This is a genomic window from Silvimonas soli (genome assembly GCF_030035605.1).
GTDB lineage: Bacteria > Pseudomonadota > Gammaproteobacteria > Burkholderiales > Chitinibacteraceae > Silvimonas > Silvimonas soli.
The window spans coordinates 461,372-1,384,117 of sequence record NZ_CP106736.1; the positions used below are offsets into that span (position 1 = coordinate 461,372).

816 protein-coding genes, 19 tRNA genes, 6 rRNA genes, 9 pseudogenes and 2 riboswitches (2 of these 852 only partly in view) are annotated in these 922,746 nt (G+C 56.8%); of the genes and pseudogenes, 352 read left to right on the top strand and 498 right to left on the bottom strand.

Features of this window, described 5'->3' with window-relative positions:
• Nucleotides 1–537 carry the 5' portion of a sugar ABC transporter substrate-binding protein gene (locus N7220_RS02075; RefSeq protein WP_283149817.1) on the bottom strand. The gene continues 414 nt to the left of window position 1, outside the view, so the window shows 537 of its 951 coding nt (coding positions 1–537); it begins with the start codon at nt 535–537; the stop codon falls past the left edge of the window.
• A gap of 737 nt (nt 538–1,274) precedes the next feature.
• Between N7220_RS02075 and loiP the strand changes: the two genes are divergently transcribed.
• On the top strand, nt 1,275–2,030 hold the full coding sequence (gene loiP / locus N7220_RS02080) for a metalloprotease LoiP (protein ID WP_283149818.1): 756 nt from the start codon (nt 1,275–1,277) through the stop codon (nt 2,028–2,030).
• A gap of 67 nt (nt 2,031–2,097) precedes the next feature.
• On the opposite strand, the gene sucD is transcribed toward loiP, so the two are convergent.
• From sucD to N7220_RS02140, 12 genes are all read right to left on the bottom strand, one after another.
• Nucleotides 2,098–2,985 (bottom strand): succinate--CoA ligase subunit alpha, encoded by an 888-nt coding sequence (gene sucD, locus N7220_RS02085; protein WP_283149819.1) that lies wholly within the window; start codon nt 2,983–2,985, stop codon nt 2,098–2,100.
• A 27-nt stretch (nt 2,986–3,012) separates the two neighbouring features.
• Nucleotides 3,013–4,182 carry an ADP-forming succinate--CoA ligase subunit beta gene (gene sucC, locus N7220_RS02090; protein WP_283149820.1) on the bottom strand — a complete coding sequence of 390 codons (1,170 nt, stop codon included), beginning with the start codon at nt 4,180–4,182 and terminating at the stop codon, nt 3,013–3,015.
• A gap of 66 nt (nt 4,183–4,248) precedes the next feature.
• Nucleotides 4,249–5,682: a dihydrolipoyl dehydrogenase gene (gene lpdA, locus N7220_RS02095; RefSeq protein WP_283149821.1), complete on the bottom strand. Its 1,434-nt coding sequence runs from the start codon at nt 5,680–5,682 to the stop codon at nt 4,249–4,251.
• A 130-nt stretch (nt 5,683–5,812) separates the two neighbouring features.
• A complete protein-coding gene (gene odhB, locus N7220_RS02100) occupies nt 5,813–7,060 on the bottom strand; it encodes a 2-oxoglutarate dehydrogenase complex dihydrolipoyllysine-residue succinyltransferase (RefSeq protein ID WP_283149822.1) in 1,248 nt (415 codons plus the stop codon).
• Between the two features lie 65 nt (nt 7,061–7,125).
• Entirely contained in the window at nt 7,126–9,951 is a 2,826-nt protein-coding gene (locus N7220_RS02105; protein WP_283149823.1) for a 2-oxoglutarate dehydrogenase E1 component, read from the bottom strand.
• 110 nt (nt 9,952–10,061) lie between these two features.
• Nucleotides 10,062–11,342, bottom strand: a complete 1,281-nt coding sequence (gltA, locus tag N7220_RS02110; protein WP_283149824.1) for a citrate synthase — start codon at nt 11,340–11,342, stop codon at nt 10,062–10,064.
• 48 nt (nt 11,343–11,390) lie between these two features.
• Complete coding sequence (locus N7220_RS02115) at nt 11,391–11,633, bottom strand: FAD assembly factor SdhE (RefSeq protein WP_283149825.1); 243 nt, start codon at nt 11,631–11,633, stop codon at nt 11,391–11,393.
• Between the two features lie 72 nt (nt 11,634–11,705).
• Nucleotides 11,706–12,407: a succinate dehydrogenase iron-sulfur subunit gene (locus tag N7220_RS02120; RefSeq protein WP_283149826.1), complete on the bottom strand. Its 702-nt coding sequence runs from the start codon at nt 12,405–12,407 to the stop codon at nt 11,706–11,708.
• Nucleotides 12,408–12,607: 200 nt separating this feature from the next.
• Complete coding sequence (gene sdhA, locus N7220_RS02125; protein WP_283149827.1) at nt 12,608–14,374, bottom strand: succinate dehydrogenase flavoprotein subunit; 1,767 nt, start codon at nt 14,372–14,374, stop codon at nt 12,608–12,610.
• Nucleotides 14,374–14,721 (bottom strand): succinate dehydrogenase, hydrophobic membrane anchor protein, encoded by a 348-nt coding sequence (sdhD, locus tag N7220_RS02130; protein WP_283149828.1) that lies wholly within the window; start codon nt 14,719–14,721, stop codon nt 14,374–14,376. Before sdhD ends, sdhA begins: the two co-directional genes overlap by 1 nt.
• Entirely contained in the window at nt 14,715–15,089 is a 375-nt protein-coding gene (gene sdhC, locus N7220_RS02135) for a succinate dehydrogenase, cytochrome b556 subunit (protein ID WP_283149829.1), read from the bottom strand. Before sdhC ends, sdhD begins: the two co-directional genes overlap by 7 nt.
• Before the next feature lie 173 nt (nt 15,090–15,262).
• Entirely contained in the window at nt 15,263–15,985 is a 723-nt protein-coding gene (locus N7220_RS02140; protein ID WP_283149830.1) for a GntR family transcriptional regulator, read from the bottom strand.
• A gap of 345 nt (nt 15,986–16,330) precedes the next feature.
• On the opposite strand from N7220_RS02140, the gene N7220_RS02145 reads away from it, so the two are divergent.
• Nucleotides 16,331–17,311: a malate dehydrogenase gene (locus N7220_RS02145; protein WP_283149831.1), complete on the top strand. Its 981-nt coding sequence runs from the start codon at nt 16,331–16,333 to the stop codon at nt 17,309–17,311.
• Nucleotides 17,312–17,595: 284 nt separating this feature from the next.
• Here N7220_RS02145 and nagE read toward each other — a convergent pair whose 3' ends face one another.
• Nucleotides 17,596–19,566, bottom strand: coding sequence for an N-acetylglucosamine-specific PTS transporter subunit IIBC (nagE, locus tag N7220_RS02150; protein WP_283149832.1), 1,971 nt, complete (start codon nt 19,564–19,566; stop codon nt 17,596–17,598).
• 609 nt (nt 19,567–20,175) lie between these two features.
• Here nagE and dapA point away from each other — a divergent pair.
• A complete protein-coding gene (gene dapA, locus N7220_RS02155) occupies nt 20,176–21,051 on the top strand; it encodes a 4-hydroxy-tetrahydrodipicolinate synthase (protein ID WP_283149833.1) in 876 nt (291 codons plus the stop codon).
• 37 nt (nt 21,052–21,088) lie between these two features.
• Nucleotides 21,089–22,312 (top strand): outer membrane protein assembly factor BamC, encoded by a 1,224-nt coding sequence (bamC, locus tag N7220_RS02160; protein WP_283149834.1) that lies wholly within the window; start codon nt 21,089–21,091, stop codon nt 22,310–22,312.
• A gap of 223 nt (nt 22,313–22,535) precedes the next feature.
• Here bamC and N7220_RS02165 read toward each other — a convergent pair whose 3' ends face one another.
• Both N7220_RS02165 and N7220_RS02170 read right to left on the bottom strand, forming a co-directional pair.
• A complete protein-coding gene (locus N7220_RS02165; RefSeq protein WP_283149835.1) occupies nt 22,536–23,348 on the bottom strand; it encodes an anti-sigma factor family protein in 813 nt (270 codons plus the stop codon).
• The gene (locus N7220_RS02170; RefSeq protein ID WP_283149836.1) at nt 23,345–23,866 is read right to left on the bottom strand and encodes a sigma-70 family RNA polymerase sigma factor; all 522 of its coding nucleotides are present in this window, start codon (nt 23,864–23,866) and stop codon (nt 23,345–23,347) included. Before N7220_RS02170 ends, N7220_RS02165 begins: the two co-directional genes overlap by 4 nt.
• Nucleotides 23,867–24,005: 139 nt before the next feature.
• Here N7220_RS02170 and N7220_RS02175 point away from each other — a divergent pair, with 139 nt between their 5' ends.
• Together N7220_RS02175 and N7220_RS02180 are read left to right on the top strand one after the other, a co-directional pair.
• Nucleotides 24,006–24,902, top strand: a complete 897-nt coding sequence (locus tag N7220_RS02175) for a metallophosphoesterase family protein (RefSeq protein WP_283149837.1) — start codon at nt 24,006–24,008, stop codon at nt 24,900–24,902.
• Nucleotides 24,903–24,904: 2 nt separating this feature from the next.
• Nucleotides 24,905–25,267, top strand: coding sequence for a cupredoxin domain-containing protein (locus tag N7220_RS02180; protein WP_283149838.1), 363 nt, complete (start codon nt 24,905–24,907; stop codon nt 25,265–25,267).
• A 256-nt stretch (nt 25,268–25,523) separates the two neighbouring features.
• Here the strand turns inward: N7220_RS02180 and N7220_RS02185 are convergent, their stop codons facing one another.
• The 6 genes from N7220_RS02185 to N7220_RS02210 form a co-directional block, all read right to left on the bottom strand.
• Nucleotides 25,524–26,912, bottom strand: coding sequence for an efflux transporter outer membrane subunit (locus tag N7220_RS02185; protein WP_283149839.1), 1,389 nt, complete (start codon nt 26,910–26,912; stop codon nt 25,524–25,526).
• A 14-nt stretch (nt 26,913–26,926) separates the two neighbouring features.
• Nucleotides 26,927–28,894 carry a macrolide ABC transporter ATP-binding protein/permease MacB gene (macB, locus tag N7220_RS02190; protein WP_283149840.1) on the bottom strand — a complete coding sequence of 656 codons (1,968 nt, stop codon included), beginning with the start codon at nt 28,892–28,894 and terminating at the stop codon, nt 26,927–26,929.
• 207 nt (nt 28,895–29,101) lie between these two features.
• Nucleotides 29,102–30,292 (bottom strand): macrolide transporter subunit MacA, encoded by a 1,191-nt coding sequence (gene macA / locus N7220_RS02195; protein WP_283149841.1) that lies wholly within the window; start codon nt 30,290–30,292, stop codon nt 29,102–29,104.
• Between the two features lie 209 nt (nt 30,293–30,501).
• Nucleotides 30,502–30,909, bottom strand: a complete 408-nt coding sequence (locus N7220_RS02200) for a hypothetical protein (protein WP_283149842.1) — start codon at nt 30,907–30,909, stop codon at nt 30,502–30,504.
• A 54-nt stretch (nt 30,910–30,963) separates the two neighbouring features.
• Nucleotides 30,964–31,599 (bottom strand): glutathione transferase, encoded by a 636-nt coding sequence (gene yfcF, locus N7220_RS02205; protein ID WP_283149843.1) that lies wholly within the window; start codon nt 31,597–31,599, stop codon nt 30,964–30,966.
• A gap of 52 nt (nt 31,600–31,651) precedes the next feature.
• Entirely contained in the window at nt 31,652–32,287 is a 636-nt protein-coding gene (locus N7220_RS02210) for a GNAT family N-acetyltransferase (protein ID WP_283149844.1), read from the bottom strand.
• A 136-nt stretch (nt 32,288–32,423) separates the two neighbouring features.
• On the opposite strand from N7220_RS02210, the gene N7220_RS02215 reads away from it, so the two are divergent.
• From N7220_RS02215 to N7220_RS02225, 3 genes are all read left to right on the top strand, one after another.
• Nucleotides 32,424–32,675, top strand: a complete 252-nt coding sequence (locus N7220_RS02215; protein WP_283149845.1) for a hypothetical protein — start codon at nt 32,424–32,426, stop codon at nt 32,673–32,675.
• A gap of 333 nt (nt 32,676–33,008) precedes the next feature.
• Nucleotides 33,009–33,458, top strand: a complete 450-nt coding sequence (locus N7220_RS02220; RefSeq protein WP_283149846.1) for an ANTAR domain-containing response regulator — start codon at nt 33,009–33,011, stop codon at nt 33,456–33,458.
• A 115-nt stretch (nt 33,459–33,573) separates the two neighbouring features.
• Nucleotides 33,574–34,746: a CmpA/NrtA family ABC transporter substrate-binding protein gene (locus N7220_RS02225; RefSeq protein ID WP_283149847.1), complete on the top strand. Its 1,173-nt coding sequence runs from the start codon at nt 33,574–33,576 to the stop codon at nt 34,744–34,746.
• Between the two features lie 23 nt (nt 34,747–34,769).
• Here N7220_RS02225 and N7220_RS02230 read toward each other — a convergent pair whose 3' ends face one another.
• The 3 genes from N7220_RS02230 to N7220_RS02240 form a co-directional block, all read right to left on the bottom strand.
• The gene (locus N7220_RS02230) at nt 34,770–35,747 is read right to left on the bottom strand and encodes an NAD(P)-dependent oxidoreductase (protein ID WP_283149848.1); all 978 of its coding nucleotides are present in this window, start codon (nt 35,745–35,747) and stop codon (nt 34,770–34,772) included.
• 140 nt (nt 35,748–35,887) lie between these two features.
• Complete coding sequence (locus N7220_RS02235) at nt 35,888–36,811, bottom strand: 2-hydroxyacid dehydrogenase (protein ID WP_283149849.1); 924 nt, start codon at nt 36,809–36,811, stop codon at nt 35,888–35,890.
• Nucleotides 36,812–37,002: 191 nt separating this feature from the next.
• A complete protein-coding gene (locus N7220_RS02240) occupies nt 37,003–39,603 on the bottom strand; it encodes a hypothetical protein (protein ID WP_283149850.1) in 2,601 nt (866 codons plus the stop codon).
• A 205-nt stretch (nt 39,604–39,808) separates the two neighbouring features.
• Between N7220_RS02240 and N7220_RS02245 the strand changes: the two genes are divergently transcribed.
• Nucleotides 39,809–40,645, top strand: coding sequence for an AraC family transcriptional regulator (locus N7220_RS02245; RefSeq protein WP_283149851.1), 837 nt, complete (start codon nt 39,809–39,811; stop codon nt 40,643–40,645).
• On the opposite strand, the gene N7220_RS02250 is transcribed toward N7220_RS02245, so the two are convergent.
• On the bottom strand, nt 40,637–41,365 hold the full coding sequence (locus N7220_RS02250; RefSeq protein WP_283149852.1) for a LysE family translocator: 729 nt from the start codon (nt 41,363–41,365) through the stop codon (nt 40,637–40,639). The two genes, N7220_RS02245 and N7220_RS02250, sit on opposite strands and share 9 nt — an antisense overlap.
• 152 nt (nt 41,366–41,517) lie before the next feature.
• Here N7220_RS02250 and N7220_RS02255 point away from each other — a divergent pair, with 152 nt between their 5' ends.
• Nucleotides 41,518–42,216: a PadR family transcriptional regulator gene (locus tag N7220_RS02255; protein ID WP_283149853.1), complete on the top strand. Its 699-nt coding sequence runs from the start codon at nt 41,518–41,520 to the stop codon at nt 42,214–42,216.
• Between the two features lie 213 nt (nt 42,217–42,429).
• Nucleotides 42,430–43,443 (top strand): BamA/TamA family outer membrane protein, encoded by a 1,014-nt coding sequence (locus N7220_RS02260; RefSeq protein WP_283149854.1) that lies wholly within the window; start codon nt 42,430–42,432, stop codon nt 43,441–43,443.
• Nucleotides 43,444–43,530: 87 nt separating this feature from the next.
• Here the strand turns inward: N7220_RS02260 and N7220_RS02265 are convergent, their stop codons facing one another.
• Nucleotides 43,531–44,229, bottom strand: coding sequence for a siderophore-interacting protein (locus tag N7220_RS02265; RefSeq protein ID WP_283149855.1), 699 nt, complete (start codon nt 44,227–44,229; stop codon nt 43,531–43,533).
• 329 nt (nt 44,230–44,558) lie between these two features.
• Between N7220_RS02265 and N7220_RS02270 the strand changes: the two genes are divergently transcribed.
• Both N7220_RS02270 and N7220_RS02275 read left to right on the top strand, forming a co-directional pair.
• Complete coding sequence (locus tag N7220_RS02270) at nt 44,559–45,233, top strand: TetR/AcrR family transcriptional regulator (protein WP_283149856.1); 675 nt, start codon at nt 44,559–44,561, stop codon at nt 45,231–45,233.
• Nucleotides 45,230–45,841 (top strand): NAD(P)-dependent oxidoreductase, encoded by a 612-nt coding sequence (locus N7220_RS02275; protein WP_283149857.1) that lies wholly within the window; start codon nt 45,230–45,232, stop codon nt 45,839–45,841. The genes N7220_RS02270 and N7220_RS02275 overlap by 4 nt, the downstream gene beginning before the upstream one ends.
• 174 nt (nt 45,842–46,015) lie before the next feature.
• Here N7220_RS02275 and N7220_RS02280 read toward each other — a convergent pair whose 3' ends face one another.
• The 6 genes from N7220_RS02280 to upp all read right to left on the bottom strand — a co-directional run bounded on the left by N7220_RS02280 (nt 46,016) and on the right by upp (nt 52,683).
• Nucleotides 46,016–48,151, bottom strand: coding sequence for a TonB-dependent siderophore receptor (locus tag N7220_RS02280; protein WP_283149858.1), 2,136 nt, complete (start codon nt 48,149–48,151; stop codon nt 46,016–46,018).
• A 95-nt stretch (nt 48,152–48,246) separates the two neighbouring features.
• Nucleotides 48,247–49,848: a PepSY-associated TM helix domain-containing protein gene (locus N7220_RS02285; RefSeq protein WP_283149859.1), complete on the bottom strand. Its 1,602-nt coding sequence runs from the start codon at nt 49,846–49,848 to the stop codon at nt 48,247–48,249.
• Nucleotides 49,835–50,092, bottom strand: a complete 258-nt coding sequence (locus N7220_RS02290) for a hypothetical protein (protein ID WP_283149860.1) — start codon at nt 50,090–50,092, stop codon at nt 49,835–49,837. The genes N7220_RS02285 and N7220_RS02290 overlap by 14 nt, the downstream gene beginning before the upstream one ends.
• The gene (locus N7220_RS02295) at nt 50,092–50,364 is read right to left on the bottom strand and encodes a hypothetical protein (RefSeq protein ID WP_283149861.1); all 273 of its coding nucleotides are present in this window, start codon (nt 50,362–50,364) and stop codon (nt 50,092–50,094) included. Before N7220_RS02295 ends, N7220_RS02290 begins: the two co-directional genes overlap by 1 nt.
• Nucleotides 50,365–50,680: 316 nt before the next feature.
• Nucleotides 50,681–51,922, bottom strand: coding sequence for a uracil-xanthine permease family protein (locus tag N7220_RS02300; RefSeq protein ID WP_283149862.1), 1,242 nt, complete (start codon nt 51,920–51,922; stop codon nt 50,681–50,683).
• A 125-nt stretch (nt 51,923–52,047) separates the two neighbouring features.
• Nucleotides 52,048–52,683, bottom strand: a complete 636-nt coding sequence (gene upp / locus N7220_RS02305) for a uracil phosphoribosyltransferase (protein WP_283149863.1) — start codon at nt 52,681–52,683, stop codon at nt 52,048–52,050.
• Between the two features lie 229 nt (nt 52,684–52,912).
• Here upp and N7220_RS02310 point away from each other — a divergent pair, with 229 nt between their 5' ends.
• Nucleotides 52,913–53,680 carry a hypothetical protein gene (locus N7220_RS02310; protein WP_283149864.1) on the top strand — a complete coding sequence of 256 codons (768 nt, stop codon included), beginning with the start codon at nt 52,913–52,915 and terminating at the stop codon, nt 53,678–53,680.
• A gap of 61 nt (nt 53,681–53,741) precedes the next feature.
• Here N7220_RS02310 and N7220_RS02315 read toward each other — a convergent pair whose 3' ends face one another.
• Genes N7220_RS02315 through imuA form a run of 3 tightly spaced genes read right to left on the bottom strand, consistent with a single transcriptional unit; the run spans nt 53,742 to nt 58,966 of the window.
• Entirely contained in the window at nt 53,742–56,867 is a 3,126-nt protein-coding gene (locus N7220_RS02315; RefSeq protein ID WP_283149865.1) for an error-prone DNA polymerase, read from the bottom strand.
• Nucleotides 56,851–58,299, bottom strand: a complete 1,449-nt coding sequence (locus tag N7220_RS02320; RefSeq protein WP_283149866.1) for a Y-family DNA polymerase — start codon at nt 58,297–58,299, stop codon at nt 56,851–56,853. The genes N7220_RS02315 and N7220_RS02320 overlap by 17 nt, the downstream gene beginning before the upstream one ends.
• Entirely contained in the window at nt 58,223–58,966 is a 744-nt protein-coding gene (gene imuA, locus N7220_RS02325; RefSeq protein ID WP_283149867.1) for a translesion DNA synthesis-associated protein ImuA, read from the bottom strand. Before imuA ends, N7220_RS02320 begins: the two co-directional genes overlap by 77 nt.
• A gap of 88 nt (nt 58,967–59,054) precedes the next feature.
• On the opposite strand from imuA, the gene N7220_RS02330 reads away from it, so the two are divergent.
• The 3 genes from N7220_RS02330 (at nt 59,055) to N7220_RS02340 (ending at nt 61,951) form a co-directional block, all read left to right on the top strand.
• The gene (locus N7220_RS02330; RefSeq protein WP_283149868.1) at nt 59,055–59,447 is read left to right on the top strand and encodes a hypothetical protein; all 393 of its coding nucleotides are present in this window, start codon (nt 59,055–59,057) and stop codon (nt 59,445–59,447) included.
• Between the two features lie 143 nt (nt 59,448–59,590).
• Complete coding sequence (locus tag N7220_RS02335; RefSeq protein WP_283149869.1) at nt 59,591–60,661, top strand: L,D-transpeptidase Cds6 family protein; 1,071 nt, start codon at nt 59,591–59,593, stop codon at nt 60,659–60,661.
• Between the two features lie 12 nt (nt 60,662–60,673).
• Nucleotides 60,674–61,951, top strand: coding sequence for a L,D-transpeptidase family protein (locus tag N7220_RS02340; protein WP_283149870.1), 1,278 nt, complete (start codon nt 60,674–60,676; stop codon nt 61,949–61,951).
• 104 nt (nt 61,952–62,055) lie between these two features.
• On the opposite strand, the gene N7220_RS02345 is transcribed toward N7220_RS02340, so the two are convergent.
• On the bottom strand, nt 62,056–62,796 hold the full coding sequence (locus N7220_RS02345; RefSeq protein ID WP_283149871.1) for a beta-ketoacyl-ACP reductase: 741 nt from the start codon (nt 62,794–62,796) through the stop codon (nt 62,056–62,058).
• Between the two features lie 228 nt (nt 62,797–63,024).
• A pseudogene (locus N7220_RS02350) lies at nt 63,025–63,318 on the bottom strand (DUF3579 domain-containing protein); the annotation flags it as partial.
• A 269-nt stretch (nt 63,319–63,587) separates the two neighbouring features.
• On the opposite strand from N7220_RS02350, the gene argF reads away from it, so the two are divergent.
• The 9 genes from argF (at nt 63,588) to N7220_RS02395 (ending at nt 69,182) form a co-directional block, all read left to right on the top strand.
• Nucleotides 63,588–64,502 carry an ornithine carbamoyltransferase gene (gene argF / locus N7220_RS02355; protein ID WP_283149872.1) on the top strand — a complete coding sequence of 305 codons (915 nt, stop codon included), beginning with the start codon at nt 63,588–63,590 and terminating at the stop codon, nt 64,500–64,502.
• Nucleotide 64,503: 1 nt separating this feature from the next.
• Nucleotides 64,504–65,127, top strand: coding sequence for a leucine efflux protein LeuE (gene leuE, locus N7220_RS02360; RefSeq protein ID WP_283149873.1), 624 nt, complete (start codon nt 64,504–64,506; stop codon nt 65,125–65,127).
• Nucleotides 65,128–65,237: 110 nt separating this feature from the next.
• Entirely contained in the window at nt 65,238–66,455 is a 1,218-nt protein-coding gene (locus N7220_RS02365) for an argininosuccinate synthase (RefSeq protein ID WP_283149874.1), read from the top strand.
• A 136-nt stretch (nt 66,456–66,591) separates the two neighbouring features.
• Complete coding sequence (locus N7220_RS02370) at nt 66,592–66,819, top strand: DUF2788 domain-containing protein (protein WP_283149875.1); 228 nt, start codon at nt 66,592–66,594, stop codon at nt 66,817–66,819.
• A 35-nt stretch (nt 66,820–66,854) separates the two neighbouring features.
• Nucleotides 66,855–67,178, top strand: a complete 324-nt coding sequence (gene ppnP / locus N7220_RS02375; RefSeq protein ID WP_283149876.1) for a pyrimidine/purine nucleoside phosphorylase — start codon at nt 66,855–66,857, stop codon at nt 67,176–67,178.
• 73 nt (nt 67,179–67,251) lie between these two features.
• Complete coding sequence (locus tag N7220_RS02380) at nt 67,252–67,782, top strand: metal-dependent hydrolase (protein WP_283149877.1); 531 nt, start codon at nt 67,252–67,254, stop codon at nt 67,780–67,782.
• A 40-nt stretch (nt 67,783–67,822) separates the two neighbouring features.
• Nucleotides 67,823–68,341, top strand: a complete 519-nt coding sequence (locus N7220_RS02385; protein ID WP_283149878.1) for a DinB family protein — start codon at nt 67,823–67,825, stop codon at nt 68,339–68,341.
• 37 nt (nt 68,342–68,378) lie between these two features.
• A complete protein-coding gene (locus N7220_RS02390; protein WP_283149879.1) occupies nt 68,379–68,864 on the top strand; it encodes a YajQ family cyclic di-GMP-binding protein in 486 nt (161 codons plus the stop codon).
• A 138-nt stretch (nt 68,865–69,002) separates the two neighbouring features.
• Nucleotides 69,003–69,182, top strand: a complete 180-nt coding sequence (locus N7220_RS02395; protein ID WP_283149880.1) for a DUF3149 domain-containing protein — start codon at nt 69,003–69,005, stop codon at nt 69,180–69,182.
• Between the two features lie 81 nt (nt 69,183–69,263).
• Here the strand turns inward: N7220_RS02395 and N7220_RS02400 are convergent, their stop codons facing one another.
• The 16 genes from N7220_RS02400 to flgB form a co-directional block, all read right to left on the bottom strand.
• Complete coding sequence (locus N7220_RS02400) at nt 69,264–70,907, bottom strand: ArnT family glycosyltransferase (RefSeq protein ID WP_283149881.1); 1,644 nt, start codon at nt 70,905–70,907, stop codon at nt 69,264–69,266.
• A 98-nt stretch (nt 70,908–71,005) separates the two neighbouring features.
• Nucleotides 71,006–71,272 (bottom strand): type B 50S ribosomal protein L31, encoded by a 267-nt coding sequence (locus N7220_RS02405; protein WP_283149882.1) that lies wholly within the window; start codon nt 71,270–71,272, stop codon nt 71,006–71,008.
• Between the two features lie 257 nt (nt 71,273–71,529).
• Entirely contained in the window at nt 71,530–72,786 is a 1,257-nt protein-coding gene (rho, locus tag N7220_RS02410) for a transcription termination factor Rho (protein WP_283149883.1), read from the bottom strand.
• A gap of 227 nt (nt 72,787–73,013) precedes the next feature.
• The gene (trxA, locus tag N7220_RS02415; protein ID WP_283149884.1) at nt 73,014–73,340 is read right to left on the bottom strand and encodes a thioredoxin TrxA; all 327 of its coding nucleotides are present in this window, start codon (nt 73,338–73,340) and stop codon (nt 73,014–73,016) included.
• Nucleotides 73,341–73,537: 197 nt separating this feature from the next.
• Nucleotides 73,538–74,890, bottom strand: a complete 1,353-nt coding sequence (radA, locus tag N7220_RS02420; RefSeq protein WP_283149885.1) for a DNA repair protein RadA — start codon at nt 74,888–74,890, stop codon at nt 73,538–73,540.
• A gap of 115 nt (nt 74,891–75,005) precedes the next feature.
• Nucleotides 75,006–76,385: a flagellar hook-associated protein FlgL gene (gene flgL, locus N7220_RS02425; protein ID WP_283149886.1), complete on the bottom strand. Its 1,380-nt coding sequence runs from the start codon at nt 76,383–76,385 to the stop codon at nt 75,006–75,008.
• A gap of 90 nt (nt 76,386–76,475) precedes the next feature.
• Nucleotides 76,476–78,674 (bottom strand): flagellar hook-associated protein FlgK, encoded by a 2,199-nt coding sequence (gene flgK, locus N7220_RS02430; RefSeq protein WP_283149887.1) that lies wholly within the window; start codon nt 78,672–78,674, stop codon nt 76,476–76,478.
• A gap of 137 nt (nt 78,675–78,811) precedes the next feature.
• Entirely contained in the window at nt 78,812–79,711 is a 900-nt protein-coding gene (gene flgJ / locus N7220_RS02435) for a flagellar assembly peptidoglycan hydrolase FlgJ (protein ID WP_283149888.1), read from the bottom strand.
• A 54-nt stretch (nt 79,712–79,765) separates the two neighbouring features.
• On the bottom strand, nt 79,766–80,869 hold the full coding sequence (locus tag N7220_RS02440; protein ID WP_283149889.1) for a flagellar basal body P-ring protein FlgI: 1,104 nt from the start codon (nt 80,867–80,869) through the stop codon (nt 79,766–79,768).
• Between the two features lie 101 nt (nt 80,870–80,970).
• Nucleotides 80,971–81,726: a flagellar basal body L-ring protein FlgH gene (locus N7220_RS02445; protein ID WP_283149890.1), complete on the bottom strand. Its 756-nt coding sequence runs from the start codon at nt 81,724–81,726 to the stop codon at nt 80,971–80,973.
• A gap of 53 nt (nt 81,727–81,779) precedes the next feature.
• Entirely contained in the window at nt 81,780–82,565 is a 786-nt protein-coding gene (gene flgG, locus N7220_RS02450; protein WP_283149891.1) for a flagellar basal-body rod protein FlgG, read from the bottom strand.
• A gap of 76 nt (nt 82,566–82,641) precedes the next feature.
• Nucleotides 82,642–83,379: a flagellar basal-body rod protein FlgF gene (gene flgF / locus N7220_RS02455; RefSeq protein ID WP_283149892.1), complete on the bottom strand. Its 738-nt coding sequence runs from the start codon at nt 83,377–83,379 to the stop codon at nt 82,642–82,644.
• Between the two features lie 76 nt (nt 83,380–83,455).
• Complete coding sequence (gene flgE, locus N7220_RS02460; protein WP_283149893.1) at nt 83,456–84,781, bottom strand: flagellar hook protein FlgE; 1,326 nt, start codon at nt 84,779–84,781, stop codon at nt 83,456–83,458.
• A 119-nt stretch (nt 84,782–84,900) separates the two neighbouring features.
• Nucleotides 84,901–85,602, bottom strand: coding sequence for a flagellar hook assembly protein FlgD (locus N7220_RS02465; protein WP_283149894.1), 702 nt, complete (start codon nt 85,600–85,602; stop codon nt 84,901–84,903).
• 28 nt (nt 85,603–85,630) lie between these two features.
• Entirely contained in the window at nt 85,631–86,038 is a 408-nt protein-coding gene (gene flgC, locus N7220_RS02470) for a flagellar basal body rod protein FlgC (protein ID WP_283149895.1), read from the bottom strand.
• Nucleotides 86,039–86,056: 18 nt separating this feature from the next.
• The gene (gene flgB, locus N7220_RS02475; protein ID WP_283149896.1) at nt 86,057–86,473 is read right to left on the bottom strand and encodes a flagellar basal body rod protein FlgB; all 417 of its coding nucleotides are present in this window, start codon (nt 86,471–86,473) and stop codon (nt 86,057–86,059) included.
• A gap of 411 nt (nt 86,474–86,884) precedes the next feature.
• Between flgB and N7220_RS02480 the strand changes: the two genes are divergently transcribed.
• Nucleotides 86,885–87,463 (top strand): bactofilin family protein, encoded by a 579-nt coding sequence (locus N7220_RS02480; RefSeq protein WP_283149897.1) that lies wholly within the window; start codon nt 86,885–86,887, stop codon nt 87,461–87,463.
• 128 nt (nt 87,464–87,591) lie between these two features.
• On the opposite strand, the gene N7220_RS02485 is transcribed toward N7220_RS02480, so the two are convergent.
• The 5 genes from N7220_RS02485 to N7220_RS02505 form a co-directional block, all read right to left on the bottom strand.
• Complete coding sequence (locus N7220_RS02485; RefSeq protein ID WP_283149898.1) at nt 87,592–87,756, bottom strand: hypothetical protein; 165 nt, start codon at nt 87,754–87,756, stop codon at nt 87,592–87,594.
• A gap of 57 nt (nt 87,757–87,813) precedes the next feature.
• The gene (locus N7220_RS02490; RefSeq protein WP_283149899.1) at nt 87,814–88,470 is read right to left on the bottom strand and encodes a DUF1345 domain-containing protein; all 657 of its coding nucleotides are present in this window, start codon (nt 88,468–88,470) and stop codon (nt 87,814–87,816) included.
• A 47-nt stretch (nt 88,471–88,517) separates the two neighbouring features.
• Nucleotides 88,518–88,847 (bottom strand): DUF2185 domain-containing protein, encoded by a 330-nt coding sequence (locus tag N7220_RS02495; RefSeq protein WP_283149900.1) that lies wholly within the window; start codon nt 88,845–88,847, stop codon nt 88,518–88,520.
• 85 nt (nt 88,848–88,932) lie between these two features.
• The gene (locus N7220_RS02500; RefSeq protein WP_283149901.1) at nt 88,933–89,493 is read right to left on the bottom strand and encodes a DUF4142 domain-containing protein; all 561 of its coding nucleotides are present in this window, start codon (nt 89,491–89,493) and stop codon (nt 88,933–88,935) included.
• 76 nt (nt 89,494–89,569) lie between these two features.
• Nucleotides 89,570–89,839 (bottom strand): hypothetical protein, encoded by a 270-nt coding sequence (locus N7220_RS02505; protein ID WP_283149902.1) that lies wholly within the window; start codon nt 89,837–89,839, stop codon nt 89,570–89,572.
• A 336-nt stretch (nt 89,840–90,175) separates the two neighbouring features.
• Between N7220_RS02505 and N7220_RS02510 the strand changes: the two genes are divergently transcribed.
• Nucleotides 90,176–90,799, top strand: coding sequence for a nucleoside/nucleotide kinase family protein (locus N7220_RS02510; RefSeq protein ID WP_283149903.1), 624 nt, complete (start codon nt 90,176–90,178; stop codon nt 90,797–90,799).
• 77 nt (nt 90,800–90,876) lie between these two features.
• Here N7220_RS02510 and N7220_RS02515 read toward each other — a convergent pair whose 3' ends face one another.
• Nucleotides 90,877–93,066: a prolyl oligopeptidase family serine peptidase gene (locus N7220_RS02515; protein ID WP_283149904.1), complete on the bottom strand. Its 2,190-nt coding sequence runs from the start codon at nt 93,064–93,066 to the stop codon at nt 90,877–90,879.
• 371 nt (nt 93,067–93,437) lie between these two features.
• Here N7220_RS02515 and N7220_RS02520 point away from each other — a divergent pair, with 371 nt between their 5' ends.
• The 3 genes from N7220_RS02520 (at nt 93,438) to N7220_RS02530 (ending at nt 95,305) form a co-directional block, all read left to right on the top strand.
• The gene (locus N7220_RS02520) at nt 93,438–93,836 is read left to right on the top strand and encodes a DUF3224 domain-containing protein (protein ID WP_283149905.1); all 399 of its coding nucleotides are present in this window, start codon (nt 93,438–93,440) and stop codon (nt 93,834–93,836) included.
• 114 nt (nt 93,837–93,950) lie between these two features.
• Nucleotides 93,951–94,295 (top strand): hypothetical protein, encoded by a 345-nt coding sequence (locus N7220_RS02525; RefSeq protein ID WP_283149906.1) that lies wholly within the window; start codon nt 93,951–93,953, stop codon nt 94,293–94,295.
• A complete protein-coding gene (locus N7220_RS02530) occupies nt 94,283–95,305 on the top strand; it encodes an aldose epimerase family protein (RefSeq protein WP_283149907.1) in 1,023 nt (340 codons plus the stop codon). Before N7220_RS02525 ends, N7220_RS02530 begins: the two co-directional genes overlap by 13 nt.
• A gap of 19 nt (nt 95,306–95,324) precedes the next feature.
• Here N7220_RS02530 and N7220_RS02535 read toward each other — a convergent pair whose 3' ends face one another.
• Together N7220_RS02535 and pepF are read right to left on the bottom strand one after the other, a co-directional pair.
• Complete coding sequence (locus N7220_RS02535; protein ID WP_283149908.1) at nt 95,325–96,323, bottom strand: hypothetical protein; 999 nt, start codon at nt 96,321–96,323, stop codon at nt 95,325–95,327.
• A 56-nt stretch (nt 96,324–96,379) separates the two neighbouring features.
• Nucleotides 96,380–98,263: an oligoendopeptidase F gene (gene pepF, locus N7220_RS02540; RefSeq protein WP_283149909.1), complete on the bottom strand. Its 1,884-nt coding sequence runs from the start codon at nt 98,261–98,263 to the stop codon at nt 96,380–96,382.
• Nucleotides 98,264–98,710: 447 nt separating this feature from the next.
• On the opposite strand from pepF, the gene N7220_RS02545 reads away from it, so the two are divergent.
• The 10 genes from N7220_RS02545 (at nt 98,711) to N7220_RS02590 (ending at nt 111,968) form a co-directional block, all read left to right on the top strand.
• Nucleotides 98,711–99,172: a YdgH/BhsA/McbA family protein gene (locus N7220_RS02545; protein ID WP_283149910.1), complete on the top strand. Its 462-nt coding sequence runs from the start codon at nt 98,711–98,713 to the stop codon at nt 99,170–99,172.
• Nucleotides 99,173–99,346: 174 nt separating this feature from the next.
• A complete protein-coding gene (gene sbcD, locus N7220_RS02550) occupies nt 99,347–100,567 on the top strand; it encodes an exonuclease subunit SbcD (protein WP_283149911.1) in 1,221 nt (406 codons plus the stop codon).
• Complete coding sequence (locus N7220_RS02555) at nt 100,564–103,986, top strand: AAA family ATPase (RefSeq protein WP_283149912.1); 3,423 nt, start codon at nt 100,564–100,566, stop codon at nt 103,984–103,986. Before sbcD ends, N7220_RS02555 begins: the two co-directional genes overlap by 4 nt.
• A gap of 415 nt (nt 103,987–104,401) precedes the next feature.
• Nucleotides 104,402–104,542 (top strand): hemin uptake protein HemP, encoded by a 141-nt coding sequence (gene hemP / locus N7220_RS02560; protein WP_283149913.1) that lies wholly within the window; start codon nt 104,402–104,404, stop codon nt 104,540–104,542.
• A 336-nt stretch (nt 104,543–104,878) separates the two neighbouring features.
• Nucleotides 104,879–107,140 (top strand): TonB-dependent hemoglobin/transferrin/lactoferrin family receptor, encoded by a 2,262-nt coding sequence (locus tag N7220_RS02565; RefSeq protein ID WP_283149914.1) that lies wholly within the window; start codon nt 104,879–104,881, stop codon nt 107,138–107,140.
• A gap of 164 nt (nt 107,141–107,304) precedes the next feature.
• Nucleotides 107,305–108,360 (top strand): hemin-degrading factor, encoded by a 1,056-nt coding sequence (locus tag N7220_RS02570; protein WP_283149915.1) that lies wholly within the window; start codon nt 107,305–107,307, stop codon nt 108,358–108,360.
• 238 nt (nt 108,361–108,598) lie between these two features.
• A complete protein-coding gene (locus N7220_RS02575; RefSeq protein WP_283149916.1) occupies nt 108,599–109,438 on the top strand; it encodes a heme/hemin ABC transporter substrate-binding protein in 840 nt (279 codons plus the stop codon).
• A gap of 23 nt (nt 109,439–109,461) precedes the next feature.
• Nucleotides 109,462–110,496, top strand: coding sequence for a FecCD family ABC transporter permease (locus N7220_RS02580; RefSeq protein WP_283149917.1), 1,035 nt, complete (start codon nt 109,462–109,464; stop codon nt 110,494–110,496).
• Nucleotides 110,496–111,311 (top strand): heme ABC transporter ATP-binding protein, encoded by an 816-nt coding sequence (locus tag N7220_RS02585; RefSeq protein WP_283149918.1) that lies wholly within the window; start codon nt 110,496–110,498, stop codon nt 111,309–111,311. Before N7220_RS02580 ends, N7220_RS02585 begins: the two co-directional genes overlap by 1 nt.
• Nucleotides 111,312–111,527: 216 nt before the next feature.
• The gene (locus tag N7220_RS02590) at nt 111,528–111,968 is read left to right on the top strand and encodes a hypothetical protein (protein WP_283149919.1); all 441 of its coding nucleotides are present in this window, start codon (nt 111,528–111,530) and stop codon (nt 111,966–111,968) included.
• A gap of 62 nt (nt 111,969–112,030) precedes the next feature.
• Here N7220_RS02590 and N7220_RS02595 read toward each other — a convergent pair whose 3' ends face one another.
• Both N7220_RS02595 and N7220_RS02600 read right to left on the bottom strand, forming a co-directional pair.
• On the bottom strand, nt 112,031–112,369 hold the full coding sequence (locus N7220_RS02595; RefSeq protein WP_283149920.1) for a hypothetical protein: 339 nt from the start codon (nt 112,367–112,369) through the stop codon (nt 112,031–112,033).
• Nucleotides 112,370–112,647: 278 nt separating this feature from the next.
• Nucleotides 112,648–113,244, bottom strand: coding sequence for a hypothetical protein (locus N7220_RS02600; protein WP_283149921.1), 597 nt, complete (start codon nt 113,242–113,244; stop codon nt 112,648–112,650).
• 309 nt (nt 113,245–113,553) lie between these two features.
• Here N7220_RS02600 and N7220_RS02605 point away from each other — a divergent pair, with 309 nt between their 5' ends.
• Entirely contained in the window at nt 113,554–113,691 is a 138-nt protein-coding gene (locus N7220_RS02605; protein ID WP_283149922.1) for a hypothetical protein, read from the top strand.
• Between the two features lie 7 nt (nt 113,692–113,698).
• Here N7220_RS02605 and N7220_RS02610 read toward each other — a convergent pair whose 3' ends face one another.
• The 26 genes from N7220_RS02610 to N7220_RS02735 all read right to left on the bottom strand — a co-directional run bounded on the left by N7220_RS02610 (nt 113,699) and on the right by N7220_RS02735 (nt 136,959).
• A complete protein-coding gene (locus N7220_RS02610) occupies nt 113,699–114,202 on the bottom strand; it encodes a phosphatidylglycerophosphatase A family protein (protein WP_283149923.1) in 504 nt (167 codons plus the stop codon).
• Nucleotides 114,203–114,286: 84 nt separating this feature from the next.
• Nucleotides 114,287–115,261: a thiamine-phosphate kinase gene (gene thiL / locus N7220_RS02615; protein WP_283149924.1), complete on the bottom strand. Its 975-nt coding sequence runs from the start codon at nt 115,259–115,261 to the stop codon at nt 114,287–114,289.
• A 15-nt stretch (nt 115,262–115,276) separates the two neighbouring features.
• On the bottom strand, nt 115,277–115,768 hold the full coding sequence (gene nusB, locus N7220_RS02620) for a transcription antitermination factor NusB (RefSeq protein WP_283149925.1): 492 nt from the start codon (nt 115,766–115,768) through the stop codon (nt 115,277–115,279).
• Nucleotides 115,765–116,238 carry a 6,7-dimethyl-8-ribityllumazine synthase gene (gene ribH / locus N7220_RS02625; RefSeq protein ID WP_283149926.1) on the bottom strand — a complete coding sequence of 158 codons (474 nt, stop codon included), beginning with the start codon at nt 116,236–116,238 and terminating at the stop codon, nt 115,765–115,767. The genes nusB and ribH overlap by 4 nt, the downstream gene beginning before the upstream one ends.
• Before the next feature lie 21 nt (nt 116,239–116,259).
• Nucleotides 116,260–117,369, bottom strand: coding sequence for a bifunctional 3,4-dihydroxy-2-butanone-4-phosphate synthase/GTP cyclohydrolase II (gene ribBA, locus N7220_RS02630; protein ID WP_283149927.1), 1,110 nt, complete (start codon nt 117,367–117,369; stop codon nt 116,260–116,262).
• Nucleotides 117,370–117,981 carry a riboflavin synthase gene (locus N7220_RS02635; protein WP_283149928.1) on the bottom strand — a complete coding sequence of 204 codons (612 nt, stop codon included), beginning with the start codon at nt 117,979–117,981 and terminating at the stop codon, nt 117,370–117,372. It abuts the gene before it with no gap.
• Nucleotides 117,982–118,161, bottom strand: coding sequence for a YfgJ family double zinc ribbon protein (locus N7220_RS02640; RefSeq protein WP_283149929.1), 180 nt, complete (start codon nt 118,159–118,161; stop codon nt 117,982–117,984).
• A 4-nt stretch (nt 118,162–118,165) separates the two neighbouring features.
• Complete coding sequence (gene ribD / locus N7220_RS02645) at nt 118,166–119,278, bottom strand: bifunctional diaminohydroxyphosphoribosylaminopyrimidine deaminase/5-amino-6-(5-phosphoribosylamino)uracil reductase RibD (RefSeq protein WP_283149930.1); 1,113 nt, start codon at nt 119,276–119,278, stop codon at nt 118,166–118,168.
• Nucleotides 119,275–119,745 carry a transcriptional regulator NrdR gene (nrdR, locus tag N7220_RS02650; protein WP_283149931.1) on the bottom strand — a complete coding sequence of 157 codons (471 nt, stop codon included), beginning with the start codon at nt 119,743–119,745 and terminating at the stop codon, nt 119,275–119,277. Before nrdR ends, ribD begins: the two co-directional genes overlap by 4 nt.
• Nucleotides 119,746–119,979: 234 nt before the next feature.
• The gene (glyA, locus tag N7220_RS02655; protein ID WP_283149932.1) at nt 119,980–121,227 is read right to left on the bottom strand and encodes a serine hydroxymethyltransferase; all 1,248 of its coding nucleotides are present in this window, start codon (nt 121,225–121,227) and stop codon (nt 119,980–119,982) included.
• A gap of 588 nt (nt 121,228–121,815) precedes the next feature.
• Nucleotides 121,816–122,370, bottom strand: coding sequence for a hypoxanthine-guanine phosphoribosyltransferase (locus N7220_RS02660; protein WP_283149933.1), 555 nt, complete (start codon nt 122,368–122,370; stop codon nt 121,816–121,818).
• Nucleotides 122,371–122,384: 14 nt separating this feature from the next.
• Nucleotides 122,385–122,933 carry an adenine phosphoribosyltransferase gene (locus N7220_RS02665; RefSeq protein WP_283149934.1) on the bottom strand — a complete coding sequence of 183 codons (549 nt, stop codon included), beginning with the start codon at nt 122,931–122,933 and terminating at the stop codon, nt 122,385–122,387.
• A 21-nt stretch (nt 122,934–122,954) separates the two neighbouring features.
• Nucleotides 122,955–124,247 (bottom strand): NCS2 family permease, encoded by a 1,293-nt coding sequence (locus N7220_RS02670; protein WP_283149935.1) that lies wholly within the window; start codon nt 124,245–124,247, stop codon nt 122,955–122,957.
• Between the two features lie 176 nt (nt 124,248–124,423).
• Nucleotides 124,424–124,990 (bottom strand): TMEM165/GDT1 family protein, encoded by a 567-nt coding sequence (locus N7220_RS02675; RefSeq protein WP_425326779.1) that lies wholly within the window; start codon nt 124,988–124,990, stop codon nt 124,424–124,426.
• Nucleotides 124,991–125,272: 282 nt separating this feature from the next.
• Nucleotides 125,273–126,025, bottom strand: coding sequence for a hypothetical protein (locus tag N7220_RS02680; protein ID WP_283149937.1), 753 nt, complete (start codon nt 126,023–126,025; stop codon nt 125,273–125,275).
• A 114-nt stretch (nt 126,026–126,139) separates the two neighbouring features.
• A complete protein-coding gene (locus N7220_RS02685; protein ID WP_283149938.1) occupies nt 126,140–126,661 on the bottom strand; it encodes a low molecular weight protein-tyrosine-phosphatase in 522 nt (173 codons plus the stop codon).
• 277 nt (nt 126,662–126,938) lie between these two features.
• Nucleotides 126,939–127,847, bottom strand: coding sequence for a DMT family transporter (locus N7220_RS02690; protein ID WP_283149939.1), 909 nt, complete (start codon nt 127,845–127,847; stop codon nt 126,939–126,941).
• Between the two features lie 88 nt (nt 127,848–127,935).
• A complete protein-coding gene (locus N7220_RS02695) occupies nt 127,936–128,661 on the bottom strand; it encodes an ABC transporter ATP-binding protein (RefSeq protein ID WP_283149940.1) in 726 nt (241 codons plus the stop codon).
• Complete coding sequence (locus N7220_RS02700) at nt 128,658–129,485, bottom strand: ABC transporter ATP-binding protein (protein WP_283149941.1); 828 nt, start codon at nt 129,483–129,485, stop codon at nt 128,658–128,660. Before N7220_RS02700 ends, N7220_RS02695 begins: the two co-directional genes overlap by 4 nt.
• Entirely contained in the window at nt 129,482–130,789 is a 1,308-nt protein-coding gene (gene livM, locus N7220_RS02705) for a high-affinity branched-chain amino acid ABC transporter permease LivM (protein ID WP_283149942.1), read from the bottom strand. The genes N7220_RS02700 and livM overlap by 4 nt, the downstream gene beginning before the upstream one ends.
• Entirely contained in the window at nt 130,789–131,703 is a 915-nt protein-coding gene (locus tag N7220_RS02710) for an ABC transporter permease subunit (protein ID WP_283149943.1), read from the bottom strand. Before N7220_RS02710 ends, livM begins: the two co-directional genes overlap by 1 nt.
• Before the next feature lie 208 nt (nt 131,704–131,911).
• Nucleotides 131,912–133,021: a branched-chain amino acid ABC transporter substrate-binding protein gene (locus N7220_RS02715; RefSeq protein WP_283149944.1), complete on the bottom strand. Its 1,110-nt coding sequence runs from the start codon at nt 133,019–133,021 to the stop codon at nt 131,912–131,914.
• Between the two features lie 417 nt (nt 133,022–133,438).
• A complete protein-coding gene (locus N7220_RS02720; RefSeq protein ID WP_283149945.1) occupies nt 133,439–133,924 on the bottom strand; it encodes an Lrp/AsnC ligand binding domain-containing protein in 486 nt (161 codons plus the stop codon).
• A 226-nt stretch (nt 133,925–134,150) separates the two neighbouring features.
• On the bottom strand, nt 134,151–135,095 hold the full coding sequence (locus tag N7220_RS02725) for a DMT family transporter (RefSeq protein ID WP_283149946.1): 945 nt from the start codon (nt 135,093–135,095) through the stop codon (nt 134,151–134,153).
• Nucleotides 135,096–135,332: 237 nt separating this feature from the next.
• Nucleotides 135,333–135,761 carry a hypothetical protein gene (locus N7220_RS02730; protein WP_283149947.1) on the bottom strand — a complete coding sequence of 143 codons (429 nt, stop codon included), beginning with the start codon at nt 135,759–135,761 and terminating at the stop codon, nt 135,333–135,335.
• Between the two features lie 55 nt (nt 135,762–135,816).
• Nucleotides 135,817–136,959, bottom strand: a complete 1,143-nt coding sequence (locus N7220_RS02735; protein WP_283149948.1) for an aminotransferase-like domain-containing protein — start codon at nt 136,957–136,959, stop codon at nt 135,817–135,819.
• A gap of 110 nt (nt 136,960–137,069) precedes the next feature.
• Here N7220_RS02735 and N7220_RS02740 point away from each other — a divergent pair, with 110 nt between their 5' ends.
• A complete protein-coding gene (locus N7220_RS02740; protein WP_283149949.1) occupies nt 137,070–137,504 on the top strand; it encodes a MarR family winged helix-turn-helix transcriptional regulator in 435 nt (144 codons plus the stop codon).
• A 25-nt stretch (nt 137,505–137,529) separates the two neighbouring features.
• Here the strand turns inward: N7220_RS02740 and N7220_RS02745 are convergent, their stop codons facing one another.
• Nucleotides 137,530–138,162 carry a DNA-3-methyladenine glycosylase family protein gene (locus N7220_RS02745; RefSeq protein WP_283149950.1) on the bottom strand — a complete coding sequence of 211 codons (633 nt, stop codon included), beginning with the start codon at nt 138,160–138,162 and terminating at the stop codon, nt 137,530–137,532.
• On the bottom strand, nt 138,159–139,490 hold the full coding sequence (gene pmbA / locus N7220_RS02750; RefSeq protein WP_283149951.1) for a metalloprotease PmbA: 1,332 nt from the start codon (nt 139,488–139,490) through the stop codon (nt 138,159–138,161). Before pmbA ends, N7220_RS02745 begins: the two co-directional genes overlap by 4 nt.
• A gap of 300 nt (nt 139,491–139,790) precedes the next feature.
• Between pmbA and yjgA the strand changes: the two genes are divergently transcribed.
• From yjgA to N7220_RS02770, 4 genes are read left to right on the top strand one after another with little or no spacing between them, the layout of a single operon-like run.
• Nucleotides 139,791–140,363: a ribosome biogenesis factor YjgA gene (yjgA, locus tag N7220_RS02755; protein WP_283149952.1), complete on the top strand. Its 573-nt coding sequence runs from the start codon at nt 139,791–139,793 to the stop codon at nt 140,361–140,363.
• 1 nt (nt 140,364) lies between these two features.
• Nucleotides 140,365–141,024 carry an HAD-IA family hydrolase gene (locus N7220_RS02760; protein ID WP_283149953.1) on the top strand — a complete coding sequence of 220 codons (660 nt, stop codon included), beginning with the start codon at nt 140,365–140,367 and terminating at the stop codon, nt 141,022–141,024.
• Nucleotides 141,021–141,596 (top strand): molybdopterin adenylyltransferase, encoded by a 576-nt coding sequence (gene mog / locus N7220_RS02765; protein ID WP_283149954.1) that lies wholly within the window; start codon nt 141,021–141,023, stop codon nt 141,594–141,596. Before N7220_RS02760 ends, mog begins: the two co-directional genes overlap by 4 nt.
• A 42-nt stretch (nt 141,597–141,638) precedes the next feature.
• Complete coding sequence (locus tag N7220_RS02770; protein WP_283149955.1) at nt 141,639–142,328, top strand: alpha/beta hydrolase; 690 nt, start codon at nt 141,639–141,641, stop codon at nt 142,326–142,328.
• Nucleotides 142,329–142,412: 84 nt separating this feature from the next.
• Here N7220_RS02770 and N7220_RS02775 read toward each other — a convergent pair whose 3' ends face one another.
• The 15 genes from N7220_RS02775 to rpoE all read right to left on the bottom strand — a co-directional run bounded on the left by N7220_RS02775 (nt 142,413) and on the right by rpoE (nt 155,996).
• Nucleotides 142,413–144,128, bottom strand: coding sequence for a hypothetical protein (locus tag N7220_RS02775; protein WP_283149956.1), 1,716 nt, complete (start codon nt 144,126–144,128; stop codon nt 142,413–142,415).
• A gap of 21 nt (nt 144,129–144,149) precedes the next feature.
• On the bottom strand, nt 144,150–144,518 hold the full coding sequence (locus N7220_RS02780) for a SpoIIAA family protein (RefSeq protein ID WP_283149957.1): 369 nt from the start codon (nt 144,516–144,518) through the stop codon (nt 144,150–144,152).
• 91 nt (nt 144,519–144,609) lie between these two features.
• Nucleotides 144,610–145,380 carry a pyridoxine 5'-phosphate synthase gene (locus N7220_RS02785; protein ID WP_283149958.1) on the bottom strand — a complete coding sequence of 257 codons (771 nt, stop codon included), beginning with the start codon at nt 145,378–145,380 and terminating at the stop codon, nt 144,610–144,612.
• A gap of 188 nt (nt 145,381–145,568) precedes the next feature.
• Nucleotides 145,569–146,345 (bottom strand): DNA repair protein RecO, encoded by a 777-nt coding sequence (gene recO, locus N7220_RS02790; RefSeq protein WP_283149959.1) that lies wholly within the window; start codon nt 146,343–146,345, stop codon nt 145,569–145,571.
• Nucleotides 146,346–146,374: 29 nt separating this feature from the next.
• Nucleotides 146,375–147,310 carry a GTPase Era gene (gene era, locus N7220_RS02795; protein WP_283149960.1) on the bottom strand — a complete coding sequence of 312 codons (936 nt, stop codon included), beginning with the start codon at nt 147,308–147,310 and terminating at the stop codon, nt 146,375–146,377.
• Nucleotides 147,311–147,355: 45 nt separating this feature from the next.
• Complete coding sequence (gene rnc, locus N7220_RS02800; RefSeq protein ID WP_283149961.1) at nt 147,356–148,066, bottom strand: ribonuclease III; 711 nt, start codon at nt 148,064–148,066, stop codon at nt 147,356–147,358.
• 3 nt (nt 148,067–148,069) lie between these two features.
• Nucleotides 148,070–148,438, bottom strand: coding sequence for a DUF4845 domain-containing protein (locus tag N7220_RS02805; protein WP_283149962.1), 369 nt, complete (start codon nt 148,436–148,438; stop codon nt 148,070–148,072).
• An 81-nt stretch (nt 148,439–148,519) separates the two neighbouring features.
• Nucleotides 148,520–149,482, bottom strand: a complete 963-nt coding sequence (gene lepB / locus N7220_RS02810; RefSeq protein WP_283149963.1) for a signal peptidase I — start codon at nt 149,480–149,482, stop codon at nt 148,520–148,522.
• Nucleotides 149,483–149,542: 60 nt separating this feature from the next.
• On the bottom strand, nt 149,543–151,336 hold the full coding sequence (lepA, locus tag N7220_RS02815) for a translation elongation factor 4 (protein WP_283149964.1): 1,794 nt from the start codon (nt 151,334–151,336) through the stop codon (nt 149,543–149,545).
• Between the two features lie 172 nt (nt 151,337–151,508).
• On the bottom strand, nt 151,509–151,769 hold the full coding sequence (locus N7220_RS02820) for a glutaredoxin family protein (protein WP_390901553.1): 261 nt from the start codon (nt 151,767–151,769) through the stop codon (nt 151,509–151,511).
• Nucleotides 151,770–151,774: 5 nt separating this feature from the next.
• Nucleotides 151,775–153,214, bottom strand: a complete 1,440-nt coding sequence (locus tag N7220_RS02825) for a DegQ family serine endoprotease (protein ID WP_283149965.1) — start codon at nt 153,212–153,214, stop codon at nt 151,775–151,777.
• Between the two features lie 67 nt (nt 153,215–153,281).
• Nucleotides 153,282–153,773 (bottom strand): SoxR reducing system RseC family protein, encoded by a 492-nt coding sequence (locus N7220_RS02830; protein WP_283149966.1) that lies wholly within the window; start codon nt 153,771–153,773, stop codon nt 153,282–153,284.
• Between the two features lie 41 nt (nt 153,774–153,814).
• The gene (locus N7220_RS02835) at nt 153,815–154,816 is read right to left on the bottom strand and encodes a MucB/RseB C-terminal domain-containing protein (protein ID WP_283149967.1); all 1,002 of its coding nucleotides are present in this window, start codon (nt 154,814–154,816) and stop codon (nt 153,815–153,817) included.
• Complete coding sequence (locus tag N7220_RS02840) at nt 154,816–155,328, bottom strand: sigma-E factor negative regulatory protein (RefSeq protein WP_283149968.1); 513 nt, start codon at nt 155,326–155,328, stop codon at nt 154,816–154,818. The genes N7220_RS02835 and N7220_RS02840 overlap by 1 nt, the downstream gene beginning before the upstream one ends.
• 56 nt (nt 155,329–155,384) lie before the next feature.
• Nucleotides 155,385–155,996 carry an RNA polymerase sigma factor RpoE gene (gene rpoE / locus N7220_RS02845; protein ID WP_283149969.1) on the bottom strand — a complete coding sequence of 204 codons (612 nt, stop codon included), beginning with the start codon at nt 155,994–155,996 and terminating at the stop codon, nt 155,385–155,387.
• A gap of 385 nt (nt 155,997–156,381) precedes the next feature.
• Here rpoE and nadB point away from each other — a divergent pair, with 385 nt between their 5' ends.
• Both nadB and tpiA (N7220_RS02855) read left to right on the top strand, forming a co-directional pair.
• Nucleotides 156,382–157,962, top strand: coding sequence for an L-aspartate oxidase (nadB, locus tag N7220_RS02850; RefSeq protein WP_283149970.1), 1,581 nt, complete (start codon nt 156,382–156,384; stop codon nt 157,960–157,962).
• 262 nt (nt 157,963–158,224) lie between these two features.
• Complete coding sequence (gene tpiA / locus N7220_RS02855; protein WP_283149971.1) at nt 158,225–159,061, top strand: triose-phosphate isomerase; 837 nt, start codon at nt 158,225–158,227, stop codon at nt 159,059–159,061.
• Between the two features lie 141 nt (nt 159,062–159,202).
• On the opposite strand, the gene N7220_RS02860 is transcribed toward tpiA (N7220_RS02855), so the two are convergent.
• The 6 genes and pseudogenes from N7220_RS02860 to N7220_RS02880 form a co-directional block, all read right to left on the bottom strand.
• A complete protein-coding gene (locus N7220_RS02860; RefSeq protein ID WP_283149972.1) occupies nt 159,203–162,367 on the bottom strand; it encodes an efflux RND transporter permease subunit in 3,165 nt (1,054 codons plus the stop codon).
• Nucleotides 162,368–162,381: 14 nt separating this feature from the next.
• Nucleotides 162,382–163,539 carry an efflux RND transporter periplasmic adaptor subunit gene (locus tag N7220_RS02865; RefSeq protein ID WP_283149973.1) on the bottom strand — a complete coding sequence of 386 codons (1,158 nt, stop codon included), beginning with the start codon at nt 163,537–163,539 and terminating at the stop codon, nt 162,382–162,384.
• Nucleotides 163,540–163,787: 248 nt separating this feature from the next.
• Nucleotides 163,788–163,835: pseudogene (locus N7220_RS20745) on the bottom strand (hypothetical protein); the annotation flags it as partial.
• 281 nt (nt 163,836–164,116) lie between these two features.
• A complete protein-coding gene (locus N7220_RS02870) occupies nt 164,117–164,659 on the bottom strand; it encodes a hypothetical protein (RefSeq protein ID WP_283149974.1) in 543 nt (180 codons plus the stop codon).
• Between the two features lie 261 nt (nt 164,660–164,920).
• Complete coding sequence (locus tag N7220_RS02875) at nt 164,921–165,487, bottom strand: acyl-homoserine-lactone synthase (protein ID WP_283149975.1); 567 nt, start codon at nt 165,485–165,487, stop codon at nt 164,921–164,923.
• A gap of 86 nt (nt 165,488–165,573) precedes the next feature.
• Nucleotides 165,574–165,954 (bottom strand): DUF4902 domain-containing protein, encoded by a 381-nt coding sequence (locus tag N7220_RS02880; RefSeq protein ID WP_283149976.1) that lies wholly within the window; start codon nt 165,952–165,954, stop codon nt 165,574–165,576.
• Nucleotides 165,955–166,149: 195 nt separating this feature from the next.
• Between N7220_RS02880 and N7220_RS02885 the strand changes: the two genes are divergently transcribed.
• From N7220_RS02885 to N7220_RS02900, 4 genes are all read left to right on the top strand, one after another.
• Nucleotides 166,150–166,860 (top strand): autoinducer binding domain-containing protein, encoded by a 711-nt coding sequence (locus N7220_RS02885; protein ID WP_283149977.1) that lies wholly within the window; start codon nt 166,150–166,152, stop codon nt 166,858–166,860.
• Between the two features lie 905 nt (nt 166,861–167,765).
• Nucleotides 167,766–168,140, top strand: coding sequence for a DUF2946 family protein (locus N7220_RS02890; RefSeq protein WP_283149978.1), 375 nt, complete (start codon nt 167,766–167,768; stop codon nt 168,138–168,140).
• 167 nt (nt 168,141–168,307) lie between these two features.
• A complete protein-coding gene (copC, locus tag N7220_RS02895) occupies nt 168,308–168,667 on the top strand; it encodes a copper homeostasis periplasmic binding protein CopC (RefSeq protein WP_283149979.1) in 360 nt (119 codons plus the stop codon).
• 21 nt (nt 168,668–168,688) lie between these two features.
• Nucleotides 168,689–169,531 carry a copper resistance D family protein gene (locus N7220_RS02900; RefSeq protein ID WP_283149980.1) on the top strand — a complete coding sequence of 281 codons (843 nt, stop codon included), beginning with the start codon at nt 168,689–168,691 and terminating at the stop codon, nt 169,529–169,531.
• 31 nt (nt 169,532–169,562) lie between these two features.
• Here N7220_RS02900 and N7220_RS02905 read toward each other — a convergent pair whose 3' ends face one another.
• The 4 genes from N7220_RS02905 to N7220_RS02920 all read right to left on the bottom strand — a co-directional run bounded on the left by N7220_RS02905 (nt 169,563) and on the right by N7220_RS02920 (nt 173,953).
• Nucleotides 169,563–170,396 carry a 2OG-Fe dioxygenase family protein gene (locus tag N7220_RS02905; protein ID WP_283149981.1) on the bottom strand — a complete coding sequence of 278 codons (834 nt, stop codon included), beginning with the start codon at nt 170,394–170,396 and terminating at the stop codon, nt 169,563–169,565.
• A gap of 115 nt (nt 170,397–170,511) precedes the next feature.
• Nucleotides 170,512–171,678, bottom strand: coding sequence for an MFS transporter (locus tag N7220_RS02910; RefSeq protein ID WP_283149982.1), 1,167 nt, complete (start codon nt 171,676–171,678; stop codon nt 170,512–170,514).
• A 95-nt stretch (nt 171,679–171,773) separates the two neighbouring features.
• The gene (locus tag N7220_RS02915; RefSeq protein ID WP_283149983.1) at nt 171,774–173,243 is read right to left on the bottom strand and encodes an MFS transporter; all 1,470 of its coding nucleotides are present in this window, start codon (nt 173,241–173,243) and stop codon (nt 171,774–171,776) included.
• A complete protein-coding gene (locus N7220_RS02920) occupies nt 173,240–173,953 on the bottom strand; it encodes an SDR family oxidoreductase (RefSeq protein WP_283149984.1) in 714 nt (237 codons plus the stop codon). The genes N7220_RS02915 and N7220_RS02920 overlap by 4 nt, the downstream gene beginning before the upstream one ends.
• A gap of 141 nt (nt 173,954–174,094) precedes the next feature.
• On the opposite strand from N7220_RS02920, the gene N7220_RS02925 reads away from it, so the two are divergent.
• The 4 genes from N7220_RS02925 to thiD all read left to right on the top strand — a co-directional run bounded on the left by N7220_RS02925 (nt 174,095) and on the right by thiD (nt 178,034).
• Nucleotides 174,095–175,048: a LysR family transcriptional regulator gene (locus N7220_RS02925; protein WP_283149985.1), complete on the top strand. Its 954-nt coding sequence runs from the start codon at nt 174,095–174,097 to the stop codon at nt 175,046–175,048.
• A 568-nt stretch (nt 175,049–175,616) separates the two neighbouring features.
• Nucleotides 175,617–175,713: riboswitch (TPP riboswitch) on the top strand.
• A 70-nt stretch (nt 175,714–175,783) separates the two neighbouring features.
• On the top strand, nt 175,784–176,593 hold the full coding sequence (thiM, locus tag N7220_RS02930) for a hydroxyethylthiazole kinase (protein WP_283149986.1): 810 nt from the start codon (nt 175,784–175,786) through the stop codon (nt 176,591–176,593).
• Nucleotides 176,590–177,228, top strand: coding sequence for a thiamine phosphate synthase (thiE, locus tag N7220_RS02935; protein ID WP_283149987.1), 639 nt, complete (start codon nt 176,590–176,592; stop codon nt 177,226–177,228). The genes thiM and thiE overlap by 4 nt, the downstream gene beginning before the upstream one ends.
• Nucleotides 177,225–178,034, top strand: a complete 810-nt coding sequence (gene thiD / locus N7220_RS02940) for a bifunctional hydroxymethylpyrimidine kinase/phosphomethylpyrimidine kinase (protein ID WP_283149988.1) — start codon at nt 177,225–177,227, stop codon at nt 178,032–178,034. The genes thiE and thiD overlap by 4 nt, the downstream gene beginning before the upstream one ends.
• Nucleotides 178,035–178,182: 148 nt before the next feature.
• Here the strand turns inward: thiD and N7220_RS02945 are convergent, their stop codons facing one another.
• Complete coding sequence (locus N7220_RS02945; protein WP_283149989.1) at nt 178,183–178,875, bottom strand: LrgB family protein; 693 nt, start codon at nt 178,873–178,875, stop codon at nt 178,183–178,185.
• On the bottom strand, nt 178,868–179,329 hold the full coding sequence (locus N7220_RS02950; protein ID WP_283149990.1) for a CidA/LrgA family protein: 462 nt from the start codon (nt 179,327–179,329) through the stop codon (nt 178,868–178,870). The genes N7220_RS02945 and N7220_RS02950 overlap by 8 nt, the downstream gene beginning before the upstream one ends.
• Before the next feature lie 117 nt (nt 179,330–179,446).
• Between N7220_RS02950 and N7220_RS02955 the strand changes: the two genes are divergently transcribed.
• Nucleotides 179,447–180,337: a LysR family transcriptional regulator gene (locus N7220_RS02955; RefSeq protein ID WP_283149991.1), complete on the top strand. Its 891-nt coding sequence runs from the start codon at nt 179,447–179,449 to the stop codon at nt 180,335–180,337.
• Nucleotides 180,338–180,348: 11 nt separating this feature from the next.
• On the opposite strand, the gene N7220_RS02960 is transcribed toward N7220_RS02955, so the two are convergent.
• Nucleotides 180,349–182,292 carry an AsmA family protein gene (locus N7220_RS02960; RefSeq protein WP_283149992.1) on the bottom strand — a complete coding sequence of 648 codons (1,944 nt, stop codon included), beginning with the start codon at nt 182,290–182,292 and terminating at the stop codon, nt 180,349–180,351.
• A gap of 323 nt (nt 182,293–182,615) precedes the next feature.
• On the opposite strand from N7220_RS02960, the gene N7220_RS02965 reads away from it, so the two are divergent.
• From N7220_RS02965 to N7220_RS02985, 5 genes are all read left to right on the top strand, one after another.
• On the top strand, nt 182,616–182,774 hold the full coding sequence (locus N7220_RS02965; RefSeq protein ID WP_283149993.1) for a DUF3309 family protein: 159 nt from the start codon (nt 182,616–182,618) through the stop codon (nt 182,772–182,774).
• Between the two features lie 83 nt (nt 182,775–182,857).
• Entirely contained in the window at nt 182,858–183,277 is a 420-nt protein-coding gene (locus N7220_RS02970) for a hypothetical protein (RefSeq protein WP_283149994.1), read from the top strand.
• Between the two features lie 300 nt (nt 183,278–183,577).
• Entirely contained in the window at nt 183,578–184,003 is a 426-nt protein-coding gene (locus N7220_RS02975) for a PRC-barrel domain-containing protein (protein WP_283149995.1), read from the top strand.
• 307 nt (nt 184,004–184,310) lie between these two features.
• Nucleotides 184,311–184,946: an AbiTii domain-containing protein gene (locus N7220_RS02980; protein WP_283149996.1), complete on the top strand. Its 636-nt coding sequence runs from the start codon at nt 184,311–184,313 to the stop codon at nt 184,944–184,946.
• Between the two features lie 98 nt (nt 184,947–185,044).
• Entirely contained in the window at nt 185,045–185,209 is a 165-nt protein-coding gene (locus N7220_RS02985; protein ID WP_283149997.1) for a DUF1328 domain-containing protein, read from the top strand.
• Nucleotides 185,210–185,370: 161 nt separating this feature from the next.
• Here N7220_RS02985 and N7220_RS02990 read toward each other — a convergent pair whose 3' ends face one another.
• From N7220_RS02990 to N7220_RS03010, 5 genes are all read right to left on the bottom strand, one after another.
• On the bottom strand, nt 185,371–185,967 hold the full coding sequence (locus tag N7220_RS02990; RefSeq protein ID WP_283149998.1) for a glutathione S-transferase: 597 nt from the start codon (nt 185,965–185,967) through the stop codon (nt 185,371–185,373).
• A gap of 213 nt (nt 185,968–186,180) precedes the next feature.
• Nucleotides 186,181–186,657 (bottom strand): BON domain-containing protein, encoded by a 477-nt coding sequence (locus tag N7220_RS02995; protein WP_283149999.1) that lies wholly within the window; start codon nt 186,655–186,657, stop codon nt 186,181–186,183.
• Nucleotides 186,658–187,100: 443 nt separating this feature from the next.
• Nucleotides 187,101–187,529, bottom strand: coding sequence for a response regulator (locus N7220_RS03000; RefSeq protein WP_283150000.1), 429 nt, complete (start codon nt 187,527–187,529; stop codon nt 187,101–187,103).
• Nucleotides 187,530–187,852: 323 nt separating this feature from the next.
• A complete protein-coding gene (locus N7220_RS03005; RefSeq protein ID WP_283150001.1) occupies nt 187,853–188,503 on the bottom strand; it encodes a response regulator in 651 nt (216 codons plus the stop codon).
• Nucleotides 188,504–188,589: 86 nt separating this feature from the next.
• Nucleotides 188,590–189,129 (bottom strand): ferritin-like domain-containing protein, encoded by a 540-nt coding sequence (locus tag N7220_RS03010; protein WP_283150002.1) that lies wholly within the window; start codon nt 189,127–189,129, stop codon nt 188,590–188,592.
• 329 nt (nt 189,130–189,458) lie between these two features.
• Here N7220_RS03010 and N7220_RS03015 point away from each other — a divergent pair, with 329 nt between their 5' ends.
• Nucleotides 189,459–190,883 (top strand): sensor histidine kinase, encoded by a 1,425-nt coding sequence (locus tag N7220_RS03015; protein ID WP_283150003.1) that lies wholly within the window; start codon nt 189,459–189,461, stop codon nt 190,881–190,883.
• A 27-nt stretch (nt 190,884–190,910) separates the two neighbouring features.
• Here N7220_RS03015 and N7220_RS03020 read toward each other — a convergent pair whose 3' ends face one another.
• A complete protein-coding gene (locus N7220_RS03020; protein ID WP_283150004.1) occupies nt 190,911–191,048 on the bottom strand; it encodes an entericidin A/B family lipoprotein in 138 nt (45 codons plus the stop codon).
• A gap of 339 nt (nt 191,049–191,387) precedes the next feature.
• Nucleotides 191,388–191,579, bottom strand: coding sequence for a CsbD family protein (locus tag N7220_RS03025; RefSeq protein ID WP_283150005.1), 192 nt, complete (start codon nt 191,577–191,579; stop codon nt 191,388–191,390).
• Between the two features lie 237 nt (nt 191,580–191,816).
• Between N7220_RS03025 and N7220_RS03030 the strand changes: the two genes are divergently transcribed.
• A complete protein-coding gene (locus N7220_RS03030; protein ID WP_283150006.1) occupies nt 191,817–194,099 on the top strand; it encodes a PAS domain S-box protein in 2,283 nt (760 codons plus the stop codon).
• A 134-nt stretch (nt 194,100–194,233) separates the two neighbouring features.
• Here N7220_RS03030 and N7220_RS03035 read toward each other — a convergent pair whose 3' ends face one another.
• The gene (locus N7220_RS03035; protein ID WP_283150007.1) at nt 194,234–195,559 is read right to left on the bottom strand and encodes a glucoamylase family protein; all 1,326 of its coding nucleotides are present in this window, start codon (nt 195,557–195,559) and stop codon (nt 194,234–194,236) included.
• Nucleotides 195,560–195,835: 276 nt separating this feature from the next.
• Between N7220_RS03035 and N7220_RS03040 the strand changes: the two genes are divergently transcribed.
• Both N7220_RS03040 and N7220_RS03045 read left to right on the top strand, forming a co-directional pair.
• Nucleotides 195,836–196,648: a bestrophin-like domain gene (locus N7220_RS03040; RefSeq protein WP_283150008.1), complete on the top strand. Its 813-nt coding sequence runs from the start codon at nt 195,836–195,838 to the stop codon at nt 196,646–196,648.
• Nucleotides 196,649–196,803: 155 nt separating this feature from the next.
• Nucleotides 196,804–198,063 (top strand): phospholipase A, encoded by a 1,260-nt coding sequence (locus tag N7220_RS03045; protein ID WP_283150009.1) that lies wholly within the window; start codon nt 196,804–196,806, stop codon nt 198,061–198,063.
• A 147-nt stretch (nt 198,064–198,210) separates the two neighbouring features.
• Here N7220_RS03045 and rrf (N7220_RS03050) read toward each other — a convergent pair.
• From rrf (N7220_RS03050) to N7220_RS03085, 8 genes are all read right to left on the bottom strand, one after another.
• A 5S ribosomal RNA gene (gene rrf, locus N7220_RS03050) occupies nt 198,211–198,324 on the bottom strand.
• Between the two features lie 214 nt (nt 198,325–198,538).
• A 23S ribosomal RNA gene (locus N7220_RS03055) occupies nt 198,539–201,429 on the bottom strand.
• Between the two features lie 277 nt (nt 201,430–201,706).
• Nucleotides 201,707–201,782: transfer RNA gene (locus N7220_RS03060), tRNA-Ala, on the bottom strand.
• 156 nt (nt 201,783–201,938) lie between these two features.
• Nucleotides 201,939–202,015 (bottom strand) — tRNA-Ile (locus tag N7220_RS03065).
• A 95-nt stretch (nt 202,016–202,110) separates the two neighbouring features.
• Nucleotides 202,111–203,645, bottom strand: a 16S ribosomal RNA gene (locus N7220_RS03070).
• Together the 16S, 23S and 5S rRNA genes with 2 tRNA genes alongside form the textbook arrangement of a ribosomal RNA operon.
• Nucleotides 203,646–204,181: 536 nt before the next feature.
• Entirely contained in the window at nt 204,182–205,486 is a 1,305-nt protein-coding gene (locus N7220_RS03075) for a sugar MFS transporter (protein WP_283150010.1), read from the bottom strand.
• 465 nt (nt 205,487–205,951) lie between these two features.
• The gene (locus N7220_RS03080) at nt 205,952–206,971 is read right to left on the bottom strand and encodes a DUF1700 domain-containing protein (RefSeq protein WP_283150011.1); all 1,020 of its coding nucleotides are present in this window, start codon (nt 206,969–206,971) and stop codon (nt 205,952–205,954) included.
• Between the two features lie 318 nt (nt 206,972–207,289).
• Nucleotides 207,290–208,162, bottom strand: a complete 873-nt coding sequence (locus N7220_RS03085; RefSeq protein WP_283150012.1) for a helix-turn-helix transcriptional regulator — start codon at nt 208,160–208,162, stop codon at nt 207,290–207,292.
• Between the two features lie 132 nt (nt 208,163–208,294).
• On the opposite strand from N7220_RS03085, the gene N7220_RS03090 reads away from it, so the two are divergent.
• From N7220_RS03090 to N7220_RS03135, 10 genes are all read left to right on the top strand, one after another.
• Nucleotides 208,295–209,188, top strand: a complete 894-nt coding sequence (locus N7220_RS03090; RefSeq protein WP_283150013.1) for a DMT family transporter — start codon at nt 208,295–208,297, stop codon at nt 209,186–209,188.
• A gap of 165 nt (nt 209,189–209,353) precedes the next feature.
• On the top strand, nt 209,354–209,917 hold the full coding sequence (locus N7220_RS03095; protein WP_283150014.1) for a biliverdin-producing heme oxygenase: 564 nt from the start codon (nt 209,354–209,356) through the stop codon (nt 209,915–209,917).
• A 288-nt stretch (nt 209,918–210,205) separates the two neighbouring features.
• Nucleotides 210,206–210,637: a ProQ/FINO family protein gene (locus N7220_RS03100; protein WP_283150015.1), complete on the top strand. Its 432-nt coding sequence runs from the start codon at nt 210,206–210,208 to the stop codon at nt 210,635–210,637.
• A 363-nt stretch (nt 210,638–211,000) separates the two neighbouring features.
• Complete coding sequence (locus N7220_RS03105) at nt 211,001–211,204, top strand: cold-shock protein (RefSeq protein WP_283150016.1); 204 nt, start codon at nt 211,001–211,003, stop codon at nt 211,202–211,204.
• A 198-nt stretch (nt 211,205–211,402) separates the two neighbouring features.
• Complete coding sequence (locus N7220_RS03110) at nt 211,403–211,999, top strand: gamma carbonic anhydrase family protein (RefSeq protein WP_283150017.1); 597 nt, start codon at nt 211,403–211,405, stop codon at nt 211,997–211,999.
• Nucleotides 212,000–212,146: 147 nt separating this feature from the next.
• The gene (locus N7220_RS03115; RefSeq protein WP_283150018.1) at nt 212,147–212,605 is read left to right on the top strand and encodes a MarR family winged helix-turn-helix transcriptional regulator; all 459 of its coding nucleotides are present in this window, start codon (nt 212,147–212,149) and stop codon (nt 212,603–212,605) included.
• A gap of 9 nt (nt 212,606–212,614) precedes the next feature.
• The gene (locus N7220_RS03120; protein ID WP_283150019.1) at nt 212,615–214,648 is read left to right on the top strand and encodes an FUSC family protein; all 2,034 of its coding nucleotides are present in this window, start codon (nt 212,615–212,617) and stop codon (nt 214,646–214,648) included.
• A gap of 31 nt (nt 214,649–214,679) precedes the next feature.
• Complete coding sequence (locus tag N7220_RS03125; protein WP_283150020.1) at nt 214,680–214,937, top strand: DUF1656 domain-containing protein; 258 nt, start codon at nt 214,680–214,682, stop codon at nt 214,935–214,937.
• Nucleotides 214,934–215,848 carry an efflux RND transporter periplasmic adaptor subunit gene (locus N7220_RS03130; RefSeq protein ID WP_283150021.1) on the top strand — a complete coding sequence of 305 codons (915 nt, stop codon included), beginning with the start codon at nt 214,934–214,936 and terminating at the stop codon, nt 215,846–215,848. The genes N7220_RS03125 and N7220_RS03130 overlap by 4 nt, the downstream gene beginning before the upstream one ends.
• Complete coding sequence (locus N7220_RS03135) at nt 215,845–217,329, top strand: efflux transporter outer membrane subunit (protein WP_283150022.1); 1,485 nt, start codon at nt 215,845–215,847, stop codon at nt 217,327–217,329. Before N7220_RS03130 ends, N7220_RS03135 begins: the two co-directional genes overlap by 4 nt.
• A 276-nt stretch (nt 217,330–217,605) precedes the next feature.
• Here N7220_RS03135 and N7220_RS03140 read toward each other — a convergent pair.
• Nucleotides 217,606–217,682: transfer RNA gene (locus N7220_RS03140), tRNA-Arg, on the bottom strand.
• A gap of 136 nt (nt 217,683–217,818) precedes the next feature.
• Between N7220_RS03140 and N7220_RS03145 the strand changes: the two genes are divergently transcribed.
• A complete protein-coding gene (locus tag N7220_RS03145; RefSeq protein WP_283150023.1) occupies nt 217,819–218,568 on the top strand; it encodes a c-type cytochrome in 750 nt (249 codons plus the stop codon).
• Between the two features lie 133 nt (nt 218,569–218,701).
• Nucleotides 218,702–219,193 (top strand): GNAT family N-acetyltransferase, encoded by a 492-nt coding sequence (locus N7220_RS03150; RefSeq protein ID WP_283150024.1) that lies wholly within the window; start codon nt 218,702–218,704, stop codon nt 219,191–219,193.
• A 75-nt stretch (nt 219,194–219,268) separates the two neighbouring features.
• On the opposite strand, the gene N7220_RS03155 is transcribed toward N7220_RS03150, so the two are convergent.
• The 3 genes from N7220_RS03155 to N7220_RS20750 form a co-directional block, all read right to left on the bottom strand.
• Nucleotides 219,269–220,138 (bottom strand): dienelactone hydrolase family protein, encoded by an 870-nt coding sequence (locus tag N7220_RS03155; protein WP_283150025.1) that lies wholly within the window; start codon nt 220,136–220,138, stop codon nt 219,269–219,271.
• 68 nt (nt 220,139–220,206) lie between these two features.
• On the bottom strand, nt 220,207–221,658 hold the full coding sequence (locus N7220_RS03160) for an aminoacyl-histidine dipeptidase (protein WP_283150026.1): 1,452 nt from the start codon (nt 221,656–221,658) through the stop codon (nt 220,207–220,209).
• Between the two features lie 159 nt (nt 221,659–221,817).
• Entirely contained in the window at nt 221,818–222,450 is a 633-nt protein-coding gene (locus N7220_RS20750; protein WP_390901555.1) for a DUF4124 domain-containing protein, read from the bottom strand.
• Between N7220_RS20750 and N7220_RS03165 the strand changes: the two genes are divergently transcribed.
• Nucleotides 222,347–223,027 carry an SDR family oxidoreductase gene (locus N7220_RS03165; RefSeq protein WP_283150027.1) on the top strand — a complete coding sequence of 227 codons (681 nt, stop codon included), beginning with the start codon at nt 222,347–222,349 and terminating at the stop codon, nt 223,025–223,027. The genes N7220_RS20750 and N7220_RS03165 overlap by 104 nt on opposite strands.
• A 216-nt stretch (nt 223,028–223,243) precedes the next feature.
• Here N7220_RS03165 and N7220_RS03170 read toward each other — a convergent pair whose 3' ends face one another.
• Nucleotides 223,244–223,558: a c-type cytochrome gene (locus N7220_RS03170; RefSeq protein ID WP_283150028.1), complete on the bottom strand. Its 315-nt coding sequence runs from the start codon at nt 223,556–223,558 to the stop codon at nt 223,244–223,246.
• Between the two features lie 284 nt (nt 223,559–223,842).
• Between N7220_RS03170 and cysG the strand changes: the two genes are divergently transcribed.
• The 10 genes from cysG to N7220_RS03220 all read left to right on the top strand — a co-directional run bounded on the left by cysG (nt 223,843) and on the right by N7220_RS03220 (nt 232,629).
• Entirely contained in the window at nt 223,843–225,237 is a 1,395-nt protein-coding gene (gene cysG / locus N7220_RS03175) for a siroheme synthase CysG (protein WP_283150029.1), read from the top strand.
• Nucleotides 225,238–225,322: 85 nt separating this feature from the next.
• A complete protein-coding gene (locus N7220_RS03180) occupies nt 225,323–225,682 on the top strand; it encodes a hypothetical protein (protein ID WP_283150030.1) in 360 nt (119 codons plus the stop codon).
• Between the two features lie 166 nt (nt 225,683–225,848).
• On the top strand, nt 225,849–228,428 hold the full coding sequence (clpB, locus tag N7220_RS03185; protein ID WP_283150031.1) for an ATP-dependent chaperone ClpB: 2,580 nt from the start codon (nt 225,849–225,851) through the stop codon (nt 228,426–228,428).
• A gap of 189 nt (nt 228,429–228,617) precedes the next feature.
• Complete coding sequence (locus tag N7220_RS03190; protein ID WP_283150032.1) at nt 228,618–229,040, top strand: universal stress protein; 423 nt, start codon at nt 228,618–228,620, stop codon at nt 229,038–229,040.
• A 26-nt stretch (nt 229,041–229,066) separates the two neighbouring features.
• The gene (locus N7220_RS03195) at nt 229,067–229,501 is read left to right on the top strand and encodes a universal stress protein (RefSeq protein WP_283150033.1); all 435 of its coding nucleotides are present in this window, start codon (nt 229,067–229,069) and stop codon (nt 229,499–229,501) included.
• Between the two features lie 80 nt (nt 229,502–229,581).
• Nucleotides 229,582–230,043, top strand: coding sequence for a GNAT family N-acetyltransferase (locus tag N7220_RS03200; protein WP_283150034.1), 462 nt, complete (start codon nt 229,582–229,584; stop codon nt 230,041–230,043).
• 55 nt (nt 230,044–230,098) lie between these two features.
• Nucleotides 230,099–230,500 carry a GFA family protein gene (locus N7220_RS03205; protein WP_283150035.1) on the top strand — a complete coding sequence of 134 codons (402 nt, stop codon included), beginning with the start codon at nt 230,099–230,101 and terminating at the stop codon, nt 230,498–230,500.
• 97 nt (nt 230,501–230,597) lie between these two features.
• Entirely contained in the window at nt 230,598–231,287 is a 690-nt protein-coding gene (gene tsaB / locus N7220_RS03210; RefSeq protein ID WP_283150036.1) for a tRNA (adenosine(37)-N6)-threonylcarbamoyltransferase complex dimerization subunit type 1 TsaB, read from the top strand.
• On the top strand, nt 231,284–231,733 hold the full coding sequence (rimI, locus tag N7220_RS03215) for a ribosomal protein S18-alanine N-acetyltransferase (RefSeq protein ID WP_283150037.1): 450 nt from the start codon (nt 231,284–231,286) through the stop codon (nt 231,731–231,733). The genes tsaB and rimI overlap by 4 nt, the downstream gene beginning before the upstream one ends.
• Nucleotides 231,733–232,629: a uracil-DNA glycosylase gene (locus tag N7220_RS03220; RefSeq protein WP_283150038.1), complete on the top strand. Its 897-nt coding sequence runs from the start codon at nt 231,733–231,735 to the stop codon at nt 232,627–232,629. The genes rimI and N7220_RS03220 overlap by 1 nt, the downstream gene beginning before the upstream one ends.
• Nucleotides 232,630–232,657: 28 nt before the next feature.
• Here N7220_RS03220 and N7220_RS03225 read toward each other — a convergent pair whose 3' ends face one another.
• Nucleotides 232,658–233,266, bottom strand: a complete 609-nt coding sequence (locus tag N7220_RS03225; RefSeq protein ID WP_283150039.1) for an acyl carrier protein phosphodiesterase — start codon at nt 233,264–233,266, stop codon at nt 232,658–232,660.
• Nucleotides 233,267–233,416: 150 nt separating this feature from the next.
• Between N7220_RS03225 and N7220_RS03230 the strand changes: the two genes are divergently transcribed.
• The 4 genes from N7220_RS03230 to N7220_RS03245 all read left to right on the top strand — a co-directional run bounded on the left by N7220_RS03230 (nt 233,417) and on the right by N7220_RS03245 (nt 237,572).
• Nucleotides 233,417–234,505 carry an MBL fold metallo-hydrolase gene (locus N7220_RS03230; RefSeq protein ID WP_283150040.1) on the top strand — a complete coding sequence of 363 codons (1,089 nt, stop codon included), beginning with the start codon at nt 233,417–233,419 and terminating at the stop codon, nt 234,503–234,505.
• 133 nt (nt 234,506–234,638) lie between these two features.
• On the top strand, nt 234,639–235,367 hold the full coding sequence (locus tag N7220_RS03235; protein WP_283150041.1) for a response regulator: 729 nt from the start codon (nt 234,639–234,641) through the stop codon (nt 235,365–235,367).
• An 8-nt stretch (nt 235,368–235,375) separates the two neighbouring features.
• The gene (locus N7220_RS03240; protein ID WP_283150042.1) at nt 235,376–236,758 is read left to right on the top strand and encodes a sensor histidine kinase; all 1,383 of its coding nucleotides are present in this window, start codon (nt 235,376–235,378) and stop codon (nt 236,756–236,758) included.
• A 130-nt stretch (nt 236,759–236,888) separates the two neighbouring features.
• Complete coding sequence (locus N7220_RS03245) at nt 236,889–237,572, top strand: polysaccharide deacetylase family protein (RefSeq protein WP_283150043.1); 684 nt, start codon at nt 236,889–236,891, stop codon at nt 237,570–237,572.
• Nucleotides 237,573–237,618: 46 nt separating this feature from the next.
• Here the strand turns inward: N7220_RS03245 and tauD are convergent, their stop codons facing one another.
• From tauD to tcuC, 5 genes are all read right to left on the bottom strand, one after another.
• Nucleotides 237,619–238,455: a taurine dioxygenase gene (gene tauD / locus N7220_RS03250; RefSeq protein ID WP_283150044.1), complete on the bottom strand. Its 837-nt coding sequence runs from the start codon at nt 238,453–238,455 to the stop codon at nt 237,619–237,621.
• A gap of 186 nt (nt 238,456–238,641) precedes the next feature.
• Nucleotides 238,642–239,502 (bottom strand): taurine ABC transporter permease TauC, encoded by an 861-nt coding sequence (tauC, locus tag N7220_RS03255; protein WP_283150045.1) that lies wholly within the window; start codon nt 239,500–239,502, stop codon nt 238,642–238,644.
• Nucleotides 239,502–240,311 (bottom strand): taurine ABC transporter ATP-binding subunit, encoded by an 810-nt coding sequence (gene tauB / locus N7220_RS03260; protein WP_283150046.1) that lies wholly within the window; start codon nt 240,309–240,311, stop codon nt 239,502–239,504. The genes tauC and tauB overlap by 1 nt, the downstream gene beginning before the upstream one ends.
• Before the next feature lie 99 nt (nt 240,312–240,410).
• Nucleotides 240,411–241,400, bottom strand: a complete 990-nt coding sequence (gene tauA, locus N7220_RS03265; RefSeq protein WP_283150047.1) for a taurine ABC transporter substrate-binding protein — start codon at nt 241,398–241,400, stop codon at nt 240,411–240,413.
• Nucleotides 241,401–241,600: 200 nt separating this feature from the next.
• Nucleotides 241,601–242,911, bottom strand: coding sequence for an MFS transporter (tcuC, locus tag N7220_RS03270; RefSeq protein WP_283150048.1), 1,311 nt, complete (start codon nt 242,909–242,911; stop codon nt 241,601–241,603).
• Nucleotides 242,912–243,211: 300 nt separating this feature from the next.
• On the opposite strand from tcuC, the gene N7220_RS03275 reads away from it, so the two are divergent.
• Nucleotides 243,212–243,634, top strand: a complete 423-nt coding sequence (locus N7220_RS03275) for an organic hydroperoxide resistance protein (protein ID WP_283150049.1) — start codon at nt 243,212–243,214, stop codon at nt 243,632–243,634.
• A gap of 119 nt (nt 243,635–243,753) precedes the next feature.
• Nucleotides 243,754–244,209 (top strand): MarR family winged helix-turn-helix transcriptional regulator, encoded by a 456-nt coding sequence (locus N7220_RS03280; protein WP_283150050.1) that lies wholly within the window; start codon nt 243,754–243,756, stop codon nt 244,207–244,209.
• A gap of 199 nt (nt 244,210–244,408) precedes the next feature.
• On the opposite strand, the gene N7220_RS03285 is transcribed toward N7220_RS03280, so the two are convergent.
• Complete coding sequence (locus N7220_RS03285) at nt 244,409–245,632, bottom strand: MFS transporter (RefSeq protein WP_283150051.1); 1,224 nt, start codon at nt 245,630–245,632, stop codon at nt 244,409–244,411.
• A 139-nt stretch (nt 245,633–245,771) separates the two neighbouring features.
• Here N7220_RS03285 and N7220_RS03290 point away from each other — a divergent pair, with 139 nt between their 5' ends.
• A complete protein-coding gene (locus N7220_RS03290) occupies nt 245,772–246,071 on the top strand; it encodes a type 2 periplasmic-binding domain-containing protein (protein ID WP_283150052.1) in 300 nt (99 codons plus the stop codon).
• 38 nt (nt 246,072–246,109) lie between these two features.
• Here the strand turns inward: N7220_RS03290 and N7220_RS03295 are convergent, their stop codons facing one another.
• Nucleotides 246,110–247,054 carry a LysR family transcriptional regulator gene (locus tag N7220_RS03295; protein WP_283150053.1) on the bottom strand — a complete coding sequence of 315 codons (945 nt, stop codon included), beginning with the start codon at nt 247,052–247,054 and terminating at the stop codon, nt 246,110–246,112.
• A 392-nt stretch (nt 247,055–247,446) separates the two neighbouring features.
• Nucleotides 247,447–248,373 (bottom strand): transcriptional regulator GcvA, encoded by a 927-nt coding sequence (gene gcvA / locus N7220_RS03300; protein ID WP_283150054.1) that lies wholly within the window; start codon nt 248,371–248,373, stop codon nt 247,447–247,449.
• 114 nt (nt 248,374–248,487) lie between these two features.
• Between gcvA and N7220_RS03305 the strand changes: the two genes are divergently transcribed.
• The 3 genes from N7220_RS03305 to N7220_RS03315 all read left to right on the top strand — a co-directional run bounded on the left by N7220_RS03305 (nt 248,488) and on the right by N7220_RS03315 (nt 251,080).
• Nucleotides 248,488–248,820 carry a DUF2917 domain-containing protein gene (locus N7220_RS03305; RefSeq protein WP_283150055.1) on the top strand — a complete coding sequence of 111 codons (333 nt, stop codon included), beginning with the start codon at nt 248,488–248,490 and terminating at the stop codon, nt 248,818–248,820.
• On the top strand, nt 248,820–249,509 hold the full coding sequence (locus N7220_RS03310; RefSeq protein WP_283150056.1) for a glutathione S-transferase family protein: 690 nt from the start codon (nt 248,820–248,822) through the stop codon (nt 249,507–249,509). The genes N7220_RS03305 and N7220_RS03310 overlap by 1 nt, the downstream gene beginning before the upstream one ends.
• Nucleotides 249,510–249,880: 371 nt before the next feature.
• On the top strand, nt 249,881–251,080 hold the full coding sequence (locus N7220_RS03315; RefSeq protein ID WP_283150057.1) for an acetylornithine transaminase: 1,200 nt from the start codon (nt 249,881–249,883) through the stop codon (nt 251,078–251,080).
• Between the two features lie 219 nt (nt 251,081–251,299).
• Here N7220_RS03315 and N7220_RS03320 read toward each other — a convergent pair whose 3' ends face one another.
• Nucleotides 251,300–252,325: an AI-2E family transporter gene (locus tag N7220_RS03320; RefSeq protein ID WP_283150058.1), complete on the bottom strand. Its 1,026-nt coding sequence runs from the start codon at nt 252,323–252,325 to the stop codon at nt 251,300–251,302.
• A gap of 123 nt (nt 252,326–252,448) precedes the next feature.
• Between N7220_RS03320 and N7220_RS03325 the strand changes: the two genes are divergently transcribed.
• Nucleotides 252,449–253,000 carry a peroxiredoxin gene (locus tag N7220_RS03325; RefSeq protein WP_283150059.1) on the top strand — a complete coding sequence of 184 codons (552 nt, stop codon included), beginning with the start codon at nt 252,449–252,451 and terminating at the stop codon, nt 252,998–253,000.
• 129 nt (nt 253,001–253,129) lie between these two features.
• On the opposite strand, the gene N7220_RS03330 is transcribed toward N7220_RS03325, so the two are convergent.
• The 3 genes from N7220_RS03330 to N7220_RS03340 are packed head-to-tail and all read right to left on the bottom strand — an operon-like array spanning nt 253,130 to nt 258,966.
• Entirely contained in the window at nt 253,130–254,596 is a 1,467-nt protein-coding gene (locus tag N7220_RS03330) for an efflux transporter outer membrane subunit (protein WP_283150060.1), read from the bottom strand.
• Nucleotides 254,589–257,759 carry an efflux RND transporter permease subunit gene (locus tag N7220_RS03335; RefSeq protein WP_283150061.1) on the bottom strand — a complete coding sequence of 1,057 codons (3,171 nt, stop codon included), beginning with the start codon at nt 257,757–257,759 and terminating at the stop codon, nt 254,589–254,591. The genes N7220_RS03330 and N7220_RS03335 overlap by 8 nt, the downstream gene beginning before the upstream one ends.
• Nucleotides 257,760–257,775: 16 nt before the next feature.
• Entirely contained in the window at nt 257,776–258,966 is a 1,191-nt protein-coding gene (locus N7220_RS03340) for an efflux RND transporter periplasmic adaptor subunit (protein WP_283150062.1), read from the bottom strand.
• A gap of 277 nt (nt 258,967–259,243) precedes the next feature.
• Between N7220_RS03340 and N7220_RS03345 the strand changes: the two genes are divergently transcribed.
• Entirely contained in the window at nt 259,244–259,876 is a 633-nt protein-coding gene (locus tag N7220_RS03345) for a TetR family transcriptional regulator (RefSeq protein WP_283150063.1), read from the top strand.
• Between the two features lie 72 nt (nt 259,877–259,948).
• Here N7220_RS03345 and N7220_RS03350 read toward each other — a convergent pair whose 3' ends face one another.
• Together N7220_RS03350 and N7220_RS03355 are read right to left on the bottom strand one after the other, a co-directional pair.
• Nucleotides 259,949–260,281 carry an antibiotic biosynthesis monooxygenase family protein gene (locus N7220_RS03350; RefSeq protein ID WP_283150064.1) on the bottom strand — a complete coding sequence of 111 codons (333 nt, stop codon included), beginning with the start codon at nt 260,279–260,281 and terminating at the stop codon, nt 259,949–259,951.
• A 40-nt stretch (nt 260,282–260,321) separates the two neighbouring features.
• Nucleotides 260,322–261,164 carry a polysaccharide deacetylase family protein gene (locus tag N7220_RS03355; protein ID WP_283150065.1) on the bottom strand — a complete coding sequence of 281 codons (843 nt, stop codon included), beginning with the start codon at nt 261,162–261,164 and terminating at the stop codon, nt 260,322–260,324.
• 180 nt (nt 261,165–261,344) lie between these two features.
• On the opposite strand from N7220_RS03355, the gene N7220_RS03360 reads away from it, so the two are divergent.
• The 3 genes from N7220_RS03360 to N7220_RS03370 all read left to right on the top strand — a co-directional run bounded on the left by N7220_RS03360 (nt 261,345) and on the right by N7220_RS03370 (nt 263,654).
• Complete coding sequence (locus N7220_RS03360; RefSeq protein WP_283150066.1) at nt 261,345–262,238, top strand: carbohydrate ABC transporter permease; 894 nt, start codon at nt 261,345–261,347, stop codon at nt 262,236–262,238.
• 2 nt (nt 262,239–262,240) lie between these two features.
• On the top strand, nt 262,241–263,080 hold the full coding sequence (locus N7220_RS03365) for a carbohydrate ABC transporter permease (RefSeq protein ID WP_283150067.1): 840 nt from the start codon (nt 262,241–262,243) through the stop codon (nt 263,078–263,080).
• Between the two features lie 145 nt (nt 263,081–263,225).
• Nucleotides 263,226–263,654 (top strand): CHRD domain-containing protein, encoded by a 429-nt coding sequence (locus tag N7220_RS03370; protein WP_283150068.1) that lies wholly within the window; start codon nt 263,226–263,228, stop codon nt 263,652–263,654.
• Nucleotides 263,655–263,750: 96 nt separating this feature from the next.
• On the opposite strand, the gene N7220_RS03375 is transcribed toward N7220_RS03370, so the two are convergent.
• Complete coding sequence (locus N7220_RS03375; protein ID WP_283150069.1) at nt 263,751–264,719, bottom strand: LysR family transcriptional regulator; 969 nt, start codon at nt 264,717–264,719, stop codon at nt 263,751–263,753.
• A gap of 256 nt (nt 264,720–264,975) precedes the next feature.
• Here N7220_RS03375 and N7220_RS03380 point away from each other — a divergent pair, with 256 nt between their 5' ends.
• Nucleotides 264,976–265,278 carry a hypothetical protein gene (locus N7220_RS03380; RefSeq protein WP_283150070.1) on the top strand — a complete coding sequence of 101 codons (303 nt, stop codon included), beginning with the start codon at nt 264,976–264,978 and terminating at the stop codon, nt 265,276–265,278.
• Between the two features lie 124 nt (nt 265,279–265,402).
• Here N7220_RS03380 and cobU read toward each other — a convergent pair whose 3' ends face one another.
• The 7 genes from cobU to N7220_RS03415 form a co-directional block, all read right to left on the bottom strand.
• Nucleotides 265,403–265,963, bottom strand: a complete 561-nt coding sequence (gene cobU / locus N7220_RS03385; RefSeq protein ID WP_283150071.1) for a bifunctional adenosylcobinamide kinase/adenosylcobinamide-phosphate guanylyltransferase — start codon at nt 265,961–265,963, stop codon at nt 265,403–265,405.
• 47 nt (nt 265,964–266,010) lie between these two features.
• Complete coding sequence (locus N7220_RS03390) at nt 266,011–266,526, bottom strand: histidine phosphatase family protein (protein WP_283150072.1); 516 nt, start codon at nt 266,524–266,526, stop codon at nt 266,011–266,013.
• Entirely contained in the window at nt 266,511–267,272 is a 762-nt protein-coding gene (locus tag N7220_RS03395) for an adenosylcobinamide-GDP ribazoletransferase (RefSeq protein WP_283150073.1), read from the bottom strand. The genes N7220_RS03390 and N7220_RS03395 overlap by 16 nt, the downstream gene beginning before the upstream one ends.
• The gene (gene cobT / locus N7220_RS03400) at nt 267,256–268,299 is read right to left on the bottom strand and encodes a nicotinate-nucleotide--dimethylbenzimidazole phosphoribosyltransferase (RefSeq protein WP_283150074.1); all 1,044 of its coding nucleotides are present in this window, start codon (nt 268,297–268,299) and stop codon (nt 267,256–267,258) included. The genes N7220_RS03395 and cobT overlap by 17 nt, the downstream gene beginning before the upstream one ends.
• A 222-nt stretch (nt 268,300–268,521) precedes the next feature.
• Nucleotides 268,522–270,384, bottom strand: a complete 1,863-nt coding sequence (locus tag N7220_RS03405; RefSeq protein ID WP_283150075.1) for a TonB-dependent receptor domain-containing protein — start codon at nt 270,382–270,384, stop codon at nt 268,522–268,524.
• Nucleotides 270,385–270,520: 136 nt separating this feature from the next.
• Nucleotides 270,521–270,754, bottom strand: a riboswitch (cobalamin riboswitch).
• A gap of 47 nt (nt 270,755–270,801) precedes the next feature.
• Nucleotides 270,802–272,001, bottom strand: coding sequence for a DUF1700 domain-containing protein (locus N7220_RS03410; protein ID WP_283150076.1), 1,200 nt, complete (start codon nt 271,999–272,001; stop codon nt 270,802–270,804).
• Nucleotides 271,998–272,330, bottom strand: coding sequence for a PadR family transcriptional regulator (locus N7220_RS03415; RefSeq protein WP_283150077.1), 333 nt, complete (start codon nt 272,328–272,330; stop codon nt 271,998–272,000). The genes N7220_RS03410 and N7220_RS03415 overlap by 4 nt, the downstream gene beginning before the upstream one ends.
• 182 nt (nt 272,331–272,512) lie before the next feature.
• On the opposite strand from N7220_RS03415, the gene N7220_RS03420 reads away from it, so the two are divergent.
• Both N7220_RS03420 and N7220_RS03425 read left to right on the top strand, forming a co-directional pair.
• Nucleotides 272,513–272,662 carry a DUF3096 domain-containing protein gene (locus N7220_RS03420; protein ID WP_283150078.1) on the top strand — a complete coding sequence of 50 codons (150 nt, stop codon included), beginning with the start codon at nt 272,513–272,515 and terminating at the stop codon, nt 272,660–272,662.
• Between the two features lie 57 nt (nt 272,663–272,719).
• Entirely contained in the window at nt 272,720–272,998 is a 279-nt protein-coding gene (locus N7220_RS03425) for an acylphosphatase (RefSeq protein WP_283150079.1), read from the top strand.
• A gap of 54 nt (nt 272,999–273,052) precedes the next feature.
• Here N7220_RS03425 and N7220_RS03430 read toward each other — a convergent pair whose 3' ends face one another.
• Nucleotides 273,053–273,529: a WbuC family cupin fold metalloprotein gene (locus N7220_RS03430; RefSeq protein ID WP_283150080.1), complete on the bottom strand. Its 477-nt coding sequence runs from the start codon at nt 273,527–273,529 to the stop codon at nt 273,053–273,055.
• Between the two features lie 231 nt (nt 273,530–273,760).
• On the opposite strand from N7220_RS03430, the gene N7220_RS03435 reads away from it, so the two are divergent.
• Nucleotides 273,761–274,852: a hypothetical protein gene (locus tag N7220_RS03435; protein ID WP_283150081.1), complete on the top strand. Its 1,092-nt coding sequence runs from the start codon at nt 273,761–273,763 to the stop codon at nt 274,850–274,852.
• A gap of 30 nt (nt 274,853–274,882) precedes the next feature.
• Complete coding sequence (locus N7220_RS03440; RefSeq protein ID WP_283150082.1) at nt 274,883–275,191, top strand: (2Fe-2S) ferredoxin domain-containing protein; 309 nt, start codon at nt 274,883–274,885, stop codon at nt 275,189–275,191.
• A 92-nt stretch (nt 275,192–275,283) separates the two neighbouring features.
• Here the strand turns inward: N7220_RS03440 and N7220_RS03445 are convergent, their stop codons facing one another.
• The 4 genes from N7220_RS03445 to N7220_RS03460 all read right to left on the bottom strand — a co-directional run bounded on the left by N7220_RS03445 (nt 275,284) and on the right by N7220_RS03460 (nt 280,262).
• The gene (locus N7220_RS03445; RefSeq protein ID WP_283150083.1) at nt 275,284–276,453 is read right to left on the bottom strand and encodes a cation diffusion facilitator family transporter; all 1,170 of its coding nucleotides are present in this window, start codon (nt 276,451–276,453) and stop codon (nt 275,284–275,286) included.
• Nucleotides 276,453–277,772, bottom strand: a complete 1,320-nt coding sequence (locus N7220_RS03450; RefSeq protein ID WP_283150084.1) for an ABC transporter ATP-binding protein — start codon at nt 277,770–277,772, stop codon at nt 276,453–276,455. The genes N7220_RS03445 and N7220_RS03450 overlap by 1 nt, the downstream gene beginning before the upstream one ends.
• 117 nt (nt 277,773–277,889) lie before the next feature.
• Complete coding sequence (locus tag N7220_RS03455) at nt 277,890–279,623, bottom strand: ABC transporter permease (protein ID WP_283150085.1); 1,734 nt, start codon at nt 279,621–279,623, stop codon at nt 277,890–277,892.
• An 84-nt stretch (nt 279,624–279,707) separates the two neighbouring features.
• Entirely contained in the window at nt 279,708–280,262 is a 555-nt protein-coding gene (locus N7220_RS03460; protein ID WP_283150086.1) for a DUF4337 domain-containing protein, read from the bottom strand.
• Nucleotides 280,263–280,575: 313 nt separating this feature from the next.
• Here N7220_RS03460 and N7220_RS03465 point away from each other — a divergent pair, with 313 nt between their 5' ends.
• The 4 genes from N7220_RS03465 (at nt 280,576) to N7220_RS03480 (ending at nt 282,809) form a co-directional block, all read left to right on the top strand.
• Complete coding sequence (locus N7220_RS03465; RefSeq protein ID WP_283150087.1) at nt 280,576–281,067, top strand: hypothetical protein; 492 nt, start codon at nt 280,576–280,578, stop codon at nt 281,065–281,067.
• Between the two features lie 10 nt (nt 281,068–281,077).
• Nucleotides 281,078–281,530 (top strand): c-type cytochrome, encoded by a 453-nt coding sequence (locus N7220_RS03470; protein ID WP_283150088.1) that lies wholly within the window; start codon nt 281,078–281,080, stop codon nt 281,528–281,530.
• 156 nt (nt 281,531–281,686) lie between these two features.
• Nucleotides 281,687–282,217 (top strand): DUF4337 domain-containing protein, encoded by a 531-nt coding sequence (locus N7220_RS03475; RefSeq protein WP_283150089.1) that lies wholly within the window; start codon nt 281,687–281,689, stop codon nt 282,215–282,217.
• 130 nt (nt 282,218–282,347) lie between these two features.
• A complete protein-coding gene (locus N7220_RS03480; protein WP_283150090.1) occupies nt 282,348–282,809 on the top strand; it encodes an Mpo1 family 2-hydroxy fatty acid dioxygenase in 462 nt (153 codons plus the stop codon).
• 105 nt (nt 282,810–282,914) lie between these two features.
• Here the strand turns inward: N7220_RS03480 and N7220_RS03485 are convergent, their stop codons facing one another.
• The 7 genes from N7220_RS03485 to N7220_RS03515 form a co-directional block, all read right to left on the bottom strand.
• Nucleotides 282,915–283,253, bottom strand: coding sequence for a hypothetical protein (locus N7220_RS03485; RefSeq protein WP_283150091.1), 339 nt, complete (start codon nt 283,251–283,253; stop codon nt 282,915–282,917).
• A gap of 141 nt (nt 283,254–283,394) precedes the next feature.
• Entirely contained in the window at nt 283,395–283,745 is a 351-nt protein-coding gene (locus N7220_RS03490; RefSeq protein WP_283150092.1) for a hypothetical protein, read from the bottom strand.
• A 118-nt stretch (nt 283,746–283,863) separates the two neighbouring features.
• The gene (ltaE, locus tag N7220_RS03495; protein WP_283150093.1) at nt 283,864–284,895 is read right to left on the bottom strand and encodes a low-specificity L-threonine aldolase; all 1,032 of its coding nucleotides are present in this window, start codon (nt 284,893–284,895) and stop codon (nt 283,864–283,866) included.
• A gap of 454 nt (nt 284,896–285,349) precedes the next feature.
• Nucleotides 285,350–285,706, bottom strand: coding sequence for a DUF1304 domain-containing protein (locus tag N7220_RS03500; protein ID WP_283150094.1), 357 nt, complete (start codon nt 285,704–285,706; stop codon nt 285,350–285,352).
• Between the two features lie 118 nt (nt 285,707–285,824).
• Nucleotides 285,825–286,967: a trans-sulfuration enzyme family protein gene (locus tag N7220_RS03505; protein WP_283150095.1), complete on the bottom strand. Its 1,143-nt coding sequence runs from the start codon at nt 286,965–286,967 to the stop codon at nt 285,825–285,827.
• Nucleotides 286,968–287,136: 169 nt separating this feature from the next.
• Nucleotides 287,137–289,731 carry an ATP-binding protein gene (locus tag N7220_RS03510; protein WP_283150096.1) on the bottom strand — a complete coding sequence of 865 codons (2,595 nt, stop codon included), beginning with the start codon at nt 289,729–289,731 and terminating at the stop codon, nt 287,137–287,139.
• Nucleotides 289,732–289,740: 9 nt separating this feature from the next.
• Entirely contained in the window at nt 289,741–290,466 is a 726-nt protein-coding gene (locus N7220_RS03515; RefSeq protein ID WP_283150097.1) for a response regulator, read from the bottom strand.
• Nucleotides 290,467–290,901: 435 nt separating this feature from the next.
• On the opposite strand from N7220_RS03515, the gene N7220_RS03520 reads away from it, so the two are divergent.
• From N7220_RS03520 to N7220_RS03550, 7 genes are all read left to right on the top strand, one after another.
• Nucleotides 290,902–291,588, top strand: a complete 687-nt coding sequence (locus tag N7220_RS03520; RefSeq protein ID WP_283150098.1) for a response regulator — start codon at nt 290,902–290,904, stop codon at nt 291,586–291,588.
• Between the two features lie 183 nt (nt 291,589–291,771).
• The gene (locus N7220_RS03525) at nt 291,772–292,155 is read left to right on the top strand and encodes a response regulator (RefSeq protein ID WP_283150099.1); all 384 of its coding nucleotides are present in this window, start codon (nt 291,772–291,774) and stop codon (nt 292,153–292,155) included.
• A 241-nt stretch (nt 292,156–292,396) separates the two neighbouring features.
• A complete protein-coding gene (locus N7220_RS03530; RefSeq protein WP_283150100.1) occupies nt 292,397–295,927 on the top strand; it encodes a response regulator in 3,531 nt (1,176 codons plus the stop codon).
• Entirely contained in the window at nt 295,927–296,748 is an 822-nt protein-coding gene (locus N7220_RS03535) for a CheR family methyltransferase (RefSeq protein WP_283150101.1), read from the top strand. Before N7220_RS03530 ends, N7220_RS03535 begins: the two co-directional genes overlap by 1 nt.
• On the top strand, nt 296,745–297,368 hold the full coding sequence (locus N7220_RS03540; RefSeq protein WP_283150102.1) for a chemotaxis protein CheB: 624 nt from the start codon (nt 296,745–296,747) through the stop codon (nt 297,366–297,368). Before N7220_RS03535 ends, N7220_RS03540 begins: the two co-directional genes overlap by 4 nt.
• On the top strand, nt 297,355–298,536 hold the full coding sequence (locus N7220_RS03545) for a hybrid sensor histidine kinase/response regulator (RefSeq protein WP_283150103.1): 1,182 nt from the start codon (nt 297,355–297,357) through the stop codon (nt 298,534–298,536). Before N7220_RS03540 ends, N7220_RS03545 begins: the two co-directional genes overlap by 14 nt.
• Nucleotides 298,537–298,594: 58 nt before the next feature.
• Nucleotides 298,595–302,650: a PAS domain S-box protein gene (locus N7220_RS03550; protein ID WP_283150104.1), complete on the top strand. Its 4,056-nt coding sequence runs from the start codon at nt 298,595–298,597 to the stop codon at nt 302,648–302,650.
• Here the strand turns inward: N7220_RS03550 and N7220_RS03555 are convergent.
• Together N7220_RS03555 and N7220_RS03560 are read right to left on the bottom strand one after the other, a co-directional pair.
• Complete coding sequence (locus N7220_RS03555; RefSeq protein WP_283150105.1) at nt 302,647–303,426, bottom strand: copper chaperone; 780 nt, start codon at nt 303,424–303,426, stop codon at nt 302,647–302,649. The genes N7220_RS03550 and N7220_RS03555 overlap by 4 nt on opposite strands.
• A 3-nt stretch (nt 303,427–303,429) precedes the next feature.
• On the bottom strand, nt 303,430–304,911 hold the full coding sequence (locus N7220_RS03560; protein ID WP_283150106.1) for a tyrosinase family protein: 1,482 nt from the start codon (nt 304,909–304,911) through the stop codon (nt 303,430–303,432).
• Between the two features lie 268 nt (nt 304,912–305,179).
• Here N7220_RS03560 and N7220_RS03565 point away from each other — a divergent pair, with 268 nt between their 5' ends.
• The gene (locus tag N7220_RS03565) at nt 305,180–305,449 is read left to right on the top strand and encodes a hypothetical protein (RefSeq protein WP_283150107.1); all 270 of its coding nucleotides are present in this window, start codon (nt 305,180–305,182) and stop codon (nt 305,447–305,449) included.
• Between the two features lie 698 nt (nt 305,450–306,147).
• On the opposite strand, the gene N7220_RS03570 is transcribed toward N7220_RS03565, so the two are convergent.
• The 3 genes from N7220_RS03570 to N7220_RS03580 all read right to left on the bottom strand — a co-directional run bounded on the left by N7220_RS03570 (nt 306,148) and on the right by N7220_RS03580 (nt 310,085).
• A complete protein-coding gene (locus N7220_RS03570) occupies nt 306,148–307,923 on the bottom strand; it encodes an ABC transporter ATP-binding protein (protein WP_283150108.1) in 1,776 nt (591 codons plus the stop codon).
• 103 nt (nt 307,924–308,026) lie between these two features.
• A complete protein-coding gene (locus N7220_RS03575) occupies nt 308,027–309,769 on the bottom strand; it encodes an ABC transporter transmembrane domain-containing protein (protein ID WP_283150109.1) in 1,743 nt (580 codons plus the stop codon).
• 124 nt (nt 309,770–309,893) lie between these two features.
• Complete coding sequence (locus N7220_RS03580) at nt 309,894–310,085, bottom strand: hypothetical protein (protein WP_283150110.1); 192 nt, start codon at nt 310,083–310,085, stop codon at nt 309,894–309,896.
• A 240-nt stretch (nt 310,086–310,325) separates the two neighbouring features.
• Here N7220_RS03580 and N7220_RS03585 point away from each other — a divergent pair, with 240 nt between their 5' ends.
• Together N7220_RS03585 and N7220_RS03590 are read left to right on the top strand one after the other, a co-directional pair.
• A complete protein-coding gene (locus tag N7220_RS03585; RefSeq protein ID WP_283150111.1) occupies nt 310,326–312,338 on the top strand; it encodes a M13 family metallopeptidase in 2,013 nt (670 codons plus the stop codon).
• A gap of 136 nt (nt 312,339–312,474) precedes the next feature.
• Complete coding sequence (locus tag N7220_RS03590) at nt 312,475–313,026, top strand: GNAT family N-acetyltransferase (RefSeq protein ID WP_283150112.1); 552 nt, start codon at nt 312,475–312,477, stop codon at nt 313,024–313,026.
• Between the two features lie 504 nt (nt 313,027–313,530).
• Here N7220_RS03590 and N7220_RS03595 read toward each other — a convergent pair.
• The 3 genes from N7220_RS03595 to N7220_RS03605 form a co-directional block, all read right to left on the bottom strand.
• Nucleotides 313,531–315,477: a UvrD-helicase domain-containing protein gene (locus N7220_RS03595; protein ID WP_283150113.1), complete on the bottom strand. Its 1,947-nt coding sequence runs from the start codon at nt 315,475–315,477 to the stop codon at nt 313,531–313,533.
• A 174-nt stretch (nt 315,478–315,651) separates the two neighbouring features.
• Nucleotides 315,652–317,910 carry an alkaline phosphatase family protein gene (locus tag N7220_RS03600; RefSeq protein WP_283150114.1) on the bottom strand — a complete coding sequence of 753 codons (2,259 nt, stop codon included), beginning with the start codon at nt 317,908–317,910 and terminating at the stop codon, nt 315,652–315,654.
• Between the two features lie 75 nt (nt 317,911–317,985).
• The gene (locus N7220_RS03605) at nt 317,986–319,545 is read right to left on the bottom strand and encodes a peroxidase family protein (protein WP_283150115.1); all 1,560 of its coding nucleotides are present in this window, start codon (nt 319,543–319,545) and stop codon (nt 317,986–317,988) included.
• Between the two features lie 548 nt (nt 319,546–320,093).
• Between N7220_RS03605 and N7220_RS03610 the strand changes: the two genes are divergently transcribed.
• Both N7220_RS03610 and N7220_RS03615 read left to right on the top strand, forming a co-directional pair.
• Complete coding sequence (locus N7220_RS03610) at nt 320,094–320,408, top strand: hypothetical protein (protein WP_283150116.1); 315 nt, start codon at nt 320,094–320,096, stop codon at nt 320,406–320,408.
• 311 nt (nt 320,409–320,719) lie between these two features.
• Nucleotides 320,720–321,502: a substrate-binding periplasmic protein gene (locus N7220_RS03615; protein ID WP_283150117.1), complete on the top strand. Its 783-nt coding sequence runs from the start codon at nt 320,720–320,722 to the stop codon at nt 321,500–321,502.
• Nucleotides 321,503–321,548: 46 nt separating this feature from the next.
• On the opposite strand, the gene N7220_RS03620 is transcribed toward N7220_RS03615, so the two are convergent.
• Nucleotides 321,549–322,907, bottom strand: a complete 1,359-nt coding sequence (locus N7220_RS03620) for a sensor domain-containing protein (protein WP_283151392.1) — start codon at nt 322,905–322,907, stop codon at nt 321,549–321,551.
• A 193-nt stretch (nt 322,908–323,100) separates the two neighbouring features.
• The gene (locus N7220_RS03625; protein WP_283150118.1) at nt 323,101–323,439 is read right to left on the bottom strand and encodes a hypothetical protein; all 339 of its coding nucleotides are present in this window, start codon (nt 323,437–323,439) and stop codon (nt 323,101–323,103) included.
• 1,208 nt (nt 323,440–324,647) lie between these two features.
• Here N7220_RS03625 and N7220_RS03630 point away from each other — a divergent pair.
• Both N7220_RS03630 and N7220_RS03635 read left to right on the top strand, forming a co-directional pair.
• On the top strand, nt 324,648–325,061 hold the full coding sequence (locus tag N7220_RS03630) for a hypothetical protein (RefSeq protein ID WP_283150119.1): 414 nt from the start codon (nt 324,648–324,650) through the stop codon (nt 325,059–325,061).
• 220 nt (nt 325,062–325,281) lie between these two features.
• Nucleotides 325,282–326,403, top strand: a complete 1,122-nt coding sequence (locus N7220_RS03635; protein WP_283150120.1) for an ABC transporter substrate-binding protein — start codon at nt 325,282–325,284, stop codon at nt 326,401–326,403.
• Between the two features lie 104 nt (nt 326,404–326,507).
• On the opposite strand, the gene N7220_RS03640 is transcribed toward N7220_RS03635, so the two are convergent.
• Together N7220_RS03640 and N7220_RS03645 are read right to left on the bottom strand one after the other, a co-directional pair.
• Entirely contained in the window at nt 326,508–327,830 is a 1,323-nt protein-coding gene (locus N7220_RS03640; RefSeq protein ID WP_283150121.1) for a sensor domain-containing diguanylate cyclase, read from the bottom strand.
• Between the two features lie 295 nt (nt 327,831–328,125).
• The gene (locus N7220_RS03645) at nt 328,126–328,494 is read right to left on the bottom strand and encodes a MarR family winged helix-turn-helix transcriptional regulator (protein ID WP_308446581.1); all 369 of its coding nucleotides are present in this window, start codon (nt 328,492–328,494) and stop codon (nt 328,126–328,128) included.
• Nucleotides 328,495–328,547: 53 nt separating this feature from the next.
• Here N7220_RS03645 and N7220_RS03650 point away from each other — a divergent pair, with 53 nt between their 5' ends.
• The 6 genes from N7220_RS03650 to N7220_RS03675 all read left to right on the top strand — a co-directional run bounded on the left by N7220_RS03650 (nt 328,548) and on the right by N7220_RS03675 (nt 334,314).
• Nucleotides 328,548–329,483 (top strand): fatty acid desaturase, encoded by a 936-nt coding sequence (locus N7220_RS03650; protein WP_283150122.1) that lies wholly within the window; start codon nt 328,548–328,550, stop codon nt 329,481–329,483.
• Nucleotides 329,484–329,597: 114 nt separating this feature from the next.
• Complete coding sequence (osmF, locus tag N7220_RS03655; RefSeq protein ID WP_283150123.1) at nt 329,598–330,524, top strand: glycine betaine ABC transporter substrate-binding protein OsmF; 927 nt, start codon at nt 329,598–329,600, stop codon at nt 330,522–330,524.
• 52 nt (nt 330,525–330,576) lie between these two features.
• Nucleotides 330,577–331,731, top strand: a complete 1,155-nt coding sequence (locus tag N7220_RS03660) for an ABC transporter permease (RefSeq protein WP_283150124.1) — start codon at nt 330,577–330,579, stop codon at nt 331,729–331,731.
• Complete coding sequence (locus N7220_RS03665) at nt 331,728–332,660, top strand: ABC transporter ATP-binding protein (RefSeq protein ID WP_283150125.1); 933 nt, start codon at nt 331,728–331,730, stop codon at nt 332,658–332,660. The genes N7220_RS03660 and N7220_RS03665 overlap by 4 nt, the downstream gene beginning before the upstream one ends.
• Nucleotides 332,657–333,520 carry an ABC transporter permease gene (locus N7220_RS03670; protein WP_283150126.1) on the top strand — a complete coding sequence of 288 codons (864 nt, stop codon included), beginning with the start codon at nt 332,657–332,659 and terminating at the stop codon, nt 333,518–333,520. Before N7220_RS03665 ends, N7220_RS03670 begins: the two co-directional genes overlap by 4 nt.
• A complete protein-coding gene (locus N7220_RS03675; RefSeq protein WP_283150127.1) occupies nt 333,517–334,314 on the top strand; it encodes a phosphate/phosphite/phosphonate ABC transporter substrate-binding protein in 798 nt (265 codons plus the stop codon). Before N7220_RS03670 ends, N7220_RS03675 begins: the two co-directional genes overlap by 4 nt.
• Nucleotides 334,315–334,382: 68 nt before the next feature.
• On the opposite strand, the gene N7220_RS03680 is transcribed toward N7220_RS03675, so the two are convergent.
• The 13 genes from N7220_RS03680 to N7220_RS03740 all read right to left on the bottom strand — a co-directional run bounded on the left by N7220_RS03680 (nt 334,383) and on the right by N7220_RS03740 (nt 348,172).
• Nucleotides 334,383–335,201 (bottom strand): hypothetical protein, encoded by an 819-nt coding sequence (locus N7220_RS03680; protein WP_283150128.1) that lies wholly within the window; start codon nt 335,199–335,201, stop codon nt 334,383–334,385.
• Nucleotides 335,202–335,485: 284 nt separating this feature from the next.
• Nucleotides 335,486–336,994: an AMP nucleosidase gene (locus tag N7220_RS03685; protein ID WP_283150129.1), complete on the bottom strand. Its 1,509-nt coding sequence runs from the start codon at nt 336,992–336,994 to the stop codon at nt 335,486–335,488.
• A gap of 170 nt (nt 336,995–337,164) precedes the next feature.
• Entirely contained in the window at nt 337,165–337,605 is a 441-nt protein-coding gene (locus N7220_RS03690; RefSeq protein WP_283150130.1) for a tetratricopeptide repeat protein, read from the bottom strand.
• Nucleotides 337,606–337,911: 306 nt separating this feature from the next.
• Nucleotides 337,912–338,025, bottom strand: a 5S ribosomal RNA gene (rrf, locus tag N7220_RS03695).
• Between the two features lie 214 nt (nt 338,026–338,239).
• Nucleotides 338,240–341,130, bottom strand: a 23S ribosomal RNA gene (locus tag N7220_RS03700).
• 46 nt (nt 341,131–341,176) lie between these two features.
• On the bottom strand, nt 341,177–341,425 hold the full coding sequence (locus N7220_RS03705; protein ID WP_283150131.1) for a hypothetical protein: 249 nt from the start codon (nt 341,423–341,425) through the stop codon (nt 341,177–341,179).
• Between the two features lie 40 nt (nt 341,426–341,465).
• Nucleotides 341,466–341,541: transfer RNA gene (locus N7220_RS03710), tRNA-Ala, on the bottom strand.
• Nucleotides 341,542–341,598: 57 nt separating this feature from the next.
• Nucleotides 341,599–341,675: transfer RNA gene (locus N7220_RS03715), tRNA-Ile, on the bottom strand.
• A gap of 95 nt (nt 341,676–341,770) precedes the next feature.
• Nucleotides 341,771–343,305: ribosomal RNA gene (locus N7220_RS03720) — 16S ribosomal RNA — on the bottom strand.
• 552 nt (nt 343,306–343,857) lie between these two features.
• Nucleotides 343,858–344,580 carry a 2'-5' RNA ligase family protein gene (locus N7220_RS03725; RefSeq protein ID WP_283150132.1) on the bottom strand — a complete coding sequence of 241 codons (723 nt, stop codon included), beginning with the start codon at nt 344,578–344,580 and terminating at the stop codon, nt 343,858–343,860.
• A gap of 165 nt (nt 344,581–344,745) precedes the next feature.
• Nucleotides 344,746–346,302 carry a glutamine-hydrolyzing GMP synthase gene (gene guaA, locus N7220_RS03730; protein ID WP_283150133.1) on the bottom strand — a complete coding sequence of 519 codons (1,557 nt, stop codon included), beginning with the start codon at nt 346,300–346,302 and terminating at the stop codon, nt 344,746–344,748.
• 51 nt (nt 346,303–346,353) lie between these two features.
• Nucleotides 346,354–347,817 carry a D-alanyl-D-alanine carboxypeptidase/D-alanyl-D-alanine endopeptidase gene (gene dacB / locus N7220_RS03735; protein ID WP_283150134.1) on the bottom strand — a complete coding sequence of 488 codons (1,464 nt, stop codon included), beginning with the start codon at nt 347,815–347,817 and terminating at the stop codon, nt 346,354–346,356.
• Nucleotides 347,818–347,980: 163 nt separating this feature from the next.
• A complete protein-coding gene (locus N7220_RS03740; RefSeq protein WP_283150135.1) occupies nt 347,981–348,172 on the bottom strand; it encodes an oxidoreductase-like domain-containing protein in 192 nt (63 codons plus the stop codon).
• Nucleotides 348,173–348,495: 323 nt separating this feature from the next.
• Here N7220_RS03740 and N7220_RS03745 point away from each other — a divergent pair, with 323 nt between their 5' ends.
• From N7220_RS03745 to recR, 5 genes are all read left to right on the top strand, one after another.
• Nucleotides 348,496–348,951 (top strand): PTS sugar transporter subunit IIA, encoded by a 456-nt coding sequence (locus N7220_RS03745; RefSeq protein WP_283150136.1) that lies wholly within the window; start codon nt 348,496–348,498, stop codon nt 348,949–348,951.
• Nucleotides 348,952–348,969: 18 nt separating this feature from the next.
• Nucleotides 348,970–349,902 (top strand): acetylglutamate kinase, encoded by a 933-nt coding sequence (argB, locus tag N7220_RS03750; RefSeq protein ID WP_283150137.1) that lies wholly within the window; start codon nt 348,970–348,972, stop codon nt 349,900–349,902.
• Nucleotides 349,903–350,008: 106 nt separating this feature from the next.
• Nucleotides 350,009–351,928, top strand: a complete 1,920-nt coding sequence (gene dnaX / locus N7220_RS03755) for a DNA polymerase III subunit gamma/tau (protein WP_283150138.1) — start codon at nt 350,009–350,011, stop codon at nt 351,926–351,928.
• Between the two features lie 54 nt (nt 351,929–351,982).
• The gene (locus N7220_RS03760) at nt 351,983–352,312 is read left to right on the top strand and encodes a YbaB/EbfC family nucleoid-associated protein (RefSeq protein ID WP_283150139.1); all 330 of its coding nucleotides are present in this window, start codon (nt 351,983–351,985) and stop codon (nt 352,310–352,312) included.
• A 100-nt stretch (nt 352,313–352,412) separates the two neighbouring features.
• Nucleotides 352,413–353,009 carry a recombination mediator RecR gene (gene recR / locus N7220_RS03765; protein ID WP_283150140.1) on the top strand — a complete coding sequence of 199 codons (597 nt, stop codon included), beginning with the start codon at nt 352,413–352,415 and terminating at the stop codon, nt 353,007–353,009.
• A gap of 209 nt (nt 353,010–353,218) precedes the next feature.
• Here recR and N7220_RS03770 read toward each other — a convergent pair whose 3' ends face one another.
• The 9 genes from N7220_RS03770 to edd form a co-directional block, all read right to left on the bottom strand.
• Nucleotides 353,219–354,310, bottom strand: a complete 1,092-nt coding sequence (locus N7220_RS03770; RefSeq protein ID WP_283150141.1) for an ABC transporter ATP-binding protein — start codon at nt 354,308–354,310, stop codon at nt 353,219–353,221.
• 139 nt (nt 354,311–354,449) lie between these two features.
• The gene (locus N7220_RS03775) at nt 354,450–355,304 is read right to left on the bottom strand and encodes a carbohydrate ABC transporter permease (RefSeq protein ID WP_283150142.1); all 855 of its coding nucleotides are present in this window, start codon (nt 355,302–355,304) and stop codon (nt 354,450–354,452) included.
• Nucleotides 355,297–356,196 (bottom strand): carbohydrate ABC transporter permease, encoded by a 900-nt coding sequence (locus N7220_RS03780; protein WP_283150143.1) that lies wholly within the window; start codon nt 356,194–356,196, stop codon nt 355,297–355,299. The genes N7220_RS03775 and N7220_RS03780 overlap by 8 nt, the downstream gene beginning before the upstream one ends.
• A gap of 122 nt (nt 356,197–356,318) precedes the next feature.
• Nucleotides 356,319–357,563 (bottom strand): ABC transporter substrate-binding protein, encoded by a 1,245-nt coding sequence (locus N7220_RS03785; RefSeq protein ID WP_283150144.1) that lies wholly within the window; start codon nt 357,561–357,563, stop codon nt 356,319–356,321.
• 366 nt (nt 357,564–357,929) lie between these two features.
• Entirely contained in the window at nt 357,930–359,072 is a 1,143-nt protein-coding gene (locus N7220_RS03790; protein WP_283150145.1) for a porin, read from the bottom strand.
• A gap of 323 nt (nt 359,073–359,395) precedes the next feature.
• The gene (locus N7220_RS03795; RefSeq protein WP_283150146.1) at nt 359,396–360,505 is read right to left on the bottom strand and encodes a porin; all 1,110 of its coding nucleotides are present in this window, start codon (nt 360,503–360,505) and stop codon (nt 359,396–359,398) included.
• 622 nt (nt 360,506–361,127) lie between these two features.
• The gene (gene gapA / locus N7220_RS03800) at nt 361,128–362,123 is read right to left on the bottom strand and encodes a glyceraldehyde-3-phosphate dehydrogenase (RefSeq protein WP_283150147.1); all 996 of its coding nucleotides are present in this window, start codon (nt 362,121–362,123) and stop codon (nt 361,128–361,130) included.
• 241 nt (nt 362,124–362,364) lie between these two features.
• Complete coding sequence (locus tag N7220_RS03805; RefSeq protein ID WP_283150148.1) at nt 362,365–362,988, bottom strand: bifunctional 4-hydroxy-2-oxoglutarate aldolase/2-dehydro-3-deoxy-phosphogluconate aldolase; 624 nt, start codon at nt 362,986–362,988, stop codon at nt 362,365–362,367.
• A 126-nt stretch (nt 362,989–363,114) separates the two neighbouring features.
• Nucleotides 363,115–364,950: a phosphogluconate dehydratase gene (gene edd / locus N7220_RS03810; RefSeq protein WP_283150149.1), complete on the bottom strand. Its 1,836-nt coding sequence runs from the start codon at nt 364,948–364,950 to the stop codon at nt 363,115–363,117.
• A gap of 517 nt (nt 364,951–365,467) precedes the next feature.
• On the opposite strand from edd, the gene zwf reads away from it, so the two are divergent.
• The 7 genes from zwf to lpdA (N7220_RS03845) all read left to right on the top strand — a co-directional run bounded on the left by zwf (nt 365,468) and on the right by lpdA (N7220_RS03845) (nt 377,072).
• The gene (zwf, locus tag N7220_RS03815; protein ID WP_283150150.1) at nt 365,468–366,919 is read left to right on the top strand and encodes a glucose-6-phosphate dehydrogenase; all 1,452 of its coding nucleotides are present in this window, start codon (nt 365,468–365,470) and stop codon (nt 366,917–366,919) included.
• A gap of 197 nt (nt 366,920–367,116) precedes the next feature.
• Nucleotides 367,117–367,815 carry a 6-phosphogluconolactonase gene (gene pgl, locus N7220_RS03820; RefSeq protein ID WP_283150151.1) on the top strand — a complete coding sequence of 233 codons (699 nt, stop codon included), beginning with the start codon at nt 367,117–367,119 and terminating at the stop codon, nt 367,813–367,815.
• 108 nt (nt 367,816–367,923) lie between these two features.
• Nucleotides 367,924–368,769, top strand: a complete 846-nt coding sequence (gene hexR, locus N7220_RS03825) for a transcriptional regulator HexR (protein ID WP_283150152.1) — start codon at nt 367,924–367,926, stop codon at nt 368,767–368,769.
• A 205-nt stretch (nt 368,770–368,974) separates the two neighbouring features.
• Nucleotides 368,975–370,621: a glucose-6-phosphate isomerase gene (pgi, locus tag N7220_RS03830; RefSeq protein ID WP_283150153.1), complete on the top strand. Its 1,647-nt coding sequence runs from the start codon at nt 368,975–368,977 to the stop codon at nt 370,619–370,621.
• A gap of 154 nt (nt 370,622–370,775) precedes the next feature.
• Nucleotides 370,776–373,436, top strand: coding sequence for a pyruvate dehydrogenase (acetyl-transferring), homodimeric type (aceE, locus tag N7220_RS03835; protein ID WP_283150154.1), 2,661 nt, complete (start codon nt 370,776–370,778; stop codon nt 373,434–373,436).
• Between the two features lie 122 nt (nt 373,437–373,558).
• A complete protein-coding gene (aceF, locus tag N7220_RS03840; RefSeq protein WP_283150155.1) occupies nt 373,559–375,220 on the top strand; it encodes a dihydrolipoyllysine-residue acetyltransferase in 1,662 nt (553 codons plus the stop codon).
• 88 nt (nt 375,221–375,308) lie between these two features.
• The gene (lpdA, locus tag N7220_RS03845; protein ID WP_283150156.1) at nt 375,309–377,072 is read left to right on the top strand and encodes a dihydrolipoyl dehydrogenase; all 1,764 of its coding nucleotides are present in this window, start codon (nt 375,309–375,311) and stop codon (nt 377,070–377,072) included.
• An 89-nt stretch (nt 377,073–377,161) separates the two neighbouring features.
• Here the strand turns inward: lpdA (N7220_RS03845) and N7220_RS03850 are convergent, their stop codons facing one another.
• A complete protein-coding gene (locus tag N7220_RS03850; RefSeq protein WP_283150157.1) occupies nt 377,162–377,761 on the bottom strand; it encodes a short chain dehydrogenase in 600 nt (199 codons plus the stop codon).
• Between the two features lie 322 nt (nt 377,762–378,083).
• Between N7220_RS03850 and N7220_RS03855 the strand changes: the two genes are divergently transcribed.
• Both N7220_RS03855 and N7220_RS03860 read left to right on the top strand, forming a co-directional pair.
• A complete protein-coding gene (locus N7220_RS03855; protein ID WP_283150158.1) occupies nt 378,084–378,371 on the top strand; it encodes a fimbrial protein in 288 nt (95 codons plus the stop codon).
• A 124-nt stretch (nt 378,372–378,495) separates the two neighbouring features.
• Nucleotides 378,496–379,647: a methionine aminotransferase gene (locus tag N7220_RS03860; protein ID WP_283150159.1), complete on the top strand. Its 1,152-nt coding sequence runs from the start codon at nt 378,496–378,498 to the stop codon at nt 379,645–379,647.
• Here the strand turns inward: N7220_RS03860 and N7220_RS03865 are convergent.
• From N7220_RS03865 to N7220_RS03885, 5 genes are all read right to left on the bottom strand, one after another.
• The gene (locus N7220_RS03865) at nt 379,644–380,168 is read right to left on the bottom strand and encodes a YgjV family protein (RefSeq protein ID WP_283150160.1); all 525 of its coding nucleotides are present in this window, start codon (nt 380,166–380,168) and stop codon (nt 379,644–379,646) included. The genes N7220_RS03860 and N7220_RS03865 overlap by 4 nt on opposite strands.
• Before the next feature lie 147 nt (nt 380,169–380,315).
• Nucleotides 380,316–380,630: a heavy-metal-associated domain-containing protein gene (locus tag N7220_RS03870; protein WP_283150161.1), complete on the bottom strand. Its 315-nt coding sequence runs from the start codon at nt 380,628–380,630 to the stop codon at nt 380,316–380,318.
• 3 nt (nt 380,631–380,633) lie between these two features.
• Nucleotides 380,634–380,966 carry a metal-sensitive transcriptional regulator gene (locus N7220_RS03875; protein ID WP_283150162.1) on the bottom strand — a complete coding sequence of 111 codons (333 nt, stop codon included), beginning with the start codon at nt 380,964–380,966 and terminating at the stop codon, nt 380,634–380,636.
• The gene (locus tag N7220_RS03880; protein ID WP_283150163.1) at nt 380,953–381,159 is read right to left on the bottom strand and encodes a heavy-metal-associated domain-containing protein; all 207 of its coding nucleotides are present in this window, start codon (nt 381,157–381,159) and stop codon (nt 380,953–380,955) included. Before N7220_RS03880 ends, N7220_RS03875 begins: the two co-directional genes overlap by 14 nt.
• An 82-nt stretch (nt 381,160–381,241) precedes the next feature.
• Nucleotides 381,242–383,605 (bottom strand): heavy metal translocating P-type ATPase, encoded by a 2,364-nt coding sequence (locus N7220_RS03885; RefSeq protein ID WP_283150164.1) that lies wholly within the window; start codon nt 383,603–383,605, stop codon nt 381,242–381,244.
• Between the two features lie 638 nt (nt 383,606–384,243).
• Here N7220_RS03885 and N7220_RS03890 point away from each other — a divergent pair.
• From N7220_RS03890 to N7220_RS03915, 6 genes are all read left to right on the top strand, one after another.
• Nucleotides 384,244–384,678 carry a DUF411 domain-containing protein gene (locus tag N7220_RS03890; RefSeq protein WP_283150165.1) on the top strand — a complete coding sequence of 145 codons (435 nt, stop codon included), beginning with the start codon at nt 384,244–384,246 and terminating at the stop codon, nt 384,676–384,678.
• Nucleotides 384,679–384,904: 226 nt separating this feature from the next.
• Nucleotides 384,905–386,275 (top strand): multicopper oxidase family protein, encoded by a 1,371-nt coding sequence (locus N7220_RS03895; protein WP_283150166.1) that lies wholly within the window; start codon nt 384,905–384,907, stop codon nt 386,273–386,275.
• A 314-nt stretch (nt 386,276–386,589) separates the two neighbouring features.
• Nucleotides 386,590–386,751 (top strand): hypothetical protein, encoded by a 162-nt coding sequence (locus N7220_RS03900; RefSeq protein WP_283150167.1) that lies wholly within the window; start codon nt 386,590–386,592, stop codon nt 386,749–386,751.
• Nucleotides 386,752–387,028: 277 nt separating this feature from the next.
• A complete protein-coding gene (ettA, locus tag N7220_RS03905; RefSeq protein WP_283150168.1) occupies nt 387,029–388,681 on the top strand; it encodes an energy-dependent translational throttle protein EttA in 1,653 nt (550 codons plus the stop codon).
• 374 nt (nt 388,682–389,055) lie between these two features.
• A complete protein-coding gene (locus N7220_RS03910) occupies nt 389,056–389,463 on the top strand; it encodes a YkgJ family cysteine cluster protein (RefSeq protein ID WP_283150169.1) in 408 nt (135 codons plus the stop codon).
• Nucleotides 389,464–389,594: 131 nt separating this feature from the next.
• Nucleotides 389,595–390,491, top strand: a complete 897-nt coding sequence (locus tag N7220_RS03915; protein ID WP_283150170.1) for a 2OG-Fe(II) oxygenase — start codon at nt 389,595–389,597, stop codon at nt 390,489–390,491.
• Between the two features lie 62 nt (nt 390,492–390,553).
• On the opposite strand, the gene N7220_RS03920 is transcribed toward N7220_RS03915, so the two are convergent.
• From N7220_RS03920 to N7220_RS03955, 8 genes are all read right to left on the bottom strand, one after another.
• Nucleotides 390,554–391,234 carry a hypothetical protein gene (locus tag N7220_RS03920; RefSeq protein WP_283150171.1) on the bottom strand — a complete coding sequence of 227 codons (681 nt, stop codon included), beginning with the start codon at nt 391,232–391,234 and terminating at the stop codon, nt 390,554–390,556.
• Nucleotides 391,235–391,348: 114 nt separating this feature from the next.
• Nucleotides 391,349–392,737, bottom strand: coding sequence for a cytochrome-c peroxidase (locus N7220_RS03925; RefSeq protein ID WP_283150172.1), 1,389 nt, complete (start codon nt 392,735–392,737; stop codon nt 391,349–391,351).
• Nucleotides 392,738–392,871: 134 nt separating this feature from the next.
• Complete coding sequence (locus N7220_RS03930; RefSeq protein ID WP_283150173.1) at nt 392,872–395,157, bottom strand: alkaline phosphatase family protein; 2,286 nt, start codon at nt 395,155–395,157, stop codon at nt 392,872–392,874.
• Nucleotides 395,158–395,700: 543 nt separating this feature from the next.
• Nucleotides 395,701–395,776 (bottom strand) — tRNA-Glu (locus N7220_RS03935).
• A 52-nt stretch (nt 395,777–395,828) separates the two neighbouring features.
• Nucleotides 395,829–395,905: transfer RNA gene (locus N7220_RS03940), tRNA-Arg, on the bottom strand.
• Between the two features lie 64 nt (nt 395,906–395,969).
• Nucleotides 395,970–396,045, bottom strand: a tRNA-Glu gene (locus tag N7220_RS03945).
• Nucleotides 396,046–396,104: 59 nt separating this feature from the next.
• A tRNA-Ala gene (locus N7220_RS03950) sits at nt 396,105–396,180 on the bottom strand.
• A 71-nt stretch (nt 396,181–396,251) separates the two neighbouring features.
• On the bottom strand, nt 396,252–397,052 hold the full coding sequence (locus tag N7220_RS03955) for an outer membrane protein assembly factor BamD (protein WP_283150174.1): 801 nt from the start codon (nt 397,050–397,052) through the stop codon (nt 396,252–396,254).
• Between N7220_RS03955 and rluD the strand changes: the two genes are divergently transcribed.
• From rluD to N7220_RS03970, 3 genes are all read left to right on the top strand, one after another.
• A complete protein-coding gene (rluD, locus tag N7220_RS03960; RefSeq protein ID WP_283150175.1) occupies nt 397,051–398,109 on the top strand; it encodes a 23S rRNA pseudouridine(1911/1915/1917) synthase RluD in 1,059 nt (352 codons plus the stop codon). The two genes, N7220_RS03955 and rluD, sit on opposite strands and share 2 nt — an antisense overlap.
• Nucleotides 398,110–398,170: 61 nt before the next feature.
• Complete coding sequence (pgeF, locus tag N7220_RS03965; RefSeq protein WP_283151394.1) at nt 398,171–398,875, top strand: peptidoglycan editing factor PgeF; 705 nt, start codon at nt 398,171–398,173, stop codon at nt 398,873–398,875.
• A gap of 93 nt (nt 398,876–398,968) precedes the next feature.
• Nucleotides 398,969–399,157, top strand: a complete 189-nt coding sequence (locus tag N7220_RS03970; protein WP_283150176.1) for a Lar family restriction alleviation protein — start codon at nt 398,969–398,971, stop codon at nt 399,155–399,157.
• A gap of 34 nt (nt 399,158–399,191) precedes the next feature.
• Here the strand turns inward: N7220_RS03970 and N7220_RS03975 are convergent, their stop codons facing one another.
• Nucleotides 399,192–400,307 carry a VIT1/CCC1 transporter family protein gene (locus N7220_RS03975; RefSeq protein WP_283150177.1) on the bottom strand — a complete coding sequence of 372 codons (1,116 nt, stop codon included), beginning with the start codon at nt 400,305–400,307 and terminating at the stop codon, nt 399,192–399,194.
• A gap of 148 nt (nt 400,308–400,455) precedes the next feature.
• Between N7220_RS03975 and N7220_RS03980 the strand changes: the two genes are divergently transcribed.
• Nucleotides 400,456–401,145, top strand: a complete 690-nt coding sequence (locus N7220_RS03980; protein WP_283150178.1) for a peptidoglycan DD-metalloendopeptidase family protein — start codon at nt 400,456–400,458, stop codon at nt 401,143–401,145.
• 96 nt (nt 401,146–401,241) lie between these two features.
• On the opposite strand, the gene N7220_RS03985 is transcribed toward N7220_RS03980, so the two are convergent.
• The 9 genes from N7220_RS03985 to N7220_RS04025 form a co-directional block, all read right to left on the bottom strand.
• Nucleotides 401,242–402,576 (bottom strand): NCS2 family permease, encoded by a 1,335-nt coding sequence (locus N7220_RS03985; protein WP_283150179.1) that lies wholly within the window; start codon nt 402,574–402,576, stop codon nt 401,242–401,244.
• Nucleotides 402,577–402,756: 180 nt separating this feature from the next.
• On the bottom strand, nt 402,757–403,425 hold the full coding sequence (locus N7220_RS03990; RefSeq protein ID WP_283150180.1) for a response regulator: 669 nt from the start codon (nt 403,423–403,425) through the stop codon (nt 402,757–402,759).
• Nucleotides 403,394–405,394 carry a type IV pili methyl-accepting chemotaxis transducer N-terminal domain-containing protein gene (locus N7220_RS03995; protein ID WP_283150181.1) on the bottom strand — a complete coding sequence of 667 codons (2,001 nt, stop codon included), beginning with the start codon at nt 405,392–405,394 and terminating at the stop codon, nt 403,394–403,396. Before N7220_RS03995 ends, N7220_RS03990 begins: the two co-directional genes overlap by 32 nt.
• Nucleotides 405,395–405,428: 34 nt before the next feature.
• Nucleotides 405,429–405,938 carry a molybdopterin-guanine dinucleotide biosynthesis protein B gene (gene mobB / locus N7220_RS04000; protein ID WP_283150182.1) on the bottom strand — a complete coding sequence of 170 codons (510 nt, stop codon included), beginning with the start codon at nt 405,936–405,938 and terminating at the stop codon, nt 405,429–405,431.
• Nucleotide 405,939: 1 nt separating this feature from the next.
• Nucleotides 405,940–406,947 (bottom strand): GTP 3',8-cyclase MoaA, encoded by a 1,008-nt coding sequence (moaA, locus tag N7220_RS04005; protein WP_283150183.1) that lies wholly within the window; start codon nt 406,945–406,947, stop codon nt 405,940–405,942.
• Between the two features lie 190 nt (nt 406,948–407,137).
• Nucleotides 407,138–407,815, bottom strand: a complete 678-nt coding sequence (gene narI / locus N7220_RS04010) for a respiratory nitrate reductase subunit gamma (RefSeq protein WP_283150184.1) — start codon at nt 407,813–407,815, stop codon at nt 407,138–407,140.
• 185 nt (nt 407,816–408,000) lie between these two features.
• The gene (narJ, locus tag N7220_RS04015; RefSeq protein WP_283150185.1) at nt 408,001–408,675 is read right to left on the bottom strand and encodes a nitrate reductase molybdenum cofactor assembly chaperone; all 675 of its coding nucleotides are present in this window, start codon (nt 408,673–408,675) and stop codon (nt 408,001–408,003) included.
• On the bottom strand, nt 408,675–410,225 hold the full coding sequence (gene narH, locus N7220_RS04020) for a nitrate reductase subunit beta (RefSeq protein WP_283150186.1): 1,551 nt from the start codon (nt 410,223–410,225) through the stop codon (nt 408,675–408,677). Before narH ends, narJ begins: the two co-directional genes overlap by 1 nt.
• On the bottom strand, nt 410,222–413,920 hold the full coding sequence (locus N7220_RS04025) for a nitrate reductase subunit alpha (protein ID WP_283150187.1): 3,699 nt from the start codon (nt 413,918–413,920) through the stop codon (nt 410,222–410,224). The genes narH and N7220_RS04025 overlap by 4 nt, the downstream gene beginning before the upstream one ends.
• A gap of 324 nt (nt 413,921–414,244) precedes the next feature.
• On the opposite strand from N7220_RS04025, the gene N7220_RS04030 reads away from it, so the two are divergent.
• Nucleotides 414,245–415,858 (top strand): phospholipase D family protein, encoded by a 1,614-nt coding sequence (locus tag N7220_RS04030; RefSeq protein WP_283150188.1) that lies wholly within the window; start codon nt 414,245–414,247, stop codon nt 415,856–415,858.
• Between the two features lie 25 nt (nt 415,859–415,883).
• Here the strand turns inward: N7220_RS04030 and N7220_RS04035 are convergent, their stop codons facing one another.
• On the bottom strand, nt 415,884–416,759 hold the full coding sequence (locus tag N7220_RS04035) for a hypothetical protein (protein WP_283150189.1): 876 nt from the start codon (nt 416,757–416,759) through the stop codon (nt 415,884–415,886).
• Nucleotides 416,760–417,012: 253 nt separating this feature from the next.
• Between N7220_RS04035 and N7220_RS04040 the strand changes: the two genes are divergently transcribed.
• Nucleotides 417,013–417,204 carry a hypothetical protein gene (locus tag N7220_RS04040; protein ID WP_283150190.1) on the top strand — a complete coding sequence of 64 codons (192 nt, stop codon included), beginning with the start codon at nt 417,013–417,015 and terminating at the stop codon, nt 417,202–417,204.
• A 69-nt stretch (nt 417,205–417,273) separates the two neighbouring features.
• Here the strand turns inward: N7220_RS04040 and N7220_RS04045 are convergent, their stop codons facing one another.
• Complete coding sequence (locus N7220_RS04045; RefSeq protein ID WP_283150191.1) at nt 417,274–418,659, bottom strand: NarK family nitrate/nitrite MFS transporter; 1,386 nt, start codon at nt 418,657–418,659, stop codon at nt 417,274–417,276.
• 251 nt (nt 418,660–418,910) lie between these two features.
• On the opposite strand from N7220_RS04045, the gene N7220_RS04050 reads away from it, so the two are divergent.
• From N7220_RS04050 to N7220_RS04080, 7 genes are all read left to right on the top strand, one after another.
• A complete protein-coding gene (locus tag N7220_RS04050; protein ID WP_283150192.1) occupies nt 418,911–419,519 on the top strand; it encodes a putative pterin-binding protein in 609 nt (202 codons plus the stop codon).
• Nucleotides 419,520–419,907: 388 nt separating this feature from the next.
• Nucleotides 419,908–420,291, top strand: coding sequence for a VOC family protein (locus N7220_RS04055; RefSeq protein WP_283150193.1), 384 nt, complete (start codon nt 419,908–419,910; stop codon nt 420,289–420,291).
• 13 nt (nt 420,292–420,304) lie between these two features.
• Nucleotides 420,305–421,000 (top strand): helix-turn-helix transcriptional regulator, encoded by a 696-nt coding sequence (locus N7220_RS04060; RefSeq protein ID WP_283150194.1) that lies wholly within the window; start codon nt 420,305–420,307, stop codon nt 420,998–421,000.
• A 111-nt stretch (nt 421,001–421,111) separates the two neighbouring features.
• The gene (locus tag N7220_RS04065) at nt 421,112–421,285 is read left to right on the top strand and encodes a hypothetical protein (RefSeq protein ID WP_283150195.1); all 174 of its coding nucleotides are present in this window, start codon (nt 421,112–421,114) and stop codon (nt 421,283–421,285) included.
• The gene (locus N7220_RS04070) at nt 421,286–422,002 is read left to right on the top strand and encodes a metal ABC transporter ATP-binding protein (protein WP_283150196.1); all 717 of its coding nucleotides are present in this window, start codon (nt 421,286–421,288) and stop codon (nt 422,000–422,002) included.
• The gene (locus N7220_RS04075) at nt 421,999–422,868 is read left to right on the top strand and encodes a metal ABC transporter permease (protein ID WP_283150197.1); all 870 of its coding nucleotides are present in this window, start codon (nt 421,999–422,001) and stop codon (nt 422,866–422,868) included. The genes N7220_RS04070 and N7220_RS04075 overlap by 4 nt, the downstream gene beginning before the upstream one ends.
• Before the next feature lie 21 nt (nt 422,869–422,889).
• Nucleotides 422,890–423,777 carry a metal ABC transporter substrate-binding protein gene (locus N7220_RS04080; protein WP_283150198.1) on the top strand — a complete coding sequence of 296 codons (888 nt, stop codon included), beginning with the start codon at nt 422,890–422,892 and terminating at the stop codon, nt 423,775–423,777.
• Nucleotides 423,778–423,799: 22 nt separating this feature from the next.
• Here the strand turns inward: N7220_RS04080 and pdxR are convergent, their stop codons facing one another.
• The gene (pdxR, locus tag N7220_RS04085) at nt 423,800–425,254 is read right to left on the bottom strand and encodes a MocR-like pyridoxine biosynthesis transcription factor PdxR (RefSeq protein ID WP_283150199.1); all 1,455 of its coding nucleotides are present in this window, start codon (nt 425,252–425,254) and stop codon (nt 423,800–423,802) included.
• A 92-nt stretch (nt 425,255–425,346) separates the two neighbouring features.
• On the opposite strand from pdxR, the gene N7220_RS04090 reads away from it, so the two are divergent.
• Nucleotides 425,347–426,075: a GNAT family N-acetyltransferase gene (locus N7220_RS04090; RefSeq protein WP_283150200.1), complete on the top strand. Its 729-nt coding sequence runs from the start codon at nt 425,347–425,349 to the stop codon at nt 426,073–426,075.
• A 13-nt stretch (nt 426,076–426,088) separates the two neighbouring features.
• Here the strand turns inward: N7220_RS04090 and N7220_RS04095 are convergent, their stop codons facing one another.
• Both N7220_RS04095 and N7220_RS04100 read right to left on the bottom strand, forming a co-directional pair.
• The gene (locus N7220_RS04095) at nt 426,089–426,532 is read right to left on the bottom strand and encodes a YiiD C-terminal domain-containing protein (protein ID WP_283150201.1); all 444 of its coding nucleotides are present in this window, start codon (nt 426,530–426,532) and stop codon (nt 426,089–426,091) included.
• A gap of 2 nt (nt 426,533–426,534) precedes the next feature.
• A complete protein-coding gene (locus tag N7220_RS04100; RefSeq protein ID WP_283150202.1) occupies nt 426,535–427,983 on the bottom strand; it encodes a DEAD/DEAH box helicase in 1,449 nt (482 codons plus the stop codon).
• A 577-nt stretch (nt 427,984–428,560) separates the two neighbouring features.
• On the opposite strand from N7220_RS04100, the gene N7220_RS04105 reads away from it, so the two are divergent.
• The 11 genes from N7220_RS04105 to N7220_RS04155 all read left to right on the top strand — a co-directional run bounded on the left by N7220_RS04105 (nt 428,561) and on the right by N7220_RS04155 (nt 440,160).
• Nucleotides 428,561–429,175, top strand: coding sequence for a hypothetical protein (locus N7220_RS04105; protein WP_283150203.1), 615 nt, complete (start codon nt 428,561–428,563; stop codon nt 429,173–429,175).
• Between the two features lie 152 nt (nt 429,176–429,327).
• The gene (locus tag N7220_RS04110) at nt 429,328–430,251 is read left to right on the top strand and encodes a branched-chain amino acid transaminase (protein ID WP_283150204.1); all 924 of its coding nucleotides are present in this window, start codon (nt 429,328–429,330) and stop codon (nt 430,249–430,251) included.
• 7 nt (nt 430,252–430,258) lie between these two features.
• Entirely contained in the window at nt 430,259–430,465 is a 207-nt protein-coding gene (locus N7220_RS04115; protein ID WP_283150205.1) for a zinc-finger domain-containing protein, read from the top strand.
• Nucleotides 430,466–430,584: 119 nt separating this feature from the next.
• On the top strand, nt 430,585–431,607 hold the full coding sequence (gene waaF / locus N7220_RS04120) for a lipopolysaccharide heptosyltransferase II (RefSeq protein WP_283150206.1): 1,023 nt from the start codon (nt 430,585–430,587) through the stop codon (nt 431,605–431,607).
• Nucleotides 431,608–431,758: 151 nt separating this feature from the next.
• Nucleotides 431,759–433,297, top strand: coding sequence for a flagellar biosynthesis GTPase FlhF (gene flhF / locus N7220_RS04125; protein ID WP_283150207.1), 1,539 nt, complete (start codon nt 431,759–431,761; stop codon nt 433,295–433,297).
• Nucleotides 433,290–434,180, top strand: a complete 891-nt coding sequence (locus N7220_RS04130) for a MinD/ParA family ATP-binding protein (RefSeq protein WP_283150208.1) — start codon at nt 433,290–433,292, stop codon at nt 434,178–434,180. The genes flhF and N7220_RS04130 overlap by 8 nt, the downstream gene beginning before the upstream one ends.
• Before the next feature lie 20 nt (nt 434,181–434,200).
• Nucleotides 434,201–435,310 (top strand): ABC transporter permease, encoded by a 1,110-nt coding sequence (locus tag N7220_RS04135; RefSeq protein ID WP_283150209.1) that lies wholly within the window; start codon nt 434,201–434,203, stop codon nt 435,308–435,310.
• Entirely contained in the window at nt 435,311–436,054 is a 744-nt protein-coding gene (locus tag N7220_RS04140; protein ID WP_283150210.1) for an ABC transporter ATP-binding protein, read from the top strand.
• On the top strand, nt 436,051–437,100 hold the full coding sequence (locus N7220_RS04145) for an MlaD family protein (RefSeq protein WP_283150211.1): 1,050 nt from the start codon (nt 436,051–436,053) through the stop codon (nt 437,098–437,100). The genes N7220_RS04140 and N7220_RS04145 overlap by 4 nt, the downstream gene beginning before the upstream one ends.
• Nucleotides 437,097–437,720, top strand: coding sequence for an ABC-type transport auxiliary lipoprotein family protein (locus N7220_RS04150; protein ID WP_283150212.1), 624 nt, complete (start codon nt 437,097–437,099; stop codon nt 437,718–437,720). Before N7220_RS04145 ends, N7220_RS04150 begins: the two co-directional genes overlap by 4 nt.
• 241 nt (nt 437,721–437,961) lie before the next feature.
• Nucleotides 437,962–440,160, top strand: coding sequence for a RelA/SpoT family protein (locus N7220_RS04155; RefSeq protein WP_283150213.1), 2,199 nt, complete (start codon nt 437,962–437,964; stop codon nt 440,158–440,160).
• 66 nt (nt 440,161–440,226) lie between these two features.
• Here N7220_RS04155 and N7220_RS04160 read toward each other — a convergent pair whose 3' ends face one another.
• From N7220_RS04160 to N7220_RS04180, 5 genes are all read right to left on the bottom strand, one after another.
• On the bottom strand, nt 440,227–441,321 hold the full coding sequence (locus tag N7220_RS04160; protein WP_283150214.1) for a nickel/cobalt transporter: 1,095 nt from the start codon (nt 441,319–441,321) through the stop codon (nt 440,227–440,229).
• Entirely contained in the window at nt 441,315–441,914 is a 600-nt protein-coding gene (locus N7220_RS04165) for a DUF1007 family protein (RefSeq protein WP_283150215.1), read from the bottom strand. The genes N7220_RS04160 and N7220_RS04165 overlap by 7 nt, the downstream gene beginning before the upstream one ends.
• A 197-nt stretch (nt 441,915–442,111) precedes the next feature.
• On the bottom strand, nt 442,112–443,554 hold the full coding sequence (gene pyk, locus N7220_RS04170; protein ID WP_283150216.1) for a pyruvate kinase: 1,443 nt from the start codon (nt 443,552–443,554) through the stop codon (nt 442,112–442,114).
• Between the two features lie 218 nt (nt 443,555–443,772).
• Nucleotides 443,773–443,847 (bottom strand) — tRNA-Arg (locus N7220_RS04175).
• A 340-nt stretch (nt 443,848–444,187) separates the two neighbouring features.
• A complete protein-coding gene (locus N7220_RS04180; protein WP_283150217.1) occupies nt 444,188–444,649 on the bottom strand; it encodes a GNAT family N-acetyltransferase in 462 nt (153 codons plus the stop codon).
• Nucleotides 444,650–444,781: 132 nt separating this feature from the next.
• Between N7220_RS04180 and N7220_RS04185 the strand changes: the two genes are divergently transcribed.
• The gene (locus tag N7220_RS04185; protein ID WP_283150218.1) at nt 444,782–445,864 is read left to right on the top strand and encodes a hypothetical protein; all 1,083 of its coding nucleotides are present in this window, start codon (nt 444,782–444,784) and stop codon (nt 445,862–445,864) included.
• Between the two features lie 66 nt (nt 445,865–445,930).
• Here N7220_RS04185 and N7220_RS04190 read toward each other — a convergent pair whose 3' ends face one another.
• From N7220_RS04190 to N7220_RS04210, 5 genes are all read right to left on the bottom strand, one after another.
• Nucleotides 445,931–446,860 carry a GNAT family N-acetyltransferase gene (locus N7220_RS04190; protein ID WP_283150219.1) on the bottom strand — a complete coding sequence of 310 codons (930 nt, stop codon included), beginning with the start codon at nt 446,858–446,860 and terminating at the stop codon, nt 445,931–445,933.
• 55 nt (nt 446,861–446,915) lie between these two features.
• Nucleotides 446,916–447,374, bottom strand: coding sequence for a hypothetical protein (locus N7220_RS04195; RefSeq protein WP_283150220.1), 459 nt, complete (start codon nt 447,372–447,374; stop codon nt 446,916–446,918).
• Nucleotides 447,375–447,461: 87 nt separating this feature from the next.
• Nucleotides 447,462–450,269 (bottom strand): bifunctional diguanylate cyclase/phosphodiesterase, encoded by a 2,808-nt coding sequence (locus N7220_RS04200; protein WP_283150221.1) that lies wholly within the window; start codon nt 450,267–450,269, stop codon nt 447,462–447,464.
• A gap of 645 nt (nt 450,270–450,914) precedes the next feature.
• Nucleotides 450,915–451,649 (bottom strand): trypsin-like peptidase domain-containing protein, encoded by a 735-nt coding sequence (locus N7220_RS04205; protein ID WP_283150222.1) that lies wholly within the window; start codon nt 451,647–451,649, stop codon nt 450,915–450,917.
• A 9-nt stretch (nt 451,650–451,658) separates the two neighbouring features.
• Nucleotides 451,659–451,949: a hypothetical protein gene (locus N7220_RS04210; protein WP_283150223.1), complete on the bottom strand. Its 291-nt coding sequence runs from the start codon at nt 451,947–451,949 to the stop codon at nt 451,659–451,661.
• A 414-nt stretch (nt 451,950–452,363) separates the two neighbouring features.
• Here N7220_RS04210 and N7220_RS04215 point away from each other — a divergent pair, with 414 nt between their 5' ends.
• From N7220_RS04215 to N7220_RS04230, 4 genes are all read left to right on the top strand, one after another.
• Nucleotides 452,364–452,531, top strand: a complete 168-nt coding sequence (locus N7220_RS04215) for a BON domain-containing protein (protein WP_283151395.1) — start codon at nt 452,364–452,366, stop codon at nt 452,529–452,531.
• Nucleotides 452,532–452,752: 221 nt separating this feature from the next.
• Nucleotides 452,753–453,469 carry a Crp/Fnr family transcriptional regulator gene (locus tag N7220_RS04220; RefSeq protein ID WP_283150224.1) on the top strand — a complete coding sequence of 239 codons (717 nt, stop codon included), beginning with the start codon at nt 452,753–452,755 and terminating at the stop codon, nt 453,467–453,469.
• A 124-nt stretch (nt 453,470–453,593) separates the two neighbouring features.
• Nucleotides 453,594–454,235, top strand: a complete 642-nt coding sequence (locus N7220_RS04225) for a BON domain-containing protein (RefSeq protein WP_283150225.1) — start codon at nt 453,594–453,596, stop codon at nt 454,233–454,235.
• Between the two features lie 77 nt (nt 454,236–454,312).
• Nucleotides 454,313–454,858: a hypothetical protein gene (locus tag N7220_RS04230; protein ID WP_283150226.1), complete on the top strand. Its 546-nt coding sequence runs from the start codon at nt 454,313–454,315 to the stop codon at nt 454,856–454,858.
• Here the strand turns inward: N7220_RS04230 and N7220_RS04235 are convergent.
• Nucleotides 454,828–455,508: pseudogene (locus tag N7220_RS04235) on the bottom strand (IS3 family transposase); the annotation flags it as partial. The gene N7220_RS04230 and the pseudogene N7220_RS04235 overlap by 31 nt on opposite strands.
• Nucleotides 455,509–455,588: 80 nt before the next feature.
• Between N7220_RS04235 and N7220_RS04240 the strand changes: the two are divergent.
• The gene (locus tag N7220_RS04240; protein ID WP_283151469.1) at nt 455,589–455,855 is read left to right on the top strand and encodes a hypothetical protein; all 267 of its coding nucleotides are present in this window, start codon (nt 455,589–455,591) and stop codon (nt 455,853–455,855) included.
• 96 nt (nt 455,856–455,951) lie between these two features.
• Here the strand turns inward: N7220_RS04240 and istB are convergent, their stop codons facing one another.
• The 3 genes from istB to N7220_RS04255 all read right to left on the bottom strand — a co-directional run bounded on the left by istB (nt 455,952) and on the right by N7220_RS04255 (nt 457,822).
• The gene (gene istB, locus N7220_RS04245; RefSeq protein WP_390901564.1) at nt 455,952–456,767 is read right to left on the bottom strand and encodes an IS21-like element helper ATPase IstB; all 816 of its coding nucleotides are present in this window, start codon (nt 456,765–456,767) and stop codon (nt 455,952–455,954) included.
• Nucleotides 456,768–456,793: 26 nt separating this feature from the next.
• Nucleotides 456,794–457,231 (bottom strand): hypothetical protein, encoded by a 438-nt coding sequence (locus N7220_RS04250; RefSeq protein ID WP_283150227.1) that lies wholly within the window; start codon nt 457,229–457,231, stop codon nt 456,794–456,796.
• A gap of 183 nt (nt 457,232–457,414) precedes the next feature.
• Nucleotides 457,415–457,822 carry a hypothetical protein gene (locus tag N7220_RS04255; protein ID WP_283150228.1) on the bottom strand — a complete coding sequence of 136 codons (408 nt, stop codon included), beginning with the start codon at nt 457,820–457,822 and terminating at the stop codon, nt 457,415–457,417.
• 462 nt (nt 457,823–458,284) lie between these two features.
• Between N7220_RS04255 and N7220_RS20755 the strand changes: the two genes are divergently transcribed.
• On the top strand, nt 458,285–458,494 hold the full coding sequence (locus tag N7220_RS20755; RefSeq protein ID WP_390901565.1) for a helix-turn-helix transcriptional regulator: 210 nt from the start codon (nt 458,285–458,287) through the stop codon (nt 458,492–458,494).
• Nucleotides 458,495–459,053: 559 nt separating this feature from the next.
• Here the strand turns inward: N7220_RS20755 and N7220_RS04260 are convergent.
• The 28 genes from N7220_RS04260 to tpiA (N7220_RS04395) form a co-directional block, all read right to left on the bottom strand.
• Nucleotides 459,054–459,130: transfer RNA gene (locus N7220_RS04260), tRNA-Pro, on the bottom strand.
• Between the two features lie 70 nt (nt 459,131–459,200).
• The gene (locus N7220_RS04265) at nt 459,201–459,569 is read right to left on the bottom strand and encodes a MerR family transcriptional regulator (RefSeq protein WP_283150229.1); all 369 of its coding nucleotides are present in this window, start codon (nt 459,567–459,569) and stop codon (nt 459,201–459,203) included.
• Nucleotides 459,535–459,852 carry an integration host factor subunit alpha gene (locus N7220_RS04270; RefSeq protein WP_283150230.1) on the bottom strand — a complete coding sequence of 106 codons (318 nt, stop codon included), beginning with the start codon at nt 459,850–459,852 and terminating at the stop codon, nt 459,535–459,537. Before N7220_RS04270 ends, N7220_RS04265 begins: the two co-directional genes overlap by 35 nt.
• A 64-nt stretch (nt 459,853–459,916) precedes the next feature.
• The gene (gene pheT / locus N7220_RS04275; protein WP_283150231.1) at nt 459,917–462,271 is read right to left on the bottom strand and encodes a phenylalanine--tRNA ligase subunit beta; all 2,355 of its coding nucleotides are present in this window, start codon (nt 462,269–462,271) and stop codon (nt 459,917–459,919) included.
• A 15-nt stretch (nt 462,272–462,286) separates the two neighbouring features.
• A complete protein-coding gene (gene pheS, locus N7220_RS04280; RefSeq protein WP_283150232.1) occupies nt 462,287–463,282 on the bottom strand; it encodes a phenylalanine--tRNA ligase subunit alpha in 996 nt (331 codons plus the stop codon).
• Between the two features lie 166 nt (nt 463,283–463,448).
• The gene (gene rplT / locus N7220_RS04285) at nt 463,449–463,808 is read right to left on the bottom strand and encodes a 50S ribosomal protein L20 (RefSeq protein ID WP_283150233.1); all 360 of its coding nucleotides are present in this window, start codon (nt 463,806–463,808) and stop codon (nt 463,449–463,451) included.
• A 16-nt stretch (nt 463,809–463,824) separates the two neighbouring features.
• Nucleotides 463,825–464,022 (bottom strand): 50S ribosomal protein L35, encoded by a 198-nt coding sequence (gene rpmI, locus N7220_RS04290; RefSeq protein WP_283150234.1) that lies wholly within the window; start codon nt 464,020–464,022, stop codon nt 463,825–463,827.
• 193 nt (nt 464,023–464,215) lie between these two features.
• Nucleotides 464,216–464,737: a translation initiation factor IF-3 gene (gene infC / locus N7220_RS04295; RefSeq protein WP_283151397.1), complete on the bottom strand. Its 522-nt coding sequence runs from the start codon at nt 464,735–464,737 to the stop codon at nt 464,216–464,218.
• Nucleotides 464,738–464,799: 62 nt separating this feature from the next.
• Complete coding sequence (gene thrS, locus N7220_RS04300; protein WP_283150235.1) at nt 464,800–466,698, bottom strand: threonine--tRNA ligase; 1,899 nt, start codon at nt 466,696–466,698, stop codon at nt 464,800–464,802.
• 227 nt (nt 466,699–466,925) lie between these two features.
• A tRNA-Val gene (locus N7220_RS04305) sits at nt 466,926–467,002 on the bottom strand.
• 212 nt (nt 467,003–467,214) lie between these two features.
• Nucleotides 467,215–467,514 (bottom strand): DUF2818 family protein, encoded by a 300-nt coding sequence (locus N7220_RS04310; protein ID WP_283150236.1) that lies wholly within the window; start codon nt 467,512–467,514, stop codon nt 467,215–467,217.
• 7 nt (nt 467,515–467,521) lie between these two features.
• Nucleotides 467,522–468,976, bottom strand: coding sequence for an NADH-quinone oxidoreductase subunit NuoN (gene nuoN / locus N7220_RS04315; protein ID WP_283150237.1), 1,455 nt, complete (start codon nt 468,974–468,976; stop codon nt 467,522–467,524).
• Nucleotides 468,977–469,019: 43 nt separating this feature from the next.
• A complete protein-coding gene (locus N7220_RS04320; RefSeq protein ID WP_283150238.1) occupies nt 469,020–470,537 on the bottom strand; it encodes an NADH-quinone oxidoreductase subunit M in 1,518 nt (505 codons plus the stop codon).
• Between the two features lie 52 nt (nt 470,538–470,589).
• On the bottom strand, nt 470,590–472,623 hold the full coding sequence (gene nuoL, locus N7220_RS04325) for an NADH-quinone oxidoreductase subunit L (protein WP_283150239.1): 2,034 nt from the start codon (nt 472,621–472,623) through the stop codon (nt 470,590–470,592).
• Nucleotides 472,624–472,656: 33 nt separating this feature from the next.
• Nucleotides 472,657–472,962 (bottom strand): NADH-quinone oxidoreductase subunit NuoK, encoded by a 306-nt coding sequence (nuoK, locus tag N7220_RS04330; protein WP_283150240.1) that lies wholly within the window; start codon nt 472,960–472,962, stop codon nt 472,657–472,659.
• Between the two features lie 11 nt (nt 472,963–472,973).
• On the bottom strand, nt 472,974–473,618 hold the full coding sequence (locus N7220_RS04335) for an NADH-quinone oxidoreductase subunit J (RefSeq protein WP_283150241.1): 645 nt from the start codon (nt 473,616–473,618) through the stop codon (nt 472,974–472,976).
• 30 nt (nt 473,619–473,648) lie between these two features.
• On the bottom strand, nt 473,649–474,128 hold the full coding sequence (nuoI, locus tag N7220_RS04340; protein ID WP_283151398.1) for an NADH-quinone oxidoreductase subunit NuoI: 480 nt from the start codon (nt 474,126–474,128) through the stop codon (nt 473,649–473,651).
• Between the two features lie 24 nt (nt 474,129–474,152).
• Nucleotides 474,153–475,223, bottom strand: a complete 1,071-nt coding sequence (gene nuoH / locus N7220_RS04345; protein ID WP_283150242.1) for an NADH-quinone oxidoreductase subunit NuoH — start codon at nt 475,221–475,223, stop codon at nt 474,153–474,155.
• A gap of 14 nt (nt 475,224–475,237) precedes the next feature.
• Entirely contained in the window at nt 475,238–477,541 is a 2,304-nt protein-coding gene (gene nuoG, locus N7220_RS04350) for an NADH-quinone oxidoreductase subunit NuoG (RefSeq protein WP_283150243.1), read from the bottom strand.
• Between the two features lie 178 nt (nt 477,542–477,719).
• Nucleotides 477,720–479,009, bottom strand: a complete 1,290-nt coding sequence (gene nuoF, locus N7220_RS04355; protein WP_283150244.1) for an NADH-quinone oxidoreductase subunit NuoF — start codon at nt 479,007–479,009, stop codon at nt 477,720–477,722.
• Entirely contained in the window at nt 479,009–479,482 is a 474-nt protein-coding gene (gene nuoE / locus N7220_RS04360) for an NADH-quinone oxidoreductase subunit NuoE (RefSeq protein ID WP_283150245.1), read from the bottom strand. The genes nuoF and nuoE overlap by 1 nt, the downstream gene beginning before the upstream one ends.
• Nucleotides 479,482–480,738, bottom strand: a complete 1,257-nt coding sequence (locus N7220_RS04365; protein ID WP_283150246.1) for an NADH-quinone oxidoreductase subunit D — start codon at nt 480,736–480,738, stop codon at nt 479,482–479,484. The genes nuoE and N7220_RS04365 overlap by 1 nt, the downstream gene beginning before the upstream one ends.
• Nucleotides 480,728–481,327: an NADH-quinone oxidoreductase subunit C gene (locus N7220_RS04370; protein ID WP_390901566.1), complete on the bottom strand. Its 600-nt coding sequence runs from the start codon at nt 481,325–481,327 to the stop codon at nt 480,728–480,730. The genes N7220_RS04365 and N7220_RS04370 overlap by 11 nt, the downstream gene beginning before the upstream one ends.
• A gap of 8 nt (nt 481,328–481,335) precedes the next feature.
• A complete protein-coding gene (locus N7220_RS04375; RefSeq protein WP_283150247.1) occupies nt 481,336–481,845 on the bottom strand; it encodes a NuoB/complex I 20 kDa subunit family protein in 510 nt (169 codons plus the stop codon).
• Nucleotides 481,846–481,849: 4 nt separating this feature from the next.
• Nucleotides 481,850–482,218, bottom strand: coding sequence for an NADH-quinone oxidoreductase subunit A (gene ndhC / locus N7220_RS04380; protein ID WP_283150248.1), 369 nt, complete (start codon nt 482,216–482,218; stop codon nt 481,850–481,852).
• Nucleotides 482,219–482,420: 202 nt separating this feature from the next.
• Nucleotides 482,421–482,505 (bottom strand) — tRNA-Leu (locus tag N7220_RS04385).
• Between the two features lie 34 nt (nt 482,506–482,539).
• A complete protein-coding gene (gene secG / locus N7220_RS04390) occupies nt 482,540–482,875 on the bottom strand; it encodes a preprotein translocase subunit SecG (RefSeq protein ID WP_283150249.1) in 336 nt (111 codons plus the stop codon).
• Nucleotides 482,876–482,981: 106 nt separating this feature from the next.
• Nucleotides 482,982–483,692 carry a triose-phosphate isomerase gene (tpiA, locus tag N7220_RS04395; protein WP_283150250.1) on the bottom strand — a complete coding sequence of 237 codons (711 nt, stop codon included), beginning with the start codon at nt 483,690–483,692 and terminating at the stop codon, nt 482,982–482,984.
• 409 nt (nt 483,693–484,101) lie between these two features.
• Between tpiA (N7220_RS04395) and pstS the strand changes: the two genes are divergently transcribed.
• The 4 genes from pstS (at nt 484,102) to pstB (ending at nt 487,884) form a co-directional block, all read left to right on the top strand.
• Complete coding sequence (gene pstS, locus N7220_RS04400) at nt 484,102–485,142, top strand: phosphate ABC transporter substrate-binding protein PstS (protein ID WP_283150251.1); 1,041 nt, start codon at nt 484,102–484,104, stop codon at nt 485,140–485,142.
• 125 nt (nt 485,143–485,267) lie between these two features.
• Entirely contained in the window at nt 485,268–486,224 is a 957-nt protein-coding gene (pstC, locus tag N7220_RS04405; RefSeq protein ID WP_283150252.1) for a phosphate ABC transporter permease subunit PstC, read from the top strand.
• An 11-nt stretch (nt 486,225–486,235) separates the two neighbouring features.
• Nucleotides 486,236–487,075 (top strand): phosphate ABC transporter permease PstA, encoded by an 840-nt coding sequence (pstA, locus tag N7220_RS04410; RefSeq protein ID WP_283150253.1) that lies wholly within the window; start codon nt 486,236–486,238, stop codon nt 487,073–487,075.
• A 41-nt stretch (nt 487,076–487,116) separates the two neighbouring features.
• A complete protein-coding gene (gene pstB, locus N7220_RS04415) occupies nt 487,117–487,884 on the top strand; it encodes a phosphate ABC transporter ATP-binding protein PstB (protein ID WP_283150254.1) in 768 nt (255 codons plus the stop codon).
• A gap of 122 nt (nt 487,885–488,006) precedes the next feature.
• Here the strand turns inward: pstB and glmM are convergent, their stop codons facing one another.
• The 4 genes from glmM to rlmE form a co-directional block, all read right to left on the bottom strand.
• A complete protein-coding gene (gene glmM, locus N7220_RS04420; protein WP_283150255.1) occupies nt 488,007–489,368 on the bottom strand; it encodes a phosphoglucosamine mutase in 1,362 nt (453 codons plus the stop codon).
• 44 nt (nt 489,369–489,412) lie between these two features.
• A complete protein-coding gene (gene folP, locus N7220_RS04425; RefSeq protein ID WP_283150256.1) occupies nt 489,413–490,237 on the bottom strand; it encodes a dihydropteroate synthase in 825 nt (274 codons plus the stop codon).
• 112 nt (nt 490,238–490,349) lie between these two features.
• A complete protein-coding gene (ftsH, locus tag N7220_RS04430; protein ID WP_283150257.1) occupies nt 490,350–492,260 on the bottom strand; it encodes an ATP-dependent zinc metalloprotease FtsH in 1,911 nt (636 codons plus the stop codon).
• A 101-nt stretch (nt 492,261–492,361) separates the two neighbouring features.
• Entirely contained in the window at nt 492,362–492,982 is a 621-nt protein-coding gene (gene rlmE / locus N7220_RS04435; protein ID WP_283150258.1) for a 23S rRNA (uridine(2552)-2'-O)-methyltransferase RlmE, read from the bottom strand.
• Between the two features lie 40 nt (nt 492,983–493,022).
• Here rlmE and yhbY point away from each other — a divergent pair, with 40 nt between their 5' ends.
• Nucleotides 493,023–493,337, top strand: coding sequence for a ribosome assembly RNA-binding protein YhbY (gene yhbY, locus N7220_RS04440; protein ID WP_283150259.1), 315 nt, complete (start codon nt 493,023–493,025; stop codon nt 493,335–493,337).
• A 109-nt stretch (nt 493,338–493,446) separates the two neighbouring features.
• Here yhbY and N7220_RS04445 read toward each other — a convergent pair whose 3' ends face one another.
• The 5 genes from N7220_RS04445 to N7220_RS04465 form a co-directional block, all read right to left on the bottom strand.
• Nucleotides 493,447–493,890, bottom strand: a complete 444-nt coding sequence (locus tag N7220_RS04445; RefSeq protein WP_283150260.1) for a DUF4149 domain-containing protein — start codon at nt 493,888–493,890, stop codon at nt 493,447–493,449.
• Between the two features lie 103 nt (nt 493,891–493,993).
• Nucleotides 493,994–494,476 (bottom strand): transcription elongation factor GreA, encoded by a 483-nt coding sequence (greA, locus tag N7220_RS04450; protein WP_283150261.1) that lies wholly within the window; start codon nt 494,474–494,476, stop codon nt 493,994–493,996.
• A gap of 150 nt (nt 494,477–494,626) precedes the next feature.
• Nucleotides 494,627–497,848, bottom strand: a complete 3,222-nt coding sequence (gene carB / locus N7220_RS04455; protein WP_283150262.1) for a carbamoyl-phosphate synthase large subunit — start codon at nt 497,846–497,848, stop codon at nt 494,627–494,629.
• 61 nt (nt 497,849–497,909) lie between these two features.
• The gene (gene carA, locus N7220_RS04460; protein ID WP_283150263.1) at nt 497,910–499,040 is read right to left on the bottom strand and encodes a glutamine-hydrolyzing carbamoyl-phosphate synthase small subunit; all 1,131 of its coding nucleotides are present in this window, start codon (nt 499,038–499,040) and stop codon (nt 497,910–497,912) included.
• Nucleotides 499,041–499,343: 303 nt separating this feature from the next.
• Nucleotides 499,344–499,823 carry a glutathione peroxidase gene (locus N7220_RS04465; protein ID WP_283150264.1) on the bottom strand — a complete coding sequence of 160 codons (480 nt, stop codon included), beginning with the start codon at nt 499,821–499,823 and terminating at the stop codon, nt 499,344–499,346.
• 104 nt (nt 499,824–499,927) lie between these two features.
• Between N7220_RS04465 and N7220_RS04470 the strand changes: the two genes are divergently transcribed.
• Complete coding sequence (locus N7220_RS04470) at nt 499,928–500,392, top strand: DUF1841 family protein (RefSeq protein WP_283150265.1); 465 nt, start codon at nt 499,928–499,930, stop codon at nt 500,390–500,392.
• A gap of 10 nt (nt 500,393–500,402) precedes the next feature.
• On the opposite strand, the gene N7220_RS04475 is transcribed toward N7220_RS04470, so the two are convergent.
• Nucleotides 500,403–501,857: a M48 family metalloprotease gene (locus N7220_RS04475; RefSeq protein WP_283150266.1), complete on the bottom strand. Its 1,455-nt coding sequence runs from the start codon at nt 501,855–501,857 to the stop codon at nt 500,403–500,405.
• A 73-nt stretch (nt 501,858–501,930) separates the two neighbouring features.
• A complete protein-coding gene (cyaY, locus tag N7220_RS04480) occupies nt 501,931–502,251 on the bottom strand; it encodes an iron donor protein CyaY (RefSeq protein ID WP_283150267.1) in 321 nt (106 codons plus the stop codon).
• Nucleotides 502,252–502,303: 52 nt separating this feature from the next.
• Here cyaY and lptM point away from each other — a divergent pair, with 52 nt between their 5' ends.
• On the top strand, nt 502,304–502,519 hold the full coding sequence (lptM, locus tag N7220_RS04485; protein WP_283150268.1) for an LPS translocon maturation chaperone LptM: 216 nt from the start codon (nt 502,304–502,306) through the stop codon (nt 502,517–502,519).
• Nucleotides 502,520–502,563: 44 nt separating this feature from the next.
• On the opposite strand, the gene hpnC is transcribed toward lptM, so the two are convergent.
• Entirely contained in the window at nt 502,564–503,397 is an 834-nt protein-coding gene (hpnC, locus tag N7220_RS04490) for a squalene synthase HpnC (RefSeq protein WP_283150269.1), read from the bottom strand.
• Between the two features lie 121 nt (nt 503,398–503,518).
• Here hpnC and N7220_RS04495 point away from each other — a divergent pair, with 121 nt between their 5' ends.
• Nucleotides 503,519–503,935 carry a ComEA family DNA-binding protein gene (locus tag N7220_RS04495; RefSeq protein WP_283150270.1) on the top strand — a complete coding sequence of 139 codons (417 nt, stop codon included), beginning with the start codon at nt 503,519–503,521 and terminating at the stop codon, nt 503,933–503,935.
• Between the two features lie 95 nt (nt 503,936–504,030).
• Here the strand turns inward: N7220_RS04495 and N7220_RS04500 are convergent, their stop codons facing one another.
• The 8 genes from N7220_RS04500 to N7220_RS04535 all read right to left on the bottom strand — a co-directional run bounded on the left by N7220_RS04500 (nt 504,031) and on the right by N7220_RS04535 (nt 517,049).
• Nucleotides 504,031–504,660: a response regulator transcription factor gene (locus N7220_RS04500; RefSeq protein ID WP_283150271.1), complete on the bottom strand. Its 630-nt coding sequence runs from the start codon at nt 504,658–504,660 to the stop codon at nt 504,031–504,033.
• Nucleotides 504,660–506,921 (bottom strand): PAS domain S-box protein, encoded by a 2,262-nt coding sequence (locus tag N7220_RS04505; RefSeq protein WP_283150272.1) that lies wholly within the window; start codon nt 506,919–506,921, stop codon nt 504,660–504,662. Before N7220_RS04505 ends, N7220_RS04500 begins: the two co-directional genes overlap by 1 nt.
• Before the next feature lie 155 nt (nt 506,922–507,076).
• Nucleotides 507,077–507,757, bottom strand: a complete 681-nt coding sequence (locus tag N7220_RS04510; protein ID WP_283150273.1) for a Bax inhibitor-1/YccA family protein — start codon at nt 507,755–507,757, stop codon at nt 507,077–507,079.
• 101 nt (nt 507,758–507,858) lie between these two features.
• Nucleotides 507,859–508,929 carry an enoyl-CoA hydratase/isomerase family protein gene (locus N7220_RS04515; protein ID WP_283150274.1) on the bottom strand — a complete coding sequence of 357 codons (1,071 nt, stop codon included), beginning with the start codon at nt 508,927–508,929 and terminating at the stop codon, nt 507,859–507,861.
• A 173-nt stretch (nt 508,930–509,102) separates the two neighbouring features.
• On the bottom strand, nt 509,103–510,584 hold the full coding sequence (locus N7220_RS04520; RefSeq protein WP_283150275.1) for an amino acid permease: 1,482 nt from the start codon (nt 510,582–510,584) through the stop codon (nt 509,103–509,105).
• Between the two features lie 121 nt (nt 510,585–510,705).
• Nucleotides 510,706–512,151 carry a metalloprotease TldD gene (gene tldD / locus N7220_RS04525; RefSeq protein WP_283150276.1) on the bottom strand — a complete coding sequence of 482 codons (1,446 nt, stop codon included), beginning with the start codon at nt 512,149–512,151 and terminating at the stop codon, nt 510,706–510,708.
• Between the two features lie 166 nt (nt 512,152–512,317).
• Complete coding sequence (locus N7220_RS04530) at nt 512,318–513,121, bottom strand: carbon-nitrogen hydrolase family protein (RefSeq protein ID WP_283150277.1); 804 nt, start codon at nt 513,119–513,121, stop codon at nt 512,318–512,320.
• Nucleotides 513,122–513,155: 34 nt separating this feature from the next.
• The gene (locus tag N7220_RS04535) at nt 513,156–517,049 is read right to left on the bottom strand and encodes a YhdP family protein (RefSeq protein ID WP_283150278.1); all 3,894 of its coding nucleotides are present in this window, start codon (nt 517,047–517,049) and stop codon (nt 513,156–513,158) included.
• Nucleotides 517,050–517,241: 192 nt separating this feature from the next.
• Between N7220_RS04535 and glnE the strand changes: the two genes are divergently transcribed.
• On the top strand, nt 517,242–519,926 hold the full coding sequence (gene glnE, locus N7220_RS04540) for a bifunctional [glutamate--ammonia ligase]-adenylyl-L-tyrosine phosphorylase/[glutamate--ammonia-ligase] adenylyltransferase (RefSeq protein WP_283150279.1): 2,685 nt from the start codon (nt 517,242–517,244) through the stop codon (nt 519,924–519,926).
• Nucleotides 519,927–520,031: 105 nt separating this feature from the next.
• Here glnE and N7220_RS04545 read toward each other — a convergent pair whose 3' ends face one another.
• The 3 genes from N7220_RS04545 to N7220_RS04555 all read right to left on the bottom strand — a co-directional run bounded on the left by N7220_RS04545 (nt 520,032) and on the right by N7220_RS04555 (nt 523,269).
• A complete protein-coding gene (locus N7220_RS04545; protein ID WP_283150280.1) occupies nt 520,032–520,490 on the bottom strand; it encodes a hypothetical protein in 459 nt (152 codons plus the stop codon).
• Nucleotides 520,491–520,667: 177 nt separating this feature from the next.
• Entirely contained in the window at nt 520,668–522,458 is a 1,791-nt protein-coding gene (gene aspS / locus N7220_RS04550) for an aspartate--tRNA ligase (protein WP_283151400.1), read from the bottom strand.
• A gap of 121 nt (nt 522,459–522,579) precedes the next feature.
• Nucleotides 522,580–523,269, bottom strand: coding sequence for a DUF502 domain-containing protein (locus N7220_RS04555; RefSeq protein WP_283150281.1), 690 nt, complete (start codon nt 523,267–523,269; stop codon nt 522,580–522,582).
• Between the two features lie 13 nt (nt 523,270–523,282).
• On the opposite strand from N7220_RS04555, the gene N7220_RS04560 reads away from it, so the two are divergent.
• Nucleotides 523,283–523,453: a hypothetical protein gene (locus tag N7220_RS04560; protein ID WP_283151470.1), complete on the top strand. Its 171-nt coding sequence runs from the start codon at nt 523,283–523,285 to the stop codon at nt 523,451–523,453.
• 26 nt (nt 523,454–523,479) lie between these two features.
• Here N7220_RS04560 and N7220_RS04565 read toward each other — a convergent pair.
• Together N7220_RS04565 and pssA are read right to left on the bottom strand one after the other, a co-directional pair.
• Nucleotides 523,480–523,596: pseudogene (locus tag N7220_RS04565) on the bottom strand (FmdB family zinc ribbon protein); the annotation flags it as partial.
• A 131-nt stretch (nt 523,597–523,727) separates the two neighbouring features.
• Nucleotides 523,728–524,363 carry a CDP-diacylglycerol--serine O-phosphatidyltransferase gene (gene pssA, locus N7220_RS04570; protein ID WP_283150282.1) on the bottom strand — a complete coding sequence of 212 codons (636 nt, stop codon included), beginning with the start codon at nt 524,361–524,363 and terminating at the stop codon, nt 523,728–523,730.
• Between the two features lie 555 nt (nt 524,364–524,918).
• On the opposite strand from pssA, the gene N7220_RS04575 reads away from it, so the two are divergent.
• The gene (locus tag N7220_RS04575; RefSeq protein WP_283150283.1) at nt 524,919–526,535 is read left to right on the top strand and encodes a methyl-accepting chemotaxis protein; all 1,617 of its coding nucleotides are present in this window, start codon (nt 524,919–524,921) and stop codon (nt 526,533–526,535) included.
• Nucleotides 526,536–526,646: 111 nt separating this feature from the next.
• Here N7220_RS04575 and N7220_RS04580 read toward each other — a convergent pair whose 3' ends face one another.
• The 4 genes from N7220_RS04580 to N7220_RS04595 all read right to left on the bottom strand — a co-directional run bounded on the left by N7220_RS04580 (nt 526,647) and on the right by N7220_RS04595 (nt 533,813).
• Entirely contained in the window at nt 526,647–529,577 is a 2,931-nt protein-coding gene (locus N7220_RS04580) for an EAL domain-containing protein (RefSeq protein ID WP_283150284.1), read from the bottom strand.
• Between the two features lie 153 nt (nt 529,578–529,730).
• Nucleotides 529,731–531,782, bottom strand: a complete 2,052-nt coding sequence (locus N7220_RS04585; RefSeq protein ID WP_283150285.1) for a prolyl oligopeptidase family serine peptidase — start codon at nt 531,780–531,782, stop codon at nt 529,731–529,733.
• A 163-nt stretch (nt 531,783–531,945) separates the two neighbouring features.
• Entirely contained in the window at nt 531,946–532,941 is a 996-nt protein-coding gene (locus tag N7220_RS04590; protein WP_283150286.1) for a Gfo/Idh/MocA family protein, read from the bottom strand.
• A 155-nt stretch (nt 532,942–533,096) separates the two neighbouring features.
• The gene (locus N7220_RS04595) at nt 533,097–533,813 is read right to left on the bottom strand and encodes a hypothetical protein (protein ID WP_283150287.1); all 717 of its coding nucleotides are present in this window, start codon (nt 533,811–533,813) and stop codon (nt 533,097–533,099) included.
• 270 nt (nt 533,814–534,083) lie between these two features.
• Between N7220_RS04595 and N7220_RS04600 the strand changes: the two genes are divergently transcribed.
• The 3 genes from N7220_RS04600 to N7220_RS04610 all read left to right on the top strand — a co-directional run bounded on the left by N7220_RS04600 (nt 534,084) and on the right by N7220_RS04610 (nt 541,952).
• Nucleotides 534,084–535,838, top strand: coding sequence for a response regulator (locus N7220_RS04600; RefSeq protein WP_283150288.1), 1,755 nt, complete (start codon nt 534,084–534,086; stop codon nt 535,836–535,838).
• Between the two features lie 535 nt (nt 535,839–536,373).
• Nucleotides 536,374–536,592 (top strand): hypothetical protein, encoded by a 219-nt coding sequence (locus N7220_RS04605; protein ID WP_283150289.1) that lies wholly within the window; start codon nt 536,374–536,376, stop codon nt 536,590–536,592.
• Nucleotides 536,589–541,952, top strand: coding sequence for an autotransporter outer membrane beta-barrel domain-containing protein (locus N7220_RS04610; protein WP_283150290.1), 5,364 nt, complete (start codon nt 536,589–536,591; stop codon nt 541,950–541,952). Before N7220_RS04605 ends, N7220_RS04610 begins: the two co-directional genes overlap by 4 nt.
• 113 nt (nt 541,953–542,065) lie before the next feature.
• On the opposite strand, the gene trhP is transcribed toward N7220_RS04610, so the two are convergent.
• On the bottom strand, nt 542,066–543,418 hold the full coding sequence (gene trhP, locus N7220_RS04615) for a prephenate-dependent tRNA uridine(34) hydroxylase TrhP (RefSeq protein WP_283150291.1): 1,353 nt from the start codon (nt 543,416–543,418) through the stop codon (nt 542,066–542,068).
• 924 nt (nt 543,419–544,342) lie between these two features.
• Between trhP and proC the strand changes: the two genes are divergently transcribed.
• On the top strand, nt 544,343–545,143 hold the full coding sequence (gene proC, locus N7220_RS04620; RefSeq protein WP_283150292.1) for a pyrroline-5-carboxylate reductase: 801 nt from the start codon (nt 544,343–544,345) through the stop codon (nt 545,141–545,143).
• Between the two features lie 256 nt (nt 545,144–545,399).
• On the opposite strand, the gene dxs is transcribed toward proC, so the two are convergent.
• From dxs to N7220_RS04665, 9 genes are all read right to left on the bottom strand, one after another.
• Nucleotides 545,400–547,241, bottom strand: coding sequence for a 1-deoxy-D-xylulose-5-phosphate synthase (gene dxs / locus N7220_RS04625; protein ID WP_283150293.1), 1,842 nt, complete (start codon nt 547,239–547,241; stop codon nt 545,400–545,402).
• Between the two features lie 12 nt (nt 547,242–547,253).
• The gene (locus N7220_RS04630; RefSeq protein WP_390901578.1) at nt 547,254–548,120 is read right to left on the bottom strand and encodes a polyprenyl synthetase family protein; all 867 of its coding nucleotides are present in this window, start codon (nt 548,118–548,120) and stop codon (nt 547,254–547,256) included.
• A 17-nt stretch (nt 548,121–548,137) separates the two neighbouring features.
• Entirely contained in the window at nt 548,138–548,374 is a 237-nt protein-coding gene (gene xseB, locus N7220_RS04635; RefSeq protein WP_283150294.1) for an exodeoxyribonuclease VII small subunit, read from the bottom strand.
• A gap of 362 nt (nt 548,375–548,736) precedes the next feature.
• Nucleotides 548,737–549,069 (bottom strand): hypothetical protein, encoded by a 333-nt coding sequence (locus N7220_RS04640; RefSeq protein ID WP_283150295.1) that lies wholly within the window; start codon nt 549,067–549,069, stop codon nt 548,737–548,739.
• Nucleotides 549,070–549,358: 289 nt separating this feature from the next.
• Nucleotides 549,359–550,204 (bottom strand): carboxylating nicotinate-nucleotide diphosphorylase, encoded by an 846-nt coding sequence (nadC, locus tag N7220_RS04645; RefSeq protein ID WP_283150296.1) that lies wholly within the window; start codon nt 550,202–550,204, stop codon nt 549,359–549,361.
• A 52-nt stretch (nt 550,205–550,256) separates the two neighbouring features.
• Nucleotides 550,257–551,612, bottom strand: a complete 1,356-nt coding sequence (locus tag N7220_RS04650; RefSeq protein ID WP_283150297.1) for a phosphomannomutase/phosphoglucomutase — start codon at nt 551,610–551,612, stop codon at nt 550,257–550,259.
• A 45-nt stretch (nt 551,613–551,657) separates the two neighbouring features.
• Entirely contained in the window at nt 551,658–552,671 is a 1,014-nt protein-coding gene (locus N7220_RS04655; protein ID WP_283150298.1) for a YheT family hydrolase, read from the bottom strand.
• Nucleotides 552,672–552,806: 135 nt separating this feature from the next.
• A complete protein-coding gene (gene cysK, locus N7220_RS04660) occupies nt 552,807–553,784 on the bottom strand; it encodes a cysteine synthase A (RefSeq protein WP_283150299.1) in 978 nt (325 codons plus the stop codon).
• Nucleotides 553,785–553,915: 131 nt separating this feature from the next.
• Nucleotides 553,916–554,752 carry a Rossmann-like and DUF2520 domain-containing protein gene (locus tag N7220_RS04665; protein WP_283150300.1) on the bottom strand — a complete coding sequence of 279 codons (837 nt, stop codon included), beginning with the start codon at nt 554,750–554,752 and terminating at the stop codon, nt 553,916–553,918.
• Nucleotides 554,753–555,026: 274 nt separating this feature from the next.
• Between N7220_RS04665 and N7220_RS04670 the strand changes: the two genes are divergently transcribed.
• On the top strand, nt 555,027–556,715 hold the full coding sequence (locus N7220_RS04670) for an acid phosphatase (protein ID WP_283150301.1): 1,689 nt from the start codon (nt 555,027–555,029) through the stop codon (nt 556,713–556,715).
• A 644-nt stretch (nt 556,716–557,359) separates the two neighbouring features.
• On the opposite strand, the gene N7220_RS04675 is transcribed toward N7220_RS04670, so the two are convergent.
• Complete coding sequence (locus tag N7220_RS04675; RefSeq protein WP_283150302.1) at nt 557,360–558,964, bottom strand: ABC-F family ATPase; 1,605 nt, start codon at nt 558,962–558,964, stop codon at nt 557,360–557,362.
• A gap of 100 nt (nt 558,965–559,064) precedes the next feature.
• Between N7220_RS04675 and N7220_RS04680 the strand changes: the two genes are divergently transcribed.
• From N7220_RS04680 to N7220_RS04690, 3 genes are all read left to right on the top strand, one after another.
• On the top strand, nt 559,065–560,219 hold the full coding sequence (locus N7220_RS04680) for a pyridoxal phosphate-dependent aminotransferase (protein WP_283150303.1): 1,155 nt from the start codon (nt 559,065–559,067) through the stop codon (nt 560,217–560,219).
• 130 nt (nt 560,220–560,349) lie between these two features.
• Complete coding sequence (locus tag N7220_RS04685; RefSeq protein ID WP_283150304.1) at nt 560,350–561,876, top strand: hypothetical protein; 1,527 nt, start codon at nt 560,350–560,352, stop codon at nt 561,874–561,876.
• Between the two features lie 113 nt (nt 561,877–561,989).
• Nucleotides 561,990–562,079, top strand: a tRNA-Ser gene (locus tag N7220_RS04690).
• Nucleotides 562,080–562,213: 134 nt separating this feature from the next.
• Here N7220_RS04690 and N7220_RS04695 read toward each other — a convergent pair.
• The 3 genes from N7220_RS04695 to N7220_RS04705 form a co-directional block, all read right to left on the bottom strand.
• Nucleotides 562,214–562,624 carry an SRPBCC family protein gene (locus N7220_RS04695; protein WP_283150305.1) on the bottom strand — a complete coding sequence of 137 codons (411 nt, stop codon included), beginning with the start codon at nt 562,622–562,624 and terminating at the stop codon, nt 562,214–562,216.
• A gap of 13 nt (nt 562,625–562,637) precedes the next feature.
• A complete protein-coding gene (locus N7220_RS04700) occupies nt 562,638–562,970 on the bottom strand; it encodes a helix-hairpin-helix domain-containing protein (protein ID WP_283150306.1) in 333 nt (110 codons plus the stop codon).
• A gap of 80 nt (nt 562,971–563,050) precedes the next feature.
• On the bottom strand, nt 563,051–563,671 hold the full coding sequence (locus N7220_RS04705; RefSeq protein WP_283150307.1) for a peptidylprolyl isomerase: 621 nt from the start codon (nt 563,669–563,671) through the stop codon (nt 563,051–563,053).
• Nucleotides 563,672–563,703: 32 nt separating this feature from the next.
• Here N7220_RS04705 and N7220_RS04710 point away from each other — a divergent pair, with 32 nt between their 5' ends.
• Both N7220_RS04710 and N7220_RS04715 read left to right on the top strand, forming a co-directional pair.
• Nucleotides 563,704–564,555, top strand: coding sequence for a TetR/AcrR family transcriptional regulator (locus tag N7220_RS04710; protein ID WP_283150308.1), 852 nt, complete (start codon nt 563,704–563,706; stop codon nt 564,553–564,555).
• Between the two features lie 173 nt (nt 564,556–564,728).
• Nucleotides 564,729–565,436, top strand: a complete 708-nt coding sequence (locus N7220_RS04715; protein WP_283150309.1) for an SDR family oxidoreductase — start codon at nt 564,729–564,731, stop codon at nt 565,434–565,436.
• A 9-nt stretch (nt 565,437–565,445) separates the two neighbouring features.
• Here N7220_RS04715 and N7220_RS04720 read toward each other — a convergent pair whose 3' ends face one another.
• The 15 genes from N7220_RS04720 to N7220_RS04790 form a co-directional block, all read right to left on the bottom strand.
• Entirely contained in the window at nt 565,446–567,068 is a 1,623-nt protein-coding gene (locus N7220_RS04720; RefSeq protein WP_283150310.1) for a methyl-accepting chemotaxis protein, read from the bottom strand.
• Between the two features lie 149 nt (nt 567,069–567,217).
• Complete coding sequence (locus tag N7220_RS04725; protein WP_283150311.1) at nt 567,218–568,435, bottom strand: HD-GYP domain-containing protein; 1,218 nt, start codon at nt 568,433–568,435, stop codon at nt 567,218–567,220.
• A 187-nt stretch (nt 568,436–568,622) separates the two neighbouring features.
• Complete coding sequence (locus N7220_RS04730; protein ID WP_283150312.1) at nt 568,623–569,072, bottom strand: GNAT family N-acetyltransferase; 450 nt, start codon at nt 569,070–569,072, stop codon at nt 568,623–568,625.
• A 59-nt stretch (nt 569,073–569,131) separates the two neighbouring features.
• On the bottom strand, nt 569,132–569,527 hold the full coding sequence (locus N7220_RS04735) for a nuclear transport factor 2 family protein (protein WP_283150313.1): 396 nt from the start codon (nt 569,525–569,527) through the stop codon (nt 569,132–569,134).
• A 54-nt stretch (nt 569,528–569,581) separates the two neighbouring features.
• Nucleotides 569,582–570,070 carry a flagellar export protein FliJ gene (fliJ, locus tag N7220_RS04740; RefSeq protein WP_283150314.1) on the bottom strand — a complete coding sequence of 163 codons (489 nt, stop codon included), beginning with the start codon at nt 570,068–570,070 and terminating at the stop codon, nt 569,582–569,584.
• A gap of 38 nt (nt 570,071–570,108) precedes the next feature.
• Complete coding sequence (fliI, locus tag N7220_RS04745; RefSeq protein ID WP_283150315.1) at nt 570,109–571,518, bottom strand: flagellar protein export ATPase FliI; 1,410 nt, start codon at nt 571,516–571,518, stop codon at nt 570,109–570,111.
• Complete coding sequence (locus N7220_RS04750) at nt 571,502–572,356, bottom strand: flagellar assembly protein FliH (protein WP_283150316.1); 855 nt, start codon at nt 572,354–572,356, stop codon at nt 571,502–571,504. The genes fliI and N7220_RS04750 overlap by 17 nt, the downstream gene beginning before the upstream one ends.
• Before the next feature lie 26 nt (nt 572,357–572,382).
• A complete protein-coding gene (gene fliG, locus N7220_RS04755) occupies nt 572,383–573,390 on the bottom strand; it encodes a flagellar motor switch protein FliG (RefSeq protein ID WP_283150317.1) in 1,008 nt (335 codons plus the stop codon).
• Nucleotides 573,391–573,527: 137 nt separating this feature from the next.
• A complete protein-coding gene (gene fliF / locus N7220_RS04760) occupies nt 573,528–575,246 on the bottom strand; it encodes a flagellar basal-body MS-ring/collar protein FliF (protein ID WP_283150318.1) in 1,719 nt (572 codons plus the stop codon).
• Between the two features lie 39 nt (nt 575,247–575,285).
• Entirely contained in the window at nt 575,286–575,612 is a 327-nt protein-coding gene (fliE, locus tag N7220_RS04765) for a flagellar hook-basal body complex protein FliE (protein WP_283150319.1), read from the bottom strand.
• A gap of 176 nt (nt 575,613–575,788) precedes the next feature.
• Nucleotides 575,789–577,141: a sigma-54-dependent transcriptional regulator gene (locus tag N7220_RS04770; protein WP_283150320.1), complete on the bottom strand. Its 1,353-nt coding sequence runs from the start codon at nt 577,139–577,141 to the stop codon at nt 575,789–575,791.
• A 53-nt stretch (nt 577,142–577,194) separates the two neighbouring features.
• Nucleotides 577,195–577,875, bottom strand: a complete 681-nt coding sequence (locus tag N7220_RS04775) for a chemotaxis protein CheB (RefSeq protein WP_283150321.1) — start codon at nt 577,873–577,875, stop codon at nt 577,195–577,197.
• Between the two features lie 147 nt (nt 577,876–578,022).
• Nucleotides 578,023–579,738: a fused response regulator/phosphatase gene (locus N7220_RS04780; RefSeq protein ID WP_283150322.1), complete on the bottom strand. Its 1,716-nt coding sequence runs from the start codon at nt 579,736–579,738 to the stop codon at nt 578,023–578,025.
• A gap of 18 nt (nt 579,739–579,756) precedes the next feature.
• On the bottom strand, nt 579,757–580,062 hold the full coding sequence (locus tag N7220_RS04785; RefSeq protein ID WP_283150323.1) for an STAS domain-containing protein: 306 nt from the start codon (nt 580,060–580,062) through the stop codon (nt 579,757–579,759).
• Nucleotides 580,063–580,150: 88 nt separating this feature from the next.
• On the bottom strand, nt 580,151–581,326 hold the full coding sequence (locus N7220_RS04790) for a sensor histidine kinase (protein WP_283150324.1): 1,176 nt from the start codon (nt 581,324–581,326) through the stop codon (nt 580,151–580,153).
• A 216-nt stretch (nt 581,327–581,542) separates the two neighbouring features.
• Here N7220_RS04790 and N7220_RS04795 point away from each other — a divergent pair, with 216 nt between their 5' ends.
• From N7220_RS04795 to N7220_RS04820, 6 genes are all read left to right on the top strand, one after another.
• A complete protein-coding gene (locus N7220_RS04795) occupies nt 581,543–582,502 on the top strand; it encodes a chemotaxis protein (RefSeq protein WP_283150325.1) in 960 nt (319 codons plus the stop codon).
• 29 nt (nt 582,503–582,531) lie between these two features.
• Nucleotides 582,532–583,476, top strand: a complete 945-nt coding sequence (locus tag N7220_RS04800; protein WP_283151402.1) for a chemotaxis protein — start codon at nt 582,532–582,534, stop codon at nt 583,474–583,476.
• A gap of 149 nt (nt 583,477–583,625) precedes the next feature.
• Nucleotides 583,626–584,015, top strand: a complete 390-nt coding sequence (gene cheY / locus N7220_RS04805) for a chemotaxis response regulator CheY (protein WP_283150326.1) — start codon at nt 583,626–583,628, stop codon at nt 584,013–584,015.
• Between the two features lie 47 nt (nt 584,016–584,062).
• Entirely contained in the window at nt 584,063–584,845 is a 783-nt protein-coding gene (cheZ, locus tag N7220_RS04810) for a protein phosphatase CheZ (protein WP_283150327.1), read from the top strand.
• A 221-nt stretch (nt 584,846–585,066) separates the two neighbouring features.
• Nucleotides 585,067–586,959 carry a chemotaxis protein CheA gene (locus N7220_RS04815; RefSeq protein WP_283150328.1) on the top strand — a complete coding sequence of 631 codons (1,893 nt, stop codon included), beginning with the start codon at nt 585,067–585,069 and terminating at the stop codon, nt 586,957–586,959.
• 102 nt (nt 586,960–587,061) lie between these two features.
• Complete coding sequence (locus tag N7220_RS04820) at nt 587,062–588,282, top strand: EAL and HDOD domain-containing protein (protein ID WP_283150329.1); 1,221 nt, start codon at nt 587,062–587,064, stop codon at nt 588,280–588,282.
• Between the two features lie 105 nt (nt 588,283–588,387).
• Here the strand turns inward: N7220_RS04820 and N7220_RS04825 are convergent, their stop codons facing one another.
• The 3 genes from N7220_RS04825 to N7220_RS04835 all read right to left on the bottom strand — a co-directional run bounded on the left by N7220_RS04825 (nt 588,388) and on the right by N7220_RS04835 (nt 590,485).
• The gene (locus N7220_RS04825) at nt 588,388–589,008 is read right to left on the bottom strand and encodes a hypothetical protein (protein ID WP_283150330.1); all 621 of its coding nucleotides are present in this window, start codon (nt 589,006–589,008) and stop codon (nt 588,388–588,390) included.
• 154 nt (nt 589,009–589,162) lie between these two features.
• Nucleotides 589,163–589,561: a peptide-methionine (R)-S-oxide reductase MsrB gene (gene msrB, locus N7220_RS04830; RefSeq protein WP_283150331.1), complete on the bottom strand. Its 399-nt coding sequence runs from the start codon at nt 589,559–589,561 to the stop codon at nt 589,163–589,165.
• A gap of 102 nt (nt 589,562–589,663) precedes the next feature.
• Nucleotides 589,664–590,485, bottom strand: a complete 822-nt coding sequence (locus N7220_RS04835; protein WP_283150332.1) for an alpha/beta hydrolase — start codon at nt 590,483–590,485, stop codon at nt 589,664–589,666.
• Nucleotides 590,486–590,584: 99 nt separating this feature from the next.
• Here N7220_RS04835 and N7220_RS04840 point away from each other — a divergent pair, with 99 nt between their 5' ends.
• Together N7220_RS04840 and N7220_RS04845 are read left to right on the top strand one after the other, a co-directional pair.
• Nucleotides 590,585–591,097 (top strand): TIGR00645 family protein, encoded by a 513-nt coding sequence (locus N7220_RS04840; RefSeq protein ID WP_283150333.1) that lies wholly within the window; start codon nt 590,585–590,587, stop codon nt 591,095–591,097.
• 178 nt (nt 591,098–591,275) lie between these two features.
• Complete coding sequence (locus N7220_RS04845) at nt 591,276–592,214, top strand: TraB/GumN family protein (protein ID WP_283150334.1); 939 nt, start codon at nt 591,276–591,278, stop codon at nt 592,212–592,214.
• Nucleotides 592,215–592,302: 88 nt separating this feature from the next.
• On the opposite strand, the gene N7220_RS04850 is transcribed toward N7220_RS04845, so the two are convergent.
• Nucleotides 592,303–593,055: a DsbC family protein gene (locus tag N7220_RS04850; RefSeq protein ID WP_283150335.1), complete on the bottom strand. Its 753-nt coding sequence runs from the start codon at nt 593,053–593,055 to the stop codon at nt 592,303–592,305.
• A gap of 10 nt (nt 593,056–593,065) precedes the next feature.
• A complete protein-coding gene (locus N7220_RS04855; RefSeq protein WP_283150336.1) occupies nt 593,066–594,241 on the bottom strand; it encodes a UbiH/UbiF family hydroxylase in 1,176 nt (391 codons plus the stop codon).
• A gap of 129 nt (nt 594,242–594,370) precedes the next feature.
• Between N7220_RS04855 and N7220_RS04860 the strand changes: the two genes are divergently transcribed.
• Entirely contained in the window at nt 594,371–596,650 is a 2,280-nt protein-coding gene (locus N7220_RS04860; RefSeq protein ID WP_283150337.1) for a DNA internalization-related competence protein ComEC/Rec2, read from the top strand.
• A 72-nt stretch (nt 596,651–596,722) separates the two neighbouring features.
• Complete coding sequence (locus N7220_RS04865) at nt 596,723–597,508, top strand: MOSC domain-containing protein (RefSeq protein WP_283150338.1); 786 nt, start codon at nt 596,723–596,725, stop codon at nt 597,506–597,508.
• Between the two features lie 29 nt (nt 597,509–597,537).
• On the opposite strand, the gene N7220_RS04870 is transcribed toward N7220_RS04865, so the two are convergent.
• The gene (locus N7220_RS04870) at nt 597,538–598,452 is read right to left on the bottom strand and encodes a response regulator (RefSeq protein ID WP_283150339.1); all 915 of its coding nucleotides are present in this window, start codon (nt 598,450–598,452) and stop codon (nt 597,538–597,540) included.
• 48 nt (nt 598,453–598,500) lie between these two features.
• On the bottom strand, nt 598,501–599,277 hold the full coding sequence (locus N7220_RS04875) for a ParA family protein (protein ID WP_283150340.1): 777 nt from the start codon (nt 599,275–599,277) through the stop codon (nt 598,501–598,503).
• 205 nt (nt 599,278–599,482) lie between these two features.
• On the opposite strand from N7220_RS04875, the gene N7220_RS04880 reads away from it, so the two are divergent.
• Nucleotides 599,483–600,550 carry a porin gene (locus tag N7220_RS04880; protein ID WP_283150341.1) on the top strand — a complete coding sequence of 356 codons (1,068 nt, stop codon included), beginning with the start codon at nt 599,483–599,485 and terminating at the stop codon, nt 600,548–600,550.
• A gap of 91 nt (nt 600,551–600,641) precedes the next feature.
• Here the strand turns inward: N7220_RS04880 and N7220_RS04885 are convergent, their stop codons facing one another.
• Complete coding sequence (locus N7220_RS04885) at nt 600,642–601,493, bottom strand: AraC family transcriptional regulator (RefSeq protein WP_283150342.1); 852 nt, start codon at nt 601,491–601,493, stop codon at nt 600,642–600,644.
• 114 nt (nt 601,494–601,607) lie between these two features.
• Between N7220_RS04885 and N7220_RS04890 the strand changes: the two genes are divergently transcribed.
• Nucleotides 601,608–602,615, top strand: a complete 1,008-nt coding sequence (locus N7220_RS04890; protein WP_283150343.1) for a phytanoyl-CoA dioxygenase family protein — start codon at nt 601,608–601,610, stop codon at nt 602,613–602,615.
• Nucleotides 602,616–602,761: 146 nt separating this feature from the next.
• On the opposite strand, the gene N7220_RS04895 is transcribed toward N7220_RS04890, so the two are convergent.
• Nucleotides 602,762–603,799, bottom strand: a complete 1,038-nt coding sequence (locus tag N7220_RS04895; protein ID WP_283150344.1) for a CDP-6-deoxy-delta-3,4-glucoseen reductase — start codon at nt 603,797–603,799, stop codon at nt 602,762–602,764.
• Here N7220_RS04895 and N7220_RS04900 point away from each other — a divergent pair.
• Nucleotides 603,792–604,790 (top strand): NAD-dependent epimerase/dehydratase family protein, encoded by a 999-nt coding sequence (locus N7220_RS04900; RefSeq protein WP_283150345.1) that lies wholly within the window; start codon nt 603,792–603,794, stop codon nt 604,788–604,790. The two genes, N7220_RS04895 and N7220_RS04900, sit on opposite strands and share 8 nt — an antisense overlap.
• Before the next feature lie 80 nt (nt 604,791–604,870).
• Entirely contained in the window at nt 604,871–605,893 is a 1,023-nt protein-coding gene (adhP, locus tag N7220_RS04905) for an alcohol dehydrogenase AdhP (RefSeq protein WP_283150346.1), read from the top strand.
• A gap of 111 nt (nt 605,894–606,004) precedes the next feature.
• On the opposite strand, the gene N7220_RS04910 is transcribed toward adhP, so the two are convergent.
• From N7220_RS04910 to queA, 10 genes are all read right to left on the bottom strand, one after another.
• Complete coding sequence (locus N7220_RS04910) at nt 606,005–606,775, bottom strand: flagellar brake protein (protein WP_283150347.1); 771 nt, start codon at nt 606,773–606,775, stop codon at nt 606,005–606,007.
• 6 nt (nt 606,776–606,781) lie between these two features.
• Complete coding sequence (locus N7220_RS04915) at nt 606,782–607,372, bottom strand: SCO family protein (protein WP_283150348.1); 591 nt, start codon at nt 607,370–607,372, stop codon at nt 606,782–606,784.
• A 59-nt stretch (nt 607,373–607,431) separates the two neighbouring features.
• Nucleotides 607,432–608,124, bottom strand: a complete 693-nt coding sequence (gene bioD / locus N7220_RS04920) for a dethiobiotin synthase (protein WP_283150349.1) — start codon at nt 608,122–608,124, stop codon at nt 607,432–607,434.
• Complete coding sequence (gene bioC, locus N7220_RS04925) at nt 608,124–609,011, bottom strand: malonyl-ACP O-methyltransferase BioC (protein ID WP_283150350.1); 888 nt, start codon at nt 609,009–609,011, stop codon at nt 608,124–608,126. Before bioC ends, bioD begins: the two co-directional genes overlap by 1 nt.
• Nucleotides 609,008–609,643, bottom strand: coding sequence for a DedA family protein (locus tag N7220_RS04930; RefSeq protein ID WP_283150351.1), 636 nt, complete (start codon nt 609,641–609,643; stop codon nt 609,008–609,010). Before N7220_RS04930 ends, bioC begins: the two co-directional genes overlap by 4 nt.
• A 175-nt stretch (nt 609,644–609,818) precedes the next feature.
• Nucleotides 609,819–610,754, bottom strand: a complete 936-nt coding sequence (secF, locus tag N7220_RS04935) for a protein translocase subunit SecF (protein ID WP_283151403.1) — start codon at nt 610,752–610,754, stop codon at nt 609,819–609,821.
• Nucleotides 610,755–610,773: 19 nt separating this feature from the next.
• Nucleotides 610,774–612,600, bottom strand: coding sequence for a protein translocase subunit SecD (gene secD, locus N7220_RS04940; RefSeq protein WP_283150352.1), 1,827 nt, complete (start codon nt 612,598–612,600; stop codon nt 610,774–610,776).
• Between the two features lie 56 nt (nt 612,601–612,656).
• Entirely contained in the window at nt 612,657–612,992 is a 336-nt protein-coding gene (yajC, locus tag N7220_RS04945; RefSeq protein ID WP_283150353.1) for a preprotein translocase subunit YajC, read from the bottom strand.
• A 147-nt stretch (nt 612,993–613,139) separates the two neighbouring features.
• Nucleotides 613,140–614,285, bottom strand: coding sequence for a tRNA guanosine(34) transglycosylase Tgt (tgt, locus tag N7220_RS04950; protein ID WP_283150354.1), 1,146 nt, complete (start codon nt 614,283–614,285; stop codon nt 613,140–613,142).
• A gap of 116 nt (nt 614,286–614,401) precedes the next feature.
• Nucleotides 614,402–615,427 carry a tRNA preQ1(34) S-adenosylmethionine ribosyltransferase-isomerase QueA gene (gene queA / locus N7220_RS04955; protein ID WP_283150355.1) on the bottom strand — a complete coding sequence of 342 codons (1,026 nt, stop codon included), beginning with the start codon at nt 615,425–615,427 and terminating at the stop codon, nt 614,402–614,404.
• 206 nt (nt 615,428–615,633) lie between these two features.
• Here queA and aroQ point away from each other — a divergent pair, with 206 nt between their 5' ends.
• The 4 genes from aroQ to prmA all read left to right on the top strand — a co-directional run bounded on the left by aroQ (nt 615,634) and on the right by prmA (nt 619,117).
• A complete protein-coding gene (aroQ, locus tag N7220_RS04960) occupies nt 615,634–616,089 on the top strand; it encodes a type II 3-dehydroquinate dehydratase (protein ID WP_283150356.1) in 456 nt (151 codons plus the stop codon).
• 53 nt (nt 616,090–616,142) lie between these two features.
• A complete protein-coding gene (gene accB, locus N7220_RS04965; protein WP_283150357.1) occupies nt 616,143–616,598 on the top strand; it encodes an acetyl-CoA carboxylase biotin carboxyl carrier protein in 456 nt (151 codons plus the stop codon).
• A gap of 85 nt (nt 616,599–616,683) precedes the next feature.
• The gene (gene accC, locus N7220_RS04970) at nt 616,684–618,054 is read left to right on the top strand and encodes an acetyl-CoA carboxylase biotin carboxylase subunit (RefSeq protein ID WP_283150358.1); all 1,371 of its coding nucleotides are present in this window, start codon (nt 616,684–616,686) and stop codon (nt 618,052–618,054) included.
• Between the two features lie 169 nt (nt 618,055–618,223).
• Complete coding sequence (gene prmA / locus N7220_RS04975; RefSeq protein WP_283150359.1) at nt 618,224–619,117, top strand: 50S ribosomal protein L11 methyltransferase; 894 nt, start codon at nt 618,224–618,226, stop codon at nt 619,115–619,117.
• 89 nt (nt 619,118–619,206) lie between these two features.
• Here prmA and N7220_RS04980 read toward each other — a convergent pair whose 3' ends face one another.
• On the bottom strand, nt 619,207–620,580 hold the full coding sequence (locus N7220_RS04980) for an MATE family efflux transporter (RefSeq protein WP_283150360.1): 1,374 nt from the start codon (nt 620,578–620,580) through the stop codon (nt 619,207–619,209).
• Nucleotides 620,581–620,715: 135 nt separating this feature from the next.
• Between N7220_RS04980 and N7220_RS04985 the strand changes: the two genes are divergently transcribed.
• Both N7220_RS04985 and tpx read left to right on the top strand, forming a co-directional pair.
• Nucleotides 620,716–621,963 carry a DUF3426 domain-containing protein gene (locus N7220_RS04985; RefSeq protein WP_283150361.1) on the top strand — a complete coding sequence of 416 codons (1,248 nt, stop codon included), beginning with the start codon at nt 620,716–620,718 and terminating at the stop codon, nt 621,961–621,963.
• Between the two features lie 213 nt (nt 621,964–622,176).
• Entirely contained in the window at nt 622,177–622,677 is a 501-nt protein-coding gene (gene tpx / locus N7220_RS04990) for a thiol peroxidase (protein WP_283150362.1), read from the top strand.
• Nucleotides 622,678–622,758: 81 nt separating this feature from the next.
• Here the strand turns inward: tpx and N7220_RS04995 are convergent, their stop codons facing one another.
• The gene (locus N7220_RS04995; RefSeq protein ID WP_283150363.1) at nt 622,759–623,361 is read right to left on the bottom strand and encodes an NUDIX domain-containing protein; all 603 of its coding nucleotides are present in this window, start codon (nt 623,359–623,361) and stop codon (nt 622,759–622,761) included.
• A gap of 121 nt (nt 623,362–623,482) precedes the next feature.
• On the opposite strand from N7220_RS04995, the gene N7220_RS05000 reads away from it, so the two are divergent.
• The gene (locus tag N7220_RS05000; protein ID WP_283150364.1) at nt 623,483–624,238 is read left to right on the top strand and encodes a DeoR/GlpR family DNA-binding transcription regulator; all 756 of its coding nucleotides are present in this window, start codon (nt 623,483–623,485) and stop codon (nt 624,236–624,238) included.
• 24 nt (nt 624,239–624,262) lie between these two features.
• Here N7220_RS05000 and kdpE read toward each other — a convergent pair whose 3' ends face one another.
• The 6 genes from kdpE to N7220_RS05030 all read right to left on the bottom strand — a co-directional run bounded on the left by kdpE (nt 624,263) and on the right by N7220_RS05030 (nt 633,388).
• Nucleotides 624,263–624,958, bottom strand: a complete 696-nt coding sequence (kdpE, locus tag N7220_RS05005) for a two-component system response regulator KdpE (protein ID WP_283150365.1) — start codon at nt 624,956–624,958, stop codon at nt 624,263–624,265.
• The gene (locus N7220_RS05010; protein WP_283150366.1) at nt 624,955–627,606 is read right to left on the bottom strand and encodes a sensor histidine kinase; all 2,652 of its coding nucleotides are present in this window, start codon (nt 627,604–627,606) and stop codon (nt 624,955–624,957) included. Before N7220_RS05010 ends, kdpE begins: the two co-directional genes overlap by 4 nt.
• A gap of 232 nt (nt 627,607–627,838) precedes the next feature.
• Entirely contained in the window at nt 627,839–628,426 is a 588-nt protein-coding gene (gene kdpC, locus N7220_RS05015) for a potassium-transporting ATPase subunit KdpC (protein WP_283150367.1), read from the bottom strand.
• A gap of 745 nt (nt 628,427–629,171) precedes the next feature.
• Nucleotides 629,172–631,328, bottom strand: coding sequence for a potassium-transporting ATPase subunit KdpB (kdpB, locus tag N7220_RS05020; RefSeq protein WP_283150368.1), 2,157 nt, complete (start codon nt 631,326–631,328; stop codon nt 629,172–629,174).
• A gap of 183 nt (nt 631,329–631,511) precedes the next feature.
• Nucleotides 631,512–633,299, bottom strand: coding sequence for a potassium-transporting ATPase subunit KdpA (kdpA, locus tag N7220_RS05025; RefSeq protein ID WP_283150369.1), 1,788 nt, complete (start codon nt 633,297–633,299; stop codon nt 631,512–631,514).
• A complete protein-coding gene (locus N7220_RS05030) occupies nt 633,296–633,388 on the bottom strand; it encodes a potassium-transporting ATPase subunit F (protein WP_283150370.1) in 93 nt (30 codons plus the stop codon). The genes kdpA and N7220_RS05030 overlap by 4 nt, the downstream gene beginning before the upstream one ends.
• 825 nt (nt 633,389–634,213) lie before the next feature.
• Between N7220_RS05030 and N7220_RS05035 the strand changes: the two genes are divergently transcribed.
• Nucleotides 634,214–635,104 carry a hypothetical protein gene (locus N7220_RS05035; RefSeq protein WP_283150371.1) on the top strand — a complete coding sequence of 297 codons (891 nt, stop codon included), beginning with the start codon at nt 634,214–634,216 and terminating at the stop codon, nt 635,102–635,104.
• 78 nt (nt 635,105–635,182) lie between these two features.
• Here N7220_RS05035 and N7220_RS05040 read toward each other — a convergent pair whose 3' ends face one another.
• The gene (locus N7220_RS05040; protein ID WP_283150372.1) at nt 635,183–635,746 is read right to left on the bottom strand and encodes a gamma carbonic anhydrase family protein; all 564 of its coding nucleotides are present in this window, start codon (nt 635,744–635,746) and stop codon (nt 635,183–635,185) included.
• A gap of 186 nt (nt 635,747–635,932) precedes the next feature.
• On the opposite strand from N7220_RS05040, the gene N7220_RS05045 reads away from it, so the two are divergent.
• On the top strand, nt 635,933–637,960 hold the full coding sequence (locus N7220_RS05045) for a M3 family metallopeptidase (protein ID WP_283150373.1): 2,028 nt from the start codon (nt 635,933–635,935) through the stop codon (nt 637,958–637,960).
• 114 nt (nt 637,961–638,074) lie between these two features.
• Here the strand turns inward: N7220_RS05045 and N7220_RS05050 are convergent, their stop codons facing one another.
• The 3 genes from N7220_RS05050 to fur all read right to left on the bottom strand — a co-directional run bounded on the left by N7220_RS05050 (nt 638,075) and on the right by fur (nt 639,999).
• Nucleotides 638,075–638,818 carry an arginyltransferase gene (locus N7220_RS05050; RefSeq protein ID WP_283150374.1) on the bottom strand — a complete coding sequence of 248 codons (744 nt, stop codon included), beginning with the start codon at nt 638,816–638,818 and terminating at the stop codon, nt 638,075–638,077.
• Nucleotide 638,819: 1 nt separating this feature from the next.
• Complete coding sequence (aat, locus tag N7220_RS05055; RefSeq protein WP_283150375.1) at nt 638,820–639,521, bottom strand: leucyl/phenylalanyl-tRNA--protein transferase; 702 nt, start codon at nt 639,519–639,521, stop codon at nt 638,820–638,822.
• A 61-nt stretch (nt 639,522–639,582) separates the two neighbouring features.
• Entirely contained in the window at nt 639,583–639,999 is a 417-nt protein-coding gene (gene fur, locus N7220_RS05060) for a ferric iron uptake transcriptional regulator (protein WP_283150376.1), read from the bottom strand.
• Nucleotides 640,000–640,146: 147 nt separating this feature from the next.
• On the opposite strand from fur, the gene N7220_RS05065 reads away from it, so the two are divergent.
• The 3 genes from N7220_RS05065 (at nt 640,147) to N7220_RS05075 (ending at nt 642,098) form a co-directional block, all read left to right on the top strand.
• Complete coding sequence (locus N7220_RS05065; RefSeq protein WP_283150377.1) at nt 640,147–640,623, top strand: outer membrane protein assembly factor BamE; 477 nt, start codon at nt 640,147–640,149, stop codon at nt 640,621–640,623.
• Between the two features lie 24 nt (nt 640,624–640,647).
• Nucleotides 640,648–641,448 carry a 4-hydroxy-tetrahydrodipicolinate reductase gene (dapB, locus tag N7220_RS05070; RefSeq protein ID WP_283150378.1) on the top strand — a complete coding sequence of 267 codons (801 nt, stop codon included), beginning with the start codon at nt 640,648–640,650 and terminating at the stop codon, nt 641,446–641,448.
• Between the two features lie 116 nt (nt 641,449–641,564).
• On the top strand, nt 641,565–642,098 hold the full coding sequence (locus tag N7220_RS05075; RefSeq protein WP_283150379.1) for a cytochrome b: 534 nt from the start codon (nt 641,565–641,567) through the stop codon (nt 642,096–642,098).
• A 61-nt stretch (nt 642,099–642,159) separates the two neighbouring features.
• On the opposite strand, the gene N7220_RS05080 is transcribed toward N7220_RS05075, so the two are convergent.
• Together N7220_RS05080 and trpS are read right to left on the bottom strand one after the other, a co-directional pair.
• On the bottom strand, nt 642,160–643,326 hold the full coding sequence (locus N7220_RS05080) for a BaiN/RdsA family NAD(P)/FAD-dependent oxidoreductase (RefSeq protein ID WP_283150380.1): 1,167 nt from the start codon (nt 643,324–643,326) through the stop codon (nt 642,160–642,162).
• Between the two features lie 656 nt (nt 643,327–643,982).
• Nucleotides 643,983–645,005: a tryptophan--tRNA ligase gene (gene trpS, locus N7220_RS05085; protein WP_283150381.1), complete on the bottom strand. Its 1,023-nt coding sequence runs from the start codon at nt 645,003–645,005 to the stop codon at nt 643,983–643,985.
• 327 nt (nt 645,006–645,332) lie between these two features.
• Here trpS and N7220_RS05090 point away from each other — a divergent pair, with 327 nt between their 5' ends.
• Entirely contained in the window at nt 645,333–645,977 is a 645-nt protein-coding gene (locus N7220_RS05090) for a DUF924 family protein (protein ID WP_283150382.1), read from the top strand.
• 66 nt (nt 645,978–646,043) lie between these two features.
• On the opposite strand, the gene N7220_RS05095 is transcribed toward N7220_RS05090, so the two are convergent.
• From N7220_RS05095 to orn, 7 genes are all read right to left on the bottom strand, one after another.
• Nucleotides 646,044–646,841, bottom strand: a complete 798-nt coding sequence (locus N7220_RS05095; RefSeq protein ID WP_283150383.1) for an ABC transporter ATP-binding protein — start codon at nt 646,839–646,841, stop codon at nt 646,044–646,046.
• Nucleotides 646,842–646,844: 3 nt separating this feature from the next.
• Nucleotides 646,845–647,675 carry an ABC transporter permease gene (locus tag N7220_RS05100; RefSeq protein ID WP_283150384.1) on the bottom strand — a complete coding sequence of 277 codons (831 nt, stop codon included), beginning with the start codon at nt 647,673–647,675 and terminating at the stop codon, nt 646,845–646,847.
• Nucleotides 647,676–647,684: 9 nt separating this feature from the next.
• On the bottom strand, nt 647,685–648,653 hold the full coding sequence (locus N7220_RS05105) for an ABC transporter substrate-binding protein (protein WP_283150385.1): 969 nt from the start codon (nt 648,651–648,653) through the stop codon (nt 647,685–647,687).
• Nucleotides 648,654–648,946: 293 nt separating this feature from the next.
• A complete protein-coding gene (gene hslO / locus N7220_RS05110; protein WP_283150386.1) occupies nt 648,947–649,813 on the bottom strand; it encodes an Hsp33 family molecular chaperone HslO in 867 nt (288 codons plus the stop codon).
• 52 nt (nt 649,814–649,865) lie between these two features.
• Complete coding sequence (locus N7220_RS05115; RefSeq protein ID WP_283150387.1) at nt 649,866–650,441, bottom strand: MFS transporter; 576 nt, start codon at nt 650,439–650,441, stop codon at nt 649,866–649,868.
• On the bottom strand, nt 650,438–650,938 hold the full coding sequence (locus tag N7220_RS05120) for a CinA family protein (RefSeq protein WP_283150388.1): 501 nt from the start codon (nt 650,936–650,938) through the stop codon (nt 650,438–650,440). The genes N7220_RS05115 and N7220_RS05120 overlap by 4 nt, the downstream gene beginning before the upstream one ends.
• 92 nt (nt 650,939–651,030) lie before the next feature.
• Nucleotides 651,031–651,600 carry an oligoribonuclease gene (orn, locus tag N7220_RS05125; protein ID WP_283150389.1) on the bottom strand — a complete coding sequence of 190 codons (570 nt, stop codon included), beginning with the start codon at nt 651,598–651,600 and terminating at the stop codon, nt 651,031–651,033.
• A gap of 473 nt (nt 651,601–652,073) precedes the next feature.
• On the opposite strand from orn, the gene N7220_RS05130 reads away from it, so the two are divergent.
• The 10 genes from N7220_RS05130 (at nt 652,074) to rpmG (ending at nt 662,866) form a co-directional block, all read left to right on the top strand.
• Entirely contained in the window at nt 652,074–652,604 is a 531-nt protein-coding gene (locus N7220_RS05130; RefSeq protein WP_283150390.1) for a sorbitol dehydrogenase family protein, read from the top strand.
• A gap of 13 nt (nt 652,605–652,617) precedes the next feature.
• Nucleotides 652,618–654,240 carry a GMC family oxidoreductase gene (locus N7220_RS05135; protein WP_283150391.1) on the top strand — a complete coding sequence of 541 codons (1,623 nt, stop codon included), beginning with the start codon at nt 652,618–652,620 and terminating at the stop codon, nt 654,238–654,240.
• 13 nt (nt 654,241–654,253) lie between these two features.
• Nucleotides 654,254–655,711: a c-type cytochrome gene (locus N7220_RS05140; protein WP_283150392.1), complete on the top strand. Its 1,458-nt coding sequence runs from the start codon at nt 654,254–654,256 to the stop codon at nt 655,709–655,711.
• Nucleotides 655,712–655,860: 149 nt separating this feature from the next.
• Nucleotides 655,861–657,108 (top strand): M48 family metallopeptidase, encoded by a 1,248-nt coding sequence (locus N7220_RS05145; RefSeq protein WP_283150393.1) that lies wholly within the window; start codon nt 655,861–655,863, stop codon nt 657,106–657,108.
• 102 nt (nt 657,109–657,210) lie between these two features.
• Nucleotides 657,211–658,089 carry a ribosome small subunit-dependent GTPase A gene (rsgA, locus tag N7220_RS05150; protein WP_283151404.1) on the top strand — a complete coding sequence of 293 codons (879 nt, stop codon included), beginning with the start codon at nt 657,211–657,213 and terminating at the stop codon, nt 658,087–658,089.
• Nucleotides 658,090–658,245: 156 nt separating this feature from the next.
• On the top strand, nt 658,246–658,992 hold the full coding sequence (locus N7220_RS05155) for an RNA polymerase sigma factor FliA (RefSeq protein WP_283150394.1): 747 nt from the start codon (nt 658,246–658,248) through the stop codon (nt 658,990–658,992).
• A gap of 50 nt (nt 658,993–659,042) precedes the next feature.
• Nucleotides 659,043–659,780: a flagellar motor protein gene (locus tag N7220_RS05160; protein ID WP_283150395.1), complete on the top strand. Its 738-nt coding sequence runs from the start codon at nt 659,043–659,045 to the stop codon at nt 659,778–659,780.
• Between the two features lie 172 nt (nt 659,781–659,952).
• Entirely contained in the window at nt 659,953–662,313 is a 2,361-nt protein-coding gene (locus tag N7220_RS05165; protein WP_283150396.1) for a DNA translocase FtsK, read from the top strand.
• Nucleotides 662,314–662,458: 145 nt separating this feature from the next.
• Complete coding sequence (gene rpmB / locus N7220_RS05170) at nt 662,459–662,692, top strand: 50S ribosomal protein L28 (protein WP_070530970.1); 234 nt, start codon at nt 662,459–662,461, stop codon at nt 662,690–662,692.
• A gap of 18 nt (nt 662,693–662,710) precedes the next feature.
• Nucleotides 662,711–662,866 (top strand): 50S ribosomal protein L33, encoded by a 156-nt coding sequence (gene rpmG / locus N7220_RS05175; RefSeq protein WP_283150397.1) that lies wholly within the window; start codon nt 662,711–662,713, stop codon nt 662,864–662,866.
• Nucleotides 662,867–663,011: 145 nt separating this feature from the next.
• On the opposite strand, the gene N7220_RS05180 is transcribed toward rpmG, so the two are convergent.
• Nucleotides 663,012–663,899, bottom strand: coding sequence for a LysR family transcriptional regulator (locus tag N7220_RS05180; protein WP_283150398.1), 888 nt, complete (start codon nt 663,897–663,899; stop codon nt 663,012–663,014).
• A 267-nt stretch (nt 663,900–664,166) separates the two neighbouring features.
• Between N7220_RS05180 and N7220_RS05185 the strand changes: the two genes are divergently transcribed.
• The 4 genes from N7220_RS05185 to N7220_RS05200 all read left to right on the top strand — a co-directional run bounded on the left by N7220_RS05185 (nt 664,167) and on the right by N7220_RS05200 (nt 668,831).
• The gene (locus N7220_RS05185) at nt 664,167–664,478 is read left to right on the top strand and encodes a DUF485 domain-containing protein (protein ID WP_283150399.1); all 312 of its coding nucleotides are present in this window, start codon (nt 664,167–664,169) and stop codon (nt 664,476–664,478) included.
• Nucleotides 664,475–666,160 carry a cation acetate symporter gene (locus tag N7220_RS05190; protein WP_283150400.1) on the top strand — a complete coding sequence of 562 codons (1,686 nt, stop codon included), beginning with the start codon at nt 664,475–664,477 and terminating at the stop codon, nt 666,158–666,160. Before N7220_RS05185 ends, N7220_RS05190 begins: the two co-directional genes overlap by 4 nt.
• Nucleotides 666,161–666,402: 242 nt before the next feature.
• Nucleotides 666,403–668,211, top strand: a complete 1,809-nt coding sequence (locus N7220_RS05195) for a putative nucleotidyltransferase substrate binding domain-containing protein (protein ID WP_283150401.1) — start codon at nt 666,403–666,405, stop codon at nt 668,209–668,211.
• Nucleotides 668,208–668,831, top strand: a complete 624-nt coding sequence (locus N7220_RS05200) for a 3'-5' exonuclease (RefSeq protein WP_283150402.1) — start codon at nt 668,208–668,210, stop codon at nt 668,829–668,831. Before N7220_RS05195 ends, N7220_RS05200 begins: the two co-directional genes overlap by 4 nt.
• Before the next feature lie 54 nt (nt 668,832–668,885).
• Here N7220_RS05200 and N7220_RS05205 read toward each other — a convergent pair whose 3' ends face one another.
• Nucleotides 668,886–669,545, bottom strand: a complete 660-nt coding sequence (locus N7220_RS05205; RefSeq protein ID WP_283150403.1) for an MIP family channel protein — start codon at nt 669,543–669,545, stop codon at nt 668,886–668,888.
• A gap of 276 nt (nt 669,546–669,821) precedes the next feature.
• Between N7220_RS05205 and acs the strand changes: the two genes are divergently transcribed.
• Nucleotides 669,822–671,792, top strand: coding sequence for an acetate--CoA ligase (gene acs / locus N7220_RS05210; protein ID WP_283150404.1), 1,971 nt, complete (start codon nt 669,822–669,824; stop codon nt 671,790–671,792).
• 53 nt (nt 671,793–671,845) lie between these two features.
• Here acs and N7220_RS05215 read toward each other — a convergent pair whose 3' ends face one another.
• Nucleotides 671,846–672,073 (bottom strand): hypothetical protein, encoded by a 228-nt coding sequence (locus tag N7220_RS05215; protein ID WP_283150405.1) that lies wholly within the window; start codon nt 672,071–672,073, stop codon nt 671,846–671,848.
• 995 nt (nt 672,074–673,068) lie between these two features.
• Between N7220_RS05215 and uvrB the strand changes: the two genes are divergently transcribed.
• Together uvrB and N7220_RS05225 are read left to right on the top strand one after the other, a co-directional pair.
• Nucleotides 673,069–675,087 carry an excinuclease ABC subunit UvrB gene (gene uvrB / locus N7220_RS05220; RefSeq protein WP_283150406.1) on the top strand — a complete coding sequence of 673 codons (2,019 nt, stop codon included), beginning with the start codon at nt 673,069–673,071 and terminating at the stop codon, nt 675,085–675,087.
• A 16-nt stretch (nt 675,088–675,103) separates the two neighbouring features.
• Nucleotides 675,104–675,826 carry a pseudouridine synthase gene (locus N7220_RS05225; protein WP_283150407.1) on the top strand — a complete coding sequence of 241 codons (723 nt, stop codon included), beginning with the start codon at nt 675,104–675,106 and terminating at the stop codon, nt 675,824–675,826.
• A 294-nt stretch (nt 675,827–676,120) separates the two neighbouring features.
• Here N7220_RS05225 and efp read toward each other — a convergent pair whose 3' ends face one another.
• Nucleotides 676,121–676,684, bottom strand: coding sequence for an elongation factor P (efp, locus tag N7220_RS05230; RefSeq protein ID WP_283150408.1), 564 nt, complete (start codon nt 676,682–676,684; stop codon nt 676,121–676,123).
• Nucleotides 676,685–676,798: 114 nt separating this feature from the next.
• Nucleotides 676,799–677,920 (bottom strand): elongation factor P maturation arginine rhamnosyltransferase EarP, encoded by a 1,122-nt coding sequence (earP, locus tag N7220_RS05235; protein ID WP_283150409.1) that lies wholly within the window; start codon nt 677,918–677,920, stop codon nt 676,799–676,801.
• A gap of 597 nt (nt 677,921–678,517) precedes the next feature.
• On the opposite strand from earP, the gene N7220_RS05240 reads away from it, so the two are divergent.
• Complete coding sequence (locus N7220_RS05240; protein ID WP_283150410.1) at nt 678,518–679,081, top strand: FxDxF family PEP-CTERM protein; 564 nt, start codon at nt 678,518–678,520, stop codon at nt 679,079–679,081.
• Nucleotides 679,082–679,412: 331 nt separating this feature from the next.
• Here the strand turns inward: N7220_RS05240 and N7220_RS05245 are convergent, their stop codons facing one another.
• From N7220_RS05245 to rpsU, 24 genes and pseudogenes are all read right to left on the bottom strand, one after another.
• Nucleotides 679,413–680,672: a glycosyltransferase family 4 protein gene (locus tag N7220_RS05245; RefSeq protein WP_283150411.1), complete on the bottom strand. Its 1,260-nt coding sequence runs from the start codon at nt 680,670–680,672 to the stop codon at nt 679,413–679,415.
• Complete coding sequence (locus N7220_RS05250) at nt 680,656–681,969, bottom strand: nucleotide sugar dehydrogenase (RefSeq protein ID WP_283150412.1); 1,314 nt, start codon at nt 681,967–681,969, stop codon at nt 680,656–680,658. Before N7220_RS05250 ends, N7220_RS05245 begins: the two co-directional genes overlap by 17 nt.
• Nucleotides 681,970–682,017: 48 nt before the next feature.
• Nucleotides 682,018–682,926 (bottom strand): glycosyltransferase family 2 protein, encoded by a 909-nt coding sequence (locus N7220_RS05255; RefSeq protein WP_283150413.1) that lies wholly within the window; start codon nt 682,924–682,926, stop codon nt 682,018–682,020.
• A 37-nt stretch (nt 682,927–682,963) separates the two neighbouring features.
• Nucleotides 682,964–684,238 carry a glycosyltransferase gene (locus tag N7220_RS05260; protein WP_283150414.1) on the bottom strand — a complete coding sequence of 425 codons (1,275 nt, stop codon included), beginning with the start codon at nt 684,236–684,238 and terminating at the stop codon, nt 682,964–682,966.
• Between the two features lie 16 nt (nt 684,239–684,254).
• Nucleotides 684,255–686,198, bottom strand: a complete 1,944-nt coding sequence (locus tag N7220_RS05265; protein WP_283150415.1) for a heparinase II/III domain-containing protein — start codon at nt 686,196–686,198, stop codon at nt 684,255–684,257.
• Nucleotides 686,191–687,672 (bottom strand): lipopolysaccharide biosynthesis protein, encoded by a 1,482-nt coding sequence (locus N7220_RS05270; protein ID WP_283150416.1) that lies wholly within the window; start codon nt 687,670–687,672, stop codon nt 686,191–686,193. The genes N7220_RS05265 and N7220_RS05270 overlap by 8 nt, the downstream gene beginning before the upstream one ends.
• Entirely contained in the window at nt 687,669–687,797 is a 129-nt protein-coding gene (locus N7220_RS05275; RefSeq protein WP_283150417.1) for a hypothetical protein, read from the bottom strand. The genes N7220_RS05270 and N7220_RS05275 overlap by 4 nt, the downstream gene beginning before the upstream one ends.
• Nucleotides 687,798–687,835: 38 nt before the next feature.
• Nucleotides 687,836–688,900, bottom strand: coding sequence for an acyltransferase family protein (locus tag N7220_RS05280; RefSeq protein WP_283150418.1), 1,065 nt, complete (start codon nt 688,898–688,900; stop codon nt 687,836–687,838).
• Nucleotides 688,897–689,802 carry a glycosyltransferase family 2 protein gene (locus tag N7220_RS05285; protein WP_283150419.1) on the bottom strand — a complete coding sequence of 302 codons (906 nt, stop codon included), beginning with the start codon at nt 689,800–689,802 and terminating at the stop codon, nt 688,897–688,899. The genes N7220_RS05280 and N7220_RS05285 overlap by 4 nt, the downstream gene beginning before the upstream one ends.
• Entirely contained in the window at nt 689,799–690,953 is a 1,155-nt protein-coding gene (locus tag N7220_RS05290) for an acyltransferase family protein (protein ID WP_283150420.1), read from the bottom strand. The genes N7220_RS05285 and N7220_RS05290 overlap by 4 nt, the downstream gene beginning before the upstream one ends.
• 182 nt (nt 690,954–691,135) lie before the next feature.
• The gene (locus N7220_RS05295) at nt 691,136–692,437 is read right to left on the bottom strand and encodes an O-antigen ligase family protein (RefSeq protein WP_283150421.1); all 1,302 of its coding nucleotides are present in this window, start codon (nt 692,435–692,437) and stop codon (nt 691,136–691,138) included.
• Nucleotides 692,434–693,129, bottom strand: a complete 696-nt coding sequence (gene epsI / locus N7220_RS05300) for an exosortase-associated protein EpsI, B-type (protein ID WP_283150422.1) — start codon at nt 693,127–693,129, stop codon at nt 692,434–692,436. Before epsI ends, N7220_RS05295 begins: the two co-directional genes overlap by 4 nt.
• Nucleotides 693,126–694,010: an exosortase B gene (gene xrtB, locus N7220_RS05305; RefSeq protein ID WP_283150423.1), complete on the bottom strand. Its 885-nt coding sequence runs from the start codon at nt 694,008–694,010 to the stop codon at nt 693,126–693,128. Before xrtB ends, epsI begins: the two co-directional genes overlap by 4 nt.
• 12 nt (nt 694,011–694,022) lie before the next feature.
• Complete coding sequence (locus N7220_RS05310; protein ID WP_283150424.1) at nt 694,023–694,883, bottom strand: polysaccharide biosynthesis tyrosine autokinase; 861 nt, start codon at nt 694,881–694,883, stop codon at nt 694,023–694,025.
• Entirely contained in the window at nt 694,880–696,268 is a 1,389-nt protein-coding gene (locus N7220_RS05315) for a Wzz/FepE/Etk N-terminal domain-containing protein (RefSeq protein WP_283150425.1), read from the bottom strand. Before N7220_RS05315 ends, N7220_RS05310 begins: the two co-directional genes overlap by 4 nt.
• A 23-nt stretch (nt 696,269–696,291) precedes the next feature.
• Complete coding sequence (locus N7220_RS05320; protein WP_283150426.1) at nt 696,292–697,083, bottom strand: polysaccharide biosynthesis/export family protein; 792 nt, start codon at nt 697,081–697,083, stop codon at nt 696,292–696,294.
• Nucleotides 697,080–697,985: an EpsD family peptidyl-prolyl cis-trans isomerase gene (locus N7220_RS05325; protein WP_283150427.1), complete on the bottom strand. Its 906-nt coding sequence runs from the start codon at nt 697,983–697,985 to the stop codon at nt 697,080–697,082. Before N7220_RS05325 ends, N7220_RS05320 begins: the two co-directional genes overlap by 4 nt.
• A 28-nt stretch (nt 697,986–698,013) precedes the next feature.
• Complete coding sequence (locus N7220_RS05330; protein WP_283150428.1) at nt 698,014–699,540, bottom strand: undecaprenyl-phosphate glucose phosphotransferase; 1,527 nt, start codon at nt 699,538–699,540, stop codon at nt 698,014–698,016.
• 365 nt (nt 699,541–699,905) lie between these two features.
• Nucleotides 699,906–701,075, bottom strand: coding sequence for an outer membrane beta-barrel protein (locus N7220_RS05335; protein ID WP_283150429.1), 1,170 nt, complete (start codon nt 701,073–701,075; stop codon nt 699,906–699,908).
• 439 nt (nt 701,076–701,514) lie between these two features.
• Nucleotides 701,515–702,765 (bottom strand): glycosyltransferase, encoded by a 1,251-nt coding sequence (locus tag N7220_RS05340; protein ID WP_283150430.1) that lies wholly within the window; start codon nt 702,763–702,765, stop codon nt 701,515–701,517.
• An 876-nt stretch (nt 702,766–703,641) separates the two neighbouring features.
• A complete protein-coding gene (gene rpoD, locus N7220_RS05345; RefSeq protein ID WP_283150431.1) occupies nt 703,642–705,594 on the bottom strand; it encodes an RNA polymerase sigma factor RpoD in 1,953 nt (650 codons plus the stop codon).
• Between the two features lie 850 nt (nt 705,595–706,444).
• Nucleotides 706,445–707,746 (bottom strand): annotated as a pseudogene (gene dnaG / locus N7220_RS20830) (DNA primase); the annotation flags it as partial.
• An 81-nt stretch (nt 707,747–707,827) separates the two neighbouring features.
• Nucleotides 707,828–708,268, bottom strand: coding sequence for a GatB/YqeY domain-containing protein (locus N7220_RS05355; protein WP_283150433.1), 441 nt, complete (start codon nt 708,266–708,268; stop codon nt 707,828–707,830).
• 112 nt (nt 708,269–708,380) lie between these two features.
• On the bottom strand, nt 708,381–708,593 hold the full coding sequence (gene rpsU, locus N7220_RS05360; protein ID WP_053936257.1) for a 30S ribosomal protein S21: 213 nt from the start codon (nt 708,591–708,593) through the stop codon (nt 708,381–708,383).
• A 159-nt stretch (nt 708,594–708,752) separates the two neighbouring features.
• Here rpsU and tsaD point away from each other — a divergent pair, with 159 nt between their 5' ends.
• Nucleotides 708,753–709,769, top strand: coding sequence for a tRNA (adenosine(37)-N6)-threonylcarbamoyltransferase complex transferase subunit TsaD (gene tsaD / locus N7220_RS05365; protein ID WP_283150434.1), 1,017 nt, complete (start codon nt 708,753–708,755; stop codon nt 709,767–709,769).
• A gap of 44 nt (nt 709,770–709,813) precedes the next feature.
• Here the strand turns inward: tsaD and N7220_RS05370 are convergent, their stop codons facing one another.
• The 3 genes from N7220_RS05370 to N7220_RS05380 all read right to left on the bottom strand — a co-directional run bounded on the left by N7220_RS05370 (nt 709,814) and on the right by N7220_RS05380 (nt 712,003).
• Nucleotides 709,814–710,281 (bottom strand): GNAT family N-acetyltransferase, encoded by a 468-nt coding sequence (locus N7220_RS05370; protein ID WP_283150435.1) that lies wholly within the window; start codon nt 710,279–710,281, stop codon nt 709,814–709,816.
• Complete coding sequence (locus N7220_RS05375) at nt 710,278–710,931, bottom strand: fumarylacetoacetate hydrolase family protein (RefSeq protein WP_283150436.1); 654 nt, start codon at nt 710,929–710,931, stop codon at nt 710,278–710,280. Before N7220_RS05375 ends, N7220_RS05370 begins: the two co-directional genes overlap by 4 nt.
• 145 nt (nt 710,932–711,076) lie before the next feature.
• Nucleotides 711,077–712,003 carry a CobD/CbiB family protein gene (locus N7220_RS05380; RefSeq protein ID WP_283150437.1) on the bottom strand — a complete coding sequence of 309 codons (927 nt, stop codon included), beginning with the start codon at nt 712,001–712,003 and terminating at the stop codon, nt 711,077–711,079.
• Between the two features lie 368 nt (nt 712,004–712,371).
• On the opposite strand from N7220_RS05380, the gene N7220_RS05385 reads away from it, so the two are divergent.
• The 3 genes from N7220_RS05385 to N7220_RS05395 all read left to right on the top strand — a co-directional run bounded on the left by N7220_RS05385 (nt 712,372) and on the right by N7220_RS05395 (nt 714,816).
• Nucleotides 712,372–712,962, top strand: a complete 591-nt coding sequence (locus N7220_RS05385) for a superoxide dismutase (RefSeq protein ID WP_283150438.1) — start codon at nt 712,372–712,374, stop codon at nt 712,960–712,962.
• A 211-nt stretch (nt 712,963–713,173) separates the two neighbouring features.
• Nucleotides 713,174–713,665, top strand: a complete 492-nt coding sequence (locus N7220_RS05390) for a DUF2306 domain-containing protein (RefSeq protein WP_283150439.1) — start codon at nt 713,174–713,176, stop codon at nt 713,663–713,665.
• Between the two features lie 326 nt (nt 713,666–713,991).
• Complete coding sequence (locus N7220_RS05395) at nt 713,992–714,816, top strand: alpha/beta fold hydrolase (RefSeq protein WP_283150440.1); 825 nt, start codon at nt 713,992–713,994, stop codon at nt 714,814–714,816.
• A gap of 83 nt (nt 714,817–714,899) precedes the next feature.
• Here N7220_RS05395 and N7220_RS05400 read toward each other — a convergent pair whose 3' ends face one another.
• On the bottom strand, nt 714,900–721,829 hold the full coding sequence (locus tag N7220_RS05400) for a beta-1,3-glucanase family protein (protein ID WP_283150441.1): 6,930 nt from the start codon (nt 721,827–721,829) through the stop codon (nt 714,900–714,902).
• A 950-nt stretch (nt 721,830–722,779) separates the two neighbouring features.
• Between N7220_RS05400 and N7220_RS05405 the strand changes: the two genes are divergently transcribed.
• From N7220_RS05405 to N7220_RS05420, 4 genes are all read left to right on the top strand, one after another.
• On the top strand, nt 722,780–724,168 hold the full coding sequence (locus N7220_RS05405; protein ID WP_283150442.1) for a beta-1,3-glucanase family protein: 1,389 nt from the start codon (nt 722,780–722,782) through the stop codon (nt 724,166–724,168).
• Nucleotides 724,169–724,345: 177 nt separating this feature from the next.
• The gene (locus N7220_RS05410) at nt 724,346–725,659 is read left to right on the top strand and encodes a methyltransferase domain-containing protein (protein ID WP_283150443.1); all 1,314 of its coding nucleotides are present in this window, start codon (nt 724,346–724,348) and stop codon (nt 725,657–725,659) included.
• Nucleotides 725,660–725,762: 103 nt separating this feature from the next.
• Complete coding sequence (locus N7220_RS05415; RefSeq protein WP_283150444.1) at nt 725,763–726,599, top strand: substrate-binding periplasmic protein; 837 nt, start codon at nt 725,763–725,765, stop codon at nt 726,597–726,599.
• A gap of 72 nt (nt 726,600–726,671) precedes the next feature.
• Nucleotides 726,672–727,346, top strand: coding sequence for an SOS response-associated peptidase (locus N7220_RS05420; protein ID WP_283150445.1), 675 nt, complete (start codon nt 726,672–726,674; stop codon nt 727,344–727,346).
• Between the two features lie 76 nt (nt 727,347–727,422).
• On the opposite strand, the gene rhlE1 is transcribed toward N7220_RS05420, so the two are convergent.
• Nucleotides 727,423–728,859 carry an RNA helicase RhlE1 gene (gene rhlE1 / locus N7220_RS05425; protein ID WP_283150446.1) on the bottom strand — a complete coding sequence of 479 codons (1,437 nt, stop codon included), beginning with the start codon at nt 728,857–728,859 and terminating at the stop codon, nt 727,423–727,425.
• A gap of 73 nt (nt 728,860–728,932) precedes the next feature.
• Nucleotides 728,933–729,622, bottom strand: a complete 690-nt coding sequence (locus N7220_RS05430; RefSeq protein WP_283150447.1) for a LysE family translocator — start codon at nt 729,620–729,622, stop codon at nt 728,933–728,935.
• 111 nt (nt 729,623–729,733) lie between these two features.
• Between N7220_RS05430 and N7220_RS05435 the strand changes: the two genes are divergently transcribed.
• From N7220_RS05435 to N7220_RS05495, 13 genes are all read left to right on the top strand, one after another.
• Nucleotides 729,734–730,687 (top strand): helix-turn-helix transcriptional regulator, encoded by a 954-nt coding sequence (locus N7220_RS05435; protein WP_283150448.1) that lies wholly within the window; start codon nt 729,734–729,736, stop codon nt 730,685–730,687.
• 33 nt (nt 730,688–730,720) lie between these two features.
• On the top strand, nt 730,721–731,116 hold the full coding sequence (locus N7220_RS05440) for a nuclear transport factor 2 family protein (RefSeq protein ID WP_283150449.1): 396 nt from the start codon (nt 730,721–730,723) through the stop codon (nt 731,114–731,116).
• A 360-nt stretch (nt 731,117–731,476) separates the two neighbouring features.
• Nucleotides 731,477–731,902: a type II secretion system major pseudopilin GspG gene (gene gspG / locus N7220_RS05445; protein ID WP_283150450.1), complete on the top strand. Its 426-nt coding sequence runs from the start codon at nt 731,477–731,479 to the stop codon at nt 731,900–731,902.
• A 23-nt stretch (nt 731,903–731,925) separates the two neighbouring features.
• Nucleotides 731,926–733,098, top strand: a complete 1,173-nt coding sequence (locus N7220_RS05450) for a type II secretion system F family protein (protein ID WP_283150451.1) — start codon at nt 731,926–731,928, stop codon at nt 733,096–733,098.
• Nucleotides 733,095–734,753 carry a GspE/PulE family protein gene (locus N7220_RS05455; protein ID WP_283150452.1) on the top strand — a complete coding sequence of 553 codons (1,659 nt, stop codon included), beginning with the start codon at nt 733,095–733,097 and terminating at the stop codon, nt 734,751–734,753. The genes N7220_RS05450 and N7220_RS05455 overlap by 4 nt, the downstream gene beginning before the upstream one ends.
• Complete coding sequence (locus N7220_RS05460; RefSeq protein WP_283150453.1) at nt 734,734–735,564, top strand: hypothetical protein; 831 nt, start codon at nt 734,734–734,736, stop codon at nt 735,562–735,564. Before N7220_RS05455 ends, N7220_RS05460 begins: the two co-directional genes overlap by 20 nt.
• Before the next feature lies 1 nt (nt 735,565).
• Nucleotides 735,566–736,093 carry a hypothetical protein gene (locus N7220_RS05465; protein WP_283150454.1) on the top strand — a complete coding sequence of 176 codons (528 nt, stop codon included), beginning with the start codon at nt 735,566–735,568 and terminating at the stop codon, nt 736,091–736,093.
• Nucleotides 736,090–736,614 carry a hypothetical protein gene (locus N7220_RS05470; protein WP_283150455.1) on the top strand — a complete coding sequence of 175 codons (525 nt, stop codon included), beginning with the start codon at nt 736,090–736,092 and terminating at the stop codon, nt 736,612–736,614. The genes N7220_RS05465 and N7220_RS05470 overlap by 4 nt, the downstream gene beginning before the upstream one ends.
• Nucleotides 736,614–737,204 (top strand): hypothetical protein, encoded by a 591-nt coding sequence (locus N7220_RS05475; protein WP_283150456.1) that lies wholly within the window; start codon nt 736,614–736,616, stop codon nt 737,202–737,204. The genes N7220_RS05470 and N7220_RS05475 overlap by 1 nt, the downstream gene beginning before the upstream one ends.
• Nucleotides 737,205–737,217: 13 nt before the next feature.
• A complete protein-coding gene (locus N7220_RS05480; protein WP_283150457.1) occupies nt 737,218–739,200 on the top strand; it encodes a secretin N-terminal domain-containing protein in 1,983 nt (660 codons plus the stop codon).
• A 10-nt stretch (nt 739,201–739,210) separates the two neighbouring features.
• Nucleotides 739,211–739,684, top strand: a complete 474-nt coding sequence (locus N7220_RS05485) for a type II secretion system protein (protein ID WP_283150458.1) — start codon at nt 739,211–739,213, stop codon at nt 739,682–739,684.
• 3 nt (nt 739,685–739,687) lie between these two features.
• Entirely contained in the window at nt 739,688–740,077 is a 390-nt protein-coding gene (locus N7220_RS05490; protein WP_283150459.1) for a type II secretion system protein, read from the top strand.
• Nucleotide 740,078: 1 nt separating this feature from the next.
• On the top strand, nt 740,079–740,549 hold the full coding sequence (locus N7220_RS05495; protein ID WP_283150460.1) for a type II secretion system protein: 471 nt from the start codon (nt 740,079–740,081) through the stop codon (nt 740,547–740,549).
• Between the two features lie 375 nt (nt 740,550–740,924).
• Here the strand turns inward: N7220_RS05495 and N7220_RS05500 are convergent, their stop codons facing one another.
• Nucleotides 740,925–741,983, bottom strand: a complete 1,059-nt coding sequence (locus tag N7220_RS05500) for a bifunctional nicotinamide-nucleotide adenylyltransferase/Nudix hydroxylase (RefSeq protein ID WP_283150461.1) — start codon at nt 741,981–741,983, stop codon at nt 740,925–740,927.
• A gap of 66 nt (nt 741,984–742,049) precedes the next feature.
• Nucleotides 742,050–742,967, bottom strand: coding sequence for a quinolinate synthase NadA (nadA, locus tag N7220_RS05505; protein ID WP_283150462.1), 918 nt, complete (start codon nt 742,965–742,967; stop codon nt 742,050–742,052).
• Between the two features lie 259 nt (nt 742,968–743,226).
• Between nadA and N7220_RS05510 the strand changes: the two genes are divergently transcribed.
• From N7220_RS05510 to N7220_RS05565, 12 genes are all read left to right on the top strand, one after another.
• A tRNA-Gly gene (locus tag N7220_RS05510) sits at nt 743,227–743,302 on the top strand.
• 45 nt (nt 743,303–743,347) lie between these two features.
• A tRNA-Gly gene (locus tag N7220_RS05515) sits at nt 743,348–743,423 on the top strand.
• Between the two features lie 54 nt (nt 743,424–743,477).
• Nucleotides 743,478–743,551 (top strand) — tRNA-Cys (locus tag N7220_RS05520).
• Nucleotides 743,552–743,918: 367 nt separating this feature from the next.
• A complete protein-coding gene (locus N7220_RS05525) occupies nt 743,919–744,095 on the top strand; it encodes a hypothetical protein (protein ID WP_283150463.1) in 177 nt (58 codons plus the stop codon).
• Nucleotides 744,096–744,103: 8 nt separating this feature from the next.
• Nucleotides 744,104–744,319, top strand: coding sequence for a DUF1398 domain-containing protein (locus N7220_RS05530; RefSeq protein ID WP_283150464.1), 216 nt, complete (start codon nt 744,104–744,106; stop codon nt 744,317–744,319).
• A 561-nt stretch (nt 744,320–744,880) separates the two neighbouring features.
• Nucleotides 744,881–745,123, top strand: coding sequence for a hypothetical protein (locus N7220_RS05535; protein WP_283150465.1), 243 nt, complete (start codon nt 744,881–744,883; stop codon nt 745,121–745,123).
• A gap of 142 nt (nt 745,124–745,265) precedes the next feature.
• On the top strand, nt 745,266–745,448 hold the full coding sequence (locus N7220_RS05540) for a hypothetical protein (RefSeq protein ID WP_283150466.1): 183 nt from the start codon (nt 745,266–745,268) through the stop codon (nt 745,446–745,448).
• A gap of 71 nt (nt 745,449–745,519) precedes the next feature.
• Nucleotides 745,520–745,987, top strand: a complete 468-nt coding sequence (locus N7220_RS05545) for a hypothetical protein (protein ID WP_283150467.1) — start codon at nt 745,520–745,522, stop codon at nt 745,985–745,987.
• A 155-nt stretch (nt 745,988–746,142) separates the two neighbouring features.
• The gene (locus N7220_RS05550; protein WP_283150468.1) at nt 746,143–746,394 is read left to right on the top strand and encodes a GlsB/YeaQ/YmgE family stress response membrane protein; all 252 of its coding nucleotides are present in this window, start codon (nt 746,143–746,145) and stop codon (nt 746,392–746,394) included.
• An 83-nt stretch (nt 746,395–746,477) separates the two neighbouring features.
• Nucleotides 746,478–746,783 (top strand): hypothetical protein, encoded by a 306-nt coding sequence (locus N7220_RS05555; RefSeq protein WP_283150469.1) that lies wholly within the window; start codon nt 746,478–746,480, stop codon nt 746,781–746,783.
• Between the two features lie 247 nt (nt 746,784–747,030).
• Nucleotides 747,031–748,911: a methyl-accepting chemotaxis protein gene (locus N7220_RS05560; protein ID WP_283150470.1), complete on the top strand. Its 1,881-nt coding sequence runs from the start codon at nt 747,031–747,033 to the stop codon at nt 748,909–748,911.
• A 107-nt stretch (nt 748,912–749,018) separates the two neighbouring features.
• Entirely contained in the window at nt 749,019–749,240 is a 222-nt protein-coding gene (locus tag N7220_RS05565) for a DUF1653 domain-containing protein (RefSeq protein ID WP_283150471.1), read from the top strand.
• Nucleotides 749,241–749,324: 84 nt separating this feature from the next.
• Here the strand turns inward: N7220_RS05565 and N7220_RS05570 are convergent, their stop codons facing one another.
• On the bottom strand, nt 749,325–749,894 hold the full coding sequence (locus N7220_RS05570; protein ID WP_283150472.1) for an NADPH-dependent FMN reductase: 570 nt from the start codon (nt 749,892–749,894) through the stop codon (nt 749,325–749,327).
• A gap of 189 nt (nt 749,895–750,083) precedes the next feature.
• Between N7220_RS05570 and N7220_RS05575 the strand changes: the two genes are divergently transcribed.
• The 3 genes from N7220_RS05575 (at nt 750,084) to N7220_RS05585 (ending at nt 753,166) form a co-directional block, all read left to right on the top strand.
• Nucleotides 750,084–750,168 (top strand) — tRNA-Leu (locus tag N7220_RS05575).
• Nucleotides 750,169–750,334: 166 nt separating this feature from the next.
• Nucleotides 750,335–751,603 (top strand): tyrosine-type recombinase/integrase, encoded by a 1,269-nt coding sequence (locus N7220_RS05580; RefSeq protein WP_283150473.1) that lies wholly within the window; start codon nt 750,335–750,337, stop codon nt 751,601–751,603.
• Nucleotides 751,604–751,957: 354 nt separating this feature from the next.
• Entirely contained in the window at nt 751,958–753,166 is a 1,209-nt protein-coding gene (locus tag N7220_RS05585) for a sensor histidine kinase (protein ID WP_283150474.1), read from the top strand.
• A 265-nt stretch (nt 753,167–753,431) separates the two neighbouring features.
• On the opposite strand, the gene N7220_RS05590 is transcribed toward N7220_RS05585, so the two are convergent.
• A complete protein-coding gene (locus N7220_RS05590) occupies nt 753,432–753,818 on the bottom strand; it encodes a hypothetical protein (protein WP_283150475.1) in 387 nt (128 codons plus the stop codon).
• A gap of 653 nt (nt 753,819–754,471) precedes the next feature.
• Between N7220_RS05590 and N7220_RS05595 the strand changes: the two genes are divergently transcribed.
• The gene (locus N7220_RS05595) at nt 754,472–755,095 is read left to right on the top strand and encodes an MgtC/SapB family protein (protein ID WP_283150476.1); all 624 of its coding nucleotides are present in this window, start codon (nt 754,472–754,474) and stop codon (nt 755,093–755,095) included.
• 9 nt (nt 755,096–755,104) lie between these two features.
• On the opposite strand, the pseudogene N7220_RS05600 reads toward N7220_RS05595, so the two are convergent.
• The 9 genes and pseudogenes from N7220_RS05600 to N7220_RS05640 form a co-directional block, all read right to left on the bottom strand.
• Nucleotides 755,105–756,149 (bottom strand): annotated as a pseudogene (locus N7220_RS05600) (IS3 family transposase).
• Between the two features lie 397 nt (nt 756,150–756,546).
• Nucleotides 756,547–756,852: a hypothetical protein gene (locus N7220_RS05605; protein ID WP_283150477.1), complete on the bottom strand. Its 306-nt coding sequence runs from the start codon at nt 756,850–756,852 to the stop codon at nt 756,547–756,549.
• Nucleotides 756,853–756,958: 106 nt separating this feature from the next.
• Nucleotides 756,959–757,360 (bottom strand): hypothetical protein, encoded by a 402-nt coding sequence (locus N7220_RS05610; RefSeq protein WP_283150478.1) that lies wholly within the window; start codon nt 757,358–757,360, stop codon nt 756,959–756,961.
• A gap of 1,109 nt (nt 757,361–758,469) precedes the next feature.
• Nucleotides 758,470–758,823 (bottom strand): hypothetical protein, encoded by a 354-nt coding sequence (locus tag N7220_RS05615; RefSeq protein ID WP_283150479.1) that lies wholly within the window; start codon nt 758,821–758,823, stop codon nt 758,470–758,472.
• 368 nt (nt 758,824–759,191) lie between these two features.
• Nucleotides 759,192–759,611, bottom strand: a complete 420-nt coding sequence (locus N7220_RS05620; RefSeq protein ID WP_283150480.1) for a hypothetical protein — start codon at nt 759,609–759,611, stop codon at nt 759,192–759,194.
• 674 nt (nt 759,612–760,285) lie between these two features.
• Nucleotides 760,286–760,534, bottom strand: coding sequence for a YrhB domain-containing protein (locus N7220_RS05625; RefSeq protein ID WP_283150481.1), 249 nt, complete (start codon nt 760,532–760,534; stop codon nt 760,286–760,288).
• 1 nt (nt 760,535) lies between these two features.
• The gene (locus N7220_RS05630) at nt 760,536–763,400 is read right to left on the bottom strand and encodes a toxin glutamine deamidase domain-containing protein (RefSeq protein WP_283150482.1); all 2,865 of its coding nucleotides are present in this window, start codon (nt 763,398–763,400) and stop codon (nt 760,536–760,538) included.
• Between the two features lie 35 nt (nt 763,401–763,435).
• The gene (locus tag N7220_RS05635) at nt 763,436–763,639 is read right to left on the bottom strand and encodes a hypothetical protein (RefSeq protein ID WP_283150483.1); all 204 of its coding nucleotides are present in this window, start codon (nt 763,637–763,639) and stop codon (nt 763,436–763,438) included.
• An 84-nt stretch (nt 763,640–763,723) separates the two neighbouring features.
• Nucleotides 763,724–764,656 (bottom strand): annotated as a pseudogene (locus N7220_RS05640) (IS5 family transposase).
• 164 nt (nt 764,657–764,820) lie between these two features.
• On the opposite strand from N7220_RS05640, the gene N7220_RS05645 reads away from it, so the two are divergent.
• The gene (locus tag N7220_RS05645) at nt 764,821–765,405 is read left to right on the top strand and encodes a DUF4291 domain-containing protein (RefSeq protein WP_283150484.1); all 585 of its coding nucleotides are present in this window, start codon (nt 764,821–764,823) and stop codon (nt 765,403–765,405) included.
• A gap of 19 nt (nt 765,406–765,424) precedes the next feature.
• On the opposite strand, the gene N7220_RS05650 is transcribed toward N7220_RS05645, so the two are convergent.
• The 6 genes from N7220_RS05650 to N7220_RS05675 form a co-directional block, all read right to left on the bottom strand.
• Nucleotides 765,425–766,015 (bottom strand): hypothetical protein, encoded by a 591-nt coding sequence (locus N7220_RS05650; RefSeq protein WP_283150485.1) that lies wholly within the window; start codon nt 766,013–766,015, stop codon nt 765,425–765,427.
• Nucleotides 766,015–778,896 carry a filamentous hemagglutinin N-terminal domain-containing protein gene (locus N7220_RS05655; RefSeq protein ID WP_283150486.1) on the bottom strand — a complete coding sequence of 4,294 codons (12,882 nt, stop codon included), beginning with the start codon at nt 778,894–778,896 and terminating at the stop codon, nt 766,015–766,017. Before N7220_RS05655 ends, N7220_RS05650 begins: the two co-directional genes overlap by 1 nt.
• Before the next feature lie 104 nt (nt 778,897–779,000).
• Nucleotides 779,001–779,831, bottom strand: coding sequence for a peptidylprolyl isomerase (locus N7220_RS05660; protein WP_283150487.1), 831 nt, complete (start codon nt 779,829–779,831; stop codon nt 779,001–779,003).
• A gap of 10 nt (nt 779,832–779,841) precedes the next feature.
• Nucleotides 779,842–781,632 (bottom strand): ShlB/FhaC/HecB family hemolysin secretion/activation protein, encoded by a 1,791-nt coding sequence (locus N7220_RS05665; protein WP_283150488.1) that lies wholly within the window; start codon nt 781,630–781,632, stop codon nt 779,842–779,844.
• On the bottom strand, nt 781,632–784,223 hold the full coding sequence (locus N7220_RS05670) for a two-partner secretion domain-containing protein (RefSeq protein ID WP_308446569.1): 2,592 nt from the start codon (nt 784,221–784,223) through the stop codon (nt 781,632–781,634). The genes N7220_RS05665 and N7220_RS05670 overlap by 1 nt, the downstream gene beginning before the upstream one ends.
• Before the next feature lie 477 nt (nt 784,224–784,700).
• Nucleotides 784,701–785,057, bottom strand: coding sequence for an ArsR/SmtB family transcription factor (locus N7220_RS05675; RefSeq protein WP_283150489.1), 357 nt, complete (start codon nt 785,055–785,057; stop codon nt 784,701–784,703).
• An 871-nt stretch (nt 785,058–785,928) separates the two neighbouring features.
• On the opposite strand from N7220_RS05675, the pseudogene N7220_RS05680 reads away from it, so the two are divergent.
• A pseudogene (locus N7220_RS05680) lies at nt 785,929–786,568 on the top strand (IS3 family transposase); the annotation flags it as partial.
• Between the two features lie 20 nt (nt 786,569–786,588).
• A pseudogene (locus N7220_RS20760) lies at nt 786,589–786,684 on the top strand (integrase core domain-containing protein); the annotation flags it as partial.
• Nucleotides 786,685–786,785: 101 nt separating this feature from the next.
• On the opposite strand, the gene N7220_RS05690 reads toward N7220_RS20760, so the two are convergent.
• Nucleotides 786,786–787,424, bottom strand: coding sequence for an SOS response-associated peptidase (locus N7220_RS05690; RefSeq protein WP_283150490.1), 639 nt, complete (start codon nt 787,422–787,424; stop codon nt 786,786–786,788).
• 110 nt (nt 787,425–787,534) lie between these two features.
• On the opposite strand from N7220_RS05690, the gene N7220_RS05695 reads away from it, so the two are divergent.
• The 5 genes from N7220_RS05695 (at nt 787,535) to N7220_RS05715 (ending at nt 790,950) form a co-directional block, all read left to right on the top strand.
• Complete coding sequence (locus N7220_RS05695; RefSeq protein WP_283150491.1) at nt 787,535–787,987, top strand: LexA family protein; 453 nt, start codon at nt 787,535–787,537, stop codon at nt 787,985–787,987.
• Complete coding sequence (locus tag N7220_RS05700; RefSeq protein WP_283150492.1) at nt 787,966–789,255, top strand: Y-family DNA polymerase; 1,290 nt, start codon at nt 787,966–787,968, stop codon at nt 789,253–789,255. The genes N7220_RS05695 and N7220_RS05700 overlap by 22 nt, the downstream gene beginning before the upstream one ends.
• A gap of 91 nt (nt 789,256–789,346) precedes the next feature.
• Nucleotides 789,347–789,568, top strand: a complete 222-nt coding sequence (locus tag N7220_RS05705; protein ID WP_283150493.1) for a hypothetical protein — start codon at nt 789,347–789,349, stop codon at nt 789,566–789,568.
• A 91-nt stretch (nt 789,569–789,659) separates the two neighbouring features.
• Entirely contained in the window at nt 789,660–790,319 is a 660-nt protein-coding gene (locus N7220_RS05710; RefSeq protein ID WP_283150494.1) for a hypothetical protein, read from the top strand.
• A gap of 337 nt (nt 790,320–790,656) precedes the next feature.
• Complete coding sequence (locus N7220_RS05715) at nt 790,657–790,950, top strand: hypothetical protein (RefSeq protein ID WP_283150495.1); 294 nt, start codon at nt 790,657–790,659, stop codon at nt 790,948–790,950.
• Nucleotides 790,951–791,065: 115 nt separating this feature from the next.
• Here the strand turns inward: N7220_RS05715 and N7220_RS05720 are convergent, their stop codons facing one another.
• A complete protein-coding gene (locus N7220_RS05720) occupies nt 791,066–791,746 on the bottom strand; it encodes a PEP-CTERM sorting domain-containing protein (protein ID WP_283150496.1) in 681 nt (226 codons plus the stop codon).
• A gap of 1,050 nt (nt 791,747–792,796) precedes the next feature.
• Here N7220_RS05720 and N7220_RS05725 point away from each other — a divergent pair.
• The gene (locus N7220_RS05725; protein ID WP_283150497.1) at nt 792,797–794,104 is read left to right on the top strand and encodes a type II toxin-antitoxin system HipA family toxin; all 1,308 of its coding nucleotides are present in this window, start codon (nt 792,797–792,799) and stop codon (nt 794,102–794,104) included.
• A gap of 506 nt (nt 794,105–794,610) precedes the next feature.
• Nucleotides 794,611–795,381, top strand: coding sequence for a metallophosphoesterase (locus N7220_RS05730; protein WP_283150498.1), 771 nt, complete (start codon nt 794,611–794,613; stop codon nt 795,379–795,381).
• A gap of 189 nt (nt 795,382–795,570) precedes the next feature.
• Here N7220_RS05730 and N7220_RS05735 read toward each other — a convergent pair whose 3' ends face one another.
• Nucleotides 795,571–795,852: a helix-turn-helix domain-containing protein gene (locus N7220_RS05735; RefSeq protein WP_390901567.1), complete on the bottom strand. Its 282-nt coding sequence runs from the start codon at nt 795,850–795,852 to the stop codon at nt 795,571–795,573.
• A gap of 284 nt (nt 795,853–796,136) precedes the next feature.
• On the opposite strand from N7220_RS05735, the gene N7220_RS05740 reads away from it, so the two are divergent.
• Complete coding sequence (locus N7220_RS05740; protein ID WP_283150500.1) at nt 796,137–797,189, top strand: hypothetical protein; 1,053 nt, start codon at nt 796,137–796,139, stop codon at nt 797,187–797,189.
• 73 nt (nt 797,190–797,262) lie between these two features.
• Nucleotides 797,263–797,904, top strand: coding sequence for a hypothetical protein (locus tag N7220_RS05745; protein ID WP_283150501.1), 642 nt, complete (start codon nt 797,263–797,265; stop codon nt 797,902–797,904).
• Nucleotides 797,905–798,144: 240 nt separating this feature from the next.
• Here N7220_RS05745 and N7220_RS05750 read toward each other — a convergent pair whose 3' ends face one another.
• Nucleotides 798,145–798,387 (bottom strand): helix-turn-helix domain-containing protein, encoded by a 243-nt coding sequence (locus N7220_RS05750; protein ID WP_283150502.1) that lies wholly within the window; start codon nt 798,385–798,387, stop codon nt 798,145–798,147.
• 163 nt (nt 798,388–798,550) lie between these two features.
• Here N7220_RS05750 and N7220_RS05755 point away from each other — a divergent pair, with 163 nt between their 5' ends.
• Nucleotides 798,551–799,570 carry a CAP domain-containing protein gene (locus tag N7220_RS05755; RefSeq protein ID WP_283150503.1) on the top strand — a complete coding sequence of 340 codons (1,020 nt, stop codon included), beginning with the start codon at nt 798,551–798,553 and terminating at the stop codon, nt 799,568–799,570.
• Between the two features lie 493 nt (nt 799,571–800,063).
• On the opposite strand, the gene N7220_RS05760 is transcribed toward N7220_RS05755, so the two are convergent.
• The 3 genes from N7220_RS05760 to N7220_RS05770 form a co-directional block, all read right to left on the bottom strand.
• A complete protein-coding gene (locus N7220_RS05760; protein ID WP_283150504.1) occupies nt 800,064–800,447 on the bottom strand; it encodes a hypothetical protein in 384 nt (127 codons plus the stop codon).
• 351 nt (nt 800,448–800,798) lie between these two features.
• Nucleotides 800,799–802,283, bottom strand: a complete 1,485-nt coding sequence (locus tag N7220_RS05765) for a sensor domain-containing diguanylate cyclase (protein ID WP_283150505.1) — start codon at nt 802,281–802,283, stop codon at nt 800,799–800,801.
• A gap of 546 nt (nt 802,284–802,829) precedes the next feature.
• Nucleotides 802,830–803,444: a tyrosine-type recombinase/integrase gene (locus tag N7220_RS05770; protein WP_283150506.1), complete on the bottom strand. Its 615-nt coding sequence runs from the start codon at nt 803,442–803,444 to the stop codon at nt 802,830–802,832.
• Between the two features lie 419 nt (nt 803,445–803,863).
• On the opposite strand from N7220_RS05770, the gene N7220_RS05775 reads away from it, so the two are divergent.
• Nucleotides 803,864–806,701 (top strand): diguanylate cyclase, encoded by a 2,838-nt coding sequence (locus N7220_RS05775; protein WP_283150507.1) that lies wholly within the window; start codon nt 803,864–803,866, stop codon nt 806,699–806,701.
• A 328-nt stretch (nt 806,702–807,029) separates the two neighbouring features.
• Here the strand turns inward: N7220_RS05775 and N7220_RS05780 are convergent, their stop codons facing one another.
• Nucleotides 807,030–809,954 (bottom strand): bifunctional diguanylate cyclase/phosphodiesterase, encoded by a 2,925-nt coding sequence (locus N7220_RS05780; protein WP_283150508.1) that lies wholly within the window; start codon nt 809,952–809,954, stop codon nt 807,030–807,032.
• A 152-nt stretch (nt 809,955–810,106) separates the two neighbouring features.
• Here N7220_RS05780 and N7220_RS05785 point away from each other — a divergent pair, with 152 nt between their 5' ends.
• From N7220_RS05785 to N7220_RS05820, 8 genes are all read left to right on the top strand, one after another.
• On the top strand, nt 810,107–811,348 hold the full coding sequence (locus N7220_RS05785) for a PAS domain-containing protein (RefSeq protein ID WP_283150509.1): 1,242 nt from the start codon (nt 810,107–810,109) through the stop codon (nt 811,346–811,348).
• Nucleotides 811,349–812,265: 917 nt separating this feature from the next.
• Nucleotides 812,266–813,900: an OmpA family protein gene (locus N7220_RS05790; RefSeq protein WP_283150510.1), complete on the top strand. Its 1,635-nt coding sequence runs from the start codon at nt 812,266–812,268 to the stop codon at nt 813,898–813,900.
• A 12-nt stretch (nt 813,901–813,912) separates the two neighbouring features.
• Complete coding sequence (locus N7220_RS05795; protein WP_283150511.1) at nt 813,913–815,442, top strand: hypothetical protein; 1,530 nt, start codon at nt 813,913–813,915, stop codon at nt 815,440–815,442.
• A complete protein-coding gene (locus N7220_RS05800) occupies nt 815,439–816,281 on the top strand; it encodes a hypothetical protein (protein ID WP_283150512.1) in 843 nt (280 codons plus the stop codon). The genes N7220_RS05795 and N7220_RS05800 overlap by 4 nt, the downstream gene beginning before the upstream one ends.
• Nucleotides 816,282–816,660: 379 nt before the next feature.
• On the top strand, nt 816,661–817,002 hold the full coding sequence (locus N7220_RS05805) for a helix-turn-helix domain-containing protein (protein WP_283150513.1): 342 nt from the start codon (nt 816,661–816,663) through the stop codon (nt 817,000–817,002).
• A 9-nt stretch (nt 817,003–817,011) separates the two neighbouring features.
• On the top strand, nt 817,012–818,355 hold the full coding sequence (locus N7220_RS05810; RefSeq protein WP_283150514.1) for a type II toxin-antitoxin system HipA family toxin: 1,344 nt from the start codon (nt 817,012–817,014) through the stop codon (nt 818,353–818,355).
• 759 nt (nt 818,356–819,114) lie between these two features.
• Nucleotides 819,115–819,408: a transposase gene (locus tag N7220_RS05815; protein ID WP_283150515.1), complete on the top strand. Its 294-nt coding sequence runs from the start codon at nt 819,115–819,117 to the stop codon at nt 819,406–819,408.
• Nucleotides 819,405–820,271 (top strand): IS3 family transposase, encoded by an 867-nt coding sequence (locus tag N7220_RS05820; protein WP_283150516.1) that lies wholly within the window; start codon nt 819,405–819,407, stop codon nt 820,269–820,271. Before N7220_RS05815 ends, N7220_RS05820 begins: the two co-directional genes overlap by 4 nt.
• Before the next feature lie 79 nt (nt 820,272–820,350).
• Here the strand turns inward: N7220_RS05820 and N7220_RS05825 are convergent, their stop codons facing one another.
• A complete protein-coding gene (locus tag N7220_RS05825) occupies nt 820,351–821,466 on the bottom strand; it encodes a Gfo/Idh/MocA family protein (RefSeq protein WP_283150517.1) in 1,116 nt (371 codons plus the stop codon).
• Nucleotides 821,467–821,613: 147 nt separating this feature from the next.
• Here N7220_RS05825 and N7220_RS05830 point away from each other — a divergent pair, with 147 nt between their 5' ends.
• Nucleotides 821,614–822,480, top strand: a complete 867-nt coding sequence (locus N7220_RS05830) for a LysR family transcriptional regulator (protein ID WP_283150518.1) — start codon at nt 821,614–821,616, stop codon at nt 822,478–822,480.
• 513 nt (nt 822,481–822,993) lie between these two features.
• On the opposite strand, the gene N7220_RS05835 is transcribed toward N7220_RS05830, so the two are convergent.
• Entirely contained in the window at nt 822,994–824,130 is a 1,137-nt protein-coding gene (locus tag N7220_RS05835; protein WP_283150519.1) for a plasmid recombination protein, read from the bottom strand.
• A gap of 453 nt (nt 824,131–824,583) precedes the next feature.
• On the opposite strand from N7220_RS05835, the gene N7220_RS05840 reads away from it, so the two are divergent.
• Together N7220_RS05840 and N7220_RS05845 are read left to right on the top strand one after the other, a co-directional pair.
• Complete coding sequence (locus tag N7220_RS05840; protein WP_283150520.1) at nt 824,584–824,856, top strand: AlpA family phage regulatory protein; 273 nt, start codon at nt 824,584–824,586, stop codon at nt 824,854–824,856.
• Nucleotides 824,857–825,464: 608 nt separating this feature from the next.
• The gene (locus N7220_RS05845) at nt 825,465–826,316 is read left to right on the top strand and encodes a nidogen-like domain-containing protein (RefSeq protein WP_283150521.1); all 852 of its coding nucleotides are present in this window, start codon (nt 825,465–825,467) and stop codon (nt 826,314–826,316) included.
• Nucleotides 826,317–826,434: 118 nt separating this feature from the next.
• Here the strand turns inward: N7220_RS05845 and N7220_RS05850 are convergent, their stop codons facing one another.
• On the bottom strand, nt 826,435–826,860 hold the full coding sequence (locus N7220_RS05850) for a hypothetical protein (RefSeq protein WP_283150522.1): 426 nt from the start codon (nt 826,858–826,860) through the stop codon (nt 826,435–826,437).
• Between the two features lie 221 nt (nt 826,861–827,081).
• On the opposite strand from N7220_RS05850, the gene N7220_RS05855 reads away from it, so the two are divergent.
• Both N7220_RS05855 and N7220_RS05860 read left to right on the top strand, forming a co-directional pair.
• On the top strand, nt 827,082–827,864 hold the full coding sequence (locus N7220_RS05855; protein ID WP_283150523.1) for a transporter substrate-binding domain-containing protein: 783 nt from the start codon (nt 827,082–827,084) through the stop codon (nt 827,862–827,864).
• Between the two features lie 148 nt (nt 827,865–828,012).
• On the top strand, nt 828,013–828,672 hold the full coding sequence (locus N7220_RS05860; protein ID WP_283150524.1) for an amino acid ABC transporter permease: 660 nt from the start codon (nt 828,013–828,015) through the stop codon (nt 828,670–828,672).
• A gap of 90 nt (nt 828,673–828,762) precedes the next feature.
• On the opposite strand, the gene N7220_RS05865 is transcribed toward N7220_RS05860, so the two are convergent.
• From N7220_RS05865 to queG, 5 genes are all read right to left on the bottom strand, one after another.
• Nucleotides 828,763–830,205, bottom strand: coding sequence for a peptide MFS transporter (locus N7220_RS05865; protein WP_283150525.1), 1,443 nt, complete (start codon nt 830,203–830,205; stop codon nt 828,763–828,765).
• A gap of 91 nt (nt 830,206–830,296) precedes the next feature.
• The gene (gene pxpA / locus N7220_RS05870; protein WP_283150526.1) at nt 830,297–831,034 is read right to left on the bottom strand and encodes a 5-oxoprolinase subunit PxpA; all 738 of its coding nucleotides are present in this window, start codon (nt 831,032–831,034) and stop codon (nt 830,297–830,299) included.
• Nucleotides 831,022–831,954 carry a 5-oxoprolinase subunit C family protein gene (locus N7220_RS05875; protein ID WP_283150527.1) on the bottom strand — a complete coding sequence of 311 codons (933 nt, stop codon included), beginning with the start codon at nt 831,952–831,954 and terminating at the stop codon, nt 831,022–831,024. Before N7220_RS05875 ends, pxpA begins: the two co-directional genes overlap by 13 nt.
• Nucleotides 831,951–832,598 carry a 5-oxoprolinase subunit PxpB gene (pxpB, locus tag N7220_RS05880; RefSeq protein WP_283150528.1) on the bottom strand — a complete coding sequence of 216 codons (648 nt, stop codon included), beginning with the start codon at nt 832,596–832,598 and terminating at the stop codon, nt 831,951–831,953. Before pxpB ends, N7220_RS05875 begins: the two co-directional genes overlap by 4 nt.
• Nucleotides 832,595–833,680 (bottom strand): tRNA epoxyqueuosine(34) reductase QueG, encoded by a 1,086-nt coding sequence (queG, locus tag N7220_RS05885; RefSeq protein WP_283150529.1) that lies wholly within the window; start codon nt 833,678–833,680, stop codon nt 832,595–832,597. The genes pxpB and queG overlap by 4 nt, the downstream gene beginning before the upstream one ends.
• Between queG and tsaE the strand changes: the two genes are divergently transcribed.
• Both tsaE and N7220_RS05895 read left to right on the top strand, forming a co-directional pair.
• Nucleotides 833,675–834,154, top strand: a complete 480-nt coding sequence (gene tsaE, locus N7220_RS05890) for a tRNA (adenosine(37)-N6)-threonylcarbamoyltransferase complex ATPase subunit type 1 TsaE (protein ID WP_283150530.1) — start codon at nt 833,675–833,677, stop codon at nt 834,152–834,154. The two genes, queG and tsaE, sit on opposite strands and share 6 nt — an antisense overlap.
• Nucleotides 834,124–835,491, top strand: coding sequence for an N-acetylmuramoyl-L-alanine amidase (locus N7220_RS05895; RefSeq protein WP_283150531.1), 1,368 nt, complete (start codon nt 834,124–834,126; stop codon nt 835,489–835,491). Before tsaE ends, N7220_RS05895 begins: the two co-directional genes overlap by 31 nt.
• Nucleotides 835,492–835,594: 103 nt before the next feature.
• Here N7220_RS05895 and N7220_RS05900 read toward each other — a convergent pair whose 3' ends face one another.
• Both N7220_RS05900 and rpsT read right to left on the bottom strand, forming a co-directional pair.
• Nucleotides 835,595–836,710, bottom strand: coding sequence for a diguanylate cyclase domain-containing protein (locus N7220_RS05900; protein ID WP_283150532.1), 1,116 nt, complete (start codon nt 836,708–836,710; stop codon nt 835,595–835,597).
• A 302-nt stretch (nt 836,711–837,012) separates the two neighbouring features.
• Nucleotides 837,013–837,285: a 30S ribosomal protein S20 gene (rpsT, locus tag N7220_RS05905; RefSeq protein WP_283150533.1), complete on the bottom strand. Its 273-nt coding sequence runs from the start codon at nt 837,283–837,285 to the stop codon at nt 837,013–837,015.
• Between the two features lie 205 nt (nt 837,286–837,490).
• On the opposite strand from rpsT, the gene murJ reads away from it, so the two are divergent.
• The gene (gene murJ, locus N7220_RS05910) at nt 837,491–839,029 is read left to right on the top strand and encodes a murein biosynthesis integral membrane protein MurJ (RefSeq protein ID WP_283150534.1); all 1,539 of its coding nucleotides are present in this window, start codon (nt 837,491–837,493) and stop codon (nt 839,027–839,029) included.
• Nucleotides 839,030–839,083: 54 nt separating this feature from the next.
• Here the strand turns inward: murJ and N7220_RS05915 are convergent, their stop codons facing one another.
• On the bottom strand, nt 839,084–842,011 hold the full coding sequence (locus N7220_RS05915) for an HD domain-containing phosphohydrolase (protein ID WP_283150535.1): 2,928 nt from the start codon (nt 842,009–842,011) through the stop codon (nt 839,084–839,086).
• A gap of 205 nt (nt 842,012–842,216) precedes the next feature.
• Here N7220_RS05915 and N7220_RS05920 point away from each other — a divergent pair, with 205 nt between their 5' ends.
• The gene (locus N7220_RS05920; protein WP_283150536.1) at nt 842,217–843,410 is read left to right on the top strand and encodes a pyridoxal phosphate-dependent aminotransferase; all 1,194 of its coding nucleotides are present in this window, start codon (nt 842,217–842,219) and stop codon (nt 843,408–843,410) included.
• Nucleotides 843,411–843,499: 89 nt separating this feature from the next.
• Here N7220_RS05920 and N7220_RS05925 read toward each other — a convergent pair whose 3' ends face one another.
• Nucleotides 843,500–844,411, bottom strand: coding sequence for a 2OG-Fe(II) oxygenase (locus N7220_RS05925; RefSeq protein WP_283150537.1), 912 nt, complete (start codon nt 844,409–844,411; stop codon nt 843,500–843,502).
• A gap of 253 nt (nt 844,412–844,664) precedes the next feature.
• Here N7220_RS05925 and purB point away from each other — a divergent pair, with 253 nt between their 5' ends.
• Both purB and N7220_RS05935 read left to right on the top strand, forming a co-directional pair.
• Nucleotides 844,665–846,035, top strand: a complete 1,371-nt coding sequence (gene purB, locus N7220_RS05930; protein WP_283150538.1) for an adenylosuccinate lyase — start codon at nt 844,665–844,667, stop codon at nt 846,033–846,035.
• A 92-nt stretch (nt 846,036–846,127) separates the two neighbouring features.
• Entirely contained in the window at nt 846,128–847,654 is a 1,527-nt protein-coding gene (locus tag N7220_RS05935; RefSeq protein ID WP_283150539.1) for a YdgA family protein, read from the top strand.
• Between the two features lie 87 nt (nt 847,655–847,741).
• On the opposite strand, the gene mnmA is transcribed toward N7220_RS05935, so the two are convergent.
• The 3 genes from mnmA to N7220_RS05950 form a co-directional block, all read right to left on the bottom strand.
• The gene (mnmA, locus tag N7220_RS05940; RefSeq protein ID WP_283150540.1) at nt 847,742–848,800 is read right to left on the bottom strand and encodes a tRNA 2-thiouridine(34) synthase MnmA; all 1,059 of its coding nucleotides are present in this window, start codon (nt 848,798–848,800) and stop codon (nt 847,742–847,744) included.
• 6 nt (nt 848,801–848,806) lie between these two features.
• Nucleotides 848,807–849,259, bottom strand: a complete 453-nt coding sequence (locus N7220_RS05945) for an NUDIX hydrolase (RefSeq protein ID WP_283150541.1) — start codon at nt 849,257–849,259, stop codon at nt 848,807–848,809.
• A 477-nt stretch (nt 849,260–849,736) separates the two neighbouring features.
• Nucleotides 849,737–850,285 (bottom strand): pseudouridine synthase, encoded by a 549-nt coding sequence (locus N7220_RS05950; protein ID WP_283150542.1) that lies wholly within the window; start codon nt 850,283–850,285, stop codon nt 849,737–849,739.
• A 138-nt stretch (nt 850,286–850,423) separates the two neighbouring features.
• On the opposite strand from N7220_RS05950, the gene icd reads away from it, so the two are divergent.
• Nucleotides 850,424–851,647 (top strand): NADP-dependent isocitrate dehydrogenase, encoded by a 1,224-nt coding sequence (icd, locus tag N7220_RS05955; RefSeq protein ID WP_283150543.1) that lies wholly within the window; start codon nt 850,424–850,426, stop codon nt 851,645–851,647.
• Nucleotides 851,648–851,877: 230 nt separating this feature from the next.
• Here the strand turns inward: icd and N7220_RS05960 are convergent, their stop codons facing one another.
• Nucleotides 851,878–852,081 carry a cold-shock protein gene (locus tag N7220_RS05960; protein ID WP_053939930.1) on the bottom strand — a complete coding sequence of 68 codons (204 nt, stop codon included), beginning with the start codon at nt 852,079–852,081 and terminating at the stop codon, nt 851,878–851,880.
• Between the two features lie 245 nt (nt 852,082–852,326).
• Here N7220_RS05960 and clpS point away from each other — a divergent pair, with 245 nt between their 5' ends.
• Both clpS and clpA read left to right on the top strand, forming a co-directional pair.
• Nucleotides 852,327–852,638 carry an ATP-dependent Clp protease adapter ClpS gene (gene clpS / locus N7220_RS05965; protein WP_283150544.1) on the top strand — a complete coding sequence of 104 codons (312 nt, stop codon included), beginning with the start codon at nt 852,327–852,329 and terminating at the stop codon, nt 852,636–852,638.
• Nucleotides 852,635–854,902, top strand: a complete 2,268-nt coding sequence (clpA, locus tag N7220_RS05970; protein ID WP_283150545.1) for an ATP-dependent Clp protease ATP-binding subunit ClpA — start codon at nt 852,635–852,637, stop codon at nt 854,900–854,902. The genes clpS and clpA overlap by 4 nt, the downstream gene beginning before the upstream one ends.
• A gap of 102 nt (nt 854,903–855,004) precedes the next feature.
• Here the strand turns inward: clpA and N7220_RS05975 are convergent, their stop codons facing one another.
• From N7220_RS05975 to ffh, 9 genes are all read right to left on the bottom strand, one after another.
• On the bottom strand, nt 855,005–856,618 hold the full coding sequence (locus N7220_RS05975) for a response regulator (protein ID WP_283150546.1): 1,614 nt from the start codon (nt 856,616–856,618) through the stop codon (nt 855,005–855,007).
• Between the two features lie 328 nt (nt 856,619–856,946).
• The gene (locus N7220_RS05980) at nt 856,947–857,777 is read right to left on the bottom strand and encodes a mechanosensitive ion channel family protein (protein WP_283150547.1); all 831 of its coding nucleotides are present in this window, start codon (nt 857,775–857,777) and stop codon (nt 856,947–856,949) included.
• A gap of 85 nt (nt 857,778–857,862) precedes the next feature.
• Nucleotides 857,863–858,774 (bottom strand): site-specific tyrosine recombinase XerD, encoded by a 912-nt coding sequence (gene xerD / locus N7220_RS05985; protein WP_283150548.1) that lies wholly within the window; start codon nt 858,772–858,774, stop codon nt 857,863–857,865.
• A 4-nt stretch (nt 858,775–858,778) separates the two neighbouring features.
• Nucleotides 858,779–859,306: a methylated-DNA--[protein]-cysteine S-methyltransferase gene (locus N7220_RS05990; RefSeq protein ID WP_283150549.1), complete on the bottom strand. Its 528-nt coding sequence runs from the start codon at nt 859,304–859,306 to the stop codon at nt 858,779–858,781.
• Nucleotides 859,307–859,413: 107 nt separating this feature from the next.
• Entirely contained in the window at nt 859,414–859,797 is a 384-nt protein-coding gene (gene rplS, locus N7220_RS05995) for a 50S ribosomal protein L19 (protein WP_283150550.1), read from the bottom strand.
• A gap of 4 nt (nt 859,798–859,801) precedes the next feature.
• Entirely contained in the window at nt 859,802–860,602 is an 801-nt protein-coding gene (gene trmD / locus N7220_RS06000; RefSeq protein WP_283151407.1) for a tRNA (guanosine(37)-N1)-methyltransferase TrmD, read from the bottom strand.
• A 28-nt stretch (nt 860,603–860,630) separates the two neighbouring features.
• On the bottom strand, nt 860,631–861,182 hold the full coding sequence (gene rimM / locus N7220_RS06005) for a ribosome maturation factor RimM (RefSeq protein ID WP_283150551.1): 552 nt from the start codon (nt 861,180–861,182) through the stop codon (nt 860,631–860,633).
• A 10-nt stretch (nt 861,183–861,192) separates the two neighbouring features.
• The gene (gene rpsP, locus N7220_RS06010) at nt 861,193–861,444 is read right to left on the bottom strand and encodes a 30S ribosomal protein S16 (protein ID WP_283150552.1); all 252 of its coding nucleotides are present in this window, start codon (nt 861,442–861,444) and stop codon (nt 861,193–861,195) included.
• 106 nt (nt 861,445–861,550) lie between these two features.
• On the bottom strand, nt 861,551–862,894 hold the full coding sequence (gene ffh, locus N7220_RS06015) for a signal recognition particle protein (RefSeq protein WP_283150553.1): 1,344 nt from the start codon (nt 862,892–862,894) through the stop codon (nt 861,551–861,553).
• Nucleotides 862,895–862,975: 81 nt separating this feature from the next.
• Here ffh and N7220_RS06020 point away from each other — a divergent pair, with 81 nt between their 5' ends.
• The 10 genes from N7220_RS06020 (at nt 862,976) to N7220_RS06065 (ending at nt 872,999) form a co-directional block, all read left to right on the top strand.
• Entirely contained in the window at nt 862,976–863,782 is an 807-nt protein-coding gene (locus N7220_RS06020; RefSeq protein WP_283150554.1) for a cytochrome C assembly family protein, read from the top strand.
• A 72-nt stretch (nt 863,783–863,854) separates the two neighbouring features.
• The gene (locus N7220_RS06025; RefSeq protein WP_283150555.1) at nt 863,855–865,123 is read left to right on the top strand and encodes an HlyC/CorC family transporter; all 1,269 of its coding nucleotides are present in this window, start codon (nt 863,855–863,857) and stop codon (nt 865,121–865,123) included.
• A gap of 300 nt (nt 865,124–865,423) precedes the next feature.
• Nucleotides 865,424–867,133, top strand: coding sequence for a type IV-A pilus assembly ATPase PilB (gene pilB, locus N7220_RS06030; protein WP_283150556.1), 1,710 nt, complete (start codon nt 865,424–865,426; stop codon nt 867,131–867,133).
• 64 nt (nt 867,134–867,197) lie between these two features.
• Entirely contained in the window at nt 867,198–868,436 is a 1,239-nt protein-coding gene (locus tag N7220_RS06035; protein WP_283150557.1) for a type II secretion system F family protein, read from the top strand.
• Nucleotides 868,437–868,552: 116 nt separating this feature from the next.
• Nucleotides 868,553–869,311, top strand: coding sequence for a prepilin peptidase (locus N7220_RS06040; protein ID WP_390901568.1), 759 nt, complete (start codon nt 868,553–868,555; stop codon nt 869,309–869,311).
• Between the two features lie 25 nt (nt 869,312–869,336).
• A complete protein-coding gene (gene coaE, locus N7220_RS06045) occupies nt 869,337–869,945 on the top strand; it encodes a dephospho-CoA kinase (protein WP_283150559.1) in 609 nt (202 codons plus the stop codon).
• Between the two features lie 163 nt (nt 869,946–870,108).
• The gene (gene zapD, locus N7220_RS06050) at nt 870,109–870,867 is read left to right on the top strand and encodes a cell division protein ZapD (protein ID WP_283150560.1); all 759 of its coding nucleotides are present in this window, start codon (nt 870,109–870,111) and stop codon (nt 870,865–870,867) included.
• A gap of 42 nt (nt 870,868–870,909) precedes the next feature.
• Nucleotides 870,910–871,107 (top strand): DNA gyrase inhibitor YacG, encoded by a 198-nt coding sequence (locus N7220_RS06055; protein WP_283150561.1) that lies wholly within the window; start codon nt 870,910–870,912, stop codon nt 871,105–871,107.
• A 92-nt stretch (nt 871,108–871,199) separates the two neighbouring features.
• Nucleotides 871,200–871,952: a GNAT family N-acetyltransferase gene (locus tag N7220_RS06060; protein ID WP_283150562.1), complete on the top strand. Its 753-nt coding sequence runs from the start codon at nt 871,200–871,202 to the stop codon at nt 871,950–871,952.
• A 159-nt stretch (nt 871,953–872,111) separates the two neighbouring features.
• Entirely contained in the window at nt 872,112–872,999 is an 888-nt protein-coding gene (locus N7220_RS06065; RefSeq protein ID WP_283150563.1) for a lysophospholipid acyltransferase family protein, read from the top strand.
• Nucleotides 873,000–873,036: 37 nt separating this feature from the next.
• On the opposite strand, the gene N7220_RS06070 is transcribed toward N7220_RS06065, so the two are convergent.
• The gene (locus N7220_RS06070; RefSeq protein WP_283150564.1) at nt 873,037–873,861 is read right to left on the bottom strand and encodes a symmetrical bis(5'-nucleosyl)-tetraphosphatase; all 825 of its coding nucleotides are present in this window, start codon (nt 873,859–873,861) and stop codon (nt 873,037–873,039) included.
• Nucleotides 873,862–874,209: 348 nt separating this feature from the next.
• On the opposite strand from N7220_RS06070, the gene N7220_RS06075 reads away from it, so the two are divergent.
• The gene (locus N7220_RS06075) at nt 874,210–874,743 is read left to right on the top strand and encodes a transposase (protein ID WP_283150565.1); all 534 of its coding nucleotides are present in this window, start codon (nt 874,210–874,212) and stop codon (nt 874,741–874,743) included.
• Nucleotides 874,744–874,763: 20 nt separating this feature from the next.
• Here N7220_RS06075 and N7220_RS06080 read toward each other — a convergent pair whose 3' ends face one another.
• The 4 genes from N7220_RS06080 to N7220_RS06095 form a co-directional block, all read right to left on the bottom strand.
• The gene (locus N7220_RS06080; RefSeq protein WP_283150566.1) at nt 874,764–875,516 is read right to left on the bottom strand and encodes a class I SAM-dependent methyltransferase; all 753 of its coding nucleotides are present in this window, start codon (nt 875,514–875,516) and stop codon (nt 874,764–874,766) included.
• Nucleotides 875,513–876,358, bottom strand: a complete 846-nt coding sequence (locus N7220_RS06085) for a M90 family metallopeptidase (protein WP_283150567.1) — start codon at nt 876,356–876,358, stop codon at nt 875,513–875,515. Before N7220_RS06085 ends, N7220_RS06080 begins: the two co-directional genes overlap by 4 nt.
• A gap of 108 nt (nt 876,359–876,466) precedes the next feature.
• Nucleotides 876,467–877,525 carry a glycosyltransferase family 4 protein gene (locus tag N7220_RS06090; protein ID WP_283150568.1) on the bottom strand — a complete coding sequence of 353 codons (1,059 nt, stop codon included), beginning with the start codon at nt 877,523–877,525 and terminating at the stop codon, nt 876,467–876,469.
• Entirely contained in the window at nt 877,522–878,337 is an 816-nt protein-coding gene (locus tag N7220_RS06095) for a UDP-2,3-diacylglucosamine diphosphatase (RefSeq protein WP_283150569.1), read from the bottom strand. The genes N7220_RS06090 and N7220_RS06095 overlap by 4 nt, the downstream gene beginning before the upstream one ends.
• 167 nt (nt 878,338–878,504) lie before the next feature.
• Here N7220_RS06095 and N7220_RS20765 point away from each other — a divergent pair, with 167 nt between their 5' ends.
• On the top strand, nt 878,505–878,711 hold the full coding sequence (locus tag N7220_RS20765) for a DUF1289 domain-containing protein (protein ID WP_283150570.1): 207 nt from the start codon (nt 878,505–878,507) through the stop codon (nt 878,709–878,711).
• Nucleotides 878,712–878,927: 216 nt separating this feature from the next.
• Here N7220_RS20765 and N7220_RS06105 read toward each other — a convergent pair whose 3' ends face one another.
• The 8 genes from N7220_RS06105 to N7220_RS06140 form a co-directional block, all read right to left on the bottom strand.
• Nucleotides 878,928–879,737 carry a PEP-CTERM sorting domain-containing protein gene (locus N7220_RS06105; protein ID WP_283150571.1) on the bottom strand — a complete coding sequence of 270 codons (810 nt, stop codon included), beginning with the start codon at nt 879,735–879,737 and terminating at the stop codon, nt 878,928–878,930.
• Nucleotides 879,738–880,220: 483 nt separating this feature from the next.
• Nucleotides 880,221–880,526 carry a DUF1272 domain-containing protein gene (locus N7220_RS06110; RefSeq protein WP_283150572.1) on the bottom strand — a complete coding sequence of 102 codons (306 nt, stop codon included), beginning with the start codon at nt 880,524–880,526 and terminating at the stop codon, nt 880,221–880,223.
• A gap of 492 nt (nt 880,527–881,018) precedes the next feature.
• Nucleotides 881,019–881,522, bottom strand: a complete 504-nt coding sequence (locus tag N7220_RS06115) for a hypothetical protein (protein WP_283150573.1) — start codon at nt 881,520–881,522, stop codon at nt 881,019–881,021.
• 359 nt (nt 881,523–881,881) lie between these two features.
• Complete coding sequence (locus N7220_RS06120; RefSeq protein WP_283150574.1) at nt 881,882–883,843, bottom strand: beta-galactosidase; 1,962 nt, start codon at nt 883,841–883,843, stop codon at nt 881,882–881,884.
• Between the two features lie 594 nt (nt 883,844–884,437).
• Nucleotides 884,438–887,044, bottom strand: coding sequence for a DNA ligase D (gene ligD, locus N7220_RS06125; protein WP_283150575.1), 2,607 nt, complete (start codon nt 887,042–887,044; stop codon nt 884,438–884,440).
• Between the two features lie 15 nt (nt 887,045–887,059).
• Nucleotides 887,060–887,950: a non-homologous end joining protein Ku gene (ku, locus tag N7220_RS06130; RefSeq protein ID WP_283150576.1), complete on the bottom strand. Its 891-nt coding sequence runs from the start codon at nt 887,948–887,950 to the stop codon at nt 887,060–887,062.
• Nucleotides 887,951–888,078: 128 nt separating this feature from the next.
• Nucleotides 888,079–888,420, bottom strand: coding sequence for a hypothetical protein (locus N7220_RS06135; RefSeq protein WP_283150577.1), 342 nt, complete (start codon nt 888,418–888,420; stop codon nt 888,079–888,081).
• A 39-nt stretch (nt 888,421–888,459) separates the two neighbouring features.
• Complete coding sequence (locus N7220_RS06140) at nt 888,460–888,600, bottom strand: hypothetical protein (RefSeq protein ID WP_283150578.1); 141 nt, start codon at nt 888,598–888,600, stop codon at nt 888,460–888,462.
• Nucleotides 888,601–888,917: 317 nt separating this feature from the next.
• Here N7220_RS06140 and N7220_RS06145 point away from each other — a divergent pair, with 317 nt between their 5' ends.
• The 3 genes from N7220_RS06145 to N7220_RS06155 all read left to right on the top strand — a co-directional run bounded on the left by N7220_RS06145 (nt 888,918) and on the right by N7220_RS06155 (nt 892,468).
• The gene (locus N7220_RS06145; protein ID WP_283150579.1) at nt 888,918–889,484 is read left to right on the top strand and encodes a hemerythrin domain-containing protein; all 567 of its coding nucleotides are present in this window, start codon (nt 888,918–888,920) and stop codon (nt 889,482–889,484) included.
• Nucleotides 889,485–889,698: 214 nt separating this feature from the next.
• On the top strand, nt 889,699–891,984 hold the full coding sequence (locus tag N7220_RS06150; RefSeq protein WP_283150580.1) for a catalase: 2,286 nt from the start codon (nt 889,699–889,701) through the stop codon (nt 891,982–891,984).
• Nucleotides 891,985–892,273: 289 nt separating this feature from the next.
• A complete protein-coding gene (locus N7220_RS06155) occupies nt 892,274–892,468 on the top strand; it encodes a hypothetical protein (RefSeq protein WP_283150581.1) in 195 nt (64 codons plus the stop codon).
• A gap of 73 nt (nt 892,469–892,541) precedes the next feature.
• Here the strand turns inward: N7220_RS06155 and N7220_RS06160 are convergent, their stop codons facing one another.
• Nucleotides 892,542–892,937: a nuclear transport factor 2 family protein gene (locus N7220_RS06160; protein WP_283150582.1), complete on the bottom strand. Its 396-nt coding sequence runs from the start codon at nt 892,935–892,937 to the stop codon at nt 892,542–892,544.
• 146 nt (nt 892,938–893,083) lie between these two features.
• A complete protein-coding gene (locus N7220_RS06165) occupies nt 893,084–893,329 on the bottom strand; it encodes a hypothetical protein (protein WP_283150583.1) in 246 nt (81 codons plus the stop codon).
• 486 nt (nt 893,330–893,815) lie between these two features.
• Between N7220_RS06165 and N7220_RS06170 the strand changes: the two genes are divergently transcribed.
• Nucleotides 893,816–895,264, top strand: a complete 1,449-nt coding sequence (locus tag N7220_RS06170; RefSeq protein ID WP_283150584.1) for a 4Fe-4S binding protein — start codon at nt 893,816–893,818, stop codon at nt 895,262–895,264.
• Nucleotides 895,265–895,422: 158 nt separating this feature from the next.
• Here N7220_RS06170 and N7220_RS06175 read toward each other — a convergent pair whose 3' ends face one another.
• From N7220_RS06175 to N7220_RS06185, 3 genes are read right to left on the bottom strand one after another with little or no spacing between them, the layout of a single operon-like run.
• Nucleotides 895,423–897,594, bottom strand: coding sequence for a phosphocholine-specific phospholipase C (locus tag N7220_RS06175; RefSeq protein WP_283150585.1), 2,172 nt, complete (start codon nt 897,592–897,594; stop codon nt 895,423–895,425).
• Between the two features lie 52 nt (nt 897,595–897,646).
• Complete coding sequence (locus N7220_RS06180) at nt 897,647–897,961, bottom strand: hypothetical protein (protein WP_283150586.1); 315 nt, start codon at nt 897,959–897,961, stop codon at nt 897,647–897,649.
• 11 nt (nt 897,962–897,972) lie between these two features.
• Complete coding sequence (locus N7220_RS06185) at nt 897,973–900,183, bottom strand: hypothetical protein (RefSeq protein WP_283150587.1); 2,211 nt, start codon at nt 900,181–900,183, stop codon at nt 897,973–897,975.
• 364 nt (nt 900,184–900,547) lie between these two features.
• Here N7220_RS06185 and N7220_RS06190 point away from each other — a divergent pair, with 364 nt between their 5' ends.
• From N7220_RS06190 to N7220_RS06200, 3 genes are all read left to right on the top strand, one after another.
• Entirely contained in the window at nt 900,548–901,408 is an 861-nt protein-coding gene (locus N7220_RS06190; RefSeq protein ID WP_283150588.1) for a LysR substrate-binding domain-containing protein, read from the top strand.
• A 380-nt stretch (nt 901,409–901,788) separates the two neighbouring features.
• Nucleotides 901,789–902,721 (top strand): alpha/beta hydrolase family protein, encoded by a 933-nt coding sequence (locus N7220_RS06195; RefSeq protein ID WP_283150589.1) that lies wholly within the window; start codon nt 901,789–901,791, stop codon nt 902,719–902,721.
• A gap of 106 nt (nt 902,722–902,827) precedes the next feature.
• On the top strand, nt 902,828–903,916 hold the full coding sequence (locus N7220_RS06200; protein WP_283150590.1) for an endo-1,4-beta-xylanase: 1,089 nt from the start codon (nt 902,828–902,830) through the stop codon (nt 903,914–903,916).
• 682 nt (nt 903,917–904,598) lie between these two features.
• On the opposite strand, the gene N7220_RS06205 is transcribed toward N7220_RS06200, so the two are convergent.
• A tRNA-Leu gene (locus tag N7220_RS06205) sits at nt 904,599–904,683 on the bottom strand.
• Between the two features lie 47 nt (nt 904,684–904,730).
• Nucleotides 904,731–905,624, bottom strand: coding sequence for a 16S rRNA (cytidine(1402)-2'-O)-methyltransferase (gene rsmI / locus N7220_RS06210; protein ID WP_390901569.1), 894 nt, complete (start codon nt 905,622–905,624; stop codon nt 904,731–904,733).
• Here rsmI and N7220_RS06215 point away from each other — a divergent pair.
• From N7220_RS06215 to N7220_RS06230, 4 genes are read left to right on the top strand one after another with little or no spacing between them, the layout of a single operon-like run.
• Nucleotides 905,619–906,836, top strand: coding sequence for a penicillin-binding protein activator (locus tag N7220_RS06215; protein WP_283150591.1), 1,218 nt, complete (start codon nt 905,619–905,621; stop codon nt 906,834–906,836). The two genes, rsmI and N7220_RS06215, sit on opposite strands and share 6 nt — an antisense overlap.
• Complete coding sequence (locus tag N7220_RS06220) at nt 906,833–907,192, top strand: YraN family protein (protein WP_283150592.1); 360 nt, start codon at nt 906,833–906,835, stop codon at nt 907,190–907,192. Before N7220_RS06215 ends, N7220_RS06220 begins: the two co-directional genes overlap by 4 nt.
• A 9-nt stretch (nt 907,193–907,201) precedes the next feature.
• A complete protein-coding gene (locus N7220_RS06225; protein WP_283150593.1) occupies nt 907,202–907,792 on the top strand; it encodes a phosphoheptose isomerase in 591 nt (196 codons plus the stop codon).
• A gap of 3 nt (nt 907,793–907,795) precedes the next feature.
• On the top strand, nt 907,796–908,407 hold the full coding sequence (locus N7220_RS06230) for a BON domain-containing protein (protein ID WP_283150594.1): 612 nt from the start codon (nt 907,796–907,798) through the stop codon (nt 908,405–908,407).
• Between the two features lie 81 nt (nt 908,408–908,488).
• On the opposite strand, the gene N7220_RS06235 is transcribed toward N7220_RS06230, so the two are convergent.
• Entirely contained in the window at nt 908,489–909,103 is a 615-nt protein-coding gene (locus N7220_RS06235) for an arylesterase (protein ID WP_283150595.1), read from the bottom strand.
• Between N7220_RS06235 and N7220_RS06240 the strand changes: the two genes are divergently transcribed.
• Together N7220_RS06240 and N7220_RS06245 are read left to right on the top strand one after the other, a co-directional pair.
• The gene (locus N7220_RS06240) at nt 909,087–909,803 is read left to right on the top strand and encodes an ABC transporter ATP-binding protein (protein WP_283150596.1); all 717 of its coding nucleotides are present in this window, start codon (nt 909,087–909,089) and stop codon (nt 909,801–909,803) included. The two genes, N7220_RS06235 and N7220_RS06240, sit on opposite strands and share 17 nt — an antisense overlap.
• Nucleotides 909,800–912,262, top strand: coding sequence for an ABC transporter permease (locus tag N7220_RS06245; RefSeq protein ID WP_283150597.1), 2,463 nt, complete (start codon nt 909,800–909,802; stop codon nt 912,260–912,262). Before N7220_RS06240 ends, N7220_RS06245 begins: the two co-directional genes overlap by 4 nt.
• An 80-nt stretch (nt 912,263–912,342) precedes the next feature.
• Here N7220_RS06245 and recQ read toward each other — a convergent pair whose 3' ends face one another.
• From recQ to rplM, 10 genes are all read right to left on the bottom strand, one after another.
• Nucleotides 912,343–914,136 carry a DNA helicase RecQ gene (recQ, locus tag N7220_RS06250; RefSeq protein ID WP_283150598.1) on the bottom strand — a complete coding sequence of 598 codons (1,794 nt, stop codon included), beginning with the start codon at nt 914,134–914,136 and terminating at the stop codon, nt 912,343–912,345.
• Nucleotides 914,137–914,238: 102 nt separating this feature from the next.
• Nucleotides 914,239–915,318, bottom strand: coding sequence for a hypothetical protein (locus N7220_RS06255; protein WP_283150599.1), 1,080 nt, complete (start codon nt 915,316–915,318; stop codon nt 914,239–914,241).
• A gap of 131 nt (nt 915,319–915,449) precedes the next feature.
• On the bottom strand, nt 915,450–916,040 hold the full coding sequence (locus N7220_RS06260; RefSeq protein WP_283150600.1) for a malonic semialdehyde reductase: 591 nt from the start codon (nt 916,038–916,040) through the stop codon (nt 915,450–915,452).
• Nucleotides 916,041–916,113: 73 nt separating this feature from the next.
• Nucleotides 916,114–917,634 (bottom strand): polyphosphate:AMP phosphotransferase, encoded by a 1,521-nt coding sequence (gene pap / locus N7220_RS06265; protein WP_283150601.1) that lies wholly within the window; start codon nt 917,632–917,634, stop codon nt 916,114–916,116.
• Between the two features lie 111 nt (nt 917,635–917,745).
• Nucleotides 917,746–918,096, bottom strand: coding sequence for an iron-sulfur cluster insertion protein ErpA (erpA, locus tag N7220_RS06270; protein WP_283150602.1), 351 nt, complete (start codon nt 918,094–918,096; stop codon nt 917,746–917,748).
• A 107-nt stretch (nt 918,097–918,203) separates the two neighbouring features.
• Complete coding sequence (locus N7220_RS06275) at nt 918,204–918,617, bottom strand: bactofilin family protein (protein WP_283150603.1); 414 nt, start codon at nt 918,615–918,617, stop codon at nt 918,204–918,206.
• Nucleotides 918,617–919,330 (bottom strand): DUF6776 family protein, encoded by a 714-nt coding sequence (locus tag N7220_RS06280; RefSeq protein ID WP_283150604.1) that lies wholly within the window; start codon nt 919,328–919,330, stop codon nt 918,617–918,619. The genes N7220_RS06275 and N7220_RS06280 overlap by 1 nt, the downstream gene beginning before the upstream one ends.
• Before the next feature lie 9 nt (nt 919,331–919,339).
• On the bottom strand, nt 919,340–920,383 hold the full coding sequence (gene argC / locus N7220_RS06285) for an N-acetyl-gamma-glutamyl-phosphate reductase (protein ID WP_283150605.1): 1,044 nt from the start codon (nt 920,381–920,383) through the stop codon (nt 919,340–919,342).
• 239 nt (nt 920,384–920,622) lie between these two features.
• A complete protein-coding gene (rpsI, locus tag N7220_RS06290; RefSeq protein WP_283150606.1) occupies nt 920,623–921,015 on the bottom strand; it encodes a 30S ribosomal protein S9 in 393 nt (130 codons plus the stop codon).
• 9 nt (nt 921,016–921,024) lie between these two features.
• Nucleotides 921,025–921,453 (bottom strand): 50S ribosomal protein L13, encoded by a 429-nt coding sequence (gene rplM / locus N7220_RS06295; RefSeq protein WP_283150607.1) that lies wholly within the window; start codon nt 921,451–921,453, stop codon nt 921,025–921,027.
• A 346-nt stretch (nt 921,454–921,799) separates the two neighbouring features.
• Here rplM and N7220_RS06300 point away from each other — a divergent pair, with 346 nt between their 5' ends.
• Nucleotides 921,800–922,219: an OsmC family protein gene (locus N7220_RS06300; RefSeq protein WP_283150608.1), complete on the top strand. Its 420-nt coding sequence runs from the start codon at nt 921,800–921,802 to the stop codon at nt 922,217–922,219.
• A 122-nt stretch (nt 922,220–922,341) separates the two neighbouring features.
• Here the strand turns inward: N7220_RS06300 and N7220_RS06305 are convergent, their stop codons facing one another.
• Nucleotides 922,342–922,746: the 3' portion of an aspartate/glutamate racemase family protein gene (locus N7220_RS06305; RefSeq protein WP_283150609.1), read on the bottom strand. Its footprint extends 306 nt past the window's final position; only the last 405 of its 711 coding nucleotides appear in the window; its start codon lies beyond the right edge, outside the window; it ends in the stop codon at nt 922,342–922,344.

Below are 922,746 nucleotides of genomic sequence, written 5' to 3' on the forward strand. Positions count from 1 at the left end.
GGCGTTGGTGGTGGTCGAAACGCCTTCCAGAATGCCGACTTCATCACCGGATTTCAGTTTTTTGGCCAGGTAATCGCCGACCAGCTTGGCGCCAGCGCGGTTGTTCGGGCCCACAAACGGCACGTTCAGATTTTTGGATTTCAGAACGTCGTTATCCAGCTTGTTATCGATGTTCACCACGATGATGCCGGCATCAACGGCTTTCTTGACCACCGGCACCAGCGCTTTGGAATCAGCCGGAGCAATCACAATGGCGTCGACTTTGGACACAATCATTTGCTCGACAATGCGAATCTGGTTGGCAGTGTCGGTTTCATCCTTGATGCCATTGGTAACCAGATCGAACTGCGCGGCGTTTTGTTTCTGATAATCCTTGGCGCCTGTTTCCATGGTCAGGAAGAACTCGTTAGCCAGCGACTTCATCACCAGCGCGACCTTGGGTTTGTGGGCATCCGCATGGACGTTTGATACCGGCAACACAGCGACGGCGGTGAACGCAAATGCGGCGGCGATCATGCGGCGAATATTCTGTTTCATGCTTGTCTCCTGAATGAACTGGACTGCACTGATTTGGTGATCGTGATTGGGTAAATAAAAAAGCAAACGTTTGCGCAAACAAACAAAAAACTGGCGCATGGGCTACCGCGTTTTCTGCTTGGCAGAGTCAGATGTAGCAAACGTTTGCGCACTACAAATTACGAATGATTACCCCATTGCCGTCAACAACATTACGTTTTGCGGCGCACCAGGAAAGCACAGTCAGCTTGTTTTTGGTGCATGTGAGAAGGCGACTGGACCGAACAACTAGCCATTGAAAGCTGACACATGTCGTTATCCATCCAGCACGGCGGAAGGCGAGACAACCGTGTTTCTATGGCGCTCAGGCATTTTTCGGAGATGGTTTTTGCGCAAAGATGTAAGGCCAGCCAGCGTTTTCAGTGCTTTAACGGCGGTTGTCGCTTGCCGGTTACCAAGCTATTTTTGCGTGAACGGCATGTGCAAACGCATATCGATATCTAAAAAAAAGCTGTGGTTTTTTGCAACAGTCCACACCTCAAGACCGCATGTTCAGACACAAAATGAAATGCAGCCTGGTATGGCGACCCATTTCATGACTCGAAATCGGTCATCGACTTAGCACTACCAGCTTAAAAGCTGATACATGAAGAAATATTTGCGGTATTTTTTCCGCAAAATCCGGTGGGAAAGTCCACAGCGAGCGGCAACAATAGCTTTGCCAGACTATGTATCCGGCATATTTATTGGAGACCGCAATGCAATACCGTTACTCACTTTCCATTCTCGCCGCCGCCACGCTCGCCCTGACCGCTTGCGCTGGCATGGACACCAATGCGCTGATGCAATCGGGCGCCACTGCAGCGCAAGCCGCCATGCTGACCGACAGCGATGTGCAGCAACTGTCAGTGCAGTCTTGCCAGGAGCAAGACGCCAAATCGTCAATTGCTCCAGCGAGCAGCACTTACGCCAAACGTTTGAGCGTTATTTCCAAAGGTTTGCCGACCAGCGTGAATGGCGCGCCACTCAACTTCAAGGTGTATCAAACCAAAGACGTCAACGCCTGGGCGATGGCGAACGGCTGCGTACGCGTTTACAGCGGCTTGATGGACCTGATGACAGATGACGAAGTGCGCGCCGTGCTGGGACACGAAATTGGCCACGTCGCATTGGGCCACACCAAGAAAGCGGCGCAGTTGGCATATAGCGTCACTGCCGCGCGTGGCGCAGCCGGTGCAGTGGGCGGGTCGACCGTGGCGGCACTTTCCAAATCGCAACTGGCTGATCTGGCCGAACAACTAGTCAACGCCCAGTTCTCGCAAAAGCAGGAAAGCCAGGCCGACGATTACTCGTTTGATCTTTTGAAGAGTAAAGGTTTGAGCCAGAAACCGCTGATGACCAGTTTCCAGAAACTGGCCACGCTGGATGGCGGCAAGAGCACCATGATGAGCTCGCACCCCTCCTCCATTGATCGCGCCAAGCATATTCAGGACCGGATCAACTCGGGTAAGTGAGTCCCACCGCCCGAATATAAAAAGGCCCGCAAATGCGGGCCTTTTTATTCACAACGGCAATCAACAATTACTTGATCATGCCCTTGGATTTCAGCAATTCAAACATGGTCTTGCCGATTTCTGCCGGGCTGCGAGTGTAGGCAATGCCAGCCTTCTCAAATGCCTTGAACTTCTCTTCAGCCGTACCCTTGCCACCGGAGATGATCGCACCGGCGTGGCCCATGCGTTTACCCTTCGGTGCAGTAACGCCAGCGATGTAGCCCACAACCGGCTTGGTCACGTATTGGCGAGCGAACTCAGCAGCTTCTTCTTCTGCCGAACCGCCGATTTCACCGATCATCACGATCGCATCGGTATCCGGATCATCCTGGAACAGCTTGAGTGCGTCGATATGGCTGGTACCCGGAATTGGGTCGCCACCGATACCGATACATGTGGACTGGCCCAAACCCAGCGCGGTGGTTTGCGCTACGGCTTCATAGGTCAGCGTGCCGGAGCGCGACACAATGCCGATGCGGCCCGGGTTGTGGATGTGCCACGGCATGATGCCGATCTTGCACTCGCCCGGGGTGATGATACCTGGGCAGTTCGGGCCGATCAGGCGGATGCCGGCTTCGTCCACGGCTTTCTTCACATACAGCATGTCGATGGTCGGCACGCCTTCGGTAATACATACGATCAGCTTCACGCCGGAATCGATGGCTTCAAGGATCGAATCCTTGGCAAAAGCTGCCGGTACGTAGATGACCGAGGCATCGGCTTGGGTCTGGCGTACCGCGTCTTTCATGGTGTTAAACACCGGCAGACCCAGATGCTCGGCACCGCCCTTGCCCGGTGTTACGCCACCGACCACTTTGGTGCCGACTTTCAGTGCTTGTTCAGCATGGAAAGTGCCGTTCTTGCCGGTGAAACCCTGCACCAGCACTTTCGTGTTTTTGTTTACGAGAACGCTCATTTTTGAATCCTTATCCGATGCGGATGATTAGAGGGCAGCCACGGCGGCAACAATCTTTTCCGCCGCATCGTTCAAACCTTGTGCCGAGGTCAGGGCTAGGCCCGATTCGTCCAGAATCTTGGCGCCCAGTTCGGCGTTGTTGCCTTCCAGACGCACCACCACCGGCACGGTAACGTGCACTTCTTTCACCGCCGCAATGATCGCTTCGGCAATCATGTCGCAACGCACGATACCGCCGAAGATGTTGATCAGTACGCCCTTGACCGAGGTGTCAGCCAGGATCAGCTTGAAGGCTTCGATCACGCGCTCTTTGGTTGCGCCGCCGCCCACGTCCAGGAAGTTGGCTGGCTGGCCGCCCTTGAGCTTGATGATGTCCATGGTGGCCATGGCCAGACCGGCGCCGTTCACCATACAACCGATATTGCCTTCCAGTGCCACATAGTTCAGCTCGAATTCGGACGCTTTCACTTCGCGTTCGTTTTCTTGCGACTTGTCGCGTTGTGCCAGCAGATCCGGGTGACGGAACAAGGCGTTGGAATCGAGGTTGATCTTGCCATCCACGCAGGCCAGTTCGCCGTTTTCACGCAACGCCAGCGGGTTCACTTCAAACAGCGCAAAGTCGTTTTCGACGAATGCGTTGTAGGCGCCCAACATCAGCTTGGTGAACGCGCCGATTTGCGCGCCGGACAGGCCCAATGCAAACGCAGCATCACGCGCCTGGAACGGCTGCATGCCGGTCAGCGGGTTCACTTCAATCTTGATGATTTTTTCTGGTGTTTCCTCAGCGACCTTCTCGATCTCCACGCCGCCTTCAGTGGACACCATAAACACGATGCGTTGCGAACCGCGGTCTACCACCGCGCCCAGGTACAGTTCGCGCTGCACCGGGTACATGTCTTCACATACCAGCACGCTGTGTACAGGCTGGCCAGCGGCGTCGGTCTGGTAAGTCACCAGGTTGGTACCGATCAGGCGGGTGGCTTCTGCCGCAGCTTCTTCGCGGCTCTTTACCACTTTCACGCCACCAGCCTTACCACGGCCACCAGCATGCACTTGCGCCTTGACCACGGCGAACTTCCCGCCGAGGGTGTCATAAGCTGCAGCCGCTTCTTCGCCGCTGTTGGCCAGAATGCCGCGTTGTACCGGCAGACCATATTTGGCCAGCAGTGCCTTGGCCTGATATTCATGCAGATTCATGTGAAAATCCTTGTGAGGAGTAAAGCGTGAGGGGTGAGGCGCTGTGACCTCCCTCCTCACACAAGATCAAGAGTGAAGGCCGCGCTTGTCGACGCCCAGCGCTGCTTCGTGTACCGCTTCAGACAGCGACGGATGCGCATGAACGATGCGCGCGATGTCTTCTGACGATGCATTGAATTCCATCGCGACCACGGCTTCGGTAATCAGTTCAGACGCAAACGGCCCGATGATATGGACGCCGAGAATGCGGTCGGTCTTGGCATCGGCCAGCATTTTCACAAAGCCAGCGGTTTCGCCCAGACCCAGCGCGCGACCATTCGGCGCAAACGGGAACTGACCTTTACGGTATTCCACGCCTTCTGCCTTCAACTGTTGCTCGGTCTTGCCGACCCAAGCCATTTCCGGGCTGGTGTAGATCACCCACGGCACGGTGTTGAAGTCGATATGCGGGTGCTGACCAGCAATGCGTTCAGCCACTGCCACGCCCTCTTCCGACGCCTTGTGCGCCAGCATCGGACCACGCACCACGTCACCCACCGCCCACAGATTTGGCAGGCTGGTACGGCATTCATCGTCCACCACGATGAAACCACGGGCATCCAGCGGCAAGCCGACTGCATCGGCAGCTAGATTCCAGGTATTCGGGACACGCCCAATCGAAACGATCAGCTTGTCGAAGGTTTCGGCGTGCTCTTTGCCCTCAGAATCGGTGTATTCCACCTTCACCGATTTGGCCGTCGCTTTGGTGGTGTTGATCTTCACGCTGGTGCTGATCTTCAGACCTAGTTCCTTGATGAAAATCTTCTGCGCTTCTTTGGCAACCGCTTCGTCGGCAGCCAGCAAGAAACCAGGTGCGGCTTCCAGGATGGATACATCTGCGCCGAGGCGCTTCCATACCGAGCCCATTTCCAGACCGATCACACCAGCGCCGATCACGCCCAGCTTCTTGGGCACTTCCGGAATGCTCAGCGCGCCCACGTTATCCAGTACCACCTTGTTATCGAACGGCAGACCTGGCAACTGACGGGGTACCGAGCCGGTGGCGATGATCACGTGAGTCGATTCGACTACTTCGGTCTTGCCGGATTCTTCGACTTCGACCTGCCACTTGTCACCATTGCGGCCAACGATCTTGCCGTGACCAAACAGGCTGGCCACCTTGTTCTTTTTGAACAGAAAGCCAATGCCGCCGGTGAGCTTGCTGACGATGCCATCTTTGCGTTCCAGCATCTTGGCCACATCGAACTTGGCACCCGAAACGGTAATGCCATGCGCCTGGAACTTGTGCTCAAGACGCTCCCAGTTTTCGGAAGACTCAAGCAGCGCCTTGGAAGGAATACAACCCACGTTCAGACAAGTACCACCGAGGCTTTGCTTGCCTTCCTTGTTCTTGAATTCATCCACGCACGCGGTTTTGAAACCCAGTTGCGCAGCGCGGATTGCCGCGACGTAGCCACCAGGGCCGCCACCGATCACCAGTACATCGAATTGTTGAGACATGTTTATGACCTTGTTCTGCGAGCTAACAAATCGCCATAGGGTGCAATGAGCATCGCGAATTGCACCGGCCAAGTAGCTGTACCTTGAGCGGTGGGTTACGCCTGCGGCTAACCCACCCTATCAAAGAGGCTTAGATATCGAGAATCAGGCGAGCCGGGTCTTCAATCGCTTCCTTGATCGCCACCAGGCTCAACACGGCTTCGCGACCGTCAATGATGCGGTGATCGTACGACTGGGCCAGATACATCATCGGGCGCACCACCACTTCACCGTTCTCGACCACAGCGCGTTCTTTGGTCGCGTGCATGCCCAGAATCGCGGATTGCGGCGGGTTGATGATCGGAGTGGACATCATCGAACCAAAAGTACCGCCATTGGAGATGGTGTACGTACCGCCAGTGAGTTCTTCCACCGTCAGCTTACCTTCTTGCGCGCGCTTGCCGAACTCGGCGATGGTCTTTTCGATATCGGCCAGGCTCAGTTGGTCCGCATTGCGGATGATCGGCACGACCAGACCACGCGGGCTGCCCACAGCCACGCCAATGTCATAGAAGCCGTGGTAAACGATTTCATTCCCATCGACCGATGCGTTCACAATCGGGTACTTCTTGAGTGCGTGTACCGCAGCTTTCACGAAGAAGCCCATGAAACCCAGCTTGATGCCGTGCTCTTTCTCAAAGCGGTCTTTGTATTTGTTACGCAGATCCATTACCGGCTTCATGTTCACTTCATTGAAGGTGGTAAGGATGGCGTTGGTTTGTTGCGATTGCAGCAGGCGCTCGGCCACGCGTTGACGCAGGCGGCTCATGGCCACGCGTTGTTCCTGGCGATCACCTTGTGGCAGCACAAATGCCGGAGCTGCGGCGGGCGCTGCAACGGCGGGCTTGTTACCGCTGGCGATGGCGTTCTGCACATCTTCTTTCAGTACACGGCCACCACGACCGGAACCCGCAACTTGCGAGGCATCCAGGCCAGCATCTGCAGCCAGTTTCTTGGCAGCTGGCATCACAGCAGTGCCAAAACCAACGGCAGAGGCTTCGACGCCATGCGCTTCAGCGGCAGCGGCAACACGCTTTTTGTCTTCAACGACTTGTGCGGCCGGAGCAGCGGCGGCAGTTGGCGCAGCGCCAGCAGCTTTGGCTTCGGTATCGATGGTGGCAATGATTTCATTGCTACCAACGTTGTCACCTTCATGCTTGACGATGGACACCAGCACGCCAGCTTGTGGTGCCGGGATTTCCAGCACGACTTTGTCGGTTTCCAGATCGATCAGTGTTTCGTCACGGGCAACCGCCTCGCCTTCTTTTTTCTTCCACTGCAAAAGGGTCGCTTCAGCAACAGATTCGGGCAGCTGCGGGACTTTGATCTCAATAATCATAAGAACTACTCCAATTGGTTCTTGTTGTGACAAGACGCGGCGGGAAGGCCCCCGCCGCGTTGGAATTACAACGTCAATGCATCGTCAAGGAAGGCTTTGAGCTGAGCAGTGTGCTTGCTCATATAACCCACAGCCGGTGAAGCCGAAGATGGGCGGCCAGCAAAACGCAATGTCTGTTTCGGCGTGGTCACGCTTTCCAGACGATGGCGAATCTGGTGCCATGCGCCCTGATTGCGTGGCTCTTCCTGGACCCAGACCAGCTCGCGGGCATTTGGATATTTCTCCATTTCCGCTTGCAGTTCTTCGGTCGGGAACGGATACAACTGCTCCACGCGCACAATGGCAATGTCTTTAATCTCACGTTCGCGACGGGCGTTGTCCAGGTCGTAGTACACCTGTCCAGCACACACCACCACGCGCTTGACCTTTTTGGCATCCAGCGCCGCGGTATCGCCAATGACGTTACGGAATTCGCCGTTGGTGAATTGTTCAATCGGGCTGGCGGCGTTCTTGGCCTTGAGCAAGCGCTTGCTCATGATCACGATCAGCGGCTTGCGCACCGGGCGTACCATCTGCCGACGCAGCATGTGGAAAATCTGGCTGGCCTCTGTCGGCTGCACCACTTGCATATTGTGTTCAGCACACAACTGCAGATAACGCTCCACGCGAGCGGATGAGTGCTCAGGACCGGCACCGTCGTAGCCGTGCGGCAGCAGCATGGTCAGGCCGCACAAACGACCCCACTTGGTTTCGCCCGAAGCGATGAACTGATCGATCACCACCTGCGCGCCATTACCGAAGTCACCAAACTGCGCTTCCCAGATCACCAATTCGTCTGGGGCCGAAGAGGCGTAGCCGTATTCGAATGCCAACACCGCTTCTTCGTTCAGGATCGAATCGATAACAGCAAAGTGCGCCTGGTTATCCGACAGATACTGCAGCGGAACGTACACGCCCTGATCCCAACGCTCGCGGTTCTGGTCGTGGAACACAGCGTGGCGGTGGTTAAAGGTGCCGCGGCCGGAGTCTTCACCGGAGATACGCACCGGGTAACCTTCAGTCAGCAGCGTGGCATAGGCCAGATGTTCGGCCATACCAAAGTCGACATTCAGCGTACCGGCCGCCATTTCGCGGCGATCATGCACCACCTTGTCGACGGTGCGATGCAACTTGAAGCCTTCCGGCACCGCGGTGAATTTCTCGGTCAGGCGCACCAGGTCGGCTTGCGGCACGGCCGTGGTGACCGGGTGACGCCAATGCGTACCCATGTATTTGGAGAAATCAATCGCGTAAGAGCGCTTGTAGTCGGTCAGCGAGGTCTGTTCGACGTGCTCGCCTTTATCCAGCGCAGCACGGTAAGCGGCGATCAGCGCTTCGGTCTGTTCGGCCTGAACTACGCCCTCAGCAATCAGCTTGCTGGCGTATTTGTGGCGCACGCCGGGGTGGCTGGCGATCTTCTTGTACATCATTGGCTGGGTGAGGTACGGATCATCCGCCTCGTTGTGGCCATGTTTGCGGAAGCAAACAATGTCCACCACCACATCCTTCTTGAAGGTCTTGCGGTATTCCATGGCAGCGTGAACCACAAAGCACACGGCTTCAGGATCATCACCGTTTACATGGAAGATTGGCGCTTCGACCATCTTGGCGATATCGGTACAGTACAAGGTCGAACGGGTGTCGCGGGTGTCGGACGTGGTGAACCCGATCTGGTTGTTCACCACCAGATGCACCGTACCGCCGGTACCGTAACCACGGGTGTGCGACAGGTTAAACGTGCCCTGATTAGTACCCAGACCAATAAACGCCGAGTCGCCGTGAATCAGCACCGGTAATACTTGATCACCACTGCGATCTGCACGGCGTTGCTGACGCGCACGCACCGAGCCTTCGACCACCGGGTTGACGATTTCCAGGTGCGACGGGTTGAACGCGAGGCTCAAGTGCACCGGGCCGCCCGCAGTCGGGATATCGGCCGAGAAACCGTTGTGGTACTTCACGTCACCGGACGGCAGCTCGGTGGTCGGGCGACCTTCGAACTCGCTGAACAGGTCACGCGGTTGTTTACCCAGAATGTTCACCAGCATGTTCAGACGACCGCGGTGGGCCATACCGATGACCATTTCCTGAATGCCCTGCTCGCCCGCCATCTGCACCAGATAATCCATGGCCGGGATCATCGAATCGCCGCCTTCCAGCGAGAAACGCTTCTGGCCAACGTATTTCTTGTGCAGGTATTGTTCCAGCGTTTCCGCCGCAGTCACTTGCTTGAGAATACGCAGCTTCTGGTCACGGTTGAATGACGGTGTGGAACGACGCTCTTCAAACCATTCCAGCACCCATTTGCGGGTTTCGGAATTGGTGATGTGCATGAATTCCAGACCGATATTGCCGCAGTAGGTCTGTTTGGCGAACGCAATCACTTCAGATAGCGTGGCCCGCTCCATCGATTTGATATTGGTGCCAAACGTCAGCGCCATATCGGCTTCGACAAAGCCATAGAATTTGGGGTCCAGCTCTTCGACGTAGTCCGTGTCCATGCGGCACAACGGATCAAGCGTGGCATTGCGGCTACCCAGCAAGCGATACGCCTGCATCATCCGCAATACTTCCACCTGCTTGCGCGAGACGGAGTCTTCGGCCACCGAAGCGTGCACAGCCATTGCACGCGGTTGGCGGGCCAGTTGGCGGAACGATTCTTCGATAGGTGCACGTGGGATATCGCGATCAGTCGCGCCCGGCAGTTGCTGCAACTTGTCGAAGTAAGTCCGCCAGCCCGGGTCAACCAGGTTGGGATCTTCCAGATATTGTTCGTACAAATCCTCCACGAAGGGGGCGTTGCCACCGAACAAATGGGAATTCATTTCTAGCTGTTCCAGCTCTCGTTTCATGGCCAGTGTGTCCTGTCTGCCTAAACCCCAGCTGCCTTGGTCTGGGGGACTTGCCCACGGCCCGCACCCGCGAACCGTGGCACTGCTGTTTTAATCGTGCAACCTGGTGCTTAGCGCTTCTCGACCGGGATGTAATCGCGACGCACCGCACCGGTGTACAACTGGCGTGGGCGGCCGATCTTCATGCCAGGATCGGAGATCATTTCGTTCCAGTGGCTGATCCAGCCTACGGTACGGGCCAGCGCGAAGATCACGGTGAACATCGAAACTGGAATACCGATTGCGGTCAGCACGATACCGGAATAGAAATCGACGTTCGGGTACAGCTTGCGCTCGATGAAGTACGGGTCTTCCAGAGCGATTTTTTCCAGCGCCATGGCCAGCTTGAGCTTGGGATCGTTCTCCAGTCCCAGTTCCTTGAGCACTTCGTAGCAGGTTTCACGCATGATTGCTGCGCGTGGGTCCATGTTCTTGTAAACGCGGTGACCAAAGCCCATCAGCTTGTGAGTCTTGGCTTTCACGCCTTCCATGAACGCTGGCACGTTATCGATGGAGCCGATTTCATCCAGCATTTTCAGCACGGCTTCGTTGGCGCCACCGTGCGACGGGCCCCACAGGCAAGCGATACCAGCAGCGACGCACGCGAACGGATTGGCGCCCGACGAACCGGCCAGACGTACGGTGGAAGTCGAAGCGTTTTGCTCGTGATCAGCGTGCAGCGTGAAGATGCGATCCAGCGCCTTCACCAGGATCGGGTTCGGCTTGTACTCTTCGCACGGCGTAGCAAACATCATGTGCAGGAAGTTGGCGGTATAGCTCAGGTCGTTCTTCGGATAGTTGAAAGGCAGACCCTTGCTGTAGCGGTAACACATCGCAGCAATGGTCGGGATCTTGGAGATCAGACGGAAGATGGTGACTTCGCGGTGACGCGGGTTGCTGATATCCAGGCTGTCCTGATAAAACGCCGACAACGCACCGGTTACGCCGACCATCATGGCCATCGGATGTGCGTCGCGACGGAAGCCCTGGAAGAAACGGGTCATCTGGTCGTGCACCATGGTGTGACGCATCACCATTTTGACGAACTCGGCCTTTTGTTCAGCTGTAGGCAATTCGCCGTAGATCAACAGATAGCAGGTTTCCAGGTAGTCGGAATTCTGAGCCAGTTGTTCGATCGGGTAACCACGATAGTAGAGCTGACCTTGATCACCATCGATAAAGGTAATCGCCGATTCGCATGAAGCCGTGGCCAGGAAGCCCGGGTCAAACGTGAACATGCCGGTTTTGGAGAAGGCGCGGATATCCACCACGCTAGGCCCAAGCGTGCCCCCTTGCACCGGCAGATCAATCGTGCCGCCGTTATAGGTCAGAGTAACTTTGTTTTCTGCCATGTCTTTAAGCTCCTGGTTTTGCATGCCGGCTTGATGCCAGCCGTGTATCTATCGGTGCGCGCCAACCCGTTCAATCATCGGTACCAGACGTTGATCCGGGCATTGCGCTTTGCCATTCAGGTAATCCAGCAAATCGTTGTCAGACAGCAGCAGCATCTGTGCATAGGTGGTCCAGTCAGCTTCACTGAAACCAGGCAACACGTCGCGCACAAAGCGCTCCAGTTGGATATCCAGTTCCAGCAAGCCCCGGCGGGACCGCCAGACGATGCGTTTTTTCTCTATTTCATCCATGACTGCTGTCCGTTGTTACTACTTGTCTACCACGCGAAGAGTCGTGTGCTGCTGTTTTATGGCGGGTGATGGTTAAACCACGCGCTTGACCATCAGGTCTTTGATCTTGCCGATGGCTTTGGTTGGATTGAGGTGCTTCGGGCACACATCCACGCAGTTCATGATGGTGTGGCAACGGAACAACCGATACGGATCTTCCAGATTGTCCAGACGCTCATTGATGGCCTGATCGCGGGTATCGGCAATAAAGCGGTACGCCGCCAGCAAGCCCGCCGGGCCTACGAATTTATCAGGATTCCACCAGAACGACGGGCAAGAGGTCGAACAGCAGGCGCACAGGATACATTCATACAGGCCATCAAGCTCTTCACGATCTTCTGGCGACTGCAGGCGTTCGCGTTCTGGCGCCGGGTCGTTATTGATCACATATGGCTTGATCGAGTGGTATTGCTTGAAGAATTGGGTCATATCGACGATCAGATCGCGAATCACCGGCAGACCAGGCAGCGGGCGGATTTCCACCGGTTGCTTCAGATCATTGATGTCGGTAATACAGGCCAGACCGTTCTTGCCATTGATGTTCATGGCATCCGAACCACACACGCCTTCGCGGCAGGAACGGCGAAAACTCAATGTGTCATCCACTGTTTTCAGGCGCACCAGCGCATCCAGCAGTTTTTTGTCGGATGGCTCCAGCTCGACGTGATAGTCCTGCATGTACGGCTTGGCATCGACGTCCGGGTTGAAGCGATAAAGTTTGAAATGCATTTTCATTTTAAATAAACCCTTCAAAAATCCTCTTACTACCAACCTCACGAACGCAGTGAGGCCCCCTCGCGGCGGCGAGGGCGGGGGGAGTCGGGATGGAACAGGGGAGCCGGTCTTCGCAAGCAGCATGCAGCCAGCGCCCGGCTTTGCCGGGTGCCCGCACGGTGTTCTGCAATACGAATAACGGTAACGAGTTCATGTGAGGCTCAGTAGACGCGTTTTTGCGGCGCGATATATTCGACCGACAACGGTTTGGTATGAACAGGCTTGTATGACAGCGAACGGGTCTGGCCGTCATACAGCGTGTGCTTCATCCACTCGTCGTCGTGACGATCCGGGTGGTCATCTTGCGCATGGGCACCGCGCGATTCCTTGCGGGCTTCAGCGGAGATCAGCGTCGCCACGGCGACTTCGATCAGGTTGTCCAGTTCCAGCGCTTCAGTGCGGGCAGTGTTCCAGACCTTGGATTTATCCTTGATCTGGGTCCGCTTGGCCCGTTCGGCAATGGCTTTGATTTCTTCCACGCCCTTGGCCAGGTTCTCATCGTTGCGGAACACACCGGCGCGCAGTTGCACGCACTTTTGCATGGCATTGCGTACATCGGCGACATCTTCGCCACCGGTCTGGTTTTCCAGACGCGCCACGCGGGCGAGCGAGAAATCGGCTGCGTTGGCGGGCAGCGGCTTCCAGTCCGGCCGTTCGTTCTTGATGTATTCGATCATGGAGTTGCCAGCCGACTTGCCGAATACCACCAGATCAAGCAACGAGTTCGTACCCAAACGGTTGGCACCGTGCACCGAAGCACAAGCACATTCGCCAGCGGCATAGAAGCCGTTGACGCGCACTTCCGGGTTATCACCCTTCGGCGCCACGACTTCACCCTTATAGTTGGCCGGAATACCGCCCATCATGTAGTGAGTTGTCGGCACAACCGGGATCGGGTCTTTGATTGGATCAACGCCAGCAAACTTGATGGCGATTTCACGAATACCTGGCAGGCGATGGTTGATGATTTCGGGGCCGAGATGGTCCAGCTTCAGCAACACATGGTCTTTTTCTTTCCCGCAGCCACGGCCTTCGAGAATTTCCAATGCCATAGCGCGGGAAACCACGTCACGCGAAGCCAGGTCCTTGGCATTCGGCGCGTAACGCTCCATAAAGCGTTCGCCATTGGCATTGAGCAGAATCCCGCCCTCGCCGCGCACGCCTTCGGTAATCAGCACGCCCGCCCCGGCTACACCGGTTGGGTGGAATTGCCAGAATTCCATGTCTTCCAGCGGAATACCGGCACGTACGGTCATGCCCAGACCGTCGCCGGTATTGATAAATGCGTTGGTGGAAGCAGAGTAAATACGACCCGCACCGCCAGTGGCAAACAACACGGCTTTGGCGTGGATGATGTAGGTTTCGCCGGTTTCCATTTCCAGCGCGGTGACACCGATGACGTCGCCATCTTCATCACGGATCAGGTCCAGTGCCATCCATTCCACAAAGAACTGGGTATTGGCGCGCACGTTGCGTTGGTACAGCGTGTGCAACATGGCGTGACCAGTACGGTCAGCGGCGGCACAGGCGCGTTGTACTGGCGTCTTGCCAAATTCGGCCATGTGGCCGCCGAACGGACGTTGATAGATTTTGCCGTTTTCCAGGCGGTCGAACGGCATGCCGAAGTGTTCCAGCTCAACTACGACTTCTGGCGCCTGACGGCACATGAACTCAATCGCGTCCTGGTCACCGAGCCAGTCGGAACCCTTGACCGTGTCATACATATGCCATTCCCACTTATCTTCCTGCACGTTGCCCAGCGAGGCGGAGATGCCGCCTTGTGCTGCAACGGTATGGGAACGAGTCGGAAATACTTTGGACAGCACGGCGGTTTTCAGGCCCGCTTCAGACAATTGCAGCGCGGCGCGCAGACCGGCGCCACCGGCACCGACGATGACTGCATCGAATTTACGAACGGGAACAGACATCAGGCACCCCACACAACTTTAACGGAATAAACAAGACTGGCGATCAGCCACACCAGAGTGAGCGTATGCATGGTCAGGCGCAAACCAGCGGACTGGATGTAATCCATCCAGATATCGCGAATGCCAACCCATGCATGCCACAACAAGGCCAGTACGGTGACTTGAGTCAGCACCTTGACCCAGGTACAGGCGAACAGGTTTTGCCAGGCTTCAAAACTGGTGCCATGTGCAAACAGCAAGAACGCCACCAGACCGAGTGTGTAAACCAGCATGATGACAGCGGTAATGCGCTGCACCAGCCAGTCGCGCAGGCCGTAATGAGCGCCGATAACGTGGCGATTTACCATGTCAGACCCCCGATGATCACGGTCAGCGCCAGGCTCACAATCAGCACCAGCTTTGAAGTCAGGCGTGCGGTCGGCAGGTCCAGACCTTTATGCACATCCAGGAACAGAAAACGCGTACCGGCACAGACGTGGTGCAAAAAGCCCCACAGCAGCACCAGCAACAGCAGTTTTACGATGGGATGCCCGATACAGGCGCGGAAGGCTTCGAAATGTTCAGCGGAGGACAGAGAACCAGCCAGGGCATACAGAACGAACGGAATCGCAACAAACATCAGCGCACCACTGGCGCGATGCAGAATGGAAACAATCCCCGGCAACGGCAGCCTGATCTGCCATAGCGCGAGATGCTTGGGCCTTGTTTGACTCATACGCTCTAATCCCCTTGACTCTCAAGTTTGAAAAACCAGCGATACCAACCGCCACATCGTCTGGCTGCAGCATTTTTGAAAACAGCCAGCCAGACAATCAAAAATCCGTTTTTATTACTGTTACTGATTACTACCACTGCATCACCGCTGCGTACCCGCTACTGCGGCAGCCCTTAGTGATCATCTTCCAGTGCTTGTAATGCGTATTTCTCACTACTGAACCATGCCACGCTCCACACCTGCGGCACATCGTCGAAATCCCTGGCCAGGCGCACAACCTGCAGCACCGGTTCATTAACTTCTATCTGCAACAAGCGGGCTTCTGCCTGCGCCGCCGGGACTGCGCGATAACGCACATCGCCACTCTTGAGCCGCACCTGGTAGTCTCGCCAGCATACGGCACGAATATTGCCGCCAAGTTCACGCAACTTACGCATATCCAGCGCGGGAAAAGTCACCTCCGACAACAACGACTCTTCGACGCCGATCACTTCGCCATCCACCCGCACCAGCCGCCTGATTTGCCACAACGGCGCACTACGGCGCAAATGCAGGATTTCCGCCAGATGTTCACCAGCGTGGATTTTCACGCAACTAAGCACTTCCACTTTGGGCGTGCGCGCGTTGTAATCATTCAAAGATGCAAAGCGCAAACCACTCAGTTCATCGCCCGCCTCGGTCACAAATGTGCCGACACCCTGGCGCCGGTAAAGAACTCCATCTGCGACCAGCCCATCAAGCGCCTTGCGCACAGTCCCCTGACTTACACCGAACCGTTGAGCCAGCTCTTGCTCGCTGGGCAGGGCTTCATCACCTTGCCACATCCCGGATTCAATATCAGTGAGAACCTCACGCAGGACCTGCTGGTACAGCGATTGTGCGATGAGCTTTTTCATGATTTTGAGCTTTTTAACATGTTGTCGGCGTGGAGTCTACTACAGTCTTATATAAGACATAAGACAAATTGCCGATCAGCGGCCAGGCGACGCTAAAACGCACCACCAGCCGCAGAGTGCGTGATAAACTTTCGGCACTTTGCAACATTGATCTGGTTGTTGGCTGGTACGGTACGGCGCCATGTAATCGAAAATTTACGTAGCGCGTTATGTCAGCAGTACAACATTTGCGGCTCTACCATGCCGAACCAACCAGATTCACTGCTTACATGGCACGCGAGAGTTTGTTCTGGCGTTGTCGTCGACGGCGGGTCACCCGCCCATTTTCACGCGGAGTAGTAATCAATGAAAAAACCCGTACGCGTTGCTGTTACCGGCGCCGCCGGTCAGATCGGCTACAGTCTTCTGTTCCGTATTGCTTCTGGCGCCATGCTCGGCCCGGATCAACCGGTCATTCTGCAGTTGCTGGACATCACCCCGTCGTTGCCAGCACTGAATGGCGTGGTAATGGAACTCGACGACTGTGCCTTCCCGTTACTGGCTGGCATCGTGCAAACCGATGACCCGAAAGTTGCATTCAAGGATGTGGATATCGCCCTGCTGGTTGGCGCGCGTCCACGTGGTCCTGGCATGGAGCGCAAAGACCTGCTGGAAGCCAACGGCGCCATCTTCACCGCACAAGGTCGTGCGCTGAACGAAGTGGCCAGCCGTGACGTGAAAGTGCTGGTTGTGGGCAACCCCGCCAACACCAACGCCTACATTGCCATGAAGAATGCACCGGATCTGAACCCGGCCAACTTCACCGCCATGATGCGTCTGGACCACAACCGTGCGCTGACACAGATCGCTCAAAAGACCGGCAACGCAGTGACCGCCGTGAAGAAAATGATCATCTGGGGCAATCACTCCTCCACTCAGTACCCGGATATTTTCCATGCTGAAGTGAACGGCCAGAACGCAGCCCAACTGATCAACGATCAGAAATGGCTCGAAGCCGAGTTCATCCCTACCGTGCAACAGCGCGGCGCCGCCATTATCAAGGCTCGCGGCCTGTCTTCGGCAGCGTCTGCAGCCAATGCAGCTATCGACCATATCCGTAACTGGGTATTGGGCACACCGGAAGGCGATTGGGTCACCATGGGCGTTCCGGCCAATGGCGAATACGGCATAAGCGACCTGATCTTTGGCTACCCGGTAACCTGCAAAGATGGCAAATACACCATCATCCAAGGCCTGGACGTCAGCGAATTCAGCCGCAGCCGTATTGATGCATCAGCCAAGGAATTGTCTGAAGAACGTGATGCTGTGAAGCATTTGCTGGCATAAGCGATTGCCAGACTGATATCCGGAAGCTGGATATACAGATCAAAAAAAGGCGAACCAACCGGTTCGCCTTTTTATTATTGCGCGCCGATTCCGCCAAAGCCCATAGCAATAACAGGACCACGCCTGAAACCCGATTCCACAATCCAGAGCGCTAATTGCAAAGTACAAATCGCACGATAACCGTCACAGCAACTGGCAGCATCAATAAAAAAAGCGAACGGACAATGCCGTTCGCTTTTCAGAATCAGTCAAACTCCGGCTAGCGAGCCAACCGGAGTAGATGATTACTTGTTGAGCACCACGTACAGTGGCGTCTTGCCTGCTTCAACAGTACCGCTAGCCAGATCACCCAGACCTGCAAACTGATCCGAATTGCTGATCACAACAGGGCTGATCAGCGATTGGGCGTTGGCAGCCAGGTATTCCAGATCCAGTTCAAGCACAGGATCACCGGCATTCACATGCGCGCCCTGCTCAGCCAGGCGAGTAAAGCCCTGACCTGCCAGTTTCACGGTTTCGATACCGATGTGGACAATGATTTCCGCACCGCTATCTGCTACCAGCGCAAACGCGTGATTGCTGTTGAAGATCTTGACCAGCGTACCGCTTGCCGGAGCAACCACAAACTTGCCGGTTGGCTGAATCGCAATACCCTCACCCACAGCCTTGCTGGCAAACGCGGCATCCGGAACTTGTTCCAGCGGCACGATATTACCGGTCAGCGGAGCCAGCAGAACCAGACCCTTGGCCGAAGTCGGCACTACAACAGGAGCGGTCGCTACGGGAGCCGGGGCTGCAGCTTTTGGCGCAACCGGAGCCACCGCCGGAGCAGCAACAACCGCAGCAGGCTTGCCTACCAGTTGACGCATGCCATCAGCGATCATCTCGGCTTTTGGCCCGACAATGATCTGAACGTTTTGCTTGTTCAGGCGAATCAGGCCCGAGGCGCCCAGGCGCTTGGCTTCCGCTTCGTTTACCACTGCGGAATCGTTCACTGTCAAACGCAGACGTGTAATGCAAGCGTCGATGCCTGTCAGATTTGCAGCACCACCCACTACACCAATGTAGGAGCTAGCCAGCGCAGCGATATCGCCACTTGCTGGAACAGCACCCGCACCTGTAGGGGCTTCCACTTCGTCTTCACGACCTGGAGTCTTGAGGTTGAACCACTTGATGAACAAGGTGAACAACACGAAGTACAGCACAAACCAGACGGCGCCCATGATCAGCAGCAGGCTGACGTTCTTGGCAGCAGGCAGCTTGGACATCAACACAAAGTCGATTGCACCGGCAGAGAACGAGAAGCCAGCGTGGATATCAAGCATTGTGGCGATGTAAGCCGAAACACCTGTCAGCACAGCGTGCACGACATACAGTGCAGGAGCCAGGAACATGAACAGGAACTCAAGCGGCTCAGTCACGCCAGTCAGGAAGGCAGTAAATGCCACCGAGAACAGCAGACCACCGACAACAGCGCGACGGCTCTTTGGTGCAGCAAGGTACATGGCCAAAGCGGCGCCTGGCAGACCGAACATCATTACTGGATAGAAACCAGCCATGAATTGACCGGCAGTCACGTCACCAGCAAAGAAGCGGTTCAAGTCACCGTGAGCAACAGTTTGCACGCCATCTTTCAGATAGCTGTAGTCGCCAATCTGGAACCATGCGATCGCGTTGATCACTTGATGCAGACCGGTCGGGATCAGCAAACGGTTAACGGTTGCGAATACGCCAGCACCCAGGGCATGCGCGCTAACCATCCAGTCGCCGGCGTCTTTGATAACGCCCTGAACCGGTGGCCAGGCATAGCCCAGAATCCATGCCAGTATCAGCATCGTCAAACCGGTAATGATCGGCACAAAGCGTTTGCCACCGAAGAAAGCGAGCCAGTCTGGCAGCTTGATCGTATGGAAACGGTTGTACATGACGCCCGCGATCAAACCGGAAAGAATACCGGCCAGCACGCCCATATTGACGTCTTTATTGATCACTACCATGGCTTTGGTGAGAATCAGATAACCCACCGCACCCGCAAGTGCAGCTGCACCTGCATCATCCTTCGACCAACCCACTGCAACACCAATGGCAAACACCAACGCCAATTGGCCAAAGATAGCCCCACCCGCTTCAGCAATAAATGGCAGGTTGAACACATCTGGCTGTCCAAGCCGCAATAGCAATGCGGCCACTGGCAGCGTCGCAATTGGCAGCTGCAAGGAGCGGCCTAACCTCTGCAATCCGCCCAGCAAGTTCATGTTGCCTCCTGTTTAAAATGATAATAAGAAATTAGGCTGCACAAGACAGCACCTTATGATGTTGTAATCGCTTCCAGGGTACAAGTAAACCCTGGCGGATTATTCCACTGTGCTATGCCCTGTGCAATGTCAGGCAGGAGAAGTATTCACATCAATCAGGACAACTGATTGAAGCAGAATGCTTTTTGTTACATGAATGGCGCGGCTTACAACTGTTTTCTGTATAAATCGGCCCTTCATTTCCACCTCTGGCAATGTTGGCGTTTTACCGCCTTTATAACTTTTGACTTCTATATAACGCCGTGTAACTTACGCAACAAATGCGATTTCCATTTTGTTTTTAAGCAAGTTTTTGCTGACACAACTTGCCTTGCAACCGGTACAGAAAGCAGAAACTTCGGGGCATGAGATTAAATTTTGCGATTTTGCGAACTACCACCTTCTGCCCGGACCCGCTGTCGGCCCGGGGCGATCCGGCCCTTACATACACTCGCTATACACTCTTGATTCCACGCGCTCGTGCGTTCGGTTAGAATGGCGGCTTGCACAATCGCCGGCAGCGGGTATCCTGCGTCGACGAACTCCAGTAGACATAACAGGTAATTGCACATGCTGACAGGTAGTCTGGTTGCGCTCGTGACACCCATGAAGGACGACGGCGCTCTTGATTTTGATCGTTTGAGGCAGTTCGTTGACTGGCATATTCAGCAAGGTACTGACGGGCTTGTCGCTGTGGGCACCACCGGCGAATCCCCTACCGTTGATGTTGAAGAGCATATCGAGATCATTCGCGTAGTTGTAAAACAGGCAGCTGGTCGGGTTCCGGTCATCGCTGGCACTGGCGCCAATTCCACACGCGAAGCAATTCACCTGTCGAAAAAAGCCAAAGAAGCTGGCGTATATTGTGGCCTGTCGGTTGTCCCCTACTACAACAAGCCAACTCAAGAAGGCCTGTTCCAGCATTTCAAAGCCATCGCAGAAGAGTCCGGGTTGCCCACTTTGCTTTACAACGTCCCTGGGCGTACCGTGGCCGACCTTGCCAATGACACCGTTCTGCGCCTGGCCCAGATCCCTGGCATCATCGGACTGAAAGATGCTACGGGTAATCTGGAACGTGCAGCTGACCTGATCAAACGCGTACCAGCCGGTTTTGGCTTGTACAGCGGCGACGACGCTTCGTCGATCGCATTTTTGCTGCTGGGTGGACATGGCGTGATTTCGGTGACGGCCAACGTCGCTCCACGCCAGATGCATGATCTTTGCGTTGCCGCGAGCGCCGGCCGTATTGCCGACGCGCGGGCCATTAATGATCGCCTGCAGGATTTACACAAATATTTGTTTGTCGAAGCCAACCCGATTCCGGTCAAATGGGCACTTGAAGAACTGGGTTTGATTGGCAGCGGCATCCGCCTTCCGCTTACCCGCCTCTCTGAAAGTGCACAACCGGTAGTGCGAAACGCCTTGCAAGCCGCCGGTTTGCAGTAATCCAGAACCGTACAATCACCCGACACAGAATCCGCTCATGAAAAACGTGTTTCGCCTGATGCCCCTTGTCGCCATTTTGGTGGCAGCCGGTTGCACTTCTGTAGACCAGATGCCCTTCCAGAGCAAGGTCGATTATCGTTCTGGCAGCGACAACCTTTCGGGCAACTCGCTCGAAGTTCCGCCGGATCTGACTGCGCCGAACTCCACCAACAATTACGTTGTACCGGGCAAAACCGTTGCCGGGACAACACCAGCGGCAGCGGCTGTTGTACCTGCAGCACCGGTCGCCAACGCAGCCAGTGGTACTGCCGCAGCGCCGGTAGCTACGACTCAGCAGCCGATTACCAAAACCACTGTTTTGCCGCAGAACGAGAGCGCCAAGCTGGTTCAAGCTGGTTCGCAACGCTGGCTGGTTGTGCAAGGTGATCCGGCCAAACTCTGGCCAGAGATTCGCCAGTTCTGGCTGGACAACGGCTTCTTGCTGACTAGCGACAATCCGTCCATCGGCATTATGGAAACAGACTGGCAAGAAAACCGTGCCAATCTGCCGCAGGATATCGTTACCAAGGTGCTGCGCAAACTGGCTGACGGTATTGTTTCCACCGGCCTGCTGGATCGCTTCCGTACCCGTGTAGAACAAGGCACAGAACCTGGCACTACTGAAATCTACCTGACCCACCAGGGTATGCAGGAAGTCTACAAAGATACCGGCAGTTCGGATCAACGCGTAGGCACCAGCACCGGTATCGGTAACATGCAAACCGTCTGGACACCACGCCCGGAAGATCCGGAGCTGGAAGCACAGATGTTGGCCATGTTGCTGCAGAAATTCGGCATGCCTGTGCAACAAGCGCAGCAAGTGGTCGCAACCCCGGTCAAGGTTCCGGATGCCGCTACACTGGTTGACAACAATACCGCCCTGACCGTGAGCGATACTTACGATCGCACATGGCGTCGTGTTGGCCTGGCACTGGACCGCACCGGTTACGTTGTATTTGACCGTAACCGCACCGAAGGCCAGTACTACGTTCACCAGTCGGAATCGGATATCGGCAAGGAACAAACAGACAGCCTCACCAGCAAGCTGGCGTTCTGGAAATCCAAACCGGTCGATAAGGCTGTCGCTCAACCGGAATACCAGGTTCAGCTCAAGCAAGAACTCAACCTGGTCAAGGTTACCGTCACCAGCAAGGATGGCAAGCCAGTGGACAGCAAGATCGTCTACGACATTCTGAGCAAGCTGCAAACGCAATTGAAGTAATCTGCATCGTCCATCCAGTCTGGATGACGACCAATAAAAAACGGGCTGATTGCCCGTTTTTTTATTGCTGACGCCAGAACAAAGCGGCCATTCTGATTGACTCGGACACAAACCCTTTTTGCCCAGCAAATACCGCCGAGGTCTAATCCAATTAATTAGAACGCGCGGTAAGCTATTCGCTGGACTGGCTGCGCTCAGTTGCCTGTTCGTGGCAAATGAGAGACTAAGTTGCCCCGGCCGCTCTCAACAATCCGGCAAACCGCTGCAAATCCGCCGCATTCAAATCCGATACCGCCCAGCAATTCATTCCTTCCTGTTTCCAGGCCAATAGCTGATAGCCCTGCTGCGTTTGCACCAACGGCGTGGCATTGGCTGCCACTTCAGTTGCTGGCCACACATATACGTTGATCACGTGCAGCTTGTAGCGATACACCAATGCCGCTACGGGCCGATGATTCAGATAATCCAGCCGCCCACCCGCAAGCGGAAAACCGGCGCTCGCCAGATCGTGCACCGGCGGTGAGAAATCCAGCTTGCCAGCAAACCATGGCTTCACTGTATGTTGATCCGTGCTGATCACGTCAGATAGATGTGCCGCCTGCAGCGCCCGGATATGACCGGAAAGAACTTCCTGTGCCAATTGGGTTTGGGACGATGGCGGCTGAGGCAACAACATGAACATCAACAACGCCCCTGCGAGCGCGCCGCCTAACCCGGTAAAACCAGGCCAGAACCAGCCAGACCACTTGGTCCGCGTGCGATTGGCAGGCCGTAATGTCTGCTGCGCTACCCTTGGTGGCTCTGGCTGTTGCTGCGGCGTTCGGTCAACCTCAGCCGACAATTGCTCAGCCAACTCCGCCGGCAGTGGCTGAAAAGCGTCGCGCTGCAGCCAGTTTTGCATGACCAACATCGCGGTATGCGCCTGTCGACATTCCGCGCAATCGGCCAGATGCCTTTCCACGACAAGGACTTCCTGGGGCGGCAATTCGTTGTCGATCAAAGCGGACAAACGCGCCTGGATTTCTTGATGATTCATCGCGTTGTCCCTTGGTTGTTGGTCAAAATGGTGGCTAGCATGGCGCGGGCGCGGGCCAATCGCGACATCACCGTCCCTGGCGGCAAGCCGGTCATGCGGGCAATTTCCTGATAAGAACACTCCGCTAGTTCGCGTAACACCAGCACTTCTCGATAAGGCACGGGCAACTGGCGCAAGGCATCTTCAATCACACGCTTGGCGTCAGCGCGCTCTGCCATATGCTCCGGGTTGAAGGTCCAGTCAACGGCTTCAGGGCCGGACTCATCCAGCAAATCGTGCGGGCGCTGGGCCGCCACGCTGTCATAAAACGCGTTGCGCACGATGGTCAGCAACCAGGCTCGGGTTTCAATGAGCGAACCAGAAAACCCGTCGAAATAGCGCCATGCGCGCAACCAGGCCTCTTGCACCACTTCCTGGGCTTGAGCGTCATTGCGCGCCAGCCAGCGGGCCAGTTGCCAGGCACTGGAGAGATGCGGCAATGCCAGTTGTTCAAAACGTGTTTTTTTATCAACGGTCATGGGCTGGTTCATACCGTGTAAACCGCGTTGGCCCGGTATTTATTTCAAATACCGGGGAATATTTTTTTGCATAGGTCAGTTACCACATCAGAGCGTCCAGATATGCCGTCCGGACCAATACACAGCAAAGGTGATGATCATGCAAAACGCAATCGACCGCCGCTTGTTTCTCAAGCTGGCCGGGCTGGGCGGTGTGATTCTGGTTACGGGCTGTGCCATGCCCGGGATGGGTGGCGAGATGGCGGCCCAGTCCGACTTTTATTTTGTGCAGTTGTCCGACACCCACTGGGGCTTTAAAGGACCAGCAGTGAACCCGGATGCCACAGGCACGTTGCCCAAGGCCATTGCCGCAGTCAACGCACTCAATCCGCCGCCGGATTTTGTGGTGTTTACTGGCGACCTGACCCATATCAGTGAAGACCCGGCAGTACGGCGGGAACGTCTCACGCAGTTCAAACAAATGGCATCGACCATCACCGTGCCGGTAGTGCATTACATGCCCGGCGAACACGACGCGTCGCTCGACAATGGGGCGGCCTACCAAGAGTTTTTTGGCGCGACCCACTATGCCTTCGATCATAAAGGCGTGCATTTCATCGTTATTGATAATGTCAGCGACGCCCACGCCCGCATCGGTGCAGATCAACTGGCCTGGTTACAAGCCGATCTGGCCGGACAGCCTAAAGATGCGCGCATCGTCGTATTTACTCATCGCCCACTCTTTGATTTATACCCGCGGTGGGATTGGGCCACGGCGGATGGCGACCAGGCACTGGCGCTGCTGATGCCTTATCAAAACGTGACTGTGTTCTACGGCCATATCCACCAGGAACACCATCACATGACTGACCACATCGCCCACCACGCCGCACACGGCCTGATGTTTGCGCTGCCCGCTCCGGGCTCGCAGCCACAGCGTACGCCCGTGCTGTGGGATGTAACGGCGCCTTATCGCGGCTTGGGTTATCGCGAAGTGGCCGAGCGCGTTACGACTTCGACGCCCGCATTAACTGAATTGCCAGTCACAGGAGCTTGAACATGCCTGATCGACGCCTGTTTTTACGCGGTACGCTCACGGCACTGGTCACCGGTTCGACCATGGGACTGGTCCGCGCTGCCGAGCCACCCGTATTTCGCATCAGCGCGCGCCGCTTTACCTACACGCCCGCCACGCTGGATATTCCGGCGCACCAAACGGTGATTCTGGAACTGACCGTGAGCGATATCGTGATGGGCTTCAATCTACCGGATCTGAAACTGCGCACCGACCTCGTCCCCGGCCAAACCGCACGGCTGACACTGCCACCGTTACCACCCGGCGAAGTGCCATTTTTGTGTGATGTGTTTTGCGGCAGTGGGCATGAAGATATGAGCGGGGTGTTGCGGGTGGGGATGAAGTGAGAATTGCCTTGGTGAATCGGGTAAAAGGTGCGTGGGAGCTTCTCTACTTCGTCATTCCCGCGCAGGCGGGAATCCGGCGGCAATATTCGCAGAAACCCAAAAAAAATCTTTGGCCCCCAGTTAACCTGGCCAGTGCAATCGCCCGTTCCCGCGCTGTAACTGGACTCCCGCCAGCGAGGGAATGACAGTGCAAAGCTTCCCGGATTATCGGGATGAATCCATCCTGCCTCTGGACGACCCCAAGGCTGTCCACCGCCTATGAGCCTGCTTGCGCATCCCCACCCAGCGCCTTGTACAGCGTCATCAAATTAACCAATTGGTTGTAGTGGTTCTCCGCCAGCGTAATATCCGCCGAGCGACGGGTTTCTTGCTGATCCAGCCAGTCTTTGACGCCGGTTTGTCCGGCGCGGTAGCGGGTTTCGGAAAGCTTTTCTGCCTTCACTGCGTAGTCATAGGCAATCTGCCGTTGCTCGCCTTCGGCCATGTACTGGGTGCGGGCCGAGAGTGCGTTTTCTACGTCGGCCAGGGACGAGTAAAGCGTCTGACGGAAGTTGACCACGGCTTGTTCGTACTGCGCTTGCGAGACCTTGATCGTCAGTTGCGTGGTGTTCCACTGAATGAACGGCAGCGTCAAACCAGCGCCGAGCGTGCCGATTGGATTTTTGAGTACGTCGCCCAGGCTGGTGCTGCCGGTGCCCACGTTACCGGTCAGGCTGAAAGCCGGGTAGAAACTGGCTTTGGTGGCATCGACACTGGCCAGACTTTCACGCAAGCGGGCTTCGGCAGCGCGCAGATCCGGGCGGCGCGACAGAACATCGGCGGGCACACCAGCGGGTACGTCCGGCAGTGCGCCAGTGGGCAAAGCGGTGATTTCTGTTTCGCGGTTTTCCGGTGCCTGGTTGAACAAGATCGCCAGTGCGTTGCGGGCTTCTTCACGTTGTTGTACCAGGCTGGTCAGCGATGCTTTTTGCGTTGCCAGATTCTGCATCGACTGCGCTTCATCCAGCCCGCTTGATTGCCCGGCTTTATGCTGCACGCGTACCAGATCCAGCGTGCGTTGGGCGTAATCGATGCTTTCCCGGGCCGACGTCACGCGCTGGTTCAGATAACCAATCTGCCAGTACAGTTGGGCGGTAGTGCCAATCAGCGCCAGCGCGGTGTTCTGGCGATCCAGTTCGGTGGCAGTCGCTTCCCATTGCGACACATCGCGCAGGCTCGAAAGCCGTCCCCACAAATCAATCTCATAACTAAGCGCGACGTTAGCACCGTAAGCCTTGGTGGTCGGGCCGCCGTTTTGCAGGTTTTTGACGGCGCTGCCGGTCACCCCTGCAGTCACAGCAGGCGTGAGGTTGGTATCAGTCAAACCAGCCTGCAAACGCGCTTCGCGTACTTTGATGGTGGCGGCGGCGAGATCGTTATTGGTGCGCAATGCTTTGTCGATCAGCGCATCCAGTTGCGGATCGTTAAAGCTTTTCCACCAGGCATCCTGGCTGGCCACTTCACTGCCGGTGGTGGCCGGATTGACCCAATGTGCTGGCAAGGTCGCGCCAGGAGTCTGGTAATCACTGCGCAGTGCACTGCCGCAACCGGCGAGCGCCAAGGTGAGCGCCAGCGCGGTGAGTGGAACCATATACGTTCGTTTCATTGAGTTTTTCATCATTATTCGCGCGCCAGCGCTTCAATCGGATCCAGCCGGGCCGCGTTGCGGGCGGGCATAAAGCCAAAGATCACGCCAATCAGCGTCGAGCAAACGCAGGCCGCCACAATCGAGCCCACCGAGAATTTCATCGACATCACCGAGACAAACATCGAGAACACCACGCCGATCCCGAAAGACAGCAACACGCCTATCACGCCGCCAATCAGGCAAACCAGCACGGCCTCAATCAGGAACTGCTGCAGGATATCGTTCTGCCGTGCGCCGACCGCCATGCGAATGCCAATCTCATGCGTGCGCTCAGTGACCGATACCAGCATGATGTTCATCACGCCGATCCCGCCCACGATGAGCGAAATCACGGCAATCGCCGAGATCAGTAGCGTCAGCGTGCCGGTCGTTTTTTCCACCGTTTTGAGGATGCTGTCCGATGAATTGGTAAAGAAGTCGGTGGTACCGTGGCGCAGGGTCAGCACTTTGGTCAGGCTTTGCTCGGCCAGATCATTGGGCATGCCATCGCGCACCCGCACCGTGATGCTGTTGAAATACTGCTGGCCCAACAACCGCCCCATCGCCGTGGTGTAGGGGATGAACACCTGCAAATTGGAGTTGCTGCCAAACGCACTTTCTTTCTTCTCGGCCACCGCCACAATCGTGCAAGGCAAGCTGCCGACCAAAATCACCTTGCCGACCGGGTTTTCCCAGGTTTTGAAGAGTTTGTTGCGAGTGTTGTCATCGATCACCACGGTTTGCGCCTGGCGGCGGACTTCATCCGCGCCAAACGCCACGCCACCGGCCATTTTCATGTCGCGCACACGAAAATACTGTTCGCCCACGCCGCTAACCGAGGACGTTGCCGTGACGTTGCCGTAACGCAGTGTTTCACTGCCAGAAACCGAGGGCGTGACGCTGTCGATAAAGAACTGTGATTGCAGCACGGCCAAGTCGCTGGGCGTGAGGGTGCGAATCGAACTGGCCTTGTCGTCGCCCCAGCCTTTACCGGGGAAGACATCAATGGTGTTGGTGCCGATGGAACTGATGTCATCAATCACCTTCTGCCGCGCGCCCTGCCCCAGCGCCACTACCGACACCACCGACGTAATGCCGATGATGATGCCGAGCATGGTCAGCAGCGTGCGCATGCGGTGCGTCGCCATGGCAATCCAGGCCATCTTGAATGCCTCACCAAAGCGCCCCCAATTGGCGTTCAGCAGGTTCTGCCGGTGTGTCAGCGGCTTTTCCAGCACCACTTTCACCGGGTCTGCGGCTTGCTCGTTGCGGCGATCAGCGATGATTTCGCCGTCATGAATCTCGATGATGCGCTCCGCGTTGCTGGCCACTTGCATATCGTGCGTGACCAGAATCACCGTATGCCCGCGCTGGTGCAACTCACGCAAGATCGCCATGACCTCTTCGCCACTGCGGCTATCGAGCGCGCCGGTGGGCTCATCGGCCAGGATCACATCGCCGCCGTTCATAAGCGCGCGGGCGATACTCACGCGTTGTTGCTGACCACCGGACAACTGACTTGGCCGATGCATCGTCTTGTCAGACAAACCCAGCCGCCGCAACAGTTCCTGCGCCCGGGCGCGGCGTTGCTGTTTGTCGGTACCCACATATACGGCGGGGATTTCGGCGTTTTCCTCGGCGCTCAAATGCGGCAACAGGTGGTAACGCTGAAAGATGAACCCAAAGTGCTCGCGCCTTAGCGTGGCCAGATCATCACCTTCCAGCTCACGCGTTTCGCGCCCGGCCACCCGGTAACTACCGGAGGAGGGCCGATCCAGGCAGCCAAGAATGTTCATCAACGTGGATTTGCCGGAGCCGGATTGGCCGACAATGGCGACCATTTCACCAGCATGAATGGTCAGGTTCACGTCCTTCAGGACCGTGACCTCTTCTTCCCCGGCGGGAAAGCGGCGCTCCAGATGCGTCAGCTCCAGCAGCGCCTTGCGGGTTTCCTGAGTCATGCCATACCCCGCACGCCTGCTGGACGCACCTTTGTAGCCCGGATGAAGCAAAGCGCAATCCGGGAAGCGATGATGGAAAATATGAAACGACCTCGCATAATGAGGGCCGTATTCCCCGGATTCTCACGAAGTTTATCCGTTGAACGGGAAAAGTGCCGAGAATCGGCTTTCATCCGGGCTACCGTTTTAGCTTGTTGACGCGTCATCTCAATGCCCTGGCGGCGGGCCGCGATGATCGTCTTGCGAGGCGGCGACCTTGAGCGTGGTGGTGTCGCCCACGATGACCTTCTCGCCTTCACTCAAGCCACTCAATACTTCCGTGTTGACGTTGTTATTCAGGCCGATCTTCACCTTGCGCGTTTCCGGCATGTCGTTCTTGCCAAGCACGCGCACCTCATAACTGCCATCGGCACCTTTCGGGCCTAACGCGGTAACCGGGATCGCCAACGCGTGTTTGGCTTCCCCCTGCACAATCGACACCTGCGCAGTCATTGATGTCTTCAATACGTGGCCCGGATTGGGTACGTCAAACAGCCCGTTGTAATACACAGCGCTGGTTGTGGTGGTCGTTGTGGTGGTGGTTTCGGTGCTGATGGATTCTGGCGCCGGTTCAATTGCCCGCAACTTGCTGCTAAAGCGTTTTTCCGCCGCGCCCAGAATGGTGAAATACACCGGCTGGCCCGGTTTGACGCGCACCACGTCCGCTTCGGAAATCTGCGATTTGATGGTCATGGTATCGAGGTTAGCCATGATCAGAATGGTTGGCGCCGATTGGGCCGACACCACGGTCTGCCCTTCTTGCGTAACGATCGAGATAATCTCGCCATCCATGGGCGCGGTAATGCGCGTGTAACCCAGGTTGGCTTTGGCGGTATCCACATCCACCGCCGATTGCTTGATCTGCGCATCGAGTGCGGCCAAGTCAGCTTTGGTGGAATCCACCTGCGCCTGCGCGCTTTCCAGATCAGCGCGCGCGCTGGCGTCGCTGGAGATCATGGTTTGCTGGCGCTGTAACGCCAGCTCATATTGTTTGAGCAGCGCCAGCTTGGAGACCTTCTGCGCCTGAACGTTATTCAGGCCCGCTTCGGCTTTACGCAAGTCATTCTCTTGCAGCACTGGATCGATCTCGGCCAGCAACTGGCCTTTTTTAACCCGATCACCCAACGCCACTTTGAGCGACTTGAGCTGGCCGTTCACCTGCGCACCGACACTCACCTGCTTGATCGGTTTGATGGTGCCACTGGCCAGCACGGTGTCTTCCAGATCCATGCGGCTGACCGGTGTGGTCAAAAATTGGGGCTTGGCGGGTTTGAACAGAAAATGTTGTGCGGCGAACACCAGCACAAGCAACACCACCGCAATCGCGATGATGCGGGTCGTTCGTTTTTGTAATTTCATCGTTTTTATAAGTCTGAGGGCCTGACTGTTGACTGGGGGATGTTACCTGCGATCAATCGTAATTGCGTGCTTTCAAAGTGATTTAGCCAGCGTGAAATGTAACGATACCGGCGCGATACACACGTCAAAGTATTTGAATCATTGCGGACCAACGGAATCTGCCAGCCTCAAAGGCCCGCAAGCATGGACACTTTACTGGCCTGGCAAGCTCACTGTTCCAGCACCTGTTTCAGCGTGGCCAGATCACGCTGCACCCAGTCCTGATCGCGCTTGAAGTCGGCATCACTCATGCCCGGCTGGCGAAACAAGGTCAAGATCACGTCACTACCATCATCGTTAGCCACCACCCTCAACGGCACGTAAACCTCCGGCACACCGGCCGCTGGAACGCCAGCCGGACTGATGTAATGATCCAGTACGCCGTATTCGTTGGCGGGCGTGAACCGCACCGGTAGCTCCCCACTGGGCGAATCGGCGTACCAGATGCCGTTCTCGTGCCGGATTCCCCGACTCAAACCGGACGCCCATTGCGGCCAGTTAAACGGGTTAACCAGAAACCCATAGACGTTGGCCACTTCGCGCGAAATGGAAACCGTAATAACAATAGATGGCAGCATGATGATTCCCCAAAACCAGTTAGCCCTATCAATCAAGCGACTCGCATTGCCGAATCAAACCCCGCGCAAGGCCAGCCACTTTTGCACCGACGGCCGTTGCCACTGGGCACTGACGTAGCGGCGCAGCTTTTCCGGGATTTCATCGCCATTTTTGACAAGCCGGTTGAGCATCAGTGCCAGATCGGTATCGGCAATGCACCATTGGTCAAACAGGCTGGTGCTGCCATTGGCGATCAAACGCTCGGCCACATCAATCAGTTTCTCGGCGGCTTCCGTGCCTTCAAATGATAGCGGCGTAGATTCGGGAGCGATGAATACCACCTCGGTCGGGCGTTCGATGCGCAGCGCCAGCAAATCGCTGCGCAACCAAGCCTGCACCTGCCGCGCCCGGGCGCGCTCGTAGCGGTTGGTGGGTAGTACATTGGCGTAATCTGGCGCTGGATAAGTATCTTCCAGAAATTCCACAATGGCGGACGATTCAGACAAATGAAAATCCCCCGCCACCAAAGTCGGTACCCGTGCGGTAATGGATTGGCTGCGATATTGCGGGGCGTAGTGCGCGCCTTTACCCAAGTCAATGCCCTGCACGGAAAATGGCAGCCGTTTTTCTTGCAGGGCCACAAATGCGGTCATGGCATACGGGCTCAGGAACTGGGCATCGGTATAAAGCGTGAGCGATTCGGTGGTCATGATGTTTCGTTCCGTCTGGTTGCTGGGTAGTTGCAGGCTGGGCAGGTTTGGATCACAACGGGGCGGCGGTCTTCACGGTCAGGGCCGGCCGGGTGTAATAAAGATCCCATTCTTCTTCGCGCGCCAGGACAAAGCCATGGCGGACGTAAAAACGGTTGGCGTCGCTATCACGCAGGGCAGCCAGGTGCATGGGTTGGTTTTGGGCGTCTGCCACATCCATAAGATGCCGCAACACTCGCGAGCCCAACCCTTGTCCGCTCACGCTGGGTAATAGATAAAAATTATGCAGATGAAGGCCGTCGGCCTCGTGCGTCATGCAGTAAAAACCGACGCGCTCACCGTTCAGATTAATGCTTTGAGTGGCAGTCGCGTTGAACTGATCACGCATGCGCTGGCGCGCCCGGTTCTCGTCAAATCGCCCCACTCGTTCCAGGCTTTCACGCATGGCAGCCACACGGATATCGGCAAGGTTTTCCAGGTCGTTGGCCGTAACGGCCGAAAAATCGAGGGTGCCAGACATCGGATAAATTTCCGGGAAATGGAGATGAAGGTAGACCCACAAAGATAGCAGATCGTGGTTTGCCGATGCGTAGTACGCCACTGTAATGCGCTGCGGCCAGTTGGACTGCCTGACAGAAATCATAATGTGGTCACCCCCATGCCGTGCCAGCTTGAGCTGATATGTCACTTGATCGTAATGCTTACAGCCTAAACTGCGGGCCTGTCCGGAGCCATTACCCACTGCGAGCCACGCGCATACAAATGCCTGGCGCGCCGTTTTTCCGGATCTTGTTCACTGCGGTACTGCATAAACAGGTTTATCGATGTTCAGCAAATTTCGCCTTCCGCCAATTCGCGCTCGCCGTTCCCCTTTGTATTACCCGCTGTTTGCCATCGGCGCGGTGCTCACGCTTGCAGCGCTTTACGGCTGCAAAGACATGGTTGCCGACCCGCATCTTGCCGCAGCACAGCAGGTTGTCCCGACCACAACCCAAAACGATGTCAGCACTTCTCGCCAGCAACGCCAGCCGCGACAAGAACTGGTCGCTTTGAACGAAAAGTTATTGCTGAACTGATTTATTGATGGTTTGTTGATACCGAACCCAAGCCGGGTCGAACACCCTAGTTGTGGGATCGCTACCGTCTCAAACAGACATCCGTTAGCGCCAGGCCGTTCAGCGGCTCTTGCTTTGAGCTGCCTTACGCTTTGCGCAAATTCGCATCATTGATCCGATGCGCCAAAACTACTCAGCCCTGCACCAACATGGCGCAATCAAAACTGGGCTGGGTTTCTACTATCAGCAAATCTCCTTACTTATCAAAGCACTGCCTTCTATGTTGCAATGCCACATCACCGGCATGCTTCTTGCATTAGCCTGATTACCCATCGTTACTAAAGAAGCCAAGCCATGCTGCGCATACTTCTGGTTACCGATACCGAAAAAGCCCTGGGCGACGTGCGGCAAGCACTCACCCGCCGTGGCTATGCCCTGCTCCCGGATGCCACTACAGCGCCGGGGCTGGTCCGACTCATTGAAGGCCAATCACCCGACCTGGTGCTGGTCGACGCTGAATCGCCATTGCGCGATACGCTGGAGCAACTGGCGGTGATGAACCGCAATGCGCCGCGTGGATTGCATATGGGCGATCAGCTTGCCGATTTGCGTTTGCAACAAGCCACGCGAGAGCTGGGCGTTTCGGTTTACGCCTCGCATGAAGCAACGCCTGCCAGCGTGGCGCCCGTGCTGGCCTTGCTGGTAGCCCGTTTGACCCAAGCCGCCAGCGTGCAACAACGGCGAACCGAAACCGCCCGCATCACTGCGGATCGCGCTTTGCTGTTACACGCCAACGGTCTATAACCCAGGCATCTTTTCAATTTTCCGATTGTGGCTGGCATTGGTTGGTCGATATAAACCATTGCCAGCGCAATCTTAACTACCTGCCAGACCATTCGGCGCTGTACCTGATACCACCATGCCCGCCAACTCCCTCGCGCCCTATCGGGCCGGGTCAGACCAAGACATCCCGGAAAAAACGCATCTGAAGCTCGGCTACGTCGCCCAAGCCGAATGCGCGCCGCTGGTCGTCGCGCAGGTCAGAAATCTGGGGGCTCGTTACGGCATTACACTGGAACTATGCCGCCAGCCATCCTGGTCGGCATTGCGTGACAAATTGCTGAGTGGCGAGCTGGATGCCGCGCAGATGCTGCACGGTATGGCTTATGGCATTCATCTGGGCTTGGGTGGCCAGCAAGCCGACATGGCGGTGCTGATGACCCTGAACCAGAATGGTCAGGCGATTACGCTGTCCAATTCGCTGGCTGAAGCGGTGACATCTGGTGGTTCCTTGCGCATGAAGCTGGCAGACACGCCACGCCGCCGGGTGTTTGCGCATACTTTTCCGACCGGCACCCACGCGTTATGGCTGTATTACTGGCTGGCGGCACAGGGCATCCATCCGCTGAACGATTTACGCAGCGTCACCATCCCACCGTCACAAATGGCGGAATCGCTGGCCAGAGGGGAACTGGATGGCTATTGCGCCGGTGAGCCGTGGAGCACGCTGGCCTCCAACGCCCATAACGGTGTGACGGTGGTGACCAGTGGCGAAATTTGGCCCGATCACCCGGAAAAAGCCCTGACTTGCCGCCAGGACTTTGTCACTCGCTACCCCGGCAGCGCCCGCGCCTTGATCAAAACATTGCTGGATGCCTGCCGCTGGCTGGACGATTCAGCGCATCGCGAAGAAGCCGCACGCTGGATGGCGGATGCCACCATCATCGGGCAATCGGCGGATCTGATCACCGCGCGTCTATTGGGTAATTACGGCAGCGCGCCGCTCCGTCAGCCGCCAAGGCCTATCCGCTTCTTTGCCGATGGCGAGGTCAATTTCCCATGGTTGTCGGATGGCCTGTGGTTCCTGTCGCAATTCCGGCGCTGGGGTATGACGCGTGAACTTGCCAGCACCACCATTACGGTCGTCAAGGCGGTCAACCAGACGGCGCTTTACCGCGAAGCCGCTGAAGCCATCGGCGTGAACGTGCCAGTTGATGAATACCGCAGCAGCGTATTGATGGATGGCTATCACTGGACCGGCATCAACCCCGATGGCTATGCCAGTTCATTCAGCGTGCGCGAGCGCGGCTAAGACTGGCGCAACCCTGCCCGTTCTCAAAATGCAGCTGGATTGACCAGATTGGTTAAATCCGGCTTGCCCGCCAACGCATTGACCAGATTACTGACCGCGCTCACCGCCATGGCTTTGCGGGTCTCGAGCGTGGCTGACCCAAGATGCGGCAATGCCACCACATTGGGCAGCTTCAGCAAAGGGCCATCCACCGGCGTGGGTTCAGCCGCAAACACATCCAGCCCGGCACCACGCAACTGACCTGCCATGAGCGCAGCGGCCAGTGCGTGTTCATCCACAATGCCACCGCGCGCGATATTAATCAGAATGGCGTCCTTCTTCATGAGAGCCAGTTGTGGTGCGCCCAGCAGATTGCGGGTTTGCGCTGTCAGCGGCACCGTCACCACCACAAAATCCGACTGCGTCAGTAGTTCATCCAGCTCAACGTGGCGGGCGCCATAAGCTTGTTCTGCAGCCAGGTTAGGAGTGCGCTTGGTGTACAGCACCTTCATGCCAAACCCCAGCGCGCCACGTCGCGCTACTTCGCTACCGATCCCACCCATGCCGATAATGCCCAGCGTTTTGCTGTGTACATCCACGCCAAAATATGTCTCTGCCAGATTGGCTTGCCAGCCGCCAGCGCGCACCCAGCCATCCAGTTCCACCACTCGCCGCGCCACCGCCAACATCAGCGCCAGCGCGGTATCTGCAGTGGTCGCGGCTAGTGCGGCGGAAGTGTTGAACAACGCCACTCGCCGTTGCGTGAGGTCCGCCACCTTGATGGTGTCGTAACCCGCCGAGATAGTCGATACCACTCGCAATTTGGGCGCCAGTGCCAGTAGTTCGGCATCAATGCGCATGCCTGCCCCAATCATGCCTTCGGCCTGGGTGAGCGCGGCGTGCCATGTGGGCAAGTCGGCCTTGGCGCCCTTGGCATCAAACCGGCGTAAATCGAAGGTATCAGCCAGTTGCTGCAGCAGATCTGCGGGCACCGGGGACGCGAGGATGACGACAGGTTTCATGCGTAACTCCAAACGGGGCAAAGCGGGAAATGGACAGGACTGGTAATTTCAATTCAATAATTTGATTACCATTGTAATTAGATTAACTATGTCAGCCACAACAAATTACCGCCCTGCCATTACGCTTTGCACTTCATCACTTAATAAGCCCGTTGCCGATCCACCACACCGGCCACCGTTTCACCGCGCTGCAGTGCCCGCAGCTTGTCTGCAATCTGCTGCACCGATGGCCCCGGCAAGGTGTTGGCTGCAACGTGCGGGGTGATAAACACCTGCGGATGTCGCCACAGTGGGTGATCCACCGGCAGTGGTTCTTCGGGAAAGACATCCAGTTGCGCACCCTGCAGATGGCCGCTATCGAGCAGCGCCCGCAAGGCATTCAAATCGATCAAATCACCGCGCCCGGCATTGATGATCGCAGCACCGGTGGGTAACAGTGTCAGGCGCTGTTCATCCAGCAAGCCACGCGTTTCTGGCGTGGCGGGCAACAGGCAGACCAACACATCAGTGCGGGCCAATAGCTGCTCTAGCCCCGCTGGGCCGTGCAGGCAATCCACGCCGTTGACGGTTTTGGCATTACGACTCCAGCCACTGACCGGGTAACCCAACGCCAGCAACGCCTGGCAAATGCGTACACCCAGTTCGCCCAGACCCAGCACGCTGACACGTACCTCGGCTGCGGCACGTTGCGGTAATGGCTGCCACACACCCGCTTGTTGCTGGCGAACGTAGCCATCCATATTGCGTTGAAAACGCAGTACGCCAAACAGCGCGTATTCGATCATCTGCTGTGCCATCCCGGCATCGGTAAGGCGGATGACTGGCACATGGGCAGGTAAATCATCGCGCTGCAAAAAGCGATCTACGCCGGCGCCCAAGGCAAACACTGCACGCAGATTGGGAAAGCGCGCAAATAAGCCTTGCGGCGGTCGCCACGTGGCCAACCATTCCACCGCCGCATCGTCGACAGTCTCTGGATAAGCCGCGACCGGCATGTGCGGCAGCGCTTGTCGAAACAGATTGGCCCAGTTCGCGTCACCAGGCGGGGTATGGATATAAAGCATAGGAGGCAGACTCAAACAGTGGGTTCAGGACGAGGTATGACGACCAGCAGAACAAGCACTATGCCACGGGGGCTGGCTACGCCCAAGCGGGCCCTACAGATAACCCGGCAGATAAGCCGGATTTAAAAAGGCCTGCAGTTGCCTGCAGGCCTTTCGGTTAGTGATTTGCTACTGCTTGTGAGACAGGGTGATTAGCGGAAGCGCCGTCCGCCACCCATGCGCCCCTGGAAGCCGCCGCCATAGCTGCTGCGGTCAAAACCATGGAAGTTGTCTGGTCGCTGCACGCCCTGGCCACCCATGCGCTCACCGGCATTCTGGTGCATTTCTCCGCCGCCATTCTGCCCCAGCGACTGCCGCGCCTGACCCGCATTGCTACCTGCGGCCTGCGGCGTGCGTTCTGCCGTGCGCTCGTTGCCGCGATCACGCGCCAGTTGGTCTGTGTTCACACCGGCGTCTGCTGGCGGCTTCACGTTCTTGAACTGGCCGTTCGGCTGCACTTCCTGCCAGCCCTGGCCCTTGTCGTAACGATATACATTGCCGTCTTTCCCGGCATAGACATTGCCACCCGCATTCACCACGCCACCATGCGTCACGTCGCCGGTGTCTTTGTTGTAATGCACATAACCTGCGCCATTCACATCACCTGCGGCCCCTTTGCTGTTGAATGAGCCAGCGGCAGTCGCACCATGATCCGAAGTAGTGGCGCCTGAAGTGCTGTGGGTTACCCGACCGGTGTTGGTATTGACGGTAGTTCTCTGACCACCGGCAATGCCATTCCCGGTATTCGGGTTGTAGGCCGCAGCACCATGCCCGGCTACCGCACGACCGGTTTCCGGGTTGTAGCGCACACCACCTGCCGCTGCGCTGGTCACACCGGTATAAGCATTGGTGTTACGCCCGGCATAACCATAACCGTGCCCGCCGGTGGCCTCGTTGTAGAAGCTGCCGCGTACAGCGGTGCCATAGTTGCCAGTCCACGGATTGGACCATGCAGCGCGCGTGCCTTGCGCCACGGTATTGCCCCAGCGGCCATAGACGTTACCCACCGCCACCGACGGCCCCCAGTACCATGGCGACGGGCCGTACCAGCCATACCACGGGCCCCAGTACGGGCCATACCAGGCCGAAGCCCAAGCCCATCCAGCCACAAAGCCAAAGCTCCAGCCCACAAAGGCGTCATAACCAAAGGCGACGTTGTAGCCATAGGTAGCCGGGCAGCCGTACCAGACATTGCCCACCCACGCGCTGCAGGTGTAACCCGTGCCGTAGACCACCACGCCGCTGTTGACCACGGTACCGTAGTAACCAGGCGTGTAGCCCACGTAAACCACGTCCGATGTGTGCCCGTAAACATAGACATAAGTCACGTAATGCACGGGCGAGTTAGCGGGGATCGTGTAGATCACGGCAGGCACGGTCAATGCCACCGACCAAGGGCCAGTAGGCGCCGGCGCCATGAACCACACGCCGTTTTGCACCGCGTAATACTGTGTCGGGCTGACCTGAATGACCGGCACGGCGGTGTTCCACGCGTAATTGAGCGCGGTGCCATCAATGGCCTTGAACTGCGGTTGACCTCCATCGTAGCTCACGTTGAGCTTGGCCTGAGCCAGATTGACGCTGGCGGTTTGCGGGATCGAATTGGCGATCAGCGATTCACGTGCCTCCGGCGTGCCAGGGATCGAAGCCAGCACTGCGCTCTTGGCGCTGTCTGAAGGGATCTTGGCAAAGTCGGCCGGCAGCTTTTCACCAGCAACATAAGTCCATGGACCTTTGGTGGAGTTGGCGCTGAACCAGCGGCCAGACAGCAATACGTACCAGGTATTGTCGGTAGCGGAATCCACAAACACGTCGCCAGCCGTGTTTGCAACATAGGCCAGAGATGTGCCGGCAATCTGTGCAAACTGCGGCTCGCCATCGACCATCACCAATTCAGCCGGGCCGGTAGCGGTGTAGATCGCCGGGTACTTGCCCGCAGCCAGTGTCTTTTTCATGGCCTCGGTGGGTTTATCCATGACGTCCACCGTTTTGGCGTTAACTGCCTCTTGCAACGCTTGTTCCAGCCCGGACGAAACCTTGGGCGCAGCGGTCCACGGTCCCGTCAATGCCGGTGCTTTCATCCATTTACCGGCAAAACGCAGATACCAGGTGCCGTCCTCCATCAGCAGCAAAGAACGGGTATTGATAACGCGATTGATGCCCTTGGCGCTGGTTGGCTTCACCGATGGCGAGCCATCAACCAGCACCAGCAAGGCCGGTTCAAACGAGAAAATGATCTGTGGCGGTGTGTTGTTCACGGTCACACTGGCTTGGTCAGCGTCGGCATGATTGATCGCCAGAGTCGCCTCAAGTTGATCCAGGCTCACGGTGAGCGGCTTGTTCGGCATGGCCTTGCGCGCCAGCGTCAGATATTTATTCTGGTTGGTCGAGTCGGTGGGGAAGCTCACCTTGTCGATCACCACGTTATCCAGCAGCACCGTCCGCGCCACCTTGTTGGTATCGGTGCGGGCCGAAAACCAGCCTACGCCGTAGGCCAGCAAATCTTGCTGTTTGCCGTCTTTACCGGTGGCCGTGCCCTTTTTAACCGAGATAGCCAGCCGCCCTTTGAGGGTATTGCCAGACCAGCTATCGAGCTGCGGCTGGTAAAAGGTGATTGCCGTGCCATCCACGGTGTAGTGATGAGGCCATGGCGCGTTAGTGGTCGGCGTCGCTGCGGCAAACGCCGTGGGCGCCAGCGCCAGCATCACGCCGGCGCATAACGCCGCTATGGCCTGAAGCATATTCTTGAACATACCGAGCCCCTTTTGAGGTCTTCAATTGGACCGGAACCGATCATGGCCAAAGCGCAGATCAGTGCCGCGGGGAGGCGTCTGCTTGTGTCATTCTGCTGCCTCCTCCTGCGTTGGTTTTAGTGCATGGACCATAAGTTCACCAGCGGCCAGGTAAATATGCTAGAAATGAGTTCACACCTGATCACGCAAAATTCGCAGAATATCCATGAAAATCAATGAACTGGAACAAACCACCTTTTGGGCCAACCCTGATTGGTATTTTGTGGAAGGTCGCCGCAGCCACAATGGCCGGGCCTGTTACCAGGCACACACGCATCCCACTTTCTCGATCGGGATCGTCGATGCCGGGAGCAGTCTGTTTACGCATCGCGACCAGACGGTGCCATTGCGGCCAGGTTCAGTGGTGATGGTAGGTCCGGACGAGGTTCATGCCTGTAACCCCGAACCGGGCAAGCGCTGGAGCTATCGCATGTTTCACATTGATGCGGCGTGGCTCACCGCGCTGTGGCAACGCTTGGGCCAACCGGCAACGCTGCTCACGCAAGGACATGGCGTGATTCACGATACTGATCTGGTCGCGCAAATCGAGACATTAACCGAACTGCTGGCTGCCGCGCCCGCGCTTGACCCAGCCCGGCGGGTGGCCGCGCTGCAGGCGTGCCTCACACACATCTACCTGCGTGCCAGCGAGTTGTTGCCACAGCAAGCTGTACGGCAGTCCGATCCGCGCATCAGCAAAGCGCTGCAGTTCCTGGCGGGGCAGCGCGGGCAACGCATCACACTGGCGCAACTGGCAAAGGTCGCCGGGGCCAGCCCTTGGCATCTGGTGCGATTGTTCCGCAGCGAACTGGGCATGACACCGCACGCCTGGCTGGTTGATCAACAAATCAATCAGGCGCGGCAACTGGTACGCAACCAGCAATCACTGGCCGACGTAGCCGCGCAGGTCGGGTTTGCCGATCAGGCGCATTTGCAGCGCGTCTTCAAACGCCATGTTGCGGCAACACCGGGGCAATATCGGCTGATCGACCGCTCACGCTGAGCCACCCAGCGCCATACCCACCGCCAGCCCCAGCAGTACCATGCCAGCACCAATCTCGATCTGTGACAGATGACGCGTGAGTGCCCCGCCTATGTGCCGATGGCGTAGCAACATGGCCAGTAGCCAATCCCACAGAAACACCGCACTCACCATCCACAGCCCATACCCGGTCTGAATTATCAGCGGCGTTTGCGGACTCACCGCCAGCGTAAACAGGCCCAGATAAAACAACGCGTTTTTGGGATTGAATCCGCCCGAACCCAAACCGCTCAGCAAACCAGAAACCAAACCGCCGGTGGTGCTAGCTGTTGGCGCAGTGTCGGGTAGCGCCTTGCGTGCCAACCCGCCACGCACAAACTGCCAGGCAATCCATATCAGCCACGCGCACCCGGCCCATTTGAGCGCCTGCAACAACACCGCGTTATGACGCAGCAGCGAGAACCCGGCCAGCGCGCACAAGATATAAATCCCGTTGGCCAGCGCGATGCCCAGACACACCCCTAGCGTATGTCGCCGTGACTGGGTCAACGCACTGCGCAGCACCAGCAAGAAGTCCGGGCCGGGGCTTAACAGCGCGAGAAAATGAGTGCCGGCAATCAGCAGGAATTCGTGCCAGAACATGCGTACCACCTTGTCCAGATAAAACTCGAAAGCAGGCAGTCTGGCCAAAACGGGGTGTGCCGGATTGAACAAAATTGCGCGGATGAGACCTGCGAGCACGGGATATCCCTCGCCGCTTATCGCCCAAGCGCTTGACTTCGCTTCTGGCAAAATATATCTTAAGACACATATCGTAAGATATAAAAGCAAAACCAAACCGGCCCAACGAGGCCGGAGATAAACCAAAGCACCATCTACAAAGGAATAACCCCATGAAACAATTCATTCGCAAGCTGCGCGAACATCATCACATGCACCATGAGTGGCATGACCATATGCGCCACATGATTGGCCGTCACGGCCGTGGCCACGGTCACGGTGGCTTCGGCGGCGGTTTTGACGACGAGGCTGGTGGCGGCGGGCGCGATTTTCGCTCGGGCCGCAAGTTGTCTTCCGCCGACCTGCAACTGATCATCCTGGCTTTGCTGGAAGAAAAACCGCGCCATGGTTACGAAGTCATCAAAGCGCTGGAAGAACGTACCAACGGCTTTTACGCGCCCAGCCCCGGCATGGTTTACCCCGCGCTCACCTACCTGGAAGAAGTTGGCCAGGCCAGCGTGACGCAGGAAGGCAACAAGAAGCTGTACGAGATCACCGCTGAAGGTCGCGCCTCGCTGGCAGAAAACCGCCCACGCGTGAATGCCATCCTGAGCAAGCTGACCTTTATCGGCGACAAAATGGACCGCATCCGCGAAGTCTTTGGCGAAAAGCTGGATCGCCATGCGGGCCGCTTTGGCATGAGCGTGGAAGAGGACGGTAGCCGCTTTATTACAGCACTAAATAATGCGCGTTTTGCCCTGAAAGCCGCTTTGCGCTCCAAAATCGGTGCCAGCGAAGCCGAACAACGCCGCATTGCCGCCATCCTGGAAGCCGCGACGCTCGAAATCGAAAACCCCGGCATCACCGAATAAACCCTCACCCGGAGCACTTTGCGCAAGTTCCACCTGATTACTGCAAAGTGACAATTCGCCAACTAAACTGGGTTTGACCGCTCCTAGAGGCTCAAGCCCATGTACACAAAGTTATCAGTACGCCGGCTGCTTGCCGGCGTTTGCATTTTATTAGCCGCTGGCAATGCTCGGGCCTGGCCCAATCTCACCGATCCTGAAGACGGCGCGCTCGACATGAGCGACTATCTTTTGAATCAAAAGGGATTTCTCCCCGTTCCCAGCATCATTACGGAACCGGCGGTTGGCTACGGCGGCGGCGTAGCACTGCTGTTTTTTGATCAATCCATGGCTGAATCCCAAGCCAAAGCCAAAGAAACTGGCACGCTGCAACCACCCAATATCACCGGCTTTGGCGGTATTGCCACTGAAAATGGCACGTGGGGCATGGGCGCGTTCCATTTCCATTCATGGGATGACGACAGCATCCGGTACTTGGGTGCCGTCGCTAAAGTAAATCTCAAAACCGACTACTTTGGCTTGCTGAATGAGCCTCGCGCGTATCAGCTCGACGGCAATTTCCTGGTGCAGCAAGTACTGTTCAAAATCCCCGATACGCGTTGGTATATCGGCCCTCGCTACACCTATCTAGACGCGAAAACCACCTTTACCGGGCAAGTCGCCACCGAATTGGGCGGACTGGAAAAAGACCTCACCATCGGCAAGGGCGGGCTGGTCATCGACTATGACACCCGTGACAACATTTTCTGGCCCAGCCAAGGGACCTATGCAGAGATCGAAGCGCAGTACGCCCGCAGCTGGCTAGCCAGTAGCCAGGACTTTGATACCTACAACGCACGCGTATTCAACTGGTTACCGTTTGGTAAAGAGTGGGTACTCGGGTTGCGCGCGGATGTGCAAGCCACCAGCGGCGACGTGCCGTTTTATGCGCAACCTTTTGTGGATCAGCGCGGCGTGCAGAAAGGCCGCTATCAAGACAAAAACGCCGTCATGCTGGAAACCGAACTGCGCTGGAACGTGACCCCGCGTTGGGCGGCGCTTGGGTTTGTCGGCGCTGGCAAAGCCTGGGGCACCTGGCATACATGGAGCGATGCTTCGACGCCGGTGGGTGTGGGTGTTGGCTTTCGTTATCTGATTGCCCGCAAACTGGGTATGGGCGTGGGGATCGATATCGCTCATAGCCAGGAACAGAATGCCTGGTATATCCAGGTGGGCAGCGCCTGGCATTGAGGCAGATGTGAGGCGTCTTGAATCCCTGTCCACATGAAAATCGGGCCATTGTGCAAACAATGGCCCGATTCAATTACCGGTGAGCGATCAGTTGCGCCGTTCGCCCCAGAAATTCTTTTTGCGCACCCACGCCGCATCAAAACCGCGCTCTTCCAGTAATACGGTATGCACGTCCCGCACTGTGCCCGCAGCACCGGCCAGGTAAATAGTGGTGGGCGCCGGTAAATCCAGCGTCCGGGCGATGCCAGACTGGCGGGATTTGCCATGCAGTTTATCCAGCAGCACAAACGGCAACTGCAACGCGTCTATCACGCGGCCAATCCGGTCATCGCCGTCAATCACCCCTTCACATCGGCCATTGGTTGCTGCTGCAATAGCGGCAAATGGCGCGAGGGTTGTGGCATCACCAAAGAACCAGTGAGCTGCGGCAGTTTGATCAACCGTAATCCGCCCGGAGAATCCGCGAAACCACACGTTGTCACCACGTTCCAGCAAATGGGCCCACGAGCTACCCGGGCCACGGCCGTGCAAATGAATCAATAACTCGATTTCGCCGCGCTCGCGGTCAAAACGGTACACCGAGTACTTGCGCCGGACTTGCATGGCTGGGCCATCGACAAATACCGCGATCTCCATACCAGGTTCATACCCGGTCATCTGCGAGATGCCGTCCGCACTGAGCACCACATGCCGGATCACGCCCTCCAGCGTGGTGGCACGCAACACGGTGGCGCGTTGAATGGTTTCGCCTTTGATCAAGGCCTTGAAGCTTTCAATCACACCCATGCTGCATCTCCGCTGAAATGACTGGTACTGCCCCGCCTTGCCACGACCGGGTTTGCCCGGGGCGACTGTCGTTGGTAAGTCTCATGATTTTTCCTTTGTGGCTGTTATTGGCATAGCGGTGTCTTTGCACCTTTTTATATCTTACGATATAAGTCTTAAGATATATCTAACGACTGTATCGACGCAAGCTTCCATCAAAGAAAAACCAGGAAAAACACTGCCACCAGTCGGAACAAACAACTCTGTATAAAAATACGAGCATTTACTCGTATAATGAGCGCATTCTATGAGTAATTACTCGCGTTTCCTACTCGCATCCTGGAATGAACATGGCAGACCTCCCCAGCCCAAGAAAATCGCCACGTCAGGCCCGTTCGCAAGTCATGGTCGAGACCATTTTGCAGGCCACGGCTCGCGTTTTAACCGAGCGTGGTTACGCTGGCACCAACACCAATCTGGTCGCCGAATGCGCGGGTGTCAGCGTGGGCTCGATTTACCAGTATTTTCCGAACAAAGACGCATTGATCACCGCCCTGCATGATCGCCATTCCAATGAAATGGTCGCGCTGATCTCCAATGCGATCGCTGAGGTGTATTCGGTTGATCTGCAAACCGCCGTAGAACGGATAGTAGAAGCGGTGCATGAAGCGCATTTGCTGGAACCGGAAATGCATCGCGCGCTGGAAAACGGCGATATGCAATGTCACGACCAGGCGCATCACGAGGGCTACGTGACCATCGCGGCGCAGGTACTGAATTTGCTTAAACACCATCGGGCGGCCATTCGGGCAGAAAACCTGGAACTGGCTGTCTGGACCTGTATGAAGATCATTGAAACCATGGTTCACAGCGCCGTGCTCGATCCTCCCCCGCAGTTCAGCCAGGCCGAAATCCGCCGGGCGATTGTGGCTGCGGTGATGGGCTATCTGGTCTACGCGACCCCGGCGACTGATCCAGCGACCAAGCCATTGCCAACTGTTCTCATCAAGGAAGCGTCATCATGAAAATCGCCATCATCGGAATTACCGGCCGTGCGGGTTCGCGCATCGCCACCGAAGCTTTAAGCCGCGGGCACGAGGTGACCGGCATTGTGCGCACGCCGGGCAAGGCCGACGTACCGACCGGAGTAGACGTCAAACAGGGCGATGCGACGCAGCCAGAAAGCATTGCAGCTGCCTTGCGCGGCTACGATGCGGTGGTCAGCGCAGCGCGCTTTCAGACCTTGACCGCAGCGCCATTGCTGCAAGCAGTCAAAGCCGCCGGGGTGAAACGTTTGGTCGTGGTTGGCGGCGCCGCCAGCCTTGAAGGTGCTCCCGGCCAACTGGTGCTCGATAGCCCGCATTTCCCCGCCGAATACAAACCGGAAGCCACTGCTGGCAAGCGCTTCCTGGACGATCTGCGCCGCGAATCCAGCGTGGAATGGACGTTCATCTCCCCTTCCGCCGAATTCGGCCCCGGCGAGCGCACTGGGCAATTCCGGCTGGGCTCACAGCAATTGCTCAAGGATGCCAACGGCAAAAGTCATATCTCGATGGAAGACTATGCGATTGCCCTGGTAGATGAACTTGAAAAACCGCAGCATGTGCGGGAGCGGTTTACGGTGGGGTATTGAGGGAAAGTAGCGCGTTTCCGGCCTGGCCCCGGTATTTTCAAAGCGGCGCGCGTGATATTGGCCGGATACGCCCTGCTGTAAACAACAAGGGCTTCTTATAAGAGACAAGAAGCCCTTGTCCAACTCATGCTCATCGATCAGTAGCAGCCCATTGCTACTACTCCAACCCGGTTATTAGAATTCCAGTTGCGCCGAAGCCTTCAGCATCCGAGGTGTCCCCTGGTTCAGGATAAAGCCCCAGCTAGTCAGCCAGTATTTCTCGTTGGTCACGTTGTCCAGATTCAAACGCAGCGTCACTTTCTGGGTATTCCAGTGCGTCACATAGCGCGCGCCCAGATCAAACAAGGTATATGACGGCGCAATGTTGCTGTTGTCCGCTTCCAGCGCACGGTCACCCACATACTGCGCGCCCGCAGTTAGTGCCAGGCGGTCGATTTGCGGCACCGCATATTCAACGCCGGCACTAGCCTGGAAGCGTGGTGCGCCATAAGCCCGTTTGCCATTGATATCAGCCGACGCATTCACATTGCTGGCATCCAGCCACATGGTGCTGCCGGTCAGCGTCCAGTTTTTGGCAAGTATGGTAGAGCCGTTCAGTTCCAGCCCTTGATAGCGGGTTTCGCCGTTTTGCACGAACGTGGCATTGGAATTCACATATTCAAGACCGCGATTCACCCGGAACAAAGCGGCAGACGCACCCCAAGTCTGGTATTCCGCCTTCACGCCCACTTCGTACTGCTTGCTTTTGAGTGGCGGCATGATGGCGTTGGGGTTGCTGGCATACGCCGGTGCGGTGCCGCCCTGTTCCAGCGATTCCACATAGCTGCCGTAAACAGAGACAGGCTCAACCGGCTTGTAGATCAACGCAATCGTGGGCGTGACTGGCGAGCGGTCATATTTGGCCGTCACCGCACCGGCCATGTCGTAGCCGGTCTGGGAATAATCGTTGTAACGCAGGCCCAGAATGGTAGACCACTGGTCGTTGAACTTCACCGTGTCACTGGCAAAGACGGCTTTCTGCGTCGTTTTGGAACTCAGATAAGTTCCATTGTCGTAATTGGTGTTGGGGTTGGGAAACACCGTCATGTTGTAGATGTTGCCGCTGCCAAGTTCAGTCGAAGCAAAATTGTCCGGATAGTCTTCTTTCTGATCTTGCCAAGACACGCCAAACACCAGTTCATGCTTGATGGAACCAGTCTGCAGATGGCCGTTGAGCAATGCTTGCGCAGTCTGATAGTCGTAAACCGAATAGCCGCCCCACTGCAGCTCGGAATAGCCGCCGCTGTTATCGGTCAGGAAAATGGCACTATCGCGGTTTAGCCGATCCTGTTTGGCGTAGCGATACGACAGCCGGGCGTCCCATTGCGGATTAATCGCCCAAGTCAGATCGGTACCGGCGACTTTGTAGCTGGTTTCGTAATAAGTGAACGGGGATGCCAGGCGCTGGCTGCCATCCAGCGCGGACGGAATCTTCACCGGTTCAGCCACGGTCAGGCCGTAATCCTGCGCCAGGATGGCACCGTAATACGCGCCATCGACGCGACGTTTGTTGTACAGCGCATCCACCGACCACACCACATCCGGCGTGATGCGCATGTCTGCTGCAATCGAAGCGGTAGTGCGTTTGACATAGCCCTCGTCCACCGCCGTATCGCCCTGCTCCTGCACGGCATTCAGGCGATAACCAAAGCGGTTGTCATTACCAAAGCGCCCGCCCAGATCAGCCGCAGCCTTGAATACGCCATCGCTCTCAAAACCGGCAGTGACGCTGGCGTACGGCGCGTTGGTCGGCCGCTTGAGTACGTAATTGAGAATGCCGCCCGGCGCGCCAAAGCCATACATAAAGCCAGACAGGCCCTTGAGCAATTGCACTTGGTCGAACACTTCCAGCGGCAGGTCACTACCCCACGCCGGTGCGCCCAGGCCATCAATCTTGATGCCATTCAACGTATCGATCTGCATGCCGCGCACGCTGATGGCGCTGTTTTCGCCCGCATAGCTGTTGCCAATGCTGGTCACGCTGGCGTCGTTTTTGAACGCTTCAGAGATTTGCGAAGATTGCTGATTCTGGATTTGCGCCGCACTCACTGCCGTGACTGAAAACGGCGTGTCGCGGATAGCTTGATCACCCAGCGCGCCATTGCTGGTGGACTGCACCCGATAGCTTTCCAGGGTAGATTGCGGTTGCGCGGTTGCGGTGACATCCACATTGGACAATACGGCGGCATCTTCGGCGAAAGCATGCGGAACAGCGCACAAAGCCGCAATTGCAAAAGCCAGCGGACGCAAACGAAGTGTATGGCGAGGCATGAAGGTTCCCTGATTGAAAGGTAAGGTCTGCCCTGACCTGAGGCGGTCGGGCCTGTTTTGATATGGATTTGGTAAAACTGGAGGTACTGCTGGATTTATGCGGTATTGATGGCTGGAACGCGGCGCGGCGGCGCAGAAGTCATGGCCCAGACGCTGTTGGCTTGGCCTGCTTGCTGACGGCGCCGGGTCAGACGCGCCAACCAGAGAAAACCTCCGCCCATGAGCAGCGCAATGGCATCGACACCAAAGATTTGCCAATCGCCACGCCATGGGGTGATCAGCAGGTAATCACCCGTTAGCAGGCCATTGGCCAGCGGAATGCAGAAGGTCATCAACGCAGCAGCGCGCAGCAGATGCACGGCGGCGACGATGGGTGGGCGGGTAAAAGCAAAGAGCAGCGCGCAGAAGAATAGGCCGTAGCAAACTTCGCGTTCTAACAGCGGGACATCCAGATTCAGTGCCGCGCCCAGTTGCGCCGCCACAAACGCACCCGATATCGCTACGCAAGTACCGATGCATACGCCTATCGTGGCCTGCGCCATGTGATATGGCGCCCGCCCCTGCTGTTCCTGGCGCGATTTGCGGCGCGATTCCACCCACAGCAAATTGCCGGAATAAAACAAAAACGCGCCCATCAGCCCCAGCACGAAGTACAGCCACTTCACCGCGTAATGACCAAAGCTGCCAAAGTGCAGGCTGTATGCGCCGCTCATGGTGGCGTGGTTGATGTCTCGTTCACCGGCAATCTGGGTGTCCAGAATATGCCCGTCCGCTAGATGCACGCCGATGTTGCCGTACGGCGCCAGCGAGCGTTCGGAGTTACCGCGCACAGCCGCTTCGGCATTGGCGTCGCCATAATTGAGCAGCGTCAGCGCGCTGGCTTCAAAATCCGGCGCTTGTTGGCGCGCACGCTCCAGCAACTCGGGCAAGGGCAACATGACGGCGGATTTGTTGGCTGCAGGTGTCTCAGTGGTCACGTCCAGTGCGCCATTGATCTTGCCCATCAATTTGCCGCCATAAGCCAACGTATCAAACCCGGTCAGCAGCAAGCCGTACAGGCAGAACACCGCTGCGGTAGTGGCAAAAATGATATGAAACGGCAGGCTGAATACACCAATCAGGTTGTGCGCGTCTTGCCACAATCGTTTCAGATTCTTGCCTGCACGCAAGGCCAGCAAATCTTTGCTCAACCGTGGCAAATGAATCAGCAGACCCGACACCAGCGCCAGGCAGTACAACACGCTGACCACGCCCATGAAATAAATCCCGCCAACCGGAATACCCAGCGAGTAATGCACTGCATTGATAAAGCTGGTCAGGTCGGACTCAGGCTTGGCAGTGCCATCCATATGAGCCAACGTGGCGCTTTGCCAGTCTTTTTTGGCGGTATCGAACCACCACGCCACATAACGTGAACCGGTTTCCGTAGGCAGTTGCAGACTCAAACGAGCTTTGGCATCGGGGTGCGCTGCAATCACGCGATCGATCAGCAACTGCCCTTCGGCTGGTGTTTCGACATGGTGGCTACGGTTGGCTGGGTTCTGCCAGATAGCAATGTCGTCCTGGAACACCGTAATGGCACCGGCATAAAACGCCACAAACAAGGCAAAGCCAGCCAGCAAGCCGGTCCAGGTGTGCAGGCTTTGAAAGAGACGTAACGTAGCGGAAGATGGCGACGGCATTTCAGGCAAGCGCATGACGCGTCCCCCACAGCAACAGATAAACCAACAGATTGAGCGCCAGCAGCAAACTCCACGCTTTGGCGGTGGAACGAAACAAGGTGCTACCAGCCATGATGCCAATCCACAACGGTGCAAACAGCAGCAGCGCTGGCACAATCAGGTGCGACCAGCCACCCGGCACCAGGCGGGTCAGCAATCCGATAATGGCAATCGAAAGCGGCAAACCCAGCACCGCGCCTGCAGAGAAACGCCACCACATTAGCGGGCACCTGCTGCGGCTTTACGCGGTACCAGCAACGCCAGCGCAGGCAAGGCGATCCAGCTCAGTACAGCGGTCACCAGTGCCGCAAACACCCCGGCCCCGACGCCCAGTTGCCATACCCACAGTACGGTGGCGGCCAGCAGCAATACTGCGCCGATCCGACGCCCAACCCAGCCAGCAGACTGCGCCAGCAAAGACTGGTTAGGCGCGGCCAGGTACGTCCCGGCGGCCCCGGCAACGGTTAACAAAATGGCAAAAATAGTAATCATCAAAGGTCGAGCCTGCGGTTGGATCGCCGCGCGCAATGCTCATGCGGCGGGATCAGCATTATTATCAGGACGTCATATTAATGATAACTGTTCTCATTTACAACCTTAAAAGGTCAGAGATACACGCAGATACTTGATGAAGTTCAAATCCTGTCCGGCAAATTGCGGTTTGGCGCGGCGATTTGAACAGGCATGCGAGCCTGAAAACAAAAACCCGGATGCTCAGGCGAGCGATCCGGGTTTTGTTTTTCAGACACATACTTGGGAGATTGCCGCGTTTATCTTTCAAAACGAGACGAATCACCCCATCAGGCAATTAGATATCCTGCCCTTCCACAATGCCGTCGCGCTGCTTGTCTTGCGGCAGGATCAGGTTAAGCACAATCGCCAGGATACTGACCAAGCCCACGCCAGCCAGATTCAAACCACCCAGCTTCAATGTCAGGCCACCAATACCGCAAGTCAGGATAACCGCGACGATCACCAGATTGCGCGGGGCCATCAGGTCTACCTTGGCGTCGATCAGCGTTTTCAGGCCAATGCTGGCGATAGTGCCGAACAATAGCACCATGATCCCGCCCATCACTGGCAGCGGAATCGATTGCAGGATGGCGTTGAACTTGCCAAAGAACGCCAGGATTACGGCCAACACAGCGGCGTAGGTCATGATCACCGGGTTGAAGTTGCGCGTAATCATCAGCGCGCCGGTGACTTCGGAATACGTGGTGATCGGAGGGCCACCGATCAGACCGGCAAAGCACACGCCCAGGCCGTCGCCGGTCAGGGTGCGATGCAAACCAGGTTTGGTGGTGTAGTCGTTACCCGTGACCTTGCCAACCGCCATGACCGCGCCGATATGCTCAATGGCCGGAGCAATCGCTACTGGCAACATAAACAGAGCCGCCGCCCAGTTCACTTCTGGCGAAACAAAGTGCGGCATGGCAAACCACGGTGCCGCTGCAATACCGCCGAAATTCACGATCCCCATAAACGCGGCGACGACATAACCCACGATCACGCCCGACAAAATCGGCACCAGCCGCAACAGGCCACCGGCAAACACAGCCACGATAATGGTCGTTGCCAGAGAAATCGCTGCCAGCAACATCGATGGGCCGTATTCCACCAGTTGCTTGCCACCACCCTGCCCCATGGCCATGCCGGATGCAGCAACGGCGACCGACAAACCGATCACCATGATCACCGGGCCGATCACCACCGGCGGCAACAGGCGGTTAATCAACGACATGCCGCGCCACTTGATGATGGCGGCAACCACAAAGTACATAAACCCGGCAAAGAACAGACCGAATTGAGTGGCGGCCTGACCCCAGGTTTGCATGGCAAAAATGATCGGGCCGATAAATGCGAACGATGAACCCAGAAAAATCGGCACTTGCCGCCCGGTAAGCAACTGGAACATCAGCGTGCCCACGCCAGCGCCAAGCAGCGCCATGGCCGGGTTAAGTCCGGTGAGTAACGGCACCAGCACGAGCGCGCCGAAGGCGACGAACAGAATCTGCGCGCCCGATATGAACTGTTTTACGGTTGAAAACATGGTATCCCCTTCCTGATTTATGATTTTTAGGGTTTTGCGTGGTGACTCAGGCTTGTGGCCTGGAGCCGGACAAAACAATGCCGGGAATCCCCCGGCGTTGTTTTTAATTACTGCTTTTGCATGGCTTACGACTTGTGCACAGTACCGAAAATCTTGTCACCGGCATCGCCCAACCCGGGGATGATATATCCGTGCTCGTTCAGGTGGCTATCGAGCGCTGCAGCATAAATCTGCACGTCTGGATGAGATTCGTTCACCAGCTTGACACCTTCCGGCGCGGCGACCATCACAATCGCCTTGATCTCTTTACAGCCTTTGCGCTTGAGCATCTCAATGGTTGCCACCAGCGAGCCACCTGTCGCCAGCATCGGGTCAATGATCAGTGCCAGACGATCATGCAAGTCGCCAACGAACTTCTCGAAATACGGTTCGGGCTGTAGCGTTTCTTCATTACGCGCCAGACCAACCACGCTGATCTTGGCCGACGGCACCAGATCCAGCACGCCATTGAGCATGCCGATACCCGCACGCAGAATCGGCACCACGGTCAGCTTCTTGCCCTTGATCTGTTGCACGGCAATCGGGCCACACCAACCCTGAATGGTTTTAGGCTCCAGTTGCAGATCGCGCGTGGCTTCGTACGCCAGCAAACGCGCCAGTTCTTCAGTTAGCAGCCGGAATTTATTGGTACTGGTGTCCTCCGCACGCAGAAGGGCAAGTTTGTGTTGCACCAACGGGTGGTCAACGACGGTGAGTTGCATGGCGTGCTCCGGACTGATTGTCTACATGATGATGCGCGCATTTTACCGGCTGTGCCGATCGTTGCCATCAGTAGAAATAGCATAGGCCATGGCATGAGTACGTGCAGTGGCCAGATCGCAGCTCAACCTTCTCGCAACAGTTATTCAAACCGGTTTGAAAGGCGTTTAAAGCTTATCTAGACTGGCGTTTTGCCACCGCTTCTTTTCACTAAACGTCCAGAGACTCGTCATGAATACCAAACAGGCACTGCTTACCCGGCTGGATGAAATCGGCCATTCACTGGCACACAGCGGCCAGGCACTGGCACTGTTTGGACTGGGTTCCGTTGGCGTGGAGGTAGCGCGCGTCGACGAATGGTCCGATCTGGATTTTTTTGCCATTGCCGCACCCGGTTTCAAGCAACGGTTTATCGATAACCTGGATTGGCTTGGCAATATCCGGCCGCTGGCATGGCATTTTCGCAATACGATAGACGGGCACAAGGTCTTGTTTGAAGACGGCATTTTTTGTGAATTTGCCGTTTTCGAAATAGACGAACTACCCAATATCGCCTACGCGCCGGGCCGCATGATCTGGAAAAAACCGGATGTGCCCGACAGTATTTGCCTGCCCTCTTTCACCCCAAAGCGGGAAAACCGCAACACCGACTGGCTGGTCGATGAAACCTTGGGCAATTTGTATGTGGGCATGGCGCGTTACAAGCGCGGCGAAAAGCTCTCTGGCTTTCGCTTTGTGCAGGTTGATGCGGTCAATCGCGTAATGGAACTGGCGGCTCATCTTGAAACGGCCCAAGCCAGCGTGTTTACTGACATCTACGCGAACGAACGGCGCTTTGAACAGCGCTTTACCCAAACCGCCACGGCCCTGCCCGATTTGATGCAAGGCTATGCGCGCACACCACGCTCGGCGCTCGCCATCCTGGCCTGGCTGCAGGCGCATTTTGCCGTGAACACACGCATGGCCAGCGAAATCTGCAGTCTGTGCGGTACGGACTGACTGATCCAACTGATCCGCCGCAACGGTCTTTCGGGTGTCTTGCGATCATTAGACATGAATATCAATGAAAATCTCGGCTGCGCGTTAATAACTCACCGAGCAATTCGGTTCGATCTTCAAGTTTGTGGGCGACCAGATGCAACACACCCTCAACGTGCTGTACCTGCCCATATACCACCATCAAGCGCGACCCCAACAGTGGCTTACGATAGAGGGAAGCCACCTTTTCCCAAACCACCACATTGGTGTTGCCGGTTTCATCTTCCAGCGTCACGAACACCACACCGTTTGCGGTACCTGGCCGCTGCCGCCCAACCACAATGCCGCACACTTTGACGCGCAACCCATGAGGCACGCGCTTCAATTCAGCCGCGTTAAGCAGTTTGTCGCGGCGTAAACGTTCGCGCAGCAAAGACAGTGGGTGCGCTCGCAATGACAAACGCAGACGACGGTAGTCCGCAGCAATATCCTGCCCCAGGCTGGCCGGGTCTAGCTCCGGCAGAATGCCGTCACTCTCCGACCAGGCCAGATCGTGCGTGGTATCAATGGCGCTGGCGTGCCACCACACCTGGCGACGATGCCCCGCCAAGGTTTCAAACGCCCCGCCCTCGGTGAGCGCGGTCATATCCCGCGTATCCAGCTCCAGCAGTTTTTGCACTTGTGCCACCGATTCAAACCCGCCCGGCGGACGCAGAGCCGCTAATTGCGCTACCGCCAACTCGCTCAAACCTTTGATCTGCCGCATCCCCAGCCGCACAGCGGCTTGCGGACGTTCGATGTCTTCCAGCGTGCAGTCCCAATCGCTGTGTTGCACATCCACCGGGCGAACCTCAATGCCGTGGCGCTGCGCGTCCTGGATCAGTTGCGAGGCACTGTAAAAACCCATCGGCAGCGAGTTGAGCATGCTGCACAAAAACACCGCCGGTTCATAGAACTTGAGCCAAGCCGAGGCATAGACCAGCAAGGCAAAACTGGCGGCGTGGGATTCGGGGAAGCCGTATTCGGAGAAGCCTTTGATCTGGTTGTAGAGACGGTCAGCAAATTCGGCAGTTTGCCCGTACTTAATCAAGCCCTCTTTTAACTTCTGTTCGTATAACTTTAGTTTCCCAGTACGTTTCCACGCCGCCATCGCCCTTCGTAATTCATCAGCCTCCCCCGCAGAAAACCCAGCTGCAACCTGCGCCAGTTGCATGACTTGTTCCTGAAAAATCGGCACACCAAATGTTCGCCCCAACACCTTGTCAACTTCCGGGCTCATCTTCTCAATCGGTTCCAGTTTTTGGCGGCGGCGCAAATAGGGATGCACCATGCCACCTTGAATCGGCCCTGGTCTCACAATCGCGACTTCAATCACCAAATCATAAAATTTCTCGGGTTTGAGCCTGGGTAGCATCGACATCTGCGCCCTGGATTCAATCTGAAACACGCCAATGGTGTCGGCCCGACTCATCATTTGGTAAACCTTGGAGTCTTCCGCCGGGATGGTGGCTAGCCTCCAGTTACTGCCACGAATGGCATTAACCAGATTGAGCGAACGGCGCAATGCCGAAAGCATGCCGAGTGCAAGTACATCTACTTTCAGCAACCCCATTGCATCCAGATCGTCTTTATCCCACTGCACTATGGTTCGATCTGGCATGGCCGCATTTTCAATTGGCACCATGCGGCTGATTGGCCCACGCGAGATGAGAAACCCGCCCACATGCTGTGATAAATGACGCGGGAACCCAAGTAAATCATCGGTCAACGCCAGCAATAACTTCACCGGTCGGCTTTCCGGGTCAAGACCAGCTTCCACCAGCCGTAGTGGCAACTCCTCTCGCTGATCCCACCAGGACAGATTTCGCGACAGGCGATCCAGTTGATCTGTTGCCAAGCCCAGCGCGCGCCCTAAATCGCGCAAAGTGGACTTCGGGCGATAAGTAATAACCGTAGCCGTCAGAGCGGCCCGCTCACGAGTATATTTTTTATAGAGATACTGCATCACCTGTTCGCGTCGATCATGTTCAAAATCGACATCGATATCAGGCGGCTCGTTACGCTCTTCCGAGATAAAACGTTCGAACAAACAATTGGCACGTGCCGGATCTACTTCAGTAATACCAAGGGCAAAGCAGACTGCCGAGTTTGCTGCCGATCCGCGGCCCTGGCAGAGAATGTCCTGGCTGCGGGCGTATCTGACGATGTCATGCACTGTGAGAAAATACGGCTCATATTGCTTGCGGCCAATTAGCGCCAACTCACGGTCAACCTGTTCAGACACAGCATCAGGCACGCCCTGCGGGTAACGCTCGACCAGTCCTTCCCACGTCAACGCCTTCAGGTATCCCGCCGGCGTCATACCGTCCGGCACCAGTTCATCCGGATATTCATAACGCAAGTCACCCAGATCAAACGTACAGCGTTGAGCGATCTGCAGTGTCTCGGCAAGCATGTCTGCCGGATAAACCATGGACAAGCGCAGGCGACTGCGTAAATGGCGTTCACCGTTGGGAAACAACGCGTGACCGCACTCGGCGACCGGTTTATGCACCCGTAAAGCAGTCATTACATCCTGCAACGCCCGACGAGAACGCACGTGCATGTGCACGTCACCTGCGGCAACACAAGGCAAGCCCGCGTATTCAGATAACCAGCGCAACTGCGCCAGGCGAGCTTTATCATCTGGCCCTTGCAGCAACTCAACGGCGATCCAGACACGATCTTCAAACAGAGACCGGAACCAGTCCGCATCATTGGTATCTGGCTGCGCAGACGGCACCCATAAAGCGAGCAGACGATGTGCAAAGGCAGCCACATCCTCACGTGTCAGTCGGTACTCCCCTTTCCCAGCGGCCCTTCGGCCCACCGTAATCAGTTCAGATAGATCGCCATAAGCCTGCCTGTCCGGCGCAATCAAGACCAATTTCAATCCATCATCCAGCGTAAATTCAGAGCCAATCAGCAGTTGCAAGGGAATGCCTTTGTGGGCATTCACCTCTTGCCACGCCCGCACAACACCGGCGAGGGAGCACTCATCGGTAATTGCCAGTGCTCGATATCCCAATACTCGTGCACGCTCAACCAGTTCACGTGGATGTGAAGCTCCCCGCTGGAACGAGAAATTGGAAAGACAATGCAGTTCTGCATAGTCTGGCAACGCGGCCATCACACCACCGGAGTCGGCGGATTTATCCAAAGAATCCATGTAACCACCATTCATGCGTTGAGCGGTCCTGCCAGACCCAGTAGCGCCGCCCGGACGGGCCAATGGCGACGTAATAATCGCGTGCCATGGCATGCTCATCCCACCAACCCGATTCGATGCGCTCGGCGCGGCCGGTACAACTGAGCGGTTCGCCATACCATGGGCGCTCGTTACGCAGGCTCAAGCGCTGTGGCTCCGCCAGCAGCCAACCCGGACGCTCACCGACTGGTAAGGCTGCACTGGGTTCGCCAGGCCGGGCCGGGCGCCATGCCAGTTCGGGGCGATGCTCATCCACAGTCGCCACGGCTTGCACGGCTGCTTCCCCCAGCCGGGCCGACAAGCGCGCCAGTAATAACTGGAAATTGGCATCGCCAGCCTCATGTCCAAACAAGCCCAATGGCATGCCATCCAGTTCATGCAACTGTTCGGCAATCAGCGTGACGGTAAATGCAGGCGCCGCCAGTTCGTAACGTTCCAGCCGCTCTTTCAGCACCGACATGAATTCCACCGCCCGCCGCCCTGGCACGCCAAAGCGCACTGTCAGCATGCTGGCCGGAATATCTTCATGCTTGAGCCGCAGGGTGACTTCCTGCACGCCCAGCCCGCGTCCACTGAGAAACAATGCCAGTTCATCAAACAGCCACTGGCCGACCATGGAAAAACCGTCCAGCGTTTCCACGGGATAATCCAGATCGATCGAGCGCTCGAAGCGATCTGGTGGCACAAATGGATCACGCGGGTCTGCCGCCGCGCCTAACGCACGATCCAGTAGCAACGGGAGTTCTTTGCCAAAACGTCGCCCCAACCCGGCGCGGGGTAAATCGATCAGACCACGTAGTTCACGCAAGCCCAGTTGTCCGAGGCCTTCCTGTGTTTTTTCCGGCACCGGCAGTACGGCCAACGGCAATTCGGCTACTGCCCAACCAATATCTTCAACCTTGAGTACCGCTTTGCTCCGCCCGCACATGGCCCGCCAGGTTGCCGCCAGTGGCGTGGGGGCAACGCCAATGCTGATGCTCAGGCCAAATTCAGCCAGCCCCGTGCAGACCAGTTCACGCAAGCGCGGCAAACCGCCGAAATAAAGCAAACAACCGCCAATTTCCAGCAGCAAGGTATGCCCATCCCCGATCACTACCGTAGGCGTGAATTGCAATGCCCAAGCCGCCAGTGTCGCCAGCTTTTGCGTTTCTGCCTCGGGGCGGCGGACATAAATATCCAGCTCATTGGCCAAGGCAAAAGCGGCAGACAGCTTCATGCCTGGCTTGATGCCTAGCGAAGCGGCCAGGGTATCTGTCAGCATCACCTGCTCGCCGCTGCCGTGCGCTACCACAACCAGTCGTGGCCGCACGCTATCCTCAGCTGGCGAGCCGTGGTGTCGTGGCGGAAAGACTTCCAGCGGCAGTTGCGGCAGATGAATAGCCAGCCAGAGCATGCCGGACCTCCTGACGAGATAAAAAGACCGGCGTTGTCAGGGGCAAGCCGCGCCGTTTCAGAATATTGATCTGCCAGCCTTGTTGGGAGCTGGAAATGGAGAGGCGTAACGGCAAGGGCGAAGACATGATCCGCGACCGCCCCGGGCGCAGTAAAAAGCCATAGCCGTTGCCCGCTTTGGCCGCCAGTTGCAAACGGCGGCTGGCCCGGTCATCAATAAAACCCTGAACCCACCCCAATACCGCACCGCAGGCCGGCTCACGCAGGGCTTGTTCCATGGCCCAGAGCGACTCGGCCACCGAGCCCGGCTTGAGCCAGAGCGTTCGTGCCAAATCGATGCCCGCTTGCTGCCATGCCGGGGCGTAGGGAACATAGGGCGGCGAGACCAGCACAATTTCACGGCTACGCCCGATCTGGCGCAACGAAGGCCACAGAATGGCCAGTTCGCCCACACCTGCCCCATCGGCCAGCAATAACTCAGTCGTGCTGCCTGTCGCCCAGCCGCCATCAGGTAATTCAGCATCCAGCGCGGCAAGGGCCGTCGGCAAACTCTGTTGCGCCGACGCCATGCGCCCATCACCAAGCCAGATGGCTGGATGCTGCAAAACCTGGTCCAGAACGCCAGACATGATCACTCTCTCTTCGTGCAGATATTTGCGTTCGATCATATAGAACGTTCGTTCTATTATCAAATCTGACAGACAAACGTTAGAGTGATTTCGTCACTCGCCCGCCAGCCCAAAGGAGTCTACCGCCATGCAACATGACGAAGCCCAGCGCATCATCACAGCTTTTGCCCAACAGCCGGTTTTGCCCGCCCGCATGGGCGCAGGAATGCAGGTGTCTTTCGACGAGGAAACGCTCAAGCAGGCTTTGTTACTGGCCGCCGAAGCCCTGCCTATTGCCGGGAAATTGACCGCTCGGGCGGCAGCGCTGCCCGCCAATGCCGGCAAGGCATGGACCGAAGCAGAAGATCAGCAGCTACTGGCTGCTTTTGACGAGGGAGTGTCGGTGCAAAAACTGGCCACTCGCCATGGCCGTACTCGTGGCGGCATCACCGCCCATTTGATCCGTAAAGGCAAACTCCTCCCCGATGCCCTGGCTCCAGTACCGGTAAAGCTTCCGGAACAATTGGGCCAACACGGCTGAATGGTTGCCAACAGCCGATCCAAGGCGCTTGCAACAATCACACAACCGGTAACCCGGCTGGCAAGTTCACGGGCAGCCAAGACGAGGTTTTGCTAGAATCCGCACCTTTAGCGCATATACGCCTTTACGGACTACATAACACCATGAGCCTGCGACGAATCGCTCTCACACTGATTTCTTGTCTGATTGCCAGCCACGCCTTTGCCGGAGATTTCGAAGATATCCAGCAATTACTTAAAGCCCGGCAATACAAAACAGTCGTCGAGCGTGCCGACAGCTATCTGGTAAAAAACCCGAAAGACGCCCAGATCCGCTTCTTGCGCGGGATTGCGCTGACCGAACTGGGCCGTACCGATGAGGCGATCAAGGCCTTCACATCGTTGACTGAAGACTACCCGCAACTGCCGGAGCCCTATAACAATCTGGCCGTGTTGTACGCTCAGCAAAACCAGCTGGATAAATCGCGCACTGCCCTGATGATGGCGATCCAGACCAACCCTTCCTATGCCATTGCACATGAAAACCTGGGTGATCTGTACGCACGCATGGCATCCCAGGCCTATGACAAAGCCCTGCAACTGGAAGGCTCCAACCAGAATGTGCAGACCAAGCTGACGCTGGTTCGTGAATTATTCAGCAGCAACCCGGCCATTGCACCGCGCCCGGCAACATCAGGCACCAAGGTTGCGGCCAACACCCCAGCGAAGCCAACACCCACGGCTGCGCCGACACCGGTAGTAACCGCCAAACCAACCCCATTGCCAACCCAGGCGCCGACGCCTAAACCTGTCGTCACGGCAACACCGGCCCCAACGCCAGCTCCGACACCGACCCCTACTCCTGCGCCGGTCAAAGCCGCATCGCCACATGATGCGGATCAGGAACAAATTGTGGCCGCAGTGAATACTTGGGCTGCCGCCTGGTCCAAACAAAACGTAAACGGCTACCTCGCCGCTTATTCGCGCAACTTCAAGACACCTGGCGGTGCAAAATTTGCCGATTGGGCCAAAGAACGGCGTGATCGCATCACTTCGCCCAAGTCAATTGACGTCGGTGTTTCAAATATCAAAATTGAATTTACCGATAACGATACAGCTAAGGTAAAATTCCGCCAAAATTACAAGTCGGATCGTCTGTCTGCGCGCTCCACTGGTAAGACTTTGATTATGGAAAAATCCGGCGGCCGGTGGCTGATCGTTGAAGAGCGTACCTGAGCGATTTACTGAATGACCCGTACCATCAACTGGAGCAAGCTGATCATCAGCTTGCTGGCATTACTGCTGCTTGCCCCGGCGGCGCAGCCACGTATGCCAATAATGAATCCGTACCAGTTGCATCCGCTGCGGGACGTTAAAGGCACCTCCACGCAAGGCTCTCCGGAGCAAATGATTGTTGCCGCAATCGACGCCATCCGCGACAACCGGATGGCCGATGCGCGCGCGACAGTGGATGCACTGCTCACCAAAGAACCCAATTACCGCTTGGCGTATCTGCTTTCTGCAGATCTGTACGCCATGCAGGCCGAGCCATTGGCTACCATCGGCGGCGCGGCGCCAGCCATCAATACCGACAAGCTGGAAGACTTGCGACGTGAGGCCTTGGTCAGAATAAAACGGCAAGCTGCGCCACCGCCGCTCAATCAGCTGCCAGCGCAGCTGATTGCTTTTTCGGCAAAACAGAAATACGCGATTCTGGTCGATGCCTCCAGCTCGCGCCTGTTTGTATTTGAAAACCACGATGGCACACCGAAATACGTCACCGATCACTATGTAACCGTGGGCAAGCTGGGTACTGAAAAACAGCGAGAAGGCGATCAGCGCACTCCCCTCGGCGTTTATTTTGTGGATAGCCACATGTCGCGCCCGCAGCTGGACAAGACTTTTGGCACACAAGCCGATTTGTATGGCGTAGGCGCCTGGCCGATTTCGTATCCCAACGAGATGGATAAACGCGAGGGCCGCACCGGCCACGGCATCTGGTTGCATGGCAGCCCGTCTGAGACCTACTCGCGGGCACCGCAGGCTTCCAATGGCTGCGTGGTACTGACCAATCCGGAAATGCTCAATGTGTCTGACTTTTTGCAGATTGGCACCACACCTGTAGTCATCGTGCCAAAGGTGGAATGGCTGTCAGCCGCAGAATGGCAAGAACGCCATCAGGCCGCGTTGCATTTACTGGATAACTGGCGCGAGTCGTGGCAGTCCCTCAATCTGCCGCATTATCTGAATTACTACAGCAAAGACTTTACGACCGGCGACGGGCAGACACTGGCAAGCTGGAGCAAGCAGAAATCATCGCTGAAAGCTTCTCGCCAAAGCGCCCAAATTGATCTGAGCGAGGTCAGCCTGTTTAGCGGCGGCAAAAACGAAACCCTGGTTGCAACTTTCGATCAGGATTATCGCAGCAACAATCTGGACAACCGTATGCGCAAGCGGCTCTACTGGCGTAACGAAGATGGCGCTGGCTGGAAGATTGTCTGGGAAGGTGCCGCTGCGAACGGTTGATGAATGACGGTTTGCATCCGGCTGCAGCAGGCACCGACAATAAAAAAAACCTCGCACATGGCGAGGTTTTTTTATTGTCGGTAATAACCGCGTCGCCCTTGGCGTTACAAGGTCAGGCCACCAGTTACTTCAATAGCAGCGCCGTTGATATAGCTGGCCTCATCACTGGCGAGGAAAGCATACACATTGGCAATTTCTTCCGGCCGAGCCATCCGTTTCATCGGCACACGCTCTTCCATCGCCTGAATCACCTTTTCCGGCATGTCATGCAAGATAGGCGTAGCCACGAAGCCCGGGCAGACCGCATTGGCCCGAATACCCTTCTTGCCCAGCTCTTTGGCCCAGGTTTTCACAAAGCCAATCACACCAAATTTGGCTGCAGCGTAATTAGTCTGGCCAAAATTGCCGTAGACCCCAACCACTGAAGAAGCATTCAGAATGACACCACTGCCCTGCTCAATCATGGTGTCGACCACAGCCTTGGTGCAGTTGTAGACACCCTTGAGATTGATGTCGATTACGCGATCAAACTGCTCATCACTCATCTTGTACAACTGGGCATCTGCAACAATGCCGGCGTTATTGACCAGAACATCGATCCGGCCAAAACGGGCTTTGACCCCGGCAACCATTTCGGCGATTTGTCCTTTGTTGGTCACATCAACCAAAAAACCTGCCGCTTGCGCGCCACTGGCCACAAGCTCGGAAACCACTTGGTCCACCCCAGCCGAATTGACATCACAGACCACCACTTTTGCGCCTTCAGCCGCAAATTTCACAGCGGTAGCATGGCCAATGCCGCTGGCACTGCCGGTGATAATGGCAACTTTGTCTTTTAGCTTCATCGAATAGCTCCTGCTGACTTATACATGTGCCGCCGCGCTGTACCGAAGATGTCTGACGGGTTTCAGCGCGCAGCAGCTAACGCACCCATGCGCGCTTCTCATAAGGACTAGCATAGCGCGCGTTGTGCGTTGCAACAATGAAAAATCGATGAGTTGAGCCCGAACGGGCTCAGAGGGGAAACAGAATTAGCCAGCTTTGGGAGCGGCTTCGGCTTGGGCCGATTCAGCTTGTTGCTGTTCAATCAGTGTCCGGCAGTCGACCACGCGCAAATCATTGTCGCGGGCAAATGCCATGATGAATTCAAAAACACGGGGATCGAGCTTTTCCAGTTGTTTGTCTACAGCCACGCAACGCACACCGTCCATCACCATGGGGCGGACATATGGCGCGTAGGAAAGCTTTTGATCAAAACCAAAGGTAGAAAGAATACCGGAAAGACGCTCCGCCCAGTCGCTAGGCCGGAACTGGCGCCCGTCGCTGGTGATCCCCTGAATGACGATTTCGTATGGATTACAGATCATGTGTATAAGGGAAAGCGTTATGGAGCACGTTTAAAACGTGATTATATCGTAGCCAGTGTTGCAGTGCATCGATTTGTCACAAGGTTAAGCGATTTTACAGTTCAATCGCGTGGATACCAAGCGCTGATCCGTACGACATGATCATCGGCAGGCACGACGAAAAATCAATACGCATGCACGTCAGGGCTTGCCACCCAGCCACTGCACGCACAATAATGGTTGTTTTTTCAAACAATTGCGGCCTCACTCGGTCGGCAAAAGCGTGCCCCATGCGACACTATTTGCAGTTCAAGGATTTCTCCCGCGACGAATACCAGTATCTCTTCAAGCGCGCCCGCGTATTGAAGCAGAAACTGCGCGCCGGTGAGTTGTATCAGCCCCTGGTAGGCCGCGTTCTGGCGATGATTTTTGAAAAATCCTCGACCCGTACCCGAGTGTCCTTTGAAGCTGGCATGTCCCAGTTGGGCGGCCACGCCATGTTCATGGCCTCCAAAGATACGCAACTCGGCCGAGGCGAACCCATTGAAGACGTCGCACAAGTCATCAGTCGCATGACCGACATCGTCATGGTGCGCACCTTTGAGCAGAGCATCATTGAGCGCTTTGCCGAAAACTCCAAAGTGCCGGTCATAAATGGCCTGACCAACGAATACCACCCCTGCCAGATCATGGCCGACATCTTCACGTATGAAGAGCGTTTCGGTTCTATCGAAGGCAAAACTGTCGCCTGGATTGGTGATAGCAACAACGTCAGCCGCACCTGGCTGCAAGCGGCCAAAATCTTCAATTTCAAATTGAACCTAGCCTGCCCTCGCGGTTATGAAATGACCGTGCTGGATGGCGAGACTTATGGCCCGGAACATTTCGAGCAATTTCGCGACCCGTTTGACGCCGCAAAGGGCGCAGACGTCATCACTACCGACGTCAGCGTATCAATGGGCTACGAGCGCGAAACCCTGCAACGCAAGAAGGACTTCCTCAATTATCGCGTGACCGAAAAATTGATGGCTCACGCCAGTTCAGAGGCCGCTTTCCTGCATTGCCTGCCAGCGCATCGCGGCGAAGAAGTCGATCCAGAAGTCATCGACGGCCCGCAATCGCTGGTTTGGGATGAAGCGGAAAACCGCATGCACACCCAGAAAGCCGTGATCGAATTTTTGTTGCTGGGTGAATTGAAGGACTGAAGTGCTAGGGATTACCGACCCACTTACTTATCTGGCCGGGGCCACCGCCATCATTCTGATGCCTGGTCCCAATTCCTTGTTTGCGCTCTCCGTGGCTTCACGGCGCGGAACGCAAGCGGGGTTCGCCGCCGCCGCCGGGATTTTCACCGGTGATCTGATCTTGATGCTCGCCGCTGCGCTGGGTGTGGCATCATTGATGCATGCTTATCCGGTTGCGTTCGACGTTGTACGCTACGCCGGTGCTGCATATCTGGCCTGGCTGGGCGTCAAGCTCTTGCTGGCCAAAAGCAACAAGCAGGCTGAAATGTCCCACGTGGATGTGCCAGCCCGCCATATTTATCGCCAGGCGGTGTCGATTTCGCTGGTGAATGTCAAAGCCATCATTTTTTTCATGGCTTTCTTTCCCCAGTTTGTCGATCCATCGTATTCGCACATCTGGCTGACCTTCGGTGCCCTCGGCATCACTGTGCAAATTTTGAGTTTGTCGTATCTCAGTTTTCTGATTCTGGCTGGAGCCAACATTGCCAGGAAGTTGTCTGGCCGCGCCTGGATTGGCGCGCTGTTGCGCCGACTGACTGGTGTGCTGTTCCTGAGTTTTGGCGCGCGCCTGGCGCTAGGCCGATGACCCGTTTTACCCGTCGGTCATAGCGATATATTGCGCTAAAATACTGGTCTGAAAATTTGAACTGAAATCGACATCACCTACTGATCCAACTTGCCTCATCGGGGATTCCCATGTCTGACGTAAAGAAAGTAGTGCTCGCCTACTCTGGCGGTCTTGATACCTCGGTCATTTTGAAATGGCTGCAGGACACCTACCAATGTGAAGTGGTGACATTCACTGCTGACTTGGGCCAGGGCGAAGAACTTGAACCGGCACGACAAAAAGCGCTGCAGTTCGGCATCAAACCAGAGCACATCTTTATCGATGACTTGCGCGAAGAGTTCACCCGCGATTTCGTCTTCCCGATGTTCCGCGCCAATGCGCTGTACGAAGGCGAATACCTGCTGGGCACTTCCATCGCCCGTCCGCTGATCGCAAAACGTCAGATTGAAATCGCCAATGCCACCAACGCCGATGCAGTCAGTCATGGTGCAACCGGCAAGGGCAACGACCAGGTTCGCTTTGAACTGGGTTATTACGCACTCAAGCCAGGCGTGAAAGTGATCGCCCCGTGGCGTGAATGGGATCTGCTGAGCCGCGAAAAACTGCTGGCCTATGCCGAAACCAACAAGATTCCGGTCGACATGAAGCACAAGAACGGCGGCGCGCCGTACTCCATGGACGCCAACCTGTTGCACATCTCGTTTGAAGGTCGCCACCTGGAAGACCCGAAAGCGGCTGCGGAAGAAAGCATGTGGCGCTGGACCGTGGCGCCGGAAGATGCGCCTGACACACCACAATTCATTGATCTCGAATACGAAAAGGGCGACGTGGTTGCCATTGACGGCGTGCGCCTGTCGCCAGCCCAAGTGTTGACCAAGCTGAACGAACTGGGCGGCAAGCACGGCATCGGTCGACTGGACCTGGTCGAAAACCGTTACGTGGGCATGAAGAGCCGTGGTTGCTACGAAACCCCGGGCGGCACCATTTTGCTCAAGGCTCACCGTGGCATTGAGTCGATCACCCTGGATCGTGAAGTTGCGCATCTGAAAGATGATCTGATGCCCCGCTACGCCAGCCTGGTCTACAACGGCTACTGGTGGGCACCAGAACGCAAAGCACTGCAAGTGCTGATCGACCACACCCAGGAACGCGTCAACGGCTGGGTACGCCTCAAGCTGTACAAAGGCTCGGTTTCGGTGGTGGCACGTGACTCAAAAGACACGCTGTTCGACCAGACCATTGCCACCTTTGATGATGACGGCGGCGCCTATAACCAGGCTGATGCTGGCGGCTTTATCAAGCTGAACGCCCTGCGCCTGCGCATTGCGGCGCGTAAGGGCCGTTAATCTGTACGCTGGTCGCAAGGCCAGCATGCAAGATGAAGCGGTTCAGTAAATCCGATCAGGCCGGCACATTACGAGCCGGCCTGATTGTTGTTGCCTCATCTCGAGACACAGTAATCAACGAAGCATCCGGCCTGCCATGTCCATACTTGATCCCATTCTGAAAATGCCCGAGGACACGTTTGATACGCTGTCCGTTTCCATACTGGTCACCGGCCTCATCATCTATATGGGCTTCATCATTTATCGCATGGCCAAGGATTCACAAGCAGGCAAATTCGGCACCATCATCCTGTTTTTTGTGCTCGGATTCGGCATGTTGGGCTTCATCATCAAAACCGTTTTGACCGAAGTGCTGCAAAAATAAGGCAGCCACACCACCCTTCCTGGAGCAATTCCTTCATGAGCCAGCAACCCCAGCAGTTCGATAACGTATCCGTGGCAAAACAAGCCAATGTCTATTTTGACGGCAAGTGCGTTTCGCATAGCCTGACTCTGGCAGACGGCACCAAAAAAAGTGTGGGCGTGATCCTGCCGTCCGCCCTGGTATTCAACACCGGCGCACCTGAAATCATGGAACTGATTGCAGGTAAGTGTGCCGTCAAACTGGCAGGCGAAAGCGAAGCACGCGTTTACTCTGGCGGCGAGTCTTTCAACGTACCGGGCAATTCGAGTTTCGATATCGAAACACTCGAAACCCTGCATTACGTTTGCCATTTCGGCTAAGCCGTAATCGCGATCCAGCGCCCGTACCGACACGGTTGGTACGGGCGTTTTTTACAAAGAACAACCGACCCTCATGACGACCATTGTTACCCACGCCCTGGTTGCTGCGACAATTGTGCGGACCTTACCCGCGCACTGGCGTAGCCGCTCGCTTTATCTGCTGGCCATGTCTGGCTCAATGGCACCGGACCTGGACACACTGGGTTTTCGTTTTGGCGTTGCTTATGGCAGCGACTTTGGTCACCGCGGCGCAACTCATTCCATCGTTTTTGCCATAACCCTAGGCCTGTTGCTGGCACTCTGGCAGCGCCAACGACACGGACCCCCGCTACTTCGCTGGTGGACAATCCTGACGCTCACCACGGTCACGCATTTGCTGCTGGATGCAGTCACTGACGGTGGCTTGGGCGTCGCCGCTTTGTGGCCGTTTAGCAGTACCCGATTTTTCTTTCCAGTGCATCCTGTGATGGTGTCGCCAATTGGCGCGCATTTCTTCAGTCACCGCGGAGTTGCGACACTCTGGAGCGAATTGGCCTGGGTCGGTCTGCCGTGTGCGATTATCTGGCTGGCACTGACACTTTGGCCGCGTCGTAAATATCGCTAGAATCGCCACTTGCCCGTGGCCCATCCGACAAAGCACCTAAATGATCAATCGAGCGTATGTGCAGTTGATGAGCAGCTACAATCGCTGGATGAATGAGCGCCTGTTGGCCATGGCCAATACTCTGGACGATGATGTTCGGCACGCCGATCAAGGTGCGTTTTTCAAATCCGTCCATGGCACGCTGGATCATCTGATTCGCGGTGATCGCAACTGGCTGGCCCGCTTTAGCCAGCAACCCGCGCCGATTTTCCCCGCTGGGCATCTGGTCTGCGCCAGTTGGTCTGAACTGGTTGCGATGCGTCGACACATTGATGCCGAGATCGACCAATGGGCTGAGCGTGTCAGCGATGACTGGCTGCAGCAGCCTTTCAAATGGCATAGCCCGATGTACCAGCGCGACCTGAACATGCCAGCGTGGATTGTGGTTACTCATTTTTTCAATCACCAGACCCATCATCGTGGTCAGCTGACGACTTTGTTATCGCAACTTGGCATTGACCCCGGCGTGACCGACCTCCCCATGTTGCCGGCGCTTGAGATAGATCCATTTACGTTTTGAAATTGGCAACCCCCGAATTATTTAGCAGGAGAATCCCATGCCCTCATTCGATATTGTTTCTGAAGTTAATGACGTTGAAGTGCGCAATGCGCTGGAACAAACCAACAAAGAAGTGAGCACCCGCTTTGACTTCAAAGGCTCGGATGCGCGTGTAGACCAGGCAGAGAAGGTGCTGACCTTGTTTGCCGATAACGACTTCCAGCTCGATCAAGTGAAAGACATTCTCACCGCCAAACTGACCAAGCGCGGCGTGGACATTCGCTGCCTGGATGAAGCCAAGAGCGAGAAGGTATCCGGCAACAAGGTCAAACAAGCGATCACCGTGCGTACCGGAATCAGCGGTGAAGAAGCCAAGAAGATCGTCAAGCTGATCAAGGACTCCAAACTCAAAGTCCAGGCCGCGATTCAAGGCGATGAAGTACGCGTCTCTGGCGCCAAGCGTGATCTGCTGCAGGAATGTATCGCGCTGGTGCGCAAATCGGTAACTGACTATCCGGTGCAATTCCAGAACTTTCGTGACTGAAACAGCGGCAAACCGCTTTGCCGAAAATATGACATTTCGGTATTTGTGACCGCAACAAATTGACTGTCGTCAATATCAACTCAGCGCCGACCCGCCATGATCGTGTCATTACAAATTCGTTCTGGCAGGAGTCACATCATGGAAAACACCCCTTGGGAAACGCTGTTTTTTTCTGATATTGGCCTGTTGAGCCTGTTCACGATTGGTTTCATTCTGGTGATGGCGGTGTATATCTTCTTGTTTGTTCGTCGCAATGTGATGAACGCTGTTGATCCGGACACCATCAAAAAAGAAGATCATCACCCGCAACACTCGTAACGTTACAGTTACGACCCATAAAAAAGACCAGCAAATTGCTGGTCTTTTTTATGGGTCGCTCGCCACTGCCAAGCGCTGGCTCTACTGAGCGGCAGAATGGGTTTTATCAATCAGATAGAAATGCTCATGCCGCTCGCCTGGGCGCGCGCCATCCCATAACACCATAGAGCCCGGCGGCGGATCACCAGACAACAACTGTAGGCGGCAGCCATCAACCTCACGCCGTTGCAGCGGCATATCCGAAAAATAATCAATCGAAGCGGCCATTGAGTCGGATATCAACGATCCATCAATGCATCCTGGTTTTTGCGAGTTAATTGCCACCTGCAAAGCTGCAACCACTGGACGATAGCTCTTTGAAGCATCCAGCCAGGGCTGCCACAAGCCAATCAATGCACCCCACAATAGTGTGACGCCACACGCCCAATTGGTGATCGCAAGGCGTCCCAGCGAGCGCTTGCGTAGCAGCACCCAGCACCATGTCGCTGAGATTGCCAGCGTAAATACCAGCCCAATCACCGCAACGTGCGGGTGCCAGGCCGGGCTAGCCTCAAGCAAAGTCCTGGCCCAGCTGCTGGGTGTTCCGGTCTGGATAACCAGCCACGCACACCACAACAAAAAGGTACCGACCCCAAAAGTCATGATGCCAAACCAGTTGAGCGCCGCTGCGGCGCCGCGCCGCAAGCGATCGATCCCCACCGTGGTCAACAAAGACAGAGCTGGAAGTACGATCAGCAATGACGATTCGCCGATCAAATCGCCCGCCAGAGCCAGCCAGCACGCGTTCAACAACAAAGCCATTATCGGTAGCGCCAGTTTCGGCGAACGCCACTCAGCCTTGTTGGACCAGGCACCCCAGACACCCAACGGCAGAACCGGCCAGGCAAACCACAACACGATTGAAAAGAAAAAACCGAAGGTGTGGAAGGATTGCCAAGCAGCCAGCCCCCCAAATGCGCCAAATGCGTAATAGTTAAGCCAGACCCGAAACGCGGGCGGGCTGAACTGATAGAGATCCACCACCCAAATCAACCCGAGCGGCACAGCGGTGACCAGGGCAGTTAACAGCGTGGCTAGATACCACGGGCGCCGCCATGGGCGGAAAGCCACCAGAGACATAGCGGTGACCAGACTGAGTAAGAACTCGCCCCAGGACGCTCCCAGCAGCAGAACCAACCAGGACATCCCCAGCAATAGCCCGCCCTGCACCGGCTGCCTTAACGCCCAAGCCAGCGCATACAGTTGCCAGGCAAAACTGAACAGCAAAATCACATCGGGGGACAAATGATGCCCCCACACAATGAGCCCGATACTGCCGATCAACGCCATGACCGCCACACGGCCCTGGCGACGCCCGTAGAGCTCACGACCAGCCAGACCCAGCCCCCACATGGCCAGGGCCATCCACACGCCCGTAACAAGGCGTGCTGCGTCGTGCACAGCCAACCCCATCCGGGATAATGGCCAGGCCAGTATTGCGGCCGTCCAGTAGTAAAGCGGGCCATGGATGAGATAGGCGCTATCGCCGTACCACGGCAGCGACCAATGCTGCCCATCCAGAAAACGCTGGATGACGGCGGCGGTTTCCAGCTCAGCCGGCTTCCACGGGTCATGCCCGATCAGGCCAGGCAACAACCACACAAGACACAGCAACAACAACTGCCAGGGACTTTGCCCAGGCGGGAGCGGTTGTTCGCGTTCGGTTTCAGGGACGTAGGTAAGCATGCGGCGATTCTAACTGGCAATGCGTGGGGATGACAGAGACAAAAAAGGCAGCCTCGAAGAGCTGCCTTTTTTGCGGTACACAGAACACAAGCGCTGGATTAGCCCTTGTTGCTGGTGTACATGGAGTATTTCTGACGGAACTTCTCGACACGACCTGCGGTATCCAGCACTTTTTGCTTGCCGGTGTAGAACGGGTGCGATTCGGAAGAAACGTCCAGACGAACAACTGGATAGTCCTTACCGTCGGTCCACTTCATGGTTTCCTGGCCGCGAGCGGTCAGTGTGGAGCGCGTCAGAAACTTGAAATCAACGCTTGCATCAAAAAAGATGACTTCTTTGTACTCGGGATGGATACCGTCTTTCATTTTCATTTCCTTTGACATGAGCGCGCCGGGGTTGTGCCGACGCAAAACGCGCATTATTCCAGATACAGCCACTTACCGCAAGGAAAGCCGCCGCAAATACTGGCAGCAACCACCTCGGCATTTTCTGGCCAGGGGGTTTTTACCAGCAAATATGAAGGCATCGCAGAAAATCGCGCTGACAAGACGCGGCCCCGCAGACAGTACTACAAGTACGGCAAGGGGGCGTAACGTAGTCAGCGCGGTTTTATGCGGTGCAATCAACGACGCATGGAGTCGAAGAAATTGGCGTTGTTCTTTGTGGCTTTGATCTTGTCTTGCAAGAACTCCATCGCTTCCAGATCATCCATTGGATACAGCAACTTGCGCAGTACCCAGATCTTTTGCAGTTGTTCTTGCGGGATCAACAACTCTTCGCGGCGCGTGCCGGAACGGTTGATGTTGATAGCCGGGAAAGTCCGCTTTTCCGCCATGCGACGGTCAAGGTGGATTTCCATGTTGCCGGTACCCTTGAACTCTTCGTAGATCACATCGTCCATGCGCGAGCCGGTATCGATCAGCGCTGTGGCGATAATGGTCAGACTGCCGCCCTCTTCGATATTACGGGCAGCGCCAAAGAAGCGTTTTGGACGTTGCAGGGCATTGGCGTCGACACCACCGGTCAGCACCTTGCCAGAGGCTGGTACCACGGTGTTATAGGCGCGAGCCAGACGGGTGATCGAATCCAGCAAAATCACCACATCTTTTTTGTGTTCGACCAAGCGCTTGGCCTTTTCGATGACCATTTCAGCCACTTGCACGTGGCGTGTGGCTGGCTCATCAAAGGTGGAGGACACAACCTCGCCCTTCACCGAGCGCTGCATTTCGGTCACTTCTTCTGGACGTTCGTCGATCAACAACACAATCATCACCACGTCGGGGTGATTGGAGGTGATGGCGTGCGCAATGTTTTGCAGCATCACGGTTTTACCGGATTTAGGCGGCGCCACCAGCAAACCACGCTGACCACGGCCAATCGGCGCGATCAAATCAATAATACGGCCGGTCACATTCTCTTCGGCCTTGATGTCGCGTTCCAGCTCCAGACGGCGCGTTGGAAACAGCGGAGTCAGGTTTTCGAACAGAATCTTGTGCTTGGCATTTTCTGGCGGTTCGCCGTTGACCTTGTCGACTTTAACCAGCGCAAAGTAACGCTCGCCATCTTTCGGCGTACGGATTTCACCTTCAACCGTATCGCCAGTGTGCAGATTGAAGCGGCGGATCTGCGACGGACTGACGTAAATGTCATCCGGGCCAGCCAGATAGGAAGTATCCGGGCTACGCAAGAAACCGAAGCCATCTGGCAGAACTTCCAGCGTGCCATCGCCGAAAATGCTCTCCCCTTTTCTGCCCTGGTTTTTCAGCAGTGCAAAGATCAAGTCCTGCTTGCGCAGACGACTGGCGCCTTCAATTTCGTTGGCGATGGCCATCTCGACAAGAGCTGAGACGTGGTGATGTTTTAGATCGGACAAATGCATGCGATTGGGCCGTTGCTGTACAAGCTAGAAAATATGGGGAATAGGGAGAGACGTAATTCTTGGAATTCTGATATCAGTGTGGCGGAAGGACTCCGGCACACGCAGTAAACGCCGTAAGGGTATACGGCATTAAATTACACTGTCAAGCAACCAGCGACGCGTGGGCGTCGCTGGTGTTGCGCAATCAATACGCAACCGGCCAGATGAGTTTTTGGCCGGTTCAATAATTACAGATTGCTGTCAAGAAACGCGGTCAGTTGCGACTTGGACAACGCGCCCACTTTGGTCGCTTTTACTTCGCCACCCTGGAACAGCATCAGCGTAGGAATACCACGGATGCCGTACTTCGGCGGTGTACCCTGGTTTTCGTCGATGTTGAGCTTGGCAACTTTGAGCTTGCCAGCGTATTCGCCAGCAACTTCGTCCAGAATCGGAGCGATCATCTTGCAAGGACCACACCACTCGGCCCAGTAATCAACCAGCACTGGGGTTTGCGATTTCAGAACTTCAGCGTCAAAAGAGGCGTCGGTAACGTACGAGATGTGTTCGCTCATTGGATTCTCCAGAACAAATGCGGGTAACGATGCGGTATCTATGTCAGAAAATGAACCACCGGCAGCACAGGCCACCGGTTTACTGACGACTATGCTAACGGATGCGCTCGCAAAATCCCAATCAATTATGACCGTTCGGTCTGATACAAAAATACTATGAGGCCATCGCTGGCGATTTCAAGTCGCCATAAAACCACTTATAACGCTGCGTTCATGGCATCAGCCAGCCGCTCAACTGCGGTCACGGTCATACCTTCTATTGGCTGACGCGGGCGATTGGCATGCGGCACGATAGCGTGGGTGAAGCCCAGCTTGGCAGCCTCGCGCAGCCGCTCCTGGCCACGCTGCACCGGCCGCACTTCGCCCGCCAGACCCACTTCACCGAACACGACCAGTTTTTCCTGCAGCGGCCGGTTTTTGAGCGATGACACAATGGCCACCAGCACCGCCAGATCAGCTGCAGGCTCGTTGATGCGCACACCACCCACCGCATTGATGAACACGTCCTGATCAAACACGGCGATGCCCGCGTGGCGATGCAAAACCGCTAGCAACAAGGCCAGCCGGTTTTGCTCGATCCCCACCGCCAGCCGCCGTGGCTGTGGCGCGTGGGTGTCATCGACCAGCGCCTGGATTTCAACCAGCATCGGCCGCGTGCCTTCTTGCGTCACTAACACGCAAGAACCAGCCACCGGTTCGCGATGCTGGCTAAGGAACAATGCGGATGGATTAGTGACCTCTTTCAGGCCCCGATCCGTCATGGCAAACACGCCAAGTTCATTGACCGCGCCAAAGCGGTTCTTGATTGCCCGAATCAGCCGGAAGCTCGAATGCGTATCGCCTTCAAAATACAAGACGGCATCGACGATATGTTCCAGCACGCGCGGGCCAGCCAGCGCGCCCTCTTTGGTCACGTGCCCCACCAGCAAGATGCTGATGCCGGAGCGTTTGGCGGCGCGGGTCAATTGTGCGGAACACTCACGCACCTGCGCCACGCTACCGGGCGCCGAGGTCAGCGCGTCTGAATAAACGGTCTGGATCGAGTCAATCACCACCACCTGTGGTTTTTCGCGCTCCAGCGTGGCCAGAATCTTTTCCAGATTGATTTCCGGGAACAGCCCTACTGGCCCGGTCGCCAACTGTAGCCGCTTGGCACGCAGGGCAATCTGCTCAGCGGACTCTTCACCGCTGACATACAACACCCGCTCGCTACCCGACATCTGCGTCAACGCTTGCAACAGCAAGGTGGATTTGCCGATGCCTGGATCGCCGCCAATCAGCACCACGCCGCCGGGCACCAAGCCACCGCCAAGCACGCGATCCAGCTCCGCCATGCCGGTGGGCGTGCGCGGCAGATCGACCGCTTCAACATCGGACAATTGCCGAATGGCGCCATCTGCGGCCAGCGATTGAAACCGCGCTGGTGCTTTGGCTTCTGCAACCGCCTCGGTCAGTGAATTCCAGTCGCCGCAATGCGGACATTGGCCTTGCCATTTAGGCGAGGTGCCACCGCAGGACTGACAGACGTAAAGAGTTTTAACTTTGCTCATGGGGCGATATTAGAACACGTCCACAGTGCTCACCGACACATCACATGGCAGGCAGAAATAAAAAACGGACTCTGCAGAGTCCGTTTTTGGTGACTGACGTGATCGCCGCATCTGATCAGGAGATGTACTGGAACAAGCTCAATCCAGCCACCTTGGAGAATGTCTGGCGCGCAGCTTCCAGCGTCGTCTGATTTTGCGTGAAATCGCTGATCGCCTTGGCGTAATCCAGGCCATCGAGGTCGGCAATGGTCGAGCTATAAGCCAGATTCAGATTGCCATTGGTGGTTTGCTGCTGGGTCGATTCGTTTTGCCAGGCGCCGACACTGGCATTCACCTTCACCATATTGTTCAGTACGTTGGACATCGCCGAAATCACGCCATTGAGCTGATTCTGGAACGCCGCCTGCCCCTTGCCGGTGGTGTCGGTGGTGTAGTTGGTCAAAGCACTGGAGAAATCAGCAATCGTGGTAAACACGTCCTGATTGGTACTGGCGGCAATATTGAAACTGTCGCCAGCCTTCGGCGTGCCGGTCATGTTTACGCTGGCGCCAAAGTCCCAATTAGGGACTGGCGCTGTACCCGGATCACCAGGCTGCGCCGACAACTGGATGTCACCACCGTCAGAATAAGCACGCGGATACGCCCCGGCGCGGGCGCCAGACGTGGTGTAGTTGTACCCGTCAATCATCGAGACGTTGTAATTGGGGTTGGCGGTGCCGTTGGGCAAAGTGGCACGGTTATCCACGATGTCATAACTCACCGTGGGCGGCGCCGACGGATCGGTCGCGTTGGGGACAGTCTGGAAAGTGATATTGAAATTCTGGTCGTTGGCGGTGCTGTTCCACTTGCTCTTGTCCAGTACGGTCCCGGCACCTACCAGCGCATTGCCGGTATTGGCGGTAGCAGCGCTGGTAGTAAACGTGCCATTGCCATTCTTGATCTGCTGGAACACGCCAGACCCGTCCAGCGACGTCGGCAAATTGCGCGAAGCAGAAATCTGTACCTGCCGTTGCCCCTGATCGCCGTTATAGGTCACGTTACCAAATGAAGCCTCGGTAAACGGCTTCACATTGCCCTTGAAGCCCGAGAACAGATACTGGCCGCTGCCATCGGTGGTATTGGCCAGCGCCATCAACTGCTGGTAGTTGCTGACCAATTGGGCGTTAATCGATTGTTTGTCTGCCGCAGTCTGCGAGGCGTTACCGGCCTGCACTGCCAGCGACTGGATATTCTGAACCGCGGTAATCACCTGCTGCAGGGTGGAGCCTTGCAACTGCAATGCCGAATCAGCGGATTGCGCATTGGTGGTGTACTGGGTGGTTATGTCCTGAGCCTGGGTCACATTGAGCAAGCGTGCCGAACCAATCGGATCATCCGCCGGAGTCAGAATACTGCGACCTGTCGACAGTTGCTGCTGCAACTGGTTTTGCTGATAGGTCAGATCATTCAGGCTCTGAGTGTTCAGATTGTAGATGGTGGTTGTCGCAATACGCATGACCAAACTCCCGGCTCTTTTCACCTGGCATAACCAGGCACTGCAAATAACACATTAAACAAATATAAAAACACTACACAACAGCCAGACCTAGCTGATGTTCATGATCGACTGAAACGCCTCTTGCGCAATCTGGATCACCTTGCTCGCCGCCTGGTAAGCCTGCTGATAGCGCAACAGATTGGATGCTTCTTCATCCATATTCACTGCAGACAACGAATCACGTGCGGTCTGCGCCTGAGTCAACACGGCGGTTTGCGCCGTCGACATCACTTGCGCCTGATTGGTTTGCGTCCCGATCGTCGACACCATATTGCTGTAGGCATCTTGATAAGTCACGGTACCATTCATCAGTATCTTGCTTGTTTGCAGCGCGCCCATTGCCAACGCGTTACGGTTATCCGAAGTGCCGTTAATATTTTTGCCGATGGTGATCGAGTCGCCCGCGGCCGGCACACCGTTCAGCACCATATTCCAGCCGTTGTCGCTCACCGTCATCCCGGCGGTGTAAGTCTGCGCCGGGCTGGTCACGCCGGTCACCGAATCGGTCAGCGTAAAGGTAGTGGCCGAGGTGAAATTAAGCGTCACCGGATTTTGCAGCGCCGGATTCAGTGCGCCGCTAATGGTCGAAGTAGAGGGTTTATCTACCGTTGGTTGCGTCAGCGTCACCGAACCGGTATTGGCCGGGTTCGACGTCGCGGTAATCGGTGCGGCTGCTGCCACCAACGAAGGGTCGGTAATCGCAACACCCAAGCCCGCAACCAGATTACTCACCGGCTGGATATTAAAGCTGTCGCCTGAATTCATGGTGCCGCTGGCAATGCTCACCGCAACACCATCCATCCCCACCGGGCCTGCGGCCACTTGTGCGGGTGTGAACACACTCTTGGTGTTATCAGACAACCGCGTCATCACATACTGGTTGTTGGTGCCGTCATAGGCAAAGCTGTAGTTGCTGGTGGTCAGTTTGGTCACATCGCTGATATAGCCGGTGAGTTGACCAGTGCCCGTATTGAACGTGCTGCTGTTGATGCTGCCCAGTGCAGGCGGGAACGAAAAAGTACCCGTGCCGCTGGCGGCCGGCGTGGCGCCCGATTGCAGTGTCACACCCAGCGCAGTGAAACCGGCAGTCATTTGCGCCGCAGTAATGGTCTGCGAGGATTGATCCGTGGCGCGGGTCAGCGTGAAATTGCCGGAGACCGAGTCATATGCCAGTGAGAAATCCGACAATGGCGTTGGCGCTGAGGTCGATGGCAGGCTGACATTCACGTTCACGCCATTGAGCGTGGTGCTGAAGCTGCTCGCGCTCGGCATGCTGAACAGATTCTGGCCAATATTGCCGTTCAAATCCTGACCGGCACGCTGTTGCGCGTTCATGGTCTGTGCCAGACCAATCGCGGTCAGGTTAAGGGTGTTTTGCGCCAGCGTCAGCGAGTTGTTCCGGAAATCCAGCAAGCCTTGCAAACTGCCGCCCGCCAACTGGCTGTCCGGCAGATACACGGTGTTGTTGTTCTGCTTGTACGCCACCGAAATATTTTGCGGATTGCTTGGCGACTGCACTGCGGCCAGCTGGAACGAAGTCCCGCCCACCACCACGTTCTGGCCATTACCGATAAACACGTTTACGGTGCCATCGGTCTGGGTCGTGGTCTGGGCCTTCACATATTTGTTCAGTTGCAGCAACTGTTGGTCGCGCTGATCCATCAAATCGTTAGGCGGCTGACCGGAAGCGCTCAGCACGGCGATTTGGGTGTTCAGCGTGGCAATTTGTGAGGTGATGGCATTAATGCTGTTCACCGTATCGCTAATCTGCCCATTCACGGTCTGCGCGCTCTGCGCCAGCTGATCGTTGAAAGTCTTGAAGCTGGACACCAGCGTTTGCGCACTGGTCAGCATCGCGGTGCGCGAAGGCGAATCCGCCGGGTTGCTGGTCACCGCCTGCACCGACGTAAAGAAATTCTGCAACGCAGGCGACACCCCGGCGGTCGGGTCCGCCACGATGTTATCAACGCTCTGCAAGTTGCTCAGATAGGTCGAGAAATAGCTGCTCTGCGACTGCGCGGTCTGCAGGTTTTTAGTCAGAAACTGGTCGTAGGCACGCGAAATGGTATCCACCTGCACACCCATCCCGACAAAACCGCTACCGGTTTGCTGAGGATAAGGCGCACTTTGCTGGATACTCTGGCGCGAATAGCCGGGCGTGTTTGCGTTGGCGATGTTATGGCCGGTGGTACTCAAGCCCAGATTCGCCGCATTCAGCCCTGATACGCCAATACTGAAAACACTCATTGTCCTGCTCCGTTACTTTGGTTGCGGCCAGCTAAATCCGCAGCTGCAACCCTTTTCTGGATATCGGCCACTTGCGCCGTTTCTTGACTTTTTCTTCATCAATTCAAGCGATTCAAGCCAACGTCATCGCCTGAAAATCAGGCATCACTGCCCATCTGTCTTTGCACCCGCGCCGCCACCAGTGCCAGCTTGCCGGCATACGCCGGATCAGTGGCATAGCCTTTGGCTTGCAGCGCGGTGCCGTAGCTCTTGGCGTCACCCCCCTGACCCACCGCATCACCGAAGCGGCGTTTGATCAAACTGGCGTAGTCGCTCATGGCGTCGGCATAAGAGTCATACGAGCGGAATGTCTCGGTTTTCTTTTGTGCCACGCCATTTACATATTCGGTGGTGGTGACATCTGCCGTCTTGCCTTGCCAATCCTTGCCCGCCTTCACGCCAAACAGGTTGTGGGTGTCATTACCGGCAGCGTCGGTCAGCGGCTTGTGGCCCCAGCCGGTTTCCAAAGCAGCTTGTGCCACCAGCACATGCGGCGAAACCCCGAGCGCAGCACTGGCGGATTTTGCCGCCGCGCCGATTTTGTCGATGAACGACGTGGCCTTGCCGCCCTCAGCGGCATCTTTTGCCGCATCGCCCGCAGTTTTTGCCGTCAGGGTACTGGCGGAAAACGGATTCGGCGGAGTGTGCGCAGGCTGTTTCAGCAACGACGGGTCTTGCAGGATGCTGATCTGGCGGGCGATAGAGTCGGCCAGACCAATGCCGCCATGGCGAGACATGCTCGACGCCAACTGCTCGTCGTACATACTGCGAAACATGTTGGTTGCGGGCGAAGTAGAGAGCGTGTCGTACTGCGGCGTGGCGTCGCGCATGGATTTGAGCATCTGCTGCATCAGCAATGCTTCAAACTGCTGCGCCACCGCTTTCACCCCGTCTTTGGGCGAATTGAGCGCGACCTGACGCAGCTGGTTGACACTGTTCGGGTCACTGGCCAGCGTCTGGGCGGTGTTGGTACGAGTAGCCGGGGTGTTTAACGTCATGGTGCCGCTTCAGCAAGGAATCGCTCTATTAAAAGCAATCCCTGTGCCACACCATCAAATCACTTCCAGATCAGCCTTCAGACTGCCTGCAGCCTTCATGGCCTGGAGGATCGCCAGCAAGTCTTGCGGCGTAGCGCCCACCGCATTTAAAGCCCGAACCACGTCACGCAGGTTGGACGCTTTGGGCAGGCGCACAATGCCGCCTTTGTCCGCCTCGATCTGGATATCGGCATTCTGATTGCGCACAGTGCGACCGTTAGCCAATGGCGCAGGCTGGCTGATGGTATTGATGGCGTTAATGGTCACGGTGAGGTTGCCATGCGCCACGGCACACGGATCAACCTGCACCGCCTGGTTCATCACGATTGAGCCGGTGCGGGCGTTGATGATGACTTTGGCGGCAACATCAGCCGGAGTCACATCCAGCCCTTCCAGCCGAGACAAAAATGCAACGCGCTGATTGCTGTCTTCGGGCGCGCGCACCTGAATCACCCGTCCATCTTGTGCCGAGGCAATCGGACCAAACTGGCCATTGATGGCGTTGACCAGATTACTGGCAGTCGTGAAGTCGGTTTGCAGCAATTCCAGCTGCACGAAAGCGCCCTGCCCCACACCGCCGGGTACGGCGCGCTCCACCGTGGCACCGCCGGGAATACGCCCGGTTGCCAACTGGTTGATCTGCGTGGTCGAACCCGCCGCCGAAGCACCTGCGCCCGCCACAACCACGTTACCTTGCGCCATGGCGTAGATTTGCCCGTCCACCCCTTTGAGCGGCGCCATGATCAGAGTGCCGCCGCGCAGCGATTTGGCATTACCCATCGACGACACCGTCACATCCAGCGGTTGGCCAGGACGGGAAAACGCGGGCAGATTGGCGGTAATGGTCACCGCCGCCACGTTCTTCAATTGCAGATTACCGCCGCTGGGCACTTGCACGCCCAGGTTGTTCAGCATGTTGATCACCGATTGCACGGTAAACGGCGTTTGCGTGGTCTGGTCACCACTGCCGTCAAGGCCCGTTACCAGGCCATAACCCACCAACTGGTTGGGCCGCACGCCAGCAATGGTGGCGATATCACGCACTTTGTCGGCTTGCGCCACGCCCGCCAGCAAAGCCAGCGCGGTAACGGCAAAAAAACGAATGAATTTTTGTTTCATGATGAGCGCTTCATCTTCATTGCCAATAGGTAGGGTTTGCAGGCTTTACCTGCGAACACGTTCAGTGGCGGTGCGCATCAATGCGCACCCTGCGACTTCTGTTAGTACGGCATCACACTCAAAAAGATACGCTGCAGCCAACCCATGGTGGTGGCGTCTGCCATCGCGCCCACGCCCAATTGTTCAATACGCGCATCAGCCACACGGGTGGACGGAATGATATTGCCGCTCTGGATATCGGTCGGATTCACCACGCCAGTCAGGCGCAATGTATTGATATGGCCATTGATGGCGATCTGCTTCTCGCCACCAATCTGCAAATTGCCGTTAGGTAACACGTCCACCACCGTGGCCGAAATCGCCCCGGTAAAGGTGTTGGTGTTGTCGGTGGCGCCCTTGCCCGCAAAATTGTTGTCGTTGCTGGTGGAAAGGTTCGCGCCCATGAACTCTTTCAGGTAACCCGGCATACCAGGAATCGAGCCGCTGCCAGTGAGACCCAGCGAGCCTTTACGATCGGTCGAGGTATCCACTTTGTTGGTGGCCGACAGGTTTTCGGCAATGGTAATGGTCAGCAGATCGCCGATATGGCGGGCAGAGCGTTCTTCAAACAACTGGCGCGAATTGGCGACCTGAAAAATCGAGCCCTGGTTGTAACTGGCCTGCAGCGCCGGTTCTGGCCGCACCGTCGTCGGGGTGGTGACGATGGAAGACGGCGGCAGGGCGGCGCAGGCGGCCAGCGACATTACTGCTATCGCCAGCACCAGACGAGCCAATTGAGAAACACGAAAATACATGGTCATACCCTGGTTATCTGCAACTACGCGGACAGCCGCCGCGTAGCGCCAAGTCAACTTCACACTATCAAACCCGCCAAATCCTTTACCGCCAACTGCCAACTGCTAATCACCAATTACATCTGCTCAAGCTTTTGCAACATCTGGTCAGACGTTGTCACTGCCTTGGAATTGATTTCATACGCGCGCTGCGCCTGAATCATGTTCACCAACTCTTCGGTCACGTTGACGTTGGACGTTTCCACATAACCCTGGTTGATCGCACCCAAACCGTTGGTGCCGGGTTGCCCGGCAGTCGGCGCGCCCGAGGCATTGGTTTCCAGAAACAGGTTATCGCCAATGGCTTGCAAACCGGCCGGATTGATAAACGTGGCCAGCTGGATGGTACCCAGTGTTACCGGCGCATTCGCCGCGTTATTCACAATGGCCGAAACCGTCCCATCTTTACCCACGGTGACGGAGGTGGTACCCGCCGGCACCTGGATGGATGGATTCAACGCCTCACCACCCGCGGTGACCACGTTACCCTGACTATCTAACTGGAATGAACCATCACGCGTGTAAGCGGTGGTGCCGTCCGGCTGGGTAATCTGGAAGAACCCGACACCGTTAATGGCCAGATCAAGCTGACCTTCGGTGTTCTGCAAACTACCTTGTTGAAAGATACGGGCCGTAGCCACTGTGCGTACACCGGTACCCAGTTGCAGACCGGTTGGCAAACTGGTGGTCTGACTGGTCGCGCCACCCGGCTGCCGCAAGTTCTGGTAAAGCAAATCTTCAAAAATCGGCCGTTCACGCTTGAAGCCGTTGGTGGCGACGTTTGCCAGGTTATTGGAGATCACGTCGACGTTGTTTTGCATGGCATCCATGCCCGTCTTGGCGATCCACAGTGAACGCATCATGGTGTGTTCTTCCTTGTTGTAAGCGGCGCTGCTGTTCTTTGGGTCTAGCTTTGGGTCTGGCTACGGATGCCAGTCATCAACTGGCAAACTGGATAATCGATGCAACGGCCTTGGCGTTGGTATCGGCCGTCTGGATTAACTGCACCTGCATGTCGTAATGGCGTTGCGAACTGATCATGTTCACCAGTTCATCCACTGTATTCACATTGCTGTTTTCCAAGGCATCGGGTGCGACTTTCACGTTGTCATCGATGGGCGCAGGCGTGCCGTCACGCTGGCGAAACAGGCCGTCTACCCCTTTGGTCAGGTCGCTACCCGCCGGATTCACCAGCTTCAAACGGCCCAGATCAGTCGTGCTTGCGGGGTTGTCGAGCGGCGTACCACTGATGGTGCCGTCTGAACCAAAGCTGATTCGGGTATTGTCCGGCACCGTGATCGGGCCGTTTTCACCCAGCACCACTTGACCAGACCGCGTCTTGAGCAAGCCGGATGCATCAATCTCGAATCCGCCATTGCGGGTATAGGCTTCACCGCTGGCGGTTTGCACGGTAAACCAGCCATCGCCATCAATGGCCGCATCCATATCGCGGCCGGTGCTTTGAATCACGCCAGCTGACAGATCAGCACCAGTAGTTTGCGCAACCACAAAAGCGCGGGTCTGCGCCCCCTCTCCCACTACCGGCACGGCGCGGAACGCATCCAGATCAGCCCTGAAACCTGGCGTTGCTGCATTGGCCAGGTTGTTAGCCACGGTTGCCTGGCGCTCCATCGATTGCTTGGCACCCGTCATGGCCACATAAATCAGTCTATCCATCACGCTGCATCCGCCTTTTTGCCAGTGTTCTGTTGGTTACGCAGGTATCAAATCAACCGCTTCAGACTCAAACCGGTCAGATGTTCACAATGGTTTGCAAGATGGTGTCTTGCGCCTTGATCGTCTGCGAATTGGCCTGGTAATTACGTTGTGCGGTAATCAGGTTCACCAGTTCGGAGGTCAGATCGACGTTGGAGTCTTCTACCGCCGATGATTGCAGCGAACCCAGACTACCTGTACCTGGGTCGCCAATCAGCGCCTGACCCGATGCAAAAGTCTGCGCCCACAGATTGCTGCCCAGTGGCTGCAGACCCTGCACGTTGGCAAAGTTGGCCAGCACAATCTGGCCGACTGTTTTGGTCTGGCCGTTGGAGTAGCTACCTTGAATGGTGCCGTCTTTACCAATCGACATCCCGGTCAAGGTGCCGTCGGCATAGCCATCCTGGTTCAATGCATTCACCACAAACGGGCTGCCGTATTGGGTGGCTTGCGGAAAGGTGACATTGAACGCGAACGGGCTGGTTGCGCCGTTAGGTGCGACCAGATTGGTGGTGAAATTGAATGCCGAAACATTGCTGGCGGCGGTGCCGGTCAGCGGGTCGGTTACGGTTGCGGTGCTATCGAGCGCACCGTTGCCGTTAAACGACAAATAACCATTAGTGCCTGCTGGCGCGCCGGTGGACACCGGGGTAGCGCCGTCAAACGACGTTTGCACTTCCCACTGATTGGTTGCCACTTTGGTGAAATAGAAGGTCAGGTTATGCGACACGCCCTGAGCGTCATACACCTGAGCAGTGGTCGAGCTGGTAAACGTGGTCGGGTCGGTCACACTCAGCGGGCCAACGCCAGCCGGTGAGGCTGCACGGCTGATAATGGGCGCAGCGGCGTTCAGGTTCATGGAGCCGACCTGCAAACCAGCAGACGACGTCCCCGAAGAACCGGTGGCGCGCGCGCCAATGTTGCCCACTTGCACTTGCAGTGGCACTGGTGAGCCACCCTTGATCAACTGACCGGATGCCGGGTCGACCGCCCAGCCAGTCAGGTGCTCGCCATCGTTAACGATGTAGCCCTGGTTATCCAGCTGGAACTGGCCGTTACGGGCATAAGCCACGGTGCCGGCATCGTTGACCATGCGGTAAAACCCGTTGCCGGTAATGGCCACATCCATCGGGTTGCTGGTGGTTTCCACGTTGCCCTGACCGAACTGCTGGGCCACGCTCATCACCCGCGTACCGATCCCCGCCACATTGGAGGACGAAGCAAAGGTAGACGCGTAAATATCCGCGAACTCTGCGCGCGAATCCTTGAAGCCCACGGTATTGGCATTGGCAATGTTGTTACCAATGACATCCAGGTTCTTGGACGCTGCGTTCAGACCGCTCAAACCTTGTTGAAAACCCATGCTTTCTCCCCCGGCAATCCTTGCCGCCCTTGCGGCAATTCATGCCTGCCCTGTCGGGCACGTTATCGGACTTATCTGATTAATTCGTTTGTGACTGCAAGTAACACGGCTAAAGCGGCTTAGCTGATCTGTTTGACATCACTCAGATTGACTGTTGAGCCATTGCCCAACTGCACTTGCACGCCGCTACTACCCAGAATCACGCTGGTAGCGGTTTGCCAGCCATCTACCGTGAGGGTGGATTGCGCACCGGAAGAACTCATGCCAGAAGCCACAATCGCGTAGTTACCCGCTGGCGCCTTGGTGCCATCGGACAGCGTGCCATCCCAGTTGATTGCGTTCATCTGCCCGGCAGTTGGCGTATTGGTCATTTGATCAACCACCTGGCCAGTGGTTAGCGACACCACTGAAACCTGCATCTGCGAAGTACCAGCCGGCACGTCAATCTGTGCTTGCAGCGGCGTGGTGCCGTCAAACGCAAAGCTCTTGGTCGGTGCCATGACTTGCTTGCCAATCAGCGCAGCGGACTGCAAGGCCTGGCTGGAGCTGAACAGCGACGACATCGACGACATGGTCTGATTAAGCTGCTGCACGCCACTCACAGTGCTGATCTGCGCCAGTTGCGAGGTCATTTGTGAGTTATCCATTGGATTGGTTGGATCCTGATTCTGCAATTGCGCTACTAGCAACTGCATGAACTGATCCTGCAAACCAGCGGCCGAACCCGAGGCAGTACCACTGGCGCTGCTGGTGCTGGATGTACCGCTAAGCGCAGCGTTGAGTTTGCTGAAATCAAACCCGCTACCTACTGTTGTTGCCATCTGGCTACTCCCTCAATCCGCTATTCAATCAGGCCGTGGCGAGCTGCAAGGTACGCTGCAGCAGGGTTTTGGCGGTATTCATTACATCGGCGTTGGTCTGATAAGAACGCGACGCCGACAACATATTGGTCATTTCTTCAACCACATTCACGTTAGGCATGGCTACGTAACCATTGGCATCGGCCACCGGGTTGTGTGGGTCATACATCAAACGCGGTGGTGTCTGGTCTTCAACCACCTGAGCAACTTTCACGCCCACGCCACCAGCTGGTCCGATCGGGGTAGCCTGAAACACCACTTGCTTGGCGCGGTACGGCTGGCCGTTGGAACTGGTGGCCGACTCGGCATTCGCCAGATTGCTGGCCACCGTATTCAAGCGCATCGACTGCGCCTGCATGGCCGAAGCCGAGATATCAAACGTGCTGAACAAAGACATGATCTAGTTGCTCCGCGGTCAGGACGATGCGGACGTCAGCGCAGTGCGCATCGTGCTCATCCGGTTCTGCATAAAAGTGATCGAAGCCTCGTAGCGCAGCGTGTTATCCGCAAAATCGCGCATCTCGGTATTCATATCCACGGTGTTGCCATCAATCGAGGGTTGGACCTCGCTGCGGTACTGCAGTTGCGGGGCAAACAAGTCTGTAGTGCCCTGCGGTTGCAGATGGCGCGCATCGGTTGCGGCCAAAGTACCGGCGTTCACCTGGGAAGCACTCAGCGCCGACTTGAACGCGGTCGAAAAATCGAAATCGCGAGCCTTGTATTGCGGCGTATCGCCGTTGGCAATATTCGACGACAACACTTCCTGACGGTAACCGCGCAACTTCATGGCGGTTTCCTGTGTTTGGAAATAGCTATCCAGCGAACTCATCATGGCCAAAGGCTTCCAGGTGTGTGACTGGACTCACAGAAGCAGGAAGTATGCCAGAACACAAACCATTGATTTATAACGACTTAATTTTTATGCATATGGGATGCCCGGCAAGTTTTGCCGGTCTGCCAAGAGCGTGAGCGGCAGTGCAATGCCCGGCCCGCTTAAAACGCGTCGTTTATCAGCGACAGGCCAGAAAGCCGGTTTCACTGGCGTCAGCCCGATTACCGCGCACGGCATGACGCCTGACGGCGACAGGCGGTAGCAACATTTTCGTAATTCGCATCAACAAAAAACAACATCTATTTGTTTATAAAAGATATTTTCATTGTGGCACGGCAATTGCACTAGAAGGGGTAGACGTGGAAATACCGATATTTCGCGCACCCTCTGACGTAATTCCAAGGAGTACCCATGTTCTCGTCGAAGCAACAATCGCCCATCCTCAATAAAAACCAGAGCAGCCTGACCAATCGCAGCGCGCACGCCGATGCGGGCAGCAGCCAACCCTATCCACCCGCCGGTGACAATCTGCGCCCTGACGGCGTACCCGCCAGCGTTCAGGCAACCAAAGCAGTGGTACCGGTAGCACCCGCCGCCACTGCAGATACCGGCGGCAACCGGCTGATCGTCGGCCCGGATGTAAAACTGCGCGGAGCCGAGATTCTGGATTGCGACACGCTGGTAGTTGAAGGCCGCGTAGAAGCCACCATGGATAGCCGCGTTATCCGCATCGCCGAAGGTGGCTCGTTCTCGGGCAAGGTGAGCATTGATGTGGCCGAAGTCCACGGCACCTTTGAAGGTGAACTGACCGCACGCGAGCAGTTGATCATCCACGCTACTGGCCGTGTCAAAGGCACCATCCGTTATGGCAAGCTGCTGATTGAATCAGGCGGGATGATTTCGGGTGAGATTGAATCGCTGGCAGATGCACGCAAATTTGCTGGTGAAGACAAGTCGTCCAACGTCACTCGGCTGAGTGCTGCGGGCTAAGTCGGGATCTTTCCTGCCATGCAAAACGGGCGCTTTATGCGCCCGTTTTGTTTTTCGCCCTTCCAGCGGTGTATTCATCGGCCCCACTTGGCCAGCCGCACTTCGCCAGCCGCACTTCGCCAGCCGCACTAAAAATGGCGGTGAAACCACGCCTTGGTTTTGCGGATGGTTTTATCCACCGGGTGGTGATCGTGATGATGGTGCGCCGTGGTTTCCGCAGCGGCCAGCGGTGCGGCCATCAGCAAAGGAATCAACACCATCAGCGCTAGCGAACATTTCAGAAAGTGGGTCATGGGTAAACAGGTCAATGGATATCGAACGTATATCAACGCATGCAAGCGTAATGGCGCTCAGTTCAGCAAGCCCGCCGCCACATTGATCGACAAACCCAGCACACTCAGATTGAAAACAAACGCCAATACCGATTGCGCCAGCACGACACGCCGGGTTGCGCTGTCCCCCACCGCAACATCCGCGGTCTGGCAAGCCACCGCGATGGTGAACGAGAAGTACAGAAAATCCCAATACGCGGGTTCGGCGGGGTTATCCGGAAACAGCACCGGCTTCTTGTCATGCGTGGCGCAGATATAAAACTGATGCGCGTAGTGAATGGCAAACGAAGTGGGCAGCATCAACCACGCCCCCACCAGCGTAATGGCCGTAAAACCAATTCGGGTGAATTGGTGGATGCCCGACGCACTTTTGACGCTGGCCAATTCAATCAGAATGGTGACAAGACTCACCACGCAAGCCAATGCCACGGCGGCCAGCACAATTTCGGCGTTTTCATCCTGCGCCTGGGCAATCTGGCGAATCCTTGCAGGCTCCGCCCTGATCATCATCGCCCACACCGTGGCCAGGTAAACCCAGACGGTAACGTTCCAGGCGGCCAGTGCCCGCGTCAACCCGGTTACTGCGCCGGGCCATAGCAGATAAAACAGCACGCCCAGCGCAATGGCGATCATCAGCCGCGGGCGGGCCTTCATCAAACCACCGACACGGCTCATGGTATTTTCCGCAGGCTCAGCCCGGAACGTGAAGTTGGCATGCAGGTTTAGTCTTCGGAGACGTCGTAAAACACGCCATCGTCTTTATCGAAAGATGCGCCAATCGGGGCGTCCAGAAACTCGATAATGCTCTGGTCGTAATTGGCGACGACGTTCACGTCCAGCAGACTGAAATGTTTGGGGTTATCCAGATAGCGGTCGTCTTCTGCGCCGGAGAAAAAGCGCCAGCCACTGTCGTCAGCATCTTCCGGTTCTTCGCGCACCATATAACCGACCGGATGCCCTTCGACCACGATCAAATCAGTGACAACACACAGGCCTTTGCCGGTGACAAGAGTGCGGATATCCGCCGCGTTGATTTTGTATTGCTTTTGCATGATGGCTCTCACAGGCAGACAAGCTCTCAGAATACCGGCTTTCGCGCTCGATTGGGATGCCAGCGCCATTGTTGCGTACCCGCGGCTAGCCCTTGCCGGGCAACTTTTGCAGATATTCCAGCTGCGCTTTCAGCGTCGGCAGCGTTTGCCGGGCGAAGTTGACGATATCCTGATCGCTGCCATTGGCCACTTCTTGCGACCAGGCAATCACGGCATCCTGGCAAGCTTTGGTCTGCACCTTCACCCAAGCTTCGTCAAAGTGATCGCCCTGCAAACCGGATAGTTGCTCCAGATCGTGCCGTTGGGCGGCGTCTGGCTCAGTGGCCGCCGGTTTGCCTTTACTCTGCGCCAGCAATTTGAGTTTTTGCGCAAGTACCGCATGATCTTCAGCCACCTTGCTGGCCAGTGCTTTGATGGCCGGCGCTTCGGCTTGCTGCAAAGCCATTCGGTTAATGGCAATGGCGGCCGTGCTGCTGCGCTGCGCTTCGGCCATGAACGATGCATCTTGTTGCGACAATTTGGCCTGGCGAGACGCCGCCGCACTGGGCGAGGCGGCGGTGTCAGTCGACTGGCTCTGCGCGGCATCAACCATCGCCGTTGCGGTCATCAGGCTCAGAGCCAGTGCGGGCGTGAGAAAGAGCGACATGATGCCTCCGGCAAATTGCAGTTGATCCGACGTGGTTGGAATCACCGGCTGCGGGCGGGCGGGTGCCTCGGCAAATTCAGTGCAGCGTTACGCCAGAAAAATACGGCGTATCGGTTGCCGGTTCGTCCGGCGAACGTGGCGGCTCTTGCTGTGGCGCGGGCGGTACTGGCAGATAAGGATCGCTCAAGGGCGGATGCGGAAAAGGTTGATCTGGCGGGATCGGCAGCGGCGGAATCGGTTGCGGCGGTAAGGGCTGCGGAAAATCCGGATCGGCCGGTTCTGGCTGTGGCGGATTACCGGGCACGCTGGGCGGATAAGCAACTGGCATCACGGCGGACGGGAACATGGTGAACTCCTGCAAAAGCAGATTCGTGAGTTCATGTTGCCCGCCTGCGTCGGCAGCCGCTGTCAGCTATCCACCGATACTACCGTGGGATCATTGCCGGTCTGGCCAGCAAGGTATTATCCTCACCACGTTTTTCGGCGTGCTGGCGGGGTTTGATTCCCAGAGCCCGCTCACTCTCGCGAGCGTCTTTGCGCCTTGATGGCAAAAGCGCTATCCAGAGCACCAGCCGTGAGCCTGTTGTGAAATAACGATATCGGGCCACGCGCCCTCGTTAACCGCACGGTCGGCCGCACCGCCCGATCACCCGACCTCAACCACACAGGACAGCCGCAGACCATGGTTCCGGATATTTATTTGCAACGAGCACTGGCTTTACTGGAAAGCGGCCAGCGCAAAATTCTGGGCATCGCCGGGGCGCCGGGTTCAGGCAAATCGACAGTCGCGCAGGCGCTGGCAGAACAACTAGGCGCGCGGGCGATTGTGGTGCCGATGGATGGCTATCATCTGGCCAATGTCGAACTCGCCCGGCTCGGCCGCGCCAGTCGCAAAGGCGCGCCCGATACCTTTGATATGTACGGCTACGTGGCTTTGTTGCAGCGGCTCAAACAGCAAGGTAAAGACGAAACTGTCTACGCCCCGCTGTTTCGCCGCGAGATCGAAGAACCCATCGCCGGAGCGATTCCGGTCGCCGCAGATATCCCGCTGATCATCACTGAAGGCAATTATTTGCTGATGGAAAACGGCGGCTGGCAAGGCGTGCGCCCGCTGCTGGATGAAGCTTGGTACGTCGGCGTGGATGACGAACTGCGTCGCTCGCGACTGGCGGCACGGCACATGCATTTTGGCCGCAGTGAGCAAGCAGCCAAAGACTGGGTGGCCAATACCGATGAACCCAACGCCGTGCGTATCGCCGCCACCCAGGCGCGAGCTGATCTGATCGTGCAATGGCCTGAGTTGTAAGCGCCACAACGGCCAGCACAAAACGCCAGCGGCCAGTGATATCTGCATATCACTGGCCGCTGGCTGTTTCACTCAACTCAATGCGGCTGGAAGCCTTTCTTGCCGGTGCGCCACAAAATGAACGCGTATTGATCGGCCAGATCATCATCAATCTGGGTGCGGGTGGAGCCGATACCATGCCCGGCATCCACGTTCACTTTCAGCAACACCGGATTATGAGACGCGGTCGCCCGTTGCAGCGTGGCAGTCATCTTGGCGACTTCCCATGGCGAGACGCGCGGGTCGTTCAGGCCGGTGGTCAGCAGCACGGATGGATATTTCACGCCTTGTTTCACCGCATGCACCGCATCCATCTGTTTGAGCGCCAGAAAGCCGTCGTGATCCTTGATGGTGCCAAACTCGTCGATATTGGGCGGCCCATTGGGCGAGCATTCCGCGCGCAAGGTGTTGGATGCGCCGACGTCAGACAGCACTACTGCAAACAGGTCCGGGCGTTCGGTCATGGCGCGGCCCACGGTGATGCCGCCAGCGGAGCCGCCCTCAATGCCCAGATGCTTTGAATCGGTCCAGCCGTCTTTGATCAGTTTCTCGCAGCAATCAATCAGATCGCGCCAGGTGTTGGGCTTGTTCAAGCCCTTACCCGCTTGCCACCAGCGTTTGCCGTATTCGCCGCCGCCTCGCACATGCGCCGTGGCCATGACGCCGCCCTGCTCCAGAAACGCAATAAAGCGCGTGGAGAAATAGGGTGATTGCACAATCTGATAAGAACCGTAGGCGCTGACGTGGGCCGGATTCTTGCCGTCTTTCTTGAGCCCTTTTTTGGCGACAATCGACAGCGGCACTTTGGTGCCGTCACGTGCCACGGCGAAGGTGCGCACGGCCTCGTAGCCGGATAAATCCACGTCCGGCTTGGCGATCAGGTGAGTATCAACACATTGGCCACTTACCGGGTCGTAGCGGTAAACGGTAAATGGCACGAGCCAGCTGGCGCCAATCAGCCACGCGCCATCTTCGGCGCTAGTTGCGCCAACGCCATCCAGCGAGCCTTCAAACGGCAAGGCAATATCGCCTGCCTTGCCGTTGCGGTCGATGCGGCGCAGCGTGTTGTAACCCCCATCCAGCAAAGTGATATACAAACCATCCTTTGCTGCAACGATGGCCTGGACAACCAGATCACTGGCTGGCACTACCAGCTGTGCTCTGGCGATATCCGGCGCCGCCGCGCTGGTTCGTAGCACTTTGCCGTTATCCGCGCCTTTTGTACTGAGCAGATAGAGATCATTGCCGACCAGCGCAACGCCAGTTACTTCGTCCGCGATATCGCAGACTTGCTGCCATTGCGGTTTGCCAGCAACGGCATCGGCCAGTTTGGCGCTATACCACGCGTTCGCCAGGCGCACGCCGCCTTGCGGGCAAGCCAGCACGTATTCCGAGCCTGGATCAGTAAACACCATCGGAAAATCAAGATCATCAAACTTCACTTGCGGGTACTGATTCACCGACAGAATTTTGATGTCCTGACTGGCATCGGTGCGCAAGCGGTGCAGCCAGGACACGCTGTTCTTGAAGTAATCAACCGAGCCCTTGGCCTGCCCTGCTGCCAGCCGATTAAAAAAGAAGCCGGAGTTATCGGGCAACCACTGCGGATTAGCCTCTTGTGCCCGGTCGATTTTCTCCGGCAACAGGTTGCCGCTGTCGATATCCAGAATATAAAGCGTCGAATTCTCGGAGCCCGCTGGCGACAAGCCATACGCCATCAACTTGCCGTCGGGTGACGGCGTCCACCAATCCAGCGAAACGTGTGAGCCTTCTACCTTGATAGCGGTCGGGTCGATCAATAATTTGTCTTCGCCACCCGCTTCTTCGCGCATATACAACTTGAAGTTATCGCCGTTGCGCGGACGCTTGCTGAAGAACACCCGGCCACCCGAGGGCTGCACCATGCTGATCGCTTCCGCCCCACTGGACAGCGCGTTCAGCCGCTTGCCCAAGGCAGCACGACCCGGAATCGCATCCAGCATGCTGCGCGCATAAGCACCCTGACCTTTCATGTACGGAACCCAGTCCGGGTCGGCACTGTTTTCCATCCAGCGATAGTCATCAACGACCTGTTCGCCCCAGATCGTCTCGGTAACGGGCTCGACACGGGCGATGGGTGGCCGGCGCGGGCCAGTCGCCGCTTCGGCAATCCACGGCAAGGAAGTCATTACGGGCACAGCGCCCAACAGCTTGAGAAAATCACGTCGTTGCCAGCCGGACTGAGACATCAAACACTCCTGAAGCGGATCAGTGGAAGTTTCTGTTTTTTGCTATTTTGTTGTTCGTTACGCGTAGTTGGACGCTTTTAATGCAATGGTCTGACATCGCCAGAACGAGCAAACCGCGTGCCAGTTCACCTGCCTGGCTCGCTAGTCGATACTGGCGAGCGCCCGCAGCGGACAATGGCATGAATTTTTACTGGCGCCCCGAAAGTATTGCAAGTGCATAAAAGTACGACATGACCGAAAAGCCTCGCACCCCAGTCCACGCAGCCACGTGGCGGCATGGCTGGCCCGGTTCAGCAGGCAAAAACGGCTCCAGCAACTAGTATGTCTGCATGCCGGTCAGACGCTGGCACCACTTAAACAGGACCGGTTTTATGGCAACGCAAATCAACGGCACTTTCGACGTCACCCTCACCCCGCTGGCACAGTCAGAAAAGACCGGTGGTGCCAGCTTGGGGCGCATGGGGATCAGCAAACAGTTTCATGGCGACTTGAGCGCCACCAGCAAGGGCGAAATGCTCAGCGCCATGACCGATACGGCAGGTTCTGCCGGGTACGTGGCGATTGAGCAAGTGACTGGCTCGCTGGTCGGGCGCAACGGCAGTTTTGTGCTGCAACACTCGGGAAGCATGGCGCGAGGCGTGGCCAGCTTGCGAGTGACGGTTGTTCCGGATTCTGCGACGGATGAACTGGTCGGACTGACCGGGGAAATGGCGATCAATATCGTGGATGGCAAACATTTTTATGAGTTCAGTTTTACCTTGCCGGCGTGAAGGCATAGGTTGCCGATTTGCGCGGCGATCTGACCGGTTTATTTGTGCATGGAAAAGCTGTGAGCACCAGCAAGCGACAACTCATTCAAAGCGATTTTCTCGGCAGTACAACCGTTGCTGGATAAAGGCCCGATCCAGGACCTGACCGCCTACGGCATCTTGCGCCCGGCCATCAAGCGCACGGAAGTCATCTGTGACGAAGCCGTGCAGTTCAAAGTGGGCTTTGATAGCGACAAGGGTGAAATCTGGGCTGATCTTACCCTGCCCGAAGGCAACTTCTGCTATCAGCGCAGCTCCAACATCCCGCAACAGGCCGAATTTGCGCACGGACATCCGCTGGAAATCTTCAACGCGCAGCATCAACCGTATTTTGAGATAGAAACCCACGCCCCACTGGCTCATCTGCAGCCCGGCGAACGTATGTCTTACACCATTGAGGAAGCCGCATGGGCGATCTGAACGGCGTACCCGCATTGACCACCTCCGACAGCTGGACGCTCGATTGGGCGTGGGGCGACGTCACCTTGCAAGCCTTGGGCGGCATGCTGGCTCCGGTCACTTTTGTCCTGGAAGACGACCGCGCCATTCAACCGATGCAGATCGCGCCGTGGGGCGACAAGCCAGACCCGCAATGGCCTGGCGTATTACGCCAGTTACGCGGCGAATGGCCCTGTGTACCGTTTGGCATGGCTCAGGCCCCGCAACATCTTGACCCGTCTTGGCCGGTGGCCAACGACACCAACCCGTTTGACCACGGCTATGGTGCGAATCACGAATGGCAGCTGGTGCATCAGACCGATGAAACCCTGACCATTGCGATCAATTACCCGGCCGATGACGCCGTTGCGCGACTGGAACGCGAAGTACGCGTCGACCCGGAACGCGCCGCCATCACCGTCACCCTCATCATCCATGCCCGCCACGAAACGCAAATCCCGGTCGCCTTGCACCCCACTTTTGCGGTGCCTGCCAGCGGCGTAGAAGTGCTGGCCTGCCAAATTGAAAGCGCCCACACCTACCCGCAACCCACGGAATGGAAAGTATCGAAGCTGAGACCGGATCGCAGCGCCAGCAGCCTGGCCGCATTGCCCGGCATTCAAGGCGAAATTGATATCACCCACCTGCCCTTGCCCTACGCCACCGAAGAACTGGTACAACTGCGCGGCTGCCGGCCACCATTTGTATTGCGTTATCCGGGCTGGCAAGCCGATGTAACGCTGGATTGGGACACCCAACAGTTGCCCGATGCCCTACTGTGGATCAGCAACGGTGGCCGCGCTTTTGCGCCTTGGTCCGGTCGGCATTACGCGTTGGGCGTTGAGCCGCTGAACAGCTTTTTTGATCTGGGGCGCGTGGCGACGCCGCCGGTTGATCACCCATTGGCTGATCGCAAAGGACTGACGATCAGGCCGGGGCAGCCGGTGATTATTCGGTATCGGCTGTCGGCTGGGGTTAGTCCGGCAGTGTGATTGGGCATTTGGTCGTGTCTCAAATCCGGCTGGATGGCATTCCAGCTGACTGACCAAAGATATCGCGCCAGGCCACGTACATGCCCATCATGACCAGCACAACCAGGGGCGACATGAAAACAATCAGGCCTGCAGCCATCAGCAACTGCGCCCCGGTTCCCTGCATCGCGCCCGGGCCCGTCTGGTGCATGGCGATTGCCGCGACGACAAACACGGCGATCAGGACCACAAAAATCAGTAAACCCCATAATGCGTAACTAATTAACACCCCGAGAAAGGCGGGTACGTTACGCAAACCGGCCTGAATGCTGTTGCGGTATGCGGCCAAGACTGGTTGCCCGCGCAGTACCACTTCGGGTGTGCAAAATGCCGTAAGCAGGCCAAGCAGAGCCAGTATCGCAACTGGCCAAAACCTCAGGCCGTGCAGCGCGGCGGCAAGCTGCAATTGTTTCGGGTCAAAGGCCAGCGATAGTGGCAGGCTGGAAGACCAGGCAATGAACAAATTCCCCATCATGTACAACACCACCTGAAGACATAGCAGAGTGAAAATTCTCTGCCCATTCTCTTTGAGCGTCTGGCTGGCCTTGGACCAGGAAAACTGACCATCCAGGTCGACCTGACGGAAAAAACAATAAAACACGCAACCAGACAACGCGCTTGTTGCGGGCAGTAGATATCCCGCAATGACCCAGGGGATGTGTTGCGACAGCAGCATCAACACCTCAAACGCAATCGATAGTCCCAGCCATTGCCAAGGTTTCTTGCGAAACAAGCGCCAGCCCTGCGCAAGCCAGCTACGGCCATCAGCAAAAGATAAACGAAGAGGCAACGAGTCGATTGCAATCATCCTGGCGTTCCGATTTATAAAAGATTCGTGAAAGAATATATATAAATTCAAGTCAACCAGAAAGATTGCCCTGCTACCTCCCGCAAGAGTGTAGGTTTGCGAACACAGTGGCCCAGGCTGTAATTCAAGCCGCGCAGATACAACACCAGAAAACAAAAGAGCGCGTGGCACCAGGTATTAAAACCCGGCACCACGCGCTCTTCATTTGCTGCAAAAGTTGGGCTGGCTTACTTCTGTGCCATCACCGCTTCCAGCTCATCCATCACCTTATCCATACGCCGCACAATGGCTTGATATGGCGCCGGTGTGGCCATATCCAGCCCGGCACGCTTGACCACCTGGTACGCATCATCCGAGCCACCGGCTTTGAGCATGTTGAAGTAACGCTCACGCAAGGCGGTGTCGCCCTTCTCGATGCCTTCCGCAAAGTACGCGGCGGCGCTGATTGAGGTGGCGTATTGGTAGACGTAGAAGTCTGAGTAGAAGTGCGGGATGTACGCCCACTCCACGCCGTACAAGTCGTCAATGTGCACCACGCCTTGCGCGTCGCCGTGATAACGCTTGAGCAGTTCCAGATACATCTTGCTCAGGTCGGCGCCGGTCAGCGACTGGTCGTGCTCGATGGCGTCGTGCGCTTTGAGTTCAAACTCGGCGAACATGGCTTGGCGGAAGAAGGTACCACGTAGCAATTCCAGTTCCTGACTCAACGCGAATACTTTTTCTGCCCTGGTTTTGGCGTGACTGGCAACGTAATCGGCCAGCAGCATTTCGTTGGTGGTGGACGGGATTTCGGCAACAAAGATTGGGTAGTCGGCCGTTTCAAACGGCTGCGCGCCGTTAGCCAGCACGGTGTGCATGGCATGACCCCATTCGTGCGCCAGAGTGGACACACTCTCGTAGCCACCATCAAAAGTCATCAACACAAACGGGTGCACGTCATATGCGGCGCCATTCATATACGCGCCTGAATGCTTGCCTTGCTGTTGCAGCGAGTGCATCCAGCCTTTCTGAAAGTTGGCGCCCAGCGTCTTCACGTAGTCGTCGCCTAACGGTTGCACCGCATCCAGCGTCAGCGCTTCAGCTTCGGCCAGAGAATACTGACGTGGCGGATTGGCCAGAGGTACGTAAATGTCTTGATAGCCCGCTTGCTTCAGGCCCAGCAACTTGCTGCGCAGTTTGAAGTATCGATGCAGTGTGGGCAGCCCGGCATTGGCTTGGGCCACCAGCGTGGTGTACACGGCATCGGGCGTATTGCCGCCCGACAACGCCATGTCCAGTGAGCTGTCATATTTTCGCGCACGGGCTTTGAATACATTGCCACGCAGATGGGCCACGTAGATCGCCCCGATAGTGCGCTCGTAAGCCTTGAATACCGGCCAGAAGGCCTTGAATACCTGCTGACGCACTTTTGGATCGCGGTCGCTACGCAGGGAGACGTAGGTTTCCTGATCCAGCGTATAGACTTTGCCGCGCACGGTGATCTTGGGCCACGGCAGCTCGGCATTGGTCAGCAGGTTGTAGATGGAGCCCGCTTGTTCCAGTGGGTCATTAGCAGCGGCCAGCAGGTTTTCTTCACCTGCGCTGAGCGTGTGGGCAGACAAGCGCAGCGCGGTATGCAGCATGTAGCTGAACTTCTGTAGACCCGGCTCTTGTTTGATCCAGGTGTCGATCTTTTCCGCCCCAATCGCCGCAATTTCCGGGCTGATAAACGCCGTTGCCTGATCAACCTGGCTATCAAGCGAATAAGCCAACTGGTTGCGCGCCTGGTTGGCGTCGTCCTTGGTATTGGCATCGGCTTTCAGGCCGGAATAAACCTCCAGCCGATTGGCGCGGCGGCGGATATCGGACATGGTCTGCAAACCCTTGAGCAAACTGGCCGAACTGGTACCCAGCGTGCCTTGTAGTGCCTTCATTTTTGGCAAATCGGCCAGTAGTGCCTGGCGCTCGGTTTCCCATGCGGCGTCGGAGGGATACAGCGAAGTCAGATCCCACACTGCAGGTGGGTTGGCTGAAGGGTTGCTTTGGGTTGTAGCGGCAGAAGCAGCGAAGGCGGGGGTAACAAAAGACAGAGACGTAAAAGCGAGGGCAACAGCAAGTGCGATGCGTTTCATGTACAGGACTCTGGGTAAGGGTCTTGATGCGGACAAGCTGTCCTGCTGGGTTGCGGACAGCGCAGCTCAAAAAAACAGTTGAGGATTCTGCCGTAGCGCGTCCGGGTTTGTTGCAAAACTGTGTAAACACGAATTACCAGAGCTGAAAATGTTGTACCGAGGATACGTAATGCGCCCAAGCGCCGGAATAAAAGGCCTGGCCTGGCCGTTTTGTTAACAGAGCGAATCTTTCTTGCCATCTAACCTGACCGCGCAGGGCAAATAACACGGCAGGCAGCAAACCCGTTCTGGCGCTGCTACGCTGGAGCAGCACCGGCCGATATTGAGCAGGCTATTGCGATGCTATTGCTGAATCCGAATCATCAAAACCAGACCGCAGACCAGACCATCTTTCACACCCGAAACGATGAGTCACCCGTCACTTCGCTCACCCATGAGGACACGGCTATGGCCCAAAATAATTGGTTTGAATCTTTTAATTTGCCCGCTGGCACCAGCAAACCCCGATCCAAATGGCGCGCTGCCGTCTTTACCGCAGCACTGGCCGGGTATGCGCTAATGCTGGCTGGGTGCGCCACGGTTAGCGCGACCAGCACCCAATACGTTGGCGCGCCGCACCCGGCCCCGAGCGATCCGGCCAAGGTAGAAATCTTGCGGGCCGAACCGACGCACCCATTTGACCGCCTAGGTGAGATCAGCGTGGATGCCTCGGTCGAGCCATCGCCACCTATCGCGGATATCGAAGCCAAAGTGCGCTCAGAAAGCGCCAAGCTCGGCGCTGATGCGGTGGTGATCGTACTGGATCGGGTTGTGCCCACCGGCGTGTACGTATCCGGCCCGTGGTGGGGGCGCAATGTGGATACCATTACCGGGCGCAAACTGATTGGCGTGGCGATCAAGTACAAGTAGTTTTCGCCAGCCCGCAAAACCGCCCGGATATGTGTTATTCGGGCGGTTTGTCATTCAAAGGCACATCGGCGACCGCCTCAACCAGCGCGGCTCACGTAGAATCAACGCTGGCCAAAGCTGCAGCGCCCAACCACTCAGCTACGCCCTCTTCCCCAACCAGCACAAAAGCAATCGATGCGGATTCTGCATACCTCCGACTGGCATCTCGGCCAGCATTTCATGGGTAAAACCCGCCAGGCTGAGCACCAGCAATTCATGAGCTGGCTGATCGAACAAATCACGCTACAGAGTGTGGATGTGGTGATCATTGCCGGGGACGTATTCGACACCGGCGCACCACCCAGCTACGCCCGCGAGTTGTACAGCAGCTTTATCGTGGCCATGCATGACACTGGCGCCACACTGGTCGTCCTGGGCGGTAATCATGATTCGGTGGCGACGTTGGGCGAGAGCAAAGCCTTGCTGGCGCGTTTGGGTACGCGGGTTATCCCGGCAGTGAGTGAAGACGCCGCTGACCAGGTGTTGGTGCTGTCGCAACGTGACGGCCAGCCGGGTGCGGTGCTCTGTGCGATTCCGTTCATTCGCCCACGCGATGTCATGCACAGCGTGGCCGGGCAAAGCGCGCAAGACAAACAACTGAGTCTGCAAGAAGCCATCCATCAGCATTACCAGGCTTGTTACGCCGCAGCAGTGGCAAAGCGTGATGAATTGGGCGGACAGTTGCCGATCATCGCAACCGGCCACCTCACCACCGTGGGCGCCAGCGCCAGCGAATCGGTGCGGGAGATTTACGTCGGTGCGCTGGAAGCCTTCCCCACCAATGCCTTCCCGCCTGCTGATTACATCGCGCTGGGGCATATTCATCGTCCGCAAAAAGTGGGGGGTCTGGAACACATCCGTTATAGCGGCTCGCCGATTCCGCTAAGTTTTGATGAAGCCACTCAAACCAAAGAAGTACTGCTGGTTGATCTGAACGCCAACGGATTGCAAAGCGTGACACCACTGCCCGTGCCCTGCTTTCAGGCAATGGCCACAGCACGCGGCACATTGGCCGATTTGACCAGCGCTTTGGCCAAAGCGGCCGTGGGTGGCACTGCCGATACCCCGGCATGGGTTGAAGTGGTCATTACCGCCGATGATTACTTGAGCGATCTGCAAAGCCGTATCGAACAAATCATTGTCGGTTTGCCGGTAGAGATATTGCGCATTCGCCGCGAGCGCGCTAACGCCGCCGCGCACCTGCAAGGCAGCGCCAGCGAAACCCTGGATGAACTGAGCCCGGATGAAGTCTTTGGCCAGCGGCTGGCCGCAGAAATGCTGGAAGAACTACTGCAAACGCAGTTACAGCAGCGCTATCGCCAGATCGTTAGCGCCTTGCAGGAGGATCAACCATGAAAATCCTCACGCTGCGTTTGAAGAATCTCAATTCGCTTAAGGGCGAATGGACTATCGATTTCACCGCCGAACCGTTTCGCGACAACGGTTTGTTTGCCATTACCGGACCAACCGGTGCGGGCAAGACTACGCTGCTGGATGCCATCTGCCTGGCGCTGTATCACCAGACGCCACGCATGGACACCATCTCCGCCAAAACCAACGAGGTAATGACGCGCCACACGGCGGAATGTCTGGCTGAGGTGGAGTTCGAAGTAAAAGGCCAGCGTTATCGGGCGTTCTGGAGCCAGCGGCGCTCGCGCGACAAGATTGACGGCGCGTTGCAGGCGCCGGTGGTGGAATTGGCCGATGCGCAAGGCGTGATCCTGACTAACAAGATCAACGACAAACTCAAGCTGACCGAAACGCTCACCGGACTGGATTTCAGTCGCTTTACCAAATCCATGTTGCTGGCTCAGGGCGGTTTTGCCGCGTTTCTGGAAGCCAGCGCCAATGAGCGCGCTGCGTTACTGGAACAACTCACTGGCACCGAAATCTATGGCCGGATTTCCCAGCGTGTGTTCGAGCAAACCCGCGACGCCAAAACGGCGCTCGACCAGCTCAAAGCGCGCGCCGAAGGCGTGGAGTTATTCAGCGATGAAAGACGCGTAGAACTGACGGAAGAAGCCGCCGCGTTAGCGATCCAGGAACCCGCCCTCGCCGCGCGCCAGACTGAACTGCAAACTCAAAGGCAATGGCGTGACAGCCTGACCACGGCCACCCAACAGCAAACGCGCGCGCACTTTGCCCAGCAACAGGCTGAAGAAGCGCTGTTGGAAGCGCGTCCGCAACTGGCCCGGCTGGCGGCGAGCGAACCGGCGTCGCGCCTGCGCCCCATGTATCTGGCCTGGCAAAATGCCGGGCACACGCTTGCCGCATCGCAACGGACACTGGTCGAAACCCAAACCCGCCAGCAGCAAATCACGGCGCAGATTCACCAATATATATGGCAGGCCACGCAGTTATCCGCGCAGATTGCCGCAGCTGCCTTGGCTGAACAAGCCCGCCTTGGCCAGCAGCAACAGCAAGTGAACGCCGAACTGAGCGCGCGCCCGCAGCAAGCGCAATTGGGAGAACGGCTGGCAGTCTGGCGTGAACAACTGGCCGCACGCCAGCAAGCTGACAATGAAATCGCGAGCTTGCTGGCGAAGCAACAGCAGTATCAAAACGCACTGACCGCATTCAAGGCAGATCAGGCGACGTTGGCGACGCAACTGGCCGCTGAACAAAGCCAACTCGCGGCGATACAAGCGACTGAAACCGAATACCAGGCCCAGATCAGCAATCTACTGGGCGGAAAAACCGAAGCCCGGTTACGCCAGGATTGGCAGCAATTGCATGCGCGGCACGGCGCGTTGACGCAACTGGCGCAAGTGGCGCAAAGCCGCCAGAAACTGGTCGACGAAACCCGCCAACTCAACAGCGATATCGCCCGCCAGCAATTACTGGTCGCCGACAAAACCGGCCAGCGCGATGCCTTGCGAGCGCGGTTCAAGGATGTCAATCAGCAAGTCGTCGACAAGCAAAAATTGCTGGAGCAAGAACAACGCATTCAGGATCTGGCCGGATTGCGTCAGCAGTTGCAGCCTGGTGAAGCCTGCCCGCTGTGCGGAGCGCATGAGCATCCGGCAGTGGCGCATTACCAGGTGCTGGACGTCTCTGACACGCGCCGCGCGCTGGAAGAAAAACGGGCCGAACTCGAACAAGTGCGCGATCAAGGCAACAAGCTGAATGATGAACTCGCCACGCTCGGTGCGCAGATCGAACAGTGGCTACTGCGTCTGCAAGTGTTGGGCACAGAACAAGAACAGCTCGATCAGCAATGGCAACAACTGGCACAGCAAATTGGCCAGGATTTGACCGATGCCAGCGCAGTAACCCAACAATTGGCCTTGATCGGTCAGCAACGCGACGCCGCGCAGCAGCAACTGACGCAGCTGGATGCCAGCAACGCCCAACTCGGGCAAATCCGCCAAAGCCGCGAGCGCATTGCCAGTGCGGCGCAGACGCTCACCGATCAACTGACCGCGCTGCAGCAACGCCAGCAAAACGGCGAAACCCAATTGCAGGCGTTGGTTGAACAACTGCAAACGCGCCAGACCCAACAGCAAGCGGCGCAAGCCAGCCTTAACCAGCAAATCAGCGAATTGGGTTATCCGCTGCCCACGGTCATCGCCGACTGGCTGCAACAGCGCGAGCAAGAATGGCTGCACTGGCAACAACTGCAAGCCACTTCGCAACAACTGGATCGCGCCAGTCTGACGCAGCAATCTGCCACTCAGCACGCGCAAGAACAGGCGCAAACCTGGCAGCAACGTTGGGCCGCCTTGGCTTTGCCAGAACCCGCCGCGATTGAGCGCGCTGATAACCCGGCTGCAGCGCTGGCCAATCTGGGCAGTCAGCTGGATAGCACGCAGCAAACGGCCAGCGCGCTGAATGGCAAAGTGCAAACACTTGCTGAACAAATCTCTAGTCAAACCAGCCAGCTGGAACACGCCAGCCAGGAATGGCAACAAACACTGACGCAAAGCCCGTTTGCTGATGAAGCCGCATGGCAAGCCGCCTTGCTGGACGATGCGCAGCAAACCCAATTGCAAACGCTCAAACAAAGCCTGGAGAAAATCCTGACCGAGACCACCGCACTGCATAACGCAGCAGCTCAAACTCTCGCACAGTTACAAGCCACACCGCTCACTGCGCTGGACGCCACGCAACTGGAAACACAGTGGCAAACCCTGCAAGTCGAGATCAAAACGCTGACCCAGCGCCAAGGCGAAATCCGCGCCCAGTTACAAGGTGACGAAACCCGTCGCCACAGCCAGCAAACGTTGTTTGCCGAAATCATCGCGCTGCAGGGCGATTACGATGTCTGGCAGCATCTGAACGGTTTGATCGGTTCGGCCGATGGCGCCAAATATCGCCGCTTTGCCCAAGGTCTGACGCTGGATCATCTGGTGCATCTGGCCAATCGCCAACTGGAGCGCTTGCATGGCCGCTATCAGCTGCTGCGCAAACGCAGCGGCGAGCTGGAAATGGAAATTGTCGATACCTGGCAAGGCGACGTCACCCGCGACACCCGCACACTCTCCGGCGGCGAGAGCTTTCTGGTCAGCCTGGCGCTGGCCTTAGCCTTATCCGATCTGGTCAGCCACAAGACCTCGATTGATTCGCTGTTTCTGGATGAAGGCTTCGGCACGCTGGACGGCGAAACGCTGGATATCGCCCTGGATGCGCTGGACAGTCTGAATGCCACTGGCAAGATGATTGGCGTAATCAGCCACGTGGAGGCGCTGAAAGAACGGATACCGGTGCAGATTCGCATTGGCAAAGGGCATGGGGTTGGGTTTTCAGCGATTGAGACTGGGTCTTTTGGGCGGTGATTTGGGGGTTTGGGTTCAAAAGTCAGAATGTCTTCGAATTAGAAAAGCCCTCCTTGTTAGTGAAGATTTATCACGTGAACCAGACTTAGACGCTTGCGTGGCTTGTAGCCTGCTGAAGCAATGTGGAGTCCGGGGTGGGGATACCTCCGCTTTTCAGGCGATCAGAGTTCATCTGCCCGCCCTTGCCCACCGGTATTCCGCCCCTCATTTCTGTTTTCTTTGTAGGTGTCTTCAGGCGTTATCTTGAGCCATGTAACCCGCATGAATGCTCAATCCACGTCCTTGCCTGAGTCAATCAGTCCGCGCTTAGCACAAACAAAGTGCAGCCATTTTGATTTACACCCATTGCTAATGATAATAATTCTCGTTTATATTTATCGGCATGGACAGACGCCAACGCCCGCTTTCACCCTCAATGCCCACCGCCGTCGCACAACCGCCGGTGGTCGATAGCCGCAAGTTGCTGCAGACCGGGCAAGCGGTGGTGATCGAGCATAACGGCGTGCGTTACACCTTGCGTGAAACCCGCCAGGGCAAGCTGATCCTGACCAAGTAAGGCCAATTTCTGAGAGCAATACTGTGTGCAAAAGATGTCGACCGGGGCGTTATCAAACCGTGCTACATGGCTTGCAAGCGACTGTTTTTCAATGAGATTGCAATAAGATACAAACAATAAGAAGCTGCGCACCCGCCGCAGGACGCAACACCTAAAAAAATCAAAATAACCGCGCATGCCAGCCGGTTCCGCGCCGCACACTTTTCATCTTTGAAAAAAGATTGAAAGTGGCCGCCGGGCAGCCAGCCGCGCAGGGCTTTGTCAGCCGCAAGTACACACATCCGCATTAGCCGGATAGCCTGCGTGCGACCTCGCCCTCCCGCTCAAGGAACCGGCATGACCCGCACCAAGCAAACGCTTGCGCTGAGCCTGATGGCCTGCGCTCTGCATTCCGCCTTTGCCGCTGACATCGTCGCGGCACAAAATAGCCAACCCGCTGATGCCGGTACTCCGGCGCAAAATGTGCAACTCGCTCAAGCACAGACCAGCACCCACGGCGACACCAGTTTGTCGCCCGTCGTTGTCACCGCCACCCGCACTGAAAAAACCATTGATGAACTGCCACCGTCGGTAACCTCCACTGACCGCGACACCCTGGATGACAACTTCATCCGCGATTTCACCGATCTGGGCGATCGTGCCGAACCGGGCGTCACCATTACCCGTCAGCCACGTTACGGCGGCACCAATGTGAATATCCGCGGGCTGGAAGGCAACCGCATTCTGATGATGGTGGATGGCATTCGTTTGCCGGACACCTTCAGCTTCTCTGGCCGCGATACCTTCATTGGCCAGGACATGGTGGACTTTGGTTCGCTGGCGGCGATTGATATCGTGCGCGGGCCGGGCTCCACGTTGTATGGCTCGTCCGCTTTGGGCGGGATTGTGGGTTTGCGCACGTTAGACCCGGCCGATTTGCTCAAAGGTGGCAAGACTTTCGGCGGCCGCATTGATGCCGATTACGACAGCGCCGACAGCAGCTACGGCGCTCGCGCCAGTCTGGCTGGTGAAGCCGCTCCCGGTACCTTCTGGTTATTGCAGGGCGGTGGCCGCAAAGGTCACGAACTAGACAATATGGGAACGCGCGGCGGCAATGGCGCCAATCGCACCGAGCCTGATCCGCAAGATACCGACAGCAGGAATGTGCTGGGCAAGTTGCAGCATTACTTTGATGGTGGCCACAAGCTGGGTCTGACCGGTGAGTACCGCAACACCACCACTGACACCAATATGCTGAGTGACATCTCCAGCTCCATTAAATCCAGCCGGGCGGTGGACGAACAAACCCGCAAGCGTGTTTCGCTGGATTACGACTACACCGCACCAACCGCTGGCCAGTGGATCGATTCCGCCACCGCGCGGGTTTACTGGCAAAACCTGGATAGCGACCAGCACCGTTACCAGGTGCGCACCACCGCCGCCGATTACCAGCGCGACGGGCAATACACCCAATCCATGAAAGGCGCCAACGGCCAGGTCGTGAAGAATATTGATGGCGCCATTACCCAGCAGTGGGTGGTGGGCGGCGAATGGTGGCAAAGCCGCACCGAAGAATTTGCGGCAGGTAAACCGGCCTCTTCGACCATCAACGTACGCACGGTGCCCGTCACCAATATCACGCAATGGGGTTTGTTTACGCAGGATGAAATCGGCTTTGATGGCGGCCGTTTTTCTCTGACGCCAGGCCTGCGTTATGACAGCTATCGGCAAGACCCGGAAATCGACTCCGTACTGGCTGCGCAGATTGCTGCTGGCGCGGGTATTGCGCCCAAGGATCAAAGCGATTCCAAGCTATCCCCCAAGTTGCTGGCAACGTACAAAGCCACCGAACAAGTCACGCTGTTTGGCCAGTACGCCCAAGGCTTTCGCGCGCCGAGCGTAGTTGAAGTGAACGGCCAGTTCACCAATGGCGGCATCGGTTACACGCTGGTCGCCAACCCGAACCTGAAACCGGAAACCAGCGAAGGCGTGGAATTTGGCGCGCGCTTTGGCACCGACAAGCTGGGTGGCTCAGCGACGGTTTACGACAACCGCTACAAGAACTTCATCGAACAAGTGACGCTGCAACAAGGCGACGCCGGTTGGGTTCCTGGCTACCCGGCAGGCGTGTTCCAGAACATCAACATCGGTAAAGCCCGCATTTACGGTACCGAATTCACCGGCCACTGGCAGTTCTTGCCGAACTGGCACAGCAATGCCTCGCTGGCCTACGCCGTGGGCACCAACGAAACCGATAACACCTGGCTTGATTCCGTAGCGCCGCTCAAAACCGTGATCGGCGTCGGTTATGCCCGCGAACAATGGGGTCTGGATGGCGTATTTACGGCAGCCAGCGCCAAACGCCATGTATCCACCGACACCTTGTTCCAGGCACCGGGCTACGGCGTGGTGGACTTCACCGGCTGGTATTCACCACTGAAAGACCTGCGTTTGTCTGCCGGCGTATTCAACTTGCTGGACCACAAATACTGGAACAGCCAGGACCGGCAAACCAGCGCCGGCGGCCCTGGCGGCATGTTGCAAGCCAATAACGCAGCCATTGATCGCTACAGCCAGCCGGGTCGCAGCTTTCGGGTTTCGGCCAACTATTTGTTCTAGGCGTTGCAAGCAGCACACCGTTTTGCTGGCCTGACCCGGTTCGAGCCAGCACACCATGAAGCACAGCAATCGGGGCAACAGCCCTTTCCCACCCAGCTTCGCAGGCCTTTCAGGCTGGCGCAGTTGGGTGGCTTTTTCATCTTTTAACGACAAGGCAGGACACGATGACTGCAGCCAATTTCTCCTCCTTCGCCGACTTTGCGGCAGATCTGCAAACCCGTCACTCAGAATTGCTGGCGACAGAACCCAAACTGCGTATCCGCGACCGAGCCACACGCCTGAACAGCAGCGAAGCCGCACTGGTCGCCGCCGACTGTGGGGTGCAATCGATTGAGCTTGCCGGCAAAGCACAGGACATCTTCCGTCAGCTCGGCACATTGGGCGAAGTGATGGCTTTGTCGCGCAATGACTGGTGCGTACACGAGCGTCATGGCCGCTACGAAGATATCCACGCCGATGGCCCGGTCGGCATGGTATTGGGGCCGGATATCGATCTGCGTTTGTTCTTCAATTTCTGGAAACATGCCTACGCCGTGACCGAGAGCGGTCGCCAGAGCATCCAGTTTTTTGATGCCGAAGGCGTGGCGATCCACAAGGTGTTCCGCACCGAAGCCACTGATGCCGCCGCTTGGGAAACACTGATTAGTGTATTTGGCCAACTGGACAAACAGATTCCGCAATTTGAAAGCATTGCCGCCACTCAGGAAGCCGCGCGCGCTGATGACCCCGCCGCCGTGCGTTCGGCCTGGCTGGCACTGGACGACACGCATGCTTTCTTCCCGATGCTGCGCAAGTTCAAGTTGTCCCGCCTGGGCGCACTGCACGCTGCGGGGCGCGATCTGGCGCAGCCGGTTGAGAAAGACGCGGTGGAAGTCATGCTGCAACGCGCGGCGGATAGCGGCTTGTCGATCATGTGTTTTGTGGGCAATCGCGGCATCGTGCAAATCCACTCCGGCCCGGTACACAAACTGGTGCGCACTGGCCCTTGGTTTAACGTGCTGGACCCTAAATTCAATCTGCATTTGCTCACCGAAGCCATTGATTCGGCATGGGTGGTCAACAAGCCAACGCGCGATGGCTGGGTGACCTCGCTGGAAATCTACAACGCTAGCGGCGAGTTGATTGTGCAGTTCTTTGGCGAACGCAAACCGGGTAAGCCAGAGCTGTCGCAATGGCGTGAGTTGCTGGTGGATTTGTGCAGCGAGCCGCTGGCGGCGTAACCGACCGCAATATGTAGCCCGGATGGAACATGCCCCCCACAACGCCAGCGGATACCACAGATGTCGGTTGCAGCGGGGGAGTGACAATCCGGGAGCAATGCGCCTATTTCCAGCGGCATCGTTGGTTGACGCGTTACTCCCCCGGATTCCCGCTTGCGCTCCATCCGGGCTACGAGGCAACTGGCAACGAACATGTGCAATCGCCTACGCACCCTTATTTTGAAGGTAATAAAAACCAATGAAAAAACTGTGCTGTGCCCTCCTCCTCAGCCTGACCACCTTGGTCGCGCAAGCGGCGTCAGCGCCGCAACGCGTGGTGAGTTTGGGCGGACCACTGACCGAGATTATCTACGCACTCAACGCCGGGGATCGTCTTGTCGGCGTGGATGCCTCCAGCCTGTATCCGGCGGCGGCGACCAAGTTGCCGCAAGTGGGCTATTACCGCGCCTTTTCGGTCGAGGGCGTTGCTGCACTGAATCCGGATCTGATCCTGGCCACCGACCAGGCTGGCCCACCCCAAGCCATCAGCCAGTTGCGCAGTCTGGGCAAGCGCGTAATTGTGCTACCCAGCGCACCCACGCTAGAAGCACTGGAACAACGCGTTCAGGGCGTTTCTGCCGCGCTGGGCTTGCGTGACGATGGCGGCAAAATGGTGGCGCAGATTCGCCAGCAAATCGCCCAACTGGATATCAAACCTTCTGGCATCCGCACGCTGCTGGTGATGAACCGCACCGGCAAGCTGGAAGGCGCAGGCACCGATACCACGGCCGATGCCATGCTCAAACTGGCGGGCGCCCGTAATGTGCTCGCCAGTCAAAAAGGCTACAAGCCGCTTTCCGCCGAAGCCGCCATCGTGCTGGCGCCACAAGCCATCGTCACTACCACCATGTCACTCAATACTTCCGGTGGCCTGGATGCCTTCCTCGCTTTACCAGGCATTGCCGGTACGCCCGCCGCCAAAGCGCGCCGCGTGGTGGTGATTGATGATTTGTTGCTGCTGGGATTCGGCCCGCGCCTGGCTGAGGGTCTGGCCACATTAAAAACCGGTCTGACCGCGCCCGTCACAGCCAGCCGCTAGCTCGTCTCTTCAAGGCCAAGTTCATGAATTCTGCTTCTGCCGTGGCCAACACCCCGGCTCGCTTGCCCTCGCTGCATCGTTCACTCGCGGTGTTTGCCACGCTCACCGCCGTATTGGTAGTGCTGGTGCTGGTGTCGTCAGCCAATGGTGCGGTGCGTATCCCGTTCAGCGCCATGCCACATGTGCTGTTTGGCGATGTACTGACCGATGACGAAGTCCTCTGGCGCAACGTGCTGATGCAAGTGCGTCTGCCGCGCGTCTTGCTGGCCGTGGTCGCTGGTGCCGGGCTCACCATCACTGGTACCGCCATGCAGGCGCTGTTTCGCAATCCACTGGCAGAACCGGGCTTGATCGGCATCTCGTCCGGCGGCGCGCTGGGCGCGGTGGCGGCCATTGTGCTGGGTGCGCCGGGCATGTTCTGGCTGGCGCCGGCCGCGTTTATCGGCAGTTTGCTCTCCACCGCTGTGTGTTATCAGTTGGGCAGCCGCCAGCGCGGCATGGGTAGTTTGTTGCTGGCAGGAGTGGCAATCAATGTCATCTGCGGCAGCATGATCGGGCTGTTTACCTACATGGCCGACGATGCCCAACTGCGCAGTCTGACCTTCTGGAATATGGGCAGTCTGGCCGGTGCTACCTGGTCACAACTGGCGTTTCTGGCACCGTGGACACTCGGTTTGTCGCTGCTGTTGCTACGCGAATGGCGCGCTTTGAACGCCTTGCTGCTAGGTGAACGTGAGGCGCAGCATCTGGGCTTTGCGCTCAAATCTCTGCGCCGTAGATTGATTGTGCTGGTCGCGCTAATCGTCGGCCCACTGGTTGCGGCGACCGGCGTGATCGGCTTTGTCGGACTGGTGGTGCCGCATCTGGTGCGCTTGTCGCTGGGAGCAGATCACCGCTGGTTGCTGCCCAACACACTGGTGGCCGGAGCGATCGCTTTGTCGCTGGCGGACTGGCTGGCGCGGATTGCCGTCGTCCCGGCTGAATTGCCGATTGGCATTGTCACCAGTCTGGTCGGCGGGCCGTTCTTTTTGTGGATGCTGACCCGGAAAATGCGTTGATGTTGATTGCAGAAAATCTCAGCTGTGGCCGCCACGGCCAGGCCGTATTGAAAGACGTATCACTGCGGCTGGAGCCGGGCGAAGTACTGGGTGTGCTCGGTGCCAACGGTGCGGGTAAATCCACCTTGCTAGCGACTCTGGCTGGCGAATTGCCCCCTGTTTCCGGCAGTCTGACGCTACACGGTCAGCCTCTGGCGCAAATCAGCGCCGCCGACCAGGCACGCTGTCGCGCCGTATTGCCGCAATCGCCATCGCTGGCGTTTGAATTGGGCGTGCGTGCCGTGGTGGGCACCGGCGCCTATCCGTTTCCCGAGGTCTCTCCGCGCGAGCTGGATGCGCTGCTGGAACGCACGCTGGCACTAGCCGATGCCAGTGCGTTTATTGCGCGCCGCTATACCGCGCTATCTGGTGGCGAACAGCAACGAGTGCAATTTGCTCGCGTGCTGACTCAGGCGCTGGCCGCGCGCCAGTCGGGTGAGTATCGCTTGTTGATGCTGGACGAACCCACCGCCAGCCTTGACCCGCGCCACCAGTTGTTGTTGCTGGAAGCGGTCACCACACTGGCGCGCGCCGAAGGTCTGGCGGTGCTAGTGATTTTGCATGACGTGAACCTGGCGGCGCAGTGGTGTGATCGCCTGTTATTGCTGGCCGACGGCCACGTCACCGCACTGGGCTCGCCCGCGCAGGTGCTAACTGCGACAAATCTGGAGGCGGTGTATCAGATCAACGCCACAATCGTTCCCCATCCGCTAGCGGCTGGGCGGCAGTTGGTGTGTTTTGGGGACGGCGGCGTAACCAGCATCAGCGTTAGTTAATTACTCTCCGACGGCGAAAAGCCGCCCTGATATCTCACCCGGGGCGAAGCTCTTTTGCGTGGCAAACCGATGTGGCAACAGGCCTTGTGATCAGGCGCGCAACAGCGGTGAAATGTCTTAATCCTGCAAACTAGCCAGACTAATGTAGATGATCCCATTTTTCCGATCATGTTCATGCGCCTAATGATAACGTTTGCCCTGATTACCGCAGCAACTGTGGCCAACGCCGCCAACAGTGAAAGCAGCGACCCATCTTCTATTGCGCTCTATACCTTTGGCCTTGGCGCAATGCTCAAGCAGGATTGCGTTCGGACTTATCCGTCCGCCCAACCCGCCATTGAAGCTTCATGGCAGCAATGGAGCTTGGCCAAACCAGCAGCTGTGGCCCGCTTTCATGGAGAAACCGTAGAGCAAAATCTGCCGCAAGGAGCTGCCGCAGAAAAACAAATTGGTCATCCTGGCATGGCGCTTACACTTTTCTGGTGCACGCGGTTAAATTTGTACCTGGATTACGGCATTAGCAGCAACCCGACCGCGGCTAAGTTGTTAGCACCCTTTACTGGTCAGATTGACACTGCCGCAATCAGCACAGCCGATGCCGAGTGCAAAAAACAAACCAGCCCAGCGTGTCCGGCCCTGGATGGCAAAAGCAGCTAGCTTATTCCCGGCCTTTGCCAGTTTGTTCAGTTGATTTGCGGGCGCGTTATCCCGGCTTTGCCTTACGGCCGGATCACCAGCCGCGAACGATGTCGCTCTTTGATATCCGCAATGTCTTCCTGCATGCGCTTGAACGCTGCGACCGCTTTGTGTTCATCTTCGGTGAGGCTGGTCAGGTCCAGATGCCTGAGCAGCACCGCCAGCACATCGCCCATGCGGCCTAACTGCTTGCCGTAACTGGCTACGTCCTGCAGCACTTCTTGTTCAATCGCCGGGTTGGAAGACGTGCCCAGGTTCACATTGATCAGGCCGAACTGGCTGCCCATCAACGAGAAATATGCAGTCCATGGGTTGATCGTTTGGGTGACAGCCCCAGACAAAGGCAAGTTGACGGCGGGCATGGCGATTCTCCTGTTACGACGTGAGTGCGGGCTCCGGAATTGTTCCAACATAGCTGTTGCACTGGCCGTGCGGGCATGTCGATAACGATCCGGGCGGCAAACGGTGTTGCGGTGCGCCATACGAGGTCTTCGGAGGAAATACTGGCTTTCATAAACAGCCAATAAACGCACGGTTTGAGCCAATGCAATAAGCATTAGCCAATATCAATCCTTGCCCAAGTACTGGTCATCTCTGATTGAATGCGCAATGCAGATTGCACTTTCTGCTGGATCAATGATCAAGGCTGCAAAGTGCAGCCGGAATCTGTCAGCGTATCTTTAAGAATAAGCAGCGGTGCCAGCAAAAGCGCATTGGCGTGGGCAGAGCCACAGGATTGGCGCACCGCTTTCTTCATTTCCCTGGCCATAGCGGAAGATGGCGCAACGGGCGTTAAAGATAAATCCAGTTTTTGCGGCTCACTCGCCGCGCTGTGGCGCATATCGGCTTTAATCGAGCCTCTTAGCGATTCCATATCCAGCGTGGGTTTGGCCGAGGCATTGGCTGCGGGTTGGTCCGGGGTAATGGCGCGCTCTTGCGATTGCGCTGCTGATCTATCGCGTGGCGTATGAACTGACGGCACAACAGTCGGTGAATGAACAGGTTTATGCGATGAAATGGCAACGGCCGGCTTGGCCGGTAAAGGCGGAGCCTTTAATGGTGGAGCATCGGGCGGCAGGATTTGCACCTCGGTGCCAGGAAAATTGTCTGGCGGGCGTACCGTGTGCCTTGGCGTAAACAGCAATAGCCATATTCCCAAACCGTTTATGGTTACCGCAACAATAAAGCCGCCAACCCGATTGCCGCGCGGTGGGTAAAACGTGATAGCGCTCGCCAACAATTCTCTCCGCCAATTAGCCTGGATGATCGCGGGCAAATCATAGAGCTTTCAGAAAAAGAAAGCATCAGAAATTAATTTTTTGAATTATGCCAGTGCTGCTTTTCATTTAACGAGAAATTCCCGCAACCAGCAAGTCATGCGCCAAATGACAACGGCACTATTTATTTGAAAGCCAACAAACCCGTGCCGCTGCCAAGCCTGACCAATCGGCCTTGTTACCAAACCGTGATTGCATATGAAACGACGCCTTACTATAAACCCGGTGCAATAGAACGCTGACAACTATCTCCCTGCTGGAGAGGCGTCATGCCCCGATCTTTTTTCGGCCGCATTTGCAAGATTGCGGCCTTGAGCCTTTTGCTGGCCGCCAATGCACAAGCCGATTCGGCTCGCTCTGTGCGGGCTGGCCGGATGCTCCACCCGCTATATCTGGCCAGCTATTGAATGACGATCAAACAGCAGCTTTAAGATAAACGCCCAGCACCAACACAATCACCGCGTAAAGCGCGGCCAGTAAATCATCCAGCATAACGCCGAGGCCGCCGGGTACCTTGGCGTCAAACCAGCGGATGGGCCACGGTTTCCAGATATCGAACAGCCGGAATAACGCGAATGCGGCCAGCCACCAGAACAGGTTCACCGGCACTGCCAACAATACCAGCCACATCGCCACAATTTCATCGATCACAATCGCGCCGTGATCGTGCACGCCCAGATCATGGCCGGTTTTGTCGGCAGCCCACCAGCCGATCAGAAAAACCACGCCAGTCAGACTCAAAATGACAATGGGCGGCCACAGCCAGACCATCAATGCAAACAGCGGGATCGCCGCCAGCGAGCCAAAGGTACCCGGCGCCTTTGGAGCAACGCCGCTGCCAAAGCCCAGAGCAATGAAATGCGCCGGATGGCTCATCAGAAAACGTACGTCAGGGCGTACCAAACCTGTTTTTGCCATAGTGGCTCGTCTTTTCCGCTGTGAAATCTGAAGACATCAATTCAATTGAAAGCAGCCGCGCGACGCGACAAGTCGCCGCGCCGTTCAGGCCGCAGCGATGAAGTGGTCAAACCCGCCGCTATCGAGCGCCATTTCCTGGCCTTGATCATTCAACACCCGCACCAGCGCACCGGATCGGGCCGCCAGCATTGATCCAACACGAGTCAATGGCAAAGCCAGTTCAGCGGCCAGCGCGGCCAGTGCTGCACGTTGCGTTACCGGGGCGCAGAAACATAATTCGTAATCGTCGCCGCCGGTAAGCGCCAGATGCAAACGGGTTTCAGCATCAAGCTGAGCCAGCGCTGGATGCACCGGTACCTGACTCGCCACAAGGTCGGCGCTTAAGCCCGAGCGCTCGCAGATATGTTTGAGATCGCCTGCCAGTCCGTCCGAGATATCCAGACACGCGCCGGCAATTCCACGCAGTGCCCGGCCCAGTTCGACTCGCGGCATCGGCATTTCCAGCCGGTCCTGGCATGCTTGTAGCGCCGCAGCGGGTAACGCCAGCCCTTGTACGCGCACGGCAACCGCGGCGGCCGCCGCACCCAATGCGCCCGACACCCAGACGTCATCCCCAGCGAGCGCGGCACAGCGAGTCAGCGCGGTGCCCTGCTCCAGCTCGCCCGCGATCTGGATGCTGATAGTGAGCGGGCCACGGGTGGTGTCACCGCCGACCAGCTCCACGCCATGCTCCTGCGCCAACTCAAACATGCCACGGCTGAAGGCATCCAGCCAGTGCGGATCAGCCTGCGGCAAAGCCAACGCCAGAGTAAACCAGCGCGGCGTGGCGCCCATTGCCGCCATGTCCGACAGATTCACTGCGAGCGATTTGTAGCCCAGCCGCGCCGGATCGACATCCGCAAAGAAATGCCGCCCGGACACCAGCATGTCCACTGAAATGGCCTGCTGAAACCCCTCACGAGGCGTCAGCAATGCAGCATCGTCGCCGATGCCCAGATCAGCGACGGCCGGTTGCGAAGCTTTGTGAAAATAGCGGGAGATGAGATCGAATTCGTTCACTGCGTACCAGCAAACTTAGCGCTGGCGCTTGGCACGAATGGCTTCTACTTCGACCGGACGCACCTGGGCGGCCAGCTTGTCGAGCACACCGTTCACGAACTTGTGACCGTCGGTGCCACCAAACGTCTTGGCCAGCTCGATGGCTTCGTTGATGATTACCGGATACGGGGTTTCCGGCATGTTGATGATCTCTTGCGCACCGACATACAAAATAGCGCGTTCGACCGGGCTGACTTCTTCAAAGTCGCGGTCCACATGTGGCTTGAGCGCTTCAGTCAGCGATGGATTACCACCGATGGCACCAGCCAGAATAGTCCGGAACAGTGTTTCGTCGGCCTTGGCAAAGTACGGGCTGCTTTCTTTTAGAAAGCGCTCGATAGCGGACACGGATTCGCGAGTCAGTTGCCACTGATACAAGCCTTGCATGGCAAATTCGCGGGCGCGGCGGCGGGCCGATTTGGCCGGCTTTTTCGGCGCATCCGCGCCCGGTTGGTTGACTTCGCTCATGCTTTCAGTGCCTTTTGCAGGTTGGCCATCTCGACCGCAACGCGAGCCGCATCACGGCCCTTTTCGTCGACGCGGACTTCGGCTTGTTCATCGGTTTCGGTAGTCAAAATGGCATTGGCAATCGGGATACCCGCATCCAGACCCACGCGCGTCACGCCCGCGCCAGATTCGTTGGACACCAATTCAAAGTGGTAAGTCTCGCCACGAATCACCGCACCCAGCGCCACCAGCGCATCGTAACGGCCGGATTTGGCCAGCGTTTGCAGCACCAGCGGCGCTTCCAGCGCGCCCGGTACGGTGGTCAGCAGCAGGTCTTGTTCACGCACACCCAGCGCTTTCAGTTCGGACAAACACGCGTCACGCAGGCCTTCGCAAACCGGCGTGTTGAAACGTGCCATCACCAGGGCGATGCGCAGACCTTCACCATTCAGGTTAGGCCCGATAAAGGGAATCGATTGACTGATCGACATTTTGATAAATCCTTGATTAAGTTATTTTTCTTCGCAACGCGGCAGCTCGAAACCAGTAATTTCGAGACCAAAGCCGGTCATACTCGGAATCTTGCGCTCAGGGGACAACAAACGCATCTTGCCCACCCCTAGCGACTTCAACATTTGGGCGCCGATACCATAGGTACGCAAATCCCATTTGCGCGGGCTTTCCAGCTTCAGTTCAGGCAAAGCACGCGCCAGCAGATCGTCACCATCTTCAGTCCGGTGCAGCAAAATCATTACGCCGCTATCGGCCTTGGCGATGGCATCCAGTGATTCGCGTACATTCCATGAGTGTGCCGAGTGCGACAAATCCAGCCAATCGATCAGCGATGCGGGTTCATGCACTCGCACCAGCGTTTCTACATCCGGCTTGGGCTCGCCCTTGATCAACGCCAGGTGCGTGGTGGCAGTGAGTTTGTCGCGGAACACCGCCAGATCAAAATCACCCGCAAACGTTTCGACCGTGCGGCGACCTTTGCATTCGATTAGCGTTTCCGTCTGACTGCGGTAGTGGATCAGATCAGCAATGGTGCCGATCTTGATGTCATGCTCGGCAGCGAATTCCAGCAACTCTGGCAAGCGCGCCATGGTGCCGTCGTCATTCATGATTTCGCAGATCACGGAGGCCGGAGATAACCCACCCAGCATCGCCAGATCAGAACCTGCCTCGGTGTGCCCTGCCCGCACCAGCACGCCGCCGGGTTGGGCCAGCAGCGGGAACACGTGGCCCGGCGAAACCAGATCGCCCGGCTTGGCATCAAACGCCACCGCTTTACGGATGGTCAGCGCGCGGTCATGCGCCGAGATACCAGTGCTGACGCCTTCTGCCGCTTCAATCGACACGGTGAAATTGGTGCCGTGGCTGGAACCGTTGTTGTTCACCATCAACGGCAATGCCAGTTGCTCGCAGCGCTCCGCCGACAGCGTCAGGCAGATCAAGCCGCGGCCATACTTGGCCATGAAATTGATGGCTTCCGGCGTGACATAATCCGCCGCCAGTACCAGATCGCCTTCGTTTTCCCGGTCTTCTTCATCGACCAGAATGACCATTTTTCCAAGGCGGATGTCGGCGATGATGTCTTTGATTGGAGAGATGCTGGCGCCCATTTACGCTTGCTCCAGCGACATCATGCGTTCGACGTAACGAGCGATCAGATCGATTTCCAGATTGACTTTGGCGCCCGCCGACAACGCGCCGAGCGTCGTGACCGACAGCGTGTGCGGAATCAGGTTGATGGAGAACTGGCAGCCGCCCTCGACATCACTCACGTAGTTGGTCGTCAACGACACGCCGTTCACCACGACCGAGCCTTTGGCGGCCAGGTATTTGGCCAGCGCTTTTGGTGCCCGCACCACAAGTTCACGGTTTTCACCCACTGGCTCAAAGCTGACCACGTCACCCACGCCATCCACATGGCCGGACACCAGATGGCCACCCAGTCGGTCGGACAAGCGCATGGCTTTTTCCAGATTGACCTTGCCGCCTTCGTTGGCCAAACCCACGGTGACACCCAACGACTCGTTCGATACATCAATACGATAACGGCCACCTTCGGCAATCTCGATCACCGTCATGCATGCGCCGTTGTGCGAAATGCTGTCGCCCAGAGCGACGTCGGACAGGCCCAACTCAGGAGCCGCAACAGTCAGCGTCAGACCGCCTTCAAACGGAGTGATTTTTTCAATCGTGCCAATGGCTTGAACAATACCGGTAAACATTCAGTGGCTTTCCTTGCTTTGAGCATCGAACAACGCCGCATTCGCTTCGCGCACACGCGTTTTGGACTTGAGTTCATTGCAGCTGTTGCAGAAATAGTCGCGCGCGCCACAGGCGATCAGTACTTCCAGTGGCTTGCCGCAATCCGGGCATAAAGGTGTGGTGGTTTGGCTGTCGGTCATCTCACTACTCCTGCGTGACAAATAGAGCCGAATCAGTGAATCGCAAGTCCCAGCGTAAATCATCCCCGACCATACGCCGCTCCCGAACCACTGGCGTTTGCTTGTCTGCCAGGTCTGGTAAATCCAGCCAGGCTGCGCCGCGTGCCGGGTCGCCGATCAATACCGGTGCTTGATACAGCACGATCTCATCGACCAATGCCGCGCGCAGCAACGCGCCATTCAATTGTGCCCCGGCTTCGGCGGTGACTTCATTGCAACCATGTCGACCCAGTTCGGCCAGCAAGGCAGCCAGATCAACTCGGCCATCATCGCCCGGGCACACCAGCAACTCGGCCCCAGCGGCGATCAGTTCGGCATGTTTGCGTTCTTCAGCATAAGCCGTGGCAATCAACACGCCGGGGGTTTGCAACATTTTCGCGTTGGGCGGCATGCGTAACAGGCTATCGACCACGACGCGCAGTGGCTGGCGGCCAATATCGAAATCCCGCACGGTCAGTTGCGCATCGTCCGCCAGCACCGTGCCAATACCGGTCAGCATGGCGCTAGAGCGGGCACGCAATTTTTGTACGTCAGCGCGCGCGGCCGGGCCGGTAATCCATTGGGATTGGCCATTCTGCAACGCAGTGCGGCCATCCAGCGACGTCGCGATCTTCAAACGCAACCAAGGTCGACCCCGAATCATGCGGCTGAGAAAACCACGGTGATGCTCGGCAGCCTCTTTGGCCAGCAGGCCATGACTGGCTTCGACGCCAGCGGCGCGCAAACGCGCCAGACCTTGCCCAGCCACCAGCGGATTCGGGTCGCGCAACGCCACCACCGCTCGCACCACACCCGCCGCAATCAAGGCATCGGCGCACGGCGGTGTGCGGCCATGGTGGCTGCAGGGTTCCAGCGTGACATAAGCCGTAGCACCACGCGCCAGTTCACCCGCCATGCGCATTGCCGTAACTTCGGCATGTGCCTGGCCGGTCGGCTGACTGTGCCCCTCGCCCACCACCACGCCATCACGCACCAGTACACAACCCACGCTTGGGTTGGGCGGCGTGATATCACGGCCACGCGCAGCCAGCGTTAATGCTTGCTGCATGTACTGGTGATCGGCGGCGGACCAGCTCACTGCGGCTGCGCCTTGTTGTCTTTACTGACTTCGCGGATGACATCGCGGAAATCATCCAGATCAGAGAACGAGCGATAAACCGAGGCAAAGCGGATGTACGCGACTTTGTCCAGCTTGGCGAGTTCGCTCATCACCATCTCGCCAATCTGACGGGACATGATTTCGCGCTCACCCACGGTGAGCACTTTTTGAATGATGCGGCTGATGGCTTCATCGACCAGATGCGTTGGCACCGGGCGTTTGTGCAAGGCGCGATGAAAGCTGGTGCGGATTTTTTCGCGGTCAAACTCGGCGCGCTGGCCGTTCTGCTTAACCACTTGCGGCATGCGTACTTCTGCCGTTTCAAAGGTCGTGAACCGTTTGTCGCAGACACTGCAGCGGCGACGACGGCGTACCAGATCGCCTTCGTCTGAAACCCGGCTATCTACCACCTGGGTATCGGGGGAACCACAAAATGGACACTTCACGCGAAGCCTCCGATAAAGATCAGGCCCGTTGGGGCGAAAATTGAACGGTCATGCGGACCGGTCAGACAAAGAGCAAAAAATAGCACAGGGTGGGAGCTTAGCCCCACCCTGTTTCACTGATTCACCCCAAAACCGGTCTGGCTGTGTTACCCCGCCTGGCCGTACTCAAATCGTACTGTCTGCGGCGGGATGTCTTGCCAGAACCAGTTTGTGAGCGAATCGAATCGCGAGTAATTACGCGCCGTAAACCGGGAACTGCGCAGTCAGGGCTTTCACCTTTTCTGCGATGGCGGCCAGGTTGGCTTCATCGTTCGGGTTGTCCAGCACGTCGGCGATCAAGTGTGCAACCTGAATGGCTTCAGCTTCTTTGAAACCACGCGTGGTGATCGCCGGGCTGCCGATACGGATACCGGAAGTCACAAACGGGCTTTCCGGATCGTTCGGGATGGCGTTCTTGTTGACGGTAATGTGTGCTTTACCCAAGAACGCATCCGCCGCCTTTCCGGTCAGGCCTTTAGGGCGCAGATCAACCAGGAACACGTGCGATTCGGTACGGCCAGAGATGATGCGCAGACCACGTTCCGCCAGCGTTTTCGCCATGGCTTGCGCGTTCTTGATCACTTGCGCCTGGTATTCCTTGAAGTCGGGTTGCAGTGCTTCTTTGAACGCCACGGCCTTGCCGGCGATCACGTGCATTAGCGGGCCGCCTTGCAATGTCGGGAAGACATTGGAATTCAATACTTTCTCGAACTCAGCCTTGGCCAGAATCAAGCCACCGCGTGGACCACGCAGGGTCTTGTGGGTGGTGGAGGTCACGAAGTCAGCGTGCGGCACCGGGTTCGGGTAAACACCCGCAGCCACCAGACCGGCGTAGTGAGCCATGTCGACCATGAAATACGCGCCAACCTTCTTGGCGATCTCGGCCATACGGGCCCAGTCAAAACGCAGTGCGTAAGCCGAAGCACCGCCGATGATCAGCTTGGGTTTGGCTTCAATGGCGATGCGTTCCATTTCGTCGTAATCGATCTCTTCTTTTTCATTGAGACCGTAAGGCACGATGTTGAACAGTTTGCCCGACAAGTTAGCCGGCGAGCCGTGAGTCAAATGGCCGCCATGACCCAGGTTCATACCCATAACGGTATCGCCCGGCTTCAGCACGGCAAAGTACACCGCCTGGTTGGCTTGCGAACCGGAGTGCGGTTGCACGTTGGCGTACTCAGCACCAAACAGTTCTTTTGCGCGACCAATGGCCAGTTGCTCGACCACGTCCACATATTCGCAACCACCGTAGAAACGCTTGCCGGGATAACCCTCAGCGTACTTGTTGGTGAGCTGGGAGCCTTGGGCTTCCATCACCGCTGGGCTGGTGTAGTTTTCGGAAGCAATCAGCTCGATATGTTCGTGTTGGCGGACGACTTCGCCAGCGATGGCGGTTGCGAGTGCGGGGTCGTACTGGGCAATGGTCAGGGATCGGGAGAACATCGTGACAAGTCCAGGTGGGTCAGAAGAATCCGCGATTTTATCATGGATCAAACAATTTCTTGCTGGTGACAGACAGTTTTTGCGTGCGGTTTACGCATGGGGTGATGAAGCGGGTTCATGGATATGAATGGCGAATTGCCTCCGCCCCTGCAGCCCTCAAGCTTTTGTAGCCCGGATGAAGCCGCAGGCGAGAATCCGGGGGCGGGGGTTGCAATACACAAAGGTGTTAGTGCCTTCGGCACGGTTTTAAAGGCATTCGATACCCGGTGGTGACCGGGAGCACGTTTCTTTTCTTTGCGTCGCCAAAGAAAAGAAACCAAAAGTCCCGCAGAGCGGGATAGCAAAAGGCGACCCCGCTGCCGCAAGGGGGCCCAAGGTCAAAAGCCGAAGCAAACCCTCTGTATGCAAGGATAATTTGCGCGCATCCTGCGTCCACCCGCTCAGTCGAAGCCTCAGATCCCCCACTCTCGGTCTGCGAGTTCAGTCGCATGGATTTCAGATAGCAAAATCCAGATCAGAAAACATTTATCCAACAAAAAACCCGGGCAAGCCCGGGTTTTTTGCGACATCCAGCGGCAACAGCAGGCCTTACAGCCCTTTCACCGCATAAATGCACAAGGTATTGCGCCAGTAGCCCTGGTAATCCATGCCGCAGCCAAACAAGAAGCGATCTTCCACCTCCAGACCGACAAAGTCAGCGGATACGCCGGGCGCCTTGCGGTCGTGCAGTTTGTCGACCAGCACGGCCACTTTGACTTCTTTGGCGCCGCGCTTGATGCAGTCTTCGATGACCGCAGCCAGGGTGTGGCCTTCATCCAGGATGTCATCGACGATCAGGATGGTGCGGCCCTTCATATCGTCACGTGGCGGTACCAGCCAGTTGATCTGGCCGCCGCTGGTTTCGTGGCGATAGCGGCTGGCGTGCAGGTAAGAGCACTCCAGCGGAAACTTCAGTTTGGGCAGCAGGTGGCCAGAAACTATCAGGCCGCCGTTCATGATGGTGTACACAATCGGATTGCTGCTGGACATCGCATCAGTGATCTGCGCCGCCATACGATCAATTGCCGCGTGTACCTCCTGTTCAGTGTGCAGGCAGTCCGCGTTGTCGATGATGGTATTTGCTGCAGGTAGTTCAAGCGTCACGGTATATACCCCGTTTAATGTCCGGCAAAATCACAAATGGTAAACAGCGGCAGGCCCTGATCCTTGATCAGTTTCGAGCCGCCCAGTTCAGGCAAATCAACGATGGCTGCCGCCTCTACAACCGTGGCACCCAGCTTGTGCAGCAGATTGTACGCCGCCAGCATGGTGCCGCCAGTGGCAACCAGATCGTCAATCAATAACACCCGGTCCCCCGGCTTGCAGGCATCGGTATGAATTTCAACGGTAGCCGAGCCGTATTCCAGCTCGTATTCTTCGGCCACGGTCAGGTAAGGCAGTTTGCCCTTCTTGCGAATGGGTACGAACCCCAGATTGAGTTCGTACGCCACCACGGCCCCCAGGATGAAACCACGTGCGTCCACGCCAGCCACCAGATCGAGTTTTTCATCCATATAGCGATGAACAAACGTATCGACCAGCAGGCGGAAGGTCTTTGGGTCTTGCAACAGCGGCGTGATGTCGCGAAACATCACTCCCGGCTGCGGCCAGTCCGCCACGGTGCGGATATGCGACTGGATATAGTCGGCGTAAAGCGGTTCTTTCATCCTGGTAAACCTTGAAGTAGATCAGCCAAAGAAGGCGAATTTCACCAGCCACAGCAAGGCGATCACCACCACGGCGGGCGAGAGATCCTTGAAGCGGCCAGCCAGCAGCTTGATGGCAACATAGCTGATGAAACCAATGGCAATACCATCGGCAATCGAATACGTAAACGGAATCGCCAGTGCGGTCATAACCGCTGGTGCGGATTCAGTCAGATCGTTCCATTCGATTTCAGCCAGACCACGTGCCATCAACACGGCGACGTAGCACAGCGCCGGAGCAGTCGCAAAAGCAGGCACGGAGCCAGCCAGCGGCGAAAACACCAGCGAAATCAGGAACAGGATCGCAACCACAACAGCGGTCAGACCAGTACGGCCACCCACAGCAGTACCCGCTGCAGATTCAATATACGCCGTGGTGGACGAGGTACCCAGAGCAGCACCGGCCACAATCGCCACGCTATCGGCCATCAGTGCGCGCTTCAGGCGCGGCAGCTTGCCGTTTTTGTCCAGCAGGCCAGCGCGATGCGAAACACCAATCAGCGTGCCGGTGGTGTCAAACAGATCAACAAAGAAGAACACGAACACCACGCCCAAGAGGCCAGCGTTCAATGCGCCTTTCAAGTCCATCTGCAGCAGGGTTGGGGCAATCGATGGCGGAGCCGAGAACACGCCCTGGAATTTGGACAGGCCCATCAGCACGGCAATCACGGTGACCGTGAGAATGCCGATGATGATCGAACCTGGAATACGGCGATATTCCAGCGCAATGATCAGGAAGAAACCAAACACCGCCAGCAAGGTTTGTGGCGCGTGGATGTTGCCCAGCGTCACCAGCGTGGCCGGCGAAGCGGTCACCACACCAGCGCTCTTGAGTGCAATCAGCGCCAGGAAAATACCGACACCGGCGGAGATAGCCAGTTTGAGCGAATGCGGAATCGCGTTAACGATCGCTTCACGCACTTTGAACAGGCTAACGGCCAGGAAAATAATGCCGGAGATAAACACCGCACCCAGCGCCGTCTGCCAAGGCACGCCCATGCCCTTGACTACGGTAAAGGTGAAATAGGCATTCAGGCCCATGCCCGGCGCCAGCGCGATCGGGTAATTAGCCACCAGCCCCATCACCGCCGAACCTACTGCCGCAGCAATACACGTCGCCACGAACACGGCGTTGAAATCCATGCCTGTCATCGACAAGATGGATGGGTTGACGAAGATGATGTACGCCATCGTCAAGAATGTGGTGAAGCCCGCCAGCACTTCGGTCCTGACGTCCGTGCCGTGTTCCTTCAGTTTGAAGAACGCCTCTAGCATCTCTTATTCCCCGGTTTGAATTTATGGATTAGTTATTGCGTAAAAACGCGAGCCGAATAATGGTTTATAGAGCGTTATGCAATGTGTTTGCCAGCGCTCACCCATTTTTACTTTTTTCCCCGATGCTTACTTTTACTTTTGCCTGCCATTACCACCGTCGAACCGTCATGAGGTGTTTACAAACCCACCCCAGCCAGCGCGCAAACTCCCAGTACGGCAAAGATTGCCGACGCCACAAAACGCACGTAGCGCAACACATGCATGCGCGCTGAAATCCATTGCCCTACAAACACGGCTGGCACATCTGCAATCATCATGCCCAGCGTGGTGCCAGCGACCACCTGCCATAACGGCTGGTAATTCACTGCCAGCGCCACGGTAGCGATCTGGGTTTTGTCGCCCATTTCAGCAAGAAAAAAGGTTAATGCGGTCGCGATGAACGCGCCATAAGGTTTGATGCCATTGTCTTTTTCATCAAACTGATCGGGAATAAGCGCCCAGGCGGCAATGGCCAGAAAGCCTATACCCACCACCCAGCGCAAAATTTCGGGCGCAATGAAGCCAGACAGCCACACGCCGATCCAGCCTGCAGCAAAGTGATTGATGATGGTCGCGACGAAGATGCCGGCCACAATCGGCAGCGGCTTGCGAAAGCGCGCAGCCAGAATCAGCGCAAGCAGCTGTGTCTTGTCGCCCATTTCTGCTACGGCCACTACGCCGGTGGAAACGAGGAATGCGTCGATCATCAGTGTGTATACGTACAGGACAGTTGGCGGCAGATCAGCCCATGCGCCAAGCCTCATCCACAACCGGGAGAGGCACTGACAACAAAGTGCAGCCACAAAGACAAAGTCGCTGACAAAACCTGCCTTTGGCGCCATGGGTCACGTTGTGACGCTGGCAAAGCATTGTTTTGTGAGCGACTTCCAGTTTGCGGCGATCTGCGGGACGAACTTCCCTGAAGGCCAAAAGGTGCGCAGTGTACTCCCCGGCGTTGATCGGTTCAACCTTACAAGGTCACCGAACTACCTGGGGATTGCCGCAGTCACGGCGCTGACCGGGATGAATTGCAGGAACGGCCCGGCAATCATGCTCTGGGCGTAATCAATGGCGCTGCGGCGATATTTTTCGTTGTTCATCTCCGCCAGCAACTCCAGCCGACTGAGCATGCGGCCAAACTCGCGCTCAAAAGACAAGTTGCGCACGTCCGGGCCAATCTCGTTGGATAACAACAGCACCCTGCCCTGCGCATCCGTGCGATTGGCCAGCATCCAGGCGGCCACTTCAATATTGTGGGCGGCGTTCGCCAGTTGTTGCGCATCCAGCCCATTGATCAAATACAGCTGCAAATGCCCGCCATAGACTTCGACCAGCATCGTACCCAGGCCATAAATCAGCGTGCCGGCACGATCGCCACTAAAAGCGGGATTAAACGCCAGCGGCAACGCGGCCACTGATCGCACATTGACGGGCAACCCGGGTAGCGGCGTGCCATTGCGGATAGCGTCAATGACATTACCTTGCGCCGTTTGCAGATCCGGCGCGCCGGTTTTCTTCCATTCAGCCGGATTGCGTTTGTAGAGTTTTTGCAGCAGCAGCGCCAGGCTATCGAGGTTGTCGCGCATGGCCAGATTGGCTGCACGATTGGGCCCGCTTTGGGCCAGTTCATTGCTGTGAAAACTGTCGCCATTCACCGGCTTTTCGACCGGGGTACTGGCACAACCTGCCATCAGTCCAGCCAATAGCACCAGCCCTGATAGCCGTGCGGGTTTGTGCATGTGATGCTCCAGCCAAAAATCAAACGGCGCCAACTGCGCCGTTCCATTCATGGTTGACCATCAAGCTGCAATCCACAATCAGAATTGAGCTAAAACGTATCGCGAAGTGACCGTTTACTCAGGCTGGGCCAATGCCGTTTCAATATGTTTGACCAAGCCATCGCAACCCGCCTCGACCAGATCGAGCACATTTTCAAAGCCTTCGCCGCCACCGTAATACGGATCGGGCACGTCAGCGCCCTCATGACCCGGCGCAAAGTCCAGAAACATCTTGAGTCTGTCACGCAATTCGGGCGGGCATTGGCGTTCGAGCTTTTTCAGATGGCCGTGATCCATCGCCAGCACCAAATCGAACTGGCTGAAATCCTGGCGGTTGACCTGGCGGGCACGCAGAAAAGACAAATCGTAGCCGCGCTTGCGGGCATGCTGCTGTGCGCGGCGATCCGGGGCTTCACTGACGTGGTAGTCGTCGGTACCGGCAGAATCGATATCCACCCGTTCTTGCAAGCCGGCCTTGCGCACCAGCTGGCGCATGACACCGTCCGCAGTCGGGCTGCGGCAAATATTGCCGGTACAAACGAAGAGAACTCTGAATTTCTTGACGTATTTCAACGGCTTATTCCACTTCTGACACACCAATCCGTGTCATGACGAGTTAAACAGGGGCGAGAAGAATTCGCATGTTAACACCGTCCGGCGAACGCACGTTTCAAACAGGGACATACGTACATCTACTGATGCAATGACGATACAGCGGTAAATTCAGAATGCGTAGGCGCGAATAGCCGCGCCTGACGGGTTGCGCGGGCGATAGCGGCTTTGCAAGCTTGAAACATATTTTTCAGACAAAACTCAGCACACGAAGGCTGCTTTGGAGTTTGTGCATTGCTGACCCCGGGCGAGCAATCGCGCATCAGGATAAAGGCGCAGCTTTTTCCACGGGTGACTCCGGCTCTTGCCAGCTCACCAGGAAAATCGCCGCTAGCACACAAACCAGTGCGGCAGCGTGGGCCAGGGCCGGTTGCTCATGCAAAAACACAATCGCATAAACCACTGCTGCCACTGGCAACGCAGCAGTAAACACCCCGGCCTTTTGCGCCGGAATATGGCGGATACCCTTCATCCACAACCAGAAACTCAATACGCTAGCCGCCAGTCCGTACCAGAACACCAGCAGCCAGGTATGCAAGTCCACGCTGGGCAGGTCGAAATGCAGCAGCGAGGTCAAACCCAGCGGCAGCATCAGCATCAGGCCAATCAAATGTGTATACGCGCAGATATCAATGGCGGGGAGCGACTGGGTGAGGCGGCGCGACAGAATCACGTAGATGGATTCACAGACCACGGCGCCAGCCACCAGCAAATTACCGACCAGTGAACCGCCGTCACCATCGCTACCAGAACGGGTGACGTTGATGATCACCATACCCAGCACCGCCAGCCCCACGGCCACAATGGCGCGGCGGCCCAGATGTTCGCGCAGGAACAGCCACGACAAAATCAGCACCACCGCCGGGATAGTGCTGGTTATAACGCCCGCCGCCAGCGCCGTGGTGCGTTGCACGCCGTTGAGCATCAGCAACGTAAACAGGAAGGTACCGAACAGTGCCTGCAGAAACAGTCCCAACCACTGCTGACGTGTCACCAGCCGCATGCGGCTGAGCCGATAGCGCGGCAGCAATACGCCGACACCCACCACAAAGCGCAATAGCGCAAACAACGTCACCGGCACCACCATGACAATTGATTTGCCGATCCCCACATTGCTGCCGACCAGCGCCATCGAAACAATCAAAAACAAGGTATAGCGATTGAACGTCATGAATAGACCGGTGATGTGGGGGTGAACGGGGGCTACGATGCAGACGCGGCACGCCCGCAAAAAACGAACGTGCCGCGAAGGCCAGACTTTAAACTGCGTGGGCGCCGCTTTCCAGATACGCCGCACGTACTTCCGGGCTTTCCAGCAATTCTTTGCCGGTGCCCGCCAGCACAATGCCGCCATGCTGCAGCACGTATCCACGATGCGCAACCCGCAAGGCATGGTGAGCATTTTGCTCGACCAACAAGATGGTCATGCCGTAGGTGTCGTTCAGTTCGCGAATAATGCGGAACACTTGTTTGATGTACAGCGGCGCCAGGCCCAGTGAAGGCTCATCCAGCAACAGCAGTTGCGGGCGACCCATCAAGGCGCGGGCGATGGCCAGCATTTGTTGTTCGCCGCCAGAAAGCGTGCCAGCCCGTTGTGCCTGACGTTGCTCCAGAATCGGGAACATCACAAACATGCGCGCCAGGTCTTCGGCAAAGTGCGCGGCATCGGCAAAGGTGCTGCCCATTTGCAGATTTTCCAGCACGGTCATGCGCTGGAAAATCCGTCGCCCTTCCGGCACCAGCGCAATGCCTTTGCGCGAAATCTGGTGCGTGGACAAACGGGTAATGTCTTCGCCCTGGTAAGTCACCGTCCCTTGCGAGGCACGCGGCTGACCAAACAGCGTCATCATCAGGGTGGATTTACCCGCGCCGTTGGCACCAATCAAGGTAACGATCTCGCCTTTTTCCACATGCAGATCAACACCGCGCAAAGCGTGAATGGCGCCGTAATGGGCATGTACGCCGGTAAATTGCAGCATGCTCATAACACCACCTCCGCCGTGTCTTCTTCGCCCAGATACGCTTTGATCACGTTTGGATCATGCTGGATTTCCAGCGGCGTGCCCTGGGCAATCTTGTGGCCAAAGTTAAGCACGCAAATCTGGTCCGATACCCGCATCACCACGCTCATATCGTGCTCGATCAGCAAAATGCCTTTGTCGTGTTCACGCGAGAGATACAGCAGCAACTCGTTAAGCTCGGCGGATTCGCGCGGGTTCAGCCCCGCCGCTGGTTCATCCAGGCACAACAGCAGCGGATCGACACACAAAGCGCGGGCGATTTCGATGCGCCGTTGCGTGCCGTAAGACAAGTTGCCCGCAGCCACATTGGCGCGATCCAGCAAACCCAGCCGTTCCAGCCAGGTGCGGGCTTTTTCCAGCGCTTCATCCTGGGCCTGCCGATAACTGGCCAGCCCCAGCAAACCGGCAATCGAAAACCGTGACGCCCGCTGCAGTGCGTTGTATTGCGCCACCATCAGGTTTTCCAGCACCGTCATGCTCGGGAACAAGCGGATGTTCTGGAATGTCCGCACCACCCCGGCTTTACGCGCCACCAGATGCGACGGCAGTTTATTGAGTGCCATATCACCGTGCTTGGGGTGATGCATCAGCACATCGCCCACAGTGGGTTTGTAGAACCCAGTCAGGCAATTGAAGAAGGTGGTTTTGCCCGCGCCGTTGGGGCCAATGATGGAGGTGACTTTGCCCGCGGGGACATCCAGCGACAGATCATCCAGCGCGGTCAGCCCGCCAAAACGCATGGTCAGGTTCTTCACTTCCAGCAAGGTTGGGTTGTTGGCAGCACTCATGGCGCGGCCCCCTGCTCTGCAACCAACCCGACCAGTCGCAGCGTTGGTTCACGCCGAGCGATAATGCCGCCCGGACGCCACACCATGATCAGCACCATGGCGGCGCCGAACAACAGCATGCGGTATTCCGAGAAATCCCGGCCCAGTTCCGGCAATACCACCAGCAACAGCGCGGCAAACACCACGCCCAACTGGCTACCGCGCCCACCGAGCACGACGATGGCCAGAATGGTGGCAGACTCGGAAAACACAAAGCTTTCTGGAGAGATAAACCCCTGGCGCGCGGCGAAGAACACGCCGGCGAAACCGCCCAGCATGGCGCCAATGGCGTAGGCAGAGAGTTTGATGCCGGTGACGTTGATGCCGAGCGCTTTGCAGGCCAGTTCATCTTCACGCACCGCTTCCCACGCCATGCCCACCGGCAAACGGCGCAAGCGTGAGACAAACAGATTGGTCAGCAACGCCAGCACCAGAATCAGGTAATACAGATAAATGACACGCTGATCGGCCGAGTAGTCCAGGTGGAAGAACGAGGCAAACGTCGGCGTATCGCCAGGTGGTTTGAATTCCAGGCCAAAAAAGCTGGGGCGCGGAATGGAGTTGATCCCATTAGGGCCACCGGAAAAGTCAGTCCAGTTCACCAGAATGATACGAATGATTTCACCAAAGCCCAGCGTCACAATCGCCAGATAATCGCCGCGCAAACGCAAGGTAGGCCAGCCCAGCAGAACACCAAACAACGCAGCCATGCCGCCCGCCACCGGCAAAGTCTGCCAGAAGCCCCAGCCAAACAGCGTCGACAGCAAGCCGTAGCTGTACGCGCCCACCGCGTAGAACGCCACGTAGCCCAGATCCAGCAAGCCAGCCAGACCCACCACCACGTTCAAACCCCAACCCAGCATCACGTAGATAAGCACCGTGGTTGCGGTATCCACCACGTAGCGATTACCGGAAAACGCAATCGGTAGCACCAGCGCAAACGCCAGCATCACTCGCCCCAGCCATGCCAGCCACGGTCGTTGTACCACCACGGCGGTTTTGGCGGCGACGCGTTCGCGTTGCAGTTTGCGCAGATGAAAATGATCCACCAGCCATTGCAATACCAATCGCCCGACAAACACTGCGCCGACAAATTCGGCCAGCAGCGGCCAGCGGGTTAATACGGTAAGTCCACTGCCCTGATCCTGCGTGGCGAGCCCGAGCATGGGAAGGCCTAGCAATAGCGCGACCAGGCCGATGCGCAATGCGTCTTTCAAACGGGCCGCCATGATGCCGCCCAGGTCTTGTTCAACAAGCGCGTTCATCAGACTTTCTCCACTTCTGGCCGGCCCAGCAAACCACTGGGGCGGAACATCAGCACCATGATCAGAATGGCGAAGGTGGCGACGTCTTTGTATTCCGGCGACAGATACGCGCTCCAGAACGATTCGATCAGCCCGATCAGCAAACCGCCGAGCATGGCGCCTGGTAATGAACCCACGCCGCCCAGTACCGCTGCGGTAAACGCTTTGATGCCTGCGACAAAGCCAATCGAGAAATCCACCACGCCGTAATACACGGTGACCATCACACCGGCGACTGCCGCCAGCGCGGCGCCCAGCATGAAGGTGTATGAGATGGTCCGGTCGACATCAATCCCCAGCAGTGAAGCCATGCTGCGATCTTGCTCGCAGGCACGCTGTTGGCGGCCGAAGGAGGTGCGGGTGATCAGGCCGGTAAATGCCACCATCAACACTACTGTCACCACGCAGATCATGATTTGTGTCCACGCGAGGTGAACAGAGAAACCATTGTGGCTGAACAGTTCAATGCCGCCAGGCATCATGGTAGGAATGGGTTTGACGCGGGCGCCCTGGGTGATCTGCACCATGTTCTGCAGAAAAATGGACATCCCGATCGCGGAAATCAGCGGCGCCAGGCGCGAGGCGTTGCGCAGTGGCCGGTAAGCAGTGCGCTCCACCGCCCAACCGTAAACCGAGGTAAATGCGATGGCAATGATGAGCGCCAGCGCCAGCGCCAGTGGCACTGCGGTGATGCCCATCGCGCTCATCAGCGTCAGCGCAGTCACCGAGATAATGGCGCTGACCATATAAATGTCGCCGTGGGCGAAGTTGATCATGCCGATGATGCCGTACACCATCGTATAACCGAGTGCGATCAAACCGTAGACCGCACCCAGGGTGAGGCCGTTGATCAATTGCTGAATGAACTGCCCCATGACAAGGGTTGCTCCAGTGTGGGTAGGCAGGTTGCAGCATGGCAGGCGGTGTAACTGGCCCGCCACGCTGCACAGGTACCTGTTGGAGCCCTGACAAAACCCAGCGAAGCGATGCACCAGGTAGGCACAAGGCGCGCGAAACGCAAACAGTACGATTAGTACGGCAAGTAAGCGCAACGCAGCCTGCAGGGTTTTGTTAGCGGCTCTCTTACTTGAAGTATTCGTACTTGTTGCCCTTCCACTGATACACCCTGAATGCCGGGACTTTCAGATCACCTTTGGCATCAAACGACAGCGTGCCCACCACGGTGTTGAAGGAACCGTTTGCCAATGCTTTTTGCAGATCGGCGTACTTCACGCTCTTGGCTTTTTCAGCCGCTTGCTGGAACAACTGCATGGCCGCGTAGGCGTACAGCACATAGCCATCGGGTTCGATCTTCTTGTCGCGAAAGCGCTTGACCACGTCAGCAGCGCCCGGCTCCAGACGCGAATCCGGGGCGAAGGTGAACAGCACGTTGTTGGCGTTGTCACCACCGGCAGCAGTCACCAGTTCGTTGTTACTCATGGTATCGCCGCCCAGAATGGTCAACTTCAGACCAGCTTGCTGAGCCTGGCGCAGAATCAGCGCTACTTCGGTGTGATAACCACCGTAAGCCACGACCTCCACACCCGCAGCCTTGAGCTTGGTGACGATGCCGGAATAGTCTTTTTCACCGGCGGTGATGGATTCACGCAGCACCGGTTTCACGCCTTTGCTTTGCAGACCCTTGGCCATTTCATCAGCCAGACCTTTACCGTAGGCACTCTTGTCATCGATCACGGCGATTTTCTTGCTGCCGAAATGCTCAGCCAGGAACCCACCGCCCACGCCGCCTTGCTGATCGTCGCGCCCCATGATGCGGAAGATATTCTTCAAGCCGCGCTCAGTGACCTTCGGGTTGGTGGACACGGTAGCCATTGGAATTTGCGCATCGTTGTAGATATCTGATGCCGGAATGGTCGAACTGGAACACCAGTGACCATGCATAAATACGATGTGCTTGTTGACCATGGCATTGGCCACCGACACGGCTTGTTTTGGATCACAAGCGTCATCGCCGACTTCCAGTTTGATCTTCTGGCCCAGCACGCCGCCCTTGGCGTTGATATCGGCCACGGCCATTTCTGCGCCGTTGCGGATTTGCGCACCGGCGGAGGCGTATTCACCCGTCATTGGACCGGCAATACCGACCGAATAATCGGCCCAAGCTGGTACGGCCAGCAGCGTGGCCAGCCCCAAGCCTGCCACGATAATGCTTTTCTTCAATGCCGCTTTCATGATCCTCATCTCCATAAATGAAACATACAGTGAAAGATTTAGTGATTCATGCAGCACAATTACATACGAAATTATGTCTGCATTGATACAGTCGATATAAATCAAATACCAGCAAACGGTGATATACGGGTCTGTGCCCGTCATTGTTTTCGGACACCGCGTATTCGCTATGCATTATCAAAGCAGCATTACCGCTGTTATGAACGCATTCGGTACAAAGTCGCTACATATTTTCAATTCGTTTATTGCAAACGAAAGCACTGCCACTCAATGCCTTGCCCTGCAGTAAGGCACCAAAATCCTTAACCACGACACCGCCTTGACCACGGCCCGCTTGTGGCCACCAATGCAGCAGCCAGCACGATCCGCACGCGCCAGGCGTGGTCAGTTGCAGTGTCGTGAATCCAGTATTCTTTTTTATTCTGATTTTTGAGCGAGATGGCTCAGTGAAACCGAGGTTGATTCTTTAACCTCTTCCATCACCGTATAGCTGTGGGTAACCCGAATACCCGGAATGCCACTTAATGCTTTACCCAGAAATGAGCGATAAGACGCCATATCCGGCACGCGTATCTTCAGCAGGTAATCAAACCCGCCGGCAATCATGAAACACTCCAGAATTTCCGGAATCTCCAGTACTGCTTTACGGAATTCTTCAAATGCAGTTTCTGATGTTTTTTCCATCGAAACTTCAATAAACACCATCAAGCCCAGACCCAGCTTTTCAGTAGATAACTGAGCGGCATAGCCTTTGATCACGCCAGACTCTTCCAGCGACCGTACCCTTTCCAGACATGGCGTCGTGCTCAGCCCCACTTGCCGGGCCAGCGCCACATTGGTCATGCGCCCTTCACGTTGCAGGGTTTCCAGGATTTCCAGGTCGATCTGATCCAGCTTTGCCATGCAGTCCTCGTTGCGTGCCTTATCGAGCTCTGCCAGTTCAGTACGCAGGTACTCATCTGCGCAGGCATTAGTCAGAAAGAACAATAAACCACGTCTTATGCAAGGTACAATTTGTTATTTCTAAGTTGCAAAAATACCGCAGTATATTGTTCTGCGTAGTTGGGGATTTCCAGCACAAGCACGCAATAGAGATGACCGGTCGCCTGTTGCAGATATGGTCGTGGCATCAGCCGGGATGCTCTGGCGGATGTCGCACTGCATGCACCCACGATGATCCGGCCACGCCACCCAGCAACAAGAAAATCGCCGCCAGCTCCAGCGGACGGGGCATGCGGGCCTCGTAGAGAAAACCGTAAAGCAGCGCAAACACCGTTTCGAAGATGATCATTTGCCCGCCCAAGGTCAGCGGCAAACGGCGGGTGGCGGCATTCCACAGGCCAGTGCCGATCATGGAAGGCCCAATGGCAATGGCAAACATCGCCACAGTGAACCAGCCCCAGGCGCGCGGCGCAGTATTGGCAGACAGCAGTGGCGCCATAACGCCCACTGACACCAGCAGTGCCAGCACGCCGGTAGTAACGCCCATCAGCAATGACCAGTCGTGACTGGAAAGATCAGTGCGCCGCATCAGATAGCGGGCATTGCCCACGGCGTAGGCGCTCCAGGCCAGCAAGGCACCTGTTGCTGCCAGCAACCCGACCAACTTGGCGCCAATGCTTTGAGCATAGCCAGCGGGCAAAGTGGCCGTAAGCACGTCAGCCCCGTTACACAACACGCCAAGCACAATCGCCGCCAAGGGCCAGATCAATTTGCGCAGGCTGACCGCGTTATGATCCGCGCCGCCTGCCAGCGTAACCAGTACAGGCAACATGCCGATCACCAGCGAGGTGGCCGCCACGCCAACCCGTTGCACAGCAATTGCCAGCATCAAGTAGTACACCAGATTGCCAGCGACGCTCAGCCACAACAGCGTAATCCAGTCACGACGCTCGAGCCGCTGCAGCACGGCGCGTAATGTGGGCAACAGAAATGCCAGCGATACCAGTCCGTAGGCGACATAGCGCCCCACCATCAGTTCGGCAGCGCTGAAATTGTCCAGCACGCGGGGCACCAGGAAAATCACGCCCCACAGCGCCCCAGCCATCACCCCGTAAGCAATTCCTGCAAACACGCAGCGACTCCCCCTTTTTGTTGTCAGCGCAGCATAGCGCATGCCCTGCATGGCTGGGCCTTGCGGATTACGGCAACAAGATGGGGAATGAAAGCGGATCTATAGCCCACACAGCACCCTTGAACGGGCACGACGGGCCGGGAAACCGACCACAGACAAAATGGGAGAAGGAGAAGAGAAACTGGCAGTGAGGCAATACAGCAAGGCAGGCAGCAGGCGCCACAGCGCCCGTTGCGCTTATTGATCCTGCTCTTGATTCACCACGTACAGCATGCCCGGTGGGGCCCACGCGCCTTTATCAAAGAACTTGTCAGTACCGCGCACCAGAACGTAGCCATCGGTGACCATGACCACGGCCAGATCCTGATCGCGCGGCAGTTCGCGGCATTCGCTGCTGTCGAACAAAGCGGCAAACTTGTCCTGCTGGCCAGCTTGCACATAAGCCACGCTACGCCGTGCGGTATCCGGGAAAGCGCAGGCATAGGCACCCGGCTTGGTTGGCCCCACTTGCACGCCAACGCTCAATGCCTCAGCGGGCGCACTGGCCGAATCGTTACCGCCGACACCCAATACGTCGATCATCATGGTGGCGCCACCAATCAAAAAGACGGCGAGCAACAGCAGCATTTGCCATTTCTGCGAATTGCCGCTTTTAGATGCCTGCATAACCGTTTATTCCGTAACCAGTGAAAGGCGGCATTGTACCCGTCGCCGCCCAGGTCTAGCGCAGCAACTTTGCCAGGCGTGTCATGCCTTCTTCGATGTCGGCCGGGCTGGAATGGCTGAAATTGAGGCGTAAACAGCTTTCGGGGGCGGCACCGGCAAAGAAGGCATCGCCCGGCATGATGGCGATATCGGCGGCCAGCGCTTGCTGCATTAACGCATGGGTGTCGATGGTTTGCTTGAAGCGAACCCAGAAAAACAAACCACCCACCGGTTTTTGCCAGGTGACCAGATCGCCCAGATGCTTATGCAGTGCGGCATCCATGGCATCGCGGCGTTCGCGGTAAATGGGCAGCACGCGCTGGACATGCTCTTGCAAACCGCCATTGAGCATGCTGGCTACCAGTTGCTGGCTCAGTCGGTTGCTATGCAAATCTGCCGCCTGTTTCAGCCGGGTCAGATGCGGCACCAGTTGCGGGTGGGCAATCAGAAAGCCCAGGCGCAAGCCAGGAGCGAGCGTTTTGGAGAATGAACCCTGATATACCCACGGCGCGTTTTTCAATCGACCGACAATGGGCAATGGCGCGGGCGCATCAAAGGCCAGTTCCCGATACGGATCATCTTCAAACAACGGCACATTTGCGGCGTCCAGCGCTGCGGCGACCTGTTGGCGTTGGGCGTCTGGATAGCAATAGCCCGACGGGTTCTGGAAGGTGGGCGTGAGATAAGCCAGTTGCGAACGACTCAAGGCCTCGGCAAATTGCGCGACATCGGGGCCGGATACGGTATCCACCGCCACCGGCTGGAAATCTGCACCAAACAGCCGAAATGCCTGCAGCGCCGCCAGATAAGCCGGGGCTTCGACCAGGACGCGTGTGTCCTCTTCGATAAACAACTTGGCCACCAGATCAATGCCTTGTTGCGAACCGGACAGCACCAGCACTTGCGCCGCCGTGCAATCGATCCCCAATGCGCGGCCTTGTTCGGCAATCAACTCGCGCAATGCAGGCTCGCCTTCGGTCTGGCCGTACTGCCAGCAATCAAGCGCCCTCGATGATACCGTGCTGGCCATATCCGGCCGAAACAGCGCTTCATCCGCTGGCAAACCGCCTGCAAACGAGATCACGCCAGGGCGGCTGGCGGCGGCAAGAATATCGCGCACCAGCGACGAAGTCAGGCGTTCAATTCGTTTAGCAAACATGGCATTTCCTTTTTTAGGTCAATCTACTTGACTATATGCTGTTTCCCTCAGCCCTAAATGTCAATATCATTGCCCAGTCTTTTCAGCCATAACAGTTACCGGCCAAGCACATGACAACCAAGTCGCCACAGAAACGTGCACTCAGTGATGCGCAGGAACTCTTGTTCTACGCGTATCGCGCCTTTACCGCGGCACCCGACGCCATGCTGGATCAGCGTGGCTGGAATCGCGTGCACCACCGGTTGTTGCACTTCATTGGCCGCGACCCCGGCATTGCCGTGAACGAACTGCTGGATAAACTGGGCGTGAGCAAACAAGCCGTACACAGTCCGCTCAAGGCACTGGTAGAAGCGGGCTTGGTTGAAACCGCGCCCGATGTTGCTGACCGGCGCGTCAAATGTCTGACTCTGACCGATGCCGGGCGGCAACTGGAACTGGCTTTGTCATCGCCACAGTTTGTTTTGCTGGAAGAAGTCTTTGCCCGCTGCGGGCCAGAGGCGGTAAAAGGCTGGGAAGCGGTGATGAAGGCCATGGCACAACGCTAAAGCTGCGTCAGGGCGCAACGTGCCGCTAGTATTCGATCGGCACAGCCTCCAGGCTGCGCCACAGATACCATGTTGCCGCACTGCGCCACGGTTGCCAGCGCTCGGCCAGTTCGCGCATGGCTTTGGGCGGCAACCGTTCGCCGCCGTTGTAAAGCCGAGCAATGGCGTTGATTACGCCGATATCGTCCAGCGGCAAGACATTGGGTCGCAGCATGGCAAACATCAGAAACATTTCGGCGGTCCAGCGGCCAATACCGCGAATGCTCACCAATTCGGCGACGATTGCGTCATCGTCCCACGCCTGCCACACCGCCATATCCAGCCGACCCGCCACATGATGGCGCGACAAATCCTGGAGGTATTCCACTTTACGGCCAGACAAGCCGCAACCACGCAGCCGGGCAACTTCGACCTCCAGCAACTGCTGGCTATCGAGCACGCCACCCAGTTCGGTCAAAAAGCGGCCCCAGACCGATTCCGCCGCCTTCACTGAAATTTGCTGCCCGACTATCGACCTTGCCAGCGTTTGATAAGCATCGCCGCGCCCGCGCAGGCTGATGTCCGGGAATTGCGCAATCAGCTGCGCCATGACCGGGTCAGCCGCCGCCAGCGCAGCGACGGCCTCATCCCAGTACTGCGGGCGCAGCGCTTCGCTCATTCGCCAGCAACCGTCATGCGGCGAATCAGCAACGAGCCCACGCGGCGACTGGACGACAACTGGATATCGCTGCCGATACCGATGATGTCCTTGAACATGTCGCGCAGATTGCCCGCTACAGTGATTTCTTCCACTGGATACCGGATTTTGCCGTTTTCCACCCAGAACCCCGCCGCGCCACGCGAGTAATCGCCGGTGACCATATTGGTGCCATGACCCAGCAATTCGGTCACAAACAGACCAGTGCCCAGTTCAGCCAACAGTTCTTCAAAACTGGCGGTTGGGGTCACCAGCAGGTTATGCGCGCCACCGGCGTTGCCGGTACTTTGCATGCCCAACTTGCGGGCACTGTAGCTGGAGAGAAAATACCCCTGCTGCACACCGGCATCGATCAAAGTGCGCCGCTGCGTGGCCACACCTTCGGCATCAAACACGCTGCTGCCCAGGCCTTTTTTCAGGAACGGGTCATCCACAATCGTCACACAAGGCGCAAACACCGCTTTGCCAAGACTATCGGTGAGGAAGGACGATTTGCGATACAGGCTGCTGCCACTGACGGCGTTGACCCAGTTGCCCAGTAAAGACGACGCCAGCGATGCTTCAAACAGCACCGGATACTCGCCCGTCTTGACGCGCTTCGCCCCGAGACGACGTACCGCCCGTTCCCCGGCCTTGCGCCCGACGCTGACGGCGGATTCCAGCTCTGCCGGATCGCGCATGCTGGTGTACCAGTAATCACGCTGCATGCCGGATGCATCTTCGGCAATCACGGCTGCGGACAAACTATAACGGCTGCCGGTGCCAGTCCCGACAAAACCAAGCGAATTGCCGTAGGCCCAGCGCGAGGCATGAGTCGAGGCCGAACCGCCTTCGGAATTGGTAATGCGCGGATCAACTGCCCGCGCGGCATCTTCGCATTCAGTAGCCAGACGGATCGCCTCTTCTACTGGCAAATCCCAGGCGTGGTAGAGATCCAGATCGGGGAAATGCGTAGCCAGCAACGCTTTGTCCGGCAAGCCGGCAAATTCATCAGCCGCAGTAAAACGGGCGATGGCCAGGGCGGCGCGCACGGTATCAGCCAGCGCATTGGCTGAAAAATCCGAGGTACTGGCGTGCCCTTTTTGCTGACCCTGATATACCGTGACACCCATACCCTTGTCGCGGTTGTACTCAATGGTTTCGACTTCGCCCAGGCGCACGCTGACGTTCTGACCAAATGATTCCGAGATATCTACATCGCAATCGGTCGCGCCCTGGTCACGGGCTTCATCCAGAACCTGGCCGACCAGATCGGCCAGTTGTTGCTCGCTAAAACTGAATCCGGACACGGTTTTCCTTTTTTTGCTGATTGGACCACCCAGCGTCTGCATGCGCGGGTTGCCAGGTTGTTCGGCTCTTCAAGGCTGGCGGAGGTATCGGCCGCCGCGAATCACCATTCAATGATGAATGATGACGGTTTGTCTGTGTGTATTAGCTCAAATGGTGGCAAAACGGCGTATTGCCAGAGTCATTCGCGCATCGGTTTGCGTATCCTCGCCGCGCCCGCTGGTACTGTCGTATTGCAAAGGCGCGGGGTTGGGGACGAACTAGTTTGTTATCATAGCGGTTTTGCAGTAATGGCCCCAAACATGGCAAACAACGAATCTATCGACCAGCACGACGACGACGTCGAGCTGGCCAGCAAATCGCAGATGAAACGCGAGGCGACCGCGCTGCAGGATCTGGGCGGGCAATTGCTGCCACTGGACATGAAACTGATCCAGACCCTGGGCCTGCCCGACCGCCTGGTTGAGGCGATCCGCGAGTTCAAGCGCCTGAAGGCAAATGGCGCGATTGCGCGGCAAAAACAGTTCATCGGCAAACTGATGCGCGATGTCGATCCGGCACCGATCCACGCTTTGCTGGCACGCGTCTCCGGGCAATCTGACACGCACAATGCCTGGCTGCACAAGCTGGAGCGCCTGCGCGACAAAATGCTGGAAGACCCGAAAGCAGTAGAAACTTTTGTGGCCGACTATCCTGACGTCAATGTCCAGCAATTGCGCCAGCTGATTCGCAATACCTTGCGCGAACGCGAATTGCAAAAGCCGCCGAAGTCTTTCCGCGAATTGTTCCAGCTGCTCAAGCAACATATTCAGGAACCTACTGTGCCGAGCGTGGAATCGTTGATGCCACCTGCGGACGAAGACGAGGAAGCCTGATATGACATGGCGCGTCGAGTGCGAGGCATTTCTGTTTGACATGGATGGCACGCTGGTCGATTCCACCCCGCTGATCGAGCGCATCTGGCGCGGCTGGGCGGCACGGCGGGATATCGACGTAGATTATCTGTTGCAACACATACACGGCCGGCGCGGCGTAGAAACCATCCGCCTGGTAGCACCACATCTGGATGCCGAATCGGAAGTGCATGAATTGCTGGCCGAGGAAATGGCCGACATGACGGGTGTAACGGCCATTCCTGGCGCAGCAGACTTTGTGGAGCGACTGCATCCGGCGCAATGGGCCATCGTGACCTCTGCGCCGCGTGACATTGCGTTGGCCAAGCTACGAGTTGCAGGTGTACCGCAGCCACAGTGGATCATCGCTGCGGACGATGTAGACGTTGGCAAACCGCATCCAGAACCCTACCTGAAGGGTGCTGCGCTGCTGGGCAAGCATCCGGCGCATTGTGTCGCCTTTGAAGACGCCGAAAGTGGCATTCACTCCGCCCACCAGGCAGGCATGCCTGTCGTAGTTATCACCCACGCCGCCGGTGCCGATATTACGGGCTTGGCCAGCGTGCAGATCGGCCATTACAACGAGCTGCAACTGAGCCACGCCAACGGGCAATTACAACTCGCTCGGGAGCGCGTGGCATGAGTTTTCGCATTGGACTGGTTTCGGTGTCGGATCGCGCCTCGCAAGGCGTCTACGAAGACAAAGGAATCCCGGCACTCCAGGAGTGGCTGGCCAGCGCGGTCACCACTCCGTTTGAAATCGTCGACCGTTTGATCGCCGACGAACAAGCCCAGATTGAAGCCACGCTGATCGAACTGGTGGACGTGGAGCAGTGCGACCTGGTGCTGACCACCGGCGGCACCGGCCCAGCGCTGCGTGACGTTACGCCCGATGCCACGCTGGCGGTGGCTGACCGGGAGATGCCTGGCTTTGGCGAACAAATGCGCCAGATCAGCCTCAAGTTTGTGCCAACTGCGATTTTGTCGCGTCAGGTGGGCGTGATCCGCAAGCGCTGCCTGATTCTCAATTTGCCTGGGCAACCCAAATCGATCCGCGAAACGCTGGAAGGCCTGAAAGACGGGCTGGGGCATATTATTGTGCCGGGCATTTTTGCCGCCGTGCCGTATTGCATCCAGTTGCTGGAAGGGCCGTACATAGAGACCGACCCGGAAGTGGTCGCAGCCTTTCGCCCCAAATCGGCGATCAAGCCGTAGAACTGGTCAAGACATGCTCAAGGTAATACAAGGACTCATCGCGTGACTGCTACCACCACACCTTCCCCGCTGCTCGACACCATTGAAGTGGAAACCGGCGACAACCCGACTGCGGCGGTAATCTGGATGCACGGCCTCGGCGCCGATGGCTCCGATTTCGCTGGCATGGTGCCGGAACTAGGCCTGCCAGAGTCGCTGGCGGTGCGCTTTGTATTTCCGCATGCCCGCTTTATGCCGATCACCTGCAATAACGGCTACACCATGCGGGCGTGGTACGACATTCTGTATTTTGACGAGATCAACCGGCATGCCGATGAAGCGGGCATCAAACAATCGCTGGCCGACGTGGATGCGCTGATCAAAGACCAGAATGCTCGTGGTATTCCGACTGAGCAGATCGTGCTGGCTGGCTTCTCGCAGGGTGGGGCAATTGCCTACACCGCTGGGCTGACTTACCCGCAACGGCTGGCAGGCATTGTGGCGCTCTCAACCTACTGGCCCTCCCCGGCTCTGATCGAGCAAAATCGTGGAGCTGCCAATCAGCAGACTCCGGTGTGGGCTGCGCACGGCACCGGCGACCCGGTCGTGCCATTCGCCTTGGGTGAACGCGCGAAAACCGCAACCGAGCAATTGGGCAACCCGGTGCAATGGCATCATTGGCCAATGCAGCATTCTGTTTGCCTGCCCGAGATTCAAGGCATCGGCAAATTTCTGCAGTCCGTATTGGCCTGATCACCGGCCAGCACAATAAAAAAGGCTCTGCCATAACGGCAAAGCCTTTTTTATTGCCAGTAACCAGCCTGATCCCGGCCTGGCTTAGTGCTTCTGCGCCACCACTTGTACTGTCACCCAAGTCCAGTCGATGCCTTTATCGAGGATGGCACCCAGCGTTACCGTGAAGTGGCGTTCGCGCGCCTGCACTTCGTAGATACGGTCACTGTCGTAATCGGCGGAGTACATCAGCAAGGTATTGACGCTGACGCCATCGACTTCATGCGGCAAATACAGCGCCGAATTCTGGGAATGCAAAATTGCCCCGTCAAACGCATCAAACTCGGTAACTTCCAGCGCACGCGGTTTGAGAGATGCGGTATTGCTCTGGATGCTGACGGCCACAGGCGTGCCGCTCAGTAGTTGCACGCCGGTATAGACCTGCAACTCGTTCACGCGCGACAACCGCCGTACCACGCAAACCTTCCAGGTATCTTCCTGACCAATGCGCATGCCCAGCAACACGCCTGGCCTGACCCATTCGGCACCTTCGGCCTCCAGCGTGGCTCCGAAGCCGCCTTCAGATTCGTTTTCGATACGCCAGCTTTGCCAATCGGCTTGCTCGGTACGCTGCACCACCTGCGGCGTCTGCGCCTGACGCGCCCGCGTACGCGACGAGACAAAACCGTAGAGCCGCATATCCATGATTTCATCGTCATCAACGATAGGTTTGGTTCCTGCAGGCTGGCGCGAGAACTTGTCGTTATCTACCCGCACATGGCGAAACAGCCGATCCAGCCCGCTGACCACATGGGCTTCTTTGCTGACGGCATGCCGGTCGCTACGCGAGATCTGTGCGTTGCGGATCGACATGCTCCAGAACACGTCCAGGTGCTTGAGCAACTCCAGGCAAGCCGGAGCACGACAGTCGTTGCCCAAACCCAGCGTTTGCGGCGCTGCACCAGCCTCCAGCTTGCTGATCAAGGCTTGCACTTCGTTGAGCAGCTCAAAAATGCCCCAGTAACGATATGGATCGCCGCGACTGTCTTCAGCAATTTTTTCCGGTCCCTGCTTGCCGCTCAGGTTCACGCAGAAATGGTGGTGGTCTGGTTGAAAACGCCGCGCCAGCAAAACATTGCGCGACCATTTATCCAGCCATTGATCGGTCCAGTCCAGCTGACGCACCGACAGATTGTTGGAAGCCACCGTGTTGAGCATCAGCAACTGGATGTATTCGTCGGCACAAGAACTGACTTCCGCACCGTGATGGGGATAAAGCGGGAACGGGTTACAGTCAAAACCGTCAATTTCCGAGAGCCGATACATGCTGTGGGCCTGAGTCCACAACTGCGGCGGCACCCGATCAAAGCGGAAGTAATGCCACTTGGCGAGTATCGCCACGTAATGCAGGCTGCGCGCCAGCACCAGCGGCATCAGCGCATCCCAGGCTTGTTTCTCGGCGTCAGCTGCTTCCACTTTGGCAAAGCGCTGATACGCCGCCACCATGGAATTGGCCAGCCCGGTGATATCACGCCACAGTTTTTGCTCAATCTCTTTGGGCATGCGCGGGTTGGAAACGTATTGATAACGAATCCGCTCAAATCCAACCTGCACACCATTGTCGATCTTGATGAGTGCTTCAAGCAATTCCGGCACCGGCTTGCGCTGGCTGGTGAGGAATTCATCCACCACCGCAGCCACTTTGTCGCGCTGGGCTTGCGGATCGGCAAGCTCAAGTTTGCTACACCACGCCGTCACCTGGCGTGGGTTATCCAGCGGGGAGGCATCCTTGGAAAAAAGGCTGTTGAGAAAAGCTCTCATGGTTATCCTGTTCTTTGCCGTCTACGCGGCAGCCCCTTGTGTGCCATCTGCCAGCAGCCAGCCTTTGGCTTCGTCCAGCGAGTCAAAAATCTCGATCTTTGCGTCCGAAAACAACTGGTTCAACCAGGCTGACCAGGTAATCCATTGGTCGTCGGTTACCACCGCAACTTTGCCGAAATCCTTGCTGTGGGCGCGGGCGAATTTGTATTCTTCCACGGCCATATCCAGCGTGTAGCGCATCATACCTGTGAAGTCGAACAACAAATTGGGTTTGCCTTCAAAGTTGATTTTGTAACGCACATCATCTTCGAACTGCCGGAAGTCATGCACGGTAAATTCGTTGAAAACCGCAACCGAAACATAACCAGGCTCATGAGTGATGGTAATCATGGCATCCCCTTATTTGTTGACTGATTGGTTGAAATCCTGTGCCAGCGCCATTGGCTTGCAACGCTACATTGCCGGATCACAGAATGCGCGCTTAGTTCTCGTCATCCTCAGGAATATCTCGCCGACCGGGCAAGCGTGAGCGGATCATCAGCATTTTCATTTCGCGCACCGCCGCTGGCAAACCGACGATCAGTGCCTGCGCAATAATGGCATGCCCAATGTTCAGTTCTTCAATTTGCGGGATCGCTGCAATGGGCTCGACGTTATGATAATTCAATCCATGCCCCGCGCTCACAGCCAAGCCAAGGTTGGCGGCATATTCAGCGGCAACCTTGATGCGGGCGTATTCGGTTTCGCGGGCGCGCCGGTCTTTGGCCAGGGCATAGCGCCCGGTATCCAGCTCAATAGCTTGAGCGCCCATAGACTGAGTCAGACGGATCTGTTCAAAGTCCGGTGCCAGCAGCACTGACACCCGAATGCCCGATGCAGCCAGCTTTTTGATGTATTCGCCAACTTCGGCGCGATTGCCGCGCACATCCAGACCATGCGTGCTGTTATGGCCTTCCCCATCGGTAGGTACAAGGCAGACATCTTGCGGCGCGACACCCAAAGTGAAGTCGAGCAACGCCGGATTCAGCGCCATTTGCAGATTCAGGCGCGTCTGCAGCAGGGCCTTGATAAAACGGACATCCTCATCGCCCACATGACGACGGTCTTCGCGCAAATGCAAAGTAATATGATCCGCCCCTGCTTGCTCCGCCACTTGAGCGGCAAAAACAGGGCTTGGATAACGCGCATCGCGAGCATTTCGCAACGTCGCCACGTGATCGATATTGACACCCAGCGCAAGATCACCAGCCATAAACAAAGCTCTCCGCAGTATTTCGATTCAGTACATCAATTTATATCGGCACCACCAGCAACATCATGATCAAGATCGTCCTCGATTATGAGAAAAACGGATGCCGCTGACACTTTCATCATAAGACACCAGTTGGTCCGGCCCAAGCTCGATACAAATAACCCGCAGGTTACGGTGCCGAATGTCTCTTACAAGCGCTGCAGATCCAGCAAGAGCTGGCGGGTATGCAATGGCGTATCACCCAACGCCGCAGCGAGTGCCTGACGCATCAACAATTTGGTTTGCGCCAGCGCACGCTCGTCATCGAGTTTGCCCTGACGCAATGCCAACAATACTTCGCCATCCAGCCGGCCACCCTGCCCGCCCGCGTCGACCAGGCCCTGGTTCGCGATGTAGTCATAACTGCGCCCAGCGGCGATGGGCGCACCTTGAATATCGCGTTCCAGCTCCAGCCCGTACCCCAGCTCCGCCAACAGCGCCAGCTCAAAGCCCCGCAAGATGGGTTCAACCTCGCTACCAGCTGCCGAAGGCAACGCTGCCAGTTGCCGAATCGCCTCAAAGTAAGCGGCGAACAGCGCTGGTTGGGGCTCCTCGCGCGGCATCAGCCGGACTAGCAATTCGTTCAGATAAAACCCGCACAGCAAAGGCAAACCGGTCGGCTGGGCGATACCACCTTGCCAATCGGCCGCGTGCAGCGTCTTGACGTCGCCACCACCAAACCAGGAAATCAGCAGCGGCTGAAACGCCAATAACGCACCACGCAATTGCGACCCGGCACGCTGGGCACCACGCGCGACGATGGAAATCCGCCCGTGATCCCGTGAGAATACCTCCAGCAAGCGGCTGGTTTCACGCCAGGCATACTGATGCAGGATAAACGCGGGCTGCGCGTCGACGCGCGGTTGGGACTTACCGCCGCGAGAACGCTTTACCGCTGAAGAAGAATTAGTCGAGCGACTTGCCAAGCAAGCGCCCCGAGAGTCTGCACATTGACTTATTCGAACCCTTGTTGACGCAGAACACGCGTGTCGTCAGCCCAGCCGCTTTTGACCTTGACCCACACTTCCAGGTAGACCTTGGCGTCAAACAGTTTTTCCATGTCCTGGCGCGATTCGGTGCCGATACGCTTGAGCTTCTCGCCGTTTTTGCCGATCAGAATGGCTTTCTGGCTGTCGCGATCAACCAGCACCGCTGCGTAGATACGGTACAGCGGGCGGCCATCACGCATGGTTTCTTCGTCGAATTTCTCGATTTCCACCGTCATGGCATAAGGCAGTTCATCGCCGAGTGCGCGGAACAGCTTTTCGCGGACGATTTCTGCCGCCAGAAAACGCGAATTACGGTCGGTGATATGGTCTTCCGGATACAGCGGAATCGACTCCGGCAGCAGTGGTTGTACCGTCTTGAGCAACACGTCCAGTTGCTGGCCCTTGAGTGCAGAGACCGGCACGATGGCATGGAAGTTGAACTGGTCTGCCACTTTCTGAATAAACGGCAGCACTTCGTTCTTTTGCGTCAACTGGTCAATCTTGGTAATCACCAGCAATACCGGACGATTTTTGGGCAGCAGCTTGAGCACCGCTTCGTCCGCCGGGCCATACTGACCGGCCTCGATCAGAAACAACACGCAATCCACATCCGCCAGCGTCGTGGTGACGTTACGGTTCATCGCCTCGTTCAAGGCATTTTTGTGGCGGGTCTGAAAGCCCGGTGTATCGACAAACACAAACTGCGCTTCTTCACTGGTGTAAACCCCGGTGATGCGATGGCGAGTCGTTTGTGCCTTGCGCGAAGTAATGCTGATCTTCTGGCCAATCAGGTGATTCATGAGTGTGGATTTGCCCACATTCGGGCGGCCAACAATGGCCACAAAACCACAACGGAAGCCGTTGGCAACATCGCCCGCGACAGTAATTTCGGAATCAGCCATGACAGGCTCCAGGCAAGTAAAACAATTTCGTAAACGGCGGGAGGATCAAGCGCGCTTGGGGGCCTTACCCGGGTATTTCTCTTTCAGCATACCCAAGGCTTCGCCCGCGGCAAGCTGTTCCGCAGCGCGGCGGCTCGGTCCGAGCGCAGAGGTGGTGACTTTGAGGGCCGGTACGCTGCAGGAAATCTCGAATACCAGATTAGGCGATTCGCCTTCCTGGCGCACCACCTCATAAACAGGCAACGCGTGATGGCGCGCCTGCAACCACTCTTGCAGTGCGGTTTTGGGGTCTTTCAGCGCGCGCGATGGATCAATCGCTTCGATGCGGGGAACAAACAAACGCTCGATCATGCCTTGAGCGGCTTCAAAACCGCCATCAAGCCACGCCGCACCAAAAATGGCTTCAAGCGCATCGGCAAGAATCGACGGACGGCGATGTCCACCACTTTTCAGTTCGCCCTCGCCCAGCCACAGGTAGTCGCCAATATTGAGTTCACTGGCCACGTCAGCCAGCGACTCTTGCCGCACCAGGCTGGCGCGCAGTCGCGATAACTCACCTTCGTTCAGTTTCGGGAAGTGATTGAACAGTGCCCGACCTACAACCGCATTGAGAATGGCGTCGCCGACAAACTCAAGACGTTCGTTATGCGTGGAAGCAAAGCTGCGATGGGTCAACGCCTGTTTGATGAGGCGTGCGTCAGAAAAAACATAACCGAGCGCCTTTTGCAGGCGCTCGGGAGGTAACACAATGGACACGGTTTATTGCCCTGACTGTGATGCGCTGGATTTTTCAGCATCAAATGCAAACAGCAAACTGGCATTCCCCATTAGCGGCACAACACGTTCATAACTCGCGCTGATTGTTGTTACGCCACCGGACTGCACGATCACCAGATCTTGTGGTTTGACCGAATCAGTATCGTTGATTTGCGCGTGCTTGCTGTACGAAGCGCGAATCTGCTCAGGCGTTGAACCGGCCTCTTCTTTCACCAAAGTGGCGAGGGTTTTCTGAATATTGAAGTATTCAACCCAAGCCGGAATGACCTTGAAAAAGGTCACCGCTGCCGCGCCCACAACCATGGCGATAATGATGAATCCAATAAAAGACAACCCGCTTTGCTTGCGCATTTTTAATCCCCTTATTGCCCCCGGATCATATTGCCCGGTTGGCTTGCTCATGCGGCAATGGTGCCGTGATGACACGATGACTTAGCGGATGAAAGTGCCAATCCGGCCAAGCTGTTTCAGGTTGAACCAGACCAGGAACGCTTTACCTACCACGTATTTGTCCGGAACAAAGCCCCAATAACGGCTATCTGCAGAATGATCGCGGTTATCACCCATCATGAAGTAATAACCTTCAGGCACCTTGCAGCTAAAACCTTCGTCATCATAACGGCAGTTTTCGCGATACGGAAAGTCACGCACCTCCGAAAGCATCGCGTATGGCGGATTATCAACGGATTGCAGGGTGTTATAGGTGTGCGTACCTTGTTTTTCAGTGAATTGCTTGTTGCGTTCCAGGCGCACACCGTCTTCCACGTAGTCCAGGTTACCGGCATCTTCAGTCGGCACTGGCTGGCCATTGATGGTCAATTGCTTGTGGCGATATTCCACCGTATCACCGGGCAAGCCGATGGTGCGCTTGATGTAATTGATGGACGGATTTTCTGGATAGTTGAATACCATCACATCGCCGTGTTGTGGTTTGCCGACTGGCATAAAAACGTTATTCAGCACTGGTACCCGCAAGCCATAAGAGAACTTGTTGACGACGATAAAGTCGCCGACTACCAAGCCGGGGCGCATTGATGAAGACGGAATCTGATATGGCTCGATCACGAAAGAGCGCAGTACAAACACAGCCAGAATCACCGGGAAAAACCCGCGGCCGTATTCAACCCAATCCGCAACCGGTTTGTCGCCGCGTTTTTTGCCCCAGACCAACTTGTCCATTACCCACACAATGCCGGTCACCAGCACAAATACCAGCATGGCTGCGGCGATGGAGAAATATTGCACCAGCAGGATAAATACACCGACGATGGCAAACAAATAGCCGTATTGCACCAGTTGCGGTGCCTCTGGACCATGACGTTCTTGTTTATTGCCCAGCGCGATCATGACCGGGCCGAGCAAGGTAATCACGATGCCAATCAGAAGCCAGTTCATCAGAAACCTTGTTATGTGGTGGATTGGAACAAAACAGGCAGAGCTTTACGCAGCACGTGCTTACTTGTCGCTAACCTGCAGAATCGCCAGGAAGGCTTCTTGCGGAATCTCGACATTGCCCACTTGCTTCATGCGCTTTTTACCTGCTTTCTGTTTCTCGAGCAGCTTTTTCTTACGGGTAATATCGCCGCCATAACACTTGGCCAGCACATCTTTACGCATGGCCTTGACGGTTTCCCGGGCAATAATATGCGCGCCAATTGCCGCCTGAATGGCAATATCGAACATCTGGCGCGGAATGAGTTCCCGCATTTTGGAAACAAGTTCGCGGCCGCGATAAACCGAGCTGGCGCGGTGCACAATCAAACTCAACGCATCCACCCGCTCGCCGTTGACCAGGACGTCGAGCTTGACCAGATCATCCGCACGGAATTCCTTGAAGTCGTAATCGAGTGAGGCATAACCACGCGACACCGATTTGAGCTTGTCAAAGAAGTCCATTACTACTTCAGCCATCGGCATATCGTAGGTCAGCATGACCTGACGGCCCATGTATTGCATATTGCGTTGTGCGCCGCGCTTCTGGTTACACAACGTCATGACGTTACCGACGTAATCCTGCGGCACCAGAATGGTGGCAGTAATAATCGGCTCGCGGATTTCTTCAACTTTGCCGGGGTCCGGCAACTTGGACGGGTTCTCGATCTCGATCACTTCACCGTCTTTAAGCACCACTTCATACACTACCGTCGGTGCGGTGGTGATGAGGTCCATGTCGAATTCACGCTCAAGCCGTTCCTGCACGATTTCCAGGTGCAACAGCCCGAGGAAACCACAACGGAAACCAAAGCCCAGCGCTTGCGAGACTTCCGGCTCAAAGTGCAACGAAGCGTCGTTCAGTTGCAGTTTTTCAAGCGATTCGCGCAGTGACTCGAAGTCATGGCTTTCTACCGGATACAGACCAGCAAACACCTGCGATTTGACTTCCTTGAAGCCAGGCAAAGCCTCGGTGGCGGGTGTTTTGACCAGCGTAATCGTGTCACCAACCTTGGCGCTGGCCAGTTCTTTGATGCCGGCAATCACAAAGCCTACTTCGCCGGCGCGCAGTGCATCCCGCTGTACCGACTTGGGCGTGAACACACCCACCTGCTCGCACAAATGCTGTGCCTTGCTCGACATGAACAGGATTTTGTCTTTGGGGCGCAGTTCGCCGTCCACCACACGCACCAGCATGATCACGCCCACGTAGTTATCGAACCACGAGTCAATGATCAGCGCCTTGAGCGCGCCATCCGGATTGCCACGCGGGGCAGGAATTTTGGCTACTACTTCTTCCAGGATATCTTCAATGCCGATGCCGTTTTTGGCTGATGCACGCACCGCATCCACCGCGGCAATGCCGACGATGTCTTCGATTTCCTGAATCACGCGCTCAGGTTCAGCGGCTGGCAGATCAATCTTGTTCAGCACGGCAACCACTTCCACACCTTGCTCGATGGCGGTGTAGCAGTTGGCCACAGTCTGGGCTTCAACGCCTTGTGAGGCATCGACCACCAGCAGCGCGCCTTCACACGCCGCCAGAGAACGGCTGACTTCATACGAGAAGTCAACGTGCCCCGGGGTGTCGATCAGGTTCAGGTTGTATACCTGACCATCGCGGGCCTTGTATTGCAACGCTGCGGTTTGGGCCTTGATGGTAATGCCGCGTTCTTTTTCGATATCCATCGAGTCGAGCACTTGCTCAGACATTTCGCGAGCATCCAGACCACCACAGAACTGGATGAAGCGGTCTGCAAGGGTCGATTTACCGTGGTCGATATGCGCGATGATGGAGAAATTACGAATGTGGTTCATCTAGGGACTTGTTTATGTAACTGGATAGGCGCCGGCCAAACCGCCGCCGCAACTACAAAAAGGGGCACGCCATGCGTGCCCCTTGGCTAAAAACCGAATGATTGGGCAGGATTTTACCGGAAATCGCTGTTATGAACAAAAGCAGCGGCCCGGCGTCGTAAACCAGAGCCGATCATGCGTGCTGACACTTGGCCAGCCAGGCATCCAGCGCCTCGATATCCAGGTGGTAATGGCAGATTTCCTGGTCACCCGAATCAGTCAGCACCGGCACCAACTCACCGTAGCGCTCTTCCAGGTCGTCATTGTCGTCAATGTCGATCCAGTTCACGTGGAACCCGCGCTGGCGCGACAATTCGTCCAGTTGCTCACGCATATGCAGACAAAGACTGCAGTACTCGCGGCCGTACAAGCGCAATTGCATAGGCATATTCATCAGACTTATTTGTCCTTATCGGTTTTGTCTGTTTTATCGGGGGCCTTGATGGAGAAGAACAACGATCCATCCTGACGCAGCACGCGCAGCGCCACACTATCACCCGGCTTGAGCGCATCCAGTGCCTGGCGCAGTTGTGCTGCACTACTCAGATCGGTACCGCCGATTCCCGCAACGATGTCACCACCTTGCAGACCGGCACGAGCAGCAGCGCCAGTGGCACTTTGCACACCAACCCCATATTTGATACCGGCCTGCTTCAACTGGCGCGGGGTGAGTTCGACCAGCGACAAACCAAAGCGCCGAATGCTGCTTTCTTCTGCCGGCTTGGCTGGCTTGTCGCCGGACTTGCCCGCGCCGCCATCGTCTTTCTGGTCCAGCACGCCAATCGTGAGCGTAACGTTGCGGGCGGCTTTATCGCGCCAGATTTGCAAAGTGGCTTGCGAGCCTGGTTTGCTGGCGGTCACCAGCCGTGGCAGATCGCCGGTTTCTTCAATGGCTTGGCCGTTGTACTTGAGAACAATATCGCCCGGTTTGATCCCGGCTTTGGCGGCCGGGCCATCTTTATCCACTGCCGAAACCAATGCACCCTGCGCTTTGGGCAAACCAAAGCTCTTGGCCAGATCGTCATTCACCGACTGCACGGCTACACCGATACGCCCGCGGGTGACTTTGCCATTGGCCTTAAGTTCGGCCACCACTTTCATGGCTTCGTTAATGGGAATAGAGAACGACAGCCCCATAAAACCGCCAGACTGACTGTAAATCTGCGAGTTGATACCCACAACCTGGCCATCCATATTGAACAGCGGGCCGCCGGAATTGCCCGGATTGATAGCGACATCAGTCTGGATAAACGGCGTCTGGTTTTCATCCAGCAACTTGCGGCCCGTGGCTGAGATAATCCCGGCGGTGACGGTGTTTTCAAAACCGAACGGCGAACCAATCGCGACGACCCACTCTCCGGCCTTCAGTTTGTCAGAATCGCCCAGATCCGCCTTGGGCAGATCAGTGGCATCAATCTTGAGCAAGGCGATGTCGGTGCGGGCATCCGAGCCCACTATCGTGGCCTTGTATTCTTTCTTGTTGGTGAGGGTGACTTTGATGGTGTCCGCTTGTGCGACCACGTGCGCGTTGGTCAACACGTAACCATTGGCATCAATGACAAACCCCGAACCCAGCGATTGGGCTGTGCGCTCCCGCGGTTGCTGGCCAGCCGACGGCGGCACGGGAAAACCAAAGCGCCGCAGCAAATTGAGAGTGTCTTCATCCATCTCCATTTGTGAGCTGGATTCACGCAAGGTGGAGGTTGTCGACACATTCACCACCGCCTTGCCTTCTTTTTCCACTAGTTGGGTAAAGTCGGGCAAGCCGGTCACGGCGGCTGAACTGATTGCGCTGCTCACAGCGATAACGCCTGTCACAAACAAAGTTTTCATTTGCATGGTTTGGTCACTGTTCAGGAACGGGACAGAAACAGACAGGCGTACTCGTCACAAGTTCGCAGCGGGCTTAGCGAGCACCGTCCGCGGTGGGCGTACTGCGATCACAGAATTTGATGGGCTTGGCGTCGGGCGCAACGCGTTCCAGTGTAGTTGGTTCAGCCAGACTAGCGAGATTGCGGCGGCTGCGCAAAACCAGGAAACCGCCAACGAAACCGATGGCAGCACCGATAACCGCGCCCAGATCAGGCAATCCATAAGGTGCGACCAGACGCCCAACGCCGGCACCGATCATCAACGCCGCCAATGGCACACCGTATGCAGCCAGCGCACTCTTGAGCAGCATGCCGTCGGCAACACCGATACGGACTAAGTCGCCCGGTTTGGCATCAACGGTATTGCGCACGCGAAACGCCTCTTTGGCGTTACCGAACATGCGGGTAATGGCCACCGACTTACAGCCGGTTTCCGGATCACAGTTGCCACATGGTGCATGCGGCTTGATGCGCACCCAGACATGCTCGCCTTCGCGACGAACGACTTGTGCTTCACTTTCAATCATGGATATCCCCTGTCACATCCCGCAATTATGACGCTTTGCGATTACTGTGACCCGGCTTTTTCGCCTTTGGGCGTATAAGCGTAGCTGAACGCCTGCACCGTTTCTGGCGGCACTTCGCCCAATACCGTCAACAAGTACGGCCCCGCCTGGCGCGCAAACACGGTGATCCCGGCTTGCTGGGCGATCCCCAATGGCGCAGAAGCATCAAATGGCTCGATAAATACCGAAAGCGTGACCAGACCGTCGCCATAAAGGTGATGAATCACCGGTTTGGGCTTGCCCGTCATCGGACGCTGCCCTACTTTCAGCAGGCGAAACCCGTTGGGCAGATTGTGAATATCCCAGCCGGTATCTTTAGGCAATGCGACCGGCCCGTTCGAGTCATCGACCGGTGCGGGTTTGACTGGATAAGTCGGCTTGAGCAAACGCCGGTCAATCGGACCGCCAATCTGCACTTGCGAGAACGCAAACACTTCGACCGGTTCACGCCGGATACCCAGCATGACTGATTTGAGCATCAAGCCGGTCTCAGGATGTACCCAGTAGCGATGCGGATAACGCAGCTTGTCGCGCGGCTCGAAATCGTAAATATTTGCATCTTGCCCGGCAACGCGTTCCTGACCGACAAATCGGACCTGATAGTTTACCAACACGTGGTCGGCATCATCCGGAAACTGGCGCGGAAAGAGTTTGGACGACTGGCGCCGGTCAATGGGAAAGACCTGGCCTCCAGGCAAATACAGGCTGACCTGGTTGCCCTGCCGGAAAAATTCGCGCGGCGGCCCATCCAGCGACTCACGTCGCTCGATATCGTTTCCGGAGGCGGCCTCATGAATAACCCGGAATGCCTCCATATTGTCGCCATGCTGATGGACATACACCCCCTGGAACGACACCGTCTTGGCGGCATTGGCAACACGCGCGACCAGTTGGGTAGCGTCTTGTTGGCTCAAGAGTTCGTTGGGGACGAGAGAGGCAGCCAGTAAACGTTGGCCTGCCAGGAATAAACTGCCGGCCAGGATCCAGCCCTTGGTCTTCATCATTATTTGGTCGGTTGCTTGGTCTCAAACGATGCATAAACAAGGTCACGCCCATCGATCGGGTTACCCGAATCTTCGTGGTGCGCGGCCAGATAGGCACGGAATTTGGAATCGGAAGTGGCTACGTGTACGGCTTGTGGGGTAGCCATTGCCGCCATGTGCGGTACTGCTACGGCAGAACCGGTATATGCACCGTGGAACGCTTGCCAGCCCACCACGCTCAGAAAAGCCACAGATGCCGCAGCCGAGAGCGGCGCCAGCGCACGGCGCATGAAGCGGCGACGGCGCGAACTGGCGGCTGGAGCAAACACCACGGGTTCTGCAGCCAGGCGATCACAGAAGGTCTTCATGAAATCGGGTGACAAAATGGGATGCTGCTGCATCACATCGCCAACCAGATGCCAGTCTTGCCAGTCGTCGCGCAGCGCCGGATCAGCGTGCAGTTGTGCCAAAACCTGGTCAAAGCGAGCAGGCTCGAGTTCTCCGTCGATCAACGCCGACAAATGCTCTTTCATGATTGCGTTACCCTCTAGTTGCCCAGTCAAACGGGCTTTGTGCTGCCTTGTACCGGCTACCAACGTCTGTCCTTGCCCACCGTCTCGAGCAATGGCCGTAATTTACCGGCGATTGCTTCACGTGCCCGAAAGATACGCGATCGGACAGTGCCTATGGGACAGTTCATCACTGTAGCGATGTCCTCGTACGACAAACCGTCCATTTCACGCAACGTAATTGCGGTTTTCAGTTCATCGGGCAGAGTGTCCACCACCTCGTTGACAGTTCTGACAATCTCTCTGTTGGAGAGTTCAGCCTCGGGCGTATGGTAATCCGGAATCTGCGCGGCGGCATCCAGGGTTTCGCCTTCATCGTCCTCGTAATCGTTGGCCAGCTGGGGCCGGCGGCCCATTGAGGCCAGATAATTTTTAGCGGTATTAATAGCAATGCGGTACAGCCAGGTATAAAACGCGCTTTCGCCGCGAAAGGACGGCAGTGCGCGATAGGCCTTGATAAAGGCCTCCTGGGTCACATCCTCGATCTCATGCGGATCACGAATCAGGCGCGACAGCAAACGTGCGATTCTGCGCTGATATTTGGCGACCAGGAGTTCGAATGCCTTCTTGTCGCCAGCTTGCGCACGCGCGACCAGGGCTTGATCGATATCCCGTTCGGTAAGGTTTTCCAATGCGGGCTCCGTGTGGAACGGCCTGCGTAAATATTAAAATGACAGTAACCCGGTACCAGTACGCGGTAACACACACTGTTCTAAGTAACCAGCAATATCCGGCAAATTCGCGCTCCTTCCCTGGAAAGCACCACCGGATGTTGCAGCCGATATATCACATTGCATATCGGCCAGACTGCTGTCAGATGCAGACCTTCTTGATTGATTCTTCGTTATCTGGGGCTGACAACTGTGTTTTACAAGACGGACAATGAACGATCATCGTCGCATTGCCGCCTTAAAAGCGGCTTAAAGCATGGTCTATGTCAATGACATCGCTGCCGCATATTCGGCACCACTGTTATAGTTACATTTTTGAGACAGCACCCGGGAGCAATAGCCAGCCATGCGCCAGTTCGACGTTTTGATCATGGGGAGCGGCCTTGCCGGCATGACCATTGCCCTCAAGCTTGCCGATCAGTTGAAAGTAGGTCTGGTCACCAAATGCGCGTTGCGCGATGGTGGCAGTGGCTGGGCACAAGGTGGTATCGCCGCCGTGCTGGACGATGCTGACAGCATTGAACTGCACATCCGCGACACCTTTGTTGCCGGAGCCGGATTATGCGATGCGCAAGCCACCCGGTTCATTATTGAAAATTCACGCGAAGCCATCGACTGGCTGATAGACATGGGCGTGCCATTCACGCGTGACGACTCCGGCGATACTAACTATCACGGCTACCATCTGACACGCGAGGGCGGTCACAGTCATCGCCGTATTATTCACGCTGCCGATGCCACGGGTGCTGCCGTGATCGATACACTGGCGCAAAAAGTGGCCGTGCACCCGAACATCACCGTGCTGGAAGACCACATCGCGCTGGATCTGATCACCGGTAAAAAACTGGGAATGGAAGACGACCGCTGCTGGGGCGCCTATGTTTACGACAAAATCGGCGACAAAGTCGAAACCATCGTGGCGCCGCACACCGTGCTGGCTACCGGTGGCGCGGGCAAGGTGTATCTGTACACCACCAACCCGGACGTCGCGACTGGCGATGGCATTGCCATGGGCTGGCGGGCAGGTTGCCGGGTATCGAACATGGAGTTCATCCAGTTCCATCCGACTTGCCTGTATCACCCGCATGCCAAATCTTTCCTGATTACCGAAGCTGTACGTGGTGAAGGCGGGATTCTGCGCTTGCCCGATGGCACCCGTTTCATGCCACAGCATGACGAACGCGCCGAACTGGCGCCGCGTGACGTGGTGGCCCGCGCCATCGACTTTGAAATGAAAAAAGGCGGCTTTGATTGCGTCTATCTGGATATTTCATTCAAGCCCGCTGAATTCATTAAAGAGCACTTCCCGAACATCTATCAACGCTGCCTCGAATTGGGCATCGACATCACCGTTGAGCCGATTCCGGTAGTACCGGCGGCGCATTACACCTGCGGTGGTTTGGTGGTCGATATGGATGGCCGCACCGATGTGCCTGGCTTGTACGCAGTCGGCGAAGCGGCCTGCACCGGGCTGCACGGTGCCAACCGGCTGGCGTCCAACTCACTATTGGAATGCATGGTTATTGGCAAAGCCACGGCGGCGGATATTCTGGCCGACCAGGTCGGGCCAATGCCGGTTGTGCCGGAATGGGATGAAAGCCAGGTCACCGATCCGGATGAAGAAGTGGTCATCGCCCACAATTGGGATGAACTGCGCCGTTTCATGTGGGATTACGTCGGCATTGTGCGTACCAACAAACGGCTGGAACGGGCGCTACATCGCATTGAGTTGCTGCAACACGAAATCCACGACTACTACAGCAACTTCCGCGTGGGTAACGACTTGATTGAATTACGTAATCTGGTCACTACAGCCGAATTGATCGTGCTTTCCGCCATGGCCCGCAAAGAAAGCCGCGGTCTGCATTACAGCCGCGACTATCCGGGCATGCTGCCGGAAGCCAAGCCCACCGTACTGAAACCGTAACGCACTGAATCCGCCGCTTTCTGGCACCGAAACAACGCCCCTGCCCGCCCTGCCGCGGGCTGTGGCGTTGTTTACTCACCTCACCCGTTATCATAAATCGGCACAGTAAGAGATTTTCCAGCCGCTTCCAGGTATTGTTGATGTACCGGCCTTTCAATCTGGCCTAAAGTTATTCAATGAGCATGTGTTGTGAAGCCCGGCATCCTGGCAATACACGTGACTCGACACCTCTCCCTGAGCCCGCCTTACTGGAACTAGCATCATGAGCGAAGACGATCTCAAACCACTGGTTATCGGCAACTGGAAAATGTACGTCTCGCGTGAGACTGGTTCGTCGATGCTGGCCGAACTGGCCACCGCCCCTGCCATGAAAGATGTAGAAGCGGTCATTTGCCCCGCATTTCCGTTTTTATCTGAAGCGGCAGCCGCGTTGCCCGCCAGCGGAATTCGCCTGGGCGCGCAAAATTGCAGCCCGGAATCCAGCGGTGCCCACACTGGCGAGGTGTCCGCCGCCATGCTGGCCGATTTTGGCTGTAAATACGTGCTGATCGGTCATTCCGAACGTCGCCGCATGTATGGCGAAGGCGATCATGAAATTTCCCGCAAAGTGGCGCAGGCGCTGGAATATGGACTGACCCCTGTGTTGTGCATTGGCGAAGACGCCGATCAGCGCCGCAGCAACCAGACCACCAAGGTGTTGCAAACCCAGTTGATCAAAGCAGCCCAACTGTTTTCTGCCACCGACTGGCCGCGTATCGCCATTGCCTATGAGCCAATCTGGGCCATTGGCACGGCAACTTCCATTTCGGTCATCCAACTGGCCGCCACCATTCGTACCCTGCGTCAGTTGCTGGAAGAAATGCATACGCCAGGTCAGGGCACTATTCAGCGCATCATTTATGGCGGCAGCGTGGACGAAAAAAATGCGGCCAGTTTGATGATCGGTGCCGAAATCGATGGCCTGCTGATCGGGCGAGCATCTATTCCAACCGAGCGTTTCCTGCAAATTTGTCTGGAAGTCTCGCTCGCAGCGCGGATTGGTGCTTATGTGGGGCATCGCGCCACACGCGCCGCCGCCAGCAACGGTACCGAGGGCTAATGGCCTGGCCAGTTACACCTTGAAGTAGCAAGACACAGACACTGAGCTACGTGATCGATGTAAAAACAGAGAAGCCCTGCGGCATTTGCCGCAGGGCTTCTCTGTTTTTTACCCACCGCTCATACCACTGACGCGAGCATCTTACTCCCCCGCGCCTTGCAACAAGGCTGCAGTCACTTTGGCTGCTTTCTTGTGCTTGCGACGGCTTTGTATCCAGTGGCTCAAACGATCCAGATACAAATACACCACCGGCGTGGTAAACAGCGTCAGCGCTTGCGACAGGACCAGCCCGCCGACCATCGCGTAGCCCAGTGGGCGGCGCAGTTCGGAACCCGCACCGTGGCCCAGCATCAGCGGCAAACCGGCCAGCAAAGCGCACATGGTTGTCATCATGATCGGGCGGAAGCGCAAGATACACGCTTGGTAGATCGACTCCTCGGCGCTCATGCCGCGCTCGCGTTCGGCGGTCAGCGCAAAGTCGATCATCATGATGCCGTTTTTCTTCACGATGCCGATCAGCAAGATGATGCCGATCAGCGCGATCACCGTCAGGTCATATCCCGCCGCCATCAGGATCAGCAGCGCACCCACCCCCGCCGATGGCAAGGTCGACAAAATGGTCAACGGATGGATATAGCTCTCGTACAACAAGCCCAGCACGATATACACCGCGATCAGCGCTGCGGCGATCAGATAAGGCTGCGATGACAGTGAATCACCAAACGCCTTGGCCGTGCCCTGGAATGCGCCGGTCAAAGTGGCCGGAATGCCCATTTCCGCCTGCGCTTTATTGATGGCATCCACCGCTTGGCCCAACGACACGCCTGGCGCCAGGTTGAACGAGATCGTCACCGCCGGGAACTGGCTTTGGTGGCTGATCGACAGATACGCCGTCTTGTTGGTGTCGATATGCACAAAGGTCGACAGCGGCACTTGCTGGCCAGTCAACGGCGAAGTGATATACAGCTTGCTGAACAACGCCGGGTCTTGCTGCAACGCTGGCGTCACTTCCAGGACCACGTGGTAGGTATTGACCTGGGTGTAGTACTGAGCCACCTGGCGCTGACCGATCGCATCATACAAAGTGGCATCAATGGTTGCAGGCGAAATACCGAAGCTGGATGCACGCGTGCGGTCGATGGTCAGCACGGCGGTTGCCGCAGAATTCTGCTGGTCCGAAGCGATATCCGTTAGTTGCGGCACTTTACGCAGGCGGTCGACCAGTTTGGGCGCCCACTCGTTCAGTTCATCCAGGCTGGAGTCGGTCAGCGTGTATTGATACTGCGTACGCGACAAGCGCCCGCCAACGTTGATGTCCTGCCCGGCCTGCAAGAACAAGTTCACCCCTTCCACCTTGGCCAGTTTTGGCCGCAACCGGGTAATGACCTCGTCCGCCGTGAGCGTACGTCCCAAGTCTTTCGGTTTAAGGTTGATGTAGAAGTTGCCAGTATTGAAGGTGTTCTGCCCGCCAACCATGGCAAAACTGGCCACGTCCGGATCGTTGCGGATCACCTCAGCCAATGACTGCATGCGCTGGTTCATGGCCTTGAAGGATGAATCCTGCGCCGTTTCGGCAAAGCCAAACACAAAGCCGGTATCTTGCTGCGGGAAGAACCCTTTGGGGATCACCATAAACAGGATAACGCTCAGCGCTACGGTGCCCAGGAACACGCACAGGGTAATGAACTGGTGTTTCATCACCAGATCCAGCCCGCGTTTGTAACCGGCGAGCATCGCGTCAAAACCGCGCTCGAACAATTGATAGAGCTTGCCGTGCTTGTCGCCGTGATGATCTTTCAAAAAGCGCGAGCACAACATGGGCGTCAGTGTCAGCGAGATAACCACCGATACTGCAATGGTCAGCGTCACCGTAATGGAGAACTCGCGGAACAAACGCCCGACGATCCCGCCCATTAGCAACAGCGGGATGAACACCGCAACCAGCGATACCGAAATCGAAATAATGGTAAAGCCGATTTCGCCCGCGCCCTGATATGCGGCCTCCATGGGCGACATGCCGTCTTCAACGTGGCGGTAGATGTTTTCCAGCATCACGATGGCGTCATCGACCACAAACCCGACGGCAATGGTCAGCGCCATCAACGACAGATTGTCCAGACTGAAGCCCACCAGATACATCACACCGGCGGTGCCCATCAGCGCTAACGGCACGGTCACGCTGGGGATCAACGTGGCTGGCACGTTACGCAAGAACACAAAGATGATGCCGACCACCAGCAAGATGGTAAGCACCAGCGTGAACTCCACATCGCGCACCGAAGCACGGATGGTTTGCGTGCGATCGACCAGAATATTGATATGCACCGTCGGCGGAATCGCCGCCTGCAAACGTGGCAGCGCGGCTTTAATCCGCTCCACCGTTTCAATCACGTTAGCGCCCGGCTGCTTGGTAATGGCCAAAACAATGGAATGTTGCCCGGACAGAATCGTCGCGGCGGGGTCAACCGCTTTACCGGCATAAGCCCACCCGGCCAGTTTGGTGTTCTCCGGTGCATCAACGGCCACGCCAATATCGCGCACCCGCACTGGCGCGCCATTCTTGTAGGCCAGCACCATTTCGTTCCATGGCGACGCTTTCAGCAACTGGTCATTGGTGTAAACCGTAAAGCTTTGCTTATCGCCATCCACTGTGCCCTTGGGCTGGTTGACCGTTGTGGTCGCGATGACAGTGCGGACGTCTTCCAGGCTCATGCCCATGGCCGACAATCTGGCTGGATCAACCTGAATGCGCACCGCTGGCTTTTGCTGACCACCGATATTGACCAGACCCACACCCGGAATCTGCGAGATTTGCTGCGCCAGAATGTTATCGGCGTAGTCGTTCACCTCGGTCAACGGCAAGGTGTCGGACTGCACCGCCATCACGATAATGGGCGAATCAGCCGGGTTCACTTTCCGGTAGGTTGGCGGATTGGGCAGATTGTTCGGCAATTGTCCGGTGGCGGCGTTAATGGCCGCCTGCACGTCCACCGCCGCCGCGTCGATATTGCGGTTCAGATCAAACTGCAGGGTAATCTGGGTGGTGCCCATCGCGCTGGATGAGGTCATCTGCGACAGGCCGGCAATCAGCGAGAATTGCCTTTCCAGCGGTTGCGCCACGTTGGACGCCATGATCTCCGGGCTGGCCCCGGGCAAGCTGGACGACACCTGAATGGTTGGAAAATCCACCTGTGGCAATGGAGCCACGGGTAATAGCGGCCAAACGGCAATCCCGACCAGTAAAATCGCTGCAGCCAGCAGCGATGTTCCGATCGGGCGTTTGATAAATGCGGCAGAGATGCTCACGTTACCTTCCCTGCTCAGTGGCTGGCGGCGGGTTTATCGGCCTCGGCGATGGTCGCGCCAGGCTTGAGTTTGTACTGACCATCCAGTACCACGCGTTGACCCGCTTGTACCCCTTGGTCGATGATCGCTTTGCCGTCCTGGATTTGCGCCACTTTCACCTTCTGCAGTTGCGCTTCGTTGCTGGCGTTCACCACATACACATAAGTGCCGGTGTTACCACGCTGCACGGCCGCTGACGGCAGAGTAATCGCGTGGCTGCGTTCACCCAGCACCAGGCTCACATTTACATACTGACCTGGCCACAAGGCATGTGCCGGGTTGGGAAAGGTGCCCTTGAGCGATACCGTGCCGGTGGTGGTGTCGATCTGGTTATTCACCAAAGACAACGTGCCGGTCGCCAGTTTGTCACCACCGTCCCGCGCATAAGCCACGACCTTGAGCGACTTGCCGCCCTGAATGGCTTTGTTGACTTGTTGCAGCGCGTCTTCCGGCAGGGTAAAGGTCGTCGCAATCGGATCAATCTGGTTAATCACCACCAGACCGGTCGTATCTGTGGCATGCACGATATTGCCCGGATCAACCAGACGCGCCCCGGTTCGGCCGCTCAGTGGCGAGATGATGGTGGTGTAGCCCAATTGCACTTTGGCGTATTCAATCTGCGCGTCATCATTCTTGAGCGCAGCTTCCAGTTGTGCCACCAACGCGCGCTGGGTATCCAGCGTCTGCTGGGTCGTCGCATCTTGCTTGATCAGATCGGTATAACGGACCAGGTCACGTTTGGCGTTATCCAGTTGCGCCTGATCTTTGGCTCGGGCAGCAACCACCTGGCCCAGTTGCGCCTGGAAAGAGCGAGGATCGATTTCGGCCAAAACCTGACCTGCTTTGACATCCTGACCTTCGGCAAAACCCACTTTCTGCAATTCGCCGTCCACGCGCACTTTCACGGTTACCGTTGCGTTGGCTTGCACGGTCCCCACGCCAGTCAGATAAATCGGCACGCTTTCGTCACTGGCTTTTACCGTAGTCACGAGGGTGGGCGCTGGGGCTGGTGGTTTGCTGGGGGGCGTTTCGGCATCGGCTTTGCGTGAGGCGGACCAGAAGGTCACGCCGCCCGCAGCAATGAGTACCAGAGCGATAGCAATGGCAGACTGGGTTTTTCGTTGCCTGGTCATGAGCTTTCTATTCACCTTCTGCGAGTACCGCACGCAAGGGACGGTACGCTGTTTCGTATCTGGACTGGATTGTTCAATCGGGCGCACTGGGCGACGTGTTCACCAACGCAGTGCGGGGCTAGTCGATCCGCGGGTTCGCGGCACTATCATATCTGTATCAGAATGCTGCTCATACCGGCTAAACGCGATCAGAAGCATGGCGTTGACCATCTTTACGATGGCTTTACATAGCAGCGACACAAGGAACTTTATTGCTCCGCCGACAAAGGGCAATGACCGCAGCGGGGCGTCCGTGCCCATGTTGCCCACGATCTATGCCCGTGTCATTACGGCAATAACAACATGGCCCGTTTATCGCTTTATAACCGTCCATAGCATATAGATTGTCTATGAATAAAAGTTGAATGCGTTTCCGGGCAAGTTGCTTTTGGGGTGATAACTGGCACGTACGCCAAGGCTGAAAACGCGATAAAAAAACCTCCTGGCACAGGCTGTGCGCACAGGAGGTTTTTTTAATGTTTGCGTGATGACTGCGGCTAACGATACCCAGCTCACCACGTCGATCTAACGCGCTGATTTACATGGCAAATTCTGTCTTGGCCTGAGTTACACAAGCGTCTTTACGGTCGCCACTAAATGCATCGCACTTCTCGCGGGCCACTTTGTAATCTGCCTCGCGCTTGGCGTCATCGGCTTTGGCCGTCGCTTTGTAGCGATCTTTATTGGCATCAATATCGGCCAACATTTTGTCGCGGTCAGCCTTGGCGGTTTGTTTGCAGACATCCTTGTCGTTACCGGCAAGACGGCCACACTTCTCTACCGCTACATCGTAGTTAGCCTTGGTCCGTTCACGCGCAGCATCGGCGCGAGCCGCTTCGGTGTCTTTGTCTTGGGCATCCAGATCTGCCAGCGATGAACGTTGCTCAGCTTTGGCCTGGGCCTCGCAGACATCCTTGCCGTTGCCGGCCAGGGTCTTGCATTGTGCTGTTGCGGCGTCATAACGTTGACCGATGGTGTCTTTGCGTGATTGATATTGATCGTGGCTCAGTGCGGCAAAGCTCAGCGCGGGTGCTGCCAGCAACGCAGCAGCAATCAGAGATCGAATGGCGGATTGACGCATGTCGGCACCTTCTTTTTGAATGAGAAAGAAGGCAAGCACTGATCGGCAAATACCGTTTCGGCAGCAGTTTTACTGCGGCTGGCATTGCCGAAGATCAGTTACGCTTGCCTGATGCCCACTTTAGCTGGACAAGTGCAAGCGGCCAGTCATCCCCTGTGGCAGATCAGCGCAAGAAGAAAGAGCCAATGTTTGTAGGCATTGCCCGACGTTGGCTGCCCGGCAAGGCGCGTTGCCGGTGCTTTCGCAATGATCCTTTGGCCGTCAGCCCAGCGGATTTTCCACATCGATCACACAGGCGAACAAAGGATAACCATCAATAATCATCGGTGGGCCAGCCCGATGAGCATGAAACCCGGCGTTGCGCAGGATACGCTCTATGCCAACCGGCGAAACCGTGATGATGGTTTTAGCGCCTAGTTGCGCGGCACAGTGGATGGCTTCACGCAGCAGTTCCAGCGCCAGCGGCGAAATGAATTGCCCGCCCGCCGTGCCGGTTGGCCCTTGAAAATCCACCGCGGCAAAGCGTGACAACTCCCACACCTCCGGCGAATTTGGCGCTGGCAAACCATTGAGCAGTTGCGGGAAAACCTCGCCCAACAAATACGGCTGTGTAGTCGGCAACAGGCGGGCGCATCCGGTAATGCGTTCTTCGGCATCGCGCGACACAATATAAACCGTGTCTTCCCGATCAAATTGATCCTGCTCGATGCCGTGCGGCGTATCCAGTTGCCAGCCAAGCATTTCCACAAAAACCTTGTGGCGGTAAACCGAGAGTGCTTTGGCAACACCCACAGGAAGCTGCGCCGACTGTCCGGACAACATATGCATATCAACCCCCAATGGAATATGTTTCAAAACAGGGGGAATAATTTGCCCGGTCACGGCCAAGGAAAACTGTCAACGAAGACAGGTATCTAAATATATCGGGAGGTGATAAACCGGCTGGTTGCCTCTTGCCATTGCATATGGGCAAGCCGCTCAATCAACAGGTCTTCAGTTCTGACAGGGCCAAGGTCATTGGCATTGGAATCAATCAGCATGATATTACTGCGCGGCTTGCCGGTTAACTGATAACCACAGCTGGCGATAAACCAGTCCCAGCCAATAGTCAGAATCGGGTGGGACTTGCTGATCCACTCGGTATAGCCACTGATTGTCGCAAGACGAGAACCACATCGCAAAGAACCAGCCGGGTCATCATCCAGCCCGGAAACAAGATGGTGCAAAGGAATACCCAGCAGCGTCGCAAAATCCAGCCGGACATATCCATCGGCGCAAAGACCCGGCCTATTCATTACCGCGCAACTGCTATCACCAAAAATCCGAGCCGACATGGCGTTGTGACCTGAACACGAAAACAGACTTGAAAGTGTAATGAACATTGATCACACATTGCCATTGTCAGAGTTATCAGCTAACACGCATAACAAAGGTTTGCTGACAAGCCGGGTGTTGATAACAAAACCACAAACAGGCTGGGGGATAACGAGATGTCACCTTTCGTAGAAGAAAACCTGCATTCACTGCTTACCATCCACGACCAAGGGCAGTATTTCAGCAAGATTACCCATATGGCGCAGGAACTGGGCTTTGAATATTGCGCCTATGGCGCTCGCATGCCCTTCCCTTTAAGCGCCCCCCGCACGGAAATGGTGAATAACTATCCTGTCGCATGGCAGCATTGTTATCAAAGCAAACACTACATAACGCAAGACCCGACCGTAGCGATTGGTTTGCGCTCGACTATTCCCTTTGTGTGGAGCGAAGCCTTGTTTTCGGGCTCCCGCGAACTGTGGGAAGACGCACGCTCACACGGGTTGCGCAACGGCTGGGCCCAGGCTTGCCGCGATGTTAGCGGCGTCGTGGGCATGATGACGCTGGCTCGCTCCAGCGACGAAATCAGCGATGCCGAACTCAATGAACACGAACCGTTACTAATGTACCTGGCCCAGGTGGCGCATGTTGGCATGTCCCGCTTCTTTCTCGAACACTCGTCTTATGGGCACGAGGTAAAACTCACCCCGCGCGAAACCGAAATCTTGCGCTGGACCGCCGAGGGCAAAACCTCTGCCGAAATTGGCGAAATACTGAATATCGCCGAGCGAACTGTTAATTTTCATGTGAACAGCACGTTAACCAAATTGAATGCCGCCAATAAAACTTCTGCTGTGGTGCAAGCGGCGTTACGCGGGTTGCTATAGCCAGCAGAGGCTAACTATACTGTTTTTGGGAAGCACAAATTCAATGCAATTGAATTGCAGTGGATTGTTGCGCAGAAAATATATTTGCGAACATCAAATAGCCTGACTGTCAGCCATTCAAAAAACCAACCCCTTCCTCTGCAGGACTGCCCTTACCGGGAGCCCCGCTACCTTTGTTCTGCGAAATACGCAGAACAAAGGTAGCTATTCTGACGCATCAGCAATGCAATTACCGCCTGTCAGCTTTAGCAGGTTTCCTCATGGCAAGGTATCCACGGATGATACCAGCAAGCTGGCCTTATTTTGAGCGACATAGTTAGCAAGACAATTGTTTGTTAATTCATACATTAGACATAAACTCTACCGCAATAGAATTGCATGAGTAATATATATTGGTATTTTTCATCAAGCAGCAGAAAAAAGGTTTCGCCAAATTAATCAGTTGAGACTAGCTCCGGTAAACAATGCAGTTTTCATGTGGTTGTCTATAAATCAGCTTTGGTACATCATTATTTATCCAGAATCTATCACTGCATTTTCAACCCAGCACAGACATGTCTGACAACCGAATAAACACAGCATACTGATCAGGCAAATTGCGTTGCGCAATTGCTACCAGCAGTTATCCGAATCAAATTGCAATTGCCTTTGGGCAATGTGTTCTGGTCGGCGCTACCCGCACCGATCACACCGTATTTGCCCTTCGGGTTGCCGTTGCCAAAAGCGACGGCAACCTCCCCCTCCCTCTCCTCTTTTCCTGGCAAGTAGATCTGGCAGCCACTCGTCCACCGCATGAGCCAAGCGGCGACCCGCACGGCTGAAGTGGGCTGGCAAAACTACAAGTGAGAATAATTCGCAATAACAATCTCGACATACATGGGCCATCGGCGGCACAATCTGCCCCCATGTATCGCCAGCCTCGTTTGCATCTATTCGCCCTTTACGCCGCAATCATTGCATTGCTGGCGCTGGCGTTCGTGCCGCCGGTCATGCAGGTGCTGCGCCCGGCGGTACTGATGGCTGACGCGATGCCAGGTTGCAATGACCCGACGATGCTACAGATGCATCACCCGGCATCCAGTGCGGATCACAACGGCGATATGGATAGCTGTTTGATGTGCTCCCTGGCCTGCCACGTCCCCACATTGGCGGCAATGCCGCCGGTGGCCTGGGTGGCTCCGCTGGGGTTGGCGCTTGTTTTGCAGCCGGTGTGGCGGATATTCTCGTCACGCGACAGCTTGTTTACTCCACCCGCACGCGGCCCACCAAGCCTGCTTTAGCCGGTATTTCTGGCCGGTTTTTCCGTATTTCCCCCATTCAAGATGGACTAGCGTGGCCATAACCAACAGCCCGCTGGTCTTGCCGAGCACGCGTGCCCGTATGCTGGCGTAGGTCTTTACCCTGCATTTGCAAGGCGTGCTTGTAGCCCTATTCAAGAGAATTATTCATGAAATCCATCCGTACCCTGTTTGCATTTGCCGCATCAGCCCTGCTGTTCACCGCCCAACTGGCCAGCGCCCATGCCCATCCACACGAACAAAGCCCTGCGCCCAATGCCACCGTAGCGGCACCGCAGGAAGTGCGCATCGCTTATACCGAAGAGCTAGAGCAATCGCTCAGCTCGCTCAAAGTGCTTGATGGCAGCGGTAAAGTGCTGGCCGATAAAGCCACGCTGGATGCGGCCGATCACAAAGTCATTCACCTGCCATTGCCAGCACTGTCTGCCGGTGTGTACACCGTGGAATGGGTAGCGGTGGCGGAGGATGGCCATCGCACCAATGGCAAATACACTTTTACCGTTAAATAACGCGACAAAGCCTCAGACGACATGAGTGGATTCGAGTGGGCTGGCCCGGCGTCAGCCAGCGTGGCCGCGCTGCTGGACATACTGATTGCCCTGCTGATCGGGCAATGGTTGAACACGCGCGGCAAGCCTGGCTGGCAGCTGCCCAGCCTGCTCGGTCTGGTATTTTGTGCCAGTCTGCTGGTTAATAGTGCCAGCATGGCGGGTGTGCCACTTTGGGCCGCGTTTGCGGCGCTCCCGCTAGTGCTGCATACGCATTACGGCCTGATGTGGCTGGCCGGAGCGACCTGCATCGCAGCCTTGCTGCTGGACAACCGTTACCGCAACGGCAGAGCGTCAACCGCAGTCATCATCGTACTGTTTGTCTATTTTCGCGCCTGCACCGGTCATGTGGCCGATGCGGGCATGTTCAGCCTGGCCGCGCTGGTGCATACCGTACATTTGCTGGCCGCGGGCGCGTGGGCTGGCAGCGTGCTGGTCTTTCTGGCTCAGCATCGCAAGCTGCGGCAAGACGGCAAATGGTTCGATAGCCCGAGCGCGCGCCATCTGTCGCAAGTGGCGTTGTGGGCGGTGATGGTTGTGGTGCTGACCGGCGCCGCCAATGCCTGGCGAGTGCTGCAGTTGGGCGCATCTGCGGTGGAACCGTGGCAACAGCCCTGGAGCGTGATCCTGAAAACCAAGCTCGCGCTGGTCGCCATTGCCGTGTTGCTTGGCGCCACCAATCGCTGGAGCATCATGCCCGCGCTGGATTTGAATCAGCAACGCGCCCAGCGCCAGTTCATGGCGCTCTTGCTGCTGGAAGCGGTGGTTTTCGTTGGGGTGATTGGCTGTGCGGCGTTGTTGGGATCAACCAGCCCGCCGATGTAACAACGGGCATCAACTCAGATCACAAACCGGCTCAAACCTTGCGCCGGAAAGTGACCACCAGCACATCGCGGCAAGCAAATTGCCCGGCTTGCTGCGGCACGATGGGTGATACGCCATGCAGCACACGTTCGTCGTCCACCAAGGCCATATCCAGCGTATCCGCCAAAGTAAAGGTGCGCAGCGGATTACCCTGCAAGTCGTAAATGGTGCTGACGCCCTGTTCGACATTGCGCCGTTGCACCATCAGCATCAGCACAAAATCCACCCCATCGCGATGCACGCCTTCCGGCGTCGGCAAGCCAAGTTGCTCGCTGCCCGCCTCAATGCGGAACTGGTGTACTTCGATGTGCCAGTTGGCGTTGGGAGAACGTAGCCCGAATATCTCACACCCCAGTGCGACCACACTGCGCAAGGTGGCGCCATGCACAACCGCATGCTCAACCGGTTGATAGTGACGGGCGATGCCACCATTGAGCGCGTTGTATTCGCGGCTTTGAAAATGCGGCTGATGCGGTTCCACCACAAAACTGCGTTGCCCAGACATAGCCGTTAACGTCGCGTGCCGGCGTTTGCGATAGCGCCCGCCGTCGGCCATATAGTTATCCAGACACAAGCGTTCCCAACTGGCCTGAAACTGCGGCCAGTCTGCGGCCAGCGTGGCTGCATCGCTAAAGCCCTGGCCTGCCAGCAAGGCTTGAGTACGGGCAGCGGGCACATAGCTGTAACCACGCGTGGTCAGCGCCTGGCTCAGCAGCGCAACACTATCCAGCGCCGGACGGGTATTCAGGGAGGTAATGCAGTCGGGGTCGAGCGTTTCCATAACTGTGTGCAAACCAATACGCATTGCTGCTTTGTGACGGGACATCTACACCAATAATGCTGCAGATGTTCCCATCATATCTATCTGGCAAAAGATTGAGTCGGTAGATTCCCGTACAACCAGCAAGACAATGCGCCGCAACCAGCGCCGATTCTGGCGCTCAGGGTTGATAAGCCGGTTGTTGCCGCTTGCGATCCAGCGCGCCAGACAGCATCACCACCGCAAACCCGATCAGCGCCACCGCCGCGCCCAGCCACGGCAAGTTGGTCAGCGGATAACCCGCACCCAGCATCGCCCCGCCCAGCCACGCACCGGAAGCATTGCCCAGATTGAAAGCGCCCTGGTTCAATGTCGGAGCCAGGTTCGGCGCACCCTGCGCTTTGTCGATAACTCGCACTTGGGCCGCAGGCACAACCGCAAAGGCAAACATGCCCCAGAAGAACACGGTCACCAGGGTTGGCACCTTGTAATGACTGGTGAACGAGAACACCGCCAGCACTACGGCGATCATGCAGAAGATAATGGCCAGCCCGCGCATCAAGCGCCAATCCGCCAGCTTGCCACCGAGCAAACCGCCCGCAGTAATACCGGCACCAAACAGCAGCAATACCCAGCTTTCCTCAGCGGCGGTAAAACCGGTGACATCGCGCAGAATGTAGGCGATGTAGGTCACCACGCTAAACATGCTGACCGACGCCAGCGTGCTGATCAGCAATGCAAGTTGGGTCTGGGTTTCTGCAATTTTGCGAAACTCACCCAGGATACCGCCACCTTGCGGCGTGGCGACTTTGGGCAACCACACTGCCAGTGCCGTTGCGGCGATCAAACCAATCGCTACCACCGCCCAGAATGGCGCACGCCAGCCCGCCACATGGCCCAGCGCAGTACCAAATGGCACGCCAATGATGTTGGCCACAGTCAAGCCAGTAAACATCATGGCCACCGCTTGGGCGCGTTTGTTACGCGGCACCAGATCTGCCGCCACTACCGAGCCAATGCCAAAGAATGCGGCATGGCAGAACGCAGTCACCACCCGCGCCACCATCAACATGGCGTAGCTGGGTGCCAGCGCGCACAGGGCGTTGCCGAGGATGAACAAACCCATCAAACCAATCAGCGCCTGCTTGCGTGGCCATTTGGCGGTAACGATGGCCAGAATCGGCGCGCCAATCGTTACGCCAATCGCGTAGCCGGAAATCAACATACCGGCGGCGGGCGTGGAAACGGAGAAGTCACGGGCCACTTCCGGCAGCAAGCCCATGATCACGAATTCAGTTGTGCCAATGCCAAATGCGGCGGCGGCAAGGGCTAAGAGTGGGAGGACCATCGCGGCTTTTCCTGTTGCAAGATTGAACTTGTTTCAAACAAAACTATTTCAGCGTACCGAATATATGCGATCAGCATTGTGACAACGTGTGGGCTTCAGCGCGACGTTCGCCTGGATTGATTTGCGATTGTGGCTTCAGCGGGTGTGTGCCCACTGACCTCGGCCCCGGCGTTTCTGGCCAGCAACAAACTGTCGCCCACAGCCAGTAATGCAATCAGCGCCACCAGACCAAAAGCCAGATGAAACTCGCTCACGCCAGGCGTACCTGCCAGTTGCCCGTGCACGACTTCAGCGATGCGTAGCGCCAATGCTCCAAAAGCAATCCCCATGCCCGCATTCATTTGCTGGAACACGCTAAACAAGGTGGTTGCGCCGGTCATGCGGGCTTGTGGTACATCGGAAAAACCAATGGTATTGAGCGCGGTAAATTGCATCGAGCGGCACAAGCCGCCAAAGAAGAGTACGGCAGCGATAATCGGCAGCGGGGTGTCGGGCATCAGGCCAGCACAGGCGGCGAAACCCACCGCCACCAACAGACCATTGCCCACTAGTACATTGCGAAAACCAAAGCGCCGCATGATCCAGCTGGTGGCCGCTTTCATGCACAGGTTTCCGGCAAACAGCGCCAGCATCAACATGCCCGATTGCACCGCACTCAGCCCAAACGCCAACTGGAACATCAAGGGCAGCAGAAACGGTGCGCTGCCAATGGCAATGCGAAACAACGAACCGCCCACAATAGTCACGGCGAAGGTTGGAATACGCAGCGCGCTCAGATCGACCAAGGGGTTTCCCACCCGGCGCATATGCCAGACGGTGACGGCCAGCGCAGCCAGGCCACCGAGCAACAAAACGCCGACCCACAATGGCGCCACCGGTTGATGGCTGGCGGCCTCCAGACCCATCATCACGGCACTGCAACCGATGCCGCTGCTGACAAAGCCAAACGCATCAAACGGTCGCGATTGCGCACCGTCGCCACGAATCAACCGCAATGCCACCAGCCAGGCAATCACGCCCAGCGGCACATTCAGCAAAAAGATCCAGTGCCAGCTCAGCCAGGTGGTGATCAAGCCACCCACTGGTGGACCAATCACCGGCGCCACCAGACCCGGCCAGGTGATCGTGGCAATCGCCCGTACCAGGTCTTTGCGCTGGGTGTTACGCAATACCACCAGCCGCCCTACCGGCACCATCATGGCACCGCCCAGGCCTTGCAAAATGCGCGCAGCAGTAAATTGCCACAGGCTGGTGCACAGCCCACATAGCAACGACGCCAGCGTGAACACCACAATAGCCGAGCAAAACACCCGGCGCGGGCCAAAGCGGTCCGCCAGCCAGCCGCTGACGGGAATAAACACCGCCAGCGCCAGCATGTAAGCACTCATACCTATCGACAGCCGCGCCGGGGCCACACCAAAGCTGGCCGCCATTTGCGGCAACGCCGTGGTGATGACCGTCGCGTCCAGGTTCTCCATAAAGAACGCAGCGGCCACCAGAAACGGAATCCAGCGCAAAGCACCGTCAGTGAGCGGTGCTTGCGCGGCGGTCGTGGTCTGACTCACCCAATCGCTCCGCCACCGTCGACCAGTACCGTCGAACCGGTAGAGAACGGCGTACCGGCCAGATACAGCACGGCGTTGGCGATATCTTCTGGCTGACCCACGCGCTTGGCGGGCAACGATGCTGCCACTTTGTCGAACATCTGCAGCCGATCCGCCTCGGCAAACTTGTCCCACAGCGGCGTGACAATCAGCCCTGGCGAAACGGTGTTGACGCGGACCGGCGACAATTCCAGCGCCAGCCCGCGCGCCAAAGCCTCCAGCGCAGCGTTAATTGCCCCTTGCAACACGGAACGGCTGCTCGGTCGCACCGACAAAAAGCCAGAGACAAACGTGAGCGACGCGTTTGGCGCAAAACGAGCCGCCCGCGCAATCCGGTAAGCGCCCCAGAACTTGCTATTCATCGCGCTATAGGCGTCTTCCAGCGCCAGCGTGCGCACCGCGCCGGTTGCCGTTTGCGCTGCGGAAATCACGATGTGATCCCACTCGCCGGCTTTGGCAAAGAAGCTTTCAACGTCCGCATCGCTGGTCATATCCAATGCGGCGATTCCAACCTGCCCCGCCACTTGTTCCGCCGCCACTTGCAGCTTGGGTAACGAGCGCGACGCAATCGTCACCTTTGCTCCGGCGCGGACAAAGGCTTGTGCCGTGGCCAGACCAATGCCGGAACTACCGCCGACAACCAAAACCCGCTGATCAATAAATGAAGTCATTGCATTGCTCCCTGGTCGTGCTGCTGTGTGGATATTCAGTTGAATGAAGCGCAGTTTATCCACTCAGCGTCTGGAGATAATCCAGCAAAAAAGCGACAATCCCTCTACATTTCGTTGAGAATATTCCGGGCACTTCACGCCATGACACTGGATAACCTGCAAGACCTGAGCATCTTCGCCAAAGTTGTTGCCACTGGCAGTCAATCGGCCGCAGCCAGAGAACTGGATGTGTCACTGGCTGTGGTCAGCAAACGGCTGGCATTGCTGGAGAAACAACTTGGCGTGCGCTTGCTGAATCGCACCACGCGCCAGCAGTCGCTGACGGAAGAAGGCCAATTGTTTTACGCCAGTTGCGTGCGCATTCTGGCCGAAGTCAGCGAAGCCGAAACGCAACTCTTGCTGCATCGTGACAGCGTCAGTGGCGTGCTGCGCATCAACGCGCCCAACGCCTTTGGCCGCCGCCATCTGGTGCCGCTGGTCACCACCTTCCAGGCACGCCACCCGCAACTACGCGTTCAGCTGGACTTGACCGACGCGGTGATCGATCTGGTCGAAGGCGGAGTGGATGTAGCCATCCGCTTTGGCAGCCTGCCCGACTCCAGCCTGTTCGCCCGCGAGTTGGCGCCCAACTATCGCGTACTGTGCGCCTCGCCCGATTACATTGCCCGCCGTGGCTTACCGCAATCCCCGGCCGAACTGGTGCAACACGACTGCATTCTGTTTGGCGAGCAATTGGTCACCGAATGGCAGTTTCACGATGAGAGCATCAAAGTGCACGGCAACATCGTCACCAACCACGGCGAAGCCGCGCACGAACTGGCCTTGTGCGGCGCCGGGATCGTCCTCAAATCAATCTGGGATGTCGGTGCCGATCTGGACAGCGGCCAATTGATCCGTGTCCTCCCCGAACACGCCATCGCCTCCGCACCATTGCACGCGGTATACCTGCACAGCCGACACCTGGCCCCGCGCGTGCGACAGTTTGTGGCGTTTGTGAGTGAGCAATTGCAACAAGCCTGGCGCTGGGACCCGGCACCTAAACTGCGGGTGGCGGCATCCGGACAGAACCGGCGGGCACGGGTATCGGGGATTTGAGCCTTGGGATCGTTTGCAGCCAGGATTCGCGTAGCAATCCGGGGGCAACAGTGGGCAAATTTAATCGCCAGCGGTTCGATGACTCATTGCAATCCCGGATTCCCGCTGACGCTTCATCCGGGCTACATGGGTTTAGGCCCACAAATGGCGGATTGGCTAAACCCAATCCACCCTGCAACTTCATGTTTTTGACTTTTACCAAGCAAACAAAGCAGCCGATCACACCGACCGAGAGTCGGAGAACTTAGGCTCCGGCCGACCGTGGGAACGGCGGAGCCGCGCAAAGAACGCTGGCAAACAAACTGTTCGTTTCGGCTTTTGACTTCGGGCCCCGTCGGACGCTCGCGTCCCGGGTCGCCTTTCTTTTGGTTACTTTTCTTTGGCGAAGCAAAGAAAAGTAACGTGCCCCCGGCCACCGCCGGGTATCAAACGCCTTTCACACCCGTGCCGCAGGCACTAGCAACACTTGAAACGGAAGCCAAATCAGCCAGTCCACAATGGATTGTCGCCTCCCTTCAAATCCCGCCAAAACCCACGTTGCCCACAACACCCCAACAGCGGACAATCCTCCCCTGACTCGGGGTGCTTTTGCAGTTGCAAAGGCTGAGAGATACCCGTTACCTGATCCGGATAATGCTGGCGGAGGGAAGTCCCAAGTGGCCCTGTGCTGCTCGCCTGCACTGACCATCCGTATTACATGGATGGATCAATCCGGGCTGCCAAGGAGCCACATAAATGTCACCATTCGCAATCCCCACCCTGCCGTTTTCCATCATTGCCGACGAACTGGAACGCTTTCGCAGCGCGCATCCGCTGGTGCATGTGCTGACCAATGAAGTGGTACAGGAAATCACCGCCAATGTTTTGCTGGCTGCCGGTGCCGCGCCAGCCATGATTGTGGCGCAGGAAGAAGTCAGTATTTTTGCCAGCATTGCGGGCGCAGTGCTGATCAATGTCGGCACCTTGCGCGACACACAACTGGCGGCCATGCGGCAGGCCATCACCGCAGCCAATGCGGCCAACGTGCCATGGACGCTTGATCCGGTGGCGGTTGGCGCACTCGAATATCGCAGCAATGCCTGCCGTGAATTTATCCGGCAAAAGCCCGCAGCCATTCGCGGTAATGCCTCGGAAATCCTCGCGCTGGCCGGGATGGGCAGCGGTGGGCGTGGCGTAGACAGCACGGCGGGTTCCAACACCGCGTTGGCCGCAGCCCAGCAATTGGCCCGCGATACCGGCGCCGTCGTGGCTGTGACTGGCGAAATTGATTACATCACCGATGGCAACAGCACCTGGGCTACGCCCTGGGGCCATCCGCTAATGACGCAAGTGGTCGGCACCGGCTGCGCACTTTCTGCGTTGGTCGCCGCCTTTACTGCGCAAGCCCCCAACCGCCTGAACGCGGTGGCGACAGCGTGCGCTCTGGCCGGGATTAGCGGTCAGCGGGCACAAGCCATTAGTAATGGACCAGGCTCGTTCAAAGCGGCATTCCTCGACACGCTATATTTGTTGAGCCCCAACGAACTGCGGGAGATGACCGCGTGAAACCGTTTGATTTATCGCTTTATCTAGTGCTCGACCCTGACCTGTGCGGCGGACCGCAGGGCATGGTGGACACCGCCCGTATCGCCGCCGAGAACGGTGCCACCATCGTGCAACTGCGCGCGCCCAACTGGAAAAAACGCCAGTGGCTGGAAACCGCATTTGCGCTCAAGGCCGTGCTGGACCCACTTGGCGTGCCGCTGATCATCAATGACCATATCGACGTCGCAATCGCGGTCGATGCCGCAGGCGTGCACATCGGCCAGGCCGATCTGCCACCCGACGCCACACGCCGATTGATCGGGCCGGATAAAATCCTCGGACTATCCACCTCCAATGCGGCGCAAATGGCCGATGTACCGGCAGGACTGGTGGATTATCTGGGCGTGGGTCCGGTGTACCCCACCGGCACCAAACTGGATGCCTCGCCGGTGATCGGGCTGGATGAATTCAGCCAGCTTATGCGGGCCAAGCCACTGCCGGTGGTGGCGATTGGCGGCATCAAGCACGGCACGGCAGCGCCACTGATCCGCGCCGGGGCCGATGGTGTAGCCGTGGTTTCGGCCATTTGCGGTCAAGCCGATATCGCTGGCGCGACTGGCCATCTATTCATTGAAATTACCGGAGCCCGAACATGAGCCCCTCAACGATCCCGCACGCTCTCACCATCGCCGGTTCGGATTCTGGCGGTGGCGCTGGCATCCAGGCAGATCTGAAAACCTTCTCGGCGCTGGGCGCATACGGCATGAGCGTGTTGACCGCGCTGACCGCGCAGAACACCCAAGGTGTGCATGCGGTGCATCCAGTGCCGCCCGAGTTTGTCACAGCCCAACTGGATGCCGTGTTCAGCGATATCCGGGTCGATGCCGTCAAACTGGGCATGCTGGCCAATGCGGGGATCGTCCATGCCGTTGCGGCCAGCCTGGCAAAGTATCAGCCGACGCACATCGTGCTCGACACCGTGATGATCGCCAAAGGTGGGCACCCGTTGCTGGTGGCCGAAGCTGTGTCGGCGATTCGCGACGCGTTGTTGCCGCTGGCTTCGCTGATCACGCCTAACTTGCCAGAAGCCGCGGCGTTGCTAGGCGCCCCGGTCGCCACCACAGAAGATGAGATGCGCGCACAAGGTTATGCACTGATCGCCGCCGGTGCCAAAGCGGTGCTGATGAAAGGGGGACATCTGGGTGGCGCCGAGAGCCCGGATTGGCTGATCACGCCACAGTCCGAAACGCGCTTTGCCAATATCCGCATCGCTACCCGCAACACCCATGGCACCGGTTGCACATTGTCTGCCGCGCTGGCCGCTTTGCGTCCGCAACATCAGGACTGGCCGCAGACCGTGGCAGCAGCACGCGAATGGTTGCAAGCAGCGTTGATCGCAGCGGACCGGCTGGATGTCGGCCACGGAATTGGCCCGGTGCATCACTTTCACGCGTGGTGGTAATCAGCGGCAACCGGGCTCCCGGCACCAGGTTCTGCTGCCGGGAGTCTCTGCATCAACAATTTGACGACTGCTTATTTCATGCCCAGCGTGGTAGGTGAAAACAAATCACGCGCCAGAGATGCTTCCAGACTGCGTTATGGACGCGGGCCTAGAAAAACAATTTGCCGATCACCGGAGCGCCCAGCACGCTGATCAAACCGGCAATCATCATCACCAGGCTGGAGACTACGCCCTGCACTTCGCCAATCTGGCGGGCTTTGGCGGTACCGGCGCCATGGGCGGCGGCGCCAAAGATGGCACCGTGCGCAAGGCGGCTGCGCACCATTGGCAGGCAGGTCAGCACGGTTTCACCAATCGCCATGCCCAGCACGCCAGTGATGACCACAAACACTGCTGCCAAGTCCGCGGGGCCGCCAATTGAACGCGCGGCTTCAATGGCAAACGGTGTCGTCACTGAACGCACGGCCAGGCCTTTTTGCAGCATCACCGACAAGCCCAACCAGCGCGCCAGCAAGACAGAGGTGCTTACCGAAGTCACCACTGCGGCGAGCACGCCCGCAGAAATCGACAGCCAGTGTTTACGCACCATGTTGCGGTTGTCGTAAATGGGCAAAGCAAAAGCGATAGTGGCCGGGCCGAGCAGCCACATCAACCAGTGGGTATCAGCGATGTAGTCGTGGTACGGGATATCGGCCAGCAGCACAATGGCGATCAGCACCGCCGGGGTTGCCAGCAAAGGCATCAGGATCAGCCGCAGGCTTTTTTCATACAGCCGCTTGTTGGCGTAATACAAACCAACGGTGAGGATGAAACAGCCTGCAGCCAGCATTGAATCAGGCATGGTGATTACTCCGGCGGCGGGCCAGTTTGAGTTCCAGCCGATATACCTGATCCACCACCAGCGCGGTGACCACCATGACCGCCACGGTGCTCAGACCGATCACGGTACAGATGCGCCAGCCGTCGCTCAGAATCAGCGCCGGATAATTCACCACGGCCAGCACGGCCGGTACAAAGAACAGCAACATCTCGCCCAGCAGCCAGCTGGCGCCACGGCGAATCCAGCCCGTTTGCACTACGCCCGCAAACAGTAATGCAGCCATTGCGCCCAGCCCCAGCAAACTGGCTGGCAATGGCAGATCGAACCGGGCCTGCACCCAGGCCGCCACCAGCCACAACACCGACAACGCCACCACTTGCACTGCGACACAGCCAAAGGCGTAAAGCCGCGCGCCCAAGGCAGAGGCAGTCGAGGCGACTGGGGCTGACAGCAGCGGAGTTGAAGCGAGTTCCATGATGACGGGCACGGCGTAAAAAATTGAATAACGCCAGTATACGAAGCGTCTATCCAGACATAAAATGAATAATAATTATCCAATTCATTCCATTATGGAATGCATGGCGAGGCAAAGATGGATGTCCGTGCGTTGCGTTATTTTGTTGAGGTGGTACGCCAGCAAGGCTTTACCCGCGCGGCTGAAACCTTGTTTGTTACCCAGCCCACCGTCAGCAAAATGATCAAGCAGCTAGAGGATGAACTCGGCGGTCCATTGCTACTGCGTGAGGGTCGCAAAGTGCTGCTGACGGACGCCGGTAAAGTGGCCTACGCCAGGGCGCAATCGGTACTGGCTGAAGTAGCGCGCTTGCGCCAGGAAGTGGCCGAAGTCGATGGCATGGCACGCGGAGAACTGGCGGTGGGTATTCCACCCATGGCCGGGCGCTACTTTGCGCCGGTCATCGGGCGCTATCGCAAGCAATATCCCGGCGTGGCACTCCGGCTGCGCGAACAAGGTGGCCGGGCGCTGGAAGAAAGCGTGGTCAATGGCGAACTGGATCTGGGCGTCACCGTGCTGCCTGCCACCGTGCCCGGTCTGGCCACTTTGCCGGTCACCCGCCAGGCGTTGATGGTGGTTTATCCAGTGGTGCGGGCGCCGGTCAAAGCAAAACCGGTGGCACTGGCCGAGTTGGCCGCCCTGCCCTTCATCATGTACGAGGATGACTTCGTGCTGAATCACGTCATCATCCACGCCTGTGAAGCCGCCGGATTTACCCCGCAAATTGCCGGGCAAAGCCGTCATTGGGATTTCATTGGTGAACTGGTTGCCAACGATGTCGGCATCGCCATTTTGCCCGACCCCATCGCTCGCCAGCTCGATCCGGCCCGCGTAGTTTGCCGCCCGCTGGCCGATCCCGCGCTGGCTTGGGAACTAGGACTGGTATGGCGTCAGGATTATTTGTCGCGAGCGGCCCGCGCATGGCTAGAGTGCTGTGAAGAAGCTTTCGGTTATCCCGCACGCACATGATCGATGCTGTCTCAAGAATGCGGATGAGCCACCGGATTCTTTTTGGCGTTGGTGTCCGCCTGCTGCATCAACTGGGCACACGGCGAATCTTTGGCGGTCCCCACCTCAATCAGCGGCAGCAAGACCAGCGGTGGATAAACAAACGCCAGCGCCACTGCCGCGGCCGTGCGGCCCACGGGTTGTGGCAGTGACGGTTTCACCGACGGCTTTTTGAAAGTCCCGCCAATATCTATCGGTCCCCGCAAGGCCGCCAGGCTGATGTCTTTCGGATCAACCTTCAACGCCATATCCAGCTTTTCATCGCGAAAATTGATATTGCCCGAGCCGTTGATCACTTGCTTGTCGGTATCCAGCACAAACGTTTTGATAGTCGCATCACCATTTTGCGCGGATAAATCGGCCACCATGCAACGCACCGGCACCGGCTTGTCGCCGGTAAACAGAATGGGCAGCAGATTGGCCAGATCCAGATTGGTCAGGCGCAGCAACAGCTTGCTGATCTTGCCGCCATCCATGATCACCGCCACGTTGCCATTGGCCGAGCCCAGCATCTGCGCCACTGAATTACCCTGCATGGCCAGCCGCGCCTTGCCGCCGACCAAACCGGCGCTAGCCTGGCGACTTTCGCCCAAGGACGGAACAAGTTGTTCCAGCTGCAAATGGGCTGCGGTCATGTCGACACTGGTTTTAAGCGGCGTGGCACCGCTATCCATCTGCAATTGCGCCACCACATGACCACCGGCCACGCCCACATTAAGCGGGTCTAGCGTCAGTACGCCGTTGTTCAGCAAGAGATGAGTCTGGATGTTATCCAGCGGCAGACTGGCGTTCACGATTTGCGTGCCGCGAAACTTCACATCCGCATCAGCGATATTGAGTTTGTCCAGATTGAACGGGTTGCTGGGCAGTATGCGATCACCCTTGGGCGGCGCGGGCTGACCACTTTCCTGGCGCGCCCCGATAAAGCCGGAAAAATCGCGCAGATCGACGCGTCTGGAAGCCAGGTTGGCGGTAATGAACTTGGGCTTGCGGGCGAGATCAACAGCAAAATCGCCGCCCAGATCGCTGCTGCCCACCTTGCCGGCAAAACCCTGCAGCTTCCATACCTGGTTCTCATGTTGCAGATTGCCAGCCAGGCGATAAGGCGGCGTAGCGGGCAACGGCAATTTGAGGATCGGATAAAGCTGCGCCAGGCTTTGCCCAGACAGATTGAAGTTGATCGCCAGACCGCTCATTTGCAATGGGTTGGTGACCGTCCCTTTGGCGCTGAAGTGCGTCTTGTCGACGGAACCCATTACCTGCAAAGGATAAGGCTGTGTGGTATCGCGCAGGTTCAGCAAACCGCCGCCCACCGCCGTCACGTTGAAATCCAGCTTGCGAAAAGCGCCTTTGGCATCGACATTCACGGCGGCGGCTTTGCCCTGAACGCCATGGTCGGTGGCGACTTTGGCGGTAACGTCCGAACCTTCGGCATCCAGATAGTGGATTTGCCCATTTACTACATCCAGCTGCCCCAGTTTCACGCTGGGCGAGCTACTGGCACTGGCGGGTGATGACGCGGTGAGCTGGTCGAAATTCCAGTTGGCTTGCCCTTGGGCGTTTTGTTCCAGCAAAACATTGGGTTCGGTAATCACCACGCGCGGCAATTCGACTTGCCGATGCCACAGCGGGCGCAGTGGCAGATCGAACTCCAGCTTGCGCACAGTGGCCATGACCGGCGTTGTGCTCCAACTGGCGTTGGCCAGCTGCAAATCTTCTACGGTGATGGTGGGCTGCATGGAAAGATGCACATGTAAATCGCCCTTGATAACGAACTCGCGGCCCAGTTTTTGCGAAACCTGGCGTGCGATCGGGCCGCGCAGCATGTTCCACTGGAACAGATAAAGTGCCAGCGCGAACAGGGCGACGAGGGCCGCCAAGGTAGAGAGGACTATTTTTTTACGTTGTGTCGCCATAAAACGGGACTCTCACGTTAGAGGTTCTTATGACATGGCTATTTGCAGAAAGAACGAAAAGCGCATGATTGCATTATCGCATTGAGGCAGTACCGGGCTATCCGCGCACCGGCGGGTTGTCTTGCCAGACGTCACCTACAAACCAGCGCATCGCATTATGTAGGCATATTCCTGCAAATACCTGCGCGAGTTTGGCGATGGCATTGCGCCGCCCGCCGACATGACTGGCCAGACGACTGACGTATCTTTATGACGGGCAAGTTCACCGGGCAATTCATTAACGTTTTTCCGGTGGCTTGCGAACCTCTAATAAGGAGAACGTCATGTCACTTGGCCTGATTCTACTCATCGTGCTGTTGCTGATCGTCGTCGGCGCCCTACCCACCTGGCCGCATAGTCGTAACTGGGGTTATGGTCCCAGTGGTGGGGTTGGCTTACTGTTGATTGTGCTGATTGTGCTGCTGGTCGTTGGCGTGATTTAGCGTCGCTGCGGCTTTGTTCTTGTTCTTGTGTTGTCTGTTAATACTGCGCGCCCGGGCTGGCCTCGGGTCAAGGAGATGCGGCAATGACCATTCAGCGTAGCAACACCGAACAGCGCCATGATCGCAGCCAATTGATGCTGAACCTGCTGGCCGCAATGGCCTTGTCGCTGGCCATATTGCAGGCGTGGACATTGCTGGAAACAGTGGCCGATACCACGCGTAGCGTTCCCGCCACCGAAGCGGCAACCGGCCCGGCCACGGTGATGCGGGCAGCGCAAGCCCAAACACCCTGCCAGGCTCACAAAACGCGGGACGATAACTCCCTGCTGCAAGGTTATAGCGGCTATCTGCTGCTGGAACACGCCATCGCCGATGGCGATGTATTGAGCCAGCCACTGGCATGTGCGCCGGGCAAAACCATGTCAGCCAGATCGCCTGCCAGCCCGGTCAACTTCAATGACCAGCAGGAGATGATTCAACCCGAGGGCGTGAAGCTGATCTAAGCCGTGGCCACGCTCACGTGTTGTTCGGTGTGCCTCGTACCGCATCCAGGCGTTTCTCGGCAGGCTTCGTGCCAAATCCATCACCATCGCCCGGCGCAATTGCTCCGGGCGATTGCCATGTAGGAAGCTGTAGGCATGGGCTCATAGCCTGCCCTCCACAAAGCGTACGGTTTTCCAGACAAGCACCGACATTCCGTTTTTGCGCTGAAGTCCATGATGAGAAGCATCGAACGAGTCCATTACGTTCCGATGTCCGCGGTGCCCCACCGCAGCCCACGCATTATCACAGGAGTATTCATCATGACTTTGCCAGGCAACCAACCTCTCAATACGGACGTACGCTCCACCGGCCTGCCGCCAGTGACCCCGGGCTTTAGCACCCAGGTTATCGCTTCGCATGAAGTGGAAGGCTACAAAGTGGTCAATGAACAAGGCGAAAATCTGGGCAAGATTGACCAGTTTGTGCTCGATGTCAGTAACGGCAAAGTGGCCTATGCCGTGCTGTCGTTCGGCGGCTTTTTAGGCATGGGCGACAAACTGTTTGCCATTCCATGGTCAGCCTTGCAGCTGGACGAAACCAATAAAGAATTCGCCTTGATCGGTATCGACAAGGAAAGCCTGAAAAACGCCCCAGGCTTTGATAAAGACCACTGGCCGGCTTTTGCCGATGAGCAATGGGCCAGCAATCTGCATAGCTACTATCGCGCCGATCCGTACTGGCACTAAGCGTCTCAAGCCAGCTGCGTGATTGAATGCAGCCGCCCGACCCGCAAAGGTCCGGCGGCTGCATTCTTTTCAGCCTTCCTCCGCACGGATGTTATCCGCATAGACGCAGCTGCAATCACATTTACCGATGTCGGACACAACCTACAAGTGCTGCCCGCCCTGCCGACAGCATATCGCGTCAGCAGCCCGACATTTCTATGGCATAGCCAGCGCTAAGATGGCTTCACTGACAACGGTGAAACAAGGCGCATACAGCGCGAGATTCCCGGCCCTTTAACCCGCTCACCCCGCAAGAAGGTACAGAACGATGAACGAATGCAAAGCGATCCGGGATGCCTTGCTCAACCGCCGTGAAGACTTGATGAGCTTGCTGCTGCGCACGCGTCGGTTGGCCCAGGATACTGGTAACAACCGGGTGCGCGACTGGGCTGAACACGAACTCAATGGTTATCCGCAGCACCAAGCGTTGCCGGAATACCGTGAGATCCCCGCGCAATCGTTCGTCAAGTTGCAGGGCAATCAGCTGGTGATTGAGTCGATTCGCTTCCCGACCGAGTTTATTCCGGACGAGTTGCAAGAAGAACTTGGCGTCAGCCGCTTGTTTAATCCGGTTGCCGATTATTTGCCTTACCTGCAGGGCAAATACAAGGATGAACTGTGCGAAGTCTGGTATCGCGATCAACTGGCACAGATCAATGAAGCACAGCGTTTTATGCCAGGCATGGTTTGTCTGGCTGGCTGGAAAGCCATCCAGCGCAGCGCTATTTGCGAAATGGTGGCTTCTTGCCGCGATGAACTGTTGTTTGGCTTGAGTGAAATCGAATTTGGTCTGGGTCAGCGCGCGCCTGCCAGCGTGTCCAGTGCCTACACCAGCAAGCACAACATGCTGATGGTCGCGATCTCTGGCGGCGTAACGCAACAAGCGCAACGCCAATCTGCCTGAGCGCGCTGATAGCCCGTCAGGCAGGCGCTATCGATAGTTGTACCGGTTGCAGATGAATACCTGGCAGTTATTTTAATTTTCCGCAAAGGAGTAAAGCCATGCTGCACTACGCCGTAGTCTTCTTCATCATCGCCCTGATTGCCGGCTTGCTGGGTTTTACCGGCATTGCGGCAGGCGCCGCCGATATCGCGCGGATTTTGTTCTTCCTGTTCATTGTTATTTTTGTGGTCAGTATCGTGCTTGGCTTCTTGCGCGGGTGGTAGCGGTTCAGTAGCTGTTCGCGCAGTTGTTGCAGTACCGCCTGGATCAGGCGCTTGTTTCCCTCTCTTTGCCTCACTTCGACAACCGGATGCCTGTATTGGGTAATCCGGTTTTTTTTGGCTAACGTTCGAGGTTGCCCATCTTCTGCCTGGCTGGCGCGCGTTTACTTTTGCATAACCTGCGCAAACAACGCGCTGGCCAGTTGGTTATCCAGCCACGCAATCAAACGCGGATACGGCGATTGATAGAACCAGGTTTTATCGACATGGGCAAACTGGCGCACAAACGGGAATGCGGCCATATCGACCAGCCCGGGTTTGTCTCCAGCCAGCCAGTCTTGCCGTTGCAACCGTTGCTCCAGCTGCTGTAAGTAGAGTTCGCCCTGCTCGCGGTAATACACGGCGCTGTGCTCTGGATACCGTTCCGGATATTTGTAGCGGTCCAGATAAAACTTGAAGCTGCCATCGTTCTGCGCGATCAGCTCTTGCGCCGCCACAGACCAGCCCTCCCCCTGCAGCCAACCTTCTGGATCAGCCAGACTCAGCGCCCACAACATGATGTCCAGGCTTTGCTCCAGCACCGTGCCATCGGGTAGCTGCAGTACAGGCACCGTGCCTTTGGGTGAACACGCCAGCATGGCGGCGGGTTTGTCGCGTAGCACCACCTCATGCAGCTGGACCGGTACGCCACTGACAGCGATGGCCAGCCGTGCACGAATGGCATACGGGCAACGGCGGAAGGTATACAGAAGAGGAATCACGGCAGGCAGGCCAGGAGCGCAAAGAATGGATGGCGATTATCGCTCTATCCGCCAAGGCCGCCAATTGGCGGGCGACGAAACCGGCCTGGCCCGTCACATAGAAAACGCCAGCGCATATAGCCCCAGGGGAAAGGCATGCGCTGGCGTGTAAACAGTTAAACCGCAGGTATTGCGGGTGCTACAGAAGAGTAATCAGCTCAACTTGGTTGGAATTTAGTTGGATTTGACCGTGGTGTTATCCACCACCGAGGTCACACCCTCAACACCAGAAACCACGGTCTTGATTTCGCTGTGCTTGGCTTCGTTATCTACCGTGCCAGCAAGCGTAACCACACCGCCCGTGGTCGCCACGTTCAGAGCCAGTGTGCTCAAGCCAGCATCTTGTGCCAGCGCAGCTTTAACCTTGGTGGTGATGGCGGCGTCGTCCAGCTTGGCACCCGCCACTGCAGATTTATCCGAAACGTTATCAGCCGCTGCCGAAGCCGCAGCCTTGATGTCAGATGCAGCATCCTGCAACTTGGCACTGGCCGTATCGGTCGTGGTAGCGGCGGCACTACTCACAGAAGAGGCCACGCTGGATGCGGACATTTCGGTGCTGTCATCATGACGCTGGCAACCGGCCAACACGCCGGACAACAACAATGCACCGGCAAGCAGAGTCAAACTGGTTCGGGTTCGCGAATAAGGCATGAGAACACTCCTTTAGTCAGGACTTAACATGAAAGCGATACGCAAAGCCTGAGCGCCTGAGGCAAGTAACGGCTTCGCCGGGGCGCTCACGGCGGGTTGACCAATCTGCGGTGGTCATCAACGGGCGGGCGCTTAATGGAAGAAAAGATAAAACAGCAATAACAATGAGAACGGGACGCCCAGAACCCATGCAACCAGATATTTGGCCATTGCGATCACCTTGATGTTTTGCTTCGGTGATTACACTTTATGGCAGCCGACGCGGCCTGGCTGTCTGTGCCGCCCTGATTGCGCTGTAGGGTGGCTTGCGCGGCTGATGTGAGATTGTTCTTACATATCAGCCGGTTTATTGCGGCGGCAAGCTCAGTGGCAGCGCACACAACAATGCCACCCTATGTAGCGGAGCAATGTTGTTTGTACCCACCGCCCGTTTCCGGGTGCGCTCAAATCGCCGGATTCGGCGACTTTGGAGCAATGTTTTCGATAGTTTGCACCGCCTCGGAAAAATGCATGGACTTGTCGAAGAAGTGCTCAACACCCAGCATACGTGCGCGTCGCTCGTACAAGCTGAAAGCGTGGTTGGTCAGTACCACGCGCACCGGCGGCGTCGGGTCGTTGTTTTTGATGTAGGACAAAACATCAAAACCGGTCCCTTCAAGTAGTTCCAGATCAATAACCGCCAGATCAAAGCTTTGCTGCTGCAAGGCGGCAATGGCGTCTTTAGCCGTTGCGGCAAATGCGGTAAACACCACGTGGCCAGAGCTACCCAGGGCTTCCACCAAGGCCTCACGGATCAATACCGAATCCTCGACCAGCAAAGCGGTCACTGTGGGTCTGTCTTGCGGGGGGATATTTGATGGATCTGTATTCATTTTACGTCTCGGGCTGCTGGCTCTTGCGATTGCTTTTGTCGACAGGCCCATACCCTGACGGCATCTCTTGTCGTGCTGGCAGACAGCTTGCTGGTGCGCCATACGCGCTTGCTGGTCGGTGACCCATACTCGTTTTCAAACGGCATCCCCTTTACTGGGCTGCAGGCATACAGCGCCCGCAACCTCATGGCCGCGTGGAACATCCAACAATTTCAACCCACCATTACGCTACAACGAAGGCTTTGACATGAATGGTAATCAGCGTCACGTTTTTACACTCGGACTGACAACCGGTTAGTACGAACTCCGTCGTTTCCCGTGAGCTAGTTGATCAACTCGTTCTTGATAGCGTAATAGGTCAAATCAGCGTTGGTTTTTAGATTCATTTTCTCCAGCACGCGGGCACGGTAAGTACTGACCGTTTTCACGCTCAGAAACAGTTCATTGGCGATGTCGGTGGGCGATTTGCCGCTGGCCAGCTTGTAAAACACCTGGAACTCGCGTTCTGACAATGTCTCGTGCATGCGCTTGTCGCTAGGCTTGATCAGCTCGTTGGCCAGCAGATCAGCCAGCTCAACCGACACATAACGACGCCCGTTGCAAATGGTGCGGATCGCCTTGATGATCTCGGCCGGATCAGCATCTTTGGATAAATAACCGCGGCAACCGGAACGGATCAGATTGAGCGCGTACAGTTCTTCGGCGTAACCGCTCAGGATAAGCACCGAAAGCTCTGGCTTGATGCGCTGCATATCGCGCAGGGTATCCACGCCGTTTTTATCCGGCATGGAAATATCCAGCAGCACGATGTCGAAGTCCTGTTTACGGATCAGCTGCAGCGCTTCCATGCCGGAACCTGCTTCACCTGTCACTTCCAGGTCATCCTCAAGCTCAATCAGCGAGCGCATACCCGACCTGACAATGCCGTGATCGTCGACTAACAGAATGCGTCTTTTGTTTGTGCTATTCACCATGGTTTTTGCTGGAACGATGCCCGCATCGCCCACTGCCTCTCTATTTTATTGATCAGGGTGATTGTGCTCTGGAAGTTGACTGGCCGTTACTGCGTCTTGACCAGCCAGTCTGACAACTCGTCGGCGTGCTCTTCTTCTACCGCCAGAATATCTTCCAGCACGCGGCGGGTGGTCGGATCTTTATCGCCAATAAAACGCACCATTTCACGGTACACATCGATGGCGATCCGCTCGGCCACCAGGTTCTCGCGAATCATTTCTTGCAAGGTGGAGACGACCACGTAATCAGAATGTGCGCGCTCAGCCAGTCCCTTGGGGGAGAAATCCGGCAAACCGCCCAGTTGTACAATGCGCTGCGCCAGCTTGTCGGCATGACCCAGTTCTTCTTCGGCATGCACGGCAAATTCTTCGGCAATGGCCTCAGATTGCACACCTTTGGCCGCGTAGTGATGCAGCTTGTAACGCAAGACACAGACCAGTTCGGTCGCCAGCGCTTCGTTGAGCAAACGGATTATGGTACCAACGTCCCCTTTATAGCTGGACGTCTGCGCGCCATCGGCGACGTTCTTGCGCGCTTTTTCGCGGATTTCACCAATATCGAGTACAAAATCATCGGTTTGGGACATGGTTGGCTCCAAAGCGAACGGATCAGGCTTCACCTCTGCGCAGCAGGTCTGCAGGGCTGGTCGGCACGCTGTGATATAAAGAAGTTGATGAATGACACCGGTCGCTGTGGGCTCGCCTGGGGCGTAACTTGAGCGGGCTGGCAATCCAGTCACGATTTGAATTTGCTTGTCCCCACTATAGGCAGGTCAGGCTTGTCTCCCTATGCGGGCAGCACTGAAGCTGATGTCGGTGTATTCCTACAACAATTAACGGCAGCAAGCGGGCCGGATTTCTCCGGCACAACGGGCATGATGCGGTCTTGGCCCACGTTCAGGAATTGAGCTTATCCATGAAAAACATGCTGCATAAACTGGCACGCAATCTCAAGGCGTTGGGCTGGAAGCTGCAAGCTGGTTTGTTATTGGCCATTCTGGTGCCCATCTTGACGGCCATTCTGTCTGACGTGTGGATCAGCCAGGCCGAAGAAGACAATCAGGCCATTGTGGCCACGCATGGCCGTATTCTGGCGTTGCACGAATTGCAGACCATGCTGCTGTCAGCGGAATCCGCACAGCGCGGGTTTCTGGTCAATGGCGAACTGCAATACCAAATGGCCTACGATCAGACTCTGCCTAAAATCCGGCAACTGGCCGGGCAACTGGTTGATCGCTATGCCAACGTCGCCCCAGCCGGCCCGGATCGTGATGCGCGTCAGGTGCAGCAATTGTCGGTGGAGATTGGCGAAAAGCTGGCTGAAATGGATATCGGCGTCGGCTACGCCCGCAATGGCGATATCGAACGTGCACGCGAGCTGGTCAACACCAATCGCGGGTTTGAACTGGCCGGATCTATCAGTCGCCGTATCGACGCCCTGTTAGACGCAGAAGACAAAGCATTGAATTGGGAACGCCAGAACCGGCAGCGCGTGGTGTTTTACGTGCGACTGGCCGTCGCCAGCGCCTGGGTGCTGGTTTTGCTGCTTGAAGCAGGTTTGCTGCTGCTGTTATCCAGCTTGCTGGCAAACAAGAGCCAGCAGGCACGCGAAATGACTGAACGTCATGCGCAACTGGATGCCAAGGTCAATGAACACACCACCCTGCTCAAACAACTGGCGATGGATTACCAGCTTGGGGTGGAGCGCGAGCGGGCCAAGCTGGCGCGCGAGTTGCATGATGAACTGGGCTCCATTCTGACAGCCACCAAAATGGATATCTCGTGGGTGCAGCGCGAATTGCGCGATTCAATGCCAGCGGTGAGCGAAAAGTTGAACAAGACCACGCGCAATCTGGATCAAGGCATCCAGTTCAAACGCCGAGTGGTGCAAGAACTGCATCCGTCACTGCTATCTACTTTCGGGCTGATTGCGTCCGTGCGTTCATTGGCAGAAGAAGCTGCGCAACGCAGTGACTGGCAACTGGAACTGGCTTTGCCCGACGAAGAAACCAGTATCGACGATACATTGTCGTTGATCGTCTATCGCATTGTGCAGGAAACGCTGAACAATGCCGCCAAATATGCCAAAGCCAAGACCATCTCCATCAGCTTGATGGTCGACGACGAGCACATCAAACTGGAACTGGAAGACGACGGCATCGGGTTTAACCTGGACGATCTACCAGCGGAAACCCATGGTTTGCAAGGCATCCGCCACCGCGCCACCGCCATTGGTGGCAAGGTGGACTTCACCAGCCAGCCTGGCGAGGGTCTATTTACCCGCGTGTTACTGCCGCGGCGTTTCAACAAAGAAAAACAGCACCCGAAGGTGCTGTCCTGATGTCCATAGTGGCCGGAGCGTAGCCGCTTATTGCTGCGCTTTTTCCGCAGAGTTCTCTACCTTTTCACCACCTTTCTGGATATCCTGGCCCGCACCTTTTACGGTATTGCAGGCAGACAAACTGGCAGCGAGTAACAGAGCAGCAAGTACACACATGCGTTTCATGGTGGTTCTCCTTTGTATTATCCGGGTAGACCGGTAGCTGCTGCTCAACGCTGTCGCCTTGAACGACATCTCCGGCAAGACACAAGTCGTGATTGCACTGTATCTGCATGGCTTGGTCAGTGCTGTCGCTGGCTCAGCCGTTTTTTTGTCGGTTATGACCTACATTTTCGGTAATCTGTCACCGATCTACCGGCAAAAACAAACCGCGCCGAACACAGCAAAAGCTGCGATACGGCGCGGCGGCACTCAGTTACTCAGACAAAGGAGAGTTGGGTCGCCGAAGCAGCCACTAGCGTGAGTGCAAAACAGCCAAGCTGAACAACTGACCTCGCAAGCGGCTTAGTGCTTACCAGTGGTCGAAGTGCGCTTGGCATCTTCGCGGGCATCACCCACGGCAGCCTGCACCTTGCCCACGTTCTTTTCCAGGTTACCCTTCAACTGGGTGCCCGGATTACCGATGGCTTTACCCACGGTTTCTTTAACGGCGCCTTTGGCTTCGTTGATGCGGCCTTTCACTTGATCTTTGTTCATGATTTATTCCTCATAGAATGGAAATGCAGTGTTATCTCTGCATGGATTCCATCATAGGGACGATGCCTGGCCGCCGCTGTGAGCAGCCAACGCTTTCTGGCGTAAGTGCCTGTCTGGCATAGCTATGCCTGCAATGGCCTGAACCGGCTGGCCGTTGCCCGTCGCCCCGATTCAGAGCTTGTCCTGGGAAAAGGCTGCAGATTGCTTATCATGCGGTGAACAGCATGGAGAACGAGCTTGCAAAGCCCCGCCCTGCATGAAAAGGAGCAACAGCGCCTGGAAGCCCTGCGGGCGATGTGTGTACTGGATACGCCGCCGGTGCCAGAGCTGGATCGCATAACGCGCCTGGCCGCACGCTTGTTTGATGTGCCGATCGTGCTGATATCGCTGGTAGATAACAATCGGCAGTGGTTCAAATCCAGAGTCGGGCTGGATACCTTGCAAACCCCGCGCGACATTTCGCTATGTGCTCATGCCATTTTGCAACCAGGCCGTTTTTTGGTTAACGATGCAGAACATGATCCGCGTTTTGCCGATAACCCACTGGTAGCTGGCCCGCTCCATTTACGTTTTTATGCGGGCCAGCCATTGCATTCGTTGGCGGGTTTGCCAATTGGCACCCTCTGCCTGATCAGCCCGTCGCCCCGCACATTCAGTACGCAAGATGAAGCAACTCTGGAAGACCTGGCCGCCATCGCACAGGAGTATTTCCAGCAGCAAGAATCCTCCATGCGCAGCCGCAAGACTGAACGCGAGCTGGCCCATTCGCATACCTTGTTTGAAAAAACTTTTGCTCATGCGGCGGTGGGTATTGCGCTAGTCTCGATGACTGGCCGCTGGCTGCGAGTCAATCAGCAACTGAGCAGCATGCTGGGCTACGACGTCCCGACGATGCAGCAAAAAACCTTCCAGGAAATTACGCATCCGGACGACTTGCAAGCAGATCTGGCCGCGCTCAAACAACTGCTGGATGGCGAGATTTCCGCTTATTCGATAGAAAAACGTTACTTCCATGCCAACGGCTCGATCGTCTGGGTCTTGCTGAGTGTTTCGTTGATTTACGATGAATTTGACCAGAGCAAATCATTTGTTTCGGTGGTGACCGATATCACCGAGCGCAAAAACATTGAATCGGAATTACTTTCACTGCAGCAAGAACTGGAACAGCGGGTTGACCTGCGCACCAGAGAATTGCAGGTGGCGGTGGAACAGTTACACGAGGAAGTCGAACTGCGCACCCAGGTGCAACACAAGCTGGTACTGGAGAAAGAGCGTTTTCGTCTCACCCTGGCCAACGCTACCGATGCCTTTATCGAGCTGGATGAAAGCGGCCGGGTCATGGCCTGGAATAGCGCGGCAGAACACATTTTTGGCTGGACCCTGGATGATGCGCTGGCTCGCCCCGTGGCCGAACTGGTCATTCCGCCGCAGTTACGCGAACCCGGGCAGAACGGTTTTGACCAGTTTGTGATTGGCAAGGCCGACCCGGCCATAGATCGGCACATCCAGTTCAAAGCCATGCGCAAAGACGGCTCGGAGTTTCCTGTAGAGCTGACCCTGGCAGAAAACCGCATCCAGGGGCGTCGTGTGGTGAATGCATTTTTGCGCGACATCTCGCAGCGCAAAGCCGATGAACAAGAGATCCTGACCAGCCGCTCGCGCCTGCGCCTGATCACCGACAACATGCCCGTGCTGATCAGCTTCGTGGACGAGCAGTTGCGCTATCAGTTCGCTAACCGCACCTATGAAATCTGGTTTGGCGGCAACACCGACAGCCTGATCGGCACCCATATGAGTGAACTACTGGACCCGAAAGCTTATGCGCATACCAAGCTTTATGCCGCGAAGGCATTGAAGGGGCAACAGGTCAGTTTTGATAACAAGCTGGTGACCCGCAAAGGCGTGCTGCACGTTCACACCACACTTGTGCCCAACTTCCGGGCCGATGGCCGCCCACAAGGGTTTTATATCCTCTCGCAGGATATTACCGAACGGAAAAACCTCGAAAACAAGTTGGCCTTTGAAGCCACCCACGACGCGTTGACCGGCCTGCCAAACCGTCGCGCTTTTATGCGCGTCTTGCATGAGAGCCTTGCGCGCAGCCATCGCAGCGGTAAAGGCATGGCATTGTTGTTTCTCGATCTGGACGGATTCAAACAGATCAATGATCAGCGTGGCCATGAATTCGGTGATCAGGTTTTACGCCAGTTCGCCCAGACCCTGCGAAACTCGGTGCGCGAAACCGATACCGTGTCGCGTCTGGCCGGGGACGAATTCACGGTGATCCTCGAAGGACTGGATGTCACCGAGTTGGCAGTGCAAACAGTGGCCCACAAGTTGCTGGCCAGCCTGGCTACCGTCCATACCATTGGCGACGAAGCAGTGCATTTGCGGGCCAGTATCGGCGCGGCCACAGTAGCCGCAGGCGAGCCTGTCACGCCAGAGAAACTGCTGGCCATTGCGGACGCCGCCATGTATCGCGCCAAAGCGCAAGGCAAGCATCAGGTCGCAATCAACTAAGCGGTTCAGCCCGCCCAGCAAGCAAAAACCCTGCGCAATGGCAGGGTCTGGATATTGGTGCAAGGCATTTCGGACTCAGCCTCGCAAAAGTCATCCGCAGTGGGATGAGCGCATAGTAATCAGCGAATGTTACGTCAGCGTGACAAGTTTTCTGCCGATACCACACCACTAGGCCGCGAATCTGCGACTGTTTGTGCCAGCCAGCCGCCACCAAAACCGGCACGCTGCAGACCCTGAACGATATACGGGCAGCGCCGCATGATCTGCCAGATCAGTCCGCTGCGGTAGTTCTCGATCATCAGCACAATCGGTCCCTGATCAATGGCGAAGTGCCAGGGAGAAACCCAGCCATACGCGCTACCCTGCGAGTCCGGCCAGGTGGGATTAAAACTGGCTTTGAACCCGTACGGATTGCCCGCATGCAGATCCAGCTCGTGCACAAAATAATCAATGCTGGGCAGCACCACTTCCGGTGCAAATGGCAAAGAAGCCACCACCACCCACGGTGCAATCGTGCCGTCGTCCGGCCCGTATGGCACGCCGCGCGCCAGATAGTCGTAGAACTCCCGCACGATGCCATCCACGATCCGTCGTGCCGGACCGGGGCCATCCGTTGCGGTAAGTCCCCAGCAATGCTGGTTATAGCCTTTGAATCTGCCCGGGTTATCGATGGCATAACGCTGCTGCACCAGCGTGGCGCGGCGACTGTTTTCAAAGTAATCAATACCTCGCCCTCGCATGAACTCATCCTGGATGCCCCGAAAGTCGACCCAGATATGTGAGAGTTGATGCGTAAACAGCGAGCCCGCATACAAGTAGTCAATCCCGTAGCTGTTTCCCCACTGATACGCCGCAGCCCAGGCCGGATAGCTGGCGGCGGGCAGCGGGTATGTCGGCGAGCCCAAGCCCAGAATGTAGAGCAGCAACGCTTCGTCATAGCCATTCCAGCGCGCGGCCAGGAAGCCTTGTTCTGGAGTCCAGCCCATGGACACGGTATTTTGTTGATCCAGCGCCCAAGTCCAGTCCGCTCGGCGATACAAGCCATCCGCCAAAGCCCGGATCTCTGCCTCGGCCAAATGTTCGCCAGTAAAATACTGAGCGCAGGTCAGCGCACCAGCCAGCAAAAATGCGGTATCGATCGTCGATAACTCGCAATGTGCGGCGCGGCGTCCAGTTTGCATATCCAGAAAGTGGTAATAGAAACCGTGATAACCGGTCGCATCCGGCTCCGGTCCTTGCGGCGATTGCCAGAAAAAGCGCAAGGTGGTGAGCACGCGCTCTCGCGCCGCCTGCCGCGTGATAAAACCCGCCTCCACGCCAACCGGATACGAGGCAAGCGCCATGCCCACGGCGGCAATGCTCGCGGGCCAGTCTGGCGCCGTTTTATCAAGTACCAACCCATTGGCAGGGTTGGTTTCGTGCTCAAAATAGCTAAACGCGGTGCGCTGAATCAGTAGCAAATCGCGATCGATGATGCTTCTCCTGCTGCTGACAAGGCTTGGTCGGTTTGGTACTGCGCCTGCCGGTTGGGTTCGCCAATGCCGGGGAGGTTCACTGTTCAGGCCAAACTTTTCAATTCACATACCCTGGCCACGTACTTCAACCACACCGATAAACCTAATCAAATATCAGGCTTTGCGCGGGTATTTCTGCGACTGATTACATGGCATTCTTGCGGGTATCGGTCTTTATGATTAACTATCAATGCGGCTCAAACTCACTTATGGCGGAAATGCATGGTAGCAGATAGCGCAATTTATCAATTCGACGCTGGTCTAGTTAGCGTTACCTTGGGCGTGCTAATGATTGCGGCGGCGGCATTGGGCGCTCGCGTTGCCCACCAACGCGGTCGCGCCGGTAAAGAAACCGCGCAAACCAACCTCTCGGCAATTGAAACCGGGTTATTTGGATTATTGGGGCTGCTATTGGCCTTTACTTTTTCTGGCGCGGCATCGCGTTTTGACAATAGAGCGGCCCTGCTGATTGATGCCGCCAACGCCATGCATGGCGCCATATTGCGCACCGATTTATATCCGGCAGCCGAGCGGGATACTTTGCGCAAAGATCTGCGCCAATATCTGGAATTACAGATCTCATTCTATAACCAGGAAAGTGATCCACATTCCCTGGGTATGCTGATTCAGCAAAGCGATGCAATACAACAGCAATTGTGGGCAAAAGTCAGCAACTGGTCGCGCGATCCGGCCAATAGCCTGGCCAGTGTACAAATGCTGAATGCGCTGGATAAAGTGTTTGCGCTAACAGCGAGCCGACAGATCGCCTCGCAAGCACATATGCCCGCAGCCATAGTCTGGCTCTTGTTTGTAATGGCCATCGCCACCGCCTATACCAGCGGCTATACGCATGGTGCATCCGGCAAATTCAGTTGGGCAGGCTATATCGGCTTTTCTTTGCTTACCGCGATGGTTATCTATGTCACACTTGATCTGGATAGCCCCGGCCGAGGCATTATCCGACGCGACGTGCAGGAACAGTCTTTCATTGCATTAAGGCCTTTTCTGACAGCCCAATCGGTAGCAAATCCATGATCATCGAGTCAAGTCAGTTTTATCTGACAACTTATCAGCATTGATCAAACGACGATGCCTTAATAGCCGGCCCGGTTATCCGCAAAGAGAGGTTTATCTTGAGTGCCTGCACATCCGCATCGCATCCACAGGCAAAAGCTGGTGCCTTTCGCGGCATGGCAAGTTTGCTGAGCAGCGCAATTGCCAGCCTGGCGATATTGCCGGGAATAGCCCACGCAGATGTCTCCGTTTTATATCCAGCCAGTACACTCAAAACTGATGCGCCGTTCACCATTACTTTATTGCTGGACAATCCCGATAAGGAAGCAGCAACGATTACGGTGCCAGAGCAGTTGCACGCCAATATCAGCAATGCCGATTTCCCGCAGTTACCCATTACCTTGTTGCGGGCGGATCATTCAACCGGCGCGATCGAGGTCAAGCCAGGTGGCTTTAGAAAAGTGGCTTACCTGGCGCGCTTACCCCCTAACCTGCGCGGCACAATCCGGGTGCAACTTACCGGCTTTGATACGGCGCCAGTCTTGATAGCGCTGGATTCAGCCGCAAACAAATCGCCAGCAGCCGACCCATCTGCTAACGGCACAGAAACCGGCCCAACCCCAACTGCTGCGCCAGTCAGCGTAGCAGCACTGGCCGCCAGCCAGGTAGCCAGCCCCGGCGGGCAAGATGCCGCGTCCACTGCGTTGCTACGCGGCGCGGAGGATCGCTTGTCGCCGTACGAGCCAATGTACTTTGCAGTTGGCAAAAATGGCGACACCACCGCCAAATTCCAGCTCAGCTTTAAATATCGCCTGGGTCTACCTAAAGACCCCACTTCACGTGCCCTGCTCGACAATCTGTATTTCAGCTTTACCGAGCGCTCAATGTGGGACTTGTCTGCAGACTCGCACCCGTTTGAAGACAGCAGCTACATGCCGAGCCTGTTTTACTACGTCCCCGATACTGACGTGAAAGCCAGCTGGTTCAGCAAGCTGGGCCTGGAAAGCGGGCTAAGGCATGAGTCCAACGGCAAAGCTGGCGATGAATCGCGCAGCATGAATTACGCGTATGTGCGACCGATCCTGCATTTTGGCGATCCCACCAAAGGCGAATGGACCGTGGCGCCCAAGTTGTACTACTACCCGGTTGATAACAACAACCCGGATATGCATCAGTACCGCGGCTATGTTGACCTGGACGTCGCATACGGGACCTCGGATGGCTGGCAGCTGGCAGGGACATTGCGCAAGGGCACCAAGGCCGATTATGGCAGCGCAGAACTGCAATTCACCTATCCAGTAGCCAAAGTCTGGGCCGGCGCGGGCGGCTATTTCTATGCAGATCTGTTCTCTGGCTACGGCGAAAACCTGCTGGACTACAACAAGCACAGCAATCAGGTTCGTGTGGGTTACAGCATTACGCGGCAGAACTGGTAATGTTCTGACTCCGCAGGCATAAAAAAAGCCCCGCAGTTCATCGCTGCGGGGCTTTGTCCTTGCGTACTGCCTTTTGCCTTGCGCGCCTTGCGCACGGTGCAAAGCAAAACGCCCGGTACAGGTTCCTGTCCGGGCGTTCAAAGGGGTGTCTGGCAATGACCTACTTTCACACGGGTAATCCGCACTATCATCGGCGCTAAGTCGTTTCACGGTCCTGTTCGGGATGGGAAGGCGTGGGGCCAACTCGCTATGGTCGCCAGACGTAACTGGTTAGAGTCACGACTGTTATTCGTCGCTGCTCTGATTCTGGAAGAAGCTGCAGGCAAAGCCTGCTGTTTAGCGTGGCCGGTCCGGTTTTCACCCTGACCCACCACCGACTCAATTCGTTCGTATCGTATTACTTGGGGTTGATTCGTACTTTCGTACTTCTGTTCGAGCTCGTCACCAACACAACCCGAAACAACGCTCAGGTTATAGGATCAAGCCTCACGGGCAATTAGTATCAGTTAGCTTAACGCATTACTGCGCTTCCACACCTGACCTATCAACGTTGTGGTCTCCAACGACCCTTCAGGGGAATCAAGTTCCCAGGGAAATCTCATCTCGGGGCAAGTTTCGCGCTTAGATGCTTTCAGCGCTTATCTCTTCCGCATTTAGCTACCCGGCGATACCACTGGCGTGATAACCGGTACACCAGAGATGCGTCCACTCCGGTCCTCTCGTACTAGGAGCAGCCCCCCTCAAATTTCCAGCGCCCACTGCAGATAGGGACCAAACTGTCTCACGACGTTTTGAACCCAGCTCACGTACCACTTTAAATGGCGAACAGCCATACCCTTGGGACCGGCTACAGCCCCAGGATGTGATGAGCCGACATCGAGGTGCCAAACTCCGCCGTCGATGTGAACTCTTGGGCGGAATCAGCCTGTTATCCCCGGAGTACCTTTTATCCGTTGAGCGATGGCCCTTCCATTCAGAACCACCGGATCACTATGTCCTGCTTTCGCACCTGCTCGACTTGTCAGTCTCGCAGTCAAGCCACCTTGTGCCATTACACTATCAGTACGATGTCCGACCGTACCTAGGTGACCTTCGAGCTCCTCCGTTACACTTTGGGAGGAGACCGCCCCAGTCAAACTGCCTACCATACACGGTCCCCGATCCGGATAACGGACCAAGGTTAGAACCTCAAAGGGGTCAGGGTGGTATTTCAAGGTTGGCTCCACACGAACTAGCGTCCATGCTTCATAGCCTCCCACCTATCCTACACAAACCACTTCAAAGTCCAATGTAAAGCTACAGTAAAGGTTCACGGGGTCTTTCCGTCTAGCAGCGGGGAGATTGCATCTTCACAAACACTTCAACTTCGCTGAGTCTCAGGAGGAGACAGTGTGGCCATCGTTACGCCATTCGTGCGGGTCGGAACTTACCCGACAAGGAATTTCGCTACCTTAGGACCGTTATAGTTACGGCCGCCGTTTACTGGGGCTTCGATCAAGAGCTTGCACCCCATCACTTAACCTTCCAGCACCGGGCAGGCGTCACACCCTATACGTCGACTTTCGTCTTGGCAGAGTGCTGTGTTTTTGATAAACAGTCGCAGCCACCTTTTCACTGCAACCTCTTCACGCTCCACGAGCAAGTCGCTTCACGCTACAGAGGCACACCTTCTCCCGAAGTTACGGTGTCAATTTGCCGAGTTCCTTCTCCTGAGTTCTCTCAAGCGCCTTGGAATTCTCATCCTGCCCACCAGTGTCGGTTTGCGGTACGGTTCCGTATTGGCTGAAGCTTAGTGGCTTTTCCTGGAAGCATGGGATCAATCACTTCGGTCCGAAGACCTCGTTATCACGCCTCAGTGTTAAAGGGGACCGGATTTGCCTAATCCCCACACCTACACGCTTGAACCGGGACATCCAACACCCGGCTGACCTACCCTTCTCCGTCCCCACATCGCACCAATACAAAGTACAGGAATATTAACCTGTTTCCCATCGACTACGCTTTTCAGCCTCGCCTTAGGGGCCGACTCACCCTGCGCCGATGAACGTTGCGCAGGAAACCTTGGGCTTACGGCGAACGGGCTTTTCACCCGTTTTAACGCTACTCATGTCAGCATTCGCACTTCCGATACCTCCAGCACACTTTACAATGCACCTTCACAGGCCTACGGAACGCTCCCCTACCACGTGCAATAAATTGCACATCCGCGTCTTCGGTTACATGTTTGAGCCCCGTTACATCTTCCGCGCAGGACGACTCGACCAGTGAGCTATTACGCTTTCTTTAAATGATGGCTGCTTCTAAGCCAACATCCTGGCTGTCTGTGCCTTCCCACCTCGTTTTCCACTTAACATGTCATTTGGGACCTTAGACGGCGGTCTGGGTTGTTTCCCTCTTGACAACGGACGTTAGCACCCGCTGTCTGTCTCCCAGGCTGATACTTGACGGTATTCAGAGTTTGCCATGGTTTGGTAAGTCGCGATGACCCCCTAGCCATAACAGTGCTTTACCCCCGTCAGTAATACCTGAGGCACTACCTAAATAGTTTTCGGGGAGAACCAGCTATTTCCAGGTTTGTTTAGCCTTTCACCCCTATCCACAGCTCATCCCCTGATTTTGCAACATCAGTGGGTTCGGACCTCCAGTGCGTGTTACCGCACCTTCATCCTGGCCATGGATAGATCACCTGGTTTCGGGTCTACGCCCAGCAACTGTGCGCCCTGTTCGGACTCGGTTTCCCTGCGCCTCCCCTATGCGGTTAAGCTTGCTACTGAACGTAAGTCGCTGACCCATTATACAAAAGGTACGCAGTCACCCCATTTTCAGAGGCTCCCACTGTTTGTATGCATCCGGTTTCAGGTTCTATTTCACTCCCCTCCCGGGGTTCTTTTCGCCTTTCCCTCACGGTACTGGTTCACTATCGGTCGATCACGAGTATTTAGCCTTGGAGGATGGTCCCCCCGTCTTCGGACAGGATTTCTCGTGTCCCGCCTTACTTGTCGCATGCTCAGTACCACAATTCTCTTTTCGTGTACGGGGCTATCACCCACTGTCGCCGGCCTTTCCATGCCGTTCCACTAAGAGTACTGCTATCACATGCAGGCTCTTCCGGTTTCGCTCGCCACTACTTCCGGAATCTCGGTTGATTTCTTTTCCTGCAGCTACTTAGATGTTTCAGTTCGCTGCGTTCGCTTCTCATGACCTATGTATTCAGTCATGGATGACCCAAAAGGGCCGGGTTTCCCCATTCGGACATCTACGGATCAAAGCTCGTTTGCCAGCTCCCCGTAGCTTTTCGCAGGCTACCGCGTCCTTCATCGCCTGTGATCGCCAAGGCATCCACCAGATGCACTTATTCGCTTGATCCTATAACCTCAGACTTGTCTCAGGTTACAAAATCGTGTTTGCGACGTTACATCGAAACCATATAAAACAGTCTCGATTCACTCGATACAATCAAACCCAATTTATTACTACTAAATTTGAGTCTTGCTTCTTCCAGTTTGTTAAAGATCAGATACGGTGCCTTGCGGCAAGCAGTGATTAAACTGCTCTAATTGAAGCAATTAGAAACAAATATCCTCCCGCACTTTGCAGGACACTTGTTTATAAGTGCTTTTACGATTGCCTCACCGCCAGGTGATGGTGGAGGTTGACGGGATCGAACCGACGACCCCCTGCTTGCAAAGCAGGTGCTCTCCCAGCTGAGCTAAACCCCCAATCGTGTTTGCTTTTTGTCAGAGCACTTCCATCCACCTTCTTCCGTCTTTTGCGCGGCAGTGACCGAGCAAGACAAGGAAGGCACAACCGACGTGTACTGTTTCGTACACGAGGTTTTGCATGACGCCGTATTGCGACGGTCAATGTCGTGCAAATGGTGGGTCAAGCTGGAATCGAACCAGCGACCCCCGCCTTATCAAGACGGTGCTCTAACCAACTGAGCTACTGACCCAGCTCCACAAATTACGGCGTCTTCGCAGACGCCGCTTTCCGTATCTTCAACCTACAGCCGATGAGTGTGAGTACTTGGTCCAGACCATTCTCTTGAAAGGAGGTGATCCAGCCGCAGGTTCCCCTACGGCTACCTTGTTACGACTTCACCCCAGTCATGAATCCTACCGTGGTGACCGGCCCCCCGAAGGTTAGCCTGGCCACTTCTGGTAAAACCCACTCCCATGGTGTGACGGGCGGTGTGTACAAGGCCCGGGAACGTATTCACCGCGACATGCTGATCCGCGATTACTAGCGATTCCGACTTCATGCACTCGAGTTGCAGAGTGCAATCCGGACTACGATCGGTTTTGCAGGATTGGCTCCCCCTCGCGGGTTGGCGACCCTCTGTACCGACCATTGTATGACGTGTGAAGCCCTGGTCATAAGGGCCATGAGGACTTGACGTCATCCCCACCTTCCTCCGGTTTGTCACCGGCAGTCCCATTAAAGTGCCCAACTGAATGCTGGCAACTAATGGCAAGGGTTGCGCTCGTTGCGGGACTTAACCCAACATCTCACGACACGAGCTGACGACAGCCATGCAGCACCTGTGTTCTAGCTCCTTGCGGCACTCCCAAATCTCTTCGGGATTCTAGACATGTCAAGACCAGGTAAGGTTTTTCGCGTTGCATCGAATTAATCCACATCATCCACCGCTTGTGCGGGCCCCCGTCAATTCCTTTGAGTTTTAATCTTGCGACCGTACTCCCCAGGCGGTCTACTTCACGCGTTAGCTGCGTTACCAAGGTCCGAAAACCCCGACAACTAGTAGACATCGTTTAGGGCGTGGACTACCAGGGTATCTAATCCTGTTTGCTCCCCACGCTTTCGTGCATGAGTGTCAGTATCAGCCCAGGGGGTTGCCTTCGCCATCGGTGTTCCTCCACATCTCTACGCATTTCACTGCTACACGTGGAATTCCACCCCCCTCTGCCGTACTCTAGCGAGCCAGTCATCAATGCAGTTCCCAGGTTGAGCCCGGGGATTTCACATCGATCTTAACAAGCCACCTGCGCACGCTTTACGCCCAGTAATTCCGATTAACGCTTGGACCCTACGTATTACCGCGGCTGCTGGCACGTAGTTAGCCGGTCCTTATTCTTCAGGTACTCTCATCCCCGGGACGTATTAAGTCCAAGGATTTGCTCCCTGACAAAAGGGCTTTACAACCCGAAGGCCTTCTTCACCCACGCGGCATTGCTGGATCAGGCTTGCGCCCATTGTCCAAGATTCCCCACTGCTGCCTCCCGTAGGAGTCTGGGCCGTGTCTCAGTCCCAGTGTGGCGGGTCGTCCTCTCAGACCCGCTACGGATCGTTGCCTTGGTGAGCCTTTACCTCACCAACTAGCTAATCCGACATCGGCCGCTCGTATGACAAGAGGTCTTGCGATCCCCCCTCTTTCCCCCTCAGGGCGTATGCGGTATTAGCCAACCTTTCGGTTAGTTATCCCCCATCACACGGTACGTTCCGATGCATTACTCACCCGTTCGCCACTAACTTGTGGAGCAAGCCCCACAAGTCCGTTCGACTTGCATGTGTAAAGCATGCCGCCAGCGTTCAATCTGAGCCAGGATCAAACTCTTGAGTTCAATCTCTGTTACTTAAATTTCGCACTCGCTTAAAACTCGAAATTACAAAGTAAAACTTTGCAAATATTCTCATCTAAGTGCGAGTACTTGTTTTGTCCTTCCCAAGCACTCACACTCATCGGCTGTAATTTGTTAAAGATCGTTTGCCACCAGACCCGGAAACCCTGCTAAACTCTTCGTTTTCGCCGTTTCGCTGTTGTGTCTGCAGCGGAGAAACCGAACTATACGGACCAGACCGGAACCCGTCAACACCTTCCTGCAACATTCTTTGCCCCGCCTGCACAAACCCCTGATCCGTAATAATATTTCTTTCAGCGATCATTGCAGTCCCGTGACAGACCCCTCGCCCTACCCCGCAAAACACTGCCTTCTCCCCTGCTTCAGCACCTCTTCCTGCACCTTAAAACACCCCAAAACCACAGCACCAAAGCAAAAGCCGCTCTGGCGAGCGGCTTTTTGTTGCGTGAAACTCATATGAAGCAAGCGGAAATCAGTCGCTCTATATATGTATATATACATACGTCGCGACTACCACCTCAGCCCCGGAGTGCGCTCACCCCACGCGCACCAATTTCGGCAACGGATTGCTCATCCTGTACGCGATGACCACGAGCGCCGAAATAGACAATATATAAGTAGCAAACCAGCGGCACTGCAAACGAAGCCAGAATGCCCATGCGATCAGCAAAGTAAGCCTGAATGACCGGCACGATTGCGCCACCCACAATAGCCATACACAGAATGCCCGAGCCCTCACTGGTGAAGCGACCCAGACCTTTGAGTGCCAGCGAGAAAATGGTCGGGAACATGATCGAGTTGAAAAATCCCACCACGATCAACGCCCACATCGCGATATGACCACCCAACATCATGGCAGCGCCAATCAACAGCACGTTGACCAGTGCATTGAAGGCCAGCATGCGAGCAGGGTTGATCCGGGTCATCAGCGCGCTGCCGACAAAACGCCCCACCATCGCCCCGCCCCAGTAAATGGCCAGATATTTGCCAGCGGATTCAGGCGAAAGGCCCGCAATTTGTGGTTGTCCCATCAAACTGACCAGAAAGCTGCCAATCCCGACTTCCGCTCCAACATAGGCAAAAATGCCCAGCGCGCCCAATACCAGGTGGCGATATGCCCAGACAGATTGTTTGCCCTGGTGCGAGGCATGAGCACCGGCGTGTTGATCGGCGGATTCGTCGACCTCCTGGATTACCGGCAGCCGAATCAGCCAGATTGCCGCAGCCAAGGCAAACAGCACGCCCGTCAAAACCAGGTACGGCGTTTGCACCGAGGCTGCTTGTGCCGCCAGATTGCTGACAGTGTTACTGCCCGATTCAGTATTGACAGCCAGAATGGTAACGGCGCCGAGCAGCGGTCCCAGCGTAGCGCCAAGCGAATTAAACGCCTGCGTCAGGTTGAGGCGGCTGGATGCTGTGTCCGGATTACCCAATGCAGTGACGTACGGATTGGCAGCTACCTGCAAGAAGGTGATCCCGCCCGCCAGGATGAACAGCGCAGACAAGAAAAACACATACGACTGCGCACCAGCGGCTGGGTAAAACAATAAACAGCCTACGCCAGCGGTGACTAGCCCGGCGACGATGCCGCGCTTGTAGCCGATTTTGCGAATGATGAAACCCGCCGGAAACGACACCACAAAATAAGCGGTAAAGAAACAGAACTGGATCAGCGCGGCCTGAAGGTAGCTCAGCGAAAAAATGGCTTTCAGGTGCGGAATCAGGATGTCGTTTAGCGAGGTAATCAGGCCCCACATAAAGAACAGTGAAGTAAGAACAGTCAATGCTTTGCCAAACTTCTGGTTATTGGCAGATGGGTACATTCAGGAGCTCCACAACTCAACTTGCAAAACGGGCGGTAATGCACCGGCCCAGCACTGGAACCTGCTGCAAAGCGAAGAATGAAGTCAGACCGCTAGTCCACAGCGGTGGGATCAAAATGACAGCACACGATTACGCGTTACGCAGTGCGTCGTCCGGTTTTTTCCAGGTACAACCTGTTGACCGGATCGCGCGAAGCGCATTCTACGGCGGCGGGAAAACGGCCGATATACTTAAAAACAGCCATGCTGCGGTGCAAAACAGGCATTCTCCTACTGATATAAGAGATGGCGATTTTCCCGTAAACAGAGAGCTTCCAATTACGCCATCCGGCTTGCTAGGCCATACCGGCAATCCGACGCCATGCTGACATCCTATAAACGCCTGGCAATTCCAGATAAAACAAAAGCCGGCTGCAGCGGCGGCTTTTGTCATTACAAATCCACATCGGTTTTTAGCGCATCAACCTACAGCACCAGATGCAGTGGAATCTGTGCAATCTGGTCGCGGCCGTAGCGCACCACCGCACGCCAGGTCATCAATGCCAACTTGAGCAGCAAGAACAACACCAGTCCGGCGCCGATCAACACACCCAACGATGCCTTCAGTGCTTTGGTTACAGGATGCGGTGCGGTTGAAGCATGCAAGCTGAACTCGTCGTCGTTAAAACGCAGCATGAAACTCTTGTCATGGGCCTTGGGGGTGATGACAGTGCTTGATACCCCGTTATGGTCCATTTCATACCAGTCGATCCGGTTCAGTTTATTATCTGTGGACCAATCCAGTACTTCACCATCAGTTGTTTTCACATCCACAGCGCGCAGACTATTTTGTGCAACCCGGTAGCCATGACGCATACCCTCTTGCGGGCTGCCTTCGTGGAACAGCGCGCCATTCTGGGCAAACAGGGTTGTGATAGTGCCATTGCGATCAGTCAGCTGGATGCGGTCCCCGTTATTGAGCTGGATTTCCACGTCGTCGTTGCGATAGCGAAAAGTCTCAGACTTACCCGCCGCCGGGGTATATGCCACGACCTTTATATCTCCCGAACCAGTAGTGGCATCAGTTGGTTTGACTTGGGGCCAGCCGAAAGCGGCATGCGCACCGAGCGCCACAATCGCGACCAAACCGGCGGTGGCCAGCGCACCGCTAACAAAGATCCCCATTGTCAGAACGCACAGATAAATCATGAACGGGATAGCCAGCAAGAAGTTAAGCACGCCAAGTCGGGCAATCGCGGCCACGGTGCGGACAAGTCCGCTAAAGGTGCGTTTCTCTTGCCACGCCCCATAGAGCTTCTGCACACGCAGATCGCGCCCCAGTCGTTTGGGATCACCCAAGCTGGCGGCGACGTCTTCTTCTCGGCGCCCCAACTGGATTGCGGCCCGAAAGTACTCGGCATAATCCGCCAGAATCTGTTCGATATCGGCTTGGGCCAGACCGGCCAGACTACGTTCCAGTTGCGACATGAATGCTTGTTGGTTCATTTTCTTTTTGCTCCAGTTCACGCTGACTTGATGTGCTAATCCTGTTGGGCGATATCAACCGGATTAATACAGCACCAGTCGATTACCCCACTCTCCTGCCGGACCTTTGCTATTCGCTTTTCCGGCCTACCGTGCAATACACGATACATTGAGTAGATCGTATAACCACGTACCTTTCTTTGCAAGGTACATAGCTAAACACGTATGCCAAATATGACGAACGGTTGGTAAGGTTGCAGATGAAATTAATACGCCAAACTGAACTCAAGCCTGGTCAGGTTGGAGACTTCGCGGGAATTTGCTGGAGGAAACGGCAGGTTACTTGCGCAGGACCGCGCGGTATTGCGAGGGATTGGCACCCACGGCAGCACGGAAGCGGTTGCTGAAATGACTGGCATTGGCAAAGCCGCAGGCGGCGGCGATGTCCACCAAAGGCAAGTTGCTATCCCGCAAAAGTGTGCGTGAGCGCTGCAAACGGCAAGCGGACAACCACGCATGTGGAGGCATGCCAAAACTGTCGCGGAATGCGCGAGCGAAATGAAACTCGGATAACGCGGCCAGGCGCGCCAAGTCACCCAGCGTGATGTTGCCATCAAGATGACCATCTATATAGTCGATCACCTGCCGCCGTGCGCCAGCAGAAAGACCGCCTTTAGGCAGGTAAGCACGCGGACCGCTGTGTTCCAGGATCAAGCGGGCCAATACGCCGTGTGCCAGTTCGTTGGCTGCCAAATGGCTGGCGGTGTCTTGCCAGTTCAGTTGCACGATTTGCGCACAATACGCGGCAAGGACCGGATCATCGGCATAGGTTAGATCACGCAATTGCCGGCTGCGCGGCTCGCGATCCAGCAATGCCACCGTGGCTTGGGCAAAGTGCTCGGGCTTGAAGTACAAATGCACAAAGCGCAGATCACCCTCGATCACCCATTCGGACTCGTGTTCATCCGGCAACAAACACAACTTGCCGGGTGCGCCATAAATTCCGGGCCTGTCTCGCCGCCAGGTTTGATAACCGCCAGCCAGATAGAGCGACAGCGTGTGGTGCCCCGGCCCGCGATAGGTAGTTGCATCGTTATGGTTGTTCCATTGCGCAACCGCCATGCCGTCACCCAGCGAGCCAGAACGCTCCAGCGCAGCGCGCGAGCGGCTCAGTGTGGCAAATACATTGTGGGTTAACGCTGGGGAGTCCATTTCGCCAGTTTACGCAAAGCGTTGCGCACGCGCTCTCGGGCAACAACAAAACCGCAAGATTATGCAAGCAGTCGGACCAACTGGCCGGTTTAATTGGAGGCATTCTTGTTGGTTGAGCTGGACACTTATCTAATGAATATCTTGCTGTATGGGGCCGTCGTTCTGATCTGGGGCACCACCTGGTTCGCGATCAAACTGCAACTGGGCATATCGCCCGTGGCGCTATCCATTGCCTGGCGTTTTGGATTGGCCGCGCTGGTATTGATTGTAATTCTGGCCTGGCGCAAGCAACTCAAACCCCTGCCGCGTAATGCATGGGGGCTGGTCGCGATCCAGGGGTTATGCCTTTTTTGCGTCAACTTCCTGTGCTTTTACAATGCCAGCCGCTACATCCCGACCGGCTTTGAAGCCGTGGTGTTTTCTACCTCGACACTCTGGAATGCCATCAACGCCCGCGTTTTCATGGGCCGAGGCATTGCTTCTAACGTGATTACCGGCGGGATGGTCGGTTTGATGGGACTGGTTGCGTTGTTCTCACCAGAGTTCTCGGCCCACCACGACGGCATGAAAACATTGCTCGGGCTAGGTCTGGCCTTGGCTGGCACGCTGTGTTTTTCTGCTGGCAACTTGTTGTCCGCCCGCTTGCAGTCGCAAGGATTGAAGCCGCTTTATACGAACGCGTGGGGAATGCTGTTTGGCGCATTGGTGCTGTTGTTGGCCAGCATGCTGTCAGGTCAGCAATTTGTTTTTGATACGCGGCCGGTTTATATCGGAGCGTTGCTCTGGCTGGCAATTCCCGGTTCGGTGATTGGCTTTACTGCCTACCTGATGCTGGTTGGGCGCCTGGGTGCGGAACGAGCCGCCTATTGCACGGTGTTGTTTCCGCTAGTGGCACTGAATGTTTCGGCGGTGATGGAAGGCTACCGCTGGACGCCGCTGGCCATTTCTGGGGTATTGCTGGTTATGGCTGGCAACTGGCTGGTGTTTCGCAAACCACGCGCAGCACGAGTATTGGCGCCTGGCTAATTACTTGCATCCTCTTAATCTATACGCGCTATTAACACCACTGATGCAGCTTGTATACGCTTTTTAATGGGAATGTGATCAATATCCGAAATCTGGACTATAGTGTTAGTCCCCCGCCACCCCGATTGTTGCATTGCAATCAGTCGGATGCGCACTGAGGACGACATGACTACCAGAATCGATCTGAAGTTGGCCACCGCAGACCGGCACGAAGCACTAGACCAGGCTTTTGCCGGCTTTGCCATTACCACCCTGCCCGGTTACACGGCATTTTTGCGAGCCCAGGCAGCAGCCCTATTCCCGCTGGAAGCACGGCTGGAAACATCCGGTGTCAGCCGTTTGGTACCGGATTGGTCTAAACGTACCCGCCGCGCCGCATTGGCTAAAGACCTGAGTACGCTGGGTCTAAACACGCCACCGGCCATCGAGATTCCCGCGATTGATCCCGAAGGCCTTGCTGGCGCGGTTTATGTGCTGGAAATCGTGCGCCAAAGCGCCCGTGCCCAAGCCCGGCATGTCCTCGCGGCAGATGATCCGCAATTGCATGCGGCAACGACTTACCTGACTTATAACGAAGAGTTGCCGTTATGGACCTCGTTTGCCGAGCAACTGGACCAGATCGACGCGGATCACTTCCCCGCACAGTTAACCGCAGCGCGGCAGGTCTTTGACGTCTTTCTGGCAGCGGCACAACATTTTCATCCACAGCGTACGGCAGCTGCCGTCTGATTTATTTCAAACACGAAAGTGTTAATCAGACTGCCGGGCAGTTATCAAGATAAAAAGCGGGGACTGACCCCGCTTTTTATCTATTACAATCCAGTACTGGACCAGATTTGCGTCAAATGGCCTTGAGCCGTAATGCGCCATGATTCGGGCCCTGTAAAGACGATTTGTTCGTTTTGCCACAAAAGCGTGGAAATTCACCACATACCGCGTGCCATAAGCCCGTGAACATTGAGTCCATGCGGCCAGCGCGGTATGCTGCCGCCAATCAAGAACCTGAAATTGCCAAACATGTCTTCCAATTCCCTCAGCGATGCCCTGCAAAAAGCCATTGGCACCCAGAGCAAACGCAAACAGCTCGAAATGATCAATGAAGAGATGTACCGCCGGTTTGCGGTACTGCGGGAAAACCGCCCATTGGCCATCGGGACTCTGGATGTATTGGTAGCTGCCTTGCCGCATTTTGATGCGGTGGTAGTTAAACGCGCGCTGAGCCAGCATTGCGCCCGCCTGACCTATCAAAAGCAACTGGCCCGTGGCGGCAAGCGCTTCAATCTCAAAGGCAAGCCCGACGGCGAGATTACGGATTCGGAAAAACAAAACGCTGCCAGCATTATCCAGGCGGCCAAACCTCAACAAGCGGCAAAAGCTGCCGCCGCAAAAGCTGCCGCTGCAGCGGCCACTCCCGTAGCGGATGCCACCGGCGAAACACCGCAAGAATAAACAACGGCCTTATTGCGTCACGCCGTGATGCGAGAACCCATGCAAAAAGCCCGATTAAAAGCCGGGCTTTTTTGTTGCCGGGAAGTACAAACGCGCAGTTGGTAGCGACCCGAAGTACCACCGTTTATGTCCTTGGCCTGACCACCTGAGGCAGAAAAACAGCAGAAATCTGTCCGCGCGCCTCAAAAATGTGGCGTGAAAACCGCACAAAACAGGCCGTATTTGGCGGTTTTCGGGTTTTTTTCAAAAAAAAGTGGCCCGAAACGCGCCTTTCACTCAGTAAAGAATTGTGCAAGCCCCCTGCCTTGCGTATTATATGTTCACTGAGCGTCTGCTCATCTTAAGACATAGGAAACATAGGTAATGGCAACCGGTACGGTTAAGTGGTTCAACGATGCTAAGGGCTTCGGCTTCATTTCCCCTGATGATGGTGGCGAAGATTTGTTCGCTCACTTCTCGGCGATCAACTCCAGCGGCTTCAAGTCGCTGCAAGAAGGTCAGAAGGTCAGCTTCGATGTGACCACCGGCCAAAAAGGCAAGCAAGCTTCGAACATTCAAGTGCTGTGATTTTCATACAGCGCTGAAGTAAAAAAACCCGACACACGTCGGGTTTTTTGTTTTCTGGACTACCCCACTGCTGCGCCATTCGCGCAACACGCCTTCCCTCTTCGTTATACGTCCTTCCTGCATCCTGGCTAGAGTTAGTCTGCACACTGCCAACCGCATGTTGGCGGCTACTCAGAATTTTCCCCCTCAAGGTGACCCATGCTGCTCAGCCATGCCAGCAAATCTCCCCGTATCGACGCCAGCGCCTATGTCGCTCCTAACGCCGTTGTCTGTGGTGATGTGGTGATTGGACCCAATTGCCGCATTTTGTTTGGCGCACAGATCATTGCCGAAGGCGGCAACATCGTGATTGGCAGCGAATGTATCGTCATGGAAAACGCTGTCCTGCGCAGTACTGCCTTGCACTCGCTGGCTATCGGCAACAATTGTTTGATTGGCCCGGGTACGCACGTTGCGGGTTGTACGATTGAGGATGAAGTCTTTGTAGCAACTGGCGCCGCCGTTTTTCACGCGGCAGATCTGGGCAAAGGCTGCGAAGTGCGCATCCACGCCGTGGTACACATCAAGACCCACGTCCCGCCTGGCGCAGTGGTGCCGATCGGCTGGGTAGCCGTTGGCCAACCAGCGCAGATTCTGCCTGCTAGCGAGCATGAAAAAATCTGGCAATTGCAGCAGCCGCTCAATTTCCCGCTAACGGTATATGGGCTTGAGCGCAGTGAAGCGGACATGATCAAGATAACTCGCCACATGGTGCAAGCGTTAAGTTCGCACATTCCGGACCAACCCCTCGATTGACGGGCTGACCACTGACCCTACCCAACCCCTTCATCCGCTCATTTTTACTGGCGTAACGGCTAACGTGAACTTAGCCGTCCAGCAGCAATGCCAAATGGATAATATAGTTAGCTTGCTAACGAATAGTATCTATGGTAACTTTTACGGATGGATGATCTAGACACACTGCGACTCGCCCTGACGAGTTCACTCTTGCAGGTTGGCCGCCACTGGCGCCAGGTTTCGCACGACGTGGTTACCGTTTACGGTATCTCCGCCGCCTGCGCGACGCCCCTGCTGTTTATTGGCCGCTTGGGCGAGGGAGTGCGGCAGGTTGTGCTCGCAGACTATGTCGGCATCGAAAGCCCGTCGCTGGTGCGCTTGCTGGACCAGATGTCCAAAGCTGGCCTGATTCGGCGCGAAGTCGATCCGGTGGATCGCCGCGCCAATACCCTGTGGTTCACCGAACAAGGCCGTGCCTTGAGCGACAAGATCGAAGAAGCGCTGATTACATTGCGGGCCGAAGTGCTCAGCGACATCAGTCGCGAAGATCTCCTGGCCACGCTGCGGGTTTTCAACGCGATTGAAACTGCCGCGGCCCAATCCGAAACCTCGTCTTCGCGATAGCCGATCACCATGAACCACTGGCCCTCCCCACGAGACTGGCTGTTCTCGTTCAAGGTTTTTTTCGCCTCAATGCTGGCGTTGTATGTAGCGCTGGCCTTGGGTTTGCCTCGTCCATACTGGGCGATGGCAGCGGTTTACGTTGTCTCTCATCCGCTCACTGGCGCTACCCGCTCCAAGGCTTTGTACCGTGCATTGGGCACATTGCTGGGGGCGAGCGCCGCAGTGGTGATCGTGCCGGTGCTGGTCAATGCGCCGGTGTTGCTGTCTGCCGCTATTGGTTTGTGGACTGGCGCGCTGCTGTATTTTTCGTTGCTGGATCGCACCCCGCGCAGTTACGTCTTCATGTTGGCAGCCTATACGCTGCCGATGATTGCCCTGCCCTCGGTCAACAATCCGCAAGCCGTTTTTGATATCGCCAGCGCCCGTACCCAGGAAATACTGGTGGGGATAGTCTGCGCCAGTCTGGTCGCCGCGCTGGTTTTCCCCGGCAAAGTAGCACCCGTAATCAGTGCGCGTACTGGTGCGTGGTTGCGTGATGCCGCCAGTTGGGCCGCCGATGCCCTTTCTCCGATGAAGGATGGGGCAGCCCACCCGGCCAGCCGGCATCGTCTGGCGGCTGACATTCTCGCGCTGGATCAACTGATCAGCCAGTTGGCTTATGACCCGGAAACCACCGAAACCGTCGGCTATGCCAAAGAACTGCGTGGGCGCATGAGCATGCTGCTGCCAGTGCTGTCGTCGCTCACCGAAATCACACAAACATTGCGTCGCCAGGAAGGTGGGTTGTCTGATGACCTGCAAGGCTTGATGCGCGATGTCGCCGCGTGGATGCAAACGGCCTTACCGGCATTCAATGAAGCGGACGACCTGCGGGCGCGCTTGAATGCCACCGAACAGGTTTTGCATACAGATCTGGATTGGCACGACACCCTGAGCATCAATGCCCACTCGCGCCTGCGTTCGCTGGTCGATCTATGGCAAGACTGTCTGCACTTGCAGCAATTGCTGGCCAATGATCCCAAAGCTCAGGCTTGGGCGCCGGTCTACCAACGCCGTGAAGTGGCTGGTGGTGGCCGCCATTATGATCACGGCATGATGCTGTTTTCCACCGTTTCTGCCGCGCTGGCTGTCTTTACCGGTTGCATGATCTGGATCGGTATGGGCTGGGAAGACGGTGCGGGCGCAGTGGTCTTGGGTGCCGTGGCCTCTTGTTTCTTTGCCGCAATGGATGAACCCGCGCCAATGATCCGGATGTTCTTTACCTGGACTCTGGTCAGTATCGCGTTGTCCGGCGTGCTGATGTTCCTGATCATCCCTGCCGCACATGAATTTGAAACACTGGTCGCCATGCTGGCGATTCCGTTTCTGATTATCGGCACGCTTATTCCGCTGCCGCGCTTTAACATGATTGCCATGTTGATGTCCGTGAACACAGCAACGTTCCTCGGCATTCAAGGGGCATACGACGCCAACTTCACTTCGTTTTTTAACGGCAACATCGCCGGCGCTGCCGGTGCGGTATTTGCGCTGACATGGACTCTTGTCACCCGTCCTTTTGGTACCAAGCTGGCGACACATCGCCTGGTGCATTCCAGTTGGCAAGACTTGGCCAATACCGCCGCCGGACATGATGCCAAAGACTACGCGCGACTCAGCGCCCGCATGCTGGATCGCTTGGGGCAGTTGGTACCACGTCTGGCCGCCAACGCAGATGATCGCCAGACCGATGGTTTCAAAGAATTGCGCGTAGGTTATAGCGCGTTGGAACTGCAACGCGATGAGCTGGAATTATCTGGTGATATACACGGCGCCATCGAACAAGTGCTGGATGGCATCGCGCAGCATTACCAGGACTGTGTCGACAAACCAAATGCGCCGCACGCGCCTGAAGCGTTGAAAAGCAGTATCGACATGGCCATCGGCTACACCCTGACCCAGGCAGACCAGATTTCGCGTGAAGCACTTAACGCGCTGGTGGAATTGCGCGTAAGCCTGTTTCCTGGTGCTGCCGGCTTCAAGAGTTGCGGTAGCGAGGCGACTTGAACTGTTGCTGATAAAGATTGCTTGAACTTCCGTGGCCATATGGCCACAGCAAGAAAAACCCGAAGAGAAAGAAACCCCGATGAGCGGCGAGATTGATGTTTACGGCGTATTCATACCCAGTTTGCTGGGCTGGATGCTGATTGCGTTTGTAGTGACCGGTTGCCTGCGCTTTGTGCTGGGCCGCCTGGGCTTTTACAAGCTGGTATGGCATCGCTCGTTGTTCAATCTGGCCCTTTATGTGATCGCCCTCGGCGGCACTGTATCCCTGATCCACTGGTTGCAATCATGAAAAAAATCGTTCGCCTGGCCGGGCCGGTCATCCTGACCCTGATCTTTGTAATCGCCGCCGTTCTGGTTGGCCGACATTTGTGGGACTACTACACCATCGCCCCGTGGACCCGTGATGGCCACGTGCGCGCAGATGTGGTGCAAATTGCGCCCGATGTCACCGGTCCGATTACCGACGTCAAAGTGCTGGATAACCAGATGGTCAAACGCGGCCAGGTCTTGTTCGTAATCGACCATGCCCGCTTTGAACTCGCACTACAGCAAGCCGCTGCCGTTGTTGCGGCGCAAAAAGCTACGCTGGCGCAAGCCCGTCGGGAGGCCGCACGTAACCGTGGACTAGCCGATCTGGTGGCCAAAGAAGTAACCGAAGAAAGCGAATCGAAAGTGCAGCAAGGTGAAGCCGCTCTCGCCCAGGCGCTAACCGCGGTGGACGTGGCCAAGCTGAATCTGCAGCGCGCCACCGTAGTCAGCCCGGTTGATGGTTATCTGAATGACCGTCTGCCGCGCGTTGGCGATTACGTAGCCACTGGCAAACCGGTGTTGTCGATTGTTGATGCGCAATCCTTCCATGTAGAGGGCTATTTCGAAGAAACCAAGCTGCACGGCGTACAGATCAACCAGCCGGTCGAGATCCGCATCATGGGCGAATCCCAACCGCTGCACGGCCACGTTCAAAGTATCGCCGCCGGGATCGAAGACCGCGACCGCACCAGTGGCGCTTCACTGCTACCCAATGTGAACCCGACCTTCAACTGGGTACGCCTGGCGCAACGGATTCCGGTGCGGATTGCATTGGATGACGTCCCGGCTGATGTCCGCCTGATTGCCGGCCGTACAGCCACGGTGTCGGTACTGGAGCAGGCCAAAGAACAGGCCAAACCCGCTGCCGCCAAGGCAGGAGCAAAATCGTGAAACTGTTGAAAACCACGCTGGCACTGGCTCTGCTGCAGGGCTTGCTGGCATGTACCACCGTTGGCCCCGACTATCGGGTGCCCGACGCAGCGACCATCAAAAACCCGACGGCCAGTGCCGCGTTTGTCAGCGCCAACAACCCGGCTGTATCGATCGCACCGGTGCCGGATGACTGGTGGATGCTGTATGACGATCCGGTTCTGAATGATCTGGTCAGGCAAGCGCTCACCGCGAATGCCAGTCTGCGTGTGGCGTCCGCCAATTTGCGCCGGGCCGTGGCGCTGGCCGGTGAAGTGGATGCCGAGAAAGGCTTTCATGGCTCGGCCGATATCGCAGTCAAACGGGCGCAAGAATCGGGTGAAGCCTATCTGCTGACCGAGAAGCTACCCGTCTTCAATGAAGGTGATGTCGGTTTTGCCATTTCTTACGACCTGGACCTGTTCGGCAAGCTCGCGCGTGGCGAAGAAGCCGCCCATGCCAATACCGAGGCCAGCCTGGCCGCGCTGGATCTGGCCCGCGTCAACGTCGTGGCGCAGACCGTTCGTGCCTATGTGCAAGGTTGTTCCGCATCGCACGAACTGGCCGTGGCACAGCATGAGTTGGACCTGCAAAATCGCAGCGTGGATGTAACCCAACGTCTGGCGAACGCCGGGCGTGGGCGTTCCACTGACGTGCTGCGGGCGCAAGCTCAGGCCGATCTGTTGCGCGCCAATTTGCCACGGTTTCAGGCTGAACATGATGCCGCACTGTTTCAACTGGCAGTGATGGTAGGCAAAACGCCAACAGAAATCGTTGCCGCCCATATCCAGTGCAATATCGAACCGGAATTGCATCAGGCGATTCCAGTCGGAGATGGTGCCGCATTATTGAAGCGCCGCCCGGACATTCGTGAAGCCGAACGCCAACTGGCCAGTGCCACCGCCCGCATTGGCGTAGCCACCGCCGAGCTGTATCCGGATATCGTGATTGGGGCATCGGCTGGCTTCACCGGTATCCTGGAAGATATTGGCCACCCTGCCACCGAACGTTGGGGCATCGGCCCGCTGATTTCATGGCGCATTCCGGACAACGGCTCACGTGCCCGCATCCATGCGGCCGAAGCCGGAGCCGACGGCGCCCTCGCCCACTTTGACGGCGTTGTGCTGAACGCGCTCAAGGAAACCGAAACCGCACTGACGCTATATACGCATGATCTGGACCGCAACGCCGCACTGCGAGCCGCGCGCGACAAGGCACAGCAAGTCGCCAAAGAAAACCGGCAACTGTATCAATCCGGCCGGGCGCCGTTTTTGTCCAGTCTGGATTCAGATCGCACATTGGCCAACGCCGATGCGGCATTAGCCGCGTCAGATAGTCAGATAGCCATGGATCAGATTAATCTGTTTATGGCTTTGGGCGGCGGTTGGGAAACCGCGGCCAAGCAGCAAACTGCCAACACTGCATCCGGTGTAGCTGCCAAGTCGGCCGCCGCTACGCATTAAACCCGCTAGCAAACCATGCCCGAACCGCAATATGTTTGTTTGCGCTTCGGGCATTTTTCTTTGGCCACCAGCCAAAACCCTTTACGCATGCAAGTAAACTCGCCAGCAAACCGGATTAGCGGGCACAATCGCGCAAAAACGCACCTGATTCAGGCATTTAAGGCACACGCCACAATAGATTTTTTTACGGGAAAATAAGGAAAGAAAGAGGGAGAAAAAGGCTTGCCCGGATTAGCTGCAGAACGCGCTATAAACCAGCCAAGTAATTGATTTTATTGGTGCGCCCGACAGGAATCGAACCTGTGACCCTTGGTTTCGGAAACCAATACTCTATCCAACTGAGCTACGGGCGCATGTCTTTCGAGGAAACGGATAATACCGTGTTTGCCGCGGAGCGTCTACGCAGCTTTCCCGCCACCCGCCTTGCCGGTATAATTCGGCCCAATTTCACGATTTACCTCGCTACACGATATTAAAAGGGATGGCAGCATGAGTGGTTCAAACGCTTCCGGAGTTAAAAGCTTTGTTGGCCTCATCGTAGCGGCGCTCGTAGGTGTGCCGCTTTTCATCTTCATGGTGGTCAAGCTGTTCACCTCCGGTAGCGGAGTGAATCTGGGCCTCATGACCATGACCGATCAAGCTATCGAATCGCGCCTGCAACCGGTCGGTATCAGCAAGGTGGTCGATAGCGCCCCGATCGGTTCGCGCAGCGGCAAGATGGTCTTTGAAAACGTCTGTATTTCCTGTCATGGCACGGGCCTGATGGGCTCGCCGAAATTTGGCGATTCCGCCGCATGGGCGCCGCGTATCTCCAAGGGCTTTGAAACCCTGTGGACTCACGCCATTCACGGCTTTAACGCCATGCCAGCGCGTGGCGGTTCGACCGATTTGACCGATGACGAAGTCAAACGTGCCGTGGCCTACATGGCCGACGATGCGGGCGCCAAGTTTGTGGCGCCGGAACCAGCCGGTGGTGCCGGTGGCGCAATTGATCCGGAAGTCAAAGGCAAAGAGATTTTCGAAAGCACATGTTCGGCATGTCATGGCACTGGCCTGCTGGGGTCGCCCAAGTTTGGCGACAAAGCAGCCTGGACTGCCAAGCTGGGTGGCAACGCCGATGCAGCAATCGAAAAAGTCTTGAAGAGCGGCAATGGCCAGATGCCAGTTAAAGGCGGCTATACCGGCTCGGATGATGAATTCCGTGCTGCTGCGCATTACATGATCAATCACGCCAAGTGATCATCATTGCCAGATTGAACTGATTCAAATCAGTTTCAGTCATAAAACAAACGGGCGGCTTTAACCGCCCGTTTGTTTTTGTATTTTCAGTACCCTGCTATGTATTAATGATTTGATTCAAAGGATTATCTGTATGTCTTCAGCTTTGCATATCCGCCCCGCTACACCTGCCGATGTTCCTGAAATCATGGCCATGGTTGCCGAGTTGGCTGAATTCGAGAAACTGACTCACGTGCTGGATATGAGCGCCGAACGCCTGACTAATGATCTGTTTGGTGATCGCCCGCTGATTGAATGTCTGATTGCCGAACTGGAAGGTTCAGTGGTGTCGTTTGCCCTCTTCTTTCAGAGCTATTCCACTTTTCTCACCCGTCGCAGCCTGTATCTGGAAGACGTTTACGTGCGCCCGCACGCGCGTGGTCTGGGCGTGGGTAAAAGCATGTTGCTGCAACTGGCGCGCGTTGCCCGCGAGCGCGGTTACGGTCGTTTTGAATGGAGCGTGCTGGACTGGAACGCCAACGCCATCGCTTTTTATGAAGGCCTGGGCGCGACCGTTATGCCGGACTGGCGCATCTGCCGTGTTACCGGTGAGGCACTGGAAAAAATGGCCGCAAGGTCAGCTTGAGTCGCTTTCATATCTGGCTCACGCGCAATAAAAAACGGCCACCTGTGTGGCCGTCTTTCGTGGGTGGTTGAGCGCTCACACACCGTATTTGTGAAACCAGCCCAGCATGCGTTGCCAGGCATCCTTGGCTGCTGCCTCGTTGTAGCTAGGCCGGTAGTCGGCATTAAAGCCGTGCCCCGCTTCAGGATAAACATGCAGCTCGAAGGTTTTATTGGCAGCATCCATGGCCGCACGCATTTTGGCCAGGTTTTCCTGGGTAATGCCTTGATCCTTGCCGCCAAAAAATCCAATCACCGGCACGTTGATCTTATCGACCAGATCAAGCGCATTTTTCGGACTATTGGCCGAAGTTGGCTGCAGAACCTGGCCGTACCAAATCGCCACTGCCTTCAAGCGCGGATTGTGCGCCGCATACAGCCACGCAATGCGTCCGCCCCAACAAAAGCCGGTCAGCGCCACGCGGGCAGCATCGCCACCGTTGGCTATGGCAAATGCCACGGTCACGTCCAGATCGGCAATGACTTGCTCGTCCGGCACTTTGGAAACCAGGTTCTTCAAGAGATCGGCAATTTCGGGATACTTGCGTGGATCACCCTGCCGGAAGTAAAGCTCCGGCGCGATTGCCAGATAACCCAGTTTGGCCAAGCGACGGCAAACGTCCTGAATGTGCTCGTGCACACCAAACACTTCCTGCACCACGATCACTACCGGCAAAGGGCCTTTGGCCGCCGCTGGCTGCGCGCGATAAGCTGGCATATCGCCACCGGCTACGGCAATGGTCACCGTCCCGGTTTGCAACCCGGTTGAATCGGTAATGATGGTCGAAGCTGCCACCGGCCGCACCGCCAGCGCAAAACCAGTCACTATCGAGACGGTGAGAAAATCACGACGAGAATGACCGGCTGGCGCCGTTGCTGCTTTGGATTTACTGTCTTCAAATGGCATGGCTATTGCCTCCAGGAATGTACAGAAACACGCAAACAAACTTCAACAGTACCAACCGGCGCTCACCCTCAGCGTTTCGGCACCGCTTTCAAGGCATCGACCAGCAGATTCCAGAAATAACCCACAGTTTCGATTTCAACGCGTTCATCCGGTGAATGCGCACCGCGCACGGTCGGGCCAAACGACACCATTTGCAGTGCCGGATACTTGCCCGCAATCAGTCCACACTCCAGCCCGGCATGAATGACCTTGATGACGGCCTCTTTACCATAGCGCTCGCGATAGACATCCTGCAGCAATTTCAATGCAGAAGACGACGGATCCGGCGCCCAGCCTGGGTATGCGCCATGTCGCTCACTTTGCGCGCCAGCCATGCGGGCAATCGCTTCAATGCGGCTGGCCACGTCGTCCAGGCCTTCATCGGTCAGCGAACGCACCAGCAGCGCCGCGCTAAAACCAGCCTCGCCCACCCGCACTACGCCCAGATTGTTGGATGACTCCACCACGCCCGGCACCGCCTGACTCCAGCGCGACACGCCGTGTGGCAAGGCTTGCAGCAAGTCGATAACCTGGCGGCTGGCCTGCCCGGACAGACCGTGTTCGGCCAGCGCGGGCTCCACGCTCAGTTTCACGCCTTCATCCACCCGCGCCAGTTCACGGCTCAGGCGTTGTTGCCAGCGACGCACCACGGCTTGAATCTGGTCACTCTCGGCTTCCGGCACAGCCAGCACGGCAAATGCTTCACGCGGCAGCGCGTTGCGTAACGTACCACCTTCAAATGACACCAGACGCGAGGCGCACCGAGCCAGCAAGTCATTGATAACACGTGCCAGAATACGGTTGGCGTTGCCACGTTCCAGATGGATATCCACGCCGGAATGGCCGCCGCGCAAACCTTTGATCGCCAGCTTGATCACTTGCATGCCAGCTGGAATCGGCTCTTGTGCCAACGGGCGACTAACGGTCACGTCCACACCACCGGCACAGCCCACGTACAACTCGCCCCAGTCTTCGGTATCCAGATTCAACAGCATCTGGCCGGTCAGCCAGCCGGGCTTGAGGCCCTGCACGCCGCTCATGCCGGCCTCTTCATCCACCGTCAGCAGGACTTCAATCGGACCATGTTCGATGTCTTTGCTTTCCAGCACGGCCAGACCAGCGGCCACGCCGATGCCGTTGTCCGCGCCCAGCGTAGTGCCATCGGCTTTAACCCAGCCATCTTCTACACGCGGACGAATCGGATCATTAAAAAAGTCGTGAGCGGTATCTGCATTTTTTTGCGTGACCATATCCAGGTGGCCCTGCAACACAACCGTCTGGCGATCTTCAAAGCCAGGCGTCGCCGGTTTGCGGATCAGCAAATTGCCGGTTCCATCCACCTCATGCGCCAGCCCCTGCGCCGCGGCCCAGGCACGCAAATGATCGCGCAAAGCGGCTTCATGTTTGGAAGGACGGGGAAAACTGCATAAGGTCTGGAAATGACGCCACAACAGCGCCGGTTGCAATTGCGACAACGGCATATTCAAAATTCCTGATTCAACTGATTCAATAGCTGGATAAAACCGAAGGCTGCGATGTTACCCGTGGTGGGGCTGTGCTGACAGTAAAAAAGCTCACCCCAAACCGCCTGGCGGCCCGCAAGTGAGCTGACGCGTAAATTCGCAAACGGTTCCAGCCAATCAGGGAGACAAACGCCGACCCCGCAATGGATTGACCACCGGTGGTCCATATAACCCCCGCAGGTTTCGGGGGGAACAAAACGCCGAGTCATAGCCAGGATTGTCTACATTGCAGTTAACGCCGGCCGGCAGATTGGGGTCCGGTGTGGGCTGGGGCAAATTGTCTGCTGGAACATCTTGCCTTGCCTGAGCCACCGGCTCTGGCGGGGCTGGGGTCGGAATTGGCGTCGGGGTAGGCTTGATGCCTTCAATGGTCGTCACCGAGCCCGCTGCATATGGCAATTGCTTTTGCCCTTTGCACGGCATTTCGCCGTAACTGACCCGGCCCTGATCATCCACACATTTGTATACCTGGGCCTGGCCAGAGGCCGCCGCACCCAGCAAAACACAGGCGAGTGCGTAGCTGGCCAGATTCGGCATACCATTCCGGTTCTGAGGGCCAGCCCTCATCGTGCGTGCACCTTTGTCCATTGCCGCGGTCCATCCTGTTGTCTGCTTTGAATCTTCGTTAACAACACACGGGGTTGTCATGAACACTGTATTCGTTACTGGTGGAGGCCGTGGCATAGGTCTTGAATTCATCACCCAGTTCTTGCAAGACGACTGGCGCGTCATTGCCACTGCCAGAACCATAACACCCGCGCTGGCCAAACTGCAGACCCGCTACCCAGACCAGTTGCGCGTGTTACTGCTTGATATCACTGATTGGCCCAAAGTCGCGGCGCTGGGGCAAACGATTGCCGACGAGCGGATTGATTTGCTGATCAATAACGCTGGTTTTTATGGCGGCGAGCGCCAACAACTCGGGCGCACCGATGTCGCTATCTGGCTGCAGACGCTGGCCGCCGATACCATCGCCCCGATCAAAGTGGTGGAAGCCTTGCTATCGCACCTAAAACCCGGCGCAAAAATTGCCACGCTCAGCAGCAAGATGGGCAGCATTGAAGACAACCACTCCGGCGGCGCGTATCACTATCGCAGCGCCAAAGCCGGGCTCAACGCTGCGCTGAAAAGCCTGGCACTGGATCTGGCTCCGCGGCATACGGTTATCCTGCTGCATCCTGGCTGGGTACAAACCGATATGGGCGGCCCGGGCGCCTCGGTGACCGCAGCCGAATCCGTGGCCGGTATGCGGCGGGTTATTCACCAGACACAGCCCAGCGAAAGCGGCAACTTTTTCAATTACGACGGCACGCCGATTCCCTGGTAGGGACGCCTGGCGGGGCCGACGCGAATAAAAAAAGCCGGATGCAAGAGCGTCCGGCTTTTGTTTACAGGTGATGATGACTGAATGCTGCCTCAGTCCCGCTCAGGAGGGTGTACTTTAGCTTCGTTCACTATGACTGCCTCGAAGGCCTCACTGGATCCCCGACTGCGCGGGGATGACGAACCAGGAAGGCATGCAGCGCCTCACTCCTCGTCGCCCTCAGTATTTGCGGGTCAATATCCACTGTGCCAGTTGCTTGGCTTCCGCATCACTCACCGCATTGGGCGGCATTGGCACGGCGCCCCAAGTACCCTGGCTGCCGTTTTTGATCTTGCCTGCCAGCATGTCTGCCGCGCCCTTCTGGGTTTTGAACTTGGCCGCCACGTCCTTCCAGGCAGGGCCGACCAGCTTGCTATCCAGCGCATGACAGGCAAAGCAGTTTTTGCTCTTGGCCAGGTCTTGTGGGTCCACGGCAAGCGCAGGCGTGGCCAGCGCGAACAAAACAAGGGAAACAAGCGCACTGCGGATCAGCATGGTGATTCCTTTTACCCGGCACGGCACGGGCGGTTTCAGGGTTAAACTAAAGGGCTTGATACTGGATAAACGCCACTGCAGCCTCTTGCGCCGCAGTTTAGAGGCTACGGGTTAAAGATCAACCCGAGCTCAATATCAAAAAAATTGTGATGTACTGACAAATTACGCAGGTGCAGGCTAAAACAGCAGTTATAGCTGCACTTTGACCCCGATCAGTATGCGATTGTACTGATTGAATGGATGTCGCTACCAAACCTGCGACCGGAACCAGCCCCGGGTAAACCATGGATTACTTTCCCCTGTTTTTGGACCTTCACCAGCAACGCAGCCTGATTGTGGGCGGCGGTGAAGTCGCGTTACGCAAAGCCCGCATGCTGCTGGCCGCTGGCACGCAGTTACACGTCATTGCGCCCGATCTGGTCGCGGAACTGGCGCAATTTGCGGCTGAAGACAAAATCATGCACACGGCACGTACTTTCCTGGCCGACGATGTGATCGGCCACCGCGTTGTGATCGCCGCCACCAATGATCGCGCGGTCAATCGCCTGGTGTTCGATGCCTGTGAGCAACGTGGCATTCTGGTCAACGTGGTGGATGACCCGGCGCTGTGCCGATTTATTGTGCCGTCCATGGTTGATCGCTCGCCTTTGCAGATTGCCATCTCCACCGGCGGCCAGGCCCCGGTGCTGGCCCGCTTGATCCGTGCGCGCATCGAAGCATGGTTGCCCCACGGCTACGGCACGCTGGCCAGGCTGGCGGGTAATTTGCGTGATGCCGTAAAACAGAAATTTGGTGATGACGAACGTGCGCGCCGGCGCTTTTGGGAAGTCGCACTGGACGGACCCGCAGCAGAACGCGCGCTGGCCGGTGATGAGGTTGGTGCCACGCAAAGCCTGCAAACCACGCTGGCAGCAGCCGACAGCGCCAGCCTGCAACAAGGCGCGGTGTACCTGGTCGGCGCCGGTCCGGGCAATCCGGATTTGCTCACTTTCCGGGCTTTACGGTTGATGCAGAAAGCCGATGTGGTGCTTTACGACAATCTGGTCTCTCCGGCGATTCTGGAACTAGTCCGGCGCGATGCCGAACGCATTTACGTGGGCAAGAAAGCCGACAACCACGCGCTGCCGCAAGAAGAAATCAATCGCCTGCTGGTCAAGCTGGCGCAGCAAGGCAAAACCGTGCTGCGGCTGAAAGGGGGCGATCCGTTCATCTTTGGTCGTGGCGGTGAAGAGATCGAAGAACTGGCCGAAAACGGCGTGAGCTTTGAAGTGGTGCCAGGGATTACCTCGGCCGCCGGCGCATCGTGCTACGCCGGGATTCCGCTGACCCACCGTGATTACGCGCAGTCGGTGACGTTTGTCACCGGCCACCGCCGCGCTGGCGAAATTGAACTGGACTGGCCACGCTTGACCAACCCCAACGAGACCATCGTGATTTACATGGGCGTCAAACAGGCACCCCGCATTTGCGAGCAACTGATTGCCCACGGCCGCACCGCGGATACGCCCGTTGCCATCGTGCAGCAGGCCACCACGCCGCAGCAGAAAACAGTGATTGGCACCTTGAGTACCCTGCCCCATTTGATTGAAGCCGCAGGCATCAAGCCGCCTGCCCTCATCATCGTGGGGAACGTGGTTACGCTGGCGGATAAGCTGGCCTGGCGCAAGAGCCAAGCTTGAAGAATACAAGAGCAGCTTGAAGTGGGATAAGCAACACCGCACCGCCCTTTCGATCTTAAAATTTAACTTATTTCAGTGACTTGCAATGGACTTTGTCTTTCTTTCTCAAAATGTTGATCAGACAAGACCGCTGCTTTATCTCTGGGAAATTATTGATCTGGATACAGGAAAATTGCTGCACAGCTATGTAGGAAAAGCGAAGGGCGGCAGCAGCCGACCGCTAAAGCACTATCGTAGGAATGTCGCAAATCTATTGGCGAACAAGCCATATCGTAAAGGCAGTCCAGATGGATTTCGTGCATCGCATAGGGCTCTGGCCCAAGCAGTGACGACCGGGCATCGTATCGTGCTAACGTTGCTGTACAACGTTGATATTGAAAAAATCAATGAAGCAGAGAGCCGGGAAATATTGAAGCGGCAGCCAGATTTGAATGCGATGCCGTGACTATATTTGATAGCCTGCATAACGTGCCCACAACCCCTTTCCTATCAACAACTTTTCAATACTGCCCCGCCTTTCAGCGGAAAAAAATTCCGCATCACGCCGCGCTTGAAATGAGGTTATTGGTGCCCATCTTTTGTGCAATAACGCACATTTACAGAGGGCCACCATGCGCTTTGACAAACTCACAACCAAATTTCAGCAAGCCTTCGCTGACGCCCAAAGCATGGCGCTCGGCAACGACAACAGCTATATCGAGCCACAGCATTTGCTGCTGGCCTTGCTCAACGACAATGAATCTGGCGTCGGCGCCCTGCTCGCCCGCGCTGGTGCCAATGTGCAGCCGCTCAAGCAAGCGCTGCAAGAGTCGATTGATCGTCTGCCCAAGGTGGAAGGCAACGGCGGCGAAATCACCGTCTCGCGAGATCTGTCCAACCTGCTGAACCTGACCGACAAAACCGCCAGCAAACGCGGCGATCAGTTTATCTCCAGTGATTCGTTCATCCTGGCGCTGGCTGATGACAAGAGCGATGCAGCCAAACTGCTCAAGCAACAAGGTGGCAACAAGAAAGCCATTGAAGCGGCGATTGATGCCGTGCGCGGCGGCGGTTCGGTGGATAGTGCCGACGCTGAACAGAACCGCGAAGCGCTCAATAAATACTGTCTGGATCTGACCGAGCGCGCCCGCCAAGGCAAGCTGGACCCAGTCATTGGCCGCGATGACGAAATCCGTCGCGCCATTCAGGTTCTGCAACGCCGCACCAAGAACAACCCGGTGTTGATCGGTGAGCCCGGCGTAGGCAAGACCGCCATTGTGGAAGGCCTGGCGCAACGGATCATCGAAGGCGAAGTTCCCGATTCGCTCAAGCACAAGCGCTTGCTGGTGCTGGACCTCGCGTCCCTGCTGGCTGGCGCAAAGTATCGCGGCGAGTTTGAAGAGCGCCTGAAAGCCGTGCTGAACGAACTGGCGAAAGATGAAGGCTCGACGATTATCTTTATCGATGAGCTGCACACGCTGGTTGGCGCTGGTAAAGCAGAAGGTGCAATGGACGCGGGCAATATGCTCAAGCCCGCGCTGGCTCGCGGCGAGCTGCATTGCATTGGCGCGACCACGCTGGATGAATACCGTAAATACATAGAGAAAGACGCCGCGCTGGAACGGCGCTTCCAGAAAGTGCTGGTCGATGAACCGAGCGTGGAAGACACCATCGCCATCCTGCGCGGACTGCAGGAGAAATATGAGATTCACCACGGGGTGGAGATCACCGACCCGGCGATTGTGGCGGCAGCCGAACTGAGCCACCGCTATATCACCGACCGCTTCTTGCCCGACAAAGCAATCGACTTGATCGATGAAGCTGCGGCCAAGATCAAGATGGAAATCGACTCCAAACCGGAGTCGATGGACAAGCTCGACCGCCGTATCATCCAGCTCAAGATTGAACGCGAAGCCGTCAAAAAAGAGAAAGACGAAGCCTCTCGCCGTCGCCTGGCGCTAATCGAAGACGAGATCGGCACCTTGGGTAAGGAATACTCGGATCTGGAAGAAATCTGGAAAGCCGAGAAAGCCGCCGTGCTGGGTAGCCAGTCGATTCGTGAGGAGCTTGAACAGGTCAAGCTAGCCATGGATGCCGCCCGCCGCCGGGGCGAGTGGGACAAAGCGTCCGAGTTGCAATACGGCAAGCTGCCCGAGCTTGAGGCGCAGTTGAAGGTCGCCGAAGCAGCCGAAGGCCAGGATAAGCCAAATCGTTTGTTGCGCACGCAAGTAGGCGCGGAAGAAATTGCCGAGGTGGTCAGCCGCTCGACCGGCATTCCGGTCAGCCGCATGATGCAAGGCGAGCGCGACAAGCTGCTGGGCATGGAAGACGTGCTGCACAAACGCGTGATCGGCCAGAACGAAGCCGTGCGACTGGTTTCCGACGCCATCCGCCGTTCGCGCTCTGGCTTGGCCGACCCGAACCGGCCTTATGGTTCGTTTCTGTTCCTCGGGCCAACTGGTGTCGGTAAAACCGAGCTGACCAAATCGCTGGCCGAGTTCCTGTTTGATGCGGAAGATCATTTGATCCGCATCGACATGAGCGAGTTCATGGAGAAACACTCGGTGGCGCGCTTGATTGGGGCGCCGCCGGGATACGTCGGTTACGAAGAAGGCGGTTATCTGACCGAGGCCGTGCGGCGCAAACCGTACAGCGTGATCTTGCTGGACGAAGTCGAAAAGGCGCATCCGGATGTGTTCAACATCTTGCTGCAAGTGCTCGACGATGGCCGCCTGACCGATGGCCAGGGCCGCACGGTGGACTTCAAAAACACGGTGATCGTGATGACGTCCAACCTGGGCTCGCAACAAATCCAGGCGATGGCGGAAAACGATTACCAGGTGGTGAAGCTGGCGGTGATGGCTGAGGTCAAATTGCACTTCCGGCCCGAGTTTGTGAACCGGATTGACGAGGTGGTGGTGTTCCACGCGCTCGACCAATTGCAGATTCGCAATATCGCCCGGGTACAGCTAGACAGACTGCAACAGCGGTTGGCGCAAATGGAGATGGGCTTGGTAGTGAGCGATGCGGCGCTGGACATGATCGCCGATGCCGGATTCGATCCGGTGTATGGTGCGCGCCCACTAAAACGGGCGATCCAGACCGATATCGAAAACCCGCTGGCCAAAAAGCTGTTGAGTGGCGAGTTTGGGGCCAAAGACACCATCGCCGTGGATATAGACAACGGCAGCATGGTGTTCAGTAAACGCTGATCCAGCATCTTCGACAGCATCAAAAAAGACCCGCTTCGGCGGGTCTTTTTTTATCCATTTTTTTCTCTTTGATTACAAGAACGTCAAGCGACTATTGCCAACACTTTTGCCCAAGTAACGACGCGACATCAAGCCAGCATCTTTATATGATGAGCTATTGAAAGCTTCATCTCCAGCTCAGGAGGCCGCATGTCTACCGTTCTCATTCCAGTCGATGGCTCGCCGCAAGCGTTACGCGCTGTTCAGGCGGCGCTGGCGTTCAGCAATACCGAAAAATTTACCCGCGTCGTACTACTCAATGTGCAACCACCATTGCAAGGCCGGGTACGGGCGCTGATCAGCGAAGACCGTTTGTACGCCATTGCCCGTGATGAAGCCCGCAAGGCCATGGCAGCGGCCATTGATCTGGTGCAGCGGGCCGGAGTCATCCTGGAGCAACGCTTGATGATCGGGCCGGTGGCCGAAACCGTGATCGAAACCAGCCACAAAGTCGACGCCAGCCAGATATTCATGGGCACGCGCGGTCGTGGCGCGGCAGCGGCACTCTTGCTGGGCTCGGTGGCGGGCAAAGTGGTTCATCTGGCCGATGTACCGGTCACGCTGGTGAACTGATCGCTATCGACCAAGGAGCAACTCTTATGGCAAATATGAATATTCTGGTTCCAGTCGATGGCTCGGATAACGCCCAGCGCGCACTGGAACATGCAGCTAGTCTGGTGACACATAACCCCAATCTGGCACTGCGTCTCTTGAATGTGCAGCAACCGGGTCTGTATGCCTCGGTGCTGGAAGGCATCGAAGGCATGGAACCGATGACCCAACTGCTGCACCAGCAAGGCGAAGAAGTATTGGCGCCCTATATCGAATGGCTCAATGCCAAAGGGGTCGCCTTCTCCACGCGAGTGCGTCTGGGCAAACCGTTCAGCGTGATCTGCGAACAGGCTTCGCACCACGATTGCCAGCGAGTGGTGATGGGCACGCGTGGTAACGAAGGATTGGATCGCTTCATGCTCGGCTCAGTTGCAGCGCAAGTGGCCGCGACGGCACCGGTACCCGTCACGCTGATCAAGTAACACCCACATCATCGGCCGTTTGACCGGGTTTATGCTTCTCGGGTAGCGTATGCGTTTACCCCAAACGGCCGTGTCCTTACATGCAGATTCGCCCGCTTCAAGTGTCTGATCACACCGCCTGGCTTGCTCATTGGCAGGTCTATTGCGGCGGATACGACGCCACACTGGACCCACAAGTCACCGCCGCCACATGGCAGCGCATTCTGGATGCCAATGCGCCCATCCACGGGCTGGCCGCGGTGAACGACTCCGGCGAGCTGCTGGGTTTTTGCCACTTTGTTTGCCACCCGCATACCTGGAGTGCGCAAACCATCTGTTATCTGGAAGATTTGTTTGTCAGCGCCAGCGCGCGCCGTCTTGGCGTGGCTTCGGCGCTGATTGAGCATGTGCGCCAATTGGGTATTGCCCAGCACTGGTTTCGCGTTTACTGGATCACCGATGCTGGCAACGCAGCGGCGCAGGCGGTGTACGACAAGGTGGCCACGCGTACGGATTATGTCCGCTATGAAATTGCCCTGGGTAAACAGGCTGAGCTGGCCTGACACGCCAGGTAACCGAATCTTACCGATCGAGCTTTGCAATCCGGGAGCATTCAGCATGCAACTCAATGGCCAATGTCTATGTGGTGCAGTCCATTACACCGTTGAAGACGCCTTTGAATACGCCGGTTATTGCCACTGCATCCGCTGCCGGCGCCGTACCGGATCGGCCTTCAACACCTATGCCGGTATCAAAACCGGCCAACTTCAGCTAACCCAAGGCGCGGAACATGTACGCCACCAGGATGAAAGCGCCGAGGGTTACGATGCCCATTGCGCGCTTTGCCTGTCGCCGCTGTTTTCAATCGTGCGTGGCCGTGAGTATGTGCACGTGCGCATCGGTACACTGACCGACACTCCATCGCGTCAGCCGGATCACCACATTTACGTGGCATTCAAGGCGCCGTGGCATCAGATTACCGACCAGCTGCCGCAATTTGCCGAACTGCCCCCACCCTAAAAAACCGCCCCGCCAACAGCCTGCGGCATAAAGGCTGCGCGTGGTAAAATCGCGCCCTTGCCCATCCAGCATGCGTGGCTCACCCTGCGCGTAATCCATGCCCGCCTATCTTGCTCTTGATACTTCTACCGAACATTTGTCGCTCGCTTTATCCGGCGGCGCAGCAGGTCTGACCGTGCGCGACTGGCATGTCGGCCAGCGCCATGCCGAGTTGACCCTGCAAGCCATCGAGCAATTGCTGGCAGATACCGGTGTACAGCGTAGCGAGATCAGCGGTATCGCCTTCGGCATGGGGCCGGGCTCGTTTACCGGCCTGCGCATCGGTTGTGGCATCGCCCAGGGTCTGGCATTCGGTTTGAATATCCCGCTGCTGGGTGTCTCCACCTTGCAAGCGCTGGCCGCTCAATGTGAAGGCGAACAAGCTTATGTTTGCCTGGATGCGCGCATGAACCAGGTTTATTGCGCGGCTTATCGCAAACAAGACGGCCAGTGGCTGGAAACCGTGGCCGCGACGGTCTGTGACCCGGATGCAGTGCCGCTGCCAGAAGGCGAAGGCTGGATTGGCCTGGGTAGCGGTTTTGCCGCTTATGGCTCGTTACTGGCGCCGCGACTGGGCAATGCCATAGCCAGTATCGTGCCGGATCGCTTTCCGCATGCACGGGAGATTCTGGCATTGGCCACGCCATTGTTTGATGCCGGTAAAGGCTTGCCCGCCGATCAGGCTGAACTTTTATACCTGCGCGACAAAGTAGCGCTGAAAACCCACGAACGGGTTGCCAAGCCTTGAATATCCGCAAACTGCATCATGCCGATCTGGATGCCATCCTGGCCCTGGATGCCGAAACCAATCCCCACCCATGGGCATTGGGGCATTGGCATGACTCGCTGGAAAATCACACTTGCCTGGTACTGGAAACGGACGGCGAAGTCGCTGGCTTTGCCGTGGCCAGCCTGGTGCTGGATGAAGCCGAACTGTTGCTGATTGCAGTAGCGCCATGGCAGCAACGCCAGGGCTTGGGCCAGCGTTTGCTGGGCGGATTGATTGATCAGCTAAAGACCAAAGGTGCGCGCAGTCTGTTTCTGGAAGTGCGCGTGGGCAATCAACCCGCGCGGACTTTGTACGAAAAGCTGGGTGCTACCGCCACTGGCTTGCGTAAAGGCTACTATCCGGTACCCGGTGGCGGGCGCGAAGATGCGGTACTCTATACTTTTGATTTAACCGGAGCTGCCTGATGGGTCGGCGTGAACAGATTCTGCACGAAATGGGCTTTACGCCACTTTGGGTAGACCGCGAACGACTGCAGGCCTTCAAACTGGAAGAAGCCGCATTAGCAGCTGAAGCAGTCACCGCTGCCCTGCAGCCAACTGCCGTCACGCCATCGGCAAATACGCCGGTAACCGCCACGCACGCTGCGCCAGTTGTTACCCAGGCTCAACCACAAGCACCTGTTGCAGAATCTGCACGACCGGTCCGCGCAGCGCCATCCATCCCCGTTGTACCCGAAACCAGCGCCCGCGCCGCACCCGCGCCATTGGTCACAGCCGAGCCCGATGCCCGCAGTCTGGAAATCGGCCAGATGGATTGGCATGCGCTGCAGCAGTCCGTCAAAGGCTGTACCGCCTGCAAGCTATGCGAAGGTCGCAACAACACGGTTTATGGTGTGGGTAACGCCAACGCCGACATTATGGTGATTGGCGAAGCACCGGGCCAGCAAGAAGACCTGCAAGGCGAGCCTTTTGTGGGGGCTGCCGGGCAATTGCTGGACAATATGCTCAAGGCCATAGGCGAGCAGCGCGGCGAACGGGTGTATATCGCCAATGTGCTTAAATGCCGTCCGCCCAACAACCGCAACCCGTTGCCGGAAGAAGTGGCGCAATGCTCCCCATATTTGCGCCGCCAGGTAGAACTGGTCAAACCCAAAGTGATCTTTGCCGTGGGTCGCTTTGCCATCCAGACCTTGCTGCAAACCGACGCGCCGATCAGTTCTTTGCGCGGCACTTTGCATCACTATCAAGGCGTACCGGTAGTGGTGAGCTATCACCCGGCATATTTGCTGCGTAACTTGCCAGACAAAGCCAAGGCGTGGCGCGATTTGTTGTTGCTGCAGGCCACGTTCAAGGGTTTGTAACAGCACTGATGGCGGCGGATTGCACCGCCTACAGTGGCAGCCCGTTGCGAGTGTACGCCCGCCGCCACTGCTCGCTGTGGTGCAAGACGTCGGGCCAGAACGCCAGAAAATCCGCTTCAAACCCCTGATATTGCTCGATGAGTTCCTCGCCGCCGCCCACCATGGGATTAGGCCGGGACAAACGCCGCGTCGCCATATTGTCGATAGCGCGAGTAATCGATGCCACCTCGCGGTACGACGTGAGCCAGTCGTATTGCTGCATATGGGGCAGTATCTGCGCCAGCCTTTCCGGCAGTACGGTTTGATTCGCCCGCAGCAAGGTGTAAGTGTCGTTGGCAAAATCCGGCAGTGCCTGATCACTGAATTCGCTCCAGCGCGCGGCCAGAAAGTGGTCATAAAACATGTCGACCATGATTCCCGAGTAGCGCCGCCGTAGCGCGCTTACCCGTGCCCGGCTGGCCAGAAAAGCCGGGGGTTCATCCGCAAATACGTCAATACTGCGATGCAGGGCAACCCCTGCCGCAAGCGGCTCTGCCAGCTGACCCGGCAAGGGGCCTTTGACAAAATCGCCCAGCAGCCCACCCAGCCGATAGGCCGGTGCCGGTCCAGCAAGTAAAAGATGCGCAAGATAATTCATCGGTTTTGCAATGCAAGTCACTCTGGGTAGGCCAACGCGATGCTGGCCGCGAACTTTTTTCGCGAAATGCGCCCAACTACAGATCGGGGCACAGGCCGGATATTTATAGGCCCGCCCCAAAACCACCACTGCTGGAGCAGGCCGCCACCTATGACATGGATGAGAAGAACGCTGGCACTGGCGTTGACCGCACTAACCGGCAATCCGCATCGCAATATTCATTTCGACCCGGCCAAACCACATCATACGCCAACGGGATTTCGCAACCGTTACCCGCACGGCCGCCCTTCTGCCGATGATCTGCGGCGCTGGCGGGCCGAACGCAAAGCACACAATCTGCCGCCACCTCCCACAACTGATTTGTCCGCTATCGCGCCGCATCTGGACTTTATCCACCAGCGCCACGACGCCCCTGCCGTCACCTGGATCGGCCATAACACGCTGTTGCTACAGGTAGCCGGGCTCAATATTTTGACTGACCCGGTGTTTTCCGAACGCTGTTCGCCGGTGCCCTTTGCAGGCCCCAAGCGCCATCAGCCGCCCGGCGTGGCTTTGGCCGAGCTGCCACATATTGATCTGGTACTGATTTCGCATAACCACTATGACCATCTGGATCACGCCAGTGTGATGGCCTTGTCACGCCAGGCTGGCGGTCCGCCCACCTTTGCCGTCGCCCTGGGCATGGATGCCTGGATGAAGCGCAAGTTGCCACACCTACCGGCCGAGCGTTTGATCTATCTGGATTGGTGGGAAACCGCGCAAGCTGGCAAAGCCACGCTGACTTTCGTCCCGGTGCAGCACTGGAGTGCCCGCACGCCGCTGGACCGCAACGCCACGCTGTGGGGCGCCTGGGTGCTCGAAGTCGACGGCTTTCGCTTCTTTTTCTCGGGCGATCTGGGTTATTCAAAAGACATTGGTGATATCGCCGAGCGTTTCGATGGTTTCGATTTCGCCGCCATTGGCGTAGGCGCCTATGAGCCGCGCTGGTTTATGCAGAACCAGCACGTCAATCCGGAGGAATCGGTGCGGATACATCGTGAATTGCGCTCGCGCCTCTCCATGGGCATTCACTGGGGCACTTTTGAGCTAACCGATGAGCCGCTGGACCAACCCAGAGCCGATCTGGCGATTGCTTGCGAGGAACAAGGTCTGGCTCCCGGCGAGTTTTTTGTGCTGCGCCATGGTGAAACCCGTGAATTGCACGGTGCAAAGCTGGAAGTCCCACCATCCGAAATATGACAAATGAGTATTTTGTATCAGCGCTTGCAATCTGCAGCCCGCTTTGTATCAGCGGGCGAAAATTGGCGTAATTGATACTTGAAGATACAAACCTGGCGTGTGCCGCCGTGCAGCTTTGACATAATGGCCCTCCATGGAAACCCAAAACCCTTCGCGCATTCTGGTGGTCGATGACGACCAGGAAATCCGTACCCTGCTGGCCGACTATCTGGACTCCCACGGTTTTCGCACCGTGATGGCGGCAGACGGCACTGCCATGCAGCGGGCCCTGGAAACCAGCAAAGTTGATCTGGTGGTGCTTGACCTCACCCTGCCCGGTGAAGACGGCTTGACCTTGTGCCGCAATCTGCGTTCAACGTCGGCCGTGCCGGTGATCATCCTGACCGCACGCGGCGATCCGGTCGACCGCATTCTGGGACTGGAAATGGGTGCCGACGATTATCTGACCAAACCGTTTGAACCGCGTGAACTGGTCGCCCGGGTACGGACCGTGCTGCGCCGGACGTGGGCATTGCCGCCCAATCTGGATGCGCCGGACGCCATTGCCATGAATTTTGCCGGCTGGACGCTGGACCTGCGCGCGCGCCATCTGGTGCGACATGACGGCGTGCTGGTCATGTTGTCAGGTGGTGAGTTCCGGTTGCTGAAGATTTTGCTGGAACACCCGCAACGCGTCCTTAATCGCGACCAGATTCTGAATCTGACGCAAGGCCGCGACGCCGATCCGTTTGAACGCTCCATTGATTTGCAAATCAGCCGTTTGCGCCAAAAACTGGGCGATGATGCCCGCGCTCCGCAACTGATCAAGACCGTGCGCAACGAAGGCTACGTGCTGTCCGCCAGTGTCGCGGTAGAGCATTGAAAGTCCGCATGCAACTGATCCAGCGTTTTTTCGGTTCGATCACCAATCGCGTATTTCTGCTGTTGGCTTTGGGCATTGTTGTAGCCATTTTTGTCACCTTCTCGTTGGCCATGCGCGAAGACCGGCAAACCATGCAAACCATGCGTAACGAGCACGAAGCCGAGCGCGTCGCGCAATTTGTGCGATTAATGGAATCGGTCCCTGATGGTGTGCGCACGCAGATTGCCCAGTCAGGCATGCAAATCGGCTTGCACGCCACGCTGAGCCCGCCGCAACCGATGGCAGCACAGGAAGATGATTCACTGATCGCCTTGCTACGCAGCCGCTTGCCCAAAGGCGTGGTTCTACGGCAGGCTGGCGCCAATACTGAATGCCGCCGCCCCGAAACCATGGCGCCAGGCTTCTTTCGTGGCGGACCGGCATCGCCGGAACACCAGAGCTGCCATCTGATTGACCTGACGTTGAGTGATGGCACGCCATTGCATCTCACACTGGGTTGGTCCGCGCCGCCACCTGGCGAACAGCCACCGCCGCCACGGACCAATTTTCCCTGGCACTGGCTGGTGTTCTTTAGCCTGATTGCCCTGCTGGCGTATCTGGGTGCGCGCATGATCGTCAAGCCATTGCGCCGCATGACCTATCTGGCCGAAGAGTTGGGACGCAATATCGATCGCCCGCCACTGCCCGAAGAAGGCCCGAGCGAAATCCGCCACGCCATTGCTGCGGTCAACGGCATGCAAGTACAGATTCGGCGGCATATCGAGCAGCGCATGTTCATGCTGTCAGCCATTGCGCATGACCTGCAAACGCCGCTCACCCGGCTGCGACTGCGGCTGGAAAAGGTGAATGACGAAACCCTGCGCAAGCAATTGCTGGGCGACCTGGCCGCCATGCAGCAAATGGTGCGCGAAGGCCTCGATTTTGCCCGCAGCATGAATTCGGTCGAGACCTTCCAGAACATTGATATCGATTCCTTGCTGGAAACGCTCTGCGCCGACGCCGCCGACGCGGGGCAAGACGTGTCTTTTGCCGGGCACACCGGCGCGACGGTGCAAGCCAGCGTGAGCTCGCTCAAGCGTTGTATCGCCAACCTGATGGATAACGCGGTCAAGTACGGCGAATACGCCAGGGTAGAAGCCACCTTGGTCGGCAAACAGGTGGAAGTTCGGGTGAGCGACGGTGGCCCGGGCGTTCCGGCCAATCTGCTCGAAAGCGTGTTTGACCCGTTCTTTCGGGTTGAGAATTCGCGCTCCCGTGAAACCGGGGGAGTCGGGCTGGGATTGGCGATTGCGCGCAATATCGCGCAAAAACATGGCGGCAAGCTACGATTGGAAAATGGCTCTGTCGGTGCCGTCGCCGTACTGACTCTGCCGGTGGCAAAACAAGTCTGACCACCGCATCGGCCTGCATAACAAAACACCGTTTGTCGCCTTTACGGCTTGCGGATGCATCCCGGGTATTCGCAAGCCCGTACGTAACGTTGTAGCACCTCAGCGATCAAGACCATCAGGACGCAAGAAGATGTACCAGCAGGAACTGGATCTCGCCCGTGCGCGCCGGTTTGCCGAGCAATATCCTGCCCACTGTTTTTATCAGGGCAGAGGCCGTGGCTTGGGCGTAGCACTGACTTTCAGTGATGGCCCCGCTGCCACCACCGCGGCGCTGCTGGATATGCTACGGGTGCATCGAATTCCTGCGACCTTCTTCTGGCAAGGCGACCAACTGGCCCGTAATCACCAGTTACTGCGCCAAGCGCTGGCAGACGGGCACACCATTGGCAATCTGTCGTGGGATCACCCGCATGCCGAATCCCTGTCGGTGATGGACTTCTGGCTGCAGCAAATTCAGCGGACTGATGATGAATTTCAGCGTCTGGCCGGCATTCGCCCACGCCTGTTTCGGCCGCCCTATGCCGAACTGACACCAGAACAATTGCGTATTCTGGTGGAGCACGATTTCCGGGTCATGGGTTGGTCCATTGACCCGCGAAACTGGGAAAACCCGACAGCACCCGAACGCGCCATTGAAGTGACCGAACAAGTGTTACGTCAGGCTTATCCGCAATCGATTGTTCTACTGCACGAAGGGCCGGTGACACTGGATAACGTGGTGGAAGTGGTCGACCAGATCGTGCCCAGCCTGAAATCCCGCGGCTACCACTTCGTGACCGCCGACCAGCTGGTTGGCGTCAAACCCTACGCCTGAGTTCGCATCGCTTCGCGTCATCCCCCCAAAAAAAGTAACCAGAAACTCAATACGGCTTGTCACCCAGGATGGTGGCGCGATGCATGATGCGCCGGTGCGGCAGATAATCCGCCACTGCATAGTGTTGGGTGATGCGGTTATCCCAGAAAGCCACGTCGTTTTCTTGCCAGCGCCAACGCAGGGTGAATTCGGGCCGGGCAATATGCGCAAACAAAAAGTCCAGTAGTGCCTGGCTTTCCCGCGCGCTGAATTCATTAATACGGGTGGTAAAGCCATCATTTACAAACAGCGCTTTCTTGCCGGTTTGCGGGTGAGTGCGAATCACTGGATGGGTGATCGGTGGGTGTCTGGCGCGGCTGGCATGCCATTGCGCATGCACCTCTTCGCTCACGGCAAAGCGTGTTTCCGGGAAAGACTTGCCAAAGTCGTGGGTAGCCGTCAGGCCATCCAGCAAGTGTTGCAGCGGTGGGGAGAGCGCCTCGTAAGCAGCCGTGCCGCTCGCCCACAATGTATCGCCCCCCGTTGGCGGCAACTGTTTGGCAGCCAGGATCGCTCCCAGCGGCGGCGTTTCAATGAAAGTGACATCGGTATGCCAGTTGTCGTTATCAGGCAGATTCTGGTCATGAGTATCCAGAATCAGCACTTCGGGCGTGTCTGGCACGTTCGGGTAGATCGGATGAATATGCAGATCGCCAAAGTGGCGGGCAAAGTTGCGTTGCTGCAGTGGAGTCAGTGGCTGTTCGCGAAAGAACAACACCTGGTACTGCAACAGCGCGTCTTTCAGGGCAGCGAAATGCCCGTCTGACAATGGCTCGGCCAGATTGACGCCTTCGATGATGGCGCCCAGCGCGGCGCCGATTGGGGTGAATTGCAATGTAGTCATGTTCCTGGCTCTTTATGTATCCATATCCGCAACGCCCACACTCGTAGCCGGATGAAGCAACGCGGGAATCCGGGGCCACAATATTGGAAAACTCAAACCAGTTGCCCGTTGCAGCATGGCAACCCCGGATTCTCACTACGTTTCATCCGGGCTACGTCTGCGCTGCATCACCACTTCGCCCAAGAATCAACCTCTGGCGATCGTCCAGGGCGTGACCTTGCGCTGTATCCACCTCAACCCCAGTTCCAGCGCAAACGCGACGACGGCAATGACGGCAATGCCCAGTACTACGACATCTGTCACCAGAAACTGTGCTGCCGATTGCACCATAAAGCCCAATCCCCGCGTTGCGGCAACCAGTTCGGCGGCAACCAGCGTTGACCAACCCGTGCCCAGACCAATACGCACACCGGTGAGGATGTCTGGCAACGCACCGGGCAAAATCACGTAGCGGATCAATTGCCAACGCGAGGCGCCCAGTGACTGCGCAGCGCGAATGCGCGTCTGGTCAGCCGAACGCACGCCAGCAGCGGTGGAGATGGCAATGGGCGCAAAAATGGCCAGGTAAATCAGCAGGACTTTCGAAAGTTCGCCGATCCCGAACCAGATCACGATCAGCGGCAAGTAGGCCAGCGGCGGGATGGGCCGGTAGAACTCAATCAACGGGTCCAGCACAGCGCGTATGCGCGGTGACAGGCCAATGGCAATGCCCACCGGTACCGCAAATAACACCGCAGCGACCAACGCCAGCAACACGCGCGTCAGGCTGGCAACCAGATGCTGCCACAAGGTGGCATCGACAAAGCCGCTGGTCGACACCGTCCAGAACTTCCTGGCAACGGCTTGAGGTGATGGCAAGAACAGCGGCTGGATCAATCCCGCCGTGGTGATCGCCCACCACAGCAAAACCAGGACGCCAATGGTCAGCAGGCTAACCCGCAAACCGTGATTGCTGCGGGCTGGATCCGGCGTAAGCTGTTCGCGTTCGGCCTCAATACTGGCCGCCTCCAGCAAGGGTAATTCGGTGCTGACAAGTGTCTGTTCCATTACGCCCACTCCTTGCCACGCTGGGCAAAAACCTTGCTCAATACATGTTCGCGCGTGGCAATAAACGCCGGATCAGATTTGATACTGCGTGCTGACTCGCCAGCAATGTAGCGGCGACTGAAGTCCAGTGGCAGCCGCTCGACAATCCGACCCGGGCGCGGGGACATCAACACCAGTTCTGAAGCCAGGAAAACAGCTTCTTCGATATCGTGAGTGATGAGCAGAATGCGCTTGCCGGTCTGGTGCCATAACGACAGGACCAGCTCTTGCATCTGTTCCCTGGTAAAGGCATCCAGCGCGGCAAAAGGCTCGTCCATCAACAGGACTTCTGGCCCTGCCGCCAAGGCCCGCGCCAGGCCGACCCGCTGGCGCATGCCGCCAGACAATTGCCAGATGTGGTGCTGTTCAAATCCGGCCAGATCAACTTGCCGCAAAACCTCGGTGGCTCGCGCATTGCGTTCAGCGGTCGCTACGCCTTGCAGTTTCAAGCCAAAGGCGACGTTTTCCAGCACATTCAGCCATGGCAATAAAGCGTTGTCCTGAAACACGACGCCGCGCGCTGCAGCTGGCCCCTGTACTTGCTGCCCGGCAAATTCCACCCGGCCCGCCGATGGCTTGAGGAAGCCGGCGATCAGGTTCAACAGTGTGGTTTTACCGCAGCCGGATGGCCCAAGTGCGACGACCAGTTCGCCCGCATTGATGCGGAGCGACACATCCTGCAATGCGGCCTCGTTACGCGCATGGCCCGGAAAATGCACGCTGACCCGATCCACTATCAGGCTGTCACTATTTGCTGAAGCTGTCGTCATTGCGGTATTCCTGAAATCCGGAGCGGCGGCCCCGACTTGCGACCGCCCGCTTCTGTTGCATACCCGCACCTGCGGGCGCATCAAAGACTCATGTTGCGCTCACTTGGCGGCGGTCTGCGCGTACTTGCCATCAACATACGGTGCGTAGCTTGGCTGCACGCTGTCGACCTTGCCTTGTTCCTTGAGGAAGGAGGAAGTCTGAGCGATGGCTTGGGCAATTTGCGGGCCTAGCAACTTCGCTTGTTCGGATGCATCCGGGTAGCCGTTGCCTTCCAGCAGACCGGAGATTTCTTCCGGCTTGGCACCGGTCAGGCGCGATACTTTGTCCACATTGGCAGTGTTGGCCAGCCAGGCTTTGGGGTTGGCGTTGTAATCGGCATAAGCCTTGAGTGTGACCTTGGCGAAGTTGGCGACAAACTCAGGATGCTTCTCGGCGAAATCCTTGCGCACGATCCAGGCATCAAAGGTTGGCGCGCCCCATTTGCCTACTTCGGTCGAAGTCACCAGCAGCTTGCCACTTTCTTTGGCCTTGCCCAGCGCCGGGTCCCACACGTAGGCGGCATCGATATCGCCCCGTTGCCATGCGGCAGTGATTTCGGATGGACGCAGATTCAGGATTTGCACTTTGGTCGGGTCAATCTGCCAGTGCTTGAGTGCTGCGAGCAGGCTGTAGTGCGTCGTGGAGACAAACGGCACGGCGACTTTCTTGCCGATCAGATCTTGCGGCTTGTTGATGGTGGCGCCGTTACGCACTACCAGTGCTTCAGCCGAGCCAATCTGCACGGCAATCAGGAAGGTCTGGATTGGTAAACCTCGACTGGCCGCAGCAGCCAGCGGGCTGGAGCCGACATAACCCACTTGCACATCGCCTGAAGCCACCGCCGCAATAACCTCGGCGCCGCTTTCAAACTTGCGCCAGTTGATTTTGCTGTTGGTGGCTTTTTCATACAGGCCATCGGCTTGCGCGACCTTGGCCGGTTCTACTGTGGTCTGGTAGGCCACCGTGACGTCTTCAGCGTGAGCTGCCGTAGCCAGTCCGGCCAGTGCAATGATCGGTACCAGCCATTTCCAGGAGTGCAGTTTGGTCATCTCGAATCCCTTTGTTTTAGCGTTGCTTTGGTGTGATGCGACCAATCTAACAAAGCGACTTATTAACAAGAAGGAATATTAAATGATGTTTATATATTTTTATTGAATAAAAAAACTGGCCGTTATATCACCGTGCGGACCAGAAATAACAAAGGCTCCAATGAGGAGCCTTTGTGGTCAACCTTGCTGAAACGGTGAGATCAGGCGCGGGCCAGTTTGGGCGCTACGGCCGGGGACTGGTCAAAGCGCCCCATGCGGCTAAGAATCAACGTGGCGATCAAGCCGCTGGCAGCGGCAAACGTCAGCCACAAACCAGGCATGGCCTTGTTGCCGGTGGCGTGAATCAAGCCGGTCGCAATCGCCGGGGTGAAACCACCGAAGATGGCCGTCGCCAGGCTATACGCCATGGAGAAACCGGTGGTGCGCACATGCGGCGGCATCATTTCAATCAGCGTCACCACCATGGCACCGTTATAGCTGGCGTAAATGAAGGACAGCCAGAGTTCTACCGCCAGCAAATGGCCGAAGGACGGCGACTGCACCAGCCACGCCAATGCCGGGTACGCGGTCAGCAGGCTGAGTACGGTAAAGGTAATCAACAATGGTTTGCGGCCAATACGGTCAGACAAGGCGCCCATGACTGGCAGCCAGAACAGGTTGGAAATCCCCACGCACACCGTAACAACCAGCGTCTCGATATCCCCCAGTTTGAGTTCGGTTTTGCCAAACGTCGGGGTATAGGCCGTGATCATGTAGAACGACACCGTAGTCATCACCACCAGCAAGGTGCCCAGAATGACGATGCCCCAGTTCTGGATAATGGAACTGTAGATTTCCTGGGGCGTCGGGCGGTGTTTGCGTTGCTGGAACTCTTCGGTTTCCTGTAGCGAACGACGGATGATGAACAGGAACGGCACAATCAGACAGCCAATCACAAACGGCACGCGCCAGCCCCAGGCATCCATCTGGCCATGGGACAGGTTTGAGGCCAGCAATACCCCCAGCACCGCCGCAAATACCACTGCCACTTGCTGGCTGGCCGACTGCCAGCTCACGTAAAAGCCCTTGTTACCCGGGCTGGCAATTTCAGCCAGATAAACCGAGACGCCACCCAGTTCCACCCCGGCAGAAAAACCCTGCAGCAAACGCCCCGCCACCACCAGCAAGGGCGCAGCAATGCCAATGGAGGCATAGCCCGGCACGCAGGCGATCAGCAAGGTGCCACAGGCCATCAGACCCAGAGTAAGAATCAGCCCGGCGCGGCGGCCGTGGCGGTCAATATAGGAGCCCAGCACGATCGCACCCAGCGGGCGCATCAGGAAACCGGCGCCAAACGTCACCAGTGCCAGCATGAGCGAGAGAAATTCGTTACCGCTCGGGAAGAACGTTTTGGCAATGGCTGCGGCGTAATAGCCATACACCATGAAGTCATACATTTCGAGGAAGTTACCGCTAACCACCCGGAATACCGCACCTGCCGGTGTCTGCGTCGAAGAAGAAGCTGAAGCCATTGCCGCTTGCCTTGTACATGGATTGACATGATCGATTATCCAGAGCTTGTAGTCGCCCCGCCGTAACTACTTTCCGCAATCCGGAATCTCCAAACGCCGGTCAACCGTTCCATTATTTATTGTTTTAAATCAATTTTTACCAGATATGCCGAATGGGTTGGGCTGGGCCGTATGACCGTTCATCCATATTTTTATTTTATGCGTTGCACATTTATATTGTGCGCAATAGTATTGTTTCACAAACAAAGACCAGACAACATCTAATCTCTCTTGCAAAGTCTTTTACAAAGGAAAACTGCCATGACCATTCTTTATCGCACCAAAGCGACTACCCACGGCGGCCGTAATGGCCGGGTTGAATCTGCCGACGGCCTGTTCTCGGCGGAGCTGGCCATGCCCAAAGAACTGGGCGGCGGTAACAAAGTGGGCACCAATCCAGAGCAACTGTTTGCCGCTGGCTACGCCGCATGTTTTGAAAGCGCAATCCAGTTTGTGGCCGGCCAAGGCAAAGTGAAAATTGGGGCGACTCAGGTTGAAGCAGAAGTCGGCATTGGTCCGCGCGCCGAAGGCGGCTTCAAGCTGGAAGTCTCGCTCAAGGCTACGGTAGGTGGCGTGGATCAAGCGACTGCCGAAAAACTCGTCGCGACCGCGCATGAAGTTTGCCCGTACTCCAACGCCACCCGCGGCAATATCGTGGTGAACGTGCAGGCTTTCGCTGGTTAAGTGAGCCAGCAGGCGGGATCGTGCAACAAGCCTGCGATAGCATGGGCAGCCGCTCATGCTATCGTATTGGCGTCTGTGCCCCGCTGCGGGCTGATCCCAACTCCACTTGATACGCACTGATGACCACTCCCAATCTGCTCACCCTGGACCAGCAACTGTGCTTTCCGCTCTACGCAGCCAGCAACTTGATGACGCGCCTGTACCGGCCGTTGCTGGAAGAACTGGAGCTGACCTATCCGCAATATCTGGTGATGATGGCGCTGTGGGAAACCGCACCGCGCAGCGTGGGAGAGCTGGGCAAACAGTTGTATCTGGACACCGGCACCCTCACCCCGCTGCTCAAGCGGTTACAGACACACGGCCTGGTGACCCGCCAGCGTGATGCGGCAGATGAACGTCGCGTGATAGTCGATCTAACCGAAGCCGGTCGCGCCCTGCGCACCAAAGCCGAAGCCGTGCCACCGGCGTTGTTGTGCGCGTTGCCGATGTCACTGGAAGAACTGGCAGATATTCGTGGGCGCTTGCAGGGATTTTTGGCGCTGTTGAGTGAGGCAGATCCACGGAATAACGGGTGAGTGTTTGGCCATGCTGGCGTGGCCTGGCTAGCGGCATGAGCACCAAGCTGTTTTGCCGGTGGCAAGCAGTACTGTAAAACACGCCGACCGAGAGTCGGACCCTGGGTCTCCGACTCTCGGTCGGCGTGGTTTGCGGCATTGTTAGCCGATTGCAGAAACTGCAACTGCAAACCCTTGCTACCGCCGCGTCACAAGCTCTCTACCCATATACCGCCAGCGAAATCACCTTCCTCTTCGGAAAGAAATACCAAACGGCAGTCATAACCTGCAACCCCAGCAAAATCCCCCACGCCACCAAATGAGCCACCGCCGGGTAATGGCCATCCGTTGCCGGCCACAGGCTTAGCACCGATCCCACGGCCAGTTGGCACAAAAAGATCAACACAAAAATCAGCAACGTCAGACTGGTGTTTACACGGCCAATCAACTGGATGGGAAAGTGCTCGACCAGCACCGCGTAGCTGAGAATGCCGCAGCCACCAACCAGACCGTAGGCGGCCCAAAGCAGCCATAAAGGGACGGCAACCTGCGCCATGATCAGCCCTTGTATCAGCATGAACAACAACATGCCAAAGCCGGAAAACAAACGCACGCTGATACCGTGACGCTCCAATGACCGCGCCAGGAAACCGAAGCCGACACTACCGGCCATCATGGCTACGCCCAGCACTGAGATCACCGAGCCTACCTGAGCTGGCGCGAGGCCACTGACGTCGCGCAGGTACGGCGCCATCCATAGCGATTGCATGGCGTAGAACACACCCTGGGTCATTGAAGAAAACGCGGCCACCTTCCAGAAAACCGGGCTTTTGAGCACATGCCACGATCCGAGCAACTGGCTTTTGAAGTCAGCCTCGTGCGCAACTTCGCGGCTTTTGGGCACGCCAAACCAGATACCCAGCGCCACCAGTGCCGAAAAGCCGGCCAGACCAAAACAGATGGAACGCCAATCGGTCAGACTTAATAGCCACAGCAGCGGCGAACCCATGGCCACACCACCCAGCCCGCCAATGGCCATGGTCAGGCCATTCAGTAACGGCAGGCGCTTGAAGTCGAACCATTGCGCTAGCGCTTTGAACGCCGCGCCCAGGCAAGCAGCCAGACCGATCCCGATCAGCAGACGGCCCAACATCAAACCGGATTTGCTGGTGGCCATGCCAAAGACCACTGAACCCGTTGCTGCCACCAGGATCAACACGGCGGTGACGCGGCGCGAGCCAAAGCGGTCTAGCAGAATGCCGACGGGCAATTGCGCACCGGCGAAACCCAGAAAATACAGGCTGGTCAGCAACCCCAGATCTGCAGCAGACATACCCAGTTCATGCGTCAGATACGGCGCAAAACCGAGGTTTACCCCGCGATAAACGTACGAAACAAAATAGCCTAGGGCAAACAAGAAAAACACACGCAAAGCGGCAGGCATGATCAGATTCCGGTAATGCATTCAGGACACGATTGTCCGGGCTTTGAGTCAATCTGGCGAACGAAAGCTTTCGACCACCAATGTGAGTAAAATTTGCTGACATGACGACCCGAATCTCTGCCCTGGCCGGTATATCGGCATGTGGCATCAGCGTATCCACAAACAGGGTTTTCATAGCCACAAGCTACTGGACGACCGCGTGGTGGCAGTGGCCAGCCAAGGTTTGCTGGCGCGATACCCAAACTTTGAGTTGGCCGATTTACCCAGATTGCCCATGTTGTGGCTGACTTTGCGCTGCTGGCATGACTGGCTGGTGGCAGCGGGTTTACCGCCAGATGAACCCGAGCGCGGGCCGGTATTCCTGGCGCGAGAACCATCTGCGGAAATCGGCGATCTGCCGTTTTTTAACGAATGGCTGCATCAACAGTCTGGCTCGTGAGCGACATTTGAATTGAACGGACTCGCCCGCAATCCTCATCAATCGTGGTTTGCGGCCAACGTAACCCATGGCGCGGTTTTGCTGAGTGGCGAGTCGGTCAGCAAGGCTTCTACAGCATCCAGAAAATGGCGGCTCTTGGCAGGCATCAGGCTGCGCGCAGGCAGCAATGCGTAGATGCGCAAGGGATGCGGCTCGTAATCTGGCAGCAGCGGCACCAGTCGGCCCGCATCACATTCGTCCTCACAAAAACTGCGAGCCAGCACGGTGGCGCCTAAACCCGAGACCGCCGCACGCACTCGCAGCCACGCGTTGGCGGTACGCAAACGCGGATGCAACGGTAGCGTAATTTCGTCGGCCTCAGATTTGCTGGAGAAGGTCCACTCCCCCTCGTAGGGAGCGGCAATCTGCGGCCAGTGGGCCAGGTCCGCCGGTATCTTGGGCTGGCCCAATTGCGCCACCAGTTCTGGCGAAGCATACAAACCGCGCGGGGCATCAAACACCCGCCGTGCAACCTGGCGAGAATCGGGCAGCGGCAGCGCTGTCACCACAAATGCAATGTCGTAACCGTCGGCCAGCGGATCGACAATGCCCGAGACCACGTCCACTTCAATCGATAATTTGGGATGGCGCAGCATCATCTCCGTGATGACGTCACCCAATTGCATGCTGCCAAATTCGTAAGTCGCGGCGATGCGCAATACGCCGCCCAGCGAGGCATCACCGGCATCGACATGATCGGCGATATCTTCCAGCCGTTCGAACAATGGCCCGATTTCCTGCATCAGCCTCTCACCGTCTTCGGTCAGGCGCATGCGGCGGGTACTGCGCTCCAGCAAACGCACGCCCAACCGCTGCTCCAGCCGGGCAACCGCCATGCTTACCGTCGATTTGGGTACGTCCATGCGTTCGGCGGCACGCGTAAAGCCGCCCAGCCGCGCCACGCTCACAAAACAATGCCAGTCATTCCAGTCGTTTGTTCTCATAAATGAACAATAAATCCATCGTTGGCGGTTTATTCGTTGCCGAAATCAACCTGGTATTTACCTGCGCAAACAACACGCTCAGCTTGTTTGTATTCGGGGAAAGGGCTGATGCGCCGATTCAAAACGGCGCAGCGCTGCGGGCTGGCTATTATGCGCGGCGTCTAACCGTTGGCGCCAGGTGGTTGATCTGCCGATCGGCTACATATTGGCCAGTGCAATGCTCGACCAGGTAAAACCCGGTTTTGTTCCACGTTGGCGGGAGTTTCTCTTCCGCGATCACTTAGCAGCACTGAAAATGACGTCAACTTGCCGACAATTGCACCAAAAATATGCCAATTACAGAAAATATCCGCATTCGAATCAACCTCATTTTCCGCTGCTGTATTGCCGATTCACGACGTGGCGACAGCTGACTCCCCTTGCAACGATGCGGGCAATTGCGCCAGATATTGCGCCACTTGTTCCACCAGCCAGGCCGAGAAATCCTGCAACTTGCGGGTGCCCTCGGTGCGCAACGGCCACACCAGCCAGTATCCGCGATTGGGATAAGGCATCGAGATATCAGTCAGCTGCACCAACTCGCCGGTTCGCAGCATATCGACCACCAGCGACAGTCGCGTCAGTGCTATGCCCTGCCCAAGTTTCACCGCCTGCAATAACAAATTGGAGTCATTGCAATTCAGGCCATTGGGCTCGGGGCCGTCGATACCCGCCGCGATATACCACGGCCGCCAGTTCTCTACCGAGCGCACCACCGGACAACGCATTACCTGCGCTGCGGTCTGCGGTAAATCGCCACCATTGAAGTGCGGGGCCGCGACCACCAGCAAACGGTCCTCCAGCAAAAACAGTTGCTTGACGTCCGGCCACTGGCCATTACCCATGCGGATTGCCACGTCCACCAGACCGCCCCGCAAATCGTCTACGGCCAGCCCGGCGCGCAAGCGCAAACGGTATTCCGGATGGCGGCGGCTGAAGTCTGGCAAGCGCGGCACCAGCCAGTGCAAGCCAAATGAAGGCAGTACCGAGATCACCAGTTCATTTGGGCGCGGGCCGGCTTGCACCCATTGCGTTGCCTCACCGATTTCGCCCAGCGCAATGCGAATCTGCATGGCATATACGCGGCCCTCATCGGTCAAAATCAGCCGCTTTCCCTGGCGCTCAAACAACGCGACGCCCAGAAATTCTTCCAGCGCCCGCAACTGGTGACTGACGGCGCCGTGAGTAACAAACAGCTCATCGGCAGCCTGGACCACGCTGCCCAGACGCGATACCGCTTCAAAAGCCCGCAATGCAGGAAGAGGAGGAAGGGGGTTCACAGCGCGGTCCGTTAGTTTTATTCACATAAAGATCGAAAATATATCGGTTTTTGTCAAGCAATTCTGCGGATATAGTCAACCTCATGTAAATGTCATTACCTGAAGAGGGCTATCATGCAAACCAGAATCATTTTGCAAAACGGCGAATTGCTGCGGCTAGACCGGCACGAGCACTACAGCGTCGCCTGTGAGTCTGGCGAAGCCTGGATCACCATCTCCGGTGTTTCGCGCGATATTATTTTGCATGGTAAAGAGCGCGCCCAACTGGCACCCGGCGTTGCGCTGATCGAAGGCCATGGCGAGTTGCAGATCATTCCTACCCCTCCTGGCTGGGCTTACCGGCTGCTGTTGGCCAGTGCCCGTGGCTTGCTCACTCTGGCGCGACATCTGCGCCGCCGCCCGCGTATTGCGGCCGCGATTTGTTTGACTCCTGACAGGACTATCTAATGGCTTACACGCTGTATATCGGTTACAAAAACTATTCGTCGTGGTCGCTGCGGCCCTGGATTTTGTTGCGGCACTTGGGTATCCCGTTTGTGGAGATTCCGGTGCAGGTCAGCGGGCTTGGCCCTAACGCAAGTCACCGATCCTATTCCGACAACGGTCTGGTGCCCTGTCTGCATGAAGGTGATATCCGTATCTGGGAAAGCCTGGCGATCTGTGAATACATTGCCGAGCAATACCCGCAAGCCTGGCCTGCCGACAAACACGCCCGCGCCTTTGCCCGCGCCATTTCGTCTGAAATGCACGCTGGCTTTGGCAACGTACGCGGCAATATGCCGATGAACGTCAAATTGCGCGCTGTCGGCAAACCCTTGCCAGAAAACATCCAGACCGATGTCGATCGCATCTGCGCCATCTGGCAAGAGGCCCGCACCCGCTTTGCGACGACTGATGGCCCTTATCTGTTTGGCGAGTTCAGCATTGCCGACGCCATGTACGCCCCGGTGGTCTGGCGCTTTTACTGTTACAACGTGCCCTTGCCCGCCGTCGCCGCGCAGTATCGCGACACCATGCTCGCGCACCCGGCAATGCAAGCTTGGGAGCGCGCTGCGCTGGCTGAAACGGTGAGCATTGCGGAAAGCGACGCCCTGCTGGCGGTTTGGGGTGGATCGCGGGAGAAGGTCACTCTCTGAGTATTGCCTGGCAACGGGCTTTGCCATGATGTGGTGCTGGACCCACGTCATGGCCAACGGCCCGTTTGCGCCGCAGAAAAATTCCTGCTTACCCCGTTGACATAAACCCCGCTTCCCCGGCAGGATAAAAAACATGAATTCCCACCACGCCCAACTCCGACGCAACAACGCGGCCCGCCGAGCCTCAATCGCGGGCCGTGGCGCGTTGCCATGGGCGTGTCTCACAACACTGGAGCAGTCCCCTGACTAACCAGCGTTACTGAAGACAAGACCAGACAACGGGCCGCGAGCTTAACAACTCGCGGCCCGTTTCGTTTTGCGCCGCCCCTTTTACCCGATCGACGACCCAACTACTTTGCACGGAGAAGATGATGACCGGTTTGACCCGCAACACCACGCATCTCATGCCCATTACCGAACGCCCGCCGATTGTGTTTACTCGCGGCGCCGGTTCGTATTTGTACGACGAGGCCGGGCTGGCCTATCTGGACTGGATGCAAGGTTGGGCGGTCAATTGTCTGGGTCACGCCCCGGATGTCATCGTCGCGGCGCTGGCGCGCCAGGCCAGTACGCTGATTACCTCCAGCCCGGCGTTTCACAATCTGCCCGCCGCCGAGCTGGCCAGCTTGCTGGTACAACACAGCGCAATGGATCAGGTGTTTCTGGCCAATACCGGTGCCGAAGCCAATGAAGGCGCGATCAAGCTGGCGCGCAAGTGGGGACAGCTGCACAAGCAAGGCGCGTTTGAAGTGATCACCTTCGGCAAGGCGTTTCATGGTCGCACCATCGCCATGATGTCCGCCTCGGGCAAGCCGGGTTGGGACACTTATTTTCCGCCGCAGGTGCCGGGCTTTCCCAAGGCCACACTCAACGACCTGAACAGCGTCAGAGCGCTGATCGGCCCACAAACCGTGGCGATCATGCTCGAACCCATCCAGGGTGAAGGCGGCGTTAATCCGGCCAGTCTGGCGTTCATGCGTGGTCTGCGGGCATTGTGCGATGAACACTATCTGCTGCTGATTCTGGATGAGATCCAGACCGGCTGCGGACGTACCGGCACGCTGTTTGGCTATCAGCAGTACGGCATCGAGCCAGACATCATGACGCTGGGTAAAGGCCTGGGCGGCGGCGTGCCGATCTCTGCACTACTGGCAAAGCAGCATTGCTGCGTGTTTGAACATGGCGATCAGGGCGGCACGTTCTGCGGCAACCCGCTCACGGCGGCGGTCGGCATAGCGGTATTCAATGCACTGATCGCACCGGGTTTCCTGGAGAACATTGAACTGCGCAGCCAACAGCTAACCGATGGACTGCAACAAATCAGCCACGATCTGGACCTTGGCGAAGTGCGCGGAGCGGGTTTGCTGCTGGCGCTGGAACTGGCCGCGCCCATCGGCCCGCAAGTGGTGGATGCGGCCCGGCGCAACGGCTTGCTGCTGAACTCGCCACGGCCACAGTGTTTGCGGTTTATGCCTGCGCTAAACAGCACGGAGGTAGAGATTCGCAACGGTTTGCGGATTCTGCGGCAAACGCTGGAGCATTGCCGGAACGCCCAAACCGTTGCCGTTTGAGTTTGGAATCCCGCTGAAATCGCAGCTTCGTAGCCCGGATGAAGCGAGCCCACGGGGGTACTCCCACAAAGCCATCAGATATCACTTATGGCGGTTGCCGCGGGGTAGCGAGAATCCGGGGTTGCAATGCGGGCGAATATCGCGACCACCCGCTTTGCATTCCCCTTGGCAGTACCCCAGATTGCTGCGCGAATCCGGGCTACGAAAAAAAGCACTGAGCTAAACCAGATCCCGCAGCGCCAGCTCACTCTTGATATACGCATAAAACACCGGGGCCGAAGCCAGACCGGCGATACCGAACATGGTTTCGCCAATCAGCATAGCCAGCAATAGCTCCCATGCGCTGGCATGAATGCGGCTACCGACAATGCGCGCATTCAGAAAGTATTCCAGCTTGTGTATCACGATCAGGAACAACAACGAGGCCACAGCGATGGGCAGCGAGTGCGACAGACTCACCACAAAGATAACCGTATTGGAGATGAGATTGCCAATCACCGGCAGCAGCCCGACGATAAACGCCACCAGAATCATGGTTTTGGTCAGCGGCAGATGCACGCCGAACGCGGGCAAAATCGCCGCCAGATAGATGCCGGTAAAGAGAGTGTTGAGTGCCGATATCCTGACCTGCGCGACCACCACCTGTTTGAATGAGCGGCCAAACATGCGAGTGCGACAGCGTAACGCGGCGGCCAGAGGCTTGCTGTTTTCTTCCGGCATGATGTCGTTGATGGCCACCATGGCGCCAATGATCAGGCCGATCAGGGCGTGTACAAACACCTTGCTGGCTTGCGCGCCGAACAGACGCATCTCGGTGGAATGGGTGCGCAGCCAATCCACTGTCATCTGCCGCGCCTCTTCTGCGTTAGAGGGAAGGTAGGCGGCGATGCTGTCGGGCAAGGTGTCGGATGCATCGTCGATGATCTGCGCCATTTTCTGAAATAACGCAGACAAACCCGTTTCACTGCGCACAAACGCAGATGCCGCCAGCGACAACCCAACCAATGCAGCGATCACCACCGTCGCCAGTAACAGAGCCGCCAGCAGTCGCCCACGCGAACCATTGGCGAGGCGAGAAACCACCGGCGCCAGCGTGTGGATCAGCACAAAGGTAATCATGCCGGCGAACAATGCCGGAATCAGATTCAACAAGAGCGATCCGGCAATGAACAAACCAGCCAGGATCAACGACGCAATTTCAACCTTCGGTCCGTACGGTCTGGATTTCTGAGCGGGCAGCGGCATTGTGCAGTGACTCTTTTTATAGGGCGATCATCGCGATCGTAACAGTGGCAGGCAACTTCGCTGCGCTACTGTAGCCTAATATAGTGCTGAATCAACGCGGCCCAAGACCGCAAAGGATATTTGATGAAAAACCGTATCGCCATGCTGGTCTTCGGCACCTTGTTTTCGACCGCCGCTCTGGCCGCCCTGCCCGTTGGCTCAGCTGCACCAGACTTCACCACGCAGGCATCGCTAGGCGGCAAGGTTTATAGCTACACGCTGGCCGAAGAACTCAAGAAAGGCCCGGTCGTGCTGTATTTCTACCCTGCCGCGTTCACCAAGGGTTGCACCATTGAGGCTCACGACTTTGCCGATGCCACGGATAAATACAAGGCGCTGGGTGCCACGGTGATTGGTGTCTCTAAAGATGACATCAGCACGCTGAACAAGTTTTCGGTCTCCGAATGTCGCAGCAAGTTTCCGGTAGCGTCCGATGCCGATCAGAAAATCATGAAGTCTTATGACGCCGTGTTGGCATTCAAGACGTCGATGGCCGATCGGGTATCGTTTGTGATTACGCCTGACGGCAAGATCATCTACGAATACCAGGCCCTGAATCCGGACAAACACGTCGCCAACACCTTGAAAGCACTGGAAGACTGGAAAGCCGGCAAACCGGTGAGTGTTGCTAACTGATTGCGTGCACGACGGTTGATCCCGTTACCGAGCGACATAACAAAAGCCCCACCAGATTTTTTCTGGCGAGGCTTTTTCATACAACTTTTTCATACAGCTAAATGCGCTAAATAACGGCTGGCGACTGGCTTAACTCGCCGCACCCGGCGAAAGCGGTGTTTCGCCGGTCTGTGCCACCCAACCGCCACCCAGCACCTTGTACAACGTCACCAGATTGGTCAGGCGCGACAAGCGCAGCGTGATCAGGTTCTGCTCCGCGGTAAACAGCGAACGCTGAGCATCGAGCGCGGCCAGATAGCTATCCACGCCCTTGGTGAAGCGCAAGGTGGAGAGGTCATAACGTGTGGTTTCTGACTTCACCAGTGCTTGTTGGGCGTTGATTTGCAGATCGAGCATATTGCGCGCGGCTAGCGCGTCCGATACTTCACGAAAAGCCGACTGAATCGATTTCTCGTATTGCGCCACAGCGATTTTCTCGCTGGTCGTGGAAACGTCCAGGGTGGCTTTATTGCGACCCGCATCAAAGATCGGCAGCGTGATCGATGGCGCAAAGCTCCATGCCGTCTGGCCCGCCTTGAACAGATTACCCAGTTCTGCGCTGGACGTACCGTAACTACCCGTGAGTGTAATGCGCGGGAAGAAGTTGGCACGGGCGGCGCCGATATCGGCGTTGGCGGCTTTCAGCGTGTGCTCGGCTTGCAGGATATCCGGGCGACGTTCCAGCAAATCACTCGGTACGCCGGCGGGCAGATCAGTCAACAAGCCTTGCGTGCCCAGAGTTTGGGCAGCGGGCAGTTGGGCTGGCAATGGCTCACCAATCAGCAAGACCAGGCCATTTTCTGCCTGCGCGGCTTGCAGCGTGCTTGATGCCACCGAGCCCTGCGCGGTATTGACCTGGGTTTGTGCCACAGCCAGTTCAATGGCTGAAGACGCACCCACATCAAAGCGTTTCTGCGTCAGATCCAGCGTGTGTTGATACGAGCTCAGCGTGTCTTGCGCCAGTTGCAGTTGCTCTTGCGCGGCCAGCAAAGTCAGGTACTGACTGGCCACTTCAGAGACCAGCGTAATCTGCGAAGCACGCTGCGCTTCAGCGGTGGAGAAATACGATTCCAGCGCTTCATTCTTCAGGCTTTGCACACGACCAAACAGATCAAGCTCATACGCGGTGAAGCCCAGGCCTGCCGAATACGAACCACCGGTAAATTGCGTACCGGTGCTCGAAAGATCGGCCGGGGTGTGCGATCGCGACTGGCCCGCCGCAGCGTTCACAGTCGGGAACAAATCCGCGCGCTGGATTTGATACTGCGCGCGGGCTTTCTCGACTTGCAACGTGGCAACGCGATAGTCACGGTTGTTGACCAGTGCAATTTCAATCAGCTTTTGCAGACGGGCATCGGCAAAGAAATCATGCCAGCCAATGTCGGCCGCCAAGGTCTGCTTTTGCGCGGTCGCAGCTGGCGCACTGGCCGTGCCATAAGCCTCACCTTGCGGGAAGTCGACACTGACCGGGTTTTGCGGGCGCTCGTAAGTCGGCGCCATCGAGCAAGCGCTCAGGGCGGCGGCCAGCGTGGCCGCCAGAATCAGTTGCTTAGCCATTGTTATGGTCCTCCGCATGCGTTGGTGCGTGCAATTGGCTATTTGGATGGAGCGGCGGGCGCTCCTTGATCTTGAACCACTGATGCACGACCACGAAGAAGATCGGCACAAAGAAGATCGCCAGCACAATCGCGGTGATCATCCCGCCGGTCACGCCGGTACCAATGGCGTTCTGCGCGCCGGAACCCGCGCCGTGAGCGATCACCAGTGGCAACACACCCAGGATAAACGCGATCGACGTCATCAGAATCGGGCGCAAACGCATGCGCACGGCTTCAAGCGTGGCGTCGACCAGCGTCATGCCGTTCTCATGCAGTTCTTTGGCGAATTCCACAATCAGAATGGCGTTCTTGGCCGACAAGCCCACCGTGGTCAGCAAGCCGACCTGGAAGTACACGTCGTTGGACAAACCGCGACCTGTTGCCGCCAGCAACGCGCCAACTACACCCAGCGGCACCACCAGCATGACCGAGAACGGAATCGCCCAGCTTTCGTACAACGCGGCCAGACACAGGAACACCACCAGCAGCGAAATCACATACAACGCTGGCGCTTGCGAACCCGATTTCTGTTCTTCGTACGACAAACCAGTCCACTCATAGCCAATGCCTGGCGGCAATTTGGCGATCATCTCTTCAATGGCTTTCATGGACTGACCGGTACTCTTGCCTGGCGCGGGCGAGCCCAGAATTTCTACCGAGGAAATCCCGTTGTAGCGTTCCAGCTTGGGCGAGCCGTACGTCCAGTGCGCGGTGGCAAAGGCGGAGAACGGCACCATCTGGCCCTTGGCGTTACGCACATACCAGTCGTTCACGTCTTCCGGCAGCATGCGATACGGTGCGTCGGCCTGCACGTACACCTTCTTCACACGTCCCTTGTCGATAAAGTCGTTCACATAAGACGAGCCCCACGCAGTGGAAAGCGTCTTGTTGATGTCCGACAGCGACAGACCCAGCGCCGAAGCTTTTTCGCTATCGACTTCGATCTTGTATTGCGGCGTGTCTTCCATGCCGTTCGGGCGTACTGCAACCACGTCCGGGCTCTTGGCCGCCATGCCCAACAGCATGTTGCGCGCTTCGATCAGCTTGGCATGACCCACGTTCCCGCGGTCTTGCAGCTGCAAGTCAAAGCCGGTGGCATTACCCAGTTCCAGCACTGCCGGTGGGGCAAAGGCAAAGGCGAGCGCTTCTTTGTATTTGGAGAACGCAGCCATGGCACGGCCAGCTACGGCGCCCACTTTCTGGTCGGCATTGTTACGCACGCTCCAGTCTTTGAGCCGCACGAACGCCAGACCCATGTTCTGACCACGACCGGCAAAGCTGAAGCCTGCGACCGAGAACACCGATTCAACGTTGTCTTTGTCATCCACCAGGAAGTGGTCTTCCATTTTCTTGATGGTGGTCAGCGTTTGTTCCTGGGTCGCACCGACCGGCAACTGCACCTGGGTAAACAAAATGCCCTGGTCTTCATCCGGCAAGAACGAGGTTGGCAAACGCATGAACAGGAACACCATGATGGCGATGATGCCCACGTAGATGATCAGGTAGCGGCCCGACTTGGCCAGAATGCGGCGCACGGCGGATTGATACTTCAGGTTGCTGGCATCAAACATGCGGTTGAACCAGCCAAAGAAGCCGGTATCGACTGCGTGATGGCCTTTGGCGATGGGCTTGAGAATGGTCGCGCACAGCGCTGGCGTGAGAATCAACGCCACCAGCACCGACAACACCATGGATGACACGATGGTGATCGAGAACTGGCGATAAATCGCGCCGGTCGAGCCACCAAAGAACGCCATCGGCACAAACACTGCCGACAACACCAGCGCAATACCTACCAGCGCACCGGTGATCTGGTCCATTGATTTACGCGTGGCTTCTTTGGGCGACAGGCCTTCTTCCGACATCACCCGTTCGACGTTTTCCACCACCACAATCGCGTCATCCACCAGCAAGCCGATGGCCAGCACCATGCCGAACATGGTGAGCGTATTGATGGAGAACCCCGCCGCAGCCAACACGCCAAACGTACCCAGCAACACCACCGGCACGGCAATGGTCGGGATCAGCGTGGCGCGGAAGTTCTGCAAGAACAGATACATCACCAGGAACACCAGCACGATCGCTTCGAACAGCGTTTTCACCACTTCTTCAATCGAGATTTTGACGAAAGGTGTGGTGTCGTACGGGTAAACCACTTTCAGCGATTGCGGGAAGAACTTTTGCAGATCATCCACTTTGGCGCGGATGGCGTTGGCGGTATCCAGCGCATTGGCGCCAGTAGACAGCTTGATCGCCAGGCCTGATGCGGGCTTGCCGTTATAGCGGCTGACAATCGAGTAATCTTCGCCACCCAACTCCATGCGCGCTACATCACGCAAACGCACTTGCGAGCCGTCGGTGTTTACCTTCAGCAAGATGTTGCCGAACTCTTCTGCGGTTTGCAGACGCGTTTGTGCGGTGATGGTCGCATTCAGTTGCTGACCTGCAATCGCCGGTGCACCACCCAACTGACCTGCCGACACCTGCACGTTCTGCGCAGCAATTGCATTGCTGACATCCAGTGTGGTTAGCTGGAAGCTGCTGAGTTTGTTCGGATTCAGCCAGATGCGCATGGCGTATTGCGAGCCAAACACCGTGACATCACCCACGCCTTCAACGCGGCTGATCGGGTCTTTCACGTTGGCGGAGAGGTAATCCCCCAAGTCGTTCTTGTTCATGCTGCCGTCGGTGGATACAAACCCGAGCACCATCAAGAAGTTCTTGGTCGATTTGGCAACGCGAATACCTTGCTGCTGCACTTCTTGCGGCAGTAGCGGTGTGGCCAGTTGCAGTTTGTTCTGCACCTGTACCTGCGCGATATCCGGACTGGTCCCGTTCTTGAAGGTCAGCGTGATCGAAACCGCACCCGAGGAATCACTGGTCGAAGCCATGTATTCCAGGTTATCGATCCCGTTCATCTGTTGTTCGATGACCTGGGTTACGGTGTCTTCAACGGTCTTGGCCGAAGCGCCCGGGTAGGTTGCGGTAATGGCAACCGACGGCGGCGCAATCGGCGGGTATTGAGAAATCGCCAAGGAGCGGATCGACAGCACCCCGGCGAGCATGATGACAATGGCGATCACCCACGCAAAAATCGGGCGATCGATAAAAAATCGAGCCATGAGCTACATCCCCTTATTACTTGGCAGCAGGCGCAGAAGCAGCGGCAGGCGCAGATGCGGTGGCATCTATCGTGGTGACTTGAACACCCGGCTTCACTTTTTGCAGGCCCGAAACAATGACTTTGTCGCCCGCTTTCAGGCCGCTGGTCACCACCCAGACATTGCCGATGGCGGTATCAGCCACCACCGGGCGCGCTTCTACCTTGTTCTCGGCGTTGACGACCATCACTGATGCATCACCGCTGGAGGTACGTTGCAGGCCCATTTGCGGCACGGTCAGCGCGTTGTCTTGCACGGCTTGCGACAGCTTGGCTCGCACGTACATGCCAGGCAGCAGATCATGGTTGGGGTTGGGGAATTCAGCGCGCAAAGTCACCATGCCGGAGGTCTGGTCTACGGTGATATCAGAGAACAGCAACTTGCCCGGCAGCGGATAGAGCGAACCATCTTCCAGCGCCAGATTGACCTTGATGGCACCATCAATATTCTTGAGTTTGCCGGACTGCACAGCACGGCGCAGACGCAGGATTTCGGTACTAGACTCGGTAACGTCGACGTAAATCGGGTCGGTCTGGGTCACGGTGGCCATCAATGTGGCATCGCCCTGCCCGACCAGCGCGCCCTCAGTCACCTGGGCTTTGCCCACGCGACCGGAAATAGGCGAAGTCACAGTGGTGTAGTTCAGGTTCAGTTGCGCGGTTTGCACGGCGGCTTTGGCTGCGGCCAGATCGGCCTGGCTGGATTTCACCGCGATCACGGCGTTGTCGTAATCCTGCTTGCTCACGGCCTGTACCGGTACCAGTTCGCGGTAGCGCGACTCTTGCAGCTTGGCCTGTGCCAGTGCGGCATCGGCTTTATCGGCGTTGGCTTTAGCGCTATCCAGCGTGGCTTGCAGCGGAGCCGGATCAATACGGAACAACAATTGCCCTGCTTTGACGTCGCTGCCTTCCACAAAGGCCTGTTTGAGTACAATGCCCGCGGCGCGAGCACGTACTTCGGCCACGCGCACCGGATTCACCCGGCCTGGCAACTGAGCCGCCAATGGCAGATTCTGGGCCGAAATGGTCACCACACCGACTTCAGGCGCCTGGCCCGCAGCCGCTGCGGGTGCAGCGCCTTTGTCACCGCAAGCGGCCAGCGTAGTGATTGCCGCAAGCGCGGCTATCGTCATTAAACGTAAAGGAAACCGGTTCGTGTGTGCACGCATGAGCGCCCCCGCAACATGGAAAATTTGAAGAAATACAGAAAAAAAACAGAGAAACGGACCCGTGCTGGCGGCTAATAAAAATCTGGCTGCCATACACAACAAGCCGCCTGGACAGGCGGCTTGAGTAATCGATGTGGCAATAGTAACATACATACATTCGCGGATGTATGTATGTTCGAGAATTAATTTAGTCGGTAAGTGTACAAGAAAAAATAGTTAAAACATAAACTAAATATCGCTGTTTGAAATGACAGCGCTACACCGGGAAGGTTCGACGATGGCGCGCAAAACCAAGGAAGAAGCAGCAGAAACACGAGCGCTGCTGCTGGATACCGCTGAAAGATTATTCAGCGCCAAGGGTGTTTCACGCACTTCACTGGCAGACATTGCCGATGCCGCCGGGCTGACCCGCGGGGCCATTTACTGGCACTTTGAGAACAAGGCAGCTGTTTTCAATGCAATGGCGGACAGCATTTGCCTGCCGCTGGAAGAAGCACTGCAGCCTGATGCCTCTGGCCACTTCACCAATCCGCTAGGTCAGTTGCAGGACGCATTAGTCCAGGTTTTGCAAGATACCGAAACCGACGAGCGCCAGCGCCGAGTCTTTGACGTGCTGTTTAACAAGTGTGAATACACCGATGACATCGAAGCGGTCGTCGTTCGCCGCCGCGAAGCCACGATAGATGGTGCCGAGCGCCGCAAGGAATTGCTGCATCAGGCGATCTTGCAAGGCCAGTTGCCGGCAGGCTTGAATGTCGCTCGGGCTGACTGCCTGCTGCTGAGTTTTCTTACCGGCGTACTGAACAACTGGTTGTTCATGCCGGATCAATTCAGTCTGCGTGATGAGGCGCTGCCCATGGTGGCATCCATGATCGAGATGCTCAAAACATCCGAAACGCTCCGTACCTGATCTATCCGGCGCCAATCGACCAGGTACCTGTTACGGCGGGCTCCGTGGCGCGCCGCCCTGCGCGCAATTCAATTAACGCTTCGACCACGCCCTTTCGACCAGCGCCACGCGTACTTCGTAGTGTTCATACCAGTCGCGCTTGCCGTTTTCTTGCGCCACCCGGTGCTCACCGTGAGCGCGCCAGTGAGCAATGGCTTCCTGACTGGCCCAATACGATACGGTAATGCCGAAGCCATCTGCATCCCGCACGCTTTCTACACCCAGATACCCCGGTTGCTGCGCCGCCAGTTCCAGCATGCGTGCACCGGTGGCATCGTAATCGGGGTCATACGTATCGCGTTGCGAAGTAAAGATCACTGCGTAATATGGTGCTACCGGGGTTTGGGCAAACCTGGAACCGGACATCAGTTACTCTCCTGGATAAACAACAGCTGGGCTCCGCAGATTATTGATAAGCCTGCTTGATGCCAAGTAGTTCATCCACGGTAACAAACTCATAACCCGCTGCCTTTAGCCACGGAATCACCTCGTCCACAGCTTCAACCGTCTGATCACGCCGCCCGCCGCCGTCATGCATCAGGATGATGGCTTCTTGGTGGATATAAGTCTGAATCCAGCGCTCGATGTAATGCGAACCGAACAACCAGCGGTTTTTGTTCCAGTCTTGCGTATCCACCGACCATAAAATGGTCTTCAGGCCATGCTGCCCCAGCGCCTTGATTTCGCCATCGTCGATCTTGCCGTAGGGTGGACGGAACAACACCGGGCGCTTGCCGATGATGCGCTGGTAAATATCCTGGGTGCGGCTGATCTGCTCGCCCCACCAGAAGTCTTCGCTAGTGCCGGAGATATCCGGATGATCATAAGTGTGGTTGCCCAGCGTGTGGCCTTCGGCCAGCGCCCGCCGGACTACTTCTTCACGCCCTTCCAGATGTTTGCCCATCCAGAAAAAAGTGGCTTTCACATGATGCTTTTTCAGTACATCCAGTAAATCCGGCGTGTACGGGCTGGGGCCATCATCAAAAGTCAGTGCCACCACCCGCCGATGCGTCGGGCCTTCCAGCCATGCCAGATCGGGATTAAGCCGTGCGTGATCCGCCATGACGGCCAGATCCGCTTGATCCCAGTCATCCAGAAACGGCGTGCGCACGTATTGCCGGGCTTTGGGCGTGCTGGCGGCAATCTGCCCCGGTTTGGGCATGGCGGGCGGTAACCAGGCGTAAATTGCCCAACCGATCAATGCGGCCACGACAATCAAAACCAGCCCCCACCTTGTTTTGCGCGGCATGGCAGTCCCTTGCGTTAATGAACAACCGGAGCATGCCGTAATTTGCGACCGCGACCGCAGCGTTGCTGACACACATGGCAAGCCCGGCAAAGTAGTGGGTTAAGCAGCCACCAACAATTCCCATAAGATGGTGCTCTACCGGCGTCGGCAGCAGATCGACCCGTTCCAGAGGATTCAAACATGGCTTTGCCTGGTGTCCGGCCGCAAACGGCCTGGCTGTTTGTTGCGCCGTTTTTTGCGGTGTTCGCGGTCTTTACGCTCTGGCCGGTGGGGTTCAATGCCTGGCTGGCATTTACCGATTACTTCATCCGCACCGGCCACACCCAATGGAACGGCTTTGCCAATTTTGTGATGCTGACCTGGCATGAGGTCGAGTTCGGCGCAGCGCTCAAAAACTCGCTGATCTTTCTGGTGCTGGTGCCGTTATTGCAGCTTGGCGGATTGCTGCTGGCTCTGCTGCTGCATCGCCCGTTTGCTGGGGCCGGGGCTATTCGGGCGCTGTGTTATGTGCCGGTAATTATCGCCATGTCGATCAGTGCCGTGGTGTGGCAGCAGATATTTCATTACGACGGTTTGCTTAACGCCATGCTGGCAACCCTGCACCTGATTCCGGCAGACCTGCAGCCCGACTGGATTGGTCGCCCCAATCTGGCCCTGTGCGCGGTGATCTTCTTTTCGTTCTGGAAAAACCTCGGGTTTTACATGGTGCTATATCTGGCCGGCTTGCAGTCCGTGCCGCGGGATCAGCACGAAGCCGCCATTCTGGATGGCGCAGGCCGCGTGGCTCGGCTGTGGCACGTTACCCTGCCTGCGCTGCAACCGGTGGTGCTATTGAGCACGCTGTTATCCACCATTTACGCGCTCAAGGTCTTGCAAGAGCCGCTACTGCTGGCTCATGGCGGGGCCAGCGACACCACGACGGCATTGCTGTTTGTGTATAAGGCCGCCTTTTTTGGCCAGCGTTTTGGTCTGGCTGCCGCCGCTGGCCTGGTCATCACGCTGATTTGTCTGGCGCTGGCCACGGTGCAATTCAGAGTGTTCGGCCCCCAAGGCTGGCTGCGACGCGGAGGTTGACCATGACACACACGCAGCACTTGGGACTACAAAGTAGCCGCGCCGTCGGGATCGCCCTGTTTACGCTGTTTGCGATCTTTCCCTTTGCCTGGGCAACCGCTGTGGCGCTGTCCGGCAATACCAGTTTTATGTGGCGTTTTCCGCAAGGATTTCTGGCGCATCAGATCACGCCGGAATGGTTTTTACGCGTGGTGGTTGCCATCCCCTTCATGACCTATCTGCGCAATTCGCTGATCCTGGCAGGAGGCACCACGCTGGGCGTATTGCTGCTGGCCATTCCCTGTGGTTTCGCGCTGGCACAAATGCAGTTCTCGGGTCGCAAGGTCTTGTTTGGCGTGCTGCTGGTGACGTTGATGTTGCCCAGCGAAACCATGCTGGTTCCCAATTTCATCACCTGCATCAAGCTGGGTTTGGTGGATAGTTACGCGGGGGCAATGCTGCCCAATATCGCCAGTGCTTTCGGCGTTTTTCTGATCAAACAGGCTTTTGAAGATTTACCCGGCGAGACGCTGGATGCCGCGCGGGTTGATGGCGCCAGCGAATGGCAAGTGCTGTGGCGCGTAGCCGTGCCACTCACCTTGCCAATGATCGGGGCGCTGGCCGTACTTACCTTTGTGACTTCCTGGAACGACTATCTGTGGCCCGCTGTGGTCTTGAACAGCCAGAACAAACTGCCACTGGCGGTTGGGGTTTATCACGATCTGACCGGGCCATTTGCCACTTCCACCAGCATGTTAATGGCCGCCGTGGTGTTGTCTGTCCTGCCGGTACTGGCGGGCTTTGCCTTTACCCAGCGGTTTTTCCTGGCAGCGCCCCCGCTTACCCCGCGCCAGGCGATCTAGTTCAGGCGTGGTCATGCCGCCCACCGGCGTGAACATCGGTCCGCGGCTTGGCAATGTGCCAAAGCGGACTATGCTAAGGCCAGCCCACGAGGCAATGTCACCACACAATCAAACCCGACCTTGTTTGTTGTCCAGGAGAATCGTCATGTATCGCAAAGGATTTGTTCTGCTCGCCGCCCTGCTGGCAATGGCCTCTTGCGCGACGTTTGCCGCCACTTTGACATTTAGCGCAACCTTGAACGCGGCCACCGAAGTGCCCCCCAAAGAAAGCAACGGCACCGGTATCGTTCAGGTCAACTACGATACCGACACCAAAGTCATGAACTACACGGTGAACTACAGCGCCCTTACCGGTCCGGCCACCGCTGCCCACTTTCATGGCCCGGCCGCAGCCGGTGTCAACGCGGGTGTGGCTGTGCCGGTGAAAGGTGCGCTAGTCAGCCCGATTGAAGGCACGGCAACACTCACCGATGATCAAGCCAAAGAACTGCAGGCTGGCATGTGGTACTTCAATGTCCACACCGCCGCCAACCCTGGCGGTGAAATCCGTGGACAGGTGCTGCCACTCAAATAAATGCGGTTGGCGCCAGCGTTCTGCATCGCCCAAACACTTTGCCCGCTACCTGAGATATGTAGCGGGCAAAGTGTTTTTGGAGCGGTCAGCAGCAGTTCAAACCTTGCTTTCAGCCATCGGCGGACGGGCACGCACTTTGGACTTGATATACGCCTTGAGCGATTCGTCTTCCCACGGCGGGGTATCGCCAAAGTGCTCGACCAGTACATCAATAAAGGTGCGCAGTTTGGCCGAGATAAAGGTGCGACTGGGGTAAACCGCGTAAATCGAAATCGGCGGCCGCGGGTAATCCAGCAAAATCGGCACCAGTGTCCCGGCGTGGATATGCTCCTGGATCAGAATGGTCGGCTGCACGGTAATGCCCAAGCCCTGCAACGCCGCCCGCACGGCCATTTCCCCGTTATTCACTCGCAATCGCGGCGTGATATTCACCGAGAACTTGCCATCCGGCCCGTCGAACACCCAGGCATTACCGTTGTTGGAATACGTGTAGGTAATGCACTGATGATTGACCAGTTCATCGGCCGAGCGCGGGGCGCCGTGCCTGGCCAGGTACTCTGGTGCAGCCACAAATAGCAAGTTGATTTGCGCCAGCCGCCGCGCTACCAGCGACGGATGCGGTGAGGCAGAAATACGGATTGCCGCATCGAATCCTTCTTCCACCAGATCAATCACCCGGTCGCTCAGATCCAGATCGATACGCATCTCCGGGTAGCGGGCGTAGTAGTCAGCCAGCACGGGCGCCAGGTAGTTCACGCTGAATACCGCAGGCGCGCTGATCTTCAGCGTGCCGCGTGGCTTGACCGCACTCTGGCTGAGCAAGGTCTCGGCATCTTCCAGATCATTGATTGCGTGCTGGCAGCGCTCAAAATACACGGTGCCCGGGCCAGTCAGGCTCAAGCTGCGCGTGGTGCGATTCAACAGGCGCACGCCCAGTCGGGTCTCCAGGTGTTTTACATGCTTGCTGACCATGGCCGTGGACAACCCGCTGCGCTCGGCGGCGGCAACAAAGCTACCTAGCGTAGCTACCTGACAGAACACCTTCATGCTTACCAGTGTATCCATGCCTTCCCCAAAGTTTTCAAACCATCCAACCCGACCCAAGCATTGATCGCGCCATTCGATTGCACCGATATCGGGCAACAATTTTACCCACCCGTCCTGGAATTCGGCTTTTCAAGGGGGTAATTGTTAACTATCAGGAAACTATCAAACTACAGTATTGATATTTATCCACACGCGAGCAATGAATATCATGACGTTCATGGATGCAGCACCAAGAAGCAGCACCGCATATCAAACAACATATCGGAGAAACATCATGAACAAGTTCGCAAACATCGCTTTCGTTACTTTGACCTTTGCTGGTGTAGTTGGCGCCGCACAAGCCGCTGATGGCCTGGCCCAATATGCACAACGCGCCGTGACTCCGGTTACCCAATCGGCTCCGGTTGCTGCAACCCAGACAGAAGGTATGGCGCAATTTGCTTTCCGCGCTGTAACCCCAAGCAAGCTGGACGCTGCCCCGTCCACCCAAACTGCACAAACCAAGGCGGCAGTACAAAAGACTTCGGCCACCGGTTTTGCAGTTTATGCCCAACGTGCCGTGACCCCGGTACTGTAAGCGCTGGCAAAAGCCGAGGGATTCTGACTCTCCTCTTGACCTCGGAAAAAGCCCTAAAAGGCCGCGCAAGCGGCCTTTTTCTTTGCGCGAAGCTTTTGCGTGCCGCCTGTTGGCCAGGCCTGGTTCACACAGGCATTTGCCCTTTCATGATCAGCGGCAAACCCGCCGCCGTCCAGATCACGTTGTCGCACTGCGCGGCCAGCGCCTGATGCAAGCGCCCTGCTTCATCCACATAAACCCGGTTGCCAGCGCCTAGCGGCACCACACCCAGACCCACTTCATTACTGACCAACAGCAAAGTACCTTGTACCGAGCCCAAGCTCTGCAGCAACAAGGCTCGCTCCTGCGCTAACAATTGCGGCAAATCCAGCCCTGGCACTCGCGTCCAGTCATCGCCCTCACCGAACAATACATTGCTGAGCCATAAGGTCAGGCAATCGGCAATCACCACGCGGCCTTCAGTACAAGTCTGCTCAATCGCTTCGGCCAGAGCACAGGGCGCTTCCAGGGTTTTCCAATGCGCGGGGCGCTGGGCGCGATGCTGCGCAATGCGCTCGTTCATTTCAGCATCTTGGGGCTGGGCAGTCACAATCACAGTGACGGGTGCGCCGATTTGCGCGGCCAGTCGCTCCGCCAACGCACTTTTGCCAGATCGGGCACCACCCAGAATCAATGTCGTGCTCATGGTTGTGGCCGTGCTCCATTCACCGCGTGCTGTTGCTGTTTCATTGTTTATTGCCAGTCCAGTATGAGGATTTCGCCGTGCGGTACAGGTTGCTTCAGGCAATCTGCTATCGGCGCATGACGCGACCATAGCGCCCGAATCACGCCAGCGTGGGTGACAACTACGGCCGAATCAGTCTGCTGCGCCGCTGTGTTGGCCCATTGCCAAACGCGCTGTTGCATCACCGCCAGACTCTCGCCGCCGTGCGCCGTTCCGTTGTAGTCACCGGCGATCCAGTCATCCAGCGCTGCAGCGCCGATGCTCTGCCAGGGTTGACCTTCCCAGCGACCAAAATCCAGCTCTTGCAGACGTGAGTCCAGTCTCGGCGCCGGATGTAGTCGCTCCGCCAGCAGGCGGCAGCGTTGCAAGGGACTACTGAATACCGGCGCTGCAGCGGGCAATTGCCGCCGCAACGCGGCGATCATCTCGGGCTGGAGCGGCTGGGCCAGCGGCAAATCCAGCTGCCCATAACAGATGCCTTCGCCCCCGTGCACTGGCCAATGTCGAATCAGATAAAGGCGCACGCGCACCACACCAGATAACAGAGCAGTTCGGCCAGCTGCTGCGTCATGCCCAGCGTGTCACCGGTATAACCACCTAATGTTCGGGCTAGATAGCGAGCGACCAACGTCCGCAGCACCAGGCAGGCAACAAGCGCCGCCAGCGCCCATTGCCACGGCAACAGCGCCAGCGCGGCCACGCCACAGATCAATGCCACCAGCAAACCCGCGCCCGCCAGCCGGGTCGCCACCGGCTTGGCTTTGCCCGCCGGGCGAACGTAATCCAGCGTTGCCAGCAAACTCGCTGCCACCAGGCGACTGAAGGCATGCGCGGCGATCATCGCTGGGGCGATCCACGCTACGGGCAGCGCGGCGAGCGTTTCCAGTTTCAGCAATAAACCGGCCAACAGCGCAACCGCGCCAAAGGTGCCGATGCGCGAGTCATGCATGATTTCCAGCATGCGTTCGCGGGTATAACCGCCGCCCAGACCATCGACCGAATCAGCCAGACCATCCTCATGAAATGCACCGGTGAGCCAGATGGTGGCGATCATGCTCAGCAAAATAGCCACGCGCAGCGGCAGCACCAGGTGAGCGACAAACCAGACCCCGGCCGCTAGCAGCCCTACCAATAAACCCACGAGCGGAAAATAGCGGGCGGCGTGATCCAGATCATCGCTCTGATAACCCACCCACGCGGGGATCGGCACGCGGGTGAAATAACCCAGAGCGCAAAAGAAATGCCGCAGCGTATTACGCACCGCGCTCACTCACCCCGGCCTCATCGAACGATGCCATCTGATTGAGCAAGTCGGCTGCGGCGCGCACCAGCGGCAATGCCAGTGCTGCACCGCTGCCCTCGCCCAGCCGCAAACCCAGATCCAGCAACGGTTGCTGCACGCCCAGGTGCTGCAACAAAAGCTTGTGACCATTTTCGCCGGAGCAGTGACTGAAAATGCAGTAATCCAGCACGCCCGGCACAATGCGACTGGCCACCAGCAGTGCAGAAGTGGCGATGAAGCCGTCGACCACGATGGCAACCCGCTGGCTGGCGGCGGCCAGATAGGCGCCGGTGAGCATGGCAATTTCAAAGCCGCCAAACGCCGCCAATACGTCCAGTGGGTCATGGACGGACTCATGTCTGGCCAGCACTTGCTGCAGCACGTCAATCTTGCGTATCAGACCGGCATCGTCCAGACCCGTGCCACGCCCGGTACACGCCACGATGGGCTCGCCCGTCAAACGCGCCATGATCAGTGCTGCGGCAGAGGTATTGCCGATGCCCATTTCGCCAAAGCCCAGCACGTTGCTGCCCGCCTCAACCTGTTCGGTGACGATGCGGGCACCGGTGCTGATCGCCAGTAGCGCTTGTTCACGGCTCATGGCCGGATCATTCAGACTGTTAGCGGTGCCTTTGGCCACCGGACGATCAATCAGTAACGGATGTGGTGCGAACTCGGCATTCACGCCTGCGTTCACCACTTGCAAACTCATGTTGTTGCTGCGGCAAAGCACGCTGATTGCCGCACCACCCGCCAGAAAATTCAGCACCATTTGGGGTGTGACTTCCGCCGGATACGGGCTCACACCAGCCTGGGCCAGCCCATGATCGCCCGCAAACACCAGCATGGCCGGCTTGTTGATTTGCGGATCAAGCCGCTGCTGGATCTGGCCCAGTTGTACCGCCAGTTTCTCCAGTTGCCCCAAGCTGCCCAGCGGTTTGGTTTTGCGATCAAAGCGGTGTTGCAGGGCCAAGCCCAAGTCAGCATCAAGTGGCGAGATATCAAAGGCGAGCATGATTTTTATGGTTGTCCTGAGGTTGCGCCAATCAGCACTGCAATTGGCAGAAAAAACAAATTGCACGATGACTGGCCACTGACGCGGCTGGCACAGCCCCAACCTGCCATCTAATGGATAAAACTGTAGCCCGGAAATGCTATCGGCATTGCAACCGATTCATCCTCCGGGCTACGGGTATCGCTAAAACACAACGGATTGCGTCAAGCGGTGGCGTGCGCCTTAGAAGCCCGCACCGTCATACGACAGCGTGACAAAGTAAGCACGGCCTTGCACGTTGTAGTTTTTAACCAGTTCATAGTCGCGGTCAAACACGTTGTTGACGCGCAGGCCGGCCTTCCAGGTTTTGGCAATCTTGTAATCCAGACCCAAGCCCAGGATGCCGTATCCGCCCATTTCGTTGGCAGCGGTATTGGCTGCATCGTCATAGCGCTGGCCCGACGCTTGCAGATCGGCATTCCAGCGCCACATACCAATGCTTTGCGCTACCGTCACATCGCCAAACAACTTGGCGCGGCGCGGCAACAACAAACCGGTATCGGCATCAAACGGATTCTGACGCGTAATGCTGCCGCCGATATCCAGCCCGGCCAGCTTGCCTTGGGTGGTCAGCGTTGCACCAACAATTTTGCCTTCACTCAGGTTTTCCGGAATGTAGTTGTTGTTGGCATCCAGCACGATCAGGTTGCGAATGCGGTTTTCAAAGCCGACCAGGGTGGTGTTCCAGCCCGCCGCATCCCAACGCAAGCCCAGATCAGCCGAGCGACCTTTTTCTGCCTGCAGGTTCGGGTTGGAGCAAACGTAGCCACAATCGAAGTAAAGATCGTTGAAGGTCGGCGCGTGGAAGCTGGTGCCAGCGTTGGCGGTGAATTGCCACTGCTTGGCAAACTTCCAGGCGTAACCGATATTGCCGGTGGTCTGATCGCCAAACTGCGAGTTGTTTTCTGCACGGATATTGGCTTGCAGATGATGATCGCCAAAGTCATTCTGCCAACCGGCCAGCGCGGCGCGGTTGATGCGGCTGTTGACGTCATAAGTTGCGGTGCTGGTGACCGATTCGTTCAGGTATTCCAGACCCAGCAGCCAGTTACCCACGCTGCTATCAATGCGGTTTTCCCAGCTCACTTGCTTCTGGCGGGTATCAAACCGGCTGGTGTACGGCAGGAAGGTGTTGTAGTCGAACGAATTCGCATGCGATTGATCTTGCGACTGGCCAATCGTCAGCGTGCTCTTCCAGGCGTCGGTGATCTGGTTGCGACTGTAAACGGACAGATTAGTCTGCGTTTCACGCGTCCACGGGTTAGGCGGAAGGCCACCGGAGTCAAATGCCGAGTCGCTTTGTACATACAGGCCGCGAATACCCAGTTCGTTTCTTTCGCCAAAGAAATGCGAGAGATCGAAGTTGGCCGATGTTTGATGCCAGCCGTCGCGATCCGGCTCGTAGTAGAAGGTGTTGGCAGGCTTGGTCACATTGAAGCCTTCGCTTTCCTTGTGGCTCACACCCAGGCTGATGCGGGTATCGTCTTGCGACGCCGACAAACCTGCGTTGGCGCCCCAGGTGCTGTCGGTGCCGTACTCAACACCACCCCACACATGCGGTGCGCCTTGACCGCGCTTGGTGAAAATCTGCACCACGCCGCCGACCGCATCCGAGCCATACAAACTGGATGCCGGGCCACGCAGGATTTCCACGTGATCAATGCTGGCAATCGGGATCAAATCAAAGGATGTGCCACCCAGGGTCGCCGAGCCCATGCGTTGGCCATCGACCAGTACCAGCGTCTGGTTGGCATTGGCACCGCGGATATACAAGCTGGCTGGCTGGCCAAAACCGCCAGAGCGGGAGAACTGCACACCAGGCACCGTGGCCAGCGCTTCGCCCAGCGTTTGCGCGCCACTGTTGGCCAATTGCGTAGCGGTCAGCACGGTGGTGTCGCTAGACAGTGTGTCCGGATTGGCAGCGATGCGCGTTGCGGTCACGACCATGACGGGTTGTACGCTGGCGTCGTCAGCAAAAGCGACGGTTGCGGCCAGCGCCAGAACCAGCGGCGTGAAGCGAAGTGGATGTTTTTTTAATGTGGACATGGTGCCTTCCTGATGCCTGCCCCACGCAGGCGATAAATATATTCCGGAAGACACGCGATCGGCAGCGCCGGGATTAGCCCGAGCCAGATCATCGTCCAGCCGCACCCCGCGCCTTCCGCCTTTGTTGCGCACATTGCGTGCGTTTTAACGCAAGGCCGGTCTCCGGGCTGGTCGCTCCAGCGTTCGCCTTCCCAACTCTTTAGTGAAGAGTCAGTGGCCTGTTTGAACGCTTTCGATACGACTTACCGTTGCGGGGGCAGCTCAGGATTAGCGATTTGAAATCAACCCGTTACAAAGGTTGATCGATACGGCGCACCTGATTCCCAGTTTCACCCACATTGCTGTGGACACCTTGCGAAGGCCGGAATTCTATCAGCATAGGCTCCGGCCCGCGAGGCGATCAGACTGGCGCAATCATCAGGAGGCGGTTTGCTCCGCTTTGTTTACGCCCAGCAAATCAAGTTGATAGCGGATAAAACGGCTGACCAGACGCGCAGTCCAGCGTGCCAGCAACACGGCGATCACAATGCCCAAACCACCGCTGAGCAACAGTGCCAGGCCAATCGGCAACAGCTTTTTGTCGTAGCCATCGTTGCCAATATGCAGCACTTTTTTGACGACTTCAGGACCATCCTCGTCGTCATCGGCAGCGCTGGCCGACTTGTTGAGGTTTGCCGCCGCCCGATCTGCCGCCGCAGCAGCCTGTTGTGCCTTGGCTTCGGCTTCACGCTGGGCCGCCACTTTTTCTACCACCGCGTGTGCTGCGGCCGCTTTGGCCCGCGCGGCATCGGCAGCGGCCTTCACGGCTTGCTTGTCGCCAGGATTATCCGCTGCTGCTGCCGCTTTATCGGCCGCTTCTTCTGCTTTGTCTGCCTCACGATCCGCCGCTTCGGCCGCTTTGTCGGCTGCGGCTTCAGCTTTGTCTGCAGCAGCATCGGCAGCATCGTCAGCGCTATCTACCGCCAGTTTGCTGGTAGAGATATGCACGGAGCCATTTTTGTCCTGGATATCAATCAATGCGGTGCCGCTCTTTTTGTCCGCAATGATTTTGACCGAACTGCCCGAACCACTGGCCTTGTCGACGGCGTTCTTTACCGCCTGCGCATCGTTACCAATGATTTCAACGCCCGAGTCACCAATGATGATCGAGGCAGAGCCCGAAGCCATGTTTTTCTGATGCTTGTGCGAAACCACCACTTTTTCGCTATCGGGCCAGCCAAAGGCCCATTGAGTCACGCCCAGCGTGGTGCAGATCAGCCCAGCCAGCAGCAGACTGCCCGCCGTGATAAACCCGCAGGTCAAGAGCAGCAGCCAGAACAACAAAGGGAAAGCCAGCACAAAATTGAGCGCGCCCAACCCGGCATAGGCCATAACCACGCCCCACAGCGAACGGAACGATTTGCGCTTTTCCCAGTTCTGCAGCTGCGAGCGCGCGTTCAATTCGCGGGCAATGCGCTCCGGATCACCCAGCCGTGCGGCGATTTCTTCTTCGGTATGCCCTTCTGCCGTGCCGTCGCGGAAAAATTCTTCGTAATCACTGACGATTTCGTTGATGTCTTTCGCCGGTAAACGCTGGAGCCCGGCGCGTAGCCGCAGCAAAAACGTTTTCTGGTTCATTCGCGTTCTCTCCCGTTATGCGCGGCGTTCAGGACGCCTTCTACTTCTGTAACGAATTCATTCCACTCCTGGCGCATTTGCCCCAGGCTTTCCAGACCAGCATCAGTCAGCCGATAATATTTTCTGGACGGGCCAGAGCTGGATTCAACCAGATAAGTAGACACCCAGTTTTCATCCTGCAGCCGCCGCATCAACGGATAAATGGTGCCATCGCTGATCTCCATGCTGGCAGCCAGCTGGTTAACAATCGCCCACGCGTAGCTATCGCCCTGCGCCAGTACGGCCAGCACGCACATATCCAATGCGCCCTTCTTGAGTTGCGTCTTCATTCCTGGTTTATTCCCCTTCGGCAGCCGTCACCGATTTCGTGAGAGCTTTATACAACAAGGTATCTTGCATTACAAGCATGCTACCCATAACACAATGCATGTATAAGAGATTTGCAACAACGCAACTTGCCGTTCTTGCTGGTGTCATTTATAAAACCGACAGCCCTTCAAGGAGCACGTGCATGAATATCCAGCTCTATCTTGCCCCGTTGGTATCGTTGATCGCCGGTATCCTGATTCTGATCATGCCGCGTTTGCTCAATTTCATTGTGGCGATCTATCTCATCATCATTGGCGCAATCGGCTTGTTTGGCGGACACATCCCGCACTAAGCCTGCCCGCAAACTGCCACTCCACAGTTGTGTTGCCCGCGCAAAGGAACCGGAACAATGACCGTTGCCAAACGCTTGCTGGTCCACGGACATGTTCAGGGAGTGGGGTTTCGCTTTGCCACCTGCCTTGAAGCCAAACGGCTGGGCCTGTATGGCTGGGTGCGCAATCGGCATGACGGCACGGTGGAGATCCATGCCGAAGGCAACGCCAATGCGGTGGATGAAATGGTGGACTGGGCCAGCCACGGCCCACCTAACGCCAACGTGGCGCGGCTGGATATCCAGCCCGGCGTGATTGAAGGCATCGACACCTTTACCGAGCGCGCCAGCAACTAGCGGCGCTACCGGTTGGCCATTCCGCTTTGCGCGGGAAAATCTGCCCGCGTCAGCTCAGTTGAAGTGACCGAGCATAAACTCAAGGTAATCCGCGCAACCGGCTTCGCCCTCTGCTGGCGCCCAGGTCGATTTTTCTGCAACGGCAATTGGTACGTACGGTCCTTGTTTACTCTCAAAAAACACAGAGTCCGCTGACAGCGCCACCAGACTATGAAAAACGCCCGGTGGAATGTTGATCCCCACGACGTCGCTGCCCGGTGCCAACACACAGGTCGACAAAACCTTACCGTTGCTGTCAAAAATCAGACATCCCAAACGGCCGCTCAACGCGATGATGGATTCCTCTTTGCTGCTGTCCAGATGACAGTGCGGTTGCACGTAAGTGCCGGGTTGCAAAGCATTGAGCAGGCGGTGGCAAGGCGTTTCATTGGCCGCATGAAAGTTGAGATTCTTGCGCAAGCGCGGGGCGGCAGCGGCTTGGGCAGCCAGCTCGGCCAACATGGTTTGATTGATCAAAACAGCGTCAGACATGGCAGATAAACTCCGGGCGAAAAAAAACCCGGGGACGTTAAGCCCCGGGTCCACCAACAACATCTACAAAGGAGAAACTATCAAGACGCAGCTGCTGCATCCCAACAGGCCTTTGAATCTATCGAAATTGGCCTGGATTGTCAAACAATTCAAGGGCATGGAAAAACCGATTTGCAAGACCAGTAATTTACAGCAAGAGCGTATAATTTTGTCTTTTTGCCAGATACCGCCATGACGCTGCCAGACCCCCGGTTGTACCCTCGCGTGAACGCCAACAACCCGGCCATTCGCGCGCTGATGTCGTTGTTAACCGAACGTGACGCGGAACAGGTCAAACTGAAACGCGGCGCGCTGGACGCCTTGATTTGTGAGCTTTTACAGGCAAATGACCACGGCGCCCTGCATGCTGCCCTGACGCAGGCACCGTCACAATATGCTTACAGCATACTATGGGAATCGTTGCGCAAGGCCGTTGAACAGCCAGAGTCTTACAACGAACAATGGGCAGTTCCATTTGCGATTCCGGTGGTTCTGGTCGCTGGCGTGAAGGGTCAAACCAACCTGCCAGGCAAGCTGAATGACCTGGATACGGTCACCAAAATTCTCAAAAATCATGACATTTTTGCTACAGATGCCGATGTATGGCTGTCCGCGCAGCTGGCTCATCCGGAACAACTGGCAGAAATCAACCCGGCGCAACTGACCCGCTGGCGCGATCAATTGCAGTACGCCAGTGGCGGTTTGCCGGTGAACTTTGCCGAAGCGCCAGTGCCACTAAAAGATGAAGGCGTGTTTCTGCGCTACCTGGTAGGCGTTGCGATCCAGAAGAAAACAGCGGCTCCGGCCGTCAAACTGGGTGGTCAGGTGAGTGCCTGGGGCGTGCCGCTGGCACAGGAACTGGGTAAACAATTGCAAACCGCTGGCGTTACCCTGTTTGCCATTCCACGGGTGCCGCAAACCTGGTTGGCAGCGCAGGAAAGCGGTCGGATCACGCAACTGGAAACCCGTTTGCAGGTGGCAGCCAGCAACGCACTGCGCAGCATTCGCACCGCAGGTCGCACGCCGGTGGTGACCATTGCCGCGCATGAGCCCGGTGAAATCCGCATTACCTTTAGCGCGCAAGAAGACAGCGAGCGTTGGGAAGGTTACGTCTGGCCATTGGCGCCGCTGGACGAAACCGAACAAGTGGTCGCCTTTGCCCGGGAGCTATTTGCCGAGTGCCACGTGGATGACCTGCGTTTTATCGACGCCGTGCAGCCTGACCGCATTGGCGAACTGCCGTTCTTTGTTACCGCACACATTGCACCAGCGGCGCATCATTAACCTGAACGCACTGACTGAGGGACTTACCCCATGAGCTTTTTCAAACATCATGTGTTTTTCTGTACCAACCAGCGTGGTCCAGGTGAAAGCAGCTGCAATGATTGCGGTGCTTCGCAGATGCAGGCCTATGCCAAAGATCGCGTAAAAGCACTCAAGCTCAATGGTCCGGGCAAGGTGCGTATCAACAAGGCGGGCTGTCTGGATCGCTGTGATGACGGCCCGGTGTTGGTTATCTATCCGGAAGGCACCTGGTACCGTTATGTGGACGAAGAAGATATCGATGAGATCGTCGATTCCCATCTGGTCAAAGGCCAGATCGTGGATCGGCTCAAGATTTAAGCTTCTGCTGACGTAAAAACAGAAACAGCCCCTTCTTGCAGGGGCTGTTTTCACGTTGTGGTCAGGTTATTGGCAAATACTCGCAACGCAGCCTATTGCACCGGGTGAGTTACAGGCTCGCGGCGCCAGACGGTCAGATCAACCGGCACGCCCAAAGTTGTGTTCAGATAAGTACGAAGGGCAATTTCATCCACTGTTGCCCCCTCTGCTGCCAACTGCAACGCCACGCTCAAGCGCCCGTCCACATAATGCAGGGTGATATCCCAATCGCAGGGCGACAATTGCGTCAGTGCGCTGGCCAGCACGCCCAACACTTGTTCACGGGCAGGTAGTCTGGGGTCGATGGATTCGGTCTGTTCACGCGGATCGATATGAATCTGCACATCCAGCACCGGAAAATGCGCCAATACGGCTTGCCGCGCCAGCACCGCAATGTGGTGGCCTTCGCTCACGCTGATGCGCGGGGCGACTTCCAGATGGGCATCCACCAGCGCCTGATCGCCCATTTTTCGGGTTCGCAGATCATGTACATCCAGCACGCCGGGCGTGGTTTCCAGCGCCTGGCGAATCTTGTGTACGTCATCCAGCGGCAAAGCGCGGTCCATCAGGTCATTGAGCGCATCCCAGCTGAACGACCAGCCCATGCGCCCCACTACCACCGCCACAATCACCGCGGCCAACGGGTCCAGCACCGGATAACCGGCTAGATTGCCCGCCACGCCCACCAGCACCACTACGGAAGAAGCCGCATCGGAGCGCGCATGCCAGGCATTGGCGACCAGCATGGACGAATTCACTCGCTTGGCTTCGCGCAGCATGTAGCGAAACAACGACTCTTTGGTGACGATGGCGATCACGGCGATCCACAGCGCAATGGCATGCACCTTGGGGATCAGTTCATGATTCTGGATTTTGCCAACGGCACCCCACAGCATGCCTGCTGCGACCACCAGCAAGATCACACCCAGCGCCAGCGAAGCGGCATTCTCGAAGCGTGCGTGGCCGTACTGATGATCGTCATCGGCGGCTTTGTGGCTGTGTTTGTTGGCGAACAGCACCACAAAATCGGCCACCAGATCGGACAGCGAATGCAAACCATCCGCAATCAAACCTTGCGAGTGGGCGAACACGCCGACCACGATCTGCCCGGCGCCTAACACCAGATTCACCCAGGCGCTAACCCAGGATGTACGCGATGCCACGGCCTGGCGCAACTCACTGGTCAGGCCGGGACTCTCAAGCGGGTGGTCCGATCTTTGCATCAGGAATCCGCAGTGTTGGTTTCTTCTTCGTCTTGCTCAGGCAAAGCGATCAGCCCGGTATGGAAGCCGTATTCGTAGACTTCGCCATAGCGGCCCCACTCGATGGCCACTTGCAGCACGCGCTCGGCTTCCTCCTGATCCAGCGATTCGCGCAGCAGCTTGAGGAAAGCCTGTTCTGGCAATTCGCCCGATTCGGTTTGCTCCAGGCTGTGGCGGATATGCGCGGCCAGCGGCACATGCGTCAGCAGTTGTTGACCAAAAATCTCCTGGCGCATGGTGTTTTCGGCCTGCACGTAACGATGGCCCAGCGGCGTAATGGCGATATCGCCATGCGCCACTTGCGCCAGCCCCAGCAATTGCAGGGCTTCGGCCAGGGGCAGCAACTCATCATCGGTCAGCTCGGTTTCTTCACCCAGCGCTGGCAAGTCGGCACGGCCATTGAATGGCGGCTCGGACAACAGCTCCAGCAAGCTCTCCATGCGACTGACGTCGGCTTCCGGCAAGCGGTAGGCCAACGGCAATTCGTGCGTGCCCTCGGTGGTGCGACCAGCGCGCGCGCGAGCGGTCATCAAGGCGTAGACCTCATCGATGAGGCTGCGCACTTCGACGCTTTCCGGATTACGCGGACGCGGTAGTGAGATGCGCAACTCGGCGCGCACCCGGCCCGGATCGCTGGCGAAAATCAGTACGCGGTCGGCCATCAGTACGGCCTCTTCGATATTGTGCGACACCACCAGAATGCCCTTCATGGGCGTCTGTTTGCTTTCCCACAGCTCCAGCATATCGTCGCGCAGTTGCTCGCCGGTCAGCACGTCCAGTGCGGAGAAGGCTTCGTCCATCAGCAGGATATCGGGTTCAACCACCAGCGCCCGCGCAATGCCCACACGCTGACGCATGCCACCCGACAATTCGCGCGGCAAGGCGCCGTTAAAGCCGGACAAGCCAATCAGCTCGATCGCATCTTCAGCACGTTTTTCGCGTTCTTCCTGCTGCACGCCGCGTGCTTCCAGACCCAATTCGACGTTTTGCTGCACGGTTAACCAGGGGAACAAGGCAAACGACTGAAACACCATCGAGACGCCACGGGTTGGGCCATACAACGGCTGGCCGCGATATTGCACATCGCCTTTGTCGGCAGAAATCAATCCGGCCATCAAGCGCAGCAGGGTCGACTTACCCGAGCCGGACTGGCCCAGCAACGCCACGATCTCGCCCTCTTGCAGGACAAAATCCACGTCTTCCAGCACCGCGCGTTGCGAGCCGTCGGCAGAACGAAACGACTTGCCGACACCTTTCAGTTCAATCAATGCATTCGCCATTCTTTTCTCCTCTACGCCTGCTTGGTGGCGCGGGGTTAGTACGCTTTGTCAGTTCAGGCGGCCAGCCGACGCTGGCCACTCAAATTCGGAATACCTGCTTGCTGGCGCGCCAGTGCATCAGAAGTGCATGCGTTCTTCAGCAATGCGATACAGGCGGCGCCACAAGAAGTGATTCAGCCCCATCACAAATACGCACATCACGCCGATACCCAGCGCGATACGTGGAAAGTCCCCCACGGCGGTCATGTGGGCAATGTAACTACCCAAGCCATGCGCTTCGAGCGTGGTATGGCCCCAGCTCACGTATTCGGCCACGATACTGGCGTTCCATGAACCACCACTGGCGGTAATGGCGCCAGTCACAAAGCTTGGGAACACCGCTGGCAGCATGTAGCGCTTCCATTTCAGCCAGCCGCTCAAACCAATATTTTGCGCTGCATAACGCAACTCGGTCGGAATACTCGACGCGCCGGCGATCACGTTGAACAGGATGTACCACTGCGTGCCCAGAATGATCAGCGGCGACAACCAGATATCCGGATTCAGGTTCAGCTTGACGATAATCACCACCGCCAGCGGGAATACCAGATTGGCCGGAAAAGCCGCCAGGAACTGCGCTACCGCCTGCAAGCGATCAGCCCAGCGTGGGTTCATGCCTATCCACACCCCAATCGGCACCCACACCACCGCAGCTAGCGCGATCAGGATCATCACGCGGATCAAGGTGTAAATACCCAGCAAGAACACGTGCCCCACTTCGCCGATACCCACTTCGCCCAGAATGAAGTAACCCAGGCGATACACTGCAAACAAACTCAGCGCGGCGATAATGGCGTCGAACACGCGTTCAGCGGTGGAGCTACGGGTAGACACCCGCGCCATAATCGATGTGCCGTCATGCTTTTTACGGAAGTATTTGAAGCTGCGGTCAATCAGCGTCAGCGCCCAGCGTACGGTGCCTTGCATTCGGTCGGTACGACGCAGCCAGGTCAGCAACCACGACTGTTGAGCCGAGCCACCGCCGGTTTCTTCAAAACGGAACTTGTCTGCCCAAGCCAGCAGCGGGCGGAAGAACAATTGGTCGTACAACAAAATGCCGATCAGCATCGCCAGAATCGCCCAGCCGATGGCGGTCAGGTTTTGCGCCTGGATCGCGGCGGCAATGTACGAGCCCATGCCTGGCAGTTTGATATCCTGGTTAGAGACCGAGATAGCCTCCGAGGCCACCACAAAGAACCAGCCGCCGGACATGGACATCATCATGTTCCACAGCAGGCCTGGCATGGCAAACGGCAACTCGAGACGCCAGAAACGGTGCCAGCCCGACATCTGGAATACGCGTGCGGCTTCTTGCAGTTCTGTCGGTACGGTTTTGAGCGACTGATACAGGCTGAACGCCATGTTCCACGCTTGCGAGGTAAAAATCGCAAAAATGGCGGCACATTCAACGCCCAGCAAATTGCCGGGGAACAGCGCGATAAACCCGGTCACCGTGATCGACAGAAAACCCAGAATCGGAATCGACTGCAAGATATCCAGCAGCGGAATCAACACTTTCTCCGCGGCGCGCACCTTGGCGGCCAGCGCGGCAAAAACGCAGGCAAACACCAGCGATGCGGCCATGGCAATAAACATGCGCAAGATGGTGCGCAACAGGTAGTACGGCAGATAAGTTGGATCAAGCGAAATGGCCAGCGTCTGCCCCAACTGGTAGGGCGTGGCCATTTGCGAAGCGCCGTAGCCCAGCAAAACCAGCGCAGACAACACCAGCGGCAGCAAGGCCCAATCCCAGCGATTGCCGGACTCCACCACCTGGCGTGGCAAATACTGGAAGCGGTTCAGATTCATCATTGTTATTGACCTTGTTTATTACAACCGGGGCGCTGATTCACCCCACTTACCGCGGCCACCGCCGGAGCCAGACGACGGTATTGCTTAGCTGAGCAGATTGACGATCCAGTCTGGATGCAAAGCCCAGCCGTTAAAGCCAGCCAGCACAAATGCCGTCCCGAGGATACCAAATACCAGGCTCACTCCCAGCATCCAGCGCAAACGGGTCAAGGCGGTAATCCCCGCCAAGGCCATGGCAATGCCCAGCATGGCGTCTGCCAGATCAAACTGGTCGTCACGGTAGTTTAGTTTGTTGTAGCCCGCATCCTGAGTTTCGGCACTGGCCTTCAATTGCGGTAGTTCTGCCTGGTAGTGCGCCTCTTCCCCGGCGATCTGCGCATGGGCGGTGGCGGCTTTGGGTCCAGACAAAAGCGCAGATAGTAGCAGATCAGAGTTTGCAAGAAGATGAAGCTTGAGCTTGGTGGCTTCATATTCGTTCCAGGTATCCACCGCCTGCATTTTGCTTAGCTGCATCGCCTGGACGATATTGTCGTCCTTGATTTTGGCTAAACCCAGAATCACCGAAAAACACAGCACCAACATCCCTACTGCTTGATTGAGCCGACGTTCGCCGGTTTCGACCGAGACATCTACATCCATTGTTATATCTCCGCGCTGATTATTTTATTTGCCGTTGGCAGACATTGTGAGATTGCACAACGGCTAGCCAGGCGCTCCGGTGCACATCCGGCGCGGGTTTCAGCTTTTTTGCCCGAGCTTGTCATCGCCCGCAGGTCAATGTGCGTTGTATGAGGGCATTCCCCTTGTTGTTCACTGGCGGTACTCCGGCACGCGCTTGAGTACCGTTTCTTTTGTCTAGCGTGAGGGGAAAAGCCGGTTTTTTCCGGTCTTCGTCATGAATCTGCGGCCTACCCTGCTATGCTCCGATGTTGGCCCCCTTCCCGCTTGTACCATGAGCTCACCATCTGGCCACCCCGCCCGCCGCGCGTGGTGGACTTTGCCACTCGCCCTTGTGTTGGCTCTGCAAAGCCGGTTATGGCTGTATTTGCGGCCACTGGCCCAGCTTGTCCTGCAATGGCCGGTGTGGCAAAAGTGGGGAACGCTGCTGGTACGCTGGTTGCAGCGCAGGTCGCCCTGGCAAGCCGTCGCCTGCATGCTCATGCCCATTGCGCTGGCCAATCTGCTCAAGCTGATCTGCGTATACTGGACCGTCCAGGGTCGCTGGTTCGTCGGCGCAGCGCTGTACGTAACCCTCAAAACACTGGAGTTTGGCTGTGTTGCCCTGATCGAACAGGCCTGCCGCCCAACATTGCGGACCGTAAAACTTTATCGCGTGGTGTATCTGCTGATCGCCCGCATCCGACGCTGGACCAATTGCCAGTTACGCCCGTGGCGGCGCTGGTGGTCCGCAGTGCGTGCCGACTTTTTTAGCAAACCAAATTGATCTGATCACAATGAAATTGATAAAGCTGCCCGTTATTGCCCTGTGCCTTGCCGTCTTGCTGGCTGGCTGTTCGCACGAAGACCCGAATTCGCCGGTCTACAAACGCAAACAGGTGTTCAAGGAAATGCTCAGAACCAGCCAGAGCATGCGCGATATGTTGAAAGGCAATGCAACCTGGAATGCGCAGACTTTTGCTGCCAATGCAGCCAAGCTGCAGCAGTTGTCGACCCAACCGTGGCCGTATTTTGTGCCGGTAAACAAAGACGACAGCAGCAAAACCGACGCCAAACCCAATATCTGGGAAAAGCCGCAAGATTTTCACGCTGCGGCCCAGAAGCTGCAGGACAATACCGCCAAATTGCAGCAACTGGCTGCAACTAATGACCCGGCGCAGATCCGCCCGCAGTTCGAGGCCATGGAAGAAAGCTGTACCGCCTGCCACAAGGCGTTTCGCGAGTTCTAAGCCATTTGCCGCATCGTTTTTGTAACCCATATGACAGGGCGCTCCGGCGCCCTTTTGCATTTGCGCCCGCTTTCACACGTCGTTACAGCCAAGCACGATCCAGCACGCCACAATCTGCCGCCGTATCCATTGGTCATTCAAAAAAAGGGACAGAACATGAGCGAAGAAAAGAAAGATCCATGGCTGAATTATCTGGCACTGACCACGGTCATTCTGGCGGTGTGTGCCACGTTGTCGACCTTCAAGGGCGGCGGTTACTCCACCAAAGGCGTTATCAGCCAGGCTCAGGCGTCGGATCAGTGGGCCTACTACCAAGCCAAGGGCGTCAAACAGTATCTGTACCAGATCCAGCGCGACAATCTGGTGTTGCAGCGTGACGCATTGCCGGTAGATAACAAGGCCAGCGCGGCCTACGACGCAAAAATCGCCGACTACAGCAGCAAGGTGCAGCAGTACGACACCGAGAAGCACCACATTGAAGACCTGGCACGCGGGCTGGAAGCCCAACGGGACGACGCGCAACGCCACGGCAAGCCGTTTGGTATTGCGGTGATCTTCCTGCAAGTGGCGATTCTGATCTCCTCAATTGCCGGTTTGTTCAAGCGCAAGGTGCTGTGGCTGTCGGCGCTGCCGGTCGGGCTGGTCGGTGTGCTGTATTTTGTTGATGGCTTTTTTGTGTTGTTCTAAACCGGATTAGCTCACCACTCCTCCTGCCCTCTCGCACGGCTGGCGTTTCAAACGCCAGCATGCTGCACTGCGCATAGGCGCCACTCAAACGGCATGGCTACACTCTGGCATCTGACTGAATGAGATGCCTATGCGCACCGCCAACCAGTGGTTCGATGCCTATAGCGGCGATCACCGCAACCACACAAATCAAACCATCCACTGGATTTGCGTGCCCGTCATTTTATGGTGCACGCTGGCCATGCTCTGGACGATTCCCTCGCCACTGCCACTGCAAGGCTTCTGGGCGCTGCTGGCGATGGCGGCGACGCTAGGGTTTTACACTCGTTTGTCGTATCGCCTCGGGCTGACCATGCTGCTGTGGCTGGCATTGAATACATGGCTGGTCATCGGGGTTTTGAACGCCGCCGGACTGCACGGACTGTGGATGTCGGCGCTGGGCCTGTTTGTGCTGGCATGGATCGGCCAGTTTGTCGGCCACATCATTGAAGGTCGACGCCCTTCGTTCTTTACCGACCTGGCTTATTTGCTGATCGGCCCGGCGTGGTTAATGGGCAAGCTCACCCGGCGTCTGGGCTGGCCGATTGCCTGAAACACTTGCCGCGGGAAGCGAAAATGGCCGCAATGCGGCCATTTTTCCGGGTTGTAGCCCATGCGGCAGGTCTTTATCCGCACGCTCAGGCCACGTTCGTTCTATTCAACCGGGGCCAATTTCGCTACGCAAATAACCCAGGGTGGAGTAAATCCGCGCTACGGTTTCGGCATCTTCCGCATGCCGCAGGCGTGGGGGCGATAAATCGTCTTCTGCGCGGCCGGGTACATGGGCATGGCCATTGGGTTTGGTCTCACGGGTTTGCAAGTGGTCCCGTTCATGCTCAAGTGACTTGATCCATTCCTTGATCTGCCCTCCATGCCTGGTACGCATTTCGTGCTGAAACTCATTCGTCGGCGGATCGCGCAGCTCGGTATTGATTTCCACCTCCCAGGTATCAAGCTGATTCCGCACTTTTTCAAGGTCTAGCAGTGTCGCACTCATAAGGGTACTCCTTGGCAAAAAACCGCTGATCCCCTGTAGTGGCTAGAACCGGCGCGCTTCGACCCGATGTTGCCCGGCGAATTCGCAGCAACGCTCGTGGACAGCCCGGCCCTGGCCCAGGTGATCTGACCCGGCATGCAGTCACGGCAGCGGGTCTTTGGTTTCATCGTCGACCATGGCACGCGATTCTTCCAGTTCGGCAGCCTGAGTAGCTGATAGCTGGCCTGTACCTTGCAAATGCAACAACGATTCAAACCGGCGCAAAGCGGTGTCGTGAGCCGACAGGTGATAGACCTCATCCTTGATGGTGCCCGCCTCAAAGACCGACTTTAGCCGCCAGACCACCTTGTCCAGCGCGATACCTTCCGCCATCAACTCCACCGCCAGATCGCTGCGGGCCCAGCGGGTAGGCAGACCTGCTTCGCGCAGTGCAAAAACCAGGGGCGCGAGTTGCTGAAACTGATTGCGATCTTCGATATCGTCATCATCCATGCAGGAAGGCTCCGCTGGCAGTAGGCAATCGTTCAAGTACAGCACGGGCGAGCCAGCAAAGCCAAAAATGGCAGATTACCGGCCCGCTCGTCAGCGGCAAATGTCGCATCCAGCCCGATCAGGCGGTGATCAGTTCAGCCAGAGCTTGGGCAATACGTTCCACTTCGGCCGCACCCACTTGCCAGTGCGTAACCAGCCGCATCAACCCTTGTTCCGGCGGGTTGGCCTTGATACCACGGGCTTGCAAGCCTGCCATCAACACCGCCACATCGACCGGTCGGGTAAAGCGGAAGAACACCATATTGATATCCAGCGCATCCATATCTACCGTCACACCCGGCAGATGCTGGATGCGTTCGGCCAGCAAACGCGCGTTGGCGTGATCAACGCCCAAACGCAATGACATTTCGTCCAGTGCCAGCAAACCGGGTGCGGCCAGCACGCCAGCCTGACGCAAACCACCGCCCATCAACTTGCGCTTTTTGCGGGCACGTTCGATGAAATCGGTAGCACCGACCAGCATCGATCCCACCGGCGCGGCCAGGCCCTTGGACAGACAGAACATCACACTATCGGCATATTGGGCGATCTGCTGTGCTGGCACTTGCAAGGCTGCGGCGGCGTTAAACAAGCGCGCGCCATCCAGATGCACCTTGATTCCCGCTTCCTGTGCGACTTCCCACGCGGCTTTGCTGTCGGCCAGCGACACCACTTGCCCGCTGGAATAAGCGTTTTCCAGGCACAGCAAAGAGGTCCGCGGCAGATGGATATCCCCACCCGGACGAATACGGCGGCGAATTTCCTCAGGCTTGAGCACGCCACGCGGCGCCGGAATCGGCCGCAGGTTCACGCCAGCGATAATGGCCGCAGCGCCGACCTCATGCCAGACGATATGGCTGTCTTCACCAGCAATCACTTCGTCGCCTTGATCGCAGTGCGTAAACAGCGCCAGCTGATTGCCAAAGGTGCCGCTGGGCACAAACAGCGCGGCGTCTTTGCCCAACACGCTGGCGGCGCGTTGTTCCAGTTGGCTGACCGTGGGGTCGTCACCATAAACATCATCACCGACCGGCGCGGCGGCCATGGCTGCACGCATTGCTGGCGTGGGGTGGGTGACGGTGTCGCTGCGTACATCTATCCATTCAGTCATGCGTGGTTCCTCTGTTTCTGGCGGTGATGCTGGCTTGATTGGTCTGAGGGGATTTTACGCAAATGCGGGGATTTGAGGGGCGATAGAAGTGGTCGCAGCCAGCTCAGTGTGAATGTCCAAAGCTTGTGTTAGTGCCTTCGGCACGTATGTGAAAAGCGTTTGATACCCGGGGGTGCCCGGGAGCACGTTACTTTCTCTTGCGTCGCCAAGAGAAAGTAACCAAAGAGAAGGCGACCCCGCTGCCGCAAGGGGGCCCGAAGTCAAAATCCACAGCAAACCGTCTGCTTACCCAACTCCGTAGCCCGGATGAAGCGTAGCGGGAATCCGGGGAGCAACATTGGTCAATTCCGGTAGAGTCGCCCGCTCACGCGAATGCCCGCTACGTTCCCGCTCCGACGCCATCCAGGCTACGAAGCTACGAAACTGAATAAAATTTTGGGGCGCGAGGCCAACCCTACCCCACCACCACCAACCCCAAAGCCACCACCGCCGGCAAAGCCTGCACAAACAGTATCTTCTTGCCCACCGTCAGTGCTCCAAATACCCCGGCGACGATTACGCAGCTTAAAAAGAAAATTTTCACGGCGAAGCCTGTCGGGCCGAGAAGCAAACCCCACAGCAAACCAGCCGCCAGGAAGCCGTTATACAAACCCTGATTGGCCGCCAGCACTTTGGAGGCTGTGGCAAATTCCGGGGTCAGCCGGAATACTTTGCGTCCGAGCGGTTTATCCCAGAAGAACATTTCCAGCACCAGAAAATACACATGCAAGGCGGCGACGAGGGCGACCAGGATATTGCCGAACAGAGCCATTGTTATCTCCATGTTTTTATTGGGTTGGTCTTGGGTCTGCCAGCGCCCCCACCAGGCGGCGCGCACAAAAAAACGCGGGCCAATGAGTTAACCATTGGCCCGCGTTGGCAAATATCAGTTAATACCCGGCCAAAGCTGTTTCAATATCGGCGATCAGGTCACTCACAGCCTCAATGCCCACGGACAAGCGCACCAGCGTATCGGTGACGCCCAGACGGGAACGCTCGCCGGGCGAGAGATTGGCATGCGTTTGCAAGGCAGGGACAGTGATCAGGCTTTCTACGCCGCCCAGGCTTTCGGCATAGGCAATCAGCCGGGTTTGTTCAATCAAACGGGCCAGCGTGCTGACGTTATCCACCTCAAACGACACGATTGCGCCGGCGCCGGTGGCGAACTGGTTCAGCAAGCGGTGACCAGGGTCTTCGGGCAGCCCGGGATAGAACACGCTTTTGACAAAGTCTTGCTGGTGCAGCCATTGGGCCATGATCTGGGCCGAGGCTTGTTGCTGTTCCAGCCGCAACGCCAGCGTTTTCAGGCCACGCAGCGTGAGCCAGGCATCTTGCGGGGCAAGGACAGCGCCGATGGCGTTTTGCAGGTAGGCCACGCGAGCCGCCAGTTCAGGGTCGCGCACGCACAGAATCCCGGCGATGGTGTCGTTGTGGCCGCCCAGATATTTGGACGCACTATGAATGACCAGATCGGCACCCAGCTCTAACGGGCGCAGCCAGTACGGCGTGAGAAAGGTGTTATCCACCCACAATTGCAGCTTGCTGTCTTTGGCCAGTTTGGCCAGCGCTGGCAAGTCCGCCACAATCTGCAACGGGTTGGACAGGCTCTCGGCCAGGATAGCGCGGGTGTTCGGCAGAATGGCAGCAGCAAACGCATCGACCTGTGCTACCGGCACGTAGGTAACGCTAATGCCGAAGCGGGCAAACACCTGATCCAGCAGGCGCTGGGTGCCACCATATGAACCTTCGGCCACCACCACATGATCGCCCTGATTAAACAGGCACAACGCTGTGCTGATGGCCGCCAGGCCGCTGGCAAAAGCAAACGCGCCCGCGGCACCATCCAGCTTGGCCATGGTTTGTTCCAGCGCCTGACGGGTGGGATTGCCGCTGCGGGTGTAATCAAAGCCGGTGCTCTGGCCCAACGCCGGATGGGCAAAGGTTGCGGTCTGATAAATTGGCATGCTGATGGCCCCGGTGGCGGGGTCGTGGCACGAGCCAGCTTGAGCCAACAACGTTTTGATATCGAGCATGAAAGGTGTCCGGTGGGTACATATTTGCAGAGAGGGCACTCTGCCGCGCTTCAGTCTATGACACGTTGATGGAAGCACAAAGCCTGACATTTCCTGCAGGCTCTTTGAAGTCGCTGAGATTTGCCGATTTCTGCGCTGTTACGGCGCCAGTCACAGCGACACCAAAAACTCACGCCAGCAGCGCGGCCAAATCCGCCCGGACAAACGGCTTGGCCAGAAACACCTGGCCTTCACGCCATGCCGGGTGCGCGCGGTGAATTTCCAGCGGCAGGCCGGACATCAGCACCACCCGTGTTTGCGGCCAACGCTTGGCGATGACGGCGGCCAGCGCAATGCCGTTGCCGCCCATGCCGAGCGAAATATCCGACAACACCAGTTCCACGGGTTCGTTTTGCGCCAGCCAGCGTTGCGCTTCATCCGCGCCAGAGACGCCCGCCGCCTGTGCACCCAGCGTGCGCAACATGGCCAGTGCGGTGTCTTTTACCGCCGGGTCATCCTCGACCACCAGCACGCGCCCAGTCACCTCACCTTCCACCAACGGGCCGGGTAGCAAGATGCGTTCGCTTTCAGCAGAACTGGGTGGTAGCCAGAGCGACACGGTAGTGCCTTTGCCGACCGTACTTTGAATCTGCACGTCGCCGCCGCTTTGCCGCACAAAACCGTAAACGCTGCTGAGCCCCAGACCGCTGCCCTCACCCAGCGCACGCGTGGTGAAGAACGGCTCCATGACTTTGTCGATCAGCTCAGGCTGAATGCCGCTGCCGGTATCGGTAACCGAGATCACCACCGCCTGAGCGATATTGGGCAGGCGCTCGGCGCTGTCACGCAGCTCTATATTCAAGGTCAGCGTACCGCCGTCCGGCATCGCGGCAGCACTGTTGAGCGCCAGATTCAGAATGGCGTTTTCCAGTTGGCCGCGATCAACGCGTACGCTCAATTCACTCGCTGGCGGCTGGAGCACCACGTCAATCCCCGCGCCCACGGCGTATTCGATCAGGTCGAACATTTCGGCCAGCATGCCCTCAACCGGCACCACCTCGGCCTGCAAAGGCTGGCGCCGGGCAAAAGACAACAAACGCCGCGTCAGTTGCGATGCCCGTTCGGCTGAACGCCGCGCCAGTTCGGCCATGCCCAGCGCTTCGGGCTGTTGCTGCAATTTGCCTTCGAGCATTTCCAGATTACCGAGAATGGCGACCAGAAAATTGTTGAAGTCATGCGCCACGCCACCAGTGAGCTGACCCAGCACTTCCATCTTTTGCGCCTGGCGCAAGTCCGCCTCCACTGCGCGGCGCGCGGTCAGATCGCGACACACCGCCACCCAGCCGCCACCCGGCATGCCTTGGCAGTGGAACTCCAGGATGCGCTGATCGGCAAAATGCAATTCGGCGGCAGCGGCAATGCGGGTGTGTCGATCAGTGGTGCGTGTGGCCGTACGCCGCGACACGGCCCGCCAGCGCGCGTGAACCGGTAACGCCTTGCGCAGTTCCAGCAAGCTCATGCCGATATGCAAACGCTGATCCGGCATACCCAGCGCGGCCTGGAACATCGGATTCCAGCCCACCAGGCGACCATCTCCGTCGTGGACTGACACACCGTCGTTCATCGAGCGAAACACGGTTTCCAGCAAACGTTGCTGCGTATCCAGACCTTCGGTCAGCTTTTGTTTTTCCAGCATGTTGGCGCGGAATACCTCAAACGCCCGCGCCAGTTCGCCCACTTCATCCTTGCGGTCAATCGAGGGGATACGCTGTTCGGTATTGCCCGAAGCCAGGCGCGCCAGTACGCGAGTCATGCGCTGCAGCTTGCGCAGCACACGGTCAACATAGGTCACCCCCAGCAGCGCCAGCACCACGCCCACCGCAGCCAGCAAAATCAGCCCGGATTCGCTCGATGACACCACGCGGCGTACGCCTTCGTGGCGCTGCGTGGTGACTTGGCGCAGCTCTTCGACATATTGGGCGGAGCGGGCGTCCAGTTGATCGGCGTGCGCGCGAATCAGCTGCACCAGATAGGTCATGCGTTGTTCGCTGGTCAGAAACTCGTTACGCAGCGCAAACACGTTGTCCGGGCCGTTGCCGATCTGGTACAGCAGTTGCGCCAGTTGTGGCTCGCGCTGGGCCTCGCCCCGAAGACGTACCTGCATCCACAGCGCCTCGCTGTCACTTTCGGCCACGCCCAAAGTGGTGAAGTCGGTCGCCTGAAACGTGCTCATGGTCACGACCCACAAATTGAGCATGGTCGGCGCGTTACGGGCAAACGCCTGGCGGCGGCGCAGGATATCGTTACCGGCCCGCTCGGCATCACGGCGTTCTTCGTTGAGACGTCGCTGCAATTGCCGGTGCAGGCCGGATTGCACCATCAGGCGGGTCAGGTCGCGGTCAATGCCATCCAGTTCGGCACTGGCGGCCAGTTGGTCGCTGGTGTGCTCGGGCAAATCCATCGATAGCAGACGAATGTCGTGCAGCAGGTTGTGCAGCACTTCGGTATCGCTGTGCAACAAATCGGGCGAATCCGTCCCCGCCATCGCCGGTGCAATCGCCGCTACCTGCGCGACTTTCTCTGACAATTTGAGTACGCGGGCGATCTCCGGCACCACGTTAGCTTCGTATTCATCCAGCGCCCGCTGGTTGGCACGCATGCCCATCACGCCGACCACCGCCACCGACAGCGTCACCAGAAACAGCAACAGAAAAGCCACAATCAGCCGCGTGCGGATGCTGGGCATGCGCAAGGTATCGGGCAGACGGGTGCGTAATGGTGGCATGGCGGGCGTTTACAACCGCGTCACGGGCGAGGCGAACAGATAGCCTTCGCCACGTTCGGTGCGGATATACGCTGGCAAGCGCGGATTGGGCTCGATCTTGCGACGCAATCGTAAAATCAAGACGTCGATGGTGCGGTCATACACGTCAATCTCGATGCCGCGGGTATGTTCCAGCAATTGATCTCGTGACCACACCCGGCTGGGGTGCTGCACCATGGCGGCCAGAATGGCGAACTCACCCCGCGTGAGCGAACACGGCTCGCAACCTTGCCGGATCAACACGCGCTTGCCCATATCCAGCACCCAGTCGCCAAAGCTGTAACGCACGCCGCCCGCTTCACCAGGCTGGCGCGGCGGCGACAACTCGGTGCTCCGCCGCAACAACGCGCGCACCCGCGCCAGCAACTCGCGCCCGGAAAACGGCTTGTTGATGAAATCATCCACCGCCATTTCCAGCCCCAGCACACGATCTGTCTCGTCGCCCTGCCCGCTGATCATGATGATGGGCACCGCCGATTTCTGCCGTAAGTCGCGGGCGACGGTCATGCCGTCTTCGCCACGCAGTTTCAGATCCAGAATCACCAGCGAACACGGTTGCGTGGCCAGATGGGCCTGCAGCTCGTCGCCGCGGGCCACCGCACAAACCGCAAAGCCAGCGTCTTCCAGCAATGTTTTTAACCAGAGTCTTACCTGTGCATCGTCATCCAGAATCAGGATGCAATGTCTGTTATCCATACCGATCTCTCCACCTCATGGACGCTCTGCCGGCGCTTGCTTGAGGGTGTTGGTGTGACATCCACTATGGCAGTTGATGCTGCCTTTGGCTTGCAGCATCGTCAACCTGAAAGTCATGCTGTGGTAATCAGCAAATCTACTGATAGGCAAGCAGTGAGAATCGGGCACCGGGCAGCGCGGTCTACGGACGAACCGTGCCCGCCACCATAGCGCACTTATCCCCGGCGACCAGGCGGTGATTGCGGCTAACGGGTTACACTGTGCGATCTGACGCCTTGTGCTCCCGCAGCAACGCCCGACTTCGGGTTTGCGTAAGTCGTGCAGCGCCTGTTTTGCATTGTTTTGCATTTATTCAAGCTCCACATTTCAAGAAGAACTTGCCGGCGTTGGCAGCCCCACTGCTAGCGCCAGCCCCTCAGCCCGAGAAAGACGGTTATGCGCATACTGCTGGTAGAAGACGATATTTTGTTCGGCGACGGTGTAGCCGCTGGCCTGCGTGATGCCGGCTTTACCGTGGACTGGATCACCGACGGCGAAGAAGCGCTCAGTGCGCTGGCCGTGGTGCCGTATGAGGTTGTGGTGCTTGATCTGGGCCTGCCGCGCCGCGATGGCATCACTGTATTGCGCAGCTTGCGCGCCCAGCGTCTGGATATGCCGGTGCTGATCATGACCGCGCGCGATCAGATCGAACAACGGGTGACCGGGCTGGAAAGCGGCGCCGATGATTATCTGACCAAGCCGGTCGCGCTGGCCGAACTGGTCGCTCGCGTGCGTGCCTTGCTGCGACGCGCGCATGGCCGCTCGCAACCGAAAATCGAAGCGGGTTCGCTGATCATCGACCCTGCCGCCCGCCACGTGCATCTGAACGGCAATGAAATCCAGCTCTCGCCGCGTGAATTCCTGTTGCTGGTTGATCTGGTAGAACATCGTGGCATCGCCCGCACCCGTGCCCAACTGGAAGACAGCCTCTATGGTTTTGGCGATGAAGTCGGCAGCAATACGGTCGAAGTCCACGTCCACCATTTGCGCAAAAAGCTGGGCGAAACGCTGATCCGCACCGTGCGGGGCGTGGGTTATCTGTTTGTGCCCGCCAGCCCGGCACCAGCGCATGATCGCGGCTGAACGATCAGCGCAGACCGTACCGCAGCCGACACGGGAGATGCCCCTTTACAGCGGGCTTAGTGTGTTACCCTGGAGTGATAAGGTGTCTCACATTGTTATCAGACGACGCCTACAGCGGTCAGGCGCGCGGGGTTGCACCATATATACCGCCCATTGTTGCCTGCCCCGAACTCGAGAGATGCCATGATGAGTGCCGACCGCCTGACCATACTGTACGTTGAAGACAACGAGATGCTGCGCGCAACCATCGTGGAGTATCTGGAAGAACTGGAGCATCCGGTCACGCCGGTACGTACCGCTGAAGAAGCGTTGCAAAGCCTGGAAACCGATCATTTTGACGTGCTGCTCACCGATGTCAGCTTGCCTGGCCGCTCGGGCATTGATCTGGGCAAGCATGCGCTGGAGCGTTATCCGGATATCCATCTGATTCTGTCATCCGGACATGATGTTTCCGGCACGGCCAAAGACATGCGCAACACTCAATGCCTGGCCAAACCGTTCGATCTGGACCGGATCGACGAAGTGCTGGAATCGGTGCGCCAGTCATTACGCGCCGGGCAATCCTGAATTTGCGCTGCCCGCACCGGGCGGCCCACCCTCTATCCCGCCAGGCAGACCGTTCGCGTCGCGATCTGCCGTCTCACTTTGTCCGTCCATTCTTGTAGGACACAGACCGACATATTTGCCGGTGCAGGCATGACATCATCCGCGCTGCCGCCAGGCTAAGCTCCATTGCGGGCCTTACCCTCGCAACCGCCATCCCGATCAACCGCCCTGTCTGAACACAAGAATAACAACGATGAACGCCATGTCCGATTTGTCTGTGCCCGAAACCGCCTTTCGCCGCATTCTGGCGCGAAATGTGGTGTTGCCATTGCTGGTTGCAGCGGTAACGTCCGTTATCTATATCGGGCTGGTGTTGTATCTGCAAAACGTCAGTCGCTGGGTTGATCATGCCGACCAGGTCATCGGCAAAACCACCAATGCCAGCAAATTGCTGATCGACGCCGAAACCGGTTTGCGCGGCTACGTCATTACCAGTAAAGCCAGTTTTCTGGAGCCTTACAACGCCTCAACCGAACAGTTTCTGGACGTACTGCATGATGCTAAAGAATTAACGCAGGACAATCCGAACCAGCAGGCCTTTTTTAACCGGGCCGAAGCGGCCTATAAAGAGTGGCTTTCGTATTCGCAACAAGTCATCAAACTGCGCCAGCAACAATCGTCCGCCGCCGTAGATTTGATCACCTCTGAAACCGGCAAAGCCAGGATGGACCAGATGCGCGGTTTCTTTGCGCAAATCATCCAGACTGAAGAAGCCCTGCGTGCCCAGCGCAGCCGCGAAACCGAAGCCACCATCAACTGGCTGATCGGGCTGACCCTGGCGATTGGTTTATTGTCCGGCGCTATTCTGGTACTCAGTGGCCGCCGCCAGTTACAACAACTCTCTGGCGTCTACAGTGAAACGCTGGATCGCCAGCGCCAGCACAACCAGGTGCTTGAGCAACAGGCCTGGCTCAAGCAAGGTCAATCTGAAATAGCCAACGTCATGCTGGGGGAGCAAGCCATCAGTACTTTGGCCAGCAATATTCTGGATTTCATGGTGCGCTATCTCGGCGCGTCGGTCGGCGCGGTGTATGTGAGCGAAGACCGGCAGAACTTTACGCGCGTCAGCCAGTACGCACTCAGCCCGGATGCGCTGGACAGCCATCATCAGTTTCAGCTCAAACAAGGCATTGCGGGCCAGGCTGCCGCCGAAAACCGCATTGTTGAACTCAATGAACTGCCGCCGGATTATCTGAGCATCAGTTCCACACTGGGCAGCACCACCCCAGGCTCGGTGTTGATTGTCCCGACCCGTGGCGACCGCTACGTCAATCTGGTGCTGGAGTTATCGTTTCTGGGCGCTATGCCGCCGCGAGCCAGCGAGTTTGCGCACCTGATCGCCCACAATATCGGTACTGCCATCGACTCCGCGCAATACCGCGAGCAACTGCAAGGCGTGTTGAGTGAAACCCAGCAACTGAACGAAGAACTGCAAGCGCAGCAAGAAGAACTCAAAGTTGCCAACGAGGAACTGGAAGAACAGTCTCGCTCGCTCAAAGAATCGCAAGCGCGCATGGAAGGCCAGCAAGCCGAACTGGAACAGAACAACGAACAACTGGAAGAACAGGCCCAAGCGCTACAGCTGCAAAAATCCGAACTGGATGAACGCAATAGCGCCTTGCATGAGGCGCATCTGGAACTGGAAACGCGCGCCGATGAACTGCAACGCTCCAGCCGCTACAAAAGCGAGTTCCTTGCCAATATGTCGCATGAATTGCGCACGCCGCTGAACAGTGCGCTGATTTTGTCCAAGCTGCTGGCCGACAATCCTAAAGGCAATCTGGACGAGGAACAGGTGAAATTTGCCTCGTCGATTTATGGCGCGGGCAATGATTTACTCACGCTGATCAACGACATTCTCGATCTATCCAAGGTTGAAGCCGGCAAGCTGGATATCTGGCCCGAATCCGTACCGGTCAAACGCTTGCTAAACGGGCTGGAACAACTGTTTACGCCACTGGCGCAAAGCAAAAGTATTGAGCTGCAAGTCATCACCCGCACCGATCTGCCCGAAACACTGATTACCGATTCCGCACGCCTGCAGCAGATCCTGAAAAACCTGCTGTCCAATGCCATCAAATTTACCGAAAAAGGCACGGTTCATATCGTGGCCGGTTTGCATGCGCCCGGGCAGATCGCCTTTGCGGTATCCGACACCGGCATTGGCATTGCTGAACATGAATTGACTGCCATTTTTGACGCCTTCCACCAAGCCGATGGCGCAACCAATCGCAAATTTGGCGGCACTGGTCTGGGTCTGACTATTTCGCGCGATCTGGCGGGTTTGCTGGGCGGCCAGATCATTGCCCAAAGCACACCGGGCGTGGGCAGCACCTTCTCGCTGGTCCTGCCGCTGGTGCTGGCCGCACAGCCAGAAGAAACCACGCCACAACGGAACGCAGGCTCCGGTGCGCCACCGGTACGCCTGCAGGAAAGCCCCACGCCACAGACGAGTATCCCGGCCCAAAGCCAGAATCCGCTCGAGAATCAGCACGAGAACGCGGAGCAAGTCCCCGTGTTCGATGACCGCAATAATTTGCGCCCGGATGCCCGCACCGTGCTGATCATTGAAGATGAAGCCACGTTTGCGCGGATTCTCTACACACTGGGCAACGAACTCGGCTTTAACTGCGTGCTGTCCAGCAATGCCCAGAACGGGTTTGATCTGGCACTCAAACTGATGCCTGACGCCGTATTGCTGGATATGAAACTGCCAGATCAATCCGGCATGACCGTGCTGGAAGCGCTTAAGGAAGAACCGCGCACCCGGCATATTCCGGTGCATGTCATTTCCGGGATTGACAGCAGCCACGCCGCCTTGCAAGCCGGGGCAATTGGTTATGCGCTCAAGCCCACCGATCGCGCCGCCCTGCGCAAAGTGTTTGGCAAGATCGAGGCCAAGCTGGCGCAATCCATCAAGCACGTGCTGGTAGTCGAAGACGACCCGTTGCAGCGTGAAAGCATGATGAAGCTGATTGCCGACGAGGACGTCAAAATCACTGCAGTGGCATTGGCCGAAGAAGCGCTAACTCATCTCAAGCAAACCGACTTTGACTGCATGGTGGTTGATCTGACCTTGCCGGATATGGCCGGGCATGAGCTGCTCAAACGCATGGCCCGCGACACGGCGTATTCGTTCCCGCCAGTGATCGTGTACACCGGCCGCGTGCTCTCGCGTGAAGAAGAAGCCGAACTGCGCCGTTATTCGCACTCCATCATCATCAAAGGCGCGCGCTCGCCGGAACGGTTGCTGGATGAAGTCACCCTCTTCTTGCACCGCGTGGAAAACACGCTCGCCCCGGAACGCCAGCAAATGCTCAAAATCGCGCGCAGCCGCGAGAAAGCCTTTGAAGGGCGCAAGATCATGGTGGTGGACGACGACGTGCGCAATATCTTTGCCCTGACCAGCGCGCTAGAACCCAAAGGCGCCAGCATCGTAATCGGCCGCAATGGCCGCGACGCCATCGACAAACTTGAGGCCGATCCGGATATCGATCTGGTACTGATGGACATCATGATGCCGGAAATGGACGGCTACACCGCCATGCGCCATTTGCGTAAAGACCCGCGCTTTGCCCGTTTGCCCATCATCGCGGTCACCGCCAACGCCATGCGTGACGATCAGGAAAAATGCCTGGCTGCTGGCGCGAACGACTATCTGGCCAAGCCGATTGATCTGGACAAACTGCTGTCGTTAATCCGGGTCTGGATGCCCAAAATTGGACGCGTCTAATGTATCCCGCTACCGATTTTGATATCGAACTCAGATTGCTGATTGAAGCGATCTATCTCAAATACAGCTACGATTTTCGGGATTACTCGCCAGCGTCGATGAAGCGACGTGTGACGCATGCCTTGCAGCAGTTTGATTGCCCAACTGTGTCGACGCTGCAGCACCGCGTGATTCATGAGCCCGATTGTTTTCCGGCGCTGTTGCAATACCTGACGATTCCGGTGAGCGAGATGTTCCGCGATCCGGCTTACTTTCTGGCTTTGCGGGAACAAGTGCTGCCCATTTTGCACACTTATCCCAGCGTGAAAGTCTGGATAGCCGGCTGCAGCACCGGCGAAGAAGTATATTCAATGGCGATCATGCTCAAAGAAGCCGGTTTGCTGGATCGGGCAATCATCTACGCCACCGACATCAACCCGCGCAGCCTGGAAAAAGCCGAAGCGGGCATCTACCCGATCGACAGCTTGCCGTTGTTTGAACGCAATTACCGGCAAGCTGGCGGCAAAGGCGAATTGTCTGACTACTACACCGCTGCCTATGGCTCGGTTTTGTTCGACAAGCAATTGCGTCGCAATGTGACCTTTGCCGATCACAGCCTTGCCACCGACAGCGTGTTTTCCGAGGTGCAGCTGATCTCGTGCCGTAATGTGCTGATCTACTTCAACCGCGAATTGCAGAACCGCGCTTTTGGCTTGTTTCACCAGGCGCTGGTGCATCGCGGGTTTATGGGGCTGGGTTCCAAAGAAACGGTGCAGTTCTCTGACTATGCCAATCGGTTTGAGGCATTTGCCAAACCGGAACGGGTCTTTCGCAAGCTATGACACTGCGCCTGCGACCTCGCCCCAAGCCAACCACGCCACTGCCCCAAACCGTGCTGATTGGGGGTTCGGCTGGCAGTGTCGAAGCACTGGGCCAGATATTGCCTATGCTGCCAGAGCACTTTGCGGCGGCGGTGGTCGTGGTGGTGCATTTGCCCGCCGACAGCGCCAGTTTGCTGGTCGATATTTTTGCTCCCCGAGTCAACCTGACCGTTCAGGAGGTACACGACAAAGTGCAACTGCTTGCTGGCAACATCTACTTTGCGCCACCGGACTACCACGTACTGGTAGAGGCCGATGGCACGTTGGCACTTAGCCGCGATGCGCCGGTGCACTTTTGCCGCCCGGCCATAGACGTGCTGTTTGAAACCGCAGCCGATGCGCTGGGCGCCCGCGCCATTGGCGTGGTGTTGACGGGTGCCAATGAAGACGGCGCAGCGGGTCTGGCTTATCTGGCGCGCACCGGCGCAACAACGCTGATACAAGACCCGAAAGATGCCAGCATGCCCACCATGCCCGACGCCGCGTTGTCGTTAAGTCGCGTTGACCGGGTTTTGCCTGCAGCACAAATCGGCCTGGCACTGGCCGACATCGTTCAAGGAAAAGCCGATGCCCTCCGCTAAGGCGCAAATTCTGATCGTGGACGATCTGGCCGAGAATCTGCTGGCGCTGGAGGCGTTGATCCGTCACGACGATCTGGAAATACACCGCGCGCTATCCGGGCTGGATGCGCTGGAATTGATTCTCGTCCACGACTTCGCACTGGCCTTGATCGACGTGCAGATGCCCGGCATGAACGGCTTTGAGCTGGCTGAGTTCATGCGCGGCACCGAGAAATCCAAACACGTACCCATTGTTTTTGTCACCGCTGGCGACAAAGAACACTTTGCCTTCAAGGGCTATGAAAGTGGCGCGGTGGACTTTCTGCACAAGCCGCTGGATGCGCACGCGGTCAAAAGCAAAATCAATATTTTCGTCGAATTGCATCACCAACGTCTGGCCATGCGCTGCCAGTTACAGGCACTGGAAACCAGCCGCGCCGAGCAGGAAAAACTGCTGCAACAACTGCAGCACACGCAGGGCGACCTGCAACAGGCGGTGCGCGTGCGCGACGATTTCATGGCGATGACCTCGCATGAGCTGAAAACCCCGCTCGCCGCCCTCAAACTGCAAAACCAGTTACGCCAGCGCCATCTGGATCAGGACAACACCGACGCATTCACACCAGACAAGCTGCGCAAGATGCTCGCCACCGATGCCCGTCTGGTGGATAGCGTCATCCGCCTGATCGATGACATGCTGGACGTCACTCGCATTCGCTTTGGCAAGCTCTCCTACTCACCCAGCCATTTTGATCTGGGCGAACTGGTGCATGAGGTCGTCGACCGTTTCTCTGAACAACTCACTTTGAGTAACAGCGGCTATCAGGTGGATGTGGCGCAAGGCGTCGCCGGCGTGTGGGACCGCTACCGGCTGGATCAGGTCATCTCCAATCTGATTACCAATGCCATTCGTTATGGCAACGGCAAGCCCGTCAGTATTCGTTTACATGCTGACCGGCAGCGCGCATTCATCAGCGTGCGCGATCACGGCATTGGCATTGCGCCAGCCGATCAGGCGCGCATTTTCCAGGTCTTCGAACGAGCAGCAGACACTCACGCCATGGGCGGATTGGGGCTGGGCTTGTTTATTGTGGCGCAGATTATTGAAGCGCATGGCGGGCACATCCAGCTCGAAAGTGCGCCGGGTGAAGGATCAACCTTTAACGTGGAATTACCACTAACTCTGTAGTGAGAGTAGCGCCGCTTTTTTGCCATATGCGTGGCATGTCTGAACAGGTGATCTCGTCATGACCGGGTTGAATCAGCAGTCCGCAGAACAGCTGCAGGAAGTCTCCAGACGTACATCAGCCTTGCTGGCTTACGAAGTACTCGACACGCCTGCCGATCCGGCGTTTGACGATATCGCCAGGCTGGCGGCGCAACTATGTGGCGTTCCCATGGCATCCATCAGCTTTTGCCTGCCTGAGCGCGAGTGGTTCAAAGCCGCCATTGAGTTACCGCAGCGCCAGTTGGTGGCGCAAGACGCCTTTGCTCCGCTGGTGCTGGACGCAAACGCAGCCGTGGTGGTGCCCGATCTTGCCGCCGATCCGCGCTTTGCCAGCCACCCTTGGGTGAGCGATGCGCCGCAACTGCAGTTTTATGCCAGCGTGCCATTGCGCATTGCCGATGGCCTGGCAATCGGCGCGCTGGCGGTCTACGACACTCGCCCCGGCAACTTGAGCGAACAACAAGCCAGCGGGCTTGAAACCCTCGCCACACAGATCATGACGTTGCTGACGTTGCGCCAGACGCAAGCCTGGCAACTCAGCACCGAGGCATCGCGGCAGAAATCCGCTGCACTCAACCGCTTGATTCTGGATAGCGCCACCGACTTCGCCATTGTTTCGATGGACCGCGAAGGCCTGATCACCTCTTGGAATACCGGCGCGGAAAAAATCATGGGCTGGACCGAGGCGGAAATGCGTGGCCAGCCTGCGCACGTTTTTTTCACCCCCGAGGAAGTAGCCAATGGTGTCCCGGAACAGGAAATGGCGGCATCGCTCGTGTCCGGGCGCGGTGAGGATGATCGCTGGCATATGCGTAAATCCGGCGAGCAATTCTGGGGCGCCGGGCTGATGATGCCGTTACGTGGCGATATGGGCGAACACTTGGGGTTTATTAAAATTCTGCGTGATCGCACCCAGCAACGCGCCATGGACGAAGCACTGCGCGAAAGCGCGGAATTCACCACCCGTTTGCTCGACGGCAGCCCCGACTGTATTCAGGTGCTGGACTTGGCAGGCAATCTCACTTTTATCAACAGTAGCGGTTTGCGACTACTGGATATCCAGGATGCCGAATCGGTCAAATCCCGGCACTGGGCCGATTTCTGGGAGGGCGAGAACCAGCTCAAAGCGCTCAATGCGCTGGCCGCCGCCCAAGCCGGTAAAACCACGCATTTCCAGGGCAGCACCCAGGCGTTCTCGGGCCGGAAAAAATGGTGGGAAGTGGTGCTGACTCCGGTGTTTGATGAACAAGGGCAGCCGGAAAAAATCCTCTGCATTGCCACCGATATCTCGCAAGCCCACCACACCCAGCAACAACTGGCGCGCAGCGAAACCCGCTTTGCCGCGACCTTTGACCAGGTGCCTGCCGGCCTGTGTGAACTGACACCGCAAGGCGCCTTTACGCTGGTCAACGACCACTTGTGCGCCTTGTTCGGTCTGACGCGTGAAGCGTTGTTGCAACTCACCCTGGCCGATGTGCTGCACCCCGCTGAGCTGGAAATGACACTGCCGCAACTCTCGGAAGCCGCGCTTGGCGGCAGCAGCTTTGACGCGATCAAACGCTATGTGCGCGGCGATGGCGAAGTGTTGTGGGCCAACACCAGCGTGTCCTGCATCCGCAGCGAGAACGGCGAGCCCAGCTCTCTGCTGGCGGTGATTGTGGATTCTTCGGAGCAGAAAAAGTCTGAAGAACGCCTGCTGGCCACGAATATGCAGCTGGAAACCGAGGGCAGCCGCCTGAAGCAACTGTTCTCACACACCCCAAGTTTTATGGCGATTTTGCGCGGGCCGGATCACGTATTCGAATACTTCAATTCGCGCTGTGATGAGCTATTCAAAAACCGCAAGTTGGCAGGCCTGCCCGCGCGGCTAGCGCTGCCCGAACTGGCAGGCCAGGGTGTGCTGGATTTACTGGAACAGGTGTACACCACCGCGCAACCTTTTCTGGGCAACCAGGTGCCAGTCACGCTGAACTTGCCGCAAAGTGCCGATCAAGACGGCGATGCAGACACGCAAACCCACTATCTGGACTTCATCTTCCAGCCAGTGGCCGATACCGATGGCAAGGTCACCAGCATTTTCTTTGAAGGGAATGACGTCACCGACCGCGTGCTCGCCACCGCTTCGGCCCGCGAGCGCGAGAACGAAATGCGCACGCTGGCCGAGGCATTGCCCAATCATGCGTGGTCGGCCAGCCCGGATGGCAATCTGACGTGGTTCAACCAGCGGGTTTATGAATACACCGGCGTTGAGCCCGGCACGCTGGATGACGCAGGCTGGGAACAAGTGGTGCATCCGGAGGATCGCGCGCGCTCGGCGGAGGTATGGCAAAACGCCGTGGCTAACGGCACACCGTATGAAGTGGAAGCCCGTATCCGCCGGGGCGTGGATGGCGCGTATCGCTGGTTTTTGATTCGGGCGCTGCCAGTACGTGGCGAGCTGGGCGAAATACGGCGCTGGATCGGCACCAACACCGACGTAGACGAACAGCGCGTACTGACGAGCCAGTTGGCAGGCCTGAATGCCACGCTCGGCCAACAGGTGGAAGAACGCACGGCAGACCGCGACCGGATGTGGCGTTTGTCCGTACACCCGATGATGGTGGCGCAATACGACGGCATGATCCTGGACGTTAACCCGGCGTGGACCAATCTGCTGGGCTGGTCTGCCGAAAAAGTGCGTGGGCGCTTCTTTCCGCAGTTGTTGCATGCGGAATCGCGGGCAGACGCCCAGTTGCGCATCTCGCAGGTGCAGTCAGGGTTGATCGTTAACGAGTTTGAAGTGCAGGTTGCGCATGAAGATGGCAGCTACCGGCTGATTTCCTGGACCGCTGTGGGCGAAGGCGACCGCATTCATGCCATTGGCCACGACGTGACTGCCGAGCGGCTGGCGCAAGAAGCATTGCGCTCTTCCGAAGAAGCGTTGCGCCAGTCGCAAAAAATGGAAGCCGTCGGCCAGCTCACGGGCGGCATCGCGCACGATTTCAACAACCTGCTGCAAGGCATTACCGGATCGCTCAGCATGGCCAAGCGCCGTGCCGGGCAAGCCCGATATGACGATCTGGGCCGCTTGATCGACAACGCGGTGGCATCAGCCAATCGCGCAGCCGCCCTCACCCACCGCTTGCTGGCGTTCTCGCGCCGCCAACCGCTCGACCCCAAGGCGCTAGCCGTCGATGAGTTGATTCGCTCCATGGAAGACCTGTGGCGCCGCACGCTGGGCGAGAGCATTGAACTCGACCTGGTCTTTGGCGAAGCGCTGTGGCCTGCCCTGTGCGACGAAAACCAGCTGGAAAACGCCCTGTTGAACCTCATTATCAACGCCCGCGATGCCATGCCTGACGGTGGCCAGCTGGAGGTTCAGGCCCGCAATATCGAAATCGATTCGGTGGTCGCCGCCCGCAGCCTCGATATGAAAGCCGGACAGTATGTGTGTATTTCGGTCAGCGACACGGGCACCGGCATGGCGCCAGACGTCATCAAGCGCGCTTTTGATCCTTTCTTTACCACCAAGCCACTGGGCGAAGGCACCGGGCTCGGTTTGTCGATGATTTACGGCTTTGTGCGCCAATCCAACGGCCACGTGAACATCAGCAGCACCGTCGGCAAAGGCACCACCCTCAGCTTGTATTTGCCACGCGGCACGCTCGCCAGCACCGAATCCGCCGAGAACCTGGAGATCTCCGCCACGCCCACCGCCGGGCATGAAGAAACGGTGTTGGTGGTCGAAGATGAAGCGCTGGTGCGTGAACTGATTGTTGAAGTGCTCAGCGAGCTGGGCTACGTCTCGTTGCAAGCAGGCGATGGCCCGTCGGGACTGGCCATTTTGCAATCGAGCGCGCGCATTGATCTGCTGGTGACCGACATTGGTCTGCCCATTCTGAATGGCCGCCAAATTGCCGACGCCGCCCGTCTGATCCGCCCCGGACTGAAAGTGCTGTTCATGACCGGTTACGCCGAGAACACCACCATGGCCAGCGGCTTTCTGGAGGCCGGCATGGAGATGATCACCAAGCCGTTTGCCATGGAAACACTGGCCAACCGCATCCGCAAACTCATCGAAAGCCCGGCCAGCTAACGCACTTGCCAGAGCGCCAGCAAGCCACCTAATGCCAGCAGCAAACCCGCGGTTATTCTGGCAGAAAGACGCGGCTGGTAACGTTCGGCCACGCAGATTGCGCTGACTCCCGCCATCGCCAGCAAATGCGCAGGGGCGAATGCCGCAGCCAGCATCATCGCCCAACATGCTTGCAAACAATGGCGCCCGATGAACCAGCCGTAACGCAAACACGCCATATCTGCCTGCCAGCCTGTGGGGGCCAGCGGCACAGTGCGGTGGCAGATGCGCAAGGCACGCAATCTGGCCGGAGCGATTTGCCAACCGGCGGCCACGCCAAACAACAGTAGCGGCAGGCGGGCATCAGGTCGGCCAATATCGCTGACGTTATCCAGCGCCAGCAATACGCTGAGCACAAAACCAGCGAGCAACCAGACCAGCAGATATCCACCCAGAAACGCCGCGATCGCCCGCTGGCGGCGCTGCCACAAACTGCGAAAGGCCACGTGACGGATGGGCATGATCAGCAGTGGCAACATCATCGCCGCAGTCATGACCAGCCAATGAACAAACTGATGTGCAGTGACGGACCAGCGCCACTGGCCGAAAGTCGCGTTGGCGGAGCACATCATGCCGGTCCAGTCCGGCGCAGTTTGCCGCATGGCCAGCAGCAGCCAGCCCCACGCCAGCACACACAGCAGCAGCGCCCACCATTCCGGATGCCAGCGTAGCCAGTGCTGGCGCTGTACCCGGTTCCCGCCCCGCCAGCGGCGAGCCGGAAATGCGCCCGCAAGCATGTGTCAGTCGCCGTAGTACAGGCTGATGCGGCCCACTTGCACCTTGGGCGTTTGCCCGGTCGGTCGCAACGGCACAAAGGTGACGTTGAGGGTGCTCGGGTCCCAATGCCCTTGAGCCTTGAGCCCGGCGACCACATGCGTGACATCCAGCACATAAGTCAACCCGCTTCCCTCATGCAGTAGATCGGTACTGGATGCCACGCCCAGGCCAAACATCGGCAAGGTACCGGCAAAATGCGGATCGCTCTGGCTGGGAGAGGCCGCTGCCACCGGCATGTTCAGATACACCGCATAAGCGCCGGGACGACCAACGCCAGTGATGTTTTCCAGATTCAGATAGACCTGCGTGGGTGCTGGTGCAGACGTTAACGCCGCGCCGCGCACCGTGGGGACCGGTTGCAGGGCCACTTGCGCGGTGGATGCACCGGCCGCCAGCGCATGCGGCTGCGCCGTTGCGCCAACCAGTTCGGCCGGTTGTTGCAACGGGGCGATGGCAGCACCCATGGGCGCGGGTGCGGGGGCGTGCGGTTTCACCGGCGGGCTCGCCAGCGGATCAGCAATATCTTCATATTTGTACCCCAACAAACTGGCCGTGGTGTCTTCTACCTGGCTGGGAATCAACACCTGCACCGCGCCGGTGGCATCGTGAAACTGGAACTTCGCTCCCTTGGCATTGCGCCAGTCCGGATCAACCGGGTTCACGTTTACGCCTGGGTTGCGGTGCTGCCAGACCTCCCATAAGCGGTCGATATTGGCGTGATGCAGCCAGAAGATCGGGTCCAGCGCAGCAGTCTCGAACAAGCTCATCAAGCCGGTATTTCCACCCACCGCCACGTGGATATCGCCGTGCGGCGTTTTCTCCAGCGCGCCGGTGGCGCCGCCGCCGTGGCTGAATGTGGTTTTAGGTCCGCCAAAGCCAGGATGGCCACCGCTGGATGTGCCGGTGTACAGCTTGTCGGCGACGCATGACAAACTGGTTTCCGCCGAAGTAATACCCACATCACCGCTCACATTGGGCGCACGCGCTGCCACGTTCAAGGCATTGGGGCTGCCATCGGGCAAACTGGCCGCCCAGAATGCGGCAGGCAACTTGAAGGCATCCGGATTACCGGCGTCACTGTAATTCCAGTATGGCAAAGCCCAATCATCCGGACCGCCCAGCTTGCGCACGGTAGCGGCAACCATCTGCTCAAAGTACACCAGATACATGCGGTGCCACGGCAGAAAGAACCACGATGAATGCTGACACTGGCTCCAGAAAGTGTGTTGTTCAGTGCTGGAAGGCATGGTGTCGCTGGGCGAAGCAAACGGGTCTTCGCTGGGATCATAACCATGAATCGCCGCTTGATAGCGCCAGCTGGTCGGGTCGTTGATCGGCCGGGTTTGCATATCGGCCACGGCCTTGGCGTACCACAGCAGGATCGGGTCCCATTGCGGCAGTTTCCAGACATCCCGGCGTGTTCTCGTACCTGGTGCAGCGGCCATGCTCAGTCTCCAGCGTGTTCTACCTTGGTTTTGAGCGCCCCTGCTGTTCTTGTCCGCCAGCCTGGTTTGTCCGGGCTTGGGGTATACATGTTTCTGGATCAGATGCCTGTATGTGTCAAGCCAGTTTGCGGGTTGGGAAGATGAAGGGAAGTAACCCGTACTACCGCCCGCGCCAGGCGTGGTGAAAAAACGGAACCATGCCCGCTGCACGTGTTCTACCAATACAGAAGGCCGGATATTGATCTGGCTGCAAGCAAGGAGTGAGGCTATGAGCACAACACCGTTATCACCGGAAATCCTGACTGGAGAAACTGGCGGACTGCACACGCATCTGGATACGCTGGAAAGCGCGCTGGATTACGCGCTGGCAAAAAAAGAAAGCCCCAAAACGCCTAACCCGGAAACCTGGCAAGTAACTTTCAATGTGCTGTCCCGTGCTGCAGACAGCAAAAGTCCCGCCGATATCGAAAACGCCCGTGAACAACTGGCCCGGGCCGTGGGAGAAACCTTGCGGGCGACGGGGAAAGAGGCTTATTGAGTGTTAGCAGGAAAGCTGGCTGGGACATCGGGCATCGACTTTAATAGTTTGAGTGCCTGCGGTAGGGGTGTTTTGATACCCGCGCTCCATAAGCAACACAGTAGATCAACCATGGCGCGGCGGGTTTCACCCGCCCTACATAGGGTGCAATACCCCGTAGGGGCATAGCACCTACCCATGCCATGAACAAGAGCACCGTGCTTTAGCTTTGTGTTCCAGCAATGGCAAAGGCATTGCCTGGTGGGTTACGTCATAACGGCTAACCCACCCTGCGTGTGAGGAAGGTTTAGCTATGTAGCCCGGATGAAGCGCCAGCGAGAAACCGGGAGGCAATGTATCAACCAGCCACCTGCATTCGCCATGACCCACATTGCACCCCGGATTGCTTCGCGAATCCGGGCTACGGTTCTATGGCATACCCAGCGGCCCCACTGGATTCCCGCCAAGGGGACCGTCGAGGCCGGAAATGACGAGGTGGTGGCGATGCAAAGGTTTCTGCCGTTGCCGTTGATTTTTCCCTGGCAAACACCATAGCAAACTACGCCGACGGAGAGTCGAAGAAACGTGCCCCCGGTCACCACCGGGTATCAAACGCCTTTAAAACCCGTGCCAAAGGCACTCAACCTTCTGACGTTGAAATTGAAGGTGGCTTTACCCTCAAAACCACAAACTCCAAGCCACCTCTCCACCCAAAAAAATCAATCCTGCAACTGCTGCAACAAATACAACCTCTGATAAATCCCGTTCCCAATCGCCATCAACTCATCATGCGACCCCGACTCAGCAATATGCCCATGGTTCAGCACAATGATCTTGTCTGCATCCCGAATCGTCGACAAGCGATGCGCAATCGAAATCATCGTCACCTTGCCATGCAATGCTTCCAGCGCCTTTTGCACTACCTGTTCGGTTTCGCTGTCGATATGCGATGTGGCTTCGTCTAGCAGCAGAATACGTGGCTTGCCCGCCAAAGCGCGGGCGATGGCGATCAGCTGTTTTTGCCCACTCGACAAGCGCGTACCGCTCTCGCCCATATCAGTGTCGTAACCGTTTTCCAGCGACAAGATCAGCTCGTGCACGCCCGCCGCTTTGGCGGCGGTTTCGATATCCGACTGGCTCAAGCCGCGACCCATATCGATGTTCTCGCGTGCACTGGCGGCCAGCAGAAACGGGTCTTGCGGCACCAGGCCGACACCGGCCCGGAAAGCCTCGTCACTGAATCTGGTCAGCGGTACACCATCGATATCAATCTCGCCCGCTTGCGGCGTGTAAAAGCGCAGCAGCAGTGACAACAGCGTGGATTTGCCGCTGCCTGTATGCCCGACAATGCCGTAGAACTTGCCCGCCGGGATATCCAGATTCAAGTCATGCAAAATGGTCTGATCTGAGTTGTAGCCAAAGCGAAGATTGGCAAAACGCACCGCGCCTTGCTGCACGCGGGCCTCGCCATCCGGTTGCGGGCCTTGTGATTCTTTCAGCAGCGTGTTCACCCGCGCAGCTGCCACCACGGCTTGCTGCAACTGGCTGAACTGCAAGGTGATCTGGATCAGCGGATCGACCACGCGGGCGATATAGCTCACGAACGCATACAACACGCCGATTTCCAGCGCGCTGAACTGGCGCTCGCCAAACGAATAAATCACCACCACCAGAATCAGCGCGTTGAGCAAATCCAGTGCCGGACGCAGCAGCCAGGCGTTGGCCGACAACTCGCTCAGCCGCGCGGTGTAATGCGCATGGTTGGTTGCAGCAAACTTCTTCGAGAAGCGTCCGGCCGCATTACTGGCTTGTAGCACGCTCATGCCGGCAATCGACTCGGCCACCTGGGCGTTGATCTCGCTGCGCAATTCGCGCGCTTGTGCCACGGACGGCGCGCTCCAGCGCTGATACCACCACACGATCACCACCACGGCGGGGAACAGCGCCAGCACGATCAGCATCAAGCGCCAATCCAGCAGCGTCATCGCTAGCATGGCGCCGGTCACCACAATGCAGCTGTCGAGCATGACAAACAGCACTTGCACGTACAGCGCTTTGACCGACTCAGTATCGTTGGTCACGCGGCTGACCAGTTGCCCGGTGATGGCCTTGTCAAAAAACGCCATCGGCAAGCGGATCACGTGGCCATACACCTGCTCGCGTAAGCGCTGGACCGAACGCATCGCCACGCCCGCCAGCCGCGTCAATTGCAGATAGCGCAAAATACCGGCGGCATAACCAGCGACCAGACACCCGGCCAAAATTCCGACGATTTCCGGCACAGCCAGATGGCGCGGCAGCAGATAGTTGTCGATAAACAGCTTGCTCAGGAATGGCGACAACGCTTCCAGCAACGCCGCGACCACCAGCCAGAACGTGCCCTTCCACAGATGGCTGTGTTCTGGCGCAGCGGCCGAACGCAGCAAGGTGATGGCATCGCGCCGTTCGGTTTTCAGACTTTCAACCCGCAGGTTGTCTTGCATAACCACGTTCATTTTTTAGAATCCACTCAACGTAGGGTGCGCATTAATGCGCACCGCCAGATCGCTCCGCGTTCGCGCGCCATGCGCGCAAACCCTACACCGCCCAACCGTTCGCTCAGAGCTCATCGAGACTGGCCTCCAGTTGTTGGTAGCGCCACTGGCTGGCATACCAGCCGTCGCGCTCTACCAGATCTTCATGACTGCCGGTTTCAGTAATCCGGCCATGGCGCAACACGGCGATGTGATCGGCATCGGCCACGGCGGACAAGCGATGGCTGACGATAATCACGGTGCGACCGCGGCGCGCTTCTTTCAGGTGTTGCAGAATCTGCGCTTCGGTCTGGGTATCCACCGCCGACAGCGCATCGTCCAGCAACAGCAGCGGCGCATCGGCCAGCAGCGCCCGGGCGATCGCCACACGTTGGCGTTGCCCGCCAGACAGCGCCACGCCCTTCTCACCCACTGGCGTGTCGTAACCATGCGGCAAACGCAGGATGTCTTGATGCACTGCCGCCAGTTTGGCCACGCGCTCAACGTCTTCGCGGGTGGCGTCTGGCTTCACCAAGGCGATATTGTCGGCAATCGATGCGGAAAACAGAAACGGCTCTTGCGGCACCCAGCTGATGGCATTGCGCAGCGTATCGAGTTTGTAATCCTCGACGCTCACGCCATCCCATTCGATAGCACCGGTTTGCAGCGGATACTGGCGCAGCAACAAACGCAGCAAAGTGGATTTACCCGAGCCAGTCGGTCCGACCAATCCCAGCGTTTTTCCGGCTTCAAGTTCTAGCGAAACGGCGGATAAAGCGGGTGCGGTTTGCTCAGGGTACGAGAACCCAAGATTGCGATAAGCCAGTAGACCTGGGCGCAAGCGCTCGGTCTGACCATCGTCAGACACACTGGGCACATCATCCAGAATCGGCCCGAGACGCCCCCACGCCGCCTTGCCGCGTTCCAGCAAAGACAACACCCAGCCCGCGGCAAACATCGGCCAGATCAGTTGCCCCAGATACATACTAAAACTGGTCAGCGCGCCAATGGTCAGCTCGTTGTGCCACACCAGATAACCACCCACACCCAAAGTGGTGACGGCGGAGGTGCTCAATGTGAGACCCACGGCCGGTTCAAACGCAGCTTCCCAGCGTTGCGCGGTCAAACTGCTGGCAGCGGCATCACCGGCCAGTTTCGACAACTCATTGCTGTTGCGGCCCTGCAAACCCAGCGCACGCATGGTTCGTACGCCGGTGAGCGTTTCCTGCACGTGATCGTTCAGCTTGCTGAAACGGCCAAGCGAATCATGCCAGGCATGGTGGATGTGATCCGAGATGCGCCAGAACGCCAGCGCCATCAGCGGAAAAGGCAACAATGCCGCCAGCCCCAAGCGCCAGTCGATACCCAGCGTCATCATCGCCACCACCAGGATGAGCGTCATCGAGCCATCAAAACCGGCCAGCATGGCTTCACCGGCGGCCAGCTCTACGGCGTCGATATCGTTGGTAGCACGCGCCATCAAATCGCCCGTGCGCTGGCCGTGATAAAACCCCGGCCCCTGCACCGTGAGCTTGTCGTACAAACGAGTACGCAGCCGCACGCCCAATTGATACGCAGCGGCAAACAACTGCAAGCGCCAGCCCACACGCAAAAAGTAGATAGCCACGCCCATCAACAGCACGATGCCCAACTGTTCGAGCAACGCAGCACCGGCCAGCTTGTGCGCGACTAGTTGATCAATGATGTGACCCACCTGGCGCGGAATGGCGACGCCCAGCACGGCCACGGCAACCAGCATCAAGGCCGAGGCGAAATAGGAACGCCAGTGCTGCCGGATAAACCCGGCCAGCAAGCGATAAAGACTCATGACAAAACCTTTCTTTTCAATTCTTTTTCATCGAGAGCAGACCGCCCCACCGGCTTTGCGGTGTTGTGGGGTGCTTCGGCGGCGACATTCGGGGCGAGGTAAGGTTGTTTAGCGGCCAGCGCCGCTACCTTTGCGCCACGCGGCGGATATGGGGCTTGAGCGGTTCGTCGTAATGTCGTCGACACCAACCGTCGTTTCGCGTTTTATTCACGCCCAGTCGAACCCAAGCAATCAGCGCCATGGGCGGATGATTGGGCAAGCCTGTGCCAAGGAGCGCAGCATGTTGCCTGGTCTGGGTCAGTAACTGATTCAGCATGCCGGTTCTCCTTGTGGGTGGGCTGGGCGGCTGGGCGTGCGGGGGTGAGTTGCGAATCATAGCCCATTGTTATGAAAAATGACTGCTCTGCGCTTGATCAGTGTTGCAACGAAATGTGGAACTAGCTTGCCCGGCAGGCGTCTTTTAGCAAGATTGTGTTGCGCGAGCGACCTATCGATAATGACCAGGCCGCGCACAAGGCGGCCCTGATAAAAACCATATTCCCGATCAAGGATCTCGATGAAGCACTTTAAACTGGCCACACTGACTGGCGCGTTGCTGCTGAGCTTGCATGTTGCCGCAGCCCCTGTCTCCGGCATTGATTTTTCCAATTTCGATAAAAACGTCCGTGTCCAGGATGATCTTTACCTGCATACCAATGGCACCTGGATCAAAAACACCACCATCCCTGCCGACAAAGGCTCTACCGGTGCGTTTTTGATGCTGCGCGACCTGAGCGAAGCACGCTCACGCAAGATCATTGAAGATGCCGCAGCCAAGCCCGTGGCTGGTACCGAGTCGCAGCAAATTGGCGATCTCTACCGCAGCTACATGGACGAAGCGACCGTCGAAAAACTGGGCGTAACGCCAGTGAAACCCGCGTTGGCCGCCATCGATAAACTGGCCAGCGCAGATGATGTCGTGCGTTACTTTGGCCAGTTGCAGCCATTAAGCGTGAGCACTCCGCTGATGCTGGGAGTAGAAGTTAATCCCAAGGATTCCCGCCAGTACCTGCCAGCGGCTTATCAGGGCGGCTTGGGCTTGCCGGATCGTGACTACTTTTTGCTGGATGACCCGCGCTTTGTGGCGGCTCGTGGGGCATATCTGACTTACCTGACCAAACTGTTTACCCTGGCGGGCGAAACCCAACCGGCCGAACAAGCCAAGGCCGTGATTGCCCTGGAAACCGCGCTGGCCAAAGTGCAGTGGAGCAAAGTCGAAAATCGTGATCCGGTCAAGACCTACAACAAGCTCACCGTCGCCGAGCTACAAAAACTTTCGCCTGGCTTCAACTGGCAAGCCTTCCTGGAAGGCGGAAAAATGGGCAGCGTCGCCGATGTCGACCTGGGCCAGCCCACCTACGCCACCGCGCTGGGCAAATTGCTGCAAGATCAGCCGCTGGCCACATGGCGCTCGTACCTGAAAGCCCGCGTACTGGCAGATGCCGCGCCGCTGCTATCCAAAGCCTTTGTGGACAACAATTTTGAATTCCACGGCAAAGCCCTGACCGGCACCACCGAAGACCAGCCACGCTGGAAACGCGCCGTAGCGCTGGAACAAGCCGGCCTGGGCGAAGCCGTGGGCAAACTGTATGTGGCGCAATACTTCCCGCCTGCCTACAAAGCGCGCATGGAGGCGCTAGTCGGCAACTTGCTTAAAGCTTATGGGCAAAGCATCGACAAGCTGACCTGGATGGGCCCGGAAACCAAAAAACAGGCGCAGATCAAGCTGGCCAAATATGCAGTGAAGATTGGCTATCCCAATACCTGGCGTGATTATTCCACGCTGCAAATCAAGCCGGACGACCTGTTCGGCAATGCAACGCGTATCGCTGAGTTCAGCTATAACCGTGACCTGGCAAGACTGGGTAAACCAGTGGATCGCAGCGAGTGGCTAATGACGCCGCAAACCGTCAACGCCTACTACAACCCGCCGATGAACGAGATCGTGTTCCCGGCGGCGATTCTGCAACCGCCGTTCTTTGACATGGCAGCCGACGACGCCGCCAATTACGGCGCGATTGGCGCGGTCATCGGTCACGAAATCAGCCACGGCTTTGATGATCAGGGCAGCCAGTTCGATGCCGATGGCAATCTGAAAGAATGGTGGACTGCGGATGACCGCGCCAAATTCACTGCGCTGACCGACCGGCTGGTAGCGCAATACGACGCCTACGAACCACTGCCAGGCCAGCACGTCAACGGCAAACTCACGCTGGGTGAAAACATTGCCGACAACTCCGGCCTGCAAATTGCCTATAAGGCGTACCACCTGAGTCTGAACGGCAAAGAAGCGCCGGTGATTGATGGCCTGACCGGCGATCAACGCTTCTATCTGGCATTCGCCCAGGTCTGGCGCAGCAAAACGCGTGACGAATCTCTGCTGCGACAGGTGAAATCCGACCCGCATTCGCCAGCCAGCTTCCGGGCCATTGGCGCTGTAGAAAACAGCGATGCGTTTTTCAAAGCGTTCGATGTCAAACAGGGCGACAAGATGTACAAACCAGAAGATCAGCGTATCCGCATCTGGTAACCCGGCTGGATATGCTGCTGCAAAAGAAAAACCGGCTTCGGCCGGTTTTTTTCATCATCATCATCGTCATTATTGCTGGCTTGCCTTGGCAGCGGTTGTTCCACCTTTATCCCGTTTATAGAAAAGTCATAAACCCATGCGCCAACTGCAACTCACCACTGACCGCCTGATCCTGCGCATTCTGCCGCCGCAAGAAGCGCATCGGCTTGTCGCCTGGGACGAACTGAACCGCGCTCATCTGGCGCCATGGGAACCGGCCCACGATCCAGCCTTCTTTACCCCAGCGTATTTCGTCAGCCGCCAGGAGCAAGCCCTGCGCGATTATGAAACCGGCAACGCCATCCGCCTGGTGATGCAAGACCGCGCCAGCGGCGAACTGGTCGGCCGTTGCAGCCTGACCAACATCGTGCGCGGACCATTTCAGGCATGTCATCTAGGTTATTGCCTTGGCTATCAATGGGAAGGTCAGGGACTGATGCATGAAGCGCTACGCGCCGTGATCGACCATGCGTTTACCGACCTGGACCTGCACCGGATCATGGCCAATTACATGCCCACCAACGTACGCAGCGGGAGATTGCTGGCGCGACTAGGGTTTGTGCAGGAAGGCGTGGCGAAGTCCTATCTGCAAATTGCGGGGAAGTGGGAGGATCATGTTTTGACGGCGTTGGTGAATGACGCTTTGTAACGCATGTCGCGCCAGTAGCCCGGATGGAACAAAGCATGAATCCGGGAGCGATGTTGGGTATTGCAAATCTCGCTGGCCTATTGATACATGGCAACCCCGGATTCCCGCTACCGCTTCATCCGGGCTACATGCTGTTGCAACCAACCTTGGCATTCCACACCGCAAACCACGCCGACCGAGAGCCGGAGACCCAGGCTCCGGCCAACCGAGGGAACGCAGGATGCGCGTAAAGGCAACTGGTCAGCAGTCTGTTCGCTTCGGCTTTTGACTTCGGGCCCCGTTTGCGCTTGCGCTGTCGGGTCGCCTTTTGCTATCCCGCTCTGCGGGACTTTTGGTTTCTTTTCTTTGGCGACGCAAGTTGCACGAACAAGTGTCTTTTGCATATGAAACATACTCCCGGTCAGCACCGGGTATCAAATGCCTTTCACTCCGTGCCGAAGGCACTAACACAAAGCCCTTAAAGCTAATGTTGAAACTGGCGTCGCAACACCAAAATCCAAACCATCACCCCCCAAACACCGCCTTCGCCAACTCCCCCAGCCTCTCATCCCCACCCGCCAATTCCAGCATAATCCCCGCCTGCGCGCGGGTGACTGCCACGTAAAGTTCCCGCCAGCCCGCTGCAGTCGGCTGCTGCAAGTGCCGCTGCCAGCCAAATGCATTCACCGGCAGCAACACCCGCTCATATTCATGCCCCTTGGCGTGCAGCACCGAAGTCAGCGACAAACTCGACGCTGCGCGGCGTTTCATGAAGCGTTCAATCCGCGTATCCCACGCCTGCAATTGCGCAGCGGGTGATTGATCCACACAAAAACGCCGCTGGATCTCTTCCAGCAACAAGCCAGATTGCCGCCCCGCCGCCGGGTGTTGCGCGCGCTGGTGCAAGAAGGCGTGCAGATGCAAAGTGCTGATGGCGTGCGCCAGCCATTGCGGCCAGGCTTGTTCGCTGGTGAGTGTGCTGGGCATGTGTTTGCCGACTTCATCCAGCGCAAAGCCAAAGATAGCCGGATCCGCTGTCAGCAAGCGTTTGCCATCTAGCCGGGTGGCGCCATCCAGCCCCAGTTCGCGGCGCAGATCGGCGCGCACTTCGCGGTCCAGTTGCAGGCCGGGCACGTCGATCAGGATATCCAGCGCGTAGAGATTGTTGACGTGAAAAGCCGGTGCCGCGCCAAACAAATGGCTATGCAACACGGCCAACGCCCGGATCAGCCGAAACTCCTGGCCATGGAAAAAATACGGCACACGCTGCACCAACTGGTAACTCACCCCGGCATCAAGCAAACGCATTTGCAGCGCCATGCAGTCTGCCGCGGTGGGCAAAATGGCGCAGTGTCCGGCCAGAGGCACGCCTTTTTGCTCGCTTTGGGCCAGCCAGGCCACCAAGTCGTCGGTCGCGTGCAGTTTGGCGGACTGGGCGCGTGCGCCGGTGACTTTCTCGGTACCGGGTTGCAGTATCTGTACGATATGGTCGGCGATGCGCGCAATACGTTGACCGTAGCGCCAGGAGCGCGGCAGGGTCAGCGTTTCCATATTGGCAATCTGGCTCGCCGCTTCAAATGCCGAAAACGGGCGCAGGCCGCGCCAGGCAAAAATGTCTTGATGCCGGTCGCCCATCAGCACCAGACGGCAACCGGCGCTGATCAGCACTTTGATCAACTCAAAATGTAGCGCTTTGGTGTCGTGGAACTCATCAACAACCACCACTTTGATGCCCTTGGCCCGCACATAACGCACCAGCGCTTGTGGGTCACCGGCGAGGTCATACGCCGCGCCATCCACACCCACCAGGTGACGGCTTTCGCGGCGCAAACGTTCAAAGCGGGTAAACAAAGCGTAGAACCACGGCGGCAAGTCCAGGCTGGCGATGTAATCTTCGCGCTCGCGCTCCTGGAATTCCTCCAGGAAGTCTTCGTCTGGATAAACGCGTGGGTCGCGGAAAACGTTGGCAATGCGGGTATTGCTGATGAGTTCCAGCAGCGCAATCAGGTCCATCTCACGACTGGGAATCTGCCCTTCCCACACGTCGTTGAGTTCGTCGACCAGCTCGCCCAGCATTTCCACCAGTTGATCGCTGTCGTTCACCGCGTTCTGGCGAATCTCATCCTGGGTAAAGAAACCATCGCCAGAGAAGCTGCGGCCATCCTCGGCACCGCACAGCACTTCAAACGCCAGCCCGTCAAACGTGAATACGCTTTTGTAGGGCACCTCGGCGCCGAAATGTGCCTGGTGGACTTGGGCAAAACGCAAACGCCCGGCGCTGGAGAACGTCACCGCCAGCACGCCTACGCCGCTATCAACCAGTGCCTGGCGAGCAGCGACCACGGTGGTGGTTTTGCCGGTACCCGCGCCTGCCTCGATCAGCAAATGTTGCTGCCAGGTATGGCGGCCCATGGCGGTAATGGCGCTGACAATCTGCTGCTGCGCCGGGGAGAGTTCGGGGATATCAGACATGGTGCGAAGAATCTGTTTCAGGAAGCGAGCTACAACTTACCTGATTTAGCCGGGCAAGGCACAGCTACGTTGGTTTGAGTTACGCGACGGAACATTGCGGTGCGTGTAAATGCGCATCCTGCACGTGGGGCGGTTACAAGACGAGAGCACCTGATAACAAGTCAGGGGCTCTACCTACTGCTTGCGAGGAGCGCGCTTGCGGGTGATTTTAACCAATGCAGGTCCAGCATCGACTGTAGCCGCCTGGCTTGCCGCTTTGACCGGCACCGAAGTAGAAACCACGGCTCGCCCGGTGCGCGCGGCCAGCCAGGCATCTACATTCTGAATCCGCTCCGGCACCGGTAAATCAACATTGGCTGCGGCGGCCAGCCCCGGAACGGCAGCGGCCCGCATGCCTTGCGCTGCGGCAGCGGAGCCACTACTGCCCATGACTGTTTCAGCAAACTTTAGCAAAGATTCACGCGCGCTATCCCATGGGCTCAGGTTTGGCTGAGCAGGCACAGCCTTGGGCGTGACCGTCACCAGATCGGTTCGTGGCTGGGTCAGTTTGATCTGGCTGGCGAAGTTGCCGCACACCTTGCTATCAGCAATGCCGGGGTCCATGCGGGCGCCCAGGTAGGGCATGCCCCACTTCTCGCACAGGTAACGCAAGATGCTGCTGTGGTCATACACGGTGTGATCCACCCCCGCCGCCACCCACGGCGAAACGAGCAAGGTGGGTACGCGTACGCCCAGTTGCTGAAAGTTGAAATGATCCGTGTGATTGTCCGGGGCGATGGTGGCCGGAGGCATTACGTGGTCATAAAAGCCACCATGCTCATCCCACGTGATGACCAGTAGCGTGCTATTCCACAAATCCGCATTGGCACGAATGGCGTTGTAGACCTGAGCGATCAGCAATTCGCCATCATTGGCATTGGCGGGCGGATGCTGGTCGTTCTCCGGGCCATTGCTGCTCTTGAAATAACGTGGCTCGATAAATGCATACGCCGGGAAAGCCGCTTCGCTGCCCTGACAGGCCGTGGCGAAATCCGCCATCGTCGCATAGGGCTCGGATAGAATCCGTTCGCGGACATGCGCCAGCAACGCCGTTTGCGGAAAGCCATCGTGAAAGATTTTCCAGCTGCGTTTGGGTTGGGCGGCATCCAGCCGGTCGTAGATGGTGTCCTGGTTATAGTTGGTCAGCAATCCGGGCAGCGTAGATGGGCTGCTGGTGCTGGGCATATCGACCACGCCCAGACAGGTAGCCGAATGGACAAAAAAACGGTTGGGCCAGGTGGGGCCAGGCAAGGACGAAAACCAGCGATCACACACGGTGAAGGACTTGGCCAGCGTATGCAGAACCGGTAAGTCGCCGTCGGCAAAGTAAGCCATGATTTGCTGCTGGTGCGCGTCCAATGTGGCGGCGTCCAGCTTGCTGCCCAGCGCACGCCGGTAGCTATCCACAAAATGCGCGCCCTGGTCGCCAAGCTGAAAAGTCACATCCGGCAATTCATGCGGCGGCGCGAAGTTGGCGTCTATCCACAATTTGGCATTGGCCGTTTGCGCGTAGGCCTTGTTGGTGGTGGCATCGACATTGGTGCGCGGATCATTGGGAGAAACACCGTTCAGACCAGGGATGGACCCCGTGAGCCCGCCCAGCATGTGATCAAACGAACGGTTTTCCAGCATCAGCACCACCACATGGCGGATCGGATCACTGACCGGCGTTGCAGTTTGCAGGCCGCGTCGAGCCACTCGCCCAATGCCCACTCCTGTTTTGACTTTCTGGCGCTGTTGGGCGATCGGGTCATTGGCAAAATACTGGTCGGCGGCTTTGCTTTTGGGATCAAAAAAGCCAATGTAACCGCCCGGTGTGACGTTAAAAGGCGCCAGCGGCGCACTGCAAAAACTGGTGCGCGCACCCTGCCCGGTATCGGCGGTGAAATACGCGGGCAAGACGAAATCCGACAGCACCACGCCATCAAGCGTGTACGTCACCGTTTGCACGGCATCGCACATTTCAAAGTAGTGATACACCGTGCGATCGGGATATCTGGGATGCGGGCCTTGTACCAGCAAATTGCATTGCGGATCGCCGATCAGTTCCAGCGCTTCGTGCGATAGCGTGGTGCTCCATTCATCGCCGAGCTGTTTGCACAAATCCAGAAACACAAAACCAAACGGCACGCCCGACTGGTTGCGGTCATGAAAACCCAGATAACCGGCGCTGGTGGCGGAATCGAGCACATACAGAATGGCATCGCCGCGCAACTGGCCAAGCTGGCGCGAATCCACCGGGCCGCGCGTGGAGCCATCCAGCCGCAGGCGCCCGCCAAAAGCCCAGAACGGTTCAAAGTCTTCCGCGATCTGCCGGTTAATGGCGCGGATTACCCGCTGTAACTCTCGATCTGACAGCGTAGCCGATCCATTCACTACGGATATCTGGAACATGGCGGGCTCCGGCGATTGTCGTTATTAGATTATTGGTGCGGTTTATTCATTGCAAATCACTGCGGCGCATCCGGCTCAGGGCCGGAAGTTAAGATGAACCACATCCCACAACCGGAAATGCCGGATCAGCGGTTTCCAGTTCTTGGCCGCTGCGCCGCGATAAGAATCGGCATCGTCATCCAGCAAACCGTTGAATACCTCCAGCAACAAGCGCCCGCCTACGGCACCCAGTTGCGCGCCCTGGGCGATGCTGTTGTCCAGCATAAAGTCTTCATCAAAGCTGTCTTGCTTGCCGCTCTCCAGCACCAGCTTGACCAGCGGCAACTGGGCTTCGGCCAGGATGTACGCCCACAGCGGCGTGGCACCTTTGAACTCGGCCGAAATGTCGGTCAAGCGGGTGAGGCGATACGTTTTGGTTTCGGCGCCTGGCGCAGTAGTCTCCGCCCGCACCACCAGTTGATCCTCACTCAATGCGGGTACGCCCAGCGCCGCAGCGACCTGCTCGCCCATTGGCAACTGAAACAGCCGTGCCCGCGCCAGGTTGCGAAAGATCAGCGATGGCCCGGCGCCGCCATCCACCGCAGGCGGCAGGTTGGCGAGCGGATCAGCAATATTGGTATCCATTTTGTAGGCAAACTGCAGCCGGCTGGCGCCACGCGTGTCGTTGTTGGCCGCCGCGCGGTTGCCAGGCTCGGTTTGTTCGTTGTCCGGATGCGGCAGAAAGCGGCCCCAATCGGATATCACATGACTGGCGGGCAGAGGCTCGAACCCAACCAGGCTGTCATCCGGGCTACCGTCGATTTCGGCAAAGATGTGTTTCACCGTGGCGTCATTGAGCCGGTAACCATTGCGCACCATGGAATGCCCAAAGCGATACACCGCGCCAGAGAACTCCAGCGGGATCAACCTCGGCCCGTCATCGCGCAGCTTGAACAATTTGTAGGCATTGCCCTGGCTGCGGTCATGCGCAAACTGGTCGAGCACCGTTTTGCTGATGATGCGCGGCAGATAGTCTTTGGTCAGGATGTTCTGGTAAGTCCAGCGCACTTCATTGCGCGCAGCCTGAAATAGCTTTGCGCCCTGTAGCCCTTGCTGGGCCAACCGCACCACCACCGCGTTATGAAAGCGGATAAACGAAGATTGGATCTGGTTGACGATGGAATTCTCGTCATTGCGTGGATCTCCAATAACGGCGCGACCCAGCGGCGCACTCCGCAGCAAGTCCCGATGCAGCCCGTCCAGATCGACACCCAGCAGCAAAGAAGCGCCATCGCCCGCATACATATACGGCTGGTCGTCCGGGCCGCTGCCGTAAACACAATCCAGATCAAGCCTCGGCGTGCGCTGGTCTTCCGCCGAATTGGGTCCGCTGGCAGGCGACAACGACGAGGTGGTATCAAAGGTCAGATCGTGATCAATAAACTGGCCAAAGTAGGTATAACCGGCGGGTACATAAAGATTTTCTTCGTGGTCCGGCCCGTCGCTGGGGTCATCGGGTTGCCCGGTCATGGCCGTGGCCAATGCCTGCAACGCCGCCAAGCCCGGTTGGCCGGGTTGCTGCGGCAAAAGCCGCTCGAAGCCGGTTTGACGCTCACCTACCGTGCCATGTCGGGAAAGCCCTGCTTGATTGTCCATGCCTGAACTCCTTGATAAAGGCGGTGTTCGCAGGCACCAGGTGTTGGCGAAGCGTCGGCCACGAGGCGGGTGCAAAACCTGATTGCGATTACAGCAGGATGGTCTCCTGGCATGCCGACAAATTGCCGCCCAGTCATAAATCGGGCATGCGTTGCGCTGTGCCAGAGGAGCCCCGAAAATATGTAAGCAATTTGCTTTCAAAATAAATGTCTGTCGTTACGATCAATTTTTTCAAAATGACGTAAGAAAAAACAAAATCCAGGCCATGCCAAAAAATGGCCAGTTCATTGCCATTCATTTACATTGTTCGTTCAGAAGACCTCAAGTTCCGATTCCAGATCGAAACTTTACTTTCTTTATTTGTTGGTTTATTTTAATTTTTCATTAATATAAAACTTTCAGCACTCCGGTCAGCGCCGCCTGACGAATGGAGCGTGAAGCCTGCCCGCCCAGCCACAAACCAGAAGCGCATTTTTTGATCTGCAACCGGTTAATACAAACCACGGCGAGGTGAAGGCATGGCGGAACAAATCAGATCAGCAGACCAGATGGCCAAAACCATCATGGATACCCCAGGCGTGCTGGCCCAATTGCAGGTGAATCCGGCCCAGACACTTAACGCGCTGGCCGCCCAAGCCAAGGAGCAAGTGCCGCGGGTGCTGGAACACGACAGGTATGTTTATCGGGTGGTGGTTTCGTCACTTGGGGCGGTGGCCGTGTTGGTGGTGCTCGGCGCCATTTTGCTGGCCTATAACTCGTCTGGAACAATTCAGATTCCGGACATTCTTACTGCCCTTGGCTCGGCCTCGATTGGTGCGCTGGCCGGTTTGCTGGCACCCTCGCCTGCTCAACACGGCAACTAGCCAGAACCCGCCAGTCAGCGGGCGGGCGACTCTGTCGGCGCGCCCGAACCAAACCGGCTGCGTGTTCGCAGTGCGAACCTGGCGCTCACCGGCGCATTTACAAATCCGGTAGTCAATTATGCGAACTTACACGCGCGATATGGACATTCGCGCTACACTGCAGCCGCTCTGTCAGCCCCCGGAAAAATCCAGCCATGCCGTTTCTTTCTTGGTCACTTTGCGCGTCATGATTGCGCCGCACACCAGGTCTGTTGCCTTGGGCAGACTGTCTATACTTATCCAATCAAGTCGAACCGCATAGGGAGATTGCAATGCGCCTGCAATCGATCCGATGGAGTTTGGCTGTCGGGTTCATGCTGTTGGTCAGCGCGTATGCCAGCGCCAGTTGCAGCAAACCTTTCAACATGGCACTGGAAAACTGGCCGCCTTACGTTTACACCGATGCCAACGGCAAACCGGCCGGGCTGGATGTCGAACTGGCTCAGGCGATTTTCCGCGAGGCGGACTGTCAGCTGGTCATTGAGAGTGAGATCCCGCGCAAGCGCCGCTTGAAGATGTTTCAGGATGGCACGCTGGCCATGTTACTCGCCGCCTCCGAGACGCCTGAGCGACTCAAAACCGGCTGGTTCACCTTGCCTTACCGGCGTGAAGTAACCGGCCTGGCAGCACTAAACGCGCTGGCCAACGGTTACAGCAGCATCCATTCCTTTGCCGATTTGCGCAGCCGCAAAGTGCTATTGCTCAGCCCCAATAGCGGCTGGTACGGCCAGGATTACGCCGACAACTTTGACGCCTTGAAGGCCACTTCTGCGCTGGAATTTTACGAAGATTATCAGCAGGGTTTGCGCATGCTAAACGCCGGGCATGGCACGCTGATCATGGGGGATGTGGTGGCTTTGTTGTGGGAAGCACACCGGCAAAAAATCGACCTGCAAATACTGCCCTACGTGCCAGCCAGTGATGAAGTCCATTTGATGCTCAGCCGCATGAGCGCGACCGAGGCCGACATCAAAACGCTGGATGCCGCCATCACCCGGCTGGAAAAGAGCGGCAAACTGGCGCAGATTCGCGCCCGCTATGGCTTGAACTACTAAGGGATCAGTTGCCAGCCAGGTCGTGACGCGCACGACGCGGTATCAGTCAGCAGTCTTCTTTCTGGCGAATTTCGTCGGTGCTCTTTTTGGCCTGATACATGGCCTCATCCGCATGCTTGAGCAACAGCCGCGCATCCAGACCGTGTTCTGGATAACAAGCGATGCCGATGCTCGACTTGGCATAAAGCTCCAGCCCGTCGATATGCACTGGCTGGGCGAGCGCTTTGCGGATTTTGTCGGCAACTTGCGCGGCGAACTGCGGCAACTGGACGTTCTCCAGCAACACCACAAACTCGTCGCCTCCCATGCGCGCCACAGTATCGGTTTCGCGCACGCATTGTTTCAGCCGGTGTGCGACTTCCTGCAGCAGCAAGTCGCCAGTGGCGTGGCCATGCGAGTCATTCACCTGTTTGAATTTATCCAGATCCACGTACAGCAAAGACATACGCCCTTGTTCGCGCCGGGCGCGGGCCAGCGCCATGTCCAGCCGGTCATAGAGCAAGCCACGATTGGGCAGATCGGTCAGTTCATCGTATTGCGCCAGGCGCCGCAAACGCGCATGCAATTGCTTGTGTTCAATGGCAGTGGCGACTTGAGTGGAGACAAACTGGAGTAATTCCTTGTCTCGTTCGGCATAAAGCGCACCACCGGCGTAGCTCATCAAGACCAGCGCTCCGATAGTGCCTTTATGCGAATTGAGCGGCACGCCGAGCCAGCACAGTGGCTCGGTGCCATCTGGACCATGCAAGTCAGCCGGAAAAACGCCTGGATTCTGCGGGTTCAGCAACAACGGCTGACCACTGCGGATTACCTCGGCGCACAGCGCACTGGCGGGCATCGCCTGCGCCGCCCCAGCGGGATGAAACTGATTGATATGGTAGGGAGAACTCAGCCGATCATTCTTCTCGTCATAAGTCACCACCGAGAAATTCAGCGCGGGCAGCAGCTGCCCGATAATCTGGTGAATTTGCTGGAACAGCGCCAGCATGTCCTCCGCCCCGTGTGCGGCTTCAGAAATGGCGTATAACGCTGCTTGCATCGATTCGGCATGTTTGCGCGACGTGATATCCCGCGCCACAGCAACTCTGAGTTGGTCTGCCTCTGACCAGCGCGCCGACCACATGATATGGACCAGCCGCCCGTCCTTACGCACGTAGCGATTCTCGAAATTGAACTTGGCCTGCCCGGCCATGATTTCAGCAGCCGCCTGCAAGGTTCTGGCCTGGTCTTCCGGCGCCACCAGTTCAATCATCCGCCGACCAAGCATCTCTTCCGGCGTATAGCCAAAAATACGCTCGCAAGCCGCGCTGACAAAAACAAAACGCCCTTCCTTGTCGACCACACAAATGGCGTCGAGCAAGAGATCAATGAAGTTCGCCAACAGGGCGTGCGCTTTTGCTTTCATATGCAAGAGATACTACTTGAGGTTTACGCGATACGCTATTTTCGCTTAAGACAACGTCGCGTCTCATCCTGACTTCTTGCCTGTCACAAAAGAATGGTAGCGCAAGCTCACTCGGGCCTACGCCATGACCATCTACCAGGCCAGCACAAGCATCGCAATCGCTGGCTGGCCAGACCCGCCCGCTCAAACAACGTCACGCCTGGTTATACATTCCCATATCGGGCCGCACGCCGAGTTCGAGCATGAAGGCCGCCGGGTCAAAACCCTCTTCTGCATATTGCCGCTGGATCGCCTCGCGGGCGACAGCGAGCGCTTGCATGCTTTCCCATTCCACGATGGTGACCACATTGAAATCGCTGGTCGAACTGGCTTGGCTAAGCACCAGGTTTTGTTTACAGCCCGCGAAGCTGCGAACGCGCTGGTCGATGATGTGCACGCGCGCCATAAATGCGGGCAGCGCATGGGCGGGCACTACAAATCGGTCGACGCGATAAACCGCAGTAGAAACTGAAGGGGTCGATACGCTGGTCATTTGGGACTGCTCCTTCAAGTGCGCGCAGAAGTTGCCCGCCTGAAGAACAGTCTAAAAGCTCAAGTCAAGTTGAGGTCAAGGCGCGTGATGCATGAAAAGCGCGACAGCCGAGTCAGCGGCATTTGGCCCTGCACATCGTATGCCAAAGCATTCGATAACGACCTCGCCGCATGCCGCTGCCAGGCAGCGGCCAATTATCGGGACGCCACGTGTTTTGACGCAGGCCACGTCCACGTGCGGCCAAGCTCTTATGCACACTAGAAAGGCAACGGCGTTTTCATATTAAACACCGTAAATCGGGTAAACCCCAATACCACTTAATCGGACTGCGCTCGATGAAACCCACTTTTTTCTGACCTATTTTTCATAATTAGTCTTCAATATTAATTACAAATATAGAAAGCGTTATTTTGACCACACAAAATCGCCGCTTCCGTTGGCGTCACATGGATGCAACAATCCAGCCAACCATTCATCCGGGACAAGCGGTTTATTTTTGCACTACTCAAGACTGAGCCATGTCGGCGTTTTCTATTCATTCTGGTGCACAACCCCATCAATTTATCCTTATAAAACATTTATATATTGAATACAAAGAGAAATTTTAGAGTTTTAGCACGGTCTTCATGCACCAGAAAAAGGCCGGTAGCGCGCCACGATCTGGCAGAGCCGCAATGCACGCACCAGCCGTATGTCGGCACTGTGCTTGACGCTAACAGGCCCAATGCCGCGTAATGAAACCCGTGGAAGCCGTACCAGAAAAGACAGCATCAGCCACCGGACGTAATCATGCCGGTGGGTAACGGCGCCAAAAAACAGACTGGACGATAAGACCACTTGATGCGCGGGATGAGCACCAAAAACAAGAAGGATGGAGACGAAACCAAAAGGGGCTTGAACCCCGAGTTGATCCGGGCCGCCCACGTGGCGGCCCGTTTTCTTGCTGCAATAGAACCACTGCCGCAAATAAGGCAGAAACAGAACTGAAATGCCGTGGTCGGGCAGCTATTTCTGCCTTGATCAAGATCATTGCCTGGCGCAACACCCGTAATCTCGATCACCAATACAAAAACAAAATAAATAACTACTGGATCAGCCTGGAATCACGCCAGACCTGCGCCCTACCGTGCCCCTGTTTGCCAGGGTCAGCCAGAGCACAAGTCTGAGCGAATTGATCAATGAGTCTGACCGTTGTAATGAGAGGAATCATGGAAACGCGCGGTGAAAAAGACCTGTCTTTCATCATGCTCGCCAGCCTTGGCAGCATGATCTTTCTGTCATTTGCATTCTGGCTGTTGATTGTCATGCAGATCGACATGCCGGTAATCCTTACCGTGCTGGGCATGTGCTGTGCAGCGTTTGTGGTGTGGGCCATCGGCTGGTTCTCCGGCATGGCCTTGCCATCGTTATCGTTGGTGGCATGCACCATCATTGGCGGCACTTCATGGCCCATCCTGGATTTCTACGCCACCAGTGCTTATCAGGAACATGGCCAGCTGGTCTGGTGGGGCCTGTGGTATTCCAAAGTCACCGTGTTGTGCCTGATTCCGGTCGTCGCCATTACTTTGTACAAGCGCTCGTGGAAAGCGGCCCTGCCCGCGATCCGGCCACTACCCCGTTAAGCGACTTCCGATATCAGGTTGTAATGCGCGCTTTGCCTGCGTCTTGCTCCTGACGCCGGTATGCAGCGTGCCAGTTTTGCCAGTCACTCGTTCCTGAGACTCTGCCCGAACAGGCGCCCGTCAGAGGCGCTCCAAGAGGGATAACCGTTGGCCTGCCCATCCGGGCTGCCGCGCGCATCCACCGTGCCGCCATTGTTCACAGCAAATGAGAGGGGGAAACATGATTAAAAAGATCCTGTTGGCGCTTGCAGCGACGATATCCGTGGCCGTGCATGCGGATATCAATATTGGTGAATCAGTCCCCACCTCCGGGCTGGCTGGCGACACCGGCAAAGCGCTGGCCTTGGGCGCATCGATTTATTTCAGCCGCATCAATGCGCAAGGTGGCATTAACGGCGAGCCCATCAATCTGATTACCCGCGATGACGGTTACGACGCCACCCGCACGCTGGCCAATACCCGCGATCTGATCGACAAGGAAAACGCCGTTGCACTGATTGGCTATTACGGCACCACATCATTGCAAGAGTTGATCAAATCAAAAATGCTCGATACCGCAGGCATACCGCTAGTAGGCGCATACACCGGCGCAGATAGCGTGCGCACGCCCGGCAGCGCATATTTTTTTCAGACTCGCGCCGGATACACGCAGGAAGTGGAAAAGATCGTCGCGCTGTTGAACGAGCATCTGGGCGTTAGCCGGATTGCCGTTCTGGCACAAAAAGATGGCTTTGGTGAGGCTGGCTATGCTGCGGTGAAGAACGAGTTGGCCAAACGCAAGCTGACGCTGGCGGGCGAAGGCTGGTATGACAAAACCACCGGCGACACCAATGCGGCGGCCCAAGCGCTGGCCAAAGCCAATCCGGAAGCGATCATCATGGTCGCCATCTCCAAACCGGCCAGCACCTTTGCCAAGCAGTTCAAAGCCTTGGGTGGCACATCCCAGCTTTACGGTTTGTCGGCAATCCAGTTTGACAACGTCACTCGCCAGGCCGGTTTGGGCGTAGCGCATGGCATCGGTTTATCGCAGGTTTTCCCGGCCCCGACTAACGCCCAACTCAAGTTGGTGCGCGAGTTTCAGACCGACGCCGAGCCGTTTCTGAAGTCGGGCGACTACCCGAGTTACGCTTTGCTGGAGGGATATATCTCTGCCCGCCTGCTGACCGAAGCGCTGAAACGCGCGGGCAAGAATCCGACCCGGGCCAGCGTTTATGAGGCACTGAGCAATATGCATCATTATGATCTGGGTGGTTTTGTGGTTGATTTCAGCGACAAGAAACGCTTGGGTTCCAATTTTGTGGAACTCACCATGATCTCGGCCACGGGCGTGCTGACGCGTTGATTTTCCGGGCAGGTGGGTTGGTTGGTTTTATTCCGTTTCATTCCGTTTTCGGGAACGCCTCACCCAACAAGACGGGATAGCCAGCCGCCCTACCCGCCTCACCTCTACCTGCCAGGCGGGTCGTCAATCCGGCGCCCTGGCGTCACCGGCGGTGCGTGGTGTTCAGCCTCGTTGAACAGCACCACCTGATTACGGCCATTGCGCTTGGCCTGATACAGCGCCAGATCGGCGTTTTCCATCAGTTGCTGCGTGGTCATACCGGCAGCCAACGTCGATACGCCCGCGCTGAAGGTGCTGCTGAACACGGTCTCGTTGCCACTTTGTGGAAAAGCCTTGAACTGCTGGCGCACCGCGTCGATATAGCGCGAGGCCAGCACCGGTGCGATGCCCGGCAAAGCAATACCAAACTCCTCACCGCCGTAACGCCCGATCAATGCCTGCGTGGGCGCTGTGTGGCGCAACATGCGGGCCAGACTCTGAATGACATGATCGCCAGTCAAATGGCCGTATTGGTCATTCACCGATTTGAAGTGATCGATATCGATCATGGCAAAGGTCAGGTGCTCACGATTACGCTGACACACCTGCACCGCTTGTTCCAGTTGCTCGACCAAAGTGGAATGGTTCAGTAACAACGTCAGGCTGTCGCGCGTCATCCATTGCCGCAAACGCCGATAACGTTCGCAGGTAATCGACACCGCGGTCACCAGTTCGTCAGGCGGGGTGTCTTTGACCAGGAAGTCGTCGCCGCCCATGCTGCGCGCTACCAACTGCTTGTTGCGACTGACTTCGGTAGAGAAAAAGATAATGGGAATGCCGTCATAACGCGGCTGCTGGCGAATGATGTGCGCCATCTCGTCGCCAGAGCATTCGGGCATATACACATCCAGAATGATGATTTCTGGCCGGTGGCGCTCCATCAACAGCAACACGTCCAGCGGACTACGGGTTTTGAATACTTCCATCCCCGCCCCGCGCAGCACTTTATCCAGCCAGCGCAGCATGCTTTCGGAGTCATCCACCACCAGCACCCGAAAAGGCTCCGGACGACGCTGATCCAGCAACTCGTCCAGCCGTGCCACCAGCTTTTGCAGCGGCAATGGCCGCGCCACAAAGTCAGTCACCCCCAAGCGCAACAAGGCAATCTGCCGCGACACCGGCTCGCCCACCGAAGACAAAAACAGCGGCCCTTTCGCCAGCCGTTTGATCAACGGCACATGAAAATCCAGATCAAGCCCTGGCGTTTCACCATCCACGATGACTGCAAATGGGGCTTTGCCATGCATGGCGGCCAGCAAGGCCGTGGCATGATCAAATGGAATGACCTCAAAACCGAACACCGCCAGTTGCTTGCATACCGGCGCCAGAATTGAGTCGCGCTCGGTCAGCAAATAAACGGTGGTAGAAGACGATGTATCTGTAAACAAACCTGGCTCCGGCAATTCGAAACGGGCACGGGTCGGTCGTTCTGATGGGCAAATACCGCCAGTCAAATGGACTGGCAACGGTATTTCCAGAAAGCAAGACCAACCCTTATTCCTGCGGCTCAGCGCAGGGTCCGGAATGAATCAGGAACTTAGCATAGGCAAGGCCTGCGGCCTCTCATAATTATCAAATACGTGGCATTAAAGCATCGTCTTTCTGGCGACTGGCAGGAAGTGACCGCCACCTGCAGCGCCCACAGCGCATCGCAGTGGCGATCATGTGTGTTGCCTGGTCAGTTCAGTTGCCTGGCACGCCATCCAGGTTGGCGAATATTCTTTGCAAAAACCCCAGTAACTGCTCTCTTTCCGGCTCGCTAAAACCAGACAGCGCCTGTTCACAGGCATCGTCCATGACCGCCCTGCTTTGCGGCAATTGCTGCGAGGCACGCTCAGTCAGCGAGATTAACCGACTGCGCCCATCGGGCGGGTCCGGCACGCGTTCGACCAGACCATCGCGCTCCATCCGCCCCAACAATTGCGCTATGCAGGGTTGCTCTACCTGAGCAATTCGCGCCGGCTCGGCCTGCGTCAATGCGCCTGATCGTTTGAGCGGGAGGAAAAAATAAAGAAAGGAATATGAAAATAAATTTATATTACTAATTGAAATATAAAACTCTTATAGAGTAGCGCTCTAGCCATTTCCGCAAGCGCTCACCACTCATGCCCTCTACCGCCCGATCCGGCTCGTTCCCAAGCCTCAGCAAACGTGCCATCGAGTGGCCCACATGGCTATTGATCGCCGCCATCTACGGCAGCTGGTTTGGTCTGATCGCGCAGCAGCGGGCACTCAACCCGCTGCTGGTCAATGTTGCGCTCACGCTGGTGGTGGCCTGGTTTATGAGCCTGCAGCATGAATTGCTGCACGGACACCCTACTCGCTCGCAACGGTTCAATCGCTGGCTGGGTTTGGCGCCGCTGGCGGTGTGGTATCCGTATGATATTTACCGGCAAACCCATCTGGCGCATCACCAGGAAACACATCTCACCTATCCAGGCATTGACCCGGAAAGCAATTACCTGGCACCGGCGGAGTTTGATCATCTGCCACGTTGGCTGCAGCCACCGCAAACCGCGCTGCGCACCGCACCCGGACGCGTATTGCTGGGGCCAGCTTTTGCCGTTATCGGCACCTGGCGTGAGGTATATCGCCAAATAAAGCAACGTGACTACACGCATTTGCGCATCTGGCTGGCACACATCGGGATGCTGGTGGTGATGTTATGGGCGCTGGATTACTGGTTTGGTTTTTCACCGATACGTTATCTGCTGGCTGTGGCTTATCCGGCATTGGGATTGGCCATGTTGCGTTCATTTTATGAACATCGTCCGGCAGCGATACCGGCCCATCGGGTGGTGATTAACGAGGCGGGCTGGTTCTGGCGACTGTTGTATCTGAATAACAATTTCCATCTGGTGCATCACGAAGCGCCACAGCTGGCGTGGTATCGGATTCCTGCGGCGTATCGGGCTGACCGGGCCGGTTTTCTGGCGCGCAATGGCGGTTTTTTGCTGCCGGGCTATGGCTATTTGCTGTGGCACTTTGCTTTCAAAGCGGTGGACGCGCCGACCTATCCCGCGCTCAGAGTCAGCATCTAGATTCGCGACACATGTTTTTTTGCAGGCAGATTGCATACTAAATGGCTAACCTGCTGGTAACGCATCGTCTAAATGTCATCTCACCATCCCCTTACAGCTCATTGAGGTACCCCCATGAACTTGCGTTTTTCTCGCCGGGCACTGCTTGGCACCGCCTTTGCCCTGCTGGTTGCGTCTGCCGGAGCGCAAGCCGACGGCGCAGTGCGCGTTGGCTCCAAGATTGATACCGAAGGCTCGTTGCTGGGCAATCTGATTTTGCAGGTGTTACAAGCGCAAGGGATCAAAACCGAGAACAAGATCCAGCTGGGCAATACCAAGGTGGTGCGCGGGGCGCTGACTGCGGGCGAGATTGATATTTATCCCGAGTACACCGGTAACGGCGCGTTCTTTTTTTCTGATGAGAAAAACCCGGCCTGGCGTAATGCCAAAACCGGCTATGAAAAAGTGAAAGCGCTGGATTTTGATAAAAACAAAATCGTCTGGCTGGAGCCTGCCCCAGCTAATAACACTTGGGCTATTGCCATTCGCCAGGATGTGGCCAGCAAGAACAAGCTCAAATCTCTGGCTGATCTGGGCAAATGGATTTCCGCTGGCGGTCAGTTCAAACTGGCGGCATCGGCCGAATTTATCGAGCGCCCGGACGCCCTGCCCGCATTTGAATCTGCCTATGGCTTTACGCTGAAACAAGATCAATTGCTGACGCTGGCGGGTGGCGACACCACGGTGACGATCAAGGCCGCTGCCGAGCAGACTTCTGGGGTGAACGCCGCGATGGCGTACGGTACCGACGGCCCGGTGGCGGCGCTGGGTCTGGTCACGCTGGATGACCCGAAAGGCATTCAGCCCATTTACGCTCCGGCACCAGTTATCCGAGCCGAAACGTTGGCCAAATATCCCAAGATCAAGGATGCGCTCGCCCCCGTATTCAAAACGCTGGATAGTCGCACCCTGCAAACCCTCAACGCCAAAATCGCCATTGAGGGGCAGGACGCCAAAAAGGTGGCTGCGGATTATCTGAAAAGCAAAGGCTTTGTGAAGTAACCGCAGTGACCCTTGCCTCGGGAGGCAGGGTTGCGTGGCAAATGGATAATCGATGTATATCAAAAACCGGGTTTTGTTGGTGTTGTGGATTGCCGGTGCGCTGGCGGCATGGGGTTTACCGTTTTTGACTCATGCCCCCAACCGTCTGGTCACCGGTACGGGTATTTCGCTGTGGGCGGTGATTAACAGCTGGCGCGCTATGCTTTGGCTGCCCGCGTTGGCACTGGCAGCTGCCGTGTTCGCCAAACCCGGTCGGCTACTGGATTGGCTGGTCGTGCTCGCCGCAACTCTGCTTATCGCTGGGCTGGTCGGCATTGCCGGTGCTGAAGCCACGCGGCTGGCGACGACCGATTCCGCCTATAGCCGCACTTCCTTCGGTGGCAGCTTCTGGCTATTGGTCATGCTGGCATGGTTAGCCGCTGCAGACGCGCTGGGACATCTCAAACTCCGGCCAGCGAGGGCTATAGTGGCGGGCCTGCTGGTGCTTGCACCGCTGTTGGTGCTGCTCCTGAGCGGCAAGCTGGATGATCTGTCTGTGCTGAAGGAATACACCAATCGGCAAGACGTGTTTAACGATGCGTTGCTGCGACATCTGGAGATTGTTGCTGCCACACTGGTGCCCACGCTGCTTATCAGCATTCCACTTGGCGTAGCGGCATTTCGGCGCGACCGGCTGCGTGCGCCGCTTTTTGCCGTTCTTAATGTCATCCAGACCATCCCGTCGATTGCCTTGTTCGGATTGTTGATTGCGCCATTGGCCGCCCTGGCTGCGCATGTGCCGGTATTGGCGAGCGTGGGCATCAGTGGCATCGGCATGACACCGGCGGTGATCGCGCTGACGCTGTATTCGCTGTTACCGATGGTGCGCAGTACCTCGGCGGGTTTGGCCCAAGTGCCTGCGGCAGTCATCGAAGCCGCCAAAGGCATGGGCTTGTCGCGGCGGCAGGTGTTCTGGCAAGTAGAAGTGCCATTGGCACTGCCAGTACTGCTGTCGGGCTTGCGTATCACTACAGTGCAGGCGATCGGGCTGACTACCGTGGCGGCCTTGATTGGCGCGGGCGGCTTTGGCGCCATCATGTTCCAAGGCTTGCTCAGCAGCGCGCTGGATCTGGTCTTGCTGGGCGTGGTGCCGGTCATCGCGCTGGCCATTGCCGCCGATGCCTTCTTCAAACTACTGGTATCCATGCTCGGAGCGCGGTTTCAATGATCGAATTTCAACAAGTCAGCAAGACCTTTGATAACTGGAAAGCCGTTGATGACCTGAATTTGCGGCTGAACGCGGGTGACTTCACGGTGCTGATCGGGCCATCCGGTTCGGGCAAATCCACCACGTTGAAAATGATTAACCGCCTGGTGGAACATGACAGCGGGCGCATTCTGTTCGCGGGCAAGGAAATCCGCAGTTTCAAAGAAGAAGACATCCGCCGCCGTATGGGTTACGCCATTCAGTCGATTGGTTTGTTTCCGCACTGGACCGTGGAACAAAACATTGCCACCGTCCCGGCCCTGCTCAAGTGGCCCAAAGCGCGAGTGGTCGAGCGTGTTACCGAACTGCTTACCTTGTTGAATCTGGAACCGGCACGCTATCGCCAGCGTTATCCGCATCAACTCTCCGGCGGGCAACAACAGCGCGTGGGCGTAGCCCGTGCCTTGGCGGCAGACCCTGAAGTCTTGCTGATGGACGAACCCTTTGGCGCGCTTGATCCGGTCACCCGCAGCGCATTGCAGGCAGAGATTGCCCGCATCCACAAAGCCTCTGGCAAGACCATTGTGCTGGTCACTCACGATATCGATGAAGCGCTTTTGCTGGCTGACCGTATTGTGCTGCTGGATAAAGGCCGCATTGCCCAAGTTGGCACGCCGTTTGAGATTCTGGCGCATCCGGCCAGCGATTTCGTCACCGAATTCGTCGGGCGCAGCGAAGTCGGCATCAAACTGTTGGGGCTGGATACTGTCGGCGCACGCGTACGCAAAGGCCAGTCCGCAACAGGCGAGCCGCTACCGATCAGCGCCACTTTGCGCGAAGCACTGTCCGCATTTGTCGCGCGGCGGGCCAGCAGTTTGCCGGTAGTGGATGCACAGGGCCAGCCAGTTGGGGCATTGCACTTTGCCGATTTGCTGGATGAACAGGCATGAGCCATCAGCCCAGCCCGCGTAATCCTTATCGCTGGTTTGCGGACCCGTTGCCGTGGGCGCTCCTGGTGTTGGTGTCGCTGATGTTTGGCATGCCGCTGCTCACGCCAGTGTTCAAAGCGTTGTTCCCGGAACTGCAACGCCCGCTGTATCTGCAGGATACTTTTCCCGCCCTGGTGGCGGCGCATATCAGTATTGTGGCGATCTCCAGTGCCATCTCGATTGTGGTGGGCGTAGGCGCGGGGGTGTTCGTCACCCACAGCATTGGCCGGGACTTTCGCCCGCTGGTAGAAACGGTGGTCGCCATTGGCCAGACTTTTCCGCCCGTCGCCGTCCTGGCCGTGGCGGTTCCCATTATTGGTTTCGGCACGCAGCCGGCGTTGATCGCACTGGCCTTGTACGGCTTGCTGCCGATTGTTCAGAGCACTATCGCCGGGATCGAATCCGTGCCAGAACCGGTCAGCGAAGCGGCGCGCGGTCTGGGCATGAGCCGCTGGCGGATATTGACCCAGGTCGAGTTGCCGCTCGCTCTGCCGGTGTTACTGGCTGGCGTACGCACTTCCGTGATTATCAATATCGGCACGGCAGCGATTGCTTCGACCGTGGGCGCAAAAACCCTGGGGTCGCCAATTATTGTCGGTCTGAGTGGCTTCAACACAGCGTATATCCTGCAGGGCGCCTTGCTGGTCGGCTTGCTGGCCGTTGTGACTGACCTTGCGTTCGACCGCTTGCTGCAACGGCTGGAACATTGGCGGCACGCGGGTGAGGAAAAGCGGACACCGGCCAAAACGTCACCGGTATTGGGTGGTTCGCGCGCGCGCCGCGGCGGGCAAACCGGTCAGTTACCGCCGGATAAAGCATGATCGCGGCGTTGCCCATGTACAGCACGCCTGCCAACGATGCTCTCCCCCGTTTGTGGCACGGTCTGGCTGGCCATTTACGTGCGCACGGTGTTGCTGGCGTGCCAGATGCCCTGACTCACCCAATCAATCTGCACAGCCATTGGCGCGACCCGGATTTATTACTTAGCCAGACCTGCGGTTATCCGCTGATGACTTCGCTGGCTGGCAAAGTGCAACTGGTTGGCGTCTTCTGTTACGACGCTCCCGGCTGCGAAGGTGCGTATTACCGCAGTCTGCTGATCGTCCGTGCTGATGACACTGGTCATACGCTGGCCGACTTCCGAGGTCGCATAGCGGCATACAACGCGCTGGAGTCGCAATCGGGCTACAACAGTTTGCGAGCGCTGATTGCCCCACTGGCTGAGGATGGGCGCTTTTTTGCGCAGGCTATTGCTTCGGGTTCCCATGCGGCATCAATTGAACTGGTTCGCGCCGGGCAGGCCGATATTGCCGCGATTGATTGTGTCAGTCTGGCGTTGCGCCGCGAAGCTGATCCCGCAGCACTGCATGGCATCCGGATATTGGGGCAGACAGCAGCCGCGCCCGGCTTGCCGCTGATAACTTCGGCCAGCACTCCTGCGCATCAACTGCAATTGCTGCGGCAAGGCTTGGCGGCAGCGATTGCCGATCCACACATGGCTGCCGCTTGGGCTGCTTTCGGGATTACCGGCTTTGAGGTTCTACCACTGGCTGCGTATGCAGTGATTCTGCAGATGCAGCAGCAGGCATTTGATGCGGGGTATTCGCAGCTATAAACCAGCATTAAAAAACGGCCCTTCTTCACGGCCCGTTTTTCGTCAACCCAGTCAAGCGCAGCACTCGGTCAAGCTTTAGTGGAAATGGTCGGGGTTGACGTGGTTATAGTTGAGTCGGCGCTGGCCGACCCACTGGTAGACGCACCGCTGCCATCATTCGGCGGGTTGGTCACCGCATCAATATCATCTTGCGACAAGCTCACGTCGCCAGAAGGAATGCCGTCTTTTACCCACTTATCCAGTTCATTCATGATCACATCATGAGTCTGGTTGCTGATAGCGGGCAGCTTGCCACCAAAGAATTGCGCCGCACTGTCAAAGCCGCTCTGAATTGCGTCGCGTAACTGGCTTAGCTTGCTCGGGTCGTTGCCTGCCGCCGCCTTGGCAAAATTGAGTATCCGCTCGGCCGTATTCTTGATACCAAATTCGCCATCGGGCGAAATCGCCTGCTTGGCTGCCGCTACCGTTTTAGGGTCGGCAGTCAGCGTTTGTTCGCCGCTTACCACTTTGGACCAAGTCAGCCCTTGCTGCTTGAGCATATTGCCCAGCATATCGATGAACTGCTGCACCTTCTGGTTAGATGCATCAATCATCGACGCCAGATCCACCGTGCCGCTGGCCGAGCCAGAACTGCTGCTGGTGGAATCCGTAGCGCCGTCCGCGCTGGTGGTGTCGGTACCGCTATCGTTCGTCGTAGCGGACTGGGCTTTGCGCGGGTCGCCATACGTCAGCACCGAGGTTTCGCTCGATGAAATGGACACGGTTTCCTGCGCGGCACTGACCGACGAATCGTCAGTTTGCTGATTAAGCGTCGTTACCGTGGTTGTACTCTTGCTGTTGATTTCCAGGAGCGCCTGATTGCTCAGGCTGGTTGCGCTGATCGCCATAGTACCGATCTCCTTATACGGTTGCGTTCCACGATCCGGGCTGCTGAAAAACGCAGCCGCATCTGGAATTCATTGAATGGTTTGACAATGCCCGGTGCCAATTGGCCTTCCGCAAGCCAATCTACGAGCCCGAGATGTCTTTTACCTGCTAGTAGCCCATTACAGGATGTCGGCAACTGATGTTAAAGCTTGATGGTTTTTGCCCACTAACGTTCGCTTGAATCGACCAGCGGGCGGCCAGGCTTCGTGCAGCCAGACCGCCCGCTTCCGATAAATTCAAACCGTTACTGAAAGGCTACTTCGGCAAAACTGCGCAATTTGCGACTGTGCAATTGATCAACACCTTGCTCGCGCAATAGCTCCATCGCACGCATGCCAATGCGCAGATGCTGATCAACCCGTTCCCGATAGAAATGATTCGCCATGCCCGGCAATTTGATCTCGCCATGCAGCGGCTTGTCACTCACGCACAGCAAAGTGCCATAAGGCACCCGAAAACGGAAACCATTGGCGGCGATGGTGGCGCTTTCCATATCCAGCGCGACGGCGCGGCTTTGGCTGAAACGACGCTGCGGACGATTGTCCGGCAATAACTCCCAATTACGGTTGTCGGTACTCGCCACCGTGCCGGTACGCATGATGTGCTTCAGCTCCGGGCCTTTCAGGCGTGTAACGTCCGACACCGCAGCTTCGAGCGCGAGTTGGATCTCTGCCAGTGCCGGGATAGGCACCCATAATGGCAGGTCTTCATCCAGGACGTGATCCTCACGCACGTAGCCATGAGCCAGCACGTAATCACCCAACTGCTGCGAATTTCGCAAGCCCGCGCAGTGGCCCAACATGATCCAGGCATGCGGGCGCAACACGGCGATATGGTCGGTAATGGTTTTGGCATTAGCCGGGCCTACGCCGATGTTGACCATGCTGATGCCGCTGCGATCTGCCCGAATCAGATGATAAGCCGGCATTTGCGGCAAGCGCGGCGGCGCCTTGCCCAAGGCGTCGATGTCTTGCGGATCCAGCCCGACGCGGCGGGTAATGACGTTGCCCGGCTCGACAAAAGCGATGTATTCGCTGTTCGGGTCGCTCATGCTCTCCAGCCCTAATCGCACAAATTCGTCGATATAGAACTGATAATTAGTGAACAGCACGAAATTCTGAAAATGCTCCGGCACCGTTCCGGTGTAATGGCGCAAGCGATGCAATGAATAATCAATGCGTGGCGCGGTAAACAACGACAGCGGTTGTGGTTCGCCAGGTTTGGGCTCGTAGGTGCCGTTGGCGATGCCGTCATCCATGGCCGACAAATCAGGCAAATCGAATACATCACGCATCAGCTGGCGGCGTTCCGGGCTGAGTGTGCCCTCGATGTAATCGTGTTCAGCAAATGAGAAATGCACCGGAATCGGTTGGGAACTGGTCCCGATCTCCAGCTCGCAATCGTGGTTACGCAGGAGCAAATTAAATTGCTCCAGATAGTATTCATCATACAAATCGGGGCGGGTCAGTGTTGTCTCGAAGTGACCAGGCCCAGCGACAAAACCAAAACTCAAATGCGCACTATCCGCCGTATTGGAGCGACTGACCGTGTCAGTCTGGATTCGCACAAACGGGTAGCAGGCACGCACATGCCCAGGCAAGGTTTCACCGCCCACAAAGCGCTGCATCGCATCACGCAGATGGTTAACACTGTTCTCGTAAATCAACCTGGCTTGGGCCAATGCGGTAACCGCATCGGTGTAGCGCGTTGGTGCGATAAATTTGGGGAGATAAGGCAGGGATCGATTATTCATGTTGGCGCATCCAGTATGCTTGCGTCGACGATACGACTGAGAAACATGGGCCAAAGACTGGCCGTATCAGCTGGCTGATAGCGTATATCAACCAAAGCGTAACCAGTCTAACTCATCAGTCATGACAAACGAGAATATGGCGGCGAAGGAGTCGCCGGCTAATTTGCAAATCAGCGATAGCCAACAGGGCCGAGGGCGAGATAGATCGGGGAACTGGGCAAAGAATGCTTCATAAGACGGGGAGAATGCGGACGACGGCAACGAGCCCGAAAATGCCACACGTGCGCGAGAAAGCGCCTTCCTTCCGGGATCAATACATGGCTTTCGGGCAACTCCCCACTGGCAATCATGTAGGCCAGCGGTTCATAAGAACGCGTGTAACCCTGACGTGCTGCCTGCAGCATAAAATGAGCCGCCTGCGCCGGGTCTCGCTCGACTCCGTACCCTTTTAGATAGGCCACCGCCACATTGAAACTGGCCCGGGCGTGGCCTTGGTCGGAGAGATTGCGAAAGCTGGCAATGGCTGATTCAGCCTCAACAGGATTGCCACTGGTCAACAGATTGACTGCTGAGTTGAAAAGTTCGGCTTGGGTATCTTGTGTTGTGGTCATCCGCATCACCTTCCCGCTTCTGTTTTCGGCCTGACGTAGCACTCCAGAATGATGCGTTGAAGCGCACTGACCGCATGTTTGCATCTATTTTTAGATATATGCCAAGCGCGACGCTCTGTGGCGTTGACTGACGACCGGTTGCTGATTGAATCTGCCGGAAATGGGGATGAAGACAGTCCATAAAAAGCCCCGCAGTTCATCGCTGCGGGGCTTTGTCCTTGCGTACTGCCTTTTGCCTTGCGCGCCTTGCGCACGGTGCAAAGCAAAACGCCCGGTACAGGTTCCTGTCCGGGCGTTCAAAGGGGTGTCTGGCAATGACCTACTTTCACACGGGTAATCCGCACTATCATCGGCGCTAAGTCGTTTCACGGTCCTGTTCGGGATGGGAAGGCGTGGGGCCAACTCGCTATGGTCGCCAGACGTAACTGGTTAGAGTCACGACTGTTATTCGTCGCTGCTCTGATTCTGGAAGAAGCTGCAGGCAAAGCCTGCTGTTTAGCGTGGCCGGTCCGGTTTTCACCCTGACCCACCACCGACTCAATTCGTTCGTATCGTATTACTTGGGGTTGATTCGTACTTTCGTACTTCTGTTCGAGCTCGTCACCAACACAACCCGAAACAACGCTCAGGTTATAGGATCAAGCCTCACGGGCAATTAGTATCAGTTAGCTTAACGCATTACTGCGCTTCCACACCTGACCTATCAACGTTGTGGTCTCCAACGACCCTTCAGGGGAATCAAGTTCCCAGGGAAATCTCATCTCGGGGCAAGTTTCGCGCTTAGATGCTTTCAGCGCTTATCTCTTCCGCATTTAGCTACCCGGCGATACCACTGGCGTGATAACCGGTACACCAGAGATGCGTCCACTCCGGTCCTCTCGTACTAGGAGCAGCCCCCCTCAAATTTCCAGCGCCCACTGCAGATAGGGACCAAACTGTCTCACGACGTTTTGAACCCAGCTCACGTACCACTTTAAATGGCGAACAGCCATACCCTTGGGACCGGCTACAGCCCCAGGATGTGATGAGCCGACATCGAGGTGCCAAACTCCGCCGTCGATGTGAACTCTTGGGCGGAATCAGCCTGTTATCCCCGGAGTACCTTTTATCCGTTGAGCGATGGCCCTTCCATTCAGAACCACCGGATCACTATGTCCTGCTTTCGCACCTGCTCGACTTGTCAGTCTCGCAGTCAAGCCACCTTGTGCCATTACACTATCAGTACGATGTCCGACCGTACCTAGGTGACCTTCGAGCTCCTCCGTTACACTTTGGGAGGAGACCGCCCCAGTCAAACTGCCTACCATACACGGTCCCCGATCCGGATAACGGACCAAGGTTAGAACCTCAAAGGGGTCAGGGTGGTATTTCAAGGTTGGCTCCACACGAACTAGCGTCCATGCTTCATAGCCTCCCACCTATCCTACACAAACCACTTCAAAGTCCAATGTAAAGCTACAGTAAAGGTTCACGGGGTCTTTCCGTCTAGCAGCGGGGAGATTGCATCTTCACAAACACTTCAACTTCGCTGAGTCTCAGGAGGAGACAGTGTGGCCATCGTTACGCCATTCGTGCGGGTCGGAACTTACCCGACAAGGAATTTCGCTACCTTAGGACCGTTATAGTTACGGCCGCCGTTTACTGGGGCTTCGATCAAGAGCTTGCACCCCATCACTTAACCTTCCAGCACCGGGCAGGCGTCACACCCTATACGTCGACTTTCGTCTTGGCAGAGTGCTGTGTTTTTGATAAACAGTCGCAGCCACCTTTTCACTGCAACCTCTTCACGCTCCACGAGCAAGTCGCTTCACGCTACAGAGGCACACCTTCTCCCGAAGTTACGGTGTCAATTTGCCGAGTTCCTTCTCCTGAGTTCTCTCAAGCGCCTTGGAATTCTCATCCTGCCCACCAGTGTCGGTTTGCGGTACGGTTCCGTATTGGCTGAAGCTTAGTGGCTTTTCCTGGAAGCATGGGATCAATCACTTCGGTCCGAAGACCTCGTTATCACGCCTCAGTGTTAAAGGGGACCGGATTTGCCTAATCCCCACACCTACACGCTTGAACCGGGACATCCAACACCCGGCTGACCTACCCTTCTCCGTCCCCACATCGCACCAATACAAAGTACAGGAATATTAACCTGTTTCCCATCGACTACGCTTTTCAGCCTCGCCTTAGGGGCCGACTCACCCTGCGCCGATGAACGTTGCGCAGGAAACCTTGGGCTTACGGCGAACGGGCTTTTCACCCGTTTTAACGCTACTCATGTCAGCATTCGCACTTCCGATACCTCCAGCACACTTTACAATGCACCTTCACAGGCCTACGGAACGCTCCCCTACCACGTGCAATAAATTGCACATCCGCGTCTTCGGTTACATGTTTGAGCCCCGTTACATCTTCCGCGCAGGACGACTCGACCAGTGAGCTATTACGCTTTCTTTAAATGATGGCTGCTTCTAAGCCAACATCCTGGCTGTCTGTGCCTTCCCACCTCGTTTTCCACTTAACATGTCATTTGGGACCTTAGACGGCGGTCTGGGTTGTTTCCCTCTTGACAACGGACGTTAGCACCCGCTGTCTGTCTCCCAGGCTGATACTTGACGGTATTCAGAGTTTGCCATGGTTTGGTAAGTCGCGATGACCCCCTAGCCATAACAGTGCTTTACCCCCGTCAGTAATACCTGAGGCACTACCTAAATAGTTTTCGGGGAGAACCAGCTATTTCCAGGTTTGTTTAGCCTTTCACCCCTATCCACAGCTCATCCCCTGATTTTGCAACATCAGTGGGTTCGGACCTCCAGTGCGTGTTACCGCACCTTCATCCTGGCCATGGATAGATCACCTGGTTTCGGGTCTACGCCCAGCAACTGTGCGCCCTGTTCGGACTCGGTTTCCCTGCGCCTCCCCTATGCGGTTAAGCTTGCTACTGAACGTAAGTCGCTGACCCATTATACAAAAGGTACGCAGTCACCCCATTTTCAGAGGCTCCCACTGTTTGTATGCATCCGGTTTCAGGTTCTATTTCACTCCCCTCCCGGGGTTCTTTTCGCCTTTCCCTCACGGTACTGGTTCACTATCGGTCGATCACGAGTATTTAGCCTTGGAGGATGGTCCCCCCGTCTTCGGACAGGATTTCTCGTGTCCCGCCTTACTTGTCGCATGCTCAGTACCACAATTCTCTTTTCGTGTACGGGGCTATCACCCACTGTCGCCGGCCTTTCCATGCCGTTCCACTAAGAGTACTGCTATCACATGCAGGCTCTTCCGGTTTCGCTCGCCACTACTTCCGGAATCTCGGTTGATTTCTTTTCCTGCAGCTACTTAGATGTTTCAGTTCGCTGCGTTCGCTTCTCATGACCTATGTATTCAGTCATGGATGACCCAAAAGGGCCGGGTTTCCCCATTCGGACATCTACGGATCAAAGCTCGTTTGCCAGCTCCCCGTAGCTTTTCGCAGGCTACCGCGTCCTTCATCGCCTGTGATCGCCAAGGCATCCACCAGATGCACTTATTCGCTTGATCCTATAACCTCAGACTTGTCTCAGGTTACAAAATCGTGTTTGCGACGTTACATCGAAACCATATAAAACAGTCTCGATTCACTCGATACAATCAAACCCAATTTATTACTACTAAATTTGAGTCTTGCTTCTTCCAGTTTGTTAAAGATCAAGATACGCGCCTTGCGGCGGGCAGCTCTAAAAGCTGCCTGATTGAAGCAATCAGGAACAAATATTCTCTTGCCGCCCTTCTGGCAAAAACACTTGTTTCTGAGTGCTCGGTATTTGTGGTGCCAGCCGACGGGTTCCGGCGCCATGACCCCCCCTCGGGTTTCATGTTGCCTCACCGCCAGGTGATGGTGGAGGTTGACGGGATCGAACCGACGACCCCCTGCTTGCAAAGCAGGTGCTCTCCCAGCTGAGCTAAACCCCCAATCGTTCAATCTGTCTTTCCTTGCCAGAGCCTTTCCACTTACAACGCGACCGCAAATGGTGGGTCAAGCTGGAATCGAACCAGCGACCCCCGCCTTATCAAGACGGTGCTCTAACCAACTGAGCTACTGACCCAGCTCCACAAATTACGGCGTCTTCGCAGACGCCGCTTTCCGTATCTTCAACCTACAGCCGATGAGTGTGAGTACTTGGTCCAGACCATTCTCTTGAAAGGAGGTGATCCAGCCGCAGGTTCCCCTACGGCTACCTTGTTACGACTTCACCCCAGTCATGAATCCTACCGTGGTGACCGGCCCCCCCGAAGGTTAGCCTGGCCACTTCTGGTAAAACCCACTCCCATGGTGTGACGGGCGGTGTGTACAAGGCCCGGGAACGTATTCACCGCGACATGCTGATCCGCGATTACTAGCGATTCCGACTTCATGCACTCGAGTTGCAGAGTGCAATCCGGACTACGATCGGTTTTGCAGGATTGGCTCCCCCTCGCGGGTTGGCGACCCTCTGTACCGACCATTGTATGACGTGTGAAGCCCTGGTCATAAGGGCCATGAGGACTTGACGTCATCCCCACCTTCCTCCGGTTTGTCACCGGCAGTCCCATTAAAGTGCCCAACTGAATGCTGGCAACTAATGGCAAGGGTTGCGCTCGTTGCGGGACTTAACCCAACATCTCACGACACGAGCTGACGACAGCCATGCAGCACCTGTGTTCTAGCTCCTTGCGGCACTCCCAAATCTCTTCGGGATTCTAGACATGTCAAGACCAGGTAAGGTTTTTCGCGTTGCATCGAATTAATCCACATCATCCACCGCTTGTGCGGGCCCCCGTCAATTCCTTTGAGTTTTAATCTTGCGACCGTACTCCCCAGGCGGTCTACTTCACGCGTTAGCTGCGTTACCAAGGTCCGAAAACCCCGACAACTAGTAGACATCGTTTAGGGCGTGGACTACCAGGGTATCTAATCCTGTTTGCTCCCCACGCTTTCGTGCATGAGTGTCAGTATCAGCCCAGGGGGTTGCCTTCGCCATCGGTGTTCCTCCACATCTCTACGCATTTCACTGCTACACGTGGAATTCCACCCCCCTCTGCCGTACTCTAGCGAGCCAGTCATCAATGCAGTTCCCAGGTTGAGCCCGGGGATTTCACATCGATCTTAACAAGCCACCTGCGCACGCTTTACGCCCAGTAATTCCGATTAACGCTTGGACCCTACGTATTACCGCGGCTGCTGGCACGTAGTTAGCCGGTCCTTATTCTTCAGGTACTCTCATCCCCGGGACGTATTAAGTCCAAGGATTTGCTCCCTGACAAAAGGGCTTTACAACCCGAAGGCCTTCTTCACCCACGCGGCATTGCTGGATCAGGCTTGCGCCCATTGTCCAAGATTCCCCACTGCTGCCTCCCGTAGGAGTCTGGGCCGTGTCTCAGTCCCAGTGTGGCGGGTCGTCCTCTCAGACCCGCTACGGATCGTTGCCTTGGTGAGCCTTTACCTCACCAACTAGCTAATCCGACATCGGCCGCTCGTATGACAAGAGGTCTTGCGATCCCCCTCTTTCCCCCTCAGGGCGTATGCGGTATTAGCCAACCTTTCGGTTAGTTATCCCCCATCACACGGTACGTTCCGATGCATTACTCACCCGTTCGCCACTAACTTGTGGAGCAAGCCCCACAAGTCCGTTCGACTTGCATGTGTAAAGCATGCCGCCAGCGTTCAATCTGAGCCAGGATCAAACTCTTGAGTTCAATCTCTGTTACTTAAATTTCGCACTCGCTTAAAACTCGAAATTACAAAGTAAAACTTTGCAAATATTCTCATCTAAGTGCGAGTACTTGTTTTGTCCTTCCCAAGCACTCACACTCATCGGCTGTAATTTGTTAAAGATCGTTTGCCACCAGACCCGGAAACCCTGCTAAACTCTTCGTTTTCGCCGTTTCGCTGTTGTGTCTGCAGCGGAGAAACCGAACTATACGGACCAGACCGGAACCCGTCAACACCTTCGGGCAACATTCTTTGCCCCGCCTGCACAAACCCCTGATCCGTAAGAATATTTCTTTCAGCGATCATTGCAGTCCCGTGACAGACCCCCCGCCCTACCCCGCAGAACACTGCCTTCTCCCCTGCTTCAGCACCTCTTCCTGCACCTTAAAACACCCCAAAACAGCAGCACCAAAGCAAAAGCCGCTCTGGCGAGCGGCTTTTTGATGCGTGGACCTCATATGGGGCAAGCGAACATCAGCCTCTTCAGAACCGACTGATCAAAAGAGAAATCTTATTAAAGCAGATGGATCATCCATTCACTCTCCTAGCAAAGTCCATTCGCCCAGTACCGTATAAGGTTTATGCTGACCTCGGTGACTTTGTATCAAGGCAAAATTTCTTACGGTCCATTCGACTGGTTGCACCGCTTGCTCACACATAAGCTGCTCCGTATAGAACAGCGTCATATGTGGATTCCGCACAAGGTTTTTTTGCCCCACCTCCAGCTCTGTAACGCTTAGTGCACCAACCATACGATCACCAAGAAGCGACAACCCCTGCTGAACCATATCCGAGCAAAGGACCACAGCGCGCCTCGACGGAGCTGAAATGCCGCCATCAAATCTCATGACTCGATCAAACATGACCGGAAATTCCCTTACCTGCACATGCATCATTGCTCGCCCGATCTCTTCTATAAGCTGAGGGGGAATGGTGTCGTAATAACCCAACTCAAACACAGTCACGTGAAATCGCCAGCGCGGGAGGATATATCCGGCCACACCCTGTGACGATTGAATGCACCTGGCGTGATGCTCGATAACTGGAAATATCGAAGCTGGCGGGCGAATGGCAATAAATAGATATTCGCGAGCACTTGAATCACTACCAGTTTTCTTTCGCGCTTGAGTTTTCGCCTTGAATGCACCGAGCAGGTCACGTAACTCCGGTTGTTCAATACCTGGCAACGTCATTTGCTGATTCAGCGCCGCAACCTGCCAATCCAAGGATGACACACGATTCTTGAAGTCTCCTGCCACGCCTATTCCTCCAATTCGTCCCAAGCAATTCCCTGCAAGCCAGGGCAGTACTTGCTACATGGTGCGGCTGCGGATTCTCAAAAAACAAAAACCCCGGACGAACGCCGGGGGTTTTGTTTGGGCCTGACACCTATGTATATATACATATCAGATGTCGATTGTTGATCATTCCCACTCAATCGTTGCCGGTGGTTTGCCAGACACGTCGTAAACCACACGATTGATACCGCGAACTTCATTGATGATGCGGTTGGAGACTTTGCCCAGCAAGTCGTACGGCAGTTCCGCCCACTTGGCGGTCATGAAATCGCTGGTCTGAACGGCACGCAGCGCCACTACATATTCATAGGTGCGGCCATCGCCCATTACACCGACGGATTTCACCGGCAGGAATACGGCAAAGGCTTGCGAGGTTTTGTCGTACCAGTCGGCAGCGCGCAGTTCATCAATAAAGATGGCATCCGCACGGCGCAGCAGGTCGCAGAACTCTTGTTTGACTTCACCGAGTACACGTACGCCAAGGCCTGGGCCTGGGAATGGGTGACGGTAGACCATCTCATGCGGCAGGCCCAGTGCTACGCCCAGTTCGCGGACTTCGTCCTTGAACAGTTCGCGCAGTGGTTCAAGCAACTTGAGGTTCAGCGTATCTGGCAGGCCGCCCACATTGTGGTGGCTCTTGATGGTGTGAGCTTTCTTGGTCTTGGCACCGGCGGATTCAATGACGTCCGGGTAGATGGTGCCTTGGGCCAGCCATTTAGCGTTGGGCAGCTTGGCGGCTTCAACCTGGAAGACTTCAACGAACTCACGACCGATGATCTTGCGCTTGGCTTCGGGATCACTCACGCCAGCCAGATGACCCATGAACTGCGCGGTGGCGTTTACATGGATAACCTTCACACCCAGATGCTTGTTGAAGATGTTCATGACTTGCTCGCCTTCGTTCAGGCGCAGCAAGCCGTTATCCACAAATACGCAGGTAAGTTTGTCGCCAATGGCGCGATGAATCAGCGCAGCAGCCACGGATGAATCGACGCCGCCAGACAAACCGAGGATGACTTCCTCATCACCCACCTGCTCACGAATCTTCGCGACGGCGGTTTCGACATAGTTAGGCATGGTCCACGATGGCTTGGCACCACAGATTTCCAGCACGAACCGGTTGATGATGTCGCGGCCCTTGAGGGTGTGGGTGACTTCGGGGTGGAACTGCACGCCGTACAAACCCTTGGTCTCGTCAGCCATGGCGGCGAACGGGCAAGATGGGGTTTCAGCGATCATGCTGAAGCCTTCTGGCAGTGCGGTGACTTTGTCGCCGTGGCTCATCCAGACATCCAGCAGGCCGTGCCCTTGGTCGTTCTGGCGATCTTGCAGATCACGGAACAACTTGCTGTGACCGCGGGCGCGGATTTCGGCGTAACCGAATTCGCGGGCATGGCCACCATCGACCTTGCCACCCAACGTCTGCGCCATCCACTGCATGCCATAGCAAATACCGAAGACCGGTACGCCTAAGGCCAAGAGACCAGCATCAGCTTGATAATCGCTTTCGTAAACCGAGTTAGGACCGCCGGAGAGGATGATGCCGGTGGGCTGGAACTCGCGGATGAAATCGATGGAAACATCGAACGAGTGCAGCTCACAGTAGACATGCGCTTCGCGCACGCGGCGTGCAATCAGCTGGGAGACTTGGGAGCCGAAATCGAGAATCAGGATCTTGTCCATGACGCGCCTTTGGTTGTCCTGCAGGTACGCAGGCTGGAAAAGCGCGCTATTTTAGCGTGTTACGGCATTTGCTGCGAGTATCCCCGGCCCGGCGGATTGTACCCACGCCAATACGCTATCAAGCACACCCAATCCGCGGTCGGCTTGCGGGTGGTTCAGGATCGCCACCACGGCAAACATGTGGCCATCAGCATCACGCACAAAACCAGCCGCTGCGCGCACATCTTTGAGCGTACCGGTTTTGATGTGGGCCTCTCCAGCGACGCCACTTTCTTTCAGGCGTTTCTTCATGGTGCCGTCGACTGCGGCAATGGGCAGCGATGAAATAAATTCCGGCGCGTACGGACTTTGCCAAGCCCACTGCAGCAGTTGCGCCATGTGACGAGCAGAGATTTGTTCTTCGCGCGACAAGCCCGAGCCGTTTTCCAGCGTCAGCTCTTGCCAGTCGGCATTGTGGCGAGTGAGCCAGTCATGGATGGTGCGGCTGGCCGACTGGATATCATCACCGTCACCCGGCTGGCGGAACTGCGCGCCCAGCGTGAGGAACAACTGCCGCGCCATCAGATTGTTGCTGTATTTATTAATGTCGCGAATGTTGGTCGCCAGATCGGCGGATTGCGACTGCGCCACGCGTGTTGCTTGTGCAGGTACTTGGCCCAAGCGTGTGTTGCCGCTGATCTCGCCACCGGTTTCTTTCCATAGATAACGCGCAAGGCTGCCGGTGTAGGTCGCGGCATCCAGATAAGACTGATATTTATCTACCGAGCAATCGGGCGGTAATGCGCCGGTGACGCGCACTCGAACGGCGTTACCCGCGCCGCTCGCCTGAAAACCCAGGCCACTACCCACGCATGGTGCATTGGCGGAAAGCTTGATGCCGTTTTCAAGAGTCACCTCTGGCAGAGGCGGATCAAGAACCAGATTGGCCGAACTAGCGTCAGTGGCCACATGAAACCGGAACGCATGAAAATTGACCAGCAAGCTATCGGGCCCGACCAGATACGCGCGCGCGGGATCATTGCCATCATCGGCAAAGCTGGTTTTGGCGGGAATCTGCAAATAGCTGCGGTCCAGCACGATGTCGCCATTGATGCGTTTGATGCCGCTGGCACGTACATCGCGCAGTAGCATCCACATACGTTCGAGCGTCAATTTGGGGTCGCCCGATCCCTTTATATATATGTTGCCCTGCAAGACGCCGTTATTGACCGGTCCATCAACATAAACCTGCGTATTCCACGAGAACGCCGGACCGAGCATATCCAGTGCGGCGAAAGTGGTGATCAGCTTCATGGTGGATGCCGGATTGGCCGGCACATCCGCATTCCAGTATTGGCCGGGCCCGCGATCCAGCGGCACCACTGCCAGCGACAATGCGGACGCAGGCAATTTGGCCGATGCCAATGCATTGGCGACCGGGGCAGGCAGTGGCGCGGCGTGTAATGGCGCGGCGGTCAGCACCAGTGAACAGAGCGCAGGGGCGATCAGCGGGAACAGCGAACTAAAACGAGGCATCGGGCGAATCCGGAAAGAACCAGTCAATGGCAGCAAAAGGCGTTGCTGCATTGTGCCCGGCTACTTGCGGCGCTGCCAGCCGTCCGTAATGGCCAAAATGCGCCTTGCCGAAATGAAAAGTGCGCCAGAAACAATCAACCTGCCGGATCAGGCGCAATCTGATTTAGCGCGACGGTACGTCAATGCCCGGGTGGCGGCTTTGCCAGGCTTTGAGTTCTGCCCGATAGTTTTGTAGCGCTTGCGCATACGTATCAAAAATACAGGGCTCGCAGCCATTGCCACAACACTCTTCCAGCGCGGGCTCATAAGGCGGCTGCGGTGGTGGGTCTGCCGGGTCAAGATGCGCTTCAGTCATGATGTTCTCGTATCGATAGATACGCCCATTATCTCGTCTGCGAATGCTCTTGCAACCCTGATTTGCAAAGAACCAGACCGGTTTGCGATGGTCCATCTGCACAATGCGGGCGCATCTGCTTGCGTCAGGCAGATAAACGTGAGGCATCTATCCTGTTACAACACGTAAAAACGATATAAAAATGGCAGGAAAAACGGCATGAAGCGGAACGGTTTTTCGTATAATCCGACCAACTCGTCTAACCGCGTTTAATGTGCAGCACCGCAACGCGGCAAACGGCGATATAAACACGAATTTCATACCACAGGACCCGGTCACCACCCATGAACATCTCGCAGCTATTGCAGCCCCAGGACATCGTGCTCGATTTGAATGTTTCGAGCAAAACCAGGCTCTTTGAAGAAATTGCGCGACGACTGGAGCAAACGCACGGATTGGCTAAGGATCTGGTGGTTAAAAGCCTGCAGGATCGCGAGAAGCTGGGCTCGACCGCGCTGGGCCTTGGCATGGCGTTGCCACATGCCCGACTCAAGGGTCTGACTGACGCCATCGCAGTTTTTGTACGTACCGAACTCGCACTGCCGTTTGATGCGCCCGATGGCAAACCGGTTTCCAATATTCTGGCATTGATCGTGCCGCAACACGCCACGCAAGCTCACCTGGAGATTCTGGCTGGCATCGCCCAGTTATTCAGCGACCAGGATTTTCGCAACAAGCTGCGCACCTGTGGCACGCCGGAAGAAGTTCATCAATTGTTTGTCACGTCGGCAACGGCATAAACGGGAATCTTGCGCATCATGATCAGCCAATTGCTTGCCGCTGGCGACAAAGCCAATATCCTGGCCGAAGCCCTGCCCTACATCCAGAGCTTTCACTCCAAAATCTTCGTGATCAAATATGGCGGCAACGCCATGACCGATGAAGCGCTCAAAGCTGGTTTCGCCCGCGACATCGCCCTGCTGCAATTAGTGGGCATGCGCCCGGTGATCGTGCATGGCGGTGGACCGCAAATTAGCGGCTTGCTGGAAAAAATGGGCGTCAAAAGCGAGTTTCGCCGGGGCATGCGGGTGACTGATGCGCAAACGCTGGAAGCCGTGGAAATGGCGACTGGCAAGCTCAATCAGGAAATCGTCGGGCTGATCAACCGCAGCGGTGGTAAAGCCGTCGGCCTGAACGGGCAAGATGGCTATTTTATTCAGGCGCGCAAAATGATGCTGCCACCGGAAGAAGGCGAGACTGAACCGGTTGATATCGGTGCTGTGGGCGAAATCGAAAAAATCGACCCGGAACTCATCAGCCTGCTGCAGACGCGCAATTTTGTGCCGGTGATCATGCCCATTGGCGTGGGTGTAGACGGCCAGGCTTATAACATCAACGCCGATCTGGTGGCCGGAACGCTGGCCCGGGCCTTGAATGCCGAAAAACTGATCCTGATGACCAACACGCCAGGTGTACTGGATCGCAATGGTAAACTGATCGCTGGTTTGACGTTGTCGGACGTTGATGCGCTATCGGCCGATGGCACGATTTCTGGCGGTATGCTGCCGAAAATCAGTTCAGCGCTCGACGCGGTACGCATGGGCGTGAAGTCGGCTCACATTATTGATGGTCGCGTTCCCAACGCGCTGTTGCTGGAACTGCTGACCAGCGAAGGCATCGGTACGCTGATCCGCCCGGATGGCGGACCACACTTTTTGACCGATACCCAACGCTACTTTCACGACGAATAAGCCCATCTGCTCTGCCACGGTTTGCGCCTGCATTTGATCGGGCCAAACCGGGCCGCCCAGATACGGCGTTCGCATTTGTGGCACGGTGATCTGCTAGAATCGCGCCATGACTTATCAAGTACTCGCCCGTAAGTGGCGCCCTCGCACTTTTGCCCAACTGGTTGGCCAGGAACACGTCATCAAGGCGCTGTCCAATGCCTTTGCCAGCGGCCGTCTGCATCACGCATGGTTGCTGACCGGCACGCGCGGCGTGGGTAAAACCACCATCGCCCGGATCATGGCCAAATCGCTTAATTGCGAAACCGGTGTAACCGCCGAGCCATGTGGTGTCTGTTCCGCCTGTACCCAGATTGATGCGGGGCGTTTTGTTGATCTGTTAGAGATTGATGCGGCGTCCAACACCGGTATCGACAATATCCGTGAAGTACTGGACAACGCGCAGTACGCGCCCACGGCCGGTCGCTTCAAGGTCTACATCATCGATGAAGTGCACATGCTGTCCAAAAGTGCCTTCAACGCCATGCTCAAGACGCTGGAAGAACCACCCGGCCACGTCAAATTCATTCTGGCGACCACCGATCCGCAGAAAGTGCCGATCACCGTGTTGTCACGCTGTTTGCAGTTCTCCTTGCGCCAAATGACGCCACAGCAAGTCTCTGGCCACCTCAATAATGTGTTGCAAGCCGAACAGATTCCGTTTGAGCCAGCATCACTGAGTCTGCTCGGCCACGCGGCCAATGGCTCGATGCGTGATGCGCTGAGTTTGCTGGATCAAGCCATTGCTTATGGCTCCGGCGAAGTGCGCGAAGAAGGCGTGCGCGCCATGCTGGGCGCAGTGGACCAAGGCTATTTGTTTGAAATTTTGCGCGCGCTGGTGGCCCACGATGGCCCGGCCATGATGGCTGCCGCAGAGTCGATAGCCCAACGTGGCTTGTCGTACGAATCCGCACTGCATGAACTGGCGCATGTGCTGCATCAGATCGCGCTGGCACAAGTTGTACCGGGTGCGCTGGCCGATGATTTGCCATTGCGCGACGATATCCTGGCGATGGCCCAGGCGTTACCGGCGGAAGAAACCCAGCTTTATTATCAGATTGCACTGCACGGCCGCCGCGATCTGGCGCTGGCACCGGACGAATTCGCCGGTTTCTCAATGACGCTGATGCGCATGCTGGCGTTTGCGCCGGTATCGTCTGGCTCGATTGCTCCGGCAACGGGTTCGGCTCCCGCCACCATCCCGGCCCGCGCGCCTGTCGCACCAACGCCGGCAGCGGCGGCCCCTGCTTCCGCAACTGTGAGCACTCCGGCGCCCGCAGTTGCTGCGCCAGCAGCACCGGCCATGGCAGCGGTGGTCACCGCACCGGCAGTTGTCCCTACATCGGCCGTGGCTGCAGTCGCTGAGACGGTCACCCCAGTGATGCGCACAGCATCTACTGCTCCGGCAGCAGAGCCCGACTACGATCCGGCGCCATGGGAGCCTGAAGCCGAGTCCGCTGCACCGATTCCGGCCCACGAGCATTTCCAGCCAGAATACGAAGATGTTGCGCAAGAACTAGCAGCGCAATCCGTTGCGCACGAACTGCCGCCTGAACAATCAGCCAGCCCCGCCGAAGTATCAGTCCAGGGTGCCAACTATGCCGACTTCAATGGTGACTGGCACGGACTGGTCACCGATATGCGCATGGGCGCTGAAGGTATGCTGGCCCAACAAGCCGAGCTGGTTTCCTGGAACAACGCGCATTTCCAGTTGCGCATTTCCAGATCCAACCAGGCGCTGGCTACTCGCGCGCTGGATTTGCAGGAAAAGCTGCGCCAGGCATTGAGCACGCATTTCGGTGTGCCGATTCAGGTCAGCGCGCAGATGATCGACGCCACCATTGAACACACCCCCGCTGCGATCATGCAGCGTGCGCGTGAGCAACGCCAGGAAGAAGCCGAACTGGCCATTCAGGGCGACCCGTTTGTCCAGGCGATGGTACAGGAGTTCGGCGCCATTGTGCTGCCAGGATCAATCCAGCCGATCTGATCGACTGGCGTAGTACCGAATTTAAAATCACAGCAATCAACAAGGAGCACTCAGATGTTTAACAAAGGCGGTTTGGGCGGGCTGATGAAACAAGCCCAGCAGATGCAAGAAAACATGGCCAAGGCACAAGAAGCGCTGGCCCTGGTTGAAGTTGAAGGTCAGGCCGGTGCAGGCATGGTCAAGGTTGTGATGACCTGCCATCACGCAGTCAAGCGCGTCAGCATTGATGACTCGCTGCTGCAAGACGACAAAGACATGCTGGAAGACCTGATTGCCGCTGCAATGAACGACGCCGTGCGCAAGGTTGAAACCACTACGCAAGAAAAAATGGCCGGCTTCACCTCTGGTCTGAACTTGCCAGCCGGTTTCAAGATGCCATTCTGATTCGGTTGTGAGGGGTAAAGGGCAAGGCGGGAGGAGAAAACCTCGACCTTGTTCTTTACCCCTTTGTTATTTGCAACGTCCCGCAACCTCTTTGGCCCCAATGAGCACACCCTCTTCCCTGCAAAATCTGATCGATTCGCTGCGCGTACTGCCCAGCGTTGGCCCCAAATCGGCCAGCCGCATGGCGTATCACCTGTTGCAGCGGGATCAGCCGGGTGCCAATGATCTGGCGCACGCCATCATGCACGCGCTAGCCACACTCAAGCACTGCGCCAAATGCAACACGTTTACCGAAGCCGAGATTTGCGAGATTTGCGCGGATGAGCGTCGCAATCACGAGCAATTGTGTGTGGTGGAAATGCCCACCGATCTGCTGATGGTGGAGCAGACTTTGGCGTATCACGGTTTGTATTTTGTCTTGATGGGCCGGCTAAGCCCGCTCGATGGCATTGGCCCGAAAGATATTGCATTCGCGCGCTTGCTGGAACGCGCCAGCGATGGCGTCGTCAAGGAGGTCATCCTGTCCACCAATTTCACCGTTGAAGGCGAAGCCACCGCTCACTATCTGGCAGAAATGCTGCGCGCACGCGGGCTGCAAGTCAGCCGCATCGCCCGTGGTTTGCCGGTCGGTGGCGAGCTGGAACATGTCGACCCTAGCACCCTGGCCCAAGCGCTGGTGGAGCGGCGGCAACTTTAGTTTGCCCAAGCCAGGCCATTGCGGCCGGTGGCTTTACCAGTCACATTTCAAGCGACACCACTCCCCCTCTGCTTCGTTCAAGCACCTCATCGTCACTAAAGCTCGTCCGCAACGCACAAAAGAAAGGCCCCACATCACTGTGGGGCCAAGTTGCTGCTCTGCTCAAGACCTTGAGCGGTAGCTAGCCAGCAAACGCTGGCTCAGCCACCTCAATCAATACGCAATTCAGTCTTCGGATCAAACAACACAACCTTGGACATATCCAGCGCCAGACGCATGGTTTCGCCTGGGCCTTTGGCATCACGCGGATGAACGCGTGCGACCACATCCTTGCCGTTGATCTTGGTGAAAATCATGGTATCCGGGCCGGTTGGCTCGGTCAGGATCACCTTGCAACCCAGCGAGCTTTCGTCGCCGTGTGCCACGTCCAGTTGCTCCGGGCGAATCCCCAGAATGACTTCCTGGCCAACGCGCTTGGCGAAACGCTCGCCCTTGTGCAGAGGCAAGAAACGCGCGTCGCTATCGCTAGTCAGGCTGACACCGACTACACCGTTTTGCTCCGCCAGATGACATTCGACGAAGTTCATTGAAGGCGAGCCGATAAAGCTGGCAACGAACAGGTTGGACGGGCGCTCGTAGATATCTTGCGGGCTGCCAAACTGTTGAATGACGCCGTCTTTCATGACCGCAATGCGATCGCCCAGCGTCATCGCTTCGATCTGATCGTGCGTCACGTAAACGATGGTGGTTTTCAGACGCTGATGCAGTTGCTTGATTTCAGTGCGCATTTCCACGCGCAGCTTGGCGTCCAGGTTGGACAGCGGCTCATCAAACAGGAACAGGATCGGGTCACGCGCCAGCGCACGGCCCATGGCCACACGTTGACGCTGACCACCGGACAACTGACCTGGCTTGCGATCCAGCAGGTGATCCATCTGCAGCATCTTGGCGACGCGGTTGATCACTTCTTCTTGTTCTTTCTTCGGTACGCCGCGTGTTTCCAGACCAAACGCGATGTTCTGACGCACGTTCATGGTTGGGTACAGCGCGTAGCTCTGGAACACCATGGCGATGTCGCGATCTTTCGGCGCGACGTCGTTCACAACCTTGCCACCGATATGTACTTCACCGGTAGTCGGGCCTTCCAGGCCGGCAATGATGTTCATCAGCGTGGACTTGCCACAACCGGACGGGCCAACGAGGATCAGGAACTGACCGTCGTCGATCTCAATGTCGATCCCTTTCAGGATGTGTGTGTCGCCAAAGCTTTTGGTTACGTTTTTGATGGCAAGTGCGCCCATCTTTTTCTCCAGTTCTGAGTTCGGGTACCGGGCTACTGCCACTGGCTTGATGCGTCTTGTTGAATACGCATCAAGCCAGTTTTGTATGGTGTAGCTTTCGTCGGTGTATCTGGTTTGGCTGTTCCGGGTTAACCCTGGATCAACCCTTGACCGCGCCGGCGGAAAGCCCACGCACAAAGTATTTACCTGCAACCACGTAAACGAAGATGGTCGGCAACGCTGCAATGATAGCGGCTGCCATATCCACGTTGTATTCCTTCACGGTGGTTGAAGTGTTAGCCAGGTTATTCAGGCCCACGGTGATGGGTTGCGAGCCACCGGAGGAGAACACCAGACCGAACAGGAAGTCATTCCAGATCTGTGTGAATTGCCAGATGAAGGTCACCATCAGGATAGGTACCGACATCGGCAGCACGATGCGCCAGAAGATGCGCCAGAAACCTGCGCCATCCAGCCGTGCGGCGTTGATCAGTTCATCCGGGATACCCACGTAGAAGTTGCGGAAGAACAGCGTGGTGGAAGCAATACCACACACCACGTGCACAAACACCAGACCAGTGGTGGAGCTGGCAATGCCCATCCAGCCTTCAGTCATGGCCATTGGCAGCAACAGCACCTGGAACGGAATGTACAGACCATACATCAGCATGGCGAATACAACTTCCGAGCCCGGGAACTTCCACTTGGACAAAATATAGCCGTTGATCGCGCCCATGGAGGTGGAGATGATCACCGCCGGGAACACCATGCGTACCGAGTTCCAGAAGTACGTGGACAGACCGGTACATTCAACACCGGTACACGCGGTACCCCAGGCTTTGCGCCAGGCGTCAAAAGTGATGTGCATCGGCAGCGACAACAGATTACCAACGCGGATTTCATCAATCGTCTTCACCGAAGTCGTCAACATGACATACAGCGGCAAGAGATAGTAAACAGCGAAGTAAATCAGGACCGCGTAAACGAGGAAGCGGGAAAAGTTCTTGTTATGCATTACGGCCTCGGCGCAGTTCGGAATACAGGTAAGGCACGATGACCGCAGACACAGTCAGCAACATCATCATGGCGCTGGCAGAGCCCAGCCCCATTTCGCCACGGGTAAACGCCATCGCGTACATGTAAGTCGCCGGCACATCGGAAGAGAAGCCAGGACCACCGCCAGTCAATGCGACCACAAGGTCAAAGCTCTTGATGGCAATGTGAGCCAGAATCATCAGCGTGGAGAAGAACACCGGGCGCATGGCCGGCAAAATGATCTTCCAGTAAATACGTGGCAGTGAGGCGCCATCGATCTGGGCTGCTTTGATGATCGAATCATCAATACCACGCAGGCCAGCCAGGAACAGGGCCATCACGAAACCAGAGGATTGCCAGATACCGGCGATCACAATGGTGTAAATCGACATATCCGGATTAACCAACCAGTCAAACTGAAAGCTGGTCCAGCCCCAGTCATGGAACATCTTTTCCAGACCCAGACCCGGGTTCAACATCCACTTCCAGGCAGTACCGGTCACGATGAAAGACAGGGCCATCGGATAAAGATAAATAGTGCGCAACGCACCTTCAGCACGGATTTTCTGATCCAGCAAAATAGCCAGCAAAATGCCTACGAGCATGCTGACGCCAATGAACAGAATACCGAACTTAAACAGGTTCTCGACCGCTACCCACCAACGTTCATTGGCGAACAGACGCGCATATTGAGCAAAACCAACCCATTCATAGTTGGGCAACAAACGCGATGCGGTAAACGACAGATAACCATTCCAGGCCACAAAGCCATAAATGAATACCAGCGACAGCAAGAACGACGGGGCAAGCACAAGCCGCGGAAGCCAGCGTTCCGCAAAGCCATACTGAGCTGGCCGGGTCGACTGAATCATGACAAATCTCCGATGTACGATGGGGTGGAGCCCCCTCTTGCGCCGGGACCGGCACAAGAGGGTTACTACGAGCTACAACTGCTGAGAATCAACCATCCTTGCGGTCTTGTGACCGCGCGGGATTAGTTAACCTTGGCAGCGGCAGCCAGTTTTGCAGCAGCTTGCTGAGCGGTCATGTTGTCGTCATTCCAGAATTGCGAAATAACGTCGTACATGGCGCCTTGCGTGGCGGAATGCATTGCCATGCCGTGAGCAAAGGATGGAACCAGGGTGCCGGACTTGTTGTCAGCAGCGAAGTCCTTGGCCGATTGCTTACCGCAATCGTCAAACTTGGACATGTCTGCATCCAGGCGAACCGGGATCGAACCCTTGTTCAGGTTGAAGATTTGCTGGAAGTCTGGGCTAACCAGAGTTTCAGCCAGATCGTTTTGACCCTTGGCGCCGTCAGCGTTCTTCAGCTTGAAGAAGATGAAGCTGTCGATGTTAAAGGTGTAGGACTTGGCGGAACCTGGTGTAGGTACACACACGAAGTCTTTGCCTGGTACCTTGCCTGCAGCCAGGAACTCGCCCTTGGCCCAGTCACCCATGAACTGCATACCGGCTTTGCCATTGATAACCATGGCAGTTGCCAGATTCCAGTCGCGGCCAGCAGCGTTCTTGTCGGTAAATGGCTTGATCTTCTTGTATGTTTCCAGAGACTTGATCATGGTCGGGCTCTTCAGGCTAGCCTGGTCCAGATCAACAAAGGACTTCTTGAAGAATGCCGCACCACCAGTACCCAGAACCACGTCCTCGAATACGGTTGCGTCTTGCCATGGCTGGCCACCGTAAGCAACTGGCTGGACGCCGGCTTTTTGCAGTGCTTCAGCAGTCTTGAAGAATTCGTCCCATGTGGTCGGAACCTTGGCATTTGCTTTCTTCAGCAGATCCGGATTCACCCACAGCCAGTTCACGCGGTGCACGTTCACCGGTGCAGCAACGTAATGGCCTTGGTACTTCATTACATTTTGCACAACCGGTGGCAGAACCTTGTTCCAGTTTTCTTTGTTAGCTACATCATCGATGTTGGCCAACACACCTTGATCGCCCCACTCTTGAATGGCCGGGCCCTTCACTTGAGCTGCTGCTGGCGGATTGCCGGACACAACGCGAGTCTTCAGCGCGGTCATGGCGTTATCACCTGCACCACCAGCAACTGCAAAATCCTTCCACTTATCGCCCTTGGCTTCGAGCATCTTCTTCAGCTCGCCAGCGGCCTTTGCTTCACCGCCGGAAGTCCACCAGTGCAGAACTTCTACCTCAGCCGCATTGGCAGCGCATGCAACGGACAAAGCCGCTGCGCAGAGCGTCATACGCAAAGTTTTCATTTTCTTCGGTCTCCTAGGCTACGGGCGACCCCATGGCAGCCCGCGTACAGGAATTTAGGGGGGCTCAGGTTTGACCGAAATCAGGTGAACTCCTGACCAGGGCAGATATGTAGGGCGATTACCTTAGTTTTTGCCGGAAAACGACATAAATCCTCAACTTCAAGGTTAAGGTCGATGCGCAAAAGAAACAGTTATTAAGATTCGCGAAAAACACAATTTCCGGTAATTATGAATTCTGCTGCAGATCTCCATGCGATGTGCATTTTCCATCGTGGCCAATTTGGGTGGCTTGACGGGCGAGTGGACGCAAAAAAAGGCGACTTATGTCGCCTTTTTGGGGTCTAACAATCCGAAGATAAATTCAGATTAGAAGCCAGTCCAGGTACCGATCAGCACGCGAGCGCCGTTGTCGGTGCCACTGGATGCTACGCCATCAAGTTGCCAGGTTGCAGCTGCAAATGGGCGAGCATCTTCGCTCTTGAACTTCATGTAACGCGCTTGCACATAGGCAACGGTGTTCTTGGACATACCGTAGGTGTATTGACCATAGAGCTGGTTCATATTCATGTCGTTGATTTTTTCACCGCCGACCTTGCTATTAACTACGTCTTGCCAGCCCAAGGCAATGGATTGCTTACCCCAACTATAAGCACCGCCAAGCAGGAACTGATCATTCGACGAGGTAGCTTCACGACCATTAGTCAGGTACCAGCCATCAGCAACCCATTTGTTGTGCTTCCAGCCAGCACGCAGACTAAAGCCATTACCAACATCCCAATTACCTTGGGCAAAGTACATCTCTTGCTGAATGTCGTTCCCGAAGAAACCACCCGAGCTTGGCGAGTAGGCGTCATCCTGATTCCAGGCCAAAGTATCAAACGTAACATTGCCAACATTGGCTCCATCCGCCTGGGCCAAGCCCTTCTGCTTCTGGTAACCACCAGCCAAACTCAGGCCATTGCCCTTGTACGTTGCGATTGCATCGAGAGCCCAAGCCTGACCATCGGAGTTCTTGGTACCGAGGTCATAAGCAACCTGGACATTGAAACCGCCGAAATCAGGCGACGTATATGCCAGAGCTTCCTTGAACCATACCGCATTTGCACCGTAATCTTCCCACAGGTTACCGGCACCGTTCTGGAACTCATCCAGGGCAAGGTAAGAAGGCGCGAATACTCGACCCGAGCGGAAAGTACCCCAATCACCGGTCAAGCCGATATAAGCCTCGCGTGAGCCCCAAGCCGCCGTGGCTGGCGTGGCAACTTTCTGCGAAACCCGCCAGATCAGCTTGTTGCCATTGTCCAGTTTATCGGAGCCATCAAAATTCAAAATCAAATCGGTTTCATTGCCTGCAGCAGAAGAGGAACTTCCGTCCGCTTTTAGCGAAGAGTCTTGATGCGTACGGACAAAGATATCCATTTCTGCAGAACCACTGATGGAAACATCAGCGAAAGCAGGTGCAGCAAAAGCTGCGGTCAGTGCGGCAACAAGCAGAGCGCGCTTGAACATGGTTTTTCTCCTGGTTTTTGAAAAGCGGTGTGCAACTTATGCACCAGCAAGCCCTGGCTAAAAAATGACGCCAACCTTGCTAGTTGCTGCGCAGATTAAGAGACTCGCTTTCACCAGGACAATGTTAAAAAAGACCACACCTTACACAATTGCAAAAAATTATTTCAAAAAATAACCAATAAATTCATTTGGTTATTGCGCCTTTCTCAAATATCACCCCTGCAGACCGGCAAAGCTGCCTACCCAGAAGTGCAACACTTGAAATGGAAAAAGGGCGACTTTCGTCGCCCTCCTTTTAGACTGAAACCTGAATAAAATTCAGATTAGAAGCCAGTCCATGTACCGATCAGCAGACGTGCGCCGTTGTCGGTGCCGCTTGGCGATGTGCCATCCAGTTGCCAGTTAGCAGCAACGTACGGACGGGTGTTGCTATCCTTGAACTTGTGGTAACGACCTTGGACGTAAGCCACAGTGTTCTTGGACAGACCGTAGGTGTACTGGCCAAAGATTTGGTCCAGATCGTGGTTGCTGTCTTTATCACCGTTGGTTTTGCTGTTGGTGATATCTTGCCAACCCAGAGCAACGGAGCTCTTACCCCAGCTGTATGCACCGGCCAGCAAGAACTGGTCGTTTTCAGCAGTGGTGAAGGAGCTTACTGTTGCGATGTTGTTGTCATTGGACCACTTGTTGTGCTTCCAGCCTGCACGAACAGTAAAGCCGCTGCCAATGTCCCAGTTACCTTGAGCAAAGTAGAACTCTTGCTTCACGCCAGTGTCGCCGCCGGAGTTGAAAGCATCATCCTGGTTGAAGCCAGAAGTACCACCGGCACCATTGGCAACACCCTTCTGTTGCTGATAACCACCAGCCAGGCTCAGACCGTTACCGTTATAGGTAGCGATTGCGTCCAGAGCCCAGGTTTGGCCTTGAGCAGTTTTGGTACCCAGGTCATAAGCAACTTGCACGCCGAAGCCACCGAAGTCAGGTGTGGTGTATGCCAGAGCTTCTTTGAACCATACAGCGTTTGCGCCGTAATCTTCCCACAGGTTACCCGCGCCCCACTGGAATGCATCCAGAGCCAGGTAAGACGGTGCGAACACGCGACCCGAACGGAAAGTACCCCAATCACCAGTCAGACCGATGTAGGCTTCACGAGCGCCCCATGCGGTTGTGGAAGGAGTAGCCACTTTTTGCGAAATGTGCCAAATCAGCTTGCTGCCGGAATCGAGCTTGTCGGAACCGTCAAAGTTGGTGATCAGGTCAGTTTCGTTCAGAACAGCGGAACTACCTGCGTCGTTCGCATTTTTCTGGGAAGAAGCTTGGTGGGTACGGACAAAGATATCCATTTCAGCGGAACCGCTGATGGTAACGTCCGCAAAGGCCGGGGCGGCAACAGCAGCGGTAACCGCAGCAGCAATCAGAGCACGCTTAAACATTTATAGGTCTCCTAGTTTGGAAGTTGGTTATTCACCAGCTTGAGCAACGACAAAGAACCGCCACGAATGATGACGTGAACTTTGCTCTGCACAAAGCATAAGTGAATTCATTTAGGCGAAGCAAACCACGTCCGGCTTCAAACCAGGAAATGTCTTATAAGTACAACAAAGTGGTATTACGAGTGGGGCAAGCACATTCCGGCGGATGGCACCAGATTGGTGTGTACATAACTGGAATATAAAAAAATCTTTGATTTAAAACATTTTTTGACAATAAAAGAGCCATGTTTATCTATGTATTTCCATTCCCAGCGGTACGAATAGCCGCCAGAGCGTCCGCCCGTCCCAACAACATCAAATGCTGATTAATTGGTATTACATCGTTTTGGCTTGGCCGCTGAAATCCTAAACACGTCATCTATTTTACGAGGCATGCCGGGGGAAGCGTGCTGGCCGGAGTGCCAGACGATTCTGTTGCTCTACGGCCATTCGGTTGCGCGAGCGCCGATAGCGCACATCATTCGCAGACGTACATCGCCCTGCAATGCCAGGAAGTGGTGATAGAAAACAAAAAAGGGCGACATGTCGTCGCCCTTTTTCCTACCCCGCAACTACTTCCAAATTACTTGGCGATGTGCGAAATCAGGTCCAGCACTTTGTTGGAATAACCGGTTTCGTTGTCGTACCAGGCAACCAGCTTCACAAAGTTGTCGTTCAACGAGATACCTGCCTTGGCATCGAATACCGATGTGCAGATTTCGCCGTTAAAGTCGGTGGAGACCACGTCGTCCTCGGTGTAACCGACAACACCCTTCATCTCACCTTCTGCCGCAGCCTTCATGACCGCGCAGATTTCCTTGTAGGTTGCCGGCTTGGCCAGGCGAGCAGTCAGGTCAACCACCGATACGTTCGGGGTCGGCACGCGGAACGACATGCCGGTGATTTTCCCGTTCAGTTCCGGGATCACCTTGCCAACTGCTTTAGCGGCACCAGTCGATGACGGAATGATGTTCTGGGAAGCACCGCGACCACCGCGCCAGTCTTTATGCGATGGGCCATCAACGGTTTTTTGCGTTGCGGTAGTGGCATGCACCGTTGTCATCAGCGCCTCAACGATACCGAAGTTATCGTTAATGACTTTAGCCAGAGGGGCCAGACAGTTGGTGGTGCAAGATGCGTTGGAAACGATATCCTGGCCTGCATAGGCCTTGTGATTTACACCCATGACGAACATCGGGGTGTCATCTTTGGAAGGGCCAGTCAGCACAACTTTTTTGGCGCCAGCCTGAATATGTTTACGTGCAGTTTCATCAGTCAGGAAAATGCCGGTCGCTTCTGCAACCACATCTACGTTGACTTCATTCCATTTCAGGTTAGCCGGGTCTTTCTCAGCGGTACAACGGATGGTTTTGCCGTTTACAACCAGATGACCATCTTTTACTTCTACCGTGCCGTTGAAACGACCATGGGTAGAGTCATATTTCAGCATATATGCCATGTATTCCGCGTCCAACAGGTCGTTGATTGCAACGATTTCAATGTCGGGACGAGCTTGTGCCGCGCGAAAAACAATGCGACCGATACGGCCAAAACCGTTGATACCCACTTTGATAGTCATATATTCCACCAGCTATTTGTTAATAAACAAAAGGTTGATTGTTCAATAACGAGCAACCTTACCAAACAGAAATCATATGTGTCATATGTATAGGCTATGGCGGCAAATACAACCCGATCAGTTACATCTGCGACTAACCGTCACTACACAGCACTTTAGCCCAAAGCCATGACAACAATATGCAAGAACAAACAGCCCGGCGAAGGAACATATCGCCAGGCTGTTTGCTAGCTATCTACCTTTATGGGCGAAAACTGGCGGCTTCGCGAGCCAATGCAGTAATAGCATCCCAATCACCCGCAGCCACTTTGTCTTTTGGCGCCAGCCAGGAGCCGCCCACACAACCGACGTTCGGCAGTGCCAGCAACTTGGGCGCCGACTCCGGCGTCACGCCACCAGTAGGACAGAACAATGCTTGCGGCAACGGGCTACCCAAAGCCTTGAGCATGCCGTAAGAACCAGCTTGTTCTGCCGGGAACAGCTTAAGTGCGTCAAAACCCATTTCCAGAGCAGCGATCGCTTCTGAAGGCGTCATCACGCCAGGCAGCAACGGAATGTCCGCGGCGCGCGCGGCGGCTGCCAGTGTTTCGGTCAGACCAGGCGTGACCGCGAACTTGGCGCCAGCGGCCTTGGCCTGTGCGAACTGTTCCGGGCGAACCACGGTGCCGACGCCAACAATGGCATCAGGTACCTCGTCGGCAATCAAACGGATGGACTCGAGTGCGGCGTCAGTGCGCAGCGTCACTTCAAGTACACGGATACCGCCTGCGACCAGCGCTTTGGCCAACGGGACCGCGTGTTCGGTCTTTTCAATAATCAGCACCGGCATCACCGGGCAGGAGCGCATGATTTCTCGAATTTGCATGATCCTGACTTTCTTATAAGTGTTGCGTGTTAGTACCTCAATGCGCACCTGCCAATCCCAAAATCTGGCACAACGGGATAAAGCCTCTGACAGGTTACGCCCCCGACCACCCTTTCCAGTTGACGATCAGTGCGCCAAGCCAAGAGAAAGGGCTCCCTCTTCCGCGCCTGTGGCAGCCTGACGGAAAGAAGCAAACAGTTCGCGACCCATACCATGTTGGTGCGCGGTCAGATCGGCCTCGGCCCGCTCCCGCGAGGCCCAGACCTGAGAATCAACCTTGGCTTGCAAAACGCCAGCTTCGGCATCCAGACGAATCACATCACCCGAACGCAATTTGGCCAACGGGCCACCCGCCAATGCCTCTGGCGTAATGTGAATAGCCGACGGCACCTTGCCGGAAGCGCCGGACATACGGCCATCGGTTACCAGTGCCACTTTGAAGCCGCGATCCTGCAGCACACCAAGCACTGGGGTCAGTTTGTGCAGTTCGGGCATGCCGATTGCACGCGGCCCCTGGAAGCGCAGCACAACCACGACGTCTTTTTCCATTTCGCCGCGCTGGAATGCCTCAAGCACTTCATCTTGATCATGGAACACCATTGCCGGAGCTTCAACCAGGCGATGCTCTGCTTTCACTGCAGAGATTTTGATCACGGCACGCCCCAGATTGCCGTCCAGCAAACGCAGGCCGCCGTCGGCACTAAATGGCCTCTCGATACGACGCAAAACACCTTCGTCACCGGATTCGGTATCCGCATCACGCCATTCAAGCTTGCCATCGATCAGGAATGGCTCTTGTGCGTAGCGGTGCAAACCAAAACCCATCACGGTGTGCACGTCTTCGTGCAGATAACCGCCCTTGAGCAGTTCGCGGGTCAAGAATGGCATACCACCGGCGGCATGGAACTGGTTTACATCAGAAGTGCCGTTCGGATAGATTTTGGCCACCAGCGGCACCACGGCCGACAGGTCATCAAAATCGCTCCAGTCAATGATGATGCCAGCAGCGCGCGCTGCAGCAGTCAGATGCATGGTGTGGTTGGTTGAGCCACCGGTCGCCAGCAACCCGACGATGCCATTCACCACGACTTTTTCGTCGACCAGACGGCCAACGGGAATGTATTCATTACCTACATTGGTAATTTGTGCGGCACGGCGACCTGCTGCTGCAGTCAAAGCATCGCGCAGCGGAGTATTTGGATGAACAAACGCTGCACCTGGTAGATGCAGACCCATGATCTCCATCAACATTTGATTGGAATTGGCGGTGCCGTAAAAGGTGCAGGTACCCGCTCCGTGATAGGAGCCTTCTTCAGAAGCCAGCAATTCGGTGCGATCACACTTGCCTTCGGCAAACAACTGACGAATTTTCGCTTTCTCGCTGTTGGCGATGCCTGAGGTCATCGGGCCGGCCGGGACAAAAATCGCAGGCAGATGACCGAACTGCAAGACCCCGATCAACAAGCCCGGAACGATCTTGTCACAGACGCCCAGTAGAGTAACTGCATCAAATACATTATGGGACAGCGCCACTGCGGTAGACATGGCGATGACGTCGCGACTGAACAGCGACAACTCCATGCCTGGCTGACCTTGCGTAACGCCGTCGCACATGGCTGGCGTACCGCCAGCAAACTGTGCCGTGGCACCCGCCTCGTGGGCAGCTTTCTTGATAATGGCAGGATAGGTTTCGAGCGGCTGATGCGCCGACAACATGTCGTTGTAGGAAGAGACAATGGCAACGTTCGGGCGGCGCATTTCGCGCATCATGATCTTGTCGCCCTCTGGCGACGCAGCCCATGCATGCGCCAGATTGGTACAGGCAAGCCCTTTGCGCAGCGGCTCCTTGCTAGCGGCGGCATCCAGGCGAGCAAGATAGCGCTCGCGGGATTCGCGACTTCGTTCAACGATACGCCGGGTAACCTCGGCGAGCCGAGGATGCACAGGACTGACAGCTGGCATTGCAGGACTCCGAAATGGGGAACGCCACGGACCGGATTAACACTACAACCGACCCAGGATTGAAATAGTTGCCGAAGCGTAGTTTTACTACAATCACCCCTGCGCATCAACCAACACTATGACACAAAATGGTGCTGCTGCACTGCAGCATAAGCCAGCCAGAGCGGGCTATTACCCCCATGACATTACTCGTTGCTGCGGTCTGCGAGAAGAGGCTTCTTTACCGTTTGCGCGGGTGTTTGAGCGTGTAGTAAGATTACAAAGTCTTTCGAATATCCGGCTTGGGTAATTTGCAGCATAGTTGAATTTCCCGCGCGCCAGAAAGTCGCAATAACGGCAGCAGCAATCAGGTTTGGTGCATGCATAGCGCCGACACCATCTGATGATGCTGCCGTGTCCGTTTCGCCGTGCCAGGCGCACACAAGGATTCTGGTTTCATTTGAAACAGCCTACAGGCTGTTTACAGCAAAACGAGAGGTCTTCACGCCTCTCGCATAAAAGGAAAGGAACGCCCGATATGACCCCTATTGATGCTTTCGACATGGTGCTGTTCGGTGGCACCGGCGACCTGGTGATGCGCAAGCTGTTGCCGGCCCTGTACCACCAACACCGTGACGGCAATCTGCCTAAAGCCGGCCGCATTATCTGTCTGGGCCGCAGCGCCAGCGACACAGCCGCTTATCTGGACAAGGCGCATGGACTGGCCAAGGGCTATCTGGGTAGCGACTACGAAGCAAACGTATGGGCCGAGTTCGCCAGCCGCATTTCGTTCCTGCGCAACGATGCCAACAACGCCGATGATTACCCTGCCCTGGCCGAACTGCTGAACCAGGAAACTGGCCGTGCTCGCGTGTTTTACTTCTCCACCGCGCCGGACCTGTTTGCCATCATCAGCAAGAATCTGGCTTCGGTTGGCCTGAACAAAGGCAACTCCCGCGTTGTGCTGGAAAAGCCGCTCGGCCACGACCTCGAATCGTCGAATGAAATCAACGATGCGGTTGCTGAGTACTTTAACGAACATCAAATTTACCGGATTGACCATTACCTGGGCAAAGAGCCGGTTCTGAACCTGATCGCCTTGCGCTTTGCCAACACGCTGCTGGAACCGCTGTGGCGCCGTGAGTGGATCAGTGATGTGCAAATCACCGTGACCGAACAAGTCGGCGTGGAAACCCGTGCGGATTTCTACGACAAAACCGGCGCGCTGCGCGACATGATTCAAAACCACTTGCTGCAGTTGCTGACCATTGTGGCGATGGAACCACCAGCCACCATGGACGGCGATGCCGTTCGTGACGAAAAGCTCAAGGTTCTGCGCGCACTCAAGCCGCTCAGCCTGGAAGATGTGCACACCAAGGTTGTACGTGGTCAATATCGCGCTGGCACGATCAATGGCAAGCCTGTTCCGGCTTACCAGGACGAGCCTGGCGTACCGGAAGGCTCCACCGCAGAAACCTTCGTTGCGCTCAAGGCTGAAATCCAGACCTGGCGCTGGGCTGGTGTTCCTTTCTTCCTGCGTACCGGCAAGCGTTTGCAAGAACGAATGGCCGAGATTGTCATCAACTTCCGTGAAACGCCAACTTCCATCTTTGGCCGCATGCATACGCCAAACCGTCTGGTCATCCAGTTGCAGCCGGATGAATCCGTACGTCTGTACCTGATGGCCAAAGAGCCTGGCAACCAGGTGCGCCTGCGTCCAGTCCACCTGGATCTGGACTTCAAGGAAACCTTCAAGACCCGCTCGCCAGAAGCCTACGAGCGCCTGTTGATGGACGTGATTCGTGGCGATCTTTCGCTGTTTGTGCGTCGTGACGAACAACGCGCCGCGTGGCGTTGGGTCGAGCCGATTCTCGATTCGTGGGGCAGCAGCACCGAAGCCCCCAAGCCATACACCGCAGGCACATGGGGCCCGGCGGCAGCGTCGGCTTTGTTGTCGCGTGATGGTCTGGCCTGGCACGAAGAGCACTGATTTACCGCTACAGGGCAGTCAGCCTGCATGAGACCGAGGATATTTTGACCAACAGGGTCGTCATCTCACGGTCATATGGCAGCGCTGCTGTCTACTGAAATACGCAGAAAACGCGTCAGCTGGCCGGTTCAAGTTTATGTGTTGCACACAAAACCCGGCCAGTTGTTACGCTTGTTGAATGATTTTAAGGATGACCAATGTCCGTTGTGTGGCATGAATTTGGCAGCAAAGACGAACTGGACCAGCAACTGGCCTGTGCCATCGCAGCAGCTTTGAATGCAGCCATTGCGGCACGCGGCAAAGCGGCGCTGGCCGTATCCGGTGGCCGTACGCCCGCAGGCATGTTCAAGGCATTGAGCGAATCTACCGTTGATTTCAGCAAGGTCTGGATCACGCTGGTTGATGAGCGCTGGGTGCCGGTTGATCACGCCGACAGCAACGAGCGCACCGTGCGCCAGAATCTGCTGGTAGGCAATGCTGCTGTTGCGCACTTTGTCTCGCCGGTGTCTGCCGCGGCCACGCCGCATGAAGGCGAAGCGGAAATCGAAGCACGCTTTGCCGCCCTGCCCGCGCCATTCGATGTACTGATTCTGGGTATGGGCGATGATGGGCACACTGCATCCCTGTTCCCGAATGCGCCGGAGCTTGAAGCGGCTTGCGCCTCGCAGGCCCTGGTCGCTGCGGTAACCCCGCCAGTCGCACCGCACAAACGCATCACCCTGACTTTGCCCACCATCGCCAAGGCGCGTGAAGTGATCGTACATATCACTGGTGAAGGCAAGAAAACCCTGTTGCAAGATGCACTGGCCGAGCAAAAGCCGGTGGTAGAGCAATATCCAATCCGGCGTGTGCTGGATGCAGTAACCGGTCAAAAACTGGTTTACTGGACAGCTTGATTGGTCATTTTCCGATATGGGGCTCAATGAGCCCCGTATCCATAATCGGCGGAAGCGATACCCAAAAGGCACGCTACCGCCAATACAAAGAGATGGAGTGAGACGCCTATGCTCGAACGCATCAAAACGATGATCGACAGCCTTTCCAGATCGGAACGCAAAGTGGCCGAACTGGTACTGGCCCAGCCCAATCTGGTTGCAAATGCGCCTATTGCGCAAATTGCCGATCTGGCCGACGTATCGCAACCCACGGTCATTCGTTTCTGCCGTTCGCTCAATTGCTCCGGGTTGCAGGATTTCAAACTGCGCTTGACCCGCAGTCTGGTCTCCGGTGTGCCTTACGTGCATTCGATGGTATCGGCTGACGACTCCGCTCATGACCTGGCCAAAAAACTGTTCGACAACAACATTTCGCATCTTTTGCGTTGTCGTAACGAACTCGATACCGAAGTACTGGAAAAAGCCATCAAGGTTCTGGCCAACACCCACAAGATTGAAGTGTGGGGACAAGGTCAATCCGGTGCAGTGGCTATCGATGCCCAAAACAAATTTTTCCGCCTTGGTGTGCCAACCGTAGCCTATACCGATCCACATATGCACGGCATGAGCGCTTCCATGCTCAAACCGGGCGATGCTGTGGTAGCGGTCTCCAACTCCGGCCGTACGCTGGACATGATCCGTTCGGTAGAAATTGCCCGTGATGCGGGCGCCGACGTGATTGGCATTACACACTCCAAATCGCCACTGGCCAAGCGTTGTTCGCTTTGCCTGTATGCAGACACCATGGAAGATCCGGATCTGTACACGCCCATGATTACCCGCATTGTTCACCTGGTGATCATCGACGTGCTGGCTGTTGGCGTGGCGCTCAAGCGCGGGCCAGAGCTGATCGACCAACTGGAAAAAATGAAGCGCAACATGAAAGAAAAACGTGTGCGCGGGCACGACCATTGATCGCTTGCTGATCAATGAGGTAACGACTCATCAGCAGATAGCCAGGCCGGCGGTGCCACGCCGCTGCCCGACATCTGTCGAGGTAATCCCGGTAGTACCCCGGCAGTAAAACCTTCAGCACGAAGCATGTAAAACAGGCATTCAACCAGAGTCCGCCCCCTTTCATGGCAAGCGGACGTGAAGCCACAGGAAGAAAGGAAATAGGATGTCCAAGCTTACCAGCTCGCCCGCCTGGCTCGCCCTGGCGGAACACTTCAAGGAAATCGCTCCGCTGCACATGCGGGACATGTTCCAGGATGACCCGAAACGCTTCGAGAAATTCTCGGTGGAATCGGGTGGTTTGTTCTTTGATTACTCCAAGAACCGCATCACCGAAAAAACCCTGGAACTGCTGTTCACGCTGGCCCGCGAATCCGGCCTGCAAAAGCGCATTGAACGCATGTTCTCCGGCGAAAAGGTCAATATCACCGAAAACCGCGCTGTGCTGCACGTGGCGCTGCGTAATCTAGACAAAAACCCGATCCTGGTTGATGGCGAAGACGTCATGCCCAAGGTCAACGCCGTCAAAGAGAAGATGTTCCAGTTCTCTGATGAAATCCGCTCTGGCGAGCGCGTTGGCTACACCGGCAAGGCCTTTACCGACATCGTGAATATCGGTATCGGTGGTTCGGATCTCGGTCCGGTTATGGTCTGTAACGCGCTGAAAGACTTCGGCCATCAGCGCCTGACCATGCACTTTGTATCCACTGTGGATGGCGACCAGATTGTCTCCACGCTGAAGAAACTGAATCCGGAAACCACGCTGTTTATCGTGGCGTCCAAAACCTTCACCACGCAAGAAACCATTACCAATGCCCGCACCGCGCGCAAGTGGTTCCTGGATCGCGTGGGTAACGAAAGCCATATCGCCAAGCATTTTGTTGCGGTTTCAACCAACTCCAAGGCGGTGGCAGAGTTCGGTATTGATACCAACAACATGTTCGAATTCTGGGACTGGGTTGGCGGCCGTTACAGCCTGTGGTCGGCCATAGGTTTGCCCATCGCCATTTACCTGGGCAAGCATGATTACCAGGATCTGCTGCATGGTGCTTACACCATGGACGAGCATTTCAAGAACAAGCCGCTGGAACAGAACCTGCCCGTGATCATGGGCATGCTCGGCGTGTGGTACATCAACTTCTTTGGTGCCAGCACCCATCTGATTTCCCCGTACAACCAGTCGCTGCATCGCTTCCCGGCTTATCTGCAACAGTTGGATATGGAATCGAACGGCAAGACGGTTGATCTGGATGGCCATCGCGTTGATTACAACACTGGCCCGGTGGTGTGGGGTGATGCCGGTATCAACGGCCAGCACGCTTACTACCAGATGCTGCACCAGGGTTCGCAAATGGTGCCGATCGACTTTATCGCCAGCGTCGAGCATCCGGAAATTCCTGAGCCGCACAGCACGATTCTGATGGCCAACTTCTTCGCGCAGACTGAAGCCTTCATGCGCGGCAAGAACGAAGCTGAAGTACGCGCTGAGCTGGAAAAATCCGGCATTACCGGTCAGGCACAAGATGAGCTGACCCCACATAAGGTCTTTGAAGGCAATCGCCCAACCAACACCATCATGATGCAGCGTCTGACGCCGCGTCGCCTGGGTGCGCTGATTGCCCTGTACGAACACAAGATCATGGTTCAGGGCACCATCTGGAACATTAACTCCTATGATCAATGGGGGGTTGAGTTGGGCAAGCAACTGGCCAAAGCCATTGAAGCCGATCTGACCACGCCAGGCCTGACGGCTACGCACGACTCTTCGACCAATGGCCTGGTCAATTACTACAAACGCAATAACCCGCGTTAAGCAACACCACTGCCTCCCCATTGCGCATTTTTTGGGGAGGCAGATAACTACACCGCACAGCGGAAATGTGAAGTCGCCCGGCCACGAGCCGGACGATGTTCGGAATGGACAACGCAAGCCCGGACAGCATTAACTACATCAAAAAGGTATGGCAATGGCAGAGCAGATACACGACCAGGACCCACAGGAAACCCGTGAGTGGCTGGATGCGCTGGATGGCGTGCTGGAAAACGAAGGTGCTGAACGCGCCCACTATCTTGTTGAAAAGCTGATTGGTCATGCGCGTGAAGACGGAGTCAATATTCCGTATACCGCGACCACCGCTTACATCAACACCATCCCGGTTCACCTTGAGGCCAGAAGCCCGGGGAATCACACTTTCGAAGAGCGCATTCGCTCTTACACGCGCTGGAACGCTGCGGCGATGGTCGTGCGCGCCAACAAGATCAATGGCGATCTGGGTGGTCATATCACCTCTTTCGCTTCTGCCGCCACCCTGTACGACGTGGGCTGGAACCACTTCTGGCACGCGCCGAGCGACAACCACGGCGGTGACCTGGTGTACTTCCAGGGCCACAGCGCGCCTGGCATGTATTCGCGCGCCTTCCTGGAAGGCCGTATCTCTGAAGAACAACTGCTGAAGTTCCGCCAGGAAGTGGACGGTGGAGGCCTTTCCAGCTATCCGCACCCGTGGCTGATGCCGAACTTCTGGCAATTCCCGACTGTGTCGATGGGTCTGGGCCCGTTGATGGCCATCTATCAGGCTCGCTTCATGAAGTATCTGGGTGACCGTGGCTTTGAACAGAAGGGTGATCGCAAGGTCTGGTGTTTCTGCGGCGATGGCGAAATGGACGAGCCGGAATCACTGGGCGCGATTTCGCTGGCTGGCCGGGAAAAGCTGGACAACCTGGTGTTCGTGATCAACTGTAACCTGCAGCGTCTGGACGGCCCGGTGCGCGGTAACGGCAAGATCATCCAGGAACTGGAAGGCGACTTCCGTGGTTCGGGCTGGAACGTGGTCAAGGTTGTTTGGGGTACCGGCTGGGATGCCCTGCTGGCCAAAGACAAGAACGGCCTGCTGCAAAAACGCATGATGGAAGTGGTCGACGGTGAATACCAGACCTACAAATCCAAAGATGGCGCGTATGTTCGTCAACACTTCTTTGGCGCGTATCCAGAACTGCTGGATATGGTGTCCAACCTGTCTGATGACGATATCTGGCGTCTGACCCGCGGTGGTAATGATCCGCACAAGGTCTTCGCTGGCTACAAGGCGGCGGTTGAGCATAAAGGCCAACCTACCCTGCTGCTGGTCAAGACCGTGAAGGGCTACGGCATGGGCGCGGCGGGCGAATCGCAAAACGTGGCACACCAGACCAAAAAGCTGTCGCCTGATGACTTGCTGCATCTGCGCGACCGTTTCCGTATTCCGCTGACCGATGAAGAAGCGCGCGCCGCCAGCTTCTACCTGCCGCCAGCTGAAGCGCCAGAACTGAAATACATGCACGAACGCCGTGCCGCGCTGGGTGGCTACCTGCCATCGCGCAATCCGGTGAACGAGCCGCTGGAAGTACCGCCGCTGGAAACATTCAAAGCCCTGCTGGAAAGCTCCGGCGAGCGGGAAATGTCCACCACCATGGCGTTTGTGCGGATTCTGACCGCACTGGTGAAAGACAAAGCCATTGGCAAGCGCGTTGTGCCGATCGTGCCGGATGAATCCCGTACCTTTGGTATGGAAGGCATGTTCCGCCAATTGGGTATCTGGAGCCACGTTGGCCAGCTGTATGAGCCGCAAGATGCTGACCAGCTGATGTTCTACAAAGAATCGACCACAGGTCAGATTCTGCAGGAAGGCATCAACGAAGCCGGTGCCATGGCGGACTGGATTGCCGCGGCCACCGCTTACGCCAACCATGGCGTCACGATGATTCCGTTCTATATCTATTACTCAATGTTCGGCTTCCAGCGTATTGGTGATCTGGCTTGGGCTGCGGGCGATCTGCGTGCTCGTGGCTTCCTGGTCGGCGGCACCGCTGGCCGCACGACACTGAACGGCGAAGGCCTGCAACACCAGGATGGTCACGGCCATCTGTTTGCCGAGTTCGTGCCGAACTGCGTTTCGTATGATCCGACCTTTGCCTATGAACTGGCAGTGATCGTGCATCACGGCATGAAGCGCATGTATCAGGATCAGGAAAACATCTATTACTACCTGTCCGTGATGAACGAAAACTACGCCCACCCGGCCATGCCAGCGGGCGCAGAGGAAGGCATCATCAAGGGTCTGTACAAGTTCCGTCCTGCGGCTGCCACGGGTGACCTGCACGTACAACTGATGGGCTCCGGTACGATCTTCCGTGAAGTCATCGCTGCAGCAGAATTGCTGAAGAGCGACTTTGGCGTTGAATCGGATATCTGGTCCGCACCTAGCTTCAACGAACTGAAGCGCGACGGTATGGCTGCAACCCGCTACAGCATGCTGCACCCAACGGCCGAGCCGAAGGTGCCGTATGTGACTGAATGCCTGAAAGATGCCAAGGGTCCGGTCATTGTGGCGACCGACTACAAACGCACCTACGCCGAGCAGATTCGCGAATACGTGCCGGGTCGTTATGTGGTGTTGGGTACCGATGGCTTTGGCCGTTCGGACAGCCGTCAGCAGCTGCGCAAGTTCTTTGAAGTGGACCGTTACCACGTGGTGGTGGCGGCGCTCAAGGCACTGGCCGACGACGGCAAGCTGCCATTGACCAAGGTTGCGGAAGCGATTGCCAAATACGGCATCGAAGCGGATCGTCCGGCTCCCTGGACAGTATGAGAAATGTGTGAGGCGTGAGGTGTGCGGCGTGCAGGATAAAACCTGCCACGCCCACACCGAACGCTAAGGCAGGAGTGAGATCACCCCTCACTCCTTACCCCTCACCCCTCACAGGAATTCCCATGAGCAACGTTATTGAATTGAAGATTCCCGATATCGGCGGCCATGATGGCGTGGATGTCATTGAAGTGCTGGTCAAAGCCGGTGACGTGATCGAGGTTGAACAATCCCTCATCACACTGGAAACCGACAAGGCCACCATGGAAGTCCCGGCTACCGCTGCCGGTACGGTCAAAGAAGTCAAAATCAAGGTTGGCGACAAGGTTTCGGAAGGCGATGTGGTTGTGCTGGTCGAAGTCAGCGCTGCGGCGGCTGCTCCAGCGCCTGCTGCTGTGCCAACACCAGTTGCCCCGGCACCGACCGCACCTGCACCAGTTGCCGCGCCAGTTCCGGCACCGGTAGCCGCGCCGGCAGGTCCAGCCCAAAGCATTGAAGTGCGCGTGCCGGACATCGGTAACTTCGATACGGTCGAGATCATCGAAGTGAACGTCAAAGTCGGCGATACCGTCGCCGTTGACGACTCGCTGATCACGCTTGAATCCGACAAAGCCAGCATGGAAGTACCTTCCACAGCGGCTGGCGTAGTGGAAAGTGTCGCAGTGAAGGTTGGTGAAAAGATTGGTGAAGGCGCCTTGATCCTGACACTGAAAGGTAGCGCTCCGGCCAGCGCCGCAGCGCCTGCACCTGTTGCAGCACCTGCTCCGGCCCCAGTTGCTACGCCAGTGCCGACACCAGCAGCTGCCCCGGCCGCCGCACCGGCCGCAGCCACCACCACCGCAGTCAAGTTTGACGAAGCCGGTTTCCGCCGTGCTCACGCCAGCCCATCGGTGCGTTCTTTTGCGCGCGAGCTGGGTGTGGATTTGTCCCGCGTAACCGGTACCGGTCCCAAGGGTCGTATCCTGCACGAAGATGTGCGTGGCTATATCAAGAACGTATTGTCGGGTGCCGCCGCAGCACCAGTTGCCGCCGCAACGGCTGGTACTGGCGTCGGTCTGGATCTGCTGCCATGGCCGAAGGTTGATTTCGCCAAATTCGGCCCGATCGAAACCAAGCCACTGACCCGCATCCAGAAGATTTCCGGTGCCAATCTGCATCGTAACTGGGTGATGATTCCGCACGTTACGTTCAACGACGAAGCCGATATCACCGAGCTGGAAGAATTCCGCAAGTCGATTGGCAAAGAGTGGGAAAAGAGTGGTCTGAAACTGTCGCCTTTGGCTTTCATTATCAAAGCTGCAGCCGAATCGCTTAAAGCTTTCCCGAACTTCAATGCCAGCCTGGATGGCGACAACCTGGTCCTCAAGCAGTACTACCACATCGGTTTTGCGGCAGATACGCCGAACGGTCTGGTTGTGCCGGTGATCAAGGATGCCGACAAGAAGGGTCTGAAAGAGATCGCCAAGGAGCTGACCGATTTGTCCGCTCTGGCACGCGAAGGCAAGCTCAAGCCGACCGACATGCAAGGCGCCACGTTCACGATTTCCAGCCTGGGTGGCATTGGCGGCAGCAGCTTTACGCCGATCATCAATGCGCCGGAAGTGGCAATCCTGGGTGTCTGCAAGAGCCAGATCAAGCCAGTATGGAATGGCAGCGCGTTTGAACCGCGTTTGCTGTGCCCGCTGAGCCTGTCGTTTGACCATCGCGTCATTGATGGCGCGGCAGCGGCGCGCTTCACCGTACATCTGGCCAAACTGCTGGCCGACCTGCGGCGTCTGATCCTCTAAGTGCGAAGCGTGAGGCGTGAGGGGTAAACACCTCTCACGGCCCACTACACCTCACGCCTCCCCCCTTACTCCTCACAAGGGTTACCCAATGAGTACCGTAGAAATCAAAGTTCCGGATATTGGCGGTCATGACAACGTCGATATCATCGAAGTGTTCGTCAAAGCCGGCGACGTTGTTGAAAAAGAGCAATCGCTGATCACGCTGGAAACCGACAAAGCCACCATGGAAGTGCCTTCCACCCACGCGGGCAAGGTCATCTCGGTGGCAGTCAAAGTCGGCGACAAAATTTCCGAAGGCGGTTTGGTGATTACGCTGGAAGCTGCAGGCGTTGCAGCCGCCGCACCAGCTCCAGCCGCACCGGCAGTTTCGCCGCAACTGGCTTCATCTGTCTCGCAGCCGGTTGCAGGCGCACAAGCTACTGCCACTGCTGGCGACGTCATCGAAACCGAAGTCGTCGTGCTTGGCGCTGGCCCGGGCGGCTACACCGGCGCGTTCCGTGCAGCCGATCTGGGCAAGAAAGTGGTGTTGGTTGAACGCTACGAGCAACTGGGCGGTGTGTGTCTGAACGTAGGTTGTATCCCGTCCAAGGCGCTGCTGCATGTGGCCAAGGTCTTGACCGACGCCGAAGAAATGAAAGAACACGGTATTGATTTCGGCACACCGAAGATCGATCTCGACAAGCTGCGCGGCTTTAAAGACAGCGTCGTTGGCCGTTTGACCAAGGGCCTGACTGGCCTGGCCAAGCAGCGCAAAGTCCAGGTGGTAACCGGCGAAGGCAAGTTCACCGGCCCGTACACGCTGGATGTGACCGCTGCTGATGGTTCGGTAAAAACCATCCGCTTCCAGAACGCCATCATCGCCGCAGGCTCTACCGCGCTGAAGATTCCTGGCTACCCGTACGATGATCCACGCGTAATCACCTCGACCGGTGCGCTCAAGCTCGAAGGCATCCCGAAAAAGATGCTGGTGGTGGGCGGCGGCATTATCGGTCTGGAAATGGCTTGCGTATATGGCGCGCTGGGCACCGAAATCAGTGTAGTGGAACTGGGCGATGGCCTGATTCCAGGCGCTGACCGCGACGTGGTGAAGGTACTGACCGACCGCATCGGCAAGCGCTACAAAGTGATGATTCGCACCAAGGTCACGCAGGTTGAGCAAACGCCGGAAGGTCTGCGCTGCACATTTGAAGGCGATTGGGCCCCGAAAGAACCGCAGGTATATGACAAGGTTCTCGTTGCAGTGGGCCGCCGTCCAAACGGCAAGCTGATTGGTGCCGAGAACCTGGGCGTGAACATCGACGAACGCGGCTTTATCCAGGTGGATAACCAGTGCCGTACCAACGTGCCGCACATCTTTGCCATTGGCGATATCGTCGGCAATCCGATGCTGGCCCACAAAGCTACGCACGAAGCCAAATGCGCCGCTGAAGTGATCGCAGGGGAGAAGAGCTATCTGGATTACCGCGCGATTCCATCAATTGCGTATACCGATCCGGAAGTGGCATGGATGGGTCTGACCGAAACCGAAGCAAAAGCGACCGGTGTGGCGTACGAGAAGGCCGTGTTCCCGTGGGCGGCGTCTGGCCGTGCGTTGGGTAATGGCCGCGATGATGGCCTGACCAAGATCCTGTTCGACCCGGAAACCCACCAGATTCTGGGCGCGGCCATTGTTGGCGTGAACGCCGGTGAGTTGCTGGGTGAAGCGGTACTGGCCTATGAAATGGGCGCCGATATCAACGATATCGCCGGTACCGTCCACGCGCACCCAACGCTGTCGGAAACCGTGGCCATGGCTGCTGAAATCGCTCACGGGTCGATTACCGACTTGTACATTCCGAAGAAGAAAAAGTAACTGCCCGGGTCTCTGACCCAACGTCATTTACAACCCAAACGCCCCGACACATCGGGGCGTTTTTTATTGGGCCGACCCAACACCGCGCTTTACCAGACTTTATAAATCCGGCCAGTCTGTGGCCCTTCCACGCTACCCACATAAGCCTGAGCCACCCGACTGGCAGGCACCGATTCGTAACCGGGGAAGAACGGGCCATATGCCTCGGCGGACTCCGTCAACAGCGTCGGGCTAACTACGTTGATGCGGAACCTGCCCCAGGCATCCACCGCGGCGCCGCGTGCAAAGCCCTCCACCGCCGCATTAACCGTGGTGGCGTTAGTGCCCTGCGCAATCGGTTCGTCACTGACAATGCCGCTGGTGAGGGTGATCGAACCACCGGGCAGCAAGAAATGCTGCCCAATCAACGCCAGATTGACCTGCCCCATCAGTTTGCTATCAATCCCCTTGCGAAAAGCTTCCGGCGTGGTTTGCGCCAGCGGGCCGAAATACAGATCGCCCGTTACTGACACGATGGCATCCACCTTGCCCACTTGAGCAAACAGGCCACCCACGCTCTGTGCATCGGCCACATCAACCTGTAAATCGCCACGTGTTTTGCCGACTTTGATGATGTCGTGACGGGGTGACAAAGCCTCAGCCACAGCCCGACCTACCGTACCGCTCGCGCCAATAATGATGATCTTCATATTCGTACCTCACGCAATTTGAAAGAAAGAAGACCTCATTCTGGTTTAACGGCTTTCAGTTGATAACCACTTGGTTTCTCAGAACATATAAAACCATCAGTTATAAATGATGAAAATTCGTTCAATAAAAATGCCAATGGTATTGCACCCCAAATACACGCTCTATCGTCGCTGCGGTTTTTGCAACACGCCATAATTGATTCAAAACAAAAAATACAAAATAGGAATATTCTGAGCGTGCTTTCAGCAACATCCATCATTAACCATTGATTTAAAAGGGATTATTATGCAAATGACATGTAAAAAGGCAGCAATCGCCCTCATGGTCAGCAGTGTTGCAGCCCTTTCCGCGTTAGCACACGCCGACGGTGGCACTATTCACTTTGTGGGCCGGATTGTTGAAGATACCTGCCAGGTCTCTAACCTGGATCAAATCACCAAACCGGCAAATGCCCAGCTAGGCCATTGCGATCAACACATCGCGCAGTCTGCCCGGATGAGCATTCAACCGGTCGTGCAGAAAACGCTCATTCCTGTAACGTCTAATGCACCAACAGACGCAGGCAAGCAACAGCCCAAGCTGGCTATTCTGATGGTGGAATACCGTTAAGCATGCTGGCTCAGCCATGCCCCACGCACTGTCGGGCATGGCGCCCACCCCGCGCGATTCGTTATCACTATGACTCACATCAAATCCGGTTAATATATCGAATCAACTCGACCGGATTTGCGTAATGCGCTTTGTTTCCAAGCTGCCTGACGTTGGCACGACCATTTTTACCGTCATGAGCCAACTGGCTGCAGAACACGGCGCAATCAATCTCTCCCAAGGCTTTCCAGACTTTCCTTGCGCGCCAGCCTTGCTGGATGCGGCATCCAGCGCCATGCAGGCCGGACACAACCAATACGCGCCCATGGCCGGTTTGCCAGCTTTGCGTCAGGCGCTTGCCGCCAAATTGCTCGCTAGCCAACAAATACCGGTCGACCCAGAAACCGAGATCACCATCACCGCCGGAGCAACTCAGGCCTTGTTTACCGCCATTGCTGCGGTGTTGCATGCGGGTGACGAAGCCATTTTGCTTGATCCGTCTTACGACAGTTATGCGCCAGCGATTCGCGCCCAAGGTGCTATGCCGGTGCGAGTAAATCTGAGCGCACCAACATTTGCGATTGATTGGGCTGCTGTTGAAGCCGCCGTTACTCCTCGCACGCGGCTAATCATCGTCAATAATCCCAACAACCCGGCAACCAGCGTTTTTAGTAATTCAGATCTGGATGCACTTGCCGCCATCGTTGAGCACCATGATTTGCTGGTGCTGGCCGATGAGGTTTACGAGCACCTGGTATACGACGGCATTACCCACCGCAGCGTTTTGTCGCACCCGGCTTTGCGCGCTCGCAGCTTTGCGGTGTATTCGTTCGGCAAAACCTTTCATGCCACCGGCTGGAAAGTGGGTTATTGCGTGGCCCCGCCGCTGCTGAGCGCAGAATTTCGCAAAGTGCATCAGTTTCTGGTGTTTTCGGTCAACACGCCGATGCAGCATGCTTTGGCGCACCATCTGGCCCAGCCCGTGCATTGGCAGCAATTGAGCGCATTTTATCAGGCCAAACGGGATCGGCTGGCGAACGGCTTAACCGCAGTCGGTTTCCGCTTGCAGCCCAGCCAAAGCACTTATTTTCAGCTGGCCGATTTCACGACGATCCGTGATGACTTGAGCGATGTGGAGTTTGCGCGCTGGCTCACGCTGGAACATGGCGTCGCCAGCATTCCGGTTTCAGCATTTTATGGGGATGGCCGGGATGATCGGCTGGTGCGGTTTTGCTTTGCCAAACGCGACGACACGATCGATAGCGCCTTGGCACGGCTGGCAAAACTGGCGGATTAACTGACACTACTCGTTGCCGGGACGGCAACGGGCCGGGCACGCAACAGCCGGACAATGGTGAAGATATTGAGCGTGGCCGAAGTGGTTTCCAGCATGACGCCGCCAATCGAACCAGACAATATGCCGTTGCCCAGCCACAGCAAGGTACTGCACAGAATCAGCAAGCGCATCGGAATGCCGCTAAAGAAAAACACGGCGATGGTGCCGACGCAGCCGCCAACAATGGGCACAATGCTGGCCCAGCCGTGGCCAACATACAGTCCCAGACCAATATTGAGCAGCACGAACATGGTGGCAACCCACGGCGAGCGAGTGCGCATAGAGGCAAACATGCGCACACCTGAAACGGCGGCACTAGTCATGGCAGCCGGGTTGCCCAGCAAGGCGAAGTGGACCGCATAGGTGGCCGACTGGAGTGACATCAATGCCTTGAAACGGCGATCTTGCCGTTGCAAAAATCCGGCGATGCTCAACGCAAACACCAGATAACCCAGACACTGCGCCAGCGAAAAAACGGCCAAAACCTGCTACTCCACAATAAAACCGCCACCCGGAAATACCGGCAGACAGTCGTCGAAAACCGCGATTCTACGCTGCCCTGGCCCCGAATTACGCCAGACCGCGCACAATTTTGACCAAAAATGACCGGGAAATTGCCCGGTATTTGATCAACGCCGAACCGGCGGCTGGTTACAACATGCGCCGACCTTGATCTGCAAGCTATCGGCCAGATTGCGGTCCATGTTGTTGAACCAAGCGGTGCGGATGCGGGAGATCAGACCGGCGCGGCGCGGGCCCAAGACATTAACCAGCGAGCCATACTGCATCTCGCGCACGTCGTAGGTCACCGTAAGCTGCCGTTTTCCAGGGGTCACCGACTGCACGCCAGGCAACGCTGCCAGCGTTTCTACCTGGCCGGGCGATGAGTCTGCGGGCCGCGCAATAATACGGGTCACCAGCCAAAGTGCCGTTGTAGTTGTCATGCGTTACCCCTTGAGTTTGCGGACCACATCCATCAACTCTTCAATGGCATCGTCGCCTTTACCTTCACCAATTGCTCGCGCTACACAACCGTGAGCATGGTTTTCCAGCAGGTGCATGGCTACCCCATCAAGTGCCGCGCGAATGGCAGCGATCTGGGTCAATACATCCACGCAGTAACGGTCTTCTTCCACCATGCGCGCGATGCCGCGCACCTGACCCTCAATGCGATTCAAGCGCCCCACCAGCCGCTTTTTGTCCGGCTGCACCGCAGATTTCTCCGGATCACCCGGCAAGGCATGACATGGTGCGGAAGCCGAAGTGTCAGACGACGTCATAGCCAGCATCCTCAATAGCTTGTTTGAAATCGGCTTGCCCGGTAACTGCCGGGTCGAATTGCACGCTAGCACTGGCGGTGTCCTTATCGACCACGACCTGGTTTACGCCATCAATGCCCGACAAAACGCCGGTGAGCGTTTTAACGCAACCCATGCAACTGATGCCGTCGATTTTGATTGTGGTGGTTTCCATCTTCATTTTTCCTTTATGTGTCCGTTGCTCGCGGCTTGGTTAATCAAAGCGTTTGGTTCCTGATAACTGCCAATCCGCGACGTCAGCCCTTTGCGCGCCAGCGCCGCAACAACAGCGCGTTACCCAGCACCGAGACAGAACTCAACGCCATGGCAGCCCCGGCGATTGCGGGATTCAACAAACCCAAGGCCGCCAGCGGGATGCCTGACAGGTTGTAGATAAACGCAAAAAACAGATTTTGTTTGATCTTGCCCAAGGTGGCGCGGGCCAGTTCCACAGCCTGAGCCACCGCACGCAAGTCGTTACGCATCAAGGTGATATCTGCGGCTTCAATCGCCACATCACTGCCCGCGCCCATCGCAAAGCTCACTTCAGCTGCAGCCAGCGCAGGAGCATCGTTGATGCCGTCACCGACCATGGCAACATGCTTGCCTTGCGCCTTGAGCTCATTGACCACCCGGGCTTTGTCGCCCGGCAAAACCTGGGCGTGTACTTGCGTAATGCCCGCAGCATTGGCGATCCATTGCGCCGTGCTCTGGTTATCGCCCGTCAGCATGATCACCTCAACCCCAGCTTGCTGCAGCGCCTTGATCGCTTCGACCGAAGTATCGCGCAAGCGATCGGCCAGGGTGATTACACCCAGCAGTCGCCCATCTTCGCCCACGCCAATCAGCGATTCGTCGGGCTGGATATCCGCAAGACTTGGGTTCTGGGCGGGCGAAGTGGCAACCCAGTCCGCTCGCCCCACTTTCAATTGTTCTCCACTGGCTAGCTTGCCCTGCACTCCTTGACCCGGCGTCACCGTAAAGCCGCTCACCGACAAAAGCGCCAATCCGCGTTGGGCTGCTTCATCCAGCACAGCCCGCGCCAGTGGATGCTCACTACCGGCTTCCAGACTCGCGGCCCACTGCAGCAGGGTGGCTTCGTCCAGTGGCATGCCATCCGTAGCAGTAGCTAACGGCAGAATCTTGCGGACGCGTGGCCGACCTTCGGTGAGCGTGCCGGTCTTGTCGACCACCAGCGTGTCGATATGCGCCGCATGTTCCAGCGCTGCGGCATTGCGGAACAACAGCCCCAGATGCGCGCCACGGCCAACGCCAACCATTACGGCGGACGGCGTCGCCAGTCCCAAGGCGCAGGGGCAGGCAATCACCAGCACGGCTACCGCGTTGACCATGGCCGGAGTGAAGCCGCCCAGCCACCACCATGTCAGTGCAAAAGTCAGCAAGGCAATCAATAAAACGGCCGGGACAAACACAGCGGCAATGCGATCGGCCAGTCGCTGGATCGGCGCTTTGGAGCCCTGCGCTGCGGCCACCAGCCGCACAATCTCAGCCAGTTGTGTGTGCTGGCCAACGCCGGTTGCGGTAACGCGCAGCATCCCGTCCTGATTGCGCGTGGCGGCGTAAACCTTGCTGCCTGCCTGTTTTTCTACCGGGATGCTTTCACCAGTGAGCATGCTTTCGTCGATCACAGCGAGCCCGCCAATCACCTCGCCATCCACCGGCACAGCCTCGCCGTGGCGCACGATAATCACATCGCCGTTGCGCAACTGGTTGATCGCTACTTCGGCCACCGCGCCATCGCGCTCCACGCGAGCGGTTTTGGGTTGCAGTTGCATCAGCTCGCTCATCGCACGCGAGGCTTTGTGTTTGGCGCGCGCTTCCAGCCATTTGCCGAGGCACACCAGCGTGATGACCACCGCGCTGGCCTCAAAATAAACCGGCAAGTCATGCCATCCCCACAGCACCACCGCCGCGCTAAAGAAATACGCCACGCTGGTACCCAGCGCGATCAGTACATCCATATTGGCCCCGCCGCCTTTCAGCGTATGCCAGGCACCGCGATAGAAGCGCCAGCCAAACCAGAATTGCACCGGCGTTGCCAGCAGCCATTGCAGAGAGCGCGGAATCATCACTGCATGCGATCCGCTGAACATGGCAATCATTTCCACCAGCAGTGGCGCCGTCAGCAGAGCTGGCGCCAGCCATTGCCAGAAAGACGCTTCAGCCTTGTTGGCCGCCGGGTCCTCATTCTGTTCGGTGATATCACGGGCGTCATAACCGGCTTTGCGCACGGCGGCGACCAAGGTCTGGCTGTCGTGCAATCCGGCAGGTTGTTCGATTTGCGCTGTTTCGCTGGCGAAATTGACCGTGGCCGTAACGCCAGGCAAGCGATTGAGGACTTTCTCAATTCGCGCAGCGCAGGCGGCGCACGTCATACCCGACAGCGCCAGGGTGCGTTGTTCTGCCTTGACGTCATAACCCGCTTTACGGATGGAGGCGATCACCTGCGCGACACCGGGTTCACCAGTCATGCTGACATTGGCCGATTCACTGGCCAGATTCACCTGTGCGCTCACGCCGTCCAGCCGCCCCAATACTTTCTCGATGCGGCCAGCACATGCTGCGCAAGTCATACCGCTGATTGGCAGTGAAACATCCATGCGTGTCACCTTAATTCATATACCCATTGCGGGTATATTATACGGAGCAGGGGTATCTGTATACGCGATGGCATTTGTTACGCCCATCTTTACCAATACCATCCGGGGGTATAGATTTGCAGCTCCCGATTTCTGGCGATGGCATCACGGCATGTGGCGCATTGGCTTGTTGATTTTCTGTCTATTGCTGGCGACCTTTGCATCCGCCGGCATAGTCACGCCGCAAGCAATGCCAGTCTCCACAATGGAGGCGACACATTGCGCCCACCCCAAAATGGATGCAGCACCCAACACCTGTCATGACTCCGCGCCGCAAGTGACGGCAGCCCATGCGGTCGATCACTGCTGCGATAGCCCAGTCTGTTCCATGCACCAGGCCGTACCTGCCGCTAGCCAGCAACTGCCACCCACACATGGGCTGACCAGCGTCTTGAGTTCACGCATACCCCCTGTTCCCGCCTCGCGCGATAGCCGCCCGCCGTTACCCCCACCCCGCTCCAGCGTCTGATCGACTCCCGGTTCTAGCTATGACTCACTTGCGGCCCTTGCCGCGTGTGCGTCTGTCTTGTTCGATCATATCCGGCTGTTTGCTGAACCAAACTACCTCAGCACAGCCGACGCCTATGGAGCTATCGCTCATGCAACGTATTTTCAGTATTTTTGCCACCCTTACCTTGCTGCTGGCCAGCGCCGCACAAGCCGCCATTCCGGTTACGCTTTACAAAAATGCCGGCTGCAGCTGCTGCGAGGCCTATATCGCTTACCTGAAAACCCACGGGTTTGAGGTCAAAGCCGAAGACCGTACCGATATGGAGCAAATCCGCAAACAATGGGGCTCGGCCAACGCGGCCAGTTGCCACACCATGCGCATCGGTAAATACACGGTAGAAGGGCATGTTCCCGTCGCCGCAATCAGCAAATTGCTCAAAACCAAACCTGTCATCGCGGGAATTGCCGTACCTGGCATGCCAATGAACTCGCCAGGCATGGGGACGGAAAAAGCCGGCACGCTGACTGTGTATGCACTCAACGGCAAGGCCGACGGTGCGCTCCCGGTGTTCGGTAAGTTCTGAGCCGGCATTTAAACCAGCATCTATCCTGACCATTGCATGCGGCGGGCCTGGCGCTGTTAGCGCCGATGTAAAAAAGACCCGCCGCTCTGGAGCAAAGCCTATGGATCGTCGTTCTTTTATGCGCTACGGCAGTGCCGCTCTTGCAAGCCTGGCTGTAGGCCGCGAAGCCTTTGCACAGCCGGCCTCTCACACAATGACAATGACCGCCTCGATGCCAGGCATGACAATGCCAGCTGCCACCGCGGCCGATGCACTGTTACCGGTGAGCGATCTACCCGTTGGCAGCACCCTGCCCGCCTTGCGCACACTGCCCAATCAAGCCACGCAAGCCGGTTTATTCAAAGCCACGCTCACTACCCGGCCCGTCGAGGTGCAATTCAAACCCGGCTTGAGTACTACCGCCTGGGCTTATAATGGTCAGTTGCCCGGCCCGCTGATTGAGGTCATGGAAGGTGACACGCTGGAAATCCGCCTGGTGAATCAGCTGGCTCAACCCACCACCGTTCACTGGCATGGCCTGCCAGTACCGCCCGACCAGGATGGTAATCCGGGCGAAGAAGTGCCGCCCGGTGGCGAGCGGCTGTATCGCTTTACCTTGCCACTTGGGACTGCCGGAACCTACTGGTATCACCCGCATCCGCATGGTTATACAGCCGAGCAGGCGTGGATGGGTCTGGCTGGCGCGCTGATCGTGCGAGCCAAGGCCGACCCTCTAGCCCCCTTGCCTGAACAGCATCTGTTGTTCTCCGATCTGAAACTGGCCACTGATGGCCGCATTGCCGGTAATTCGGAGATGGACTGGATGAATGGGCGCGAAGGCCAGTTTGTGCTGGTCAACGGCGCCCATCAGCCAGTCATTAACGTGAACGGCGCGCAGCATTGGCGCTTGTGGAACGCCTGCAATGCCCGGTATCTGCGTTTGTCACTGGCAGGTCGGCCGTTCCAGTTGGTGGGCAGTGACGGCGGTTTGCTGGCTCAGCCAAGAACAGTCACCGAACTATTGCTGTCGCCAGGCGAGCGCGCGCAGATTGTGGTGAGCGGTACGGCTGGTGCAGTCACGCTGCAAGCAACTCCTTATGACCGCGGCAAAATGGGCGATGTCGCCATCGAACAAACACTGACTTTGGCCAAGGTTTTGTTCGATGGCGCAAAGGCTGCGCCATTACCCACCCGCTTGCGCGACATTGCCCCATTGACCACACCGGTGGCCCGCAAAGAAGTCCGCTTCAGCGAGCAAATGAGCATGGATGGCGGGGTGCATCAGATGATTCCGCTCATCAACGGCAAGCGGTTTGATATGCAGCGAGTTGATCTAAGCAGCCAGCGCAACGCGGTTGAAGCCTGGTCGCTGGTGAATGATTCGGACATGGATCACCCTTTTCATTTGCATGGCACCCAGTTTCAGGTGGTCAGCCGCAGCATAGAGGGCAAAATCGTGCCGGCGCCCTTTTTGGCCTGGCGCGATACCGTCAACACGCGCCCCGGTGAAACGGTGGTGATCCATACAGTGCAACATCAGCGCGGCAAAAGGATGTTTCACTGCCATATTCTGGAACATGAAGATCGCGGCATGATGGGGATGCTGGAAGTGATTTGACCACCGTAGCCAACGGCGATCACCGCTCGCCCACTTTTGCTGTTTCAAGCCGACCTGCGGGTCGGCTTTTTCATGGCCGGTCATAAAAACGTCAAGTATTGATTATTTCAAAAGACAAGACCGACCGTTCGTCTAGTAAATGCCATTTACATAAAACCAACCCGTTTCAACTCCCTCTAAACGACAGCTACCAGCAACTCGGTGGCGGTAAGGCTTTGCTCTTTACGAACAGGTTCATGAACAACACGCTGCATCAGCCGAAGCCGTTTTCTGGTTCTCGGCAAAGTACATATATCTAGTCGGGAGTAATTGAAATGAAGAAGCTCATCACTGCAGTATTCGCATTGTCTCTACTGGGCATCGCCAGCTTTGCTCAAGCGGAAGAAGGCTGGGGTAACGCCACTGGGACCTATCTGCCTCATATGCATGTGCATCCGCATGATCAACCCAACGGAACAGCCAGCAAAGGCATGTAATTTGCGTGCGTTCGCCACGCCAGGGTAAATGCCTCAACGTTGGACACTGGCGAGCAATTGAAAGCACGTAGTCGATCGCACCTCCAGATTCAATCCAGAAAACCGGCGTCATCAGCCGGTTTTCTTTGGCCTGCCATTTGGAGTTGTCAGCAAACCAGACCATGCCGCCCGGCTCTTTTCAAAGTAAAACCGTAGTTCGGCTTCGTGCCTGGCCCCGCGTTTGTTAAACTTGCGGCATTTCCGATCAGCCGAGTAATTCGCCGTGGCCCAATATGTAATGTCCATGCTCCGCGTGAGCAAAATCGTTCCGCCCAAACGCCAGATCATCAAGGACATTTCCTTGAGCTTTTTCCCGGGTGCCAAGATCGGCCTGCTCGGTCTGAATGGCTCGGGTAAATCCACCGTCTTGCGGATTATGGCGGGTGCCGATAAAGAATTCGACGGCGAAGTACAGCATCTGGCCGGTGTGAAGATTGGCTATCTGGAACAAGAACCCAAGCTGGATGACAACGCCACCGTGCGCGAAGAAGTCGAAGGCGGCATGGGTGAAGTGATGGCTGCGCAAAAGCGGCTGGAAGAGGTCTACGCCGAATACGCTGAACCCGATGCTGACTTCGACAAGCTGGCCGAAGAACAAGCGCAACTGGAAGCCATTATCTCCGCCGGAGCGGGCGACAATACCGCCCTGCAACTGGAACTGGCCGCCGACGCGCTGCGCCTGCCAGCGTGGGATGCCAAGATTGGCAACCTCTCCGGCGGTGAAAAACGCCGCGTGGCACTGTGTAAATTGCTGCTGTCCAAGCCCGATATGCTGCTGCTGGACGAACCAACCAACCACCTGGATGCAGAATCGGTGGAATGGCTGGAGCAGTTCCTGGTACGCTTCCCCGGTACCGTGGTGGCCGTTACCCACGATCGCTACTTCCTCGATAACGCCGCCGAATGGATTCTGGAACTGGACCGCGGCCACGGCATTCCATGGAAGGGCAACTACTCCAGCTGGCTGGAGCAAAAAGAAGCGCGTCTGGAAACCGAATCCAAGCAAGAAGGCGCCCGTATCAAGGCGATGAAGCAAGAGCTGGAATGGGTACGCCAGAACCCCAAGGGTCGTCAGGCCAAATCCAAGGCGCGGATTGCCCGCTTTGAAGAACTGTCCAGCTTTGAACACCAAAAGCGCAACGAAACCCAGGAAATCTTTATTCCGGTCGCGGAACGTCTGGGCGACAAAGTTATCGAGTTCAAGGGTGTGTCCAAAGCCTTTGGCGACCGCCTGCTGATCGACAACCTCACCTTCAACGCCCCGGCGGGTGCCATCGTCGGCATTATCGGCCCGAACGGTGCCGGTAAATCCACGCTGTTCAAGATGATCGCCGGTAAAGAACAACCGGATAGCGGTGAAGTCGATATCGGTTCCACCGTGCAAATGGCGTTCGTTGAACAAAGCCGCGAAGGCCTGGACAACGAAAAAACCGTGTTTGACGATGTTTCTGGCGGTGCGGATTTGCTGACTGTGGGCAAATTTGAAATGAGCAGCCGTGCGTACTTGGGCCGCTTTAACTTCAAGGGTGGCGATCAGCAAAAGATGATCGGCAACCTGTCGGGTGGTGAGCGTGGCCGTCTGCATCTGGCCAAAACACTGCTCAAGGGCGGCAACGTATTGCTGCTGGATGAACCGTCTAACGATCTGGACGTGGAAACCCTGCGCGCGCTGGAAGACGCTCTGCTGGAATTTGCCGGCACCGCGTTTGTGATCTCCCACGATCGCTGGTTCCTTGACCGGATCGCCACGCACATTCTGGCGGCGGAAGGCGACAGCCAATGGACTTTCTTTGACGGCAACTATCAAGAATACGAAGCCGACAAACGCAAGCGTCTGGGTGAAGAAGGCGCCAAGCCAAAGCGGATTCGCTACAAGCCGGTAACGCGTTAAGCGGGATTGGTGAATGGAAAACAAACGGGAAGCTGCGGCTTCCCGTTTTTGTTGCACCCCCTAGCCCGAATGGGACCCACTCCTTGGGGGGGGCCCCCACAATGCCCCTGGATATCGCATTTGACAGTTGCAGCGGGGCAGTGAGAATCCGGGGTGGCAACGCGTCAACAAGCCACCCAATATGATTTTGGCAAACATTGCCCCCGGATTCTCGCTCACGCTTCATCCGGGCTACATTTCTGCGTTGTCGCCGTCCACCAGCCATCCTGTGCATTGGACAAGCACAAAACCCGCACCAGTGGTATTGTGTCGCCCTTGTTGCGTATTAGCCTGCTAATACCTTGAATTTGCTTGAAATTTAAATGTGATCTGAAATGGCCGCCGCCCCGTACAAAAAACTCATCCACGTCTCAACCCTGGAAAACCTGGACACCTGGGCCCGCTTTCGCCAGGCCATGTGTGTGGATTGCCAATCCGCCTGTTGCACCATGCCAGTCGAGGTGAAGCTGCCGGATCTGGTACGCATGGGCGTGGTTGATGCGTTTGAAGCAGAGCATGAAGCGCCCAAGAGCATTGCCAAGCGCCTGGAAAAAGCGCGGATTGTGGCGCATTTCAACTTCAAGCATGAGGTATTCACGCTGGCTCAACGCGCCAGTGGCGATTGCATTTATCTGGATGCCGAAAGCCGCCTTTGCACCATTTATGACAAGCGCCCGAATACCTGTCGCAACCATCCAAAAATCGGCCCACGCCCTGGTTTTTGCGCTTACAAGAATCGCTGATCGTCGCTGATCAGCCCTGCGCCGCGTTCTCACCATTGTCATAAAGTCTTCATACAATGGTCGCGCCGCTGGCGTGCATCCTGGCGTTAGCTGGCATTCAGTCAGCCCACGTTTGCCAGGAACTGCGTCAGATGAGCGTTACCGTGCCCTTCCCTAATCCAGTGCGTGACTGGATTGTCAGTAACCTGCAGCGCGGCTGTACTGTGCCCGATGTCGTGGCCGAACTGCGCACCAACAATGTTTCGCCAGACCTGGCGCAAGCCATGGTCGCCAGCGTGGCTCATGCCTTAACCACACGTTCGCCGCTGCCTGACGGACAACTCGTGCTGCACGAGCCTGCTGTTAGCTATGTGGCTGATCCGAGTCGGTTACGCGGGGGATCGGTGTTGCATTGCGTTGATCGCGATATCCACGTGCTTGCGCGCATGGAAAAACCAACTGCGGCGTTACTGGGTAATGTGATCAGCATTCGCGAATGCGAACAACTAATTGAACTGGCACGCCCGCGTTTACGACCCTCCACCGTGGTCGATCCGGCAACCGGCAAAGATGTGGTGGCCGATCACCGCAGCAGCGAAGGCATGTTTTTCCGGTTGCTGGAAACGCCCTTGCTGGAAAAGCTGGATCGGCGCGTGGCGGCCCTGACTGGTTTGCCGGTGGAAAACGGCGAGGGATTCCAGATTCTGCATTACCCGGCCGGCGCGGGTAGCACGCCGCATTTTGACTTTCTGCAGCCGACCAATGTCGCCAACAGCGAATCGATTGCCCGCAGCGGCCAGCGCATCAGCACGCTGGTGATCTACCTGAACGATGTGCTGGCAGGCGGCGAAACCACCTTCCCGCAAGCAGGCTGGTCAATCTCGCCGCAGCAAGGCAACGCCATCTATTTTGAATACTGCAATCGCCACGGCCAGACCGATCCGGCATCACTGCATGCTGGCGGCCCGGTGCTCAAGGGCGAAAAGTGGGTGGCGACCAAGTGGATTCGGGAGCGCAAATTCGTGCCGCGCTCGGCGGTCATGGGTTGAGGGCTGACCCAACCCGGTTTGCGCGCCAGCCAGCGTAACTGGCATGCGCGCGCCCGCGTCGATTACATCAGATCGTTAGCGATCCAGCCTTTGTCGGTCAAGGTGAACGCCTCTTTCAGCTGCATCTGCCCGTCACCGGCAATCAACCGTGCCACCATGGGGAACACCCGCTGCGCCTCCGGATCACGCGCCCACGGGGCCGGATCAATCTTGTAGGTGTAGGTCACCGCGGTGGTTTTGCGGCCATTGTCGTCACGCGGCGGCTCCCAACCGACGATCTGGTTCAGGCTTAATGTCGCCGCGCAGAAATCGCCGTGATGCGTCACTTTGCTGCCGTCAGATGTCTGGCTGATCATGTCTTGCTTCAGAAAATACTTCTGCCCTTCTGGCGTGAGCGAATAACGCTTGCCCGGCAAGACGCCGGATTTATCCTCACCGGTGTATTTGATGGTTACATCCGACGCACTGACCAGTCCCAGTTTTTGCAGCACCGGCATTTGCAGGGCATTGCGTCCGCCAATTGCAAACTCAGCCTGAGTCACCTCAACGGGCCAGGTGTATTTGGCCAGGCACAGGTGCCCTTTCTGCGCCAGATATGCTTGCATGCCTTTGCTGAACGTCTCGGCAGTGGGTTCGGTCGATTGCTTGTTGTTGCACGCGGCCAGGGTCAGCATGCCAGTTAGCGTAGCCAGGCCGATTAGCGCTTTGCTCAGTGGTTTCAGATTCATTGTTTTCACTTTCATGGCAGTGATCATGTTCAGTTATCCGGTGCCGCTCATTCATTTCCTTGAACTACGAGAACTGAATGAGCGGCCGGTTTTTGCAGTTTTCCCGACTTCCCGATCTGCACTAGATGACTAGTTCACGCAGGTGCCGGATGTTGGTGCATTGGCCGGTGGCTTGTAGCCGTCGGTCAAGGTGTTCAGGAAGCAGATCAAGTCCGACATCTGTGCCTCGGTCATGGGTGGCGTGGAACCCGCGGCGCGGCCATCCAGCGGCATTTGCGTGTCGATATTCACGTGATACGCCGTCGGCAGATCGTTGTACTTCTGCACGGTGCCGCCGGTGTATTGCGTGGTAATCAGGCCATAAGTCGGGAAGTTGGCGTCTGGCGTGGCTTTGGGCGTACCGCCGACGGTGGGGTACCAGATTTCCGGATTGGTATCGCGCGTGTTGTAAAAGCGCACGACCTGATTCAGCGTATGGATCACACCGTTATGGAAGAACGACCCGCGCGTTGCCACATTGCGCAGTGTTGGTGCTTTGAACAAACCGCAAAACGCGTTGGCTGCACCGGGTGCTGTGGGCAGGTGATCGGTGCGCAACGGGCCGCAGATACCCATATCAGAATAATTCGGGTCCTGGTTGGCCGGGATCGCCATATTGCGCGGCAGGCTGATGCCTTCATAAGAGAAATCGGTAAACAGCGCACTGCTGCCGTTCAACCCTGCGCCCTGGTAATGGCATGATGCACAGTTGCCGGTACCGGCGTCGGTGAACACTTGCAGACCACGCAATTCGGCTGCGCTCAGCGCGCCACCAATCTTGTTACCCGCCCACAAATCGAACTTGCTGGAATACGGATGAAAACTCACATCTTCCAGTTGATAGGCCTGCAACGCTGCCCGGATATTGGCAAACGCGGCATTGGTATCGGCAAAGGCATTGGCACCAAACGCCTGCAAGAACAGCGGGGCATAGGCTGCCGCTTTGACTTTGGCGACCACATCAGCCGGTGACGCGTTGGCCATTTCGTTGGCGGACAACAGCGGTATGCTGGTCTGATCCGCCAGCGTTGCTGCGCGGCCGTCCCACGTCAAACCACCGCCAGGACCGGGCACGCTCACGCCGTCCGGGTTGTCCAGCAGATCGGCATACGGCGGAATATTGTCTTTGTAGCGCAATGACGGCACCGCGCGAGTACCCGCTTGCAGCAGATCACTGCCACCAAGCTGCACCGCCAGATTGTTGGGCGGGCCATAAGCATAATTGGGATCGTGGCAGGTGGCGCAGGCCATCTTGCCCGAACCGGACAGCGTTGCATCAAAGAACAGTTTGTCACCCACTTGTGCCGCCAGGCTCAACGGTGCCGAGGCCGAACTGGGGCTCGGTGCACTGGTTGGCGTTGGTGTGGGCGTAGGCGTTGGTGTCGTCACATTGGCAGAGCTGTCGTTGCCACTACCGCCGCCACATGCGGCGACGATCAGCGGTAAAACACACAGCGCTAACCGGAAATACTCTCGCATTTTCAGAACCTCGGTTGCACCTGCGCGACTGGTCTTCGCCAGCCCGCGCTGGTGACAATAAATCCGGGGAAACCATTCATGGTCTCCCCGTTTTGCTACGGGCGGTATTCAGCCCGTGATGAGATGACGCACTGTTATTTCACCGCCCACACACCGGCCTGGGTGGCATCCGGACCTACTTGCGGAGTCAGTGTCTGGGTGTCCGACGACTGTTTCTGCGTGTAGGTGGCTGGAATCACGTAGGCATGATTCATTGGACGAACCGAATCGAAGTGGGTGTCTGCGCTGCCTGCGTATTCCGGCAAATTCAGGATGTTGTTCGCGATGAACTTCTCGGTGTACTTGGAGCGGTTCATGTACGAAGCATCATTGGCCGGATCTGCCAGCTGGAACATGTCTTGCAGCGTACGTACGAATGAGAAATGGCTGTACGGATCGCTATCCTTGATCCCCTTCGGTGCGTTTGGCTGGTTGGTCAACACCGCAAAAATACTTTCGCCATGACCGCGATTGCCCTTGGCGTAGTTATTGACGGAGGTGTCTTGCGACCAGGTGCCATCGGCGTTTTGCTTGAGCGGAGTGGCAACGGTGCTGTTGGAAACGTTCCAGCCGCAGCAAGAGTTAAAGCCGGAGGTTGCCGTGCCTTCATCAAACATCAGCACAATCGCTACCCGTTTCTGACGATTAGCCCACAGCGGCGAGGCTTGAATCTTCTTCACCAGTGCATCTACATAGTTATCGCCACGGGTGATGATGTTGTTGCCGCTGCTGCAATCGCTGGCCGTACCACTTGGCGTACCTGGCACGCTGATCGAGTGCATGTCATCACACTGGTCCGGCATGATGAAGTTGATCTGGCCCACTGCGCCGGACTGCAAATCGGCACCGAACTGATCGACTACGTAGTTGGCTGGCACGGCATATTTTTTGCCGTTGAGTAAATTGGCATCCCACTGCCCGCCACCCAGCGTGCGGTTGCTGAATTTCCATTCAGGCGCGCTACGCACGTTTTGGTAAGCCATGCCCGGGTGGTGTTTGGTTTTGTACAAACCAGCCGGCATTGGCAGCACCAGACCCGGTGTACCGATTTGCGTGGCATTGCCACCCAGCGTGCCCGGCGCGTAGACGTTATCCGTTGCGGTCACAGCAGCATCGGCCACGCCGTCAGTCCGAAAGTCCTGACCCGGGTTCATCGACTCGCTGTAAGTGCGCCACTGCAGACCCTTGGCGGTCAGCGCATTGAACAGATTCGGCTTGCCCACGATATTGTGGTTAACCGCAGCAGTCTGTGTACAGGTGGTGGTAAACGGCGAGGAAGCCAGACCTGGCTGGGTGTTGTCCGGTACTGGCAAATCTTGCACGGCGTTGGCGCCGGTTGCATCGCAGTTCCATTGGCTGTCGTCGCTAATACCGAAGTCATCAGCGCCGCCCAGTGCGGTGTAGTTCGGCTCGCTCGGGTTGCCCGTTGCAAAGTAGCTGGTGAACTGGTTGCCGGCCTGCAGATAGCCATTGATCTTGGGTGCGTATGCCGAGCCCAGGATCGTGGTGGTGCCTTTGTTTTCCAGCATCACGATAAACACGCTGTCGTAACGCGGGATGCCTTCCACATTGAAAGCCGCTTGCTGCGCTTGCAGGAAAGTGATCGGCGTCCGGGTATCGGCAGTGGTCGCTGTTGCGGGCGTTACGTGCGCCAGACCCGTCAGCTCAGGATTACCACCAGCTACCGCCAGTGCATCCGGATACAGTTCTTTGCTATCAAACTTCTTGGTGGCGTAAGCAAAGCGGTTGTACAGCGCGTTGGCTTCTTGCAGCAGTGCAGTCTGGGCAGTGCCAGTCACAGTGGTGACGTCAGACAACAGTTGGGCTGCGGTAACGCCAACGCGAGTCGCCAGATTGGCTTTCTCGGTCTGGTAGTCGGTGCTGTTGGCTTCCACCATGCGCTGGATTTCGCTGGACATCGGGCTAACCACCACGGTACCGGTGGATTGCTCGGTCACTTGCGCAGCCGAAGCGCGAAGAATGATGTGGCTGCCCGTGGCCTTGCTATTGGCAGTGTTGACAGCTGTGGCGCTGACATCGGCAATGATCGCGCCCATGCCGGCCATTGGCAGGGCGAAGTGGCCCGTGCTGTCGGTCGTTACCGGGTTTTCGCTGGCGTCGCAAATACCGTTGTTGTTGCTGTCATAACAAACGGTGGCGCCCTGGTAATAGCCGGCCTGGATGGTCGGGGTTGTTGCGCTGCCGGAAACCAGCAAACTGCTGTTTACCACACCGTGCAGCATGGCGGCTGTCGGGGCAGGAGTCGGCGTAGGCGTAGTGGAGCTGGAGCTGGAATCGCCACCACCACAGCCGGCCAGTACACAGGCGGCGGCAATCGCGGTAAGGGATGAAGTCAGACTGATATGTTGGAGCGTTGACACTGGAACCTCCCGAGGATGATTTCGTTTTGTGTGACCGGCGCAGTGGCTTGACTGCCAATGCAGTCGGTCTTTGAAAAACGGGGCAATCCTAGGGAGCGAACATGAAGAAAGCGTGACGCTACGTTCTGATACAACACACTTACATGAACTTTTTTTTATTCTGTAAACCAGATAAAAACTCATGCGTTAAACGGATATTTATATTCGTTTAACGCATTTCCGCTGCAACAAATCGGAAACAGAAGCTTCACATAGCAACTTGTAAAAATTTATGTCCGTTTCCCACAACGCAAACGCCCGAAGAAAATTCCTTCGGGCGTTTGCGCTTGAATGGGGCTTGCTTACGTGGCGCAGTCTCAACGAGAGAAAGCCAATTCTTGCCCCCAGAGGCCAAAAACAAAAAAGCGCTTGGTTTGCACCAGGCGCTTTATTTAAGTACTTCAACCAACTCTAATTGTAACAACGCAATCCGGAGATTGTTTTTGTTTTGCTGCGGACCGCAAGTCATACCAGCGTACGCTGAACTTGCGATGCCATGAATTCTGGCGTCCCCACGGGGAGTCGAACCCCGGTCGTCGCCGTGAAAGGGCGGTGTCCTAGGCCTCTAGACGATGGGGACAAGGATGAAACTGAACTGCGTGTGTTTTCGGTTTTGGATTAGCAAGAAGAAATGGTGCGCCCGGAGCGATTCGAACGCCCGACCCTCTGGTTCGTAGCCAGATACTCTATCCAACTGAGCTACGGGCGCACTGTAACTTCACAACTAACAACAGACCTGCCAACAACTTTACTACCAACACCACTGGGAATGGTGGCGTCCCCACGGGGAGTCGAACCCCGGTCGTCGCCGTGAAAGGGCGGTGTCCTAGGCCTCTAGACGATGGGGACGTCTAAACATTTATGCGGCTACTCAAGAGTTACTGCATTCCTGAGCAGCCGCATTGTTTTGGTGGAGCTAAGCGGGATCGAACCGCTGACCTCTTGCATGCCATGCAAGCGCTCTCCCAGCTGAGCTATAGCCCCGAAAGAGATGCGCATTGTAGGAGATGAATCTAAACCTGTAAACCCCTAATGCGCATTTTTTTAAATATTTATTACCAGAGCGCCCACCAGGAGCCGGTTTCCCAATAGCTATCCTGCAACACCACGGTGTTCGGGTAGTTCTGCAGCAGCACGCGCTTGGCATCGTCACGCAGTTGGGTCAGGCCCAGCTTGTCGTACGAACGCACCATGATGCCCAACGCTGGTTCCACCTGCTTGGTGTTGCTGAATGATTCCAGCAGCCCCTTGCCGCGATTGGCAGCAGCCAGATATGCACCACGGCGGTAGTAGTATTTGGCTACAAACAGCTCATGGTTAGCTAGCGCCCCGATCAGATACCCCATCCGCGTGCGGGAATCCTCGGCGTATTTGCTATCCGGGAAGCGATCAACCAACTGTTTGAAGGCATCGAACGAGTCACGCGCCGACTTTGGGTCACGCTCGGACATGTCCTGCTTGGCCAATGCCGACAAAAAGCCCTGGTTCTCATTAAAGTTGACCAGACCCTTCAGATACAGCGCGTAATCCATACTCGGATGAGACGGATACTGCTTCATGAACCGGTCCAGCGTAGCCAGTGCCAACTGCGCGTCAATATTCTTGTACTGGTTAAAAGCCTCTTCCAGCAACGCTTGCTGGGCAAAGCGGCCATAAGGGTAACGAGCTTCCAGTGCTTCGAACAGCTTGGTCGATTTTTCCCAGTTTTTGCTGGTTTGTTCGCTTTTCGCTTCGTTGTAGATCTTCTCAGCCGACCAGCCTTTGGTCTCGTCTTGCTCGTCCGGCGTCGATGCGCAACCGGCCAGTAAAAAACCGGCCACAGCGAATGCTGCGATTCGCGGTAAAATCTTGTTCATGATGAATCCTGAATTAGAACCCGACGATTATAGCGATTTCGCGCAGCCGCGTATCCTCACTGTGCCCGCTGAATGTGCTGGCTCACGTCTGGACGCCGCGCTGGCGCAATTGTTACCCGACTATTCACGCAACCGGCTGGCCGGATGGGTGAAAGACGGCCTTGTCACTGTCGATGACAAACCTGCCTCCCCAAAGACCAAACTATGGGGCGGCGAAACCTTGCGGGTGGATATCCAGCCTGATCCGGAAGAAGTCGCCTTCCAGCCAGAGAATATCCCGCTGGACGTAATTTACGAAGATGAAGCCATCCTCGTTATCGACAAACCGGCCGGGCTGGTTGTTCATCCTGGTAGCGGCAACTGGTCCGGCACTTTGCTTAATGGACTGTTACACGCCTATCCGGAGCTTAAAACCGTTCCCCGCGCCGGCATCGTACACCGTCTGGACAAAGACACCAGCGGCTTGATGGTGGTAGCGCGTACCCTGCCCGCGCAAAACCATCTGGTCAAGCAGTTGCAAGCGCACACGGTCAAGCGCCATTACCTCGCCATTGCCCAGGGTCTGGTCAAGCGTGATGGTACGGTAGATGCGCCTATCGGGCGGCATCCGCGTGAGCGCATCCGCATGGCGGTGGTTGGGACAGGCAAGCACGCGGTGACTCACTACCGGGTGCTGGAAAAATTTGATGGCTTCACGCTGGTTGAGTGCCGTCTGGAAACCGGCCGTACTCATCAGATTCGCGTGCACATGGCGCATATCGGCCATCCACTGGCCGCAGATCCGGTCTACAGCGGTCGTGCCAAGCGGCTGGAGCCTGAGATCATGCTGGCGCTGGAAGACTTTGATCGTCAGGCTTTGCATGCACGCAAGCTCAGCCTGGTGCATCCGGTGACCGGCAAAACCATGACCTGGCGCTCGCCGATTCCGATCGACTTTGAATCCTTGCTCAACACCATGCGCGCGCAAGCCGGTCTGGATGAAACCTGGGATGAAGAAGAAGACTGGGGTGACGACGACGACGACCACGACATGGAGGTCATCTATGTCCGCGAATGAGGCCGCCGATCAATCGGATCCATCAGACCAACCGGATCAATCGCAGCCGCCACGCTTTCTGATGCCCCACTGGCCAGCACCCGCCAATGTAATGGCGCTGATGACCACGCGGGTCGGTGGCGTCAGCAACCCGCCGTTTAATCAGCTCAATCTGGGTAAACATGTGGGTGACCATCCGGCGGCAGTGGCCGAAAACCGCGCTATTTTGCGTAGTTACCTGCCCGCTGAACCCAAATGGCTCAATCAGGTACACGGCATTACGGTAGCCAGCGAAGGCGGTTGCGATGCCGATGCCAGCATCAGTACACAAGCCAACGAAGTCTCAGTCATCATGACAGCCGATTGCCTGCCGGTGCTGTTTTGCGATCAAGCCGGTACGGTCGTCGCCGCCGCTCACGCCGGGTGGCGTGGCTTGTGTGATGGCGTACTGGAAGCCACCGTGCACAAAATGGCCAGGCCTGCGAGCGAAATCCTGGCGTGGATGGGCCCGGCAATTGGTCCGGAACGTTTTGAGGTGGGCGATGAGGTCCGCGCGGCGTTTATGGCGCATGACCCTGCCGCTGCCAGCGCATTCAAACCCGGTGCGACTGAGGGCAAATGGTTGGCCGATATCTACACGCTGGCGCATCAACGCCTGACCGCCATCGGCGTTACCGAGGTCTATGGCGGCGGGCTGTGCACCGTAAGCGATGCAGAAAACTTTTTCTCCTACCGCCGAGATCACCAGACTGGCCGCATGGCTGCCTTGATCTGGCTGGCGGCTTGAGCCAGCAACTCATCTGGCGGACGTGGCCGATTGCTTTGTTAGCGGCCCGCCCTCCCCGCCCTTTTCCACGCATAAGTACATAGCGATTTGAACATGCCAAGCCCAACGCCCGAAATCAATCCCTGCCCCAAATGCGGCGCAGTGGCCGAAGTCCGCAAAGCCGGTGGCAACCGTGTCTGGCTGGAATGCAGCAAATTTGGCCGCAACGGCAATTGCAGTGTGATCAGCACCCCGCAACCCAATCGCAAGGAAGCGATTGCGGCCTGGAACAAGCTCAAATAACGCCATCTTCTGCTAGCCCTGTGGGCGTCATCTGCTAGGACAAAGCGGCACCAAACACATGGCCCATGCCGAACGTGACCGCAGCGCACACTCCCGCCGTGAGCAGTTGGCGTAACGCCGAGAAACCGGCCGTGCGCCCGTTAAACAGCGATGTCACAGCGCCCACCAGCAATAACGCCAGCGCACTAAGCACCACGCTGCCTCCCATCGCCAGCCAGCCGTTGAATAGCAAAAACGGCAGCACAGGCATTAATGCGCCCAGTGAAAACAGCACAAACGAGGTCGTCGCCGCCCGCCACGGATTGCCGCCCATTTCCTTGGGATCAATACCCAACTCTTCACGCGTCAAGGCATCCAGAGCCACGGTTTTGTCTTTCATGATGCTGTTGGCAATGCGCTCAGCGTCGGCCTTGGGCAAGCCCTTGGCGCGATAGATCAAGATCAGTTCGTGCTTTTCAGCTTCTGGTGTTTGCTCCAGTTCTTCCGCCTCTTTGGCGATTTGTGAACTGGCCAGTTCGCGGGCGTTGGTCACCGATAGCCATTCGCCCAAGGCCATCGACATCGCCCCGGCCAGCAAACCGGCCACTCCGGTCAACAGTACCGTATGAGGCGCCACGCCCGCCCCCGCCACGCCCATGATCAAACAAAAATTGGAGACCAGACCATCGTTGGCGCCTAGCACAGCGGCCCGTAAATCGTTGCCACTGGACACACCGTTGTGCCACGGCTCTGCTTCGGCAATGGTAGGACCATCGATTGGACCGCTGGCAATGGCCTGCACAATCGCTGCATGACCGCGTTCCTCGCCCGACAACTCGGCGGCATCGGGCTGACCGGCATATTTATTGCGATCGGCAAACTCGGCGGCGGCCACGCTGTTGATGACAAATCCCGGACCAAACCAGCGAATCAACTGGCGCAGCAAACGGGTTTTGAAATCAAAACTGAAACGCGGCATTGTCACGCCATTGGCATCGAGCCGGTGCAGCCAGATTCTGGCATGGCTGCGTTCTGATTCCGCCAACTGCTGAAAAATTTCTTTGCGCGTGGGTTCGACCTCGGCCGCAGCCAGCGCATCATATAAAGCGGCACTGTTCATTTCATCGCGCCAGTTGGTCAGAAAACGCTGGATATTGGGTGAATGCTTCACGGCATGATCCTGGGTGTGGCAATTGGTAACCATTCATTATCGCCACGGCGCGGACAATTGCCGCCAACAAATACCAGCGCGCAGTTTTGGGATTATCCCGGTACTGCCCTTACAATCTGCTCCAATTACATTCGCCCGGGCATTTTCCGTGACGCTAAACCGCCGTTCTGCTTACCGTTTTTCTGCATCGCTGCTGCTTGCAGTGGTGCTCGCTGCTTGCAGCAGTACGCCCGCCACGCCGGTCCCGGCCGGGTTTTATCGCGTGCAAAAAGGCGACACGTTGTACCGGATTGCGACAAACAACGGGCAGACCGTGGCGAATCTGGCGCGCTGGAACAACCTGAAAGACACCACCTCTATTGAAGTCGATCAGGTGCTGCGCGTGCGTCCGCCGACCGCAGGGTCCGCAACGCCTGGCACAGCTGCCAAACCGGCGCCCGCCAAACCTGCAACGCCCGCCCCGGCGCCCGCTGCTGCACCCAAACTCGCGCTAGTCTGGCCCGCCAAAGGCACTGAGCTGAAAACCGCAGCCACCCGCAATAACGGGATTGATATCGGTGGCCAGCGCGGTGACCCGATTCTCGCCGCTGCTGCAGGCAAGGTGGTTTACGCTGGCGAAGGTATTCGTGGTTACGGCAAGCTGCTGGTGATCAAGCACAACGAAGACTATCTGACCGCCTACGCCCATAACGATTCGTTGCTGGTCAAAGAAGGCGATAACGTCAGTCAGGGACAGAAGATCGCCACCATGGGCGATAGCGGCACCACCCGAGTCATGCTGCACTTTGAACTGCGCTACAAAGGCAAAGCGGTTGATCCAACCGATTCTTTACCGTGAAGCTTGGGCAGGCATAAGCGCCCGACTTCCACCCAACAAAAAGGCCCGCGCAGATGCGGGCCTTTTTGTTGGGTAGTACTTGCCACGTAGCGGCTGTTAATGACTGCCATCCATGATGAATTTAATCAGGAACAACACCGCCACCATCACCACCGGTGCCCGCAACTGGCGCCAGCGGCCAGTCCCGGCTTTCATCACACAATACGCAATGAAACCACCAGCAATGCCTTCGGTAATCGAGAAACAGAACGGCATCATCACGGCAGTGATAAACGCGGGCACGCATTCGGTCAGGTCTTCCCAATCCACTTTGACCAGTTCGGAAGTCATCAACACACCAACAAAAATCAGCGCGCCAGCAGCAGCGTAGGCAGGCACCATTGCGGCCAGCGGCGAGAAGAAAATCGCCAGCACAAACATCAAGCCCACCACCACCGCCGTCAGACCGGTACGGCCCCCAACCGACACACCAGCGGAGCTTTCAATGTATGTGGAAATGGCCGACGTACCCATAAATGCGCCCAGCATGGAACTGGTGCTATCGACCAACAGTGCTTGCTTCATGCGCGGGAAGCGGCCATTTTCATCAGCCAGACCCGCTTTGCTGGCCACGCCGATCAAGGTGCCCGATGAGTCAAACAGGCTCACCAGCATGAACGAGAAAATCACCCCGCCCATACCCAGACTGAAGGCATCTTTGATAGCCAGTTGCCCGAAAACCGCACCAATAGCGGGTGGCATGGCGGCAATACCGTGGAATTTCACATCTCCAAACATGAACCCCAAGGCGGTAGTTACGGCGATGGCGATCAGCACCGCGGCGTGTATCCCGCGCGAAGCCAGAATGGCGATGATGAAAAAGCCCAGCGCGCCCAGCACGCATGGCAAGGAAGTCAGGTTACCCACGGTGACCATAGTGGCCGGGCTGGCGACGACGATCCCGGCATTGTGCAAACCCATCAGGGCGATCATCAGGCCGATACCGGCGGCAATGCCGACGCGCAAAGACTGCGGAATATTGGCGATCAACCAATAACGTACGCGCAAAACAGTCAGCAGAAAGAACCCGACTGCGCCCCAGAAAATGGCGCCCATGCCCACTTGCCAGGTCAGATGCTGCCCGCCCACCACCACAAAAGCAAAGAAGGCATTCAGGCCCATGGCCGGTGCCAGCGCGATGGGCAGATTGGCAACCAGACCCATGGCGATGCTGCCCACGGCGGCGATCAAGCACGTCACCACGAACACCGCCTGGGTATCCATGCCCGCGTTCGAGAGAATCTGCGGGTTTACAAAAATGATGTAAACCATGGTGAGAAACGTGGTAATCCCGGCGATCACTTCGGTACGCGCATCCGTACCATGCTCACGCAGTTTGAAATAACGTTCCAGCAGGCCTGGGCGTAGCGGTTTTGCGGAGGTTTCCAGCATGTTTGATTCCGGGTAACAGGTTACTGAGGTCTGAGGTTCAGACAAACCCGCGCAGCTTAACAAAAGCGGCGATAAGCACGAAGGCAGAATTGCCCAATTTCATGACGAGCGAATAGCAGTCTGACGCGCGGCAAGCCGCCATCCTGCGGGCTTTGATGCCAGACAGGTGCATCCAATCGGTTACTGACCCGCTTCACTGGCGCCCAAACCGTGCTCGACCGCATATACAGCAGCTTGCACCCGGCTGGATAAACTCAGCTTCTTCAGGATGTTCTGTACATGAATCTTGATGGTGCTTTCTGCCAGATCCAGCCGTCGCGCAATGACTTTGTTGCTCTCGCCCAAAGCCAGGTAGCCCAGAATCTCCCGTTCTCTTGGTGTGAGTTTTTCATCGTCACGCGGTACGGCTGGCGTGGCGCTGGCCACGCGAAACTGTTGAACCAGCTTGGCAGTCATGGCCTCGGCCACCACGGCCTCACCGGCGTGGGCGCGATGGATGGCGCTGACCAGATATTCCGCGTCGATATTCTTGAGCAGATAACCCCGCGCACCGGCGCGTAAGGCCGTTGCCAAGTCTTCGGCATCTTCCGAAACTGTCAGCATCAGCACTGCCAACGTCGGGACGTCTTGTAGCATCAGCCGTAGCGCTTCCACGCCAGACAAGCCGGGCATGTTCAGGTCCAGCAGCACCACGTCTGGCTGTAAAGCATGCACAAATTTGACCGCCTCGGCACCATCGGCGGCTTCCCCTACCACTTCCAGCCCGGCCTGGCGCCCTAGCAGCAGACGTATGCCGCTACGAAACAAAGTGTGGTCATCAACCAGCAGTACGCGGATCGCGTTGGGCATGCGAACCCTCTCCCTGAGCCATTTCATTGGCGGTTTCGTGTGCGGTACGCGCCATGGTCAACGCCACGGTCACGCCTTTTTCGTTAATGAATTCCAGTTGCGCGCCCAACCGCTCGGCGCGTTCCCGCATGATATTCAGGCCCACGTGGCGCTCTGCGCGGCTGGCCATTTGCAATGCATCAAAACCACGTCCGTTGTCTTTGATCAGCAAACGCAGTGGCGCATCGTTGTGCAAAACCACTTCAACCTGAGTGGCCTGCGCGTGCTTGCGCACATTGGATAGTGCTTCTTGCAAAATAAACAGCAGTTGCAATTGCGCATCGGCCAGCAGCGGCCGTCCCTGCCCGCTCAATGTCAGCGAAGTGGTAATCCCGGTCTGTTTGCGGAATTTATCGATGACGGTACGCATGGACCCTGGCAAGTCGCCTTCTTGCAAACGGGTGCGGAAATTAAGCAGCAGTTCGCGCACATCGTCATAACTTTCTGTCACCCCGGCCCGCAACATCGGCACGACATCTTTAGCCTCGTCCAGGGCATTGCGTTTGAGCGAATCATCCAGCATTTGCACTTGCAGATTCAAAAAGCTCAGGCCCTGCGCAATGCTGTCGTGCAAACCTTGCGCCATCAGATTGCGTTCTTCCGACACCGCCAGTTCCCGCGCCCGGGCCGCCAGCCGCAGGTTTTCCAGCGCAATACCCAGATGCTGGCCTAGCGTGGTCAGCAATTGCGTTTCGCGTTCTGCAATCTGCCGCTGGCCGACAAAATGCAGCGTAATCAACCCCAGATAAGATTCACCCGCGCCAATCGGAAAGGCGCTGACCTGGGCAAAGCCCGCTTCTGCGCACGGCAGCTGCGGCATTACCGGGCTGTAGCGCATTTGCTTGATGACCGTCTGCCCTTGCTGCGTCGGGCCGCAATGACAATCTTGCGGATGTCGGCAGATATCGGCCTCACGCAAGCTCTCGGGCAAGCCAACGCTGGTCATCAACCAGGCCGAGTCCTCCAGCGGATCAATCACCCGCACGCTACCCGCATCCGCACCAAACCAGGCGACGAGCCGCTCCAGTACACCGTGGCACAGGGCATGTGCCGTTTGCGGCCCGTTCACAAAAGCAACCACGTCATATAACAAAGACAGTTCACGATTCTGGGCGTTGAGTTCTGCCGTTTTCTCCAGCACCCGTTGCTCCAGCGAGCTGTAGGCTTCTGCCAGATGATCTGCCATCTGGTTAAAACCTTGCTGGACTTCGCCAAATTCATCGCGGGTTTCTATGGGCAGGCGCACGGTAAAGTCCTGCACTGTCATGCGTGCGATACCTTCGCGCAATCGCCCCAGCGGCCGGAAGATCAGCAAGAACATGAGGTAAATCTGCGTAATCGCCCCGGCAATGGCCAAGGCGATCAGGAACATCTGCGACAGACGCAACCACAGCGTGCGTTTGGTATTGAGCTGTTCAATCGACAGCACCAATAGGTTCACCTGGTCGACAAACTGGTCCAGATCGCCACGAAACACTTGCCAGTCAGCCAGCCGCTGGCCGCGCATTACAGGGTCTAGCCACTGAGCTGTCCAGCGTTGGTAGTTCTCTTCGATCTGCGCAAATTGCTGTTTGACTTGCGGATCATTGGGCAGATACAACGGTCGCGCCGGATCACCTTCGCGCAGCAGATCCAGCGTTTGCTGGAACTCTTTCTGCTCGTCTTTGAGCCTGGTAGCGAGTACCGGATCATGATTGGCGGCGTAATGCTCCAGCGTCAGACCCATTTTGTAGGTGCGCATGCGCAAACTGCCAGCGGCGTTGATGGCCGCCCCGCCACCCTCCAGCTGCCATGACAGGTACAAGGTGATGCCTATCGCCATCAAACCGACCGCCAACGTTGCGGCCAGCACTGCCAGCACCCGCATGGAGAGCTGACGTGCAGGTCTAAGCTGCGTGTTGGGTTTAATGATTTCCGGCTCGGTTTGCATGCTGTTTTTCCACGCGCCGGATAATGCGGCAGCGTTATTCGATGGCTTGGGCGGACTGCAGGATAAAGTCGGCAATGGCTTCAACGTTATCCAGTTCGAAGCAGGTCAGTTGATGTGCTACGGGCGCAACGTCATTGCTCACCAGACTGATAATGGTCGGCTCAGCCACAAACCGCGGCGGTTTGCCATTGGCGGCGCGCCAGACTTCCAGCTTGGGATACGGATGCTGGCGGAAGCCTTCAATCAAGGTGAGATCAGCTGGCGCCAGGCGCTGCAACTGCTGGTGGATGTCCGGCTCCGGCGCATCACGCAGTTCATGGAAGATGGCATAACGATAGGGCGACACCACCATCACCTCCGCCGCTCCGGCAGCGCGAAAACGGGCGCTGTCTTTATCTGGCGGTTCTAGCATGATGTCATGATGCGAATGCTTGATGGCGTTAATGCTGACGCCACGCGCCGTGAATATGACGATCAGCTTTTCGAGCAAGGTGGTTTTGCCACTGCCGGAACTGCCAACCAGGCCGAAGACGCGACGAGTCAAATCAACCGCCGGTTTGCGACATGAAACGCACGATCTTGCCTGGCGTTTCGCGGAACTCGTGGCGTTCCGGTTTCAGTTCAATGGCCAGGCGGATGGCGTTTTCCAGTTCCGCGTCGGTCGCGCCATCGCGCAATAACGGGCGGAACTCGAATTTCTCTTCCTGACCCAGACACATATACAGCGTGCCGTCCACCGCCAGACGTACGCGATTACAGGTGGCGCAGAAATGCTGCGAAATCGGCGTGATGAAGCCAATCCGTCCACCACCATCGGGCGTCATCCAGTAACGCGCCGGGCCACCACCGAGTTCGTGGACCTCTGGCACCAGGCCAAAGCGCTCTACCAGCCGCTCGCGCACCGGCCCCAGATCGAGATATTGCGCATTGCGGCCAGTCTCGCCCATGGGCATGGCTTCGATCAGCCGCAGGATAAAGTCGTGCTCCATGGCAAATTCGGCCATGCGTTCGATCTCGTGATCGTTCACGCCCTTCATCGCCACCATATTCAGTTTGATCGGCGCAAAGCCTTCTTCTTTGGCGGCGTAAATGCCGCGCATCACCGCATCGAAAGTATCGCGGCCAGTGATGTGTGCATTACAGGCACCATCCAATGTATCCAGGCTGATATTGAGGCGATCAACGCCCGCCTGATGCAATGCTTTGGCGTGTTTAGCCAGTTGCGTGGCATTGGTGGAAAGCGATAGATCATGCAACCCCGGCAAGGCTTTGAGGCGGGCGGCCAAGTCTGGCAAATTGCGGCGCAGCAGCGGTTCGCCGCCAGTCAATCGAATGCGCCCTACTCCCAAACGGGCAAAGGCGGCGACCAGGCGTTCGATTTCATCGAAGGTGAGCCAATGTTCTGGCTCTTCAAAGCCGTGAAAGCCTTTGGGCATGCAGTAAGAACAGCGCAGATCGCAGCGGTCAGTGACCGACAAACGCACATAATCCACCCGCCGTCCGAAGCGGTCAGTCAGAACTGGTCTAGCGAGTTGATGCAGCGGTGCGTTCATGGTGCTTCCATTGTATGCCGCTAATTATGCTTTATGAATGGCTTATGTAACTACGTAGCCCGGATGGAGAGTAGCGGGAATCCGGGATTGTCATGCCATCAATTGGGGCAGGCGCTCATTCTTGCCAGTATTGTTCCCCGGATTCCCGGCCTGCGGCCTCCATCCGGGCTATCGGTCTTGTGAGAGGTCTTCAACCGCGTGGCCGCACCACCTGCCATGCCCGGACTAGATACGTGGCGGAGCCAAAGCCGCTCCATACGTGCACCAAGCGGGTAAACGGGAAGATCACAAACAACGACATCCCCATAAACATATGCACCTTGAACAGCGTTGGCGCTTGGGCGATCAGGTCAGCAGCGCCAGCCTGGAAGGTGACGATATGCTGCGCCCATGCCATAAACAGCGTCATCATGTGGCCATCCATATGGTCTTTGGAGATGAAAATCGTCGACAGGCCCAGCAACAAGGTCACCAGAATCCATCCCAGAGTCAGTTTGTCGCGCCAGTTGGTCAAAGCTTTCAGTCGTTCATCACTAAAACGGCGATGCAGCAATATCAGCAGCCCAACCAGGGTCATCGAGCCAAACACACCACCGGCCACCATGGCGATCATTTGCTTGGTGCTGTGCGCTACGCCCAGTGCATCCCATACCCAGATTGGCGTTAACAGGCCGCCCAGATGCCCCACAAACACCATCAAGATGCCGATATGAAACAGATACGAACCCAAACGCAATTGGCCACGGCGGATCAATTGGGTGGATTCGCTTTTCCACGAATACTGCTCGCGCTCGAAGCGCACCAGACTGCCGAACAGAAAAATGGCCAGCCCGATGTACGGGTAGATGCCAAACAGAAAGTCATTCATCAAATAAACTCCTCAATCACAATTACGCCAGCCAGGCTACTACTCCCCTCTTTTGGAAGAGGGGCAGGGGGAGATGGCTGCAATACCGAACCAACCATTGCGGCTCGGCTCGCGGAAACCCAATCTCCCCTAGCCCCTCTTTGCGAAAGAGGGAACTACGCTTGCGGCTTGCCAGCAATCGCGCCTCACGCCGCCGGGCGCGCTGCCTGACGTGGATAAAACTGCACGGTTTGCGTGCCCGGCTTGCCCAGCAATGGCTCGACGCCCTCAACATTGGGACCGAAAGTTTCCAGCGCTTCATCCATATCGCGGACCGGCGGTTGCACCAGCGGCAGTGGCTTGACGCTGGCCAGGCTCACCAAGGTGCTGAATACACAAGCGTACGGCGAGGATTTCTCGGCCAGGCGCTCGCCAATCACCGCGATCACATGCACGGCTTCATCGAGGAACGACAACGCAATCTCGGGAGAGACACCGCCGAGAAACTCCAGCATCAGCGGTAAATAGTCCGGCAGCTCATTGGCTTCGATCTGCAAGCCATTCTGTTTGTAGGCTTCCATGAGGTCGACCATAGCCGGACCGCGGTCACGGCTTTCGCCGTGGATATGCTCGAATAGATGCAGCGAATATTTGCGGCCCCGATCAAACGTATCGACGTAGTTTTCCTGCGCCTCAATCAGCGCCAGCCCACTCAAGTACTGCAACAGCGGCGCCAGCTTCAGTCGCAAGCCATCCGGCGAATCGGCCAGCAGGCTGTCCAGTTCGGGCAATGCATCGAGCAGGTCTTGTTCCGGGTATTGCAACAGCGCGGACATCACCTGGAAGTGGATGGTTTCAGGAATATGCAGGGATACACTCATCACTCCACCTCCGAGTTTTTGCGCGATTTAGGCATATCCACAAAGATGGTCGAGCCTTGTTTACGCTGACCAAACAGCCCCTCAGTCGAAACGCCACCCGAACAGCCATTGCCAAAGGTAAAGCCGCACGAGCCTTTATCGTTAAAGCTGTCTTCGACCATTTCCTTGTGGCTGGACGGAATAACGAAACGATCTTCGTAATTGGCAATCGCCATGATCTTGTACATATCTTCGACTTCGGCCTTGCTCAACCCAACCTGATTCAGTACATCCAGGTTCTCGGTCTTGTGCACGGTCTTGTCGCGCATATAAGTACGCATCGCCAGCATGCGATCCAGCGCACTCAGCACTGGTTTTTCATCGCCTGCGGTCAGCAAGTTCGCCAGATAACGCACGGGAATCCGCAGTTCTTTCACGTCCGGCAGAATGCCGTTCTTACCCAGCACACCGCGCTCAGCAGCCGACTGGATGGGCGACAACGGCGGCACGTACCAGACCATCGGCAAGGTGCGATATTCAGGGTGCAGCGGGAAGGCAATCTTCCATTCCATCGCCATTTTGTACACCGGCGATTTGGTGGCGGCATCGATCCATGAATCCGGAATGCCCTGTTTGCGCGCTTCAGCCTGGACTTCGGGCGAATGCGGATCGAGAAATACCTTGAGTTGCGACTCGTACAGGTCTTTTTCGTCGGCCACGCTGGCGGCATCGGCGATCAAGTCAGCGTCGTACAGCATCACGCCCAGATAGCGAATCCGGCCCACGCACGATTCAGAACATACGGTCGGCTGGCCGCCTTCAATACGCGGATAACAGAAGGTGCATTTCTCGGCCTTGCCGGACTGCCAGTTGTAGTAAATCTTCTTGTACGGACAGCCAGAAATACACATGCGCCAGCCGCGACATTTGTCCTGATCGACCAGCACAATGCCATCGTCTTCACGCTTGTAGACCGAGCCGGACGGGCACGATGCCACGCACGCCGGGTTCAGGCAGTGCTCGCACAGCCGTGGCAAATACATCATGAAAGTGTTTTCAAAGGTGGCGTGCATCTCTTTCTGGATGCCTTCAAACAGCGCGTCTTTGGAGCGCGCCGAGAACTCACCACCCAGATCGTCTTCCCAGTTCGGGCCCCAGTGGATCTTGTCCATTTTCTTGCCGGTCAGTACCGAGACTGGCCGCGCGGTTGGCGGCGTTTGCGATTCTTTGGCATTTTGCAGATGTTCGTAGTCGTAGGTAAACGGCTCGTAGTAATCGTCAATTTCCGGCAGGTTCGGGTTGGCGAACATACTGGCCAGAATGCGCAGCTTGCCGCCCTGACGTGGTTCCAGCTTGCCATTGGGAAGACGATTCCAGCCCCCTTTCCACTTCTTCTGGTTTTCCCATTCCTTGGGGTAACCAATGCCGGGTTTGGTCTCGACGTTGTTGAACCAGGCGTATTCAACGCCATCGCGGCTGGTCCACACGTTTTTACAGGTGACCGAACAGGTGTGGCAGCCGATGCACTTGTCCAGGTTCAGCACCATGGCTACTTGGGCGCGGATTTTCATTTTTGTTCTCCTTCTACCAGCGGGCCTTCCATCCAGTCGACGTTCTTCATCTTTCTCAAAATGATGAACTCATCACGGTTGGCGCCTACGGTGCCGTAGTAATTGAAGCCATACGCTTGCTGCGCATAACCGCCAATCATGTGCGTCGGTTTGGTCACGGTACGGGTTACCGAATTGTGGATACCGCCACGTTTGCCGCTCATTTCGGCACCCGGCACGTTCACGATTTTTTCCTGGGCGTGGTACATCAAGATCATGCCGTCCGGCACGCGTTGCGATACCACCACGCGGGCAGTCAGCGTGCCGTTGCTGTTGAAAGCTTCAACCCAGTCGTTATCGACCAGCCCAGCCTTCTTGGCGTCAGCTTCAGATACCCACACGTGCGGGCCGCCACGGCTCAAGGTGAGCATGCGCAGGTTGTCTGAATACGTGGAGTGAATGCCCCACTTCTGATGCGGCGTGATGAAATTGAGAACAATCTCTTTCTCACCGTTGGGCGACTTGCCCAGCATCGGCGCGACGGTTTTCAGATCGACTGGCGGCTTGTACACACACAGGCCTTCGCCAAAATCGAGCATCCAGCGGTGGTCTTGATAAAACTGCTGACGGCCAGTGAGCGTGCGCCACGGGATCATCTCGTGCACGTTGGTGTAACCGGCGTTGTAGCTGACTTCTTCCGACTCAATGCCTGACCAGGTCGGCGAACTGATGATCTTGCGCGGCTGTGCTTGTACATCGCGGAAGTGAATCTTGTCGTGCTCGCGGCCAATGGCCAGATGGGTGTGATCGCGGCCAGTGACTTCCGACAACGCCTTCCACGATTTCACCGCCACGTGGCCATTGGTTTCCGGCGCCAAGGTCAGAATCATCTCGGCCGCATCAATCGCCGTTTCCAGCTTGGGCTGGCCGTTGGCCGCTACGCCGTTCAACAGCGCCAGCTCGTCAATCTCGGTGCCGGTTTTCCAGAAGATGCCCTTGCCGCCGTTGTTCACGTTTTTCAGCAACGGGCCGATGGTGGTGAATTTCTCGTAGATGCGGTTGTAGTCGCGCTCGACCACGGTCATGTTCGGCGCGGTTTTGCCAGGGATCAGATCGCATTCGCCATGCTTCCAGTCTTTTGGCGCAAACGGCTGACCAAGCTCACCCGGGCTGTCATGCATCAGCGGCGTCAGCACCAGGTCTTTTTGCACGCCCAGATACGGGCCAGCGATTTCGGTGAACTTCTTGGCGATGGCCTTGTAGATTTCCCAATCACTCTTGCTTTGCCACAGCGGTTGCACGGCTTCGCTCAGCGGGTGAATGAACGGGTGCATGTCAGATGTGTTCAGGTCGTCTTTTTCATACCATGTGGCTGTTGGCAGCACGATATCGCCGTAGAGACACGTGGTGGACATGCGGAAATCCAGCACGGTCAGCAAGTCCAGTTTGCCTTCAGCTGCCGGGCGGACTTTCACTTCTGATGGCTTGATGGCGTCGTTTTCGTCGCTGAACACGGCGTTTTGCGTGCCGAGCAAATACTTGAGAAAGTACTCGTGGCCCTTGCCCGACGAGCCCAGCAAATTGGAACGCCACACAAACAGGTTACGCGGGAAGTTCTTGGGGTTATCCGGATCGTCGCAGCTCATGTTGAGCGTGCCGTTCTTGAGCGATTGCGCGGCAAACTCAACTGGATTCACACCCGCTGCTTCAGCCTGGCGCACCACATCCAGCGGATTGGTTTCCAGCTGCGGTGCAGATGGTAGCCAACCCATGCGTTCAGACTTGGCGTTGAAATCAATCAGCGACATGCCTTCGTATTGCTTGGCATTGGCGGTCGGGCCGAGGATTTCTGACACCGCCAGTTTTTCGTGACGCCATTGGCTGGTGTGGGCATAGAAGAACGAGGTGCCGTTCATTTGGCGAGCTGGACGTTGCCAATCCAGCGCAAACGCCAGCGGGGTCCAGCCTGGTTGTGGGCGTAGTTTTTCCTGGCCCACGTAATGCGCCCAGCCGCCGCCGCTTTGGCCGACGCAGCCGCACATCATCAACAAGTTGATGATGCCGCGATAGGTCATGTCATTGTTGAACCAGTGATTCAACGCCGCGCCGACCACCACCATGCTCTTGCCATGGGTGTCATGCGCGTTTTGCGCGAATTCGCGGGCGATAACTTCGACATCTTTGGCTGGTACGCCAGTGTGTTTCACTTGCCAGGCCGGGGTGTATGGGATGTCTTGATCGTACGAGGTGGCGACGTTAGCGCCGCCCATGCCGTTATCCACGCCGTAATTGGCCAGCATCAGGTCATACACAGTGGCAACCAGCGCGGTACTGCCGTCTTTCAAGGTGACGCGTTTGGCTGGCACATTGCGGAACAGCAGATCATCTTGTTCGCCGCCAAAGTAGCCAAAGCCAACGCTGGCAGCTTCATCGTGCGAGCCCTTGAGCGACAGTTGCGGATCAACGTCCGTCCCGTCGGCCAGGTTTTTCATTTCCAGATTCCACTTGCCTTTACGGCCATCGGCTTCGTTCCAGCGTGAACCAATGGTGCCGTTCGGTACGGCCAGCGCGCCGGTTTTCGCATCAACCAGCACGGTTTTCCAGTCCGGGTTTTTGGCCTCGCCCAGATCATCTGGCAGCATCGAAGCGCGCAAGAAATGATCTGGCACCAAGCCATTGCCATGCTCGCGCAGTGTCACCAGCATCGGGAAGTCGGTGTATTGCTTGCCGTAGTCGCGGAAGTAATCCGATGCGCCGGTTTTGTGGAATTCATTGAGCACCACGTGGCCCATTGCCATGGCCAGCGCGGCGTCCGTGCCTTGCTTGGGTGCCATCCACAGATCGCCAAACTTGGCCATTTCGCCAAAGTCGCTGGAAACCGCCACCGTTTTGGTGCCCTTGTAGCGCACCTCGGTATAGAAGTGGGCGTCAGGCGTACGGGTCATCGGGATATTGGAGCCCCACACCATCAGGTAAGTGGAGTTGTACCAATCAGCCGATTCCGGCACGTCGGTTTGCTCGCCCCACACTTGCGGGCTGGCTGGCGGCAGATCGCAGTACCAGTCATAGAAGCTCAGCGGCACACCGCCAATCAGGCCCAGATAACGTGCACCAGCGGCGTAACTCACCATGCTCATCGCCGGAATAGGCGAGAAACCAATCACGCGATCCGGGCCGTATTGTTTGACCGTATACGCGTTGGCAGAGGCGATCAGCTCAGTGACTTCGTCCCACGTGGTGCGCACAAAACCGCCCAGACCGCGTACTTGCTTGTAGGAGTCAGACTTGGCTTTGTCTTCAACGATGGATTTCCAGGCGTCGATCGGGCCCATGGTCTGGCGGGCTTCGCGCCACAGTTTGGCCAGGCGACCACGAATCATCGGATATTTAACGCGCTGCGCTGAGTACACATACCAGGAATAGGACGCACCACGCGGGCAGCCACGCGGTTCATGGTTGGGCAGATCGGGCCGGGTGCGCGGGTAATCGGTTTGCTGCAGTTCCCAAGTGATCAGGCCGTTTTTGACAAACACACGCCACGAACAGGAGCCGGTGCAATTCACGCCGTGGGTAGAGCGCACGACCTTGTCGTGAGTCCAGCGATTACGGTAACCGTCTTCCCACTTGCGGTCTTCATTGACCACAACGCCGTGGCCGTCGGCAAAGGTATCCCGCGTGCGGGAGAGGAATTTCAAGCGGTCGAGAATGTGACTCATGCGAACCCCGTTTTGAGCATGGTTGCGCTCGCCAAAAAGGGACAAGCGCCATTGGACTCCATGCTAGGCGGGTGCTGCGGCGCCGAATATTCGTCAGTGGGGGTGTCGAGCCAAGGGAGAGGAGCTAGAAAGGACTAGTTCTTTTGGCCAGGTAGGGCGCGACCCTATCAGCACTTTACGGACGGGCATTGCCGCCTGCCGCCGACAGAAATCGTTCAGCAATGTCTTTAATTTCGGCTTACCCTGGAAAGGGCTGTTTGCCTGCGGGAGGCAGACCAGAACAAGCCCAAGGCCCCATCGGCCCATCAATTAAAAGAGCATCCAATGAACCGCTTTGCGTTCCATTGCCGTTCGGTCACCCTGCTGTTGCTGCTGACATTGGCCAGTGGCTGCGCCACGCGTGCGCCGCTGGCAGACTTTCCACGCCCGGCCACGCATGCACTGGCCGCTGACAAAACCGGCCCGCTGGCTCAGTCGGTGCACCAGCCCGCCGGAATCGACCCCGAGCAATCGGGCTTTTATCTGCTGGTGAGCGGTAAAGAAGCTTTTGAAGCGCGCCTGGCGCTGATTCAACAAGCGCGCACTTCACTTGATCTGCAGTATTACGCCGCCGCGCAAGACCGAACCGGCACGGCGATCCTGAACGCACTTCTGGCGGCATCTCGCCGGGGCGTGCGCGTGCGCGTCTTGCTGGATGATCTGAACCTGGACGCTCCGGATGACGCACTCGCCGTCATGGCGGTCCAGCCCAATTTTGAAGTGCGTATATTCAACCCGATCACTACCGGCGGGCGCTCGTTTCTGGCCAGAGCATCGGCCATGCTGGGCGACTACGATCATCTTGAGCGGCGCATGCACAACAAGTCGCTGATTGCCGACGGCGTGATGGCGATCATTGGCGGTCGCAATCTGGCCGATCAATATTTTGATGCTCGCGCTGACATGAATTTTCGCGATCTGGACGTGCTGACCGCAGGCAATTTGCCCGGACGGCTGGAAGCCAGTTTTGATCGCTACTGGAACAGCAAAGAGAGCTACCCGCTACCCGCGCTGGAATCCCGCCCGCCAAGCGCAGAAGCCGTCGCCAGCTTGCAGGCCAATCCCGTCTCGCCACCACAAGCACCGGGGACAGCAACGGATGTAATGCTGTTGCCGATACCGGATGCGGCCAGTGCCAATGCGCTGCTGAACAAGGCCACTGGCCAGTTGATCTGGGCGCGGGCCTGGCTGGCGGTGGATAGCCCATCCAAAGTTGAGCCGGACGACGAACATGCGCAGGATCATGCCGGCAGCAAACCTGGGCGCGGTCTGGCATTGGCGCTGCAGCAGGCCAACCACGAGTTCATCATTCTCTCGGCGTACTTTGTGCCACGCGATGGCGGCACTGCCACGCTGGGCGCGCTGCAACAACGCGGTGTGCAGGTCAAAGTGTTGACCAACTCCTTAGCATCTACCGACGTGGCGGCAGTGCATTCGGCTTATCGCAAATATCGCAAAGCATTACTGGCCAGCGGCGTGCAGCTCTATGAATTCAAGCCAGTGGCGGGCGTTAAAGGACTGGGTTTGTCCGGTGGCTCGTCGCGTGCCAGTTTGCACACCAAAGCTTATGTGATTGATCGGCGCATCTTGATGATCGGCTCGTTCAACCTGGACCCGCGCTCAGTCAACCTGAACACGGAACAAGCAGTGCTGATTGAAAGCCCGGCGCTGGCACAGCATGTGGCCCGGCTTTACGATACCGCGGCCACGCCAAAATACAGTTATCACGTCGAGTTTGATCCGGCCGATTCATCCGAACCGGCCAGTTCGCGCGACTTGCAATGGGTAAGCGAGGAAAACGGCGCGCCGGTGACCTACACCAGTGAGCCGCAGGCGGGCATCTGGCGACGCATGATTAATGGCGTGGTGGGTTTGTTCCCCGCGGACGGTGAGCTTTAGTACCGGCGGGAACGCTCGCAACGCATTACCCGGCTACCGGTTTTTGTTGCCGGCGATATTCATTGCGCTTCATGGCCATGTACTCGTCCAGATCCATTTCATGCAACTGGCGCGGATAACGCTCGGTGGCGGTAAACCAGTTGCGCATGCGCAGTTCCGGCTGCTGCTCGGCCGGAGCGGATTGCGCCCCCAGCCATGATTCAATGGCCAGGTAGTAGCGGATGGTGTTGCGCTCGACCAGACCGCGCACACCGCCCACGGGTTGCCCATCAATCTGGGTAAAGCCTACCTTGTCGCTGCCCAACGTCCCCAGATAGCTTTGCAAAGCCAGTTTGGCGGTGAGGCCATAGCCGTAGGCATAAGACAGATGCACAAAACTATGGCCAGAATCCAGCGGAATGGATTCCAGATTGATCCGGTAATCGTGTGTGCCCATGGGGCCATTACCGGCGTGCAGCACCACATTTGAATAACCGGCGTCGGCAGCAAGCGAATGCCAGGAAAAATCCAGTTCATGCGCGGCGGTGAGCGGCTGATCCACTTTGCGACCCACATACACCACCAGTTGCTCTGCTGTCGCCCCGATGTGGCAATACTTGATATTCAAATGCAGGATCAGGATATCGCACCAGTGCGCCGGGTCATTTACTGCGGCTTTGAACTCCGCAAACGGGTGATCGACCACGGCGTAAATTTCGCCCTTGAGTTGACTGTCAGTCTGGCTGGATTCAAGCACCAGCGGCTGGCCAAAAGCGTTGTGCTGCAACTGGGTGGTCAAAGCAGCGTAGTGGGCCTGCAAAGCGTCGGCGTGGTTTTCCGCCGCACTGGCAAACCCAGCCAGTAACACGCTGACCAGCGCAAACTGGAGCCACTGAAAACAAAACCGGGTGCGGCGAAACATGGGACCTTCCCTTTCGGCAGGTGCTCGCTGAATGATTCTGGAGATGTAAACCCAGCATGCCATTGCAACGCATCCCGCAGAATCCGGCATCCCCCAAATGACCGTCGGCATTTGTCTGACACGCAAATGAGAATGTGTTTGGCATTACCAGCCCCGCCAACGCGGTCTAATGGCGCCAGTATCGAACACCAGTCAGCCCACCTGTGAATCTGGCTGGTCGCCGTTCGGCAAACTGCATCTGATGGAGATAAACATGACCACACTGGCTGAGCTGACCCCCCAAGATCTGTACATCCTGCGCGAAGCCGCCGAAGGCAAATCCATCGGTCTGGATTTTAGCCAGGTACGCCACTTGATGGACACGGACCCGCCGTTGATTGAGGCACGGCCAATTTATGGCTGGCAAATTACAGCCGCGGGCGAGCAAGTGCTGCTACAGCACTGAGTCCCGTCCAGACAAAAACAGCGCCTGCATAAGCGGCGCTGTTTTTGTTTTGCGGTGCCTGGCCTGGTATCAGCAAGGCATGTCAGCGCCTTTACGGGCATAACGCCACCAGGTCAGCAGCACACAAGTAACGTAGAAGGCCATCAGCACATACAAGGCGGTTTCAGCTTCGCCCGTGGCTTTCATCGAAAAGCCAAACAGTTGCGGAATCAGGAAGCCACCGTATGCGCCAATAGCACTGATAAAGCCAGCGGCAGCAGCCGACTCCCGCACGCCGTCCACTTCAGCAACTTGCATGGAAGTACCCAGCTTTTTGGCTTCGCGCTGTGCGGTACTCACAAAAATGGTGGGGATCATCCGATAGGTAGAACCGTTACCAATCCCGGCCAGGATAAACAAAGCCTGGAAGGACATGAAGAAGCCCCAGAAACTACCGCCCGCGCCCTGATGCGGCAGAAAACTCAAGGCCATACCCACCGCCACAATCATCAAGGCAAACACACCCAGCGTCACTCTGGCACCGCCCACCTTGTCGGAAACCCAACCGCCCACCGGACGGATCAGCGCACCAATCAACGGTCCGATAAACACAAACGACGTGACATCGATCCCGGTGAACTGGGTTTTGGTCAGCAGCGCAAACGCAGACGAGAAACCGATAAAGCTGCCAAAGGTACCCAGATACAGCCAGCACATCAGCCAGTTATCTTTGCGACGAAAAATCACTGCTTGCTCGGCAAACGAGGCCTTGGCGCTGGACAAATCGTTCATGCCAAACCAGGCGGCAATACTGGACGCAATGATGAACGGCACCCAGACAAAACCGGCATTTTGCAGCCAGATATGGTGCTCTACACCATCTTTGACAAAGCTTTGCGGATCGCCACCAAACACGCCGAACATACCGGCGGTAATAGCCATTGGCATCACAAATTGCGCGACCGACACACCCAGATTACCCAAACCGGCATTCATGCCATTTGCATAACCTTTTTGCTTCTTCGGGAAGAAATACGCGATATTGGCCATGGAACTGGCAAAATTGCCGCTACCCAGGCCGGTTAGCAACGCAATGATCAGCATGGTTGGGTAAGGCGTTGAAGCATCTTGCACGGCGTAACCCAGCCAGATGGCGGGGATCAGCAAAGACGCTGTGGAAATGGTCGTCCATTTACGGCCACCCAGAATCGAAGGCAGAAAGCTGTAGAAAATCCGCAGGGTGGCGCCGGACAACATGGGCAGCGCGGTCAGCAAGAACAACTGGTCTTTGGTGTACTGAAAGCCAATCAACGGCATTTTCAGCACCACGATGCTCCACATGATGGAGATCGAAAACGCCAGCAGCAAACAGGGAATGGAAATCCACAGGTTGCGTTTAGCAACTTTTTCGCCCGAGTTTTGCCAGAAAGCGGAATCTTCCGGCTCCCAGCGAGAGATGACAGCGGCAGACGCCATGATGATTTGTCCGTGAGATGAGATATGTCCCAAGGCTATATAAGTTGCCGCTGCAACTAAATTGGCCAGAAGTGCTGACTGGCCCATGCAGAAGAACCAGACTCAACCGCCAGTTGGCCAGGGCGATCTAGTCCATTTGAACTAGACAAGCCCAATCGACCAGGTAGCTCAATGCGGAACAATGGTTTAATACGAGGTTTGCCGGTCAGGCCAACTGGTCGCACCGCCTCTGCACAGGAAATCAACAAGTCATGAATAAACGTGAGTTTCTCGCCGCCGGTGCCGCCCTGATCGCCACGTTGCCCGCCAGCGCATTGGCCCGCAAAAAAGACAAACCCGCGCCAGCAGCTCCCGCCGTACCCGAGCCTGCGCTGCTGACAATTTCTGGCGCCATTACCCGCAGCAATCGCGGGCCGCTGAACCCGGCTTTTGACGTCATGCTGAAAAAACAGAACGTGCATTTTGACTCGGCATGGAGCCTGACTTACGCCGATTTGCTGAAAATGCCCGCAGTGGAAATGCACGCCACGCTGGAATATGACGGCAAGTCCCATTTGCTCAAAGGCCCGTATCTGGCCCAGTTACTTGCCACCGCTGGTGCCCCGACGCGTGATGGAGTGAAAGTGCTGCTGCGTGCCGTAGACGGCTACGCCGCCGGAATGTCACTGGGCGACCTACGCAAATATCGCTACATCGTCGCGACCCACATGGACGGCAAACCCATGCCACTAGGCGGACTGGGCCCACTGTGGGCCGTGTACGCGCCCGACACCTTCCCCGACATGGCCGCCAAACCCCTGCCCGACCGCTTCGCCACCTGTCCGTGGGGGCTGTATCACGTTGAAGTGCAGAGTGGTTGATCACGCCGCCGGCATCAATCGCCATCAGCAACAAAGTCAGACGATTTTCTCCGCAATGCCAAAGCAGTTCACCAAGTCGTCCTGACGCGACGCCGAAGCGTGCCCTTGTGGTACCCCCTTGGGGCAGACAGAAAGATTCGTACGGCAAGCTTCGGCAACAAAGTCAGATGATTTTCTCTGCAATGCCAAGGCAGTTCACAAAGCCGTCCTGACGCGACGCCGAAGCGCAGACAGTACGATTCGTACGGCAAGCTTCGGCAACAAAGTCAGGGCGGCTTTGTGAACTGCAAACAAAGAAAGACTACTGACGGGAGGGTGTCAGTAGCCCCTCTGTACATTGGCCTCACGTCATCCGACGCTACTGCCAACGTACTCAGGAGAATGCATCATGAACACCATTGCGAATCCGTTTTGCTGGACTGAAATTGCCGTCACCGACATGGAGCGTGCTGTGCTGTTTTATCAAGCCGTATTCAGAACCGTGCTGCATCGTGAAAACTTTGGCGGCTCACTCCAGGCCGTGTTTCCACACGCCGAAGATCAGCCCGGTGGCGCGCTGTTCAAGTCAGACAATTTCCTGCCAGGCCGCAGTGGCATTCGCGCCTATATGAATGTGGGCGAAGAAAAGCTGGACGACGTACTGGCCCGCATCGAACAAGCTGGCGGCAAGATGGATTTCCCGGTGGTTGATCTGGGCAAAGGCATCGGCTTTATCGCTGGCATGATCGATTCCGAAGGCAATAGCGTCGGTTTGTTTTCGACCGTGGGTTAAGGACCGCCAACAAATGCGCCGAGCCGACCGCCTGTTCCAGATCGTGCAATTTCTGCGCGGTCGGCGTCTGACCACTGCCCGCTGGCTGGCCGAGAAACTGGAAGTCTCGGACCGCACCATTTACCGCGACATTCAGGATTTGATGTCTTCCGGCGTGCCCATTGATGGCGAAGCGGGCGTCGGTTATGTGCTGCATAAAACCTTTGACCTGCCGCCACTGATGTTTGATCGCGATGAACTCGAAGCCATCACCATTGGCCTGCGCATGGTCAAGTCTTGGGCGGGCGCTGGCCTGGAGCGCGCGGCCAATAGTGCGCAATCCAAAGTGCAGTGCGCGCTGCCCAACGAGTTGCGCCAGCGCTTTGGGCGTATTGCCTTGTATTCGCCCAGCTGGACCAAACCCTTTAGTGGCGATGTATTTGATGTGGTGCGCGACGCCATCGGGCACAACTACGTCATTGCCATCGACTATCAACGCCTCGATGGTAGCGCCAGCGAAATGCGCAACGTGTGGCCGCTGGGGCTGTTTTTCTGGGGCAATAAATGGACGCTGGCCGCCTGGTGTGAGACGCGTCAGGCTTTTCGCAATTTCCGGCTGGATCGCATCAGCGAGTCCCAACTCTTGCAACGGCATTTTGTCACCGATGCCGAACGCAGCCTGGATGGCTATCTGAAAGCGATTGGCGCGCCAGCCAATACCGACGATTAAGCCACCCCGAACCCCGCCCTACCCCAACGCGCGAGCCAGTGTGGCTTGCCCGGCGCAGGCGATTTCCCGCATAATGCAACATTATTGCAAAAACAGCCTGCAGCGGCGGCCATGTCTCACTCTCATTCCGATCACGCCTCACATTCCCACGCTCATTCGCACGCAACCGCCGTTGTTCGTCCGGGCTTACCGGCACGACTGTTCGCGTTCAGCGCGGCACAACGTTTGCTGATTGCGCTGGTGCCTTTGGCGCTGGTCTGGTTCATGACCTGGTGGGCGCTGTAAATGATCCAGCTGGATGACATCACCGTTTGTTATCGCAAGCATCCCGCCGTGCATCATGTCAGCGGCACCTTTACCGCAGGCGGATTGACCGCCGTGGTCGGCCCGAATGGCGCCGGTAAAACCACGCTACTGAAAGCCATTACCCGGCTGCAGCCGCTCACTACCGGCAAAATCACGGTCGATGGCGAAATCGCCTATCTGCCGCAACTGGCCGAGCTGGACCGACAGTTTCCGCTCACCGTTAGCGAACTGGTTTTGGCTGGTGCCTGGAAGCGCAAAGGTGGTCTGAAAAGCCTGAATGGTGACGAAGTGACGCGCACGCAAGCGGCACTGGAACGCGTTGGTCTGGGTGGATTTGGCCAACGCCCGATCTCCACTTTGTCTGGCGGCCAATTACAGCGCGCCCGCTTTGCCCGTTTGCTGGTACAGGACACGCCCATCATTTTGCTGGATGAGCCGTTCAACAATATCGACACCCGCACCCGCGACACCTTGCTGACACTGCTGGAACACTGGCGCGATGAATCGCGCACGGTTGCGGTGGTGGTGCATGACATGACCATTGCCCACTCGCACTTTCCCGAAACCGCTTTGCTGGCCCACGAGGTGATTGCCTGGGGGCCGACAGCCACTACGCTCACCGAAGAAAACCTCGAGCGCGCCCAACAAATGACCGAATACTGGCAAAACGATGCCCCGTGGTGTGCCCAAGCATGACTTTGAATGAACTGTTTATTGCGCCGGTTAGCGACTTTGCCTTTATGCGCCGCGCACTGGCGGGCTGCGTAGCTCTGGCCACCGGCTGCGCGCCGATGGGCGTCATGCTGGTATTGCGCCGTATGAGTCTGATGGGTGATGCGCTGTCTCACGCCGTGCTCCCCGGCGCGGCCATCGGCTTTATCTTCGGTGGCTTTGCGTTGCCTTGGCTGGCGGGCGGTGGGATTGCCGCAGGTTTGCTGGTGGCGTTACTTGCCGGTTTGGCCAGCCGTTATACCAGCCTGAATGAAGACGCCAGCTTTGCCGGGTTTTATCTGGTGTCGCTGGCCGTTGGCGTGGTGCTGGTATCCAAATGGGGCAGCAATGTCGATCTGATCCACTTGCTATTCGGCTCGGTGCTGGCAATTGATGACCCGGCGTTGTATCTGCTGGCGGCCATCACCAGCATCACCCTGATCTGGCTGGCAGTGAACTACCGTGGGGTGATTCTGGAATGCGTTGATCCCGGTTATCTGGCTGTCACCGGCGGGCGCGGCAGTCGTTATCACCTGGGTTTGATGGTGCTGACGGTGCTCAATCTGGTTGCCGGTTTTCAAGCGATGGGTACATTGATGGCAGTCGGCATGATGATGCTGCCCGCCACCATTGCCCGCTTATGGGCAGATACGCTGGCCGGACTGCTGTTGTCGGCCTGGTTGTCAGGACTGGCGGCTAGCGTTATCGGGCTGCTGCTGTCGTACCACCTGAACCTGCCTTCCGGCCCGGCCATCGTGCTGGTGGCCGGCATCATCTATCTGGTATCGCTGTGGCTGGCCCCACATGGCTGGCTGGGCCGCCGCGCCAGCAAAACTCATTTGCAACATTAAGCTCCAAGGATCATCCCGCCCATGCCACGTCTGATTCGCTGGCTCTCGCTAGCATTCCTGTGTTTTTCCGGTCTGGCTCAGGCCGCCACCCCGTTGCCGGTAGCAGCCAGCTTCAGCATCTTGGGTGATCTGGTGCAGCAAGTCGGCGGCGAGCGCGTTTCGGTATTCCGCCTGGTCGGGCCAGATGAAGATGCCCACGTCTTCCAGCCAACACCGGCCGATATCGCCCGCATTTCACGCACCCGTTTGTTCTTTGTGAACGGGCTGGGGCTGGAAGGCTGGCTGACCCGCTTGCAACAAGCCGCCAATTACCAGGGCACCGTGGTTACCGTCAATCAGGCTGGCAATACGCTGGTGATGGATGAAGACGGCAAACGTGTCACTGACCCGCATGCCTGGCAAGACCCTGCGCGCACCAAAGCCATGGTCGGCGTCATCAATGCGGCGCTGTGCAAAGCGGACGCTGCAGGTTGCACCTATTACCAGCAGCGCACCACGGCTTACCAGAAACAGTTAGACGATTTGGCCAGCTGGGCGACCAGCGAGTTCAACAAAGTGCCACCGCAAAAACGCGTCATTCTGACTTCGCATGATGCATTTGGGTATCTGGGCGCTCGCTTTGGCATCAAGATTCTGGCACCGCAAGGGGTTTCCACCGATGCCGAGCCCAGCGCCAAAGATGTGGGTAAGCTGATTAACCAGATCAAGCAAAGTGGCATTCATGCGGTGTTTATGGAAAACATCAGCAATCCGAAAATGGTGCAGCAGATTGCTGCCGAAACCGGTAGCAAACTGGGCGACAAGCTGTTTTCGGATGCGTTATCCAAAGATGGTGTGGCCGATACCTATCTAAAAATGTACCGGCACAATGTGACCACGCTGGTCGCGGGTATGGCGCAAAACCGCTGACACCGCGCGGCCATCAACCAGTTCAGCGTTTGGTCGCGCCACGGATAACACGGCTCAAGCGCCCAGCCGCATCCCGAATCTCCTCATGGGTCAGCCCGGCGTAGCCCAGTAGCCAGCCCTCTCGCGTAATCGGCCCCAGATGGGCGTAATGCAAATCACGCAACGCCAAACCGGAACGGCGGGCGGCAGCGGTCAGCGGCGCCTCCTGCCCCGGCTGCACCAGTCCGGCAAACTGCAAACCGCTGGCAAATCCGGTCGGCTGAAGTAGTTCGCCCAGCGGCGCCAACGCTTGCAGCATACAGTCGCGGCGGCTGCGGTACAGCAAACGCATGCGCCGCAAATGCGCGCTGAAATGCCCCTGGCTGATAAATGCCGCCGTCACCGCTTGCTGTAACTGGCTGCTATGACCGTCGCAAGCGCGGCGGCCCGCAATCAGCGCGGGCATCACCGGCTCGGGCGCGACCACATAAGCTAGGCGCAATCCCGGAAACAACACTTTGCTGAAGGTGCCTACGTACAAGACGCAACCAGCGTCATCCAGCCCTTGCATGGCAGGCAGCGGTTTATGGTCGTACTGGTATTCGCCGTCGTAATCGTCCTCCACAACCCACGCGCGCTGCGCTTGCGCCGTGCTCAGCAAATCCATGCGTCGCGCCAGCGACATACGCATTCCCAGCGGATATTGATGCGAAGGCGTGACGTAGATCATCCGGGGTTTGGGCAGAGTGCAACTGCCATCCGGCTCGCGCCAGAGCAGCCCTTCCTCATCCAGCCCCACCGGCTGCAATATCGCTCCGGCGGCCTGAAAGGCGGCGCGGGCACCGTGGTAACCGGGGTCTTCAACCCAAGCCACGTCGCCCGGATCGAGCAAAGTGGTCGCCAGCAATTGCAGCGCCTGTTGCGAGCTGGAAAGAATCAGCACTTGCCCCGGATGACAGCGCACCCCGCGTGATTGCGCCAGATACGCCGCTATGGCCTGGCGTAACGGCAGATAACCTTGCGCATCACCGTAATCCATCAGCGCATCACTTTCCGGCCCGCGCACAATGCGCGATTGCAAGCTCAGCCACAGCTCGCGCGGAAACACGCGCAGATCAGGCAAGCCAGCGCTGAAATCTCGTTGATCCGGCACGTCAAAACGCAGCCGCGTTGCCAATTGCGTCGCCAACCCGCGTTGCGACGGCCCGGCAATCGCCTGCCCCGCCACCGGTTTGGCCGGGAAGCGCGTCAACACATCAATGGCGACGAATGTCCCCGCGCCCACCCGCCGCTGCACATAACCTTCAGCTTCCAGCCGCACATATGCCGCTTCGACCGTAACCCGAGCCACGCCCAGTTCGGCCGCCAAAACCCGTGAGGCTGGCAAGCGCTGGCCCCGCACGTACAGACCTTTGAGGATGTGTTCGCGCAACTGGCTGCAAACCTGGTCTTGCAGGCTGGGCGCCTGGACGTCGGCGGGTATCAAGGAAAAATGCATTGGCCTTATCCCTGCGATGAAATTGGCATCAAACAGCAGGCCATTCTCGCTTTAAACTGCCCCTGATACCACCCCGCCACAGGAAAAAAACAATGCAGACATGGAGCAATGAACTCGGCCAACCTTTGGGTAAACCCTTGCCGGATTGGCAAAATCCACCTTTCCCGATTGCTACCACGCTGGAAGGCTACGGTTGCCGGATGGAACCGCTTGATGTGGCAAAACACAGCAACGCGTTGTGGGAAGCTTTTTCCGAAGATATTGAAGGCCGTGTCTGGACTTATTTGAGTGTCGGGCCATTTGCCAACAAGGCTGGGCATGACGGCTGGTTACGTGCGCTGGCAAGCAAGTCTGACCCGCAACCGTATGCCATTGTCGATGCCGCAACCGGCTTGGCTGCGGGTATCGCCACCTATCTACGCATTGCGCCAGAAACGGCGAGTATCGAGGTTGGCTGGCTGACTTTCTCGCCGCGCATGCAGAAAACCAAACTGGCGACTGCTGCGATGTTCTTGCTGATGCGCAACGCCTTCAAGCTTGGCTATCGCCGCTATGAATGGAAGTGTAATTCGCTGAACGCACCGTCCCATCGTGCGGCGGAGCGTTTGGGCTTTACTTTTGAGGGGATTTTCCGCCAAGCCGCCATCAATAAAGGACGCAGCCGCGACACAACCTGGTTATCGATTATTGATAACGAATGGCCGTTACTGGAGGTGGCATTTGAACAATGGCTGCAGGCGGATAATTTTGATGCGGCTGGCCGTCAGCGCAGCAGCCTGTCGGCGTTGACCAGCGCGGCGCTGGCCCAGCGGGCGACATAACAGGCTTGGCCAGTTACAACCGCACCGCCACATAAACGCCGACAAAACGCGCAGCCAGCATCTTGCTGGCTGTGTGCACTTCTACGGTCACAGACAGGCGCCCTTTGCCACGTCGCTGGTACATGCGCTGGAAGGCAGCCAGTTGCTGTTCGTCAACCGGCAGCACATGAGCAGTGAAATCGCCGGGGATCGGCAACAGGAAGTCAGTAGCACCAGACTGGATCACCACATCAGCGCCCTCGCCCGCGGCTACATTCACCGCCATCCAGCCAGCTATCGTCGCCAGCGTCGAGATACTGCCACCAAAAGCGGTGGCGTGATCGTTGCGGTTGGGTTCGTATGGTACCGCGATCGACCAATCATCCACATCGCCCATTACGTGCACTTGCATCGCCGCCAAAACAGGAAAGCCGTCACGAAGACGGCTATTCCAGTAGTCAGCAAATGCGACCGTCACACTCAGGACCCGGACGAATTGACCGGATAACGCGGTGGCAGGAACAAAGCGGCAATCTGCTTGGGGCGATTGTGCGCAATCAGCGGCGCATCTGGCATTTCGTTAACGGTGCGGGCGCTGCCACCCAAAGCCGGGACAACTGCAACGGCGTTGGCACGCACTGGTGCCATGCGCGGCGGTGTGGCTACGGCGTTACTGCGGGCTTCGCGATTGCCACCACGTTCACGCCCGTCGCGGGATTCACGCCCTTCACGATTGTCGCGGGTACGTTGCGGCGGGCTGGCGGGCGCTGCGGGCTCCATATGAGTGCCCGGCGAAAAGCCTGGCACCGGCGTGAGCTGGAAGGTTTTCTTGATCAGCTTCTGAATGCCGAGGAAAGCCTTCTCTTCGCCCGGATCAACCAGCGAAATGGCAATGCCCTTGGCACCAGCACGACCGGTGCGGCCGATACGGTGCACATAGTCTTCCGGGTTGCCTGGCAATTCAAAGTTAACCACATACGGCAGTTCGGAAATATCCAGACCACGCGCGGCAACGTCAGTCGCAACCATCACCTTGATACGGTTTTCCTTGAACGCGGCCAACGCTTCCATCCGCGCTTTCTGGTCGCGATCACCGTGGACAGCCTCAACTTCAAACCCTTCGCGCTTGAGATCACGGGCGAGTACATCAGCACCTTGTTTGGTGCGGGTGAACACAATGACCTGCTGCATGTCTTGCGTGCGGATCAAATGCGCCAGCAAAGCTTTTTTGCGATGGGTTTCGCAAGGATGCAGGATTTGTTCAACGTTTTCGTTGGTGGCGTTCTGGCGAGCCACTTCAACTGTCACTGGTTCGTGCAGGAAGTCGGCCACCAGCTTTTTGATTTCGGGCGAGAAAGTCGCGGAGAACAGCAGCGTCTGCTTGCGGTTGGTCAGCAAATCCATGATGCGGCGGATATCGGGGATAAAACCCATATCCAGCATGCGATCGGCTTCGTCCAGCACCAGAATCTCGACTTGCGACAAATTCACGGTTTTTTGCTGCACGTGATCGAGCAAACGACCGGGCGTGGCGACCAGCACTTCGACACCGGCACGCAGCGCAGGAATCTGGCCGTTGATGTCGACACCGCCATACACCACGTGGCTACGCAGAGCTTGATGCTTGCCGTAGGTTTTGACCGATTCATAAACCTGATCGGCCAGTTCGCGGGTTGGAGTCAGGATCAGCGCACGCACCTGATGGCGAGCCGGAGAAACACTGGTGTTGGCGTAAGGCGCGAGGCGAGTGAGGATGGGCAGGGTAAACGCGGCGGTTTTGCCGGTGCCAGTCTGGGCTGCGCCCAATACATCCTTGCCTTCCAGCACCACTGGGATCGCCTGAGCCTGGATCGGGGTTGGGCTCTCGTAGCCTTGTTCTTCAACAGCTTTGAGTACTGCGGGCGCCAGCCCCAGCGTTGCAAATGTCATCCTGCGCTTACTCCAACGAGCTTCATTCATTGATTCAGAGAACCGGAGCGAGGTAACGGAAACCTCCGGATAATCAACGAGTTTATCACGAAAACAGCTAACTTTATGTGCTTTTGCCGTGACAGGCCTGTCAGGCGTTACCTGACCGGGACTACAAGGGTGAGTGCAAGCCCGCTGTGCGTGAGGTGGCAGCGCTTGCCATGCTTGCCCCCGCGCACGCACGGTTTAGAGCGGAACAATCAACCATACGATGATTGACACAATGTAAACAGTTACGCCAAATCATGAAAATATGACACATACATTGACGAAGCGAATCCGGATAATGTGCAACATCGTAGTTGAGTAATGCAGTTCTCCAATTCTCCGTTTGGCCTGTTCTAACCAACTCGAGCTTCTTCTTGTTAGCGCCCCCGCCAGCAGGATGACTCAGTAGAACGTGAAAGCCCTGGCCCGCTTTGCAACCGCTCCGGAATGCAAAGTGGGCCATTTTTTTGCCTGGACCATTGACTTTATGATACGTACATTGAGTATGATAGATAAGAATATCTAACAACAAGACCCATGAGCCCGCTTGATGAATGTGCAATTGCTGGTTAATCCCGACGTTGAAACGCTGCGTTCGTGGCAACGCGGCACCACTCTTGAAGTGCCCGCACTGGGCCAAAGTTTCATGCTGACCAATGACTGGGAAAGCGCCCGCAATGGCGACCAGCCCGGCACGTACCGCGTCGGCGAAGCCTGGTTATCGCGTGACACCCAGTATCTGCCGCGCCTTAACTTCAAAGTGGCCGAGCCCATTGCCACACCGGTTCGCCGCACCAGTCCGCCCGGATTTATCAGCGGCGTATATTGGCACTCGGCCAAAGAAGCCATTCAGGTGCGCCGCGATGGCTTTCGTGCCTTTCCCCCTGCCCGGCGCAAGCAAACCATGAGCATTGCCGAGCCCGGCAAGATCACCATCCATACCCGGCACCCGCGCACGCTGGAGGCGATCAACCGCCTGGCAGAACGCATTGGTCTGAGTGAACAAGCGCTTTTGCTGGATGCGCTTTACGCCGGGCTGGGCCAGATTGCGTCCAGCCGGCTGGATAGCGCCAAAGCCGAGGCTTTTCTCAAGGCATTCAGCGTGACTCAGGTCGTTGATAAAGCGGTAGATGAAACCGGCCAGGATTTGTTCGCCCGGCTGTAACCGGCGCTGACGATTGATCCGGGCAGTAATTGCCCGCCAAACCTTGTTGCACCGCACGTCGCAGCCCGTACAGATACGGGTGGAGGTAGTCCGGCGTGTTCGGTTACAATTGCAGACTTTCCTTATTCACCGATCAGGCAGGAGAAACACCCATGTCGATGGCTGACCGCGATGGCGTCATCTGGTACGACGGCAAACTGGTTCCGTGGCGCGACGCGACCACGCACGTGCTGACCCACACGCTGCATTACGGCCTGGGCGTTTTCGAGGGCGTGCGCGCTTACGAAACACCAAGCGGCCCGGCTATCTTCCGCCTGCAGGATCACACCGATCGCCTGTTCCGCTCCGCCCACATCTTGGGCATGAAGCTGCCGTACACCAAAGAACAACTGAACGCTGCCCAACTGGCCGTGGTGAAAGAAAACGGTCTGCAATCGTGCTATCTGCGCCCGATGGCGTTTTATGGCGCGGGCAAGCTGGGTGTGGCTCCGCCTCTAGATGACGTGCACGTGATCGTCGCTGCCTGGCCGTGGGGCGCGTACCTGGGTACTGATGGCCTGGAAAAAGGCATCCGTGTGAAGACTTCGAGCTTCACCCGCCACCATGTCAATATCACCATGTGTAAAGCCAAGGCTAACGGCAATTACATGAACTCGATCCTCGCCAACACCGAAGCCACCCGCGACGGTTACGACGAAGCACTGCTGCTGGATGCCGAAGGCTACGTGGCAGAAGGCTCGGGCGAGAACGTGTTCATTGTGCGTCGTGGCAAGCTGTACACGCCTGATCTGACCAGTGCGCTGGAAGGCATCACCCGCGACACCATCGTGCAACTGGCTGAAGAACACGGCATTCAGGTCATCGAAAAACGCATTACCCGCGACGAAGTCTATAGTGCGGATGAAGCGTTCTTCACCGGTACTGCCGCCGAAGTCACGCCGATTCGCGAACTTGATGGCCGCACCATTGGGGAAGGCCGTCGTGGTCCGGTTACCGAACTGCTGCAATCCCGTTACTTTGCCAGCGTGAAGGGCCAGGAAGGCTCCCGCGCTGAGTGGCTGACCCCTGTCAAGTGAGCGAAGCATGAGTCAACTGAAAGAAAATACCCTGCGTGAGATCGAAGTCGGTGCCAGCGATTTGCCGCTGCACTGCCCGATGCCGGATATGGTGAGCTGGAACGCCCATCCGCGCGTGTTTTTGCCGATTGAAAAAACCGGTGAAGCACTGTGCCCGTACTGTGGCACCCGCTATCGTCTGAAAGCTGGCGAAGTGCTCAAGGGTCATCACTGAACCTTGCGGTAAGTCTTGGATAGAACGGCGCATCGCGCCGTTTTGTCTTTTCGGGTAGCGGCTTTTCAAGCAGCCGCTTTCCTCTTCGTTTTAAGTAGCGCCCACTCTTGCGACACTGCATGAAAAAAATACTGATCGTGGCCCCAGCCTGGGTTGGCGACGCCATCATGGCTCAGCCGCTGTACCGCCGTCTGGCCGAGCGCCATCCTGGCGTGCAGATTGACGTGCTCGCGCCACCGTGGACGCGCCCGGTTCATGCGCGCATGCCCGAGATCAGCGAAACCATCGACAACCCGTTTGGTCATGGCTCGTTGCGGCTGGCGCAGCGCATCAAACTGGGAAGGCAACTCAAGCAACGTGGCTACGATCAAGTCATTGTGCTGCCCAACTCGCTCAAATCGGCGCTGATTCCGTGGTTTGCCGGTATTCCGGTGCGCACTGGCTGGGTAGGTGAAGCGCGTTTCATCCTGATGAATGACACCCGCACGCTCAATCCGCTGGCTCTACCGCAAATGGTGGAGCGTTTTGCCGCACTGGCTGATGACGCGGGCAAACCATTGCAACGCCCGGTGCCGCATCCGCGCCTGAAGATCGATGAAGCCTCGCGCACGGCTGCGTTGAACAAACTGGGCCTGACTGCAGATCGCCCCATCATCGCCTGTTGCCCTGGCGCCGAATATGGCCCTGCCAAACGCTGGCCGGCCAATCACTTTGCCGCACTGGCTCGTCAACGCATGGCGCAAGGCGACCAGGTCTGGCTGTTTGGCTCCAACAAGGATGATGAAATTGCCAGCGAGATTGCCGCTTTGGCACCCGGTGCGGTCAATCTGTGTGGCAAAACCAGCCTGGCGGAAGCGATTGACCTGATGTCGCTGGCACAAGTGGTGGTCGCCAATGATTCGGGCTTGATGCATGTCGCGGCCGGGCTGGATCGCCCGCTGGTAGCCATTTATGGCTCCAGTTCACCCGAATTCACGCCGCCGCTATCCAACCGGGCTGAGATCGTCACGCTGGATCTGGAATGCAGCCCCTGTTTTGAGCGCGTTTGCCCGCTTGGCCACATGAATTGCCTTAATCAGCTGGAAGCCAGTCGCGCCAATCGTGCCATCGAAAAACTGCTTTTGCTGGGCGCGCATACCTGAGCGCCCATGCCCGCAAATACGCTGGTCGCGGCCAGGCGGCGGCTCAGGCCGTACTGGTTGGACACAGTTACCACTGCGACTTGGCTGAATACCGCTACGCCCCCATAATGGTCAGCATTCTCAAGTCACTTTAAAAAGAACTGCCACTGCGATGGTCGTCAAAAAATTCTACGGCGCCACCACCCGAGATGCGCTTCGGCAAGTTCGGGACGAACTTGGCCCCGACGCTCTGATTTTGTCCAACCGCCAGGTTTCCGGTGGCGGGGTCGAGATCATGGCTGTTGCCGACTCGGACGTCGCTACCCTTACTGGTGTAAAAACCGGCGGTGCATCACGCACGCCGTCCCGGGCTAATGGCGCACGCCTGCTGCGTTCCATTCACGACGATACCCCTGCAACACCGACCGGTCGGGCGCTGGAACGCTCTTATGCCATCCCCGACGAAGAACACGAAGACAGCGAACCTTCGCTGGCTGATCTGGCTCCCACGCCACAAAGCAACGCCCCGCTTCCGACACCGGTGCCGACCCCTGCTGCGCCAACCACTTACGCCAGCCTGCTGGACGAACCACTGCCCCGGCAGACCGCGCCAGTGCAACCCGCGCCCGCAGTAACGCCGTCGCTTGGTTTGAAGTCGACACCGCCGCGCCGCGAAGAACCACTGCGCACTGCGACCAATTTCCGTTACGAAGACGCCAACGCCAGCCAGCCATCGCCGCCGAATAAAGAGGCCATGGAAGACATCGCGCGCGAAATCCGCTTGTTGCGCGGGCTGATGGAAAGCCAGATCGCTGGCATGGCCTGGGGCGAGTTGTCGCGCCATGCGCCAGAAAAACTCGAAGTATTACGTCAGTTGCTGGCCGGCGGTTTCTCGCCTGCCTTGAGCCGCCAGCTGATCGAAAAAATGCCGGATATCGGCATCGAACAAGGCTTGCGCTGGATTAAAGCCGCGCTGGTGCACAACCTGCCAGCCAGCTCCGATGATTTGATCGAACGCGGCGGCACATTTGCCCTGATCGGGCCGACTGGCGTGGGCAAGACCACCACTGTCGCCAAACTGGCCGCTCGCTGCGCGCTGCTGCATGGGCCGGACTCGGTTGCGCTGCTGACCACCGATAGCTACCGGATCGGCGCGCAAGATCAACTGCGCATTTATGGCCGCATCATTGGCATCCCGGTGCATGACGTCAAAGACCAGACCGATCTGGAACTGACACTGGCCGATTTGTCTGACCGCCATCTGGTGTTGATCGATACCGTGGGTATGGGTCAGCGGGACCAGCGCATTGGCGAACAATTGGCGCTGTTCGGCCAGGATCGGGTTTCGACCATCCTGCTGTTGGCGGCCAACGCGGCGCCAGCCACGCTGGATGACGTTGCCCGCCGCTACAAAAATCCAACATTGGCAGGCTGCATTCTGACCAAGCTGGACGAAACCATGAGCCAGGGCGGTTGTCTGGATGTGGCCATTCGCCACCGGCTGCAATTGCAGTTCGTCACCAATGGGCAGCGCGTGCCGGAAGACCTGCACCGCGCCAATGTTGAATACCTGATTGACCGCTCGTTCCGCGGCGCGGCCGACAACCCGGTATTCCAGCTGCGGCAGGACGAATACCCGCTGTATATGAGCTCGCAAACCGGGGCAACTGAAGTTCCGCTCGATCTGAATGTGAGAAACCGCCGTGGCTAATGGCTGGCTGGATCAAGCGGCCGGCTTGCGGGCTTTGCTTAGCCCGACACCGTGTCGCAGCATCAGCCTCAATGGCGGCCGCGGTGGCAGTGGTGCCACCACCTTGGCGATCAACCTCGCCGCCGCTCTAGCCGAACGGCAACGTGAAGTGTTGCTGCTAGATGAGTTTGAAGGGCTGTCCAACTCTTTGCATCGCTTGCGACTGGCGCAGGCTTATCACTTTGAATCCGTTCTGCGTCGCGAAATCTCGCTGGCCGACGCGGTGGTGCAAACCGATGCCGGTTTCGCCATCCTGCCGGTCTCTGCCCGCGCCACCATGCTGGCGGGCTTGAACGAGCGCGAACTCTCCTGGCTGGCGCAAGAGTTTGAAACGCTCACGGCAGAAGTCGACTTCCTGCTGCTCGATACCCGCCCGACCACCCTGTCTGGTGTTCCAAATCTGTCTTTGGCCGCTGACGACGTGCTGATCATCGTCTCGCAAAACGCCGAGTCGATCACCGACGCGTACGCCACGATCAAGGTGCTGTACACCGAATACGCCCGGCGCGAATTCCGCATTCTGGTCAACCGTGTTGCCAGCCTGGAAGACGCCAGCCTGCTGTTCGACCGCATTCGCAGCGTTGCCACGCAATATCTGGGTGCGGAAATTCGTCTGCGCCTGATTGGTTATGTGCCGGAAGATGACAAACTCAAACGCGCCATGCGCCTGGGCCGCACGGTGATCGAGGCTTTTCCTGAAGCGGAAGCCAGCCATGCTTTCCGGCAACTAGCCGATGCCATGCTGCGCTGGAAGCGCCCGAATCAGTCGCAAGAAACGCCGGGACACTTTGTTTACCGGCTCGTGGAATCCAGCCGGATTCTCACCGACCGCTTGCAGAACTGACCCAGGTTTTCGCCGCACTCATGCCAGATACCTCGCCGCCGACGCTGTCCACGCTTGCTGAACTGCGCCACGATGATCGTGGCGAGTTTCTCTATCTGGCCGGTCGGCTGGACTCCAATGGCAGTGCCGCGGTCTGGCCCGCCACCCGTACCTTTGCTCGCAAAGACTTGCGGATCAACGCCGCTGCAGTGGATTACTGCGATGGCGCCGGTCTGGCTCTGTTGTATGAGCTAATCCAGAGCGGCGGCGTGGTTGAAGGTTTGCCGCAACGCTATACCGCGCTACTCAATGAGCTCGATCCCCAGACACCACTCAAGGTGGAAGCTCCGGCAACGCGACCCGGCTTTCTGATTCGCCTGGGTAGCAAAGCCGCCGATGTCTGGCGCGGTGTTTACGATCTGCTCGCCTTTACCGGCGAACTGACTGAAGCGTGGCTGGTATTGCTACGTCGCCCGAGTATTTTGCGCTGGGGCGACATGATCGAGCAGTGCGTCAAAGCTGGCGTCAACGCTTTGCCCATCGTGTTGTTGGTGGCGTTTTTGTTGGGTGTCATTCTGGCCTTCCAGTCTGCTGTGCCCATGCGCCAGTTTGGCGCGGAATTATTCGTCGCCAATCTGGTCGGTCTGGCTTTGGTACGCGAACTGGCGCCTCTGATGACTGCCGTTCTGCTGGCTGGGCGCACTGGCGCTGCCTTTGCGGCAGAACTGGGCACCATGAAAGTGAATGAAGAAATCAATGCGCTGGTCACGCTGGGACTGGAACCCGTGCGTTTTCTGGTGCTGCCACGCATTCTGGCCGTTACGCTGATGGCGCCGTTGCTCACGGTGCTGGCCGAGGTCGTTGGTATTTTCGGTGCCGGGCTGGTGTTGTTGAGCTTCAATATCCCGCTCACTACCTCCGCCGCCCAAGTCATGGATTCGGTCGGGTTTTCCGATTACATCGGCGGTTTGGCCAAGGCCACCGTCTACGGTTTTGGTATTGCGGTGATCGGCTGTCGGCGTGGCTTGAACACGGGTGCCGGAGCCAGCGCGGTTGGCGCCAGCACCACGCAGGCGGTGGTTAGCGCGATTGTCATGCTGGTGGTGTCCGATGGCTTGTTTGCTGTCGCCTTCTACTACCTGGGGTGGTAGATGGACATCATCAAGGTTGAGAACCTCACCTGCGCCTATGGCCGCAATATCGTACTCAAGGACGTCAACCTGACTGTACAGGAAGGTGAAATCCTGACCATTCTGGGCGGCTCCGGGTGTGGCAAATCCACGCTTCTTAAACACATGATCGGGCTGGAAACACCGCGCCGCGGGCACGTGCTGATCAAGGGCGAAAACCTCACCCTGGCCGATGGCGATGAGCGGCGGCGCATTCTGTCGCAGTTTGGCGTGGCGTATCAATCGGGCGCCTTGTTTGGCTCCATGACGGTGCTTGAAAACGTCATGTTGCCACTGGAGTCCTACACCCGGCTGGACGCCGCCGCGCGTGATCTGGTGGCGCGTCTCAAGCTACGTCAGGTGGGGCTCGAACAATTTGCCGACTACCTGCCCTCGGCGCTTTCCGGCGGCATGCAAAAACGCGCAGCCATTGCCCGGGCACTGGCGCTGGACCCGGCCATTCTGTTTCTGGATGAACCATCCGCCGGGCTGGACCCGATCACCTCTGCCGAGCTGGACGCCCTGATCAAACGACTTGCGCAGGTGCTGGGGCTAACCTTTGTGGTGGTCACACACGAACTCGCCAGCATCTTTGCGATTGCCGATCGGGCCATCATGCTGGATAAACAGAACAAGGGCATCATTGCCGAAGGCACGCCCACCGATTTACGCGACCATCATCCGGACCCACGCGTAACCCGGTTCTTTAGACGCGGAGCAACATGACGCATAGCAAGCATTACTTTCGGCTGGGATTATTTGTGGTGATCGCCGTGATCACCGCAGCGCTGCTGTTCATCGCGTTTGGTGCGGGCCGCTGGCTGGGCAAAAGCGTCACCATGGAAACGTATTTCGATGAATCGGTCCAAGGTCTGGATGTCGGTTCCAAGGTGCGCTATCGCGGCGTAACCGTGGGCGAAGTCAGCAAAATTTCATTTACCTACACCAAATATCAGCTGGATTCCCCGCCGTCCGAGCGGCTGCAATATGTGCTGGTCGAAACGCGTTTGCGCCCCGAACTGTTTGGCGGCAAAACCATGCAATTGCCCAGCCAGGAGACGCTGCAGCGCGAGATAGACCGCGGTTTGCGGGTGCGGATTACACCGCAGGGGCTGACTGGCACCAGTTATCTGGAAATCGACTACTTCAACCCGTACAGCAACCGGCCGCTCGCGATTTCCTGGGCGCCGCTCGATTTGTATATCCCGTCTGCCCATAGTGCCGTTTCGCAGTTGATGAGTGCCACCCAAGACATCATCACCCGCATGCAAAAGCTGGATGTAGAAACCACCGTGACCCGCTTGAATCACCTGCTGGCCACCACCGACGACAAATTGGGGCAGATTCCCATGGCCAGCATCGCCAAATCGCTCGATAGCGTTGCCGGCAAGCTGGACAAACTCCCACTGGACCAATTGGTGAGCGATGCGCGGGCGATGCTCAACGAGGTGCATGCCACCAGTGCGCAGCTGCATGCCATGCTGGACGCGCCAGGCATGGCCAGTGCGCCGACCAATCTGGCTGTCAGCAGCGCAAAACTGCGTGAGTTGCTGGAAAGCCCGCAACTAAGTGACTCGCTCAAACATCTGGATCAAACCATGTCGCGGCTGGATGAGCTTACCGCCGGGCACGAAGGCGAACTGGGAGAAACCTTGATGAACCTGCACTCGGCCAGCGATGATTTGCGCCGCCTGACTGATCGCGCCAACAGCAATCCAGGCAGTCTGCTGTTTGGCAGCACGCCTACCCCTTACCCGTTGCCCGCCCAATGACCCGCGCCCCCCTCCGCCTCGCCGCCCCGCTACTCGCCGCCGTTGTGCTGCTGGCCGCTTGCTCCAGCACGCCACCGCAAGAATCCCGCTATCAGCTCGATACGCCGTACCCGGCAGCCGCCGCACCCAGCGCGCCGCGCTTTAACGACACGCTCAAGGTCATGTTGCCCAATGCGCCTGGCGAGCTAGGCGGCAGCCGCTTCATTTACCGCGAAACCGACCAGCGTTATACGCGTGACCCGTATCGCGGTTACACCTCACCGTTGCCGTTTTTGCTGGCCGACCGGATTACCGACTGGATAGGCCGCTCTGGTTTATTCAGCCATGTCATTCCATCGCGTTCACCGTGGCCGTCGCGCTATGTTCTGGAAAGCGACGTCGATGCGCTGTACGTCGATCTGCGCCCAGGTCAGCCGCGCACTGCACACGTCCAGTTGGGCTTTCGGGTCCGCGATACCACGGACAACCGTTTTGTGTACGACGGGCAGATCTCGGCGAGCGCTCCGCTAGCCGAACCGGTTAGCGGAGACAGCATCGCCACTGCGCAAGCGCAGGCGCTCACACAAGCCTTGAGCCAACTCGAAACCGCACTACGCAGTGCTCCGGTTTCCGCGCAATAAACGAACCAATGAACGCTCTCGCCGTCGTATTGGCGGCGAGACGCGCCAACCGGCAAGGTTGGCAGGTATGGCCAGAACATGCCGTTTCAACCGCTCGCGAGTATGCGCCGCCATTGTCCAGTCATCATTGCCGCACATGCTTCACGTACTTTTCTTAAAATAAGCTTGGGTTTTGTTGAATCCCGACAGCAAGCATGGCCCGGATTCAGGCAAAATCAGCCTTAAGCATTTCGAGAAAGATATGGTTGCCGTCACCCGCCCCTTAGCCCAATCCATTGCCGAAGCCGCCGATCCGGCGCGTTGGCTGCACGCCCTGTCTGGCCGCTATCCGCCCGAGCAGATGCGCCGTCTGCAACAAGCGCTGGAATGGTCCGCCACGCTGTACCAGGGCAAGACTCATCCCGACACAGGCGAGCCGGTGTACCCGCACGCCGTCGCTTCGGCGTCGATTGTGGCCGACCTGAATCTGGATGCCGACGCCGTCATCGCCACGCTGCTGTTCGGCGCGCCCGACAGCCTGGCAGATGCCCCGGTCGCCATCGAAACGCATTTCGGCAAAGCCGTCGCCACGCTGGTTGAAGGCGTCTGGCGCGTACGCAAGATTCATACCCTGACCCAAGGCCGCGCGCGCGGTGCCGACAACGCCGAGCAGATTGAAGCCTTGCGCAAGATGCTGCTGGCGATGGTCGAAGACATGCGCGTGGTGCTGATCAATCTGGCGTGGCGCACGCAAACCATGCACACGCTGGCTAAAGTGCCGGATGAAGAGCGTCGCCGCATCGCCCGTGAAACGCTGGATATCTACGCCCCGCTGGCTAATCGGCTGGGCGTCTGGCAGATCAAGTGGGAGCTGGAAGACCTCGGCTTTCGCTATATGGAGCCAGAGACTTACAAGAAGATCGCCAAGCTGCTGGACGAACGCCGGGTTGATCGCGAGAACTTCATCAATGACGTGCTTTCCACGCTGCGCCGCGAGCTGACCGCCGCCGGAATCAAACACGTTGATCTGATGGGCCGCCCCAAACATATCTTCAGCATCTGGAAAAAGATGCAGAAGAAAAAGCTCGATTTCTCCGAGCTGTATGACATCCGCGCGGTGCGGGTGCTGGTGGATGACGTCAAGGATTGCTACACCGTGCTGGGGATCATCCACAATTTGTGGCAACCGATTCCGGGCGAGTTTGACGATTACATCGCCAACCCCAAGGGCAATTTCTATCGCAGCCTGCACACGGCGGTGATTGGCCCGCAAGACAAAGCCGTCGAGGTGCAGATTCGTACCTTCGACATGCACGAGCACGCCGAATTTGGTGTGGCCGCCCATTGGCGCTACAAGGAAGGCGGCAAAGGCGATAGCAAATACGAAGAGAAAATCGCCTGGTTGCGGCAATTGCTGGACTGGCGCGAAGACATGGCGCAAGAAGCGCATCTGGCCGATGCCTTCAAAGCCGAGCTCTTTGACGACACCATTTATGTGCTGACGCCAGCGGGCCGCGTGATCTCGTTGCCCAAGGGCGCAACGCCGGTCGACTTCGCCTATCACTTGCACAGTGATCTGGGACATCGCTGTCGCGGCGCCAAGGTCAACGGCCATATCGTGCCGCTCAACACACCGCTGGAAAACGGTCAGCGTGTAGAGATCCTTGCCGCCAAAGAAGGCGGCCCGAGTCTGGATTGGCTGCATCAGGGTTATGTAAAAAGCCATCGCGCCGCGCAGAAGATTCGCTACTGGATACGCCAGCAGAATCTGGATGTGGTGGTAGCAGCCGGTAAAGCGTTGTACGACAAAGAAGCCTCGCGTTGTGGGGCCACCCAAGCCAATCAGGAAGACGTCGCCCACCGATTGGGCGTAAAAACCGTCAACGACCTGTACATTGCGTTGGGGCATGACGATGTGTCGCTGCGCCAGTTGGCGGATGCCTTCAACACCAGCCCACCGCCGGTAGAAGAAACCGTCAATCCGGAAGACGTCGTGCGCCGTGCGCGCGCCGACCAACACGGCGAAGGCATTCTGATCGAGGGCATCGACCAGTTAATGACCTTGCTGGCCAAGTGCTGCAAACCGGTGCCGCCGGATCAAGTCATCGGCTTTGTCACCAAAGGGCGTGGTATTTCGATTCACCGTACCGATTGCCCGACGCTGAAACGCCTGGCTGCGGCATCGCCCGAACGACTGATTCGTGCGGATTGGGGCAAGCAAAAAGGCAACGTCTTTGCCACCGACATTCTGGTGGAAGCGCATGATCGCCCCAGCTTGCTGCGTGATCTGTCTGACGTGATGTCGCGCGAGAAGATCAACGTTACCGGTGTGAACACGCTTTCGAAGAACACACTGGCACGCATGCGCTTTACCGTGGAAATTCGCGGAGCGGATGACCTACCGCGTATTTTCTCGCGGCTGGCCGACGTGGCTGGGGTGTTGAAAGTAGAACGCGTCTGAACGGACTCGACACCTGGATTATCTCCGAGGCGGCGTGTCCGCCATCGCCTTTGATGTTGTTCGGGGCTACCCCAACGTGGGGGCGATCACGCCGGTTGCCAGCAAGATGGTCTGCGTTAGACCAAACAGGGCGATCAACGATGCACCGGTCCAAGACAGCGTGCGTTGCCAGCCACCGCTGTGGCCATGCGCTGGCAGCAGTCGGTTGATACCCATCGACCCCAGACTGATCAGCGACACGGTAATCGCTACGCCCAGTGCCATCGCAAAGGTCGAAATCACGCCGGTCATGAAAATGCCGTTGGCCAGGCAAAAAATCAGCACCAGTATCGCCCCGGTGCAAGGCCGCAGCCCGACCGCAACGCCAGTCAAAGCCATCTGCCGCCAGTTACGGCTGGCATTGGCTGCGCCTTGTGCCCGGTAGGTCAATTTGTTTGCTGCGACTGCAGCGTTACCCGAACGCTTTGGTGGCATTCGCAATGGAGAAACAGAGCGTGCGGTTGCAGCATCGGGCTCGCAACCACAGGTATCCAGACCCCGCGCCAGTCGCCACAGCATCAGCAAGCCCATTGCGCCGAGGATGGCATAGCTGATCATTTCCAGCGCGGCGGCATGCCCGAGAATCTTCAATGTCCCGCTATCAAACAGCGCGGCTAGCCCGCCCACCAGTACAATCGCCGACAACGCTTGTACTGTGGCCGCCCAGGCGCTCATGGCCACACCATGCAATACCCGTGCCCGTTGGGTCAGAAAATAACTGCCGATCACTACCTTGCCGTGCCCCGGCCCCGCCGCGTGCAGCACACCGTAGATAAACGAGATCAGCACAATGCCCCACAGCGCCGCATTGCTGTGGCTCTGCCGGCTTTCTTGCAGATGTTCGCGCAAGATGGCGTTGAGCTGGCTTTGCCATTGCACGATTTGCCCCACGGCCATGCGGACGGGGTATGGCAGTTTACTGAGCAGCGATGGCGCTTCTTGCGGCGCGGCAAGCGCAGCGGCAATTGGAGCAGAGGCAGTAGACGATGCCACCGGGCTCACCGGGCGCCCGAAATAATCGACCGCGTGTGCCGGGCCGGCCAGCAGGCAAGCTGCCAGCAAGAGAGCGAGCCAGAGGGTGATCTTCGCCCGTAACCGGAGCGTGAATACAAGATTCAGCAATTGAGTTTCCAGACCAGCGGATTCACCGTGCCGTAAAAAATCGGATGGGCACGGTCTTCAAATGAATTGAGCTTGCAACTGCCAATGCCATCCCCGGTTAGCGTGACCGAACTGGCATTGGTGGGCTCGTAATCCACAAAATAAGATTCATCGTAAAAGCCCAGCGTCACCCTGCCCTGACGCGGATCGACGGGCTTATCCAGCGGCAAGGTAAATTCATAAACCAGCTTGGCGCCGTCCAGCCGCGCGGTGAAGTCGGTCGGCGCCTTGACATTAATGGCGCTGCGCTCAATCGCCAGATGCTGAAAATAACCGTAGTTCTGCAGATTATCGAATCCGCCTGCCTTGACCTTGGCGACTTCGGCTTTGCTTAACGGCTTGCCTGGCTTGCGGCCCTTGGCAACGTCACTCAATACGGCCGTGGTGAAATCTTCATCGAACACCCAGTGTTCTTTGAGTGCCACCACTTTGCCCTCTTTGAATTGAATGGCAACGTCGTATAGCACCCACACGTGGGGGTGCGCCGCTGCTGCTGCAGAATAAAAAGCGGCTAGCAGCGCCAGCAAATAAACCGGGCGAAGAAATGAATGCATTGAACTGGAGTCGAAACCCGCGTGATGAATTAAAAGGCCCGTGCAACTTTAACGATCGGGGCGTCTGAACGATGACACTCATCTGGCAGGCAGGTTCATAAACCTGCCGCTCCCCATGCTAACCGATCCGCCGAAACCCGCGCCCAACAAAAAGGCGGCCCGTAAAGGCCGCCTTTTTTATCTGTACTAGCCGTTGATTAACGGGCAGTACGACGCTCGCCCACTTTGACGATCTTCAGGCTGTTGGTGCTGCCACCCAGGCCAACCACATCGCCGTAAGTGAACACCACCAGATCGCCCTGTTGCACCACGCCGCGCTGGATCAGTTCCAGTTCGGCACGGACCAGCAGGCTTTCCTGGTTGGCGTTGTCATAAGACATGATGAACGGGTAGACATCGCGGAACAGAGCCAGACGTGCATAGGTGTCTGCTTCTGGTGTCAGCGCATAAACCGGCACGCCACTGATGAAGCGCGACAGCCACAGTGCCGAAGCACCGGATTGGGTCAGTGCAGCAATCGCCTTGACCTTCAGATGGCCAGCAGCAAACAGGGCTGCCATAGCAATCGACTGGTCGATGCGGGTGAAGTCACCTTGCTTGAGCACTTCGTCGCTGATGCGGTTTTCTTGCGACTTCTCAGCCTCAAGACAGATACGTGCCATGGCTTCCACGGTTTCTACCGGGAACTTGCCGCTCGCGCTTTCGGCCGACAACATTACGGCATCGGTACCATCCAGCACGGCATTGGCCACGTCCGAGACTTCCGCACGGGTTGGCACCGGGCTGGTGATCATCGATTCCATCATTTGTGTAGCGGTGATGGTCAGCTTGTTCTTGCGACGAGCTGCTTTGATCATCTTCTTTTGCAGCGCAGGCACTGCAGCGTCGCCCACTTCAACGGCCAAGTCACCACGCGCAACCATGATGCCGTCAGACGCATCCAGAATTTCTTCCAGATTGCCAATAGCTTCGGTGCGTTCGATCTTGGCGATCAGCAGTGCCTTGCTGCCGGCGGCGCGCAACAGGGTGCGAGCCATGTACATATCGGCACCGCTCTTGGGGAAAGACACAGCCACGTAGTCAGCGCGCAGTACAGCGGCGACCTTGATGTCTTCCATATCTTTAGCGGTCAGTGCCGGTGCGGTCAGACCACCGCCCTGGCGATTGATACCCTTGTTGTTGGACAGAATGCCGCCCACTTTCACGCGGGTGTGCACCTCGCTGCCCAGCACTTCGGTGACTTCCAGCACGATGCGGCCATCATCCAGCAGCAAGATTGCGCCAGCTTCAACGTCGTTTGGCAGTTCTTTGTAATCGAGGCCAACTACTTGCTGGTTACCCAGGCCGTCGTATTCGGCGTCCAGAATGAATTTGTCGCCGTTGACCAGATCAACCTTGCCGTCTTCAAACTTGCGCACACGAATCTTGGGGCCTTGCAGGTCAACCATGACGGCCAGCGGGCTGTTGGCCTTGCGTGCGGCTTCACGGACCAGTTCAGCGCGATCCATATGATCTTGCGCGGTGCCGTGAGAGAAGTTCATGCGTACCATGTTCACGCCAGCGGCGACAAGGCGCTCGAGCGTGGCGGAATCATTGGAAGCTGGACCGAGGGTGGCGACGATTTTTGTGCTGCGTTGCATGCAATTAACTCCTGTCTCTAATCGATTTATCGACTGATGTTCTGTTGCTGTTGCGATGTACAAGATGAAGGCTAGCCGGTGAGACAGGATGGCACGCCTGCCCGGCATGGCTAGTCAATACGAAGCTGAAGGGGTATGCAATACCCATATTGATTTATGTCGCGCATCGCGAGTGGTTTAACGCCGGTCTTGCACCGCCGGCCTGATCAATTTTGCAGTGGTGTCCCCAGCAGGAATCGAACCTGCAACTAGCCCTTAGGAGGGGCTCGTTATATCCATTTAACTATGGAGACGTCACAAACAACCAAAACCCGCTAACGCTTGTTTTTGCCAGAAAATTTCGGTTTCCGAGACCATTCCCCGCTCGGCAGCCTGATATTTTACCGGGTTTCGTCCATTTGGTTTGCGTAAAGCTGTCACCCGCACGCTACAGATGTTGCATGACATATCGGGTGTCGGCATCAACGCTGGGGCGCATTATACCGATTGGCAGCCAATGGCGCGCTACTGTTGGGGTTAAAGCTGACACTGAGCAAACCAGGTGGTGTCCAGGTATGGCATACGCCGTTAAACAGTTCGATATCGAAGGGTTAAAAACCGCATCTTCGTAAATTGCGCGACCAGCACTGCGCTTCACCCCCGCGACCAACGGTACAAAATGTCAGGGCAACCTTCTTCGTTATCGCTGCCATCCCCATACGCAATCGCCACGAATCCGTGCCGCTCGTAAAAGGCGGCAGCAGCGGCGTTCTGCTGAAATGTATAGAGCTGCAAATCGCTAGCATTCTTGGCCTTCACCGCGTCCAGCAAGGCGGTACCGTTGCCTTGGTGCAGGTAACGTGGGCACACATACAACAGATCGAGCCATGTAACGTCATCCACTGTGGAATGCGCTGCCATTGCTGCTATGTGGTCATCGTCCAAGGCCAGAATGACATTGCCCGTGGGGATCAGCACATGGGCAATCCACTCATGAAGGGCCACATCGGCATGAACCAGCGGTGCATAGTCCGCCAACTCATTGCGTGAACGCATGTACATGCTAGTTAGCTCGTCGGCATCGGCCGGCGTCGCGACTCGCAAAAATACAGACATAGGCTTTCTCCAATAGCCCGCAATGTGGGGAAGATACCTTTCCTCAGACGATTCCAGCCACCGCCCGCGCTGTAAAAGACACAACTGCGCGTGCTGGGTGCTATCACAAGAAGATCGGGATGGGGGGAAGCCATGGAAAGGTTCACTTGGTTGATCGTGTTGGTCGGCGTGTTGCTGGCGCAAGCTGGCTGGGCCTCCAGCATGGCAACGACAGCATGCGAGAAATCCAGCGCCAGTTCGCCCGCCACGGACTTTCCACCCAGGCAACAGAATCATCAGCGAACAACAGTTGCTCCGCCGGGGATGACCTCCAACGTGAGCAATCAATACAACTACGTTTACTGTCCAGCCTTTGCAGCACCTGCCGCAGCTTCACAGCCTGCGGACACCACGTCAGACGACTGGTCGGCCGGCGGCGACTTCACCGGCCCTGGCGATGCCCGTAAAACGCCGACCGACAAAGCCCATGAAAAAACCAATCCGACCAAGATCGACGTGCGCCTTTCCAAAGATATCGGTCTGACTGTCGAAACCCAGGACTCTGCCATTGCGTGGGCCGCATTGGCGGCAGCGGTGATTATCGTTTTGTTTGCAACCTGGGGAGTGGTGCACGCATCAAAGCATCCGGAGAGCCCGATCACGGTCATGGGCTACGCATTACTTATTGGCGGAGTGCTCTTTCTGGGCGGGCTCGTGGGATATTGGTGGAAAGACGATGTCAGCACCACGCTCACCACTGAACAACTGACCCGCCTCGCCAATTCGAGCGACCTGCAGCGGGCCATTGCCGACTTCAGCCAGGTCAATGATGAACGTACGCGGCTCCAGACACGGGTGGATGCCCTGGAAAAAGACCTGGCGCTCGCACAAGCGTCGGCCAAAGTGGGCTCCAGTCAGAATGCAAAAGTGGGCGGCTGGGGGATTTCTGACTGGCCGCTAGCGCTTTTGCTGATGCTGGCCGCGGCGATGGTCAGCGGCTTGTGGGCACAGCGAGCCTTTGTCGCCCAGATCAATGCGCTGCAGGTCAAACTGGCCGAATCGAGAACGGCCATGACCAATGCAATTGACCTGCTGAACCAGGAGAATCCTGAACTGTCTGAGCACGCGCTGAACCCTGACCAGCAGCCGCCGGAACACTTGCTGACCGCGCTGCGAGCCGCCGTGCGAATGCTCAAGCGCGCTATCGGCCGGGAATACATAGCAGGCAAATTGTAGATCAGCAAGCGGCGCGCCTTGCCACGTACCTCCTGCGTAGTGCAAAAGTAGCCCGGTTATCGGGATCTATCTCCCGAACGAGCCTGCATCTGTGCCTGATTTCTCAAAACTGGATGCAAACCCGGTGTACTCCGCCGCGATTGCGAGTTCGTACACCGTTCTGGGTGTGGCCACGACCTGAAAACCCAGCTTCTGATGAAACCGCATTGAGGCCACGTTGCTACCGGCTACCAATGCGCAAAGCTCAGAGTGTCCACTGCGCACGAGCGATTCTGCGGCGATACGGTAAAGCGTAGCGGCCAGATTCTGCCCGCGCCAGGCGCTCCGCACTCCGACCGCCTCGACGCTGTTAGCCTGAATCAACGAGAACGCCTGATATTCACCTTGCCGGTCAGCCAAAACACGTCCGGCCTGCCAGTCGCACAGCTCCCACTCCTCGCGTATTGCAGCAACTGTGGGAATCGGTGAGTTGGGGACATCGGCAAAGGTCTCGGCAAACAAGGCGCGTGCCTGTTCCCAGTTGATCTGGGCAAACGGTACCGCATGCAATTTCGCCGGCAATGGCGAGGCAGATTCCAGTGGCAACGGCAAAGCCAGATTAAAAAACTCAAACAGTGTCGTAAAACCCAGCGTTTTGAGCGCCTTATGCTTGGCCACTTCCGGCACATAAGCGGAAATGCGCAAGCGCTGTGCTCCCAAATCGCGGACAACTTCCATTACCGTTTGAATCAAATGACTTGCGACATCGTCATCAATGGCCACGACCGGGGCCGCGTAAGCGCAACCATCGTGCGCAATACCCAGCGTTACCCAGCCCGCGCAACCGGCGAGTTGGTCATTGCGCCAGGCAACAACAACCTGGCGACCATGATCGTGAGCAGCATCTTGCAAAGCATCTGCGAGCCGGGCGGGGATATCAGGGAAAAGTTGCTGATCCCACAGGGCTTGCAACGCTGGCAATGCCTCGGTTTGCAGCGGCGTTATTGTTATTGTCATACGTGTTTCGAGTGTTAATGAGTGGTTATTTGCGTCACAACTTTTCGTCCAGCCATTAACGCCAACGCTCACCCGGATTTTTCAGGTAATGCACAAATACATAACGCCAGGGAATGGAAATGTAGACCAGCACAACCATTGAGCAGGCAAAGATATTGCCAACGATAGCCTCATCGACGTGTCCTGCACGCCACTGCGGTAGCGGCACCAGTGCTAACCAAAGTGTTTTCCACAATAACTCCCACAGCAATACCGGCAACATTTTCAGCGGATAACGCAAACCAAGCGCAGCCAGCAAAGAGAAAGCCGCCAGCATGCAAGTCACGATGCCTTGCATCAGTTCCCACTGCTTGTGTTGTTGCAGGATGCCAGGCCAGACCACGGCACCCAGCCCGACCACGACGAGAAGATACATGACTCGCAGCAGATACAGCCGCAATAGCGATACCTCATTCGCCGCAGGAATATCCAGGGCCGGAATGGCAGAAGCGGGTAAAACAGATGAATCATTCACCAGGTTATCTCCCAAAAAATCGCCAGGACTACGGTTGTTTAGAACGCTAATTGCGTCAGACTGGTTTGTTGCATTGCTACGGCCCGCTCAGCGGGTGGCAAACTCGCTGGCCGGTACTGCTTTACCCCAGTGATAGCCCTGCCCCATATCGCAGCCAGCGCGCGTTAGCCAGGACGCCTGCTCCGGCTCTTCTACGCCTTCGGCCACCACCTTCATCCCCATGCCGTGGGCCATTGCGATGATGGATTGCACCAGCACCGCGCTACCCGGATCGCGCAGGATGTTGTTGATGAACGAGCTATCAATTTTCAATGTGGCAATAGGAAAGCGCGTGAGATAACTGAGCGCCGAATAACCGGTGCCAAAGTCATCGATGGCGATATTCACGCCCATGGCATAGATGGCTTCGAGCGCGACCTGGGTGGCATCACTGTCTTTAAGCAACAAGCCTTCGGTCATTTCCAGTTCCAGCCAGCGCGGCTCACAGCCGGTCTGGCTCAGCACGTTGCGCACCGTGGCGACAATATCGCTGGTCTGCACCTGACGTGGCGACAGGTTGACCGCAATGTGCCAATCCTTTTGCCCGGACTTGTTCCAGATACAGGCCGTCTCGCAGGCATCACGCAGCACCAGTTCACCAATGGCAAGGATCAAACCGGTGTCTTCTGCAATGCTGATAAAGCTGTCTGGCGCCACCCATCCGCGCTCCGGGTGATGCCAGCGCAACAGCGCCTCCGCACCCACAATCTTGCCGCTGCCCAGGTCAATCTTGGGTTGGTAATGCACCTGCAACTCACCGCGTACCAGACCGCGGCGCAGATCAGCCTCCAGGTGCAGCCGCTCGCTATCGCGTTTGGTCATGTCCTGCGAGTAAAACTGGAAGTTGTTACGACCTCTGGCCTTGGCATCGTAGAGCGCGCCATCGGCGTACTTGACCAGCGTTTCCGCCTGCTCGCCATCGTCCGGGTACAGCGCAATGCCGATACTGGCGGAAACCACCAATTCGCGCCCTTCCAGCGTCACGGGCACTACCAGGCTGGCCAGCAGGTTTCCGGCAATGTGGCCGAGGTCCATTTCGTCGTGTATGCCGGGTAGCACGATAATGAATTCGTCGCCGCCCAGTCGGGCCACGGTATCGGTTGCCCGTACACAGTGCACCAGGCGGCGCGCGGTTTCGCACAACAACTCGTCACCGGCGGAGTGCCCCAGCGTGTCGTTGATGGTCTTGAACCGGTCCAGATCAAGCATCATCACGCCCACCTGCAAACCATCTCGCCGGGCGCCGGCCAAAGCCTGGCTGATGCGATCGTTGAACAGCGCGCGGTTGGGCAAGCCGGTCAACACGTCGTAAAACGCGAGCGAATGGATTTTCTGGCGATACGCGAGCAACTCGGTGACATCCCGGCCAACCGCCAGCGCGCTGACCACGTTACCTTCGCCATCGAACTCGGGACTGAGGCGAATCTGCAAGGTTTTTTCCGCATCGCCAAAGCTGATTTCGATGCTGTCGGCCTTACCCGTTTCCAGCACCCGTTTCAGACAAAGTTGATAAGTTACCGGGTCGTTAAACGCAAATATCTGAATCGGCGTTTTGTTCAGTACTTTGTCTAGCGGCATGCCAACAAGCGCCGTATACGCCGCGTTGGCATAAACACGGCGACAAGTACGGTCGTAGCGAACAATCACGTCAGGCGAGTTCTCGGCCAGATGCCGGAACTCGCGTTCGCGATCCTCCAGCAACTTGGCCATGCGCCTGCGCTCGGCAATATCCTCAATCAACAACTCGTTGGACTGACGCAGTTCTGCAGTGCGCGTTTCTACCAGTTGTTGCACGTGGCGCGAACGCAAGGCCAGCCGCTGCAGATAAAGTGCTGCCAGCAAGCTGAACAACACACCCGCCACCAGTGTCAGCACCGATGCGATATGACTGGACAGAAAAGGTGCTGAAGCGGCTGAAACCACCACGTGCCAGGGCCGCCCTGCTGCGTTGAAATCATAGGTGGCGGCATCGGTGCGGGCGAAGGTCAGCCATACCGGCAATAGCGTGTCCGGCCGGATTGCTGGCGGTTCATTGCCATCGCGAAAAGCCAGGTTGCGTTCATCAGCACGGTCACCCGAGTAAATACTGATATCGATCCGCGCCGAATCTTTCAAAAATCCATTGCTGCCCAGCAATGCCCTGAACAAGCCTTCCGTGCGGAAAACTACGGCCGTATCGCCCAGAAAAGCGCGCTGGCGGGCCGCCGCGTCGACCAGCGAAGCGCCGTGACGATAGACCGGCATGAGCACCAGGAATCCGTGCGAGCCCTGGCCTTGTGCCAGTCGCAGGAGCGCCGTGGACTCGGCCAAGCCTGTGGGTACCGCCCGTTGCAGTGTTTCGGTTATGACCGGGTTAGGCGAAACATCCAGCCCGAACGCGGCCTCATTGCCCTGCATTGGCTCAATGTAATCAACGATGTAATACGAGGGCCGGATGGCGCTGGGCACAGGTCGGCCATTTTGCAGCACCGTGACTGAAAAGCCCGGAAAGCGTTGGCGCAGCTGCGCTTCGTAGGCCGGACGCTCGGCTTGCGACAGCATGCGGTGAAAATTGAAGGCCTGGATATATGAATAGTGGGCCAGCAACGGCGCGCTGAAGGTATGAAACTGCTCGCGGCTCACCGAATCAAAAGTGACAAACAACTGATTCAGCCCGGCCAATAGCTGCACCGAATCATCCAGCCCGCGCTGGATGGCGGTAATCCGGGCGTCCGCCTGCTGCTGGAAGTCGAGCCGGGTCTTGTCGTACTCCAGCTGCCCTACTCCAATGAACAGCAACACCGTAATGACCAGGCCAGACAGCAAGGTCGGTATCGCAGCATTGAAAATGGAAAAAGGCCCGTGCGATCGGAGCAATTCAAATACCCTTTTGTGCCTGCAGACGTGGCTATTGTTTGTAATTGATGCGTATTGAGTGCGGCAATGCAGATGCACCAGGCGACCAGGCAACTCTGCCTGCCTGTGCAAAGTGCTTCATTTTGTCGGAAAAGTCTGCAGCGTGGGCAGAACTGTCTACTTCCCGATACAGTCGTTTGCGGGGCCCGACTGCGATAATTGGCAGATGCGAAGTAGCCACAGCTCTCTCACATTGCGCATCCGCGCCATCCCCTTACGCTGATCTGGTCGAGCCGGTCATGGGTCGGGCAATCTCCTGCAAGCCCTTCCACCCACGTAAATTTCAATTTCTTATTGAAGTATCAAAATATTACGCACCTGCCCCAGTTAAGAGGGGACGCCGGCAGGTCATCGGCCATTGCCGCCGTCCACTCGCAATGCTGTGGGAGACCGGTTAGAGCTCAAAACCGGTTGGTCACCAGTGCATCATTTTTTATGTGCCGTTTGATTTTGTACGGTAAAGGCGTAGGCGGGAGTACAGGTATTCCTTGCGTTTGCAGCAAACACGGCAATTCCGGTCAGAACGCCTGAAGTTCTCCTAAGCCAACACACCGGCAATGGAGGTCTGTTCGCAACCGAATGTTGCCCTGGCAGTTTTGCGGGCGATCAATGCGCGGTGAGGGTTAGCAGGATGTCGGCATACCATGTGCTATTGAGCCCGAGCACTTCGTCCTGGACCAGATCACGGGTACCTACGTCAATTCGCGACGAGTGTACGCCCAGCAAAACCCACGGGAAGTCCACCGTAACTGCCAACGCTGGATCAACGCGCATCACCACCGGCGCACCGCTGGTGCCGCGATGGGTCCGGCCATCGGTCAAAAAATAGCCTTTGCCCTGAAACCGCAAACCGAATGCTGAAGCGATGATGGCGTGCCGGACCACCGGCATATGGTGCAAGGTATCGTGAAAGCCCAGTGGAAACCCCACCACCAGCACCGAGCTGCCCACCATGATTTGTCCCTGCAAATTGGCCAGGTGCTCGGGAGTAAAGGCGCGCCAGGCCATGTTTGGGGGCAACGCGGAGCGCTCAAGTTCGATTACCGCAACATCGACACTGCCGGCAGAGTCACGGCCCTGGCGCCAGACGCTTTGGCCATTACGGCGGTATAGCGGAATCGAAAAGCCGATAGATTGGGTCAGGTTGTCTGGATTGGTATGCAGTTCGATTTCAATCCGGTCTGGATAATGATTGCTGGGTTCATCAATCATGACGTGGCGGCTGGTAACCAGAAACAGGCGCTGATCACGCTCAAAGAAAAACCCGCTGGCATTGGTAAGGGGCTGTTGCTGCTGAAAGGTGCACACCCGTGTGGCCGCCAGCAAAATGGAATCTGTCATTGTTGGCGCTTATTCCCGCAAAAATACTCGATAGGGTTTCGGCCAGGTTCGCGCCTGCCGGGTCTCGTTGATAGCCACCACAAGGTAATGCTGGGCAATGGCAATGTCGGCGTGTTGTTTGCCAGTCGCTGCTTTGGATAATGCATCGAAAGCCAGTTGCCAGGTGTCGTGATTTGCGGTGAGCGCGCTACCTTTTTTGAGCAGGGCGTAATAGAGCGCGCCTTCCAGCGTATCCAGATAGCGCTGCAGGCTGCCGGTTTCTCCCGTTTCCAGCTCAGGGAGTAAAGGTGTGCTGTTCATATGGACCCCGCCAGTTGAAGTGATGGTTCGGTCGGGCACTGGCCCGCGTATGCTCCCTTCACTTGATTGCAGCGGTTGGCCTGGCGCTATCCACTTTCAGCGCAATGCCTTTGAACGGGGCCAGAACAGCCTAGTACCGGCTTGGTTGATACTCAGTGCGCTAGCACACGTAGCAATACATCCCCTTGATTACTGCAGTCTGGCTGCGTGTGATAACGCACAGATCAAGGGTGCGACTTGGGTCCACATTGTTTTTTTGTGGCGGCGGTGAGCGCTCAGTATGGGCAGTGATCAACCAGAGAATCCCTTGCAAAGACCGGATGCAAGCGGCTGGCTGAGCCAGGCTGAAGCCGCAGCTAACAGCATGCTGGGCCGATTTGCGCAGCTTCGGTTAACTGGGGTGCACGTGTCACCATTGCCCGCGGTGTGGCAACGCTCTACGGCACGGTGCAAAGCTGGGCCGAGCACGATCTGGCCGGTTTTACGGCTTTGCGCACACCAGGTATCTATCGAGTGATCAACAACCTCACCGTGATCTACCAGCAATATTCCCTGCGCACGATTTCTTCTGTCCGATACTAATAATCCGAAACCCAAGCGGTGCACTCAGGCGCGAAAATACGCCAGGCCACGCCACGCCTGTGCGGCGCCCGGTTAGCGTGGTCGATAAAAGCCGTCTGTAATGTGGTGAGCGCTTATGTTCGAGAGCGCACATAAGCCCTTCTGTGCAAGGCGTACACTTAACCGCATCGGCGTGTGCATTCGCGTGGGGTTCTAGCGCCGCTCTGCCCCGGAGTGTCGCTATGGTCATTGCGCTAAACCCGAAAAAAAATCAATTGCTGGCAGCGCTGCCACAAGAAGAATGGCAACGCTGGGCACCCCAGCTTGAACACATCGATTTGTCTCTGGGCCAGGTGTTGTATGAGTCTGGTTCGAAAATGAGTCATGTCTACTTTCCCACCACCGCGATTGTGTCCTTGCTGTATGTGATGGAGAACGGCGCCTCGGCCGAAATCGCCATTGTCGGCAATGAAGGCATCGTCGGTATTTCGCTGTTCATGGGGGGCGAATCCACGCCCAGCCGCGCCGTAGTGCAAAGCGCCGGACATGGCTATCGGCTCAAGGCCCAAGTCATGAAAGATGAGTTCATCCGCACACCGGTATTGCACTTGATGCTGCGTTATACCCAGGCGCTGATCACCCAGATGGCGCAAACCGCTGTGTGCAACCGCCACCACTCGCTGGATCAGCAGTTATGCCGCTGGCTCTTACTCAGCCTTGATCGCTTGCAGGGCGACGAGTTGGTGATGACCCAAGAACTGATCGCCAACATGCTGGGTGTGCGGCGTGAAGGTGTCACCCAGAGTGCACTCAAGTTGCAGGAGGCCGGGTTGATCCGCTATGCCCGTGGTCATATCTCGGTGCTGGATCGTACCGGACTGGAAAAGCGCACTTGCGAATGCTATGCCGTGGTCAAGAAAGAATACGACCGGCTTTTGCCAGAACCACTCGCCGAATAATGCAACGTATCTGTTCACCCGCAGCGTGGAATCCAACCGAATTGACACTTGGTGTGCTGCCGCACAGATGCTGGGGTGCGTGAAGCGCACATTTGACCTTCCTGTAATGACTGGAAGGATGATCATGAAATCCGATTCCGAGTTTCAAACCGAAACGCAAGAACGCCTGAAATGGCCGGCAGCGGCCAAAATCCGCCACGCTGCTATCGAACTCAAAGACAGCACGGCTGCACCACTATTTGCCAAAAATACCGGCGCCCGTCGCGCAGCCCGGCAGGCCGCGAGTATCGAAGGCACCGTACTGGAAAGCCATCAACGCGCGCCCTTGGCCAGTCACGGCAATGATGAGCAGATCAGCCGCGAGATCGCCCGACTGCTTGAGCAAACGACTGGCGTGTTGCCACGTTCGCTCAAGGTGCAGGTCGAAAGTGGCTGGGTCACGCTGACCGGCGAACTCGACTGGAATTACCAAAAGGCGAAGATCATTGCCGCCATCCATTACATGCCGGGAGTCGATGGGTTGAGCGACGAAATCACCATCAAACCCCGCGCCCGATTAATGTTGCACAAATGGGGGCCAGGCAACGCGTTGGGTGCGCCACGCCAGAACAAACGCGTTTTGATTGGCATGCTCGACACCCTGGAACAGGGCCTGTCTACTGAGCAAGCGCCTGAGCTTGCAAACCATACGGCGCTGGTCTCCGATACGCATCACGGCACGCCGGGCATGCAAAGTTCGGTAAGCAATATCCGGGGAATGCCATGATTTCGATCGCTGGTCGGGCCAGTGCAGCTTTGGGACCGTTAAGGGACTCGACGATCTCTTTTCCCAGATTCAAGGCCATGACGCCTGATACATCGCAATCTCCGGTTTATGTCTTTGATACGCATCTTGAGGCAGAAGCCGCCATTCAGGATCTGGCCCGCGCTGGTTTTGACGTCAAGAAACTATCCCTCGTGGGCAAGGGCTATCACTCCGAAGAACACCCGGTCGGGTTTTATTCAGTGGGCGACCGCATGAAAGCCTGGGGCGGCATTGGCGCATTCTGGGGCGGTATCTGGGGGCTGATGCTGGCACCGGCAGTCTTCTTCTTGCCGGGGTTGGGTCTGATGGCCATGGCTGGCCCGTTGGTAGCGGTACTCGTCAGTGCGCTCGATAGCGCAATCGTCGTCGGTGGCATGTCGGCACTGGGTGCTGCGCTGGTGCAGGTAGGCGTGCCGCACAACCATGCCATCAAATATGAAACGGCGCTCAAAGCAGATAAATATATGCTGCTGTGTCGGCGAGCGTTGAATATTGAGCAGCAATTATCGTTCAATATTGATCAGGGGGGGTGCGGACGTTTTCCTGGACTGGTTTACGTTGCAATCCCAAGGGAGTGCCGGTAGGCCACCGGGCTCATCCCACCCAGTGACAGCTTGATGCGTCGTTCGTTGTACCAGCGGATATAGGTGTCCAGTTCCTGCATGAACCGTTCCACCGTGATGCCGGTCCAGTTGCGGCCGTAATACATCTCGTTTTTCAACCGCCCGAAGAAGCCTTCGCAGGCTGCATTGTCGGCCGAACAGGCCTTGCGCGACATCGAACGGACAAGACCGGCCGCCTGGATCCGCTGTACCCAGCCCGGCCAGCGGTAATGCCCGCCACGGTCGCTGTGAATCAACGGCTGATCGCCTGTGGCCAGCGTACTGATGGCACGATCCAGCATGCTGTTCGCCAGTTGTGCATCTGGCCGGGTGCCGATGGACCAGCTCACCACCTTGCCTTCGAAACAGTCGATCACCGGAGAGAGATAGACCTTGCCCGCCGGCAGCGGGAATTCGGTGATGTCCGTCAGCCACTTCTCGTTCGGTGACCGGGCACGGAACTGCCTGGCCAGCAGATTCTCCGGTGCCTGGCCAATCTCTCCGCAGTAAGAACTGTAACCGCGGCGGCGCGTCCGGTGAACAACAAGCTGCTCCTCCTGCATCAGGCGACGCACCACTTTTTCGGAGAGACGGGGATGGCCCTGGCGCAGGACAGCATGCATGCGCCGGTATCGGCACTGATTGCATCTCTGAAGGCCAGAACCTGCAGGACTGCGACTACCTCATCAACTACGACATCCACTGGAACCCCGTGCGCATCATCCAGCGCTTTGACCGTGTGGATCGCATCGGCTCGCCTAACAGCAGTATCCAGCTGGTCAACTACTGGCCAGACATCTCGCTCGACGAGTACATCAACCTCAAGGAGCGGGTTGAGAGTCGGATGATGATTGCCGACGTCACGGCCACCGGTGACGACAACGTGCTGAGCGCCCAAGCCAACGATGTGTCCTATCGCAAGGAACAACTGCGTCGTCTGCAAGAGGAAGTGATCGTGTCGGCGAGCGTTGAATATTGAGCAGCAATTATCGTTCAATATTGATCAGGGCCTGGCCGCCCCGGTGCAGGGCGGCATTGTGGATAACTATAGCCGTCTGGCTGCCTGAACATTCGCTCAGTCAACATCCTCCTTCGTCAATGGCCGGGATGCCGGACCAGCCCGCTTTGTGCTTTCCCGTGACTGGATTTCGTTCCGCGCTGCTGCACTGCTGTGACGGAACCGCCAGGAATCGTTGCCGGTTTCCACGATATGGCAATGATGTGTCAACCGGTCCAGCAGTGCTGTTGTCAGCTTGGCATCGCCAAAGACGGCAGACCACTCCGCGAAGGTCAGGTTGGTGGTGATCAGTACACTGGTGTGCTCGTACAGCTTCGAGAGCAGATGGAACAGCAACGCGCCGCCCGCTTGCGAGAACGGCAGATAGCCCAGTTCATCCAGGATCACCAGATCCATCTGCAGCAGGCTGAGCGCCAGCCGGCCCTGTTTGCCGGCGGCCTTTTCCTGTTCGAGCAGGTTGGCCAGCGTCACTGTGTCGTAAAAGCGGACCCGCTTGCCATGCTGTTTGATGGCGGTCTCGCCCAGCGCTATGGCCAGATGGGTCTTGCCGGTTCCGGTGCCGCCAATCAGCACCACGTTGTGGGCAGCCTCCTGGAAGGCACACGTTGCCAGTTCACCGATCATGTCCTGATCAATCCGCGTATCAGAGAAGTCGAAGCTGGCCAGATCACGATGGAGCGGGAAGCATGCGGCGTTGAGCTGGTAGCGGATGGAGCGCAATCCCCGGTCTGACTGCTCTGCATCAATCAGGTGCTTGATCAGCCAGCTCGTGGTCTGTATCTCGGCGGGCGCAGCCTGATTGAGCCAGTCAGCCCAGGCACCGGCCATGCCATACAGCTTCAGTTCCTTGAGCAGTGCAATCACCTCAGCCATGGCGCACCCCCGCATTGTGCAGCCGGTCATAACGGGCCGTATCCGTCGTCGGCGCATCCAGTATCTGCAATCCGGTCTCTACCAGCGCAGGGCGAGCCGCCTGATGCAGCCGCGGGGCGCGCTGCGGATGCCACGCGCCACTGGCGGATGAAGGCACAGACACGGCAATAGCTGCCGGCAAAGCCGGCCTGCTGCATCTCTTGGAACAGGCGCAACGCCGTGCGGCGATCCCGTTTGGGGCGGCGCAGGTCCAGTTCGAGTGCGCGGGTCAGCCAGGTGGCGTGGGCCGCAATCTTGCTGGGGGATGAATGCCGTTGGTACTTCGGCTCGCCGCCTTCAGGTTCGTGCAGCCACTTTTTGATGGTATTGCGGGACAGACTGGTGCGGCGCTGGATCTCGCTGATGGTCAACCCTTCTCGCAGATGCATACGCCGGATCTTTGCATACATACCCATGGTGATCACTCCGTGTCTCCTGCTGAATAATTCAGCAGGTGGATTGAACACCCTGGTCAAATTTGAACGCTAATTACCCTCGAAATCTGGTCAATATTCAACGCGTGCCAACATGTTGCACTGAGGCTCGAATCCGGTTTCCGCCCGGTTTTCTATATTTTTGGTCACAGAGCAATCAGGTCTGCGTCTGGCTCAGATGAGTATCCGCGGGACCACAAAATATACCGTTCGTCGGATGAAGACCTCTTCACTCTGGGCCACCCAAGAAACACTCGGTTGTGTCCCGCGCCTGTTGCATAGGTCGCGTCCACCAAATAACCGGTTTTTTCCCTGCAAAACCCGGTTATCCGCCAGCAGGGGCAGACACACCGTCCATGAAATGCGGCAAAAACCCGGGTTTTGGTAGGTAAAAGCTGGATTGCTTCGTTTTTTACCTACCAAAACCCGGGTTTTTTGCACATTTACAGATTGGTCTTCTGACAAGGGGCAGGCCCAGCGCCATGAAACAAATTTTGCTGAATTGATTTTCAAATGACCAATCAGGATGCTGTCATTTGTTATTTCAAGTGAAAGGCCCTTCGTGATCCTTCCGAAAGTCATGCCGCTGGCACTGGACGGTCAACTTCCCTTATCGCAAGCCATCGGGTTTGACGATCCAGGGCTAACCAGCGATTTGAGGAAGCGGCGGTTTACAGAACGTCGGGTTGGTGCCGCCAAATGGCCACGCAGCAGCCTGAGCAAAACAGCGCACCGATGAAAACGGGTCTCCAGCCCATGCCGCCCGATACCCGGCTCAAGCGGTTTGGGAATATCCACCAGCAGCCGATTTCGGAAATACAGGCCCGAAAAGAGGGAATTGTCTTGGCAAGACAAAAATGCCGTTTAGAAAGGAGCCCCAGCATGACAAAACAAACACCCCTAAGGAGTTGAAAAGAACCTGCTGACACAACGATTTTGAATCTGAACCACGACGCAGTTCGGGAAATATTTAACTGGTGGAAGGCGTCAATCATCAACATTCATTTGGACGCTTCACCCCGATCGGAACAGGATAAAGAAGAAATGAGCGAATCAATATTAAGGTGCCCAGCCGTACTGAAAATGACCGGGCTCAGCCGCTCGGGCCTGTATAACCGCATGAACCCTCAAAGCCATTACCACGATCCTGAGTTCCCCTTGCCGGTCAAGATCGGAATGCACGCAGTAGGCTGGAAGAATAGCGAGGTACAGGCGTGGATCACACAGCGCCCACGGGCTTCATCGCAGGAGTAACCGGCAATATCAACATGTTGCTCGTCGTCAAAAAAGCAGTTGACCAGATCAGCCAAGGCCTGCACGCAATGCAGGCCTTTTTTTGTGTCGAACAGTGACCGTGTGAACAAGCCCGATCTCAGTTGATCAAGCGGATTTTCGCTTGCCAGGCGGCACGACGTTACAGTCCGACGTTGAAGATCCCAAGTTAGCGCCTCACTTGATCAAAGCTGTGATCTGAAAATGTTTGGGACGCGCTAAGAACAAAACGACTCCCCCAATTTGGACAGCGAACACAAACGTAGGGTGGCGTCGGGACGTGATGATCAGAAGACGTGTTGAGCAAGGACAAGACTACTGCAGACGCGTTTTGGATTTGTGGCTGATCAAACAAAGGTTGCGTTTTAGAATGGAAGACTTCCATGCTAAATCCCTAGCCGCTGCGGACAAAACGGAAAAGCTCATCCGTCAAAACGCTAATAATAAACCGCGGTCTGTACGTATGTATGTACGTGGAGAGGTTTTAAGCCCAAACGCAACAAGGGCCTACAAACCGAAGTCTGTAAGCCCTTGTTTTTATTGGTCGGAATGGCGGGATTCGAACTCGCGACCCCTTGCACCCCATGCAAGTGCGCTACCAGGCTGCGCTACATTCCGAGGAGGAGCGATTATAGCTGCGCTCCTGGGCTTTGCCTACCCCTTTTGCACAGACTTTACGGTCAGGCGTTCAGGGGGTGGCGAGTGGCTCATTGAGCCATGCCAGCAAGGCTTGTAACTCTTCCTTGATGGAAATTGCAGCCGGGTTGGCAGCCTCTTCACCTGCGTGGGCGAGTTGGTTGCGGGCACCGCTGATGGTGAAACCTTGCTCGTACAACAACGAGCGGATGCGCCGCACCAGCAACACTTCGTGATGCTGGTAGTAGCGGCGGTTGCCTCGGCGTTTTACGGGTTTGAGTTGCGTGAACTCTTGTTCCCAGTAACGCAAGACATGAGGCTTCACTCCACACAAATCGCTCACTTCACCAATGGTGAAGTAGCGTTTTGCGGGGATGGAAGGCAGATCACTGGTTGGAATGACGTTGCTGCTGCTTTGCATAGTGCAGTTCAACTAGCCCCTTCAGTTTCTGGCTGGCATGGAAGGTGACAACACGGCGGGCAGAGATCGGGATCTCTTCGCCAGTCTTGGGGTTGCGGCCCGGGCGCTGTGGTTTGTCGCGCAACTGAAAGTTGCCAAAACCAGACAGTTTTACGGTGTCGCCTTCTTCCAGCGAGGCACGGATTTCTTCAAAAAACGCCTCAACCATATCTTTGGCTTCGCGTTTGTTCAGGCCAACCTTATCAAACAGCAAATCGGCGAGGTCTGCTTTGGTAAGCGTCATTGTTGTTATCTCAATACTCATGTGACTCGGCACAGGGCGTGCAAATCAAAAAAAAATATAAGGCTTACGCTCTCAATGTCGCACCACACGCTTGCGCTGCCGCGATCAGCGCGGTAACGGTTGCGTCTACTTCCTCGTCGGTCAGGGTTTTGAGAGTATCTTGCATTAACACTTTGAATGCAAGGCTCTTTTTCCCTTCTGGCACGCCTTTTCCACGGTAGATATCGAACAATTCGATAGCGGTTACCAGTGGCTGTTTTGCAGCGGCAAAAGCCGATTGCAATGCGGCCAGCGACTGCGACTCATCTACCACCAGAGCCAGATCACGCCGCACAGCTTGCACGCGGCTAACGGCTTTGGCGCGCACCGGGTTTACCGACAACAGGGCGGCGGCATCCAGTTCGAACACGACTGGCGACTGGCCCAGTTCGTAAGCTTGAGTCCATTGCGGGTGTAATTCTCCCAGCCAACCCACCACAATGCCATCCAGCACGATTTCAGCAGAACGACCTGGGTGTAAAGCCGGATGACTGGCGCGGCGGAATTCTGCCACACGCGGGGCGATCAGTGCTTCTACATCTGCTTTGATATCAAAGAAATCAACAGTCGCTTTAGCAGCAGCCCATTGTTCCGGATCACGCGTGCCCCACGCCAGCCCACCGATTTTTTCCGGTTGGACTTGCGCGGTTACGCCGTGGAACACCCGGCCAACTTCAAACAAGCGTACGCGCTCGGCTTTGCGGTTGAGATTGTACTGAAGCGCATTGACCAAACCGCCCAACAAAGATGAACGCATTACGCTCATCTGGCTGGCGATCGGGTTGATCAGCTTGACCGGCGCAGTGTTGCCGGCCAGTTCACGCTCCCACTTCTCCTCAACAAACGAGTAGTTGATGCTTTCCTGGTAGCCGGCAGCCACCAGAATGCGTTTGAGCGAGAATTTGTCTCGGGCGTTACCTGGTTGCGGCAACATGGCAATCCGGCTGGCTGCTGGCCGGGTCGGGATGTTGTCATAGCCGTAAACACGCGCGACTTCTTCGATCAGATCTTCTTCAATTTCCAGATCGAAGCGAAAACTCGGCGGAGTGACCGTGATGACGTCGCCAGCCAGTTCGGCTGACAGACCCAGACGGCGCAGCAGGGACAATACTTCGTCACCTGGCAGCGTCAAACCCAAGACCTTGGCAACCCGCGATACGCGCAGGGCCACCGGCTTGCGGGCGGGCAATTCGGCAACTTGTTCAACGATGGGACCGACCTGGCCGCCACACACATCAACCAGCAACTGGGTAGCGCGTTCCAGCGCCGGGCGCACGTTGCCGAAGTCCACACCGCGCTCAAAGCGATGGCTCGCGTCCGAAGAGAAACCCAGTCGACGTGCTTTGCCGGCGATATCTGCCGGGGCAAAGAACGCGGACTCGAGGAAAATGTCTGTGGATGCGTCGTCAATTTCAGAATTGGCGCCGCCCATGATGCCAGCCAGAGCCACCGGGCGTGTGCCATCGGTGATCACCAGCATGTCGGTCGCGAGGTCCAGCTCTTTGCCATTGAGCAAAGTGAGCTTCTCGCCCTCGCGGGCAAAGCGCACGAGGATGCCGCCTTGCAGCTTGTTGGCGTCGAAGGCGTGCATCGGCTGACCCAGTTCGAGCATCACGTAGTTGGTAATATCTACCACTGCCGAGATACTGCGAATGCCGGAGCGTTCTAGGCGTCGCTTCATCCAGTCCGGCGTAGCGGCCTGGCGATTAATATTACGGACGATACGCCCGGCGTAGCGCGGGCAGGCGCTGCCAGCTTCCAGCTTGATGCTGATGGCGTCGTCAATTGCAGGCGCAACCGGGGTGATTTCCACCGGGGTTTGCGCCACGCCAGTCAACGCGGCTACTTCACGCGCGATACCGCGAATTGACAGGCAATCCGCACGGTTGGGCGTGAGCTTGAGTGTCAGCAACGTGTCGTCCAGATTCAGATACTCGCGCAGCGCCACGCCCACCGGGGCATCGGCTGGCAATACCAGCAGACCGGAAGACTCTTCGCTCACACCCAGTTCTTTGGCCGAACACAGCATGCCGTTGGATTCAACACCGCGCACTTTGGCTTGCTTGATCTTGAAGTCGCCCGGCAGCACGGCGCCGACGCGCGCGCAGGGCACGCGAATGCCTGGCGCTACGTTCGGCGCACCGCAGACGATCTGGATCGGCTCGGCTTCACCGACATTGACCGTGCAAACGTTCAAGCGATCAGCGTTTTCATGGCGGGTAACGGTCAGCACTTCGGCCACGATCACGTGGGTAAATGCTGGCGCGGCCGGATCGGCTTCTTCTACTTCCAGCCCGGCCATCGTCAACAGATGAGCCAGCGCTTCAGATTCGAGCTGGGGATTGGCCCAGCTACGCAACCACTGTTCAGAGAATTTCATGGTATTCGCCCTGGCTTATTTGAATTGCTGCAGGAATGCGAGATCGTTCTCGAAGAAGAGCCGCAGATCGTTCACGCCGTAATACAGCATGGCGAAACGATCGAGCCCGAAACCGAAGGCAAAGCCGGTGTAGATTTCCGGATCAATGCCCACGTTGCGCAACACGTTCGGATGCACCATGCCGCAACCGCCGATCTCCAGCCAACCACGCTCACCCAGCACATCGACTTCGGCCGACGGTTCGGTAAACGGGAAGAAAGACGGACGGAAGCGCACTTGCAGATCGTCGCGCTCGAAGAAATTACGCAGCCAGTCAGTAATCACGGCTTTGAGGTCGGCAAACGAGACGCCCTCTTCCACCCACAGACCTTCCATTTGATGGAACATCGGCGAGTGAGTGGCATCCGAATCCACGCGATACACGCGGCCAGGTGCCACGATCTTGATTGGCGGCTTGTTGTCGAGCATGTACCGCACCTGGATCGGCGAGGTATGCGTGCGCAGTACCAGCGGCTCGGCAGCGGTCGAACCTTCCACATAGAAGGTGTCCTGCATGGCGCGAGCCGGGTGGTCTTTGGGGATGTTCAGTGCTTCAAAATTGTGGAAATCGTTCTCGATTTCCGGACCATCGGCCACAGTGAAACCGAGCGAAGCAAACAGCGCTTCAATACGATGTTGCACCAGCGTTACCGGATGCAGACCACCCAGGCCGTGGGAACGACCGGGCAAAGTGATATCGAGCGCTTCTGCGGCGAGCTGGCGAGCCAGTTTTTCCTGAGCCAGTGCATCGCGGCGGGCATTCAGCGTGGCCTCAAAAGCCTGACGGGCTTGATTGACGGTCGCGCCAAAGGTTTTCTTTTCTTCTGGCGGCAAAGTGGCGAGCTGCTTGAGCAGCGCGGTGATCGCGCCTTCTTTGCCGACGTATTTGGCTTTTACATTTTCCAGTGCGGGCGCTTCACTGGTCGCATTCAGTTCGGCGAGGCCTTGCGCAAGAAGGGCTTGTACGTCCATATCGAATGTCGCGCTTTACGCGCGCTCCTGCCTGGAATTGAAGCAAACGCATCTTCAGCAAAACACTGAAGACCGCAAACCAATAAAAAAGGGAGGCCGGGAAGCCTCCCTGATCTTGCCAATTGCAAATGAGGCGCCGCCACCTAAGCGGCAGCACCTTCATTCATCAAGCAACGAGGCTAGCCTTGGCTTTCTCAACAAACTGGGCAAATGCCGGCTTGTCGAAAATTGCCATATCGGCCAGAACCTTGCGGTCTACCTCGATCCCGGCCTTCTTCAGACCGTTCATGAACTTGCTGTACGCCAGACCCAGTTCGCGGGATGCAGCGTTGATACGCGCAATCCACAGCTGACGGAACTGACGTTTCTTTTGACGGCGGTCACGGTAGGCGTATTGGCCAGCCTTCATTACCGCTTGCTTGGCAACGCGGTATACGTTCTTGCGACGGCCGCGATAGCCCTTCGCCAGATTCAGGATTTTCTTGTGACGAGCGCGGGCTGTTACACCACGTTTAACGCGAGGCATATTTAATCTCCTTTAGTTACGCGTAGGGCAACATCGCACGCACACTACCCATGTTGGTCGAATCGACCATGCAGGTACCGCGCAATTGACGCTTGTTTTTGGTGGTTTTCTTGGTCAGGATGTGGCGCTTGAACGCTTTGCTGCGCTTTACACCACCACCGCCGAGTACTTTAAGGCGCTTCGCAGCGCCACTCTTGGTTTTCATCTTGGGCATTTGTATGCTCTCCAAGTATGTTTAGATTCGGCAACAGGCGCCTTCTTGCGAAGAACTTTAAGCCCGCCACCACGCTTTTATTGCGGCCGCTTGTTCCGGCTTCCGGTTTCCCGTCGCCCGAAACATTAGCGGGGGCAGCCGCACCCCCGCTTGAAAACTACACTGGCTAGAAACTTGCCACCATCAGGAAGAATTACTTCTTCTTAGGTGCCAACATCATCACCATTTGACGCCCTTCAAGACGGGGGAATTGCTCAACTACTGCCAGATCAACCAGATCTGCTTCCACCCGCTTCAACTGCGCCATACCGATTTCCTGGTGAGCCATTTCACGCCCACGGAATCGCAAAGTAATCTTGGCCTTATCGCCTTCAGTGAGAAAACGGATCAGGTTTTTGAGTTTCACCTGGTAGTCGTTTTCATCAGTCCCGGGACGGAATTTAACTTCCTTGACCTGGATCTGCTTCTGCTTGAGCTTGGCCGCGTGATCTTTTTTGGACTTCTCGTACTTGTACTTGCCGTAGTCCATGATGCGGCAGACCGGCGGCGTCGCATTTGGCGCAATTTCGACCAAGTCCAGTTCAGCCTCTTCGGCTTTGGACAAGGCCTCTTGCAAACTAATCACACCCAGTTGTTCACCCTGGGCATCCTGCAAACGCACTTCGCGCGCGGTAATCTCGCCGTTGATCCGCGGCTCCTTATCTTGAGCAGCTATCTTGAATTCTCCAAGTCATTCAAAAACAAAACCGTGCGAACGGTCTTGGGTAAAAAAGCCTCTTACAGTAATTCGGTCTTGAGACGCTCAATAAGCGCTGCAACCGACATTTGCCCGAGGTCTTCACCACTTCGACTACGCACGGCCACCAAGCCTTCAGCTTTTTCCTTATCGCCAACAATCAGTTGGTACGGCAAGCGCTGCAAGCTATGTTCTCGAATTTTATAGGTTATTTTCTCGTTTCTCAAGTCCGCCTGTACACGGAAACCTGCTTGAGTGAGCATTTGGGTCACTTCTTGTACATATTCCGACTGATGTTCGGAGATATTCATCACCACCAACTGAGTCGGAGCCAGCCACAAGGGGAACGAACCGGCAAAGTTTTCGATCAGGATGCCCAGGAAGCGCTCCATCGAACCCACGATGGCACGGTGCAGCATGATCGGTTTTTGCTTGGTGTTGTCTTCCGCCACGTACTCTGGACCGAGACGCTCCGGCAACACGAAGTCCAGCTGCAGCGTACCGCACTGCCAGGAGCGACCAATCGCGTCCTTGATGTGGTATTCGATCTTCGGGCCGTAGAACGCGCCTTCGCCCGGCAATTCTTCCCACTGCACGCCACAGGCTTGCAACGCCTCACGCATGCCCTGCTCGGCTTTGTCCCAGCCTTCATCGCTACCGGCACGTTTTTCCGGGCGCAGAGCCAACTTGATGTCGACCTGTTCAAAGCCCATGTCGTCATACACGCTCATGGCCAGTGCGTGGAATACCTTGGCTTCTTCGATGAACTGGGCATCGGTACAGAAGATATGGGCGTCATCTTGGGTAAAGCCACGCACACGCATCAAACCATGCAGCGAGCCGGACGGTTCATTGCGATGGCAAGCGCCAAACTCGGCCAGACGCAGCGGCAGATCACGATAGGAACGCAGATCGCTATTGAAAATCTGGACATGACCCGGGCAGTTCATCGGCTTGACGGCGTAAGTACGCTTTTCCGACTCAGTGATGAACATGTTTTCCTGGTAGTTCTCCCAGTGACCGGATTTCTCCCACAGCGCGCGATCCATGATCTGCGGTGTGCGCACCTCCTGGTAGCCTGCCTTGACCAGGCGGCGGCGCATGTATTGCTCCACCGATTGCCACAGCTGCCAGCCCTTCGGGTGCCAGAACACCATGCCAGGTGCTTCTTCTTGCATATGGAACAGGTCCAGCGCTTTACCGATCTTGCGGTGATCGCGCTTTTCGGCCTCTTCCAGACGATGCAGATAGGCTTCGAGGTCTTCTTTCTTCGCCCACGCGGTGCCGTAGATACGCGTCAGCATTTCGTTCTTGGAGTCGCCACGCCAGTAGGCACCGGCCACTTTCATCAGCTTGAAGACTTTCAGCTTGCCAGTGGACGGTACGTGCGGGCCGCGACACAAGTCGGTGAAGTCACCTTCACGGTACAGGCTCAACGCCTGATCAGCCGGAATCGAGGCAATGATTTCGGCCTTGTAGGCCTCACCGATGCCTTTGAAATATTCAACAGCCGCATCGCGCGACAACTCGTAGCGCTCAACCGGAATGTCTTGTTTGGCCAGTTCAGCCATTTTCTTTTCAATCGCGGCCAGATCTTCAGGCGTGAACGGGCGCTTGTAGCTGAAGTCGTAATAAAAGCCGTCTTCAATTACCGGGCCGATGGTAACTTGCGCTTCCGGGAACAAAGACTTGACGGCATACGCCAGCAAGTGAGCGGTGGAATGGCGGATTACTTCCAGACCATCAGCATCCCGATCCGTCACGATGGCCAGATTTACATCTCGATCGATCACAAAGCTGGTATCGACCAGCTGGCCGTTAACCTTGCCAGCCAGCGCAGCGCGGGCCAGTCCAGCACCAATGCTGCCAGCCACGCCAGCCACACTGATTGGTGCATCGAATTCACGTTTGGAACCATCGGGAAGCGTAATCGAGATCATGATCTGTCGCCTTAAATCCGTTTGTCTTTTGGCTTCCGGTGCATTTGCGTAGCCGGAAAACCGTTTTGTCGATTGCCGCATTTCGCAACGCTGGAAAAGGGCAAAAAAAAAGTGCGGGCAGAGCGCCGCACTTTTTATGAAACCAAAGCCATAGCACGGCTACCGCGTTTATTTACCGGTAGTCGTGGTAGTTCGGAACATGGCTTTGTTTCCTTTGTTTATTTCGTTGGTAGGCACGATTGGACTCGAACCAACGACCCCCACCATGTCAAGGTGGTGCTCTAACCAGCTGAGCTACGTGCCTGTCGAAGGAGAGCGATATTAGCGGCAACTTCGCCTGACCGCAAGTCCCTTTGTGAAAAATTCCTGATGTGCCGGCTTTTTGCGGGTGTTGTCCCCTGCCCGTTTGAAGCTTCGGCGTACATGCATCGAACCAGTCAGGCCACCGCAAACAAACGGCGTCAGTTCCAGAAACAAAAAACCCCGCATAAGTAGCGGGGTTTTTTGCTTTGGCCATTACAGCCCTGGCTTGCGCCAGAAATAGCGCCAGACAAAACCTGGCCACGCCATCACGATAAACAATGCGCCAGTCGCAGCAAAGAATTCCCAGTGCTGCGGTTGCACGCTGGTGACGCGCGCTTCAAGCACGCGCGCAATCCCGCCAACCAGAAAATACAGAATGACCAGTTCCAGCGAGCGCCAGCCAAAATGCTTCTTCAGCTTGTCGCCTGGAATGGCAAACGCCACCCGGTCGGTCAGGAAAGGCAAATTGGCAGCCAAGACCGCCAATCCGCAAAGCAGTGCAATTTCCAGCATTGTCGCCTTACATCTGCAGTAGCGAGTGCGCTACGGCAGAAGACAAAAGGAACAAGAGACGATCTGGCATCAGGCCAATCACCAGCAACAACAGACAGTTAACCGACAACACCACGCGGGCATCAATACCGGCCACGATCGGGCTGTGATCTTCGGCATCATCAAAGTACATGACCTTGACTACGCGCAGGTAATAGAAGGCACCAATTACCGACATCAGCACGCCGTAAACGGCCAGCCAGGTCAGGCCCATGTTGACGACGGCTTCCAGAATGGCCAGCTTGGCAAAGAAGCCGACGAACACCGGGATACCTGCCATCGAGAACATCACCAGCAGCATCATGGCGGCAAACCATGGGCTGCGTTGGTTCAGACCCTTGAAGTCGTCGATACGGTCTGCTTCAAAACCTTCACGCGACAGCAACATCACCACGCCGAAACCGGCAGCGGTGGTCAGCATGTAGGTCACCGCATAGAAGAACGCTGCGGCATAACCCACCGGCGTGCCCACCAGAATACCCAGCAGCAGGAAGCCCATGTGCGAGATAGTGGAATACGCAAACATCCGCTTGATATTGGATTGTGCAATCGCCGAGAGGTTACCCAAAGCCAGTGACAGCACCGCCATGATCATCAGCATCCCGCGCCAGTCCGGAGCGTAGCTTTCCAGACCTTGCGCCAGAATGCGGATCACAAAAGCAAATGCAGCAATCTTTGGGGCCGAACCGATCAGTTGGGCGATCAGCGTTGGCGAGCCTTCGTAAACGTCAGGCACCCACATATGGAATGGCACGGCGCCGAGCTTGAAGCCGATACCGGTCACGATGAACACCAGACCAAACACGGTCAGCAGACGGTTGGCTTCGCCACTCATGATGCGCTGGGCAATAACCAGTACATCCAGGCTTTGCGTTGCACCGTAAACCATCGACATACCATACAGCAGCATCCCGGAAGCCAGCGCGCCCAGCACGAAGTACTTCATGGCGGCTTCGGTGGCTTGCACGGACTCACGGCGCAGACCAACCAGTGCGTACAGCGACAGCGACAGCAACTCCAGACCCACGTACAGCGTGACGAAGTTGAGCGACGAGGTCATCACCATCATGCCCAGCAGCGCAAACAAGGTCAGCGAGAACAGTTCGCCCTTGTAGATACCGCGTGCTTCGGCGTACGAGCGACCATAGATCAGCACGAGTGCCACGCCCAGGATCATCGCCACTTTGGCAACCCCGGCCAGCGGATCGGCCACAAACATGCCGTTAAAGGCGATCTGCGAAGGATGGGTCATGCCATTGACCAGCAGACAGGCTGTTACAGCCAGTGCGATCAGAGTCAGCAGATACGTTACGTGACGCTTGGCGTCAGACAAGAAAAGATCGATCAGCAAAATGGCCGACACCGCGATCAGGAGAAAAATCTCCGGTGCAGCAGCCCATGCGTTAAGACTGGTCCAGGTCATGCTCTAAACCCTTTTAAATTCATCATTTCGGTCAATCAGCCGGTTATTGGGGCAATTGAGGCTGGGGCAGCTTGGACTGCGACACATGCCAGATCAGATCGTTAACGGAAACGTGCATCAGGTCGGTAAACATCTTCGGATACAGACCCATGCCAAGTACGGTAACAGCCAGCACGGCCAACACCAGGAACTCGCGCTTGTTGACGTCTTTCAGTTCAGCAACGTGATGATTGGCCACGTCACCAAAAATGACTCGCTTGTACATCCACAGTGTGTAAGCCGCACCGAAGACCAGCGTGGTGGCTGCAAAGAAGGCGTACCAGAAATTGACCTGGATCGCGCCCAGCACCACGAAGAACTCACCCACGAAACCAGATGTGGCTGGCAAACCGGAGTTAGCCATGGCAAACAGCATCATGAAGCTGGCAAAGATTGGCATCTTGTTCGCGACGCCGCCGTAATCAGCGATCTTGCGGCTGTGCACGCGGTCGTACATCACACCGATACAGAAGAACATCGCGGCAGAAACAAAGCCGTGCGAGATCATCTGCACGATGGCGCCTTCCACTGCGAACTGGTTCATCTGCGTGCCACCGGCAAACATGAAGAAGCCCAGTGTCACAAAGCCCATGTGCGAGATCGATGAATAAGCCACCAGCTTTTTCATGTCAGTCTGCACCAGCGCGACCATACCGATGTAAACCACGGCGATCAGCGAGAACAGAATGAACACCCAGGCATATTCACGGCAAGCATCCGGCACGATCGGCAGCGCGAATCGCAGGAAACCGTAAGCACCCAGCTTCAGTGTAATTGCCGCCAGTACCATCGAACCACCGGTTGGTGCTTCAACGTGGGCATCCGGCAACCAGGTGTGGACAGGCCACATCGGCACCTTCACCGCAAAGGCAAAGAAGAAGGCAATCAGCAGCAGACCTTGCGCAGTCATCGTCAGCGGCAGGCGGGCGAAGTCGGCAATCGCGAACGAGCCGTTGGCCTGACCGTACAGATAGATGAAAGCAACCAGGGTCAGCAACGAACCCAGCAAGGTGTACAGGAAGAACTTGATCGACGCATACACACGGCGCGGACCACCCCAGATACCAATGATCAGGTACATCGGGATCAGCATGGCTTCAAAGAACACGTAGAACAGAATCGCGTCTTGTGCGGCAAAGGCGCCGTTGATCAAACCCGACATGATCAGGAATGCGGCCATGTACTGCGCAACCCGCTTTTCGATCACTTGCCAGCCCGCCAGCACCACCATCAACGTGGTGAAGGAGTTCAAGATCACAAACCACACCGACAGGCCATCCACACCCAGCGCGTAGTTGATATTGAACGTTGCAATCCACGGTGTGAACTCAGTGAATTGCATGCCGCCATTCAGCGTGTCAAAGCCGGTGTAAAGCGGCAGCGATACCAGAAAGCCCAGCAGTGCGCCGATCAGTGCCAGCCAGCGCGCCAACGGCGCTTTGTCATCGCCCCCGGTTGCCAGCACCACCAGGCCTGCCGCGATCGGCAGCCAGATCGTGAGGCTCAGAAGATTACCCGTCATAGTCTACCTGCTTGTTTTAATTACTCTGAACTACTCGTAAACCAACCTGGAATCAGTGCGCGAACGCCAGACCGCCCAGCCACAAGGTCATCAACACCAGCGCGCCCAGAATCATGGCAAATGCATAGTGATAGATGTAGCCCGTTTGCAAACGACGGGTCAGGAAGGCAAACATCTGCACGACCTTGGCTGCACCATTCACTACCAGACCATCAATCAGCAGCGCATCACCCACCTTCCACAGCACGGTACCAATGGCGCGGCCGGCAGCAGCAAAGATGTTGATATACAGGAAATCCATGTAGTACTTGTTTTCCAGCAGCGTGTTGATCGGGCCGGTTTTGGCCTTGATCGCCGCCGGAATGTCCGGACGCTGGGTGTAGAAGAACCAGGCAACCACGACACCGGCAATCGCCAGCCACAGCGGCAAGGTTGCAACCGAATGAAGCGCCATATCGAACCAGCCATGGAACTCGTGGCTCAGTTCTTCCATCGCAGGGTGAGCTTCGCTGTTCACAAAGATCACACCCTTGAAGAAGTCACCGAACAACATCGGCTGGATAGCGATGGCACCGATGATCACCGACGGAATCGCCAGCAAGATCAGCGGCAACGTTACAACCCAAGGCGACTCATGCGGTTTGTCATTCGGGCCCAGACCGTGATGCTCTTCGCCGTGGTCGTCATGATGATCATGATCGTGACCATGCGACTTTTGCATCCACCGTTCTTTACCGTGGAATACCAGGAAGTACATACGGAACGAGTACAGCGCCGTTACGAACACACTGGCAATAACCGCGAACTGGGCAAAGCCGGCACCTGGCAGGTGCGAAGCAGCCACCGCGTCAATGATCGAATCTTTGGAGTAGAAACCCGCGAAGAACGGGGTACCGATCAGCGCCAGTGAACCCACCAGCGAGGTGATCCAGGTAATCGGCATGTATTTACGCAGACCACCCATGTTGCGGATGTCTTGGTCGTGATGCATACCCATGATCACCGAACCGGCACCAAGGAACAGCAAAGCCTTGAAGAACGCGTGGGTCATCAGGTGGAACACGGCCACGGAGTAAGCCGATACACCCAGCGCTACGGTCATGTAACCCAGCTGAGACAGCGTGGAGTACGCCACCACGCGCTTGATGTCGTTCTGGATGATCCCGAGGAAACCCATGAACAGCGCGGTAATCGAACCGATCACCAGCACGAAGTTCAGCGCGGTATCTGACAGTTCAAAGATCGGCGACATGCGGGTAACCATGAAGATACCAGCGGTCACCATCGTCGCCGCGTGGATCAGTGCGGAGATCGGGGTCGGGCCTTCCATCGAATCGGGCAGCCACACGTGCAGCGGGAACTGCGCCGATTTACCCATTGCACCGATGAACAGCAAGATACAAGTCACGCTCAGCAGCGACCACGGATGGCCAGCGAACAAGGTGATGGTTGCATTTTGCAGTTCTGGCGCCTTGGCAAACACGGTTGCGTAGTCCAGCGAACCGAAGTGGAACAGCACCAGGCCGATACCCAACAAGAAACCGAAGTCCCCTACCCGGTTAACCAGGAAGGCCTTCAGGTTGGCGAAGGTAGCTGTTGGACGCTTGAACCAGAAACCGATCAGCAAGTACGACACCAGACCCACTGCTTCCCAGCCGAAGAACAGCTGCACGAAGTTGTTGCTCATGACCAGCATCAACATCGAGAAAGTAAACAGCGAGATATAGCTGAAGAAGCGGTTGTAGCCTGGGTCTTCTTCCATGTAACCGATGGTGTAGATGTGCACCATCAGCGACACGAAGGTCACCACGCACATCATCATTGCGGTCAGCTTGTCCACCAGGAAACCGACATTGAAGTCGATACCGTTGATGGTCATCCAGGTGTAAACGGTGCCGTTGTAGGTCTCACCACCGTTGATGAGATTGTTCAACGTCCAGGCAGACAGTACGAATGCCACGGCCACACCGGCGATAGTCACCGAGTGCGCGACGCGGCGGCTGATCGCCCAGCCAAAGAGGCCTGCCACCAAAGCACCGAACAGCGGCGCCAGGGGAATCAGCAGGTAGATTGTTTTGATATCCATTGTTTTTACCCGAAATCCGACGTTGCTTGTTCGTTAGCCCTTCAGGCTGCCCAGGTCTTCGACGTTGATCGACCGCAGATTGCGGAACAGCACGACCAGAATCGCCAGACCAATCGCCGACTCAGCGGCGGCCACGGTCAGGATGAAGAAGACAAAAACTTGCCCCGCCGAATCGCCCAGAAACTGCGAAAAGGCGACAAAGTTCATGTTCACCGCCAGCAACATCAGTTCGATGGCCATCAGCAACACGATCAGGTTTTTGCGGTTCATGAAAATACCGAACACGGAGATCGAGAACAGGATCGCCGAGAGCACCAGGTAATGAGTGAGTGTCAGCACTATGGGCTCCGTTAGGCTTTCGGTTGTTGGTCGTCAGCAGCCGGGGCATCGCCAGCGGTAGGACGCGCTTCTACGTTCATCTTGACGATACGCAGGCGGTCATCACGCTTGACGGCAATCTGGCTGGCCGGGTTGATGTATTTGGTGTTCTTGCGTTTACGCAGGGTCAGCGCAATGGCGGCGATCATGCCCACCAGCAGCAAGGCTGCAGCCAACTGGAACGGCAGGAAATACTGGGTGTAAATCAGGTTACCCAGTACGCGAGCGTTGTTATAACCCGCAGCCGGTTCCGGCATGTGTGCAATGGCGATCTGGGCGCTGTCGTTCTTGAGCACCATGATCATTTCCGCAACCATGATGACGGCAACCACTACCGCCAGCGGCACGTGCTTCCAGAAGCCTTTGCGCAACTCTTCGAAGTTGACGTCCAGCATCATCACCACGAAGAGGAACAGCACCATCACCGCGCCGACATACACCAGCACCAGTGAAACAGCCAGGAACTCGGCCTTCATCAGCATCCACAACACGGCGCCGGTAAAGAACGAGAGCATGAGGTACAACGCAGCGTGTACCGGATTCTTCGCGGTGATGGTTGCCAGGCTAGCCAGCAACAATACAGCGGCGAAGATGTAGAAAATAACGACAGATGTCATGGCGTTCGTCTATCCCTTGTCTCGATTCGCTTAGCGGTACTTGGCGTCAGCGGCTTTGTTGGCCGCGATTTCGGCTTCGTACTTGTCGCCCACCGCCAGCAGCATCGGCTTGGTGTAGTACAGGTCGCCACGCTTTTCACCGTGGTATTCCAGAATGTGGGTTTCCACGATGGCGTCGACCGGACAGGCTTCTTCACAGAAACCGCAGAAAATGCACTTGGTCAGATCGATGTCATAACGCGTAGTGCGGCGAGTGCCGTCATCACGCTTGTCCGACTCAATCGTAATTGCCAAGGCCGGGCAAACAGCTTCACACAATTTGCAGGCAATGCAGCGCTCTTCACCGTTGGCGTAGCGACGCTGGGCATGCAAACCGCGAAAACGGGGGCTGTACGGGGTTTTTTCTTCCGGAAACTGCACAGTGATCTTGCGCTGGAAGAAGTAACGCCCGGTGAGCATCAGACCCTTGACCAGCTCTACGAGCAGGAAGGTCTTGAAAAAATTGGAAATTCTATCCATGTCTGTATCCTCGCCTTACTTCCAGAGCGACAGTGGCGTTTGCATCCACGCGCCAACCACCACGATCCAAACCAGAGTTACCGGAATAAACACTTTCCAGCCCAAACGCATCAGTTGGTCATAGCGGTAACGCGGGAAAGTCGCCCGTGCCCACAAGAAGAAGAACAGCATCAACGCTACTTTCAGGAACCACCAGATAAAGCTTGGCGCGCCAAGGAAAGGCACACTGGTCGGGAACGGCGACAACCAGCCGCCCAGGAACATGACCGACGCCAAAGCGGAGATCAAAATCATGTTCATGTATTCGGCCAGGAAGAACAGCGCGAAGCTCATGCCCGAGTATTCGATCATGTGACCGGCCACGATTTCCGACTCGCCTTCGGTCACGTCAAACGGTGCGCGGTTGGTTTCAGCCAGGCCCGAGATGAAGTAAACAACGAACAGCGGCAGCAACGGCAACCAGTTCCATGACAGCACCGAACCGCCCGCAACGCCGTGGCCTTGCTGCATCACGATGTCGCTGATGTTCAGACTGCCGGAGACCATCATCACGCCGATCAGCGAAAAGCCCATCGCCAGTTCGTAGGACACCATCTGCGCCGCGGCACGCATGGCACCCAGGAACGCATATTTGGAGTTCGATGCCCAACCGGCAATGATCACGCCGTATACGCCCAGCGAAGTAATCGCCATTACGTACAGCAGACCGATGTTTACGTCAGCCAGCACCAGACCCGGGAAGAACGGGATCACCGCCCAAGCCGCCAAAGCTGGCATCAGCACCAGCACCGGCGCCACAAAGAACAAGCCTTTGCTGGATGCAGAAGGTGCAATGATTTCTTTCAGCAGCAGCTTGAGCACGTCGGCAAACGGCTGCAGCAAACCCAGCGGACCAACCCGGTTCGGGCCGATACGAATCTGCATGTAGCCAATGACTTTGCGCTCGGCATAAGTCATGTAGGCCACGCCCAGAATCAGCGGGACTGCAATCAGCACGATCTTGAGCAGAGTCCAGACAACGAGTGCGACATCAAAGCCCCACTCCTGGCCAATGAACCCCGCAAAGAAGTGTGTCAAAAGTTCCATTATTGTTATCGCCCTTATGCTTTGACGACTTGCAGCGCAGCCGCGCCATCAAGACCACGGGTCAGCGGGTGTGCGGCAGCGATGCGAACCACTTGATCCAGCAACGCATCATCTTGTGCGACCGTGAGAACTGCCTCACCGCCCTGCACTACTTTCGCCTGATCGCCAGCAACCAGACCCAGCGTTGCCAGCGTTGTTGCGTTGGCACGCAAGGTCGCAGCGGACTGTGCATCAACGGTGGCTTGCAGGCTTGGCGCACGACGCACCAGCGCATCGATCTGGTACAGCGGCACTTCAGCCAGACGAGTCAGACCCGATGCAGCAACCGGCTTCACATTCACCGCAGCAGCCGGTGCATTGTTCAGCTTGCCTTCAATGCCGTTGGCCAATGCTTCGTCGCGTACTTCTTCAGACGATGCAAATTCAAAGCCAGCCAGACCCAGCAGGTTGCCCAGCACGCGGAACACCTTCCAGGCCGGGCGGGTTTCGCCCAGCGGACGCACCACACCGTTGAAGCTTTGTGGGCGGCTTTCCAGATTGATGAAGGTGCCGGAGGTTTCAGCAAATGGCGAAACCGGCAGAATCACGTCTGCGTAGTCATAAGCGCAGGACTGGAACGGCGACAGCACGACAACCATTTCAGCTTGCTCAACCGCAGCCAGCGCTTGCGGCGCGTTGGCGGTATCGAAATCGACTTCCGCGTTCAACAGCACGTAGGCTTTCTTCGGCTTGGCGAATGCCCCAGCGGTTGCGTTGAAACCGATCAGTTGCGCACCAACCGCATTGGCACCCGAAGTCAGCACGCCCAGCTTGGCACCGCTGATTTCGGCGATCGCAGTTGCCACAGCGTGCAGTTCAGCAGCGCGGACACCTTCAACAGCCAGGTTACCCAGCAGCACACCCACTTTCTCGCTGGCAACCAGCGTGGTGGCGATAGCAAGGGCTTGTTCGGAAACAGTCACTCCAGCCACATCGATATGAGCCGGAACGCTAGCGCCCTTCTGCTCGGCAACGGCCTTGAGTACTTCCAGCGCGCCTTCAACCAGTTGATCCGGACGGGTTACCAGCGAACCGTGCAGCGTGGTCAGCAGGTCGTCATTGTGCGGATTAACCACGGCCAGCTTCAGACCCTTCTTCACCGACTGGCGCAGACGTTGGGCCAGCAGCGGCTGCTCTTTACGCAATGTGGAACCGATCACCAGTACGGCGTCGTTTTCTGCCAGTTCAACAATGCTCTGGCCCAGCCACTGCACACCGGCAGTTGCGAACGAGGCATCTTGCTGACGCAGGTTGGCGGCGGTGTTCTTCACGCCCAGACCGGCAGCCAGTTTCTTCAGCAGGAACAGTTCTTCCAGCGTACTGCTCGGCGAAGCCAGCGCGGCCACGTTATCGGCGCCGTGTTCTTCGATTACCGACTTCAAGCCGTTGGCCACGTATTCCAGCGCAACAGTCCAGTCTACTTCTTGCCATGCCCCACCCTGCTTGATCAGCGGCTTTTGCAGACGCTCACCACTATTGAGGGCTTCGTACGAATAACGGTCGCGGTCCGACAGCCAGCATTCGTTGACGGCTTCGTTTTCCAGCGGCAGTACGCGTTTGACCTGGTGATCCTTGACCTGAACGATCAGGTTGGAACCCAGACCATCGTGCGGGCTGACCGATTTGCGACGGGACAATTCCCATGTCCGTGCCGAGAAGCGGAACGGCTTGGAAGTCAACGCGCCTACCGGGCACAGATCGATCACGTTGCCGGAAATTTCGGAGTTCACGGTTTTGCCGATGAAGCTCATGATTTCCGAGTGCTCGCCACGGCCGGGCATGCCCAGCTCCTGGAAGCCCGCAACTTCTTCGGTAAAGCGCACACAACGGGTGCAGTGAATGCAACGCGTCATGTCGGTCGAGATCAGCGGGCCGAGGTTCTTGTTGACCACCGAGCGCTTTTCTTCTTCGTAGCGCGAGCCGGATTGACCATAACCCACGGCCAGATCCTGCAACTGGCACTCGCCGCCCTGGTCACAAATCGGGCAATCAAGCGGGTGGTTGATCAGCAGGAATTCCATGACGCCCTTCTGGGCTTTCACGGCGGCATCCGAATGGGTCCAGACCTTCATGCCATCCGTAACCGGCGTCGCACAGGCGGGCAACGGTTTCGGGGCTTTTTCAACTTGCACCAGGCACATCCGGCAGTTCGCCGCGATGGACAGTTTTTTGTGGTAGCAAAAGTGAGGGATAAACACGCCAATCGAAGTGGCGGCATCCATCACGGTGCTGCCACCGGGGACTGTCAGTTTGTTACCGTCGATTTCAACTTCCAGCATATCGAGCGATCCAGTTAATTCTTCAAAAAATCTTCATTAGGCGACTGCGCCTGCGTATTTCGTTTCCGTTCGATGCTCGCAATCCTCACGGACTTCATGTCCGTTCCGGTTGCTGTGCTTCGGGCGAAAACGAACTACTTTGGCTCGCTCGCCTACCGGTCAACCTCAAAGCGTCCGGTTAGTAGCCAGGCACCAGGCAGCGTTTGTTTTCGATGTGATATTCGAATTCGCTACGGAAGTGCTTGAGCATGCCTTGCACCGGCATCACGGCAGCGTCGCCCAGCGCACAAATAGTGCGGCCCGCGATATTGCCACCGACGGACAACAGCAGATCCAGATCTTCCGGACGCCCCTGGCCGTGCTCGATGCGGTGAATCACGCGGTACAACCAGCCAGTGCCTTCACGACACGGCGTACATTGACCGCAAGACTCTTCAAAATAGAAATACGACAGACGCTCCAGCGCCTTGACCATGCAGGTGTCTTCGTCCATCACGATGACCGCACCGGAACCCAGCATCGAACCCGCTTTGGAGATCGAGTCAAAGTCCATGGTGGTATTCATCATGATTTCGGCCGGCAGTACCGGCGCGGACGAACCACCAGGGATGACCGCTTTAAGTTTCTTGCCGTTGCGCATGCCGCCAGCCAGTTCCAGCAATTCCGGGAAAGGCATACCCAGCGGCACTTCATAGTTACCCGGACGATTCACATGGCCGGAAACCGAGAACAGCTTGGTACCGCCGTTGTTCGGCTTGCCCAGTTCCAGGAATTTCTGACCACCATTGCGCACGATATACGGCACGGACGCATAGGTTTCGGTGTTGTTGATCGTGGTCGGCTTGCCATACAGACCAAAGCTGGCGGGGAATGGCGGTTTGAAGCGCGGCTGGCCTTTCTTGCCTTCCAGCGACTCCAGCAATGCGGTTTCTTCACCGCAGATGTACGCGCCATAACCATGGTGAGCGTGCAGCTGGAAGTTGAAACCCGCGCCGAGAATGTTGTCGCCCAGGAAGCCAGCTTTGCGGGCTTCTTCCAGCGCTTCTTCAAAGCGCAGATAGGCTTCGAACACTTCGCCGTGAATGTAGTTGTAGCCGACCGTGGCACCCATGGTGAACCCGCCGATGATCATGCCTTCGATCAACGCGTGCGGGTTGTACTTGATGATGTCCAGATCTTTGAAGGTACCCGGCTCGCCTTCGTCGGTATTACAGACGAGGTATTTCTGGCCAGGAAAGCTGCGCGGCATGAACGACCATTTCAGGCCGGTCGGGAAGCCCGCACCACCACGACCACGCAGGGCCGAGGTCTTCATTTCAGCAATGATCGAATCTTGCGTCAGTTTTTCTTCGGCAATTTTCTTCAGCGCAGCATAACCGCCACGCTTGATGTATTCGTCGATACGCCAGCAATCTGGGTTGGAGAAGTCCACGCCCTCGAAAACGACGCCATTTACATACGTAGCCATTATTCGAGCTCCGCCAGTTTCTTGTCGATTGCTTCGGGCGTCATATGGCTGCACATGCTGTGATTGTTCAGCAGCATTACCGGCGCATAACCACAGGCGCCCATACATTCGCCTTCCATTAGCGTGAACTTGCCGTCAGCAGTGGTTTCGCCGTAGCCAATACCCAGCTTTTGCTGCAGGTATTTGCCAGCGTCGGCACCGCCAGACAAGGCACAGGGCAAATTGGTACAAACGGTCAGTTTGTTTTTGCCAATGGGCTTGAGCTGGAACATGTTGTAGAACGTGGCGACTTCCAGCGCTGCAACCGGCGGCAGGTCAAGGTAGTTAGCCACGAACTCGATGGTTTCGTTAGCCAGCCAGCCTTTTTCAACCTGGGCAATACGCAGCGCAGACATGAGCGCCGAACGCTTTTTGTCGGCCGGATACTTGGTCAGTTCACGGTCGATCTGCGCGAGGGATTCCGGGGACAACATCAGCGATCCACCTCACCAAATACGATATCTTGCGTGCCGATAATGGCCACAACGTCGGACAGCATGTGACCGCGCGACATTTCGTCGAGCGCAGACAAATGCACATAACCGGGCGGACGAATCTTCAAGCGGTAAGGCTTGTTGGCGCCGTCGGAGATCATATAGATACCGAACTCACCCTTCGGATGTTCAACGGCGGCATAAGCTTCGCCCGCTGGCACATGCATGCCTTCAGTGAACAACTTGAAGTGGTGGATCAGCTCTTCCATGTTGCTCTTCATGTCAACACGTGAAGGTGGCGCCACCTTGTAGTTTTCGGTAATGACCGGACCCGGATTGGCACGCAACCAGGCGATACACTGCTTGATGATGCGGTTGGACTGGCGCATTTCTTCAACGCGAACCAGATAACGGTCGTAACAGTCACCGTTTTTGCCGACCGGAATATCAAAGTCCAGCTTGTCGTACACTTCGTACGGCTGTTTCTTGCGCAGATCCCATTCCACACCCGAGCCACGCAGCATGGCGCCGGTCAGCCCCAGCGCCATGGCGCGTTCCGGCGTCAACACACCGATACCCACGGTACGTTGTTTCCAGATGCGGTTATCGGTCAGCAGGGTTTCGTATTCGTCGACATAAGTCGGGAAACGATTGGTGAAGTCTTCAATGAAATCGAGCAGCGAGCCTTCGCGGTTTTCGTTCAGGCGCTTGATGGCAGCCGCGTTGCGCACCTTGGATGCCTGATACTTGGGCATCTGGTCTGGCAAGTCGCGGTACACACCACCTGGACGATAGTACGCAGCATGCATACGCGCGCCCGAGACCGCTTCGTAGCAGTCCATCAGGTCTTCACGTTCGCGGAAGGCGTACAAGAAGATGGTCATCGCGCCGCAATCGAGGCCGTGCGAGCCAATCCACATCAGGTGATTCAGAATCCGGGTGATTTCATCAAACATCACGCGAATGTATTGCGCGCGGATCGGCACTTCCAGGCCAATCAGCTTTTCAATTGCCATGCAATACGCATGCTCATTGGCCATCATCGACACATAGTCGAGACGGTCCATATAAGGCAGAGACTGGATAAACGTCTTGGATTCGGCCAGCTTTTCAGTAGCGCGGTGCAACAGACCAATGTGCGGGTCGGCACGCTCAACCACTTCACCATCCAGCTCCAGCACCAGACGCAGCACGCCGTGTGCGGCCGGATGTTGCGGGCCAAAGTTCAGGGTGTAATTACGGATTTCAGACGCCACCGTAGTTCTCCTCGCGAATGATGCGCGGTACGACTTCGCGCGGTTCGATGGTGACCGGCTGATAGATCACGCGGGATTGTTCCGGGTCGTAACGCATTTCAACGTAACCGGACAACGGGAAGTCTTTACGGAACGGGTGACCGACAAAACCGTAGTCGGTCAGGATACGACGCAGATCCGGGTGGCCTTCATAGATAATGCCGTACAGGTCGAACGACTCGCGTTCAAACCAGTTCACGCCCGGCCAGATATCGATCAGCGAAGCGATGACCGGGAAATCATCATCCGGACAGAACACGCGCAAACGCAGACGGATGTTGTGGGTATAAGACAACAGGTGCGAAACGGACGCGAAACGCAGACCGGTCCACGCGCCATCACCGTAGGTGCTGTAATCCACGCCGCAAAGGTCGACATTGGCCTCAAAACGCAGATCAGCGTGATCGCGCAGCAAGGTTGCGGCTTCGATCAATTTGGCGGCGGGCACTTCGAGCGTTACTTCATCCAGCGCCATGGTCAGCGACGAGATTTTGTCGTCACCCAGTACACGCTTGATGTCTTCAATCAGTTGATTCAGGGTTTTTGCCACAAGTCACCTCACCCGTTCGCCTGCTCGAGCTGGCGAGCCCGGGCGATGGTGTTGGTCCGCTTGATCTTGTTCTGCATCTGGATCAAACCATAGAGCAAGGCTTCGGCCGTTGGCGGGCAGCCCGGGACATAGATATCCACCGGCACGATACGGTCACAGCCGCGCACCACTGAATAAGAATAGTGATAGTAACCACCACCGTTGGCACAGGAGCCCATGGAGAGCACCCAGCGTGGCTCCGGCATCTGGTCGTACACCTTGCGCAGGGCCGGTGCCATTTTGTTGCACAGCGTACCGGCAACAATCATCAGATCGGATTGGCGTGGCGACGGGCGGAACACGATACCGAAACGGTCGAGGTCATAACGCGCGGCGCCCGCGTGCATCATCTCGACCGCACAACAGGCCAGACCAAACGTCATCGGCCACAACGAGCCGGTACGTGCCCAATTCATTACCGCATCAACGGATGTAGTAACGAAACCTTTTTCAAGACTTTGCGATGCAGCTGCAGTCATTGCTTTACTCCCACTCCAGCGCGCCCTTCATCCACTCGTAGGCGAAACCGACAACGAGGATGGCCAGGAAAATCAACATGGAAAAGAAACCGAAAGAGCCGATTTCCTTGAGCACGAGCGCCCAAGGCACGAGGAAGGCCACTTCCAGATCGAACAGAATGAACAGGATGGCAACGAGGTAGTAGCGCACGTCAAACTGGATACGCGCATCTTCAAACGCTTCGAAACCACATTCATAAGGGGAGAGTTTTGCGGGGTCCGGCTTGTAGGTTCCAAGCAGACGACTAAAAAGCCCACCCATGGCCATCAACCCTCCACCGATCAACGTACCGACGATGATGAAGAGCAATATGGGGAAGTAATTCTGTAGCATGTCGATCCCCGATAAGATCAATTACAGACAAATAGAAATGAAACGGTTGCGACTATTTTTTTACTGAAGCTATTTCTGAAACCTGGTACTGCAGCCTGCGAATACCGCCAGCAGGCCCGATTTACTTGATCAACGCAAAGAAGCACTGATTTCATACAGGAAAAAACGCCGGGATTGTTGCCCCGGCGTTTTTCCGAATCCTTGGTGCCGACAGAGAGACTCGAACTCTCACGGCCGCAGCCACTACCCCCTCAAGATAGCGTGTCTACCAATTCCACCATGTCGGCCTGGTACAACACCTGAACAATAACCGGGCAGCGATTATTCAGGGATCTTGCTTTGCGCTGGCACGGATGCCGTTGCAGGCGCCGAAGCCACAGCCTTAACATCGCCCATCACGCCCAACTCGGAAGACCGGCTTGGCGAAGTCAGCATGACCAGAGCAAGGCTGCTTGCGAAAAAGACAGTTGCCAGCACAGCGGTACTACGGCTCAAAAAGTTCGCCGAACCGGAAGAGCCGAACAAGCTGCCAGCCGAACCGCTACCGAAGGCTGCACCCATGTCCGCACCTTTGCCGTGCTGCATCAGGACGAGAACGATTGTCGTCAGTGCAGACAACACATTCACAATCAAAACGAGGCTTTTAAGAAGTTCCATCTTTTCTCATCAACGCGGCGCGAATTCTAGCGCCGCCGTGGTATTTTTGCAATCAAAGGCAAGGTCATTACAACGCTGTTGACCCTGCGCAAGGATTACATTTGCATTAATGTGCAGCGCGGCAAATCCGCAAAAATTCGGTCGCCGAAAGCGCCGCACCCCCAACCAGAACCCCGTCCACGCCATCGACTCCCATGATGGCTGCGGCGTTGTTTCCCTTTACACTTCCGCCATATAGCACGCAGGTATGCTGACTTAACGTCTGCTTGATGAACGCATGCATTTCTGCGATTTGTTCAGGTGCAGCCGTTACGCCGGTACCCACTGCCCACATCGGTTCGTACGCGACCGCATACAAACTTGTTGGCACGCCAGACAATACTTTCAGCTCATCGGCAATGACATCGCGCGCCACGCCTTGATCACGCTGTGCCTGGCTTTCGCCAACGCAGTAGATTGGCAGCAAACCGGCATCCAGCGCTGCGCGAACCTTGCGCGCGGCTGTTTCACTGGTCTCACCAAAATAAGTGCGGCGCTCGGAGTGACCAATGATCACCAGTTCACACCCTACGTCCGCCAGCATCGCGGCTGAGACTTCGCCGGTGTATGCACCAATATGAAATTCGCACAAATCCTGTGCCCCCAGTTGCACCGGGGTATCCACCAGCAAGGACTTGGCTAGCGACAAATAAGGATAAGGCATGCAAATCGAGACATTGGAGCCGAGTTCAGCTCTTGCCAGCTCTGGCACCACCGAGCGCACTTGCCCGACGCTGCCATGCATTTTCCAGTTACCAACTACCAGTTGCTTGGCCATGCCACATACCAATGTGGTTTGCAAAAGAACGCGATTGTAGGCCGCGCGCGTAGGGTGCGTCAAACCTGGCGGGCGGCGTGAAACACTGGATTAACAGTCATTTGGCGACATGCCACGGTGAATGAGTCATCCGCCACGCCGCAACATCACTAATACTCATGTATCAGACTGGGTCGGGCGTCGGTTTGTTGCAGCCCGTTGTATGCGCGAGCCGACTGGTTGTCGGATTTTCAAGCAGGTGCCAGTTACGTCAAAACAACATTTCTCTTTAATATCATTCACCTGAGATTACTCCTGCATCCATGGGAGTAATGTGACACCGACTTGTAATATTTCGGAAACACTTCAGGTCTAGGATGCCGCCGAGTCGGGAATGGTACCCGTCGTTGCTCAACCGGAGAAAAACATCATGACATATGGGCGCAAAGTGCTCGTATCGCTGGGCCTGACTGCTGGCCTCTTTACTGCTCAAGCCATGGCTGCCGATATCACCGGCGCTGGTTCTACCTTTATTTACCCGCTGGCCGCCAAATGGGCAGAAACCTACAAGGCCAAGACCGGCGTGGGTCTGAACTATCAATCTATCGGTTCGGGTGGCGGTATCAAGCAAATCCAGGCCAAGACTGTTGACTTTGGCGCCTCCGACAAGCCGCTCAAGCAAGAAGAGCTGGATAAGGCTGGCCTGGTACAGTTCCCGGTAGCAATGGGCGGTGTGGTGCCGGTTGCCAATCTGGTTGGCATCAAAGGCGGTGACCTGAAGCTGAACGGCTCCGTACTGGCTGACATTTTCCTGGGCAAGATCAAGAAGTGGAATGACCCGGCCATTGCCAAGCTGAACCCGACTGCAAAACTGCCTGATTCAGCCATCACCGTGGTTCACCGCGCTGACGGTTCCGGCACAACCTTCATTTTCACCAACTACCTGTCCAAGGTTAACGCCGACTGGAAGAGCAAGGTTGGCGAAGATGCAACCGTGCAATGGCCAAGCGGTGTAGGTGGCAAGGGTAACGAAGGTGTTGCTCAATACGTTCAGCGCATCAAGGGCGCGATTGGTTACGTGGAATACGCGTACGCCAAGCAGAACAAGATGAACTACATCAACCTGCAGAACAAGTCGGGTGAGTTTGTTGCACCGACTGAAGCTGCATTCAAGGCTGCTGCTGCTGGCGCCGACTGGAAGAGCGCACCTGGCTTCTACGTGATCCTGACCGAACAAGCCGGCAAGACTGCATGGCCAATCACCGGTGCCACGTTTGCCCTGATGCAAAAGAAACAAGACAAGCCGGAACAAGGCAAAGAAGTGTTGAAGTTCTTTGACTGGTCCTACGCCAATGGCGACCAGACTGCTTCGGGCCTGGACTATGTGCCAATGCCAAACGACGTCAAGGACGTGATCCGCTCGTCGTGGAAGCAAATCACCGACAACAGCAACGCGCCAGTCTGGAAGTAAGACGGCTAACGGCATAATAAGTACAAGGGACTGGCATGAACGATAAAATGCACCCTGAGTACGCGCCACAAACAACAGGAGCCGGGTTGGCTCCTGTTGTTGTTAAGCCGACCCCGGAGAAGCAGATGACTTCACAAGAACAGCGGCTGCGGCAGCAAATGCTGCAAGACCGTATATTCCGCGGCACCACCCGCTTTTTTGCTTTTTTTGTGCTCGTCCTGTTGGCGGGCATCATTCTTTCGCTCCTGATCGGCGCCTGGCCGGCGATCAAAGAGTATGGCTTCGGCTTTATCACGGGTACCGACTGGAACCCCGTCACTGAAAAATTCGGTGGCTGGAACTCAATTCGCGGCACCCTGCTCTCTTCTTTCATTGCCTTGTTGATCGGCGTGCCGGTGAGCTTTGGCATTGCGATTTTCCTGACCGAACTTTCACCCGTATGGCTGCGTCGCCCGTTGGGCATTGCCATTGAATTGCTCGCTGGCGTGCCATCGATCATTTACGGCATGTGGGGTCTGTTTGTGTTCGCACCGTGGTTTGCCGACAACGTGCAACCGTGGCTGGCCGAACATAGCGCCGGCCTGCCGTTGATTGGCGGCTTGTTCGACGGTCCACCCATGGGTATCGGTATGCTGACCGCCGGTTTGATCCTGTCGGTGATGGTCATTCCGTATGTATCGTCAGTCATGCGCGACGTGTTTGAAGTCGTCCCACCGATGCTCAAGGAATCCGCCTACGGCCTTGGCGGCACCACTTGGGAAGTCGTCTGGAACGTGGTTCTGCCCTATACCCGTAACGGTGTGGTCGGCGGTGTGATGCTGGGTCTGGGCCGTGCCTTGGGTGAAACCATGGCGATCACCTTTGTGATTGGTAACGCACAGCAACCCATCCACAGCCTGTTTGATCCTTCGACCTCGATCTCGGCCACACTGGCCAACGAGTTCACCGAAGCGACCACCGTACTGCATACCAGCAGCCTGATTTTCCTGGGCCTGTTGCTGTTCTTCATCACCTTTGTGGTGCTGACGATTTCCAAGCTGATGCTTCTGCGCATGCAACGCGCAGAAGGCAAATCTTCCTGAGCGGAGCGAACATGTCGTCTACTTATATTCGCCGACGCATTGTCAACGTACTGAGCCTGGCCCTGTCAGTTGCTGCCATGTTGTTTGGTCTGTTCTGGCTGGCCTGGATTCTCTACACGCTGTTCAAGAACGGTTTTGGAGGCCTGGCACTCACACTGTTCACGCAAACCACACCTGCCCCGGGCAGCGCAGGCGGCTTGTCCAATGCGATTCTGGGCAGCTTGCTGATGTCGTTGACTGGCACGCTGGTGGGTACGCCGATTGGCATTCTGGCCGGCACCTATCTGGCCGAGTTTGGCGATCGTGGCTGGCTGGCTCCGGTAACCCGCTTTATCAATGACATTCTGCTATCCGCGCCGTCGATTGTGATCGGCTTGTTCATGTACGAAGTCTACGTGGTCAAGACAGGGCACTTCTCGGGTTGGGCCGGTTCGTTTGCGCTGGCCATTCTGGTTATTCCGGTGGTGGTACGCACTACCGAAAGCATGTTGCGCCTGGTTCCGCACAGCATGCGTGAAGCAGCCTACGCGCTGGGTGCACCGCAATGGAAAATGACTCTGCTGGTCACTCTGCGCGCCGCCAAAGCTGGTGTGGTCACCGGCGTACTGCTGGCCGTGGCCCGCATCGTGGGTGAAACCGCGCCGCTGCTGTTTACTTCGCTTAACAACCAGTTCTACAGCAACATGAACCAGCCAATGGCCAACTTGCCAGTGGTGATCTTCCAGTTCGCAATGAGCCCGTACGAAGACTGGCATAACCTGGCATGGGCCGGCAGTTTGCTGATTGGCCTGTTTGTACTGGCGATGAACGTGATCGCCCGTACGCTGATCAAACCCCAGCAACAACACTAAGCCGCAGGGACGAAACGAAAATGCGACTTCAGGACTCCAGCATGACCGCAGAAACCAAGATCAAACTCGCCGTCAATAATCTGAATTTCTATTACGGCAACTATCACGCGCTGAAAAACATCAATCTGAATATCCGCGAAGGCAAAGTCACCGCCTTTATCGGCCCTTCGGGTTGCGGCAAATCCACGCTGCTGCGCACCTTTAACCGCATGTATGAGCTTTACCCGAAGCTGCGCGCCGAGGGCGAGATCATCATGAATGGCAACAACGTGCTGGATCGCGGCGTTGACCTGAACATGCTGCGCGCCAAGGTGGGCATGGTGTTCCAGAAGCCAACGCCCTTCCCGATGTCGATTTACGACAACATCGCGTTTGGCGTGAAGCTGTACGACAACCTTTCCAAATCCGAGATGGATGATCGCGTGGAATGGGCATTGTCCAAGGCTGCACTGTGGAATGAAGCCAAAGACAAGCTGCGCCAGTCAGGCCTGGGCCTGTCGGGTGGTCAGCAACAGCGTCTGTGTATCGCCCGCGCCATTGCCGTGAAGCCAGAAGTGCTGCTGCTGGATGAACCAACCTCCGCGCTGGACCCGATCTCCACTGCGCATATCGAAGAACTGGTGCACGAACTCAAGCGCGATTACACCATCGCAATTGTGACCCACAACATGCAGCAAGCAGCGCGCGTTTCGGACTACACCGCTTATATGTACCTGGGCGAACTGGTCGAAGTGGGCGAAACCGACACCATCTTCACCACACCAACCAAGAAAGCGACCGAAGACTATATCACCGGTAAATTCGGTTGATTACTGGTTGAACACATTCTGGCAGTTGACCGTCAGACAAGAAAAAGCCCGCAAAAGCGGGCTTTTTCTTTTGTCGCTACCAGAAGAAACGAGCCTTCTGCCCGATACACATCACAACTGGATCAGTCTGCGCTCGCTTCGTTGGTGACTACAGCGGCAATCGACTCAGCCCATTGCTCGGCGGCACCGGCATCAACGTGTTCGACCATGACACGAACCAGCGGTTCGGTGCCCGAAGGACGCAACAGTACACGCCCCTGGCTACCCATTGCGGCTTCCGCCTTCTGCACCGCTTCGCGAATTGAAGGCGAAGAACTGACCTGGAAACCCTTGCCGATGCGCACATTCTTGAGCACCTGCGTCGACAAGGTCAGTTCATCGCGGAAGGCGCTGAGTGTCTTGCCTTGCTCGATCAGCGCTTCCAGCACTTGCAACGCCGAAACAATGCCGTCGCCCGTGGTGTGCCTATCCAGGCTCAAAATATGACCGGAACCTTCGCCGCCCAACACCCAGCCATTAGCTTGCAGGCGCTCCAGCACATAGCGATCGCCCACCTTGGCCCGTTCAAAGGCGATTCCAGCGGCTTTCAGGCCGTTCTCGACCCCGAGGTTAGTCATGAGTGTGCCGACCACGCCACCGCGCAGCGAGCCCTGCTCGGCGCGATAACGGGCCAGTACATAGATCAGCAAGTCGCCATCGATGATGGAACCATCGCCATCCACCATGATGAGCCGGTCGCCGTCACCGTCCAGTGCGATACCGTAATCAGCGCCTTCGGCCAGTACGGTTTTGCGCAGCAACTCAACGTGCGTGGCACCGCAGTTTTCGTTGATGTTGTAGCCATTGGGCTTATCGCCGATGGTAATGACTTCGGCACCCAGCTCGTGGAACACGTGAGGAGCCACCTGGTAGGTTGCGCCGTGGGCACAATCGACCACGAGTTTGAGGCCACGCAGGTCAAATTCGTTGGGGAAGGTTGATTTGCAGAATTCGATATAGCGGCCAGATGCATCACCCACGCGCCAGGCTTTACCCAGCGTTTTGGAACCGACGCAAGGTTGCGCGTCGTCGATAGCCTCTTCAATGGCCTGCTCGACGTCATCCGGCAGCTTTTTGCCACCAGCACCAAAGAACTTGATGCCGTTATCGTAGTAAGGATTGTGCGACGCAGAGATCACTACGCCCGCGGACAAACGCAATGCGCGAGTCAAATAAGCGACGCCCGGCGTAGGCAGCGGCCCGGTCACATGCACATCCACACCCGCGGCGTTCAAACCCGCTTGCAGGGCGGCTTCCAGCATGTAACCGGAAACCCGGGTGTCTTTACCAATCAGGACCGCAGCATGGTCACCGCTTTGGCGGCGTTCGGTTGTAGCGAGCACCCGGCCAGCGGCGTAACCCAGCTTCATGGCAAATTCCGGGGTAATCGGATACTCCCCAACCAAGCCACGCACACCATCCGTACCGAAATATTTGCGTCCCATTTCTGAATCCTGAAATTAACCAACCGTTAAGCAAAAAGCCGCGCTCATTGTAAGGCTTGCCAGATTTTCAGCGCATCCACAGTTTCCCTGACATCATGCACCCGCACGATGGCCGCGCCCTTTTGCGCAGCGAGTAACGCCGCCGCCACACTGGCTGCCATGCGGTCGCTCACGACCCGGCCGGTGATTTGACCCAGCATGGACTTACGCGATACGCCAATCAGCAAGGGACAGCCGAGCGCCTCGCGCATTTGCGGCATGGCGTTAAATAACGCGATGTTGTGCGCCAGGTTTTTGCCAAAACCAAAACCCGGATCCAGCAGGATGCGACTGCGTTCAATGCCGGCTTGCTCAGCCTCGTCCCGGCGAGTTGCCAGATAGCTGGTAACTTCAGCCACCACGTCGTCATATTCTGGCGCGACCTGCATGGTGCGCGGCTCGCCCTTCATATGCATCAGACAGACAGCCACGTTGCCTTTGGCCGCCACTCGCAGCGCGCCCTCACCTTCCAGCGCGGCGATGTCATTGATGAGGTCAACACCGGCATCCAGCGCGGCCAGCATCACCGCCGGGCGCCGCGTATCAATGGACAGAGGCACATTCAGCGACTTCAGCGCGGTAATAACCGGCACCACGCGGGCAATCTCGTCTTCGATGCTGACCAACTCAGCACCGGGGCGCGTCGATTCGCCGCCGATATCAATGATGTCCGCGCCCTGGCTTACCAGCGTCTCCGCATGCGCAACGGCTTTGGAACAGGTATCGAAACTGCCACCATCAGAAAACGAATCGGGCGTCACGTTCAAGATGCCCATGACTTGGGGGCGATCGAGCGTCAGAGTAAAGCGGCCACACTGCAAACTGTGCATTGGAACTCCGGGCATGCGCGCAAAAGACAATTCAATCAGAACCTTTGCTTTGCCACGCTACAGAAGAAAAAAGCGGCCACAATGTGGCCGCTTTGGTATTACTTGCTGACAATCAGGCTTCAGTAGCCGGGGTTGTCGTCGCTGCCGGAGCATCACCACTTGGACGGTCACCGGACGGCGCTGTTGGCCGGGTTGGTGGCGATTTTGGTGGGCGCGGATCGCGACCTTGCATGATGTCTTCGATCTGCTCGGCATCGATGGTTTCCCAATCGAGCAGCGCACGCGTCATCGCTTCAACCTTGTCACGATTGGTCTCCAACAGATTGCGCGCCAATGCATATTGCTCGTCGATAATGCGGCGGATTTCGCCATCGACTTGCTGCATGGTAGTTTCCGACACGCTCTTGTGCGTGGTTACCGAACGACCAAGGAACACTTCGCCTTCGTTCTCGCCATAAACCATCGGACCGAGCTTGTCGCTCATACCGTAGCGGGTCACCATGTCGCGCGCCATTTGCGTAGCACGCTCAAAGTCGTTCGACGCACCGGTGGTCATCTGGTTCATGAACACTTCTTCTGCGATCCGGCCACCAAACAAAATGGCAATGCGGTTCAGCAGGTATTCACGGTCATATGCGTAACGGTCTTCTTCCGGCAGTTGCATGGTCACACCCAGCGCACGACCACGCGGAATGATGGTGACCTTGTGCACCGGATCGGCCTTGGGCAACAGCTCTGCTACCACCGCATGACCGGATTCGTGGTAAGCCGTGTTGCGCTTTTCTTCTTCCGACATAACCATGGTGCGGCGCTCCGCGCCCATCATGATCTTGTCCTTGGCCGACTCAAAGTCATCCATGTCGACCAGACGTTTGTTACGGCGAGCGGCAAACAGCGCGGCTTCGTTCACCAGGTTGGCCAGATCGGCCCCGGACATACCCGGAGTACCGCGAGCCAGCACACTCGGCTCGACGTCATTGGAGATCGGCACCTTGCGCATGTGCACGCCAAGAATCTGTTCGCGACCACGGATATCCGGCAGCGAAACCACAACCTGACGATCGAACCGGCCCGGACGCAGCAAAGCCGGGTCCAGTACGTCTGGACGGTTGGTCGCAGCAATCACGATCACGCCGGAGTTGCCTTCAAAGCCGTCCATCTCAACCAGCATCTGGTTCAGTGTTTGTTCACGCTCATCGTTACCGCCGCCCATGCCGGCGCCACGCTGGCGACCAACGGCGTCGATTTCATCGATGAAAATGATACAAGGGGCGTTTTTCTTGGCGTTTTCGAACATGTCGCGAACGCGAGCCGCACCCACACCGACAAACATTTCAACGAAATCCGAACCGGAAATCGAGAAGAACGGCACCTTGGCTTCGCCAGCAATGGCCTTGGCCAGCAGCGTTTTACCGGTACCGGGCGACCCCACCATCAAGATACCGCGTGGCATACGGCCACCCAGGCTCTGGTATTTGGTTGGATCACGCAGGTAATCAACAATTTCAGCAACTTCTTCTTTGGCTTCATCGCAACCGGCGACATCAGCAAATGTCACCGAATTGTTGGATTCATCCAGCATGCGGGCGCGGGATTTGCCGAAGCTGAACGCCCCGCCTTTGCCACCGCCTTGCATCTGTCGCATGAAGAAGACCCAGACGCCAATCAGCAACAGCATCGGGAACCACGAAATAAACAGCTGCGTCAGGAAGCCCTGCTCTTCTTCCGGCTTGGCCGCAAACTTCACGTTGTGCTTGATCAGCGTATCAACGAGGCGGAAATCGAACGGCGCGTAAGTGGAGAACGCGGAGCCGTCATTGCGCTTGCCGCGAATCCATTGACCACGCAGTGGATAGCCTTCGATCTCCACACTGGAGACACGATCAGCTTCCACATCCGCCATGAACTGCGAGTACGGCACTTGGCCGACTGTGTCCTGGCGTTTGGTAAATTGATTGAAGACCGTCATCAGGACCAAACCAATGATCAGCCAGATGGCGATATTCTTACCTAAATTATTCATTTCCCAAGCCCTTTAACCGGGTAACGAAGCAGGAACCACACAAGGGCGCACACCTTGCTCCTGTCGCATAAATGCTTGCTGCACAGCGGAATTCTAACCGCTCAATCCTTTTTTTGCTTGCCAAGCAGATACATTTCCGCGCTACGGTCACGCGAAGCTTTCGGTTTACGCGTTACCACTGTGGCAAAAGTGTCACGCATTGCGGTCATATATTCGTTATAGCCATAACCCTGGAATACCTTGACCAGGAAATGGCCACCTGGTTTCAAATGATTTTGAGCAAATTCCAGAGCAAGCTCACACAGATACATGGAACGGGCTTGATCGGTCACCGCCGTCCCAGTGATATTTGGGGCCATATCGCAAATCACAAGGTCTACCTGACGATCTCCGAGCAAATCACTATATGCCTTCAGTACCGATTCTTCGCGAAAATCGCCCTGAATGAAATCAACGCCTGGAATAAATCCCATTTCCAGGATGTCCAGCGCAAAGACCCTTCCGCTATTACCAACGATCCGCGCCGCGACTTGCGACCAGCTTCCGGGGGCAGCGCCCAGGTCAGCCACCCACATCCCGGGTTTGATCAGCTGATCTTTATCGTTTATTTCCAGCAGCTTATATGCAGCACGGGCGCGATAGCCATCCTTTTGCGCCATCTGCACATACTGGTCATTCACATGTTCTTGCAACCATGCATTGCTGGTCTTGGTCCGTGCCATCCGGTACAATCGCCTGTTTATTCAAGGTATTAAATCAAAAATGGAACTTACTCCGGATCAGCGCCGCTATTTGCGTGGCCTTGCCCATCATCTTAATCCGGTCGTGATGATCGGTAACAACGGCCTGACCGATGCCGTGATCCGTGAGATTGCGCTCAATCTGGATGCGCATGAACTGATCAAGGTTCGTGTGCTGGGTGATGATCGCGAAGCCCGCGTGCAATACCTGGAACAAATCTGCAAAGACTTGGGTGCATCGGCAGTACAGCATCTGGGCAAGCTGTTGATCATCTATCGTCAGGCAGATGCAGAACGCACCCGCATCGTGCTGCCGAAGGCCAAAAAAGCCAAGTAATGCTTGAGGAGTGGGGTAACGGCGCGAGATTTACCGCCCTCCCCACTCTGGCTTGCCGGGCAGATACACCAGGTTTTACCCCGCGCTTCACCCTTCCCGCCCTAACCGCTTATTTGTTGTCCATCTTCCAGACGTAGACCAAGCCAAACAATGCCTGCACCGCATAGATAGCGGTAGAAATGGTATGCCAGTTGGCAAAACCACCACCAAACACGCCGACAGCGCTCTCGCTCAGTTTTGATTTCACCCCGGCCAGAATCGGGAAGATGGCAAACTGGTTGAGCAGTGTGCATACCAGCATGCCAATCAGCAGCCAGAACGCGCCAGTCTGGAACGCCCGCAATCCATCAAACCAGATGCGATAGATCAGCAGATATACGCCAGCCACAATCCCAACCCAGCCCATAGCGTGCAATATCTTGGCCGCTAGCACCGGCGCGAACCCATGACTGGCATCCAGCGTCAAAAACAACAATGGCAACACCAGCAGCCCCACAATCCACAGGCCACCAATCCACAATACGGTCAGTACGTTTTTGAGTCCGTTACCCATTTTTTTCTACGAGAAGTGAGGGGTTAGGTACGAGGGATAGCCAGCACGTGGTGCAGGTAAAACGCAGAGCGGGGCTTATACCTCGACCCGCGCTCGCCAAGCCTTACAGATACTTCACATCCAGCACTTCATATTCGCGGATGCCACCAGGCGCTACAACTTCAGCGACATCACCGGCATATTTGCCGATCAGTGCACGCGCAATCGGGCTGGAGACGGAAATCTTGCCGTCTTTCAGATTGGCTTCATCGTCACCCACGATCTGGTAAGTGACGTTGCCACCGGCTTCCAGGTCTTCCAGGTCAACTGTTGCGCCAAACACCACGCGGCCTTCTGCGGTTTGTGCCAGCGAAGCAGGGTCAATCACTTGCGCGTTGGAAATTTTGCTTTCCAGATCGGCAATACGGCCTTCTACAAAGGATTGTTTTTCCTTGGCAGCATCATATTCTGCGTTTTCCGACAAATCGCCGTGTGAACGGGCTTCGGCAATGGCGGCAATGACTTCAGGGCGGTCAACACTTTTCAGGCGTTGCAACTCTGCCTTCAGTTTTTCCGCACCGACAACGGTCAGCGGGACTTTGATCATTTCTTGTTCTCCTGCGGCCCAAGAGGCCTGGTTTTCCAATGCGGCGCCGCCTTGCAAACCAGGTTGAAGGTCTCGCGGCCAGACAATAAAAGCACAACCGCCGCCCTTTGCAGAAAGGGCGGCGGTTGTGGCGTTGCAGGTAATAAGGTATCAGGCTTTAAGCAAACGGTGCAAGCCCTGCAGGTCGTAAACCTTCACCTCGCCCAGATCACGCATGCCGATACATGCTGCACGCGCGCCCGCGATGGTGGTGTACACCGGCAGTTTGGCCTTGAGCGCTTCGTGGCGGATGGAGTAACTATCCTGAATCGCCTGACGACGCTCTTCCACCGTATTCACGATCATGGCGATCTCGCTATTCACGATCATGTCCACGATGTGCGGACGGCCTTCAGTCACCTTGTTGACTGGCGTCACTTCCACGCCAGCCTCTTCCAGCGCCAAAGCCGTGCCCTTGGTAGCAATGATCTTGAAGCCCAATTGCACCAATACGCGCGCGCACTCGACGGCCACGGGCTTGTCGCTCTCTTTCACCGAGATAAACACATTGCCTGATGTCGGCAGCACGATGCTGGCGGCCAGTTGCGACTTCACAAAGGCCTCGGCAAAAGTCTCGCCTACGCCCATGACTTCACCGGTCGACTTCATTTCCGGCCCAAGGATGGTATCCACGCCGGGGAATTTCACGAACGGGAACACCGCCTCTTTCACCGAGTAATACGGCGGGATCACTTCTTTGGTCACACCCTGACTGGCCAGCGTCTGCCCCATCATGCAGCGAGCTGCGATCTTGGCCAGCGGCAGGCTGGTGGCCTTGGACACATACGGCACGGTCCGCGAAGCGCGTGGGTTTACTTCCAGTACAAATACTGTGGCTTCCGCGCCTTTGCCCTGGATCGCAAACTGCACGTTCATCAGGCCGATCACGTTCAGCGCTTTGGCCATCGCCACGGTCTGGCGACGCAGTTCGTCTTGCAGCTCTTTGCTGAGCGAATACGGTGGCAGCGAGCAAGCCGAGTCACCGGAGTGCACGCCAGCTTGTTCGATGTGCTCCATGATGCCGCCGATCAGCACTTCTTCGCCGTCGGAGATGGCATCCACGTCCACTTCAATCGCGTCATTCAGGAAGCGATCCAGCAGCACCGGGCTGTCGTTGGAGACCTTCACCGCCTCACGCATATAGCGGGCCAGATCGTCCTCAGAGTGCACGATGCGCATGGCGCGACCGCCCAGCACGTAAGACGGGCGCACTACCAGCGGATAACCGAGGTTGGCAGCCAGCACCAGCGCGTCTTTCTCGTTACGCGCGGTGGCGTTAGGCGGCTGGCGCAATGCCAGATCCTGCAGCAGTTTCTGGAAGCGCTCGCGGTCTTCTGCGGCGTCGATCATGTCCGGGCTGGTGCCGACAATCGGCACGCCGTTGGCTTCCAGCGCCCGCGCCAGTTTCAGCGGAGTCTGACCACCGTATTGCACGATCACGCCAACCGGTTTTTCAACGGCCACGACTTCCAGCACGTCTTCCAGTGTCAGCGGTTCAAAGTAGAGACGATCAGACGTGTCGTAATCGGTAGAAACGGTTTCCGGATTACAGTTGACCATGATGGTTTCATAACCATCTTCGCTCAGCGCCAGTGCGGCGTGCACGCAACAGTAGTCAAACTCGATACCTTGGCCGATGCGGTTCGGACCGCCACCCAGCACCATGACTTTCTTCTTGTCGGTGGGGTTGGCTTCGCACTCTTCGTCATAGCTGGAGTACATATACGCGGTGTTGGTGGAGAACTCAGCCGCACAAGTATCCACGCGCTTGTACACCGGGCGCACGCCAGCCGCATGACGCGCCCGGCGCACGGCGTTCTGATCGGTACCCAACAAAGCACCGATGCGACGATCCGAGAAGCCTTTACGCTTCAGTTTGCGCAGATCAGCGCCAGTCAGGCTTTCCAGAGTACGGCCACGCAGCGCGGCTTCGTCTTTCAGCAAGTCTTCAATCTGTACCAGGAACCACGGGTCAATCTTCGACAGATTGTGAATTTCATCCAGACTCATGCCGACGCGGAATGCATCAGCCACGTACCAGAGGCGCTCCGGGCCAGGCGAGGCAATTTCAGACTCAATCTTCGCGCGATCAGTGGTGAGTTCGTCAAAGCCGGACATGCCGGTTTCGAGGCCACGCAATGCTTTTTGCAGCGACTCTTGCTGAGTGCGGCCAATCGCCATCACTTCGCCGACCGACTTCATTTGTGTGGTCAGGCGGTCATTGGCTTGCGGGAATTTCTCAAACGCAAAACGCGGAATCTTGGTAACCACGTAATCGATAGACGGCTCGAACGAAGCCGGGGTCTTGCCGCCGGTGATTTCATTCTTCAGCTCGTCCAGCGTGTAACCCACGGCCAGTTTGGCAGCGATCTTGGCGATCGGGAAGCCGGTCGCCTTGGAAGCCAGCGCCGACGAACGCGATACGCGCGGATTCATTTCGATCACGATCAAACGACCATCTGCCGGGTTGACCGAGAACTGCACGTTAGAACCGCCGGTATCCACACCGATCTCGCGCAATACCGCGATCGATGCGTTACGCATGATCTGGTATTCCTTGTCGGTCAGCGTTTGCGCCGGGGCGACGGTGATCGAGTCACCGGTATGCACGCCCATCGGGTCCAGGTTCTCAATGGAGCACACGATAATGCAGTTGTCGGCGCGGTCACGCACCACTTCCATCTCGTATTCTTTCCAGCCCAGCAGCGACTCTTCAATCAGCAGCTCTTTGGTCGGCGACAAATCCAGACCGCGGGTACAGATTTCGATGAATTCCTGGATGTTATAAGCGATACCGCCGCCCGAACCACCCATGGTAAACGATGGCCGAATGATCGACGGAAAGCCCAGATTGGCTTGGGCGGCGAGCGCTTCTTCCAGCGTGTGGGCAATGGCAGACTTGGCAGAACCAAGGCCGATCTTGTCCATTGCCGCTTTGAATTTCTGGCGATCTTCAGCCTTGTCGATGGCTTCTGGCGTGGCACCAATCAGCTCGACCTTGTACTTGTCCAGCACACCGTTGCGCCACAGATCCAGTGCACAGTTCAGCGCAGTCTGACCACCCATGGTCGGCAGGATCGCATCAGGGCGTTCCTTGTCGATGATTTTCTCGACCACTTGCCAGGTAATAGGCTCGATGTAAGTCACGTCGGCCATGTTCGGGTCGGTCATGATCGTGGCCGGATTGCTGTTGACCAGAATAACCTTGTAACCCTCTTCACGCAGGGCTTTACATGCCTGCGCGCCGGAATAATCGAATTCGCACGCCTGGCCGATGATGATCGGGCCAGCGCCAATAATGAGAATGCTTTTAATGTCTGTACGTTTTGGCATTGCTTGCTACCTGTGATGACGAGAAGAAGTGAAGGCGCGCCGGGCACGCCGCATACACTGCTTAACGTCGGTGTTCTTCCATCATTTTGATGAAGCGATCAAACAGATACGCTACGTCGTGCGGGCCTGGGCTGGCTTCCGGGTGACCCTGGAAGCTGTAGGCCGGGCGGTCGGTCAGCGCAATGCCTTGCACGGTGCCGTCAAACAAGGAACGATGAGTCACGCGCACGTTGGCAGGCAGGCTGGTTTCATCGACCTGGAAGCCATGATTCTGGCTGGTGATCATCACGTGACCGGTATCCAGATCCTGCACCGGATGGTTGGCACCGTGGTGACCAAACTTCATCTTGCTGGTCTTGCCGCCAGTGGCCAGACCCAGCAACTGATGGCCCAGACAGATACCAAAGGTCGGAATGCTTTTTTCCAGGAACACCTGAATGGCTTCGATCGCGTAATCACATGGCTCTGGATCGCCAGGGCCGTTGGACAGAAACACACCATCCGGATTCATCGCCAAAACATCGGCAGCCGGGGTTTGTGCCGGCACCACAGTCAGCTCACAGCCCCGTTCGGCCAGCATGCGCAGGATGTTGTGTTTGACGCCGAAGTCATAGGCCACAACCTTGAACTTCGGGTTGGACTGAACGGTGTAACCCACGCCCAGCTTCCACTCTGCCGTCGTCCACTCGTAGCGCTCGGTAGCGCTCACGACCTTGGCCAGATCCTGGCCAGCCATCGAGCCAAACGACTTGGCTTTTTCTACGGCAGCAGCGGCATCGATGTTGTCGCCGCTCACGATACAGCCAGGCTGAGCGCCCTTCTCACGCAGGATACGGGTCAGCTTGCGGGTATCGATATCGGCAATGGCCACCACATTGTGTTTGACCAGATACTCGCCCAGGCTCATCGAAGCGCGGAAGTTCGAATGCAGCAAAGGCAGATCGCGGATGATCAAACCGGCAGCAAACACGCCACGGCTTTCCACGTCTTCCGGATTCACACCGTAGTTGCCAATATGAGGATAAGTCAGGGTAACGATCTGACGACAGTAGGATGGATCGGTCAGAATTTCCTGGTAACCGGTCATCGCGGTATTGAAAACCACTTCGCCGATGGTTTCGCCATCAGCGCCAATCGATGTACCGTGAAACAGGGTGCCGTCGGCAAGCGCAAGTAAAGCAGGTTTGGACACTGGCGGCTCCTGGGCATTGCGCCCGCAGATATGAGAATCGGTGCGGGAGTCTGTAGCAACGCCCGCCCACCCGGCCAGTATGGGCGGGGTTTTCGGGCCGTTCAGGCTCCCCTATACGTAGAAAAACGGGACAGGTTGCCCTGGCCCGTTCGTCTGCACAAAATTTTCCGGATTCTATCGCGAAACGCGTTTTACTTCAACATTTCAATGCGTTAGGACAAATGCAGGAGCACCCCGACATCACCTCGCAATGGGCCATTAAAGCCTTTGCGATCAATGACATCCGCGCGTGTTTAAACCTTGTTACAGCAGTTTTTCGATATCGGCCACCAGCGACTCTGGCGTGGCGGTAGGCGCATAACGGTCGACCACATTGCCTTCCCGATCAACCAGGAACTTGGTGAAGTTCCATTTGATCGACTCGGTGCCCAATAGCCCCGGATGCTCGGATTTCAGAAACTGATACAGCGGATGTGCCCCGCTGCCGTTGACATCCACCTTGGAAAACATCGGGAACTGCACGCCAAAGCTGGTGGAGCAAAAATCGAGGATTTCTGCATCTTCACCAGGCTCTTGCGCGCCAAACTGGTTGCAGGGAAAGCCCAGTACTTGCAGGCCTTTGTCATGAAAGCGCTGGTAAATGGCCTGCAGGCCCTCATATTGAGGAGTGAAGCCGCAGCGGCTGGCGACATTCACAATCAGCAGCACCTGGCCGCGAAAGCGCTCCATGGCGACATCGTTACCCTGAATGTCGTCGACATGAATCCCGTAAAGACTGGACATGGTGTTTCTCCGTGCGTTGCCAGATAGTGCTTTCCTGCCACACATGGGCTGGGTGACAATCTGGCTGTGTAATTCTGAAAAATGCGAATAAAGCCCGAATCCTGATGCTGTTTAATCCATCCCGCGATGAAGCGCGCCACTTCATGATCGAATCATGGCGCAAACACCAGATCCCCGGCCTTGAGCCAATGACGGATCTGGAGAAGATGACGGCGGCGGTTCTGCTGCGCCACCCGGAATACCACCATTTTTTGACGCCGGATTATCTGGACCAGGACTGGCCGGTGGAATACGGCGAAACCAATCCTTTTCTGCATATCAGCATGCATCTGGCTATCGAGGAACAACTTTCCATTGATCAGCCCTTTGGCATTCGCGCGCTATATGGAGAGTTGTGCAAAGTGGCGGGCAACGAGCACGACGCGCAGCACTGGATGATGGAAGGCCTGGGTGAAATGCTGTGGCAGGCGCAACGCTACGGCTTGCCGCCTGATCCGTCAGTGTACCTCAATATCCTGCGCCAAAAGCTGCCGGGCAGCGCGACCAACCCACCGAATCAGCCCACCTGAGCCGTTGCAGTTACTGCGCCCTCAGCTCTTTGCGGTCGGCGACCAGTACCTGCAATTCTTTCAAACGCGCGTCGATCCCGGATAGCTGATAAAAGTCGGCACCAGGCTGGCGCTGCGCGATCTGGAATTGTTCAATGGCGGCGGTGTATTCATGCTGAAAGGCGTAATACTCGCCCTGAGCCATATGCTGGCGCTGTGCCTGGCCAGTGACTTCGTAGATTTTTGCCTGCCGTTGGTACAACGCGGCATCCATCACCCCTGCCGTCTGAATAGCCGCCAGCGCTTCGTCATATCGCCTTGCACGCGTTAATGCATCCACTTCGCCATAAATCAGTGCCCGACTGGCGGGGAAATGCCGTTCCGCCTCGCGAAAGAGCGTTAGCGCGTCGTCATATTTCTGTTGCTCCAGCCGGATAGAGCCAGCCAGATATTCCAGCACCGGGTGCGACTCGGGCTTGCCATAGACCTCCCGGACACGCAGCAAAGTTTGCCAGGCATTGTCGTAATCGCCAACGCGGGCTTGGGCAAACGCCAAACCATATAAATGAGCCCCCAGATTGGGGTAGCGTTTTTCTGCCAGCGTGCTGCGGTAACGCTGGACGGTGGCTTTAAGGTCGTCCGACTGCAGCACAATAGCGCGCTCACGCAAATACAGATAGTCCGCTGAATCAACGACTTGCTTGTAACGCACGTCGGCCAGCCGGTCTTCTGCTTCGGCAATACGGCGGTAGGTCACCGGATGGGTACGCACGAATTCAGGCGCATTGAATTCCAGCAAACGATTGGCCTTTTGCATGCGGCCAAAAAAGGTCGGCATGGCATAGGGATCAAACCCGGAAGCAAGCAGTGTTTGCATGCCTATGCGATCGGCCTCTTGTTCATAGGCATAGGTGAAGTCGAGTTGCCGCTGGATCAGATACCCCGACGTACCCGCCGCAGCTGCCACGCCAATATCACCCGCGCCGCCGTGCGCCGCCAGAATCGCTAACCCCAGCGCCGCCAGCGTGATCCACGGCGTCATGCGCTGGGAGTCAATCATGCGTGCCAGATGGTGCTGGGTAACGTGCGAGATCTCATGCGCCATGACGGCTGCGAGTTCGGACTCATGCTGGGTGGTGGCAATCAGCCCGGTGAAGACGCCGACAAAGCCGCCAGGCAAGGCAAAAGCGTTAATGGAGCCATCGCGCACGATAAAAAACGTGAACGGGATATTGCTACCGTTGGCTTCCACCAGCAGACGGCCGATCTGATTGATGTAATCCGTTAATTCGGCATCATCCAGCATATCGCCGCTGCGGCGAATTTCCAGCATCGCCGCTTCTCCGATCAGCCGCTCCTGCGTGGGCGTCAGGCCCTGGCGGGAGTCCTCACCAAGATTGGGCAGATTGCCGGTATCGGCACGCACGACCGGCAGCGCCAGCAAACCCGCCAGCGCCGCAACCAGCACTCCGTTTCGTAAAGTCATGCAACGCAAGGCACATCCTCATTCATGCCCCTGACCATTTGCGCCAGGGTGGGCATGAGTCTGTCCAGAAGGCTTACGACTCCCCAAAATGGAATTCTTCACCACCGTGCAAGGTGATGGCGGTGGCCAGATCGGCAAAGAATTCGCCATCATCGCGGGTGTTGCGCCATTGACCATTTTGCATGCGGTAATGAAAACCACCGTGTTTGGCAGCGATCCACAATTCTTGATTGGGTACGTGGCGATTGACGATGATTTTGCTGCCATCTTCAAACTCAAGTTCCAGCACGTTACCCTGGCGCTGTGGGTCAATATCCGCAGTGGCATCGTCACAAGCAGCTTCGATGCGATCGAGAATGGTGTCGGAAAGATTCAGGAATTCGGATTCAGTCATGGTCATGTTCTTGCATGGTAATATCGCGATTTTGCCACCAAAGCCCCCACTCATGCGCGCTCTGTTAGGTTGTATTGCGCTGGTATCCTTGACCGCCTGCGGCTTCAAGGGTCCGCTCTACCTGCCCCCTCATCCCAAAGCATCGGCCCCCGCAAAAGCAAGCGCGCCGGTAGCCAGCAAACCTGCGGCCAGCGCCCCGGCCGCCGCCAAAGCTTCAGCGGCCGAGAACGCCAGCGACCCCGTCACGCTGGATGATCTGGTCGAATAAGCACGCCAGCCAAGCCTGCTGCTACGGCAGGCTTGCACTGTTGCTCAACGCTTGCGCAATGCGCGCCAGAGCAAACCAGGCCAGTCGGTGGCACCCAACTTGGGCCGCTGGCGGAACATGTCGTAGTCGCTACGCTTGAGTTTTTCCAGCACCGCATCGCCGCCCAACACAGTCAGCCGTAACTCCAGGCCAATCCGGCCAGGCAAAGCCAGCGCCAGTGGCGAGCCGCCCTTGAGCATGCGCCGGGTACGATCCACCTGAAACGCCATCAATCTTCGCCACGCCACATCTGACGTTTGCTGGGCAATCATGGCCTCGGTGACGCCAAAACGCTGCAAATCGGCCTGCGGGATATAAACGCGCCCTTTTTGCCAATCCACGGCCACGTCTTGCCAGAAATTGATCAATTGCAGCGCAGTGCAAATGCCATCGGATTGCGCCAGATGCGTGGGCGTTGCTGCGCCAAAGATATGCAGCAATATCCGCCCGACCGGATTGGCCGAATGCCGGCAATACTGCACCAGCTCGCCAAAATCCTCGTAACGGGTTTTGACGACGTCTTGTTCAAATGCGGTCAGCAGATCGCCGCAAAGACCAAGCGGAATCTGGTACTGGGTAATCGTCGTTGCCAGCGCCTGATAACGCGCCGTTTGTGGTGTTTCACCGCGCTCAATGCGGGCCAGTTCCGCCCGGCAAGCAGCCAGTGCCTGCAAGCGTTCTGCCGGTGTGGCATCGCCCTCATCCGCCAGATCATCAGCGTGGCGGGCAAAGTGGTAAACGCTGGCTACCGCCTTGCGATAGCGGTGCGGCAACAGCATTGAACCGACGGGAAAGTTTTCGTAATGTTCGACCGATTGGCCAGGAGTTATATCAAACATAAACCTGCTTCAGGCTGACAGATTGCTAACACTTCATGCAGCATACGTGGGCGTTTGGCATCACAGTCTGCTAAAACAAGACGGTGGTCTCGCAATCAACACACCAATCAAGGAGTCTTTCATGAAGAAATGGTTCGTCGCGCTTCTCAGCGTATTCATGCTGATGGGTTCCGCGTTTGCTGCAGTCAATATCAACAATGCAACTCTGGAGCAACTCGAATCCCTTAACGGTATCGGCCCTTCCAAAGCTCAGGCCATTATCGACTATCGCACCAAAACCGGCCCGTTCAAGGCTCCCGAAGATATCATGAAAGTGCCAGGCATCAAGGAAGGCACTTACAACAAGATCAAGAGCGATATCGCGGTCAGTGGCGCTACCACTGCTGCTGCGGCAGCGGCCACCAAAACACCGGCGCCTGCCAGCAAAGCTCCGGCAGCCAAGGCAACACCGACGCCGGCACCAGCCGCAGCGGCAGCAACGCCAACGCCAAAACCGACCAAGCCGCCGAAGCCAGCCAAGACCAAGGCCTCGCAATAAGCCTCGATCGCTCTATCGGTTCTGGCTTGCACACATAAAAAGACCTGCCCCGCGGCAGGTCTTTTTACATTCAAGCGTGATGCAAGGCTTGCTGCTTAATGCGCCGACTCTTTGCCGCTAATGGCAGCCAAGGGTACATCTTTGAGCAGCGCCGCCAACTCGACTGCAGAGCGTACGTGCAGCTTGGTGTAAATGCGGGCACGGTGGACTTCCACCGTTTTGATACTGATCGCCAGCGCATCGGCAATCTGTTTGTTGAGTTTGCCTGCCAGCAATTCGCTCAGCACTTCACGCTCGCGTGGCGTCAGTGCATCCAGTTGATCCGACAACGATTGGCGCGCCTCCCATTCCCCACGCAGGGCGACGTCCTGCTCCAGGTAAGCCTGGACTTTGCTGACCAGCACCCGGTTGTCACAAGGCTTTTCCAGAAAGTCGGTTGCGCCTTCTTTTACGGCGGCGACAGCCATAGCCACATCGCCATGGCCGGTCAGGAAGATCACTGGCGGCAGGTATTCGGCGGTTTTGATCTTGTTGAACAATTCCAGACCGCTCATGCCGGTCATGCGTACGTCCAGCACCATGCAGCTGAAATCTGCCGGGCCGGCTTCCGCCAGAAAGCTTTCGGCGGAATCGAAAGCAATCGCTGGCCAGCTGCGGGTTTCAAACAACAGGGTTAGCGCATCGCGTACTGCAATGTCGTCATCAATGATGGCAATTGGTCGCATTATTCGGTTTCCTCGGTCAGTGCCGTACTGATGGTTAGCGGCAATTTGCAGATAAAGCGGGTACCCCCGCCCGGATTTGCCTCAGCCAGCAATTGGCCTCGATGTTGCTCAATCACCGAACGGCAGATATTCAAACCGATACCCATACCGTCGGGTTTGGTGGTGTAAAACGGCTGAAACAGTGAGTCTGGCGACGCCAGCCCCGGCCCGCGATCAGCCACGACCACCTCTAGCGATTCATCGGTGGCTGTTGCCGAAACCGTGATTTCACGTGGTGCGTCACCATCGGCGGCGGCCATGGCTTCCAGACCGTTTTTCAACAGGTTGAACAATACCTGTTCCAGCATCACGCTGTCGCCCTGAAATTCGGGCAGTGAGTCTGGCAGTTCCACAATAACTCGCGACTGCGTCTTACGCACCACAGGTTCGAGCAATTGCAATGGCACCGACAGCAATTCCGCCAGGTCGCAGATTTCCTTGCGTGGCGCCCGTTTGGCGGCAAAATCGCGAATCCCGCGGATGATCTGCCCGGCGCGGCGCGCTTGCCCGCCAATACGTGTGAGCACATCGCCCGCTTTTTCGACCATGGGCGTTGGCGTAGCCAGCATCTCTTCTGCTGCCGCGGCGTAACTGCTGATCGCTGCCAGTGGCTGATTCAACTCGTGGGCCAGACTGGAGGCCAGTTCACCCATGCTGATCAGACGGGCGGTGTGCTGCAGTTTTTCACTCTGCAAGCGCATTTCTTCGGCTGACTGACGCACATCGGTGATATCCGCAGCGATATCCAGCCAGACTTGGCGCCGATCCACCCATTCGATCCGTCGCCGTTGCACGTGATACCAGCGGCCAGTAATCGGATCGCGTGATTCGGCGGCAAGCGAGTCATCCGGAATCAGCGGAATCAAACAACACACGGCTTCATCGCGCAGCGGGAACAGGTCATCGTGGTGACGATTGCGATACAGCAATTGACCACTTTGCTCGTCAGTTACCGACACGGCAGCTTCCAGCCCTTCCAGTACCGTGAGTAACTGCTTGCGTGATGCCGCCAAAGCTTCGCGCTCGCGGCGGATTTCGGTGACGTCATACAACGACGCCATCCAGCCGCGATACTCACCGCGCCCATCCACCAGCCGTGACGAGTACAAACGCACATCAAAGCGCTCGCCATTTCGCCGCATAAAGCGCAATTGATAGCCATTCTGCGGTGTCTGCCCTTCCAGGATGGCGCGGTAGGCGGCAGCACAGTTTTCCAGTTCTTCGGGCGGCCAGTAAGGCATGGGCGGAATATGCCCCATTAACTCGGACGCACTCCAGCCCACCATGTGGCAGAACGCCGGGTTCACATAGATGATACGACCATCGCGATCCATGGCCCGCAAGCCAGTGGTTAGCGAATCTTCCATCGCCGAGCGAAAACCCATTTCGTCGCGCAAGGCGACCTCGGCGGCCTGGCGTTCCAACATGCGCCGACGCAACATGGCCAGCACCCACCACAACAAGGTGAGCAGCAAGAACACGGCCCCCAGCAACCAGGCCTGGCTACTGGCGCGTGGGTTATCGCGCACACTGGCGCGCAACTTGAGTTCGTGACCCAGCGGGTCTACGCCGACGGTTCGAGTCAGCAACGAGCCGGGCATAACCGTGGCGTCGAGCGGTGCCACCACATGACCTTGGTCGTCCAGCAAGGCCAAGTCGTAACGCTGGATCATCCACCAGGGAATACGCAGCCGCAGCAATTCGGGCAGCGAATAAGTCGCCACGACCATGCCGGCATAAACAGTGGAATGGTAGTACGGCACTGCCAGCACAATCACAGGCTGATCGCGGATGATAACGTTACTGTAAACGGCATAACCCAGCGTACTGGCGCCATCCACGGTCTCGAGCACTTGCTCGTCATCAAGCGGCACCAGGCTACTGGGGCGCGAGCTATACACTGGCAAGCCACCCATGCGATGCCCCGCCGCATTCAGGTATTCCACCGACTGCATTTCCGGATTGTCTTTCATCAACGCGTCCGCACGAGCGTTGAAATCCGTATCGTTGATGGCATTGGCCGCCAAGCTATAGGCCAGGTTTTCCAGCACATTCTGATTAGTTTGCAAATGCAGCCGCAGGCCCTGCTCCTGCCACAGCAGATCCTGCGCCATGGTCATATCGCGGGCGGATTGGGTTTGTCGCTGATCCAGCCAGGTATAACCAGCCAAGGCAACCAGCACGAGACCAATGGCAACGTGGGCAACCAACCACGGCAGCATGGCGTGCCAGGGAAGTAGAAATCGGGGTAAGCGCATGGGCGAAGAATATACCTGTTTATCGCAAATTTGCCTTTACGGACTTACACCTGCATCCCCGGGGACCCAAAACAAAACGCCACCTTGCGGTGGCGTTGGAACTTGCATATGCGGCGTTATCAGTTGCGATTGTTGCCACTGAATGCCATCAGGATATTCAGCAGGCTGATAAAGATGTTGTACACGTTCAGGTACAACTGCAGCGTTGCCGTCACATAGTTGGTTTCACCACCGTTCACGATGCGGCTGACATCCATCAGGATGTAGGCCGAGAAAATCATGATGGCAATGGCCGAAACCGCCAGCGAGATCGCTGGAATCTGGAAGAACAGGTTAGCCAGCGAAGCCAGGATCAGCACCACGACGCCCACGAACAGGAACTTGCCCATGAACGAGAAGTCTTTCTTCGTCACGGTGGCGATACCTGCCAGGGTAAAGAAGATGGCAGCGGTACCAATTGCGGCTGTACCAATCATGGCCGGGCCGTTGGCAAAGCGCAGGGCGACTTGCAGTATTTGCGACAGCCACAGACCCATAAAGCCGGTGTACGCCAGCAACAGAACCACGCCCATGGCGCTGTTCTTGGTCTTTTCGATGGCAAAGAACATCCCGAAACTCACGCCCAGGAACACAATCGCGCCGAACATCGGGCTCATTGCAAACTGCATGGAAATACCCAGCAGCGCACCGGCGGCGGTGGGCAGCATGCTCAGGGCCAGCAGGAAATAGGTGTTACGCAACACCTTGTTGCGCTCGACGGCTAATGCCGTGCCGCCGTATTGGGCGGTGGTGTAATCCATAGTGTCTTCTCCGTTTCTGATCAATCGAGCGGTTGGCTCGTACTGCTTAAGATGAAGGGATATGACAAAAGTTTCAAGTCAAACGGTACTTTTTGCCTGAATCAAATATTTTCGAACCAGCGCGCAACCCCTTCGGCCAAGGCTTGATCCAGCGTTGCGGGGGACCAGCGAGGCTGATTATCCCGATCAATCAACCTTGCACGCACGCCTTCTCGAAAGTCGCCATGTCGCACACTATGCTTTGCCGCGAGGGTTTCCATGGCCACTACGGCATCGTAATCCATGGACGCGGCACGCTGTGCCAGCGTCCAGCTCAGGACCATTGAACCCGGAGAACCCGCCTGCATATTGCTCATCGCCTGTTGCAGCCAGCGACTCTCACCCCGATACGCCTGAATTCGCGTGGCGATGGCCGCCAGATCGTCACCGCAGACCATCTCCTCGACTTGCTCGCTCACCGGCTGCCATTGCGCCTCAGGCAACGGGCAAGGCGTGGCTGCGCTTAATGCACTCAGCAACTGCGACAACATTTGCGCATCGACCTGTGCTTGCGCCAGCCACGGCATTTCCTGCAGTCCCTGCAATAGCGATTCGAATCCGTTGGCTGGCAACGCCCAGTCAGCGGCTCCGGCGGCGACGGCATCTGCCGCATTCAGTTGGGAGGCCGTCAGATAAAGCATGCGCCCGACATTGTGGTGCAAATGCCCCAGCCAGCTACTCGCCCCTACATCCGGGAACAGCCCGATGCCAATTTCCGGCATCGCCAGCACACCGGTTTCGGTCACCACTTTATGGCTCGCGCCTGCCAGCAGCCCCCAGCCGCCGCCCATGATCAGGCCATTGGCCCAGGCGAGGACAGGTTTGGGATAACGATGCAGATCACGGCACAGCGCGTATTCACTGGCAAAGAAGTCGTCCGCCTCGCCAATCCGGCCCGGCTCGGTCATCGCGTAATACAGGGCTTTGATATCACCGCCCGCACAGAAGGCTTTTTCCCCAACGCCGCGAATCAGGACCAGCACCACCCTGTCATCGGTACGCCAAAGCGCCAGTTGCTCGCGCATCTGGTTCACCATGAGCAGATTCTGCGCATTGAGCGTGCCGGGAGTATCCAGCAGAATTTCGGCGATCCAGGCGCCGTTATGCGTGGGAACAAGCTGGAAACGAACCATGGGTTTTCCGTAAAAACAATTGATCTGCGGGATGGCGAGCTTACTTTGCCTTGGCGGCACATGCATCCGGGATGTTACTCACCATCTTGTTTCAGTCCATAACAGGGCCATCCCCAGTCCAATAAAAAACGGCGCAAAGCGCGCCGTTTCAGGGGGTTAAGCCGAGTCAGGGCTTATTGGACAGAATCCGGGAATTTCATGTCGGCATAACGCACAAAGCGCGTTTTGCGGCTAAAGCGATAACCAGCCCAGATCACCAGGAACAGCGGCAAGCCAACATACGTTGCCACTACGCCAATCCAGTCGATGCGGTCCTTCAGGAAAGCCTCATAGTTCTGACCCAGAGTAATGGCCAGGCATAGAACGAAAGCGAAGATCGGCCCCCACGGAAAGAACCCCGATTTGTACGGCAGCGCGTTCAAATCACGCCCTTGCGCTACGTAACCCTTGCGGAAACGATAGTGGCTGATCGCGATACCTAACCAGGCAATGAAACCGGTCATGCCCGATGTATTGAGCAGCCACAGGTAGACCTCTTGCTTGCCGAACATGGACGTCAGAAAACACAACCCGCCGACAATGGTCGTGGCATACAAGGCATTGCGCGGCACGCCACCTTTAGACAATTTGGCAAAGATTCTGGGCGCTTTGCCATCTACCGCCAGCGTGTACAACATGCGGGTGGAGGCGTACATGCCCGAGTTACCGGCCGACAACACGGCGGTCAGAATCACCGCATTCATTACCGCCGCCGCAAACGCCAGTCCGGCATGCTGGAACACCAGCGTGAACGGGCTAATGGCAATGTCGCTCACTTCGTTCTTGAGCAGACGCGGATCGGTGTAGGGAATCAGCAAACTGATAATCAGAATGGCGAAGATATAGAACAGCAGAATCCGCCAGAACACCTGCCGTACCGCACGCGGAATGTTTTTGGCCGGGTTTTGCGATTCACCGGCAGCAATACCGATCAATTCGGTGCCCTGGAACGAGAACCCAACCACCATCGCCACACCAATCAACGCAGCAAAGCCTCCGGCAAACGGACCATCGCCCACGTTAAAGTTATGGAAACCCGCCGTTTCGCCGCCCTTGATGATGCCGAAAATCATCGCCAGACCCAGCGCAATGAAAATGACGATGGTCACGACTTTGATCAGCGAGAACCAGTATTCAGCCTCGCCAAAACCTTTGACCGAGATGTAGTTCAGCAAGAACATGATGCCGAGGAAACACGCGCTCCAGATCCAGCCTGGCGTACCCGGGAACCAATAATTCATCACCAGTTGTGAGGCAACCAGATCCACCGCAATGGTCACCGCCCAGTTGTACCAGTAGTTCCAGCCCAGCGCGAAGCCAAAGCCTTCTTCTACATAATGGGCGCCGTAAGTGGCAAACGAGCCGGATACCGGCATGTACGCCGCCAGTTCACCCAGGCTGGTCATCAGGAAATACACCATCAGGCCGATCAGCGCGTACGCCAGCAAGGCACCGCCTGGACCAGCTTGCGAGATGGTGGCGCCAGAGGCCACAAACAGCCCGGTGCCGATGGAGCCACCGATGGCAATCATCGTCAGGTGACGGGCTTTGAGCTGGCGCGCCAGGCCAGTCTCGGGCGCGGCGGGGATTGCGGGGACATCTACCCGGTTATTCATGCTTGCGGCTTTGTTCAAAAAACGAAGGGCGGGATTGTAACAAACCCCCGCCCTTGCCGCCTCGTAAATAGCTGTATATCTGGTGATATATTGCAAATCGGTGCTTTCACACCGGGCTTGTTCAGCCCGTGCCACCCACCGTCAAACCACCGTCAATACGCAGTGTTGGCTGACCGACACCTACCGGCACGCTCTGGCCTTCCTTACCGCAAGTACCCACACCTGGATCAAGCGCCATATCGTTGCCGATCATCGAAACGCGAGTCAGCACGTCCGGGCCGTTGCCGATCAGCGTGGCGCCCTTGACCGGATATTGCAGCTTGCCGTCTTCTACCCACCAGGCTTCAGACGCCGAGAATACGAATTTGCCGCTAGTAATATCGACCTGACCACCGCCAAAGTTCACCGCATACAAACCGCGTTTGACCGAGCTGATGATCTCTTGTGGGTCTTTATCGCCGCCCAGCATCAGCGTGTTGGTCATGCGTGGCATCGGCAGATGCGCGTACGACTCGCGGCGGCCATTGCCGGTCAGTGGCATGTTCATCAAGCGGGCGTTCAGGCTGTCTTGCAGATATCCACGCAGAATGCCGTCCTCAATCAGCGTGGTGCGGCTGGTCGGATTGCCTTCATCATCCACATTGAGCGAGCCACGGCGATCCTGGATGGTGCCGTCGTCGATCACCGTCACGCCTGGTGCCGCCACGCGCTCACCCAGACGGCCCGAGAACGCGGAGCTGCCTTTGCGGTTGAAATCGCCTTCCAGACCGTGACCAATGGCTTCATGCAGCAAAATGCCGGGCCAGCCGTTGCCCAGCACCACGGTCATCTCACCGGCTGGCGCGGGGCGTGCGGTCAGATTAAGCACCGCTTGTGCCACTGCGACCTGCGCGTAGTGATTCACCACATCGTCGGTGAAGTAACTGTAATCAAAGCGACCACCGCCACCCGCGCTGCCCTGCTCGCGCTGACCGTTTTCTTCAACGATGACGTTCAGAGACAAACGCACCAACGGACGGATATCGGCAGCACGATGCCCGTCATGCCGCGCGATATAGATCACGTCGTATTCAGACGCCAGGCTCGCCATCACTTGCACCACGCGCTTGTCGGCAGCGCGGGCAGCGCGTTCGAGTTTTTCCAGCAAGGCGACCTTTTCGGCCTCGTTCAGACTGGCCAGCGGATCAATCGGCCGATACAAGGCGTGGCCTGCACCGGTTTTTACCAGCGCGGCCGAACCATTGCCGCCTTGGCGACCAATCGCCCGTGTGGCGCGCGCCGCTTCCAGCAAGGGCGAAAAGCCGATTTCATCCGAATAGGCAAAAGCGGTTTTCTCACCGGAGACCACCCGCACGCCCACTCCTTGGTCAATCGAAAAGCTGCCAGATTTGACGATTCCTTCGTCCAGGCTCCAGCCCTCCGAGCGCGTGCTCTGGAAGTACAGATCGGCGTAATCCAGATCGTGCTGCATCAATTCGGAGAACACGCGGTCCAGTTGTTGTTCATCCAGGCTATAAGGCGCCAGGAGGGTGGATTGCGCGGTTTGTAGCAGACTCAAATGGCTCATGCCGATATCGCTCTGAAAAATGACGGTCAATGGAACAACATGCCATCGCCCATGGGGTTTGACAAGGCGTGGGCTGGACTAAGTTTTGTGGTGGCTACAGCCGGGCAGGTCTGCAGCTCTGGGGATGACCGCAGGCGGACGGCGAATTGGCCGCGCCGAATCCATCCTACAAAATGCGATGACGCAATGCAGGCAATATCCGGCGCACGCGCTCACTCTGGCTGGCTTTCAGTTCAGCGATTACCACGCCGTTGCCGTTGTCACGTTGCGCCAGAATCTGGCCCCACGGGTCAACGATCATGCTGTGGCCATGCGTTTCGCGCCCGGTAACGTGCATGCCGCCCTGCCCCGGCGCAACAAAGAAACATTGGTTTTCAATGGCGCGCGCGCGGATCAGTGGCTCCCAGTGGGCCTTGCCCGTGGTGGCGGTGAAGGCCGAGGGCAAGAACCAGATATCCACTTCACCCGGCGTGCGAAACAGCTCAGGAAAGCGCAGATCGTAGCAGATGCTCAATCCCACCCGACCAAATGGCGTCGTGAAAGTAACGACCTCGTTGCCCGCTTCAATGGTATCGGCCTCGGCAAAATGCTCGTCGCCATTGTCAAAACCGAACAGATGAATCTTGTCGTAGCGTGCCGCCAGATTGCCTTGCGGGTCGTATACCAGCGTGCTGTTGCGCACTTTGTCGGGCACGCTGGCCTCCAGCGGCACCGTTCCGCCCACCAGCCAGATGCCGTGTCTGGCGGCGGTTTGTGCCAGAAAGTCCTGAATCGGCCCGTTCCCTGGCATTTCGCGCACGGCAATCTTGTCGCGCGGATCTTTACCCATGATGGCAAAGTACTCCGGCACGGCCACAATCTGCGCCCCTTCTGCGGCGGCTTGGGCGATCAACCGGCCCGCGGTAGCCAGGTTTTCACTCACCACCGGAGTGGAAATCAGTTGCACTGCGGCGGCAATCACCGTTTGCATGGCGAACTTTCCTTAACAGGACCAGTTATCGAGATCAGGGCGTGCGGTGTTTCTGGATGATCGACGGCAGCAGCTGCGAAACGTCTTCCACCTTGCGAATCTGCGGGTCGCGCATGCTGCCGGTAATATCATATTCATAGGCGATCAACTGCCCCAGCGGGTCTTTCAACGCCCGTTGCAGCAGAAAAGCGGCAACGCCAGCAATCGGGTTGACGATGGTGGTCGCCACCGCAACCGAATCGCCAATCACCGGCACAATGCGTACGCGCAAGTCTTGCGTGCCTGCTTCAAAGTTGGCCGCGCCGCGGAACAATACCTGCGCTGCTGAACCGGTAATCACCAGGTTTTCGGTACGGGCTACGCCTCGTTCAATCGCCGCATCGCCCTTGATGGTATCGAACTCGAAGCCTTGCGAAAACACGTCGCGAAAATCCAGCTGCACGCGGCGGGTGAGCGATTGCAGACTCAAAATGGACAGCAAGCGGCCCGCGCCCGGATCAATCCGCGCAAACTGCCCGGACTGCACGTCCATATTGATATTGCCCTGCATGCTTTGAAAATCGGGCGGGAATGGCTCTCCATCCCAGGCAGCTTCACCGGAAATTTTGCCCGGTGCCCGCCTGAGGGTATCCGGATAACCAATCCGTGCCAGGAACTTGCCAAAGTCATCGCTACCCAGGCTGAACTTGCCCGACACCCGCGATTTGCCATTGCTCTGCCGCCACACGCCGCTCATGTCGAAATGGCCGTCAGGGTTATCCAGGCTCACGCTCTTGAGCGTCCAGGCGTCACCTTGCTGTTCGCCCTGCACATCCAGCTTGCCCAACTGCAAGGTTTTGTAGCGGAAATCATCGATGCTCAGGTCAATCGCCGGCAAGGAGCGAATCGGTGAGGTTTCGGTCGGTTGATTGCCGGATGCAGTGGTCAGTGGCAACAGCACCTTGCTCATGCGTGCGGTGAGCTTGCCTTTACCCTGGCCACTCCAGGCGAACTTGCCGTTTAGTTCGCGACTGGCCAGTTCGCCCTGCCAGCTCTGTGCACCCGGATAACTGGCTTTCAGATGCACGTCATTGAGTACGCGGCCCCAGCCGCTAAGACGGTCAAAGCTCAAATCCACACCGGCCGGGCCAGCGGAGGAAGACGACGCTGGCGGTGCGGCTTGCGCTACGGTCTGGCTTGCGGCATTCCTGTCGCTACCGCGACCTTCTTTGTCCCACAATTCGTACCATTCTTGCGCATTCAACTCTGGCCAGCCGCCGCTAACCAACATGCCTGGTCGCGCCGGCATGACTGCATTGGCAGAACCCAAAACCAGATTGCCGGTCAGCGCCCCGCCCTGCGGCTGACGCATGACCAGTTGCAACAGATGCTCCCAGGTCATATCCAGTTCGTACCCGGTTTTGTCACCAGCGACTCGCAAACGCAGTGAGCGGGATACATTGGCGGCTTTGCCCACGGGCGCAGGCAGATCGATCACCGTGCCACTCATGGGCGAGGTCAGTGTGACGTCGAAGCGGTCATGGCTGGCGGCGATCTGGCCTTGCCAGCCCATCATTCCGTGCAAACGCGTAGCCAGTGGCAGATCAAAATTATGGGCAACATCGGCAAGCTGACTTTTGCCGTTCAACTGCAGCTTCACCACGCCATCTTTATCGGATGTGCCACTAATCTGTACTGTACCGCCCAAGGCTTGCCCGGAAACATCGCGTACGGTGAGACCGCTCTCGGTAAACAGTAATTGCCCGCTGGTTGCGGTTATCGGCGGCACATTGCCCGCAAAATCCAGCATGTTGTCAGCAAAATGATACGAACCATTCACCTTGGTCTGGGCCATATTGGCCAGCGGAATATCCAGCTTAAGTGTCAGGTCGCCCTTGCCTTCAGCTTTCAGACCATCGATATACGCCGCCATCGGGCCATGCAGCGGTGTCGCCTTGATGTAATCCAGAAACCCCGTTGTGCTGTCTTGGGCTTTGCCATCAACCAGCACATGCGGATGCTCCAGGTCTGGGATGGATACTTCAACGTTATTGAGCTGCGCATTGTGGATTTGCGCTTGTGGTGCGCGGATCAGCATCGATTTGCCATGAAAATCGAGCGTGCCATTGATATGCGTAATAGCTGGCCAATCGCTGGCGAATTGCAGCGTGGTGTCCTGGGCGCTGGCAGTAATGCGGAACTGCCCGGCTTTATCATCCGGGAACGGAAAGTCGTGTAGATTGCCGTGCACCAGAATCTTGCCGTCAAACGCGCGCCCGTGTTTGAGCGAGCCTTTGAGCCAGGCCAGCGTTTCGTCACCCACCACACGCGGCAAATAAGCGAAAGCGCGCGAAGCCTCCAGCCCCTTGATATCGCCGTCCAGATCCAGTTGCCCCAAACCGCTGTCCGGCCAGAAATATTTGCCAGCCACGCTGACATTCATGTCTTTGTTGTTAAGCCGAACGGTATCCAGCGAAATGTTCCAGCCGTTGGCCTGGCGTTGCCAGTGCGTGGCCACATTCAGCAAATCCAGGCGAATGGGCTCTACAAATTGTTGCGGGTAATTGAATACAAAATTACTGGAGACCAGCTGGGCTTTGCCCCCAGCTTCTGTGAAATCGGCCTGGATATTGGCTGGGCCCAGCTCTGGCAACACGCCTGGCCACTGAACGGCCAGATTGGCCAGGTCGATGCTGCCTTTGTAATGCGCCGGTTTGTCCCAGTCCCCTTGCCAGGCATAACTCGAATTGCGCACATCGCCAGCAAGCTGGCCGTCCGGGATGCGCTCCAGCAATGCCGCTGGCAATGCGCTGCGTAACCCGGCCAGATGATCCAGCTTCAAACCAGACAGCGAGATATCCTGCTTGCCGGATTTATCCTTGCCCCAGGTAAACCGGCAGTTATTGCACACTACGCCATCGCGGGTGGCGATCTGGCGGCCATCCAGCCGCATTGCAGACTTGCCGCCTTGCTCGGTCCAGTGCAGGCGCGCATCAAACCGGGGCAGTTCCAGAGAGCGGCTACCGTATTGGGCCAGCAACGATTGCGCCACGAGATCAACATCAGCGCCGGTCAACTGTCCCTGACCAAAACTGAAATCGACTGACCCACCCGCAGTGCCGGATTGCACGGCGAATGGCAAAGCACCCGCCGGCAGATACCGCCATAAGCTATCCAGCGCAATTTGCGGCGCCACAATCCGCGCGTGCCCGGACCACGTGGCCCACTTCCCGACGTCGCTCCCGTACCAGACGCCGCCCAAGGTAAAGGACTGGCCGATTGAGGATGGTGGTGTTGCGCCGATAGTGAAGCTGTGGCGACCAAACAGCGAGCGCACATGCAGCTGCACGTCACGCGCTTGTACTGGTGGGGCGTTGGTCAGCAGGTCAGTGTAATTGAGTGTGCCACCGTTGATATCCAGCTCATCCTGGTTCAATACCCAGTTCATGAAACGGTTATCGCTAGTGCCTTGTCCAGCCGTGAGGGCAAAACCGCCGACATGCCACAAACCGGAAGCGTCGCGCGTGACTTCCAGCGCCGGCGCCGCCAGCGACAAGCGGCGAAAGATGATTTCTCCGACAAAAATCGAGCGCCAGGCCACGTCGGCATCCAGTGCATTCAAATGCAAAGCCGGTGTGCGATCGCGATTCAGGACGGTGAGGCCATCAATATGAAAGCCCGGGCGCATGCCGTGCCAGCCACCGGAAATGCGGCCTAGCTGGATCGGGCTGCCAGTTGCTGCGGCAAAACGGCCTTCCAGCATAGGGCGGAACTGGTCCAGTCGCGGCAACAGATAAAATTGCCATGTCAGCGCGAGCACGACAAACAGCAACGCGCCCGCCAGCAGCAGGCGCAGCAACAAGCGATAATGCCAGTGGACAAAACCCTTGATGCGCGACCAGGCGGACGCCAGCAAGGGTTTAATAGAGATCGAACGAAATGGGGTCATGCACTACCCGGTGGCCCGGTTCAAAAAAAACAATATCAAAAAATGAGACTGCGCCAACTGGCTTTTTCCTGCTGCGAATCTGCTTGCAACAGCGCTAATCGCCGGTGACCGCAGTTCTGGCATTGGCCCAGGTTGTGCTACGGTGTCGCTTCGGCATTCTACCCGAACGCGTTCAAGCCCAAGAGATTAGACATGTATGCTGTGACACATTCCTCGCTCGCCCCTGCGGTTAACCACAGCCGCTATCTGCAACGTCTGTTTACCCGGTATCCCGAGCTGGAAGCACAAACTGCTGCCGCACTGGATAAACCGTTTTCGCGCGACGAAATGCTAACCGCGCTGGCCACTTGTGCTGAACAGGATGAAACCACCGCCAGCCGGACATTGCGACTGTTGCGCATGCGTGTCATGGCGCGGTTAATCGCTCGCGAGCTGGCTGGTTTGTCTGATCTGGATGAAGCCGTCGCCGTCATCAGTGACCTCGCCGAAGTCAGCATCGCCTGTGCGCTGGAAACCGCCCGCCGCCAATTGCATGAACGTTATGGCGACCCGGTAGGCGAAGAAAGCGGCACTGTCCAGCAATTGATTGTAGTCGGCATGGGCAAATTGGGTGGGCGCGAACTGAATGTGTCGTCCGACATCGATCTAATCTTTGTTTACCCGGAAGACGGCGAAACCACTGGCCCGCGCAAAGTCAGTAATCACCAGTATTTTGGCTTGCTCGGCAAAGCGCTGATCCAGCTGATTGGCCATCCCACCGACGAAGGCATGGTGTTTCGCGTTGATATGCGCTTGCGCCCGTTTGGCGACTCCGGCCCGCTGGTATCCAGCTTTGGTGCGCTGGAAAACTACCTGCAAACCCAGGGACGCGAGTGGGAGCGTTACGCCTGGATCAAAGGCCGCCCGCTCACTGGCGATGGCGACGCTTTGATGCAACTGGTGCGCCCGTTTGTTTACCGCAAATATCTGGATTACGGCGCCTACCGCTCCATGCGCGAGTTGCACAGCCAGATTCGCCATGAAGTCACACGCAAAGACCGGCTGGACAATATCAAGCTGGGGCCAGGCGGTATCCGCGAAATCGAATTCATTGGCCAGGTCTTTCAACTGATCCGTGGCGGGCGCGATAAAACCCTGCAACAGCGCGCCACCCGCGTCATTCTTACTGAACTGGCCAATCAAGGCCTGTTGCCGCAAGACGCTGTGAGCGAACTGCTGGGCGCGTACGTATTTCTGCGGAATCTGGAACACCGTCTGATGTATATCGATGACGCCCAGACGCAGATGTTGCCAGGCAACGATGATGACCGGGCCCGCATCGCCAGCAGTATGGGCTATGCGGATTGGACGGCGTTTTATCAAGGCTTGTCGGAGTGGCGCGGTATGGTCAATCGACATTTCGAGCAGGTATTTGTATCGCCGCAGGCCGAGGATGAAAGCCATCCCCAAGCCGATTTGTGGTTATCGGCACAAGACGGCGAAGGCATTGACGAAGGGCTGGTCAAACTGGGTTACGCCGACCCGGCGGAAATTCGTCGGCGCCTGGCGGGCATGCAAAGCAGCAGCCGTTATCAGCAAATGTCTGATCGCAGCCGCCAGCGCATGGACGCCATTTTGCCGCCGCTGATTGAAGTCGCCGCAGGCTATCCGAACCCGGATACCACCTTGCTGCGCATTCTGGATTTGCTGGAAAGCATAGGCCGTCGCGAATCCTATCTGGCCTTGCTGGCAGAACATCCGCAAACGCTCAATCGCCTTGCCAGCCTGTACAGCGCCAGCCCGTGGGTGTCGGAATACTTGACCCGCCATCCCATTTTGCTGGACGAACTGCTGGACGTGCGACTGTTGTATCAGGCGCCTGACTGGTCTCAGGCTGGTGACCAGCTACGCTCACAAATGCATGATCATGCGGGTGACACCGAAGCACGCATGGATTTGCTGCGCCACTTTCAGCACTCCCAGCTGTTCCGGCTAATGGCGCAAGATATCGCCGGCCATTTGCAGCTGGAAACGCTGTCGGATCATCTCTCCGACCTGGCAGATTTGTGCCTGCAGGTAACGCTGGAAGAAGCCTGGCGCGACGTCAACAATCGCCATCTGGATATCCCGGCGTTTGCCATCATTGGTTACGGCAAACTTGGAGGCAAAGAACTCGGCTATGGCTCGGATCTGGATCTGGTCTTTCTCTACGACGACCCGCACCCGGACGCCGCCGAAACCTACGCCCGCTATGCCAAGCGGATTGTTAGCTGGTTAAGCGCGCTGACTTCGGCCGGCCAACTCTACGACGTTGATCTGCGTTTGCGGCCCAATGGCTCATCGGGATTTCTGGTATCGAGCATCGAAGCATTTGTGCAGTACCAGAATGAATCGGCCTGGATGTGGGAACACCAGGCACTCACCCGCGCCCGCTTTGCAGCTGGTTCAACTGCCATTGGCGCGCAGTTTGAGCAAATCCGGATAGATATTTTGCGCCGCGCCCGTGATTTGCCAACTTTATCGGCCGAGGTCGTGGCGATGCGCCAGCGCATGCTGGAAACGCACCCTGCCCTGCCCGAAGACGTAAAGCACTGCCGGGGTGGCATTGTGGATGTCGAATTCATGGTGCAATACCTGGTGCTGGGCTTTGCCGCGCAATACCCGGACCTGACCGCGAATCGCGGCAATATCGCCTTGCTAGCCACCGCCGCGACCCACGGCTTGATTGATACATCCGCCGCTGAAGCTGCGCGCTACTGTTATCGTGAACTGCGGCGCTTGCAGCATCGTGGCCGCTTGAACGGACACAAACCCAATACCGAAGAAATCAGCGCCATGGCCGCGCCCTTGGCCAGCGTGCGGCAGATCTGGCACACGTTGCTGGGCGAAAGTATCTGAAGCAGCGGCGGTTCGGATAAAGACACCGTCTGTAGAACGGCAAAACGGCGCTGGAGGTCATCATCTCCAGTGCCGTTTTTTGCGCCCGCAAACCCCAAAGGTGGGTCAGATCGGAAAAGTACAGTATTCGATTGCCTCTGCGCCCAGCGGCAGATAAGGCTCCAGCCAGGACATTTCCAGCTTCACATGTTCAATCATCGCCACCACCTGGCGCGGATCAGCGTCGCTGGCAAAGCTGAGTTCTTTGCGCCAGAAGCGGTCATCTTCCGGCACGCCGCGCACGCTGGAAGCCATTTGCTCCAGCGCCTTGCGGTTGCTGTGGTAGCCGGTACTGGCCAGCAATTCGCCCAATTCGTCCGAGGCGTCTGCTACTTCAATCACAAAAGCCAGTCCACCAGCAGCATGTTGGTGCAAATTGATGAATACACGGGTATCAAGCATCGAGCGGCGGGCCAATTCGGCAAGACAGTGTGGACAGGAAAAAGCCGCGCGGATAAAGCGGGCTTCGTGTTGGTCGAAGGCAGAGGTGCTCGGCAACTGCTTGTGGCCACAGCGGTGCGTCATTGAAAAACACATTCGATCCATGCATGAGCCTGGCGGGAGCGGTAACCTGGTTGGCGTCATTATGTGTTAAATAAAACAAAACGCCAGAAATACGTAAGTATTTCTGGCGTTTTCGCAACAAGCTTGCCGTCAGCTAGTGAAGGCTTTTTGTTTAAAACAAGCGTTCGATTGCTTAACTCAAGCTGCCGGTGTGGTGTTACGCAGGCGGATATGCAATTCGCGCAGTTGCTTTTCGTCGACCGCATTTGGTGCATTGGTCAACAGACACTGGGCACGCTGGGTCTTAGGGAAAGCGATCACGTCACGGATCGACTCGGCACCGGCCATCAACGTGACCAGACGATCCAGACCGAAAGCCAGGCCACCGTGAGGAGGCGCACCGTATTGCAGGTTGTCCAGCAAGAAGCCGAACTTGTTCTGCGCTTCTTCTTCGCCAATGCCCAGCGCGTCGAACACCGTCGATTGGACGTCGGCCTTGTGGATACGGATCGAACCGCCGCCGATTTCCCAACCGTTCAGCACCATGTCGTAGGCACGCGCACGGCAAGCACCCGGCTGGTCTTTCAGCAGTTCCAGGTGTTCGACCTTCGGGCTGGTGAACGGATGGTGGCAGGCGTTCCAGCGCTTGCCATCGTCGTCGTATTCGAACATCGGGAAGTCCACAACCCACAACGGACGCCATTCGCGAACAAAGAAACCGCCCGCCTCGCCCTTTTCGTGGCCAATCTTCAAACGCAACGCGCCAATGGCTTCGTTAACGATCTTCTCTTTGTCTGCGCCAAAGAAGATGATGTCGCCGTTTTGCGCGCCGGTGCGCTCGACAATGGCTGCCAGCGATTCTGGCGTCAGGTTCTTCACGATCGGCGACTGCAGGCCTTCTTCGTTCAGCTTGGTGATGTCGTTAACCTTGATATAGGCCAGACCACGCGCACCGTAGATGCCAACGAACTGGGTATAGGCGTCGATTTCCGAACGGCTGAATGACGAACCACCTGGCACACGTAGACCAACCACGCGACCGCCTTCCATATTGGCTGCGCCAGCGAACACCTTGAACGGCACGTCTTTCATGACGTCGGTCAGTTCGGTGAACTTGAGCGAAACGCGCATATCGGGTTTGTCCGAGCCGTAATAGAACATGGCATCGTCGTACTTCATGCGCGGGAACTTGCCCAGATCCACGCCAATGGCTTCCTGGAACACATGGCGTGCCATGTCTTCAGTGATGTCCATGATTTCGTCTTCGTTCAGGAACGAAGTCTCGATATCGATCTGGGTGAATTCAGGCTGACGATCTGCGCGCAAGTCTTCATCACGGAAGCACTTGGTGATCTGGTAGTAACGGTCGAACCCGGCCACCATCAGCAACTGCTTGAACAACTGTGGCGATTGCGGCAGCGCAAAGAACATGCCGTCATGCACCCGGCTTGGCACCAGATAATCACGTGCGCCTTCCGGGGTCGAGCGGGTCAACATCGGTGTTTCCACGTCGATGAAACCACGGCTATCCAGGAAGTTACGCACCAGCAACGCCACTTTGTAACGCAGGCGCATGTTCTTTTGCATGGCCGGGCGACGCAGGTCGATCACGCGGTTTTGCAAACGCACGGTTTCAGAGAGATTTTCATCGTCGATCTGGAACGGTGGCGTATTGGCGGTGTTCAGTACCTTGATGTCTTTGGCCAGAATTTCGATCTCGCCGGAGATCAGATTCTTGTTGGTAGTACCTGCCGGACGATCACGCACGATACCGGTGATTTCCAGCACGTATTCGCTACGGCTGGCATCGGCTGTGGCAAAGGCTTCCGGGGTATCCGGATCGAACACCACCTGCACCAGACCTTCACGGTCACGCAAGTCGATGAAGATCACGCCACCGTGATCGCGGCGGCGATGTGCCCAGCCTTTGACGGTAACGGTTTGGCCGAGGAATCGTTTGTCGATCAAGCCACAGTAATCAGTACGTATCATTGTCTAAACCTGTTTTTCGATGGGTGCTATATGAAAATATGAAAAGCGTAATTGCAATAAACCAGAGTGCAAATAAATCGACCGGGCCAGCGCAAGCCAGCCCGGTCATGATCTGAAACTAAACGGGATTGGGCGCGGCTACTACTGCGGGCGCAGGCACGACAGCGGGCCGGCTGGTTGGCACCACAACGCCCATGGAAATCACGTATTTCAGCGCTTCGTCCACGCTCATGTTCAGCTCGCGTACATCCGCACGGCGTGCCATGAACAAAAAGCCGGAAGTCGGGTTCGGCGTGGTCGGCACAAACACCGAAACCAGGTCGCCACCCAGATGATCCGCAATTTCCCCGCCCGGCTGGCCGGTCATGAAGCCAACTGACCAGGTACCTTGATGCGGAAACTGCACCAACAAAGCCTGGCGAAACGCTTGGCCGGAATCAGAAAAGACTGTGTCCGAAACTTGCTTCACGCTGGAATAAATCGAGCGCACGATCGGGATACGGTTGAGCAGATGCTCGCCAATCAGCAGCAAACGACGGCCCAGCACGTTGGTCGCCACTACGCCGGTAATCAGCACCACCAGCACGGTCAAGACCACGCCAAAACCCGGGATATGGTGTGCGCCATCCAGGAAAGGCGCATAAGGTGCAACCAGCTTGAGCAGCCAGAAATCAGGCCGCACTGCCTGGGGCAGCAATGTCCCCAACTGATCCATTGTGCCAATGATCAGATTCAGCACCCACAGGGTGATGCCCAGAGGCACCCACACCAACAGGCCGGTCAGCATGTATTTCTTGAAATGCGTCATTCAGGTTTGAGCCTTGCGCCACAGGCGCGAAAACGATGTTATTGACCAGCCCAAGGCAGGTCAGTGGCAAGCGCAGCCGGGGCTGCACGAGGCCGCAGGGGTGTCGCTGGCAGCCGAAGAGGTTGAAGACGCGGTGCTGCCGCCTTTGAAGTCAGTGGCGTACCAGCCGGTGCCTTTCAGTTGAAAGCCAGCCGCGGTCACCTGCTTTTGATAAGCACCAGCCTTGCAGGACGGGCATTCGGTCAGCAGGGGGTCTGACATCTTTTGCATATGATCATTTTGATAGCCGCAAGCGGTGCAGCGGTAAGCATAAATAGGCATGTGCATATCCCCAAAAGAAACGGATTATACCGTGTTAGCCCAGTTCGGGGCATTACCAGCAAAATCAAGCGTATAGACGGTTTTGAGCTGCAATCTCCACGCTGGCGCCAGCTAGATTGCCTGGCCCGGCCGCTTGCTCAGGGCTTGGGAATGCGCAAAGTGCGGCTGATCATCAGCGAGCCCGAAACCGCAAACATCAGCACCAGCGGATGCAGCCGCCACGGCCCAACGTGGACATAACCAAACCACAGCGCATCGCCCACCGCCCCGCTCCATGCCGCCGCCGCCAGAACAAACACCAGCAACAGGGAAGTCGGAATCGGTGTGCCTTCGTAATACTTCACCTTGCCGGACTCACCCTTGAGTTGTTCGGCGGTGACGTTGTATCGCGCCAGCCGGCTCACGCCACAAGCCACAAAATAACCCAGCACGACGCGGTCCCACATGCCTTGCATGCCAGCGCCATAGGCAATGGCGGCAGGTGCCACGCCAAATGAAATCACGTCGGCCAGCGAATCCAGTTCGCGCCCGAGCGCCGACTGCGCATGACGCCAGCGCGCCACCTGGCCATCCAGCACGTCGAACAGTAACGCCAGCGGAATCAGGCTGCAGGCGATCAATAAATGAACGGGAGCCTGGCGTTGCAGATAGGTCATTACAGAGAACAACGCGCCGGTGCCGCACAAGGCGTTGGCCAGGGTAATCCAGTCCGCCAGATGAAAACTGCGGATCATCGAAAAATGGCGGGGTTGTTTGTTGCGCTCTTCGCTCAAGATGGCTCCATTGCGGCCGAAACAGCGTAATGAAAATGAGCCGTATCTTAGCAGCAAACATGTGGCAAAACGCCGTGCTCGCCGTTGGCACAGGTGGTCGGGCCAACTGCACCAGAGCATATATTCGTCCGTTTGCGGCTGATCTGGCGATACCGCATTGGCAGAGCGAGATGCCAATGCGGATTGACGGTCGCTCGATAAACCACTGCTGGCCGATTTTCCGCATCAAAGCTGGCGCCACATATTGTCACCAGACTGACTTTGTCTATCAGTAAACAGCACAATCAATATGACAAAAACCTGGCCGCACACCTGGTTTTGCAATCCATTTCAAAGCGGGTATCGAGATTGAAACACTCGATCATTTTTTCAGTGCATCCCGCACTATCCTCGTGCAAACTGGCTAAAAAATGCACCAAGACGGCTATTTACGAAGTAGCCGCGCCAGAGACCGGAAACCGGAACCATTCGCCTACAGTGTTCGCCTTACCCGCTAGCGGCTCGCTCAAGAAGCTGCGGCAATTTGTAAGCAAAACAGAATTATGGAGAGTTTAAATGAGCATTGGTCACCGTTTAATTGCAATGATTGCCGTCGCGCTGGCCGCGGTGCTGGTCATTGGCGCGACAGGGATGTACCAGTTTTCGCAAATCCAGTCGGGCGTAACCCGGCTGATGGACGATGACATCGACAGCATGCTGATCGCCAACGATCTGAACAACAGCTACAAAGTTGAGCAAATCGAGTTGGGCCGATTGATTCTGGAACAGAACCCGGACAATCGCGTGGCCTTGAGCAAGGGCATCGCGGAAACGCGCGAGAAGCTCAAAACACAGATCGGCTCGTACGAGAAAAGCCGCGTGCATGACGACGAAGACACGGCAGCCTTCGGCGCCTTCAAGACCTCGCTGAATCAACTGCACACCGTATTCGACCAAATCATCAAAGCTTCGGAAGCCGGTGACAACGCCACGGCGATTACCGTAGCGGGCACGCAAGGCCGTGACGTATCGATTGAAGTCGAAAAGACGCTGGAAAAAGTCTCGGCGTATAACGTTAACCGGGCGCAAAAAGAGCAAGCCGGCATCGACCAGCGCCGCCACACTGCGCAGATCTGGTTTATTGCCGTCATTGCCGTTGCCGCGCTGGTGCTGATTGCCGGTGGCATTGTGCTGTACAACGCGATCCGCCAACCGCTCAACGCCATGAAGAAGACGTTTACCCAGGTTCAACAGAATCTGGACTTCACGTTGCGGGTGCCGTTAACCCGACGTGACGAAATTGGTGCAGCAGTACGCGCATTCAACCAGTTGCTGGACGGTCTGCAAAACAGCCTGCAAGGTATCCATCAACAAATTCGCCAGGTTGCCGGTGCCGCCACCGATATGTCGCGCTCCGCCGCCGAGATGTCTGGCAATGCCACCAACACCAGCGAAGCCGCCAGCAATATGGCCGCAACGGTTGAACAGGTCACCGTCAGTATCACTCACGTGGCAGATCGTGCTGGTGAGGCCAACGAGTTGTCGCGTCACTCGGGCAAGCTGGCGCAAACTGGCTCGCAAGTGATCGAGTCCACCGTCAGCCGCATCGAAGGCATTGCCGGTACTGTGCGCACTGCCGCGGATGAAATCGGAAACCTGCAAACCATGAGCGGCCAGATCAACGCCGTGGTGAAAGTCATCAAGGAAATTGCGGACCAGACCAATTTGCTGGCTTTGAATGCAGCAATTGAAGCGGCCCGAGCCGGCGAACAAGGCCGCGGCTTTGCAGTGGTAGCGGATGAAGTGCGCAAGCTGGCAGAGCGTACGTCGGCATCTACCCAGGAAATTTCGGCAACGGTTAGCTCAATTCAGGATGGCGCGCTGCGTGCAGTGTCCAGCATGCAGGAAGTGGTCTCGCGCATGGAAGATGGCGTGGATCATGCCCGTCAGGCTGGCCAGGCCATTATTGAAATCCGCCACGGTGCCAACGATGTGGTGGAACGCGTGGATGACATCAGCACTGCGATCCAGGAGCAAAGCGCGGCCAGCAACAATATCGCGCAACTGGTGGAACGGATTGCCCAGATGTCGGAAGGCAACAGCGCCTCCGCCCGCCATACTGCTAGCGCAGCGCAACAGCTGCACCAACTGGCTGGCGACATGCAACGTGAAGTGGAACGCTATCGGGTTTAACACCGCTGGCACACCGCAAATAAAAAGCCCGGCTCTGCGTTGGGCTTTTTATTTGACATGATTTGCGAGAGATAGCCTGGCACTGAATGACTCACTTGCGCAGCAAGACCCTCAGCGCACTTCCACCAGATCCAGCGCCCACGTTCTAGCGCAGGTTTCTTTGATCTGTGCCGCCAGGCTCACCAGATCGATGTCACCAACAGGCATGGGTCGGGCGAACAAAAAGCCCTGCAACTTGCTGGAGCCCATCGCCCGCAGCCGATCCACTGTCGCGACCGTCTCAACGCCTTCCGCGACCACATCCAGATGCATGGCCTGTGCTAGCTGGATCACACATTGCACAATCGCCGCGCTTTTAGGGTCGCTATCCAGCGAGTGCATAAAGCTCTTGTCGATCTTGATGGCATCAAACTGGTAGTGATGCAGATAGCTGAGTGAGGCATAGCCTGTGCCAAAGTCATCCAGCACTACCTTAACGCCCGCCGCCTGCAACGCTTGCATGGTCTGGTTGGCTTGCACCGGATCAGCCACCAGCGCGCCCTCGGTCACTTCAATCTGCAGGCGTTCCGGCGCGATACCAAAGTGGCGCATCCGGTCCAGAATGGTTTGTGCACAGTTGGGCTGCACCAGGCTCAAGCCGGACCAGTTCAGATGAATCGGTGGCCAGTGCGTCGGCACCTGCGACAGCCAGCGGCAGAGCCAGTCCAGCATGTAGTAATCCAGGCGGGTGATCAGTTTGGTGTTCTCGGCCACGGCCAGCAATTGTGCGGGCATGGTCCAGCTGCCATCCAGCGAACGCCAGCGCATCAGCGCTTCAAATGCCACCACCTCGCCTTTCTGGCAATCCACAATCGGCTGCAGGAACGGCACGATGGCGTCCTGGCCTTTGAGCGCATTGCGAAAGCGCGTTTCCTGCTCCAGCAAATCGCCAGCCTGCTCGCGCAAATTATGGTTGAACAACACATAACCATCGCGCCCGCGCTCTTTGGCCAGATACATGGCCGAATCCGCATCGCGCAGCAAATCCTGCGGAGTCTGATGCAGTTCGGGCTCGGCCAGCACAATGCCTAGCGAGCAACTGACAAAAATCGATTGCCGCGCCAGCACAATGGGGTGATCGAACGCATCGACAATGCGTTGCGAGATCAGCGTGGCCGCGTCCGCCACGCGTACACCTGGCAACAGAATGGCAAACTCGTCGCCACCAATGCGGGCCAGCAAATCACCATCCCGCAAGCAGTGCTGGATGCGTTTGGCCGCTTCAATCAGCAAGGTGTCGCCTTCGATATGACCAAAGGTGTCGTTGATGTGCTTGAAGCGATCCAGGTCGGCAAAGATGACTGCAAACGATTCTTCGGAAACGCCCAGGCCCTGCCAGGCGGCATCCAGCTCGCGCATGAAGTAATTGCGATTGGCGATGCCGGTCAGCGCGTCATGCAGGTTTTCGAATTGCAAGCGGGAGTTAGCGGAATCCAGATCCTGCGTGCGCTCTTGTACCCGCTGTTCCAGTTCCACATAGGCCGCATGCAGCCGGTCTGCCGTGCGCTTGCGCGATAGCGCGGTGCCGATGTGATGCGAAACGAAGGTCATCAGCGCCATTTCAGCGTCGCCAAATTCAATTTGGCCTTCATAAATCTGGATCACGATCACGCCGCAAACGTCGTTGTCCTCAAACAACGGCGCACCCAGCCACCAGGTGAAGTTATCGTCCCGATTTAAAAACCGCCGATCGATCTCGCCTGCCATGGCCAGGTCAGTGGCTACGGCCCGGTTTACCAACACCGGTCGCCGCTGGCGAATGACATATTCGGTCAGGCCGCGCTGCATCTTGCGCGGCTTGGGTGTGGTTTCGCAGCTATCGACAAAATACGGAAAGCTGACGATATCGGTGTCGGCGTCATGCAGCGCAATAAAGCAGTTTCTGGCATAAACCAGCGTACTGATAATGGCGTGAATCTGGCCGTAAAAGTCGGCCATTTCAATGGGCCGCGAAGATAACTCGGCAATCTGGAATAACGCGTGCTGCAACGCTTCACCGCGCTCGCGTTCTTCGACTTCGCTTAGCAAGCGCTGGTTCAGTTGCACCAGTTCTTCGGTGCGGCGGGCAACTTCGGATTCCAGAAACGCCTTGCGCAAAAAGCGCTCCAGCGCCAGTCCGACGTGCTGCGCCGTCAGCAAAAACAGGCGCTGGTCATCCGCATCGTAGCGATAGCCTGGCCGATAGGTTTGCACCGCGATCACACCGATCACGTCGTCGTTGGCGCCACGTAACGGTGCGCCAATCCAGGATTCGGCCACCGGCCCTTCCGTGCCCAGACTGCCGGTGCGCTGCCGATACAGAATGCCTTCGCGGTCGATCAGTAGCGGTTCGGCGTTGCGGATCACCCAGCCAGTCAGCGAAATTTCATCCGGCGTAAACGGGGTTTCAGTGGCCGGGTCCGGCGGCGCATCGTCCAGCGTGTCGACAAAATATGGAAAACGCAGGGTTTGCCGGGCGCGGTCATACAGCGCCACGTAGAAATTTTCGGCATCGATCAAGGTACCAATAACTTGATGCACCTGCGGCAAAAAGACATCCAGCTGCGTTTCACTGGCAGCCAGATCGGCCAGCCGGATCACGGCGTCTGCAATTTTTTGCAAATGGTCTGAATGCCGGCTCAGCACGGAGCGGCCAAAAACCTCGGCAGCGCACATCGCCACAAAGTGATCGACCTGCCCGCGCACAATCAGACAGCCATCGGGGCGCAGTGGATCGCCAGCGAAAAACGCCTGACCGCCCAGATCGCCAATGGCGTCGATGGGGTTGTCGTCCTGCAAGGCTTCGACAAACGGGTTGAAGTCGTCGATGCCGGCGACTTGCTGCCACGATTCATCACGATGGATAAACCAGGCCCAGTCACCGATCAGCCAAACCGGTTTATCGGCCTCCAGGCAAGCGGCAATACCGACCAGCGAGCGTTGCTGCAGCAATGCGCGACAGACGGCGGCGGTACCGGCCAAGCCTTGCGGTGCATCGTTTGCCCAAACGGGTTTGATACTCATGCGCTAGCACCACGGCTGTGTATTACTCGGATATTCATTTGCCAAACGCAATTTTGCAATCGTCATACCCTATTGTGTGGCGCTTTTCTCGAAGGCGCAGTACCGCAAACTGCTCATCAGCCACCAACCGCGACATACAGCGCCGCTTTAGGGTTAGCGCAACTGCCGCCACAAATAGCTGAATTCCAGCGCCAGCAGATGCGCGCGTTGCTCATTATCCGCCGCGCCACCGTGCCCGCCTTCGATATTCTCGTAATACAACACCGGGTGTCCAAGCGCCAGCATGCGCGCCGCCATCTTGCGGGCGTGTGCCGGATGCACGCGATCGTCCCTTGTGGAGGTAGTGAATAACACTTCCGGGTAGTTGCTGTCAGTTTGCAGGTTCTGGTACGGGCTATAGCGCGACATAAACGCCCAATCTTCGTCGAGATCGGGATTGCCGTATTCAGCCATCCACGAGGCACCGGCGAGCAAGGTGTGATAGCGCCGCATATCCAGCAAGGGCACCGAGCACACCACTGCGTTGAACAGTTCCGGCCGCTGGGTAAAGGTTGCTCCGACCAGTAAACCGCCGTTGGAACCACCCATGATGCCTAGATGTTCGGGACTGGTGACACCACGGTCGATCAGGTCTTCGGCAACAGCAATAAAGTCGTCATAGCTGCGATGTTTGTTTTCGCGGATCGCACTGCGGTGCCAGTCCGGGCCAAACTCGCCACCGCCGCGAATATTGGCGACGACCCACTGCGCGCCTTTATCCAGCCAGGCGCGGCCATATACAGCGGAGTACCAAGGCTCCAGCGATACCTCAAAGCCACCGTAGCCATACAACAGCGTGGGTTGTGGAGTACCGCTGGCAGCGTTGTTGCCAATCAAAAAGTAGGGAATACGCGTGCCATCGGCGGAGACGGCGAACCGCTGCTCTACCCGCAGTTTGTCCGTGCCGAACAAGGTGGTGCGCGCTTTCAGACATTCGCGCTCCGCGCTATCGGTACTGGCCAGGTAAAGGGAATCCGGCGTGAGAAAATCGGTGTAGCTCAGCAGATAATGTTCGGCCAGCGGGTCCTCGGCCAGTTGCGGATCATGCAAAGCGCCCACGCCCAGCGTACCTGGAAAAGGCGCATCCACAGCCTCGCCGCGAAAATGCCCGGCCGCGTCCTGACGCCATATCTCCAGTTTGCCAGCCACGTTATCCAGCACGTTCAGCAGCACGGTGTCGCGGGTCAGGGTGTAGTCGGCCAGAGAACGCGTGGCACTTGGCGTGAAGATCGCCTGAGCGTGCTTGTCGCCACCCTGCCATGCCGCCGCTTTGGCAATCAACAGCGAGCCTGCTGGCCAGTTCTGCTCAGCAACGGTGAGCGGGCTGCGCAAGCGCAGTAGCAGTTGGTCGCGCACGAAATGCGGGGATGAATCAGTCGGCACATCCAGCGCCAGCAAAGTGTCGTCGTCGTGCAGCACAAAGGTATGCGCGTTGTAAAAATCGATCGACTGGGTAAACACGGTGCGCTCAAAACCCGGTGTGTGATCCACCCAGACGCTCACGGCGACATCCGTCGTTGCGCCTTCGAATACGGTAACGGCTTCGGCCAGCGGCTTGCCACGCTGCCAGCGCTTGATAATGCGTGGATAGCCCGAATCGGTGAGCGAGCCTTCGCCAAAATAGGTACTGACATAAATGGTGTCGGCGTCGATCCAGTCCACGCTGGATTTGGCTTCCGGCAGCACAAACCCGTAGGTCAGAAAAATTTTGCTGACCGTATCGAATTCGCGCACCACCACAGCGTCCGCGCCACCGCGCGATAGCTGGATCAAACAATGCCTATGATCCGGCCCGAGTGTGTGTGCTCCGGCCCAGACCCAGTTTTCGTTTTCCTGCAGCGATAGTTCATCCAGGTCCAGCACGGTTTCCCAGTCTGGAGCCGGTTTGCGATATTCATCCAGCGTGGTCCGCCGCCACAATCCGCGCTTATGGTCCTGGTCTTGCCACAGGTTATAAAACCACTCACCGCGGCGCACCACATAAGGAATGCGGTCACTGGCATTGAGCACATCGAGGATCTGCGGCTTGAGTTCGGCGTATTCCGGCTGCCCGGTCAGTTCGCGCTGCGAAACCGAATTGCGGCCCTCAACCCAGGCCAGAGCCCGTTCACTGTCTATCTCTTCCAGCCACTGATACGGGTCGTCACTTGGCAAAGTCTGGGTCATGATTCGGGGTTCTGGTTAGCGCTGCAGTGGTAAAAACAAGCAAGTAGTGCAAGCCGCGTTGCGGGCAAATTCATCCACAAGTCATACCGGCTTATAGACAGCTTATCCACAATTTATTCACATACATTTTCAAAGTCCGCACCTACCGATGAAAGTGCCGTGATCAATCCAGCGTCACCCACTGTCCCGGCTGCGCCAGCGTGCGAGTAATGACCTGCATGTCACGCCAGCCAGCGGCAAAATCGCTGGTAACCGGCTGACCACTGCGAATCGCCCGGGCAAAAGCACGCATCTCGGCGGCATAGCCATCGTCATCGTCCCGGCGCCATTCGCGGGTTTTATCGGGGCGCACAGAAGTCAGCAGCAATTTGCGCCCGTCGTATATCGCCGCACCATGTTCGGCCAGCAGCACCAGTCGCCACTCATTGTGCGCCGCTGCGGAGAAATACAGGTTGAGCGTCACGTTGACGCCTGAAGCGGTTTGCGCGCTTAGCATGGCGCCATCGAGTTGCCCGAGCTTGGGATTAACCTGGCTGGGAGACAAACTGGCACGAGAGATTTCGCCGAGCAAATCGCGCACCACGGCGATGTAATGCACGCCCGCATCCAGCACCAGCCCGCCGGGGAAAGCCTCCGATGACCGCCAGCCGCTAGCCAGGTAACGGTTGTCTTCCTGCATCAGTGTCATGGCGTTCCAGTTCAAGGCGTAGGGCCGACCAGCCTCGCCAGAATCCAGCCACTGCTTGATGCGCTCGAATGCGGCGGCGTAGCGAAAATTCTCTGCCACCATGGTGATCAGATGTGGGTATTGCGCCGCGAGCGCCAGCATTTCTTGTGCTTCGGCCTCGGTTGCGGCCAGCGGTTTTTCCACCAGTACGTGCTTGCCAGCAGCCAGCGCTGCCCGCGTGGCGCGCAGGTTTTCCGTGGCCGGAAGCACGATATCAACCGCTTCGATGTCGGGGCGCGCCAGCAATTCGTCCCAGCCCACGTACCAATCCACACCGCCGGACATGGCCGAGAAGTGCTGGGCTTTCTGGGCGGTGCGGTTGCATATGGCAACCAGTTCTACATGTTCGGTCACCGCTTGCAGTGCGGGCCAATGCAGCTCACGAGCGGCGACACCGCAACCGATCATCCCGATCTTGACGGGGTGATTCATGGGTCTGGCTCCTGAAAGTCGGGGGAATGTTTTTTTAAAATTATGAGAACTGGCGTTACGTTAACGCGGACCGATGGCCGGACGCAAAACGGCGGCGCAAGGCCAGGTATAAGTACAACACCTGACCCGCGCCGCCGTGCATCGGTAGCAGCAAATTATGGCGCCAGCAGTGGTTCCAGCTTGGCTTTGGCCGACTCCACCCAGTCCGGGATATAAAACTGGGCATCGTCGATGGCAATGGCTTCGACTTCGGTAAACAGCTCAACCGACTTGGGCGCACCGCGTCGCGACTGGCGCGCAATGTGCGACACCTTCCACATGGTTTGTTTGACCGTTTGCGGCTTGTTCCACAAATCGTCCAGATGGGTCAGGCCCGACGGCAACACAAAGTAGGCGTCAATCTGGTCGTAGGTGGTTTTTTCGTGAAAGCGGGCCGGATACAAACACAGCAGCAAGTACGGCAGATAGTGCGGTTGCAGCCCGGCATGATCGAAGATGCCGCGGGTGTTGGCATCCATCAGCGCACGTTGAAAATCGCCCCACGCCAGCTTGCGGCCCGACAACGAATACGCCTTCAGATAGACCGGATAAAGCTGGTCCAGCAACCACGCGCGAATGCGCTTGCCATTGGCAACATCCAGCGCCGAAGGCGGCAAATTGAATACGTTGTGGCGATATTTTTCGATGGAACTGCAACGGCTGCCGCCTTTGTGGGCAAAGTGCGTCATCGTGTGCGGCGGATGCGCCACGCGCAGCACCAGTTCGGCCTCACAGATCTCACACAGGCCAACGGCGTTGTCACCATAAGTGTGACGAAACCACTCCGCGCTCTGGATTCCTTGCCCGTTCGGGTCTGTGGCGCGATGCGTCATGGACATCTCCTTCTTTGATTCTTTGATAATTGGCTCAGCACTGCGCTAATTATGACGGTTTGGATACGGTTACGGGAGAAGATACCGCTGCAACCTGACTATTTCCTGCCAGACGCCGGATGCATGTCAGCTGTCGCCATGCCGTGCTGCCTCTTGTCCATCGCGGAAAACCCCTTGGTACATGCCAGAATCCAGCTACATTGAAACGATACCCAGCGTAATTACTGTCTTCACTCTGACGCTGCCTGGAGTAAAGCCTGGAGCCGTGCAATGTACCGGATCGTGATTGCCGAAGAACAACCGCTTACCCGTCACGCCATACGCAATCTGCTGGAACAAGAAGGTCACGAGGTCGTCGAAGAGGCCGCCGATGGCATGGATGCGCTGCATCGCGTGCTGGAACTCAAACCGGATATCCTGATCCTGGCGTTGCGGCTCAAACGCCTCGGCGGACTGGAAGTCATCAAACGTTTGCGTCAACACGGAGCAGACACCCGCGTGCTGGTACTCACAGCCCAGGACAGCGGCCACTTTATCAGCATGTGTCTGCAGGAAGGTGCCGCCGGTTTTGTCAGCAAGACGGATGACCTGGGCGATCTGGTACAAGCGGTGGAGGCCGTAGGATGCGGGCGAACTTTCTTCCCTTCCTCCGTACTGGAATTTACCGGCACTGACCCGGCCACCCAGGCGGCCGACGCGCAGATTCAGACCCTGTCGCCACGCGAAATGACCGTGCTTAATTATCTGGCCGCCGGGCGCAGCAACCGGGAGATCGCCCAAGCGCTGATTCTGAGTGATCGCACCGTCAGCACCTATAAAATCCGCCTCATGCGCAAGCTGAACGTGAGTTCACTGATTGAACTGGCAGAGGTTGCCAAACGGCATAACGTGCTGGGACCGGGCCAGAGTGCCGAGGCCGAGTCCAATGCCTTGCAGGTCATTGACGAGCAAAACCCCCATCTGACAAAAACGATTCTGGATGCCATTCCCTCACCTGTCACCATTCGTGACCTGACCGGTACCGTGCTGTTTGCCAATGCGTATTTGCGGTCCACGTTTACCCTGCCAGGTCGTGAGGTCATGGGTAGCAATCTGGACGATCTGGGTGGCTTGTTCGACCTGACGCAAGTCGCTGCCGTCAAGACTGCATTTGCCGATGCGGTGCAGGAAGCCAGGCCCTATTCTTGCGAAGTAGCTTTTCCCGGAAAAGATGGCACCAAGGCCGTGCTGCACTGGGGCGCGCCGATCCTGAACGAACAAAGCGAGCTGATCGCCATGGTGTGCGGCAGCCAGAATATCTCCAGTTTGGAAAGGGGATTTCAGAAACTGCGCCAGGCCAAAGAGCATGCGCAAGCCGCCAGCAAGGCAAAAAGCGTGTTGCTGGGGCAAACCGACTGGCAACTAGGCGAACCCGTACAGTTGATCGGCGAGTTACTGCAACAACTGCAAACAGACCGTGCCAGCCTGCCGCTTGCAACCCAGGAGGTGCTGGGCAAAACACGCGACGCTTTGCTGGCATTGCGCACGCGGCTCACCAACCTGGAACTGTTGGTCCAGGCGGAAGGCGATGATCAGGGCTTGCTCGCGGTGCGCACGCCGCTGCATGGCCTGACCGTGGATTTGCTTGAGTCCTGGCGCAATGCCGCCAGCCAGCGAGGTCTGGACCTGCAACTGGAGCAAAGCGGTACCGGCATGCAACAAGATCAGGTCTGGCTGGATCAGCGCTGTTACGCCGGGATTGTGAATGCGCTGATGCGCCATGCTGTCGCCACCACGTCAGGCACTGGCACGTTGCATGTGCAGTTGCATTCCACGCTGCAAAGTCGCGCCATGCTGGACATGCAACTGGATATTTCCATCGATACTGCGGATGCGATCTGGCTGGATCAACCCGAACAAGACCACGCCAGCATGTTGCTGTGTCGGCAGTTGGTGGAGCGTCTGGATGGGCGCCTGAACCTGCACGGGCAGCAAATCAGTTTGTGGCTGCCGCTGCCTCGCGCGCTGAATGAGCCAGTGCCATAACGTGACTGCGGATATGTGCCAGGCATTCATCAGATGCAACGCCGGTGAATGGGCAATTCCTTTAAAAACCGGCCTCGCAGATACGATGTAGTGCCATTCCTACGTCACGTGCGTGATCTGGCGATTATCGTCTTTTTCTAAAACTTTCATGATAGCGGCCATGTATTGGTCATAAGACCAGTTGGATGGCTGTTATCTGAAAGGGCTTCCCATGAAATTCGTTTCGAATACCTGCCGTATTTGTGCTGACCCTGTACCGAAAAACCAGGCTGTCTTGAATTACGGCTGGCTAGCGGGATTCTGAGAGCATTTCATTTGCTGGATATATTGCGCTGGTTTTAAAAGCCAGACGCGGCAGTTTCATTTCCAGCTCATCAGAGCCAGCGGCTTGCTGCTTTTCAATAACGTGAATCCGCTTTGTTTCGCTCCATTGCGAGGCAATGTCACGTCCCTAATTACTTCATGAATGACCGAGTTGGCGAATTTTAATTGGGCATGACCAATTCATCTCATTCAGCAAAGTGAGCATCCTCAAATGAAAAGAAATTATTTTGTGACCGATGAAAACCTGCGAATAGATGCCAATCAGAATTTGCCGCAACGCCATACCGCAATGAGCACAGCTAAAGATCGATTCAATCTCGAAGACTTCATCACCATTGCCAATGCGGGCAATTCAAGGGCTGACCAGCTTGCATTGCAAGCAGTGCTCCGCGCGCCAGCCAACACTTTGAGTGGGGAGTACCAATCATGAACCGCTTCTTTCGCACAATCTGGAATGCCAGCCGCAATGCCTGGGTTGCCGTCGCCGAGAATGCCTCTGCACATGGCAAACCGGCCAAACAGCAGACAGTGGGCGAGCATGTGAACTTGCCTCGCAGCGTGTTGGCCGTGGGCTACGGACTGGTTTTGGCGCTGGCCGGTGTAGATGCGTTGGCCGTGGCAACCATTGAACTGTCCGAAGACGACACCAAAACAATCCTTGGCGGCTACAAGGACCAGGCCAAAGCCGGTGGCGCCGCACCGGATGCCACGCAAGTCGTTGAAAACTATCTCTTTACTGGAGGAATATTGGATGTAACCGGTGGTTACTACCGCGCAACCGGCAAATTCACCGTCGCCGAAGGGCAATATGGCAAGATCACTGGCGGCAGTGGTACTGGGCTGCCTTCCTACTTTCCGACGCTTCCGGCACTGGATGTCGCGCCGTCGAAATCCGGTGCCATGTTCCTGCTTTACGACCCGCGCGAACCGGGCGGCCAATTGGTACTGGAAAAGAACGCCACGCTGGAAATCGCGTTCAATTATGAAGGCCGCAATTATGTCGCCGTAACCAACAACGGCAATTACGACTACAACTACACGCCAGTGGTCTTCGGCGAAAACAGTCATATCAAGCTGACTGGCGGGACGTTCCGCTACGACCCCTATCGCCACGATACCGATGTAAAACTCTCCAATTTCATCTTTAACGGAGGCTGGCTTTCAACCCGCGGCGGCGACGATATCATCACTGCGGATGAAGACAACCAAGCCATCGGCAAGATCGAGATGGGCATGGGTTCGGACACCTTTATCGTGCCCGAAGGCATCTCCATCACCGCATTGCGAGTCAACGGCCAGCCAGTCAGCGAAGTGCGGATGTACGAATTTGCCGATACCCAGGACAAAGGCACCGGCGGACTGACCGGCAGCATGGGGGAAGGCACCGGGCAAAACCCCAGTGACACCGTGCAAATCAGCAGGAATGCTTCGTCCACCGACATCGTCTACAACTTCGGTTATTACAACGATTTCATGACCGTGGCTGACGGTGCGCAACTCATCGGCGGCAAGGTCAGCATGGGCAATGGTCCGGATACCTTCACCGCCACGGCCGCGACGCTCAATGGTGTATCGATCAAGCTTGATGACGGCGATGACACGCTGAACCTGACCGGCACCACGCTGCAAGGCGGCGTCGCCATTGATCTGGGCAACGGCAACGATACGGCCAATCTGCGCGACATGTCGCTGAATCTGGCAAACGCATCGAGCATGCTGCTGGGCGCGGGCAACGATACGGCCAATCTCACCAATGTGAGCATTTTCGGCAGCACCACTACCGACTCGATCACCTTCGGTGCAGGCACCGACACGCTGAACCTCACCCGCGTCAATGTGGACCAGGCCAGCATCGGCATGACCAGCGGCGCCAATGTGGTGAACGTACTGGCCGACGTGAGCGGTGGGACGACTGTTGTCACCGACAGCCTGAACTTCACCAGCACCGACAAGCTCAGCACACTGCGCATTCAGGACAGTGCGACCTTGGCTCTGGACGATGCCAACGTGGGCTTTGCCGGGAAAGTACAAGTCAACACAGGCGGGACACTCGCAGGGAATGGCGCCGTGACCTCGACCAACGGTGTGGCGCTGAACGGCACATTGCAGGTTGGCGATGGCGCTACGGATGGCACGCTGAGCGTAACCGATAGCGTGCGCATCGACGCCAACGACGGCGCCCTGATCACCGGTAGCGGCACATTGTCGTCCAGCGGCATTACGCTGAACGGCAGCGTCGATGCCAAGGTCGAAGCGGACCGCGCCCTGGTTTACAACGACGGGCTGGCTGGCACCGGCAGCCTGCACAAGGCAGGCAGCGGTACGCTGGCGCTGGGCGCGGCGAACAGCTACAGCGGCGGCAGCAACGTCGATGCAGGCACCTTGCTGCTCAACAACCAGGACGCCGCCGGGATCGGCGCCGTGGCGCTGGCCAGCGCCACGACAGTCCAGTTGGCTTTCTCCGGCACCGATGGCAACTACGACGCCACCTTTGCCAACGACCTCACTGGCACCGGCGATGTGGTGGTGAGCGGTCACGATATCAGCATCACCGGCGACAACAGCGCCTTTGCCGGGCAATGGCAGATTGGCAACGCGGCCAGCATGCAAGTCAGCGTTGACCAGCAAAACCTCGGTACCGCCGCCATTGCACTGGATGGCACGCTGAATGTGGCACCGGCGAGCGGCGGCTTTACCGTAGACAACACGTTGACTGGCCAGGGTACGGTGATCGCCAATATGGGCGCCGCCGACCAAGCCTTCAATTTCGGGGCCAACACCGGCAGCGCCTTCACCGGCACGCTGGATATGGGTCGGGGCACGCTGGCACTGCAAGGTGACAACACCAGCGCACTGACTCACGCCACCTTGCTGGTCGATAACGGCAGTGTGGTAACCGTGGGCGATGGCGAACAAGCCATTGGCGGCCTGGCCTTTAATGGCGGGACCACCGTATTCAACGCCACGGTGCCCGATGCAACGATTGCCCAAAGCACTATCAGCACCGCGCATCTGGATGCAACCGGAGCCGGCAACGTACGCATTACCATTCCGGCTCCTTACGTCCCCAGTCCAGTCGATACGCCCAATACCGCCAATCTGCTGCAACAAGATGATGGCGAGATCGGCGTGCAACTGGTCAAGGCCGCTGCGGTCGAGGGCTACGGCGGCGCCCTGAGTCTGCAAGACCAGCACGGCGCTACTGTCGGCAGCACCACGGTGCTCGATATCACCCAACAAGGTGAAACCGTCGCCCAGGGAACGTATGGCTACCGGCTGACGACCGAACCCGGCGACGGCTTGTATGTGAACTACGGCCTGACTCAACTGGATCTGCAACAAGACCAGACCCTGACGCTGGCGCAAAACACCGGCGCCACCGGGGCAGCAGCGGATATGTCGGCAAAGATTATCGGCAGCGGCAATCTGGCGATTAACGCGGGTGGCGGGGTGATATCACTCTCCAACACCACCAACAACTATGAAGGTGAAACCTCAGTACAGAGTGGTACGTTGCGGCTCGAAGCCAATAACGCGCTGGGCAACACCAGCCAGTTGAACATTGCCAATGCGACGAGGACCAATCTGAACGGCAAAACCCAGACGATCGGCGCGCTGGATGGCGCGGCGGGTTCGATGCTGGACTTCAACGGCGGCGCGCTGAGCATCCGCAACGGCGGTATCTCACAAGGGGCGTTGACCGGGGCGGGTGATCTGTTCGCGCTGGGCGGCACGCTGGATGTGCAAGGTGCCAACGCGGGCCTGACTGCCCACACCCGGATTGCCAATGGCGCCACAGTGCAGCTGGATCACGTGCAAGGCCTGGGCAGCGGCAACATCAGCGACACCGGCACACTGCAATTGAAGGGCGCCACGGGAGATCTGGCCAATGTGCTGGATGGCACTGGCGCGGTAAATCTGGCCGATGCGGCCAATGTGACCCTGGTTGCCAACAACAGTGCTTTCTCCGGCCAGTTTGCAACTGCCGCGGGCACAGAGTTGACTGCTTCCAATGCCGCCAATCTGGGCACCGCCAGCGTGAACAACGGCGGTACGCTCAATCTGAACGTGAATCAGGACTGGAATCTGGTCAACGCCGTTGATGGCGCTGGCACAGTGGTCAAGAATGGCGCAGCAACACTGTCGGTGAATACCGCACAGGCCTGGACCGGCAATACCGAGGTCAACGCCGGGACGCTGTTTGTCGGCAGCACAGGCCAGCTGGCGAGTGCCAATGTCAACGTTGCGCCAAGCGCTGCGCTGGGTGGTTACGGCACAGTGAATGGATCGGTGAACAATCGAGGTGCCGTATTGGTCGGCAGTGCCGCGCAAGCCGGTGGCCCGCTCGGTGCGTTCAATATCGGTGGTGATCTACACAATGCCGGAACCGTCATGCTGGCCGGGGCCGATGGCCAGCCGGGCAACACGCTGAAAATTGCTGGTAACTACGCCGGTCAGCCGGGCAGCATGCTGGTGTTCAACACGGTGCTGGGTGACGATAACTCGGCCACTGACCGCATGGAAGTCACCGGCAATACTTCGGGCAGCAGCCGTGTACAGGTGAGAAACGCCAATGGTGCCGGTGCCCTGACCAGTCGCGGCATCGAACTGATTCAAGTCGATGGCCAGTCTGACGGACAGTTTGCGCTGCAAGGCCGGGCGGTGGCGGGCGCGTATGAGTACAAGCTTTACAAGGGCTCGACCGATATTGCTGATGGCAACTGGTATCTGCGCTCGCAAAAGGATCTGTCACTTGTCGATGAACCTGATCCGGAGATTGAACGTGGCCAGCCCGGCCATCCGGTCGTTACCGACCTGGGCGCGCCAGCCGTTGTCACACCTGTCTATCGCCCGGAACCCGGCGCATACCTGGCCAATCAATCCATGGTCAAAGGCTGGCAGATGCAAACCCTGCGTGATCGGGTCGGCGAATCGTACTTTGACCAGAATGCCGCAGAACCACGCGGCGCATGGGCTCGGGTCACGGGAGATCGTACCGACAGCACCGCTGGTCACGGCGAACTGAGCCAATCGGGTTCGCAGTATCTGCTTCAGGCAGGTGGCGAATTCGCCCGCTGGGATAAGGATGACGGCCAGCGCGTGCACCTGGGTGCCATGATCAGTGCCGGTCATGGTTCCACCGACATAACAGCAGATGGCAACAACGCCAGGGCGCGCGGTGAAGTGAACGGTGTCAGCGTCGGGCTGTATGGCACCTGGTTTGACAATGCCGCTGAACACAAGGGCGCGTATGTCGACAGCTGGCTGCAATATGGCCGCTTCGACAACAAGGTCAGCGCCGATGCCTATGCCACCCAGTCGTACAAGTCGAATGCCTTGTCCGCCTCGGTGGAAGCAGGTTACGACCTGCCCGTGCATGAACGTGATGGCAAGCAAGTGGTGGTGACGCCGCAAGCGCAAATGGTCTACACCAACTACCGCGCCGACAACGTGGTGGATGCCGCAGGCACCCGCATCAATGGGCAGAACGGTGGTCAGATTGATACCCGCGTGGGTGTACGGGTGTACCGCCGGCAAGCGGTGGACGATGGCAGCAATCGCGTACAGCCATTTGTTGAGGCCAACTGGCTACATGGCAATCATGCCGACAACGTGAGTTTTGATGGCCAGACCGTCGCCAGCGACACTCCGGCCAACCGTGGCGAGCTGAAAGCCGGTGCGGAAGCGCGGCTGGATCGCGACACCACTGCCTGGGTTCAGGGCCATGGCCAGTGGGCAGCGGGCTATACCAACTACGGTGCAATCGGTGGCGTTAAATATCGCTGGTAAGCAAGGGGCGATCACGGCGGGCAGACAGGGTGCGCCTCTGTGATCATCAAGTTAAAGGGCTTATGCGCATCACGCATAAGCCCTTTTTTTGTGCAGCGTACAGTGCTGACACGTCAGAGCAGACGGGCAATCAGCGCTTTGTCAAAGCGGGCCTCAAGTGGGATGGCAATCTGCACGCCATTCCCGGCTGCGACCGTCACCGGTTCGTTTTCCTTGCCGCGCATCTGCTGCAATTCGATCACCACATTGCCGCTGGGGTGAATGATTTCCAGTTGGTCACCGACTTCAAAATGGTTTTTGACTTCGATGTCCGCCCAGCCATCCTGAATACGCGTGACTGCGCCGACAAACTGGCTGCGTTTTGATTCGGAATGACCCTTGAGATAATTCTGCGTGTCATGACTTTGGTGGCGTTGCAAAAAACCATCGGTATAGCCACGGTTGGCAAGGCCTTCCAGATCGGCCAACAAGGCCGGGTTGAAGGGGCGCCCCGCCACTGCGTCATCAATCGCCTGCCGGTAGACCTGCGCCGTGCGGGCCACGTAATACAGGCTCTTGGTGCGCCCTTCCACCTTGAGCGAATCCACGCCAATCTGCGTCAGCCGCTCGATGTGCTGCACCGCGCGCAGATCCCGAGAATTCATGATGTAAGTACCGTGTTCGTCTTCCATGATCGGCATGTGTTCGCCCGGGCGATTGGCTTCTTCGATCAGATACACCTTGTCTGCGGCCGGGTGACGCGGCACATCGCCACAAGCGGAGAAATTCTGCTGCGCATCGGTCAGTGCCTGATTGAAGTCGAACCCAATCAATTGCGCATCGCCCGCGTCATCTTGAGCAGTGTCGTGGACTTTGTAATCCCAGCGGCAGGCATTGGTACAGGTGCCCTGGTTGGGATCACGATGATTGAAATAGCCCGACAACAAACAGCGGCCGGAATATGCAACGCACAGCGCGCCGTGCACGAATACTTCCAGTTCCATATCCGGGCATTGCTGGCGGATTTCGGCGATCTCATCCAGGCCCAGTTCACGCGACAGAATGATCCGGCTCAGGCCCATGGATTGCCAGAACTTCACGCCAGCGTAGTTCACGGTATTAGCCTGTACCGACAGGTGAATCGGCATATCCGGCCATTTTTCGCGCACCAGCATGATCAAACCGGGGTCAGCCATGATCAGGGCGTCGGGCTGCATGGCAATCACCGGCTCCATGTCAGCCAGATAGGTTTTAACCTTGGCGTTGTGCGGCAAGATATTGGACGCCACAAACAGTTTCTTGCCGCGCGCATGCGCTTCTTCAATGCCTTGCTGCAGTTGTTCCAGACGGAACTCGTTATTGCGGGCACGCAGGCTGTAGCGTGGCTGACCGGCATAAACCGCATCGGCGCCAAAATCATAGGCAGCGCGCATTTTGTCGAGTGTGCCGGCAGGCAAAAGCAATTCAGGGGCTTTGAGCAGCGTCATGTGAGCAATCCAGAAATGGCAACGGCCCGCCAATGGGGCCGTGAAAGTATCTGGCGGATTATAACGCGAGCATTCCGCTGCCCTGATTTTAGGCAGCTGGTAAAAGTGCCAATAAAACAGCTATTTGATCAACCTATCCACAGGCCATGCACAAGGTTGTGCTGCTGTTTGCGGGGAAAACCCACAGCATCGCAGCCTTGCCGGAAAGCTCATTCTTGCATTGGACATTTTGCCTAAATAACAGGCAGCAGGCATAAAGGCCATGCAGGACAAACACTTGCGGCATTTATCCACAGGGAGCGCACAGCCTTGTGCCCCAACCATGTGGAAAGCCACTGGCGATTGCCCGTTTTTTTGGCAGCCCGATAATTACCTTGCGGCTCAAGGTGTTGTGCTGCTTGTCCACAGCTGACCAACAAGGTTGTTACGCTCTGGCCGTGGATAACTGCGGGGCAGGCCTTTTTCGCAGTGACTTACCAGAGCGTGTTTGCCCGCAAAATACCCTTGCCGCGCCTCCCACAGATGCAAAATCCGCTTCAATCCAATCATTGCCCAAAAAACAGGCGGTGCGAAAATACTGCTTGTGATCAAACACCTGGACAGCTTGTCCACAGGCCACACACAGTTCGCGGCGTTCCGGGCGGGGATAAACCTGGCACGAACCCACAGGCAGTCACCGCAGTTCGAGCCAGACGTACGCAAAGGCGATTGAACAAAAGAAAGGCGGCCAGCTAAATCCTTTGTAAAACAGCGCGCTAAACGGGTTGTCCACATGCCGCTCACAAGTTTGTGCAACTGAAAGTGGGGAGAAGTCGCGACCAATGCTTTTGCCCGCTCGCCATCCCGGAAAATGCTGATGTCTTTAACCGGCATGGCGATTAACATAGCCGCTTGCAACGAACCGCATACGAGGCAGCTTTCACCATGAATATCGGATTTATCGGCACCGGCAATATGGCTGGTGCAATGGTTGCAGGTCTGAAGCACACCCACCCGGATTGGCATGTCCATGGTTACAACCGCAGCCAGGAAAAGCTGCTGGATCTGCAAAATCGCTACGGACTGGAACCAGCGGATTCACTGCCCGAGCTAGCGGCTGTGAGCGATTACCTGATCGTGGCGGTCAAGCCGCAGGGTTACGACGCCATGCTGGCCCAGTTACGCCCGCTGCTGCTGCCACGGCATGTGGTGGTGACGGTAGCCGTGGGTTATGGCATTGAACGGGTCCAGCGCAACGCTGGCGAGCACGTCAAAGTGGTACGCAGCATGCCCAATACCCCGGCGCAGATTGGTGCGGGCATGAGCGCGTTGTGCGCCTCTGACAATGTTAGCGAGGCCGAACGCGCGGTGGCCAAAAGCATCTTCGAAAGCTTTGGCCGCGCCGTGTTTATCGACGAGAGCCAGTTCGATATTTTCTCGGCGGTCGCCGGATCGTTACCGGCCTACGTGTGCGTGATCATCGAAGCACTGGCCGACGCCGCCGTGCAACATGGCATGCCGCGCCAGCAAGCATACGGAGTGATTAGCCAGGCAGTGATGGGTTCCGCGCAACTGGTGCGCGACAGCGGGCGTCATCCAGCCGAACTGAAAGACCAGGTTTGTTCGCCCGGCGGCACCACCATCGCCGCCATTGCCGCGCTGGAAGCAGGTGGCTTGCGCAGTACGCTGATTGAGGCAGTCGGTGCCTGTGTCGTGCGGACCAAAGAGTTGTCCGGGCAGAAGTAGACCCAGGTTTTAAACGTAGTCCGGATGAGGCGTGCCCCTTGCGGGTACTCCCACAAAGCCCCTGGATATCACATATGACCGTTGCAGCGGGACGGCGGGATTCCGGGATCGCAATGCCGCTATAGGCCACTTACACTTGCATTTGCTTGTGTCGCTCCCCGGATTCTCGCTAACGCTTCATCCGGGCTACGAAATAGCTCCCATAAAAAAACGCCAGCATCACTGGCGTTTTTTTATTGCGCAAACCCAAACCGGGTTATCCCAACTTATTGCGAATCGCCGCTTCAATCCCGGCTGCATCCAGCCCGCAATCAGCCAGCAACTGGTTCTGCTCGCCATGTTCGACGTAGGCGTCCGGCAAGCCCAGTACCAGCGTGTTGATCACCACCGCTTGCGCCGACAGACTTTCCAGCACGGCACTGCCCGCGCCGCCCATGATGGCGTTGTCTTCTACCGTCACCAGCAGGTCATGCGTCGCGGCCAGTTCGGCGATCAGCGCATCGTCCAGCGGCTTCACAAAGCGCATGTTGGCGACGGTGGCGTTGAGCGCTTCACCCGCCTGCAGCGCAGCACCGAGACGCGTACCAAATGCCAGGATGGCAATCTTTTCACCACGGCGACGCACTTCGCCTTTACCCCACGGCAACACGGTCATTTCAGTTTCAACCGCCACGCCCATGCCGGAACCGCGCGGATAACGTACCGCAGTCGGGCCGTCGTGCAGGAACGCGGTGTACAGCATCTGGCGACATTCGTTTTCGTCACCCGGCGCCAGAATCGCCATATTGGGAATGCAACGCAGGAACGAATAATCGAACGAACCCGCATGCGTTGGACCATCGGCGCCCACCAGGCCAGCGCGGTCAATGGCAAACACCACCGGCAGGTTCTGTAGCGCGACGTCGTGAATGAGTTGATCGTAGGCCCGTTGCAGGAAGGTGGAATAAATCGCCACCACCGGCTTCATGCCTTCACAGGCCATACCACCGGCAAAGGTCACGGCATGTTGTTCGGCGATACCGACATCAAAATAGCGGGTGGGATATTGCTCGGCAAAACGCACCAAGCCAGAACCTTCGCGCATCGCCGGGGTAATACCTACCAGACGCTCGTCTTTGGCAGCCATATCGCACAGCCAGTCGCCGAAGATTTTGGTAAATGTCGGCTTGGCCGCAGCTTTACCCTGCATGCCGTCTTCTGGCGTGAACGGCGTCACGGCGTGGTATTTGACCGGATCGGCCACGGCCAGTTTGTAGCCCTGCCCTTTCTTGGTCACCACATGCAGAAACTGCGGACCAGACAATTTTTTGATATTGGATAACGTGGCAACCAGCGTATCCATATCGTGGCCATCAATCGGGCCGATGTAGTTAAAACCGAATTCTTCAAACAACAGGCCGGGCGTAAACAGTCCCTTCAATTGTTCTTCGCTGCGTTTGGCCAGCTCACGTAGCGGCGGCACTTTATCCAGCATGCGGCCAGAGACATTGCGAAAGCCGTTGTAAAACTTACCCGACAACATGCGCGCCAGATAGTTGTTGAGCGCGCCGACATTGGGCGAGATCGACATTTCGTTGTCGTTGAGGATCACCAGCAGGTCCACATCACGATCGCCCGCATTGTTCAGTGCCTCGAACGCCATACCGGCGGTCATCGAGCCGTCACCAATAATCGCAATGGCTTTCCGATTTTCGCCCTTGAGCTTGGCCGCTTCAGCAAACCCCAGTGCCGCGCCGATGCTGGTACTGGAATGACCCACGCCAAAGGTGTCGTATTCGCTTTCTTCGCGCTTGGGAAAGCCCGCCAGACCATGTTGCTGGCGCATGGTGGACATGCGCTCTTTGCGGCCCGTGAGCACCTTGTGCGGATAACTCTGGTGACCCACATCCCAGACGATGCGGTCTTCTGGCGTGTTGAACACGTAATGCAGCGCGATGGTCAGCTCAACTGCACCCAGATTGGATGCAAAGTGGCCGCCGGTGCTGCTGATCGAATCCAGCAAAAACTGGCGCAGTTCGGTAGCAACCTGTGGCAGTTCACTTTTGTCGAGTTGGCGCAGATCGCCAGGCAAATTGATTTGGTCGAGCAATGTGGTCATGACTTTATTCTTTTAACTGCGACGGTCGACAATGAAATCCGCCAGGGCATGCAAACGTGCAGCACGTTCACCAAAGGGTTCCAGTGCGGCATGCGCTTGCGCCAGCAACTCGGCAGCTTTGTCTTTGGCGCCATTCAGTCCCAATAGGGAAACATAAGTGGGCTTGTGGTTGGCCGCATCTTTACCGGCGGTTTTGCCCAAGGTAGCGGTGTCGGCCTCTTCATCCAGCACGTCATCCACCACCTGAAAGGCCAGACCCATGCATTTGGCAAAGTGATCCAGCCGTTGGCGGTCTTCATGCGCCAATGGCTGGCCACAGTAAGTGCCCAACACCACGCTCGCCCGGATCAGCGCGCCGGTTTTCAGAATATGCATCAATTCCAGTTCGGGCAGCATCAGTGTCTGGCCGACACTGTAGAGGTCAATTCCCTGACCGCCGCACATGCCCAGACTGCCGGAAGCGCGCGCCAGCACGGCCAGTGCGGCCACTTGATCTTCGGCACGGGCAAAGCTGGCATGTGCGAGCACATCAAAAGCATGCGCTTGCAACGCGTCGCCAGCCAGCAAGGCGGTGGCTTCATCAAACTGCACGTGCACCGTCGGTTTGCCCCGGCGCAGCACGTCGTTATCCATTGCGGGCATGTCGTCATGCACCAGCGAATAAGCGTGGATCATTTCTACTGCAGCGGCGGCACGCGCCAGACAGGCTTCATCCGCGCCGACCAGTTCACCGGCGGCATAAGCCAGTAGTGGCCGCACCCGCTTGCCACCATCCAGCACGGCATAGCGCATGGCTTCATGCAGCCGTGCCGGGGCGTGGCTGACCGGGGGCAGGAAATGTTCCAGCGTGTTTTCCATGCGCGACTGAACGTCACGCATCCAATCTTTGAATTCGGTCACGCTGAGTCCCCATCCACTTTGAGGGCTTGCAGGCGGTCGCCTTCCAGGACCTTGAGCTGGCGCTCGGCATCGGCCAGTTTGCCTTCACAGTATTGCAGCAGCTCCTGCCCGCGTTGCCAGGCAGTGAGTGACGCCTCCAGCGCCAGGTTGCCGGATTCCAGCTGGCTGATCAGCGCTTCCAGCTCGGCAAAACCGGTTTCGAAATTCTCCGGCTGTTTGACTGTTTTGGGCATGGTGCAAAACTCGGCGGAAAATCCTGCGAACATAGCTTATTCGCGGGTTTGGCGTCAATGCTGCGCGGATAACTGTCGCACAATCGATTGGCTGGTCTTGGCCCGATATTGACGATTTGCCGCACTCAAGGCAGCCACCTCATCAGCCAGTCTGCACGGCAAATCCCTGCCTGATCAACGGGTCACTTTCGCCACAGCGGATTCAGGCTGGGTGATGGATCCAGAAACCCCAAAATATGCCCAGGCGGATTTATACCAGGTGGAGCACCAATGTAGTCAGTCGCAATGAAATCAGGCCACGGGCATCAAGAAGACTTGGGGCAAGCTTGTTTTCAGCGCGGCGGCCAGGTATTGACGGGCTTTTAGTGCAGGGCGAATGACTGTTGGGGAAAGAACGTGGCATTGCCATTGCCATCGCGGGCTTGCAGCCAGCAGGCATCGCATTGGGCGCTGGAAGACTGATGCATGCTGCAAGCAATCTGGTTTCCCTGCGATACGTCGAGAGGAAGTTGGCGCGTCTCCAAGCGTTCCGGCATACCCTGCGACAAAGCCGCTCGCGCTACGCTGGGGGCAAATCCCGCCTGGATCAGCAAGCGTTGCAAATCATTGGGCTGGCAACCGCTGGCCAGATTGTCGGCCAGCCAGCCTTGCCATTCCTCGTTCAGATAAACCAGACCACGATGCTGCTTACGCATTTTTCTTCCCCGGGTTGAGGGCACGCTCAACCGGTGCCGTTCAGATTGCGGCCATTCTGCCCGTAAGAAGTTTCTTAATCCACCCATCAGACAACAGGATATTTCTGATTGACCAAATGCGTTCTCACAAATAAATGTGCCGCTTTTTATTTGCGAAAACGCGCCATCAACCGAATTTGCAGCATCCTTGATTTTCCTCAACATACGAGGCGCCAAAAAACCAGCTCACATTCTCATATCGAAAAAACAATTTTGAGTGGCCCTAACGCCACATCAACTTGCATCCAGATCAGATTTTGAAGCGCATCGACAAATCAATCGCCCGCACATCTTTGGTCAACTTGCCTACCGATATGCGGTCCACGCCGGTTTCAGCGATGGCGCGGATGTGTTCCAGATCCACCCCGCCCGAAGCTTCCAGCACTGCCTTGCCACGCGAGCTTTGGACTGCGGCGTGCATGTCAGTCAGGCTCATATTGTCCAGCAACACCGACGTGGCGCCTGCATGCAGTGCTTCGTTCAGTTCATCCAGGTTTTCCACTTCGATCTGGATGGTGACCTCTGCCGGCGCCAAGGCCCGGGCGGCAGCCAGTGCGGCGCTGATGCTCCCGGCCGCCATGATGTGGTTTTCCTTGATCAGAATGCCGTCATACAAACCAATGCGCTGGTTCTCGCCACCACCCACGCGCACCGCGTATTTCTGCGCCAACCGCAGCCCCGGGATGGTTTTACGGGTGTCGTAAACCTTGGCATTCGTGCCCGCGACCGCATCGACATAGCGCCGCGTCTCGGTCGCGACTGACGATAGCAATTGCAGGAAGTTGAGCGACGTCCGTTCGCTGGTCAGCAAACCGCGCGCCGAGCCTTCAATCGTGCACAGCAAGGTGTCTGCGGCCACGCGCTTTCCTTCTTGCACCTGCCAGAGCACGCGGCTGTTGGGGTCGACCTGGCGATAGGCTTCTTCAAACCAGGCCTGACCGCAGATCACGGCATCTTCGCGCGCGATGACCGTGGCGCTGCCTTTATGGTCTGCCGCAATCAATTGAGCGGTCCAGTCACATTGGCCAATATCTTCATACAGTGCGGCAGCCACCTGAGCGGCGATAACGTGATTTGCAGGCAATACAGCAGTCATGACTTCTTGTTTCCTGAAAGATATGGATAGCTCGTGTTTTCAGTTGGCCGGTTTAGTGTTCCGGCCATGGCAGCGGTGCGATGGCAGTTTTGACCTCACCGCGAATCCGCGCCAGTGCGGCGTCGTTTTCTGCTTCCAGCCGCAGCGTCAACACCGGCGTGGTGTTGGAAGCGCGGATCAGGCCAAAGCCGTCCGCGTATTCAATGCGTAAACCGTCGATGGTGATCAGGCTGGTGGAGGTCGGAAAGGTCGCACTTTGCGCAATCCGTGCCACCACCGCGTGACCGTCTTCCGACACCGGCACCTGGATTTCCGGCGAAGAAACAAATTGCGGCATGCTGTCCAGCAAGGCGTCCAGATCAGTGCCAGCGGCGATCATTTGCAGGATGCGCGCGCCGGCATACATGCCGTCGTCAAACTTCCATTGGCCAAACGCCAGGTGGCCGGACAACTCACCAGCAACAAGGGCATTTGTCTCTTTCAGCCGCTTTTTCATATGCGTGTGGCCAGTGGCAATGGCTTCACTGGTGCCGCCCAGTTGCTGCACCCACACCGATACCGCCCGGCTGGATTTCACGTCGTACAAGATATGGCCACCGGGCTGTTGATCTAGCTCTGCCTTGGCGAACAACATCAGAATTTTGTCGCCGGGGACGATCCGGCCACTTTTGGTGACCACGCCCAGCCGGTCGCCATCACCATCAAACGCCAAGCCAACATCAGCGCCGCTGCGAGCCACTTCAGCCTGCAGGTCGACCAGATTGGCCGCAACTTGTGGATCGGGATGGTGATTGGGGAAATGGCCATCCACCTCGGTAAACAGGCCGGTCACATTGCAGCCGAGCATTTTGTATAACTCAGGAGCCATTGCTCCGGTCACGCCGTTGCCGCAATCAATGACCACGTTCAGCGGCCTTTTCAACTGATTCTGGGCGCACAAGTCGGTGAGGTAATCAGGGGTAATATCCAGCGTTGCAACACTACCCGTGCCAGTGGCGAAGTCTTCGGCTTCGATCAGGTCGGCCAGACTCGCGAGCTTTTCATCGCCCACGGTCACGCCGCCATCCATGATCTTGATGCCATTGTAATTGGGTGGGTTGTGGCTGCCGGTCACCACCGCGCCGCACCCGTCGGTACGATACAGCGCCGCGAAATACATCATGGGTGTCGCGGCCAGGCCTAGATCGAGCACTTGCAAGCCGCCCTCCTGCAAACCACGAATCAGTTGCGCGGCAAGTTCCGGGCTGGATAAACGCCCGTCACGGCCAACTGAGAAACGCTTGTGACCTGCGCGTACGGCCATGGTGCCGGCAGCGCGGCCAATCAGGTAAGCGGCTTGTGGCGTGAGCTTGTCCACGGTGGAACGGACGTCATATGCCTTGAACAGGGTGCGGTCGATGCGGGCCATAATACCTCCGGTTTACAGACTGTGTTCACAGGCTGTGTTTACAGATTATTCGTGCAGCGCTCGTGACGCTGGCAAATGCGCTTGAAAGAACTTCAACAAGGTGTCGGGCAACCACGCCAGTTGGCCTGGCGGCCTGCCGCTGGCAAACCCGACATGTCCGCCCGTTTGCGGCTGCAGCAAAGTCACGCTGGCGGACACATCCATGCGCGTGGGCAAACTGTGGGCGGGAATAAACGGATCATTGCGGGCGCTGACAATCAGCGTGGGCACCGCAATATTGATCAGATGCGGCTTGCTGCTGGCGGCTTGCCAGTAATGATCCACATTGCGAAAACCATGCAACGGTGCGGTGACCAGGTTATCAAACTCACGCAGGGTTTTTGCCCGCAACAGCGCGTCGCGGTCAATCCGCGTACTCGCGTGCAACTTGAGTTTAGTCAGGGTTTTGGTTTTAAGCGTGCGCAGAAATTCACGGGTATAGATCTGCCGGTTCAACCCGGCATCCAGCACCGCGCCACAGGCGGTGAGATCCATCGGCGCGCAAACCGCAGCAGCACCGTCGATCACCTGACTCGCCGCACTGCCGTTCTCACCCAGCCATTTAAGCAAGGCATTGCCACCCAGCGACACCCCAGCCGCAAACAATGGCGCGTCCGGATATTGCTGGCGAATGCGTCTGAGTACCCAGTCGATCTCGGCCGAATCCCCCGCATGATAAGCACGCGGCAGCTTGTTGGTGATGTCGCCGCATGAACGGAAATGCGGCACCACGCCGCGCCAGCCGCGCGCCGTCGCGGCCTGGAATAAAGACAAGGAATAGTGGCTGCGCGAACTGCCTTCCAGACCGTGAAACAGCACCACTAATGGCGCGTCTGTCGGGCCGTCCAGCCAGTCGGTGGCGATCTCGTCGTCGTCGGGGGTCGCCCATAGTTCGCGGCGAAATGCCAGCTGAGGTCGTCCGCCCAATATCAGCGCGGGATAAAGCGTTTGCAGATGGCCGCCGGGCAGCCATGACGGCGCATGGTAATCGGCAATTTCAGGGTTCAAGTCGCGTAGCATGGGCGAAGGCTAGTGCAAGCGGGCTGCGGGTTCAAGCGCAACCCGCAGCAAACAGCGCCTGCGCGCCCGTCAACCCTGCGCGACAGGCTAGCTATCAACGCCAGGTAACGAGTGGACAGGCAATATCGTTACCGGTCAGATAGCGATACCTTTGTCATCAAACATGCCTTCAAACAGGATCGAACTCAGATAGCGTTCGCCCGAATCCGGCAGGATCACCACAATGGTTTTGCCAGCGTTTTCCGGTTTTTTGGCCAGACGCACCGCCACGGCCACAGCGGCGCCGCAAGAGATACCCGACAGCAAACCTTCATCGCGCGCCAGGCGTCGGGCGTACTCGACAGCCTCTTCGTTGCTGACTTGTTCCACCGCATCCACCAGCGATAAATCCAGTACATCCGGCACAAAGCCAGCGCCAATGCCTTGAATCTTGTGCGGACCCGGCTTGATCGGCTCACCCGCCAGCTTTTGCGTTAGCACCGGGCTAGCCGTTGGTTCGACCGCCACCGACTGGATCGCCTTGTTGCGATGCTGTTTGAAATAACGCGAGATACCGGTAATGGTGCCGCCGGTGCCCACGCCAGACACCAGGATATCGACATTGCCGTCAGTGGCTTCCCAGATTTCCGGGCCGGTAGTGGCAACGTGTATCGCCGGGTTGGCCGGGTTTTTGAATTGCTGCAGCAACACGTAGCGCTCCGGATCAGAAGCTACGATTTCTTCGGCCTTGGCGATGGCGCCATTCATGCCTTTGGCGCCTTCGGTCAGCACCAGCTTGGCACCAAATGCCGCCAGTAATTTGCGCCGCTCCAGGCTCATGGTTTCCGGCATGGTCAAAGTGAGCGGAATGCCTTTGGCTGCAGCCACAAACGCCAGCGCGATACCCGTGTTACCGCTGGTAGGTTCGACCAGTTCTTTGCCCGGCCCGAGCAAACCGCGTTGTTCTGCGTCAGCCACCATGGCCGCGCCAATGCGGCATTTCACCGAATATGCCGGATTGCGCCCTTCTACCTTGGCCAGAATGGTGGCCGGCGCGCCATCGGCAATGCGGTTGAGTTTGACCAGCGGTGTGTTGCCGATGGATTGCGCGTTGTCCTGAAACCAGTGAGCCATGAATTCCTCCTCAATTAAACAGTAAGCAGTCTTTACGGGTTTACAGCTTGATGGTAACGCCGCGCCGCAATCCAGGCGCTGGCGACCACGCAATAAATCAGTGCTCTCACATAACGCACGCAGCGTCATTGCTATCTCTTGTGACCACCTTGTAGTGCGGCGAGTTGCACTGCCACGGCGGTGAGCGATTGGTAAACCGCTGCGACGGTCGGGTCAAGTTGACCGGTGGCGGCAAATTCCAGTTCCACCGTTTTCATGTCATTACGCGCCACCGGGCCGGTCAGCGCCCCCACCGGGCCGCATTGATCCAGATTCAGCAGTGTGCCATCAATCAAGGGGCGTAGTGCCTGCCAGGCCGCCTCTCGCGGCACACCTGCGCCCTGCATGCTGCGCAAGGCGGTTTCCATCAATGCCACCAGATGATTGCACGCCAGCACAGCCCCGGCGTGATACAGCAGTTTGTGCGCAGGGTCGATGGCAAATCGTTGCGCGCCTAGTGCATCGAACAAGGGCAACAAGCAAGCCAAGGCAGCTTCGTCGCCTTCATGACCACACCAGGTACCAGCAAAATTGTTCACGGCCAGCGCTGGATCGGCAAAGGACTTGAGCGGATGCACGCTGGCCACGCTAGCACCCGCATCACGCAACGGCACCAACAGATCACTAGTCAGGGCGCCACTGCAATGAAAAACCACATGACCTGGCCGGATCACGTCACTCTGCAACAACTGCTCTACCACTGACGGGATCGCATCATCTGGGGTGGCGATCAGCGTAATGCTGGCCGTCTGCAAGCCTGGCCAATCCACCACCTGCCCGGCACCGATGAACGCCTGTGCCGCCAAGGCGTGCGCCGAATCTCGCGCCAGCAATCCCTGTACGCCAAGCAGACCCTGGCGGTGCCACAGCCAGGCCAGCGTCTGGCTCAGCCGACCGGGGCCGATCACATTGAGAGTGGGAAGCGACATGCCGCAAACCGCCAAACAAGAAACAAAGGCGAGATGTTACGCCGCCTGACACGCCGGGCAAACGACCCGTTGCATATGCAGCAACGACTTGTGCCATTGGCGGCACACGCGACAGTGCTCGCAAGCAGTCCTACCCCCGGACCACCAAGGCGGGCCATTATTTGCAGGCCAGCAGGCCAGCGCCCCCACTGACCGCGTTGTGTCACAAAAAACTGCTATAACGGCTGCTACCTTTACCAGTTACATTTGAAAACGCCCTTGAGTCGAGGCTTGCATGTCCGAAAAAAATACGCCCGAGTTACCCCTTGATCCTGCTACGGCCGATGCGCCGGTTGATCCGACACGCCGGCGCTTGCTGGAAGGCCTGGCCGCCATTGGCTTGACTGGGGCAGTACCTGCTGCCGAAGCGGTTGCTGCCGCAAAACAGGCAGCGCCAAGCCCTCATCGTCATGGTTCGGTCGATGCGCAGCTGAAAGCCAATATCAAAACCGTGGTAGTGATCTATCTGGAAAATCGCAGCTTCAATAACTTGTATGGCGATTTCCCGGGCGTGAAATATCCGCTTTCAGCAGTGGCCGCCAGCCAAAGCGCGCAACTGGATCGCAATGGCGAAACGCTCAAGACGCTGCCAAAAATCTGGGGCGGCCTGGTGCAACGTGGCCAGGACGTCGGCGGCAAGCATTATCTGATTGGCGAGGATCAAATCCAGAACTTGCCCAATGGCCCGTTCCCGCTCAAAGACGTGGAGGGCCAACCGCTGCCCGAGGCGGTGATCACCCGCGATTTGTGGCACGTGTTCTACCAGAACCAGATGCAAATCAATGGCGGTCTTAACAACCAGTTTGCCGCGTGGGCTGATTCCGGCGGCCTGGTCATGGGCTACTACAGCGAAACGGCCAAGAACCTGAACATGTGGCACATCGCGCGTCAGTACACGCTGTGCGACAACTTCTTTATGGCGGCATTTGGCGGCTCATACCTGAACCACCAGTATTTGATTGCCTCGCGCACTCCCGAATACCCGAATGCCGCAACCGGCCCGGCAAAGAAGAAAATCGCGGTGGTGGATGGCGGCCCGCAAGGCACCAAGCTGACCGTTGCCGCCAATTCCCCGGCATCGGCCATGGATGGCGCACCCAAGTTCGTCAACAACGGCGCCATCACCCCCGATGGCTTTGCCGTGAACACCATGGCCCCGCCTTATCAGCCCAGCTACATTCCGCCAGCGCAAGGTGGTGACAAAAACCTCGCCGACCCGACCGACGCAAACGTGTTGCCGCCGCAAAGCTACAACACCATTGGCGATCTGTTGTCCGCCAAAAAAGTCAGCTGGGCCTGGTACGCAGGTGGCTGGCAAGCAGCACTGAACGGCAAGGGCGGCCCGGATTCACCTAACTTCCAGTTCCATCATCAGCCCTTCAACTACTTCACCCAGTTCGCCCCTGGCACCGCCGCTCGCGCCGAACACCTGCGCGACGCCGGCATGGGCGACAGCCCGATTTCCAATCACTTCATTGCCGACTGCATCGACGGCAAGCTGCCAGCGGTGACCTTCTACAAACCGCAGGGCAATCTGAATATGCACGCCGGGTATTCGGATGTGGAGTCTGGCGACCGCCACGTTGCCAACATCCTGGCGCACTTGATGAACGGCCCGCAGTGGAAAAATATGGTGGTCGTGATCACGCATGATGAAAACGGCGGCTGGTGGGACCACGTCGCGCCGCCGCAAGGCGACCGTTGGGGTCCGGGGTCACGCATCCCGGCAATTGTGGTTTCGCCCTTTGCCAAAAAAGGCTCGGTGGACCACACCTTCTACGACACGACCTCCATCTTGCGTTTGATCACGCGCCTGCACGATTTGCCGACGCTGGAAGGCATCGCCCAGCGCAACGCCGCCTTCACCGCCCGCGGCGCACAACCACCCGGTGATTTGACTGGGGCGTTGGTGTTTGGAGTTTGAGGTATTTGATGCGGTGAAAAAAACGCAGCCTGCGGGCTGCGTTTTTTATTGGCTGGCGGGAGACGGCAAATATGTAGCCCGGATTCGCGAAGCAATCCGGGGAGCGACTTGGGCAACTGCAAATGTCAGTGGCTCGTTTTGCATTGCCACCCCGGATTCCCGCTTCGCTCCATCCGGGCTACACGCCAACCCAATCGAAGCCGAGGTTTTTGCACTTGGCAAACAGCCTGGCAAAACTCGCCGACCGAGAGCCGGAGACCTTAGACTCCGACCGACCGAGGGAACGGCGGAGCCGCGCAAAGAACACAGGCCAACAGACTGTTCGTTTCGGTTCTTGACCTTGGGCCCCGTCGGCGCTTGCGCCCGGGTCGCCTTTTCTTTGGTTTCTTTCTTTTGGCGACGCAAAAGAAAGAAACGTGCTCCCGGGCACCCCCGGGTATCAAACGCCTTTAAAACCCGTGCCGAAGGCACTACCACAAACAAGTCTTTGACGTGGACACCGGCCAATACCCAAAAGTGGATTCTCACCACGTGCGCAATCCAGCCCAGCAATAAAAAAACGCAGCCCGAAAGCTGCGTCCTTTAAATGCGGCATTAACTGCCGGCACCATCATCAATCCGAATCCGGCGCCAAAGCCAAACCCTCACTCCACCCCACGGCTATGCAAATACTCCTCATAGCCACCCGAGTAGAAGCTGTAGGTGCCATCGCCGTTCAGTTCCAGAATCTGCGTCGCCAGCGACGACACAAACTGCCGGTCGTGCGATACAAAAATCAGCGTGCCTTTGTACAGTTCCAGCGCCAGGTTCAGCGATTCAATCGACTCCATATCCATATGGTTGGTCGGTTCATCCATCACCAGCACGTTTGGCGTTTCCAGGATCAGCTTGCCGTACAGCATGCGGCCTTTTTCACCACCGGACAGCACCTTGACTGACTTGTGCACGTCATCACCACTGAACAGCAACTTGCCCAGCACACCGCGCACGATCTGGTCATCGGTACCAGGTTGGGTCCATTGCTTGAGCCAGTCGAACAGAGTGATGTCTTCAGCAAAGTCAGCTTCGTGATCCTGGGCAAAGTAACCCAACTGGGCTTTTTCTGCCCATTTCACGGTACCGGCATCCGGGCCGAGTTGGCCGACCAGCAGCTTCATCAGCGTGGATTTACCCACACCGTTGCCGCCGATCACCGCCAGCTTCTGACCTGCTTCCATAATCAGCGACAAGCTCTGGATCAGCGGTTTGTCGAATGACTTGGACAGATTGGCTGCTTCAAATGCCTGACGATGCAGCTTTTGCTTGTCTTCCATTTCAAAGCGGATGTACGGGTTCTGCCGTGACGACGGCTTCACCTCGACCATATTGTCTTTGATCTTGTCAGCCAGCTTCAGGCGGCTAGTGGCCTGACGGCTCTTGGATTTGTTGGCGGCAAAACGCTGGGCAAATGCCTGCAGTTCGGCCACGCGTTCCTTGGCCTTGGAGTTATCGGTCAACAGACGGGCACGGGCTTGCGTTGCGGCCAGCATGTAGTCGTCGTAGTTACCTGGATAAATACGGATCTCGCCGTAATCCACGTCGGCCACGTGCGTACACACCTGGTTCAAGAAGTGGCGATCGTGCGAGATGATAATCATGGTGGAATCACGCTCGTTCAGCGCTTCTTCCAGCCAGCGAATGGTGTTGATATCCAGGTTATTGGTTGGCTCATCCAGCAACAACACGTCTGGATTGCTGTACAGCGCCTGGGCCAGCAACACCCGCAGCTTCCAGCCCGGCGCCACTTCGCTCATCGGACCATTGTGTTGTTCGATGGGAATACCCGCGCCCAACAACAGCGCACCAGCGCGCGCTTCGGCGGTATAACCGTCAAACTCGGCCACGACGCCTTCCAGTTCGGCGGCGCGCATGTAATCGTCTTCTGTGGCTTCCAGATTGGCGTAAATGGCGTCGCGTTCCTGGATGGCCGCCCACAATTCGGCGTGACCTTGCATGACCACATCGAGCACGCGCTCGTTTTCGTAGCCAAACTGGTCCTGGCGCAATTTACCCAGACGCACGCCCGGGTCCAGCGCCACGTTGCCGCTGGTAGGCTCCAGATCGCTACCCAGGATTTTCATGAATGTGGATTTGCCGCAGCCGTTGGCGCCGATCAAACCGTAACGGTTACCGTCGCCAAACTTGACGCTCACTTTCTCGAACAGCGGCTTGGCGCCAAACTGCATCGTGATATTCGAAGTACTGATCATCTGTCGCGTTTTCCTCGTCGCCCGGCGCAGACCGCCGGAAAGCGATTAAAATTCAATATTTTGCTTAACCGTGCATTTTAGCATAACCGGACCAAATCTTATGCGTTACGCCCAGCGCCTTAGCCAGATCGAGCCATTTCACGTCATGCGCATTCTGGGTGCCGCCCAAGCCATGCAAGCCGCCGGGCGCGATGTCATCCATCTGGAAGTGGGCGAACCGGACTTCCCCACCCCGCAACCAATTATTGAAGCTGGCCTGCGCGCGCTAAGCACAGGGCAGACTTTTTATACCGGCGCATGCGGCATTCCCCAGCTACGTGAGGCCATTGCCGGGTTTTATCAAACCCGCTTCGGTGTATCCGTCGACCCCGCCCGCATCATCGTTACGCCCGGCGCGTCTGGCGCTTTGCAATTGCTGATGGCCTTGCTGGTGGATCAGGGCAGCGAAGTGCTACTGACCGATCCGGGATATCCGTGCAACCGGCATCTGGTCAGCCTGTTTGAAGGCGTACCGGTGAACGTGCCTGTCGGCGCCGATACCCGTTTTCAGCTTATGCCTGAGCATATTGAACAGCACTGGAATGACAAAACGGTTGCAGCGCTGGTCGCCAGCCCGGCCAACCCCACCGGCACGGTGCTCGAGCCCGCCGAGATCAAAGCCCTGGCTCAGGCCTGCACGGCGCGCGGCGGCACGCTGATTGTGGATGAGATCTATCAAGGTCTGGTCTACGGCCGACCCCATGAAACCGCGCTGGCACTGGACGAAGAACTGTTTGTGGTGAACAGTTTTTCAAAATTCTTTCAAATGACTGGTTGGCGGCTGGGTTGGCTGGTCGCCCCGCCGCAGCATGTGGCCGCACTGGAAAAGCTCGCGCAGAACCTGTTTCTGGCGCCACCCACCGCCGCCCAATGGGCCGCATTGGCAGCCTTTGAACCCGACACGCTGGGCATCATCGAACAACGGCGGCAAGAACTGGATACACGCCGCCAATACTTGCAAAGTGCGCTGGAACAACTCGGGTTTGTCATTCCCGCCACACCGGCTGGCGCATTTTATTTATGGGCCGACGCCAGCCATCTGGGCACGCGTTCTGCGGATTTTTGTGAAGGCTTGCTGCAAGCTCAGGCAGTGGCTGTTACGCCGGGCGATGATTTTGGCTCCAATCCCAATTTCTTACGTTTTGCGTACACGCAGCCGACAAATACACTCAAACAAGCATGCAATCGAATTCATAACTACTTGATATCGAGTTGAACACCGTAAGTTTTTGGCTTAATCTTAGAGAAATCACAAAATCCCGCACCGGCACAATTATCCCCAAACAGTAGGCTCGCTGACGCGCGACTCGCTCTCAGCGCTGGCCGGTTCATGACAGGCAAAGCATATGTTCGATTTCAAAGGCTTGGTCAGCGCTCTGTTCACGCAACGCCTGGACGAGGGCGTGCGTGACTTCAAATCAGCCACGCTAATGATGGCGGAGTTGCCAGAAAGCGACATCCTGCAAGCGCAGATCGAGATCGTCAAAGCGCTGCGCCAGCTCAATACCAACCCGGACATTTCGTTCAAAGAACGCAGTCGTGCCGTGCCCTATCTGGACGAAAAAGCCCGCTCGCTACAGCGCCATTTGGTGGATATCTGTGAAGGCAATATCCTGGACGACAAAGCCAGCCCGCAACAGGTTTTGCCGACCATGCTCGCCTTCTGGCGCGAAATGGGCGATGCCTATCGCATCTGCGTCAAACAAGCACTGCAAAGCGGCGGCCGCGGGCTGGATAAAGCCATCCATATGTTTACGCTGCGCGCCATCACGTACTACGGCGCGCATGCCAAATGGTGCTGGTTGCGCTATCTGGATGTAGAGCCCAACGCCTGGCGCAATCTGCACAAGCTTTATCTATATGCCGAAGAAGGCAACTTTACCGACACGCCACTGGCTGCCTGGGACAACGCTCCGCTGACCGACGTGCGCAGCGAGTACCTGCAAACCTTGATGCTGGCCTTGGCCACACCCGACAAGCTGCAGCCGGTACAAATCGAAACCGTAGCGCTATGGCTGGGTCGCTGGACTGGCTTGTTGCAGATCGAAAAGCAGATTCGCCCGCACTACCAATTGTTTGCCGTGAACGGCGCTGGTTCTACCCCACCCAAACGCCTGCGGCGCGACATGGTTGGCGATAACTGGCGCTATTGGGGTACCGAAGCGTTGGTGCGGCATATGGAAGAAATTCGTGATCAACTGCAGGCGGGCGCCAATCCGCTAAGCCTGAGCTTGCAAGCCGAAGCCGGATCACCCGGCAACCTGGCACTGCTGCAAACGCTGATCAACCTGTGGTCGCAAGATATTCCGCAACCGATCCGTAAACAGGAACGCCGCACTGCCGAAAAGAAAATCAGCGTGGTACGCGGGCTTGATCATATCGCCGCCTTCTTGCGCGGGCAGCGTCCGGAAGATGGTCTGCCGCTGTTGCGCTGGTCAGTCGAAAATGAAAGTACCGGCGGCCTGGCGCTGAGCTACCGCGCGGTGGATGACGACAAGCTACAGGTCGGCGAAATCCTCTGCGTGGCCGGTTTTGGCAACAAGCCGTTCACCATTGGCATCGTGCGGCGCCTGAACAAAACCCGTGACGGCGATGTGCAGGTGGGCGTGGAAGCATTAACGCAAACGCCGGTCACAGTTGAACTCACTCCGTTACCGAGCGGACGCAGCATTACCGCCGTGTATGCCCCAGACAGCATCAACCCCAACCATGGCCGCTTTTTGATCTTGCCGGAAAGCCACTTTGCCCAGGACCGCGAGTTCCAGTTGGCCGCACAAGGCAAAGCCTGGCGCGTCAAGCTCACACCGGCCATCGAACAAAGCAGCCACGCCACCCTGGTGCGTTTTGCGGTGCTGGAAAAAGTAGTGGTTTGAGGATGATTGCGCAGGGGCTGGTGAATAACTTGCAGTTAACCGCTGCTTGCCCCCTACCCGGATCGGCGGTTTCCCGTTAGAATACGCGCCTTGCAGCGACCAAGGTCGCCCGTGGAGGTTTGGGTGAGTGGTTTAAACCAGCAGTCTTGAAAACTGCCGAGGATGCGAGTCCTCCGTGAGTTCGAATCTCACAGCCTCCGCCAGATTCAACAATAAAGCCCTGATTATTCAGGGCTTTATTGTTTTCAGGCTTTCTGCGTTTCGGCGCGCCAAAGGGGCGACTACTTCCGTAACCTCGCCCCGTATTGTGCGGATGCCGCAGCAACAACCAACTCAATCATGACCGAAGCTCCGCCAAGCGCTTCAGCGCCGCCAGCACCTGCGGGAAATCTCCCGTCACCATCGGGCCAAACTCTGCGGCGTTGGGGCCGGTGATTTCGGTGCTGTAGGTAACTTGGGTTTTGCCCTCACCCAATAGCTTGATCTGGTGATTGACCACTACCCGGGTGTCATCGATCACGGTTTCGTCGGTGAAGCCTTCGTTTGACGTTACCGTCAGCAAGGTGCTGGTGAACGCATCTTCGCCGGGCGGCTGCATGGTAAACGTGGTTCCCGCCACAAATGGGCCATGAATTTCAATATGGGCGATTCCCGCATTCCAGTTTTTCCAGCCCGGTACGTCAGAAAACAACGCCCATATCTGCGCCGGGGTTGCGGTGGTTACGATGCTTTCGGCGTGGCTCCACATGGCGGTGCTCCTGCTAAAGGTTGATGGCAGACAGGTCGTTGAGTGTTGGCTGGTTTGGTCGTTGCTGAAGCGTGCGCTTGCGTTCCTCGGTGTAGGCCCACCACGGTTGCGCTGCCTCACCAGCCATGAAACGGGTTACCGAGATAAAGACGTCAATCACGCACGGATCATGCTGCACCCCGGTCTGGTCGCAGAGCGCCGCATACATGGCATAAGGACACCGCCCGGCCAACTGAGCCGGTTGCTCTATGCCCAAAAGCCGCAGGTCTTTGGCGCTGGCCGGGCCGATATTGGGCAGGTCTGTCAACGCGACTACGCGATCTCGATCAACCTTTTGCGGATTCATGACCTGCTCCCCTGCCCTTTGGCTGCCGGCAAGTGCCCGGCATCCGATCTTGGTCAAACAGCATTGGCTTGGCGTCCAAGCTAGTGTTTGTAGCTGCAAGAGTTGATGTAATCAAGCTGCGGGAAGTTGTGCGCGAGATAGGCGGCGCCATCGGGTGCGGTGATTTTTTGCGGATCGGGACCTGCGCCCCAAGGCGGCATGTCACCGTACCCGGTATTGAGTTGCGCGACGGTCTTCTGCAGCGATGTCGGCTCAATGTAGGCAAACGGGGTTTCCCAAGGCATGGTGCCCAAGGCGTCAATTTTGTCGCCCAGGGTAATAAACATGTGGGTGGCACGCGAATTGGCTCCATTGCCAGCAAAACTCAGATATCCCCGCTTGAAGTTACGCAAGGCGGGCTGCTTGGGGTCGTCCGCAATCGTGCTCCAGGTTTTGGCGTCACCACGGGGCGGGACTGCGCCGAACTGGCAGATGAAGTTATTCACGCAGCGAAACAGCGGTACGTCTTTAAAGAAACCCGCATCCACCATTTGCAGAAAACGCGCAGCACCCAAGGGCGACCAAGCGGGCTCGACCATAATGGTCATACCCCCTTTGGTGGTTTTGCATTGCACCGGTACGGCGGTTTTTTGATCGGGCTGGGCGTAGGCGGAAAACCCGAGACAAGCGCTCAACAAGGCGGCCAGGCAAAGACGTTTCATCGTTTTCTCATCCAGTAGACGGCTGCGTTCTAATGACCCAGCGCGCCGCGCCATTCTGCCCGTTATTGCTGGCGGACGAAAAGCTGTGCGTCGCCTCATACTTTTGGCGCAACAATCCCCCACGGTTGGAAAACATCGGCCGATTCAAGGATGTGCGTGAGCCCACCCCAGACTGCATCGGCTGGTGCGGCGTGTTCCGTTCATCAGGATACGGGTTGACCCGTTTTGGGTTTTCGATAAATATGACGGTCATCATATTTAATTACGAACCTAGGCCCATCATGGATCACAAACCGAGCCGTAAAGAAATAAGCCACGAGCGCATCGTTGCGGTTACGGCGCGGGCGATTCGTCGTGCGGGTTATGACGGTGTGGGCGTGGCCGACATCATGCAAGAAGCCGGGCTCACCCATGGCGGCTTTTATGCGCACTTCCCTTCCCGCAATGCCTTGCTGGTCGAGGCGCTCGAATATGTGACCCAGGAAGGTGCCGCCCTGTTTGCGCAGATGTTTGCCGACGGCAAAGCGCGCGGCGTGAGCCCTTTGCGGGCGTTAATTGAAGGATATTTGTCTGAGGACCATCTGACTGGCCAGGAATGTGGCTGTGTCGTTGCCGCACTGAGTTCGGAAATGTCGCGGCAGTCGCCCGAGGTACGGGAAGCATCCTGCGCCCGTATACAAAGCCTGATTACGCTGGTGCAGCGTGTTTTGCCGGCAAGGGTGGCGCCCGAGAACGCAGTGGTTATCGTCAGCACGCTGGTTGGGTCGCTGCAACTGGCTAGGGCCATGAGCGACAAAAACCAGGGCAAAGCGATTCTGGAAACCAGTCGACGAGCCTTGATTCAGCAATATGACCAAACTGAGCCAGTCGCTGCGACTGCCTGACGCTGCGTTAGTCGCATCAGTAACACCCGCAAGTAGCCCGCAATTGTATGCCCGGTTTTTTGTAGCAACGCCGAAGTCGGCCTTTGTTTTTAATCAGAAATATGATGTCCATCATATTTTATGGATTCAACGCCGTTATGGCGTCATTAACGCAGTTACTTCTGGAGAATCACATGGAACTCAAAAACGCTGTTGTTCTGGTTACCGGCGCCAATCGCGGCCTTGGTCTGGCCTTTGCGCGCGAGGCCCTGGCGCGCGGTGCGCGCAAGGTCTATGCCGCTGCGCGCGACCCGGCCAGCATTACGCTACCCGGCGTGCAGGCGGTAAAGCTGGACGTCACCAATGCCGATGACGTCGCGACGGCGGCCCGAACCTTGGGCGACGTAACGGTGCTGATCAACAACGCCGGGATCGCTTTAATGGGAGGTTTTCTGGAGGAAAACAGCCTGGAGCAGGCTCGCGCGCAGATGGAAACCAATTACTTTGGGCCACTGCGTTTGAGTCAGGCCTTTGCCGGCACGCTCGGTGCCAATGGCGGCGGCGCAATCCTCAATGTGCTGTCGGTGGTGTCGTGGATCAGTTCGCCCATGATGACCGGTTACAGCGCCAGCAAATCGGCGGCGTGGAGTCTGACCAATGGGCTGCGTCACCAATTGCGTGAGCAAAACACGCAAGTGCTGGGTTTGCATATGGGCTTTGTCGATACCGATCTGACGCGAGGGCTTGATGCGCCCAAAAGCTCGCCCGAAGCCATCGTCACCCGCGCGCTGGATGCGCTGGAAGCCGGTGCCGACGAAGTATTGGGCGATGAATTCACCGAGCAAGTCAAACAAGGGCTGTCCGCAGTGCCCGGTGTGTATCTGGGCTACGAACGCCCCTGACTTCAGCCGCTAAATGCGAAAACCGGCGACGATCTCTTTCATCTGTCTGGCCAGGCCACTGACGTTGGTGGCCTGATCCGCAGCGGTGCGCGTCGCGGCACCGTTGTGTTCGCTGCTCTGCGCCAGCAACTCCACATTGCGGGAGATAGACTCGTTGGCCAGGCTTTGCTCACGCACGGCCAACGCCACCTCGCCCATCGCCGCCACAATGCGGTCGCTGGCCTCATGCAGCTTGCGCACCACGCCGCCCGCCGCACTAGCCTGACTGCGGCAATCGTCTACCCGGTTCACCACCAGTTCCATCTGGGTCACCACACGACCCACGCTGTCCTGAATATGCTGGATGGTGGATTGAATCTGGTTGGTTGATTGCGACGTATGCTCGGCCAGCTTGCGTACTTCATCCGCCACGACGGCAAAACCACGCCCTTGCTCACCGGCCCGCGCAGCCTCGATGGCGGCATTCAGCGCCAGCAAGTTGGTTTGCGATGCCAAGGCTTTGATCACATCCAGCACGCCAGAGATTTCGCTTGAATCCTTACCCAGCTGATCCACATCGCGTGCGGCCTCTTCGACCAACGTGGCAATCGTGGTGATGCTGTTTTCGGTGCGTTCGAACTCGTGGGCGCTTTGGCCGCTCTTGTCGCCAGCGTCTTGCGACAACGCGTGTGCCTCATGGGCCTCGGTAGAGGTATGCGACAAGCTCACGGCGATTTGCTCGACGGCCGCCGCGATGCTGCCGGTATTCTGGTTCTGCAGCTCAGTGCTTTGCGCCAGTTGTCGCGACGCGCCATCCAGCGCACCAGCGCTGGCAGACAACTCGCCGGAAACCGCATGCATGCGTTGTAACGCGGTCTGGACGTGCGCCAGACAGGTATTCAGCGCGCCACCCAAAGCGCCAATCTCATCATTTGAAGTCACCGCAATCCGCGAAGTGAAGTCGCTGTTGTCGGTAATGTTCTGAACCTTGGACGCCACCTCAGACAAGGGGCCGGTCACCGTACGCGTGGTCAGCCAGTAAAAACCGCTTAAGCCCGCAACAACTGCCACCACCATGCCGATCATGCTCAGCAGAAACTGGCGCTCCGCCAGTGCATGCGCTTGCGCCTGGATGCGGGTCGACTCGTCACCAATGCTGGCGACGGCTTTGGTCAACAACGTGGTCGGCGGGCGGTCGATACCCGCAACTGCGGCATCGCCAGCGGCGGGCACAAATCCGGCACTGCGAAAAGCCTCTAGCCCGCGACGGTAGCCTTGGCCCAGTTCTTTGTGGGCATCACGAAACTGGCGAACCAGATCGGCACTTTCGCCAGGCGGCAAAGTTTGCTGCAAGTGGTCAGCAGACTCCTGCACCGCAGCTTCCTGCTTTTGAAAAGCGCCCCAGTGCTGTTCCAGCTTTGCGGCATCATGACCGCGTAGCAGCGTGTCTTTCCATTCCTGCACCTGAATTTTGAAAACTACCTGCATGCTCAGCACCTGCACCTGGGCATCTTGCAGTTGTTTGACCTCGGTTTCGTAGCGCCGCACGCTCGATTGCATGCCAGCGATACCGACAAAAGCGGCCGCTGCCACCAGACTGGCGGCAACGAGATAGCACACCAGAATCTTGCCTCGTACGGTACGCAAAAACATGGCAGCAGTCCTTTTGGGCAGAGTGCCCTTTGATCATAAGCGAACAGTACGAATTATGCTTACAAGCTGATTCGTGGAGCGGGTTTTCTTTCAACACTACCGCGATTGGCGGGCCTCCCCCAAACCAACGTTAATTGATTGCGGCCAGTTCAATGGGTAACCAGAAAACGCGAGATATCAATGCCGTAGTGCTCTGCCGCTTCCACGCCGACAATCCGGTCTTTGCCTCGCTGCACCGGAATGGCCATATTGATTTCCTGCGATGGCACGGGGCGATTGTGCTTGAGCGAGTACACCACTTTGAGACGCGGCTGCAGCGGCGTTGCGTTGTTGGCTTCAATCACCACCGCCAGGCGCTGGGACTCCAGCTTCACCAGTGAACCCACTGGATAAATCCCTACCGTCCGGATAAACAACTGCACCAGTTCCGGATCAAAATGACTCGGACTCCACTCCCACAGTTTGCGCAGTACCTGTGAGGCCGGCAGACCTTTGTGATAACAGCGGTCGGAGGTCACCGCGTCGTAGACATCCACAATGGAAGCCATGCGCGTCAACAGGCTGATCTCGTCACCTTTGCGGTGATGCGGATAACCAGAGCCATCCATGCGCTCATGATGATGCAGCGTTACGTCCAGCGCTTCCGGGTCAATCCCTTCCAGCTGCCGCAGTACTTCCCACCCTTGCTGCGGATGGCCTTTGATGATGGTGAACTCTTCGTCGGTCAGGCGGCCGGGCTTGTCCAGAATATGATCGGGAATCCGCATTTTGCCCACATCATGCAACAGGCCAGCCATGCCCGCTTTACGCACGGTTTCTGCGTCCAGCCCCATGCTTTTGGCAAACGCGATCATCAGCGTGCCCACCGCCACACTGTGCAGAAAGGTGTATTCGTTCTTGTCCCGAATGCACAGTAATCCGAGCATGGCACTGGGGTTGCGTTCGATCGAACCGGTAATGGCCTCAACCACATCTTCGACTTGCGCAATCTCGACCATGCGGCCCAGGCGCACGTCCTGCATGACCTTGCGAACGGCTCTGCTGGCTTGCTTGTGGATATTGTTGGCACGACGGATTTCGTCTTTAACCGCGACGGGAGCGGGCTTGGTGGGCTCCGCCAAAGCTTGCAGCAGTGTCGCTTCGGTTTCAGCCTGCACCTCTTCCAGCGTAGGCGCCTGCGCCACATCGGCACCACGACTGGAATCGATATAAAGCTCTTTCACCCCGGTGTCGCGAATCCGTTGCAGATCCTTGGGGTCATCCAGCATGAACTGGTTGCGTACAAACGGGTGATCAAACCATGCCAGGTTCAAATCATGAATAAACATGCCCGTTGTAAGTTGCTCTATGGCTATTTTGTGAATCATTGCTTGGCCCTGAGCAGCACGGGGATTAAATAAGCACCAGCATGCTTACCAATTATGTCAATTAAAGCCAAATTTGGCAGATTAGCTTTCAATTTACCAGCACTGCATGGAAACCGGCCAGTACGTACGTCGTGTTGTTCATCCCGGTTGCAAAAACGCGAACGCGCCACGTCGCCCAATTGAGTGCTTAGTCGAAGTGATAAATCAGCGGCACGCAGCCATAAGGTGGTGCAAACTCGACCGCGAAATCGGTAAAACCATGTCGGGTATAAAAACCGACGGCGGTACTGGAAGAGTTGGTACGGATGTGGCCACGTGGCGATTGGTCGGCACACGGAGCCAGAGCGTGCAGCAACAACTCGCTGCCCACACCCTGCCCATGCCATTGCGGATCAACATACAGCTCGGCCAGATTCCAGAATTTCTTGACCAGAATCACGCCCGCCAGCTTTCCCTGCCGCACCGACTTCAGCGCCAAATGAGCATCAGGGTCAGCCAGCCCGAGCGCGAAATTCTGCGCGATATGCTCAGCAAGTTCGGCCCATTCTTCGGCGGTAAGCGTTTGCGTGCCGAGGATTGCGGCATGGCTGACGCGCAAAGCGTCATCGAGATCTGCAGTGATGAGTGGTTCGATCATGAGATGGCGAAGGCAGGTCGTTGGCGGCGCGAATGATCTACACACTTTATGACACTGACTCACGCGCCGGTTGTTGGGGCAAACGGCTCGGTTGGCGTGCCTTGATGAAACACCATCTGCCATTGCCCGGCAGTACGGCGCCAGATTGAACTGCGCAGACTGTGGCGCTCCAGTTGCTCACCTGCTGCAGCCCACTGCGCCGAACGATATGTCAGCAAGGCCAGACCATCTGCCAGTAATTTGAGCGCGTAATCTTGCGAATAAAGCCGGACCGGTGCTTCTTCGGCCAATAGGGTCATGATGTCGGGCTTATGGTAAATCGCACCGGAGCAACCAAACTCCATGAAGTTGTCGTGCAGCAAGGCAGCGACCTGTGATGAATCGTGGCGCACGTCCGGCTGGTGCAAGGCCATTTCCAGGGCTTTAAGCGCTTCGAGCAGGTCGGATTGAGGCATGGTGCGAGTCAGGAAGTGGTCTGTGAGAACCAGCATAGCCAACAGAGTGGCCGGCTAGAAACCTTTGTTGGTTTTGGGGCGACTGTTGAACTCATCGACCAGCTTTTGTTCCTGCCGCGATTCGCGTTTGATCTCGTCCACATTGTGCCGGTCTTCCAGCTTTTCGAAGGCTTTGACCTTTTTCTCGCATTCCTGCCAGGCCGCTTTGTGGCGATCATAGTCACGCTGCAGGCGCTCGACCTCGCCCTGCTGCTGGGTAGCCGCTTCATCCAGTCGCGCCAGGAAAACCTGATAGTCGCGCCACTGGGTCACGGTCATGCCGCCCTGCCCGCTCTGCGTCAGCCGGGCTCGGTATTCATCGCGATAGCCATTTACCTGCACCAGCTTTTGCCGCGCCATCTCGGCCTTGGCCGCTGCGCTTTGCATGATGCGCGCGGCATCCTCGCGCTGGTCGCGACTGAGCGTCAACAATAGGGCAAACCGGAACTGTGCCACTTCTAAAACCTTGTTATCACGCGTGCAGGTCGGACGGACTCGGCGCATTCATGCTGTTGGGAATGCTAATGGAATACTAGCGGATATCAGCCGGGAAACACGCCAAACAATTCACCCAGTTTGGCCCGCGAACCCGCGTAACCCTCGCGTTCTTCAATGGCTTGCTGCAAGAAATGCTCAAACGACGGAAAGCGACGAATGGCATCATCCAGCGTTGGATCGCTGCCTTGCACGTAGGCGCCCACACTCAACAAGTCTCGGCTGCGCTGGTAACGCGACCACAAATGTTTGAAGCGGCGCACCAGTTCAAATTCCTGCGGCGACACAATATCGGTCATGACCCGGCTGATTGAGGCTTCGATATCAATAGCCGGATAGTGACCGGTTTCCGCCAGGCTGCGCGACAACACAAAGTGGCCATCCAGAATGGCGCGGGCGTTATCGGCAATCGGGTCTTGCTGGTCATCGCCTTCCGACAGCACGGTATAAAACGCGGTGATGGAGCCGCCGCCCTCACGCCCGTTACCGGCCCGTTCGACCAGTTGTGGCAAACGCGCAAACACGGAGGCCGGATAACCCTTGGTCGCCGGTGGCTCACCGACGGCCAGGGCGATTTCACGCTGCGCCATGGCATAACGCGTCAGCGAATCCATGATCAGCAAGACATTCTTGCCTTCGTTGCGGAAATACTCGGCAATGCTGGTTGCGTACGCGGCGCCGTACAGTCGCAACAAGGGCGGCGTGTCTGCTGGCGCGGCAACCACGACCGAGCGTTGCAAGCCGGATTCGCCCAGGATGTTCTCGATGAAATCCTTGACCTCGCGACCACGCTCGCCGATCAGTCCCACAACCACTACGTCGGCGGTGGTATAGCGGGCCATCATCCCCAGCAAAACGGATTTACCGACACCGGAACCGGCAAACAGCCCCAGCCGTTGCCCGCGCCCTACGGTGAGCAACGCGTTGATGGCGCGCACACCGACGTCCATAACCTCACGCACCGGCTCGCGATACATCGGATTGAACGGGCGCGAGAACAATGGCATCCAGTCGTCACTCTCCAATCGGCCTTTGCCATCCAGCGGCCGCCCCAGCGCATCAATAATGCGCCCGAGCAAACCCCAGCCGACCGGCACCTGACGACCATGATCTTCGATACGCCGTTGCGGCGGGCGCGGCTTGCCATACTCCGGCACCCACGCCGCGATATCTTCGTGCGGTACGACTTCTGCGCCCGGCTCTACGCCATACAACTCGGCCACCGGCATCAGAAACAACCGGTCTTCCTGAAAGCCGACCACGACGGCTTCCACTGCCAGATTGCCTGGAGTCATCACCTCGCAAGAGGCACCAATCGGCAAACGCAGCCCCGTGGCTTCCAGCACCAGACCAGAGACACGCACCAGCTTGCCGCGTGGCAACCAGGGTCGAATATGTTTACTGGCAACGGCACACTCTTCGAGATAGAGCTTGCAGGCGTCAAACGGGTTCGTCATCGGCCGGTACGTCCAGATCAAGCGAAAGTGCATCCAGCGCTGCGGGCGACAGCGCCTCTTCGGCCGCTGGCACCTCGGCGTGCCAGGCCAGATCCGGGCGAGCATCGCGTTTCAGCACCCGCAGTTGCGCTGCCCAGCGAGCAGTCAGCGAGAGATCAGCCCGCGAAATAGGCGTTTCAATCCGGCAGCCGCCGGGGGTTTGATTGGGATCAGCGACCACTCGCCAGATTTCGGAAGGCAATTCGACCCCCATCATGGAGTTGATTGCCGCAATGTCGTCGGGATGCGCAAGGATGCGTGCTGGCGCCCGCGCCGCTGGCATGGAGTCGATCAGTTCGCGAATCACCGGCAATACGCGCTGCCGATCTGCGGCGATTTCGACCCGGGCCACTTCACGCGCCACCACCAGTGCCAGATCGAGTACCGATTCGGCTAGCTCAGCCTGCGCATTGGCAGAGAAATTTTCCAGTTGCTCCAGCAACGCCTTGAGCCGTGCGACTTCATCCGCCGCCTCGGCCCGCCCGGCTTCCAGGCCAATTGCATGGCCGGTATCAAAGCCTTCTTGCTGGGCCTGCTGGTGGATTGCTTCGAGTTCTTCTGCGGTGGGCAATGGCACGCCGGGCGCAGGCGCGTGCGCGGCTTCTGGCTCAGCGGTGACTGGCGCGGCAGTCTCGGCAGGACTGGCGACCGTTGCGGACGCGGCCTCAGGCACTGGAGCAGCCGCAGCCGGGATCGGCGCTTGGCCGGGACGCACGCGCACCGGGGACGGATCGTCGATCGTGCCGAGTTCCCAACGCTCCCACGCGGTGAGTTCTTCGCGGGGGATGACGCGACGCATTGAATTAGCCATAAGTTTTGCGCCGCTTATTCAACGACGCCTTCTTCGCCCTTGCCGGAGAGCACGATCTGCCCTTCGTCAGCCAAGCGGCGTACAATTTTGAGAATTTCTTTCTGTTCGGATTCGACTTCCGACAACTTGACCGGCCCTTTGGCCTCCAGGTCATCACGCAGCATTTCGGCAGCGCGCTGCGACATGTTCTTGAAGATTTTGTCGCGCAATTGCGGGCTGGTGCCTTTGAGGGCAATGACCAGCGAATCGGACTGGATTTCACGCAACAGTAACTGAATGCCGCGGTCGTCGATGTCCAGCACATTGTCGAAGGTGAACATCTTGTCCTGGATGCGCTGAGCCAGTTCTGGGTCGTATTCGCGCACGCTGGTAATGGCCGAAGCCTCGACCACGCCGCCCATAAAGTTGAGGATGTCTGCCGCCATCTGCACGCCACCCATCGCGCTTTTTTTGATCTTGTCCGACCCGGATAGCAACTGGGTTAGCACATCGTTCAGTTCTTTGAGCGCGGCGGGCTGCACGCCTTCCAGCGTGGCAATGCGCAGCAGCACGTCATTGCGGTTACGTTCAACAAAATGCGAGAGAATTTCAGAAGCCTGATCGGGTTCGAGGTGAACCAGAATCGTGGCGATAATCTGCGGGTGCTCGTTTTTAATGAGCTCGGCCACAGCGGCAGAATCCATCCATTTGAGGGACTCAATGCCGTTGTTGTCGTTGCCCTGCAAGATACGATCCAGCAGATTGGCGGCCTTGTCCGAGCCCAGCGCCTTGGTCAGCACCGAGCGGATATATTCATCGGCCGCGCCCAGATTGGCGCGATTTTGCGATGACGACATAAAGTCGCCCAGCACGCCTTCAACCTCTTCGCGCTTGACGTTATCCATGCCGGCCATGGTGAAGCCCAGCTTCTGGACTTCTTTCGGACCCAGGTAGCGAAACACCTCAACCGCAGCATCTTCGCCCAGCGTCATCAACAAGATGGCCGCTTTACGTACGCCTTCTTCATTCAATGTGGCGGCCATAACGAGTGCTCCCGAGGTGAGGTAGTACAAACACAATCAATGAGAAAAAACAGAAAACCAGAATCTGCCGAGGTAATTAGCAGCAAACAGAATTACGCATTGCCGTTCGACCTCAAGCCATTGCCAGCGAGAAACGCCTAGCCGATCTTGTTCGGATTGGCCGACTCTTCTTCTTTGGACATCCATTCACGCAGAATGGTCGCAACCATGCGTGGATCATTCTTGGCCAGTTCACGCGCCTGACTGAGCACATCGGCCTGCGCGGCCAGTCGTGCCATGGCATCTTGCTCTTCTTCGTCACGGGCGCTGGCGGCTTCTTCGGTCAGACCGGTCGAATCGCCCAGATCAAGTTCGATCGACTTGGGTTCCTCGCGCGCTTTGGACAAATCGCGCATCAACGGACGCACCACAAAGATCAGCAGATAGAGCACCACCAGTGCAATCAGACCCAACTTGATCAGGTTTGCCAGATTGGCCTTGATAAACGAAACGGCCTGTTCCTGCATCGACTGCTCAGCTTCTGGCAACGGCGCGCCGGCAAAGGTCGCGTTGACCACATTGATGGAGTCGCCCCGATCTTTGTTGTAACCAATGGACTCTTGCACCAGATTGTTGATCTGCGCCATTTCCTGCGGCGAGTACGGCGCCCAGCTGGATTTGCCGTCTTTATCCTGCACGGGCTTGTAATTGATGACCACCGCCGCCGACAAGCGCTTGACCGTGCCAATGGGTTGCTTCACGTGCTGCACGGTTTTGTCGACTTCGTAATTGGTAGTCGACTCCTTGTGCGAGCTGGTCGAACCGCTTGGCGAGGCAGCCGCAGCACCAGACGCGGTAGCTACGGTGATCGGGGCCGCTGCAGCGCCCGGAGGCTGGTTGGATAACGCACCAGGCACGCCAGCTGCGTCACCGGTATCGTTTTTACCTTCCTGACTGCTGGTCTGCTGGCTGCGGATAGATGCAGTATCCGACGCGGTGTTGGGCTTGAAGGTTTCGGAGGTCTGTTCGACCTCGGCAAAGTCCACTTGTGCGGTCACTTCGGCGTGAACGTTTTCCTTGCCGACCAGCGGCTCCAGAATGGCCTGTACCCGATCGACATAGCCTTTTTCGATCTGCTGCACATACACCAACTGGCGCGCATCCAGATTGGCATGGTTGGCCGAACTGTTTTGCGACAGCAGATTGCCGTCCTGATCCACCACGCTGACGTTGGCAACGGTGAGTTCAGGCACGCTGGACGACACCAGATGCACTACGCCCGCCACTTGCCCGCTATCGAGCGTACGCCCTGGGCGCAGCGTCAGCATGACTGATGCAGTGGGTTTTTGCTGATCGCGCAGAAATACCGTCTGGCGCGGCATGGCCAGATGCACCCGCGCTTTATCAACGGACTGGATAGTTTCAATGGAACGAGCCAGCTCGCCTTCAACCGCGCGCTGGTAATTGACCTGTTCGGCGAATTGCGACACCCCGAATTTCTGGTTGTCCATCAATTCAAAACCGACTTCTCCGGATTTGGGCAGGCCCTTTGCCGCCAATTGCAGGCGCACGTCGTAAACACGATTGGCCGGAACCGAAATCGTGCCGCTTTGTTCAAGCTTGTACGGGATATTGAGTTGTTGCAGCGACTGCAGAATTTCGCCGCCGTCTTTATCGGGGATATTGGTATAGAGGATGCGGTAATCGGGTTCACGGCTCCACAACGCTACGCCCACCAGCACCGCAATAAGCGCAGCCAGTCCGACCATAAACATGGCCTTGCGTGAACCAGGGAGATCGACAAAGCGCCTGCGTGCATTGTCCAGGGCACTACCCTGTGCACGCCCGCCCTCAACTGCTACGTCCGCTTCCGCCATAACAAACTTGTCAGTGCCCGGTTATGTCGCCAGATCTCATCAGACCTGGAGATTCATGATTTCCTGGTACGCGCTGACCAGTTTATTGCGCACCTGCACCATGGTTTGAAACGACAGGCTCGCCTTTTGCAGCGAAACCATCACGTCTTGCAGGTCAGTTTGCGGGTCTCCAGACTGAAAAGCGGTTTGTTGTGCTTCAGCGCTGTTTTGTACCTGGCTGACTTGATCAATCGAGGATTTGAGCATGCCGGCAAAATCGGACGCACCAGTGCCCGTTGCGGCCGGCGCAGCAGGCTGCCCCGCTGCCAGCGAGGACATGGCTTTAAGTTCGCCCAGAAGTTGATCGATGCCTTGCACGCTATTCATGCTTGAAAAAGTCCGTTTCCCGCGAATGAATCAAATGTGGATGTCAACAAGACATAAAAAGACGCAGTATCCCCAGATTGTAGGGGGCGCTACACCAGTGCGGCAAGCGAATCATGCAGACCGCACATTCATGACAACATCCTGAACCGTTTATCGTAGCCCGACGGCGTGCCGAATCACTCCTGCAGCCCGCCTTCTTCCTCACGATATTGCTGCAATTTATAGCGCAGCGTGCGTTCGCTCATTCCCAGCCGTTCCGCCGCCAGTTTGCGTACGCCACCAACCGCTTTCAATGCGTCCAGAATGTGTTGTTTTTCCAGCGCTTTCAAGTCGGTATGCACAACTGGTGGCGCGCTTGGCGTCACCGTTTTTTCGGCAATCGGAACCGTCCCGCCCGCCACCATCCCGGGGCGTTGCGGCAAATACAGATGGGCAAGTTCCACCACATCGCCCGGCGCCAGAATCAGCGCCCGCTGCATGACGTTGTCCAGTTCACGGATATTGCCGTCCCAACTGTGATGGGTCAGGCGAGTCACCGCGTCGGGCGTCAATGCGGGTGCGCGCCGGTTCATGCGCGCTGCGTGCCGCGACAACATGGCTCGGGCCAATGGCACTACATCATCCGGACGCTCACGCAATGCGGGCAACTCCAGCGGGAACACATTCAGACGGTAGTAGAGATCCTCGCGAAAATGTCCATTGGCCACTGCCTCGGGCAAATCACGGTTAGAGGTTGCCAGCACCCGTAGATCAACCTTGAGCGGCTTGCTGCCACCTACCCGCTCCACCTCGCGCTCCTGCAGCACCCGCAGCAGCTTGGCTTGCAGTGACAGCGGCATTTCGGTGATTTCATCCAGCAGCAAGGTGCCGCCATCGGCTTGTTCAAATTTGCCAATGTGCTGCAAAGCTGCCCCGGTAAATGCACCGCGCTCGTGACCGAACAACGTGGATTCAAGTAACTGCTCGGGAATCGCCGCGCAGTTGATTGCCACAAACGGCTTGGCGGCGCGTGGGCTGGAACGATGAATGAACCGGGCTAGCACTTCTTTACCCGTCCCCGATTCACCGGTAATCAATACCGAAGCGTCGGATTGCGCAACCCGTCGCGCCACATCCAGCAAGGCGCGCATGGCCGGGTCTTCGGCGATTACATGCTCGTCACTGCCGTCGGGCAACAAATAGCGGGCCACTTCCTGTAACAAGGCATCGGGTTCAAATGGTTTGGGCAGATAGTGCGCCGCACCCGCATGCAAGGCAGCGACCGCTTTTTCGACCACACCATAGGCGGTCATCAGGATGACCGGTACCCAGGCATAACGGCGCTTGATCTCCAGCAACAGCGTCTCGCCATCCATGGGCTGCATCTGCACGTCAGACAACACCAGCCCAACACGATGCCGTTCCAGCAGACTCAATGCCTCCTGGCCATCCGCCGCCGTAATGACGGCGTGCCCGCCCAGCGCCAGCGTATCCACCAGCGCTTCTCGCAACGCGTCGTCATCTTCGACGATCAAAACCGGCAATGCCATTGTTTCCCCAAAACGCTGCCTGGCTGTTGCGGGCCAGGCGCTGCTTCAATTCATTAATTACGCACTGGCATGCGGCTCAGGGCCAGCATCCGCGCGGCAATATCCTTGAGCGGCAAAACTTCTTGCACGCCACCCGCCATGATGGCTTCTTTGGGCATGCCAAAGACCACACAACTGGCTTCATCCTGCGCCAAGGTGCTGGCGCCGGCATCCCGCATTTCTTTCATCCCCAACGCTCCATCACGCCCCATGCCGGTGAGGATCACCCCGACTATATTGGCCCCACCCAGATTGGCCGCAGACCGAAACAACACATCCACCGAAGGACGGTGCCGGTTTACCGGTGGCGCTTGCGACAAGGTACAAGTCCAGGCCGGGCCACTGGCAGACAACAATAAGTGCGAATGTCCTGGCGCGATATAAGCATGGCCCATTTGCAGGCGCTCACCGTCTTCGGCCTGCTTGACATGGATGCGGCAGATCGAGTCCAGCCGTTGCGAGAACGACTGGGTAAAACTTTCGGGCATATGCTGGGCAATCAATATGGGCGGCGTGTCCAGCGGCAGCCCTTCCAGTACCACCTTGAGCGCCTCAGTCCCGCCAGTGGAAGCACCGATCACAATGACTCGCGCCGAGGAAATCGGCAGTCGTACCTTGCGGGGCAGCACAATGTCGGCGGAATGACTGGGGACATTGACCAAAGCTGGCTTTTCTCCCTGATCTGACCGCGGCATGCCAAGCTCCTGAAAGGTGATGGGTGATTGCGACCAAAGATGCACGGGCCGCTTTACGCGAGCCGCTTTATATCATTATCGAATTAATGAAAGAAGGGCTGGCCCTGCAATTAAATGACATCTGGCCAGAAGATGCGCGCTCTGGCGCTAGCCTGCTGTCAATCCTGGCAGGTAATGCACGATGACTTCGTTGCCGCTGCCAGTAAACTGGATAGACGCGCACATTGAGCGCACCAGCATGAGGCCGCGACCATGCATGCGCGCCGGATCATCATTCGGCAAATTGAAGCGCGGCCAGTCAAAACCGGGGCCGGAATCCTTGATGCGGATACGCAACACATCGCGGCCGTTGATCCGCAAGCCATTCAGGTCAATCCCGATATGACCTTGCGTGAGTGCCGCCAGCCGCGATCCGCGTTCCAGCAAGTAACGATCCATCCCCTGCTCACCACGCTTGAGGCGCGAGTCCATATTGAGCAGACCGTGATCCAGCGCATTCACAAACAACTCGCTCAGAATCAAAAACACTTCGGACTGGAACTGTCGCAATGCTTTGATCTCGTTCACGAAAGACATCATGAAAGGCACCGTGTTGATGTACCGCAGTTCTTCAGCGCCGAGGGTGAGGCTGTAATGCCACATGCTCTCGCCGCTACCGACCAGCGCCATGGTGGCCTGGGTTTCAGCGGTCTGTAGCGCAGCCGGGGGCAGGTCTTCGCGCATGCGCTCGCCAAAACGCATCATCACCATGGAGATATCGTCATGATGCGGGCTGCCATTAAGGTGTGCATTCAACGCGGCTTGCAACGCCACCAGACGGTCCCCTTCCGGATGTTGCAGCAGCAATTGCAGCAAGCGCTGCTCGCTGAAGGCTTCGCCATCCGGTGCCCGCGCTTCGGTCAGGCCGTCGGAACACGCCAGTACCGTCCCCGGCGCACTGTAGAAAAAACGCGACGTGGTTGTTTCCATGTCTTGCGTCGGCACAATCCCCAACGGCAAATGCGAGGACTTCCACTGGTGCACCACCTTGCCCGCGCGGTCCAGCATATGCACCGTGGGCATGCCGCCGTTCCAGACTTCGATGCAGCCGGTCACTTCATCAATGGCGATCAGCACGGTCGCAACAAAGCGGCCCACCGGCAAAACCTGGCGCACCTTGTTGTTCATTTCAACCAGGATATCGGACAGCGAGTAGCCCTTTTCCGCCATGCTGTAAAACGGCTGTGTCAGCGGCAGCACGTTGAGCGCGGCAGTCAGGCCATGACCGATGCCGTCGGCCAGCAATACGTAGAGCACTTGTCCCGGCGTGCGCGCAGCGGCGATCAAATCGCCGGAAAGGCTTTCCGCCGGAGACAACCAGTAATCGAGCAAGGGGTCGTACAGGCGTTCGGCATTGACCATCTGATCCATCAGATGGCGCACAACCCGCTTTTCTTCTTCGGCGGCGTCGTAATAGCTAGCCAGACGGGCAGATTGTTCGCGAACTTTGCGATTGAGTTCCAGCGTGCGATGGAAAGCCTTGAGTTTGGCTTCCAGTACGCGGAAATTGACAGGTTTGCTGATGTAATCGTCAGCGCCGCGCTCGATGGCGTCGGCCAGCCGGTTTTCTTCACCCACCCCGGTGACAAAAACGATGGGAACCCACGATTCACCCGCCTCGGCCTTGATGGCCACGGCAGCTTCGGGGCCGGACATGACCGGCATCATCATGTCCATCAGCACCAGATCAGGTTGATGCTGGCGCCATAGTTCGAGCGCCTCTTTGCCATCCCGGGCTTGCACCACTTTGTGCCCAAGCGCTTCGATAAAACGGGAAATCAGCAAAAGAACCGCCTCGGTGTCATCGACAACGAGGATTTTCATATCAGACTGACCGCAGGCTTAGCGGATTGTGAAAATTTTGCCAAAACACGCGATCTCCAGAACCTGTTTCACGGTGTCGCGGCAATTAACCAGCGCCATTGTTTTACTGGCAGCGCCGATTTTTTCTTTCAATAACAACAACATACCCAACGCAGAGCTATCCAGATAATTCACATTCTGGAAATCCACCAGTACTTCCTTGATTTCCGTATTGGCAATCAAGGATTCACAGACCTGGCGAAATTCGCGATGGGCACTGAAATCAAACTGTCCCGAGAGGATGACTCGACCTGCATCCCCTTCGATTTGAACAGTGGGTGTCATGAGATATTCAACCTTTTGCAAGTTACACAACAGCGCGATGATATAAAAACTGTAAGCAGCTTAGGCTATTTTTTATCAAACATCGTACTTAAACATTAGTTGGGTCGCGGCGAGCTGGCAACCGCAGCGTAAACACACTTCCCTCACCGGGCGCCGAGCGTACTTCCACATCGCCATGCCAGTGAGTGATCAGGTTACGCACGATAGCCAGACCCAAACCGGTACCCTCTTTGCGGGTAGTAAAGAACGGCTCGAACAATCGTGCCTGGACTTGCGCTGACATGCCACAACCAGCATCGCTAACCCGCAAGAATGCGTTGTCGCCTACGCGTTCCAGCGACAAACCAATCTCACTGTCATCAACAGATGCGAGCATTGCATTGTCGAGGAGATTGAGAATTACGCCAAGCAATTCCTTGCGATTTGCCAGAATCAGGATTTCATCCTCTGGCAGTTTTAGCGAAAGCCGCAGGTGCCGAATGTCCATCTGCGGCTGCAAGGTCTGAGCCGCTTCAGTGACGGTTGCCACCAGTCCTACCGGTTCCAGCGACATATCCTGGCCACGCACAAAACGCAGCATGTTCTGAATCAGTGTTTCAAGATGTCGTAATCGTGCCGTGGTTTTTTCACCAAATTTGATTCGATCTGCCTCGGCCAGTTCCGCCCGCGACAGATGGCCGGCATACAACAGTGCGGTAGCCAGTGGCGTGCGCAGCTGGTGAGCCAGACCCGCCGCCATTTCACCCATGGAAGCCAGCCTTTTGTGTTGTGTTAATGCCTGTTCCAGCGCCCAGCTCGCGGTCAGATCGTGCACCAGCAAAATCCGCCGGTCTTCCTCCGGCATATCACTTTCCACCATGCTCAAGCGCAATGCGCCTTGTGCCCGAGGATAAACCCAGATATCGGTCACTGGCGTGGATTGCAGCTTGTCGCTTAAAAAGCGATGCCAGTTTTCCCCCACTGTTAATGGGGCCAGCAATTCAGTTGCGGCCGGATTTAATGCAAAGATGGTGCCGTCGGCTTCCAGTTCAACCACACCGGCGGGTAGACAAGCCAAAAGATGAGCTAATCTACGAGATAACGCAGCTTTCTCTTCCAGTTCGCGTCGCAGGTTTCCGTTGGCGATTTCAAGTTGCGTTGTAAGAAACTCAACCTGCTGCTGCAAATCGGCATAAGCGTCACTCAACTGCCTTGACGCTGCAGTAAATAATGAGAAAGCCTCTTCCAGATCGCGTGGATTCATGCTGGCACTTTCATCCGGCATTGCTGCCACTCCTTGTTGAATACAGGCGTTTCCATTATAAATGCCATAAGCATTGGCTACTTTAGTTATGCGTTTTCGCAACCTAAAGGTTTTTAGTCATTTACCGATAACGGAGAACAGCTACACTCTTATTATCACAGCATGCTGCATTGATTTACACCATAATGCGACATAACTTACATTTATTGGCAGGATTGTTTTATCCTGGAGTCCACTGTGTCTGACTTATTCAAAAGCATCGACGCGCGCACCAAGCTGGCCGGGACAAACAAGCTGGAAATTCTGCTGTTTACGCTCGGCGAAGACCAGCGATCCGGTCGTCGCGAACATTTCGGCATCAACGTTTTCAAGGTCCGCGAAGTCATGCGCACGCCTGAAATCACGCATGCGCCGGAAACCCCGCCCAACGTAGAAGGCATGGTCAGCTTGCGCGGCGTATTGGTGCCGGTGATCGATCTGGCCAAGTATGCCGGCATTGTTACCGCCAATCGCCCCGAAATCATGATCGTATCCGAGTACAACGGCCATACCCAGGGTTTCCTGGTGGAAGCCGTCGATACCATCTTGCGACTGGACTGGAGCACCATGCGCGTGCCGCCAGACATGCTGACTCATCAGATGAGCGGCCTCGTCACCGCCGTTACCGAACTGGAAAGCGGCAAGCTGGTCATGATGCTGGATGTGGAAAAGGTGCTGGCCGAAGCGCTGCAGACCGACCAATCCATTGATGCCGAAACCGTCATTCGCGATAACACGTTCGCACAAAAACGCGTGTTCTTTGCCGATGATTCAGCGGTGGCGCGTCGCCAGATTGAAATGACTCTGGACGCCATGGGCTTGCGGCACCAGTCGGCGCTGAATGGCCGACGCGCCTGGGAAGAACTCCAGCGCATTGCCCGTTCGGCGGAAATCCAGGGCAAACCGGTGCGCGATTATCTGCAATTGATCCTGACCGATGTGGAAATGCCGGAAATGGATGGCTACATGCTCACCCGCATGGTCAAGACTGACGCCCGTTTTGCCGGTATTCCCGTTTTGATGCACTCGTCGTTGTCTGGCACCTCCAACCAGAAACTCGGCCAGTCGGTCGGCGTTGACGGCTACGTGTCCAAGTTTGAACCCCACAAGCTATCGCAAGCGATTGCCAACTACTTGCTTGACGCGCAAGTGGCCTGAAACCGGGCACAGGAACAACACAAGTGAATATGATCGAAGCACAGGCCAATATGCTTGATAGCGTAGATGCCCGCACTCGCCTGGCGGGCTCTAACAAGATGGAAATCCTCTTGTTCTCGCTCGGCACGCGCGAAGTTTTCGGGATCAACGTCTTCAAGGTCCGTGAAGTTTCGCAAACACCCAAGATCACCCGCACCCCGAACATGCCGCCAGGTGTTGAAGGCGTCATTTCGCTGCGCGGCAATATCATTCCAGTGATCTCGCTGTCGCGTTTTGTCGCCACCACCCAAGGCGCGGCGGATACCGCCAATGCCACGATGATTGTGACCGAGTTCTCCAAGCACACGCAGGCCTTCCTGGTGCATGAGGTCGATCGCATCATTCGCGTGGATTGGGACAAAGTGCGTGCGCCTGAATCCATGCTGGCTGGCAATCAGGCCTTGATTACCGCGCTGACCGAACTACCGGACGGCAAGCTGGTGTCGATTCTGGACGTGGAACAGATTTTGTCTGGCGTGCTGGGCGAACCGGAGATTCCGGATCTGCCTACCGCTGCGGTCAGCCCTGACGCTTATACGTTCTTTGCCGATGACTCTGTCGTCGCCCGCAAAGAAATCGTCGGCGTACTCGACAAGCTGGGCATCAAATATCACCAGGCCAATAACGGCAAGGAAGCGTGGGACAAACTGCAGAATCTGGCACAGCGCGCCGGGCACGATAACGAGCCGTTGCGCGTCAAGCTGAAGATGATTCTGGTCGACGCCGAAATGCCGGAAATGGATGGTTATGTACTGACCCGCCATATCAAATCGGACCGCCGCTTTGAAGGCATTCCAGTGGTCATGCATTCTTCGTTGTCTTCTCATGCCAACCGTGCCATGGGTGCAAGCGTGGGCGTAGATGCCTACGTGGCCAAGTTTGACCCGGTGGTGCTGGCGGACACGGTGCTGCCGTATATCGTCGACAAAAGCTGATCGCAATATCAGGTAACACAGCAATAATGCCGGCAAACCAGACACTTGGCTTGCCCGGACAAGAACGTTTGGTCTACCGCGAGTTTTATTGAAAAAACTGGATTGGCGCTGGAAAAAAGCGCGTCGCCAACCCCGATGGAGTAAACAGCATGCCGGATAACAATATGCGCTTTCTGGTGGTGGATGATTTTTCTACCATGCGCCGGATTGTGCGCAACCTGCTCAAAGAATTGGGTTTTTCCAATGTGGAAGAAGCCGAAGACGGGCAGATCGCCTTGCATAAACTGCAAAACTCGACTTACGACTTTGTCGTGACCGACTGGAACATGCCCAATATGACCGGGCTGGAACTGTTGCAACAAGTTCGTGCCAATGCGCAGTTGAAGCACCTGCCGGTGCTCATGGTGACTGCGGAAGCCAAGAAGGAAAACATCATTGCCGCCGCTTCGGCGGGTGCCTCCGGGTACATTGTCAAACCCTTCACGGCAGCCACACTAGACGAAAAGCTCAAGAAAATTTTCGTCACCATGCCTAACTGATCAACCCAATCCACCGGCACTTATGCACCGGAAAAAGGAGGCTCGCCGTGAGCGATCAAGCCCTCAATAGTTCAGACTCGGCCGATCTGGAAGCACTGTTCGACAGCATCGTTAATGCCAATCGTGCAGCAGAAACCGCCGCGGATGCAGATGCACCCGCCGCAGCCGTCAGCGCGCCAGCTGGCGATGTAGCCGCCAACCTGCCTGCGGATATGGCAGAACCGGCACGCACCATGTTTACCCAGATTGGCCAGTTGACTCGCCATCTGCATAACACCCTGCGTGAACTGGGCCTGGACAAGTCGCTGGAAAAAGCCGCGCATCAGATCCCGGATGCGCGCGATCGCTTGTCCTACATCGCCACCATGACCGAACAAGCCGCCGAGCGCACGCTGAACGCACTCGACGATGCCAAGCCGCTGCAGGATGAAATCTCCAACAGCGCACGCCAGCTCAATGCCCGCTGGAACCAGCTGTTTGCCCATGAATTGTCGGTTGAAGAATTCAAGCAACTGGTTCATGCCACCCGTGCCCATCTGGGCCAGACCGGCGTGAACTCGGAAAAAATCAGCAGCCAGATGCTGGAAATCATGATGGCGCAGGACTTCCAGGATTTGACCGGTCAGGTCATCAAGAAAGTGCTGGTCATGGTCAAGGAAATGGAAAGCCAGTTGCTGGAATTCCTGGTTACCTTTTCGCCACAGCAAGGCAGCAGCGTTGCCCGCGAAGATGGCCTGCTGGCTGGTCCGGTTATTGGCGGCGAAGGTCGCACGGATGTGGTCACCAACCAGGAACAGGTTGATGATCTGCTGGAAAGTCTGGGCTTCTAACGAGCCGGATCAGTCAGTCAGACTGAAAATTGAAATGGAAAGATTGCATGATGGCACTGGTTTCGCCCAAACCGCTGGCCAACGCCCTCATGTGATCGGTAACGATGGCAAGATCGCCTGACCCAAAGCCGATACCAGGCTAAGGTAATTACGGGTGGTGCATTTTGTGTGCGGCGCAAGCCGCAATGTATTTGAACTCACCAGAAACAAATGGGGCCGAAATGAGCGAATTCTCCGGTATGGATGACCTGTTGCAGGATTTCCTCACCGAATCCACCGAGCTGTTGTCAGATGTCGACAGCAAGCTGGTCGAGCTGGAAAAGCGGCCCGATGACAAGCACTTGCTGAACGACATTTTCCGCGGCTTTCATACGATCAAGGGTGGCGCCGGGTTCTTGAATGTCGATGCGATGGTCAGTTTGTGCCACCGCACGGAAAACCTGTTCGACAAGCTGCGCAATGGCGAGATGACGCTGACGCCCGAAATCATGGACACCATCCTCTCCGCCACCGCCACCGTGCAAGACATGTTCGTGGTCATGCAGCAAGGCCGCATGCCTGTGGCTGCCAATGCGGGCCTGCTGGCATCGCTGGATGCCGTGCTGCAAGGCGAAGTGCCACCAGCACCTGTGATTGCCGCGCCAGCCCCTGTCGCAGCGGCTCCTGCCCCAGTTGCCGTCGCGCCCGCCAGTACCGCTGCCGACGCCAATGGCGAGCCGCCATGGGACGTGCTCTACAACGCCTTACTCGATATTGAAAACCCGCCGCAAGTTGCCGACGCCAACCAGGAAGTGGTCATTGACGACCTGCCTGCTGTCCCGGCTGCGGCAGTTCGTGCTGCGCCCGCCGCCGCCAAAGGCCCGGCAACCATGCAGCAACCGATGTCGCAATCTTCGCAAGAAACCACCATCCGCATCGATACAGTGCGGCTGGATCAGGTATTGAATTTGTCCGGCGAAATCGGCCTGACCAAAAACCGGCTGACCACCCTGCGCACCGACATCATGGCGGGCAAGATGGACAGCGTGACGCTCAAAGCGCTGGACGAAGCCATCAGCCAGCTCGATTTGCTGGTCGGTGACCTGCAAAACGCGGTCATGAAAACCCGCATGCAGCCAATTGGCCGCTTGTTCCAGAAATACCCGCGCCTGGCGCGTGACCTGGCGCGTCAACTGGGCAAAGAAGTGGATCTGGTGCTGATCGGCGAAGAAACCGAGCTAGATAAAACCATGCTCGAAGACTTGAACGATCCGCTGGTTCACTTGGTACGCAACGCGGTCGATCATGGCTGCGAAACAATGGCCGAGCGCACCGCCGCCGGCAAGCCCGCGCAAGCCACGGTTGAATTGTCCGCAGTCCAGGTCGGCGACCATATCCAGATCGAGATCACCGATAACGGTCGCGGCATGCGCCCGGACGTGATCCGCAAGAAAGCACTGGAAAAAGGCCTGATCGATGCCGAAACGGCCAACAGCCTGGACGACAAACAGTGTCTGCAGCTGATTTTCATGCCGGGCTTCTCCACCAAAGACCAGATTTCCAGCATCTCTGGTCGCGGCGTGGGCATGGATGTGGTCAAGACCAATATCCAGAAACTCAACGGCCGTATCGACATCCAGTCGGTGGTTGGTGAAGGCTCACGCTTTACCATCACCTTGCCGTTGACTCTGGCGATTCTGCCGGTGCTGGTGGTACGCGTCTGTGATCAGCCGTTTGCCGTTCCGCTGGCCATGGTGCGGGAAATCATCCCGATCAAGAGCGAGCAAGTACAGGAAGTCTCCGGCCGCGCCACCATTGTGGTTCGCGACGAAATCCTGCCGGTCAAATCACTGGCTCGATTGCTCGGCTGGCAAGAAACTGAAGTACCGTCCTTCGGCGTGCTGATGACTTCCGCCGAGCACTCCTTCATTCTGGCAGTCGACAGTTTTGTGGGTCGTGACGACGTGGTGATCAAGCCGCTGCAGAATATTCATCCGCACGGCGTAGCCGGTGCCACGCTGTCTGGCGATGGCTCGGTAGTGCTGGTACTGGACATGGAAGACCTGCTGCACTCGGGCACGTCAGATAACGCAGCAGTGAGAAGCTCACAGTTCATTGAACAAATCGCCGCGTGATGCATTATATTTCGGTGCGATAAGCACTTATGCCAAACACCTGCAAAATCAGACATTACTGATATACTTCGCTGTGCCCAATGTGCAGCCAGAGACCCTGAAATGACGCAAGATCACGCATTTATCGGCCGCCAGCCAATTTTGAATCGCCAACAGCAGATCATCGGTTATGAACTGCTGTTCCGCCTGGATAAGGACGCCCTTACGGCCGAGTTCTCCAGCGACATGCAGGCAGGCACCAACGTGCTGGTCAATACCATTTCCAATATGGGGACCGACTGGCTGGTAGGCAGCAAACTGGCGTTTATCAACGTTGCTGAATCCATGCTGGAAAGTAATTTCCTGGAGTTGCTGCAACCGCAACGCGTAGTACTGGAAGTGCTGGAAACCACCACCGCTACGCCGGAACTGCTGGCCCGCGTGAAAGAACTGCGCGGTCAAGGCTTCGGTATTGCGATGGATGACTTCGAGTTGTCTCCGCAAACCGCGCCGTTCCTGGAGTTTGCCAATTACATCAAGCTGGATGTACAGGCTCTGGGCATGGATCGCTTGCCTGCGATCTCCAAAGAACTGCGCAAGTATCCGATGCTGCAGATCGCGGAAAAGGTCGAAACCAAAGAAGAATTCCGCAAGTGCATGGATATCGGCTTTGACGCATTCCAGGGCTATTACTTTGCCCATCCGGAAACGTTGTCGGCCAAGGTGATCAATCCGAATTACGCCAACATTCTGAATCTGCTGAACATGCTGCGGAACAACGCAGAGATTCGCGATATCGAAAATGCGCTCAAGCGTGACGTGGCATTGTCGTTCAAGCTGCTGCGCTATATCAATTCGGTTGGCTTTGGCTTGTCGTGCGAAATCCAGTCCTTCCGCCATGCCGTCACCATCCTCGGTTACCAGAAGCTGTACCGCTGGCTAACCCTGTTGCTGGTGACTGCCAGCACCGAAGCGGGCTCACCACCTGCCCTGCTGAAAACCGCAGTGACACGCGGTCGTCTGGTGGAATTGCTGGGCAGCCATTTGCTGGATGGCCAGGACCGCGACAATCTGTTTATCGTCGGCATCTTCTCGCTACTGGATGTATTGCTTGATATGCCGATGGATCGCGTGCTGGAAACGCTGATCCTGCCGGAAAGCATTGCCGATGCGCTGATGGAACGCTCCGGCATGTACGGCCCGTTCCTGGAGCTGGCTGAAGCATGTGAAGACCCGGATATGTCCGAAGTGCCACGCCTGTGCGACCAGTTGCAACTGACCCCGGACATGCTCAACCGGGCACACGGTCAATCGCTGGCGTGGGTGGAAGAACTCGGCCTGTAAACTGCTTTAGCCCCGGCAACATTAGAAATAAAAAACCCGTCATGCAGACGGGTTTTTTTATTGGGCGCCAATCCCGTAACAGGATTGCTCAGCAGCAGGCCAGAATCAGTTGGCCACCGGGCTTGGCTCAAGTACGCGCCAGCCCTGACCACGGCTTTCAATCTCGACCGTGTGTTGCTCTTTGCCCTGGTTATCAACCAGCGTAGCAAACTTGGGGAACTGCTGGCGAATGCCGTCATCCTTGGCCCAATCGGCAATACCATCCAGTTTGGTGGTAAACACGATCTTGTCGCGACTGTAATTGTCTTTGGTTTCTTCAACCGTGTTGCTGACAATCTTGTCCACTTCTGGCGTGCCACTGCAAAAACCGGGTGGGGTATTGCCGTCGTAGGCATCCTTGCCCTTGTCCGTCACCGCAAATTGCGTTTGCCCGGCTTCAGCCGCTTGTTCCTGAATCAGCCCGGCTTTAACCAGTGCGGCCAGTTGCGCGCCGTTGGGGTCTGTGAGCTTGGCGTAGTCCTTGGCGACAGGGGTATTAAAGGCAACCGGCATGGAAACACAATTTTGCTGATCAGCCTGGATAAAGTTGTTGAGTGTATTGATGACGTCTTTGTCATCCAGCGCAACTTTAGGGGCCTCTGAACCTTTGCCACACGCAGTCAGCGCAAATACCGCTGCCAGCGCGACGACTGACGCCACCCGGCGTTTTCCATGCACGCGTTCCATCTGTTAACACTCCTGATTTATAGATATGTGATGATTTTTTCTGCGGTCGAGAACGTTGAAATTGATATGCAAACCAATATGAGAAACCACGTCCACAGAAATAGATACCGCAAAACCAGTCTCAGGACAATGTTCAGATGCTCATTTGCAGGATTTAAGCCTCAGGTGTAAAGGTCATGGACACCGAGTTGATGCAATAACGCTCGCCGGTTGGCTCTGGGCCATCGGGAAAGACATGCCCCAGGTGGGCATCACAAGCTGCGCAACGTACTTCAGTGCGGACCATGCCGTGCGAATAATCCTCGATGCGCTTGATCGCACCAGGAATGGCTTCTTCCCAGAAACTGGGCCAGCCACAACCGGCGTCAAATTTGGTGCCCGAATGAAACAACAAGGCATTGCAACAAACACAGTAATAATCGCCATCATCATTGCGTTTGTAGAGCTCACCGCTAAAAGGCCGCTCGGTACCGGCCTGGCGCGCTACCCGATATTGTTCCGGGGTTAACTGGGCTCGCCATTCTGCGTCGGTTTTAACCACTTTGTCGGTCATGCTGCTCTCCAGTTTTAATCTGTTTGTCTAAAGATATGGGTGCGGGGCAAGACCCACAACCGTCAGCTCAAAAGAAAACCACCAGCCGGCCCAGGCAAGAGATCACTCTGCGCCAGGCGCAACCGTCTGCAGCCAGTCCGCCAAGTGCTGTGCAACGCTTTCCCAACCCATGTCAGCCATCATGGCATGCCCAAGTTGTGGCAAAAACCGGGCTTCGACGCCCCATGCCCGCGCTGTGGCGCGTACGTCTGCGGCAGGGATAACCCGGTCAGCTTCTGCCCCCAACACCAGGCAAGGCACGTGTTCGGGTATGCCCCACGCCAGCCAAGGTTGCGGCAGCATCAATTCGGCCAGCGCCAAGGCGGACTCCGGCTGCACGCGGGCGGCGAACGTCGCCAACCTGTCTCGCGGCATTTGCGTGGAAAACAGCAGTTGTTTCAACACCGCCGGATCAAAATCAATCGCCCCGGTGTGCCACTGAAACTGGTTCAAGCCCATCAGCAAGTGAGGCGAACTGAACATCATGTGGCCCAGCGAGTTCACCAGCCCCATGGGCGGCACGCTGCCGAGCAACGCAAGGCCAGCGACCGCGTGCTTGCGGGCAAAGCGTTGCGCCAGATAGCCGCCCAGCGAATGTCCGATCAGGATCGGCGTAGCCGGCAATTGCCCGACCGCACGTTCAATATCTCCCAGGAAGTCACCCAGACCCAAGCGGTCCAGCCGCTCACGCCCGGCGCTACCGGCGTGCCCGGACAAACTCAGTGCGTAGCAGTCATAACCTCTGGCCGCAAACCATGGCAGAAAGTGATCTTGCCAGCACCAGGCACCGGCATAGGCGCCATGCACAAACAATAGCGGGGGAGCCGACAAGGGCGCGCGGGTGGGTGGGTGATGCAGGATTTCCAGCTGGCAGGGATGGCTCATACTTGCTCATGGCAATGATTGCGGGAACTGGCGATGTTTTTTCCGGTCTGCTTGCAGCCAGGACAGACCTGGATATTCCAAACATCATAAAGGTCAACGATGCATTCGCGTATCGAATCCGCGCTCGAAAAAACCATTTTCCACAGCCGCTGGCTGCTTGCCCCGTTTTATCTGGCGTTGGTGGTCGGCTTGTTCGCGTTGTTTGTAAAGATGCTCAAAGAGCTTTACGCGCTAGGCCAGATATTGCTGACTGGCGAAGGCAACATCATCATCGGCATTCTGAGCATGGTGGACGTCACGCTGATCGCCAACCTGTTATTGATTGTGATGTTCAGCGGCTATGAAAACTTCATTTCGAAAATGGAGGTGGCTCACCATTCAGAGGACAAGCCCAGCTGGATGGGCAAGGTGAGCTATTCCGATCTCAAACTCAAGCTGATCGGTTCCATTGTGGCGATCTCGGCCATCGACTTGCTCAAGGCGTTTGTAAATATAGACTCGATGGATTCGCTCAAGCTGGGCTGGCTGATTGGTATCCATCTGACCTTTGTGCTGTCGGGCGTACTGTTCGCCGTGATGGACCGCATTGCGGCTGGCGGCAAGCCGCATTAAGCCTGCCTGGACAGTGCAAGCGAGTTGCATATTTGCGGGTTCGGCGGGGATTCGTTCCCCGCTTTGCCTGATGCCGGGCGAGTTTGGTTATACTGGCTCGCCATCCGGCAAAGACCGACAAAAACAGATTTATACAGACAGAAAAATCCGTTCGTTAAGAGGAAGAGGAAACCCCAAGATGCTCGCCCGATTCTGTACGCGTGTTGCTGCCCTGGCGCTGGCCAGCATCACCTTTTTACCGCTTTCAGCGCATGCTGCCATCGCCAAAGCCGAGCCTTTTCCCCACGCTGTGCTCTGGCGTATCGACAAGGCTGGCGTACCGTCGTCCTGGCTGTTTGGCACCGCCCACGTGGCCGATCCACGTGTCACCACGCTGTCTGACCCGGTAGCGCAGGCGTTTGAGTCGTCCGACCAGGTTTATACCGAGGTCAAAACCGATTTCAGCATGATGATGGAACTGGCCAAGGCCGTCTTGCGCCCGGAAGGCGATTTATTGCCCGCCCATATCAGCGATGCGTACTACCAGAAACTGCTGCCGGAACTGGCTGCGCGTGATTATCCCGAAGTCGCTACCCGCCGCCTGAAAACCTGGGCTGCAGCCATGCTGATGATGGAACCCAAGAAACAAAGCGGCCAGATCACGCTGGATTTGCTGCTGGCCAAGATGGCGATCGAGAGTGGCAAAAACTATTCGGGGCTGGAAACCGTTCAGGAACAGTTATCACTGTTCGAGAATATCCCCGAAGACAAACAACGCACCTTGCTATATGCGTTGCTGGATCACCAGGAAGTCTTTGCCGCGCAAATCAACAAAGTCATCGATGCCTATGTAGCCCGCGACATTCCGGCTATTGAGCGGCTCAGTGAGCAAGGCGACGTACCCATGCCCGCAGCTGACGAGGCTTATTTTGACAAGTGGAACAAAAAAGATCTGCTGATTGATCGCAACTTGCGCTTTGCCCAACGTCTGCAAGAGCCGCTGGCCAAGGGTGGCAACTTTATTGCGATTGGCGCCATGCATTTACCCGGCCCGCAGGGTTTGGTCGCCTTGCTGCGCAAAGCCGGTTATACCCTGACTCCGGTATTTGACGCGCCGACAGTCAGCGCCGCCAAATAATCCGGGCAGTGCACACAAAAAAAGCAGCCAGATGATTGGCTGCTTTTTTATTTGTCCACACCTTCGCCCAATTCGCAGGCGGCGGGTTTTACTGCCCGGACTGATCTGGGCCGCCCTTGGCCAGCAACGCTTCCAGTTGCTCTTTAGGGATAGCACCGGAGACCATGCGGCCGTTGGCAAACACCAGTGCGGGCGTACCGGTAATGCCCAGCTTGTCACCCAGTGCCAGATTCTTCTGGATAGGCGTATCGCAATCGCCCTTGTTGTCTGGCAACTTGCCATGATCCATCCAGTCGCGCCACGCGCCGTCACGATCTGCGGCACACCACAGCAACTTGGACTTGCGCTCGGCATCCGGGTGGATATTGAGCGGGAACAAGAAGGTGTAGATGGTGACGTTGGTCACGCCAGCCAGGCTATCCGATTCCAGTCGCTTGCAGAACGGGCAATCCGGATCGGAGAACACCACCAGTTTGCGACTGCCATCGCCGCGCACTTCTTTGAACGATTGATCCAGCGGCAATTTGCTGAAATCGGTGCGGCGCAATTCAGCTGCGCGCGCTTCGGTAACGCTGGTCTTGTTTTTCATGTCGATCATGTCGCCGATCAACACGTAATCACCCTTGATATCGGTGTACAGAATCTGGTGACCGGCAACGACCACTTCGTAGATTCCTTTCATGGGCGACGGGTTCACGCTGGTGATTTCGCGTCCCGGCAATTGTTGCTGCAGCTTGTCGCGCAATTGCTTGGCATTGACGGTTTCTGCTTCGGCCGAACACGCGGTCAGGGCAACCAGACCCACAACCGCCAGGCTACGCATCATTTTCGAAAACTTCATTGTTTATCCTTCAAGCGTTCATTGCATGCTGAATCAAACGGTTTTTCAGCCATACCCATTGGTCGGTCAACCCCAGCCCGGTATTACGCATCAAGCGCAAAACCGGATTGGTGTTGTTGAAAAGTTTCTGCAGGCCATGCGTAACACCCTGCATCAGTAAAACATTCTCGCGCCGGGCGCGTTCATAGCGCCGCAGCACAAGGTAATCACCACACTGCGTGGGCGCTTGGGCAGCCAGAACCTTTGCCAGTTCCATAGCATCGCCAAACCCCAGATTCACCCCCTGCCCCGCCAATGGATGCACCGCGTGGGCGGCATCGCCAATCAACGCCAGATGCGGGCGGGCCAGATCAGCCACATGCATCAAGCGCAGCGGAAAAGCCGCCGGAGGCGTACGCAATTGCAATTGCCCCAGACGCCCCTGCCCGGCCTGCGCCACTTGCTCGCACAACTCAGCGGGAGAAAGCGCCAGCAACGCTTGTTTACGCTCGTCGTTGCAAGACCAGACCATGGACATCCGTTGCCCGGCCAATGGCAACCAGGCCATCACGCCGTCGGCAAAGAACCACTGACTGGCGGTACTCAGATGTGGTTTTTCGCAATCAAAATTGGCAACCACGCCCCATTGTTCATAGGACGTTGTTTTATCTTCGATGCCCATTTGCGCGCGCACCCAGGATTGCACGCCATCTGCGCCTACCACCAGACGCGCGCTCAAGCGGCGACCCTCTTCCAGCGCCAGCAGCATGCCATCGCTTTCGTCGTGCAAAGCACTGGGTTTGGCTGGAGCAATCAGCGTGACATTAGGCGCGGCTTGCGCTGCCAGCCACAACGCACGCTGCAGTTCGCGCGATTCGACAATCTGTGCCAGTTCATCAGTGCCCGCATCGGTAGCATTGAAGGCCAGTTCCGAACGACCATCATCCCCGGCAATGCGCATCTGCGCGACGGATTGCAGGCGAGTGGCGTCCATGTGCTGCCAGGCGCCAATCGCAGTCAAAAACCGGCGGCTGGCCGGGCTGATGGCGTAAATGCGGCTATCCCAGGTTTGGGCATCCCAAGTCTGGGCGGGCTCGCGGCTATCAAGCAAAGTGACCTGCAGCCGGGTGTCTTTCAGTGCGCACGCCAGCGCGCAGCCCACCAGACCACCACCCACGATCAGAACATCTGCGTCGTAAAATTTCATGCGGGTGAGTTTAGCAGATGCCTGGTGTCCCTTGGGCGGCCCCAACTGCGCTTCTGACAAATTGACCATCAACAATACCCGGTGACGGGCGCGTCGCTTAATCCATCACACGCTGTCAGGCTAGCGGCCATGTTGCTGCGTTATCTGTCTGTCCTGGCCAGTTTTGTCACCGGTGTTTGTCTCTTGCAAATACAACCGGTCTTGCCAGCTTTGCTCTGGCCGCTGCTGGTGGCATTGGCCGCCGCCACGTTGGTTTGGCAGGCACAACGCTGGCGCCTGGCAGGTTTGATCATCCTTGCGGCGACCTTGGGTTTTGGCTACGCCGATCTTCGCGCAAATTGGCGGCTGGCCGACCGGCTACCGCAAAACATGGAGCGCCAAGTGATCACAGCGCGCGGTTATGTCGCTGGCTTGCCGCAAACCGGGCAATTTGGTCCGCGCTTTGTGTTCGTCACGCAGGATGTACTGACCGCCGGCGCCACACTGCCGCGCCGACTCTCCGTTCAGTGGTACGGCGATCATCCGGAACTGCGCAGCGGTACGCGCTGGGAGTTCGATCTCTCCGCCAAACGCCCGCACGGCCAGCAAAATCCCGGTGGCTTTGATGTGGAAGGCTGGATGCTACAACAGAACCTCGGCGGCAGTGCCAGCGTGAAAGGCGCCAGACCGTTGCCGGGTTATGCCTGGCAGGCCGCTATTGACCGGGTACGTGAAGGCATCGTCGATCATATCAACGCCGTGCTGGGCGACGCACCCTACGCTGGTGTCATCGCCGCCATCGCGACTGGAGATCGCCGTGGAATCTCACCTGAACAGTGGCAAAGCTTTGCCCGGGCCGGGATCAATCATTTAATCGTCATATCAGGACTTCACATCAGCATGGTCGCCGCGCTCGCCGGATTGGCAGCCGGCGGTGTCGTTCGCCGCATCCCCATTCTCGCCCGCCGCTTGAGCATTCCCCGATTGCGCCTGTGGTGTGGGCTAGCTGCGGCGATTGGCTACAGCCTGTTGGCCGGGCTCGGTATCCCGACGCAACGCGCCGTCCTCATGCTGGCTGTTGGCGTTCTGTGCCTGGTCAGCGCGCGGCCGATGGCACGCAGCCTGATCTGGCTGTTGGCGTTATTCATCGTGGTACTGGTTGATCCTTTTGCCGTCATTTCTGCCGGGTTCTGGTTATCGTTTCTGGCCGTCGGCGCCTTGTTGTGGCTGAGCGGCAACCGTTTGCAACAAGCGCGAGGCTGGCGCGGCTGGGCGTCTATGCAACTCGCCGCAACGTTAGGCACCCTGCCCATTCTGCTTTGCGTATTCGGCCGCATGCCGTTGATTTCTCCACTGGCCAATGCCATCGCCATTCCAGTAGTCAGCATGGTGGTCACGCCACTCACTTTGGTCGGACTACTGGACCCCACTGGTTATGCGCTGCAGGCGGCGGAACGCGTGTTTGCGTACACCAACTTTGCTGTGACATGGCTGAGCAGCCTGGCACCTTCCCCGGTTTTCGTTCCGCCATCGCGCTTTGCTGTGGCGTTCGCGCTGCCGGGCGTGCTGATCTTGCTGTTGCCGCGTGGGCTGCCCGGGCGCTGTTTTGGACTGGTGATGCTATTGCCCTTGTTCGTTGTTCCCGCTGTCCGAGTAACTGAAGGCGAATTCCGGGCAACGGTAATCGACGTCGACCAGGGCTTGTCGGTATTGATCCAGACCCGTCAGCACACGCTAGTGTTTGATACTGGCAAACCCGGCCAGGCGCAGCGGGCAATCTTGCCGGTGCTGCAAAGCAACGGCGTTTCATCACTCGACACCTTGGTGGTGTCGCACAAAGATAATGATCACTCCGGCAGTGCCGAAGCGCTGATGCACGCGATTCCGGTGAATACGTTGCGGGCGCAGTTGCCGACGGATCATCCGGCGCATGCGCTGGCCCGACACGATGAACCTTGCGCAGCTGGCGACGCGTGGACTTGGGATGGCGTGGAGTTCACCGTGTTGTGGCCAGTGGCCGGAGAACCCATGCCCGATGAAAATGCTCGCGGTTGCGTACTGGAAATCGAAACCGCCCATGCCCGCATGCTGATTACCGCCGATGTGGGCGTCGCCCAGGAAGCCGCCATGCTGGAGCGCAACTGGCTAGGGCATTTCAACGTCGTGGTCGCCGGGCACCACGGCAGCATTACTTCGTCATCACTAGCCTTTGTCGAGACGACACACCCGGACTGGGTGGTGTACTCATCCGGCTTTCTCAACCGCTTTCGTCATCCCCGGCCAGAAATCGTCGCACGTTACGCCGCACAAGGTGCGCAGGATTTGCGCACCGATCGGGACGGCGCCGTCATCATCACAACCAGCGGTAGCGAAGTAGCCATTGAGCGCTGGCGCGAAACGCATCCACATTACTGGTTTATGCAGTGGTGATAAGCTAGCGCTCTATTAGTACATCCATATCTGCAGCGCTTCGCCGCTTGATTGCGCACTTGCGAGACTTCCATGCCCACGCTTTCTGCCATTTATCGTTATCCGGTTAAATCCACCCAAGGTCTGTCGCTAACGACCAGCGAGTTGTCCCCGTCGGGCCTGCCCGATGATCGCGCGTGGATGGTGACTTCAACCGAGGGCCGCATGATTACCGGGCGTGATTGCCCAACGCTGGTCAAAGTCGTCACCGACGTGGACGAGCACAGCCTGACCTTGTCCGCTCCTGGCATGCCGGTCCTGAGCGTGGAACGCGCATTGTTTAGTCAGGCCTGCCCGGCATCGGTGTGGAAAGACGATTTTGCGGCCTGGTCTGGCGCCAAGTCGGCAGACGCCTGGTTCAGTGATTATCTGGGCCGCGCGGCGCGGTTGTTGTATACCGGCGAAACCCAGCGTCGGGTGCGGCCTTTTCCGGATGTGCCACTGTCTTTTGCCGACGGATTTCCACTACTGTTGATTGGCGAAACTTCACGCCAGCAACTCAGCGAATGGGTTGGCCGGGATATGGAAATGGCACGGTTCCGGCCCAACCTGGTGATATCCGGCGCACCCGCCTTTGCCGAGGATGGCTGGAAGCAGATCCGCATTGGCAATGTGATGTTTCAGATTGCCAAGCCCTGCGGGCGCTGTGTATTCACCACGGTTGATCCTCAAACGGCCGAAAAGTCAGCCGACCAGGAACCACTGCGTACCATCGCCCAGCGGCGTAAAGGCCCGGAAGGGGCAGAGTTCGGGCAAAACGTGCTGGCAGGCAATGTTGGGCGGATTGAAGTAGGCATGCCGGTCGAGATTCTGGAGTAACCGTCCGCCTGCGGGATGCTGGTTAGCGCTCATGCGCCAGCCAGAGACACCCGTGCCACGACCGTATTGCCTTCGCCCTGATATTCGATCTGGTCAAACGACAGCATGCGCGCCATGGAAATGCCGCGCCCGTGCGGATCAAACGCCCGCTCCGGCGAAAACTCCAGGAATGGCCGCCAGTCAAAACCCGCGCCCTGATCGGTGATCACGATGGTGATTGCCGCCTCACCCCGCTGAAACTGCACCCTTACGCGGCGACCGGCGTAGTCCGGGTGGCTCAGCCGGGACTCAATTTCATCCTGCCAACGCCCTAACTGCAACAGCCGCGTTTTTTCGCCATAGCGAATGCCTAAATTGCCATGCTCAACCGCATTCACCAGCAATTCGGACAAACCCAGCGCCACGCGTTGGGGTTCCGGGCAGGCGTGCGATAACACTAGCGTGAGTTGCCGGGCTTCTTCCAGTGAACGGAATTCGAACTCGGCATTGATCAACTGGCCATAATTGCCAGCTTGCGCCACCAGTTGCTGTTCAAGCCGGCGCTTTTCGCGATAGAAATCCACCGCCGCGCTGACAATGGCCAGCAGCATGTCGCGCTGAAACGGCTTTATTAGATAGTAATACGCCCCGGCGGTAAGCCCTTCCCGCACGTTTTCCGCTGCGCCAACTGCCGTTTGCATGATCACGGGGACCTGCATCAGCTCCGGTTGCTGCTTGAGCCGCGCCAGCAATGCCATGCCATCCATCCGCGGCATCATGCGATCCAGCAATATGGCATCGAACGCCCGATCAGTTGCCAGCAAGTCCCATGCAGCCTCGCCGTCTTCGGCAGTAATGACTTCATAATCAGCGTCTTGCAGATGCTCGCTCAGGATTTCGAGATTGAACGGCTCGTCATCCACAATCAACAAACGGGGTTTTCTATCGATACTGCCGGAATTCATGAATACAGCACTCCTGAGTCAAATCATGCGGCGAACACACCTGGGCCGCTACTTTGCCAGTGATTGATAGAGCTCGCTAAACGCTTGCGCAAGTTTATGGCGTGGATCCAGTTGCACCAATGGCATCGCCCGCTCATGCGATTCGCGGATTTTGACCGAACTGGATAAGTAGGGCTGCAGTACCGGCAGCCCTTGGGCGGCGAGTTCCTCGACCATTCGGGTCGGCAAACTGGCGCGCGCCTGAAACTGGTTCACGATGATGCCTTCCACTTCCAGCCGCGGATTGTGATCCGCCTTGATTTCCGCCACTCGCCCCAGCAAACCGACCAATGCTTCACGCGAAAACGCGTCGCAATCGAAGGGAATCAGGCACCGATCGGCGGCAATCAGCGCTGAAAGCGTGAAGAAGTTAAGCGCCGGTGGCGTATCAAGCCAGATTTCGTCGAAGCGCCCGCCAAACTCCTGCAACGATTCACGCAGCTTGTAGATCTTGTAGCGCGCTTCCAGTTTGCTTTGCTGCTCGGCCAGGCTGTCGCCAGCAGGGAGAAGAAACAAGCCCGGGCACGGCGTGGCATGGACGAAATCATCCATCACGTGAGCGTAAAGACTGAAATTAAGTGTTTGCTCGAAGAACTCGGTCAGCGTCGGCGTGGCCTGCGCCAGCACCTCGCCCAACAGGTAGCGACTGGTGTTGGCTTGCGGGTCGAGATCGACTACCAGCACCGAACGACCGGCTATGGCGGCCGCTGCAGCGAGATTGACTGTGATGGTGGACTTGCCCACCCCACCCTTCTGATTGAACACCACACGACATACCATGGGCATTGATCTCTTACCAGAGCCTTGCGGGAAGTCAATATAGCACGCGGGTATGTAGCGCGTTAGGTCAAAAAAATTCCGTAAAAATTCACATTATGCCGTTGGAAATAGTTACGGGTGTGCCAGAAGCCCTCTCCTTAAACTGCATCCAAGTTTGCGGCCATGCCGACAAGCCAAACAAGACGTGGATTAAGACAAAGGAGAACACATTATGAAAATCAAATACACAACACTCGCAGTTGCTCTGGCTCTGGGTGCTGGCGCTGCCATGGCTGACGTGACCATCGACGGTAACATCACCGGTGGCGTGCAATACCTGAAGGCTGGCGACACCAAGTCCGGCGGTGTTTCTTATGATGCAATCATTGGTGTGTCCGGTAGCGACAAGCTGGATGCCGGCGGCAAGCTGATCTGGCGTGTTGAGCAAGAAATCCAGAGCCAGCCTGGCGACCGCAGCCAAGGCGGCGTAGCCAACTGGGGCAACCGTCAAGCGTACATCGGTCTGACTGGTGACTACGGTACATTCCGCGCCGGTAACATGCTGACCCCGACTTATGACACTCTGGACGCTCTGTATGCCAACACTGGCGCAGAATGGCTGGCACGTGACTACGGTATGGGTCAGTCGAACTACGCCAAGAACGTAGCTCGTTACGACACCCCTAACCTGTACGGCTTCAACGCTTCGGCAGCTTACCTGTTTGAAGATCAAGGCGTGCAAGGCAACAAGGGCTACGACGTTGCTGCAACCTACAAGTGGGAAGGCCTGGGTGTTCAAGGTACTTACCAAAAACGTGACAACGTTCAGTCCTCCACTACTGACGTGACTTCGCAACAAGTGCTGCCAGATGGCACCAACACCAAAGACTGGTACGCTGGTGCGAACTACAAGTTCGGCAATGGTATCGGCGTGAAAGGTGGCTTCAAGCGAGCTCAAGCTGATGGCACCGCACTGGGTGGCGAACAACGTCAAGACATGTGGATTGCTCAAGGTTCGTACGAAACCGGCAAGCACGGCGTGTACCTGAGCTACTTCAACCTGCGTGATGGCAAGCTGAACGGCGCTGACCAGAAAGACTCCGGCGCACAAGCAATTGACGCACGTTACAACTACAGCCTGTCCAAGCAATCGCTGGCGTTTGTTGACGCTCGCTACGTGAAGAACCAGGACAACGCATCGTTCAGCGCAGCTGACGACGCGCTGTACTACGGCAACACCGGTGCAGATGCTGGTGAAAGCAGCTACCGCGTCATGGCTGGCGTGAAGACCTACTTCTAATCAACCGGTCTCTCCTGGTAATTTGAAGTTAGCCGGGCCGCAAGGCCCGGCTTTTGTTTGCGCGTCATTTGGGCAACTGCGGGATTCATCATTACCGATAATGCTGGCGAAACTGCCTTGGGGTAATTCCTTTGGTGGCCAGAAACTGGCGATTGAAATGCGCCAGATTCCGATAGCCCGCAATCTCGGCAATCACCCCAACGGGTTTGCTGGTCTGAATGAGTAGTTGGCAAGCGTGCCCGATGCGCAACTGCGCTTGATAAGCCGTCACGGTTTTGCCGGTATGGCGCTTGAAGAAGCGGTGAAACGCCCCGACCGACAACGCCACCTTGCGTGCCAACTCCTCCACCGGCACTGGTTCGGCAAAACGCTGATGCAAAATATCCAGTACCTTGCCCAGCCGTTCACCACTACCATCCGTACTCGCCCGCATGATCTGTGCAGATAATGTCTGCGCGCTGGCGTCCTGCGCCAGATCAAGCAACACATCCAGCAATACGGGCATGCGCCGCCCGGCATCCAACGCATTTAACGACAGCAATTTGGGCTGCACGCGAGCAGCCGCTTCGGCAGAAAAAGCCAATGCTTGCAACGCGTTATCCGCCAGTCGCTGGATAGGCAGCAACTCCGGCAAATCCGTCACCAACCGCGTTACCCAATCCCGACTGAACCACACCACAACTGCCAGCACCGGGCGTGTGCTTTCCAATGCCTGCGCGGCGGACCAGGTATGTGGCAAGTTAGGCCCGACCAGCACCAGATCTCCATCGGCAAAGTCGCCCAGGTGATCCCCCACATAGCGCTGGCCGCACGCGTTAACCGTCAGCGTCAGTTCGTATTCGGGATGGTAATGCCACTCAAAAGGCAACTCCGGTAGCTCGCGCCACAGCAACGCCCAGGATGCGCCATCGGGAACAGTAACGTGCTCTAGTTGCGGCTTCACTTTTGTACCTGCACTGCGCAATGAAACGTCACAATAGTATCAAACTGCGCCAGCTACGGCGCAATTCACCGGTCTTTGCCCGTGCACAATCAACCGTCCACACCGGAGACCGACATGAATGACCGTTATCAATACGGCGACAATCGCCCAGGCAACCCATCTGTTGCTTATCTTGAACAAGTCCAATTGCGTGATCTGCGAAAGCAGCTACCGTTGCGAGTGTTGAGCGAGGCTGACTTCGCTCACTGGCAGCGTTATGGCTTTGTAATCATCAAACAGGCCATCACCCCGGCCGAGGTCAAACGCACTACCGATTTTTTATGGGAGTTCCAGGAGTTAAGCCCGCAAGACCCGGCCAACTGGAGCAAGCCGCAGTTGCGCGACCATGAAATGAAAGAGCTCAATGGCTCCGGCATGGTCGAGGCATACCAGAACCAGACCATGTGGAATAACCGCCAGAACGAGCGCATCTACAATGCGTTTGTGGATATCTGGGACCGCGAAGACTTGTGGGTCACTATTGATCGCGCCAATCTCAATCCACCCAACCTGGGCACCCGCAAGTTTGGCGGATTCATTCACTGGGATTCCGACACCACGCTCGACCCGCTGCCAGTCAATGTTCAGGGCGTGCTGGCATTGTCTGACACCACCGAGGAAGGTGGCGGTTTTCAGTGCATTCCCGAATTATTTGAACACTTTGCCCAATGGCGCCAAAGCGCCCCGGCGGCTCGCAATCCGTGGCAACCAGACTTGACCACCGTACCGTGGTCACCGCGGTTTATTCCGATGCAGGCTGGAGATTTGTTGATCTTCAACAGCTTGCTCGCCCACGGTATCCGTCCAAATACCTCAAGCAACAAGGTGCGGCTGGCGCAGTACATTTCATTTACCCCTGCTGACGAAACCAATACCGAGTTGCGAAATTGGCGCGTCGGTAGCTGGTACCGCCGCGAACCGGCGCGGGGTTACGCCTTTCCTGGCGATCCACGCAATTGGGAGCAAACGCGTTACCCGCGTGCAACCCTGTCGTCGCTGGGCGAGAAAATTCTTGGCTTGCGCCACTGGAGCGATGAACAACTGGCTGTTGAACCAGCAACGCTGCAACCGGTCACCCAATAATCCAGGCTTTCCTTGCACTAGCTTGACCCCGCTTCGGCGGGGTCTTTTTTTGGGCCAGCCATTTGCATATCGGCATCGCTGGCGTCCAACAAAAAACCACCCGCAGGTGGTTGTTTGCATACATCCGCAAAAGCACAAAACGAAACTCAAGCAACCGGTGGCTTGGTCAGATCTTTGGAGCTGAAGAATGCGTCGGAGAAGAATTCATCTTCCGGCAAGCCGCGCGAAACAAAATTCTTGAAGGCCGCCTCCACCATAACCGGCGCACCGCAAGCGTAAACCTGCCGCCCGGCCAGACTGCCAAAGTCATCCATCACCGCTTCGTGCACCAAGCCCGTACGCCCCGACCAGTTGTCTTGCGGCAATGGGTCTGACATTACCGGGACAAACTTGAAGTTCGGATGCGCTTGCTGCCAGTCGGCAGGCAGTTGCGGCATGTACAAATCCTGCAAGCTGCGGCAGCCCCAGTACAGGATCATCTCGCGCTTGATGCCCTTGTTGAAGGCGTGCTCCAGAATGCCCTTGATTGGCGCAAAGCCTGTACCGGTGGCGATAAAGATGATCGGCTTGTCGCTGTCTTCACGCAGGAAGAACGACCCCAGCGGTCCGGTAAAGCGCATGATCTCGCGCTCTTTCATCTCATTCCAGACATAGTTGGCAAACTCGCCACCGGGCATGCAGCGGATGTGTAACTGCAGGAATTCGTCATCATGCGGGGCATTGGCAATAGAGAAACTGCGCTTCTTGCCACCCTTGGTATGCAGGTCGATGTATTGCCCGGCCAGAAACTGCAAACGTTCAGTCGTCGGCAGCTTGAACGACAGTACCGCGACGTCATGCGAGATTTTTTCGATCTTCTGCACCCGGCACGGCAAGGTTTTGATCTGGATATCTTTGGTGGCCGAGACTTCACGGCATTCCACCGTAATGTCGCCCGTGGGAACCGCGCAGCAATACAACGCCATGCCACGCTCACGCTCCATATGTGGCAAAGCGGATTCGGCGTAACCATCTGGATAATCGACTTCGCCACTCACCACTTGGCCCTTGCAAGCACCACATGCGCCGTTTTTGCAGCCATAGGGCATGCTGAAACCGGCAGCAATGGCGGCATCAAGGATAGTCTGGCCGTCTTCCATGGTGATTTGCTGGCCAGCGGGGAGGATGGTAAGTTGCTTGGACATCGTAAAATCTTTCCAGATCAATCAAGTGTTGCCAATAAACAGAATTAGATCGCGTCACCTCATGCGCCCCCGCTTGTTGATAGCCGGTTGTGGCGACGTCATTTCGCGCGCACTGCCCTGGTTGCTGGCACGGTTTCAAGTCTTTGTGATCTGCCGCCGCGAAGATCAGGCCGTCGAACTGCGACACGCCGGTGCCCATGTATTGCGGGCCGACCTTGACGATGCGTCTACACTCAGCCGCCTCGGCGGCCTGCGCGCAGCACTGATTCATAGCGCGCCGCCTGTTGCTTCAGGTGAGGCCGATTTGCGAACTCACAAGTTGCTTGCTGCATTACAAAAATCGTCGGCAAGACCACAGAAGCGGCCAATTTTAGCATACCCAACCCTGGCGGCTGTCTACATCAGCACGACCGGGGTCTATGGAAATGCCGACGGCCAATGGCTGGACGAATGCGCGCCATTGCGACCGGATTCCGCACGTGCCCAGCGACGAGTCAGCGCAGAACAGCAAATGCGGACTTGGGCGCGGCGCGCTGGTCGGCGCTTAAGCATCCTGCGGGCGCCTGGCATCTATGCCGAAGGCCGTTTGCCAGTAGAACGGGTTAGGCGGGGCGATCCTTCTATCAATCCCGCAGAGGACAGCTGGTCCAACCATATTCATGCCGACGACCTGGCCCACGCGGTTTGCCTGGCGTTATTTCGGGGCAAACCATTACGGGCCTACAACGCGGTGGATGATCACCCGACACTCATGGGCGACTGGTTTGACCAGGTTGCCGACGCCTGCGATCTACCCCGACCACCACGCATCGCCCGCAGCGAAGCCAGTCAGCAGCTGTCACCGGCGCTGATGTCGTATCTCAATGAATCCAGAAAACTGCGCAACTGCCGTATCAAACGAGAATTGCGCCTGCATTTGCGCTGGCCCACGACAATGAAATATTTGCATTCGCAAATTTCTCATAAATTGCCTAAGGTCAAACCTCAGTAGGTCACCGAGTCGTATCGTTTTCCAATTAGCCACGGCTTGCCGTGGCTTCCTCCTTTTATCCTCAGGCAAGGAGTCTCATCATGCCGGTTTCCGCACGCGCAGCCGTGGTTCGCGAATTCAAAAAACCGCTCGAAATCACCCATGTCGATATCCCCGATCCAGGTCCAGGCCAGGTGCTGATCCGCCTGATCGCCTGCGGTGTGTGCCACACCGACTTGCACGCGGCCCATGGGGACTGGCCGGTGAAACCAACACCACCGTTTATTCCGGGGCATGAAGGCGTTGGCGAAGTCGTGCAGGTTGGGCCGGGCGTAAAACGCATCAAAAAGGGTGATATCGTTGGCTCGCCGTGGTTGCATGATGCGTGCGGCTGCTGCACTTATTGCGTCACCGGCTGGGAAACGCTGTGCGAAACCCAAAACAACACCGGTTATTCGGTGAACGGTGGCTTTGCCGAATACATGCTCGCCCCGGCCGACTACGTGGCCGTGATTCCGGAAGGGCTTGATCCTGCGGACGTCGCGCCGATTCTGTGCGCTGGCGTGACCACCTATAAAGGATTGAAAGAGACCGACGCCAAACCCGGTGACTGGGTCGCCATCTCCGGCATCGGCGGCTTGGGGCACGTCGCGGTGCAATACGCCAAGGCCATGGGTTTCAAGGTGGTTGCCATTGACCACGGCGCTGACAAACTGGCGCTGGCGAAAGAACTGGGCGCAGATCTGGCCTACGACTACGCCGACGCGGACATGGTGGCCAAAGTGCAGAAAGACACCGGTGGCGTGCACGGCGCGCTGGTTACTGCGGTATCGCCTGCCGCCTTCAAACAAGGTATCGATCTGTTGCGCCGTGGCGGCACGATTTCGCTGGTTGGTTTGCCACCGGGCACTTTTGAAACACCCATTTTTGACGTCGTGCTCAAGCGCATCACCGTTCGCGGCTCCATCGTTGGCACCCGCGAAGACTTGCGTGAATCACTGCAGTTTGCGGCAGACGGCAAGGTCAAAGTGCATTACAGCACAGCCAAACTGGATGAGATCAATGAGATTTTCGCCAAAATGGAAGCGGGCGAATTGCTGGGACGCGTGGTGCTGACCTTCTGACTCTTCAGATCAATCCATCCCTGACGGTTGCCACTTGTGGCTAACCCAAACAAATACCCCGCATCTAGCGGGGTATTTGTTTTATAGGGCGACTCAAAAGTAACCTTGCTCCTAGCGATCGACCAATGACTTACGCTCACGTTCAAGGTGCGCCAGCAAACGCTGCAGCATGGCTTCGGCGCTGCGGCCAATATTAAGAAAGCGGCAGCCGATATGATGCATTTCCTGCCCGGAACGCGTCATCATCACCCGGCGGGAACGCACTTCCAGATTCACCGGCATGTTGCCCCATTGCCCCAGCTCCAGTTCGGCTTTGGGCACCTTCTCACCTGGCTGAAGCATTGCCGCTTGAGTTGAGTTTGCCCACAGCCCCACGCCGCCGAGCGAAATATCGTGGACCTCAAGCGTGGCTCGCTGGTTACCTGCCAGGATTACTTCACAGGCCCACGGGCGGACCAACGGGGTATCAATCCGGAAAAATTCGCGCCTTTGCAGTTTTACGAGGTCACGCGGAAATGGAACCCTGAATGCAGGCGAGTCTTCAAATTCGACGATGTCTGGCTGGCCGATCACAAATTGCACCTTCACCCCATCAGGCATGGCCACCACGATATTTCGCTCGGATTTGGCCAGGGCGTCGTTGGTTGCCTGGTGACCGCCGACATCCAGGATCAGTTCGCGCTTGGCGACATCCACAGCCAGAATGCGCGACAGCATCAACTGCTGACCATGCGAAAAATAGATGGTCACGAAATCGCCCCGCTGCACCAACTGGCGCAAGACGGCTCCGATTTCCAGTACGTTGGTCAGCAAGAACGGTGATACGTCTTCGCCCTCTGCAATGGGGCTTTGCTGTTCTTGTTGGTTCTCAGGCTCGCTCATGCAAGCTTATTCCTCAATCAGGGTATTCAGGTCTTTCGCCAATACCGATGGCGCAGCACCGTAATTTTCCAGCACCCGCAGGCGCCCTTTTCTATCCAGTAAATAACTGCCCGCACTGTGATCCAGGGTGTAATCCGCACCTGAACCTTGTTTCTGGTACACCACTTTATAACGCGCGGCGACCTCCGCCACTTGTTGTGGCGTGCCGGTCATGCCAATAAATCCGGGGTTAAACGCCGGCACATATTGCGCCAGTAACGCCGGGGTGTCCCGCTCCGGGTCCAGCGACACAAACAGGACTTGTACCTGCGACGCCTTGCTGCCCAGTGTTTTCATGACCGCCGCGTATTCTGCCATGGTGGTTGGACAAACATCCGGACAATGGGTGTAACCAAAAAACAGCGCCACGACCTTGTCATTGAAATCCGCCAGACGTCGGGCTTTGCCGTGATGGTCCACCAGCGTGAAATCACCGCCAAAGTCTACCCCGGTAATATCGGTGCCCTCGAATGCGACTTTAGAACAGCCAGTCAACAAAGAGAGTGCTATCAGAACCGCGAATATCGCAGGCCGTAAAAAACCAGAGAGTTTTTTCATTGGGTGGTCCGACTATGTCGCCCGCAAGTTTGCGCCACGCGAAACCCTGACACAAGTGTTCAGCAAAGAAAATGCAGCGCCGTCGTTGGCAAGCAGCCTTGCTCGGCTGCGGCAGCATACTCGATCTGCCCTAATAGCGGGGAACGCAGCGCCTTTTGCAAGGTTTGCAGGTTATCCTCGTAGCGTGACATGGCCGGATCAACCCGGTTGGCGATCCACCCCGCAAACTGGAGCCCGCTCGCCTCTATGGCCTGCGCCGACAGAAGCGCATGGTTGATACAACCCAAACGCATCCCCACCACCAGAATCACCGGAAAGCCCAACGCTTTAGCCAGATCAGCCATCATGGCGGACTCGTTTAGCGGTGCATACCAGCCGCCAGCACCTTCCACCAGCACCACATCTGCCTGCTGCTGCAAGGCCGCGGAGCATTGCAGCAGATGTGGCAAAGAAACGTCAATTCCCGCTTCGCGAGCGGCCAGATGCGGGGCGATTGGCGGCATGAAGCGGTAGGGATTCACCAACTGGTGGTCTGCCTGCACGCTAGAGGCTGCGGCATGCGCGGCAACGTCAGCATTCCACATAAAAGAATGACCATCTACATCGCTACGCAGCTCACAACCTGACGCAACCGGCTTCATACCGATGGTTTGCTTGCCTGCTGCGTTAAAGGCTCTCAGCAACTGACAAGTGGCGACGGTTTTACCGACTTCGGTATCCGTGCCGGTAATGAAGTAACCCTGCGCGGCCATTAGCGTGCTCTCGGCCGGAATTCAATCACCTGACTACCATCGGCCAGTGTTCTGGCCGGCATGATTTCAGGTTTCCAGGCGTGGCCATAAACCACTTCGTAGGTTGCTGGCAGTTCGCCATCTCGCCTGAATTGCTCGTAATTGGCCACGACCCGCTGCCATGCCGTTTTGCCCATCATGCCGCTACGTCTGCCGCGCGTTGCGTTATGCGCGCCAATGCCTTTCAGGTCAGCGAGGATGGGTTTGAGTTCGGGATAGGTTAGCGTGATGTGTTCCATGTCCATCACTGGCGTAGCAAAGCCGCTATTCACCAGCGCATCGCCCAGATCGTGCATGTCGATAAACTGGTTCACATGGGTGTAGCCGTCAATGCTGGCAAAGGCCGAACGCAACTCTTTAAGGGTATCCGGGCCGAGCGTGGAGAACATCAGCAAGCCGCCCGGCTTGAGCACGCGCAGCATTTCGGCAAAGGCCGCATCCGGCACATTGCACCACTGCAAGGCCAGGCTAGACCAGATCAGATCAACCGAGTTGCTGGCCAGCGGCAGTGCTTCCAGATCGCCACATACCTGTACTGGCTTGCGACGGTCGAACATGGCCTTGATGCCACCACCACGTTGCTCACGTGCGATGCGCAGCATGCCGGGCGCCAGATCAAGTTCAATCAGCCGCCCTTCCGGATAACGTTCGCGCAGAATCGGACAGGCAAAGCCGGTGCCGCTACCTGCATCCAGCATGCGCTCTGGTTTGATGCGGATATAGTCCAGCCGTTCGGCCATGCGCTGGACGACTTCACGCTGCAATACGGCTGCGGCGTCATAGGTACTGGCTGCTTTGTCAAAAGCCGCGCGAACGGCGACTTTATCGGTGTAAAACGCTTCACTCATGCCTTACCCAGCTTGTGCCGTACCGCGCCGATGATCATCGGCAGGAAAGAAATACCAACAATGCAGATGATCATCACGGAAAGATTCTTCTTGATGAACTCGATGTTGCCAAAGAAATAACCCAGCGCCACCAGACCACCTACCCAAACCAGCGTACCGAATACGCTGAACGCCAGAAAGCGCAGATACGGCATCTTGCCCACACCTGCGACAAACGGTGCAAAGGTGCGCACGATGGGGATGAATCGCGCCAGCGTCACGGTCTTGCCGCCGTGGCGATCATAAAATTCATGCGTGCGCGTCAGGTAATCACGACGGAATATTTTTGAATTGGGATTGCTGAACAGCTTTTCGCCGATGGTACGGCCAATGATGTAGTTGGTGCTGTCGCCCAGGATAGCCGCCAGAATCAACGTCCCCGCCAAGAGGTATGGGTCCATGCCGCCCAGTGCCGCCACCGCGCCGCCCACAAACAGCAATGAATCGCCCGGCAGGAACGGAAAAACCACCAGACCGGTTTCGCAAAAGATCACCGCGAACAGCAGCGCATAAATGCCGGTGCCGTAGTTCTGCGCCATTTGCTGCAGATAAACGTCCAGGTGCAGAAAAATCTGGATCAGATTGAAGTCCATGGGGCGGGGAAGTCCTGTCTGGTTAGAGTGTGACACGCGCAGCCGGAATGGTACGGGTAATCACGGCACTTGTTAAATAAAACTGACTCAGAAAAAGACAACGCCGGCGCAAACAGCGCCGGCGTCATGATCTATTGCATTGCAGATGTGGCTTCAGACCACATCTGCGGGGCGGTTAGACCACTGCTTCCTGTTTGACTTTCACTGGCTTGATCATGTTGTCGCGGGTCACGCCAAACATCAGTAATAGTGGCGAAGCCACCAGCACCGATGAATAAATCCCGAACAAAATACCGATCGTCAGTGCCGAAGCAAACCCGTGCAATGCCGGGCCGCCGAAGATCAGCATAGACAACACCATCACTTCGGTCGAACCGTGAGTGATGATGGTCCGGCTCATGGTGGCGGTAATGGCGTTATCAATGATTTCCGGCACGCCCTTGCCGCGCATGTTGGGCTTGCGAAAGTTCTCGCGAATCCGGTCAAACACCACCACCGATTCGTTCACCGAGTAACCCAGCACAGCCAGCACCGCGGCCAGCACGGTCAGCGAGAACTCCCACTGGAAGAACGCAAAGAACCCGAGAATAATCACCACGTCATGCATGTTGGCGATGATGGCGGAGACCGCAAAACGCCACTCAAAGCGAATCGCCAGATAGGCCATGATGCCGACGCAAACCAGCGTCAGCGCGGTCAGGCCGTGCGACACCAGTTCATCGCCCACCGACGGCCCAATAAACTCAACCTTGCGGATTTGTACGTCCGGGCGGTCTTGCTTGAGCGTGTTCAGCACATCGTTAGATAGCTGGGCCGAGGTCTTGCCCTTGATGTTCGGGATACGCACCATCACGTCGCGGGTGTTACCCAGCGCCTGCACCTGAGCATCGCCGTACTTGAGCGAATCAACCTTGGTCCGGACCGAATTCAGATCCACTGACTGGCTGTATTGCATTTCGACCACCGTACCACCGGTGAACTCAACGCCCAGATTCAGCCCTTTGTGCACCAGAAAGAACACGGCCAGCAAGAAGGTCGCCAGCGAAATCGCCGTGGTGATCTTCCCGTAGCTCATGAACGGGATGTCGCGCTTTACATGGAAAAACTCAATCATTTTTTTCTCCCCCGCCTTATACAGCCAGCGTGGACAAGCGGCGACGGTAGCCGTAGAACAAGTTGATCAGGCCGCGGGAAACAAACACAGCGCTGTACATGGAGGTGATGATGCCGAAGCAATGCACCCAGGCAAAGCCGCGCACCGCGCCCGAACCGAAGATCAGCAGAGCCAGACCGGCGATCAAGGTGGTGACGTTCGAATCCAGAATGGTGGCAAACGCGTGAGCGTAGCCGTTCTGGATCGACATATGCGGGCTCATGCCGTTGCGCAGTTCTTCACGCACGCGCTCGTTGATCAGCACGTTGGAGTCAATCGCCATCCCCAGCGTCAGCGCAATCGCCGCGATACCTGGCAGCGTGAGCGTAACGCCCAGCATGGACAACAGCGCCAGCAGGAACATCAGGTTGGCGCTCAACGCAATGGCCGAGGACACACCGAACACGCGGTAATAGATCACCATGAATACGGCAATGGCGAGGAAACCATACATGGTCGACTCAAAGCCCTTCTGGATGTTTTCCTTACCCAGGCTTGGACCAACCGTGCGTTCTTCCACGATGTTCATCGGCGCGGCCAGCGAACCGGCACGCAGCAGCAGCGCGGTGTCGTTGGCGTCAGCCACCGTCATGGCGCCGGAAATCTGCACGCGACCACCACCGATTTCGCTACGGATCACCGGAGCGGTAACGACTTCGCCCTTACCCTTTTCTACCAGAATCATCGCCATGCGCTTGTTCACGTTGTCGTGAGTGAGCTGACGGAAGATATTGGCGCCGGTTGAATCCAGGCTGATCGAGACCGCTGGCTGGCTGTGATCGTCAAAACCAGGCTGGGCGTCGTTGATGCTGTCGCCAGTCAGTTCTACGTCTTTCTTGACCAGGATCGGGCTAGGTTGACCATTGCGACCACGTTCGGTCATCAGTACCGTGCCATCCGGAACGTTACCAGCCAGCGCTTGCTGAAGATGCGATTGGTCATCGTCCACCAAGCGTACTTCCAGCGTGGCGGTACGACCCAGAATATCCTTGGCCTTGGCGGTATCCTGCACACCAGGCAGTTCGACCACAATGCGGCCTTCACCTTGTTGCTGGATCACCGGCTCGGCCACACCCAGTTCATTCACGCGGTTATGCAGCGTGGTGATGTTCTGCTTCACTGCATCGTTCTTCAGTTGCAGTAAAGAGGCTGGCGTGAAGGTCAACGTCACGGAGTAGTTGTTCGGGTCTTTGGCTTCGGTCAGTGCCATATTCGGCAGGGCTTTGCGCAGCGCGTTGGTGGTGTCATCCACCGTTTGTGCGTCACGCAATTGCACGACTACGCTGTCGCGCAGGCGATCGATCTTGCCGTAGCGGATTTCTTTGTCGCGCAGTTCGCGGCGCACGTCACCGGCGGTTTTGTCCAGCGACTTGCTGACCGCAGCATCCATGTCCACTTCTAGCAAGAAGTGCACACCACCGCGCAAATCCAGACCCAGCGACATCGGCTTGGCACCAATGGCCACCAGCCATGCCGGTGTTTGCGGCACCAGATTTAGCGCCACGGAGTAATCGTCGCCCAGCGCGGACTGGATGGCATCCTTGACCTTGAGCTGGGTTTCAGTATCTTTGAAGCGCAGCTTGACCGAATTGGCATCGCTCAGCACAGCTTCTGGGGTAAACCCGGCCTTGGTAGCCAAAGCCGTTACGCGATCTTGCAGCGCGGCATCCACCTTGACGGTGGCCCGGGCACTGGAAATCTGCACTGCGGGGCTTTCACCGAAGAGATTCGGCAGGGTGTAAAGCACCGCCACCACAACGGTGACGATGATCAGCAGGTACTTCCACACGGGATAACGGTTCATGTTCAGAGCCGGTAATGACAAGCGGCAGACGATGCTGCCGCTTCTCGGGTTACGTTTTACTTATTGTTTTTGATCGTGCCTTTTTCCAGGCGCTGGGCAACTGCCGAACGCTGGATCAACACTTCAACACCGTCAGCCAGTTCAATCGTGAGATAAGCATCCGTTGCTTTGGCAACGCGTCCCAGCAAACCACCGGTAGTCACAATTTCATCGCCCTTTTGCACGGCTTGCAACATGGCTTGTTGCTCTTTGGCGCGCTTTTGTTGCGGACGAATCAACAAGAAATAGAACAGCACGAAGATGACGATCATCGGCGCGAAGGACAGCAGTCCTCCCATTGGGCCGGCGCTTGCGCCCGCATCAGCGGCGAAGGCAGAAGGGATCAGCTGCATGGCGGTTGATTTTCCGTATAAGTGTAAAACGATTAAAAAAGCCGCTTATTTTAGCCCGCGACCTGGATGAAATCCACAACGGGCCGTCCAAGCGGACATGCTACCAGGCCCGAAGTGGCCGGTAGCTCGCCTCTGACTGTCGTGTAATCAGTCAGTTCCTCGTGCCCGGTCAGCATGAAAACCGGTCACATAGGCGGGGAATGCATCTTGTTCAATGGCGGCGCGCATGTCTGCCATCAACACCTGGTAGTAGCGCAAGTTGTGGATAGTATTCAGTTGTGCGGCCAGAATTTCGCCCGAGCGGAACAAATGATGCAGATACGCCCGGCTGAAATTGCGGCAAGTGTAGCAGTCGCAGGTTTCATCCAGCACACGTTTGTCTTGCCGATGTTTGGCATTCTTGATCTTGATGTCGCCGTAGCGTGTAAACAACATACCGTTGCGCGCATTGCGGGTTGGCATCACGCAATCGAACATGTCGATGCCTTGCGAAACGCCAAAAACCAGATCTTCCGGCGTACCCACACCCATCAGATAACGCGGCTTGTTCACCGGCAACTTGGGGCCGGTGTACGCCAGTACGCGGTAAAACTCTTCGCGTGGCTCGCCTACGCTCAGGCCGCCAATGGCCATGCCGTGAAAACCGATGTCATCAAGACCCGCCAGCGATTCGTCACGCAGGTCTTCATACATGCCACCCTGAACAATGCCGAACAGCGCGTTGGGGTTTTCCAGCCGGTCAAACTCATCGCGAGAACGCCGCGCCCAACGCGCCGACATCCGCATTGAATCCGCCGCCTCTTTATGCGTGGCCGGATACGGGGTGCATTCGTCAAAAATCATCACTACGTCGGAATTAAGCACGCGCTGGATACGCATGGATTCTTCGGGTGTGAGAAACAACTTAGTCCCGTTCACCGGGCTCTGGAATTTGACGCCTTCTTCAGTGATCTTGCGCAAATCGCCCAGGCTGAACACCTGAAAGCCGCCAGAGTCGGTGAGGATGGGCTTATCCCAGCCCATGAATTCATGCAGGCCACCAAACTGGCCAATTACTTCCAGCCCCGGGCGCAGCCACAGGTGAAAAGTGTTGCCCAGGATGATCTGCGCCGAGATTTCATTCAGATCTCGCGGGGTCATGGCCTTGACCGTGCCATAGGTGCCGACCGGCATGAACACCGGGGTCTGCACCACGCCATGATTCAGCGTCACCTGACCACGGCGAGCACCGCCGCTGGTGGTTTTCAGTTCGAACTGCAAGCCATCAAGTGCTTGCTGAGTGTGTTGGGACATATATATACATACCTCTCGCTATCGGAAAACAGTCCGATGCTTGATCAAAAATCAGCACAAGCCAGCTGCCTGCGCCGCGCTGGCCACACCCGGGCCAACAAGCAAAACCCATGATTCTACAGGGATTGCCGCTCCAGCAGCATGGCGTCGCCATAACTGAAAAAACGGTATTCGTGCGCAACGGCGTGCTGATAAGCGTTCATCATGGTGTCGTGACCGGCAAACGCGGCCACCAACATCAACAGCGTGGACTTGGGCAGATGGAAGTTGGTCACCAACCGGTCCACCACGCGGAACTGATATCCGGGCGTAATGAAGATATCGGTATCGCCTTCTGGTTGCGCCAGAAAGCCCTGCTGGCTGGCAGCTTCCAGTGCGCGCAATGAAGTCGTGCCCACCGCGATGATGCGTCCGCCTTCAGCCTTGGCCTTTTGCAGCAGCGCCACCGTTTCTGGCGAAATGGCGTAGCGCTCGAAATGCATTTTGTGCTCTGCCACGTTCTCCACCCGCACCGGCTGGAAAGTACCAGCGCCCACATGCAGAGTCAGAAACGCGGTTTGCACACCTTGCGCGCGCAGTTGTTCCAGCAACGTATCGGTAAAGTGCAGCCCGGCGGTCGGGGCCGCCACAGCGCCTGGGTCGCGGGCATAAACGGTTTGATAGCGTTTGGCGTCTTCCTCATCGGGCACGTGGGTGATATACGGCGGCAGCGGTAACAAGCCTGCCGCATCCAGAATCTCCAGCACCGATGCTTCTGCATCGAACTCCAGCAAGAACAGCTCGCCCTGGCGTTCAATCATGGTGGCAGCCCAGCCGCCATTGAAGATCAGTTTGCTGCCCGGCTTGGGCGACTTGGATGAACGCACGTGCGCGAGCGCGCGATGCGGGCCCAATACGCGTTCGATCAACGCCTCAATCTGGCCGCCGCTTTCTTTCTGCCCAAACAGCCGCGCCTTGATCACTTTGGTGTCGTTGAACACCAAAACGTCGCCTGCGCGTAAAAAGCCGGGAAGTTCGGCGAACGTGCGATCTTGCAGGGTGGCACCATCCACGTGTAGTAAACGGCTGCCACCGCGCTGTTCCGGCGGAAACTGGGCGATCAAATGCTCGGGCAAGTGGTAATCAAAATCAGATAACTGCATGGAAATACTCAGTAGTCGCTGTAACAAAGTTACGGCAGTATATCAGCAGCAAACGGTCGCAAGCCGCGCTGTGCTTCGTTAAAACACGTTTTCAAACGAGTGTTTTATCTTGCAAATTCTGCGAATTTCGTCGAATTTACTGGACAACACCCATCTGGCTCGGCAAACTCCCGCCGATGACAGGGAACACTCGATCCGGGGCGACCATGACGCAAGGCCGAAAAATACTGGTTCTGCACGGTCCCAACCTCAATCTGCTCGGGGTACGCGAACCGCAACATTATGGCGCCGATACACTGGCTGCCATCAATGCCCGTTTGATTGAACAAGGCGCCGCAGTGGGTGCCCTGGTTGAAACATTCCAGTCCAATCGCGAATTCGAGTTGATCGAACGCATTCATGCAACCTTGAACGACGGCACTGACTTCATTGTCATTAATCCGGCCGCGTTCACCCATACCAGTGTGGCGTTGCGCGATGCCCTTTCCGGCGTCAAAAAGCCTTTTGTGGAAGTACATCTTTCCAACGTTCACGCCCGTGAATCGTTTCGGCATCACTCGTTCTTTTCCGATCTCGCCGTTGGCGTGATCTGCGGCTTGGGCGCCAAAGGCTATGAATATGCCTTGGCGTTCGCGCTCAATCATTCCGTCAAGACGTCCTGAAGACGACGTCGTTGTCCCAAAACTAAATACATATCAAAGAAGGGTTGCCATCAATGGACTTGCGCAAACTCAAAAAGCTGATCGATCTCGTCGAGGAATCCGGCATTGCCGAGCTTGAAGTGACCGAGGGCGAAGAAAAAGTTCGCATTACCCGCGTGAATCAATCCCTCGCGCCAACTTACCTGACCCAGGCACCGCAGATCCAGTTGCCAGCCGGCGCCCCTGCGGCAGCTGCGGCACCGGTTGCGGCTGAAGCCGCTCCGGCCGTGCAAGAAGGCACACCGGTCAAGTCGCCAATGGTCGGCACGTTCTACCGCGCGCCAAGCCCTGGCGCCAAGAACTTCATTGAAATCGGCCAGCAAGTGAATGTCGGCGATACGCTGTGCATCATTGAGGCGATGAAGCTCTTGAACGAGATCGAAGCCGAAGTCAGCGGCACGGTTAAAGCCGTGCTGGTGGAAAACGGTCAGCCGGTTGAATACGGCGAGCCGCTGTTCATTATTGGATAATTCTGTGAGGTGTACGGCGCTGCAAAACTGGTCGATAACGCCAGCCAGGTTGCGCCAGATCTCTCACTTCTCACGGAGTTGAGCCATGTTTGACAAGATTCTGATCGCAAATCGCGGAGAAATTGCTCTGCGGATTTTGCGTGCATGCCGCGAAATGGGCATCAAGACCGTGGTCGTGCATTCTGAAATCGACCGCGAAGCCAAATATGTAAAGCTGGCCGATGAGTCGGTATGTATCGGCCCGAACCCGTCCGGTTTGAGCTATCTGAACGTACCGTCGCTGATTGCTGCCGCTGAAGTCACTGAAGCACAAGCCATTCACCCAGGTTACGGTTTTCTGTCGGAAAACGCTGACTTTGCGCAACGTGTAGAAGAATCCGGCTTTGTGTTCATCGGCCCCAAGCCTGAATCCATCCGCCTGATGGGTGACAAGGTTTCCGCCAAGAACGCCATGAAAGCGGCCAAGGTGCCGTGCGTACCGGGCTCAGATGGCGCGCTGCCAGACGACAACACCGAAGTTCTGAAGATTGCCCGCAAGATCGGTTATCCGGTGATCATCAAGGCCGCTGGCGGCGGCGGTGGTCGCGGTATGCGTGTGGTGCACGAAGAAAACGAACTGCTGCGTTCGGTCGAAATGACCAAGTCGGAAGCAGGCGCGGCCTTCGGCAACCCGACCGTATACATGGAAAAGTTTCTGGAAAACCCACGCCACGTGGAAATCCAGATTCTGGCCGATACCCACGGCAACGCCATTTATCTGGGCGAACGCGATTGTTCCATGCAACGCCGCCACCAGAAAGTGATCGAAGAAGCGCCGGCTCCAGGCATTACCGAAGCGCAACGCAAACGTGTGGGCGAAGCCTGCGCCGATGCTTGCCGCAAGATCGGTTATCGCGGTGCCGGTACTTTTGAGTTTCTGTTCGAAAATGGCGAGTTCTATTTCATTGAAATGAACACCCGCGTGCAGGTGGAACACCCGGTGACCGAAATGATTACCGGCGTGGACATCGTGCAAGAACAGATCCGCGTTGCTGCTGGCTTGAAGCTCAATTACACGCAAAAAGACATCAAGCTCAAAGGCCACGCCATTGAGTGCCGCATTAACGCCGAAGACCCGCTCAAGTTTGTACCGAGCCCAGGTCGCATCACCACGTGGCATACGCCGGGTGGCCCAGGCGTGCGGGTGGATTCACACGTGTACCAAGGCTATTTTGTTCCGCCAAACTACGATTCGATGATCGGCAAGATCATCACCTACGGTGACACACGCGAGCAGGCCATGGCCCGCATGCGTATTGCGCTGTCGGAAATGGTGGTTCAAGGCATCAACACCAATATTCCTTTGCACCAGCAATTGTTGCTGGATGCGGCCTTTATCAAGGGCGGCACCAGTATTCATTACCTGGAGCACAAAATGCCGGAAATCCGCGCATTGCTGGAAAATCAGATCGGCTAAACTGCCTCTGAATGGTGGTAATACAAAACGGAGCTACGGCTCCGTTTTGCTTTGTTAGCCAGCAAAAAATCTGCAACTTCGGGCAAAGCCCCTGTTGCATGTCGTAAATCGCGCTTTTCTTGCAGTGCTGAGCAATGCGAGAATGGTCATTTGGTTTTGAGGCAGCATCATGTCCTGGCAAGAACTTCGTATCGAAACAGATTCCCGGAATGCCGAGGCGCTGTCGGACGCCCTCTTCGATCTGGGCGCCCTGTCCGTGTCGATCGAGGACGCCACTGCGGGCACCGCCGATGAAAAACCCATTTTTGGCGAGCCGGGTGAACCGCTCGAACAACTGTGGGAAAAAAGCATCGTGGTGGCCTTGCTGGAAGATGGCGCAGCGCCAGAATTCATCGTGGCCGCAGCATGCAATAGCACCGGCATTGCCCACCCGCTGTACACCGTGCAGATCGTGGAAGAACAAGACTGGGTGCGTTTGACGCAATCGCAGTTTGATCCGATCCGCATTTCCGACCGGCTGTGGATTACACCCACATGGCACGAATCGCCCGATGCACGTGCGATTAACATCGTGCTTGATCCCGGTCTGGCGTTCGGCACCGGCAGCCATCCCACCACGCGGCTGTGCCTGAAATGGCTGGACAGCAATATCCAGCAAAGCGAAACCGTGCTGGATTACGGGTGTGGTTCCGGCATTCTGGCCATCGCCGCGAAGAAATTGGGCGCTGGCGACACACACGGCGTGGATATCGATGCGCAAGCGATGATTGCATCACGCCAGAATGCCGAGCAGAACAACGTGGAAATCTCGTTCTTCTTGCCCAACGAAGCACCCCAGCAGCAATACGACGTGGTGGTCGCCAACATTCTGACCAACCCGCTCAAAACGCTGGCACCGTTGCTGGCCGGGCGTGTGCGTGCCGGTGGGCACATTGCGTTGTCGGGCATTCTGGAAGAACAGGCCGATGAAGTCATGGCGATTTACGGCGTGTGGTTCACCTTCTTGCCGCCCGCTGCCGAAGAAGGCTGGGTGTGCTTGTCGGGTACGCGCAAACAAGGTTGATGGCCGTTCGCGTCATCCAGATAAAAGCCGGTCGCGTTTGCAACCGGCTTTTTTATTGCCACTCCAGGTGGACCAGCGCATCACCAGGCTCAACTCCGAACCGTCACAACACGCCCGGCCAGCCCAACATCCGTATCGGCTTCGTCCGCAACATCTGCCAGCAACGCGGGCAAGCGCAGCCCCAGCGTCACGCCGCGCAACGCCATGAATAGCATCAGTGCCAGCCACAAGCCGTGATTACCCATTAAGGGCAACAAGATCAGTGCCAGCACGATAAAACAGCCAAAACACAAGGCCATGCAGCGCATTAAATCGTGAGTGCGCGTGGCGCCAATAAACACCCCATCCAGCAAAAACCCCCAGACCGAGATCACGGGTGCCAGTACGGCCCAGGGCAAATAACGTTCGGCGGCAATGCGGATTGCGCTCTGATCTGTGAGCAAACCAATGATCGTCGGGCCAGCCAGGGCATAAACCACGCTGAAAATGAGAGCCAGCACGCTAGACCATAACAGGCTGATCTTGATCGCCCGCACCAGTTGATCGCGGCGGCGCGCGCCAATAGCTTCACCGGTCAGTGCTTCAATCGCATGGGCAAGGCCATCCAGCCCATACGCCATAAATGTCTGGAAATTCATCAACAAGGCATTGGCGGCCAGGATCACGTCGCTCTGCCTGGCACCGGCATGGGCAAACCAGCCAAAGCTGGCCAACAGCAACATGGTCCGAAAAAAGATGTCGCGATTGATTAACGCCAGGCGGCGTAGTGAGGCAGATTCAATCAGGCGGCGCCAGACCATGCCTGGCAAATCATGTGGCAGCAATCTGGATAACACCAGCACGCCAGCAATAAAACCCGCCAGGTCGGCACAGGCCGTGGCCCAACCGATACCGACAATCCCCCACCCCAACCCACGCACAAAACTGTAAACCGCGACGATATTGACCAGATTGATCAGCAACTGCAGCAACAAGGCCCAGCGCACCCGCTGCACGCCCAGCAAATAGCCCAGCACCACATAGTTGGCCAGCACCAGCGGAGCCGACCAGATGCGGGCATGCGCGTAGCTTGCCGCGTCACTTTGTACCGCCGGGCTACCGCCGAGCAACTTCAGCGCGAAGCCAATCAACGGCACCTGCAACAGCAAAATCGTCAGCCCGATCGCCAGCGCCAGCGACATGGCGCGTAAGAGGTTATCGCGCAGAGCAATGTCATCTCTGGCACCCCAAGCCTGTGCCACCAGACCCGTCGTGCCCATGCGCAAAAAGCCGAAACCCCAGAACACGAAGCTGAAAAACACGCCGCCCAAGGCCACGCCACCAATGGCGGATGCATCGGTCAAATGCCCGGCCATGGCGGTATCCACGGCGGCGAGCAAAGGTTGGGTCAGATTGGCCAGCGCAATAGGAAACGCCAGGCCAAGCACGCGGCGGTGGCTAACGCCGCTGACTGGATTGCTCATGATGCTGAGGCTCTGAGAAAGAATCCCGATGATGATCGCATATTCCGGGCGCTTCTTTGCATGCCTGCGTATTGCACGTAACAACATACTTGCGCAACCGTGACCGGTGTCAGGTTACAGGCTAGAATCGCGGCCATGAGCTACGTTACGCGCTGCCCCAACTGCCGCACCGCCTTCAAAGTAACCGAAACGCAACTGGCCGCCCATGGCGGCAAAGTGCGTTGCGGCAAATGTGCATTCATTTTCAATGCACGTGACAGCCTGGAACTGCAAGCCAGCACCGAAAAACCTGCGCCAGTGGTCGAACGCGCCGCGCCGCAAGTTGTTCCAACCCCTGTGGCAGCCGCTCCGGCACCAGTGAGCATCAGCGCACAACCTGCCGCCAAAGAATACGTTCCGGTTTTTGCGCCAGCGCCTGCCCCCATTGAGACACCGGCACCCAGCCCGGTTCCGGCGCCGTTGCTGGCACCGGCTCCATTGCCAACTCCTACGCCGGCAGCCGTCGCTCACACGCCGCAAGCTGCAATCGCACCTGACCTCGCCAAGACAATTACAGCGGCGCCGCAAGAGTCCGTGCAGGACTGGCTGGAAAATTCCTACGTTCAGGCGATTGCCGCTGTGGCAGCTGAAGCCGAAGCCACCGACTACGACGATTACGTTGCACCGCCTGTAGCAACTCCGACACCAGCGATTGAGCCGGTTGCATCAACTGCAACTGCGCCCGCCGCCGAGCCTGTCGCGCCGCCAGTTGCGGTCGAGCCTGCTCATGTTGTCGCAGAAGAAGAGCCAATTTTTACCGTGCCGCTGGAAACCTGGTCTGCCCAGGCCAGTGAGCGTGGTGAAGGTTATTTCCCGATTCGTACCGCAGAAGACGATGCATTGCTGGCGTTGCCACCTGCAAGGCCCAAGTGGCATTACGCCGCATTGCCCGTGGCTGTGCTGCTGATTCTGTTATTGGTGTTCCAGGCAGGAATCCGCTATCGCAATGAGTTGAGCGTCAACTTCCCGTGGTTGCGTCCGCCGCTGACTTCCGTTTGCCAGCTGTTTGGTTGTGACCTGCCGTTGCCACGCAATGCCAGTCTGCTGCGTTCGGACTATTCCGAGCTGATCTTTGTACCAGATCATCCAGAGTTGATTCAGCTATCGGCATCTCTGCGCAATCTGGCCGCTTATGATCAGGCCCTCCCATCGCTGGAGCTGACCTTGACCAACGCGCAAGAAGAAGTTGTGGCAAAGAAGGTGTTTACTGCCAAAGACTATCTGGTTGCCAACGAGAAAAAACGTAGCGCCCTGGCCACCAATGACGAATTGCATGTTTTCCTGCAACTCAATGCTGCGGGTCTGAATGCCAGTGGCTACTCGTTGTACTGGTTTTATCCATAAACGGTGCCAATTCGCCTTGGCGATCTTCGACCGATGGAAGTTGATCCGCGTTTACGCTTGAAAATCCCGCCGCACGACCTCATCTGTTGAGCGGTCTGCCTTTGCACAAAGCAAACAGACATCTACAACAAAAAAACCAGCAACATCTACAAAGACCACCCGGCCAACTTCGCGTTGGTCGGGCATTCCACACAGGCAATTCAGGAGATACCCATGTCCCAAGTAACTCTCGGCGGCAATCCCGTTCCGGTGAATGGCTCGCTGCCCGCCGTTGGTAGCCAGGCAAAACCATTTTCACTGGTTGGCAAGGATCTGGCCGACGTGACGCTGGCCAACTTTGCTGGCAAAAACAAAGTACTGAATATTTTCCCGAGTGTGGATACCCCGACTTGCGCCATGTCTGTACGCAAGTTCAACGAATCCGCCTCCAAGCTGAATAACACTGTCGTGTTGTGTATCTCCGCCGATCTGCCGTTTGCTCAAGCCCGTTTCTGCGGTGCCGAAGGCCTGGATAACGTGCAAACCCTGTCGCTGATGCGCGGTCGTGAATTCCTGAATGATTACGGCGTCGAGATCGCTGGCGGCCCGCTGGTTGGCGTAGCTGCGCGTGCCGTTGTGGTGCTGGATGCCAACGACAAAGTGCTGCATACCGAACTGGTATCCGAAATCGCTAACGAGCCAGACTACGCTGCTGCATTGGCCGTGCTGGCCTGATCAAACTGGATTATCGGGCAGCCGTACTGCGACTCGCCCAATCAATCAGCCAAACGCCCGTCTCAACTTGAGCGGGCGTTTTTATTTGCTGGCCCGCACCTCGGCAAACAGATGCAACGCCGCATATTGCAGCAACATGATGGTCTTGCCATCGACGATTTCGCCATCCGCCATCATTTGCATTGCGTTGGCAAAGGTGAGCTCCAGCACCTCGATATCCTCACCTTCTTCCGCCAACCCGCCACCGTCGGCCACTTTGTGCGAAGCATCGTATTGCGCCACAAAGAAGTACAGCTTCTCGGTGACGGAGCCGGGGCTCATGAAGGCCTCGAACACTTTGCGCACGTTTTGCACGCGATAGCCGGTTTCTTCTTCCACCTCGGTGCGAATACGCTCTTCGGGCGAAGCCTGATCCAGCAAACCGGCCGGGGTCTCGATCAGCATGCCGTGATAACCGTTTACATACGTCGGCAAACGAAACTGCCGCGTCAGCACCACTGTCCTGCGCTGCGGATCGTATAACAGCAAGGTTGCGCCGTTGCCTCGGTCATAGGTTTCGCGACTTTGGCGCTGCCACTGACCATTGGCGCGCTGAAAGTCGAAAGTCGTTTTCTTCAGCACATACCAGTCGTCCGATAACACCTTCACATCGACGATTCTTACCTTGTTTGCTGTATCACTCATTGCCTCACCCTTGTGCAGAGCCATTGCCCTTTTGAGCATGAGCCATTAAGCTATCATGCAGTTTCGTGCAATAACAAGATTTTTCGTGCAAACAAGAAATCGGTAACCGGATATCCAGACCATGCTCACCCGTCAGCGCAAACAACATCTGCTCGCCGTTCTGAAGCGGGACGGCCAGATTCAGGCCAGAGCCATCAGCCAGGAACTGGGTTTGTCGGAGGACACCATCCGCCGCGATTTGCGCGAACTGGCAGCAGAAGGATTGTTGCAACGGGTGCATGGTGGCGCCCTGCCCGCTTCGCCAGCGGTGGGTGATTTTGCCCAGCGTCAGCAAATTGCCTCAGCAGCCAAAGCCGCCATTGCCAAGGCGGCGGCCGGGCTGATCAGTGACGGGCAAATTGTGATCCTGGATGGCGGCACCACCGCCGTGCAGTTGGCGCGCTCGCTCCCTGCGACATTGCGCGCGACGGTGGTCACACACAGCCCGAGCGTGGCGGTAGAACTGGTCCAGCATGCGGGCGTAGATGTGGTCATGATCGGCGGCCGGCTGTTCAAGCATTCCATCGTCAATGTCGGCGCGGCCGCGCTGGAATCCCTGGCGCATATCCGGGCGGATATTTTCTTTATGGGTGTCACCGGCGTGCATGCCAGTGAAGGCCTGAGCACCGGCGATATGGAAGAGGCCTATATGAAGCGGGCATTGATGGCACGGGCGGCAGAAACGGTCGTGCTGGCATCGTCCGAAAAGCTCAACGCCGCTTCTCCCTACGTGATTGCGCCGATCACCGAAGCCAGCACCATCATCGTCGAGCGCGACACCAAGCCTGCGCTATTGAATGCGTTTATCAACGCCGGTACGCATATTCTGCTGGCGTGACCGCTCCACGCACCAACGGCCAAATTAACCGGCGATCAGCAAGCGATAACCCACGCCTGATTCAGTGAGCAGATGTCGGGGTTGCGCCGGTTCATCTTCCAGTTTCTGCCGCAGGTGCCCCATATAGATGCGCAGATAGTGGCTGTGTTCCACATAAGCAGGCCCCCACACCTCCAGCAATAGCTGGCGATGGGTAATCACCTTGCCCGCGTGGCGAATCAAGGTTGCCAGCAGACGGTACTCAATTGGCGTGAGGTGAATGGACTCGCCATTGCGGGTGACGGTGCGGGCGACCAGATCAATCTCCACTTCGCCCAGCGCGACTTTGCCATCGCCCGGCGCATCTTTGGCATGCCGCCGCAGCAATACCCGCACGCGAGCCAGCAATTCGTTCACGCCAAACGGTTTGGTCAAATAATCGTCCGCCCCGGCATCCAGCGCGGCGACTTTATCGCCTTCCTGGCTGCGCGCCGACAGCACCAGAATCGGCACCTCGCTGAAGGTGCGCAGCTCGCGAATCAGATCAATGCCATCGCCATCGGGCAGGCCCAGATCCAGCACCAGTAAATCCGGCTGGCGCGTTCCGGCCTCTATCAGCCCCTGGCGCGCCGTGCTGGCGTGATGTGTCTGCATGCCCGCCCCTTCCACGGTCATGGCCACAAAACGGGCAATCTGCGGCTCGTCTTCAATAATGACGATGGTGGCGCTCTGGCTGTTCATGCGATGGGGTCTTGTAGCAAATTTTCAGGGTCGGGCAATGCAGGCGGTGCGCGGCGTGGCAATGCCACGGTGAATACGGCCCCGCCACCTTGCGCGTTGGCGGCGGTTATCGTACCACCATGCGCCGCGACAATTGCCCGGCATAACGCCAGTCCCAAACCGACGCCTGCCGTCGCGGATTCAGTCTGGCCGCGCGTGAACTTGGAGAAAATCATCTCCTCGCGCCCCGGCGGCAAACCTGGACCGGTATCGGCCACCGTGATTATCAGTTTTTGCGGCGCGGCGCGAGCGGCGATAGTAATGGGCGTACCAAACGGCGTGTATTTGATGGCGTTATCCACCAGATTGACCAACACGCGCTCCATCAAAACGGCGTCGAACTCCACCAACGGTAGATCGGCCGGAATATCCAGTTGCACCGGGTGCTCGACCAGCCGCAATTCCAGCGAGCGCAGACTGGTGCCGACTACTTCTTCTACCGCCTGCCAATCCTGGCGCAAGCGTACTTCACCCGCCTGCAAGCGCGCCATATCCAGCAAGTTGTTCACCAGATCGTTCATGCGACGGATTTCACCGACCAGTTGATGCGCGATATCGCGGGCGGGCGGCGCAGCGTAAGGGCTTTCGGACAGCGTGCTGGCCAGCCCCAGCAATACGGTGATCGGCGTGCGTAAATCATGCGAGATGGCCGACAGCAGATGATTGCGCAAGCGCTCGCCTTCCATCGACACCAGCGCGTTCTGCGCCACTTCCACAAAGTGCACACGTTCCAGCGCCAAGCCGATTTGCGCAGCGCAAGTCTGCAAAAAACGCTTTTCTTCGCGGTCACCCAGCCAATCGCCCTTGGGGATCAGCGCCAGCACGCCGCGTACACGCATCGGGGCCGTCAGCGGCAGATAAAACGCTGTTGCGGCGGCGAGCGTACCAGTACCTTGCCCAGCCTCTTCACCATGGCGATAGACCCAGTCGGCTACGGCCAGATCGAGCGCCATGCCACCTTCCTGATGCAGTTGTTCGTCCATATCCGGCAAAGCCAGGCCGATATCGGTCTGAAAACGTGGCGCCAGATGCGCCAATGCCAGTTCCACCACTTGTTCGCGCATGAGCGCGCCGGACAGCGCTTGCGACAGCTCATACAACGCAGCCGTACGCCGCTCGCGTTGGGTGGCAATTTCCGCCTGAAAGCGCAGCCGCGCCGACATCTGACTCAGCGTCAGTGCCACGGTGAGCATGATGCCGAAAGTCAGCAAATATTGGGTATCGGCCACCGTGAACGACATCTTCGGTGGCACAAAAAAGAAGTCGAACGCCGCCACCGACAACAGTGACGACAGCGCCCCGGCAAAGCGGCCAAAGCGTACCGACACCAATAACACCGACAGCAGATACAACATGATGACGTTGGCCAGATCGAACACCTGGGTCAACTGGGCGGCAATGATCGTGCTGATACCGCACCCAATCAGCGCCCATACCGCGCCTTGCCAGCGGCGACCGATCACCGCCCACGGATCAATGCGCTCGACCGGCGCCGGGGCAACGCCGACAATTTGCACCGTGAGATTGGGCGACAAGCGCGCGAGCTTGGCAGCGTAGCTTTCGAGGATGTTGAGACGACGCGGCGGTTTGCCAATGACCACCGTCCCCATGTCGTGATCGCTGGCATAAGCGGCCAGCGCTTCGGGTACGTTCGGGCCGGGCAACATGGCCGTTTTGGCGCCCAGGCTTTCCGCCAGATCCAGATTGCGGCGCGCGCTGGCCAGCTTGGTGTTACTGCGCAACAGGGTGGGGGTTTCTACCGTTACCGCGCACCAGCTCACTTTCAACCGGCCAGCCAGCCGCGCGGTGTGGCGAACCAAAGTTTCACCTGCAAGCCCCGGTGCAATCGCCGCCAGCAGGGTTTCGCCCGGCGCAGAGCCCGCTGCAGGATGACGCCGCAACTCGGCATCGACCCGATCCGCCGTGCGCCGCAAGGCCAGTTCCCGCAGCGCAATCAGGTTGCCTTTGCGAAAGAACGAATCGCGCGCCCGCGCCACGTTACCCGGCAGATACACCTTACCTTCGTGCAGGCGCTTGAGCAGTTCATCCGGTGGCAAATCGACCAAGGCGATATCGTCAGCCGCATCAAATACCTGATCGGGTACGGTTTCGCGCACCCGCACGCCTGTGAGGCTGCCCACGATATCGTTCAGGCTTTCCAGATGCTGCACGTTCACGGTGGTGTAAACGTCAATCCCGGCAGCGAGGAGTTCTTCAATATCCTGCCAGCGCTTCGGGTGGCGGCTACCCACCACATTGCTGTGCGCCAGTTCATCGACCAGGATCAGTTGCGGCTTGCGCGCCAGCGCGGCGTCCAGATCAAACTCTTCAAAGGCTTTATCGCGATAAGTCAGCGTTCGCCGTGGCAGCAGGCTCAAGCCACCCAGCAAGGCGGCGGTTTCTTCGCGCTTGTGCGTTTCCACCAGCCCCACCAGCACATCCGCACCCTCGCGCTGGCGACTGTGCGCCTGGGTCAGCATCGCCCAGGTTTTGCCGACACCGGCGTTGGCACCAAAGAAGATTTTCAGCTTGCCGCGATGGGCAACGGCTTCATCGGCCTGCAATTCGGCAAGCAGTTGGTCAGGGTTGGGGCGCAGGTCGTCGGTCATGGTTTGTAGTGTAGGGTGGATTGGGCCTTGCCCCTAGAGGCATCCCCACAATGACACCGCACGGTCAAATGCGGTTTGCAGTTGGGTAGCGAAAATCCGTTACTGCCAAATGGACATTGAGACACAGAGCCGGCCGTTGCGATTAGCCGCAACGAGACTCCCAGCCTTGCATTGGATAACCATCGGGATTGCGCAGGCTACCGACGACGCAGTCCCGGTCCGCGGCATTGATTCATGCTTTCACTTTACTGCCTGCATCGTCCAGCGCCAGGTTCAGTTGCAGCACGTTCACTACCGACTCGCCAAACAAACCCCACTGCGGGCGAGCGGTGTTGGCGTCAACCAGTTGCCGCACCGTTTCATCAGTCAAGCCACGTGCCTTGGCCACGCGATGCACTTGGTACGCCGCCGCCGCTGGCGAAATATGCGGGTCCAGACCGCTGGCCGATGCTGTCACCAAGTCGGTAGGCACCGGGCCGGTTTGATCAGGGTGTGCTGCACGAACGGTATCGATGCGGGCTTTGACTGCATCTTTCAACGCCGGATTGGTCGGACCCAGATTGCTGCCGCCAGAAGCCAAGCCGTTGTTCGGTTGCGGGCCGGTGGCGGACGGGCGACTCCAGAAGTAGGTCGGGCCGGAGAAGCTTTGACCGATGAGGCTGGAACCGACTACTTTGCCGTTCTTTTCGATCAGACTGCCGGCGGCCTGATCCGGGAAGATGGCTTTGGCAGCACCGGTTACGACCAATGGATAGGCCAGGCCGGTGATGGCTGTCAGCACCACGAAGAGGGTGATGGCTGGACGGATGATGGTGCTCATTTCATGTGCTCCTGAGAATTCTCTGTGCCTGCGGCACGGTGTTTTACATACCCGGTGGTGACCGGGAACACGGTAGTGTGGTCGTAAAGCCTTATCGTGCAACTTGCTTCGCAAAAGAAAAGTAACCAAAAGAAAGGCGACCCCACGCTCTTGGCTATGGCTGAGCGAATCAAAGATTCACACGCGCACCGGGCTTTCTTCCCTCGGTCGGTCGGGAGCCTAAGGTCTCCCGACACTCCCTCGGCAGTGGCGTCAGGGGGTTAAAAAAGCAAACCGTCTGTTAGCGGAAAGGGTCTGCTTGGTATAGTGCTGGTTATCCCTCTTGCACTGGGTTCCCGCCTCCGCGGGAATGACGAGTCAACAAATTGCCATCAGCCTTTGCCGTTGTTTCCGGTGACATGCCGCTTTGCAAACCACGCCGACCGAGAGCCGGAGACCTCAGGCTCCGGCCGACCGAGGGAACGGCGGAGCCGCGTAAAGACCACTGGTAAACAGACGGTTCGTTTCGGCTTTTGACCTGGGGGCCCCTTGCGGCAGCGGGGTCGCCTTTCTTTTGGTTTCTTTTCTTTGGCGACGCAAAGAAAAGAAACGTGCTCCGGGCACCCCCGGTACCAAAATCAAACCGTGCCGAAGGCACTAACTGGAAAGCCTCCAAATCCAGCCCTCGGTTGAAGCATCGCTCCCCGGATTCTCGCTTCGCTTCATCCGGGCTACATCCCCAGTCATGCAACAGCCGCCGAGGCGCTCAAACCCACCCCACCACCCCCAACAACAAATCAATCACCTTGATCCCCACAAACGGCACCAACAACCCACCCAAGCCATACACCAGCAGATTGCGCCGCAGTAGTGGGCCCGCCCCCAGCGCCCGATATTTCACGCCTTTGAGCGCCAGCGGAATCAGCGCCACAATCACCAGTGCGTTAAAAATCACCGCCGACATAATCGCCGAAGCCGGGCTGTTCAGATGCATCACGTCCAGCGCTTTGAGCTGTGGATACGTCACCGCAAACGCCGCCGGGATAATCGCAAAGTACTTGGCCACATCATTCGCCACGCTGAAGGTGGTAAGCGAACCGCGCGTCATCAGCATCTGTTTGCCGATCTCGACAATCTCGATCAGCTTGGTCGGGTTGCTGTCCAGATCGACCATGTTGCCGGCCTCTTTGGCCGCTTGCGTCCCGGAGTTCATGGCTACGGCTACGTCGGCTTGGGCCAGCGCTGGTGCGTCATTGGTACCGTCACCGGTCATGGCCACCAACCGGCCTGCGGCCTGGTGTTCGCGGATCAGCGCCAGTTTGTCTTCCGGGCGGGCTTCTGCCAGGAAGTCATCCACACCCGCTTCCGCCGCGATGGCTGCGGCAGTCAGCCGGTTGTCGCCGGTGATCATGATGGTCTTGATGCCCATCTGCCGCAGTTCGGCAAAACGCTCTTTGATGCCGCCTTTGACGATATCTTTGAGCTCAACCACGCCCACGACTTTTTTGCCATCGGCCACTACCAGTGGCGTGGCACCACGGCGGGCGACATCATCGACGCTGTCATTCACGGCTTTGGGGAAATCACCTCCCAGTTCCAGAATGTATTTGCGTACCGCATCGGCCGAACCTTTGCGAATCTGGCGCACATGGTCATGGGCCACCGTCACCGAAGTCGCAACTTGACTACCATCCGTGGCCAAAGCCACAGCGTGTGCCGGATCGGTCTTGCCGTGGCGCACACCCAGATCTACACCAGACATCCGGGTTTGTGCCGTGAACGGGATAAACAACGCGTCTTGCAGCTCCCGGCCGCGCAGGTTGAAGCGCTCTTTAGCCAGGACGACGATGGAGCGGCCTTCCGGGGTTTCGTCCGACAACGAGGCCAGTTGCGCTACGTCAGCCAGTTCTTGCTCGGTCACGCCCGGGGCAGGAATAAACGACGAGGCCTGACGATTACCGAGGGTAATCGTGCCGGTTTTATCCAGCAGCAGCACATCTACGTCACCCGCTGCTTCGACCGCGCGGCCAGAGGTGGCGATGACATTGGCCTGCATCATGCGGCTCATCCCGGCCACACCAATGGCCGACAGCAAGCCGCCAATCGTGGTGGGGATCAGGCACACCAGCAGAGCAATCAACACCGTAATGCTGACCGGCGCACCAGCTCCAGCGGCGGTCACGCTGTAGATGGAGAACGGCAACAACGAGGCACACACCACCAAGAAGGTGAGTGTGAGCGACACCAGCAAAATGGTCAGCGCCACTTCGTTCGGGGTCTTTTTGCGCTTGGCGCCTTCCACCATCGCAATCATGCGATCCAGAAACGCCTCGCCCGGGTTGGCGGTAACGCGCACCACCAGCCAGTCCGACAATACACGGGTACCGCCAGTCACCGCCGAGAAATCGCCGCCGGATTCGCGGATCACCGGGGCGGATTCGCCGGTAATGGCCGATTCATCCACCGAAGCCACGCCGTCGAGCACTTCGCCATCGGCCGGAACGATATCGCCCGCCTCGACCAGTAACCAGTCATCTTTGCGTAGCGAGTTGGAATCGATAACTGAGACTTTGGCCTCACGTGCAGCGCTGGCCAGTTTTTTGGCCACCACGTTTTTACGCGTGGCCCGCAGCGCGGCGGCTTGCGCCTTGCCGCGCCCTTCGGCCAAGGCTTCGGCAAAGTTGGCAAACAGCACGGTAAACCACAGCCATGCCGCCACCGCCAGAATGAATGCCGCCGGTGCTTCGCCATGACCACCCAGCGCGTGAATGCCGAGAATGGTGGTGACTACACTGCCCACCCACACCACAAACATCACCGGATTACGCCATTGCGCCACCGGCGACAGTTTGCGGAACGACTCATAAATCGCCGGGACCGCGAGTTTGCGGTCGAACAGCGTTAAGGTATTGGTTTTACTCATTTTCCATGACTCCATGAGTCAGATTTCGGTAGAGCAGATTCGGCCAGGCCAATCCACCATCCCGTAGCCCGGATTCTCGCTACCCCGCCGCAACGGCCATGTGTGAGATCAGGCAGCTTTGCGGAGGTACCCCCAAGGGGCTCGCTTGATCCGGGCTACGGATGTCATTTGGTTATCCAGCGGTCAATGACCGAACAATTGCAGATGTTCAATCACCGGCCCCAATGCCAGCGCCGGGATGTACGTCAGCGCCCCCACAATCACCACCGTACCGACCAGCAGCGCCACAAACAGCGGGCCGTGCGTAGGCAAGGTGCCGGAAGTCACCGCCAGCCGCGGCTTGGAAGCCAGCTTGCCGGCAATGGCCAGCACCGGAATGATCACGGTGAAGCGGCCAAACCACATGGCAATCGCCAGCATGGTGTTGTAGTACGGCGTATTGGCGTTGAGCCCACCGAATGCCGAGCCGTTGTTGTTGGCCGCCGAAGCAAACGCGTACAGCACCTCCGAGAAACCATGCGCCCCAGGGTTAGCCATGCTGGCTTTACCCACATCCAGCATCACCGATAACGCCGTCCCGCCCAGAATCAGACACGGCGTTGCCAGAATGGCGACGGCCACCATCTTCATCTCGAACGCTTCGATCTTCTTGCCCAGATACTCCGGGGTGCGGCCAATCATCAGGCCCGACAGGAACACCGCCAGGATGGCGTAAATAAGCATGCCGTACAGACCAGCGCCCACGCCGCCAAACACCACTTCGCCCAGTTTGATCAGCCACATTGGCACCAGACCGCCCATTGGCATCAGCGAGTCATGCATGGTGTTGACCGCACCGCAGGAGGCGGCCGTGGTAATCACCGTAAACAACGCCGAGGCAACAATCCCGAAGCGCGATTCCTTGCCTTCCATATTGCCCACGCTGCCATCCATGCCCAGATGCGTGAGGAGCGGATTGGCGGTGATTTCTGCCCAGTATTCAACGCCCACCATGGCCACAAACAGCAACGTCATGGCACCCAGCAAAGTCAGCCCCTGGCGGGTATCGCCGACCCAGCGGCCAAACATGAACACCAGCGCCGCCGGGATCAAAAAGATGCTGAGCATCTGCGCAAAGTTGGATAGCGGCGTCGGGTTCTCGTATGGATGGGCCGAGTTGGCGTTAAAGAAGCCTCCACCGTTGGTCCCCAGCATCTTGATCGCTTCTTGCGAAGCCACCGGCCCCATCGGCAGGGTCTGCACGTCGGTTTTGGCATCGACCATCACCGGGTTGCCCTTGGCATCTTTCACTGGCTGACCATCAGCGCCGGTCTTGGGGATTTGATACGCGACCGCTTCGGTCAGCTTCGCATCCTTGTAACCATCAAAATTCTGAATCACGCCCTGCCCCACCAGGAACACGGCAAACACCAGGGAGATGGGCAGCAAGATATAAGCGGTGGAGCGATAGAGATCCAGCCATGCGTTACCCACACCACCCGCTTTACGGCGCACAAAGCCACGGATAAACGCAATCGCCACCGCCATACCGGTCGCCGCCGACATGAAGTTATGCGTGGCCAGCGAGAGCATCTGAGTCAGATAACTCATGGTGGATTCACCGCTGTAGCCCTGCCAGTTGGTATTGGTCAGGAACGAGACCGCCGTGTTGAACGATGAGTCCGGGCTAACCGCACCCATATTGGCCGGGTTCAACGGCAAGCTGCCTTGCAGTCGCTGCTGGGCGTAGACAAACAAGCCACCAATCAGATGAAAAACGATCAGCGCCAGCGCATAACGCCACCACGGCATGTCTTCATCCGGATTGGCGCCAATAACGCGGCACAAGGCACGCTCGGAGCGGCCCAACCAGGCAAAGCGTTGCGACAAGCTGCCATCCAGCGCCGTCGCCAGGAAACGGCTCAACGGCCATGCCAGCGCAAACAACACCACCAGATACAGCACGGTCTGAAACACGGGAGAGGAGTTCATGCCACGTCCTCCGCGTTAAACAGCGCATAAACGAGATAGACCAGCAGTAGCACGAACACTACCGTTGCCATTAAATACAGCCAGTTCATTTGCGTGCCTCCAGATGCCTGCAGAAAACTGCCAGCCCCTGTATCGCCGCACCAAAGACGATGATGAGGAGCAGATACACAGCGTCCATGTGTTTTCTCCTTGCGGGTTATAGCCCCACGGATTGAGGGCTTTTGGACACCGTGAACTGTAGGGAGAGGGAGATAAAGGGCGGGTAAAGCTTGTGGGGATGGGTGTAAAAATTGTGTAAACGGGGGAAACCAGCGGGAAGAACAGGCTGCTCGATTGAGCGGCAGGAAAGGTTTGATACGTCAGAACAGACTTTTACTACGAATGATTCGCAACCCGCTGGATTTACACGCTAATTTTGTATCCATTACGATACATTGCGACACACAGACCAGCCGTTCATCGACGGACGGCAGAAATATTAGAAATCCCTTAAATTCAAGACATTAGCAAAACGCAGGGGCCAATTATTACAAATAACGAAAGCATTAACTTTATTTTAAAAATTACAAAACACTCAAGGTTACCGGGCAAATTTTGAATAACCGCCGATGAGATTTTGCTGCGCAAATATCATCTTTTACTAATGCTCTATTTTTCTAAACATTATTATTTTTTTGTTAAATATCATTGCGTTAACAAAAAAATCCTTTAGTGATCCAGCTCATCACCCAACGTAATTCTCATCGTCTTCTAACGTGACGCATCAAATTAATTGCTAGAGCAGAGTCATTTAAAAATTCTTACAGTATGCAAATAACACCTACCAATCCAAGAAGGTGCTCTGTTTCCTTACATTATTTACAATCTCCACCGTTTTCAGAATTTCACATCACATAAATTAATCGGGGACCGAGATGAACAAACTACTCGCACTGAGCGGGATAGCACTTTCTTTGGCATTGGCCGCTTGCGGCGGTGGTGGCGGTAGCGACAGCAGTTCGCCTGCACAGAATTCCGCAGTGCCGACCCCAACGCCGACGCCAACTTCTGCGCCAACACCAACTCCGGCCCCTACGCCGACTCCAACCCCGCAGCCTCAACCACCTAGCCTGAGCGCGCCAGATGCGGGCTCTACCGCTGCGGTCGGCAATGGCTTTGAGGGGTACTGGAAGAGTTCACTCTCCACTTCATCCAATCCGCGTCTGGCTATCGTCGCGCCTGATGGCAAGTTCGTGGCGATTGACAGCACGTCAAACACCTACTGGAGTGGCACGGCAACTCCGGCTGGCACCAATTGGGTGGCCTCGCCTGCCGAACAACTGGCATCTGGCAACGTCACTGCATTCAATGATGGCGGTACGTTTGTTGCAAAAACTTCGCTAACCGATACTGCTGCGGGCTCTTCGTTTGTTTTTGATACCTACGCACCGGCCAATGCACTCGCAACAACTGCAGCAAGCGTGGCAGGCACTTGGGGTGACGGTTTTCCAGCCAAAGTTATCGTGGCCCAAGATGGCTCGTTCACTGGTACCACGGTGACATCGGGTTCCGTCGGCGTTTGTAATTACTCGGGCACCATCACGCTAGTTGATCCAAGCAGCAAGAAGAACATTTTCAACGTCACATTGACTGTGGCCCAGTCGGCAGCTTGCCATCTTGTTTATGGCACGTCCTATACCGGCTTGGCCACCATTGACGTCGTCAATAAAGGCACCCAGAGCGCGCCGATTTATGGCAAAAATCTGATTACGGTTCTTCGTGTTCCAGGCCAAGCGTATTTGTGGATGCAACTGCCACTGCAATAAGCTCGATTAGAGAGCGCGCATAAGCAAAGGGAACCTCGCAGGTTCCCTTTGTTTTGTTGGGCACAACTAAAAAACGGTCTAGCCGTGTTCCTTATCCCGCACCGTACTCAAATCCCGCAGATGATATTTACGCATCAGCTTCACATAGTGCTGCGCCGAGTACGCAAAGTGGGCGATCTCCTGCGCAGTCAGTGGTCGCACCTGTTTGGCGGGGCGGCCTACATATAGATAGCCTGACTCCAGCACTTTGCCTGGTGGCACCAATGAGCCGGCGCCGAGCATGACGTGGTCTTGCACCACTACGCGATCCAGCACAATTGATCCCATCCCGATCAAACATTCGTTGCCGATCGTACAGCCATGCAGCATTACGCCATGGCCAATAGTCACGCGATCGCCAATGATCAAGGGCGCGCCCTCCGGGTCTTCCGGGCGGCGGTGGGTGGTATGCAGCACACTGCAATCCTGCACGTTACTATCGTCGCCAATGCGGATAAAGTTCACGTCGCCACGCACCACCGCGCCCGGCCATACGGATGCGTTCTGGCCTAGCGTGACCTCGCCGATCACCTGTGCGGACTGATGTACCCACGCTGTCGACGGAACCAGCGGCTCATAAGACTCAAAATTTTCGACTGCCATACAATTCTCGCTTGATAATTGTTCGAGGCGCGTACATCTAGACTATCTAGTTACCCGCTAACAAATCAGCCAATCCAGACACAGTTCCGGTGGGTTCGAGTGGCAACCAGCATGGCCGGTTCCATCTAATCTATCGACGCAATGCCAACGCATTTCATGATCCCGACATTTTAAACGAGTCCACCTATGCCCCAAACCAATCCACTGCTCGATTTTTCCGGCCTGCCGCGTTATGCCGAAATCCGCCCGGAACATATCACCCCCGCGCTGGATGTCTTGCTGCAAGCAGCGGCCCAAGCCGTAAAAGCAGCAGAAGTGCTGACTAACCCGACATGGGACAGTTTTGTGGTGCCGCTGGATCAAACGCTGGAAAATCTGGGCCGCGCCTGGGGCACCGTCGGGCACCTGGAAAGCGTGGTCAATACGCCGGAACTGCGTGAAGCCTACAACGGCAATATCCCGCGCATCTCCAATTTCTTTACCGAACTGGCACAGAACGAGGCGCTGTACGCGCACTACAAAACCATTGCTGCCAGCCCGGAATATACCGCTTTTACCGAAGCGCGCCGCGTGGTGATTGACCATGCGCTACGCGACTTCCGCTTGTCTGGCGCCGAATTGCCGCCCGCCCAGAAAGAACGTTTTAAAGAGATCGCCGAAAAGCTTTCGGAACTGACCACGCGCTTTTCGCAAAACGTGCTGGATGCCACTGACGAATTTGCGCTGTTTATTGATGACGCCAAAGAGCTTGATGGCCTGCCTGCAGATAACCTCGCCGCCGCTCGTGCTGCGGCCCAAGCCGACGACAAACCCGGTTACAAGCTCACGCTGAAAATGCCGAGTTATTTTCCGGTCATGCAATACGCCACCAACCGTGCGCTGCGGGAAAAGCTGTATCGGGCGTACGCCACGCGCGCGGCTGAGTTTGGCAAGGATGACTGGAACAACTCGCCGCTGATCGAGCAAATCCATACCCTGCGTCAGGAAGCCGCAGTACTGCTGGGTTTTGCCAATTTCGGTCAAGAGTCGCTGGCCACCAAAATGGCCGATTCCCCGGCTGAAGTGCTCGATTTCCTGCGTGATCTGGGCCATCGCGCCAAGCCATTCATGCAGGCGGATCGCGTTGAACTACTGCGCTTTGCCCAGGATGAACTTGGCCTGGATAAGCTGGAATCGTGGGATCAAACCTTTGTCGCAGAAAAACTGCGCGAAGCGCGTTATGCGTTCTCCGAACAAGAAGTAAAACAGTATTTCACCGAGCCAACCGTCATCGCCGGTTTGTTCCATCTAGTCGAAACGCTATACGGCCTGCAATTTGTGGCGGCCGAAGCGCCCGTCTGGCATCCGGATGTGCGCTATTTCGAATTGCGCAACAAGGATGGCAGCCTGGTTGGCGGCCTGTATATGGATATGTACGCGCGCGAAGGCAAGCAAGGCGGCGCGTGGATGAACGAAGTGCGCAGCCGTCATCTATTGCCGGATGGCAGCGTGCAAACGCCAGTCGCGCTGATTGTGTGCAACTTTGCCCAAGGCGTGGATGGCAAACCCGCGCTGCTGCCGCACGATGACGTCATCACACTGTTCCACGAAACCGGCCACGCTTTACACCACTTACTGACTGAGGTGGACGAGCGTGATGTGTCCGGCATTAACGGCGTGGAATGGGATGCGGTTGAACTGCCAAGCCAGTTTATGGAAAACTTCTGCTGGGAATGGCAACTGCTGCCGCAACTGACCAAACATGTGGAAACCGGGGAATCGTTGCCCGAGCCGCTGTTTGAGAAAATGCTGGCGGCGAAGAACTTCCTCTCTGGCACCGGCATGATCCGCCAGATTGTGTTCTCCATTTTCGATATGGAACTGCATATGGATACGGTCGGCCCGCAAGCTTTGCAGCGCTACTTCAAGCTGCTGACCGAATTCGACGCCCCGGCCGTGCCGGAATATCACCGCTTCCCCAATAGCTTCAGCCATATCTTTGCTGGCGGTTATGCTGCCGGTTATTACAGCTACAAATGGGCGGAAGTGCTGTCGGCGGATGCTTATGCCGCGTTTGAAGAATCCGGCGTGTTGAACCCGCAAACCGGCGCGCGTTTCCGACAGGAAGTGCTGGCGCGTGGCGGCAGTCGGCCAGCGCTGGAGTCATTCATCGCCTTCCGTGGTCGTGCACCGCAAACCGACGCACTGCTGCGCCATAACGGGCTGGCTAGCTAAGGCGGCGATACGGCTCTGGTTCTACTGCAAACAAAAAAGCCAGGCATTGCCTGGCTTTTTTGTTTGCCGACCATTCGGTGCGACCTGATCGGGCCTACTTTGATAATCCGCGCTTCACCGCGTTTTGGTGGTCGCCGGCAACTCAGCCAGCCGCTGCCACTCGCCATTCACCAGCCCTTCCATTGGTTGATAACGCGTCTTGTAGGCCATCTTGCGGCAATCTTCGATCCAGTATCCCAGGTACAGATACGGCAAGCCAAGCTGGCGGGCCAGTCCCACTTGCCACAGGATATTGAACACGCCAAAGCTGGCGCCCACAGCATCCGGATCGTAAAACGTGTAGACCGACGATAAACCGTCATCCAGTTGGTCGATCAGGCTGACCATACGCACGCCCGTGTCATCACGAAACTCAGCCAGAAAGCTGGCGACGTTACTTTTGAGGATGAAATTCTCGTATTGCTCGCGGTTATCCTGGTCCATGCCACCGCCCGCATGGCGCACCAGTTGATAGCGCTGATACAACTGGAAATGCGCCTCGGAATATTCCAGTCCCAACAAACGGGTTTTGAGATTGCCATGCAGTTTCTGCGCCCGGCGCTGGGCGCGATCTGGCGTGAAGTCGGCAGTGGGGATACGCACTGGCACGCACGCTTGGCAATGATCACAATGCGGACGGTAAACAAACTGGCCACTGCGCCGAAAACCATGCAGCACCAGTTGGCTGTAGGTCCTGGCATCAATCAGTTCAGAGGGCACCGCTACTTGCGAGCGTGCCATGCGCTCGGGCAGGTAGCTGCACGGATAAGAAGTAGTCGCGTAAAACTGCAGCTGCAGCGTGTGGCCACGCGGATTCATATCAGCTTCCCGGATTATGGAAATCGTATTGCCAGCGGCCCGGTTCTCGGTGTGCGGCAGTCAGCCGGGTCAGATTTTCTATAAACAGACTGCGCTCGATCTCGCTCGCACCGAAGCGCGCCAAGTGTTCAGTATGCATCTGGCAATCGATCATGCCAAATCCTTGCGACTGCAAATACTGAACCAGATGCACAAAGGCGAGCTTGGACGCATCGGGTCGGCTGGCAAACATGGATTCGCCATAAAACATATTGCCGATGGCAACGCCGTACAGGCCGCCGACCAACTCGCCATCCATCCAGCATTCGGCGCTGTGGGCATAACCCAAATCGTGCAACTGGCCATAACCGCCGCGGATTTCATCGCTGATCCAGGTCAGATCTTCGCCTTGGCGCGGTGCGGCGCAGCCTTGCATGACTTGATCAAACGCTTGATCAAAGGAGATGCGATAAGGCTTGTTGCGCAGTGTTTTACCTAAAGAAACAGGGACATGCAGCGCGGCAGGGATGAGTACCATGCGCGGATCCGGGCTCCACCACAAGATGGGTTCGCCCGGCATATACCAAGGGAAAATGCCTTGCCGGTAGGCAGCTAGCAAGCGCGGCGCAGATAGATCGCCGCCCGCTGCCAGCAAACCATTGGGCTCACGCAGCGCGTGCTGCAATGGCGGAAAGCGCTCAGTGTCATCCAGCCAGCCGATCACCCGCGCCCTCCCCCGATACAACGGTACAACTGATAAACGGTCAGGTTATCGATGCAGGTTTTTACTTGATGCGGCAATCGGCACACAAACCGTACAGATACATTTCGTGATCCTGGATTTCAAAATTGTGCTTAAGCGCAATGGCGTCCTGGCGTTTCTCGATTTCCGGATCGCAAAACTCTTCTACCTTGCCGCACTTCAGGCAAACCAGATGATCATGGTGACCGCCTTGATTCATTTCAAACACGGCTTTGCCGGTTTCAAAGTGATGGCGAACCAGAATCCCGGCCTGTTCAAACTGGGTCAGCACCCGGTAAACCGTGGCCAGGCCGATATCAATGTTTTCATTCAGCAGCAGGCGATAGACATCTTCTGCGGTCAGATGGCGTTGCGGGCTGGTTTCGAAAAGATTGAGAATACGCAGGCGGGGACCGGTGGCTTTCAGCCCCATACCTTTCAAATCAGCGGCAGAACTCATGGTGTACCCCGTCGTTAGTTTAGGTCATCGACCCGGTGCAAATCACAAGTTGCACCTGGCGGCTGCGGCAAGCAGCAAGAACAGGTTATGATATAGCGTTTGCCGCACCCGCTCCAACCGACCCACGTTGTGAAACAGCAAAGACGCATGCATATCAAACCATTTCTCTTAGCAATCGGTACCGCCACAGTGCTGGCCGGTTGCAGTATCGGCAACATTCTCACTCCCTACAAACTGGATATTCCACAGGGTAATGAGGTCACCAAAGATCAAGTCGCACAGCTCAAAGAAGGGATGACGCGTACGCAAGTGCGTTTCGTACTGGGCACGCCACTGCTGACCGATCCTTTCCACGCCAATCGCTGGGACTATATCTACAGCGATGCCAAGGGCGGCAAGCTGCGTGAGAAGCTTACCTTCCACGTGGAGTTCGAGGGTGACAAACTCAAGAGCTGGGAAGGCGAAACCCTGCCCGCTTCCAAGTTGATCAAGCTGGGCACCGATGGCGCCAGCGCGCCAATGGCACTGGACGAACCCGTTGCTGCTGCCGCTGCGTTGTCATCCGCAACGCCAGTAGCGCGCGCTTCGGCAGCTTCTGCAGTGGATGTCGCACCGCTCAAGTAATTGCTTTGTGGAATACGTAAAACCATGTCTTTGAAGATCGCCATTGCCGGCAGCAGCGGACGTATGGGTCGCATGCTGCTTGAAGCCGTTAGCGCGGCACCGGATTGCCAACTGACCGTGGCGCTTGATCGCGCAGGCAGCCCGGCCTTGGGCCAGGATGCGACCGCCTTCCTGGGCAAAACGTCCGGCGTCCTGATCACTGATGATCTGCAAGCGTTGGCGCACGCCGACGTGCTGATCGACTTCACACGCCCGCAAGCCACGCTGGAACACCTCAAGGTCTGCCGCGAACACGGTGTGAGTGTGGTGATCGGCACAACGGGCTTTGAGCCAGCCGATAAAGATGAAATCAGCGCCGCCGCCAAAGATATTTCAATTGTCTACGCCCAGAACATGAGCGTGGGCGTGAACCTGGTCTTCAAGTTGCTGGAAGTCGCGGCAAAGTCTCTGGCTACCGGTTACGACATCGAGATCGTCGAAATGCATCACCGTATGAAAGTGGATGCGCCTTCCGGCACCGCCCTGCGCATGGGCGAAGTGGTTGCCGGCGCCTTGGGCCGGGATCTCAAAGAAGTCGCCGTGTACGACCGCGAAGGCATTACCGGTGAACGCGATCCATCCTCTATCGGATTTGCCACATTGCGTGGCGGCGACGTGGTGGGTGATCACACGGTGGTGTTTGCAGGCATGGGCGAGCGGGTTGAGATTACCCACAAGGCATCCAGCCGCATCATTTACTCTCAAGGCTCATTACGCGCCGCGCGGTTTCTGGCGGACAAGCCCACCGGCTTGTTCGATATGCAAGATGTGCTAGGTTTACGCTAACAAACACGTCAATGGCCCAACCCTTACCGGTTGGGCCATTTGCATTGTTGTTAAGCAAAGGTTAAGCCCTTCAGTCGCACTATCATGCCACCTGCAAATCTGGAGAATTCCCGTTCATGGCTATCCGTCAAAGCCGTTACTCCCCGGGCCTGGTGACACTACACTGGCTGATCTTTTTACTCTTCGTCGTAGCACTCGCGGCGATTGAGATCCGCAGCTTTGTTCCCAAAGGCGACCCGTTACGCAGCACATTGGCACTGGTGCATATGACCGCCGGGCAACTGGTGCTGTTGTTGGCAGTAGTACGCGTGTACCTGCGCTTTACCCAACCCGTGCCCGCCGCTCTGCCCGGCCCAACCTGGCAAAAGCTCGCCTCAGGTGTGTTGCATCTGGTGTTGTATGCGGTGATGTTTGCTTTACCGCTGGCCGGGATCATCTTTGTACAGGCAGGTGGGCGCGAGATTTCCTTTTTTGGCCTCACCCTGCCGCATCTGATTGCCGCCAACCCGGACCTGCGTAGCCCGGTTAAAGAAGTGCATGAATTTATCGGCAACGCGGTTTATTACCTCGTTGGAGTGCATATTCTGGCTGCTTTGTGGCATCAGTTTGCGGTCAAAGACGGTGTGTTGAGCCGCATGCGCTTGCGTTAAGCCGCACTCGCAGACGCAAAAAAGGCATCCCGCAGGATGCCTTTTTTGTTGTCCAACATGATCAAGCCGCGCTGCCTGCAGCAAAGCCGGACGACCACGCCCACTGAAAGTTGTAACCGCCCAGCCAGCCGGTCACATCTACCACTTCGCCAATGAAGTACAAACCAGGCACCGCTTTGGCCATCATGGTTTTTGAATCCAGCTGCCGTGTATCCACCCCGCCGCGCGTCACCTCGGCTTTTTTGTAGCCCACTGAACCAGAAGGGATGATCTGCCAGTTTTGTAAAGCCGGCGCCAGGCTCGCCAATTGCTTGGGACTGTATTGCTTGAGCGGCAAGTTCTGCCCCCAGCGAGCAACAAACGCCTGCACAAAACTGCGCGGCAAGCGTTCTGACAAGACGGTCACTAGATGTGCATCACGGCTAGCTTCAGCCAACCATTCCGCAACGTCCACATCGGGTAGCAAGTTGATGGTAATCGGCTGGCCCGCCCGCCAGTATGAAGATATCTGCAAAATCGCCGGGCCGGAAACGCCTTTATGCGTGAGCAAGATCGCCTCGCGAAAGCGCCCTTTGCCGCAGCTGACTTCAACATCATCAATCGCCACGCCCGCCAGTTCAGTCCACAAATCTTGCGGCTGGAAAGTCAGCGGTACCAGCGCGGCAAAGGTCGGCACGATGCCTAAATCAAACTGTTTGGCGACTTCATAACCCCAAGCGGTCGCGCCAATCTGCGGAATCGACAAGCCACCGCTGGCGACCACCAGCGAAGCGCATCGCCAGGTTTCACTGGCCGTTTCCACCTCAAAACCACCGTCCACTTGATGCACCGCCAGCACCGCGGTGCCCATTCGCCAGATCGTGCCACCGGCGTCGACCTCGGCCTTGAGCATATCGATAATGGCTTGCGAGCCATCATCGCAAAACAACTGACCCAGCGTTTTCTCGTGATAACGCAACTGGTAGCGATTCATCAGCTTGATGAAGTCGTGCTGCGTATACCGCGCCAACGCTGATTTCACGTAATGCGGGTTTTCCGAGAGATAACATTCGGGGCGCGCATCCAGATTAGTGAAATTGCAGCGCCCGCCGCCCGAGATCCGGATTTTCTCGGCCAGCTTGGTGGCGTGATCAATCAACAGCACCTTGCGACCACGCTGGGCGGCAGTGGCCGCACACATCATGCCGGCGGCACCTGCGCCTACTACGACTACGTCACATGCTGGCATGAAGCTTGGCCTTGTTGGAGTAAGGGTGGGATTTTAAATGGTTATGGCCGGTTTGATGCGTTTGGTGGCTGCCAAATGCGGGGAGGTAGTACCAAGGGACGGAAAACACACCTCTGTTGGCGGGCAGTGCCTGTTTATTGTTGCCGCTGCGGGCAACCACCAGTGCACAAGATTCCCGCCAAGGGGACCGCCGAGGTCGGGAATGACGAGGTAGTTGGGATGCGAAGAGCTGGCGCTCTTGCTCTTGCATCTGACCTAGGCATACCGTTATGCAAACCACGCCGACCGAGAGCCGGAGACCTTAGGCTCCGGCCAACCAAGGGAACGGCGGAGCCGCGCAAAGAACTTAAGCAAACAGACGGTTTGCTTCGGCTTTTGACGTTGGGCCCCCTTGCGGCAGCGGGGTCGCCTTTCTTTTGGTTTCTTTTCTTTGGCGACGCAAAGAAAAGAAACGTGCTCCCGGTCACCACCGGGTATCAAATGCCTTTCAACACCGTGCCGAAGGCACTGACAAACAGCGCTCCGTTGAAACATAGCTCTCTGGATTCTCACTACGTTTCATCCGGGCTACAACCATCCATTCAACAACAAACGGCTCTGCAGGGTGAGCTACGCCTCATCAGCTAACCCACCCAACAAAACAGCCACAACCTCACTCAAAAATAAACAATCCCCATCGCCCGCTTCACCGCATCCAGCGTCGCTGCGGTTTGCTCACGGGCTTTGTCAGTCCCCTGCCGCAGAATTTCCATCACCGCAGCCGGGTCCGCTGCCAGCGCTTCGCGACGAGTACGGATCGGCTCCAGGAGGGCTTGCAAGCGTTCTTCCAGGTAACGTTTGATCACGCTATCGCCCAAGCCACCGCGCTGATAGTGCGCTTTGAATTCGGCAACCTTTTCAATATCGGTATCAAACACATCCAGATAGGTGAACACCACATTGCCTTCCACCTGGCCCGGATCAGCGACGCGCAGGTGGTTGGGGTCGGTGTACATCATCTTCACGGCTTTGCTGATTTCGTCGGCACTGGCGCCCAGCGTGAGCGAGTTGCCTAACGATTTGGACATCTTGGCCTTGCCATCAATACCCGGCAGGCGCGAGCCGTTTTCCGGCACCAGCGCGCGGCATTCCACCAGAATTTCAGCGTCCACGCTGGCGTTGAACTTGCGCACCACTTCATTGGTTTGCTCGATCATCGGAATCTGATCCGCACCGACCGGCACCACTGTGGCCTTGAACGCAGTGATATCAGCAGCCTGCGCCACCGGATAAGTCATGAACCCAGCCGGGATATCACGCTCAAAACCGCGCAGTTTGATTTCGTCTTTGATGGTCGGGTTGCGTTCCAGCCGCGCCACGGTGACCAGATTCAAATAATACGAGAATAGTTCGGTCAGTTCCGGCACCAGGCTCTGGATAAAGATGGTGCTTTTGGCCGGATCAATACCCACTGCCAGGTAATCCAGCGCCACTTGAATGACGTTGTCGCGCACCTTGGCGATATTGCCCATGTTATCGGTCAGCGCCTGGGCATCAGCCAGCAACAAATATTGTTTACAGACATCCTGCAGGCGCACACGGTTTTGCAGCGAGCCGACAAAGTGACCCAAATGCAAAGGACCGGTGGTGCGATCGCCGGTCAGGATGATGTCGTTGGAAGTTACAGCTGGGGCAGACATTACAAATCTCCGGCTAAGCGGCGGCCCATGCCTGTTGCTGGGCGCCCATAAAAAAACCCGGTGCGGCCTGATGGCAGACTCCGGGTTTGAACATATCTGGTGTGATCTGGACGTAACCGCAGTGCTGCCTTATCTGCAGCGCCACCAATGGTAAGAAGGATGCGGTTCGTGGTAAAAAATCATCGCGCAAGTCTACCGCATCGCGCTGTCGGGTCAAGTTTGCCGGGCTGGCATGTGGCGTGAGTTTTGGCCGCAACCGGCCAGAGGCGGTATCCTGCATGCCAGTAGCATCGCAGCATTTGTCTGGCTGCCTTTTGGAGTGAACGAATGAATGACGCCCCGCTGATTCACCGCGCCAGCCCGGAAGGCAAAGTAAAATCCGGCCGCCGCCCGCATGCGGTGACGCCCGCTACCGTACTGGCCTTCTGGTTTGGCTGTCCGGATGACCCCGATTTCGGCCAGCCGCGCAAAGTGTGGTTTCAGGCCGACGACATGTTCGACCATGCCATCCGCCGGCATTTTCAGTCCGCGTTACTTGAGGCTGGCAAAGGCAAGCTGGATAGCTGGGCACACGATGCCAGTGGCGCGTTGGCACTGATCATTTTACTGGATCAATTTCCGCGCAATTTATATCGCGGTACCGCCCAGGCATTTGCCTTTGATGAGCGTGCCCGCCACTGGGCACAGCTGGTTATTGAACGCGGCTGGGATCAACAACTTGCCCCGATCCAGCGCGTGTTCTGTTATTTGCCGCTGGAACACTCCGAACATTTGCCGGACCAGCAACGCTGCGTGGCGCTGATGCAGCACTGGAAAGATGACCCAGTCATGCAAGGCTATTACGACTATGCCGTGCGCCATCATGCGGTGATTGAGGAGTTTGGGCGCTTTCCACATCGAAACGCGGTAATGAAGCGCGAGAGTACGCCTGCGGAATTGGCGCACCTGGCCAAACCGGGTAGCGGGTTTTAACGCGGCCAGCAACCCATTTGATGCTGGATATTGGCCCCGAGGTGGATTGGCTGCGCCGAATCCACCCTACGATGTAATCCCGCGCAGCTCATCGTCCTGATGTCGGGCCTGTTCGTGCATCACCACTTCCGACAATTGTCGCTTGAGCGCATTGAAGCCTTCCGCGCTGGGATCACGCGGGCGCGGAAGATCCACTGCCACATCCAGCTTCACTGTGCCGGGCCGGTATGACAACACCACAATTCGGTCGGCCAGATAAATTGCCTCGTCGATGCTGTGAGTCACAAACAGCACGGTCTTGCGCCAGGTGGCGTGAATCTTCAGCAGTTCGTCCTGCAAGCTGCGGCGCGTGAGTGCATCGAGCGCGCCGAAGGGTTCATCCATCAGCATGATGGGCGAATCCAGCGCCAGAATGCGGGCGATGGCCACACGCTGGCGCATGCCACCCGATAAATCTTTGGGGAAGCGCTCCCGAAATTCGGTTAGCTTGAGCGTATCCAGTAACCGATCCACCGTGGCAGTGATCTCGGCGGCGGGGGTTTTGCGTATCTGCAAACCAAAACCGATGTTCTGCGCCACCGTCATCCACGGAAACAGCGCGTACTCCTGAAACACCATGCCGCGATCCGGCCCGGTGTCTGTGACCGCAACGTCATTCACCAATACTGCGCCGGAAGTCGCCGGCGAGAACCCGGCTACCGCGTTCAAAAGCGTAGATTTGCCACACCCGGATGGCCCCAGCAAGCAGACAAACTGCCCAGCCGGGATATCCAGATTGATATCGTGCAGCGCCTGCACGTCGCCGCCAGCCGAGCTAAATACCTTGCTGACTTGCTGGATGCGGATTTGCGTCTCAGCGGCCATCAGTTATCCCCTGTCCCGTTCCAGCCCGCGATGCCAGCGCAAAAGATGCTGGTTGAGGCGGCTCATCACCGTATCAATCGCCAACCCGATCAGGCCAATGCTGAACATGCCAGCGATAATCTTGTCCGACCAGAAATACTCGCGTGCTTCCAGAATGCGAAAGCCCAGTCCGTTGTTCACCGCGATCATCTCCGCCACGATGACCACAATAAACGCCGTACCCATGCCGATGCGAGCGCCAGAAAGGATGTACGGCGTAGCGGCAGGCATGATCACCCGGGTAAACAGCGTGTAACGGTCCGCGCCCAAGTTGCGCGCCGCCCGTAAGTAGATTTCGTCCACATGCTGCACGCCCGCTACCGTGTTCATCAGAATCGGGAAGAACGCACCAATGGCAATCAGAAAGATGGCGGGCGGGTTGCCCAGACCAAACCACAAGATAGAGAGAGGGATATACGCGATTGGCGGGATGGGCCGCAACAACTGGATCAGCGGATTAAACCAGTCATTCACGCGCTGGCTGGCGCCCATGGCCAAACCCAGCGGCAGCGCCAGTACCGCGCCAATGGCAAAACCACTGATCACCCGCCCCAGGCTACCCATGGCGTCGTGAATCAACTCGCCAGAAAAAATCCAGGCCAGCTTGCCGCCTTGCGCCGGGTCAAAAGGCGCGGCTGGCGCCAGATAAGCCCACCAGCGCACCAGCACCTGCCACGGCGACGGCAACACCTGCGCATTCAACCAGCCCAGCATTGCGGCACTTTGCCATGCCACCAGCAGCGCCAGCGGTACCCACAAACCACGCAACCCGATCCGCAGTTTCGATTCAGCCACGGGCACGCCTTATTTCACATTGAGGGATTTTTTGGCCTGGTCCAGCAGATCAAGCTTGACCCAGTCTTTGGCCACCGGCGGCTTGGCCATGCGCCCTACGCCATACTTCACCATGAAGTCGGTGGTGGTCTGGATATGCTCGGTAGTCAGTTCGTAGGCGAACGGCGAATTGGCAATGGCATCCTGGTAATCGTCCGCCGTAATCTGCCCCTTGAACATATTGGTGCGCACATAGTTCTCGGCCAGCTTGGGATCGTCCATAAAGACCTTGGTGGACTGCACAAAGCATTGCATGAATTTTTGCGCCAGCGCGCGGTTGTTGTAGAACTTCTCGGTCATCACCAGCGTGCGGATGGGCTCACCCATTGGCGTGTCATAAGGCTTGAGCAGTTCAGTGCCAAAGCCTTTGTTGATGGCTTGGGACGCTTGCGGCTCGGATTGCGCCATGGCGTCGATCTGCTTTTGCATGAGCGCCTGGTTCAGATCGGCAAAGGGCAGATAAACAATCTGCACGTCTTTGCCCGGCTGGTCAGACCAGCTCAAACCGACTTTGGCCAGTTCAGCCAGCAATAGCAATTCCTGCGCGCCGCCACGGGCCACGCCGACTTTTTTGCCTTTGAAATCCGCCATTTTTTTGATGGGTGAATCTTTCGCCACCACGATGCGTGCGCCGCCTTTGGCAAAACCGGCTACAGCATAAATCGGCGCGCCGCTGGCACGCCCGGCAATGGCGGCATCCGCAGCGCTGGCAGCGACGTCAATCTCCCCCGCCATGATCGCCGGGATGATATCGAGCCCCTTGGCAAACATGCGCTCTTCAATCTTGATCCCGCATTTGGGTGCGATTTCTTTCATGTAGGAGATGGCGCCGTAGTGGGCAAACTTGAGATTGCCCAGGCGGATCACGTCACCATCGGCGTGTCCCAGAGCACTGATCAACAAACTGCAGGCGCCAGCCAGAATCCAGCATGCTTTCATGCGTCACTCCGTAACCAGGTTCATCAACAACGGAAAACCGGGCTGGCGATGTTGACTGCCAGGCTCCTTGCTTTCCAGGCTAAAAACTTGCTACTTCATGGACTTGGGCCGCAGCCTGGCTTGGAGATGCAGGGCGCGAGCACAACAAATGCATGTAACCATTGTGGCTGAACTACGCCAATTTCGCAGAATGTGATGGCCAGCCCGTCGCAATTTGCACAACGCTCACCGGCTCAGGCAATAAAAAACGGGCGCTATGGGGCGCCCGTTTCTGTCATTCAAATCAATAATATTTAGTGCACTTGCGGCCCGGCGGGCACGGCGGCGGGGCCAGCAAACAGCTGCGCCACGTCTACGGCATCGAACTCGTATTCCTTGCCACAGAATTCGCAAGTGACATCGACCTTGGCGCGTTCTTCGATCACGCTTTCCACTTCTTCCCGCCCTACCATCTTGAGCATGCCACCAACGCGTTCACGCGAGCAGGTGCAGGCAAAGCGCGGGGTTTGCGGATCGAACACGCGCACGATTTCCTGGTTAAACAGCCGATAAAGCACGTCGCGCGGAGTCAGGCCCAGCAGTTCTTCGTCGGTAATGGTTTCGGCCAGCTTTTGCACGCGTTCCCACGCATCAGCATCGCCTTTACCGGCGGGCATTTTCTGTACCAGCAAACCGGCAGCGCCACCATGCTGGCTGGTCAGCCACATGCGCGTTTCCAGTTGCTCGGAGTGCTGCATGTAATGCTCGATGATCTGCGCCACGGATTGACCCGGTTCATAGGCCACGATGCCTTGATAGGTTTCGCCTTCGTCGGGGTCCAGCGTGATCACAAACTTGCCTTTACCCAGCAAATCGCCCAGCGCCACGTCCGGCACGTCGCCATCCCAGCGGGCAGTGGCACGCAGCGTCATTTCGCTAGTGCATTCCACCACGATCAGCTTTACCGGGCCGGAGCCGTGTAGCTGCATGATCATGGTGCCTTCAAACTTGAGTGTGGCTGACAGCAGCGATGCGGCTGCCATCAATTCGCCAATCAGTTTTTGCAATACCGGCGGGTAGTTATGGCGGCTCATGACCTCGTTCACGGTGTCGTGCAACTGAACGATTTCGCCGCGCACCGGGGCTTCTTCAAATACAAAGCGTTCCAGAATGTCTTGCATGGTGTGTTCCTGAGTTCCTGCGTTCTGCCGATGTCCGTCCAGTCAGACTTGATCAGCGTTTGGCTAGCTTGACGGTGTAATTGGTCATGGGTAATGACGAATTCACATCAAAAGCACAACCGGCTTCCACCCCGATTCGGGCAAGGTCTGCCGCACCCAGTTCCGGGTTGTCGTAATGTGAGTGCATCGCGCCCAGGGCGTAATCGGCACCGCTGCCAATGGCCCAGAAGCGCTCGTACTCATAGACCTCGCGCAAACTGAAAATCCCGTAAATGCCATGCGGATTGGCCATCAATACGGTCATCTGGCTGGATTCATACGGGTCGTTCTCTTCCTCATCGGTTTTGAGGAAGTAATCATCTTTCAATTTAGAATGCAGCTTGCGAAAGCTCTCAAAAATGGCCGGGCGGCTGGAAAAATCCAGCGTCTTCGGCTTTTTGAGCACGGCTTGCAGCACCAGATCATGGGCGGCGCTGCCCGAAATGGCGAAATGCCCGCCATGCGATTCAAAAATCTTGTTCCAATGCGCATCCAGCCCGGCACCCAGACGGGTTTCACCAAAAGTGGACTGGCTGTCGGCGGCAATGGCCACCTCGTTTCCTTTACGGACTACCACGACCGTGGTCATGCGGTTTCCTTGATAAATTCAATCAACGTCTTGAGTGCGTACACCACTGTTTTACCGCGCACGTCTTGCCGGTCGCCACTGAACAGCTTGCGTTCGGTTTCAATACCAAACGGTGTAGCCCAGGCAAACCAGACCGTGCCAACGGGTTTTTCTGGCGAACCGCCGGACGGCCCGGCCACGCCAGAGACCGCCACCGCCCACTGCGCCTGCGCCGCTTCAACGGCACCTTGCGCCATGGCTGCGACCACTGGCTCGCTCACCGCGCCCACTTGTTCGAGGAACATTGGCGGCACACCCAGCATGTCGATCTTGGCGCTGTTGGCGTAGGTGACAAACCCGCGCTCAAACCAGGAGCTGGAACCGGGTACATCGGTAATCGCCCCGGAGATCAAACCGCCGGTGCAGGATTCGGCTGCGGTGACGCTTTGACCGCGAGCCAGCAATAGGCGGCCCAGTTCTTCGGCTAATTCGTAAGTGGGATAAATGGCGCTGGACATGATTTTTTCAATGCGACCGAAAATGCAGACTGGAACGAGTTGTTAAACATTGGCCCGCGTGGTGCGGGCCAATCACTCAAGCTCGTATGGGCTTAATCCACTACCAGCGGTGCGCTCGGCACTCGCAAGAAGTGTTCACGGTAGAACTTCAGTTCTTCGATCGATTCATGGATGTCGGCCAAAGCAGTGTGCTTGCCCTGCTTTTTGAACTGGCGATGAATCTCGGGCTGCCAGCGCTTGCACAGTTCTTTAAGGGTGGAGACATCCAGATTGCGATAGTGGAACCAGGTTTCCAGCTCAGGCATGCCGCGCGCCATAAAACGGCGATCCTGGCAGATGGAGTTGCCGCACATCGGCGAAGCACTTTTCGGCACGTATTGCGCCACAAACGCCAGCGCCTCGCGCTCCACGTCGGCCACGCTCAGGGAGGATGCCTTGATGCGGTCGATCAGACCGGAGCGGCCATGCGTGCCTTTGTTCCAGTCATCCATGGCGTCGAGCACGGAATCGGGCTGATGCACCGCCCAGGACGGGCTTTCTTCAACGATATTGAGCTGACTGTCAGTCACCACAATGGCCAGTTCGATAATGCGGTCGTTATCTGGATCCAGCCCGGTCATTTCCATGTCCAGCCAGAGCAGATGGTTCGGATCTTGTGCCATTGTGTGTTCCTGTCTGCCAATTAAATAGTTGATCGGCATTATAGCGCATCCACCTTCAGCCGCCCCGCAGCGCGCCGCCGAACTCCCCACGCGATATGCCCAACTTGTGCCGAACGACCGGCTTATTTGCTTGCCGCAGCCTGGCTTACTTGACAATGACAGGGCCATCAACAAGAAAGAAGGTGCATGGCAAGCATACTGCGTCAGCAAAATCCTACGTGATTTGCGGCGCACCGATGCTTGTGAGAACACCTCGACCCCAAGACACTTTGCAGTCACCACCCCGCCACGCTGGCCGACTGCAAATAAACCATCAGCCCATTGGCAATCAGCACGCATTACCTGCAACGCCGAAATACCCGCAGTCCTGATCAACACACCACTGCGCCTTGTCCGGTTTGGCCAACGCAGTGATCGTTTGGCGCGATGTCTGATAGCAATGTCAGCCCGATCATCGCGTTCATGGAGGTTGCATGAAGCTGTTTGCTGATGCGCAGTCCTGTCCGCCCCAACCCGAACGACGGCGCCTGCTGCTCGCCGCCGGGATTACGCTGGGCGCGCTGACTTTTTCCGGTAGCCTGGTGCGGCGCGTGTTTGCCGACACCACACCGCAAAGCGCAGCGTTTCTGAATCTCTCGCAGTTACTGACTGGTCGCAAACAACTGGATGCCGGCATTGCGCAACGCTTTTTCTCTGCGCTGGGCGCCCAAGACAATAACTTTGCCGACACGGTCATGCAGATTGCCGGCGAAGCCCAAACCAACAGCCTGCATAGCGTGGATGAATTAGCCACCGCGCTGGACCAGAATAAGCCCGAGCTGGCCAAGACGCTGCATTCCATTATTGGTGCCTGGTACACCGGCGTGGTGGGTGAAGGCGCCAATGCGGTGGTCATCACTTATGCCGACGCCTTGATGTTCGACCCGGTCAAAGACGCCACTGCCCCGCCATCTTATTGTCACGCCGCGCCGTTGTACTGGTCGGCCAAACCGCCATTGGTCTGACCCGAGGATCAACATGAGTGAAGAAAACCTGTCTGCCGATGTGATCGTGGTCGGCTCCGGCGTAGCTGGCGCGCTGGTGGCGCATCAGTTATCCAGCGCCGGTGCATCGGTAATCATGCTGGAAGCTGGCCCACGGCTTGAGCGCTGGCGCATTGTCGAGAACTATCGCAACGGCGCCAATAAAGATGACAACCAGCGCCCCTACCCCGCCTCAAAACACGCGCCACATCCAGAATACGGCCCGGACAACAATTATCTGATCCTGAAAGGGCCAGACGCCAAATCCTACGCCTCGCAATATCTGCGCGTGGTCGGCGGCACCACTTGGCATTGGGCGGCTTCGGCCTGGCGTTTTCTGCCCAGCGACTTTCACATGAAAGAGGTCTACGGTGTCGGTCGGGACTGGGGCATCAGTTATGACGATCTGGAGCCGTGGTACTTCAAGGCAGAACTGGAACTGGGCGTATCCGGCCCCAACGATGGCACTGATCTGGGCTCGCCGCGCAAACAGCCGTATCCGATGGATCACCTGCCGCTGTCGTACAACGATCAGCGCTTTCATGATGTGTTGAACGCCAACGGTTTCAAGCTGGTGTCGGAGCCGGTCGCCCGCAACAGCCAGCCCTACGATCAGCGCCCGACCTGTTGTGGCAATAACAACTGCATGCCGATCTGCCCCATTGCCGCCATGTATAGCGGCATCGTCCATGTGGCCAAAGCCGAGCACGCTGGCACGCGTCTGCTGACCAACGCCGTGGTGTACAAGCTGGAAGTGGACGCCCACGACAATATCATTGCCGCCAATTACAAAGACCCGGACGGCAATAGCCATCGGGTCACTGGCAAGTATTTTGTGCTGGCCGCCAACGCGCTCGAATCCGCCAAGATTCTGTTGATGTCCAAGACCGAGAAGTTTGCCAACGGGCTGGCCAACAGTTCAGATCAAGTCGGTCGCAATTTGATGGATCACCCGGGCACCGGCGTGAGTTTTATCGCCAACGAGCCACTGTGGCCGGGGCGCGGGCCGATGGAGTTAACCTCGATTGTGGATCATCGTGACGGAGATTTTCGCCGCGAGTGGGCCAGCAAAAAGCTGCATCTGAACAACCAGTCGCAAACCCGTGCTGCGACAGCCAAAGCGTTGTCTATGGGTCTGGTGGGTAAAGCGCTGGATGATGAAATCCGCCGCCGCGCTGCGCATATGGTGAACATCAACAGCTTTCACGACATTTTGCCGGAGCCGGAAAACCGGCTGGTGCTGTCTGACCAGAAAGATCCGCTGGGTCTGCCACGTATGGAGATCACCTACAAAATTGGCGATTACACCAAGCGCAGCGCCGAACATACGCACGAGTCCTACGCCAAAATCGCCGCCCTGTTTGGCGGCGAGGAAATCGAGTTCCACGATGAGTTCGCCCCCAACAATCACCTGATGGGCTCGGTGATCATGGGCAAGAATCCCAAGGACTCGGTGGTGGATGGCGACTGCCGGGCGCACGACCACCCGAACCTGTATCTGGCCACCAGTGGGGTAATGGCCTCAGCCGGCAGTGTGAATTGCACGCTGACCATTGCCGCGCTCTCGCTGCGCATTGCCGATACGCTCAAGCACGCTTTGGGCAAATCCAGCACCTGAGGAATCCGACACCATGTTGATCTGTGCTGTTTTTCCCGCCTGGCGTGCAGTTGGCCTGGCTGTTTTGCTGGCGACGTCTTCCCTGGCACTGGCCGACGCCTTGCCCAGCCCGGAACAAATAAAACACGGCGAGTATCTGGCGCGTGCCGCCGACTGCATCGCCTGCCATTCCGTGCCCCACAGCAATAAACCGTTTGCCGGTGGCTATGGCATTGCTTCACCGCTGGGCACGATCTACTCATCCAATATCACGCCATCCGTTAATGGCGGGATTGGCGATTACACACTGGCCGACTTTGATAACGCGCTGCGCAAAGGCATACGCAAAGACGGTGCGCATCTGTACCCGGCCATGCCGTATACCTCTTATGCCAAGATGACGTCTGACGATGTCGCCGCGCTGTATGCCTATCTGATGCATGGTGTAGCGCCGGTCGATGGCGCTGCCCGCAAAACCAGATTGCCGTTCCCGTTCAATATCCGCTTGTCGATGGCGATGTGGAACGGGTTGTTTCTGGACCCGAAACCGCTGGAAACCGACTCCGCCAAAAGCGCGGAATGGAATCGTGGGCGCTATCTGGTAGACGCACTGGAACATTGCAGCGCCTGTCATACCCCGCGCAATGTGTTCATGGCGGAGAAACAAGGCGCAGCATTTGCTGGCGGCCAGCTGGGCGCATGGTACGCGCCGAACATTACGTCGGATGCCGCCAGTGGCATTGGTGGCTGGAGTGATGCCGAGCTCATGCAGTATCTGAAATCCGGCCATGTGCCGCGTAAAGCAGCGGCAGCCGGGCCAATGGCAGAGGCGGTATCAAATAGCCTGAGTTATTTGACCGATACCGACCTGCAAGCCATTGCCACTTACCTGAAGACCATCAATCCGGTTCGCGACGGCAACGATATCAAACCGGCCTTTGCCTGGGGCTCGCCGGCCAATGATGATGCGACATTACGTGGCACTTCGGGCGTGACTCAAAGCAGCAAGCCCACCAGTGCAGCTGAACTGTTCAGCGCCAATTGCGCCAGTTGCCACCAAACCACCGGCAGCGGCACTAGCGACGGCGCTTATCCTTCACTCAGTAACAACACCACGCTGGGCCATGCCAATGCCAGCAATCTGATCGCCGCCATCTTGTACGGCGTTGACCGGCCATTGCCTGATGGTCGCCACGCGTTCATGCCTGGCTTTGGCCCCAACAGCCTGGTTAACCCGCTCTCTGATACCGATATCGCTGCGCTGGCCAACTACACCTTACGCCAGTTTGGCAACGCAGCGGTGCAAGTCACCGCAGGAGACGTCACCACCGCGCGAAAAGGCGGTGAGCCACCACTACTGGCCAAGGTGCCCAAAATCTTGCCCATAGTACTGGTGGTGATTGCGCTGCTGCTTGTGCTGGCCATCTGGCGTGGCATGCGTCGACGCAGGCTGCGGGTGATTCGCGCCACCCCGGCGCCGCACGCGAGTTAAATTGCAATGGCGCTGGGGTATACCAGCACTGCAGCCCGCGTGGCCGGGCCGCAGTGCTGCCGGGCGGGTCGCAAAATGTGGCATACTCAAACAACATGTTTGCCCGGCAAACGCTTCCCACTCATGCATTCCAGCCACGCCAGAATCGAATGACAGCTTCCCAGTTTTCCGCCTTGTTTGTATTTGCCCTGGCCGCCAGCGTCTTGCTGCAATTGTGGCTCGCCGCGCGCCAGATCAATCATGTCCGCCGCAACCGTAGCGCCGTGCCCGAAGCCTTCGCCGGTAGCATCACTTTAACTTCGCACCAGCGTGCCGCCGATTACACGGTGGAGAAAACCCGCTTTGGCATGATCAGTACCGTGTTCGAAGCGATCGTGCTGGCCGCCTTCACCCTCGGTGGCGGTATCGAGTGGTTGATGCACATTGCGCAAGGCTGGTTTGGCAATGGACTGGCCGCCGGCGTATGCATGATCGCCATGCTCGCAGTTATCCAGACCGTGCTGAGTTTGCCGTTTTCCTGGCACAGCACTTTCGGTATCGAAGCACGTTACGGCTTTAACCAGAGCACGCCCGCCGTGTTCTGGGGCGATTTGCTCAAAACCGCCGGGATCGCCGCAGCGCTGGGTTTGCCGCTGGTGACGCTGGTGCTGTGGCTGATGCAACAAATGGGCGCGCATTGGTGGGTCTGGGTCTGGCTGACCTGGATGGGTTTCTCGCTGTTTGTAATGTGGGTGTTCCCGACCTGGATTGCGCCGCTGTTCAACAAGTTTGAACCGCTACCGGATGAAAGCCTGCGTTTGCGTATCGAAGCATTGTTGAATCGTTGTGGCTTTGTCGCCAGCGGCATTTTCATGATGGATGGCTCCAAGCGCTCCAGCCATGGCAACGCTTATTTCACCGGCCTGGGTAAAACCAAACGCATCGTGTTCTTTGACACGCTGCTCAAACAACTGGATGGCGACGAGATCGAAGCCGTGCTGGCCCATGAACTGGGACACTTCAAGCGTCGTCATATCGTCAAGCGCATCATCTGGACCTTTGTGCTGATGCTGGGCCTGTTGTGGGTGCTCGGCCAACTGATGCAGGAAGCGTGGTTTTACAACGGTCTGGGCGTACAAACCCAAAGCACCGCCGCCGCGCTGACGCTGTTTTTCATGGTGCTACCGGTGTTTACCTTTCTGTTTGCGCCGATTGGCTCGTGGTTGTCGCGCAAGCATGAGTTCGAGGCCGATGAATATGCCGCGCAGCAATCTTCTGCCCGCGATCTGATCAACGCCCTGGTCAAGCTCTACCGTGACAACGCTTCAACGCTGACGCCCGATCCACTGCATAGCGTGTATTACGACAGCCATCCGCCCGCCAGTTTGCGCGTGGCGGCACTCAAGCGCCTGGCCTGAAACCGGACGGCCCGCCGCTTGTTTTAAACCGATATTTTGTGTGATGCAGGAAGCAATGACCTTTACGCCCGACTTTAGCCGTACTTTGTGTCTGACCTCACGATGAGCGATAGCGCCCGCATCATTGCCAGCCATGGCCGCGCCTACATCATCGAGTTACCCGATGGCCGCCGCCTGAGCGCTAGCGCCCGTGGCAAGAAAACCGACTTTGCCTGCGGCGACAATGTTGCCATCAAGGTGCTCAATGACGAACAGGCGGTGATTGAGAAAGCTCTGGAACGCAAAACGCTGTTGTATCGCTCGGATCAATGGCGCTCCAAGCTGATCGCCGCCAACGTTACGCAAATTGCCATCGTGGTGGCGCCGGTTCCCAGTTATCTGGATGAACTGATTGGCCGCACGCTGCTAGCCGCCGAATCGCAAGATATCGAACCATTGATTGTGCTGAACAAGTGCGACCTGCCTGAGGCCGTGAAAGCCCGCGAAGCACTGCGCTATTACGAAACGCTGGGTTATCCGCTGCTGGCCTTGTCGGCCAAAGAAGATGTCTCGCCGCTGCGAGCCAAGTTGCAAGGGCACACCTCCGTGCTGGTCGGGCAATCGGGCATGGGCAAGTCGACCTTGCTCAACGCGCTGATCCCGGAAGCCCGTGCGCGGGTGAACGATATTTCCACCGCACTGGATACCGGCAAGCACACCACCACGCACGCCACCCTCTACCATCTTGATGAGCAATCGGCGCTCATTGACTCACCCGGCGTGCAGTCGTTCGGGCTGGCGCATCTCAAAGAAGAGACACTGCCCAATCTGATGCCGGATTTACGCCCGTACGTTGGGCAATGCCGCTTCCACAACTGCCGGCATCGCCACGAGCCCGATTGCGCCATACTCAATGCAGCCAAAAGTGGCGCAATTGCCCAATCCCGCATGGACTTGCTCCACCGCCTGCAAGACGAACTGGCCCAGGTCAGCACCTGGTAATTGTGCGCCTGGCGCGTCCGCAAAGTTGCTCAACACAGGGGATTGATATGACAATCAAGTATGCTGAGCACGTTACACCTGTCATCCTTGATCGTGCGCGCTGCGCGATGCAGTGATTTTGATATATTGATATAGCCGTAACCTGCAAGCTTCGACATGCCCGCACAACGTGCCTTACATCTTTATCGCCAGACCCAGCACGCCGGTGACGACGAGCGGGTAACTCGTCATGCGCCGCTGGTGAAGCGCATCGCCTACCATCTGGTATCGCGCCTGCCCGCCAGCGTGGATGTTGAAGACCTGATCCAGGTGGGTTTGATCGGACTGATGGAAGCGGCCCGCAATTTTGATCCGGCCGCCGGGGTGCAGTTTGAAACCTTCGCCTCGCAGCGCATACGCGGTGCCATGATTGACGAGTTGCGCAACGCCGACTGGGCCTCACGCCAGACCCGCCGCAACATGCGCGAGATCGAAACCGCATTGAGCGCACTGGAACACAAGCTCGGCCGCGCACCCTCCGAGGGCGAAGTGGCCAAATCCATGGCGCTGCCACTGGACGAATACCAGCACATGCTGGCCGAAGCCCGTGGTCATCAGTTGGTGTACTACGAAGACTTTGAAGACGAAGACGATCACAGCAGTTATCTGGATCAGTTTACGGCTGACCATAAAGCCAACCCGTTTACCCAGATTGCCGACGCCGGGTTTCGCCAGACCTTGGTCGACGGCATCGGCAAATTGCCAGAACGTGAGCAATTGGTGATGGCGCTGTACTACGATGAAGAACTGAACCTGAAAGAAATCGGCGCAGTGCTTGGTGTTACCGAATCGCGTGTCTCACAATTGCATAGTCAGGCCGTTGCCCGATTGCGCGTGCACCTCAAAGACTGGTTACATCGCTGACACGCGGATATCGCCCACAATAATTTCAATGACAAAAACCCACTCAGCGCATGGATAAAATCAGTGTTATCGGCCTTATTCTCGGTGTGGTCGCCATTACGCTGGGCCAATGGCTGGAAGGCGGCCACATTGGCTCGCTGCTCCAGTTCACCGCATTCCTGATCGTGATCGGCGGTACCGCCGGTGCGGTCATGCTGCAAAGCCGGGTATCCGACTTTGTCGCCGGCATGAAAATGGTGAAATGGGTGTTTGTGCCGCCGGTGCATGACTTTCGCCGCATCCTGAACACGCTCACCACCTGGAGCCAGCAAGCACGCCGTACCGGTTTGCTGGGGCTGGAACCCTACGTGCAAAGCGAGAAAGATCCATTCGTGAAACGCGGCGTGCAAATGCTCGTGGACGGCGCCGAACCCGAAACCATCCGCCGCTCGCTGGAACTCGATATTGATGTGTGGGAATTACACGCCCGTAGTGCGGCCAAAATCTGGGAAGCCGCTGGCGGCTACGCACCTACCATCGGTATTCTGGGCGCCGTACTGGGGTTGATCCATGTGATGGAAAACCTTTCCGATCCGTCCCGACTGGGCGCCGGGATCGCCGTGGCGTTTGTCGCGACCATTTATGGTGTCGGCTCAGCCAACCTGATCTTCTTGCCTATCGCCAATAAACTCAAACTGCATATCGGCACCGAAGTTCGCCGCCGCGAAATGCTCACCGAAGGCCTGGTGACCATCGCCAGTGGCGAAAACCCGCGCATGCTGGAAAACAAACTCGCTGCTTATTTGTGAGCCACGCGGGTGACATGAAACACACCAACACCGCCCTTTGTAGTGCGGGCGCGACAACCTCTTTGCGCCGAGCCCGTTACTTCACCACATTCATCGCGTTTTACCTGGCCCGTTCGCGTTTGCCGCAGCGCTTGCCGCTATAATCGCGCTGTCGTTTCCAAGACTCAGGACCATGGCTTTCTTTCGCAAGAAAAACGTTCCCAACGCTTCCTCCCGTTCCGCGCTGCCGCCGCAACTGGCCAACCTGCTGCGCGAATCGTGGTGGTTGCTGCTGGTGGCTGCCGTGCTCTATCTGGTATTGGCGCTCTCCACCTGGCATCCGCAAGATCCGGGCTGGTCGCACAGCGCCACCCGTGCCGATGTTCACAACCGCGCTGGTTCATTTGGCGCCTGGTTATCCGACATCCTGCTTTCGGTATTCGGCTTTTCCGCATGGTGGTGGGTGGCTTTTCTGTTTGCCGCCATCTGGTGGGGTTATCGACGTCTCGATAGCGTGAGCGAGTCTTCCCGTCCGGTGGTTTTGCTGGCCTGTATCGGCTTTCTGGCGGTGATTTTGTCCAGCTGCAGCATGGAAGCGCTGCGCCTGCACTCGATTCATTTCAACTTGCCGCTCTCCCCCGGTGGTGTATTGGGCCTGGCATTGGGCGGCTGGCTGTTCCACACACTGGGCTTTACCGGCGCAACGGTCTTGTTGTTTGCGATGTGGGCGGTGGGCGTTTCTCTCTTCACCGGCTTGTCGTGGCTGGATTTGATGGAGCGCGTTGGCGGCGCCATTGAATGGGTCGGCTTCAAGCTGGTCGATACCTGGCACGCCACGCAGGATCGGCGGATCGGTCGTCAAGCGTCGGTGGCACGTGAAGAACGCGTGAGCGTCGAGAAAAAGAAGAAAGACGAATCGCCGCCGCTGGTCATCTCTTCTCCGGTCATGGAAATCCCTGTCGCCAAGGCGGTGGTCAAAGCCGCTGAGAAACAAGCCGCGCAAGAACAAAAGAAAGCCGTCCAACCGACTTTGTTCGAGTTTGACGATATCCCTCGCGTGCCCGGCGAGGCTGCCCTGCCCGCGCTAAGCTTGCTGACACCGCCGGTGGCTTCGCAAGAAACCATCAGCCATGAAACACTCGAATTCACCAGTCGCCTGATTGAACGCAAGCTGGCTGACTTCAATGTGGAAGTCAAAGTCATCGCCGCTTATCCCGGCCCCGTAATTACGCGTTACGAGATTGACCCGGCAGTGGGCGTGAAGGGTTCGCAAATTGTGAACCTGATGAAAGACCTTTCACGGGCACTGGGCCTGGTCTCGATTCGCGTGGTCGAGACGATTCCTGGCAAGACCTGCATGGGTCTGGAATTGCCGAACCCGACTCGGCAGATGATTCGCTTGTCCGAAATACTCTCTTCGGAAGCCTTCCACGGCACCAGTTCCAGACTGACCATGGCACTCGGCAAAGACATCACCGGCAAGCCGGTGGTGACCGATCTGGCCAAGGCGCCGCACATGCTGGTGGCCGGGACAACCGGCTCGGGCAAGTCGGTGGGCGTGAACGCGATGATCCTGTCGTTGCTGTACAAGGCCACGCCGGACGAAGTGCGCTTCATCATGGTTGACCCGAAGATGCTGGAATTGTCGGTTTATGACGGCATTCCGCACTTGCTGGCCCCGGTGGTGACCGACATGAAGCTGGCCGCCAACGCGCTGAACTGGTGTGTGGCGGAGATGGAAAAGCGCTACCGGCTGATGAGCGCCATGGGTGTGCGTAACCTCGCCGGTTTCAACCAGAAAGTGAAAGAAGCTGAAAAGGCGGGCAAGCCACTCACCAATCCGTTCAGCCTGACCCCGGACAACCCGGAGCCGCTGGAACATCTGCCGTTCGTGGTGGTGGTGGTGGACGAGTTTGCTGATTTGATGATGACCGCGGGCAAGAAGATTGAAGAATTGATCGCCCGCCTGGCACAGAAAGCGCGGGCGGCGGGCATCCATCTGATCCTGGCTACGCAGCGCCCGAGCGTGGATGTGATTACCGGCCTGATCAAGGCCAACATCCCGACCCGGCTGGCGTTCCAGGTATCGTCCAAGATCGACAGTCGCACGATTCTGGACCAGATGGGGGCGGAAGCTTTGCTCGGCCAGGGCGACATGCTGTTCCTGCCGCCGGGCACCGGTTACCCGCAACGCATTCATGGTGCGTTTGTGGCCGATGATGAAGTCCATCGCGTGGTCGAGTATCTGAAGACCACCGGCGAGCCGGATTATGTCGAAGCGATTCTCAACGGCGGCTTTGATGCCGAAGCCGCAGCCAGCGGTGCCGGTGGGGCGTGGGCAGAAGCTGGCGGCGAAGAAACCGACCCGCTGTATGACGAAGCGGTGTCGTTCGTACTCAAGAGCCGACGGGCATCAATCTCGTCCGTGCAGCGCCAGCTGCGCATCGGTTACAACCGTGCGGCGCGGTTGATTGAGCAGATGGAAGGCGCCGGGCTGGTTTCGCCGATGGAAACCAACGGCAACCGTACGGTTTTAGCGCCACCGAGCGAATAAAGCCAGCCGAAACAGTATTGAGATGGGCGCCATTTTGCAGTGTGAGGATGTCGCCCCTTTACCGCGACTCGCTGATTTGGCTTGAACAAAATCACTGAGTCATGTTATAAATCGTGTTTTTTCCAGAAGTCAGGGAATCCTAACCATGGCACGTGTATGTAAAGTCACCGGCAAGCGCCCGATGACAGGGAACAATGTTTCCCACGCCAACAACAAAACAAAGCGTCGTTTCCTCCCGAATCTGCAATCTCGCCGTTTCTGGGTTGAGAGCGAAAACCGTTGGGTGCGCCTGCGCGTATCCAATGCTGCCCTGCGTACCATCGACAAGAACGGCATTGACGTTGTTCTGGCCGACCTGCGCGCCCGCGGCGAACTGTAACCAGGTAGATAGACGATCATGCGTGAAAAAATCAAGCTCGAATCCAGCGCCGGTACCGGTCACTTCTACACGACCACCAAGAACAAGCGCACCACTCCGGAAAAAATCGAACTGAAAAAGTACGATCCGGTTGTCCGCAAGCATGTGATTTACAAGGAAATCAAGCTGAAGTAATTCAGCTAGTCGTTGGAATACCAACGGCAAAAGGATTCCCTGGTCCCGTGCCGGAAATAAAAAACCCGCTCATTGCAGCGGGTTTTTTATTTGTCATTTCTATCTGGCATTCATTTGTCAGTTCAGCAGCTCACTCATCTCACCATCATTCCGGCGTCCAGATTTCGCGCAACGAATCCAGCAGCAAGCCGATCGTTGGATCACTTTGCCGTTCCGCCGAATACAGAAACTGTAATGGGGCCGAGATGGCAATCTCGCCACCGCGCCACAACACAATAGAACCATCGGCCGCAAAGCGTCGCGCCGTACGTTCTGCCAGCAACGATACCCCCAATCCTGCTTTTACCAGTTCGACCAGCGTGCCTTCGTCGTCAAACTCCCCCACCCGTTTGGGCGCGATGTTATGCGTGCGCCAGAGCTCCTGGGTGATGCCGGAAAGACTCATGAACTGTGACAAACCCAGCCACGGCAATTTGCCCAGAGTCTTCCAGTCTGCTTCGGCATGGGTGTCAGCCATGGCCGGGGGTAACGCCACGCAAAAACCCAGTTCGGCCAGTTGTACTGTGTTGACGTTCTGATAGGGATTGCGGCCAAAGTAGAAGCCGCCATCAAGCAGCTTTTTGCGCACATCGTTAAGAATCACTCCGGATATCCCGTGCGTGGTCTGCACCGTCATCAAGGGACAGCGCTGACGCAACAACGCCAGCCACGGCCCGATGCGCAAACGCGCCGCCACGCCCACCGTACCAATCCGCACCTTGCCCTTGGGTTCGGCCGACATGGCTTTGGCACGGTAGAGCATGTCCTGCGATACGGCGAGAATGTGCTCTGCGTCTGGCAAAAACGCCTTGCCAGCCTCAGTCAATTGCACACCGCCAGGGTAACGCTCGAACAGCGCCATGCCCAATTGTTCTTCCAGTGCCTTGATCTGCGCGGTCACTGCGGGCTGGGAAAGATGCAGCAACTCGGCAGCCTGTGTCAGGTGGCCTTGCTGCGCAACTGCAACAAAAGTACGCAATTGATAAATTTCCATATGCCCGATTATTGCGCAGAACGTTCATACGGTGTTGCAAAGCAGTGCGTTGTGTAGCTCAAATCCAGCAACTACGCCATTCTCAGTAAGTTTCGTGCAACGCAACATAAACGTTTTTGATTCTGAGCATCAGAATTTGCAATTAGCTTCTACCCCCTCGTCCTCATACAGTGGCCGTGGACCCCGAGAGTGTTGGTATTTTTCACTTGGGAGAGTGAGCCGACACGGCACGCCCGGGGCATACCGCACAGACGAGAGGAGAGAAAGATGGATGACCAAGTGATTCAGCGAATCCAGGACAGTCCGAAATTCCACGAACTTGTACAGAAAAAAACCAGCCTGAGCTGGATGCTCACCTTGATCATTCTGGTGGCCTACTTCGGGCTGATTCTGATGATTGCTTTTGAGCCTGCCGTACTGGGCACCCCTGTTGCCGCTGGCAGCGTCATTACCCTGGGCATTCCACTCGGTCTGGCCTTGATTGTTCTGGCATTTGTCTTGACCGGCATTTATGTGCGCCGTGCCAATACCGAATTTGACCAACTCAATCAACAACTTGTCGAGGATGCCCGCAAATGACCAACCGACTTGTAAACCGTATCGGGCTGGCCACGCTGGGTGTTTGCGCCAGCCTGCCCGCCTGGGCGGCCGGTGCGCTCGAAGGCCCGGTTACTCAGCGTTCCATTAATTGGCACGCCATCATCATGTTTTTCATTTTTGTGGCGTTTACCCTGGGCATTACGTTCTGGGCAGCACGCCGCACTCGCTCGGCCAAAGATTTTTACGCGGCCGGCGGCGGCATTACCGGCTTGCAAAATGGTCTGGCAATTGCCGGCGACTATATGTCCGCGGCGTCGTTCCTCGGCATTTCGGCCATGGTGTTTACCAAAGGTTATGACGGCCTGATCTATTCGCTGGGCTTTCTGGTGGGTTGGCCACTGATCACCTTCATGGTGGCAGAGCGCCTGCGTAATCTGGGCAAATATACCTTTGCCGATGTAGCTTCGTACCGGTTGCAACAAACACCGATCCGCACCTTTGCCGCAATTGGCACGCTGGTTGTGGTCACGCTGTACCTGATCGCCCAGATGGTGGGTGCCGGTCAGCTTATCCAGTTGCTGTTTGGCCTGCCTTATACCTACGCCGTGCTGATCGTGGGCGTGCTGATGGTGCTGTATGTCACCTTCGGCGGCATGCTGGCCACGACCTGGGTACAGATCATCAAAGCGGTGCTGCTGCTCTGTGGCGCTACTTTCATGGCCTTTATGGTGATGTCCGCAGCCGGTTTCAGTTTTGAAACCCTGTTCAACACGGCCATTAAAGCCCATCCAAAAGGTCTGGCGATCATGTCACCGGGCACGATGTCGCCAATTGACACGATTTCGCTGGGTGTTGGCCTGATGTTCGGTACCGCTGGTCTGCCCCACATCCTGATGCGTTTCTTCACGGTGAAAGATGCCAAAGAAGCTCGCAAATCGGTGTTCTACGCGACAGGTTTCATCGGCTACTTCTACATCCTGACCTTCATCATCGGCTTTGGCGCGATCATGCTGGTGCTGGGCAAGCCTGAGTACACCACCACTGTCATGGAAAAAGGCAAGGCGGTCACTCAGTTGATTGGCGGCACCAATATGGCGGCCATTCACCTGGCCAATGCCGTTGGCGGTGACTTCTTCCTCGGCTTTATCTCGGCAGTCGCATTTGCCACGATTCTGGCCGTGGTGTCTGGTTTGACCCTGTCTGGTGCGTCGGCGGTTTCGCATGACTTGTACGCCAACGTGTTTGCTCGCGGTCATACCGACGAAGCCAAAGAAATCCGCGTATCCAAGTACGCCACACTGGCTCTGGGTGTCGTTGCCATTCTGTTGGGGATCGCCTTCCAGAAAACCAACGTTGCATTCATGGTGGGCCTGGCCTTCTCGGTAGCGGCTTCGGCCAACTTCCCGGTGTTGTTCATGTCGATGTTCTGGCGCGGTCTGTCGACCCGTGGCGCGGTAGCCGGTGGTTCTGCCGGGCTGTTGTGCGCGGTCTTGATGATTGTCACCGGCCCGACCGTATGGGTGAAGATTCTGGGCAACGCAGCACCTATCTTCCCGTACGACAACCCGTCGATCTTCTCGATGCCGCTGGCTTTCCTGGTGATCTATCTGGTTTCGAAGATGGATACCAGCGCTTCGGCCAAGCGCGAACATGACGCCTTCCCGGCCCAGTTTGTGCGCTCAATGACCGGCGTGGGTGCAGAAGGCGCAGCAAAGCATTAAGCCGTTAGCGTAACAAAGGCAACAAGCATCACAGGATGGAAGGACTGCAAACGGAACCTCGACAAGAAGGTACGACACTGCAAATAACTAAAAGAAACGAAAAACGCCCCGCATCGTCGGGGCGTTTTTCATATCGACCGCTGCGCTCACTCAAACCTGCTTGCCGGAACATCAGCAGCCAGCAATAGCCGCAGCACTACAATCACAGAGTGACCTACCCGACACACATCTGGATCTGACCCATGGTTGCCTTGATCAATCTGGACCACCCGCCATTCGATCTGCTCAGCCCGCTTGAGCGTGAGCGGTTGCAAAACCAGGCCGATATCGAGTTTTTCCCTGCAGGCAGCAAGGTGATGGCGCGCAACAGCACCGTCGATAGCCTGTTTGTGGTCATCAAAGGCTTGATCCATGAATACGCTGCTGACGAGCTACGCGACACGCTGGCCGCCAACGCAGTCTTTGATGCGCGCGCAGTGGCAACAGGTATCGCCAGCGCCCGCTTTGAAGCCCAGGAAGACAGCATCGTCGGACGCTTGCCACGCGCTGCCATCCTCGCCCTCACGCAAAGCGCTCCACTGTTCGGTGCATTTTTCTACCACGATATCGCCCGGCGCATGGCAACGCTGGCACAGCGCCCGCTGCAGCAACAAGCGCAGTCGTTGATGCTGGCGCGTGTGCATCAGGCCTGCGTATCTGCGCCGGTCTGGCAAGACGCCAACGCGACGGTGCTCGATGCAGCCAAGGCGATGCAGACGCATCATGCGACGTCAGTGCTGGTGCGCGCAGGTGAACGCATAGGCATTTTTACCCAGAGCGATTTACGCAACTTTGTAATCGGTGGCTTGCAGGCATCCGCCGAGGCCTTAAGCCACCACGCACAATACCGGCTGCATACGGTGGATGAAGATGACTTCCTGTTTCAGGCCATGCTGACCATGACCCGGCACGAGGTACAACGGGTGATCGTCACCCGGCATGGTGAAGTAACAGGCGTGCTGGAACAGGTGGAGTTGTTGTCTTATCTCTCCAACCATTCGCATATTGTGTCGGCGCGGATTGAGCGCGCACAAAGTGTCGAAGAACTGCAGCAAGCTGCCAGCAGCATGGACAAGCTGGTGGAGTTGCTGCATGGCAATGGCAGCAAGGTGAGGTTGATTGCTGAACTGGTCAGCGCTTTACATCTGAAGTTGCTGGCGCGGCTGTATCGGTTACTGGCGCCGCCGGAAGTACTGGCCCACACCTGCCTGGTGGTGCTGGGTTCTGAAGGACGTGGCGAGCAGATTCTGAAAACCGATCAAGATAACGCCTTGTTGATCGAAGACGGCTACGACCACCCGGCTTTGCCCGAACTGGCAAATCAGTTCAATGAGCAACTCAACCGCCTGGGTTATCCGCTCTGCCCCGGCGAAATCATGGTACGCAACCCACGCTGGCGGTTGAGCACGACGGCATTCCAGCAACAGATTGGCCAATGGATTGATGCTGCCGACGGCGCGGCGGTCATGAATCTGGCCATTCTTGCCGACGCGCAAGCCGTCTGCGGCAATACCGGGCTACTGGAACAGACGCAAGCGTATCTGCAACGCAATCTGAATACACAACCCGCATTCCTGGCGCGCTTTGCCTTGGCGGTTGAGCAATTTGATCCACCGGGCGGCATGCTCGGTCGGTTACTCAATGCGGGCACTGCCACGGCCGCGCTGGATCTAAAAAAAGCCGGCATCTTTCCCATCGTCCACGGCTTGCGCAGCCTGGCGCTAGAGGCCGGCTTGAGCGAGCAGAACTCCTACGCCCGATTGCAGGCACTACAGCAGACCAACAAACTGGAGCCACAACTGGCCGCAGACCTGCAAGAAACGCTGACTTTTTTGCAAGGCCTGCATTTGCAGCATGGCTTGCAGCAAGTCAGTCTGGGCCAGTCGCCCGATTACCTCATCAGACCCGATCTGCTGGGCACCTTGCAGCGCGAACTCCTCAAGGATGCGCTCAGTGTGGTGAAGCGCTTTCGCCAGTTGCTGCGCCATCATTTTCATCTGGACTCGCTATGACCGGCGCACTGGGCCGCTGGCGAGAGGCCAGGCGCGTGGCGCGTTTGCGTAAACAATTGCGTGATCCGGCATGGCAGTGGCTACTGGACCCGCCACCTGCCGATGAATATGTGAGTCTGGACTGCGAGACGACCAGCCTGGACCGCAAACACGCCGAGTTGCTATCGATTGCTGCGGTCAAAATATCCGGCCAGCGCATTGAGACATCCAGCCATTTGCAGCTGTTGGTGCGCCCACAAGGCGAAATCAGCCACGCGGGAATTCCGATCCATCAGTTGCGTGCTCAGGATGTCGCGCAAGGGCTAACGCCGCAGGCCGCGCTGGAGCAATTACTGCAGTTCATCGGCAGCCGCCCCATCGTTGGTTATTATCTTGAGTTCGATTTGGCCATCCTCAACCGCTATGTGCGACCGTGGCTGGGAATCAATTTACCCAACCCGGTCATTGAGGTTTCCGGTCTGTATTACGACCGCAAGGTGACGGCGTGGCAGCCAGAAGTTGATTTGTCCTTGCCAGCCATCTGCAACGATCTGCAGTTACCGCAATTACCGCGCCACGATCCATTCTGTGATGCGGTTATCGCTGCACTGATTTTTCTCAAATTGCAGCGGCGACCATAAAACAAAAGCGGCCCCGCAAGGCCGCTTTTATCAGATACGCGATCACCCGCAATCTCAGTCGGTTTCCAGCAACAGCCGATGCGCCAGGCCAGCCACCAGACCACCAGCTAACGGCACCACAATAAACAACCACAGTTGTTGCAGCGCCTGGCCGCCCGCGAACAATGCCGGGCCCAGACTACGCGCCGGGTTAACCGAAGTACCCGTGATGGGAATGCCGACCAGGTGAATTGCGGTCAGAGTCAGGCCAATGGCCAGACCGGCCATCATGCTGTTTCCAGAACGCGAGGTCACGCCCAGAATCATCAGTACAAAGATAAACGTGGCGACAAACTCGAACACCAGTGCAGCCTGCATGGTTCCCGGCGCAAACATGTTCTGGCCAAACTGGCCTGCGTGTTGGCCCATGCCGGTGGCGATCAGATAAATGACCGCAGTGCCACCCAGCGCGCCCAGGCATTGGGCCACCATGTAACCCACTGCTGTTCCGGGGTTCATCCGCCCGGACACCAGCACACCCAAGGTCACCGCCGGGTTTACGTGCGCGCCGGACAAATGACCAAAACCATAAGCCACCGTCACAATCGCCAGACCAAAAGCCAGCGAGATACCGGTGTAGGTAATGTGATCACCTGCAAACACCGCCGAGCCGCAACCAAACAACACCAGAATGAGTGTGCCAAGAAACTCAGCACGATAGGCTTTCGCAGACACTAGACACCCCCAATGGGAAAATATCGAAGAGGCCGCAATCTAACGTTTGCCCCCTGTCCCCGCCAATCAGAATTAGCTGGAACTGTCTGGCGCGGTTTCTGATGCGGCGTAAAAGTCACCAGACACGATTACCGTTATAGCCACATTATTTGGTGCTGCAGCGCAATATCAGCGTAACTGATTCAGCGCATCAAAAAACACGATTGGATCGCCCCTGCCGGGCCGGATAGAGTCCTCCTACAGCAAATTACTTACCTCTGCGGCTAAGGAGCCTTTATGAGCACCATTGATTCCGTTCTCCAGGAAAACCGCCTGTTTCCGCCATCAGAAGACTTTCGCATCAAGGCCAATGTCTCTGGCATGGAGGGCTACAACGCCCTGTGCGACAAGGCCAATAACGATTACGAAGGTTTCTGGGCAGAACTTGCTCGCGACCTCGTCACCTGGAAGAAACCGTTCAACAAGGTGCTCAATGAAACCAACGCCCCATTCTTCAAATGGTTTGAAGATGGTGAACTGAATATTTCGTACAACTGCCTGGATCGTCATCTGGATGCACGCGGCGATAAAGCCGCCATCATTTTCGAAGCCGATGACGGCAGCTCAACACAGGTCAGCTATCGCCAGTTGCATGCCCAGGTCTGCCAGTTCGCCAACGCACTCAAAGCGCTGGATGTGAAGAAAGGCGACCGCGTCGTCATTTACATGCCGCATAGCGTAGAAGCCATTGTGGCCATGCAGGCTTGTGCACGGATCGGTGCGATCCATTCGGTGGTGTTTGGCGGCTTCTCTGCCGGAGCCCTGCGTGACCGCATTCAAGATGCGGTCGCCACGCTGGTCATTACCGCCAACGAAGGCGTACGCGGCGGCAAACCGGTGCCGCTGAAGGCCGTGGTTGATGAAGCGCTGACGCTGGAAGGCAGCGAGTCGATCAAGAACGTGGTGGTTTACCGCCGCGCCGATCACGACAACGTGCCATTCAAGGCCGGTCGTGATCTGTGGTGGCATGAGCTCACCGCCAGCCAACCCGCACAGTGCGAACCGGAATGGATGAACGCCGAAGACCCGCTGTTCATTCTGTATACGTCCGGCTCGACCGGGAAACCCAAAGGCATTCAGCACACCATTGGTGGCTATCTGCTGGGTACGATCGTGACCATGAAGTGGGTATTCGACTACCGCGAAGGTGACGTGTTCTGGTGTACCGCCGATGTGGGCTGGATTACCGGCCACAGCTACGTGTGCTACGGCCCGCTGGGTATTGGCGCGACGCAAGTGGTGTTTGAAGGCGTACCGACTTATCCGAACGCTGGCCGCTTCTGGCAGATGATCGAAAAGCACAAGGTCACCACGTTCTACACCGCACCAACCGCGATCCGCTCTCTGATTAAACTGGGTGCCGATCTGCCTAAACAGTACGATCTATCCAGCCTGCGCCTGCTGGGGACCGTGGGTGAGCCGATCAACCCGGAAGCGTGGATCTGGTATCACGAAGTCGTTGGCGGTGGTCGCTGCCCGATTGTAGATACCTGGTGGCAAACCGAAACCGGCTCCAATATGGTGGCGCCGCTGCCGGGTGCCGTTGCGACCAAGCCAGGTTCTTGCACCCTGCCACTGCCAGGCATCATGGCCGATATCGTGGATGAAGCCGGCGCGCCGGTTGATCCGGGCAAAGGTGGGTCGCTGGTCATCAAACGGCCATGGCCTTCAATGGTTCGTACCATCTGGAACGATGCCGAGCGTTTCAAGAAAACGTATTTCCCGGAGGAGTTCAACGGCAAGCTGTATCTGGCCGGTGATTCCGCCCACTTTGATGAGAACGGCTACATCTGGATCATGGGTCGCATCGACGACGTGCTGAACGTTTCTGGTCACCGCTTGGGTACGATGGAAATCGAATCCGCCTTGGTCGCCAACCCGCTGGTCGCCGAAGCCGCCGTGGTCGGCAGACCGCACGAAATCAAAGGCGAAGCAGTCGTGGCTTTTGTGGTGCTCAAGCAAGATCGCCCGGAAGGCGAGGAAGCCAAGCGCATCGCCAAAGAACTGCGCGAATGGGTCGCCCACGAAATCGGCAAGATCGCCCAGCCGGATGAAATCCGCTTCGGCGAAAATCTGCCCAAGACTCGTTCCGGCAAAATCATGCGCCGCCTGTTGCGCGTGATCGCCAAGGGCGAAGAAGTGACCCAGGACGTCTCCACCCTGGAGAATCCGGCGATTCTGGAACAGTTGCGGCAGAGTGTGATTTGATCCAGCTGCAATAAGCGGCAAGCGTCATAAAACCCCACCTTGGACGTGGGGTTTTATGTTTTGGTGGGTTTGGGTTTGGGTTTGGGTTTGGGTTTGGGTTTGGGTTTGGGTTTGGGTTTGGGTTTGGGTTTGGGTTTGGGTTTGGGTTTGGGTTTGGGTTTGGGTTTGGGTTTGGGTTTGGGTTTGGGTTTGGGTTTGGGTTTGGGTTTGGGTTTGGGTTTGGGTTTGGGTTTGGGTTTGGGTTTGGGTTTGGGTTTGGGTTTGGGTTTGGGTTTAACCACTTGAGTGCCTTCGGCACGATATTTTGATACCCGGTGGTGACCGGGAACACGTGACTTTTTCTTGCCCCGCCAAGAAAAAGTCACCAAAAAGAAGGCGACCCCGAACCGGCGTCCAGCCTGCGGCTGGATACCCGCGCTTTCACATGATTACCCCGGCGGGTCGACGAACTAGCCCGCAAGCGGGCGTCGGACAGGCGTCACCCGAAACCCCGGGTCAATCATGCTTCGCTTGGCGCCTGACAGGGGAGGAAAAGCACTTCGTCTGTTGGCCAGAGATTGTGGTGAGAAATAGCGGTTCTACCTCCCATACCCCTGCCCTCAACCAATTAGTCGTTCCCGCACAGGCGGTAATCTAGTGGCTGCATTGACCATGGCAACTGGATTCCCGCCTGCGTGCGAATGACGATGTAATTGGTGTGCATGGGGTATCTACTATTGCTGTTGCAACTGACTCTGGCACTCCACACAGCAAACCACGCCGAGCGAGAGCCGGAGACCTTAGGCTCCGGCCGACCGAGGGAACGCAGGATGCGCGCAAAAACACCAGGCCAACAGACGGTTCGTTTACCCGCTGCAACTTGCATCCAATGCACGTAACCGCATTGTGGGGGTACCCCCAAGGGGCGCGGCTTTTGAATTTGGGCCCCGTCGGACGCCTGCGTCCCGGTCGCCTTTTGCTATCCCGCTCTGCGGGACTTTTGGTTTCATTTCTTTGGCGACGCAAAGAAAAGTAACGTGTCCCCGGTCACCCCCGGGTATCAAACGCCTTTACAACCCGTGCCGAAGGCACCAACAACAAGCTCTTGAAGCACGCACAACCACCACCCAGCGGGTTGCGCCCGCTTCGCACATCCACACTCTTTTTAAAGCGCCACCAGACCATATCTAACTCAGATACCGACCCCACATAGAACGTTCGTTTCATTTGCCGCCAACCGCGAGTAGAATAGTACGATTGCCGTCGACCCACGCCCGCCCTGCGCAAAGGAGTGCCCGTGTTCGTTGAGTTTCCGAATTCCCCGTACAAACTATTTCAGCCCTTCCCGCCTGCTGGTGACCAGCCGGTGGCGATCGGGCAACTGGTTGAGGGCCTGGACGACGGGCTGCAGTTTCAGACCTTGCTGGGCGTCACCGGCTCTGGCAAAACTTATACGATGGCCAATGTCATTGCCCGCACCGGGCGGCCTGCCATTGTGATGGCGCCGAACAAAACCCTGGCGGCGCAGTTGTATTCCGAGTTCCGTGAGTTCTTTCCGGAAAACGCGGTCGAGTACTTTGTTTCGTACTACGACTACTACCAGCCGGAAGCGTACGTTCCGTCCAAAGACTTGTTTATCGAGAAAGACTCTTCGATCAACGAGCACATTGAACAGATGCGGCTGTCGGCCACCAAGGCCATGCTGGAGCGGCGCGACTGCATTATTGTCGCCACCGTATCGGCCATTTACGGTATCGGTGATCCATCCGATTACCACCAGATGATTCTGCATCTGCGTGAAGGTGAAACCCGCCCGCAGAGCGAGATCATCAAACGCCTGACCGTGATGCAGTACGACCGCAACGAGATGGAATTCAGTCGCGGGCATTTTCGGGTTCGCGGTGACGTGATCGATATCTTCCCGGCGGAAAACGCCGAACTGGCGGTGCGCATCAGTTTGTTTGATGACGAAGTGGAAACCATCCACTTGTTCGACCCGCTCACCGGCCATATCAAACAGCGCATGGGCATCTTTACCGTGTTCCCGGCCAGCCACTACGTGACGCCGCGCGCAACCGTGCTGCGCGCCGTGGACACCATCAAGATCGAACTGCATGACCGGCTTGAGTTCTATCACAAAGAAAACAAGCTGGTAGAAGCGCAGCGGCTGGAACAACGTACGCGCTTTGATCTGGAAATGCTCAATGAGATGGGCTTTTGCAAAGGGATCGAAAACTACTCGCGCCATTTCTCCGGCAAGAAAGCCGGTGAAGCGCCGCCAACGTTGATCGACTACCTGCCCAAAGACAGCCTGATGTTTATGGACGAGTCGCACGTGCTGATCGGTCAGGTTGGCGCCATGTACAAAGGCGACCGGGCGCGCAAAGAGAACCTGGTCGATTACGGTTTCCGGCTACCGTCGGCCATGGATAACCGTCCGCTCAAGTTTGAAGAGTTTGAAGGGATGATGCCGCAAACGGTGTTTGTGTCAGCCACGCCGGCTGAATACGAGCGCACGCATCAGGGCCAGGTCGTCGAACAAGTCGTGCGACCAACCGGGCTGGTCGATCCGCAAATAGAGATCCGGCCAGTGGGCACGCAGGTCGACGATTTGTTGTCGGAGATCGGCAAGCGCACTGCGCTGGGCGAGCGGGTGCTGGTCACTACGCTGACCAAACGCATGTCCGAGCAACTGACTGAGTACCTGAGCGAACACGGGGTCAAAGTGCGTTATCTGCACTCGGACATCGACACGGTGGAGCGCGTCGAGATCATCCGCGACCTGCGCCTGGGTGTATTTGATGTGCTGATCGGCATTAACTTGCTGCGTGAGGGCTTGGATATTCCAGAAGTCTCACTGGTGGCGATTCTGGATGCCGACAAAGAAGGCTTCCTGCGTAGTGAGCGCTCGCTGATCCAGACCATAGGGCGGGCGGCGCGGAATCTGAACGGCAAGGCGATCTTGTATGCCGACGTAATCACCCGCTCCATGAAAAGCGCTATCGACGAAACCGAGCGCCGCCGCAACAAGCAGATCGCATTCAATAAAGAGAACGGCATCGTGCCGCGCTCGGTCACCAAACGCATCAAAGACATCATCGACGGTATGTACAACGCTGAAGACGCCGCCGCCGAGCGCATCGAGAACAAGCGCCAGCGCCTGGTCGAAGCGATGGATGAGAAAGAATTGTCACGCGAACTCAAGCGTCTGGAAAAAGACATGATGGCCGCAGCCAAAAACCTGGAGTTCGAAAAAGCGGCGCAACTGCGCGATCAGTTGAAGACCCTGCGCGAACGCGCTTTCGGGCACAACTGAGCGAAGCCGCCGCAGCATGCTAGAGATCATTTACCAGGACGAATACCTGGTGGCCATCCACAAACCGGCGGGACTGCTAGTGCATCGCTCCATGCTGGACCGGCACGAGACCCGCTTTGCCGTGCAGTTGCTACGCGATCAGTTGGGGCGGCGGGTTTATCCGGCGCATCGACTGGATAAGGGAACATCTGGCTTGTTGCTGTTTGGTTTGACGCCAGAAATCGGCCGGGCATTATCGATGAGCTTTGAAGCACAGCTGGTCGACAAGCGTTACCACGCCATCGTGCGCGGCTGGCCAGACGAGCAAGGCACCATCGACCACGCGCTGGCCAGGCAACTGGATGAATCCGAAATTACCAAGGGCGCGCCACAAGGCCCGATCCAGCCTGCGATTACGCGGTTCAAACGATTGGCCGCCACCGAACAGCCGTGGTCGGTTGATCGATATCCGCAAACGCGGTACGCCTTGATGGAACTGGAACCCGTCACTGGCCGTCGTCATCAGTTGCGCCGCCACATGAAGCACATCAGCCATCCGATCATTGGCGACGCCACCTACGGCAAAGGCCAGCACAACCGCAAGTTTGCCGAAGAGCTTGGCGTGAACCGTCTGTTTCTGGCCTGCAGCGCTATGTGTTTGCCACATCCAGTAAGTCGGGAGGTGCTGGATTTGCGCTGCGCGCTGGCGGAAGAGTTTGCTCGCGTTATTCAGGCGTTGGGATGGGAAGTACCGGCGTAGGATGGATTCGGAACTCGTAGCCCGGATCGAGCCCGCAGGGCGGGAATCCGGGATGCGGCATCGGCAAATATCACTGCCGGTTGCTTGTTGATATGTGGCAACCCCGGATTCTCGCTGCCCCACTGCAACTGTCATATGTAATTCTCCAAGAGCTTTGTGGGGGTACCCCGAGGGGCATGCTTCATCCGGGCTATGAGTTTTGCTGGTCGGGTCGCGCAATAATCCCGGCCATAAATGCCGCCCAAACAAAAACCCGCCAGCGGCGGGTTTTTGTTTGCTACACCAACGAAGCAATCAAGCGCGGCGCTTGAATTCGTAAGTGCGGGTATCGATTTCGATTTTGTCACCGATTTCGATGAATGCAGCCACTTGAATCTCGGTAGCAGCACCCTTGATCTTGGCAGGCTTCATCACCTTGCCGGAAGTATCGCCACGCACTGCTGGCTCGGTGTATTCCACTTCGCGCACGATGGTGGTCGGCAGTTCTACGGAGATGGCTTTGCCGTCGTAGAAAGTGACTTCACACTTGTCTTCCATGCCGTCAACGATGTAACCGACAGCGTCGCCCACGTTTTCAGCTTCGACTTCGTACTGGTTGTACTCAGTGTCCATGAACACGTACATCGGGTCAGCGAAGTACGAGTAGGTGCATTCTTTCTTGTCCAGGGTCACGACGTCGAACTTGTCGTCGGCCTTGTACACTGCTTCGGACGGGGAGTCGTTCAGCAGGTTCTTCATTTTCATTTTAACAACGGCAGAGTTACGGCCAGACTTGTTGTATTCGGTTTTCTGGACAACGAGCGGCTGGCCGTCGACCATGATTACGTTACCCGAACGGACTTCCTGTGCGGTCTTCATTGCTGATGATTCCTGATTGCTTGAACTGGGATAGGGGTGTTTGCAGGCTGCCCCGAACAATCTTCCAGCAATCACTGTCGGGCGGCAGTTTACAAAACGGAAACTGGTAACCCGCTATTTTAACTTATCTTTGGCAAAGCTGACCAGATTTGCTGCCAGATTACCAAGACTTTCCAGATGGGTGGCCCAAGCTGCAGCATATTGCTGCGCTTGCGGCAGCATTTCACGCAAATCCGCCCACGCTCCAGCGGCCAGTTCGCGGCGATTCCAGCCGAACCAGAACGCCGCCAAACGACTTGCGCGGTATTCATCCCAGCCAGTGGTATACAGCTTGAGAAAGGCGACCAGCTTGGCTTCGTGCGCCGCATCGTCTTGTGGATAGATATGCCACACCAGCGGTCTTGCCGCCCACTGCGCCCGCACAAAGCTGTCTTCCCCGCGCACAAAGTTGAGATCGCAACTCCACAGCAAACGATCGTAATCGGGCTGCGCGACCATGGGGAGAATGTGAATATTCAACGCACCGAGCTGATGGTGCTGACCAGCCTGCAATGCCGGCAAGCCGAGAGTCTTGGCCAGTTCTGGAAGTACCCTGCCCTCGGGTACCAGCAGATTAACCGGCTCTTGCGTAGCCGCGATTTGCTGTATCAGCGCGGCTAAAGCCGGATTCTCATATGCAAACAGGCTTAATGTCAGCGCGGTCGGGTTCGCCACGCCAAGCGCCGTGAGCCATGCCCCGCGCTCCTGAACCGACCACCGCGCCCGCGCCTGGCGTGCCTGCTCTTCACCAATAACGCCGCCAGTGCCCGCGACAAAGCCAGGAAAGAAAAAGTATTTATTCAGGCCACCGCCTTGCGGCGACGCCAGCGCGTGACATCCTGTCACCCAGTCTTCAGCTGAGAGATATTCCAGATTCAGCCATAGCGGAGCGGTGGCCCGAGTCCGCATTGCTGCCAGCATGCTGGCCGGGATTTCACAAGCGAACGCTTCGATCACCACATCAGCGTCGTCAGCGGGATGGGCATTTACCGACCAGTGCCGGACCTGCACACCGTCCAGGTTCTGATTTGCTTCCAGCGGCGCGGCGGTGGGCGCAATGCGTGCCAGCGCGGCCACGTCGTCTACCCACAAAGTGACGTTTTGTCCGTATTCCTGCTGCAATTGCCGGGCCAGCCGCCAGCACACCCCAATGTCGCCAAAGTTGTCTACCACACGACAAAACAAGCTCCACCTCATCACCCAACCTCACAAAAGGCTTACACGAAACATTTTTTTGCGAAAAGAACACACTTCTTTGCAGCAAAACCCGACAAAAGGTAAAACTGTAGAAAGCATATTTCTTACAATTAATGGTAAGAATTTGATCTATTTTCCGACAAACCTTACGCACCATAATAATACTTAACTTTACCTATCAGTTTCAAACTCTTTATTTTAAAAAGGTTTTTTCTAACAAAAGGTCATTCCAAGAGCAACTAAATGTGATATTGCAACGCAGCAAAAACCATTCCACCCATCATTTACTTACGATTAAATTTTCTTTAAGTTAAATTTAATAAATAGTATTTGAAAGCAAATTGCTTACTTGATAAAATTGGTCATTGAAATGTGTAGTCAGGAATATCTGGCCGCACATCGCAAGGCGTTCATGGGGCGACGACCCTTCTCAAAATATCGCCGAACTATCGCCGCGGGGGGAAAAGTGGTCCCGGGGTTTTTATCTTCACTCTGTGCCCAAAAGTGAAGATGGTTTTTAAATTCTGATGGGCAACAAGCGAGGCCTGTTCTGCCGCAGGTCTCTTCAAGTCCGAAATAAATCAGGAGAAGTAAGTCATGAAACTACGTAATCTGGTTGCTGGCTTGGCCTTCATCGGTGCGTCTGCAGGGGCTTTTGCCTTGACGACCACCACCTACACAAACGTGACTGATATTGGGGTGGTCAGTTCTCCCCGGAACTTCATCATCGACAATACCGTCACAACTCCATCATTTGATGACTTCATCACATTTGGTGTTGATCCAACCTCGTACGCCTCCAATGTGTACTTCAGCCAATTGACTTTGGGCGGCCTGCAAAATATCGCAGCCGCAACCCTGTCTTTGTGGGACGTGACTTCCGGCCCGGTTTTCCTGGGTAGCGTGCCACTGAATGAACCTCCCTTCACCTCAACCGCTACGTTCTTCTCCGGCCATACCTATGCGCTGGAAGTAAACGGCACGCTGGAAACAGGCGCGGTACAAGGTATCTACGGCATTTTGGGCACATTGAGCCCGGTACCGGAACCAGAAACCTATGCCCTGATGGGTCTGGGTGTGGTCGCTCTGGTTGCAGCACGTGCTCGTCGCCGCAAACTGGGTGACACCAGCTTTAACTCGGTGTCCGCAACTGCGGCCTAAGGGTTTGCCGGACCGGTTACGTTTCGCCTCACGGGGCGACACACCCGGGCAGTAAAGTATCACGCAAGAACAGAACGGCTCACGACTTCGGTCGTGGGCTTTTCTGCATCCATTGAAAATGCATCGCCTCGGGTCGGCAGGCTGAGGATCAACCAACGTGCATTGTCACCAGCTTATGGTTGGGCTGATCTGCCAGCCTTCGAGTAGCTGCACAGAATAAAGCGGGCCTGGTAATGAAACCAGGCCCGCTTGGTGGACACCCGCAAATAACTTCTTACTTCTTAGTTATCACACCACCGCAAGAGCACATTCGCGCAGAGATGGCAGCTCCTCATTCCGAACGGGCTGAGGTTTCCTTGGCCGTCTGCGGGATGCCTGCTTTGGCTGTAGCCGGCGCAAACAGCGCCTCATACGCCGCCAGCAACTTGGGTACTTCGTACTTCCATTCCAGTTCGTTCATCACGCGTCGTTGACCGTACTCGCCCATGGTCTTGCGGCGAGCCGGGTCGGCCAGCAGTTCGAGAATTTTCTCGCCCATGTCGACTTCATCATTGCGTTTGGCGTAGAGCGATGCATCTTGCGCCGAGAAGCGCCCTTCGGTGAGATCAAACTGCACAATGGGCTTGGCCAGCGCCATATATTCCATGATTTTGTTCATGGTGGATTTGTCGTTCATTTCATTGGCCACGTCCGGATTAACGCATACGTCCGCCGTATTGAGCATTTCCAGCAATTGCTGGTCCGGCACGCGACCGGTGAAGGTTACATACTCGGCAATACCCAACTCTTTTGCATAGGCCTGCATCTGGGCCAGCGACGTGCCGCCGCCCACCAGACCCAGTTGCACGTCAGTGCGTTTGCGTTCATGCACGATGTGCGCCATGGCTCGCAGCAGATAATCAATGCCTTCCTGCTTGCCCATCACCCCCACGTAGCCCACCAGGAATTCGCGGCCTTTTTTCAGTTCGGGAACCGTCGGCACCTGGCGCAACCGGTCCAGCTTGGGGCCACTGCGCACCACGTAGACGTTTTCCGGCTTCATGCCGCCGCGCTCGATGGCGATGCGCTTGTACGACTCATTGGTGGCGATGGATACGCTGGCGGTGTTGAAGGTCCAGCGCTCAAACAGCACCATCAGCTTGTAAAAAAAGTCCCGCCGACCGAATTTGGCTTCATACAATTCCGGGTTGATGTCGTGATGATCAAACAGGAATTTTTTGCCAAAAAACAGTTTGAAGAAGCCACCGACCAGAAAAATCAGATCGGGCGGATTGCAGGCATGAATGGCATCAAAACCGCGCCCGAACATGACCTTGAACGCCAGGCGGAACTCATGGAACAACGCCGCCGAATACTCCAGCAAATAGCCTTTGGCGCCTTCCGCCTCCAGTGGCAACTCGTGGCGATAAATGTGGATATCGTCGACCACTTCAAAGTGCGACTCATAGCCTTTGCCGGTCGGGCAAATGATCGACACTACGTAACCGGCGTCGCGCAAGGTGGTGGCCTCCTGCCACACGCGCCGGTCAAATGGCGAGGGCAGGTTTTCCACGATAATCAGTACTTTGCGGGGTTTACCAGCAGATGCCATCGTATTTGCCCTCCTCGCTCTTGTGATCGACTACACGCACAAAGTCGATGATTTCCTGATTCGGCCGCAGACGGGTAAAGGCGTCTTTGAACTCGGGGGCATTGTTACCGATGACCAGCACTTCGGCGTGATCGAGCACCGCATCCAGCGATTGCTCCATGATGCGCGAAATGTGCGGAATCATATTGAAGATGTAATCCTTGTTGGCGCCGGTCAGCGCGGCCAGGTTCACGTTGCGATCGTACAGTTTCAGATCGTAGCCCTTGCCGATCAGGCGCTCGATCACCTCCACAATCGGGCTTTCGCGCAGGTCATCGGTGCCCGCCTTGAAGCTGAAACCCAGTACGCCGATCTTGCGTTTGCCCTTGGCGGTAATCATGGAATAGCCGCGTTCCACCTGGCGGTCATTGCTGGGCAAAATGGCGCTCAGAATCGGCAATTCCAGATCAAGGCTGCGCGCTTTGTAGTTCAGCGCGCGCACGTCTTTGGGCAGGCAAGAGCCGCCAAAAGCAAAGCCCGGCTTGAGGTAATACGGTGACAGGTTGAGCTTGGTGTCTTTGCAAAAGATATCCATAACCTGATGGCTATCGATTTCCAGACCTTTGCAAATATTGCCGATTTCGTTGGCAAACGACACTTTCAGCGCATGCCAGACGTTATCGACGTACTTCACCATTTCGGCAGTTTCGATATCGGTACGGATCAGTGGCGCCTTGAGCTCGCTGTATAAACCCGCCAGCACATCGCCACTATGCACGTCCGTCTGGCCGAGCACTGTTTTAGGAGGATTCCGGTAGTCCCATACCGCAGTGCCTTCACGCAGGAATTCCGGATTGTTGCACACACCAAAATCCACCCCGGCTTTCTTGCCGGAATGCTGTTCCAGCGTAGGAATCACCACGTCTTTCATGGTGCCAGGCAGCATGGTGCTGCGGGCCACCACGATATGAAAATCACTCTTTTCTTTAAGCGCCGCGCCGATTTCTTCGCAAACCCGGCGTACGTAACGCAAATCCAGCGCGCCGTTCAGCTGGCTGGGCGTGCCCACGCAAATGAACGACATCTCGGTCGCCAGCACGGCGGCATGCACATCCGTGGTACCGCGCAAACGACCGGCAGAAACCGCCTCCGAAACCAGTTCGGCGATGTCTTTTTCCACAATCGGGGGAATGCCCCGGTTGATCAGGTCTACTTTGCTGGCGTTAGGCTCAACCCCAATGACAGTATGCCCTTCACCGGCCAGACAACCGGCGGCGACGACTCCCACGTATCCCAACCCGAATATGCTGATTTTCATTTTGCTTTACCCCATGTGATAACAAAACCGGATACCGATTCAAAACACTCAGGCAGTTGCCGCACTGAGCATTTTCCAAAGTTTTCTGCCGCGGGCCCGGTTACGCCGGATAACCCCGCCAATGCGTTGTCCAAGCAGCGCCAGCATTGCCGCAGACGCCGAGAAATCAGGAGACAATTGACGAATAATCAATTGGTTACGTTTGATGAGCAGCCAGGTATTGGCCATGATGAAATACTCGGTCCGCCAGAAACGTTTTCTGGCGCCACCGGTGGCTTGGGCCGCCGGCAAATTGACCTGCACCGCACGCGTGTCGAGGAATATCTGCTGCCCCAATGCCCGGCTGCGCAGCAGGAAATCGGTTTCCTCGCGATAGGCGTTACCGCGATACACCCGGTCAAAATCAAGCCGTGCCGCCTGGCGCGTCTCGATCAAAAAACTGGCATGGCAAACCGGCACTTCCAGCACTTTGTCCGCAACGCAATCGAACTCGAAACGCAGGCGTTTGAGGTCTGCCACCTGCTCGGCGGTTTGCACGCGGGTACGCCGGGCCGCCGCCAGCGTGGCCGAGGTTTCATCGTGATTCATATACACTGCTGACGCTCCGATAATGCTTCCCGGATGCTGGCTTGCGGTCTCCAGCAAACTACGGATGGAGCCTGGCAATAGGACCGAGTCATCGTCGCCAAAATAGATGTACTGCCCGCGAGCCAATGCCTTGCCCCGGTTTTTGGCGGCGGTCTGGCTCAGGTTTTCTGCCTGCCGAAAATAACGGATGCGGCTGTCCCGCGTGATCAGGCGACGCACCACAGCGGCGGTATCGTCGGGCGAGCAATCATCAATCACGATCAATTCGATCACGTTTTCCTGCAGATACGTCAGCAACGTCTCTTCGATCAGGTGAGCGCGCTTGTAAGTCGGCACGATTACGCTCACGGTGGCGTCATGGGCTGTCATCGTTCAGCTCTCTCTAACAATAAAAAAACCTGGCATCTCAACCCACCTTCTGGTCAATGCCGCGAACGGCAACAGTCCGGGTTGGAGCAGCAATCTCATGGGCTCGGCTGTTTTGCAAAACCGGCAGAATCTCGGCAATACGGCTGGACTGAAAGCATTGGCGGGCGCGCTGCCGTTGCAACGCGTAAGCCGGGGTATGCAGATCTGCTTGCAAGGCATTCTGGATAGCCTGGGCAAAGGCGTCGGCCTCGGTCGCCACCTGAAAGCAAGCCGCAACGTTTTCAGGCAAGCCCGCCAAACCTTGTGGCGTGCTCACCAGCGCAGCGGGCGTAAACAGCATTTCCACCGATTTGACATTGACCCCGCTGCCCGCAAACACCGGGTTGATCAGCACCTTGGCATTGCGCAAGACCACTGCGGCATCTGGCGGGCTTTCGATCAGGGTGATCTGAGGCACCGCGGCCAACAGCGCGCGAATGCGTTCATTGGGGCGGCTACCGGCGATAAAAATGCGCAGTGCCGGGTTACGTTGCAGCAGCGTAGGCACCACTTGTTCGATAAACCAGCTGATGCCAAACACGTTGTTGGGCATGAACAAATTGCCCAGGTAACCCACATCAAACTCGGGCGCGCGGCTAACCGGTGCGCTCAACCTGGCGGCCATTTCCTGATCAACCAGCGTTGGCAGCCAATGCCCGTGGGTAAATCCGCAGGCCCGCCAGTAAGCGAGGTCGTCCACCGAGATATCAAAAAATGCCTCGGCCTCGCGCAGCACCCGGCGCTCGAAATGTTCGACATTGCAATTGCGCAGCAGCCAGTGCGCTTGCTCGCGCATACCGTGGGCGGAATTGAGTTGGTAACGGGTATAGCGGTGCTCGATATTATGCGAGCGATAAAACAGCGGGCGTTGCAATGCGTGGGCCAGTTTGAGCGCCAAATCACCGCCATACAGACCATCCAGCCACACTGCATCCACAGCGGCAGCGCGTTCGCTACCGAGCACTGCGGCATAGGCCTGCTCTGACAGCGAGCGCGCACTGGCGGCCCAAGGTAGCGTCAGCAGCCGGGCCAGGCGGGGCAGTTTTGAGGCAAAGCCTGTCTGAAATGGCAAGACCACCACGGATTCTGCCTTCTCGCGAATCCGGGCCAGATTTTCTGCTAACTCCGGGTCACCAGCTTCAGCTTGATGCCAGCAGACGATGCGCAGTTTGACGCCTGCATCATGCAAGGCGCACACCCGCCGCCACATATCCACGGTACCGCCGTGGTTGGGTGGATAAGGCAATTGGGCGCAAATGAAGGTCAGTCGCATTGTCGGTAGTCCTGGCCTAATTCAAAGGAGTAAAGCGCGTGACAAAGTGAGCCCCGGCGGCATTCCCTTCCAGGTAAATGCCCTGGCGGAAATACGGCTTGACTGAACTTGGCACCGAGCCGACAAATACCCGTTGCAATGCGGGGCCAGACACGCTGAAACGAAAGCTTTTATTGCCGCAAACCAAAGTGGCCGACCAGTTGGCAGGCGCGGCGTAAACGGTGGTGTTCTTCCAGTAGCTGAAGGCGCTGCCCTCGGGTAAGTCGCCCGACCCCGCCTTGGCGCCATCTGGCGTCACCTGGCACAGGGTGTTGTAGATCAGCCCTAGCCGGGCCGGTGCTGATGATGACCGGGTGATATCAACGGTATCGACAAAGTCATTTCCGCTGACGGCCATTTGCCGTTGCACGGCGGCATCTTTGCGATAGGTCGGATGCGCGGCCGTAGCGGCATTGCCGTCTGCAGACAACGCAATGAAACGCCCTTCTGACGGATACGGCATTTGCCCGTCACCATCAATCAACGGCACGTTATGCGCCGGGGCCAGCCGGAAATAGCGGGCATGCAATGGCGAGCCGTAACCCACGGTGCCAGGTGACTGCAGAATCCAGGTATCGCCATGCTGCAGTTGCAGATTCAGCGCTTCCTGGTGAGCATGCGATGGCGCCTTCTGGCCGTAAACCATCAAGGCGTGCCAGTCGCGATTAACCACTTGCACCGCATCCAGTCCGGGGAAATGGCGAGACACCACCGCAGGCACCGCCTGGGGCTTGGTCGAGGCGGCGGGCGGATCAAGCAATGTGTCCCAACTGCGGGCGGTGGCAACGTCGCTCAGCGCCACCCAGGTGGGCAACACACGATACGACTGTGCCCACAACGGACGGTTGGGTGATGGCCGGTTTGGCGGCGTATCGTTAATTGCTGGCGAAACACCCGGCTGGAAGGTCAGCTGCGCCGGCGCAATCATCAGGTTTTGCGCCCGCCATAACACGTCTTTCAGGCTATCGAGCTGGTTGCGTACCGACGCGGCCGTCAACACGGAAACCAGCGCCTGCACTACGTATTCCTGATACGACAACGAGCCCTCGAACCAGAAATCGTCGCTGGACATGCCGCCATCGAGCAGGCCGCGCAAACCCAGTGGGCCATCACGACCGCTGCTGATCCATTCCTGATTGTTGAACTCCATGCCAGCGGCGGTAATCGCGCCCGCCTCCCACACCGAGATATTGTGTACTTTGCGCCGCGACTGCATCTGATTGGCGACCATCGGCGCAATCAGATTGGTTTGCCAGTCGGCAATGCGCGCGTTATCCACACTGCCGCGCAACAAGCGGATCACCTCCACCAGCAGGAACATCTGGTTGGATTCGTCCAGCGCCTGCGAAAACATGCGCGACTGACCGTTCCAGGTCTGCAATGGGAACTTCATGTAATTGCGGGCGTAGAAATCCATTTGCGCGGCGGCCCAGTCGCGATAGCGCACATCGCCCTGCAGCTTGAATTGCCGCGCGGCCTCCAGCATCTGTCCCTGGTTGTACAAGCGCTCCAGCGCCACCCAGGCGGCGATCTGTTTTTGATTGCTGCCGGTGGCTGCCGGCATGGGCGTGGATGGCGTCCAGGTCAGCCAGGCGCCGGTGGATGGATCGACATAGTCGTGCACCCAGCCCACGGGCAGATCTGCGTTGTCATGCGACAGCTTCATCCAGGCATTAAGACCATAGCGCCGCTGGGTAACCCAGTCGCGCCAGGCCGGATCATTTTTGGCCAGATTACGCGCGCGGTCCCAATCGTCGGTGGCCTGCCTGGCCGGAGCATAAGTCCCGGTGCCCGCCTTGACGTCACCCATGCGTTCGCGCACGTCTTTGTCTGCGTCCGCGGCATGGACAATGCCTGCCTCAAGCAGCGCCAGCAAAACGCATCCACTGGCTATCATGCTCAGTCGCAAATACTTAGCCATGTTTCAGACTCCTGATTGCGACCAGTAAACCCATCAAACGCTGGCGGGCAAACAAACCCAGCGTTCCCAGATACAACACAGCACCAACACCGCCCTTGAACACCAGTGCGAGTAACGGTGGCCAGCTAGCGCAAGGCTCGGCCAGCAGATAAATGCCGCCCCACAACACCACCACTGCAGCGAGGAAAGGCAGTATCCGGCCCAGCCATTCGCGCAGCGAAATCGCCAACGCGTGCCGCACCAGCCAGTAGCTCAGCGGCATCAGCGCGACCTGGGCCAAGGCGCAACCAATGACGATGGCCAACAAGGAATAACTGTGCGCAATCCAGATGCTGATCAGGGTCGCCACGGCTTTGAGTGAGGACAGCAACAAGGAGTGCGACGGTTTGCCGCAGGCATTCAGAATGGTGCTGTCGTAGTACTGCACTGCCTGAGCCGCGCCCAAAAAGGCCAGCGGCACCAGAATGTGTTCGCTGCCTGCCCAGCGCGCGCCGAACGCCACGTGGCATAGCTCTGGTGCCAGCGCGGCAACCAATATCCACACCGGCACGGCGACAAACACCGTCATGGTCACCGCCTGGTAGTACACCTCGCGCATGCGAACACGATCTCCGGCCATGCGTGAGAAAGCCGGCATGGCTACATCCAGCAAAACCGAACCGAGCAGCTGGGCAAAGATGTAATACAGTTTGGAGCCAACCGAATACATCCCCAGACTGACCACGCCGAGCCAGAATCCAACGGCCAGGTCGATCAGCCGATAGTTGCTGAACTCGATGACGCGCACGCCCAGAATATTGATGCCGAAGCGACTCATCTGGCCCAGTCCGGAAAAATCGAGTTCCCGGCTTGGGTACCAGCGCGAACGCCACCACAGCATGGCCAGATTAACCACCGCTGCGACCAGCAATTGCGCAACCAATGCCCACACGCCAAAACCCAGCCAGGCCAGTGCTACGCCAGCCACCCCGCCCGCCAGCGTGGACACCAGCCCGCGCATGGCCAGGCGCTTGAACTGAAATTCGCGCCGGAACAGCGCCAGTTGGCAAAACCCCAAGGCGTTGATCAACAAAGACAAACTGCCAATGCGCAAGATATTGGAGAGCCCATGAATCTTCATGCCCTGCTCGACCAGCGGCGCGCACAGCCAGATGCCGCCGACAACCAGCAGCGACACCAGAAAATTAAGCAGGAAAACCGTATTGAGCTGGCCTTGCGATACCGTGGGGCGCTGCAAGATGGCATCGCCCAAGCCCTGATCTACAAAGAGTTCGAGAAAGGCGAACACGGCGAAAGCAGCGGCAAAGGCGCCAATCGATGCCGGATCGAGCAAGCGCACCAGCTGAAAATAAATAACAAACCCGACCAGGCGGCCACCCCAGTTGCGCACCGCCGACCAGATCAGGCTGGAGCGCACTTTGCTGGCAACGTTATCGTCGGCCAGGATCGCACCATCATCGACCCGGATATTCATCGGAACCGACCTGGCACGTCGCCATCAGCGGACACGGCAATGCGAGCCAGCACCAGTAACGGTGCGCGTGACTTCACCTGGCAGTAAAACAAAGTGGCATCAACAAGTGGCTGTATGAGTGTCATGTTCGATTTTCCGGTAATGAGTGGGCGCAAGTCGCGGCTCAGGCAATGATGCGAGAGAGCGGATTGAGCACAGCAAAACGGCCAATGACCTGTTTAAGCAAAATCGGCAGGAACAAACCCGCGACGAAGGTCACGAGCAGCAATAGAAATACCCAGTTGCCGGTATAAGGCAGGGCTTTGAGGTAGATGCCTTTGGCCAGGCCAATAAAAATGGTGTTGAACAAATAGATCACCATTGAATTGCGGCCGAGGAAGTACAGCAGCTGGTCGTTGGCAAACAACGGCTGGCGCACCAGTGCATGCAAGGCAAACAGCGACAATCCACCCACAATGAACATCGTCGCCGGGCCGTCATTGAAGGTGGCCGCGCACACCAGAAACAATGCCAGTGCGGGCCAGGCCAGACGATCCAGCCACGGCAGCCAGCGCTCGCGATGGATCGCCATGGCGCCACCAGCCAGGAAGAACACAAAGAACCGGGCGACACGATCCAGATAAAAATCGTCTGTTACCGGTAAAAAATGCAGCAACACGGCCAGCGCCAGCAGCAACAGAATGCGTCCGCCAGCCATGCGCCACAGCAGAGGCGTCAGCATGGAATACACAAACAGCACCAGCACATACCAGACCGACAAGGCCGGGCTTTGCTCGGTTTCAAAGAACAAGTGGTAATACCCGGCCCAATAGCCGTCAGGCCGGTCCTGCACGTAGAGGTAGAACCCGGCCAGATATTTGCCGCTGATGATCAGCACCGCAAACACCACAAATGGCAGCAACAAGCGGGTGGCACGTTTGCTCGCGTATTGCAGCAAGTTGCTGCCCCACGTTTGCTGGGAGCCCACCAGGAAAAACACAAAGCCGCTCAGATACATGAAAAACGGCATGTGAAAGTAATAGATGGTGTGTTTCAGCCATTCGTACCAGGCGGGTTCAGACAGCGTGTCGTATTTGAGCAGATGGCCAAAGACCACCAGCGCAATCGCCAGACCTTTACCGCGTTCGATATCAGGCCAACGGGTACTGGCAACCTGGCGCGGTTCTGCCGCCGCTGCTGCAGCACCGGTGTTGGCAAAGATGGCCGAGGCAGAAGAATCCTGGGTCATTGGCTGCTCACCTCAGGTTCTCGCTCGGATAGTGCCTGCATGCCAATACGCATGGAACGAGCGAGATCTCGCGGCGCGAAATCGCCCGCCAGCACCATGTACAAGCCCACCAGCAATTTGCGGAATGCCTGCAACGCCACCGCCGGGTCGCCCGAGGAGCGCGCAATGGCATACAAACTGCCCGCAAAATAACGTGCGCGCAGGGTGCGGTTTTTGTCGCGATGGCCAACCAATGGGGCATCCAGCCACAGCACCTGGCCGCGAGACAAAGCGCGTGCCCGCAATGCAAAATCCAGATCCTCTCCGCCATTGAGGCGAGCGCCCACGCCAAGCCGCTCGTCGAAGTAGCGCACTTGTTGCACCACCGCCGCCCGCACAAACAAGGTGTTGGATGAAGCGTTGACCACAAACTCGCGTGCGCCTGGCCGCCGCGCCAACGCCAGACCACCTGCGCATTGCGCAATGGTGACCGGGCTGGAGGCGTAGCGGCAAATCACCACACCGAGTTGCGCCTGTTGCGCAAACAAGGTCGAAATGGCCTGCAAGGTGCCCGCTGGATACCACGCATCGTCGTCGGGAAAACATACGATGCTGGCCTGTTCCAGCACACCGTCGCGGTGCACCTGATGCAGCATGAGGTTGCGGGCGGCTGACAAAGACACTTGATGATCCAGCCGCATGACAACCGTGTAGTCCGGCACCACCGGATCGGCCTGATCGGGCTGGCAGCGTTGCAACAACAGGTAGTGGCGTACGCTCAAGCCGTAGTCGCTCACGCTCTGTTGAATGCTGGCCAGCAGACGCTCAAGTTCATCCTTGCGCCCACCCTGGTAATCGCAAGTGGTTAACAAAATGATGTCGGCAAAAGACCGGGTAGCTACGGGAACGGATAACGGTTTCATAGCCGACCTCCAGTCAACACCGCCAGCGTGCGCGGTAGCACAATGCGTAAGGCGCTCCAGACCAGCAGGCACACGCCAATGACCAGCAACGGGATTACAAAATACAAAACCAGAGCGCCGGTCGCGTCGGGCCGGACCACGTAGTAAATCAGTTTGCGCATGCCCATCATCAGCGGTTCATGCGCGGCAAACACAAAGAAGCTGGCGGAAGCGGCCCACAACAACCCGCGATGCAATGTGGGGCGCGATGGCACCATACCCGCCAGCCAGTACGCAGAGATCAAGCCGCTCAAGATCATGATCTGGTGCGGCGCAGCGCCAAATCCCCATTCGTAGACGGCATTCAACGTCGATAGGGCGGCCAGCAATAGCGTCAAGACGGCGGCCCATGGGCCTACGCGATCCAGCGCGCTCAAGTCCAGACGATGAAACGCGATATAGGCGCCCGCCATGAAAAACAGGGGCGGCTCATCAAATGGCGGAATACCAGGTAACACCTGCAAAAACCATGCCGCCAGCATCAAAACCATCACCACATGACTCGCCGCCCGTAGCAACCAGTAGGCGGGCAAGGCCAGCAGCACCAGCACCATCAAGTCACGGATAAACCAGAACTGATAGGCGGCGGGATAACGGCGCCAGCCAACAAATTGATCAAGCCAGTCCAGTGCACCAAACTGGGACACCGGCACGTTCTGGCCCGAAACAAATGAACTGGCGGCGGGCAGGCTTTGCAATGCGGCATAGAGCCCGATCACCAGCAGGTTCCACAGCAGATAGGGAATAAGCAGCGTGGGCACGCGCTTTTTCAGCCGCGAGCCATACTCAGCCAGCGTGCCGTGGAAGTTCCAGAAAAACAGATAGCCCGAGATCAGGAAGAAGCCCGGCACCGCCACGCGGCACAGCTCTTGCGAAAAGAACTCGCGCACCATCCATGACTCGGGCGAGGAATACATATTGCCGATGCGGAACGAAGACATCCCCACCGTCGTAACGAAGCTGTGGATGTACACCACGGCGACGATCAGTGGAAACCGCAGCAAGGCAAAGCGCTGCGAGATTGCGGCTGGCATCGCCAGATCATGGCCGGACCGTAGATTGGCGGCGGCGCGCGCGGCCGCCCCCATCACCTGGCTATCAGAAGCACTCATAGGCACCTCTTCAGCACTGTCTGCACAAACGAAACCTGGCACGGTTTATTTAGTGCTTGCATGTTCAAGCATCTCCCGACATTGGCACTCAAATCTGGATGCCCCATTTACCGCGCCAGCCGTGGCGTTTTCGCTCTACGGGCAGGCTTTGGGGTCATGACACAACTGTTTTTATTAGCTACTCAACCTTGCAAGCGCTGAGCAGCGCGAACGTCTCTTGTCCCACTTAAAGCGCGCGGGCCTGCGCCACCCCGCATGGCACGAGGCATGACTTTGGGTAATTTGTGAGCGGGCTCGGCCAGAGCCGCGCCACTGAATGCGGCGAGCACAACCATGAAGCAGCTCGTTGCCGTGAAGGTGTTGTCGGAATAAGAGTCCAGAAAGAACATGCCCACCGAAACGACAAACGCCAGGCGGTTGCCATTACGGGCGTCAAATGCCATGCGGGCGATCAAGCCGAGGAACACCAGCAGGAACAGCGATGCGCCGATATAGCCGAGTTCAACGGCGAAACGCAGGAATTCGTTGTGGGCCGCGACAGTGCCGGTAAAGCGCGAGACATTTTCGGGAATCAGCAAACCGTGGTGACCAAAACCGACACCGGTCCACGGATATCTTTCCAGCGAGGCTTGCAGCGAGTTCCAGATCAGTTCACGTCCGCTGGTGCCGCCGTCTTCCATGCGTGTCACCAGTTGCTGGCCAAACAACGCCACAAAACCAGCCAGCAGCGAAGCCCCGTAAACCAGAATCGCCACACGCCACACGCCGGAACGCAGTCCGGTAAACAGAATGGCCGAAACCGCCACCAGCGCCGCCACCGAGGGCATACGCGTGGCGGTCAGAAAAGTGATGGCCAGATCCGCGGCGGTCAGCAAAATAAACCGGCGATCCACCGTCGTGGTCAAAAAGGCCGAAGCAACGCTTCCGGCAAAGGCCGCAGCCGCCAGGAAGGCCGGAATCGTGTTGCCCTGCAGCCGCGTTACCCCGACGTAATCGTGCGTAAGCACGCGCGAGATACCGCCCAGATCGTAAAGCCCGCCCAGCACCACCATGCCCACTGGGACCAGCGCCAGCGTATGTAAAATCAACAGGCGCTCACGTGGTGTAGGCCATGCGCAAAAGAACGCCAGCACTGCAAACATCGAGATTGCCGCCGATATAAACCGAAACCAGCCGAAGTCCGGGAACGGAGTAATCACCCCAAAAACCCAAGCCACGGCAAACATGCCTCCGACCAGGGCCAGATTGCGCCCATCCACCGGCTTGCTTCGCAAATAAGCCAGCGAAGTCAGCAAAAACAAAGCTTTTTCCAGCGAGTTCAGGTTACCGAGCTGGAACAGCACACCGACATTGACGGTCATGAACCCGTTGGCCAGCAGCCACAAATTGCGAAAGCGTTTCCAGTCCCGCTCGGACTTGGGCCGCGCTTGTTCCTCGCGAAATGCCAGCGACGGCTGGGGCCGGGTCAGCTTGCTGACGGTCATGACGCCTGCCCCAGCAGCATGCGTACGCCATCTGCGGTCAGAGACTGATCCAGCTTGCCGATAAACGAGTCCTGCATGGCATAGGCCCGGTCTACATCGGGGTCGATACTGGAGACGCGCACCAGCGCGCCATCGGGCACTTGCCCCCCCAGACCGTATTTGATCTGCAGCCACTTGCGCATCGGGGTTTCGTTGGCGACGCGATCACCCACCGTGATCCAGTAGCTGATTGGCTCGTTACGTTGCCCGGCCTGGGCAAAGACCCGCTTGATCGGCAACTCACCACGCGATTCCAGCACGGTGGCATTGCTGCGCCCAGACAATGCAAACCCCTGCGCGGCGTAGCAGATTTCCGGGTTATGCACGCGCAGCGAGTCGGTTTGCTGACGCCCGTAGGCAATCGACAGCATCAGCATGTAACCCTGCGGATTCACATAAATGCGGGTCAGCGTTTGTGAGTAAAAACGTTCCAGCGCGGCCTGGACATCCGGCGAAATCACCGTGGCTTTGTCGTCCTTGACCATTTGCCACTCACCGATCCGGGCCGGAAACATGGTTTCCAGGTTCACGTTCTGGCGACTGTCGGCCATCAGGTGGCGTGGCGTGAGTGTCCACGCCAGCACCGGCCCGCTGACGATCAGCGCGGCAATCAACAAGGGCCGCCAGTGCGGTAGAGTCAAAGGACGAATCATCGTGCGACGCTCCGGGGATGTTGCAAACGTCCACCCAGGCGATTAAGCAATTCGCCCAGCCCACCCACCAGCACCAGCGCCACCACAAACACCGACAAACCGGCTGCGGTATGCATGAAACCCTGTCCGGCCGCATCGCCCCAGTAATAGGTCAGCAGCACCAGCGCCATCACCCGCACCACGTTCGCAACAAAGGCAATGGGCAGCAGCGACAACACAATAATGGCGCGTTGCCACCAGTGCGCTGGCTGCGTCAGATACACAAACAGAAAACCCAGCGCCGACAGGCTGAACATGGAATTGAGACCGGAACACGCATCCGCCACCATCAACTGGTACTGACCGATATTCAGAATCACGCCATTGCGGGCGATCGGGTAGTTCATCGAATACAGCAAGGATTCCGCGACGTGCGAGACCGACTCTTTCAGACCACTGGTAATGGCATCAACCAGCGGACTCGGCAGCGGCATGAGGTAAACCATGAAGAACAGCGGGAACGCCATGATCTTGACGCCAGGCCAGCCTTTTTCCAGCAGCAGATAACCGGCAATTAGCGGGACAAACGCGCCGACTTCCAGAAAATAGATCCCTTGCGAGCGCCCCAAGGCATAGGCAAAGACGAACACGGCCAGGCACGCCCAGCCCGCGCGATTGGCTTGCGCTGGCAGCGCGGCCAGCTCGCCACGTTTGCGCCAGAACAACCACACCAGCAGCATCAAAATGATCGGGCCATGCTCCTGGTCCGGATTGACCCAGAGCACTGTCGCCAATGTGTACAACGTGGGAATCATGGCCGCCAGCGCCGCCAGCGCGATCAAACGACGACCAGCCAGAAAACCAGGCAAAACAATCTGAGGAGTAACCGGGATGCGATCCATATGTGGGTGGCCTTAGTTGAGCATCACCACACCGAGCACGGTTGCCCCGGTCACCAGCAGTTCATCACGCAACTGCAACATCGCCTTGACCGACGATTTATGCCGCCGCGCCACCAGCACGGCCGCGCCGGCCCGCGCTGCCAGCAACTGCACGTCAGCGCCTTCGCGTAATGGCGGGCTATCGATAATGATCACGTCGTTGCGCGGACGGGCTTCGAGCAACAAGCTGCGAAATGACTGACGGCAGAGCAACTCTTGTGGATTAGGCGGTACGGTGCCAGCCGTCAGCACTGACAAATCGCCCAGTTGCCCCAGACTCTGTACACATTCCGGGCCGGAACGTCCGGCCAGAATGTCGGCCAGACCGTGACCGGTGCCCAGCCGGAACAACTTTTGCAAGTGCGGGGTACGCAAGTTGGCGTCAATCAGCAATGTGCGTTCGCCCAACTGGGCAAACACCACGGCCAGATTGGCAGCCACCCAGCTAGAGGCCGAATCGTCATCCACGCTGGCGACCACAAAGCAGCGCTCTGCCACGGCGTCTTCCCGCAGCACCAGCTGACTGCGCAGGTTGCGCAACTGCTCGACCTCTTTGGAGAACGGTTTGTACGCCGCCACCAATGAGGTGTCGTAGGCACCGTCACGGGCATCCAGCCACGAGTAGTCAAACTGGCGGGCCACGGCGCGGCGGATATCTTCATCCGTCACGTGCCCGAGTTTGATGGCAGCCTCACCGAAGCGCATGCCGGTTTCCTGCTGCACTTCGCTGATCTGGTCAATCTGAGCCTGGCTGATCTTGCCATCGCTCAACAATATCTGACCAATACGCGCGGATTGATCGGCGGACTCGGCAATGACGATTTCGTTTTTCATGATCCGGCTCCCGAATTGAGCGTCAACTTCGATTGCAGCAAGGCCATCTTCCCGTGTTTGGGACTGATCGTGGCCAGCACCGGCAGATTCAGTAGCAGTTCAACATCGATCACAGAACGCAGGCGGCGGTTAGACAGTTCAACCAGCACGGCAATCACGGTTCCGAACAGCAAGCCCAGGATGAGACCCAATGGAATCAATACGTGTGCTTTCGGGAACGATGGTCCGAGCGGCTCAGGTGCTGACTTCAGCACGCCAGGATTGCCACGCGTTACGCGAGATTCCATGGAGGTTTCAGTTTGCCGGCGCAACGCAGCGTCAAAGGCGTTCTGATCGCTTAGCACTTCCTGTTCCAGAATCTGCGACTGGGCGCGCAGCGTCTTCAGTTGCAAGACCTTGTCCCGCTGCATTTCCAGTTCGTGTTTCTGATCGGCAAAACGTGAACCGGCATTGCTGGCGGTACTGGACAAACCGGAGCTGTAGGTCGCCATAGCCTGATTCAGTTGCGAGCGAGCTTCCTGCAATTCGGCTTGGGCCTGTTGGTAGGCAGGGTTGTTGCTGCCCTCTTTGGCGGCCAGTTCCTTGAACTTGGACTCCAGCTGGGCCACTTGCGCTTTGAGGTTCTGGACCAGCGGGTTATTCAGTACATCCGGCTGATTGGCACCGCCACGAGCACGGGAGTGTGCTTCCATCGATTGAGCCTGCGCCACCACCATCTGGGTAGACAGGTCATTCAAGCGCAGCGTTTCCACATCCAGGCGCTCGTCAGTCGCGATGATCCCGTTCTTTTGCTGGAAATCCGCCAGTTTTTGCTGGGCAGCAGCCAGGTTGGCCTGCAAGGATTTCAACTGCGTCTGAAAGAACGCGTTGTTCTGTTGCTGCCCGGTTGAGCGGATATCCGTCACCATGCTGACGTAGGCACTGGCAAAGGCATTGGCCAGTGTCGACGAGAACTTCGGATCACCCGAGGTGTATTTGATGGTGATGATGTTGCTGTCACGCGCCACTTTGGCGTCGATATCCTGCAACAACTTGTCGGCCAGCCAGTCGTCCAGCGCCCCACGACCTTGCGTGGCGGCCACGAAGGCATCCTGCACATCCTTGTTCTCGTTCAGCTTGAGTGCATGGATGACCTTGATCGCCGTGTTATGGCTTTCAATGATTTTGGCCTGTGTGGACAAGTAGCCCGGCACGTTGGTGGAGGCATCAGGCAAGCCGCTGATCGGGTCAACCGAGCCCACGTCAATGGTAAGGATGGCCTCGGCCGCATAGCGTGGCGGATAGAACATGACTACCGCCACCATGAGCAGCACCATGACCGTAGTCACCGCGAGCACAAGCCGTTTTCTGGCTTTAAGTATCTGGAAAAGTTGACCGGTGGTCATCGTAGGCTCCTTGATACAGGCAATCAGAAGATGCTTTCAGGCACGAAAACAACATCGTTTTCCTGCAAGACATCGCCCGGCTTGGCATCGATTTTGGTTACAGTTCCGTCCGCTTTGGTGCGGGTCACCACCAGGCTGGAATGCGAGGCGCGCAAGGTATAGCCGCCAGCCAGCGACAAGGCCTGCATCACCGACATGTTCTGTTCCAGTCGGAAGCCACCCGCCCGATTCACGTCGCCGTAGACATAAACCATCGCCATGCGCGGTACGTACACTACGTCGCCGTTGCGCATATGAATCTGTTGCTGGGTCATGGCGTCGGCATTGGCCAGCAATTTGGGCAACAGGATTTCGGTGCGCTGGTTATCGCGCACCAGATACACTTTGTCGCCACCCGCTGCGGATACCCCGCCCGCCAGTGCCAGCAGATCAATGACGTTTACTGCTGAATCCAGCGGAAAGCGCCCTGGGTGATTGACTTCACCGATCACCGAAACCATCTGGCTGCGATATTGCGTTACCAGAATATTCACATTTGGTTTTTTGATGAAATCACCATCAACCAGTTTTTTGGCAATCGCAGCTTCTGCTTCAGAAAATGTTTTACCTTTAACTGAAACCATCCCGATCATTGGATATGTAATGGTGCCTTCCTGGCTCACCTGAATTTCTTTTTCCAGTTCCGGGTGGTCATATACCGAAATCTTCAGAATATCGCCTGTACCCAACCGATATTCCCCAGAAGGGTCGGCAGCGAATACCGACATCGCTACAAAAAACAGTAATCCGGCGCAAAGTCTGATTATTTTCATCATTTAAGCCTCATTCCAGATTTGACATGATCGTCACCTTCAGCGTCGTCTACTTTTTCTGCTATTGCCACAGCAGCAGGCGCTGAAGCGAATTGCTGTACGTATTCCACTTTTGCCGTCTTCTTCAACAACTCCATTTTGTCTTTTGCCAGCGAATCAGAGCGTTGTTTCTGGATATAAGCCTGAATCGACGGGGTTGCATCTTTCAGGGCAACTGGCGAAGGGTCAACCGAGTCGACATGCAACAACATGGCCTGGTCACCATGCACCATTGCCGCCGTATCACCGGGCTTAATCGCTGCCAGCTTGTCCAGCAATTGCAAAGGCACCTGTTCCGCCGGGGCACGTTGGGTTGATTCCTTGAAGGTCACTCCAGCTGTTTGCAACGCTGTGCGTACTTCCGGCACGCTATGTGCCTTGTCCAGCGCCTGGTTCAGCGTATCGTTCAGCGCAGCAGCCGGGATCAAGAAAGTCGAGAAGCCATATACCGCGTGCTTTTCAAAGAGGTTCGGATGGTCAGAGTAAAACTTCTGGACGTCGGCTGACGTGATATCTGGCAGCTTGCCCACCTCAGTCGCCACTACGGCTTGCGCCAGGATCTGCCGCCGCGAGAACTCGATGCTGCTAAGCACGCGTGGATCACGATCGAGTTTGAGTTCAATGGCTTTTTGTACCAGCACATCCTGCATCACCAGGTTATCCAGCATGGCCTGCTTGGTTTTGTCATCTGCCACTTTTTGCGATGCGAGCAGATAGTTAAGCTGATTGACGGTGATTTCATCGCCATTCACTCTGGCCAATACCTGGCTTGGTGTTGCATTTGCCTTGGTTTCGTTTTTGCATCCAGCCAAAAGCATTAACGCCGCCATGGTCATCGCAATACTGACACCGATTCGCTGCTCCATTTTTCCCTCACCTCTATTGAATGCCATTTCAATAGGCATTCTTATCGCGGATAACCATCAAGACCGTAGCCAGGATGATCTTTATATCCAGCCAAAGAGACCAGTTACGCAGGTAATCCAGATCGTATTCGATCCGTTTCTGCATTTTGTCCAGAGTTTCTGTTTCACCTCGATAGCCATTCACTTGCGCCCAACCGGTAATTCCCGGTTTGACCTTGTAGCGCATCATGTAGCCCTTGATCAGCTTGCGATACATTTCGTTATGCGCATTGGCATGTGGACGTGGACCAACAATGCTCATTTTTCCTTCAAGCACATTAATGAATTGCGGTAATTCGTCCAGCGAGGTACGACGTAAAAACGAACCAATAGGAGTAAGTCGTGGATCATTGCGGGTAGCTTGAGTAATCACTCCCGCATTTTCGTTATGCACTTTCATCGAGCGGAACTTGTACACCCGAATTTTTTCGCCATCTGCGCCATAACGTTGCTGGGTAAACAGCACCGGACCGGGCGAGGTAAGCTTCACCGCAACGGCCACCGCCAGCATGACCGGCCAGATCAACAACAAAATCAAAATAGCCAGCACCACATCAGAAATGCGCTTCACCAGACCACGCAAACCGAGGAACGGGCTTTCGCACACCGCCACCACTGGCATGCCGGCGGCAAGTTCAAAGCGCGCCTGAATCAGATCGAACACCGAAAAATCCAGCACAAAAAAGATAGACACCGTGCTGTCGTGCATTTCATCAAGCATCTGCATCACACGCGGTTGCTTGGTCATGGGCAAAGAGATGTACAACTCATGCACATCGTTGTCCCGCACAAAGTCGGGCAAGCGCTCCAGCCCGCCCAGCAGTTCTTCTTCTTTCACGCCATCGAGCCGATCCAGCCCGCGATCGTCAAAGAAGCCCAGGAACTTCATGTTCTGCAGCGCACTGGCTTGAATGCGCCGAGCCAGCGCCCGGCCCATTTTGTTGGCACCAATCACCACCACCTGGCGGGCATCAGTCGATTTGGCGCGGCCTTCGGTAAACAGGAAACCCACCCGGATCAGCCAGTGGGTAGCCACCAGGCACACCGGTGCCAACAACATCCACGCCAGCACAAAATTCTGGTCGTAGTACACCGCCCAATGGGTCGCCCAGCCGATCATGACCACCAGCGCGCAAATCAGCACCCAACCTGTAGCGAAGCGCGCCAGCCCCAATAGCGGCCGGGTATAACCTGGCACAAACAGGAAAGTACCCTCCAGGATTAACGCGGACAGCAAAAACGCTATGACCGCCAGCACCACAACGTAGCCATCCAGCGCCAGATCAAATGCCCGGGCCAGCGCCAGCAACGTTGCGACCACCATGACGGGATCGATCAGCAGCTTGAACAAGCTGGCGATCGGTGCCGCCTTGGAAAATTCGTCAAAGCGGTCGTTCAGCATTCCAACTGCAGGTACTTCTGTCTCGCGACTGGACAAGTGAACAACCGTCCCGCCAACAGGGCTGGCAGAGGCAATCTGTTCTGTGTTTTGCTTGCGAGTGATGAGTCTTTCCATGGCGGCACCTCCATCTCAACACGTTTCAACCGGCATTCATTACTTACGCAACAAAAAAGTAATGTCAGCAAATGCTGATAGACCTTGAATACTTCTGTGATTGGCGGTTGTCTGCCAATCACCTGCGCATCCATCGCTACGGCCAGTAAAACCGTCTCCATGCAAGCGGGGAGCCTTCTTGCATGCCGCATAAAGATTGAAAACTTGCGGCAATTTACAACGCCATGGCTTCACTTCACCGATTTGTGCGTCGCAACAAAAAAGTTCCAGAAAGCTTTTTACATCCAAAAAAACAAAATGACAAGTGATTTGCTTTCAATGGAAGTTAGTTTATTTCTTACAACCTTAAATGACACTTAAGCAATTTAAAAAAGTACCCTTATGGTTGCGCCAAGCTGCCAGTCGTCGTAAGTACGTAGCTCAACGGTAGAATCGCGCTGTTGGTAAGAGGCATAGATCGAGGTTTGAATGGAAGTCTTGGGTGTCCAGGTCGCCCCGACTTTGGCGAACTTCACGTTGTCGTTGTAGGCAGCGACATTCAACGCGGCTGGATAGTCGTATTTGTCGTAGGCCAGGGTGGCGTTAGTGGAGATTTTTTCGGTAATGGCCCACGAGCCATACAGTTGATAGTGCGAGCGAATGGACTGGCCAAAAGTACTGCCCGGGGAGTTCAGCGCATGCAGATAGCTCAACGCCAAAGAGGTTTTGTCGGTCGGACGCCAGTTGACGGCAGCATTGGCCTGCCAGTCGGATTCGTCGGTCTGGTCAGTCTGCAGTTTTACCAAGCCATATCCCCCAGAGATACTCAACTTGGCATCGATCGGGTAGTAGGCAGAAATCTGGGTAATGCGCTGGGTGTAATCATTGTTGATCACAACACCGTTAAAGGTGCCCTGGTCGTAAGTAACCCGCTGATATTGCTCTCCCAGTGACAGCGTTCCGCCCAGATCCGTCTGGTATTGCACCTTCAAACCGTAATTCTCGTTGCGCAAATCCAGCGAGTTTTCGCGGCTGTGATCAACCTTGGCGTCACTGGCGTTGCCGATCAGCGAAAAGCTGCTGTTGATGTGATAGCCCAGCTGACCGGAGGCTGTGGTGGTGCGGGTGAAGTCTTCTTCGTTGAGCACCACGTCACCGAAATCTGACAGGGCTTTCTGGTCTTGCAACGTGGCAGACCCAAACCAACTGTGACCAATATCACCAGTCCAGCCCAGACTGGCATCCCAACCCACGTAATTGAGGTTGCTGAAAGTGATGTAACGGGGCGCATAGACATCCGCATCGGCCGAGAACACCTGGCGCGATACGGTGGCATCGACATGCCCACCTACTTTGGGCGTCACGATGGAGTCGCTGCGCGTGTCTTTGCCCAGCGCTTGCTGAGTATTCTGGTCATCACTCAGCCGGAACACGTTGCTATCGTAGACATAGCCCAGCTCAGCGTAACTGGTCACAGAGTCGCTGGGATCGTACGCCGCCATACTCATTGCGGACACCAGCAACGTGCCCGCTGGCAGCAGCCTCGACTTATTCATGTTTTTAATCTCCTTGGAGCAGGTATCGGGAGTTACCGCGTCGCCCATCGCTCTGCACGCGGCTTATAAAACAGGGGCGATAACAGTGCAGCTTTCTTTATACTTTTTTACCGCAGTCTTTCAAATAACTATTATTTATTTCATGAAAGTGCAGCGTTTACAAAAGAACCAACGGGGCTGGGCAAGCCAGAACTGGTGCGTTACGCGAATATCATGAAAGAAAATATTTCATTTTCAATAGCTTATGGATACAAAACGCGGAAACAGCCCTTAGCCACCTGCGCCATTGCAGCTGACAGGATGACCACGCAACTGAGCCAACGGCCATTGCACCTGACTGGATATTTATGCGAGCTAGCTCACAGTCGCAGCAATGTGTCAGCGACGCGCGCAGTGAGGGATAAATGAGAACGCAGGCCAGTGGCGCGAGAGATAACCGTCAGTGCGGTTGCGCCTGCTGTAGCAGTGCATGCATTTTGGCCACGGCCGCTTCATGAGAAAAATGGCGGGTGTATGCCTGAGTAGCATCGCGCAGGGCTTTGGGCTCAGCGGGGGTTTGCATCATGGCAACAATGGTCTGGGCGAAAGCCTCTACGCCGTCGGCCACTGTGTAGGGCAGGCTGCCCTCTTCGGGAAAGCCTGCGGCACCGTTGGCGGTCGTGATGCAGCCCAGCCCCAGGCAGAAATATTCAACCATCTTGATTTTGATGCCGCTGCCCATCAACACCGGATTGACCGCAAAGCTGCAGCGGTCGGCAATCTCATCCAGTTGCTCCACCCGCCCGTGCAAGGTCACATTGTTCAGACCAGGCGGGACCTCGGCACAAACGCCACCCACGATCTCGATACTGGCATCGGGAATGTGCGTCTGCACCAGCGGCCAGACATGCGAGAGAAACCAGCGAATGCCATCGACATTGTGATACGCCCGAGAGCCCAGATAGAACATCTTGTGCGGGTCGCGGCGGGCATCGCTTTTGGCAGAAGTACATGCGCCTGCATCCCCCACCACCGGCAAAATCGTACACACGCGCGATGACGGCGCCAGTTCGGCCAGTTCGCTGTGATCGCGGTCATTAATCGCAATAATCGCGTCAAACGATTGCAGCTTCTGCCCTTCCAGCTTGGCATCAACCGCGGGCTTGGGGGTAAAGCCGTTGGCCCGAAATGATGCACTGCGTTGATAAAACACGTCGTGTGCCACCAGCGCCTTGGTGCCCGCGACGACAGACTGCAACGCCGCCGAACGGAAGATGGTATCGATGAACACCGCATCGATGCGCCCCTGAGGCAGCTTGCCGGCAATGGCGCGAGTCTCGGCATCGGACAAAAAGCGGCCAATCCACGCCACCTTGCTGCCATTTGCACCAGCTTTACGCGGCCCCGCTTTGAGCACTTTTTTGATAAAGCGCGCAGCGGCACCCAGCGAGGTTGGAACAAGCCACGGCCCGACGCGGCGAGCATGCAGAAACTGCAAGGTGCAATCGATTTGTGCCGGGCTGGCGCGCCCGCCTACATTCAGACCGGTCACCACAATATGCAAGTGGTAACCCAGTGCGGCAAGCGCCCGCAAGATGGTGAGATTGTAGCTGCCCGGCCCGTTCTCGCCCGGACGAGGCAGTTCTTCGCAAATCATGACGGCAAGGCGTGGCGGTGTCTGCACTGTGTCTTGTTCTGGCCGGTTAGGCATGGTCTTGTCTTTTCCCCATTACAAACTTGATTCAATTGCAGTCAATCCAGCCCAAGCAATCTTGCTGTGGGCACAGGCTCCGATCAGCAATGTTCTGTTCATTTGCCAACCTGTTGACCCGGCTTGGGCACAAATGCGGACCGAAATAAACCTTAATACTGCATCGCAGCATTTATCTTTCACTGGCTGCAGATTAGCAGAAAGAGTCAGTCAGTCTAGCGCAAACTTGAATGAAATTTTTCTAAGGAGAGAATAACAACGCAGACAAATCCCGACGCTCAAGGCATATCTGCGAGTTCAGGAAACGGTAAATCCTGCCGCGCAAAAATCCGGATCGTGCGAGGTGAATTTATGGGCTTTGGGAGAGGGGGAAATGAAAAAACCCCTGCAAAGCATATGCTTGCAGGGGTTTTTGGGGCGCTGCCAGGCAGCACACAGATGTTTGGTGGGCCCCCCGAGAGTCGAACTCGGCACCAACGGATTATGCTTACCAGCTACGGCTTTCGCCGCCCCTTTCGGGTTTGTGGTCTGGACTGTCTCTTGTCTTTACGACCTGCCCGTACAGTCTCTACACGTTCCTGTTCACACAACCAGCATTGAACAGACTTCGCTCGGGATTACCACGGTCTGCTAACCAACCGCAGCCAGAGGCTTCCCCGAATTTGAGCAGTTCTACCAAGGGGCAGAGTCAACTTACCCCAAGGCAACCCACACAATGATTTTCCGTACTCTTGCGAGCCGCAGGAAGATCATCCTTTAAGTCCGCTGCTCTAACCAGGCATGAGCTAGAGGCCCTACTTACTCAAGCTACCTGCCGGGGCTGTCCTGTTCTGGCACAAGGCCAAAGCAGAACAAGCACCGGCAAGAGGCGTGATATTAAGGCTCGTTGCTCACACTTTCAAGAAAACTCTTCAACCGTTCTGACCGGGTCGGGTGACGCAGCTTGCGCAGCGCCTTGGCTTCGATCTGACGAATCCGCTCACGCGTCACGTCAAACTGTTTGCCTACCTCTTCCAGCGTATGGTCCGTGCTCATATCGATACCAAAACGCATGCGCAGCACTTTGGCTTCACGTGGTGTGAGGGTATCGAGCACTTCACGGGTGGCTTCGCGCAGGCCAGCGTAAACCGCTGCTTCTGCCGGAGCTACCGTGACCGAGTCTTCAATAAAGTCGCCCAGATGCGAATCGTCATCGTCACCGATCGGTGTTTCCATCGAAATCGGTTCTTTGGCGATCTTCAAGATCTTGCGGATCTTGTCTTCCGGCATTTCCATCCGGCCAGCCAGTTCTTCCGGAGTCGGCTCAAGACCGGTTTCCTGCAGAATCTGACGCTGGATACGGTTCATTTTGTTGATCGTTTCGATCATGTGAACCGGAATCCGGATAGTACGTGCCTGGTCAGCGATCGAGCGCGTAATGGCCTGACGGATCCACCACGTTGCATAGGTCGAGAACTTGTAACCGCGACGGTATTCGAACTTGTCCACGGCCTTCATCAGGCCGATATTGCCTTCCTGGATCAGGTCGAGGAACTGCAAGCCACGGTTGGTGTACTTCTTGGCAATGGAGATCACCAGACGCAGGTTGGCCTCGATCATTTCGCGCTTGGCGCGACGTGCCTTGGCTTCACCCGTCGACATTTGACGGTTGATTTCCTTGAGCTCCTTGATCGGGAGCATTGCCTTTTCTTGCAACTCTTTCAGGCGACCTTGCTTTTCCATGATCGCGTGTTGATAGCGTTCAAGGATGTCAGCGTAGTTCTGACCAGAAGACAGCTCTTCAATGACCCATTCCAGATCGGTTTCGCGACCCGGGAATGTTTTGATGAAGTGCTCACGCGGCATGCGCACTTTCTGGGTACACAGGTCCATGATTTCGCGCTCGTAACCGCGAATTTCATCAACCATGGTACGCAGGTGATCACACAGCGCTTCAACCTGGCGAGCGGAGAAGCGGATGTTCTGGAATTCGTCAGCGATGGTTTGCTGCGACTCGCGATAACCCTTGCTTTGCACGCCGTCTTTTTGCAGCGATGCCACCATGCGGGCATAAGCAGCACGCACGATCTCGAAGCGCTCGCGCGCCTGGGTTTTCAGGAGTTCCAGATTGGCACTGGAGATGGCGGCAGCGTCGGCTTCTTCATCGCCTTCTTCTGCTTCTTCGTCATCGGCCAGCTCATCTTCTTCAGTCACTTCAACCGGCGGCGGAGCAACTTCTTCTACCGCGTTCGGATCAATGAAACCGTCGATGATGTCATCGATACGAATCTCGTCATTCAAGCCCTTGTCCACCAACTCCAGAATCTGGGTGATGGTGGTCGGACAAGCCGAGATCGCCTGGATCATGTGCTTGAGGCCGTCTTCGATCCGCTTGGCGATTTCAATTTCGCCTTCGCGGGTCAGCAGCTCAACCGTGCCCATTTCGCGCATGTACATACGCACCGGATCGGTGGTACGGCCAAACTCGGAATCCACAGAGGAAAGTGCTGCTTCGGCCTCTTCAACCGCATCATCATCTGCAACTGCCGGTGTGGCATCGGACATCAGCAGGTCTTCGGCGTCGGGCGCCTCATCGTAGACCTGGATACCCATGTTGCTGATCATGCTGATCACGCCTTCGATCTGCTCGGCATCGAGCATGTCTTCAGGCAAGTGGTCGTTTATTTCAGCGTACGTAAGATAACCGCGCTCTTTACCGAGCACGATCAGTGACTTGAACTTTGCCTTCCGGGCTTCTGGATCAAGTGGTTCATCGTCGCCCTCCCGGTTCCCTTCGCGGAAATCGGTGCGTTCGATGTCTTCTTTGTCGAATTCGTGTTCTGCCGCCATGACTCGTGAGACTCAGAAAGATTCGGAAAAACCGAGGATTATATCAGATAACCCTCTGACCCACAGGGGATCAGAAGATTCGTTTACTTGTCATTGTGCCAAAGGCCCTTTCGGACACTGGGTCACTGTGACATCGATTTGTTTCATGTCAGTTTGTCGCTGTACGGGACTGGACCAGCAGCGCCATATACTCTTGCCTTTCAACATCAGACAAACCACCGTGGGCCTGCCGGAATTCCAGTTCTTCCTTTCGGTTCAGTGTAGCCGCGCGAATCAGACTTTGCCCGGCTGCAGTTAGCGAATTCACAAACTCCAGCTGCCGCTCTTCGGCCGACCAGCGCTCAAATCTGGCAGCGCCAGTACGGGCCATTCCCGCCAACTTGTTATAACTTTCAGACTCACGCCACAACTCCAGCAACTGCGCCGAATTCATGCGTGAACCGTACTGCCTTGCGGACTGCAAAATATCCAGTAGCAGATCGTCACCATTGGTGGGCCAGGTCAGCCAGACCGGCTCGCCATGCGTGGCCAATGATGGGTCAAACAACAACAATTGCAATAGCCCTTGCACCATGTCTGGCTGGACTCGCGGCGGCAGAAACGGACGCTCATCCGCATCATTGCGCCACTTGCCACGCCCCTTACCTTTCCAGGTGCTACCGTTTTTGAAGTCGCTCTTCCAGCCACCGGAATTCTCGTTGCGCCGCTGAAACTGTCTTGGCGGCGGCGGCTGAAAATCTCCCTCATCCCGATAGCTGTTGGCTTGTTGGTGGTGAAAATCCGCAACATCAAAGTTGCCACCATCAACACCACCTTGCCCATAACCACTTGCGCCAGGACCAGCAAAGCTCCTGCCGGTATTTCCGGTGCTTGTTGTACCTAATATGGGTTCAAGCTCGGAGAGTTCCAGTCGGCATAATTCCGCCAGTCGTTTCTTGACCATCAGCGCATATGCCGGGGCATGGACTTTCGCCATCAAAGGCTTGGCCAGATGAACCAGCCGCGCACGCCCTTCTTCGCTTTCCAGTTCAACCTGCGATGCAAGTTCACGCAGTAAAAATTGCGCCAGTGGCACCGCATCTTGCGCCAAGACTTGTTCAAAGCGCTCACGCCCGAAGGCCTGCACGTAACTATCCGGATCGTGTTCTTCCGGCAAAAACAGAAACGCCAGTCGCTTGCCGTCTACCAGATATTCCAGACTGTTTTCCAGCGCCCGCCAGGCTGCTTTGCGCCCCGCTTTGTCACCGTCAAAACAGAAAACCACTTCATCGGCCAGCTTCAGCAATTTTTGCACGTGGTTGGGTGTACACGCGGTGCCCAGCGTTGCCACCGCGTATTCCACGCCGTGCTGCGCCAGCATCACTACATCCATGTAGCCCTCAACCACCAGCACCCGGCCGCGCTCGCGAATGGATGCTCGCGCTTGAGTCAGGCCGTACAATTCACGCCCTTTCTCAAATACCGGTGTTTCCGGGCTGTTCAGATACTTGGGCTTGGCATCACCCATCACCCGGCCACCAAAACCGATCACTGAGCCACGCTGATTCAGAATCGGGAACATCACCCGATCCCGAAACCGGTCGTAACGTCGATGCGTTTCTTCATCGTCACCCACCAACCCAGCTTCAGCCAGCAGCTTGTTCCAGTCGTAGTCTTCAAATACTTTTTTGAGCGCTTGACCGCTCGGCGCATAGCCAAGACCGAAGCGCGCCGCAGTTTTTCCGTCCAGCCCACGCCCTTTCAGGTACTGGATCGCTTGCGGGGCAGTTTTGAGCTGCTGGCGGTAATAATCACTCGCCGCCTTGAGGACGTCGTAAATCCCCGGCTCTGCCTTGGCTTCTTCCGGACTACCTGCCTCTTCGGGCACCTGCATCCCGGCAGCTTCAGCCAGCTTGCGGATCGCCTCCGGGTAAGACAGCCCTTCAAACTCCATGACAAAACCCACGGCAGAACCGTGCGCACCGCAACCGAAGCAGTGATAAAACTGCTTGGTCGGACTAACCGTGAATGATGGCGATTTCTCTTTGTGGAACGGGCAGCAGGCAGAGTAGTTCATGCCGGCTTTTTTCAGCGGCAGATAGCGTTCAACCACGTCCACAATATCAACGCGGTTCAACAAATCCTGAATGAACGACTCTGGAATACGGGCCATCAGCGTGACGGGCAAGCGATCAAAACGAAGGTGATTTCAATCTGAAACCAGTCCGTCCAACCTCTTGCTCACCCTCACTTCTTATTGCATGCCAGCTTTAACCAGCTTGCTCACTTCGGCCATATCGGCCTTGCCAGCCAGCTGTGCTTTCAGATCAGCCATGATCTTGCCCATTGCGGTCGGGGTCTTGCCATGCGTGGTGATAGCGGCATCAACGGCCGCAGCCACTTCTGCATCGGATAAACGTGCCGGCAGATATTCGGTCAGCACGCCGACTTCGAATTTCTCTTTGTCGGCCAGATCCTGGCGGTTTGCGGCTTCAAATTGGGTGATGCTGTCTTTGCGTTGCTTGAGCATCTTCTCGATAATGACCGCAATGGCGGCATCATCCAGTTCGATGCGTTCGTCGACTTCGCGCTGCTTCATGGCTGCCAGCAACAGACGGATCGTACCCAGCCGCTCTGTCTGCTTTTCCTTCATCGCCGTCTTCATGTCATTGGTAATGCGTGCCTTAAGGCTCATGATGTTTCCTTTTTGATGAATGAATAAGACAGCGGACAGATGCAGCAGCGAACGACACAAAGACGGAAAGGCCGCACACGTGCGGCCTCTCAGAATTCGGTTGCTACCCGGCTTAGTACAGCTTCGGGGGCAATTGCTGGCTGCGCAGGCGCTTGTAGTGGCGCTTCACAGCTGCAGCGAGCTTGCGCTTGCGTTCAGCAGTAGGCTTTTCGTAAAACTCGCGCGAACGCAGTTCAGTCAACAAACCAGTTTTTTCAACCGAGCGCTTGAAGCGGCGCATTGCTACTTCAAAAGGCTCGTTTTCTTTAACGCGTACAGAAGGCATCGAGCAGAAATCCTGTGTGTTAGGGCTAAAGCCCGGAATAAAGGCAGCGATTATCCATCAGAGAAAAGCAAATGTCAAAACCCTCTGCTTTGCGGGTGTGGCGTGAACGGGTACGATTACGCCCTGGTTAATCAATACGTTAAGTGACAAGGCTACAACATGCTGGTGCTAGGCATCGAATCTTCCTGCGACGAAACCGGCGTAGCGCTGTATCACAGCGAGCGTGGCTTGCTGGCGCATCGCATCCACTCGCAAATTGCCATGCATACCGAATATGGTGGCGTGGTGCCGGAACTGGCCTCGCGCGATCACATTCGTCGCGTGCTACCGCTGACCGAAGCCTGCCTGGCCGAGGCCGGTGTCACACTGCAAGACCTCAATGCCATCGCTTATACCGCGGGACCGGGCTTGGCTGGCGCGCTGCTGGTGGGCGCAAGTGTGGCCAATGCCTTGGGCTTTGCGCTGCAAAAGCCGGTGATCGAGGTACATCACCTGGAAGGCCATCTGTTGTCGCCGTTGCTGGCCGAACCACGCCCCGCTTTTCCGTTCATTGCCTTGCTGGTATCTGGTGGTCACACGCAGCTGATGGCGGTACGCGGGATTGGCCAATATGAATTGCTGGGTGAAACCGTGGATGATGCTGCGGGCGAAGCCTTTGATAAATCGGCCAAGCTGCTCGGTTTGGGTTATCCAGGCGGCCCGGCGCTGTCAAAACTGGCGGACAGGGGCGATGCGACCCGCTTCAAACTGCCGCGGCCGATGCTGCACTCGGGCGATCTGGATTTCAGCTTTTCCGGCCTGAAAACCGCAGTGTTGAATCTGGTGAAGCAACAAGCGGCACTGGATGAAACCACCACCGCCGATATCTGCGCGGCGTTTCAGGAAGCGATCGTCGAAGTGCTGGTCAAGAAGTGTCTGGCCGCGCTCAAGCAAACCGGCATGCAACGACTGGTGATTGCGGGCGGTGTAGGCGCCAACCGGCAATTACGCGCAGGCTTGAACGACGCCGCGCAGCGCCGTCGGTATGAAGTGTTCTATCCGCCGCTTGAGCTATGTACCGACAATGGCGCGATGATTGCATTTGCGGGGGCCATGCGATTGAAGTTTGCCGAACCGGATTACAGCTACAACGTGCGACCGCGCTGGGATCTGGCCAGCTTGCCATCGGTGGCGTAGCAATCCACCGCCCGCAGCGGTGGCTGGCCTGCGGCGAAGCCACCCTACAGCGTTTTTTCCATCAGTGCGTTGGGCAAGACGCAGCCATCAATATCCACGCTGCGCTGCTCCACCAGCGCATAACCGCGCCGCAAAAAGAAGGGTTGCGCGGTAAGGCTGGCTTCGGTGCGCAACGTGGGCATACCCAGAATGCGTGCGGTGCGTTCCACTTCGCGCAGCAACAAGGTGGCCACGCCCGAGTTGGCAGCGGTGGGTGCAACGTATAACCAGTCGATCAGGCAATCTTGCGGCACCAGCAAAACGAAGCCGAGGATGTGGTCTTCATCGGTTACTTTCCAGCCAAACTGGCTGGAGAGTTTCTCCCGCCAGGTTTCCCGTTTTGCCAGCGCCCGGTCAATCCAGGCGCGCCGTTGCTGCAAGCTGTAATCAGCGGCAGTCAACACTGAAACCGAGGCAAAGAAACAGGCCTGCAGCGCCGACAAATCGTCCGCGCCCGTGCGCAGCACCTTCATTGCGCCACCTTGAAACTTTGATCAATCAGACCGGGCAAAACCAGTTGCAAGGTTTCACTGGCGTGGATCGGGCCAACGCCTTCGGGCGTGCCGGTGTAAATGAGATCACCTTCAGTCAGCCCAAAGCGCGCAGAAATCCACGCAATCAGCGTCGGGATATCAAACACCATATTGCGGGTATCGGCGCTCTGGCGCAGCTGGCCATCAATGTGCAGCGTGAAACCAATTTGTTCTGGATGCGGGATGGCGCTGGCGGGCACGAAGTCGGTCAGTACGGCGGCGCCCGCGTAGCCTTTGGCCAAGGTCCAGGGCTGGCCTTTCTTTTTGGCTTCGGCCTGTATGTCCCGCGCGGTTAAATCCAGTCCCAAAGCATAACCGGCCACATAAGACATGGCATCGGCCTTGGCGATATCGCGTCCGCTGCGGCCTATGGCGACAACCAGTTCGGTTTCGTGATGGATTTCTTTCGACCACGACGGCAGCGGAATAGCGGCGCCGGGCGGGACAATGGCAGAGGTCGGCTTGAGAAACACCATGGGCTCTTCGCCGATGGAAGAGCCCATTTCGGCTGCATGGGCCTGAAAATTGCGACCCACACAGAAAATATTGGCAACAGCGAACTGTTGATCGGCAATCCGGATTTGCGGCACGAGGCTCTCCACTGGGCTGGTCGAGGCGCTATTTTGCACGCTTGAGGCTGTGAACAAAACCGTTATCGGGCTTTTTCCAACGAGTTATTTGCTGCGTACGGGGATGCGAATGGCTGCAACCACGTCCCGGCAGATGCCTGCCCTGTCAGCCAACCCAGCGCGCAATGCTGAACAAAAGAATCAGCGCCAGCCACAACAACACCGAACGCCAGATCAAGCCAACCGCGCTGGCCAGATAATCCGGATTGGCCGCATCGCCCAAACCCAGTTCGGGGCGGAATTTCACGGTGTGATCCTGATGCAGCACGTCACCCAACTTGATGCCGATGGCACCCGCGCCTGCCGACAGCAAGATGCCGCTGGTGTAATCCACCCAAGTCCGCGCCTGTGCGCTCCAGCAATCCACGGCGTCCTGGAAGTCGCCCATGATGGCGAAGCTCACCGCGGTCAGACGCACCGGAATGTAATCAAGCATGTCTTGCGCCCAGCGCGCAAAGCGGCCGAAGGCGTTCTGGTTCTCGAACGCGCCCCACTTTTGCGCCAGCAGGCTGGAGGTGCGATACAACACTGCGCCAGCAGGGCCGGCAAACCAGCCCAGCGCCACAAACCAGAATACGGTGCCGAATACGTAACGGTAGGAATCCACCAGACCTTGTTCGATGGCCAGACGCGAGATTTCGTCTTCGCTCATTTCCGAGGTGTGTTGGCCAGTCCAGTCGGCCAGCAGCAGGCGTGCACCGTCGACATCACCCACTTGCAAGGCTTTGGAGATACCGGAGAACGCGTGGCTGAACTGGCGAAAGCCCATGGTGAAATACAACACGGCCACGGTCCAGACGATGGCCAGCGCTGAGCTGTTATGTGCCAGCAGGAAATACACGGCAATGGCGACAACCAGCGGCGGCAGCATGGCCAGCAACCAGCCATAAACGCCATTGCGGAATTCGCCAGCATCCAGGCTGCGTTCCAGATTATTGGCCATGCGCACAAATGCCAGATAAGCCGGATTGCGGCTGCTGATGGGGCGCAGTTGTTCAAGCGCCAATGCAAGGATCAGTGACAGAAAGGTCATAAGTTCCATCCAGCGAAGCGGGCAACTGTCAGACGGGGCTGACCGGCAATCGGGCTAACACGTGCGGCGCCGCTTCGGATTTTTCGTATGATTACAGGATAGATGTAAAGTTGGCGCGCCCGCAGCAACAAACGCCTGGCGCCAACACTCCAGGCCCGCAAGATACCACAGGCGGTGATGACCGCCCAAACAGGCGGACCTGGGGCGGGTTAATTCGCCTGGGCGGCGGGGTTGAAATCATCTGCCTGTCACCCAATTTGTTATAAAATCACATTTCCACATTCCGTTTTCCAGGTGCAGACGTATCAGGCAGCCTTTCAGGCCAGGCCCGCGACGATCTGCCAACCCTGCCAACCGAGGAGAATCCCATGGCGCATCAACTGCCTGAACTGCCGTACGCACTCGACGCACTCGCACCGTACATGTCCAAAGAAACTTTGGAATACCACTACGGCAAGCATCACCAGACTTACATCACGAACCTGAACAACCTGATCAAGGGTACCGAGTTCGAGAACGCCAGCCTGGAAGAAACCGTCAAGAAAGCGCCAGCAGGTGGCCTGTTCAACAACGCCGCACAAATCTGGAACCACACCTTCTTCTGGCTGGGTTTCACACCGAACGCGGCTGACGCAGATCGCACTCCAACTGGCGCTCTGGCTGCTGCCATCGATGCCAAGTGGGGCTCGTTCGACAAGTTCAAAGAAGCCTTCAATGCTTCTGCTGCTGGCAACTTCGGTTCCGGCTGGACCTGGCTGGTGAAGAAGGCCGACGGTTCGGTTGATATCGTCAACACCTCCAACGCGGCTACCCCGCTGACCGGCGCTGATGTTGCCCTGTTGACCTGTGACGTGTGGGAACACGCGTACTACATCGACTACCGCAACAGCCGTCCGAACTACCTTGGTGGTTTCTGGAAGCTGGTGAACTGGGACGCAATCGCCCAACGTTTCGCCTAAGCAATTGCCGGAACTTGTTCACAGCCCTTTGTGAACAAGCCTGAGCATCTTGCAAAAAAAAGCCCTCTGCATACCGCAGCAGGGCTTTTTTATGGCCTCGCAAACCCTATCAACGTATCTCTACCCGGAAAGTCTGGCCTGTTGGACCACAGCAACTATGCTGTTGAATGCCATTGTCATTTATTGATCATTCAACTTCAGGGGTCCACCTATGTCAGCACTCACCACTCTGGGCTTGGTTCACACCGCCATCAGCGTTGTCGCGCTTGCCGCCGGCCTTGTAGCGCTAGTGCTCGACAAGCGCATTACCTGGCGCACGGCGCTGGGTAAGGTGTACGTCTGCACCACCGTCCTTACCTGCATTACCGCGCTAGGCATCTTTCAACACGGTGGCTTTGGCAAACCGCATGCGCTGGCGATCCTCACCTTGATTGCCGTAGCAGTTGCGCTCGCAGCGGTGCTGACGCCGTGGTTTGGCCGGGCCGCCGGGAAAGTCGAAGCACTGGCCTATTCGCTGACCATCCTGTTTCATTTCATTCCGGCCATTACCGAAACCTCCACTCGCCTGCCGCAAGGCGCGCCGATCTTTGAAAACGCCGATGCGCCCGGCCTGAAAGCGGCCACGGCGGTGCTGGTGCTGCTATTTTTGATTGGGGCCACGCTGCAATTGCGCTATCTGAAAAGAACCGCATCCAGGATCTAGCCTGGCCGCATCACAGCCCCTCATCACGGCGATCTCTGTCTGCGCCCGCAACCGCAGCCTGCTTGTTCAAGCCACAAAAGCCAGAGCAAACAGGCGGTCATCCGTTGGGCAAACCGCCGCCTGTCGTGCGCTGGATATTTTTCCTTTCGAAAACAGTGATCAGCTACCAATCTGAACCACCCGGGCGATTTTGCTGCAGTGCAATGTCGAGGGCCGAATCATTCAGTCAGCTTGTGCACATTGTCTTCGCAGCTTTGCCGTCCGTTCAAATCACCTCGTAGCAAGTCCTTCCAACCCAAAGCAATACTTCACCACGGAGCAACCAGATGGGCACCATTACCACGCGTGACGGTACGGAAATTTATTACAAGGATTGGGGTAGCGGGCAGCCGGTGGTGTTCTGCCACGGCTGGCCACTGGATTCAGATAGCTGGGAGTCGCAAATGTACTTCCTGGCATCGCATGGCTATCGCTGCATCGCACATGATCGCCGCGGGCACGGCCGTTCCAGCCAGCCGTGGGACGGCAACGATATGGATCATTACGCCGATGATCTGGCCGAGTTGCTTGAGGTGCTGGATATCAAAAATGCCGTGCTGTTTGGTTTCTCGACCGGTGGTGGCGAAGTGGCCCGCTACATTGGTCGCCACGGCACCAAACGCGTGGCCAAAGCGGGGCTGATCTCCTCCGTGCCGCCGCTGATGCTCAAAACCGACACCAACCCCGGCGGCTTGCCGATTGAGGTGTTTGACGGCATTCGTGCCGGGCTGCTGGCGGATCGCTCGCAACTGTTCAAGGACATTCCGTCCGGCCCGTTTTACGGCTTTAACCGGCCGGGCGCCAAAGTGTCGCAAGGCTTGATTGATTCGTGGTGGCTGCAGGGCATGATTGGTGGCCACAAAAACACCTATGACAGCATCAAGGCGTTTTCAGAAACCGACTTTCGCGACGATCTGAAAAAGTTTGATATCCCGACCTTGATCATTCACGGCGACGATGACCAGATTGTGCCGATTGACGCAGCGGGTCGGGCCTCGGCCAAGATCATTGAGCACGCCAAATTGCTGGTTTATCCGGGCGCACCACATGGTTTGACCGATACCCATAAAGACCAGGTGAACGCTGATTTGCTGGCGTTTATCCAGAGCTGATCAGTCAGAGGCTTGGGAGCACCCGATAAAAAACCCCCTTCCAGATGGAAGGGGGTTTTCGTTGGCGAGTCAGCCAGAACCGGTTACCAGCTAATCCCCAGCGCCGCATGTTCTGGCGAAGGCGACATGATGGTCGAGCTCTGGTTAGACACATCGTCATAAGCAAAGCCGTACGCCAGGCCACCCACGCTGTGGGTATGCCAGAACTTGGCGTAGTAGTTGGCCGGTGCAGCTTGATACCACGCTGCGGGAGTGGCCCACTGCGTAACGTCTTGCATGATGTGACGATTGAACGCAGCGCAAATCTGGGCCTCCAGTGCAAGTTCGGTGCTGTTACCTGTCGCCAGCGTGCCCTTGCCTTCCAGAATGTCCTGGGTGGTGGGTTTGCTGACGTTGTAGGTACCGCCCACATACGCGCCATTGTTCAGGTTGACCTCGGTAAAGACCATGGTCGTACCCTGCACCTGCCCCACAAACCGGCGGCTGCCACCCCACATATCTACCGTGAGGGTGCTGGTGGTGTATTGGGTCCAGATCTGGTTCACGTAGGCATCAAAGTAGTGTTGATTAGCCTGGCCGACATCAAACGTGCTCTTGCCGGGCGCCATGATGCGGGGCAGCGCGGGCGGCGTGAGGTGGAACTCGGCCGGGGTTTCGTTCACGTACTCGTTGTAGATCGCGGCGACGGGTTCACCGGTGCCGGTCTGCATGTGGAAGGTCTGGTTAGCGCCCCATACATCGACCATCAGCGGGATGCCGAACTCATCCACTTGCGTGGTGTTGATCCACAATCCGGTGGTGTTGTAGGTGAACTCGTACCAGTCATAGTTGACGTCGATGTTGGGATCGCTGGTATTCAACGGGTTAGGCCCGGCGAAACCGACGTTGCCATTGGCATCAGTCAGGATGGGGATATACATCGGGCTGCCCAGCGACACAAATACCCGGCCCGAATCCATCTTCGGCAACTTCAGCAGCTTGCTTTGCGCCAACGTGAAGAAGTAGTTCGAATAGTTCTGGCCGTTCTTGGTCAGGTGGTTAGGTCCGGTGTTATCGGCCACTTGCGCCTGGGTGATGGTGCCATCGGGCTTGAGCCAGGAGAACTGGCCGGTTGCCGGATCACGCCCGATCACCGCGATATACACCTGGCTGTCGGTCCATGCCCCGTGGGTATTGTTTTGCAGATCAATCCCCACAAAACCTGGATAGACGGTGTACGCCGGTGCGCTGGCACCGACAGCACCGCCAACCGTTAACACCGCGTTGCTGGACGTCACCGACCCGCCCGCATTCTTCACCACGGCGTTGAAGGTGGCGCCATTATCGGCGGCAGTGGTTGCTGGCGTGGTGTAACTGGCTGCGGTTGCTCCCGTTATTGCAGTCCCGTTTTTGTTCCATTGATAGGTAAATGGCCCGGTGCCGCCAGCCGTCACGGCAAACTGCGCCGTGGCACCAACAGCCACCGTTTCGCTGGCCGGTTGCGCGCTAATGCTTGGCGCGCTGCCGCTTGCCGCTTGCGCGGTATAGACCTCGAACTCATACAGCGAGTAGCCATAACCCGTGCCACGTTGCGTGCCATACATGCGGATATAACGCCCGCTCACGGTCGGGAAGGAAATATCTTCCGTCCCGCCCACGCCGTTGTTCTGCGTGTAGGCCGTGGTCCAGTTCTGGGCATCACTGGACACCTGAATCTGGTACACCTTGCCGTAGGCGGCTTCCCAACGCAGGATGACGCGTCCGATGTTCTGGGCGGACCCCAGATCAATCTGCACCCAGGATGGATCGACCGCCAGCGAAGACCAACGAGTGGTCAGATCACCATCAGTCACGTAGGCCGGTAACGAGAACGCCGGGTTCTCATTGCCGCTGGCCGTGGCGGTTTTGCCCAATGCCAGGTTGGTACCAGTGCTACCCGTGCCGCCAGTACCGCCGCTTCCACCCGTGCCACCCGAACCAGCACCTACGGTCAGCGAGGCCGGATTGCTGGTCAGGCTGGTGCCATTGGCATCGGTAATGGTGACGCTAAACACCGCACCGTTATCGGCAGCCACCGTGGCTGGCGTGGTGTAGCTGGCGCCAGTCGCCCCGGCAATCGCCGAGCCGTTCTTTTGCCACTGGTATTTCAAGGTGCTACCTGCTGTCGCAACCACATTGAAGTTGGCGGTCTGACCAACAGTGACGCTCTGGTTAGCCGGTTGCGTGGTGATGGTTGGCGCTGTGGTCGAATAGATCTCGAATTCCCACAGTGAGTAGCCATATGCCGTCGCCCGCGCTGTGCCATACATGCGCACATAACGTGCGGTGGTGGCAGCAAAGTGGATATCTTCCACGCCACCCACACCCGCCGTTTGCGTATAGACCGCAGTCCAGTTCTGGTTATCGCTGGATACCTGAATCTGGTAGGCCGTGGCATACGCGGCTTCCCAACGCAGGATTACATGGTCAAACGCTTTGGCCGAGCCCAGATCAACCGCCAGCCAGCCCGGGTCAACAAAGGCCGAGGACCAGCGTGTGGTGGTGGTATCACCATCAAACGCCATCGATGCCGCATTGACGGTGGGGTTTTCATAGCCACTGGCCGTTGCCGCTTGATGCAGCGCCAAGTTCACCGTAGTGCCGCCACCACCATTGTTGCCGCCAGTCACGGTCAGCACGGCGGTATTGCTGGTCACGCTGCCGCCCTGGCTGTTGGTAATCAGCACCGAGAAGACAGCGCCGTTATCACCCGCCACCGTTGCTGGCGTGGTGTACGAACCGACGGTAGTCGATGCGATGGCCGTGCCGTTCTTCAACCACTGGTAACTCAAACCGGTGCCGCTGGCCGTGACGGTAAACGTCGCTGTCTGGCCCACTGCCACCGTCTGATTGACCGGTTGCGCGGTGATGGTCGGTGCTGCCGCAGACGAACCTGCCGTGCACAACGCCCAACCCGGGAAGTTATTGGCTACAGCTGGCGTGGCATTGCCCGAAGACGACACCCAGTATGCATATGTGTTGTCTTGCTCGTAGGCGGTCGAAGTCCAGGTATTCCACGGCGACGGGAAGGCGCATGAGGCCGCGTTATTGCCGCTGATGGCGAGTGCTTCGTCCTTGGTCGGCAAGCGCATGTTCTGGCTGGCGCAGTAACCGGCGGCGACTTGCTGGGTGAACTGCGCCCCTTGGGTCGTGTAGGTGTATTGCGCGCGCTTCCACAACAACTGCGTCAGATTGTCCTTCACTGTGGCGGTATCAACGACCGTGTAACGCTCGTTGGCATCACCGCAATTGGCCACGTTATAGACCTCGAACTCATACAGCGAATATCCGTACTGCGTGCCGCGCTGGGTGCCGTACATCCGCACATAACGGGCGCGTGCTGTCGGAAAGCTGAAGTCTTCATTGCCACCCGTGCCTGCAGTCTGGGTGTAAACGGTCGTCCAGTTGGCATTGTCGTTGGACACCTGAATCTGATAAGCCACGGCATAAGCGGCTTCCCAGCGCAGGATGATGCGGTTGAACGCCGTCACCGCGCCCAGATCGATTTCAATCCAGGATGGATCAACAAACGCCGAGCCCCACTTGGTGCTGGTACTGCCATCCACCACGTTGGAAGCCGGGTTACCTTGCTGGTTCTCGTAACTGCTGGCCGAGGCCGTTTTATTCAGCGCCAGATTCACGCCCGGTGGTGCCATTTTCAATGTGGCGACCGCGCTGGTAACGGTGCCGGCAATATTGTTCACCGTCACCGTGTAATTGCCAGCGTCACTGTTCTGTACCGCCGGAATAGTGAAGGTGGCCGAGTCTGTCCCGACATTGCTGCCGTCTTTCTGCCACTGATAATGGAACGGCGACGAGCCCGATACCACCACCGTGAAGCTGGCTGGCTGGCCTGGAATGGCCACAACGCTATTCGGTGGCGTAGTGATGTTTGGCACAGTGGCCGCGTTCACCGTCAGCCGTACCGCAACCGAAGTCACCGAACTTACCGGATTGGTGATCGTCACCGAATACAACTCGCCGTTGTTGGCAGTGCTGACCACCGGCGTGTCGTAACTGGTCCCGATGGCACCAGAGATCGCCGCGCCGTTTTTCAGCCACTGGTACTGCAGCGTGGGCGAACCGTTGGCCGCCACGGCAAAGTGCGCCGTCTGACCGGCATCGACTGTCTGCGCAGCCGGTTGGGTCTGGATAACCGGCGCAGCAGCGCTGACCACGGTGACCGCCGCAGCATTGGAAGTCACGCTGCCCAGGCTATTGGTGATTTTCACCGTAAAGCTGGCACCACTGTCGGCCTGGCTGGTCGCTGGCGAACTGTAACTGGCACCGACCGCACCGGAAATCGCCACCCCGTTTTTGTACCACTGGAACAGCAACGGTGCCGCGCCCGAAGCGGTGACCGAGAACAACGCAGGTTGCCCGGCCGTAACCGAAGTCGCCACCGGTTGCGCAATGATTGACGGTGCTTCTGCCGGTGGCGTGGTGTGGTTGATCGGCTGGACGGTATACGTCACCGAACCGCTGCGCAGCCCCGGCGCTGTCGCCGTGACCGTGACCGCACCAGCAGTGAACTGGGCACGCAGGGCAATTTTGGTCTGACCGCCCTCTACTTGCAGTTCATGATCGCCCGGCGCGTGATAGGTCAGCGGCTGGCCCGCTGTTACATACTGCTCAGACCCGCCTTGATATGTGGCCGGACCACTCACCGCAAAGGTGACGTTGTCGGCCGCAGTCGGCACCAGATTGCCCTGCGCATCGACCACCTGCGCAGTAATGAAGGCCGCATCCGAGCCATTGGCAGTGACCGCAAACGCCGTGCCATCCGGCTTGACCAGACCTGGCTCAACCGTCAGCAGGATATGGTCTTCCGCTCCGGCCGTGGTTTTGGTGTCGGTGGCTTGTACGGCTCCGTATTGATCCAGACATTCGGCGGTGACCGTCCCCGCTGCCCAAGTCACATTCCAGTGCACCTGAAATGGCATTTTGGTGGTGTTCTGGCTCAGATTGGCGCTGGAATCGGAGTTCCACGGATTCGGCGTTTGATCGGCGCCTTGCGGTTGGCCATTGATCAGCAAACGCACTGCCGGACAATTACTGAATGCGTTTACCTGGATATTGCCAGAGCGATTCCAGTGGTGCGCCAGCTTGACCACCGGCTTGAGCGAATACGGTGTCCACGCGGCTTCGTAAACGTAGTACAGCAGCTTGGGGAACCGGTTCATGTCGACCATGGAAGCACCCAGCGAACGTACGCCGGGGCCAGTCGTGCCTTCCACGTAGGTGCTGCTTTCGCCCGGAGAATCGGCGAAATACCACTGCGCCATGCCGAAGGCGTTCACCGCTACGCCTTTGCGCCAGTTATCCAGGAACGGCGCGGCAAAAGCCAGTTCGTAATCCCAAGCCTGACGCGCTGTACCGGCGCCCCAGTATTCAGAACCCCAGGCCGGTTTGCCCGGGTAGGTTTGCTTGGTCAACACCTCGCAACCTTCCATGGTGCAACCGAGAATATCGCCGTTGGCCGGATTGGGCGTGCGGTCAGATTGCGCGCGGGTGTTGATCGGGTCCCATACTTGCGACAGCGCTTTCAGGCTTTGCGCGAAGGTGGTGTCGGTGGCGCCGTTATCCGCTTCCCACGCCAGAATCGACGGGTGACTGCGGTCGCGGATAATCATGTCGCGATGCAGTTCGCTCTTGAGTGTTTGTTTGTCGCACGGTGGCGTGGTGCAGGCGTCGGCAAAACCGTTTTCACCATCGCCACTGGGCTGGATAATGAAAATACCGTAAGCGTCAGCGGCATCGACAAATTCCGGGCTGGAGGTGGAATGCCCTGGCCGCCACAAATTGCCACCGGCAGCGGCCATCAGTTTCAGATCGCGCCACTGTTGTTCTTCCGGTACCGAGGTGCCTAGCGCCGGATAGTCATAACGACTGGAACCGCCCCACAAGAACATGCGATGACCGTTGATGCTGGGCAGGTCTTTGTCCCAGGTGATGGTGCGAATCCCCAGCGGGCTTTGCACGGCATCGACCACCACGCCATTGATACTGACGGTGTGGAACACCTTGTACATATACGGTTTGCCGTAAATGCTATTGTTGGGATACCAGAGTGTCGGGTTGGTCACCGTCAGGGTCTGGTCAAACAACTGCGGATGCAAACCCGGCGACGCATTGGCGGGAATGATTTTCTGGTCTTGCGCCGTGGCCACCACATTGCCACTGGCATCGACAATCTGTGTAGTCAGCGTCACCGGTTGTGCCGACGTGCCCTCGTTCAGCACATTGGTCTGTACGTCAATGGTGGCCGAGGAGTCACTGGCGCTCACCGTTGCCACGTAGGTGCCCCAGGTGTTTTGCCCGGAATACACGTTGACCGGAATATGCACCTTGTCGGTGATGTACATGTACACCGGCCGGAACAGACCCGCATCGGACTGCCCAAAGCGGAAAGCCTGCGAGAATCCGGGCGATTCAAAAAAAGTATCGCCCTTCGCCACTTTCACTGCCAGCACGTTGTCCGAGCCGTCAAACTTCACGTACGGCGTCAGATCCACCACGAACGGAATAAACCCGACCACGTGTGTGGCTTGCGGGTTGATGGCGCTGGTGCCAGGAATAAACGTGCCGTTGATGTATACCTGCACGCCGGTGTGGGCACCTTCAAATTCCACCATCACCTTGCGGCTGGCGTAGGACGGATCAAGCGTGAAATGCTTGCGATACCAGTTTTTGGTGCCGTCCAGATCGCCCTCGCCGCCACCTGATTCAGTGTTGATAAAGGTATTGAGCTGATTGGCTGAGTACGGCACGCCGACCGACAGCCAGCCGGAGTCATCAAATCCCGGCTGCATGGCCGTGGCCGGGTCCTGATCCTTGATGTATTTCCATGGCGTTTCGCCAAGATTGATTTTGACGCGTTCAGAGGGCGCCAGCGATACCGCCTCAGCGGCAGGCGCCAGTAGCCCCGTGAACACCGAAATGGCGGTAAGACAGATGCATATCCGCCCCCACGCCCCGGTTCCGTAAAGTTTCATGAATGACCCCTTCGCATACTGCGGATAGCACGGCGACGGATTCGTCGAACGACTGGATCGCCGGCTGGGTTGATACAGGTTGCTTCAAAAAGACGCACAAACTGGTACGCGCCAACCGGTGTGGTCAGCGCATGACATAACAGCGCCCATGCCTGGATCAGGCAGCGGCGCTCGCAGCACAAAAGCCATGACGCACCCGCACGCTTGCAGCGGATGGCTGCAGGCGGGTTGCTGCGTATGACTGGCAGATTTGAAACAACCTTTTGTATCGTTTTATGGGCTCAGTGAGCTGGCCCTGTTTTTGCCACTGCCGCCTCGCTTCGGCCCTTCAGATCAGGCGCGGGAGGCGTTGCAGTGATTCAATTTCAGTTGCTTTACCAATGAAATTGATTTCATCTCGGAAATACTTTTTTATTTCTTCTAACAACCAACAACTCGCACAAGTACTCGTATTAACTGAAACAAGCGTCGGTCCATCTTAAAATCAATTAATGAAATCGATTTCAAAATAATGCGTATGTAAAACCAGATGACCCGTTCTTACCTGACGAAGCTCGTTTCCGGTAACCGCCCACTTTTTGTGCAATGCACAGGTACAAATGCAACAATTTGGTGATTCTAGGCCAGTAACTGGCAAAAACAAATTTGCCAACCCCCTGTTCGGATGATTTTTACTGACAAGAGGTAGGCCAATAAGCTTTCCAGTAATTATCAATGTACGTCAGAACCGTCTGATTTATCTGAAAACGGTTTCATAATAGGTAGTACACCTGAGATTCGCCGTCATGCCATCGCTAATGACAAAACGCCACTGCAGACATGTGGCCAGGCAGGCCCGATAAACGCGCCATGTAACCCGATATGGCAGTGCCATAATCCGCCCACCGCGCCAATACCCTTCCCTGTTTGTTTCTTCGCGTTATCCCGCGCACGCTCAAAGGCATAAGACCATGTTGAATTCAAAAGCAGTAAAACGTGCTGCGCCTTTAGCTGCGCTGGCTGTCGCAATTGCCTTGTTAACCGCTTGCGGCGGCGGCGGTGGTAGCGGCAATTCTTCTGCCGCAGCCAACCCTGCCGTGCCGGTTGGCAATGCCCCGCCACTGCCACTGACCACCACAGCAAACGGCCCGGCCATTACCACGCAGCCTGCCAATCAAACGGTATCGGTGGGGCAGCAGGGTTTCTTCTTTGTCACTGCGCCTGGCGCCACAGCGTTTCAGTGGTACAAAAACGGGACGGCGATCACCGGCGCGACCACGCCCAATTATTTTACTCCGGCCGCAGCCAGCACCGATGCGGGTGCCAGCTACGCTGTGGCGGTATCCAACGGCAGCGGCACCACTGCTTCGACGGGTGCCACACTTGCGTTGAACGCCAATGCCGATGGCTCGCCACCGGCCAGTTTCTGGGGCAACCCGGGCGCTTTGCCAGTAGCCACGCAGGCGATGACGGTTTCGTTTGTGAACCAGACCAATGGCAAAGTGCCGGATAGCCAGATTTTCTGGAAGATCTCCGGCACCTCGGCGGCAAATACGCCGGTGAGCGAGTTCCATTCGATTGCCGACAACCCTGTCTACGACATGCCGGGCATCAACTCCGCGCGCATGTATTTCTTTATTGCGCCCAACCAGGCCGCAGCCACCACCGGCGCCAGCAGTTATTACGATTTCATCGAATTCAATCTGGGCCGCAGCAACAGCAGCCAGCCGTGGAACTTCAACGGCGACACCACGCGGGTGGATGCCTTTGGGCTGAAGCTGGCGATCCGGCTACAGTGCGCAGATGGCACCGACGTGGCACGCGGCGAGGATTACGGGACCTTCCTGGAAGATCGCAGCGTGACATTCCAGAAATATCTGGCAGATGTCCCCACAGAGTTTCAAGCCACCGGCACACAATTTGCGCCGTACCGGATTGTGGAACCGGGTGCGGCCAACAACTTCGCCGCCACTGGCGCCAATGCGGCGTATTACAACGCGTATATCGATCAAGTCTGGGCAGCCAACGGGATTGACCCGAGCATCGTGCCCAAGCCAACGCCGTTTTTACGCTTTGCCGATGGCTCCCGCCCCGACCTGATCGCTGCGGTGGAACGGCACGTGGCTGAAAAACCTGGCACCTTCAAGGCCGACGGCACGCTGGTAAACCCGAAGTTCTGGAGCACCGTGCCGCAAAGCGCGTTCTACCCGGCAGCACCGGCCAATTACTACGCGCGGTTCTGGCATGAGCACGGCATCGGCGGCCTGGCCTACGGGTTTTCTTATGACGATGTGGGGAGTCATTCTTCCGACATTGGCTGCAACAACCCGACCCATTTGATTGTGGCGGTGGGCTGGTAATCACGCCGGTCGTGTGCGTTCAGCCCGATCCAACGCTGCTATCCCGGACAAGCCACTTACTCGCCCAACAGCCACTGGCTATCAGTTGGAACACGCGGCATGATGCGGCAACACACAGGTCCATTCAGCCAATCTGGATGAGTGGGCTCCACAACTTGGGCAAAAGGCAGCGCCGCAATGACCGAAGGGGCGAGTATCCAGACACTGTTGGCCAGCGCAATGCGCCAGCATATCGACGGCGACCTGGCTGGGGCGGAAATACTCTACCGCGACATTCTGGCCAGTACACCAGATCAAGCCCAGGCCAGGCATTACCTGGGCTTTTTGTTGCAGCAAACCGATCGCTTGCCCGAAGCATTTGCGCAACTCACGCAAGCCTTGGCGCTGGATGATACGCACGCCGAATGGCATTTCAACCTGGGCATTGTGCTGTCCCGGCAAGCACAGCCTGCCGCCGCCATTGAGGCATTTACCAACGCGATTGCGCTAGACCCGTATCAGTATTTTTACTGGACCAATCTGGGCACCGCGTTTGAAGCCGATCATGACGATGTGCGTGCCGAACAGTGTTACACCGGCGCCACGCGCATTAATCCAGATTGCCCGGACGCGTGGTATTTGCTGTCGGCCCTATGCCTGAAGCGGCAACGTTATGACGAAGCGCGACAGTTTAATTATCGCGGCGTGGTTGCGGCCCCGGAGCAAAGCAAATCGCGCATCCTGCTGAGCCAGGCATACCACGCGCTCGGGCGCACCGACGACGCGCTGGCCGTATTTGAAAACTGGCTACAAGCCGACCCGGGCAACGCTGAAGCCCTGCATTTACTGGCGGCTTATAAGGCGGAGGCGGCGCCGGAACAATGCAGTAGTGCTTATGTTGAAAGCACCTTCAACGGCTTTGCCCGCAGTTTTGACATTATCCTTGGCCGTCTGAAATATTGCGGTCCGCAACTGGTGCAGGATTACCTGGCCAGCCTGGCGCTACCGGCCGGGCAATTGGCTGCGCTTGATCTGGGTTGCGGCACCGGGTTGATTGGTGAAGTCATTCAGCCGTATACCCACAAGCTGATCGGCATCGACCTGAGCCAGGCCATGCTGGAGCAAGCCACTGCCAGGGCCTGTTATTCCCGACTACACAAAGCCGATATCGCCAGCTATCTGCAGGACTGCCACGAGCAGTTCGATCTCATATCCTGCATGGATACGTTTATCTATATTGGCCGCCTGGATAAGCTATTAACGCTGATTTATCGCCAACTCAAACCGGGCGGCAGACTGTTATTCAGCACAGAGAAATCGCCTGCCGCCGCCGAACAGGCCTGGCAATTGAATACCAGTGGCAGATATAGCCATCGCCATGATGATCTGTTGGCGTTGCTGACTCAAACCGGCTTTACCATTGAACATGTGGCCGAAGTGCAAATCAGGAACGAATCTGGTTATCCAATCACTGGCGAATTCATTAGCACTCAACGGCCAGCCAACGCCTGATCTCAGGCCAGAAACAAGCCCGGCTTGTTCAGTTGGGGCTCCGTCATTATGACGTTGGCTTGGCCGTGATATGCTGATTCATCATGCATAGATACCCCACTTCATGAACCAGCCACGGTGGCCACTTCACGTATCGACTCGTCATTGGCTGGCACGGGCAATGATCTGCCTGCTGCTGTCCGGCATTGCCGCCCACACCATTGCCGTCACCGAATTGCGCTGTGTTGGCACAGAATTTACCAGCCTGACGGAATCGACCCCGCAAGGCCCAAGAGGTCTGGCAATTACCTTGCTCAATGAATTGGGCGACAAAAGCGGTTTTCATTGCAATGTGGAATTGCTGCCCTGGAAAAGGGCGCAAGCCATGGTGGCGCACAACGAGGCCGATATTCTGATTGGCCCCTATCGCACGCGGGCGCGGTTGCTCGATATGTATTATCTGAGCCGCCCGTTTTATCTAGACCGTGCGCTGTTTTTCGCGTTGAAACAGACACCTCAACTCTGGAACGGCCAGTTATCCGCGTTGAAAGGGCAATCGATTGCCATCGTGCGGGGCTGGTCGCTGGGAGATCATTTCGACGCTTTTCGGGCCATGTTGAGTCTGGTCGAAGTGGATTCAACCGACCAGGCCTTGCGCCTGCTGCTCACCGGCCGCATCAGCCTGTTGGCAGGCAATGAACGCAACTTCGCCCCTCTGATAAGCAGACCGCCTTATGCCAGCGCTGTCATACCACTCGATCCGCCGATCCAGTTCTCTGCCGGTTACTTCGCCATGTCCGGTAAATGGCGCGGCACAGCGCTCGCCAGCCAGTTTGACCGCGCCATGAACGACGCCATCAACAGTGGCCGAGTCCGTGAATTGAGCCTTGCCAACGGACTGGACTTCCCCGGTCCCAAGTTTGATTGGGCGGCTTATGTGGAACACGAACTGGGTAATTGATTGGCCGTTGCCATTGCGGGCGGGGTCTGTTTAACTTTGGCATCGCTGGTCATTGCAGAAACCGGACACGCCATGTGCGTTAACTACACTCCCCCGCAGCCCAAACAACTGGTCGAGTATTTCGAAGCCGACAACGCCATTGAGCACGACTGGCCGCAAGAGGCGTGGCAGGACTATCAAGCGCCGATCCTGGTCGCCGTTGAACAACAGCGCCGTGTGCTGGTGGGTAATTACGGCATGATCCCCAGGCGCCGCATGCCCGATGGCGTGCGTTACAGCACCATGAATGCGCGGGCGGAAACGCTGGGTGAAACACGCAGTTATCGCCAGCCGTGGCTGCGCGGGCAATTGTGCCTGGTGCCGATGACTGGCTTCTTTGAACCGTGTTATGAATCCGGTAAAGCCGAGCGTTGGCAGATTGGCATGGCCAGCGACGAGCCATTTGCGGTGGCCGGTTTGCTGCGGGCGTGGCGTGAACCCGATGAAGGCGTGAGTTATTCGTTCACCCAGATCACCATCAACGCCGACGCGCATCCACTGATGCGGCGCATGCATAAGCCTGGCGACGAGAAACGCTCGCTGGTGATCGTGCCCGAGCGTGAGTACGACGCCTGGTTGCAGTGCAAAGACCCGGAGCTGGCGCGCAGTTTTCTGACGCTCTACCCCACCGAAGCAATGATTGCCAAGCCGATGCCCTTGCCCGGGCGGCCCAAGTCGGCTGCGGCGCAGAATCAGCCATTGTTTTAGAGCAACAGTGAATCTGCCCGGCGGCTAACGTTTCCTGGCTGGGCAGCGCAGTTGGGTAGCACCACCCAGACACCCGTTACGGCTGACGGGAGCGTTTGCCTGCTGGCTTGGGTCCACTGGGACGGTTGCTCGCAGGCCGATTGTCAGCCGGTTTCGCCCCGACTGGCTTCCCGGTAGCGGGCTTTGCGCCCGCCGGTTGGGCAACGCCAGGTTTAGCCGGTGGCCGTGGCTTTTTGCGCAAGACGTTCCCCGCTGGCGCAGCAGCATTCCCCGGCTTGCCACCAACCGCTGGCTTAGCTTGCCCTGGCACCTTCGGCTTTTTGGGTTTCTTCGGTTTTTTCAGTATCTGGCCCGAAGCATCCGTCTGTGGCACCCGATGTTCGGGCTCGAAACCGGGTTCTTCCACCCGTTGCAAAGTCTGCCGGGTCAGCGCTTCTATCGCCGCGAGGATTTGCACTTCGTCCGCGCACACCAGCGACACTGCTTCGCCAGTCGCCCCGGCGCGGCCTGTGCGGCCAATCCGGTGCACGTAGTCTTGCGCCACGATGGGCAGATCAACATTCACCACCAGCGGCAAATCATCAATATCCAGCCCGCGTGCGGCAACATCGGTGGCGACCAGCATGTTCACTTCACCCGCTTTGAAGCGATCCAGCGCACGCAGACGGGCGGGCTGCGGTTTATCACCATGGATTGAATCCACGCTGAAACCCATACCGCTGAGCGTATCCACTAACTGATCGACACCTTTGCGCGTTTTGACGAACACGAGCGCCTGCTTCCAGCGCTTCTTTTGCAGCAAGTGGGTAAACAATTCGGTTTTGCGTTTCTTGTCGACCGGCACCACCCACTGCTTGATCTTTTGCACGGTGGAGTTCGCCGGGCTCACCGACACGCTGACCGGGTCGTGCAGGATGCCACTGGCCATCTGGCGGATTTCGTCTGAAAACGTGGCCGAGAACAACAATGTCTGCCGCCGCTGTGGCAACGCGCGAAACACACTATCAAGCTCGCGGGCAAAGCCCAGATCCAGCATGCGGTCGGCCTCATCCAGCACCAGCGTTTGCACCTGATTCAGCTTGACCGCGTTATGGCCAAACAAATCAAGCAAACGCCCCGGCGTGGCAACCAATACATCCACGCCTTTGCGCAGCGCCATCATTTGCGGATTGATGCTCACGCCGCCATAAGCCACCAGCGTACGCAGCCGCAGGTGAGCGCCGTAATCCTTGAAACTCTGGTGCACTTGTTCGGCGAGTTCCCGCGTGGGTACCAGCACCAGCACCCGCACAGAATTACTGGCAACCGGCGTGGTTTCCTGGGCCAGGCGCTGCAACAGCGGCAAAGCAAAACCAGCGGTTTTACCAGTGCCAGTCTGCGCGGCGGCCATCAGGTCGCGCCCTGCCAGCACAGCGGGAATAGCCTGCGCCTGCACTGGCGTAGGAGTTTGATACTTGAGGGTTTCCAGCGCGCGCAGGAGCGGGTCGATCAAACCCAGGGCAGCAAACGACATCGGTCAGGTCCGGCAATGAAGGCAAGGTTGCAAGTTTAAAGCTTCACGGCCACAACTGGCCGTTTTCCGGCGATTAGCTGTTAAACAAATTCAGTGTGAACGCCACCGACACATATACCGGCGGCAGATGCACTACCGGCATGCCGCGCCAGAGCGCCCACAGCGCCACCACAATCAGCAAGCCGCCCACCAGCCGGGCGACGATACGATTGGCGTGTGGATGCGCCGCCAGCCAGGACGGGACTTGCGCCGCGAGCAGCGCCAGCCCGCCATAAACGCTGGTCTGCGTGGCAGCGGTAATGGCACTCAGCACCGAGGCCTGCGCCCAGATCGACCCGGCCTGGGCACGGATAAACTGTGGAAATACCGCCAGCATGAACAGATAAGCCTTGGGATTGAGCAAACTGGTTAGCACTGCCCGCTTGAAACTCGCCACCGGGGTGCGGGCGCGTTGGACCGAAACATCCACAGCCACGCTGGCTGAGCGGTTCAGCGACCAGCCGATCCAGATCATATAAGCGACTCCGGCGATCAACATCAGCGTGAAAGCGCCCGGCAACAATTGCAGCACCAGGCTGATGCCAGTGGTGCTCATCACCATATGGCAAACGCCGCCGACCACAATGCCCGCTACCGCTGCCAGACCGGCGCGACGGCCGCTGGTCATGGCACTGCCCATGACATACGCCATATCCATGCCCGGTAAGGCGATCACGCCAAAGACCAGCAGAAAATAAACCCACAAATTTGCAGTGTCGCCCATGTTTGTCGCTCCTCAGCACGCTTTCTGATCCGATGCGGTCCGTTTGCCGCAAGACCACTGTAAGAGCCAATCAGGACATAAACCGCCCTGATTAAAATGTAATATGCATAAATGGCTAATCCGACACATCGCTTGCTGGCGTTGCTGGAAATGCTGCAGACCCAGGGATTGGTCAGCGGTAGTGAACTGGCCCGCCAGCTGGAAATAGATACCCGCACGCTGCGACGCTACATCGCCCAGCTAGAGGAGATGGGTATTCCCGTCACCGCCGAACGCGGGCGCGATGGTGGGTATCGCTTGATGCACGGCTTCAAGCTGCCGCCAATGATGTTCACCAACGAAGAAGCGCTGGCGGTATCGCTGGGACTGCTGGCGGCGCGCAGTCTGGGGCTGGCCGAAGCCGCACCCGCCGTGAGCAGCGCACAAGCCAAGCTGGAGCGAGTACTGCCCAGCACCTTGAAGCGGCGCCTGCGAGCGGTGGCAGAAACCGTGACGCTGGATTTATCCCAAGCCGCGCCCGCTCACGATAACGAAGCACTGCTCACCCTCAGTGCCGCCGCTCAGTCACAACAACGGGTTCATCTGCACTACCGCGCCGAGAACGCCGAAACCGAGCGCGACTTTGATCCCTACGGGCTGGCTTACCGCGCTGGGCGTTGGTATGCGGTTGGCCATTGTCATCTGCGCGCCGGTTTGCGCTCGTTCCGGCTGGATCGCATTGTGAGTGTGCATGCGATCCCGGCCAGTTTTCTGCGCCCGACCGGCTTTGATATTTTGGGATATCTGACCCAATCCGTGGCCGTCATGCCGCGCAGCCATACCGTTGAAGTGTTACTGCAGACCACGCTGGACCAGGCCCGCCACGAAATCTATGCCGAACTGGGCGTGCTGGAAGCTACAACCGACGGCGTGCGATTGCGTAGCCAGGTCACCACGCTGGACTGGATGGCGCGCCAGCTGGCGCAACTGCCGTTTCCGTTTGCAGTGATCTCGCCGCCCGAACTACTGGCTGAACTGCATGCGTTGGCGCACAAGCTTGGCGCTGCGCAATTACGGGTTCTATGATCAGCAGGTCTATCTTTTCGCAAAAATCGCACGATGCCCAACCCTGCGCAATCACCCGGGAATTCCAACGCTGATCTGGCCGCACATTTGCTGGCACGAGAAGGTCTGCTACACGCGCAAGCAGTGCGGGCTGACGCTCAGGCGCTGGATCAGTTGCTGGCCGATGACTACTTTGAGCTGGGTGTGGCGGGAACGGTCTGGACCAAACCTGCCGTTATCAGCGCGCTGGCAGGCGAAGCGTTTTCCACACGGCAGATCAGCGATTTCAAACTGAACCTGCTGGCCGACAGTGTGGCGCTGGTCACTTACCATGCACACAGAGTCGCCACAGCCCAGCGCCCCGCCGCCGACTCTTTGCGTAGCTCTATCTGGCGACTCACGCGGGATCGCTGGCAAATGGTGTTTCATCAGGGCACGCCATTGCCATAACCCACGGATCAACAGCAACACATCGCGGTGCAATGCGTATGAGCGGACGGCCTCACCGGTTCAACGGCGGGTATTTTCAGACAATCTGCAAAACCTCACGCAAGTTGTTGCCTGTAGCCGACAAACATCTGATTTTCTGACCATTTTTTGTGCAACCGTTGTAGATTCTGTTTGCTGGCTGTCAGCCTGCTGTGGGTTTATCGAACAATACCGATTCATTTCGCACACCTTCCCTCTCCCGTCGTATCCCTCGCTTGCCGGTGTGAAAAGTGCCGTATACGATGCGATTCGAGGATGGAGTTACGCCAGAACAAAAAGGCGTGACCGACGAAGGTAAAAACAAAAGTAGAGATACAAGCAATGCAATATCGTCGTAAGCGTCAAGGCGGCTTTACGCTGCTCGAATTGCTGGTCGTGCTGTTGATCATCGCCCTGCTGGCCGGCTATGTCGGCCCCAAGCTGTTTGGCGAAGTGGGTAAAGCCAAGATCAAAACCGCTGCCAGCCAGATGAAATCGATCGCCGATGCGCTGGATCATTATCGTCTGGATGTGGGTCACTACCCCACCACCGAGCAGGGTCTGGTCTCGCTCAACAGCAAGCCCAACGACGAAACCAAGTGGCAAGGGCCATATCTGACCAAGGACGTGCCCAACGATCCGTGGGATCACCCATACGTCTATCGCCGCCCAGGTGAAAACGGCCACGACTTTGACCTCATCTCCTACGGCGCCGACGGCAAGGCTGGCGGCTCGGATGAGGACGCCGACATTTCCTACTTTCAATAACTGATCAGCGACGGCCCCGCGCCATGCGCTACAAGGTGACTGCCCTTTCTGCCGGTAATCTGCAGGAACTGGAGCTGGACGCTGCCAACGAAGCCGAGCTGAAAGAGCGGCTCGCGGCGCAGGGGTCGGCTCTGGTTTCGGCACGTCCCGTGCAACGGCTCACTTTGCGTAAAAGCGACTTTGCGCTGTCGTTGTTCACCCAGGAATTGATTGCACTACTCGAAGCCGGCTTAACGCTGGTCGAAGCCATTGAAACTCTCAAGGAAAAAAGCGCCGCCGACGGCAACCGCGTGGTGCTGGGCATCATGATTGATGGCCTGTACCAAGGGCAGACCTTTTCCAAAGTGCTGGGCCAGATGCCGGAACACTTTCCGCCGCTGTATATCGCCACTGTGGGTTCTGCCGAAAAAACCGGCCACCTGGCCAACGCGCTCAAGCGTTATCACCATTACGAATCGCGGCTTGCAGCGGTCAAGAAAAAGATTATCTCGGCGCTGATTTACCCGATGGTGATCATCACCATCGGCGGCGGCATCATGCTGTTTTTGCTGTTTTATGTGATCCCCAAATTCAGCCAGATTTACGCCAGCATGAAAAACCTGCCGTTCGCCGCCGAAGTATTGCTGTGGTGGGGTGAGCTGGTGCACCAGCACGGTGAAGTGCTGTTTGGCGGGATCATCGGCACGATCATCCTGGCGGTGGTGTTATTGCGGACCCCGGCGGTGAAAGCAGCACTGGCCGAAACGTTCTGGCGCTTGCCACGCATGAACGACTATCGCCGCTTGTTTTCTCTCACCCGCTTTTATCGCACTGTGGGCTTGTTGTTGTCGGGTGGGGTGTCGCTGGTGGCCGCGATGGAACTGGCGGCGCAGTTGCTGCCCACGCCGATGCGCCTGGCACTCACCCAAGCCATTGTCGATATCAAATCCGGCCAGTCGCTTTCTTCCACCCTGCCCCGTTACGGCCTGACCACGCCAGTGGCCGAACGATTGTTGCGCGTGGGCGAGCAAAGTGGCGAGCTGGCGACCATGAGCGAACGCGCGGCGCAGTTCTGTGATGAAGAACTGGATCGGGCCATCGAGATGTTTACCCGCTTGTTTGAACCCATTTTGATGTTGCTGATTGGCGTAATGATCGGCTCCATCGTGTTCTTGCTCTATATGCCGATCTTCCAGCTCGCAGGGAGCATGCAATGACCGCCCTGAATCTTGAGCTGATTGCCCATTTGCGCCAGAACGCCAGTGAAGCCGGTTTGCCACTGTTGCTGCAACAAACCCTGGGGCTGGATAACGACGGTTATCGCCAGGAAATCAGCCACTTTCTGGGTCTGCCCGCGCTGGGTCGTGAAGACTTGTCAGCGCAGTTTCCACGTTATGACTTGCTGCCGTATGGCGACGCGGTCGGCCACCAATGCCTGATGGCCGAAGATGTCGACGGCACCTTGCGGCTGGTCTTGGGCGATCCGTTTGATCGCGTCACCCGCAACTGGGTGCAACAACGTGTGGCGCTGCCGTTTATCACGGTGCTGGCGCATTACGATGATGTGCGCACTTACCTGGAAAGCTTCGAGACCTCGCACCGCGCCATGGACCAGTTGGCCACCGGTTCGGACAGCGAAAACGGTCACGCGGGCGTGCCGGAAATCTCGCTGGCGACCTTGGCGCATGACACCAATCCGGTCGTCAAATTGGTCAACTCCACCTTGTACGATGCGCTGAAAGCCAAAGCCTCGGACATCCATATGGAAAGCACCGTCAGCGGGCTGGCGATCAAATACCGCATCGACGGTGTGCTGTTGCATATCGGCGGTGCCAACGGTGTGGAAACCGCCGAGCAGGTGATCTCGCGCATCAAGGTACTGGCAGAGCTGGATATCTCCGAGCGGCGCATTCCGCAAGATGGCCGCTTCAAGGTGATCATGAATGGGCGCGACGTCGATTTTCGTGTGTCAATCATGCCGTCGATTTTTGGCGAAGACGCAGTACTGCGGATTCTGGACAAACAAAACACGGGCGACGCCTTCAAAACCCTGCGGCTGGACATCCTGGGGTTTGATGACACCACCATGGCCAATATCCGCAGTCTGGCCACCGAGCCGTACGGCTTGTTGCTGGTGACCGGGCCGACCGGTTCGGGCAAATCGACCACGCTGTACGCCACGCTGTCCGAGATTAATAGCGGCGAAGAAAAAATCATCACCATTGAAGACCCGGTGGAATACCAGTTGCAGGGTATTTTGCAGATTCCGGTGAATGACAAAAAAGGCCTCAGCTTTGCCCGCGGCTTGCGCTCGATTTTGCGGCACGACCCGGACAAGATTCTGGTCGGCGAAATCCGTGATGGCGAAACCGCCAACATTGCGGTGCAGGCCGCGCTGACCGGTCACCTGGTGCTCACATCCGTCCACGCCAACAACGTGTTCTCGGTGCTGGACCGTTTCATGCACATGGGCGTGGAACCCAACAGCTTTGTCGATGCGCTGATTGGCGTGGTCGCACAGCGGCTGATCCGCAAGATTTGCCCGCACTGCATGACCGACGACAACCCCGATGACGAACTGCTGGCGACTTCCGGCGTAACGCGTGATCAAACCGCCGCCTGGCGTTTCCGTAAAGGCACGGGCTGCCAGGCTTGTCGCGGCACCGGTTACCTGGGGCGCAAAGCCATTGCCGAAGTCTTGCGGCTGAACGACGAACTCAAACAAGCCATCGCCAGCCGTGCTCCGGCGGTGGAAATCAAACTACTGGCGTCCGGTCTGGGCTTTATCAGCATGCGTAAAGCGGCCATGGCCGTGGTGGCACGCGGGGAAACCACATTGCAGGAGGTGAACCGTGTCACATTTGTGGATTAACCATCACGCGTGGTTTTCCCGGCGCCATTTGTTGCTGGCCAGCAGCCCGATGTGGAGCAAAGAGCTGCCCAAACGGCGTCAGGTTGCCCTTGAGCAATTGACGACCGACAACGTGGTCATGCGGCTGCAGCAATTGCTGGCTGAACGTCCGCGTGGGCGCATCGGCGTTGATACCTTGCAGTTGATGATCGGTGCGCCGTGGGTGCGCTACACCGTGCTGCCGTGGCAAGACAACCTCAAGCGCGATGCCGACTGGCAAGGTTATGCCCGCGTGCTGCTAAGCCAGCAATACGATGTCGGCACCGAAACCTGGCGAGTGCAGGTAGCACCGGGGCCATATGGCAGACCGCGCCTGGCGGCAGCGCTGGATCAAGGTTTGTATCAGACCCTGGTCGAACTGGCCCGCACTCAGAAACTGCGCCTGACGCATTGCGAGCCCTTGCTCACCACCGCCATCAATCGTCATCACAAGCAATTGAAGGGCAAAGAGTTTGTGCTTGTGCTAATTGAAGCTGAACACGCCACCTGTGTGTTCTGGCGCTCTGGCTGGCGCAGCGCCATCACCCTGCCGTTTGCCTTGGTGCCGCGCCCGCAAGGCGAAGACATTGCCGCGCTGGTGCGCGATGCCGCCATGCTGGTCTCTGATTTCATGCCCAAGCAAGTTTACGTGGTGTCGTCGGACATTCAGTTATCTGGCCTGCAAGCCACCGACTTCAGCCTGCAATGGCTGGGCGGCGTGCATGCGCGTTTTGCTTATCCGGCCGACTGGCGCGAACCGCAGCCGGGGCAACCTGTGGCCGGGCAGATCTGACATGCAGCCAGTTCAACTCGATTTTCATCGCAAACCGTCCAATACACCGTGGCTGGGCCTGGCGTTGACCACCATCGGCGTGGTGGTACTGTTGTGGGCGATGACCCAGCAAGACATTGCGAAGCAACGCCGCGACCAGATCGCCGAGCGCGAAGACCAGGTGGCGTGGCTGAAAAAGAAGCAGGAACAAGCACAACAAGCGGCTCGTAAAGAAACGCCAGCCAATGACAAGATCGCCACGATCCGCCGCAACCAGCTGATCAGCCCGCTGTTTGCGCTCAATCTGCTGGAAAAAACCTGGCAACCCAATCTGGCGTATACCAAGCTCGAGATCAACACGTCCGATCGCGACGTCAAACTGGAACTGGAATCGCGCACGCTCAATGACTCGCTGCTGCTGGTCGATACGCTGACGCGCAACCCCGCCGTGAGCAAAGTGACGCTGGCGCATCAGGGCACCAAGATTACCGATCCGTTCAAGCCTACTCAGTCGGCGCTGGAAGTGTTGTGGCGGGAGCCGCGCCCATGAAGCAAGCCCAATTCATCTGGACTTTGCGGCAATGGCCCAAGTACGCCGGTGTGCTCGGCTGGGTCGGGCTGGGGTTGATTGTGGCTGGCGTGTTGATTTATCGGCAGACCGTGGTGCCGTTCAATCGTGATCTGGACCGGCGTGAAGCGGATGTGCAAGACATGGCGCGACGTCTCAAAAGCAACGCCATTGCCGCATCGACCGTAGCCGGGCTGCCGCCGCTGAAAACACCCAACACTTTTACCGAGTTCTTGCGCAACGTCAGCCTGTGGGGCGACAAGCATCACATTGCCATTTCGCAAAGTGACTACAAATCCTCCGCCGAAGCCGACGGACATCTGGTGCGCTACGGCGTGCAGTTTCCGGCACAGGGCCGTTATGTAGATATCCGCGCGCTGGTTGAAGACCTGCAGGCGCAGCCAGGCGTACGCGTGGAAACGCTGATTCTGACGCGCGGGCGCATTGATGAAGACATGTTGTTCATGCAATTGCAGTTGAGCTATCTGACGGAGGTGCGTTGATGTTGTCGCGCCCGCTGCAGATTGTGCTCGCTGTTACCCTGCTGCTGACTGGTTATACCTGGTGGCAAGGCCGTCAGGCCGATGCCGACCAGGCGGATGGCTCGCGCCTGCAAACCCGCGCCCGCCCGGCGCGCATTGCGCAAATCGCCAGCGAAGCTGCTGACAGTAACGCCCAGGCTGCAAGTGCGCCCGCCAGCGTTGTGGCTGGCAAACTGGCATCGGGCGCATCCAAGGCCTCCGCGGCTTCGGCCGCCGCATTTGTTGATCTGTTTCCACGGCAAAACTGGCAACCACTGCCACCACCGCCCACTCCGACACCCAAACCCACGCCAACGCCCAAGCCGGTGGCACCGCCGCTGCCCATGCGCGTCGTGGCCACCTGGCATGATCCACAAGGCGATCAGGTGGTGATTGAGGTTGCTGGACAACAATATGTTCTGTGCACGCGCTGTGACGCGCTGGGACGAGTACAACAAGGAGAAGTGCTGCTAGGTATCTACCGAGTGGATAAAGTCACCCGCGATGCAGTGTCGCTGACTTATCTGCCGCTGAATGAACCGCAGACGCTTCCCGTCGGAGGAGCGCCTTGACCGGCGCAAACACATGATGATGAATCACTTGAAAAACCGCCTGCGACATCGGCTCCTTGCTGCTTTGCTGCCCGCCTTGCTGGCCGGTTGCATGCCGCCTTCCGCACCGGAAACCGGGCGCCAGATGATGCTGCAGGGTGATCCGGAACAGGGTCTGCAATATCTGCAGGATCAGCTCAAGGCCAATCCGGACGACCTGCAGGTGCGCGCCACGTATGAGCGTCAGCGGCAGATTTATGTGCAGAACCTGGTGCGCCAGGGCGAATCAGCGCGGGCGGCTGGCGATGGTGCCAATGCAGTCGCCGCCTTCCAGCACGCCTTGCAGTGGGACCCGGGCAACGCCATTGCCAAAGAAGCAATGCGCGTGATTCAGGATGATATACGCCATGCTTCCATGCTCAAGTACGCACAAACCATCAAGAATGAACAACCGGACAACGCGCTGGTCGTGGTGGAACAAGTGCTGGCGGATAATCCCCGCAATATCCAGGCGGTGCGTTTGAAGGATGAAATCCAGAGCAAGATCACCCGCAACGCCACGCTCAAACCCAATCTGGCCGCCGCCTTGCGCAGCCCGATTTCACTGCAGTTTCGCGATCAATCGCTGACCAGCGTGTTCGACATTATTTCGCGCATCGGCAAGGTCAATTTCATTTTTGACCGCGACGTACCGCCGAATCTGAAAACCACCATTTTCGCCCGTGACACTACCGTCCAGGACGTGATCAACCTGCTGTTGACCACCAATCAGCTCGATAAAAAGATCCTCAACGACAACACCATCCTGATCTACCCGAAGCGCCCGGATAAAGACCGTGACTACAAAGACCTGGTGATGCGCACGTTCTATGTGGGCAACGCCGACCCCAAACAAGTGCTGGCCATGCTCAAGCAGATGACCAAAACCCGCGACATCTATATTGATGACCGGTTGAACATGATCGTCATGCGCGACACGCCCGAAGCCATTGAAGTGGCCGAACGCCTGATCGCGGCGATTGACCTGCCGCAGTCAGAAGTGGATATCAGCGCGCAGATTCTGGAAGTCACCAGCACTGATTTGCTCAACCTGGGCATTCAGTACCCCAACTCGATCAGCGCCACCGTGGGCACCAGCACCAATAGCTACAACGGCACTTTGACGCTGCAAGACCTGGCTGGGTTTAATCGCGGCAATGCGCTGATCAATTTTGGCCAACCCACCATTACCGCCAATCTGCAGCACAACAAGGGCATCACCAACGTACTGGCCTCGCCCAATATCCGGGTAAAAAACAAGGAAAAAGCCAAAATCCTGATTGGTGACCGTTTGCCGGTGATTACCAATACCACCTCCAACGGCGTGACCAGTGAGAACGTGAACTATCAGGACGTGGGTCTGACGCTGAATGTGGAGCCGACCATCTCGATTGATGGCGATATCAGCATGAAAGTAACGCTGGAAGTCTCCAATGTGGCCAACACCATCACCACCCAGACCGGGCTGACGGTGTACCAGATCGGCACGCGCCACGCGGAAACGGTGATGGCCTCGCGTGATAACGAAACCCAGGTGCTGGGCGGCCTCTTGCAGCGCAATGATCAAACCAGCGGCAACGCGATTCCAGGCCTGGGCGAGCTGCCGGTACTGGACCGCATTTTTGGCACCAAATCCACCCAGAAAAACAAGACCGAACTGGTGCTGCTGATTACCCCGCATATCGTGCGCAATCTGCCACTGCCCAGCTCTTACATCACCACCTTTGATAGCGGCACCGATGGCCAGCTGACTACCGAGCCACTGCTGTTGCGCAGTAAATCCACCGTGAACATCAACAACTCGGTGGATGGCAGCATTCCAGCGCCGCCACCGCCGCCCGCTCCTCCGGCAGCGACAACGGCCCCCGCACCGGCGCAACTGCCCGGCGTACCGGCACCACAGCCAGTGCCGCAACAGCAAGTGCAACCCGCCATTACTCCAGTCCCGGCACGTAGCGGGACGGGTTTGCGGCGCTGACGAACGCATCATGAAGCAACACAGCGGCTTTACGCTGATCGAATTGATGGTGACGCTCACCATTCTGGCCGTGCTGGCCACGGTGGCGTTGCCATTGACGCAAATCGCCGCCCAGCGCAGCCGCGAGGAAGAGTTACGCCGCGATTTATGGCAAATACGCAGCGCCATCGATGCCTATAAACAAGCCGTGGATGATGGCCGCATCAACAAGTCGATTGAAGAAACCGGTTACCCGCCGACGCTGGGCATTCTGGTGGACGGGGTGAAAGACCTGAAAGACCCGGCCGGGCACAAAATGTATTTTCTGCGGCGTATTCCGCGTGATCCATTTTGTGATTGCGCCAGTCGCAGCAATGACGAAACCTGGGGCAAACGCAGCTACGCCAGTCCGCCCGATTCGCCCGAAGAAGGCAAGGACGTGTATGACGTTTATTCTTTATCTGAAGCGGTGGGCGTCAATGGCCAGCCGTACCGGCAGTGGTAACTCATGTTGATTCTTGTCGCCCTTCGTCGTTTGCATCGTGGTTTTACGCTGATTGAATTGCTGGTGGTACTGGCGATCATGGCCAGCCTGCTCACGTTGGTAGTGCCGCGTTATTTTCAGCAAACTGACCGCGCAACCGAAGTAGTACTGCGCCACAACCTGGTGGCCATGCGTGATGCCATCGACAAGTTTGACGCCGACACGGGCCACTACCCCGAAAACCTGGATGAACTGGTCACCCGCAAATATCTGCGCGAGGTGCCACTGGACCCGGTCTCCGGCAGCCGTGAAACATGGGTCATCATCGCCCCGGAAAACGGCACCGGCGTCTACGACGTCAAAAGCGGCGCCGACGGCACCGCCCACGACGGTTCGTCCTACAGGGACTGGTAACGTGCGGCGGCAACGGGGCTTTGCCTACGCCTGGGCGCTGATGATGGTGCTGATTACCGGCATTTATCTGGCCGAAGTCGCCGACGTCTGGCAAACCCGTATCCGCCGCCTGAAAGAACAGGAATTGATGATCGAGGGCGATGAAATCGGGCGGGCGCTGGCTGGCTTTCTGGCGCAGGGTAATGGCCAGAGTGTGCAGTTCCCCAAGAGTCTGGATGAACTGGTACAAGACCCGCGCGTCCCCTTCCCTCGCCGCTTTCTACGCAAAGCCTATAAAGACCCGATCACCGGCGAAGACTGGCTGTACATCGCCGCACCCGGTGGCGGCTTTATGGGCGTGTACAGCAAATCCACCGACAAACCGCTCAAACAAGACAACTTCCCTGCCAGCTACGCCACGTTTGCCAACAAGAACAGTTATCAGGACTGGAAATTTGTGCAATGGCCGAGCGGGGGGATGGTGCGGCGGTGAGGCTGACTAGTACCCAGGATTGCCGTAGCCCGGATTCGCGTAGCAATCCGGGAGGGGGTATGGACAAACTCAAAGGCGGATTACCCGGTGATGCATGGCGATACGGGGCTTATCAGCACCAGTCTCACTTCTGACACTTGAACTGTATTTCCGCTTTCGGAAAATTGCCGAAGATATACGGAGGCTGGGCTTCGACTACATTGACGATTTGCATTGACTCATTTTGATGCGAGCAAAAGTCATTCGCCTCACGCAAAGCATCCGCCTTCAACATCCCCGATCCTGAAAGTCCCGTTGCCGCTTGCCGCGAAACCATGAAACTCTCTTGGCCCATTGGCCGCAAACAGGTTCGAAATATAGCAACATCCCCGCCGCTCAAATCTGCCCCAAAAACCAGTTCACAATATAAAAATGATCTTCAAACAGCTGCGTTTCCATGCGGCTGAACTCAAACAACGGCACCCACTGCGCCCGATCCGCATCATCCCCGCCGCGCACTTTGGGTAAGCCATCGCCCGTCGGCGTCAATTCAATCAGAAACGCGTGCGTAATGGTGCGGCCGCGCAAGCTGCGGTGCGGGTGGTCAAATACCCGGCTTGAGCGGATAGACCCCGCCAACACCGGCGCGGGCACCTTTAAACGGGTTTCTTCGCGCAATTCACGAATCGCCGCATCACGAATCGGCTCATCCTGATCGACAAACCCGCCTGGCAGTGCCCACAAGCCACGCCCAGGCAAGTTACGGCGACGAACCAGCAAGATGTGGCCCGAGTGGATCACCACGGCATCCACCGTTACAAACGTGGGCGGATACGGCGCGACTGACCATGCTTTGCGAAAATCCAGCAGAAAGCGGTATTCCGTGGCCAGCGTTTGCCAGGTTTCACTACTGCGAAAGCCATCCAGCCATTGGTAAACAGCGGATGGCACCTTGGCGGCAGATTGCGCAAAGTGAGCGCCGCCATCGCACAGTAGATATTGGCGCAGATGCGAGGCATCGATATCTGGCTCATCTGCGACCTCAATGCGCTCCCATTGCGGGAACAAATCCAGATACCAGGTATGGCGGCGTGACGGGCTGCCGATCACGCCAATCTTGAACTGCGCTTCGCGGCTGCCCAGGTTGGCGGTATCTACCGCGATCACTTTGTCGACCAGATTCTGGACTTCCGTCACCCATTGCTGGTCGTTGTACATGCGGTCCGAACAGCCAACCAGAAACACGCGGTCTTGCCATTCGGCAGGCAATGCAGCGCGCAGCATCTCTTCACGTTGATCCAGCGTGAACGGGTTGCGCGGGCTGAGCGCCTGGCGGGCCGAGCCACAGATGATGATCAGCTTGTCGGCCTGCTGCATGGCGGCCTCGATCACCTTCATATGGCCCAGATGCAGCGGCTGAAAGCGGCCAATAAAAACCAGATAGTCATGACGCATGCGTTGTGCTCCGGAATGCATCAACAAGAAAAAGGGCGTTACACACGCCCTTTTGCCCTGTTTTGATTACTGATAATAGCGTTTGGAGAAATCCAGCATGCGTTCAATGGGCAGACGTGCTGCATCCATTTGTTCGGCACTCAGGTAATCGATGCGAATACCCTCGCCCGCCTGCGCACGCTGCACGGCTTGCGTGGTATTGAGCTTCATGTACGGGCACTGATTACACTGGCAACCGGCGTAGATTGGCGCTTGCTCAATGGTCAGATCAGGCCGCGCCTGGCGCATGTTGTAAAGGATGCCGTCTTCGGTTGCGACGAAGATGGTGGCATCCGGCTCGCTGGCATAAGACTTGATCCAGTTCAGCATGCCAGAGGTCGAACCGACGTAATCAGCCTTTTGCAGCACGGGCAGCGGGCTTTCGGGGTGGGCGATCAGGTATTTGGCCGTGCTGACAGCGGCATAGGCTTCATCTAGCGCGGCCTGATTGAACTTGTCGTGGACTTCGCACACGGCAGACCACAGCGGCATGTCGTAGCCATACTGAAAGTTCAGATACGCACCCATATTGCGATCAGGCGAGAAGATGACCTTCTTACCCTCGGCATACAGATGGGCAATGATGTCATCGACATTGCGGCTGGTAACAATCCAGTCCGACAAGGCTTTGTGTTCTGCAGAAGAATTGATGTACGACACATGTACGTGATCTGGGTAGCTCTCACGCCATGCTTTGAGGGCGGTGACATCGGTTTGCGTCACTAGAGAACAGGTTGAACCGCGATCCGGCAGAATGACTTCGGCCTGCGGGTTCAGAATCTTGGCGGTTTCAGCCATAAAGCGCACGCCAGCAAACACAATGGTGTCGGCTTCGCATTCTTTGGCATAAAGGGATAATTCCAGGCTGTCGCCGACTTTATCGGCCATTTGCTGGATATGGGGCTCAGTGTAGTAATGAGCGAGCGTGACGACGCGACGTGACATGGCGATCCTCCATGTAAAAAGTTGCGGGCTTTCCCGCAAACGGATGATGGTTGTTACTGCCTTGCCCTCAATTGCGGCAAGTCCTTGCCAATACGACGCTTTTTCCGCGCTGCGAATCCCGCAGCACCGCGCCAGACCGACCAGATTAGCACAAACAGGTGACGATAAAAGCACCGTTTTTCGGTTTTTCGGCAAAGCGGGTGTTGACAGCCCGAATTGGCTTAGCCATAATGCGCTCCTCGTTGCAGCACACGACAGTGCGGGAGTAGCTCAGTTGGTAGAGCGCAACCTTGCCAAGGTTGAGGTCGAGAGTTCGAGACTCTTCTCCCGCTCCACTGAATCCAGGCTGCAACAAATGATGTAAAGCAACACCACTCCATGCGGGAGTAGCTCAGTTGGTAGAGCGCAACCTTGCCAAGGTTGAGGTCGAGAGTTCGAGACTCTTCTCCCGCTCCAGAATTTTGAAAAAAGGGAAAGCGCTGACTTTCCCTTTTTTGTACAAAAGTTTCTGGCGCGATAGCAAAGCGGTTATGCACCGGATTGCAAATCCGTGTAGGTCGGTTCGACTCCGGCTCGCGCCTCCAGTAACATCAAGCACTTAGGCCATCCTTCGGGGTGGCCTTTTTGTTTTTCTGCATCTACGTAAACACGTTGGCTACCCGCCCCTGAAAGACTTTGGTGTGGATTTACCCCGACTTGATCCGGGGGTCCTGAGCGAGGCAGCAGGTATCGTGGCACGTTTGTTTGCGCGACCAGATCGAAGAATCACAGCGCAACTGGCGGGAAGGTGCCAAGAAAGCACAGATGGTTGCCAGGCTGGAATTGGCGGGCAACATGATGGGCTGTGCTCCAGCCATACTCTTCGTTGCTGCCCAACTACTCGCACTGGAATCCCGCTATTACCCAGTGCCACCGGCGCCCTAAAGCTCAAATACAAGAAGGGAAATGGTCATGGATGATTCAGTCAGACAAGTCATTGAACAATGCAGCAAAGACTCCTGCGCCGGCACAACGAGTTTTGGTGGCGTGGTCAAAGCCTTGGTGCTGGCCGGTATCGAGTCCTACTACGCTGATTATCGGGCCGCTGCGACAACCTTTACATGCCTGAGGGCGAAACCTGCACGCTAACATTACCTGTGCCTGCGGTATCGATTGCCGAGGCATTCGACCCGCAAGCATTGCAATCAGCCATTCTCGGCGCACAAAGCGGGGCGGTGAAATATCCGGAGTTCATGGCACTGACGATGGCTGCAGGCTGTGTTGGCTACGTTGCCTGGATTGCCGGAGAGCAGGTTACGTACATGGGCCGGAAAGGTGAGGCACATATTGAACCCATGCCCGGTGCCCGCTAACGACAGAGAGACACCACATAATCTTCCGTTCACGCAGTTATGTTGCCCAGGCAATCGCACTGATTGAATTTCGGCCCCCACCCCACCGCCTACTGCACCGATCAAGCGCAGCAAGGTCCACGGCGCACTCTGAACTATCCCGATGAAATAACCCCGCGTGTTTTTACATAGATATAGAGTATCGCTTTTAACCGGATTGCTGCCCGGCTAAAAATGGCGGAAGGATTACTTGATCTGCCCTCATCATCCCTTCTTAACGCGATTCCACCGCGATGCGAGGAATTGCACATCCGCTATTTTTTCACTTAAATTAATTTATCCATTACATTAATTGAAATAATGTGGTCGTTTATTTTGCCAAATATATATCTCCTTTTATTGATATTTAAAATTCAGTTTGACCTCAATCAATTCAGATTAATCGAACCTCGCGTTAGTACCATTTGTTGCTCAAGGCAATACATGTTCACAATCGAATTAAATCATCCATGCCATTCTCCGCTGGCAACCGGAATTACTCGCTCCGGTGAAACCGTAATTTAATTGAATTGGAGATATTGAATGAAAACCCTGATCGCTTTCGCCGTTACTGCCGGTATTCTGTTTACCGCACCAGTGTTCGCTGCAGAGGCAAGCGCCCCGGTGGCCGCGTCTACCCCTGCGGTCAAGACCATGCATTCCAAACATCATCACAAAGCCAACCGGAAGCACGCAACCAAAGCTTCCGCAGCATCGGCAACCGCCCAAAAGGCACAAGCCAAACGTCATACCCGGAAACATCACCATCACCACGCTGTGAAATGACTTCAGCAGTCTTGATGGCGTGACCTGACCGGTGCCCGCTTCAATTGTTTTGCCCTGTTGCAAGGCACCGGCAGCGCAGTGATATGGATACATTCCCCACACAAACCAGATGCCCTTTCAACCGCCCGAATAAGGAATGAGCATGAGTTTACTGAACGAAATCATTGGTGCCGTGGTTGCAGTGGAAGGTGTTGAAAAGCTGGATCCAAATGCATCTTTGTTGACGAAAGGGATTGCTGCGATCGCTGGCTTTGAAGGCGTAAAGACGGTCACAGAATACATGGACAAATCCGACACAAACGCACAACCGGATGAGCAAGCATAAGGCAGGTGAATACCAGTCAAATTGCTACATAACTGGCTTCATCAAATGTTTCATTTCACAGAGATGCCTCCATGAACAAGCGTTTATTTTTGATGAGCATTGCAACAGGACTGTTGGTCTCGAGCTTGAGTCATGCCCAAGGGGCCGCAAGTGTGCCCGCCAGCGTTAGCGCGGTGTGCAAGGACGGCACTACGTTCGCCGGCATCGCGAAAAGCGGAGCCTGTTCGGGTCATAAAGGCGTCAAAACCTGGCTGGCTACACCCCAAGCAACGTCTACCGCTGCAATGACCAAGCCGGCGGTTTCAGTTGCCAGCCAGCCTGCTACACCAGCAAAAGCCGTAGCCTCTGCCGCCATCGTCAAGCCGATTGTACCGGCACCGACTGGAAGCGCGGGCCAGGTATGGGGTAACGCCGGCACCAAGGTCTACCACTGTCCATCCGATAAGTATTATGGCAAGACCAAAGATGGCAGTTATATGTCCGAAGCCGATGCGCTGGCCAAGGGCTATCACGCCGATCACGGCAAGGCTTGCCACTAAGCGAGCGCGAGAAGCGGCGGACTAAACCCCGACAATACCGGGCTTTTCAGTACGGCAACACGTGCTGGAGTCGCTTCTGGCATCGACTGCGCGTTTGCCCCATTAAGGGCAAGCCGTAAACTTTTTTAACAGTGTACAACTACGAAGGAACAAATATGGAACACGGCATCATTGCATGGCTGGTGATCGGCGCGGTGGCAGGTTGGCTAGCGGGCGTGATGGTCAAGGGAGGTGGCTTTGGCCTGATCGTTGATATCGTCGTAGGTATCGTCGGTGCATTCATTGGCGGCTGGCTGGCGAGCGTGCTGCATATCTCGCTGGGCGCAGGCTGGATTGGCTCAATTATTACGGCCGTAATCGGTGCCGTGATTCTGTTGTTCATCATTCGACTGATCAAACGAGCGTAAGCGGATTGGTATTGCGGGGTGGGCCGCCGCTGTTTGTGATGTATGGATAGCCTGGAGGTTCACCCGTCAGCATGGGGACACAAATGCGTGACATGAGCACAGACGCGGCCGGCCACGGGCAGCGGCTCACTCGACTGAAGCGACGATCAGCAATTCATACGGACCAGCATGATAGCGACGTGGTGCACATTGCAAGAAAGCCCGGATTCATGAGAGTCATTGGCATTTTGCTGCTGGCTGCCCTAGCCATCGTACTTGCCATATCGCTGGCTGTGCATGCCATCAAGCTGTATTTCCATCTATCGGTACTGTGGCGGGCTGCACACCCGGGAGCCCACGCTGCTGCAGCTTCAGCAATACAGCTTGGCATGGGCTCGTTGCTGCACTGATGGGAGATCAGCGGGTATTACCTGCAAGATTGTCTGAGCCACGCTCCGCATGGGTCCGCCTGCATGCCGCAAACGGCATCCAGATCAAGTCGTCGCTAGACGACAGCATTCTCGTAACTCCTTGTTCCTGATTACAAGTGTCATCGGGCGCTCAGACTTCCTGCTTACGGAATATCCCAATTACATAATTAGCCATGTAACGATTTAATGGCATCCTCCCCGTTTTGTGCCTCCCGCAGGTTAGTCAATGTCGCTCAAGTCCCGCCTTCTTCTGTTTGTGGCCCTGCTGGTTGCAGTGGTCATTGCCGTGCTGTCTTCTGTTGCTTATCTGCGGATGAAATCCGAAATCATTGCTGGCACCCGCAACGAGATTCACGCCGCGGTGCACGGCAATAGCGAGGCGTTGGCCCGCTGGGTTACGCAACACCGCAACGCGGTCATGGCCGTTTCTGCCCGTTTGCCGGGCTTGGCTGATCCGGTGCCTTTTTTGCAAACCGGGCAACAAGCGGGTGAGTTTGACCAGCTGTTTGCCGGTTATGCTGATCGCCGGATGGTTTATCAGCTGGCAAGCAAACAGCCGCCCGCGGGATACGACCCTACTTCGCGCACCTGGTATAAAAAAGCCAGCGAAGCCCATGGCCCGATCGTGTCCGATCCGTACGTGTTTGCCTCGACCGGCAAGCTGGGCGTGACCTTTGCTGCTCCGATTACTGAGAACGGCACGCAAAGTGGTGTGGTGGGTGGCGACGTAGCGCTGGAAGACGTCATCAAAGTGGTCACCGGCATTGAATTGCGCGGCGATGGATACGCTTTCCTGGCCACACATGATGGCAAGATCGTGGCGCACCCGAATGCCGACGCCACGCTCAAAGCCGTGGGCGACGTCATGCCAGGCCTAACCCAAACCGTGCTGGATGACGCCGAAAAGCAGAATGATCTGGTGGAAGTCACCATCGGTAATGCCGACAAATATGTCACCGCCTCCGCCGTACCGGGCACTCAGTGGGTATTGGCTACGGTCAGCGATAAATCGGCCATGCTCGCGCCACTCAACAGCTTGTTGATTACGCTGCTGATTGCCGGTGTACTGGTCGGTGTGCTGGCAGTAATTCTGGCCGCCGCCGCGTTGAGCAGCTTGTTGTCCGGGCTGGTACGGCTACGCGATGCGCTGGCCGAAATCTCCACCGGCCATGCCGATCTGACCCGCAGTATTCCAGTGACACGCCGTGACGAAATCGGCCTGACGGCAGAGGCCTTCAACCGCTTTGTATCGCGGCTGCGCACACTGTTTATTGATGTGCGCGACAATTCGGTGCAGTTAACCGGCGGCGTGCGCGATTTGCATGATGTAACGACCCAGCTTTCCAACGAATCGCAACGCCAGGCCGATATTTCCAGTGCCACAGCGGCGACCATTGAAGAAATCACCGTCAGCATCAACCACATTGCCGATGGCGCTCGCCAAAGCGAAAACACCGCTAGCCAGACCGGTGCCGTCTCGCTGCGTTCAGCACAGGATGTGCAACTGTTGTCTTCGGATATCGATCACATCGCCCAATCCGTCGACGCGCTTGCCGACACCCTGAGCGCGCTGGGTGTACGCTCGGGCCAGATCACGCAGATTATCGACGTGATCAAAGAGATCGCCGACCAAACCAACCTGCTGGCCTTGAACGCGGCCATCGAAGCCGCTCGCGCTGGTGAAGCGGGTCGTGGCTTTAGCGTGGTGGCCGACGAAGTACGCAAACTGGCTGAACGCACCGCCAAAGCCACAGTCGAGATTGGCGGTTTGATTGGCGAAACCGATCAGCAAATCCAGGCGGCCCTGGGCAACATGGACAAGACTCGCGAGTCAGTCAGCGCGGGCGTGGAGAAATCTCACGCTGTCGCCGACCGCATCGGCGGCATCCACGGGCAAATGGAACACGTGGTGAGCAGCATTCGCGAAATCGCCGAAGCGACCCGCGAGCAATCGGTCGCGACCAATGAAATGGCCAAAGCAGCCGAGCAACTGAATCGCCTGTCGAACGAAACCGATGCAGCCGTCCAGCATGCATCCGGTACAGTCAAGCAATTGAACGAACGAGCTGGTGCGTTGCATGCGCTGGTGGCGCAATTCCAGCTTTAACCTCGACCGCCAGCCAACGGGCCAAGTGCTCGTGCGTTGATATCTGTGCGGCTCACGCCTCTGGGCAGATCAACGCCATCTTTAACCCGACTTCACGGAACCAAACCATGACCGAAGCAGAAGCTCTGCAGCTTGCCAGCCATCGCCATTACAAAGGCGGCCTTTACCGGGTAGTCGGGCTGGCTCGTCACTCGGAAACGCTGGAATCCATGACCATCTACGAACACCTCTGGCCCCATGAGCAAGGGTTGTGGGTGCGACCAACCGACATGTTCAACGGCACGCTGGCTGATGGCTCGCTGCGGTTTGTGCCCCTACCCCAGAAATAAGTCGCGGAAAAGGGCGTGGTTTTCTGTCAGAAGATCCGCCCCATAATCAGCCCTGTTCCGGCCGCGTTTACCAATCCTGGCAGCTCAGGACATACTCAGCTCAGCGGCACGATTAGTCTTGATCTGCTCCAGCAGCGCCAGCAACATTGCCTGGATCAAGGTGATTGTTGCCTCGTCATGCAACCGGCCATTGGCATCAATCTTTTTGCCAACTGACCCAACGCACAATTCACCATCTTCAATAATCGCGCCAGTCATGACCTGCAATGTCCCCGCCAGATGTGCTGACGCTTTGTCGCCCCCGGTCGGCGATGACGACGCGCTGAAAAGCAGCATGGGTTTATCCACCAACTCGCCGCTCCCCACGACCCAGTCCAGCGCGTTTTTCAGCGCACCCGGCACCCCATGAGCGTACTCAGGCGTGGAGAAAATCAATGAATCCGCAGCACGCAAAGCGGCCCGCCAATGCGCCACCGCCGGAGTTGCCTCCAATGCATCGATATCCGGATTGAACAGCGGCAACTCCGCCAATTCCGTATAGATAAGCAGTTCAGCGTCTGCTGGCAGCAAACCCGCCACATTGCGCAGCAACGCCGTATTGAACGACTGCTGCCGCAAGCTTCCCGAAACACCCACAATTTTGATCTTTGCCACAATCCGCCGGCCCCACAATCAGTTGGAATATCCATTCGAATACGCATTCGGCACCGCGCCCGAACTCCAGCGCATTATAGCGATTGCAGGCCCACCCCCTCCGTCCTCAACTGCGCCAAGCCGCTGTGAGATTGCGCGCAAGCCGCTGTGAGATTGCGCGCAAGCCTGCTACAATGCGGCCCTGCCCATGCCCGGGTGGTGAAATTGGTAAACACAGCGGACTTAAAATCCGCCGCCTTACGGCTTGTCGGTTCAAGTCCGATCCCGGGTACCAGCATTAGGTCCAGGCAGTTCCTGGATAGTGCGAGAAAGTACTGTTGAATCGTTGTTTTCCGCCAGTTATGGCCAAAAACAAGGCTATCGAACACACATTGCAAGTGACTCGATTTTGGGGGTAGATTTGGGGGTATAGCCGATTCAATATCGAGATACCCCCAAACATGTCACTCACCGACGTCGCTATCCGCAAGACCCCCACTCCTACCAAGCCCAAGAAGCTCGTTGACTCTCACGGGCTATATCTGCATATGTTCCCCAATGGCGCACGCTATTGGCGGTTGAAGTACCGCATTGATGGCAAGGAAAAGCTGCTGGCCATTGGAGTCTATCCCGAAGTGCCCCTAGCGGAAGCCCGCCGCAAACGGGATGCCGCGAAGAAGCTTCTCGCCGAAGGGATTGATCCCAGTCAAGGCAAGGAAAAAAGGCAAGAAAGCTCAGGGTCAATAAGTACGACGCTGGAGCAAGCCGCCCGACAATGGCACGCCAAAAATGCGGCGAAATGGACACCTGAGCACTCTGGTCGGATCCTCATCAGACTTCAGGCGGATGTTTTTCCAGAGATTGGCAACATGCCTATCGCAAACCTGCGAACAAAAGATCTACTCTCCACCCTGGAAAAGGTGGAGCGAAGAGGCGCGCTTGATCTTGCATCGCGGCTACGACAAATCCTGACCGGTATTTTCCGGTTTGCAGTTCAGACTGCGATAATTGATCAGAATCCCGCAGCAGATCTTGCAGGTGCCATTGCGGTCCGAAAGGCTGTGCACAGACCTGCGCTCCCCCTATCCAGAATTCCGGAGTTGATGCAGAAGATCGATGCTTACAAGGGTCGCATCATCACAATGTTCGCAGTCCGATTTCAATTATTGACGTTTGTCCGGTCCAGCGAAATGCGTATGGCCCGTTGGTCAGAGATTGATTTCAAACGACAACTGTGGACCATCCCTGCGGCACGTGAGGCTATTCCTGGCGCCCGCTTTTCAAATCGCGGCTCGAAAATGAGGGAGCCTCACCTCGTTCCTCTCTCCCGGCAGGCAGTAAATCTCCTCGAGAAATTGCATAGCCTCACCGGCGATTACGAACTGCTCTTCGCTGGCGATCATGATTACACCAAACCCATTTCCGAAGGGACCGTAAACAAGGCACTCCAACGCATGGGATTCGGCCAAGATGAAATCTGCGGGCACGGTTTCCGCACGATGGCCTGTTCTGCTCTGCTGGAAAGCGGCCTGTGGTCTTCCGATGCTATTGAAAGGCAAATGTCCCACAGGGAGAGGAACAGTGTGCGTGCCGCTTACACGCATAAAGCAGAATTTCTGGGCGAGCGTGCGCGCATCTTGCAGTGGTGGTCCGACTATTTGGACGCAAATCAGATTGCGCATGTTCCTGCGCATGAATTCAGAGGAGCTGATCCTAAACTGCATTTTTGATGCGGAGATTTTCGACCAATAATCATGGTGGCTGCCGCGGAGACAGCACCAACAACCACCAGCATGATGTGGCGCCTTATGCAGCATTGGATCATTAGTTCTGATCACCCATGATCGTTTATTTCGCCAATCGGGCCTGCCCGCCACGCGGGTCAGGTGAGCAGAGTTAAAAGCCACTTTTTATATAATTGCAGACGATTTTGCCGAAGCTGAAATTTCTGCTATTCGGCCGAAGCGGACCTTCCCCAGCATCCAGGCAAAGGAGCGCTTTAGCAGCAGAAGCGGCCAATAGTTGTCCTTCGTCGGAAGCCTGGCCCTGATTCCTTTGAAATATGTAATCAAGCCCATACAGTAATGAATATTGGTTTATCTTCCCGGCGCCGCCATTCTGCTCGCGTCTTTGCCTGTTATCAGGTCAAACATGAGGGTTCTGAGATGCGTCTGGCTGATTTTATTCTTGAGAATCGAGAGCCAATCCTGCAAGCCTGGGAAGATTTTGCGGGAACAATCAAGATACCGGGCGCAGCGCTGGACAGCGACGCTCTGCGGGATCATGCCGGGCAGATGCTGCAGGCGATCGTAACTGACCTCGGAAGGGTGCAGACCGCGCGGGAACAAGCAGCTAAATCCCAAGGACACGGGGCGCCGGTCGAATATGAGACTGCGGCAGAAACGCATGCGGTTGCGCGGCTCATGGCGGGTTTCACTATCGACCAGATGGTCTCGGAGTATCGTGCTCTGAGGACCAGCGTGCTCGTTCAATGGATGAAGGCCATGGCGGCTGGCACCCAGATCAATGTAAACGATATGACGCGATTCCATGAGGCCATTGATCAGGCTCTCGCCGAATCCGTCGCCAGTTACTCGCGAGCGGTCACCGCATCGCGCAATGTTTTTCTGGGGATCCTGGGCCACGATTTGCGAACCCCACTTGGCGCCATTGTGCTTGGCGCCGACAGGCTGAGGCGCTCAGAAGGGGCCGGTGAGCGCGCTACCAAAATTGCCACCCAGATATTCACCAGCGGGAAACGGGCGAGCCAGATTGTGGGAGACCTGCTGGATTTGACTCGCTGCCAGATGGGCCCAGGTATTCCCGTCAAAACGGCAGACGTGGAACTGACCCCGCTATGTGAGCGTATCGTTGAAGAGATTCGCGCATCTCGTCCTGATGCCAACGTGTTGTTCGACGGGAAGGAGTCCGTCAGGGGAAAGTTCGATGGCCCTCGAATGGAGCAGGTATTTTCCAACATCGTCAGCAACGCGGTGCAGCACGGTGATGTCCGACTTCCAATAACGGTGAAATTGGCAGTAACAGAGCGCTTCGCTGTCTTTACCGTCCACAATGGCGGTGAGCCCATACCTGAGGACGTCTTGCCATTTATCTTTAATCCGATGGGACGTTTTTCCCAGCGATCAGTGATCGATCATGAGCCTTCAGAGGGATTAGGCTTGGGTCTCTTTATTGCTTCGGAAATCGTGACCTCCCATAAAGGGTCAATTGAAGTCAGTTCTGACTTGGAACTGGGCACCGTTTTTGTCGTAAAGCTTCCGCTCACTGAGTGAGGCGTTTCTCCGCTCCAGAGATCCGGAGTTCGACCCAGCCCAATGCGGCTGCGTCAATGCTATAGGGTCTTTAATATAGGATCTTTAAGAAAAACATCGGTATCACCGCCTGCCAAGTTCCGCAATCAACTCACAGCCCGAAATAAGTGATTGCCTGGTGCACGGCGATTCTCCTCCGGGACCAAAGGCAAAACGCGGGCGCTGAATGAAAAGAATACCGCCCTTACAGGCGGCACTGTTTTCGAAGGTTAGTCATTGAGGGAGTTCAACCGCCAGTCTTTCCAGACTGCTCATGGCTACCGCTGGATTTGGAATCTGCCTTGGTGTTCGACGACGACGCGTCGTCATTCTTATGGCTTTGGCTACCAGCCTTCACATGTTGTTCATGTGTACCACCCTGATTATTGCCGGATTTTGAATCATCCGAACTGTCCGACGAACCTGCCCCATTGTTACCGGAAGAGGTATCGTCATTCTTGTGGCTTTGACTGCCAGCCTGCACATGCTGCTCGTGTGTTCCACCTTGGGCGCTACTGGATTTCGAACCGGAATTGCTACTGCCTGCCGATTTCTCATCATCTTTCTGGCTAGAACCTCCTGATTTACCGTGCGTATCTGTGGAATGTCTGGAAGAGCTGGATTGGTTATTCATAGCGATGTTCCTGGTGATGAGCTTTTCGATTTTTCGAAAAGCCGTTGCAACTTCGCAACGTGATTTCACTCTAGGGGTTGGGACTTCGTGGTCTCAGAGGCGCGCAGCGGCATCGGTGGTAAGACGAGCGCAAAAGGTGTGTGAGATGTACTCAACAGATCCATCGCAAGACGTGCATTCCACTGACAGCAACATTGGAACTCGTCGGTGCGGGAGAGGCTCGAAATATTTGAGCGTTTAACCGCTGTCAATTTGTAGCAGCCTATGTGAATGCTTTTTGCTTGGGATCCGTCGCATTCCACGAAGCACCGGATATCCGCTGTGGCCGAACAATACAAATTTCAGGATTAGAGTAATGGGCCGTTGCTATACAAATTCGGACTTCTGAAGCTGGCAACGTGACCAGCGAAGTACGCAAATCCAATCAGCGAAAGGATCGCGAGTGCTCAGAGCTGGTGATCATATCCAGCAGAATCAGCTGCAAGACTCGACGGCTACTGTTCTGCGGCTCCTTGGTAATAGGTGGTACCTCATCAAAAGTTGCACAGCGCCGTAGTTTGGCCTAAACCTCCGCACCACTCTCCTTATGGGAACGCCAGCTAGGCTGGTATAGGATAAAAAAACAGTTAAAACCCGTCAAAGGAAGGGCTCCAGTGATTGCCAACTACGACATCCTTGTCCGCTTGCTGGCCGCCGCAGTGCTGGGTGGGACGATCGGTTTTGAGCGCGAGCGGCTATCGTGGTCTGCAGGTTTACGCACCCACATGCTGGTTTGCGTAGGCGCCGCGCTGTTCATGATCGTTTCGGCCTTTGGATTCAGCGACGTCCTGCAAGATGCCCATACCGTACTTGACCCATCGCGCGTCGCGGCGCAAGTCGTGTCCGGTATCGGTTTTCTGGGCGCTGGCTCCATTCTGATGCGCGGCGAGGTAGTCAAGGGGCTTACCACTGCCGCCAGTCTATGGTCTGTGGCCGCAGTGGGGCTAGCTTGCGGAGGCGGGCTTTATTTTGCCGCCATAAGTGCTGCAATCATCATCCTGGTGATTTTGGCCGGCATAAAGCCGCTGGAACGCATGTACCGGGAAAAAGCCCAACGGCGAGAACTGCGCATCATCGCCAGCCACGCGCAGCTTTCCCCGGAGATGTTCAATGCCCTGCTGCCCAAAGGCACCGCTAAGGTAAAACAATTTGTACTCAAGCCGCTGGAACTGATGGAGACCGATGAAATCATCGTGACCTTGTCACGTGTCAGCCCGACGTCACCCCAGTTTCAGTAGCGCAGAGCTTCAGGGTCCGGGGTTAATTTAACCGACTTTGCCGCCAGTTGCCTGGCGTATGCAGATGGCGTCAGGCCACCCAGCGATTTCTTGGGTCTTTCCTCGTTGTATTCCCGCCGCCAGGCTTCAATCAGCACACGCGCATGGGCCAGACTGGTAAACCAGTGTTCATTCAGGCATTCATCCCGGAACCGCCCGTTGAACGATTCGATGTAGGCGTTCTGGTTCGGTTTGCCCGGCTGAATCTGCCGTAGTTGCACACCACGCAGATGTGACCAGGTCAGCATGGCCCGACCACAGAATTCCTTGCCGTTGTCGGTCCGGATGATGCGAGGCAATCCACGCGTTTTGCCCAAACGGTCCAGCATCCGGGTCAGCGGGTAGCCGCTGATGGTGCGTTCGGCCACGATAGCCACGGATTCATGCGTTGCGTCATCGACGATGGTCAGGCACTTGATGACCCGCCCTTCGGCGGTCCGGTCAAACACAAAATCCATCGACCAGACTTGATTGGCCATCTCAGGCCGGACCAGCGGCTGACGGTCCTGCACCGGCACCTTCTTGCGCTTGCGCCGTCGTACCTGCAAACCGGCGAGTCCGTACAGCCGCTCCACCCGTTTGTGATTCACTACCCAGCCCGACTGCCGCAGCTTCAGATAAATCAGGCCCGCGCCATAGCGGCGATGCCGCTGCGCCAGGGTGAGAATCTGTTCCCTTAGTGGCCCGTTGCGGTCTGGGCGAGGTTGATAGCGCAAGGCACTGGCACTCATGCGGACCACCTGCAAAGCCCGTCGTTCACTCACGCCGCCTCCGGTCATGAACCGCACCAGTTCCCGCCTTGCCGGTGCGGCTACCATTTTTTTAGCAGGGCCTCTTTGGTGATTTCGTTCTCAAGCAGGGCGTTGGCCAGCATGCGCTTGAGCCGGGCATTCTCGGCTTCCAGCTCCTTGAGCCGTTTGGCATCGGACACGTTCATGCCGCCGAATTTACTGCGCCACAGGTAAAAGCTGGCTTCCGAAAACCCGTGCAGTCGGCACAGTTCCTTGAGCGGCATGCCCGATTCGGCCTCGCGCAGAAAGCCGATGATTTGTTCTTCCGAATAACGCTTCTTCACGTCCAGTCTCCTTGGATAAAGGGATTGGACTCTAAATCGCGGCGCTACTCAAATCCGGGGGGACGTCGAGACTGCCAGACCGGAATTGCGCATCGTAAAAAACGGGGTTGTAGTACAGAACCACAATACCTTGCAGGGGAGCCGGGCCCGCGATATCTGACGGCACATTGGCGTGCATGAGGGCGCAGCCGGATAGCACGGAGACTGCAAGCACGAAGGCGGAAAATTTGAGATTCATTTGAACTTTGTAGTGTGCGCATTTATGCGCACGGACATGGGTACGGACTTACTCTCTGAAAATGCTCAATCTTCCCCAAAACAGAACATGTGGGGGGTGTTATTCCAAAGCTAGCCATTGCTCATTTGTTTTCGCGGGTAAACGGTGCGCATGAATGCGCACCCTACAGGGCTTGTAATTGAGCAACACAATGCTTTGCTGCGGGCTTGGCGCGGCGATATCGTGCGGCACGTTAGTGTAATGGGCGCAACCAGTGAGCAAGAAGGCAATAAGCAGGGTGGCATGATCGGTGAGTGTCACGTGGTCGGTTTCTGGAGGGAGGATTAAGTTGCAATTCAAGGCCCAATCGGCCTCGACAACCACCGGCAGGTCATCGCCGCCATTGAATGAGACGCCTCCGCGCACGTGGCTACCTTAGCAGACCGAGACTGGGTAATGATTACTTTCACGATGAACGATCTAGTGTTGCTCTTTGACAATTGTGTGGCTGAATGAACACCTTTCTGCCCGCCTACCGTCTCGTGGATGAAGCTAGGCCCTTTATTTCTTCAGACACTTTCATTGACGACCTCCCCCAAATCAGGAATCTTACTTTTACTTCGTGGGTTTCAATCCACATCCAGTCACCACGAACAGATGCTGATTTTATATCCTTGTTTTTAAATGAAAAGGGATTTAACCCAGAAAAAAATAGACTATTTTCATGGAGAGAAACTCTAGTTGGGCCACCATATCGCAACCCAAATTTTCCTTCAATGATGCAGTAGGTATAGCACTCTCCAATCAGAGCTGACTTACGTTCATCCTTTCTTTTCAGAGAAGGAATGAAGTAAAAGAAAATAAAAATAAATACAAAGATTATAAAAATAAAAGCAAGTCCCATTGCTCCTGATATATGCGTTTTGTAAACCATGCATCACCTCTTCTGCGGTGTTGGACTGACATAGGTCGGATCTACAGTGGCGGTCACAGGTGCGGCAACAGCCGCCCCCACGCCGGCCCCAAAGCCATTGAGGTACCTACTCGGGTCGTACCAGTCTTTTTCATACGACGCTGTAGCGTTCGACGGGACGAATTGGACTCCTAGATATTTACCAAGGCCAATGTTAATAGTTGCAGGGGAGGAATACCTAGGGTCTCCACTGATCGAAAAACTGCCGCCAAAGTCAGCGATTGTGCCAAGCGCAACGTCCGGTTTTGTCACAAGAGTTCCAGCGATAGGGTCCCATGTGACGTTAGGGCCGGTTGCGATTCCAGGCGAAATAGGCAAATGAAACCCACCTTGAATTGTCAGACTGGCCCCTGAGTTTGGGCCATTATTCAACATTGCGCAGCTTGGGGTAATGCAGCCGTTTGCCGCAGCTTGTATCTCTGGGTAAATCGGAACAGCACTAACTGGCCTGACCCGGCCTCAATGGACACCGGGTTAAGCACGCTGGCTAATTGCCGTGCAACAAGTCGGCTTTTGAGCGACAAACCGACATCGTCGACCGCCGTCGCGACTGACCGCTTCGGCCGAACACCGGTCTTCCAGCATTTATCTACCGATTGCCCGCCCGAGGTGGGTTGTTGCAGGGCATGAGTTTGTTGTTTGCATTCACGATAGGGCTTACCGCCGCGACCACTATCGCCTGCATGGCCGCCATACCTAACCCTCAACTCAGTGCCTCCCCATCAGATACTGGGACAGACGCTTGCAACATCCAGAAGGTCCAAGGCGATCTTTGTATCGGGTTGAGTGTGCAAGTCCAAGCAACGACTGCGCAGACTGAATACAAACAACTGTGCAAGATAGGTGTCACTGGATGTGCAGGTTTGATGCAATTTCGCAGACTTACTCTCTGAAATGCTCAATCTTCCCCAAAACAGAACATGTGGGAGGTGTAATTCCAAAGCTAGCCATTGCTCATTTGTTTTCGCGGGTAAGCGGTGCGGATGAATGCGCACCCTACAAGGCTAATTTTCGAGAGTACGTGGTGCGCATGAACGCACCCTACAGGACTTAATTCATATCAAAGAAAATCACGATAATCTAAGCTTATAGGTACCTCCAGCAATGCTTTCCGCCAAGCTCTGTAAATTGTTGTTTTCATAAGCTCTATCTATATCATCTAGACAAATTCCGCGCAGCGGGATTTGGGCGTCCATTTCATGAAGTTTTTTCAAAAGAACGCCAAAAAACATTGGATAAAAATCCAAGAACCGTTTTTGTAAAACGTTTTCCAACTGAGTACTAAGAACAATCCATAAGTCAGAGTCGCCTAATTTCTCCTCAAAAATATTTATGCGCACTCCCTCCAAGTTAATAGTGATCACCCTGCAACTCTCGGTAAAAAGAAATTCGCAAATATCAAAGTAAATCGAAGCCGATTTCATGGTTTTTTCAGCGTGACTAAAGAGCCAGACTTCCAAGTATAGGTAAAGTTAGAGGGCGTCATAGTGTACTGCAAGCCTGCCGGATCTTTGATTACCACATTTCCCAAGGCGTCCAAGCCTTCAACAATCACCCAGTGTTCGCTAGACGTTATGGAAGAGCCCGGTGAATTCAGCAAAACCATAACTGGCTGCGCCCCATTTGCAGTTAAGTTGTTTGGCCTAGCCCGGCTTTAATGGACACCGGGATAAGCACTGACTGCTGAATGACGCCGCTCGAATTCCGCTGGGGTCAGATACCCCAAAGTCGAATGGCGGTGATGATGATTTTAAATCTAAAACTGTTCAACGCTCAACACGCGCCAAAACAGTCAGTTTTGATCTTCAATGTGAGATTCTCCTGTTTTTTCGGCACGCTCATACAGTTGAAGTATTTGTTCCCATTTACCAGTAACCAGTGCCACTTCCCCATTAAAGACCACAGCTTGCGATGCATACAGCACGAAATCGGCGGGCAGTCCGATTCTATATTTTTCGACGAAATACACTAAGTCATTACGCCAAATCCAAGTTCCATCACTAACCAAACTTGGGCCGCCCGAAATATGAGTGACTCGGTCCAATGGGTCAATTGTCGCTTCCATTATGTCAAAGACAGGCACTCCGCTTCTCAAATACCTTACAACCGGCACCATTTCATCCTGAGGAAGCTGCCCTAACATTGAGTATATTGACTTTGTCGATGCATCAATTTGGCCACCAAGCTCCCGAAATAGTCCTATTACTCTCATTGAACACCTCCAGTTGGGAAAAATTTAGCCGTTACCCTCCCTAGAGCGAAGTAGGAATATGCCTTATGCAATAAGCACGCACCCTCCGTGGCGAATGACCATCAAATTGCGTTTGGCACTCTCACTCATTTCTTTTCTCCAAATACTCAGATATTTTTTTCAAATATGCCAATAAGGAGCACTCATCTTCATGGAGATCAGCAACTTTCCTCACGAATCCTTTTTTGCTAATAACTATCTCCGAGTCTGCACTATTTTCGCAATTTTATCTAAAATTTAAATACTCATTTATCAAAAAAAACCAGCAGTTTTCAGTTTCAAAAAAACCTTGCGCGCAGCCATAACTCAGGGGTACTTATAACCAAATTTTCAAAGCAGACCTTCTCTGTAGATTCCGCTAATCTTCTTGCCTGTTCGTAAATAATCATCTTAATTTCCAGTTATTCACTTTCAAATACCTGGACGCCCGAGCTCAACGGTCAGATCCGGTTAGCAAGTCACAACTTTTCGCAATTTTCCATCTATAAACACTACCTACCAATTTTTGAATGGCTGTACTGATGCCGTTAGAACGACCAAGCCCTTGCTAAATAATTAGCGGTGCTGTATTCCATGGAATATCTGAGCCCCAATCGCTGGATGGCCGAACCCGATATAAGCGGTTGTTTGCCAACTCAAGGCCAATCGGGGCGACGTGGCCCGAGACAGGCTCCCAGTTTACTAACGAAAACCGGCCAGTTACCAAGTACCGAATATTGAATGTCTCGTGTTTGAATAAATCGAGCAGTTTGATACGGGAAATACCAACCATCATCTACCTCCTTAATTCCGGCATCTATGATCAAATATTTATCGTTATCTGGTGGTTCGATGTTATCGCTAATGTATTTTTCGGCCAAACTCCTTGCTTCGGTGATATTCATTTCAATTCGCCCCATTAATGATACCAAATTGTAAGTATGGGAAATTTTGAAAATTCCCCGCGCCGCCAGCTCCAATTTGACCATCAATATAGTTGATCTTTCCGTTTTGAACCACCGCATTCCACACATGACCTGTGGCGCCATTAGCATCCATGCCATATACAACTGCGCTCGTACCGTCTCCGGAGCTGAGAAGATTTTGTTCTATTTTTGCCTGTGTAGTCCAGCCGCTCATTTGAGTATTAAATGCCGAATTTAATTGATCGAATGGCAAGGGTTTCGACATGGGCAGCGCACTTGCCTGCGTACCTGTCGCAAGCTGATTATCCACCACAAAAACGCAGTTGGTGCAGTTCTGCATTGACCCCGTAGGGTTCACGCTTTTAACCGATCCTGCCGCGGCAAATTCGCCGCTAGTCGCATCGCCCGTGCTAAACATAACGGAAGCAGGTTGTGTCGTAGCCCCCATCTTCGTCACGCCACCCGAAGCGGCATTGGTCAAACCAAACGCAACGTTCCACCATCCGTTGCTATCCCCAGTAGCAACTTGATATCCGCCTAATGCTGCCTGGCCGAAACCAAGGGCGATATTCAGTTCAGGTAACGCTACAGCCGTAACAACAGGCCCGATCTGCTGGGCCACCTGAAACTGAGGAGTTTGTTCCCCAGGATTCGGCGGGGCCTGGAGGGTCGGTGCATTTGCCTTTGCCGTAGCAGCCGCGTTGAGGGTCGACGCGTATTTCTGCGTCCCCAGGAACTGCTGAATAGTCTGGCCCGGCCCAACGTTAATGGTTGTTACACGACCATCTAATGTCTGAAGATCTTGGTTTTGTAGATGAACCAGTTGGCTCATTAGTCCAGCACCTGCGGCCTGCAGATCGCTTGTTGAGTCAATGTCGCTTGCCAATTGGTTTTGCACAGTCAACGCGGTAGACTGCGACTGACTGAGCGCGGTGTAATTGAGCAATATTTGCTGCCGCTGCGCATCCGTCTTGGCATTTGCGAGATCAGCTTTCAGCGCTGCAACCTGCGTGTGGTTGAGGTAGTTATTCTCTACCTCGTTCTGCGCCTGGTTCATCGCCGTAAGGGCATCCTTGCCCATCAGTCCGGCAATGAGGCCGGTGGTCGCCAAATCAGCGGTTTCCAGCACGAGCGGATTAGTCTGTCCACTGCTATTGGCCAGCAAATGATCCAGCGGCTGGGCAATCACAGCTGAAGTCAAGCCACCTATTGCCCCGGCACTGCAACTCCCACCCGACAGGGCTCCCATGGCGCAACCCAAGGCGGCGTGGGCGATTTCGTACTCGGTACCGTCGACGGTGCCAAAGGATGTGTCCGTGCCAAAGACATCGCCAATAGCACCGTTCAAGGAGGCCCCCGCGTTAGCGGCCAGGCTTTGTTCAAAGGCCGTACCAAAGCTGGTGCCGTAAACTGCAGTATCCAGGCCAGCACTGATCAGGGAACGTTCGCCGGCATTAACCAGATTGGTACCGAGGTTATTCAGGCCGCCTCCGGTGACGCTGCCAATACCCAGTTCTCCGGTAATCCCGGCCGTCAATGCGCCGACCAGCCCGGCCTTCAGGATCGAGTCACCATCGAGCTTGCCGGTGGTCAGCAGTTCAGATGTTGCGGTAGACGCCATGCCAGCGGCACCCGCCGCAATTGCCGCGTTCGCCAGACCCGCCGTAGTGGTCGCCGTGGCTGCCGCAAAGGTGGAACCTGTCGCTGCCAGGCCCACGGCCGTTGTACCCGTTTCAGCTGCCGCTGCAGCAGCCACCAGTTCGGATGCCGCACCATACGTCAGAACGGCAATGACGATGGCAGCAATCATCACCACCACCGTGCCTGGCCCGGAAGTGTCCTTGATGAAGCTCTGGTTGATGTTGTCGCTGACGCTGGTCTGCGTGTAGTTCACCCCCAGCTTTGCGCCCAGGTCCTGGATCAGCTGTGCGCTGGCGGCCGCATCGACCTGGCCAGTGGCGGGGTCGGTCACCTGGAAGGTGCCGCCGATGTTGTTGATGGCGTCGGTGGTCAGGCTGACGTTGGCACCGCTGATGAAGCCGCCCGGCTGCACTTGCGTGCCGGAGACCTGCAGCCAGCCACCGGCTTCCTTGTACGCGGACTGGCCGATGTCCACGCTGCGCGCTTCGTTGGTGATGCTGCTGGCGGCGATGTTCAGGTCATTGCTGGCGGCGATGGTGCCGGTGTTGGTGAGGCTGCCGCTCAGGGTCAGCGTGACGTTGTTGCCGGTGATGCTGCCGCCTTCCTGTTTGGCCGCCTGGTTGTCAGGCAGGTAAACCTGCGGCATCAGGACATTGACGGTGCCGCAGGTGGGCTGGCCGGTGCAGGCCGGATCGGGGACGGCTTCTTCCACGTACCAGAGCATCGGTGCGGTGAGCCCGGCAATCTGGTCCTGGCTGAGTGCGGTGCCCAGTTGCACATCGTTGGTTTCAGCCCAGGCAACGGCATTGCTGTAAAGGATGTCTTTTTGCTGGTCGGCGACCGAGGCCTTGGTCTGGTCGTCCGCACTCAGGCCGTTGACGAAGTACGCCTGGCCGGTCTGCTGCAGTGCCGCCTGGGTCAGCAGTTGCTGTTCGATCACCGGGTCGGCGTAGAACGCCACGCTGCTGTCCGGACGCAGGTCGGCGGGCAGGTTGTTGACCAGAACACCCGCCGAAATGCCGCCCAGCACGTCATCGCCACTGTTGTGCTTGAGGTAGGTGACGTCTACCCCGGATGTGGCCGTCGGTGTGGACGTGGAGACCGCGCCAGCCACCGACATGGCGACGCCAGCGGCCTGAATGTTCGACAGCGGCTCGGTAATGGTGGCTTTGGCTGCGGAGGGCTTGGTGTTGCCGATTGGCAATGGTACAGATAAATGCGAACCCTACTGGACTGGGTTTACCAAATCTCCCAAAAAAACCGCTTCATGAGCTCCACAATTTCCTTCGGAAACCCATCGTCCTTTTGTTTTTCAACCAACCAAAGATAAACGTAATTTGGCGCATGATTGTCAGCATATTGCCTAAACCGTTGAGCTTGGTCTCTGTCCCATTGCTCAAGAATTAATTCAAACTCTCGGTAATAGTATTCGATCCCTTTCATTCCGAACCTCCTACAGGAAGGGTTCCACTAGGCTTTGTTGCATAAATCAGCCTGAAGGCGGCATGGCCCGAGCCCCAGGCAGATTTATGCAACACGCACCGTCACCGGTGTGCCCAGCGCCGTAAACCGGTTCAGTATCGCAGCACGTACCTGCAGTTCCGCCACCTGACGTTCAAAGTCCCGCGCCCTCACCCGCTCTCCCAGCAACTTGAAACTCCGCATCTTCGTCTCCACCAGACTGCGCCGGTGATACCCGCTCCACTTCTTCCACAACGTCCGGCCCAGGTGGCGTGTGCTGCGCAATATCTCGTTTCTGGCCCGGATGCCCGCACCTTCTCCAGTCCAGCCACGCCCGTTGCGCCGTGCCGGAATCACCGCTGCCGCTCCCCAGGCCGCAATGGCAGCATGGCAATCCCGGGTGTCATAGGCCCCGTCACCACTGACCGCCACAATCAGTTCGTTCTGCGGTATCTGCTCGAGCAAGGCCTTCAGCATGGGCGCATCGCCCACGGCGTTGCCTGTTACTTCAATTGCCCGGATTTCAAGGGTTTGCGCATCGATGCCCAGATGCACCTTGCGCCATTGCCGACGGTAGTCGGCACCGTGCTTCTTTGTTTTCCATTCACCTTCACCCAGCATCTTGATGCCGGTGCTGTCGACCAGCAGATGCAGCCCACCCACATTGGCTCAGGCTGGAATCACGACATTCAGGTGTTTCTGGCGCCGACAGACCATGCTGAAGTCGGGGACAGGCCAATCGAGCTTCATCAACTGGAGCAGGCTTTGCACCAGGCCAATGGCCTGACGCAGGGGCAGACCGAACAGGACCTTGAGGGTGAGACAGCACTGGATGGCGGCATCGGAGAAGGTGGCCGGACGCCCGCGCTGCCCGGTCGGTGGTGCGAGCCACTGCATGTCTTTATCGAGCCAGATGGACAGATTACCCCGCTGCTTGAGCGCGGCGTTGTACGCCTTCCAGTTGGTGGTTTTGTAGCGGGCGGGGACGGGTTTGCTCATGGTTGCAGTGTACCAGGCTGGTGGCTACGCGCCAGGGCCGCCGGGTTTATGCAACAAAGCCGCATAAATGCGCGCCCTATCGGGTTATGGACAATTGATGCTAGGACGCAGGAAGGATCGCTATTCGCTTGTATATGGATTTGTTACCCATTTAGAATATTCGAATGATGAATCAAATACCTTCTATCCCAGAACGCCAAATTCGTGCCCAGTACGATGATCGGACCATCCGGGTCTACCAAGCTTACTCGGACGCAATTGCCCTCTCTGCATTGGAGCACGGAACGTTCGTTTCACCGCCATTCAAGACGGAGCGAATGACGTGGATTAAACCTTCATTCCTTTGGATGATGTACCGCTCGGGGTGGGGATTGAAGGATGTCCGGCAGGCACGCATTCTGGCAGTCGATATTTCGCGCGAAGGGTTCGAATGGGCGTTAGCTTACAGCTGTCCTAGCCATCCAAGCGGATCGATAAGCCGGGAAGATTGGCACCGGGTAAAGGAGGATGCCCCCGTGCGCATCCAGTGGGACCCGGAGCGGGATCTGATGATGCATCCGCAGCCGCATCGGGCTATTCAAATCGGCCTGAGTAAACAAGCCGTTGATCTCTACGTGCAGAAATGGATACAGCGCATTACCGACGTCACCCCCTTGGCACAAAACATTCATACACTCGTCGTAGCAGGGAATTTTGAATTGGCACGAAACCTGCTGCCCGTAGAGCGGCCCTATGGTGTTGGAACTTAAGAGTTCTCGGCCTTGGTTATCAGTTCTTTGCACGCCCAGCCTCCAGCGCGCGACCGCGTTCGTTCAGTTCATGTAGTAAGTTTCTACCATCTACAATCCAGAACTTATCTGCCACTGGAAATACATCCTCGGGATAGGTATTGGCAAAGTCCACAAACTCGCCCTCCCACCCATCGGGAACGTAGCGCTCAAATCGTGGGCCATTCTGATAAAAACCCGCGAAGCGTTTGCTATCAAAATCAATGAATGCAATCGGAAACAAGAAGCCCACGTCCCACCATGACTCCGCACTAGGAAGCCTCTCCAGAAGAACCTGCCGTAAAAATTCAAGGTTCAATTTATGAGCTTCGGGGGCACGTAAAAACTCGGCAGCTGTATGCTGATCAAGTACCACGATACCGGACCTTTGAGTTGCTACCGCGCGTAAATCTGGATACGGATAGCCCGCCGCGACAAATTCCTCTCGCCGTTTTTCCCAATCGAGAAGCAAATTCTCAGGCTCTAACAATAACCAGTGAATAACTCCTTCATAGCGAGCAACAGCAACCACGTATTGAGGGTCAAGTAACTCATGCATGGCTGGCTCTAGATTTTTTTCAAGCTTTATCATTACTGTACCTTGCCGGATCCTGGAATTGCATTTTCCTGCAACCAATGGGCCCATGGAGGGGGCAGTTCGTAAGAATTGCCCGGAGTTGTGATGTCAACGATCTTCGGCGCCAATCCGCCTTGATTCAACGGATTACTTCGATAGAAGTCTTGAGGAATCGCATTTTTTTGAATGAAATCATCCAACCATGATGGTATTTCAAACGACGTAATAGTGCTCCCTGGGCGTAACGATTGGAAATATTGCGCATGTGACGAATCCCCCATGCTGATATTCAGCGTTCCGTTTTCAATAATCGGGTTGCCGCCAGTATCAAGTGTGATAAGCGTTTTGCTAGCGTTAGGCATCACTCCGCCCTGCACGCGAAACACGGTTGAAGTGCTCTCCGCCGTTGCGTCAACGGAGGCTGCACTGCTTGTAGCATTTGCCTCCTTGGCTACAGTATTAATCGTGCCCGCGGCTGCTGTCTCCACCAACGGAGCAGTAAATCCGGTCGCTCCAAGTTGCGTGGTGCCATACAGCAAATTGGCCACCTCCGGGCTGAACCCCATCCCTTGGAGTATCTGGGCCCCGAGCGGAGACTGGGCGATCCCGGTATAAGCGGTCTTGGTACCTGCATACAGATTGTCAATGCCTGACATCCCAAGGTAAGCAGCTGCAGCACAACCAAGTCCGCCGGTTTCCGGGCAAGCAGCGGCTGCCAAGCCGGCTGCGCCTACCTGGGCCGCACCGCCAACAGCCTGTAGTGTGCCCAAGACACGGGTACCAAAGCTGCTGTTGCTCTGCGCCTGCTGAACAGACTGCTGGAAGGCGGTCCCCGGATCCTGGATTGTTGAACTATTGTCACCATCAAGGTGGATCGAGCTTCCAAACGAATATGCCGGGGCAGTTGTGGGAGTCGTTCCGCTGTTTACAACGACGCTACTGTTGCTACTGGCCGGTGCGCCATTGCTCGAGAGTTGCCAATTTCCGCCAAGCCCATCCGGATCAGCAAGGAGATAACCAGTCGCGGTGGTCTTATTGCCGTTTTGGTCAGTTAACATGACCACTTGGCCATTCAAGTGGAGGTCCAAGACTTTTTGGATATTAATCGCCGCCTGATGTGCATCGGTATTGTTCTGTACTTCGCTTTGGGCCTGGTTCATTGCCGTTGCAGCATCGTGACCCGTCACCGAGGCCACCACGCCTGCAATCGCCATATCTGCAGAGTCTGTGAGCAGTCTGCCATTCGGGCCGTTATTGCCTGGCAACGTATCAATTAGTGGCTGTGCAATGATGGATGAAGTTGCCCCCCCCATCGCCCCGGATGAACATCCGCCACCACTCAGCGCACCCATTGCGCAACCCAAGACCGCGTGTTCGCCGACATCGGCCAACCAGTTGACGCTACCCGCCGGCGGGCTGCCAAATTGATCGCCAATAGCACCGTTCAAGGAGGCCCCCGCGTTAGCGGCCAGGCTTTGTTCAAAGGCCGTACCAAAGCTGGTGCCGTAAACTGCAGTATCCAGGCCAGCACTGATCAGGGAACGTTCGCCGGCATTAACCAGATTGGTACCGAGGTTATTCAGGCCGCCTCCGGTGACGCTGCCAATACCCAGTTCTCCGGTAATCCCGGCCGTCAATGCGCCGACCAGCCCGGCCTTCAGGATCGAGTCACCATCGAGCTTGCCGGTGGTCAGCAGTTCAGATGTTGCGGTAGACGCCATGCCAGCGGCACCCGCCGCAATTGCCGCGTTCGCCAGACCCGCCGTAGTGGTCGCCGTGGCTGCCGCAAAGGTGGAACCTGTCGCTGCCAGGCCCACGGCCGTTGTACCCGTTTCAGCTGCCGCTGCAGCAGCCACCAGTTCGGATGCCGCACCATACGTCAGAACGGCAATGACGATGGCAGCAATCATCACTACCACGGGACCCGGCCCTGAGGTGTCCTTGATGAAGCTCTGGTTGATGTTGTCGCTGACGCTGGTTTGCGTGTAGTTGATGCCCAGCTTGGCACCCAGGTCCTGGATCAGCTGTGCGCTCTTGGCTGCATCGACCTGGCCGGTGGCGGGGTCGGTCACCTGGAAAGTGCCGCCGATGCTGTTGATGGCGTCGGTGTTCAGGCTGACGTTGGCGCCGCTGATAAAGCCGCCCGGCTGCACTTGCGTGCCTGAGACCTGCAGCCAGCCACTGGCTTCCTTGTAGGCGGACTGACCAATGTCCACGCTGCGCGCTTCGTTGGTAATGCTGCTGGCAGTAATGTTCAGGTCATTGCTGGCGGCGATGGTGCCGGTATTGGTGAGGCTGCCGCTCAGGTTCAGCGTGACATTGTTGCCGGTGATGCTGCCGCCTTCCTGCTTGGCAAGCTGGTCGTTGGCCGGCAGGTAGACCTGCGGCATCAAGACGTTGACGGTGCCGCAATTGGGCAGGCCAGCGCAGGCCGGATCGGGGACGGCTTCTTCCACGTACCAGAGCATCGGTGCGGTCAGCCCGGCGATCTGGTCCTGGGTCAGTGCCGTACCCAGTTGCACGTCGTTGGCTTCGGCCCAGGCGATGGCATCTTTGTAAAGGATGGTCTTCTGCTGGTCGGCGACCGAAGCCTTGGTCTGGTCGTCAGCACTCAGGCCGTTGACGAAATACGCCTGGCCGGTCTGCTGCAGTGCGGCCTGGGTCAGCAATTGCTGTTCGATCACCGGGTCGGCGTAGAACGCCACACTGCTGTCCGGACGCAGGTCGGCCGGCAGGTTGTTGACCAGAACAGCCGCCGAAATGCCGCCCAGCACGTCATCGCCACTGTTGTGCTTGAGGTAGGTGACGTCTACCCCGGACGTAGCCGTCGGGGTGGAGGCGGCACCGGCCACGCCCATGACCACTGCAGCGGCCATCCCCGAAGACATCGGTTCTGTGATGGTGGCTTTGGCTGCGGAGGGCTTGGTATTGCCCGTTACCACTGGGGTGCCGCCTGCCGCCAGCGAGATCACTTGCGGCGCCAGCGTGGTAGCCGGGGTCGGCGTATGGTTGTCGGTCAGGCCATTAAGCAGGTTCTGAGCGTTGATCTTGATGGTATCGGCACTGATGGCACCGGTGTTCTGGATGTTCTGCACCGTGCCGCTGAGGGTGTTGCCGGCCTGGATCAATGCATCCTGCGTGCCCTGCACGATCGTGCCGTAGGTCTGGTGCGTTTTGTCTTTGGAGAACCAGCTGGTTTCCTGCACCCACTGGCCGCGCCATTGCTCGGTCAGCATTACCGTCTGATTCAGCACGTCACCACTGATATTCAGCTGGGCATTGTTGCCTGCGGTGATGGCGCTGCCGATGTTGGAGAGTGAACTGCCGGTCAGGCTCAGGTCATGCCCGGCCTGGATAAGCGACGGGTCACCCGCTGCATTCAAAATATCCGCCGAGCAATTGCTGCCTTTGTAGGTACTGGCGCCTGGGTTGCAACCCCCAATGGGGTCAGTATTGCCATAGCTCACATGCGTGCTGACCGGTGCCTGCACCTGGTTGATGATCTTGCCAGCTTTGATCGTGACATCGCCACCAATCGAGGCAATGGTCCCGGAAGTGTTGGTCAGCGTGCCGGTGCTGGTGATGCCCAGATTGCCCAGGGCGATCAGGTTGGCGTGGGTATTGTCTACCGTGTCAGCAGTAATCTGGATGTCGCCACCGACGGTGACGTTGGCGCGGCTTTCCGTATAGCTGAAGCTTTGGACACGCGCGTCAACCTCGCCCTTGCAGGTTTTGGCGCCGGCAACACAACCTTTGGTGGTAGTCAGCGTTTGCTGGTAATAGCCTTCGTTGGTGAAATTGGCCCCTGTGACGGTGAGATTGTTGCCGACGGTCACCGTGGCTGAATTCTGGAATGAACCATTTACATACATGTTGCCCTGTGCACCCACAATTCCGCCAAAGCCTGCGGAGGTCGAGGTGTACGTATCACTTCCCGGGTGGGCGGCACTGAATGTGCTGCTGCCCCATATGTCGGCACTGGATTGATTGCTCAGCGTATTGGACTGAGCGTTGTAGGCATTCACAAAGTTGTTCAGCGCGGTCTGGTCAACTGAATAGGTCACCGTAGTATTCACTGGTGCCGTATTCGCATTATTCAGATTGCCATTGATGGTCAGATTGCTGCCAGAAACAATCTTGCTATCGATATTGGTGACGTTACTGTTCAGCGTCATATTGCCACCACTGCTGATCACTCCCTGCGTCCCGGCAGTTTGCGTGACGGTGGTGACATCAACAGAAGGCAACGCAAAGCGGTAGGTGTTTCCGCTTGGTGCGAGTTGCTGCATTTCAGTGCTGTTGTCGCTGGAATCGCTGACAATCTGATCGGCCACGGAATAGCCCGCGACACCCGAGCCATACTGCGCTGCGCTGCCAATGGTTTCGTTCGAAGTATTGAAGTGGCCCGTCTCGAAGTTACAGCCATTGTTGCAGGTCGGTTTTGAGGTATAGCTGCTGATGTAAGTGCCGACCACCGTTTCATTCAGAACCTTCTGGACATAGGGGTTCGAAAAATCACTGGTTGTGGTGGTCGTGGTGGATGTTGACGTACCGGAAGCCTGGTTCAGGATCGACGAAGCAGTAATCGTCATCGCACCGGCAGAGGTAATGGTGCCGGCGGTATTGGTGAGCCCGTAACCGCCGATGGCGATGCCCATATCGCCGGAAGACTGGATATGGCCAAAGCTGTTGTCAACAGAACCGCCGTTGATATTCAGATTACCGGTTGCGCTGACTGTGCCGCCATTCTGGTTGTTCAGGGCGCCTTCATTCAGTGTTACCGATCCGGTGCACGGTCCTGTGGCGTTATAGCAACTTGCAATAATTGAACCGTTATTGCTGTTATCGACCGTCCCCGCGGCATTGATGGTGACATTGTTGGCAGCCTGAATCTTGCCGTTTTCATTGGCCAGATTGCCTACACCGTTCAGCTGCACGTTTTGAACTGCCTCGAGCGTGCCACTGTTGTTATTAAGCGTGCCGCCGTTGGTATTGGTCGTTAGTGTGTTGTCGGCATGCAAGGTGCCGGAGTTGGTCAGCGACGTTCCGTTCAGACTGAGATTGGTCGCGGCCAGATAGGCGTTGTTGTTCAGGCTGCCAGAGGCATTCACGGTGAGATTTTGTGCCACGGAAGCACTGTTGCTGGCTGTACCCCAGCTGTTGTTGAAGCTGCCGACGTTCAAGGTAACGGTGTTGCTCCCCGCCAGCCAGTTGCTGTCGCGGGTGAAGTTGCCGGCGTAAATGGTCAGCGAGCCGGGCTGGTTGCCGCCGCTGTCTACGCTGTTACCAATGTTGCCCACCTGGCCGGATGCCGTATCCAGGTTCTGCCCTTGCAGATTAAGGGTGACATTACCGAGGGCGCCAATACTGCCGCCCTGGTTGTTGAACCGGGTAGTGGGCAGGCTGACGCCGGTTGCGCCAATGCGGGCAAGTGCGGCAGACTGGTCTGCCACGGTCAGGGTCAGACCGGACTGCGCGCCAATCGAACCATTGTTGTTGCCAGTCAGCGCTTCCACATTCAGCGTGACATTCCCTGCCGTATAGAAACTGCCGCCATTGTTGTTCAATGTACCGGCGGTCACGTTCAGGTTGGCCCCTGAGAGCATCCCGGCGTTGGTGAGGCTGCCGGTGGTGATATCCAGATCTCCGCCCGACAACATGCTGGCGCCACTCTGGTTGGTCAGGCTACCCGACGCTGTGGTCAGTGTTTTGGCAACGGCCAGGAGATTGCTGTTGCTGATTGTGCCGCCCGCATTCAGCGTGGCATTGCCTTTCACCAGTTGGCCATTGGCAGACAAACCGGTCAGTGAGTCATTTGCCAGCGTCAGATTGCTGGTAGCGCTGGCATAAAGGTCACCCGTCACCGACAGGTAATGGGTGGTGATATTCGAACCGGTCAGGCTGACGTTATTGCCTGCAATCACGTCACCCGCGTCGACTGTGCCGGGAGAGGTCACTGTCAGGTTGCCGGAGGTGTTGATTGCGCCCTTGTTCTGCAACCCGCCGACATTGAGGGTGGCGTCGCCCACTGCAAACACACCTTGGGCCAGTGTCGCCTGCCCAGCCGAATTCAGGGTGACACCGGTGCCACCGTAAACGGTGCCAGTGGTGCTCAATGTGCCGTGGTCGGCAGAAATGGCCAGTGCGCCATACACACTGCCGATATCGCCATTGATGCTGGCATTGTTGCCGGCATGTATCGTCACGTTCTGCGCACCACCGATCGTGCCATTCAGCGCAACGCTGCCTGAACCAGTGATCTGGATTGCGCCGCTGGTGGTGGCAATCTGGCCCAGGGCGACATTCGCGCCGTTCGCTGTAAATTGCCCGGCGCTTTGCACCGTGCCGGTGTTGTTGATATCTGCAACGGCATTGAGAGACGTCGTGCCGGCACTGGCAAGGGTGCCGCTGCCGCTGATGCCGCCAGCCGAAATCAGCGTGACATTGTTGCCGCCAACCGCCGCGTTGTTGATCAGATTCCCTTGAGTGGTGGTAATCGCCACATTGTTGTTGGCGGTGATGCTGCCGTTGAAAGCGGCACTGGCACCTGTGGCATTCAGATTGCCCGCTACCGCCAGGTTACCGTTACTGCCCACCTGCTTGCCAGCTGTAAGGGTCACCGTGCCAGTCGTATCACCGTTCTGTACCACCTGGGTATCCCCGCCCAGGATCAGGTTACCCCCTGCGCTGGCGTTGAGGGTACCGCCTGTGCTCAGTAGCCCGGCAGTCGTCAGATCGCCCGCGCTGGCTTTGAGCAGCGTATTGCCCACCACCCCGGTTGCAGTACCCAGGGCCAGATTATTGCCTGCGCTGATGCTGGCATCCGAACCCGTGTACAACTGGCCTTGTGCCGTGAAGTTCTGACCGGCTTGCGCTTGCAGCACGCCCTGGATCAGCACATCACCCGCATGGGTAATACTGCCACCTGTTGTTTCGGCGAGTTTGCCGGTCGCATTGATCGCTGCGGTTTGCAGATTGCCTGATGTGGCGGTGATGGCGATGTCACTGGTGCTATCCAGTTCACCGCTAATTGCGGCATTCCCGCCCGCCTGCAGTTGCACGTTGGTGGCAGCCAGACCGGCGGCACTGACGTTACCCTGGCGCGCATACAGTTGCGCCTGACCGAGGATGTTGGCATCGCCCCCCAGGGTGAGATTCTTTGCCGCGTCCAGCAGCACATCGGCACCCGTGTTCACGGTGCCACCGATCTGCAAGCCACCCAGGCTGGTTGCTGTCAACGCCCCAGGGCCGCTGATAGCGCCACCCACGGACATATCGCTGGCAGAAGTCAGTGTTGCCGTTTGCTGATACTGCAGGTCGCCACCAATACCGAGTTTGCCGTTGGTGCTGGCCAGTTGTGTCTGCCCGGATACTGCAATTGTTTTGGCAACCGCCAGGTCGCCGGCACTCTGGATAGTGGTATCCCCCATCACCCCGATATTGCCGCCCAGATTGACCGAGCCGGCTTGTGCAAGAAGCTTGCCGCCGACGATGACATCGCCATTGCCGGTCCAGGCTTGTGCGGCATTGATGATCAAATCCTGTTGCGTCACCACACCCTGACCAAAGTTCATATTGGCCGACTGGAACGATGCGGTTTGCGCCACGATGACGTTGCTGGCCGAAAAATCCCCGCCCGCCGTGGCATTCAGCGCGCCACCAATCTGGGCAGGGCCAGCCAGGGTCAGGCCATTACCAGCGTTCAACGTTGCATTGCCAATGGTATTGACAGCGCCCAGCCCCAGGTTCTGCCCCGCTGCGGCGTTGAAATCACCACCGGCGTTGGCGGTACCGGTAAAGGTAGTGCTGCCCGGTGTGGTCAGCGTCAAATTGCTGCCGGCGGTGATCGTGCCGGTACCTGCCAGCGACTGACCGCTGATACCCAGCAGGTTGTTGGCAATCACCGTGCCATTGACTGAAGTGGTTTGTGCAGTGGAGAGCAGATCAACATTACGACCTGCATTGACCGAGCCATCGACACTGACATTGCCCGTGCCGTGCAAGGAGACATCATTGACAGCGGCAATACTGCCGGTGCTGCCAACGGCCAGATTCTGGCCAGCCTGCAAGATCACCTCGGTATTGCTGGCCAGCGCACCATTCACCAGCAAATTACCGGCAGTGGTCACCCCAATATTCGAGCCACTCTGGATAGAACCACCCAAGGTGGCGTTGCCGGCTTGTGCCAGCAACTGCATCTGGTTGTTGCTGATCAGCGTGCCGGAGGTGGTCAGATTGGTGGCGGCAGTGATGCTCAAGTCGGTATTGGCACCCGCATTGCCTTGTACATTCACTGCGCCATTGCTGGAGGTAATCTGCAAGGCCGCACCAGACAGCGTGGTACCACCCAACGTCAGATCACCGCCCGAGGTCAGCGTGGTTTGCGCACCGCTGCTCAGACTGCCAGTGTTACTCAGGGTATTGGCAGCATGCAGATCGAGGTTGCCGTTGGCGCCCGCCGATCCAGTCAAGGCCAGGCTATCCCCCGCCCCGACCACCAGGTCATTTTGTGCCAGCAACGCACCAGCTACCGTCACGGTTTTTCCGGCGTTGACGGTCACATTGGTGTTGCCCACCACAGCGCCGCCAATACTGGCATTGCCCGCAGCAGTCAGTTGCGTAGCGCCACCCACGGCCAGTTGGCCGTCAACACGGATGTCCCCCCGCCCGGTGGTGAGCGTGGTGTCACCAGCCAGATTGGTCTGGCTGTTACTTTGCAACGAGATGTCCTGCAAGGCATTGACAGTCAGCTTGCCGTTGCCGGTCAGGTTGCCCAGCGCATTGACACTGCCTTGCTGCGAGGTCAGCGCCACATCGCCCACGATAATGCTGGTACCGCCAAGCGTCTGGTCGCCAGTGCTGGTCACCGTCAAGGCACCTGGTGTTTGCAGACTGTTGGCAAGCAACGTGCTGCCGGATTGCAATGCAATGCCATTGGCGGCATAGGTGGACCCGCTCAACGTCAATGGCCCACCCGATGTGGCCTGAAGCGTGCCCCCAATCTGCAGATTGCCCGACTGGTTCAGTTGTCCGGTCGCAATGAACTTGGCGTCACTCACGGTGGTCACTGTGCCTTGCGTGACCAAATCACCACCACTGGTCAAGCTGGCTGTATCGCCAGCGGCAAACCCGCCATTCAGCGTCAGGTTACCGCTGCTGGTGATCGTCAATGCCTGTTGCGACTGGATTGCACCACCGGCCAGTACGTTGCCGTTGCTACTGTTGATCTGTGTGGTACCACTGCTGGTCAAACCGTTGGCCAGGTTGATATCCCCCACCGCCCCAAGCCCGGTATTACCCAACACGACCAGGTTGCCATTCAGCTGGGTTGAACCGGTCGTGGCGGCCAGATTGCCCCCAAGAACCAGCACGTCGCCAGCGGAACCCCATTGCCCCTGGGTGTTGATCTGTACGTTCTGGTTAAACACACCGCCCTGCAGCATCTGCAATGATGCCGCAGTCAATTGTGCAGACTGGCCGACCGCCAGCGGACCGCCAATGACGGCGTCACCCGAACTGGTCAGGCCCAGCGCACCGGCAACCTGGGTCGGGCCAGTCAGCGTGGTGTTGCCGCCAGCGTTCAGACTGGCGTTACCACCGACGGCCAGTGAACCCAGCGACATGTCACCGGTAGTGGTCGCATTGAGATTGCCGGCAGCCTGGCTGGCACCGGCGAAATTGCTGCTAGCCGCAGTGATCGTCAGATCTTGCTGGCTGACCAGCGCACCCTGGCCTGCCAGTGATTGTGTCGCCGCGACATTCAGACCAGTGGTGGCGGATGCGGTACCGTCCACATTGACGCTACCCTGAGTGGCAATCAACGATTGTTTGCCACCTGCCGCACTGGTGCCCTCAATGGCAACCAGTTGGCCGCCGGTCGCAGTCAGATCACCCACTGCGGCCAGCGAACCCGTTACCGCCAGCACATTGCCAGCATTCAGCGTAACAGCCTGATTGCCGCCAACCTGACCACTGACCACCACATTGTTACCCGCACTGCCGCTCAATTGACCGTTGGCCTGCAGCGTACCGCCCAGGCCAATACTCCCCTGCACCGCTTGCAGGTTGGTATCTGCACCGGTTGAAATCTGGCCGGTCGAGACCAGGTTCTGGCCCGCTTTGGCGTTCAGCGAGCCATTCACGCCCAGTGCGTTGGTAATACTGATATTGCCACCGGCATTCAGCCCGAGATCGCCACCCGACTGTGCCGCGGCGTTGAAGGAGATATCAGTTCCGGCATTCAGGCTGGCCGTTTTGGCACTACTCAGATTACTGTTGAGCGTAATGCTGCCAGCCGTGGCAGTGATCGAGGTATTGCCAAGGCCAACAATCTGGCCGTACGTAGTGGTATCGGCCTGCGAGGTGGTTGCAATATCACCCTGCACCAACAGGTTGTTGATCAGCAACGCATTGCCGGAGTTGAGCGTGGCATTGCCCAGCACGTAGGTCGTGCCGTCCAGCCCCTGCACACCAGTACTGGTTTGCAGCAGATTGCCGCCAACCTGCAAACCATCCTGATGCAGGATGGTGGAAGATGACTGCAGGGTGGCATCAGACTGAAATACCACGCTGCCCGAGGTGGTCAGTGGTCCGCCGGATGTCAATGTGGCGGTCTGGCCTGCCGAGGTCTGCCCGGCCAGCGTGAGCGCACCCTGGGCATTGATGCTCATCGTGCCGCCGGTCAAGGTTGCCGAAGACACATTCGTATCTTTGCCGGACTGCACAGTGGCGTTGCCATACGCCAGCAGTACTTGCGAATTGATGTTCTGTGCAGCGGTCAGGTTCAGGTCACCGCCGGTTTCTGCACCGGCAACCGTCACCGAACCGGTCTGCGCATTCACGCTCAGGCCCTGGTTGCCAATCAATACGCCAGAGCCGGTAATATCCGTCGCAGCCGTGACTGCGCTCTTGCCATAGGCCGCTGCCTCGCCATCCACATTGACCGTGCTTTGCAGCGAACTCAGGCCCAGGTTGCCCCCAGCAATGGCGTTGCCATGAATATCTACCTTGCCCGTCGTGGCCTGCCCCAGCATGTCAGCCTGGGCCAGCAAGGTGCCGGATACCGTGAGATCACGATTCGCCGTCAGCGTAGCGTTCGTACCTGCTCCCACCTGCCCGGAAACCAGAATGTCCTGACCAGCTGTGACGCTCACCGCTTGATTCGCCCCCAACTGGCCGTCAACCGTGACATTGCCAATGGTGGTCTGCAGGCTGGTCGCCCCGGTGGTATTCACTGTTCCGCTGATATCGATGGCGCGATTGGCGGTGACGGTGATGGCGTCGTTAGTCGCTGTGGTACCTTGCAGATAGACTGAACCCGCAGTTGACGTCAGTGTGCTGGTCCCACCAATCTTGTTCTGGCCAGTCAGCGTCAAATCGCCGCCAGAACTGGCGGTGAGCGCAGCAACAGCGGTGAGATTGGTGGCATTTAGTGCACCGACGCTGCTCAGGTTCATCGCCTGATTGGCAGTGGCACCGGTATTGAAGGTCAGATTGCCACCGGCAGTTGCAGACAAATTGCCTCCCGCCTGCACGGCAGCGGCATGAGTCATGTCGCTGCCGGAGGTCAAGGTGACATTACCCAGCGCGGTCAACGCGTCATTGGTCGTCAGCACCCCGCCGGCGGCTACGTGCAAATCCCCGCCCGATTCAACCGTGCGGGCAGTGGTGACATCGCCGTTGGCATTGAGGCTCACGCCCTGCAGACCGAGCAAGTCCCCGCTCACCGTTTGCGTACCGACGGCATTGATGGTCAGTTGCTGGGTGGAATAGGCCTGGCCGACATGCACGTCACCATTGCTGGAAATGGTCAGATCCCCACCCGATGCGGCCAGATCGCCATCCGTACGCACGCCAAGACCTTGCGTGGTGGCAATGATCTTGATCTGTCCGGCTGTCATCGCGCCAAAAACACTCGCATCGATGGCAAAGCCGGTACTGGTAGAGGTCACCGCGCCTGCAGTATTGGCCAAGCCATTCGACTGCACCGCAAAATCGCTGCCCGCCGTACCGGTACCACTGGCCACCGGCAATACCAGTTGCTGACCACTAATGATGTTCAACTGGCCATTCGATTGCACCGCAGAGGCCATCCCTACCGATTCGGCGATCAGGTCGATGCGGTCCAGCGAGCCTTCCAGCCCCAGCCCGGTGACATCCACCCGCCCGCTGCGCACGTCAAAGCCAGTGGCCGCAGCCTGGTCAAAATTGCTGGTCCGGTTGCCATTGCTGTCCAGGAAAACCGGACTACCCGTAGTCAAGGTCAGATGCGGGGTATTGATGAAGGAGCAACCATCGCAGGTCACCCCATTGGGGTTGGCGATGACTACATCCGCATGATCACCAAAGACTTCCAGCGAGCCGTTCAAACGCGTGGCAAAAGCACTGTTACTGACCTGATTGATAATCAGGCTGGCTGAGCGGCCATTGAAGTTGGGATTGGCAGTAACATTGCCACCCAGCATGGAACCGCCATTGACCAGACTGTTATTCAGAATCAGCCCGACCGGATCGACGTTGAACTGCTGATACTGGTTCAGTGAAATACCGTTGGCATTCGGCGCAGTGATGTTGACGACAGGTACGGGTGTATCAGTGCCAGTGGTCTGGGTAATCCCGGGCTGAAAGCGGATCGGCGCCAGTGGATCAACAATCGGTGCGGCTTCGGCGCTGTTCCAGCCCATGCTGAAACCGCTGGCCTGATCAAAACTGACTTTGATTGGCGCAAACGCCACGGTCAGGATCAACGCGTAAACCAGCGCGCGTTGCCACCACCGCAGCGGAGTCGCTTTGGGGGCTAGCAAATGCACGATGGCCGGATCGACAAAGCGCCATTTCGCGCCAGCCGGGACCGAAGTCGCCAGCCGGTATTGCAATGCACGGTTGTCATTACGCATGTTCTGTTCCTGCTCGCAGCGCAAGGGAGGCCCTTGCTGTTGCGTTGCTCATTGATTTGTTGTGATTTGAGTTACTGCCCATCGCCCACTACGGGTGACCGGAATTACTGCTGGATTTGTGCCGCTTTCAGCAAGGACACCACCAGATCAACCGTCGCTTTCTGCAAGGCCTGCTGCTGCAGACGGGCGCGGATGGTGGGTTTCACGTCGTCGAATTTCGGCACCTGTGTGGCACGGACCTGGTCAAGCCGTAACAACACGCGCGAGTTACCCACTGCCACGGGTTCGGTGGTGATCCCGCCCGCAGTCAGATGTACCGCCGCTTGCGCCAGTGCCAGGGGCAAGCCCTGGGTTTGCCCTTCCACCACCGGCGTCTTGAACGACACCCAGTCCAGCTGGCCGCCGTTGGCGCGACTTGGCGCCTGGCTGTACTTGCGGGCCAATGGCTCAAACGCGGCGCCTTTTTTCAGTTCGGCCAGCACGGTGCGAGCGGTAGCGTCGTCGGCCACCTGAATCATGCTGAGCTTGTATTCCTTGTCGCCCAATGCCCCGGCGATCTTGTTGTATTCCGCCTGCACATCGGCATCGGTTACTGGAACAGGTTTGATGTTTTCACGCAGCCAGGTCTGGGTCAGCACGTTGTCGGTAGCTTCCTTGATGGCGGCCTGCACATCGGCACGCTGCGGCAAGCCCGCTTTTACGGCTTGCTGGCGGAACAGTTCGCGGGCAACCAGCTGGTTTTTGGCGACCAGCCGCGTGGTTGCGGTATCGGCCATACCAGCGCCGTGCATCAACTGGTCCAGCGCAGACTGCGGCAAGGCCACCCCGTTCACCACGGCAAATGCACCGGCAGGCAATGCCTTGTCTGCCGCAAAGGCACTGGAAACAGCCAGGATCATGGCAACTGCACTGACAACCCAAGTGGACTTCTTCATCATCACATTCCTAAAAATTCAGACTCATGCTGGCCAGAACCAGCGTTTGTTTGCCGCCGAAGCTGGCCGGCTGATCCAGTCCACGCCCGACCAGCAGTTCGCTGGTCAGCACATCGCTACCCCAACGCGCTTGGCTATGTACACCCATACCGGCGCCCGCAATGTTCTGCGACAGACCTCCGGCCAGTAAGCGGGTGTGACCGCCATCGAGAAACACATAGGGTTCCAGGTGCATCCCGACCGGCCCCAATGCCTGATCAGGCACATTGGCCCAGGACACTTCATTGCGAAGCCAAAGCCCGCAATCGCCACTGATGCCGTCCTGGGAGAAACCGCGTACCGAGTCATTGCCACCGGCAAAAATCTGCTGCGAGCTGTACAGCCCGACCTTGGCCCATTGCGCGGAGAAACTGCTGCGCCAGGCCAGCGCCGCGGGCCCCAATTGCGCCAGTGCCACGCTGAAACTGCCGTTGGCATCAAACTTGTTGAACTGGTTGTGGGCATAATCAGTGGGCAGGTCGTCGGCATCCCGGGTAGCGCCAAACGTGGTGATTCCGCGGCTGTACCCACCTTCCAGCGACCAGTAGCCCGAATGGCCACTCCACTGGAATTTCTCGAAACGATTCAGGGCAATCCGCACCACACTGAGGTCTTGCGGTGTCAGCTCCAGACCATTGATAGAGCGGCCGCTGTCCCACAGCGAGAGCGTGACGTCCAGCGCAGTTTTACCGTCTTGGGCGCGTGAAAGAATGCGGTTGAAGCCAAAGGTATGCCCGCGCGAATCACCGTTCACCAGCGCGGTATCGCCCACCAGGTTCTGGTATTCCGAGCGCGACAGGGTGTAGGAAAATACGTTGTAGCCCCATGGCACTGCCATGGATGCCACCAGCGCATTGGATTCGGTGGTACCGATAAAACTGAGCGACAGCGATTCCTGCAAACCGATCAGGTTGTCTGCCTCGACGCCGGCCTTGAGTCGCACGATGCCGGTGGTATCGCTACCGTAGTTATCCAGGCCGACGTTGTAATAGAAGATGTCGCCCGGCTTGTTGTTGATGTTGATGACCGAGCCCCCGGCACTGGCGCCCGGCTGGATCTGCATCTCGGCCTGATTGCGCCGCAGCCGGTTAAGCTGATCTACGCCCTGCTCCAGATCAGTCAGATTCAGCGCCTGGCCGGGATGATCAGGAAACACCCAGCGCGTGCCGGCATCGGTCAACAAACCACCATTCGTTGCCTGTGGCGCGGGCTGCGGAGCAAAGGCCTGGCCATTCAGCGTGACTGCTTCAATAGTCCCGACGACCACATTGAGCACCAGCTTGCCCGATGCCAGGTTTTGTTCACCCAGGTACACACGGGTGGTGATATACCCCCGTTTTACAAACTGGTCGGTAATGCGTCGCATCAGCAAATTGATACGCTGGGTGCCCAGCCTATGCCCGATAAATGGCTGGGTCAGATCACCAACCACAGAATCGGACAGCAGCGTATTACCCTTGAGCTCAATCTGTTTGATGTCAAACGCTGGTTCCTGTTCGGGCACCTGATCGACCGGGGTATCCAGTGGCAATGAACCCTGTGCGGCAGTGGGCACTTTGGCCTCAACCGCTGCCGGAGCCTGTTCAATTTGCTGTTGCCGCTGTTCGTCTTTGCGCTCGTTCAGCAACTGGATGGCGCTGTCCTGACGCACCGGCGGCAAACCCGCAGGTATATCTGCCGCAAGTGCGGATGCAGCATGCGCGGCAAGATAGCCAGCCATCAGCATGGCGCACTGCGGCGCCAGAGAGAATGAGCGTCGCATCAGTGCCACAACCAGGAAGTCAGGCCAACGTGATGGCTCAAGGTCACCGGGTCGCGGTGCGGCGCACGGATGATCACCGTGCCATCGCTGGCGGTTTCACCCTGTGCGCCAACGGCAGTACCACCGTCCAGCTCCAGCAGGCCAGTAACCACCAGCTTGCCGCCAGCCGCGGTGAAACTGCCACCATCGTCAGCAGCGTAAACCTGTGCCCAGGAATCCCCCAGCCAGCCCTTCCAGCCACCATCCACTGACAGCGTGGTATAGCTGGTCAATGCCGTACCCAATACCACTGGCGCTGTCAGCGACATCTGCCCCAGTGCCAACACGCGTCCACCGGTATTGCTGATGGTGGTGCCCGCATTCACCGTCATGTTGCCAGATACAGAAATCAACCCGCCCTGCGATTGCTCGGTTGAGTGGGCAATGGTACGGCAACTGAACCAAGAGCAGGATTCATGCAATGACACCTGGCCGGTGCGGATTGCGGTGTTGATGAGACTGCCGCTGATATGGGCGTTCAGGTCACCATCGTTAACCAGTATCTGGCCACCAATATTGCGCAGACTGGCCGCTGAGAGCGTCATGCCTTTGTCGGCCACCATATCGGCCAACTGCCCTGGAATGGCAATGTCGCCAAAATCAATATTCAGACCGCTGTCGCCATGACGCAGGCCCAGCAAGTTATGCACATGATCAAAGTCGACCTCGTTGCCGTCATTCACCCCCGGTACGTGCGTCACCAGATTGGCAATTTCTCCACCGGCAGTCATGTTCAATGCGTTGTTGCTGATAATCCGGCCGGTTTGATTGGTGATGTCGCCACCTGCATGCAAAACAATGTCGTCACTATCACCAAACAGGATGGCCAGGCGGCTGCCGTCAACCGTCTGGTTCACGATACTCCCGCCCGCATTCAACACTACTGCGCCGGTGGAGGTGGCGTCTGACGTGTTTCGGGTATGCCCCTGGATCATGGAGCCGATATTCTGGATATCGCCCGTCGTATTGATCTGCACGGCACCGCCATTGGCGATCAGGGTTGAGCCTTTGGTGCCGTCATCCTGAACTGTCAGCTCGGCTGCTTTTGCAATAACATTGCCCGCGGCGAGCACGTCTGAACCGGTTAGCGTCACGTTGCCCGTTGCGTTGAGCTGCACGTTTTGCCCTGCCGATTCCACATCGGCACGTACGGCCAGTTGCCCGTTACGCTCGCTCTGGATGGTGACCATACCTCCGCTCAGCGAAACTCCGGCTGCGCCATGCAAGCTGGCCCCGTTCACCAGCAAAGTGCCGGGCGCATTGATATCAATCTCACCTGCGCTACTGGTCACGGTGGCGGGCTGGAATGCACCGCTGGCAAACGGCGATTGCACATTAACGTCTTGCGCTTTCACTGCAATATTCTGCACGGCAGTCAGGCTGCCGCCCTGAATATCCAGCCACTGCGCGGTGATGCCGATCCCGCCAGTGGCAGTGCCGATAACGCGCTGGAACTGGACATCATCTGGTGTAACGCCACTGGCCGCCCCGATGACCAGATCTCCAGATTGCGTCACTTTGCCGGTGGCATCACTGGTACCGGACTGGAGTGTGGCATCGGCCATCTCGATCTTTGGTGCCAGCACTTGCACATTGCCATTTGCACTGATCAGCGGCTTGCCCATCACGCCAGCACTCAGATCAACCTCTCCGGCTTGCATGCCGATATTGCCCTGCGCGGTAACCTGGCCACCATCCACGCGCACTTTGCCGTCTGCCTGCAAGGCAAAGTCGCCAACCGAGGCGAATGTCTTGCCCGCAATATGAACACCGGCTCCCTTATCAGTAATCAGTATTTCAATGCGGCCGGAAGTCAGCGACCCCAGCGGGGTGATGTCGACCAGTTCGCTACCGGGCGAAGTGGCGTTGCCGGCGCCGTATGAAACGTATTGCGAAAAATTGTCGGTTGCGGAAACCGCCGTATTGACCTCTGCCGTTGAGGTGCCGCCAACCAGGCGCGTCGTTGCCGTGGCGGACGTAAACGTATCCACCACCGGCCCGTTCACTTGCAGTTGTTTGGCAATCAGATCCAGGCTGAGCATTGCGCCAGTCAACCCGCCCGAGCCAATAACAATGCTGCCGCGGCTGGTGGTGAGCACCAGGTCTCGCTGCAATACCCCCGGCGCACTCAGAAAATCATTGAACGACACCGTACCGGTGCTCAGCACCACGTGCCCGGTATTCACAAAGTTACCGCCATCCACCGTAATCCCGTTGGGGTTGGCCAGAATCACATTTGCACGCGGCCCAAGCACGGTGATTGCGCCCTGAATCAGGCTTCGGTTGGAACTGGTCACTTCATTGACGATGGTACGGGCATTCACCCCAGTGTTCTGCAGCGCAGCCCCGGGTTTATCCACATTGAAGCTGGCATATCCGTTGTAAGAAACATTCGCAACTGCCGGCGCAATATTGATAACTGCGCGCCCATTACTGTCATAAATGACAGTTGTCGAAGTGTGTCCGTCAGGTGCAACTCCATTCGCGAAAGCACCGTGCATGACTGAGAAAATCAAAGTCATGCATCCAAAAAACCGCCCCGATTGCTGCATCTTTTTCTTTTATAAAGAATTAATCTACAAATCCGTAGTGACTGCCCGTTAACCGCGCCCCAAACCCGGTTAAGGTTATTATCAAATTCTAATGTACATCGAGGTGCTGCAGCAGCGCCGTTCGTCGATATACCAACATACAAGTAAGCGTCAGACTGTCTTTATGTGAAATTTTTTAGTCAAGAAACCGGTTTCAGCGGCGGCCATTGACCCGAGTCCTGGCCCAGTTTCAGGAGGAGGAAGGGGCCAGCCGCAATCCAGGCTGCGTCCGCAGTTTTTTATGGAAGCGGGCGGTTTGCAGAGGCACCGGTAATGAACGCGAAGAGGAAGGGTGCACCCGGGCCTGGGAATTGGATCGTCCAGAATCCCGGTTCGCCCGCCTGCGGGAAACAGGGCATCCCGGATGAAGGAAATCATTCCCCGAACAAGACCAAACTGCTCATGTGGGTGTTGCATTGATGCACAACCCGCACGGAATCATGTCTCCTGATCCGCCATCGCCTCCCCATTAGGAGCGAGCGCCCCGGGGACACGGGAAATGTTTAGATCAACGACCCACTGGCGCACCTGAGCGTCCGCTAGTCTGTAGCGTATCCAGTTGCGGTCCCGGCGCGAGATGACCAGCCCCTGCTCGCGCAGGAGTGCCAGGTATTGGGAAACCCGGCTGGAGGTCACACTGGCGACCTGCGCCACAAGCTCGTTGACGCACATCTCGCGCTGGGACAAGGCCCACGCAATCCGCAGCCCCAACGGATGCATCAGGACGCGCAGCATGCGGGCACGCAGCAGCATGTTTTGGGGAATCGGTTCCACGCCTGGCAGGGACGAACTCATCAACAATTTCTCTCTGGAATTATTTGCAACACTGGGTTGTCATCTCTATACGCAAAAAAAAGGGAGCTCTGGCGTCGCCCGACAGCCTGCCCCAGGAAAGCGGTCATGAAGGTGGTATACAAGCCGCATCAACCCCGGAATGAGCAATGATATTTATTTTTGTCGAGGGAGTCAGGGCTCTTTGCCAAACCCCGGCACCGGATTTGGATCACGTGATCCAGCCCGGGGCTTGTTCTGCCCAGGCCTTCGCCTAAAAAAAGACCAGCCCATCCAGTGCGGTCCGAAAGATTTGATCCCCCGCCTATACTCCACTCCCGCTGCTGTGGATGCTGGGGTAGAAAACTGGATCACAGCGCACGCTGAACTAGATACCGCTAACGAGGACAAACATAAGAAGTCTTCGTATAACCGGGGAGGGATCGCATCGATCACCACACACTTTTGCCCAGATCTTAGGACAATAAAAGAACCACAGCACCCCAATGCTATTTGCCGTCAGCTCATGCCCTCAAAACGGTAAGAGGAGCCTCACTCGGCTCGTTTCGTGGCCGCGAGGTAAATCCCCTTCCCTCCCGGGAATATCCGGGAATTCCCCGTCACATTCCCGTCTCTTCCCTGAAATTCCGGAATTTTCGAAGTTCTTTCCTATTTCACCGGCAAAACCCGGGATTTCCCGGGATTTCCCGGGCGTTTTCCGAGTACACCGGGAAATCCCGGCTTTTCCCCTTAATACCCGGGAATTGTCCTTATTTCCCCCGCTTTTGCAGATTCTGGCAGAAGTGATCATGCTCGCTGGTAAAAGTGGTTATTAAACCGCCAGCGAGCGAACACCATGCTTGAACAATTGAACTGATGTCTCTTATTTGAATAGGGCAGCCACCGTGTGGCAAGACTGATGCGCCGCCGGTTTGCGCTCGCAGACTGGCTACCATCGTCGTCCCGGCAAGCTGGGAGGCAAATCTGCGACCGTCGCGGCCAACCATCTGGCACGGCAGTTCGATGTCACTGAACCCAACAAAGTCTGGGTCACCGACATCACCTATATCCGCACGCATGAGGGGTGGATGTACCTGGCTGTCGTGCTTGATCTGTTTTCCCGACGGATCATAGGGTGGTCGATGGGCGCCCGCATGGACCGGGAACTGGCCATCAATGCGCTATTGATGGCGGTGTGGCGACGTCGGCCAGATGAAGAAGTGCTGGTGCACTCGGATCAAGGCAGCCAGTTCAGCAGCTATGACTGGCAGGACTTCCTGAAAGCGCATCGGCTCAAACCGAGCATGAGCCGGCGCGGGAATTGCGGCGACAATGCGGTTGCGGAGAGTTTCTTCCAGCTACTCAAGCGGGAGCGCATCCGGCGAAGGACCTACATCACCCGGGAAGACGCCCGGCGAGACGTATTTGATTGCATCGAGATGTTTTACAACCCCAGGCGCCGACACAGTTTCAACAATGGGTTATCGCCGGTAGAGTATGAAAGGCAGTATTTCGAACGGCTCTCGAGCGTCTAGTGAAGCCGGGCCGATTCAGGTTCCTGTCGCTGGGTGATGCGCGGGAAAAGATTGAGCGCTGGCGGGTCCATTGCAACGAGTTCAGGCCGCATAGTTCGCTGGAAAACCGGACGCCGAGCGAGTCCGGCTCGCACACCTTGAAGCCGGGAATCTCCAGTTCCAGCCGCTCGGTGAGGCGGGAGGAGATCACCGTACGGCAAATTTATCCCTCCTTCATTTAAATTAATTTCGACTCGTTTTCCTCCGCCCCCTTCACTTTCTTCCCATACCTCCCCTCGCTAACCCCCGCCATCAATTCTGCCGGGTACGGCTTCAAAAATTCACGCGCCACTTCCGGATCTTTGCAGGTCAGCCACGCCTCATACTCATCAGGCGGCACGATCACCAGCGAGCGCTTTTCATCGTTCGGCTTGTGCATACGTTTCATGAATGGATGGTCGTCAGCGTTGATCGTCAGTTGGGTGAACGAATACGCAATGTGCTTCGAATCAGGGTCTTTCCACGCCCGCACCAGCCCGGCCACTGCAAATTGCTTCTGGTCCGCTAGACCTATGCGCCACTCCTCCGCAAACCCCGTCTCATAACATGGCTCATAAAACGCCCGCATCGGCACCAGACACAACTGCGAACGGTTCCAGGCATCGCGGTAGGATTTCTTCTCGCCCACGGTTTCAGAGCGCGCATTCATGGTGGTAATGCGAACACCTGGTGGTAACCGTTTCTGCGGGATCATGCCGTAGGTACCCACAATCAAATGCGGCCCCTCGCCCCGGTCAACGATGATGGGCGCGCGATAGTCCTGCCACGTGCCATCGGGCCAGTCATCCTCATCCCACTCAGGCAAACCAAAATCCATGACCATCTGCTTGGGTGTTGGCAAATAATGTACGCACATCGGCTGGGCTCCCACCATATAGAACGTTCGTTCTATACTGCACTCGTTCTCGTAATTGATATTGAGTGTAGATGATGGAAGCCCTCTTGTTTGGCCCTGCCGCAGCCCACCTGGCACCGCCGATCCAGCTAATCCCGCTGGCGGGCACCCGCGTTCCAGCTGGCTTTCCCAGCCCCGCAGATGATTGGACGGAAGAGCGAGTCGACCTCAATCAGCGCTACGTCACTCACCCAGAAGCCACCTTCTACTTCACCGTAGCCGGCGACAGCATGAGCGGCACTGACCCGGCCCGATCAATCCCGGATGGCGCCACCCTGATTGTCGACCGCGCCCTGCAAGCCGAACATGGCGCCGTCGTCGTGGCCGTCATCGACGGTGATTTCACGGTAAAGCGCCTGTTCAGCCGCCGCGGGCGCATTGCGCTCATTCCAGAAAACCCCGCCTACCCCGTCATTGAGCTTGCCGAAGGGCAAGAGTTGGCGATCTGGGGCGTGGTCACAGCATGGGTGCACCAAGCCCGATGAGCCCCTTTGCCCTTGTTGACGTGAACAATTTCTACGTCAGTTGCCAACGTGTATTCGAGCCCAAACTCGAAGGCAAACCGGTGCTCGTACTCAGCAATAACGACGGCTGCGCCATTGCCCGCAGTGCCGAAGTCAAAGCCCTTGGCGTCAAAATGGGTGCGCCCTGGCACCAGATGCAAGACCTCGTGCGCCAGCACAGCATCATCGCCCGTAGTAGCAATTGCGCCCTTTATGCCGACATGAGCACGCGCGTCATGACGATCCTCCGGCAATTCAGCCCGCATCAGGAGGTGTACAGCATTGATGAGTGTTTTCTCGGGCTGCGCGGCATTCAGCGCGATCTGATCGACTACGGGCAAGAGATACGCGGCACGGTTAAACAGTGGACCGGCCTGCCCGTCTGCGTCGGCATTGGACCCACGAAAACGCTGGCCAAACTCGCCAACCACCTCGCCAAGAAACGGCCAGAATTCAACAGCGTGTGCGACTGGCAACGTATCGACCGGCAACGCCAACAAGCCCTGATGGCCGAACTGGCACTCAACGATGTCTGGGGCGTCGGCCCCCGTATCGCCGCCCGCTTGCAAACCGATGGCATTCACAACGTTGCCACCCTCGCCGCCTGCGACCCGGAAACCATCCGCCAACGCTACAGTGTCGTTCTGCAGCGCACAGTGCTGGAGCTGCGCGGCGTACTCGCCATCGAACTCGCCCAGGAAAGCGAAGACAAACAGCAAATCTGCTGCGCCCGCTCGTTTGGCCACCCGGTCTACAGTCTGGAAGCCATGGGTGAGGCCGTCAGCGTCTACGCCGCCCGCGCCGCTGAAAAACTCCGCCGTCAGCACTCCATCGCCTCTGGCATATCGGTATTCATCCAGACCAACCCGTTCAAGCCCAACGAGCCGCAATACAATCAGCACGTGGCCATTGCGCTTGATCCAGAATCCGACGACACCCTGCAGATCACCCGCTACGCGCTCTGGATACTCAAACGCATTTACCGGCCCGGTTTCGCCTACGCCAAAGCAGGCGTCATGCTCACCGGCCTGCAGCCGCGCGGCACCGTGCAACGCCACCTGTTCCGCACAGATCCAGATCCGCTCACCCGCGCCGCGCTTAATGAAACCATGGACCGCATCAACGCCCGCTGGGGCCGCGGCACCATGCGCACCGCCAGCGCCGGCACCACGCAAGACTGGAAGATGCGCCAAAACCACCTTTCCCCAGCATGGACGACACGCTGGCCAGATATCCCCGTCGCCAGGTAACACCATGCAAGTCACCGTCTACCAACTACGCCAGCGCGGAAAACGACAAGACCGTGCGTCCAAAGATCAGGCAGTTTGCGGATATCTAAAAATGACAGGTACCGACACCCAGAACTACAAAGGCCATGTATTGAACGTGAACCGCAAAGGTGAAGATGGCAGCCCGCCAGATCACCTGCTGCCCCCGCTATACGATCCCAAGATAGGTGGCTTGGTTAACTTCGACGGTAAAGTGCGTATCCGTTTTATTGGTTTTCAGCTCACGCCAGATGGGTGTGCCGTGGTGCAGGAATGGGTGTGTGATATTGGTTAAGGGTTACGTACGTCGGTTCACTTTTACCCGAAGTGAACGTTCGTTCTATATTGATATCCATTACCCAAGTGATCTCTCGTAGGAGGCTCCCATGTTTGAACAAACCCGTGTGTCAGATGGTGTAGACATTGTTAGCAAAGACTTTCGGATGTCGATTCGGCAAGCAGCAACCGAGAAGGGATACACAGCGGGCTCTTTGACAATGTCGGTATGGCGGCGAGACCCATACAAGCCCGCATCTGATGCTATCGAGCGAGAGGCGGCCACCGCAGTTTCAAACCTCTATGTCGGCTTCGGCGGCCTGATCGTGGATAACGGCGAACTGGTGATCAATGAGCTGGTGGGCTATCCGGCAACGCACAATGAAAAACTCCGGATCAACCCGCCGCAAGGCATGGACGAGCCACTACTCAATACATTGGATGATGTCGTTACCACCAGCTTTTCAAGCTGGTTTGTATTGCGCGAGTTCAGCAAGGATGCTCATCGACCGACAGCGCGAGAGATAGAAGCCGTTCGCCTCATGATGTCCCGATACGTCATCGACCGCGCCGCGGGAGAAGAGCTGGTTGATCTCGCTGACGCTGATGGGCGGCTCTATTTCAAGCCAGAAACCGACCTTTACGAAATTCTGACCGCACGCCCCATCATCTTGCCCGCCATCGAATTCGCCCACGCAACCGTAGCGGAAAAGCTCAAGGAAGCAGCGAGGAGATACGGCATCGGCAGCAATGGCGAAACGCTGCAATGACTCAGCAAGCCAAGTAAGTCATGAGATTGATTGCGCACAAAACCGGCACACAAAGACGGCTTCAGAGTTAGAAACGCATTTGGCCGCCAGGCCAATTGCGTGCGGTTGTACACCACTTGAGGCCGGGTAAATCACCCGGCCTTTTTTCGCGCAAAAGCGGCATTTATCCGAAATCGCTAATGGCGGCGCCAGTCGCCAGCCGAGCATCCAGGCAACTTTGCCGCTGATCGGCAGATGGCCTAGGTCGTGCTTGAATTTCAAGGTAGCAAATCATATTCAGTGAAATACCACTCATCCAACCCTAGTGCACCTCAGGTAAAAGGAGGCTTGTGACACCATGAAACCGATCCGCATCACCTACAGAACGCACGAAAACGAGAAGACATTTACCTATGACTTCGGCGAAGCACTCGCCCCGTCACAGGTGGACTCACTGGTGCTTGAAGCAGTCATCCAGCACGCATTCCCGGAGAATATGGCCCCGCGCCGTATCGTGGATTTCCCGCTTGGAGAAACTGCACAGAAAGAAACGATCGAAGCGGTCATGCGCCGCCTTTCGTTCCATCACATCGAATACCAGATCGGTGAGCAAAGCCGGAAAATTCAGGCCAAGCACCTATTCCACCTCTAAGCCCTTCCCAGTTTCGAGCGGCCCGCAGATGCGGGCTTTTTCTCGCCCGGTGCTTGTGTCGCCGCGGTAAAGAACTGTGCAAATTGGATGCACCGAATGAGCAGGTCTGACCCGCTCATTGTTCCGTTCTGCGCAGGGCGGTTAACCAGACCTTTGGGCGCCGTGACGCGAATAGCCCAACCAGACCCAGTCCCAACAATGCATAGGTTTCCGGTTCAGGAACGGGAGAAACGGCAGTCAAAGACCACGACGATGGCTCCCCCTCTACCTTGAAGGCATCAAGACCGAACCCATGGCCCAAGTAATAATCCAGCCCGGGACCGTATAAATTGCCTGACCGGTTGGAGCCATAGCCAAGGAATGTGACGTAATTGAAGACCGGATTGGGGAGAAGAGGTACGTACAACTGAAAATAGTTATCGTGGCCATCGAATGACATGAGTGGTGGCAAGAAATCACCGAGGGCCGAAGTTACGTGTATCTGGCTGCTATCTGCACTGAACAGCAAATGACCGTCGTGGTCTGTCTCGTTCAAAGTGAAATCTGCAAGATGATTGATTACATTGCCGCTTGCCGTGCCCCAGAAAGTGCCTGACATCGTAAAGTCGATGCCAGGGTCTGCACCTTGCTGAAACGTATAACTGTAGTGGTATTCCGTACTGGAAAAGACACTTGAACACAGCAGCCCCGCCACAACCCCGACAGCGAACCTTAGCGTTTTCATGAGAAGCCTCACCCGCGTGATGAAAAGTGGCATCACCCGCAGATGACGCTGGGTAATAATGCGCTTACCCATGACGCAAGCAAGCAATACGTGGGGGTTGGGCCTGTAACCTGATGATTGGTTACCCGGACAAGGAATGGGAAACCGTATCTGGCAACTAACACCATCCTGGCAAGCGTTACGAACCGCCCTTTGTGTCCGGTGGCCGTCGTCATACTCCTGAGCGCTTGGGTCGGTCAGCCCGGGGTTCCTGTTGCACTACTAACGGGGCTTGGGAAGTTTTGTGCATTCTTTTTTGCATCGACCTGTTAGGTCTGTATATGGATTGAAAAAAGAATCGGGATTCCTGCAGCACTCGGGCGGTGCAGCAAGACCACTGAGTCGCTTCGGCGGGTTCGTGCTGCTGGCGGCCTCACTACACCACTCACTTCACACCCGGACCGGCCTGTGATTTCGTACCGGGTGCCGTTAAGTCGCAAAAGCCAATTCGTTTTAGCGTTTCGGTCCTGACTTTGCTGCCAGGGGAACATAGTTCAGTGGGCTCAAAAGACCCGAGCCATGAATTTTTTGCATTTCTCCTTGGCCAGGACGTATTTCCAGTGGCATAGGCCAGATAGCAACTGCTTGGTGACTGATCCTATTGAAAGCCTCGCGGCAAAAATATTCGAGTGAAGCAGCAGAGCTCTGCCACGTCGATTGTTAAGGCGCTTTCCTCGCTAAGGATTCATGAAGCGCTTCGCATCAATGACAATATTTTCCCGGGTCCATTTGGTTTTTCCCGGGATTTCCGGGGTACTGTCGGCCTTGCCCGGATATAGCCGAGCCGAACTGGGAGCCATCTTCTTCCACCGTTTTTGCTCGACTCCATCCGCAGTGCCCATCCCTTCATTTCAGCACACTCCTCCACTCTCAGAGCCGGCCCCCACAAGATTGGGTATTCATGCCTCTACAAAGCAATCCTCAGCGCTTTGTTGACCAACCCAATAGCTACGTTTATCGTAGTTTTTTTTGTATAAATAATGAACAAGCTACTAGTGGTTGTCGGCCTGCGCCCGGAAGCCACACTCAGGAGGTAGCCCGCCCTGTCACCCCACCTTTTGTTCCTCCATGAAGGATCGTTTGATGAGCAATGCTTGCACTGTTCAAATCTTCCACGAAAACAAATGGCACGACGCAGCCTTCACAGAATTGACCGATGGTCCCGACTCCGGTTGGAAAGCGCCCACGCGGTTTGGATACGATGCGAATTGGGCTCTAGAACATCGCGCCAGGCGGGATGCCTGCGCCGTCAGTGCTGCCGTGCCCGTGGGAATCGATCTGGAATGGCACAATGCCTGGCCAGCGTTTCTGATTGACCTGCTGCCACAAGGCTTCGGCCGCGATAAGCTCCTGCCCCATCTCGGTTTGTCAGTGGCGGCGGAAGCAGCCGCAGACTGGCGTTTGCTCTGCGCCGGCGCAGGCAGCCCGATTGGCAACATGCGGGTCAAAGAGGCAGCGGATTGGCTGGTCAGTAATCAAGTCAGACTGCCCGGATTCACAGATCACCAGGTGTGCGGCCATGACGCTGATTTCATCGAATATCTGACCCAGAGCGATGCCCTGATGTTTTCTTCGGGTGCCCAAGGGGAATGGCCCAAAGCCATGCTCACGCGGGATCGGGCCGGGTTGCTGCACCTCGATCATGCATTGCCGGATAGCGAAGCGGCCGCGCACTACATTGTCAAATTCAATCCGAAAAACAGCCCGGAGCGCACGCAGGCCATTTTTGATTGCGAGGCGCCATACATGGAATTCGCCCGGGGCCTGGGCCTTTTTGTTCACGCCCCGCTTCAGCAAAAACACCGTGCGCTGTTTATTCCCAGGTTCGATCGTGCAGTCACGGAAGATGGCCTTGCGCTTCGCCACGGGCAGGAGAGCATTGCCAGCCTGACAGGCCGTGCCGGCTTTGAAGATGTCCCGCCCCACGAGGAAGTATGCCAGGCGCTCCATGATTTGTGCTCGGATGGCTATTTTTCTATCCTGGAATACATACGGCGCGACGTGGCCAACCTTGCGCTGAAGAACACCGACAATCATGCGCGCAACACGGCGATCCAGCGCCGTGCAGATGGATACATCGGTTTGACGCCACTATTCGACTTTGCACCGATGTCGATGCACCCAGCCAGTATTTCGCGCCGCATGCGCTGGGGCGAAAACCTGGAAACAGGTGGTCGCCCGGACTGGTGTGCCGTCGTCGAATGGATTACAGCGGAAGTCTTTCAATCAGCAGAACTGGGTGCGAAATTGCGAGCCGACTTGTTGGCCATGGTGCCGCGTCTTGAAGCCCTGCACGCAACCTTGGCAGGAACGACCCTGCCGCTGGCAAATGTGGCCCAAGTTCGCTACGCGGTGCTCGCCCAGATGGATGCGCTTTCCCGGCTGATGTAATCGTCCTGGCTGATGACTCAAAACCACCTCGCTACTACCTGGCGTCAACCAGCGAAAATCCGCTTGAGCGAGACTGTTGGCGTGACGTGGTCGTTCTGCGCGGAGCTTTTTAGTCCCAGAATTCCCGGGAAAACCCGGGCGGATCCGGCTTTTTCCCGGACCTCTTGGTTTTTTCCCCGTTCTACCCGGGAAAACCCCGCCCATTCCCGTTATCACCGGTCAAAACCGGGAATGCCCCCTCTTCCACGGGTATTCGTCGGGTTCTGCGCGGGTGAGCGTACCGGCATATCAACGCGACATCCTGACTTACCGTGGCCTGGCTCCATCAACATAGTCACTGCTGATGGCAAAACGGAGGGTGCCATGTTGACCAACGCCATAACTACGTTTATCGTAGTTTTATTATTTTTGCATGCTGGGGTCTCAGATTAGGTAGCCATTGCCCGGTAAACCAAACCTGTCAGTGGCAACAAGGTCTGGGCAGTTCCAGATAGCCCGAGGGAAATATGAAACTACTGGTTATGAGTGATCTGCATCTTGAATTCAGCACCCTGCGCGTCGACCCAGGCGATGCTGATGTGATCATCCTGGCTGGTGATATCGCCGTTGGTGATGCCGCTTTCCCCTGGATCCGCGCCCAGTTCGGTGATCGTCCCGTTGTATATATCGCGGGCAATCACGAGTACTACAAGCATGAGTACCACTCAATGCTTGCGCAACTCAGGGAGTCGGCCCGGCAATCAGGCGTCTATTTCCTTGAGCGCGACGCCATGGTGATTAGTGACGTGCACTTTTATGGCACCACTCTCTGGACTGACATGGCGCTGTTCGGCCATGACCAGGAAGGTCGCCCTGCGGGTGTATTTGACGCCAACACCGGGCTCAATGATTTTTCATTGATTTCGTTTGAAGAAAATGGCAAACGGCGTTTATTTTCCGCGGAAGACTCAGTTGCATTGCATCACGAGAGCCGGTCGTGGCTGCAGGACTCCCTTGCTCGGTGCCCCGGTAAATCCTGTGTGATCACCCATCACGCCCCAAGCGCACTCAGTGTGCCTGAACGGTTTGCCCAGTCACCTCTGACTCCCGCTTTTGCCAGCGCCATGGATGGGCTGGTTGCCAAAGCCAACGTCTGGATTCACGGCCATACACACGATTCGTTCGATTATCGAATCGGACAATGTCAGGTTGCCTGCAACCCCCGGGGGTACACCCGCCCCTGGAAATCCTTACCCGAGAATACCGAATTCGATCCTTGCAAAATCATCACCATTTGATGATCTGGATTTTGCTTCCAACGGGTTAACGATGCCCGTTGGCCTCGCGGAGACTGGTTTGACTTTTCCGCGGGGCGCCACGAACCGGCACGCCTCTCATCAACCAACTCATCGGGGGGTTCGATGATGCGTGGCCCTTTGGGCCGACTTGCGCTACTAGACACTCAACGCAATGGCCGGACAAAGCGGTTAGTTTTGCGCGGAGCGCAGCTCCTCCAGCAGCCTTTTCTTCGTTGCCTCATCCGCGCGGGCAAACAACAAAATAAACTCGGCCAGTTCTTCGTCCTCTGCGAAAAAATATGCAGTCGGGACTTTCAGCACCTCAGCCAGCTTTTTCGCCATGGCATGCTCGACTTGATGGATGCCTAGCTCGTAACGATTGAGTCGGGTACTCGCGACATTTGGATCCAGCCCGGCTGCGATGCCCACTGCCTTTTGCGAAAGCCCGGCCTCCTTGCGTATTTTTTTCAATCGCACTCCGAATATATTCACTGCTGGAGCTGGCACACCCATCACCTCGATTTGTCGAAGCTACGAGTATCGTTGCAATGGCCTTGTTTGCGATACTACGTAATACGTAGTATCGCAAACAAGGAACCACCACACATCTCCATGCACACGTTCAAAAATCAACGGAAAACTACGTTTTTCGTTGCACATGTGATAAAACATATACTACGATTAACGTAGTTTCAAGATTTGCTATGGCGACAGGCCGGCACATCACTTTCATATAATTCAAAGAGGATCGGCCCATGACAATCTGGAAGGAACCGGGAGTCAGCGTGCAACCGGAAGTGACTCTCAGGAAATGGAGTTTTATCGAGATTCCTACGGGAGATATTCATCTACTGGGGCAGAACCAGCTGACTTTCAGGGGACGTATGTCCACCAGGGTCGTGAGCTTTGACTTGGAGACGATGAAGTGCAAAACGCAATCTGGCCGAATTTATCAGTTGGACGGAGCGAGCGGCTTCGACGGTGACGCTGCATATGTGTGGAGTCAGCAGTGGTCGGGCCTGAGCCGTGATGTCAGTGCGCAGGTCCTATCTGGCGAGAAAGTGTTCTCCAATGTAGGTCACAGCACCGATGATCTGCAGTCGCTGCGGCAACAATGCTGGGTGACATTGGCGAACGGGCACGATTTTGAAGCCCTCAGCCAAGCCATCGAGCGGGAAAGACCCCGGGCTGTTTTCATTGCTGCGGTAGATCTGGAACTCAACGCATTTGAAACGCTTGTCGAGCGCGTGCGGGCCCACACCTGGTTGTACTGGCTGGCGGTCCCGATTGATGGGCGGCTGACCGAGAAAGGCCGGCAATGCTGGCAGGCACTTGCGCCACACAATGCGACGATTCGAATCGTGGATATCGGCAGCCTGGCCGTTGCTACGCTGAGCTGCGCATTTGATCGCAGAGTCTGGATGCCCCCAGCGGAGCCTGTTTTTGCGAGCCGGGTTCAGATGACGTCATTGCCCCTCGATGAGCGAGGAACGGAAGGGGCTCATGGTCAGGAGATTAAACGGGACGACTTTCAGCTCTCGCTATTTCCCGGCACTTTGGAAGCACTGGAAAAATTCAGGATACCTGTCTTGATTACCTACGAGGCCCCCGCTGCTTGGGAAGCCCATGGTTTCCGCGAAATTGACGAACTTGCATGCAAGCTGGAGCCTGCAATGCATTTCTACATTCGAACGGACAGCGAAACCAGACCCGCCGGCGCCTGCGGCACCAACGCTTGTCATGTTCAAGCCCTTGCGCCAGGTCAGGTGTTCGATCTGGAAGGCAAGGTTATACCGGTGACCTGCTGATGGGATTTGCTATCTGCATACCCCGTCGGGGAATGCCAGGGCGACGCGATCCCCACCCATTCCGGGGAGATCAATGATGCCACGCACCCCGTCTATCAGCCATGCAGCTGCGGCGTTATGGAACCGCCGCGTTGAGCTGGCGTTCGCCTGGGGCAATTGCCCTCCTGCCGCGGGCACATCCGCGGTACACCTCACCGACGCACCCGGCTTGTCAGGCGGGATGGTAGAACCCGACTTTCTGCGCTGCCCCGCTTTTTTTGCGTTCCGGGACGGAAACAATGTTGGATTGTCGGACACACGTTTTGCGCACGCCGGTGTCGAGTTCTACTTTTTCGGGGAGCAGTTATACGCGGATTTTGACTGGGCGATTCTTTACACCCTGATCCGGCGCTTCGCATCTCTCAAAGCAGGGACGCTGATCGAGGGCTCATTCAGCGAGCTGATTCCCGAGGCTCATTTTCTGCATCCAGGACAGATTTTGCTTTCCATGCGCAAGCTCAGCCAGGGGATTTTGCGGGTCCCGCAGTATCGTTTCGATGGTTCGCTATTGGGCTGGTTTCAATCGCATCAAACCGATCCTGATCGATTTATATTCAGGCTTCACCCAAATCTTCCCCGCCTTTATCTCGACTGCAAAGGCACGACAGTCTGGGGAGCCCCGGGCTGGTTCTTGCAATTCATGGATTGCGTGCCGCGGAAGCGAACCTTGCAATGAATGGATATCAAGGCGTACCAGGTTTCTGTTCAACTGCGGCAAGAACTGCAACTCAAACGACTCGGCCAGTTGTCCTCGCACTTGGTCTTGAACGAAAGCTCATATTCGCCAGCTGCTTGAGAGTAAGCATTTAGGGTATCGGCGTAAACACCAAAGAAAACAAGCAGCGCTCACCAAGGTGATATGTCGCTTTTTTCTTTGGGATTGGCGATATGGGAGTCTGTGTGATTCAGGCGAGACTCAATCACCTTCTGACTTCGGTACCAACAAGTCCACCAAATCACACTGAAGTTGCCCAGCAAGATCCGCCATCACGGCGAGAGACGGATTGCTGATGCCTCGCTCGATTTGTGAAACGTAGGACCTATCCAGGTTGGCACTCAATGCCAACTGTTCTTGTGACATTCCCAACGCATGTCTCTTCCTCCTGACTGTAACAGCCAGGGCAGTTTTGAGTTGCTGGAAATCACGCGGGGAGCTCATGTCGCGAGCGTGATGTTTTTGAGACTCTCAATCCACGGAATATAATCCTCAGTGTGGATTATATTCATCAATCAGCATAAACTTATTTTGGCTATTTAGTCGCTGTTGAACCAAACGGTTTCTACAAGCCAAAAACCAATAACAACGCCCGTTTAGGACCACGATGAACAAATATTCGATTTCAATTGCACTGGTCACATCAGCGGTACTCGCTGCATGTGGTGGCGGTAGCGGTGGCAGTGGCTCCGCCTCTACCCCGGTTGTCACGCCCACACCTACGCCCACGCCATCTGCGTGCGCTGCTCCAGCTCCGTCCACCGCAACATCGGTCGGAGCCATAACGCTGCTGGCCGCCCCTGGCAAGAGCGCCAATAGTTATGTTGCCAGCGGCAATGATACGGCCGACGCGCGCAACTTCCTGAACGGCGTACGCTCCGAGCTTGGCTTGCAGTCCATGACGGACAATGTAGCTCTCGACCAGGCTGCCGCAAACCATGCCGGCTACCTGCAGCAAAACAACACCACTGGCCACGATGAAGTGCCTACCAACCCCGGCTTCACCGGCGCCGATCCGGCGACACGAACCAACGCCGCTGACCCGGCCAACGGAGGCATCTCTGGCGAGGTTGTGGCTTGGGCGCCCGGCCAAACTGGGGATTTTCTGTCACGAAACCTGTTTGACGCTCCGCTCCACCGTACTTTGATGATGGCTGACTTCAAATATCAAGGTGTCGCGGTAAACAGTGGTCATCTGGTCGCGGATTTCAGCAGCCTCAACGCGTCCCCGGTGAATCAGCTGGTTGCCTATCCGTATCAAGGTCAGACTGGCGTGCGCGTTTTCTGGCAGGACTTTGAGTCACCGGATCCGTTGGCTGGTACCACCTTTTCTGGCCAGCTCGTTGGGTATCCGCTCGTCCTGTTAGGCGGTCTGGGTTCGCAATTGACGCTGACAGCCTTCACACTCAATGATGCCTGCGGCACAGCGGTACCGCTGATCACCCGGGATCACACCAGCACAGCGGTCCAGATCGAGAACAACGTAATACTGGCCATCCCAGCGGTTACCGGCTTGTCAGTCAACACGGCGTACACCGCTCACGCTACTGGCACTTACACCGCGCCCGGTAGCACGACGGCAACTCCGCTTGATATCACCTGGTCTTTCACCACTGGTGCACACTGACCCTGTCACTTGCTAATCAGTACCAGGGCTCTGGTACTGACTAACATTTATTAGCTTAAAGTTGATTTGCACCGAATTACTGAGAAGCTAATGGCCGATTGCTTTCTCCCAAGCGTATTCCGAAAGTGCTGACAAAGTATTCTGGAAGAAGGGAGCCTGTAGACTGGTGATTCAGAACCAGTCATTCCGGATGTATTGAGTCGGTCCGCCAGCGCTGGTTGACTATCAGAAATGGCCCTTATCTATCACGGTTGGCAATCCTTAAAGTTGTCACGCTCGACCGACGACAACCTCTCGGCAAAGTACCCTGGATCGGCGGGATTTCGGCCATAGCGGAAGTTGGCTGCCATCACATTCGATGGCCGCTGCCGACCCTTTACTGTCGTTGTCGGTCAGGGGAAGCGGACATTAACGTCGAAGGTAACCAGCACCGACGCGCCAGTAGCGGACACCCAAACTTCGCAGCAGTTTGGGTGTCCGATTGACTGACGTGTCAGGCCTCACTTCGCACGAAGCTGACGCGAAAGGGCTGTACCTCGCCTATTAGGTCGACGAGGCCTGACACCTCGACGCCATTCGCTGGCGTGAGTGACACTGTCGCTTCAAGGATGGTGTTGTGTTCCATCATGTACAGCGCCACCTCGACATCGTCTTGGCCGTTCAGGACAGCCTTTCCACCTTTCGTTTCGAGGCCGCGAATGTAGAGATGCGGAGGATAAAGCGCCCACGACCACTCCGAATCTTCGTTACACGTCAAGATTGTGAATACGTGCTCATCACCCCGGATTTCAAGGGTTAATTGCCCTCGATCATGAACGATGGTTGATTTACCTGGATCGATTCCGAACTCTGTGCTGCCGATGATGAACGTGTTCATTCGTAGAGCCTAACGCCAATTGGCCGAAAAAAGTTCGGGGCAACCTAGCAGAATGTGTGCAATGAATTTATTTTTAGAGCGTTTTCTACAGCCTCGCCCACATACGCATATAGATATTAAGGCACATCCGGTGACTGCTTATGGGGGCGGTTTTCGACCGTTAGCTCCTGGCCGATAGCGGCCAATGTAGCACGTTGTCCTCAATGGCCGCTCCGGCCGAGAACCACCCCAATGCCAATGCTCTATTTGGCCAGTCCCCTCGCGAGCTGCAGGTTCGGTTCGCTGTCCTTGAGCTGAAGGGACGCGCATAACCAGGCTTTTGCTTTTGGCTGCAAGTCAGATCGCCGCCAGTCATTCATTCAGTTCCACGCGATTACGACCCGCCGCTTTGGCGCGGTAAAGCGCACCATCAGCCTGTTTCAATACCTGGTCTATATCCAGATCTGTGTGCGGCCGGTACTCGGCGATTCCGATGCTAATCGTGCAGCGAATTTCCTGTTCATTCGCGATGATGACTTTCTGGGCCAGCGACTGGCGAATGCGCTCCGCTACCACCACGGCACCCTGCTGCGTGGTCTGGGGTAAAACGACGACAAATTCCTCCCCGCCAAACCGTGCGGCGATGTCGCAATCGCGCACGCTAGCCCGCAAAATATCGGCCAGAGTGCGCAGCACCACGTCACCGGCATCGTGGCCATAGGTGTCGTTGACCTGCTTGAAGTGATCCACGTCCAGTGCAAGAACGCTCCATGACTGCAGGTAGCGATCCGACTGGTGCTGGATCTCCTTGATCCAGCTGAAAAATTTGCGCCGGTTAGCCAGCCCTGTCATGAGGTCGTGCAGTGCGTCATATTTGAGCGCTTTGCGCTGGCGCTGATTCTGATGAAAAACCCCCAACACCAGCCACTGCATGACACACAGACAGGCAAACACAACTACCGAGAAGGCCACCTGCACCCGCCATTTGGCCAGGTACACATCTTTGCTTTGCGCGACCAGTTGCAACCACTGCGTATTATGCAGCGGAGCAAGCACGGCAAGTCGTTCGGTTCCGTCAATCGGCGATCGATAAAATTTAACATCGGACCCGTAACGGGAGTCCTGAAAAGATGCGCGGCTGATTGCTTGCACCTCCGCCTGATGCCCCTCTGCCGGATCCCCTGCATACGTATAGCGATACAGTACTTCATTCGTGCGGTAGTCAAGAATGGCCAGTACGCCGTCTTTGCCCAGATTGAACCCCCGCGCCGCATCCGCATTGAGCATGACAGACAAGCTATGCAGGCTGGTAAAGCCGATCACGCTGCCCAATGAATTTCCATCCGGAGACTTGATCAGCCGGTACGTCACCATTCCCCCTCCCCCCAATTCGGCAGCGAACTGGCGGGAAACAAAAAAGGATGCCGACCTCACCTTGCGATCGTAGATAAAGCGATATTGGGGCGCATCCTTGAAGGAGTAACTAGACAACACGGTCGGTGGCAATACCGATGCCACCGGCACGTCTGAGTCAAGGGCAATGATTTTGCCGGTTGGATCCAGGACCGCGACGGTATCCAGCCATCGATGTTGTGTTTCGTCGCCCAACAAAAGCTTCCTTTCCCGCAGGCTGTCCTCGTTCACTCCCGTGGTTCGTACCACCTCGCCGAGCAATGCGAGCTGGTAGTCCAGCGTTGTCTCCAACTGCTCAAAACTTCGCAGATGCATTGACGAGACGTTTTTCAGGCTCTGTACCACCGCCTCTTCAATCCAGCCATGCTCCAGAAGCAGGTAACCAGCCGCACCACACCCCTGGAGGAGCATCACCATGACCAGCAGCGCTCGCTTGGCGGTCATGTCGGAATCTACCGGAAACCTGAGAAAGGGTCGCAGATGCACAGGGGGATCCACTTTTATTGGTATGTTAATAAACCCGAACAGGGGAATGACCACCACTGAGCTTCAATATAGGTCTACGAAATAAATCAGCCTCATGTAATTTTTCCGACCGCTAACGCGCCAATTTCCGTGACTGGGTCGCATCATTTTAAGTCGATGGGTGAACGGGGATATCGGCCATACTCGCAAGCCGGGGTGCGGAGCTTTTCAGGGGGAGTTTGCTGCAGCACGAACGTACCAGGGCGGGAATCACTATCGCGATAGCTATTGCCACTTGACCAGTCCGTTTTGAGGCGGCAGCGGCCATCGAATGTGATGCAGCCAACTTCCGCTTTGGCCGAGATGTACGCGTCGCCAGTTCGGCTAGTTTCAGATGAGAGCGGTCTTTTCAACGGACAGTGGAACTCACCTGAATCGGCTCTCGGACGGTAGTGCGCATGCAGTATGCAAGGGAGTGGTCGTGACAAGCCAAATGTAGGCTCTGCCACGACCGCCAATGCGGGGCTAGATTTCCGTTTGCTCGGAAATCTCCAGTGCGTCGTCTACCTCGATGCCCAAGTATCTCACCGTGCTTTCCAGTTTTGTGTGTCCAAGCAATAACTGAACCGCTCTCAGGTTCTTCGTTCGCTTGTAGATTAGCGTTGCCTTCGTACGTCGCATCGAATGTGTGCCATAGGCGGACGAATCCAGTCCAGCTGCGTAGACCCACTGATGCACGATCCGGGCATATTGGCGTGTTGAGATGTGGAGAGAGTTGCCCACCCTACTTGGAAAAAGATACTGATCGCTTCGCAAGTGAACCTGCTCTAACCAGGCCGCTACTGCTGACCTGGTGGGCTCAGTCAGTTCGAACTGCACCGGCCGCTGTGTCTTCCGCTGCATGACCATGGCCCGGGCAAGGATCTGGTTGCCGTGAGTAATATCGCGCACATGAAGACTGACGAGATCACAGCCGCGCAGTTTGCTGTCGATTGCCAGGTTGAACATTGCGAGGTCCCGCACCGCATGTCGATTCTGTAGGTGGATGCGGATGGCCCAGATGTCCTTGGGCTTGAGGGGCGGCTTCTGGCCGACGAGCTTTCCTTTGTTCCAGACTTCACGCTTGTTGATGGTTTCCACGACAGACTCCTTGGTTGTTGGTCGGAGTCTGATTGTTTGGCGTGTGCGACATGCCTGCGCAACAGGATGCTGGGTGGTCGCGAATTGCCGCAGTTCGTCGGCATTTTTTGAGCCTCAGTTGAATGGCATCCTTCTGCTCGAGACCGGCCGAAAAGCTAATGCGCACAACTCGGCCTTAGCGGAAGTTGGCTGGCAGGAGCAGACCAGTATTCACCGACTGCCAACAACTACCGCTGTTTCGCTCAGTTTTGCTCAGCCCCTCCTTTCTGAAAACACTTATAACTGGCGCTCCATTTTGCAAATATCCATTTCCTGCCTAGTCAATGCATTGACCATCAAAGATCCATCATTCTCGATGCGAGCTACGTGAATTTCCCGAGGCGGTGCTTCGCAGAAACTGGCGATTAGAGAGTACTGTTATGCGCCTGCGTTCTTTCATCCGCCTACCATTTTTCAGCCTGACCGCCCAACGATGGCTGCTGGTCCTGGCCCTACTGGTCCAAGGCGCCTTTATTGCAGGCTACCTGTACCTTGAGCACAACTGGATTGAGGCCGGGGTGGTGCGAAGCCTGAAAAATGTTTCCTCACTGCATCAGCGCAGTTTTGAGCAACTCGAGTCCACACTGGACTATCAACTCGCAGCTGCCGGTGAGGCGGTGTGGGTCATGAGTGACAGCCGAAATTACTGGTCAGCCCAACATGCTCTGCTTCAAAAAGAATTAAAGAAGGCGTGGCTGGATACCATCGTCGTCCTGGACCCGGCGGGCAATATCGTCGCCCTTGATTCCAGTGTGCCGGTGTCGTCGACGCTGCCACCGGCGGCGTTGGCGAATAACTCCTTTAAGGATGTGCCACGTTACCAGGCTTTCCAGGATAGCCTGGACGAGTCCACCGCCTTTTTCGTTTCCTTTCCAAATGCGCCCGAACTAGGCGGGGGCGGGATAGTAAACTATCGAAGGATCACCTTGCCGGACGGACACTCATTGGGCACCGTCATCGGCTTTACCAGTCTGAGCAGGCTATCCACGTTGCTAAATACCGATGCAGCGCGGGGCTTCAATCTGGGCGAAAACGGTATCCTGTCCATTGCTGATGGGCATACGCAACAAAGACTGTATCGTTATTTATATTCAGGGGATTCAGCTGCGGGACGTGAAGCCGGTATACAGACAAGCCTCCCTCCATCAATCAAGCGGTCAGTTTACAGGGACACCCGATACGGACCTGACGTGAAGTTTAGCCAGTCCCCGGTTGATGGGGTGGAGCGGCTTGTCGTATCCGCTCCGCTGAACAATGGTCAGTGGCTGCAACTGGTGGGTGCGAGCAAGGCCGCGTACCTGTTCAATTGGCGTATCCAGGTGGCATTCTCCATGCTGGCGTTTGCCGCCCTGTGCGTGCTGCAGTGGCTGCTGCTGGGGTTTTTCCAGCGCAATCGCCAGCAGCGTGCGCTGCTGGATCTGGTTCTCGACAATGTGGACGCCCTTGCCTACATCAAGACCAGCGAACGGCGCTTTGTCTACGTCAATGCGAAGACAGCTACCCTGATCGGCTTGCCCGCCGACCAGATTATCGGCCGGCTGGACAGCGAGGTCGTGCCGCAAGCGGCGGCCGATGATTACTACGCCAAAGATCGCCAGGTGTTTGACTCCGGCCGCAAGCACAGCGGCATGGACGCCTTCACTGCGCCAGGAGATAAACCCCGCTACTACATGGCGGTCAGGGTGCCGGTGCACCTACCGGGTCAACCACCGGCACTGATCGGTTTTTCCACCGACGTGACTGAATTACAGGAACAAACTCTCGCCCGGCAGGCCGCTGAACAAGAACTGGCAGCGCACAACCACGCCCTGTGGCTGAATAACCAGGTGCTCGAGAAACTGGGCCAGAATGCGTCGTTGTCCGAAGTACTGGACACCATGCTACGGATAATCAATGACTATCGTCCCGGCATGCTCAGCACCGTGTTTCTGGTGGCGGACAATGGCCGGGAGCTGGTCGGCTGTGCCGCCCCCGATTTGCCCGTGTCATGGTGGCACGCTACTGCGCGGATGCCGATTGTCGAGGGGAACGGGTCTGCTGCCACTGCCGTTCTTCGCAGCGAAACCGTCATCGCTGAAGACATTGCCACACACCCTTGTTGGGCGGCAACGCGCGAAAGAGCACTCAATGCACGCCTGCGTGCAGCCTGGGCCATCCCCATCAAGAACGGGGAGGGACGGATTCTCGGCGTTTTCAGCATGTATAAACGAGAACCGGCCGCACCGGATGCCCATGATCTGGCCCTGCTGGGGGACTATGCCCGGCTGGCGCAGATGGTCATCGAACGCGCACGCCTGGCCGAAGCCTTGCAGGAAAGCCAGGACCGGTATCGCCTGATCGCTGAAAACAGCAAAGATATGATCTGGGTGATGGATTACCCCTTCTTGACCTGCAGTTATGTCAGCCCCTCTGCCGAACGGCTACGTGGCTGGACGGCAGAAAAAATTCTGGAACAGCGGCTGGAAGAGATGGTGTCACCCCGTTCGGTAAACCAGGTGAGAGAGAGATTACAAGAAAGCATGCGGCGCATTGGCGAGGGAGATCTCTCGGCGCGTTTTATTACGATGGAACTGGAGCACCTGCACAAGGAAGGTCATAGCGTCCCGTGCGAGGTGGTAGCCAATATCATGCTCGATAGTGCGGGCAGACCGACCCACATTGTAGGCAGTACCCGCGATATCACCCGACGCAAGATGGCTGAAGACGCCATCCGGAAAATGGCGTTTTTCGATCAATTGACCGGTCTTCCCAACCGCCGAATGATGGAAGACCGACTAATCCAGCTGCTCGCGCTTGCCCAACGTGAACAACGCAAGCTGTCGCTGCTTTTTGTTGATCTAGACAGGTTCAAGGCGGTCAATGACGCGCACGGGCACCAAGCCGGCGACTGGTTATTGGAACAAGTTGCGGTCCGCATGAGGGCCATCCTGCGCGAGTCAGATACTGCGTCACGTGTCGGCGGTGATGAATTCGTCATTCTTCTGCCGGATGCTCACCAGATCGAAGATGCCATACTGGTTGCGGAGAAAATCCGGTTTGCCCTTGAACAGCCGTTTTTCATGGACGATGGTGTGGAGCTGGATATCTCGTCGAGCATCGGCATCGTGACGTACCCCGACCAGGCCAACAATGTGCGCGATTTGCTGCACCATGGCGACGAAGCCATGTACCGGGCCAAGAAAAGCGGCAGGAACGCGACAATGACGAGCACGAGGTAACCAAAATGCGATTGGCCATTCTACCGGGCGGCAAAGCGGCGTGCGCGTGCTTAGCTGCGGTCTCGATGGATCTGATGTCTGATTTCGGTGAGTACTGGCGCCTTTTTTACCGGATCCCGGAGCAGGCGGTGCCCGGCTAAATACAATGGGAAATCTGGTCGCTCGTAGGCGGATATTCAGGCGATTGTGATCAGCAGTACTGTCTGCTCGTCATGATTAGTGCCAATGACCGACCTTGATCGCGGCTGCTCAGCTTCAGGGTAATAGTCCACGCACAAATGGCTCCACGTCGCGGGCGTCTATCGAGGTCCGGACAGTCCAGACAGGATTACCGTGTGTGAATAGTCTGCAATTCAACCTCGCACCATTCGACAAATTCCTCTGCTGCTTTCGGCGAACTATAGAGGAAGCCCTGGATATCGTCACACTGCTGGTCGCGCAGGAACTCTGCTTGCTCCCAGGTTTCAACGCCTTCAGCGACAACCTTGAGCCCCAGCCCGTGAGCCAGAGAAATCGTACTGCTGACGATCGTCTGGTACTTGGGCTCATTCATACGCATCACAAACGAGCGGTCAATTTTCAAAGCGTAAATGGGTAACGTCGCCAGATACGCCAGCGACGAATAGCCGGTGCCGAAATCGTCGATAAAGATACGCATGCCCTGTCTGGCAAACTGCTCCAGTACTTGGCGAGCACGCTCGGGATCGCTCATCAACGCAGTCTCCGTGATTTCCAGGTCAAGCCCACTCAGAGCAGCGCCGGTTCGTTCCGGCAACGAAGACACGAAGTCAAAAAAATCGGGATCGAGCAGATTTTGTGGCGATATGTTGACGGCTACGCGCATTGGTTTGTTTGCATGCTGCCATGTCGCCACCTGCCGCGCCGCCATCTCAATGACAGCATAGGTGAGAGGCTTGATCAGACCAGTCTGCTCAGCCAGCGGAATAAACGAGGCTGGCGACACCGCGCCGTGTAATGGATGGAACCAGCGTACAAGTGCTTCGGCCCCCGTGATGACGGCAGGTGATTGGGCGCTGACCTTGGGTTGATAGAACAGGACTAGTTGGTCAGTACGGATTGCCTGACGCAGATCCGACAACAGCGTCAAGCGCTCTGGACTTTCGCGTTCGGATTCGCCGCCATACAGATTGTGAATGACGCCCTGTGACCAGGCCTGCCGTGCGGCGATGTCAGAACGCCTTACCAGCGCGTCGGGGTCGGTTGCGTGTTCGGGATAAACCGCAGAGCCCGCAGATATCTGGATATCCACTGGAATGCCAGCGTACTCATATGGGACTTCGGTAATGGCTTCGATATACCGGGGAATTGCAGCCAGGCTCTCGACATCGAGCGGCATGATCATCGCGAAGGCGTCTCGCGCCACGCGCGCGATAAAGTGCACTCCTCCGGTGACCGCAGAGACCCGTTGGGCGAGTTGCCGGACAATTTCGTCTGCACCAGCCATACCGATCACGTCTTGAATGTCGAGCAACCGTTCGATATGCATGGTGACCAGGGCAAATTGACCCCCGTTCGCCAGCGAGCGGCGAATAACCAGTTCCAGACTCGATACCAGCTCAAGAGCATTTGGCAGATCCGTAGCGGTATCAAAACGCGCCAGTCGCTCTACACGCTCTTCCGCACGCTGGCGCTCCTGTTTCGAACGTTGGGTGAGTATGCCGAACGTGAGATTACCGGCCAGTTCTTCCAGCAGCGCGACTTCCTCTGGATTGAAAATGTGCGCCTGTGCGGCATGAATGGTCAATGCGCCAAAGGCAATGCCGCCATCTGTGAGCGGAAGTGCCACCGCTGAACGTGACCCCAACGCATAAATTTTCTCTTGCCACGGCCCAAGGTCCAGTTCTGCCGCAATATCCTGGACAAGCTGGGGTTGTCCTGTGCGCAAGGCCTTGCCGGTAGGGCCGCCTCCCTGATGATCATCGGACCAGCTGATTGGCACCCCGTCAAGCCAGCTGATGTTGGCGCCATAGCGGGCCGCTATATGCACGGATTTCGCGTCGTCTTGCACGCGGAAAGTGATCCAGGCCATCAGGTAATTTCCGGCCTCGACGATCGTGCGGCAGGTTTCATCCAGCAGCGCTTCTTCGCTCTGCGCAAGAACGATATTCTTGCTGCAGCCGCTCAGCACGCGCAGCGCCCGGTTCAGCCGGAGGATTTCGGCTTTCGATGCCATGGAGGCAGCCATGCGGTCCACCATGGCTGCCAACTCCCCCACCTCGCTACCATCTGCAACCATGCCTGTTCTGGCAAGGTAATCACCTGAACTCAGCTTGCGTGCCGTTTCCGTGATCACAGAAACCGGCCGGATAAACAGTCGATCCCCGACGAACCAGACCACCAGGAACGATACCAGGGCAAGACCCAGCCAGAGCGCGACACCACTCAGTAGCTGATGGTCCGCTGCAGCGGTCACTGTATTCTTGTCGATACCCGCCCAAAGATAGATGGGTCCACCGGAAGCGTAAGTAAATGGCGTGAATGCGTACAGCCTCAACTGACCATCCAGGCCCGGTTGCTCGCCGGTGCCTTGACCGCCGTTGGCCAGGATGTTCTGAAAAAATGCCGTTTCTGAAATTTTTTTTCCGACCATGCGCGCTGGGTCGGGATAATGCGCCAGTACATTTCCCTGGCTATCCACGAGACCCATGCGGGTTCCGCCCTGCAGACTGGCTTCGCCAAGGCGACGACCAAACCAGCCCAGATCAAGCGAGGCCAGCAAAAGCAGGGATGGTGCTTGCGCTCCAGTGCGGATTGCGATGCCGATCGGCAAAATGCGCTTCCCATCCGTGGTCGAGATGGTGACGGTTCCAGCCAGCACATCCGGTTCGTTCAATACAGCGCCGGCAAATGCGCGATTTTTTGCCGCGTCGAACGCGGCTGCCCGGCCGCTGCACAGTACTGATCCATCGGCCTGTATCAGGCGAATATTGTCCAGCGCCTGGTTGCGTTTGAGAAAACGCGCCAATGCCTGGCTGCAAAGATCTGTCCGGGCAAAGGGCGTGGGGTCCCGACCAATAAACAGAAAAGTCGCCAGATCTCGCGTTTCCTGAACGATACCCGACTGTTGATCTGCAACAAGGGCAGCCTGCGTGCGCAAGGCCTCCAGCGCTTTGGCAATATCAGCGTCCCGCCGCTCTATGGTGCGATAGCAAATGGCCACAACCACGTAGAGCAGTATTACTCCAAGAAGCAAAGAGATCCGCAGACGCAGACTGCTGAAGTGAATACCCAATTAAAATCCTTTATATCCAGTCCATGACACCGCATGTTTGGCTTGCCTGGGCTGTACGCGTATGCTTGCCGCCATCAAGTTTTGCCAAAAGCCTGCATGGCGATTGTCATGCACGTCAAGCCGTTGTGCTTACTGCGTTGCCTGGAAGATGAATGACCAATCGGACACTCAAACGATTTACGCTCCTTTTGTGGGGCTGCTTCAGCGTATTTGCTGGTTGCATGCTGGCGTTCATTTTTTATGCCCGGGCAGAGAATCAAGTTCGTGTGGCATACGGGATTCAGGTGGAGTCGCTGAAGCTTGCAACCGAATTGCGCCAGACTTCGGAAGACCTGACCCGCATGGTTCGGACCTACGTGGTCACTGGCGACCCCCGCTATAGCGCCCATTACCAGCAAATTCTGGATATACGTGATGGACGCAGCCCACGGCCGGCTGACTACTCCAGTGTGCACTGGGATCTTCTTCCTGGCGCATCCCCGCCCCCTGACACTGTTGCGCCTGCCGCGCTGTTGATGCGCATTCAGTCGGTGGGATTTACCATCCCTGAAATGAACAAATTGTCTGAGGCCAAGCTCAAGTCGGATGCTTTGGTCAGTCTGGAACGGTCTGCCATGCAGATTGCGGACGAGACCCCAAACGAAGCCACAACAGGTAATGCCACCGCGAAACGTCTGGCCGCAATACGCATGCTGCATGACGCAACATACCTACGAGCCAAGGCGGCCATCATGGGGCCAATTAGCGAGTTCAGCCACATGGTAGCCATGCGAACGGCTGCCCAAGTCGATCTTGCACAGCGGCACGCGCGTTTCATGATGTGGGTCTTCATTATTGCATGTGGTGCTCTCGTAACCCTGCTGTGGCGATTGCGTGCCAGTTTCCAGGCAGTCCTTGGTGGTTCAGTGGCAGATCTACAGGCGGTCATGAGCAAAGACCCCGACCCGCATACCCTCAAATACACCGAGACTGAGTCGCTTCTGGGGAGGCTGGCAGAAGTACAACTTACACGCGAGAACTCAGATGGTCAGCGTCGGGAATCCGAGCGAGCGCTGGCAGAGGCGGAGCGTCGTTTCCTCGAAATTGCGGAAGCAGCTAATGAGAGCATCTGTGTGGTGCAGGACGCATTGATCCGTTTTGCAAACCAGGCGCTGTTGTCGCGAATTGGAAGTGAGCAAAACGAATTGATTGGGGTCCCGTTTATCGAACTGGTTTACCCCGAAGACCGGAACGAACTAATGGACCGCTACCGCCGCCGGCAGACCGGAGATCAGAACGAAAGCTCGAGCACCTTTCGTGTTATTGGAAAGGACGGGGAGGTTTTCGGCGTCTCCAGCCAAGCCAAGCGCTTTCAATGGGCTGGACGCCCCGCAGTCATGTATTTTCTTCGTTAGGATTGCGTCCGGAATTTATTTTTTTGAACGATACCGGTTGGCTGGCAATTTTGGGTACGAAAGTACCCGTTCAATTCAAGAGAAACTGGACGTTGACGGTTACGGAGCTCCCATCGTCGGGTCCCCGGCTGTAACCAGCCGTGTCGTTTCACAATTGCGAACGGCAGCTTCGGCCGAGATGCTGCCGAGAACCTCGTCCGGCTGGCTGGTGTTCAGCCGAAGCAGACACCGGTACCCGTCCGCTTCGGCCGAACAGTTGCCAATGACTGTCTGTTTCACATTGGCCGCAGCTCAGCCAAAGCAGCTATCCAGGTGGCCGGCGAAAGAAGTCTGCAATGTGATGCAAAGCAGATGTTCGAATTGCGTATGAGCGAAAGAGCGCAACGCTCTCTATCCACTAATTTTGCACGGTTATCCGGCAGTGGCGCACGGCATCCGCGATGCATGCCGCGCAGACAGCCTTAGTGCCATTGCGCTTCGAACCAAGTGAGCCTGTCTGGGTTTACTTGAGCGAGGCGCGGCTTCTCATCGGTGTTATTTACGCCAGATGCTGGCTGCCCACCCGGAGTTCTGCGCCAGTCAGTCGCGCCTTCCGGGTTGCCCCCTGGCCCACGCTGAGCCACGAGATTTTGTTCGATGCCCTTACCCGCACCTTCATCGCTACCAGCGCTCGTCGGCCTTGGGAAGAATGAGCCATCGCGTAATTATTTTTGTAATCAAGTCGTCAATATAAAGCTTATCCGAAACTAACAATAAATTGCGTAAACCACAACACACTGGCACAGACACTCGATTTTGATGCCTTGTTATGTAATCATAAATGCATATATAAGATATTTATGATGAACATGGCTGATAAAACTTACATACTGAATGGAAAATTTCAGCAGATTACATGTCTCGCGCTAGCGCTTAGCTTGACAGGGTGTGCAGCCCCGCAAACCGGCCAATCATCCGGCCAGGAAAGCTTGCTCAAGCGGACTTTTGCCAGCGATGACCCTTGTGCAGATACCGCGCGTAACTGGGGGCTGGTGGTTGGCACTGTGCTTGGGGGAGTGATCGGCAAGCAGTTGGGCGACGGGAAAGCTGCAGCTGTACTGGGTGGCGCTGCGCTTGGCGCATTGGCGGGCGGACTGATTGGCGCAGATATGGATCACAAGCGCTGCGAGTTGTCGAAAATTGCCAAGCAATACAATCTCGACGTTGCATTTGTAAAAGTGGATCCGCAGGGTGATTCAACTGCTGGTGGTGCCACCGGCACTGCGGGAAGCACCGGCGGTGCTGGCACGCAGGGGATGAGCATGTCCTTGCGCGACAACAATGGCGATAGTGCGCAATTCGCAACCAATTCGGACCAGCTGACACCGCGTGCCATTGAGTACTTCACTGCCATTGCGCGTGAATATGCGAATGTGAACCCTCCAGCAGGGCTCACTGATCCAGTCAAAATTGCGGCTTGGCGTAAGACCATGAGTACACGCCGGCTTCTGTTGGTTGGCCATACCGACGATACCGGTTCATCGCGCTGGAACGCGGACCTTTCCGAACGGCGCGCCAAAGTGGTTGCTGCGTTCATGAAAACGCAAGGAGTCCCCGCGGCCAGTCTGTATTTCCAGGGGGCTGGCGAGGGTTATCCCGTTGCGGATAACAGCACGCCGGAAGGACGCTCCCAGAATCGGCGCGTGGAATTCGTTGAAATTTACGGCGAAGATAACTTCCGCCAGTTCATTGAAGCCCGCAAGCCAAGATATGAGTTCTATCGTTCCAGCACGCTTGCGAGTGCCAGCGAACAGAGCGCAGACAGCGCGCCGACCAGCAACAAGGCGGCTGCAACCCCAACCAGGCACCATACCGGCAAGACCACTGCACCCGCGAGCGTGGCTGCGGTAAAGCCAGCGCCAGCCAACGCTTCGATTTCCGGCTCGCCGGCAAAAGCTGCGGCGCCTTCTCCGACGGCGGGTGGCTTGCCTGCGAATGTAATCAACTTTGGTGGCCAGCCACTTACGCCGCAACTGGCAACGGTGAATCTGGGCATGGTGCGCCAGCAAGACAGTGGCTTCAAGCTGATCGACAAAGCCTATGCCGATACTCCGTTTCTGGCGCGCTGTGACCAGGATCGTCCACGCGTGATTGGTAGCGTCAAAGCGTTGAAAGACGACAGGGAATACACCACCAATCAGCATTTGCAAGGCTTGTACGGTACGACCTGGCATGATGAGGTGAACGGCCATTTAATCGTGCTGAACAAGTTGTCGGTATTGCAAGACGGGACTACGCCCGCCAATCCGCCAGAACTCAAGGTATACACCAACTACAACCCGGACAAACGCACCACGGCCAAGCCGAAGTGGCAATCGAGTCCGGCGGTGAATACCTACCAGGGCAGCAACGGGATCCTCTATCGCGTGTTCGCCGGTGGTTCTCAAGGCATGCAATGCTTGGACATCCTTTTTCCTTCCAATGGTGGCTTTGAGGCCAAGAGCGGCAAGCTGGTATATGGCTTGCCCGGGGCCTTATATGTCGCTGACTTCCATCCCAAAATGCTCAAGTGAGATAGAGAGATCATGAAAGAGTTTTTTGCTACCTACCCCTACGCAGCATGGAGCATTGTCAGCATCCTGCTCGCTGCGGTCGTTATCGCCACCCTTTGGGAAAAAGTGAAATGGTGGTGGATGAACACCTGGTATGCTTTCCCTGTCATTGGGGCCACTGCACGGCTGGCTCGCGATTCCAATCGGGCCGGCGACAATGGCTGGTTCAAATCCGAATTGACCTTGTGCCGTGATTACAAAAAATTCATCCGTATCCGCGATGAGCATGATTTCAACGAAAAGATCACTTATCTGACCAAAGCGGGCGACCTTGGACGTCGGGGCACGCCGTTTTTGATCTGGGTGCTGACTTGCGCTTTGGTTTTCATTGAAGCCATGGGTTTCAGCTACGTGCTGGCGGGCTATACGATTCCCGGCGCCAGCGAGAATCTGCAACAAATGGGTGCGGTGGGTATCGCCTTCATGATTTCGGTGTTACTGGTCGCGTTTACGCACTTCTCCGGTCATGAGTTGTATGTGTCCAGCAAGATTGCTGCAGCACGCCGTGGCTGGAAAGATAACCAGCGCAGCCATGATTTTCAGTCGGGCGATATTGCGCTGGCACGTTCACAGAACCTGGATGATGACACTCCGCACTACACACAACTGGCGAACCGCGTCGGCGCCCATGCCAAGTACATTGTGACGATCGGCACTGCCGTATTCATTCTGTTTGTGGCAATTGGCGCTACGTATGTACGCGGCCAGGTGCTGGAGAAAATGCTGCATCAGCAAGTCGTGGGCGAACAAAGCACACTGGCACAGCCGGCTGCCAACAGCGGCCTGGATATGTCCAGCAACGCGTTGCCACCGGATGACGTGAAATCAAACAACGATGCCAACACCCGCGCGCAGCAGGATGAAGAAAATATCGACCGCCATGGCGGTTGGGGCACATTCATCGTACTGGCATTTATCTTTGTGTTTTTGCAGTTGCTGGGCGTTTTGTTTGGCTTTAAGTGGGGTTTTGCCGGGCGGGAAAGTGATCTGGCCTTCAAGGCAATCGGGCGTGGTCGTTACTCCAGCTATGCTGACGTCCGTGCGCATTACAGCGAGATTGCCGATGCAGCCCAGGCACGGCTGGAAGGTCTGCAGCAACGCATGATGGATCGCAATGGTTCAAGCGGCACGCGCGGTGTGCATACCAGCAAAACCTTTACTGATTTCATGCATATGGAGCGGGCCAGCGATCTGCGTGACCGCGAGAGCGAGCGCGACCACACGCGCTCCAGCCACGACATGGCCACTGCCAGGAAAATAGCGCCAGCCGTTGTAGTCGAGGCTGCACCGATTGCCCAGGTCACTCCGGCCGTACCTGTCGCAGAACCCGTTCTTACTCCCGTTGCCGCTGCAGTAACTGCAGATGCAGACGATGAATTGATTCGGTTGCGCCAGCAACTGGCTGAACGCGAACAGGCCAAGGTTGCCCAGGATGAGCGCCAGGCGGAGATCTCACGCCTGAAAGCACAACTAGCTGAATTGGACGGAGATGCCAAACCATGATGCTACGCAACCTGACGGTCGCGCTGCTATTGTCCGGCGTTGCCGGGGTGGCGAGCGCGGCTGGCCCGGCCAACGCCCTGAGCAGTTGCTTCACCTTCGCCAAACTGCCGGTACCAACCACCGCACCGGCGATCGAAGTGTTTGTCATGGTCGACCAGACCACACCCTTCAATGCCGATCTGAAACAGTCCATTGCGGATCACATCAAGCCTTTGCTTGTTTCGGGAAATGCGCTTTCTATTTACGCTTTCTCAGCCTATACCCAGGGGCACTACACCAACGAGCTGGTTCACGCCGAGCTTGATCCCGCGCTTGAGCCGGCTACCCGCAACGATATCGGTAAAACCGCGCTGGCACGCTACGACCAGTGCGAGGCATATCAGGTGCGAACGGTACAAACACTCGCGGGTAATGCGCTGCGCCAGGCATTTCATGGTGATGGCAATGAAATCAGCAAATCAGATGTTCTTGCCAGTATTCAGGATGTTTCCCGCCAGGTTAAGGCATCCAGTGCGCAACGTAAAATCGTGCTGATCGCATCCGACATGTTGGAAAACTCCTCGATTTCCAGCTTTTATGCCAAACGGGTAGTACGCAAAATCAATCCCGACCAGGAAACCAAGCGGGTGGCCGATAACAACTTGACCGGTGACTTCGGAGGGGCTGAGATTTACGTGCTTGGCGCTGGGTTGATCGTGGAAGATACCGCTGCAAAAGGGGTTTATCGCGATCCGCAAACCATGCGTGCCTTGCAGCAATTCTGGCAGCGATACTTCGATGGCTCCCACGGCAAGCTGGTGGAGTTTGGCGCGCCTGCTTTGTTAAGCGCGATTCATTGAGCTGCTCGGGCGTGATCGCAAGTCCGGTGCAAACAGCCGGTTGAATGCCGACAGATATTTTGGTGATACGCGAAGAGGAACATCTGAATCGAAGTGTGAAGGTGTTTGTTGCGGTAAGCAGAGCTTCCTTATGGCCGCAAACGACTTACCAGGTCAATTTCTGCAAGAATCCGCACTGCTTCTATTTCGGGGTTTCGGCCGCGTTGCCTCTCGTGTCCGTTGTGGCGGGCGGGAATATGGGGTCTTTGATTAAAATGTCCGCAATATCGGACATTAAAGAGTTAACATCCGTTTTTACGCACATTTATCACCCGCCATCTGACCACATGCTATGCTCGTGATATCGGACATTAAATCGATGCAGACTGGTTTGGCGGACATGAATGGTAAACAGAACGTTTTGTTGAGCACGGCACTGACCAAGGAAATGGTCGGGATTGGCGAAAAGCTGCGCCGGCTGCGCACTGCGCGAAAGGTGCGTCAGGCCGATGCCGCCGTGCGTGCCGGCATCGCGCGCAGCACGGCATCGCGCATTGAGAGCGGCGACCCCGCATTGGCCATAGGTCAGCTTCTACGGTACCTGGATGCCATCGCGCCGGGCGTATCCCTGCTGTCGCTGCTCTCCGAGGATGACCCCGCCCTGCTGAGCCTTGCCGACCGGGAGAAGACAAAGCGCGTGCGCGTGCTCTCACAGTCCGAACGCGAAGAACTCGACTTCTAAGGACCGCACATGGCAACCAGAACAACCAAACTCACCACCTTCGCATGGCTTGGCGATGCGTTCGAGCCGTGCGGCTTGCTGACGCTCACCGAAGACGGTAATACTCTGGTGGCCTCCGAATTTGCTTATGGTTTGCGCTATCTCCAGCGTCAATACCGCATTGAAGTAGACCCGGTGAGCCTGAGTTTGGGCCATCTCCACCAGGTTGAGGGCAACGTGCTGTTTCCCGCCAATCGCTTGCCCTTCTTTGGTGGCATCCGTGATGCCTCCCCCGACTCATGGGGCCGCAGGGTCATTGAATCCAAGCTGAAGGCGCCGGTGAACAGCCTGCCTGAGTCCACGTATCTGCTTGAGGCGGGCGGCAACCGGGTCGGTGCGCTGGATATCCGCCGCGACCGTAATGCCCCCATACTCAACGGGATTAACTCCGAGATTGGTCTAGGCTACTTGATGGAGGCGGCAGACCGCATCGAGGCTGGCGAAGAGGTACCGGCGAGACTGGAGGCCATCTTCACTGAGGGTACCGCGCTGGGCGGTGCCCGCCCGAAGGCAACGGTTCGCGACGAAAACGGCTGCCTGCAGTTGGCCAAGTTTCGGAGCCGAACTGACCGGTTCGACATGCCTAAAGTCGAAATGGCCGCGCTACGCCTCGCTGCAGAATGCGGTCTTACCGTGCCGCCTGTGGGTTGCGTGGACGTGGGTGGTCGCAGTGTCATGCTGATTCACCGCTTCGACCGCTATTGGTCCGATTCCGCGACGACGCCATTGCCGCGGGAATGGATGCTGACCCAGCCTGGTGATGGGCCGCTTGAGCGCCGCATTCCCTTTATCAGCGCATTGACGCTGGTGGGATGCTCTGAGGAAGAGTCGCGACTGAAGTCGTACATGGACATCGCCCAAGGTGTTCGCACCTACATCCATCCTGACATGGTGGCGCTGAATCTCTCTGAACTGTTTGGCCGCATGGTCTTCAACATCTTCGTAAGCAATGACGACGACCATTTGCGCAATCATGGCTTCATCTACGACGATGGGCTGAAGGGTTGGCGACTCAGCCCGCTGTATGACGTCATGCCTCGCCCGGGTGTTGCCCAAGAGCGGCAACTGCATCTGGGCGTTGGCCAACAGGGCAAACTGGCTACCCTGGACAATGCACTGTCGGCTTGCGCGGCCTTCGGCTTGAGTGAGGCGCAAGCCGTCTCCCACTTTGCCGCCGTCTGGTCCAAGGTACGCGAGTGGAAGGTTTTCTTTGAAGAGTACGGCGTGGCCAGCGCAGATATTACGGCTGTAGAGAGCGCGTTCCGGCATGTGCGGGACATCGCTTCGCCGGATTTGGTTGAAAAGATATTCTAACCATCACAAATGACACAAAACAAACCGGGTATCGAGATTGATACCCGGTCATGAGAGAGAACAGAAAATTACCTCCTTAATCTACCCTGATTTCGCTATCTGACCGACCAAGGTCAGAGTTCGTCATCCCCGCTGCCTAGCGAGAATGACGGCACTTCGCTACAACGGGCCGCCAAGCCCAACCACACATCTTCGCAAACGCTCCAACCTTTCGGAACACGGTGCCAGCCGTGCCGCCACAACTAGTGGCTCCCCAAGCGCTTCGGTCGTATCGCGCAATGAGTCAAACCCTACTCAGTCAGCCTCCCCCTCTCTCCCATCAATCTGCGCGGTGCCAACCGATGCAGTCCGGAGAGAGGTTACAGCAATGTTGGTCAACCGTTATTTCGGTTCAAAGGAAGGTTTGTTTTCAGAAGTACTGGCGCTTTCAATGGCGACTACAACTGTAGTAATGCCTGAAATCCTCAAGAAGCCGGTCTCAGGAGAGCGCATTGCTCGCGCTCTGATACCTCTCCAACGAAAGCGGAGTTGTTGCAAAAGGCAACTGAGCTGGATGGGAAATATGGTGCCAATTTTAATCCGCCGTTAGGTGAGCAATATGGAACGCTATTTTGTAATTGAGCCCGAAGTGGCGGGTGGTATCGGGGAAAGATCCATGATCGACCGATCTACAGGAAAGATGAAAGTTGAGAAATGGTCTGGCCCGGCCTCGATGGACACTGACTTAAGGTGGATAATGCCCACCCAGGAGTTGTGTTCATGACCAAGACCAGACGTACTTACCCCGAATCCTTCAAACGTGATGCAGTAAACCAGGTGCTGGCCGGCACCCCGTTGCGCCATGTGGCCCACGCCCTCGACATCACCGAAGCCCTGCTCGGCAAATGGAAACGCCAGTTCCAGGATGCCGGGCCCGATGCCTTTCCCGGACGTGGCCGCCAAAGCGGCGAAGCGGCTGAACTGAAGCGCCTTCGCGACGAACTGGCCCGCACGACCATGGAGCGCGACATCTTAAAAACGGCGCTCGCCATCTTCTCGCAACCCACGAAGTGAAGTTCCGCGCCATTGAGGCGCTGGCTGAACGTTACCCTGTCGCCATGATGTGTCAGCTGTTCCGGGTCTCCCGCAGTGGCTATTACGCATGGCTGGGGCGTACACCTTCGATGCGGGAGATGGCCAATCGCAAACTACTCCGGGAAATCCGGCTGGTTCATGCCGAGGTCAACGGGATTTACGGATACCGGCGGATTCATGCAGAACTGATGGCGCAGGGCCTGTCCTGCGGTCGTCACCGGGTGGCTCGCCTGATGCAGCAAAGCGGTATCAAGGTGCGCTCACGCAAGCGCTGGGCACCGGCGACCGGGGGCAAGCATGTTTTGCCGGTGGCACCGAATCTGCTGGAACGTCAATTTGACGCGGCGAACATCAACCAGCGCTGGGTATCGGACATGACCTATATCCGGACTGGAGAAGGCTGGCTGTATCTGGCGGTGGTGCTGGACTTGTATTCCCGTGCGGTGGTGGGCTGGGCAATGCATCACCGGATGCACCAGGAACTGGTCCATGCGGCATTGACGATGGCGGTGGCACGACGCCAGCCAGCGGGAGAAATCTTGCTTCACTCGGACCGTGGCAGCCAGTACTGTGCCTTTGATTACCAGAACCTGCTGAAACGACATGGCATCGTTCCAAGCCATTCGCGCACCGGCAATTGCTGGGATAATGCAGCGATGGAAAGCTTCTTCCGGTCACTCAAGGCGGAACGGGTGTATCTGAGCCGATACGGGAGTTACGACGAAGCCCGAGCGGATGTGTTCGATTACATCCGGTTTTACAACCATCATCGCCGCCATTCGACGCTGGGGTATCTGACCCCGGTGGAATTCGAGCTGCGTAATTCAGCACTCAGTGCTTAACCCGGTGTCCGTTGAGGCCGGGCCAGACCACCATTGCTTTGGGTCGATAGGGCGTTGGTGGCATTACGCTCGCTGCACATCACACAGCAATGCGCCTTCCGCTCTCCGCTGACCTTTCGATTGCTGCGATGATTCGATGGATGGCTACGGCATCATCGAAACTAGGTGCCGTGTGTGTACCGTCGCGTAGGTCCCGGGCCATCCTGGCATACGCGCGAGCCACGTTCCCTGGTTCGACTTCTTCAGGCCATCCGGAACGGCAGGAATCAGGGACCATGAGCCGTTGGAAGGTTTTCTCGCTGCCCCGTGCGCCGGAGAGGGAGAGTTGTACCATTTGTGTGTGACCGGATGAGCCTGATATACGGATGTCGCCCTTCGTGCCGTTGATCTCCCAGAACAGGCCATCGTCATCTCGTTCAGCCCCGCCGCGATAGTGCAAAGAGAGAGGCACTCCGCTTGCAAAGATGCCACTGACCAGCACTTGGTCAGGTGCAGACGTGGGGAGCATTTCTCCAGTGTCAACCGCGAGAGTCATCGGCCGCCGAACAGCCAGCATCGAGGAGACTTCCATGACTTCGCCAAACACCGACTTAAGCGCCGCCAGCGTGTGTCCCACGGGAATCGTCAGCATGGTTGCGCCTTTCGTCCTGTCAAGAAGGTACCCGTAAACGTTCTTGTCCGGGATGGCTCCGCCGCCCTGCAGTGCGCCGCCACGTGCAACCAACGAGGTCGATAGCACTTCACCGATGAAGCCGTCTGCGATCAGGTTCTTCAAGTATGCAACCTCAGGGGCACAAACCGCTTGAGTTCCGACCACGCCCAAGATGCCTTTCTTCTTTGCGAGCGCAGCCATCTCCTCTGCCTCGACCAAGCCATTGCCAAGCGGCCATTCGCAATACACATGCTTGCCTGCCTCGATTGCATCCCTGGCGATCGCCTTGTGATATGGAACTTTCACGGTAATGGCGACGATATCCACTTCGGGCGACGCGACCAGTTCGGTGACAGAGTTGAAGGCTTTCGGCAGACCGGCCGCGAGCGCGGCTTCTTCGGCGCTTGCCCTGTTTGTGTTTGCAACGCCGACGATCTCGTACGTCTCCCGTAGGGCGCGTAATGCGGGAATGTGGGCTTGCATGGCCCATCCTCTTCCTGGCTTCAGGCCCACGATTCCAACTTTGAAGCGACTCGCTGACATGGTTCAGTTGTCCTTTGCATGGTTAACGCGGCCCCGCTATGAGTGCGAAGCCTGCTGCGCCTGGTCAAGTACGTACTGAAGACTACGTCCATATCTTTTGTGTGAAAATTCTCTATATTTGCAATGCATCCTGGAGATTTTGCATAGATGGTCGACTGGGAAGACATACGGCATTTCTTGGCGGTGGGGCAAGCGGGGACTCTCTCCGGTGCTGCCCGTAGTCTGAAAGTGGACCATGCGACGGTCAGTCGGCGACTGGGGGCCCTTGAGTCCGCGCTCGATGTTCGCCTTGTTGACCGGCTGCCGCGAGCCTGTCGCCTCACCTCAATCGGCAAGCAGGTCTTCGAGCGTACCTTGGAGATGGAGGCAGCGGCTCATGGTGTCGTACGTATGGCGACAGCGGCGCATGCTCCGCTGGTTGGCCGGGTCTTGCTCAGCGCTCCGCCCGTGCTGGCGACACATCTCTTTGCCGAGAAACTGACCCGTTTTCGTACTGAGCACCCGAACCTTCTGCTATCTGTCTCCGCTCAAGGTCTTCAGGTGTCACTCAGTCGCCGCGAAGCTGACGTTGCAGTGCGATTCGCGCGACCGACAGAGACAGGCGTCGTAGCCAGGAAGATCGGGACGATGGCCTTTGGTCTTTATGCGCATCGTTGTTATCCTCATTTGTCTTCGCCGGAGAAGTGGCAGTTCATCGCCTGGGATCAGAGTTACGCTGAATTGCCCCAACAAGCCTGGCTACTTGGCATTGCAGGCGATCGACCGGTAATTTGCGAATTGACGCATTCCAGTGAGCACCTGGTGGCAGCGCGCGCAAAAGCAGGCATTGCCGGCTTGCCCTGTTTTCTCGGTGACAGAGACTCTGATCTGGTCAGGATCAGCAGCGGAGTTCCGTACTTTGCTCGCGAAATTTGGCTTATGGCTCACCATGATCTGCGCAAGGTCCCGTCCATTCGCGCGGTTATGGACTTCGTGGTGCAGGTGATCTCGGAAGAGCCGACCCTCAACTCATAAGACAAGGTCATCTTCGACTGAAGACGGAGCAAGCCGCCTGGAACGCGATCATGGTCCGCTGCATCGTGCGGATGGTCATTTCGGTTAGTGGCCCGGCTCGCTGGGCCGGTGCTGTCCCAACGCTGGTGAAAGTCATGAATTTCTTAACCGGCGATGGCTGGACTGGACTGAACGGCCTCGCTTCCCGTAGACGCCTTGTAGCTAAAAATCCGCCATTCGAGTAGCAGCTTTGCGCTGCATTCCAGACTCCTGTCATCAATTACTTGGCCGTCCTCTTAGGCCTGTTGCATCGACCGGTTGAATCCACACCGAATACAAGCCGAAGTCTTGGATACGGTGAGTGGCCGCTAGGCACGCCACCGCTCCCCAAAGCTGACGCTGGCTTTGTAGATATGTAGGCGCGGGTTTCTGTGTAAACGTTTAACGAGTACATTTTGCGTCCGGTGCCAATTGCACTAGCCAAAAACTTGAAAACGACATTGGTTAAATGCCGTTTTTTCCTCCCGTAAGCTGCTACCTACCCCAACTACCTGAGCGTGGGTACGAACTTAAGGTTTTCGAGTCCTTCTCCGGCGCGTCCAGTTCCGCCTGAAATATTTGCAGTACCACGGATGGATCTAGCCCAAGTTGCGTGCACAGCAATCCCTCGAAGATTTTGTATAGCTTGTCCTGTCTGGTGAGTGTCAGCAACTTGTCGTTCAGAATGTCTGCCCGTCCCTTGAGCGCACTATCCAACTCAGCGCAAATTTCTCGTTCACGCTGCAGCCTGGACTCTGTCTGAGTTAATTTGTTTTGCTGAATGACAAACTCCTGTCGCTTATTATCCAACTCAAGTTGCAGGTCTGTGGCATCACGTTCGCGTTTTTGTAGAACCTGCTGAGCCAGGCGCAATCGCGCAACTTGGTTTTGGTGTTGGCTAACCGCGTCGTTGAGCTGCCGCTCAAGCCTTGACTCTTTGACTCTCCTTCGTGAGCGGCCTGCCGTTTTACGCTCGTGCCCGCAACGCTTTGATACAGCTTCGAAAAACGCATCCTGCCATTGAACCACGTTCCCGCTCTCCACTGCCCGCCGTCCGGGTCCTCGATTTAACTCCCGAGGCAGGCCTGCGAGCGCGGGATGTATAGCCTCCAATCCCTCGCCTGGTTGAGAAACTAGGAAAATATGCAGATGAGGACAAGTTTCATCCATGTGGGCGACGACCAAGCGCACCCGCTCACCATACAATTCATCAAGCCAGTGTCTTGTGAGTCGTAGCCACTGTTGCCAGGATTGATCTGACTCATGATTGAAGCCGGTGGGTTGGCCGTCGTCAGACTTCAGCCGTTCTGGATAGCTGGCCATCAGTGCAATCATGACTGGGCTGTCTCGCCGCAGTCTAGGCCGTTGCGCATTGCAACGATTGCGATTCTGATCTGCGACCCAGGCCGCGACCGAGTCAAGCACGTTAGCTTTCGATCCCTGCAAGATCCGCGGAGGCAAAATACGCCCATGGTCGCGGAGAACGTGCTTGCTGCGGCTCGGGACCCGGAGTGCTTCACCCAGCACGCCCCTGAAGGTTGGTTTGGACTGGGTGGGCGAAGCATGGCTGATCGCGTTAGAGCGGCTGGAAAACCGCGCAAACGCGCCGAAGTGCAGGTATTGACTCTTCATTTTTAATCCCCTTTTTAGATCGTTGAACTCCCGCGGATCGCCGCGGTTGACCAAGAGAATAAGGAAAAAGAAAAGACGTCTGCATTGACAGGTACCTGAACGAAAAAAAATTTTTGGGTAAATATTTCACAAAGATCAGGCAAGGCATCGCCCGCGCTTTTCTGGCGAACGCCTACTAGGTTGCGTTGTCGAAAAGTGGCCGAATTGACAATGCGATCAAAAGAGGGCCAATAAAATGGCCCTTAGTAGTGGCATTCCAAAGTATGGAGCCGCCTTTTCCACCGGAAGCAAAACAAAATCGTAGTTTTGGATCTGTGCAGTTGGGATATTTACAACGCATTTGTTCCTCCGGCCGAAAAGTGGCCGAATTGACAAGTTATTGCGTCGACGGCAGCATATTTTTGACGGCAGAAAGGAGACGCAAAAAATTTCGGACTAATGGGTCTCAATTTCATGAAACTACTGCGTCTTAAAGCCGTTATCGCCCTGACTACGCTTTCCAAAAGCTCAATCTACGAAAAACTCGACCCCGCTAGTCGCTATTACGACCAAACCTTCCCCCAACGAGTGCTCCTTGGTGCTCGAAGTGTTGCCTGGCGCGAGGACGACATCCATCAATGGATTGGCAGCCGTACCAATTTGCCCATGAGTTCATCAAAGACTGCATTCTCTGAGGAGATAAAACCTCTTCACTCGCGTGGGTATAAACGTTTAGAGAAAGACTAAGAAAATGGGGGTATATCTGGGGGTATCGACAAACGGAACCTAAGCTACAGGGTGCGCGAATACTTGATTGTAGACGCGTCTTCAAGTCCGATCCCGGGTACCAGCCTCTAAATTAAAAATCTCCAGGTCACTCAGGTGGGCTGGTTTTTTTTTCGCGGTGCAATCTGCACCGCCTCTCTCCGCCGTGCCACCATCCGCGCTTCATCAATCCGTCTCCGGCCCGTACACACCGCGTTACTTTGGTCAGTTCGCATACCGATCATGACGAAGTGCAAACCGGCCGTCTTGCCACGCAATCAATCCTGCAGCGGCCTTCCATCCCTCGTCAGCTAGTTGCTGACGTCCTTCTATCTCCTCGTTCCGGCACTTAATCCCCATCAAATATCACGCACAGCTTGCAGCGTAGCCACGTCTGCCTGCATATAAGTATTTAACTAATTTACATCAGACAAACTTATATATTAATTTACAAGTAAGCAAATTAAAATTATTGCCGAACACCTTACGCACCATAACAAAGCTATTGAAAGCTCCATACAAACAACGCGCCACATCAGCCAATGCAACGGTGGGATAGCGCATCTACGGGATAGATTGAGGTACTCGTCATGCTAAATAAAATCCAGTTTGCCCTGACAACAGCGGCGACTCTGCTACTAGCCAGTCCAACCTTTGCCACGACATCCATCATTCCGGACAGTGCACTGGTCAGTTCTACCGATTATTTCACTAACACGCTGGGCGATCCGGCGATGGACCGTAACGATGATGGTTCATCAACGCTGATCAATCTGGGATTCAATTTCACGTTGTACGGCAACACCTACACTAGCCTGTACATCAACAACAACGGCAACGTAACCTTCAATAACCCGCTTTCAACTTATACCCCGCAAGGCCCCACCGGCGTTAATGTGCCGATTATCTCCCCTTATTTTTCCGATGTAGATACTCGCAACCCGGCCAGCGGCCTGGTGTATTACCGCGATGACGGCAATACTTTGTACGTAACCTGGGACGATGTGGGTTATTTCAACCAGCACGATGACAAAACAGCCAGCTTCCAACTGGTATTGCGTGGCGACGATGCACTGGTGCCTACCGGCCAAGGCCAGATCGGCTTTTTTTATAAAGATATCCAGTGGACCACGGGTGACGCCAGCAGTGGCGTCGGGGGCTTTGGTGGATCGCCAGCCGCCGTTGGTTTTGGTGATGGCAACGGCGACGCACAAGTGTTGGCTTCTTCCCAGGCTAACAACATCAACCAGATTGTCAGCGATAGCCATATCTGGTTTAACGTGGCAAACGGCGGTGGTGTAGTCACTGTGCCTGCAGTGCCGGAACCAGAGACCTACGCCTTGCTGGGGTTAGGTCTGGTCGGGATGGTGGCCATCGGCAAGCGTCGCCGCCATACGTCCAGCCCAAGCCAGGATCAGCATCAGGATATGGCCGCTGCGTAGTTTCATTGCCGGCGATTGAATCGCAAATGTGAAAAGCCGCCAGTAATGGCGGCTTTTTTACGAATGTCACACGGCGGCGAGGATTACCGGCGAGACGCCAGGTATTTCGGCCAATGCATCAGCAGGAAACCGAATGTGTATTACCCGGTGGCGCCAGATCAACCATACGCCCTTCAATGAAGGCGAGCTTGACTCGATCCTGCAAATGCAGCGAGATCCCTGCCTGATTCAGCAAGAATATTTCCACGGCATAGGCGTGTTCCCGCCCAGCATCGACCAACACGTGTTTCTCGTAAATACCCAGTACCACGCCGGGAAAACGCCCGCTGGTGTTGAGAAGGACCGTCTTGCCCAGACCGCTGGCGATGTGGAGTAAGTTGTCAAATCCCGATTGCAGGTAATCGCACTGGCGCTCTGCCAACCAGAGCGCGTCCACGCTGTAAACAATGGAAACCCTGAAGCCCGCCGGGTTGATCACCACCCAACCGACTTCATCTTGTTGCGAGCCGCCCTCTTCATAGACAGGAATAATTTGATATCTCATTACGGCTCTCCTCCCGCCTATCCTGATTGCTACAAGATTAGCTGCCGCATGTGGCACGAATACCTGACAAGGTTATTGGGTAGCATTTTTCCAATCATCATGTAGCGCTGTATTGCAGGGCAATGTTTGGCGATAACCCTAATTGGCATTGGTCATGCTCATGTCTTACCTTTAATGCTTGTGCCGAGTGTTTATGTAATTTCATTATAAGGAAAAGTAATATGAATATGCGCCATTTGCTGATCGCCTCGATCCTGGGCCTTACTGCATTGTCGGCGACTGCCGCTGACCTGCTGGATACCGTCAAGCAACGCGGGACGCTGAAGGTGGCGCTGGAGGGGACTTACCCGCCATTCAATTACAAAGATAACGGCCAGCTCACCGGTTTTGATGTCGAAATCGCCAGTGCTCTGGCGCAAAAGCTGGGCGTCAAAGCCGAGTTCACCACGACTGAATGGAGCGGCATCCTGGCGGGCCTGCAAGCCGGTAAATACGATGTGATCGTGAATCAGGTCGGCATTACGCCCAAGCGTCTGGAAGCATTCGATTTCAGCGATCCCTACGTGATTTCTGAAGCTCAGTTGGTGGTGCGCAAAAACGAAACGCGTCAGTTCAAGAGCCTGAATGATCTGAAAGGCGCCAAGCTGGGTGTTGGCCAAGGTACCAACTACGCGGATATGGCACGTGCCGTGGCGGGTGTGGATGTGAAAACCTACCCGGGCGAGCAGGAATATCTGCAAGACCTGGCACTGGGCCGGGTAGATGCAGCGCTGAACGATACGCTGATGATTCCTTACCTGATCAAGCAGACCAAATTGCCGCTCAAAGCGGGCGCGCCGGTGGGCGATCCTTCCAGCAACGGCATTCCGTTTGCCAAGAACAATCCCAAGTTCAAGGCCGCACTGAACAAGGCGCTGGCGGATATCAAGGCTGATGGCACTTACGGCAAGATCTCGCAGAAATACTTTGGCCGCGATGTGAGCAAGGCCCCGACGATCCAGTAACGGGCCATGCACCAGCCCCACAGGCATAGCCCATCCGATCCCAGCCTGATCAGAATGTGGCTACGCCCTGTCCGTGACGACTTATAATTACGGACATACACAAACCCCCTGCCCGCTGCAGGGGGTTTTGCTTGGGAGAAAAACATTCATGGATATCGTCGATCTACTGCAATCCGCCTGGCCCTACTTGCTTAAAGGCACGGGCTATACGCTGCTGTTTGCGGTCAGTGCGATGGTCGGCGGTTTGCTGGTGGGCGGCACGGTGGCGCTGCTGCGTTTGTCAAAGTGGCGCATCCTCACGTGGCCTGCGGCCATTTATGTGAGCTGCATGCGCGGCACGCCCTTACTGGTGCAGATTTTTCTCATTTACTACGGCTTGCCGTCGATTGGTATCCAGTTCAATCCGATCACCGCCGGCGTATTGGCGTTGAGCCTGAATGTAGGCGCGTATTTATCTGAAACGATACGTGGCGCCATCAATGGCGTGGATCGCGGGCAATGGGAAGCGGCGATGAGCCAGGGCATGTCGCACCTGCAAACCTTGCGCTACATCGTTTGGCCACAGGCTTTGCGGCTGGCGGTGCCGAGTTTGTCCAACAGCCTGATCAGCCTGATCAAAGATACCTCGCTGGTGTCTGTGATTGCCGTCACCGAATTGATGCTGGCCACCAAGGAAGTCATCTCCACCACCTTCCAGCCGTTTCCGCTGTATCTGGCCGCCGGGGCGATTTACTGGTGCCTGAGTCTGGCGTTTGAGCAGGTGCAACGCTGGCTGGAAGCACGCATGAACCGGACGCTTGCCCGCTAAGCATCCGAGGTGTGCTGGAAAAAAAATGGCGTCGCAACAGGCTTTGTTGTGACGCCATTTTTGATTTAATGCCCGGTCAAGAACGCTGGTTTAGCGAACGCCATGCATCATCTTTTGCAGCGGCTTGGTCAACATCAGCAACACGGCACCAGCCACAAAGGCCATCGCCACAAACAACATGAAGAATTCATGCAGACCGGTAATCTGGTATCCCAAGAACACTGGAGTGCGCCCGGCACTTGGGTAGAAAGTGGCGAGAATGCCGGCAAACCAGTTGGCCGCTGCATTGGCCATAAACCACACGGCCATCATCAGCGAGGCAAACCGCGCCGGAGCCAGCTTGTTCACCAGCGACAAGCCGATTGGCGACAGGCACAACTCGCCCAGCGAATGCATCAGGTACATCGCGGTCAACCAGATCATGCTGGCCTTTGCCGTGGCCGACATATCCTTCACCCCAAAACCGATGACCAGATAACCAACCGCCAGCAACATCAGACCCCACGCCATTTTGGTGGGGGAACTCGGTTCTTTGTTGCGACGGCCAAGGGCAGTCCACAGTTGCGCCAACACGGGCGCAAAAACCAAAATGAACACCGGATTGAGCGACTGAAACCAGGACGCGGGGATGACGTAACCAAACAACGTGCGATTGGTGGCTTCTTCGGCAAAGAAGGTCAGCGACACCCCCGCTTGTTCAAACGCAGACCAGAAGAAAATCACAAAGAACGAGATCACGCCGATCACGATCATGCGATCAATATCCTGGCGGGTCAGTGGTTCATTGCGGCTGGCGGTTTGCGCCTTGGAGCAGGCTTTGGGCGCAAGACCAACCGGATCGCCACTGGGCGTTACCAGATAGCGTTTGTGGAATAACCCAAACACCACCAGCGACAGCAACATGCCCACGCCAGCGGCAAAGAAGCCCCAACGGAAGTCGGCCGCATTACCGGTATCACCGAGAAAACCGCAAATCAGCGGCGCCACAAACGAGCCCAGGTTGATCCCCATATAAAAGATCGTATAGGCCGAGTCTTTACGTTTGTCGTTCTGGATATACAACTGGCCGACCATGCTAGAGATATTGGGTTTGAAGAAGCCGTTCCCGCCGACAATCAGACCCAGGCCGCAGTAGAACAACATGATGGCGGTTGAGGGCGTTTGCAGCATGCTGCCCGCCGCAAACAGCAGAAACTGGCCCGCGGCCATGAGTACGCCGCCCACAAAAATCGAGCGGCGATTGCCCCAGTAGCGATCGGCCACATAGCCGCCAATCAGCGGAGCCAGGTAAACCAGACCGGTATATTGGCCGTAAAGCGAGGCGGCGAACTGTTTATCAAAGGCCAGCGCGTGCACCATAAACAACGCCAGCAGCGCGCGATTACCATAGTAGGAAAAGCGCTCCCACATTTCGGTGGCAAACAGCAAATACAAACCGCGCGGGTGTTTGCCGGCCTGGCTGGACAGACGTTGCGCCGGGGTGGCCACGCCTGCCCCGGCTATCTCATCGATGGTGGTTTCAGCGCTGCTCATCGAACTCTCCTGAATATGACGTTTCAATAAGGATTGTCCGGATTGAGCAAGGGCATGGCGTCGAACTATTCCCCGCATGCCTGGGAATTTTTCACTTTCGCGTCTGTGTTAGTTCCAATTGGTTATATAGTCGCTGCGCAAACTGTAAGGCATGCGGTGTATCGCCATGCAGACACAACGAATCCACCGGCAGCCGCAGCACCTTGCCGGATTGAGTCTGCACTTCGCTTTGCCGGGCGAAACGCAGCGCCTGGTTCACGGCGGCAGCATCGTCATCCAGCACGGCGCCGGGTTCGCTACGCGGCACCAGACTGCCGTCATCGCGATAGGCGCGATCCACAAACGCTTCCTGAATGACCCGCAACCCGGCAGTTTGTGCGCGCCCAACCATCGCGCTGCCCGCCAGCACCATGACCGCCAGTTGCGGGTCCACAGTATGGATGGCGGCGATGACCACGTCGGCCAGCGCCGGGTCACGCGCCGCATCGTTGTAAAGCATGCCGTGGGCTTTGACGTAAACCAGCGGTACGCCCTCTTCCGCGCAGATTTTCTTGAGGGCAGAAATCTGCTCGATCAGGCTGGCCAGCAATTCGGCATGATCGATATCCAGCGAGCGGCGGCCAAAGTGCTCGCGATCCGGGTAACTGGGGTGCGCGCCAATCGTCACACCGTATTCGCGCGCCAGCCGCACGGTGCTGCGCATGGACGCGTCGTTGCCAACGTGGCCGCCGCACGCAACATTGGCTGAGCTGATCAAGGCCATCAGTTGCGCATCAAACGGATAGCCTTCGCCCAGATCCGCGTTCAGATCAATGCTCAAACGCGCCATTTCAGTTGATTCTCCAGTTGCGCCAGCCAGCGGCGTTGCTCCGCCAGCGCCGCCAGTGCTTGCTCCAGTGTGACCTCCACAAACCGCATGGTGTCGCCGGGTCGAAACTGCCCGGTGCGCCACAAATCAGCACGGATGACCTGGGCGATCTTGGGGTATCCGCCGGTCGTCTGGGCATCCGGCAGCAGCAGAATCGGATGACCTGACGGTGGCACCTGCAATACACCGGGCTGCACCGCGTGTGATGACAAATCCAGTGGCTGCCCCAACTCAAGTACCGGGCCAGCCAGATTGGCGCCCATGCGATTGGCATCAGGAGTGACGCGCCACGGCTCGGTCAGCAGCGCTTGCTGCGCCGCTGGGCTGAACGCACTCCATTCGGTTGCGGGCAACACCCGCAGCACGTCGCCACGATCTGGCGCCCGCACCTGCGCATCCGGCGCCGGGCCGGTGGGCTGGCCTAGCGGCACCACGTCACCCGCTCTAAGGGCTCGTCCGTTCAAACCGCCAAAATGTCCGGCTAGATCAGTGGCCCGGGCGCCCAGCACCATGGGCACGTCCACGCCGCCGCTCACGCTCAGATATATACGCGCGCCTGCCGGGGCAAAATCAATCTTCAGTTTTTGCCCGGCGCGTACCGGCACATTGCGCCAGCAACCAATAGGCTGTTTATCGAGCGTTGCGGGAGCCACTGCCCCGGTCAGCGCAATGACCGTATCGCACTCAAAGCGGGCGCTGAAACCACCCAGCGTGATTTCCAGCGTGGCCAGTTCCGGCGAATTGCCGACCAACAAATTGCCAATCAGGCTGGCCGGAATATCCATTACCCCTGCCAGCGGCACGCCCCACTGCGCGCCATCGTAACGGCCCAGATCCTGGATAGTTGCCAATGGTCCGGTTTTTAGAATGCTGATACTCACGCGCGCACCTCCATTGGCACGAAGCGCAGGGTATCGCCTGGCGCAAACAGCGCGGGTGGCATCTGGACAGGATCAAACAATTTGAGATCAGTGCGGCCAATCAAACTCCAGCCACCGGGAGACTCGCTGGGATAAATACCTGTTTGCGAGCTGCCAATCGCCACCGATCCGGCGGGCACCTTGAGCCGCGGGGTATCCAGTCGCGGCATGGCCAAAGCGGGGTCCATCCCGCCCAAGTAAGGAAAGCCTGGCAAAAATCCTACGCAGTAAACAACGTAATTGGCCGCAGCATGGCGTTCCACCACTTGTTGCGGGGACATACCGGCGTGTTCGGCCACCAGCGCCAGATCCGGCCCGGCGGCACCGCCGTAACACACCGGAACATCGTGATGGCGCCCGGCAATCTGCTTGCCTTTGCGGCTGCTTTGCCACGCGGCCTGAATGCCGCTTTCGATGATCGCCGCGTCTTCAATCATCGGGTCGAAACGCACAGTCAGATTGCCCATTCCCAGCATGACCCACCATGCCGGAAAGCGCTGCTGCAACAGCTTTTGCATGATCCACAAGCGGCGCTGGTCTTCCAGCGTTGCGGACACACTCAAGACCAGGGCGGTGTCGCCCAGGGGTTGAATTACCGGATTCATGCACCGTGCCTTTTCAGGGCCCAGGCGACGTGCTCGCGCACCATTTCGCTTGGGTCGTTTTCGCGGGATTTGAGTGCCGCAATAATCTGCGGCGTTGTTTTGGCATTACCGAGCCCAACCGCCAAATTGCGCAGCCAGCGTTCATGGCCAATGCGCAAAATGGCGCTTCCTGCCATTTTTTGCTGGAAAGTGGCTTCATCCCAGGCAAATACCGTCACCAACTCGACATCATCAAGGCCGTGCCGCACATGAAAATCCGCCTCTTTGCTATCTACTGCAAAGCGGTTCCACGGGCAAACCAGTTGGCAGTCATCACAACCGTAGACACGATTGCCCAGCATGGGCCGATATTCTTCCGGGATATTTCCTTTGAGCTCGATGGTAAGGTAGGAAATACAACGCCGCGCATCAACCTTGTAAGGCTCAACGATGGCTTGGGTGGGGCAAACGGTAATGCATTTGGTACAGCGGCCACAGTGCTCGTTTTGTTCTGGCGGATCAGCCGGCAGCGGCAAATCGGTAAACAGCTCGCCAATAAAAAAGAACGAGCCATACTCGCGATTGAGCAACAAGGTGTGCTTGCCGCGCCAGCCCAGGCCCGCCTGCTTCGCCAATTCGACCTCTAGCACCGGGGCCGAATCGACAAACACCCGATGCCCGAACTGCCCGACCTCGGCCTGCATGCGATCAGCCAGCTTTTGCAGCCGGTTGCGCAACACCTTGTGATAGTCGCGGCCCAACGCGTAGCGGGAGATATACGCCTTGCTGTCATCGGCGAGGATGGCGTCGGCGTTGGATGTACCAGCAGGCAGGTACGGCATGAAAACGCTGACCACCGACACCGTTCCGGGCACCAATTCTGCCGGACGCGCACGTTTCAGGCCGTGCCGTGCCATATAATCCATCTCGCCGTGAAAACCGGCCTCTAGCCAGGCTAGTAATCCCGGTTCTGCATGTGACAAATCCGTGCCGGTAATAGCCGCGCGGGCAAAGCCCAGTTCGGCTGCCCACGCCTTGATCCGGCCAGCCAGCGCAGGCAGGTCCAGTTCTGACGATTCGATGGGTGAATATTCCTTATGCATGGTGCCGATGATACTGCATGCCGCTATCTGGCAGACGAGAACGCAACGCTGGCGTTTGGCGCGCAGATTGCTGCCGCGCTACAACCGGGCATGACCATTTTTCTGGAAGGCGACCTGGGCGCGGGCAAAACCACGCTCACTCGCGGCATCCTGCGCGGGCTCGGTTTTGCCGGTCGCGTGAAAAGTCCGACGTATACTCTTGTTGAACCTTATGCTGTTTCTAATTTAAACTTGTATCATTTTGATTTATATAGATTTCAAGACCCGATGGAATGGGTGGATGCCGGCTTTCGGGATTACTTCAACCCGCAGACCATCTGCCTGATTGAATGGGCTGACAAGGCACAGGGTTTGTTACCTGCCGCCGACTGGACGATTCGCCTTGCACCTTCGGGTGAAGGTAGAAGCATTGAAATTCAAGCACATACGGAGCACGGCACGGCATGTCTCGCGCAACTCGCCACCCCGCCCTGACCCCTGATTCTGCCCGTCGGCATGCACTGCGGGCGGCGGTTTCCACGTTATTTTTGAGCGTCGTTCCGGCCGGCATGGCCCGCGCGGCAGCGGCGGCCAATGTAATCGCCGTGCGCGTCTGGCCAGCGCAGGCCTATACCCGGCTGACTATTGAATCCACCACGCAGCTAACTTTTAACCAGTTCACCCTCAAAAATCCGGATCGGCTAGTCGTTGATCTGGAAGGCGTGGACCTGAACGACGAGTTGCAAAAACTCGCCGGCAAAGTGGGTGCAGACGATCCCTACATTCAGCAGTTGCGCGCCGGGCGCAACAAGCCTGGTACCGTGCGGCTGGTGCTGGATCTGAAAACCGAGGTCAAACCGCAGGTCTTTACCCTGGCCCCGGTCGCAGAATACAAAAACCGGCTGGTGATCGATCTCTACCCTGCCGTGCAGAAAGACCCGTTGCTGGCGTTTCTGGATGACCAATCCACGCCCGATACGCCACCGCAGCTCAAGCTCGACACCCATACTGAGGCCAGCGCGCCTGCGCAACCACCCGATCGTTCTCCCGACGACAGCGTCATGGCGCAGGCTGACAGTAACAAATCAATCGACCGCAGCAAGCTCAAGGTCGACCGCTTGATTACCGTGGTGCTGGACCCTGGCCACGGTGGCGAAGACCCGGGCGCAACCGGCCCGCAGGGTAATCACGAGAAAAACGTGGTGCTGACGATTGCCAAGAAGCTCAAGGCACGGCTGGAAACCGACCCGAACATCCGTGTGGTCATGACCCGCGATGCCGATTTCTTTGTGCCGTTGGGCGTGCGCGTGAAAAAGGCGCGGGCCGTGCAGGCAGATTTGTTTATGTCGATCCACGCTGACGCGTTTATCCGGCCCGATGCCAACGGTTCGTCGGTGTTTGTACTGTCAGACAAAGGCGCCACCAGCACAGCGGCAAAGTGGCTGGCGCAAACCCAGAACGATGCCGACTTGATTGGCGGCGTAAAAATCAGCAATACGCAAGATAAATACCTGGCGCACACGCTGATGGACTTGACGCAAACCGCCACGCTCAACGACAGCATGCGTTTTGGCCGCGCCATGCTGACTGAGTTGGGCGGGTTAAACCGGCTGCATAAAGGTGCGGTGGAACAAGCTGGCTTTGCCGTGCTCAAGGCACCGGATATTCCGTCCATCCTGGTCGAAACGGCTTTTATCTCGAATCCGCAGGAAGAACAACGGCTGATCGACGAGAGTTTTCAGGACAAAATGGCGGAAACCTTGCATACCGGCATTCGTAAATACTTTGCCAAAAACCCGCCCGCGCCCCGGACCAAACTGGCCCAGAGCTAACTGGCTGGCGCTGACTCTGGCAAATAAAAAACGGCTGCATCAAACGCAGCCGTTTTTTTTATTTCGAGTATTTCGACGCTGACCCGCCAAGACCGGCCGGATGTCAGAGAGAGAAACGCTCCATGCTCCAGCCCAGATCAAGCTCGCGGTTAGCCAGCTCCAGCAACGGCGCCAGATTGGCCAGCAAGGCGGGCAGATGTGGGGTGAGCGCAGCGATTTCCGCCGCGTCGCCTTTATGCAGCAGCGCCAGCGCCTCGGCAATCGCCGGAGTTGGTACGTGCGTTGGCGACGGCTCCGGGACCAATACCCGATTGCTGCCAATCTCGGCGCGCAAACGCTCGCCAGCGGCGGCCAGCAGCGCATCGGTATCATCTGCGTCGTCGTGTAATGAATTGGCTACCGCAATGCTGGCGGTGACCTGCAATTGCTCGCCACGGAAATTGATGCGGGCATTGGCGATAGCCTGGCGCAGACGCTCACCCAGAATGCGCGATTCCGCCAGCGTGGTCGCAGCCGATACCACGGCAAATTGCGGCCCGGCCACCTGTGCCAGCGTGTCTTCGTTACGCAACTTGCCGGACAGCTGTTTGCCCAGCAATTGCAGCATCTGGCTGGCAACCCGCTCGCCCAAGTGCGCTTGCACACCGGAGAAATCATCGATTTCGATCAGCAGAACGGTGACTTCACTACGATGGCGACGGGCGTAAGACAAGGATTGTTCGATCTGCAACTTGAGCAGATGGTTACTACCGACACCTTCAGCCACATGAGTACTGGTCCGCGACTGCGCTTCGCGCACGGCATCCAGTTCCCGATGCGTACGAGCCAGTTCGATATTGGCCGCAACGCGAGCCAGCATTTCAGCCCGATCGGTCGATTTAGTGACAAAGTCGCTCGCCCCTGCAGTTACGCAATTCTGGCGCGTTTCTTCATCTTCTTCACCCGACACGATGATGATGGGCAGCAGCCGAAAACGTGCTTCCGGCGCCTGACGCACTCGCGCCAACAAGCCCATACCATCCAGTTCGGGCATGGTGAGATCAGAGATCATCAAACAAACGGATTCATCGACCAGGAGCCGGGCCCAGCCTGCTTCGCCATCGGCTTCTTCGATCACATCATAAGCACCGGCAAGGTGCTTTTTGATGGTGGCACGGACGATGCGCGAATCATCAACAACCAGCACGCGCGGCAACGGAGACAGCTCATTTGCTTGCATATTTTGTAAACAAACCGTGATTGCAATACGAGATAGAAATCTAGCACAAATGCATCATGCTCGCCGTTCGTCTCCGCCAGGCTCAAGCACTACAAACAACAATCGGACAGAACGATGGCCGTGGTCAGCCGGGATCAGCATCAGCCATCAGATGAAATGCCGTAAAGAAAGATGGCATTACCGGTGTAAACCAGACCGGCCAGACTGGGGAAAGACAGATCGGCCATACAAAACAGGGGCCCAGAAAAACAAAAAACCCCGGGGTAACCGGGGTTTTTTCTACAAGACGCCTAAGCAGTCAATCAAGCAGCAGTTGTCATGCCCTTGATTGCAGCAGACAGACGGCTCTTATGACGAGCTGCCTTGTTCTTGTGGAAGATCTTCTTGTCAGCGATGCTATCGATCACGCTAACAGATTGCTGAAACACAGCTTGTGCAGCCGCTTTGTCACCAGCTGCTACAGCCTTCAGCACCTTCTTGATCGCGGTGCGGAATTCTGAACGCTGACTACCATTGTGTTGGCGGGCCTGTTCAGCCTGACGCGCACGCTTGCGAGCTTGGGCGCTGTTTGCCATATGTAAAAACTCCTGACTTATATCGGTTTACGACCCCTTAGCCCCTCGGGCAACAGGTCGACTTAATTCGGAAACCGCCGATGATATCTGTATTCGGTGATCGATGCAACTTCTATGCTCAATCTGGCCACTCAAAGTGATATCGCATTCGATATCACTTTCGATATCATGCGCAATCTTCTCGAAATAGTAGCTGCACTTGTCCATGAATCTGCTGAAATCGCTCGCCACCACCAGCTCCATGACGCTGGCCTCTCGTGTGCTGGGCTTTGCCCGAGATGCGATTGTCGCACGAATGTTCGGTGCCACCATGGCCACCGACGCCTTCAATGTGGCTTTCAAGCTACCCAACCTGCTACGCCGCATCTTTGCTGAGGGTGCATTCTCGCAAGCCTTTGTGCCGATTCTGGCCGAATACAAGAACACTCAGGGCGAAGAAGCCACCCGTATTTTCATCTCATATATAGCGGGCCTGCTAACGCTGGTGCTGGCGGTCATCACCGTCGTCGGCGTAATCGCCGCGCCGATCGTACTGTGGATTACCGCGCCAGGCTTTGCCAATACGCCCGCCAAGTTCGATCTGACGGTGCGACTGTTACATATTACCTTTCCGTATATTTTTCTGATCTCACTGGCTTCGCTGGCCGGCGGCATTCTGAATACCTGGAACCGCTTCTCAGTCCCGGCCTTTGCGCCGACGCTGCTGAATGTGTCGCAAATCTTCTTCGCGCTGGTGGTCGCACCGCACTTTGCCGAACCGATTGTGGCGCTGGCGTGGGGTGTCATCGTTGGTGGCGTGCTGCAACTGGGTTATCAGCTGCCACACTTGAAGAAGATCGGCATGCTGGTATTGCCACGACTGAACCTCAAAGACGCGGGCGTCTGGCGTGTGCTCAAACAAATGGGCCCCGCCATTTTCAGTGTATCGGTCAGCCAGATTTCTCTGCTGATCAACACCATCTTTGCCTCGTGGCTGGTCTCCGGTTCGATCTCGTGGATGTATTACGCTGACCGGCTAATGGAGTTCCCCACCGGCGTGCTCGGCGTGGCACTGGGCACCATTTTGCTGCCGTCGCTGGCCAAAGCGCATGCCAGCAAGGACCCGGCGGAATACTCAAAATTGCTGGATTGGGGCTTGCGTCTGTGCCTGATGCTGGCTCTGCCTTCCGCTGTGGCGCTGGCGGTCATTTCCGGCCCGCTGGTTTCATCGTTGTTCCAGTACGGCAAGTTCGGCGCGCACGATGCTTTGATGACGCAATACGCGTTGGTAGCGTATGCGGTGGGTTTAATCGGGCTGATCATGGTCAAGATCCTCGCGCCCGGGTTCTACGCCCGCCAGAACATCAAAACGCCGGTGAAGATCGCCATCGTCACGCTGGCACTCACCCAGCTAATGAACCTGGCTTTTGTCTGGCAACTCAAGCACGCTGGTCTGGCATTGGCGATTGGCTTGGGCGCGTGTTGCAACGCTTCACTGCTGTATTATCAGTTGCGCCGCCACGGCATCTTTACGCCGCAACCTGGCTGGAAGGTGTTTTTTGCAAAGCTGGTCGCTGCGGTTATCGTCATGGCGCTGGTATTGGTTGGCGCTTTATATCTGATGCCCGCGTGGGATACCGGCGCGATGCCGGTTCGCATTCTGCGTCTGGCCGCGCTGGTGGGCATGGGCTTGGTGGCTTACTTTGGCGCGTTAGGGGTACTGGGCTTTCGACCTGGACATTTCTCCCGCAGCGCGGTCCATTAATCGTCCACGCTGATTGTCAGATTGTGGGGCGGTGTTTTCTTTCGAATGCTCGCCCTACGCCAGCGCTGCCTCAATATCCACCTCATCCACTTGTTCCGGCCGCAAATACCGCTGGCCGTAATGCAGGTAGACGCCTGAGCGTAAAAACAGCTCAAACAACTCGCCATCGATATGTTGTTCACGGCGCATGCGCGCCATGATGGCGATGGATTCGGCCAGGGTTTTACCGCGCTTGTAGGGACGGTCCACTGCCGTGAGTGCCTCGAAGATATCGGCAATCGCCATCATTCGTGCCAGCGGGCTCATTTCGTCGCGCTTGAGCCGGCGTGGGTAGCCGTTGCCATCCATTTTTTCGTGATGTCCACCGGCAATCTCCGGCACGTTACGCAAATGGCGCGGGAAAGGCAGTTTCTCCAGCATCACAATGGTTTGCACGATGTGCTCGTTGATCTTGTAGCGCTCTTCTTCGGTCAGCGTGCCACGACTCACCGACAGGTTATGCAGCTCGCCACGGTTATAGAGATACTCCGGCACCTTCATCTCAAAGCCGTAGCCCTGCGGCAACTGGTCGCGCTCGTTGCGGTAAATCACCTGATCCGGCGCATCCGCCAGTAACGGCATGCTGGCCGGGAGCAGCGATGCCGGCATGCGCGACTTGCGTTCGTGTTCTTCATACGAAATACCGATGCGGTCATCCAGCGTACGTTGCCAAGTGCGCTGGCCGATCTGATATAGCCGCTCGATATCCTCTTTGGCCATGACCTCGCCGCCCTCATTGCAGCGAGCGACAAAGGTGAACTCTTCATCCAGCGTATGCAGCAATTGCTCGCGGGTGGCGCTCAGCGTTTGCGCGTCGCCACCTTGTGCAACGCCTTGCCAATAGGCAATCCATGCATCGCGCTTGAGCACTTCAAAACGCATGCGGATTTCGTGAATGCGGTCGTAGAGTGTTTCCAGCTTGGTGGCTTTGTCGACCACGTACTCGGGCGTGGTCACTTTGCCGCAATCGTGCAGCCACGCGCCAATGTGCAGCGCCTCCCATTCCTGATCACTCAGCGAGAACTGCTTGTAAGGGCCTTCAAGCGTATCGCAGGCGGCGTGCGCCAGCATTTTGGTCAGCTCCGGTACGCGTTGGCAGTGGCCGCCGGTGTATGGACTTTTGGCATCGATAGCTCCGGCAACCAGTTGAATGAATGACTCCAGCAGCGCTTGCTGCTCCTGGATCAGCCGCTGGGTTTCAATGGCGACAGCAGCTGTGCCGGATACAGCCTCCAGCAGCGCCAGCATCGGATGCCCACCACGCAGCGCCTCGGCGGCTTCGATAAACAACACCAATACGCCAACCGTTTCTTCCTGGCGATTGATAAGCGGAATCGCCACGGCCACGGCGTTGTGATCAAACGGCTGCAATTGCCCGAACCAGTTATTGAGCCGATCAGCCTCCAGCCAGATTGATTGCGTCTGCCCACTCACATCGGCCAGCACCGCCGGATGTTGCGTTTGCATTTGCGGCACCAGCGTTGGCAACGCGGCCGTATCAACCATGCATTGATCTGCCCGACAGGCTTGTTCAGCCACCAGACGACCATCTGGCTCGGTCAGATAGACAATGCCGCCGCGCGCGTCCGCCATATGCACGGTTTCGATCAGAATGCGTTCTATCAAGCGCGGAAACTCGCGCTCATCGGCAAGCGCATCACCAATATCCCGAAACTGCGCAATGGTGAGTTTCATGCGGCGCATGGCATCGGCCAGTTCGTGGATTTCCCGCACCACCGAGTTCACAACCAGCGGCGAATCAAAACGCATGGACTGGATATCGCGCGCCTGGGCAATCAACGCCTTGAGCGGGCGCGAAGCCAGCCGCGATACCCACATGGCAATCGGCACGGTAATCAGCAGCAGCAGGACGGAAATGAGCGCGGTTTCTTTGCGCAACTCGCGGGCATCGGCCAGAAGTTCGCTTTCCGGCGCGACAACCGCCAGCAGCAAGTTGTCGCCTTCCGGCATGGAAACGGGCGCCAGATAGCCGTACCAGGTTCCGTTATCCAGTTCAATCGGGCCGGTATTACCTTTGTAGCGTGCCGGGTCTGCCATCATGCTGGACATGGCCGGAATACCCATTTGCTGCACCCGCCCCAGCTTGACGCTGCCGCCCCGATCCGCCCGCACAAGCTTTCCGGTATCACGCCACGCCAGCACTTGTCCGGCCGGATCGAGCAAAGCCAGCTCGCTGTGCTCGGTGACGCGTTGCTGCGCCAGCATGCCACCCAAAGCGGCCAGCGTGACATCCACGCCAACAACCGAAGTCTTGTCTACGCTACGCCGCGAAAACGTCGTGCCAATTTCATGCGTGGTGAAAAACACATACGGCTGCGTGATCGCCCGCGCGCCTGCCGCCAACGCTTTTTTGTACCAGTCACGCGTACGTGGGTCGTATTGATAGTCCGGCTTGGGGCGGCTCGCCAGGAGTTTCAGGTGGTCATCAAAATACAGAAAGCGGCCATCCTGCTTGCCACCGTTGATTTCCATGCTTTGCACCAGAAAAGCGGTATCCGGTGGCGGATTGAACGTGCTGCGCAGATCGGCCTGCGTGGGCAGGCGGCGCAATAAAAAGAAGTCGCCATTGGCGTAGCCGGCATAGGCGGCAGTGATGGCAGGCTGATCACGCAAGGCCTGCACCAGATAAGCCAGGCTTTGCAAACGCTCTTGGAGTGACCGGGCGCGGGCGAGTTTTTCCCGCGCCAGCAAATCCACCGCCAGCCCGGTGCTGGCGTACAGACCCGACACCGTATCGCCAGTGCGCCCACCAATCTGGTTGAACAGCTCCTGCGAAGATGCCAATAACATGCGGCGACTCTGGCGGTCGTTGTACCAGTTATTGACCACTGCATAGGTCACGATCAGCAGGATAAACAGCCAGGCAATATGAATATGCAGCGGATATCGCCTGCGCTCGCTGGTCCCATCGAAAATACCCATGCCGCCCGCCTTTAGCAGAAAGAAACGCGGCTACATGCACCGCTCTGTCTGAGCTTAGACGAGCAATGCTCAGGAACAAGCTTTTAGCCGGGCTGCGCCAAAAATTGAGATATGACGACCTGGCCCGTCGATAGACTTGGGTGCAGTCATGACAGCAGGGTAAAATAGCTTTTTCCCGTCTCTTGAATCGCCAAAGGATTGCACCGTGCAGCTCTCGAATCGTGTTCTTGCCATCAAGGAATCGCCGACCCTTGCCATCACCGCCAAAGCGGGCAAGCTCAAAGCAGAGGGCCGCGATGTGATTGCGCTGGCAGCTGGCGAACCAGACTTCGACACCCCGGATCACATCAAGGCAGCGGCGATTGAAGCTATTAACCGTGGCTTTACCAAATACACCCCGGTATCGGGCACGCCCGGGCTGAAGAAAGCCATTATTGATAAATTCAAACGCGATAACGGCGTGGATTACGCAGCCAACCAGATTCTGGTGTCGGTGGGTGGCAAGCAAAGTTTCTTCAACTTGTGCCAGGCGTTTATCAACCCGGGCGATGAAGTGATCGTGCCCGCGCCGTACTGGGTGTCGTATCCGGATATCGTGCTGATTGCCGAAGGTAAACCGGTCATCGTGGCCTGCGGCATTGAACAGGGCTTCAAGCTGACGCCAGCGCAATTGCAAGCTGCAATTACCCCCAAGACCAAAATGCTGGTCTTGAACAGCCCGTCCAATCCGACCGGTGCGGTTTACTCGCTGGAAGAACTCAAGGCACTGGGCGAAGTGCTGAAACAACATCCGGACATCCTGATCGCCTCGGATGATATGTATGAACACGTGATGCTGGGCACCACGCGCTTTTACAACATCCTCAATGCCTGCCCGGAACTGTATGAGCAGACCATTTTGCTCAATGGTGTTTCCAAAGCGTATTCGATGACGGGCTGGCGCATTGGTTACGCGGGCGGCCCGGCCAAGCTGATCAAGGCCATGGAAAACATCCAGTCACAATCGACTTCTAACCCGACTTCGATCTCGCAAGTTGCGGCCGAAGCGGCGCTGGTGGGTAGCCAGGACTGCATCAAGCCAATGCTGGTGGCTTTCAACGAGCGCCATCAGTTTGTGGTGCAGCGCTTCAACAGCATCCGCGGCCTGAAGTGCCTGACCGCAGGTGGTGCGTTCTACGCCTTCGTCGATGCGCGCGAAGCCATCAAAACGCTGACTGCAGAAGGCAAGCTGGCCGAAGCCACCGATATGGCGCTGGGCGCGTACTTGCTGGAAACACAAGACGTCGCCGTCGTGCCAGGCTCGGCGTTTGGCGCAGAGGGTTATTTCCGGATCTCGTTTGCGACCAGCATGCAGAACCTGGAAAAAGCACTGGCGCGCATTGAAAAGGCACTGAGCTAAGCCGCGACCAATCGTGTGGTGACCCAATAAAAAACGGAGCCAGGGCTCCGTTTTTTATTGCAGAAATCAGACCGTAATCGGCGGATTGCTTAGCCAAAGCGACGCTGGCGCATCCACTTGGTGACAATCCACTTCTCGCCTTTGAGCACCGGCAGCCCGCCATGCAGGGTCATTGGGTCAACCTGGCCGCTACTGTTGGTGTATTCAAAGTACACGGCAGCGCCTTTCTTTGGCCCCACGGTAAGACCCAGTTCCGGGAACACCGTGCTACCGCCATCTTCCACATCATTCAGATAAACAATCAACGTGGAAACACGCTGCCCGCCACGATCCAGATGCACGCGACTACCCGGATCGCTTTCGGGGAAGTAATCGAAATGCGGCTTGTATTCCCCGCCCACCTTGTAATTGAGAATCTGCAGGCCCTCGCCATTCTCGACCGGCCAGCTCATGACCTCGGAGATGCGCCGATCCAGGCGAGCGATAAATTCGTTTTCGTTCACATGAAAAAATGTACCAAAACTGGTGCGCTCTTCAATCACCGCATCCTGGCCGGTTTTCGGATCAACAATGGTGGAGCGCTTGAGCCGGGCTTGCGACAACTTCACCAGTTCATCGCATTCTTCATGGCTGAATACGTTATCGAGCACGGCAATATAAGGTTTCTCCACGCGGCTGACGACCTGCACCACCCGGTCATTAGTCTGGATAAAGTTGCCCGGCTTGAAGCGTGGCGTTTCGTAGCGGTAACTGTTTGCAGCGATGCGCTCTTTGACACCGTTACTGGCCACTGCCGGTTGCGCTACCGGTTGTGCGGCAAGCACCGGAGACACGCCGCCCTTATGGGTGGTGGAGAAATGAAACACAATGGCATTGGCAAACATGGGGTCGAAGTTTTTTTCGACCATCACGTCAATCAGCGATTGTGCGGTACAGCCACGACCGAGGTTGTCGACGATCCACTTCTGCCAGTCTGGCGAAATATTGGTGATTTTTTCCATTCGACTGCTCATCCTCGTTTTTTGTGAGTACGTTTTTGAGTACGTATGTCTGGTTATTTTTGACATTTTTAACCGTTGCCGCGCGCCGTGTCATCCGTACCGTGACCACAAGCACAACAGGCGCAACAGTCCACCCGCTCCACGGTAGGTGATCCCGGCAAAAAACTGCCATCTGTAAGCGTGCAAGAGCTTGTCGCGCGGCTGTGTTAAAATTTCGCGCTTCGATTCAACTGCTTGGCTAGCCATCACCGATATGGATCTCTCTGCACTGACCGCGCTTTCCCCCCTCGACGGCCGTTACGAAAAGCAATTGGCCGATCTGCGTCCGTTTTTCAGCGAATACGCACTCATCAAACACCGCGTCACTGTTGAGATCGCGTGGCTTAAGGCACTGGCAGCTGAACCCGCCATTACCGAGATCGCGCCGTTCTCGCCCGCGACCATTGCCGAGCTTGATCAGGCGGTAGCGCAGTTCTCGATTGAGCACGCGATGGAAGTCAAAACCATCGAGCGCACCACCAATCACGATGTGAAAGCCGTTGAATACTGGATGAAAGAACGTTTGTCCGGTAATCACGAAGTGTCTGCCGCAAACGAGTTCATTCACTTTGCGTGTACTTCGGAAGACATCAACAATCTGTCGCACGGCCTGATGCTCAAAGCTGCGCGTGATTCGGTCACGCTGCCCAAGCTGCGTGAAATCACCGCCAAACTCAAAGATCTGGCGCATGAACTGGCCGATGCCGCCATGATGAGCCGCACCCACGGTCAACCGGCGACGCCGACCACCATGGGTAAAGAAATGGCCAACGTGGCCTACCGCCTGGAACGCCAGCTGGCACGCCTGGAAAAAGTGGAAGTGCTGGGCAAGATTAACGGTGCGGTGGGCAACTACAACGCACACTTGTCGGCCTATCCGGAAATCGACTGGGAACAATTCTGCCGCAGCTTCGTCGAAAGCCTGGGTTTGACATTCAACCCGTACACAATCCAGATTGAACCGCACGACTACATGAGTGAGTTGTACGACACCGTATCGCGCATCAACACGATTCTGATCGACTTGAATCGCGACATCTGGGGTTACATCTCGCTGGGCTTCTTCAAGCAGCGCGTAAACAAGAATGAAGTTGGCAGTTCGACCATGCCGCACAAGGTTAACCCGATCGACTTCGAAAACGCCGAAGGCAATCTGGGTCTGGCCAATGCGATGTTGACGCACCTGTCGCAAAAATTGCCAATCTCGCGCTGGCAACGTGACCTGACCGATTCCACCGTGTTGCGTAATATGGGCGTCGGTCTGGGTTATGCACAATTGGGTTATGCGTCATGCCTGAAGGGTTTGAACAAGCTGCTGGCGGATCGCCAGGCGATGCTGGACGACCTGAATGACAACTGGGAAGTACTGGCCGAGCCAATCCAGACCGTCATGCGGCGTTATGGCGTGCCTAATCCGTACGAGCAGTTGAAAGAACTGACACGCGGCAAGAGTGGCATTACCAAGGAAGCGCTGGCCGTGTTTATCGATGGTCTGGCTATTCCAGACAGCGAAAAGACACGACTGAAGGCGCTGACGCCATGGACGTACATCGGTACAGCCGTTGAGCTGGCCAACCGGATCTGATCTCGCGCTTCGTTAAAGAAGCCAGGATGACCTGGTAGCAGTAATTAAATTAGTAGTTGTCTCGCAAAGCCGGCGGCCCAAGAGCCGCCGGCATGATATTGAATCAAGGGGAGATTTACCCGGTGAAACGCAAAGTACTGGTTGGCGGCACGCTTGCCGTTGTGCTGCTGGGCGCGGCTTATGTCGGCAGCTCGTGGATGGCCGGACGCTCGGTGCAAGACACCCTCGAAAAGCAGAACCAGTGGCTTTCCAGCCTGCCGTACTTCATCGTCAAAAACCGCGAATATCATCGCGGCTGGTTCTCTTCCACTGAAAAAACCACACTGCAAATCAATCCGCAGTTGTATCGCTTTTTCCTGGAAAAGGAAGGCGAACCGCTGCCGACCTTTGAAGTGACCTACACCCAGAATATCCAGCACGGCCCGCTGCCGCTGCTAAGCCACTTCAATCCGCATCCATACAAGGCAGTGGTTACTACGGATTTCCAGTTCTCTCCGGAAACCCAGAAAACACTGTCGCGCTTCTTTGGCACGCAAAAACCGATCAGCATTGAAAACCGCATCAGCTTCAACGACGATGGCCTGATGACGATCAAGGTGCCATCGTTTGACTATGAAGAAGCGATTTCCGGCGTCAAAGCCAAATGGCAAGGCTTGAACGCCACGCTGGATTACGGCGGCGATTTCAATCGCGTCAAACTGATCGCCACCGCCCCCGGCCTGAGCGGCGAAGCCAAGGGCAAAGGTCAGTTTATGGCCACCGACATGACCTTCGAGTCCGATCATGTGCGCGGCAAAACCGGCCTGATGATTGGTACCTCGTCCGCCAAAATTGCGGACTTCACGCTGGATATGCCAGGCGACAACCCGTTCAAGCTGGGATTACACAACCTGAGCTATGACGGCAAGCTGGCCGAAAATGGCGAATTGATCGACGGCAGCGCTCACTTCATGCTGGAAAAGCTGGTCCTGAACGATCAGCCTTATGGCCCGGCCGAATTGCTGGCTGAAGCCAACCACTTGCACGGCCCGACGCTGGCCAAGCTGGGCGACGAATTCAACCGTCTGCAAAAACAGCAATTGACCCGCGAGCAGCTGTCGAGCGAGTTGATGAAGCTGGCTAAAGCCGAAGGCATGCCACTGCTGACGCATGACCCGCGCCTGGCCATTCGCAAGCTGGATATCAAACTGCCTGATAGCAGCATTCATTTCAGCGGCGAAGTGGGCCTGCAAGGCTTCAAGCCAGAAGACCTGGATCAGCCGGCGGTGTTCATGCGCAAGCTGGTGGCGAAGGCGGATTTCAATGTGCCACGTAAAGTCATTTCGACTGTCGTGACCTGGCAAGCGCGCAATATGTTTGGCAACGCCGATAACGGCGTGTCACAAGCGGATCTGGACTACCTGGCCGGCCAGTTTGTTGAAGGCCAGCTGGACCGCATGTCCGAACAAAAGCTGATCCGCGTCGATGGCGACACCATTTCCGCAACCGCATCGCTGGAAGGTGGCAAGTTCATCCTGAATGGCGCAAACGTGCCGCTGCCGTGGGAACAGGTGCAACACGCTGTGGCTGGTGCCGCTACCGAAGCTGAAAAACCGGCGAAGGTTGAGGCATCGAAGTAACCTGGCTTTGTAACAAGCATGCAAACAAAAAGGGCGATTCACTCGCCCCTTTTATTTTGTCTGACTCACACGCGCCAGCACCGTCTGTTACTGGATAATCCCGCCGCCCAGACAAACCTCGCCGTCATACAGCACCATGGATTGCCCCGGCGTCATCGCCCATTGTGGCTCGTCGAATATCAACTTCACGCCGCCATCCACGTGTTCCAGCGTGCACGCGGCATCCTGCTGGCGATAACGGGTCTTGGCGGTATAACGGCCAGGCATAGGTTCTTCACCCAGAATCCACGAGCAATCCAGTGCTAACAGGTCATGTTTGAGCAACAAGGGATGATCGTGACCTTGCACCACAATCAGCTCGTTCTTTTCCATGTCCTTGCCCGCCACAAACCACGGCAAACCTTCACCGCCGATACCCAGACCCTGGCGTTGGCCAATGGTGTAGTACATCAGGCCCATATGTTCGCCAACCACGCGCCCTTCCGGCGTTTTCATGGCACCGGGCACTTTAGGTAGATAGCGGTTCAGGAACTCGCGAAATGGCCGTTCGCCAATAAAACAGATGCCGGTGCTGTCTTTCTTGCGGGCGTTCGGCAGCGCGATCTGTTCTGCAATCTCGCGCACCTCAGACTTTTGCATGCCGCCCAAAGGAAACACCGCGTGGCTTACCTGCTGCTGGCTCAAGCGGTATAAAAAGTAGGTCTGGTCTTTGGATTGATCCGCCGCACGCAACAACTCGGTCCGGCCATCGGCACGCACGCGGTTGGCCGCGTAGTGGCCAGTAGCCATCTTCACGCCGCCCAGTTTGATAGCGTAATCCAGAAAGCATTTGAACTTGATTTCGCTATTGCACAGGATGTCCGGATTCGGCGTGCGCCCGGCCGAGTATTCAGCCAGGAAATAACTGAACACGCGATCTTTGTATTCTTTGGCGAAGTTCACCAGTTCGATATCGATATCCAGCAGGTCGGCCACAGAAATGGCATCCATGCTGTCTTCCTTGATCGAACAGTATTCGTCGTCGTTGTCGTCTTCCCAGTTCTGCATGAACACGCCGACAACGTCGTAGCCTTGGTCTTTGAGCAGGTGCGCGGTGACGGATGAATCCACGCCACCCGACAAACCCACCACAATCTTGTCATTCATTCGTTATTACTTCCGGTCAAAGTCTTGCAGGATTTCCAGCGGATAACGGCGACCAGCAAGGTAATCGTCGATGCACGGCATCAGCAAGGGGCTGCGGTGCTGTTCACTACGTGCGGCCAATTCGTCCCGAGTCAACCACAGGGCGCGTTCAATATCCGGGTCAAGCGCGAGACCGGCATCAAAACCGGTCAACTTTCCGGCAAAAGCAAAGCGCAGAAAGGTCCGTTGTTCATCCCCGGACGGCGACCATTGGTAGATGCCCATCAACGCCTCGGGCACAAAATGGTGTGCGGTTTCTTCCAGTGTTTCCCGGATCACCGCAGCAATCAGCGATTCACCAAATTCGAGATGTCCGCCTGGCTGGTTAAGCGTGAGTTGGCCATTGATGATCTCTTCAACCATCAGAAAACGCCCGTCGCGCTCGACCACCGCCGCAACCACCGCATTGGGTTTGAACATGCTGCAACACACTGAAATCAAAAGCGGATTTTACCGTAATGCGCCGATCCCGTCAGGCGACATGCTGACAATGGTTTAGGCGTATGCGCATAAAGCGCCAGGTAAATGGCAGCGCACCGGGCGACGGAGGGCATGAAATCTCGCCGTCTGGCGGAATATGCCGGATCGCCACAGGCCATTGTTCTGATCTGGCAGCGATGTGTGACTCCACCGCCAATGCTGAAAAAATCCAGTCCGCAGGCTTGCGCCATCTATTGAAAGGCCGGATTTATTGGTGATTCCCAACTTGCCCTGAATATTGATCAGCCATTTCCAGCCACGACTGATTCAAAAATAATTACATTGAATGAACGGCAATTGATGACGTTATTTACAGCAAATTTAATCGAAAATAATTTACGGAAAGAACCTGGAAAGAAAGCTTTGAAACCAGTTCAAATCGGCATCCACTCAAACGCAATGATTCAGGTTTTCTTATCAACGCTGGATATCAATTTCTTTCCACTGCCCCGATTGCAATCCATCCAGCGTGTATTGGCCAATTGCGTAGCGAATCAACCTTAATGTCGGAAAACCGACTTTAGCCGTCATCCGCCGCACCTGGCGATTTTTGCCTTCGCGGATGATGATTTCCAGCCAGCTAACGGGTATCTGTTTGCGCTCGCGAATCGGCGGAACGCGCGGCCACAAACCAGGTGGCTCGGGCATGAGGCGCACACTGGCCGGTTGCGTTACAAAATCCCCCAGATCAACGCCATGGCGCAGTGGCGCCAGCGCGGCGTCATCGGGCGCCCCTTCTACTTGCACCCAATAGGTTTTGGGCAATTTATGACGCGGATCGGCAATTTTATGCTGCAGAGCACCATCATCCGTTAAAAGCAGCAGCCCTTCTGAATCTGTATCCAGACGGCCAGCGGCATAAACGCCTTTCACCGAAACATAATCGGCCAGACATTGATGCGGCGGGCTGGGCGAAAACTGGCAGATCACGCCATGCGGTTTATTGAAAAGAATGACTTTGTTCATGCCGCTATTCTAACCTTCTGCCGGACCAGACAGCGTAACCGCAGATGCCCGCTTGGCTTTCGCCCGCGTTCACGCGATAATCGCGGCTTGTCTGGCGCCGATACGGCGTTGTCCTAATCTCTGCATGGGAAGTACCTAATGAGCCACATTCAAGTACCCAAAGAGGGCGCGAAGATCGTTCCGAATCTCGCCACGCCGGATAACCCAATCATCCCGTTCATCGAAGGTGACGGTATCGGTGCTGATATCACCCCTGTGATGAAAGAAGTGGTCGACGCTGCAGTAGCCAAGTCCTACGGCGGCAGCCGCAAAATCCACTGGATGGAAATCTACTGTGGTGAGAAGGCTTCCAAGCTGTACGGCAATGACACCTACATGCCACAAGAAACGCTGGATGCGCTGAAAGAATACGTCGTATCGATCAAAGGCCCGCTGGCAACGCCGGTTGGTGGCGGTATCCGCTCGCTGAACGTGGCTTTGCGTCAGCAGCTGGATCTGTATGTTTGCCTGCGCCCGGTGCGTTACTTCGACGGCGTACCTTCGCCAGTCAAGCAACCACACCTGATCGACATGGTGATCTTCCGTGAAAACACCGAAGACATCTACGCTGGTATTGAGTGGGACGCGCAATCTGAAGGCGCCAAGAAAGTCATCGAATTCCTGCAAACCGAAATGGGTGTGAAGAAGATCCGTTTCCCGGAAACTTCGAGCATCGGTATCAAGCCGGTTTCGCGCGAAGGCACCGAGCGCCTGGTGCGCAAGGCGATTCAGTACGCCATCGACAACAACCGTAAATCCGTGACGCTTGTCCACAAGGGCAACATCATGAAGTTTACGGAAGGCATGTTCCGCACTTGGGGTTACGAGCTGGCCAAGCGCGAGTTCGGCGGCGTTGAGATCGACGGCGGCCCGTGGCTGCAACTGCCTAACGGCATCGTTATCAAAGACGTGATCGCTGATGCGTTCCTGCAGCAGATTCTGCTGCGTCCGGCTGAATACGACGTGATCGCTACGCTGAACCTGAACGGCGACTACATCTCTGACGCGCTGGCGGCAGAAGTGGGCGGTATCGGTATTGCTCCGGGTGCCAATCTGTCTGACAACATAGCTTGCTTTGAAGCAACGCACGGCACGGCACCGAAGTACGCTGGCCAGGACAAGGTAAACCCGGGTTCGCTGTTGCTGTCGGCTGAAATGATGCTGCGTCACATGGGCTGGAAAGAAGCGGCAGATCTGATTATTGTGGCGATGGAAAAAACCATCAAAGACAAGATCGTGACTTACGACTTCGCCCGCTTGATGGAAGGCGCGCAAGAAGTAAGCTGCTCGGCCTTTGGCAAGGCGATTGTCGAGCGCATGTAATGGTGTTGGATCGCGCAAGCGGTCAGCCAGCATGGCACAGAAAAGCCCCACCGCGGTGGGGCTTTTTCATGGGCGGTATTCAGGGTGTGGCGTTCTGACACATTTGCGTAGCTATTGTATTTTTCTGGCAGCGCACCATCTACAGTAAGACTGTGTGGCGGGGTGCTGGATGCAGCGCAACAAAAAACCCCGCACATGGCGGGGTTTTCAAACGCTTCAGGAACCTGAAATCAGGCAGCCTGGATGTTTGCAGCTTGCTTGCCCTTAGGGCCTTGTGCAACTTCAAATGTCACACGTTGGCCTTCTTTCAGGGTCTTGAAACCAGGCATATTGATCGCGGAGAAGTGAGCAAAGATGTCTTCGCCGCCTTCGTCCGGAGTAATAAAGCCAAAGCCTTTGGAATCATTGAACCACTTGACTGTACCCGTTGCCATATTAGGTCTTTCTCCAAGATAAACAGTTAAAGCATTTTCCCAAGGTTTGAAGTCAAGACCTGTACAGCGGGTTAGACCGGCACAGCATGAAACTTGTCCATCAAACGCGCATTCGTTTTACGCGATATTTACTTTGATGGTCAAGCAAGGCAACGCCGTATACGGTAAAACTGTTGTTTCCAGGAAACGCTTGAAAAAGCCCTGTTCCGGGCCAAAATGATAAATAGAAACTCGGTTGGATAGTTATGGCGCAGCAGCATCAATTTGAGCGGGAAATAGTAGAGAAAGAGATCCGTACCGGGCCTCCCTCCATGTACCGCGTCGTGCTTTTAAACGACGATTTCACCCCGATGGAATTTGTGGTTGCCGTTCTGCAAACTTTTTTTTCCATGCAGCGCGAACAAGCAACCGTAGTCATGCTCAAAGTCCATACTGAAGGACGAGGCATTTGTGGTGTGTTCCCCAAGGACATTGCCGCAACAAAAGTGGCGCAGGTAACCGAGCACGCCCGCCAACATCAGCACCCGCTCCAATGCATCATGGAGGTAAACGAATGATCGCCCAGGAACTAGAAGTCAGCCTGCACATGGCTTTCATGGAGGCGAGACAAAAGCGCCACGAGTACATCACCGTGGAACACCTCCTGCTCGCCTTGCTTGATAACCCGTCAGCGGCGGAGGTCCTGCGGGCCTGCGGCGCCAACATGGATGAACTGCGTCATCAGTTGTCCGACTTTGTCACCGAACACACGCCGGTCGTTTCTGGCACGGGTGAGGTAGAGACACAGCCGACGATTGGATTCCAGCGCGTCATTCAGCGTGCGATTTTGCACGTCCAGTCTTCGGGCAAGAAGGAAGTCACCGGTGCCAACGTGCTGGTTGCGATCTTTGGCGAAAAAGACAGTCACGCTGTGTACTTCCTGCATCAGCAAGGGGTAACGCGTCTGGACGTGGTCAACTTTATCAGCCACGGCATCAGCAAGAGCGCGCCCAACGCCTCTACCCCGCCGCGTTCGGATCAAGGCTCGGAAGAGCATGACCCCGAAGTCAGCCCGGGTGGCGCACTGGAAAACTTTACCCAGAACCTGAATCAACAGGCCCTGGCTGGCAAAATCGACCCGTTGATCGGGCGCGATTCCGAGCTGGAGCGTGTGGTGCAGATTCTGTGCCGTCGCCGCAAGAACAACCCGCTGCTGGTGGGTGAGGCTGGCGTGGGCAAGACTGCCATTGCAGAAGGCCTGGCGCGCCGCATCGTGGAAGGCGAAGTGCCAGACATTCTTGCCGATGCCACCGTGTATGCGCTCGACATGGGTGCCTTGTTGGCTGGCACCAAATATCGTGGTGACTTTGAGCAACGCCTGAAAGCGGTGATCAAACAACTGACCGAAGAGCGCAACGCCATTCTGTTTATTGACGAGATTCATACCCTCGTTGGTGCCGGTGCGGCCTCGGGCGGCACGCTGGATGCATCCAACTTGCTCAAGCCAGCGCTGTCCAACGGCACGCTCAAGTGCATTGGTGCGACTACTTACACGGAATACCGTGGCATCTTCGAAAAAGACAACGCGCTGTCGCGTCGCTTCCAGAAGATCGACGTGGTTGAGCCGACTGTTGAGCAAACCGTTGAGATTCTCAAAGGCTTGAAAGACAAGTTCGAGAAGCATCACGGCGTGAAGTACACGGCAACTGCTTTGAGCACGGCAGCAGAACTGGCCGCCAAGTACATCAATGATCGTCATTTGCCCGACAAGGCCATTGACGTGATTGATGAGGCAGGTGCGGCGCAGAAGATTCTGCCCAAGTCCAAGCAGAAGAAAACCATTGGCAAGAACGAGATCGAAGAGATCGTCGCCAAGATCGCGCGCATTCCACCCAAGAGTGTCTCGAACGATGACAAGAGCACACTCAAGACGCTGGATCGTGATCTGAAGAGTGTGGTGTTCGGGCAAGAACAAGCCATTGATGCGCTGTCTTCGGCAATCAAGATGGCACGGGCTGGCTTGGGTAATCCGCAAAAGCCGATTGGCGCGTTCCTGTTCTCTGGTCCGACCGGTGTCGGCAAAACCGAAGTGGCACGACAACTGGCATATACGCTGGGTGTTGAGCTGATCCGCTTTGATATGTCCGAGTACATGGAACGTCATGCGGTCAGCCGTTTAATCGGTGCGCCTCCGGGTTATGTGGGCTTTGAGCAAGGCGGTTTGTTGACGGAACAGGTCACCAAGCATCCGTATTCGGTGTTGCTGCTCGATGAAATCGAAAAAGCACATCCGGATATCTTCAATGTACTGCTGCAAGTGATGGACCACGGCACGCTGACTGATAACAACGGACGCAAGGCGGACTTCCGCAACGTGATCGTGATCATGACGACCAACGCCGGTGCCGAGTCGATGAACAAGGCCATTCTGGGCTTTACCGCCAAGAAGGAAGCGGGCGACGAGATGCAGGAAATCAAACGCCTGTTCTCGCCAGAGTTCCGCAACCGGCTGGACGCTACGATCTCGTTTGCACCGTTGACTCACGAAATCATCCTGCAGGTAGTCGACAAGTTCCTGATGCAACTGGAACTGCAACTGCAAGAGAAGAAGGTGGACGCGCACTTCACACCAGCACTCAAAGAGATGCTGGCCGAGAAGGGTTTCGATCCGCTCATGGGCGCCCGACCGATGGCCCGTCTGATTCAGGACACCATCCGCAAGGCGCTGGCCGACGAGTTATTGTTTGGTCGTCTGGCTCATGGCGGTGAAGTCACCATTGATCTGGATGATGACGACAAGGTGGTGTTGAATCTGCCGGAAAGCGAAACCGTTCCAGCCTGATTGGCCTGAGTTGTCGTAACAAAAAGCCCCAAGCAATTTTCATTGCCTGGGGCTTTTTATTTGGCTGCGCTTTACCTGAAACCACCTCTGCGCGGCCCAGGCTCACTCAAACTGGCTGTAAACCCGGTTACCACCTGCGGCTTTTGCTTCGCGCAATGCGGCCTCGGCTCTTTCCAGTAACGCGGGAATGGTTTCTGTTACCCGTTTGACGGTGGCGCCAGCGCTAAAGCTGATGGGTACTGTCGCGCCGGTGTGCCCTGGCAATAACGTGCGCCCGAAGCGCACGCGCAACGCATCAATCAAACCAAGCACATCGCTCTGTTCGACATCTGGCAGCACCACCAGAAACGATCCACCCTGGATGCGCCCGATGCCATCGCTCACACGCAAACGCTGCCGCAGCAAAGCACACAACGCCCGCAATAGCTGGTCGCCCGCCTGATGACCCAAGGCTTGGTTAACGCGTTGCAGACCATCAATATCCAGCATCACCACGCCCAATGGCTGGCGACTGCGTTTGCAGCGGGCGGCCTCAACCTCTAGCAATTGCATGATCGCCTGTCGCCCCAACATGCCAGTCAGCGCATCGCGAGTATGTTGCTCGCGCAGCAAGCGAAAGCGCGCGGCGCGGGTCTGGATGGCGGCGACCAGAAAGTCCGGCTCGATGGGTTTGACCAGAAAATCGTCAGCACCACGCCGCATTGCCTCCAGCCGCTTGGACTGCGCATGTTCTGAAGACAAGAACACGATCGGCACACTCATATAGGCCGGTTGCTGGCGTAGCACACTGGCAATTTCCAGACCGCTCCAGCCCAGCATGTACAGATCAAGCACGATCAGCTCAGGGTTGAGCTGGGCAATTTTCTCGAACATCTGCACCGGCCCGTTGGCCATCTGCACCACCATTCCCGCCTCCCGCAGGATCTCGGCGTAATACTCGGCAACGTCGGGCTCATCATCCACGATCAGGATGCGATAGGCCGGATGCTTGCGCTGTTGCTCCAGCCGGTTGAATAACTCGGCTAATTCATCAGGGTGAACCGGCTTGTGGATAAACGCTTGCGCCCCAAATCGGGCCGCAATCAAGCGGGTGGCGATATCCGACTGCGTAGACAAACACACCAATCGCTGCGGCGCACGTACGCCGTTAGGCAAAAAGTCGGTCAACGTTACAAATGGCGCGGACTGGCTATCCAGGTCCAACAGCAGCAGATCAACCCGCTGCTCCGGCAAGGTCGAGCGCAAAATAACCTGCGCGCCCGGCATCTGCAGCGCCAGCTCGATTTGCAGCAGTTCGCTGGTCGCCAGATCGTTGCTGACGATTACCACCTGTTCGGGTTTGGCTTCAACCGTGGGCAGCGCATCGGCCAGTTGTTCCAGCCCCGACGCCAGGAAGTGTGTAACGGCCTGGGCCAGGGCATCCATACCGTGGCGTAGCCGTGTCGCAGTTTGCGAGCGCGTCTGCGGGGTGTGGCTCTGGTATTCCAGATAAAGCCGTTCCAGCGACAAAGCGGCTGCGCGCACGCCGGTGGCCATCCACTCAGCGCCAGTTTCGTGCAATTGTTCAATCCGGGCGCGTAGTTGCGCGTGGTCGGCGGCATCCAGGCCGTGTTCCAGATATTGCTCAACCTGCCCTTTCAGGGCGTCGAGCGTGGATTGCAACCCGGTTTTAATGTCGGCGGGCGAGCCGCGCAGGCGGCCTTCTGGTCTGGTCATAGCATCCCTTCACTGCATGCGTCGCGAGGTGGTGAAGCCGCTCCGCCACACGTTTGGTGGCTGAGATCAAACCGGATTACAACACCTGTCTGATATGGCGCTGGTCGCATCCCCAATGGATAAAGGCAATGGCCCTGCCCTCGCGTGGCAAGACCGTCGCTACGACTCTTTTTTTACTTCAACTCCTGCCGTAATGGATATCTGCTCCAGTCAGGGGCGTCCGGCAGGCATGCGGCAATGAATCAGCAGAAAGCACAAAGGCCGCGGCTCATCCCCTGCCGCGTTGCCTTTGTGCTGCTTTTTGTGACGCCAGCCCTGATCAAGCTGATCAGGCGTGCTGCTGCACTATCACCGCTTGCGCTGGCATTGGTGAGGCAAAACCCGCTTCGCCAAAGCTTTCGCGGATGGTTTTGTTGGTGTCGAAATACACCTGCCAGTAATTGTCGTTGTGGCAATACGGACGCACCGCCAGCACTGGCCCCACCAGGTTGAATTCGAGAATCTCGACATCCACCGCGGGCTCTGCCAGCACATTGGGAATCGCAGCGATCTTTTCCTTGAGCAAGGCAATAGCGGAACGATGGTCAGTAGAGCCGGCCAGTTGCGCTTTCAACTCCACCCGCCGATACGGGTTGGCAGTGAAGTTCTGGATAACATCACCAAAAATCTTGTTGTTACCAATCAGGGTCAGCACGTTGTCGGGCGTATTGATACCGGTAACAAACAGGCCGATTTCCTTGATCGTACCCACTGTGCCCGCGACGCTGACAAAGTCCCCGACCTTGAACGGACGCAACACGATGATGAACGCACCTGCGGCAAAGTTGGCCAGCAAACCCGACCAGGCTAGACCAATTGCGACACCGCCTGCCGCAATCAATGCTGCAAAGGTGGTGGTCTGTACGCCGAAATAACCAAGGATGCCAATTACCAGCAATACATTCAGCGTTACCGTGATCACCGAGCCAATATAACGTAATACTGTTGCGTCGAGTTTTTGCCGCACCAGCGATTTTTCTACCATTCGCACTGCAACACCAATCAGCCAACGCCCGAGCACCCAGAAAATAATTGCCGCGATGATCTTGATTCCGAACTCAGTCAGAATGCCGATCGCCAAATCGCGGTAGTGCACGACGTCAGCAGAACTCAAATCCATAGTTGAATCTCCGATTTCCAAAGCCAGTGTTGTTAAATAAATTGAACCTCAATCAGCCTGGCACAAAATCGGAAAAATTCATCTGTCATCCACGGGGATGGCTCAGTTTATGCAGTGCCTGCAAGCGTGCGGTGGCGACATGGGTGTAGATCTGCGTGGTTGCGATGTCCGAATGCCCCAACAACACCTGCACCATGCGCAGATCCGCGCCATGGTTAAGCAAATGAGTGGCAAAGGCGTGGCGCATCACGTGCGGCGAAAGACGCGAAGCGTCAATCCCGGCTTGCGCGGCATAGCCCTTGATAATGAACCATGCCCCTTGGCGAGTGAGTGGTTCGCCGCGCTGGTTTACAAAGATCAGCCCCTGGCTTTTACCAGCTAGCAACAGTGGCCGCGCCTTGCTGATGTATTGCTCCAGCCAGTGCCGCGCTTCTTCTCCCAAAGGCACCAATCGCTGCTTGCCGCCCTTCCCGCCCACGACCTGCAGATATCCCTCGGTGAGATGCAGCATGGCGCGATCCAGGCCAATGAGTTCGGAGACGCGCAGGCCGGTGGCGTACATGACTTCCAGCATCGCCCTGTCCCGCACACCGGCGTCGGTTTGCACGTCTGGCGCGGCCAGCAAGCTTTCTACCTGCGCCTCAGAAAGTTCTTTGGGCAATGGCCGTACGCGTTTGGGTGTCACCAAAGTCAGCGTTGGGTCATGCTGAATTTGCGCATTATTGAGCCAGTGCTGGTAAAACTTGCGCAAGCTGGCCATACGCCGCGCCATCGTTGCCGCTTTCACCTCGCGCGCCTGAGCAGCCAGAAAAGCTTGAACGTCATCGCGTTGCGCGACTTGCATGGTTTTATGCTGTTCTTGCAGCCACACCGCCCAGATCACCAAATCGCGGCGATAGCTTTCTGCCGTGTTCTGCGCCAGACCATCGGCTAGCCAGATGTTATCGATGAACTGGTCTATCCATTGTTGATGCTGCGGGTTTGCGGCCAATGCCATGCGTTTACAGCCTGCTCAGATTTGAAAACAGATCCTGACTTTCGTGCGCCAGCAACCAGCGTTTGATCGGCACCCAATCCCGGCCATTACGATGGGCATTAAAACCGCCAACGCCGGTAGTGGCCACGACCCGATGACACGGAATCAGAATCGGCAAAGGGTTTTGCCCGCATGCGCCACCGACCGCGCGCGGTACCGAGCCAATACGGCGAGCAATTTCTGAATAAGTGGTGACGTCGCCACAAGCGATTTCAGATATCTGCTGCCATACCGCGAGTTGATGCACTGAACCCTCAAGTTGGGTTGGCAAATCAAAACGAAAATCTGGCTCAGCAAAATAGGCCGCAATCTGTCGGGCGGTTTCGCGCAAGATGGCACTGGAAAGCGGCCGCAACGGTTCAGTCTCTGGCAGAAAATCCACTTTGACCAACACCTCAGCCGGGGCTATCAGCCCCACTTTGCCAACTGGCGTAATGATGACGGACTGGTATTCGGGATATGCGGTTACAGTGGCCGCGTCGTGCTCAGCCATGGCGACTTCCTCTGGTGCAAAGAGACATCCTAACCAGGATTGGCAAACCCAAGACGAAAAAAAACGCGAAGCACGTGGGCTTCGCGTTTTCAGAAAATCGGCACAAATTATTGTGCAGCGGTTTCCTTGATCTTGCGTGCTGGCAGCTTTTCCTTGATACGTGCGGACTTGCCCGAACGATCGCGGAGGTAGTACAGCTTGGCGCGACGCACATCACCACGGCGCTTCACTTCAACGGAAGCAACCAACGGCGAGTAAGTCTGGAAAGAACGCTCAACACCAGTACCGGCGGAAATCTTGCGCACGATGAACGCGCTGTTCAGGCCGCGATTGCGCTTGGCAATCACAACGCCTTCAAACGCTTGCAGACGTTCACGGTTGCCTTCCTTAACCTTCACTTGCACCACGACGGTATCGCCAGGTGCAAATTCCGGCAGGGTTTTACCCAGACGGGCGATTTCTTCTTGTTCGAGCTTTTGAATCAGGTTCATGACCTTACTCCTTTACGAAACTTGTTCCTTCTTCCCCACGAGGGAGAGAGCCGACATTTGCCGTGTGCTCCGCCTTGAATTCGGCCAGAAGACGAGTTTCTTCTTTTGAAAGCTGACGACCTTGCAACAGATCCGGACGACGCAACCAGGTGCGGCCCAGCGACTGCTTCAAACGCCAGCGACGTATGTTGGCATGATTTCCCGAAAGCAGAACTTCCGGAACCGCCATACCGCGGTAATCTTCGGGACGGGTGTAATGCGGGCAATCCAGCAACCCATCCACAAACGAATCTTCGACAGCACTCGCCGCCGTATTCAACACGCCGGGCAAGTGTCTTGCCAGCGCATCCATCAGCACCATGGCGGGCAATTCCCCGCCAGACAAGACATAGTCACCGACCGAAATTTCCAGATCAACCTGGCGTTGCAACACGCGCTCGTCGACCCCTTCATAACGGCCACACAAAAGAATCAGACCGGGCTCATTCACCAGCTCCAGCACTTTTGCATGGGTTAACGGTGCACCTTGCGGTGACAGATAAACCACTTTCGGCGTAATGCCGAACTGCGCTTGCCGAGCCTTGGCCGACGCGATGGCGTCTTCCAGCGGTTGCGGCAACATCACCATGCCTGGACCACCGCCATAAGGGCGGTCGTCTACCCGGCGATAGTTATCATGCGTGAAATCACGTGGATTCCACCCTGCAAAATCGATAATGCCCTGGTCAACCGCGCGCTGGGTAATCCCGTAACGCGTGATCGCTTCGAACATTTCGGGAAACAGCGTAATGGCGTCGAAACGCATTTTGACCACTGCTTCCGGTACTACAGCCTCAGTAGTCAAGGCCCCAGTCCACCGTGATGATCCTTGCTGCCAGATCGACCTTGAGCACCACATGCCCGACAAAGGGCAGCAGGCGCTCGACATCGCCGTCTTTGGCTACGATCACATCATTGGCACCGGTCTCGAATAACTTCTCGACCACACCAAGGTGTTCACCCTGAACGTTGACTACTGCCAGGCCGACCAGGTCAGCCCAGTAATATTCATCAGCGCCAGCTTGCGGCATCAGGCTACGCGGCACCGCGACCTGGCAGCCTTTGAGGGCAAATGCCTTGTCACGATCATCCACACCGGCCAGCGTCACAGACAGCTTTTTCGGCTGTACTGCGGCTTCTACCAGTGTGTAGGCGCGCCATTGACCGTCTCGCCCGATCCACCATGTTTTGTAGTCGAGCAAGCTGTCGGGATGTTCGGTATCCGCAACGACATTAATGCCGCCACGAATGCCAAAAGCCCCGCTGATATAACCCATTGAGACCAGATCTTCTGGAACGGTCGCAACAGATTGGGTTTGCGGGGCTGTCGGTTTATTGCTAGCCACGATCAACTGCTTATGCAGCAGCTGGCTTGTAGCCCTTCAGCAGGCGAGCAACGGTGTCGCTCACTTGCGCGCCAACGCCAACCCAGTGGTTCACGCGATCAAGCGCGAAACGAACTGGTTCCTGGCCTTCGCCGGCGGACGGGTCATAGAAACCCACGCGCTCGATGAAGCGGCCATCGCGGCGATTGCGCGAATCAGTAACAACAACATTGTAGAACGGACGGTTTTTGGCGCCGCCGCGGGACAGACGAATCACAACCATGATTGATACCCAGTAGAAATCGGTTTACGCGAAACCAGCGATTGTATGTGAAAAGCGCAAAGCAATACAAGTGTTTAGCTCGAAAGCCTGCGCCCGGACCAACGATTTACATCCCCGGCAGCATGCCTTTCATGCCGCGCATCATCTTCATCATGCCGCCTTTGGAGAACTGCTTCATCATTTTTTGCGTCTCTTCAAATTGCTTCAAAAGACGGTTTACTTCTTGCACGCTCACGCCTGCACCCGCCGCAATACGGCGTTTGCGGCTGGCTTTGATCAATTCCGGCTTGCGTCTTTCCAGTGGGGTCATCGAATTGATAATGCCCTCGATGCGCGCTACGGATTTGTCGGTCACCTGGCTATTTGCCATCTGGCTGACCTGGCCTGGCAATTTGTCCAGCAAAGCACCCATGCCACCCATTTTTTTCATCTGGCCGATCTGCGATTTGAAATCTTCCAGGTCAAAACCCTTGCCGGATTTGACCTTTTTCATCATCTGCAGCGCTTCAGCTTCGTTGACGTTTTTCTGCACGTCTTCGATCAGCGACAGCACATCGCCCATGCCCAGCACGCGGCTGGCCATACGATCCGGGTAGAACGGTTCCAGACCGGTTAGCTTTTCACCGACACCGATAAACTTGATCGGTTTACCGGTAACCTGGCGCACCGACAACGCCGCACCGCCGCGCGAATCGCCATCGAGCTTGGTCAGAATCACACCCGTCAACGGCAGCGTTTCATTAAACGCACGGGCCGTGTTGACCGCATCCTGGCCCTGCATGGCGTCGACTACGAACAGCGTTTCGACCGGATTCACCGAGGCGTGCAGTTCTTTGATCTCGGCCATCATGGCTTCATCAATCGCCAGACGGCCCGCCGTATCGACGATCAGTACATCGTGAAAATGCTTCTTGGCGTAATCGTGTGCAGCAAGGGCAATGTCGACCGGTTTTTGCGCCACATCAGACGGAAACCACTCCACCTCGATTTGTGCCGCCAGCGTTTTCAACTGCTCAATCGCCGCCGGGCGATACACGTCGGTGGACACCAGCAAGACTTTTTTCTTGTGTTCTTCTTTCAGCCGTTTGGCCAGCTTGCCAGAGGTGGTCGTTTTACCCGCGCCTTGCAAGCCCGCCATCAACACCACAGCGGGCGGCACCGCAGCCAGATTGAGCGCATCGTTCTGCGCGCCCATCAGCTTGGTCAGTTCTTCATACACTACGCCAATGAATGCCTGACCCGGCGTCAGGCTGCCAATGACGTCCTGCCCCAGCCCGCGCTCTTTCACATCGGCGATAAATTGCTTAACCACCGACAAGGCCACATCGGCTTCTAGCAGCGCCATGCGCACTTCGCGCAGGGCATCCTGGATATTGGTTTCAGTCAGGCGGGACTGACCGCGCAGGGTTTTAACAACCCCGCTCAGGCGGTTGGAGAGGTTATCCAGCATAAATTCTTTCCTTGCAGGCTCGACGGCCAAGCCGGCTCTGTTAGACTAATCAATCCCCCGATTCTAACTGATTTGATATCCGTGTCCTGGCTCGCGTTGATCGCTTTGTTCATTTATCTGGCTCTTGGGTGGCATTTTTGCCGCACCCGGCTAGCTGGTCGCGGCACCATTCACCCGGGCATCGAACACGCACTCTTGCTCTTGGCACTGGCAGTTCATGGCCTGGCGTTGTGGCCCTCACTGGCCGCGCCACCGTTGCATTTCGGCGCATCAGAGGCACTGTCGATTGTGGCCTGGCTGGCTTTGATCACCTATCTGGTCGGTCATCTGGCCTTCCCGCTGGAAGGTTTGCAGCCGCCCGTTATGGGCATGACCGTGTTATTACTGGGCGCAAGTCTGCTGCTACCTCCGGGTCACGTTTTGACCTACACCCAGAACGGCATTTCCCGCCTGCACTTTATGGCCGCGATGCTGGCGTACGGCTTGTTTACCAACGCCACTGGCGTCGCCATCTTGATGCGGCTGGCAGATAAACGGCTGCATCACGCCTCGGCCAATTTGCTGGTCCAGAAGTTGCCGCCGCTACTGGCGCTGGAAAAACTGCTCTTTGCCTGCATTACCACCGGCTTCTTGTTGCTGACTATTGCACTGATTACCGGTGTGACTTTCAGCGAAGAAATCTTTGGCAAAGCGCTGGAGTTCAATCACAAGATTGTGTTGTCGGTAGCCGCGTGGGTGGTTTATGGACTGTTGCTGGTGGGTCGTAAATTACGTGGGTGGCGTGGTCGTGTTGCCACACTGTGGGCAACCACCGGCTTCTGCTTGCTGATTCTGGGCTATATCGGCAGCCGCTTTGTACTGGATGTCTTGCTGCACCGCCCAGGCTAAAGCCCAGGTTATTGAATTAAAGCGAGCCTGGCGCTGCTATAATCCACGCCATTGCCACTCCGGAATGCCGCTTTGGACGACATCCCCATAGGTGGACTGATCGCTGCCCTGATCATCTGCCTTTTCAGTTCCGCTTTTTTTTCCGCCTCGGAAACCGCCATGATGGCGGTCAATCGTTTCCGCCTCAAAGCCCGTGCCCAGCAAGGCCATCAAGGCGCCATCCTCACACGCAAGCTGCTTGATCACACTGACCGTTTGCTGGGTGTGATTCTGTTGGGCAATACGCTGATCAATACAGCCACAGCGACCTTGGCCACGCTGATTACCACGCGCTTGTTCGCTGGCACGCATTACGCGCTCGGCATTGCCACGCTGCTGGTTGCCTTTGCCATTCTGGTTTTCTCAGAAGCCACCCCCAAGGTAATCGCCGCAACGCATCCGGAAAAAACCGCTGTTCTGGCGAGTTTCCCGCTTACCTTGTTGTTGAAGGTGTTTTACCCGGCAGTCTGGTTCATCAACCTGTTTGTGCACGCGCTGCTGCGCTTGTTTCAGTTGTCCGGCAAGAAGCAGGACCACACCAGCTTGAGCCCGGAGGAATTGCGTTTATTGGTGCTCGAATCTGGCCGCTTCATGGAAAAGAAGCATCACACCATTCTGGTGAATCTGTTTGAACTGGCCAACATTACCGTCGATGACGTAATGACTCCGCGCCATCAGATTGAGGCGCTTGATCTGGAAGCGCCGCACGAAGAACTGAGCCATCAACTCTATACTTGCCATCACACTCGCTTGCCGGTGTATGAAGGCAATGCGGACAATATGGTCGGCATATTGCACACACGCAAAGCCCTGTCATTGCACGAAGATGAAGTCACCGGGGACACCCTGCGCGCGCTGATCCGCCCGCCGTATTTCATTCCTTCCGGCACACCACTATTTACCCAGTTGCAGAATTTTCAGGAAAACCGGCGGCGCATTGGGCTGGTGGTCGACGAGTATGGCGAGTTGCGTGGGCTAGTGACCCTGGAAGACATCCTCGAACAGATCATTGGCGAATTCACCACTAACGCGCCCGGCACCGGCTCGCGTCTGGAAAAACAATCCGACGGTAGTTATTTGCTGGATGGCTCCATGAGCCTGCGTGAACTCAATCGTAAGCTCAAACGCAATTTTCCACTGGATGGCCCCAAAACGCTCAACGGACTGGTGCTGGAATACTTTGAAGACATTCCGGATGCGGGCACTTGTCTGACCATTGCCGGCGAGCGCCTGGAAATAATGCAAACCCAGGATCGCAGCATCAAGATGATCCGCCTTTATCCGCAGCCTGAACCCCGCTAGCCAATACGCATAAATGTGCCAAAAGCGCGACACCGTTCAGCGCCGCGCGCCGGTAGCTTGCTATGACTCGCAGAATACGCACAATTCGGTGTGGCCTTTGTTAGACTGAGCTATTAGACCAATTCTTAAAATGCTCGGGCAGATAACGCGGTATCCCTTGCATGGTTCTGCCGCAGCCGTACCGTTATGCGCTTTGTGGTGATTCGGGATTCAAAAGATTCGCGGATTAACCGGGTTGTCCCCATGGACCAGAGCACATGCCGGCTTGATTGAATCTGCTCGAAACTGAATACGACGCCTATGTCCACAACTTCAGCCCCTATTTCCGGCTTGGCACGCCTGCTGGTTCAGCACGGGCGCTTGGCCGAATCCGATATCGAAGCCATTCACCAGACGCCAGGTGAAGGCAAAAACTCGTTCATCGAGCAGCTCATCCAGAGCAAAAAGATGACGGGCAAAGAAATTGCCGAGTTCAGCTCGCAGGCCTTTGGTTATCCATTGCTGGATCTGGACCAGATTGACGACAGTTATATTCCACAAGGGGTGCTTGATCCGAAACTGATGCAAGCGCAGCGGTTGGTGCCGCTATTCAAGCGCGGCACGCGGCTGTTTATCGGCATTTCTGACATCACCAACATGCAGGCGCTGGAAGAAGTGCGCTTTCAGACCGGCCAGCAAATCGAACCCATCGTGGTCGAAGATGCCAAGTTGCTGGCCTTGCTGTTCAAGCTGATTGAGGCCTCGGGCGCTTCCATCAAAGACCTGCAAGTCAATGACGCCGAACTTGAATTAAGCGGCGGTGAAGAAGAGAACAAGCCAGAAGTCGCATCGGTCGATGTTGACGATGCGCCGGTGGTGAAATATATCCAGAAAATCCTGCTGGATGCGATCAAGGCCGAGGCTTCGGATATTCACTTCGAGCCTTACGAAAAGTTCTACCGCATCCGCTATCGCCAGGACGGCATTTTGCGTGAGGTAGCGCAGCCGCCACTGGCCATCAAAGAAAAAATCGCTTCGCGGATCAAGGTGATCTCCAAGCTGGATATCTCGGAAAAACGCGTGCCGCAAGATGGCCGGATGAAACTGGTGCTATCGCGCACCCGTGCCATTGATTTCCGGGTCTCCACGCTGCCGACTTTGCACGGCGAAAAGATTTGTATCCGGATTCTGGACCCGTCATCAGCCACGCTCGGCATCGACGCGCTCGGCTACGACCCGGATCAGAAAGAATATCTGATGCGTGCAATCAACCGGCCTTACGGCATGGTGCTGGTGACCGGCCCAACGGGCTCCGGCAAAACGGTGTCGTTGTACACCTGTTTGAATATTCTGAATGTGCCGGGCACCAACATTTCGACGGCGGAAGACCCGGCCGAAATCAACTTGCCCGGCGTGAATCAGGTGAACGTCAATGAAAAAGCCGGGCTGACGTTCTCCGTCGCGCTCAAGGCCTTCTTGCGGCAAGATCCGGACGTGATCATGGTCGGCGAAATCCGTGACCTGGAAACCGCCGACATTGCGATCAAGGCGGCGCAGACGGGTCACATGGTGTTCTCTACCCTGCACACCAACGACGCGCCGAGCACGCTCACCCGTTTGTTGAATATGGGTGTCGCACCATTTAACGTCGCCTCGTCGGTCATTTTGATCACGGCGCAGCGTTTGGGCCGGCGTTTGTGTTCGCAATGCAAGGTACCAATGGACATCCCGCACGAGGCATTGCTGGATGCCGGTTTTACTGAAGCCGACCTGGATGGCAGCTGGACACCTTATCGCCCGGTGGGCTGTGATCACTGTAAAGGTACCGGCTATAAGGGCCGGGTGGGCATTTATCAGGTCATGCCGATTTCTGACGAAATGAACCGTATCATCATGAAAAACGGCACCGCCATCGATATTGCCGATCAGGCCAGACGCGAAGGTGTGCGCGATTTGCGTTTGTCCGGGCTGATCAAGGTCAAGCTGGGAGTGACTTCGCTAGAAGAAGTCATGGCAATTACCAATGAATAATCATTGCACTGCAAACTCATCAAACGGGCATACAACCGCCCCAAGCAGGAAAGGGAACCAGTAAATGGCGACAACAACAGCCAGGCCAGCCAAGCAGACGCTGAAGGTCAAGGAATATACCTACAGTTGGGAAGGCAAGGATCGCAACGGCAAGATCGTCAAAGGCGAAAGCCGGGCCAGCGGCGAAGCCGTGATCAAAACCCATTTGCGGCGGCAAGGTATCAACGTTATCCGGGTGAAGCGTCAGCGCGTCAGCGGCGGCAAACGCATTACCGACGAAGATATCACCATGTTTACCCGGCAGCTTTCCACCATGCTCAAGTCGGGCGTGCCGTTGTTGCTGTCGTTCGATATTGTGGCCAAGGGTCATAGCAACCCATCGGTGACCAAGCTGCTGATGGAAATCAAATCGGATATCGAGAGCGGGTTTTCCATGACCCAGGCTTTCCGCAAGCACCCGAAATATTTCGATGCACTGTATTGCAACTTGATCCAGGCCGGTGAGCAAGCCGGTATTCTGGATACGCTGCTGGCGCGTCTGGCAACTTACAAAGAAAAGATGCTGGGCGTTAAAAAGAAGATCAAGTCGGCCATGTTTTACCCGACTGCAGTGATTGTGGCAGCGTTTGTCATCACCGCCGTCATCATGATCTTCGTGATTCCAGCCTTTAAAGATTTGTTCTCCAGCTTCGGCGCCGATTTGCCAGGCCCAACGCTGCTGGTGATGGCCATCTCCGACTACTTTGTGCATTACTGGTGGTTAATCTTTGGCGGCATTTTTGGCGGTTTCTATTTCTTCATGAAAGCATGGCGACGTTCCGAGGCCATGCAGATCGTAATGGATCGCTGGTTGCTCAAGCTGCCGGTGCTGGGCGACATCATGAAGAACTCGATTCTGGCCCGCTGGAGCCGGACGTTGTCCACCATGTTTGCTGCGGGTGTGCCGCTGGTTGAGTCGCTCGAATCTGTGGGTGGCGCCGCCGGCAATCATCTGTACAAGATTGCCACTCGCAAAATCCAGACCGAAGTTTCCACCGGGACCAGTCTGACCACGGCGATGCAGAACGTAAATGTGTTTCCCAACATGGTTTTGCAAATGACTTCGATTGGCGAAGAGTCCGGCTCGCTGGACGCCATGCTCAGCAAGGTCGCCGACTACTACGAAGAAGAAGTGGATAATGCGGTAGAAGCCTTGTCCAGCCTGATGGAACCTATCATCATGGTGGTCTTGGGCACCTTGATTGGCGGTTTGGTGATCGCCATGTATCTGCCAATTTTCAAAATGGGTCAGGCGGTCGGTTAATGCAGGAATTTGCTTGGTTGTTCACACAAAACCCGCTGCTTTTCAGCGGGTTTTGTTTAGTTCTAGGCCTTTTGGTCGGCAGTTTTCTCAACGTGGTGATTCATCGACTGCCACGCATGATCGAAGCCCAATTTCGCCAGGAATGCGCCGTCATTGATCTTCCGGTGAATGCGCCATTACCCGCGCCACCTAGCCGTTACAATCTGGTGGTGCCCCGTTCGGCTTGCCCATCGTGTGGACATCAGATTAGCGCGCTGGAGAACATCCCTCTGCTTAGCTGGCTGGCCTTGCGCGGCAAATGCAAGGGCTGTGGAGCCCCAATCAGCATCCGCTATCCGGCCGTGGAGCTACTGACAGGCCTGCTAACAGCCTGGGTCGGGGCGCATTACGGTTTTTCAGGTGAGGCACTGGCAGCCATTGTGCTGACTTGGGCCCTGATTGCGCTGTTCTTTATTGACGCAGACACGTATTTGTTGCCTGACTCCATTACGCTCCCGCTACTATGGATCGGTCTGCTATTCAATATCGATCATGGCTTTGTCTCGCTGCAATCTGCCGTGATCGGCGCAGCTGCCGGTTATCTGGCGCTGTGGTGTGTGTTCTGGTTATTCAAACTGGCCACCGGCAAGGAAGGGATGGGCTACGGCGACTTTAAACTGCTCGCTGCGCTGGGCGCCTGGTTTGGCTGGCAAAGCCTGCCCATCATCGTCTTGCTGTCTTCAGTTGCTGGCGCGGTATTGGGTATCATCATGACCGTGGCGGCCAAACGCGGCTTTGGCAAACCCATGCCATTCGGCCCCTATCTGGCGGTCGCCGGTTTCGCCACCTTGTTGTGGGGACCTCAGCTGCAAAGCCTGCTCTTTGGTGGCTTGTAAAACTCCAGAAAAAACGAGGCGGGATATGCTGGTAATCGGTCTGACTGGCGGAGCAGGCAGCGGCAAATCAACGGTGGCAGATCTGTTTGCCGAGCATGGTGCCGGCATTGTCGATACGGATGTGATTGCCCATCAGCTATCCCGCCCGCCGTCAGCCGCACTGGATGAAATCCGCACCGTTTTTGGCGATGAGTTCATTGCGCAAGATGGCAGCATGGATCGTCCGCGCATGCGGGAGCTGGTCTTGTCGGATGTATCGGCGCGGGGGCGACTTGAGGCCGTTTTTCATCCCAGAATTTTGCAATTGGCTAAAGAACAGCTGCAAACGCTCACCGCAACGCACCATTACGCCTTGGTTGTAGTGCCCTTGCTGTTCGAGTCTGGGCGCTTTTTGCCTTTAGTCTCCCGTACTGTCACTGTGGATTGCACGGTTGAGCGTCAGCGGACTCGCCTTGCCCAGCGCGCGGGCTTGACCACGCAAGCTATCGACCAATTGCTGGCTGCGCAATTTTCCAGAGAGCAAAGGCTGGCTCTGGCCGATGAGGTCATCCGCAATGACGGCAGCCGCGAAGAGCTTGCCGACCAGGTTGCTACGCTTCACCGGACCTTTATAAAGCTGACAAAATCGGCATAATCCCCGCGCTACACCCATTTTTCGCGTATTGTTACAAGACACGAATTGAATTAAGCCCAATTCCTGTGAAATTGACACATGCAAACTTACAGACGGGTTTTCAAACGTCTACGGTTGCTGCAGAATTGTGTATCTTTGCCCTCCCCCAACAGCCCGGCACACCGTGATTAGCTACGAATTTCCCATCAACGAGCGGATCCGCACGCTGCTGCGTCTAGAAGACATCTACGACCGAACCACCACGCTGGCCGCTCGGGAGCATTCACTCGACCATCACACAGCGTTGATCGGCTTGTTTGAGATTATGGAAGTAGCGAGTCGGGCGGATCTCAAATCCGACTTGTTGCAAGAACTGGAACGCCAGCGTCAATCCCTGTCAGCGTTGCGCCATAACCCGCATATCTCGGAAGAAGCGCTGGAGCGCGTGCTCTCGGATATCGAAGACACGCATGGCCAGTTACTGCAAATGACCGGCAAGGTCGGCCAGTATTTGCGTGAGAACGAGTGGCTAATGGCTATCAAACAGCGCCTGGCGATTCCTGGTGGTGCCTGTGAGTTTGATCTGCCGTCGTACCACTACTGGCGCCAACTGGCACCTGAGCGGCGCCAGGCAGACCTGGAGCGCTGGTTGTCGCCACTGATGCCGATTCGTAACGGCATCCAGATTGTGCTGCGCCTGTTACGCGATTCGGCCAAGGTGTCGCATTTTACCGCGCGCCAGGGGGCTTTCCAGCAAATGTCGGGTGGCAAGACGATCCAGATGCTGCGCGTCACTCTTCCGACTGATTTGCCGGTCGTGCCGGAGCTATCGGCCAATCGCTACGCCATCAACGTTCGCTTCATTCAGCCATCAACCTCAGGCGAGCGCACCAAACTGGTCGAGGCCGATATTGAATTCGCGCTGGGTTACTGCAATCTGTAATTCACACGTTCGCCACACAATCGCGAAAGATCTGAAACACTCATGACGCAATCCACCTCCCGCTTTGTCACCTGCCCTTGCTGCAAAAAGCAAAGCGCGTACTCGCCCGAAAATCCGTTCCGGCCGTTCTGTTCCGAGCGTTGCCGCTTGATTGACCTTGGGCAATGGGCATCGGAAAGCTATCGCGTGCCAGTCGAATCTGATGACCTGGACGAACAGACACCGCCCCGACTGTCATAGTTTCGTCGCAGTCCCGTCACTGTTTCTTCAATAAATCGTCATTGCGTGGTCATGCGCTCCGCTTAATTTCTCTCCATACCTACAGGAGGGAAATGATGCTCCAGACTCAGAACGCCGCACCCACAAAACAGAAACGTCGCCTGTCGGTTACGCTGGCGAATCACGAAGGCGCGGTCCGCGCCGCGCAAGCATTGCGCTACCGGATTTTTGCCGAAGAAATGGGCGCTCGCATCCACGCTCGTGAAGCCGGTCTGGACCAGGATCTGTTCGATCCATATTGCGACCACTTGCTGGTGCAAGATGACGACACCGGCGAAGTCGTCGGCACTTACCGTATTCTGCCGCCACATCAAGCCCGCAAGCTGGGCAGCTATTACTCCGACACCGAATTCGATTTGACCCGACTGGGCCATATCCGCTCGCAGATTGTAGAGATCGGCCGCTCCTGCGTGCACCCGGATTACCGCACCGGCGCCACCATTACCCTGCTGTGGCATGGTCTGGCCAGCTACATGCGTGAGCGCAATTACCGCTACCTGGTCGGCTGTGCCAGCGTCTCGTTGGCGGATGGCGGCCATACCGCGGCCAGTATCTATCGCAAGCTGGCAGACACCGCCATGGGCCCGGTGGAATGGCGTGTTTTCCCACGCTGCCCATTGCCCTTGCCCGCCCTCAACCAGAAGCTGGATGTCGAGATTCCGGCCCTGATCAAAGGCTATCTGCGCGCTGGTGCACAGTTGTGCGGCACGCCTGCCTGGGACCCGGACTTCAACACTGCCGATCTGTTCTTGCTGCTGTCCATGCACCAGGTTGACCAGCGTTACGCCAAGCACTTCATGCGCTAGTTGGTTATTAGTCGCCCATGCGAGACAGTCTGCAATAAGACCATTTCGGCATCCGCGGCAAGCGACTAAACTTGGTTCTCATTTATCAAATTGAAACAGATGGGGCGTGTTCTTTCCTCAGAATATCGAGAGGAGTGCTACCCCACTGTCTTGATCGCCATGCCGCTTCTACGCACCGCGCTGCGAGTCAGCCGACTTTCCCGATTAGGCCTACACCTGCTGCGCGGTCTTGCAGCAGGTGCTTGGCGTTTTCCCGGCCTTACGCAGGAACAGCGCATTGTCTATATCCAGCGCTGGTCCGAAAAACTGGCGCAGATTCTGGGCATTACTGTGCGGGTGCAGGGGATTGCACCGGGGCTCTATCCGCCTAATCACCTGCTGCTGGCCAATCATATTTCCTGGCTGGATATCTTTATCCTGAATGCGGTCACCGTTTCGCGTTTCGTTGCCAAGTCGGAAATCCGCAGCTGGCCCCTGATTGGGCGGTTGTGCCATCACACCGGCACGCTGTTTATCGAACGTGAAAAAAAGCGTGATGCTGCCCGCGTGAACAACGCCATGATTGAGGCTCTGCAATCAGAACATTGTGTCGCCGTATTTCCGGAAGGCACTACTTCTGATGGGTCGCGTATTCTGCCTTTTCGCTCATCGCTGATGCAGGCGGCGCTCGAAAGCCATGCCACCATCCAGCCGGTTTACCTGCGCTACACCGATGCTGATGGCAATTACAACCCGACCCCGGCCTACGTGGACGACATGTCGATTGGCAAATCGCTGTGGCAGATTCTGGGAGCCCGTGGCTTGCATGCCGAAATCACCTTCCTGGCACCGTTTCCAGCCGATCATGCCGACCGGCGCCATCTGACGCAGTTTGTGGAGGCGCGCATCATCGCCGCCCATCGCGCACTCAATGAAGGCAATGGTGACTGCGAGGCGCTGTTTGCGCCTTGCACCGTCGCTGCATCGGCCAGTCCGGCTACGCCGCGACAGCAAGACCCTGAAGATATGGAAGAAACGCTCTGCCACGCGAGCCGTATCGCCGTTTAGCTGGCGGGCTCATGGCCTCACCCGACGGCTGATGTGGTCATTCCTGAGTGATGCTTTGATAGCTTTGCAACGCCGGTTGCTGCACTACCACACCCGTATCGAGGTTGATCGCGGTGAGTTGCCCGCCCCAGATGCACCCAGTATCCGTCGCCCAGACCGACTCCGACTGCAGTAGACCCAAGGCGGACCAGTGTCCGCACAATACCCGTGGCACGCTCTTGCGGCCAGCCACAGCAAACCAGGGCTGCAATCCGGCGGGCGCCTGGTCCAGTTCACCTTTGTACTTCAACTGCAAATTCAGACTCTGGTCGACAAAACGCATGCGGGTAAACGCGTTTACAGTAAATCGTAAACGGTCTGCTTTACTTTTGGCCTCGCTCCAGTGTGTGGGCTGATTGCCATACATTTCAGTCAGAAAGTCCCGCCACTGCTCGCCGCGCAAGACCGCCTCGACCGCTGCAGCCGCTTCGAGCGCCTTCTCTTTGTTCCAGCCGGGCCAGACGCCTGCGTGCACTACCACCCCGTCGCCCAGATCAATCATCAACGGTTGGTAGCGCAACCAGTCGCAAAAGGCCGCGCACTGCGGATGCTCCAGAATGGCATCCAGCGTATCGCCCGTTTTGCGTTTGGAAACGCCTGCAGCCACGGCCAGCAAATGCAGATCATGATTCCCAAGCACGGTCTGAACCGCCGCGCCTTGGCCCATCACCCAACGTAATACTTCCAGCGAACGCGGGCCGCGATTCACCAGGTCACCGACCAGCCACAGGTGATCGTTTGCCGGGTCAAAATCCAGTTGTTTCAATAACAAGACCAGTTCGTCAAAGCAGCCTTGAACATCTCCAATTACGTAACGCGACATCCTGATCCTTTGCGAGAAATACCGCTTCCAGCCAGCCGACCCGAGCGTCTCAGGTGCATTTTGCTCTGGCGAAATATTCCTGAAAGTATACCCGCAAGCCCCCGGCAACGCTGCATGGCAACATAAAACGCCGCCGCACGGCCCGACGTGTGACGGAATAAATCTTTGCCCGACGTCTTTTGCCGTAATTGTGATAAAGGCGTCCATTGCTTATGCGAATTTCAGAAAAGTCTCATAGATCGTAATTTGCCAGACCGTTAACTTGTCGGTTCTCTACCAGTACCGGATTTAGCTGCTTGCCGATAGCGCACTCCGGATTCATGCACTGGGAGCAAATGGGGACGCAAAATGAGAATCGGGTATTTGTTGGAAGAAAACCGCGATGGGCTGGACCAAAAACGCCAGGCCCTGATGCAAACCTGGAGTTGTCAGGCTATTTTCATTGACCAGAGTAGCCATTCGCGCCGGCAACTCTCGATGGCGCTGGCCAGCATGGTCAGCCACGACACCCTGGTGATCCAGAACATGGATGGCGCGGGACTGGGCGCTTATCAATTGCTGTGTTTGCTGGAACAACTGGATCGCCGTGGTTCGGCGCTGGAGATCACCTCGCTGGGTCTGAGCTCCAATACGCCGGACGGTCAGCGCATTCTGCTGAGCCTGCTGATTCAGCAACTGCGCTCAGAGCGCCCTGCCCGCAGCAAGCCATTGGGCAAACAACGTGGGCGCCGCCCCAAGCTCAATGCCACGGCCGTGCGCACACTGGCTGAAAGCCTGCGCAACGGCACCCATAGCAAAGAAGTGGCGCGGGACATGGGCGTGTCGATTGCCACGCTATATCGATACAAGCGGCTGATTGAGGATGGCGGCATCACGCCTTGAGCGCGTCGCCGTGCACATCCTCAAGTTTTGAGCGGCAAATACGCGTCAAACCGCGTGCTTTCTCCATCAAAACAAAAGTCCGGCTTTAGCCCCGCCAGCCATGGTGCTGTGCGGGGTCTTTTTACGACCACTCGTTGCCGGGCGATCCGGCGAGCGGGTTCCAGTAGTGCATCGGCATCGGTATCGCCGCCGATTAGCGTCTGAAAAGCGTGCATCTCTTTCTTGGCGCGCGCGCGTTTATCGGGCTCGGGAAACATCGGGTCTAGATAGACCACATCGAAACTTGCGGGCTTGCCCTCTTGCACCAGCCACTCCAGAGCATTGCTTTGCAACAATCGCATACGCGCGACTATGGATGCCGTTTCATCATGCATCATGGCCCGGCGCAAGCCATCGGCCAGCAAGGCGCACGCCACCGGGCTGCGTTCAAGCATCTGTACCTCACACCCCAAAGTAGCCAGCACGAAGGCATCACGCCCCAGACCGGCCGTCGCATCCAGTACCGTGGGCGTATTGCCCGCTTTCAGACCCACTGCTTTGGCCACCGGTTGCCCGCGGCCGCCGCCAAATTTACGGCGATGCGCTTGAGCGCCATCGACCAGATCCACGCACACCAAAGCCTTTTCATCCGCCTGCGCCAGCGCCAAGCGGTCATCTTGCCAGACCAGGTAATGCCCGGTTTCCGGTGCGTTTTCCAGCAAGGTCAAGCCGAACCGCTCAGCCAGCAACGTGAGTTCGTCAGCCACTTCTGTTGCCACAATCCCGATATTCACGCCCACGCCCCCGGTGCTGTCGTCGGCATAATCACTGGCGCCATAGCCAACGGCTCGAAAGCCGGGCGATAGCGCACTCGGGGCAGGCGTTGCAGCGGGTCTTGCCGGTAAAACTGTTTGAGTTGTTCATAGACGCGAGGATAGTGCTCGGATACCGCATGCGGTGTTTCGAAGAAATACTCGCTAAATACCGCAAAGCACTCAGCCGGATTTTCGGCGGCATACAGGTCAATCGGGCTATACAAACCCAAGTGCGCCAGTTTGCTTAAATGGGAAAACGCATCCGAAAAAGCCGCCTTCCACTCAGCGGCATCCATACCGGCATGTAACGCTGGCCGACCATTGGCTTCACCATTGCGCATATCCAGTTTATGAGCCAGCTCATGGATCACTACGTTCCAGCCATCCAGCCAGGGCGACTCAGCCACATCCATCCAGGACAACAGTACCGGCCCCTCCGGGCGCGCTTGCCCGGCCAGATGCTGTTCGTATTCGTGCACCAGGCCAATGGAGTCGGTGTAGCGATCGCGACTTAGAAAACGTCCGGGATAAACCACCACTTCTGACCAGTCGTCATAAGCGTCGAAATCCAGGTTGATGACTGGGAGCACGGCTTGTGCCGCCAGCAACACCCGCGCATGTTCGGTCAATTCCAGCTCATGCACCGGGGTAATGGTTTTCTCGTGCAGGAACCAGGCGGTATGTTCACGCAGCCGTTGCTTTTCATCCTCGGTCAACCCGAGAAATAGCGGCATGGCAAGGACGGGATACCACAGCGCATCCGGAATCGGATTGGCGGCCAGGTAATGCTCGCGACGACGGGTGCGCAGAAATTCAAACATGCGAGGGTGAACCGAAGAGGAGGGATCGACCCTCTTCAGGTGAGGGGGTCGTCAGCACATTTCAAGCCGCCCCCTCTTGCTCTGCCCGCCAGCGCGGGCGAACACCCCTTATTTGCCGAGCGCGCCTTGTGCAACCAGCTCCACTTCGCGCTGCGCCGACTGGGTAAATGGGTGCAGATGCGTCAGGAACTGCCGACTGGCCGCAGCCCAAGAGAATTTCTCGGCATGCTTGCGTACTGCTTCCCGGTCCACGCGCAGTGCGTCCAGACACGCTTTCTGCAAATCGTCGTTAAGCGCGCCCGGGCCGTCCGTGCCGATCACGTCAATCGGGCCCGTGACCGGATATGCTGCTACCGGGCAACCGCTGGCCATGGCTTCCAGCAACACCAGGCCAAACGTGTCGGTCTTTGAGGGGAATACGAACACATCCGCGGCGTTGTAGACCTCAGCCAGTTCTGATTGACTCAGCACGCCTAGCCAATGCACGCCCTGCGCCTCGCCATATTTGGCTTTGAGTGACGCCGCTGCCGGGCCATCGCCGCAGACCCAGCGTGAACCGGGTAGCTCCAGTTGCAGGAAGGCTTCTACATTCTTTTCTACTGCCACGCGCCCGACGTACACAAAAATCGGCCGACGGGTTTGCAGGCGATCACGGGCACCGGGTTTGAAGATGTCCAGATCCACGCCACGTGACCACATCACCACGTTTTTGAAGCCGCGCGCCTCCAGGTCATCCACTACCACTTTGGTCGGCACCATCACGGCGTGAGCGGCATTGTGAAACCGGGTCAGAAAGCCATAAGTCCAGCTCAGTGGTATACCAAAGCGTAGTTGCACATATTCCGGAAACCGCGAGTGATATGCGGTCGTGAACGGCAGTTTGTGTTTGATGCAGTAACGCCGCGTTGCCATGCCCAGCGGACCCTCGGTCGCGATGTGAATGGCGTCCGGCTTGAAGCGGTCGATATGTTCGGCAATTTTTTTACCTGGTCGCCATGACAGACGAATCTCCGGGTAGGTCGGGCAAGGAAAAGTCTTGAACTGCAGCGGGGTAATCATTTCTACCGCGTGGCCCATCTTTAGCAACTCGGCTCGAGTTTGCTTGAGGGTACGTACCACGCCGTTGACTTGCGGTTCCCATGCATCGGTCACAATCAGGATATTCATGCGGCAGCTCCGTGCAGTCCCATGGATGGAATGGTCAGCGCGTTAATTTGCGCAGATTGTTCGTCAAAAAACTTTTGCCAGGTCACGATGCGCAACTCGCCGGTGGGGAGTTCTACCAGTGCGGTCAGGCTTTCCACCCAGTCGCCGTCATTGCAGTAAAGAATGCCGTCAATCTCGCGCATCTCGGCTTTGTGGATATGTCCGCACACCACGCCATCCAGCCCGCGCTCGCGCGCCTCTTGCGCCACGGCATTTTCAAAACTGCTGACGAAGTTCACCGCTGTTTTGACTTTGTGTTTGAGATATTGCGAGAGCGACCAATAACCCAGCCCCATGCGGGCCCGCAGGCGGTTGAACCAGTAGTTGAGCTTCAGCGTCACGCCATACAAGCGGTCACCGACAATCGCCAGCCACTTGGCGCACTGCACTACACCGTCAAACTTGTCGCCATGCAGCACCAGCAACTGGCGGCCGTCTGCGGTTTTGTGGATCACTTCATCTTCAATGCGGATATCACCAAACATCAGCCCCAGAAACTGGCGGGCGCCTTCGTCGTGATTGCCGGGAATGTAGATAACGTGAGTGCCTTTGCGCGCCTTGCGCAGCACTTTCTGGATGACGTCGTTATGGCTTTGTTGCCAGTACCAGGAGCGCTTGAGCGCCCAGCCATCGACGATATCTCCGACCAGATAGAGATATTCGGATTCGGTGTTTTTGAGAAAGTCGAGGAGATAATCTGCCTGGCAGCCCGACGTGCCAAGGTGGAGATCGGAGATCCAGATACTGCGGAATTTCAGGGAGTGATCCGCCATGACGAGGTTTCCAGCCGTTGGTTTGGCGCATCTTGCCCAGCGCGCATGACAAAGCCGCGTCGTTTTGATGACGACTGCGTGACTCGCGCCAGGCGGCAGGTTCTTGACATACCGTAACTGCGACAGGGATAGTCAGGGCCGTACCTTTGCCTGACCAAAGCATCACCATGAACCAGCCTGTCCGCCCCGACACCCCCTGCATCGCCGTTTGCTCCACCGGGCTCGGTGACGACGTTTGTCGTGGTTGCGGCAGAACCTTTCAGGAGGTCGCCCACTGGGTAGCGCTGACGGCACAGGAGCGCGAAGCCGTCTGGCAAAGGCTGGAAGCCCACTGGGCCGGACTTGGCCTGACGCCGCCGTGGCTGCGCAAGTAACCCCCGTCCACTCGATGTTTGATCCGGACCGCCCACGCTAGTCTTCTCGCGTGACGGTTTGATGAAGCAAACCTTGCAGCAAGGGCCATCGCCCCGATGAAGTGACGACGAGGTTTGTCAGCTGTAGTGGCAACCGGAGTCCAAACAACAAAAAACCCGCAAATTGCGGGTTTTTTCAGGCGCTCGCTGCACAGTGTGCAGATCAAGACTGGGCGATCAGGACACCAGCAATGCCGGTTCATCCGATGAGTCTGCGCGCTTTTTGCTTCGCTGCGACAGCCATCCCATCCCGATCATGCCCAGACCCAGCAAAGCCCAGGTTTCCGGCTCGGGAACCGCTGACAGTAACTGCACGCTGGGAATCGAAGCGTTGATACTGAAATCCAGACTGGCATCAACGGTATGCCGGTCAGCGTAGAAAATCTCCAGTTCGTGCCAGCCATGACCCACGGTGTCGGTGGCCAGGTCGGCAAACGACGGCAGCGGATGCACGCCCCCTACTTGCTGCACAAGATGACCATCCAGAAATACGAATGCGTCGTCATCAGCCCGCAGCGAAAAAGTAAGCGCTGTAGTGCCTGTGGTTTTGAACCAGCCGGTATAGACCGCCGTCTGGAACGCAGAAGAATCATTACTGCCGGATGCATGCGGCGCATAAATATCGTTAAGCGCAACCGGCAACATCGTGGTGTAGCCCGAGCCGTCGTAGCTCAAATGGCTGTTGTTGCTGACGTCGCTCCCTCGTCCCCACCAGTTGATATTGCGATTGACATCAATATCATGCACCACAGGATTTGAGGGATTGCTTGAGTATGCGGTGTTCAACGTCGGCAGACCGTTATAGAGCGTCGGGTTAACCATGTTGTAAAAAACATCGCTGCAACAGTGCCCCTCAAAATCCGGGTCGTGATTGGTGTCTGAATAATAGTCAGCCATCAACGTCCCCGTGACCGTATAAGCCCCAGCTATCGCGCTGACCCCCAGCCCCGCCAGCAACAACGCTATTTTCGCCGCATTTTTGTACATGCTTGCATCTCCGGAAAAACTACTTGCCTAAATTCAAATCGCTTACTTTCCGATGTAATTATTATTTATTTTGTAAGCAAAATTAAATTTATAGAAAGTTAATTTCTTACGCAAGTGCCTTTCATCGGAACAAAAATTCAAACGCCCGCGATAAGCATGGCGAAAGGGTTTCTGCTAGATTCGAGCCTGCCCTCGCAGCCAACGCGGCAGTAAAAATACATCCGCCCAAGTGTCGAGCAATTTTCAAAACCCAGTCAAATAGCACACTGCGGCCATGCGACATGCTTGTCTTTATCCCGCCCAGAGCATTACGAGTCATATTAAAAACAAATAGCTGCCAGGCGGATGCTACAGACAAGACTGAAATGGCCATTCAGCCGCTGACAAACGCCACCGCAGCACTAATTGGAAGTTACTTACAAAAGAAGAGTAGCCCAGTACTATCGAACACTGGCGAAGCCAGACATTAGCGCGGCCAGACGGTTAACGCTGCCCCGGCGCGATGACACTCAGTGCCGCTGCCCAGCGTTGATGTGCTGCCAGATCAACTGGCTTGTACCTCACGACAGAACTCGCCGGATCATTCCCCAAAAAATTGCCATCCTTGCGATCCTGAGTCGGGCGAATGGGCCGAGGCACAAAGCCCCCACCGCAGTTAGGGCACACATTCAGCAACGCCTCGACGCAATCCACGCAAAAGGTGCACTCATACGAGCAAATGCGCGCCTCGGGCGAATCGGCAGGCAATGCTTTATTGCATTGTTCACAACTTGGCCTGAGTTCCAGCATGGCAGATCATCCACTTCGGTTGATTGAACCATAACCATATGGACAAATCGTCATCCAGCCAATGCCTGCCCAAGACCACTCCCGGACAATTCAGGTCACGTCGGTCGGACTGGAGTTACCTGGCATTCTGCGGCCCTTTCCACCGAGGCCAACGTCAAAAACGTCAAAAACACTCCCAAGCTTCGATCTCCACCGTGCCATTTGTGTACGAACGCAAAGAACCCTTGAAAGCCTGGCTTTCAGGGGTTCTTTGAATTCCCAAGATATTTCTTGAAAGGATATTTAGCGCCGAGTTATCTATCGATCACATCAACCCAAGGCCGTATTTTTACCTGTCTTTTAATCGATAAAATCCCAACCTGGGATGAAAGAGGTGGCTACTTTTCGAGATCAGCAGGCCACTCCCTCGCTTTATGGGTTCGATCGCCATTAGGAAACCGCACCCCATGCCCAAGGCAGTCGCGGACATCGGGTCGCACGGTAAACCGCAGATTAAAAGCTATGCCGAACGGTCAGCGTCGCACCCTTGTTGTGGGTGACCCGCGCGGAACCAGAAAACGCCCAGTCGCTAACGATCAACGATAGTCGTCGCTGCGGTTGTGGGCCAAACGGTGATGTCGGGTTCGACGACTGGGCAAGCATGAGTTGCGGCGCCGTTGAAGTACCCATATGAAAATAATTCGGAGTCTGCTGCCCGGCCGCAGTCGATGGCGCGGCCTTCCCTGCGGGAGCAATCGGGAAGTCGTGGGCGAACTGTGCGTTATAGAAGTTCTCAGCTTGGACGTAAAACGGCTTGCCCTGAGTCACCCGATATTCCAATTCAGAGCGGTGCAAATAACCTGGTTCCGAATTGGCCCGCGCAATCGTCACGGGCGGCGGCACGATATTCGCAATGGTCACTTCACGGGGCGACTCAATGACAATGCCATCCGCGAATGCATATCCGCTCAGCATAAAGAAAACTGCGTCGACAATCCTTTCGCTCAGGCAGCTCATAGAGAGGCCTCCAATAAAGGAATTGAAACGTCACGCCCCCGATTTTTTATGTCTGAACAGACCGCCTTTACTGCTTCGCATTCAACCCTGCATTGTAGTCAGCCCTTCGCCGCTGGCTACTTTAATAAGCAGCGCCCAACACGCTCCTGCTGGACGGTCGCCTCTGCGGTCTTCGAAATCGTCACCCATGCGCCCCCCTTGTCGCGATGATCAGGTATTCACTGTCCGCATTTGCCGTGCATCCTTAGTGCGGAGGCAGCCAAAACAAGAACCCTCCAAAAATTGTCGCCGCTCCGTCTTTATATTTTTGGGCCCAAGGTGCTGCAGCAAGTAATTGCGTGAAAACGAATAACTGAAAATCAAGCGTCAGGCCGTCCCACTAGCGGAATTGGAGCGGCTGCAAGCTGGTGCAAGTCAAAAATGATGATGTCGTTTATCCCTGCTCGCAACCAGGGCGCTGGGCAATAAAGCCGCGTCTGTGGACCGATTTTCCAGTAGCGCCCAAGATTGCGGCCATTGACCCACACAACGCCCTTGGTCCACTGACTCATGTCTAGAAAAGTGTCCCCTGTTTCGGTCAGATTAAAGCTCACTTTGAAAAACAGGCCGCTCTTCGCTGGATTCGTGCATACGCTTTTTAAATTGGCAATGAACGACTCATCCATTGGCAGTGGCACGATTTCCCATCCCTGCAACTGGCTGGTCTGGCCCATCGAATCGGTCAGCGAAACCGACTGCGTTATGCCCTTCCGGTCAATCATGTCGGTGCCATAATTAACCCGCCCCATACCTTCAACCAGAATCTCCAGCAACGCGTTTGATGGCACCGCGGGAAGTGTCATGTCAGTTCCCGGGGTCACCGCCGCGTAGTCCCGCGTGTAGCCAACGGGGACTGCTGGCCGGGAAAGAGCGCCGGCATATTGGCCCGCCAGGAAAATCGTGGCGTAGTCGTGTAGCTCGGTCACTTTCATTTTCTCGGCGCCACTGGAGCCCAATGTCCTCCGATACAACGCAAATCCGAAGGATTGGCCAAACATCTCAAAGGGCAACGGGGCAATCGTCTGGCTGGCAGGCAGCGCCGAAGGCAAGTTGTCCCAGATCGATGCATAAAGCGTCGGAAGCGGTGCACTGGCACCGGTCAGTGTCAGAGTGCCGGGAAGTGCAGGTGCTGCGGCGGGTGGTGTACTCAAATGAGATGCAATCAGATTACGATATGTCAGGAACTTGGCCGTTGCCGCACCTTGTTCGCTGATCGGAGCGAAGTAATCGTAACTGGTAATGTCAGGCTGATACTGCCCAGTTCCTATTTCAAGATTGGCGCCAGCAAAAAAGCCAAAGCTCGTACCGCCATGCACCATATACAGATTGAATGACTGCTTTCTCTGCATGAAGCTGGCCAGTTCCGACGAAATGTCAGCTGTCGATCCGCCCAATTCGGCATCACCCCAATGCGAGAACCACCCCGTATAGACCTCGCCTGCCATCGCAGGCACCGCAGCAAAGTGACTGCGGGACGTGCTGATCGCGGATGACGACCCGTTACTCAGGGCAATGGCACCGCCGGCCACGTTGGAGCGGCTATGCATCAGTTCGGCTATGCCATCTTCGGTGTAGAACGGCCCGGCAATTCCGTTCTGCAGCCAGCATTGCCGGATTTCTTCAATATATACAGCGTTGCTGTCGAACGAGCCGAATTCGTTTTCAACCTGCAACATCAGGATTGGGCCGCCATTGCTGGCCATCAGCGGCGCGATACGCGGTGCCAGTTCGGCAATATAGCGTCGGACTGCGGCCATATAGCGTGGGTCGGAAACGCTGTCTGTGCGTAGTTTGATGTCAGGGTAAGCAAGCAGATATGAGGGAATACCGCCAAGATCCCACTCAGCACACACGTAGGGACCTGGGCGGACCAACACCCACAAGCCCTCCGATTGGCACAGCCGGATAAACGACTCGATATCCCTGTTCTCGGTGCTGAAGTCGAACACGCCTGGGCTGGACTCGTGGTAGTTCCATATGATGTAGATGGAAATGGTATTCAGCCCCATCGCCTTCGCCATTTGAATACGGTGCTGCCAGTATTCGACTGGAATGCGCGCCGGGTGCATTTCACCGCTGCGAATCTGGAACGACTGCCCGTCAATCAGGAAGTCGTTGCTGTTGGTGGCAAAGGAGAATGCATGCCGCCCCACGGGTACCGGTTCAACTGGACTGCCCGTGCCTCCCGAAGAGCCTGTGCTGGGGGAGTCGTTTCCGCCACCACCGCATGCAGACAGGACGGGAATCAATGAAGCAAATGCCAGGAATGCCCTGCGGTCCATAAACTAACTCTGAGATAAATTGCAATGTAACCATCCCGCTCCATGCGGTTTGCAATGGATCAACGATGGACGTGAGTGGTAAACGTTCTCTTTTAATGGATTTCAGAAGAGTGAGCCTGAGCAAATCTGAGCAGAACGGAAGAACAGAAAGCAGGCGTGAACTTTAACTGAAATCAAGCTAAAACAGCTGTTTTCAAAGGACTGCGCAAATGGCGCTTCGTCATCCAGTACGCCAATGAAAAAACCGGCTCCGCAGCCTGGTCTGTGACAAGCTCCGCAATCAAGCGCGTATCAGCAAGCCGGCATTATTGGGCTGATGCCACTTCTTCTTGGATGAGAAAAACAGGAAAGAAGGAAGAAGACCGGTAGCCAGCGCAACAAGGCTGATCAAGCGGGATCAGGTCGATACGGTCTGCGGCTCAACATTGTGGTATGTGTCTGAGAGTTTCTGGATTGCAACGCTCAGGAAGCCAGAACTATCCTCAATAAGCAATGCCTGCTTCCCGGCCTAAGCGGACTGATCACGTGGCAATAGCTAACGCCATCAACTGTGTATCCACTTCGGTTCCGCAGACCAACCCGTGTCGTAATCCGTCACGATGACGCAAACCGCTGTCTCAAAGAGTCAGTCAGTCGCACGCGCTGCTGGTCGTATTCCGCCCAAGGGCCGACCTTTTGCTGTGCAAGACGGTCGGGGACGTTGTGGATGGTCCAGAAAGAGGCACTTTCCAACCAGGGCAGTTCGTCCCATGAGATGGGGGTGGCAACACTCGGCGTTTCGCGCGCCCGTGTCGAGTATGCGGCCACGGCTGTTGCGCCCCGCGCGTTACGCAGGTAATCCACAAATATCCGACCTGTACGCTGGGCTTTGCTCATGATCGCGACGAAGCGCTCCGGCAAGGCAGTGGCCAGATGTGAGGCCAGCACATGGGTCAATGCCTTCGCCTCTTCCCAGTTCAAAGATGGTTTGAGGGGCACTTCCACGTGCAAGCCTTTGCCGCCGGTGGTTTTCAGAAACGTCGGTAAATCCAGTTCTTCCAGCAAGCCTTTCAACAGTTGCGCGCCTTCTACGACGGTTTGCCAAGCGACCTCTGGTGCCGGGTCCAGGTCAAAGATCAGTCGGTCCGGTTTCTCCAGTGTTTTGGCCGTGGAACCCCAAGTATGGAGTTCCAGCACGCCCGACTGGACCAGTGCGATCACCGAGTGCAAGTCATTGGCGATCATGTATCTGGCGGAACCACTTTCGCCAGCGATATCAATGGCGGTGAGTCCTTCAGGCAAAGAATCACTTAGATGTTTCTGAAAAAAACACGGATGCTCTGCGCCTTGCGGACAGCGGACCAGCGTCAATGGGCGATCGTGCAATTGCGGCAGCACGTAATCGGCAACTGCCTGGTAATAGCGCGCGATGGCCAGTTTGGTGTCGCCAGTGCCCGGGAAAACAATCCGGCCAGGATGAGTGATGGAGACACCCGCAACATCCGTCGCTGCGGACTGTGAGGCGGGTTTGGCCTTGACTTTGATGGCTTGCGCAACTGGTTTTGATGGAGCCTTCGGCACGTCGACGGGCGTTTCCGGCACGACCGCGTGAGCCGGTTTGTCTGGCCTCAGACCAAGAAAAGCAGCCTGGCGCAGACGCTTCTCTGCGGTCCATTCGGCAAAGCGCACCTCCACCACCAGTTCCGGTTTTACCCAGTGCACATGCGCCCGTTCGCGCGGTGCAATCCGGCTCGTTGCGTCGTCAAATGGGGCTGTCTTGCGTTCCAGTTGTTCAAGCCGCGTGGCGAGCAGCTTGAGCATTTTTTCATTAAAACCAGTCCCTACGCGCCCGGCATACTGAAAATGGCCGTCGGCATCGTAAGTGCCCAGCAACAACGCGCCAAATCCGCTGCGGCTGCCTTCCGGCGCGGTGAAGCCACCCACCACGAACTCTTGTCGTTGCTGGCACTTGAGCTTGAGCCAGTTACGGTTGCGCACCGACTCGTACGGTGCATCGGCGCGCTTCAGGATCAAACCTTCCAGCCCATGATGACAAGCATGGGCGAAGGCGTCGTCCATCTGACCTTGCAAGTGGTCGCTAAGCCGTAACGCGCTATTCTTGGGCAATTTATCGAGCAATGCCGCCAGCTTTTGTTTACGAGTCAGCAAGGGCTCGGGGCGGATATCTACGCCATCCAGGAATAGCACGTCAAAAATGTAGTACATCAGCCGCGGCGGTTTGTCGTTGCCCGGGTCGTCCGCAAACGCATTCTGCAATGACTGAAAGCTCATGCTGCCATCCGGTTTGACCCCAACCAGTTCGCCATCCAGCCAAGCGGTATCCAGCGGCAGTTGGGCCAGTTCGCTGGCGATCTTTTCCAGGCGGGAAGTCCAGTCTTTGGCATTCCGGCTATACAGCCTGGCAGAGCCCGCTTCGATTCGCGCCAGCATGCGATAACCGTCAAACTTGATTTCGGCAATCCAGTGTTGGTGATTAACGGGCAAGGTGGTGACCAAGCTGGCCAGTTGCGGCTTGACCATGATCGGCAGCGTACTTTCTGCTGGTGACGTTGGTTTACCGCGCGAGCGTTTGGCAGCGGTGTGGGCCACAGCGTCGTTTGTCCGGCTACTAGCGCGGGCGGCAACCGGGGCGTCGTCGATTTCGTCGATCAAGCGGCCTGTTGCCACGCTTTTATCCAGCTCATCGGTAACTTCCGCCGCCGCGCCAGTTCGCGCGGCATCGTCGTCCACTTTGACCAACAGCCAGTTTTCCACATCGCGTTTGTCGTCAGGACGGTGGTGCATGCGAATCAGATCCCAAGTCCCTTTCAGTTTTTCGCCATTCAACCGGAAATGCAGATGCCCTTTGGCATAACCTTTGGCGGCATCTTCCAGTGGCTGCCAGGTACCGCGATCCCACAGCATGACTTTGCCTGAACCATATTGATGCGGCGGAATGACACCCTCAAAGTCGCCGTAGGCAATCGGATGATCTTCCACCTGCACAGCAAGGCGTTTAACTGCGGGATCAAGGCTCGGCCCTTTGGGAACCGCCCAGCTTTTGAGCACACCATCCAGCTCCAGCCGAAAGTCGTAATGCAGATTGCGCGCGTCATGTTTCTGGATCACATAGCGCAACACTGGCCCTGACTTGGTCGTCTTGCCTTCGGGTTCCGGCGTTGCCTTGAAATTACGTTTGGCGCGGTAGGCGTGCAAGGCCATGGCGAGCTCCCGGTTTTATGCGGCTTTCGCCCGGGTTTTGGCGGATGCCCGGGCCTTGCCGGTTTGGGTGGTCGATGAGCGCGTGGAAGCAGCTGCCTTGGCCGTCTTGGGCAAACTTTTTTTCAGTAGCGCCATCAGATCAATGACGTCCGCCGCCGGGGCTTCGGCCTCAGCATTTTCCGGCTCGTCATCTGCCGGGCTCACGCTATGAATCTGGTGAGCCTTGATTTTTTGGCGGATCAACTTGAGCAAGTCGTCGCGATATTGGTCGCGATACTGGCTGGGTTGCCATGGCTCAGACATGCTCTCGATCAGCGCCACGGCCATGGCAATTTCCTTGGTAGTCAATTCAGTGCCAACTGCAGCAGCCGGCAGCTCCAGCGACGCCACACTTTTGATTTCCTGCGGGTAACGCAAGGTATTCAGGACCAATGCGTCATCGACTGCAGCAACGACGGCCAGATGCTGCTTCACCCGGATCACAATCTGCGCCACACCCACTTTGCCCGACTGTTTGAGCGAATCACGCAGCAGCGCATACACCTTTTCGCCACGTTTTCCGGGAACCAGGTAATAGGGCTTTTCAAAGTAGATCGGATCAATGTCGCTTTGCTCAACGAAGGCGAGCAGATCAATGGTCTGGGTTGCAGCGACGTTGGCCTTGCGAAAATCTTTTTCTGACAACGCCACGTATTGGTCGGGCTCGTGCTCGTAGCCCTTGATGATGTCATCCCAAGCGACTTCTTTTCCGGTCGTTTTGTTCACCCGTTTGTAGCCCACCGGCGCAAAGTCACGCTTGTCGAGCAAAGTCAGGTCAAGCTCATCCGGCGCTTCGGCAGACTTGAGCGAAACCGGAATGAAAATGAGTCCAAAGCTGATGGCTCCCGTCCATAAGGCGCGTGGCATGGTCGTACTCCACTTCACAGGCAATATGTTTAGTCTGGCCCGGCGCAGCGTCGTGGCCTGTCAGCCTGGCGCGGCAATTACTGCCCATTTGCAGCATCTTTTCAGGAAAGACACAACCTACACGCGGCTTAGCTTTTGCTGCCTTTGACCCCGTAATGCCGGGCGTATTCTTCACCTTCCTTGCGTTCCGTAACCGATTTCGGCACCTGTTCATGCTTCTTTCTGGCTCGTTGGGCCGGAGGGTCCATTTGCGGCGGGCGAATCTGGTCACGCGGCGGTGACGACCCGTATTGATCGTCGTGATGCTGCGTGGTGGACTGCACCGGCGGGTCGGGTTGGCGTCGCTCGCTTCGGCCGGACGAAGGGGTCGCGCCGTCCGGATAATTGGAGTCGAAGTCACTTTGTAACTTGTCGTTGGAGCGCGTGTTCTTTGCCAATGCCTCCACCGTATCACTGCGAGGTTTACTCATATCGAAGCTCCAGATATCCACATGGCGAGCGAGAGTGAGTCAGGCATCCAGCTTTTCATCCAGCTTTGAATACCTGGCCGCTGTTCCTGCTGCTTCGGTGGCAAAGCGGATTTTCCAGACGTGGCTAGCTCCCTGGACACCACGTTGGGGAAGGCGGCAGTACGCGGCCACGATAAACATCTTCCGCGGCAACCCTGGGCTGTGCCATCCGGCCCGCGCCTACGAGTTGTAGGACTTCCACCCGTTGCAGACGCGAACCGTTGCCGGGCGCGCTTTACTGTGATCAAACAAAACATAATGACCGGCAGGACTACGAGATTTTCAGAGGGCCGCTGACCAGATCGTGATCAGCGCGTGGCGGGAGAGGATCGAATTTGCACCTGTGTAGGAGCAAGCAGGCGATGCGCTTTCACCGGAATACGCCGACGGCGGACAACGGTCGTTTTGCAGTGCGCATAGCATCAACTGCGGTTCGTTCCACACTTCAGGAGATCATCATGGCCACATCGCATACGCCTGCCCACAGCAGCGCTACCCGCAAGCCCGCACAAACCCGTGACCCAGCCAAAAGCAAAACCACCACTACCAGGGACTATGACCCAGCTACCGCCTTGCTGATGGCGGATCACGCCAAGGTCAAAAAGCTCTTCAAACAGTTTGAAAAAAGTAAAACCAAAGGCACCCCGGCCGAAAAAGCGCAAATCGTGGCGCAGGCCTGTCTTGAACTACGAATTCACACCCGGGTGGAAGAAGAAATTTTCTACCCGGCAGTGAAAGCCGCCTTGGGTAAAGACGGCGACATGATCGACGAAGCGGTCGTCGAGCATGCCAGTTGCAAAGACTTGATCGCGCAGCTTTCCGTCATGAAACCGGGCGATGAATTGTTTGATGCCCGCTTCACGGTCTTGTCCGAGTTCATCGAACACCATGTTGAAGAAGAGGAAACCGAGCTTTTCCCCAAGGTCCGCAAATTGAAGGGGCTGAACCTGGATGAACTGGGCGAGCAAATGAAAGAGCTCAAGCAGACGCTATCTGCGGACACTGCAGTAGCGAGCGCGCACTGATTCCTGGCACCTGAACCGGAGATCGCCCTTGTGCGGTGACTCCGGTTCGCCAGTCGGCGGGCATTGCACGATGTTGTTTGATGTGAGGTGGGCTATGCAGAGCAATTTCAGAAAACCGTTGGCGCCCGATTTGGGTAATCGCCCGTTGGCTGGCGGCGGAAATACGGGCAAAACCGATGTGAGCGCGTCGGAGCGGCAACAGCGTCAGAACACCATGGCGGAACAATCAAACGCCGTCGAGGCCTTGGCCGAGGGAATGCCGTTCAACCGCACCAAAGAGCGGGAGTACGGCGAAGAAGCCAGTTGCCCCGCAGAGGGAGATCATCTGGCTTCGCAGTCCTTGCTTGCTACTGCCAGCACGGTGAGCGAAACCACCTCGTCTGCCAAAACTGGCGGTGGGCGGCCACTGTACGGTGCAAGCCCCGCCAGTGAATCACTGGACCGTGCCCGCACCGACGCCTCTGATCAGCGCTTGACGACCAACCAGGGCGTGCCGGTGGCCGACAACCAGAACTCGCTCAAAGCGGGTTTGCGCGGCCCCACCGCCATGGAGGACTTCATCCTCCGGGAGAAACTCACCCATTTTGACCATGAGCGCATCCCGGAGCGCGTGGTGCATGCCCGAGGCTCGGGTGCCCATGGCTATTTTGAAAGCTACGTCGACCTGTCGCATTTAACTCGCGCAGCGCCGTTTGCCGAGGCCGGCAAAATCACGCCCGTGTTTACCCGGTTTTCTACGGTCGCGGGCGAGCGTGGCTCTGCCGATACGGTGCGCGACGTGCGCGGTTTTGCCGTGAAGTTCTACACGGATGAAGGCAACTGGGATCTGGTGGGCAATAATATTCCGGTGTTCTTTATCCAGGACGCCATGAAGTTTCCGGACCTGATTCATGCGGTAAAACCGGAACCCAACAATGGCATTCCACAAGCGGCCAGCGCCCACGACACGTTCTGGGATTTCGCCTCCTTATCGCCGGAAACGATGCACATGCTGATGTGGCATACGTCTGACCGGGCGATCCCGCGCAGCTACCGCATGATGCAAGGTTTTGGCGTGCACACCTTTCGGCTGGTCAACGCCGAGGGCGAGTCTGTGTTCTGCAAATTTCACTGGACGCCAGTCGACGGCACCTATTCGCTGGTGTGGGATGAGGCGGCCAAACTGACCGGAGCCGATCCCGACTTCCATCGGCGCGATCTGTGGGAAGCGATCGAGGCTGGCGAATATCCTGAATGGGAACTCGGCCTGCAGATTTTTGGCGAAGCACTGGCGGATAGCTTTGCGTTTGATGTGCTGGACCCGACCAAGCTGGTGCCCGAAGAACTGGTGCCGCTGACGCCGGTGGGCCGAATGATACTGAACCGCAATCCGGATAATTTCTTTGCTGAAACGGAACAGGTCGCCTTCTGCACCGCGCACATTGTGCCGGGTATCGACTTCAGCAATGACCCGCTATTGCAGGGGCGCATCCATTCATATCTGGATACCCAGATCAGCCGTTTGGGTGGTGCCAACTTTCATGAACTGCCCATCAACGCCCCGCTCGCATCGGTCCATAACAACCAGCGCGATGGCATTCACCGGCAAGCGTTGCCGCGAGGACGCGTGGCTTATGAGCCCAATTCGCTGGCAGGCGGATGTCCGTTTCAGGCCGGCATGGCAGGCTTTACCAGTTTTGCCGAGCATATCGAGGCCGATAAAGTACGCGGCAAGCCGGAAAAGTTTGCGGATCATTACTCGCAAGCCCGTCTGTTCTGGCAAAGCCAGAGCCCGCCAGAGCAGCAGCACATCATCAATGCGTTTTGTTTTGAACTGGCGCATGTGCAGACTCCGGCGATCCGCGAACGTGTGGTCTCCATGCTGGTGAATGTGGACCCAGCGCTGGCCGGACAAGTTGCCAAGGGTTTGGGCGTTGCCGTTTCCCTCGCCATGCCCTTGGCCAGCACGGAGCCCATTCCCGAATACTCGCCTTCGCCCAGCCTTTCGTTGTTTGCTCACCCCGGCGAAAAGGGTATCCGAACCCGCAAGGTTGCCATCCTGGTGGGTAGCGACACACAGCCGGGCGTTATCAACGCGATCCGGGAGACCCTGCAAAAGCAAGGCGCGGTGGCCAAGGTGATTGCTTCCAGCATGGTGCCGCTGACCAGCAATGGCGACACCTTGAAAGTGGATATGCCGATGTCGGCAAGCCAGGCCGTACAGTTCGACGCGGCGATCATTGCCGATGGCGCGGATACCGTGAGGCAATTGAGTGACGATGCCTTGGTCTGGGAATTTATAAGACTGCAGTACCGCCACGGCAAACCGTTGCTGGTGATAGGAAGCGCGGCAGACTTGTTGTCGCTCGCGGGCATCCCAAGCGTTTTGCCCGATGGCTCAGACGATTCCGCCCTGTTTCGCGTCGAAAGTGACGACCCGACTGCCCAGCTTGCCGAGTTCATCAATGTGCTGGGTTCACAACGGATTTACAGCCGGGAAACCAATCCACCGAGTACCTGATTTGCGCACTTTTCCAAGAGCATGAACGGTGCAGCGCCTGACCAGGGTTTTAACTTGCCAGGCGTTTTTTTGTATTACCCCCGTACTGCCATCCTGTCGGCGGTTTGCAGGAGGAGTCCTCCAAAGCCTTTAAAACCGGCTTTTTTTATTCGGAATCTCCTACCCGAATCCCCGGCATTGGCTGATCAAGTGGGTCAGGGCGCTCCGTTAATCTGAAGTCACGTTGCATCGCAACGCGTTCCCCTCTTTTGGGGTGGAACGATTTCTTCAAAATTTTCAGGAGTTCATCATGGCTAATCATCAACCCCATTCGTCGAACCAATCCTCCAAGCACACTGGCACCAGTCAGCAGCATTCTGCTTCACAAAATAAATCCGACTCGAACAAGAGCCAGTCCCGCAATGCAGATGACAAGAGCGGGTCGCGCGGCGGGTCGCACGAACAGCATGTCGAGGCTGGCCGCCAAAGCCACAAGAACAGCTAAATGAAACTGGCAAAACGACAAAGGCCCGGGGATTATCTCCGGGCCTTTGTTGTTTCGGTGGGGATGCACTCGCTCACCCGGCTCGTCGGTCCAGCACATCGTCCGGCACGACTTCGTCTTGCAATACCACCCAGTGTTCAAAGATTTTGCCGTTCGCCAGCCGGAACGTATCAATGACCGAAACCACGGGCTGCCCTTCGCAGTAGTAGCGTCCATGAACCATTACCACGTCCCCTTCGCCCACTACGGCGCCGGGAGTGTAAGAGGTTCCAGGCGGGAGGCTTTGCAGCACCTTGCGGGCCGCAACGGCGTTGGCATTGGTAATCGGGGAGTGGTCGACACAACGTTCGGATATCGCCGCCATTGCCTGAAGGGGGTCGTTGCTCAAGAAAATGGCGTCCATCAATTCCGTGACAATTTCTTTGTTCGACTTGGGCAGGACTGGCTCGTTACGATTTACAGATACCACAGTTCATTTCCCCCAAAGAACCAGTATGGGCCAAGCCCCAAGGTCTGTTCCGCGTATTGACGGCTGACCAGACTGCCGGGTATTCCACCGCAGACACAGCGCCCGGCACGCAGTATGGGAGCTTGACGGGCACATTTAATGCGGATTTATTCTGGCTCGGGCAGATTGAATCTGGCGCGGGCTTTGTTCAATGCTTCCTGTATGACCATTGCGTAGGGCTGCGCATTTTTCCACGCGGCAATTAGCCAATTGCACCCGTCGACCGCTTCGGCACTCCAGACTGGCGTCGCTACGCGCAAGTACCGACCATCGTCCACCACTTCGCAGCTGCCGTTGATCTCATCCGAAAGCCACTCCTGGATGAACTCCTTGCTTTTGATTTCGCGCGCCATGGCCGTCTCTTCCCGAAAAATGAGCTTATTGAGATGAACGATCGCCAAGCCCGGATATTGCGAGATGTATCAGGCAGAAATCTAGGAGATTTCCCCACCTGTAAAAACACGATGTACGCCTGTTTTGAAGTGGGAAAAATCTGGCAGGAATCGCGGACAGTTGCGCAAGGGAGAGAGGCCTCTGTTCGCCGACCGGATCCTGTACGTGATGGAAGAGTTGGTGCGTGGGGCACTTGGCGGGCGGACTGCCAGGACAGGTACACCCACGGTGGTTTTAGTGATTCAAATCAAATTCGCATTATTGAAAATCTGCCCCCTCTCCCAAAGAAGTGATAATGCTTCTCATTGATGAGGCTATTTTTGCTGCAGTCGATTCGCCAGTTCAAGGGGCTCCACGCCGGTTTGTCGTCGTAGCAGATATCCAAAAGTGGCTCTGAGATTTCACCTTGGGCTTGTTTTGTCTATCCCTTTGCCAAAAGTGCACCAATGTCTCAGAAGCAACATGTCACCATCCCTGTTCTCCCCATCACGGAGAACTCTGTTGGGATGCAGTCCAGTTCAGCCAAGCCTGTCCGTGATGCGATAGAAGGTTTTTTTGTCCGACACCGACATCAATTGATCTGGGTACATGCTGCAGCTTTCGTGGCATTTATTGCAGTCATCTTTCTTCCGCTGTTTCTTTCGGAACCCCCGGAAACTGCTACGCCGTTCACCAATTTCACTACCTTCGCGAATTACGCGATGTGGGGACTGTGGTTTCCATTGGTCTTTCTTTCGGTCATTTTTACCGGGCGCTCATGGTGCGGATTGCTTTGCCCGATGGGCGCCGCCTCCGAATGGTTGAACAAAATCGGGCCACAGCGACCCATTCCAGCCTGGATGCGCTGGGAAGGGACGCCCGCTGTCAGCTTTGTACTCACCACGATTCTGGGGCAAACGCTCGGCGTGCGGGATCACCCAGAAGCCGCCGCTGAAATTTTGGGTGGCACGATGCTGGCCGCCCTTGTGGTTGGCTTTTTTTATGGGCGCAAGAAACGGGCCTGGTGTCGGCACTTATGCCCGATTGGCCGTCTACTTGGTCTGTACTCCAGGCTAGGCGCGATCGAGTTCGCCCCCCAGGTAAGACGTCCGGGGCGGGATGCCTACAGCCAGAAAGGAGCATGCCCAACCATGATTGATCTTGTCGGGAAGAACGAATCGCGTCATTGCATTGAATGCTTTCGCTGCGTCAATCCAGCCGCCAAGGGCAGCGTTCGCATGGAATTTCGCCGACCAGGGCTGGAGATCGAGAACATCCGCGATAATCGCGCAAACCCGGCTGAAGCCTGGTTTCTTTTCCTGGATACGGGTGTGGCGCTCGGTGCTTTTCTCTGGTTAGTGTTACCTCAGTATCAGGCCATACGGCAGAGTATTGGTGTCTGGTTTATAGAAAAGGGATGGACATGGTTTCTTGAAATCGGGCCATCCTGGTTAGTCAGTGTTCACCCGCAACGCGGCGAAGTGTTCCTTTGGCTCGATTTCTTCACCATCAGCGGCTTCATGGTCACCTGGATGATTGCCTTGACCGCGTTACTGGCAGCGACCACGAGCGCCGCCGCACACCTGTCCCGGCTGGTTGGCGGTGACGGCAGTTTCGGCCGACGCTTCAGTGAGCTGGGTTATCAATACGCGCCTGTGGCCATGGTTTCTCTGGTCATCGGCTTGGGTGCCATGCTGTTCGACCCGATCAAATTTACGCCCCTCGGCCCGGCAGGCGTGCAGATCCTCAAAGGTAGCCTGTATGTGGTTGGTGTCGTGTGGAGTGTCTGGCTTAGCCAGAAAATTCTGGCTCGTCAGGGCGTGCGTGCATCGAAGCGATGGCTGCCAATTCTCCCTGGAATTGCGGGAAGCATCGTGATCGGAGCCTGCTGGTGGCCAGCAATTTTCGGCGCATAACGCACTATTTTGGCTCCCGAAAATGTGAAATCAGGTTGGCTGTCATTCCGCCCCGTCTCTGGTGCGAGTCCAAAGCACCAGCCGATAAGTTGGCCTGTCCACACAGGCGTGGACAGACCCATGATTCCATCATGAACGAATGCCGGGCGCCAGAATGATCAGCTCACGCCCATCGCCGGATCACTCATGCCATCCTTACCGGTCTCAAGGCGCCCGGCAAAGCGTCGCACAAACTGGTTTCCCGCACTGACCGTAAAGTCATACCAGCCACCGGATTGCGACAAGGTCCAGTACGGCTCTACCTGCATATTGCTGGCCACCGTGTAGGTCCACGGGCCGTCGCTGCGATAAGCGTTAGAGGTGACAGTTACTTGGGCTGCGGCGTCACCGCTATTCATGATGGTCAGGTAGATGGCGTTATTGCCATGGTCATAGCAAACCCGAACCTCCGGATTGGCGCCCGTCGCTACCGTTGCGGCATTGCCCTCAAACAGTCGGTGATAGCCATTCGGGCCGAGCACCCACAGGCTGTACTGACCGGTCGGCGAGTTGACGGCGACATTCCACGAGTCGGATATCTCCTTGCCAGCTTCCACGGTAAAGCGCCGTGGATAGCTCGCCAGGTTCAAGCGGTCGTAGACGTGGAATAGCGCACCCTGAGTACCGGTGTTGCTGAAAGTCAGCCACACCAGGCCGTCGCTCGTGTCGACATTGGCGCTGGTATGCAGGTGGTACGGCAATGCCCGAGACGGTCTCGACATGGCCTGTTGCGTGGGTAATGGCACGGACCCAACCGCAGGTACGGGGACTCCGCCTGCCGCCTTTTGCTGTGAATAGGTGGCATCGGCCTGTGCTTTGCTTGGTGCAGTCGCCAGAGTTGGCGTGGCGTTGTTAGGGGTGCTGAAATTGAAGCACGAAGTGAGATCGCCAAAGACCGCACGCCGCCATGGGCTGATGTTTGTTTCAATGACGCCAAAACGCTGTTCAAGAAAGCGCAGCGTCGAGGTATGGTCGAACACTTGGGAGTTAACCCAGCCGCCTGTACTCCACGGCGAAACCACCAGCATGGGTACACGAGCTGCAGCGCCAAACGGTCGGCCATCCGGCGGTGTCGTGTCGGCGTCATACGGAAGGTGCGGCATGGTGAAATGTTCGGCAGAAATGTCGACGGTTGACTTGCCCAGATAGCTGCCGTCGCTATTGCGCCATGGCGGATCGGGCGGTGGGGCATGATCAAAGAAACAATCGTTCTCGTCGTAGGGGATCAGCAAGATCGTCTTGCTCCAGACATCCGGATTGGCGGTCAGCATGTCCAGTATCGTCTGCATATACCAGGCGCCCTGGTCCGGAATCGACGAGATGGGATGTTCACTATAAGCCGCCGGTGCCACGATCCAGCTCACCTGCGGTAAGGTGCCCGCCGCGATGTCATCGGCGAAAGCCTGCAAATATCCTCCGTCCGGCATGGTGTTGCCGACGCCTTTGAGTAGCGGCGAAATCGGGTTCATCACCGACGAGGAATAAGGCGTATTGACCGTATAGCCTTGCGCCACCATGGCTTCGACGGCGGCGCGGTAGCTGGCAAATGCGCCCAACTGGTTGTTGTTGCTGTTGTTGGTGGGACTTTGATACACCTTCCAGCTTACGCCCGCGGCTTCCAGGCGTTCCGGGTACGTTGTCCATGGCAAGCCTGTGGCAGAAGAGCCGATTGTGTTGCCGGAAACGGTGTAGCCCCAACTGGTGTTGCTGGTGACCGAGTGGTTGACGACGTTCGAGCCGTTGGTGCCGCTCCACAGAAAAATACGGTTCGGGAAAGTCCCGGTATGCGTCGAGGTATGGTAGGCGTCACAAATTGTGAACGCATTGGCCAGCGCCGCATGAAAAGACAGATCTTTGGGCTGCAGATAGCCCATTGATGCGGCAATGCTCTTGGCCTTGGGCCATGCGGCCATCCGGCCGCCGTCCCATGCGCCCTGCTGGTCGCTCCATGAGTGGGTGCCGCCAATGTAGAGCCCGTTACCCAGTGCGGGATCAAGGTAATACGGCTGTACATTGCCCGACGCCCCCTGCTGGATCCACACCGGGTTGCCGGAGGCCATGGGAATGGTGAAGCGGTCGCTATAGCCCCGTACTCCAGGCAGCGTGCCGAAGTAATGATCGAATGAGCGATTCTCCTGCATGAAAATGATGACATGCTCGACATCGTTGATGGTGCCGGTCGCGTTGTTGGCCGGAATGGCGAGCGCGCGCTGGATAGCCGGAGGAAAAGCGCTGAATGCGGCTGTGGCAGCGGCTGCGCGCAAAAAATTGCGGCGACTCATTTGGGTCATGGTAGATCCAGTGTGAAGTATGTTTTACCGAGGTGGGCCTTTGCGGTCCAGCTCAAGGCGCGCAGTCGATCTGCGAATTCAATAGTGGCGATTGCAGCGCGGCGGTGCCCGAAGCGGCGCACGGCCCAGGTGCCGGCGTCAGCACGATCGGCACTGCGGTGGTGACGCCACCCGCGCCCAATGGTGCCGTGTTGCCACTCACCGCCTGGTTGGTTGAAGGGCTGTTGCTGGCCGAAATGTTTCCGGTCTCGCCACCACATCCGGATAGCAGCAGGCACGCGGCAACAGTGGTGGTCGCTGCCCCGGCCGCGCATACGCGTTGCAATGCCCAGGCGCAATGTCGCGCAAACGGGATCAATGTGTTCATCTCAATCCCCTTCAATTGGGCAACAGTGTGGAGAGCGGCTTTTGCGACAGGAAGATGGATTCGACTTCGGCCTGACTGAGCGCCCGGTTCCACATGGCCAGATCACCAAACATTTGCTGGTACATTGGCGCGGTGGTGCATTTGCCAGCCGTATAGGGCGGAGTCAAGCTGCATTTGTTCATCAGATAGCTGCCTGTGCCATCTTCACCCACACCCCACTGCGCGAACGGCGACAACTTGGTCAGGTCTACCGAGCCGGTGGTCTTGCCCAGGATTTCAGTTTTGCCAAGTACCGGGTCCAGCGCATACATGCTCATCGTCTTGGCCACGCCGTCGACCGAGAGTGCGATGTAGACCCATTGCCCCACACTGATCTGGGTGTAGGGGCTGGTTGGGCCGTCAGCACGTACGCCGCCCGAACCGATATTGAAAGCGATGCCACATTGATTGGCGGTGCTGCTGGCGAACAAGCCAATCGCCACGCCGGCATTGCCGCCACTGACGTAGTTTTTGTTGGAAAACACCGGTACATCGTTTGTCGCGACACAAGACTGCACCTTGAACCAGAAGCCGATGGTGAATTGCGGCGTGGTCCCTTGTGAGACGTCGAACCCGGACGCTGGCGCCAGTTTGTAACCTTCCAGGCCATTGCTATCAACAAAGTGGGTATCGATCAGGAGCCCATATGCGCTGCCTGGTGACCCTGAGACGACTGCCCCTGCCCCAGCAGGTAGATCGGCTGCATATGGCACCATGGTGCTGTGGCCCATTTTGTCGATTGGCGGCAAGGTGCTGCTGAATGGGTAGTAGACCGTAAGGCCATTGCTGAGGGTCGCCGCGAGCGGAATCGGCGGCACGAACGATACCCGCGACAGGGTCGAGCGCAGGGCAGCGCTCGATGTCGCACCGACCTGTACCGTGTAGTTCAGCAGATAGCTGCCCTGGGTCGTCAGTTCCTGCGCCAGTTGCGTATCGGTGTAATTGCTTGTCCCGGCGGGCAGGTTCGAGGCGATCACCACGCCGTCGCGCAGCACGTTGATCGTGCCGCTCGCCGGGGCGGTCCAGCTCAGGCCGACGTTCGCGCTGGTTGAGTTGTTGTTATTGACGGTGGCAACCAGTTGCGACACGGGCTGTGCGCCGAGCAGTTCTGCACCGTCCATAGCGTAACTGGCAGCGGTCTGCGGGATGTTCAGGTAAGCCAGCAGTGACGGCGATACGTCTGCCACGCTGGGTGCCACATACAGCTGGCTGAAGGTTGAGGGTGCCACCGAACCCGTGAAGCCAGCGGTGCGATTGGTGCTCTGGTTCAGGCCAATGAAGGTGGTGGACTCTGGCACCAGCGGCAAGCCATCGGCCTGGCTGTTGGCGCTCAGCCCATGATTGCCGGTGACCACGATCAACCACTGGCTATTCGATACCTTCACGGTTTCAGCCACCAGGGTGCCGACGGACTGATCCAGCTGTGTCAAGGTATTGGCGTACTGCGCTGCCCCTTGCCCGTAATTGACGGCGGCGTCTTGCGCGGCGTGATATTGCGCAAAAATCAAGGCATAGCCGTTGTCGATCATTTGCACGGCCTGGCCTGTTACGCAGTCAGAGGCCGTGGCGCTGGTGGAGCAATCGGCCAGGGTGTCCAGGTACCCGGCACTGTGGTCCATCGACAGCAATTGGGCGAGCCCGCTTGACGCCACAGCCACGCCATTCAGGCCGCTGCTCGCTGCCTTGGTCAACTGAAATACGCTTTTACCGTGGGGTGTCTGTTGAGGCGCATCGGATAGAACCTGATGACGTACCGCCCACGCCCCGGTCAGCAGCGTGGCCCATCCCGGCGTGTCCAGTGTCGGTTGCTGACCGACGGTTCCGGTTATGCCACCGTTGTACGCAAGCTGTATCTTCAGCTTGGCAAGGTTCGGCAAGGTGCCAGCCGCAATACCCGCTTGCAAGGCGTTATATGTTGCCCCATCCAGATCAATAACCAGCGCGTGATTGATTGGGGTCCCGGTGGACTGATTGCTTGGCGAAACCGGTGAACTGCTGGTTTGCGTGTTGTCCGCTGTGGGCGTTGTCGCACCGTCTATGGGTGCTGCAGATGTCGCCTGGCCACCACCACAGGCCGTCAGCGTGACCGTCGTAGCCAGAAACAGTGCGAGCAGGCCGCCGAGACGACCCACGCTCAGCCGCGATCCGGATGTATTCACCTGCTCGAGATGGGGAATGACCACGGTGAAATCTTTGCCCACAGCAGATCGAAATCGGGGCAACAATCGGCTTTCCGTAAAAACGGAACCACATCGTTTTGCTCGCATGCTCATGCCTTTTTATTGGGATGGGTAAGTGTGAGCAGAGGATAGGGAAGGCCCACTACGTCGAAATGACGGATTTACCAATCGATTTCGCTCAATACACCGATTTTTTCGTTTTTAAACTGGCACCATTGCAGACTGTTTTTGGGCGAAGAGCGTTGTGCGCATTGACCTGCCTGATGTCAGAGTCCAGTGAGACGACGGGTTTTGTCACACTGCGTCGGTATATTTAAAAATTCGATCACTTAGCGCGCTTGCAACCCATTTTTCCAGGTGGATGGCCATGACCCTCACACAAATCCGAAGCTTTATCGCTGTGACACAACATGGTGGTTTCACCGCTGCGGCGCGGGCGCTTTCGATGAGTCAGACCACACTTACATCGCAAATCCAGACGCTGGAACAAGACCATGGCGTGGAGTTGTTCCATCGACGCGGTCGGCGCGTCGAGCTGACTGCCCTGGGCGTCGAGTTTTTACCGGTGGCACGGCGCATGGCGGGCTGCGAAGCAGATGCGATCTCGATGTTGCACGACAGTGGCACGCTCAAGGTCGGTGCAGTGGGCCCTTTTCATGTCACCGAAATGATCGAGGCCTATCACGGCATCCACCCACGAATGCATCTTTCGGTGAAGCTGGGCAATTCTGAAGAAATCCTGCGCAATCTCGATGAATACAGCTGTGACGTGGGCGTTGTTGCTCGCGCGTTCGAAGATGCACGCTACTTTACCCAGCCCTATGGGTCGTTTCCGGTCATTGCCTTCGTCGCGGCATCGCACGCTTTTGCCCGCCGTTCCAGCGTGACCCTGCAGGATCTGGCCACGCAGCCGCTACTCATGCGTGAGCCAGGTTCCACCACGCGCCGCGCGCTGGAAGATGCAATGGACGCTGCCGGGCTGAAGCCACGCGTGGTCATGGATATTGGGAGCCGGGAAGCTTTGCGCGAAGCGGTGGCACGGGGTCTGGGGGTCGGGACGGTCTCTCAAGCGGAGTACATCTCTGATGACAGGCTGCGGCCACTGCGAATTGAAGGCGAGCCCGTTGAGACGCACATCCATGTGTGCTGCCTTAGCGAACGACGTGATAGCCGGCTGGTCTCCTCATTTTTTACCGCCGTTGAACGTTGTCGCCGTCCTGGCAGGTAACTGAGGGCCTTGAACTTGGTGACAGCCAATATCCGCTTCGGCCGATACCACCCCCGCAGCCCATGCTCCGCGTGCGGCCAAAACAACCGGCGCGGCGCACAGCAATTCACGTCCCCTCTACGCTGGAGAACGGCCATTAACCGGCTATGAAAGCTCAGACAATTCAACCATCAACGCGCTCAATTCAGATGGGGTTGCCGCAACGTGGCCAGGAAGCGGAGAATCGCCCCGTACTTGAACGAACACCTCCTGAATTCGCCACGAGATACCGTACAGCCTGCGCTGCACACCCGTTTGATGATTCCCATGCGAGCTGGGCATAGCAGAAGGAGCAAGCGTTGAACCACATTCACCAATACCTTGCTGCCGGCGTCCTTGCCATGAGCAGCTTCCTGGCGAATGCCGCCGGGTTTGCCTGGATCAGCGTTCCGGCTGATGCGGATGGCCCGGCTTTGAAGGGCGCCATCTGGTATCCGAGCGCCACGCCACCGGCTGCACTGGAGCTTGGCCCTTTTACCATGAACGTGGCCAAAGACGCGCCGGTGCAGGGTGATCATTTACCGTTGGTGGTCATGTCGCACGGCACAGGTGGCAGTGCGCTGGGGCATCAGGACACTGCAGTCGCACTGGCTGATGCGGGGTTTGTGGTCGCAGCCATCAATCACCCAGGCGATAACTACCAAGACCTGAGCCAGCAGATGCATGTCGCGCCATTTATTTCGCGACCACGTGACATATCGCGGCTGATCTCGTGGATGACCCATGGCTGGCCAGGTGCCAACCATCTCAACGATCAGGCCATTGGTTTCTTCGGGTTTTCTCGCGGTGGCTACACCGGCTTGGTCAGTATCGGTGCGGTGCCAGACCTGACGCTGGGTGAAGCGTTCTGCGTGCACCAGCCTGATTTGCCATTCTGCACTGAAATCAAAGGCCCGCTACCCTCAATGCCACCGGCTGATACCCGCATCAAGGTGGCGGTAATTGCCGATCCGCTGTCGGTGTTCAGTAAAGAGGGGCTGGCAAAAATCAGCGTGCCCGTGCAGTTGTGGGCCTCTGAATATGGCGGCGATGGAGTTACGCCGGAAAGCGTGGCGGCCATCCGCAAAGGCTTGCCCCATGCGCCGGAGTTTTACAGCGTCGCAGGATCAGGCCACTTCAGCTTTCTGAGCCCATGCCCGGCGCAAATGACCGCCTCTGTGCCGAGACTGTGCACCGACCGGCCGGGCTTTGATCGCGTAGCATTTCACCAGCGCTTCAATACCCAGGTCACAGCGTTTTTCCGGGCACATCTGGCCGGACCCCCAACGCGTTGATGCCTGAGGCCGGTCGGAAAAAATGGAAGCCCACGGACCCGCGTGCTGGCAACGGTAGCCCAAAATTTACAAGGCGGGCCGACGAGCCACGCAAAGGAATAAATGCATGCATAAGCGTCTGCGCGGCTTTGGGCTTGCCAGCACGATCATCATTCTTGGCGCCTGCACGGGTACGCCCGTGACGCCGCATGTTGCCGCCAGCGCCGTGCCCACGCCCTCCTTGGCAAAAGCTTGGCAGGGCCAAGTGCTGATCGGCGCGGCGGTGGATGAGAAGAACATCCAAAGTCAGGGAACGCTCATTGCCGACCAGTTCAGTAGCGTGGTGGCAGAAAACGCCATGAAACCCATGGCGACCGAACCACGTGAAGGCGAATTTCATTTTGAAGCCGCCGACGCCATCGTCCGCTTTGCCCAGAGCCATAATATGGCCATCCGCGGCCACACGTTGCTCTGGCACCTGCACACACCAGACTGGATGTGGCAGGGCAAAAATGGCCAGCCCGCAGATCGTGATCTGGTGCTGGCGCGTCTGAAACGGCACATCGACGCCGAAGTAGGACACTACAAAGGTCAGGTGTCTGCCTGGGATGTCGTCAACGAGGTCATCGACGAAAAACAGCCCGACTGCCTGCGCAACGATAAATGGCATCAAGTGGTGGGCCTGGACTACGTGGATTACGCCTTTCGCTATGCCCACGCCGCCGATCCCGCCGCGCGCCTGTTCATCAACGAATACTCCACCACTGAAACGGCCAAACAACGCTGCCTGCTGCGTGTGATACAAGGCTTGCAAGAACGTGGCGTGCCTGTAAACGGCATTGGCCACCAGATGCACATCTCTGTGTTCTACCCGCGTGTAGAAGACATTGACCAGACCCTGACCGCCTTCGCCCGCCTTGGTCTGGAAAACCAGATCACGGAAATCGACATGAGCCTGTACAAGTGGAAAGACAACCACCTGTACGACACCCGCGACAACCTGCTGGCGCTGCAAGCCCGCCGCTATGGCGACATCATGCGCATGATCCGCAACCACCCGGATGTGACCGCCGTAACCTGGTGGGGCGTGACCGATGCCGGCACCTGGCTCAACCAGGATGCCCCGGCAGATCACCACGACCAACCCCTGTTGTTTGATGCACAAGGTCAACCCAAAGGCGCGTTCTGGGCGGTGTTCAACGCAGCGCGGCGGTAAGGCTCATGACCGGTCGCTTGGCGCAATCGCCAGTTGTAGTGCCAGGCGATGGCGACAGATTGCTTTGCATCGCACTCCAGACATTTATCCCCAGCGACTAGATGGGCACTTTGGCCGAAATCCATCCAATCCAATGGATTGGGCCGATAGTCTGCAGTTGGTCGAGTGTGACAACTTCAACGATTGCCAACCCTGAAAGATACGGGCCACCTCACATGAGCCATTACCACGTCGCACTAACTCACTACTTCCGGAATAACAGGCCCTGAATCTACAGTGCGCATGCTCACTCATTCAGGAATGCTTAATCAGCAGCTACGAAATACCCACTGGGGAGAGAAGCTGAGCATCAGCTTCTCCAGGATTCGAAGTGCAACCCCATCAGCACTCACCCTAATCCGTAATAGCCCTACCGCAACCTGCATAAAATTATCGACCGGAACAGCGTGATGTGCAGGTTCTAGCAATTCACTGACCAGTTTTACCAGCAAACATGATCACTTTTGCGAGAGTCTGCGAACTCTCTATCGTCGCCGTTTGGAACACCGTCGGGACACACCGCGTAGTGTAAAACTGCGATTTATTGCGGAGAAGGGGCAAAAACGACGGACGTAAAAAAGCCCGCAAAGCCTTTATTAACGGGGCTTTGCGGGCTTTTGAACCACTTGCGTGATTCAGTGTCTGGTGCCCGAGGTCGGAATCGAACCGACACTCCTTTCGGAACCGGATTTTGAGTCCGGCGCGTCTACCAGTTCCACCACTCGGGCAGGAGGGGCGGATTATCAACCAGAGTGCGAAAACTGGCAAGTGCTTATTACGATTCCGTGTCGATTTCTTCGTCGTTCTGGTTATCGGCCTTGAGCGATAGCGCGCGCTCGTACAGGGCATTGCGGGGAGCACCGGTAATTTGCTGCGCCAGCGCGACGGCTTGTTTGAGCGGCAACTCAGCCATCAATGGGCGCAACACGTGGTCGTGCGCATTGGCTTCATCTGGCTCGGCCGGTGGAGCGGCGTCGATCACGATGACGAACTCACCACGTTGCTGGTTGGCGTCGGCCGTGGCCCAAGCCAGCAGTTCACCCAGTGGAGCGCGGCGCAAGGTTTCAAAGGTTTTGGTCAGTTCGCGCGCGACCAGTGCGATGCGGTCTTGTCCAAAGCCGTTGGCCAGATCGTTCAGCGTATCCAGAATGCGGTGTGGCGCTTCATAAAATACAGTGGCATAAGGCAAGCCCGCCAGCGGTGCAATCGCATCCTGACGTTGCCGGGATTTAGGCGGCAGAAAACCGTAAAACAAAGTGTGCGGGCACATGAAACCGGCGCCGCTCAGGGCCGTGGTTAAAGCACTGGCGCCCGGTACTGGCACCACTTTGAAACCTGCCGCGTGTACGGCCGCTACCAGCTGCGCACCGGGGTCAGAAATGGCTGGCGTTCCGGCATCAGAAACCTGGGCGACGGTTTCTCCGGCGGCCAGGCGGGCGACCAGTTTTTCAGACATGGCGCGTTCGTTGTGCTCACGCAAACTGATCATTGGTGTGGTGATGCCAAAATGCTTGAGCATTTGACCGGTAACGCGGGTGTCTTCTGCGGCAATGACACTGACGGAACGCAGAATCGTCTGCGCTCGGGGCGTCAAATCCTGTAGATTTCCGATGGGCGTAGCCACCACATATAATGAAGACTTACTGACAGCAAAAGGCTCTATATGCACGCTCGGGTTCTCCCTGCGGTAATGCGCGGTGTAGCGGCCGTACTATACGGTGTGGCCTTGCTGTCGACCAGCGCGGCGCATGCAGAGCCCGTTGTTCGCACCCAGATTGCTTCGAGCCCGGCGCAGCTTGCTGCCAGTGCAACTGCCGATGCCTCGCAGCCAGCGGATGAAACCGCTTCTGCTCCAGCCGCCACTCACAAGGGCGGCAATTTTATAGCGGTAATCTTGCCCGCCAAAGCCAAAGCCTGGAAACCCGCCGTTGAGGCGATCAAGAGCGGCTTGTTTGCCGCCGAATCAGCCTTGTCGGACGGAGACCAACCACCCTTACGCATCTTTGATACCACCGACACGGACGACGATATCCTGGCGCAATTCAACCGGGCCATTAGCCTGGGTGCAGCAGCGGTGATCGGGCCGCTGACCAAAAGCGCTGTTAACAATATCGGCGATAATGGCCATTTTGATATTCCGGTTCTGGCGCTGAATAGTTTTGATAGTAATACCCTGCACCGCCCCGGCTTTTACAGTTTTAGCCTGTCGGTGGAATCCGAAGCGGCCCAGGTCGCACAACAAATGCGGGATGACAGCTTTACCCACCCCGTCATCGTTACAGTCGATGGTGCGCTGGCGCAACGCATGACCCAAGGGTTTACTGATGGCTGGCGCAGTGCCAATCAAACCATTGTCCCCATTCTGAAAACTACGGGCAAAGATTACGCGCAGCTCAAAGCCCAACTGGATATCGACGGCGCAGACGCGGTGTTTCTGGCCATGGATGCGCGCCAGGCCCGCAAGATCAGACCATTTATCGGCACTACGCGTGCTATCTATGCCACCAGCCAGATCAATATCGGCAAACAACCCGCCACAGCGCTGCTGGACTTGGCTGGTATCCATTTCCTGGACATGCCGTGGATTACCCAACCCAATACGCCAGAATACAAAATCTATGAACACGCACGCTCGCCTTCAAATGACCTGGAGCGCTTGTTCGCCATGGGCGTCGATGCCTGGAAAATAACCGCGGCCTTGCTCGATACGCCGCCAGACCAGCTGGGTATTACCGATGGTTTGACGGGCAGCTTGCACGTTGATGCGACCAGCACCATACAGCGCTCGCTGGTGCCACAAGTGCTGACAGTGCAGATTCCCAATGCCGAAGCTCCCGGCTATACCGAGGCCCCCGCCTCTGTTCCGTCCACGGAACAATGAACCGCACCGGAGAAAACGCCGAAGCCCGCGCTGCTGATTATCTGGGCGCAAACGGGCTGGTTATCATCGAGCGCAACTGGCATTGCCGCTTTGGTGAGATCGACCTGATTGCGCACGACGGCGAAACACTGGTATTTGTGGAAGTTCGTCAACGCAGCAACCGGCGCTTTGGGGGTGCGGCGTTCAGCATCACCCCGGCCAAACGCGCCAGATTGCTTGCCACTTCGGCCCTTTATCTGGCCCAATTGCACCCCCAGCCACCGTGCCGCTTTGATGCAATCTGCATTGAAGGATCGGCGCTGACGTGGTTGAAGAACTGTATTGATGCCACTGAAGATTATTCAGCGAGCTACTAAGGAATTTGAATGGATTTGATGCAACGCGTGCGCCAGCACTTCGACGACAACATTACTGCCGCTGAGCTAACGCGGGAAATCCTGTCGCCGCAGATTGCGCAAGCAGCCGAGCGCTTGATGCAGACGCTCATCGCCGATGGCAAGATTCTGACCTGTGGTAACGGTGGTTCGGCGGCCGATGCCCAACATTTTGCCTCGGAAATGGTCGGCCGCTTTGAGCGCGAACGTCCTGGCTTAAGCGCCATTGCGTTGTCTACCGATACCTCCGCAATGACCGCCATCGCTAACGCCTATGACTTTGACATGGTATTTTCCCGCCAGGTGCATGCTGTGGGCCGGGCAGGCGACGTACTGCTGGCGATTTCGGCTTCGGGGAACTCCGCCAACGTCATCTCTGCCATACACGCAGCACATGATCGGCAAATGAGCGTGATCGCGCTGACAGGACGGGACGGCGGGCAAGTAGCCGACATCCTCTCCGGTGATGACACCTTGCTGTGCGTGCCGGTCGAACGCACGGCGCGAATCAAAGAAATGCATGTCACCATCATTCATGCGGTGTGTGACGCTATCGATTACTTGTTGTTAGGGGGCGAATAAAACATGACCAGATTGATCAACAAAAAGCATCTGGCCGTTATCGGCGCAGCCGTATTGCTGGGCCTGCAAGGATGTGTGCCATTGGTGTTTGTGGGCGGGGCTGCCGTGGGCGTCCTGGTCGGCACTGATCCGCGTCCGGCCGAAACCATGAAGGGCGATCTGGATCTCGGGGGCAAAATCAGCGCCACCATTATTGATACCTGGAAAGATCAGGCGCACGTTAACGTGAACACGTTCAACAGCAATATCCTGTTGACTGGCGAAGTCCCGGATGAAGCCGCCCGCGCCCGTGTACAACAGATTGCGCAAAGCCAGACTGGCGTGCGTCACGTTTACAACGAGACGGTGGTTGCCCCGCTTTCTTCGACCACAGACCGCCTGAATGACACCCAACTGACCACGCGCGTTAAAGCGTCGATCATCGGTCAGGGCGGCGATACCAGTGGTTTCCACTTGATGGTGGTGACCGAGCGCAAAGTGGTTTACCTGATGGGCATCGCCAAACCTGATGTGGCCAATCAGTCCGCACAGGCCGCTAGCCTTGTCTCTGGTGTGGAACAGGTCGTGAAGCTGGTGGAATTCCAGCCACAAGGCCCGGCGGATCGCGCTAACTAAGCGCGGGGCTGGCCTCTGGAACAAACAAAAAGGCGCGAAGATTCGCGCCTTTTTGTTTGTCTGCGCCCTGCGAGTTCACGACTACAACAGCGGCGCCAGGTCCTTCTGTATCTGTTTGGCCAATAGTGGTTGTCCAGCAGCAGTGGGGTGCAGTTGATCAGCCTGGAACATCTCCGGATGCATCACCACCGGAGCCAGCAGGAACGGCGTTAGCCCGGTGCGATATTTTTTTGCCAGCGTTGAATACATATTGGCGAACTGTTGGGTGTAATCCGGGCCAAAGTTGGGTGGCAGTTGCATGCCCACCAGATGCACTTTCGCGCCAGAGGCTTGCGCCAGCTCAATCATCCGGGCAAGGTTGTGCTGCGCAACATCCAGCGGCAAACCACGCAAGCCATCGTTGGCGCCCAGCTCCAGCACCACCAGTTTGGGCTGATGCGCTTTGAGCGCCGCTGGAAAACGCGTCAATCCGCCCGCTGTGGTTTCACCGGACACACTGGCATTGACGACGCGATATTGTTTGCTGGTACCGGCCAGATCGCGCTGCAGCAAGCTGGGCCACGCCTGGTCTGCCGCAAGGCCATAGCCCGCTGATAGACTATCGCCAAATACCAGAATGACTGGCGCCGGTGCCACGGCGTAAACCGCCTGACTCAAGAACAGGATCAAAGCAGCAACAATGAACGATATACGCAACGGACTTTCTCCTGACATGCTGACTGTGACCAAACTGGGTAAACGGGTTACTGCCGGTGATGAAACCATCGACATTCTGCACGAGATCTCGTTCACGCTCACGGCGGGTGCCAGTCTGGCCATCGTCGGAGCGTCTGGTTCCGGTAAATCGACATTACTGTCTTTACTGGCTGGACTGGACACCCCCAGTCACGGCGAAGTGCTGCTGGCTGGCCAGTCATTAACCCAACTGGATGAGGATGGCCGTGCCCGCATGCGGGGTCAACATGCAGGATTTGTATTCCAGTCCTTCCAGCTGTTACCCGAATTATCTGCACTGGAAAACGTCATGCTGCCGCTGGAGCTGCTTGGTAAAAAAACCAGCACCGACGAAATGCGCCAGACTGCCCAGAGCTGGCTGGATCGCGTCGGCTTGGGCAAGCGGCTGGCTCACACGCCACGTACCTTGTCTGGTGGCGAGCAACAACGGGTCGCGCTGGCACGGGCCTTTGTCACGGGTCCGGATATCCTGTTTGCTGACGAACCCACGGGCAGCCTGGATAGCCACACCGGCGAACACGTGGCCGAGTTGTTGTTTGAACTGAATCGCGAAACCAATACCACGCTGGTGCTAGTCACTCACGACGAAACCCTGGCCGCCCGTTGTGGCTCCCGTTTGCGGCTGGAAGCGGGCCGCATGATCGACTGGGTTAACGCATGATCCGGCTGACCTTGCGGCGCTTCTGGCGTGGTCTGGCAGCGGGCGACTATCGCACTTTGCTGGCGGCGTTGATTGTCACCATTGCGGCGCTCACTGCCGTGGGACTACTCACCGGGCGCATCGGCGGCTTGCTGAACGCCCAAGCCAATAATTTGCTGGCGGCCGATGCAATTCTCTCTACCGATCACCCGATTTCTGCCGAGCACGAACAAAGCGCGCATCAGGCACGGTTGCGCACCGCCAACAGCGCGGCGTTCCCCAGCATGGTCAGCTTTAATGGCAAAACCCATCTGGCCGCGATCAAGGCGGTCAGCGCTGGGTATCCCTTGCGCGGGACTGTGACCTTGCTGGATGGCAAATCCATCAAACCGGCAGTGGGTATACCGGCCAGCGGCCAGGCCTGGATCGATCCGAGACTGGCGGCATTGTTGGGTTTGCGACCAGGTTCGGAATTCCAGGTGGGTCGCAGCACCTTGCAGGTTGCCGCTTTACTGGATAAAGAACCCGACGCAGCACTGGATTTCTCCAGTCTGCAACCGCGCTTGATCATGAACGCTGCGGACCTGCCAGCAACCGGCCTGATCGGCTTTGGCAGCCGGGTGCGCTATCGCCTGCTGGTGGCCGGGGCAGATGCCGACGTTGCGCTCTGGAAGACCAATACCCGCGAGCATCTGCAGCGCGGCGAGCGGCTGGAAGACGTACGCAATACCCGGCCTGAAGTCAAAGTGACACTCGAACGCGCAGAAGACTTCTTGCGTCTGGTGACCTTACTCGCCGCCGCACTGGCCGCCGCTGCCGTGTTGCTGGCAGCCCGCCGCCATGCACTACGCCAGACCGATGCGGTAGCGCTGTTTGTGGCGCTAGGTGCATCGCGACGCCGAATTGCACTGATGCTTTGGACAGAACTGATCATCCTTTGGCTAGCGGCGGTACTGGTAGGTGGCGCTCTGGGCTGGGGCTCGCAAGCCGGGCTGGGCTGGTTGGTACGTGACCACTTGCCCGCGCCATTGCCGCCTGGTGATTGGTGGCACTGGCTTATCGCCTCGTTACTGGGCGGCATTTTGTTGCTCGGGACGGCTGGCCCGGCGCTGTTGCAACTGGCCCGTACACCACCATTGCGCGTGCTGCGGCACGACAGCACTGCGCCACCCGCATTGTGGGCAAGCTGGCTGCTGGCGGGCATCTGCGCCATCGCCCTGCTGTTCTGGCTCGGCGGCAATCTCAAACTCACGCTGATCGTGCTGGGTGCAATGGCAGCGGCGTTGATCGCTGCGGCGATTCTGGGTTGGGGTTGCCTGGCGCTGTTGGGGCGCTTTAGCCGTGGCTTTGCGGCGCGAATCGCCCTGCGCCAGCTGCTACGGCGCCGCTGGTTGTCTATGGCGCAAATGGCTGCACTGGCGATGGGGCTGTTGGGAGTCTGGTTGCTCACCGTGGTTGAAAACGATTTGTTGAGCAGTTGGCAAAGCCGGATTCCGGAGCAAGCGCCCAATCAATTCGCCATCAACATCCAGCCCAACCAGTCGATGCAGTTTATGCATGCTCTGAATGCGGGCGGAATTGCCGATGTGCATCTGCAACCGATGATACGCGGGCGCTGGACTACCCAGAACGGCCATCCGGTGCAGCCAACCCAAATGTCGGAAGATCGGGCCCGCCAACTGGCCGAGCGCGAATTCAATTTATCCTGGGGCGACACGCTGCGTGAAGATAACCGACTGGTGAGTGGCGTCCCTCTGCGTGAATCCGAACCCGGTTTTTCAGTTGAGGCCGGGCTGGCAGAAACGCTCAAGATCAAGCTTGGCGATCAGCTGACCTTCGATGTGGCCGGCACCCCCATCACGGCCAAGGTGATCAACCTGCGCAAGGTGGATTGGGATTCGTTCAAGGTTAATTTCTTTGTCACCGGCACGCGGGCGCTGTTCCGCAACCTGCCCGCCAGCCTGATCACCAGCTTCTATCTACCGGCCAATAACGCCACGCTCATACCGCAACTGGTCAATGCCTTCCCGAACGTGACGATCATTGATGTGGGCGAAGTGCTGGCGGAAGTGCGGCGGGTGCTAGGGCTGGCAACCAGCGCCTTGAGCATGGTGTTCATGTTCTGCCTGGTGGCCGCAGTGGTGGTATTGATAGCAGCGCTGGAAACCACCGCGCCCGAACGCCAACGCGAGGTGGCCATTTTGCGGGCGCTCGGTGCGCAGCGACGGCATATTGCGGCAATTCAGCGTTGGGAGGGTCTGGCGATTGGCGCAGTCGCCGGGCTGGTGGCGGGTGTAGGGGCCAGTGCTGCTGGCTGGTTGCTGGGCCAGCAGGTGTTGAACCTGCCAGTCACCTTCAATTTCTGGCTGCCACTGGCAAGCTTGATCAGCGGCGTGCTGCTGGCCAGCGTGGTTACCACGTGGGAGCGACGTCGGCTTAACCGGGTTACTGCGCTTGAATTGCTGCGTGATCCGGCCTGAGGCGGCTCGACCTGGTTACTGGCGTTGACTCGGACACACAAGAGACTGATTTGCCTGCAGTGCCAGGCAAATCAGGCAAATCAGGCAAATCCCGCGATCACGTCGAGGAAGTCCGTGCCGTATTTTTCCAGCTTGCGGTCACCCACACCGGATATCCGCGCCAGTTCGTAGCGATCGGCCGGGCGCAGCCGTACCATCTCTTTGAGCGTGGCGTCACCAAAGATCACGTAGGCTGGCACGTTCTGTTCGTCGGCCAGTTCTTTGCGCCGCCGCCGCAACGCCGCCCACAAATGCTTGTCTTCAGGCTCGGTAAACTCGACATCACGATCACGCACGCGAAATTTCTCGGTGCGGGCGCGCAAATACAGCGGCGTCTCGCCCCGTAAAATGGGTCTGGCTGCGTCGCCCAAGGCCAGACCACCGTGCCCGTCCCCGCTCACCTGCAAGGCGCCAGCGGCCAGTAGCTGGCGGTAAATGGCACGCCAAGTGGGCTCATCGACATCTTTGCCAATACCGAAGGTGCTGATGCTGTCATGTGACCAGCTTTTGACTTTGTCGTTGGTCTTGCCGCGCAGCACATCGACCAGATGGCCAACGCCAAAACGGTTGCCAGTCCGAAATACACAGGACAACGCCTTGCGCGCAGCTTCGCTCATGTCATTGAGTTGTGGCGGATTCAAGCAGTTGTCGCAGTTACCACAGGGTTCAGTGCGTTCGCCAAAATAGCTCAACAAAGCCTGACGACGGCAGCCGGTGGCTTCGCATAACCCGAGCATGGCATCCAGTTTGCGGCGTTCCACCTGCTTCTGCGCGTCGCCGCTGTTCCCCTGCTCGATCATTTCGGCCAGCATCACCACTTCATTCAAGCCATAGGCCATCCATGCGGTTGCGGGCAAACCGTCACGGCCAGCACGACCGGTTTCCTGATAGTAGTTTTCGATGGATTTAGGCAAATCCAGATGCGCCACAAAGCGCACATCAGGCTTGTCGATGCCCATGCCAAAGGCAATGGTTGCCACCATCACAATGCCTTCTTCCCGCAAAAACAGCTGCTGGTGCTTGGCGCGGGTAGAGGCATCCAGACCAGCATGGTACGGGAGTGCCTTGATTTCGCGCTCACGCAGCCACGTCGCAGTTTCTTCTACGCGCTTGCGTGACAGGCAATAAACAATGCCCGCGTCACCTTCATGCTCGCGCCGCAGCATGGTAAGCAACTGATCACGAGCGTTTTTCTTTTCAACAATGGTGTAGGTGATGTTCGGGCGGTCAAAACTGGTGACGAACTGACGCGCGTTCTGCAACGCCAGTCGGTTGACGATTTCTTCACGGGTGGCGTGGTCTGCCGTGGCCGTCAGGGCGATGCGCGGCACACCAGGAAATTGCTCTGCCAGCACTGACAAACCCAGATATTCCGGACGGAAGTCATGTCCCCATTGCGACACGCAATGCGCTTCATCAATGGCAAACAGGGATATCTGGGCTCGCTGCAGCAAGGCCATGAACGACGGCGTCACCAGCCGCTCTGGCGCGGCGTACAACAATTTGAGATCGCCATTGGCAAAGGCTTGCGCGACTTCGCGTGATTCGTCCTGACTCAAGGTGGAGTTCAGAAACGCTGCCGCAACACCCAGTTCCTTGAGGGCGTCGACTTGATCCTGCATCAGCGCGATCAGCGGTGACACCACAATCGCGCAGCCAGGCAGCGCTAGCGCCGGAATCTGATAACACAAAGATTTGCCGCCGCCGGTGGGCATGAGGACCAGCGCATCACCGCCGCCCACAACTTGCTGGACGATATCAGCCTGCATGCCGCGAAATTCGCGGTAACCAAAGACATGATGCAGGATTTCGAGGGGAGCTGGACGGGCGGACATGGGCGCTAACTGCAGGAAAGAAGCGATTGTACCGCACCCGGCCAGCGCGCCGCTGAATCATGGACAAACTGCCAGCGCCACCCTGCCCTTGCGCCTGAATGCTCAGGCAAGGTGTTGGTGCAGATGCAATACCGAGAGAATCGACTCATCGAAGAATTCGCCACGCTCATCCAGCTGTTGCAGTTGGGTTTCGAGTTTCTCTAGCGTGGTATGGCCAGCGGCAAAGCGGTCGCGGACTTTTTTCATGGTCTGGATACGCGCGATGATTTGCGCGCGGCGGGCTTCAATTTGCTTGCGTTCGCGTCGAAAAGCGCCCAATGACAGGTTGAGCCAGAGAATCAGCCCAAACGCCACCCACCACCATTCCAGAAACAAGGCCGCAATGGCGATGATGATAAGAAACAGATACCAGATCTGGTCGCCCTGCTCAAAATCGGAGAACCACACCGACGGCGCCGGCCAGCGAAAAGACAAGGATTCGCGGATATATGCATCGTCAACCGCATCCTTTTTCTTGCGCGCCAGAGCCATGTCGATGGCTACGGTAATGAACCATTGAGAAACCAGCCGGCAATGCAGCCACGGTGTTTGCAGATAAGACTGGATACGGTCGTTGAATTCTTGCTGGAAGGCCGCCGAAGCCAGCGGTGGTACCGCGTCGTTGAACGGCTGCCCTTGCACGTGCTGTACCAGCAACGGAAAACCTGCGATGTCAGTCAGGGTACGGCGCCGCGATTCCAGCGTTTGCTCGCTGACGGTGGCCGCCGGGTGATTGAGCTTGATGTAGTGCTGCAACAACGTTTCCAGCTGACTGAAGTCGGGTTGTTTGCCAGGCTGTTTAGCCAGTAGCTGCCGGATTTTACTCACTTCGGCGCGCACGGCTTGCGCTATCGGTTCGGCCTCGGGCACCCATGGGTGGCGCAGCAAGGATTCAGCCTTGAACAAGCTGTCGTCGTAATGCCGCTCAAAGGCATCAAAGAACCGCTTGAACTCTTCTTCGTCATGCAGCTTGTTGCCGCTGCTCAACGGGGCTGTGGGCGGCGCGCGCCGGAGATCCACCAACACGCGTGTGACCATGGATTCCAGTTCCGGCGCAACGCCGGCAGTGGCAAACAATGGGTCCAGTTCATGCTTGCGGCTGCGCCACTCTTCCAGCGCTCTCCAGACACTCCAGTCGCTCATCGTGCTTGTGTCTCCCCAAGGTGGATGCGTTGCATCCACCGACCTGCGCCTGATCCCGACTGGGGATCGGCGCTGGCATTATCATTTTTCTGTAAAACGGTATTGATCAATTTAGCCAGCAAACCGGCGGATCAGTCGATACGGCAAGCTTCGTCGAAATCCAGACGCGGATTGCGCGGGTGCAGGTAAGTATCGTCGCCATAACCCAGATTGATCAGGAAGTTGGATTTCCAGGTTGTACCGGCCAGGAAGGCGGCATCGACTGCGGCATTGTCAAAACCCGACATCGGGCCGCAATCCAGACCCAACGCGCGGGCTGCGGTGATCAGGTAGCCGCCTTGCAGACTGCCATTGCGAAAAGCCCCGCCTTGAATCATGGCGTCGTTGCCAACAAACCAGCTGCGGGCATCGGCTTGCGGGAACAGCTTTGGCAGTTTTTCGTAGAATTCCATGTCGTGCGCCACGATCACGGTCACGGGCGCAGCCATGGTTTTATCCACGTTACCGGGTGCCAGTGTGGGCTTGAGCTTTGCTTTGGCTTCCAGCGACTTTACAAATACAAAGCGCGCTGGGGAAGAGTTGGCCGACGTGGGTGCGTAACGCAACAGCTCATACAAGCGCTTGAGCGTTTCATCGGTCACCGGGGTGTCTTTCCAGTGGCTATGGGTACGCGCTTCAACAAACAGTTGATCAAGCACGGCAGCATCAAGAATTGGCTTCATACGCATTTCTCCAACGGACATGGCGGATAAACAGTCATACAGGAGAGATCACCCATCCCGGGCGGCCTCACGATTATTTTTTCTTGCGCGAACCGGCCGTTTTGTCAGACGGGCGCTTGCGTAGCCGGGCTTCGATGGCGTCGCACAGCGTCTGCAACACGGCAATTCGCGCATGATACTTGTTATTGGCACCGATCAGGTGCCACGGTGCAAATGGGGTGCTGGTGCGCTCGACCATATCGCTGGCAGCCTCGATGTACTGGCTCCACTTCTCGCGATTGCGCCAATCGTCATCGGTGATTTTGAAGCGCTTGTACTCAACCCGCTCGCGCTCCTGAAAGCGCTTTAGCTGCTCATCCGGATCAATCGCCAACCAGAATTTCACCACAATGACATTGGCCGCATCCAGTTGCATTTCAAAGTCGTTGATTTCGTTGTATGCGCGCATCCATTCGGCCTGGCTGGCAAAACCTTCAATGCGCTCAACCAGCACCCGGCCGTACCAGGTTCGGTCAAAGATGCTGAAGCGACCATGGGCCGGCACATGGCGCCAGAAGCGCCATAAATACGGCTGCGCCTTTTCTTCGTCGGTAGGTGCTGCAATGGGCGTCACCCGGTACTGCCGTACATCCAGTGCCTCGGTGATACGGCGAATGCTGCCGCCTTTGCCGGCCGCATCCATGCCCTCGAATGCCACGGCGACCGCCAGCTTGCGAAACCCGGGCTCGCGGCACAGACGGTTCAATCGACCTTGCAATACTTCCAGTTGTTCAAGATAAGCGGGTTTGTCGAGTTCGTGATTGAGTTCGAGTGTGTCGAGCAAACGCACACCATCCACCGGTGGCAGCAAAGGCGGCGCATCGATCCGGCTTTCGCCTGCATTGCCGCGGGCCAGATGATGCTCCAGCGCCTCCTGCAGTTGTCGTCCAACCGACAGCGCACGGAAGTTGTCATTGGAGCCCTCGACCACGCGCCATGGGGCATCGGCCAGATTGGTCGCCATCAACAGCTTGCGGGCCATATCCACGTTTTGCTGGTAGTGCTTCAGGTAAGCGTGGTCTTCATCGTTAACTCGCCACGCGGTGCGCGGATTACCGGCAAGCGTTTGCATCCGCGCTTTGAGCCCTGCATGCGGCAGATGCAGCCAGAACTTGAGCAACAAGGTGCCCTCGCCAGCCAGCATCCTTTCAAACCGTACCAGCCGCTCCGCTTCGCGCTCGAGCAAGGCCTGATCTTTTTGGTGCTCTCCCGCCCAGATCGGTCCGGTATACCAGCCACCAAACAGAATGGCGATCTGGCCTTTGGGCGGCAAAGTCCGCCAAAAGCGATACATTTCCGGACGAGCAGCTTCTTCATCCGTGTGCGCACCAAAGGCGTGAGTGGAGATATGACGCGGGTCCATCCACTCCATCAACTGATTGGCCATTTCGCCCTTGCCCGCAGTCGGCACGCCACTCAGCAAAATCACCACCGAGCGGTCTGCCCGCTCATGCAACTGATACTGCAAGTCCAGCAAAGCCTCGCGCAACTTGGGCTCTTCTTCTTTGTAAACGGCTTTGCTGATTTTGTGCCCGAGCTCTGCGGCTTCAAACATGATGTTTTCCTGTTACTGGCGGAACCCCATTATGGCGCGACAAAGCAAAAAAAAAGGAAGTCCGAAGACTTCCTTTTTTGATCAGGCTGCAGTGTGCAGCGTGCTTGATGTTCAGGCAGAGAACGAAGAACCGCAACCGCAAGTCGACGTCGCGTTCGGATTCTTGATAGTGAACTGCGAGCCCTCAAGGCTTTCCACGTAATCAATCTCGGCACCAACCAGATATTGGTAGCTCATTGGATCAACCAGCAGAGTCACGCCACTTTTTTCCACTGCGGTGTCATCTTCATTGACGATTTCGTCAAAGGTGAACCCGTACTGGAAGCCCGAACAACCGCCACCGGTCACAAATACGCGCAGCTTCAGACCGGGATTACCTTCTTCCTCGATCAGCTCGCGCACTTTGCCAGCTGCGGAATCGGTAAAAATGAACGGGCTTGGCATTTCGGCTACCGCATTCATGGGATGCTCCTGCAAATAGTTGACTAATATAGTGGGATTATCCGCCCGGCACGCCGTACGGTCAATCCATCTTGGCGCAGCGCATCACCGTCAATACGATGCCACGCTCACACTTCAGCAAAGGCTTTGCTCTTTTCCTTGCCTGGCTCTGGCGTAACCACGCGAGCGCCAGCCATTGGAATCAACCGGCCTTCAATCACCGCGCCCGGATGCATTTCCAGGGTTTTGTAGGTGAGATCGCCAATCACGCGGGCTTTGGGTTGCAATTCAACAAATTGCGAGACCTCAATCGGCCCTACCACTTCGCCATTCAGTACAAGATGGCTGCACCGGACGCTACCTTCAACCTTTGCTTTTTCCGAGACGACGAGCGTGCCATTTTTTTCATCGGCCGCCACCACACTGCCGCGAACAGTGCCATCAATGCGCATGCCACCGGCAAAAGCGACGTCGCCACTCACTGAACTACCCTGGCCAATCAGGCTATCAATCCGCTGACTACCTTTTTTGTTCTTGAACATCACGTTGCTCCCGGTTTTTTCTGACATTGCGCCAATGTGGTCTTGGCATCCTTGACTCCCAGCGTGGCCACAAACGCCTCTGGCTTGGCCCCTGCTGGTAACGTCACATCCCCTTCAAGGCGCTGGTAGTGCTTCACCCGCACCGCTTGCTCTGGAAATTCGATACGAACGGTTTTGTTACCTGGTTTGTTGAGCGCCACGATATTGAGTACGCCATCAAACTCAGGCGCACGATCAACACCTTGCACGACAGTCAACCGGTAGTGCCACAGGTTGTTGCCCCCGGCTTCAAACTCGCAGGAGGCAAAACTGACTGTGTGCGTCCGATCATTTGCGGTCAACAATGTTTCAAAAAAGGCCAGCCGCTCATGACTGCTCGCCAGATCCTGTTGTGCATTGGCCAGATCGCTGGCCAGAGCGGCGCGTGCGGCTTCCGCGATCTGCAGTTGCTGCCCTTTCTCGGCCAGCTGCGCGTTGGCTTGGGCCAGCGCACTGGCATTGGCCACCACCGCTTTGGCCGCATTACCCAAGCGCACGCGCTCTTGCTCCTGACCCGAGTGATAGCCCCACCAGACTCCAGCCACGACTGCCAGCACCAGCGCGCCAATCAGCGCGGTCAGTTGCAGTAGCCGACCCGGCAAACCCAGCGCCGGGCGCACGGACAATGGCGCGGCAGTAAGCCGCGCCCTTTGCAGACGGTAAAGCCGTCGCATGGTCGCCACTTATGGCAACAAAGGAACGATGTCCAGACCCTGACGCTCGGGCAAGCCGAACATCAGGTTCATGACTTGCACCGCCTGCCCGGATGCGCCTTTAACCAGATTGTCTTCCACCACCAGAATCACCAGCAAATCACCATTACCCGGACGATGGACCGCGATACGCGCGATATTGGAGCCGCGCACCGAACGTGTTTCCGGCGTTGCGCCTGCGGGCAGCACGTCCACAAACGGCTCGTCGGCAAAACACTCTTCAAACAGTTTCTGGAAATCGGTATCGCGCGCTTCAGGCAGGATGCGGGCATAAAGCGTGGAATGAATGCCACGGATCATCGGCACCAGATGCGGCACAAAGGTCAGATTGACCGGCGCACCATGAATGGCAGTCAGGCCCTGGATCATTTCCGGCTGATGGCGATGACCCTTCACGCCATAGGCTTTGAAATTGTCGCCCGCTTCGGCCAGCAGTGTACCGACTTCAGCCTTGCGGCCAGCACCGGAAACACCGGATTTGCAATCGGCGATCAGGGTCTGGGTGTCGATCAGTTTTTTGCCGCCTTTGAGCAAAGGCATGTAACCCAGTTGCACCGATGTCGGATAACAACCGGCCATGCCAATGATGCGGGCTTGTTTGATGGCTTCACGGTTAACCTCTGGCAAGCCGTACACGGCTTCAGCCAGCAGATCAGTACAGCTGTGTTCCATGGCGTACCATTTCTGGAACTCGGCCGCGTCTTTCAGACGAAAATCTGCCGCCAGGTCGATCACCTTTACGCCGGCATCGACCAGTTCGCGGGCTTGCGCCATGGCTACACCGTGCGGCGTGGCAAAGAACACCACGTCGCACTGTTTCAAATCGGACTCTTCCGGCGAAGAGAAGGCGATATCCACCGAGCCACGCAGGCTGGGGAACATATCAGCGACCGGCATACCGGCTTCTTTGCGGGAAGTGACTGCTTTAAGCTCGATGCCACCATGACGGGAAAGCAGGCGCAGCAACTCCACTCCGGTGTACCCGGTGCCGCCAACAATACCAACCTTGATCATGTTGCTTCTCCTTCAGCTAAAAAGTCAGACCAGCGATTCTAGCAGACTAAATCGCTTACCTTACTGTCATATCGGACGACCAACCGGACGCAAATCCGCCTGATCGGGCCGCTCGTCCGTATCCGTGTTCAGGGCAATAACACAGAGCGCGTGGACTCGCGAGTGACGCAAACCGCACCAGAAATGAAAAAAACCGCCACGAAGGCGGTTTTTCTTGAACGCAGAGCGCTCGAAGCGGATTAACGCTTGGAGAACTGCTTGCGACGACGTGCTTTGCGGAAGCCGACTTTCTTACGTTCGACTTCACGAGCATCACGTGTCACCAGACCGGCTGCCTTCAGAGCTGGCTTGAGGTCAGCATTGAAGTCGATCAGGGCACGGGTGATACCGTGACGCAGTGCACCGGCCTGGCCAGTCTCACCACCACCAATCACGTTAACCAAGATGTCGAATGCTTCCAGGTTTTCAGTGATTTGCAGCGGCTGACGAACAACCATGCGGCCAGTTTCGCGAGCGAAGTATTGGTCCAGCGGCTTGCCGTTGACCACGATGTTGCCAGTACCCTTAGCCAGGAACACACGAGCAACTGCGCTCTTGCGGCGGCCGGTACCGTAATAGTATTTACCTACCATGGTCGATCCTTAGATATCCAGAACTTTCGGCAATTGCGCGGTATGCGGATGTTCAGTACCTGCATACACCTTCATCTTTTTGAGCATAGCGTAGCCAAGGGGACCCTTAGGCAGCATGCCCTTCACTGCGGTCTCGAGCACACGGCCCGGGAACTTGTTTTGCAGTTCGGTGAAGGTACGTTCGTAGATACCGCCCGGAAAGCCGGAATGGCGATAGTAGATTTTAGAGGTGGCCTTGTCACCGGTAACGCGCAGCTTATCTGCGTTAACCACTACGATGTAGTCGCCCGTATCAACGTGCGGGGTGTATTCGGCTTTGTGCTTGCCACGCAAACGCTTGGCGATTTCAGCCGCGAGACGACCCAGCACTTTGTCAGTGGCGTCAACGACGTACCACTCGCGCTTTACCTCGTGCGGCTTGGCAGAATAAGTTTTCATAACTGCTCGTGTCCACAATTTCGATTTGGAGAAAGTCGCGGATTTTAGCCCCGTATTCAAGGCGCTGTCAAACCTATTCGGGTTAGCGGACAAGAATTATATCGGGTAGCAGTAAAAAAAACGCAATCCAGGGAGTGGATTGCGCAGAATTCCACCAAAGAAGGAGGATGGAGGAGACAACATCAAGGCAGGCCCCGACGTTGCAATTGCAGTATATGACAAACAAATACGGCATTTCAAGCATTTTTGTTGCAGTGCGGCAATACGCCAGGCGGCGCCCTTGCTGGCAAGCGCAGGCTTGGGCGCGCTACAATCCAGCCCGAACCTACCTACCTTGGAATCTGCGATGAAAGCACGTTTGAAATGGGTTGAAGCGGTCAGCTTCCTGGCCGAATCCGGCTCCGGTCATGCCGTTCTGATGGACGGCGCCCCGGAAGGCGGCGGTCGCAACCTGGGTCCGCGCCCCATGGAATTGGTATTAATGGGCACCGTTGGCTGCACCACGTATGACGTTATCCATATTCTGAAGAAGAGTCGCGCCGATGTGCGCGATTGCGTAGTTGAAGTGGATGCCGACCGCGCGGACGAAGATCCGAAAGTTTTTACGCGGATTCACTTTCACTTTGTGGTGACTGGCAAAGCACTCAAGCCGGAAGTGGTGGAACGGGCGATCAAGCTGTCTGCAGAAAAATATTGCTCGGCGTCGATCATGCTGGGCAAAACAGCGGATATCACGCACGACTTTGAGATTCGTGAAGCTGACTGACCCCCACGTGTTGATCGCCGTCCGGCGCAGGTCGGCAATAGCCAAAAGAAAAGCCACGATCAAGTCGTGGCTTTTTCCATTTTTTTATACGTTATAAATAGCTTCACTACCGGCAGCCGCATTCAGGCTGTCGCATCTTCCGTGCCAATCGCAAAATCCACTGCTGCCTGTGCATGCAATGCCGTGGTATCGAAAACCGGCAAAACCGAGTCTTGCTGCCCGATCAACAGTGTGATTTCAGTACACCCCAGAATCACCGCCTGAGCGCCACGCGCAGCCAGATCGCCAATCACGTTCTGGTAAATGCGCTGCGAATCCGGGTTGATCACGCCATGACACAACTCATCATAAATAATGCGATGCACCTGCTGGCGATCAAGCTCGTCGGGAATCACCGTCTGCAGCCCATACTTTTCACGCAGTCGCCCAGCGTAAAAGGCGTGCTCCATGGTGTAGCGAGTTCCCAGCAAGCCAACGCGCTCGACTCCCGCCACTCGCAATGCCCGCCCGGTGGGATCGGCAATATG

Excerpts from the sequence above, each read along its gene's own strand:
- N7220_RS04140 (WP_283150210.1), top strand. The coding sequence starts at position 435,311 with ATGGACATCATCAAGGTTGAGAACCTCACCTGCGCCTATGGCCGCAAT.
- N7220_RS05320 (WP_283150426.1), bottom strand. The coding sequence starts at position 697,083 with ATGATGAAAATAATCAGACTTTGCGCCGGATTACTGTTTTTTGTAGCG.
- N7220_RS03955 (WP_283150174.1), bottom strand. The coding sequence starts at position 397,052 with ATGAACAAGATTTTACCGCGAATCGCAGCATTCGCTGTGGCCGGTTTT.
- flgL (WP_283149886.1), bottom strand. The coding sequence starts at position 76,385 with ATGCGTATTGCGACAACCACCATCTACAATCTGAACACTCAGAGCCTG.
- istB (WP_390901564.1), bottom strand. The coding sequence starts at position 456,767 with ATGGCTGAGGTGATTGCACTGCTCAAGGAACTGAAGCTGTATGGCATG.
- pstS (WP_283150251.1), top strand. The coding sequence starts at position 484,102 with ATGACATATGGGCGCAAAGTGCTCGTATCGCTGGGCCTGACTGCTGGC.
- rpmB (WP_070530970.1), top strand. The coding sequence starts at position 662,459 with ATGGCACGTGTATGTAAAGTCACCGGCAAGCGCCCGATGACAGGGAAC.
- pheT (WP_283150231.1), bottom strand. The coding sequence starts at position 462,271 with ATGAAATTCTCTGAACAGTGGTTGCGTAGCTGGGCCAATCCCCAGCTC.
- N7220_RS06220 (WP_283150592.1), top strand. The coding sequence starts at position 906,833 with ATGAACCGCACCGGAGAAAACGCCGAAGCCCGCGCTGCTGATTATCTG.
- N7220_RS02665 (WP_283149934.1), bottom strand. The coding sequence starts at position 122,933 with ATGAAAGAACCGCTTTACGCCGACTATATCCAGTCGCATATCCGCACC.
- flgK (WP_283149887.1), bottom strand. The coding sequence starts at position 78,674 with ATGAGTGTTTTCAGTATTGGCGTATCAGGGCTGAATGCGGCGAATCTG.
- nagE (WP_283149832.1), bottom strand. The coding sequence starts at position 19,566 with ATGAACTTGCTGGGCGGATTGCAGAGGTTAGGCCGCTCCTTGCAGCTG.
- tpiA (WP_283149971.1), top strand. The coding sequence starts at position 158,225 with ATGAGCGAAGACGATCTCAAACCACTGGTTATCGGCAACTGGAAAATG.
- N7220_RS04730 (WP_283150312.1), bottom strand. The coding sequence starts at position 569,072 with ATGATCGAACCACTCATCACTGCAGATCTCGATGACGCTTTGCGCGTC.
- N7220_RS03870 (WP_283150161.1), bottom strand. The coding sequence starts at position 380,630 with ATGACAACTACAACGGCACTTTGGCTGGTGACCCGTATTATTGCGCGG.
- N7220_RS05650 (WP_283150485.1), bottom strand. The coding sequence starts at position 766,015 with ATGATAAAGCTTGAAAAAAATCTAGAGCCAGCCATGCATGAGTTACTT.
- tpx (WP_283150362.1), top strand. The coding sequence starts at position 622,177 with ATGTCCCAAGTAACTCTCGGCGGCAATCCCGTTCCGGTGAATGGCTCG.
- N7220_RS04190 (WP_283150219.1), bottom strand. The coding sequence starts at position 446,860 with ATGACAATAACAATAACGCCGCTGCAAACCGAGGCATTGCCAGCGTTG.
- rplM (WP_283150607.1), bottom strand. The coding sequence starts at position 921,453 with ATGAAAACTTATTCTGCCAAGCCGCACGAGGTAAAGCGCGAGTGGTAC.
- fur (WP_283150376.1), bottom strand. The coding sequence starts at position 639,999 with ATGAGTTCTGCCGCTGATTTGAAAGGTATGGGGCTGAAAGCCACCGGT.
- pstA (WP_283150253.1), top strand. The coding sequence starts at position 486,236 with ATGTCGTCTACTTATATTCGCCGACGCATTGTCAACGTACTGAGCCTG.
- N7220_RS05340 (WP_283150430.1), bottom strand. The coding sequence starts at position 702,765 with ATGCCTAACCGGCCAGAACAAGACACAGTGCAGACACCGCCACGCCTT.
- N7220_RS05935 (WP_283150539.1), top strand. The coding sequence starts at position 846,128 with ATGATATTGAATCAAGGGGAGATTTACCCGGTGAAACGCAAAGTACTG.
- N7220_RS06150 (WP_283150580.1), top strand. The coding sequence starts at position 889,699 with ATGGCGGAACAATCAAACGCCGTCGAGGCCTTGGCCGAGGGAATGCCG.
- N7220_RS05945 (WP_283150541.1), bottom strand. The coding sequence starts at position 849,259 with ATGTTCAAACCCAATGCGGTGGTTGCGGCGGTGGTCGAGCGCGACGGG.
- N7220_RS04045 (WP_283150191.1), bottom strand. The coding sequence starts at position 418,659 with ATGGCGTCTGCCGCTGTCATCTCTCGCTGGGAGCCGGAAGATTCCGCT.
- N7220_RS02235 (WP_283149849.1), bottom strand. The coding sequence starts at position 36,811 with ATGCTTTATATCCATACCCCGCCTGGTGACGCGAACTGGGCCAATCTG.
- N7220_RS03220 (WP_283150038.1), top strand. The coding sequence starts at position 231,733 with ATGGGTCGGCGTGAACAGATTCTGCACGAAATGGGCTTTACGCCACTT.
- N7220_RS04185 (WP_283150218.1), top strand. The coding sequence starts at position 444,782 with ATGGAAAGGTTCACTTGGTTGATCGTGTTGGTCGGCGTGTTGCTGGCG.
- N7220_RS04150 (WP_283150212.1), top strand. The coding sequence starts at position 437,097 with ATGACCCGCGCCCCCCTCCGCCTCGCCGCCCCGCTACTCGCCGCCGTT.
- N7220_RS06055 (WP_283150561.1), top strand. The coding sequence starts at position 870,910 with ATGACGCAATCCACCTCCCGCTTTGTCACCTGCCCTTGCTGCAAAAAG.
- N7220_RS05540 (WP_283150466.1), top strand. The coding sequence starts at position 745,266 with ATGAGTTTACTGAACGAAATCATTGGTGCCGTGGTTGCAGTGGAAGGT.
- N7220_RS05675 (WP_283150489.1), bottom strand. The coding sequence starts at position 785,057 with ATGAGTTCGTCCCTGCCAGGCGTGGAACCGATTCCCCAAAACATGCTG.
- N7220_RS04720 (WP_283150310.1), bottom strand. The coding sequence starts at position 567,068 with ATGTTTTTGCGTACCGTACGAGGCAAGATTCTGGTGTGCTATCTCGTT.
- N7220_RS04115 (WP_283150205.1), top strand. The coding sequence starts at position 430,259 with ATGAGTCAACTGAAAGAAAATACCCTGCGTGAGATCGAAGTCGGTGCC.
- N7220_RS05845 (WP_283150521.1), top strand. The coding sequence starts at position 825,465 with ATGCTAAATAAAATCCAGTTTGCCCTGACAACAGCGGCGACTCTGCTA.
- N7220_RS02320 (WP_283149866.1), bottom strand. The coding sequence starts at position 58,299 with ATGCTCTGGCTGGCTATTCATCTGCCGCAACTGCCGCTGGAAGTCTTT.
- N7220_RS02255 (WP_283149853.1), top strand. The coding sequence starts at position 41,518 with ATGAAACAATTCATTCGCAAGCTGCGCGAACATCATCACATGCACCAT.
- N7220_RS04145 (WP_283150211.1), top strand. The coding sequence starts at position 436,051 with ATGACGCATAGCAAGCATTACTTTCGGCTGGGATTATTTGTGGTGATC.
- N7220_RS04135 (WP_283150209.1), top strand. The coding sequence starts at position 434,201 with ATGCCAGATACCTCGCCGCCGACGCTGTCCACGCTTGCTGAACTGCGC.
- N7220_RS03235 (WP_283150041.1), top strand. The coding sequence starts at position 234,639 with ATGGAAACCCAAAACCCTTCGCGCATTCTGGTGGTCGATGACGACCAG.
- N7220_RS05035 (WP_283150371.1), top strand. The coding sequence starts at position 634,214 with ATGAACAAACTACTCGCACTGAGCGGGATAGCACTTTCTTTGGCATTG.
- N7220_RS02840 (WP_283149968.1), bottom strand. The coding sequence starts at position 155,328 with ATGAAAGAGCATTTGTCGGCGTTGATCGACGGAGAACTCGAGCCTGCT.
- N7220_RS05245 (WP_283150411.1), bottom strand. The coding sequence starts at position 680,672 with ATGGCATCTGCTGGTAAACCCCGCAAAGTACTGATTATCGTGGAAAAC.
- fliE (WP_283150319.1), bottom strand. The coding sequence starts at position 575,612 with ATGAATAGCGTGCAAGGCATCGATCAACTTCTGGGCGAACTTAAAGCC.
- bamC (WP_283149834.1), top strand. The coding sequence starts at position 21,089 with ATGAAAAACGTGTTTCGCCTGATGCCCCTTGTCGCCATTTTGGTGGCA.
- N7220_RS05290 (WP_283150420.1), bottom strand. The coding sequence starts at position 690,953 with ATGAGTGCTTCTGATAGCCAGGTGATGGGGGCGGCCGCGCGCGCCGCC.
- odhB (WP_283149822.1), bottom strand. The coding sequence starts at position 7,060 with ATGATTATTGAGATCAAAGTCCCGCAGCTGCCCGAATCTGTTGCTGAA.
- N7220_RS03225 (WP_283150039.1), bottom strand. The coding sequence starts at position 233,266 with ATGAATTATCTTGCGCATCTTTTACTTGCTGGACCGGCACCGGCCTAT.
- pepF (WP_283149909.1), bottom strand. The coding sequence starts at position 98,263 with ATGAAACGCATCGCACTTGCTGTTGCCCTCGCTTTTACGTCTCTGTCT.
- N7220_RS03600 (WP_283150114.1), bottom strand. The coding sequence starts at position 317,910 with ATGTTCCAGATATCCGTAGTGAATGGATCGGCTACGCTGTCAGATCGA.
- lepB (WP_283149963.1), bottom strand. The coding sequence starts at position 149,482 with ATGAACTGGCTTCTGATTGGCATCGTGATTACCTTGCTCGGCCCGGTC.
- rplT (WP_283150233.1), bottom strand. The coding sequence starts at position 463,808 with ATGCCTCGCGTTAAACGTGGTGTAACAGCCCGCGCTCGTCACAAGAAA.
- N7220_RS04080 (WP_283150198.1), top strand. The coding sequence starts at position 422,890 with ATGCCACGTCTGATTCGCTGGCTCTCGCTAGCATTCCTGTGTTTTTCC.
- N7220_RS03890 (WP_283150165.1), top strand. The coding sequence starts at position 384,244 with ATGCAACGTATTTTCAGTATTTTTGCCACCCTTACCTTGCTGCTGGCC.
- N7220_RS06175 (WP_283150585.1), bottom strand. The coding sequence starts at position 897,594 with ATGACCCAAATGAGTCGCCGCAATTTTTTGCGCGCAGCCGCTGCCACA.
- N7220_RS02510 (WP_283149903.1), top strand. The coding sequence starts at position 90,176 with ATGGTTCCGGATATTTATTTGCAACGAGCACTGGCTTTACTGGAAAGC.
- N7220_RS05785 (WP_283150509.1), top strand. The coding sequence starts at position 810,107 with ATGACCAATCGGACACTCAAACGATTTACGCTCCTTTTGTGGGGCTGC.
- N7220_RS03480 (WP_283150090.1), top strand. The coding sequence starts at position 282,348 with ATGCGCACCGCCAACCAGTGGTTCGATGCCTATAGCGGCGATCACCGC.
- N7220_RS02715 (WP_283149944.1), bottom strand. The coding sequence starts at position 133,021 with ATGAAAGCGGCATTGAAGAAAAGCATTATCGTGGCAGGCTTGGGGCTG.
- N7220_RS02300 (WP_283149862.1), bottom strand. The coding sequence starts at position 51,922 with ATGTTTTCAACCGTAAAACAGTTCATATCGGGCGCGCAGATTCTGTTC.
- N7220_RS04985 (WP_283150361.1), top strand. The coding sequence starts at position 620,716 with ATGAGCTACGTTACGCGCTGCCCCAACTGCCGCACCGCCTTCAAAGTA.
- pstB (WP_283150254.1), top strand. The coding sequence starts at position 487,117 with ATGACCGCAGAAACCAAGATCAAACTCGCCGTCAATAATCTGAATTTC.
- N7220_RS04815 (WP_283150328.1), top strand. The coding sequence starts at position 585,067 with ATGAGCGAATTCTCCGGTATGGATGACCTGTTGCAGGATTTCCTCACC.
- N7220_RS03625 (WP_283150118.1), bottom strand. The coding sequence starts at position 323,439 with ATGACCAGCGTATCGACCCCTTCAGTTTCTACTGCGGTTTATCGCGTC.
- N7220_RS03325 (WP_283150059.1), top strand. The coding sequence starts at position 252,449 with ATGAAAAACCGTATCGCCATGCTGGTCTTCGGCACCTTGTTTTCGACC.
- N7220_RS04075 (WP_283150197.1), top strand. The coding sequence starts at position 421,999 with ATGACTTTGAATGAACTGTTTATTGCGCCGGTTAGCGACTTTGCCTTT.
- N7220_RS05355 (WP_283150433.1), bottom strand. The coding sequence starts at position 708,268 with ATGAGCCTTAAGGCACGCATTACCAATGACATGAAGACGGCGATGAAG.
- N7220_RS04320 (WP_283150238.1), bottom strand. The coding sequence starts at position 470,537 with ATGACGGGTAATCTTCTGAGCCTCACGATCTGGCTGCCGATCGCGGCA.
- lpdA (WP_283150156.1), top strand. The coding sequence starts at position 375,309 with ATGAGTACCGTAGAAATCAAAGTTCCGGATATTGGCGGTCATGACAAC.
- N7220_RS02490 (WP_283149899.1), bottom strand. The coding sequence starts at position 88,470 with ATGAGCCGTGTCGGTGGTTTGATGAAGGCCCGCCCGCGGCTGATGATC.
- N7220_RS02585 (WP_283149918.1), top strand. The coding sequence starts at position 110,496 with ATGTTGATTGCAGAAAATCTCAGCTGTGGCCGCCACGGCCAGGCCGTA.
- argC (WP_283150605.1), bottom strand. The coding sequence starts at position 920,383 with ATGATCAAGGTTGGTATTGTTGGCGGCACCGGGTACACCGGAGTGGAG.
- N7220_RS04820 (WP_283150329.1), top strand. The coding sequence starts at position 587,062 with ATGACGCAAGATCACGCATTTATCGGCCGCCAGCCAATTTTGAATCGC.
- ppnP (WP_283149876.1), top strand. The coding sequence starts at position 66,855 with ATGAGCCAGCAACCCCAGCAGTTCGATAACGTATCCGTGGCAAAACAA.
- N7220_RS02570 (WP_283149915.1), top strand. The coding sequence starts at position 107,305 with ATGACTGCAGCCAATTTCTCCTCCTTCGCCGACTTTGCGGCAGATCTG.
- N7220_RS05395 (WP_283150440.1), top strand. The coding sequence starts at position 713,992 with ATGGGCACCATTACCACGCGTGACGGTACGGAAATTTATTACAAGGAT.
- nuoN (WP_283150237.1), bottom strand. The coding sequence starts at position 468,976 with ATGACCTGGACCAGTCTTAACGCATGGGCTGCTGCACCGGAGATTTTT.
- N7220_RS04980 (WP_283150360.1), bottom strand. The coding sequence starts at position 620,580 with ATGAGCAATCCAGTCAGCGGCGTTAGCCACCGCCGCGTGCTTGGCCTG.
- N7220_RS05190 (WP_283150400.1), top strand. The coding sequence starts at position 664,475 with ATGACCAACCGACTTGTAAACCGTATCGGGCTGGCCACGCTGGGTGTT.
- N7220_RS05185 (WP_283150399.1), top strand. The coding sequence starts at position 664,167 with ATGGATGACCAAGTGATTCAGCGAATCCAGGACAGTCCGAAATTCCAC.
- N7220_RS03650 (WP_283150122.1), top strand. The coding sequence starts at position 328,548 with ATGCCCTCTACCGCCCGATCCGGCTCGTTCCCAAGCCTCAGCAAACGT.
- N7220_RS04890 (WP_283150343.1), top strand. The coding sequence starts at position 601,608 with ATGAATGACCGTTATCAATACGGCGACAATCGCCCAGGCAACCCATCT.
- imuA (WP_283149867.1), bottom strand. The coding sequence starts at position 58,966 with ATGATCGAACGCAAATATCTGCACGAAGAGAGAGTGATCATGTCTGGC.
- N7220_RS05545 (WP_283150467.1), top strand. The coding sequence starts at position 745,520 with ATGAACAAGCGTTTATTTTTGATGAGCATTGCAACAGGACTGTTGGTC.
- N7220_RS02365 (WP_283149874.1), top strand. The coding sequence starts at position 65,238 with ATGTCTGACGTAAAGAAAGTAGTGCTCGCCTACTCTGGCGGTCTTGAT.
- N7220_RS02245 (WP_283149851.1), top strand. The coding sequence starts at position 39,809 with ATGAAAATCAATGAACTGGAACAAACCACCTTTTGGGCCAACCCTGAT.
- N7220_RS05065 (WP_283150377.1), top strand. The coding sequence starts at position 640,147 with ATGCATATCAAACCATTTCTCTTAGCAATCGGTACCGCCACAGTGCTG.
- N7220_RS03415 (WP_283150077.1), bottom strand. The coding sequence starts at position 272,330 with ATGAAGACGCAACTCAAGAAGGGCGCATTGGATATGTGCGTGCTGGCC.
- thiD (WP_283149988.1), top strand. The coding sequence starts at position 177,225 with ATGAGCCCCTCAACGATCCCGCACGCTCTCACCATCGCCGGTTCGGAT.
- N7220_RS03380 (WP_283150070.1), top strand. The coding sequence starts at position 264,976 with ATGAACAAGTTCGCAAACATCGCTTTCGTTACTTTGACCTTTGCTGGT.
- N7220_RS04495 (WP_283150270.1), top strand. The coding sequence starts at position 503,519 with ATGAAGAAATGGTTCGTCGCGCTTCTCAGCGTATTCATGCTGATGGGT.
- N7220_RS05755 (WP_283150503.1), top strand. The coding sequence starts at position 798,551 with ATGAACAAATATTCGATTTCAATTGCACTGGTCACATCAGCGGTACTC.
- N7220_RS06240 (WP_283150596.1), top strand. The coding sequence starts at position 909,087 with ATGAACGATATACGCAACGGACTTTCTCCTGACATGCTGACTGTGACC.
- N7220_RS04780 (WP_283150322.1), bottom strand. The coding sequence starts at position 579,738 with ATGAAAATCCTCGTTGTCGATGACACCGAGGCGGTTCTTTTGCTGATT.
- N7220_RS03605 (WP_283150115.1), bottom strand. The coding sequence starts at position 319,545 with ATGGACAATCAAGCAGGGCTTTCCCGACATGGCACGGTAGGTGAGCGT.
- N7220_RS02880 (WP_283149976.1), bottom strand. The coding sequence starts at position 165,954 with ATGAATAGGCCGGGTCTTTGCGCCGATGGATATGTCCGGCTGGATTTT.
- N7220_RS03915 (WP_283150170.1), top strand. The coding sequence starts at position 389,595 with ATGAGCGTTACCGTGCCCTTCCCTAATCCAGTGCGTGACTGGATTGTC.
- N7220_RS03510 (WP_283150096.1), bottom strand. The coding sequence starts at position 289,731 with ATGCCACCATTACGCACCCGTCTGCCCGATACCTTGCGCATGCCCAGC.
- N7220_RS02220 (WP_283149846.1), top strand. The coding sequence starts at position 33,009 with ATGCTGCGCATACTTCTGGTTACCGATACCGAAAAAGCCCTGGGCGAC.
- N7220_RS02955 (WP_283149991.1), top strand. The coding sequence starts at position 179,447 with ATGGATGTCCGTGCGTTGCGTTATTTTGTTGAGGTGGTACGCCAGCAA.
- N7220_RS06090 (WP_283150568.1), bottom strand. The coding sequence starts at position 877,525 with ATGAATATCCTGATTGTGACCGATGCATGGGAACCGCAAGTCAACGGC.
- N7220_RS03910 (WP_283150169.1), top strand. The coding sequence starts at position 389,056 with ATGGCCGCCGCCCCGTACAAAAAACTCATCCACGTCTCAACCCTGGAA.
- N7220_RS04895 (WP_283150344.1), bottom strand. The coding sequence starts at position 603,799 with ATGTCCAAGCAACTTACCATCCTCCCCGCTGGCCAGCAAATCACCATG.
- orn (WP_283150389.1), bottom strand. The coding sequence starts at position 651,600 with ATGGCACAAGATCCGAACCATCTGCTCTGGCTGGACATGGAAATGACC.
- N7220_RS03005 (WP_283150001.1), bottom strand. The coding sequence starts at position 188,503 with ATGGTGAATAGCACAAACAAAAGACGCATTCTGTTAGTCGACGATCAC.
- N7220_RS02965 (WP_283149993.1), top strand. The coding sequence starts at position 182,616 with ATGTCACTTGGCCTGATTCTACTCATCGTGCTGTTGCTGATCGTCGTC.
- N7220_RS03490 (WP_283150092.1), bottom strand. The coding sequence starts at position 283,745 with ATGGATGATGACGATATCGAAGATCGCAATCAGTTTCAGCAACTCGCG.
- N7220_RS05765 (WP_283150505.1), bottom strand. The coding sequence starts at position 802,283 with ATGACCGCCAAGCGAGCGCTGCTGGTCATGGTGATGCTCCTCCAGGGG.
- N7220_RS05840 (WP_283150520.1), top strand. The coding sequence starts at position 824,584 with ATGAAACTACTGCGTCTTAAAGCCGTTATCGCCCTGACTACGCTTTCC.
- N7220_RS05385 (WP_283150438.1), top strand. The coding sequence starts at position 712,372 with ATGGCGCATCAACTGCCTGAACTGCCGTACGCACTCGACGCACTCGCA.
- N7220_RS02230 (WP_283149848.1), bottom strand. The coding sequence starts at position 35,747 with ATGAAACCTGTCGTCATCCTCGCGTCCCCGGTGCCCGCAGATCTGCTG.
- adhP (WP_283150346.1), top strand. The coding sequence starts at position 604,871 with ATGCCGGTTTCCGCACGCGCAGCCGTGGTTCGCGAATTCAAAAAACCG.
- N7220_RS03105 (WP_283150016.1), top strand. The coding sequence starts at position 211,001 with ATGGCAACCGGTACGGTTAAGTGGTTCAACGATGCTAAGGGCTTCGGC.
- yjgA (WP_283149952.1), top strand. The coding sequence starts at position 139,791 with ATGGCAAACAACGAATCTATCGACCAGCACGACGACGACGTCGAGCTG.
- N7220_RS03120 (WP_283150019.1), top strand. The coding sequence starts at position 212,615 with ATGAACCACTGGCCCTCCCCACGAGACTGGCTGTTCTCGTTCAAGGTT.
- N7220_RS03085 (WP_283150012.1), bottom strand. The coding sequence starts at position 208,162 with ATGGACTCCCCAGCGTTAACCCACAATGTATTTGCCACACTGAGCCGC.
- icd (WP_283150543.1), top strand. The coding sequence starts at position 850,424 with ATGAGCCACATTCAAGTACCCAAAGAGGGCGCGAAGATCGTTCCGAAT.
- N7220_RS03410 (WP_283150076.1), bottom strand. The coding sequence starts at position 272,001 with ATGAACCAGAAAACGTTTTTGCTGCGGCTACGCGCCGGGCTCCAGCGT.
- flgE (WP_283149893.1), bottom strand. The coding sequence starts at position 84,781 with ATGGGTTTTCAACAAGGTTTGAGCGGTCTGAACGCAGCGTCCAAGAAC.
- N7220_RS03375 (WP_283150069.1), bottom strand. The coding sequence starts at position 264,719 with ATGGATACACTGGTAAGCATGAAGGTGTTCTGTCAGGTAGCTACGCTA.
- N7220_RS02555 (WP_283149912.1), top strand. The coding sequence starts at position 100,564 with ATGAAAATCCTCACGCTGCGTTTGAAGAATCTCAATTCGCTTAAGGGC.
- N7220_RS06040 (WP_390901568.1), top strand. The coding sequence starts at position 868,553 with ATGATCGAAGCCCAATTTCGCCAGGAATGCGCCGTCATTGATCTTCCG.
- narI (WP_283150184.1), bottom strand. The coding sequence starts at position 407,815 with ATGAATGACTTTCTGTTTGGCATCTACCCGTACATCGGGCTGGCCATT.
- N7220_RS03150 (WP_283150024.1), top strand. The coding sequence starts at position 218,702 with ATGTCTTCAGCTTTGCATATCCGCCCCGCTACACCTGCCGATGTTCCT.
- N7220_RS06070 (WP_283150564.1), bottom strand. The coding sequence starts at position 873,861 with ATGTCGCGTTACGTAATTGGAGATGTTCAAGGCTGCTTTGACGAACTG.
- tgt (WP_283150354.1), bottom strand. The coding sequence starts at position 614,285 with ATGTCCCAACACACTCAGCAAGCACTTGATGGCTTGCAGTTCGAACTG.
- N7220_RS05745 (WP_283150501.1), top strand. The coding sequence starts at position 797,263 with ATGATGCCACGCACCCCGTCTATCAGCCATGCAGCTGCGGCGTTATGG.
- narH (WP_283150186.1), bottom strand. The coding sequence starts at position 410,225 with ATGAAAATCCGCGCCCAAGTAGCCATGGTGCTGAACCTGGACAAGTGC.
- N7220_RS03450 (WP_283150084.1), bottom strand. The coding sequence starts at position 277,772 with ATGGCGAATGCATTGATTGAACTGAAAGGTGTCGGCAAGTCGTTTCGT.
- N7220_RS05835 (WP_283150519.1), bottom strand. The coding sequence starts at position 824,130 with ATGAAGAGTCAATACCTGCACTTCGGCGCGTTTGCGCGGTTTTCCAGC.
- tauA (WP_283150047.1), bottom strand. The coding sequence starts at position 241,400 with ATGACCAAACTGCACTCCTGGAAATGGCTGGTACCGATCATTGCACTG.
- N7220_RS02670 (WP_283149935.1), bottom strand. The coding sequence starts at position 124,247 with ATGCTAGAGGCGTTCTTCAAACTGAAGGAACACGGCACGGACGTCAGG.
- kdpB (WP_283150368.1), bottom strand. The coding sequence starts at position 631,328 with ATGAGTAAAACCAATACCTTAACGCTGTTCGACCGCAAACTCGCGGTC.
- N7220_RS05465 (WP_283150454.1), top strand. The coding sequence starts at position 735,566 with ATGCAGCCAGTTCAACTCGATTTTCATCGCAAACCGTCCAATACACCG.
- N7220_RS06075 (WP_283150565.1), top strand. The coding sequence starts at position 874,210 with ATGAGAATCGGGTATTTGTTGGAAGAAAACCGCGATGGGCTGGACCAA.
- rhlE1 (WP_283150446.1), bottom strand. The coding sequence starts at position 728,859 with ATGTCGTTTGCTGCCCTGGGTTTGATCGACCCGCTCCTGCGCGCGCTG.
- upp (WP_283149863.1), bottom strand. The coding sequence starts at position 52,683 with ATGCAACTCACCGTCGTTGACCACCCGTTGGTGCAACACAAACTTGCC.
- N7220_RS05255 (WP_283150413.1), bottom strand. The coding sequence starts at position 682,926 with ATGACAGCCCATGACGCCACCGTGAGCGTAATCGTGCCGACTTACAAG.
- N7220_RS05145 (WP_283150393.1), top strand. The coding sequence starts at position 655,861 with ATGACAGCTTCCCAGTTTTCCGCCTTGTTTGTATTTGCCCTGGCCGCC.
- N7220_RS05115 (WP_283150387.1), bottom strand. The coding sequence starts at position 650,441 with ATGACCACGGTCGTGGTAGTCCGTAAAGGAAACGAGGTGGCCATTGCC.
- gltA (WP_283149824.1), bottom strand. The coding sequence starts at position 11,342 with ATGGCAGAAAACAAAGTTACTCTGACCTATAACGGCGGCACGATTGAT.
- N7220_RS06195 (WP_283150589.1), top strand. The coding sequence starts at position 901,789 with ATGAGCAGCTTCCTGGCGAATGCCGCCGGGTTTGCCTGGATCAGCGTT.
- N7220_RS03455 (WP_283150085.1), bottom strand. The coding sequence starts at position 279,623 with ATGATGAATCTGAACCGCTTCCAGTATTTGCCACGCCAGGTGGTGGAG.
- N7220_RS02690 (WP_283149939.1), bottom strand. The coding sequence starts at position 127,847 with ATGACGTTCAATCGCTATACCTTGTTTTTGATTGTTTCGATGGCGCTG.
- N7220_RS02920 (WP_283149984.1), bottom strand. The coding sequence starts at position 173,953 with ATGACTTCATTTATTGATCAGCGGGTTTTGGTTGTCGGCGGTAGTTCC.
- N7220_RS04790 (WP_283150324.1), bottom strand. The coding sequence starts at position 581,326 with ATGCCGGATGAAAGTGCCAGCATGAATCCACGCGATCTGGAAGAGGCT.
- N7220_RS04825 (WP_283150330.1), bottom strand. The coding sequence starts at position 589,008 with ATGGAACGCGTGCATGGAAAACGCCGGGTGGCGTCAGTCGTCGCGCTG.
- N7220_RS03330 (WP_283150060.1), bottom strand. The coding sequence starts at position 254,596 with ATGGCTAAGCAACTGATTCTGGCGGCCACGCTGGCCGCCGCCCTGAGC.
- N7220_RS04870 (WP_283150339.1), bottom strand. The coding sequence starts at position 598,452 with ATGAATTCCGGCAGTATCGATAGAAAACCCCGTTTGTTGATTGTGGAT.
- N7220_RS02265 (WP_283149855.1), bottom strand. The coding sequence starts at position 44,229 with ATGGGTGTGATTGAAAGCTTCAAGGCCTTGATCAAAGGCGAAACCATT.
- aceE (WP_283150154.1), top strand. The coding sequence starts at position 370,776 with ATGGCAGAGCAGATACACGACCAGGACCCACAGGAAACCCGTGAGTGG.
- rho (WP_283149883.1), bottom strand. The coding sequence starts at position 72,786 with ATGCATTTGTCCGATCTAAAACATCACCACGTCTCAGCTCTTGTCGAG.
- fliJ (WP_283150314.1), bottom strand. The coding sequence starts at position 570,070 with ATGCGCCGAGTCCGTCCGACCTGCACGCGTGATAACAAGGTTTTAGAA.
- queA (WP_283150355.1), bottom strand. The coding sequence starts at position 615,427 with ATGCAGTTATCTGATTTTGATTACCACTTGCCCGAGCATTTGATCGCC.
- N7220_RS03785 (WP_283150144.1), bottom strand. The coding sequence starts at position 357,563 with ATGAAAACTTTGCGTATGACGCTCTGCGCAGCGGCTTTGTCCGTTGCA.
- N7220_RS04265 (WP_283150229.1), bottom strand. The coding sequence starts at position 459,569 with ATGCAAAGCAGCAGCAACGTCATTCCAACCAGTGATCTGCCTTCCATC.
- N7220_RS02440 (WP_283149889.1), bottom strand. The coding sequence starts at position 80,869 with ATGAAACAAAAATTCATTCGTTTTTTTGCCGTTACCGCGCTGGCTTTG.
- N7220_RS03370 (WP_283150068.1), top strand. The coding sequence starts at position 263,226 with ATGTATCGCAAAGGATTTGTTCTGCTCGCCGCCCTGCTGGCAATGGCC.
- N7220_RS02575 (WP_283149916.1), top strand. The coding sequence starts at position 108,599 with ATGAAAAAACTGTGCTGTGCCCTCCTCCTCAGCCTGACCACCTTGGTC.
- N7220_RS04520 (WP_283150275.1), bottom strand. The coding sequence starts at position 510,584 with ATGAATAACCGGGTAGATGTCCCCGCAATCCCCGCCGCGCCCGAGACT.
- N7220_RS03485 (WP_283150091.1), bottom strand. The coding sequence starts at position 283,253 with ATGAGTGCGACACTGCTAGACCTTGAAAAAGTGCGGAATCAGCTTGAT.
- N7220_RS03545 (WP_283150103.1), top strand. The coding sequence starts at position 297,355 with ATGCCCTCCGCTAAGGCGCAAATTCTGATCGTGGACGATCTGGCCGAG.
- N7220_RS05830 (WP_283150518.1), top strand. The coding sequence starts at position 821,614 with ATGGTCGACTGGGAAGACATACGGCATTTCTTGGCGGTGGGGCAAGCG.
- N7220_RS04050 (WP_283150192.1), top strand. The coding sequence starts at position 418,911 with ATGAATAAACGTGAGTTTCTCGCCGCCGGTGCCGCCCTGATCGCCACG.
- N7220_RS02700 (WP_283149941.1), bottom strand. The coding sequence starts at position 129,485 with ATGAGTGCTGCCAACAACCCAACCTTGCTGGAAGTGAAGAACCTGACC.
- tsaD (WP_283150434.1), top strand. The coding sequence starts at position 708,753 with ATGCTGGTGCTAGGCATCGAATCTTCCTGCGACGAAACCGGCGTAGCG.
- N7220_RS02290 (WP_283149860.1), bottom strand. The coding sequence starts at position 50,092 with ATGTGGTGGCGTTTCTCTGCAGGCGCGGTGCTGGGTTTGCCGCTTTCG.
- N7220_RS05485 (WP_283150458.1), top strand. The coding sequence starts at position 739,211 with ATGAAGCAACACAGCGGCTTTACGCTGATCGAATTGATGGTGACGCTC.
- N7220_RS02890 (WP_283149978.1), top strand. The coding sequence starts at position 167,766 with ATGTATCGCCAGCCTCGTTTGCATCTATTCGCCCTTTACGCCGCAATC.
- N7220_RS02865 (WP_283149973.1), bottom strand. The coding sequence starts at position 163,539 with ATGACCAGGCAACGAAAAACCCAGTCTGCCATTGCTATCGCTCTGGTA.
- N7220_RS04025 (WP_283150187.1), bottom strand. The coding sequence starts at position 413,920 with ATGAGTCACATTCTCGACCGCTTGAAATTCCTCTCCCGCACGCGGGAT.
- N7220_RS03895 (WP_283150166.1), top strand. The coding sequence starts at position 384,905 with ATGCCAGCTGCCACCGCGGCCGATGCACTGTTACCGGTGAGCGATCTA.
- N7220_RS04035 (WP_283150189.1), bottom strand. The coding sequence starts at position 416,759 with ATGTTTCGCCGCACCCGGTTTTGTTTTCAGTGGCTCCAGTTTGCGCTG.
- N7220_RS03420 (WP_283150078.1), top strand. The coding sequence starts at position 272,513 with ATGAATATCCAGCTCTATCTTGCCCCGTTGGTATCGTTGATCGCCGGT.
- N7220_RS04750 (WP_283150316.1), bottom strand. The coding sequence starts at position 572,356 with ATGCGTCGCGTCATCCCCCGCGAAGAACTCACCGCGTGGGAGCGTTGG.
- N7220_RS03850 (WP_283150157.1), bottom strand. The coding sequence starts at position 377,761 with ATGAAGATCATCATTATTGGCGCGAGCGGTACGGTAGGTCGGGCTGTG.
- N7220_RS02610 (WP_283149923.1), bottom strand. The coding sequence starts at position 114,202 with ATGGCAAAAACAGGTTTGGTACGCCCTGACGTACGTTTTCTGATGAGC.
- N7220_RS03440 (WP_283150082.1), top strand. The coding sequence starts at position 274,883 with ATGAGCTTTTTCAAACATCATGTGTTTTTCTGTACCAACCAGCGTGGT.
- N7220_RS03775 (WP_283150142.1), bottom strand. The coding sequence starts at position 355,304 with ATGCATAACAAGAACTTTTCCCGCTTCCTCGTTTACGCGGTCCTGATT.
- N7220_RS03620 (WP_283151392.1), bottom strand. The coding sequence starts at position 322,907 with ATGAAAGCAAAAGCGCACGCCCTGTTGGCGAACTTCATTGATCTCTTG.
- N7220_RS03075 (WP_283150010.1), bottom strand. The coding sequence starts at position 205,486 with ATGTACCCATCTGCCAATAACCAGAAGTTTGGCAAAGCATTGACTGTT.
- pxpA (WP_283150526.1), bottom strand. The coding sequence starts at position 831,034 with ATGGCGCGTTTGAGCATTGATCTGAACGCGGATCTGGGCGAAGGCTAT.
- N7220_RS04630 (WP_390901578.1), bottom strand. The coding sequence starts at position 548,120 with ATGCGTGACGTTCAGTCGCGCATGGAAAACACGCTGGAACATTTCCTG.
- pgeF (WP_283151394.1), top strand. The coding sequence starts at position 398,171 with ATGCCCCACTGGCCAGCACCCGCCAATGTAATGGCGCTGATGACCACG.
- N7220_RS05660 (WP_283150487.1), bottom strand. The coding sequence starts at position 779,831 with ATGAAGAAGTCCACTTGGGTTGTCAGTGCAGTTGCCATGATCCTGGCT.
- N7220_RS05490 (WP_283150459.1), top strand. The coding sequence starts at position 739,688 with ATGTTGATTCTTGTCGCCCTTCGTCGTTTGCATCGTGGTTTTACGCTG.
- N7220_RS02945 (WP_283149989.1), bottom strand. The coding sequence starts at position 178,875 with ATGCCTGATTCAATGCTGGCTGCAGGCTGTTTCATCCTCACCGTTGGT.
- N7220_RS03685 (WP_283150129.1), bottom strand. The coding sequence starts at position 336,994 with ATGAATAATCGATCCCTGCCTTATCTCCCCAAATTTATCGCACCAACG.
- N7220_RS05280 (WP_283150418.1), bottom strand. The coding sequence starts at position 688,900 with ATGACCCAGGATTCTTCTGCCTCGGCCATCTTTGCCAACACCGGTGCT.
- N7220_RS05200 (WP_283150402.1), top strand. The coding sequence starts at position 668,208 with ATGACCGGCGCACTGGGCCGCTGGCGAGAGGCCAGGCGCGTGGCGCGT.
- N7220_RS06280 (WP_283150604.1), bottom strand. The coding sequence starts at position 919,330 with ATGCGACGGCTTTACCGTCTGCAAAGGGCGCGGCTTACTGCCGCGCCA.
- kdpE (WP_283150365.1), bottom strand. The coding sequence starts at position 624,958 with ATGAACAGCCAGAGCGCCACCATCGTCATTATTGAAGACGAGCCGCAG.
- ligD (WP_283150575.1), bottom strand. The coding sequence starts at position 887,044 with ATGGCCTTGCACGCCTACCGCGCCAAACGTAATTTCAAGGCAACGCCG.
- epsI (WP_283150422.1), bottom strand. The coding sequence starts at position 693,129 with ATGATTCGTCCTTTGACTCTACCGCACTGGCGGCCCTTGTTGATTGCC.
- cheY (WP_283150326.1), top strand. The coding sequence starts at position 583,626 with ATGCCGGATAACAATATGCGCTTTCTGGTGGTGGATGATTTTTCTACC.
- N7220_RS04910 (WP_283150347.1), bottom strand. The coding sequence starts at position 606,775 with ATGAGCGAGCCTGAGAACCAACAAGAACAGCAAAGCCCCATTGCAGAG.
- radA (WP_283149885.1), bottom strand. The coding sequence starts at position 74,890 with ATGAGCAAAGTTAAAACTCTTTACGTCTGTCAGTCCTGCGGTGGCACC.
- N7220_RS02710 (WP_283149943.1), bottom strand. The coding sequence starts at position 131,703 with ATGGGGCAGTTCATTCAGCAATTGATCAACGGCCTCACCCTGGGTGCG.
- argF (WP_283149872.1), top strand. The coding sequence starts at position 63,588 with ATGCGACACTATTTGCAGTTCAAGGATTTCTCCCGCGACGAATACCAG.
- N7220_RS02805 (WP_283149962.1), bottom strand. The coding sequence starts at position 148,438 with ATGCGCAAGCAAAGCGGGTTGTCTTTTATTGGATTCATCATTATCGCC.
- N7220_RS02830 (WP_283149966.1), bottom strand. The coding sequence starts at position 153,773 with ATGATTGAAAGTGAAGCACAAGTCGTTCGTCGCGAAGGCGAGCATGTC.
- N7220_RS04915 (WP_283150348.1), bottom strand. The coding sequence starts at position 607,372 with ATGAAAAAACTCTCTGGTTTTTTACGGCCTGCGATATTCGCGGTTCTG.
- N7220_RS05435 (WP_283150448.1), top strand. The coding sequence starts at position 729,734 with ATGGCTAATCCGACACATCGCTTGCTGGCGTTGCTGGAAATGCTGCAG.
- N7220_RS03780 (WP_283150143.1), bottom strand. The coding sequence starts at position 356,196 with ATGATTCAGTCGACCCGGCCAGCTCAGTATGGCTTTGCGGAACGCTGG.
- N7220_RS05720 (WP_283150496.1), bottom strand. The coding sequence starts at position 791,746 with ATGGGTAAGCGCATTATTACCCAGCGTCATCTGCGGGTGATGCCACTT.
- N7220_RS03435 (WP_283150081.1), top strand. The coding sequence starts at position 273,761 with ATGACGCTGCCAGACCCCCGGTTGTACCCTCGCGTGAACGCCAACAAC.
- N7220_RS05095 (WP_283150383.1), bottom strand. The coding sequence starts at position 646,841 with ATGGCCGCTGAGACGCAAATCCGCATCCAGCAAGTCAGCAAGGTATTT.
- N7220_RS03165 (WP_283150027.1), top strand. The coding sequence starts at position 222,347 with ATGAACACTGTATTCGTTACTGGTGGAGGCCGTGGCATAGGTCTTGAA.
- N7220_RS05335 (WP_283150429.1), bottom strand. The coding sequence starts at position 701,075 with ATGAATAAGTCGAGGCTGCTGCCAGCGGGCACGTTGCTGGTGTCCGCA.
- N7220_RS04445 (WP_283150260.1), bottom strand. The coding sequence starts at position 493,890 with ATGGGTAACGGACTCAAAAACGTACTGACCGTATTGTGGATTGGTGGC.
- N7220_RS02635 (WP_283149928.1), bottom strand. The coding sequence starts at position 117,981 with ATGTTTACCGGTATTGTTCAAGCCATTGGCACGATTGAAAAAATCACT.
- N7220_RS05705 (WP_283150493.1), top strand. The coding sequence starts at position 789,347 with ATGACAGGTACCGACACCCAGAACTACAAAGGCCATGTATTGAACGTG.
- N7220_RS05315 (WP_283150425.1), bottom strand. The coding sequence starts at position 696,268 with ATGACCACCGGTCAACTTTTCCAGATACTTAAAGCCAGAAAACGGCTT.
- N7220_RS04600 (WP_283150288.1), top strand. The coding sequence starts at position 534,084 with ATGTACCGGATCGTGATTGCCGAAGAACAACCGCTTACCCGTCACGCC.
- N7220_RS04860 (WP_283150337.1), top strand. The coding sequence starts at position 594,371 with ATGTTGCTGCGTTATCTGTCTGTCCTGGCCAGTTTTGTCACCGGTGTT.
- nadB (WP_283149970.1), top strand. The coding sequence starts at position 156,382 with ATGCGCCAGTTCGACGTTTTGATCATGGGGAGCGGCCTTGCCGGCATG.
- N7220_RS02975 (WP_283149995.1), top strand. The coding sequence starts at position 183,578 with ATGACTTTGCCAGGCAACCAACCTCTCAATACGGACGTACGCTCCACC.
- N7220_RS05090 (WP_283150382.1), top strand. The coding sequence starts at position 645,333 with ATGAATGACGCCCCGCTGATTCACCGCGCCAGCCCGGAAGGCAAAGTA.
- mnmA (WP_283150540.1), bottom strand. The coding sequence starts at position 848,800 with ATGAATGACAAGATTGTGGTGGGTTTGTCGGGTGGCGTGGATTCATCC.
- N7220_RS02400 (WP_283149881.1), bottom strand. The coding sequence starts at position 70,907 with ATGCTTACCTACGTCCCTGAAACCGAACGCGAACAACCGCTCCCGCCT.
- N7220_RS03790 (WP_283150145.1), bottom strand. The coding sequence starts at position 359,072 with ATGTTCAAGCGCGCTCTGCTTGTTGCCGCACTGACCGCAGCTTTTGCT.
- N7220_RS20750 (WP_390901555.1), bottom strand. The coding sequence starts at position 222,450 with ATGGTTCTGGCAGTGGCAATGACGCGCCAGTCGTCTTGCAAGAACTGG.
- tsaE (WP_283150530.1), top strand. The coding sequence starts at position 833,675 with ATGCATGGTGCCGATGATACTGCATGCCGCTATCTGGCAGACGAGAAC.
- ettA (WP_283150168.1), top strand. The coding sequence starts at position 387,029 with ATGTCCATGCTCCGCGTGAGCAAAATCGTTCCGCCCAAACGCCAGATC.
- waaF (WP_283150206.1), top strand. The coding sequence starts at position 430,585 with ATGAAAAAAATACTGATCGTGGCCCCAGCCTGGGTTGGCGACGCCATC.
- N7220_RS04670 (WP_283150301.1), top strand. The coding sequence starts at position 555,027 with ATGTCCGAAAAAAATACGCCCGAGTTACCCCTTGATCCTGCTACGGCC.
- N7220_RS02120 (WP_283149826.1), bottom strand. The coding sequence starts at position 12,407 with ATGAAAATGCATTTCAAACTTTATCGCTTCAACCCGGACGTCGATGCC.
- guaA (WP_283150133.1), bottom strand. The coding sequence starts at position 346,302 with ATGGACAAGATCCTGATTCTCGATTTCGGCTCCCAAGTCTCCCAGCTG.
- tsaB (WP_283150036.1), top strand. The coding sequence starts at position 230,598 with ATGCCCGCCTATCTTGCTCTTGATACTTCTACCGAACATTTGTCGCTC.
- N7220_RS03285 (WP_283150051.1), bottom strand. The coding sequence starts at position 245,632 with ATGCCTGCCGCTTTGCGTGTGTTTTTCTTGTTTGCCCTAGGCTATTTT.
- thiM (WP_283149986.1), top strand. The coding sequence starts at position 175,784 with ATGTCACCATTCGCAATCCCCACCCTGCCGTTTTCCATCATTGCCGAC.
- N7220_RS04090 (WP_283150200.1), top strand. The coding sequence starts at position 425,347 with ATGCAGACATGGAGCAATGAACTCGGCCAACCTTTGGGTAAACCCTTG.
- lpdA (WP_283149821.1), bottom strand. The coding sequence starts at position 5,682 with ATGTCTCAACAATTCGATGTACTGGTGATCGGTGGCGGCCCTGGTGGC.
- ffh (WP_283150553.1), bottom strand. The coding sequence starts at position 862,894 with ATGCTGGATAACCTCTCCAACCGCCTGAGCGGGGTTGTTAAAACCCTG.
- N7220_RS03665 (WP_283150125.1), top strand. The coding sequence starts at position 331,728 with ATGATCGAATTTCAACAAGTCAGCAAGACCTTTGATAACTGGAAAGCC.
- N7220_RS03460 (WP_283150086.1), bottom strand. The coding sequence starts at position 280,262 with ATGGATGTAGATGTCTCGGTCGAAACCGGCGAACGTCGGCTCAATCAA.
- pap (WP_283150601.1), bottom strand. The coding sequence starts at position 917,634 with ATGTTTGAAGCCGCAGAGCTCGGGCACAAAATCAGCAAAGCCGTTTAC.
- N7220_RS04695 (WP_283150305.1), bottom strand. The coding sequence starts at position 562,624 with ATGTGGAGCCACGCCGAAAGCATCGTAACCACCGCAACCCCGGCGCAG.
- trhP (WP_283150291.1), bottom strand. The coding sequence starts at position 543,418 with ATGACGCTGCTCAAAGCCCCTGAATTGCTTTTGCCTGCCGGCACACTC.
- rpsU (WP_053936257.1), bottom strand. The coding sequence starts at position 708,593 with ATGCCTTCTGTACGCGTTAAAGAAAACGAGCCTTTTGAAGTAGCAATG.
- kdpC (WP_283150367.1), bottom strand. The coding sequence starts at position 628,426 with ATGAGCACCATCATCCGTCCAGCCATCACCCTCTTCGTGGTGCTGACA.
- N7220_RS06065 (WP_283150563.1), top strand. The coding sequence starts at position 872,112 with ATGCCGCTTCTACGCACCGCGCTGCGAGTCAGCCGACTTTCCCGATTA.
- N7220_RS05865 (WP_283150525.1), bottom strand. The coding sequence starts at position 830,205 with ATGAGCAGCGCTGAAACCACCATCGATGAGATAGCCGGGGCAGGCGTG.
- N7220_RS03275 (WP_283150049.1), top strand. The coding sequence starts at position 243,212 with ATGACCATTCTTTATCGCACCAAAGCGACTACCCACGGCGGCCGTAAT.
- N7220_RS04800 (WP_283151402.1), top strand. The coding sequence starts at position 582,532 with ATGATCGAAGCACAGGCCAATATGCTTGATAGCGTAGATGCCCGCACT.
- glmM (WP_283150255.1), bottom strand. The coding sequence starts at position 489,368 with ATGGGACGCAAATATTTCGGTACGGATGGTGTGCGTGGCTTGGTTGGG.
- N7220_RS05580 (WP_283150473.1), top strand. The coding sequence starts at position 750,335 with ATGTCACTCACCGACGTCGCTATCCGCAAGACCCCCACTCCTACCAAG.
- N7220_RS03530 (WP_283150100.1), top strand. The coding sequence starts at position 292,397 with ATGTCCGATTTGTCTGTGCCCGAAACCGCCTTTCGCCGCATTCTGGCG.
- N7220_RS05990 (WP_283150549.1), bottom strand. The coding sequence starts at position 859,306 with ATGGCTGAGCACGACGCGGCCACTGTAACCGCATATCCCGAATACCAG.
- N7220_RS05655 (WP_283150486.1), bottom strand. The coding sequence starts at position 778,896 with ATGCGTAATGACAACCGTGCATTGCAATACCGGCTGGCGACTTCGGTC.
- proC (WP_283150292.1), top strand. The coding sequence starts at position 544,343 with ATGAATATCGGATTTATCGGCACCGGCAATATGGCTGGTGCAATGGTT.
- N7220_RS03920 (WP_283150171.1), bottom strand. The coding sequence starts at position 391,234 with ATGAAAGTGAAAACAATGAATCTGAAACCACTGAGCAAAGCGCTAATC.
- N7220_RS04530 (WP_283150277.1), bottom strand. The coding sequence starts at position 513,121 with ATGCAAACGGTGATTGCCGCCGCAGTGCAACTGATTTCCACTCCGGTG.
- N7220_RS06215 (WP_283150591.1), top strand. The coding sequence starts at position 905,619 with ATGCACGCTCGGGTTCTCCCTGCGGTAATGCGCGGTGTAGCGGCCGTA.
- ndhC (WP_283150248.1), bottom strand. The coding sequence starts at position 482,218 with ATGCTACAGAATTACTTCCCCATATTGCTCTTCATCATCGTCGGTACG.
- N7220_RS02240 (WP_283149850.1), bottom strand. The coding sequence starts at position 39,603 with ATGTTCAAGAATATGCTTCAGGCCATAGCGGCGTTATGCGCCGGCGTG.
- N7220_RS04850 (WP_283150335.1), bottom strand. The coding sequence starts at position 593,055 with ATGAAGTTTTCGAAAATGATGCGTAGCCTGGCGGTTGTGGGTCTGGTT.
- N7220_RS02215 (WP_283149845.1), top strand. The coding sequence starts at position 32,424 with ATGTTCAGCAAATTTCGCCTTCCGCCAATTCGCGCTCGCCGTTCCCCT.
- msrB (WP_283150331.1), bottom strand. The coding sequence starts at position 589,561 with ATGACCGACAAAGTGGTTAAAACCGACGCAGAATGGCGAGCCCAGTTA.
- N7220_RS02295 (WP_283149861.1), bottom strand. The coding sequence starts at position 50,364 with ATGATTACTATTTTTGCCATTTTGTTAACCGTTGCCGGGGCCGCCGGG.
- N7220_RS02285 (WP_283149859.1), bottom strand. The coding sequence starts at position 49,848 with ATGCGCTTGCCTGAAATGCCGTCGCCATCTTCCGCTACGTTACGTCTC.
- N7220_RS05980 (WP_283150547.1), bottom strand. The coding sequence starts at position 857,777 with ATGGATTTGAGTTCTGCTGACGTCGTGCACTACCGCGATTTGGCGATC.
- N7220_RS02885 (WP_283149977.1), top strand. The coding sequence starts at position 166,150 with ATGTCACCTTTCGTAGAAGAAAACCTGCATTCACTGCTTACCATCCAC.
- N7220_RS05390 (WP_283150439.1), top strand. The coding sequence starts at position 713,174 with ATGTCAGCACTCACCACTCTGGGCTTGGTTCACACCGCCATCAGCGTT.
- dnaX (WP_283150138.1), top strand. The coding sequence starts at position 350,009 with ATGACTTATCAAGTACTCGCCCGTAAGTGGCGCCCTCGCACTTTTGCC.
- N7220_RS05860 (WP_283150524.1), top strand. The coding sequence starts at position 828,013 with ATGGATATCGTCGATCTACTGCAATCCGCCTGGCCCTACTTGCTTAAA.
- aroQ (WP_283150356.1), top strand. The coding sequence starts at position 615,634 with ATGACGCAAGGCCGAAAAATACTGGTTCTGCACGGTCCCAACCTCAAT.
- N7220_RS05625 (WP_283150481.1), bottom strand. The coding sequence starts at position 760,534 with ATGAATATCACCGAAGCAAGGAGTTTGGCCGAAAAATACATTAGCGAT.
- N7220_RS04155 (WP_283150213.1), top strand. The coding sequence starts at position 437,962 with ATGGTTGCCGTCACCCGCCCCTTAGCCCAATCCATTGCCGAAGCCGCC.
- N7220_RS04700 (WP_283150306.1), bottom strand. The coding sequence starts at position 562,970 with ATGAATCCGCAAAAGGTTGATCGAGATCGCGTAGTCGCGTTGACAGAC.
- N7220_RS03875 (WP_283150162.1), bottom strand. The coding sequence starts at position 380,966 with ATGACGTCGTCTGACACTTCGGCTTCCGCACCATGTCATGCCTTGCCG.
- recR (WP_283150140.1), top strand. The coding sequence starts at position 352,413 with ATGAGCACACCCTCTTCCCTGCAAAATCTGATCGATTCGCTGCGCGTA.
- N7220_RS04685 (WP_283150304.1), top strand. The coding sequence starts at position 560,350 with ATGTTCGATTTCAAAGGCTTGGTCAGCGCTCTGTTCACGCAACGCCTG.
- N7220_RS04230 (WP_283150226.1), top strand. The coding sequence starts at position 454,313 with ATGACGCCTGATACATCGCAATCTCCGGTTTATGTCTTTGATACGCAT.
- yajC (WP_283150353.1), bottom strand. The coding sequence starts at position 612,992 with ATGCAGCTGATCCCTTCTGCCTTCGCCGCTGATGCGGGCGCAAGCGCC.
- yhbY (WP_283150259.1), top strand. The coding sequence starts at position 493,023 with ATGGAACTTACTCCGGATCAGCGCCGCTATTTGCGTGGCCTTGCCCAT.
- N7220_RS04100 (WP_283150202.1), bottom strand. The coding sequence starts at position 427,983 with ATGACATTTGCAACGCTGGGGCTGGCGCCCGCAGTACTCAAAGCTGTT.
- N7220_RS05075 (WP_283150379.1), top strand. The coding sequence starts at position 641,565 with ATGGCTATCCGTCAAAGCCGTTACTCCCCGGGCCTGGTGACACTACAC.
- sdhC (WP_283149829.1), bottom strand. The coding sequence starts at position 15,089 with ATGAGTCAAACAAGGCCCAAGCATCTCGCGCTATGGCAGATCAGGCTG.
- macA (WP_283149841.1), bottom strand. The coding sequence starts at position 30,292 with ATGAAATTACAAAAACGAACGACCCGCATCATCGCGATTGCGGTGGTG.
- tcuC (WP_283150048.1), bottom strand. The coding sequence starts at position 242,911 with ATGGCTTCAGCTTCTTCTTCGACGCAGACACCGGCAGGTGCGGTATTC.
- N7220_RS03520 (WP_283150098.1), top strand. The coding sequence starts at position 290,902 with ATGCGCATACTGCTGGTAGAAGACGATATTTTGTTCGGCGACGGTGTA.
- tauD (WP_283150044.1), bottom strand. The coding sequence starts at position 238,455 with ATGACTACATTGCAATTCACCCCAATCGGCGCCGCGCTGGGCGCCATC.
- N7220_RS04310 (WP_283150236.1), bottom strand. The coding sequence starts at position 467,514 with ATGCTGGAAATTGCACTGCTTTGCGGATTGGCGGTCTTGGCTGCCAAT.
- N7220_RS05420 (WP_283150445.1), top strand. The coding sequence starts at position 726,672 with ATGTGCGTTAACTACACTCCCCCGCAGCCCAAACAACTGGTCGAGTAT.
- pdxR (WP_283150199.1), bottom strand. The coding sequence starts at position 425,254 with ATGCATTTTTCCTTGATACCCGCCGACGTCCAGGCGCCCAGCCTGCAA.
- N7220_RS03535 (WP_283150101.1), top strand. The coding sequence starts at position 295,927 with ATGTATCCCGCTACCGATTTTGATATCGAACTCAGATTGCTGATTGAA.
- N7220_RS04225 (WP_283150225.1), top strand. The coding sequence starts at position 453,594 with ATGAAATCCGATTCCGAGTTTCAAACCGAAACGCAAGAACGCCTGAAA.
- queG (WP_283150529.1), bottom strand. The coding sequence starts at position 833,680 with ATGCATAAGGAATATTCACCCATCGAATCGTCAGAACTGGACCTGCCT.
- N7220_RS03130 (WP_283150021.1), top strand. The coding sequence starts at position 214,934 with ATGAAAAAAATCGTTCGCCTGGCCGGGCCGGTCATCCTGACCCTGATC.
- N7220_RS02105 (WP_283149823.1), bottom strand. The coding sequence starts at position 9,951 with ATGAAACGAGAGCTGGAACAGCTAGAAATGAATTCCCATTTGTTCGGT.
- N7220_RS02820 (WP_390901553.1), bottom strand. The coding sequence starts at position 151,769 with ATGAATATGCCTATGCAATTGCGCTTGTACGGCCGCGAGTACTGCAGT.
- N7220_RS02165 (WP_283149835.1), bottom strand. The coding sequence starts at position 23,348 with ATGAATCATCAAGAAATCCAGGCGCGTTTGTCCGCTTTGATCGACAAC.
- N7220_RS06060 (WP_283150562.1), top strand. The coding sequence starts at position 871,200 with ATGATGCTCCAGACTCAGAACGCCGCACCCACAAAACAGAAACGTCGC.
- N7220_RS03470 (WP_283150088.1), top strand. The coding sequence starts at position 281,078 with ATGAAATTGATAAAGCTGCCCGTTATTGCCCTGTGCCTTGCCGTCTTG.
- N7220_RS02495 (WP_283149900.1), bottom strand. The coding sequence starts at position 88,847 with ATGCAAAAGCAATACAAAATCAACGCGGCGGATATCCGCACTCTTGTC.
- N7220_RS02780 (WP_283149957.1), bottom strand. The coding sequence starts at position 144,518 with ATGATTACCATCACTCATGAGCCTGGTTATGTTTCGGTTGCGGTTTTC.
- N7220_RS05165 (WP_283150396.1), top strand. The coding sequence starts at position 659,953 with ATGGCTTTCTTTCGCAAGAAAAACGTTCCCAACGCTTCCTCCCGTTCC.
- N7220_RS03860 (WP_283150159.1), top strand. The coding sequence starts at position 378,496 with ATGCGCTTTGTTTCCAAGCTGCCTGACGTTGGCACGACCATTTTTACC.
- N7220_RS03585 (WP_283150111.1), top strand. The coding sequence starts at position 310,326 with ATGAAGCACTTTAAACTGGCCACACTGACTGGCGCGTTGCTGCTGAGC.
- rpoD (WP_283150431.1), bottom strand. The coding sequence starts at position 705,594 with ATGGCGGCAGAACACGAATTCGACAAAGAAGACATCGAACGCACCGAT.
- rpsP (WP_283150552.1), bottom strand. The coding sequence starts at position 861,444 with ATGGTTGTGATTCGTCTGTCCCGCGGCGGCGCCAAAAACCGTCCGTTC.
- flgG (WP_283149891.1), bottom strand. The coding sequence starts at position 82,565 with ATGATGCGTTCACTGTGGATCGCCAAGACGGGCATGGATGCCATGCAA.
- N7220_RS03985 (WP_283150179.1), bottom strand. The coding sequence starts at position 402,576 with ATGCTGGAAACCTCCGCAAAACCGCTACGCCCAGGCCTGCTGGAACGT.
- N7220_RS04505 (WP_283150272.1), bottom strand. The coding sequence starts at position 506,921 with ATGCTGCCGTGGTTGGTTGCCCACGTTGCCATTGGTCTCGTGCTGGTT.
- N7220_RS03760 (WP_283150139.1), top strand. The coding sequence starts at position 351,983 with ATGTTTAACAAAGGCGGTTTGGGCGGGCTGATGAAACAAGCCCAGCAG.
- N7220_RS05470 (WP_283150455.1), top strand. The coding sequence starts at position 736,090 with ATGAAGCAAGCCCAATTCATCTGGACTTTGCGGCAATGGCCCAAGTAC.
- hemP (WP_283149913.1), top strand. The coding sequence starts at position 104,402 with ATGCCCACCGCCGTCGCACAACCGCCGGTGGTCGATAGCCGCAAGTTG.
- N7220_RS02735 (WP_283149948.1), bottom strand. The coding sequence starts at position 136,959 with ATGTTTGCTAAACGAATTGAACGCCTGACTTCGTCGCTGGTGCGCGAT.
- N7220_RS02515 (WP_283149904.1), bottom strand. The coding sequence starts at position 93,066 with ATGTCTCAGTCCGGCTGGCAACGACGTGATTTTCTCAAGCTGTTGGGC.
- N7220_RS05555 (WP_283150469.1), top strand. The coding sequence starts at position 746,478 with ATGCGTGACATGAGCACAGACGCGGCCGGCCACGGGCAGCGGCTCACT.
- N7220_RS04590 (WP_283150286.1), bottom strand. The coding sequence starts at position 532,941 with ATGAATCACCCCGTCAAGATCGGGATGATCGGTTGCGGTGTCGCCGCT.
- N7220_RS04110 (WP_283150204.1), top strand. The coding sequence starts at position 429,328 with ATGTCGATGGCTGACCGCGATGGCGTCATCTGGTACGACGGCAAACTG.
- xseB (WP_283150294.1), bottom strand. The coding sequence starts at position 548,374 with ATGCCCAAAACAGTCAAACAGCCGGAGAATTTCGAAACCGGTTTTGCC.
- N7220_RS03425 (WP_283150079.1), top strand. The coding sequence starts at position 272,720 with ATGACCGTTGCCAAACGCTTGCTGGTCCACGGACATGTTCAGGGAGTG.
- N7220_RS03740 (WP_283150135.1), bottom strand. The coding sequence starts at position 348,172 with ATGACTGAAGCGCATCTTGACCCGGCAGACCCACCACCGCAGCCGCCT.
- N7220_RS02545 (WP_283149910.1), top strand. The coding sequence starts at position 98,711 with ATGGCCCAAAATAATTGGTTTGAATCTTTTAATTTGCCCGCTGGCACC.
- N7220_RS02980 (WP_283149996.1), top strand. The coding sequence starts at position 184,311 with ATGAACGAATGCAAAGCGATCCGGGATGCCTTGCTCAACCGCCGTGAA.
- nadA (WP_283150462.1), bottom strand. The coding sequence starts at position 742,967 with ATGTCACGTCGCGTCGTCACGCTCGCTCATTACTACACTGAGCCCCAT.
- N7220_RS05440 (WP_283150449.1), top strand. The coding sequence starts at position 730,721 with ATGCCCAACCCTGCGCAATCACCCGGGAATTCCAACGCTGATCTGGCC.
- N7220_RS03635 (WP_283150120.1), top strand. The coding sequence starts at position 325,282 with ATGATTAAAAAGATCCTGTTGGCGCTTGCAGCGACGATATCCGTGGCC.
- N7220_RS02900 (WP_283149980.1), top strand. The coding sequence starts at position 168,689 with ATGAGTGGATTCGAGTGGGCTGGCCCGGCGTCAGCCAGCGTGGCCGCG.
- dacB (WP_283150134.1), bottom strand. The coding sequence starts at position 347,817 with ATGCCTCGTTTTAGTTCGCTGTTCCCGCTGATCGCCCCTGCGCTCTGT.
- N7220_RS03200 (WP_283150034.1), top strand. The coding sequence starts at position 229,582 with ATGCAGATTCGCCCGCTTCAAGTGTCTGATCACACCGCCTGGCTTGCT.
- N7220_RS02485 (WP_283149898.1), bottom strand. The coding sequence starts at position 87,756 with ATGACCCACTTTCTGAAATGTTCGCTAGCGCTGATGGTGTTGATTCCT.
- N7220_RS04040 (WP_283150190.1), top strand. The coding sequence starts at position 417,013 with ATGACCACACTGGCTGAGCTGACCCCCCAAGATCTGTACATCCTGCGC.
- nuoL (WP_283150239.1), bottom strand. The coding sequence starts at position 472,623 with ATGGATATCAAAACAATCTACCTGCTGATTCCCCTGGCGCCGCTGTTC.
- cyaY (WP_283150267.1), bottom strand. The coding sequence starts at position 502,251 with ATGACTGAATCCGAATTCCTGAATCTTTCCGACACCATTCTCGATCGC.
- ribH (WP_283149926.1), bottom strand. The coding sequence starts at position 116,238 with ATGTCGATCAGTCAATCGATTCCCTTTATCGGGCCTAACCTGAATGGT.
- N7220_RS04675 (WP_283150302.1), bottom strand. The coding sequence starts at position 558,964 with ATGATCAGTACTTCGAATATCACGATGCAGTTTGGCGCCAAGCCGCTG.
- N7220_RS05620 (WP_283150480.1), bottom strand. The coding sequence starts at position 759,611 with ATGAGAGTAATAGGACTATTTCGGGAGCTTGGTGGCCAAATTGATGCA.
- N7220_RS03770 (WP_283150141.1), bottom strand. The coding sequence starts at position 354,310 with ATGGGCGCACTTGCCATCAAAAACGTAACCAAAAGCTTTGGCGACACA.
- N7220_RS03000 (WP_283150000.1), bottom strand. The coding sequence starts at position 187,529 with ATGAATACAGATCCATCAAATATCCCCCCGCAAGACAGACCCACAGTG.
- N7220_RS03405 (WP_283150075.1), bottom strand. The coding sequence starts at position 270,384 with ATGTCCACATTAAAAAAACATCCACTTCGCTTCACGCCGCTGGTTCTG.
- N7220_RS06120 (WP_283150574.1), bottom strand. The coding sequence starts at position 883,843 with ATGGACCGCAGGGCATTCCTGGCATTTGCTTCATTGATTCCCGTCCTG.
- N7220_RS03205 (WP_283150035.1), top strand. The coding sequence starts at position 230,099 with ATGCAACTCAATGGCCAATGTCTATGTGGTGCAGTCCATTACACCGTT.
- N7220_RS02740 (WP_283149949.1), top strand. The coding sequence starts at position 137,070 with ATGACAACCAAGTCGCCACAGAAACGTGCACTCAGTGATGCGCAGGAA.
- thrS (WP_283150235.1), bottom strand. The coding sequence starts at position 466,698 with ATGATCTCGATTACGCTTCCCGATGGTTCCAAACGTGAATTCGATGCA.
- nuoH (WP_283150242.1), bottom strand. The coding sequence starts at position 475,223 with ATGGAACTTTTGACACACTTCTTTGCGGGGTTCATTGGCCAGGAGTGG.
- N7220_RS05195 (WP_283150401.1), top strand. The coding sequence starts at position 666,403 with ATGGTTGCCTTGATCAATCTGGACCACCCGCCATTCGATCTGCTCAGC.
- N7220_RS05480 (WP_283150457.1), top strand. The coding sequence starts at position 737,218 with ATGATGATGAATCACTTGAAAAACCGCCTGCGACATCGGCTCCTTGCT.
- N7220_RS03925 (WP_283150172.1), bottom strand. The coding sequence starts at position 392,737 with ATGCGAGAGTATTTCCGGTTAGCGCTGTGTGTTTTACCGCTGATCGTC.
- N7220_RS05415 (WP_283150444.1), top strand. The coding sequence starts at position 725,763 with ATGAACCAGCCACGGTGGCCACTTCACGTATCGACTCGTCATTGGCTG.
- N7220_RS03570 (WP_283150108.1), bottom strand. The coding sequence starts at position 307,923 with ATGAACGTGGTTATGCAAGACAACCTGCGGGTTGAAAGTCTGAAAACC.
- N7220_RS05590 (WP_283150475.1), bottom strand. The coding sequence starts at position 753,818 with ATGAATAACCAATCCAGCTCTTCCAGACATTCCACAGATACGCACGGT.
- N7220_RS05500 (WP_283150461.1), bottom strand. The coding sequence starts at position 741,983 with ATGCGTCATGACTATCTGGTTTTTATTGGCCGCTTTCAGCCGCTGCAT.
- N7220_RS04835 (WP_283150332.1), bottom strand. The coding sequence starts at position 590,485 with ATGAGCCATCCCTGCCAGCTGGAAATCCTGCATCACCCACCCACCCGC.
- N7220_RS05160 (WP_283150395.1), top strand. The coding sequence starts at position 659,043 with ATGGATAAAATCAGTGTTATCGGCCTTATTCTCGGTGTGGTCGCCATT.
- N7220_RS05805 (WP_283150513.1), top strand. The coding sequence starts at position 816,661 with ATGAATGGTAAACAGAACGTTTTGTTGAGCACGGCACTGACCAAGGAA.
- dapB (WP_283150378.1), top strand. The coding sequence starts at position 640,648 with ATGTCTTTGAAGATCGCCATTGCCGGCAGCAGCGGACGTATGGGTCGC.
- N7220_RS05690 (WP_283150490.1), bottom strand. The coding sequence starts at position 787,424 with ATGGATTTTGGTTTGCCTGAGTGGGATGAGGATGACTGGCCCGATGGC.
- N7220_RS02465 (WP_283149894.1), bottom strand. The coding sequence starts at position 85,602 with ATGGCAACAACAGTAGGTAGCGGGTTTGATTTCAGCAAACTCAACGCT.
- N7220_RS04470 (WP_283150265.1), top strand. The coding sequence starts at position 499,928 with ATGCTGTTTAATCCATCCCGCGATGAAGCGCGCCACTTCATGATCGAA.
- N7220_RS05455 (WP_283150452.1), top strand. The coding sequence starts at position 733,095 with ATGACCGCCCTGAATCTTGAGCTGATTGCCCATTTGCGCCAGAACGCC.
- N7220_RS05475 (WP_283150456.1), top strand. The coding sequence starts at position 736,614 with ATGTTGTCGCGCCCGCTGCAGATTGTGCTCGCTGTTACCCTGCTGCTG.
- N7220_RS06200 (WP_283150590.1), top strand. The coding sequence starts at position 902,828 with ATGCATAAGCGTCTGCGCGGCTTTGGGCTTGCCAGCACGATCATCATT.
- N7220_RS05400 (WP_283150441.1), bottom strand. The coding sequence starts at position 721,829 with ATGAAACTTTACGGAACCGGGGCGTGGGGGCGGATATGCATCTGTCTT.
- cobU (WP_283150071.1), bottom strand. The coding sequence starts at position 265,963 with ATGAGCACGACATTGATTCTGGGTGGTGCCCGATCTGGCAAAAGTGCG.
- N7220_RS02340 (WP_283149870.1), top strand. The coding sequence starts at position 60,674 with ATGACCCGTACCATCAACTGGAGCAAGCTGATCATCAGCTTGCTGGCA.
- N7220_RS02315 (WP_283149865.1), bottom strand. The coding sequence starts at position 56,867 with ATGGATTCTTTGGATAAATCCGCCGACTCCGGTGGTGTGATGGCCGCG.
- N7220_RS05750 (WP_283150502.1), bottom strand. The coding sequence starts at position 798,387 with ATGAGCTCCCCGCGTGATTTCCAGCAACTCAAAACTGCCCTGGCTGTT.
- N7220_RS02405 (WP_283149882.1), bottom strand. The coding sequence starts at position 71,272 with ATGAAAGACGGTATCCATCCCGAGTACAAAGAAGTCATCTTTTTTGAT.
- xrtB (WP_283150423.1), bottom strand. The coding sequence starts at position 694,010 with ATGGATCGCATCCCGGTTACTCCTCAGATTGTTTTGCCTGGTTTTCTG.
- N7220_RS02505 (WP_283149902.1), bottom strand. The coding sequence starts at position 89,839 with ATGTTCCCGTCCGCCGTGATGCCAGTTGCTTATCCGCCCAGCGTGCCC.
- N7220_RS06140 (WP_283150578.1), bottom strand. The coding sequence starts at position 888,600 with ATGTTTATCGTGGCCGCGTACTGCCGCCTTCCCCAACGTGGTGTCCAG.
- N7220_RS06300 (WP_283150608.1), top strand. The coding sequence starts at position 921,800 with ATGAAAGCACGTTTGAAATGGGTTGAAGCGGTCAGCTTCCTGGCCGAA.
- secG (WP_283150249.1), bottom strand. The coding sequence starts at position 482,875 with ATGGAACTTCTTAAAAGCCTCGTTTTGATTGTGAATGTGTTGTCTGCA.
- N7220_RS05715 (WP_283150495.1), top strand. The coding sequence starts at position 790,657 with ATGAAACCGATCCGCATCACCTACAGAACGCACGAAAACGAGAAGACA.
- N7220_RS04785 (WP_283150323.1), bottom strand. The coding sequence starts at position 580,062 with ATGACACCCACTGTTCAAATCGAAGGGGATGCAGGTCGAGTCATCCTC.
- N7220_RS04580 (WP_283150284.1), bottom strand. The coding sequence starts at position 529,577 with ATGAGTATCAAACCCGTTTGGGCAAACGATGCACCGCAAGGCTTGGCC.
- N7220_RS03095 (WP_283150014.1), top strand. The coding sequence starts at position 209,354 with ATGACTACCAGAATCGATCTGAAGTTGGCCACCGCAGACCGGCACGAA.
- N7220_RS04465 (WP_283150264.1), bottom strand. The coding sequence starts at position 499,823 with ATGTCCAGTCTTTACGGGATTCATGTCGACGACATTCAGGGTAACGAT.
- N7220_RS05080 (WP_283150380.1), bottom strand. The coding sequence starts at position 643,326 with ATGCCAGCATGTGACGTAGTCGTAGTAGGCGCAGGTGCCGCCGGCATG.
- N7220_RS20755 (WP_390901565.1), top strand. The coding sequence starts at position 458,285 with ATGAGCGAATCAATATTAAGGTGCCCAGCCGTACTGAAAATGACCGGG.
- N7220_RS04605 (WP_283150289.1), top strand. The coding sequence starts at position 536,374 with ATGAAAAGAAATTATTTTGTGACCGATGAAAACCTGCGAATAGATGCC.
- N7220_RS03180 (WP_283150030.1), top strand. The coding sequence starts at position 225,323 with ATGGACTTTGTCTTTCTTTCTCAAAATGTTGATCAGACAAGACCGCTG.
- N7220_RS04060 (WP_283150194.1), top strand. The coding sequence starts at position 420,305 with ATGCGCCGAGCCGACCGCCTGTTCCAGATCGTGCAATTTCTGCGCGGT.
- N7220_RS03010 (WP_283150002.1), bottom strand. The coding sequence starts at position 189,129 with ATGTCCCAAACCGATGATTTTGTACTCGATATTGGTGAAATCCGCGAA.
- N7220_RS02745 (WP_283149950.1), bottom strand. The coding sequence starts at position 138,162 with ATGAGCGAAGCGCTGCGCCCGCAGTACTGGGATGAGGCCGTCGCTGCG.
- N7220_RS05645 (WP_283150484.1), top strand. The coding sequence starts at position 764,821 with ATGATGAATCAAATACCTTCTATCCCAGAACGCCAAATTCGTGCCCAG.
- N7220_RS05795 (WP_283150511.1), top strand. The coding sequence starts at position 813,913 with ATGAAAGAGTTTTTTGCTACCTACCCCTACGCAGCATGGAGCATTGTC.
- N7220_RS02870 (WP_283149974.1), bottom strand. The coding sequence starts at position 164,659 with ATGCGTCAATCCGCCATTCGATCTCTGATTGCTGCTGCGTTGCTGGCA.
- N7220_RS05730 (WP_283150498.1), top strand. The coding sequence starts at position 794,611 with ATGAAACTACTGGTTATGAGTGATCTGCATCTTGAATTCAGCACCCTG.
- N7220_RS03525 (WP_283150099.1), top strand. The coding sequence starts at position 291,772 with ATGATGAGTGCCGACCGCCTGACCATACTGTACGTTGAAGACAACGAG.
- bioD (WP_283150349.1), bottom strand. The coding sequence starts at position 608,124 with ATGGCCGCGCAGGGTTACTTCATTACCGGCACGGATACCGAAGTCGGT.
- N7220_RS05950 (WP_283150542.1), bottom strand. The coding sequence starts at position 850,285 with ATGAACAAAGTCATTCTTTTCAATAAACCGCATGGCGTGATCTGCCAG.
- N7220_RS02175 (WP_283149837.1), top strand. The coding sequence starts at position 24,006 with ATGCAAAACGCAATCGACCGCCGCTTGTTTCTCAAGCTGGCCGGGCTG.
- N7220_RS04070 (WP_283150196.1), top strand. The coding sequence starts at position 421,286 with ATGATCCAGCTGGATGACATCACCGTTTGTTATCGCAAGCATCCCGCC.
- osmF (WP_283150123.1), top strand. The coding sequence starts at position 329,598 with ATGAACTTGCGTTTTTCTCGCCGGGCACTGCTTGGCACCGCCTTTGCC.
- N7220_RS02345 (WP_283149871.1), bottom strand. The coding sequence starts at position 62,796 with ATGAAGCTAAAAGACAAAGTTGCCATTATCACCGGCAGTGCCAGCGGC.
- N7220_RS03745 (WP_283150136.1), top strand. The coding sequence starts at position 348,496 with ATGAACATCTCGCAGCTATTGCAGCCCCAGGACATCGTGCTCGATTTG.
- N7220_RS02950 (WP_283149990.1), bottom strand. The coding sequence starts at position 179,329 with ATGGAACTCGCTTCAACTCCGCTGCTGTCAGCCCCAGTCGCCTCGACT.
- bioC (WP_283150350.1), bottom strand. The coding sequence starts at position 609,011 with ATGAGTGAAGCGTTTTACACCGATAAAGTCGCCGTTCGCGCGGCTTTT.
- N7220_RS05615 (WP_283150479.1), bottom strand. The coding sequence starts at position 758,823 with ATGAAATCGGCTTCGATTTACTTTGATATTTGCGAATTTCTTTTTACC.
- secD (WP_283150352.1), bottom strand. The coding sequence starts at position 612,600 with ATGAACCGTTATCCCGTGTGGAAGTACCTGCTGATCATCGTCACCGTT.
- N7220_RS06225 (WP_283150593.1), top strand. The coding sequence starts at position 907,202 with ATGGATTTGATGCAACGCGTGCGCCAGCACTTCGACGACAACATTACT.
- N7220_RS03465 (WP_283150087.1), top strand. The coding sequence starts at position 280,576 with ATGAGCTCACCATCTGGCCACCCCGCCCGCCGCGCGTGGTGGACTTTG.
- efp (WP_283150408.1), bottom strand. The coding sequence starts at position 676,684 with ATGAAGACCGCACAGGAAGTCCGTTCGGGTAACGTAATCATGGTCGAC.
- N7220_RS03610 (WP_283150116.1), top strand. The coding sequence starts at position 320,094 with ATGGCCAAAACCATCATGGATACCCCAGGCGTGCTGGCCCAATTGCAG.
- N7220_RS03190 (WP_283150032.1), top strand. The coding sequence starts at position 228,618 with ATGTCTACCGTTCTCATTCCAGTCGATGGCTCGCCGCAAGCGTTACGC.
- trmD (WP_283151407.1), bottom strand. The coding sequence starts at position 860,602 with ATGCGTTTCGACGCCATTACGCTGTTTCCCGAAATGTTCGAAGCGATC.
- glyA (WP_283149932.1), bottom strand. The coding sequence starts at position 121,227 with ATGTTCTCCCGATCCCTGACCATTGCCCAGTACGACCCCGCACTCGCA.
- N7220_RS05370 (WP_283150435.1), bottom strand. The coding sequence starts at position 710,281 with ATGAAGGTGCTGCGCACGGGCGCGGACGATTTGTCGGCGCTGCAGGCC.
- N7220_RS03615 (WP_283150117.1), top strand. The coding sequence starts at position 320,720 with ATGCGCCTGCAATCGATCCGATGGAGTTTGGCTGTCGGGTTCATGCTG.
- N7220_RS04845 (WP_283150334.1), top strand. The coding sequence starts at position 591,276 with ATGCTCGCCCGATTCTGTACGCGTGTTGCTGCCCTGGCGCTGGCCAGC.
- N7220_RS03290 (WP_283150052.1), top strand. The coding sequence starts at position 245,772 with ATGTGGCATCAGCGTATCCACAAACAGGGTTTTCATAGCCACAAGCTA.
- N7220_RS05565 (WP_283150471.1), top strand. The coding sequence starts at position 749,019 with ATGACCGAAGCAGAAGCTCTGCAGCTTGCCAGCCATCGCCATTACAAA.
- greA (WP_283150261.1), bottom strand. The coding sequence starts at position 494,476 with ATGATCAAAGTCCCGCTGACCGTTGTCGGTGCGGAAAAACTGAAGGCA.
- gspG (WP_283150450.1), top strand. The coding sequence starts at position 731,477 with ATGCAATATCGTCGTAAGCGTCAAGGCGGCTTTACGCTGCTCGAATTG.
- N7220_RS06095 (WP_283150569.1), bottom strand. The coding sequence starts at position 878,337 with ATGGCGGATCACTCCCTGAAATTCCGCAGTATCTGGATCTCCGATCTC.
- N7220_RS04500 (WP_283150271.1), bottom strand. The coding sequence starts at position 504,660 with ATGCGACCAATTGCCATCATTGATGACGACATTGCAGTACGCGATGCG.
- N7220_RS05695 (WP_283150491.1), top strand. The coding sequence starts at position 787,535 with ATGATGGAAGCCCTCTTGTTTGGCCCTGCCGCAGCCCACCTGGCACCG.
- era (WP_283149960.1), bottom strand. The coding sequence starts at position 147,310 with ATGGCTGATTCCGAAATTACTGTCGCGGGCGATGTTGCCAACGGCTTC.
- N7220_RS03500 (WP_283150094.1), bottom strand. The coding sequence starts at position 285,706 with ATGGCTCTGTTCGGCAATATCCTGGTCGCCCTCGTCGCCGCCTTGCAT.
- N7220_RS04640 (WP_283150295.1), bottom strand. The coding sequence starts at position 549,069 with ATGCGTAAGCAGCATCGTGGTCTGGTTTATCTGAACGAGGAATGGCAA.
- N7220_RS05260 (WP_283150414.1), bottom strand. The coding sequence starts at position 684,238 with ATGCGACTGACCTTCATTTGCGCCCAATTGCCTTATCCACCCAACCAC.
- N7220_RS03045 (WP_283150009.1), top strand. The coding sequence starts at position 196,804 with ATGGCAAGTTTGCTGAGCAGCGCAATTGCCAGCCTGGCGATATTGCCG.
- N7220_RS02180 (WP_283149838.1), top strand. The coding sequence starts at position 24,905 with ATGCCTGATCGACGCCTGTTTTTACGCGGTACGCTCACGGCACTGGTC.
- N7220_RS05725 (WP_283150497.1), top strand. The coding sequence starts at position 792,797 with ATGAGCAATGCTTGCACTGTTCAAATCTTCCACGAAAACAAATGGCAC.
- nadC (WP_283150296.1), bottom strand. The coding sequence starts at position 550,204 with ATGACTGCTGTATTGCCTGCAAATCACGTTATCGCCGCTCAGGTGGCT.
- argB (WP_283150137.1), top strand. The coding sequence starts at position 348,970 with ATGATCAGCCAATTGCTTGCCGCTGGCGACAAAGCCAATATCCTGGCC.
- acs (WP_283150404.1), top strand. The coding sequence starts at position 669,822 with ATGAGCACCATTGATTCCGTTCTCCAGGAAAACCGCCTGTTTCCGCCA.
- N7220_RS03630 (WP_283150119.1), top strand. The coding sequence starts at position 324,648 with ATGGAAACGCGCGGTGAAAAAGACCTGTCTTTCATCATGCTCGCCAGC.
- N7220_RS05560 (WP_283150470.1), top strand. The coding sequence starts at position 747,031 with ATGTCGCTCAAGTCCCGCCTTCTTCTGTTTGTGGCCCTGCTGGTTGCA.
- N7220_RS05960 (WP_053939930.1), bottom strand. The coding sequence starts at position 852,081 with ATGGCAACGGGTACAGTCAAGTGGTTCAATGATTCCAAAGGCTTTGGC.
- N7220_RS02335 (WP_283149869.1), top strand. The coding sequence starts at position 59,591 with ATGAGCCTGCGACGAATCGCTCTCACACTGATTTCTTGTCTGATTGCC.
- N7220_RS05105 (WP_283150385.1), bottom strand. The coding sequence starts at position 648,653 with ATGAAAGCATGCTGGATTCTGGCTGGCGCCTGCAGTTTGTTGATCAGT.
- flgF (WP_283149892.1), bottom strand. The coding sequence starts at position 83,379 with ATGGATAGACTGATTTATGTGGCCATGACGGGTGCCAAGCAATCGATG.
- N7220_RS05450 (WP_283150451.1), top strand. The coding sequence starts at position 731,926 with ATGCGCTACAAGGTGACTGCCCTTTCTGCCGGTAATCTGCAGGAACTG.
- N7220_RS05760 (WP_283150504.1), bottom strand. The coding sequence starts at position 800,447 with ATGAACACGTTCATCATCGGCAGCACAGAGTTCGGAATCGATCCAGGT.
- N7220_RS05325 (WP_283150427.1), bottom strand. The coding sequence starts at position 697,985 with ATGGAGCAGCGAATCGGTGTCAGTATTGCGATGACCATGGCGGCGTTA.
- clpB (WP_283150031.1), top strand. The coding sequence starts at position 225,849 with ATGCGCTTTGACAAACTCACAACCAAATTTCAGCAAGCCTTCGCTGAC.
- N7220_RS02785 (WP_283149958.1), bottom strand. The coding sequence starts at position 145,380 with ATGGCTGGTGATCTTGCGCTGGGTGTCAATATCGATCACGTGGCGACG.
- fliI (WP_283150315.1), bottom strand. The coding sequence starts at position 571,518 with ATGACGAACCCGTTTGACGCCTGCAAGCTCTATCTCGAAGAGTGTGCC.
- N7220_RS03690 (WP_283150130.1), bottom strand. The coding sequence starts at position 337,605 with ATGACCACAACACAAGATACCCAAGCCGAACTTTTCAACTCAGCAGTC.
- N7220_RS05405 (WP_283150442.1), top strand. The coding sequence starts at position 722,780 with ATGTTGAATTCAAAAGCAGTAAAACGTGCTGCGCCTTTAGCTGCGCTG.
- N7220_RS03970 (WP_283150176.1), top strand. The coding sequence starts at position 398,969 with ATGCCAAGCCCAACGCCCGAAATCAATCCCTGCCCCAAATGCGGCGCA.
- N7220_RS06110 (WP_283150572.1), bottom strand. The coding sequence starts at position 880,526 with ATGCTGGAACTCAGGCCAAGTTGTGAACAATGCAATAAAGCATTGCCT.
- N7220_RS02310 (WP_283149864.1), top strand. The coding sequence starts at position 52,913 with ATGAATACCAAACAGGCACTGCTTACCCGGCTGGATGAAATCGGCCAT.
- N7220_RS04515 (WP_283150274.1), bottom strand. The coding sequence starts at position 508,929 with ATGGTTCGTTTCCAGCTTGTTCCCACGCATAACGGCGCCTGGATCGCC.
- N7220_RS05380 (WP_283150437.1), bottom strand. The coding sequence starts at position 712,003 with ATGACCTTTCTGTCACTGATCCTTGCATTGGCGCTTGAACAACTGCGC.
- gapA (WP_283150147.1), bottom strand. The coding sequence starts at position 362,123 with ATGACTATCAAAGTGGGTATCAACGGTTTTGGCCGTATCGGTCGCATT.
- N7220_RS03295 (WP_283150053.1), bottom strand. The coding sequence starts at position 247,054 with ATGAGAACAAACGACTGGAATGACTGGCATTGTTTTGTGAGCGTGGCG.
- rpsI (WP_283150606.1), bottom strand. The coding sequence starts at position 921,015 with ATGGTAGGTAAATACTATTACGGTACCGGCCGCCGCAAGAGCGCAGTT.
- N7220_RS03430 (WP_283150080.1), bottom strand. The coding sequence starts at position 273,529 with ATGTCTGACGCTGTTTTGATCAATCAAACCATGTTGGCCGAGCTGGCT.
- N7220_RS02640 (WP_283149929.1), bottom strand. The coding sequence starts at position 118,161 with ATGACCGACAGCCAAACCACCACACCTTTATGCCCGGATTGCGGCAAG.
- N7220_RS03505 (WP_283150095.1), bottom strand. The coding sequence starts at position 286,967 with ATGCTCGATATCAAAACGTTGTTGGCTCAAGCTGGCTCGTGCCACGAC.
- recQ (WP_283150598.1), bottom strand. The coding sequence starts at position 914,136 with ATGTCCGCCCGTCCAGCTCCCCTCGAAATCCTGCATCATGTCTTTGGT.
- dapA (WP_283149833.1), top strand. The coding sequence starts at position 20,176 with ATGCTGACAGGTAGTCTGGTTGCGCTCGTGACACCCATGAAGGACGAC.
- N7220_RS05925 (WP_283150537.1), bottom strand. The coding sequence starts at position 844,411 with ATGGAAAAAATCACCAATATTTCGCCAGACTGGCAGAAGTGGATCGTC.
- N7220_RS04655 (WP_283150298.1), bottom strand. The coding sequence starts at position 552,671 with ATGCTACGCGACTTGAACCCTGAAATTGCCGATTACCATGCGCCGTCA.
- N7220_RS04585 (WP_283150285.1), bottom strand. The coding sequence starts at position 531,782 with ATGACCCAGACTTTGCCAAGTGACGACCCGTATCAGTGGCTGGAAGAG.
- N7220_RS02380 (WP_283149877.1), top strand. The coding sequence starts at position 67,252 with ATGACGACCATTGTTACCCACGCCCTGGTTGCTGCGACAATTGTGCGG.
- N7220_RS03310 (WP_283150056.1), top strand. The coding sequence starts at position 248,820 with ATGGCTTACACGCTGTATATCGGTTACAAAAACTATTCGTCGTGGTCG.
- N7220_RS03355 (WP_283150065.1), bottom strand. The coding sequence starts at position 261,164 with ATGCCGCGCAAAACAAGGTGGGGGCTGGTTTTGATTGTCGTGGCCGCA.
- N7220_RS03515 (WP_283150097.1), bottom strand. The coding sequence starts at position 290,466 with ATGGATAACAGACATTGCATCCTGATTCTGGATGACGATGCACAGGTA.
- N7220_RS02185 (WP_283149839.1), bottom strand. The coding sequence starts at position 26,912 with ATGAAACGAACGTATATGGTTCCACTCACCGCGCTGGCGCTCACCTTG.
- N7220_RS02225 (WP_283149847.1), top strand. The coding sequence starts at position 33,574 with ATGCCCGCCAACTCCCTCGCGCCCTATCGGGCCGGGTCAGACCAAGAC.
- N7220_RS03590 (WP_283150112.1), top strand. The coding sequence starts at position 312,475 with ATGCGCCAACTGCAACTCACCACTGACCGCCTGATCCTGCGCATTCTG.
- N7220_RS03115 (WP_283150018.1), top strand. The coding sequence starts at position 212,147 with ATGGATGATCTAGACACACTGCGACTCGCCCTGACGAGTTCACTCTTG.
- N7220_RS02530 (WP_283149907.1), top strand. The coding sequence starts at position 94,283 with ATGGGCGATCTGAACGGCGTACCCGCATTGACCACCTCCGACAGCTGG.
- N7220_RS06145 (WP_283150579.1), top strand. The coding sequence starts at position 888,918 with ATGGCCACATCGCATACGCCTGCCCACAGCAGCGCTACCCGCAAGCCC.
- N7220_RS04725 (WP_283150311.1), bottom strand. The coding sequence starts at position 568,435 with ATGATTCACAAAATAGCCATAGAGCAACTTACAACGGGCATGTTTATT.
- N7220_RS03340 (WP_283150062.1), bottom strand. The coding sequence starts at position 258,966 with ATGCGTGCACACACGAACCGGTTTCCTTTACGTTTAATGACGATAGCC.
- ku (WP_283150576.1), bottom strand. The coding sequence starts at position 887,950 with ATGCCACGCGCCTTATGGACGGGAGCCATCAGCTTTGGACTCATTTTC.
- N7220_RS04665 (WP_283150300.1), bottom strand. The coding sequence starts at position 554,752 with ATGTCGCTTCCCACTCTCAATGTGATCGGCCCCGGTCGGCTGAGCCAG.
- N7220_RS03900 (WP_283150167.1), top strand. The coding sequence starts at position 386,590 with ATGAAGAAGCTCATCACTGCAGTATTCGCATTGTCTCTACTGGGCATC.
- N7220_RS04705 (WP_283150307.1), bottom strand. The coding sequence starts at position 563,671 with ATGAAACGTCTTTGCCTGGCCGCCTTGTTGAGCGCTTGTCTCGGGTTT.
- N7220_RS04595 (WP_283150287.1), bottom strand. The coding sequence starts at position 533,813 with ATGACGCATCGCGCCACAGACCCGAACGGGCAAGGAATCCAGAGCGCG.
- sdhD (WP_283149828.1), bottom strand. The coding sequence starts at position 14,721 with ATGGTAAATCGCCACGTTATCGGCGCTCATTACGGCCTGCGCGACTGG.
- N7220_RS02730 (WP_283149947.1), bottom strand. The coding sequence starts at position 135,761 with ATGCAGGCATCTAAAAGCGGCAATTCGCAGAAATGGCAAATGCTGCTG.
- N7220_RS05800 (WP_283150512.1), top strand. The coding sequence starts at position 815,439 with ATGATGCTACGCAACCTGACGGTCGCGCTGCTATTGTCCGGCGTTGCC.
- N7220_RS03230 (WP_283150040.1), top strand. The coding sequence starts at position 233,417 with ATGACATGGATGAGAAGAACGCTGGCACTGGCGTTGACCGCACTAACC.
- rsgA (WP_283151404.1), top strand. The coding sequence starts at position 657,211 with ATGAGCGATAGCGCCCGCATCATTGCCAGCCATGGCCGCGCCTACATC.
- carB (WP_283150262.1), bottom strand. The coding sequence starts at position 497,848 with ATGCCAAAACGTACAGACATTAAAAGCATTCTCATTATTGGCGCTGGC.
- N7220_RS05240 (WP_283150410.1), top strand. The coding sequence starts at position 678,518 with ATGAAACTACGTAATCTGGTTGCTGGCTTGGCCTTCATCGGTGCGTCT.
- rplS (WP_283150550.1), bottom strand. The coding sequence starts at position 859,797 with ATGAACCTGATTCAAAAGCTCGAACAAGAAGAAATCGCCCGTCTGGGT.
- N7220_RS06170 (WP_283150584.1), top strand. The coding sequence starts at position 893,816 with ATGTCTCAGAAGCAACATGTCACCATCCCTGTTCTCCCCATCACGGAG.
- N7220_RS02680 (WP_283149937.1), bottom strand. The coding sequence starts at position 126,025 with ATGCACAAACCCGCACGGCTATCAGGGCTGGTGCTATTGGCTGGACTG.
- sbcD (WP_283149911.1), top strand. The coding sequence starts at position 99,347 with ATGCGGATTCTGCATACCTCCGACTGGCATCTCGGCCAGCATTTCATG.
- N7220_RS02875 (WP_283149975.1), bottom strand. The coding sequence starts at position 165,487 with ATGCATATGTTGTCCGGACAGTCGGCGCAGCTTCCTGTGGGTGTTGCC.
- edd (WP_283150149.1), bottom strand. The coding sequence starts at position 364,950 with ATGCCAGCTGTCAGTCCTGTGCATCCTCGGCTCGCCGAGGTTACCCGG.
- dxs (WP_283150293.1), bottom strand. The coding sequence starts at position 547,241 with ATGACCACATTGCTCGACCAAATCAATTTGCCTGGCGATCTGCGCCAA.
- N7220_RS05265 (WP_283150415.1), bottom strand. The coding sequence starts at position 686,198 with ATGGCTAAGTATTTGCGACTGAGCATGATAGCCAGTGGATGCGTTTTG.
- N7220_RS02200 (WP_283149842.1), bottom strand. The coding sequence starts at position 30,909 with ATGCTGCCATCTATTGTTATTACGGTTTCCATTTCGCGCGAAGTGGCC.
- N7220_RS05700 (WP_283150492.1), top strand. The coding sequence starts at position 787,966 with ATGGGTGCACCAAGCCCGATGAGCCCCTTTGCCCTTGTTGACGTGAAC.
- N7220_RS05635 (WP_283150483.1), bottom strand. The coding sequence starts at position 763,639 with ATGAAAGGGATCGAATACTATTACCGAGAGTTTGAATTAATTCTTGAG.
- N7220_RS02695 (WP_283149940.1), bottom strand. The coding sequence starts at position 128,661 with ATGAGCATGCTGCAATTTACCGGCGTACATGCCCATTACGGCGCCATT.
- pstC (WP_283150252.1), top strand. The coding sequence starts at position 485,268 with ATGACTTCACAAGAACAGCGGCTGCGGCAGCAAATGCTGCAAGACCGT.
- N7220_RS02760 (WP_283149953.1), top strand. The coding sequence starts at position 140,365 with ATGACATGGCGCGTCGAGTGCGAGGCATTTCTGTTTGACATGGATGGC.
- loiP (WP_283149818.1), top strand. The coding sequence starts at position 1,275 with ATGCAATACCGTTACTCACTTTCCATTCTCGCCGCCGCCACGCTCGCC.
- cysK (WP_283150299.1), bottom strand. The coding sequence starts at position 553,784 with ATGGCTCACTGGTTTCAGGACAACGCGCAATCCATCGGCAACACACCG.
- N7220_RS04840 (WP_283150333.1), top strand. The coding sequence starts at position 590,585 with ATGCATTCGCGTATCGAATCCGCGCTCGAAAAAACCATTTTCCACAGC.
- N7220_RS06275 (WP_283150603.1), bottom strand. The coding sequence starts at position 918,617 with ATGTTCAAGAACAAAAAAGGTAGTCAGCGGATTGATAGCCTGATTGGC.
- hslO (WP_283150386.1), bottom strand. The coding sequence starts at position 649,813 with ATGCAAGACATTCTGGAACGCTTTGTATTTGAAGAAGCCCCGGTGCGC.
- fliF (WP_283150318.1), bottom strand. The coding sequence starts at position 575,246 with ATGGCGGAAGCGGACGTAGCAGTTGAGGGCGGGCGTGCACAGGGTAGT.
- N7220_RS04735 (WP_283150313.1), bottom strand. The coding sequence starts at position 569,527 with ATGCCTCAATCCGACCTGCTCGAAGCGCTTAAAGCCCTGGAAATGGCC.
- N7220_RS03680 (WP_283150128.1), bottom strand. The coding sequence starts at position 335,201 with ATGGCGATCAGCGCAACCAGCCTGAGCAATCAGGCGCTCCTGGAAATC.
- N7220_RS04995 (WP_283150363.1), bottom strand. The coding sequence starts at position 623,361 with ATGAGTGATACAGCAAACAAGGTAAGAATCGTCGATGTGAAGGTGTTA.
- N7220_RS06135 (WP_283150577.1), bottom strand. The coding sequence starts at position 888,420 with ATGAGTAAACCTCGCAGTGATACGGTGGAGGCATTGGCAAAGAACACG.
- N7220_RS05250 (WP_283150412.1), bottom strand. The coding sequence starts at position 681,969 with ATGAAAATCAGCATATTCGGGTTGGGATACGTGGGAGTCGTCGCCGCC.
- nuoF (WP_283150244.1), bottom strand. The coding sequence starts at position 479,009 with ATGGCTACGTATGTAAATGGCGTCGTTTTCGAGGGCGTGGACTTCTCC.
- flgB (WP_283149896.1), bottom strand. The coding sequence starts at position 86,473 with ATGATGAGTTCGCTGGATAGCTATTTCCAAACACAGGAAACCGCCATG.
- N7220_RS02595 (WP_283149920.1), bottom strand. The coding sequence starts at position 112,369 with ATGCCCGCCGTCAACTTGCCTTTGTCTGGGGCTGTCACCCAAACGATC.
- N7220_RS03660 (WP_283150124.1), top strand. The coding sequence starts at position 330,577 with ATGTATATCAAAAACCGGGTTTTGTTGGTGTTGTGGATTGCCGGTGCG.
- N7220_RS04510 (WP_283150273.1), bottom strand. The coding sequence starts at position 507,757 with ATGGATTACACCACCGCCCAATACGGCGGCACGGCATTAGCCGTCGAG.
- N7220_RS03345 (WP_283150063.1), top strand. The coding sequence starts at position 259,244 with ATGGCGCGCAAAACCAAGGAAGAAGCAGCAGAAACACGAGCGCTGCTG.
- N7220_RS03315 (WP_283150057.1), top strand. The coding sequence starts at position 249,881 with ATGACCGGTTTGACCCGCAACACCACGCATCTCATGCCCATTACCGAA.
- flhF (WP_283150207.1), top strand. The coding sequence starts at position 431,759 with ATGGTCGTCAAAAAATTCTACGGCGCCACCACCCGAGATGCGCTTCGG.
- N7220_RS05120 (WP_283150388.1), bottom strand. The coding sequence starts at position 650,938 with ATGTCCAGCGCCATTTATCCCACTTACGAATTAGCCGAAGAACTGGGC.
- N7220_RS03445 (WP_283150083.1), bottom strand. The coding sequence starts at position 276,453 with ATGCAAAGATCGGACCACCCGCTTGAGAGTCCCGGCCTGACCAGTGAG.
- N7220_RS02925 (WP_283149985.1), top strand. The coding sequence starts at position 174,095 with ATGACACTGGATAACCTGCAAGACCTGAGCATCTTCGCCAAAGTTGTT.
- N7220_RS03565 (WP_283150107.1), top strand. The coding sequence starts at position 305,180 with ATGAGCACAACACCGTTATCACCGGAAATCCTGACTGGAGAAACTGGC.
- N7220_RS05585 (WP_283150474.1), top strand. The coding sequence starts at position 751,958 with ATGAATATTGGTTTATCTTCCCGGCGCCGCCATTCTGCTCGCGTCTTT.
- N7220_RS06115 (WP_283150573.1), bottom strand. The coding sequence starts at position 881,522 with ATGAGCTGCCTGAGCGAAAGGATTGTCGACGCAGTTTTCTTTATGCTG.
- N7220_RS02565 (WP_283149914.1), top strand. The coding sequence starts at position 104,879 with ATGACCCGCACCAAGCAAACGCTTGCGCTGAGCCTGATGGCCTGCGCT.
- N7220_RS05270 (WP_283150416.1), bottom strand. The coding sequence starts at position 687,672 with ATGAATATCCGGGTCGATGATGGTGCGATCCTGGCCGACGATAACGTT.
- N7220_RS04535 (WP_283150278.1), bottom strand. The coding sequence starts at position 517,049 with ATGACCCCATTTCGTTCGATCTCTATTAAACCCTTGCTGGCGTCCGCC.
- N7220_RS04610 (WP_283150290.1), top strand. The coding sequence starts at position 536,589 with ATGAACCGCTTCTTTCGCACAATCTGGAATGCCAGCCGCAATGCCTGG.
- N7220_RS04475 (WP_283150266.1), bottom strand. The coding sequence starts at position 501,857 with ATGACTTTACGAAACGGAGTGCTGGTTGCGGCGCTGGCGGGTTTGCTG.
- N7220_RS06085 (WP_283150567.1), bottom strand. The coding sequence starts at position 876,358 with ATGTTTGAATTTCTGCGCACCCGTCGTCGCGAGCATTACCTGGCCGCC.
- macB (WP_283149840.1), bottom strand. The coding sequence starts at position 28,894 with ATGACTCAGGAAACCCGCAAGGCGCTGCTGGAGCTGACGCATCTGGAG.
- narJ (WP_283150185.1), bottom strand. The coding sequence starts at position 408,675 with ATGAGTGTATCCCTGCATATTCCTGAAACCATCCACTTCCAGGTGATG.
- N7220_RS02390 (WP_283149879.1), top strand. The coding sequence starts at position 68,379 with ATGCCCTCATTCGATATTGTTTCTGAAGTTAATGACGTTGAAGTGCGC.
- livM (WP_283149942.1), bottom strand. The coding sequence starts at position 130,789 with ATGAACGCGCTTGTTGAACAAGACCTGGGCGGCATCATGGCGGCCCGT.
- N7220_RS02910 (WP_283149982.1), bottom strand. The coding sequence starts at position 171,678 with ATGGTCCTCCCACTCTTAGCCCTTGCCGCCGCCGCATTTGGCATTGGC.
- N7220_RS05310 (WP_283150424.1), bottom strand. The coding sequence starts at position 694,883 with ATGAAAAACGAAATCGTCATTGCCGAGTCCGCCGATCAATCCGCGCGT.
- aceF (WP_283150155.1), top strand. The coding sequence starts at position 373,559 with ATGAGCAACGTTATTGAATTGAAGATTCCCGATATCGGCGGCCATGAT.
- kdpA (WP_283150369.1), bottom strand. The coding sequence starts at position 633,299 with ATGAACTCCTCTCCCGTGTTTCAGACCGTGCTGTATCTGGTGGTGTTG.
- N7220_RS04335 (WP_283150241.1), bottom strand. The coding sequence starts at position 473,618 with ATGACATCTGTCGTTATTTTCTACATCTTCGCCGCTGTATTGTTGCTG.
- accC (WP_283150358.1), top strand. The coding sequence starts at position 616,684 with ATGTTTGACAAGATTCTGATCGCAAATCGCGGAGAAATTGCTCTGCGG.
- N7220_RS03240 (WP_283150042.1), top strand. The coding sequence starts at position 235,376 with ATGCAACTGATCCAGCGTTTTTTCGGTTCGATCACCAATCGCGTATTT.
- tauC (WP_283150045.1), bottom strand. The coding sequence starts at position 239,502 with ATGGAACAGACACTTGTCAGCACCGAATTACCCTTGCTGGAGGCGGCC.
- N7220_RS03160 (WP_283150026.1), bottom strand. The coding sequence starts at position 221,658 with ATGCCGTTGTCGCAATTGCAACCGGCGCTGTTGTGGCGTCATTTCCAG.
- N7220_RS02115 (WP_283149825.1), bottom strand. The coding sequence starts at position 11,633 with ATGGATGAAATAGAGAAAAAACGCATCGTCTGGCGGTCCCGCCGGGGC.
- N7220_RS03020 (WP_283150004.1), bottom strand. The coding sequence starts at position 191,048 with ATGAAACGCATGTGTGTACTTGCTGCTCTGTTACTCGCTGCCAGTTTG.
- N7220_RS03195 (WP_283150033.1), top strand. The coding sequence starts at position 229,067 with ATGGCAAATATGAATATTCTGGTTCCAGTCGATGGCTCGGATAACGCC.
- N7220_RS02170 (WP_283149836.1), bottom strand. The coding sequence starts at position 23,866 with ATGACCGTTGATAAAAAAACACGTTTTGAACAACTGGCATTGCCGCAT.
- N7220_RS02995 (WP_283149999.1), bottom strand. The coding sequence starts at position 186,657 with ATGCCTTATTCGCGAACCCGAACCAGTTTGACTCTGCTTGCCGGTGCA.
- pgi (WP_283150153.1), top strand. The coding sequence starts at position 368,975 with ATGTCCAAGCTTACCAGCTCGCCCGCCTGGCTCGCCCTGGCGGAACAC.
- zwf (WP_283150150.1), top strand. The coding sequence starts at position 365,468 with ATGACCCCTATTGATGCTTTCGACATGGTGCTGTTCGGTGGCACCGGC.
- N7220_RS05410 (WP_283150443.1), top strand. The coding sequence starts at position 724,346 with ATGACCGAAGGGGCGAGTATCCAGACACTGTTGGCCAGCGCAATGCGC.
- N7220_RS03705 (WP_283150131.1), bottom strand. The coding sequence starts at position 341,425 with ATGGCGCCGGAACCCGTCGGCTGGCACCACAAATACCGAGCACTCAGA.
- N7220_RS03880 (WP_283150163.1), bottom strand. The coding sequence starts at position 381,159 with ATGGAAACCACCACAATCAAAATCGACGGCATCAGTTGCATGGGTTGC.
- N7220_RS03025 (WP_283150005.1), bottom strand. The coding sequence starts at position 191,579 with ATGAACAAAGATCAAGTGAAAGGCCGCATCAACGAAGCCAAAGGCGCC.
- N7220_RS04880 (WP_283150341.1), top strand. The coding sequence starts at position 599,483 with ATGAAAATCAAATACACAACACTCGCAGTTGCTCTGGCTCTGGGTGCT.
- sucC (WP_283149820.1), bottom strand. The coding sequence starts at position 4,182 with ATGAATCTGCATGAATATCAGGCCAAGGCACTGCTGGCCAAATATGGT.
- N7220_RS03145 (WP_283150023.1), top strand. The coding sequence starts at position 217,819 with ATGAGTGGTTCAAACGCTTCCGGAGTTAAAAGCTTTGTTGGCCTCATC.
- N7220_RS05000 (WP_283150364.1), top strand. The coding sequence starts at position 623,483 with ATGCTCACCCGTCAGCGCAAACAACATCTGCTCGCCGTTCTGAAGCGG.
- N7220_RS02835 (WP_283149967.1), bottom strand. The coding sequence starts at position 154,816 with ATGATGAAGACCAAGGGCTGGATCCTGGCCGGCAGTTTATTCCTGGCA.
- N7220_RS05775 (WP_283150507.1), top strand. The coding sequence starts at position 803,864 with ATGCGCCTGCGTTCTTTCATCCGCCTACCATTTTTCAGCCTGACCGCC.
- sucD (WP_283149819.1), bottom strand. The coding sequence starts at position 2,985 with ATGAGCGTTCTCGTAAACAAAAACACGAAAGTGCTGGTGCAGGGTTTC.
- rpsT (WP_283150533.1), bottom strand. The coding sequence starts at position 837,285 with ATGGCAAACAGCGCCCAAGCTCGCAAGCGTGCGCGTCAGGCTGAACAG.
- N7220_RS04865 (WP_283150338.1), top strand. The coding sequence starts at position 596,723 with ATGCCCACGCTTTCTGCCATTTATCGTTATCCGGTTAAATCCACCCAA.
- N7220_RS05610 (WP_283150478.1), bottom strand. The coding sequence starts at position 757,360 with ATGGTTTACAAAACGCATATATCAGGAGCAATGGGACTTGCTTTTATT.
- N7220_RS02280 (WP_283149858.1), bottom strand. The coding sequence starts at position 48,151 with ATGCCTCGCCATACACTTCGTTTGCGTCCGCTGGCTTTTGCAATTGCG.
- N7220_RS04270 (WP_283150230.1), bottom strand. The coding sequence starts at position 459,852 with ATGACGCTTACCAAAGCAGACCTCGCCGATTTGCTGTTTGATAAGGTT.
- N7220_RS05810 (WP_283150514.1), top strand. The coding sequence starts at position 817,012 with ATGGCAACCAGAACAACCAAACTCACCACCTTCGCATGGCTTGGCGAT.
- N7220_RS03360 (WP_283150066.1), top strand. The coding sequence starts at position 261,345 with ATGGCTTTGCCTGGTGTCCGGCCGCAAACGGCCTGGCTGTTTGTTGCG.
- N7220_RS02580 (WP_283149917.1), top strand. The coding sequence starts at position 109,462 with ATGAATTCTGCTTCTGCCGTGGCCAACACCCCGGCTCGCTTGCCCTCG.
- N7220_RS05550 (WP_283150468.1), top strand. The coding sequence starts at position 746,143 with ATGGAACACGGCATCATTGCATGGCTGGTGATCGGCGCGGTGGCAGGT.
- N7220_RS05535 (WP_283150465.1), top strand. The coding sequence starts at position 744,881 with ATGAAAACCCTGATCGCTTTCGCCGTTACTGCCGGTATTCTGTTTACC.
- N7220_RS04680 (WP_283150303.1), top strand. The coding sequence starts at position 559,065 with ATGCGTTACGCCCAGCGCCTTAGCCAGATCGAGCCATTTCACGTCATG.
- N7220_RS06105 (WP_283150571.1), bottom strand. The coding sequence starts at position 879,737 with ATGTACAAAAATGCGGCGAAAATAGCGTTGTTGCTGGCGGGGCTGGGG.
- N7220_RS03040 (WP_283150008.1), top strand. The coding sequence starts at position 195,836 with ATGGTAGCAGATAGCGCAATTTATCAATTCGACGCTGGTCTAGTTAGC.
- pyk (WP_283150216.1), bottom strand. The coding sequence starts at position 443,554 with ATGCAACGCAGCACAAAAATCGTCGCCACCCTCGGTCCAGCTTCCAAT.
- N7220_RS02275 (WP_283149857.1), top strand. The coding sequence starts at position 45,230 with ATGAAAATCGCCATCATCGGAATTACCGGCCGTGCGGGTTCGCGCATC.
- N7220_RS05895 (WP_283150531.1), top strand. The coding sequence starts at position 834,124 with ATGTCTCGCGCAACTCGCCACCCCGCCCTGACCCCTGATTCTGCCCGT.
- N7220_RS05670 (WP_308446569.1), bottom strand. The coding sequence starts at position 784,223 with ATGCAGCAATCGGGGCGGTTTTTTGGATGCATGACTTTGATTTTCTCA.
- murJ (WP_283150534.1), top strand. The coding sequence starts at position 837,491 with ATGAATCTGCTGAAATCGCTCGCCACCACCAGCTCCATGACGCTGGCC.
- N7220_RS03015 (WP_283150003.1), top strand. The coding sequence starts at position 189,459 with ATGAAAAACATGCTGCATAAACTGGCACGCAATCTCAAGGCGTTGGGC.
- N7220_RS05850 (WP_283150522.1), bottom strand. The coding sequence starts at position 826,860 with ATGAGATATCAAATTATTCCTGTCTATGAAGAGGGCGGCTCGCAACAA.
- N7220_RS03805 (WP_283150148.1), bottom strand. The coding sequence starts at position 362,988 with ATGCAAATTCGAGAAATCATGCGCTCCTGCCCGGTGATGCCGGTGCTG.
- N7220_RS05130 (WP_283150390.1), top strand. The coding sequence starts at position 652,074 with ATGAAGCTGTTTGCTGATGCGCAGTCCTGTCCGCCCCAACCCGAACGA.
- cysG (WP_283150029.1), top strand. The coding sequence starts at position 223,843 with ATGGATTACTTTCCCCTGTTTTTGGACCTTCACCAGCAACGCAGCCTG.
- N7220_RS03995 (WP_283150181.1), bottom strand. The coding sequence starts at position 405,394 with ATGCAAACCGAGCCGGAAATCATTAAACCCAACACGCAGCTTAGACCT.
- N7220_RS05975 (WP_283150546.1), bottom strand. The coding sequence starts at position 856,618 with ATGACCAGACCAGAAGGCCGCCTGCGCGGCTCGCCCGCCGACATTAAA.
- N7220_RS02140 (WP_283149830.1), bottom strand. The coding sequence starts at position 15,985 with ATGAAAAAGCTCATCGCACAATCGCTGTACCAGCAGGTCCTGCGTGAG.
- N7220_RS03575 (WP_283150109.1), bottom strand. The coding sequence starts at position 309,769 with ATGAGTCTTTATCGCTTGCTGGCCGGGTTTATCCGGCAGCACTGGCGT.
- nuoE (WP_283150245.1), bottom strand. The coding sequence starts at position 479,482 with ATGTTGTCCCCGGAATCCCTCGCGCAGATCGACCGTGAACTGACCAAG.
- rpmI (WP_283150234.1), bottom strand. The coding sequence starts at position 464,022 with ATGCCCAAGATGAAAACCAAGAGTGGCGCTGCGAAGCGCCTTAAAGTA.
- N7220_RS04055 (WP_283150193.1), top strand. The coding sequence starts at position 419,908 with ATGAACACCATTGCGAATCCGTTTTGCTGGACTGAAATTGCCGTCACC.
- N7220_RS04180 (WP_283150217.1), bottom strand. The coding sequence starts at position 444,649 with ATGTCTGTATTTTTGCGAGTCGCGACGCCGGCCGATGCCGACGAGCTA.
- N7220_RS04255 (WP_283150228.1), bottom strand. The coding sequence starts at position 457,822 with ATGACTTTCGGAAGGATCACGAAGGGCCTTTCACTTGAAATAACAAAT.
- N7220_RS03670 (WP_283150126.1), top strand. The coding sequence starts at position 332,657 with ATGAGCCATCAGCCCAGCCCGCGTAATCCTTATCGCTGGTTTGCGGAC.
- N7220_RS03155 (WP_283150025.1), bottom strand. The coding sequence starts at position 220,138 with ATGCCATTTGAAGACAGTAAATCCAAAGCAGCAACGGCGCCAGCCGGT.
- rluD (WP_283150175.1), top strand. The coding sequence starts at position 397,051 with ATGATGAATCCTGAATTAGAACCCGACGATTATAGCGATTTCGCGCAG.
- N7220_RS05040 (WP_283150372.1), bottom strand. The coding sequence starts at position 635,746 with ATGGCAGTCGAAAATTTTGAGTCTTATGAGCCGCTGGTTCCGTCGACA.
- N7220_RS04650 (WP_283150297.1), bottom strand. The coding sequence starts at position 551,612 with ATGGCCCGCATCGACCGCACCCTGTTCAAGGCATATGACGTCCGTTCC.
- ribBA (WP_283149927.1), bottom strand. The coding sequence starts at position 117,369 with ATGGGCGCCAGCATCTCTCCAATCAAAGACATCATCGCCGACATCCGC.
- nuoG (WP_283150243.1), bottom strand. The coding sequence starts at position 477,541 with ATGCTGGAAGTTGAAATCGACGGTAACAAACTGACAGTCCCCGGTGGC.
- N7220_RS03550 (WP_283150104.1), top strand. The coding sequence starts at position 298,595 with ATGACCGGGTTGAATCAGCAGTCCGCAGAACAGCTGCAGGAAGTCTCC.
- N7220_RS20765 (WP_283150570.1), top strand. The coding sequence starts at position 878,505 with ATGAACCAGCCTGTCCGCCCCGACACCCCCTGCATCGCCGTTTGCTCC.
- N7220_RS02330 (WP_283149868.1), top strand. The coding sequence starts at position 59,055 with ATGCAACATGACGAAGCCCAGCGCATCATCACAGCTTTTGCCCAACAG.
- N7220_RS05030 (WP_283150370.1), bottom strand. The coding sequence starts at position 633,388 with ATGAACTGGCTGTATTTAATGGCAACGGTAGTGTTCGTGCTACTGCTG.
- N7220_RS04065 (WP_283150195.1), top strand. The coding sequence starts at position 421,112 with ATGTCTCACTCTCATTCCGATCACGCCTCACATTCCCACGCTCATTCG.
- ltaE (WP_283150093.1), bottom strand. The coding sequence starts at position 284,895 with ATGACTGAATGGATAGATGTACGCAGCGACACCGTCACCCACCCCACG.
- N7220_RS04220 (WP_283150224.1), top strand. The coding sequence starts at position 452,753 with ATGGTCATTGCGCTAAACCCGAAAAAAAATCAATTGCTGGCAGCGCTG.
- N7220_RS05050 (WP_283150374.1), bottom strand. The coding sequence starts at position 638,818 with ATGAATCCGCGTGGCCACACGCTGCAGCTGCAGTTTTACGCGACTACT.
- N7220_RS05180 (WP_283150398.1), bottom strand. The coding sequence starts at position 663,899 with ATGGAAATTTATCAATTGCGTACTTTTGTTGCAGTTGCGCAGCAAGGC.
- hpnC (WP_283150269.1), bottom strand. The coding sequence starts at position 503,397 with ATGTTTGATATAACTCCTGGCCAATCGGTCGAACATTACGAAAACTTT.
- hexR (WP_283150152.1), top strand. The coding sequence starts at position 367,924 with ATGCTCGAACGCATCAAAACGATGATCGACAGCCTTTCCAGATCGGAA.
- fliG (WP_283150317.1), bottom strand. The coding sequence starts at position 573,390 with ATGGCCGCCACATTGAATGAAGAAGGCGTACGTAAAGCGGCCATCTTG.
- flgC (WP_283149895.1), bottom strand. The coding sequence starts at position 86,038 with ATGTCTTTGTTCAGCACGTTTGATATCTCGGCTTCGGCCATGCAGGCG.
- N7220_RS04205 (WP_283150222.1), bottom strand. The coding sequence starts at position 451,649 with ATGACAGATTCCATTTTGCTGGCGGCCACACGGGTGTGCACCTTTCAG.
- N7220_RS03280 (WP_283150050.1), top strand. The coding sequence starts at position 243,754 with ATGACCACTCCCAATCTGCTCACCCTGGACCAGCAACTGTGCTTTCCG.
- trpS (WP_283150381.1), bottom strand. The coding sequence starts at position 645,005 with ATGTCTGCCCCAGCTGTAACTTCCAACGACATCATCCTGACCGGCGAT.
- pheS (WP_283150232.1), bottom strand. The coding sequence starts at position 463,282 with ATGGACGTACAAGCCCTTCTTGCGCAAGGCCTCGCCGAACTGAATGCG.
- rpmG (WP_283150397.1), top strand. The coding sequence starts at position 662,711 with ATGCGTGAAAAAATCAAGCTCGAATCCAGCGCCGGTACCGGTCACTTC.
- lepA (WP_283149964.1), bottom strand. The coding sequence starts at position 151,336 with ATGAACCACATTCGTAATTTCTCCATCATCGCGCATATCGACCACGGT.
- N7220_RS02480 (WP_283149897.1), top strand. The coding sequence starts at position 86,885 with ATGTTCTCGTCGAAGCAACAATCGCCCATCCTCAATAAAAACCAGAGC.
- N7220_RS05915 (WP_283150535.1), bottom strand. The coding sequence starts at position 842,011 with ATGGGTATTTTCGATGGGACCAGCGAGCGCAGGCGATATCCGCTGCAT.
- xerD (WP_283150548.1), bottom strand. The coding sequence starts at position 858,774 with ATGGCATTGGCCGCAAACCCGCAGCATCAACAATGGATAGACCAGTTC.
- pilB (WP_283150556.1), top strand. The coding sequence starts at position 865,424 with ATGTCCACAACTTCAGCCCCTATTTCCGGCTTGGCACGCCTGCTGGTT.
- N7220_RS03885 (WP_283150164.1), bottom strand. The coding sequence starts at position 383,605 with ATGGATGTTTCACTGCCAATCAGCGGTATGACTTGCGCAGCATGTGCT.
- N7220_RS05225 (WP_283150407.1), top strand. The coding sequence starts at position 675,104 with ATGCTAGAGATCATTTACCAGGACGAATACCTGGTGGCCATCCACAAA.
- tpiA (WP_283150250.1), bottom strand. The coding sequence starts at position 483,692 with ATGGCCAAGCAACTGGTAGTTGGTAACTGGAAAATGCATGGCAGCGTC.
- N7220_RS05430 (WP_283150447.1), bottom strand. The coding sequence starts at position 729,622 with ATGGGCGACACTGCAAATTTGTGGGTTTATTTTCTGCTGGTCTTTGGC.
- N7220_RS02825 (WP_283149965.1), bottom strand. The coding sequence starts at position 153,214 with ATGCAAATGAAAACTTTGTTTGTGACAGGCGTTATCGCTGTGAGCAGC.
- N7220_RS03675 (WP_283150127.1), top strand. The coding sequence starts at position 333,517 with ATGATCGCGGCGTTGCCCATGTACAGCACGCCTGCCAACGATGCTCTC.
- N7220_RS03595 (WP_283150113.1), bottom strand. The coding sequence starts at position 315,477 with ATGTCTGATATCCCCGAACTCTCCCCGGCGCAGCAGCAGATTGTCAGC.
- N7220_RS02720 (WP_283149945.1), bottom strand. The coding sequence starts at position 133,924 with ATGGCAAAGCTGGATCAGATCGACCTGGAAATCCTGGAAACCCTGCAA.
- N7220_RS06165 (WP_283150583.1), bottom strand. The coding sequence starts at position 893,329 with ATGGCGCGCGAAATCAAAAGCAAGGAGTTCATCCAGGAGTGGCTTTCG.
- erpA (WP_283150602.1), bottom strand. The coding sequence starts at position 918,096 with ATGAATGCGGTAGCCGAAATGCCAAGCCCGTTCATTTTTACCGATTCC.
- N7220_RS04375 (WP_283150247.1), bottom strand. The coding sequence starts at position 481,845 with ATGACTGCAGCTGCATCGCAAAGTCTTGAAAAAGGTTTCGTTACTACA.
- N7220_RS03080 (WP_283150011.1), bottom strand. The coding sequence starts at position 206,971 with ATGAACCAACAAGCATTCATGTCGCAACTGGAACGTAGTCTGGCCGGT.
- N7220_RS03990 (WP_283150180.1), bottom strand. The coding sequence starts at position 403,425 with ATGCCCAACGCGATCCGCGTACTGCTGGTTGATGACCACACTTTGTTT.
- tldD (WP_283150276.1), bottom strand. The coding sequence starts at position 512,151 with ATGAGCCATTTGAGTCTGCTACAAACCGCGCAATCCACCCTCCTGGCG.
- N7220_RS06155 (WP_283150581.1), top strand. The coding sequence starts at position 892,274 with ATGGCTAATCATCAACCCCATTCGTCGAACCAATCCTCCAAGCACACT.
- N7220_RS05855 (WP_283150523.1), top strand. The coding sequence starts at position 827,082 with ATGAATATGCGCCATTTGCTGATCGCCTCGATCCTGGGCCTTACTGCA.
- earP (WP_283150409.1), bottom strand. The coding sequence starts at position 677,920 with ATGAGGTGGAGCTTGTTTTGTCGTGTGGTAGACAACTTTGGCGACATT.
- N7220_RS03855 (WP_283150158.1), top strand. The coding sequence starts at position 378,084 with ATGGTCAGCAGTGTTGCAGCCCTTTCCGCGTTAGCACACGCCGACGGT.
- N7220_RS03170 (WP_283150028.1), bottom strand. The coding sequence starts at position 223,558 with ATGCTGATCCGCAGTGCGCTTGTTTCCCTTGTTTTGTTCGCGCTGGCC.
- trxA (WP_283149884.1), bottom strand. The coding sequence starts at position 73,340 with ATGAGCGAACACATCTCGTACGTTACCGACGCCTCTTTTGACGCTGAA.
- N7220_RS04775 (WP_283150321.1), bottom strand. The coding sequence starts at position 577,875 with ATGCCGCGGTCAGATCAGGGAGAAAAGCCAGCTTTGGTCAATGTCCCC.
- N7220_RS03795 (WP_283150146.1), bottom strand. The coding sequence starts at position 360,505 with ATGTTTAAGCGTGCTCTGATTGCTGCTGCGGTTACCGCTGCTGTTGCC.
- N7220_RS02500 (WP_283149901.1), bottom strand. The coding sequence starts at position 89,493 with ATGTCGCTCTTTCTCACGCCCGCACTGGCTCTGAGCCTGATGACCGCA.
- N7220_RS02970 (WP_283149994.1), top strand. The coding sequence starts at position 182,858 with ATGACCATTCAGCGTAGCAACACCGAACAGCGCCATGATCGCAGCCAA.
- N7220_RS03320 (WP_283150058.1), bottom strand. The coding sequence starts at position 252,325 with ATGCCGCTGCCCGCTCAGAAATCCAGACCGTACGGACCGAAGGTTGAA.
- N7220_RS06230 (WP_283150594.1), top strand. The coding sequence starts at position 907,796 with ATGACCAGATTGATCAACAAAAAGCATCTGGCCGTTATCGGCGCAGCC.
- N7220_RS05825 (WP_283150517.1), bottom strand. The coding sequence starts at position 821,466 with ATGTCAGCGAGTCGCTTCAAAGTTGGAATCGTGGGCCTGAAGCCAGGA.
- N7220_RS05045 (WP_283150373.1), top strand. The coding sequence starts at position 635,933 with ATGCCCCAAACCAATCCACTGCTCGATTTTTCCGGCCTGCCGCGTTAT.
- folP (WP_283150256.1), bottom strand. The coding sequence starts at position 490,237 with ATGCACAGTTTGCAGTGTGGCCGCTTTACTCTGACGCTCGATCGCCCC.
- N7220_RS05815 (WP_283150515.1), top strand. The coding sequence starts at position 819,115 with ATGACCAAGACCAGACGTACTTACCCCGAATCCTTCAAACGTGATGCA.
- N7220_RS02905 (WP_283149981.1), bottom strand. The coding sequence starts at position 170,396 with ATGTCCCGTCACAAAGCAGCAATGCGTATTGGTTTGCACACAGTTATG.
- N7220_RS03580 (WP_283150110.1), bottom strand. The coding sequence starts at position 310,085 with ATGCTGAATCAGTTACTGACCCAGACCAGGCAACATGCTGCGCTCCTT.
- N7220_RS06260 (WP_283150600.1), bottom strand. The coding sequence starts at position 916,040 with ATGAAGCCAATTCTTGATGCTGCCGTGCTTGATCAACTGTTTGTTGAA.
- nusB (WP_283149925.1), bottom strand. The coding sequence starts at position 115,768 with ATGAGCGAAGTCAACCAACCGGGCGCGGATGCGCCGAAAAAGCCGGCC.
- copC (WP_283149979.1), top strand. The coding sequence starts at position 168,308 with ATGAAATCCATCCGTACCCTGTTTGCATTTGCCGCATCAGCCCTGCTG.
- N7220_RS03110 (WP_283150017.1), top strand. The coding sequence starts at position 211,403 with ATGCTGCTCAGCCATGCCAGCAAATCTCCCCGTATCGACGCCAGCGCC.
- N7220_RS03245 (WP_283150043.1), top strand. The coding sequence starts at position 236,889 with ATGTACCAGCAGGAACTGGATCTCGCCCGTGCGCGCCGGTTTGCCGAG.
- N7220_RS05525 (WP_283150463.1), top strand. The coding sequence starts at position 743,919 with ATGGATGATTCAGTCAGACAAGTCATTGAACAATGCAGCAAAGACTCC.
- N7220_RS02395 (WP_283149880.1), top strand. The coding sequence starts at position 69,003 with ATGGAAAACACCCCTTGGGAAACGCTGTTTTTTTCTGATATTGGCCTG.
- prmA (WP_283150359.1), top strand. The coding sequence starts at position 618,224 with ATGTCCTGGCAAGAACTTCGTATCGAAACAGATTCCCGGAATGCCGAG.
- purB (WP_283150538.1), top strand. The coding sequence starts at position 844,665 with ATGGATCTCTCTGCACTGACCGCGCTTTCCCCCCTCGACGGCCGTTAC.
- moaA (WP_283150183.1), bottom strand. The coding sequence starts at position 406,947 with ATGAACGCACCGCTGCATCAACTCGCTAGACCAGTTCTGACTGACCGC.
- lptM (WP_283150268.1), top strand. The coding sequence starts at position 502,304 with ATGCGCGCTCTGTTAGGTTGTATTGCGCTGGTATCCTTGACCGCCTGC.
- N7220_RS03560 (WP_283150106.1), bottom strand. The coding sequence starts at position 304,911 with ATGGCCGCTGCACCAGGTACGAGAACACGCCGGGATGTCTGGAAACTG.
- N7220_RS04575 (WP_283150283.1), top strand. The coding sequence starts at position 524,919 with ATGAGCATTGGTCACCGTTTAATTGCAATGATTGCCGTCGCGCTGGCC.
- N7220_RS03335 (WP_283150061.1), bottom strand. The coding sequence starts at position 257,759 with ATGGCTCGATTTTTTATCGATCGCCCGATTTTTGCGTGGGTGATCGCC.
- pgl (WP_283150151.1), top strand. The coding sequence starts at position 367,117 with ATGTCCGTTGTGTGGCATGAATTTGGCAGCAAAGACGAACTGGACCAG.
- N7220_RS03305 (WP_283150055.1), top strand. The coding sequence starts at position 248,488 with ATGCAAACCAGAATCATTTTGCAAAACGGCGAATTGCTGCGGCTAGAC.
- tauB (WP_283150046.1), bottom strand. The coding sequence starts at position 240,311 with ATGACGACAGCTTCAGCAAATAGTGACAGCCTGATAGTGGATCGGGTC.
- N7220_RS03090 (WP_283150013.1), top strand. The coding sequence starts at position 208,295 with ATGAATATCTTGCTGTATGGGGCCGTCGTTCTGATCTGGGGCACCACC.
- N7220_RS05275 (WP_283150417.1), bottom strand. The coding sequence starts at position 687,797 with ATGACACTCATACAGCCACTTGTTGATGCCACTTTGTTTTACTGCCAG.
- N7220_RS05710 (WP_283150494.1), top strand. The coding sequence starts at position 789,660 with ATGTTTGAACAAACCCGTGTGTCAGATGGTGTAGACATTGTTAGCAAA.
- clpA (WP_283150545.1), top strand. The coding sequence starts at position 852,635 with ATGATCGCCCAGGAACTAGAAGTCAGCCTGCACATGGCTTTCATGGAG.
- N7220_RS04545 (WP_283150280.1), bottom strand. The coding sequence starts at position 520,490 with ATGACGCACCGCTGTGGCCACAAGCAGTTGCCGAGCACCTCTGCCTTC.
- N7220_RS04875 (WP_283150340.1), bottom strand. The coding sequence starts at position 599,277 with ATGCCCATGGTATGTCGTGTGGTGTTCAATCAGAAGGGTGGGGTGGGC.
- flgJ (WP_283149888.1), bottom strand. The coding sequence starts at position 79,711 with ATGACGTTAAACACCCCGGCTACTCGTACCAACACCGCCCAGACGCTG.
- rlmE (WP_283150258.1), bottom strand. The coding sequence starts at position 492,982 with ATGGCACGGACCAAGACCAGCAATGCATGGTTGCAAGAACATGTGAAT.
- N7220_RS04855 (WP_283150336.1), bottom strand. The coding sequence starts at position 594,241 with ATGAAATTTTACGACGCAGATGTTCTGATCGTGGGTGGTGGTCTGGTG.
- N7220_RS05155 (WP_283150394.1), top strand. The coding sequence starts at position 658,246 with ATGCCCGCACAACGTGCCTTACATCTTTATCGCCAGACCCAGCACGCC.
- accB (WP_283150357.1), top strand. The coding sequence starts at position 616,143 with ATGGACTTGCGCAAACTCAAAAAGCTGATCGATCTCGTCGAGGAATCC.
- yfcF (WP_283149843.1), bottom strand. The coding sequence starts at position 31,599 with ATGACCACCGAATCGCTCACGCTTTATACCGATGCCCAGTTCCTGAGC.
- N7220_RS06180 (WP_283150586.1), bottom strand. The coding sequence starts at position 897,961 with ATGAACACATTGATCCCGTTTGCGCGACATTGCGCCTGGGCATTGCAA.
- N7220_RS02960 (WP_283149992.1), bottom strand. The coding sequence starts at position 182,292 with ATGGCGACACAACGTAAAAAAATAGTCCTCTCTACCTTGGCGGCCCTC.
- clpS (WP_283150544.1), top strand. The coding sequence starts at position 852,327 with ATGGCGCAGCAGCATCAATTTGAGCGGGAAATAGTAGAGAAAGAGATC.
- N7220_RS05740 (WP_283150500.1), top strand. The coding sequence starts at position 796,137 with ATGACAATCTGGAAGGAACCGGGAGTCAGCGTGCAACCGGAAGTGACT.
- N7220_RS04715 (WP_283150309.1), top strand. The coding sequence starts at position 564,729 with ATGGAACTCAAAAACGCTGTTGTTCTGGTTACCGGCGCCAATCGCGGC.
- N7220_RS04930 (WP_283150351.1), bottom strand. The coding sequence starts at position 609,643 with ATGGACTTCAATCTGATCCAGATTTTTCTGCACCTGGACGTTTATCTG.
- N7220_RS04555 (WP_283150281.1), bottom strand. The coding sequence starts at position 523,269 with ATGACGCATTTCAAGAAATACATGCTGACCGGCCTGTTGGTGTGGGTG.
- N7220_RS03475 (WP_283150089.1), top strand. The coding sequence starts at position 281,687 with ATGAGCGAAGAAAAGAAAGATCCATGGCTGAATTATCTGGCACTGACC.
- N7220_RS02605 (WP_283149922.1), top strand. The coding sequence starts at position 113,554 with ATGCCCCGATCTTTTTTCGGCCGCATTTGCAAGATTGCGGCCTTGAGC.
- sdhA (WP_283149827.1), bottom strand. The coding sequence starts at position 14,374 with ATGTCTGTTCCCGTTCGTAAATTCGATGCAGTCATCGTCGGTGCCGGT.
- N7220_RS02385 (WP_283149878.1), top strand. The coding sequence starts at position 67,823 with ATGATCAATCGAGCGTATGTGCAGTTGATGAGCAGCTACAATCGCTGG.
- pxpB (WP_283150528.1), bottom strand. The coding sequence starts at position 832,598 with ATGAATCCGGTAATTCAACCCCTGGGCGACACCGCCCTGGTCTTGAGT.
- N7220_RS03365 (WP_283150067.1), top strand. The coding sequence starts at position 262,241 with ATGACACACACGCAGCACTTGGGACTACAAAGTAGCCGCGCCGTCGGG.
- N7220_RS06035 (WP_283150557.1), top strand. The coding sequence starts at position 867,198 with ATGGCGACAACAACAGCCAGGCCAGCCAAGCAGACGCTGAAGGTCAAG.
- N7220_RS02775 (WP_283149956.1), bottom strand. The coding sequence starts at position 144,128 with ATGAGAGCTTTTCTCAACAGCCTTTTTTCCAAGGATGCCTCCCCGCTG.
- N7220_RS05135 (WP_283150391.1), top strand. The coding sequence starts at position 652,618 with ATGAGTGAAGAAAACCTGTCTGCCGATGTGATCGTGGTCGGCTCCGGC.
- N7220_RS03350 (WP_283150064.1), bottom strand. The coding sequence starts at position 260,281 with ATGTCCGGTTCCAGGTTTGCCCAAACCCCGGTAGCACCATATTACGCA.
- N7220_RS04710 (WP_283150308.1), top strand. The coding sequence starts at position 563,704 with ATGACCCAGCGCGCCGCGCCATTCTGCCCGTTATTGCTGGCGGACGAA.
- N7220_RS02260 (WP_283149854.1), top strand. The coding sequence starts at position 42,430 with ATGAGCGACTATCTTTTGAATCAAAAGGGATTTCTCCCCGTTCCCAGC.
- N7220_RS05295 (WP_283150421.1), bottom strand. The coding sequence starts at position 692,437 with ATGACCGTCAGCAAGCTGACCCGGCCCCAGCCGTCGCTGGCATTTCGC.
- N7220_RS04210 (WP_283150223.1), bottom strand. The coding sequence starts at position 451,949 with ATGAACAGCACACCTTTACTCCCTGAGCTGGAAACGGGAGAAACCGGC.
- N7220_RS05665 (WP_283150488.1), bottom strand. The coding sequence starts at position 781,632 with ATGCGACGCTCATTCTCTCTGGCGCCGCAGTGCGCCATGCTGATGGCT.
- cobT (WP_283150074.1), bottom strand. The coding sequence starts at position 268,299 with ATGCTCGCCTTTGATATCTCGCCACTTGATGCTGACTTGGGCTTGGCC.
- coaE (WP_283150559.1), top strand. The coding sequence starts at position 869,337 with ATGCTGGTAATCGGTCTGACTGGCGGAGCAGGCAGCGGCAAATCAACG.
- N7220_RS04165 (WP_283150215.1), bottom strand. The coding sequence starts at position 441,914 with ATGCATTCATTTCTTCGCCCGGTTTATTTGCTGGCGCTGCTAGCCGCT.
- ftsH (WP_283150257.1), bottom strand. The coding sequence starts at position 492,260 with ATGAATAATTTAGGTAAGAATATCGCCATCTGGCTGATCATTGGTTTG.
- N7220_RS03555 (WP_283150105.1), bottom strand. The coding sequence starts at position 303,426 with ATGCTTGCGGGCGCATTTCCGGCTCGCCGCTGGCGGGGCGGGAACCGG.
- mog (WP_283149954.1), top strand. The coding sequence starts at position 141,021 with ATGAGTTTTCGCATTGGACTGGTTTCGGTGTCGGATCGCGCCTCGCAA.
- N7220_RS04030 (WP_283150188.1), top strand. The coding sequence starts at position 414,245 with ATGAACCGCTTTGCGTTCCATTGCCGTTCGGTCACCCTGCTGTTGCTG.
- N7220_RS03540 (WP_283150102.1), top strand. The coding sequence starts at position 296,745 with ATGACACTGCGCCTGCGACCTCGCCCCAAGCCAACCACGCCACTGCCC.
- N7220_RS05285 (WP_283150419.1), bottom strand. The coding sequence starts at position 689,802 with ATGAAACCGTTATCCGTTCCCGTAGCTACCCGGTCTTTTGCCGACATC.
- N7220_RS03100 (WP_283150015.1), top strand. The coding sequence starts at position 210,206 with ATGTCTTCCAATTCCCTCAGCGATGCCCTGCAAAAAGCCATTGGCACC.
- N7220_RS06245 (WP_283150597.1), top strand. The coding sequence starts at position 909,800 with ATGATCCGGCTGACCTTGCGGCGCTTCTGGCGTGGTCTGGCAGCGGGC.
- N7220_RS02145 (WP_283149831.1), top strand. The coding sequence starts at position 16,331 with ATGAAAAAACCCGTACGCGTTGCTGTTACCGGCGCCGCCGGTCAGATC.
- N7220_RS02520 (WP_283149905.1), top strand. The coding sequence starts at position 93,438 with ATGGCAACGCAAATCAACGGCACTTTCGACGTCACCCTCACCCCGCTG.
- N7220_RS05010 (WP_283150366.1), bottom strand. The coding sequence starts at position 627,606 with ATGACCGACGACCTGCGCCCCAACCCTGACCAACTGCTTGCCGAATTG.
- N7220_RS06190 (WP_283150588.1), top strand. The coding sequence starts at position 900,548 with ATGACCCTCACACAAATCCGAAGCTTTATCGCTGTGACACAACATGGT.
- N7220_RS05900 (WP_283150532.1), bottom strand. The coding sequence starts at position 836,710 with ATGCAAGCAAATGAGCTGTCTCCGTTGCCGCGCGTGCTGGTTGTTGAT.
- N7220_RS05330 (WP_283150428.1), bottom strand. The coding sequence starts at position 699,540 with ATGGAAAGACTCATCACTCGCAAGCAAAACACAGAACAGATTGCCTCT.
- N7220_RS02370 (WP_283149875.1), top strand. The coding sequence starts at position 66,592 with ATGTCCATACTTGATCCCATTCTGAAAATGCCCGAGGACACGTTTGAT.
- N7220_RS04105 (WP_283150203.1), top strand. The coding sequence starts at position 428,561 with ATGAATGTGCAATTGCTGGTTAATCCCGACGTTGAAACGCTGCGTTCG.
- N7220_RS02985 (WP_283149997.1), top strand. The coding sequence starts at position 185,045 with ATGCTGCACTACGCCGTAGTCTTCTTCATCATCGCCCTGATTGCCGGC.
- glnE (WP_283150279.1), top strand. The coding sequence starts at position 517,242 with ATGTATGCTGTGACACATTCCTCGCTCGCCCCTGCGGTTAACCACAGC.
- N7220_RS05140 (WP_283150392.1), top strand. The coding sequence starts at position 654,254 with ATGTTGATCTGTGCTGTTTTTCCCGCCTGGCGTGCAGTTGGCCTGGCT.
- N7220_RS02270 (WP_283149856.1), top strand. The coding sequence starts at position 44,559 with ATGGCAGACCTCCCCAGCCCAAGAAAATCGCCACGTCAGGCCCGTTCG.
- N7220_RS06255 (WP_283150599.1), bottom strand. The coding sequence starts at position 915,318 with ATGAGCGACTGGAGTGTCTGGAGAGCGCTGGAAGAGTGGCGCAGCCGC.
- N7220_RS04770 (WP_283150320.1), bottom strand. The coding sequence starts at position 577,141 with ATGGCATTGCCGGTTTTGATCGTCGAAGATGACGACGCGTTGCGAGAA.